Annotated in this window: 796 protein-coding genes, 7 tRNA genes, 3 rRNA genes, 35 pseudogenes and 4 riboswitches (2 of these 845 only partly in view); of the genes and pseudogenes, 504 read left to right on the top strand and 337 right to left on the bottom strand. The window is 70.0% G+C overall.

Annotation, left to right across the window (positions count from 1 at the left end; translation table 11 throughout):
- A protein-coding gene (locus OHA11_RS38760; RefSeq protein WP_266504443.1) for a hypothetical protein crosses the window boundary here: on the top strand, positions 1-225 show its 3' portion. Its footprint begins 1,044 nt before the window's first position; the window shows 225 of its 1,269 coding nt (coding positions 1,045-1,269); its start codon lies off the left edge, out of view; the stop codon is at positions 223-225.
- Positions 222-1,397: a type VII secretion-associated serine protease mycosin gene (mycP, locus tag OHA11_RS38765; RefSeq protein ID WP_266504445.1), complete on the top strand. Its 1,176-nt coding sequence runs from the start codon at positions 222-224 to the stop codon at positions 1,395-1,397. The genes OHA11_RS38760 and mycP overlap by 4 nt, the downstream gene beginning before the upstream one ends.
- A 42-nt stretch (positions 1,398-1,439) precedes the next feature.
- On the opposite strand, the gene OHA11_RS38770 is transcribed toward mycP, so the two are convergent.
- The gene (locus OHA11_RS38770; RefSeq protein WP_266504448.1) at positions 1,440-2,489 is read right to left on the bottom strand and encodes a serine hydrolase; all 1,050 of its coding nucleotides are present in this window, start codon (positions 2,487-2,489) and stop codon (positions 1,440-1,442) included.
- 172 nt (positions 2,490-2,661) lie between these two features.
- Here OHA11_RS38770 and OHA11_RS38775 point away from each other — a divergent pair, with 172 nt between their 5' ends.
- Complete coding sequence (locus OHA11_RS38775) at positions 2,662-3,393, top strand: SseB family protein (protein ID WP_266504451.1); 732 nt, start codon at positions 2,662-2,664, stop codon at positions 3,391-3,393.
- Positions 3,394-3,460: 67 nt separating this feature from the next.
- On the opposite strand, the gene OHA11_RS38780 is transcribed toward OHA11_RS38775, so the two are convergent.
- A complete protein-coding gene (locus OHA11_RS38780; protein ID WP_266504452.1) occupies positions 3,461-3,817 on the bottom strand; it encodes a DUF1844 domain-containing protein in 357 nt (118 codons plus the stop codon).
- A 421-nt stretch (positions 3,818-4,238) separates the two neighbouring features.
- On the opposite strand from OHA11_RS38780, the pseudogene infC reads away from it, so the two are divergent.
- From infC to OHA11_RS38830, 10 genes and pseudogenes are all read left to right on the top strand, one after another.
- Positions 4,239-4,941: pseudogene (gene infC, locus OHA11_RS38785) on the top strand (translation initiation factor IF-3).
- Between the two features lie 131 nt (positions 4,942-5,072).
- Positions 5,073-5,267, top strand: a complete 195-nt coding sequence (gene rpmI / locus OHA11_RS38790) for a 50S ribosomal protein L35 (RefSeq protein ID WP_003947156.1) — start codon at positions 5,073-5,075, stop codon at positions 5,265-5,267.
- A gap of 110 nt (positions 5,268-5,377) precedes the next feature.
- Positions 5,378-5,761, top strand: a complete 384-nt coding sequence (rplT, locus tag OHA11_RS38795; RefSeq protein WP_266504458.1) for a 50S ribosomal protein L20 — start codon at positions 5,378-5,380, stop codon at positions 5,759-5,761.
- A gap of 257 nt (positions 5,762-6,018) precedes the next feature.
- Positions 6,019-6,861 carry an RNA methyltransferase gene (locus OHA11_RS38800; protein WP_266504461.1) on the top strand — a complete coding sequence of 281 codons (843 nt, stop codon included), beginning with the start codon at positions 6,019-6,021 and terminating at the stop codon, positions 6,859-6,861.
- Between the two features lie 79 nt (positions 6,862-6,940).
- Positions 6,941-8,086, top strand: coding sequence for an ATP-binding protein (locus tag OHA11_RS38805; protein ID WP_266504463.1), 1,146 nt, complete (start codon positions 6,941-6,943; stop codon positions 8,084-8,086).
- Positions 8,087-8,254: 168 nt separating this feature from the next.
- Entirely contained in the window at positions 8,255-9,403 is a 1,149-nt protein-coding gene (pheS, locus tag OHA11_RS38810) for a phenylalanine--tRNA ligase subunit alpha (RefSeq protein WP_266504465.1), read from the top strand.
- The gene (pheT, locus tag OHA11_RS38815) at positions 9,403-11,904 is read left to right on the top strand and encodes a phenylalanine--tRNA ligase subunit beta (protein WP_266504470.1); all 2,502 of its coding nucleotides are present in this window, start codon (positions 9,403-9,405) and stop codon (positions 11,902-11,904) included. The genes pheS and pheT overlap by 1 nt, the downstream gene beginning before the upstream one ends.
- Positions 11,905-12,330: 426 nt before the next feature.
- Positions 12,331-13,350, top strand: a complete 1,020-nt coding sequence (locus OHA11_RS38820; protein ID WP_266507755.1) for a PP2C family protein-serine/threonine phosphatase — start codon at positions 12,331-12,333, stop codon at positions 13,348-13,350.
- Positions 13,351-13,711: 361 nt separating this feature from the next.
- A complete protein-coding gene (locus OHA11_RS38825) occupies positions 13,712-15,052 on the top strand; it encodes a transcriptional regulator (RefSeq protein WP_266504473.1) in 1,341 nt (446 codons plus the stop codon).
- A gap of 244 nt (positions 15,053-15,296) precedes the next feature.
- Positions 15,297-15,842, top strand: coding sequence for an NUDIX hydrolase (locus OHA11_RS38830; protein WP_266504476.1), 546 nt, complete (start codon positions 15,297-15,299; stop codon positions 15,840-15,842).
- 39 nt (positions 15,843-15,881) lie between these two features.
- Here OHA11_RS38830 and OHA11_RS38835 read toward each other — a convergent pair whose 3' ends face one another.
- Both OHA11_RS38835 and OHA11_RS38840 read right to left on the bottom strand, forming a co-directional pair.
- A complete protein-coding gene (locus tag OHA11_RS38835) occupies positions 15,882-16,139 on the bottom strand; it encodes a hypothetical protein (RefSeq protein ID WP_266504477.1) in 258 nt (85 codons plus the stop codon).
- Positions 16,140-16,408: 269 nt separating this feature from the next.
- Entirely contained in the window at positions 16,409-17,269 is an 861-nt protein-coding gene (locus tag OHA11_RS38840) for a 3-hydroxybutyryl-CoA dehydrogenase (protein ID WP_266504478.1), read from the bottom strand.
- A 213-nt stretch (positions 17,270-17,482) separates the two neighbouring features.
- Between OHA11_RS38840 and OHA11_RS38845 the strand changes: the two genes are divergently transcribed.
- Positions 17,483-18,733: a glycoside hydrolase family 10 protein gene (locus OHA11_RS38845; RefSeq protein WP_266504480.1), complete on the top strand. Its 1,251-nt coding sequence runs from the start codon at positions 17,483-17,485 to the stop codon at positions 18,731-18,733.
- 293 nt (positions 18,734-19,026) lie between these two features.
- On the opposite strand, the gene OHA11_RS38850 is transcribed toward OHA11_RS38845, so the two are convergent.
- A complete protein-coding gene (locus OHA11_RS38850) occupies positions 19,027-19,239 on the bottom strand; it encodes a DUF397 domain-containing protein (RefSeq protein ID WP_266504481.1) in 213 nt (70 codons plus the stop codon).
- A complete protein-coding gene (locus tag OHA11_RS38855) occupies positions 19,236-20,030 on the bottom strand; it encodes a helix-turn-helix transcriptional regulator (protein ID WP_266507756.1) in 795 nt (264 codons plus the stop codon). Before OHA11_RS38855 ends, OHA11_RS38850 begins: the two co-directional genes overlap by 4 nt.
- 564 nt (positions 20,031-20,594) lie before the next feature.
- Between OHA11_RS38855 and OHA11_RS38865 the strand changes: the two genes are divergently transcribed.
- The 4 genes from OHA11_RS38865 to OHA11_RS38880 all read left to right on the top strand — a co-directional run bounded on the left by OHA11_RS38865 (position 20,595) and on the right by OHA11_RS38880 (position 25,076).
- Complete coding sequence (locus OHA11_RS38865) at positions 20,595-20,876, top strand: hypothetical protein (RefSeq protein ID WP_266504486.1); 282 nt, start codon at positions 20,595-20,597, stop codon at positions 20,874-20,876.
- An 88-nt stretch (positions 20,877-20,964) separates the two neighbouring features.
- The gene (locus tag OHA11_RS38870; RefSeq protein ID WP_266507758.1) at positions 20,965-21,843 is read left to right on the top strand and encodes a radical SAM/SPASM domain-containing protein; all 879 of its coding nucleotides are present in this window, start codon (positions 20,965-20,967) and stop codon (positions 21,841-21,843) included.
- 7 nt (positions 21,844-21,850) lie between these two features.
- Complete coding sequence (locus OHA11_RS38875; protein ID WP_266504489.1) at positions 21,851-22,651, top strand: hypothetical protein; 801 nt, start codon at positions 21,851-21,853, stop codon at positions 22,649-22,651.
- Positions 22,652-23,726: 1,075 nt separating this feature from the next.
- The gene (locus OHA11_RS38880; RefSeq protein ID WP_266504492.1) at positions 23,727-25,076 is read left to right on the top strand and encodes a replication initiator; all 1,350 of its coding nucleotides are present in this window, start codon (positions 23,727-23,729) and stop codon (positions 25,074-25,076) included.
- Between the two features lie 113 nt (positions 25,077-25,189).
- On the opposite strand, the gene OHA11_RS38885 is transcribed toward OHA11_RS38880, so the two are convergent.
- Complete coding sequence (locus tag OHA11_RS38885; protein WP_266504494.1) at positions 25,190-26,758, bottom strand: recombinase family protein; 1,569 nt, start codon at positions 26,756-26,758, stop codon at positions 25,190-25,192.
- Between the two features lie 39 nt (positions 26,759-26,797).
- Between OHA11_RS38885 and OHA11_RS38890 the strand changes: the two are divergent.
- A pseudogene (locus OHA11_RS38890) lies at positions 26,798-27,118 on the top strand (hypothetical protein); the annotation flags it as partial.
- Here the strand turns inward: OHA11_RS38890 and OHA11_RS38895 are convergent.
- Positions 27,115-27,309 carry a DUF1918 domain-containing protein gene (locus OHA11_RS38895; RefSeq protein ID WP_266504496.1) on the bottom strand — a complete coding sequence of 65 codons (195 nt, stop codon included), beginning with the start codon at positions 27,307-27,309 and terminating at the stop codon, positions 27,115-27,117. The pseudogene OHA11_RS38890 and the gene OHA11_RS38895 sit on opposite strands and share 4 nt — an antisense overlap.
- Positions 27,310-27,402: 93 nt before the next feature.
- Positions 27,403-28,395 carry a DMT family transporter gene (locus OHA11_RS38900; protein WP_266504498.1) on the bottom strand — a complete coding sequence of 331 codons (993 nt, stop codon included), beginning with the start codon at positions 28,393-28,395 and terminating at the stop codon, positions 27,403-27,405.
- Between OHA11_RS38900 and OHA11_RS38905 the strand changes: the two genes are divergently transcribed.
- Both OHA11_RS38905 and OHA11_RS38910 read left to right on the top strand, forming a co-directional pair.
- A complete protein-coding gene (locus OHA11_RS38905) occupies positions 28,394-29,833 on the top strand; it encodes a PLP-dependent aminotransferase family protein (RefSeq protein ID WP_266504499.1) in 1,440 nt (479 codons plus the stop codon). The genes OHA11_RS38900 and OHA11_RS38905 overlap by 2 nt on opposite strands.
- A 116-nt stretch (positions 29,834-29,949) precedes the next feature.
- The gene (locus OHA11_RS38910) at positions 29,950-30,534 is read left to right on the top strand and encodes a histidine phosphatase family protein (RefSeq protein ID WP_266504502.1); all 585 of its coding nucleotides are present in this window, start codon (positions 29,950-29,952) and stop codon (positions 30,532-30,534) included.
- Here OHA11_RS38910 and OHA11_RS38915 read toward each other — a convergent pair.
- The gene (locus OHA11_RS38915) at positions 30,531-31,064 is read right to left on the bottom strand and encodes a DUF6314 family protein (protein ID WP_266504504.1); all 534 of its coding nucleotides are present in this window, start codon (positions 31,062-31,064) and stop codon (positions 30,531-30,533) included. The genes OHA11_RS38910 and OHA11_RS38915 overlap by 4 nt on opposite strands.
- Positions 31,065-31,203: 139 nt before the next feature.
- On the opposite strand from OHA11_RS38915, the gene OHA11_RS38920 reads away from it, so the two are divergent.
- From OHA11_RS38920 to OHA11_RS38930, 3 genes are all read left to right on the top strand, one after another.
- Complete coding sequence (locus OHA11_RS38920; RefSeq protein WP_266504507.1) at positions 31,204-33,690, top strand: alpha-L-arabinofuranosidase C-terminal domain-containing protein; 2,487 nt, start codon at positions 31,204-31,206, stop codon at positions 33,688-33,690.
- Between the two features lie 280 nt (positions 33,691-33,970).
- Positions 33,971-36,568 (top strand): YfhO family protein, encoded by a 2,598-nt coding sequence (locus OHA11_RS38925; protein WP_266507759.1) that lies wholly within the window; start codon positions 33,971-33,973, stop codon positions 36,566-36,568.
- Positions 36,569-36,646: 78 nt separating this feature from the next.
- Entirely contained in the window at positions 36,647-37,792 is a 1,146-nt protein-coding gene (locus OHA11_RS38930; protein WP_266504510.1) for a Rieske 2Fe-2S domain-containing protein, read from the top strand.
- A gap of 22 nt (positions 37,793-37,814) precedes the next feature.
- Here the strand turns inward: OHA11_RS38930 and OHA11_RS38935 are convergent, their stop codons facing one another.
- Together OHA11_RS38935 and OHA11_RS38940 are read right to left on the bottom strand one after the other, a co-directional pair.
- Positions 37,815-38,570 (bottom strand): GntR family transcriptional regulator, encoded by a 756-nt coding sequence (locus tag OHA11_RS38935; protein WP_266504513.1) that lies wholly within the window; start codon positions 38,568-38,570, stop codon positions 37,815-37,817.
- Positions 38,571-38,607: 37 nt separating this feature from the next.
- Positions 38,608-39,564, bottom strand: a complete 957-nt coding sequence (locus OHA11_RS38940) for a glycoside hydrolase family 16 protein (RefSeq protein WP_266504519.1) — start codon at positions 39,562-39,564, stop codon at positions 38,608-38,610.
- 189 nt (positions 39,565-39,753) lie between these two features.
- Between OHA11_RS38940 and OHA11_RS38945 the strand changes: the two genes are divergently transcribed.
- The 10 genes from OHA11_RS38945 to OHA11_RS38990 all read left to right on the top strand — a co-directional run bounded on the left by OHA11_RS38945 (position 39,754) and on the right by OHA11_RS38990 (position 50,137).
- Positions 39,754-41,073, top strand: coding sequence for an ABC transporter substrate-binding protein (locus OHA11_RS38945; RefSeq protein ID WP_266504521.1), 1,320 nt, complete (start codon positions 39,754-39,756; stop codon positions 41,071-41,073).
- Positions 41,074-42,039: a carbohydrate ABC transporter permease gene (locus OHA11_RS38950; protein WP_266504522.1), complete on the top strand. Its 966-nt coding sequence runs from the start codon at positions 41,074-41,076 to the stop codon at positions 42,037-42,039.
- Complete coding sequence (locus OHA11_RS38955; protein WP_266504525.1) at positions 42,036-42,857, top strand: carbohydrate ABC transporter permease; 822 nt, start codon at positions 42,036-42,038, stop codon at positions 42,855-42,857. The genes OHA11_RS38950 and OHA11_RS38955 overlap by 4 nt, the downstream gene beginning before the upstream one ends.
- Entirely contained in the window at positions 42,854-44,107 is a 1,254-nt protein-coding gene (locus tag OHA11_RS38960; RefSeq protein ID WP_266504528.1) for a 6-phospho-beta-glucosidase, read from the top strand. Before OHA11_RS38955 ends, OHA11_RS38960 begins: the two co-directional genes overlap by 4 nt.
- Positions 44,104-45,048 carry an N-acetylglucosamine kinase gene (locus OHA11_RS38965; RefSeq protein ID WP_266504531.1) on the top strand — a complete coding sequence of 315 codons (945 nt, stop codon included), beginning with the start codon at positions 44,104-44,106 and terminating at the stop codon, positions 45,046-45,048. Before OHA11_RS38960 ends, OHA11_RS38965 begins: the two co-directional genes overlap by 4 nt.
- Positions 45,049-45,120: 72 nt before the next feature.
- Positions 45,121-46,149, top strand: a complete 1,029-nt coding sequence (gene argC, locus OHA11_RS38970) for an N-acetyl-gamma-glutamyl-phosphate reductase (protein WP_266504534.1) — start codon at positions 45,121-45,123, stop codon at positions 46,147-46,149.
- Positions 46,150-46,237: 88 nt separating this feature from the next.
- A complete protein-coding gene (argJ, locus tag OHA11_RS38975) occupies positions 46,238-47,389 on the top strand; it encodes a bifunctional glutamate N-acetyltransferase/amino-acid acetyltransferase ArgJ (RefSeq protein ID WP_266504537.1) in 1,152 nt (383 codons plus the stop codon).
- Positions 47,386-48,384, top strand: coding sequence for an acetylglutamate kinase (gene argB / locus OHA11_RS38980; protein WP_266504539.1), 999 nt, complete (start codon positions 47,386-47,388; stop codon positions 48,382-48,384). Before argJ ends, argB begins: the two co-directional genes overlap by 4 nt.
- Positions 48,381-49,583: an acetylornithine transaminase gene (locus OHA11_RS38985; protein WP_266504541.1), complete on the top strand. Its 1,203-nt coding sequence runs from the start codon at positions 48,381-48,383 to the stop codon at positions 49,581-49,583. Before argB ends, OHA11_RS38985 begins: the two co-directional genes overlap by 4 nt.
- Positions 49,584-49,600: 17 nt before the next feature.
- Positions 49,601-50,137: an arginine repressor gene (locus tag OHA11_RS38990; RefSeq protein ID WP_200399437.1), complete on the top strand. Its 537-nt coding sequence runs from the start codon at positions 49,601-49,603 to the stop codon at positions 50,135-50,137.
- A gap of 217 nt (positions 50,138-50,354) precedes the next feature.
- Here OHA11_RS38990 and OHA11_RS38995 read toward each other — a convergent pair whose 3' ends face one another.
- From OHA11_RS38995 to OHA11_RS39015, 5 genes are all read right to left on the bottom strand, one after another.
- Complete coding sequence (locus OHA11_RS38995) at positions 50,355-51,092, bottom strand: FAD:protein FMN transferase (RefSeq protein ID WP_266507760.1); 738 nt, start codon at positions 51,090-51,092, stop codon at positions 50,355-50,357.
- Positions 51,093-51,171: 79 nt separating this feature from the next.
- Positions 51,172-52,014 (bottom strand): FMN-binding protein, encoded by an 843-nt coding sequence (locus OHA11_RS39000; protein WP_266504545.1) that lies wholly within the window; start codon positions 52,012-52,014, stop codon positions 51,172-51,174.
- Between the two features lie 19 nt (positions 52,015-52,033).
- Positions 52,034-53,362 carry a ferredoxin reductase family protein gene (locus OHA11_RS39005; protein WP_266507761.1) on the bottom strand — a complete coding sequence of 443 codons (1,329 nt, stop codon included), beginning with the start codon at positions 53,360-53,362 and terminating at the stop codon, positions 52,034-52,036.
- Between the two features lie 177 nt (positions 53,363-53,539).
- Complete coding sequence (locus tag OHA11_RS39010; protein WP_266504547.1) at positions 53,540-54,127, bottom strand: pyridoxamine 5'-phosphate oxidase family protein; 588 nt, start codon at positions 54,125-54,127, stop codon at positions 53,540-53,542.
- A 175-nt stretch (positions 54,128-54,302) separates the two neighbouring features.
- Positions 54,303-55,166 carry a hypothetical protein gene (locus OHA11_RS39015; RefSeq protein WP_266504549.1) on the bottom strand — a complete coding sequence of 288 codons (864 nt, stop codon included), beginning with the start codon at positions 55,164-55,166 and terminating at the stop codon, positions 54,303-54,305.
- Positions 55,167-55,368: 202 nt separating this feature from the next.
- Between OHA11_RS39015 and OHA11_RS39020 the strand changes: the two genes are divergently transcribed.
- The 10 genes and pseudogenes from OHA11_RS39020 (at position 55,369) to OHA11_RS39065 (ending at position 64,389) form a co-directional block, all read left to right on the top strand.
- On the top strand, positions 55,369-56,562 hold the full coding sequence (locus OHA11_RS39020) for an argininosuccinate synthase (protein ID WP_266504552.1): 1,194 nt from the start codon (positions 55,369-55,371) through the stop codon (positions 56,560-56,562).
- A gap of 159 nt (positions 56,563-56,721) precedes the next feature.
- Positions 56,722-58,155 (top strand): argininosuccinate lyase, encoded by a 1,434-nt coding sequence (gene argH, locus OHA11_RS39025; RefSeq protein WP_266504555.1) that lies wholly within the window; start codon positions 56,722-56,724, stop codon positions 58,153-58,155.
- 193 nt (positions 58,156-58,348) lie between these two features.
- Positions 58,349-59,320 (top strand): aldo/keto reductase, encoded by a 972-nt coding sequence (locus OHA11_RS39030; RefSeq protein ID WP_266504558.1) that lies wholly within the window; start codon positions 58,349-58,351, stop codon positions 59,318-59,320.
- 94 nt (positions 59,321-59,414) lie between these two features.
- Positions 59,415-59,935 (top strand): annotated as a pseudogene (locus OHA11_RS39035) (TetR/AcrR family transcriptional regulator).
- Positions 59,932-61,467 carry an MFS transporter gene (locus tag OHA11_RS39040; protein ID WP_266504561.1) on the top strand — a complete coding sequence of 512 codons (1,536 nt, stop codon included), beginning with the start codon at positions 59,932-59,934 and terminating at the stop codon, positions 61,465-61,467. The pseudogene OHA11_RS39035 and the gene OHA11_RS39040 overlap by 4 nt, the downstream one beginning before the upstream one ends.
- 195 nt (positions 61,468-61,662) lie before the next feature.
- Positions 61,663-61,947, top strand: coding sequence for a hypothetical protein (locus tag OHA11_RS39045; protein ID WP_266504562.1), 285 nt, complete (start codon positions 61,663-61,665; stop codon positions 61,945-61,947).
- Positions 61,944-62,393 (top strand): annotated as a pseudogene (locus tag OHA11_RS39050) (AAA family ATPase); the annotation flags it as partial. The gene OHA11_RS39045 and the pseudogene OHA11_RS39050, both read left to right, overlap by 4 nt.
- A 31-nt stretch (positions 62,394-62,424) precedes the next feature.
- Positions 62,425-63,045 carry a hypothetical protein gene (locus OHA11_RS39055; RefSeq protein ID WP_266507899.1) on the top strand — a complete coding sequence of 207 codons (621 nt, stop codon included), beginning with the start codon at positions 62,425-62,427 and terminating at the stop codon, positions 63,043-63,045.
- A 43-nt stretch (positions 63,046-63,088) separates the two neighbouring features.
- Complete coding sequence (locus OHA11_RS39060; RefSeq protein ID WP_266504563.1) at positions 63,089-63,997, top strand: VWA domain-containing protein; 909 nt, start codon at positions 63,089-63,091, stop codon at positions 63,995-63,997.
- A complete protein-coding gene (locus OHA11_RS39065) occupies positions 63,994-64,389 on the top strand; it encodes a cell wall metabolism sensor histidine kinase WalK (protein ID WP_266504565.1) in 396 nt (131 codons plus the stop codon). The genes OHA11_RS39060 and OHA11_RS39065 overlap by 4 nt, the downstream gene beginning before the upstream one ends.
- Before the next feature lie 122 nt (positions 64,390-64,511).
- Here the strand turns inward: OHA11_RS39065 and OHA11_RS39070 are convergent, their stop codons facing one another.
- The gene (locus tag OHA11_RS39070) at positions 64,512-65,186 is read right to left on the bottom strand and encodes a 1-acyl-sn-glycerol-3-phosphate acyltransferase (protein WP_266504567.1); all 675 of its coding nucleotides are present in this window, start codon (positions 65,184-65,186) and stop codon (positions 64,512-64,514) included.
- A gap of 416 nt (positions 65,187-65,602) precedes the next feature.
- On the opposite strand from OHA11_RS39070, the gene OHA11_RS39075 reads away from it, so the two are divergent.
- The 3 genes from OHA11_RS39075 to OHA11_RS39085 all read left to right on the top strand — a co-directional run bounded on the left by OHA11_RS39075 (position 65,603) and on the right by OHA11_RS39085 (position 67,969).
- Positions 65,603-66,790 (top strand): glycerophosphodiester phosphodiesterase, encoded by a 1,188-nt coding sequence (locus OHA11_RS39075; protein ID WP_266504570.1) that lies wholly within the window; start codon positions 65,603-65,605, stop codon positions 66,788-66,790.
- 122 nt (positions 66,791-66,912) lie between these two features.
- The gene (locus OHA11_RS39080; RefSeq protein WP_266504572.1) at positions 66,913-67,419 is read left to right on the top strand and encodes an RNA polymerase sigma factor; all 507 of its coding nucleotides are present in this window, start codon (positions 66,913-66,915) and stop codon (positions 67,417-67,419) included.
- 46 nt (positions 67,420-67,465) lie between these two features.
- Entirely contained in the window at positions 67,466-67,969 is a 504-nt protein-coding gene (locus OHA11_RS39085; RefSeq protein ID WP_266504575.1) for a GNAT family N-acetyltransferase, read from the top strand.
- Positions 67,970-68,079: 110 nt separating this feature from the next.
- On the opposite strand, the gene OHA11_RS39090 is transcribed toward OHA11_RS39085, so the two are convergent.
- Both OHA11_RS39090 and OHA11_RS39095 read right to left on the bottom strand, forming a co-directional pair.
- Positions 68,080-68,502 carry a hypothetical protein gene (locus OHA11_RS39090; RefSeq protein ID WP_266504578.1) on the bottom strand — a complete coding sequence of 141 codons (423 nt, stop codon included), beginning with the start codon at positions 68,500-68,502 and terminating at the stop codon, positions 68,080-68,082.
- Between the two features lies 1 nt (position 68,503).
- Complete coding sequence (locus tag OHA11_RS39095; protein ID WP_266504580.1) at positions 68,504-68,863, bottom strand: hypothetical protein; 360 nt, start codon at positions 68,861-68,863, stop codon at positions 68,504-68,506.
- Between the two features lie 95 nt (positions 68,864-68,958).
- Here OHA11_RS39095 and OHA11_RS39100 point away from each other — a divergent pair.
- From OHA11_RS39100 to OHA11_RS39145, 10 genes and pseudogenes are all read left to right on the top strand, one after another.
- Positions 68,959-69,240, top strand: a pseudogene (locus OHA11_RS39100) (HAD-IA family hydrolase); the annotation flags it as partial.
- Positions 69,241-69,619: 379 nt separating this feature from the next.
- Complete coding sequence (locus tag OHA11_RS39105) at positions 69,620-70,654, top strand: methionine ABC transporter ATP-binding protein (RefSeq protein WP_266504583.1); 1,035 nt, start codon at positions 69,620-69,622, stop codon at positions 70,652-70,654.
- Positions 70,651-71,376 (top strand): methionine ABC transporter permease, encoded by a 726-nt coding sequence (locus OHA11_RS39110; protein ID WP_266504586.1) that lies wholly within the window; start codon positions 70,651-70,653, stop codon positions 71,374-71,376. Before OHA11_RS39105 ends, OHA11_RS39110 begins: the two co-directional genes overlap by 4 nt.
- A 97-nt stretch (positions 71,377-71,473) precedes the next feature.
- Positions 71,474-72,304 (top strand): MetQ/NlpA family ABC transporter substrate-binding protein, encoded by an 831-nt coding sequence (locus OHA11_RS39115; protein ID WP_266504589.1) that lies wholly within the window; start codon positions 71,474-71,476, stop codon positions 72,302-72,304.
- Between the two features lie 60 nt (positions 72,305-72,364).
- A complete protein-coding gene (locus OHA11_RS39120) occupies positions 72,365-73,195 on the top strand; it encodes a MetQ/NlpA family ABC transporter substrate-binding protein (RefSeq protein WP_266504591.1) in 831 nt (276 codons plus the stop codon).
- Positions 73,196-73,327: 132 nt separating this feature from the next.
- On the top strand, positions 73,328-73,966 hold the full coding sequence (locus OHA11_RS39125) for a GNAT family N-acetyltransferase (RefSeq protein WP_266504594.1): 639 nt from the start codon (positions 73,328-73,330) through the stop codon (positions 73,964-73,966).
- 308 nt (positions 73,967-74,274) lie between these two features.
- The gene (gene cbiE, locus OHA11_RS39130; protein ID WP_266504596.1) at positions 74,275-75,492 is read left to right on the top strand and encodes a precorrin-6y C5,15-methyltransferase (decarboxylating) subunit CbiE; all 1,218 of its coding nucleotides are present in this window, start codon (positions 74,275-74,277) and stop codon (positions 75,490-75,492) included.
- 385 nt (positions 75,493-75,877) lie between these two features.
- The gene (gene cobT, locus OHA11_RS39135) at positions 75,878-79,987 is read left to right on the top strand and encodes a nicotinate-nucleotide--dimethylbenzimidazole phosphoribosyltransferase (protein WP_266504599.1); all 4,110 of its coding nucleotides are present in this window, start codon (positions 75,878-75,880) and stop codon (positions 79,985-79,987) included.
- 182 nt (positions 79,988-80,169) lie between these two features.
- A complete protein-coding gene (gene cobA, locus OHA11_RS39140; RefSeq protein ID WP_266504601.1) occupies positions 80,170-81,414 on the top strand; it encodes a uroporphyrinogen-III C-methyltransferase in 1,245 nt (414 codons plus the stop codon).
- 64 nt (positions 81,415-81,478) lie between these two features.
- The gene (locus tag OHA11_RS39145) at positions 81,479-82,297 is read left to right on the top strand and encodes an RNA methyltransferase (RefSeq protein WP_266504603.1); all 819 of its coding nucleotides are present in this window, start codon (positions 81,479-81,481) and stop codon (positions 82,295-82,297) included.
- A gap of 131 nt (positions 82,298-82,428) precedes the next feature.
- Here the strand turns inward: OHA11_RS39145 and OHA11_RS39150 are convergent, their stop codons facing one another.
- On the bottom strand, positions 82,429-83,715 hold the full coding sequence (locus OHA11_RS39150) for a serine/threonine-protein kinase (RefSeq protein WP_266507762.1): 1,287 nt from the start codon (positions 83,713-83,715) through the stop codon (positions 82,429-82,431).
- Positions 83,716-83,911: 196 nt separating this feature from the next.
- On the opposite strand from OHA11_RS39150, the pseudogene OHA11_RS39155 reads away from it, so the two are divergent.
- The 4 genes and pseudogenes from OHA11_RS39155 (at position 83,912) to OHA11_RS39170 (ending at position 86,247) form a co-directional block, all read left to right on the top strand.
- Positions 83,912-84,210 (top strand): annotated as a pseudogene (locus OHA11_RS39155) (hypothetical protein).
- A gap of 244 nt (positions 84,211-84,454) precedes the next feature.
- Positions 84,455-84,664: a hypothetical protein gene (locus OHA11_RS39160; RefSeq protein WP_266504606.1), complete on the top strand. Its 210-nt coding sequence runs from the start codon at positions 84,455-84,457 to the stop codon at positions 84,662-84,664.
- Between the two features lie 273 nt (positions 84,665-84,937).
- Positions 84,938-85,885 (top strand): aminoglycoside phosphotransferase family protein, encoded by a 948-nt coding sequence (locus OHA11_RS39165; protein WP_266504609.1) that lies wholly within the window; start codon positions 84,938-84,940, stop codon positions 85,883-85,885.
- A 74-nt stretch (positions 85,886-85,959) separates the two neighbouring features.
- A complete protein-coding gene (locus OHA11_RS39170) occupies positions 85,960-86,247 on the top strand; it encodes a zf-TFIIB domain-containing protein (RefSeq protein WP_266504611.1) in 288 nt (95 codons plus the stop codon).
- A 60-nt stretch (positions 86,248-86,307) separates the two neighbouring features.
- On the opposite strand, the gene OHA11_RS39175 is transcribed toward OHA11_RS39170, so the two are convergent.
- From OHA11_RS39175 to OHA11_RS39195, 5 genes are all read right to left on the bottom strand, one after another.
- Positions 86,308-86,379 (bottom strand) — tRNA-Val (locus tag OHA11_RS39175).
- Positions 86,380-86,429: 50 nt separating this feature from the next.
- Positions 86,430-86,501: transfer RNA gene (locus tag OHA11_RS39180), tRNA-Val, on the bottom strand.
- A gap of 36 nt (positions 86,502-86,537) precedes the next feature.
- A tRNA-Val gene (locus OHA11_RS39185) sits at positions 86,538-86,609 on the bottom strand.
- Position 86,610: 1 nt separating this feature from the next.
- Positions 86,611-86,684 (bottom strand) — tRNA-Cys (locus OHA11_RS39190).
- A 39-nt stretch (positions 86,685-86,723) separates the two neighbouring features.
- Positions 86,724-86,796 (bottom strand) — tRNA-Gly (locus tag OHA11_RS39195).
- 156 nt (positions 86,797-86,952) lie between these two features.
- Here OHA11_RS39195 and OHA11_RS39200 point away from each other — a divergent pair.
- Genes OHA11_RS39200 through OHA11_RS39210 form a run of 3 tightly spaced genes read left to right on the top strand, consistent with a single transcriptional unit; the run spans position 86,953 to position 89,817 of the window.
- Positions 86,953-88,116, top strand: coding sequence for a chorismate-binding protein (locus tag OHA11_RS39200; RefSeq protein ID WP_266504613.1), 1,164 nt, complete (start codon positions 86,953-86,955; stop codon positions 88,114-88,116).
- The gene (locus OHA11_RS39205; protein ID WP_266504620.1) at positions 88,113-88,934 is read left to right on the top strand and encodes an aminotransferase class IV; all 822 of its coding nucleotides are present in this window, start codon (positions 88,113-88,115) and stop codon (positions 88,932-88,934) included. Before OHA11_RS39200 ends, OHA11_RS39205 begins: the two co-directional genes overlap by 4 nt.
- A gap of 58 nt (positions 88,935-88,992) precedes the next feature.
- Positions 88,993-89,817 (top strand): GNAT family N-acetyltransferase, encoded by an 825-nt coding sequence (locus OHA11_RS39210; protein WP_266504622.1) that lies wholly within the window; start codon positions 88,993-88,995, stop codon positions 89,815-89,817.
- Between the two features lie 203 nt (positions 89,818-90,020).
- Here OHA11_RS39210 and OHA11_RS39215 read toward each other — a convergent pair whose 3' ends face one another.
- On the bottom strand, positions 90,021-90,548 hold the full coding sequence (locus tag OHA11_RS39215) for a DsbA family protein (protein ID WP_266504625.1): 528 nt from the start codon (positions 90,546-90,548) through the stop codon (positions 90,021-90,023).
- A 227-nt stretch (positions 90,549-90,775) separates the two neighbouring features.
- On the opposite strand from OHA11_RS39215, the gene OHA11_RS39220 reads away from it, so the two are divergent.
- Positions 90,776-91,225: a hypothetical protein gene (locus OHA11_RS39220; protein ID WP_266504628.1), complete on the top strand. Its 450-nt coding sequence runs from the start codon at positions 90,776-90,778 to the stop codon at positions 91,223-91,225.
- A gap of 190 nt (positions 91,226-91,415) precedes the next feature.
- Complete coding sequence (locus OHA11_RS39225) at positions 91,416-91,568, top strand: hypothetical protein (RefSeq protein ID WP_167459210.1); 153 nt, start codon at positions 91,416-91,418, stop codon at positions 91,566-91,568.
- 41 nt (positions 91,569-91,609) lie between these two features.
- On the opposite strand, the gene OHA11_RS39230 is transcribed toward OHA11_RS39225, so the two are convergent.
- Positions 91,610-92,167, bottom strand: a complete 558-nt coding sequence (locus OHA11_RS39230) for a CGNR zinc finger domain-containing protein (RefSeq protein ID WP_266504633.1) — start codon at positions 92,165-92,167, stop codon at positions 91,610-91,612.
- A 295-nt stretch (positions 92,168-92,462) separates the two neighbouring features.
- Complete coding sequence (locus OHA11_RS39235) at positions 92,463-92,876, bottom strand: SsgA family sporulation/cell division regulator (RefSeq protein ID WP_003959770.1); 414 nt, start codon at positions 92,874-92,876, stop codon at positions 92,463-92,465.
- A gap of 191 nt (positions 92,877-93,067) precedes the next feature.
- On the opposite strand from OHA11_RS39235, the gene OHA11_RS39240 reads away from it, so the two are divergent.
- From OHA11_RS39240 to OHA11_RS39270, 7 genes are all read left to right on the top strand, one after another.
- The gene (locus OHA11_RS39240; protein WP_266504636.1) at positions 93,068-93,502 is read left to right on the top strand and encodes a TIGR02611 family protein; all 435 of its coding nucleotides are present in this window, start codon (positions 93,068-93,070) and stop codon (positions 93,500-93,502) included.
- Positions 93,503-93,572: 70 nt separating this feature from the next.
- Positions 93,573-93,644: transfer RNA gene (locus OHA11_RS39245), tRNA-Val, on the top strand.
- 1,166 nt (positions 93,645-94,810) lie between these two features.
- A complete protein-coding gene (locus tag OHA11_RS39250; protein ID WP_266504639.1) occupies positions 94,811-96,100 on the top strand; it encodes an ABC transporter substrate-binding protein in 1,290 nt (429 codons plus the stop codon).
- A complete protein-coding gene (locus tag OHA11_RS39255) occupies positions 96,100-97,071 on the top strand; it encodes a carbohydrate ABC transporter permease (protein WP_266504642.1) in 972 nt (323 codons plus the stop codon). Before OHA11_RS39250 ends, OHA11_RS39255 begins: the two co-directional genes overlap by 1 nt.
- Positions 97,068-97,964, top strand: a complete 897-nt coding sequence (locus OHA11_RS39260; protein WP_266504644.1) for a carbohydrate ABC transporter permease — start codon at positions 97,068-97,070, stop codon at positions 97,962-97,964. The genes OHA11_RS39255 and OHA11_RS39260 overlap by 4 nt, the downstream gene beginning before the upstream one ends.
- Positions 97,965-97,971: 7 nt before the next feature.
- Positions 97,972-98,577, top strand: coding sequence for a hypothetical protein (locus OHA11_RS39265; RefSeq protein WP_266504647.1), 606 nt, complete (start codon positions 97,972-97,974; stop codon positions 98,575-98,577).
- A 127-nt stretch (positions 98,578-98,704) separates the two neighbouring features.
- Positions 98,705-101,452: a Tat pathway signal sequence domain protein gene (locus tag OHA11_RS39270; RefSeq protein ID WP_266504649.1), complete on the top strand. Its 2,748-nt coding sequence runs from the start codon at positions 98,705-98,707 to the stop codon at positions 101,450-101,452.
- 89 nt (positions 101,453-101,541) lie between these two features.
- Here OHA11_RS39270 and OHA11_RS39275 read toward each other — a convergent pair whose 3' ends face one another.
- Positions 101,542-104,112 carry an SCO7613 C-terminal domain-containing membrane protein gene (locus OHA11_RS39275; RefSeq protein WP_266504652.1) on the bottom strand — a complete coding sequence of 857 codons (2,571 nt, stop codon included), beginning with the start codon at positions 104,110-104,112 and terminating at the stop codon, positions 101,542-101,544.
- A gap of 159 nt (positions 104,113-104,271) precedes the next feature.
- On the opposite strand from OHA11_RS39275, the gene OHA11_RS39280 reads away from it, so the two are divergent.
- Entirely contained in the window at positions 104,272-104,733 is a 462-nt protein-coding gene (locus OHA11_RS39280; protein WP_266507763.1) for an SRPBCC family protein, read from the top strand.
- A 49-nt stretch (positions 104,734-104,782) separates the two neighbouring features.
- Positions 104,783-104,854 (top strand) — tRNA-Val (locus OHA11_RS39285).
- Between the two features lie 61 nt (positions 104,855-104,915).
- Here the strand turns inward: OHA11_RS39285 and OHA11_RS39290 are convergent.
- Positions 104,916-105,641, bottom strand: coding sequence for a 3'-5' exonuclease (locus tag OHA11_RS39290; RefSeq protein ID WP_266504654.1), 726 nt, complete (start codon positions 105,639-105,641; stop codon positions 104,916-104,918).
- 168 nt (positions 105,642-105,809) lie between these two features.
- On the opposite strand from OHA11_RS39290, the gene OHA11_RS39295 reads away from it, so the two are divergent.
- The 4 genes from OHA11_RS39295 (at position 105,810) to OHA11_RS39310 (ending at position 110,475) form a co-directional block, all read left to right on the top strand.
- A complete protein-coding gene (locus tag OHA11_RS39295; RefSeq protein ID WP_266504657.1) occupies positions 105,810-106,376 on the top strand; it encodes a DUF4365 domain-containing protein in 567 nt (188 codons plus the stop codon).
- Complete coding sequence (locus OHA11_RS39300; RefSeq protein ID WP_266504658.1) at positions 106,373-107,596, top strand: hypothetical protein; 1,224 nt, start codon at positions 106,373-106,375, stop codon at positions 107,594-107,596. The genes OHA11_RS39295 and OHA11_RS39300 overlap by 4 nt, the downstream gene beginning before the upstream one ends.
- Before the next feature lie 155 nt (positions 107,597-107,751).
- Complete coding sequence (gene thrS / locus OHA11_RS39305; RefSeq protein ID WP_266504661.1) at positions 107,752-109,728, top strand: threonine--tRNA ligase; 1,977 nt, start codon at positions 107,752-107,754, stop codon at positions 109,726-109,728.
- Positions 109,729-109,914: 186 nt separating this feature from the next.
- Positions 109,915-110,475, top strand: coding sequence for an HIT domain-containing protein (locus OHA11_RS39310; protein ID WP_266504664.1), 561 nt, complete (start codon positions 109,915-109,917; stop codon positions 110,473-110,475).
- 151 nt (positions 110,476-110,626) lie between these two features.
- Here the strand turns inward: OHA11_RS39310 and OHA11_RS39315 are convergent, their stop codons facing one another.
- Both OHA11_RS39315 and OHA11_RS39320 read right to left on the bottom strand, forming a co-directional pair.
- A complete protein-coding gene (locus tag OHA11_RS39315; RefSeq protein ID WP_266504667.1) occupies positions 110,627-112,294 on the bottom strand; it encodes a hypothetical protein in 1,668 nt (555 codons plus the stop codon).
- Positions 112,295-112,463: 169 nt separating this feature from the next.
- Entirely contained in the window at positions 112,464-114,662 is a 2,199-nt protein-coding gene (locus tag OHA11_RS39320) for an elongation factor G-like protein EF-G2 (RefSeq protein ID WP_266504669.1), read from the bottom strand.
- A gap of 216 nt (positions 114,663-114,878) precedes the next feature.
- On the opposite strand from OHA11_RS39320, the gene pgsA reads away from it, so the two are divergent.
- The 16 genes from pgsA to OHA11_RS39400 all read left to right on the top strand — a co-directional run bounded on the left by pgsA (position 114,879) and on the right by OHA11_RS39400 (position 131,540).
- Positions 114,879-115,697 carry a phosphatidylinositol phosphate synthase gene (pgsA, locus tag OHA11_RS39325; protein WP_266507765.1) on the top strand — a complete coding sequence of 273 codons (819 nt, stop codon included), beginning with the start codon at positions 114,879-114,881 and terminating at the stop codon, positions 115,695-115,697.
- Entirely contained in the window at positions 115,694-116,620 is a 927-nt protein-coding gene (locus OHA11_RS39330) for a phosphatidylinositol mannoside acyltransferase (protein ID WP_266504670.1), read from the top strand. The genes pgsA and OHA11_RS39330 overlap by 4 nt, the downstream gene beginning before the upstream one ends.
- Entirely contained in the window at positions 116,617-117,834 is a 1,218-nt protein-coding gene (locus tag OHA11_RS39335) for a glycosyltransferase family 4 protein (RefSeq protein ID WP_266504672.1), read from the top strand. Before OHA11_RS39330 ends, OHA11_RS39335 begins: the two co-directional genes overlap by 4 nt.
- A 169-nt stretch (positions 117,835-118,003) precedes the next feature.
- The gene (locus OHA11_RS39340) at positions 118,004-118,297 is read left to right on the top strand and encodes a hypothetical protein (protein ID WP_266504675.1); all 294 of its coding nucleotides are present in this window, start codon (positions 118,004-118,006) and stop codon (positions 118,295-118,297) included.
- A gap of 342 nt (positions 118,298-118,639) precedes the next feature.
- Positions 118,640-119,185 carry a hypothetical protein gene (locus OHA11_RS39345; RefSeq protein WP_266504678.1) on the top strand — a complete coding sequence of 182 codons (546 nt, stop codon included), beginning with the start codon at positions 118,640-118,642 and terminating at the stop codon, positions 119,183-119,185.
- A 332-nt stretch (positions 119,186-119,517) separates the two neighbouring features.
- Complete coding sequence (gene pdxS / locus OHA11_RS39350) at positions 119,518-120,441, top strand: pyridoxal 5'-phosphate synthase lyase subunit PdxS (protein ID WP_266504680.1); 924 nt, start codon at positions 119,518-119,520, stop codon at positions 120,439-120,441.
- A gap of 6 nt (positions 120,442-120,447) precedes the next feature.
- Complete coding sequence (pdxT, locus tag OHA11_RS39355; protein ID WP_266504682.1) at positions 120,448-121,056, top strand: pyridoxal 5'-phosphate synthase glutaminase subunit PdxT; 609 nt, start codon at positions 120,448-120,450, stop codon at positions 121,054-121,056.
- 48 nt (positions 121,057-121,104) lie between these two features.
- Positions 121,105-121,857, top strand: a complete 753-nt coding sequence (locus OHA11_RS39360; RefSeq protein ID WP_266504685.1) for a YebC/PmpR family DNA-binding transcriptional regulator — start codon at positions 121,105-121,107, stop codon at positions 121,855-121,857.
- Positions 121,858-122,008: 151 nt separating this feature from the next.
- Entirely contained in the window at positions 122,009-122,674 is a 666-nt protein-coding gene (gene ruvC, locus OHA11_RS39365) for a crossover junction endodeoxyribonuclease RuvC (RefSeq protein WP_266504687.1), read from the top strand.
- The gene (gene ruvA / locus OHA11_RS39370) at positions 122,671-123,279 is read left to right on the top strand and encodes a Holliday junction branch migration protein RuvA (RefSeq protein ID WP_266504690.1); all 609 of its coding nucleotides are present in this window, start codon (positions 122,671-122,673) and stop codon (positions 123,277-123,279) included. The genes ruvC and ruvA overlap by 4 nt, the downstream gene beginning before the upstream one ends.
- A 213-nt stretch (positions 123,280-123,492) precedes the next feature.
- Positions 123,493-124,563: a Holliday junction branch migration DNA helicase RuvB gene (ruvB, locus tag OHA11_RS39375; RefSeq protein WP_266504692.1), complete on the top strand. Its 1,071-nt coding sequence runs from the start codon at positions 123,493-123,495 to the stop codon at positions 124,561-124,563.
- Positions 124,564-124,727: 164 nt separating this feature from the next.
- Entirely contained in the window at positions 124,728-125,234 is a 507-nt protein-coding gene (gene yajC / locus OHA11_RS39380; RefSeq protein WP_266504695.1) for a preprotein translocase subunit YajC, read from the top strand.
- Positions 125,235-125,375: 141 nt separating this feature from the next.
- The gene (secD, locus tag OHA11_RS39385; RefSeq protein ID WP_266504698.1) at positions 125,376-127,136 is read left to right on the top strand and encodes a protein translocase subunit SecD; all 1,761 of its coding nucleotides are present in this window, start codon (positions 125,376-125,378) and stop codon (positions 127,134-127,136) included.
- A 1-nt stretch (position 127,137) separates the two neighbouring features.
- Positions 127,138-128,271: a protein translocase subunit SecF gene (secF, locus tag OHA11_RS39390; RefSeq protein WP_266504701.1), complete on the top strand. Its 1,134-nt coding sequence runs from the start codon at positions 127,138-127,140 to the stop codon at positions 128,269-128,271.
- Positions 128,268-128,807, top strand: a complete 540-nt coding sequence (locus OHA11_RS39395; protein ID WP_266504703.1) for an adenine phosphoribosyltransferase — start codon at positions 128,268-128,270, stop codon at positions 128,805-128,807. The genes secF and OHA11_RS39395 overlap by 4 nt, the downstream gene beginning before the upstream one ends.
- Before the next feature lie 204 nt (positions 128,808-129,011).
- On the top strand, positions 129,012-131,540 hold the full coding sequence (locus OHA11_RS39400) for a bifunctional (p)ppGpp synthetase/guanosine-3',5'-bis(diphosphate) 3'-pyrophosphohydrolase (protein ID WP_266504705.1): 2,529 nt from the start codon (positions 129,012-129,014) through the stop codon (positions 131,538-131,540).
- A 137-nt stretch (positions 131,541-131,677) separates the two neighbouring features.
- On the opposite strand, the gene OHA11_RS39405 is transcribed toward OHA11_RS39400, so the two are convergent.
- Positions 131,678-132,907: a DUF349 domain-containing protein gene (locus OHA11_RS39405; RefSeq protein ID WP_266504706.1), complete on the bottom strand. Its 1,230-nt coding sequence runs from the start codon at positions 132,905-132,907 to the stop codon at positions 131,678-131,680.
- A gap of 135 nt (positions 132,908-133,042) precedes the next feature.
- The gene (locus OHA11_RS39410; RefSeq protein ID WP_266504709.1) at positions 133,043-133,882 is read right to left on the bottom strand and encodes a peptidylprolyl isomerase; all 840 of its coding nucleotides are present in this window, start codon (positions 133,880-133,882) and stop codon (positions 133,043-133,045) included.
- Between the two features lie 169 nt (positions 133,883-134,051).
- Here OHA11_RS39410 and OHA11_RS39415 point away from each other — a divergent pair, with 169 nt between their 5' ends.
- The 5 genes from OHA11_RS39415 (at position 134,052) to rpsD (ending at position 139,352) form a co-directional block, all read left to right on the top strand.
- Complete coding sequence (locus OHA11_RS39415; RefSeq protein WP_266504713.1) at positions 134,052-134,768, top strand: MBL fold metallo-hydrolase; 717 nt, start codon at positions 134,052-134,054, stop codon at positions 134,766-134,768.
- Positions 134,769-134,781: 13 nt separating this feature from the next.
- On the top strand, positions 134,782-136,044 hold the full coding sequence (gene hisS, locus OHA11_RS39420) for a histidine--tRNA ligase (protein WP_266504716.1): 1,263 nt from the start codon (positions 134,782-134,784) through the stop codon (positions 136,042-136,044).
- 234 nt (positions 136,045-136,278) lie between these two features.
- Entirely contained in the window at positions 136,279-136,926 is a 648-nt protein-coding gene (locus OHA11_RS39425; protein ID WP_266504719.1) for a vitamin K epoxide reductase family protein, read from the top strand.
- A 102-nt stretch (positions 136,927-137,028) separates the two neighbouring features.
- Complete coding sequence (locus tag OHA11_RS39430; protein WP_266504722.1) at positions 137,029-138,381, top strand: replication-associated recombination protein A; 1,353 nt, start codon at positions 137,029-137,031, stop codon at positions 138,379-138,381.
- A 356-nt stretch (positions 138,382-138,737) separates the two neighbouring features.
- Entirely contained in the window at positions 138,738-139,352 is a 615-nt protein-coding gene (gene rpsD, locus OHA11_RS39435) for a 30S ribosomal protein S4 (RefSeq protein ID WP_266504724.1), read from the top strand.
- Between the two features lie 33 nt (positions 139,353-139,385).
- On the opposite strand, the pseudogene OHA11_RS39440 reads toward rpsD, so the two are convergent.
- Positions 139,386-140,610: pseudogene (locus OHA11_RS39440) on the bottom strand (regulator); the annotation flags it as partial.
- Between the two features lie 450 nt (positions 140,611-141,060).
- Positions 141,061-141,877: pseudogene (locus OHA11_RS39445) on the bottom strand (AAA family ATPase); the annotation flags it as partial.
- Positions 141,878-142,046: 169 nt separating this feature from the next.
- Between OHA11_RS39445 and OHA11_RS39450 the strand changes: the two are divergent.
- From OHA11_RS39450 to nusB, 14 genes are all read left to right on the top strand, one after another.
- Positions 142,047-142,481: a DUF948 domain-containing protein gene (locus tag OHA11_RS39450; RefSeq protein ID WP_266504727.1), complete on the top strand. Its 435-nt coding sequence runs from the start codon at positions 142,047-142,049 to the stop codon at positions 142,479-142,481.
- Between the two features lie 7 nt (positions 142,482-142,488).
- Positions 142,489-142,839, top strand: a complete 351-nt coding sequence (locus OHA11_RS39455) for a DUF6167 family protein (protein ID WP_266504730.1) — start codon at positions 142,489-142,491, stop codon at positions 142,837-142,839.
- The gene (alaS, locus tag OHA11_RS39460; RefSeq protein ID WP_266504732.1) at positions 142,839-145,511 is read left to right on the top strand and encodes an alanine--tRNA ligase; all 2,673 of its coding nucleotides are present in this window, start codon (positions 142,839-142,841) and stop codon (positions 145,509-145,511) included. Before OHA11_RS39455 ends, alaS begins: the two co-directional genes overlap by 1 nt.
- Before the next feature lie 17 nt (positions 145,512-145,528).
- Positions 145,529-145,993: a Holliday junction resolvase RuvX gene (gene ruvX / locus OHA11_RS39465; protein WP_266507766.1), complete on the top strand. Its 465-nt coding sequence runs from the start codon at positions 145,529-145,531 to the stop codon at positions 145,991-145,993.
- A 123-nt stretch (positions 145,994-146,116) separates the two neighbouring features.
- A complete protein-coding gene (mltG, locus tag OHA11_RS39470) occupies positions 146,117-147,982 on the top strand; it encodes an endolytic transglycosylase MltG (RefSeq protein ID WP_266504734.1) in 1,866 nt (621 codons plus the stop codon).
- Complete coding sequence (locus OHA11_RS39475; protein ID WP_266504737.1) at positions 147,960-148,811, top strand: shikimate dehydrogenase; 852 nt, start codon at positions 147,960-147,962, stop codon at positions 148,809-148,811. The genes mltG (OHA11_RS39470) and OHA11_RS39475 overlap by 23 nt, the downstream gene beginning before the upstream one ends.
- A 68-nt stretch (positions 148,812-148,879) precedes the next feature.
- Positions 148,880-149,149: a hypothetical protein gene (locus OHA11_RS39480; protein ID WP_266504739.1), complete on the top strand. Its 270-nt coding sequence runs from the start codon at positions 148,880-148,882 to the stop codon at positions 149,147-149,149.
- Positions 149,150-149,318: 169 nt separating this feature from the next.
- On the top strand, positions 149,319-150,503 hold the full coding sequence (aroC, locus tag OHA11_RS39485) for a chorismate synthase (protein ID WP_266504741.1): 1,185 nt from the start codon (positions 149,319-149,321) through the stop codon (positions 150,501-150,503).
- Between the two features lie 29 nt (positions 150,504-150,532).
- Positions 150,533-151,015 (top strand): shikimate kinase, encoded by a 483-nt coding sequence (locus tag OHA11_RS39490; RefSeq protein WP_266507768.1) that lies wholly within the window; start codon positions 150,533-150,535, stop codon positions 151,013-151,015.
- The gene (gene aroB, locus OHA11_RS39495) at positions 151,012-152,103 is read left to right on the top strand and encodes a 3-dehydroquinate synthase (RefSeq protein WP_266504744.1); all 1,092 of its coding nucleotides are present in this window, start codon (positions 151,012-151,014) and stop codon (positions 152,101-152,103) included. The genes OHA11_RS39490 and aroB overlap by 4 nt, the downstream gene beginning before the upstream one ends.
- Before the next feature lie 288 nt (positions 152,104-152,391).
- Positions 152,392-153,318, top strand: coding sequence for a Pro-rich N-terminal domain-containing protein (locus OHA11_RS39500; RefSeq protein WP_266504745.1), 927 nt, complete (start codon positions 152,392-152,394; stop codon positions 153,316-153,318).
- Positions 153,319-153,500: 182 nt separating this feature from the next.
- Positions 153,501-154,607, top strand: a complete 1,107-nt coding sequence (locus tag OHA11_RS39505; RefSeq protein ID WP_266504748.1) for an aminopeptidase P family protein — start codon at positions 153,501-153,503, stop codon at positions 154,605-154,607.
- A gap of 58 nt (positions 154,608-154,665) precedes the next feature.
- Positions 154,666-155,232: an elongation factor P gene (efp, locus tag OHA11_RS39510; RefSeq protein WP_266504749.1), complete on the top strand. Its 567-nt coding sequence runs from the start codon at positions 154,666-154,668 to the stop codon at positions 155,230-155,232.
- A 2-nt stretch (positions 155,233-155,234) separates the two neighbouring features.
- On the top strand, positions 155,235-155,669 hold the full coding sequence (gene nusB, locus OHA11_RS39515; RefSeq protein ID WP_143635383.1) for a transcription antitermination factor NusB: 435 nt from the start codon (positions 155,235-155,237) through the stop codon (positions 155,667-155,669).
- A 292-nt stretch (positions 155,670-155,961) separates the two neighbouring features.
- Here nusB and bldD read toward each other — a convergent pair whose 3' ends face one another.
- On the bottom strand, positions 155,962-156,462 hold the full coding sequence (gene bldD / locus OHA11_RS39520) for a transcriptional regulator BldD (RefSeq protein WP_266504756.1): 501 nt from the start codon (positions 156,460-156,462) through the stop codon (positions 155,962-155,964).
- Positions 156,463-156,704: 242 nt separating this feature from the next.
- Between bldD and pyrR the strand changes: the two genes are divergently transcribed.
- The 14 genes from pyrR to OHA11_RS39590 all read left to right on the top strand — a co-directional run bounded on the left by pyrR (position 156,705) and on the right by OHA11_RS39590 (position 173,547).
- Complete coding sequence (gene pyrR, locus OHA11_RS39525) at positions 156,705-157,295, top strand: bifunctional pyr operon transcriptional regulator/uracil phosphoribosyltransferase PyrR (RefSeq protein WP_266504759.1); 591 nt, start codon at positions 156,705-156,707, stop codon at positions 157,293-157,295.
- Between the two features lie 139 nt (positions 157,296-157,434).
- Positions 157,435-158,463, top strand: a complete 1,029-nt coding sequence (locus OHA11_RS39530; RefSeq protein ID WP_266504762.1) for an aspartate carbamoyltransferase catalytic subunit — start codon at positions 157,435-157,437, stop codon at positions 158,461-158,463.
- Between the two features lie 5 nt (positions 158,464-158,468).
- A complete protein-coding gene (locus tag OHA11_RS39535; protein WP_266504764.1) occupies positions 158,469-159,755 on the top strand; it encodes a dihydroorotase in 1,287 nt (428 codons plus the stop codon).
- Positions 159,752-160,372: a hypothetical protein gene (locus OHA11_RS39540; protein WP_266504766.1), complete on the top strand. Its 621-nt coding sequence runs from the start codon at positions 159,752-159,754 to the stop codon at positions 160,370-160,372. The genes OHA11_RS39535 and OHA11_RS39540 overlap by 4 nt, the downstream gene beginning before the upstream one ends.
- A complete protein-coding gene (gene carA / locus OHA11_RS39545; protein ID WP_266504769.1) occupies positions 160,369-161,553 on the top strand; it encodes a glutamine-hydrolyzing carbamoyl-phosphate synthase small subunit in 1,185 nt (394 codons plus the stop codon). The genes OHA11_RS39540 and carA overlap by 4 nt, the downstream gene beginning before the upstream one ends.
- Positions 161,546-164,854, top strand: coding sequence for a carbamoyl-phosphate synthase large subunit (gene carB / locus OHA11_RS39550; protein WP_266504772.1), 3,309 nt, complete (start codon positions 161,546-161,548; stop codon positions 164,852-164,854). The genes carA and carB overlap by 8 nt, the downstream gene beginning before the upstream one ends.
- A gap of 80 nt (positions 164,855-164,934) precedes the next feature.
- Positions 164,935-166,044, top strand: a complete 1,110-nt coding sequence (locus OHA11_RS39555) for a quinone-dependent dihydroorotate dehydrogenase (RefSeq protein ID WP_266507769.1) — start codon at positions 164,935-164,937, stop codon at positions 166,042-166,044.
- Entirely contained in the window at positions 166,041-166,889 is an 849-nt protein-coding gene (gene pyrF / locus OHA11_RS39560; RefSeq protein WP_266504774.1) for an orotidine-5'-phosphate decarboxylase, read from the top strand. Before OHA11_RS39555 ends, pyrF begins: the two co-directional genes overlap by 4 nt.
- Positions 166,890-167,145: 256 nt before the next feature.
- Positions 167,146-167,469: an integration host factor gene (locus tag OHA11_RS39565; RefSeq protein WP_005319887.1), complete on the top strand. Its 324-nt coding sequence runs from the start codon at positions 167,146-167,148 to the stop codon at positions 167,467-167,469.
- 38 nt (positions 167,470-167,507) lie between these two features.
- Complete coding sequence (gene gmk / locus OHA11_RS39570; RefSeq protein WP_266504776.1) at positions 167,508-168,101, top strand: guanylate kinase; 594 nt, start codon at positions 167,508-167,510, stop codon at positions 168,099-168,101.
- 48 nt (positions 168,102-168,149) lie between these two features.
- Positions 168,150-168,422, top strand: a complete 273-nt coding sequence (gene rpoZ / locus OHA11_RS39575; protein ID WP_003982715.1) for a DNA-directed RNA polymerase subunit omega — start codon at positions 168,150-168,152, stop codon at positions 168,420-168,422.
- Positions 168,423-168,524: 102 nt separating this feature from the next.
- Positions 168,525-169,727: a bifunctional phosphopantothenoylcysteine decarboxylase/phosphopantothenate--cysteine ligase CoaBC gene (gene coaBC, locus OHA11_RS39580; protein WP_266504779.1), complete on the top strand. Its 1,203-nt coding sequence runs from the start codon at positions 168,525-168,527 to the stop codon at positions 169,725-169,727.
- Between the two features lie 237 nt (positions 169,728-169,964).
- Positions 169,965-171,173, top strand: a complete 1,209-nt coding sequence (metK, locus tag OHA11_RS39585; protein ID WP_266504782.1) for a methionine adenosyltransferase — start codon at positions 169,965-169,967, stop codon at positions 171,171-171,173.
- A 205-nt stretch (positions 171,174-171,378) separates the two neighbouring features.
- Entirely contained in the window at positions 171,379-173,547 is a 2,169-nt protein-coding gene (locus OHA11_RS39590; RefSeq protein ID WP_266504785.1) for a primosomal protein N', read from the top strand.
- Between the two features lie 179 nt (positions 173,548-173,726).
- Here OHA11_RS39590 and OHA11_RS39595 read toward each other — a convergent pair whose 3' ends face one another.
- Positions 173,727-174,278, bottom strand: coding sequence for a hypothetical protein (locus OHA11_RS39595; protein WP_266504788.1), 552 nt, complete (start codon positions 174,276-174,278; stop codon positions 173,727-173,729).
- A 325-nt stretch (positions 174,279-174,603) separates the two neighbouring features.
- Between OHA11_RS39595 and fmt the strand changes: the two genes are divergently transcribed.
- Together fmt and OHA11_RS39605 are read left to right on the top strand one after the other, a co-directional pair.
- Positions 174,604-175,536 (top strand): methionyl-tRNA formyltransferase, encoded by a 933-nt coding sequence (fmt, locus tag OHA11_RS39600; RefSeq protein WP_266504790.1) that lies wholly within the window; start codon positions 174,604-174,606, stop codon positions 175,534-175,536.
- A 385-nt stretch (positions 175,537-175,921) separates the two neighbouring features.
- Positions 175,922-177,352 (top strand): RsmB/NOP family class I SAM-dependent RNA methyltransferase, encoded by a 1,431-nt coding sequence (locus OHA11_RS39605; RefSeq protein ID WP_266504793.1) that lies wholly within the window; start codon positions 175,922-175,924, stop codon positions 177,350-177,352.
- Positions 177,353-177,553: 201 nt separating this feature from the next.
- On the opposite strand, the gene OHA11_RS39610 is transcribed toward OHA11_RS39605, so the two are convergent.
- Positions 177,554-179,746 (bottom strand): MMPL family transporter, encoded by a 2,193-nt coding sequence (locus OHA11_RS39610; RefSeq protein WP_266504796.1) that lies wholly within the window; start codon positions 179,744-179,746, stop codon positions 177,554-177,556.
- Positions 179,747-179,919: 173 nt separating this feature from the next.
- Here OHA11_RS39610 and rpe point away from each other — a divergent pair, with 173 nt between their 5' ends.
- The 7 genes and pseudogenes from rpe to OHA11_RS39645 all read left to right on the top strand — a co-directional run bounded on the left by rpe (position 179,920) and on the right by OHA11_RS39645 (position 185,055).
- Positions 179,920-180,606 (top strand): ribulose-phosphate 3-epimerase, encoded by a 687-nt coding sequence (gene rpe / locus OHA11_RS39615; RefSeq protein ID WP_266504798.1) that lies wholly within the window; start codon positions 179,920-179,922, stop codon positions 180,604-180,606.
- A 78-nt stretch (positions 180,607-180,684) separates the two neighbouring features.
- Positions 180,685-181,728: a sugar-binding transcriptional regulator gene (locus OHA11_RS39620; RefSeq protein WP_266504800.1), complete on the top strand. Its 1,044-nt coding sequence runs from the start codon at positions 180,685-180,687 to the stop codon at positions 181,726-181,728.
- Between the two features lie 139 nt (positions 181,729-181,867).
- Positions 181,868-182,065, top strand: a pseudogene (locus OHA11_RS39625) (ribonuclease domain-containing protein); the annotation flags it as partial.
- Complete coding sequence (locus OHA11_RS39630) at positions 182,062-182,394, top strand: barstar family protein (RefSeq protein ID WP_266504803.1); 333 nt, start codon at positions 182,062-182,064, stop codon at positions 182,392-182,394. The pseudogene OHA11_RS39625 and the gene OHA11_RS39630, both read left to right, overlap by 4 nt.
- Positions 182,395-182,521: 127 nt before the next feature.
- Positions 182,522-183,964, top strand: a complete 1,443-nt coding sequence (locus tag OHA11_RS39635) for a GuaB1 family IMP dehydrogenase-related protein (RefSeq protein WP_266504805.1) — start codon at positions 182,522-182,524, stop codon at positions 183,962-183,964.
- 113 nt (positions 183,965-184,077) lie between these two features.
- A complete protein-coding gene (locus OHA11_RS39640) occupies positions 184,078-184,473 on the top strand; it encodes a hypothetical protein (protein WP_266504808.1) in 396 nt (131 codons plus the stop codon).
- A 129-nt stretch (positions 184,474-184,602) separates the two neighbouring features.
- Positions 184,603-185,055 carry an Lrp/AsnC family transcriptional regulator gene (locus OHA11_RS39645; RefSeq protein ID WP_055618648.1) on the top strand — a complete coding sequence of 151 codons (453 nt, stop codon included), beginning with the start codon at positions 184,603-184,605 and terminating at the stop codon, positions 185,053-185,055.
- A gap of 115 nt (positions 185,056-185,170) precedes the next feature.
- Here OHA11_RS39645 and OHA11_RS39650 read toward each other — a convergent pair whose 3' ends face one another.
- Positions 185,171-185,920, bottom strand: coding sequence for a GntR family transcriptional regulator (locus tag OHA11_RS39650; RefSeq protein WP_266504814.1), 750 nt, complete (start codon positions 185,918-185,920; stop codon positions 185,171-185,173).
- Positions 185,921-186,141: 221 nt separating this feature from the next.
- Here OHA11_RS39650 and OHA11_RS39655 point away from each other — a divergent pair, with 221 nt between their 5' ends.
- The 6 genes from OHA11_RS39655 (at position 186,142) to OHA11_RS39680 (ending at position 193,287) form a co-directional block, all read left to right on the top strand.
- Positions 186,142-187,287 (top strand): ABC transporter substrate-binding protein, encoded by a 1,146-nt coding sequence (locus OHA11_RS39655; protein WP_266507771.1) that lies wholly within the window; start codon positions 186,142-186,144, stop codon positions 187,285-187,287.
- The gene (locus tag OHA11_RS39660; protein ID WP_266504816.1) at positions 187,284-188,183 is read left to right on the top strand and encodes an ABC transporter permease subunit; all 900 of its coding nucleotides are present in this window, start codon (positions 187,284-187,286) and stop codon (positions 188,181-188,183) included. Before OHA11_RS39655 ends, OHA11_RS39660 begins: the two co-directional genes overlap by 4 nt.
- Positions 188,180-189,043 (top strand): ABC transporter permease, encoded by an 864-nt coding sequence (locus OHA11_RS39665; protein ID WP_266507773.1) that lies wholly within the window; start codon positions 188,180-188,182, stop codon positions 189,041-189,043. The genes OHA11_RS39660 and OHA11_RS39665 overlap by 4 nt, the downstream gene beginning before the upstream one ends.
- A gap of 3 nt (positions 189,044-189,046) precedes the next feature.
- Positions 189,047-190,117: an ABC transporter ATP-binding protein gene (locus OHA11_RS39670; RefSeq protein ID WP_266504818.1), complete on the top strand. Its 1,071-nt coding sequence runs from the start codon at positions 189,047-189,049 to the stop codon at positions 190,115-190,117.
- Between the two features lie 35 nt (positions 190,118-190,152).
- On the top strand, positions 190,153-191,793 hold the full coding sequence (locus OHA11_RS39675; RefSeq protein WP_266507774.1) for an HAD-IA family hydrolase: 1,641 nt from the start codon (positions 190,153-190,155) through the stop codon (positions 191,791-191,793).
- A 123-nt stretch (positions 191,794-191,916) separates the two neighbouring features.
- Entirely contained in the window at positions 191,917-193,287 is a 1,371-nt protein-coding gene (locus OHA11_RS39680; RefSeq protein ID WP_266504821.1) for an MFS transporter, read from the top strand.
- Between the two features lie 198 nt (positions 193,288-193,485).
- Here OHA11_RS39680 and OHA11_RS39685 read toward each other — a convergent pair whose 3' ends face one another.
- Positions 193,486-193,980, bottom strand: a complete 495-nt coding sequence (locus OHA11_RS39685) for a Repetin (protein WP_266507776.1) — start codon at positions 193,978-193,980, stop codon at positions 193,486-193,488.
- A gap of 606 nt (positions 193,981-194,586) precedes the next feature.
- Between OHA11_RS39685 and OHA11_RS39690 the strand changes: the two genes are divergently transcribed.
- Together OHA11_RS39690 and OHA11_RS39695 are read left to right on the top strand one after the other, a co-directional pair.
- Positions 194,587-195,375 (top strand): carbon-nitrogen hydrolase family protein, encoded by a 789-nt coding sequence (locus OHA11_RS39690; RefSeq protein WP_266504823.1) that lies wholly within the window; start codon positions 194,587-194,589, stop codon positions 195,373-195,375.
- A gap of 112 nt (positions 195,376-195,487) precedes the next feature.
- Positions 195,488-197,194: an NAD(P)/FAD-dependent oxidoreductase gene (locus OHA11_RS39695; RefSeq protein ID WP_266504825.1), complete on the top strand. Its 1,707-nt coding sequence runs from the start codon at positions 195,488-195,490 to the stop codon at positions 197,192-197,194.
- Between the two features lie 44 nt (positions 197,195-197,238).
- On the opposite strand, the gene OHA11_RS39700 is transcribed toward OHA11_RS39695, so the two are convergent.
- Complete coding sequence (locus OHA11_RS39700) at positions 197,239-197,937, bottom strand: DUF5995 family protein (protein WP_266504828.1); 699 nt, start codon at positions 197,935-197,937, stop codon at positions 197,239-197,241.
- A gap of 172 nt (positions 197,938-198,109) precedes the next feature.
- Between OHA11_RS39700 and OHA11_RS39705 the strand changes: the two genes are divergently transcribed.
- Positions 198,110-199,231, top strand: a complete 1,122-nt coding sequence (locus OHA11_RS39705) for a glycoside hydrolase family 6 protein (protein ID WP_266507777.1) — start codon at positions 198,110-198,112, stop codon at positions 199,229-199,231.
- Positions 199,232-199,281: 50 nt separating this feature from the next.
- On the opposite strand, the gene OHA11_RS39710 is transcribed toward OHA11_RS39705, so the two are convergent.
- Entirely contained in the window at positions 199,282-200,496 is a 1,215-nt protein-coding gene (locus OHA11_RS39710; RefSeq protein WP_266504831.1) for an MFS transporter, read from the bottom strand.
- 133 nt (positions 200,497-200,629) lie between these two features.
- Between OHA11_RS39710 and OHA11_RS39715 the strand changes: the two genes are divergently transcribed.
- The 10 genes from OHA11_RS39715 (at position 200,630) to OHA11_RS39760 (ending at position 210,242) form a co-directional block, all read left to right on the top strand.
- The gene (locus OHA11_RS39715; protein ID WP_266504832.1) at positions 200,630-201,859 is read left to right on the top strand and encodes an ROK family transcriptional regulator; all 1,230 of its coding nucleotides are present in this window, start codon (positions 200,630-200,632) and stop codon (positions 201,857-201,859) included.
- Positions 201,860-202,228: 369 nt separating this feature from the next.
- Positions 202,229-202,359: riboswitch (FMN riboswitch) on the top strand.
- 154 nt (positions 202,360-202,513) lie between these two features.
- Positions 202,514-203,149: a riboflavin synthase gene (locus OHA11_RS39720; RefSeq protein WP_266504834.1), complete on the top strand. Its 636-nt coding sequence runs from the start codon at positions 202,514-202,516 to the stop codon at positions 203,147-203,149.
- Positions 203,146-203,790, top strand: coding sequence for a nicotinamide mononucleotide transporter family protein (locus OHA11_RS39725; RefSeq protein ID WP_266504837.1), 645 nt, complete (start codon positions 203,146-203,148; stop codon positions 203,788-203,790). The genes OHA11_RS39720 and OHA11_RS39725 overlap by 4 nt, the downstream gene beginning before the upstream one ends.
- Positions 203,787-205,139: a bifunctional 3,4-dihydroxy-2-butanone-4-phosphate synthase/GTP cyclohydrolase II gene (locus OHA11_RS39730; RefSeq protein ID WP_266504840.1), complete on the top strand. Its 1,353-nt coding sequence runs from the start codon at positions 203,787-203,789 to the stop codon at positions 205,137-205,139. Before OHA11_RS39725 ends, OHA11_RS39730 begins: the two co-directional genes overlap by 4 nt.
- 29 nt (positions 205,140-205,168) lie before the next feature.
- Entirely contained in the window at positions 205,169-205,654 is a 486-nt protein-coding gene (gene ribH, locus OHA11_RS39735; RefSeq protein WP_266504842.1) for a 6,7-dimethyl-8-ribityllumazine synthase, read from the top strand.
- A gap of 34 nt (positions 205,655-205,688) precedes the next feature.
- A complete protein-coding gene (locus tag OHA11_RS39740) occupies positions 205,689-205,961 on the top strand; it encodes a phosphoribosyl-ATP diphosphatase (RefSeq protein ID WP_055533705.1) in 273 nt (90 codons plus the stop codon).
- 48 nt (positions 205,962-206,009) lie between these two features.
- Entirely contained in the window at positions 206,010-206,876 is an 867-nt protein-coding gene (gene hisG / locus OHA11_RS39745; RefSeq protein ID WP_266504848.1) for an ATP phosphoribosyltransferase, read from the top strand.
- Positions 206,877-207,053: 177 nt separating this feature from the next.
- Positions 207,054-207,542: a PH domain-containing protein gene (locus tag OHA11_RS39750; protein WP_266504851.1), complete on the top strand. Its 489-nt coding sequence runs from the start codon at positions 207,054-207,056 to the stop codon at positions 207,540-207,542.
- A 199-nt stretch (positions 207,543-207,741) separates the two neighbouring features.
- Positions 207,742-209,136, top strand: coding sequence for a hemolysin family protein (locus OHA11_RS39755; protein ID WP_266504853.1), 1,395 nt, complete (start codon positions 207,742-207,744; stop codon positions 209,134-209,136).
- Positions 209,133-210,242 carry a hemolysin family protein gene (locus OHA11_RS39760; RefSeq protein WP_266504855.1) on the top strand — a complete coding sequence of 370 codons (1,110 nt, stop codon included), beginning with the start codon at positions 209,133-209,135 and terminating at the stop codon, positions 210,240-210,242. Before OHA11_RS39755 ends, OHA11_RS39760 begins: the two co-directional genes overlap by 4 nt.
- 70 nt (positions 210,243-210,312) lie before the next feature.
- Here the strand turns inward: OHA11_RS39760 and OHA11_RS39765 are convergent, their stop codons facing one another.
- Together OHA11_RS39765 and OHA11_RS39770 are read right to left on the bottom strand one after the other, a co-directional pair.
- Entirely contained in the window at positions 210,313-212,181 is a 1,869-nt protein-coding gene (locus OHA11_RS39765; protein WP_266504857.1) for an AAA family ATPase, read from the bottom strand.
- Positions 212,182-212,615: 434 nt separating this feature from the next.
- Positions 212,616-213,242 (bottom strand): uridine kinase, encoded by a 627-nt coding sequence (locus OHA11_RS39770; protein ID WP_266507778.1) that lies wholly within the window; start codon positions 213,240-213,242, stop codon positions 212,616-212,618.
- Between the two features lie 213 nt (positions 213,243-213,455).
- Here OHA11_RS39770 and OHA11_RS39775 point away from each other — a divergent pair, with 213 nt between their 5' ends.
- The 3 genes from OHA11_RS39775 (at position 213,456) to OHA11_RS39785 (ending at position 215,842) form a co-directional block, all read left to right on the top strand.
- Positions 213,456-214,835, top strand: coding sequence for a peptidase C39 family protein (locus OHA11_RS39775; protein ID WP_266504860.1), 1,380 nt, complete (start codon positions 213,456-213,458; stop codon positions 214,833-214,835).
- A 95-nt stretch (positions 214,836-214,930) separates the two neighbouring features.
- A complete protein-coding gene (locus tag OHA11_RS39780; RefSeq protein ID WP_266504862.1) occupies positions 214,931-215,089 on the top strand; it encodes an SCO1431 family membrane protein in 159 nt (52 codons plus the stop codon).
- 87 nt (positions 215,090-215,176) lie between these two features.
- On the top strand, positions 215,177-215,842 hold the full coding sequence (locus tag OHA11_RS39785) for a TetR/AcrR family transcriptional regulator (RefSeq protein WP_266504865.1): 666 nt from the start codon (positions 215,177-215,179) through the stop codon (positions 215,840-215,842).
- Positions 215,843-215,906: 64 nt separating this feature from the next.
- Here the strand turns inward: OHA11_RS39785 and OHA11_RS39790 are convergent, their stop codons facing one another.
- Complete coding sequence (locus tag OHA11_RS39790; protein ID WP_266504868.1) at positions 215,907-217,184, bottom strand: glycoside hydrolase family 18 protein; 1,278 nt, start codon at positions 217,182-217,184, stop codon at positions 215,907-215,909.
- Between the two features lie 333 nt (positions 217,185-217,517).
- On the opposite strand from OHA11_RS39790, the gene OHA11_RS39795 reads away from it, so the two are divergent.
- The 3 genes from OHA11_RS39795 (at position 217,518) to OHA11_RS39805 (ending at position 221,592) form a co-directional block, all read left to right on the top strand.
- Positions 217,518-218,726: an acyl-CoA dehydrogenase family protein gene (locus OHA11_RS39795; RefSeq protein ID WP_266507779.1), complete on the top strand. Its 1,209-nt coding sequence runs from the start codon at positions 217,518-217,520 to the stop codon at positions 218,724-218,726.
- Positions 218,727-219,301: 575 nt separating this feature from the next.
- Complete coding sequence (locus OHA11_RS39800) at positions 219,302-220,426, top strand: hypothetical protein (RefSeq protein ID WP_266504871.1); 1,125 nt, start codon at positions 219,302-219,304, stop codon at positions 220,424-220,426.
- A 71-nt stretch (positions 220,427-220,497) separates the two neighbouring features.
- Positions 220,498-221,592, top strand: a complete 1,095-nt coding sequence (locus OHA11_RS39805; RefSeq protein WP_266504874.1) for a phosphotransferase family protein — start codon at positions 220,498-220,500, stop codon at positions 221,590-221,592.
- Between the two features lie 33 nt (positions 221,593-221,625).
- Here the strand turns inward: OHA11_RS39805 and OHA11_RS39810 are convergent, their stop codons facing one another.
- Positions 221,626-222,063, bottom strand: a complete 438-nt coding sequence (locus OHA11_RS39810) for a hypothetical protein (RefSeq protein ID WP_266504876.1) — start codon at positions 222,061-222,063, stop codon at positions 221,626-221,628.
- Between the two features lie 265 nt (positions 222,064-222,328).
- On the opposite strand from OHA11_RS39810, the gene OHA11_RS39815 reads away from it, so the two are divergent.
- From OHA11_RS39815 to fxsA, 4 genes are all read left to right on the top strand, one after another.
- The gene (locus tag OHA11_RS39815) at positions 222,329-222,769 is read left to right on the top strand and encodes an Lrp/AsnC family transcriptional regulator (protein WP_266504877.1); all 441 of its coding nucleotides are present in this window, start codon (positions 222,329-222,331) and stop codon (positions 222,767-222,769) included.
- Positions 222,770-222,845: 76 nt separating this feature from the next.
- On the top strand, positions 222,846-224,471 hold the full coding sequence (locus OHA11_RS39820; RefSeq protein ID WP_266504879.1) for an amidohydrolase: 1,626 nt from the start codon (positions 222,846-222,848) through the stop codon (positions 224,469-224,471).
- 502 nt (positions 224,472-224,973) lie between these two features.
- Positions 224,974-225,741, top strand: a complete 768-nt coding sequence (locus OHA11_RS39825; protein WP_266504881.1) for a polyprenol monophosphomannose synthase — start codon at positions 224,974-224,976, stop codon at positions 225,739-225,741.
- Positions 225,742-225,985: 244 nt separating this feature from the next.
- Complete coding sequence (gene fxsA / locus OHA11_RS39830) at positions 225,986-226,570, top strand: FxsA family membrane protein (RefSeq protein ID WP_266504884.1); 585 nt, start codon at positions 225,986-225,988, stop codon at positions 226,568-226,570.
- Between the two features lie 312 nt (positions 226,571-226,882).
- On the opposite strand, the gene OHA11_RS39835 is transcribed toward fxsA, so the two are convergent.
- The 4 genes from OHA11_RS39835 to OHA11_RS39850 form a co-directional block, all read right to left on the bottom strand.
- On the bottom strand, positions 226,883-227,257 hold the full coding sequence (locus tag OHA11_RS39835) for an RNA polymerase-binding protein RbpA (RefSeq protein WP_003977404.1): 375 nt from the start codon (positions 227,255-227,257) through the stop codon (positions 226,883-226,885).
- Between the two features lie 255 nt (positions 227,258-227,512).
- Positions 227,513-228,862 (bottom strand): MFS transporter, encoded by a 1,350-nt coding sequence (locus tag OHA11_RS39840; RefSeq protein ID WP_266504887.1) that lies wholly within the window; start codon positions 228,860-228,862, stop codon positions 227,513-227,515.
- A gap of 61 nt (positions 228,863-228,923) precedes the next feature.
- Positions 228,924-229,691 carry a glycerophosphodiester phosphodiesterase gene (locus OHA11_RS39845; RefSeq protein WP_266504890.1) on the bottom strand — a complete coding sequence of 256 codons (768 nt, stop codon included), beginning with the start codon at positions 229,689-229,691 and terminating at the stop codon, positions 228,924-228,926.
- Positions 229,688-230,398 (bottom strand): YitT family protein, encoded by a 711-nt coding sequence (locus OHA11_RS39850; protein ID WP_266504892.1) that lies wholly within the window; start codon positions 230,396-230,398, stop codon positions 229,688-229,690. Before OHA11_RS39850 ends, OHA11_RS39845 begins: the two co-directional genes overlap by 4 nt.
- Before the next feature lie 64 nt (positions 230,399-230,462).
- Here OHA11_RS39850 and OHA11_RS39855 point away from each other — a divergent pair, with 64 nt between their 5' ends.
- Entirely contained in the window at positions 230,463-231,962 is a 1,500-nt protein-coding gene (locus OHA11_RS39855) for a PLP-dependent aminotransferase family protein (protein WP_266504895.1), read from the top strand.
- A gap of 305 nt (positions 231,963-232,267) precedes the next feature.
- On the opposite strand, the gene OHA11_RS39860 is transcribed toward OHA11_RS39855, so the two are convergent.
- Together OHA11_RS39860 and OHA11_RS39865 are read right to left on the bottom strand one after the other, a co-directional pair.
- Entirely contained in the window at positions 232,268-233,890 is a 1,623-nt protein-coding gene (locus OHA11_RS39860; RefSeq protein WP_266504897.1) for a hypothetical protein, read from the bottom strand.
- Between the two features lie 37 nt (positions 233,891-233,927).
- Complete coding sequence (locus OHA11_RS39865; protein WP_266504900.1) at positions 233,928-234,122, bottom strand: hypothetical protein; 195 nt, start codon at positions 234,120-234,122, stop codon at positions 233,928-233,930.
- Positions 234,123-234,452: 330 nt separating this feature from the next.
- Between OHA11_RS39865 and OHA11_RS39870 the strand changes: the two genes are divergently transcribed.
- From OHA11_RS39870 to OHA11_RS39890, 5 genes are all read left to right on the top strand, one after another.
- Positions 234,453-234,845, top strand: a complete 393-nt coding sequence (locus tag OHA11_RS39870; protein ID WP_266504902.1) for an ankyrin repeat domain-containing protein — start codon at positions 234,453-234,455, stop codon at positions 234,843-234,845.
- A gap of 300 nt (positions 234,846-235,145) precedes the next feature.
- Positions 235,146-236,564, top strand: a complete 1,419-nt coding sequence (locus OHA11_RS39875; RefSeq protein WP_266504903.1) for a HEAT repeat domain-containing protein — start codon at positions 235,146-235,148, stop codon at positions 236,562-236,564.
- Positions 236,565-236,810: 246 nt separating this feature from the next.
- Positions 236,811-237,974 carry a glycosyltransferase family 1 protein gene (locus OHA11_RS39880; protein WP_266504904.1) on the top strand — a complete coding sequence of 388 codons (1,164 nt, stop codon included), beginning with the start codon at positions 236,811-236,813 and terminating at the stop codon, positions 237,972-237,974.
- Positions 237,971-239,164 (top strand): glycosyltransferase, encoded by a 1,194-nt coding sequence (locus OHA11_RS39885; protein ID WP_266504905.1) that lies wholly within the window; start codon positions 237,971-237,973, stop codon positions 239,162-239,164. The genes OHA11_RS39880 and OHA11_RS39885 overlap by 4 nt, the downstream gene beginning before the upstream one ends.
- Positions 239,161-240,018 carry an SGNH/GDSL hydrolase family protein gene (locus OHA11_RS39890; protein ID WP_266504907.1) on the top strand — a complete coding sequence of 286 codons (858 nt, stop codon included), beginning with the start codon at positions 239,161-239,163 and terminating at the stop codon, positions 240,016-240,018. Before OHA11_RS39885 ends, OHA11_RS39890 begins: the two co-directional genes overlap by 4 nt.
- Positions 240,019-240,053: 35 nt before the next feature.
- On the opposite strand, the gene OHA11_RS39895 is transcribed toward OHA11_RS39890, so the two are convergent.
- Genes OHA11_RS39895 through OHA11_RS39915 form a run of 5 tightly spaced genes read right to left on the bottom strand, consistent with a single transcriptional unit; the run spans position 240,054 to position 244,459 of the window.
- Positions 240,054-240,923, bottom strand: a complete 870-nt coding sequence (locus OHA11_RS39895) for a biotin-dependent carboxyltransferase family protein (RefSeq protein WP_266504910.1) — start codon at positions 240,921-240,923, stop codon at positions 240,054-240,056.
- Complete coding sequence (gene pxpB, locus OHA11_RS39900; protein WP_266504913.1) at positions 240,923-241,537, bottom strand: 5-oxoprolinase subunit PxpB; 615 nt, start codon at positions 241,535-241,537, stop codon at positions 240,923-240,925. The genes OHA11_RS39895 and pxpB overlap by 1 nt, the downstream gene beginning before the upstream one ends.
- Entirely contained in the window at positions 241,534-242,292 is a 759-nt protein-coding gene (locus OHA11_RS39905) for a LamB/YcsF family protein (RefSeq protein ID WP_266504916.1), read from the bottom strand. Before OHA11_RS39905 ends, pxpB begins: the two co-directional genes overlap by 4 nt.
- Before the next feature lie 20 nt (positions 242,293-242,312).
- Positions 242,313-243,143, bottom strand: coding sequence for a putative hydro-lyase (locus OHA11_RS39910; protein WP_266504919.1), 831 nt, complete (start codon positions 243,141-243,143; stop codon positions 242,313-242,315).
- Positions 243,140-244,459 carry an MFS transporter gene (locus OHA11_RS39915; RefSeq protein WP_266504921.1) on the bottom strand — a complete coding sequence of 440 codons (1,320 nt, stop codon included), beginning with the start codon at positions 244,457-244,459 and terminating at the stop codon, positions 243,140-243,142. Before OHA11_RS39915 ends, OHA11_RS39910 begins: the two co-directional genes overlap by 4 nt.
- A gap of 230 nt (positions 244,460-244,689) precedes the next feature.
- Between OHA11_RS39915 and OHA11_RS39920 the strand changes: the two genes are divergently transcribed.
- The 4 genes from OHA11_RS39920 to OHA11_RS39935 all read left to right on the top strand — a co-directional run bounded on the left by OHA11_RS39920 (position 244,690) and on the right by OHA11_RS39935 (position 253,015).
- A complete protein-coding gene (locus OHA11_RS39920) occupies positions 244,690-245,385 on the top strand; it encodes a GntR family transcriptional regulator (RefSeq protein WP_266504924.1) in 696 nt (231 codons plus the stop codon).
- A gap of 98 nt (positions 245,386-245,483) precedes the next feature.
- Positions 245,484-247,010: a hypothetical protein gene (locus OHA11_RS39925; protein ID WP_266504926.1), complete on the top strand. Its 1,527-nt coding sequence runs from the start codon at positions 245,484-245,486 to the stop codon at positions 247,008-247,010.
- A gap of 181 nt (positions 247,011-247,191) precedes the next feature.
- Positions 247,192-248,073, top strand: a complete 882-nt coding sequence (locus OHA11_RS39930) for a hypothetical protein (protein ID WP_266504929.1) — start codon at positions 247,192-247,194, stop codon at positions 248,071-248,073.
- A gap of 139 nt (positions 248,074-248,212) precedes the next feature.
- Positions 248,213-253,015, top strand: a complete 4,803-nt coding sequence (locus OHA11_RS39935) for a hypothetical protein (RefSeq protein ID WP_266504932.1) — start codon at positions 248,213-248,215, stop codon at positions 253,013-253,015.
- A 131-nt stretch (positions 253,016-253,146) separates the two neighbouring features.
- Here OHA11_RS39935 and OHA11_RS39940 read toward each other — a convergent pair whose 3' ends face one another.
- On the bottom strand, positions 253,147-254,337 hold the full coding sequence (locus OHA11_RS39940; protein ID WP_266507780.1) for an IS4 family transposase: 1,191 nt from the start codon (positions 254,335-254,337) through the stop codon (positions 253,147-253,149).
- A 222-nt stretch (positions 254,338-254,559) separates the two neighbouring features.
- On the opposite strand from OHA11_RS39940, the gene OHA11_RS39945 reads away from it, so the two are divergent.
- The 4 genes from OHA11_RS39945 to OHA11_RS39960 all read left to right on the top strand — a co-directional run bounded on the left by OHA11_RS39945 (position 254,560) and on the right by OHA11_RS39960 (position 261,735).
- A complete protein-coding gene (locus tag OHA11_RS39945; protein ID WP_266504935.1) occupies positions 254,560-258,804 on the top strand; it encodes an amino acid adenylation domain-containing protein in 4,245 nt (1,414 codons plus the stop codon).
- A gap of 38 nt (positions 258,805-258,842) precedes the next feature.
- On the top strand, positions 258,843-259,838 hold the full coding sequence (locus OHA11_RS39950; protein ID WP_266504936.1) for an aldo/keto reductase family protein: 996 nt from the start codon (positions 258,843-258,845) through the stop codon (positions 259,836-259,838).
- Positions 259,839-260,022: 184 nt separating this feature from the next.
- Positions 260,023-261,180 (top strand): aromatic ring-hydroxylating dioxygenase subunit alpha, encoded by a 1,158-nt coding sequence (locus OHA11_RS39955; protein WP_266504938.1) that lies wholly within the window; start codon positions 260,023-260,025, stop codon positions 261,178-261,180.
- A 234-nt stretch (positions 261,181-261,414) separates the two neighbouring features.
- Positions 261,415-261,735 (top strand): multidrug efflux SMR transporter, encoded by a 321-nt coding sequence (locus tag OHA11_RS39960; RefSeq protein WP_266504941.1) that lies wholly within the window; start codon positions 261,415-261,417, stop codon positions 261,733-261,735.
- A gap of 159 nt (positions 261,736-261,894) precedes the next feature.
- Here the strand turns inward: OHA11_RS39960 and OHA11_RS39965 are convergent, their stop codons facing one another.
- From OHA11_RS39965 to OHA11_RS40000, 8 genes and pseudogenes are all read right to left on the bottom strand, one after another.
- The gene (locus OHA11_RS39965) at positions 261,895-263,475 is read right to left on the bottom strand and encodes an APC family permease (protein WP_266504944.1); all 1,581 of its coding nucleotides are present in this window, start codon (positions 263,473-263,475) and stop codon (positions 261,895-261,897) included.
- 205 nt (positions 263,476-263,680) lie between these two features.
- Positions 263,681-265,147 (bottom strand): aldehyde dehydrogenase family protein, encoded by a 1,467-nt coding sequence (locus OHA11_RS39970; RefSeq protein ID WP_266504947.1) that lies wholly within the window; start codon positions 265,145-265,147, stop codon positions 263,681-263,683.
- A complete protein-coding gene (locus OHA11_RS39975) occupies positions 265,140-266,312 on the bottom strand; it encodes an aromatic ring-hydroxylating dioxygenase subunit alpha (protein WP_266504949.1) in 1,173 nt (390 codons plus the stop codon). The genes OHA11_RS39970 and OHA11_RS39975 overlap by 8 nt, the downstream gene beginning before the upstream one ends.
- 11 nt (positions 266,313-266,323) lie before the next feature.
- Positions 266,324-267,478 (bottom strand): N-methyl-L-tryptophan oxidase, encoded by a 1,155-nt coding sequence (solA, locus tag OHA11_RS39980; protein ID WP_266504951.1) that lies wholly within the window; start codon positions 267,476-267,478, stop codon positions 266,324-266,326.
- Positions 267,479-267,500: 22 nt separating this feature from the next.
- Positions 267,501-269,963: an FAD-dependent oxidoreductase gene (locus OHA11_RS39985; protein ID WP_266504954.1), complete on the bottom strand. Its 2,463-nt coding sequence runs from the start codon at positions 269,961-269,963 to the stop codon at positions 267,501-267,503.
- 88 nt (positions 269,964-270,051) lie between these two features.
- Positions 270,052-270,159 (bottom strand): annotated as a pseudogene (locus OHA11_RS39990) (MBL fold metallo-hydrolase); the annotation flags it as partial.
- Positions 270,156-271,241 (bottom strand): S-(hydroxymethyl)mycothiol dehydrogenase, encoded by a 1,086-nt coding sequence (locus OHA11_RS39995; RefSeq protein WP_266504957.1) that lies wholly within the window; start codon positions 271,239-271,241, stop codon positions 270,156-270,158. The pseudogene OHA11_RS39990 and the gene OHA11_RS39995, both read right to left, overlap by 4 nt.
- A gap of 278 nt (positions 271,242-271,519) precedes the next feature.
- Positions 271,520-272,338, bottom strand: coding sequence for an IclR family transcriptional regulator (locus tag OHA11_RS40000; protein WP_266504959.1), 819 nt, complete (start codon positions 272,336-272,338; stop codon positions 271,520-271,522).
- 215 nt (positions 272,339-272,553) lie between these two features.
- Here OHA11_RS40000 and OHA11_RS40005 point away from each other — a divergent pair, with 215 nt between their 5' ends.
- Entirely contained in the window at positions 272,554-272,895 is a 342-nt protein-coding gene (locus OHA11_RS40005; protein WP_266504962.1) for a bifunctional 3-phenylpropionate/cinnamic acid dioxygenase ferredoxin subunit, read from the top strand.
- Entirely contained in the window at positions 272,892-274,076 is a 1,185-nt protein-coding gene (locus OHA11_RS40010; RefSeq protein ID WP_266504965.1) for an NAD(P)/FAD-dependent oxidoreductase, read from the top strand. The genes OHA11_RS40005 and OHA11_RS40010 overlap by 4 nt, the downstream gene beginning before the upstream one ends.
- 196 nt (positions 274,077-274,272) lie before the next feature.
- Here OHA11_RS40010 and OHA11_RS40015 read toward each other — a convergent pair whose 3' ends face one another.
- The gene (locus OHA11_RS40015; RefSeq protein WP_266507781.1) at positions 274,273-274,863 is read right to left on the bottom strand and encodes a hypothetical protein; all 591 of its coding nucleotides are present in this window, start codon (positions 274,861-274,863) and stop codon (positions 274,273-274,275) included.
- Positions 274,864-275,468: 605 nt separating this feature from the next.
- On the opposite strand from OHA11_RS40015, the gene OHA11_RS40020 reads away from it, so the two are divergent.
- From OHA11_RS40020 to OHA11_RS40040, 5 genes are all read left to right on the top strand, one after another.
- Positions 275,469-278,465 carry a nitrate- and nitrite sensing domain-containing protein gene (locus OHA11_RS40020; protein WP_266504969.1) on the top strand — a complete coding sequence of 999 codons (2,997 nt, stop codon included), beginning with the start codon at positions 275,469-275,471 and terminating at the stop codon, positions 278,463-278,465.
- Positions 278,462-278,902 (top strand): roadblock/LC7 domain-containing protein, encoded by a 441-nt coding sequence (locus OHA11_RS40025; protein ID WP_266504971.1) that lies wholly within the window; start codon positions 278,462-278,464, stop codon positions 278,900-278,902. Before OHA11_RS40020 ends, OHA11_RS40025 begins: the two co-directional genes overlap by 4 nt.
- A gap of 9 nt (positions 278,903-278,911) precedes the next feature.
- Positions 278,912-279,307 carry a DUF742 domain-containing protein gene (locus tag OHA11_RS40030; protein WP_266504973.1) on the top strand — a complete coding sequence of 132 codons (396 nt, stop codon included), beginning with the start codon at positions 278,912-278,914 and terminating at the stop codon, positions 279,305-279,307.
- Positions 279,308-279,882: 575 nt separating this feature from the next.
- Positions 279,883-283,773, top strand: coding sequence for a hydantoinase B/oxoprolinase family protein (locus tag OHA11_RS40035; protein WP_266507783.1), 3,891 nt, complete (start codon positions 279,883-279,885; stop codon positions 283,771-283,773).
- The gene (locus OHA11_RS40040; protein WP_266504975.1) at positions 283,754-284,359 is read left to right on the top strand and encodes an ATP/GTP-binding protein; all 606 of its coding nucleotides are present in this window, start codon (positions 283,754-283,756) and stop codon (positions 284,357-284,359) included. The genes OHA11_RS40035 and OHA11_RS40040 overlap by 20 nt, the downstream gene beginning before the upstream one ends.
- A 195-nt stretch (positions 284,360-284,554) precedes the next feature.
- Here OHA11_RS40040 and glpK read toward each other — a convergent pair whose 3' ends face one another.
- The 5 genes from glpK to OHA11_RS40065 form a co-directional block, all read right to left on the bottom strand.
- Positions 284,555-286,066, bottom strand: coding sequence for a glycerol kinase GlpK (gene glpK / locus OHA11_RS40045; protein ID WP_266504978.1), 1,512 nt, complete (start codon positions 286,064-286,066; stop codon positions 284,555-284,557).
- 35 nt (positions 286,067-286,101) lie between these two features.
- Positions 286,102-286,827, bottom strand: coding sequence for an MIP/aquaporin family protein (locus OHA11_RS40050; protein WP_266504980.1), 726 nt, complete (start codon positions 286,825-286,827; stop codon positions 286,102-286,104).
- An 846-nt stretch (positions 286,828-287,673) separates the two neighbouring features.
- A complete protein-coding gene (locus OHA11_RS40055) occupies positions 287,674-289,326 on the bottom strand; it encodes an EAL domain-containing protein (protein ID WP_266504982.1) in 1,653 nt (550 codons plus the stop codon).
- 115 nt (positions 289,327-289,441) lie between these two features.
- Positions 289,442-290,632, bottom strand: a complete 1,191-nt coding sequence (locus OHA11_RS40060; protein WP_266504985.1) for a lipid-transfer protein — start codon at positions 290,630-290,632, stop codon at positions 289,442-289,444.
- A complete protein-coding gene (locus OHA11_RS40065) occupies positions 290,629-291,054 on the bottom strand; it encodes a Zn-ribbon domain-containing OB-fold protein (protein WP_266507785.1) in 426 nt (141 codons plus the stop codon). The genes OHA11_RS40060 and OHA11_RS40065 overlap by 4 nt, the downstream gene beginning before the upstream one ends.
- Positions 291,055-291,378: 324 nt before the next feature.
- Between OHA11_RS40065 and OHA11_RS40070 the strand changes: the two genes are divergently transcribed.
- Both OHA11_RS40070 and OHA11_RS40075 read left to right on the top strand, forming a co-directional pair.
- On the top strand, positions 291,379-292,188 hold the full coding sequence (locus tag OHA11_RS40070) for a M15 family metallopeptidase (RefSeq protein WP_266504988.1): 810 nt from the start codon (positions 291,379-291,381) through the stop codon (positions 292,186-292,188).
- 47 nt (positions 292,189-292,235) lie between these two features.
- Positions 292,236-292,772, top strand: coding sequence for an NUDIX domain-containing protein (locus tag OHA11_RS40075; RefSeq protein WP_266504989.1), 537 nt, complete (start codon positions 292,236-292,238; stop codon positions 292,770-292,772).
- 85 nt (positions 292,773-292,857) lie between these two features.
- Here the strand turns inward: OHA11_RS40075 and OHA11_RS40080 are convergent, their stop codons facing one another.
- On the bottom strand, positions 292,858-295,224 hold the full coding sequence (locus OHA11_RS40080) for a TIM-barrel domain-containing protein (RefSeq protein ID WP_266504992.1): 2,367 nt from the start codon (positions 295,222-295,224) through the stop codon (positions 292,858-292,860).
- A 213-nt stretch (positions 295,225-295,437) separates the two neighbouring features.
- On the opposite strand from OHA11_RS40080, the gene OHA11_RS40085 reads away from it, so the two are divergent.
- Entirely contained in the window at positions 295,438-297,405 is a 1,968-nt protein-coding gene (locus OHA11_RS40085) for an acetoacetate--CoA ligase (RefSeq protein WP_266504995.1), read from the top strand.
- A gap of 208 nt (positions 297,406-297,613) precedes the next feature.
- Complete coding sequence (locus OHA11_RS40090) at positions 297,614-298,510, top strand: hypothetical protein (RefSeq protein WP_266504997.1); 897 nt, start codon at positions 297,614-297,616, stop codon at positions 298,508-298,510.
- Positions 298,511-298,591: 81 nt separating this feature from the next.
- Here the strand turns inward: OHA11_RS40090 and ptsP are convergent, their stop codons facing one another.
- Together ptsP and OHA11_RS40100 are read right to left on the bottom strand one after the other, a co-directional pair.
- On the bottom strand, positions 298,592-300,262 hold the full coding sequence (gene ptsP / locus OHA11_RS40095) for a phosphoenolpyruvate--protein phosphotransferase (protein ID WP_266504999.1): 1,671 nt from the start codon (positions 300,260-300,262) through the stop codon (positions 298,592-298,594).
- A 77-nt stretch (positions 300,263-300,339) separates the two neighbouring features.
- Positions 300,340-300,789: a PTS glucose transporter subunit IIA gene (locus OHA11_RS40100; protein ID WP_266505001.1), complete on the bottom strand. Its 450-nt coding sequence runs from the start codon at positions 300,787-300,789 to the stop codon at positions 300,340-300,342.
- 593 nt (positions 300,790-301,382) lie between these two features.
- Here OHA11_RS40100 and OHA11_RS40105 point away from each other — a divergent pair.
- The 13 genes from OHA11_RS40105 to OHA11_RS40165 all read left to right on the top strand — a co-directional run bounded on the left by OHA11_RS40105 (position 301,383) and on the right by OHA11_RS40165 (position 316,960).
- Positions 301,383-302,910, top strand: a 16S ribosomal RNA gene (locus OHA11_RS40105).
- Between the two features lie 322 nt (positions 302,911-303,232).
- A 23S ribosomal RNA gene (locus OHA11_RS40110) occupies positions 303,233-306,355 on the top strand.
- An 88-nt stretch (positions 306,356-306,443) separates the two neighbouring features.
- Positions 306,444-306,560 (top strand): 5S ribosomal RNA (rrf, locus tag OHA11_RS40115).
- Together the 16S, 23S and 5S rRNA genes form the textbook arrangement of a ribosomal RNA operon.
- Positions 306,561-306,704: 144 nt before the next feature.
- Positions 306,705-307,313, top strand: a complete 609-nt coding sequence (locus tag OHA11_RS40120) for a CDP-alcohol phosphatidyltransferase family protein (RefSeq protein ID WP_266505003.1) — start codon at positions 306,705-306,707, stop codon at positions 307,311-307,313.
- 116 nt (positions 307,314-307,429) lie between these two features.
- A complete protein-coding gene (locus OHA11_RS40125; protein ID WP_266505004.1) occupies positions 307,430-309,925 on the top strand; it encodes a mannose-1-phosphate guanyltransferase in 2,496 nt (831 codons plus the stop codon).
- A gap of 92 nt (positions 309,926-310,017) precedes the next feature.
- Positions 310,018-310,920, top strand: coding sequence for a DUF881 domain-containing protein (locus tag OHA11_RS40130; protein WP_266505005.1), 903 nt, complete (start codon positions 310,018-310,020; stop codon positions 310,918-310,920).
- Complete coding sequence (locus OHA11_RS40135) at positions 310,917-311,249, top strand: small basic family protein (protein WP_046587749.1); 333 nt, start codon at positions 310,917-310,919, stop codon at positions 311,247-311,249. The genes OHA11_RS40130 and OHA11_RS40135 overlap by 4 nt, the downstream gene beginning before the upstream one ends.
- A 5-nt stretch (positions 311,250-311,254) precedes the next feature.
- Positions 311,255-312,184 carry a DUF881 domain-containing protein gene (locus tag OHA11_RS40140; RefSeq protein ID WP_266505013.1) on the top strand — a complete coding sequence of 310 codons (930 nt, stop codon included), beginning with the start codon at positions 311,255-311,257 and terminating at the stop codon, positions 312,182-312,184.
- Between the two features lie 61 nt (positions 312,185-312,245).
- Complete coding sequence (locus tag OHA11_RS40145; RefSeq protein WP_266505015.1) at positions 312,246-313,214, top strand: FHA domain-containing protein; 969 nt, start codon at positions 312,246-312,248, stop codon at positions 313,212-313,214.
- Positions 313,215-313,256: 42 nt separating this feature from the next.
- Positions 313,257-313,991 carry a MerR family transcriptional regulator gene (locus tag OHA11_RS40150; RefSeq protein ID WP_266505018.1) on the top strand — a complete coding sequence of 245 codons (735 nt, stop codon included), beginning with the start codon at positions 313,257-313,259 and terminating at the stop codon, positions 313,989-313,991.
- A gap of 87 nt (positions 313,992-314,078) precedes the next feature.
- Positions 314,079-314,552, top strand: a complete 474-nt coding sequence (locus OHA11_RS40155) for a bifunctional nuclease family protein (protein ID WP_006123076.1) — start codon at positions 314,079-314,081, stop codon at positions 314,550-314,552.
- A gap of 214 nt (positions 314,553-314,766) precedes the next feature.
- Positions 314,767-315,399, top strand: coding sequence for a MerR family transcriptional regulator (locus OHA11_RS40160; RefSeq protein WP_323186730.1), 633 nt, complete (start codon positions 314,767-314,769; stop codon positions 315,397-315,399).
- 157 nt (positions 315,400-315,556) lie between these two features.
- Positions 315,557-316,960 carry a DNA polymerase IV gene (locus OHA11_RS40165; RefSeq protein WP_266505020.1) on the top strand — a complete coding sequence of 468 codons (1,404 nt, stop codon included), beginning with the start codon at positions 315,557-315,559 and terminating at the stop codon, positions 316,958-316,960.
- Between the two features lie 148 nt (positions 316,961-317,108).
- Here OHA11_RS40165 and OHA11_RS40170 read toward each other — a convergent pair whose 3' ends face one another.
- The gene (locus OHA11_RS40170; RefSeq protein ID WP_266507788.1) at positions 317,109-317,483 is read right to left on the bottom strand and encodes a PRC-barrel domain-containing protein; all 375 of its coding nucleotides are present in this window, start codon (positions 317,481-317,483) and stop codon (positions 317,109-317,111) included.
- A gap of 105 nt (positions 317,484-317,588) precedes the next feature.
- Positions 317,589-317,684, top strand: a riboswitch (glycine riboswitch).
- A gap of 185 nt (positions 317,685-317,869) precedes the next feature.
- Here OHA11_RS40170 and gcvP point away from each other — a divergent pair.
- Entirely contained in the window at positions 317,870-320,755 is a 2,886-nt protein-coding gene (gene gcvP / locus OHA11_RS40175) for an aminomethyl-transferring glycine dehydrogenase (protein ID WP_266505022.1), read from the top strand.
- 106 nt (positions 320,756-320,861) lie between these two features.
- Here gcvP and OHA11_RS40180 read toward each other — a convergent pair whose 3' ends face one another.
- A complete protein-coding gene (locus OHA11_RS40180; RefSeq protein ID WP_143644361.1) occupies positions 320,862-321,065 on the bottom strand; it encodes a DUF5999 family protein in 204 nt (67 codons plus the stop codon).
- Positions 321,066-321,448: 383 nt separating this feature from the next.
- Entirely contained in the window at positions 321,449-322,045 is a 597-nt protein-coding gene (locus tag OHA11_RS40185) for a hypothetical protein (RefSeq protein ID WP_266505027.1), read from the bottom strand.
- A 569-nt stretch (positions 322,046-322,614) separates the two neighbouring features.
- On the opposite strand from OHA11_RS40185, the gene OHA11_RS40190 reads away from it, so the two are divergent.
- On the top strand, positions 322,615-324,159 hold the full coding sequence (locus OHA11_RS40190; protein ID WP_266505030.1) for a glutamate--cysteine ligase: 1,545 nt from the start codon (positions 322,615-322,617) through the stop codon (positions 324,157-324,159).
- A 39-nt stretch (positions 324,160-324,198) separates the two neighbouring features.
- Here OHA11_RS40190 and OHA11_RS40195 read toward each other — a convergent pair whose 3' ends face one another.
- Positions 324,199-325,968, bottom strand: a complete 1,770-nt coding sequence (locus tag OHA11_RS40195) for a substrate-binding and VWA domain-containing protein (RefSeq protein WP_266505032.1) — start codon at positions 325,966-325,968, stop codon at positions 324,199-324,201.
- Between the two features lie 214 nt (positions 325,969-326,182).
- Here OHA11_RS40195 and OHA11_RS40200 point away from each other — a divergent pair, with 214 nt between their 5' ends.
- Entirely contained in the window at positions 326,183-326,983 is an 801-nt protein-coding gene (locus OHA11_RS40200) for a CPBP family intramembrane glutamic endopeptidase (protein ID WP_266505034.1), read from the top strand.
- Positions 326,984-327,192: 209 nt separating this feature from the next.
- Here the strand turns inward: OHA11_RS40200 and OHA11_RS40205 are convergent, their stop codons facing one another.
- Positions 327,193-328,416, bottom strand: coding sequence for an IS110 family transposase (locus OHA11_RS40205; protein WP_266491678.1), 1,224 nt, complete (start codon positions 328,414-328,416; stop codon positions 327,193-327,195).
- Positions 328,417-328,960: 544 nt separating this feature from the next.
- Between OHA11_RS40205 and OHA11_RS40210 the strand changes: the two genes are divergently transcribed.
- Positions 328,961-330,040, top strand: coding sequence for an IS110 family transposase (locus OHA11_RS40210; protein WP_266506901.1), 1,080 nt, complete (start codon positions 328,961-328,963; stop codon positions 330,038-330,040).
- Between the two features lie 63 nt (positions 330,041-330,103).
- On the opposite strand, the gene OHA11_RS40215 is transcribed toward OHA11_RS40210, so the two are convergent.
- Positions 330,104-330,922, bottom strand: coding sequence for a PhzF family phenazine biosynthesis protein (locus tag OHA11_RS40215; protein WP_266505036.1), 819 nt, complete (start codon positions 330,920-330,922; stop codon positions 330,104-330,106).
- Positions 330,923-331,307: 385 nt separating this feature from the next.
- Here OHA11_RS40215 and OHA11_RS40220 point away from each other — a divergent pair, with 385 nt between their 5' ends.
- The gene (locus OHA11_RS40220) at positions 331,308-332,030 is read left to right on the top strand and encodes a GNAT family N-acetyltransferase (RefSeq protein WP_266505038.1); all 723 of its coding nucleotides are present in this window, start codon (positions 331,308-331,310) and stop codon (positions 332,028-332,030) included.
- A gap of 36 nt (positions 332,031-332,066) precedes the next feature.
- On the opposite strand, the pseudogene OHA11_RS40225 reads toward OHA11_RS40220, so the two are convergent.
- Both OHA11_RS40225 and OHA11_RS40230 read right to left on the bottom strand, forming a co-directional pair.
- Positions 332,067-332,276, bottom strand: a pseudogene (locus tag OHA11_RS40225) (VOC family protein); the annotation flags it as partial.
- 205 nt (positions 332,277-332,481) lie between these two features.
- Positions 332,482-333,330 carry a helix-turn-helix transcriptional regulator gene (locus OHA11_RS40230; protein WP_266505039.1) on the bottom strand — a complete coding sequence of 283 codons (849 nt, stop codon included), beginning with the start codon at positions 333,328-333,330 and terminating at the stop codon, positions 332,482-332,484.
- A gap of 138 nt (positions 333,331-333,468) precedes the next feature.
- Here OHA11_RS40230 and OHA11_RS40235 point away from each other — a divergent pair, with 138 nt between their 5' ends.
- The 3 genes from OHA11_RS40235 to OHA11_RS40245 all read left to right on the top strand — a co-directional run bounded on the left by OHA11_RS40235 (position 333,469) and on the right by OHA11_RS40245 (position 335,480).
- A complete protein-coding gene (locus tag OHA11_RS40235; RefSeq protein WP_266505041.1) occupies positions 333,469-334,248 on the top strand; it encodes an NAD(P)H-dependent oxidoreductase in 780 nt (259 codons plus the stop codon).
- A gap of 239 nt (positions 334,249-334,487) precedes the next feature.
- Complete coding sequence (locus OHA11_RS40240) at positions 334,488-334,772, top strand: hypothetical protein (protein ID WP_266505044.1); 285 nt, start codon at positions 334,488-334,490, stop codon at positions 334,770-334,772.
- A gap of 33 nt (positions 334,773-334,805) precedes the next feature.
- Positions 334,806-335,480 carry a Type 1 glutamine amidotransferase-like domain-containing protein gene (locus OHA11_RS40245; RefSeq protein WP_266507790.1) on the top strand — a complete coding sequence of 225 codons (675 nt, stop codon included), beginning with the start codon at positions 334,806-334,808 and terminating at the stop codon, positions 335,478-335,480.
- A gap of 462 nt (positions 335,481-335,942) precedes the next feature.
- Here OHA11_RS40245 and OHA11_RS40250 read toward each other — a convergent pair whose 3' ends face one another.
- Entirely contained in the window at positions 335,943-336,530 is a 588-nt protein-coding gene (locus OHA11_RS40250) for a GNAT family N-acetyltransferase (protein WP_266505046.1), read from the bottom strand.
- A gap of 380 nt (positions 336,531-336,910) precedes the next feature.
- Here OHA11_RS40250 and OHA11_RS40255 point away from each other — a divergent pair, with 380 nt between their 5' ends.
- Both OHA11_RS40255 and OHA11_RS40260 read left to right on the top strand, forming a co-directional pair.
- A complete protein-coding gene (locus tag OHA11_RS40255) occupies positions 336,911-337,555 on the top strand; it encodes a PadR family transcriptional regulator (RefSeq protein ID WP_266505048.1) in 645 nt (214 codons plus the stop codon).
- A gap of 249 nt (positions 337,556-337,804) precedes the next feature.
- A complete protein-coding gene (locus OHA11_RS40260; protein ID WP_266507791.1) occupies positions 337,805-339,103 on the top strand; it encodes an IS4 family transposase in 1,299 nt (432 codons plus the stop codon).
- A 62-nt stretch (positions 339,104-339,165) separates the two neighbouring features.
- Here the strand turns inward: OHA11_RS40260 and OHA11_RS40265 are convergent, their stop codons facing one another.
- Positions 339,166-339,594 (bottom strand): SRPBCC family protein, encoded by a 429-nt coding sequence (locus OHA11_RS40265; protein WP_266505051.1) that lies wholly within the window; start codon positions 339,592-339,594, stop codon positions 339,166-339,168.
- 126 nt (positions 339,595-339,720) lie between these two features.
- Positions 339,721-339,909: pseudogene (locus OHA11_RS40270) on the bottom strand (hypothetical protein).
- A gap of 196 nt (positions 339,910-340,105) precedes the next feature.
- Here OHA11_RS40270 and OHA11_RS40275 point away from each other — a divergent pair.
- From OHA11_RS40275 to OHA11_RS40285, 3 genes are all read left to right on the top strand, one after another.
- Positions 340,106-340,639: a Clp protease N-terminal domain-containing protein gene (locus OHA11_RS40275; protein ID WP_266505054.1), complete on the top strand. Its 534-nt coding sequence runs from the start codon at positions 340,106-340,108 to the stop codon at positions 340,637-340,639.
- Positions 340,640-340,727: 88 nt separating this feature from the next.
- The gene (locus tag OHA11_RS40280; protein ID WP_266505055.1) at positions 340,728-341,738 is read left to right on the top strand and encodes a DMT family transporter; all 1,011 of its coding nucleotides are present in this window, start codon (positions 340,728-340,730) and stop codon (positions 341,736-341,738) included.
- Between the two features lie 375 nt (positions 341,739-342,113).
- Positions 342,114-343,076 carry a DMT family transporter gene (locus tag OHA11_RS40285; RefSeq protein WP_266505057.1) on the top strand — a complete coding sequence of 321 codons (963 nt, stop codon included), beginning with the start codon at positions 342,114-342,116 and terminating at the stop codon, positions 343,074-343,076.
- Positions 343,077-343,306: 230 nt separating this feature from the next.
- Here OHA11_RS40285 and OHA11_RS40290 read toward each other — a convergent pair whose 3' ends face one another.
- Positions 343,307-343,984 (bottom strand): pyridoxamine 5'-phosphate oxidase family protein, encoded by a 678-nt coding sequence (locus OHA11_RS40290; RefSeq protein WP_266505059.1) that lies wholly within the window; start codon positions 343,982-343,984, stop codon positions 343,307-343,309.
- Positions 343,985-344,040: 56 nt separating this feature from the next.
- Between OHA11_RS40290 and OHA11_RS40295 the strand changes: the two genes are divergently transcribed.
- Positions 344,041-345,372 carry an aminotransferase class I/II-fold pyridoxal phosphate-dependent enzyme gene (locus tag OHA11_RS40295; protein ID WP_266505061.1) on the top strand — a complete coding sequence of 444 codons (1,332 nt, stop codon included), beginning with the start codon at positions 344,041-344,043 and terminating at the stop codon, positions 345,370-345,372.
- A gap of 141 nt (positions 345,373-345,513) precedes the next feature.
- Here the strand turns inward: OHA11_RS40295 and OHA11_RS40300 are convergent, their stop codons facing one another.
- Positions 345,514-346,539, bottom strand: a complete 1,026-nt coding sequence (locus OHA11_RS40300; protein ID WP_266505064.1) for a DMT family transporter — start codon at positions 346,537-346,539, stop codon at positions 345,514-345,516.
- A 38-nt stretch (positions 346,540-346,577) separates the two neighbouring features.
- Between OHA11_RS40300 and OHA11_RS40305 the strand changes: the two genes are divergently transcribed.
- Complete coding sequence (locus OHA11_RS40305) at positions 346,578-347,480, top strand: LysR family transcriptional regulator (RefSeq protein ID WP_266505067.1); 903 nt, start codon at positions 346,578-346,580, stop codon at positions 347,478-347,480.
- A 213-nt stretch (positions 347,481-347,693) separates the two neighbouring features.
- Here OHA11_RS40305 and OHA11_RS40310 read toward each other — a convergent pair whose 3' ends face one another.
- Complete coding sequence (locus tag OHA11_RS40310; protein WP_266505070.1) at positions 347,694-348,161, bottom strand: pyridoxamine 5'-phosphate oxidase family protein; 468 nt, start codon at positions 348,159-348,161, stop codon at positions 347,694-347,696.
- 152 nt (positions 348,162-348,313) lie between these two features.
- On the opposite strand from OHA11_RS40310, the gene OHA11_RS40315 reads away from it, so the two are divergent.
- Complete coding sequence (locus OHA11_RS40315; RefSeq protein WP_266505073.1) at positions 348,314-348,964, top strand: cysteine hydrolase; 651 nt, start codon at positions 348,314-348,316, stop codon at positions 348,962-348,964.
- On the opposite strand, the gene OHA11_RS40320 is transcribed toward OHA11_RS40315, so the two are convergent.
- From OHA11_RS40320 to OHA11_RS40335, 4 genes are all read right to left on the bottom strand, one after another.
- Positions 348,951-349,406 (bottom strand): Rieske (2Fe-2S) protein, encoded by a 456-nt coding sequence (locus OHA11_RS40320; RefSeq protein WP_266505075.1) that lies wholly within the window; start codon positions 349,404-349,406, stop codon positions 348,951-348,953. The two genes, OHA11_RS40315 and OHA11_RS40320, sit on opposite strands and share 14 nt — an antisense overlap.
- 123 nt (positions 349,407-349,529) lie before the next feature.
- Positions 349,530-351,710 carry a prolyl oligopeptidase family serine peptidase gene (locus OHA11_RS40325; RefSeq protein ID WP_266505078.1) on the bottom strand — a complete coding sequence of 727 codons (2,181 nt, stop codon included), beginning with the start codon at positions 351,708-351,710 and terminating at the stop codon, positions 349,530-349,532.
- Positions 351,711-352,384: 674 nt separating this feature from the next.
- Entirely contained in the window at positions 352,385-353,143 is a 759-nt protein-coding gene (locus tag OHA11_RS40330) for a dienelactone hydrolase family protein (RefSeq protein WP_266505081.1), read from the bottom strand.
- 95 nt (positions 353,144-353,238) lie between these two features.
- Complete coding sequence (locus OHA11_RS40335; protein ID WP_266505084.1) at positions 353,239-353,904, bottom strand: hypothetical protein; 666 nt, start codon at positions 353,902-353,904, stop codon at positions 353,239-353,241.
- A 269-nt stretch (positions 353,905-354,173) separates the two neighbouring features.
- Here OHA11_RS40335 and OHA11_RS40340 point away from each other — a divergent pair, with 269 nt between their 5' ends.
- Positions 354,174-357,230: a LuxR family transcriptional regulator gene (locus tag OHA11_RS40340; protein WP_266505087.1), complete on the top strand. Its 3,057-nt coding sequence runs from the start codon at positions 354,174-354,176 to the stop codon at positions 357,228-357,230.
- 306 nt (positions 357,231-357,536) lie between these two features.
- Here OHA11_RS40340 and OHA11_RS40345 read toward each other — a convergent pair whose 3' ends face one another.
- The 4 genes from OHA11_RS40345 to OHA11_RS40360 form a co-directional block, all read right to left on the bottom strand.
- Entirely contained in the window at positions 357,537-358,031 is a 495-nt protein-coding gene (locus OHA11_RS40345; protein ID WP_266505090.1) for an RbsD/FucU family protein, read from the bottom strand.
- The gene (locus OHA11_RS40350; protein WP_266505092.1) at positions 358,024-360,786 is read right to left on the bottom strand and encodes a hypothetical protein; all 2,763 of its coding nucleotides are present in this window, start codon (positions 360,784-360,786) and stop codon (positions 358,024-358,026) included. The genes OHA11_RS40345 and OHA11_RS40350 overlap by 8 nt, the downstream gene beginning before the upstream one ends.
- The gene (locus OHA11_RS40355; RefSeq protein ID WP_266505094.1) at positions 360,783-362,297 is read right to left on the bottom strand and encodes a cytosine permease; all 1,515 of its coding nucleotides are present in this window, start codon (positions 362,295-362,297) and stop codon (positions 360,783-360,785) included. Before OHA11_RS40355 ends, OHA11_RS40350 begins: the two co-directional genes overlap by 4 nt.
- A 252-nt stretch (positions 362,298-362,549) precedes the next feature.
- Positions 362,550-363,707: a LacI family DNA-binding transcriptional regulator gene (locus tag OHA11_RS40360; RefSeq protein ID WP_323186731.1), complete on the bottom strand. Its 1,158-nt coding sequence runs from the start codon at positions 363,705-363,707 to the stop codon at positions 362,550-362,552.
- 227 nt (positions 363,708-363,934) lie between these two features.
- Here OHA11_RS40360 and OHA11_RS40365 point away from each other — a divergent pair.
- The 8 genes and pseudogenes from OHA11_RS40365 to OHA11_RS40400 all read left to right on the top strand — a co-directional run.
- A pseudogene (locus tag OHA11_RS40365) lies at positions 363,935-364,096 on the top strand (site-specific integrase); the annotation flags it as partial.
- Between the two features lie 79 nt (positions 364,097-364,175).
- Positions 364,176-364,943 (top strand): HipA family kinase, encoded by a 768-nt coding sequence (locus OHA11_RS40370; RefSeq protein WP_266505097.1) that lies wholly within the window; start codon positions 364,176-364,178, stop codon positions 364,941-364,943.
- Positions 364,940-365,332 carry a DUF3037 domain-containing protein gene (locus tag OHA11_RS40375; protein WP_266505100.1) on the top strand — a complete coding sequence of 131 codons (393 nt, stop codon included), beginning with the start codon at positions 364,940-364,942 and terminating at the stop codon, positions 365,330-365,332. Before OHA11_RS40370 ends, OHA11_RS40375 begins: the two co-directional genes overlap by 4 nt.
- Before the next feature lie 159 nt (positions 365,333-365,491).
- On the top strand, positions 365,492-366,253 hold the full coding sequence (gene fabG, locus OHA11_RS40380) for a 3-oxoacyl-ACP reductase FabG (RefSeq protein ID WP_266505103.1): 762 nt from the start codon (positions 365,492-365,494) through the stop codon (positions 366,251-366,253).
- Positions 366,254-366,270: 17 nt separating this feature from the next.
- Complete coding sequence (locus OHA11_RS40385; protein ID WP_266505106.1) at positions 366,271-367,107, top strand: SDR family oxidoreductase; 837 nt, start codon at positions 366,271-366,273, stop codon at positions 367,105-367,107.
- A 204-nt stretch (positions 367,108-367,311) separates the two neighbouring features.
- Positions 367,312-368,892 carry an ABC transporter substrate-binding protein gene (locus OHA11_RS40390; protein WP_266505117.1) on the top strand — a complete coding sequence of 527 codons (1,581 nt, stop codon included), beginning with the start codon at positions 367,312-367,314 and terminating at the stop codon, positions 368,890-368,892.
- A 140-nt stretch (positions 368,893-369,032) separates the two neighbouring features.
- Entirely contained in the window at positions 369,033-369,716 is a 684-nt protein-coding gene (locus OHA11_RS40395; RefSeq protein ID WP_266505120.1) for a uracil-DNA glycosylase, read from the top strand.
- Positions 369,717-370,047: 331 nt separating this feature from the next.
- On the top strand, positions 370,048-370,611 hold the full coding sequence (locus tag OHA11_RS40400) for a hypothetical protein (RefSeq protein WP_266505122.1): 564 nt from the start codon (positions 370,048-370,050) through the stop codon (positions 370,609-370,611).
- Between the two features lie 139 nt (positions 370,612-370,750).
- Here OHA11_RS40400 and OHA11_RS40405 read toward each other — a convergent pair whose 3' ends face one another.
- Together OHA11_RS40405 and OHA11_RS40410 are read right to left on the bottom strand one after the other, a co-directional pair.
- Positions 370,751-371,218: a hypothetical protein gene (locus OHA11_RS40405; protein WP_266505124.1), complete on the bottom strand. Its 468-nt coding sequence runs from the start codon at positions 371,216-371,218 to the stop codon at positions 370,751-370,753.
- A gap of 206 nt (positions 371,219-371,424) precedes the next feature.
- Positions 371,425-371,937: a DinB family protein gene (locus OHA11_RS40410; protein WP_266505127.1), complete on the bottom strand. Its 513-nt coding sequence runs from the start codon at positions 371,935-371,937 to the stop codon at positions 371,425-371,427.
- Between the two features lie 411 nt (positions 371,938-372,348).
- Between OHA11_RS40410 and OHA11_RS40415 the strand changes: the two genes are divergently transcribed.
- Entirely contained in the window at positions 372,349-373,254 is a 906-nt protein-coding gene (locus tag OHA11_RS40415) for a Gfo/Idh/MocA family protein (RefSeq protein ID WP_266505130.1), read from the top strand.
- Here OHA11_RS40415 and lnt read toward each other — a convergent pair.
- Together lnt and OHA11_RS40425 are read right to left on the bottom strand one after the other, a co-directional pair.
- Positions 373,178-374,764, bottom strand: a complete 1,587-nt coding sequence (gene lnt / locus OHA11_RS40420) for an apolipoprotein N-acyltransferase (RefSeq protein WP_266505133.1) — start codon at positions 374,762-374,764, stop codon at positions 373,178-373,180. The two genes, OHA11_RS40415 and lnt, sit on opposite strands and share 77 nt — an antisense overlap.
- Positions 374,765-374,950: 186 nt before the next feature.
- Positions 374,951-375,436: a nuclear transport factor 2 family protein gene (locus OHA11_RS40425; protein ID WP_266505135.1), complete on the bottom strand. Its 486-nt coding sequence runs from the start codon at positions 375,434-375,436 to the stop codon at positions 374,951-374,953.
- A gap of 262 nt (positions 375,437-375,698) precedes the next feature.
- On the opposite strand from OHA11_RS40425, the gene OHA11_RS40430 reads away from it, so the two are divergent.
- Positions 375,699-376,439: an SDR family NAD(P)-dependent oxidoreductase gene (locus OHA11_RS40430; RefSeq protein WP_266505138.1), complete on the top strand. Its 741-nt coding sequence runs from the start codon at positions 375,699-375,701 to the stop codon at positions 376,437-376,439.
- 140 nt (positions 376,440-376,579) lie between these two features.
- On the opposite strand, the gene OHA11_RS40435 is transcribed toward OHA11_RS40430, so the two are convergent.
- Positions 376,580-376,759, bottom strand: a complete 180-nt coding sequence (locus tag OHA11_RS40435; protein ID WP_266505140.1) for a hypothetical protein — start codon at positions 376,757-376,759, stop codon at positions 376,580-376,582.
- Between the two features lie 128 nt (positions 376,760-376,887).
- Positions 376,888-377,163: a helix-turn-helix domain-containing protein gene (locus OHA11_RS40440; protein ID WP_266505143.1), complete on the bottom strand. Its 276-nt coding sequence runs from the start codon at positions 377,161-377,163 to the stop codon at positions 376,888-376,890.
- 207 nt (positions 377,164-377,370) lie between these two features.
- Here OHA11_RS40440 and OHA11_RS40445 point away from each other — a divergent pair, with 207 nt between their 5' ends.
- Positions 377,371-377,931, top strand: coding sequence for a carboxymuconolactone decarboxylase family protein (locus OHA11_RS40445; protein WP_266505144.1), 561 nt, complete (start codon positions 377,371-377,373; stop codon positions 377,929-377,931).
- Positions 377,932-377,991: 60 nt separating this feature from the next.
- Here OHA11_RS40445 and OHA11_RS40450 read toward each other — a convergent pair.
- Positions 377,992-378,120: pseudogene (locus OHA11_RS40450) on the bottom strand (undecaprenyl-diphosphatase); the annotation flags it as partial.
- Positions 378,121-378,833: 713 nt separating this feature from the next.
- Here OHA11_RS40450 and OHA11_RS40455 point away from each other — a divergent pair.
- A complete protein-coding gene (locus tag OHA11_RS40455; protein ID WP_266505146.1) occupies positions 378,834-380,417 on the top strand; it encodes an ATP-binding protein in 1,584 nt (527 codons plus the stop codon).
- 455 nt (positions 380,418-380,872) lie between these two features.
- Here OHA11_RS40455 and OHA11_RS40460 read toward each other — a convergent pair.
- Positions 380,873-380,938: pseudogene (locus tag OHA11_RS40460) on the bottom strand (transposase); the annotation flags it as partial.
- 235 nt (positions 380,939-381,173) lie between these two features.
- Between OHA11_RS40460 and OHA11_RS40465 the strand changes: the two are divergent.
- On the top strand, positions 381,174-382,625 hold the full coding sequence (locus tag OHA11_RS40465; protein WP_266505148.1) for an IS701 family transposase: 1,452 nt from the start codon (positions 381,174-381,176) through the stop codon (positions 382,623-382,625).
- Positions 382,626-382,718: 93 nt separating this feature from the next.
- A complete protein-coding gene (locus OHA11_RS40470) occupies positions 382,719-383,036 on the top strand; it encodes an Imm51 family immunity protein (protein WP_266505151.1) in 318 nt (105 codons plus the stop codon).
- Positions 383,037-383,066: 30 nt separating this feature from the next.
- Here the strand turns inward: OHA11_RS40470 and OHA11_RS40475 are convergent, their stop codons facing one another.
- The 4 genes from OHA11_RS40475 to OHA11_RS40490 all read right to left on the bottom strand — a co-directional run bounded on the left by OHA11_RS40475 (position 383,067) and on the right by OHA11_RS40490 (position 386,304).
- Positions 383,067-384,188 carry an IS630 family transposase gene (locus OHA11_RS40475; RefSeq protein ID WP_323186732.1) on the bottom strand — a complete coding sequence of 374 codons (1,122 nt, stop codon included), beginning with the start codon at positions 384,186-384,188 and terminating at the stop codon, positions 383,067-383,069.
- A gap of 648 nt (positions 384,189-384,836) precedes the next feature.
- Positions 384,837-385,796 carry a WD40 repeat domain-containing protein gene (locus OHA11_RS40480; protein WP_266505156.1) on the bottom strand — a complete coding sequence of 320 codons (960 nt, stop codon included), beginning with the start codon at positions 385,794-385,796 and terminating at the stop codon, positions 384,837-384,839.
- Entirely contained in the window at positions 385,747-386,133 is a 387-nt protein-coding gene (locus OHA11_RS40485; protein ID WP_266505159.1) for a hypothetical protein, read from the bottom strand. Before OHA11_RS40485 ends, OHA11_RS40480 begins: the two co-directional genes overlap by 50 nt.
- Positions 386,134-386,160: 27 nt before the next feature.
- On the bottom strand, positions 386,161-386,304 hold the full coding sequence (locus tag OHA11_RS40490; RefSeq protein WP_266505162.1) for a hypothetical protein: 144 nt from the start codon (positions 386,302-386,304) through the stop codon (positions 386,161-386,163).
- Positions 386,305-386,619: 315 nt separating this feature from the next.
- On the opposite strand from OHA11_RS40490, the gene OHA11_RS40495 reads away from it, so the two are divergent.
- Together OHA11_RS40495 and OHA11_RS40500 are read left to right on the top strand one after the other, a co-directional pair.
- The gene (locus tag OHA11_RS40495) at positions 386,620-388,407 is read left to right on the top strand and encodes an SIR2 family protein (RefSeq protein ID WP_266505165.1); all 1,788 of its coding nucleotides are present in this window, start codon (positions 386,620-386,622) and stop codon (positions 388,405-388,407) included.
- 96 nt (positions 388,408-388,503) lie between these two features.
- Positions 388,504-388,803 carry a hypothetical protein gene (locus OHA11_RS40500; RefSeq protein WP_266507901.1) on the top strand — a complete coding sequence of 100 codons (300 nt, stop codon included), beginning with the start codon at positions 388,504-388,506 and terminating at the stop codon, positions 388,801-388,803.
- A gap of 64 nt (positions 388,804-388,867) precedes the next feature.
- Here the strand turns inward: OHA11_RS40500 and OHA11_RS40505 are convergent.
- Positions 388,868-389,020 (bottom strand): annotated as a pseudogene (locus tag OHA11_RS40505) (IS481 family transposase); the annotation flags it as partial.
- 476 nt (positions 389,021-389,496) lie between these two features.
- Here OHA11_RS40505 and OHA11_RS40510 point away from each other — a divergent pair.
- On the top strand, positions 389,497-390,414 hold the full coding sequence (locus OHA11_RS40510) for an IS5 family transposase (RefSeq protein WP_266505168.1): 918 nt from the start codon (positions 389,497-389,499) through the stop codon (positions 390,412-390,414).
- Here the strand turns inward: OHA11_RS40510 and OHA11_RS40515 are convergent.
- Positions 390,371-390,907: a hypothetical protein gene (locus OHA11_RS40515; RefSeq protein WP_266505176.1), complete on the bottom strand. Its 537-nt coding sequence runs from the start codon at positions 390,905-390,907 to the stop codon at positions 390,371-390,373. The genes OHA11_RS40510 and OHA11_RS40515 overlap by 44 nt on opposite strands.
- 182 nt (positions 390,908-391,089) lie before the next feature.
- Here OHA11_RS40515 and OHA11_RS40520 point away from each other — a divergent pair, with 182 nt between their 5' ends.
- On the top strand, positions 391,090-391,440 hold the full coding sequence (locus OHA11_RS40520) for a hypothetical protein (protein WP_266505178.1): 351 nt from the start codon (positions 391,090-391,092) through the stop codon (positions 391,438-391,440).
- On the opposite strand, the gene OHA11_RS40525 is transcribed toward OHA11_RS40520, so the two are convergent.
- Positions 391,427-392,416, bottom strand: coding sequence for an NAD(P)-dependent alcohol dehydrogenase (locus OHA11_RS40525; protein WP_266505181.1), 990 nt, complete (start codon positions 392,414-392,416; stop codon positions 391,427-391,429). The two genes, OHA11_RS40520 and OHA11_RS40525, sit on opposite strands and share 14 nt — an antisense overlap.
- 255 nt (positions 392,417-392,671) lie before the next feature.
- On the bottom strand, positions 392,672-393,373 hold the full coding sequence (locus OHA11_RS40530; RefSeq protein ID WP_266505184.1) for a TetR/AcrR family transcriptional regulator C-terminal domain-containing protein: 702 nt from the start codon (positions 393,371-393,373) through the stop codon (positions 392,672-392,674).
- A gap of 182 nt (positions 393,374-393,555) precedes the next feature.
- Here OHA11_RS40530 and OHA11_RS40535 point away from each other — a divergent pair, with 182 nt between their 5' ends.
- Positions 393,556-393,918 carry a hypothetical protein gene (locus OHA11_RS40535; protein WP_266505187.1) on the top strand — a complete coding sequence of 121 codons (363 nt, stop codon included), beginning with the start codon at positions 393,556-393,558 and terminating at the stop codon, positions 393,916-393,918.
- A 1,334-nt stretch (positions 393,919-395,252) separates the two neighbouring features.
- Here the strand turns inward: OHA11_RS40535 and nhaA are convergent.
- From nhaA to OHA11_RS40560, 5 genes are all read right to left on the bottom strand, one after another.
- Positions 395,253-396,575, bottom strand: a complete 1,323-nt coding sequence (gene nhaA, locus OHA11_RS40540; RefSeq protein WP_266505189.1) for a Na+/H+ antiporter NhaA — start codon at positions 396,573-396,575, stop codon at positions 395,253-395,255.
- Between the two features lie 519 nt (positions 396,576-397,094).
- A complete protein-coding gene (locus OHA11_RS40545) occupies positions 397,095-397,295 on the bottom strand; it encodes a hypothetical protein (protein WP_266505191.1) in 201 nt (66 codons plus the stop codon).
- A 10-nt stretch (positions 397,296-397,305) separates the two neighbouring features.
- On the bottom strand, positions 397,306-397,815 hold the full coding sequence (locus OHA11_RS40550; protein WP_266505192.1) for a hypothetical protein: 510 nt from the start codon (positions 397,813-397,815) through the stop codon (positions 397,306-397,308).
- Between the two features lie 112 nt (positions 397,816-397,927).
- Positions 397,928-398,674 (bottom strand): DUF4142 domain-containing protein, encoded by a 747-nt coding sequence (locus OHA11_RS40555; RefSeq protein ID WP_266505194.1) that lies wholly within the window; start codon positions 398,672-398,674, stop codon positions 397,928-397,930.
- A 153-nt stretch (positions 398,675-398,827) separates the two neighbouring features.
- Positions 398,828-400,765 carry a galactose oxidase early set domain-containing protein gene (locus OHA11_RS40560; RefSeq protein ID WP_266505196.1) on the bottom strand — a complete coding sequence of 646 codons (1,938 nt, stop codon included), beginning with the start codon at positions 400,763-400,765 and terminating at the stop codon, positions 398,828-398,830.
- A 514-nt stretch (positions 400,766-401,279) separates the two neighbouring features.
- Between OHA11_RS40560 and OHA11_RS40565 the strand changes: the two genes are divergently transcribed.
- Entirely contained in the window at positions 401,280-401,756 is a 477-nt protein-coding gene (locus OHA11_RS40565) for a flagellar motor protein MotB (RefSeq protein ID WP_266505198.1), read from the top strand.
- A 514-nt stretch (positions 401,757-402,270) separates the two neighbouring features.
- Here the strand turns inward: OHA11_RS40565 and OHA11_RS40570 are convergent.
- Positions 402,271-403,326 (bottom strand): cytochrome c biogenesis CcdA family protein, encoded by a 1,056-nt coding sequence (locus OHA11_RS40570; protein WP_266505200.1) that lies wholly within the window; start codon positions 403,324-403,326, stop codon positions 402,271-402,273.
- Between the two features lie 7 nt (positions 403,327-403,333).
- Positions 403,334-403,906: a redoxin family protein gene (locus OHA11_RS40575; RefSeq protein ID WP_266505202.1), complete on the bottom strand. Its 573-nt coding sequence runs from the start codon at positions 403,904-403,906 to the stop codon at positions 403,334-403,336.
- 529 nt (positions 403,907-404,435) lie between these two features.
- On the opposite strand from OHA11_RS40575, the gene OHA11_RS40580 reads away from it, so the two are divergent.
- Positions 404,436-405,659, top strand: coding sequence for an alpha/beta fold hydrolase (locus tag OHA11_RS40580; protein ID WP_266505204.1), 1,224 nt, complete (start codon positions 404,436-404,438; stop codon positions 405,657-405,659).
- A 35-nt stretch (positions 405,660-405,694) separates the two neighbouring features.
- On the opposite strand, the gene OHA11_RS40585 is transcribed toward OHA11_RS40580, so the two are convergent.
- Positions 405,695-407,062, bottom strand: coding sequence for an NAD(P)/FAD-dependent oxidoreductase (locus tag OHA11_RS40585; protein ID WP_266505207.1), 1,368 nt, complete (start codon positions 407,060-407,062; stop codon positions 405,695-405,697).
- Positions 407,063-408,397: 1,335 nt separating this feature from the next.
- Here OHA11_RS40585 and OHA11_RS40590 point away from each other — a divergent pair.
- Both OHA11_RS40590 and OHA11_RS40595 read left to right on the top strand, forming a co-directional pair.
- On the top strand, positions 408,398-411,616 hold the full coding sequence (locus tag OHA11_RS40590; RefSeq protein ID WP_266505210.1) for an AAA family ATPase: 3,219 nt from the start codon (positions 408,398-408,400) through the stop codon (positions 411,614-411,616).
- A complete protein-coding gene (locus OHA11_RS40595; protein WP_266505213.1) occupies positions 411,597-413,348 on the top strand; it encodes a DUF4157 domain-containing protein in 1,752 nt (583 codons plus the stop codon). Before OHA11_RS40590 ends, OHA11_RS40595 begins: the two co-directional genes overlap by 20 nt.
- 298 nt (positions 413,349-413,646) lie before the next feature.
- On the opposite strand, the gene OHA11_RS40600 is transcribed toward OHA11_RS40595, so the two are convergent.
- Together OHA11_RS40600 and OHA11_RS40605 are read right to left on the bottom strand one after the other, a co-directional pair.
- A complete protein-coding gene (locus OHA11_RS40600) occupies positions 413,647-413,877 on the bottom strand; it encodes a hypothetical protein (RefSeq protein ID WP_266505216.1) in 231 nt (76 codons plus the stop codon).
- Position 413,878: 1 nt separating this feature from the next.
- Positions 413,879-416,176 carry a DUF4157 domain-containing protein gene (locus OHA11_RS40605; RefSeq protein WP_266505218.1) on the bottom strand — a complete coding sequence of 766 codons (2,298 nt, stop codon included), beginning with the start codon at positions 416,174-416,176 and terminating at the stop codon, positions 413,879-413,881.
- A 245-nt stretch (positions 416,177-416,421) separates the two neighbouring features.
- Here OHA11_RS40605 and OHA11_RS40610 point away from each other — a divergent pair, with 245 nt between their 5' ends.
- The 19 genes from OHA11_RS40610 to OHA11_RS40700 all read left to right on the top strand — a co-directional run bounded on the left by OHA11_RS40610 (position 416,422) and on the right by OHA11_RS40700 (position 434,241).
- Positions 416,422-417,015: a DUF4255 domain-containing protein gene (locus tag OHA11_RS40610; RefSeq protein WP_266505221.1), complete on the top strand. Its 594-nt coding sequence runs from the start codon at positions 416,422-416,424 to the stop codon at positions 417,013-417,015.
- A gap of 19 nt (positions 417,016-417,034) precedes the next feature.
- Positions 417,035-418,297, top strand: coding sequence for a phage tail sheath subtilisin-like domain-containing protein (locus OHA11_RS40615; RefSeq protein WP_266505223.1), 1,263 nt, complete (start codon positions 417,035-417,037; stop codon positions 418,295-418,297).
- A gap of 19 nt (positions 418,298-418,316) precedes the next feature.
- Positions 418,317-419,465, top strand: a complete 1,149-nt coding sequence (locus OHA11_RS40620) for a phage tail sheath subtilisin-like domain-containing protein (RefSeq protein ID WP_266505224.1) — start codon at positions 418,317-418,319, stop codon at positions 419,463-419,465.
- 111 nt (positions 419,466-419,576) lie between these two features.
- A complete protein-coding gene (locus tag OHA11_RS40625; protein WP_266505227.1) occupies positions 419,577-420,014 on the top strand; it encodes a phage tail protein in 438 nt (145 codons plus the stop codon).
- A complete protein-coding gene (locus OHA11_RS40630; RefSeq protein ID WP_266505229.1) occupies positions 420,005-420,406 on the top strand; it encodes a hypothetical protein in 402 nt (133 codons plus the stop codon). Before OHA11_RS40625 ends, OHA11_RS40630 begins: the two co-directional genes overlap by 10 nt.
- A complete protein-coding gene (locus OHA11_RS40635) occupies positions 420,403-420,576 on the top strand; it encodes a DUF6760 family protein (protein WP_266505232.1) in 174 nt (57 codons plus the stop codon). The genes OHA11_RS40630 and OHA11_RS40635 overlap by 4 nt, the downstream gene beginning before the upstream one ends.
- On the top strand, positions 420,573-421,115 hold the full coding sequence (locus tag OHA11_RS40640; RefSeq protein ID WP_266505233.1) for a phage tail protein: 543 nt from the start codon (positions 420,573-420,575) through the stop codon (positions 421,113-421,115). Before OHA11_RS40635 ends, OHA11_RS40640 begins: the two co-directional genes overlap by 4 nt.
- Before the next feature lie 27 nt (positions 421,116-421,142).
- Positions 421,143-422,447: a hypothetical protein gene (locus OHA11_RS40645; protein ID WP_266505236.1), complete on the top strand. Its 1,305-nt coding sequence runs from the start codon at positions 421,143-421,145 to the stop codon at positions 422,445-422,447.
- A complete protein-coding gene (locus OHA11_RS40650) occupies positions 422,444-423,226 on the top strand; it encodes a LysM peptidoglycan-binding domain-containing protein (RefSeq protein ID WP_266505239.1) in 783 nt (260 codons plus the stop codon). The genes OHA11_RS40645 and OHA11_RS40650 overlap by 4 nt, the downstream gene beginning before the upstream one ends.
- 15 nt (positions 423,227-423,241) lie before the next feature.
- Entirely contained in the window at positions 423,242-424,300 is a 1,059-nt protein-coding gene (locus tag OHA11_RS40655; RefSeq protein WP_266505242.1) for a phage late control D family protein, read from the top strand.
- Positions 424,297-424,941 carry a phage baseplate assembly protein V gene (locus OHA11_RS40660; RefSeq protein ID WP_266505245.1) on the top strand — a complete coding sequence of 215 codons (645 nt, stop codon included), beginning with the start codon at positions 424,297-424,299 and terminating at the stop codon, positions 424,939-424,941. The genes OHA11_RS40655 and OHA11_RS40660 overlap by 4 nt, the downstream gene beginning before the upstream one ends.
- Positions 424,941-425,357 carry a PAAR domain-containing protein gene (locus tag OHA11_RS40665; protein WP_266505248.1) on the top strand — a complete coding sequence of 139 codons (417 nt, stop codon included), beginning with the start codon at positions 424,941-424,943 and terminating at the stop codon, positions 425,355-425,357. Before OHA11_RS40660 ends, OHA11_RS40665 begins: the two co-directional genes overlap by 1 nt.
- Positions 425,354-425,761 carry a GPW/gp25 family protein gene (locus OHA11_RS40670; protein WP_266505250.1) on the top strand — a complete coding sequence of 136 codons (408 nt, stop codon included), beginning with the start codon at positions 425,354-425,356 and terminating at the stop codon, positions 425,759-425,761. The genes OHA11_RS40665 and OHA11_RS40670 overlap by 4 nt, the downstream gene beginning before the upstream one ends.
- Positions 425,758-429,312 carry a putative baseplate assembly protein gene (locus tag OHA11_RS40675; RefSeq protein ID WP_266505253.1) on the top strand — a complete coding sequence of 1,185 codons (3,555 nt, stop codon included), beginning with the start codon at positions 425,758-425,760 and terminating at the stop codon, positions 429,310-429,312. The genes OHA11_RS40670 and OHA11_RS40675 overlap by 4 nt, the downstream gene beginning before the upstream one ends.
- Before the next feature lie 8 nt (positions 429,313-429,320).
- Entirely contained in the window at positions 429,321-430,268 is a 948-nt protein-coding gene (locus OHA11_RS40680) for a hypothetical protein (RefSeq protein ID WP_266505255.1), read from the top strand.
- Positions 430,265-430,900, top strand: a complete 636-nt coding sequence (locus OHA11_RS40685; protein ID WP_266505258.1) for a phage tail protein — start codon at positions 430,265-430,267, stop codon at positions 430,898-430,900. The genes OHA11_RS40680 and OHA11_RS40685 overlap by 4 nt, the downstream gene beginning before the upstream one ends.
- Before the next feature lie 17 nt (positions 430,901-430,917).
- Complete coding sequence (locus OHA11_RS40690; protein WP_266505260.1) at positions 430,918-432,735, top strand: hypothetical protein; 1,818 nt, start codon at positions 430,918-430,920, stop codon at positions 432,733-432,735.
- A gap of 34 nt (positions 432,736-432,769) precedes the next feature.
- On the top strand, positions 432,770-432,943 hold the full coding sequence (locus tag OHA11_RS40695) for a hypothetical protein (protein WP_266505263.1): 174 nt from the start codon (positions 432,770-432,772) through the stop codon (positions 432,941-432,943).
- Positions 432,944-433,776: 833 nt separating this feature from the next.
- Positions 433,777-434,241, top strand: coding sequence for a hypothetical protein (locus OHA11_RS40700; protein WP_266505266.1), 465 nt, complete (start codon positions 433,777-433,779; stop codon positions 434,239-434,241).
- A gap of 522 nt (positions 434,242-434,763) precedes the next feature.
- Here OHA11_RS40700 and OHA11_RS40705 read toward each other — a convergent pair.
- The gene (locus OHA11_RS40705; protein ID WP_266505269.1) at positions 434,764-435,975 is read right to left on the bottom strand and encodes an alpha/beta fold hydrolase; all 1,212 of its coding nucleotides are present in this window, start codon (positions 435,973-435,975) and stop codon (positions 434,764-434,766) included.
- 271 nt (positions 435,976-436,246) lie between these two features.
- On the bottom strand, positions 436,247-437,827 hold the full coding sequence (locus OHA11_RS40710; RefSeq protein WP_266505272.1) for an AMP-binding protein: 1,581 nt from the start codon (positions 437,825-437,827) through the stop codon (positions 436,247-436,249).
- Positions 437,828-438,372: 545 nt separating this feature from the next.
- Here OHA11_RS40710 and OHA11_RS40715 point away from each other — a divergent pair.
- Positions 438,373-439,386 (top strand): DNA-directed RNA polymerase subunit alpha, encoded by a 1,014-nt coding sequence (locus tag OHA11_RS40715; RefSeq protein ID WP_266505274.1) that lies wholly within the window; start codon positions 438,373-438,375, stop codon positions 439,384-439,386.
- A gap of 108 nt (positions 439,387-439,494) precedes the next feature.
- On the opposite strand, the gene OHA11_RS40720 is transcribed toward OHA11_RS40715, so the two are convergent.
- Both OHA11_RS40720 and OHA11_RS40725 read right to left on the bottom strand, forming a co-directional pair.
- Positions 439,495-439,860: an STAS domain-containing protein gene (locus OHA11_RS40720; protein ID WP_266505277.1), complete on the bottom strand. Its 366-nt coding sequence runs from the start codon at positions 439,858-439,860 to the stop codon at positions 439,495-439,497.
- 568 nt (positions 439,861-440,428) lie between these two features.
- A pseudogene (locus OHA11_RS40725) lies at positions 440,429-440,605 on the bottom strand (DNA-binding protein); the annotation flags it as partial.
- 975 nt (positions 440,606-441,580) lie between these two features.
- Here OHA11_RS40725 and OHA11_RS40730 point away from each other — a divergent pair.
- The 6 genes from OHA11_RS40730 (at position 441,581) to OHA11_RS40755 (ending at position 447,906) form a co-directional block, all read left to right on the top strand.
- Positions 441,581-442,327, top strand: coding sequence for a DUF1775 domain-containing protein (locus OHA11_RS40730; RefSeq protein ID WP_266505280.1), 747 nt, complete (start codon positions 441,581-441,583; stop codon positions 442,325-442,327).
- A gap of 1 nt (position 442,328) precedes the next feature.
- Positions 442,329-444,140 (top strand): copper resistance CopC/CopD family protein, encoded by a 1,812-nt coding sequence (locus tag OHA11_RS40735; protein WP_266505282.1) that lies wholly within the window; start codon positions 442,329-442,331, stop codon positions 444,138-444,140.
- A 119-nt stretch (positions 444,141-444,259) separates the two neighbouring features.
- Positions 444,260-445,066: a hypothetical protein gene (locus OHA11_RS40740; RefSeq protein WP_266505285.1), complete on the top strand. Its 807-nt coding sequence runs from the start codon at positions 444,260-444,262 to the stop codon at positions 445,064-445,066.
- Positions 445,067-445,317: 251 nt separating this feature from the next.
- Positions 445,318-445,947 carry a superoxide dismutase family protein gene (locus OHA11_RS40745; protein WP_266505288.1) on the top strand — a complete coding sequence of 210 codons (630 nt, stop codon included), beginning with the start codon at positions 445,318-445,320 and terminating at the stop codon, positions 445,945-445,947.
- The gene (locus OHA11_RS40750; RefSeq protein WP_266505290.1) at positions 445,926-446,519 is read left to right on the top strand and encodes a copper resistance CopC family protein; all 594 of its coding nucleotides are present in this window, start codon (positions 445,926-445,928) and stop codon (positions 446,517-446,519) included. Before OHA11_RS40745 ends, OHA11_RS40750 begins: the two co-directional genes overlap by 22 nt.
- Positions 446,520-446,640: 121 nt before the next feature.
- Complete coding sequence (locus tag OHA11_RS40755; RefSeq protein WP_266493618.1) at positions 446,641-447,906, top strand: IS701 family transposase; 1,266 nt, start codon at positions 446,641-446,643, stop codon at positions 447,904-447,906.
- A 372-nt stretch (positions 447,907-448,278) separates the two neighbouring features.
- On the opposite strand, the gene OHA11_RS40760 is transcribed toward OHA11_RS40755, so the two are convergent.
- A complete protein-coding gene (locus OHA11_RS40760) occupies positions 448,279-448,533 on the bottom strand; it encodes a hypothetical protein (protein WP_266507793.1) in 255 nt (84 codons plus the stop codon).
- A gap of 369 nt (positions 448,534-448,902) precedes the next feature.
- On the opposite strand from OHA11_RS40760, the gene OHA11_RS40765 reads away from it, so the two are divergent.
- Positions 448,903-449,334 carry an NfeD family protein gene (locus tag OHA11_RS40765; protein ID WP_266505292.1) on the top strand — a complete coding sequence of 144 codons (432 nt, stop codon included), beginning with the start codon at positions 448,903-448,905 and terminating at the stop codon, positions 449,332-449,334.
- A 4-nt stretch (positions 449,335-449,338) separates the two neighbouring features.
- Positions 449,339-450,376 carry an SPFH domain-containing protein gene (locus OHA11_RS40770; protein WP_266505295.1) on the top strand — a complete coding sequence of 346 codons (1,038 nt, stop codon included), beginning with the start codon at positions 449,339-449,341 and terminating at the stop codon, positions 450,374-450,376.
- A gap of 206 nt (positions 450,377-450,582) precedes the next feature.
- Here the strand turns inward: OHA11_RS40770 and OHA11_RS40775 are convergent, their stop codons facing one another.
- The gene (locus OHA11_RS40775; RefSeq protein ID WP_266505298.1) at positions 450,583-450,810 is read right to left on the bottom strand and encodes a hypothetical protein; all 228 of its coding nucleotides are present in this window, start codon (positions 450,808-450,810) and stop codon (positions 450,583-450,585) included.
- Between the two features lie 240 nt (positions 450,811-451,050).
- Here OHA11_RS40775 and OHA11_RS40780 point away from each other — a divergent pair, with 240 nt between their 5' ends.
- Positions 451,051-451,881, top strand: coding sequence for a hypothetical protein (locus OHA11_RS40780; RefSeq protein ID WP_266505301.1), 831 nt, complete (start codon positions 451,051-451,053; stop codon positions 451,879-451,881).
- Between the two features lie 821 nt (positions 451,882-452,702).
- Here OHA11_RS40780 and OHA11_RS40785 read toward each other — a convergent pair.
- Positions 452,703-454,025 carry a hypothetical protein gene (locus tag OHA11_RS40785; RefSeq protein WP_266505304.1) on the bottom strand — a complete coding sequence of 441 codons (1,323 nt, stop codon included), beginning with the start codon at positions 454,023-454,025 and terminating at the stop codon, positions 452,703-452,705.
- Positions 454,026-454,140: 115 nt separating this feature from the next.
- On the opposite strand from OHA11_RS40785, the gene OHA11_RS40790 reads away from it, so the two are divergent.
- Complete coding sequence (locus tag OHA11_RS40790; RefSeq protein ID WP_266505306.1) at positions 454,141-455,409, top strand: molybdopterin-dependent oxidoreductase; 1,269 nt, start codon at positions 454,141-454,143, stop codon at positions 455,407-455,409.
- A 316-nt stretch (positions 455,410-455,725) separates the two neighbouring features.
- Here OHA11_RS40790 and OHA11_RS40795 read toward each other — a convergent pair whose 3' ends face one another.
- From OHA11_RS40795 to OHA11_RS40805, 3 genes are read right to left on the bottom strand one after another with little or no spacing between them, the layout of a single operon-like run.
- The gene (locus OHA11_RS40795) at positions 455,726-456,505 is read right to left on the bottom strand and encodes a bifunctional 2-polyprenyl-6-hydroxyphenol methylase/3-demethylubiquinol 3-O-methyltransferase UbiG (RefSeq protein WP_266505309.1); all 780 of its coding nucleotides are present in this window, start codon (positions 456,503-456,505) and stop codon (positions 455,726-455,728) included.
- Positions 456,502-457,119, bottom strand: a complete 618-nt coding sequence (locus OHA11_RS40800; RefSeq protein WP_266505312.1) for a DUF2064 domain-containing protein — start codon at positions 457,117-457,119, stop codon at positions 456,502-456,504. The genes OHA11_RS40795 and OHA11_RS40800 overlap by 4 nt, the downstream gene beginning before the upstream one ends.
- Positions 457,116-457,838, bottom strand: coding sequence for a glycosyltransferase family 2 protein (locus OHA11_RS40805; protein ID WP_266505315.1), 723 nt, complete (start codon positions 457,836-457,838; stop codon positions 457,116-457,118). The genes OHA11_RS40800 and OHA11_RS40805 overlap by 4 nt, the downstream gene beginning before the upstream one ends.
- Positions 457,839-457,965: 127 nt before the next feature.
- On the opposite strand from OHA11_RS40805, the gene OHA11_RS40810 reads away from it, so the two are divergent.
- Together OHA11_RS40810 and OHA11_RS40815 are read left to right on the top strand one after the other, a co-directional pair.
- Positions 457,966-458,694 (top strand): response regulator transcription factor, encoded by a 729-nt coding sequence (locus OHA11_RS40810; RefSeq protein ID WP_266505318.1) that lies wholly within the window; start codon positions 457,966-457,968, stop codon positions 458,692-458,694.
- 2 nt (positions 458,695-458,696) lie between these two features.
- Positions 458,697-459,809: a sensor histidine kinase KdpD gene (locus OHA11_RS40815; RefSeq protein ID WP_266505321.1), complete on the top strand. Its 1,113-nt coding sequence runs from the start codon at positions 458,697-458,699 to the stop codon at positions 459,807-459,809.
- 29 nt (positions 459,810-459,838) lie between these two features.
- On the opposite strand, the gene OHA11_RS40820 is transcribed toward OHA11_RS40815, so the two are convergent.
- Complete coding sequence (locus tag OHA11_RS40820; RefSeq protein WP_266505323.1) at positions 459,839-460,840, bottom strand: NAD(P)-dependent oxidoreductase; 1,002 nt, start codon at positions 460,838-460,840, stop codon at positions 459,839-459,841.
- A 234-nt stretch (positions 460,841-461,074) separates the two neighbouring features.
- Here OHA11_RS40820 and OHA11_RS40825 point away from each other — a divergent pair, with 234 nt between their 5' ends.
- Entirely contained in the window at positions 461,075-461,632 is a 558-nt protein-coding gene (locus OHA11_RS40825) for a DM13 domain-containing protein (RefSeq protein WP_266505326.1), read from the top strand.
- A gap of 341 nt (positions 461,633-461,973) precedes the next feature.
- On the opposite strand, the gene OHA11_RS40830 is transcribed toward OHA11_RS40825, so the two are convergent.
- On the bottom strand, positions 461,974-462,384 hold the full coding sequence (locus OHA11_RS40830; protein WP_266507794.1) for an ATP-binding protein: 411 nt from the start codon (positions 462,382-462,384) through the stop codon (positions 461,974-461,976).
- A gap of 583 nt (positions 462,385-462,967) precedes the next feature.
- Complete coding sequence (locus tag OHA11_RS40835) at positions 462,968-463,489, bottom strand: hypothetical protein (RefSeq protein ID WP_266505329.1); 522 nt, start codon at positions 463,487-463,489, stop codon at positions 462,968-462,970.
- A gap of 832 nt (positions 463,490-464,321) precedes the next feature.
- Here OHA11_RS40835 and OHA11_RS40840 point away from each other — a divergent pair.
- From OHA11_RS40840 to OHA11_RS40855, 4 genes are all read left to right on the top strand, one after another.
- The gene (locus OHA11_RS40840) at positions 464,322-465,410 is read left to right on the top strand and encodes a PP2C family protein-serine/threonine phosphatase (RefSeq protein WP_266505331.1); all 1,089 of its coding nucleotides are present in this window, start codon (positions 464,322-464,324) and stop codon (positions 465,408-465,410) included.
- A gap of 34 nt (positions 465,411-465,444) precedes the next feature.
- Positions 465,445-465,981 (top strand): MarR family winged helix-turn-helix transcriptional regulator, encoded by a 537-nt coding sequence (locus OHA11_RS40845; protein ID WP_266505333.1) that lies wholly within the window; start codon positions 465,445-465,447, stop codon positions 465,979-465,981.
- Between the two features lie 198 nt (positions 465,982-466,179).
- The gene (locus OHA11_RS40850; RefSeq protein WP_266505335.1) at positions 466,180-466,602 is read left to right on the top strand and encodes a hypothetical protein; all 423 of its coding nucleotides are present in this window, start codon (positions 466,180-466,182) and stop codon (positions 466,600-466,602) included.
- Positions 466,603-466,894: 292 nt separating this feature from the next.
- Positions 466,895-467,950, top strand: coding sequence for a TerC family protein (locus tag OHA11_RS40855; RefSeq protein WP_266505337.1), 1,056 nt, complete (start codon positions 466,895-466,897; stop codon positions 467,948-467,950).
- 536 nt (positions 467,951-468,486) lie between these two features.
- On the opposite strand, the pseudogene OHA11_RS40865 reads toward OHA11_RS40855, so the two are convergent.
- From OHA11_RS40865 to OHA11_RS40885, 5 genes and pseudogenes are all read right to left on the bottom strand, one after another.
- Positions 468,487-468,670, bottom strand: a pseudogene (locus OHA11_RS40865) (RNA polymerase subunit sigma-24); the annotation flags it as partial.
- 346 nt (positions 468,671-469,016) lie between these two features.
- Positions 469,017-469,598, bottom strand: coding sequence for a hypothetical protein (locus OHA11_RS40870; RefSeq protein WP_266505342.1), 582 nt, complete (start codon positions 469,596-469,598; stop codon positions 469,017-469,019).
- A 243-nt stretch (positions 469,599-469,841) separates the two neighbouring features.
- A complete protein-coding gene (locus OHA11_RS40875; protein ID WP_266505345.1) occupies positions 469,842-474,755 on the bottom strand; it encodes a DNA repair ATPase in 4,914 nt (1,637 codons plus the stop codon).
- A gap of 104 nt (positions 474,756-474,859) precedes the next feature.
- Positions 474,860-476,905, bottom strand: a complete 2,046-nt coding sequence (locus OHA11_RS40880) for a flotillin family protein (RefSeq protein ID WP_266505347.1) — start codon at positions 476,903-476,905, stop codon at positions 474,860-474,862.
- Positions 476,906-476,999: 94 nt separating this feature from the next.
- Positions 477,000-477,497: a hypothetical protein gene (locus OHA11_RS40885; protein WP_266505350.1), complete on the bottom strand. Its 498-nt coding sequence runs from the start codon at positions 477,495-477,497 to the stop codon at positions 477,000-477,002.
- 720 nt (positions 477,498-478,217) lie between these two features.
- Between OHA11_RS40885 and OHA11_RS40890 the strand changes: the two are divergent.
- Together OHA11_RS40890 and OHA11_RS40895 are read left to right on the top strand one after the other, a co-directional pair.
- A pseudogene (locus OHA11_RS40890) lies at positions 478,218-479,310 on the top strand (PucR family transcriptional regulator).
- A gap of 108 nt (positions 479,311-479,418) precedes the next feature.
- Positions 479,419-479,721: a hypothetical protein gene (locus tag OHA11_RS40895; RefSeq protein ID WP_266505352.1), complete on the top strand. Its 303-nt coding sequence runs from the start codon at positions 479,419-479,421 to the stop codon at positions 479,719-479,721.
- 26 nt (positions 479,722-479,747) lie between these two features.
- Here the strand turns inward: OHA11_RS40895 and OHA11_RS40900 are convergent, their stop codons facing one another.
- Positions 479,748-480,497 carry a hypothetical protein gene (locus OHA11_RS40900; protein WP_266505355.1) on the bottom strand — a complete coding sequence of 250 codons (750 nt, stop codon included), beginning with the start codon at positions 480,495-480,497 and terminating at the stop codon, positions 479,748-479,750.
- Positions 480,494-481,783 (bottom strand): putative T7SS-secreted protein, encoded by a 1,290-nt coding sequence (locus OHA11_RS40905; protein WP_266505357.1) that lies wholly within the window; start codon positions 481,781-481,783, stop codon positions 480,494-480,496. Before OHA11_RS40905 ends, OHA11_RS40900 begins: the two co-directional genes overlap by 4 nt.
- Before the next feature lie 227 nt (positions 481,784-482,010).
- Here OHA11_RS40905 and OHA11_RS40910 point away from each other — a divergent pair, with 227 nt between their 5' ends.
- Entirely contained in the window at positions 482,011-482,616 is a 606-nt protein-coding gene (locus OHA11_RS40910; RefSeq protein ID WP_266505360.1) for a hypothetical protein, read from the top strand.
- A gap of 424 nt (positions 482,617-483,040) precedes the next feature.
- On the opposite strand, the gene OHA11_RS48590 is transcribed toward OHA11_RS40910, so the two are convergent.
- The 4 genes from OHA11_RS48590 to OHA11_RS40925 all read right to left on the bottom strand — a co-directional run bounded on the left by OHA11_RS48590 (position 483,041) and on the right by OHA11_RS40925 (position 485,712).
- Entirely contained in the window at positions 483,041-483,415 is a 375-nt protein-coding gene (locus OHA11_RS48590; protein WP_353962963.1) for a GNAT family N-acetyltransferase, read from the bottom strand.
- Positions 483,416-483,550: 135 nt separating this feature from the next.
- Positions 483,551-483,838: a hypothetical protein gene (locus OHA11_RS40915; RefSeq protein WP_266505363.1), complete on the bottom strand. Its 288-nt coding sequence runs from the start codon at positions 483,836-483,838 to the stop codon at positions 483,551-483,553.
- A gap of 187 nt (positions 483,839-484,025) precedes the next feature.
- Positions 484,026-484,484: a CBS domain-containing protein gene (locus OHA11_RS40920; RefSeq protein ID WP_266505366.1), complete on the bottom strand. Its 459-nt coding sequence runs from the start codon at positions 484,482-484,484 to the stop codon at positions 484,026-484,028.
- On the bottom strand, positions 484,471-485,712 hold the full coding sequence (locus OHA11_RS40925; RefSeq protein ID WP_266505369.1) for a sodium:proton antiporter: 1,242 nt from the start codon (positions 485,710-485,712) through the stop codon (positions 484,471-484,473). The genes OHA11_RS40920 and OHA11_RS40925 overlap by 14 nt, the downstream gene beginning before the upstream one ends.
- Positions 485,713-486,018: 306 nt before the next feature.
- Between OHA11_RS40925 and OHA11_RS40930 the strand changes: the two genes are divergently transcribed.
- Entirely contained in the window at positions 486,019-486,447 is a 429-nt protein-coding gene (locus tag OHA11_RS40930; protein WP_266505372.1) for an STAS domain-containing protein, read from the top strand.
- A 32-nt stretch (positions 486,448-486,479) separates the two neighbouring features.
- Here OHA11_RS40930 and OHA11_RS40935 read toward each other — a convergent pair whose 3' ends face one another.
- On the bottom strand, positions 486,480-486,944 hold the full coding sequence (locus tag OHA11_RS40935) for a GbsR/MarR family transcriptional regulator (RefSeq protein ID WP_266505375.1): 465 nt from the start codon (positions 486,942-486,944) through the stop codon (positions 486,480-486,482).
- A 74-nt stretch (positions 486,945-487,018) separates the two neighbouring features.
- On the opposite strand from OHA11_RS40935, the gene OHA11_RS40940 reads away from it, so the two are divergent.
- Complete coding sequence (locus OHA11_RS40940; protein WP_266505377.1) at positions 487,019-487,396, top strand: ATP-binding cassette domain-containing protein; 378 nt, start codon at positions 487,019-487,021, stop codon at positions 487,394-487,396.
- 65 nt (positions 487,397-487,461) lie between these two features.
- On the opposite strand, the gene OHA11_RS40945 is transcribed toward OHA11_RS40940, so the two are convergent.
- From OHA11_RS40945 to OHA11_RS40960, 4 genes are all read right to left on the bottom strand, one after another.
- Complete coding sequence (locus OHA11_RS40945; RefSeq protein ID WP_266505380.1) at positions 487,462-488,340, bottom strand: SAM-dependent methyltransferase; 879 nt, start codon at positions 488,338-488,340, stop codon at positions 487,462-487,464.
- Positions 488,337-488,822, bottom strand: coding sequence for a GbsR/MarR family transcriptional regulator (locus OHA11_RS40950; protein ID WP_266505383.1), 486 nt, complete (start codon positions 488,820-488,822; stop codon positions 488,337-488,339). The genes OHA11_RS40945 and OHA11_RS40950 overlap by 4 nt, the downstream gene beginning before the upstream one ends.
- 190 nt (positions 488,823-489,012) lie before the next feature.
- Positions 489,013-489,171 carry a hypothetical protein gene (locus tag OHA11_RS40955; protein WP_266505385.1) on the bottom strand — a complete coding sequence of 53 codons (159 nt, stop codon included), beginning with the start codon at positions 489,169-489,171 and terminating at the stop codon, positions 489,013-489,015.
- Entirely contained in the window at positions 489,171-489,494 is a 324-nt protein-coding gene (locus tag OHA11_RS40960; protein WP_266505387.1) for a hypothetical protein, read from the bottom strand. Before OHA11_RS40960 ends, OHA11_RS40955 begins: the two co-directional genes overlap by 1 nt.
- A gap of 83 nt (positions 489,495-489,577) precedes the next feature.
- Here OHA11_RS40960 and OHA11_RS40965 point away from each other — a divergent pair, with 83 nt between their 5' ends.
- From OHA11_RS40965 to OHA11_RS41010, 10 genes are all read left to right on the top strand, one after another.
- Entirely contained in the window at positions 489,578-490,501 is a 924-nt protein-coding gene (locus OHA11_RS40965) for an ABC transporter ATP-binding protein (protein ID WP_266505389.1), read from the top strand.
- A gap of 55 nt (positions 490,502-490,556) precedes the next feature.
- Entirely contained in the window at positions 490,557-491,327 is a 771-nt protein-coding gene (locus OHA11_RS40970) for an ABC transporter permease (RefSeq protein ID WP_266505391.1), read from the top strand.
- Between the two features lie 156 nt (positions 491,328-491,483).
- On the top strand, positions 491,484-492,857 hold the full coding sequence (locus OHA11_RS40975) for a TrkH family potassium uptake protein (RefSeq protein WP_266505398.1): 1,374 nt from the start codon (positions 491,484-491,486) through the stop codon (positions 492,855-492,857).
- Positions 492,850-493,572 carry a TrkA family potassium uptake protein gene (locus OHA11_RS40980; RefSeq protein WP_266505400.1) on the top strand — a complete coding sequence of 241 codons (723 nt, stop codon included), beginning with the start codon at positions 492,850-492,852 and terminating at the stop codon, positions 493,570-493,572. Before OHA11_RS40975 ends, OHA11_RS40980 begins: the two co-directional genes overlap by 8 nt.
- Positions 493,573-493,778: 206 nt before the next feature.
- The gene (gene kdpF, locus OHA11_RS40985; RefSeq protein WP_037667570.1) at positions 493,779-493,868 is read left to right on the top strand and encodes a K(+)-transporting ATPase subunit F; all 90 of its coding nucleotides are present in this window, start codon (positions 493,779-493,781) and stop codon (positions 493,866-493,868) included.
- Between the two features lie 8 nt (positions 493,869-493,876).
- Positions 493,877-495,541, top strand: a complete 1,665-nt coding sequence (kdpA, locus tag OHA11_RS40990; RefSeq protein ID WP_266505405.1) for a potassium-transporting ATPase subunit KdpA — start codon at positions 493,877-493,879, stop codon at positions 495,539-495,541.
- A complete protein-coding gene (gene kdpB / locus OHA11_RS40995; RefSeq protein WP_266505411.1) occupies positions 495,538-497,676 on the top strand; it encodes a potassium-transporting ATPase subunit KdpB in 2,139 nt (712 codons plus the stop codon). The genes kdpA and kdpB overlap by 4 nt, the downstream gene beginning before the upstream one ends.
- A gap of 5 nt (positions 497,677-497,681) precedes the next feature.
- Entirely contained in the window at positions 497,682-498,293 is a 612-nt protein-coding gene (gene kdpC / locus OHA11_RS41000; RefSeq protein WP_266505413.1) for a potassium-transporting ATPase subunit KdpC, read from the top strand.
- A 121-nt stretch (positions 498,294-498,414) separates the two neighbouring features.
- Positions 498,415-499,098 carry a response regulator gene (locus tag OHA11_RS41005; RefSeq protein WP_266505414.1) on the top strand — a complete coding sequence of 228 codons (684 nt, stop codon included), beginning with the start codon at positions 498,415-498,417 and terminating at the stop codon, positions 499,096-499,098.
- A gap of 47 nt (positions 499,099-499,145) precedes the next feature.
- Positions 499,146-501,698 (top strand): sensor histidine kinase KdpD, encoded by a 2,553-nt coding sequence (locus OHA11_RS41010; protein ID WP_266505416.1) that lies wholly within the window; start codon positions 499,146-499,148, stop codon positions 501,696-501,698.
- Between the two features lie 757 nt (positions 501,699-502,455).
- On the opposite strand, the gene OHA11_RS41015 is transcribed toward OHA11_RS41010, so the two are convergent.
- From OHA11_RS41015 to OHA11_RS41025, 3 genes are all read right to left on the bottom strand, one after another.
- Positions 502,456-502,983, bottom strand: a complete 528-nt coding sequence (locus OHA11_RS41015) for a TerD family protein (RefSeq protein WP_266505417.1) — start codon at positions 502,981-502,983, stop codon at positions 502,456-502,458.
- A 456-nt stretch (positions 502,984-503,439) separates the two neighbouring features.
- Complete coding sequence (locus OHA11_RS41020; protein WP_266505419.1) at positions 503,440-503,688, bottom strand: hypothetical protein; 249 nt, start codon at positions 503,686-503,688, stop codon at positions 503,440-503,442.
- Complete coding sequence (locus OHA11_RS41025) at positions 503,661-504,689, bottom strand: beta-propeller fold lactonase family protein (protein ID WP_266505422.1); 1,029 nt, start codon at positions 504,687-504,689, stop codon at positions 503,661-503,663. Before OHA11_RS41025 ends, OHA11_RS41020 begins: the two co-directional genes overlap by 28 nt.
- Before the next feature lie 313 nt (positions 504,690-505,002).
- Here OHA11_RS41025 and OHA11_RS41030 point away from each other — a divergent pair, with 313 nt between their 5' ends.
- Positions 505,003-505,653, top strand: a complete 651-nt coding sequence (locus OHA11_RS41030) for a hypothetical protein (RefSeq protein ID WP_266505425.1) — start codon at positions 505,003-505,005, stop codon at positions 505,651-505,653.
- A gap of 309 nt (positions 505,654-505,962) precedes the next feature.
- Here the strand turns inward: OHA11_RS41030 and OHA11_RS41035 are convergent, their stop codons facing one another.
- Positions 505,963-506,145, bottom strand: coding sequence for a hypothetical protein (locus OHA11_RS41035; RefSeq protein WP_266505427.1), 183 nt, complete (start codon positions 506,143-506,145; stop codon positions 505,963-505,965).
- An 804-nt stretch (positions 506,146-506,949) separates the two neighbouring features.
- Here OHA11_RS41035 and OHA11_RS41040 point away from each other — a divergent pair.
- On the top strand, positions 506,950-508,470 hold the full coding sequence (locus tag OHA11_RS41040) for a DUF1996 domain-containing protein (protein ID WP_266505429.1): 1,521 nt from the start codon (positions 506,950-506,952) through the stop codon (positions 508,468-508,470).
- Positions 508,471-508,620: 150 nt separating this feature from the next.
- Here the strand turns inward: OHA11_RS41040 and OHA11_RS41045 are convergent, their stop codons facing one another.
- Entirely contained in the window at positions 508,621-508,932 is a 312-nt protein-coding gene (locus tag OHA11_RS41045; protein WP_266505431.1) for a twin-arginine translocase TatA/TatE family subunit, read from the bottom strand.
- Between the two features lie 64 nt (positions 508,933-508,996).
- Positions 508,997-509,352: pseudogene (locus tag OHA11_RS41050) on the bottom strand (TerD family protein); the annotation flags it as partial.
- Positions 509,353-509,366: 14 nt separating this feature from the next.
- Here OHA11_RS41050 and OHA11_RS41055 point away from each other — a divergent pair.
- A pseudogene (locus tag OHA11_RS41055) lies at positions 509,367-509,625 on the top strand (hypothetical protein); the annotation flags it as partial.
- Positions 509,626-509,651: 26 nt separating this feature from the next.
- On the opposite strand, the gene OHA11_RS41060 reads toward OHA11_RS41055, so the two are convergent.
- Positions 509,652-509,891, bottom strand: coding sequence for a hypothetical protein (locus OHA11_RS41060; protein ID WP_266507902.1), 240 nt, complete (start codon positions 509,889-509,891; stop codon positions 509,652-509,654).
- A 639-nt stretch (positions 509,892-510,530) separates the two neighbouring features.
- Between OHA11_RS41060 and OHA11_RS41065 the strand changes: the two genes are divergently transcribed.
- On the top strand, positions 510,531-511,577 hold the full coding sequence (locus OHA11_RS41065; RefSeq protein WP_266505433.1) for an IS110 family transposase: 1,047 nt from the start codon (positions 510,531-510,533) through the stop codon (positions 511,575-511,577).
- A gap of 72 nt (positions 511,578-511,649) precedes the next feature.
- Here OHA11_RS41065 and OHA11_RS41070 read toward each other — a convergent pair whose 3' ends face one another.
- Complete coding sequence (locus tag OHA11_RS41070) at positions 511,650-513,179, bottom strand: sodium:alanine symporter family protein (protein ID WP_266505435.1); 1,530 nt, start codon at positions 513,177-513,179, stop codon at positions 511,650-511,652.
- Positions 513,180-513,590: 411 nt separating this feature from the next.
- On the opposite strand from OHA11_RS41070, the gene OHA11_RS41075 reads away from it, so the two are divergent.
- Positions 513,591-513,731, top strand: a complete 141-nt coding sequence (locus tag OHA11_RS41075) for a hypothetical protein (protein WP_266507904.1) — start codon at positions 513,591-513,593, stop codon at positions 513,729-513,731.
- 401 nt (positions 513,732-514,132) lie between these two features.
- On the opposite strand, the pseudogene OHA11_RS41080 reads toward OHA11_RS41075, so the two are convergent.
- Positions 514,133-514,972, bottom strand: a pseudogene (locus OHA11_RS41080) (IS5 family transposase).
- A 430-nt stretch (positions 514,973-515,402) separates the two neighbouring features.
- Between OHA11_RS41080 and OHA11_RS41085 the strand changes: the two are divergent.
- The 4 genes from OHA11_RS41085 to OHA11_RS41100 all read left to right on the top strand — a co-directional run bounded on the left by OHA11_RS41085 (position 515,403) and on the right by OHA11_RS41100 (position 517,079).
- Positions 515,403-515,816 (top strand): hypothetical protein, encoded by a 414-nt coding sequence (locus tag OHA11_RS41085; protein WP_266505437.1) that lies wholly within the window; start codon positions 515,403-515,405, stop codon positions 515,814-515,816.
- Entirely contained in the window at positions 515,813-516,022 is a 210-nt protein-coding gene (locus OHA11_RS41090) for a hypothetical protein (protein ID WP_266505438.1), read from the top strand. Before OHA11_RS41085 ends, OHA11_RS41090 begins: the two co-directional genes overlap by 4 nt.
- A 332-nt stretch (positions 516,023-516,354) precedes the next feature.
- The gene (locus OHA11_RS41095; protein WP_266505439.1) at positions 516,355-516,732 is read left to right on the top strand and encodes a hypothetical protein; all 378 of its coding nucleotides are present in this window, start codon (positions 516,355-516,357) and stop codon (positions 516,730-516,732) included.
- Between the two features lie 182 nt (positions 516,733-516,914).
- Positions 516,915-517,079 (top strand): hypothetical protein, encoded by a 165-nt coding sequence (locus OHA11_RS41100; RefSeq protein ID WP_266505440.1) that lies wholly within the window; start codon positions 516,915-516,917, stop codon positions 517,077-517,079.
- Between the two features lie 571 nt (positions 517,080-517,650).
- Here the strand turns inward: OHA11_RS41100 and OHA11_RS41105 are convergent.
- Positions 517,651-518,526, bottom strand: a complete 876-nt coding sequence (locus OHA11_RS41105) for an undecaprenyl-diphosphate phosphatase (RefSeq protein WP_266505442.1) — start codon at positions 518,524-518,526, stop codon at positions 517,651-517,653.
- A 330-nt stretch (positions 518,527-518,856) separates the two neighbouring features.
- Here OHA11_RS41105 and OHA11_RS41110 point away from each other — a divergent pair, with 330 nt between their 5' ends.
- From OHA11_RS41110 to OHA11_RS41120, 3 genes are read left to right on the top strand one after another with little or no spacing between them, the layout of a single operon-like run.
- Positions 518,857-520,095 (top strand): Gfo/Idh/MocA family protein, encoded by a 1,239-nt coding sequence (locus tag OHA11_RS41110; RefSeq protein WP_266505444.1) that lies wholly within the window; start codon positions 518,857-518,859, stop codon positions 520,093-520,095.
- Complete coding sequence (locus OHA11_RS41115) at positions 520,092-521,027, top strand: PmoA family protein (RefSeq protein WP_266505446.1); 936 nt, start codon at positions 520,092-520,094, stop codon at positions 521,025-521,027. Before OHA11_RS41110 ends, OHA11_RS41115 begins: the two co-directional genes overlap by 4 nt.
- A complete protein-coding gene (locus tag OHA11_RS41120; protein ID WP_266505447.1) occupies positions 521,024-521,743 on the top strand; it encodes a cupin in 720 nt (239 codons plus the stop codon). The genes OHA11_RS41115 and OHA11_RS41120 overlap by 4 nt, the downstream gene beginning before the upstream one ends.
- 43 nt (positions 521,744-521,786) lie before the next feature.
- Here OHA11_RS41120 and OHA11_RS41125 read toward each other — a convergent pair whose 3' ends face one another.
- Both OHA11_RS41125 and OHA11_RS41130 read right to left on the bottom strand, forming a co-directional pair.
- Complete coding sequence (locus OHA11_RS41125) at positions 521,787-522,272, bottom strand: helix-turn-helix domain-containing protein (protein ID WP_266505449.1); 486 nt, start codon at positions 522,270-522,272, stop codon at positions 521,787-521,789.
- 105 nt (positions 522,273-522,377) lie between these two features.
- Positions 522,378-523,151: a TVP38/TMEM64 family protein gene (locus tag OHA11_RS41130; RefSeq protein WP_266505451.1), complete on the bottom strand. Its 774-nt coding sequence runs from the start codon at positions 523,149-523,151 to the stop codon at positions 522,378-522,380.
- 49 nt (positions 523,152-523,200) lie between these two features.
- On the opposite strand from OHA11_RS41130, the gene OHA11_RS41135 reads away from it, so the two are divergent.
- From OHA11_RS41135 to OHA11_RS41150, 4 genes are all read left to right on the top strand, one after another.
- Complete coding sequence (locus OHA11_RS41135) at positions 523,201-523,935, top strand: DNA alkylation repair protein (protein WP_266505454.1); 735 nt, start codon at positions 523,201-523,203, stop codon at positions 523,933-523,935.
- A 34-nt stretch (positions 523,936-523,969) separates the two neighbouring features.
- The gene (locus OHA11_RS41140) at positions 523,970-524,170 is read left to right on the top strand and encodes a hypothetical protein (protein ID WP_266507905.1); all 201 of its coding nucleotides are present in this window, start codon (positions 523,970-523,972) and stop codon (positions 524,168-524,170) included.
- A gap of 131 nt (positions 524,171-524,301) precedes the next feature.
- Positions 524,302-525,483: an elongation factor Tu gene (gene tuf, locus OHA11_RS41145; RefSeq protein ID WP_266505456.1), complete on the top strand. Its 1,182-nt coding sequence runs from the start codon at positions 524,302-524,304 to the stop codon at positions 525,481-525,483.
- 115 nt (positions 525,484-525,598) lie between these two features.
- Positions 525,599-526,444: a spermidine synthase gene (locus tag OHA11_RS41150; protein ID WP_266505459.1), complete on the top strand. Its 846-nt coding sequence runs from the start codon at positions 525,599-525,601 to the stop codon at positions 526,442-526,444.
- Between the two features lie 36 nt (positions 526,445-526,480).
- Here the strand turns inward: OHA11_RS41150 and OHA11_RS41155 are convergent, their stop codons facing one another.
- The 6 genes from OHA11_RS41155 to OHA11_RS41180 all read right to left on the bottom strand — a co-directional run bounded on the left by OHA11_RS41155 (position 526,481) and on the right by OHA11_RS41180 (position 532,706).
- Positions 526,481-527,518: a hypothetical protein gene (locus OHA11_RS41155; RefSeq protein WP_266505463.1), complete on the bottom strand. Its 1,038-nt coding sequence runs from the start codon at positions 527,516-527,518 to the stop codon at positions 526,481-526,483.
- Between the two features lie 241 nt (positions 527,519-527,759).
- On the bottom strand, positions 527,760-528,779 hold the full coding sequence (locus tag OHA11_RS41160; RefSeq protein WP_266505466.1) for a Gfo/Idh/MocA family protein: 1,020 nt from the start codon (positions 528,777-528,779) through the stop codon (positions 527,760-527,762).
- Positions 528,780-528,795: 16 nt separating this feature from the next.
- Complete coding sequence (locus OHA11_RS41165; RefSeq protein ID WP_266505469.1) at positions 528,796-529,698, bottom strand: sugar phosphate isomerase/epimerase; 903 nt, start codon at positions 529,696-529,698, stop codon at positions 528,796-528,798.
- Entirely contained in the window at positions 529,698-530,606 is a 909-nt protein-coding gene (locus tag OHA11_RS41170) for an ATP-binding cassette domain-containing protein (protein WP_266505471.1), read from the bottom strand. The genes OHA11_RS41165 and OHA11_RS41170 overlap by 1 nt, the downstream gene beginning before the upstream one ends.
- 4 nt (positions 530,607-530,610) lie before the next feature.
- Entirely contained in the window at positions 530,611-531,684 is a 1,074-nt protein-coding gene (locus OHA11_RS41175; protein WP_266505473.1) for an ABC transporter permease, read from the bottom strand.
- 5 nt (positions 531,685-531,689) lie between these two features.
- Positions 531,690-532,706 carry a sugar ABC transporter substrate-binding protein gene (locus OHA11_RS41180; protein ID WP_266505476.1) on the bottom strand — a complete coding sequence of 339 codons (1,017 nt, stop codon included), beginning with the start codon at positions 532,704-532,706 and terminating at the stop codon, positions 531,690-531,692.
- A gap of 315 nt (positions 532,707-533,021) precedes the next feature.
- Between OHA11_RS41180 and iolC the strand changes: the two genes are divergently transcribed.
- The 9 genes from iolC to OHA11_RS41225 all read left to right on the top strand — a co-directional run bounded on the left by iolC (position 533,022) and on the right by OHA11_RS41225 (position 546,172).
- On the top strand, positions 533,022-533,972 hold the full coding sequence (gene iolC / locus OHA11_RS41185) for a 5-dehydro-2-deoxygluconokinase (RefSeq protein WP_266505479.1): 951 nt from the start codon (positions 533,022-533,024) through the stop codon (positions 533,970-533,972).
- Between the two features lie 29 nt (positions 533,973-534,001).
- Entirely contained in the window at positions 534,002-534,880 is an 879-nt protein-coding gene (locus tag OHA11_RS41190; RefSeq protein WP_266505482.1) for a deoxyribose-phosphate aldolase, read from the top strand.
- A 19-nt stretch (positions 534,881-534,899) separates the two neighbouring features.
- Positions 534,900-535,784, top strand: a complete 885-nt coding sequence (gene iolB, locus OHA11_RS41195; RefSeq protein ID WP_266505484.1) for a 5-deoxy-glucuronate isomerase — start codon at positions 534,900-534,902, stop codon at positions 535,782-535,784.
- A 7-nt stretch (positions 535,785-535,791) separates the two neighbouring features.
- Positions 535,792-537,666 (top strand): 3D-(3,5/4)-trihydroxycyclohexane-1,2-dione acylhydrolase (decyclizing), encoded by a 1,875-nt coding sequence (gene iolD / locus OHA11_RS41200; protein WP_266505486.1) that lies wholly within the window; start codon positions 535,792-535,794, stop codon positions 537,664-537,666.
- Between the two features lie 46 nt (positions 537,667-537,712).
- Positions 537,713-539,209 (top strand): CoA-acylating methylmalonate-semialdehyde dehydrogenase, encoded by a 1,497-nt coding sequence (locus OHA11_RS41205; protein WP_266505489.1) that lies wholly within the window; start codon positions 537,713-537,715, stop codon positions 539,207-539,209.
- Positions 539,210-539,331: 122 nt separating this feature from the next.
- Positions 539,332-540,114 (top strand): GntR family transcriptional regulator, encoded by a 783-nt coding sequence (locus OHA11_RS41210; protein WP_266505492.1) that lies wholly within the window; start codon positions 539,332-539,334, stop codon positions 540,112-540,114.
- A 118-nt stretch (positions 540,115-540,232) separates the two neighbouring features.
- Entirely contained in the window at positions 540,233-542,701 is a 2,469-nt protein-coding gene (locus OHA11_RS41215) for a SpoIIE family protein phosphatase (protein WP_266505493.1), read from the top strand.
- Between the two features lie 228 nt (positions 542,702-542,929).
- Positions 542,930-545,395 (top strand): beta-glucosidase, encoded by a 2,466-nt coding sequence (locus OHA11_RS41220; protein ID WP_266505496.1) that lies wholly within the window; start codon positions 542,930-542,932, stop codon positions 545,393-545,395.
- A gap of 114 nt (positions 545,396-545,509) precedes the next feature.
- Entirely contained in the window at positions 545,510-546,172 is a 663-nt protein-coding gene (locus OHA11_RS41225; protein ID WP_266505498.1) for a DedA family protein, read from the top strand.
- A 117-nt stretch (positions 546,173-546,289) separates the two neighbouring features.
- On the opposite strand, the gene OHA11_RS41230 is transcribed toward OHA11_RS41225, so the two are convergent.
- Positions 546,290-546,820: a gamma carbonic anhydrase family protein gene (locus OHA11_RS41230; protein WP_266505506.1), complete on the bottom strand. Its 531-nt coding sequence runs from the start codon at positions 546,818-546,820 to the stop codon at positions 546,290-546,292.
- 119 nt (positions 546,821-546,939) lie between these two features.
- On the opposite strand from OHA11_RS41230, the gene OHA11_RS41235 reads away from it, so the two are divergent.
- Positions 546,940-547,737 carry an acyltransferase gene (locus OHA11_RS41235; protein ID WP_266505509.1) on the top strand — a complete coding sequence of 266 codons (798 nt, stop codon included), beginning with the start codon at positions 546,940-546,942 and terminating at the stop codon, positions 547,735-547,737.
- Between the two features lie 78 nt (positions 547,738-547,815).
- Here OHA11_RS41235 and OHA11_RS41240 read toward each other — a convergent pair whose 3' ends face one another.
- Positions 547,816-548,667: a DMT family transporter gene (locus tag OHA11_RS41240; RefSeq protein ID WP_266505510.1), complete on the bottom strand. Its 852-nt coding sequence runs from the start codon at positions 548,665-548,667 to the stop codon at positions 547,816-547,818.
- Between the two features lie 155 nt (positions 548,668-548,822).
- On the opposite strand from OHA11_RS41240, the gene OHA11_RS41245 reads away from it, so the two are divergent.
- Both OHA11_RS41245 and OHA11_RS41250 read left to right on the top strand, forming a co-directional pair.
- Positions 548,823-549,395, top strand: coding sequence for a helix-turn-helix domain-containing protein (locus OHA11_RS41245; protein ID WP_266505513.1), 573 nt, complete (start codon positions 548,823-548,825; stop codon positions 549,393-549,395).
- A 43-nt stretch (positions 549,396-549,438) separates the two neighbouring features.
- Positions 549,439-549,996, top strand: coding sequence for a YbaK/EbsC family protein (locus OHA11_RS41250; protein ID WP_266505516.1), 558 nt, complete (start codon positions 549,439-549,441; stop codon positions 549,994-549,996).
- A gap of 9 nt (positions 549,997-550,005) precedes the next feature.
- Here the strand turns inward: OHA11_RS41250 and OHA11_RS41255 are convergent.
- Positions 550,006-550,182: pseudogene (locus tag OHA11_RS41255) on the bottom strand (cation diffusion facilitator family transporter); the annotation flags it as partial.
- Between the two features lie 88 nt (positions 550,183-550,270).
- On the opposite strand from OHA11_RS41255, the gene OHA11_RS41260 reads away from it, so the two are divergent.
- From OHA11_RS41260 to OHA11_RS41270, 3 genes are all read left to right on the top strand, one after another.
- Complete coding sequence (locus tag OHA11_RS41260) at positions 550,271-550,672, top strand: helix-turn-helix transcriptional regulator (RefSeq protein ID WP_266505518.1); 402 nt, start codon at positions 550,271-550,273, stop codon at positions 550,670-550,672.
- A 177-nt stretch (positions 550,673-550,849) separates the two neighbouring features.
- Complete coding sequence (locus OHA11_RS41265) at positions 550,850-551,647, top strand: VOC family protein (RefSeq protein WP_266505521.1); 798 nt, start codon at positions 550,850-550,852, stop codon at positions 551,645-551,647.
- Positions 551,648-551,887: 240 nt separating this feature from the next.
- Positions 551,888-552,769: an MHYT domain-containing protein gene (locus OHA11_RS41270; RefSeq protein ID WP_266505523.1), complete on the top strand. Its 882-nt coding sequence runs from the start codon at positions 551,888-551,890 to the stop codon at positions 552,767-552,769.
- Between the two features lie 148 nt (positions 552,770-552,917).
- Here OHA11_RS41270 and OHA11_RS41275 read toward each other — a convergent pair whose 3' ends face one another.
- The 3 genes from OHA11_RS41275 to lanKC all read right to left on the bottom strand — a co-directional run bounded on the left by OHA11_RS41275 (position 552,918) and on the right by lanKC (position 559,244).
- On the bottom strand, positions 552,918-554,948 hold the full coding sequence (locus OHA11_RS41275; RefSeq protein ID WP_266505525.1) for a prolyl oligopeptidase family serine peptidase: 2,031 nt from the start codon (positions 554,946-554,948) through the stop codon (positions 552,918-552,920).
- Positions 554,941-556,221: an MFS transporter gene (locus tag OHA11_RS41280; protein WP_266505527.1), complete on the bottom strand. Its 1,281-nt coding sequence runs from the start codon at positions 556,219-556,221 to the stop codon at positions 554,941-554,943. The genes OHA11_RS41275 and OHA11_RS41280 overlap by 8 nt, the downstream gene beginning before the upstream one ends.
- 509 nt (positions 556,222-556,730) lie before the next feature.
- The gene (gene lanKC, locus OHA11_RS41285; protein ID WP_266505530.1) at positions 556,731-559,244 is read right to left on the bottom strand and encodes a class III lanthionine synthetase LanKC; all 2,514 of its coding nucleotides are present in this window, start codon (positions 559,242-559,244) and stop codon (positions 556,731-556,733) included.
- A gap of 217 nt (positions 559,245-559,461) precedes the next feature.
- Between lanKC and OHA11_RS41290 the strand changes: the two genes are divergently transcribed.
- The gene (locus tag OHA11_RS41290) at positions 559,462-560,103 is read left to right on the top strand and encodes a LuxR C-terminal-related transcriptional regulator (RefSeq protein WP_266505532.1); all 642 of its coding nucleotides are present in this window, start codon (positions 559,462-559,464) and stop codon (positions 560,101-560,103) included.
- On the opposite strand, the gene OHA11_RS41295 is transcribed toward OHA11_RS41290, so the two are convergent.
- The 3 genes and pseudogenes from OHA11_RS41295 to OHA11_RS41305 all read right to left on the bottom strand — a co-directional run.
- Entirely contained in the window at positions 560,068-560,847 is a 780-nt protein-coding gene (locus OHA11_RS41295; RefSeq protein WP_266505535.1) for a helix-turn-helix transcriptional regulator, read from the bottom strand. The two genes, OHA11_RS41290 and OHA11_RS41295, sit on opposite strands and share 36 nt — an antisense overlap.
- Before the next feature lie 470 nt (positions 560,848-561,317).
- On the bottom strand, positions 561,318-561,725 hold the full coding sequence (locus OHA11_RS41300) for a CoA-binding protein (RefSeq protein WP_266507796.1): 408 nt from the start codon (positions 561,723-561,725) through the stop codon (positions 561,318-561,320).
- A gap of 105 nt (positions 561,726-561,830) precedes the next feature.
- Positions 561,831-562,517 (bottom strand): annotated as a pseudogene (locus tag OHA11_RS41305) (TIGR03767 family metallophosphoesterase); the annotation flags it as partial.
- A 479-nt stretch (positions 562,518-562,996) separates the two neighbouring features.
- Positions 562,997-563,184, top strand: a riboswitch (cobalamin riboswitch).
- A 66-nt stretch (positions 563,185-563,250) separates the two neighbouring features.
- On the opposite strand from OHA11_RS41305, the gene OHA11_RS41310 reads away from it, so the two are divergent.
- The 9 genes from OHA11_RS41310 (at position 563,251) to OHA11_RS41350 (ending at position 574,359) form a co-directional block, all read left to right on the top strand.
- Positions 563,251-564,294, top strand: coding sequence for an ABC transporter substrate-binding protein (locus tag OHA11_RS41310; protein ID WP_266505537.1), 1,044 nt, complete (start codon positions 563,251-563,253; stop codon positions 564,292-564,294).
- The gene (locus tag OHA11_RS41315; protein ID WP_266505539.1) at positions 564,291-565,304 is read left to right on the top strand and encodes an iron ABC transporter permease; all 1,014 of its coding nucleotides are present in this window, start codon (positions 564,291-564,293) and stop codon (positions 565,302-565,304) included. Before OHA11_RS41310 ends, OHA11_RS41315 begins: the two co-directional genes overlap by 4 nt.
- A 7-nt stretch (positions 565,305-565,311) precedes the next feature.
- A complete protein-coding gene (locus OHA11_RS41320; RefSeq protein WP_266505542.1) occupies positions 565,312-566,193 on the top strand; it encodes an ABC transporter ATP-binding protein in 882 nt (293 codons plus the stop codon).
- Between the two features lie 151 nt (positions 566,194-566,344).
- Positions 566,345-567,208: a hypothetical protein gene (locus tag OHA11_RS41325; protein WP_266505544.1), complete on the top strand. Its 864-nt coding sequence runs from the start codon at positions 566,345-566,347 to the stop codon at positions 567,206-567,208.
- The gene (locus tag OHA11_RS41330; protein WP_266505546.1) at positions 567,205-567,762 is read left to right on the top strand and encodes a histidine phosphatase family protein; all 558 of its coding nucleotides are present in this window, start codon (positions 567,205-567,207) and stop codon (positions 567,760-567,762) included. Before OHA11_RS41325 ends, OHA11_RS41330 begins: the two co-directional genes overlap by 4 nt.
- 129 nt (positions 567,763-567,891) lie before the next feature.
- A complete protein-coding gene (locus tag OHA11_RS41335) occupies positions 567,892-568,521 on the top strand; it encodes a YigZ family protein (protein WP_266505549.1) in 630 nt (209 codons plus the stop codon).
- Positions 568,522-568,922: 401 nt separating this feature from the next.
- Positions 568,923-569,813, top strand: a complete 891-nt coding sequence (locus OHA11_RS41340; protein ID WP_266505552.1) for a calcium-binding protein — start codon at positions 568,923-568,925, stop codon at positions 569,811-569,813.
- Positions 569,814-570,107: 294 nt separating this feature from the next.
- Positions 570,108-571,271 (top strand): exonuclease SbcCD subunit D, encoded by a 1,164-nt coding sequence (locus tag OHA11_RS41345; protein WP_266505555.1) that lies wholly within the window; start codon positions 570,108-570,110, stop codon positions 571,269-571,271.
- A gap of 100 nt (positions 571,272-571,371) precedes the next feature.
- Positions 571,372-574,359 carry an SMC family ATPase gene (locus tag OHA11_RS41350; protein WP_266505558.1) on the top strand — a complete coding sequence of 996 codons (2,988 nt, stop codon included), beginning with the start codon at positions 571,372-571,374 and terminating at the stop codon, positions 574,357-574,359.
- A 132-nt stretch (positions 574,360-574,491) separates the two neighbouring features.
- On the opposite strand, the gene OHA11_RS41355 is transcribed toward OHA11_RS41350, so the two are convergent.
- The gene (locus tag OHA11_RS41355; RefSeq protein ID WP_266505560.1) at positions 574,492-574,938 is read right to left on the bottom strand and encodes an Lrp/AsnC family transcriptional regulator; all 447 of its coding nucleotides are present in this window, start codon (positions 574,936-574,938) and stop codon (positions 574,492-574,494) included.
- Positions 574,939-575,115: 177 nt separating this feature from the next.
- Here OHA11_RS41355 and OHA11_RS41360 point away from each other — a divergent pair, with 177 nt between their 5' ends.
- The 3 genes from OHA11_RS41360 to OHA11_RS41370 all read left to right on the top strand — a co-directional run bounded on the left by OHA11_RS41360 (position 575,116) and on the right by OHA11_RS41370 (position 577,389).
- Positions 575,116-575,667: a rhodanese-like domain-containing protein gene (locus OHA11_RS41360; RefSeq protein WP_266505562.1), complete on the top strand. Its 552-nt coding sequence runs from the start codon at positions 575,116-575,118 to the stop codon at positions 575,665-575,667.
- Positions 575,668-575,755: 88 nt separating this feature from the next.
- Positions 575,756-576,271, top strand: a complete 516-nt coding sequence (locus OHA11_RS41365; RefSeq protein WP_266505565.1) for an immunity 21 family protein — start codon at positions 575,756-575,758, stop codon at positions 576,269-576,271.
- Between the two features lie 269 nt (positions 576,272-576,540).
- The gene (locus tag OHA11_RS41370; protein ID WP_266505567.1) at positions 576,541-577,389 is read left to right on the top strand and encodes an SDR family oxidoreductase; all 849 of its coding nucleotides are present in this window, start codon (positions 576,541-576,543) and stop codon (positions 577,387-577,389) included.
- Between the two features lie 236 nt (positions 577,390-577,625).
- On the opposite strand, the gene OHA11_RS41375 is transcribed toward OHA11_RS41370, so the two are convergent.
- Positions 577,626-579,317: a DUF885 domain-containing protein gene (locus OHA11_RS41375; protein ID WP_266505570.1), complete on the bottom strand. Its 1,692-nt coding sequence runs from the start codon at positions 579,315-579,317 to the stop codon at positions 577,626-577,628.
- Between the two features lie 62 nt (positions 579,318-579,379).
- Positions 579,380-579,886, bottom strand: a complete 507-nt coding sequence (locus OHA11_RS41380; protein WP_266505573.1) for an Lrp/AsnC family transcriptional regulator — start codon at positions 579,884-579,886, stop codon at positions 579,380-579,382.
- Between the two features lie 168 nt (positions 579,887-580,054).
- Between OHA11_RS41380 and OHA11_RS41385 the strand changes: the two genes are divergently transcribed.
- The gene (locus OHA11_RS41385) at positions 580,055-581,224 is read left to right on the top strand and encodes a PLP-dependent aspartate aminotransferase family protein (protein WP_266507797.1); all 1,170 of its coding nucleotides are present in this window, start codon (positions 580,055-580,057) and stop codon (positions 581,222-581,224) included.
- 150 nt (positions 581,225-581,374) lie between these two features.
- Here OHA11_RS41385 and OHA11_RS41390 read toward each other — a convergent pair whose 3' ends face one another.
- From OHA11_RS41390 to OHA11_RS41410, 5 genes and pseudogenes are all read right to left on the bottom strand, one after another.
- Complete coding sequence (locus tag OHA11_RS41390) at positions 581,375-582,823, bottom strand: GNAT family N-acetyltransferase (RefSeq protein ID WP_266505576.1); 1,449 nt, start codon at positions 582,821-582,823, stop codon at positions 581,375-581,377.
- Between the two features lie 222 nt (positions 582,824-583,045).
- Positions 583,046-583,372 (bottom strand): annotated as a pseudogene (locus OHA11_RS41395) (SWIM zinc finger family protein); the annotation flags it as partial.
- Between the two features lie 200 nt (positions 583,373-583,572).
- Complete coding sequence (locus OHA11_RS41400; protein WP_266505579.1) at positions 583,573-585,153, bottom strand: alkaline phosphatase; 1,581 nt, start codon at positions 585,151-585,153, stop codon at positions 583,573-583,575.
- 180 nt (positions 585,154-585,333) lie between these two features.
- A pseudogene (locus tag OHA11_RS41405) lies at positions 585,334-585,641 on the bottom strand (PLP-dependent aminotransferase family protein); the annotation flags it as partial.
- Between the two features lie 181 nt (positions 585,642-585,822).
- Positions 585,823-586,653 carry an alpha/beta fold hydrolase gene (locus tag OHA11_RS41410; RefSeq protein ID WP_266505582.1) on the bottom strand — a complete coding sequence of 277 codons (831 nt, stop codon included), beginning with the start codon at positions 586,651-586,653 and terminating at the stop codon, positions 585,823-585,825.
- Positions 586,654-586,919: 266 nt separating this feature from the next.
- Here OHA11_RS41410 and OHA11_RS41415 point away from each other — a divergent pair, with 266 nt between their 5' ends.
- The gene (locus OHA11_RS41415; protein ID WP_266505584.1) at positions 586,920-587,804 is read left to right on the top strand and encodes an RNA polymerase sigma-70 factor; all 885 of its coding nucleotides are present in this window, start codon (positions 586,920-586,922) and stop codon (positions 587,802-587,804) included.
- Between the two features lie 244 nt (positions 587,805-588,048).
- Positions 588,049-588,813, top strand: coding sequence for a GntR family transcriptional regulator (locus OHA11_RS41420; RefSeq protein ID WP_266507798.1), 765 nt, complete (start codon positions 588,049-588,051; stop codon positions 588,811-588,813).
- A gap of 85 nt (positions 588,814-588,898) precedes the next feature.
- On the opposite strand, the gene OHA11_RS41425 is transcribed toward OHA11_RS41420, so the two are convergent.
- From OHA11_RS41425 to OHA11_RS41435, 3 genes are all read right to left on the bottom strand, one after another.
- On the bottom strand, positions 588,899-590,056 hold the full coding sequence (locus tag OHA11_RS41425; RefSeq protein ID WP_266505587.1) for an ROK family transcriptional regulator: 1,158 nt from the start codon (positions 590,054-590,056) through the stop codon (positions 588,899-588,901).
- A 105-nt stretch (positions 590,057-590,161) separates the two neighbouring features.
- Complete coding sequence (locus OHA11_RS41430) at positions 590,162-590,824, bottom strand: response regulator transcription factor (protein WP_266505589.1); 663 nt, start codon at positions 590,822-590,824, stop codon at positions 590,162-590,164.
- Positions 590,825-590,838: 14 nt separating this feature from the next.
- Positions 590,839-591,993, bottom strand: coding sequence for a sensor histidine kinase (locus tag OHA11_RS41435; protein WP_266505591.1), 1,155 nt, complete (start codon positions 591,991-591,993; stop codon positions 590,839-590,841).
- Positions 591,994-592,101: 108 nt separating this feature from the next.
- Between OHA11_RS41435 and OHA11_RS41440 the strand changes: the two genes are divergently transcribed.
- The 3 genes from OHA11_RS41440 to OHA11_RS41450 all read left to right on the top strand — a co-directional run bounded on the left by OHA11_RS41440 (position 592,102) and on the right by OHA11_RS41450 (position 594,372).
- The gene (locus tag OHA11_RS41440; RefSeq protein ID WP_266505593.1) at positions 592,102-593,133 is read left to right on the top strand and encodes an ABC transporter ATP-binding protein; all 1,032 of its coding nucleotides are present in this window, start codon (positions 592,102-592,104) and stop codon (positions 593,131-593,133) included.
- Positions 593,134-593,135: 2 nt separating this feature from the next.
- Entirely contained in the window at positions 593,136-593,861 is a 726-nt protein-coding gene (locus OHA11_RS41445) for an ABC transporter permease subunit (RefSeq protein ID WP_266505595.1), read from the top strand.
- Between the two features lie 64 nt (positions 593,862-593,925).
- Positions 593,926-594,372 carry a hypothetical protein gene (locus tag OHA11_RS41450; protein ID WP_266505597.1) on the top strand — a complete coding sequence of 149 codons (447 nt, stop codon included), beginning with the start codon at positions 593,926-593,928 and terminating at the stop codon, positions 594,370-594,372.
- 4 nt (positions 594,373-594,376) lie between these two features.
- Here OHA11_RS41450 and mug read toward each other — a convergent pair whose 3' ends face one another.
- From mug to OHA11_RS41510, 12 genes are all read right to left on the bottom strand, one after another.
- Positions 594,377-594,922 (bottom strand): G/U mismatch-specific DNA glycosylase, encoded by a 546-nt coding sequence (mug, locus tag OHA11_RS41455; RefSeq protein WP_266507799.1) that lies wholly within the window; start codon positions 594,920-594,922, stop codon positions 594,377-594,379.
- Positions 594,919-596,358, bottom strand: coding sequence for an adenylosuccinate lyase (gene purB / locus OHA11_RS41460; RefSeq protein WP_266505599.1), 1,440 nt, complete (start codon positions 596,356-596,358; stop codon positions 594,919-594,921). The genes mug and purB overlap by 4 nt, the downstream gene beginning before the upstream one ends.
- Before the next feature lie 151 nt (positions 596,359-596,509).
- Complete coding sequence (locus OHA11_RS41465; RefSeq protein WP_266505601.1) at positions 596,510-596,845, bottom strand: DUF4326 domain-containing protein; 336 nt, start codon at positions 596,843-596,845, stop codon at positions 596,510-596,512.
- A gap of 96 nt (positions 596,846-596,941) precedes the next feature.
- Positions 596,942-597,724, bottom strand: a complete 783-nt coding sequence (locus OHA11_RS41470; protein ID WP_266505604.1) for an SGNH/GDSL hydrolase family protein — start codon at positions 597,722-597,724, stop codon at positions 596,942-596,944.
- A 257-nt stretch (positions 597,725-597,981) separates the two neighbouring features.
- On the bottom strand, positions 597,982-599,004 hold the full coding sequence (locus OHA11_RS41475) for a hemolysin family protein (RefSeq protein ID WP_266505606.1): 1,023 nt from the start codon (positions 599,002-599,004) through the stop codon (positions 597,982-597,984).
- Positions 599,001-600,476 carry a hemolysin family protein gene (locus OHA11_RS41480; protein WP_266505609.1) on the bottom strand — a complete coding sequence of 492 codons (1,476 nt, stop codon included), beginning with the start codon at positions 600,474-600,476 and terminating at the stop codon, positions 599,001-599,003. The genes OHA11_RS41475 and OHA11_RS41480 overlap by 4 nt, the downstream gene beginning before the upstream one ends.
- A 140-nt stretch (positions 600,477-600,616) precedes the next feature.
- Positions 600,617-601,042 (bottom strand): GNAT family N-acetyltransferase, encoded by a 426-nt coding sequence (locus OHA11_RS41485; protein ID WP_266505611.1) that lies wholly within the window; start codon positions 601,040-601,042, stop codon positions 600,617-600,619.
- Between the two features lie 350 nt (positions 601,043-601,392).
- Positions 601,393-606,660: a DNA-binding protein gene (locus OHA11_RS41490; RefSeq protein WP_266505613.1), complete on the bottom strand. Its 5,268-nt coding sequence runs from the start codon at positions 606,658-606,660 to the stop codon at positions 601,393-601,395.
- Positions 606,661-606,701: 41 nt separating this feature from the next.
- Positions 606,702-607,568 (bottom strand): DUF4132 domain-containing protein, encoded by an 867-nt coding sequence (locus OHA11_RS41495; protein ID WP_266505616.1) that lies wholly within the window; start codon positions 607,566-607,568, stop codon positions 606,702-606,704.
- 152 nt (positions 607,569-607,720) lie between these two features.
- Positions 607,721-608,632 carry an LLM class F420-dependent oxidoreductase gene (locus tag OHA11_RS41500; RefSeq protein WP_266505618.1) on the bottom strand — a complete coding sequence of 304 codons (912 nt, stop codon included), beginning with the start codon at positions 608,630-608,632 and terminating at the stop codon, positions 607,721-607,723.
- A gap of 145 nt (positions 608,633-608,777) precedes the next feature.
- Entirely contained in the window at positions 608,778-611,345 is a 2,568-nt protein-coding gene (locus tag OHA11_RS41505) for an ABC transporter permease (RefSeq protein WP_266505621.1), read from the bottom strand.
- An 11-nt stretch (positions 611,346-611,356) separates the two neighbouring features.
- On the bottom strand, positions 611,357-612,259 hold the full coding sequence (locus OHA11_RS41510) for an ABC transporter ATP-binding protein (protein ID WP_266505622.1): 903 nt from the start codon (positions 612,257-612,259) through the stop codon (positions 611,357-611,359).
- A 198-nt stretch (positions 612,260-612,457) separates the two neighbouring features.
- On the opposite strand from OHA11_RS41510, the gene OHA11_RS41515 reads away from it, so the two are divergent.
- Complete coding sequence (locus OHA11_RS41515) at positions 612,458-612,685, top strand: antitoxin (RefSeq protein ID WP_266505623.1); 228 nt, start codon at positions 612,458-612,460, stop codon at positions 612,683-612,685.
- Positions 612,686-612,734: 49 nt separating this feature from the next.
- Positions 612,735-613,073 carry a fic family toxin-antitoxin system, toxin component gene (locus tag OHA11_RS41520; RefSeq protein WP_266507800.1) on the top strand — a complete coding sequence of 113 codons (339 nt, stop codon included), beginning with the start codon at positions 612,735-612,737 and terminating at the stop codon, positions 613,071-613,073.
- Positions 613,074-613,167: 94 nt separating this feature from the next.
- Here OHA11_RS41520 and OHA11_RS41525 read toward each other — a convergent pair whose 3' ends face one another.
- Together OHA11_RS41525 and OHA11_RS41530 are read right to left on the bottom strand one after the other, a co-directional pair.
- Positions 613,168-613,869, bottom strand: coding sequence for a class I SAM-dependent methyltransferase (locus OHA11_RS41525; RefSeq protein WP_266505624.1), 702 nt, complete (start codon positions 613,867-613,869; stop codon positions 613,168-613,170).
- A 191-nt stretch (positions 613,870-614,060) separates the two neighbouring features.
- Positions 614,061-614,741 (bottom strand): triacylglycerol lipase, encoded by a 681-nt coding sequence (locus tag OHA11_RS41530; RefSeq protein WP_266505627.1) that lies wholly within the window; start codon positions 614,739-614,741, stop codon positions 614,061-614,063.
- A gap of 223 nt (positions 614,742-614,964) precedes the next feature.
- Here OHA11_RS41530 and OHA11_RS41535 point away from each other — a divergent pair, with 223 nt between their 5' ends.
- Complete coding sequence (locus OHA11_RS41535) at positions 614,965-617,196, top strand: LuxR family transcriptional regulator (protein WP_266505629.1); 2,232 nt, start codon at positions 614,965-614,967, stop codon at positions 617,194-617,196.
- A gap of 128 nt (positions 617,197-617,324) precedes the next feature.
- On the opposite strand, the gene bioD is transcribed toward OHA11_RS41535, so the two are convergent.
- Genes bioD through bioB form a run of 3 tightly spaced genes read right to left on the bottom strand, consistent with a single transcriptional unit; the run spans position 617,325 to position 620,587 of the window.
- Entirely contained in the window at positions 617,325-618,044 is a 720-nt protein-coding gene (bioD, locus tag OHA11_RS41540) for a dethiobiotin synthase (RefSeq protein ID WP_266505630.1), read from the bottom strand.
- A gap of 1 nt (position 618,045) precedes the next feature.
- Positions 618,046-619,341: an adenosylmethionine--8-amino-7-oxononanoate transaminase gene (locus OHA11_RS41545; protein WP_266505633.1), complete on the bottom strand. Its 1,296-nt coding sequence runs from the start codon at positions 619,339-619,341 to the stop codon at positions 618,046-618,048.
- The gene (gene bioB, locus OHA11_RS41550; protein WP_266505636.1) at positions 619,334-620,587 is read right to left on the bottom strand and encodes a biotin synthase BioB; all 1,254 of its coding nucleotides are present in this window, start codon (positions 620,585-620,587) and stop codon (positions 619,334-619,336) included. Before bioB ends, OHA11_RS41545 begins: the two co-directional genes overlap by 8 nt.
- Positions 620,588-620,799: 212 nt before the next feature.
- On the opposite strand from bioB, the gene OHA11_RS41555 reads away from it, so the two are divergent.
- A complete protein-coding gene (locus OHA11_RS41555; protein WP_266505637.1) occupies positions 620,800-621,936 on the top strand; it encodes an 8-amino-7-oxononanoate synthase in 1,137 nt (378 codons plus the stop codon).
- Here OHA11_RS41555 and OHA11_RS41560 read toward each other — a convergent pair.
- Positions 621,917-622,144 (bottom strand): DUF397 domain-containing protein, encoded by a 228-nt coding sequence (locus tag OHA11_RS41560; RefSeq protein ID WP_266505640.1) that lies wholly within the window; start codon positions 622,142-622,144, stop codon positions 621,917-621,919. The two genes, OHA11_RS41555 and OHA11_RS41560, sit on opposite strands and share 20 nt — an antisense overlap.
- Before the next feature lie 9 nt (positions 622,145-622,153).
- Complete coding sequence (locus OHA11_RS41565) at positions 622,154-623,011, bottom strand: helix-turn-helix transcriptional regulator (protein ID WP_266505642.1); 858 nt, start codon at positions 623,009-623,011, stop codon at positions 622,154-622,156.
- A 264-nt stretch (positions 623,012-623,275) separates the two neighbouring features.
- Between OHA11_RS41565 and OHA11_RS41570 the strand changes: the two genes are divergently transcribed.
- A complete protein-coding gene (locus OHA11_RS41570) occupies positions 623,276-623,719 on the top strand; it encodes an ATP-binding protein (RefSeq protein WP_266505644.1) in 444 nt (147 codons plus the stop codon).
- A gap of 38 nt (positions 623,720-623,757) precedes the next feature.
- Here OHA11_RS41570 and OHA11_RS41575 read toward each other — a convergent pair whose 3' ends face one another.
- Complete coding sequence (locus tag OHA11_RS41575; RefSeq protein WP_266505647.1) at positions 623,758-624,675, bottom strand: LysR family transcriptional regulator; 918 nt, start codon at positions 624,673-624,675, stop codon at positions 623,758-623,760.
- An 89-nt stretch (positions 624,676-624,764) separates the two neighbouring features.
- Between OHA11_RS41575 and OHA11_RS41580 the strand changes: the two genes are divergently transcribed.
- Positions 624,765-625,388 carry a LysE family translocator gene (locus OHA11_RS41580; protein ID WP_266505649.1) on the top strand — a complete coding sequence of 208 codons (624 nt, stop codon included), beginning with the start codon at positions 624,765-624,767 and terminating at the stop codon, positions 625,386-625,388.
- A gap of 62 nt (positions 625,389-625,450) precedes the next feature.
- Here the strand turns inward: OHA11_RS41580 and OHA11_RS41585 are convergent, their stop codons facing one another.
- The 4 genes from OHA11_RS41585 to OHA11_RS41600 form a co-directional block, all read right to left on the bottom strand.
- Positions 625,451-625,933, bottom strand: a complete 483-nt coding sequence (locus tag OHA11_RS41585) for a DUF6328 family protein (RefSeq protein ID WP_266505651.1) — start codon at positions 625,931-625,933, stop codon at positions 625,451-625,453.
- A gap of 93 nt (positions 625,934-626,026) precedes the next feature.
- The gene (locus OHA11_RS41590; RefSeq protein WP_266505654.1) at positions 626,027-626,500 is read right to left on the bottom strand and encodes a C40 family peptidase; all 474 of its coding nucleotides are present in this window, start codon (positions 626,498-626,500) and stop codon (positions 626,027-626,029) included.
- 3 nt (positions 626,501-626,503) lie between these two features.
- A riboswitch (cyclic di-AMP (ydaO/yuaA leader) is annotated at positions 626,504-626,716 on the bottom strand.
- Positions 626,717-627,053: 337 nt separating this feature from the next.
- Entirely contained in the window at positions 627,054-627,362 is a 309-nt protein-coding gene (locus OHA11_RS41595; protein WP_266505657.1) for a hypothetical protein, read from the bottom strand.
- Positions 627,363-627,369: 7 nt separating this feature from the next.
- Positions 627,370-628,005, bottom strand: coding sequence for an ATP-dependent Clp protease proteolytic subunit (locus OHA11_RS41600; RefSeq protein ID WP_266505659.1), 636 nt, complete (start codon positions 628,003-628,005; stop codon positions 627,370-627,372).
- A 340-nt stretch (positions 628,006-628,345) separates the two neighbouring features.
- Here OHA11_RS41600 and OHA11_RS41605 point away from each other — a divergent pair, with 340 nt between their 5' ends.
- The 4 genes from OHA11_RS41605 to OHA11_RS41620 all read left to right on the top strand — a co-directional run bounded on the left by OHA11_RS41605 (position 628,346) and on the right by OHA11_RS41620 (position 631,815).
- On the top strand, positions 628,346-629,305 hold the full coding sequence (locus tag OHA11_RS41605) for a carbohydrate ABC transporter permease (RefSeq protein WP_266505662.1): 960 nt from the start codon (positions 628,346-628,348) through the stop codon (positions 629,303-629,305).
- Positions 629,305-630,129: a carbohydrate ABC transporter permease gene (locus OHA11_RS41610; protein ID WP_266507802.1), complete on the top strand. Its 825-nt coding sequence runs from the start codon at positions 629,305-629,307 to the stop codon at positions 630,127-630,129. The genes OHA11_RS41605 and OHA11_RS41610 overlap by 1 nt, the downstream gene beginning before the upstream one ends.
- Positions 630,130-630,172: 43 nt before the next feature.
- A complete protein-coding gene (locus tag OHA11_RS41615; protein ID WP_266505665.1) occupies positions 630,173-631,423 on the top strand; it encodes an ABC transporter substrate-binding protein in 1,251 nt (416 codons plus the stop codon).
- A gap of 101 nt (positions 631,424-631,524) precedes the next feature.
- Positions 631,525-631,815, top strand: a complete 291-nt coding sequence (locus OHA11_RS41620; RefSeq protein ID WP_266505667.1) for a type II toxin-antitoxin system Phd/YefM family antitoxin — start codon at positions 631,525-631,527, stop codon at positions 631,813-631,815.
- 409 nt (positions 631,816-632,224) lie between these two features.
- On the opposite strand, the gene OHA11_RS41625 is transcribed toward OHA11_RS41620, so the two are convergent.
- A complete protein-coding gene (locus OHA11_RS41625; protein ID WP_266505669.1) occupies positions 632,225-633,325 on the bottom strand; it encodes an ABC transporter permease in 1,101 nt (366 codons plus the stop codon).
- 114 nt (positions 633,326-633,439) lie between these two features.
- Between OHA11_RS41625 and OHA11_RS41630 the strand changes: the two genes are divergently transcribed.
- The 8 genes from OHA11_RS41630 (at position 633,440) to OHA11_RS41665 (ending at position 640,783) form a co-directional block, all read left to right on the top strand.
- Positions 633,440-634,072 (top strand): TetR/AcrR family transcriptional regulator, encoded by a 633-nt coding sequence (locus OHA11_RS41630; RefSeq protein ID WP_266505672.1) that lies wholly within the window; start codon positions 633,440-633,442, stop codon positions 634,070-634,072.
- Between the two features lie 283 nt (positions 634,073-634,355).
- Positions 634,356-634,658: an urease subunit gamma gene (locus tag OHA11_RS41635; RefSeq protein WP_055614092.1), complete on the top strand. Its 303-nt coding sequence runs from the start codon at positions 634,356-634,358 to the stop codon at positions 634,656-634,658.
- A gap of 16 nt (positions 634,659-634,674) precedes the next feature.
- Positions 634,675-634,986 carry an urease subunit beta gene (locus tag OHA11_RS41640; protein WP_143642976.1) on the top strand — a complete coding sequence of 104 codons (312 nt, stop codon included), beginning with the start codon at positions 634,675-634,677 and terminating at the stop codon, positions 634,984-634,986.
- Positions 634,979-636,700 carry an urease subunit alpha gene (locus OHA11_RS41645; RefSeq protein WP_266505678.1) on the top strand — a complete coding sequence of 574 codons (1,722 nt, stop codon included), beginning with the start codon at positions 634,979-634,981 and terminating at the stop codon, positions 636,698-636,700. Before OHA11_RS41640 ends, OHA11_RS41645 begins: the two co-directional genes overlap by 8 nt.
- 72 nt (positions 636,701-636,772) lie before the next feature.
- Positions 636,773-637,447 carry an urease accessory protein UreF gene (locus tag OHA11_RS41650; protein ID WP_266505680.1) on the top strand — a complete coding sequence of 225 codons (675 nt, stop codon included), beginning with the start codon at positions 636,773-636,775 and terminating at the stop codon, positions 637,445-637,447.
- 155 nt (positions 637,448-637,602) lie between these two features.
- Positions 637,603-638,280, top strand: a complete 678-nt coding sequence (gene ureG, locus OHA11_RS41655) for an urease accessory protein UreG (protein ID WP_266505683.1) — start codon at positions 637,603-637,605, stop codon at positions 638,278-638,280.
- Positions 638,277-639,035 carry an urease accessory protein UreD gene (locus tag OHA11_RS41660; RefSeq protein ID WP_266505685.1) on the top strand — a complete coding sequence of 253 codons (759 nt, stop codon included), beginning with the start codon at positions 638,277-638,279 and terminating at the stop codon, positions 639,033-639,035. The genes ureG and OHA11_RS41660 overlap by 4 nt, the downstream gene beginning before the upstream one ends.
- Positions 639,036-639,205: 170 nt before the next feature.
- The gene (locus OHA11_RS41665; protein WP_266505688.1) at positions 639,206-640,783 is read left to right on the top strand and encodes an alpha/beta hydrolase; all 1,578 of its coding nucleotides are present in this window, start codon (positions 639,206-639,208) and stop codon (positions 640,781-640,783) included.
- Between the two features lie 81 nt (positions 640,784-640,864).
- On the opposite strand, the gene OHA11_RS41670 is transcribed toward OHA11_RS41665, so the two are convergent.
- Together OHA11_RS41670 and OHA11_RS41675 are read right to left on the bottom strand one after the other, a co-directional pair.
- Positions 640,865-641,878, bottom strand: coding sequence for an NAD(P)-dependent oxidoreductase (locus tag OHA11_RS41670; RefSeq protein WP_266507806.1), 1,014 nt, complete (start codon positions 641,876-641,878; stop codon positions 640,865-640,867).
- 152 nt (positions 641,879-642,030) lie between these two features.
- Positions 642,031-642,774, bottom strand: coding sequence for a 1-acyl-sn-glycerol-3-phosphate acyltransferase (locus OHA11_RS41675; protein WP_266505690.1), 744 nt, complete (start codon positions 642,772-642,774; stop codon positions 642,031-642,033).
- A 280-nt stretch (positions 642,775-643,054) separates the two neighbouring features.
- Between OHA11_RS41675 and OHA11_RS41680 the strand changes: the two genes are divergently transcribed.
- Entirely contained in the window at positions 643,055-646,585 is a 3,531-nt protein-coding gene (locus OHA11_RS41680) for a patatin-like protein (protein ID WP_266505716.1), read from the top strand.
- Between the two features lie 95 nt (positions 646,586-646,680).
- Here OHA11_RS41680 and rocD read toward each other — a convergent pair whose 3' ends face one another.
- The 3 genes from rocD to OHA11_RS41695 all read right to left on the bottom strand — a co-directional run bounded on the left by rocD (position 646,681) and on the right by OHA11_RS41695 (position 649,426).
- The gene (rocD, locus tag OHA11_RS41685; protein ID WP_266505718.1) at positions 646,681-647,913 is read right to left on the bottom strand and encodes an ornithine--oxo-acid transaminase; all 1,233 of its coding nucleotides are present in this window, start codon (positions 647,911-647,913) and stop codon (positions 646,681-646,683) included.
- Positions 647,910-648,731 carry a dimethylargininase gene (ddaH, locus tag OHA11_RS41690; RefSeq protein WP_266505720.1) on the bottom strand — a complete coding sequence of 274 codons (822 nt, stop codon included), beginning with the start codon at positions 648,729-648,731 and terminating at the stop codon, positions 647,910-647,912. Before ddaH ends, rocD begins: the two co-directional genes overlap by 4 nt.
- A 191-nt stretch (positions 648,732-648,922) precedes the next feature.
- Positions 648,923-649,426 carry an Lrp/AsnC family transcriptional regulator gene (locus tag OHA11_RS41695; protein WP_266505722.1) on the bottom strand — a complete coding sequence of 168 codons (504 nt, stop codon included), beginning with the start codon at positions 649,424-649,426 and terminating at the stop codon, positions 648,923-648,925.
- Between the two features lie 77 nt (positions 649,427-649,503).
- Between OHA11_RS41695 and OHA11_RS41700 the strand changes: the two genes are divergently transcribed.
- The 4 genes from OHA11_RS41700 (at position 649,504) to OHA11_RS41715 (ending at position 653,682) form a co-directional block, all read left to right on the top strand.
- Entirely contained in the window at positions 649,504-650,259 is a 756-nt protein-coding gene (locus OHA11_RS41700) for a LytTR family DNA-binding domain-containing protein (RefSeq protein WP_266505725.1), read from the top strand.
- Positions 650,260-650,270: 11 nt separating this feature from the next.
- Positions 650,271-650,627 carry a hypothetical protein gene (locus OHA11_RS41705; protein WP_055617080.1) on the top strand — a complete coding sequence of 119 codons (357 nt, stop codon included), beginning with the start codon at positions 650,271-650,273 and terminating at the stop codon, positions 650,625-650,627.
- Between the two features lie 116 nt (positions 650,628-650,743).
- Positions 650,744-652,471 carry a cation acetate symporter gene (locus tag OHA11_RS41710; protein WP_266505729.1) on the top strand — a complete coding sequence of 576 codons (1,728 nt, stop codon included), beginning with the start codon at positions 650,744-650,746 and terminating at the stop codon, positions 652,469-652,471.
- Positions 652,468-653,682 (top strand): sensor histidine kinase, encoded by a 1,215-nt coding sequence (locus OHA11_RS41715; protein WP_266505732.1) that lies wholly within the window; start codon positions 652,468-652,470, stop codon positions 653,680-653,682. The genes OHA11_RS41710 and OHA11_RS41715 overlap by 4 nt, the downstream gene beginning before the upstream one ends.
- 52 nt (positions 653,683-653,734) lie before the next feature.
- On the opposite strand, the gene OHA11_RS41720 is transcribed toward OHA11_RS41715, so the two are convergent.
- The 7 genes from OHA11_RS41720 to OHA11_RS41750 all read right to left on the bottom strand — a co-directional run bounded on the left by OHA11_RS41720 (position 653,735) and on the right by OHA11_RS41750 (position 661,867).
- Positions 653,735-653,893, bottom strand: coding sequence for a hypothetical protein (locus OHA11_RS41720; RefSeq protein WP_266505733.1), 159 nt, complete (start codon positions 653,891-653,893; stop codon positions 653,735-653,737).
- A 13-nt stretch (positions 653,894-653,906) separates the two neighbouring features.
- Entirely contained in the window at positions 653,907-655,886 is a 1,980-nt protein-coding gene (locus tag OHA11_RS41725) for a serine/threonine-protein kinase (protein ID WP_266505736.1), read from the bottom strand.
- A 32-nt stretch (positions 655,887-655,918) separates the two neighbouring features.
- Positions 655,919-657,334, bottom strand: coding sequence for a DUF6777 domain-containing protein (locus OHA11_RS41730; RefSeq protein ID WP_266505738.1), 1,416 nt, complete (start codon positions 657,332-657,334; stop codon positions 655,919-655,921).
- Between the two features lie 177 nt (positions 657,335-657,511).
- Positions 657,512-658,462: a cytochrome c oxidase assembly protein gene (locus tag OHA11_RS41735; RefSeq protein WP_266505739.1), complete on the bottom strand. Its 951-nt coding sequence runs from the start codon at positions 658,460-658,462 to the stop codon at positions 657,512-657,514.
- Between the two features lie 205 nt (positions 658,463-658,667).
- Positions 658,668-659,693, bottom strand: coding sequence for a 6-phosphofructokinase (locus OHA11_RS41740; protein ID WP_266505740.1), 1,026 nt, complete (start codon positions 659,691-659,693; stop codon positions 658,668-658,670).
- 187 nt (positions 659,694-659,880) lie between these two features.
- Positions 659,881-660,609 (bottom strand): type 1 glutamine amidotransferase, encoded by a 729-nt coding sequence (locus OHA11_RS41745; RefSeq protein ID WP_266505742.1) that lies wholly within the window; start codon positions 660,607-660,609, stop codon positions 659,881-659,883.
- Between the two features lie 19 nt (positions 660,610-660,628).
- Entirely contained in the window at positions 660,629-661,867 is a 1,239-nt protein-coding gene (locus tag OHA11_RS41750) for a MurT ligase domain-containing protein (RefSeq protein ID WP_266505744.1), read from the bottom strand.
- A gap of 143 nt (positions 661,868-662,010) precedes the next feature.
- Between OHA11_RS41750 and def the strand changes: the two genes are divergently transcribed.
- Positions 662,011-662,550: a peptide deformylase gene (gene def, locus OHA11_RS41755; protein ID WP_266505746.1), complete on the top strand. Its 540-nt coding sequence runs from the start codon at positions 662,011-662,013 to the stop codon at positions 662,548-662,550.
- Positions 662,551-662,704: 154 nt separating this feature from the next.
- On the opposite strand, the gene OHA11_RS41760 is transcribed toward def, so the two are convergent.
- Complete coding sequence (locus OHA11_RS41760) at positions 662,705-663,346, bottom strand: TetR family transcriptional regulator (RefSeq protein WP_266505748.1); 642 nt, start codon at positions 663,344-663,346, stop codon at positions 662,705-662,707.
- 173 nt (positions 663,347-663,519) lie between these two features.
- Here OHA11_RS41760 and OHA11_RS41765 point away from each other — a divergent pair, with 173 nt between their 5' ends.
- Positions 663,520-664,749 carry an acyl-CoA dehydrogenase family protein gene (locus tag OHA11_RS41765; RefSeq protein ID WP_266505751.1) on the top strand — a complete coding sequence of 410 codons (1,230 nt, stop codon included), beginning with the start codon at positions 663,520-663,522 and terminating at the stop codon, positions 664,747-664,749.
- A gap of 84 nt (positions 664,750-664,833) precedes the next feature.
- On the opposite strand, the gene OHA11_RS41770 is transcribed toward OHA11_RS41765, so the two are convergent.
- Complete coding sequence (locus OHA11_RS41770) at positions 664,834-666,048, bottom strand: cytochrome P450 (RefSeq protein WP_266505754.1); 1,215 nt, start codon at positions 666,046-666,048, stop codon at positions 664,834-664,836.
- A gap of 208 nt (positions 666,049-666,256) precedes the next feature.
- On the opposite strand from OHA11_RS41770, the gene OHA11_RS41775 reads away from it, so the two are divergent.
- The gene (locus OHA11_RS41775; RefSeq protein WP_266505757.1) at positions 666,257-666,946 is read left to right on the top strand and encodes a transcriptional regulator; all 690 of its coding nucleotides are present in this window, start codon (positions 666,257-666,259) and stop codon (positions 666,944-666,946) included.
- Positions 666,947-667,143: 197 nt separating this feature from the next.
- Here the strand turns inward: OHA11_RS41775 and OHA11_RS41780 are convergent, their stop codons facing one another.
- The 5 genes from OHA11_RS41780 to OHA11_RS41800 form a co-directional block, all read right to left on the bottom strand.
- Positions 667,144-667,383 (bottom strand): DUF6213 family protein, encoded by a 240-nt coding sequence (locus OHA11_RS41780; protein WP_266505759.1) that lies wholly within the window; start codon positions 667,381-667,383, stop codon positions 667,144-667,146.
- Positions 667,384-667,408: 25 nt separating this feature from the next.
- The gene (locus tag OHA11_RS41785; RefSeq protein WP_266505761.1) at positions 667,409-668,794 is read right to left on the bottom strand and encodes an NADP-dependent succinic semialdehyde dehydrogenase; all 1,386 of its coding nucleotides are present in this window, start codon (positions 668,792-668,794) and stop codon (positions 667,409-667,411) included.
- A gap of 243 nt (positions 668,795-669,037) precedes the next feature.
- On the bottom strand, positions 669,038-669,508 hold the full coding sequence (locus tag OHA11_RS41790) for an NUDIX domain-containing protein (RefSeq protein ID WP_266505764.1): 471 nt from the start codon (positions 669,506-669,508) through the stop codon (positions 669,038-669,040).
- On the bottom strand, positions 669,505-671,052 hold the full coding sequence (locus OHA11_RS41795; RefSeq protein WP_266505767.1) for an ATP-dependent DNA ligase: 1,548 nt from the start codon (positions 671,050-671,052) through the stop codon (positions 669,505-669,507). The genes OHA11_RS41790 and OHA11_RS41795 overlap by 4 nt, the downstream gene beginning before the upstream one ends.
- A gap of 150 nt (positions 671,053-671,202) precedes the next feature.
- Positions 671,203-672,138, bottom strand: coding sequence for an NAD(P)/FAD-dependent oxidoreductase (locus tag OHA11_RS41800; protein WP_266505769.1), 936 nt, complete (start codon positions 672,136-672,138; stop codon positions 671,203-671,205).
- A gap of 77 nt (positions 672,139-672,215) precedes the next feature.
- On the opposite strand from OHA11_RS41800, the gene OHA11_RS41805 reads away from it, so the two are divergent.
- The 6 genes from OHA11_RS41805 (at position 672,216) to OHA11_RS41830 (ending at position 677,765) form a co-directional block, all read left to right on the top strand.
- A complete protein-coding gene (locus OHA11_RS41805) occupies positions 672,216-672,863 on the top strand; it encodes a helix-turn-helix domain-containing protein (protein WP_266505772.1) in 648 nt (215 codons plus the stop codon).
- A gap of 117 nt (positions 672,864-672,980) precedes the next feature.
- A complete protein-coding gene (locus OHA11_RS41810) occupies positions 672,981-673,958 on the top strand; it encodes an NADPH:quinone oxidoreductase family protein (RefSeq protein WP_266505775.1) in 978 nt (325 codons plus the stop codon).
- Positions 673,955-675,199, top strand: a complete 1,245-nt coding sequence (locus tag OHA11_RS41815) for an acyl-CoA dehydrogenase family protein (protein ID WP_266505777.1) — start codon at positions 673,955-673,957, stop codon at positions 675,197-675,199. Before OHA11_RS41810 ends, OHA11_RS41815 begins: the two co-directional genes overlap by 4 nt.
- On the top strand, positions 675,196-676,317 hold the full coding sequence (locus OHA11_RS41820; protein WP_266505779.1) for an acyl-CoA dehydrogenase family protein: 1,122 nt from the start codon (positions 675,196-675,198) through the stop codon (positions 676,315-676,317). Before OHA11_RS41815 ends, OHA11_RS41820 begins: the two co-directional genes overlap by 4 nt.
- 241 nt (positions 676,318-676,558) lie before the next feature.
- Entirely contained in the window at positions 676,559-677,419 is an 861-nt protein-coding gene (locus OHA11_RS41825; RefSeq protein WP_266505782.1) for a phosphatidylinositol-specific phospholipase C/glycerophosphodiester phosphodiesterase family protein, read from the top strand.
- A 151-nt stretch (positions 677,420-677,570) separates the two neighbouring features.
- On the top strand, positions 677,571-677,765 hold the full coding sequence (locus OHA11_RS41830; protein ID WP_266505785.1) for a hypothetical protein: 195 nt from the start codon (positions 677,571-677,573) through the stop codon (positions 677,763-677,765).
- A gap of 61 nt (positions 677,766-677,826) precedes the next feature.
- Here OHA11_RS41830 and OHA11_RS41835 read toward each other — a convergent pair whose 3' ends face one another.
- The 3 genes from OHA11_RS41835 to OHA11_RS41845 all read right to left on the bottom strand — a co-directional run bounded on the left by OHA11_RS41835 (position 677,827) and on the right by OHA11_RS41845 (position 679,939).
- Entirely contained in the window at positions 677,827-679,071 is a 1,245-nt protein-coding gene (locus OHA11_RS41835) for a phosphodiester glycosidase family protein (RefSeq protein ID WP_266505788.1), read from the bottom strand.
- Positions 679,072-679,153: 82 nt separating this feature from the next.
- On the bottom strand, positions 679,154-679,510 hold the full coding sequence (locus OHA11_RS41840; protein ID WP_266507808.1) for a DUF779 domain-containing protein: 357 nt from the start codon (positions 679,508-679,510) through the stop codon (positions 679,154-679,156).
- Positions 679,511-679,660: 150 nt separating this feature from the next.
- Positions 679,661-679,939 carry an acyl carrier protein gene (locus OHA11_RS41845; RefSeq protein WP_266505791.1) on the bottom strand — a complete coding sequence of 93 codons (279 nt, stop codon included), beginning with the start codon at positions 679,937-679,939 and terminating at the stop codon, positions 679,661-679,663.
- 235 nt (positions 679,940-680,174) lie between these two features.
- Between OHA11_RS41845 and OHA11_RS41850 the strand changes: the two genes are divergently transcribed.
- Together OHA11_RS41850 and OHA11_RS41855 are read left to right on the top strand one after the other, a co-directional pair.
- A complete protein-coding gene (locus OHA11_RS41850; protein WP_266505794.1) occupies positions 680,175-681,146 on the top strand; it encodes an ATP-binding cassette domain-containing protein in 972 nt (323 codons plus the stop codon).
- The gene (locus OHA11_RS41855; RefSeq protein ID WP_266505796.1) at positions 681,143-681,955 is read left to right on the top strand and encodes an ABC transporter permease; all 813 of its coding nucleotides are present in this window, start codon (positions 681,143-681,145) and stop codon (positions 681,953-681,955) included. Before OHA11_RS41850 ends, OHA11_RS41855 begins: the two co-directional genes overlap by 4 nt.
- Here OHA11_RS41855 and OHA11_RS41860 read toward each other — a convergent pair.
- Positions 681,936-685,073: a BTAD domain-containing putative transcriptional regulator gene (locus OHA11_RS41860; protein ID WP_266505799.1), complete on the bottom strand. Its 3,138-nt coding sequence runs from the start codon at positions 685,071-685,073 to the stop codon at positions 681,936-681,938. The two genes, OHA11_RS41855 and OHA11_RS41860, sit on opposite strands and share 20 nt — an antisense overlap.
- 342 nt (positions 685,074-685,415) lie before the next feature.
- Between OHA11_RS41860 and OHA11_RS41865 the strand changes: the two genes are divergently transcribed.
- Positions 685,416-686,054 (top strand): DUF4232 domain-containing protein, encoded by a 639-nt coding sequence (locus OHA11_RS41865; protein WP_266505802.1) that lies wholly within the window; start codon positions 685,416-685,418, stop codon positions 686,052-686,054.
- 243 nt (positions 686,055-686,297) lie between these two features.
- Here OHA11_RS41865 and OHA11_RS41870 read toward each other — a convergent pair whose 3' ends face one another.
- Positions 686,298-686,876 carry a dihydrofolate reductase family protein gene (locus OHA11_RS41870; protein WP_266505804.1) on the bottom strand — a complete coding sequence of 193 codons (579 nt, stop codon included), beginning with the start codon at positions 686,874-686,876 and terminating at the stop codon, positions 686,298-686,300.
- Positions 686,877-687,472: 596 nt separating this feature from the next.
- Here OHA11_RS41870 and OHA11_RS41875 point away from each other — a divergent pair.
- From OHA11_RS41875 to OHA11_RS41890, 4 genes are read left to right on the top strand one after another with little or no spacing between them, the layout of a single operon-like run.
- On the top strand, positions 687,473-688,900 hold the full coding sequence (locus tag OHA11_RS41875; RefSeq protein WP_266505806.1) for an aromatic ring-hydroxylating dioxygenase subunit alpha: 1,428 nt from the start codon (positions 687,473-687,475) through the stop codon (positions 688,898-688,900).
- A complete protein-coding gene (locus tag OHA11_RS41880) occupies positions 688,887-690,455 on the top strand; it encodes a glutamine synthetase family protein (protein WP_266505809.1) in 1,569 nt (522 codons plus the stop codon). Before OHA11_RS41875 ends, OHA11_RS41880 begins: the two co-directional genes overlap by 14 nt.
- A 46-nt stretch (positions 690,456-690,501) precedes the next feature.
- Positions 690,502-691,953, top strand: a complete 1,452-nt coding sequence (locus tag OHA11_RS41885) for an aldehyde dehydrogenase (RefSeq protein ID WP_266505812.1) — start codon at positions 690,502-690,504, stop codon at positions 691,951-691,953.
- A complete protein-coding gene (locus OHA11_RS41890; RefSeq protein ID WP_266505815.1) occupies positions 691,950-694,673 on the top strand; it encodes an FAD-dependent oxidoreductase in 2,724 nt (907 codons plus the stop codon). The genes OHA11_RS41885 and OHA11_RS41890 overlap by 4 nt, the downstream gene beginning before the upstream one ends.
- 44 nt (positions 694,674-694,717) lie before the next feature.
- Here OHA11_RS41890 and OHA11_RS41895 read toward each other — a convergent pair whose 3' ends face one another.
- On the bottom strand, positions 694,718-695,485 hold the full coding sequence (locus OHA11_RS41895; protein WP_266505818.1) for a GntR family transcriptional regulator: 768 nt from the start codon (positions 695,483-695,485) through the stop codon (positions 694,718-694,720).
- Positions 695,486-695,625: 140 nt separating this feature from the next.
- Between OHA11_RS41895 and OHA11_RS41900 the strand changes: the two genes are divergently transcribed.
- The 12 genes from OHA11_RS41900 to OHA11_RS41955 all read left to right on the top strand — a co-directional run bounded on the left by OHA11_RS41900 (position 695,626) and on the right by OHA11_RS41955 (position 708,723).
- Entirely contained in the window at positions 695,626-697,587 is a 1,962-nt protein-coding gene (locus OHA11_RS41900; RefSeq protein ID WP_266505820.1) for a primary-amine oxidase, read from the top strand.
- A gap of 182 nt (positions 697,588-697,769) precedes the next feature.
- A complete protein-coding gene (locus OHA11_RS41905; protein WP_266505822.1) occupies positions 697,770-699,437 on the top strand; it encodes an ABC transporter substrate-binding protein in 1,668 nt (555 codons plus the stop codon).
- Positions 699,430-700,422, top strand: coding sequence for an ABC transporter permease (locus OHA11_RS41910; RefSeq protein WP_266505824.1), 993 nt, complete (start codon positions 699,430-699,432; stop codon positions 700,420-700,422). Before OHA11_RS41905 ends, OHA11_RS41910 begins: the two co-directional genes overlap by 8 nt.
- Positions 700,419-701,504, top strand: coding sequence for an ABC transporter permease (locus OHA11_RS41915; RefSeq protein WP_266505827.1), 1,086 nt, complete (start codon positions 700,419-700,421; stop codon positions 701,502-701,504). The genes OHA11_RS41910 and OHA11_RS41915 overlap by 4 nt, the downstream gene beginning before the upstream one ends.
- A 5-nt stretch (positions 701,505-701,509) precedes the next feature.
- On the top strand, positions 701,510-702,211 hold the full coding sequence (locus tag OHA11_RS41920) for an alpha/beta hydrolase (protein WP_266505830.1): 702 nt from the start codon (positions 701,510-701,512) through the stop codon (positions 702,209-702,211).
- Complete coding sequence (locus OHA11_RS41925) at positions 702,208-703,374, top strand: ABC transporter ATP-binding protein (RefSeq protein ID WP_266505833.1); 1,167 nt, start codon at positions 702,208-702,210, stop codon at positions 703,372-703,374. The genes OHA11_RS41920 and OHA11_RS41925 overlap by 4 nt, the downstream gene beginning before the upstream one ends.
- Positions 703,371-704,414 carry an ABC transporter ATP-binding protein gene (locus tag OHA11_RS41930; protein WP_266505836.1) on the top strand — a complete coding sequence of 348 codons (1,044 nt, stop codon included), beginning with the start codon at positions 703,371-703,373 and terminating at the stop codon, positions 704,412-704,414. Before OHA11_RS41925 ends, OHA11_RS41930 begins: the two co-directional genes overlap by 4 nt.
- A gap of 6 nt (positions 704,415-704,420) precedes the next feature.
- A complete protein-coding gene (locus tag OHA11_RS41935; protein ID WP_266505839.1) occupies positions 704,421-705,185 on the top strand; it encodes an amidohydrolase family protein in 765 nt (254 codons plus the stop codon).
- Positions 705,182-705,664: a cytidine deaminase gene (locus tag OHA11_RS41940; RefSeq protein WP_266505842.1), complete on the top strand. Its 483-nt coding sequence runs from the start codon at positions 705,182-705,184 to the stop codon at positions 705,662-705,664. The genes OHA11_RS41935 and OHA11_RS41940 overlap by 4 nt, the downstream gene beginning before the upstream one ends.
- A 67-nt stretch (positions 705,665-705,731) precedes the next feature.
- Entirely contained in the window at positions 705,732-706,583 is an 852-nt protein-coding gene (locus tag OHA11_RS41945; RefSeq protein ID WP_266505845.1) for a creatininase family protein, read from the top strand.
- Entirely contained in the window at positions 706,580-707,212 is a 633-nt protein-coding gene (locus tag OHA11_RS41950) for a cyclase family protein (protein WP_266505846.1), read from the top strand. The genes OHA11_RS41945 and OHA11_RS41950 overlap by 4 nt, the downstream gene beginning before the upstream one ends.
- 2 nt (positions 707,213-707,214) lie before the next feature.
- The gene (locus tag OHA11_RS41955; protein ID WP_266505848.1) at positions 707,215-708,723 is read left to right on the top strand and encodes a gamma-glutamyltransferase; all 1,509 of its coding nucleotides are present in this window, start codon (positions 707,215-707,217) and stop codon (positions 708,721-708,723) included.
- A gap of 17 nt (positions 708,724-708,740) precedes the next feature.
- Here the strand turns inward: OHA11_RS41955 and OHA11_RS41960 are convergent, their stop codons facing one another.
- From OHA11_RS41960 to OHA11_RS41990, 7 genes and pseudogenes are all read right to left on the bottom strand, one after another.
- Positions 708,741-709,637 carry an ROK family protein gene (locus OHA11_RS41960; protein ID WP_266505851.1) on the bottom strand — a complete coding sequence of 299 codons (897 nt, stop codon included), beginning with the start codon at positions 709,635-709,637 and terminating at the stop codon, positions 708,741-708,743.
- Positions 709,634-711,331 (bottom strand): class I mannose-6-phosphate isomerase, encoded by a 1,698-nt coding sequence (locus OHA11_RS41965; RefSeq protein WP_266505854.1) that lies wholly within the window; start codon positions 711,329-711,331, stop codon positions 709,634-709,636. Before OHA11_RS41965 ends, OHA11_RS41960 begins: the two co-directional genes overlap by 4 nt.
- Before the next feature lie 55 nt (positions 711,332-711,386).
- Positions 711,387-712,301, bottom strand: a complete 915-nt coding sequence (locus tag OHA11_RS41970) for a carbohydrate ABC transporter permease (protein ID WP_266505856.1) — start codon at positions 712,299-712,301, stop codon at positions 711,387-711,389.
- Positions 712,298-713,230, bottom strand: coding sequence for a carbohydrate ABC transporter permease (locus tag OHA11_RS41975; RefSeq protein ID WP_266505857.1), 933 nt, complete (start codon positions 713,228-713,230; stop codon positions 712,298-712,300). The genes OHA11_RS41970 and OHA11_RS41975 overlap by 4 nt, the downstream gene beginning before the upstream one ends.
- Positions 713,227-714,612, bottom strand: coding sequence for an ABC transporter substrate-binding protein (locus tag OHA11_RS41980; RefSeq protein WP_266505859.1), 1,386 nt, complete (start codon positions 714,610-714,612; stop codon positions 713,227-713,229). Before OHA11_RS41980 ends, OHA11_RS41975 begins: the two co-directional genes overlap by 4 nt.
- A gap of 32 nt (positions 714,613-714,644) precedes the next feature.
- Positions 714,645-715,742, bottom strand: coding sequence for an enolase C-terminal domain-like protein (locus tag OHA11_RS41985; RefSeq protein ID WP_266505861.1), 1,098 nt, complete (start codon positions 715,740-715,742; stop codon positions 714,645-714,647).
- A gap of 73 nt (positions 715,743-715,815) precedes the next feature.
- Positions 715,816-718,296, bottom strand: a pseudogene (locus OHA11_RS41990) (discoidin domain-containing protein); the annotation flags it as partial.
- A gap of 174 nt (positions 718,297-718,470) precedes the next feature.
- Here OHA11_RS41990 and OHA11_RS41995 point away from each other — a divergent pair.
- Positions 718,471-719,750, top strand: a pseudogene (locus tag OHA11_RS41995) (sulfite oxidase).
- 14 nt (positions 719,751-719,764) lie between these two features.
- Here the strand turns inward: OHA11_RS41995 and OHA11_RS42000 are convergent.
- The 3 genes from OHA11_RS42000 to OHA11_RS42010 all read right to left on the bottom strand — a co-directional run bounded on the left by OHA11_RS42000 (position 719,765) and on the right by OHA11_RS42010 (position 722,234).
- Positions 719,765-720,223 carry an Rrf2 family transcriptional regulator gene (locus OHA11_RS42000; protein WP_266505863.1) on the bottom strand — a complete coding sequence of 153 codons (459 nt, stop codon included), beginning with the start codon at positions 720,221-720,223 and terminating at the stop codon, positions 719,765-719,767.
- A 153-nt stretch (positions 720,224-720,376) separates the two neighbouring features.
- The gene (locus OHA11_RS42005) at positions 720,377-721,651 is read right to left on the bottom strand and encodes an acyl-CoA dehydrogenase family protein (protein ID WP_266505864.1); all 1,275 of its coding nucleotides are present in this window, start codon (positions 721,649-721,651) and stop codon (positions 720,377-720,379) included.
- Positions 721,652-721,664: 13 nt separating this feature from the next.
- A complete protein-coding gene (locus OHA11_RS42010; protein ID WP_266505866.1) occupies positions 721,665-722,234 on the bottom strand; it encodes a winged helix-turn-helix domain-containing protein in 570 nt (189 codons plus the stop codon).
- 866 nt (positions 722,235-723,100) lie between these two features.
- Here OHA11_RS42010 and OHA11_RS42015 point away from each other — a divergent pair.
- Both OHA11_RS42015 and OHA11_RS42020 read left to right on the top strand, forming a co-directional pair.
- Entirely contained in the window at positions 723,101-724,261 is a 1,161-nt protein-coding gene (locus OHA11_RS42015) for an LLM class flavin-dependent oxidoreductase (RefSeq protein ID WP_266505869.1), read from the top strand.
- Positions 724,258-724,794: a GNAT family N-acetyltransferase gene (locus OHA11_RS42020; RefSeq protein WP_266505872.1), complete on the top strand. Its 537-nt coding sequence runs from the start codon at positions 724,258-724,260 to the stop codon at positions 724,792-724,794. The genes OHA11_RS42015 and OHA11_RS42020 overlap by 4 nt, the downstream gene beginning before the upstream one ends.
- A gap of 209 nt (positions 724,795-725,003) precedes the next feature.
- Here the strand turns inward: OHA11_RS42020 and ssuE are convergent, their stop codons facing one another.
- Both ssuE and OHA11_RS42030 read right to left on the bottom strand, forming a co-directional pair.
- A complete protein-coding gene (gene ssuE / locus OHA11_RS42025; protein ID WP_266505878.1) occupies positions 725,004-725,558 on the bottom strand; it encodes an NADPH-dependent FMN reductase in 555 nt (184 codons plus the stop codon).
- 265 nt (positions 725,559-725,823) lie between these two features.
- Complete coding sequence (locus OHA11_RS42030; RefSeq protein ID WP_266505881.1) at positions 725,824-725,985, bottom strand: hypothetical protein; 162 nt, start codon at positions 725,983-725,985, stop codon at positions 725,824-725,826.
- A 209-nt stretch (positions 725,986-726,194) separates the two neighbouring features.
- Between OHA11_RS42030 and OHA11_RS42035 the strand changes: the two genes are divergently transcribed.
- Positions 726,195-727,439, top strand: a complete 1,245-nt coding sequence (locus OHA11_RS42035; RefSeq protein WP_266505884.1) for a lanthionine synthetase LanC family protein — start codon at positions 726,195-726,197, stop codon at positions 727,437-727,439.
- A 7-nt stretch (positions 727,440-727,446) separates the two neighbouring features.
- On the opposite strand, the gene OHA11_RS42040 is transcribed toward OHA11_RS42035, so the two are convergent.
- Positions 727,447-727,602, bottom strand: coding sequence for a hypothetical protein (locus tag OHA11_RS42040; RefSeq protein WP_266505886.1), 156 nt, complete (start codon positions 727,600-727,602; stop codon positions 727,447-727,449).
- 509 nt (positions 727,603-728,111) lie between these two features.
- Here OHA11_RS42040 and OHA11_RS42045 point away from each other — a divergent pair.
- A complete protein-coding gene (locus OHA11_RS42045; RefSeq protein ID WP_266505888.1) occupies positions 728,112-729,026 on the top strand; it encodes a glutathione S-transferase C-terminal domain-containing protein in 915 nt (304 codons plus the stop codon).
- A gap of 1,097 nt (positions 729,027-730,123) precedes the next feature.
- On the opposite strand, the pseudogene OHA11_RS42050 reads toward OHA11_RS42045, so the two are convergent.
- Positions 730,124-730,890 (bottom strand): annotated as a pseudogene (locus OHA11_RS42050) (transposase).
- A 279-nt stretch (positions 730,891-731,169) separates the two neighbouring features.
- Between OHA11_RS42050 and OHA11_RS42055 the strand changes: the two are divergent.
- The 11 genes and pseudogenes from OHA11_RS42055 (at position 731,170) to OHA11_RS42105 (ending at position 744,806) form a co-directional block, all read left to right on the top strand.
- Positions 731,170-732,663 (top strand): APC family permease, encoded by a 1,494-nt coding sequence (locus tag OHA11_RS42055; protein ID WP_266505890.1) that lies wholly within the window; start codon positions 731,170-731,172, stop codon positions 732,661-732,663.
- Entirely contained in the window at positions 732,660-734,054 is a 1,395-nt protein-coding gene (locus OHA11_RS42060; protein WP_266505892.1) for an FAD-binding oxidoreductase, read from the top strand. The genes OHA11_RS42055 and OHA11_RS42060 overlap by 4 nt, the downstream gene beginning before the upstream one ends.
- A 69-nt stretch (positions 734,055-734,123) precedes the next feature.
- The gene (locus OHA11_RS42065; RefSeq protein WP_266505895.1) at positions 734,124-734,846 is read left to right on the top strand and encodes a FadR/GntR family transcriptional regulator; all 723 of its coding nucleotides are present in this window, start codon (positions 734,124-734,126) and stop codon (positions 734,844-734,846) included.
- Positions 734,847-734,888: 42 nt separating this feature from the next.
- Positions 734,889-736,340 carry an aldehyde dehydrogenase family protein gene (locus tag OHA11_RS42070; RefSeq protein WP_266505897.1) on the top strand — a complete coding sequence of 484 codons (1,452 nt, stop codon included), beginning with the start codon at positions 734,889-734,891 and terminating at the stop codon, positions 736,338-736,340.
- Positions 736,337-737,662 (top strand): glutamine synthetase, encoded by a 1,326-nt coding sequence (locus tag OHA11_RS42075; protein WP_266505899.1) that lies wholly within the window; start codon positions 736,337-736,339, stop codon positions 737,660-737,662. The genes OHA11_RS42070 and OHA11_RS42075 overlap by 4 nt, the downstream gene beginning before the upstream one ends.
- A 2-nt stretch (positions 737,663-737,664) precedes the next feature.
- Positions 737,665-738,831: an amidohydrolase family protein gene (locus OHA11_RS42080; RefSeq protein WP_266505901.1), complete on the top strand. Its 1,167-nt coding sequence runs from the start codon at positions 737,665-737,667 to the stop codon at positions 738,829-738,831.
- On the top strand, positions 738,828-740,000 hold the full coding sequence (locus OHA11_RS42085) for a M20/M25/M40 family metallo-hydrolase (RefSeq protein ID WP_266505904.1): 1,173 nt from the start codon (positions 738,828-738,830) through the stop codon (positions 739,998-740,000). Before OHA11_RS42080 ends, OHA11_RS42085 begins: the two co-directional genes overlap by 4 nt.
- 326 nt (positions 740,001-740,326) lie before the next feature.
- Entirely contained in the window at positions 740,327-741,247 is a 921-nt protein-coding gene (locus OHA11_RS42090; protein ID WP_266505907.1) for an ABC transporter substrate-binding protein, read from the top strand.
- A 35-nt stretch (positions 741,248-741,282) separates the two neighbouring features.
- On the top strand, positions 741,283-742,257 hold the full coding sequence (locus tag OHA11_RS42095) for an amino acid ABC transporter permease (RefSeq protein WP_266505910.1): 975 nt from the start codon (positions 741,283-741,285) through the stop codon (positions 742,255-742,257).
- Positions 742,254-743,054 (top strand): amino acid ABC transporter ATP-binding protein, encoded by an 801-nt coding sequence (locus OHA11_RS42100; protein WP_323186733.1) that lies wholly within the window; start codon positions 742,254-742,256, stop codon positions 743,052-743,054. Before OHA11_RS42095 ends, OHA11_RS42100 begins: the two co-directional genes overlap by 4 nt.
- A gap of 54 nt (positions 743,055-743,108) precedes the next feature.
- Positions 743,109-744,806: pseudogene (locus tag OHA11_RS42105) on the top strand (ISAzo13 family transposase).
- A gap of 62 nt (positions 744,807-744,868) precedes the next feature.
- On the opposite strand, the gene OHA11_RS42110 reads toward OHA11_RS42105, so the two are convergent.
- Positions 744,869-745,105 (bottom strand): hypothetical protein, encoded by a 237-nt coding sequence (locus OHA11_RS42110; RefSeq protein ID WP_266505913.1) that lies wholly within the window; start codon positions 745,103-745,105, stop codon positions 744,869-744,871.
- A 283-nt stretch (positions 745,106-745,388) separates the two neighbouring features.
- On the opposite strand from OHA11_RS42110, the gene OHA11_RS42115 reads away from it, so the two are divergent.
- The 16 genes from OHA11_RS42115 (at position 745,389) to hypE (ending at position 761,172) form a co-directional block, all read left to right on the top strand.
- A complete protein-coding gene (locus OHA11_RS42115) occupies positions 745,389-745,703 on the top strand; it encodes a DUF6400 family protein (protein WP_266505915.1) in 315 nt (104 codons plus the stop codon).
- On the top strand, positions 745,690-745,947 hold the full coding sequence (locus OHA11_RS42120) for a hypothetical protein (RefSeq protein WP_266505918.1): 258 nt from the start codon (positions 745,690-745,692) through the stop codon (positions 745,945-745,947). The genes OHA11_RS42115 and OHA11_RS42120 overlap by 14 nt, the downstream gene beginning before the upstream one ends.
- A 193-nt stretch (positions 745,948-746,140) precedes the next feature.
- A complete protein-coding gene (locus OHA11_RS42125) occupies positions 746,141-747,922 on the top strand; it encodes an enoyl-CoA hydratase-related protein (protein ID WP_266505921.1) in 1,782 nt (593 codons plus the stop codon).
- Between the two features lie 63 nt (positions 747,923-747,985).
- Positions 747,986-749,074 carry a hydrogenase expression protein HypE gene (locus tag OHA11_RS42130; protein ID WP_266505923.1) on the top strand — a complete coding sequence of 363 codons (1,089 nt, stop codon included), beginning with the start codon at positions 747,986-747,988 and terminating at the stop codon, positions 749,072-749,074.
- A gap of 89 nt (positions 749,075-749,163) precedes the next feature.
- Positions 749,164-750,948 carry a nickel-dependent hydrogenase large subunit gene (locus tag OHA11_RS42135; protein WP_266505925.1) on the top strand — a complete coding sequence of 595 codons (1,785 nt, stop codon included), beginning with the start codon at positions 749,164-749,166 and terminating at the stop codon, positions 750,946-750,948.
- Positions 750,945-751,484, top strand: a complete 540-nt coding sequence (locus tag OHA11_RS42140) for a hypothetical protein (RefSeq protein WP_266505928.1) — start codon at positions 750,945-750,947, stop codon at positions 751,482-751,484. Before OHA11_RS42135 ends, OHA11_RS42140 begins: the two co-directional genes overlap by 4 nt.
- Complete coding sequence (locus tag OHA11_RS42145) at positions 751,481-752,143, top strand: DUF5947 family protein (RefSeq protein WP_266505931.1); 663 nt, start codon at positions 751,481-751,483, stop codon at positions 752,141-752,143. The genes OHA11_RS42140 and OHA11_RS42145 overlap by 4 nt, the downstream gene beginning before the upstream one ends.
- Entirely contained in the window at positions 752,140-752,832 is a 693-nt protein-coding gene (locus OHA11_RS42150; RefSeq protein ID WP_266505933.1) for a DUF6084 family protein, read from the top strand. The genes OHA11_RS42145 and OHA11_RS42150 overlap by 4 nt, the downstream gene beginning before the upstream one ends.
- Complete coding sequence (locus tag OHA11_RS42155; RefSeq protein WP_266505936.1) at positions 752,829-754,259, top strand: hypothetical protein; 1,431 nt, start codon at positions 752,829-752,831, stop codon at positions 754,257-754,259. Before OHA11_RS42150 ends, OHA11_RS42155 begins: the two co-directional genes overlap by 4 nt.
- The gene (locus OHA11_RS42160) at positions 754,256-754,798 is read left to right on the top strand and encodes a hydrogenase maturation protease (RefSeq protein ID WP_266505938.1); all 543 of its coding nucleotides are present in this window, start codon (positions 754,256-754,258) and stop codon (positions 754,796-754,798) included. Before OHA11_RS42155 ends, OHA11_RS42160 begins: the two co-directional genes overlap by 4 nt.
- A gap of 260 nt (positions 754,799-755,058) precedes the next feature.
- A complete protein-coding gene (locus OHA11_RS42165) occupies positions 755,059-755,457 on the top strand; it encodes a hydrogenase maturation nickel metallochaperone HypA (protein ID WP_266505941.1) in 399 nt (132 codons plus the stop codon).
- Positions 755,458-755,460: 3 nt separating this feature from the next.
- Complete coding sequence (hypB, locus tag OHA11_RS42170; RefSeq protein ID WP_266505944.1) at positions 755,461-756,216, top strand: hydrogenase nickel incorporation protein HypB; 756 nt, start codon at positions 755,461-755,463, stop codon at positions 756,214-756,216.
- Positions 756,217-756,230: 14 nt separating this feature from the next.
- Complete coding sequence (gene hypF / locus OHA11_RS42175; RefSeq protein ID WP_266505947.1) at positions 756,231-758,636, top strand: carbamoyltransferase HypF; 2,406 nt, start codon at positions 756,231-756,233, stop codon at positions 758,634-758,636.
- Positions 758,637-758,667: 31 nt separating this feature from the next.
- Complete coding sequence (locus OHA11_RS42180; protein WP_266505950.1) at positions 758,668-758,970, top strand: HypC/HybG/HupF family hydrogenase formation chaperone; 303 nt, start codon at positions 758,668-758,670, stop codon at positions 758,968-758,970.
- Complete coding sequence (gene hypD, locus OHA11_RS42185) at positions 758,967-760,097, top strand: hydrogenase formation protein HypD (protein WP_266505952.1); 1,131 nt, start codon at positions 758,967-758,969, stop codon at positions 760,095-760,097. Before OHA11_RS42180 ends, hypD begins: the two co-directional genes overlap by 4 nt.
- Positions 760,090-761,172, top strand: a complete 1,083-nt coding sequence (gene hypE, locus OHA11_RS42190) for a hydrogenase expression/formation protein HypE (RefSeq protein WP_323186734.1) — start codon at positions 760,090-760,092, stop codon at positions 761,170-761,172. The genes hypD and hypE overlap by 8 nt, the downstream gene beginning before the upstream one ends.
- Positions 761,173-761,484: 312 nt before the next feature.
- Here the strand turns inward: hypE and OHA11_RS42195 are convergent, their stop codons facing one another.
- Positions 761,485-762,261, bottom strand: coding sequence for an acyl-CoA dehydrogenase family protein (locus OHA11_RS42195; RefSeq protein ID WP_266505954.1), 777 nt, complete (start codon positions 762,259-762,261; stop codon positions 761,485-761,487).
- Between the two features lie 183 nt (positions 762,262-762,444).
- Here OHA11_RS42195 and OHA11_RS42200 point away from each other — a divergent pair, with 183 nt between their 5' ends.
- Positions 762,445-763,455: a PDR/VanB family oxidoreductase gene (locus OHA11_RS42200; protein ID WP_266505957.1), complete on the top strand. Its 1,011-nt coding sequence runs from the start codon at positions 762,445-762,447 to the stop codon at positions 763,453-763,455.
- Between the two features lie 535 nt (positions 763,456-763,990).
- Here the strand turns inward: OHA11_RS42200 and OHA11_RS42205 are convergent.
- Positions 763,991-764,518, bottom strand: coding sequence for an exonuclease domain-containing protein (locus OHA11_RS42205; RefSeq protein ID WP_266505960.1), 528 nt, complete (start codon positions 764,516-764,518; stop codon positions 763,991-763,993).
- Positions 764,519-764,587: 69 nt separating this feature from the next.
- Positions 764,588-765,070 (bottom strand): annotated as a pseudogene (locus tag OHA11_RS42210) (PASTA domain-containing protein); the annotation flags it as partial.
- A gap of 730 nt (positions 765,071-765,800) precedes the next feature.
- On the opposite strand from OHA11_RS42210, the gene OHA11_RS42215 reads away from it, so the two are divergent.
- The gene (locus OHA11_RS42215; RefSeq protein WP_266505969.1) at positions 765,801-766,610 is read left to right on the top strand and encodes an integrase; all 810 of its coding nucleotides are present in this window, start codon (positions 765,801-765,803) and stop codon (positions 766,608-766,610) included.
- Positions 766,611-766,672: 62 nt separating this feature from the next.
- On the opposite strand, the gene OHA11_RS42220 is transcribed toward OHA11_RS42215, so the two are convergent.
- The 6 genes from OHA11_RS42220 to xylB form a co-directional block, all read right to left on the bottom strand.
- On the bottom strand, positions 766,673-768,196 hold the full coding sequence (locus OHA11_RS42220) for an aldehyde dehydrogenase family protein (RefSeq protein ID WP_266505972.1): 1,524 nt from the start codon (positions 768,194-768,196) through the stop codon (positions 766,673-766,675).
- 298 nt (positions 768,197-768,494) lie between these two features.
- On the bottom strand, positions 768,495-769,799 hold the full coding sequence (locus tag OHA11_RS42225) for a GAF domain-containing protein (protein WP_266505975.1): 1,305 nt from the start codon (positions 769,797-769,799) through the stop codon (positions 768,495-768,497).
- Positions 769,800-769,951: 152 nt separating this feature from the next.
- Entirely contained in the window at positions 769,952-770,563 is a 612-nt protein-coding gene (locus OHA11_RS42230) for an N-acetylmuramoyl-L-alanine amidase (RefSeq protein ID WP_266505978.1), read from the bottom strand.
- Positions 770,564-770,679: 116 nt separating this feature from the next.
- Positions 770,680-771,693 carry an acetamidase/formamidase family protein gene (locus OHA11_RS42235; RefSeq protein WP_266507813.1) on the bottom strand — a complete coding sequence of 338 codons (1,014 nt, stop codon included), beginning with the start codon at positions 771,691-771,693 and terminating at the stop codon, positions 770,680-770,682.
- Positions 771,694-772,161: 468 nt separating this feature from the next.
- Entirely contained in the window at positions 772,162-773,388 is a 1,227-nt protein-coding gene (locus OHA11_RS42240) for an ROK family transcriptional regulator (RefSeq protein ID WP_266505987.1), read from the bottom strand.
- Positions 773,389-773,540: 152 nt separating this feature from the next.
- Positions 773,541-774,986, bottom strand: a complete 1,446-nt coding sequence (gene xylB / locus OHA11_RS42245) for a xylulokinase (protein WP_266505990.1) — start codon at positions 774,984-774,986, stop codon at positions 773,541-773,543.
- 189 nt (positions 774,987-775,175) lie between these two features.
- On the opposite strand from xylB, the gene xylA reads away from it, so the two are divergent.
- Positions 775,176-776,342, top strand: a complete 1,167-nt coding sequence (gene xylA / locus OHA11_RS42250; protein ID WP_266505993.1) for a xylose isomerase — start codon at positions 775,176-775,178, stop codon at positions 776,340-776,342.
- A 432-nt stretch (positions 776,343-776,774) separates the two neighbouring features.
- Positions 776,775-777,386: a hypothetical protein gene (locus tag OHA11_RS42255; RefSeq protein WP_266505996.1), complete on the top strand. Its 612-nt coding sequence runs from the start codon at positions 776,775-776,777 to the stop codon at positions 777,384-777,386.
- Positions 777,387-777,432: 46 nt separating this feature from the next.
- Here OHA11_RS42255 and OHA11_RS42260 read toward each other — a convergent pair whose 3' ends face one another.
- From OHA11_RS42260 to OHA11_RS42270, 3 genes are all read right to left on the bottom strand, one after another.
- On the bottom strand, positions 777,433-778,773 hold the full coding sequence (locus OHA11_RS42260; RefSeq protein ID WP_266505999.1) for an esterase-like activity of phytase family protein: 1,341 nt from the start codon (positions 778,771-778,773) through the stop codon (positions 777,433-777,435).
- Between the two features lie 217 nt (positions 778,774-778,990).
- Positions 778,991-780,268 carry an SWF or SNF family helicase gene (locus tag OHA11_RS42265; RefSeq protein ID WP_266506002.1) on the bottom strand — a complete coding sequence of 426 codons (1,278 nt, stop codon included), beginning with the start codon at positions 780,266-780,268 and terminating at the stop codon, positions 778,991-778,993.
- Positions 780,265-783,117: a DEAD/DEAH box helicase gene (locus OHA11_RS42270; protein WP_266506005.1), complete on the bottom strand. Its 2,853-nt coding sequence runs from the start codon at positions 783,115-783,117 to the stop codon at positions 780,265-780,267. The genes OHA11_RS42265 and OHA11_RS42270 overlap by 4 nt, the downstream gene beginning before the upstream one ends.
- 475 nt (positions 783,118-783,592) lie before the next feature.
- Here OHA11_RS42270 and OHA11_RS42275 point away from each other — a divergent pair, with 475 nt between their 5' ends.
- Positions 783,593-783,775, top strand: a complete 183-nt coding sequence (locus tag OHA11_RS42275; protein ID WP_266506007.1) for a hypothetical protein — start codon at positions 783,593-783,595, stop codon at positions 783,773-783,775.
- Positions 783,776-784,022: 247 nt separating this feature from the next.
- Here the strand turns inward: OHA11_RS42275 and OHA11_RS42280 are convergent, their stop codons facing one another.
- From OHA11_RS42280 to OHA11_RS42290, 3 genes and pseudogenes are all read right to left on the bottom strand, one after another.
- Entirely contained in the window at positions 784,023-784,889 is an 867-nt protein-coding gene (locus OHA11_RS42280; protein ID WP_266506010.1) for a hypothetical protein, read from the bottom strand.
- 149 nt (positions 784,890-785,038) lie between these two features.
- Positions 785,039-785,392 (bottom strand): hypothetical protein, encoded by a 354-nt coding sequence (locus OHA11_RS42285; RefSeq protein ID WP_266506013.1) that lies wholly within the window; start codon positions 785,390-785,392, stop codon positions 785,039-785,041.
- A gap of 108 nt (positions 785,393-785,500) precedes the next feature.
- A pseudogene (locus OHA11_RS42290) lies at positions 785,501-785,910 on the bottom strand (PadR family transcriptional regulator); the annotation flags it as partial.
- Between the two features lie 32 nt (positions 785,911-785,942).
- On the opposite strand from OHA11_RS42290, the gene OHA11_RS42295 reads away from it, so the two are divergent.
- The gene (locus tag OHA11_RS42295; RefSeq protein WP_323186735.1) at positions 785,943-786,482 is read left to right on the top strand and encodes an alpha/beta fold hydrolase; all 540 of its coding nucleotides are present in this window, start codon (positions 785,943-785,945) and stop codon (positions 786,480-786,482) included.
- A gap of 69 nt (positions 786,483-786,551) precedes the next feature.
- On the opposite strand, the gene OHA11_RS42300 is transcribed toward OHA11_RS42295, so the two are convergent.
- Positions 786,552-787,160 carry a class I SAM-dependent methyltransferase gene (locus OHA11_RS42300; RefSeq protein ID WP_266506018.1) on the bottom strand — a complete coding sequence of 203 codons (609 nt, stop codon included), beginning with the start codon at positions 787,158-787,160 and terminating at the stop codon, positions 786,552-786,554.
- Between the two features lie 172 nt (positions 787,161-787,332).
- Here OHA11_RS42300 and OHA11_RS42305 point away from each other — a divergent pair, with 172 nt between their 5' ends.
- The 5 genes from OHA11_RS42305 (at position 787,333) to OHA11_RS42325 (ending at position 792,450) form a co-directional block, all read left to right on the top strand.
- The gene (locus OHA11_RS42305; protein WP_266506021.1) at positions 787,333-788,106 is read left to right on the top strand and encodes an MHYT domain-containing protein; all 774 of its coding nucleotides are present in this window, start codon (positions 787,333-787,335) and stop codon (positions 788,104-788,106) included.
- Between the two features lie 62 nt (positions 788,107-788,168).
- Positions 788,169-790,784, top strand: a complete 2,616-nt coding sequence (locus OHA11_RS42310) for a nitrate- and nitrite sensing domain-containing protein (RefSeq protein WP_266506024.1) — start codon at positions 788,169-788,171, stop codon at positions 790,782-790,784.
- Entirely contained in the window at positions 790,781-791,218 is a 438-nt protein-coding gene (locus OHA11_RS42315) for a roadblock/LC7 domain-containing protein (protein WP_266506027.1), read from the top strand. Before OHA11_RS42310 ends, OHA11_RS42315 begins: the two co-directional genes overlap by 4 nt.
- A gap of 18 nt (positions 791,219-791,236) precedes the next feature.
- Positions 791,237-791,650, top strand: coding sequence for a DUF742 domain-containing protein (locus OHA11_RS42320; RefSeq protein WP_266507814.1), 414 nt, complete (start codon positions 791,237-791,239; stop codon positions 791,648-791,650).
- A gap of 194 nt (positions 791,651-791,844) precedes the next feature.
- Positions 791,845-792,450 (top strand): ATP/GTP-binding protein, encoded by a 606-nt coding sequence (locus OHA11_RS42325; RefSeq protein WP_266506030.1) that lies wholly within the window; start codon positions 791,845-791,847, stop codon positions 792,448-792,450.
- A gap of 158 nt (positions 792,451-792,608) precedes the next feature.
- On the opposite strand, the gene OHA11_RS42330 is transcribed toward OHA11_RS42325, so the two are convergent.
- Positions 792,609-793,037, bottom strand: coding sequence for a PPOX class F420-dependent oxidoreductase (locus OHA11_RS42330; RefSeq protein ID WP_266506032.1), 429 nt, complete (start codon positions 793,035-793,037; stop codon positions 792,609-792,611).
- Positions 793,038-793,133: 96 nt separating this feature from the next.
- Here OHA11_RS42330 and OHA11_RS42335 point away from each other — a divergent pair, with 96 nt between their 5' ends.
- Both OHA11_RS42335 and OHA11_RS42340 read left to right on the top strand, forming a co-directional pair.
- A complete protein-coding gene (locus tag OHA11_RS42335) occupies positions 793,134-793,547 on the top strand; it encodes a roadblock/LC7 domain-containing protein (RefSeq protein WP_266506035.1) in 414 nt (137 codons plus the stop codon).
- 124 nt (positions 793,548-793,671) lie between these two features.
- The gene (locus OHA11_RS42340) at positions 793,672-794,802 is read left to right on the top strand and encodes a DUF6397 family protein (protein WP_266506038.1); all 1,131 of its coding nucleotides are present in this window, start codon (positions 793,672-793,674) and stop codon (positions 794,800-794,802) included.
- A 9-nt stretch (positions 794,803-794,811) separates the two neighbouring features.
- On the opposite strand, the gene OHA11_RS42345 is transcribed toward OHA11_RS42340, so the two are convergent.
- Complete coding sequence (locus OHA11_RS42345) at positions 794,812-795,684, bottom strand: acyl-CoA thioesterase II (RefSeq protein WP_266506040.1); 873 nt, start codon at positions 795,682-795,684, stop codon at positions 794,812-794,814.
- A gap of 19 nt (positions 795,685-795,703) precedes the next feature.
- The gene (locus OHA11_RS42350) at positions 795,704-798,217 is read right to left on the bottom strand and encodes an RNA helicase (RefSeq protein ID WP_266506043.1); all 2,514 of its coding nucleotides are present in this window, start codon (positions 798,215-798,217) and stop codon (positions 795,704-795,706) included.
- 145 nt (positions 798,218-798,362) lie between these two features.
- Here OHA11_RS42350 and OHA11_RS42355 point away from each other — a divergent pair, with 145 nt between their 5' ends.
- Positions 798,363-799,157 (top strand): metal-dependent hydrolase, encoded by a 795-nt coding sequence (locus OHA11_RS42355; RefSeq protein WP_266506046.1) that lies wholly within the window; start codon positions 798,363-798,365, stop codon positions 799,155-799,157.
- Positions 799,158-799,522: 365 nt separating this feature from the next.
- On the opposite strand, the gene OHA11_RS42360 is transcribed toward OHA11_RS42355, so the two are convergent.
- The 4 genes from OHA11_RS42360 to OHA11_RS42375 all read right to left on the bottom strand — a co-directional run bounded on the left by OHA11_RS42360 (position 799,523) and on the right by OHA11_RS42375 (position 804,264).
- Positions 799,523-799,804 (bottom strand): type B 50S ribosomal protein L31, encoded by a 282-nt coding sequence (locus OHA11_RS42360; RefSeq protein WP_266506049.1) that lies wholly within the window; start codon positions 799,802-799,804, stop codon positions 799,523-799,525.
- A gap of 73 nt (positions 799,805-799,877) precedes the next feature.
- A complete protein-coding gene (locus tag OHA11_RS42365; protein ID WP_266506052.1) occupies positions 799,878-800,348 on the bottom strand; it encodes a DUF5709 domain-containing protein in 471 nt (156 codons plus the stop codon).
- A gap of 329 nt (positions 800,349-800,677) precedes the next feature.
- Positions 800,678-802,468 carry an ABC transporter ATP-binding protein gene (locus OHA11_RS42370; RefSeq protein WP_266506055.1) on the bottom strand — a complete coding sequence of 597 codons (1,791 nt, stop codon included), beginning with the start codon at positions 802,466-802,468 and terminating at the stop codon, positions 800,678-800,680.
- Positions 802,465-804,264, bottom strand: coding sequence for an ABC transporter ATP-binding protein (locus OHA11_RS42375; RefSeq protein ID WP_266506058.1), 1,800 nt, complete (start codon positions 804,262-804,264; stop codon positions 802,465-802,467). The genes OHA11_RS42370 and OHA11_RS42375 overlap by 4 nt, the downstream gene beginning before the upstream one ends.
- 204 nt (positions 804,265-804,468) lie before the next feature.
- Between OHA11_RS42375 and OHA11_RS42380 the strand changes: the two genes are divergently transcribed.
- On the top strand, positions 804,469-805,197 hold the full coding sequence (locus tag OHA11_RS42380; RefSeq protein ID WP_266506061.1) for a L,D-transpeptidase family protein: 729 nt from the start codon (positions 804,469-804,471) through the stop codon (positions 805,195-805,197).
- Between the two features lie 27 nt (positions 805,198-805,224).
- On the opposite strand, the gene OHA11_RS42385 is transcribed toward OHA11_RS42380, so the two are convergent.
- Positions 805,225-806,721 (bottom strand): glycosyltransferase family 39 protein, encoded by a 1,497-nt coding sequence (locus OHA11_RS42385; protein ID WP_266506064.1) that lies wholly within the window; start codon positions 806,719-806,721, stop codon positions 805,225-805,227.
- 123 nt (positions 806,722-806,844) lie between these two features.
- Between OHA11_RS42385 and OHA11_RS42390 the strand changes: the two genes are divergently transcribed.
- Positions 806,845-808,467 (top strand): peptide-N4-asparagine amidase, encoded by a 1,623-nt coding sequence (locus OHA11_RS42390; RefSeq protein WP_266506067.1) that lies wholly within the window; start codon positions 806,845-806,847, stop codon positions 808,465-808,467.
- Positions 808,468-808,610: 143 nt separating this feature from the next.
- A complete protein-coding gene (locus tag OHA11_RS42395; protein WP_266506070.1) occupies positions 808,611-810,092 on the top strand; it encodes a cation:dicarboxylase symporter family transporter in 1,482 nt (493 codons plus the stop codon).
- Between the two features lie 385 nt (positions 810,093-810,477).
- Here the strand turns inward: OHA11_RS42395 and OHA11_RS42400 are convergent, their stop codons facing one another.
- A complete protein-coding gene (locus OHA11_RS42400; RefSeq protein WP_266506073.1) occupies positions 810,478-810,942 on the bottom strand; it encodes a MarR family winged helix-turn-helix transcriptional regulator in 465 nt (154 codons plus the stop codon).
- A 95-nt stretch (positions 810,943-811,037) separates the two neighbouring features.
- Here OHA11_RS42400 and OHA11_RS42405 point away from each other — a divergent pair, with 95 nt between their 5' ends.
- Together OHA11_RS42405 and mltG (OHA11_RS42410) are read left to right on the top strand one after the other, a co-directional pair.
- On the top strand, positions 811,038-812,837 hold the full coding sequence (locus tag OHA11_RS42405; protein ID WP_266506075.1) for an ABC transporter ATP-binding protein: 1,800 nt from the start codon (positions 811,038-811,040) through the stop codon (positions 812,835-812,837).
- Between the two features lie 43 nt (positions 812,838-812,880).
- Positions 812,881-813,732: an endolytic transglycosylase MltG gene (gene mltG / locus OHA11_RS42410; RefSeq protein ID WP_266506078.1), complete on the top strand. Its 852-nt coding sequence runs from the start codon at positions 812,881-812,883 to the stop codon at positions 813,730-813,732.
- Positions 813,733-813,776: 44 nt separating this feature from the next.
- On the opposite strand, the gene OHA11_RS42415 is transcribed toward mltG (OHA11_RS42410), so the two are convergent.
- The 6 genes from OHA11_RS42415 to OHA11_RS48595 form a co-directional block, all read right to left on the bottom strand.
- Entirely contained in the window at positions 813,777-814,901 is a 1,125-nt protein-coding gene (locus OHA11_RS42415; RefSeq protein WP_266506081.1) for an NAD(P)-binding domain-containing protein, read from the bottom strand.
- A 114-nt stretch (positions 814,902-815,015) separates the two neighbouring features.
- Entirely contained in the window at positions 815,016-816,167 is a 1,152-nt protein-coding gene (locus OHA11_RS42420; protein WP_266506083.1) for an LLM class flavin-dependent oxidoreductase, read from the bottom strand.
- Positions 816,168-816,171: 4 nt separating this feature from the next.
- Positions 816,172-817,203, bottom strand: a complete 1,032-nt coding sequence (locus OHA11_RS42425) for an ABC transporter substrate-binding protein (protein ID WP_266506086.1) — start codon at positions 817,201-817,203, stop codon at positions 816,172-816,174.
- 62 nt (positions 817,204-817,265) lie between these two features.
- Positions 817,266-818,030, bottom strand: coding sequence for an ABC transporter ATP-binding protein (locus tag OHA11_RS42430; RefSeq protein ID WP_266506088.1), 765 nt, complete (start codon positions 818,028-818,030; stop codon positions 817,266-817,268).
- The gene (locus OHA11_RS42435; protein ID WP_266506090.1) at positions 818,003-818,899 is read right to left on the bottom strand and encodes an ABC transporter permease; all 897 of its coding nucleotides are present in this window, start codon (positions 818,897-818,899) and stop codon (positions 818,003-818,005) included. The genes OHA11_RS42430 and OHA11_RS42435 overlap by 28 nt, the downstream gene beginning before the upstream one ends.
- A gap of 216 nt (positions 818,900-819,115) precedes the next feature.
- On the bottom strand, positions 819,116-819,199 hold the full coding sequence (locus OHA11_RS48595; RefSeq protein ID WP_353962977.1) for a putative leader peptide: 84 nt from the start codon (positions 819,197-819,199) through the stop codon (positions 819,116-819,118).
- Between the two features lie 154 nt (positions 819,200-819,353).
- Here OHA11_RS48595 and OHA11_RS42440 point away from each other — a divergent pair, with 154 nt between their 5' ends.
- The gene (locus OHA11_RS42440) at positions 819,354-819,776 is read left to right on the top strand and encodes a secondary thiamine-phosphate synthase enzyme YjbQ (RefSeq protein WP_266506093.1); all 423 of its coding nucleotides are present in this window, start codon (positions 819,354-819,356) and stop codon (positions 819,774-819,776) included.
- A 655-nt stretch (positions 819,777-820,431) separates the two neighbouring features.
- Here OHA11_RS42440 and OHA11_RS42445 read toward each other — a convergent pair.
- Both OHA11_RS42445 and OHA11_RS42450 read right to left on the bottom strand, forming a co-directional pair.
- Entirely contained in the window at positions 820,432-822,087 is a 1,656-nt protein-coding gene (locus OHA11_RS42445; protein WP_266506096.1) for an ABC transporter substrate-binding protein, read from the bottom strand.
- Between the two features lie 105 nt (positions 822,088-822,192).
- Positions 822,193-822,993 carry an N-acyl homoserine lactonase family protein gene (locus OHA11_RS42450; RefSeq protein ID WP_266506099.1) on the bottom strand — a complete coding sequence of 267 codons (801 nt, stop codon included), beginning with the start codon at positions 822,991-822,993 and terminating at the stop codon, positions 822,193-822,195.
- Between the two features lie 632 nt (positions 822,994-823,625).
- On the opposite strand from OHA11_RS42450, the gene OHA11_RS42455 reads away from it, so the two are divergent.
- A complete protein-coding gene (locus OHA11_RS42455) occupies positions 823,626-824,297 on the top strand; it encodes a response regulator transcription factor (RefSeq protein WP_266507816.1) in 672 nt (223 codons plus the stop codon).
- A 37-nt stretch (positions 824,298-824,334) separates the two neighbouring features.
- Here OHA11_RS42455 and OHA11_RS42460 read toward each other — a convergent pair whose 3' ends face one another.
- Positions 824,335-826,716 carry a histidine kinase gene (locus OHA11_RS42460; RefSeq protein WP_266506102.1) on the bottom strand — a complete coding sequence of 794 codons (2,382 nt, stop codon included), beginning with the start codon at positions 826,714-826,716 and terminating at the stop codon, positions 824,335-824,337.
- Positions 826,717-826,851: 135 nt separating this feature from the next.
- Between OHA11_RS42460 and OHA11_RS42465 the strand changes: the two genes are divergently transcribed.
- From OHA11_RS42465 to OHA11_RS42500, 8 genes are all read left to right on the top strand, one after another.
- Positions 826,852-827,877, top strand: a complete 1,026-nt coding sequence (locus OHA11_RS42465; protein WP_266506105.1) for a CPBP family intramembrane glutamic endopeptidase — start codon at positions 826,852-826,854, stop codon at positions 827,875-827,877.
- A 155-nt stretch (positions 827,878-828,032) separates the two neighbouring features.
- Positions 828,033-828,887: a BTAD domain-containing putative transcriptional regulator gene (locus tag OHA11_RS42470; RefSeq protein ID WP_266506108.1), complete on the top strand. Its 855-nt coding sequence runs from the start codon at positions 828,033-828,035 to the stop codon at positions 828,885-828,887.
- A gap of 39 nt (positions 828,888-828,926) precedes the next feature.
- Complete coding sequence (locus tag OHA11_RS42475; RefSeq protein ID WP_266506115.1) at positions 828,927-829,235, top strand: hypothetical protein; 309 nt, start codon at positions 828,927-828,929, stop codon at positions 829,233-829,235.
- A gap of 84 nt (positions 829,236-829,319) precedes the next feature.
- Positions 829,320-830,189, top strand: a complete 870-nt coding sequence (locus OHA11_RS42480) for an alpha/beta fold hydrolase (RefSeq protein WP_266506117.1) — start codon at positions 829,320-829,322, stop codon at positions 830,187-830,189.
- Positions 830,190-830,458: 269 nt separating this feature from the next.
- Positions 830,459-831,442 (top strand): alpha/beta hydrolase, encoded by a 984-nt coding sequence (locus OHA11_RS42485; protein ID WP_266506118.1) that lies wholly within the window; start codon positions 830,459-830,461, stop codon positions 831,440-831,442.
- A gap of 175 nt (positions 831,443-831,617) precedes the next feature.
- Positions 831,618-832,391, top strand: coding sequence for an SDR family NAD(P)-dependent oxidoreductase (locus OHA11_RS42490; protein ID WP_266506121.1), 774 nt, complete (start codon positions 831,618-831,620; stop codon positions 832,389-832,391).
- Positions 832,392-832,423: 32 nt separating this feature from the next.
- Positions 832,424-832,858 carry an ester cyclase gene (locus tag OHA11_RS42495; RefSeq protein WP_266506123.1) on the top strand — a complete coding sequence of 145 codons (435 nt, stop codon included), beginning with the start codon at positions 832,424-832,426 and terminating at the stop codon, positions 832,856-832,858.
- 112 nt (positions 832,859-832,970) lie between these two features.
- Positions 832,971-833,609: a hypothetical protein gene (locus OHA11_RS42500; protein ID WP_266506126.1), complete on the top strand. Its 639-nt coding sequence runs from the start codon at positions 832,971-832,973 to the stop codon at positions 833,607-833,609.
- Between the two features lie 341 nt (positions 833,610-833,950).
- Here the strand turns inward: OHA11_RS42500 and OHA11_RS42505 are convergent, their stop codons facing one another.
- The gene (locus OHA11_RS42505) at positions 833,951-834,712 is read right to left on the bottom strand and encodes an SDR family NAD(P)-dependent oxidoreductase (RefSeq protein WP_266506129.1); all 762 of its coding nucleotides are present in this window, start codon (positions 834,710-834,712) and stop codon (positions 833,951-833,953) included.
- Between the two features lie 54 nt (positions 834,713-834,766).
- Positions 834,767-835,699, bottom strand: a complete 933-nt coding sequence (locus tag OHA11_RS42510; RefSeq protein ID WP_266506132.1) for an NADP-dependent oxidoreductase — start codon at positions 835,697-835,699, stop codon at positions 834,767-834,769.
- A gap of 295 nt (positions 835,700-835,994) precedes the next feature.
- Here OHA11_RS42510 and pqqA point away from each other — a divergent pair, with 295 nt between their 5' ends.
- From pqqA to OHA11_RS42540, 6 genes are all read left to right on the top strand, one after another.
- Positions 835,995-836,162, top strand: a complete 168-nt coding sequence (gene pqqA / locus OHA11_RS42515) for a pyrroloquinoline quinone precursor peptide PqqA (protein WP_266506134.1) — start codon at positions 835,995-835,997, stop codon at positions 836,160-836,162.
- Between the two features lie 10 nt (positions 836,163-836,172).
- Positions 836,173-837,063, top strand: a complete 891-nt coding sequence (gene pqqB / locus OHA11_RS42520; protein WP_266506137.1) for a pyrroloquinoline quinone biosynthesis protein PqqB — start codon at positions 836,173-836,175, stop codon at positions 837,061-837,063.
- Positions 837,060-837,869, top strand: coding sequence for a pyrroloquinoline-quinone synthase PqqC (gene pqqC / locus OHA11_RS42525; protein ID WP_266506140.1), 810 nt, complete (start codon positions 837,060-837,062; stop codon positions 837,867-837,869). Before pqqB ends, pqqC begins: the two co-directional genes overlap by 4 nt.
- Before the next feature lie 143 nt (positions 837,870-838,012).
- A complete protein-coding gene (pqqD, locus tag OHA11_RS42530; protein WP_266507817.1) occupies positions 838,013-838,282 on the top strand; it encodes a pyrroloquinoline quinone biosynthesis peptide chaperone PqqD in 270 nt (89 codons plus the stop codon).
- Positions 838,279-839,409 carry a pyrroloquinoline quinone biosynthesis protein PqqE gene (gene pqqE, locus OHA11_RS42535; RefSeq protein WP_266506143.1) on the top strand — a complete coding sequence of 377 codons (1,131 nt, stop codon included), beginning with the start codon at positions 838,279-838,281 and terminating at the stop codon, positions 839,407-839,409. Before pqqD ends, pqqE begins: the two co-directional genes overlap by 4 nt.
- Positions 839,410-839,470: 61 nt before the next feature.
- On the top strand, positions 839,471-840,604 hold the full coding sequence (locus OHA11_RS42540; protein ID WP_266506146.1) for a sorbosone dehydrogenase family protein: 1,134 nt from the start codon (positions 839,471-839,473) through the stop codon (positions 840,602-840,604).
- Positions 840,605-840,738: 134 nt separating this feature from the next.
- Here OHA11_RS42540 and OHA11_RS42545 read toward each other — a convergent pair whose 3' ends face one another.
- Complete coding sequence (locus OHA11_RS42545; protein ID WP_266506149.1) at positions 840,739-841,662, bottom strand: XRE family transcriptional regulator; 924 nt, start codon at positions 841,660-841,662, stop codon at positions 840,739-840,741.
- Positions 841,659-842,567: a peptidoglycan-binding protein gene (locus tag OHA11_RS42550; protein WP_266506152.1), complete on the bottom strand. Its 909-nt coding sequence runs from the start codon at positions 842,565-842,567 to the stop codon at positions 841,659-841,661. Before OHA11_RS42550 ends, OHA11_RS42545 begins: the two co-directional genes overlap by 4 nt.
- Before the next feature lie 559 nt (positions 842,568-843,126).
- Here OHA11_RS42550 and OHA11_RS42555 point away from each other — a divergent pair.
- Entirely contained in the window at positions 843,127-844,074 is a 948-nt protein-coding gene (locus OHA11_RS42555; RefSeq protein ID WP_266506155.1) for a hypothetical protein, read from the top strand.
- Between the two features lie 112 nt (positions 844,075-844,186).
- Positions 844,187-845,362: a cytochrome P450 gene (locus OHA11_RS42560; RefSeq protein WP_266506158.1), complete on the top strand. Its 1,176-nt coding sequence runs from the start codon at positions 844,187-844,189 to the stop codon at positions 845,360-845,362.
- 135 nt (positions 845,363-845,497) lie between these two features.
- Here the strand turns inward: OHA11_RS42560 and OHA11_RS42565 are convergent, their stop codons facing one another.
- The 6 genes from OHA11_RS42565 to manD all read right to left on the bottom strand — a co-directional run bounded on the left by OHA11_RS42565 (position 845,498) and on the right by manD (position 852,576).
- The gene (locus tag OHA11_RS42565) at positions 845,498-846,121 is read right to left on the bottom strand and encodes a bifunctional 4-hydroxy-2-oxoglutarate aldolase/2-dehydro-3-deoxy-phosphogluconate aldolase (RefSeq protein ID WP_266506161.1); all 624 of its coding nucleotides are present in this window, start codon (positions 846,119-846,121) and stop codon (positions 845,498-845,500) included.
- Positions 846,122-846,179: 58 nt separating this feature from the next.
- Entirely contained in the window at positions 846,180-847,193 is a 1,014-nt protein-coding gene (locus tag OHA11_RS42570; protein WP_266506164.1) for a sugar kinase, read from the bottom strand.
- A gap of 141 nt (positions 847,194-847,334) precedes the next feature.
- Positions 847,335-848,414, bottom strand: coding sequence for an L-idonate 5-dehydrogenase (locus tag OHA11_RS42575; protein WP_266506167.1), 1,080 nt, complete (start codon positions 848,412-848,414; stop codon positions 847,335-847,337).
- Complete coding sequence (locus tag OHA11_RS42580; RefSeq protein ID WP_266506169.1) at positions 848,411-849,805, bottom strand: MFS transporter; 1,395 nt, start codon at positions 849,803-849,805, stop codon at positions 848,411-848,413. Before OHA11_RS42580 ends, OHA11_RS42575 begins: the two co-directional genes overlap by 4 nt.
- Positions 849,806-849,925: 120 nt before the next feature.
- Complete coding sequence (locus OHA11_RS42585; RefSeq protein WP_266506172.1) at positions 849,926-851,371, bottom strand: mannitol dehydrogenase family protein; 1,446 nt, start codon at positions 851,369-851,371, stop codon at positions 849,926-849,928.
- Positions 851,368-852,576 (bottom strand): D-mannonate dehydratase ManD, encoded by a 1,209-nt coding sequence (gene manD / locus OHA11_RS42590; protein ID WP_266506175.1) that lies wholly within the window; start codon positions 852,574-852,576, stop codon positions 851,368-851,370. Before manD ends, OHA11_RS42585 begins: the two co-directional genes overlap by 4 nt.
- Before the next feature lie 90 nt (positions 852,577-852,666).
- On the opposite strand from manD, the gene OHA11_RS42595 reads away from it, so the two are divergent.
- Both OHA11_RS42595 and OHA11_RS42600 read left to right on the top strand, forming a co-directional pair.
- The gene (locus OHA11_RS42595) at positions 852,667-853,377 is read left to right on the top strand and encodes a GntR family transcriptional regulator (RefSeq protein ID WP_266506178.1); all 711 of its coding nucleotides are present in this window, start codon (positions 852,667-852,669) and stop codon (positions 853,375-853,377) included.
- 102 nt (positions 853,378-853,479) lie between these two features.
- Positions 853,480-854,460, top strand: a complete 981-nt coding sequence (locus OHA11_RS42600; protein WP_266506181.1) for a hypothetical protein — start codon at positions 853,480-853,482, stop codon at positions 854,458-854,460.
- Here the strand turns inward: OHA11_RS42600 and OHA11_RS42605 are convergent.
- The 3 genes from OHA11_RS42605 to OHA11_RS42615 all read right to left on the bottom strand — a co-directional run bounded on the left by OHA11_RS42605 (position 854,457) and on the right by OHA11_RS42615 (position 858,189).
- Complete coding sequence (locus OHA11_RS42605) at positions 854,457-855,185, bottom strand: protein kinase (protein ID WP_266506184.1); 729 nt, start codon at positions 855,183-855,185, stop codon at positions 854,457-854,459. The two genes, OHA11_RS42600 and OHA11_RS42605, sit on opposite strands and share 4 nt — an antisense overlap.
- 310 nt (positions 855,186-855,495) lie before the next feature.
- Complete coding sequence (katG, locus tag OHA11_RS42610) at positions 855,496-857,718, bottom strand: catalase/peroxidase HPI (protein ID WP_266506187.1); 2,223 nt, start codon at positions 857,716-857,718, stop codon at positions 855,496-855,498.
- Positions 857,719-857,751: 33 nt separating this feature from the next.
- Positions 857,752-858,189: a Fur family transcriptional regulator gene (locus OHA11_RS42615; protein ID WP_266506189.1), complete on the bottom strand. Its 438-nt coding sequence runs from the start codon at positions 858,187-858,189 to the stop codon at positions 857,752-857,754.
- Between the two features lie 184 nt (positions 858,190-858,373).
- Between OHA11_RS42615 and OHA11_RS42620 the strand changes: the two genes are divergently transcribed.
- Together OHA11_RS42620 and OHA11_RS42625 are read left to right on the top strand one after the other, a co-directional pair.
- Positions 858,374-859,003 carry a GPP34 family phosphoprotein gene (locus tag OHA11_RS42620; protein WP_266506191.1) on the top strand — a complete coding sequence of 210 codons (630 nt, stop codon included), beginning with the start codon at positions 858,374-858,376 and terminating at the stop codon, positions 859,001-859,003.
- Positions 859,004-859,150: 147 nt separating this feature from the next.
- Positions 859,151-859,771: a TetR/AcrR family transcriptional regulator gene (locus OHA11_RS42625; protein ID WP_266506194.1), complete on the top strand. Its 621-nt coding sequence runs from the start codon at positions 859,151-859,153 to the stop codon at positions 859,769-859,771.
- A 43-nt stretch (positions 859,772-859,814) separates the two neighbouring features.
- On the opposite strand, the gene OHA11_RS42630 is transcribed toward OHA11_RS42625, so the two are convergent.
- From OHA11_RS42630 to OHA11_RS42640, 3 genes are all read right to left on the bottom strand, one after another.
- Positions 859,815-860,378 (bottom strand): CGNR zinc finger domain-containing protein, encoded by a 564-nt coding sequence (locus tag OHA11_RS42630; protein ID WP_266506195.1) that lies wholly within the window; start codon positions 860,376-860,378, stop codon positions 859,815-859,817.
- A gap of 71 nt (positions 860,379-860,449) precedes the next feature.
- The gene (locus tag OHA11_RS42635) at positions 860,450-862,132 is read right to left on the bottom strand and encodes an ATP-binding SpoIIE family protein phosphatase (RefSeq protein WP_266506196.1); all 1,683 of its coding nucleotides are present in this window, start codon (positions 862,130-862,132) and stop codon (positions 860,450-860,452) included.
- Positions 862,133-862,362: 230 nt separating this feature from the next.
- On the bottom strand, positions 862,363-863,034 hold the full coding sequence (locus OHA11_RS42640) for a class I SAM-dependent methyltransferase (RefSeq protein WP_266506199.1): 672 nt from the start codon (positions 863,032-863,034) through the stop codon (positions 862,363-862,365).
- A 206-nt stretch (positions 863,035-863,240) separates the two neighbouring features.
- Here OHA11_RS42640 and paaA point away from each other — a divergent pair, with 206 nt between their 5' ends.
- The 6 genes from paaA to OHA11_RS42670 all read left to right on the top strand — a co-directional run bounded on the left by paaA (position 863,241) and on the right by OHA11_RS42670 (position 868,715).
- On the top strand, positions 863,241-864,215 hold the full coding sequence (gene paaA, locus OHA11_RS42645) for a 1,2-phenylacetyl-CoA epoxidase subunit PaaA (RefSeq protein ID WP_266506202.1): 975 nt from the start codon (positions 863,241-863,243) through the stop codon (positions 864,213-864,215).
- Positions 864,212-864,544: a 1,2-phenylacetyl-CoA epoxidase subunit PaaB gene (gene paaB / locus OHA11_RS42650; protein ID WP_266506205.1), complete on the top strand. Its 333-nt coding sequence runs from the start codon at positions 864,212-864,214 to the stop codon at positions 864,542-864,544. The genes paaA and paaB overlap by 4 nt, the downstream gene beginning before the upstream one ends.
- Positions 864,545-864,554: 10 nt before the next feature.
- Positions 864,555-865,382 carry a 1,2-phenylacetyl-CoA epoxidase subunit PaaC gene (gene paaC, locus OHA11_RS42655; RefSeq protein ID WP_266506208.1) on the top strand — a complete coding sequence of 276 codons (828 nt, stop codon included), beginning with the start codon at positions 864,555-864,557 and terminating at the stop codon, positions 865,380-865,382.
- Positions 865,376-865,891 carry a 1,2-phenylacetyl-CoA epoxidase subunit PaaD gene (paaD, locus tag OHA11_RS42660; RefSeq protein ID WP_266506210.1) on the top strand — a complete coding sequence of 172 codons (516 nt, stop codon included), beginning with the start codon at positions 865,376-865,378 and terminating at the stop codon, positions 865,889-865,891. The genes paaC and paaD overlap by 7 nt, the downstream gene beginning before the upstream one ends.
- Positions 865,891-867,066: a 1,2-phenylacetyl-CoA epoxidase subunit PaaE gene (gene paaE, locus OHA11_RS42665; RefSeq protein ID WP_266506212.1), complete on the top strand. Its 1,176-nt coding sequence runs from the start codon at positions 865,891-865,893 to the stop codon at positions 867,064-867,066. Before paaD ends, paaE begins: the two co-directional genes overlap by 1 nt.
- Positions 867,067-867,350: 284 nt before the next feature.
- Positions 867,351-868,715 carry an FAD-dependent oxidoreductase gene (locus OHA11_RS42670; protein WP_266506213.1) on the top strand — a complete coding sequence of 455 codons (1,365 nt, stop codon included), beginning with the start codon at positions 867,351-867,353 and terminating at the stop codon, positions 868,713-868,715.
- A gap of 140 nt (positions 868,716-868,855) precedes the next feature.
- On the opposite strand, the gene OHA11_RS42675 is transcribed toward OHA11_RS42670, so the two are convergent.
- The 4 genes from OHA11_RS42675 to OHA11_RS42690 all read right to left on the bottom strand — a co-directional run bounded on the left by OHA11_RS42675 (position 868,856) and on the right by OHA11_RS42690 (position 870,948).
- Complete coding sequence (locus OHA11_RS42675; RefSeq protein ID WP_266506215.1) at positions 868,856-869,554, bottom strand: HAD family phosphatase; 699 nt, start codon at positions 869,552-869,554, stop codon at positions 868,856-868,858.
- Between the two features lie 33 nt (positions 869,555-869,587).
- On the bottom strand, positions 869,588-870,085 hold the full coding sequence (locus tag OHA11_RS42680; RefSeq protein ID WP_266506217.1) for an Lrp/AsnC family transcriptional regulator: 498 nt from the start codon (positions 870,083-870,085) through the stop codon (positions 869,588-869,590).
- Positions 870,086-870,311: 226 nt separating this feature from the next.
- Entirely contained in the window at positions 870,312-870,518 is a 207-nt protein-coding gene (locus OHA11_RS42685) for a three-helix bundle dimerization domain-containing protein (protein WP_266506219.1), read from the bottom strand.
- A gap of 34 nt (positions 870,519-870,552) precedes the next feature.
- Positions 870,553-870,948, bottom strand: a complete 396-nt coding sequence (locus tag OHA11_RS42690) for a luciferase family protein (protein WP_266506221.1) — start codon at positions 870,946-870,948, stop codon at positions 870,553-870,555.
- A 389-nt stretch (positions 870,949-871,337) separates the two neighbouring features.
- Between OHA11_RS42690 and OHA11_RS42695 the strand changes: the two genes are divergently transcribed.
- Positions 871,338-873,011 (top strand): FUSC family protein, encoded by a 1,674-nt coding sequence (locus OHA11_RS42695; protein ID WP_266507818.1) that lies wholly within the window; start codon positions 871,338-871,340, stop codon positions 873,009-873,011.
- Between the two features lie 53 nt (positions 873,012-873,064).
- The gene (locus tag OHA11_RS42700; protein ID WP_266506224.1) at positions 873,065-874,108 is read left to right on the top strand and encodes a lactonase family protein; all 1,044 of its coding nucleotides are present in this window, start codon (positions 873,065-873,067) and stop codon (positions 874,106-874,108) included.
- Between the two features lie 155 nt (positions 874,109-874,263).
- Here OHA11_RS42700 and OHA11_RS42705 read toward each other — a convergent pair whose 3' ends face one another.
- Positions 874,264-875,187: a sirohydrochlorin chelatase gene (locus OHA11_RS42705; protein WP_266506226.1), complete on the bottom strand. Its 924-nt coding sequence runs from the start codon at positions 875,185-875,187 to the stop codon at positions 874,264-874,266.
- A 101-nt stretch (positions 875,188-875,288) separates the two neighbouring features.
- Positions 875,289-876,380 carry an N-acetylglucosamine kinase gene (locus OHA11_RS42710; protein WP_266507820.1) on the bottom strand — a complete coding sequence of 364 codons (1,092 nt, stop codon included), beginning with the start codon at positions 876,378-876,380 and terminating at the stop codon, positions 875,289-875,291.
- 241 nt (positions 876,381-876,621) lie between these two features.
- Here OHA11_RS42710 and OHA11_RS42715 point away from each other — a divergent pair, with 241 nt between their 5' ends.
- The gene (locus OHA11_RS42715) at positions 876,622-877,299 is read left to right on the top strand and encodes a uracil-DNA glycosylase (protein WP_266506228.1); all 678 of its coding nucleotides are present in this window, start codon (positions 876,622-876,624) and stop codon (positions 877,297-877,299) included.
- A gap of 37 nt (positions 877,300-877,336) precedes the next feature.
- On the opposite strand, the pseudogene OHA11_RS42720 reads toward OHA11_RS42715, so the two are convergent.
- A pseudogene (locus OHA11_RS42720) lies at positions 877,337-877,960 on the bottom strand (type I glyceraldehyde-3-phosphate dehydrogenase); the annotation flags it as partial.
- 80 nt (positions 877,961-878,040) lie between these two features.
- Here OHA11_RS42720 and OHA11_RS42725 point away from each other — a divergent pair.
- Entirely contained in the window at positions 878,041-878,502 is a 462-nt protein-coding gene (locus tag OHA11_RS42725) for a MarR family winged helix-turn-helix transcriptional regulator (RefSeq protein WP_266506229.1), read from the top strand.
- A gap of 142 nt (positions 878,503-878,644) precedes the next feature.
- Here the strand turns inward: OHA11_RS42725 and OHA11_RS42730 are convergent, their stop codons facing one another.
- Positions 878,645-879,730 carry a sialidase family protein gene (locus OHA11_RS42730; protein WP_266506231.1) on the bottom strand — a complete coding sequence of 362 codons (1,086 nt, stop codon included), beginning with the start codon at positions 879,728-879,730 and terminating at the stop codon, positions 878,645-878,647.
- 219 nt (positions 879,731-879,949) lie between these two features.
- Here OHA11_RS42730 and OHA11_RS42735 point away from each other — a divergent pair, with 219 nt between their 5' ends.
- The 3 genes and pseudogenes from OHA11_RS42735 (at position 879,950) to OHA11_RS42745 (ending at position 881,383) form a co-directional block, all read left to right on the top strand.
- Positions 879,950-880,522, top strand: coding sequence for a hypothetical protein (locus tag OHA11_RS42735; protein WP_266506233.1), 573 nt, complete (start codon positions 879,950-879,952; stop codon positions 880,520-880,522).
- A 130-nt stretch (positions 880,523-880,652) separates the two neighbouring features.
- A pseudogene (locus OHA11_RS42740) lies at positions 880,653-881,137 on the top strand (sigma factor-like helix-turn-helix DNA-binding protein); the annotation flags it as partial.
- Between the two features lie 18 nt (positions 881,138-881,155).
- Positions 881,156-881,383, top strand: a complete 228-nt coding sequence (locus OHA11_RS42745; RefSeq protein ID WP_266507907.1) for a hypothetical protein — start codon at positions 881,156-881,158, stop codon at positions 881,381-881,383.
- 47 nt (positions 881,384-881,430) lie between these two features.
- On the opposite strand, the gene OHA11_RS42750 is transcribed toward OHA11_RS42745, so the two are convergent.
- Positions 881,431-882,519, bottom strand: coding sequence for an NADH:flavin oxidoreductase/NADH oxidase (locus OHA11_RS42750; RefSeq protein WP_266506235.1), 1,089 nt, complete (start codon positions 882,517-882,519; stop codon positions 881,431-881,433).
- A gap of 101 nt (positions 882,520-882,620) precedes the next feature.
- On the opposite strand from OHA11_RS42750, the gene OHA11_RS42755 reads away from it, so the two are divergent.
- Complete coding sequence (locus tag OHA11_RS42755) at positions 882,621-883,025, top strand: helix-turn-helix transcriptional regulator (RefSeq protein ID WP_266506236.1); 405 nt, start codon at positions 882,621-882,623, stop codon at positions 883,023-883,025.
- Here the strand turns inward: OHA11_RS42755 and OHA11_RS42760 are convergent.
- Positions 882,945-884,348: a nucleobase:cation symporter-2 family protein gene (locus OHA11_RS42760; protein ID WP_266506238.1), complete on the bottom strand. Its 1,404-nt coding sequence runs from the start codon at positions 884,346-884,348 to the stop codon at positions 882,945-882,947. The genes OHA11_RS42755 and OHA11_RS42760 overlap by 81 nt on opposite strands.
- 252 nt (positions 884,349-884,600) lie before the next feature.
- Positions 884,601-885,953 (bottom strand): FAD-dependent oxidoreductase, encoded by a 1,353-nt coding sequence (locus OHA11_RS42765; protein WP_266506240.1) that lies wholly within the window; start codon positions 885,951-885,953, stop codon positions 884,601-884,603.
- 252 nt (positions 885,954-886,205) lie between these two features.
- Between OHA11_RS42765 and OHA11_RS42770 the strand changes: the two genes are divergently transcribed.
- Complete coding sequence (locus OHA11_RS42770; protein WP_266506242.1) at positions 886,206-886,712, top strand: DUF6214 family protein; 507 nt, start codon at positions 886,206-886,208, stop codon at positions 886,710-886,712.
- A 68-nt stretch (positions 886,713-886,780) separates the two neighbouring features.
- On the opposite strand, the gene OHA11_RS42775 is transcribed toward OHA11_RS42770, so the two are convergent.
- Entirely contained in the window at positions 886,781-887,404 is a 624-nt protein-coding gene (locus OHA11_RS42775; RefSeq protein ID WP_266507822.1) for a DUF305 domain-containing protein, read from the bottom strand.
- Positions 887,405-887,630: 226 nt separating this feature from the next.
- Here OHA11_RS42775 and OHA11_RS42780 point away from each other — a divergent pair, with 226 nt between their 5' ends.
- On the top strand, positions 887,631-889,133 hold the full coding sequence (locus tag OHA11_RS42780) for an LVIVD repeat-containing protein (protein WP_266506244.1): 1,503 nt from the start codon (positions 887,631-887,633) through the stop codon (positions 889,131-889,133).
- 5 nt (positions 889,134-889,138) lie between these two features.
- On the opposite strand, the gene OHA11_RS42785 is transcribed toward OHA11_RS42780, so the two are convergent.
- Positions 889,139-889,927, bottom strand: a complete 789-nt coding sequence (locus OHA11_RS42785; RefSeq protein ID WP_266506245.1) for a TetR/AcrR family transcriptional regulator — start codon at positions 889,925-889,927, stop codon at positions 889,139-889,141.
- Between the two features lie 244 nt (positions 889,928-890,171).
- Here OHA11_RS42785 and OHA11_RS42790 point away from each other — a divergent pair, with 244 nt between their 5' ends.
- Positions 890,172-890,417, top strand: a complete 246-nt coding sequence (locus tag OHA11_RS42790) for a DUF2630 family protein (RefSeq protein ID WP_266506246.1) — start codon at positions 890,172-890,174, stop codon at positions 890,415-890,417.
- 39 nt (positions 890,418-890,456) lie between these two features.
- Here the strand turns inward: OHA11_RS42790 and OHA11_RS42795 are convergent, their stop codons facing one another.
- From OHA11_RS42795 to OHA11_RS42815, 5 genes are all read right to left on the bottom strand, one after another.
- Positions 890,457-891,149, bottom strand: coding sequence for an HAD family hydrolase (locus OHA11_RS42795; protein WP_266506247.1), 693 nt, complete (start codon positions 891,147-891,149; stop codon positions 890,457-890,459).
- A 62-nt stretch (positions 891,150-891,211) separates the two neighbouring features.
- Positions 891,212-891,559, bottom strand: coding sequence for a twin-arginine translocation signal domain-containing protein (locus OHA11_RS42800; RefSeq protein ID WP_266506249.1), 348 nt, complete (start codon positions 891,557-891,559; stop codon positions 891,212-891,214).
- Between the two features lie 134 nt (positions 891,560-891,693).
- Positions 891,694-892,380, bottom strand: coding sequence for a phosphatase PAP2 family protein (locus OHA11_RS42805; RefSeq protein WP_266506251.1), 687 nt, complete (start codon positions 892,378-892,380; stop codon positions 891,694-891,696).
- A gap of 67 nt (positions 892,381-892,447) precedes the next feature.
- Complete coding sequence (locus tag OHA11_RS42810) at positions 892,448-893,380, bottom strand: M56 family metallopeptidase (RefSeq protein WP_266506253.1); 933 nt, start codon at positions 893,378-893,380, stop codon at positions 892,448-892,450.
- A gap of 172 nt (positions 893,381-893,552) precedes the next feature.
- The gene (locus OHA11_RS42815) at positions 893,553-894,152 is read right to left on the bottom strand and encodes a DUF5134 domain-containing protein (RefSeq protein ID WP_266506255.1); all 600 of its coding nucleotides are present in this window, start codon (positions 894,150-894,152) and stop codon (positions 893,553-893,555) included.
- Positions 894,153-894,453: 301 nt separating this feature from the next.
- Between OHA11_RS42815 and OHA11_RS42820 the strand changes: the two genes are divergently transcribed.
- The gene (locus OHA11_RS42820; RefSeq protein ID WP_323186739.1) at positions 894,454-894,612 is read left to right on the top strand and encodes a hypothetical protein; all 159 of its coding nucleotides are present in this window, start codon (positions 894,454-894,456) and stop codon (positions 894,610-894,612) included.
- Between the two features lie 39 nt (positions 894,613-894,651).
- On the opposite strand, the gene OHA11_RS42825 is transcribed toward OHA11_RS42820, so the two are convergent.
- A complete protein-coding gene (locus OHA11_RS42825; protein ID WP_266506257.1) occupies positions 894,652-895,416 on the bottom strand; it encodes a VOC family protein in 765 nt (254 codons plus the stop codon).
- A 207-nt stretch (positions 895,417-895,623) separates the two neighbouring features.
- On the opposite strand from OHA11_RS42825, the pseudogene OHA11_RS42830 reads away from it, so the two are divergent.
- A pseudogene (locus OHA11_RS42830) lies at positions 895,624-896,571 on the top strand (N-acetyltransferase).
- 289 nt (positions 896,572-896,860) lie between these two features.
- On the top strand, positions 896,861-898,303 hold the full coding sequence (locus tag OHA11_RS42835) for an endo-1,4-beta-xylanase (protein WP_266506259.1): 1,443 nt from the start codon (positions 896,861-896,863) through the stop codon (positions 898,301-898,303).
- An 86-nt stretch (positions 898,304-898,389) separates the two neighbouring features.
- Here the strand turns inward: OHA11_RS42835 and OHA11_RS42840 are convergent, their stop codons facing one another.
- Positions 898,390-899,448, bottom strand: a complete 1,059-nt coding sequence (locus OHA11_RS42840) for a Ppx/GppA family phosphatase (RefSeq protein WP_266506264.1) — start codon at positions 899,446-899,448, stop codon at positions 898,390-898,392.
- Between the two features lie 93 nt (positions 899,449-899,541).
- Between OHA11_RS42840 and OHA11_RS42845 the strand changes: the two genes are divergently transcribed.
- Positions 899,542-899,904 carry a DUF6479 family protein gene (locus OHA11_RS42845; RefSeq protein ID WP_266506266.1) on the top strand — a complete coding sequence of 121 codons (363 nt, stop codon included), beginning with the start codon at positions 899,542-899,544 and terminating at the stop codon, positions 899,902-899,904.
- 88 nt (positions 899,905-899,992) lie between these two features.
- Here OHA11_RS42845 and OHA11_RS42850 read toward each other — a convergent pair whose 3' ends face one another.
- Positions 899,993-900,235: a Rho termination factor N-terminal domain-containing protein gene (locus OHA11_RS42850; protein WP_266506267.1), complete on the bottom strand. Its 243-nt coding sequence runs from the start codon at positions 900,233-900,235 to the stop codon at positions 899,993-899,995.
- A gap of 158 nt (positions 900,236-900,393) precedes the next feature.
- A complete protein-coding gene (locus OHA11_RS42855; RefSeq protein ID WP_266506269.1) occupies positions 900,394-900,780 on the bottom strand; it encodes a VOC family protein in 387 nt (128 codons plus the stop codon).
- Positions 900,781-900,852: 72 nt separating this feature from the next.
- Here OHA11_RS42855 and OHA11_RS42860 point away from each other — a divergent pair, with 72 nt between their 5' ends.
- On the top strand, positions 900,853-901,392 hold the full coding sequence (locus OHA11_RS42860; protein WP_266506270.1) for a GNAT family N-acetyltransferase: 540 nt from the start codon (positions 900,853-900,855) through the stop codon (positions 901,390-901,392).
- 24 nt (positions 901,393-901,416) lie between these two features.
- Here OHA11_RS42860 and OHA11_RS42865 read toward each other — a convergent pair whose 3' ends face one another.
- Positions 901,417-902,100, bottom strand: a complete 684-nt coding sequence (locus tag OHA11_RS42865; RefSeq protein WP_266506271.1) for a glycerophosphodiester phosphodiesterase family protein — start codon at positions 902,098-902,100, stop codon at positions 901,417-901,419.
- 378 nt (positions 902,101-902,478) lie between these two features.
- Here OHA11_RS42865 and OHA11_RS42870 point away from each other — a divergent pair, with 378 nt between their 5' ends.
- The 4 genes from OHA11_RS42870 to OHA11_RS42885 all read left to right on the top strand — a co-directional run bounded on the left by OHA11_RS42870 (position 902,479) and on the right by OHA11_RS42885 (position 906,637).
- Positions 902,479-903,876, top strand: a complete 1,398-nt coding sequence (locus OHA11_RS42870) for a DUF6421 family protein (RefSeq protein ID WP_266506272.1) — start codon at positions 902,479-902,481, stop codon at positions 903,874-903,876.
- A 38-nt stretch (positions 903,877-903,914) separates the two neighbouring features.
- Positions 903,915-904,670, top strand: a complete 756-nt coding sequence (locus OHA11_RS42875; RefSeq protein ID WP_266507824.1) for an SDR family oxidoreductase — start codon at positions 903,915-903,917, stop codon at positions 904,668-904,670.
- Positions 904,667-905,746, top strand: a complete 1,080-nt coding sequence (locus OHA11_RS42880; protein WP_323186782.1) for a low specificity L-threonine aldolase — start codon at positions 904,667-904,669, stop codon at positions 905,744-905,746. The genes OHA11_RS42875 and OHA11_RS42880 overlap by 4 nt, the downstream gene beginning before the upstream one ends.
- Positions 905,747-906,043: 297 nt before the next feature.
- Complete coding sequence (locus OHA11_RS42885) at positions 906,044-906,637, top strand: transglutaminase domain-containing protein (RefSeq protein WP_266506275.1); 594 nt, start codon at positions 906,044-906,046, stop codon at positions 906,635-906,637.
- Positions 906,638-906,973: 336 nt separating this feature from the next.
- On the opposite strand, the gene OHA11_RS42890 is transcribed toward OHA11_RS42885, so the two are convergent.
- Together OHA11_RS42890 and OHA11_RS42895 are read right to left on the bottom strand one after the other, a co-directional pair.
- The gene (locus OHA11_RS42890; RefSeq protein WP_266506277.1) at positions 906,974-907,702 is read right to left on the bottom strand and encodes a 1-acyl-sn-glycerol-3-phosphate acyltransferase; all 729 of its coding nucleotides are present in this window, start codon (positions 907,700-907,702) and stop codon (positions 906,974-906,976) included.
- A gap of 216 nt (positions 907,703-907,918) precedes the next feature.
- Positions 907,919-908,335, bottom strand: coding sequence for a DUF4395 domain-containing protein (locus tag OHA11_RS42895; RefSeq protein WP_266506279.1), 417 nt, complete (start codon positions 908,333-908,335; stop codon positions 907,919-907,921).
- Positions 908,336-908,410: 75 nt separating this feature from the next.
- Between OHA11_RS42895 and OHA11_RS42900 the strand changes: the two genes are divergently transcribed.
- The 4 genes from OHA11_RS42900 (at position 908,411) to OHA11_RS42915 (ending at position 911,858) form a co-directional block, all read left to right on the top strand.
- The gene (locus OHA11_RS42900) at positions 908,411-908,833 is read left to right on the top strand and encodes a thioredoxin family protein (protein WP_266507826.1); all 423 of its coding nucleotides are present in this window, start codon (positions 908,411-908,413) and stop codon (positions 908,831-908,833) included.
- 234 nt (positions 908,834-909,067) lie between these two features.
- Entirely contained in the window at positions 909,068-909,622 is a 555-nt protein-coding gene (locus tag OHA11_RS42905) for a flavin reductase family protein (protein ID WP_266506281.1), read from the top strand.
- A 246-nt stretch (positions 909,623-909,868) separates the two neighbouring features.
- Entirely contained in the window at positions 909,869-910,663 is a 795-nt protein-coding gene (locus tag OHA11_RS42910; RefSeq protein WP_266506283.1) for an electron transfer flavoprotein subunit beta/FixA family protein, read from the top strand.
- Between the two features lie 232 nt (positions 910,664-910,895).
- Entirely contained in the window at positions 910,896-911,858 is a 963-nt protein-coding gene (locus tag OHA11_RS42915; RefSeq protein WP_266506284.1) for an electron transfer flavoprotein subunit alpha/FixB family protein, read from the top strand.
- Positions 911,859-911,945: 87 nt separating this feature from the next.
- Here OHA11_RS42915 and OHA11_RS42920 read toward each other — a convergent pair whose 3' ends face one another.
- Positions 911,946-912,857 carry an endonuclease/exonuclease/phosphatase family protein gene (locus OHA11_RS42920; protein WP_266506285.1) on the bottom strand — a complete coding sequence of 304 codons (912 nt, stop codon included), beginning with the start codon at positions 912,855-912,857 and terminating at the stop codon, positions 911,946-911,948.
- A gap of 228 nt (positions 912,858-913,085) precedes the next feature.
- On the opposite strand from OHA11_RS42920, the gene OHA11_RS42925 reads away from it, so the two are divergent.
- Positions 913,086-914,390 (top strand): aldolase/citrate lyase family protein, encoded by a 1,305-nt coding sequence (locus OHA11_RS42925; RefSeq protein WP_266506287.1) that lies wholly within the window; start codon positions 913,086-913,088, stop codon positions 914,388-914,390.
- A gap of 16 nt (positions 914,391-914,406) precedes the next feature.
- Here the strand turns inward: OHA11_RS42925 and OHA11_RS42930 are convergent, their stop codons facing one another.
- A complete protein-coding gene (locus tag OHA11_RS42930; RefSeq protein ID WP_266506288.1) occupies positions 914,407-914,877 on the bottom strand; it encodes an Lrp/AsnC family transcriptional regulator in 471 nt (156 codons plus the stop codon).
- A 137-nt stretch (positions 914,878-915,014) separates the two neighbouring features.
- Here OHA11_RS42930 and OHA11_RS42935 point away from each other — a divergent pair, with 137 nt between their 5' ends.
- Together OHA11_RS42935 and OHA11_RS42940 are read left to right on the top strand one after the other, a co-directional pair.
- The gene (locus OHA11_RS42935) at positions 915,015-916,289 is read left to right on the top strand and encodes a CynX/NimT family MFS transporter (protein WP_266506289.1); all 1,275 of its coding nucleotides are present in this window, start codon (positions 915,015-915,017) and stop codon (positions 916,287-916,289) included.
- A gap of 202 nt (positions 916,290-916,491) precedes the next feature.
- Complete coding sequence (locus tag OHA11_RS42940; RefSeq protein ID WP_266507828.1) at positions 916,492-918,384, top strand: serine/threonine-protein kinase; 1,893 nt, start codon at positions 916,492-916,494, stop codon at positions 918,382-918,384.
- On the opposite strand, the gene OHA11_RS42945 is transcribed toward OHA11_RS42940, so the two are convergent.
- Together OHA11_RS42945 and OHA11_RS42950 are read right to left on the bottom strand one after the other, a co-directional pair.
- A complete protein-coding gene (locus tag OHA11_RS42945) occupies positions 918,330-919,142 on the bottom strand; it encodes a hypothetical protein (RefSeq protein ID WP_266506291.1) in 813 nt (270 codons plus the stop codon). The genes OHA11_RS42940 and OHA11_RS42945 overlap by 55 nt on opposite strands.
- 3 nt (positions 919,143-919,145) lie before the next feature.
- Positions 919,146-920,210, bottom strand: a complete 1,065-nt coding sequence (locus OHA11_RS42950) for a LacI family DNA-binding transcriptional regulator (protein WP_266506293.1) — start codon at positions 920,208-920,210, stop codon at positions 919,146-919,148.
- Positions 920,211-920,412: 202 nt separating this feature from the next.
- Here OHA11_RS42950 and OHA11_RS42955 point away from each other — a divergent pair, with 202 nt between their 5' ends.
- A complete protein-coding gene (locus OHA11_RS42955; protein ID WP_266506294.1) occupies positions 920,413-921,372 on the top strand; it encodes an ROK family protein in 960 nt (319 codons plus the stop codon).
- Positions 921,373-921,520: 148 nt separating this feature from the next.
- Here the strand turns inward: OHA11_RS42955 and OHA11_RS42960 are convergent, their stop codons facing one another.
- On the bottom strand, positions 921,521-922,746 hold the 3' portion of the coding sequence (locus OHA11_RS42960; RefSeq protein WP_266506296.1) for an NPCBM/NEW2 domain-containing protein. Its footprint extends 841 nt past the window's final position; only the last 1,226 of its 2,067 coding nucleotides appear in the window; its start codon lies off the right edge, out of view — the gene reads right to left on this strand; it ends in the stop codon at positions 921,521-921,523.

Consider the following 922,746-nt stretch of genomic DNA (forward strand, 5'->3'; position numbering starts at 1 on the left):
ACCGTGTCGGTCGTGGCCGACGCCCCGGTCGTCGTCTACGCGGTCTCCGGTTTCGCCGACGGCCGTACGGTCCCCGAACCGCAGCCCGCCGAGGACGCGATGAAGGCCGACGCCACCACGCCCCCCGCCCAGGCCGGCCTAGGCCACGACGCACGGGGCCTCGCCGACCGCGTCGAGCGAAGCCTCCGCAAGACCGTCAACTCGGCCACGGAGAAGCCGTCATGAGCCGCAGCGCACTGCCCCGGAGGGGGCTCGTGGTCGGTCTCCTGGCCGCCACGCTCACCCTCCTCCCCGCGACCGCCGCCCACGCCGACGGCATCCGCGCCAAGCAGTGGGCCCTCGAAGCGATGCACACGCGGGAGGCGTGGCAGGCGACGAAGGGCGAGGGCATCACCGTCGCCGTCCTCGACACGGGCGTCGACGACGAACACCCTGACCTGGCGGGCAACGTCCTCGCAGGCCGGGACATGGTCGGCTTCGGCGCCGGCCGCGGCGACCGCCCCTGGGCCCGCCACGGCACCGCGATGGCGGGCATCATCGCGGGGCACGGACACGGCGTGGGCAACGCCGACGGAGTCATGGGAATCGCCCCCGAGGCGAAGATCCTCCCCGTCCGCGTGATCCTCGAAGACGGCGACTCCGCCCGCGCCAAGGCCCGCAACACCCGCGGGAACGCCCTCGCCGAAGGCATCCGCTGGGCCGCCGACCAAGGCGCCGACGTCATCAACCTCTCCCTCGGCGACGACTCCAAGTCCGCCCACCCCGAAGCTTCCGAGGACGCCGCCGTCCAGTACGCCCTGAAGAAGGGCTCCGTCGTCGTCGCCTCGGCCGGCAACGGCGGCGAGAAGGGCGACCACATCTCGTACCCGGCGGCCTACCCGGGCGTCATCGCCGCGACCGCCGTGGACAAGTACGGCACCCGCGCCTCGTTCTCCACCCGCCGCTGGTACGCCACGGTCAGCGCGCCCGGCGTCGACGTCGTCATCGCCGACCCGGACCAGAAGTACTACGAGGGCTGGGGCACCAGCGCCGCGTCGGCCTTCGTCTCCGGCGCCGTCGCACTCGTCAAGGCGGCCCACCCCGGCCTGTCGCCGGCCCAGATCAAGCAACTCCTGGAGGACACGGCCCGCGACGCCCCCGCCGGCGGCCGCGACGACTCCAGGGGCTTCGGCTTCGTGGACCCCGCGGCAGCCATCAAGACCGGCGCCCGGCTGAAGCCCGAGGGCCTGACCGCGGCGGCCCACGACAACAAGTACTTCGGCAAGGGCCCCGACACCGCCGAGGAGGAGAAGTCCACTTCGGCCTGGGTGGGCCCGCTGGCCGGCAGCACCGGCGGCGTCCTCCTGGTGGTGGCCATCATCCTCTGGCGAGGCAGCAGAAGGCCAACCGCCCGGTAGGGTGCGCGGCCAGTCCAAACCAACCCGCGCATACCCACAAACTCAGGCTCCCTCAAAGCAGGCCACCGCGGCCTTCGCCGCCGCCTCCACCAGCGAAATCCCCTTCGCCTTCGTCGAGTTGCCGTCGGACAACACCGCCACCAGAAACCCGCGACCGCCCACGCTCACCCGCCCCACGCTGTTGATGTCCCACAGCCCGGTCGCGCTCCGCGGCAACCACCCGTTCTTCAGGGCGAGTTGATCGGCGCCCGCGGCCGACACCCCCCAGTCCTGTCCCGCGGCGATCTCCCCCATGAGCCCGGCCAGATATGCCCGGGAGTCCTCACTCAACTCCGACCTCTCTCCGAACACCTGCCGCAACAAGGTGAGTTGATCGGCGGCCGTGGTCTGCGTCAGCCCCCACAGCGCACCGTCCCCGCCCTCGGTGTCCACCAGCCCGAACCGCTTGTTCGCCGCCCGCAACCCCTCCGCCTGCCCGATCGCCGACCACAACGCGGTCGCCGACGCGTTGTCACTGATCCGGATCATCGCGGCGGCGTACGTCCGTTCCTGCGCGGTGAGCCCCCGGCCCGCGTCCTGCGCCCGCAACAGCAGCGCGGCCAGAATGTCGACCTTCACGATGCTCGCGGTGTCGAAGGCCCCGTCCCCGTACACCGCACTCTCACCGGACGAGACATCCAGCACCGCCACCGACACCGCCGCCCCGCCCTCGACGGCCACGGACTCCATCGCCTCGGCGAGCAGGGCGTCCCGGTCCACCACGGGATCGGGAGTGGGCGTGGGAGTGGAGGTGGGCGTGGGCGTGGGCGTGGAACTGGCCTTGGGCGTGGGCGCAGGTATGGACGCAGCCACGGGCGCCGCCGCAGGTTCCACCGTCGTCTCCCTCGTGGCCGTCGCCTCGGACGCGGTCACCCACGCACCGGGCGACACCGAGGACGATACGAGCACGTCGGCCTCGCGCGCCTGTGCCTTCACGTACACGGTCCCCGGGGAGGTGGCGCCCACAAGGACGACGGAGGCGACCGAGGCGTACACGAGAGGCCTGCGGCGGGACGTACGGTCACTGCGCAGACGTGCACTGTGAGGGAACATGCCGCGATCGTGGGCCCCGGCACTGTGCGCTCGATTAGCCGGATGTTAGAAGCGTGTCAGCGATCCCTGAGAAACTCGTGAATCCCGTGAACGACGGGTTTCCGAGCGGCACAAAGCGCGCGATCGGCCCACCGGACGGGGCACCCGCGCCCCACCGATAGGGTCGGTGCCCGTGGCGAACAAGAACATCCCCGACCCCGGCTTCTCCGACGACGACGGCTCCGCCGACCCCCGGCTGAGCGCGGCGCTCACGGCCTGGGCCGAGGACCGGTCCGCACACGGCCCCGTCCTCGCGGCGCTCAAGGAGGCCCGGCTCCTCGTCCCCGTCGTCGCCGTGCTCGGCGAGGTCGAGGAGGACGAGAAGGGGCTGCGCCGCGAGAAGACCAGCGACATGGCCGTCCCCACCCTCAAGGCAGGGAACAGGACCGCCCTGCCCGCCTTCACGTCCACCGAGTCGCTGGCCCGCTGGGACCCCGAGGCCCGCCCTGTCGCCGTACCCCTGCACCAGGCCCTCCAGGCCGCCGCCCACGAGAAGGCCGACACGGTCGTACTCGACCTCGCGGGCCCCGTCCCGTACGAGCTGACGGGCCCGGCCCTGCTGGCGCTCGCCGAGGGGCGTACGTCGACGGATCCACTGGCCGATCCCGCCGTGGTCGCCGCGGTACGCGCCGCGGTCGCCGACGAGCCCCTGGTGCTCAGTGCCCACCTCGGCCCCGGCCAGGCCGACGGCACCCTCGCCCTCGTACTGGACCCGTCCGCCGCCCCGGCCGAGACCGCCCGGGCCGTCGCCCAGCGCCTCGCCGCCGACGAAACACTGAGGGCCCGCCTGGTACGCGGCCTCGACCTGGCACTCCTGCCGGCCGGGGCGACGCCACCGGGCGAGCCCTTGTACGTACGCGGGTAAGGCCCACATACGGCGGTAATAGCAACGAACAGAAGCAACAGAAGAAGCAGAAGGAACGACGGACGGGTCAGCCGAAGATCGGGCCCGTGTACTTCTCGCCCGGGCCCTGGCCCGGCTCGTCCGGGACGATCGACGCCTCGCGGAACGCCAGCTGCAGCGACTTCAGGCCGTCGCGCAGCGGGGCCGCGTGGAAGGAGCTGATCTCGGTCGCGCTCGCGTCGAGCAGCCCGGCCAGCGCGTGCACCAGCTTGCGCGCCTCGTCGAGGTCTTTGTACTTGTCGCCCTCCTCGGTCAGACCGAGCTTCACGGCGGCGGCGCTCATCAGGTTGACGGCGACCGTCACGAGGACCTCGACCGCGGGGACCTCGGCGATGTCGCGGGTCATGGCGTCGAAGTCGGGGGACTCAGCAGGGGTCTCACTCATGCCCCACACGATAGGCCCCGGTTCGTCGAGGCCCGTCCGCGGGAGCCAGGGAGCAGCCTGGGGCAGCCGGGGGAGGCAGCTCGGGAGCAGCCCGGGAACAGTGCGTGCACGCCGATTCGCACCACCCCGGGGGAGCTGCTAACCTTGTGTTACGACCGGTCGGACACTCCTGTGCCCGGCCCGCAAGTGGAGGCTCCGAACTCCCACCCGACCATCCTCACGGACGGCGGGTCACCCGGTCAGGCGGCCACCATCGTTCCGTACGGACGATGGAGTCGCTGGATATGCGCCCCGCGGGCCACCGCGGCGGTGCTCCGGTCATTCTTGGAGCCACCGCCTGTGTCCCGTCCGGGGCATTTTTCATGCGCCGAGGTGGTTGGTCCAGTGAAACAGACGTACGCGAGCTGTCTGCCAGGCAGCCGTGTGGTGCTATCCGAGGAGGATCCATCAGCACCGAGCCCCGCATCAACGACCGGATTCGCGTTCCCGAGGTGCGACTTGTCGGTCCCAGTGGCGAGCAGGTAGGGATTGTTCCGCTTGCCAAGGCCCTGGAGCTTGCGCAGGAGTACGACCTCGACCTGGTCGAGGTGGCGGCGAGCGCTCGTCCGCCCGTCTGCAAGCTCATGGACTACGGGAAGTTCAAGTACGAGTCGGCCATGAAGGCCCGTGAGGCGCGCAAGAATCAGGCGCACACGGTCATCAAGGAAATGAAGCTCCGGCCGAAGATCGACCCGCACGACTACGACACCAAAAAGGGTCACGTAGTCCGGTTCCTCAAGCAGGGCGACAAGGTCAAGATCACGATTATGTTCCGTGGTCGCGAGCAGTCCCGGCCGGAGCTCGGCTACCGACTGCTGCAGCGTCTCGCTTCGGACGTCGAGGACCTCGGGTTCGTCGAGTCGAACCCGAAGCAGGACGGCCGAAACATGATCATGGTTCTCGGCCCGCACAAGAAGAAGACCGAGGCGATGGCCGAGGCCCGTGAGGCTCAGGCGGCACGCAAGGCGGAGGCGAAGGCCAACCCGGGCAAGTCGCAGAACCACACGGGCGACGACATCCCCGACGGGGAGGTCGCCGACGCCGAGATCGCCGAGGCCCCGGCCGAGGCATCCGCCGAGGCCTGATCCCGGGACGCGAGTCCCAAGGGGGTTTCCGGACGCGAGTCCGGGGACGTCAACCGATACACATGACGTTCCGTTGTGCCCGGTTTCACGACCGGGCACAGGAGCGCCACCGACGAGGAGAGAACGGCGCTATGCCGAAGAACAAGTCGCACAGCGGTGCCAGCAAGCGCTTCAAGATCACCGGCTCCGGCAAGGTGCTCCGTGAGCGCGCCGGCAAGCGCCACCTGCTCGAGCACAAGTCGTCGCGCCTGACGCGCCGCCTCACCGGCAACGCCGAGATGGCCCCGGGCGACGCCAAGAAGATCAAGAAGCTTCTCGGCAAGTGACGTACCGGCGCCTGATCGTTCGATCGCCGCGCGCCGTACGCCAGGACCGGGACCCCATCGATTTCGGGCCGTGTGAGTCCCACCACGGCCCCGCTACAAGGAGTTAACAAGTGGCACGCGTCAAGCGGGCAGTCAACGCCCACAAGAAGCGCCGGGCAATCCTCGAAGCCGCCAGCGGCTACCGCGGTCAGCGTTCGCGCCTGTACCGCAAGGCCAAGGAGCAGGTCACCCACTCCCTGGTCTACAACTACAACGACCGCAAGAAGCGCAAGGGCGACTTCCGTCGGCTGTGGATCCAGCGCATCAACGCCGCTGCCCGCGCCAACGGCATCACCTACAACCGCTTCATCCAGGGTCTGAACGCGGCCAACATCGAGGTCGACCGCAAGATCCTCGCGGAGCTGGCCGTCAACGACGCCAACGCGTTCGCCGCGCTCGTCGAGGTCGCGCAGAAGGCGCTGCCGTCGGACGTCAACGCGCCCAAGGCTGCGTGACGCTCGCGCTGGCCTTGGCCGGAACCGCTGTGGACCCGCTCGCCTTTCGGCTTGCGGGTCCACTTGTGTTTTCCTCCGCTGCGCGTGGGGCCGGCCGTTTCGGCACCGCCGGCCTCCGCCGCCGTGGCTGAACGCCGCCGCGGCGGAAACAGGGCCCGGCTCCGCGGATCCAGCGGAACCAGTTGCCCAGGACTGCGAAGCCCAGACCCGCGAAGCAGCGGAATGACGTGCCCCACCCGTGAACCAAAGGTGAACCCATGCCTGTCGGCCCCGAGCTGATCTCCCCCCGTTCCGCGCGTGTTTCCGCCGCCCGGCGGCTCGCGAGGCGGAACTTCCGGGGGAAGGAGCGGCTGTTCCTCGCGGAGGGGCCGCAGGCCGTGCGGGAGGCCGCCGGGCACCGGGGGGACGGCGGCGAGACGCTGGTCGAGCTGTTCGTGACGCCGGACGCCGCCGAGCGGTACGCCGACATCGTGGGGGAGGCCCGGGACGCCGGAGCCCGGGTGCACCTCGCCGACGAGGACGTGATCGCGGACATCTCGACGACCGTCACCCCGCAGGGACTCGTCGGGATCTGCCGGTTCCTGGACACGCCGTTCGAGGAGATCCTCAAGGCCGAGCCGAGGCTGGTCGCCGTACTCGCGAACGTCCGGGACCCCGGGAACGCCGGCACCGTCCTGCGCTGCGCCGACGCCGCGGGCGCCGACGCCGTCGTCCTCACCGACGCGTCCGTCGACCTCTACAACCCCAAGTCCGTGCGCGCGTCGGTCGGTTCACTGTTCCATCTGCCCGTCGCGGTCGGCGTACCCGTGGAGCACGCGGTGCGGGGGCTCAAGGACGTCGGGGTACGGATCCTCGCCGCCGACGGAGCGGGCGAGGACGACCTCGACGACGAGCTCGACAAGGGCACCATGAGCGGGCCCACGGCCTGGGTCTTCGGGAACGAGGCGTGGGGGCTCCCGGAGGAGACGCGCGCGCTGGCGGACGCCGTCGTGCGCGTACCCATTCACGGCAGGGCCGAGAGCTTGAACCTCGCGACGGCGGCCGCCGTATGTCTCTACGCGTCGGCTCGTGCGCAGCGTGCCCGCCGTGCTGGTTCCTGAGGGGGTCCGTTCCGTCACTCCCAGCTAGTAGGGTGACGGGCTCGGGGGCCCTGCGCCAGACGAGAGGTGGGGTACGGGGATGAGCGTCGGCACGGGCGGTGCGAAGAGCGCACTGCGGGCACATGACGTGCGGAGCGCGCCCGCGTCCCGGCACGCTGATCTCACCGAACTCGGCATCGACCCCGACGAACTGCCCGACGGACTCGTGATCGCCGACGAGCGCGGCCGGGTGATCTGCTTCAACGCCGCTGCCGCCCGCATCACCGCCACGTCCGCCGCCGACGCTCTCGGCCGGCATCTGGAGTGGGCACTGCCGTTAGAGGACCTCGAAGGCCGCCGCTGGTGGCAGCTGACCGATCCGTACGGCGGCCTGGCGATCCGGGTCGGGCAGCCCGAGCGCAATCTGCTGCTCCCCGGGGGCCGGGAGGTCCTGGTCTCGGCGCGGTACGTGCGAGTGCGGCCCACCGGCCCGATCCGCCGGGTCGTCGTCTCCCTCCGCGACACCGAGGCCCGCCGCCGCACCGAGCGCAGTCACGCCGAGCTGATCGCCACGGTCGCCCACGAGCTCCGCTCGCCGCTCACCTCCGTGAAGGGCTTCACCGCGACGCTGCTCGCCAAGTGGGAGCGGTTCACGGACGACCAGAAGAAGCTGATGCTGGAGACGGTGGACGCGGACGCCAACCGGGTCACCCGGCTCATCGCCGAGCTCCTCGACATCTCGCGCATCGACTCCGGGCGCCTCGAACTGCGCCGTCAGCCCGTCGACATAGGTGCCGCCGTCGGCCGGCACATCCAGGCGTACGTCGCCTCCGGCCAGTCCGCCGACCGCTTCCTGCTGCGCATCGGCCAGCCCCTGCCCGATCTGTGGGCCGACCCCGACAAGGTCGACCAGGTGCTGAGCAACCTGCTGGAAAATGCGGTGCGGCACGGCGAGGGAACCGTCACCATCGACGTAGAGCCCGCGCCGTCACTCCGCGAAGGAGAGGACGCCTGCACGTCGGTCACGGTGAGCGACGAAGGCCCCGGCATCCCGGAGGAGTCCATGAACCGCGTCTTCACCCGCTTCTGGCGGGGCAGCAAGCGCGGCGGCACCGGCCTAGGCCTCTACATCGTCAAGGGCATCGTCGAAGCCCACGGCGGCACCATCACGGTCGGCCGCGCCGCCGAGGGCGGCGCACAGTTCCGATTTACGTTGCCCGTGGGCACCCCGGCGTACCTGCAGTAACGCCGAAGAGGCCCCACGGGCGCATTCGCACACCTCACCCCCGTTAGACTCGGCCTTTGGCACCTTTGCGTCCCCTTTTCAGGGACAGGGCGTCTCGTTTTCAGAGACAGGGCGTCCCGCGAGTCGCGACGGGGACCGTTGGCCAACCAATCGGAAGCACGGGAAGAGATGTCGGCACCGAACAAGTCGTACGACCCTGTTGAGGTCGAGGCACTGAAACCGGAAGAGATCGAGCGCATGCGGGACGAGGCGCTCGCCGCCTTCGCCGCCGCCGGTGACCTCGACGCGCTCCAGGAGGCCAAGGTCGCCCACACCGGCGGCGCCTCGCCGCTGGCCCTCGCCAACCGCGAGATCGGCGCCCTGCCCCCGCACGCCAAGGCCGCGGCCGGCAAGCTGGTCGGCCAGGCCCGCGGCGCGGTGAACAAGGCGCTCGCCGCCCGCCAGGCCGAACTGGAGGCCGAGCGCGACGCACGCGTGCTCGTCGAGGAGGCCGTGGACGTCACGCTGCCCTACGACCGCGTACCGTCCGGCGCCCGGCACCCGCTGACCACCATGATGGAGCGGGTCGCGGACGTCTTCGTGTCCATGGGATACGAGATCGCCGAGGGCCCCGAGGTCGAGGCGGAGTGGTTCAACTTCGACGCCCTGAACTTCGGCCCGGACCACCCGGCCCGGCAGATGCAGGACACCTTCTTCGTACAGGGTCCCAAGGGCGCCAACGGTTCCAAGGGCGCCGACAGCGACGGCGAGTCCGGTGTCGTGCTCCGTACGCACACCTCGCCCGTGCAGGCCCGCGCGCTCCTCGACCGGGAGCCGCCCGTCTACGTCGTGTGCCCCGGCCGCGTCTACCGCACCGACGAGCTGGACGCCACGCACACGCCGGTCTTCCACCAGATCGAGCTGCTCGCCGTCGACGAGGGCCTGACCATGGCCGACCTCAAGGGCACCCTGGACCACATGGTCCAGTCGCTCTTCGGTGCGGACATGAAGACCCGGCTGCGCCCGAACTACTTCCCCTTCACCGAGCCGTCCGCCGAGATGGACATGCTCTGCTACGTCTGCAAGGGCGAGTCCGTCGGCAACCCCGACCGCTCCTGCCGCACCTGCTCCAGCGAGGGCTGGATCGAGCTGGGCGGCTGCGGCATGGTCAACCCGCGCGTGCTGACCGCGTGCGGTGTGGACCCCGAGAAGTACAGCGGATTCGCCTTCGGGTTCGGCATCGAGCGGATGCTGATGTTCCGCCACAACGTCGAAGACATGCGAGACATGGTCGAGGGTGACGTCCGGTTCACCCGGCCGTTCGGGATGGAGATCTGATGCGGGTCCCGCTTTCCTGGCTGCGGGAGTACGTCGACCTCCCCGCCACCGAGACCGGCCGCGATGTGCAGGCCAAGCTCGTTTCCGCCGGCCTGGAGGTCGAGAGGGTCGAGCAGCTCGGCGCTGACCTCAAGGGGCCGCTCGTCGTCGGCCGGGTGCTGACCATCGAGGAGCTGGAGGGCTTCAAGAAGCCCATCCGCTTCTGCACGGTCGACGTCGGTACGGCCAATGGCACCGGTGAGCCGCAGGAGATCGTCTGCGGCGCCCGCAACTTCGCCGCCGGCGACAAGGTCGTCGTGGTCCTGCCCGGCGCCGTGCTGCCCGGCAACTTCGCGATCGCCGCGCGCAAGACGTACGGCAAGACCTCGCACGGCATGATCTGCTCCGGCGACGAGCTGGGCATGGGCGACGACGGCAGCGGCGGCATCATCGTCCTGCCGCCCGAGCACGAGGTCGGCACCGACGCCGTCGAGCTGCTCGAACTCGTCGACGAGGTCCTCGACATCGCCGTCACGCCCGACCGGGGCTACGCGCTCTCGATGCGCGGCGTCGCCCGCGAGGCCGCCACCGCCTACGGGCTGCCGCTGCGCGACCCGGCGCTGCTCGACGTACCGGGTCCGAACGCGTTCGGCTACCCCGTGCAGGTCTCCGACCCGCAGGGCTGCGACCGCTTCACCGCGCGCACCATCACCGGTCTGTCGCCCGAGGCGCACTCCCCGATCTGGCTGCGGCGGCGCCTCCAGAAGGCGGGCATGCGCCCGATCTCGCTGGCCGTCGACATCACCAACTACGTGATGCTGGAGCTGGGGCAGCCCCTGCACGCGTACGACCGTTCCCGTGTCCAGGGCGCGATCGGTGTGCGCCGGGCCGAGCCGGGCGAGAAGCTCACCACCCTCGACGGCGCCAAGCGCACGCTGGACGCCGAGGACCTGGTGATCACCGACGAACGCGGGCCGATCGGCCTGGCCGGTGTCATGGGCGGTGCCCACACCGAGATCGACGACACCGAGGGCACCACCACCGAGGTCGTCGTCGAGGCCGCGCACTTCGACCCGATCTCCATCGCGCGCACGGCCCGCCGCCACAAGCTGGCCTCCGAGGCGTCCAAGCGCTTCGAGCGGGGCGTCGACCCGGAGGCCGCGTCCGCCGCGGCCCAGCGCACGGTCGACCTCCTCGTCCTGCTCGCGGGCGGCACCGCCGACGCCGGCGTCACCGAGGTCATCGCGCCCTCCGCGCCGCGCACCATCACCATCCCGGCGAACCACCCGGACAAGGTCGCGGGCGTCGACTACGGCCGCGAGACCGTCGTACGCCGTCTTCAGCAGGTCGGCTGCGACGTCTACGGGACGGACGAGCTGATCGTCACCGTCCCGTCCTGGCGGCCCGACCTGACGGACCCGAACGACCTGGCCGAAGAGGTCATCCGTCTTGAGGGCTACGAGAACCTGCCCTCGACCCTGCCGAAGCCCCCGGCGGGCCTCGGCCTCACCGACCGGCAGCGGCTGCACCGCCGGGTCGGCCGCGCGCTGGCCGGCGCGGGTTATGTCGAGGCGCTGAACTACCCGTTCATCGGCGAGCACGTCTTCGACCAGCTCGGCCTGGCCGCGGACGACCCGAAGCGCCGGGTCGTCAAGCTGGTCAACCCGCTCTCCGACGAGGAGCCCGCACTCCGTACGACGCTGCTGCCGGGCCTTCTTCAGGCCCTGCGCCGCAACGACGGGCGGGGCTCGCACGACCTGGCGCTCTTCGAGACGGGCCTGGTCTTCCACCCGCAGGACGAACTGCGCGTCGCGGTGCGCCTGCCCGTCGACCGCCGTCCCACGGACGAGGAGATCGCGTCCCTCACCGACGCGCTCCCCGTCCAGCCCCGGCACGCCGCCGTCGTCCTCGCGGGCGCCCGTGAGCAGGCCGGCTGGTGGGGCAAGGGCCGCCCGGCCGACTGGGCCGACGCCGTCGAGGCCGCGCGCGCCCTCGCCCACGAGGCGGGGACCGAACTCCTCGTACGCCAGGGCCAGTACGGGCCGTGGCACCCGGGCCGCTGCGCCGAGCTCGCCGTAGTCGTCGACGGTGCCGAGCGGGTCATCGGGTACGCGGGCGAGCTGCACCCCCGTGTCCTCAAGGCCCTGGGGCTGCCCGCGCGCACCTGTGCGATGGAGCTGAACCTGGACGTGCTGGAGGCGGCGAGTGCGGGCGTTCCGCAGGGTCCGCATGTCTCGACCTTCCCCGTCGCCACGCAGGACGTCGCGCTGGTCGTCTCCCAGGACGTGCCGGCGGCCGACGTCGAGGCCGCGCTCCGCGAGGGGGCGGGTGAACTGCTGGAGTCCATCCGGCTGTTCGACGTCTACGCGGGTGAGCAGCTCGGCGAGGGGCAGAAGTCGCTGGCGTACGCGCTGCGGTTCCGCGCGGACGATCGCACGTTGACCGTGGACGAGGCCTCCGCGGCGCGTGACGCTGCCGTTGCCCTCGCGGGTGAGCGTGCGGGGGCCGTTCTTCGGAGCTAGCTCTCTGTAAGTGGTGCCGGGGAACTGCGGGTTGATGGCTTGCTGCGGATGCGTCGTGGCTTGTCGCGCAGTTCCCCGCGCCCCTTTCGGGGCGCTGTTCGTGTCACCTCACTCATTTGGGTGACAAGTGTGGGCGATCCGGGCCGATCGGGGCAGGCGGTCGACAGAATCGACCCGGCCGAACAGGCCGGTGCCTGCGCTGAACAGGGCCTTAGGGGGGCCATCGGCATGATCCATACCAAGGGTGGGGCTCCTCGCCGGGCCGGGCCCCGGGTGAGCCACCGGACACGATGGCGGAAAACCGTTGACCGGACGCTCGGTCGCGCGTCGGCCGGCAGGCTGGGCCACGTCCAGGCCCGTCGGCTGGGCCGTACCGGGGCCCGACGGCTCGGCCGGGACCAGCAGCGGCTGCGGCGGGCGCTCGACATGGGGCTGCCCACCGTGTGGGGCGCGGCGGCGGTCACGTACAAGCTCGCCTGTCCACTCGCCCAACAGGACGGGCTCGGTGCCCGGATCGTCACCTGCGCTGTCTTCTTCGCCGTCGGTACGGGGCTGATGCTGCACGTCAGGCGAGGGCTGCTGCGGGAGCTCCGGCAGGTCCGCAGGGTCGCGGGCGCCGCACAGAGCGCCCTTCTGCGCCCCCTGCCACCGCGCATCGACGGGCTGAACGTCGCCGCGGCCCAGCTCTCCGCGGACCGCGAGGCCGCCGTCGGGGGCGACCTGTACGAGGTGATCGGCACCGAGCACGGTGTACGGATAGTGATGGGCGACGTCCGCGGACACGGGCTCGCCGCCATCGGTACCGTCGCCGCGTTGCTCGGCAGCTTCCGCGAGGCCGTCCACGACGAGGCCGAACTCCCGGGCGTACTGCGGAGGCTGGAGCGCGCCATGGCCCGGCATCTGCGGGAGCGGGCGAGGGCCGAGCACCCCTCGTCCGGGCGCGAACCCGACAGTCCGGTCGCCGAGGAGTTCGTCACCGTGCTGCTCCTGGAGATCGGCCGCGACGGTGAGATGCGTGCCGTCAACTGCGGTCACCCGCGGCCGTATCTGCTGCGCGGCCACACCGGACCGGCCGGTGTACGAGGACAGGTGGAGCACCTCGCCGTCGGAGACCCCCTGCCTCCCCTCGGGTCCTTCCCCCTCCCCGCCGAACTGCCCGTCGTCCGCTGCGGGCAACTCCTGCCCGGCGAGACGCTGTTCCTGCACACCGACGGTGTAGAGGACGTCCGCGACGACCGCGGCCGGTTCTTTCCCCTCACAACCGCGCTCACCGAGGCCGCCGGCACCCAGCCGGTCTCGCCCCAGGCCGTACTCCGCACGGTCTTCACCCAACTCCTGTGCCACGCGGGCGGGTTGCCGACGGACGACGTGGCCGTACTGGTCCTGCGCAACGATCGAGCAAGAGTGCGGCTCACAACAGCGCCCCATAGGGGCGCGGGGCTGTGACATTGTGCGGCTCCGCCGCGCGGGCGCGACCAGCCACGACTGACCGGCAGCCAACAAACAGCTCGCAGTTACCCCGCACAACCGGCGGAGCCAAGGCGCGGGGCGACCCGGCGGAGCCGTCCGCCCCGCCACGGAGTGTCGGGCAGGCAGCTGGGCGGACGGCGCGAATCGGGCCGCCGCACTGTACGAGGGGGAGCCGGCGGCCCGGCCGGCCTCTTGCGAGGCATTTCAGTCAACCGGGCGGCAACTCTCCGCAACAGCGCGCGCACTGCCCGGATTCGGGCACTCCGATCACACCCCGTGTGAAGAGGGAGGCGCTACGTTAAACAGCACCGTCCGCACCCAGCCACGGGATGGCATCATGCAGCCCAACACTCTGCTCGACGCGATCCTCGACGAGGCCGGGATCTCGCACGCGGGACTCGCCGCCCATGTGAACCAGGCGGGCCGGGCACGTGGTCTCGCTCTCCGTTACGAACACACGGCCGTGGCACGGTGGTTGAAGGGGCAGCGGCCGCGCGGGCAGGTGCCCGACCTGATCTGCGAGGTGCTCGCCGGCCGGCTCCAACGACACGTCACACTCGACGACATCGGCCTCGGTGTGCCCGGCGAACCGGCCGCCCCGCACGGCACGACGCTCTCCGGTTTCGTGGAGCGCGCCACCGCCCTGTGGCGCTCCGACGAACAGCAGCGCCCGCACATCCTCGGCGCCCCCGCCGTCACCGGCACACCCGCCGTGATGCCCGTGTGGGAGTGGGAGAACCCGCCCGAGGACGTGGATGTCTCGCGCGGCGGCCGGCACCAGGTGAGCATGTCCGACATCGAGATGCTGCGCGCCGCCCGTGCCCACTACGAGCAGATGTACCGCAAGGCCGGTGGCGTGGCGACCCGTACCCGCATCGTCGGCTTCCTCAACTCCGAGACCGCGCCGCTCCTCAGAGGCAGCTACACCGACGCCACCGGCCGCCAGCTCCACCGGGCCACCGGCGGCCTGGTCGCGGTCGCGGGCATCTGCGCGTACGACTCCGACGCGCACGGTCTGGCCCAGAGGTACTTCCACCAGGCGCTCAGGCTCGCGAAGGCCAGCGGGGACAGGGGACTTGGCGCCTACGTCATCGCGCTCCTCGTCAACCAGGCGCTGTTCATGCGCGAGCACCGGCAGGCCGTCGCCTTCGCGGAGGCCGCGCTGCGCGCCGCGGGCCGGCACATCACTCCGGCGCTCGCGTCGGACCTCTACGCGATGCAGGCCAAGGCGTACGCACACCTCGGCGACGGCAGCAGCGCGCTGTCCTGCATCCGGCGTGCCGAACAGGCCGCCGAGCGTATCCGGCGTGGACACGAACCCGACGAGACCGGCTATGTCCAGCCCGGACTCGTCAACGTACAGGTGGCGGAGGCACTCCTGAGCCTCGGCGACCTGTCCGCCGCGCGGGAGCACGCCGCGGCGGCCGTGGACAATCCGGCGCACGACCGGGGCAGGGTGCACCGGCTCGCCATGCTCAGCCAGATCGAACTGCGGCAGGGCAACGCCGACAAGGCGGTGGTCACCGCGGTCGAAATGGCGGAGCGGGCGCGGGGGATGGAGTCCCAGCGGCTGCGCGACAGACTGCGGGCGGTACGCGAACACCTGGTGGCCAACGGCTGCGCGGGCACCTCCGAAGCCGCTGAACTCATCGACGGAGCACTGCGCGTACCGCTCTAGAAAGAGCCTGTGGGGGAACCCGGGGAAGAGCCTCGGGAGAGTCCCGGGGACAACCCGGGAAAGAGTCCCGGGGACCGCACGGGAACCTCACTGGAAGCCGCCCCGACCACCGCCGGGAGCCCGAGCCTCCCCGCGGTGAGCACCTCCGCGCCTACCGCTGCGCTGCGAGCAGCCCGCTGTGAGCCTGCTGTGCGGACGCTCCTGCTGCCATATTGCCAGCTACTCGGCGGAAGGTGGCAGAACCGTGCAGTGGACGAAACTGAACGAACAAACTGTGTACGCAAACCGCTGGTTCAGCGTCAATCTCGCAGATGTCGAACTGCCGGACGGGCAACACCTCGATCACTTCTTAATACGGCTACGGCCTGTGGCCGTGGCCACTGTGGTGAATGAGGCGAACGAGGTGCTGCTGCTCTGGCGGCACCGCTTCATCACCGACAGCTGGGGATGGGAGCTTCCCGCGGGTGTCGTCGAGGACGGCGAGGACATCGCCGTCGCGGCGGCCCGCGAACTGGAGGAGGAGACCGGGTGGCGACCGGGACCCCTGCGCCATCTGATGAGCGTCGAGCCCTCCAACGGGCTCACCGACGCACGGCACCACATCTACTGGGCCGACGAAGGCGCCTACATCGGGCATCCCGTGGACGACTTCGAGTCGGACCGTCGGGAGTGGGTTCCCCTCAAGCTCGTCCCCGACATGGTCGCCCGCGGCGAGGTCCCGGCCGCCAACATGGCAGCCGCGCTGCTCCTCTTGCACCATCTGAGGCTCGGGCAGGACGCTCTGCCCTGATCTCTCCCCCCGGCGTCCTGGGGCCTAGGCCGACAGGACCTAGCGGCCCAGAGCCTGATAGACCGCCACGGCGAGCGCGCCCACGGCCGTCACGACCGCTACCGCACGCAGTGGCCAGCGGGTGTGTTCCAGTGTGACGACCCGTGCGCTCAGGTCGTCGACCTCCTTGGCGGTCTGTTCGGCTCGATGGCTGAGCAGAGCCAGGCCGCCCTCGACGCGGGCATGAGCCACATCGAGTTTGCGGCGTAACTCTGCGAGTTCCCCTTGGACCACGGGATGCTCCGGGTCGGCGGTCACGGGTCCGCTCCTTTCCGTAGTCGGCACATCCGCTACATGCGCACGGAAAGTCAACTCGCCTGGTGGACGCGTGGGGAGAGTGTGCGAGGGGCATATGCGAGCCCGGTGCGCACACGGTGTGTGAATGGTGCGGGCCCGGCCCTCCGAAGAGGGCCGGGCCCGCACTGCCCCAAGACTTACGGACGGTAGCCGCGCCCCCGGAAAGGGCGCGGGGAACTGCGCGACAAGCCACGACAAACCCGCAGCCAAGCGACAACCTGCGGGACCGTTCAGGCGTACGTGTAGAACCCGGAGCCGGACTTACGTCCGAGCCGCCCCGCATCCACCATGCGCTGAAGCAGCGGCGGAGCCGCATACAGCGGCTCCTTGTATTCGTCATACATCGAATCCGCGACCGACGCGACCGTGTCGAGACCGATCAGATCGGACAGCTTGAGCGGCCCCATCGGATGGGCACACCCCAGCTCCATGCCGTTGTCGATGTCCTCGCGGCTCGCCATGCCGGACTCGAACATCCGGATCGCGGAGAGCAGGTACGGGATCAGCAGCGCGTTGACCACGAAGCCCGAGCGGTCCTGCGCACGGATCGCGTGCTTGCCGAGGATCTTCTCGACCAGCGACTGCGCCCGGCTGAGGGTGCCCTCGGAGGTGGTGAGGGCCGGGATCAGCTCGACGAGCTTCTGCACCGGGGCCGGGTTGAAGAAGTGGATGCCGATGACCTGATCGGGACGCGACGTGGCGACGGCGAGCTTCACCAGCGGGATCGAGGAGGTGTTGGAGGCGAGGATCGCGTCCTGCCGGGTCACCACCTGGTCGAGCACCTGGAAGATCTCGGTCTTCACCTGCTCGTTCTCGACGACCGCCTCGATCACCAGATCGCGGTCGGAGAACTCGCCGAGGTCGGTGGTGAAGGAGAGCCGCGCCTGGGTGGCGTCCCGCTCCTCCTCGGAGATCTTGCCGCGCTCGGCCGCCTTGGCGAGCGAGTTGTGGAGCCGGGTCCGGCCAATCTCCAACGCCTCACCGGTGGTCTCGGCGACCTTCACATCCAGGCCGGCGCGGGCGCACACCTCGGCGATGCCCGCTCCCATCTGGCCGCAGCCCACCACTCCGACGCGTTCGATGTCGGTCACATCGTTCCCTTCGCTGATCATCGGCTCTGGCAGGTTTCCCGTTGTTCGGTTCCTGCTCCATTCGGGCACGTTACTCCCGAACTCCCGATGATCGATCGCCCGGGTCAGGCATGCTGTCGGTTCGAGGATCCGTCCGCGGACAATCCGGGGACAACCCGAAGACAATCAGTGACGGGCACGGTTCGGTGCGTGCGGGTGTTTGGGGGAAGGCTCATGGGACGGGTCACGCGGCGGGTGTTCGCGGCGGCGCTGCTGGCGGGGTTCGCGACGACCGGGGACGCGGCGGCCACGCCGGAGCGGCCCGCGCCGGACCGCCGGGCGCCCGGCCGTGCGCTGCGCGGCATGTGGCTGGCGACCGTCGCGAACCGTGACTGGCCCTCGAAGCCCGGGCTGACGGCGGCGCAGCAGCGCGCCGAACTGCTCGCGCATCTCGACCAGGCGGTGGAGCGCCGGCTGAACGCGGTGATCTTCCAGGTGCGGCCCACGGCCGACGCGCTGTGGCCCTCGCCGTACGAGCCCTGGGCGCAGTGCCTCACCGGTGTCCAGGGCAAGGCCCCCGGCTGGGACCCGCTCGGCACCGCGGTGAAGGAGGCCCACGCGCGCGGTCTGGAACTGCACGCCTGGTTCAACCCGTACCGGATCGCCAACCACACCGACCCGACGAAGCTGGTCGCCTCGCACCCGGCCCGTAAGCACCCCGACTGGGTCGTGCCGTACGGCGGGAAGCTGTACTACAACCCGGGGCTGCCCGAGGTCCGGACGTTCGTCCAGGACGCGATGCTCGACGCGGTGAAGAAGTACGCCCTGGACGCCGTGCACTGGGACGACTACTTCTACCCGTATCCGGTCGCGGGCCAGGTCTTCGACGACGACGCCGCGTTCGCCGAGTACGGCGGTGACTTCTCCGACCGGGCGGCCTGGCGGCGGAACAACATCGACCGTCTGGTGCTGGAGACGGCCGACCGGATCGGGAAGGTCCGGCCGGGCACGCAGTTCGGGATCAGCCCGTTCGGGGTGTGGCGCAACGCCGAGACCGACTCGCTGGGCTCGGACACCCGGGCCGGCGTGCAGACGTACGACGATCTCCACGCCGACACCAGGAAGTGGGTCCGGGAGGGCTGGATCGACTACATCGTCCCGCAGCTGTATTGGTTGGCACAACCTCTTGACCAGCAGGTTCCTGCAAATTATTCAGTCCTCGTGCCGTGGTGGGCAGAGGTCGCCAAGGGCACTGGTGTAAAGCTCTACATCGGCGAAGCTCTGTACAAGGCTGGCGACCCGGCGCAGCCTGCGGCCTGGCAGGACCCTGCCGAACTCTCCCGGCATCTCACGCTGGCCGCGAAGTATCCGGAGGTGAAGGGGCACATCTTCTTCGCCGCCAGGGAGGTTGGGGCGGACCGGATCGGCGCGATGGCTCGCGTGGTTGCCGATCACTACCAGCCGTCAGCGAGGGTGCCGCGATGACGGACAGTAGCAGTACGGGGCTCAATGGCTCCTACGCCCTGCTTGCCAAGCTCCTTGATCAGCACAGTGAGCGGGAGCAGGTCCAGATCCGTGGAGCGTTGTTCGGAGTTGGGTCAGTTCCCCGGCAGCAACGCGCAGAACCGGCGGGAGTTACTCCGCTGCCCCGGAGGAGGGCCGGAACTGTCTCCATCAAGGTTGCTGTCAGAAGGCGAGAGCTCAAGCCGTCCTGACGCCCTTTCAGGGATGCGACAGGCCCCCTCCAAAGGGAGGGGGCCTGTTCTGTGTTGAGGCTGTCAGGCCTGGGCCCTCGCGAAGTGCACGAAGGCACCCCAAGCATGGGCAGAGACGATCAGGGCGCGCCCATCCGGCACCTTGCTGTCGCGGACAGGGACGGTGCCTGAGGCCGTGGCAACCCCCGGCGCCCACTCGATGCACTGTCCACCTTCGCCGCCGCTGTAACTGGACTTGACCCACCGCGCGTGGGTGAGGTCCGGGGTGTTGCTCATGAGGTGTACGCCTCCATTGCTTCACGGATGAGGGCCACTGAGTCTTCCGGTGACAGCGCCGCAGCCCGAAGCCGGTCGTAAGTGGCCTGAGCTTCTGCCACGGCGGCAGCCGAGTCGGTCACGTGGCCCTGTCCCCGAGACTCTGAATACATGACGGATTGTCCGTCATTCTGACTGAGCACATTAAACGGCAACGATGCTGCTGGGGCACCTGCCTTGAACGGGAGTACTTGGACCGTGACGTGCGGTGACTCGGTATCCACCAAGAGGTGTTCAAGCTGCGCCTGCATGACCTCAGGGCCGCCCACGACTGCCCGCAAGACTGCTTCGTGAAGGATCACCCACAGCAGGGGAGGGGCATCCCTCTCCATCACGTCACGCCGACGTGTGCGCGCCTCGATCCGGCCCTTGATTACGTCTGAGCTCTCACGGGGGTGCGTTGCCCGGAAGACTGCTCCCGCGTAGGCAGGGGTCTGCAACATGCCCATCACAAACGCGTTCGAGTAATCGAGGATCTGAGAAGCCCGGCGTTCCAGTTGGAGGTATGGAACGAACCAACTGGGGTGGTCACCCTTCAGGAGGCGCATGAGCTGGCGGGTGAACAGGTTGCCTGTGTTGAAGGCCAGGTCACAGCCGCGTGCGAACTTCTCGCTCGGTACGACAGCGCCTTTCTCAACCTTGCTCACATAGCTCTCGGAGTAGCCCGTGGAGTGCCCTAACCCCTTCTGGCTCATGCCATGTGAGGTGCGCACTTCACGGACGTCAAGTCCGAAGCTCCTGAGCGGATTCAAGTTCTCGGGGTTTGATGCCTCACTCACACGTCTGACCTCCCGTTTCGGCCTCTGACCAAGTGCGCGGCAGGCAGGCGCACTTGAACAACGTCATTCAAGTACCCCAAGTCTAGGGTCCCCTGTGCTGGTCTGGTTACTGACAGGCACGGAAACGGTGTGAAGGGGTATGGCGACCGGCCATGATCAGCATCACTGAGACGAACACGATGCCGGACGACGTGGCGCGGTTGGTCGCGCAGGCAAGGGAGTTTGGTCCGTCGGCGTTAGCGGGGTGGCGACCGAACGGCGGCTTCGCTGATCCTCACACCGTGGACCTGCGAGCCGTTGAGGACGGGCTCAGGCGGTTGATCGCATGAAGCCTTCCATCGGCACCACGGTCAGGGACGAAGGCAGTCGCAGAGTCGGAAAGGTGATGGGGCATGAGGGGCCCTACGTCCAACTTCGCCCGCTCAACGGTGGGCGTGAGTGGGACGCAGTGCCGGAGAATTGCAAGTCCATCTCCCGATCCGAAGCCCTCAGCGGTGCTGTGGCCGAAGTAAACGCACTGAGTTCGCGGAGTGTGAAATGACCCGCCAGATCTTCCGCTACGAGAACTACACCACGCGGCAAGACCCCACCGTCGAACCCGAATACAGCGCTGAATGCGTGGGCGATCAACAAGCCTGTGGTGAGAAGTCCGGGAAACGCTCCGCCGCCAACGATGTTGACGATTGGATGAGGGAACACATGCGGGACGCCGGACACCGGCATTTCCGCCGTTCATTCGAAGACTTCGCAGAGTTGGAACTCACCGCTGGGATTCCGACAGCCCTGGAACCTGCACGGTTCCAGCGTCCAAGACCATGACGAGAGGAAGTCTGCAAGACACCACCCCGTGCACGTCACCTGACCGACCAGATCACTCAGTGAGAGAGGTACGCCAGTGACAACAATCGTGGAAGCACCGACCACAGAGGCATCACCTGCCAGCCCCCGGCTTCTGTGGCTGGATCTGACTCGAAAGTGCCAACTCAAGTGCGTGCACTGCTACAACGCGTCAGGACCGGATGGGACCCACGGCACTATGAGCCGTGAGAACTGGATCGGAGTCCTGGACCAGGCAGCTGAAGCCGGTGTTCGCGGTGTCCAGTTCACTGGCGGGGAAGTCACCATGCACCCCGATGCCCCGGAGCTGATCAGCCACGCGCTGAACCTCGGCCTGAAGGTCGAAGTCTTCAGCAATCTGGTACACGTCACGGCCGACTGGTGGGACCTGTTGCAACGTGACGGGGTCACGCTTGCCACGTCGTACTACTCCGACCAGGACACCGAACACAACGCGATGACTGGCCGTCCCAGTCATCGCCGGACACGGGCGAACATCGAAAAGGCCACTCGGCTCGGCATCCCGGTGCGCGTTGGTGTCATCGTCGGTGGCGAGACGCAGCGCGCCAGCGAGGGGCGGCAGGAACTTGAGGCGCTGGGCGTGCCTCACATCCGTGTCGATCACGTTCGGCCCTTCGGGCGTGGCGCGGAGGGTCAGGCGCCGAACGTGGGCAACCTGTGCGGCCGGTGCGGTACAGACCGGGCCGCCGTCGGCCCTACCGGCGAGGTCTCCCCGTGTGTCTTTTCGGGCTGGCTGGGCGTCGGCAACGTCAAGGACACTCCGCTCGCCACTATCCTCGGCAGTCGCGCTATGGCTGCGGCCAACGCGTCCATCCGAAGCAGGCGTGGCACCGGCACGCCGGAGAAGGGCGACCCTTGCGGACCCGACGACACCGACGACGAGTGCAGCCCGGGATTTCCAGGCAGTGAGTGCACCCCGAGGAACTGAAGGAAACATGAGCCCCATTCCCACATCAGAGATTCGGGCACTGATCCGCCCGCACACGGGGGAGCTGACCGACATTCAGCGCACCTCACGCGGGTTCAGCTCGGACGTCACGGCCCTGGTCAACTGTGAGGAGGGGCCGTTCTTCGTCAAGGCGGTCCGTAACCGGCCCGGAGGTCGCCGCGACTCCATTACCCGCGAGAGGCTGATCAATCCGTTCGTCTGCCCCCTCTCCCCGGCGTTGCGGTGGCATGCGGAAGGCGAAGACTGGATTGCGCTGGGCTTCGAATTGGTGGAAGGGCGGTCGTCCGACTTCGGGCCGGGCTCCTCGGATTTGCCCGAGATCGTCGAACTCCTCGACCGAATTGGGAAACTGGACCTCCCCGATGTAGCCCGGGACTGGCCCGAAACCCGCTGGAACCGGTTCGCGCTCGACGAGACGGAAGTTGAACTGTTCCAGGGTGGGGCGCTGCTCCACACGGACATCAACCCGAGCAACCTGATTGCCGGGGGACAGGACATGTGGGCGGTGGACTGGGCTTGGCCGACTCGAGGGGCGGCGTTCATCGATCCGGCCCTGTTCGTCGTCCAGCTCGTGTCAGCCGGACACAGCGCCGAGTCCGCTGAATCGTGGGCATCCGGCTGCGCGGCATGGGTGAACGCGGACCCGAAGGCAATCGATGCCTTCGCCGCTGCGACCCTGCGCATGTATCGCGTGTTCGCCGACCGAAAGCCCGATGCGTCATGGCTTAAGGTCATGGTTGCGGCAGCTCAATCTTGGGTTGAGCACCGTGGCGTGACGGGCGTCTGAAGGCTGCCCCGTCCGTCTGCCTCCCCCGTGGTGGATGGGCGGGGTTTCGTATGTGCGTTGTCCCTGGTAGAGGCGCGCTGTGGGCACGCCGCCGGCCGTAGAGGCTTGGGACGGGAGCTGCCATGGGGCGAGTGATCATGGCCCCGTAAGCTTCCGGCGCGTCGGGCAGTCTGTTGAGCTGCCCGGTAAAGCACGACGTTGGGGCCATGATCTTAGAGGCTCGCCCCATGGTGGCTGTCTCAAGCCTCGTAGGCCGTCGGCCCCCGCCCCCACGGGTTGAACCTGATCTGCCCGGACCGTCGTTGGGCTGCCTCCGCCCGTGATGGACCCGGCACGGCTCTGGAGGTACCCGGCGGCGAGATCGGGCCCGGGGAGCTGGCTTACGTCGCGTTGGACGTCCGTCCTGGCGTCAGCACCCCGGGACGGCTGGAGAGGTAAGCGGTCGGGGCCAGAAGCCGTCTGCTTCGATGGGCCGCCGTGTGGTGCCGGGCGGTGTCCGACCGGACGGGACCGGCCGGAGGCCGCATGCCCGGCCGAGGCGGACAGAGCCGCCCGGCGCGCCGCAGGCGCGCCCTGGAGGAAGTAAAGACGGTTTCCGCCACCCTCGCCCGGTTGCCCCGACCGAGCCGCCCCCGGGAGCGCACGGCAAAGGGGGGAACGGATCAACGCAGCGTATGAGCCTGCGGCTTCGGGGCCAGATTCCTCCTCCTGGGCTCATCTCCTGAGGGCGTGTGAGGGGTCTAATTCGAGGGCTTTCGGCGGCCCCAACTCGTATAATTCGAGGGCAAGTTGAGTGCGCCTGACGTGGGCGTATGCAATGTAGGCGCCCTGTTAGCGCACAGAGAGGAACTCGTCATGAATCCGCGCAATCTACTTCCTGATTTGAGGCTTTGGAGGCCGTGTCATGTCTGCCGAATTCGACGGCAAAATCACACGCAATATCCGCTCCTTCGCATCGGCGCCCGCTCTGCCGGAACGTCGCGCCGTCCTGGAGCGCGAACAACGCATACGTGCACTCTCAGAGGCGGACCTTGATGTCATACGGCTCGTCAACGATCCGCTCTTTCCTCGCTGGATGGAGCAGATTAAATCAATAGGCGGATGCGCCCATCCGGTGCACCTGTCTGGCGCTACGACTACGTGGGACGCCACGACGGGTGAGGTGATCTCGGCCTACTCGACGGCCCATGAGCCCGGGGAGCGGCTGCCCGTGCGGTGCCGTAACCGGCGCTCCTCGGTGTGTGAGCCGTGCTCGTACCTGCATGCCGGGGACACCTTCCAACTGGTGCGCTCCGGGCTGCTGGGCGGCAAGGGGGTCCCTGAGACAGTCACGGGGCAACCGCGCCTGTTCGTCACGCTCACGGCTCCGTCGTTCGGTCTGGTCCATCACGTCGTGCAGGGCGGGCGGTGCCGTCCCCGCCGGGAAGATCCCCGGTGTGAGCACGGGCGTTCGCTTGCCTGTATGCACGTCCACGATGAGGATGATCCGCTGCTCGGTCGGCCGCTCTGTGCGGACTGCTACGACTATGTGGGGCACGTGCTGTGGCACGCCCACGCCGGTCGGCTGTGGGACCGGTTCACCACGGGGGTGCGCCGGTGCCTGGCGACGGCTGGCGGGATAGCTCGGTCTCGGCTCGGTGATCACCTGGTGGTGTCGTTCGCGAAGGTCGCCGAGTACCAGAGGCGGGCGGCGGTGCACTTCCATGCCGTGGTCCGGCTCGACGGGGCGGGCGGTCCTGGTGATCCGTCTCCGGCGTGGGCAACGGGTGAGTTGCTGGACGACGCGGTCCGTGCGGCTGCCGGGTCGGCGAGTGCGAGGGTGCCCGAGTCGGACGCGTACAGCACCGAACTACTCACTCTGGGCGATCAGTTGGACGTCCGGCCGATTAGGGCGTTCGGCGATGAGGACGGTGTCAGTGATGACGCGGTGGCCGCCTACGTGGCCAAGTACGTGTCCAAGGGGGCCGCTGACAGCGGTGCAGGGCTCGACTACTCCGTATCGAGCCTGGAGGACATCCGGGCGGCTGCCGTCACGCCCCACATCCGGGCCCTGATGGGCACGTGTTGGCGCTTGGGTGGCCTGGCCGAACTGGAACACCTCAGGCTGCGGTTCTGGGCTCACGCGCTCGGCTACCGGGGCCACATCCTCACCAAATCCCGCCGCTACTCCACCACCTACGCCGCACTACGGGCCGTCCGCGCCGACTACTTGCGCTCCGCTACCGGAACGCCTGCGGACGCATCGCGCAGCGTGACGGAATCGGCCTGGCGCTACGTCGGCTCCGGCCACACTCCCGGGGCCGCCCAACTCGCCGCAGGAATCGCCGAAGACCTCGCACGGTCCCGGCAACTTCATAAGGAAGCAGAAGAAGACGAGGAGTGGCTTGGGGGCGTAAGTGGTGAGCGGGGAGAGGTGAACGAGTGACGGTTCGGGTGTACCGAGTAAGTGAGAATGGAGAGCGGACACTCGTCCGGGTAAAGAAGTCCTGATGCAAAGAAACCCCGGTTCCCTTGTGGGGGCCGGGGTTTCTTACGTTCTCAGAAACCAGTCTTGAAGGCGTCCTCTCGGATTACCAGTCGCTCTCTCACATCCTCGGGAATCAGTAGGTCCGCCTCAACTTCGTTGGACTCGTCGTATCCCACCTCAAACTTGATACCGGCACGCAACAGGTCCCGAGACATGGATTCCATGCCTCCATCCTCCCACTGCTGTTGGTACGTGCGACCACCATGAGTGAATACCCACCTGTCTTTGGTGCTCTCCGGGTCGATTTCGTCCATCTGGTTGAGCAGGGACTGAAGGGTTTCCTCTGCGGTCTCTTTGACGAATCCCCCTCGGTCGAAGCGGCCCCCTGGGGCGAGACCTTCCATGTAGTACTTGATGGATGCTTCTACCTGACGGAGTTGGTCCCGAATTTCCGCACCACGGGCGTACTCCCTGTACTCGACGGGGTGGTCCCCAAGTTCTTCAAGTACGGCCTCTACAAGAGCCGCGTAAAGCTCTTGAGGGTCTGCTCCCTTGCCCCCACATACGCGGCAGCGAAGGTACTTGTACCGAACTCCACGGCTGGTAGACGTTCGTACGGTGTAGTTTCCCTTGCACTCGCGGCAGACGATCACGCCAAGAAACTTGGTTGCCCCCGCAGTCCACGGATTCTCATTGGTTCGGCTGGCCCGGTCCAAGGCGCCCTGTAGCTTGTCGAACTCGTCCCGGGTCAGGATCGGGTCCGCTACCTTGATTGGATTGCCCTTGGTGTCGAGGACTTCCTTTGATCGCTTCCGCCCGGATCTCCCAGAGACTTCAACCCGCAGCCCCTTGATTGCCGGGTTGCGGAGCTGAATTAGGAGCGTCGTTGAGGTCCACTTTCCACCGTTGGCCCCCGGGATGCCCGCGCGGTTGAGGATCTTGGCCATTCTTGAGGCAGAGACGCCACGGAGTGCCGCCCCGTAGGCCCATCGCAAGACCTTGTAGCTATGAGGGTCAATTGCGAGGCGAACCTTTTCGCCCTTGTCCTTCTCCGTAACATATCCATATGGAGGCCGCCCGATAATCCAGACGTCTTGTGTCTTCGCATGCTGCCACAAGGACGCAACCCGGATGCCAGTGTTCGCGGCCTCGATCTCCGCCATGCCAGCAATGAGAGAGACGATCGTTTTGCCCATGGTGCTGGAGAGGTCGATGGGGTCGTGAAGGGATTTGAGGTTCTTCCCGTATTCCTGGCACCATTTGATAATCACTTGTAGGTCCAGGATGCGGCGGACGAAGCGGTCCAGCTTCCAGAACATCAGGACGTCGAACTCTGGGGACCGGTCGTTGAGCCAGCCTCCCAGTTCCTTGCGCTTCCATGGCGGGACCTTCGTAGCCGAGACGTTCAGGTCCCTGGCGACACCCACAACCCTGACCCGGTCGTCGTTCGCCTTGCGCCAGAGGTCTAACTCCTGGCGCACCGGAGACGTCGTGTCGTCGGTCAGGATCGACAGGCGGACTGAGAGCAGCGCGCGCGGAGAGTCGTCCGGAAGTTGCTCGTTCACGGCCTTGAGATGCGCAAGCTCGGTCAGCTCGCCCTCTGTCCATGGGTGCTCAAGGCTCACTGTCGCGGTCGTCATGCGGCAAGCTTAGCCAGTTGTCATGTTGGATACACCTGCCCGCAGCTCTACTGGAACATCGGGTTCGCCGCCGCCGACTACGCGAAGCTCGTCCCCTGGTGGGCCGAGGTCGCGCGCGACAGCGACACCAAGCTGTACGTCGGTGAGGCGCTCTACAAGGCCGGTGACCCCGCGCAGCCCGCGGCCTGGCAGGACGCGGCCGAACTGTCCCGGCACCTCACCTTCGCGCGGGACCACCCGGAGGTGGGCGGGCACATCTTCTTCTCCGCCAGGGAAGTGGCGGCCGACCGCATCGGAGCCATGGCACGCGTGGTCGCCGACCACTACCAGCAGCCGGCGAAACGCGCGCGCAAGGCCTAGCGGGTGTTCTCGTGGTGCTGGACCACACAGTCGGGGCCGGGGGACATCAGGGTCTCGTGGCCGTCCTCGAAGCGGACGCGGTAGGGGGGATTCCCCTGCTGCCCGAGCACCTCGATGACTTCCGCGACCCGATCGTGCTGCCCGACGATCCTGCCGTGCACCAGCAGATGGTCGCCTACGGTTGCTTGCATCTGTAGGGCCTCCTCGTTTCGCACGGGAGTAGCGGTTGGTAGCCGCAAGTCTACGGCGGGTGGCACCGGTGGGGACCGGTCCGTAAGGGCCGCTCAGCCTCGTGCACGTTGGGTGACGGCGATGCAGACAAGCACGGCCGCCGCCGTCAGAGGTGCGGCCGGTGTCAGGTGCTCGCCCAGGAGCAGTACCGACCACACCAGTGTGAGCAGCGGCTGCGCCAACTGCAACTGGCTGGCCTTGGGGATGCCGATCGCCGCCATACCGCGGTACCAGACGACCAGGCCCAGGAACTGCGAGCCTGCCGCGATCCACAGCACTCCGGCCACGCTGTGCGCGGTCAGCTGCACGGGCTCGTACGACAGCGCGATCGCGGACACGGGCACCGTCAGGGGCAGGCACAGGACCAGCGCCCAGCCGATGACCTGCCAGCCCGGCATGACGCGGGCCAGTCGGCCGCCCTCCGTGTACCCGGCGGCGCAGACCAGCAGGGATCCGAAGAGGTAGGCGTCCGCGCTGGTGAGCGCGCCGCCGCTCTGCTGCACGGTGAACGCGATCACCACCGCCGCGCCCGCGAGCGCCGCGACCCAGAAGGTGCGGGAGGGGCGCGTGCCGACGCGCAGCGCCGAGAACACGGCCGTCGTCAGGGGGAGCAGTCCGACCACGACCGCGGCGTGCGCGGTGGTCGACGTCTGAAGGGCGAGAGCCGTCAGCATCGGGAATCCGAGCACGACTCCGGCGGCGACGACTGCCAGGCCCGCCCAGTGACGGCGACCGGGGAACGGTATGCGCAGGCCAAGGAGGCAGCTGCCCGCGATGGCCGCCGCCAGGACGGTCCGTACGGCGACGAGCGACCAGGGGCCGAAACCCTCCAGGCCCCAGACGGTGGCCGGGAAGCTGAGGGAGAACGTGGTGACCCCGAGGGCGGCCTGGAGGGTGCCGGCCCGCGTGGCGGAGCCCCGACCGGAGGAGCCCCGACCGGCAGAGCCCCGGTCGGTGGCGAACAGAGCGGGACCGGATTCGACGGGACCGGGTTCGGCGGGCACCGCTATCGCGGTCTGCGCAGTAGCGCTATCCTGTGCTCTCATGCAAGAGCGTAGCAGTGTCGGTGATCTGGCGAGTCAGTTGAGAAGTGAGCTGAACCGCTACTCTCCAGGTGGAAAGCTGCCGTCGAGCCGGGCCCTCGTCGAGCGGTTCCGGGTGAGTCCGGTGACCGTGTCCAGGGCGCTGGCCCAGCTGGCCGCCGAGGGGCTGGTGGTCACCCGGCCCGGAGCGGGAGCGTTCCGGGCCGCGCCGCGTGACACCGGACCGGCCGTCGGGGACACCTCCTGGCAGGAGGTCGCGCTGAGCGCGGACGCCGCCGCCGAACTCGTACCGCGCACGGTGGACGCCTCCGCGGTGCTCGTCACGCTCGCCGCCCCGCCGCCGGGAGTCGTCGAGTTCAACGGCGGCTATCTGCACCCCTCGCTCCAGCCGGAGCGGGCGATGGCCGCCGCGCTGTCCCGGGCGGGCCGCCGCCCCGGCGCCTGGGGACGTCCGCCGGTGGACGGGCTGCCCGAGCTGCGCGAGTGGTTCGCGCGGGGCATCGGCGACGCCGTCACCGCCGCCGAGGTACTGATCACGGCGGGCGGCCAGTCCGCGCTGACCACCGCGCTGCGCGCACTCGCCCCGCCCGGCGCTCCCGTCCTCGTCGAGTCGCCCACCTATCCCGGCATGCTGGCGATCGCCCGAGCCGCCGGTCTCAGGCCCGTGCCGGTGCCCGTGGACCGGGACGGTGTGAAACCGGCGCTCCTCGCCGACGCCTTCAGGGCGACCGGTGCCCGCGTCTTCGTCTGCCAGCCGCTCTTCCAGAACCCGACCGGCGCGGTGCTCGCCCCCGAGCGGCGCGGCGAGGTGCTGCGGATCGCGCGCGACGCGGCCGCGTTCGTCGTCGAGGACGACTTCGTACGCCGTCTTGTGCACGAGGACGCGGGGCCGCTGCCGCGTCCGCTGGCCGCGGACGACCCCGACGGAGTCGTCGTGCACGTCGGTTCCCTCACCAAGGCGACCTCGCCGAGCTTCCGGGTGAGCGCGCTGGCCGCCCGCGGGCCCGTACTGGAACGGCTGCGGGCGATCCAGGTCGTCGACACCTTCTTCGTACCGCGCCCGCTCCAGGAAGCCGCCCTCGAACTCGTCGGCTCGCCCGCCTGGCCCCGCCACCTCCGCGCCGTCTCGGCCGAGTTGAAGAACCGCCGCGACACGATGACCGCCGCGCTCCGGCTGACACTGCCCGAACTCTCCCTGCCCCACATCCCGTCCGGTGGCTACCACCTCTGGCTCCGCCTCCCCGACGGCACGGACGAGCAGGCCCTCCATGCCGCGACTCTCCGCTCGGGCGTCGCCCTCACTCCGGGCCGCCCCTACTTCAGCGCCGAACCCCCCGCCGCGCACGTGCGGTTGAGCTTCGCCGCCGTCGCGGGCACGGCCGAGATCACCGAGGGCGTACGGAGACTGCGGACGGCCTGTGACGAGGTGCTCCGGGTCTGACCGGGCGTCGACGAACCGATGGCGCCGGGTCTCCGGCGAGCCACTGTCCGTATGCATTCCGTACGTGCCGTCGGTCACCTCTTGACCTGCGGAGTCCCGCACTCCACCATCGCCGCATGCATGTACGGGTCACGCTTGTCGCCGCCGCCCGCAGCTCCTCGCTGCTCGCCGAGCGCTTCGACGACGACCGGCCGCTGGACCAGGCGGGCTGGGGCGAGGTGCAACGCGTGGTGCATGCGCTGCTGCCGTTGGCGGCGGCCGAGCTGCGGTACTGCTCGCCGACACCGCGCAGCCGGGCCACCGGTGACGGGCTGGGCCTCAGGCCGCTGGCCCAACCGGCCCTGCGGGACTGCGACATGGGGCGATGGCGCGGTCTGACGCTGGGCGAGGCGATGGCCCGGGAACCCGGGGCCGTCGACGCCTGGCTCGCCGACCCGTACTCCGCGGTACACGGGGGAGAGTCGCTGGTGGAGTTCGTCCGGCGGGTGGGCGGCTGGCTCGACACCCGCCCGGCCGACGACGGGGGCCGCATCGTCGCCGTCGCCGAGCCGGCCGTCGTACGCGCCGCGCTCGTCTACGCCTTGAAGGCGCACCCGTCGGCGTACTGGAATCTCGACATCCGCCCCTTGTCGACGGCCACGCTCACCGGCCGGGCCGGGCGCTGGAACCTCCGCTTCGACGCGCAGTCGGAACGCCTCTAGTCCGGCTGGGAGTTTCGCCCGGACTCCCGCCCGGACTCCCGCCCGGACTCCCGCCCGGGGTCATGTTCGGCGTCAAGTTCGGACTCCCGTGTGTAGTCCGTCGTCAGGAGCAGGTCCTTGGTGGGGCCGCCCACCCGCCACACCGTCCGCCAGTGGTCCGCGTCGTGCACGGTGAACTCGCCGCGGTAGAGGTCCGCCGCGCACGGATGGTCGGTGACGTGCCGCCCGGAAGTCAGGTCCAGGTCGTGGAAGGGGCGGCCGTCCGCGAACCGTACGTCGGCCCGGCCGCCTCCGTCGTCGCCCGCCAGGAACCGCAGGGTCCGCTCGGCCGGGCGGGCCGCGTCCTGCCACACGAAGGTGCCGGACTCGTGGTGGAGCAGCCCGGTCTCCTCGCCGTCCAGCGGCTCGAACACCGTCGTCCCGGTGAAGGCGCCCGCCGCCCCGCTCGCGAGATCCCGCACCGAGCGCTCCACGCGCCAGCTGCCCGCCAGATACGCCAACACGTCGGTCACCGGCCAGAATTCGGACATCCCTTCCGCCTCCCCGGCCTCTCCTGTCCAACCCATTGACGCACTCCCGCCTCCTACCTATCTTGCCGTTCGAAGTATTGATCAATGTCCGATATTTCGAACCACTGTATTGCACGCCTCTCAGAGCCGCGGAGGATCCATGCCACATGCCCGCACCCGCACGCGCTGGAGACTGCCTCTCACGGCCGCCACGTTGCTGGCCGTCTCCCTTCTCGTTCCGGCCCCGGTGAACGCCGCCGCCGGGGACGTCACGGACTACGCGATCACCGTCGACCCCAAGACGCCGGGCGCGCGGATCGACGACACGATGTACGGCGTCTTCTTCGAGGACATCAACCGGGCCGCGGACGGCGGCCTGTACGCGGAGCTCGTACAGAACCGGTCCTTCGAGTACTCGACGGCCGACAACCGCTCGTACACCCCGCTCACCTCCTGGGCGACCACCGGCACCGCGAAGACCGCGGACGACGACGGCCGCCTGAACGCGCGCAACCGCACCTACCTCGCCCTGGACGGCGGCTCGTCCGTCACCAACTCCGGCTACAGCACCGGGATCGCGGTCGCGAAGGGCAAGGCCTACGACTTCTCGGTGTGGGCCCGCGCGGAGGGGCCGCCGCCCCTCACCGTGACCCTGCGGGACGCCGACGGCGAGCTGGCCCCGGCCCGTCGCGTCGGCGCCCGCGGCGGCTGGGCGAAGTACACGGCACGTCTCACCGCCACCCGTACCAGCACCACCGGCCGGCTCACCGTGGCCGCCGAGGGCCCGGTCGCGCTCGACATGATCTCGCTCATCCCGCGCGACACGTACAAGGGCCACGGTCTGCGCAAGGACCTCGCCCGGAAGATCGCCGCGCTGGACCCCGCCTTCGTCCGCTTCCCCGGCGGCTGCCTGGTCAACACGGGCTCCATGCAGGACTACAGCGAGGCGTCCAACTGGGAGCGCAAGCGCTCGTACCAGTGGAAGGACACCATCGGACCCGTCGAGCAGCGCGCGACGAACGCCAACTTCTGGGGCTACAACCAGAGTTACGGGCTCGGCTACTACGAGTACTTCCAGTTCTCCGAGGACATCGGCGCCATGCCGCTGCCCGTGGTGCCCGCCCTCGTCACCGGCTGCGGCCAGAACAGGGCCGTCGACGACGACGCGCTCCTCAAGCGCCACATCCAGGACACCCTGGACCTTATCGAGTTCGCCAACGGACCCGTGACCAGCGAGTGGGGCAAGAAGCGGGCGAGGATGGGCCACTCGAAGCCCTTCCGCCTCACCCACCTCGCGGTCGGCAACGAGGAGAACCTGCCGAACGAGTTCTTCGAGCGGTTCAAGCAGTTCCGTACGGCCATCGAGGCGAAGTACCCGGAGATCACCGTCATCTCCAACTCCGGGCCGGACGACACCGGTTCGACCTTCGACACGGCCTGGAAGCTCAACCGGGAAGCGAACGTCGACATGGTCGACGAGCACTACTACAACAGCCCGGCCTGGTTCCTCCAGAACAACGACCGCTACGACTCGTACGACAGGAACGGGCCCAAGGTCTTCCTCGGCGAGTACGCCTCGCAGGGCAACACCTTCAAGAACGCCCTCTCCGAAGCCGCGTTCATGACCGGCCTCGAACGCAACGCGGACATCGTGAAGCTCGCCTCGTACGCCCCGCTGCTCGCCAACGAGGACTGTGTGCAGTGGCGCCCCGACCTGATCTGGTTCAACAACCACGCCTCCTGGAACTCGGCCAACTACGAGGTCCAGAAGCTGTTCATGCGCAATGTCGGCGACCGGGTCGTACCGTCGAGCGCGACCGGCACGCCGTCGCTGAGCGGGCCCATCTCGGGCGCGGTCGGCCTGTCGACATGGGCGACGACAGCCGCGTACGACGATGTGTCGGTGACCGGCGCGGACGGCACCGTGCTGCTCGGTGACGACTTCTCCGGTGACGCCTCCCAGTGGACCCACACGGGCGGCGGCAGCTGGAGCGTTCAGGACGGGCAGTACGTGCAGAGCGACGTGGCGGCCCAGAACACCATGGTCTCCGCCGGCGACCCGGCCTGGCACGACTACGACCTGAGCGTGAAGGCCACCAAGAAGTCCGGCCGGGAGGGCTTCCTCATCGCCTTCGGCGTCAAGGACACCGGAAACTACTACTGGTGGAACCTGGGCGGCTGGAACAACACCCAGTCCGCCGTCGAACAGGCCGTGGACGGCGGAAAGTCGACGCTCGTCTCCAAGGCCGGGTCCATCGAGACGGGCCGCGCGTACGACATCGACATCAAGGTGCGCGGCCGGCAGGTGACCCTCTACCTCGACGGCCAGGAGTGGGGCCGCTTCACCGACGACAAGCCGGCCGAGCCGTTCCGGCAGGTCGCCACCTTGGACAGGAAGAGCGGTGACCTGATCGTCAAGGTGGTCAACGCCCAGGCGGCGGACGCCCGTACGGCGATCGACCTCGGCGGTGCGAAGGTCCGGCCGAAGGCCGAGGTGACCACGCTCGCCGCCGCGCCCGACGCGGTGAACACCGCGACGGACACGGCCGTCGCGCCCGTCACGTCCACGTTCTCCGGCGTGGCGGACACGTTCACGTACACCTTCCCGGCGAACTCGGTGACGTTCCTGAGGATCAAGAAGGGCTGACGCGGCGGGCGGCTCAGGCGTCGAAATGCTCCTGGGCCGCCCGTCACCGAGTCCGCTCGTCTGTGCGGAATTCATCCGTCAATTTCGGTGGGCGCACAACCGATCGCCCGAACAATCCGTCTGAATCGGCGCATTGACAGCGCGCGGGGGCTACACCCCGGGACGGGGGTAGTCGGGAATGGATCGTTCGACCCCGCAAGTGGCCGCATTGCACACCGCGCCGAACCCGCCCGCCGATCCGCCGATCGACCGACCGCGCGGCGGCCCCGGGCCGCTCCGCCTGCTGCCCCCGGTCGGGCCGGCGCAGGCCGCCGCCCTGCTCGCGGCGGCGATCGCCGTCACCGTGCTCTGCGCGGGCGACGTCGTGGCCCGCAGCTATCCCTTCGGCCCCCGCACCCGGAGCGTCAACGACCTGGGCAACCAGTACGTGCCGTTCCACGCACACCTGTGGGATCTGCTGCACGGAAGGGGTGACGGCGGCCTCCTCTTCAACTGGCAGTCCGGATTCGGCACCGGTTTCCTGCCCGACCTCGGTACGTATCTCACCAGCCCGTTCGCGCTGCTCGTGGTGGTGTTTCCGCGGGACGAGATCGACCTCGCCGTGTACGTGATCACCGCGCTGAAGGTCGCGTCCGCCGGCGCCGCCATGGCCTGGCTGCTGCTCAGGCTGCGCCCCGGCCACTGGTGGGCGGCGGGACTGCTGGGCGCGTCCTACGCCCTGTGCGGCTGGACCGTGTCGACCGCCGCGTACAACCTGATGTGGCTCGACGGCCTCATCGCTCTTCCGCTGCTGTGCCTGGTCGGCGAATGGGCTCTGAAAGGACGGCGCCCGGTCCTCGGGGTGGTGGTCGTGGCGGCCGCCTGGATCGCCAACTTCTACACGGCCTATATGGCCACCCTCGCCGCCGGTCTCGTACTGCTGCTGCGGCTGTGGCTCTCCGATCTCCCACGCCGACGGAAGCTCGCCGCGGCGGGCCGGGCCGGCCTGACCGCCGCACTCGGTATGGGCCTGGCCGCGCCCCTGGTGGCGGTGGTGTACTTCGGCAGCTCGCACGCCTCGCCCGGCAGGTTCACACGGTTCGCTCCGGTGGGGACCGAGGTGCTGCTGGGCCGCCTGCTGCCGACGACGTACAGCTTCGGTTCGCCGCCGGTCTACGTCGGCATCACCGCGCTCGTGCTCGCCCTCGCCCTGCCCTTCCACCGGGCGGTCCCGCATCGGGTGCGCACCGGGTGGACACTGCTGGCGCTCGGCGTGACGCTGTCGATGCAGTGGGAACCGACGTATCTGCTCTGGCATGCCTTCGCCGCCCCGCAGGGCAGTTCGTACCGCCAGGCCTTCGTCGTGTGCGCGCTGCTGGTGATCGCGGCCTGGCACTCGCTCTCGTACGGCCCGCCCGACCGGCGGGCGCTGTGCGCGGCGGGCGCGCTGCTCACGCTGATCGCGGCCCTCGCCGGCGGCAGCGATGTGGTGCGGTTCTTCGCCTGGCCGGTGCTGCTCGTGGCCGCCGTGTGCGCGCTGGGCGGGCTGGCCCTGCTGGGCCGCGCGGGCGGCGGGTTCACGGTCCTGGGCGGGCGCCGCATCGCGCCCGCCGGACTCGCCGTGCTGCTGCTGATCGGCGGGCAGTTCGGCGAGGCCACCGCGACCTCCGCCGTGGCCACCCGGCTGCGGTTCGGGCACATGGACGACTACGCGCCCTGGGGTGACCGGCAGCAGCGGCAGACGGAGGTGATCGCCGAGGCCGACGGCTGGCCCCGGTACCGCACCGACCCGGGCCGCGAGCAGACCGTCGGCAACGACCCGCTGCTGGTGGGCGGCCAGGGCGCCCAGTACTACAGCAGCCACACCTCCGGCATCCTCAGCAGCACGCTCACCGCCCTCGGCGGCGGCTGGACCTCGGGCGGCCGCAGCCTGCAGAGCCTGGACAACGCTGTCACCGACGTGATCTTCTCCGTCGGCGCGCGGGTGCACTCCCCGCCCGATCCGCATCAGAACTGGTTCCCGCAGGACGGCAGCGAGGTGACCGTGACCCGGCAGGACGTGCCGCCGCTGGTGACGGTACGGCCGTACGCCGCCTCCGCGCGGACCCGCGTCGCCGCCTTCGGCCCGTCGCCGTACCGCAACCAGGAACTGCTCCTGGGCGCCCGCGTCTACACCGTGCCCCGTCTCACGCTGCGTACCGGCGCCGGGACACGGCCGGACCGCGGTGACGACGCGCGGCCGGGGCTGCGCATCGGTGCTCCCGCTCACGGGGCCGCCGCCCGCAAGCCGTCGATCACGGCCCGGTGTCCGGCGGGCAGCGAGGTGTATCTCTGGGCGCCCCACTTCTCGGGCACCGCGTGGCTCGCCGGTCCCTCCACCCACCTCCTGACCGGGCGGTTCAGGTCCGACCACCCCGTCACCAAGATCGCCTCCATGCAGCGACTCGGCACGGTCCCCGCGTCCGGGCGGTTGCGGATCTCGCTGTCCCCCGACAAGACGGGCACCGTCCCGGAAGGCGCGGTCGGCTGCCTGGACACCGCCCGGCTGGATACCGTCGTCCGGCGGCTCAAGGCCACCGGAGCCGCCGAGGTGACCGTCTCCGACGGCACGATCCGGGCGGAACTCCCCGCCGGCAGCCGCGGAACCGCTGTCGTCGCGGCGCCCCGGATCGCCGGTTGGCGCTGCGCCGCGGGCGGGGCTCCCGCGGTACCCGCCCGGGAGTACTACGGGCTGATCGCCGTACCCCTCGACGGCACCTCGACCAGCGTCACCTGCACGTTCCACCCGCCCGGTCTCCGGCTGGGACTGGCTGTCGGGGGTGTCGCGTTGGTGGGCCCGGTCCTGCTCGGCGTCCTGACCGCCGTGCGTCGGCGACGGGCCAGGGCGCCGGCACCGTGATGGTGGTTGGACGCCGGCCGCGTAGCCGCCTGATCACTTTCGGCGGTGCGCGGCCGGGGCACGCACTAGCATCGGGCCATGCGGATTCGGCGTAGTCATGACAACCTCTCCGGTCTGCCTCGTGATCCACGAGCCGACGAGTATCCGATGCCCTCCGTCCCTTCCGGGTGGTACGCCGTCCTTCGGAGCGCCGAACTGCGACCGGGCAAGGTCGTCAACCTGCACTACTTCGGACGTGCCCTCGTCGCCTTCCGCGGAGCGGACGGACGGCCGGCGGTGCGTGACGCGCACTGCCCGCACTACGGCGCGCATCTGGGGGTCGGCGGGAAGGTCGTCGACGGCACGGTGGTGTGTCCGTTCCACGGGTGGCGGTTCGACGCGGACGGCCGGTGTGTGAAGGCTCCCTTCGCGGAGCGGACCCCCAAGGTGTCCCTCGGCGGCTTCCCGGTGCGTGAGCACAGCGGGCTCGTCTTCGTCCACACCGGGCCGGGGGAGCCCTCGTGGGAGGTGCCGGAGATCCCGGAGGCCGGATCCGGGGACTTCGCCAAGCCGATCGACGACACCTGCCGGGCGCGCATCCACATCCAGGAGATGCGCGAGAACATCGTGGACGAGTCCCACTTCCACTTCATCCACGGCCAGAGCGAACCGCCCGTCCAGGACCTGCGGACGGACGGCCCCTTCGCCGAGGTCCGCGGCCGGATCCGCCGACGCGTGCTCGGCCGGGACATCGACAACACCTTCGACGCGTTCATGTACGGCCCGGGTGTCATGGTGGTCCGCGCCCACGGTCCCGTCCTGTCGGTGACCGCCGTCGCCCTCACCACTCCCGTCGACGACCGCACCAGCGAGATGCGGATGCTCTACTACGTCCGCAAGCCGTCCCTGGTCCCGTTCCTGACACCCGTGCTCAAGGCGGTCTTCCGCAGGGAGGCCCTGGGGGAGGTGCGCGAGGAGGTCCGGATCTGGGACCACAAGATCCACCGGGCGCGCCCGGTCCTCCTGCCCCACGAGAAGGGCATCAAGGCGCTGCGCCGCTGGTACGCGCAGTTCTATCCGGCCGAGGTTCCGCCTGCGGTTCCGCCCGAGGTTCCGCCTGCGGTCCTGCCCGAGGTGCCGGTCGAGGTCCGGGCCGAGGTTTTGCCCGCGGTTCCGGTCGAGCGACCGCGTGGCCTCGCCCCGAGTGCCGAGTTCGAGCCCCCGATGCGGATGAGGGGCAACTGAGGTCCGCCGGGCCGCCACTCCCTCAGGGCTGGGTCTGGACGAGACGCGGCGACCCCGAGGTGTCGGTGAGCGTGAGGCGGGACACCAGGCAGTAGCGGTCGCTGCGGTAGGCGGCGCGGGTGAACTCGAAGGCGCGGCCCTCCTGGTCGGTCGTGACGCGTTCCAGGGTGAGGACGGGAGCGCCCTCGCCGATTCCGAGGAGCGCGGCCTGCATGCTGTCGGCCGCGGCCGCCTCGTTGCGCTGCTCCGCCTCGGTCGGTACGACGCCGTAGCGGGAGCGGAGCAAGGCGTAGAGCGAACCGGATTCCAGGTCCGCCGGGTCGAGATCGGGGACCAGGGCGTGCAGGAGGTGGATGGTCTCCACGGCGATCGGAGTGGCATCGACCAGGCGCTGGCGTGCGATGCGCAGGATCGGCGTTGCCGCGTCCGTACGCAGTCGGCTGCCGATGGCCTGCCCGGCCGGCACGACCGAGTGGTTGAGGATGCGGCTGGTCCACGTGCCGGGGGCGGGGGGATAGGTGGCTCCGCCGTCGGCCGAGCCACCCAACACCCGTTGTGCGATCTTCGGTGCCGCCACGAAGACGCCCCGGCCGTGCTCACGGATCAGCCAGCCGTCGGCGATGAGTTCGTCGACGACGGAGCGCAGCGTCGGCCGGGACACCGAGAGTTCAGCGGCGATCTGTCGTTCGGCGGGGATGGCCTGGCCGACGGCCCGCGACTCGATCAGCGCGATCAGATGCTCCCGGATCCGGTCACGTTTTCTGAGGCTGGCCGTCATTCAGGTCGTCCCCCTGTGTCTTGGTCTATGCCTTGGTCTACGCCTTGGTGTAAACGCGCACGTAATCCACCAGCAGCGTAGCCGGGAACTGGGTGCTGCTATCCGGCGGACCCGGCCAGATCCCGCCGACGGCGAGGTTGAGCAGCAGGTAGAAGGGGTGGTCGAACGCCCAGCGTGAACCGGCGGGTATGTCGTCCTTGGTCACCTTGAAGTACTGCACGCCATCGAGCCGCCAGACGATCTCGTCGGGCGCCCAGTCCACCGAGAACAGGTGGAAGGCGTCGGCGAACTTGCCGCCACCGGGGCGCTGCACGGAGCCGCTGGGCCCGTTCTCGCCCGAGTAGCCTTCGCCGTGGATGGTGCCGTACAGGGTGCTCGGCTCGTTGCCGACGATCTCCATGACGTCGATCTCGCCGTTGCCGGGCCAGCCGGTGGAGTCGATGTCGTTGCCCATCATCCAGAACGCCGGCCACAGGCCCTGCCCGGCCGGGACCTTGATCTTCGCCTCGAACCGGCCGTACTCCTGCTCGAACTTGCCGAGTGTGGTGATCCGTCCGGAGGTCACGTCGCACGGGCCGTACGGGCAGTTCTCCATTCCGGGCAGCCTCTCGCGGCGCGCCGAGATGGCCAGGTTGCCGTTGCCGTCCTGGGAGACGTTCTCCTTCCGGTCGGTGTAGTACTGCCATTCCTCATTGCCCCACTGAGGCTCGCCGCCCCGGTCGTGGACCCACTTGGCGGGATCGGGCTTGGTGCCCCGGGCCTGGTTGAACTCGTCCCGCCAGGTCAGTTCCCAGTCGGCAGCAGCGGTGGCGCTGCCTGCGGTTGTCCGTTCCGCGTCACGGCTCTCGGTGCCGGCCCGGCGGGTGGCCGACGTGCCGTCGACGGCCGCGGAGGACTCGGTCCGCGGGGTCAGGGCCAGCGCGGAGGGGAGTGCGAACGTGCTCAAGGCCAGCGCGAGGGCGGCGGCTGCAGCGCGGCCGGTGGTGCGCCTCATGGTGCCTCCAGAGGTTCGGGGGGTTGACGCCGAGCACTCTGACAGGCCGGTCAGAAAGTGGTCAATAGATCTGACTCGGTAATAGGAAGCTTTCTTAACTGATCTCCCTCAAACCCTTGACTCCACCGGACAGCTCCTCTCAGACTGACTCAACTTCAGTGGTCAAAGAGTGGTAAGAAGGGTGTGGTCATGAAACTGACCCGAGTCGCGGTGGTCGCCTTGGCGGCCCTGCTCGGCACTGCCTGTACCCCCGGTGGGCCCGGCGACGAATCGGCCCAGGACGACAAGGGGCCGGTGACCATCACCTTCTGGCACCCCCTGAAGGACCCCAACGAGGTCAAGGCGGTCCGGGCCGCCCTGGACAAGTTCGAGGCGGCGCACCCCGGCACCACCGTCAAGGCCGTGCCCGCCCAGGACGCCGACAAGATCACCCAGTCGGTGCGCGGCGGCAATCCGCCGGACGTCGCGCTCTCGTTCAACGCCGAAAAGGTCGGCGCCTGGTGTTCCACCGGCGCCTTTCAGGACCTCGGACCGCGCATCGCCCGCGACAACGTCGACCTGAAGCAGATCCCGGCCGCCGTCCGCGCGTACACCGAGTTCCGCGGCAAGCGGTGCACCATGCCGCTCCTCGCCGACACCTTCGCCCTCTACTACAACAAGGACCTGCTGAAGAAGGCCGGTTACGACGCACCGCCCAAGACGATGACCGAACTGGCGCGGATGACGAAGAAGCTCAGCCAGGTCGGCCCGGACGGCAGGATCAAGGTGGCCGGGTTCATGCCGTTCCTGGGCACCTACCAGTCGGTGGCCGAGCACTTCACCCCGAGCTACGGCGCCAAGTGGCTCAAGCCCGACGGCACCGCCAACTTCGCCGACGACCCCGGATTCGCCGCCATGCTCAACTGGCAGAAGGACCTGGTCGATTGGTACGGCGCCGACAACCTCACCCGGTTCAAGGCCGGGCTCGGCGACGAATGGTCCGCTCAACACGCCTTCGAAACCGGCAAGCTCGCCATGATCGTGGACGGCGAGTGGCGCACCTCGTTCATCAAGAACAACGGCGACAAGGTGAACTACGGCACCGCGCCGATGCCCGTCGCCGACGACAAGCCGGATCTGTACGGCTCCGGCGCCATCGGCGGCAACGTCATCGGCATCCCCAAGGGCGCCAAGCACTCCGAAGCCGCCTGGAAGCTGGTGAAGTTCCTGTCCACGGACACCGACGCGCTCGTCACCTTCGCCGACGCCCTGCACAACGTGCCCACCACCCTGGCCGCCCTCAAGTCACCGAACCTGAAGCTGGCCAAGGACCCGCGGTTCAAGCCGTTCCTGGATGTGTTCGCCCACCCCAGCAGCTCTTCGCTCCCGGCCTCCGGCGACGCGGGGGCGTATCTGACCAACTTCGGGCTGTTCGCCGACAAATGGCAGAAGGGCAAGGTGCCCGACCTCGACAAGGCACTGCGCGAGCTCGCCCGGCAGAACGACGCCGCGCTGAAGCTGGGCTCGTAGATGACCGCCACCCTCACGCGCCGGGCTCCTGCCCGGTGGAAGGTCGTCCCGCGCAGGCGCGACCGCCGGGCACCGCTGTTCTTCCTCGCACCGTGGCTGATCGGCCTCATCGCCTTCTTCGGCTATCCGCTCGTGATGACGGTCTATCTGTCCTTCACCAGCTACACGATGCTCGACCAGCCCAAAGCCGTCGGATTCCGCAACTACGCCTACCTGCTGACCGAGGACCCCTTCCTGTGGCAGGCCGTCCGCAACACCGGCTGGTTCCTCGTGGTCATGGTCCCCACCCAGGTGCTCTTCGCACTCGGCGCGGCCATGGTGCTGACCCGCATCAGATCCGGCGCGGGCATCTTCCGCACCCTGTTCTTCCTGCCCTCCCTCGCCCCGCCGGTCGCCGCGACCGTGGCCTTCGTCTTCCTGTTCAACCCGGCCACCGGACCGGTCAACCAGGCCCTCGGACTGCTCGGCATCGAAGGCCCCCTGTGGTTCTCCGATCCGGGCTGGGCCAAGCCCGGCCTCGTCCTGCTCGCCCTGTGGGGCAGCGGCAACCTGGTCGTCATCCTGCTCGCCGCACTGCTCGACGTACCGGCCGAACTGAAAGAGGCCGCCGCCATCGACGGCGCCAACGGCCGGCAGGCGTTCCGGCACGTGACCGTCCCGACCATCTCGCCCGTCCTGCTGTTCGCCGTCGTCACCGGAATGATCGCCGCACTGCAGTACTTCACCCAGGCGGTGGTGGCGGGGTCGGTGGCCAGCGGCAGCGCCGACATCACCCCCTCCGCCCAGTCGCCCGGACCACCGGAGGGCTCCACGCTCACCCTGCCCTACTGGCTCTTCGTCCAGGGCTTCCAGCGGTTCAACATGGGCTACGCCTGCGCGCTCGCCGTCCTGCTGTTCGTGGTCTCGATGGCCTTCATCTCCCTGCTCCTGCACCGTCGTTCGGGATTCTCGGGGGGTACGGCATGAACCGCGGCCTGATCTGGATCGCCCGCCACTCGCTGGCACTCGCGCTAGCCGCGGGGTTCGTGCTGCCGATGGTGTTCATCGTGCTGACCGCGGTCATGCCCGAGCAGCAGACGATGACCGGCGACCTGTGGCCCACCTCCTGGCAGTGGTCCAACCTCGGCGAGGTCTTCGACCGGGCACCGCTGCTGACCTGGCTGCGCAACACGGTCGTCTACGCCTCGCTGATCACGGCCTTCACCCTGGTGTCCTCGGTACCGGCGGCCTACGCGCTGGCGCGCTACCGCTTCCGCGGCCGCAACGCCGCGTTCCTCCTGGTGATCGCGACCATGCTGCTGCCGCCGCAGGTGCTGATCGTCCCGATGTACGTCGTCTGGGCCGACCTCGGCCTGACGGGCAGCATCTGGCCCCTGGTCCTGCCCACGCTGTTCGGCGACGCGTTCGCGATCTTCCTGTTCCGCCAGTTCCTCCTGACCATCCCTCAGGAGTACGCGGACGCGGCACGCATCGACGGGTGCGGAGAGCTCAGAGTGCTGCTCAAAGTGGTCCTGCCGATGCTGAAGCCGGCCATCGCCGCGGTCGGCCTGTTCTCCTTCTTCTACGCCTGGAACGACTACTACGGGCCGCTGGTCTACCTGAGCGAGCGGCCCGAGCACTGGACGCTCTCGCTGGGACTCGCGTCGTTCAAGACCGTCCACGCCGTCCAGTGGAACCTCACCATGGCGGCCACGCTGATCGTCATGGCACCGCTGATCATCATCTTCTTCTTCGCCCAGAAAGCCTTCATCGAGGGCGTCACACTGACAGGAGTCAAGGGTTGAAAATCGCCGTGGTCGGAGGGGGCTCCACCTACACCCCCGAGCTCATCGACGGATTCGCGCGACTGCGCGACGAACTCCCCCTCACCGAAATCGTATTGATCGACCCCGATACCCCGCGCCTCGAACTGGTCGCCGCCATGGCCCGGCGCATGCTGGCCCGAGTCGGCCATCCGGCCCGGGTCGTGGCCACCGACAGCATCGAACAAGTCGCCGGTGCTTCAGCGGTGTTGCTGCAAATACGCGTCGGAGGACAGGCCGCACGCAACTCCGACGAGACACTGCCGCTGGAATGCGGCTGCGTCGGACAGGAGACCACCGGGGCCGGCGGGCTGGCCAAGGCCCTGCGTACCGTCCCCGTGGTCCTCGACATCGCCGAGCAGGTCCGGCGGTACGCCCCGGACGCGTGGATCGTCGACTTCACCAATCCGGTCGGCATCGTGACCCGGGCTCTGCTCGACGCGGGGCACAAGGCGGTCGGACTGTGCAACGTCGCGATCGGCTTCCAGCGCCGCTTCGCGGGCTTCCTCGGCGTCGACCCCTCCAGGATCTCCCTCGGCCATGTCGGCCTCAACCACCTGACCTGGATCCGCGAGGTCCACCTCGACGGCGCCGACGTGCTGCCTGCCGTGCTGGAGAAGCACGAGCCGGAACTCGCCGACCGAGTCGGCCTCCCCGCCGGACTGCTCCGCCGGCTCGGCATCGTCCCGTCGTACTACCTGCGCTTCTTCTACATCCACGACCGAGTGGTGGACGAGCAGCGCGGATCCCTCTCCCGCGCGGCAGCCGTCGCCGAGATGGAGACCAAGCTGCTGGAGCTGTACGCCGACCCGTCTGTGGACACCAAGCCGGCTCTCCTGGAGGAGCGCGGCGGGGCGTACTACTCCGAGGCCGCGGTGGCCCTCATCGTCTCGCTCCTCGACGACCGGGGAGACGTACAGGTGGTGAACCTCCGCAACAACGGCACCCTGCCCTTCCTTCCCGACGAGGCGGTCATCGAAGTCCCGGCGACCATCACCGCGCAAGGCCCCCGGCCCGTACCCGTGGCGCCGGTGTCCCCGCTGCTCGCCGGACTGATCTCCCACGTGTCGGCGTACGAGACGCTCGCCGTGGAGGCCGCACTGCACGGCGGCCGGGACCGGGTCTTCGACGCGCTGCTCGCCCATCCGCTGATCGGCCAGGTGCCACAGGCCGCCGAGCTCACCCGGATCCTCGTCGAGGCGGAACACGCCCACCTGGCGTGGACGACGTGAGGACGGTTCTCGCGGTCGACGGCGGGAACAGCAAGACCGCCGTCGCACTGCTGACCGAGGACGGCTCGGTGCTGGCGACCGGCCGGAGCGGCGGCTTTCGGCCGCACGGCGAGGGAATCGGCACGGCAGTCGACCGCATCGAGAACGCCCTCGGCCGCGTCCCGCATGTCGACCATGTCTCGGCATGCCTGGCCGGGGCGGACTTCCCCTTCGAGGAACAGGCCCTGACAGCGGAGATCGTCCGGCGCGGTTACAGCAACGACGTGACCGTCGTCAACGACACCTTCGCGCTGCTCAGAGCAGGGGCAACCACGGGTGTCGGGGTCGCCGTGGTATGCGGCGCCGGGCTGAACGCGGTCGGAGTGGCGCCGGACGGCAGGGTCGCCCGGTTCCCGGCCCTCGGCCGGATCAGCGGCGACTGGGGCGGTGGAGTCGACCTCTCCCACGAAGCCCTGTGGCACGCGGTCCGCGCCGAGGACGGGCGCGGCCCGGCCACGACCCTGCTGGACGCCGTGTGTACGTGCTTCGCCACTCATACGGCCGAGGAGGTCGTCCTGGCCCTGCACACCGGCGCGTTGCCGGCCGACCGCCTGCACGACCTGGTCCCCCCGCTGCTGCGCGCGGCAGCGGGGGGCGACCCGGTCGCGTACTCCGTCGTCGACCGGCAGGCCGCCGAGATAGCCGCGATGGGCATCGTGGCACTGCGCCGCCTCGACCTGATCGGGACACCGGCCGAGGTCGTCCTCGGCGGCGGCGTGATCGCCGCGCGGGAGCCGTTGCTCAGCGCCCTTCTGGAGGAGCGGTTCGCCGAGCGGGCACCGCTGGCCAAGCTGCTCATCACCGAAGCCCCGCCGATCGTGGGCGCGGCCCTGCTCGGCCTCGACCGGTTGGCCGCTCCGGACTCCGCGGCACGGCGGCTGCGCTCGGCCCTGGCCCACTGAGGCGCACCGGGGACAGCGATTGCATAAAACTGCGGCGAAACGTATAGTCATGCCATCCAAGAGGAGGGTTCCATGGCGGTACGTGCGGCAGTGGCCGGAGCGAGTGGGTACGCGGGCGGGGAGCTGCTGCGTCTGCTCCTGGCGCACCCCGAGATCGAGATCGGCGCTCTGACCGGAAACTCCAACGCGGGGCAGCGGCTTGGTGCGCTGCAACCGCATCTGCTGCCGCTGGCCGACCACGTACTTCAGGAGACCACATCCGAGGTCCTCGCGGGGCACGATGTCGTCTTTCTGGCGTTGCCGCACGGACAGTCCGCCGCCGTCGCCGAGCAACTCGGGCCTGACGTACTGGTCGTCGACATGGGGGCCGACTTCCGGCTGAAGGACGCGGCCGACTGGGAGCGGTTCTACGGTTCGGCGCACGCCGGGACCTGGCCGTACGGCCTCCCCGAACTGCCGGGCGCCCGCGCTGCGCTGGAGGGGTCCAAGCGCATCGCGGTGCCCGGTTGCTATCCGACGGCCGTCTCGCTCGCGCTCTTCCCTGCGTACGCCGCCTCTCTCGCCGAGCCCGAGGCCGTGATCGTCGCCGCCTCCGGGACCTCCGGAGCGGGCAAGTCGCCCAAGGCGCATCTGCTGGGCAGCGAGGTCATGGGCTCCATGTCCCCGTACGGCGTCGGCGGCGTCCACCGGCACACCCCCGAGATGATCCAGAACCTCGGCGCCGCCGCGGGCGAGCCCGTCACCGTCTCCTTCACTCCGACCCTCGCCCCGATGCCCCGCGGGATCCTCGCCACCTGTACGGCGAAGGCCCGCGCGGGCGTCACCGCCGAGTCCGTACGGGCCGCGTACGAGAAGGCCTACGCCGACGAGCCGTTCACGCACCTGCTGCCCGAGGGGCAGTGGCCCGCGACCGCGTCCGTCTACGGTTCCAACGCCGTTCAGGTGCAGGTCGCGTTCGACGCGGCAGCGCACCGGATCATCGCGATCAGCGCCATCGACAACCTCACCAAGGGCACCGCGGGCGGTGCCGTCCAGAGCATGAACATCGCCCTCGGGCTCGACGAGGCCACCGGCCTTTCCACGATCGGAGTCGCACCGTGAGCGACGCACGTGCAGCCGCCGGGCCGCAGACAACGACGAAAGCCGCACCTCTGCGCTGCACGGGCGGAGAAGCGAACAAGGAGTCACAGTGAGTGTCACCGCCGCCAAGGGGTTCACCGCTTCCGGCATCGCCGCCGGAATCAAGGAGAACGGCAACCCGGACCTCGCCCTCGTGGTCAACAACGGGCCCCGCCTCGCCGCCGCGGGCGTCTTCACCTCCAACCGCGTGAAGGCCGCGCCCGTCCTGTGGTCCGAGCAGGTCCTGAAGGGCGGTCAGGTCTCCGCCGTGATCCTCAACTCCGGTGGCGCCAACGCCTGTACGGGACCCAAGGGCTTCCAGGACACGCACGCGACCGCCGAGAAGGTCGCCGAGGTCCTCGGGCAGAACGCCGGCGAGGTCGCCGTCGCGTCGACCGGGCTCATCGGCCTGCTGCTCCCGATGGACAAGCTCCTGCCGGGAGTTGAGCAGGCCGCCGCCCAACTCTCCGAGCACGGCGGCGAGAAGGCCGCCATCGCCATCAAGACCACCGACTCCGTCCACAAGACCTCGGTCGCCGAGGGGGACGGCTGGACCGTCGGTGGCATGGCCAAGGGTGCGGGCATGCTCGCCCCCGGCCTCGCCACGATGCTGGTCGTCCTCACCACGGACGCCGACGTCGAGAGCGATGCGCTGGACAAGGCCCTGCGCGCCGCCACCCGTACGACCTTCGACCGGGTCGACTCCGACGGCTGCATGTCGACCAACGACACCGTGCTGCTGCTCGCCTCCGGAGCCTCCCAAGTCGCCCCGGACTACGCGGAGTTCGCCGAGGCCGTACGCAAGGTCTGTGACGATCTCGGCCAGCAGCTCATCCGGGACGCCGAGGGCGCGAGCAAGGACATCAAGGTCGAGGTGGTCAACGCCGCGAGCGAGGACGACGCCGTCGAGGTGGGCCGCTCCATCGCCCGCAACAACCTCCTCAAGTGCGCGATCCACGGCGAGGATCCCAACTGGGGCCGCGTGCTCTCCGCCATCGGCACGACCCGAGCCGCCTTCGAGCCCGACCAGTTGAACGTCGCCATCAACGGCGTCTGGGTCTGCAAGAACGGCGGCGTCGGCGAGGACCGCGACAAGGTCGACATGCGCTACCGCGAGGTCCACATCGTCGCCGACCTCGCCGCGGGCGCCGAGACCGCCACCATCTGGACCAACGACCTCACTGCCGACTACGTCCACGAGAACAGCGCGTACTCATCATGAGCAGTACCCGCAGGCACACCGCACTCCCCAAGGCCCAGATCCTCATCGAGGCGCTGCCCTGGCTGACACGGCACAACGGCAAGACGGTCGTCATCAAGTTCGGCGGCAACGCCATGATCGACGAGGACCTGAAGGCCGCGTTCGCGCAGGACGTCGTGTTCCTGCGCCAGGCCGGACTCAAGCCCGTCGTCGTGCACGGCGGCGGCCCGCAGATCAGCGCCGCCCTCGACAGGCACGGCATCGTCAGCGAGTTCAAGGCGGGCCTCAGGGTCACGACCGAGGACGCCATGGACGTCGTACGCATGGTGCTCGCCGGACAGGTCCAACGTGAGCTCGTCGGACTCCTCAACCAGCACGGACCGCTCGCCGTCGGACTCACCGGCGAGGACGCGCACACCATGACCGCCACCAAGCACCAGCCCGAGATCAACGGGGAGTTGGTCGACATCGGGCGGGTGGGCGAGATCACCGCGATCGACACGGGCGCGATCGAGGCACTGCTCGCCGACGGCCGGATCCCGGTCGTCTCGTCGATCGCCCGTAGCCAGGACGACGGACATGTCTACAACGTCAATGCTGATACGGCGGCTGCGGCACTCGCTGCGGCGCTGGGTGCCGAAACACTGATGGTCCTCACGGACGTCGAGGGACTCTACGAGGACTGGCCGAACTCCGACGAGGTCATCAGCCGGCTCACCGCGCGACAGCTGGAGAAGCTGCTGCCCGACCTGGCCACCGGCATGGTGCCGAAGATGGAGGGCTGCCTGCACGCCGTGCGCAACGGCGTGAACACCGCCCGCGTGATCGACGGCCGGGTCCAGCACTCGATCCTGCTGGAGATCTTCACCGACGAGGGCATCGGCACGATGGTCGTGCCGGACGCGGAAGAGACGGACGCGGAAGAGACGGACGCGGAAGAGACGAACACGGAAGAGCCGGACGGGCAAGGGCCGGACGGGCAAGAGCCGAACAGGCATGAGGGGGAAGCCGTATGACCGCCAACGAACAGCTCACCCAGCGATGGCAGGGCGCGCTGATGGACAACTACGGCACGCCGCGGCTGCCCCTCGTCCGCGGTGCGGGCACCAAGTTGTGGGACGCCGACGGCAAGGAGTACCTGGACCTCGTCGGCGGGATCGCGGTGAACGCGCTCGGCCACGCCCACCCGGCGATCGTCGAGGCCGTGAGCCGGCAGATCGCCTCCCTCGGCCATGTCTCCAACCTCTTCGTCGCCGAGCCGCCCGTCGCGCTCGCCGAACGGCTGCTCCAGCTCTTCGGACGGGACGGCCGGGTCTACTTCTGCAACTCGGGTGCCGAGGCCAACGAGGGCGCCTTCAAGATCGGGCGGCTCACGGGCCGCGGGCACATGGTCGCCACCCAGGGCGGTTTCCACGGCCGGACCATGGGCGCGCTCGCGCTCACCGGCCAGCCGGGCAAGCAGGAGCCGTTCCTGCCGCTGCCGGGCGACGTCACGCATGTGCCGTACGGGGATCCGCAGGCGCTGGCCGCCGCCGTCACCGAGGACACCGCGCTGGTCGTCATCGAGCCGGTCCAGGGCGAGAACGGCGTGATCGTACCGCCGCCCGGCTACCTCAAGGCGGCCCGCGCCATCACCGCCGCCACCGGCACGTTCCTCGTCCTCGACGAGGTACAGACGGGTGTCGGCCGTACGGGGCACTGGTTCGAGTACCAGGCCCACGAGGGTGTCCTGCCGGACATCGTCACGCTCGCGAAGGGGCTCGGCGGCGGGCTTCCGCTCGGTGCGACCGTCGCCTTCGGGCGGGCGGCGCAGCTGCTGAAGCCCGGACACCACGGCACGACCTTCGGCGGCAACCCGGTCGCCTGCGCCGCCGGACTCGCCGTCCTCGACACGATCGAGGCGGAGGGGCTGCTGGAGAACGTGAAGCGGACCAGCGAGAAGCTGCGGGAGGGAATCGAGTCCTTCGGCCACCCGTTGATCGATTATGTCCGGGGAGCGGGCCTCCTCCTGGGTATCGTGCTCACCGAGCCACTCGCGCCCCAGGTGCAGCAGGCGGCTCAGGACGCCGGTCTCCTGGTGAACGCGCCCGCCCCCGATGTCGTACGGCTGATGCCGCCGCTGAACGTGAGCGACGACGAGGTGGACGTGTTCCTGCGGGCCCTGCCCGGTGTCCTCGACCAGGCCCGAGACGCCGACGGGGACGGAGCATCCTGAGGAATGGGACGACGACGATGAGTCAGGCGCAGGACCACGAGCACGCGGGGCCCGCGGTGCCGCAGACCCGCACGGCACGCCACCGGCGGATCGTGGACATCCTCAACCGGCAGCCGGTGCGTTCCCAGAGCCAGTTGGCGAAGCTGCTCGCCGACGACGGGCTGAATGTCACTCAGGCGACGCTCTCCCGGGACCTGGACGAGCTGAACGCGGTGAAGATCCGCAACAACGACGGTGACCTGATCTATGCGGTGCCGAGTGAGGGGGGTTTCCGGACCCCCCGCGCGCCGCTGGGGGAGTCGGCGAAGGAGGAGCGGATGCGGAGGCTGTCCTCGGAGCTGTTGATCTCCGCGGAGGCTTCGGCGAACCTCGTGGTTCTGCGGACCCCTCCGGGGGCTGCGCAGTTTCTTGCCTCGGCGATTGATCAGGCGGAGTTGCAGGACATTCTCGGGACGATCGCCGGGGATGACACGTTGCTGTTGATCAGTCGGAATCCCACGGGTGGGCAGGCGTTGGCCGATCACTTGCTGCGGTTGGCTCAGAATCACCATTGAGGGTGGTGATTCGGGTGCGGGTGCGTGGGGGCTGGTCGCGCCCACGGTGGGGGTCCCCCGCTCGAGCGAAGCCGAGAGTGGGGGAGGAGCCGCAAAATGTCACAGCCCCACGCCCCTAAAAGCCCGGCCTCGGCTCAGGCGAAGTGCCAGGTCATCCGCGCCTTTGAAAACCCGCCTCCGCCCAGGCCGCCCGCGCGCCTGAAGGGATGACTCCGCCTCAGCCCAGGCGGTTCGCCAAGCCCCCCGTGCATCTGACCTCGTCGCCCGCCGTGATCAGTAGGGCCTCGACGTCCGGGAGGGATTCCAGCCAGGTCAGGGCCTGGCGGGAGCCCATCGCGAAGGCCGCCGTCGCCCAGGCGTCCGCCCAGGTGATGCGGGGGCCGACGACGGTCACGGCCACCAGGTCGGTGACCGCGGAGCGGCCGGTGCGCGGGTCCACGATGTGCGTGCCGCGCTCGGCGGAGCCCGAGGTGGCCACGGCCAGTTCGTCGACGCCGGCCGCGGTGACCACCGCGGCCAGACCGCCGGGCCGCAGCGGGTCGGAGACGCCGACCCGCCAGGGCCGGTGCGGCCCCGGCACGCCGTACATCTGCACGTCTCCGCCGCCGTTCACGCTCACGCCGGTCGCGCCGGCCGCGACGAGATGCCGGGCCACGCGCTCGACGCTCCAGCCCTTCACCATGCCGGTCGGGTCGACGACACCCGCGTACTTCGTGCTGAACCAGCCGTCGCTCAACCGCTCGGCCTCGGCGCACAGTTCGAGTACCTCGGCGACCTCCGGGTCGCACTGGGCGACGGTCAGTTCGCCGCGCGCGAGCCGGGAGATCTGGCTGTTCTCGCGGTAGGTGCTGAACACCTCGTCCACCGCGTGGAGTTGGGCCACGGCCTCCGCCAGCGCGGCCTGTACGGCCTCGGGTTCACCACCCCGTACGTCGAAGGAGAAGACCGTGCCCATCACCTCCTCCGCGTGCCGTACCGCCACGGGCGCCTCGGCGGATTCGGCGGATTCGGCCAGTTCGGCCGGCTCGGTGGGATCAGCCACCGGCCTGGTCCAGGGCCGACTGGAGGGACTTCTTGTAGCCGCCGCTGGTGTAGGTGGCGCCGGAGACCGCGTCGATGTCGGCACTGCCCGCCGCGACCGCGGCCTGGTTGAGCTTCGGCACCGCGTCACCGCTGATCTGGCTGCTGCGTCCGCCGCTGGGCTGCTGCACCGCCTCGGCCTTGGTGATCTTCCCGCCGTTGACGGTGATCCGGACCTGCACGGGGCCGTAGTCGGTCTGGACGGCCGTGCCCGTGACGGTCTTCGCCTGAGCGGCACCCCCACCGGTGGACCCACCCGTGGACCCGCCCGTTGAACCGCTCGCGTCGGCCGAGCCGCCGCCAGAGGTCCCGCCAGAGGTGCCGCCGGTCGCCGAGGACGAGCCGGCCTTGTCGAGGGCCGACTGGAGGGACTTCTTGTAGCCGCCGCTGGTGTAGGTGGCACCCGAGACCGCGTCGATGTCGGCGCTGCCCGTCCGGATCGCCGCCTGGTTGAGCTTGGGCACCGAGTTGGTGCTGACCTCGGTGCTGCGACCGCCGCTGGGCGCCTCGATGGCGGCGGCCGAGGTGATCTTGCCGCCGCTCATCGTGATACGGACCTGGACGTTGCCGTACTCGGTCTTGACGACGTCACCGGTGAGGGTCTCGTCCCCTCCACTGCCCGCGGCCTGTGCGCCTCCGGTTCCCTGGGGTGCGACCGACTGCTGCCCTTGCGGTGTGCCCTCGGCCGACGCGGACGCCGGGTCCGAGGAGGGCTTCAGCGTCAGCAGCAGCACGATCCCGGACACCGTGGCGGCACCGGCCAGCACGATACGTCGCAGGGGGTGGCTCTTCTTCATCGGTGCGGACTCCCGTTCGTCACAGCTCGAAGGACTCGTGATGGATGCGGCGGGCCGGCACGCCCGCGCCGCGCAGTGCGGTGTACGCGCCCTCGGCGAAGCCGGGAGGCCCGCACAGGAACACGTCGTGCTCGTCGATGTCGGGCAGCTTCCGGCGCAGCGTCTCCGGGTTGATGTCCGGGCGTTCCCCGTCGGGGCTGTTCACCGCGTACATCAGGCGGGCGCCGCGCTCGTCGGCGATCGCCGACAACTCGTCCCACAGCGCCAGGTCCTGCGTGCTGTTGGCCCGGTACAGCAGGGTGAGGTCGCCACGCTCGGCCGGCAGCGTCTCGAACAGCGCCCGCATCGGGGTGATCCCCACTCCGCCGGCCATCAGCAGCACCTTTCCGCGGCTGCGCCGGGACGCGGTCATCGCTCCGTACGGGCCCTCGGCCCACACCCGCGTGCCCCGCTTCAGCCCCTTCAGCGCGGTGCTGTGGTCGCCGAGCGCCTTGACCGTGATCCTGAGCAGACCGGGCCGGGGCGCGGCCGACAGCGAGTACGGGTGCGAGCTGAGCCGCATGCCAGGTGCCAGGAACCGCCAGCGGAAGAACTGCCCCGGCTCGGCACCGATGCGGTGCAGCCGCTTTCCGCTGATCAGCACGGAGACGATGCCGGGCGCCTCCTCGACGACCTCCTCGACCCGCATCCGGTGCCGCAGGTTCAGCCGGACCGGCGTGATCACCCGGTACCAGAGCACCAGCGCGGTCACGGTCCCGTACAGCGCGTACCAGGCCGTCGTGGCGGCGGGCTCGACCGCGAAGTCGTTGCCGGTGGACAGCTGGTGCCAGAACGACAGATACACGGTCACGTACGTGAGCAGGTGGATGTGGTACCAGGTGTCGTACGGGATCCGCTTGCGCAGTCCGCCGACGGAGATCAGGCCGATGAACAGCAGCACACCCGTACCGATGGCCGCCTTGCCCATGTCGGGCAGGGTGTTGACCGAGTCGATGGTCTGCTCGACGACCCCCGTGTTCGCCTGCAGGGCATACCCGTACATCGTGAGCCCGATGTGGGCGAGGGTGAGGCACAGCATGTACCGGCCGCTCATGGCGTGCCAGCGGGCGACGCGGTCGGAGCCGACCCGGCGTTCCAGCGCGGGCACCCGGGCCATCTGCAGGACCACGAGAGCCATCAGATACCCGGCGAGCAGACCGGTGATCCGGCCCGCGTTCAGGATCCGGCCCTTGTCGTCCGCGATGGACGGGGTGTTGCTCCACCACAGCCAGATCACACCCGCCGCGCCCGCCCACACGGCGATCAGCAACGGGATGGCGGGGGAGCGGCGAGGTCGGATACGGCGCATCGTCTGGCGCCGCGCTGCGCGACCGCCGGCGATCGTGCTCACGGTTCCTCCGTGGGGGACGGGAAAGGGAGTGGCCCCTTGGTCCAGTGGTACGTCGCGGGACGGCGGAGTGTTCAACGGCCCGCCGAGCAAGCCGTGAACTGGTGCGACTCGCGGTAACCCGAGGTGGTGCGGATCTCAGGAGGTACGGGGAGGCAGGGGCAACGGCAGCCCGGGCAGGCCGTCCAGACTGGTCGCCACGTGCTCCTTCTTCGTGAAGTACGCGTCCAGGGAGGCGTCGTCCTCACGCGCGAAGCGCTTGGCGTGCAGATCGCGGTCCTGCTCGTACGACATGGTGGGTACCGCGTAACCACAGGTGTCCCGGACGAGTTCGGCCGTCACGACGATGATCGCGCGCAGGCCGTGCGGCGTCGGGTCGATGTCGGGGAAACGCGTGAGGAGTTCCTCGAACCGCGGGTCGCCGCGGAAGACCGGCTCTCCCCGGCCGTGTACGCGGACGATGTTGGGCGGGCCCTGGAAGGCGCACCACATCAGGGTGATCCGGCCGTTCTCGCGCAGGTGGGCGATCGTCTCGGCGTTGCTGCCGGCGAAGTCCAGGTAGGCGACGGTGAGTTCGTCGAGGACCGCGAACGAACCGGTCAGGCCCTTGGGTGAGAGGTTGACCGTGCCGTCGCCCGACAGGGGCGCGGTCGCGGTGAAGAAGATGGGCTGCGCCTCGATGAACGTACGCAGGCGGCCGTCAATGCGCTCGTAAGTCTTTCCCATGTCTAACGATTATGGGCGCAATTCCTTCGTCTGTCTAAGGAATTGCGCCCATGGTGGGGGAATGTGGTTTCCCGGTGATCCCCGGGGCCCGCGGGCCTTGCGGTCCGCGGGCCCCGGAGTCGCCCCGGTCGGCGTGCGGGGCGCCCGTGGGGGGACGTCGGTTACTTGTCGAGGGCTACTTGTTGAGCGTGCAGGGGGCGAGCGCGTCGAGTCCTTGGGGCTTGGCGGCGGTGCGGCCGATGGCGGTGGCGATGCGGTTGATGGTCGCGACGCGCTTGTCCTTGAGGGGGCCGACGATGGCGTTCTGGGCGAAGTTCGCGCCGCCCTGGCCGACGGTGTCGACGAGGCGCTTGTTGGCCTCGGCGATCTGCGTGTCGAGGAGGGCGAGGTTGCGGTCGACCTCGGCCTTCGCGGAGGCGGGGATCGCGGGCAGGCTCGGGGCGACGGCCGGGCAGCTCACCGTGCCGGCCGCGTTCGTGTTGCCGGTGTTGCCGGTGTTCCCGGTATTGCCCGTGTTTCCGGTGTTGCCGCCCGCCTGCTGAGTGGGGGACGCGCTCGGTGACGCCGCGGCACCGCTTCCGGCCGCCCCGCCCGCGTTGAGCGTGCAGGGGGCGAGGGCGTCGAGTCCTTGGGGCTTGGCGGCGGTGCGGCCGATGGCGGTGGCGATGCGGTTGATGGTCGCGACGCGCTTGTCCTTGAGGGGGCCGACGATGGCGTTCTGGGCGAAGTTCGCGCCGCCCTGGCCGACGGTGTCGACGAGGCGCTTGTTGGCCTCGGCGATCTGCGTGTCGAGGAGGGCGAGGTTGCGGTCGACCTCGGCCTTCGCGGAGGCGGGGATCGCGGGCAGGCTCGGGGCGACGGCCGGGCAGCTCACCGTGCCGGGGGACGCCTTGGTATTGGCGGCCTGGCTGTTGCCGCTCTTGGACGTCTCTCCGGCCAAGGCCGATCCGGCGATCACGGCTCCTGACAACGCCACCGCGGCCACGCCGCCGATGATCGCCACGCGGCGCTTGTTGTACTTCGGAAGAGCCCTGGACATGCGAGTGCCTCACTTGGGTCAGAGGTGGGTTGACAAACGCGGCGCCGGCGTTCGGGGTGGAGTACGGGAAAGCGGTTTCTTGCGTTCAAGCGACTCCGAAAAAACTTCCCGGTAAAGACTTCCCGGCACTCCCCGGATTGACGAATCATGCAGAGTTCTGCATACTCATGCATGTCAGCGAATGCAGTGTGAGGAGAAACCCGTGACCGAGCGCGTCGTACTCGCCTACTCGGGCGGTCTGGACACCTCCGTCGCCATCGGCTGGATCGCCGAGGAGACCGGCGCCGAGGTCATCGCGGTCGCGGTCGACGTCGGCCAGGGCGGCGAGGACCTGGACGTCATCCGCAAGCGCGCCCTCGCGTGCGGCGCCGTCGAGGCCGAGGTCGCGGACGCCAAGGACGAGTTCGCCGAGGAGTACTGCCTCCCGGCGATCAAGGCCAACGCCCTCTACATGGACCGCTACCCGCTGGTCTCCGCCCTCTCCCGGCCGACGATCGTCAAGCACCTCGTCGCCGCCGCCCACAAGCACGGCGCGGGCATCGTCGCCCACGGCTGCACCGGCAAGGGCAACGACCAGGTGCGGTTCGAGGCAGGCATCCAGGCCCTCGGCCCGGACCTCAAGTGCATCGCCCCGGTCCGTGACTACGCGATGACCAGGGACAAGGCGATCGCCTTCTGCGAGGAGAAGGGCCTGCCGATCGCCACCACCAAGAAGTCCCCGTACTCCATCGACCAGAACGTTTTCGGACGCGCCGTCGAGACGGGCTTCCTGGAGGACATCTGGAACGCGCCGATCGAGGACGTCTACGAGTACACGCAGAACCCGGCGCTCCCGCGTGAGCCCGACGAGGTGGTCGTCACCTTCAAGGCGGGCGTCCCGGTCGCCGTCGACGGCAGGCCCGTCACCGTCCTCCAGGCCATCCAGGAGCTCAACGCCCGCGCGGGCGCCCAGGGCATCGGCCGGATCGACATGGTCGAGGACCGGCTCGTGGGCATCAAGTCCCGCGAGGTGTACGAGGCTCCCGGCGCGATCGCACTGATCACGGCCCACCAGGAGCTGGAGAACGTCACCGTCGAGCGTGAACTCGCCCGCTACAAGCGGCAGGTCGAGCAGCGCTGGGGCGAGCTGGTCTACGACGGCCTGTGGTTCTCCCCGCTCAAGCGCGCCCTGGACGGCTTCATCAACGAGGCCAACCAGCATGTCTCCGGCGACATCCGGATGACCCTGCATGGCGGCCGTGCCGTCGTCACCGGCCGGAAGTCCGAGGAGTCGCTGTACGACTTCAACCTCGCGACCTATGACTCGGGCGATACGTTCGACCAGTCGAAGGCGCAGGGGTTCATCGACATCTTCGCGTTGTCTTCGAAGATCGCGGCGAAGAGGGATCTCGCGTAGCGTTTTGCGGAGTCCGGTCCGTAGCCACGTGCGGGTTGTGGTGGGCTGGTCGCGCAGTTCCCCCGCCCCTGGAGGGGCTCGGCCCGCAGCAGCCTGACGCCGCCCCGCTGGAAGAGTGGGGCGGCGGTCGTACATCAACAGTCTTGAGGAGCACAGCAAGTGAGCAGCAACAGCGGTGATGTACGGCTCTGGGGTGGGCGGTTCGCCGACGGGCCCGCCGAGGCTCTGGCCAAGCTGTCCGCGTCCGTCCACTTCGACTGGCGGCTGGCGCCGTACGACATCGCCGGATCGCGTGCCCACGCGCGCGTGCTGCACAAGGCGAGCCTGCTCAGCGACGACGAGCTGGAGCGCATGCTCGCGGGGCTCGACCGGCTGGAGGCCGCCGTCGCGGACGGCTCGTTCGTCGGCACCATCGCCGACGAGGACGTCCACACCGCCCTGGAGCGCGGTCTCCTGGAGCAGCTCGGCCCGGACCTCGGCGGCAAGCTGCGCGCGGGCCGCTCGCGCAACGACCAGGTCGCCACGCTCTTCCGGATGTACCTGCGCGACCACGCCCGGATCATCGGCGGCCTGGTCGCCGACCTCCAGGACGCGCTGATCGGGCTCGCCGAGGCGCACCCGGACGTCGCGATGCCTGGCCGTACGCATCTGCAGCACGCCCAGCCCGTACTGTTCGCCCACCACGTACTGGCCCACGCCCAGTCCCTGTCCCGGGACGCCGAGCGCCTGCGGCAGTGGGACGAGCGGACGGCCGTGTCGCCGTACGGCTCGGGCGCCCTGGCCGGTTCCTCCCTCGGCCTCGACCCGGAGTCGGTCGCCAAGGACCTCGGCTTCGAGCACGGCAGTGTCGGCAACTCCATCGACGGCACGGCCTCGCGCGACTTCGTCGCCGAGTTCGCCTTCATCACCGCGATGATCGGGGTGAACCTCTCCCGGATCGCCGAGGAGGTCATCATCTGGAACACGAAGGAGTTCTCCTTCGTCACCCTCCACGACGCCTTCTCCACCGGCTCGTCGATCATGCCGCAGAAGAAGAACCCGGACATCGCGGAGCTGGCGCGCGGCAAGAGCGGCCGTCTGATCGGCAACCTCACCGGTCTGATGGCGACGCTCAAGGCCCTGCCCCTCGCGTACAACCGCGACCTCCAGGAGGACAAGGAGCCGGTCTTCGACTCCTGCGACCAGCTGGAGGTCCTGCTGCCCGCCTTCACCGGCATGATGGCGACCCTCACCGTCCACCGCGAGCGCATGGAGGAGCTGGCCCCGGCCGGGTTCTCGCTCGCCACCGACATCGCCGAGTGGCTGGTCAAGCAGGGCGTGCCGTTCCGTGTCGCGCACGAGGTCGCGGGGGAGTGCGTGAAGGCCGCGGAGGCCGACGGCATCGAACTCGACGGCCTCACCGACGAGCAGTTCGCGAAGATCTCCGCCCACCTCACGCCCGAGGTCCGGTCCGTCCTGAACGTCCCGGGCGCCCTGGCCTCCCGCAACGGCCGTGGAGGCACGGCCCCGAGCGCGGTCGCGATCCAGCTGACAGAGGTGAAGCAGAACGTGGCGGCTCAGCACGAGTGGGCCACAGCGAAGGACAAGCGGTAGGGGAACGCGCCCTCATTTAGGGGCGCGGGGCTGTGACATTTGCGGCTCCGCCGCGGGGCGCGACCAGCCCCATTGGCGCTGCACTCGCCGAAGAGCCGAACACTCCGAGCTCTTGGGCGCCCTGCCCTCACCGAAGGTCATCGCGGGTTACGTTGGTCGAAGCCGTACTGGAGCCGACCCAACGGAGCCCGCGATGCCCTTCGCCCGACTGGCAACAGCGACGACCCCCACCTGCCACATCGGCCTCGGCCTCGCCGCAGTGGGCCGCCCCGGCTATATCAACCTGGGCCGAGACCACGATCTCGGCGAAGACCGCAGCGTAGAGACGCTCCGCACCCGCACCCACGAACTCCTCGACGCCGCCTACGCCCAGGGCGTGCGCTACTTCGACGCCGCCCGCTCGTACGGCAGGTCGGAGGAGTTCCTCGCCGGCTGGCTGAACACGCGGTCCGACATCGGCGACGTCGTCGTCGGCAGCAAGTGGGGATACACCTATACGGCCGACTGGCGCACCGACGCCGAGGCGCACGAGATCAAGGACCACAGCCTCGCCACGTACGAGAGGCAGCGTGCGGAGAGCGCGGAACTGCTCGGTGACCGGCTCGACCTCTACCAGATCCACTCGGTGACCCCGGACAGCCCGGCCCTCACCGACAAGGAACTGCACGCCAAGCTGGCCGAGGCGGCGGCGCAGGGTCTGACCGTCGGTTTCTCCACCAGTGGCCCCGCCCAGGCCGACGCGATCCGCACCGCGCTCACCGTGACGGTCGACGGCGAGCCCCTCTTCCGTACCGTCCAGGCCACCTACAACGTCCTGGAGACCTCCGCCGCGCCCGCGCTCGCCGAGGCGCACGACGCCGGGCTCACCGTGATCGTCAAGGAGGGCATGGCCAACGGCCGGCTCGCCGATCCGCACGCGCCGGACGCCGTGCGTGCCACGGCCGAGGCGGCCGGTCTCGGCTCCGACGCGATCGCCCTCGCGCTCGTCCTGCGACAGCCCTGGGCCGGTGTCGTCCTCTCCGGCGCGGCCACGGCCGTTCAGCTCGCCTCGAACCTGCACGCCGCCGTGGTCGACCTCGACGACGAGCAGCTGGCCCGGCTCGACGCGCTGGCCGAGGAGCCGGTGGCGTACTGGGAGCGACGCGGGCAGCTGCCCTGGCACTGAGCCGGCGCAGGTAGACCCACGGCGGACCCACTGGTGGTGAGCATCGCACGTTTCGGGTGAGACGTTCATGTCTCATGTGGTTTATGGTTGTCTCATGGCTGTCGACCGTGACCACGTGCTGCGCAGCGCAGCCGCCCTGCTCTCCCGGAAATCCACCGCCACCATGGACGAGGTCGCCAAGGCGGCCGGGATCAGCCGGGCCACGCTGCACCGCCAGTTCGGGATCTCGGCATCCAGGAGTGCGAGGCGGCGGTGGACGCGGCGCGGCTCGACGACGGCACCGCCCAGGAAGCCGTGCGCCGCCTGGTGAGGGAGATCGAGGGCGCCGCCGGGCTGCTCTCCTTCCTCTACTCCGAGAACCAGCTGTTCGAGGGCGAGGAGCGGCACGAGGGCTGGGCCCGGCTCGACGCGCGGATCGGCGCGGTGTTCCGACGCGGCCAGAAGAGCGGCGAGTTCCGAATCGACTTCACCCCGGCCTGGCTCACCGAAGCGCTCTTCGGGCTCGTCGCCTCGGGCGCGTGGGCCGTGACCGAGGGCCGGGTGGCGGCCAAGGACTTCCCCTACATGATCGTCGAGCTGTTGCTCGGCGGCGCACTACGGAGAGAGGGATCATGACCAGCACGGTGCGGCCGACGTTCACGGCGGAGGCCGAGGCGGAGCAGCGTCCGGGCCGCTGGCTCGCGCTCGCCGTCCTCGTCCTCGCCGTGCTGCTGGTGGCCGTCGACGCGACGGTCCTCGGGCTCGCGACCCCCTACATCAGCGAGGACCTGAAGCCGTCCGGTACACAGCTGTTGTGGATCGGCGACGTCTACTCGTTCGTGATCGCGGGCCTGCTCGTCTCGATGGGCAGCCTCGGCGACCGCGTCGGGCGCAAGAAGCTGCTGCTCATCGGCTCGGTCGCGTTCGGTCTCATATCCGTGCTCAACGCCTATGCGAGCACTCCCGAGTTGATGATCGTGGCGCGGGCGCTGCTCGGCGTCGCGGGTGCGACCCTGATGCCCGCCACCCTCGCGCTCATCCGCAACCTCTTCCACGACCCGCGCGAGCGCAGCCTCGCCATCGGCATCTGGGGCGCCACCGCCTCGGCCGGTACGGCGGTCGGTCCGGTCGTCGGCGGATTCCTGCTCGAACACTTCTGGTGGGGCTCCGTCTTCCTGATCAACCTCCCCGTCATGGCGGTCCTCGTACTCGTCGGCGTCAAGCTGCTGCCCGAGTCCCGCAACCCCGAGCCCGGCCCCTGGGACCTGATGAGCGTCGTACTGTCGCTCGTCGGCATGATCGGCATCGTGTACGGGATCAAGGAGGCCGCCTCGCACGGCCCGACCGCGACGGCGGGCGCCGCGGCACTGCTCGGCGCGGTCGCGCTCTTCGGGTTCGTACGCCGCCAACTCGCGCTGCCCGTCCCGCTGTTGGACATGCGACTGTTCCGCCACCGCGGCTTCTCCGGGGCGGTCCTCGCCGATCTGCTGACCATCCTCGGTCTGTCCGGGCTGGTCTTCTTCCTCTCTCAGTTCCTGCAACTGGTGCAGGGCAGGGGGCCGTTGGAGGCGGGTCTCGCCGAACTGCCCGCCGCGCTGGGCGCGGTGGCGGCCGGCCTGGCCGCGGGCACGCTCGCGCGCCGGTACTCGGTGCGTGCCGTCGCCGCCGGCGGGCTGGCCGCGATCGGGCTCGCGCTGGGCGTGCTGACCCTGCTCAGCGAGTCGACCGGGTATCCGCTCCTCGGCGGGGCGCTGCTGGTTGTCGGCGTGGGTGCGGGCTTCTCCTTCACCGTGACCGCCGACGTGATCCTCTCCAGCGTGCCCAAGGAACAGGCGGGCGCCGCGTCCGCGGTCTCCGAGACGGCGTACGAACTCGGCGCGGCCCTCGGCATCGCCCTGCTCGGTTCGATCGTCACCGGCGTCTACGCCGGGTTCACGGCCCCGCCGGGCACACCGCCCGAGGTGGCGTCCGCGGCCCACGAGTCCCTCGGCGGCGCCGTGGAGGCATCCGCGGGCCTGCCCGACGCCGAGCCGCTCCTCGACGCCGCCCGCACGGCCTTCGTCGACGGCATCGCCTTGGCGGCGGGCCTGGGCGCGGCGGTACTGCTGGCGGCGTCGGTGGCGGCGTGGGTACTGCTGCGGGGCCAGAAACTGGGGGACGGAATATAAGGGCGCCCTGCAAGGGGCGCCCTCCAGGGGCGCGGGGAACTGCGCGGCAAGCCACAACGCACCCGCAGTCAACAACCAACCCGTGCCCCCCCCAAACCCGCAGGCAGCGTCCCCTTTAAGCTCGTTTTCGCCCTCAACTGATGGTCTTGGCCCCGTACCGGACGTCGTCCCACACGGCTGAAGGAGCCACTGACCATGACCCGTCGTATCCGCATACGTATCCGTAATCGAAAGACCCTCGTCGCCGCCCTGGCCACCGCGGCCCTAACGGTCGGCGGCGTCGCCCTCGCCGCCGACGGCGACGAGGCCCCGCGCGAAACGGTCCGCTTCGTCGTCGAGGAGGGCGCGGCGAAGGAGGGCGCGGCGGACGACAGCGGAACCCGCACCCACACCCGGACCCGCGAGGACTGCCCCGACAAGGACGGCACCCGCGGCACCACCCCGTCCGCGGATCCGAGCAATCCCGCGGCAGCGCTGTGACCACCGCCGACCCACGCGGTGACACCACGGACGGGAAACTCCTCGAAGAGGCGCTCTTCGAGGTCAAGCAGGTGATCGTCGGCCAGGACCGCATGGTGGAGCGGATGTTCACCGCGGTCCTGGCCCGTGGCCACTGCCTTCTCCAGGGCGTCCCGGGCGTCGCCAAGACCCTCGCCGCGAAGACCCTCGCGCAGGTGGCCGGCGGACGGTTCGCCCGGCTGCAGTTCACCCCCGACCTCGTCCCGTCCGACATCACCGGCACCCGGATCTACCGCCCGTCCCAGGAGACGTTCAGCGTCGAACCCGGCCCGGTCGTCGCCAACTTCGTCCTCGCCGACGAGATCAACCGCGCCCCCGTCAAGGTGCAGTCCGCACTCCTCGAAGTGATGGGCGAGCACCAGGTCTCCATCGGCGGCACCACCATCCCCGTCCCCCAGCCGTTCCTCGTCCTCGCCACCCAGAACCCCATCGGCACGGATGGAAAAGCGCGACCTGGCCGTCGGCGCGGCAGCGGCCGTCGCCTTCCTCACCGAACGGGCCGGGAACCGGCTCGGCGCGCAGCTCACGGGACCGGGCGGTATCCAGCGGATCCCGCCCCGCACCGGGCGCCGCCACCTCCTGACGATCCTGCGGGCCGCCCTGGACCGGCCCCGCGTGGCGGCGGGCACGGCCGAAGAGGCCCCGTACACCCTGGCCGACGCCCTGCGCTCACTACGCACACTCCCCGGGAACGGCCTGGTCGCCGTCGTCTCCGACTTCCTGGAGACCGGCTGGGAGCAGCCTCTCCGTACGGTCGCCCACCGCCACCAGATCCTGGCGGTCGAGACCGTCGACCCTCGTGAACTGGAGCTGCCCGCCGTGGGGTTGCTCACCGTCGTCGATCCGGAGACCGGCAGGAGACGCGAAATACCCACCCACTCACGCCGATTGCGCGAACGGTACGCCGAAGCGGCCCTGGAACAACGGGCGTTGATCAAGGCATCCATCCGCCGGGCCGGCGCGGCCCACCTCCGGCTCCGTACGGACCGCGACTGGGTTCGGGACGTCGTACGCCATGTCGCGGAGCAGCGGCGCCGGTCGGGAGGCGGTGCCGCGTGAACACCCCCGACGACCCTGGCCCCGGCATCCCGCGGGAGGCACCATGAGTCTGCGTTCGCCCGGCTGGCTGCTGCTCCTGGTGCCGCTCGCCCTGCTCATCGGCGCGTATCTGCTGGTGCAGCGCAGGCGCGGCCGGTACGCGGTCCGGTTCACCAACCTGGACCTGCTGGACAAGGTGGCGCCCCGGCGGCCCGGCTGGCGCCGCCACGTCCCCGCGGCCGTGTTCTGCGGCACGCTCGCGCTGCTGGTCGTGGGCTTCGCCCGGCCGACCACGGAGGTGCGGGTGCCGCGTGAGCGAGCCACGATCGTGGTGGCGTTCGACGTCTCGGCGTCCATGGAGGCCACCGATGTCGAGCCGACCCGCTTCGAGGCCGCCCAGCGTGCCGCGCTCGCCTTCGTCGACCGGCTGCCCGAGCGCTTCAACGCGGGACTCGTACCGTTCAGCGGCTCCGCCACGGTCGCGGTCCCGCCGACCACCGACCGCGGCGCGCTGCGCACGGCCATCGAACGGCTCACCACCGGCGAGGGCACGGCGATCGGCGAGGCTGTCGTGGCCGCCCGCGACGCCGTCCGCACGCTCGACCGGGAGGCCGAGACCAGCCCGCCGCCCGCGCACATGGTGCTGCTGTCCGACGGCTCCAACACCACGGGCCGGTCCGTCGAGTCGGCGGCCCAGGAGGCGACCGACGACAAAATCCCGGTCTCGACCATCGCGTACGGCACGGAAAGCGGGACCATTGACCTGCCGTCCGGCGACACGGTGAGCGTCCCGGTCGACTGGCCCGCCCTGCGGGACCTCGCCTCCCGCACCGGCGGCGACTTCCACGAGGCCGCGACGGGGGAAGAACTCCAGGAGGTGTACGAGGACATCGGCAGTTCCGTCGGGCATCGCACCGAGGAACGCGAGATCTGGCAGTGGTTCGTCGCGGCCGGCCTCCTCACCACGGGATGACGGTCATCGGTGACCACGACGCGCTGCGCAGAGCGGTCGGCAACCTGCTCTCCAACGCCGTACGACTGGCCCCGCCCGGCACCGGCATCACGGTCGCCGCGGGCCGGGCGGACGGCTGGCTCTGGGCGTCGGTCCAGGACGAGGGCCCCGGCATCCTCGACGACGACCAGCCCCGGGTCTTCGACCGCTTCTGGCGCGCGAAGGGCAACGGCGGCCGCCACGACCGCCACGCGGGCCGGGGCCTCGCGATAGTCCGTCAGATCGTGGAGTCGCACGGCGGCCAGATCCGCCTGTTCTCCAGAGTGGGCGAAGGCTCGACGTTCGTCCTGTGGTTCCCGTCCCCAGGTACCAACCAACCGAACGGCGGCCCCCCGAACGAGCAACCCCACTGACACCCCGCCAGCTTCAGGGGGGCAGGCCTACGCTATTCAGGGGCGCGGGGAACTGCGCGACAAGCCACAACGAACCCGCACCCACCAACGGACCCGCATCCCTGCCCAACCCAGTGGAACGCCTACGCCGCCTTCGCCTTCGTGGCGTACATGTCCACATACTCCTGCCCGGACAACCGCATCACCTCAGCCATCACCGAATCGGTCACGGCCCGAAGCACATACCGGTCACGATCCATCCCCTCGTACCGAGAGAACTCCATCGCCTCACCGAAGCGCACAGTGACCCTCCCGGGCCGGGGAAACCCGGCCCCACCCGGCTGCACCTTGTCCGTGCCGATCATCGCGAACGGCACCACCGGCGCACCGGTCATCAGCGTCAGCCGCGCGATCCCCGTACGGCCGCGGTAGAGCCGGCCGTCGGGGGAGCGGGTGCCCTCGGGGTAGATGCCGAACACCTTGCCCTCCTCCAGCACCCGGCGGCCGGTCATCAGTGCCGCGACCCCGCCGCTCGCGCCGTCCCGGTCCACCGGGATCATGCCGACGCCGACGAAGAACCAGGCCATGAGGCGGCCCTTGAACCCTTTGCCGGTGACGTACTCGTCCTTGCCGATGAAGAAGACCCGCCGGTGGTTGCAGACCAGCGGAAGGAACATCGAGTCCATGAACGTGAGGTGGTTGCCGGCCAGGATGACGGGTCCGTCGCCCGGGATGTGCTCCAAGCCCTCCACCCGTGGGCGGAACATCAGGCGCATGGTCGGTGCGAGCACTGCCTTGATGAGCGCGAAGCGGGACAACGTGCCCTCCGGTGTCGGGATTCGGTATGAGTCTGTGCAGGTGAGGACGATACTCGCGGGCCCCGGGGTCTTGCACATCGGGTTCACCGACTGGATACGCAGTGTCGACCCTTGTTTACCTGCGGTGGCGCCCTGTCGCACGGCTGTCACCCGAACGCCGCGGTGTGACGAAGCCCGCACCTGTCGAAAGGCGGGGCCGCGCCCCACGTCCGGCCCGGCGGCGACCCCATCCTGCCAGCCCGTTCGGCCTGGGACGACGGCGAACGCCGGTGAACTCCAGCGGCTCCGCCAACTCGCCCACCGCACACGACATCCAGCATCACCCGCGTGTTCCGTCCAAGGTCTCCCACCCGTCACCCGTGCACATCTACGATCGTCCCGCTTTGACAGGTGCAGGGCAGTATGAGGAGGAGCGCATGGGGACGCAGGGGACGCAGGAGACGCAGGGGCCGAACGAGGGACTGAACGGGGTCAGCCCGGGACGGCGTGCGCTGCTCGGGGCCGCGGTGCTCGGCGCCGGCGGAGCGGTCCTCGGACTGCCGGGTACGGCGAGCGCCGACGAGCGGCACGGCGGCTCGGGCTACAAGAGCCTGCCGAAGCCGACGATCATCGGGCACCGCGGAGCCAGCGGCTACCGGCCCGAGCACACGCTCGGCTCTTACCAGTTGGCCCTCGACATGGGCGCGCACGTGATCGAGGCCGGCGACCTGGTGCCGACCAAGGACGGCCACCTCGTCTGCCGTCACGAGCCGGAGATCGGCGGGACGACGGACGTCTCCGCGCACCCCGAGTTCGCGAGCCGCAAGACCACCAAGCTCCTCGACGGGGTCTCCACCACCGGCTGGTTCACCGAGGACTTCACGCTCGCGGAGCTGAAGACGCTGCGCGCCAAGGAGCGCATCCCGGCCAACCGCCCCCACAACACGCTCTACGACGGCCGCTGGGAGATCCCCACCTTCGAGGAGGTGCTGCGCTGGCGCGAGGAGCAGAGCCGCAAGCGGGGCAAGCAGGTCTGGATCTACCCCGAGCTCAAGCACCCCACCTACTTCCGCAAGCTGGGCCTCGGTCTGGAGGAGCGGGTCGCCAAGGTGCTGCGCAGGCACGGCCTGGACAAGAAGAACTCGCCCGTCATCATCCAGTCCTTCGAGCCGACCAGCATCCAGCGTCTGAACAAGCTGGTGGGCAACCCCCTGGTCGTGCTCCTGTCCGCTGCCAACACCCGTCCCTGGGACTTCGTCGAGACGGGCGACCCGCGTACGGTCGCCGACCTGGTCAAGCCCGCGGGCCTGAAGGAGATCGCCTCCTACGCGCAGGGCATCGGCCCGACCCTCGACCTGATCATCCTCAAGGACGCGAGCGGCAACCTCACCACGCCGACCACCCTGGTCCGGGACGCGCACGCCGAGGGCCTGATCCTGCACCCGTACACGATGCGCAACGAGAACCCCTTCCTGCCCGCGAACTTCCGCAAGGGCACCGACGCGGACGGCTACGGCGACCCCTTCGGCGCCTTCAGGACGTACCTCGCGACCGGCATCGACGGGGTCTTCACCGACAACCCGGACACCGGCATCCTCGCCCGCGAGGACTTCCTGAAGCGCTGAACCCGCCCCACCACCGAGCCCGCCATCGCCGAGCTCGTCAACAGCTGAGCCCCCGGCCCCGGTTGGGGTGACAGACGGCCGCCCCGGCAACCTCGCGCCGGGGCGGCCGCGTCGTGCCGCATATGACCCACGACATGCTCGCCACGTTGCGTCCGCTGCTCGCCGCCGAGGCCTCCGCCGAGGCATATGCCTCCGGGGCCGAGCCCGGTGACCTGGAACAGGCCGTCTGGGTACGCCTCCTGGAACACCTCGGCGCGGACGGTCCGCCCGCCGATCCGGCCGCGTGGCTGCGCGGCGCCGTACGTTCCGAGGCCCGCCGCACCCGGCGCACCGCGAGCATCGAGCTGCCGTACGCGTCCGAGCCCGTCGACGAGAGCGGACCCGGTCCGGAACAGCTCGCGCTGACCGCCGCACGCCGCCGTGCGCTGCACTCCGCTGTACGGAAGTTGCCGGGCCGCTGCCCGCGTCTCATGGCCGCGCTGTTGTCCCCGCAGGACCTCACATACCGGGAGATCGCGGGGGAGTTGGGTATGTCACAGGGCAGCCTCGGTCCGGAACGTTCCAGATGTCTGGGATGTCTGCGCCGAATGCTTACGTCGGAGGTTGCGGCGCGTGAACCACGGGGATAGGAGTGAGGGACAACCGGCGGAGCAGGTGAGCGGGAGGCATGCACACATGGGCATGAGCGTGACCATCTCTGCGGCGACCGAGACGGACGCCGAACAGATCCTCAAACTGCAGTTCCTGTGCTACCAGAGCGAGGCCGAGCTGTACGGCGACTACAGCATCGAGCCCCTCACCCAGCCACTCGACTCCCTCAAGGCGGAGCTCGCGGGCGGTACGGTCCTGGTGGCCCGGCTGGGCGACGAGGTGGTGGCCTCGGTACGTGCGGCGGTGGATGCGGATGGCACGGCCCGCATCAACAAGTTGATCGTCCATCCCCGGATGCGGCGGCACGGTCTGGGCGGGCGGCTGCTCGACGCGATCGAGTCGCGGGTCGCCGCGGATGCGGGTGCGAAGAGCTTCCAGCTCTTCACCGGTCACCGCAGTGAGCACAACCTGCGGTTGTACCGGAAGCACGGGTACCAGCCCGTTTCCACGGAGCGGGTGGATGAGCGGTTGAGTCTGGTGACCCTTGCGAAGGGGTCGTCTGCCAGTGCGTTTGTCGCCAGCGCGTAGGGCTGTTGGTCGTCCGCGGGTTCGTTGTGGCTGGTCGCGCCCCGCGGCGGAGCCGCAAATGTCACAGCCCCGCGCCCCTAAAGAAGGGGCGCGCCGGACCTGTCGCGTGCCTACGAAGTGGCGGCTCTGCTGCGGCGGAGCCAGAACATCGCCGTCACCGGTAGCAGGACCGGGATGAACAAGTAGCCCATGCCGTAGTCCGACCAGACCGTGGCGTCGGGGAAGGCCGCGGGGTCCGTCAGGGTCCAGGTGCCCACGGTCAGGACGCCCGCCAGTTCGGCGGCGCAGCACACCAGCGCCGCCTTGCGGGCCCTCTCGCCGCCGCGGACGAGCGAGTACGTGATGAAGCCGTAGACCAGCCCGGCCACCGCGGACAACGAGTAGGCGAGCGGCGCCTTGTCGAACTCCGTCGCGATCTGCACGGCGGAGCGCGACACGGCGCCGACGACCATCACGCCGTACAGCCAGACCAGCAGCATGCCCGGACCGCCGATGAGCCGTGTCCGCCCAGGCTGCTTGTCGGTCGCCGCCATCTCAGCCTCCCCAGATGTCATAGAGCCGCACCTGCAGCACGGCGAGGACCACGCCGCCGGCCGCGACCGTGATCGAACCCCAGCGGGTGCGCTCCGCCAGCGACATGAAGCCCGCCGCAGGGATACACGCGAAGGAACCGATCAGATACGACACGAAGATCGTTGTGCCCTGCTCCGGCTTCTCGCCGCGGGCCAGTTGGACGATGCCGACCACGAGCTGGACGAGGGCGAGCAGTGTCACCACGGCCATACCGATGAAGTGCCAGTCCTTGGTCGGCTGGTCGCGGTAGGCGGCCCAGCCGCACCAGGCGGCGAGCGCGAGCGCGGCGACGGCGGTCGCGACCGTCAGGGCAACAAGCATGCCGCGACCCTATTACGGGCCAAAAGGCCTGATGCGATCGCCCCCGGGGTGCCCCGTGGGGGCGAAGGCATGAAGATCCAAGCCGATGCCCTCGCCCCAAGACGCTGATCACCGCCGACGACATCGTGCGCGGCAAGCCCGACCCCGAGCCGTTCCTGCTCGCCGCCCGCCGGCTCGGCGCGGACCCGGCCCGCTGCGTCGTCTTCGAGGACGCGCCCGCCGGCCTTCAGGCCGGCCGTGCCGCCGGGATGACCACCGTGGCATTGACCACAACCCACCAGGCCGACGAGCTGCGCGCGGACGTCGTCGTCGGTGACCTCTCGGCCGTGTCGGCGCTGGTCACGGACGGGGGAGTGGAGATCTCCGTCGGCGACTGAGGAGTGTCCACCGCTGTCCGTCATACGGACAGCGGTTCCCTGTCCCGTACATCCGTCTGCTTTACTTTTCTCATGACCACGACGAGCAGCCGCATCCTTGCGACCGAGGCGACCATGACGCCCGGTGCTCGCTGTATGTGTCGAATGTGCGTCTGCTAGAGGGCCCCCGCACCACCCAGAGCCTCGCGCCCCGAAGCGAGATCGCTCACGTCTGCCCGTACGACCCTTTCGTACGCGACTGAGCCTGCCCCGCGCACGCAGTTCTGCCGAAGCCCGGCTTTCATCGCCACCGCGAGAACGACCGTGCCGCGTTCCGACCGAATGCACCCGTGCCCGGCGCACACCCACGCCCCGCACTCGACAGTGACGGAAAACCCCAGTGATCACGACAACAGGCCTGAAGAAGGTCTACCGCTCGCGCGGCCGTGAGGTCACCGCCCTGGACGGCGTCGACCTGCACGTCCGCGAAGGCGAGGTGTACGGCGTCATCGGACAGTCCGGCGCCGGCAAGTCCTCCCTCATCCGCTGCGTCAACCTCCTGGAGCGCCCCACCGCCGGCACCGTGACCGTCGCCGGACAGGACCTCACGGCCCTCGCCGGGCGCGGTCCGCGCGCGGGCCGGGAACTGCGCAAGGCGCGCAGCCATATCGGCATGGTCTTCCAGCACTTCAACCTGCTGTCCTCGCGGACGGTCCAGGACAATGTCGAACTGCCGCTGGAAATCCTTGGCAAGTCCGGGAAGGAACGTTCCCGGAAGGCGCTGGAACTGCTGGAGCTCGTCGGGCTCTCCGACAAGGCCAAGGCCTATCCGGCCCAGCTCTCCGGCGGCCAGAAGCAGCGCGTCGGCATCGCCCGCGCCCTGGCCGGCGACCCGTTGGTGCTCCTCTCCGACGAGGCGACCAGCGCCCTCGACCCCGAGACCACCCGCTCCATCCTCCAGCTGCTGCGCGACCTGAACCGGCAGCTGGGCCTGACCGTCCTGCTCATCACGCACGAGATGGACGTCGTCAAGACCGTCTGCGACTCGGCCGCCCTCATGGAGCAGGGGCGGATCGTCGAGTCCGGCACCGTCGCCGAACTGCTCGGCACGCCAGGATCCGAACTGGCCGCCGCGCTCTTCCCGGTGAGCGGCGAGGCCTCCGCCGACGACCGCACGGTCATCGACGTCACCTTCCACGGCGACGCCGCGACCCAGCCGGTCATCTCGCAGCTCTCGCGCACGTACAACATCGACATCTCGATCCTCGGCGCCGCGATGGACACCGTCGGCGGCAAGCAGGTCGGCCGGATGCGCATCGAACTGCCCGGCCGCTACGAGGAGAACGTCGTGCCGATCGGCTTCCTGCGCGAGCGGGGACTGCAGATCGACGTCCAGGGCCAGGAGCCCGCGCTGGTGAAGGAAGGTGCCAAGTGACCTGGTCCGAGATGCGGCCGCTGCTGGAGCAGGCGTGTTGGGACACCCTCTACATGGTCGGCTGGTCGACGCTCATCGCCGTCGTCGGCGGTCTGCCGCTGGGCATCCTGCTGGTCCTCACGGACCGGGGCGGCCTGCTGCAGAACACCGTGCTGAACAAGGTCATCGGGCAGGTCGTGAACGTCGCCCGCTCGATGCCGTTCATCATCCTGATGGTCGCGCTGATGGGCTTCACGCGCTCGATCACCGGCACGACCATCGGCCGTGAGGCCGCCATCGTGCCGCTCGCGATCGGCGCGATCCCCTTCTTCGCGCGCCTCGTCGAGACGGCTGTCCGCGAAGTGGACGGCGGGCTCGTCGAGGCCGTGCAGTCGATGGGCGGCAACACCTGGACCGTCGTCCGCAAGGTGCTCGTCCCCGAGTCGCTGCCGTCGCTGATCTCCAGCACCACCACGACGATCGTCGCGCTCCTCGGCTACTCGGCGATGGCGGGCACGGTCGGCGCGGGCGGTCTCGGTGACATCGCCATCCGCTACGGCTACCAGCGCTTCGAGACCGAACTGATGTGGATCACCGTCGGCATCCTCGCCGTGGTCATCTCCCTCATCCAGTTCGCCGGCGACTTCGCCGCCCGTGGGCTGCACCGGCGCGCGGGCCAGTCCGGCGCCGCTCCGCGCCTCAGGCTGCTGAAGGCCGCCACCGCGACCAGTAAGACCGTCTGACCCTACGGTCCCGCTCCTCACCCCCCACCCCCACCCCCTTCAGTTTTCCCCGCACACCGTCCGCGGGGTCGCAACACCCTCAGGAAAGGCACTTTTCGTGCGTAACACTGCCAAGTTCACCACCGCTGTCCTCGCCGCCGGAGCCCTCACCCTGGGTCTCACCGCGTGCGGTTCGGAGCAGGCTTCGGGCTCCGCCGACACCAGCGCCCCGCTGATCGTCGCCGCCAGCCCGGTCCCGCACGCCGAGATCCTCACCTACGTCAAGGACAACCTGGCGGAGGACGCGGGCCTCGATCTGGAGGTCAAGGAGTTCACGGACTACGTCCTGCCGAACACGGCGACCGAGGACGGCTCCGTGGGTGCCAACTACTTCCAGAACCAGCCGTACCTCGACGACTTCAACAAGAAGAACGGCACCCACGTCGTGCCCGTCGTCACGGTCCACCTGGAGCCGCTCGGCCTCTACTCCAACAAGATCGAGAAGGCCGACGAGCTGAAGAGCGGTGCGACGGTCGCCGTCCCGAACGACACGGTCAACGAGGCGCGGGCGCTCAAGCTTCTCGACGCCAACGGGATCATCACGCTCAAGGACGGCGCGGGCAACGACGCGACCCCCAAGGACATCGCGAAGAACCCGAAGAACCTCAAGTTCAAGGAGTTGGAGGCGGCCCAGACCCCGCGCTCCCTGGACGACGTCGACGCCGCGGTGATCAACGGCAACTACGCCATCGAGTCCGACCTCAAGCCCTCCGAGGACGCCCTCGTCCTGGAGTCCGCAAAGAACAACCCGTACGGCAACTTCCTCGCGGTCAAGGAGGGCAACGAGGACGACCCGCGGGTGAAGAAGCTCGCGAAGCTTCTCACCACCCCCGAGGTGAAGAAGTTCATCGAGGACAAGTACGCCGGCTCCGTCGTCGCGTCGTTCTGAGCCCGCGTTTCAAGGACCGAGGGCCGAGTACCAAGTACCCAGGATCAAGGAAGACCACAGATGCGCAAGCACGTAATTCCCGCCGTGGCGGCCGCACTCGCCCTGGGGCTCGGGCTCACCGCCTGCGGCTCCGAGTCCGACTCGGGGGGCGGTGGTACCGACGGCGCGCTCGTCGTGGGCGCCACCGCCGTCCCGGCCGGCGAGGTCCTCGCGTACATCAAGCAGGACCTCGCCGCGAAGAACGGACTCGACGTGGAGATCAAGGAGTTCACGGACTACGTCCTGCCGAACACCGCGCTCCAGGAGGGCTCGCTCGACGCGAACCTTTACCAGAACGAGCCCTACCTGGACGACTTCAACAAGTCCAAGGGCACCGACCTGGTCCCGGTCGTGAAGGCGTACCTGCCGCCCATGGGCGTGTACTCGAAGAAGGTCCAGGACGTCACGAAGCTGCCCGACGGAGCCACCGTCGCGGTGCCGAACGACACGACCAACGAGGGCCGCGCCCTCAAGCTCCTGGCCTCCAAGGGCGTCATCACGCTCAAGGACGGCTCCGGCACGACCGCGTCCCCGGCGGACATCGCCGAGAACCCGAAGAACCTCAAGTTCAAGGAGCTGGAACCGGCCCAACTGCCGCGCTCCCTGGACGACGTGGCCGCCGCGGTCATCAACAACAACTACGCCCAGGACGCGGGCCTCAGCCCGGCCGAGGACGCCATCCTCCTGGAGTCCGCGGAGAACAACCCGTACGCGAACCTCCTCGCCGTCAAGAAGGGCAACGAGGACGATCCCCGGGTCGAAAAGCTCGCGAAGCTCCTCACCTCCGCAGAGGTGACGAAGTTCATCAAGGACAAGTACAAGGGGTCGGTCCTGCCGGTCACCTCCGGCTGACGCCGTTTCACCCGCACTCACGGGGTCGATTCGTCGACAACGACTCGGCCCCGTGGTGCAGTTCGGTGCTTTCATGCTGCATGCTGGGCAGTTCAGCTGGCCCGACGGTCCCTGATGGTTACGGAGCGGCGCATGACGAACACCTTCCCCGACACCTCCCTGAGCACGGAGCGGTTGGTGCTGCGCCCTCTCGAGGACGAGGACATTCCCGCCCTCACGGAGATGATGAACGACGAGCAGGTCGTGGCCTGGACCCCCGTTCCGCAGCCCTTCACCGAGGACACCGCCCGCGCCTGGGTCAGGCGGTACGCGCCCGCCGAGCGCACCTCGGGCCGCGGGCTCGACCTCGCCGTCACCGAGTTCCTCACCCAACGCCTGGTCGGCATAGTCCAGTTGGGCAAAACGAATTGGCATGTCCGCTCCACGGAGCTCTCGTACATCGTCGCCCCCTGGGCACGCGGCGAGGGATACGCCTCCGAGGCGGCGCTCGCCACGGTCCAATGGCTCTTCGGCGACCGGAAGTTCGAGCGCGTGGAGCTGCGCACCGCCGCGGACAACACGGCCTCGCAGCAGGTCGCGCAGAAGATCGGCTGCATCAGTGAAGGCGTCCTGCGCAACGCCTGTATAGCGCGGACCCGTACCGAGGACGGGAGCTGGGTCGCGCTGCGCACCGACTTCATCGTGTGGGGCCTGCTTCCCGAGGACATCGAGGGCATCGCCGAGCAACTCGCCGACACCGGCGGTTTCACCTCGTACTCAGACTGGAACTGACGTCCTCCGACTGGAACCGACGTCGTAGTCATGCTGGACCGACGTGGTAGTCGCGCTGGACTGACGTCGTGGTCGCGCCGGACTGACGTCGTGGTCGTGCTGGAACCGACGTCGTGGGCACGCTGAAACCGACGTCGTGGTCGCGGCGGCACGGGCGTCGTAGCCGGACGGGAACCGCGTGGAAAGCGGCCGCGGACCCGCACCCGCATTCCCGGACGTCACGAGGTACGCTCACGGGGCTCCGCATGCCTGCTTGGCGGCCGCATGCCCACCTGACGACCTGCGAAGACTCCAGGAGACTGACGACGATGGCCGACCGGGTCACGGTGATCGGCTGGGACGGCTCGCCGCTGACCGACGCGGCGCGCTCGGCTCTGGGCGCCGCCACGCTGGTGGCGGGCGCGGGTCATCACCTGATCCTCCCCGAGGTGCCCGTGGCCGCCGAGCGCATCCGGCTCGGCAGCGTCGCCCTCGCCGCCCGTCGCATCGCCGCCCACCGAGGCACGGCCGTCGTCCTCGCCGACGGCGACCCCGGCTTCTTCGGAGTCGTACGCACCCTGCGCGCCCCCGAGTTCGGCCTGGAGGTCGAGGTCGTACCGGCGGTGTCGTCCGTGGCCGCCGCCTTCGCCCGCGCCGGGATGCCCTGGGACGACGCGCAGGTGGTCGTCGCACACCGGCGCACCCTGCGCCGCGCGGTGAATGTGTGCCGCGCCCACACCAAGGTCGCCGTCCTCACCTCGCCCGGAGCCGGCCCCGCCGAACTGGGCCTCCTCCTCGACGGGGTCCACCGCACCTTCGTCATCTGCGAGGAGCTCGGCACCGAGCGCGAGCGGGTCACGGTCCTCACCTCCGACAAGGTCGCCGACCACACCTGGCGCGACCCCAACATCGTCATCGTCATGGGCGGCCCCGTCGCCTTCTCCGAGGGCGGCGGCTGGATCGCCGGACGCGACCCGGGCACCGGGCCGCGCGGCCTGGCGCTGCCCGACGAGGTGTACGGCCGTGAGCTCGGCGAGGGCGAGACCGAGATACTGCGCGCCGCCCAACTCGCCCGCCTGGGACCGCGCGTCGGCGACCTCGTGTGGGACATCGGCTCGGGCACCGGCGCCTTCGCCACGGAGGCCGCGCGCTGCGGTGCCGCCGTCATCGCCGTCGACCGCGACCCGAACGCCTGCGCCCGCACCATGGCCACCGCCCGTCGCTTCGGAGTCCAGCTCCAGATCACGCACGGCACCGCGCCCCACATCCTGGAGAACCTGCCCGAACCGGACGTCGTACGCGTCGGGGGCGGCGGCGCGCCGGTGGTCTCGGCCGTCGCCGACCGGCGCCCGCAGCGCATCGTCGCGCACGCCGCGACCCGCGACGCCGCCGAACTCATCGGCAGGGACCTGTCGGAGCACGGCTACCAGGTCGAGTGCGCCCTGCTGCAGTCCGTCGAGCTCGACACCCGCGCCTGGACGGAGAAGGAGCGGAGCGTCGCGTTCCTGCTCTCGGGAGAACTCGGGCGGCGCGAAACGTCTCGCTGAGGGCAGTGGTCGGGTGGTGGCGGGAAGCTGCCCGATCGCGCCCTGTGATCCTGTTGTCCTACCGCGCGCGGTAGGCTGGCCGACCGTTGTACTGCGCTCGGCTTGTCCGGTATTTCGCCGGTCAATGTCCGGAAAACGCACCAGTTTTGGGGTGTCTGTGGTACGGCGGAAACCGGAGGACGCGCAAAGTGGCGCAGTCCACAGCGGGCCGTGGCGGGTCACCCTGTCGCGGTGGCGGACCGACCGCGACAATGCCTGTTAATGGCTTTGTCGACCGGTCGTTCGTGCCGCCCGGCGCGCATGCTCGTTCTTCATGGCGAGCGGTCGGTACGCCGCTCCGGACGAGCAGGTCGTAGGAGCACTAACCGATGGGCGAGGGGTACGCATGACCGACACCGGCCAGGTCCCGGGCGAGGGACTGCCGGAGAACGCAGGCATGGTGGAACAGCCGGGCGTCCCCGCCCCCGGCGCGTACACCTACCTCTCCGAGTCCACCGCCGAAGACGAAGACCTGTTGCTGCTGCCGGGCGCCCAGGGAGCGTGGGGCAACGAAGTGGCCCCGCCTGCCCCGGCCCCCGTCGTCGAGACGGTCCACGAGCCGGGCCCGCACGAGACGTCGGGCCGCGACAGCGGCTCGGTCGACCTCAGCGCCGTCCGGATGTCCTCGCCCGCTCCGCAGCCGCCCGTCGCCCGTCGCCCCCTGCACCTCGGCCCGCCGACTCCGGACGGCGCCGGCAGCCCGGTGCGCTCCCTCGCGGACCGCGGCCCGGCGGGAGCGCCGGTCCACGCCGGTCGCGTACGGCAGGCCGGTCCGTCCACCGCCGGTCCTGAGTACCTCGACGTGCCACGGGACGACAACGCGCCGCAGGGCGCGACTCCCTGGGGCGCACAGCCGCAGGTCCAGCTGCGGGTCGCGCGCCCGGTGGTACAGGTCGGCTCCGAGGTGATGACTGCAGAAACGGTCTTCCCGGAGGCCCAGGACCAGGCCCAGGTACAGGCCCAGGCCCAGGCTCAGGTACTGGCCCAGGCTCAAGTCCAGGCCCAGGAGGGCCCGGAGAGCGGGGGAGCGCACGCCGGTGGCACGCCGGACGACGGGACCGCAACGGTCGCGGAGGCGGCGCACGCCCCCGAGGCCGCGCACGCCCCCGACGCCGGGGATGTCCCGCCTGCGGGGGGTGCCCCACTCCCTGGCGGCGAGTCCGCTCCCGTCGACCAGGATCCCGCCGAGGCACCGGTCCCCGCCGAGGCGTCGGCCGTCGATCCCGTCCAGGTGGAGCAGGCGCAGCCCGTACATCTGGACCCGGGCGCCGCCGAGGTCCCCGAGGCCGAGGCCGCTCCCCTCCACGTCGTCGCCGACGCGCCCGAGGCCGCACCTGCTGCGGAGCCCGCGTACGTTCCTCAGCGGCCGCAAACGGTCCAGGCTCCGGAAGCCGTAGTCCAGGCCCCGGAAGTGGTTCAGGTCCAGGACTACGCGCAAGCCCCTCAGCTCGCGGACGGTTCGCTCTTCCCGCAGGCTCCGGAGACGCCCGAAGTCGCCCAGGCCGCCCCGGAGTTCACGCACGCCCCTGACCTGCACCAGTTCCAGCAGCCCACGCCCTTCACGGTCGTGCCCGCGCCCGCGCATGCGCACTTCCCGCAGCCGTCGGACGACGCCGGCCTGTACGCACCCGAGCCGCACGCGCCCGAGCCGCAGCCGGCCGAGGCGCGCATGGCCGAGCCGCACCTGCACGAGGCGAGCCTGTCCGAGGCACACCAGCCTCCGTCGGCGGCTGACGAGGTGCAGCCCGCGCCCGCGCACATGGAGCAGGACCCGCAGGCCGCGTACGCGGCGGAGCAGCACTTCCAGGACCCGGCCGCCCAGTTCACCGAAACCGGCCCGCAGGCCGGGTTCCCGCAGCCGGAACAGCAGCCGCAGCCGCTGGAAACCGCGCCCGGCGTGGAGGAGGCGGAGGGGGCGGAAGGAGCAGCCCCGGCTCAGGACGCCGCCCAGCCCCCGCAGTTCGCGGAGCCCGCCGAGCCCGCCGAGCCCGCCGAAGCACCCGCCCAGACCACCGCCGACCTCGACCCCTCGCAGGCGGCGCCGTTCGGCACCGCCGCGGTGGCGGAGGCACCGGACCCGGTCGCGGTACCGGACCCGGTCGAGGCACCCGAACCGGCAGCGGCCCACGGCGACTCGACGCACAGCCACGACCCCCACAGCCACGACCCCCACAGCCATGACCCTCACAGCCACGAGCCCCACGACGAAGCCGCCGTTCCCACGGCCGTACCCACGGAGTCGGCCCACGCGGAACAGCCGGTGGGCCAGTTCGTACCGGTCGACGGCACCGTCCCGACCAGCCCGCACCTGGCTCCGACCCCGCCGCACGCCATGACAGTGCCACCGTTCCCGGAGGAGCCCGCCGAGCAGCCCGTCGAGGAGACGGCGGACCCGGTCGCGGCGACCGCCGAGCAGCCCGCGCCAGGGCGCGAACCCGCGCCCGCGGAGGAGCCCGTACTCGTCCTGCCCGCCCCCCGGGAGCCCGAGCAGACCCCCGAGGCCGAGGCAACTCCCGGACCGGAGGCTCCGGTCGAGGACCAGCACCAAGACCAGGACCGGCAGCAGGACCAGGACCAGCACCAAGACCACGACCGGCAGCAGGACCAGGACCAGGACCACGACGCGGAGCCCGTAGCCGCACAGCACGCGGAGGATCTGGACACCAGGGCAGCCGACCAGGAGGGGAGCACGGCCGCCGTGGCGGAGACGAGGGAGCCCACCGGTCCGGCCGCGCCCGGCTATGGCGACGCCGAGCGCGAGGCGGTGCTGCGCGTGATGCATGAGCGCCGGGACATCCGCAACGGCTTCCGCAGCGACCCCATCCCGCACGACGTGCTGCTCCGCGTTCTGGAGGCGGCCCACACGGCGCCGTCCGTCGGCCACTCCCAGCCGTGGGACTTCGTCGTCATCCGCTCGGCGGAGACCCGGCGCACGATGCACGAACTGGCCCAGCGCCAGCGCGAGGCGTACGCCAAGTCGCTGCCCAAGGGCCGCGCGAAGCAGTTCAAGGAACTGAAGATCGAGGCGATCCTCGACACCCCGGTGAACATCGTCGTCACCGCGGACCCGACCCGGGGCGGCCGTCACACGCTCGGCCGCCACACCCAGCCGCAGATGGCGCCGTACTCCTCCGCGCTCGCGGTCGAGAACCTCTGGCTCGCCGCACGGGCCGAGGGCCTGGGCGTGGGCTGGGTCAGCTTCTTCGACGAGCGGGAGATGGTCCGCGAACTGGGCCTGCCCGAGCACCTGGAGGTCGTCGCCTACCTCTGCGTCGGATACGTCGACGAGTTCCCGGAGGAGCCCGAGCTGATGCAGGCGGGCTGGTCCAAGCGCCGCCCGCTGTCGTGGGTCGTCCACGAGGAGACGTACGGCCGTCGCGCGCTGCCCGGCGAGGAGCCGCACGACCTGCTCGCCGAGACCGTCTCCAACATCCGCCCGCTGGACGCGAAGGCGCTCGGCGAGGCGTGGGAGCGCCAGAAGCGCATGACCAAGCCGGCCGGGGCGCTCGGCATGCTGGAGATCATCTCCGCCCAGCTCTCGGGCCTGTCCCGGATGTGCCCGCCGCCGATCCCGGAGCCCGCGGCCGTCGCGATCTTCGCGGGCGACCACGGTGTGCACGCCCAGGGCGTCACTCCGTGGCCGCAGGAGGTCACCGGTCAGATGGTGGCCAACATCCTCGGCGGCGGAGCGGTCTGCAACGCCTTCGCCAACCAGGTCGGCGCCGAGGTCTGCGTCGTGGACGTGGGTGTGGCCTCCGACCTGCCTGCGACCCCGGGCCTCCTGCCGCGCAAGGTCCGTGCGGGCACGGCGGACATGACGACGGGCCCCGCGCTGACCCGCGAGGAGGTCAGGGCGGCCATCGAGGTGGGCGTCGAGACGGCTCGCGACCTCGTGGCAGCCGGCAACAAGGCCCTGATCACGGGCGAGATGGGCATCGCCAACACCACCGCGTCGGCCGCCCTGATCGCCGTCTTCACGGACAGCGACCCGGCCGACGTCACCGGCCGTGGCACCGGCATCAACGACGAGACCCTGGCCCGCAAGACCGAGGTCGTGCGCCGCGCCCTGGAACTGCACCAGCCGGACCCGGCCGACCCGATCGGCGTCCTCGCGGCCATCGGCGGCCTGGAACACGCCGCGATGGTGGGCCTCCTGCTGGGCGGCGCTTCCCTCCGCACCCCGGTGATCCTGGACGGCGTCAGCGCGGGAGCGGCGGCCCTGGTGGCGCGCGCCATCGCCCCCGAGGTACTGGCGGCCTGCATCGCGGGCCACCGCAGCGCCGAGCCCGGCCACGTAGCGGCCCTCAACAAGCTGGGCCTGCGCCCCCTGGTCGACCTCGACCTCCGCCTCGGCGAGGGCACGGGCGCACTCCTGGCTCTCCCGGTGGTCCAGAGCGCGGCGCGTGCGATGCACGAGGTGGCGACGTTCGACTCGGCCGGGGTAACCGAGAAGTAGGCGGACCCGCACGTGCGGGGACTGGGGGCAGAGCCCCCAGTTTCGGGAAGGGGTGGGCCTGGGGAAAGAAACTCCACCCACCCCAGCCCCCCGCCACCCCGCACCATAAAATCCGCACGTCAGGCCCGCTCCAAGGCAGCAGCGCGCCCACCCGCACCACCCGCATGAGGAGCCGCACCTCCATGGCCGAAAACCCCGCCTACCCCGTAGGCCTCCGCCTCACCGGCCGCCGCGTAGTAGTCCTCGGCGGCGGCCAGGTGGCCCAACGCCGCCTCCCGGCCCTCATCGCGGCGGGCGCGGACATCCACCTCGTGTCCCCGGCCGCCACCCCCTCCGTCGAGGCGATGGCGGACGCGGGCGAGCTGACCTGGACACGGCGTCCGTACGAGCCGGGCGACCTCGCGGGAGCCTGGTACGCCCTGATCGCCACCAGGGACCCCGAGGCGAACTCCGCCGCCTCCGCCGAAGCGGAGGCGCACCGCGTGTGGTGTGTCCGCTCGGACGACGCGGACGCGGCGACGGCCTGGACCCCGGCGACGGGCCACAGCGAGGGCGTCACGATCGCCGTCCTCACGACGAACGCGAAGGGCCGCGACCCTCGCCACACGGCGGCCATCCGGGACGCGGTCGTGGAAGGCCTCCGCGACGGCACCCTGGTCGCGCCCCACCACCGCACCCGCACCCCCGGCGTCGCCCTGGTCGGCGGCGGCCCCGGCGACCCGGACCTGATCACGGTCCGCGGCCGCCGCCTCCTCGCGGAGGCGGACGTGGTCATCGCCGACCGCCTCGGCCCCCGCGACCTCCTCGCGGAACTCCCGCCGCACGTCGAGGTGATCGACGCGGCGAAGATCCCGTACGGCCGCTTCATGGCCCAGGAGGCCATCAACAACGCGCTGATCGAGCATGCCAAGCAGGGCAAGGCGGTCGTCCGGCTGAAGGGCGGGGATCCGTACGTCTACGGCCGTGGCATGGAGGAGGTCCAGGCGCTGGCCGAGGCGGGCATCGCCTGCACGGTCGTCCCCGGCATCTCCAGCTCGATCTCCGTTCCCGGAGCGGCGGGCATCCCGGTCACGCACCGCGGAGTCGCCCACGACTTCACAGTCGTCAGCGGTCACATCGCCCCCGACGACGAACGCTCCCTGGTCGACTGGGCGGCCCTCGCCAAGCTCCGCGGCACCCTGGTGATCCTGATGGGCGTGGACAAGATCGGCGCCATCGCCCGTACGTTGATGGACAACGGCAAGTCGGCGGACACCCCGGTGGCCGTCGTCCAGGAGGGCACGACCGCCGCGCAGCGCAGGGTCGACGCGACGCTTGCCACGGTTGCCGAGACCGTACTCGCCGAGAACGTGAAGCCCCCGGCGGTCATCGTCATCGGCGAGGTCGTGACAGTGCGCCCGGACAGCTTGTCGCCGACGTCCGAGTAACCCCGGGTAACACAACCCGTTCCAAGCCGTTGGCACCACACCCAGGACAAGGCAGTATCACCCTGTGGCCGATCTCATCACCGTTGAGGACCCAGCCGACCCCCGTCTGCGTGACTACACGGGCCTGACCGACGTGGAGCTGCGCCGCAAGCGAGAACCCGCCGAGGGCCTGTTCATCGCCGAGGGCGAGAAGGTCATCAGACGGGCCAAGGACGCCGGATACGAGATGCGCTCGATGCTGCTCTCCGCCAAGTGGGTCGACGTCATGCGCGACGTCATCGACGAACTGCCGGCCCCGGTGTACGCGGTCAGCCCGGACCTCGCCGAACAGGTCACCGGCTACCACGTGCACCGAGGCGCCCTCGCCTCCATGCAGCGCAAGCCGCTGCCGACCCCGGACGACCTGCTCCAGACGGCCCGCCGGGTCGTCGTCATGGAGTCGGTCAACGACCACACCAACATCGGCGCGATCTTCCGCAGTGCCGCCGCCCTCGGCATGGACGCGGTCCTGCTGTCCCCCGACTGCGCGGACCCGCTCTACCGGCGCTCGGTGAAGGTCTCCATGGGCGCGGTCTTCTCCGTCCCGTACGCCCGTCTGGACACCTGGCCCAAGGGCCTGGAGTCGGTCCGGGAGGCGGGCTTCGGCCTCCTCGCGCTCACCCCGGACGAGAAGGCCAAGACCCTCGACGAGGTGGCCCCGCACCGGATGGAACGGGTCGCCCTGATGCTCGGCGCGGAGGGCGACGGCCTGTCCACCCAGGCCCTGGTGGCGGCGGACGAATGGGTCCGCATCCCCATGGCCCACGGCGTCGACTCCCTGAACGTGGGAGCGGCGGCAGCGGTGGCGTTCTACGCGGTGGCGACTGGCAGACCGCGGAGCTAGGGAGGCGCCCCTTCGGGGGCGCGGGGCTGTGGCATTGTGCGGCTCCTCCCCCACTCTCGGCTTCGCTCGAGCGGGGGGACCCCCACCGTGGGCGCGACCAGCCACAACGCACCCGCAGCCGGAAAACACACTCACCCGCCGAGCTGAACCCCGCTGCTGTGCTGGTACGACTGCTCCAGCCGTATGTCCGTACCCGCATCTCCATCACCAAGCCCCCGGTCGGGCCCCTGACACCCCTGCGCGGCCGCAATCCCCAACGCCACCAACAACGTCACCACCACAAAGACAAACAACCGCTGCCGCAACAACCGCGGATTGGCGGGCCGCCGCCCGGTCCCGGTGGTCCGCGGCCCCGGACGCCCCGTCCCACTTCGGGGCGGCCCGGGCCGACTCCCCGTACCGGAGGACCGCGAGGGCACCGGACGCGCCCCCGACCGCGACGGGGGACTACCGTTCCCGTTGCCGCGAGGCGACGACGACCCCTGCGTCCGCCGCTGCGTCCGCTGCTCCGGGTAGCTCTCGGTCAGCCGCCCGGTCGGCCGCTCGGCCTCGGCGGTACGGGGCGCGGGCGGCCGGGTGTCGCTCATGCCGTGCGCCTCCCGGGCCGCGATCTCCTTGAGCCGCAGCGACAGCTGGAGCGTGCTGGGCCGCTCCTCGGGGTCCTTCGCCAGACAGGCCCGGACAAGCGGAGCCAGCGCGTCCGGGACGCCGTGCAGGTGCGGTTCCTCGTGCACCACTCTGTAGAGCATCACTTCGGAACTGCCGTGTCCGAAGGGCGAGTCCTGGGTCGCCGCGTAGGCCAGCGTGGCCCCCAGGGCGAACACGTCCGTGGCCGGCGTGACGGCCGCGCCCCGCACCTGCTCCGGCGCCAGGAACCCGGGCGACCCCACCGCCGTACCGACATGCGTGAGCGTGCTCGCGCCGGTCGCCCAGGCGATGCCGAAGTCGATGATGCGTGGCCCCTTCGGGGACAGCAGGATGTTCGACGGCTTCAGGTCACGGTGGACGACACCGGCCTCGTGCACGGCGACGAGTCCCTCGGAGAGGGCGGCGCCGACGGCCGCGACCTCGGCCGCGCGGAGCGGGCCTTCCTCGTTGACCTTGTCGTGCAGCGAGGGGCCGGGTACGTACTGCGTCGCGAACCACGGCCGGTCGGCTTCCAGATCCGCGGCGACCAGCCGTGCGGTGCAGCCGCCCCGGATCCGCCGTGCCGCCGACACCTCGCGCGCGAACCGCGACCGGAACTCCTGATCCTCCGCCAGGTCCGGCCGGATCACCTTCAGCGCGACCCGCTGGCCACGCCGGTCGGAGCCCAGATAGACAACGCCCATCCCGCCCGCGCCGAGCCGTCGGTGAAGCCTGAACGAGCCGACGACACGCGGGTCCTCGCGCCTCAGGCGCATCATCGCCATGTCCATCCCCGCTGCCCGGTCCGTTTGACGAGCCACAGCTTACGTATACGCGGCCGGGTGCGCGCAGAGGCCGCGCCCTCACGTCCCGATCGATTGTCAGTGCCGGGTGGGAAACTTGAAAAGTGGTCAGGGGACGGGGGAGTCGGGCGGCGTTGAGCTGCGCGAATCCCCAACCATCCGTCGCAGAAGGGGGATTGGGCCCATGAAGGGCGATCGCGTGGAGATAGTGGTCGACGCGGGGGACACGACGCGTACGTACGAGGTGGTGGCGAGCCGTGCGGGCCGCCGGGTGGAGACGGCGGTCCGCAGGGGGGTGGTCGAAGTGAGCGAAGTCACCCGCTGGGGGTCCCCCCACGTCTTTAAGGCAGTGGGGGAGGGTCGGTCGTCCGCACGGCTCGCTTCATGGCCACCAGGGTGCTCGCCCTCGTCGAGCAGCCGGTCCCGAGGGAGGACAGCTCGGAACAGACTGGACGTCCCCTCCGGGAAACCCCTGAGACCTAGGACCTCTTCTCCACCCAGGGGAGTACTCCGCAGGTCACCGGTCATCCTCGGGGAGGCCCGGCAATAGGTACGAGGGCATGACGACCCGCGCTCGTCCCACGCATAGATTTGTTGTCAAGCGGCGGGTGCAGCACTCGTCCCCCGAGGTCAGACACCCGCCGCTGCCAGACAGCAGAGGCTTTTCACCAGGCAACAGACTTTCACCGGACAGCAGACTTTCAACAGAACGGTCAGGAGAGGGACCATGGCGGACACAGCATCGCGGACCATGATCCGCACGCAGGGACGCAAGGCGTACAGCGCCGCGTTCGATTCCAGCCGGTCCGGCCGACGCCACCCCCTGGTGGCGACGGCGATGGTCCTCCCTCTGGCCACCCTGCTCGTAGTCGTCTTCGGCGGCTGGGAAGCAGTGGTCACACAGGCGTCGTCCGTGGGCGTGATGCTGGGGCGCTGAGCGGCGCCCCAGGCCCGGAAGAGCGGTCCGGGCGGGGACATCCGGCCATGAAACCCCGTGGGGACGGGGGTGCGGCGGACGGCAAAAATGCGGGCGCAGCTGGGGAGCTGCGCCCGCATTGCTTTGCCCCTCTTTGCGCCTGAACCGGCGCCGCTCTCGCGGACCAAATTGCTCGCCGTTGTGGTTCCTCAATTGATGGTTGCGGTCCCGGGCACTTTTGACGCCTGAGTACGCTCACGGGGAGCCGATGCCGTACGACCTGAGAGGGCCCGAGTGACCGCAGACGTGCTGCCCGCGCTCAGGGCGAAGGTGCGGGCCGCCGCTCATCCGGCGGCGGAGACCTGCGTCTGCGGTACGGAGACTTCGGTGCTGGCGGACCGCCCCGACGGCACGGTCGTCCGGCATGCGGGAACGGTGGCGAAGGCGCATGCCGCCGACACCGATCCCGGTGACCTCGCGGCACGGATGGCCGTCGCCGCGCACCCCGGGCTCGACGGCATCCTCCTGCCACCGCTGAGGCCGAGCGCGGTCGAGTCGCACGGGCGGCAGGTCACGTTCTGGCCGTACGGCACCCCCGTGGACCGGGACGACCCCGACGCCGCCCCCTGGGAGGCGGCCGCCACGCTCCTCGCGCGGCTCCACCGGACCCCGGAAGCCATGCTTCCGCCCGATGTCCCGCCCATGCGCGGCCCGGCCAAGGCGGCCCGCGCCGTCGCCCGCCTCCACGCGGCGGGCCCTCACCCGGCGGCCGCTCCGGTCCTACGGGCCTGGGCCGTCCTGCCCGCCTGGGCGAGGGACGAGGCCCCGATGCCGTACGCGCGCACGCTGTGCCACGGTGACCTCCACCTGGGCCAGCTGGTGCGGGCGCGGGATGGCGACTGGCTGCTCATCGACATCGACGACCTGGGCCGGGGCGAGCCCGCCTGGGATCTGGCCCGCCCCGCGGCCTGGTTCGCCTGCGGTCTGCTGCCGCCCGACGAGTGGGCCCGCTTCCTCGCCGCGTACCAGAAGGCCGGGGGCCCGGCCGTCCCCGCGGACAGCGACCCTTGGCCGGCCCTGGACATTCCGGCCCGCGCCCTGACCGTACAGACCGCGGCCCTGGCGATCGCCAAGTCGGTCGCGGCGGAGCGTCCGTTGGACGAGGTGGAAACGTCCGTGATCGACGCTTGTGGGCGAATGGCCGCGCACCCGCCGGAGTTGGCGGGAGGATGTGCGACGTAGGGTGCAACCGACCGAAGCCGGGCGGAGTCTGTCCTGGCGGAAGCAGTACCGACCGGCGAGGAGTTGAGCCGAGCATGCAGTGTCCGAAGTGTCACGCGCCGATGCACACGTACAACCGCAACGGCGTCCAGATCGAGCAGTGCAGCGGCTGCCGCGGGATATTTCTCGACTACGGCGAGCTGGAAGCGCTGGCCCGCCTGGAGGGCCAGTACTCGCAGCCCGCACCGCCGCCCCCGGGTGTCCCGCAGGCGTACCCGGCCGCTCCCGCCCCCGCCTGGGGCGCTCCGCACGGCGGCCATGGCGGGCACTACGGCCACAACAAGCGTCACAAGAGCTTCGGCCACATGCTCTTCTCCTCCTGAGTAGGCCCGGAGGAACGACGAAGCCCCCGACCGTACGAGACGATCGGGGGCTTCGGCCGGTGCGCGATACTGGGATTGAACCAGTGACCTCTTCCGTGTCAGGGAAGCGCTCTCCCGCTGAGCTAATCGCGCGGGTGGGACCTGCTGGTAGTGCGTGAGACCTGCTGATGGTGCCTACTGCGTGCGCGATACTGGGATTGAACCAGTGACCTCTTCCGTGTCAGGGAAGCGCTCTCCCGCTGAGCTAATCGCGCGGGCTCGAATCTCACCGAACGTACCGGAAGATCCAGTGGACGATACTGGGATTGAACCAGTGACCTCTTCCGTGTCAGGGAAGCGCTCTCCCGCTGAGCTAATCGTCCTTGGAGGTGGAGACGGGATTTGAACCCGTGTAGACGGCTTTGCAGGCCGTTGCCTCGCCTCTCGGCCACTCCACCAGAAGTGCGGGGGTTCGGGAAGATCCCCCACTTCCTGCGAGCGGACGACCAGGTTCGAACTGGCGACCTCAACCTTGGCAAGGTTGCGCTCTACCAACTGAGCTACGTCCGCTTGTCGGTTCCGGTCCCGCGTGCGAGTCCCGGCGACGAGTTGAACTCTAGCGGATTCCGGGTCCAGTACAAAAACGCGTTTGTGCAGCGTGCTGCGCTACGCCCGCTCCAGGACACGGCCAGGCACCCGCGGGTCACCCGCCATAGACTCGCAACCGTGCACGACCTCCCAGCTCTCGCCCGTTTCGGCGAGATCGTCGCGACCGGTCTCCTCGATGTCACCAACGACCCGGCGGCCCTTGACTCACGTGGCTTCTGGGCCGTCAGTGCCGACTTCGAGGGGCGTCTGGTCTGCGCCCGTTTCGCGGACGTACGCCGGGAACCCGTTCCCGCGCCGGTACCGGGGCAGTGGCGCGGCCCGGCGGTCGGTGACTGGACGTCGTCGCTCGACCGCGCCGCGTACACGGCCGGGGTGCGGCGCATACGTGAGCGCATCGCGGACGGCTACGTGTATCAGGCCAACCTCTGCCGGGTCCTGTCCGCGCCGGTCGCGCCGGACGCCGATGTGGACGCGCTGACCGCTCTGCTGGCGCGCGGCAACCCGGCCCCGTATGCCGGAACGATTCGCCTGCCCGGTCACGACGTGGAGATAGCGACCGCGTCTCCCGAACTCTTCCTCAGGGTCAGCGGCGCGGTGGTCGAGTCGGGCCCGATCAAGGGCACCGGGCGGACCGAGGCGGACCTGCTGGAGAAGGACCGCGCCGAGAACGTGATGATCGTGGATCTGGTGCGCAACGACCTGGGCAGGGTGTGCGCCACGGGCAGCGTGACCGTGCCCGACCTGTGCGTCGTCGAGAAGCACCCGGGGCTGGTCCACCTCGTCTCCACCGTCCGCGGCGAACTGCGCGAGGGCGCGGGCTGGCCGGAACTGCTGGCCGCCGCCTTCCCGCCCGGCTCGGTCACCGGCGCGCCGAAGTCCAGCGCCCTGCGGATCATCGAGGCCCTGGAGACGGCGCCACGGGGCCCGTACTGCGGCGGCATCGGCTGGGTCGACGCCGACCGCGGCACCGGAGAGCTGGCCGTCGGCATCCGCACCTTCTGGATCGACCGCGCGGAGGGAGCGCTGCGCTTCGGCTCCGGAGCGGGCATCACCTGGGGATCGGACCCCGAGCGGGAATGGGAGGAGACCGAACTGAAAGCCGCGCGACTGCTCGCTGTAGCGTCGGGGGCGTACACATCGGGGGTGTACTCAGGGGCGTACGACGCAAGCGGAGGGATCTCCCGGCGCGGTTCCTCCCCGGGGGACAACCCCCGGACCCCCGACCGGAAAAGCGGGTCGGACCACGGACCCGGCGCGTTCTCACGAGGAGATTTTCAGTGAAGCTCTGGCTCGACGGTGGGCTGCAGGACACCGAGTCGGCCCGTGTCTCCGTCTTCGACCACGGGCTGACGGTGGGCGACGGCGTCTTCGAGACGGTGAAGGCGGTCGACGGCCGTCCGTTCGCGCTCACCCGCCACCTCGACCGGCTGGCGCGCTCGGCGAACGGCCTCGGACTGCCCGAGCCCGACCGCGACGAGGTGCGCCGGGCCTGCGCGGCCGTCCTGGACGCCAACCCGATGCCACTCGGCCGGCTGCGGATCACGTACACCGGGGGCCACGGCCCGCTCGGCTCCGACCGCGGGGAGCACGGGCCGACCCTGGTCGTCGCCCTCGGCGCGTCCGCCCGGCGCCCGGACTCGACCGCCGTGATCACTGTGCCGTGGACCCGCAACGAACGCGGCGCGCTCACGGGCCTCAAGACGACTTCGTACGCCGAGAACGTCATCTCCCTCGCCCGCGCACGCGAACAGGGCGCGTCCGAGGCGCTGTTCGCGAACACGGTCGGACAGCTGTGCGAGGGCACGGGCTCCAACGTCTTCGTCGTCCTCGACGGCGAGATCCACACTCCGCCGGTGGCTTCCGGCTGCCTCGCGGGCATCACGCGCGCCCTCACCGTCGAGTGGACGGGCGCCAGGGAGACCGACCTGCCGCTGGACGTCCTGGAACGGGCCGACGAGATCTTCCTGACCTCGACGCTGCGCGATGTGCAGGCCGTGCACCGGGTCGACGGCCGCGAACTCCCGGGCGCACCGGGCCCGGTGACCGCCAAGGCGATGCGGATCTTCGGCGAGCGGGCGGGCGACGACCTCGATCCGTGACATACCGGTACCGGTTATCCGGATGACGTGGGCCCTTCGGGCGGGTACAACACCCCTGATGACCACGACACTGCGGCCGACCGAGCCGCTTCAGCGCGACGCGGACGGGGCGCTGTCACGGCACTACACAGTGTGTGTGAACAGCCGTCCCGTCGGCGGGATCCACCTCGCCACCCACCCCGTCTCCGGGCCGTCCGTCGCCCGGATCAGTGACCTGGCGATCGACGAACCGGACCGCGGACGTGGCCGCGGCACCGTGGCCGCGCTCGCCGCGGAGGAGGTGGCGCGCGGCTGGGGCTGTCGGCGGATCGAGGCGTCGGTACCGGCCACGGCCGAGGCCGCCCTGCGGCTGACCACGGCCCTCGGTTACGTGCTGCGCAACCGCCACATGGAGAAGCGGCTCGGCGACACCCCGCCCGAACTGCCCGTCGGCAGCCTGGGGCGCCCCATGACGGAGGCCGAGTTCGGGCCCTGGGAGGAGCGGGTGAAGGAGGAGTACGCCCAGGACTGGATCGTCCGAGGCGTGCCCGAGGCCGAGGCCCGCGCCAAGTCCGAGCGGGACCACGCCACTTCGCTGCCGGACGGGCTCAACACCGAGGGCATGGACCTGACCGTCCTGGAACACGAGGGGACGCCGGTCGGCCTGCTGTTGCTGGGCGCACGCGACGGCTGGGCATTCGTCTACGAGGTCGAGGCCTACGAGCGGTATCGGGGCCGAGGGTACGGCCGTTCGTTGATGACGCTGGCGGAGGCACAGGCGATCGCCGCCGGACGCCTCGGCATCCGCCTGAACGTCTTCGACGGGAACGCCCCGGCCGAGCGGCTCTACGAGTCACTCGGCTACGAGACGACGACCTACCACTTCTACAAGAACCTGCTGTAGCTGGTGCCTGCGCTTGTACCTGCGGGGGAGGCGCGGAGGCCGGGCGCCAGGTCGAGAACCGATCGGCGGTGGCCGGGGCGGTGCCCCTGACGGGGGCAGGGCAGGCCTGGAGCCCTGCCGCCGGGTGGTGTTGGTGGTTGTCGGGTGCCGGCCCGGTCGCGCGCAGCACGGGCGCGGGCACGGGCCCGGGTGGATCGCGGCGGTCAGGCTTTCTGCCCCTCGGTCAGCAGTCGGTCCACGATCTCCTCGACGCGCTCGCGCAGCCCGTCCTGGCTTTTGCCGCCGTCGAGCCGCTCGCCGTCGATGACGTACGTCGGGGTGCCGGTCACGCCGATGGCCTTGCCCTCGGCCTGGTCGGCGTCGACGATCAGGATGTGCCGGCCGTCGATGAGCGCCGTGTCGAACTCCTCGGCGTCGAGACCGAGTTCCCCGGCCACCTCGACCAGGAAGGGTTCTCCCTTACGGTCCAGCTCCTGTACGCGCTCCAGCACCGCCTCGACGTACGGCCAGGCCTGCCCCTGTTCAGCGGCCTCCTCGGCGGCCTGCGCGGCGGCGAAGGCGTGCTTGTGCTTCTCCAGCGGGAAGTGCCGCAGCCGCAGCTCCAGCCGGTCGCCGTAGCGGGCGCGCAGCGCGCGCAGGTCGCCGAGGGCGCTACGGCAGTCCGGACACTGCAGTTCGCACCAGACGTCCAGGACGGGGACGGCGGGGCGTACGGGGGAGGAGTCGCTCATGGGCCCAGTCTCCCAGCCGAGGTTTTCCCGGCCCAACCGGGACCATCCGCCGCCCCTGAGCGAGCCCCGAACCGCCCCTGATCGCGTACCGGGACCGGGCCCTGAGGAGGACCCGACCCGGAGATGTCCCTGAGGTCTGCCCGGAGCATGGCACACCGGGCATGGGGCGGTGCAGGATGGAAGGGACGAACCGACCCTGCTCGACGCAGCCATGTCTGGAGGACCGGATGATTGCCGAGACCGTCTGTTCCGCTGTCGCCGCGGCCGGCCTGGGCATCGCCGCGGTCACGGCGTACCGCAAGCGTTTCCTCATGGCGGCCCGCCTCACCGCGTACTCGCTGGTCCCCATCGGTCTGGTGATGACCGGGGCCGTCGAATGGGCGGCGGAGACCGCGTTCAGCCCGATGGCCTGGGCGGGCTTCGGTGTGCTCGGCGCCGCCTGGCTGCTGTTCCTGACCACGCGCGCCGTGGAGCGCCGGACCGTCGGGACCCGCAAGGAGCGCAAGGCGGCCAGGGCCGCGCAGCGCGAGGCGGTGTCCCCTGCGGCCTCGGCGCCCTCGCTCGGCGCGGCGGCGGCGAGTCGCCCGGCGGCCCGCCCCGCGGCCAAGCCCCGCAAGGCCGAGTCGGGGGACGACTTCAGCGACATCGAGGCCATCCTGAAGAAGCACGGCATATGAAGCAGAGCGATAGGTGACGTCGCTCTGAAACGACACAGTGGTGCAGTCGGAGCCGCGGAGGGTTCCTGCGTGTCGGGCAGGTGCCTATCCCAGATCGTGGACCACAGTGTCACGGATTTCGGCTAACTCCCCCATAATTCGGGCGTGTTGATCGCGTAGGGGTAGTTGGCTGCGTCATCATCGCGGCGAGATGCTGGACACAACACAGAGCGACACCGCGGCTCCTTCCGAGGAGCGGCGGGGTTGTCTCTTCGCGCTTTCCCAGCCACCGCTGATGATCTTCCTTGCGGTGATCGGCTGTCTGCTGCTCATGGCTTCGCTGCACGATCTGCTGCTGCTCTGAGCCGTACGCGGAGTCCCTGGCGTCACCCGTCGAGGACTCCGTCAGCCCGCCGCCTCCTTGCGACGCGCCCGGTAGGCGGCCACATGCAGACGGTTTCCGCAGGTGCGGCTGTCGCAGTAGCGGCGGGAGCGGTTGCGGGAGAGGTCGACGAAGGCGCGTCGGCAGTCCGGTGCCTCACAGCGGCGCAGCCGCTCCTGTTCGCCGGCCACCACGAAGATCGCCAGGGCCATGCCGCCGTCGGCGGCGAGATGGTCGGCGACGGACGCGCCGGGCGCGAAGTAGTGCACGTGCCAGTCGTAGCCGTCGTGGTCCGTGAGACGCGGAGTGGTGCCCGCGGCGGCGACCAGCTCGTTGATGAGCGCGGCGGCGGCCCGGGGATCCGAAGCGGCGAAGATCCCGGCGAAGCGCCCGCGGATCTTGCGCACCGCCGAGAGATCGAGCTCGGACAGGGTTCCGACATCGCTGATCTTGTGGTTTCGTACGAAATCGTGCAGGGCCGCGATGGTCGCGAGCCCGTCCGCCGTGTCGTCCTCCGGTGCGGTGTTCACCAGATCTACCACGGCGTCGAGCGCGCACCGGGTGTCGTGGGTGATCAGCACATTTCGCTCCCTGGCCTGGAAATCGGGCAGCCGCCCGCCGATGCTGGCCGATGCTAGTCGCTTACCGCCCCGGGGGACCGGCCCCGTCCCGGCGGACGGCCCCAGGGTGCCCGCCCGCGGCGTCCCGACGCCACCGGCCACCGCGGGCCGCCGAGCTCTCTGAGGCGCACGCGCAGGCGCCGCCTCCGTGGACATCCATGGAAGCGGCGCCTGTGTATGCACCATATGCGGTTGTCTGAGCCCGAGCCGTCTCCCCGAGTGGACGGCGCCGGGCGGCTTGGTGCGGAGTCTCCTCCTAGCTTTCGGCCAGGATGTGCGAGAGCTCCGTGTCGAGATCGAAGTGCCGGTGTTCCGTGCCAGGGGGCACGGCGGCGTCTGTTCGCTTCAGGAACGACTCCAGGGCCCGCGCCGGGGCCTCGAGCAGTGCCTCCCCCTCCGGGGAGCTCAGGGCGATGCACACGACGCCCTGACCGTGGCTGCGCGACGGCCAGACGCGGACGTCGCCGGTGCCGGTGGGCCGGTGCAGGCCCTCGGCCAGGAGGTCGCGGGCGAACACCCACTCGACGGTCTCTTCGGCTCCGGTGTGGAAGGTGGCGTGCACGGCGTAGGGATCGGCCGTGTCATACCTCAGTCCTGCGGGAACGGGCAGTGAGGACTCGCTCGACACAACGAGGCGCAGGTGCAGCTCGCAGCTGACCGTGGTGTTCATAAGCGCCAGGGCCTTTCGCTCAGTGTGCGCTCGGGGATTCGCACGTCGGCGAAATCGACATGCCACCTACGGTGCCGTTGTAAACCCCTCTGAGTGTTTTGCGTGTCTTTAGGTAGCTCATCCGGCCGAGTGCTCGTTCGCGGAGTACGACCATTCCGGTGACCGGTTTCCGTCGGGTAGGGTTTGGCTGTATGAATACGGGGAGTGACGAAACGGGGGAGGCCGTCGTGGCGGCCGATCGAACGAAGGGCGAGCGGGAGCTCGGATCCCGTGCGCCGGAATTCATCAAGGCACGACGCATGCTGCATCTGAGCTGGCAGGTGGGCGTCTTCATCGTGGGTCTCGCGGTCGTCGTGGCCGGTGTGATCATGCTGCCGTTGCCTGGACCGGGCTGGCTGGTGATCTTCGGCGGCATGGCGATCTGGGCGACCGAGTTCGTCTGGGCGCAGCTGGTGCTCCGCTGGACGAAGCGCAAGGTCACCGAGGCGACGCAGAAGGCGCTCGATCCCCAGGTGCGGCGCCGCAACATCATCCTGACGACCGTCGGGCTGGTGATCATCGTGGTGATGGTCGGGATCTACGTCTGGAAGTTCGGCTTCGAGATGCCGTGGAAGATCAAGGAGTAGCAGCGCCCCCGAGTCCGCCATGGGCGGTCGGAGGTACCCGCTGACATGGGGTAATCTTCTTCGTGCGCCCGGGCGATTAGCTCAGCGGGAGAGCGCTTCGTTCACACCGAAGAGGTCACTGGTTCGATCCCAGTATCGCCCACCGTACCGAATGGCGGCCGGGTCCACAGAGCATGTGGACCCGGCCGCCATCGCCGTTTCCGCCCGGGTCCGCCGCAGGCCGCGGGAGCCTCGGCACGGTGTCTTTCGCGGTCCGCGACCGCCTGACGCGGGCGCCGGCGCCCGCGCCCAGGGAAGCGCACCTGCCCGGGCGCCCGGGAGCGGATGCCGGGCCCTGACTTCCCCAGGACGGATGCTGCGCCCTGGCCTTCGTGGAGCGGTTTGCCTGGACCTGGCTTGCCCGGAGCGGGTGCCTGGCCTGGTCTTTCCGGGCTGGACGCCTGGCTGCGGTTCTCTGGAGTGGCGGCGGGGCTGGTCTCCCTCGGGCTGGCCGCTCGGCTGTGGTTCTCCAGAGCAGGCGCCAGGCCGCGTCCCCCGGAGCGGTGCCAGGTCACGTTCGCTGGAGTTGGTGCCAGGCGGAGGTTCCCTGAGGTTGGTGCGTGACCGCGATTCCCTGGAGTGGGCACCCGGCTGCCGTCCTCTTGCCCCGGCCGGCGTCCTCGCGCCCCGACTGCCGCCCTCACGCCCCGGCCGGCGTGAGATCCCGGGCTCGGCAGCGCTCCAGCCCAAGCCGCCCCGGCGCCCCACCCCACGCAGGCCCTCCCTGGCAATCCGCCCCATGGCAAGCCCAGTCGGGGGCGCGGGGAACTGCGCGACCAGCCACAACGAACCGGTACTTCGACAGATCACCCAAGCCACCCCCCCTCAAACGAACCGGCACCCGACAGACCACCCAAGCCACCCCCCCCCAGCGGAACAACGTGCCTGGTCAAGCCCTCCGCCCCACAACAACCACCCGCAGTCGCCTCCCGCACATCACTGCAATCATCAGCCCCCGCACGGCACCCGCCACCTCCGTCACCGCCCTCGCCCCCGCCCGCCCCCTGGGCACTCCCAACGTTCACCGCCCCTCCCAACTCCAGCCCCCCCAACCCCCGGTCGGCCCCCCGACCCACCACACCCCACCTGCTCAGTCACTCAACACCCCAGCAAAATCACCCCAGTTCACGCCGCCGCGCGAGCGACCTCGTTCACATCAATTCCTGCCCGAGTCATTGACGCCCGCGGAGCGCCTCCGTACCTTGTGCCAGCAAGCGCTTACTTGAAACGATTCATGGCAGCGGACGACCAGCACGGGGAGGCCCAACTGTGGGAAACAACGGGAGTGTTGAGCGGCGGACGGTCCTCAAGGCGGCCGGCGCGTCGCTGGCCACGGCAGGGCTGGCCGCGACGACGGGTTGTGGGGGAGACGGGGGCGGATCGGGCGACGGAACCGTCGAGATCCGCTTCGCCTGGTGGGGCGCGGAGGAGCGCGCGAAGCGCATCAACGAGACCATCGCCCTCTTCGAGAAGAAGTATCCGAAGATCAAGGTGAAGACGGACTTCCAGGATTACGTGGCCTTTTGGGAGAAGTTCCAGACCCAGGCCGCGGGCGGAAATCCCCCGGACGTATTCCAGAACGCTGTCGCTTTCCTGCGGAAGTACGACAAGAGAAGTGTTCTCCTCGATCTCAAGTCCCAAGTGGACGCGGGAAATCTGAGCCTCGAGAACTTCCGCGCCGGAGTCGAGAAGGTCGGCGAGGTGGACGGAAAGCTGCTCGGTGTCCCCGTCGGTTCCAACACCATGTCGCTCGTCATCGACGAGAAGGTTTTCACAAAGGCCGGAATCAAGCCCGAGCAGGGCTGGACCTGGGACGAGTACTTCGCCGCGCTCAAGAAGATCCGGGACACCCAGAAGGTGTCCGGCGACACCGGCTACTTCGGGATCATGTACCTCTACGACCTCTACCTCCGGCAGAACGGCAAGGCGTTCTTCAAGGAGGACGGACTCGGCTTCGACGAGGCCGACCTGACGGAGTGGTGGACGGACGCCTACAACCGCGTCAAGGCCGGGATCATCACCGACCCGAAGAAGATCGAGCAGCTCAAGCCCAAGTCGGCGCTGGCCTCGGGCGACGGAGCGTCCGAGTTCACCTGGGACAACTTCACGGTGCGCTACGCCACGGAGGGCGACAGCACGTACGGCCTCGCGCCGATCCCCACGACCGACGGCAAGGAGACCGGCCAGTACCTCTCCTCGCTCATGCTGAGCGGCTCCGCGCGGACCAAGCACCCCAAGGAGGTCGCGCAGTTCATCGACTTCATGGTCCACGACCCCGAGGTCGGCAAGATCATGGGCTACGACCGCGGCATCCTCGCCAGCACCGAGCAGTTCGACGCGTACAAGCCGACCGACGCCCCCAACAAGGGGATCGCCCAGTACGAGGAGGACGTCGCCGCGGCCGGGGTTCTCGGGGCCATCACCCCGCACCCGGCGGGCGCCGACACCGTCGAAGCGGCCTTCCTGCGCATCGCCGGTGACATGTCCCAGGGCAAGACCAAGGTCTCCGACGCGGTGAAGCAGTTCTTCTCCGAGGCCGAGTCCGCCCTCGCCGCCTGATGGGAACCGCAGTGACGACGCTCATCAAGGACTCTCCGCCGGATGCCCCTCGGACGCGTCCCGGTCCCCCCGCCGCCGTCAAGCGGCGGGGCCGCCGGGAGAATCTGGCCGGCTACCTCTTCATGTCCCCGTGGATCGCCGGCTTTCTGCTCCTGACGGCTGGGCCGATGGTCGCCTCGCTCTACTTCGCCTTCACCGACTACAACCTCTTCGACTCCCCGAAGTGGATCGGCTTCGACAACTTCACCAGGATGTTCGACGATCCCCGGTGGCAGAAGTCGGTCGAGGTGACGGCGAAGTACGTCGTCATCGGTACGCCCCTGAAGCTGCTGCTCGCCCTCGGGGTCGCCCTGCTGCTCGCGCAGAGCCGGCGCGGACAGGCCTTCTACCGGGCCGCGTTCTACGCCCCGTCGCTGATCGGCGCGAGCGTGTCCGTCGGCTTCGTATGGCGCGCGCTGTTCTCCGACGACGCCGTCGTGGACCGTACGCAGTCGTTCTTCGGCTGGGACGTGGGCGGCTGGGTCGGGGACCCGGACTGGGTGCTCTACAGCCTGGTGGCGCTCACCGTCTGGCAGTTCGGCGCACCCATGGTGATCTTCCTCGCCGGACTCAAGCAGGTACCGAAGGAGTTGTACGAGGCGGCCGAGGTGGACGGCGCCGGGCCGTTCAGGCGGTTCTGGAGCATCACCCTGCCGATGATCTCTCCGGTGCTGTTCTTCAACGTGCTGCTGGAGACCATCCACTCGTTCCAGATCTTCGGTTCGGCGTACGTCGTCTCCAACACCAGCTGCGGACCGGCCGACTCCACGCTCGTCTACACCTGCTACCTGTACCAGAAGGGCTTCAAGGAGGCCCAGATGGGCTTCGCCTCCGCGATGGCCTGGATGCTGCTGCTCGCCGTGGCACTGGTGACAGCGGTCCTCTTCTGGTCCCAGAAGCGGTGGGTGCACTACGAGGAGGCCTCCCGATGAGCACCACCACGACTCCGACCACGACCCCGACCACTCCGCGCACGTCACTGGACCTCGGGCGAAAGCGGACGGGGTCGCTCGCCTGGCACCTCAGTGCCCTGCTGGTCCTCGCGGTCGTCCTCTATCCCGTCATCTGGGTCCTCGGCGCCTCGTTCAAGCCCAGCCGGGAGATCGTCGGCAGCCTGGAGCTGTTCCCGACCAGCCCCATCCTGGAGAACTTCAAGGGGCTCGCCGACGGCATCGCGGACATCTCGATCGCGACGTTCTTCGAGAACTCCCTCTTCTACGCGCTCGGTTCCGTCGTCGGCATCGTGATCTCCTGCTCGCTGACGGCGTACGCCTTCGCCCGCATTCGCTTCGCCGGGCGCAACCTGATGTTCACGCTGATGATCGGCACACTGCTGCTGCCGTATCACGTACTGCTCATCCCGCAGTACGTGATGTTCCAGAAAATGGAGCTCATCAACACCTACGTACCGCTGCTGATCGGCAAGTACCTGGCCACCGAGGCGTTCTTCGTCTTCCTCATGGTGCAGTTCATGCGGAACCTGCCGAAGGAACTCGACGAGGCCGCGCGGCTCGACGGGTGCGGGCATCTGCGGATCTACTGGTCGATCGTGCTGCCGCTGTGCCGTCCGGCGCTCATCACCAGCGCGATCTTCACCTTCATCAACGCCTGGAACGACTTCATGGGCCCGCTGATCTACCTCAACGAGCCCGGCAAGTACACCGTTTCGCTGGGCATGATGATGTTCCGCGACCAGGAGGGCGTCGCCAACTACGGCGGCATGATCGCCATGTCGCTGGTGGCCCTGCTGCCCGTGCTGCTCTTCTTCCTCGCCTTCCAGCGCTATCTGATCGACGGTATGGCGACCTCCGGACTGAAGGGCTGAGGCGGCGATGAAGACTCGTACGGCTTCTTCCGGAGGTGCGCCCGCCCAGCGCGAATCCGTCTTCGCCGAGCGGTTCGGGCTCTTCGCCGAGTGTCTGCTCACCGGGGTGTGGATCGCGGTGGCCTCGCTGCCCGTGGTCACGTATCCCGCCGCGTTCGCCGCCGGGTCGCGGCATCTTCGGCGGCGTACGGCCCATGTGGGCGGCGGGTGGCGGGAGTTCGTCGCGGACTACCGGGCGGCCCTGCGCGGCGGATGGCTCGCCGGGCTCGCCGGATGGGCCGCGGCCGCCGCGGTGTGGGTGGACGTCCAGGCCGTGCGTGCCGGGATCCCGGGCGGTCCGGTCGTCGGGGTCGTCGGTCTCTTCGCGCTGATCGGGCTGGCCGTCGCAGGGCTGCGCGCGGCGGCGGTCTGGGAGCCCGGCGCGTCCTGGCGGGAACTGCTCGGGGCCGCCGGACGCCGTACCGTCCTCGACCCCGCGGGGTCCTTCCTGATCGTCGGCGGACTGGCCGTGGTGGTCTGCTCCGCCTGGTTCGTCCTGCCGCTGGCGGTCCCCGTGCTCGGGGCCGTCGCGGCGGCGGCCCTCGCCGTGGAGGAGCGTGGCCGGCACCGCTGACCCAACAGTTCAACAGCACCCATCACGCGTAGACGTACACAAGGTCGGCGTCCGGCGCCGCGCCTCCCTCTGTCATGCCCCTGACTGTCCCCGACTTCCCCGCACGGAAAGGAAAGGCTGAATTCTGATGGCTTCCATCCCCCGTAGGTCCCTCCTCAAGGCGGCCGCCGTCGCCGGAGCCGCCGCCCAGTTCAGCTGGGCCCTGGGCGCCCAGGACGCGCAGGCCGCTCCGAGAGCCGAGGCCGCCGACGCGGACCCGGTGACCCTGGACTGGCTGGAGGACGGCGGCCTCGGCGCCGCCCCCGGATCGACCGTGGGCGTGCCCTGGCCGAAGGGCGCGTACGAGAAGGAGCAGACGTTCGCGCTGACCGACGCCGACGGCAAGGAGGTGGCCGTCCAGTCCTGGTCGATCGGCTACTGGCCGGACGGCTCGCTGAAGTGGACCGCGCACGCGGTCGGGCCGGGCGCGGGGAGCGGGAAGCTCACGCTCGCCGCGGGGTCGCCTGCCGCGCCCGCGAAGAGGGTGACCGTCGACAAGAGCGGCGGCTCGATCGATGTGTCGACCGGTGTCATCACCGCGAAGATCGGCAAGAGCGGCTCCACGCTGGTGAAGTCCGTGCTGCGCGGCTCGACGGAGATCGCCAAGGACGGCCGTCTGGTGCTGCTGCGGCAGCCCGAGATCGAGGACGGCGACCAGGGCGCGGAGAAGTACGAGCGGTTCGAGAGCGTCATCACGGAGGTGGAGGTCGAGCAGGACGGGCCCGTCCGTGCCGTTGTCCGTATCGACGGCAAGCACCGCAAGGGCAGCCGGAGTTGGCTGCCCTTCTCGGTCCGGCTCTACTTCTACGCGGGCGCCGAGTCGTTCCGCATGGTGCACACGATCACCTTCGACGGCACCCAGGAGCCGGGCAAGGCCAGTGGCGACTTCATCCGCGGCATCGGTGTCCGGTTCAAGGTGCCGATGCGCGACGCCGCGTACGACCGGCACATCCGTATCGGGGGTGAGGGCAAGGGTCTGCTGCGCGAGGCTGTCAAAGGCATCACCGGTCTGCGCCGGGACCCGGGGGCGGCCGTGCGGACGGCCCAGTTCGAGGGCCAGAAGCTGCCCGACCCGTCGACCTGGGACCAGCGGGTGACCACCCGCCTTCAGTACATCCCCGAATGGGGCGACTACACCCTCTCCCAGCTCTCCGCGGACGGCTTCACGGTCCGCAAGCGGACCAAGAAGGGCCACGGCTGGATCGGCGCGGGCGGCGGCCGACGGGCGAGCGGCTTCGGGTACGTCGGTGGCGCGAGCGGCGGACTCGCCTTCGGGCTGCGCGACTTCTGGGAGAAGTTCCCCGCTCAACTCGACATCCGCGACGCCCAGACCGACGAGGCCGAGGTCACCATGTGGCTCTGGTCGCCCGAGGCGCAACCCATGGACCTGCGCTTCTACCACGACGGCATGGGTCAGGACACGTACCCCGAACAGCTCGAAGGCCTCAACATCACCTACGAGGACTACGAGCCCGAGTTCGGCACGCCCTACGGCATCGCCCGCACCAGTGAACTCCTCTTCTGGGCCCACGAGTCCACGCCCAGCGCCGAGGCGATGGCCGAGCAGGTGGCCGCCGTTCGCACTCCGGCACAGCTCGCCGCCCCGCCCCAACACCTCATCAAAGCGGGCGTGTTCGGGAAGCTGTTCTCCGAGCCGGACCGCTCCACCGCCGCCAAGGCGAAGATCGAGGACCATCTCGACTTCCTCTTCACGTACTACAAGGACCAGGTGGAGATGCGGCGTTGGTACGGCTTCTGGGACTACGGCGACATCATGCACTCGTACGACCCGAGCCGACACCAGTGGTGCTACGACGTCGGCGGCTACGCCTGGGACAACTCCGAGCTCTCGCCCGACCTGTGGCTCTGGTTCGCGTACATGCGCTCCGGCCGCGCCGACATCTTCCGCTTCGCCGAGGCCATGACCCGGCACACCGGCGAGGTCGACGTCTACCACCTCGGCAAGTGGGCGGGCCTCGGTACCCGGCACGGCGTCCAGCACTACGCCGACAGCGCCAAGCAGCAGCGCATCGCCAACACCACCTACCGGCGCTACTACTACTTCCTCACCGCGGACGAACGCGTCGGCGACCTGATGCACGCCAACGTCGACTCCGACGAGACGTTCCTCGTCCTCGACCCGATCCGCAAGATACGTACCGAGCCGTACGAGCCGGACCGCAACGCGCTCTCGATCGGCTTCGGTACCGACTGGAGCGGGCTGGTCTCCGCCTGGCTCACCGAGTGGGAGCGGCGCGGGCCCAAGTGGGAGAAGGCGAAGGCGCGCGTCCTGTCCACGATGGAGACCATCGCCGCCCAGCCCAATGGCTTCGTCCAGGGCAGCGCCCTGTATGACCTGGACACCGGGAAGTTCGCCGTCGCGGACAAGGCGGTGGTCGGCGTCTCGCATCTCTCGTCGATGTTCGGCCTGGTCGAGCTGAACGCCGAACTCCTCGACCAGATCGACATGCCGAAGTTCAAGGAGGCGTGGCTCGACTACTGCCGCTACTTCAACGCCACCAAGGCCGAGCAGAAGGCCCGTTACGGCTCCGACTTCGGCTCGCTGCTGCTCTTCCAGGGGCACTCGCGCCAAGACGCGTACGCCGCCGTCCAGTTGGGCGACGACGCGCTGGCCGCGCGGGCGTGGCGGCAGTTCTACAACAGCGCCGACACCTGGGACTACAAGGAGTCCACGGACTGGTCCACGAAGGAGGTCGACGGGCCGACCGGCTTGGTCCCGGGCAGTGAGGCGTCGTGGGTTTCGACGAACACGACGGCGTTGTACGGGCTGGCGGCGATCCAGAATCTGGCGTTGGTGGGCGACAAGATGGGGTGACGTTCCCACTGGGGGGCGCGGAATTTGTCTGCGGGTCCGGTTGTGGCTGGGCGCGCAGTTCCCCGCGCCCCTTAGGGGGCGCGCTGGTGCTAGCGCATCTTGCCCAGGACATCTCGGACTCGGCGGGCGTCTCGCAAGCGCTGTTCGTACGTGGCACCCAGGGCCAACAGCAAGAGGCCGGCCAGCGCCGGAGGTACCCAGCGCGGTACCGCGTCCATGGCCTGGGCGATGTACGGGGCCAGTTCGTGGAGGGCGACCAGGGTGAGTGTGCCGCCGCCGAGGACGAGCAGGGCCTGGAGGCGTTGCCGGGCGCCGACGAGGGTGATCAGCAGCGCCGCCGTGCCGAGCAGCAGCGGGCGCGGCCAGTCGGAGTCGCCCCATGCCGCGAGAAGGCTCGGCACCAACGTCACGGACAGACCGGGCCCGTACGCCGTCCAGGACGAGGCCTGTGGGTCCCGCCTCCTGCGGACGAACCCCACGACCAGCGCGGGCACGGTCACCGGCAGGGTGTACGCCTCGGGGGAGCCGACCTCCCAGACCGCGAGCCGGACCCAGGCGGCCAGTACGAACAGGGCGGCTGCCACGTAGCCGACCCGCCTACGGTCAGGCCGGATCGCCGTACCCGCCGCGATCACGCCGCACAGGGCCAGGACGAGGGCGAGCGTGGGCGGTTCCATGGCCGCCAGGTCGATCGCCACCACTCCGGCGACGGCTCCCGTGATCTCGACGGACATGGTCGGCCTCGCGTCCCCGAGCCGGGGCGTCAGCAGCGCGGCCGTCGCCGGTACCACCAGGACGAGCAGCGCGATGTGGTGCGGCTGCCAGGCCGCGGACGCACCGGTGGCACAGGCCAGCGCGGTGGCGTACGCGAGCGACGCGGCGGCCGAGACGGCCCGGATCTCATGCTTGTGCCAGACGGCGACCGCCGCGAACAGGACGGTCAGGCTTGCGAGGACGGTGAGCGTGGCGGCCTCGGCGGCGAGGGAGAGCGCGACGAGGTGGAGGGAAGTGAGGAGCGCCAGACAGAGGGAGGTCAGGAGGATGGGGGAGGGCCGAGTGTTGACCGATGCCGATGCCGATGCCGATGCCGATGCCGATGCCGATGCCGATGCCGGGGCCGGGGCCGGGGCCGGGTTTGAGGCCGAGGTCGAGGTTGGGTCCGGAGTCGGGGGCACGGGTGGGGGTGTGGGCGATGGCCCGTCGCCCGTCAGGTGTCCATGACCGCTGTACGCCGCAGCCGTCAGCGCGGCCGCCGTCGTCACCCCCGGCACCAATAGCGCTGCCAGATACGGGAGTTCGAGAGTCGCGGGCAGGACGAGGACGGCGGCCCAGGTCAGACCGAGCGCGCCGGCCAGGGCCGGGGAGCCGTGCGGTCCGCCCCGGAACGTCAGGGCCAACACCGCCGCGACCACGGCCAGTACCAGCGGAGCCGTCGCCATGTGCGGCGGCCAGGGCAGGTCGACCGTCACCGCGTCCCGGGCATCCGCGGGAGCGCCGGACCACACGCGTTCCGCCCAGCCGGCCGGGCCCACGAGGACCGCGGTGACGAGCGGCAGGGCCCAGGCCACCGCGAGGGCCTGCACGCTCGCGGAGGACCACCGCAGGCCACGGCGTACGGACTCCGGCAGCCGGGTGCCGCGTACCGCCAACAGCGCGATGCCGCACACCAGATAGCCCGGAACCGTCCAGCCGTCGGGCAGCACTGTGCGGAGCACGCCACCCGCCGCGGCGACGGTGATCAGGCCGCCGGCCAAGGAGAGACCGGGGGCGGCCTGCGCGGCGGGGGCACGCCACGCGGCCCCCAGCGCGATCGCCGCGGCGAGGGCGAGGAGCACCGCCGCACGGGCGGCGGCGCTCGGACCGGTGGCCTCCGATGAGAGCCAGCCGGCCGCCAGGGCGCCCCAGGTGCCCGTCCCGTACGCGCCGACGGTGGCGACGACACGCACCGACCGTACGGACACCGAGAGGGCCACGACCGTGTCGAACACGGCCGTCGTCAGCAGCGCCGCCGTGAGCGTGTGGACGCCCGCGTCGGCCGCCACCGCCCAGAGCAGCAACGGGAGTTGGGCCGTCGCCATGGCCGCCGGGAGCGGCAGACGCAGGGCGCTGAGCGTGCGTCCGTACGCCGCCCACAGCACGGCCAGGAGCGCGGTCGCGGCAGCCGTGTACCCGGTGCCGTCCGCCTCCGGGAGCGCGACCTCGTGCAGGGCGTAGGCATCGAGGACCGTCAGTACGAGGCCGAGGCCCGCCACCGACTCGGCCGTCGAGCGGAGCCCGCGCTTCAGGAGCGGCACCGGCGCGGCGAGCGCGGCGACAGTGACCGCGCCGAGGACCGCCGCCCGTCCGGCGATACCCAGGTGCCCCCAGCTGACCAGCGTGAACGCGATCGCCGCGACGGTCAGCAGGACGCCACCGAGCACGAGCAGCGCGTTCTGTACACCGGGAGCTGTGGTCTCCGGCCGCCGGGGGTGAGGTGCGGGTGCCGGCCTACTGGCTTGGGCCTGGGCCGGGAACCGGGCTGGGTCCCGCGCCTCGGCCGACCGGAGCACATCGAGGAGCCAGGCCCGGCGGGCCAGCAACTGGGCCCTGCGCGCGTCCAGTTGCCGCATCTCGTGGTCGAGGATCCGCAACTCCTCGGCCGGTGGCGGAAGGTTCGTCATGACTCGGAGTGTGGTCCGCGTCACGCCGTACGGCATGAGCGCACATACTCAGGACGTACTCAAATCTGGACGTACTCGGATCAGGACACCTTGAGCCGAGGGTGGGCCGGGTTCCTCCCCGGCCGGGTCGCGGACCGGCAGACTCGGACCATGAAGCGCATGGACTGGACGCATTACCGCTTCCGCAGCCTGTGGAGTCTCGCCGCCCCGCTCGGCGACGTCTACGACGCGCTGGCCGACGCCGAACGCTACCCGCGCTGGTGGCCGCAGGTGCGCGAGGTGACGCCCCTCGACGCGAGCAGCGGCGTCGTCCGCATCCGCTCGGTGCTGCCGTACGACCTGGTGTTCACCGCGCGCGAGGTGCGCCGGGACCGGGCGGCCGGGGTGCTGGAGATCGCGATGGACGGGGATGTGGACGGCTGGGCTCGGTGGACCCTCGCCGCCGACGGGGCGGTGACGCGCGCCCGCTACGACCAGGAGGTCCAGGTGACCAAGCCGCTGCTGCGCCGGTTCGCCGTGCCGGGACGGCCCGCGTTCCGCGCCAACCACGCCCTCATGATGCGGGCCGGGCGGCGGGGCCTGGTCGCGTACCTCCGTGGCACCCCCGCGCGCGAGCCGTGAAGCGGTTTGAAGGAAACGCGAGGAGACCTGTATTGTTCGGTGCGTTCCCGGGCGATTAGCTCAGTGGGAGAGCGCTTCGTTCACACCGAAGAGGTCACTGGTTCGAACCCAGTATCGCCCACCGGGAAAGGCCGGTCCGTCACAGACGGACCGGCTTTTTGCATTGTTGCCGAGGGATTGGGTCAGGCCGCCGCTGGGAGTTCGGGGCGCAGTGGCCAGGCCGGATCGACCGCCTCGTCCGTGCCACTGCGTGCGAACCAGGCCTGGAGGCCGCGTGCCTGTGCCGCATGCCAGACGGCTTGCAGCGTGTGCAGCTCGGCCGCCGACAGCCGTTCCAGACGCGTCGCGAAACGGCGCCCGACCGCCCGTACGACTTCCAGTGAGGCCAGTGCGTCGGCCGCCGCGTCATGCGCGCCCTGCAGCTCCACGCCGTAGAGGGCGCAGAGGTCCGTGAGCGTGCGGCGGCCCTTTCGGTAGCGGTCCAGGTGTTTGTCGAGGACCCGTGGATCGAGCACGCGCAGCGGCACGGTCTCGAACCAGTGGTCCAGGGAGGATGCCCGGTGCCTGCGCAACTCCCGGTCCAGGAGCGTCAGATCGAAGGGCGCGTTCATCACCACGAGCGGGCGTCCCGCCGCGCTCTGCTCGGTCAGTTCCCTGACTATCTCGTCCATCACCGGCGACGGCCAGCGGCCGTTCAGCAGGAGATGCTCATCCGTCAGCCCATGCACCGCCGTGGCGCCTTCGGGCACCGGCACTCCCGGATTCACCAGCCAGCTCCGCACACGCGGCCGGCTTCCGGGAGCGTCCTGGACGACGACGGCGGCCGACACAATCCGGTCGGTCTCCACGTCCACACCCGTCGTCTCGGTGTCGAACGCGGCCAAGGGCCCCTCGTACCAGCACGTCATACGCACACAACTCCTCGTTCACCTTCGGCAGTTGACGCGCCGTCCCCTGCCCTTTTTGTGATACCCGGGCTGTTTGCGCCGTACGCAGGAAGGAGACAACAGAGGTACGGGTCTTTGCAGTTCAGCGGCCCGCAACGGGGATACACCTGATTCGGAAGGCTGTTGGACATGGCGCTCGCGCAGCCCGAGCAGGGCGGGCTGCTGCCCCAGAGGACGGCACCGCATCGAGGCTCACTGGCCACCACGGCCTGCATGGAGACACTGCAGGTCGGTTATCTGCACGCGGTCGCGGCGGCCGCGGGCTGTTCCCTGTCCCAGCCCTTTCCGGACAACGGCATCGACTGGCACGTCAGCCACAGCGCCCCCGGGCACACGGTCGACGACGAAGTCACCATCAAGGTGCAGCTCAAGTGCACGTACCAGATCCCGCCGAACCCCGCGGGTCCCGCCTTCTCCTTCACGCTCGACAACGCCCACCTGGAGAAGCTGGCCCGCACCCCGGTCTCGGTGCACAAAATACTGGTCGTGATGCTCGTGCCCAGATCCCAGGACGACTGGCTGCGCGCCGGCCACGACCGCCTCGATCTGCGGCACTGCTGCTACTGGATCAACCTCGCGGGCCAGCGCATCACCGGCCGGCGCAGGACCACCGTGCGGATACCGACCGCTCGCGTCTTCGACGACCGGGCACTCTGCGAGATCATGACGAGGGTCGGTACGGGAGGAAAACCGTGACGCACCGCCCGATCGACGAGCCCGTACGCCCAGTCAGGCCCCACCCGGTGGAGGCACCGGGCCTGTGGGACCAGCAGCCCCGGCCCGACCAGGTCGACCCCGCCGTCCTCGGCGCCCTTCTGCACCGGCACGGCTGGCAGCGCCGCGGCGGAGCCCCCGGACGGTACGGCCGCTGGACCCCACCAGGGCCCGGCGGCTCCGGCACCAGCCTGCTGGTGCCGGAGAGCCGGGCCTTCCCCGACAGCGAGGACCTCCTCGGCGAGGCCCTCGTCGCGCTGTCCCGCAGCGGCCTGCCCTCCGCCCGTGACGTCCTGGTCGGCCTCGCCGTGCCCAGCGACGAGATCCGCTGGTGGCGCGATGTGCCGACGGGTCCTGTCGGCGTCTCGCCGTGGACCGTCGAGGAGCAACTGCGCACGGCGGCACGGCAGATGCTCCTCGCCGGCGCCCTCGCCTCCCGCGCGCGTGCCGGCTACTACGGCGCCCGCCACCGCAGGCCCGCCGCCGCGTCCCTGGAGAACGTGCTCGTCGGAGCCGCCCCCGGCGGCCGGGAGCTCACCGCCTTCGTGCCGGTCGCCACCGGCCGCCCGCTCGCCGTCCGCCTCCACCAGGCGTTGTACGCGGCCCGCGAGGCCATCGACTACAAGCGCGCGACCGGTGGCATGGACGCCTTCGACGGAGCCGTCGAGGCAGGCGTGAGCCATGAGCTGATGGAGGCGCTGGCGGCCCTGGTGCGCGGCACCGAAGGGGCCCGGGTCGCCGTCGAGTGGGCGCCCGCCGCCGGGGTGCCCGAGGGGTGCGCGACGCCCGCCGACCCCGTCGAGTTCTCGCCCGGAGACCTGCCCGTACTCCGCGAGGCCGGAGCCCGCTATCTGCGCGACGAGCCGTCCGTGCCCGTGCGGATCACCGGAGCCGTGGTGCGGATGCGCAGGCCGGGGCCGCGCGGCGACGGGAGCGTACGGCTGCGGGTCATCGCGGGGGCCGAGGTCCCGTACGTACGGATGACCCTCGACGAGGAGGCGTACCGCATAGCGGGCCACGCCCACCTGGTCGGACTTCCGGTGCGGGTGCACGGGCGGCTGGAGAGCCGTGGGGGTTTCCGGCGGCTGACCGGGGCGTCCGGGGTGGCGCCCGTGCAGGTCGACGATGCGGAGCGGGACCGGCTGATGAAGTCCCTGCAGGAGAACCTCGACTTCTTCGAGGAGGCGTGCAGCGGGGACTGATCCGCTTCACGAGGCGTGGCAGGGCAGCAAGGCAGCAAGGGCGGGCGAGTAAGGGCGACCGTTTCGCGAGGGGTGCTGTCGGCTCGGTACGATCGCCCTTGTCCATTACGCGCGCACGACGAAGATGCGCGCGCCCTTGCAGGCAGGAGAGTCCGGTGTCAGACGTCCGTGTGGTCATCCAACGCGATTCCGAGCGGGAAGAGCGCGTGGTGACGACGGGCACTACGGCGGCCGAGCTCTTCGCCGGTGAGCGCACCATCGTCGCGGCCCGGGTGGCGGGCGAGCTCAAGGACCTCGCGTACGAGGTGAAGGACGGCGAGACCGTCGAGAGCGTCGAGATCTCCTCCGAGGACGGTCTCAACATCCTGCGCCACTCCACCGCGCACGTCATGGCCCAGGCCGTCCAGGAGCTGTTCCCCGAGGCCAAGCTGGGCATCGGCCCGCCGGTCAAGGACGGCTTCTACTACGACTTCGACGTGGAGAGGCCGTTCACGCCCGAGGATCTCAAGGCCGTCGAGAAGAAGATGCAGGAGATCCAGAAGCGGGGGCAGCGGTTCTCGCGGCGTGTGGTGACCGACGAGGCGGCTCGTGAGGAGCTGGCGAGCGAGCCGTACAAGCTGGAACTGATCGGCATCAAGGGCTCCGCCTCGACCGACGACGGCGCGGACGTCGAGGTCGGCGGCGGCGAGCTGACGATCTACGACAACCTCGACGCCAAGACCGGTGACCTGTGCTGGAAGGACCTCTGCCGCGGTCCCCACCTGCCGACCACCCGGAACATCCCGGCGTTCAAGCTGATGCGCAACGCCGCCGCGTACTGGCGCGGCAGCGAGAAGAACCCGATGCTCCAGCGCATCTACGGCACCGCCTGGCCGTCGAAGGACGAGCTGAAGGCGCACCTCGACTTCCTCGCCGAGGCCGAGAAGCGCGACCACCGCAAGCTCGGCAACGAGCTGGACCTGTTCTCCATCCCGGACCAGATCGGCTCCGGCCTCGCCGTCTTCCACCCCAAGGGCGGCATCGTCCGCCGGGTCATGGAGGACTACTCGCGGCGCCGCCACGAGGAGGAGGGCTACGAGTTCGTCTACACCCCGCACGCCACCAAGGGGAAGCTCTTCGAGACCTCGGGCCACCTGGACTGGTACGCCGACGGCATGTACCCGCCCATGCAACTCGACGAGGGCGTGGACTACTACCTCAAGCCCATGAACTGCCCTATGCACAACCTGATCTTCGACGCGCGCGGCCGTTCGTACCGTGAACTGCCGCTGCGCCTCTTCGAGTTCGGGACCGTGTACCGGTACGAGAAGTCGGGCGTCGTGCACGGTCTGACCCGTGCCCGGGGCTTCACGCAGGACGACGCGCACATCTACTGCACCAAGGAGCAGATGGCGGAGGAGCTCGACAAGACGCTCACCTTCGTCCTCGGCCTGCTGCGGGACTACGGTCTGACCGACTTCTACCTGGAGCTGTCCACCAAGGACCCGGAGAAGTTCGTCGGCTCCGACGAGATCTGGGAGGAGGCCACCGAGACGCTGCGGCAGGTGGCCGAGAAGCAGGGCCTCCCGCTGGTCCCGGACCCGGGCGGCGCCGCCTTCTACGGCCCGAAGATCTCCGTCCAGGCCAAGGACGCCATCGGCCGCACCTGGCAGATGTCGACCGTGCAGCTCGACTTCAACCTGCCCGAGCGCTTCGACCTGGAGTACACGGGCCCCGACGGCGCCAAGCAGCGGCCGGTGATGATCCACCGCGCGCTGTTCGGCTCGATCGAGCGCTTCTTCGCGGTCCTGCTGGAGCACTACGCGGGCGCGTTCCCGGCCTGGCTGGCGCCCGTGCAGGCGGTCGGCATCCCGATCGGCGACGCGCACGTGGACTACCTGCGGAAGTTCGCCGCCGACGCGAAGAAGAAGGGCCTGCGCGTCGAGGTCGACTCCTCCTCCGACCGCATGCAGAAGAAGATCCGCAACGCCCAGAAGCAGAAGGTCCCCTTCATGGTCATCGCGGGCGACGAGGACATGGCTGGCGGCTCCGTCTCCTTCCGCTACCGCGACGGCTCCCAGGAGAACGGCATCCCGCTCGACGAGGCCCTCGCGAAGATCGCGAAGGTGGTCGAGGAGCGGGTCCAGGTCTGATCCGGCCACCGTCTGATCCGGGCACCGTCTGATCCGTACGGGAGTATCTGATCCGTACGGCGTCATCTGATCCGTACGGGACCAAAGGTGTACGTGGGTCCCCGGGGAGCTCAGCTCTCCGGGGACCTTTCGGCTTGGGCCGCCGCACGTGGTACCCGGCGACACGCCGCGAACGGGCGACGCAATATGCTGCATCACATGACGAGTGAGCCGGAGCAGCAGATCGGAGTCGGCACACAGGACGCGTTCCAGCGCCTGTGGACGCCCCACCGGATGGCGTACATCCAGGGTGAGAACAAGCCCACCGGTCCCGGGGCCGACGATGGCTGCCCCTTCTGCTCGATCCCGGCGAAATCCGACGAGGACGGGCTCGTCCTCAAGCGCGGCGAGCAGGTCTACGCGGTGCTCAACCTGTACCCGTACAACGGCGGACACCTCATGGTCGTGCCCTACCGGCACGTCGCGGACTACACCGACCTGACCGTCCCGGAGACCGCCGAACTCGGTGAGCTGACGAAGCAGGCGATGACCGCGCTGCGGACCGCCTCCGGGGCGCACGGATTCAATATCGGCATGAACCAGGGCACGGTCGCCGGCGCCGGTATCGCCGCGCACCTGCATCAGCACGTCGTGCCCCGCTGGGGCGGCGACACCAACTTCATGCCGGTGGTCGGGCACACGCGGGTGCTGCCCCAACTGCTGGCGGACACAAGGAAGATGCTCGCGGAGGCGTGGCCGACGGCTTGAGCATCCAAGGGGCGCCGGGAGTATCTAGGGGGCGCCGGGAGCATTTAAGGGGCGCGGGGCTGTGCCGATGTGCGGCTCCGCCGCGGGGGCGCGACCAGCCCCCACGACCCGCACCATCTGAGCGCCCCTGACCCGCCGAACCGCCGCAGGCTCACGCGTCGTACACGTCCGCCTTCCTGGGTGACACGTCCTGGATCGCCGTGCTCAGGGACGACGAGCGGCTGCCGAACTTCTCGGTGTTGACGCCGTTCTCCTTGAGGACCTTGATGGATGCCGCGTGCACCACGCGCAGCACGGGTGTCGCGGCCCGCAGCGCGTCGTCCGCCATGAAGCGGTGCCGCCAGGGCTGGTCGGCCCACGCGTGCCGCAGGCCGAACGGCTCCGGGAGCGCCAGGCTGCCGCCCAGCCAGTTGAGAAGCGGCGGGTACCAGGTGATCGGGGCGCGCACCGCGAGGCGCACCACCTCGTCCGTTTCGACGAGCGGCAGCTTCTTCGACCGGGTCTCCCAGGGCTTGAAGGGCTTGGCGATCGACTTCGTCTTCGCCGAGGGCTTGGTGGTGAACAGCGGGTGCACGGGTCCGAGCGCGTGGCCGGTGACCTCGATGCGCAGCGTCTCGTGCAGCACGGTCACCGTGATCAGCATGGTGATGACCAACTGGCCGTCCCACAGGGTCCATTGGATGCCGAGGTAGTGCCGGTCGCCGCTGCCGAACTGCTGCTTGTTGCAGATGTCCTGGATGGCGTGGTTCTTCACCTGGTACGCGTCGACGTCCGTACCGCTCGGCCGGGACACCGAACCGGCGTTCTCCCCGATCGGGGTGACCACCCAGTGCTTTATCGAAGGGCGCGGGAATCCACCGGTGTTGAGGGGACCGCGCTCCAGCATGCGCAGCTGGTCGTGGATCGACCGGATGACGTCCCAGCTGCGGAAGGGATGGATCTCCTTGGTCTCGTCGAGCGGCACCAGATCCTCGGCGAGCTGCCAGCTGCCCCAGCGCGTGCCCATGCCGAGTATGCCCTTGGGCCCCGCGTAGAAGACGGAGTTGGACTGCTGCTCGGCGCTCAGCCTGGCCAGGTTCTGGCGCAGCGACTCCGCCGCCGTCTCACCGGGGCTGCCGGGCACCGCCTCGGGGATCTTGGCCCCCACACCGCCGCCCGACAGGAGGCCCTCCCAGCGCGTGCGAAGGTCCTTGGCCGTGCGCTCGCAGATCTGCTGTGCCCAGAACCAGCCGACGACCGGCATGACGATCGCCGCGCGCGCGTACCAGGCCCAGAAGCCGTCGAAGGGCAGCCGGATCAGGAAGATCACGGCGAGCCCGCCGAAGGCGATCAGGAGCGTGGTGGCGAGGGCGGAGGCGCGCTTGTCCTCACGCTTGGCGATCATCGTGCGGATCTGGAAGACCAGCAGCCAGGCGATGAGCCCGGGCAGGAAGATCAGACCGCACAGCACCGTCACCGCCGACAGCCAGTTGTCCCGCTCCCTGCGGATGCGGTTCGCCGCCAGACAGTGCTCGACGACGACCTGTGGCTCCGTGCCGAACGACTGGATGAGCGCACCGCGGCCGCTGCCCAGCATCCGGTCGTGCACGGCCCGCGCGAACGCCTCGCCCAGGTTGGGCACGAAGAGCTTGAGCTTGCCCTCCTTGACCGTCGACTTGTGCCATTCGTTGTTGGCTTTGAGGATCTCCCCGACCTCGTTGTCCCGGTACGCCGCCGAGGCCAGGGCGAACGTCGCCGCCGTCTGGCCCTCGGCACCAGAGAGCGGTACCTGCGCTCCGGGCCTGAAATCGAATCCGTCGTCCGCCACTGCCGCCCCCATCGCCGCGTTGCTCCGCTGCTGCGGCTTTTCCCGACTTCCGTGCTCCGCACACCTGTTGATCAGGTCATCGTCTTGATCAGGTTCTCAGAGTATCCGCCGGAACGGACATCCGTCGGCGGACAGCCCAAGCTGCCCGCCGCACAGGAGGGGCGATCGACCGGTGGTTCAACTAGGGATTGCCGTTGGTCTGTTCGCGGATTTTCTCGGCCAACTGCGCCGGCATCGGCTCGTGCCGGGCGTACGTGCGATGGAAGCGCGCGGTGCCGTGCGAGAGGGAGCGCAGGTCGACCCCGTACCGCCCGATCTCGATCTCGGGGACCTCGGCCCGTACGAGGGTCCGGCCGCCGCCCGCCTGCTCGGTGCCGATCACCCGGCCGCGCCGGCCCGACAGGTCGCTCATCACGGCGCCCACGTACTCGTCGCCGACCAGGACCGTGACCTCGGCGACCGGCTCCAGGAGATGGATCCGCGCGTCGGCCGCGGCCTCCCGCAGGGCGAGCGCACCGGCGGTCTGGAACGCGGCGTCCGACGAGTCCACCGAGTGCGACTTGCCGTCGAGCAGCGTGATCCGTACGTCGATCAGCGCGTAGCCCGCGGCCACGCCCCTGGCGGCCTGTGCCCGCACGCCCTTCTCGACGGACGGGATGAACTGCCGGGGTACGGCCCCGCCGACGACCTTGTCGACGAACTCGATGCCGGAGCCGCCGGGCAGCGGCTCCACCTCGATCTCGCAGATCGCGTACTGCCCGTGCCCGCCGGACTGCTTCACATGACGGCCGCGGCCGCCCGACCTGTCGGCGAACGTCTCCCGTAGGGAGACCTTGTGCGGTACGACGTCGACCTGGACGCCGTAGCGGTTGCGCAGCCGCTCCAGGGCGACGTCCGCGTGCGCCTCGCCCAGGCACCACAGGACGACCTGGTGAGTGTCCTGGTTCTGTTCGAGCCGCATCGTCGGATCCTCGGCGACCAGCCGGCTCAGGCCCTGCGACAGCTTGTCCTCGTCCGCCTTGCTGTGCGCCTGGATGGCGAGCGGCAGCAGCGGGTCGGGCATCTCCCACGGCTCCATGAGCAGCGGGTCGTCCTTGGAGGAGAGCGTGTCGCCGGTCTCGGCGCGGCTCAGCTTGGCCACGCAGGCGAGGTCGCCCGCGATGGCGTGCGTGAGGGCGCGCTGCTGTTTGCCGAACGGCGCGGACAGGGCGCCGATGCGTTCGTCGACGTCGTGGTCCTCGTGGCCGCGGTCGGCGAGCCCGTGCCCGGAGACGTGCACCGTCTCATCGGGGCGCAGGGTCCCGGAGAACACGCGGACCATCGACACCCGGCCGACGTACGGGTCGGAGGCGGTCTTCACGACCTCGGCGACCAGCGGCCCGTTCGGGTCGCAGGCCTTTACCTGGCGTGCCTTGCCGTCCGGTGTGGTGACCGTCGGCGCCTCGCGCTCCAGCGGGGTCGGGAAACCGCCGGTGAACAGCTCCAGGAGCTCCACCGTGCCGAGGCCCTGTTTGGCGCCCTCGGCGGCGGGCGCGGCGGCCAGCACCGGGAAGAAGATCCCGCGCGCGACGGCCCGTTCCAGGTCCTGTACGAGCGTCTTGAAGTCGAGTTCCTCGCCGCCGAGGTAGCGCTCCATGAGGGTCTCGTCCTCGCTCTCGGCGATGATCCCCTCGATCAGCCGGTTGCGGGCCTCCTCGATGAGCGGCAGCTGCTCGGGGCCCGGCTCGGACTCCTTGCGCTCCCCGGACGAGTAGTCGAACAGCCGTTGCGACAGGAGCCCGATCAGACCCGTCACGGGCGCGTGCCCGTCAGGACCCTGCGGGCCGTGCAGCGGCAGGTACAGCGGCAGTACGGCGTCGGGGTCGTCGGCCCCGAAGGCCGCCGCGCAGATCCGCGTCATCTCGTCGAAGTCCGCTCTGGCCGCCTCCAGGTGCGTGATCACGATGGCCCGCGGCATACCGACCGCCGCGCACTCCTCCCACACCATGCGCGTCGAGCCGTCCACCCCGTCCGAGGCCGAGACAACGAAAAGGGCCGCGTCCGCCGCTCGCAGACCGGCCCTCAACTCGCCGACGAAATCGGCGTATCCAGGGGTGTCGAGAATGTTGATCTTGTATCCGTCCCAGCCGACGGGTACCAGGGAGAGCTGCACCGAGCGCTGCTGCCGGTGCTCGATCTCGTCGTAGTCGGAGACGGTGCCGCCGTCCTCCACACGGCCCGCCCTGTTCACCGCTCCCGCCGTCAGCGCGAGAGCCTCCACCAAAGTCGTCTTGCCCGATCCGGAGTGGCCGACCAGCACCACATTCCGTACGGACGCGGGGTGGTCGGCCGCCGTAGCCCTGCCGGCGGCTCCGGGATGTGCGTTCGCCTTGTCGCCCATGATCCTGCCTCCCGTGCACGGTGAGGTCACTGTGGGCGCGGACGCGCGGCGCCGCGTGCGGTGGCGGCTCCGATGACGCCCGCGGTGTCTTCGAGCTTTGCACTCGTGTCACGGTGCGTCCATACAACGGACGTGATCGCGCCGTCCCCCGTTGTCATCAGGACGTGACCCGGGGCGCGGGTGCCCGACCGTCGCACACGCGCACGCGTGGCTACGATGGGCCAGCCGGTGGCCAGCAGGGGCCGCCCGGCCACACCGACCCTCGGGAAGGCCATGCTGAACAAGTACGCGCGTGCATTCTTTACGCGTGTCCTCACACCGTTCGCCGCGTTTCTCATCCGCCGGGGGGTGAGTCCCGACACGGTCACCATCCTGGGCACGGCCGGAGTGATCGCGGGAGCGCTGGTCTTCTTCCCCCGGGGAGAGCTCTTCTGGGGCACGATCGTGATCACGCTCTTCGTGTTCTCGGACATGGTCGACGGCAACATGGCACGCCAGCTGGGCCGCTCCAGCCGCTGGGGCGCCTTTCTCGACTCCACGCTCGACCGGGTCGCCGACAGCGCGATCTTCGGCGGCTTCGCGCTCTGGTACGCGGGCGGGGGCGACGACAACGTCCTGTGCGCCGTCTCGATCTTCTGCCTGGCCAGCGGCCAGGTGGTGTCGTACACGAAGGCCCGCGGTGAGTCGATCGGGCTGCCCGTCGCCGTCAACGGCCTCGTCGAGCGCGCCGAGCGCCTGGTGATCTCGCTGGTCGCGGCGGGGCTCGCGGGCATGCACAAGTTCGGCGTGCCCGGCATCGAGATCCTGCTGCCCATCGCGCTGTGGATCGTCGCCGTCGGCAGTGTCGTCACGCTGATCCAGCGCGTCGTCACGGTCCGCCGGGAGGCCGCCGAGGCAGACGCCGAGGCCGCCGATTCGCCCTCTGGCTCCGCTTCCCCGTCCGGTTCCGGTTCCGCTTCCTCCTCCGGCTCCAACTCCAACGCCAACTCCGCCTCGTCGGACAACGCCGCGCAGAGCAGTGAGGCCACCCAGTGAGCGGTCTGAAGGGCCATCTGACGTACGCGGCGTACGCCGCGGGCTGGGGGCTCGTCAAGAAACTCCCGGAGCCCGTCGCCGTACGCCTGGGCCGGACCATCGCCGACGTTGCCTGGAAGCGGCGCGGCAAGGGCGTACGACGCCTCGAATCCAACTACGCGCGCGTGCTGCCCGACGCGACCCCCGAGCGGCTCGCAGAGCTCTCCAGGGCCGGCATGCGCTCGTATCTGCGCTACTGGATGGAGTCCTTCCGGCTGCCCGCCTGGAGCAGGGAGCGCATCAAGAGCGGCTTCGACCCGAAGGACGCCCACCACCTGACCGAAGCGCTCGCCTCCGACAAGGGTGTCATCCTCGCGCTGCCGCACCTGGCCAACTGGGACCTCGCCGGGGCCTGGGTCACCACCAAGCTGGAGACACCGTTCACGACGGTCGCCGAGCGGCTCGAACCGGAGAAGCTGTACGACCGGTTCGTCGCCTACCGCGAGAGCCTCGGCATGGAGGTCCTGCCGCACAGCGGCGGCACCGCGTTCGGCACGCTGGCCCGGCGGCTGCGCGACGGCGGCCTTGTCTGCCTGGTCGCCGAGCGCGATCTGTCCGCCTCCGGGGTCGAGGTCACCTTCTTCGGGGACGTGACCCGGATGCCCGCGGGCCCGGCGCTGCTCGCCCAGCAGACCGGTGCGCTGCTGCTGCCGGTGACGCTCTGGTACGACGACTCGCCCGTGATGCGGGGCCGGATCCATCCGCCTCTCGACATCCCCGAGTCAGGTACCCGGGCCGAGAAGACGTCTGTCATGACGCAGGCGCTGGCAGACGCCTACGCCACGGGGATCGCCGACCATCCGGAGGACTGGCACATGCTCCAGCGCTTGTGGCTCGCCGACCTGGAGCCCCGCTCCGGGCCGGCCGAGGGGGAACAGCCGTGAGAATCGGCATCGTCTGCCCGTACTCCTGGGACGTGCCCGGGGGAGTCCAGTTCCACATCCGCGATCTGGCGGACCACCTCATCGGCCTCGGGCACCACGTGTCCGTCCTCGCGCCCGCCGACGACGACACCCCCCTTCCGCCGTACGTCGTCTCGGCGGGCCGCGCCGTCCCGGTGCCGTACAACGGGTCGGTCGCGCGCCTCAACTTCGGGTTCCTGTCGGCCGCGCGAGTGCGGCGCTGGCTGCACGACGGCACGTTCGACGTGATCCACATCCACGAACCGGCCTCGCCGTCCCTCGGCCTGCTGGCCTGCTGGGCCGCGCAGGGCCCGATCGTGGCCACCTTCCACACGTCGAACCCGCGGTCCCGGGCGATGATCGCCGCGTACCCGATCCTGCAGCCCGCCCTGGAGAAGATCAACGCGCGCATCGCGGTGAGCGAGTACGCGCGGCGCACCCTCGTCGAGCACCTGGGCGGTGACGCCGTCGTCATCCCGAACGGCGTCGACGTGGACTTCTTCGCGAAGGCGGAGCCCAAGCCCGAGTGGCAGTCAGCAGGGGAGCCAAGCTCGGTCGCGGGCGGTGGTGGGAGCCGGGAGGGCGAGACGATCGGCTTCATGGGGCGCATCGACGAGCCCCGCAAGGGCTTGCCCGTGCTCATGAAGGCGCTGCCGAAGATCCTCGCCGAGCGGCCGGGGACCCGGCTCCTGGTCGCCGGGCGAGGTGACGAGAAGGAGGCCGTCGAGAAGCTCCCCGCGGAGCTGCGGTCGCGCGTCGAGTTCCTCGGCATGGTGAGCGACGAGGACAAGGCGCGGTTCCTTCGCAGCGTCGACCTGTACGTCGCGCCCAACACGGGTGGCGAGAGCTTCGGCATCATCCTGGTCGAGGCCTTGTCGGCGGGCGCGCCCGTGCTCGCCTCCGACCTCGACGCGTTCGCGCAGGTCCTCGACCAGGGCGCGGCCGGCGAACTGTTCGCCAACGAGGACGCGGACGCGCTGGCCGCCTCGGCGGTACGGCTGCTCGGCGACCCGCAGCGCCGCGCGGAACTGCGCGAACGGGGGAGCGCGCATGTGCGGCGCTTCGACTGGTCGACGGTCGGCGCGGACATCCTGTCCGTCTACGAGACGGTCACCGACGGCGCGGCGGCGGTCGCCGCCGAGGAGCCCGACGAGCCGGGCGGACTACTGGCCCGACTCGGCCTGGCGCGGGACTGAGGCTGGGCAGGGCTGAGGCTGTGCCGCGCCGAGATGGTGCGGGGCTGAGGCTGGGCGGGGCTGAGGCCTCGCGGGACTGAAACTGGTGTGGGACTGAGAGCCGGGAGGGCGCCGCATCGTGCGGGAGTTGCGACACGTTCAGGAAGTACTTCAGGAAGTACTTCAGGAAGTGCCACAGGAGGCCGTCAGAAGCCCTCTGACGGCCGAGGAAGAGGCGCGCAGCCGCTCGGTGTTCGCCACCGAGATCGGCGCGACGCTGGCCCGCCAGGGGTGGGCCACTTTCCCCGCGCACACGCCGGAGGAGCGCATCCGGCTCTTCGCGGTCGCCCGGATCATCGAGCAGCGGCTGGGGTGCCGCGTCGAGGCCGTACCGGAAGACATCTGTTCCATGCGGTTCACGCCGGCGGGAGCGGGACGGGATGACGGCCCCGCGGCGGAGGTATCCGGCCGGCCGAGCGGCTGACCGGGGGTGGAGCCGGGGCCGCGACCGGCACCGCGGCGGTGGCGTCCGGGTGCGAAGGCGGGGCGCTGTCGGGTGTCCGAGGGCAATGGCGGGGCGCTGTCGTGGTGTCCGAGGGCGATGGAGTGGCGGTTTTCGGTGCGTCTGGGCAGCTCAGCCGCTCATGGCCGGGCGGGCCGACGTTTAGCCGCTGATGGCCGGGCGGGCTGCCAGCGGGGCGCTGTCGTGGTGTCTGAGTGCGACGGGGTGGCGGTTTTCGGTGTGGCCAGGCAGCTCAGCCGCTGACGGCCGGGCGGGCCGATGCCGAAGCGGGCGGTTTCGGCCGCACGGGTAGCCTGTGCGCCCGTGACCTCCACACTGATCTGGATCGTGGTCGCCCTCGTGGCGATCGGCCTCTACCTGAGCTGGACCGCGGGCCGCCTCGACCGGCTGCACTCGCGGATCGACGCGGCCCGGGCCGCGCTCGACGCGCAGCTGCTCCGAAGGGCCTCGGTGGCACAGGAACTGGCCACCTCCGGAGTGCTCGACCCGGCCGCTTCGATCGTGCTCTATGAAGCGGCGCACGCGGCCCGCCAGGCCGAGGAGGACAACAGGGAGGTCGCCGAGAGCGACCTCAGCCAGGCGCTGAGGGCCGTCTTCGGAGAGGCCCAACAGGTCGAGGCGGTCCAGGCCGCCCCCGGAGGCGAGGACGCGGCGCGTGAACTCGCCCAGGCTGTCCGCCGGGTGCCGATGGCCCGGCGCTTCCACAACGACGCCGTACGGGCGGCCCGCGCCCTGCGTCGCCACCGCACGGTGAGCTGGTTCCGGCTGGCCGGGCACGCGCCGTTCCCCCTGGCCTTCGAGATGGACGACGAGGCCCCGGTCGCCCTCGCGGACCGCCCGGGGACGTAGTCCACGTCCACGCGCGCGTGGACCCCGACGAAGCGCCCGACGGGCCACCGGCAAACCTCCCGGCCACGGAATCCGACGCCTCTGGTCGCAGACCCAACCCTTGGCCACAGACCGACCCCTGGTCACAGAACCAACCCTCTGGCCACAGACCCGACTTCGCGGCCCGACCATGGGAGGCGCGCTGTTCACGGGAAACTCGCTGACCACGGGAAACGCGCCTGGAGGCCCGGAAAATGAGCCACCGCCTGCCCATTGGCCCTTGCAGTGGCCTGGTCCTCAAGCGTTTCCTCAGTGCTTGCAGAAACCCCTCTTTCACCGAGTGAGGTCAACCCGTGTCGAGCACGCTTTCCCACCCCGCCCAGCCCACCGAGACCCCTGCCACCGGCACCGCGCGCGTGAAGCGCGGCATGGCCGAGCAGCTCAAGGGCGGCGTGATCATGGACGTCGTCACGCCGGAGCAGGCGAAGATCGCCGAGGACGCGGGCGCCGTGGCCGTCATGGCCCTGGAGCGGGTGCCGGCCGACATCCGCAAGGACGGCGGCGTCGCACGCATGTCCGACCCGGACATGATCGAGGGCATCATCGAGGCGGTGTCCATCCCCGTGATGGCCAAGTCCCGCATCGGCCACTTCGTGGAGGCCCAGGTCCTGCAGTCCCTCGGCGTCGACTACATCGACGAGTCCGAGGTCCTCACCCCCGCCGACGAGGTCAACCACTCCGACAAGTGGGCCTTCACGACCCCGTTCGTCTGTGGTGCCACCAACCTGGGCGAGGCCCTGCGCCGCATAGCCGAGGGCGCCGCCATGATCCGCTCCAAGGGCGAGGCCGGCACCGGCAACGTCGTTGAGGCCGTCCGTCACCTGCGTCAGATCAAGAACGAGATCGCCCGCCTGCGCGGCTACGACAACAACGAGCTGTACGCCGCCGCCAAGGAACTGCGTGCCCCGTACGAGATCGTCAAGGAGGTCGCCGAGCTCGGCAAGCTCCCGGTCGTCCTGTTCTCCGCCGGTGGTGTGGCCACCCCCGCCGACGCCGCGTTGATGCGCCAGCTCGGTGCCGAGGGCGTCTTCGTCGGCTCCGGCATCTTCAAGTCCGGCGACCCGGCCAAGCGCGCCGCCGCCATCGTGAAGGCCACCACCTTCTACGACGACCCCAAGATCATCGCGGAGGCCTCCCGCAACCTCGGTGAGGCCATGGTCGGCATCAACTGCGACACCCTCCCCGAGGCCGAGCGCTACGCGAACCGTGGCTGGTAAGCACCCATGACCGACGCACCTGTCATAGGCGTCCTGGCCCTCCAGGGCGACGTACGGGAGCACCTCATCGCCCTGGCCGCGGCGGACGCCGTGGCCAGGCAGGTGCGACGCCCCGAGGAACTCGCCGAGGTCGACGGGCTCGTCATCCCGGGCGGCGAGTCCACCACCATCTCCAAACTGGCCGTCCTCTTCGGGCTGATGGAACCCCTCCGCGCGCGCGTGCGGGCCGGTATGCCCGTCTACGGCACCTGCGCGGGCATGATCATGCTCGCCGACAAGATCCTCGACCCGCGCTCGGGCCAGGAGACCGTCGGCGGCATCGACATGATCGTGCGCCGCAACGCCTTCGGACGCCAGAACGAATCCTTCGAGGCGACGGTCGACGTGAAGGGCGTCGAGGGCGATCCTGTAGAGGGCGTCTTCATCCGCGCTCCCTGGGTCGAGTCCGTGGGCGCGGAGGCAGAGGTGCTGGCCGAGCACGACGGTCACATCGTCGCCGTACGCCAGGGCAACGCGCTCGCCACGTCGTTCCACCCGGAACTGACCGGCGACCACCGCGTGCACGGCCTGTTTGTCGACATGGTGCGCGCGGACCGGACGGCGGAGTCCTTGTAGGATCTCTGGCGTTCGTATCTGGATGGGTTACGCGAAGGAGACAGGCAGATGTCCGGCCACTCTAAATGGGCCACGACGAAGCACAAGAAGGCCGTGATCGACGCCAAGCGCGGCAAGCTCTTCGCGAAGCTGATCAAGAACATCGAGGTCGCGGCGCGCATGGGCGGCGTGGACCTGGACGGCAATCCGACGCTGTACGACGCCGTGCAGAAGGCGAAGAAGTCGTCGGTCCCGAACAAGAACATCGACTCCGCGATCAAGCGCGGCGGTGGACTTGAGGCCGGTGGCGCCGACTACGAGACGATCATGTATGAGGGCTACGGTCCGAACGGTGTCGCGGTGCTCATCGAGTGCCTCACCGACAACCGCAACCGCGCCGCCTCCGACGTTCGCGTGGCCATGACCCGCAACGGCGGCTCGATGGCCGACCCCGGCTCCGTCTCGTACCTGTTCAACCGCAAGGGCGTCGTCATCGTCGCCAAGGGCGAGCTGTCCGAGGACGACGTCCTGGGTGCCGTGCTCGACGCGGGTGCCGAGGAGGTCAACGACCTGGGCGAGTCCTTCGAGGTCATTTCCGAGGCCACCGACCTGGTCGCGGTGCGCACCGCCCTCCAGGACGCCGGGATCGACTACGACTCGGCCGACGCCAACTTCGTCCCGACGATGCAGGTCGAGCTGGACGAAGAAGGCGCCAGGAAGATCTTCAAGCTCATCGACGCCCTCGAGGACAGCGACGACGTGCAGAACGTCTTCGCCAACTTCGACGTGAGCGACGAGGTCATGGAGAAGGTCGACGCGTAACGCTGCCGCGAGCCGCATGGACTCGGATGGGCTCAACGGGCCGACGGGACACACCCCGTCGGCCCGTCGCTTTGCCGGGCGTTGCTGGCGGTCGTTGTCGGTGGCACCCGATAGCCTGCACAAACAGGCGATCGAGGGAGGGGGAGCCGGCGTGCGGGTACTGGGCGTTGACCCCGGGTTGACCCGGTGCGGAGTCGGTGTCGTCGAGGGCGTCGCGGGCCGGCCGCTCACCATGCTCGGCGTCGGGGTCGTACGCACGCCCGCGGACGCGGAGTTGGGACAGCGACTCGTCGTCATCGAGCAGGGCATCGAGCGGTGGCTCGACGAGCACCGGCCCGAATTCGTCGCGGTGGAGCGGGTGTTCAGCCAGCACAACGTCCGTACGGTGATGGGCACGGCCCAGGCCAGCGCGGTCGCCATGCTGTGCGCGGCCCGGCGTGGGATCCCCGTGGCCCTGCACACGCCGAGCGAGGTGAAGGCCGCCGTCACCGGGCACGGCCGCGCCGACAAGGCCCAGGTCGGTGCCATGGTCACCCGGCTGCTCCGGCTGGACGCGCCCCCGAAGCCCGCCGACGCGGCGGACGCCCTCGCCCTCGCGATCTGCCACATCTGGCGCGCGCCCGCCCAGAACCGCCTGCAACAGGCAGTGGCGCAGAACCGGCTCCAACAGGCCGCCGCCCTGCACGCCTCGAAAAACGCACCGAACCGCGTACCAAAGGGCGCACCGAACCACGCACAGAACGACGCTCCGCACCACGCACAGAACAACGCACCGAAAACCGCAGAGAACCGTGCTCCGAAAGGCCGAACCGCATGATCGCCTTCGTCAGCGGCCCCGTCGCCGCCCTCGCCCCCGACTCCGCGGTGGTCGAGGTGGGCGGCATCGGCATCGCGGTCCAGTGCACGCCGAACACGCTCTCCGGACTCCGCATGGGCAAGCAGACCAAGCTCGCCACCTCCCTCGTCGTACGGGAGGACTCGCTGACCCTGTACGGCTTCGTGGACGACGACGAGCGGCAGACCTTCGAGCTGTTGCAGACCGCGAGCGGCGTCGGACCGCGCCTGGCCCAGGCCATGCTCGCGGTGCACAGCCCCGACGCCCTGCGCCGCGCGGTGTCCACCGGAGACGAGAAGGCCCTCGTCGCGGTGCCCGGCATCGGCAAGAAGGGTGCCCAGAAGCTCCTCCTCGAGTACAAGGATCGCCTCGGTGAACCCCTCGGCACCGGCGGCCCGGCCATCGGCACACCCGTCACGGCAGGCTGGCGCGAGCAGTTGCACGCCGCGCTGATCGGCCTCGGGTACGCGACCCGCGAGGCCGAGGAGGCCGTCTCCGCCGTGGCCCCGCAGGCCGAGGCGGCCGGGACGCCCCAGGTGGGCCAGTTGCTGAGGGCGGCCCTCCAAACCCTCAACAAAGCGCGCTGAGCGTTCCGCTGGAGGTGGGGTCATGAACCTGCGGGTCCGTTGTGGCTGGTCGCGCCCGCGCGGCAGAGCCGCAATCGGTGCTGTACCGCGCCCCTTACGGGGAGCGGTACAGCACCACACTCCGCCCCGTCAGGGCACCGGCCCGTCCCCGTCAGAGCACCGCCCGCCCCACGCCCGTACGACCCGGACCCACCACATCGCGAGGCACAGCACATGAACTGGGACGACACGACCGACGACGCCACCGCCGAGCGGCTCGTCGGCGCGTCCGCCGACCACGAGGACCAGGCCGTCGAGGCCGCGCTGCGTCCCAAGGACCTCGGCGAGTTCATCGGCCAGGAGAAGGTCCGCGAGCAGCTCGACCTCGTCCTGCGGGCCGCACGCGCGCGTGGTGCGACGGCCGACCACGTCCTGCTCTCCGGCGCCCCCGGTCTCGGCAAGACCACCCTCTCGATGATCATCGCCGCCGAGATGGAGGCCCCCATCCGCATCACCAGCGGGCCCGCCATCCAGCACGCCGGCGACCTCGCCGCGATCCTCTCCTCCCTCCAGGAGGGCGAGGTCCTCTTCCTCGACGAGATCCACCGCATGTCGCGGCCCGCCGAGGAGATGCTCTACATGGCGATGGAGGACTTCCGCGTCGACGTCATCGTCGGCAAGGGCCCGGGTGCCACCGCCATCCCGCTCGAACTGCCGCCCTTCACACTCGTCGGCGCCACCACGCGCGCGGGCCTGCTGCCGCCCCCGCTGCGGGACCGCTTCGGCTTCACGGCCCACATGGAGTTCTACGAGCCCGCCGAGCTGGAGCGGGTCATCCACCGCTCGGCGAACCTGCTGGACGTCGAGATCGACCCCGCGGGTGCCGCCGAGATCGCGGGCCGCTCACGCGGCACACCCCGTATCGCCAACCGCCTCCTGCGCCGCGTCCGCGACTACGCCCAGGTCAAGGCCGACGGCTTCGTCACCCGCGAGATCGCCGGCGCCGCCCTCGCCGTGTACGAAGTGGACAGCCGGGGCCTCGACCGCCTGGACCGCGGCGTCCTCGAAGCCCTGCTCAAGCTCTTCGGCGGCGGCCCGGTCGGTCTGTCCACGCTCGCCGTCGCCGTGGGGGAGGAGCGCGAGACCGTGGAGGAGGTCGCCGAGCCCTTCCTCGTCCGCGAGGGGCTACTGGCGCGTACGCCCCGCGGCCGGGTGGCGACACCGGCGGCATGGACCCATCTCGGCCTCACCCCGCCCCGGCCGTCAACCGGTGGAAACGGACAAGGGGACCTGTTCGGGGCGTGACGGCGAGGGCGCTCGCGAGGTCAGGAACCACGGTGCCATGCTGAGCGTTGTTCCTTGACGGCGGACTCGCTTAGACTCCGCCGATGCCGCCTTTGTCGGCGGCGTACATACCCCCATCCATCAGGCCGCTCACCATCGCGGTCGAATGAAGGAAGTTCCGTCCCGTGAGTCTCGTGACCCTCCTCCCGTTCATCGTGCTCATCGGGGCCATGTTCCTGATGACCCGGTCGGCCAAGAAGAAGCAGCAGGCGGCTGCGCAGATGCGCAACGACATGCAGCCCGGCTCCGGCGTCCGCACGATCGGTGGCATGTACGCGACGGTGAAGGAGGTCAACGAGGACACGGTCCTCCTTGACGCAGGCCCGGGCGTCGACCTGCTCTTCGCGAAGAACGCGATCGGCGCGATCCTGACCGACGACGAGTACAACCGCATCGTCCACGGCATCGAGCACGACCTGAAGTCCGACGAGTCGGTCGTGCCCGACGACGCCTCCTCCCTCACCGAGACCGACGAGCCCGCCGACGCTTCCGACGACAAGCCCATCGACCTCGGCAAGAAGGACGCGGCCGACGAGCCCGCTGACGAGCCCGCCGAGTCCGCCGACGCGGAGCCGAAGAAGTCCGATGAGGCAGACCTGAAGAAGTCCGACGGCGAGTCCGACGCGAAGTAGTCATGACCGGGGACCGCGGAGTGCGCCGCTCGCGCGCCGCGGTCCCCGGGACGTGTGGCTTCGCTCGGAATCTCGACACCAATCATGCCCGTCCGCGCAGGTACTCCAGAGACCGAGCGGACGAAGAGGGAGAACGAGAAGGTGGCAGCACCTAAGAAGGGCCGAAATCAGGGCGCCCAGGGCAGGCCGGGTCGCACTTTGGCCCTGATCCTGATCGCCATCGTGGCGCTCACCGGCGGCATGTTCGCCTCCGGGCACACGACGCCGCGCCTCGGCATCGACCTCGCCGGCGGTACGAGCATCACGCTTGAGGCGAAGGAAGAGCCCGGTCAGAAGGGCGCGATCAACAAGACCAACATGGACACCGCGGTCGACATCATGAACCGCCGTGTCAACGGTCTGGGTGTCTCCGAGGCGGAGGTCCAGACCCAGGGCGATCGCAACATCATCGTCAACATCCCCAAGGGCACGAACTCCAAGCAGGCCCGGGAACAGGTCGGCACCACCGCCAAGCTCTACTTCCGTCCCGTCCTGACCACCGAGGTCTCCGGTGGGGACCCGACGGCCAGCCCCTCGCCGAGCGCCTCCAGCAGCGCCTCGACGGGCTCGGACAAGGAGAGCGACAAGGACAAGGCCACCTCGTCCTCGTCCCCCTCCGCGACGCCCTCGTCCACCGCCACCTCGCAGGGCCGCGCGGTCACCGACGCGCTGAAGGCCGACCCCACCCCGTCCGGGAGCGGCTCCGCCTCGTCCAGCCCGTCCGCCTCGCCCTCCGCGAGCGTCGACCCGGCGACCGCCAAGCTCCAGGCGGAGTACGCCGCACTCGACTGCAGCAAGGCGACGGTCCGCGCGAAGGCCGGCGACGGCGTCAAGGCCGAGGACCCGACCGTGGCCTGCGGCCAGAACTCCCAGGGCCAGTGGCAGAAGTACATCCTCGGCCCGGCCGAGGTCGAGGGCACCGACGTCGACAAGGCCTCGGCCGTGTTCGACACGCAGGGTGCCGCGGGCTGGAAGGTCACCATGGACTTCACGTCCAAGGGAGCCAAGAAGTTCGCGAGCATCACCGGCAAGCTGGCGCAGAACCAGTCCCCGCAGAACCAGTTCGCCATCGTCCTCGACGGTGAGGTCGTCTCCGACCCGTACGTCAGCCAGGCGCTGACCGGCGGCAACGCGGAGATCTCCGGCAGCTTCGACCAGCAGGAGTCCCAGGACCTGGCCAACATGCTGTCGTACGGCGCGCTGCCGCTCACCTTCCAGGAGGCGAGCGTCACCACGGTGGACGCCGCGCTCGGCGGTGAGCAGCTGCAGGCCGGTCTGATCGCCGGTGCCATCGGTCTGGCCCTGGTCATCATCTACCTGGTGGTCTACTACCGGGGCCTGTCGCTCGTCGCCATCGCCTCGCTGCTGGTCTCCGCGGTCATGACCTACGTGATCATGTCGTTGCTCGGCCCGACCATCGGCTTCGCACTGAACCTGCCGGCGGTCTGCGGCGCCATCGTGGCCATCGGCATCACGGCGGACTCGTTCATCGTGTTCTTCGAACGCATCCGTGACGAGATCCGCGAAGGCCGTTCACTGCGGCCCGCGGTCGAGCGGGGCTGGCCGCGCGCCCGGCGCACCATCCTGGTCTCCGACTTCGTGTCGTTCCTCGCCGCCGCGGTGCTCTTCATCGTCACGGTCGGCAAGGTGCAGGGCTTCGCGTTCACGCTGGGTCTGACCACCCTGCTCGACGTGGTCGTCGTCTTCTTCTTCACGAAGCCGCTGATGACGATCCTCTCCCGCAAGAAGTTCTTCGCGGAGGGCCACAGGTGGTCCGGCCTCGACCCGAAGCGACTGGGCGCCCAGCCGCCGCTGCGCCGCACCCGTCGCGTGTCCGCTCCCGTCGACACGAAGGAGGCGTGAGATGTCGAAACTCGGCACCCTCGGCGCCCGGCTCCACCGCGGCGAGATCGGCTACGACTTCGTCGGCAAGCGCAGGATCTGGTACGGCGTCTCGATCCTGATCACCATCACGGCCATCGTCGGCCTGGCGGTGCGCGGCCTGAACATGGGCATCGAGTTCCAGGGTGGTGCTGTCTTCACCACCGAGCGGATCAGTGTCTCGACGACCCAGGCCGAGGAGTACGCGGAGGAGGCCTCCGGCCACGACGCGATCGTCCAGAAACTCGGCACAGGCGGCCTGCGTATCCAGATCGCCGGTATCGACACCGCCAAGTCCGACCAGATCAAGGAAGAACTCGCCAAGGACCTGAAGGTCGACGCGGAGAAGATCAGCGCCGACCTGGTCGGCCCCAGCTGGGGTGACCAGGTCGCGGCGAAGGCCTGGCAGGGCCTGGCGATCTTCATGGTCCTCGTCGTGATCTATCTGGCGATCGCCTTCGAGTGGCGCATGGCGCTGGCCGCGCTCGTGGCGCTCATCCACGACATCACCATCACGGTAGGCATCTACGCCCTGGTCGGCTTCGAGGTCACGCCGGGAACGGTGATCGGTCTGCTCACGATCCTCGGCTATTCGCTCTACGACACGGTCGTCGTCTTCGACAGCCTCAAGGAGCAGACGAAGGACATCACCAAACAGACCCGCTGGACGTACAGCGAGATCGCGGACCGCTCGATCAACGGCACCCTGGTGCGTTCCATCAACACCACGGTCGTCGCGCTGCTCCCGGTCGCGGGCCTGCTGTTCATCGGCGGCGGTGTGCTCGGCGCGGGCATGCTCAACGACATCTCGCTGTCGCTGTTCGTCGGCCTCGCGGCCGGCGCGTACTCCTCGATCTTCATCGCCACGCCGCTCGTCGCCGACCTCAAGGAGCGCGAGCCGCAGATGAAGGCCCTCAGGAAGCGCGTGCTCGCCAAGCGGGCCGCGGCCTCCGCGAAGGGCGAGTCCCTGGGGGCGCCGGTCGTCGACGAGCCGTACGACGACGATGACCGGGAAGACACCGACGCGACGCCCGCGGTCGTCGGACCGCGCGGCCAGCGGGCCCAGCCGTCCTCCCGCGGCAGGGGCCGCGGCCGACCCTCGGGGAAGCGCCGATGACCGGGATCGAACAGTTACTGCTGAGCCGCATCCGTGACGTCGCGGACTACCCGGAACCGGGTGTGATGTTCAAGGACATCACCCCGCTCCTGGCCGACCCGGAGGCGTTCACGGCGCTCACCGACGCGCTGGCCGACATCAGCGTCCGCACCGGCGCCACGAAGATCGTCGGCCTGGAGGCCCGCGGCTTCATCCTGGGCGCACCCGTCGCGGTCCGAGCAGGGATCGGCTTCATCCCCGTACGCAAGGCGGGCAAGCTCCCCGGAGCGACCCTCGGCCAGACGTACGACCTGGAGTACGGCTCCGCCGAGATCGAGGTGCACGCCGAGGACCTCAAGCCGGACGACCGCGTCATGGTCGTCGACGACGTCCTCGCCACCGGCGGCACCGCCGAGGCCTCGCTCCAGCTGATCCGCCGGGCCGGTGCCCAGGTCGCCGGCGTCGCCGTCCTCATGGAGATCGGATTCCTGGGCGGCCGCGCCCGTCTGAAGCCGGCCCTGGACGGAGCCCCGCTGGAGGCGTTGCTCACGGTCTGAGCAACCCGTCAGGCACCTGTACGACACGCCTGAGGCACGCGTAGGACACCGCGGAGGCGGGCCCGGAGGAATCCGGTGCCCGCCTCTCGCGTTTCTGCGGTAGAAGGCCGTCCCACCGGCCGAAGGCGAGTCCGGAGCCCAGGATCGCTACCATGGGGTCTCCGGAACCTGACCGGGGACCCGGATCGCGCACGAGGAGTCCTCTTGCCAGACGAGGCCCAGCCACTCATCGCCGCCAAGCCCGACCAGTCCGCGGCGTCCGCTGCCATGCCCGCGCCGCCCTCGGGCACGCCCGCGAAGAACGGGTCGCCCGAGCCCGCGGCAGGCGCCAAGGCGGCTGAGCAGCCACGCCCCGAGCCGGCCGCCGCTCCCGAGCGCCAGGCACCCTCGCCCGCGGCCCGCCCCACGGCCGGTCAGCCCGCACGCTCCGGCGGCGGCTCCTCCAACCGCGTACGCGCCCGCCTCGCCCGTCTCGGCGTCCAGCGGTCCAACCCGTACAACCCGGTCCTGGAGCCTCTGCTGCGGATAGTGCGCAGCAACGACCCGAAGATCGAGACGGCGACGCTCCGCCAGGTCGAGAAGGCCTACCAGGTGGCCGAGCGCTGGCACCGCGGCCAGAAGCGCAAGAGCGGCGACCCGTACATCACGCACCCGCTCGCGGTGACGACGATCCTCGCAGAGCTGGGCATGGACCCGGCCACGCTCATGGCGGGCCTGCTGCACGACACCGTCGAGGACACCGAGTACGGCCTGGACACCCTCAAGCGCGACTTCGGCGACCAGGTCGCACTGCTCGTCGACGGCGTCACCAAGCTCGACAAGGTCAAGTTCGGCGAGGCCGCCCAGGCCGAGACCGTCCGCAAGATGGTCGTCGCCATGGCCAAGGACCCGCGCGTCCTGGTCATCAAGCTCGCCGACCGCCTGCACAACATGCGCACCATGCGCTACCTCAAGCGCGAGAAGCAGGAGAAGAAGGCGCGCGAGACCCTGGAGATCTACGCGCCGCTCGCTCACCGCCTGGGCATGAACACCATCAAGTGGGAGCTGGAGGACCTCGCCTTCGCGATCCTCTACCCCAAGATGTACGACGAGATCGTGCGCCTGGTCGCCGAGCGCGCCCCCAAGCGCGACGAGTACCTCGCCATAGTGACCGACGAGGTCCAGTCCGACCTGCGCGCGGCCCGCATCAAGGCGACCGTCACCGGCCGCCCGAAGCACTACTACAGCGTCTACCAGAAGATGATCGTCCGCGGCCGTGACTTCGCGGAGATCTACGACCTGGTGGGCATCCGCGTCCTCGTCGACACGGTCCGCGACTGCTACGCGGCACTGGGCACCGTCCACGCCCGCTGGAACCCGGTTCCGGGGCGGTTCAAGGACTACATCGCGATGCCCAAGTTCAACATGTACCAGTCGCTGCACACGACGGTGATCGGTCCGAACGGCAAGCCGGTCGAACTCCAGATCCGTACGTTCGACATGCACCGCCGCGCCGAGTACGGCATCGCCGCCCACTGGAAGTACAAGCAGGAGCCCTCCGCCGGTGCCTCCAAGGTGCGCACGGACGCGCCCAGGGGCCTCGGCAAGGACAAGGACGCCGTCAACGACATGGCGTGGCTGCGCCAGTTGCTCGACTGGCAGAAGGAGACCGAGGACCCCAGCGAGTTCCTGGAGTCCCTGCGCTTCGACCTGTCCCGCAACGAGGTCTTCGTCTTCACTCCGAAGGGCGACGTCATAGCGCTCCCGGCCGGGGCGACCCCGGTGGACTTCGCGTACGCGGTCCACACGGAGGTCGGCCACCGGACCATAGGAGCGAGGGTCAACGGACGCCTCGTACCGCTCGAATCGACCCTGGACAACGGCGACCTGGTCGAGGTCTTCACATCGAAGGCGGCCGGCGCGGGCCCGTCCCGCGACTGGCTCGGCTTCGTGAAGTCCCCGCGCGCCCGCAACAAGATCCGGGCCTGGTTCTCCAAGGAGCGCCGCGACGAGGCCATCGAGCAGGGCAAGGACGCCATCGCGCGCGCCATGCGCAAGCAGAACCTGCCGATCCAGCGCATCCTCACCGGCGACTCGCTCGTCACGCTCGCGCACGAGATGCGCTACCCCGACATCTCGTCCCTGTACGCGGCGATCGGCGAGGGCCATGTGGCCGCGCAGAACGTCGTACAGAAGCTCGTCCAGGCGCTCGGCGGCGAGGAGGCGGCCACCGAGGAGATCGACGAGAGCGTCCCGCCCGCGCGCGGCCGCGGACGCAAACGCAGGTCGAACGCCGACCCGGGCGTCGTCGTCAAGGGCGTCGATGACGTGTGGGTCAAGCTCGCCCGCTGCTGTACGCCCGTCCCCGGCGACCCGATCATGGGCTTCGTCACGCGCGGCAGCGGTGTGTCGGTGCACCGCACCGACTGCGTCAACGTCGACTCGCTGTCCCGCGAGCCCGAGCGCATCCTCGAGGTCGAGTGGGCGCCCACCCAGTCCTCGGTCTTCCTGGTCGCCATCCAGGTGGAGGCACTGGACCGCTCGCGGCTCCTGTCGGACGTCACCAGGGTCCTGTCCGACCAGCACGTCAACATCCTGTCGGCGGCCGTCCAGACGTCCCGCGACCGGGTGGCCACCTCCCGCTTCACCTTCGAGATGGGCGACCCGAAGCACCTGGGCCACGTCCTGAAGGCGGTCAGGGGAGTGGAGGGCGTCTACGACGTGTACCGGGTGACATCGGCACGCAGGCCGTAGCCGCCGGTCCCGCCGAAAGCAGCCACTACATGGGTCGGTCACCACGTAGTCAGCCACTACGTAGAGGGGCCTTCCGTACGACATGTACGGAAGGCCCCTCTACGTAGTGGCGGAAAAACTCCGCGGCCCGGCTGGTCTCAGCCGCCGAACTCCTGCAGACCCTTCAGCGCCTGGTCGAGGAGCGCCTGGCGGCCGTCCAGCTCCTTCTGGAGCTTGTCGGCCCGCGCGTTGTTGCCCGAGGTACGCGCCGACTCGATCTGGCCCCGCAGCTTGTCCACGGCCGCCTGGAGCTGCCCGGTCAGACCCTCGGCACGCGCGCGTGCCTCCGGGTTCGTCCGGCGCCACTCGGACTCCTCGGACTCCTGGAGAGCCCGCTCCACCGCGTGCATCCGGCCCTCGACCTTCGGGCGGGCGTCGCGCGGCACGTGGCCGATGGCCTCCCACCGCTCGTTGATCGAGCGGAAGGCGGCCCGCGCCGTCTTGAGGTCCTGCACCGGGACGAGCTTCTCGGCCTCCTCGGCCAGCTCCTCCTTGAGCTTCAGGTTCTCCGTCTGCTCCGCGTCCCGCTCGGCGAAGACCGAGCTGCGCGCCGCGAAGAACACGTCCTGGGCGCCGCGGAAGCGGTTCCACAGGTCGTCCTCGTGCTCGCGCTGGGCGCGGCCCGCGGCCTTCCAGTCCGCCATCAGCTCGCGGTAGCGGGCGGCCGTAGGACCCCAGTCCGTCGAGGCTGACAGCGACTCGGCCTCCGCGACCAGCTTCTCCTTGGTCTTGCGGGCCTCCTCGCGCTGCGCGTCCAGCGACGCGAAGTGCGCCTTGCGGCGCTTGGAGAACGCCGAGCGCGCGTGCGAGAAGCGGTGCCACAGCTCGTCGTCGGACTTGCGGTCGAGCCGCGGCAGACCCTTCCACGTGTCCACGAGGGCACGCAGCCGCTCACCCGCGGACCGCCACTGGTCGGACTGCGCCAGCTCCTCCGCCTCGGCGACCAGCGCCTCCTTGGAGTGCCGCGCCTCGTCGGACTGCTTCGCCCGCTGTGCCTTGCGCTCCTCGCGGCGTGCGTCGACCGTCTCGACGAGTTTGTCCAGCCGCACCTTCAGCGCGTCCAGATCACCGACCGCGTGGTGGGCGTCCACCTGTTCGCGAATGTGGTCGATGGCGATCTGGGCGTCCTTCGCCGACAGGTCGGTGGTCTTCACTCGTCGTTCGAGGAGGCCGATCTCCACGACCAGGCCCTCGTACTTGCGCTCGAAGTAGGCCAGTGCCTCGTCGGGAGAACCGGCCTGCCAGGAACCGACGACCTGCTCGCCGTCGGCCGTACGCACGTACACGGTCCCCGTCTCGTCGACGCGGCCCCACGGGTCGCTGCTCACAGCGCCTCCTCCACATGATGCCTGCGTGGGGCAGCTTTACCCCCGGGCATCGTCCACAGTTTCGTCACGGCCAACATAGGCGACCGGCGGGGCGGCTGTCCGCATCCCGCGCGACCGAAATTTCCCTGCTGGAGGTCAGGATTTCGTCACGGTCGCCTTGTCGATCACGACCGTCGCGTTGGGCGTCCCGTCGCCCTGGCCGGTGCTCTCGCCGGCCTTCGCGATTTTCGTCAGGACCTTCATGCCCGATTCGGAAATAGTGCCGAACGGTGTGTAGTTGGCCGGCAACGGACTGTCCTGGAACACGAGGAAGAACTGGCTGCCGCCGGAGTTGCGGCCTTCCTTCGTCTGGGCGTTGAACTGGTTGGCCATCGCCACCGTGCCCGCCGGATACACGTCGCCCTTGAGGCTCTTGTCCTTGAGGTTCTCGTCCGGAATCGTGTAGCCGGGGCCGCCCATGCCGGTGCCCTGCGGGTCGCCGCACTGGAGCACGAAGATGCCGTTCGTCGTCAGGCGGTGGCACTTGGTGTGGTCCAGGAAGCCCTTGCCCACCAGGAAGTTGAACGAGTTCACGGTGTGCGGGGCCTTCGAGGCCGGCATGTCGATGTCTATCGTGCCGCAGGTCGTCTGCAGCTTCATCGTGTAGTCCGCCGACTTGTCGATGGTCATCGCCGGCTCCTTCTTGTAGCTCAGCGACTTCACCTTGCCCGCGGCGGCCTTCTCGCAGGGGTCCGGCGCCTTGCTGGGCGCGGACGGGCTCGGGGTGGCCTCCGCGGCCGCGTCCGACTTGTTGTCGTCCTTCTTGAAGACTCCGGTCGCGTACGACACCACGCTGCCCACGACGATCACGCCTATGGCCGACGCGATCACCGCGTTGCGAGCGTGGGCCTTGCGCCGAGCGGACGTGCGCCGCTGCTGTTGCCGCAAGAACTTCTCCCGGGCGAGCTGGCGCCGCCGCTGTTCCTGGGTGACCACCGGGTTATCTCCTCATGCGTCTCGTACGTCAGTGGGACGCGTGCGTCTTGTGAGCCGACCGCCTGCGTGTGCCCCGTACCGTATATGGGTTCGCTGTGGTTCCGGCAGCGCCGGTAGGCTCTGATCCACAGCCGGGCCATTCCCCCGTACGACATACCGAAGGACGAACGTGCTCATTGCCGGGTTCCCCGCCGGAGCTTGGGGCACCAACTGTTATCTGGTCGCCCCCGCCGCAGGCGAGGAGTGCGTGATCATCGACCCGGGCCATCAGGCCGTCCAGGGCGTCGAGGACACGCTGAAGAAGCATCGGCTCAAGCCCGTCGCGGTCGTCCTCACCCACGGCCACATCGACCATGTCGCCTCGGTCGTCCCGGTGTGCGGAGCGCACGACGTACCGGCCTGGATCCACCCCGAGGACCGGTACATGATGAGCGACCCGGAGCGGGCGCTCGGCCGCTCGATCGGGATGCCGCTGATGGGCGAGCTGACCGTCGGGGAGCCGGACGACGTGTTGGAGCTGACGGACGGCGCCGCGCTGAAGCTGGCAGGCCTCGACTTCTCCGTCGCGCACGCGCCCGGCCATACGAAGGGGTCGGTGACCTTCCGGATGCCCGAGAACACGGAGATCCCGCCCGTGTTCTTCTCCGGGGATCTGCTGTTCGCCGGCTCCATCGGACGCACCGACCTGCCCGGCGGTGACATGGACGAGATGCTCGGCTCGCTGGCCCGTGTGTGCCTGCCGCTCGACGACTCGACCGTGGTGCTGTCCGGCCACGGCCCCCAGACGACCATCGGCCAGGAGCGCGCCACCAACCCGTACTTGCGGCAGGTGGCGGCGGCCGGCCCGGGAGCGGACCCGACCTCCGCTCCTCGACGAGGAATGTGACGAGAGACTTCCCGTGAGCACCTTCAAGGCCCCCAAGGGCACGTACGACCTGATTCCGCCGGACAGCGCCACGTTCCTCGCGGTGCGCGAGGCGATCGCCGCGCCGCTGCGGAACTCCGGTTACGGGTACATCGAGACGCCCGGATTCGAGAACGTCGAACTGTTCGCACGCGGGGTCGGTGAGTCCACCGACATCGTGACCAAGGAGATGTACGCCTTCGAGACCAAGGGCGGCGACCAGCTGGCACTGCGCCCCGAGGGCACGGCCTCTGTGCTGCGCGCCGCCCTCGAAGCCAACCTGCACAAGGTGGGCAACCTCCCCGTCAAGCTCTGGTACTCGGGCTCGTACTACCGCTACGAGCGGCCCCAGAAGGGCCGCTACCGTCACTTCTCGCAGGTCGGCGCCGAGGCCATCGGGGCCGAGGACCCGGCGCTTGACGCCGAGTTGATCATCCTGGCCGACCAGGCGTACCGCTCGCTCGGGCTGCGGAACTTCCGGATCCTCCTCAACTCGCTGGGCGACCAGGAGTGCCGTCCCGTATACCGGGCCGCGCTCCAGGACTTCCTGCGGGGGCTGAACCTGGACGAGGAGACGCTCCGCCGCGCCGAGATCAACCCGTTGCGGGTTCTCGACGACAAGCGTGATGACGTTCAGAAGCAGCTGGTCGGTGCACCCTTGCTGCGGGACTTTCTCTGCGACGCGTGCAAGGCGTACCACGAAGAGGTGCGCGAGCTGATCACGGCCGCCGGGGTCTCCTTCGAGGACGACGCGAAGCTGGTGCGGGGGCTGGACTACTACACCCGGACGACGTTCGAGTTCGTGCACGACGGTCTCGGTTCGCAGTCCGCGGTGGGTGGCGGCGGTCGCTATGACGGCCTGTCGGAGATGATCGGTGGTCCCGCGCTGCCGTCCGTCGGGTGGGCGCTCGGGGTCGACCGTACGGTCCTCGCGCTGGAGGCCGAGGGGGTGTCCCTCGAACTTCCCGCGTCCACCAGTGTGTTCGCGGTGCCGCTCGGGGACGAGGCTCGGCGGGTGCTCTTCCGGGTGGTCACGGAGTTGCGCAGGAACGGGGTCGCGGCCGACTTCTCCTACGGTGGCAAGGGGCTCAAGGGGGCGATGAAGAACGCGAACCGGAGTGGGGCGCGGTACACCGTCGTGGCCGGTGAGCGTGATCTCGCCGAAGGCGTCGTTCAGCTCAAGGACATGGAGTCCGGTGATCAGGTGGCGGTCGGTGTGAACGAGATCGTGGCGGAGCTGGAATCCCGGCTGAGCTGAGCCGGGTGGTTTTTCTCGCCCCCGCCGCCCCTACCCTGTCCCGTCCTTTCTGGGGGGCTCCGCCCCCAGACCCCCGTATCGGCCTGGACGGCCTCGTCCTCAAACGCCGGACGGGCTGGGTCGGGGCGGCGTCAACTTGGTGACTTGCTTATGTCCAGTGAACGGTGGACACACGCGCGTGTGCGGCACAATGACCGTGCCCGGAAAGCTCCCTCAAGCTACGGAAACGGCGTGATGAGCAAGACGACAGTCAGGGAAGGCATCAGCATCGACTCCCACGACCAGGAACGTGCCGGGGCCCCACGGTCCGTGGGCGGCGGTCGATTCCTCGCTCTTCTGCTGGTGATCACGGGCGCGGCCGGACTGCTGGCCTCCTGGGTCATCACCATCGACAAGTTCAAGCTGCTGGAGGACCCGAACTTCACCCCGGGCTGCAGCCTGAACCCGGTCGTCTCCTGCGGCAACATCATGAAGAGCGACCAGGCCTCCGCCTTCGGGTTCCCCAACCCGATGATGGGCCTCGTCGCCTACGGCATCGTGATCTGCGTCGGTATGAGCCTGCTCGGCCGCGCCACCTTCCCGCGCTGGTACTGGCTGACCTTCAACGCGGGCACGCTGTTCGGCGTCGGCTTCTGCACCTGGCTGCAGTACCAGTCGCTGTACAACATCAACTCGCTGTGCCTGTGGTGCTCCCTCGCCTGGGCCGCGACCATCATCATGTTCTGGGCCGTGACCTCGCACAACGTGCGCAACGGCTTCCTGCCGGCGCCGGGCTGGGTGAAGGGCTTCCTCGCCGAGTTCACGTGGGTGCTGCCGGTCATGCACATCGGGATCATCGGCATGCTGATCCTCACACGCTGGTGGGACTTCTGGACCAGCTGACATCGGTTGACCGACCGGCCGTCGCTGAACGACCTTCCGGCGGAACCGGTGAATTCCACCGGGCCGACGGCGTTGTCAGTGGCGTGACATAGGGTTTTGGACGTGGAGCCCGACCTGTTCACCGCCGCAGCCGAAGAACGCCAGGAGAAGGATCCGTCCAGCAGTCCCCTGGCGGTACGGATGCGCCCGCGCGTCCTCGACGAAGTCGTGGGCCAGCAGCATCTGCTGAAGCCGGGCTCACCCCTGCGCAGACTGGTCGGCGACGGCGGCGGTCCGGCGGGTCAGTCCTCGGTCATCCTCTGGGGGCCGCCCGGAACCGGCAAGACGACCCTGGCGTACGTGGTCTCCAAGGCCACCGACAAGCGTTTCGTGGAGCTCTCCGCGATCACCGCAGGCGTCAAGGAGGTCCGTGCGGTCATCGAGGGCGCCCGCCGTGCCACCGGAGGCTTCGGCAAGGAGACCGTCCTCTTCCTCGACGAGATCCATCGCTTCAGCAAGGCCCAGCAGGACTCCCTCCTCCCGGCCGTCGAGAACCGCTGGGTGACACTGATCGCCGCGACCACCGAGAACCCGTACTTCTCGGTGATCTCCCCGCTGCTGTCCCGCTCGCTGCTGCTGACGCTCGAACCGCTCACGGACGACGACCTGCGCGGGCTGCTCCGGCGGGCCCTCGCGGACGAGCGCGGCCTCAAGGAGGCGGTCACCCTCCCCGAGGACACCGAAGAGCACCTGCTGCGGATCGCCGGCGGCGACGCCCGCCGCGCGCTGACCGCGCTGGAGGCCGCCGCCGGGTCCGCGCTCGACAAGGGCGAGCCCCAGATCACCCTCCAGACCCTGGAGGAGACGGTCGACCGGGCGGCCGTGAAGTACGACCGCGACGGCGACCAGCACTACGACGTGGCGAGCGCCCTGATCAAGTCCATCCGCGGCTCGGACGTGGACGCCGCGCTGCACTACCTCGCCCGGATGATCGAGGCCGGCGAGGACCCCCGTTTCATCGCCCGCCGCCTGATGATCTCCGCCAGCGAGGACATCGGCCTGGCCGATCCGCACGCGCTGCCGACAGCGGTCGCCGCCGCCCAGGCCGTCGCCATGATCGGCTTCCCCGAGGCCGCGCTCACCCTCAGCCACGCCACCATCGCCCTCGCCCTGGCCCCGAAGTCGAACGCGGCGACGACGGCGATCGGCGCCGCCATGGAAGACGTACGCAAGGGTCACGCGGGCCCCGTGCCGATGCACCTGCGCGACGGCCACTACAAGGGCGCGGCCAAGCTCGGCCACGCGCAGGGGTACGTGTATCCGCACGACCTGCCCGAGGGAATCGCCGCCCAGCAGTACGCGCCGGAGGAGCTCAAGGACCGCGAGTACTACACCCCCACCCGCCACGGAGCCGAGGCGCGCTACGCGGACGCGGTGGAGTGGACCAGGAAGCACCTCGGTCGAGGGCGGTCCTGACCGGTCCTGGCCACCCTGTAGACTCCCTGAAGCGCTGCGTCCCGTGTCCGGTCTCTCTCTAACGAGGCGGCCGACATCACCAGAACGGGACATCCAGCCGGAGCCCTCACCGCAAGGCGGGGATTCCAGGAGCGTCGCGCACCGTCGAAGGTGTCGCGGGCAGCCCACCACCCTCCCGGATCTCCGGGAAACGGTCGGTGGGCAACTCGCGTGCTGCACGTATGTGCCCAGCACAGGGAGCGGCTGCCCCGCAGGTCCGACCGACCGGACCCGCAGGGTTTCCCTGGCTGCGGATTGCGACCTCCCCTAACCCTGGTGAAGCCGTATTCGCATCAGAAACATGAGGTGTTTGGTTCATGGCGAACCAGTCCCGCCCCAAGGTCAAGAAGTCGCGTGCCCTCGGCATCGCGCTGACCCCGAAGGCCGTCAAGTACTTCGAGGCCCGCCCCTACCCGCCGGGCGAGCACGGCCGCGGCCGTAAGCAGAACTCGGACTACAAGGTCCGTCTGCTCGAGAAGCAGCGTCTGCGCGCGCAGTACGACGTGTCCGAGCGCCAGCTCGTCCGCGCCTACGAGCGTGCCGCCAAGACGCAGGGCAAGACCGGTGAGGCCCTGGTCATCGAGCTGGAGCGTCGTCTCGACGCCCTGGTTCTGCGTTCGGGCATCGCCCGCACGATCTACCAGGCCCGCCAGATGGTCGTCCACGGCCACATCGAGGTCAACGGCCAGAAGGTCGACAAGCCGTCCTTCCGCGTCAAGCCCGACGACGTCGTGATGGTCCGCGAGCGCAGCCGCAGCAAGACGCTGTTCGAGGTCGCCCGCGCCGGTGGCTTCGCCCCCGACGGCGAGACCCCGCGCTACCTCCAGGTGAACCTCGGCGCCCTGGCCTTCCGCCTGGACCGCGAGCCGAACCGCAAGGAGATCCCGGTGATCTGCGACGAGCAGCTCGTCGTCGAGTACTACGCCCGCTGATCACCCTCAGCCGGATGTAGCACCACCTGTGCGTCAGCCCGCCGTCTCCCCGCCCTTCCGGGTGGGCGAGGCGGCGGGCTTTCGCGTGGTGTCCGGGAGCTCCGGCAGCCCGCGCGGCGGCGGCAGCGTACCGAGCAACTGCGGCCTGTCGGCCGAGCGCCCGGCCCACCGCGGCCTGTCGGCCGAGCAGCGCCCCGGCCCGTACGCACTCCTCGTACCGCTCGTCGCCCAGCCGCTCCCGGGCCGTCGCCTCGCACTGCTCGTGCGGGGCGTTGTAGTAGGCGGAGCCGAACAGCGGCAGGCCCACCGACGGCCACATCCGGGATGCCGCCCCCTGGAGGACCGCGGCCTCGGCGGCATCCCCCTCCGCCGCCGTGAGCAGCGCGAGCAGCTCCACCGCCAGGACGGTGCCGAGCAGATCGTGGAAGACGTGGTTGATGTCCAGGCACTCGACCAGCAACCGCCGGGCCTGAGGCAGATCGCCCTCGGTCCAGGCCGCGTACGCGAGGACGTACAGCGCGTACGCGAGGGGCCAGCGCTCCCCGTGGTCCGTACAGACCCGGCGCACGTCCTCGCACAGCCGTACCGCGCCCGGCAGATCACCCTGGAAGGCCAGCGTCATCGCCAGCTCGACCTGGCCCATCAGGACGTTGCTGTTGAGCTCGCCGATCTCCTGATAGCGGTCGAGCGCCGAACGCAGCAGCGTCTCCGCACGGGGCATGTCGTCGGTGACCAGCGCCAGACAGCCGGTGCGGTGCTCGGCGTAGGCCGGCGCGAGAGGATTGCCGCCGCTCTCCGCCTCCTCCCGGCACTCGGCGAGCGCGGCCAGAGCCGTCACCGTGTCGCCCTGGAGGATCGCCACATAGCCGAGCACCCACAGGGCCTTCAACCGCGACCGCTCGTGCTCGGTGTCGAGGAGCACGCTCCGCTCCAGCCAGTGCCGCCCCTCCGACAGCCGGCCGCAGCCGACCCAGTAGAACCAGAGCGTGCCCGCCAGATACTGGCCGAGATTCCCGCCGCCCGGCTCGGACAGACACTGCTCCAGGGCGCGGCGCAGATTCGGCAGCTCCGCCTCCACGCGCGCGGCCACCTCGCGCTGCCGGGGCGAGAACCAGTCCAGCTCGCACCGGGTCGCCGGGCCCCAAGGTACGAGGCGGGGTCGGCGCAGCTGAACTGTGCCGACCCCCGCCTGTGAGCTGGCCCGCCCCGTATACCGGTCCGTGTCCAGCATCCGTTGACGCCCTCTCCCACCCGATGGCAGGAGATTCTGGTCCGCACTGCTAGGCCCTGTCGTCAAACTCCCGCCTGCCACGCGACGCCACGCACGCTCCCCCACAGCCTTAAGGGCGTGGGAGGTGCCCCCACTCGCCGCACCGGGCACAGCCCCAAGTACGTCCAGTACGAGGGCCTGTGCCCGGCACTCCCCCAGCCTCCGGCCGGGGGGACCCCCAGAGCACGCACCTGACGCCGCATGGCCCGCCCTCCGGGCGGACGGCGGGAGTTTGACGACAGGACCTAGGCAGCGCCACCACGGGTTCCTGCTTCAACAGGCCTTCGCCGATCCGGCTGGACCGGTCTTACAGGGCCTCCACAGGCGTCACTTTCCGCCCGTCCGGCGGTAGACCCGACGACCTTGCCGTCGGATGAGGCGACCTAGCGGCGATCTGACACCCTCCGTGGCGTTACAGGTGGAATGCCCCCTCTGGCGCCGGAAACGGTCGTCGAGCCGGATCAGCAGATGCGCGGGGGAGAGGGTCCGCAGCCGTCCCGCCGCCAGCTCGACCGCGAGCGGGATGCCGTCGAGCCGTCGGCACAGTTCGAGCACGTCCGCACGGTTGCCGTCATGGAGGGTGAATCCCGGTGTGGTCAAGGCCGCGCGGTCCGCGAACAGCTCGGCCGCCTCCCGCTCGGTCAGCGGCGTCAACGGGAACAGCCGCTCGCCCTCCACCGTCAGCGGCCTGCGCCCCACGGCGAGCACCCGCAGCCCCGGCGCCCGGCGCAGCAACTCACCGACCAGCGAGGCACACACGTCCACCAGGTGCTCGAACCTGTCCAGTACGAGCAGGAGTTGACGCTTCGACAGATGGTCGAGCAGCACCTGGCGCGGCGGCCGGGACGTGTGATCCGTCAGACCCAGGGCCTCGACGACCGCGTACTCGACGAGCTCCGCCTCGCGCACCGCGGCCAGCTCCACGCTCCCCCACTCTCGGCTTCTCCCCCACTCTCGGCTTCGCTCGAGCGGGGGGACCCCATGAGCGGGGGGACCCCATGAGCGGGGGGACCCCCATGAGCGGGGGGACCCCCATCACCCCGTCGCGCGGCCGGGTCCTGGCCGCCGCACGCGCCGCCAGCCGCGACTTGCCGACCCCGCCAAGACCCGTCACGGTGACCAGGCGCGCCGCGCCCAGAGCCGCGCTCAACTGCGTGAGTTCGGCCGCGCGGCCCACGAACGCCTTGAGCTCCAGGGGCAGATTCCCGGCCCGATGACCGCCGGACCCCGCACCGGAACGCTGAGAACGTCGCATGGGGAACGGAGCGTACTCAAGCGTAAGCACTCCGTACAATCGCTTCGCGCAACTGCGCCTCCGGCGGGCGGTAATCCGGTACGGAGCGGCTGCCCCGGCGCGATAGGCTCGGGGGACGACTTTTCGATGTCTCCGATGTCGAGGCACGAATCCAGGGAGCGGGTGCGCAGTGTCCGGTGGAGAGGTGGCCGGGATCCTGGTGGCCGTCTTCTGGGCGATCCTGGTCTCCTTCCTCGCGGTGGCACTCGTGAGGCTGGCCCAGACGCTCAGGGCGACCACCAAGCTCGTCGCGGACGTGACCGACCAGGCCGTCCCGCTTCTGGCAGACGCCTCCACGGCCGTGCGCTCCGCACAGACCCAGATCGACCGGGTCGACGCCATCGCCTCGGACGTCCAGGAGGTCACGTCGAACGCGTCGGCGCTCTCCACGACCGTCGCGTCCACCTTCGGCGGCCCCCTCGTGAAGGTCGCGGCATTCGGCTACGGCGTGCGCCGGGCCATGGGCGGCCGCCGCGAGGACGCGCCCGCCAAGCCCGCGCGACGTACCGTGATCGTGGGCCGCACCGTCCCGTCGGCGCGACGGGGAAAGCGGAAGAAGGACTGACGCAGCGATGTTCCGCCGTACGTTCTGGTTCACCGCTGGCGCAGCCGCCGGTGTGTGGGCCACCACCAAGGTCAACCGCAAGCTCCGGCAGCTGACGCCCGAGAGCCTCGCGGCCCAGGCAGCCAACAAGGCACTCGAAGCGGGCCACCGCATCAAGGACTTCGCGCTCGACGTCCGCGACGGAATGGTCCAGCGGGAGGCCGAACTCGGCGAGGTGCTCGGACTGAACACCGATCCCGAACTGCCCTCCCCGCGGCGCGTCGCGGCCATCGAGAACAGCGACACCACGAAGTACCGCAAGAACCCGACGTACGTCGAGAGGTCGACGTACTCGTACAACCGGAATGAGGACCACTGATGGAGTCGGCCGAGATTCGTCGCCGCTGGTTGAGCTTCTTCGAGGAGCGCGGTCACACCGTCGTCCCTTCGGCGTCGCTCATCGCGGACGACCCGACTCTGCTCCTGGTCCCGGCCGGCATGGTGCCCTTCAAGCCCTACTTCCTGGGTGAGGTCAAGCCGCCGTTCGACCGCGCCACCAGCGTCCAGAAGTGCGTCCGCACGCCGGACATCGAAGAGGTCGGCAAGACCACCCGGCACGGCACGTTCTTCCAGATGTGCGGCAACTTCTCCTTCGGCGACTACTTCAAGGAAGGCGCCATCAAGTACGCCTGGGAGCTGCTCACCAGCCCCCAGGACAAGGGCGGTTACGGCCTGGAGCCGGAGAAGCTCTGGATCACCGTGTACCTGGAGGACGACGAGGCCGAGCGCATCTGGCACGACGTCGTCGGTGTGCCCAAGGAGCGCATCCAGCGCCTCGGCAAGAAGGACAACTACTGGTCCATGGGCGTCCCGGGCCCCTGCGGCCCGTGTTCCGAGATCAACTACGACCGCGGCCCCGAGTTCGGCGTCGAGGGCGGCCCGGCCGTCAACGACGAGCGGTACGTGGAGATCTGGAACCTCGTCTTCATGCAGTACGAGCGCGGCGAGGGCACCTCGAAGGAGGACTTCGAGATCCTCGGCGACCTGCCGAGCCAGAACATCGACACCGGCCTCGGCCTGGAACGCCTCGCCATGATTCTGCAGGGCGTGCAGAACATGTACGAGATCGACACCTCCATGGCCGTCATCAAGAAGGCCACCGAGCTGACGGGTGTCGAGTACGGCGCCGCCCACGGCTCCGACGTCTCGCTGCGCGTGGTCACCGACCACATGCGCACGTCCGTGATGCTCATCGGTGACGGCGTCACCCCGGGCAACGAGGGCCGCGGCTATGTCCTGCGCCGCATCATGCGCCGCGCCATCCGCAACATGCGCCTGCTGGGCGCCACGGGTCCGGTGGTCAAGGACCTCGTCGACACCGTCATCTCGATGATGGGCCAGCAGTACCCCGAGCTCGTCACCGACCGCGAGCGCATCGAGAAGGTCTCCGTCGCCGAGGAGAACGCCTTCCTCAAGACGCTGAAGGCCGGCACGAACATTCTCGACACCGCTGTCACGGAGACCAAGGCCGCCGGCGGCGCGCAGCTGCCCGGCGACAAGGCCTTCCTGCTCCACGACACCTGGGGCTTCCCCATCGACCTCACCCTGGAGATGGCCGCCGAACAGGGCCTCTCCGTGGACGAGGACGGTTTCCGGCGCCTGATGAAGGAGCAGCGGGAGCGGGCCAAGGCCGACGCCAAGTCCAAGAAGACCGGGCACGCCGACATGGGCGCCTACCGCGAGATCGCCGACGCCGCCGGCGAGACCGACTTCATCGGCTACTCGGACACCGAGGGCGAGTCCACGGTCGTCGGCATCCTCGTCGACGGTGTCTCCTCGCCGGCCGCCACCGAGGGCGACGAGGTCGAGATCGTCCTCGACCGCACCCCGTTCTACGCCGAGGGTGGCGGCCAGATCGGCGACACCGGCCGCATCAAGGTGGACACCGGTGCCGTCATCGAGATCCGCGACTGCCAGAAGCCGGTCCCGGGCGTGTACGTCCACAAGGGCGTCGTCCAGGTCGGCGAGGTGACCGTCGGTGCCAAGGCCCAGGCCGTCATCGACGTACGCCGCCGCACGGCCATCGCCCGTGCCCACTCGGCCACGCACCTCACGCACCAGGCCCTGCGCGACGCCCTCGGCCCGACGGCCGCCCAGGCCGGTTCCGAGAACCAGCCCGGCCGTTTCCGCTTCGACTTCGGCTCCCCGGCCGCCGTACCCACGGCCGTGATGACGGACGTCGAGCAGAAGATCAACGAGGTGCTCGCCCGCGACCTGGACGTGCACGCCGAGATCCTGAGCATCGACGAGGCCAAGAAGCAGGGCGCCATCGCCGAGTTCGGCGAGAAGTACGGCGAGCGCGTCCGCGTCGTCACCATCGGCGACTTCTCCAAGGAACTGTGCGGCGGCACGCACGTCCACAACACCGCCCAGCTGGGCCTGGTGAAGCTGCTCGGCGAGTCGTCGATCGGTTCCGGCGTACGCCGTATCGAGGCCCTGGTGGGCGTCGACGCCTACAACTTCCTCGCCCGTGAGCACACGGTCGTCGCCCAGCTCCAGGAGCTGATCAAGGGCCGTCCGGAAGAGCTCCCGGAGAAGGTCTCCGCGATGCTCGGCAAGCTGAAGGACGCCGAGAAGGAGATCGAGAAGTTCCGCGCCGAGAAGGTGCTCCAGGCCGCCGCCGGTCTTGCCGGGTCCGCCAAGGACGTTCAGGGCGTCGCCCTGGTCACCGGCCAGGTCCCGGACGGCACGACCGCCGACGACCTGCGCAGGCTGGTCCTCGACGTCCGCGGCCGCATCCAGGGCGGACGGGCCGTCGTGGTCGCCCTCTTCACCACCGTGGGCGGCAAGCCGCTGACGGTCATCGCCACCAACGAGGCCGCCCGCGAGCGCGGCCTCAAGGCCGGTGACCTGGTGCGTGCCGCCGCCAAGACCCTCGGCGGCGGCGGTGGCGGCAAGCCGGACGTCGCCCAGGGCGGCGGTCAGAACCCGGCCGCCATCGGTGACGCCGTCGACGCCGTCGAGCGCCTCGTGGCCGAGACAGCCAAATGAGCGAGGGCGAGCGGGTCATGCGCCGCGGCCGCCGTCTCGCCATTGACGTAGGGGATGCCCGGATCGGGGTCGCCTCGTGCGACCCCGACGGGATCCTCGCCACTCCGGTGGAGACCGTGCCGGGACGCGATGTCCCCGCCGCCCACCGGCGGTTGAAGCAGCTCGTCGAGGAGTACGAGCCGATCGAGGTCGTCGTCGGACTTCCTCGCTCCCTCAAGGGGGGCGAGGGCCCGGCCGCCGTCAAGGTCCGTGCCTTCGCGCAGGACCTCGCCCGGGGTATCGCACCTGTTCCGGTGCGGCTCGTGGACGAGCGGATGACCACGGTGACGGCCAGTCAGGGACTGCGCGCCTCGGGCGTGAAGTCCAAGAAGGGCAGATCGGTCATCGACCAGGCAGCGGCCGTGATCATCCTCCAGCAGGCACTGGAGTCCGAACGGGCGTCGGGTAGATCTCCGGGCGAGGGCGTCGAAGTGGTCAGCTGATCGCGGTACGGTAACGTTCCGCGCGATGCGGTGGTGTTCGATTAACCTCCGCACAGAAGAGAGGCGGACGGGAGCCGAGCCACAGCCACTACGCGACCGCCGCCTCGCGGCTCTAGGGGATCGATGACTGAGTATGGCCGGGGCCCAGGCTCCGAACCGTGGCATCCGGAGGACCCGGCTTACGGGGACGGCGGATGGGGAGGACAGGAGGCCCACGCGGCCCAGTCCCCCTACGGCGGCCAGCCGCAGCACCACCCGCAGGAGCCGCAGCAGCCGCAGCAGCAGTACGGCGACTGGGGCTCGGGCCAGCAGGCCGGCTACGACCAGGGGCAGCAGCAGTACTACGCCCAGGGTCACCAGCAGCAGTACACCCAGAACCAGCAGTACGGCGGCCAGCCCCAGCAGCAGTACAACGGCCAGGGCGGGCAGGCGTATCAGGACCAGAGCGGTCAGCAGTACGGCGGCGGCCAGCAATACAACAACGGTGGTCAGCGGTACAACAACGGTGGCCAGCAGTACAACAACGGCGGGCAGCAGTACAGCGATGGCCAGCAGCACAACGGGGGCTGGGACAACACGGGGCAGCAACACCAGCAACAGCCCCAGCAGCAGCCCCGGGTCCCGTACGGCGTCGATCCGAACGATCCCTACGGCGGCCAGTCCGCCGCGTACGGCGGTCAGCGGCCCGACCAGTACGGGACCCCCGACGCGTATCCGCCGCCGCAGCCGCCGAGCCGCCGTCGAGCCGAGCCGGAACCGCCGCCGACCGACTGGGATCCGGGCCCGGACCAGGGTGAGCACGCGTTCTTCGCGGGCGGCAACGACGAAGATGATGACGACGCCGATGACGAGGCCAACGGCCGTCGGCGGGGCAAAGGCGACAAGGGCAGCAAGGACACCGGCAAGAAGAAGGGCCGGAGTGGCATCGGCTGCATGGTCCTGGCGCTTGTCTTCACCGGAGTGATCGGCGGGGTCGGCTACTACGGCTACCAGTTCTACCAGGAGCGTTTCGGCGCGGCGCCCGACTACGCGGGCGACGGCACGAGCGAACAAGTGACCGTGGTGATTCCCAAGGATGCCTTCGGGTCGGTGATCGGCCAGAAACTGAAGGCGGCGGGTGTCGTCAAGAGTGTGGACGCCTTCGTCTCCGCGCAGGCGTCCAACCCGAACGGGGACAAGATCCAGCCGGGCTCCTATCTGCTCAAGAAGGAGATGTCCGCCAAAAGCGCTGTCGCGCTGATGCTCGACCCCAAGAGTCAGAGCAGCCTGGTGGTCAAGGAGGGGCAGCGGAACGGCGCGGTGTACGCGGCGATAGACAAACAGCTGGGTGTCGCCGCGGGCACCACCAAGGACGTCGCGAAAAAGAAGTTCAAGAGCCTCGGACTTCCGGACTGGGCGAACAGCGACAGTGACATCAAGGATCCGCTGGAAGGATTCCTCTACCCGGCGACCTATCCCGCCGCCAAGGGTATGAAGCCCGAAACGGTCCTGAAGGAAATGGTGGCACAGGCCAATAAGGAGTACGCCAAGTACGACCTGGAGACGAAGGCCAAGGAACTCAACCTGAAAGACCCGTTGCAGGTCATCACGGTTGCGAGCCTGGTTCAGGCCGAAGGCATCACGAGCCAGGACTTCAAGAAGATGGCCGCCGTCGTCTACAACCGCCTGAAGTCGACGAATACCATCACCAACCAGAAACTCGAATTCGATTCGGCGTACAACTACCTTAAGGGTCAGAGCAAGATCGATATCGTCACGAGCGAGATCCGCAACTACGACGACCCGTACAACACGTACTTCTACAAGGGTCTTCCGCCCGGGCCGATCGGAAACCCGGGTCAGGAGGCGCTGAAGGCGTCGGTGAGTCCGGACAGCGGTGCGTGGATGTTCTTCATCTCCGTCGACGGGAAGAAGACGGACTTCACCAAGACCTTGAGCGAGCACGAGAAACTGGTTCAGGAATTCAATGCACGGCGCAACAAGGACTGACGGGGACCGGCGCTGTCGGGCCGCTGTTCTCGGTTCCCCGATCGCCCATTCCCTCTCCCCGGTGCTGCACCGCGCCGCATACGCGGAACTGGGCCTCGATGGCTGGTCGTACGACCGTTTCGAGGTCGACGAGGCGGCCCTGCCCGGATTCGTCGGGAAACTCGGTTCCGAATGGGCCGGTCTGTCGCTGACCATGCCGCTGAAGCGGGCGGTGATCCCCCTGCTCGACGAGATCAGCGAGACCGCGGCCGCCGTCGAGGCCGTGAACACGGTCGTGTTCACGGAGGACGGGCAGCGCCTCGGCGACAACACCGACGTGCCCGGGATGGTCGCAGCCCTGCGGGAGCGGGGCATCGAGCAGGTGGACTCCGCGGCGATCCTCGGCGCGGGCGCCACCGCCTCCTCCGCGCTCGCCGCACTCGCGCGGATCTGCACGGGCGAGGTCGTCGCGTACGTACGCGGCGAGGCGCGCGCCGCCGAGATGCGGCAGTGGGGCGCGCGGCTCGACGTAGAGGTGCGTACGGAGGATTGGGCGGACGCGGCGCATGCCCTGCGCGCGCCGCTCGTCATCGCCACCACCCCGGCGGGTACCACCGACGACCTGTCGGCCGCCGTCCCGGAGCGGCCCGCCACGCTCTTCGACGTGCTGTACGACCCGTGGCCCACCGCACTGGCGGCCCGCTGGTCAGGGTACGGAGGCGCCGTCGTCAGCGGCCTCGACCTGCTCGTGCACCAGGCCGTGCTCCAGGTCGAGCAGATGACCGGGCGAGGACCGGCGCCGCTGGACGCCATGCGCGCAGCGGGCGAGAAGGCGCTCGCGAGCAGGTAGGACGGGCCGATACGATGCGGCCTTTGGTTCCGCAGGGGCGGAACTCGGGGGAGCCGGGGGGCTGATCCATGCATGTGACGCTGGCGTCGTGGAAGTCGGAGATATTCGAGGCCGTGCTCGGCTTCCTGCCGGACTGGGTGCAGATGACCGCACTCGGGCTCGTGGTGGTCGCCGTGCTCGCGACCTGGGCCTACAAGCTGAAGCACAAGCTCGCCTACCGACGGGCGGTGCGCGCGGGCCAGCCCGTCCACGCTGCGGCGCAGTACGGGCAGGGCCGCGGCGCCGACTACCTCGGTGTCTACGCACCCCCGTCCCGCCAGGACGACGCCACGACCTGACCGCGTCGCCGTCCGCCTGATGGACCTGCGGCGGGGCAGGGGGCGCGGACGTGGGAGGATCGTGGGTGGCGGGCCAGGGCCGCGCACCCGGTCGCGCCGTCGCCGTACGCGAGGACACGCGTACGCAAAGGCAGTACGCAGTACCAGGGCGCGAGCATGAGGAGCACCGTTGAGCAGGTTGCGCTGGCTGACCGCGGGGGAGTCCCACGGTCCCGCACTTGTCGCGACGCTGGAGGGACTTCCCGCCGGCGTGCCGATCACCACGGAGATGGTGGCGGACCACCTGGCCAGGCGGCGCCTCGGGTATGGACGCGGCGCGCGCATGAAGTTCGAGCGCGACGAGATCACCTTCCTGGGCGGCGTGCGGCACGGTCTCACGCTGGGCTCCCCGGTCGCGATCATGGTGGGCAACACCGAGTGGCCCAAGTGGGAACAGGTCATGTCGGCCGACCCCGTCGACCCGAAGATCCTCGACGAGCTGGCGCGCAACGCCCCGCTGACCCGGCCCCGGCCCGGCCACGCCGACCTCGCCGGAATGCAGAAGTACGGCTTCGACGAGGCCCGGCCGATCCTGGAGCGGGCTTCCGCGCGCGAGACCGCAGCCCGAGTCGCTCTCGGCGCCGTGGCGCGTTCGTACCTCAAGGAGACGGCAGGCATCGAGGTCGTCTCGCACGTCGTCGAGCTGGCCGCCGCGAAGGCGCCGTACGGCGTCTACCCGACCCCCGCCGACGTGGCGCGGCTCGACGCCGACCCGGTGCGCTGCCTCGACGCCGACGCGTCGAAGGCGATGGTCGCGGAGATCGACCAGGCCCACAAGGACGGCGACACGCTCGGCGGCGTGGTCGAGGTCCTCGCGTACGACGTGCCGGTGGGTCTCGGCTCGCATGTGCACTGGGACCGGCGGCTCGACGCCCGGCTCGCGGCCGCGCTCATGGGCATCCAGGCCATCAAGGGGGTCGAGGTCGGCGACGGCTTCGACCTGGCGCGGGTGCCGGGCTCCAAGGCGCACGACGAGATCGTCCGGACCGACGAAGGCATCAGGCGGACCTCCGGGCGCTCCGGCGGCACCGAGGGCGGCCTGACGACCGGCGAACTCCTGCGCGTACGGGCCGCCATGAAGCCCATCGCGACGGTGCCGCGCGCACTGGCCACCATCGACGTGGCGACCGGTGAGGCGACCAAGGCGCACCACCAGCGCTCGGACGTGTGCGCGGTGCCGGCCGCGGGCATCGTCGCCGAGGCCATGGTGGCGCTGGTCCTCGCGGACGCGGTGGCGGAGAAGTTCGGCGGCGACTCCGTGCCCGAGACGCGGCGCAACGTCGAGTCGTACCTCCAGAACCTGGTCGTGCGGTGAGCGCTCCGCGCGTGATCCTGGTCGGCCCCATGGGGGTCGGCAAGTCCACGGTCGGCGCCATGGTCGCGGAGCGGCTCGGCTGCGTCTACCGGGACACCGACGACGACATCGTGGCCGAGCAGGGCCGCACCATCGCGGACATCTTCGTGGACGAGGGCGAGCCCGCCTTCCGCGCGATCGAGAAGCAGGCGGTCCGGCAGGCCCTGGCCGGGCACGACGGCGTACTGGCACTCGGCGGCGGCGCGATCCTCGACGCGGACACCCGGGCGCTGCTGGCCGGACAGCCCGTCGTGTACCTCTCCATGGACGTCGAGGAAGCGGTCAAGCGCACCGGCCTGAACGCCGCCCGGCCCCTGCTCGCCGTCAATCCGCGCAGGCAGTGGCGCGAGCTGATGGACGCCCGCCGCCACCTGTACACCGAGGTCGCGAGCGCCGTGGTGGCCACTGACGGACGCACCCCCGAAGAGGTCGCCCAAGCGGTCCTCGACGCACTGGAGTTGAAGAAGGCATGAGCGAGGCAGTGACGCGGATCCACGTCGGCGGCACGGCGGGCAGCGAGCCGTACGAGGTCCTGGTCGGCCGCCAACTGCTCGGCGAACTGGGCGCGTTGGTGGGAGAGAGGGTCAAGCGGGTCGCGGTGATCCACCCCGAGGCACTCGCCGAGACCGGTGAGGCGCTGCGGGCCGACCTGGCCGGGCAGGGCTACGACGCCGTCGCCATCCAGGTGCCCAACGCGGAGGAGGCCAAGACCGCCGAGGTCGCCGCGTACTGCTGGAAGGCGCTCGGACAGTCCGGCTTCACCCGCACCGACGTGATCGTCGGCGTGGGTGGCGGGGCGACCACCGACCTCGCCGGGTTCGTGGCGGCGACCTGGTTGCGCGGAGTGCGCTGGATCGCCATCCCGACCACCGTGCTCGGCATGGTGGACGCGGCGGTCGGCGGCAAGACCGGCATCAACACCGCCGAGGGCAAGAACCTCGTCGGTGCCTTCCACCCGCCCGCCGGTGTGCTGTGCGACCTGGCCGCCCTCGACTCGCTGCCGGTCAACGACTTCGTGTCCGGACTCGCCGAGATCATCAAGGCCGGCTTCATCGCCGACCCGGCGATCCTCGAACTCATCGAGGCCGACCCGCAGGGCGCCCGCACCCCCGCCGGACCGCACACCGCCGAGCTCATCGAGCGCTCCATCAAGGTCAAGGCCGAGGTCGTCTCGTCCGACCTGAAGGAGTCCGGGCTGCGCGAGATCCTCAACTACGGGCACACCCTCGCCCACGCGATCGAGAAGAACGAGCGCTACGAGTGGCGGCACGGCGCGGCGGTCGCGGTGGGCATGCACTTCGCGGCCGAACTGGGCCGGCTGGCGGGGCGCCTCGATGACGCGACCGCGGACCGGCACCGCACGATCCTGGAGTCCGTCGGGCTGCCGCTGAGCTACCGCTACGACCAGTGGCCGAGGCTCCTGGAGACCATGAAGGTCGACAAGAAGTCCCGCGGCGACCTCCTGCGCTTCATCGTCCTCGACGGCCTGGGCAAGCCCACCGTCCTGGAGGGCCCCGACCCGGCGGTGCTCCTCGCCGCCTACGGCGAAGTGGGCGATTAGCCCCCTTCGGTGGCACTTGGGGCGATGTGCCTTGTGCGGATGGGCACTTCGGGCCACTCCCCGCCGTTCACCAAACGGCGGCCTGGGAAGGTACCGTTCGGTAGGGAGCGGGGGTGGGTGACCCGCTGCCAGCGCCGATTTGCCTGCCGCGAGCGAGCTGAAGGGGCGCTTCGGTGTCGAGGACGAGCGCGCGGACGCCCGAAGGGCTGAGCACGGTCGGCTTCTCGACACCGGCCGAGGCGCCCCGGAGGCGAGTGAGCCAAAGAACACGAGACGGAGTGGCACCGGATGCAGCACGCAGTGGGGTCTCCGCTGCCGCCGCCCCACCAGCCGGGGCACGGACCGGCCGCCGGCTGGTTGCAGGCCGCACACCACCCGGGACCGCACCAACCGGGCGCACACCCGGGCCACGCGCCGGCGAGTCCGCCCGCGGGCCCCGCGCCCGTCGGCCCGCCGCCGGGCTTCGCCGGAGCACCGACCGGGCCCCCCGCCCCCCACCCGCCGGGCCACGCGCCCGCGCCGCAGCACGCGGTCCCGCACCCGCACCACGCCCCTCCGCCGCCGATGCCGGACACCACGGGTCACGTACAGCTGCCGCCGGGCGGCCCCGTTCCGATGCCGAGCGCGCCGCCCGCCGCGGGCACGGCCGATCCGACGTCCACGACCCTCGCCGTCCTGCTCATCGGGCCCGCCGGCGCCGGCAAGACGAGCGTCGCGAAGTACTGGGCGGACCACCGCAGGGTGCCCACCGCGCACATCAGCCTCGACGACGTACGCGAATGGGTGCGCTCGGGCTTCGCCGACCCGCAGTCGGGGTGGAACGACCACTCGGAGGCGCAGTATCGTCTCGCCCGCCGTACGTGCGGCTTCGCGGCCCGCAACTTCCTGGCCAACAACATCTCGTGCATCCTCGACGACGCCGTCTTCCCCGACCGCCCCGTCGTCGGCCTCGGCGGCTGGAAGCGGCACGTCGGTCCCGGCCTGCTGCCGGTCGTCCTCCTGCCGGGCCTGGAGATAGTCCTGGAGCGCAACGCCGAGCGCTCCGGAAACCGCCGCCTCACCGACGAGGAAGTCGCCCGCATCCACGGCCGGATGGCGGGCTGGTACGGCTCGGGCCTGCCGATCATCGACAACTCCCAACTCGACGTCCCGCAAACGGCCCAAGTCCTGGACGACGTACTGGCCCGCTCAATCGCAAGCCCCCCGCAGTGGTAGGGGCCCAGAGGTAGGGGCCTGTTGAGGAGGGGCTGAGCACAGGCTCGCCTTTCAGGGGCGCGGGGAACTGCGCGACCAGCCCCCACCGGACCCGCACCCGATACACAACCTCCGGCCGCCCCCCGTCCCCCGCTCGGCGCCCCCAACCGGCGCCAACCCCGCGGAGCTCATACGCTCGGGTCATGTCACAGGTGTACGCGGCCCGCCGCGACCGGCTCCGCGAGCGCTGCACAGCGGGCGGCAGCGCCACCGCGCTGGTCTCCCGCCCCGCCAACGTCCGCTACCTCGCGGGCGTGGCCCCCCACGGCGCCGTTCTCCTGCTGGGCAAGAGCGAGGACCTGCTCGTGTACGGCGGTCCAACGGAAGCCTCGCTCGACGAGGGCCGACCGGACGAGGCCCTCCAGGTACACACGCTGCCGAGCCCCGGAGGCGACCCCGCCGTCGCCGCGGCGGACCTCGCCGCGGCCCAGGGCGCCGAGTCCCTCGCCGTCGAGGAGCACCACCTGACCGTGACCCGGCACCGGGCGATCGGCTCGGTGGCGCCCCGGCTGCGCCTCGGCGACCTCGGCGGGGCCGTCGAGCAGCTGCGTGTGGTCAAGGACGAGGAGGAGATCTCCTGTCTGCGTATCGGCGCGGAGATCGCCGACCAGGCGCTGAGTGAGCTCCTCGAATCCATCCTCGTCGGCCGCACCGAACGTCATCTCGCCCTGGAACTCGAACGCCGCCTCGTCGACCACGGCGCCGACGGCCCGGCCTTCACGACCTCGGTCGGCACGGGCCCGAACTCGGGGCGCCACGGCCACCGCCCCACCGACCGCCGGGTCGAGGAGGGAGATTTTCTCTCCGTCTGCCTCGGCGCGGTCTACCGGGGCTACCGCTGCGAGATCGGCCGCACCTTCGTCATCGGGACCTCGCCCGCCGACTGGCAGATCGAGCTGTACGACCTGGTCTTCGCATCCCAGCGGGCCGGCCGCGAGGCCCTCGTACCCGGCGCCGCCTACCGTGACGTGGACCGTGCCGCCCGCCAGGTTCTGGACTCCGCGGGCTATGCGGACGGCCTTCCTCCGCTGACCGGACACGGTGTGGGGCTCGAAATCGACGAGGACCCGCAGCTGGCCCCCGCGGCCATGGGTAAACTGGACGCTTGCGTGCCGGTCACCGTCGAACCGGGGGTCCACATCCCGGGCCGGGGCGGTGTCCGGATCGATGACACGCTCGTCGTGCGCCCCGAGGCGGACGGCGGACCCGAGCTACTCACCATTACGACCAAGGAGCTGCTCGCGCTCTAGCTTCCCGCTGTGCGCGTGTTCCGGGGTCGTCCACGTCAGTCCAGGAGATTCCGCAACCGTGGCTTCCACGAACGACCTCAAGAACGGCCTGGTGCTCAAGCTCGACGGGGGCCAGCTCTGGTCCGTCGTCGAGTTCCAGCACGTCAAGCCCGGCAAGGGCCCGGCCTTCGTGCGCACCAAGCTGAAGAACGTGCTTTCCGGCAAGGTCGTCGACAAGACGTTCAACGCCGGCGTCAAGGTCGAGACGGCCACTGTCGACAAGCGTGACATGCAGTTCTCGTACATGGACGGCGAGTACTTCGTCTTCATGGACATGGAGACCTACGACCAGCTCATGGTCGACCGCAAGGCCGTCGCCGACGCCGCCAACTTCCTTATCGAGGGCTTCACCGCCACGGTCGCGCAGCACGAGGGCGAGGTGCTCTTCGTCGAGCTGCCGGCCGCCGTCGAGCTGGTCGTCCAGGAGACCGAGCCGGGCGTGCAGGGTGACCGCTCCACCGGCGGCACCAAGCCCGCCACGCTGGAGACCGGCCACCAGATCCAGGTCCCGCTCTTCATCACCACCGGCGAGAAGATCAAGGTCGACACCCGCTCGAGCGACTACCTCGGCCGGGTGAACAGCTAACCGTGGCTGCCCGCAATACGGCCCGCAAGCGCGCCTTCCAGATCCTCTTCGAGGGTGACCAGCGCGGCGTGGACGTTCAGACGGTCCTGGGTGACTGGATCCGGCACTCCCGGACCGACACCCGGCAGCCGCCGGTGAGCGAGTACACGATGCAGCTCGTCGAGGGCTACGCGAAGTACGCGAAGCGCATCGACGAGCTCATCTCGCAGTACGCGGTCAGCTGGACCCTCGACAGGATGCCCGTCGTCGACCGCAACATCCTGCGCCTCGGTGCGTACGAGCTGATCTGGGTCGACGAGACCCCGGACGCCGTGGTGCTCGACGAGGCGGTGCAGCTTGCCAAGGAGTTCTCGACGGACGAGTCGCCCGCCTTTGTGAACGGCCTGCTCGGCCGGTTCAAGGAGCTCAAGTCGTCACTTCGGCGCGACGAAGTGTGAACGTGAGGGGGCCGCGCGTTTCGTTGTAGCGCGCGGGCCGTCCTGGGCTTGTCGCGCCCACGCGGCAGAGCCGCACAATGTCACAGCCCCGTGCCCCTTTGGCTTGGGGCGCTCCTGTACGGAACGAGGCTTGACGAAAGAACGCCGGAGGGCCCCAGCATCGCGCTGGGGCCCTCCGGCGTTCCGCAACCTCCAAGACGTCCTCTGCGGCCCGCAGAAAGCCGCCGGGGTGGCCGGAACCAGACGGTTCCGGCCACCCCGGCGGCACGTTTCTTCTCAGTCCCGGTACGGGTCAGACGTCCTCGTGGGAGACCGCCCGGCGCGCGTCGGAGTCCAGGACGCCCCAACTGATCAGCTGCTCGGTGAGGACCGAGGGGGACTGGTCGTAGATGACGGCGAGCGTGCGCAGGTCGTCCTGGCGGATCGACAGCACCTTGCCGTTGTAGTCGCCGCGCTGGGACTGGATCGTCGCCGCGTAGCGCTGCAGGGGGCCTGCCTTCTCGGCCGGCACGTGGGCCAGCCGTTCCAGGTCCAGGACCAGCTTCGGCGGCGGCTCGGCGGCGCCGCCCGGAGTGGTGCCCGGCAGCAGCTCCTGCACCGGCACGCCGTAGAAGTCCGCCAGCTCGGCGAGGCGCTGCACGGTCACGGCGCGGTCGCCGCGCTCATAGGAACCGACCACGACCGCCTTCCAGCGGCCCTGGGACTTTTCCTCGACGCCGTGGAGGGAAAGGCCTTGCTGGGTGCGGATGGCGCGGAGCTTGGCCCCGAGCTGTTTGGCGTATTCGCTGGACATATAGCTCCCCGGCACTGTGTCGACGTGCGGCTCGGCCGCGCGGCTGGTGACTCACTGTGAGGTTACGCAGCGTGACTCTGCCTCGTCAAGCCGAATGGTCCGGACCGACCCTTCCGTGGGAGGTGGTTACGGCTGGGGCCAAGGGGGTGATCAGGGACGTTGCCGGGCTGATACCGTGGGTGGCGCAATTCCGACGTCCTTTAATGATCCGTCCCGTGAGGCGGAGAAGGAGGTCCGTTTTTATGGACACAGAACAGCAGAAACAGCAGTACGAGTCCGATGCGCGGCCCGTTCTCGAAGGCCCCGACATCGCGCGGGTCCTGACCCGCATCGCCCACGAGATCGTCGAGCGCGCCAAGGGTGCCGACGACGTGGTGCTCCTCGGCATTCCGACCCGGGGCGTCTTCCTGGCCCAGCGGCTCGCCGCCAAACTCCAGGAGATCACCGACCGGAAGATCCCGGTCGGCTCCCTCGACATCACGATGTACCGCGACGACCTGCGCATGCACCCGCCGCGCGCGCTGGCCCGTACGGACATTCCCGGTGACGGCATCGACGGCCGCCTGGTCGTTCTCGTCGACGACGTGCTCTTCTCCGGCCGCACCATCCGCGCCGCCCTCGACGCGCTGAACGACATCGGGCGGCCGCGCGCGGTACAGCTCGCGGTCCTCGTCGACCGGGGCCACCGCGAACTCCCGATCCGCGCCGACTACGTCGGCAAGAACCTCCCCACGTCGTTGCGGGAGACGGTCAAGGTCCAGCTCGCCGAGGAGGACGGTCGCGACACCGTGCTGCTCGGTGTGAAGCGGACCGCCCGGCCCGGCGAGCAGTAGCGGCACTCAGCCGTACGTCCGCTCGTACGACCGACCCTGAGTGCGCCTCCGCGCGCCCGCGCCTGCCCGGCCGTGCCCTTCCCGGGGACAGCCGCAGGGCCCCGACTCCCGACCTGAACTGCCTTACGGAGCCTGACAGATGCAGCGTCATCTCATCTCGGCCGCCGACCTCACCCGCGACGACGCCGTCCTGATCCTCGACACCGCCGAGGAGATGGCCCGGGTCGCCGACCGGCCGATCAAAAAACTGCCGACCCTGCGCGGCCGCACCGTCGTCAACCTCTTCTTCGAGGACTCCACCCGGACGAGGATCTCGTTCGAGGCCGCCGAGAAGCGCCTCTCCGCGGACGTCATCAACTTCACCGCCAAGGGATCCAGCGTCTCCAAGGGCGAGTCCCTGAAGGACACCGCCCAGACCCTCGAAGCCATGGGCGTCGACGCCGTCGTCATCCGGCACGGCGCCTCCGGAGCCCCGTACCGGCTCGCCACCTCAGGCTGGATCGACGCCGCCGTCATCAACGCCGGTGACGGCACCCACCAGCACCCCACCCAGGCCCTGCTCGACGCCTTCACCATGCGGCGCCGGCTGGTCGGCCGGGACGCGGGCATCGGCCAGGATCTGGCGGGCAAGCGCATCACGCTCGTCGGCGACATCCTGCACAGCCGGGTGGCCCGCTCGAACGTCGACCTGCTGCACACCCTCGGCGCCGAGGTCACCCTCGTGGCCCCGCCGACGCTGGTGCCCGTCGGCGTCGAGTCCTGGCCCTGCGAGGTCTCGTACGACCTCGACAGCACGCTCTCCAAGTCCGATGCCGTGATGCTGCTGCGGGTCCAGCGCGAGCGGATGAACGCGGCGTTCTTCCCGACCGAGCGCGAGTACTCGCGGCGCTACGGACTCGACGGCGACCGGATGGCGAAGATGCCCGAGCACGCCATCGTGATGCACCCCGGGCCGATGGTCCGCGGGATGGAGATCACGGCCGAGGTCGCCGACTCCGACCGCTGCACCGCCATCGAGCAGGTCGCCAACGGAGTCTCGATCCGGATGGCCGTGCTCTACCTGCTGCTCGGCGGCAACGAACCCGCCGTCGCCCACCCGTCGCCCACCACCACCCTTGCATCGAGGCGCTCCGCGCCCGCCTCCGAATTCCGTACCGAGGAGAAGTAAGTCACATGGCCAAGATCCTTATCCGTGGTGCGAAGGTGCTCGGCGGCGAGCCGCAGGACGTGCTGATCGACGGTGCCGAGATCGCGGCCGTGGGCAGCGGTCTGTCGGCAGAGGGTGCCGAGGTCGTCGAGGCCGACGGCAAGGTGCTCCTGCCGGGGCTCGTGGACCTGCACACCCATCTGCGCGAGCCCGGCCGTGAGGACTCCGAGACCGTCCTGACCGGTACGCGCGCGGCGGCCAGCGGCGGCTACACCGCCGTGTTCGCCATGGCCAACACCTTCCCGGTCGCCGACACCGCCGGTGTCGTCGAGCAGGTCTACCGGCTCGGCCAGGAGCACGGCTACTGCGATGTGCAGCCCATCGGCGCCGTCACTGTCGGCCTGGAGGGCAAGAAGCTCGCCGAGCTGGGCGCCATGCACGAGTCCGCCGCCGGGGTCACGGTCTTCTCCGACGACGGCAAGTGCGTCGACGACGCCGTGATCATGCGGCGGGCGCTCGAATACGTGAAGGCCTTCGGCGGCGTCGTCGCCCAGCACGCGCAGGAGCCCCGGCTCACCGAGGGCGCCCAGATGAACGAGGGCGTCGTCTCCGCCGAGCTGGGCCTGGGCGGCTGGCCCGCGGTGGCCGAGGAATCGATCATTGCCCGGGACGTCCTGCTCGCCGAGCACGTCGGATCGCGCGTGCACATCTGCCACCTGTCGACCGCGGGATCGGTGGAGATCGTGCGCTGGGCCAAGTCCCGCGGCATCGACGTCACCGCCGAGGTCACCCCGCACCACCTTCTCCTCACCGACGAGCTGGTGCGGTCGTACAACCCCGTCTACAAGGTCAACCCGCCGCTGCGCACCGAGCGCGACGTCATGGCCCTGCGCGAGGCGCTCGCCGACGGCACGATCGACATCGTCGCCACCGACCACGCCCCGCACCCGCACGAGGACAAGGACTGCGAGTGGGCCGCGGCCGCCATGGGCATGGTGGGCCTGGAGACCGCGCTGTCCGTCGTCCAGCAGACGATGGTCGAGACCGGGCTCCTCGACTGGGCCGGGGTCGCCGACCGCATGTCGGTCAAGCCCGCCGACATCGGCCGGGCACAGGGCCACGGCCGTCCCGTCTCGGCAGGCGAGCCCGCCAACCTCACCCTCGTCGACACGGCATACCGTGGAGCCGTGGACCCCGCGGGCTTCGCGTCGCGCAGCCGCAACACTCCGTACGAGGGTCGTGAGCTGCCGGGCCGTGTCACGCACACGTGGCTCCGGGGCAGGGCCACGCTCGTCGACGGGAAGCTCGCGTGACATCACTCACCCCCATTGCGGCCGGGATCGCGGCGGACATCGCCGCCGAACAGAAGTCCGCCGAAGTGACCGACTGGGCCGCCCGTGTCGGCTGGCTCGTCGGCCTCGTCCTGTTCATCGCGCTCGTCTACTGGCTGATGCGCGAGGGCTGGAAGTGGCGTGGCGCGCTCCAGGGCGACCTGCCCGAGCTGCCCACCGCGCCGGAAGAGCCCGGCGAGGCCAGACTGACCGTGCTTTCGATGAGTGGCCGCTACCACGGCTCCACCACCGCCGGGCAGTGGCTCGACCGCATCGTGGCGCACGGCCTGGGCACCCGCAGCCGGGCCGAGGTCACGCTGACGGACGCGGGCCTGGACGTCGTACGCCCCGGAGCGGCCGACTTCTTCGTCCCCGTCGCGCAGTTGCGCGAGGCCCGGCTCGACAAGGGCATCGCGGGCAAGGTCCTCACCGAGGGCGGGCTCCTCGTCATCACCTGGGCGCACGGCGACCGGCTGATCGACTCCGGCTTCCGCTCCGACCACGCGGCCGAGCACAACGAGTGGGTCGACACCCTGAACCACATGATCGACATGATCGACACGAGCGACAAGAGCGACAAGACGGAAGGCGCACGATGACGACCTCCACCCAGGGAACCGCCTCGCAGGGGCGAAAGGCGGCTCCCGCCGTACTCGTCCTGGAGGACGGCCGGACCTTCCGCGGCCGTGCCTACGGGGCTGTGGGGGTGACCTTCGGCGAAGCGGTGTTCTCCACCGGCATGACCGGCTACCAGGAGACCCTCACCGATCCGTCGTACCACCGCCAGGTCGTCGTGATGACCGCCCCGCACGTCGGCAATACCGGCGTCAACGACGACGACCCCGAGTCGAAGCGCATCTGGGTCGCCGGTTACGTCGTACGGGACCCCGCGCGCGTGCCCTCCAACTGGCGCTCCCGGCGCTCCCTGGACGAGGAGCTCGTCCAGCAGGGCGTCGTGGGCATCAGCGGGATCGACACCCGCGCGCTCACCCGCCATCTGCGCGAGCGCGGCGCCATGCGCGTCGGCATCTTCTCCGGCAACGCGCTGCCCGACGAGGGCACCATGCTCGCCGAGGTGCGCCAGGCCCCCGAGATGAAGGGCGCCAGCCTCTACGAGGAAGTGGCCACCCAGGAGACGTACGTCGTCCCCGCGATCGGCCCCGACGGCGAAGCCGTCCCGATCGGTGCCGCGAAGTACACCGTCGCCGCCGTGGACCTCGGCATCAAGGGCATGACCCCGCACCGCATGGCCGAGCGCGGCATCGAGGTGCATGTGCTGCCCGCGACGGCGGGTGTCGAGGACATCTACGCGGTCGAGCCGGACGGTGTGTTCTTCTCCAACGGTCCCGGCGACCCGGAGCAGGCCGAGCACCCGGTTTCCGTGATGCGTGCCGTGCTGGAGCGGAAGACGCCGCTCTTCGGCATCTGCTTCGGCAACCAGATCCTCGGCCGCGCCCTCGGCTTCGGCACGTACAAGCTGAAGTACGGCCACCGGGGCATCAACCAGCCGGTGCAGGACCGTACGACCGGCAAGGTCGAGGTCACCGCGCACAACCACGGCTTCGCCGTCGACGCGCCGCTCGACAGGGTCTCCGAGACCCCCTACGGGCGTGCCGAGGTCTCGCACGTCTGCCTGAACGACCAGGTGGTCGAGGGGCTTCAGCTGCTCGACCAGCCGGCCTTCAGCGTCCAGTACCACCCCGAGGCGGCGGCGGGCCCGCACGACGCGGCCTACCTGTTCGACCGCTTCGTAGAGCTCATGGAGGGCCAGCGTGCCTAAGCGCACCGATATCCAGTCCGTCCTGGTCATCGGCTCAGGCCCGATCGTCATCGGCCAGGCCGCCGAGTTCGACTACTCCGGCACCCAGGCCTGCCGTGTCCTCAAGGCCGAGGGCCTGCGGGTCATCCTCGTCAACTCCAACCCGGCGACGATCATGACCGACCCGGAGATCGCCGACGCGACGTACGTCGAGCCGATCACCCCGGAGTTCGTCGAGAAGATCATCGCCAAGGAGCGGCCGGACACCCTGCTGCCGACGCTCGGCGGGCAGACCGCTCTCAACACCGCGATCTCCATGCACGAGCAGGGTGTGCTGGAGAAGTACGGTGTCGAGCTGATCGGCGCCAACGTCGAGGCGATCAACAAGGGCGAGGACCGCGACCTCTTCAAGGATGTCGTCGAGGCCGTCCGCGAGAAGATCGGGCACGGCGAGTCCGCCCGCTCGGTCATCTGCCACTCCATGGACGACGTGATCCAGGGCGTCGACACGCTCGGCGGCTACCCCGTCGTGGTCCGGCCGTCCTTCACCATGGGCGGCGCCGGCTCCGGCTTCGCGCACGACGAGGAGGAGCTGCGCCGGATCGCGGGGCAGGGCCTCACGCTCTCGCCGACCACCGAGGTGCTCCTGGAGGAGTCCATCCTCGGCTGGAAGGAGTACGAGCTGGAGCTGATGCGCGACAAGCACGACAACGTCGTGGTCGTCTGCTCCATCGAGAACTTCGACCCCATGGGCGTCCACACCGGCGACTCGATCACCGTGGCGCCCGCGATGACGCTGACCGACCGCGAGTACCAGCGCCTGCGGGACATCGGCATCGCGATCATCCGTGAGGTCGGCGTCGACACCGGCGGCTGCAACATCCAGTTCGCCGTGAACCCGGACGACGGCCGCATCATCGTCATCGAGATGAACCCGCGGGTGTCGCGCTCCTCGGCCCTCGCGTCGAAGGCCACCGGCTTCCCGATCGCCAAGATCGCCGCCAAGCTGGCCGTCGGCTACACCCTCGACGAGATCCCGAACGACATCACGGAGAAGACCCCGGCGTCCTTCGAGCCCACGCTCGACTATGTCGTCGTCAAGGCGCCGCGGTTCGCGTTCGAGAAGTTCCCGTCCGCCGACTCCACGCTGACCACGACCATGAAATCGGTCGGCGAGGCCATGGCGATCGGCCGCAACTTCACCGAGGCGCTGCAGAAGGCGCTGCGGTCGCTGGAGAAGAAGGGCAGCCAGTTCACGTTCGTCGGCGAGCCCGGCGACAAGGCTCTTCTTCTGGAAGAGGCCGTGCGGCCGACCGACGGGCGCATCAACTCCGTCATGCAGGCCATCCGCGCGGGTGCCGCGCCCGAGGAGGTCTTCGAGGCCACGAAGATCGACCCGTGGTTCGTGGACCAGCTGTTCCTGATCAAGGAGATCGCGGACGAGCTGGCCGCCGCCGACAAGCTGGACCCGGAGCTGCTCGCCGAGGCCAAGCGCCACGGCTTCTCCGACGTCCAGATCGGCGAGATCCGAGGCCTGCGTGAGGACGTCGTACGCGAGGTGCGACACGCGCTGGGCGTACGCCCGGTCTACAAGACGGTCGACACCTGCGCCGCCGAGTTCGCGGCCAAGACGCCGTACTTCTACTCCTCGTACGACGAGGAGACGGAGGTGGCTCCGCGCGAGAAGGCCGCGGTGATCATCCTCGGCTCCGGTCCGAACCGCATCGGCCAGGGCATCGAGTTCGACTACTCCTGTGTCCACGCCTCCTTCGCGCTGAGCGACGCGGGCTACGAGACCGTGATGGTCAACTGCAACCCGGAGACCGTCTCCACGGACTACGACACCTCCGACCGCCTGTACTTCGAGCCGCTCACGCTCGAAGACGTGCTGGAGATCGTCCACGCGGAGACGCTGGCCGGACCGATCGCGGGCGTGATCGTCCAGCTCGGCGGACAGACCCCGCTGGGCCTCTCGCAGGCGCTCAAGGACAACGGCGTGCCGGTCGTGGGCACCCCGCCCGAGGCCATCCACGCCGCCGAGGACCGCGGCGCCTTCGGCCAGGTCCTCGCCGAGGCCGGCCTCCCCGCGCCGAAGCACGGCACCGCCACGACGTTCGCCGGGGCCAAGGCCATCGCCGACGAGATCGGCTACCCCGTCCTCGTCCGGCCGTCGTACGTCCTCGGCGGGCGCGGTATGGAGATCGTGTACGACGAGACGCGGCTGGCCTCGTACATCGAGGAGTCGACCGAGATCAGCCCGTCCCGGCCGGTCCTGGTCGACCGCTTCCTGGACGACGCGATCGAGATCGACGTGGACGCGCTGTACGACGGCCACGAGTTGTACCTCGGCGGCGTCATGGAGCACATCGAGGAGGCCGGCATCCACTCCGGCGACTCGGCGTGCGCACTGCCCCCGATCACGCTCGGCGGCTTCGACATCAAGCGCCTGAGGGCCTCGACGGAGGCCATTGCCAAGGGTGTCGGGGTCCGCGGACTGATCAACATCCAGTTCGCGATGGCGGGCGACATCCTGTACGTCCTCGAAGCCAACCCGCGTGCCTCGCGCACCGTCCCCTTCACCTCGAAGGCGACCGCGGTGCCGCTGGCCAAGGCCGCCGCGCGGATCTCGCTGGGCGCGACGGTCGCCGAACTACGCGCCGAGGGGCTGCTGCCTGCCGTCGGCGACGGCGGTGAACTGCCGCTGGACGCCCCGATCTCCGTCAAGGAGGCCGTCATGCCGTGGTCGCGGTTCCGCGACATCCACGGCCGTGGCGTCGACACGATCCTCGGCCCGGAGATGCGCTCCACCGGCGAGGTCATGGGAATCGACTCGGTGTTCGGCACGGCGTACGCCAAGTCCCAGGCGGGGGCGTACGGTCCGCTGCCGACCAAGGGCCGTGCCTTTATCTCGGTCGCGAATCGCGACAAGCGCTCGATGATCTTCCCGGCGCGCGAACTGGTCGCCCACGGCTTCGAGTTGCTTGCCACCTCCGGCACCGCCGAGGTGCTCAAGCGCAACGGCATAAACGCCACCGTCGTGCGCAAGCAGTCCGAGGGCGAGGGCCCGAACGGCGAGAAGACCATCGTCCAGCTCATCCACGAGGGTGAGGTCGACCTCATCGTCAACACGCCGTACGGCACCGGTGGCCGCCTCGACGGCTACGACATCCGAACCGCTGCCGTGGCCCGCTCCGTGCCCTGCCTGACGACGGTCCAGGCACTCGCCGCCGCCGTCCAGGGCATCGACGCGCTCAAGCACGGTGACGTGGGAGTGCGTTCGCTCCAGGAACACGCCGAGCACCTGACCGCGGCCCGCGACTAGCAGCCATGAGGGGGACACCGGAAACGGTGTCCCCCTCTTCATGAGCCTTCTTCATGAGGCTCTTCGTGAGGACACTGATCATGTACAAGCTCTTCTTCCGGCTCGTGTTCAAGCGCATGGACCCCGAGCAGGCCCACCACCTCGCCTTCCGCTGGATCCGGCTCGCGGCCCGTGTCCCCGTCCTGCGGACCTTCGTCGCCGCCGTGTTCGCGCCCCGCCACGAGGAGCTGCGGACCGAGGCGTTCGGGCTGCGGATGCACGGGCCCTTCGGGCTCGCGGCGGGCTTCGACAAGAACGCGGTCGCCATCGACGGGATGTCGATGCTCGGCTTCGACCACGTGGAGATCGGCACGGTGACGGGGGAGGCGCAGCCGGGCAACCCCAGGAAGCGCCTGTTCCGCCTTGTGCCGGACCGCGCGCTGATCAACCGCATGGGGTTCAACAACGAGGGCTCCGAGGCCGTAGCAAGGCGTCTGGCGGCCCGTACGGCCGTCTTCAGGACCGTCGTGGGCGTCAACATCGGCAAGACCAAGGTCGTCCCGGAGGCCGAGGCCGCCGCCGACTACGTGAAGTCCGCCGAACGGCTGGCCGCCTACGCCGACTACCTCGTCGTCAACGTCAGCTCGCCGAACACGCCCGGGCTGCGCAACCTCCAGGCCACGGAGTCGCTGCGGCCGCTGCTGACCGCCGTCCGCGAGGCCGCCGACCGGACCGTGACCACGCGCCGCGTGCCGCTCCTGGTGAAGATCGCGCCCGACCTCGCCGACGAGGATGTCGACGCCGTCGCCGACCTCGCCCTGGAGCTCGGCCTGGACGGGATCATCGCCACGAACACCACCATCGCGCGCGAGGGGCTCGGTTTGACATCCGAACCCGCTATGGTCGCGGAGACCGGCGGACTCTCGGGCGCCCCGCTGAAAGCACGCTCCCTGGAAGTGATGCGCCGCCTCTACGCGCGCGTGGGCGACCGGATCACCCTGGTGGGCGTCGGCGGGATCGAGAACGCCGAGGACGCCTGGCAGCGGATCCTGGCGGGCGCCACTCTCGTCCAGGGCTACAGCGCCTTCGTCTACGAGGGCCCCTTCTGGGGCCGCGCCATCCACAAGGGCCTCGCCGCCCGCCTGCGCACCAGCCCGTACGCCACCCTCGCCGACGCGGTCGGCGCCGACGTAAGGAAGACGACGGTATGACCGAGCCCTTCGGATCGCGGCTGCGCCGCGCCATGGACGAGCGGGGGCCGCTGTGCGTCGGCATCGACCCGCACGCCTCCCTGCTGGCCGACTGGGGCCTGAACGACGACATCGCGGGGCTCGAGCGCTTCAGCCGCACCGTCGTCGAGGCGCTGGCCGACCGGGTGGCCGTACTGAAGCCCCAGAGCGCGTTCTTCGAGCGCTTCGGGTCACGCGGCATCGCCGTACTGGAGAAGTCGGTCGAGGAAGCGCGGGCGGCTGGGGCGCTGGTCGTCATGGACGCCAAGCGCGGCGACATCGGCTCGACCATGGCGGCGTACGCCTCCGCCTTCCTGGAGAAGGGGTCGCCGCTCTTCTCGGACGCGCTCACCGTCTCGCCGTACCTCGGCTACGGATCGCTGAAGCCGGCGGTCGACCTCGCGCGGGAGAGCGGCTCGGGTCTGTTCGTGCTCGCCCTCACCTCCAACCCGGAGGGCGGCGAGGTGCAGCACGCGGTGCGCCCCGAGGACACCGCCCTGCGGAACGTGGGCGCGACCATGCTGGCGCATCTCGCCGAGGAGAACGCGGGGGAGACCCCGATGGGCTCCTTCGGAGCGGTCGTCGGCGCCACGCTCGGCGATCTGTCCTCGTACGACCTCGATATCAACGGCCCGCTCCTCGCGCCCGGCATCGGTGCCCAGGGGGCCACACCGGCCGATCTCCCGGGCGTGTTCGGCGCGGCGGTGCACCGGGTGGTCCCGAATGTCAGCCGGGGTGTTCTGCGTCACGGACCCGATATCGGCTCGCTACGCGCGTCATCGGACCTCTTCGCGGAGCAGATCAGGGCGGCTGTGGCGGCCGCGTAGCGCTTTTCGTGGGCGTCCTTCAGGCGTCCCGAGTCTGAATACATCCTCAAATCCGGGGCATTTTGTCCGGAATGTCGGACTCGATGGAGGCTGACCAGGACTTTTCCGCTGTTCTCGCTGACTCCGGCGGACTTGCCCGCTAGTCTCCGACGCAGGGTGAACGGGCAAGAGCGTTGCTCGTTGCTCCCCAGGTGTGGGGCGACTAGGTTCCTCACCGGTCCGTATCCGACAGTTCGACATCCGAGGTGACGTAGGCGTGGCTCTTCCGCCCCTTACCCCTGAACAGCGCGCAGCCGCGCTCGAAAAGGCCGCCGCGGCTCGCCGGGAGCGGGCCGAGGTCAAGAATCGACTCAAGCACTCCGGCGCCTCCCTTCACGAGGTCATCAAGCAGGGCCAGGAGAATGACGTCATCGGCAAGATGAAGGTCTCCGCCCTCCTGGAGTCCCTGCCGGGCGTGGGCAAGGTCCGCGCCAAGCAGATCATGGAGCGACTTGGCATCTCCGAGAGCCGCCGCGTGCGCGGTCTCGGCTCCAATCAGATCGCGTCTCTCGAGCGCGAGTTCGGCGGCGGTGCTGCCTGACGTTCTCGGGCACCCCTGAGAACCTGGATAATCGCCGCATGGCTGCAACACCCCGGGGGACGACCCCCGTACCCCCGGACGTACGTCCGCGGCTGACCGTGCTCTCCGGCCCCTCCGGGGTCGGCAAGAGCACGGTCGTCGCCCATATGCGCAAGGAACACCCCGAGGTCTGGCTCTCCGTGTCGGCCACGACCCGCAAGCCACGCCCCGGGGAGAAGCACGGTGTCCACTATTTCTTCGTCAGCGACGAGGAGATGGACAAGCTGATCGCCAACGGCGAACTGCTCGAATGGGCGGAGTTCGCGGGCAACCGCTACGGGACACCGCGCAAGGCCGTGCTCGAACGGCTGGAGGCGGGTGAGCCGGTCCTCCTGGAGATCGATCTCCAGGGAGCCCGGCAGGTCCGCGAGTCCATGGCGGATGCTCTGCTGGTGTTCCTGGCTCCTCCCTCCTGGGAGGAGCTCGTGCGCAGACTCACCGGGCGGGGCACCGAGCCGCCCGAGGTGATCGAGCGCCGGCTGGAGGCCGCGAAGATCGAACTGGCCGCCGAGCCGGAGTTCGACGTGACCCTGGTCAACACCTCCGTCGAGGACGTGGCGCGTGAGCTGCTAGCCTTGATGGAAGTTGTTTGATCTTTCAGGTCACTGTCAGGTCAATTTCCACCTTTCGGAAGGCAGAGCGTGTCCTCTTCCATCACCGCGCCCGAGGGCATCATCAACCCTCCGATCGACGAGCTCCTCGAGGCAACCGACTCGAAGTACAGCCTGGTGATCTACGCCGCCAAGCGCGCGCGTCAGATCAACGCGTACTACTCGCAGCTCGGTGAGGGCCTCCTTGAGTACGTCGGTCCCCTCGTCGACACGCATGTCCACGAGAAGCCGCTCTCGATCGCCCTGCGCGAGATCAACGCGGGTCTGCTGACGTCGGAGGCCGTAGAGGGCCCTGCGCAGTAGTATTTTCTGCTTGAAGATGCTTTATCCACAGGCCTGGCAGCGCGACTGCCAGGCCTGTGGTGTGTGATGGGGGCATACGTATTCCGAGGTACGGGGAGAGCCGTGGACAAGCCGAAGGTCGTGCTGGGGGTCAGTGGCGGCATCGCCGCGTACAAGGCCTGTGAGCTGCTGCGCCGGCTGACCGAGTCGGGACACGACGTGCGCGTCGTACCGACGGAGTCCGCGCTGCACTTCGTCGGCGCCGCGACCTGGTCCGCGCTCTCCGGCCACCCGGTGTCCACGGAGGTCTGGTCGGACGTCCACGAGGTCCCGCACGTGCGCATCGGGCAGGGGGCCGATCTGGTCGTCGTCGCCCCCGCCACCGCGGACATGCTCGCGAAGGCCGCCCACGGCCTGGCCGACGACCTGCTGACGAACACGCTGCTCACCGCCCGCTGTCCGGTGGTCTTCGCCCCCGCCATGCACACCGAGATGTGGGAGCACGCGGCCACACAGGAGAACGTGGCGACACTGCGCCGCCGCGGCGCCGTCGTCCTCGACCCGGCGGTGGGGCGCCTGACCGGTGTGGACACGGGCAAGGGGCGGCTGCCCGAGCCGTCGGAGATCTTCGAGGTCTGCCGCAGGGTGCTCGCCCGTGGCGCGACCGAGCCCGACCTCGCCGGCCGTCATGTCGTCGTGAGCGCCGGGGGCACGCGCGAGCCCCTCGACCCGGTCCGCTTCCTCGGCAACCGTTCCTCCGGGAAGCAGGGGTACGCCCTCGCGCGCACCGCCGCCGCCCGGGGCGCCCGGGTCACGCTGATCGCCGCGAACACCGGCCTGCCGGACCCGGCAGGCGTCGACGTCGTACAGGTCGGGACCGCCGTGCAGCTGCGTGAGGCCGTGCTCAAGGCGGCGCCGGACGCCGACGCCGTGGTGATGGCGGCGGCGGTCGCGGACTTCCGGCCGGCGGCATACGCGGCCGGAAAGATCAAGAAGAAGGACGATCAGGAACCGGAGCCGATCGTTCTGATCCGTAATCCGGACATCCTCGCGGAGATATCGGCTGACCGCGCCCGCCCGGGTCAGGTCGTCGTCGGCTTCGCCGCCGAGACGGACGACGTGCTTGCCAACGGCCGGACGAAGCTACGGCGCAAGGGCTGTGATCTCCTCGTCGTGAACGAGGTCGGGGAGCGCAAGACCTTCGGCTCCGAGGAGAACGAGGCGGTGGTGCTGGGGGCGGACGGAAGCGAGACCCCGGTGCCGTACGGACCGAAGGAAGCCCTGGCCGAGACCGTGTGGGATCTCGTGGCGCATCGCTTCGAGTGAATGTCTCATTCGCTTCAACAGACCCTCTAAAAACACGACATCAGGGTGTGGGAACCTGGCGTAGACGGTTCGTCGTGACGCAGAATGCCCGTGCCGCAGGTCACAGCACTCCCGAGAGGCGAGACAGTAGCCCGGCGGCAGAGCGCGACCGATAAACTGTTCTCGGACGACGCCGGGCGCAGCCCCCGGCCGTCCGCCAATGATCAGCCAGCAGCCGCTGCAACCACAGGGAGCGTTGTGTCCCGTCGCCTGTTCACCTCGGAGTCCGTGACCGAGGGTCACCCCGACAAGATCGCTGACCAGATCAGCGACACCATTCTCGACGCGCTTCTGCGCGTGGACCCGCATTCCCGGGTCGCCGTCGAGACTCTGATCACGACCGGTCTGGTGCATGTGGCCGGTGAGGTCACGACCAAGGCGTACGCGCCGATCGCGCAGCTCGTGCGCGACAAGATCCTCGAAATCGGTTACGACTCCTCGAAGAAGGGCTTCGACGGCGCGTCCTGCGGCGTGTCGGTGTCGATCGGCTCGCAGTCTCCCGACATCGCGCAGGGCGTCGACACGGCGTACGAGAAGCGGGTCGAGGGCGATGAGGACGAGCTCGACAAGCAGGGCGCGGGTGACCAGGGCCTGATGTTCGGCTACGCGACGGACGAGACGCCGGCGCTGATGCCGCTGCCGATCCACCTCGCGCACCGTCTGTCGCGCCGGCTGTCCGAGGTCCGCAAGAACGGGACGATCCCGTACCTGCGCCCGGACGGCAAGACGCAGGTCACCATCGAGTACGACGGTGACAAGGCGGTCCGTCTGGACACGGTCGTGGTCTCCTCGCAGCACGCGTCGGACATCGACCTGGACTCGCTGCTGGCGCCGGACATCCGCGAGTTCGTGGTGGAGCCGGAGCTGAAGGCGCTGCTGGACGACGGCATCAAGCTGGACACCGAGGGCTACCGTCTGCTGGTGAACCCGACCGGGCGTTTCGAGATCGGCGGCCCGATGGGTGACGCGGGTCTGACCGGCCGCAAGATCATCATCGACACGTACGGCGGTATGGCCCGGCACGGCGGCGGCGCGTTCTCGGGCAAGGACCCGTCCAAGGTCGACCGTTCCGCGGCGTACGCGATGCGCTGGGTCGCGAAGAACGTGGTGGCCGCTGGTCTGGCGACCCGCTGCGAGGTCCAGGTGGCCTACGCGATCGGCAAGGCCGAGCCGGTGGGTCTGTTCGTGGAGACGTTCGGCACGGCCAAGATCGACGCCGAGAAGATCGAGACGGCCATCACCGAGGTCTTCGACCTCCGCCCGGCCGCGATCATCCGCGACCTGGACCTGCTGCGGCCGATCTACGCCCAGACCGCGGCGTACGGCCACTTCGGCCGTGAACTGCCCGAGTTCACCTGGGAGAAGACGGACCGCGTGGACGCCCTGCGCAAGGCCGCGGGTCTGTAGAACCTGCTGACCCGCTGTTGGTCGACGAAACTGTTTTCGGCGAGGCCCGGCGCCCCTGAGGGGGTGGCGGGCCTCGCCGCTGCCGGTTCTGGACCGGGATGGCCGAGTGGCCCACGGCAGACGCAACCCAGGGATGTCCGCGGTCCGTGGTCGGTCTGATCTCGGGCGTGCCGGGGTGTCAGTGCGGTCTGGTAGGAATGTTGCTGTGAGCAGCGCGGATGGGCGTGGTGAAGGTGGGGCCGAAGGGGCGCCGCCTGAGCAGCTTGCGTTGATTCGGGATGCCGTGCGGAAGGCGCCGCGGGCCAAGCCGCGGACCTGGCGGGGGGCCGCGGTCGCCAAGGAGTTGCCCGTGGCGCGGGTGCTGGTCGACAAGGGCATGCTGCATCTTGATCGGTACTTCGACTACGCCGTGCCCGAAGAGCTTGACGCCGATGCGCAGCCGGGGGTGCGGGTGCGGGTGCGGTTCGGGGCCGGGCGGCATCGGGTGCGGGAGGGGCGGCGTGAGGGTGGCGGGCTGATCGACGGGTTTCTCGTTGAGCGGCTGGCCGAGTCCGACTACTCGGGGCCGCTCGCCGCGCTCGCTCAAGTCGTCTCGCCCGAGCCGGTGTTGAGCGAGGAGCTGCTGGCGCTCGCGCGGGCCGTCGCCGATCGGTATGCGGGGAGTCTTGCCGATGTGCTGCAGCTGGCCGTGCCGCCGCGCAACGCGAGGGCCGAGCAGAAGCCGTCACCCGAGCCGCTGCCGGTTCCCGAGGCGCCAGGTGCGGGGTCCTGGGCCCGGTATTCGCGGGGGCCCGCGTTCGTCGAGTCGCTCGCGGGGGGTGGGGTGCCCCGGGCCGTGTGGAACGCGCTGCCCGGGCCCGGCTGGGCCGAGGAGCTGGCGCGGGCCGTGGGCGCGACACTCGCCTCGGGCCGTGGCGCGCTGGTCGTCGTGCCGGACGGGCGGGCCGTCAACCGGGTCGATGCCGCGCTGACCTCGGTACTGGGAGAGGGGCGGCATGCCGTACTCACCGCCGAGGCCGGACCCGAGAAGCGGTACCGGCAGTGGCTCGCGGTGCGGCGTGGTTCCGTACGGGCTGTCGTGGGGACCCGGGCCGCCATGTTCGCGCCCGTGCGGGACCTGGGGCTCGTGGCCATGTGGGACGACGGGGACGGCAGCCACAGCGAGCTGCACGCGCCTCAGCCGCATGCGCGGGAGGTGCTGTTGCTGCGGACCGCGCACGAGAAGTGCGCGTTCCTGCTGGGAAGTTGGAGCTGCACCGTCGAGGCCGCGCAGCTCGTGGAGAGTGGCTGGGCGGCGCCGATCGTCGCCGAGCGGGAGCAGGTGCGGGGGGCGGCTCCGCTCGTACGGACAGTGGGCGACGGGGATCTCGCGCGCGACGAGGCGGCGCGGGCCGCACGGCTGCCCACCCTCGCCTGGCAGGTCGTACGGGAGGGGCTGAAGCACGGGCCTGTACTGGTGCAGGTGCCGCGGCGTGGCTATGTGCCGCGGATGGCCTGTGCGCAGTGCCGGGCGGCTGCTCGGTGCCGGCACTGTGCCGGGCCGTTGGAGGGGCAGGACGCCGGCGGGCTGCGGTGCGGGTGGTGCGGGAGGGACGAGGCGGCGTGGAGCTGTCCCGAGTGCGGGGGGTTCCGGCTGCGGGCGCAGGTCGTGGGGGCGCGGCGGACCGCCGAAGAACTCGGGCGGGCCTTTCCGGCCGTCCCTGTGCGGACGTCGGGGCGCGAGCAGGTTCTGGACACGGTGCCGGGGGCGCCCGCGCTGGTCGTGAGCACGCCGGGCGCGGAGCCCGTCGCCGAGGGCGGGTACGCGGCGGCGCTGCTGCTCGACGGCTGGGCGATGCTGGGGCGGCCCGATCTGCGGGCCGGCGAGGACGCGCTGCGGCGGTGGATCGGGGCGGCGGCGCTGGTGCGGGGGCAGCGGGACGGCGGGACCGTGGTGGTCGTCGCCGAGCCGACGTTGCGGCCGGTGCAGGCGCTGGTGCGGTGGGACCCGGTGGGGCACGCCGTCCGTGAGTTGGCCGAGCGCGCCGAGTTGGGCTTTCCGCCCGTGTCGCGGATGGCTGCCGTGTCCGGTACGGCGGAGGCACTCGCCGGTTTCCTGGCCGCGGTCGAACTGCCGCGTGAGGCTGAGGTGTTGGGGCCTGTGCCGGTGCCTCCGGCGGATCCCGGGCGGCCGCGGCGGACCGGGGCGCCACCGGCCGGCGAGCCGTGGGAGCGGGTGCTGATCAGGGTGCCGCCGGGGAAGGGGGCCGCGTTGGCCTCCGCGTTGAAGAGCGCGCAGGCGGCTCGGATGGCGCGTGGAGGGAGTGGGGGGAGTGGCGGCAGCGGGGGGAGCGATGTGGTGCGGATTCGGGTTGATCCGCCTGATATTGGGTGACTGTTTGGTGTGGGTGGCCGTGGCCTCTTCTCCTGGGGGCCGGGGCCGAGGTTGAGGTCGGTGAGGCCGCCGGATGTTGTCGGTTGTCCGTTTGCGGGTGCGGGTGCGGGTGCGGGTGCGGGTGCGCGGATACGGGTCTGCCCCCGAGGCTTGTCGGGGGCAGACAGGTGAGTGAGGGATCAGCCGTTGCGCGGGCCCGGGAAGGCGCTCGGCCTGATGATGTCCTCGCGGAGCGTGGGGCTGCCCGCGGTCGGCTGGGTGGGCATCGGCATCGGCATGGAGCGGGCCGCGGGGACCGTGGGAAGGCCGGTGTTGACGGCGACCGTGCGGGAGGAGCCCGACGGTTCCGTGGCGCGCTCGGCCTCGGCTGCCGCCTGGGCAGCGGCCCGGCGGGCGCCGTAACGTCGGTGCACCGCCTGTTTGGTGACCCCCAGCGCCGAGCCCACCGCGTCCCACGAGAAGCCCAGTGAACGGTCGAAGTCCACGGCGGCCGTGACCAGGGTCTCGACACTGTCCCGCAGCTCCTGGGCGAGGCGGACGGTCGGGGCGGGAGCGCGTCCGTAGACGACGAAGCCCGTGGACGGGCCGGAGCGGCGCGGGCGGTAGACGTTGCCCAGCTGGGCTGTCAGCGTGCGCAGTGCGTCCACCTGCCGGCGGACCCGCTCGATGTCCCGCACCAGCAAGTGCAGGCTGGCCCGAGCCTGGGCGTCGTGGGTTGCGTGGTCGGCCATGAACAAGCCTCTCGAACCGGCGTTGAAAAGGACCGGGCCGCGAGTGCGGCCCGTTTTGGTCAACTCTTACTTGACCAACGCGTTTCAGGGTGAGTGGTCACGCTTCAGGGGCGTGGGGGCATATGCGTACGCCCCCGGCGGCTGGGCGTGCGCTCGCATCGGCCTTTGCCCCGCGCGCCTTCGGTCCCGGGGCGAGTGTTCTCGTCCGTGCCGTCCGTGCCGTCCGTACCCGTCCATGCGGTGGCCGTCGGGTCCGTATCGCCCGGCGCCCCATAGACTGGTGCGCTGCCCGACACGAATCCGCCCGAGAGGCCGACTGCCACCCATGAAGCTCGTCTTCGCCGGTACCCCCGAGGTCGCCGTTCCCGCTCTGGACGCCCTGATCGCCTCCGGGCGGCATGAGGTGGCCGCCGTCGTCACCCGGCCCGACGCGCCGGCGGGGCGGGGGCGGAGGCTCGTCGCGAGCCCCGTCGCCGAGCGTGCGGCGGAAGCCGGGATCGAGGTGCTGAGGCCGGTGAAGCCGCGGGACGAGGCGTTTCTCGCCCGGCTGCGGGAGATCGCGCCGGACTGCTGCCCCGTGGTCGCCTACGGTGCGTTGTTGCCCCGGGTCGCGCTCGACATCCCCGCCCAGGGCTGGGTCAATCTGCACTTCTCGCTGCTGCCCGCCTGGCGTGGGGCGGCCCCTGTGCAGCACGCGATCATGGCCGGGGACGAGATCACCGGGGCCTCCACCTTCCTCATCGAGGAGGGGCTCGACTCCGGGCCCGTATACGGGACGGTCACCGAGGTGGTGCGGCCCACCGACACCAGCGGGGATCTGCTGACGCGGCTGGCCTTCGCGGGAGCCGGGCTGCTCTCCGCGACCATGGACGGGATCGAGGACGGCACGCTGAAGGCTGTGCCGCAGCCGGGGGACGGCGTCACGATGGCGCCGAAGATCAGCGTCGAGGACGCGCACGTGGACTGGGCCGCGCCCGCGCTTCGCGTCGACCGGGTCGTACGCGGGTGCACGCCCGCGCCGGGGGCGTGGACCGTGTTCCGGGGGGAGCGGCTCAAGTTGATTCAGGTTGCGCTTGCTCCTGAGCGGACGGATCTTGCTCCGGGGGCTTTGGGCGTCGGCAAGAACAATGTGTACGTGGGTACTGGGTCGTGTGCCGTTGAGTTGCTGTGGGTGCAGGCTCAGGGGAAGAAGCCGATGCGGGCGGCGGATTGGGCGCGGGGGGTCCGGATCGGGTCTGGCGAGGTGGTGGGGGGCTGAGTTCTCAGAACCTGCGCCCCCGCACCCCCGCCCCCTGAACCCGCCGTCCCCGCGACGTACGCTGGACCCGTACCTCTTGCACGATCCGGAGCACCTTTTACTTGAACCCTCCCCCAGCTGAAGCAGGGGGATTCCTGGCTCAGGAAGCCCCACCGGTCAGCGACCAGCGAGGTCTTACTCCTTCAGCACCAGCCGGGACGGAACCTGCCCGGTTGCCCGAAGGCGTTGGTGTGCGCCAGCTTGGTTCTCGCTACGCACGGTAGGCAGCTTACCCGATCGTGTAAGCGGTCTTTCGCCCTTGAGGCGAAACCCTGTCCTCTGCCCTGCCTTGCAAGGGTTCGATTCTTCCCCGGCCTGAAAGCCGGGCATCCGCGAAGGAGATCCGGTGAACGAGCAGTCCCGTCGGCCCCGGCAGCAGGGCAAGCCGTACCGTCGTCCCAAGAAGGACCCCGTGCGGATGCTTGCCTTCGAGGCGTTGCGGGCGGTGGACGAGAGGGACGCGTACGCGAATCTCGTGCTGCCGCCGCTGCTGCGGAAGGCGCGGGAGAAGGAGGGCTTCGACGGGCGGGACGCGGCGCTGGCCACGGAGCTGGTGTACGGGACGCTGCGTCGGCAGGGGACGTACGACGCCGTCATCTCCGCGTGTGTCGACCGGCCGTTGCGCGAGGTCGACCCGCCGGTCTTGGACGTGCTGAGCCTTGGCGCGCATCAGTTGCTCGGGACGCGGATTCCGACGCACGCCGCCGTGTCCGCGTCGGTCGACCTGGCGCGGGTCGTGCTCGGGGACGGGCGGGCGAAGTTCGTCAACGCCGTGCTGCGGAAGATCGCGCAGCATGACCTGGACGGCTGGCTGGAGCTGGTCGCGCCGCCCTACGACGACGATCCCGAGGATCATCTTGCCGTCGTGCATTCGCATCCGCGATGGGTCGTCTCGGCGTTGTGGGACTCGTTGGGAGGCGGGCGAGCCGGGATCGAGGACCTGCTCGAAGCCGACAACGAACGGCCCGAGGTGACCCTCGTTGCCCGGCCGGGGCGCTCCACCGCCGGTGAACTCCTCGGCGTTCTCGGGGAGGAGAGCGCGCTGCCGGGGCGCTGGTCGCCGTACGCCGTGCGGCTGTCCGAGGGGGGCGAGCCGGGCGCCATCGACGCCGTACGCGAAGGGCGGGCCGGGGTGCAGGACGAGGGCAGCCAGCTCGTGGCGCTCGCCCTCGCCAACGCGCCCGTTGACGGACCGGACAAGGCATGGCTCGACGGCTGCGCCGGACCCGGTGGCAAGGCGGCCATGCTCGCGGGACTAGCCGCCGAGCGCGGGGCCGTGTTGCTCGCCTCCGAGAAGCAGCCGCACCGGGCCGGGCTGGTCGCGAAGGCCCTCGCCGGGAACCCCGGGCCGTACCAGGTCATCGCCGCCGACGGGACGCGGCCGCCGTGGCGTTCGGGGACCTTCGACCGCGTACTGATGGACGTGCCCTGCACGGGGCTGGGCGCACTGCGTCGTCGCCCCGAGGCCCGCTGGCGGCGGCGCCCCGACGACCTGGACGGGTTCGCGCCGTTGCAGCGCGGGCTGCTGCGCACGGCGCTCGACTCGGTGCGGGTCGGCGGGGTTGTCGGGTACGCCACCTGCTCGCCGCACCTCGCCGAGACGCGGGCCGTGGTCGACGACGTGCTCAAGCAGCACGGCGGCTCGGCCGAACTCCTCGACGCCCGCCCGCTCTTCCCGGGCGTACCGGCGCTGGGCGACGGCCCCGACGTACAGCTGTGGCCGCATCTGCACGGGACGGACGCCATGTATCTGGCGCTGATCCGCAGGACGGGCTGAGGCTCGGCCGTCAGGCCAGACTCAGCTTGTGGGCCATCGCTTGTGGGCCATCGCTTGTGGGCCATCGCTTGTGGGCCATCGCTTGTGGGCCATCGCTTGTGGGCCATCGCTTGTGGGCCATCGCTTGTGGGCCATCGCTTGTGGGCCATCGCTTGTGGGCCATCGCCTGTGGGCGATGGCCGGCTTGCGTCGGCGGTTGGGCTAGTCCGGCGGGGCTCCCGGACTCGATGCCGGTTCCGGAGAGCCGGGGCCGGTGCCGGTGGTCGTTGGCGGGCCCGCCGTGCCCCCGTCCTCGTGGGCCAGCCGGTTTGGCCACCACACCTTCGGGCCCACGTCCAGGAACAGGGACGGGACGAGCACCGAGCGGACGATGAACGTGTCCAGCAGCACGCCCAGGGCGACCGCGAAGCCGATTTCGGCGAAGGCGACCATGGGGAGCGTGCCGAGGGCGGCGAAGGTTCCGGCGAGGACCAGGCCTGCCGAGGTGATGACCGCGCCGGTGGTGGCCAGGCCCGTCACCACGCCCTTGCGCGTGCCCTGACGGGCCGCCTCCTCGCGGATGCGGGTGGTCAGGAAGATGTTGTAGTCGATGCCCAGCGCGACCAGGAACACGAAGACGAACAGCGGGAAGTCCGTCGACTCGCCCGCGTAGTCGAAGATGTGGCGGAACGCGAGCGCGCTGATCCCCAGCGCGGCGGCGAAGGACAGCACCACCGTGCCGATCAGCAGCAGTGGGGCGACCAGGGCGCGGAGCACGGCGCACAGGATCAGCAGGACCACGACGAGCACCAACGGGATGATCAGGATGTTGTCGTGGGTCGTCGCCTTGTCCATGTCGAGCAGCGCGGCCGTGCCGCCGCCCACCTGCGCGTCGGCGTCGGGTACGTCGTGCACGGCGTCCCGTACCCGCTCCACCGTCTGTTTCGCGGCCTCGCTGTCCGCGGGCGCGGTCATGGTGGCCTCGAAGAGGACCTTGCCCTCGAACTCGGGTTTCGTGCCCGGTGGCAGGCCGAGTGATTCCGGTTCGACACCGCGGGTGGCCGCGACCGTCCGGCCGACCTCCTCGGCCTGGGCGCGGTTGCTGACGATGACGAGCGGATCGCCGCTGCCCGCAGGGAAGTAACGTGCGGATACTTCCTGGCCGACGATCGAGTCGGGTTTGCCGGTGAAGGCGTCGGCGTTGCTGATGCCTTCGGCACGCAGCTGGATCAGGCCCAGCGAGACCAGCGCGAGCGCCGCCGCCGTGACGGCCCAGATCATGCGCGGGCGGATGGAGATACGGCGGCCCATGCGTGCCCAGACACCGCTCTCGGTCGGGTCGGGGGAGCCGAAGTGCGGGATCACCGGCCAGAAGATCCAGCGGCCGAAGATCACCAGCAGGGCCGGGAAGAGGGTCATCATCGCGACCAGGGCGACCGCGACGCCGATGGCGGCGACCGGGCCGAGGCCGCGCGTCGAGTTCATCTCGGCGGCGAGCAGTACCAGCATGCTCAGGACGACGGTCGCGCCGGACGCGAGCACCGCCGGGCCCGCCCGGTGCAGGGCAAGCGCCATCGCCTCGTGGCGGTCCTCGTGGCGGCGCAGTTCCTCCCGGTAGCGGGCCACAAGGAGCAGGGCATAGTCCGTCCCGGCGCCGAAGACCAGGACCGTGAGAATGCCCGCGCTCTGCCCGTTGACGGTCAGGCCCGCGTGCTCCGCGAGGAAGTAGATCAGCGCCTGCGCGGTGAACAGCGCGGCGACCACACCGAGCAGCGGAACCAGCAGCAGCGTCGGACTGCGGTAGGTCAGCAGCAGCATCACGATGACGACGGCCATCGCCGAGAACAGCAGCGTGGAGTCGATACCCTCGAAGGCCTCGGAGAAGTCCGCGGACGTACCGCCCGGGCCGGTCACGTGCACGGCGAGCCCGTTCCCGCCCTTGCCGGTCACGTCACGGATCGAGTCGACGGCGGGCGAGATCTCCTCCCAGCCCTTCTCGTCCATCCTGATGGGGACGAGGATCTGCGCCGCACGCGGATCGGTCTCCCGGTCGAACACCGGGCCCCGGGTCTCGGCGCCGAGGATGCCGTGCGCACGCAGTTCCTTGATCTGGCGTGCGTCCTCGGCGATCTGCGCCCGTTCCTCGGCCGTCAGGCCGCTCTCACGGGCGTACACGACCACCGCGGGGATCTGTTCCGGCCTGAAGTCCTCGGAGATCTCCAGGACTTGGGTGGACTCGGCGGATCCGGGCAGCCAGGACGCCGCGTCGTTGTCCTGCGCGTCGGTGAGTTTCGAGGCGAAGGGCGCAATCAGGAACAGCAGCACCAGCCACAGTCCCACCACGATCCATTTGCTGCGTCGGCCGCACACCAGCCAGCCGACCCCGCGTCCCTGCTTCCCCTGTGTGTCCGTCATGGCGACCCCCGTAGCCGCGTGTGGAGCTGGTGGGCGGCCAAGGATGGCACGGGCCGCGAGGCCGGTGCAGTCCCTCGGCGGGGTTGGTATATACCGATCGGTCCGGGTCGAGGACCTAGGGGACCTCGGGGACTGGGGAGAACAACCCGCGCCGGGCATGGCACGCTTACCGTATGGCCGCGCAGATCAACCCCAGCATCCTGTCCGCCGACTTCGCCCGCCTTGCCGAGGAGGCCAAGGCGGTGGAAGGGGCTGACTGGCTCCATGTCGACGTGATGGACAACCATTTCGTCCCGAACCTCACGCTAGGTGTGCCGGTCGTAGAGTCTCTGGCCCGTGCTACGGACACGCCGCTGGACTGCCATCTGATGATCGAGGACGCCGATCGGTGGGCGCCGCAGTACGTAGAAGCGGGTGCCGGTTCCGTCACCTTCCATGTCGAGGCGGCCGCCGCACCCGTGCGGCTCGCCCGCGAGATCCGGGCCAAGGGCGCCCGCGCCTCCATGGCCCTGCGGCCCGCGACTCCCATCGAGCCGTACGAGGATCTGCTCCCCGAGCTCGACATGGTGCTGATCATGACCGTCGAGCCGGGCTTCGGAGGCCAGGCCTTTCTCGACATCATGCTGCCCAAGATCCGCCGCACCCGCGAGTTGATCAACAAGCACGGCCTGGAGCTGTGGCTGCAGGTCGACGGCGGGGTCTCGGCCGCCACCATCGAGCGCTGCGCCGAGGCGGGCGCCGACGTCTTCGTGGCCGGTTCGGCGGTGTACGGGGCGGCCGACCCCGCCCAGGCGGTACGTGCACTGCGCACGCAGGCGGAGGAGGCGACGGCCCAGGCAGCATGGGCATGCGACCACTGAGCCAAGGGAACGTGAACGCCGCCCCTCAGGGCTGATCAAGTACGCCGGATCTGCAAGGATGAACGGCGAGTCCAGAGTGTGAACAGCAGTGAGGAGAACGCCGTGTCGGGTATGTCGGCGGGCCGGTCGGCCATGCGGATGGGACCCGCTGAGCTGGTACAGGCGGCGGCCATGGCCCGCCGCTTCTACCTGGAGGGCAAGTCAAAGATCCAGATCGCCGAGGAGTTCGGCGTCAGCCGCTTCAAGGTGGCCCGGGTCCTGGAGACCGCTCTCGAACGGGATCTCGTCAGAATCGAGATCCGCGTCCCCGCCGAGCTGGACGCGGAGCGCTCCGACGCGCTGCGCGCCCGGTACGGCCTGCGGCATGCCGTCGTCGTCGAGTCCCCGGCCGATGCCGAGGAGTCACCCGACCCGGAGAACCTCGGCGAGGTCGCCGCCGACCTGCTCGGCGAACTCGTCGCCGAGGGCGATGTGCTCGGCCTCGCCTGGGGCCGCTCCACCATCCACATGGCGGCCGCGCTCGACCGGCTGCCGCCGTGCACGGTGGTGCAGCTGACGGGTGTCTACGACGCCGGGACGGCCGAGCGCGGCTCGGTCGAGGCCGTCCGCCGGGCCGCCCAGGTCTCCGGCGGCGACGCCCACCCCATCTACGCGCCGATGCTGCTGCCGGACGTGGCCACCGCGGCGGCGCTGCGCAGCCAGACGGGGATCGCCCGCGCCTTCGAGTACTTCGACAAGGTCACCGTCGCCTGTGTCTCGATCGGCTCCTGGGAGGCGGGCATCTCGACGGTGCACGACATGCTCACCGAGGAGGAGCGCGCCCACTACGCCACCCTCGGTGTCGCCGCGGAGATGTCCGCGCACCTCTTCGACGCCGAGGGCCGCCGGGTCGGGCGTGACCTGGGTGAGCGCTGCATCACCGTCGAGGCGGACCGGCTGCGCCGTATCCCCGAGGTCGTCGCGATCGCGGGCGGTCAGCGCAAGGGTGCCGCCATCGACGCGGTGCTGCGGTCCGGGCTCGTCACCAGCCTGGTGACGGACACCTCCGCCGCGGACTATCTGATGACGGCGGGCACGACACCGCGTCCGGCGCTGAACCGGGCGGACCCCGACGGGCCGTGAGCCTTCGAGGCTCTGACGGCGGCTCGGCAGAGGCTTCGGCAGCGGTTCGGCAACGTGTCGCGTGGGGACGGCTGTGGCAGCATCGGCGACATGCTGCTCCGGTCCGTCCCCCGCCTGTTTTCGGGGCAGAGGATCGGCCCCGTACGCCAAGGACGGCGCCGTGTTCGGGAACTTCGAGCGGGAGTTGCCGCGGCACGAGCGGGGCTGTTTTCGCGAGTACGTCGTACGGACGCCCGGCGAGCGGGACCGTGGGGCCCGGCGCATTGTCACGGGGCGGGGTGGCGAGGTCTACTACACCGATGATCACTACAACTCGTTCAGGACGGTGCTGAGATGACGCACGACGTGGCGGGCCGCCATGTGGTCGCGCTGGACCTCGACGGAGTCGCGGACAAGGCGGGCCTCATGGAGCGCTGCGTACGCGCGCTGGAGCTGCCGGACTGGTTCGGCCGCAACTGGGACGCGCTCGCCGACAGCCTCGGCGACTCCTCCGTATGGCCCGCGGCCGCATCGGGGAAGGGGTTGCTGGTCGTCGTCACCGGCTGGCGGCCGTACGCGAGGACGCGGCCCGACGAGTGGGAGATCGCCGAGGACGTGTTCGCCCAGGCGGCGGACCGCACCCCGGCGCTCGCCGTGGCGCTGGCCCTTGGAGGATCCCACCAGTAGCCCGCTGACCAGCCTGGACGATCGGCCCGGGGCGCGCGCACCCGCCGACATGGGACAATGAGGTACGTGCTCTTCCCTCGGCTGTCCTGTTCGGGGGCCGCCTCTGAACGACTGGGATGTGCAGCACGTGCGTTTCCTCAATGGCATCCAGCCCCCGTACGACCTGACGTACGACGACGTGTTCATGGTGCCCAGCCGCTCCGCGGTCGGCTCGCGGCAGGGTGTGGACCTCACGTCCCCCGACGGCACGGGCACCACGATCCCGCTGGTCGTCGCCAACATGACGGCGATCGCGGGCCGCCGGATGGCCGAGACCGTGGCCCGCCGGGGCGGCCTCGTCGTCATCCCGCAGGACATCCCGATCGAGGTCGTCACCGAGGTCGTCTCCTGGGTCAAGAGCCGGCACCTCGTCCTCGACACCCCGATCGTGCTGGCCCCGCATCAGACGGTCGCCGACGCGCTGTCCCTGCTGCCGAAGCGCGCGCACAACGCCGGTGTCGTGGTCGACGAGGACGGCAGGCCCGTCGGTGTGGTCACCGACACCGACCTGAGCGGGGTCGACCGCTTCACGCAGCTGTCCGAGGTCATGTCCCGGGACCTGCTGCTGCTCGACGCGGACATCGAGCCGGGCGAGGCCTTCGACAAGCTGGACGGCGCCAACCGCCGTTACGCACCCGCCGTCGACGGGGACGGCAGGCTCGCGGGCATCCTCACCCGCAAGGGCGCCCTGCGCGCCACGCTCTACACGCCGGCCACCGACGCGGACGGCCATCTGCGCATCGCCGCCGCCGTCGGGATCAACGGCGACGTCGCGGGCAAGGCCAAGCAGCTCCTCGCCGCGGGCGTCGACACCCTCGTCGTGGACACCGCGCACGGCCACCAGGAGTCGATGCTCGCCGCGGTCAAGGCGGTCCGCGGGCTCGACCCCCAGGTGCCGATCGCCGCGGGCAACATCGTCGCCGCCGAGGGCGTACGCGACCTCATCGAGGCCGGTGCGGACATCATCAAGGTCGGTGTCGGACCGGGCGCCATGTGCACCACGCGCATGATGACCGGTGTGGGCCGCCCGCAGTTCTCGGCCGTACTGGAGTGCGCCGCCGAGGCGAAGAAGTACGGCAAGCACGTGTGGGCCGACGGCGGTGTCCGTCACCCGCGCGATGTCGCCATGGCGCTGGCCGCGGGCGCGTCGAACGTCATGGTCGGCTCCTGGTTCGCCGGTACGTACGAGTCGCCGGGCGACCTCCAGCACGACGCCAACGGGCGCCCCTACAAGGAGTCGTTCGGTATGGCGTCCGCGCGCGCGGTGCGCAACCGCACCTCGGAGGAGTCCGCGTACGACCGTGCCCGCAAGGCACTGTTCGAGGAGGGCATCTCGACCTCCCGGATGTTCCTCGACCCGACCCGGCCGGGCGTCGAGGACCTGATCGACTCGATCATCGCGGGCGTCCGCTCCTCCTGCACCTACGCCGGTGCCAACTCCCTGGAGGAGTTCGCCGAGCGGGCCGTCGTCGGCATCCAGAGCGCGGCGGGGTACGCGGAGGGCAAGCCGCTGCATGCCAGCTGGAGCTGACGCGACCCTCTTCTGGTTCGTTCTTCTGGTTCGTTGTCTCCCGCTTCCTTCGTTGTCTTCTGGTTCCGTCAGGCCCTCTTGACGTCAAGAGGGCCTGACGGAACGCTGAGGGCATGACGACACCACAGAGCATCGAGCCCCAGCACACGCTGCTGACCGCCGTGGCCCGTCTCGACGGGCTGCGCCTGAGGGAGTCGCTGGCCGGGGCGGGGAGCGACGAGGAGGCCCTCGACCGGGGCGAGCTGCTCGAACTGCTCGCGCTGAGCGAGGTGGTGGCCCGCAAGGCCGCGTACGGGCGGCAGTTGAGCGTGCGCGCGGCCCGCCGGGCCGGGGCGTCCTGGTCGCAGATCGGGGCCGCCCTGGGGACCAGTAAGCAGGCCGCCTGGGAGGCCCACAACCGGTGGATCGACGAGCAGGCGGCGGTCCACGGGCAGCCCGGGCGGATGGGCTTCGACGAGGACGACCTGGCCGAGGCGCGGGCCCTCGCGGGGGAGCCGGACGGGGCCTGAGCGGGCGGCCCGCGGGGCCTGCCACCCGGCGGTCGGTCGGGGTCCGGATGGCCGCCGGGGTCGTGTTCTACTTCAGTTGCGGCTGTCGCCGCTCCCGTTCCGCCACTCCAGAGAAGTGATCGACCCGCAGTGCTGAACGATCTCGACGAACGCATCGTGCACGCCCTCGCGGAGGACGCCCGCCGCTCCTACGCCGACATCGGGCAGGAGGTGGGGCTGTCCGCGCCCGCGGTGAAGCGGCGGGTGGACCGGTTGCGGGCCACCGGGGCGATCACCGGGTTCACCGTGCGGGTGGATCCGGCCGCGCTCGGGTGGGAGACCGAGGGGTTCGTCGAGATCTACTGCCGGCGGAACACCTCGCCCGAGACCATTCAGCGTGGGCTCGAGCGGTATCAGGAGGTGGTGGCCGCGTCCACCGTCACGGGGGAGGCGGATGCGATGGTGCAGGTCTTCGCCTCCGACATGCGGCACTTCGAGCGGGTGCTGGAGCGGATCGCGGGGGAGCCGTTTGTGGAGCGGACCAAGTCTGTGCTGGTGCTTTCGCCTTTGTTGCGGAGGTTTTCTTCGGGGTCGCCTACGTAGGTGTTTGTGCGGGTTGGATGGCGGCTGCGGGTTCGTTGTGGCTGGTCGCGCCCACGCGGCGGAGCCGCACAACGTCACAGCCCCGCGCCCCTTTGGGGCGCCCCCGTGCCGTTGGTCAGAAGTCCGACTGGCCTGGCTGTCTTGCCAGTGCGTTGTTCGCTATGGAGTTGTGGACGCTGAAGGTGATCGCGTCCGAGCGGTAGCGGTCGTCCGACCATTCCACCGGGCGGCCTTCGCGGGTCGTGGTGATGCGGCGGACCCGCAGGAGGGGGCTGGTGCGGCGGATGTCGAGGAGTTCGGCGTCCTGGGCGCCGGCCGCCACCGCGTCGATGACGTGCTCGCCGTAGGCGAAGACAAGGCCCGTGTCCTCGTACAGCCGCTGGGTGACCGAGGGGCAGTCCGGTTCGACCGCCTCGACGGCGGGGGAGATCCAGGCCGCGTAGACCGTGCGCTCCAGGAGGACCGGTTCGCCGTCCAGGCCGCGTACCCGCAGGACGTGCAACACCGGGGTGCCCGTGGGCAGTTGGAGGCGTACGGAGTCCTCGGGGGCGGCCGGGCGGTACTGCGACGACACCACGTGGCCCGTCGCCTCGCGGCCCATCGCGCGGGCCCACTGGGCGAAGCTGCGCAGTTCCTCGAAGGTCTGGCTGCGGCGGCTGGCGAGAACCACGCGGCGCGCGCCCTGCCGGGAACCGATGAGGCCCTCCGACGTCAGGGTGGCCACGGCCTGGCGGACGGTGCCGCGGGAGACGCCGTAGCGGGCCGCGAGGTCGGTCTCGGCGGGCAGTCGACTGCCCACCGTGTACTCCTCGCGGTCGATCGCCCGTCTGAGCTCCTCGGCGATCTCCTCGTGTCGTGCCGCCATGCTCCCCCTCTGTGCGCAGGTGTGCCCCCTTGATCAGCCTAGACGAGGATCGCTGGTGACACGTGCGCCCGGCGAGTGGCAGGGAAATCAAGGGTCACGGTTTCGACAATGTTTACCAACTGGTCATCAATGCCGGGCCTACTGAGGCCAACTTGTTCAGACAAGTTCTGCCGACAAGCCCTGAGTCTCGTGTGACCCCTGCGCGCCCCCTGGAGAAGAACGTGACCGTGTCCCTGCCCAGAACAGCCGTCTTTGTCGGCGCCGCCGCACTCGCCCTGAGTGCCTGCGGCGCGGCCCCCGACGACACGACCACCACCACCGACGGCAAGAGCGCCGCCACCGCGACCTCCGCGGAGGCCTTCGGCGGCATGGACGCCCTGGTCAAGGCAGCCAAGAAGGAGGGCACGCTGCAGGCGATCGCGCTGCCCCGCGACTGGGCCAACTACGGCGCGCTGATCGACGGCTTCCAGAAGAAGTACGGCATCAAGATCGAGGTCGAGAACCCCGACGGCAGCAGCCAGGACGAGATCAACGCCGTGACGTCGCGGAAGGGCCAGGACCGGGCGCCCGACGTCCTCGACCTGGGCAGCTCCTTCGCGCTCAGCGCCGCCCAGCAGGGACTCCTCGCGCCCTACAAGGTCGCGGGCTTCGCCGACATACCCGAGGGGCAGAAGGACGCGAAGGGCCGCTGGTTCAACGACTACGGCGGCTACATCTCGATCGGCTGTGACGCCAAGCGTGTGAAGACCTGCCCGACCACCTTCGCGGAGCTGCTGAAACCGCAGTACAAGGGTCAGGTCGCCCTCAACGGCAACCCCACCAAGTCCGGTTCGGCCTTCGGCGGTGTCTGGGCGGCCTCCCTCGCGAGCGGCGGCTCCTTCGACGACATCCAGCCCGGCCTCGACTTCTTCGCCAAGCTGAAGAAGAACGGCAACTACACGCCCGTCGAGTCGACTCCCGCCACGGTCGAGAAGGGCGAGACGCCGATCAGTATCGACTGGGACTACCTCAACGCCGGTTACGCCGAGGAGTTCAAGAAGAAGGGTCTTGACTGGAAGGTCTCGGTCCCGTCCGACGGCAAGTTCTCCCAGTACTACTCGCAGGCCATCAACAAGGACGCCCCGCATCCGGCCGCCGCCCGCCTCTGGCAGGAGTACCTCTACAGCGCCGAGGGCCAGAACCTCTGGCTCAAGGGATACGCCCGCCCGGCCCTGATGACCGCCATGGAGAAGGCCGGCACGCTCGACAAGACCGCCGCCGGCAAGCTCCCCGAGGTCTCCGGTACGCCCTCCTTCCCGACCGAGGCCCAGCAGAGCAAGGCCAAGACCGTGCTCGGCCAGGGCTGGGGCAAGGCCGTCTCCGGATGACCGCGACCCTCACACGTGTGGACGTGGCGCCCGCCGCTTCTCAGAAGCGGCGGCGCCACGCGCCCGGCTGGCTCGCCGTCGTCCCGCTGCTCGCCTTCGTGGTGCTCGCCTTCGGGATCCCCGCCGTCGCCATGCTGAACGGCGCCTTCACCGTCAAAGACCCTGCCACCGGGGCGACTTCGTACACCACGGCGAACCTGACCGCCTCGCTGAAGGGCGCGTACCTCACCGCCCTGCTCGGCAGCGTCAAGCTGTCCGCCGTCTCGGCGGTCGTCGCCACCGTGCTCGGACTCCTGCTCGCCCAGGCCGTGGTGACCTCCCGCTTCCGCGCCCTGCGCGAGGCCGTGCTCACCGCGTCCGGCGTCCTCGCCAACTTCGGCGGCGTCCCGCTGGCCTTCGCCTTCGTCGCCACCCTCGGCAACTCCGGTGTCCTGACCCGTTACTTGGGCCTCACGGACAAGGGCTGGAACCTCTACAGCTTCTGGGGACTGGTGATCGTCTACCTCTACTTCCTCATTCCGCTGATGGTCCTCACCATCACGCCCGCCCTCGACGGACTGCGTGTCCAGTGGCGCGAGGCCGCGCGGAACAACGGCGCCACCGCGGTCCAGTACTGGCGGCACATCGCCCTGCCCGTCCTCGCACCCTCGCTGCTCGGCGGGTTCGTGCTGCTCTTCGGCAGCTCCTTCGCCGCGTACGCCACCGCCGCGGCCATGGTGGGCAGTTCGGTCCCGCTGGTCACCCTGCAGATCGCCGACGCCATCTCCGGCAACGTCCTGGTCGGCCAGGAGAACGTGGCGCTCGCCCTCAGCCTCGACATGGTCCTCGTCGCGGGCCTGGTGATGGCCGTGTACCTGCCCCTGCAACGACGGAGCGCGCGATGGCTCGAAGCATGACCTCACCCGCGCCGGGCCCGAAGGCGCCGGCTCGGAGCCTCAACAAGCCCGCACGTGTACGTACGTGGCGCGGGGTCGTCCTCGCCGGCGCCGCGCTCTACTTCCTGGTGCCGCTGGCCGCGTCCGTGATCTTCACGGTCGACGTGCCGGGACAGGGCGTCACCTTCGACGCCTACACCCAGATCTTCAGTACCGAAGGGTTCGTCTCCAGCCTGCTGCTCTCGCTGGAGCTGGCCGCCGCCACCATCGCGATCGTGCTGCTGCTGATGGTGCCCGCCATGGTCGCGCTGCGGCTCAGCGCGCCGAAGCTGCGGCCCGTCGTCGAGATCGTGTGCTCGCTGCCGCTCGTCGTCCCGCCGATCGCGTTCGTCGCCGGGCTCGGCACAGTCCTGAAATGGGGGCCCGAACACCTTTCCCGCACCCCGCTGTTCCAGACGTTCGTGGCGATCCAGAACCCCGACTTCCCGTTCGTGCTCGTCCTCGCGTACGTCGTGATGGCGCTGCCGTTCGTGTACCGGGCCTTGGACGCCGGGTTGCGCGCGATGGACGTACGCACCCTGGTCGAGGCGGCTCGCAGCTGTGGCGCGGGCTGGCCGCAGGCCCTCGTACAGGCTGTGCTGCCGAATCTGCGCGGGGCGCTGCTCAACGCGTCGTTCCTCACGCTGGCCCTGGTGCTCGGCGAGTTCACCGTCGCCCAGCTGCTCGGCTTCCAGCCGTTCGCCGTGTGGATCGTCAACGTCAGTGGCTCGCAGGCCCAGTTGTCCGTCGCCGTGTCCGTGCTCAGCCTGCTCGTCACCTGGGCACTCCTTCTCGCGCTCGCCGGATTCGGTGGGCGCTCCCGTACCGCTTCCCGGGGATGAACCATGACCGCAACCACGCTTGAGAAGGCGGCCACGGTGGCCGCGACCGTCGAATTCAAGGGCCTGCGCCGGGAGTTCGGCTCGTCCGTCGCGCTCGACGGGCTCGACCTGACCGCGCGGCCCGGCGAACTCCTCGCCCTGCTCGGCCCGTCCGGCTGCGGCAAGACCACGGCCCTGCGGATGCTCGCCGGGTTCGAACACCCCGACTCCGGTGAGGTGTTGGTCGACGGCGAGGACGTCACACGCGTCCCGGCACACCGGCGCGACGCCGGGATGGTCTTCCAGTCGTACAGCCTCTTCCCGCATCTCAGCGCGGTCGACAACGTGGCCTTCGGGCTGCGGATGCGCAAGGTGCGTACGGCCGAACGGCGGGCCCGCGCGGCCGAGTTGCTGGATCTCGTCGGGCTCGGCGACAAGGGCGCGAACTTCCCCCACCAGCTCTCCGGCGGCCAGCAGCAGCGCGTGGCACTGGCCCGCGCGCTCGCGCTGCGGCCCCGCGTCCTGCTGCTCGACGAGCCTCTGTCGGCGCTCGACGCCAAGGTGCGGCTCACGCTGCGCGACGAGATCCGCCGGCTTCAGCAGGAACTCGGCATCACCACCCTGTTCGTGACGCACGATCAGGAGGAGGCCCTGTCGATGGCGGACCGGGTCGCCGTGATGCGGGCCGGACGGCTCGAACAGTGCGCGGCTCCGGCGGAGTTGTACGGCCGGCCCGCGACCGCGTTCGTCGCCGAGTTCGTCGGCACCATGAGTCGCCTTCCGGGGCGGGTGGCCGACGGGATCGTCGAGGTGCTCGGGCAGCGGCTGCCGGTCGACGGCGAGGCGCCCGCCTCGCCGGAGGTGGACGTGCTCGTGCGGCCCGAGGTGGTGCGGGTGACGGCCGAGGACGCCGGCGACGCCCGGGTCGTCTCCTCCGCCTTCCTCGGCGCGGCCACCCGCGTCACCGTCCGGCTCCCCGACGGCACCGAGGTGAAGGCCGACCTGCCGACCCACGAGGCCGCCGCACTGGGCGCGGGCACCGCCGTGACCGTGAGCCTGCCGGAGCGCCCTGTCCTGGTCGCCGACCGCCTGTGAGAGAGAGCTGCGTGACCCCCCACACTCCCCGTCCCCTGCCTTCCCCTCACTCCGCCCGCACTTCCCAACAGCCGCTCCAGGCCGTCCTGTTCGACATGGACGGGACCCTCGTGGACACCGAGCGGCTGTGGTGGGAGGCGGTCGAGCACGTCGCGGTGGGGCTCGGCCGGCCGCTCGCGAAGGCCGACGAGGAGGATGTGCTCGGGCGGCCCGTCGAGCACACCGCCGAGGTGCTGAGCCGGGCCACGGGCGCCCCGTTCGCCGAGGTCGCCGCGGACCTGCACCGGGAGTTCGCCGTCCGGGTGCGCTCCGGTGTCGTGGCCAGGCCCGGCGCGCTCCGGCTCCTCGACGCCCTGGCCGCGGACGGCGTGCCCACCGCCCTGGTGACCGCCTCGCCGCGCGCCATCGCGGACCTCGTCGTCGAGTCGCTGGGCACCGGACGCTTCGCGGTCACCATCACTGCCGACGACACCCCGCGCACCAAGCCCGCCCCCGACCCGTATCTCGCCGCCTGCCGCGCCTTGGGCGTCGAACCCACCGCCTGTGTGGCCGTCGAGGACACCCGGACCGGGGTCTCCTCGGCGGAGGCGGCGGGCTGCGCGGTGCTCGCGGTGCCGTCGCTCGCGCCGATCGCCGCAGCTCCCGGGCGCACGGTGCTGGCTAGCCTGGAGGACGTGACCACGGCACGACTCCGCGACATGATCACGGCCCGTGAGCCGCTTGAGCAGGGCGGGCCACGTGAGCAGGGCGGGCCACGTGAGCAGGCTGAGCCGCACGAGCAGGGTGAGCCGCATGCGGCGCATGAGCTGTATGCGGCGCGCGAGCTGCGTGAGCCCCGTGAACTTCGCGTGATGAGCTGGAACCTCTGGTACGGCGGCACAAAGGTCAGCGATCACCGCGAGAAGCAGCTCAAGATCATCCTGGAGAACGGCGTCGACGTGGTCGGCCTCCAGGAGACGTTCGGCACTGCCGCCCGGGAACTCGCCGACGCACTGGGCTGGGAGTACCACCAGGCGGGCGAGAACCTCGGCGTCATCAGCCGGTATCCGATCACCGGCCGGCTGGGCGCCGCGGACCCCGGTTTCTACGGGGCGACCGGCGTACGGATCCGGGTGGGCGGACGCCAGGACGTCGTGCTGTGGAGCGCCCACCTCGACTGCGCGCCGTACGGACCGTACGAGGCCTCCTTCGACGGGCTCGCCGCGCCCGGCCTGACGGCCCACGAGTCGGGGCGGCTGGGGCAGGTACGGGAGATCCTGACCGCGATGGCCCCGGACCTCGCCGCCCGCGACACCACTCCGGTCCTCCTGGTCGGCGACTTCAACGCCCCCTCCCACCTGGACCGCGCGGACGCCGAGTGGCCCGTGACCAGGGCCGCGGAGGAGGCGGGCCTGCGCGACTCCTACCGCGAGGCACACCCCGACCCGGTCCGGAGCCCCGGCCACACCTGGTCACCGGTCCACCCGGAGCACGAGGACGGCAGCGGGCGCCCGGAGCCGCAGGACCGGATCGACTACGTGCTGTACGCGGGCGCCGGGCTCCGGGTGCTCAACTCCCGGACCCTCGTCACCGGCACTCCGCGCCCCTGGCCCGACGTCGAGGACAACGCCTGGCCCTCGGACCACGCGGCGGTGATCACGACATTCTCACTGGGCGGGGCGGCTGGTCCCGCCTAGGCTGGGCGTCATGACCTGGCGACATTGATCTACCAGCCGTGCCTCCCGAGGGGCCCGAGGACCGCCTCGGACGCCGTATCTCCGGCGTCCGAACTGTCCCTGCGGTCCCTGCGGGAAGGCCTCATGACTCTCTCACCTGCGCGTGCGCCCGGCTCCGGTCCCGGCTCAGACCCTGCCGTCCGTCGGTTGACGGCCACGCTGTACGGCTACGCGTTCCTCGACGACTTCGTCCTGCTCTACCCGGTGTACGCCCTGCTGTTCAGCGACACCGGGCTCACGATCTGGCAGATCTCCTCGCTGTTCGGCCTGTGGTCGCTGACCGGTGTCCTGCTGGAGATCCCGTCCGGCGTCTGGGCCGACGCCGTTTCGCGGCGTGTGCTGCTGTGGTTCGGCCCGCTGCTCACGGCCGCCGGATTCGCCCTGTGGGTGCTTGCCCCGTCGTACTGGGCCTTCGCCCTCGGCTTCGTCCTCTGGGGCGCCCATGGAGCGCTCGGCTCCGGCGCGCTGGAGGCCCTGGTGTACGAGGAGCTCGACCGGCTCGGCGCGGCCGACCGGTACGGGGCCGTCATGGGCCGGGCCCGCGCGGCCGGGCTCGTGGCCGTGATGGCGGCGATGGCGCTGGCCGGGCCGGTGTTCGCGTTCGGCGGCTATCCGGCCGTCGGGTTCGCCAGTGTGCTGGCCTGCCTGCTGACGGCGGCGGCCGCGACCCGGTTTCCGGAGCACCGGGAATCGGCGGGCGTGGCGAAAGGTGGCGGGTTCAACCGCCACTCCGGCCACGATCCCGGAGACGGACCCCGCGACGGCCTCGGCGGTGGATCCGGCGACGGCTTCGGCGACGGAGTCCGCCACGAGCGCGGCCGCGTGACCGGTGGCGGCCTCGGCGGTGGATCCGGCCGTGGCTGGACCCGGATGCTTCGGGTCGGGTTCGCCGAGGTCCGTGATGACCGGTCCGTTCGCGGGGCCCTGCTGCTCGTTCCGGCCGTAAGCGCCGTGTGGGGCGCCCTCGACGAGTACACACCGCTGCTCGTCCGCGACGCGGGTGTCGCGGAAACTGCCGTACCGCACTGGCTGTTGCTGATCTGGGCGGGGGCGACGGTCGGCGGGTTGCTTGCCGGTGCGGGACAGCGGCTGGGCTCGGGCGGGTTCGCCGGGCTGCTCGCGGTCTCCGCACTGGCACTGGCCGCTGGTGCGTGGGCGAAGACTCCGGCCGGCATCTGGCTGGTGGCGGTCGCCTTCTGCGGATTCCAGCTGGCGACCGTGCTGGCCGACGCCCGGCTTCAGGACCGTATCGCCGGAACCGGCCGGGCCACCCTGACCTCGGTGGCCGGCGTGGGCACCGAACTGACCACCGTCGCCGTGTTCGTCGCCTACTCGGTGGCCGCGACATCGACCACGCACGGTGCCGCGTTCGCGCTGTTCTCGGTGCCCTACCTCGTGACGGCGGTGTTGCTGGCGGCCGCCGGGAAGGGGGCCGCCCGCCGGACGGGCCCCTAGGTCGTGTCCGCAAAGTCCCTCCTGCCCGGCGACGCCTGGCACGTACTCTCGCCGCACCGGGCGAAGCCCCACGTACAACCAGTACGAGGGACTCCGCCCGGCACTCCCCCAGCCTCCGGCCGGGGGGACCCCCAGAGCACGCACCAGACGCCGCCGGGCCCGCCCTCCGGGCGGACGACGGGACTTTGCGGACACGACCTAGAACTTCGGGTTCCAGGGCACGACCGTGAAGTCGCCCGTGCCCTTCTTGACCTTCTCGAAGGGCGCGGAGCCGACGCACTTGGGCAGGTCCTTCGTCTCGACGGGGTTTCCGGTGGAGGCCCAGCTGTAGCCGAGCCGGTCGCGTCCTCCGGTGTCGTGCACCGTGATGCCGACCCGTGTGCCCTTGGCGCCGGGCAGGTCGGAATCGGTGACGACACCGGAGACGACGGCCACCTTGCCGCCGGTGACGAGGCAGTCCACCTCGGCCTTCGCCCAGGCACCGTCGCCGTCGGCGTAGTGGCTCCACTCGAAGGTGCCGGTGGCCTTCAGCGGATCGTCGTTGTTCTTCGCCGCCAGATGCGCGTCGAAGGAGAACGTGATGTCGTCCCCGGCGGACCGGTACAGCTTCGCGCTGCCGGTGAGCGCGGCGGCCTCACGCCGCGGCTCACCGGACGCGGCGGCGGGGGCCGACCCGGAGGCGGTGGACGGCACTGCGATGGCGGGCGGTGCTGCGCTCGCTGAGGCGACTGAGGCGACTGAGGTGTCTGGGGTGTCTGAGGAAGCTTTGCTGCTGGAGGCGGCTGCGCTGCTGTTCGACGGCGTGGCGGAGGCAGTGGCAGTGGCTGACGCGGCGGCCCCGGCGGTGAGGAGCAGCGCGGCACCGAGCACGGCGGTCTTCGTACGGCGGTTCATGTCGGCCCTTTCAACGGATCGGCTTGGGTGGAACGGTTTCGACGGTTCGGCTTGGACGGTTCGGTTTCGACGGTTCGGCTTCGCCGGTTCGGTTTCGACGGCACGGCTTCGATGGATCGGCGGTCGGCGCGGACAGCACTCACTGTCCCGGCGCCGGCGCCGCGCCACATCCCGCCGAAGGCTGCACCGCGCCTCCGCCGCCCGGCGGGGGAGTACGCCCCTGACCTGCGCCTCTGGGAGGAGGAGCCCTCATACCAGGCGAGCGCAACGGATCGCCGCCGGACCGCCGACGGACGCAACGATTCGTTCACCGGCGCGCAACGGCTCCTCCTTGTCCGCCCCAGTCCGCCGCCCGTACCGTCTATCTGGCCCCCGAACCCCCTCCGATCCCGGCGAGGAACACGCATGCGCACCGCCCTGCTCCAGAGCTCCGGCCGTCCCGGCTCCGTCGTCGAGAACCTCAAGGTCCTCGACGAGGCCGCGGGCCGTGCCGCCGCCGCGGGCGCCGGGCTCCTCGCCGCCCCGGAGATGTTCCTGACCGGCTACGCGATCGGCGCCGACGTGCACCGCCTCGCCGAGCCCGCCGACGGCGACGCCGCGGACGCGGTAGCCGAGATCGCCTGCCGGCACGGCGTGGCCGTCGCCTACGGCTACCCGGAGCGCGCGGCGGAGCTGGTCTTCAACTCGGCCCAGCTGATCTCCGCCGACGGCACGCGCCTCGCCAACTACCGCAAGACACACCTCTTCGGCTGCTTCGAGCGGGACTGGTTCACCCCCGGCGACGAGCCGGTCGTCCAGGCCGAGCTGGACGGCCTCCGGGTCGGCCTGATGATCTGCTACGACGTGGAGTTCCCGGAGAACGTCCGCGCGCACGCCCTCGCCGGTACCGACTTCCTCGTGGTGCCCACGGCCCAGATGCACCCGTTCCAGTTCGTCGCCGAGTCCGTCGTACCGGTGCGGGCCTTCGAGAACCAGATGTACGTCGCGTACGTCAACAGGGTCGGTGCGGAAGGGGAGTTCGAGTTCGTCGGGCTCTCCACGCTGGCCGGCCCCGACGGGGGCGCCCGGGCCCGCGCCGGCCGCGGTGAGGAACTCGTCCTCGGTGACGTGGACCCCGCCCTCCTCGCCGCCTCACGCGAGGCGAACCCGTACCTGAAGGACCGCCGCCCCGGCCTCTACGGGTCCCTCGTCTGACATCCCCGAGGCCCTCGGGCCACCTCCGGGCAGGCCCCAGATCCACCGGGCCTGCCCCAGACCCACCAGGCAGCCTCACCACACAGCTTTCCCCGCAAGGAGTCCGTACCCCATGACGTCCACGGTGCCCCCCGCCGTCCCGCACACCGACGCGCAGCCGCCGATCACCATGTTCGGCCCGGACTTCCCGTACGCGTACGACGGCTTCCTCGCGCATCCCGCGGGCCTGGGCCAGATACCGGCCACCGAGTTCGGCGCCGAGGTCGCCGTGATCGGCGGCGGGCTGTCCGGCATCGTGGCCGCGTACGAGCTGATGAAGATGGGGCTCAAGCCCGTCGTGTACGAGGCCGACCAACTCGGCGGCCGGCTGCGGACGGTGGGCTTCGACGGGTGCGACCCCTCGCTCACCGCCGAGCTGGGCGCGATGCGCTTCCCGCCGTCCTCCACGGCGCTCCAGCACTACATCGACCTGGCGGGGCTGCGGACCGAACCGTTCCCCAACCCCCTCGCCGAGGCGACGCCCTCGACCGTCGTCGACCTCAAGGGCGAGTCACACTACGCGACCACCGTCGACGACCTGCCGCAGGTCTACCGCGACGTGATGAACGCGTGGAGCGCCTGCCTCGAAGAGGGCGCCGACTTCCGCGACATGAACCGTGCCATGCGCGAGCGCGACGTGCCGCGCATCCGCGAGATCTGGGCAAAGCTCGTCGAGAGGCTCGACGACCAGACCTTCTACGGCTTCCTCTGCGCGTCGGAGGCCTTCACATCCTTCCGGCACCGCGAGATCTTCGGCCAGGTCGGCTTCGGCACGGGCGGTTGGGACACGGACTATCCCAACTCGATCCTCGAAATCCTGCGTGTTGTCTACACCGAGGCCGACGACCACCACCGAGGCATCGTCGGCGGCAGCCAGCAACTCCCGCTGCGCCTGTGGGAGCGCGAGCCGGAGAAGATCGTGCACTGGGCGTACGGAACGTCGCTGGCCTCGCTGCACGACGGGACGCCGCGACCGGCCGTGACCCGCCTGCACCGCACGGCGGGCAACGGGATCACGGTCACCGACGCCTCCGGCGACATCCGTACGTACCGGGCGGCGATCTTCACCGCCCAGTCCTGGATGCTGCTGTCCAAGGTGGCCTGCGACGACGCGCTCTTCCCGATCGACCACTGGACGGCGATCGAGCGCACCCACTACATGGAGTCCTCGAAGCTCTTCGTGCCGGTCGACCGGCCGTTCTGGCTGGACAAGGCCGTCGACGACAGGGGAAATCCGACCGGCCGGGACGTGATGTCCATGACCCTCACCGACCGGATGACGCGCGGGACCTACCTCCTCGCTGACGGTCCCGACAAGCCCGCCGTCATCTGCCTCTCCTACACCTGGTGCGACGACAGCCTGAAGTGGCTGCCGCTGTCCGCGAACGAGCGGATGGAGGTCATGCTGAAATCGCTCGGCGAGATCTACCCGAACGTCGACATCAGGAAGCACATCATCGGCAACCCGGTGACCGTGTCCTGGGAGAACGAGCCCTACTTCATGGGCGCGTTCAAGGCCAACCTGCCCGGCCACTACCGCTACCAGCGGCGCCTTTTCACGCACTTCATGCAGGACCGGCTGCCCGAGGACAAGCGGGGCATCTTCCTCGCGGGCGACGACATCTCCTGGACGGCGGGCTGGGCCGAGGGCGCCGTCCAGACCGCACTCAACGCCGTGTGGGGCGTCATGCACCACTTCGGCGGCGCGACGGACCCGGCCAACCCCGGCCCCGGCGACGTGTACGACGAGATCGCGCCGGTGGAACTGCCCGAGGACTGAGCGCTCTCCCGGGTGACCACCTGGTCAGCCGCCCGGCCTCCGGGTCAGTGGTACGCGAGAGGAGTGAGCAGGCACCGGCCCACCAGCCCCACCCCCATATCGAGCCGCTCGACGAACTCCTCGGCCAGGTCGGGGAGTTCCCGCAGCGCCCACACCGCACGGGCGGCCGACCACGCCGCGTCCCGGGCCCGGTCCAGGCTCCACGCGCCGAGCAGATGGGTCAGCGGGTCGGCGATCTGGAGCAGATCGGGGCCCGGCATCAGATCTTCGCGGATGCGCTCCTCCAGCGAGACGAGGACATCCCCCACGCGGTCGAACGCGTCCTCCAGCTCCGCCGGTTCGCAGTCGAGCGTACGACAAGTGTCTACAACCGCGAGCGCCAGATCGTGCCCAATGTGCGCATTGATGCCCGCAAGGGCGAACTGCAACGGACGTACTCCTGGATGCCGCCGGAGCTGGAACAGCGGCCGCCAGCAGGCGGGGGGACGGCGCTCGTCCGCGACCGCCTCGACGGCCGCCAGGTAGCGCTCCGCGAACAGTACGTCCAGCGTGATCGCGGCCCGCGCATCGGTGAACTGCCCTGCGTCCAGGCGCCGATCGACCTCTTCGGTGACGGCGAGATAGACGCGGTTGAAGACCGCGACACCGTCGCGCTCGGGCCAGATCGCGTCGAGCGCCCGCATCCGGTGCACCACCGCGTCGACGCCGTGCACGCGAGCCGTGAACTGTTTCAACCGCACCATGGGGGCAGGGTCCCAGGCTTAGGGTGTCCGGAGGGCCGCCGGGCCGCACGCTTCCCCAGAACGGGGGAACACGTGGGCCCCGGAGGAGGGGGAGAACCACGTGTCAGGCCAACGTGCCCAGCGCCTGGCCGAACGCAGGGTGGAGCGCAGGCGCGCCGCCCGGCGCAGCGCCATGGTCGCCGTGGCGTCCGCGGTCGCCGTGGTCGGCACCGTGACGGGGATGATGTCCGCGCTCGACGAGGGCCGCGGCACCGACGAGGCACGCCCCGACGTGACCAGTTCACCGCTTCTGCAGCCGCTGCCCGCCGTGCCCACTCCCACGCCCTCGGAGACGTCCGCCTCCCCGTCGCCCTCCCCGTCCAGGACCAAGGCCAAGGCGAGCCCGAAGCCGTCGAAGACCGAGGCGACGAAGCCGCGGACGGAGCCCGTGTCCGGCCAGCTCTACCGCCACCCCGATTCCAACGTCCTCGACTGGATAAGCGACCACCGCGACGACCCGCGCCGCCCGGTGATCGAGTCCCGGATAGCGGCCCAGCCGGCCGCCATGTGGTTCGCGGACTACACGCCGTCGAACATCACCTCCCGGGTCAGGGCCGTCACGTCGGCGGGCTCGGCGAGGGGCCAGGTCCCGGTCGTCGTCCCGTACGCGATCTCGAACCGCGACTGCGGCGGTGCCTCGCAGGGCGGTGCGCCGGACCTCGGGGCGTACGACGGATGGATCGACAAGTTCGCGGCCGGCCTTGGCTCCGACGACGTCATCGTGATCCTGGAGCCCGACGCGATCGCCCAGTCCGACTGCCTCTCCGAAGGCGACCGGGCCGCCCGCTTCGCCTCGCTGGCCCGCGCGGGACGCGTCCTCAAGACGGCCAACCCGAATGCGCGGGTCTACTTCGACGCGGGCCACTCCGGCTGGAACACACCGGAGACGGCGGCCGACCTGCTGCGCCGGGCCGGTGCCGCGTCCGCCGCCTCCTCGGACGGCATCTTCAGCAACGTCTCCAACTTCCACCGGACGAGCGACGAGGTCGCCTACGTCCGCCGGACCCTCGACGCCCTCGGCGGTCCCGCGAGCCTGGGCGGCGTCATCGACACCAGCCGCAACGGCAACGGCGCCCCGCCCGCCGGCGTGTGGTGCGACCCCGAGGGCCGGAAGCTCGGACAGGCACCGACCCTGCGCACCGGAGAGGCCAGGATCGACGCCTATCTGTGGGTGAAGCTGCCCGGGGAGTCCGACGGCTGTCAGGGCGCGCCGGGCACGTTCGCACCCGACTACGCCTACGACTTGGCACGCTGACCGACCCGCCGACCCGCCGACCCGCCGACCCGCCGACCCGCGCGGCCGGTTCAGGGCCTGGGGTCCGGAACCTTCGCGTCCGCCGGGGCGACCTTCCCGCCGCTCTGGCGGCCGCTGGTGCGCAGCACGCCCGCGAACGCGGCGACGCCGCAGGTCAGCACCGTCACCAGGACGAAGGACGTCACCAGACTCGTCGCGTCCGCCACCGTGCCGATCGCGGACGGCGCGATCAGACCCGAGGTGTACGTGATGGTCGCGACGCCCGCGATGGCCTGGGACGGGTTGGGGCCGCTGCGACCGGCCGCGGCGAAGCAGAGCGGGACCACGACGGCGATACCGAGGCCCAGCAGCGCGAAGCCCGTCATGGCCACGGCGGCGCTCTGGGCGACCACGACGAGCAGCGCACCGAGGGCCGCCAGGACACCGCTGACGCGTACCGTACGGACCGGACCGAAGCGGTCCACCACCGCGTCGCCCGCGAACCGCCCGATCGCCATGGTGAGCGCGAAGCCCGTCGTGCACGCGGCCGCGACCCCCGCCGAGCTGTCGAGGACGTCCCGCAGATACACCGCCGACCAGTCCAGGCTCGCCCCCTCCGCGAACACCGCGCAGAAGCCGATCGCGCCGATGAGCAGCGCCGACTTCGGAGGCAGCGCGAAGCGCGGGGGCGGTTCCTCGTCCTCGGTGGGACGCAGGTCCAGCACCCACTGACAGGCGGCCACACCGAGCAGCGTGAGCGTCACCGCCGCGAGCGCGTGGTGCAGGCGCGCGTCCGAGCCCAGATGGGCGGCGAGCGTGCCTGCCGCCGAGCCGATCAGGGCGCCCGCGCTCCACATGCCGTGCAGCCCGGACATGATCGACTTGTCGAGCCGGTTCTCGATCTCGACGCCCAGCGCGTTCATCGCCACATCGGCCATGCCCGCCGTCGCGCCGTAGACGAACAGGGCCGCGCACAGGGTGACCAGGTTCGGCGCGAGCGCCGGGAGGACGAGGGCGAGCGTCCACAGCGAGATCAGGCCGCGCAGGGCCGCGCGGGCGCCGAAGCGGTGGCTGACGCTGCCCGCGAGCGGCATGGCCACGGAGGCGCCGATCGCGGGGAAGGCGAGCGCCAGGCCGAGTTGGCCCGGGCTCACGGAGGCGTGGTCCTGGATCCACGGGACGCGGGTCGCGAACGAACCGGTGACCGCGCCGTGCACGGCGAACACCGCCGCCACGGCGTACCGGGAGCGCCTCACCTCTCGCTGGTCGTAGACCACGTCACTCATTCTCCCGGCCCCTCCCCGTCCTCTTCCTGTCCTCTCCCCACTGTGCTGCCGTAAACTATCAGGAACCCTGCCTGATAGATAGGCGGTATCGGGCCGCGCCGCCCCGGCCCCACCGATCTGGAAGGATCCCGGCATGCCCGCATCACCGAGCACCGCCCGGGCCATCAACGACCGGCTCGCCCTGCGTCTCCTCCAGCAGGAGGGCCCTTTGACGGCAGGGCAGTTGAAGCAGCTCACCGGCCTGTCCCGGCCTTCGGTCGCCGACCTCGTAGAACGCCTGGCCGCGGCCGGACTCATCGGCGTCGTGGGGGAGTCGGGCACCCGGCGCCGCGGCCCGAACGCCAAGCTGTACGGGATCGTCGCCGACCGGGCGCACCTGGCCGCACTGGACGTACGGACCGAGGGCGTGGCCGTCCTCGTGTCGGATCTGCTGGGCTCGGTGCTGGCCGAGGCGTCGGTGCCGATCGGCGACGAGACGGACACCGGGCCCGCCGTCGAGCAGGCGGTCGCGCTGGTCGAACGTACGGCCAAGGAGGCCGGCGTCGAGCGGCTGCACACCATCGGTGTCGGAGCCCCGGGACTGATCGACCCCGCCACCGGCGAACTCCGCGGCTCCTCGGGGCTGCCCGAATGGCACCGCCGCCTCGTCGCGGCGTTGCAGGAGCGACTCCCGGCCCGCGTCCTCGTCGAGAACGAGACCAACCTCGCCGCGCTGGCCGAGCAGCGCGACGGAGCCGCACGGGACCGCGACACCTTCGTCCTGCTCTGGCTCGGCCACGGCATCGGCGCGGCCGTCGTCCTCGACGACGTCCTGCGGCGAGGTGCCTCCGGCGGTACGGGCGAGATCGGCTTCCTGCCGGTGCCGGGTACGAACGGCCTGCCGTCCGCGACGGACTGCGAGGGCGGTTTCAACTCCCTCGCGGGCGCCGCGGCGATCACCGAACTGGCGGCCCGGCACGGGATCGTGGCGCCCGCCGTGTCCCACGAACCGCATGCGGCGGCGCTGGTGCGGGAGGCGGTGCGGCGGGAGGCGGTGACGGGGGTCGCGGTGGGGCGGGTCGCGGCCGACGCCGGGGAGCCCTCGGCTTCGGGATTCCTCGACACGCTCGCCGATCGCGTCGTCCTCGGGGCCGCGTCCGTCGTCGCCGTGCTGGACCCGGGATGCGTGGTCCTCGCGGGCGAGATCGGCGGGGCGGGCGGCGAGGCGCTGGCCGCCCGTGTCCAGGACCGGGTCGGCCGAATGTCGCCGCTGCCCACCGAGGTGCGGGCCGGCACCCTCGGCGGCGGCGCCGTGCTCCGCGGGGCGCTGCTGATGGCGCGGGACGGGGCCCAGGACGAACTGTTCGCACCTCCGGAGAGGTGAGACCGCCTCCGGGGAGGCGACGGCCGCCCGGGGGTCCGGCGGTCGCCTCCGGCGAGGTGACCAGGGCGGTCGGTGTCCGGGATCGGAGACCCGGCGGCGGGGCAAGGGCCTCCGTCACCGCCGCCGGGTCGTTCTGGGGACGGGCCGGCGAACGCGGAGCCCGAAAAGGCATCAGTGAACGCAGACCCTAAAGTGGACTAGACCACAGCGTCAAATAGGTATGGACCAATGGTAAGGCGCCGTGTCCGAACGGTAGTTGGTCCTTCGTGAGTGTTCAGTGAAGTCCATCTGCACGCCCTGTGAGGCAGCCCACAGCATTCGCCCGCATGGGCGTCGATCAGGCGTGGCACACTGAGTCTGTACCAGAAGCAGCGCACTCCGGGGTCGGTGAAAGTCCGAACCGGCGGTTACAGTCCGCGACCCGGTCGCTTCCAGCGGCCGGTTGACCAGGTGAAATTCCTGGACCGACGGTTAAAGTCCGGATGGGAGGCAGTGCGCGGCGGGCGGGCATTCGTGCGCGCCGCCGTCTGTTTCGACGTGTCCCACGGGCACGTCCTACTACGCGGCGTCGCCCCCGGTGTCCTCGCTCGCTCATATCTGTCGTCATCGACAGGCCCCGGAGTCCGTGCCCGAAGAGGCAGGAGGACCCGGGAAGTGTTCACCGGAATCGTCGAAGAGCTGGGTGAGATCACCGCCGTCGAGAACCTCGGCGACGCCTCCCGTTTCCGGCTCCGTGGCCCCGTAGTAACCGAAGGCGCCCGCCACGGCGACTCCATCGCCGTCAACGGTGTCTGTCTGACGGTCGTCGAGCACGAGGGCGACGAGTTCACCGCCGACGTGATGGCGGAGACCCTGGACCGCTCCAGCCTCGGCGTCCTCGCCGTCGGCTCCCGCGTCAACCTCGAACGCCCCATGGCCGTGGGTGAGCGCCTCGGCGGACACATCGTGCAGGGCCATGTGGACGGCACGGGCGAGGTCATCGAGCGCAAGCCGTCCGAGAACTGGGAGATCGTGAAGATCTCCCTCCCCGCGGACCTCACGCGTTACGTGGTCGAGAAGGGCTCCATCACCGTCGACGGCATCAGCCTGACCGTCGTCGAGGCGGGCCCCGACTTCTTCACCGTCAGCCTCATCCCGACCACCCTCGACCTGACCACGCTCGGCCTCAAGCAGCCCGGCGACCCGGTCAATCTGGAGGTCGACGTGATCGCCAAGTACGTCGAGCGACTGCTCGGCGCACGGGGAGAGCAGCCGGCCGCGCTGCCCGGCACCCAGGGAGCGACGTCGTGAACTGGCTCAACTCCGAGGCGTTCACGCTCTTCGGCCAGCACATCAAGTGGGCCGACATGATCGGCAACGTGATCGGTCTCATCGGCCTCGCCCTCGGCTGGCGGCGGTCCATCTGGACCTGGCCCGTCCAGTTCCTGTCCGGTGCCATCCTCCTCGCGGCCTTCGCCACCGCCCACCTCTCCGGCAGCGCCGGCAAGCAACTGGTGGTCATGGCGGTCGCCCTGTGGGGCTGGTGGCAGTGGAACCGTGGCAAGGGCGGTGCGCAGGACGGCTCCATCGCCGTGCGCTTCGCCACCTGGCGCGAGCGCGGGTACCTCCTCGGCGCCGCGGCCGTCGGCACCCTCGCGGTCGGCAGCCTCTTCACCGCGTACCCGACGCTCTCCTGGGACCCCTGGCCGGACGCGTACATCTTCGTCGGCACGGTCGTCGCGATGTACGCCCAGGCGCGCGGCATGGTCGAGTTCTGGTTCGCCTGGCTGCTCGTCGACCTGGTGGGCGTGCCGCTCAACTTCGCCAACGGCTTCGCCTTCTCCGGCTTCGTCTACATCATCTACGGCGCGCTCGTCCTGTGGGGCATGCGCGACTGGTGGCTGCGCTCCCGCAAGGCCGGGCAGCCTCTCCCGGAAGGAGCCCCGGCATGACATCCCACCCGTCTCCCACCCCCGCCCTGAACGAGGCGCTTCGCGCCGCCCCCCTGTGCGCCGAAGTCTGGTACAGCACGGGCCACGATCAAGACGTCTCGGACTTCGCGCTCGACCCGGTCGAGCAGGCCATCGCGGACATCGCGGCGGGCCGCCCGATCGTGGTCGTCGACGACGAGGACCGGGAGAACGAGGGCGACCTCGTCATCGCCGCCGAGAAGGCGACCCCCGAGATCATCGCCTTCATGATGAGCGAGTGCCGCGGCCTGATCTGCGCGCCCATGGAGGGCGACGAGCTCGACCGCCTCCAACTCCCGCAGATGGTCGAGAACAACACCGAGTCGATGCGCACCGCCTTCACGGTCTCCGTCGACGCGGGGCCCGCGTACGGCGTGACCACCGGCATCTCCGCCGCCGACCGTGCCACCACGCTCCAACTGCTGGCCGGCGGCGCGGCAGCGGCGGACGACTTCGTGCGCCCCGGCCACATCTTCCCGCTGCGCGCCAAGCCCGGGGGCGTCCTGGTCCGCAACGGCCACACCGAGGCCGCCGTCGACCTCGCCCGGCTCGCGGGTCTGCGCCCGGCCGGCGCCATCGTCGAGATCGCGGGCGAGGACGGCCGGATGCTGCGCCTGCCCGAGCTGATCCCGTTCGCCCGCAAGCACGGCCTGACGATCATCTCCATCGAGGACCTGATCGCCTACCGCCGCACCGCCGAGCCCACCGTCCGCCGCGAGGCCGAGACCCAACTGCCCACCGCCTTCGGCGAGTTCACGGCCTTCGGCTACCGCTCCATCGTGGACGGCGTCGAGCACGTCGCCCTCGTACACGGCGAGATCGGTGACGGCGAGGACGTCCTCGTCCGCGTCCACTCCGAATGCCTCACCGGCGACATCTTCCACTCGCTGCGCTGCGACTGCGGCCCCCAGCTCGAAGCCTCCCTGGAGCGCATCCAGGCCGAGGGCCGCGGCATCGTCGTCTACCTCCGCGGCCACGAAGGGCGCGGCATCGGGCTCCTGTCCAAGCTGCGCGCGTACGAACTCCAGGAGCAGGGGCACGACACCCTCGACGCCAACCTGGAACTGGGCCTGCCCGCCGACGCCCGGGACTACGCGGCCGGCGCGCAGATCCTGGACGACCTCGGGGTGCGCAGCCTGCGCCTGATGACCAACAACCCCGACAAGACCGACGCGCTCCTCCGCCACGGCCTCACGGTCACCCGGCGCGAGCCGATGCCCGTACAGGCGGGCGAGCACAACCTCCGGTATCTGCGCACCAAGCGGGACCGGATGGGACACGACCTGCCCTGGCTGGACCCGACCACCGTGTCGGCCTGCGGCAACCAGTAACGAAGAAAAAAGCACGAGGAGACACAGACGTGAGCGGCAAGGGCGCACCCGAACTGTCCGTACGCAACTGCAGCGACCTGCGGGTCGCCGTCATCGCGGCACAGTGGCACGAGAAGGTGATGGACGGTCTCGTCGACGGCGCGCTGCGCGCCCTGCACGAGTTGGGAATCGACGAGCCGACCCTCCTGCGGGTCCCCGGCAGCTTCGAGCTGCCGGTCGTCGCGAAGGTCCTCGCGGGCCGCGGGTACGACGCGATCGTCGCGCTGGGCGTCGTCATCCGCGGCGGCACCCCCCACTTCGAGTACGTGTGCCAGGGCGTCACCCAGGGCCTCACCCAGGTCTCCATCGACACCGGCGTCCCCGTCGGCTTCGGTGTGCTGACCTGCGACACCGAGGAACAGGCCCTGGACCGCGCGGGCATCGAGGGCTCGAACGAGGACAAGGGGCACGAGGCGGTGACGGCGGCGGTGGCGACGGCGGCCACCCTCCGCTCAGTATCCGAACCCTGGCGCTGAGCGAACGGCGGTTGCGCGTAGGGTGGGCAGCACCATGTCCAATAAGACGTTCGAGGAGCTCTTCGCCGAGCTCCAGCACAAGGCCGCCACCGGCGACCCCGCCACTTCCCGCACCGCTGAGCTGGTCGGCAAGGGCGTCCATGCCATCGGCAAGAAGGTCGTCGAAGAGGCCGCCGAAGTCTGGATGGCCGCCGAGTACGAGGGCAAGGAAGCGGCCGCCGAGGAGATCTCGCAGCTGCTCTACCACGTCCAGGTGATGATGGTCGCCCGCGGAATCTCGCTGGACGACGTCTACGCCCACCTGTAAGTCTCCTGGTTCCACCCAAAACCCCGTCACGCAAAGGAAGCCGACCTCATGCTGCGCATCGCCGTCCCCAACAAGGGTTCCCTGTCAGGCCCCGCGGGGGAGATGCTGCATGAGGCCGGCTACCAGCAGCGCCGGGAAGCCAAGGAGCTGCGGATCGTCGACCCGGAGAACGAGGTCGAGTTCTTCTACCTCCGCCCCCGCGACATCGCGATCTACGTCTCCTCCGGCAAGCTCGACATCGGCATCACCGGCCGCGATCTGCTCATCGACTCCGGCGCCAACGCGGAGGCCATCCTCCCGCTCGGCTTCGCCCGCTCCACCTTCCGCTTCGCCACCAAGCCCGGCACGGCAGGCTCCGTCGAGGACCTCGCCGGTATGACCGTGGCCACCTCGTACGAGGGCATCGTCGCCAAGTACCTCGCCGACCACGGCATCGACGCCTCCGTCGTCCACCTCGACGGCGCCGTCGAGACGGCCATCGAGCTGGGCGTCGCCGAGGTCATCGCGGACGTCGTCGAGACCGGCACCTCGCTGCGCAACGCGGGCCTTGAGGTCTTCGGCGAGCCGATCATGAAGTCCGAGGCCGTCGTCATCCGCCGCGCCGGCGCGGCGGCCACCGGAGCCTCCGAGGAAACAGAGCCCAAGGTCCAGCAGTTCCTGCGCCGCCTCCAGGGAGTCCTCGTCGCGCGGACCTACGTGATGATGGACTACGACTGCCGCGTCGAGCAGCTGGAGAAGGCCGTCGCCCTCACCCCGGGCCTGGAGTCGCCGACCGTCTCGCCGCTGCACAACGAGGGCTGGGTCGCCGTGCGCGCGATGGTCCCGAGCAAGGAAGCCCAGCGGATCATGGACGACCTGTACGACATCGGCGCGCGGGCCATCCTGACCACGGCCATCCACGCCTGCCGCCTCTAACGACCTCGGGGGAGATAGGGAGTGGATCAAGGAGTGGCGTCTGGTGCGTGCGATCGCAAGGCGCCGGGATGTCCTCGTAGCGGAGCTACTAGGGCATTTCGGCAACGCGGCGAGCGTGCGTGCCAGACGCCGCGACGCCACTCCCTATCTCCCCCGAGGTCGTAAGGACCGCCCACCATGTCGGACGCACCAGAGCTGCCCGCTCTTCCCGTCACCTTCCGGCCGGGCCGTACCCGAGCCGTCCTGCTGACCGCCGGTGCCACGATCTTCGTGGTCATCACCACGGTCGCGATGCTGCTGGAAAAACTCGGCCCGGGGGAACGCAGCAGCTTCGTCTTCACCGGCGCCCTGCTCTTCGGCGTGCTCGTACTGCTCTCCAGGCCGAAAGTCGTCGCCGACGAGTCCGGGGTCACCGTCGTGAACATCGCCAGCAGCCGACGGCTGGCCTGGCCGGAGATCCTGCAGGTCAACCTGCGCCCCGGCGACCCGTGGGTGTTCCTGGACCTCAGCGACGGCACCAGCCTGCCCGCGCTCGGCATCCAGCCGGGCATCGCCAAGCAGCGTGCGATCCGCGACGCCCGTACGCTGCGCGCCCTCGCCGAGACCCGCTCCGTCCACGTGCCCGACGGACAGCAGGAAGACCAGCACGACGAACATCACGGCTGACTCTCGGCCTTCCACCCTGCCGCACGGGCCCATGTCTTGATTAATCTGTTGGCGGAGGCGTTTTCGTTGCGCCTCCGCCGCTGACATTCCACCCGGTATTCAGCGGCCCCCTGCTATTCGAGGAGTGACTCCCTCCAGCGATGGACGGATCGTCCTGTAGTACCTGCGCCGCCCCCTCCCGACATATCGAGGCGGCGGCATGACCATCCCCTTGCTGCTCCTCGGGGCGGCGTTCCTGTTGATTCTCGCCAACGGCTTCTTCGTGGCGGCCGAGTTCGGCCTCGTCACGGTGGAGCGCCCCGACGCCGAGAAGGCCGCCGCCGAGGGCGACCGACGGGCCCGTACGGTCGTCAACTCGCTCAAGGAGCTGTCCTTCCAGCTCTCCGGCACCCAGCTCGGCATCACCATCACCTCGCTCGTCGTCGGCATGCTCGCCGAACCGGCGCTCGCCGAGCTCCTGAACGGCCCCATCACCGCGGCCGGCATCCCCGAAGGCGCTGTGTCCGGTGTCGCCGTGGTCTTCGGCATGCTGCTGGCCTCGGCCGTGCAGATGGTGATCGGCGAGCTCGTGCCCAAGAACTGGGCGGTCTCCAGGCCCATGCAGGTCGCGCGGTTCGTCGCGGGCCCGCAGCACGCCTTCTCGACCGTCTTCCGGCCGGTGATCTCGGGGCTGAACTCCGTGGCCAACCGGCTCGTCCGCACACTGGGCGTCGAGCCCACCGCAGAGCTGGCGTCCGCCCGCACCCCCGGCGAGCTCGTCTCCCTGGCCAGGCACTCGGCCCGGGCCGGCGCCCTGGAGCAGGACACCGCCGACCTGTTCGTCCGTACGCTCTCGCTGGCCGACCTCACCGCGCAGCACGTCATGACCCCGCGCGTGAAGGTCAGCGCCCTCCAGTCCTCCGCGACCGCCGAGGACGTCGTCAACCTCACCCGCGCCACCGGCCTGTCCCGCTTCCCCGTCTACCGGGAGCGGATCGACGAGATCGTCGGCATGGCGCACCTCAAGGACGCCCTCGCGGTGCCCTCGCACGACCGGCTGCGCACGCCCGTCACCCGGATCGCCCAGGCCCCGCTGCTCGTCCCGGAGACGCTGCCCGTGCAGCCCCTCCTGGAGCGGCTGCGCAACGAACAGCCCATCGCCGTCGTCGTCGACGAATACGGCGGCACGGCCGGCGTGGTCACCCTGGAGGACATCGTCGAGGAACTCGTCGGCGAGGTCCGCGACGAGCACGACGACGTACTCAACGAACCCCCCGAACTCGCCGCCGCACCGGCCGAGGACGGCCGGCCCGCCTGGGACGCCGACGGCAGCTGCCGCGTCGACATCCTCCAGCGGATAGGCCTGGACGTCCCCGAGGGCCCGTACGAGACGGTCGCCGGCCTCGTCGCCGATCTGCTCGGCCGGATCCCCGCACCCGGCGACAAGGCCGACCTGCCGGGCTGGCGCCTCTCGGTGCGCCAGGTCGGGCACTACCGGGCCGAACGGGTCCGGCTGGTCAGGATCGCCGGTGCCGCTCCGGCTTCCGCGGCCTCGGCTGCGGCTTCGGCGTCGTCGGCTTCCGTTTCCGCTTCCGCGGTGGAGGCAGCCCGATGAGCGTGCTCCAACTCCTGTTCGCCGTCCTGCTCGTGCTCGCCAACGGCTTCTTCGTCGGCGCCGAGTTCGCGCTGGTCTCCGTCCGCCGCAGCCAGATCGAACCGCTCGGCACCGCACGGGCCCGGCAGGTCATGTACGGCCTGGAGAACCTGCCGCAGATGATGGCCGCCGCGCAGTTCGGCATCACCGTCTGCTCGCTGACGCTCGGCGCGGTCGCCGAACCCACCGTCGCGCACCTCCTGGAGCCGGTGTTCCACGCCGTGCACCTCCCCGAGGGCATGATCCACCCGCTCGGGTACGTCATAGCCCTCGCCGCGGTCGTCTTCCTGCACCTCGTCGTCGGCGAGATGCTGCCGAAGAACCTGGCGATGGCCGCCCCCGAGAAGACCGCGCTGTGGCTCAGCCCCGGCCTGGTCGCCTTCGCCCGGCTGTGCAAGCCGGTCACCCTGGGTCTCGGCGCCTGTGCCCGCGTCATCCTCAGGCTCTTCCACGTCGAGCCCAAGGACGAGGTCGAGGCGGTCTTCACCAGCGAGCAGCTCAACCGGCTCGTCGAGGACGCGGGACAGGCCGGCCTCCTCGACCCCGAGGAGCAGGAGCGCCTGGAGGACGCCCTGGAACTGGGCTCCCGCCCGGTCACGGACGTGCTCCTGGACAGAGAGTCCCTGGTGACCGTCGGCCCCTCGGTCACCCCGGGCCAGGTCGTCGCGCTCACCGCACGCACCGGGTACTCCCGCTTCCCGGTGGCCGCCGAGAACGGCGCCTTCATGGGCTACCTGCACGTGAAGGACGTACTCGACCTGGAGGAGTCCGAGCGGGCCGTGCCGCAGCAGGTCTGGCGCCCCATGACGACCCTCGGGGCCGAACTCCCGCTGGACGACGCCCTGACCGTGATGCGGCGCGCCGCGACACACCTCGCGCAGGTCGCCGACGCGTCGGGCAAGGTGCTCGGCCTGGTCGCCCTGGAGGACGTACTGGAACTGCTGGTCGGCGAGGTCCGCGACCCCGCCCACCGGCAGGCCCCGCCGGTACGGGTCGGCGAGCCGCGCAAGGAGACGCAGGATCCGGCGCCGGGCCAGGAGGCGGCGGAGCAGGCACTGGCGAGCTGAGGGCTCACGACCGGGGTGGGGCCGCGGAAACCGGAAGGTTTCCGCGGCCCCACCCCGTTTCGCGTGCCGCTCACATCGGCGAAGGATCCTGCGGCCCCCGCCCCGACAGCACCTCGCCGTACGCCTGCATCAGATCCGGCAGCCGCAGCGTGGACAGGTCGTCGCGGCTCAGGCTGCCCGCGTAGCCCGACAACCGCAGATCGCGGTAGGCGCAGCTCTTCTCGTACAGCGTGCGCAGGAAGCGGCCGTTGCCGAGCTCGTCGATCCAGCCCTGGTCGACGACGTGCCCGCTGATGGAGCGCAGCTCGTCGATGGCCTCCTCGTCCCACACGTCACCGTTCTCGGCGGCAAGTACCCCGCCGATCGAGGTGAGTTCGAGCGGACGGTACGAGGGGAAGTCGACGCGGGTCGTGAAGCGGGAGGAGAGCCCGGGGTTGGCGGCCAGCAGGCGGTCCATGCCCTCCGGGTAGCCCGCGAGGATCACCACCAGGTGGTCACGGTTGTCCTCGGCGCGCTTCAGCAGCACCTGCAAGGCCTCGTCGCCGTACGCGTCGCCCTTGCCGTAGCCGGAGTTGGAGAGCGAGTAGGCCTCGTCGACGAAGAGGACACCGCCGATCGCGGAGTCGATCAGTTCGTTGGCCTTCACGGCGGTCTGGCCGAGGTACTCGCCCACCAGGTCGGCTCGTTGGGCCTCGACGAGGTGGTCGCCGCCGAGCAGGCCGAGCGCGTAGAAGACCCGGCCGAGGATACGGGCCACGGTCGTCTTGCCGGTGCCGGAGGGACCCGAGAACACGAAGTGCCGCTTCGGCGGCTGGACCGGCAGACCCTGTCCGGCCCGCAGCCGCGCCATGTTCAACTGGGCTGACAGCGCCTTGACTTGGCGCTTGACCGGTTCGAGGCCGACCATGCGCTCCAGCTCGGCGAGCGCCTCTTCGAGCAGCGCGGGGTCGGTGGGCCCGGTCGGCAGATGCGGCGGACTCACCGGCACGATGGCCTTCTCGCGGACCCGGTCCGCCTCGGAGGGCAGCGCGCCCGACGGCGGCGGTTCCGGCTCCGAGAGCTTGAGATCACGGCCCTCGCCGCCGAACAGCGGGTCGACGCCGTCCGGGCCGTCCAGGATGTCCTGCCCGACCCCGGTGAGCGTGATCGCCGCGAGGTCGGCCGTGTCGTCGTACCCGTCGCCCTCGGAGATCGCGGCGAGCCGCGCGGAGGTGTCCATGAAGGCCGGGTCGACCCGGTGCACCGCCCGGTACAGGGGCAGGGCGGCGGCGGAGCGGCCGGTGCCCTCGTGCGCCCGCGCCAGCCAGTACCGCAGCTCCTTGCGCTGCGGCTGCTCGCTGCGACAGCGCATCAGCGCGGACGACAGCAGGGGCTCGGCCTGCCCGTACATCTCCAGGCGAACCCGTGCCATGCCGCCGAAGAGGCCGGCCTCGATGCCCAGCATCGGATCGTCGATCAGCGGATCCGTGTGCCGGACCAACTGCTCCCAGTCCTTGACCAGATACGCCCGGCAGGCGTGCAGGAATCTCACCTGCGGATCCGTGTCCACCGGCGGCAGGCCCGCCAACGCCCGGTCCAGCTCCGGGACATGACGTCCGTCGAGCCAGTGCGAGGCGTGCGCGAGCAGCAGATCGCGCGGCGACTCCAGGACCGGCTGCACCCACCAGCCGAGCCAGTACCAGGAGTTGAGCGTGCGCCGGTGACGCGAGCGCTGTTCTCCGAAGCGATCCCGATGCCGGAACATCCGCAGCAGCGCCGTCGTCGTGTCGACGCGGAGCGCGTGCAGCCCGAGCCAGCCGTCGGCCATGGCCGGATCCATCCGGACCGCGGCGCGGAACTCCTCCTCCGCCTGCGGATAGGCCCCCATCGTGTAGGCGTCCACACCTCGCAGCCAGGCGAGGTCGGCCGGGGCCTCGGGGCCCTGCGTGCCGAAGTCCATCACGTCCCCCACAAACCGTGCCCCCGTTGATCGCCGGGCGGGCCGGTGCCCGTCGGCAGTCTTCGTCGAACCGCTGTGCCGCGGACGGGAGTTGCGTTCGGTGCGGAGAGCTGCCGTCCGAATGTCGCACCGAGAGGCATCGTACCTGCGGGGGAGTACCGGGCCGAAGGGTGCCGCACGACAGGTTCTCCGAGGTGGGAGCAGATGGGGCGCACCCGGCATGGTGACCCAGGGTGAACAAATCGAGCCTCGGAGCGTCCGAAAAACGGCTGTGGGCAGAACGAAGCCCCCGATCACGGGGGAACAACCGGGGGCTTCGCGTCTGCGGGGCGGCCCCAAAAGGCCGCACATTCAGAACGTAAGTCCTGTACGGCCCCCGGGTCAAGCCGAGTTGGAGGACTCAGGCAACTTCTCGGAGGTGGGTCTTCACAAGTTCAGCACACCGATGCGGGACCGTCACGGTCAGTGACAGCGAAGCCCTCCTTCGATGTCGCAGCAGGTCCCGGGAGCACCTCAAATCCCTCTGGCCACTGCAGCACCAGAAGATCGGCGAACGGTTTTGAGGGGTCCTTGGTGAAGTGCCGACGCTCCGCCCGGACCCACCCCTCCCAGAACGCGCTCTGCGCCGAACCGTCCCTCTGCCGCCCGCGCTCCCACGCGTCCTCGTCGGTCAGCTCCATCCACAGCAGCCGCGCGAGCCACGGCCTCAGTGTGCGACGGCCGGCACCCACTCCCTCGACGATGACCACGGGTGCGGGCGGCAGGTCGCGCGGCGGTCCGAAGCCGTGCGTGACCCAGTCGTACGGCCGGTAGCGCGCCGTGCCGCCCCGGGACAGCGGCTCGACGACCTCCCGGAGCAGCCGCCCGGTCCAGGCGAAGAGCTCCTCGTGCGTGGCGATGTCGTCCAGGTGCAGCACGGGGGCGCCACCCAGCGCCTCGGCCAGACGGTCCGCGAACGTGGTCTTCCCCGAGCCCGCGTGCCCGTCCACGCCGACGAGCCGGACGGGGCCGCAGGACGGCGGCAGCCGGTGCAGCCGGGAGGCGAGGGCGTGGAGGTGGATGAGGGGTCCTTGGGTGAGGTGAGGTGTGGTGGGGTGCGGCGCGTACGTGTTCGGGAGGAAGCCGGCCCGGGTACTCCGGTGGGCTCAGGAGGATCATTCTACCGAGGCCGATACCGATGAAATCGTACGAAAAGGTATAAAGTTCCGCCGTTGTCGTGCCCGTTCCCGTGCATTGGACCTGACCGTTCCGGATACCCTGGGGGTCGCCCGCCCATGACCAGAGCTGAACAGCCGTCCCGCAGAAACCTCCTGGCCGTGGCGGTCGCCGCGGCCACCGCGGGCGCCGCGAGCCCGGCGTCGGCCGCCGGCCGGACGGCCGACACCGCGAGCCCCCGGACCGCCGCCCCATCGAAAGCCCTTGCGAACCTCGTGGACAACCGTGCCTGGACCTCGTACGCCGACTGGCGCGGTGGTACCGCGGCGGGCACCCGTGCCGTGGAGGGGACACGCCCGAGCCTGGTCATCGAGACCGCCGAGGGCCGGAAGGACTACGAGGACCCGCACGCCGGCAGGACCGCCGCCTGGGAGTACGCGCGCTGGACCTCGCCCGTCCACCGTCTCGCCGTTCCCTCGACCGAGGTCGTCGCCTCCTGGAACGCGCGGACCCCGGCGGGCACCTGGCTCCAGGTCGAGCTGACGGGCACGTACTCCGACGGCACGGACACGCCCTGGTACGTGATGGGCCGCTGGGCGGCCGGGGACCAGGACATCAAGCGGACCTCGGTGGACGGCCAGAGCGACGGCAGGAGCAGTATCCAGACGGACACCTTCGCCATCGACGACACGGCCTCGGGCCTGCGCCTGGTGTCGTACCGGCTGCGGCTGACCCTGTACCGCAAGCCCGGGACCACGGCCACGCCGACCGTGTGGCGGCTCGGCGCGATGGGCTCCGACGTCCCGGACCGCTTCACCGTCCCGGCCTCGACGCCCGGTCTCGCGCGGGAGCTGACGGTGCCGCGCTACTCGCAGGAGATCCACGCCGGCCAGTACCCCGAGTACGACAACGGCGGCGAAGCCTGGTGCAGCCCCACCTCCTCCCAGATGATCGTCGAGTACTGGGGGCGGAAGCCCGCGGCGGCGGACCTGGCCTGGGTCAGTCCCGGGTACGCGGACCCGCAGGTGTGCCACGCCGCCCGGTCCACCTTCGACCACCAGTACGCCGGCTGCGGAAACTGGCCCTTCAACGCCGCGTACGCCGCGACGTACCAGGACCTCCAGGGCGTGGTGACCCGGCTCCGCTCGCTCGCCGACCTGGAGACGCTGATCGCCGCCGGAATCCCGGCCATGACGTCCCAGTCCTTCCTCAAGTCCGAGTTGACGGGGGCGGGTTACGGCACCGCGGGCCATCTGATGACGGTCATCGGTTTCACCGCCGGCGGTGACGTGATCGCCAACGACCCGGCCTCGCCCGACAATGAGTCGGTGCGGCGCGTCTACCGGCGGCGCGAGTGGGAGAACGTGTGGCTCCGCACCAAGAGGTACAACGCCTCCGGGAAGGTCGTCTCCGGCACCGGCGGGGTCTGTTACGTCTACTTCCCGGCCGACCCCACGGCCGGCCAGCGGGAGGCGCTGACCGCGGTGGGTATTCGCTGAGTGACCAAGCTCTCTCCCGTAAAAGCCCGATTCGGTGGCAAGGTGGACAGAACGGTGGGGGGAGTCCACCGAAAGACCGACGTGAGCGAGCTGCCATGACCACGACCTCAGCCACCGCGGGAGCCACCGCCGGACGTGCCCGCGCTCGTACCGGCGGCCCCAAGGACGACGGGCCCAAGATCCTTGAGCACGTCATGGGCTGGACGTTCGTGGTCGTGCTGGCGATGCTCGTGACGCAGCTCGGTCTCGTCTGATCGCAGTCGAAGAGAGTCGAACAGGCTGCTGGCACTGCTCTGCCATACTGCGGATGTCCCGCTCGCAGTTGGAGACCAGGTCCGGAATTGAGTAACAGTCCACAGCGTGGTGCCGACCGCCCCGGAGCGCGCGGCACCGACCGTTCCTTAGCGCGCCGCGCCGAACTCATCGCCATCGGGCGGAAGTTGTTCGCCGACACGTCCTACGACGCGCTGTCGATGGACGACATCGCGAAACAGGCGCACGTCGCCAAGGGATTGATCTACTACTACTTCAAGTCCAAGCGCGGCTACTACCTGGCCATCGTCCAGGACTCGGTGGCCGACCTGATCTCCCGGGCGGCCGGCGGTCTCGAACTGCCCCCCGAGCAACGGGTGCACCGCACCATCGAAGGCTATCTGCGCTACGCCGAGCACAACCACGCCGCGTACCGCACCATCATCAGCGGAGGCGTCGGCTTCGACGCCGAGGTGCACGCCATCCGGGAGAGCGTGCGGGAGGCCATCGTCGAGACGATCGCCGAAGGAGCGTACGGGCGACGGAAGATCGCCCCGCTGCCCCGGATGGCGCTGCTCGGCTGGCTGTGCAGCGTCGAGGGGGCCACCCTCGACTGGATCGACCACTACGGCATCCCGCGCGACCTCATGCGCGAGCTGCTGGTCAAGATGCTCGGCGGCACGATGCGCGCCATCGAGGAACTCGACGCCTCCTACCCGGCCCCGCGGCCCGCGCGCCGGGATGGGAACCGTTGACGGGAACCGGTGAAGGGCGAGGGCCCGCCGACCGGCCCCCGCCCCAAGTGCCGTACCGGCAAAGCTAGTTGATTGCCTTGATCAGCTCGCCGTCCGGCGTGTCACCGCTCAGCTCCCAGAAGAACGTGCCGCCCAGGTTCTGCGCGTTCTTGTAGTTCATCTTTCCGGCGATGGTCGACGGGGTGTCGTAACTCCACCAGTCGTTCCCGCACTTGGCGTACGCGGTGCCGCCGACCGTGCCGGTCACCGGGCACTTCGCCTTGAGCACCTTGTAGTCGTCGATGCCCTGCTCGTACGTGCCCGTCGCAGGGCCCGTGGCGGTACCGCCGGGCGCCGCCTGGGTGACACCGGTCCAGCCGCGACCGTAGAAGCCGATGCCGAGCAGTAGCTTCGACGCCGGGACGCCCATGCCCTTGAGCTTGTCGATGGTCGCGGAGGTGTGGAACTCCGCCTTGGGGATCCCCGAGTAGGAGTTCAGCGCCGAGTGCGGAGCCGTGGGACCGGTCGCGTCCCAGGCGCCGAAGAAGTCGTACGTCATCGGGTTGTACCAGTCGACGTACTGGGCGGCGCCCGCGTAGTCCGCCGCGTCGATCTTGCCGCCGGCGCCGGCGTCCGCCGTGATGGCCGAGGTGACCAGCTGGGAGCTGCCGAACTTGGCGCGCAGCGCCGACATCAGGTTCCTGTACGCGTCCCGCCCGCTGGTGTCACAGGTGGCGCCGCACGCGTTCGGGTACTCCCAGTCGATGTCGATCCCGTCGAAGACGTCCGCCCACTTCGAGTTCTCGACCAGGTCGTAGCAGGACTGGGCGAAGGCCGCCGGGTTCCTGGCCGCCTCGGTGAAGCCCGCCGACCAGGTCCAGCCGCCGAAGGACCAGAGGACCTTGATATTCGGGTACTTCTTCTTGAGCTCGCGCAGCTGGTTGAAGTTGCCGCGCAGCGGCTGGTCCCAGGTGTCCGCGACCCCGTCGACCGACTCGGCCGCGGTGTACGCCCGCTCGGTCGCCGCGTTGGCGTCGCCCATCGTGCACTTGCCGCCGACAACGTTGCCGAAGGCGTAGTTGATGTGCGTCAGCTTCGCGGCGGAGCCGGACGTGTCGATGTTCTTGACCAGGTACTTGCGGTCGTAGATGCCCCATTCGGTGAAGTAGCCGACGACCTTGGAACCGGCTGCCTTGTAGTCGGCTGCCCTGGAGTCGGCCGCCTTGGCGGCGGCGGCCTGTTCGGTCGGAGCGGCAGCGGTGGCCGTGCCCGCACCGGCGAGCAGTCCCGCGCCGAGGACGGCGCAACACGCGGCGGAGATGAGCGCCCGGAATCGGACGCGGGGGCGGAACGAGCTGAGCATCGTGTCTCCTCGTGGGGGAGAGGGGAACGGGTGCCAATTGGCATGAACGCGATGAAGCGTTGGAGCGAAACAGTAGGAGGACTAGACCAGTGAGGTCAATGGTTCGGACCAGGCGGCACAGAATTCGGTACTCTTGAGTAAGCGGTCGTTAACTGGTGACTCGGTGCCCCGGATCGGGCATACTCACAGCGCACAGCCGCTGATCAGCCGCTTCCGCGACCCGGAGGCGCGAGCATCCGCAGTGCCGTCAGACCAGGCCCAGTGAGACCAGGCGGGGCAGCCCCACCCAGGCGTGCGCTCGCCGAAGTGCCCGACATGGAAGAGAGCGTCACCATGCCCGACCGCGCCCCGCAGCCGGTGGACCGTCACCTGCCCACCGACGAGGCCCGGGATCTGATCTCGCTCGTCCGCGACATCGCGCAGCGCGAGATCGCCCCGAAGGCGGCCGAGGAGGAGGATGCCGGGCACTTCCCGCGGGAGGTCTTCGCACTGCTCTCGGAGTCGGGACTGCTCGGCCTTCCGTACGGTTCCGAGTACGGGGGCGGAGACCAGCCGTACGAGGTCTACCTCCAGGTCCTCGAAGAGCTGGCCGCTGCCCGACTCACCGTCGGCCTCGGGGTCAGCGTGCACTCGCTCGCCTGTCACGCCCTCGCCAACTACGGCACCAAGGAGCAGCGGTCCGAGCATCTGTCGGCCATGCTCGGCGGCGGCCTCCTGGGGGCCTACTGCCTTTCGGAGCCGTCATCAGGCTCGGATGCCGCCAGCCTGCGTACGAAGGCCGTACGGGATGATGGGGGTACCTCCCGATCGAGCGAAGCCGAGAGTGGGGGAGAGTGGGTGATCACGGGCACCAAGGCCTGGATCACGCACGGCGGGGTCGCAGACTTCTACACCGTGCTCGCGCGCACCGGCGGTGAAGGGGCGCGGGGCATCACGGCGTTCCTGGTGCCCGGCGACGCCGAGGGGCTGAGCGCGGCGGCGCCCGAGAAGAAGATGGGCATGAAGGGATCGCCCACCGCCCAGGTTCACTTCGACGGGGTGCGGATCTCCGGCGACCGGCGCATCGGCGACGAGGGCCAGGGCTTCGCGATCGCCCTGTCCGCGCTCGACTCCGGGCGGCTCGGCATAGCGGCCTGCGCGATCGGGGTGGCCCAGGCCGCGCTCGACGAGGCGGTCGCGTATGCCGCCGGACGGCGGCAGTTCGGCCGGCCGATCGCGGACTTCCAGGGCCTGCGCTTCATGCTCGCGGACATGGCGACGCAGATCGAGGCGGGCCGGGCGCTCTACCTCGCCGCGGCCCGGCTGCGTGACGCGGGACGGCCGTTCGCCAAGCAGGCGGCCATGGCAAAGCTGCACTGCACCGACACCGCGATGAAGGTCACCACGGACGCCGTCCAGGTGCTCGGCGGATACGGCTACACGGCGGACTTCCCCGTGGAGCGCCTGATGCGCGAGGCCAAGGTGCTCCAGATCGTCGAGGGCACCAACCAGATCCAGCGGATGGTCATCGCCCGTCACCTCGCGGGTCCCGAGTCGCGCTGAACCGCACATAGCCGTACATCGCCGAGGGCGCCACGAGCCGGACCCACTCCGGGTCGTGGCGGCCGGGCAGGGTCCGGCCGCGGTCCGCCCAGGCCCGGATCAGGGCCCGGTAGATGGGGGGATCCAGGGGCTGCTGGTGCGTGTGGGATCCCTGGGACCCGTCTGACCCCTGAGATCCCTGCGGCCCTTGTGATCCCTGGGCCGCTTGCGTCCAGTGAGCTCCCTGCGTTCCCTGCGTCCACTGGGTCCCTTGCGCCCACGCTGTCTCCTGGGGCGCCAGGGTCCCCAGGGGAACCGATTCTGCCGGCACGGGGAAGAGGATCCGGCGACGGCGTTCCGCTTCTGCGTATGTGGAGGTCATACCGAGGCCAACGGGTCCGAAGTCGGACAGGTCACCGGCGCGGGGATTCGCCCGTGAGTTCGCGACGTGCCCTCGTGCGGGACGTCGCAGGTCCGCACGAGGGGCGTCCAGGACTCTGGCTCCCCGCAGCCTTCTGACGTACCGTCAACTCCGCCGCCAGGGGGCCGCACCCCTCCGGGTGACGTCACGCGCCGTACGCCCCGGGAGGCAGCCGATGCCCGACGACCGCCCCGTAGCCCTCGACGAGTACCCCGTGCACCAGGTCCCCCTCTCGATGAAGCACGTGGCGACAGGGGACCGGAACGCGTACGACCGCTGCATCTTCCAGGTCTTCGACCACCAGGGGCGGGCCCTGCTCGTCCTGGGCCTGGGGGTGTACCCGAACGTCGGGGTGATCGACGCGTACGCGACCCTGCGCGTCGGCGACACCCTGCACGCCGTGCGCGCCTCCGACGCGCTGGACGACGACACCCGGATGACGATGGCGGTGGGCCCGTTGCGGATCCTGGTCGAGCGGCCCCTGAAGGACTTCGTCCTGAGCTGCGCGGCCGATCCCGACGACCCGGACGGACTGTCGTACGAGATCACCTGGTCGGCGCAGTTCCCCGCGCTGTGGGAGCCGCATCACCTCCAACGCCGGGGCGCCCGCCTCACGTTGGAGGGCCGACGCTTCGTGCAGGCGGGCCGCTGCGAGGGCTGGATCCGGGTCGCGGGGGAGGAGATCCGGCTGTCCGCTGGCGGCTGGACCGGCACCCGCGACCGCAGTTGGGGCACGCGCCCGCTGCCCGGCGAGGAGGGCGGCCGGCTCGCCGAGGAACACCGGACCGAAGGCTTCCACTGGCTCTGGTGTCCCGTCCGCTTCGAGGACCGCTTCCTGATGGTCGTCACCCAGGAGGACGCCGACGGCTACCGGACCCTGAACGACGCGACGCTCGTGCGGAACGGCGAACGCGACCGTCAACTCGGCTGGCCCCAGGCCGAGATCACCTACCGGAGCGGAACCAGGCATCCGAAGCGTGCGCTCGTCCACCTCGGCGACTTCCGCAAACCGTCGGAACTCGGCGTCGAGATCCTCACCTCCTCCCCGCTCGCCGTCGGAGCCGGCTATCCGCCCGCCGAGGACTGGCAGCACGGCACCTGGCGGGGGCGCGGCTGGACCGACCGGCGTACGTACGACCTTTCGGACCCCGCCGCGCTCGGGCTCGCCGCGTACGGCGTGACCGACCACGCCGCCCGCTTCACGCTCGACGGGCAGGTGGGGCACGGGATCTTCGAGCACGGCTCGTTCGGACGGCACGACCCGAGCGGGTTCACCGGCTTCGACTCGGTTGCCCCGTAGGGAACTTGGTTACCCCGTAGGGAACTCGGTTGCTCCGTAAGGAAGTTGACGGCGAGGGAGGGAGCGAGGAGATGGCAACGGCACCCCGTCCGCGTACGACCACGCGCGACCCGGAGGAACTCACGCGACGGCTGACCGCCTGGCTCGGCGGACGGCTGCCCGGCGCCAAGGCGGTCGACGTCCGTGCCCCCGCCTCCAACGGCCTGTCCAGCGAGACCCTGCTCTTCGCCATCGAGCACCCCGAACCCCCGGTCCACGCCTGCGCGTTGAGACTCGCGGCGGACCCGGCGGCGTACACCGTCTTCCCGGTCTACGACCTGCCGCGCCAATACCGCACCATGCGACTGGTGGCGGACCGTACGGATCTGCCCATGCCGCGGATGCTGTGGCTGGAGGAGGATCCTGGGCCCCTCGGGGCGCCCTTCTTCGTCATGGGACGCGTCGAGGGCCGCGTACCGCCGGACGTCATGCCCTACACGTACGAGGGCAACTGGCTGCACGCGGCGAGCGACGCCGAGCGGGAGCGACTGGAGGCCGCCTCGGTCGGACTCCTCGCCCGGCTGCACGACCAAGTCCCGGTCAGGGAGGCGGACTTCCTCGCTTTGCCGGGCGACGACAGCCCGCTGCGACGCCATGTCGAGGCCCAACGGGCCTACTACGCATGGGTGACTGACGGGCTGTCACGGTCACCACTCATCGAGGACGCCTTCGACCGGCTCGACGCGCTCTGGCCCCGCGACGAGGGCGAGACGGTACTCAACTGGGGTGACGCACGCATCGGGAACGTCATCTACGACGGCTTCGAACCCGTCGCCGTCCTCGACTGGGAGATGGCTGCCCTGGCCCCGCGCGAGGTCGACCTCGGCTGGATGATCTACCTGCACCGCTTCTTCCAGGACCTCACCGTGAGCTTCGGCCAGCCCGGACTGCCCGGCTTCCTGCGCCGGGACCGCGTGGAGCGGCGCTACGCCGAACTCACCGGCCGCACACCGCGGGACATGGTCTTCCACATCCTGTACGCGGCCCTGCGGCACGCCGTCGTGATGCTGCGTATCGCCTACCGGCAGGTGCACTTCGGTGAGGCCGTCGTCCCGGCGGATCCGGACACGCTGATCCTGCACCACGACAGACTACGAGCCATGGTGCAGGGCAGTTACTGGAACTGACGACCGCTCAGACGGACACTCGCCGTGTGCCGCTCAGGCGGCCTGGTCGCGGATCACCGGCACCCGCATGGGGCGCGAGGCGGGGCCGCCGACGTGCGAGAAGGGCTGCGTGCGCCAGTCGAGGCCCTGAGGGAGCGTCAGCAGCAGGGCGGTGTCCTGCTCCTGAACCTCCTTCGTCTCGTCGGCGGGCCGGGCCCCGGCCGCCGTGCGGCCCGTACCGGCGCAGACCGTGAGCCCGAACGGGTTCCACGGCGACGCGCACAGCGCGTGCTCCGGCAGGATCTCCTCGTCCGCGAGGAGCGCGATGGGCTGCGCGCAGTCCGGGCAGAAGACCCGGTACATCTCGAAGGTGTCGTACGCGTCGAGCTCCTCGCCGTCCATGGCGTCCGGTTCAACGCCCTCCGGCTCGGGCTCGACGACGGGCTGCTGCCGCTTGGGCGCGGTGCGACCAGGGCGCTTCAGACTCTGCATGGGCTACTCCCCCTCGGGTGGGCCGACAAGGCGCTGCGACCTCGACCACAGCAAGCACTTCCCGCCCCGTCTCTGCGGTAATCACGAGAACATCACGGAACCGAGCGCCATCATGTGGCGTTCGTCACATGCCGAGCGCAGGTGCCCGACCCGGTGGTTTTGTCCCCCGGGTGTCTCGTCCGCTTCTCCAGGCCACATCACAAACCGGGTATGACCTGCGCCGCAGAGTACCCGAGAGGATCAAGGGCCCTGTAGGTTCTCCGCCATGGAGGAGCTGGACCGCCACATTGTGCAGTTGCTCGTCGAAGACGGGCGGATGAGCTACACCGACCTGGGCAAGGCTACGGGCCTGTCCACGTCGGCCGTGCACCAGCGGGTACGCCGGCTGGAGCAGCGCGGCGTCATCCGCGGCTATGCCGCGGTCGTCGACCCGGAAACCGTCGGGCTGTCGCTCACGGCCTTCATCTCGGTGAAACCGTTCGACCCCAGCGCCCCCGACGACATCGCCGAGCGACTGGCCGGTGTCCCCGAGATCGAGGCCTGCCACAGCGTCGCCGGCGACGAGAACTACATCCTCAAGGTCCGCGTCTCCACACCGCACGAGCTGGAGGAACTTCTCGCGCGGGTGCGCACGCTGGCGGGCGTGTCGACCCGGACCACCGTGGTCCTCTCCACGCCGTACGAGGCTCGGCCGCCGAAGATCTGACGCCCGCGCGCGTGGGGACCCCGAGTGTGGGACCCCGTGCGCGGGGCGGGTGCGCCGAGGGGCGAGACTGGTCCCCATGAGTGAGAGCACCGCCACCCCCCGAACCGTGTTGCTGCGCGGCGGAGAGGTGCACAGCCCCGCCGACCCGTTCGCCACCGCGATGGTCGTGGAACGCGGGCAGGTCGCCTGGGTCGGCTCCGAGGGCGCTGCCGACGCGTTCGCGGACGGCGTCGACGAGGTGGTGGACCTCGAAGGGGCGCTCGTCACCCCGGCGTTCACCGACGCGCACGTGCACACCACGGCCACCGGCCTCGCCCTCACCGGCCTCGACCTGTCCGCCGCCCGCACCCTCACCGAGGCGATCGCCCTCGTACGGGACTTCGCGGCTGCCCGCCCCGCCGACCGGGTACTCCTCGGCCACGGCTGGGACGCGTCCCGCTGGCCCGAGCGGCGGCATCCGAGGCGGGACGAGCTGGACGAGGCCACCGGCGGACGCCCGCTCTACCTCAGCCGGATCGACGTCCACTCGGCCGTCGTCACCACGGCTCTCCTTGACATGGCGCCGGGCGTACGCCGGGCGGTCGGCTTCGAGGACGGCGAACCGCTCACCCGCGACGCCCATCACGCCGTACGCGCCGCCGCGTTCGCAGCCGTTACGCCGGAGCAGCGCACCGAGGCCCAGCGTGCCGCGCTGAAGCAGGCAGCCTCGCTCGGTATCGGCTCCGTGCACGAGTGCGCGGGCCCGGAGATCTCCTCCGAGGACGACTTCACCGGGCTGCTGCGGCTCGCGGCGAGGGAAGCAGGACCCCGGGTCGTCGGCTACTGGGCCGAACACGGAGAGGAGGGCGTGGCGAAGGCGCAGGCACTGGGAGCGGTCGGCGCGGCGGGCGACCTCTTCGTGGACGGCGCCCTCGGCTCGCACACGGCCTGCCTCCACGAGCCGTACACCGACGCGGGCCACACCGGCACCGCCTACCTGGACGCCGTCGCCGTCGCCGCCCATGTGGTGGCATGTACCGAGGAGGGCCTTCAGGCGGGCTTCCACGCCATCGGGGACGCCGCGGTGACCTCCGTGGTCGACGGAGTCCGTGCCGCGGCGGAGAAGGTCGGCCTGGCCCGCGTCCGTGCCGCCCGGCACCGCGTCGAACACGCCGAGATGCTCACCCCGGAGACGATCGCCGCCTTCGCCGAACTCGGCCTCACCGTCTCCGTCCAGCCGGCGTTCGACACGCTGTGGGGCGGCGAGGACGGCATGTACGCCGAGCGCCTCGGCGCCGAGCGGGCCCGGGCGCTCAATCCGTTCGCGGCCCTGCTGCGGGCCGGGGTGCCGCTCGCCTTCGGCTCCGACAGTCCCGTCACACCGCTCGACCCGTGGGGCACCGTGCGCGCCGCGGCCTTCCACCGCACCCCGGAGCACCGGGTGTCCGTGCGCGCCGCGTTCACGGCGCATACGCGGGGCGGCTGGCGGGCGGTCGGCCGCGACGACGCGGGACTCCTGGTACCCGGCGCGCCCGCGGACTACGCCGTGTGGCGCACCGACGAGCTCGTCGTCCAGGCCCCGGACGACAGGGTCGCCCGCTGGTCGACCGACCCCCGCTCCGGTACCCCCGGACTGCCCGACCTCACGCCCGGCGCGCGACTGCCCGTCTGCCTGCGCACCGTGGTGGGCGGTCGGACGGTATTCGTACGGCCGGACGAGTGATGTCCCGGGGTGGCGCGGCGTCGATCATGGCCCGCCACCCCGTCGCGCGACCTGCGTATCCTCCGCGCTGACCAGGCATTTGAGGGAAAAGCCCCAGGTCAAACGACTGTTGACAGCGAGCGGCAGGTGGCCGGTAGGTTCGGCCGGGTCCACCACCGGACGTCCGGCCGGTGAACTTCCGCGCAGTCGCCGCAGCGCAGTTGGGTCAGGGATGGTGTGCCGCACCGGCGCACCACCACTGGGAGCCAGGCCCAGCGCCCGCGCCACGGGGCGAGGGAACGTTCCGGCCGGATGGTGTGACCCGGGTGGGGCCCGGACGCTCAGTAGACAACGGCTTTCGGTCGACCCGCAGCCAGCGGGTCCCAGGTCGGCCCGAAGGGCGCCGGGCCCCGATCCGCAGTGCTACCTCCTTCTGGAAACTTTCCGGTCGGTGCCTCACCGGCGTGAAGAGCGGCGCTCGCTATGGTGGAGCCCCTCGCACGGAAGTCTTTAAGGGGAAGCTGTGAACGACGGCGGTGGGCGACAGTTCGGTCCGCTCGGCACGACCTTGGTGATCATTCCGACCTTCAACGAGGCGGAGAACATCAAGGCGATCGTCGGCCGCGTGCGGGCTTCCGTGCCCGCGGCGCACGTTCTGATCGTCGACGACAACAGCCCCGACGGCACCGGCAAGCTCGCCGACGAGCTGACCGCCGAGGACGAGAACGTCCACGTGCTGCACCGCAAGGGCAAGGAGGGCCTCGGCGCCGCCTACCTCGCGGGCTTCCGCTGGGGCATGGAGCACGGGTACGGCGTCCTGGTCGAGATGGACGCGGACGGCTCGCACCAGCCGGAGGAACTGCCCCGGCTGCTCACCGCGCTCAAGGGTGCCGACCTGGTGCTCGGTTCTCGCTGGGTGCCGGGCGGGCGCGTGGTCAACTGGCCCAAGTCCCGCGAGTTCATCTCGCGCGGCGGCAGCCTGTACTCGCGCGTCCTGCTCGACGTGCCGATCCGCGACGTCACCGGCGGCTACCGCGCCTTCCGCCGCGAGACCCTGGAGGGCCTCGGCCTCGGCGAGGTCGCCTCGCAGGGCTACTGCTTCCAGGTCGACCTGGCGCGGCGGGCGGTCAAGGCCGGCTATCACGTGGTCGAGGTGCCCATCACCTTCGTCGAACGCGAACTGGGCGACTCCAAGATGAGCCGCGACATCCTGGTGGAGGCCCTGTGGAGGGTGACCACGTGGGGGGTCGGGGAGCGGGCGGATCGGATCCTGGGGCGGAAGAAGTCCTGAGCCTGGGGCGGTCCGGCTGTGGGGATGGCCTGTAGGGATTGGCCCTAGGGACTGGCCGTAGGGATTGGCTATGCGGTTCGGATGCGCGGTGGGCTGACTCGGTCGAACTCGGTCGAACTCGTTCGACCGCCGGGTCCGGCTTCACCCGGTCGCAGGGCCCGACTTCACCATCACTTTCACGTTCACAGGCGTCACTGACCACCCGTTTATCCCGTACTGAGCCGGGCCCAGGCACACTGGACGCATGACGCATGGCGCTTCGACTCCGCCCCACTCCGTACGGCCCCGGCGCTCCGGCGTGCTCCGGTTCCTGCCGCTCGGCATCGCCGCATGGCTGGTGCTGGAGATCTGGCTGCTGATCGTGGTGGCGGGCGCCACGAGCGGCTTCACGGTCTTCCTGCTGCTGGTCGCCGGATTCGTTCTCGGTTGTGTGGTCATCAAGCGCGCCGGACGCCGTGCCTTCCGCGCGCTGAGCGAGACATTGCAGCAACAGCAGAGCGGGGTGCTGCCGCAGGGCGGTACGAATTCCGAGGGCAACGGTCTGATGATGCTGGGCGGGCTGCTGCTGATGCTGCCCGGGCTGATCTCCGACGCGCTGGGTCTGTTGCTGCTGGTTCCGCCGGTCCAGAAGGGGCTCAGCCGGTATGCGGAGCGGACGTTCGAGCGCAAGATGCGGGAGGCAGGCGCTGGGACGCTCGGGGGTGCCTTCCAGCAGGCACGTATCCACCGGCCTGACGGGAAGGTCGTCCCGGGCGAGGTCATCCGTGACGACGAGTCGCGGGACCGCCGTCAGGAAGACGCGGGTCCGAGGCCCCCGCTGAACGGCTGACGCCGAGGGTTTTCCTCGCCCCCGCCGCCCCTACCCATTCCCGTCCCTACTCAGGGGCTCCGCCCCCGAACCCCCGCTCCTCAAACGCCGGAGGGGCTGAGTAGCCGCAGGAGGGGCTCAGCCTTGTGGGGCCGGAGGGTCTGGCTACCTAGGGGCGCGGGGAACTGCGCGACCAGCCACGACGGGCGCGCACCCAAACACGAAAAGACACCCAAAAGCCATCCGCACGCACAAAACCGCAGGCACCGTACCCAGAGGTACGGCACCCGCGGTTGGGTGCGTGCGTTGTATGCCGCCCAGCCCCCGGAGGGGCTACGCGGACTTGCGGCTGTCCCGAGGGTGGACCGCAATGTTCATGGCTCCGGAGCGAAGCACGGCCAAACGCTCTTCGAGGACCTCTTCGAGCTCCTCCCGTGTGCGCCGCTCCATCAGCATGTCCCAATGCGTACGCGCTGGCTTGGCCTTCTTTTCCTCAGGGCCGTCGCCGTCCACCAGGAGTGCCTGGGCCCCGCAGACCTTGCACTCCCACTCCGGCGGGATCTCCGCCTCCACCGAGAAGGGCATCTCGAAACGATGGCCCTTCTCGCATGCGTACTCCACGGCCTGGCGCGGAGCCAAGTCGATGCCGCGGTCCGTCTCGTAGCTGGTCACCACGAGGCGCGTGCCGCGAAGAGCTCGCTCACTCATGAATCGTGCCTCCCGGGCTTGTCGCCCACAGGACAGGTGTCGCTGTCGTCGTCATCCGGTCAACGTCCGGTCGGCGGTAAAGATTCCCGTTCCGGGTCATGCGTCGCCGTCGTAGCCGCCCCTTGTTGTACCCACCTGCGCCCGGTTTGTCACATCTGAGAGCAGATGTCACCCAGCGTTTCGGCATCTTTGACGCGCAGTAACGGTACGCCTGGCAGGCCAAACGCGTACACTACCGGCCTTTGGCCCTCGGCGCTAAATCCTGTCCGGAACGGGGTTGCCCGCGTCGTGCACCGCCCGGCGCACCGGAACCCTCGCGAGCAGCACGAATCCCAGCACGAAGAAGGCCACCAGCGAGATGATCGCGTCCCGATAACTTCCGGTCAGCTGGTACGTCAGACCGAACAGAAGCGGGCCGAGCCAGCTCATACCGCGGTCGCTCATCTCGTACGCGGAGAAGTACTCGGCCTCTTTGCCGGGCGGCACCAGATGCGAGAACAAGGACCGCGACAGCGCCTGGCTGCCGCCGAGGACGAGCCCGATGCCGGCCGCGAGGACGAAGAACCAGACAGGTGCGCCGGCGGGCAGGAAGTATCCGGCGCACAGCGTCACCGTCCAGGCGACCAGTGAGCCGAGGATGGTCCGTTTGGCGCCGTACGTCCGGGCGAGTCGGCCCATCCCGAGGGCCCCGGCCACCGCCAGCAGCTGGACCAGCAGCACGGCGACGATCAGCGTCGACTGGTCGAGCCCCAGCTCCTCGGATCCGTACACGGATGCCTGCGAGATGACCGTCTGGATGCCGTCGTTGTAGACGAGGTAGGCGAGGAGGAAGGCGAGCGTGTGCGGCTGGCGGCGCATGCTCCGCACGGTGGCCGCCAGCTGCCGCCGGCCGTGCGTGGACGTACCCGAAGAGGTCGTCGTGCGGCGGTCGCGCAGCCGTTTGAGCGGTACGAGCGTGAAGGCGCCCCACCAGATACCGGCCGAGGCCAGGCAGATGCGGACCGCCGTCGCCTCGGAGACGCCGAAGCTGTCGTGGGCCGAGTACAGGACCAGGTTCGCCACCAGGACCAGCGCGCCCGCCGCGTACCCGAAGGCCCAGCCCCTCGACGAGACGGCGTCGCGCTCCTCGGGCGGGGCGATCTGCGGCAGATAGGAGTTGTAGAGCACCATCGAGACGGCCAGTGAGGCGTTGGCCACGATGAGCAGGAGGCCGCCCAGCAGATAGCGGTCGCCGTCCAGGAAGAACATGCCCGCGGTGGCCGCCGCGCCCAGGTAGGCGGTGACCGCGAGGAGCGGCTTCTTGCGGCCCGTGCGGTCGGCCGCCGCGCCCGCCATCGGCATCAGGAAGACCGACAGGATGACGGACGCCGACACGCAGTACGCGAAGAAGGAGCCGGCGCGCACGGGGATCCCCAGCGGGTGCACGAACCCGTCCGCGTCCGCCGCCGCCTTGGCGACCGACGTCAGATAGGGGCCGAGGAAGACGGTGAGCACGCTGGTCGAGTAGACGGAGCAGGCCCAGTCGTAGAAGTACCAGCCGCGTTGTTCGCGCCGCCGTTCCACGGCGTCGTCGGCCGCCCGTTCCCGCACGGTGTCGGTGCCCACCCGTGCCCTCGCTTCCCCGTCGCAGTCCCCGTACGCGGACGTCACGTGGTGCGCCGGGCCGTCAGACCCAGGTGCCGCGGTCCTCCAGGACCCCGCGCAGCGTCTCGATGTGATCGGTCATGATGCCATCGACCCCCAGGTCCAGGAGCCGGTGCATCCGGGCGGAATCGTTGACCGTCCAGACGTGGACCTGCAGCCCGCGCGCGTGGGCGGCACGCACGAATCGGTGATCGACCACGGGGATGCCCGACTGGGACTCCGGCACCTGGGCGCAGACCGCCGAGGGGCGCAGCGGGGCCGGGATGCCCCACGACCGCAGCCGCAGTCCGAGGACGCCCCGGGTGCCGTACGAGGTCGCCAAGCGCGGACCGGCCAGGCGCTGTGCGTGGGCGACCCGCGCCTCGGAGAAGGAACCGACGCAGACGCGGTCCCAGGAGCCGGTGCGGCGGATCAGGTCGAGCAGGGGGTGCAGTGCGGGCTCCGCCTTGATGTCGACGTTCCAGCGGACGTCGGGGAACGTCTCCAGCAGCTCCTCGAAGAGGGGGACCGGTTCGGCACCCGCCACGCGCGCGTGCCGTACGTCGCCCCAGGGGAGGTCCGCTATCCGGCCCGCCCCGTCGGTCACGCGGTCCAGCGTCGCGTCGTGGAAGGCGACGAGTTTTCCGTCCACCGTGGCGTGTACATCGGTCTCGATGTATCGGTAGCCGGCCTCGACCGCGCGTCGGAACTGGGCCGTGGTGTTCTCCAGGCCGTCCGCGGCCCCGCCCCGGTGGGCGAAGGCGATCGGGCCGGGATGGTCGAGGTAGGGGTGGCGTATCCGGGTGCTCACCCGCGCAGTATCGCCTGCTCCGGTTGCCCGGTGGCAACAACCGTGCTGCTACCCGATGAGGACGAGGGGACGGCGAACACTCGCAGGAAGAGCTGGGCCAACGGGCCGATGGCCACCGCGTAGAGGGCCGTGCCCACGCCGACCGTGCCGCCGAGGACGAAGCCCGTCGCCACCACGGCCAGTTCGATGGCCGTACGCACCAGCCGGATCGAGCGGCCGGTGCGCCGGTGGAGCCCCGTCATCAGGCCGTCGCGCGGGCCCGGACCGAAACGGGCCGCTATGTAGAGGCCGGTCGCCACGCCGTTGAGCAGGACGCCCGCCAGGAGAAGGGGGATACGAACCCCGAGGGTGTGTGCCTCCGGGACCAGGGCGAGCGTGGCGTCCATCGCGATGCCGACCACGAAGACGTTGGAGACCGTGCCGAGGCCGGGGCGCTGACGCATCGGGATCCACAGGAGAAGAACCGCGGCTCCGACGATGATCGATACGACACCGATGGTCAGCTCGGTCCGCTCGGCGAGGCCCTGGTCCAGGACGCTCCAGGGCGCCAGACCCAGGTCCGACTCCACGAGGAGGGCCACGCTCGCGCCGTACAGCACCAGGCCCACGTACAGCTGGAACAGTCGGCGGATGAGGTGCCCCGAACGCGGACCCGACGGCGGAGTGGACAAGAGGTGCCCCCTGGTGGCGATAGTGGCCTGACCCATGACACTCTGTGGCTTGAGAAGAAACCTCTTCCATGGCCAATTCGGGAAAGGTGGACTGGAGATCATGGCGCAGTGGACCTCGGCGGTAGGTGCCGCTCAGCTCGCGCGGCTGCTCAGCTCCCAGCAGGAGCGCCCGGCGGGCCCCGGCACACGCCGTCCGCCCGCTTATCGTGCCCTCGCCGACGGCATCCGTCTGCTCGTCCTCGAAGGGCGCGTTCCCGTCGCCGCGCGGTTGCCCGCCGAGCGCGAACTCGCCCTCTCCCTCTCCGTGAGCCGCACCACCGTGGCCGCCGCCTACGAGGCGCTGCGCGCCGAAGGGTTTCTGGAGTCCCGCAGGGGAGCGGGCAGCTGGACGGCCGTACCGGCCGGGAACCCGCTGCCCGCGCGAGGCCTCGAACCCCTGCCGCCCGAGGCCCTCGGCTCCATGATCGACCTGGGCTGCGCGGCCCTGCCCGCCCCCGAGCCATGGCTGACGCGTGCCGTCCAGGGCGCGCTGGAGGAGCTCCCGCCGTACGCCCACACGCACGGCGACTATCCGGCGGGGCTGCCCGCGCTGCGCGAGATGCTCGCCGAGCGGTACACCGCGCGCGGCATCCCGACCATGCCCGAACAGATCATGGTGACGACCGGAGCCATGGGCGCCATAGACGCCATCTGTCACCTCTTCGCCGGGCGTGGCGAGCGCATCGCCGTCGAGTCGCCCTCGTACGCCAACATCCTTCAGCTGATGCGCGAGGCCGGGGCCCGGCTGGTGCCCGTCGCCATGGCCGAGGGGCTCGCGGGCTGGGACATGGACCGCTGGCGGCAGGTGCTGCGCGACGCGGCGCCCCGGCTCGCGTACGTCGTCGCGGACTTCCACAACCCGACCGGCGCGCTCGCCGACGAGGACCAGCGGCGTCGGCTCGTCGACGCGGCCCGCTCCGCCGGCACGGTGCTGATCGTGGACGAGACCATGAGCGAGCTCCATCTGGACGAGGGCTTCGAAGTGCCGCGCCCCGTCTGCGGGTTCGACCCGGCCGGGTCCACGGTCATCACGGTCGGCTCGGCCAGCAAGGCGTTCTGGGCGGGCATGCGGATCGGCTGGGTCCGGGCCGCCCCCGACGTGATCCGCAGCCTGGTCGCGGCCCGCGCGTACGCCGACCTCGGCACCCCCGTCCTGGAACAGCTCGGCGTGAACTGGCTGCTCAGTACCGGTGGCTGGGAGCAGGCGGTGGAGATCCGGCGCACCCAGGCCCGCGAGAACCGCGACGCGCTCGTGGCGGCCCTGCGTCGCGAACTGCCCGGCTGGGAGTACGACGTGCCGCGCGGCGGGCTCACGCTGTGGGTGCGTACGGGCGGTCTGTCCGGTTCGCGACTGGCCGAGGTCGGCGAGCGGGTGGGCGTGCGCGTCCCCTCCGGGCCCCGCTTCGGAGTCGACGGGGCCTTCGAGGGCTATGTACGGCTGCCGTTCACCGTCGGCGGCGCGGTCGCCGACGAAGCCGCGGCACGACTCGCCGCGGCCGCCCGACTGGTCGAAACGGGGGCGAACGGCGGAATGGAGGCACCACGCACGTTCGTGGCGTGACGCTTCCGGCCCTCCCGCCTTCTGCGGTGACGTCTCTGTCGCCTGGGCGCCAGAAAGGCGCGGCAGGCCTGGTCGCTGCCGACTGTCTGGTGGAGCGGGCGGCGAACGGCGGAACCTAGACGCCGCGCATGTTCGTGGTGTGACGCTCCCCCTCGGGCCTTCCGCGGTGATGCCTCCGGCGTCCTGGGCACCGGGAAGCGCGGCGCGCCTGGCAGCTGGCGACGGGCGGGTGGCGGGTGGCGAGGGGAACTGGTGGAGCGAGGGTGCCGCGCACCCTCGCGCGTGACTCCTCGTGCTCGGCTCCGTCAGCCTTCCGCCGGGACGCCCACCGCACCCGGTGCGGTGATGCTCACGGGGCTTTCCTGGGCCGTGGCCACGAGGTCCTTCGGGGCCGTGTCCGGCGGTTGTGCGTCCACCGGAGTCGTGTGCTGCGGCAGTAGACCGAGCACCGCCTGACGGTGGGCCTCGCTCGTCGCCTCGTCGTACGGGTCCGGGGTCGCCGGTACCTGGAGGCGGTGGACCGGGCCCGAGCCCAACCGTGCGTAGCCGCGGCCGGGCGGCACGTCGCGTGTCGGAGTCGTGGGCGGGGGAGAGCCGAGCACCTCTGCGAGCTGGCTCATCGACGCGGGGCCGAGCACGACACGCGCGCGCGTGTGCCCGCGTACCGCCTCGCTGAGTGACTCCAGGGCGTCGAACTGCTCGGCCACCACCACCGTCACACCGGCCGCGCGGCCGTGACGGAGCGGCACCTGGAGGAGGGTCTGCGGGTCCTCGCGGCCGTCGGCCGCCGCCAGGTGGCTGAGGGCGGTCGGGCGGTCGAGGAGAAGCCAGAGGGGACGCTTCGTGTCCTCCGGCGGGGTGTGACCCGCCTGCCGGGCACGGTTCGCGGCGATGAGGCGGCGCTCCGTCTCGTGCGCCGCCCACTCCAGGCCGGCCAGCGCGCCCGCCAGGCCGCATTCGACGGCCAGGACGCCGTCGCGGCCGGTCAGACACGCGAACTCGCCGGTGCCGCCGCCCTCGACGATCAGCACGTCGCCGTGCTGGAGGGCCTGCAGCGCCACCGAACGCAGCAGGGTGGTCGTGCCGCTGCAGGGCCCGCCGACCGCGAGCAGGTGCGGCTCGGTCGAGCGCCCGCCGGTGCGCCAGACGACCGGTGGAACGTCTCGCCGGTCCTCGCCGAAACCGAGTGGGAGCGTGCGCTGGACTCCCGCGGGGTCGGTGAAGCCGAGGACGGTCTCGCCCGGAGCCGTCACGAAGCGCTGGGCGGCGATATCGGTGGGAAGCGGCGGCAGCACCGTGACCGTGAGCTGGTTGCCCTCCTCGTCCCACGTGAAGCGGTACTCGCGCCCGCGTCCCGACTTGGTGTGCAGCAACTGCTCGATACGGGCACGCGCCGCCTCCTCCCCGTCGGTGAAGTAGGCGGGGTAGCGGAGCGAGAGGTGGGAGATACGGCCGGTGTCGTCGAACTCGTACGAGGCGAAGGCCTCGTCCCACTCCCCGCCGTGCGTATAGAGCGGCGCCGGGTCGTCGGGAACCGAGAAGTAGGGGACGAGCGCTTCGTAGAGCGCCTCCAGACGCTTGGTCTGCGCCTCGTCGGGCCCCTTCGGCCCGGTCGGGGTGCGGTCGCGGCCGTGCCACGCGGATGCCGCCATCAGGGTGATGACGGCGAGCAGTGGCCCGTACGGGACGAGGGCCACGATCAGAACGACCGAGGCCACCAGGAACAGCAGTGGACCGCGCCGGTCCTTGGGGGTGTCCGCCCACTTGCGCCGTCCGGCGGCCGCCAGCCGGCGCAGTCCACGAGTGATCGTGATCAGCGGGTGCAGGACATCGGTGGCGCTGTCGGCGGCCGTCCGGGCCAGGTCCCGGCTGCGGGCGATCTGCGCGCTGCCGGTACTGAGAATGCGGGGGAGAGGGCGCCGGGCCACTGCTGTCTCCTGAAGGTGCGTGCGAACGGGATGGGCGTCAGAACTTGATCCCGCCGAGCATTCCGGCCAGGCTCGCGCCGCCGGCCGTGATGCTCGGGGCGATGGCCGTACCCGCGAGGTAGAACCCGAAGAGGGCGCAGACCATCGCGTGCGAGGCCTTGAGTCCGTCCTTCCGGAAGAAGAGGAAGACGATGATGCCGAGCAGAACCACACCTGAGATGGACAGGATCATGAGAGTTCTCCTGGTCGAGGGGGACAGTCACCATGAGTACTTCCAGGATCACAGGATGTATCCATACGATAAAAGGTGCAACAGGGTGAATTTATCGATATTTCACCCGCGCGGCCCTGTCTTGCTGCACCTCCAGAGCGATCGCGCGACGGTTTTGCCGGTTTCATGGTGATCTTTGCCTCGGCCGGGCCCGGTCATGTGCCCGCGGAGCCAGTACGCTGGCGATTCACTCGTACGGCCGCACCGCTGACGGCCGCACGTTCCCGCAGTCCCGTTCGTTGTCGCGCAGTGTTGTCGCGCAGTCTTGTCCCAGTGAGAGGCGGTCCGCCGATGAGTGAAGCCCCCGACCCCGAGGTCGTGGAGCTGGCGACCAAGATCTTCGATCTGGCCCGGCAGGGGCAGGCCGAGGCGCTCGTGGCATATGTGGACGCGGGTGTTCCGGCCAACCTCACCAACGACCGGGGTGACTCGCTCGTGATGCTCGCCGCCTACCACGGCCACGCCGACGCCGTCAGCGCCCTCCTGGAGCGCGGTGCCGAGCCCGACCGCATCAACGACCGGGGGCAGACTCCGCTCGCCGGAGCCGTCTTCAAGGGCGAGGACGCCGTGATCCGGGTCCTCCTGGCCGCGGGCGCGGACCCCTCCGCGGGGACGCCCTCCGCCGTCGACACGGCTCGGATGTTCGCCAAGGCCGAACTGCTCGAACTGTTCGGCGTGCACTGAACAAACCGCCTTGACCAGGCGAAACCACGATTTTGGGGGAGGCGGTACGGGGCCGCCGGAAATGCGGTCGCGGCAGCGAGAACCGCTGGGTCATCATGACGTCGTGATTCATGGACGCGATGGCTGGGCAGGTGTTGCCGCACCGCGCGGACCGTGATGCGGCCCGCACGGGCCACCGACGAGAGGCAGAGGAAGATGGTCTACAGCAAGCAGGAAACGGCGGGCGCCCCGACGTGTTGTCTCGCGGCCAGGTAAAGCAGGATCCCGGTTGCGTCGACGCTTGATGTGAGGCTGTTTCCCATGTTCGATCCGGTCATAGCGCCCAGCGGTACGCTGCTCGGCCTGCTCCAGAGGGGCCGCGGCGACGGCACGCTGCACGCGCTCACCGCCCCGCGCGCCGAAGCGCTCGCGGCACTGAATCACTGTGTGCTGCGCGACCCCCGCCACGACTGGCAGGTGGAGAACCGCTCCCTTTACTACGCCCGTCTCTTTCTCGACCTGAGCGGTGAGCTCGACGAGATCGAGGCACACCTCTTCGACGCGGACGACGTCCTCGACACGGACGAGTCACGCACGGGCCTCGCGCTCGCCGTCCTCGGCCATCTCGCCTCGTACGGCAGGCGTGACGCGCTCGAACTGCTCCGGCGGTACGCCGCCTGCGGCGCCAACTGGGCCTGGGCCCTCGATGAACTGGCGCTGCGCGACGACGACGCGGGACTGCGCGCCCTCGCCGCTCCCGTCCTCGCCCGGTTCCCCGCCGATCCCGAGGGAGAGGCCGAACTGGCGGTCGTCGTACGGGACTCCTTCGAACCGCGGCCCTGGCGCCTGTGGGCCGAAGATCCCCGCGAATCCATCGGCACGCGCGTGCGTGCCGCTCAGGAATCCGGCTCCTTCGACCGATGGCAACGGCAGATGCGACCGTCCGGGCCCCGCCCGGAATGGAGCGTGCGGGCCGTCTTCGAGTGGGCCCAACAGGGCGTCGAACGCGGAGCGGCACTCCACGTCCCGGCCGCCCGATGCCTGACCGCCGTCGCCGGGCCCGAGGACCGCCCCGAGATCGTCGAGGCCGCCCGCACCGGAGACGACGGCGCGCGCTGCACCGCCCTGCGCTATCTCGCCGACAGCCAGGACCCCGACGTGCTCGACCTCATCGAGGCCGCCCAGGCCGCCGCCTCACGCCTCGTCGTGGACGCCGCCGTGGACGCCTTCGAACGGATGCGGTCCATCGCCGCAGTGGAGCGGGCGCGCGGCTGGGTCCACCGGCCCGACGCCCTAGGCGAGGCCGCCGGGCGCGTCCTCGCCTGCCGGGGCGGCGTCCCGGACCGTGACCTCGTCCTCGGCGCCCTCCGCGAGGCCGTACGGGGCGACGGGCCCGACGCCCCGACCCTGTGGACCCTCGTCGACGGCGCCGGACGGCTGGGCATCGCCAACGCGGCCCCCGTGCTGCGGCATGTCTACCGGGAGACCGCCTCGTCCCATCTGCGCGGGCGCGCGGCCCGCGCGCTGGCCGCCACCGACCCCTCCTTCCCCGCCGGATTCGCCGTCGAGTGCCTGTGGGACTGCGAGGAGTCCACCCGCGAGGTGGCCGCGCGACACGCCGAGACCGCGGACGCCCGGGTGGTCGACCAGCTCCGGCGGCTCGCCGCCGATCCGGCCGAGGAGGCCGAGGTACAGACCGCGGTACGCAGCCGCATCGGACCGGACGCGTCCGCCGTGTGAACAGCCGAGTGGACGGCGGTATGAGCAGCGGAGTGGACGGCGGAGCGGACGGCGGTGTGAACCGCCGCGTGAAACCGTCGTGTGAGCGTCCCGTCGTCGGCCCGTATCCCGTTGGTACGGGCCCGGACGCCGGAGCGTGACCGGTCCGTGATCCTGGGGCCTGCGGAGCGCAACGCTCACGGGACGTTCCTCAGCTGGAAAGATCCACGTTGACGCGGCCACGTCCAGCCCGACGACAACACGGGTATGCGTGTCGTCATCGTGACCGAATCCTTTCCCCCCGATGTGAACGGCGTGGCCCACTGCGCGCTCCAGACCGCCCGACACCTCGTCGAGCGCGGTCACGCCCCCGTCGTCGTCGCCCCGGCCACCTCCCCCAAGTTCTCGGCTTCGCTCGAACAGGGGGGGACCCCCGTCGGGAACGGGCCCGACGCCCTCGCGCCGTGCCCCGTCGTCCGTGTCCCCTCCCTACCGCTCCCCGGCTATCCCCAGGTCCGCGTCGCCCTCCCCAGCCGACGCGTCGCCGCCGCGATCACCGAACACCGCGCCGACATCGTCCACCTGGCCAGCCCCTTCGTCCTCGGCGTCCGCGGCATGGCCGCCGCGGGCCGGCTCGGCATCCCCGCCGTGGCCGTCTACCAGACCGATCTCGCCGGCTACGCCCGCACCTACGTGCATGCGGGCGAGGCGGCGGCCTGGCGCCGCATCCGCTCGGTCCACGCCGCCGCCGACATCACCCTCGCCCCGTCCAGCGCCGCTCAGCACGACCTGGAGGCACACGGCGTGCCCCGGGTACGGCTGTGGCAGCGCGGGGTGGACACCGTCCGTTTCCGGCCGGAACACCGGGACGACACTCTCCGCCGTGAGCTCGCCCCGAACGGCGAGCTGATCATCGGCTACGTAGGCCGTCTCGCCCCCGAGAAGCAGGTCGAACTCCTCGCCGGAGTCTGCGGCCTGAAGGGCGTACGGGTGGTCGTCGTGGGCGACGGACCCAGCCAGCAGAACCTGACGCAGACACTGCCCGGGGCCGTCTTCCTGGGGCGTCGTACCGGCGACGAACTCGCCCGGATCTTCGCCTCGCTGGACGTCTTCGTGCACACCGGCCCCTTCGAGACGTTCTGCCAGACCGTCCAGGAAGCGATGGCGAGCGGCGTCCCCGTCGTCGCACCCGCCGCCGGCGGACCGCTCGACCTGGTGGCACACGGGCGGACCGGGCTGCTGGTCCCGCCGCGCGACGAGACCGCCGTACGCGACGCCGTGCGGTCGCTCGCCGCCGACCCCGCGCTGCGGGCCGCCTTCGGCGCCGAAGCGAGGCGTACGGTCGAGGGCCGCACCTGGGCGGCCGTCGGGGACCAGCTCATCGGGCACTACACCGACGTGCTCTCCGGACGGGCGGTGGTCGCGGCATGAGCGGGCCCCTGCGGATCGTCCGGCTCGCCAACTTCGTCGCCCCCTCCTCAGGCGGTCTGCGGACCGCCCTGCGCGAACTGGGCGCCGGATACCTGGCGGCGGGGCACAAGCCCGTGTTGATCGTGCCCGGAGAGCGCGCCTCGGACCGCGAGACCGAACAGGGCCGGGTCATCACCCTGCCGGGCCCGCTGCTGCCCGGCACCGGCGGCTACCGCGTCCTCACCGACAAGGGGCGCGTGGCAGGACTCCTGGACGCGCTCGCGCCCGACCGTCTTGAGGTGTCCGACCGTACGACGCTGCGCTGGACCGGCGTCTGGGCGCGGCGCGCCCGGGTGCCCGCCGTGATGGTCTCCCACGAGACCGCCGACGGCGTCCTGCGCACCTGGGGCATGTCCGAGGGCATGGCCCGGCGGACCTCCGACGCCCTCAACATCCGTACCGCGCACCACTACTCACGCGTCGTGTGCACCACGGAGTTCGCGGAGCGCGAGTTCGTCCGCATCGGGGCACGCAACGTCGTACGCGCCCCGCTGGGCGTCGACCTGGAAGGCCGGCACCCCGCGCTGCGGGACCCGGGGCTGCGGGCCCGGCACGCGCGCGTGGACGAGATCCTGCTCGTGATGTGCTCCCGGCTGTCCGTCGAGAAGAGGCCGGTCACGGGGCTGGAAGCGCTGGAGGCGCTGCTGCGCCGCGGGCGGCGCGCGGCGCTCGTCGTGGCCGGTGACGGGCCGCTGCGGGCCCGTCTCGAACAGCGGGCGCGTGAGCGGCGGCTGCCGGTCACCTTTCTCGGACACGTCGGCGACCGCGCGCTCCTGAGCGGTCTCCAGGCCTCCGCGGACGTGTGCCTGGCTCCCGGGCCCGCCGAGACCTTCGGACTCGCGGCCCTCGAGGCCATGGCCTGCGGCACCCCCGTCGTCGCCAGCGCCTCGTCCGCGCTCCCCGAGGTCATCGGCTCCGCCGGAGCCACCGCCGCGGACAACGGAGAGGCCTTCGCGGACGCGATAGGGGCGGTCCTGGACCGTCCCGAGAGCGAGCGGCGGGAGGCCGCACGCGCGCGTGCGGCCTGTTTCGGGTGGGCGGCCGCCGTCGAGGCGTTCCTCGCCGCCCACGACGCCGGTGTCCGGGTGGGACGGCCCGAGTCGCCCGTGGCCGCCCGCACGGCGGACCGGGCTCGGGAGGGCGTCGCATGAGACCCCTCCGGTTCGTGGCGCTCGGTGACTCCCTCACCGAAGGGGTGGGTGATCCCGTGGGCGAGGGGTGGCGCGGCTGGGCCGCGCTGCTCGCCGACGGGCTCGCTCCGGCCGACGCGTCCGTGGAGTTCGTCAACCTCGCGGTCAGCGGCGCCCAGACGCGTGACGTCCTGGACCGCCAGACCCCGGCCGCGCTGGCCGAACAGCCGGACATCGCCTCGGTCGTCATCGGCGTCAACGACACGCTGCGGTGCACCTTCGACATCCGCGCCGTGGCCGAACGGCTCGACAAGGTGTACGCCGCGTTCACCGGGCAGGGCGCGGTCCTGCTCACCGCCTGTCTGCCCGACCCCGGCTCGATGCTGGGGCTGCCCGGGGCGCTGGCCCGCCCGCTGGCACGGCGTCAGCGGGCCGTGAACGCGGTCGTGCACGTGCTGTCCGAGCGGTACGGCGCGGTGCATCTGCATGCCGCGGAAGGCGACTGGGTCACCGACCGGGCCATGTGGAGCGCGGACCGGCTGCACCCGGGGGAGCGGGGGCACCGGCAGCTCGCGCTGCACTTCCACGCGTCGCTGGCGGAGGCGGGGCTCGCCACGGGGCCCGTACCGTCCCCCGAACCCGAGTTCCCCGAGCCCACCCGGTCGGCGAGTCTGTGGTGGCTGGCCACCGCCGGGACCGGGTGGGTGGCCCGTCGCTGCACCGATCTCCTGCCCCAACTCATCACCCTGGCCGCCTCCGAGGTCCGTCATCGGGCCCGGGGCACCAGCACCCGCCTCGACATCAGCGCGTCCCACGCGGTGTCGTCGGCGCTGGCCGCGCTGTCGGTGACGGAGCAGCAGCCGGACGTGGCATAGCGCTCCGAGGGCCGGGCCAGCGGCCAGCGCCCTCGTCAGCGGCGGCGTACCGCCACGAACCGTACCGGCGTGCCTGGTACGGCCTGGGCCGTGGCGGGGAGGTCGTCGGGGCGGACGACCGCTATCACCGGGTACCCCCCGGTGGTCGGGTGGTCGGCGAGGAACACCACGGGCCTGCCGTCCGGAGGAACCTGGACGGCGCCCAACACCATTCCCTCGCTGGGCAGTTCGCCCGGCAGCGCCCGCTCCAGAGCGGGACCCTCCGTGCGCAGGCCGATACGGTTGCTCGCCGAGGACACCCGGTAGGTGCGCGTGGTGAGGGTGCGGATCGCCGCCGTCGTGAACCAGTCGTCGCGTGGGCCGAGCGTCACCCGCAGGACGAGTTCGGCCGGAGGCCGCGGCTGCGGGACGACGTCCACGCGCGCGTGGGGGGCCATAGGCGTCCCCAGGGGGAGCACCATTCCGTCCGTGAGGGGCGGCGGACCCAGACCCGACAGCAGGTCGGTCGACCGGCTGCCGAGCACCGGTTCGACGGCCACTCCGCCCGACACGCCCACATAACCGCGTACTCCGGAGACCGCTGTTCCCACGGACAGCAGCGCCCCGGCCGGCACGCGCACCGGGGCTCCCCAGGCGACCGGGCACCCGTCCACGGTGACCGGGCACGGGGCACCTCCCACGGCGACGGTGACGGTCGAACGCGGCCGTACGTCACAGCCGTTGAGCGTGGTCTCCAGGAGGGCCGCCCCGGGCGGATTGCCGACCAGCCGGTTCACCAGGGCGGCGGCGGGCGCGTCGAGCGCGCCGGAGTGCGGCACGCCCAGGTGCGCGTGGCCCGGGCGTCCCTGGTCCTGCACGGTGGTCAGCGCACCGGCCCGTACGACGGCGAGGGCGCGGTCCGTCATCAGGACCCCACCGGGACGAAGCGGACCAGCGTGCCGGGCGACAACAGGGCGGCGGGCACGCGCGCGTGGTCCCACAGCACCGCGTCCGTCGTCCCGATCAGCTGCCAGCCACCCGGCGACGAGCGCGGGTACACGCCCGTGTACGGGCCCGCGAGGCCCACCGAACCCGCCGGGACGGTCGTACGGGGTGTCGCGTGCCGCGGCACGCCATAGCGGGCCGGGAGCCCGGTCAGATAGCCGAAGCCCGGGGCGAACCCGCAGAAGGCGACGCGGAATTCGGCCGCCGCGTGGATCCGTGCCACCTCCTGCGGGGACACGTCCCAGTGGTCGGCGACGTCCGCGAGATCCGGGCCGTCGTAGCGGACGGGTATCTCGACCGCCTCTTCCACGCGCGCAGGCGCGGCAGGCAGCTTCGACGTGGTCAGCCGAGCGGCCAGCCGGGCCGGGTCGTCGAGGCCGTCCAGGAGGACCGTACGGGCCGCCGGGACGATCTCGCGCACGGAGAGCGAGCCCTCCGCGCGGCGGCGGAGTAGATCGGCGTGCAGGGCCTGTGCCTCCTCGTCCGTGGACACCTCGACGAGCAGCGCACGGTCGCCGACCCGCAGTGCCCTCATGCGAACGCCTCCACGCGGATGCCCGACTCCTCCAGCCGTGCCCGGACCCGGCGGGCCAGACCGACCGCGCCGGGCGTGTCGCCGTGCAGGCACAAGGAGCGGGCCCGTACCGGGATGTCACGCCCGGAATGGGACGTCACGACACCAGAACGGGCGAGGCCCACCGAGCGTTCCACGACGGCCCTCGGGTCGGTGATCACCGCACCGTCCCGCCCGCGCGGCACGAGCGTGCCCTCCTCGGTGTAGGCGCGGTCCGCGAACGCCTCGGTGACGACCGGGAGTCCGGCCTTCCCGGCCACGTCGAGGAGCCGCGAGCCGGGCAGGCCGAGCACCGGGAGCGTGGCGTCCGCGAGCAGCACCCCGTCCACCACCGCACCGGCCTGCTCCTCGTCGTGCACGACGCGGTTGTAGAGCGCGCCGTGCGGTTTTACGTACGCCACGCGCGCGCCCGCCGCGCGCGTGAAGACCTCAAGGGCGCCGATCTGGTAGGCCACTTCGGCCGCCAGCTCGTCGGGCGGCACGTCCATCGCGCGTCGCCCGAAGCCCGCCAGGTCCCGGTAGGAGACCTGGGCGCCGATCCGTACGCCGCGCTCGGCCGCCAGGTCGCACACCCGCCGCATGGTGGCCGCGTCCCCGGCGTGGAAGCCACAGGCCACGTTGGCGCTGGTGACGACGGACAGCAGCTGTTCGTCGTCGGTCAACTGCCAGCGGCCGAAGCCCTCGCCGAGATCGGCGTTCAGATCGATCGAGGCCATGGAGTGTCGGTTCCTCCCGGTCAGGCGACGCGGTACTGCTCGTCGCGGGCGTCGGTGATGAACATCTGGCCGGGTGCGTGGGTGATCGCGAACGGCGGCCGTGAGGCCATCACCGCGGCCTGCGGCGTCACCCCGCAGGCCCAGAACACCGGGATGTCGTCCGCCTCGGCGTCCACCGGGTCGCCGAAGTCGGGGCGGGAGAGATCCTCGATGCCGAGGGCGCCCGGATCGCCGCAGTACACCGGGCTGCCGTGCACCGCGGGCAGCAGGCTCGTCTCCCGGATCGTCGCGGCCAGGTGCTCGGGCGGTACCGGGCGCATCGACACCACCATGGGCCCGCGCAGCCGTCCCGCCGGACGGCACTGGCGGCTGGTCACGTACATGGAGACGTTGCGCCCCTGCTCGATGTGGCGCATCGGCACACCCGCCTCCGACAGCGCCGACTCGAAGGTGAAGCTGCACCCGATGAGGAACGACACGAGGTCGTCGCGCCAGTGGGCCACCACATCGGTCGGTTCGTCGACCAACTCGCCGTGCTCCCACACCCGGTAGCCCGGCAGATCGGTGCGCAGATCGGCGCCGTCGGCCAGGACGGTCGTCCAGGAACCGGCGTCGGTGACGTCGAGCACCGGGCAGGCCTTCGGGTTGCGCTGGCAGAACAGGAGCATGTCGTACGCCCAGTCGGCCGGTACGGAGATCAGGTTCGCCTGGGCGTGGCCCGCCACGCAGCCCGCGGTGGGACCGGACACGCCCGACCGGAATCGGGAGCGGGCCTCTGCCGGGCTCCACGCGTGCGCGTGGTCGTCGAGAAGGTTCAGGGGGCGGGGCTGGGTAGTCGGTGTCCAGTTCACAGAAGCTCCTTCCCACGGGTCTCCGGCAGACCGATCAGAGCCAGTGCCGCGAGACCGTAGCCGATCGCGCCGAAGACCAGCGCGCCCCCGACGCCCCAGCTGTCGGCCAGGAAGCCGACCACCGTCGGGAAGACCGCGCCCACGGCACGGCCGGTGTTGTACGTGAAGCCCTGTCCCGTGCCGCGCACCGCGGTCGGGTACAGCTCGCTGAGGAACGAGCCGAAGCCGCTGAAGATCGCCGACATGCAGAAGCCGAGGGGGAAACCGAGCACCAGGACAAGGGTGTTGGCGCCGCTCGGGATGTTCGCGTAGGCCAGGATGCAGACCGCCGAGAGGATCGCGAAGAGCAGGATGTTGCGCTTGCGGCCCAGCTTGTCGGTGAGATATCCGCCGGTCAGATAGCCGATGAAGGCCCCGGAGATCAGGAACGTGAGATAGCCGCCGGTGCCGACGACGGACAGCCCGCGGTCCGTCTTCAGGTAGGTCGGGACCCAGGTGGCCAGCGTGTAGTAGCCGCCCTGGACGCCCGTGGAGAGCAGGACCGCGAAGATCGTCGTCTTCAGCAGTCCGGGCGTGGCGGCCGTGCCCGGCTTGAAGATCGTGGCGAACGAGCCCTTCTCGGGGCTCTCCTTGCGGCGCTCGGCCGCCTCCGGGGCGTCCTTCACATTGCGGCGTACCCAGATGACGAGCAGGGCCGGCAGTGCCCCGGTCCAGAACATCACGCGCCAGGCGAGGTCGTCGTCCAGGTACTGGAAGACCAGCGTGTAGACCAGCACGGCGAGTCCCCAGCCCACGGCCCAGGAACTCTGGATCGCGCCGAGCGTGCGCCCCCGGTGCTTGGGGCTCGCGTACTCGGCGACCAGGATCGCGCCAACCGCCCACTCACCGCCGAAACCGAGCCCCTGGAGAGCGCGGAAGACCAGCAGGGTCTCGTAGTTGGGCGCGAAGCCGCAGGCCACGGTGAAGACCGCGTACGTGATGACGGTGATCATCAGCGCCTTGACGCGCCCGATCCGGTCCGCGATCACACCGGCAGCCGCGCCGCCGATCGCGGACACGACCAGCGTGACGGTCGTGAACAGCCCGGTCTGGCCGCTGTTGAGGCCGAAGTACGCGGAAAGGGCCACCATGCTCAGCGGCAGCGTGAAGTAGTCGTACGAGTCCAGCGCATAGCCGCCGAACGCGCCGCCGAAGGCGCGGCGGCCGCGCGGACCCAGGGCCCGCAGCCAGGCGAACGCGCCCTCGTCGGCGGTGGGTTCACCCGCTCCGGGGCGCGTTTCGGTGGTCAGGGCCTGCGGTGGAGGGGTCGTGCTCATGGGCACCTCACAGATGAGGGACGGGAGGGTGCTTGAGGACTGAGTCGTACAGGAGCAGCGGTGGTGCGAGTTGTGGCGTGCGGAAAGCGGTTGCGGTGCCGATCTGCGGCGTGCGGAAGCCGTCGGCTCCGGAGTGAGCGGCCGGTGCCTGACTAGCAAGGTAGAGGATCGTTGAACGATCCCTCAATACCCCTGTTGTTTCGTTCTTGTATCTGCGATTGAATTCGGGCGTGGCCGAACTGAACGGACTGGCGGACGACCGCGCGCTGCTGGGTCGCACCAGCACCGCCGAGCGGGTCTCGGACATCCTCAGGAGCCGGATCGCCGAGGGTTTCTTCCCGCCCGGCGCACGGCTGTCCGAGGACAGCATCGGCGCCGCGCTCGGCGTCTCGCGCAACACGCTGCGCGAGGCGTTCCGCCTGCTCACGCACGAACGACTGCTGGTCCACCAGCTCAACCGGGGTGTCTTCGTGCGGGTCCTGACCGTCGAGGACGTCGAGGACATCTACGGCACCCGCAGCCTCGTCGAATGCGCGGTCGTCCGCGGACTCGGTGAACCGCCCTACGCGGTGGACGGTCTCGCCGAGGCCGTCGCGGACGGGCGGCGGGCGGCCCGCGAGGGTGACTGGAAAGAGCTGGGTACGGCCAACATCCACTTCCACCGGGAACTGGTGGCGCTCGCCGGGAGTGCCCGCACCGACGAGCTGATGCGCAGCGTGTTCGCCGAACTCCGGCTCGCCTTCCACCTCGTGGACGACCCGCGACGCCTCCACGAGCCGTACCTCGCACGCAACGGCCAGATACTGCAGGCCCTCCAGGACGGCGACCGCGAGGAGGCCGAGAGCCTGCTCGGTACATATCTGGACGATTCGCGCAAAAGGGTTGTGGAGGTCTACGGCCGCCGAGTGGCGGAGGACGCCCCTTAGCGGCGCTGGGGTTTCGCCGACATGTGGCTCGGCCGTGTGGGCGCACCCAGCCACAAGCGTTTCGGTCGTTGTCAGACCGAGGACCTAGTCTGTGCACCGTGACTTCGCCTGCATCGACGGACAGCGTTCCGCCCCAGCTCAGCGCGGGGCCGCGCCCCGCACCGGGCCCGGCCGCCGACGAGGGACTGGCGCGGCGGCTGCGCGCGCTCGCCTGCACCGCGCCGCTGCACGACCTCGACGTACGCAAGGCGAATCTCGCGGGTGAGTACTCGGTGTACGGGATGGCGGAGGTGGCCCTCGCCGCCATCGACCTCGTCACGCTGAACATGGACTTCGACACGGGAGCCGACCACGACCAGATAGTGGCCAGGCTCATCCCGCGCATCGCCGCCCAGGCCCCGCGCCGGCCCGTCGCCGAGCACGAGCGCGTCGCCCGCTGGGTCCTGGAGAACCTCATCAACGTCGGCAGCGTCGACCGCGGCTTCCGGGCCGTATACGGCACGTTCGCACCCGACGGTTCGTATGTGCGCCGGGACTACGACTTCAAGCTCATCGAGGAGTTGCCCGGCTACGGAGGGAGCGTGTATCTCCGCACGACGGACGAGGCGGTCAACGTCCTCGTGGGCGCCCTCGACACCGACGTCACCAGCGCGCAGATCGCCGCCGAGGTCAAGCTGGAGGTGCTGATCAGCCGCGGACGGCTCGCGGACGCGCAGCTCGCCGCCGAGCAGGCCCGGTACCGGACCGTGCAGTACTCGGAGACGCTCCGCAGGGCCCTGGACGCGACCCGGCGCAACGTACGGGCGGTGGACTGGCTGCAGGCCGTGCCCGACATGATCGCCGAGGCGCTCGACCACGTCGCCGACCGCTATCGGCACGAGAACGCGATCCTCACGAACATCCGTAAGGCACGCGACGAGTCGGAGGACGCCGAGCAGAAGCGGCGGGCCGCCGAGCTCGTCGACATCGTCAAGGACTGCATCCGGCGGCACACGCAGTTGCAGTCCCGCCTTCTGGAGGCCGGACCGCTGTTCCGGGCCGAGCAGGACCGGCAGGCGTTCGCGACGCCCATGACGACAGCGGGGATCGACCTGTACGGGCATCTCGTCGCGCCCGTGCTGCCGCTGCCCATGGAGAGGGCGCTGCGGGTGACCGACGCGTTCTTCGCCCGCGGGACGGGGCTTCGGACACCCGCGTCCGTTCGCGTCGGGGATCTGGTCGACCTCCTGCTGACACCGCCCGTAGAGCGGGAGCATCTCGGGGCCGAGATGCCCGAGCCGGATCTGATCGCCACGCCGGACGACAGCCGGTTCAGCGAGGAGCAGTTGGCCGGGGCCATGGAGTTGCTCGACCTTCCCGCCGACGCGCCGCGGCGATTGTCCGGGCTGCTCGCGGACGCCCGGCGGCGTGATCCCGAACTGCCTTATCTAGTGGCCCTGTTGGCGGTGCACGCGGCCAGTCCGCCGGTCGGTACGGCGTATCGGCAGGGCGAGGCGAAGTTGTTGTTCGCCGTGGACGACGGGACCGAGTTGGACGATCCGGAGTTCGGTGGGGCCGATTTGATCGTGGGAATGGCTCTGCTGGATGCGGTGGGGATGGCGGCGGATCGGAAGGATGCGGCGTGAGCGGGTCGCTGAGTTTGCTTTGTCACTTCGGGTTGTTTGTGACCTGCGGGCCCGTTGTGGCTTGTCGCGCCCACGATGAGGGAGGAGCCGTGAATGTCACAGCCCCGCGCCCCTATTGGGGCGCCGGATGGCGGCCCCGTTTTGCAGAGCAGCCCAGTTTTGAGAGCAAGGAGTGCCAGCCGTGACCGAGCCCGTTGAGTGGGGTGAGCCGGACGTGCCGGCGGCGCCGGCGTCCACCGGTGCCGTCACGCCCGCCGACGCAGCCGATGCCGCGCGGCTCGTGGCCTTTGGACTGCAGCCCAAGTTGCAGCCCGCGCGGGACCAGGAGTACGCCGAGTTGTTGCGGAGGTACCGGGAGGATCCGGCCTTCGCGCGGCTGGCCGATGCCGTGGCGACCGGGCTCGGGCTTGTGGTGCTCGAGGTGTCCCCACGGGCGGGGATGGCGGTGACCGCGGCCGAGGACTCGGTGTTCGCCGTGCGGATGGGGGACTACGCGCGCCGGACGTCGGCCGACTCGGGGGACCGGTTCCTGCACGGGCTCGCGCACCTCGCCGTCGCCGCCATGGCGTTCCCGCGCCCGGAGGATCTCGCCGACGACGGGTACATCGGGCGCGTGTCGGTCAACGGCGTTGACGCCTTTGTGCGGCAGGCCTGTCGGCGGCTGGAGGAGCGGGCCGACGAGCAGGGGGAGAACACCGACCCGGCGACGGACGCACCGGGCCTGGAAGCCGCTTGGCGGATCTGGGCACGGCGCAGCTCCACCGGAGCGACCAAGGACGCGCGAAGACTCGCCGGTTCGACCACCGGCATCATCGGCAAGGCCGTCGCGTTCCTCACCGACTCGGGGTTCCTGCAGCGCACCGGGGATGACGGCGGGGGGACGTACCGGACGACCGCCCGCTATCAGCTCCAGGTACGGGACATGGCCGGCAGCGCCGCGATGGCCGAGCTGCTGGAGCTCGGCATCGTGCCGGTCACCGACGGCACCGCGAGCCTGCTGCCCGCCGAGGAGTCCGACGATCTGGAGCTGGTCGCCGACGCCGGGCTGCCGTTCCATTCGTGACCGACCGACCGAGCCAATGACCCCGATCACCGTCCCCCATCATCGCGATCACCGTCCCTGGCCACTGTCCCCGATCCCGATCCCCATCCCGATTCTCTGACCGCCTCAACTCCCCTTACGACTACGAGAGTCCGCCGCCATGTACGAGCTGTCCCGGGTCCGCCTCTACTCCATCGGGCCTGCCGGTGCGCGCTACGCCGACACCGTGCTGGACCTGCGCGGTGTGGGTCAGCCCGTGCCCGACCCCGCGCCCACGCAGGCGGAGTTCTTCGAGGAGGAGCCCGTCGGGCCGCCGCGCCGCCCCGCGCCCGCCGGCGTGCTCTTCCTGGAGAACGGCGGTGGCAAGTCCGTACTGCTCAAGCTGATCTTCTCCGTCATGCTGCCCGGCCATCGGAACACGCTGGGCGGCGCCAGCTCCGGTGTGCTGCGGAAGTTCCTGCTCGCGGACGACTGCGGGCACGTGGCGCTGGAGTGGCAGCACACGCTGACCGGCGAGTGCGTCGTGGTCGGAAAGGCCAGTGAGTGGCGGGGGCGCCAGGTCTCCAACGATCCGCGGAAGTTCGCGGAGGCCTGGTACTCGTTCCGGCCCGGGCCCGGCCTGAGCCTGGACAACCTGCCGGTCGCCGAGGCCACCTCCGTGCGGCCGCCCGTCGAGGGTGCCTCGGGCGCCCAGGGGCGGCGGCGCACCATGAAGGGCTTCCGGGACGCGCTCACCGAGGCGGGCAAGGCGTACCCGCACCTCGAAGTGCACTGGGAGGAGATCCACGACCGCTGGAACGAACACCTCGGCGATCTGGGACTCGACCCCGAACTCTTCCGCTACCAGCGCGAGATGAACGCCGACGAGGGCGAGGCCGCCGGTCTCTTCGCGGTCAAGAAGGACTCCGACTTCACCGATCTGCTGCTGCGCGCGGTCACCGACACCCGGGACACCGACGGGCTCGCCGACCTGGTGGGCGGGTTCGGGAACAAGCTGGGGCGGCGGGCCGAGCTGATCGCCGAGCGGGAGTTCACCGCCGGGTCCGTGGACCTGCTCGGGCGGATCGTCGAGGCAGCCGGGACGCGTTCGCGCGCGCGGGACATCCACACGGGCGCCGAGCGGCGTACCCGCACCCTGGCCAGGCGCCTCTCCGCCCGCGCCGGGCAGGAGCGGGGCCGCACCGGCGACCTCGCCCAGCAGGTCACCGCCGCCGCCCACCGGGTCACCGAGGCCGAGAGCTCCCGGCAGCGCAGCGCGCTGATCGCGGCCGAACTCGCCTACCGGCACGCCTCGTTGGCCCTCGCCGGGGCCGAGAAGGGCGCGGCCGCGCAGAAGCGGGAGCTCGCCGACGCGCGCACGCTGCACTCCGCCTGGCAGGCCGCCGAGCTCGTCCTGCGGCACCGCGCCTCCGCCGACCGCTCCGCGCGCGTGGCCGCCGCGATCCTCGAAGCCGAGCGGGACGCCGCCCCCGCCCTCGCCGCGCGAGCCAGGGCCGCCGCCGATCTCGTACGGGCCCTGCACGCCGCCGCCGAGGGGGCCGAGACGGTCGCCAACGAGGAGGAGGAGCGGTCCGCCGCGATCCAGGACGTCGGCGAGGCCGCCCACCGGGACTCCACGACCGCCGCCACCGAGGCACAGCGCGCCCGCAGCGAGATCGGCCATCTGCGTCTGCGACTCAGCGAGGTCGAGCAGGAGACCGCCGAGGCCGTGCGCGCCGGGTGGCTCGACGACACCGCCCCGGACGCCGACCCGGCCCGTGCCGCGCTCGCCGCCAGTGACGCGGAGAAGACCGCCGTCGCCACGTGGGACACCGCGCGCGAGGCGTCCCGCCGCACCATGGAGCACGCCCGCGAGGCGGCGTCGGCCGAGTCCCGCGCCGAGCTCACGGCGGCCCGCGCCGCCGACGCCGCGACGGCCGCCGAGCGCGCCTACGACGCCGAGCGGCGCACCGCTCAGGCGCTGGCGGGGGAGGAGCGGCTGGCCGAGCTGCTGAGTTTGCCGGGGGTCTCCGGCGGTTCGGGGGCCTCCGGGCGAGGCGGGCTGCCGCAGCAGCGACACGGCGCGGGCGCGGTTTCCACCGAGGGCGCCGCGCGCGCGAGCGGCGGCGCACGAGCGGACGGAGCAGGCCATGGGCAGGGGCCGGGCCGGGTGTCCGGGACAGGCCCCGGTACCGACGCGGCGGGCACCCGCCGAGGGCGGGGCACCCCGGACGCCGAACACCCCGATGAAGCGCCCCTCTCCGCCGAAGAGCTGGACCACTACGCCGACGAGCTCCGGCAGCTCCTCGACGACGGCGTCGCCTCCGCCGAGCGGCAGCTCTTCGAGCTGCGGACCGCCGCTGCCGACGACGCGCGGATCCTCGGCGCGCTCGGTGACGGCGGGCTGCTGCCGCCCGGACCCGACGTACTGGCCACCGTGGAGTACCTGGGCGAGCACGGCATCCCCGCGCTCCCCGGCTGGCGCTATCTCGCGCAGGCCGTCGACCCCGTCGACCACGCGCGCGTACTGGCCGCACGGCCCGAACTCGTCGACGGCGTGATCATCACCGACCCGCACACCCACGCGCGGGCCCGCGACGCCCTCGCCGACGCCGCACTGCTCCCGCGCTCCGCCGTGGCCGTGGGCACGGCCGCCGCGCTGCTCGCCCCGACCCCGGCCCCCGACACGGGCGACGGGGGCCGCGTCGATGTGTTCCTCGTCCCGCCGAACCCGGCCATGCACGACGAGCACGCCGCCGACGAGGAGCGGCAGACGCTGCGGACGCGCGCGGCCGAACGGGACGAGGAGATCCGGGAGCTGGCGGCCCGGCTCGCCAAGGACCGGGAGCTGGCCGCCCGGCTCGCCTCCTGGCGCACGGGCTGCCCCGCGGGGCGGCTCGCCGAGCTCGCCACGGCGGCCCACGACGCGCGCGCGTTCGCCGAGGAGTCCGAGGCCGAGCTGTCCGAGGCGCGTACGGTCCGGGCCGAGGCCGACGAGGCGGCGGCCGAGGCGTCCCTGGTACGGGACGAGCGGCAGGAGGCCGCGCAGCGGGCCCGCCGCGCCGCCGACGCGCTCGCCGGACTCGCCTTCCGCCTGCGTGAACGCGCCGGCTGGCAGGTCAAACTGCGCGAACTCGCCGACGACGCCGCCGAGTCGGAGGCCCGCGCCCAGACCTGCCTGGAGCGCGCCCGAGCCGCCGACGAGGACCGGCGCGGTGCCCAGCGCGCCGCCGACGACGCCCGCCGCACCGCCCGCGCCCTGCGTGCCGAGCGCGCGGAGATCGCGGGCGCCCCCGACGACGTACCGGAGGCCGACCCGGCCGCCGCCAAGTCGTCGCTGCCCGCCCTCCGTGAGGCCTACCGCGCCGCCTCCCAGCTCTACGAGAAGGTCGGCGTCGGCGCCGACCTGCGGGCCGAGCAGTCGCGGGCCGAGAGCGACGAGAGCGCGGCACTCGCGGAGCTGGAGCGGCTGAGCAACAAGGTGCGTACGCGCGCGGCCCAGCTCCTGGAGTCCACCGACGGCTCCGACGGACCCTCCCGGCAGGCCGCCGCGGCCCGCGCCGAGGAGCTGGTCCAGCTTCTGGAAACGCGCATGTCGACCGCGAGCGAGCAGCTCGGACGGCTGCGGGGCGAGGCCGAGCGGCACGCGCCCGAGGACGGCGAGGCGCACACCGAGCTGCCCGAGGACCTGGCCCCGCGCGACGCCGAGCACGCACAGAGCCTGCTGCGCACCGCCACCGGTGAACTCGCCTCCCGCACCGAGGCGTTGAGCCAGGCCCGCGAAGCCCACGCCGAACTCCTCGGCGCCCACCGCGCCGCCGAGGACGCGGCGGGCGGTTTCGACGAGTCGGCCGCCCTGCTCCGGGACCTCCTCAGGGAGCACGCGGACGAGGAGCACGAGGAGCCCGAGCCCTACCCCGGCACCCTCGAAGAGGCCCGGCAGTCCGCCGCCGAGTCCCGCCGCTCCCTGCGCGGCTGCGCGGCCGACCTCTCCGCCGCGGAGGCCTCGGTGCGCGAGGCGAGCGACATCCTCGTCCGGCATGCCAACTCGACGCGCTACGAGCAGGTGCGTACGCCCGCACGCCAGCAGATCCGTGAACTGCCGGCGTCCTCCCTGCCCGAGCACGCGCAGAAGTGGGCGGACGCCTTCGCGCCCCGACTCCGGGTCCTCACCGACGAGTTGGAGCAGCTGGAGCGCAACCGCGACTCGATCGTCGACCGGTTGCGCGGGCTCGTGGAGTCCGCGCTGGCCACCCTCAGGTCGGCCCAGCGGCTGTCCCGCCTCCCCGAGGGGCTCGGCGAATGGTCCGGGCAGGAGTTCCTCCGCATCCGCTTCGAGGAGCCCGACCAGGCCACGCTGGCCGAGCGGCTCGGCGAGGTCGTCGACGAGGCGACCCGCGCGGCCGTCAAGAAGAACTCCGACATGCGCCGCGACGGAATGTCCCTGCTGCTCACAGGCGTCGGCGCGGCCCTCCGGCCGAAGGGCGTCGCCGTCGAGATCCTCAAGCCCGATGCCGTACTGCGCGCCGAGCGCGTGCCCGTCGGACAGATGGGGGACGTGTTCTCCGGCGGCCAGCTGCTCACCGCCGCGATCGCGCTCTACTGCACGATGGCGGCCCTGCGTTCGAACGACCGGGGCCGCAGCGACAAGCACCGCCACGCCGGCACGCTGTTCCTCGACAACCCCATCGGCCGCGCCAACGCCACGTATCTGCTGGAGCTCCAGCGGGCCGTCTCGGACGCCCTCGGTGTCCAACTCCTCTACACCACGGGCCTGTTCGACACGACCGCACTCGCCGAGTTCCCCCTGGTCATCCGCCTCCGCAACGACGCGGACCTGCGCGCAGGGCTGAAGTACATCAGCGTGGAGGAACACCTCCGGCCCGGACTGCCTCAGCAGACCCCGGCCGGTGAGGGGGAGGCGGTACACAGTGAGATCACGGCGACGCGGATGTTCAAACGGCCGTCGCCTCAGGGGGTTTAGGGCAGGACCGGGACTCTGTTCGAACCGCGGCAAGCACATGGGGCGCGTCGGCGCGCTGCCGTCAGAGTCACGTCGCTCGTTTAAGGCGTGAATTAAGTGGTGATCAACGGCTCGCAGGAGACTGCCGAGCCTCAGCGATCTTCGCGGCCGGGCGGCGAGGAGGGAGAGCCGCTCCCGGCGGTGCGTCGGAGGGCGTCGACGGCGTGCTTGAGGATGACCCGCTCCGGGGCGGCGCCCGTCTCGGTGGCGGTGTGGGGGATCAGGTGGCGGACGGCCTGGTAGACGCAGAGCATCGACCACAGTTCCTGGGCGACTGTCTCGGGGCTGTTGGAGCGCAGGGTGGCGGTGCGCCCTCCCCGCTGCTCGATCTTGATGGCCCGGTAGATCGTTTTGCTGGTCCAGCGACGCGAGTACAGCTCCGCGAGTTCGTGCGCCGGTGCTGTCTGCGGGTCGAGCAGGGTCGTGACCAGGCGGAACAGTTCGGAGTTCGCCGACTGGCCGTCCTCGGCGCCGGAGGTGGTGATGGTGTACTCGATCACCCGCACCGTGACGCGTTCCGTCTTGCGTGAGCCCCTGAGTTCCGAGTGGTAGGTGCCGTCGGGCAGGACTCGCGCCATCGGCAGGGCGAAGGATGTGTCCACCCTGAACAGCAGGTCCGCGCCGGTGCCGACGGTCCGGCGCCACAGGGCGTAGGAGGGGAAGTCCCGGTCGGCGAGGACCAGCATCCCCGCTTCCAAGTGGTGCAGCAGACGGCAGGTCAGGGTCCCCTCGCCCACGGCGGGGGAGTCGAAGGCCGCTCCGATCAGCGCTCGGGTGCCGCACTCGACCAGCGCCAGAAGGCGTACCTGCGGATACGGCCGGGGCCCGGAACCGGAGTTCGGCCGTGAGTAGGCGGCGGCGTTGGCCGCGCTGTTCGGGACGTCGAGGGTGGTGCCGTCCATCGATGCCAGCCGCCGGCCGCGCCAGAAGACACCTGGGGTGGCCGCGGTGCCCACCGGGCCTGCGACGTAGGAGAACAGCAGTCGCAGCGGGGCGGCCCCGATCCTGGCCCGGGCCCTGGTGATCGACCCGCTGTTCGCCGTCAGCCACCCATCGGCGCAGCGTGGCAGGTTCTCCACCAGCTCCCGCAACACCGAGTCGTACCCGGAGCCGGTGAACAGCCACATCGCCAGGGTGAAGTACACGACCAACCATGACGGCAGTGAACGGATGCGCTCCTCACGCACTCCAGTTTCATCGACCACGAAGTCGACCAAATCGGCCGGGAACACCCGACTCAGCACATCCAGACGAAACCGTTCGGAGAAGCCGCCGTCGGCCATGTGATCACGTGTCACAAGACGGGAAGCCTACTCGGTCCACTCGGCCACGGACTAAAGAAGCGACGTTTCCCCATGGCGAATCGAGGCCCTCTGGCGAATCGAGGCCGAACAGGTACCGTTATCGCCGGGCAAGACGCGGGGAATTGTTTCGTCCCGTTTACGGATCGAGGCTGCCCTGTCGCTGAAATCGCTGCTGGTCTACGATGAAAGCGGGTTACTGCTGTGACCGTTTTACGGCCGACGCTACCGGTTCTGTTCGAGGCATGTGTCGATGCCTCTCCTGACGCGGTGGCGCTGCTTGCCGGGAGTCAAACATTCACGTATGCCGAGCTGAACTCCCACGCCAATCGACTGGCCCGTTCGCTGGTTTCGCGCGGCGTCGGACCTGAGGACTTCGTGGCTGTCGCGTTACCTCGAACCGAGCAGATGATCGTGGCGCTTCTCGCGATACTCAAAGCGGGGGGCGCTTACTTTTCGATCGATCCCCAACAGCCTGCCGAGCGGGTCGCGTTCATGGTCGAGGAGGTACGGCCGAAACTGGTCTTGACCACGACCGAATCGAGCCCGATCGGGCTGGAAGACGCCAATGTTCCGACTATGACGCTCGACGACCTGTCGCTGTTCGCGGAGAATAGCGAATGGGCCGATGGTGACCTGACGGATGACGACCGAATCGTGCCGCTCCGGTCCACCCACCCGATCTACGTGATCTACACCTCTGGTTCGACCGGCCGGCCCAAGGGCGTCGTGGTCACCCATGGCAATCTGGTCAACCTGCTGACCGACCTGGGAGAGCGGTTCGGCCTGGCTTCCGACGACCGGATGCTGGCCACGTCGGTTCTCGGGTTCGACATGTCCGGCGTAGAGCTCTTCCTGCCGCTGGTGCGGGGGGCCGGCGTCGTGCTCGCGCCCTCGGGTGCCAACCGCGAGCCGGCGACCGTGGCCGAACTGCTGAGGCACGGCGTGACCATCGCGCAGGGCACGCCGACATGGTGGCGCATGCTGGTCGAACAGATCCCGGACAGCCTGCGTGGACTGCGCATGCTGGTCGGCGGCGAGGCGTTACCCCCGGCGGTCGCCACCGCGATGCTCAAACTCGGTCGTGAGGTGGTGAATCTGTACGGACCGACCGAGACCACCGTCTGGTCGACCATCGCCCCGCTGCACGAGATCACCGGCCCGCCGCCGATCGGGCGGCCGCTCGCCAACACCGAGGTCTATGTGCTCGGTCCCGACCAACAGCCGATGCCCCCGGGCGAGGTCGGTGAGTTGTACATCGCCGGAGCCGGGGTCGCGCGCGGCTATCTGCACCAGCCGGCCCTGACGGCGGAACGTTTCGTGGACAACCCGTTCGACCGGAGCGGGTCGCGGATGTACCGCACAGGTGACCTGGTGCGCCGGTCTGCCGACGGTGACCTCGAATTCGTCGGCCGGGCCGACCGACAGGTCAAGATCCGTGGCCACCGGGTCGAACTCGGTGAGGTCGAAACGGCCGTGGTCACGCATCCGCTGGTCAGCCAGGCGGCGGTCGAGGTACGCGAGGACACCCCGGGTGACCAGCGGCTGGTGGCCTACGTGGTGCCGGCCACCCAGGTGGAGTCCGAAGAGGCGGCCCGGGAGAAGGTCGAGGAGTGGCAGCAGGTGTACGACTCGGTCTACACCGGCACCGACTCGGCGCAGCCCCCGCTCGGCGAGGACTTCGGCGTCTGGAAGAGCAGCTACGACGGGCATCTGCTCCCGATGGAACAGCTCAGGGAGATCCAGGACGACACCGCGGCGCGGCTGCGGTCGCTGCGGGCGCGCAGAGTACTGGACATCGGGGTGGGCGCCGGCCTGACGCTGGCCCGGCTGGCGCCGACCTGTGACGCCTACTGGGGTACGGATCTCTCCGCTCCGGTCATCGACAACATCAGGGCCCAGGTCGACAGGGATCCCGCGCTGGCCGGGAAGGTCGAGCTGCGGTGCCAGCCGGCGGACGACCTCGACGGCCTGCCCAGGGACTTCTTCGACCTGGTCGTCATCAACTCGGTCATCCAGCACTTTCCTACGGTCGACTACCTCGTGCGGGTCCTGACGAACGCGATGGACCTGATCCGCCCCGGCGGTTCCGTCGTCATCGGGGACGTACGCCATCTCGGTCTGCTGCGCAGCCTGAAGACCGCGATCCACCTCCACCGCGCCGACGACCGGACGGACGCCGCCGAGATACGGCGCGACGTCGAGCACGCGCTGGCCCTGGAAAAAGACCTGATGATGCACCCGGAGTTCTTCGTCGCTCTCGCCGACCGGATGGACACGGTCGCCGCTGTGGACATGCGCCTCAAGCCCGGGCGGTATCACAACGAGTTCACCCGGTACCGCTACGACGTCGTTCTGCGCAAGCGGTCGGGCGCGGCCGAGCCCGTGGCCGAGTCGTTGGGCGATCTGCCCGTCCTGCGGTGGGGGCAGGACATCGTCGAACTGGACCAGCTGGCCGCCCGCCTGGACGGTCGGGCGTCGGCGCCGGTCCGTATCTCGGGAATTCCGAACGGACGCATCGCCAACGAGATCGCCGCCTCCGACCGTCTCGCCGAGGGCGCCGCCATCGGCACGGTGCTGTCCGAGCTTCGTGCCGGGACGCGCGGTGTCGACCCCGAGGAACTCCGCGTCCTGGCCGAGCGGTTGGGATATCAGGCCATCCTCACCTGGTCCGGATCCCCGGACGGCGGCTTCGACTGCGTCCTGGCCCCCGCCGACGGGCCCGGCTTCCCGGTACTGTCCGATCTCTACCGGCCCGGAGCCCAGGAGAAGGCACCGCTGGCCTCCTACGCCAATCAACCGCTGACGGCCAGTGCGGCCGACCTGCCGACCGCCTCGTTGCGGGCACACCTGGCCAAGACGTTGCCGGACTACATGATTCCCGCGGCCTTCGTGCGGCTGGACGCTCTGCCGTTCAACTCGAACGGGAAGCTCGACCGCGCGGCGCTGCCGGCACCGCGACTGACGACCACCTCCGCGGGCCGCGCACCGGGCAACTCGATGGAGGAGACGCTGTGTGAGCTGTTCGGCCAGGTGCTCGGGATGCCACAGGTCGGGGTCGACGACAACTTCTTCGAGTTCGGCAACAGCGTCCTCGCGGTCCGCCTGACCAGCCAGATCAAGCAGCGGACCGGCGTCGACCTGCCGGTCCACGAGATATTCGCCAGGCCGACCGCGGCCGCGCTCGCGGATCTGCTCATCCGCCCGGACTCCGGCGAGGAGTACGCCGCCGATGTGGACCTCGTCGAGGAAGCCTTCCTCGACCCGGCCATATCGACGGTGGGAAGTGAGCCGATGGACCGGGACCTGGTCCGTGCTCCGCGCAAGGTCCTGCTGACCGGTGCGACCGGCTTTGTCGGGTCGTTCGTGCTCAGGGAACTGCTCGACAACACGGACGCCCGGATCTACTGCCTGGTGCGTGCCAGGCAGGACACCGAGGCCGCGGTTCGCGTTCTGGACAGCCTGCGTGGCTACGGTCTGGCAGACGGTGTGGATTCCGACCGGATCACCGCGATCGCCGCCGACCTGGAAAAGCCCCTGTGCGGGTTGTCGGAACCGCAGTTCGACATGCTGGCCGAGCAGGTCGACCTGATCTTCCACAATGGCGCGAGGGTCAATCTGGTCGATGCCTACAGCCGGCTCAGGGCGGCCAACGTATGGGGAACCCGGGAAGTGCTGCGGCTGGCCGCGAGGAAGCGTGTCAAGCCGATGCACTATGTCTCCGCGACCAGCGCGCTGATCGGGACCGCGAACAACCCGGAGCCCCTGGCCGAGGACCGGCGGGTCGATCCGGATCTCATGCCCGCCGAGGGATATGCGCGCAGCAAATGGGTGGCTGAGGAAATGCTCCGCATCGGACGTGTACGCGGCATTCCCTCAGCGGTGTACCGGCCCGCGCAGATCGGTGGCCACACGGCTACCGGTGCCGTGGGAGGCAACGACGGACTGTGGCACTACATCCGAGCGTGTGTCGAGGTCGGGGCCGTGCCGGCCACCGGTGCCGGATGGACCGAGGTGAACCTGGTACCGGTCGACTACGTCGCCAAGGCGTATGTGCGCCTCGCGCTGCATCCGGAGTCGATCGGCGGCGAGTTCAACCTGACCAATCCACGGACCGTCAGGATCGACGCGATCATCGACCGGATCCGCGCCGCCGGCCACCGCATCGAGGCCGTGGCGTACGAGGACTGGACGCGCCGACTCCAGCGTCACGCCGACGTCGGCGCCGATGACCGGAACAGCTCGGTACGGGCGACCCTCGTCCTGGTCAGCGCGGCGGTGGATTCACTTCAGCTCGACGATTACGGCTACGACCGGACCAACACCTCGCGCGGTCTGGCCGAATCGGGCATTGACTGCCCCGAAATCGATCGCACCCTTCTCGACCGGTACATCCGGTACCTCGGTGAATCCGGTTTCCTGCCCGCACCGAACGGGCGCCAGGACTGAACTGTCCTGGTGGGCGACGACGACTTCGAGGGGGAGTGATGGAGCACCGTCATGTCGGTAAAAGCGGACTGATGGTCAGTGAGATCTCGTACGGCAACTGGCTCACCCATGGCCAGCAGATCGACGAGGAGGCCGCGTTCGCTTGTGTGGGCGCGGCAATCGACGCGGGTATTACCACCTTTGACACCGCCGACATGTACGCGGACACCCGCGCAGAGGAGGTGTTGGGGCGGGCACTGGCCAGTCAGCGGCGGGCGGGGGTGGAAATCAGCACCAAGGTTTACTGGCCGACCGGACCCGGACGCAACGATCGTGGCCTGTCCCGCAAGCACATTCTGGACTCGATCGACGGATCGCTGCGCCGTCTGCGGACCGATTACGTGGACATTTACTGGGCCCACCAATACGACGTCGAGACGCCGCTCGAGGAAACGATGGAGGCGTTCTACGACATTGTCCGGGCGGGTAAGGTCCGCTATATCGGGGTGTCCGAGTGGCGTGCCGAGGATATTCGCGCCGCGCACCGGCTCGCCCGGGAACTGCGCATTCCGCTGATCGCCAACCAGCCGCAGTACTCCATGTTGTGGCGGGTGATCGAATCCGAGGTGATTCCCGTCTGTGCGGAGCTCGGCATCGGACAGATCGTCTGGTCGCCGATCGCCCAGGGCGTGCTGACCGGCAAGTATCTGCCGGGCCGGCAGCCGCCCTCCGGGTCGCGCGGCGCGGATGAGGAGGGGCGCCAGTGGCTGGTTCCGTTCATGCGCGACGAGGTGCTCAGCCGGGTGCAGCGGCTCCGGCCGTTGGCGGAGTCGGCCGGGCTGACACTGGCGCAGCTCGCGGTGGCGTGGACGTTGCAGAACCCCAATGTGGCCTCCGCGATCGTCGGCGCGTCCAACCCGAAGCAACTGATCGAGAACGCCGCGGTGGCAGGCGTCGTCCTGGATCAGGAGTTGTGCGTGGGGATCGACGAGATTCTGGGCCCGGTCGTCGAACGGGATCCGGCCCGGACAGCCAGAGAGGACCCACGCCCGTGACGACCGTGGGAAATCGAGCGTCCGGGACTCATCGGGCCGCGCGGGAAAGAAGCTCAGCCTTCGCCGCCAACGGATGTTCTGTCGGCCCGGGCGGCGAGCGCTGGTCTCGCCCATCGGAGAACACCGTGGACAGCACGGTAAAAACCGAGATATTCGCATGTCTGACTGCCGGAGGTGACGTCTGATGACAACGACCACACCAGCCGATTGGCCGCACGCACCGCTGCCTCTCGACGAACTGAAGCGTGTGACAGGTCCGTTCGGAAAATCCAGCATGCTGCCGGCGGCGGCCTACACCGCGCCAGAGGTGTTCGCCTGGGAACAGCGTCATCTCTTCGCCGGCACGTGGAGCTGCCTCGGCCGGCTGGAAGAGATCTTCCCCGAGGGGGCGACGCAGTACGCCCGGCAGGTGGGGACCGTGCCGGTTCTGCTGACCAGGGACGGCGACCGGATTGCCGCGTTCGCCAACACCTGCCGGCACCGCGGACACGAACTGCTGGCCGACGGCTGCTCATCGTCCAAGCGGGTGGTGCATTGCCCGTACCACTCCTGGACGTTCAAGATGGACGGGTCGCTGCGCACGGCGCCTCGGTTCCCGGAATTACCGGCCGATCATGGCCTGATCGAGCTCCCGGCCGAGGTCTGGCACGGCTGGGTCTTCGTCAACGCCAGTGACGACGCCGCGACTTTCTCCGACTACCTGGGAGCGCTCGCCGGCCATGTCGCGCCGTACGCGCCCGAGCGGCTGAAGCTGGCCGCCACCCGCAACTACGAGGTGGCGGCGAACTGGAAGGTCATCGTCGAGAACTACCAGGAGTGCTACCACTGCCCGCACATCCACCCCGAGTTGACCGCTGTGGCCCCGCCCAACAGCGCCAGCTACATCGCCGACGAGCCGGGAGCCTGGGTCGGCGGCACGATGGACCTGGCAGAGGGCGCCCAGACCATGTCGATGGACGGGCGGGCCGGGGGCGCGATCCTGCCCGGCGTCGACCTGCACCGGGTGTTCTACGCCGCGCTGGTCCCCAACCTGTTCATCTCACTGCACCCCGACTACGTGCTGATCCATCATCTGGTGGCGGAATCCGCGGGCCACAGCCGCGTCGAGTGCTCCTGGTACGCCCAGGACGGGGTCCTCGACTCAAGCCCCGTCGACTTCTGGCATCGCATCAACCTCCAGGACTGGGACGCCTGCGAATCCGTCCAGCGCGGACTCACCTCACCGCACTACCGTCCCGGACCGTTCGCGCCGATCGAGGACTCCGTGCACCGATGGGTGGCCCTCATCGGACGCGCGTACACCGGCATGCCGCCGTGGGACCGGCCGTCCGGTGATTCGTGACGTCCTCACAGCCACCCGGGCCGAGCTCCGGCCGAGCAGGAGAGCAGGTTCGTCCTGCCCTCCTGCTCGCACCACCTGGAGTACGGGCCCACTGACCAATATCGCCCCCGTGGCCGATGGAGATCGTCTGTATCGTGCTGCTGCGGGCCGACCCAAGAAGGTGGTTGGCTCGCCGAAGCGACGGCTGTGAAGCGACGGACGATCTCTCTGACCGAACGACAGATGGGGGCGACTATGGTCTGGTTGCTGCTGATCAGCGCCATCACCGCTGAGGTCATCGCCACCTCGTTCCTGAAGCTGACCGAAGGAATGACCAAACTGGTGCCGAGCGTGGTCATGGCGATCAGTTACATCGCCGCGTTCACGCTGCTCGCTCAGGCGCTCAAGAAGATGGAGCTGGGCATTGCCTACGCGATCTGGTCCGGCCTCGGCACCGCCGCGATCGCGCTCATCGGGATCATGTTCATGGAGGAATCGGTCACCACGCCCAAACTCCTCGGGCTTGCCTTGATCATCGGCGGCGTCGTCATGCTCAATCTGAGTACCGAGCATTGAGCGCTGGATGAGCGGTTGAGCCGACCTGGGGCGCGGGTACCGGGTTTTCTCCCGGCCCGTCTCCCCAGGCCGCTCACCGAGTGAAGCAGTCCGCCGACGAGGCAGGCCCCGCATGACGCGGCGGTCGGTCGGCGCATGTCACGACGGTCGGTCGGGAGGTCAGTCGGCCGTCGGCGCCGCCGCGGACGGACCGGGCGGGACGGATGAGTCGGCCGCGGCCTTGAGCTGGTGCTCGGCGAGCACTCCGGTGCGGTGCCGTTGCACGAACCAGTAGTAGGCGAAGCCGCCGCCCATCACGATGCCGACGAACAGGACGGCACCCCAGCGCAGATACCAGTGGTACGGGGCGGCCGCGTTGTAGACCGCGGCGCGCGGCCAGATCAGGTTGATCATCATGGCCGCGCCCCACACCACGGCGACGATGTTGACGGGCAGCCCCCAGCGGCCGAGCGAGAACTTGCCGTCGCCCGCGGGCTGCCAGGTGCCGCGCAGCCTGGCCACCAGCATGGGCCCGGTGACCAGCAGATACGCCAGGTAGATCAGGATGATGCCGATACTGGTGACCACCGTAAAGATCTGCGGCTGGCGGATGTTGACCACCAGGATCGCCAGCGCCAGGACGCCGATGATCACCGCGGGCAGGATCGGGGTCTGGAATCGCGGATGGACCTTGGCCAGCTTCGAGGAGGCGGGCAGGTTGTTGTCGCGGGACATCGCGAAGGCCAGCCGGATCGCCGCCGTGTGCACAGCCAGGGCGCACACGGTGACCGCGATGAGCACGCACCACAGCATGGCCTTGCCCGCGTCCTCACCGAGCACGTTGAGGACGATGTACTGCAGGCCGTCCGTGGACAGTTGCTCGCCCTTCAGGCTGGACACGCTCATCAGCGCGAGCAGCAGGATGAGCCCGCCGAGGACGAACGAGGCGACGACGGCACGGATGATGGCGCGCGGCGCGTTGCGCGAGGGGTCGAGGGACTCCTCGCCGAGCGAGGCGGCCGTGTCGAAGCCGTACATGACGTACGCGGATGCCAGCGACGCGATCAGGAACGCGCCGAAGTAGCCGCCGGGCTGGCCCGCTCCCGTGCCGTTCGTCTCCAGCACGACCTGCGGTCCGCGGGTGATGTGCACGGCGAACAGCACGATCAGTACGACGGTCGCGATCAGCTCGATGAAGACGCCCGCCGTGTTGATCCTCGCCATCAGCTTCACACCGAGGGCGTTCACCAGGGTGGTGAAGATGATGAGTACGGAGGCCAGCAGTACGGCGTTGGTGGCGACGTCGTACTTGCCCGTGCCGTCGCCCACGAACTGGAACACGGAAGAGATCTGGGGAAGCGTCAACTGATACGCAAGGGCCACGGCCGCGATCGACACGATCGAGGCGATCAGCATCGTCCAGCCCGCCAGCCAGCCTATGTGCGGGTTGCCCACCTTCTTGGCCCAGTTGTAGACGGAGCCGGCCACCGGATAGCGGGCGGCGAGTTCGGCGAAGCACAGCGCGACCATGAACTGGCCGACGAAGACCATGGGCCAGGACCACCAGTAGGCGGGCCCGCCGCTGCCGTAACCGAAGTAGAAGAGCTGGAAGGTGCCGGTGAGGATGGAGATGTAGCTGATACCGGCGGCAAAGGTGTGGAAGTTGCCGAGTGTGCGTTTCAGCTCGGGCTTGTAGCCGAACTCGGCGAGTTCCGAGTCGTCCTGGCCGTGCTGCCGCGGTGGTTCGGCGGTGGTGGTCATGAGCGGCCTCCTGGGAAGGGGGAGTTCTCCCGGGCGGGAGGGGAGTGCGGCTCGTGCGGGGTCGTTGGTGCGCGGATGCTGGTCATGGCGCTGATCGGCGGGTTCTGGATCGTACGCCGGTCGGCGGGTCCTGGATCTTATGGTGCTGAGCGCCGGATCCTACGGTGAAGTGCGGTGGATCTTGAAGGGGTTCACAAGAACTTGTTCAGGAAAACCATCCCTGTGGACTGGGATTCGTGGTGCGCCAGATGTGCTTGGTCTCGCGGTACTCGGCGAGACCGGCAGGCCCGAGTTCCCGCCCGAACCCGGACTGCTTGTAGCCGCCCCACTCGGCCTGCGGGACGTACGGGTGGTAGTCGTTGATCCAGATGGTGCCGATCCGCAGCGCGGACGCGACCCGCTGGGCCTTCGCCTCGTCGGAGGTGAAGATCCCGCCCGCGAGACCGTAGATCGTGTCGTTGGCCAGCCGCACCGCCTCCGCCTCGTCCGCGAACCGCTCCACCGTCAGCACGGGACCGAAGGACTCCTCCTGTACGACGGACATCCCGGCGGAGCACTCGTCGAGCACGGTCGGCGGGTAGTAGAAGCCGTCCGGGTGCGGAGGGTCGGCGGGCCGCTCGCCGCCGCAGCGCAGGACCGCGCCCTCCGCGAGGCCCCCGGTGACGTACGCCTCGATCTTCGCCCGGTGCCCCGCCGAGATCAGCGGCCCGGTCTGTGCCCGCTCGTCGAACGGGCCGCCCAGTCTGATCAGTTGGGCCCTGCGGACGACCTCGTCCACGAACCGGTCGTGCAGCGAGTCCTCGACGAGCAGCCGGGCCCCTGCCGAACAGACCTGCCCCGAATGCAGGAAGACGGCCGTCAGAGTCATGTCGACGGCCGTTTCGAAGTCGGCGTCCGCGAAGACGATGTTCGGGTTCTTGCCGCCCAGTTCGAGGGCGACCTTCTTCACCGTCCCGGCCGCCGCGGCCATGAGTCCGCGGCCGGTCCGCAGACCACCGGTGAAGGAGACGAGGTCCACGTCCGGATGCTCGCCGAGGGGAGCGCCCGCCTCGGGACCCGCGCCGAGGACCAGATTGCCCACGCCCGCGGGCAGCCCGGCCTCCTCCAGGAGGCGCATCAGATGGATCGCGGTGTGCGGGGTCAGCTCGCTCGGCTTGAGGACGAAGGTGTTGCCCGCGGCGAGCGCCGGGGCGACCTTCCACGCCGTCTGGAGCAGCGGATAGTTCCAGGGCGTGATCAGCGCGCAGACACCGACCGGTTCGTATACGACCCGGCTGTCGACGCCCTCCGTGCCGGTCTCCACGACCCGGCCGGACTCGCTCGCGACGAGTCGGCCGAAGTAGCGGAAGCAGTTCTCGATGTCGTCGATGTCGTACTCGCTCTCCACCAGGCGTTTGCCGGTGTCGAGGGACTCCGAGCGGGCGAGTACGTCCTTGTCGCGCACGAGCAGGTCGGCGACCCGGAGCAGCAGGTCACCGCGCTCGTTCGGGGGCGTCCGGGGCCAGGGGCCGTCGTCGAAAGCGCGGCGTGCGGCCGCGATCGCGTCGGCCGTGTCCTGGGGACCCGCCTCGTCCACCACGGCGACGAGCGAACCGTCGGCCGGACAACGGATCTCGCGGGTGCCCTTCTCCCGCGCGCTCGTCCATGTGCCGCCGATATAGAGATCAGCCATCCATGCCTCCCAGCATCCCTATGAGCCACTCGTGGAAAATCCCGATGTGGTGCTCGGTGGGCACCAGCACCCCGCCCCTTCGGTAGGCACGGGACGCCATCGCGGGCTGCGTACGCTCGCAGGCCTCGAAGTCCTGGGCGTTGACCCGGTGGAACAGTTCCACGGACTTCGACACATCGGCGCCCGACTCGACGACCTCGGGTGCGTAGAGCCAGTCGCACTCCACGATCGTCCGGTCCTCGGCGAGGGGGAACATGCGGTGCAGGATGACATGGTCGGGGACGAGATTGATGAACACAGTGGGTTTGACCGTTATTGCATAGTAACGACGGTCTTGATCCTCCGAGACCTCGGGAAGTTTCCCGAAACCCTCGCTGCCGTCGACCGTGAAGCCCTTGACCTCCTCGCCGAACTCGGCGCCGTGGCCCACGTAGTACTGGGCCGCGTAACCCTCCGCGAACTCCGGGAGGACGTCGGTGAGCTCGGGGTGGATCGTCGCGCAGTGGTAGCACTCCATGAAGTTCTCGACGATCAGTTTCCAGTTCGCCTTCACGTCATAGGTGATGCGCTTGCCGAGCGCGAGGTTCTTGGTGCCGTAGTGCTCGATGGCCGCCGCGTTCCCCAGCCGCTCCACGGCCGCGCCCATCACCGTCTCCTCGAAGGACGCCGGCTCGTCGGCCAGGCACACCCAGGCGTAGCCGAGCCACTCCCGCAGGGCGACCTTGACCAGGCCGTACTCGATGCGGTCGACGTCCGGCATCTTCACCAGGTTGGGCGCCGCGATCAGCTTGCCGTCGAGGTCGTACGTCCAGGCGTGGTACGGGCACTGGAGACTGCGCCGGACCTCACCGGCCTCCTCCAGACAGAGACGGGCCCCGCGGTGGCGGCAGACGTTGAGAAAGGCGCGCAGCTCACCGGTGCGGGACCGGGTGATCAGGACGCTCTCGCGGCCCACCTGGACCGTACGGAAGGCGCCCGGCCTGGCCAGGTCCGCGCCGCGGATCGCGCAGAACCACATCGACTCGAAGAGACGTTCCTGCTCCTGCCGGAAGATCTCCGGATCGGTGTAGTAGCGCCCCGGCAGGGTGGCGATCAGGCTCGGCGGCAACTGAGCGGGGCCAGGGGAGCCGGAGACGGGGGCGGGGGAGACGGGGGTCGTCGTCACGTGCGTGCTCCTCAGGCGGGCGCGGCGGCGAGGCGGAGGGGGTCGAACAGGCCGATCGGGTGAGCGGTCGTGCCCGTCAGGGCCAGGTCGGCGATGATCTCGCCGACGACCGGCACGAACTTGAAGCCGTGCCCGGAGAAACCGCAGGCCACGGTCACGGACTCCGGGTGCGCGGGATGCCGGGCGATGACGAAGTGCTCGTCCGGGGTGTTGGAGTACATGCAGGTGGCGGCCTTGAGAAACGTGCCGGGGAGGTCCGGGATACAGCGGGACATGTGGTCCGCCATGTCCTGGATCTCGTCCTCGTGGACCGTCCGGTCGATGGTCTCCGGGGTGCAGATCCGGCCCCTGCGGAAGAAGGCGACCTTGGCGCCCAGCTCCGGGCCGTCGATGGACGGGAAGCCGTAGACCTGGACGTCGTTCGCGTCCTCCCAGATGTAGACGGGATGGTTCTCCGGCAGGAACGGCCGGACCCCGCCCTTCGGCTGGAACCAGTACATGACCTGCCGCTCGATGGTGAACGGCACCCCGAGATCCGTGAGCAGCCGAGGCGCCCACGCGCCCGGGCAGATCACCAACTGGCCCGCGGTGTACGTGTTCTCGGCCGTGTGGACGCGTACCCCGTCCCGGTACGGCTCCCAGCGGGTCATCGGTTCCTCGAAGTGCAGGTCGGCGCCCTGCCGGGTGGCGAGCTGGAGATGGGCCGCGACCATGTTCTCGGGGCGGACCAGACCGGCCTTCCGCTCGTAGAGCGCGACCTCGTCGTCCTTCGGGCTGAGCGTCGGGAAGCGGCGGCGGATCTCGGCGGCGTCCAGCATCTCGTGGGGCAGGTCCCACTGCGTGGCCGAGCGCAGCGAGCCGGAGACGGTCAGCGAGTCGGGAGGCCCGACCATCACACCACCGCACAGCGTCGCGATGTCCCGGCCGGTGGCCCGCTCCACGTCCTCGTACAACTCGTACGCCCGCAGCAGCAGGGGTACGTACGCCGGGTCCTCGAAGTAGGACTGCCGGGTGACCCTCGAACCACCGTGACTGGAACCGCGGTTGTGCACGGGCCCGAACTTCTCCAGCCCGAGCACACGCACCCCGCGCGAGGACAGATGGTGAGCGGCGGCACTGCCCATACCGCCGAGACCGATGACGATCACGTCGTAGGTAGGGGACACGGGGGACCTCCAGAGCTTGTGATCAACGCCGGATGCGGGTCATCTTCGGATCGAAAAGCGGCTCATCGGCAACGGTCGCGGGCACCTTCTCGCCGAAGTACTCGATATGAACGCCCGCCCCGGAGGGCAGCACCGGCAGCCAGGCGTACGCCACGCACCGCCCCAGCGTGTACCCGTACGAGGCGCTCGTGACGTAACCCGCGGGGGAGCCGTCCACGTACACAGGCTCCTTGCCGAGGACCACGGACGCCGGGTCGTCGAGGAGCAGCGGCGTGAGCCTGCGCCGCGGCTCGCCCCGGGCCGCCAGCGCGGCCATCCCCGTGAAGTCCCCCTTGTCCAGGCGGACGGCGAAGCCGACCCCCGCCTCGTACGGGTCGTGTTCGTCGGTCATGTCGACGCCCCAGGCGCGGTAGCCCTTCTCCAGCCGCAGGCTGTTGAAGGCGGAGCGTCCGGCCGCGATCACGCCGTGCTCCCGGCCCGCCTCCCAGAGCGTGTCCCAGAGGCGGAGCCCCAGGTCGGCGCTGGTGTAGAGCTCCCAGCCCAGCTCGCCGACGTAGCTCAGGCGCATGGCGGTCACCGGGACATGGCCGAGGTACGTCTCCTTCGCGCGGAAGTAGCCGAAGCCCTCGTGCGAGAAGTCGTCGCGGGTCAGCGGCTGCACGAGAGCGCGGGCGAGCGGGCCCCAGACGCCGATGCAGCAGGTGCCGGAGGTGATGTCCCTGATCTGTACGTCACGCGGCGCGTGCCGTGCGAGCCAGTCCAGGTCGGCGGGGGAGTTGGCGCCCACCTGGAAACGGTCGGGGCCGAGCCGCGCGACGGTGAGGTCGGAACGGATGCCGCCCGCCTCGTCCAGGAGCAGCGTGTACGTGACCGCGCCGGGCTTCTTGCGGAGGTTGTTGGTGGTCATGCCGTGCAGGAAGTCGAGGGCGCCCGGGCCGGTGACTTCGAGACGGCGCAGGGGAGTCATGTCGTAGAGGGCGACCTTTTCGCGGGTCGCCCTCGCCTCGGCCGCCGCGATGGGCGACCAGTGGCGGGCCGACCAGGCGTCGCGCTCGGGGAGCGGGCCGAGGGCCTCGACGAGCGGGGCGACGAGAGGGGCGTTCGCCTCGTACCAGTGCGGGCGCTCCCAGCCGCCGCCCTCAAGGAAGGAGGCGCCGAGCTCCTGCTGGCGGGCGTAGAAGGGGCTGACCCGCAGCGGACGCGGCCGCTCCATCGGCTGGAGCGGGTGCAGCACGTCGTACACCTCGACGAACTGCTGCGAGCCGCGGTCCTTGATGTACGCGGGGGAGCGCTGGGCGTCCTCGAAGCGGGTGAGGTCGCACTCGTGGGTGTCGGTCTCCGGGCGGCCGTGGACCATCCACTCGGCCACCGCCTTGGCGACTCCGGCCGAGTGGGTCACCCACACGGCCTCCGCCAGCCAGAAGCCGCGCAGCGCACGGGACTCGCCGAGTACCGGCATGCCGTCGGGCGTGAAGGAGAAGACGCCGTTGAAGCCTTCCTCGATCTCCGCCTCGCGCAGGGCGGGCATCAGTTGGCGGCAGTCGTCCCAGCTGGGCGCCCAGTCCTCCTCGGTGAAGGGGAACGAGGACGGCATCTCCATGTCGTTCGCGCGCGCCTCGTCGTAGGCGAGGATCGCGAACGGGTCGACGGGGAGCGGCTCGTGCGCGTAACTGCCGATGCCGATGCGGTCGGTGTGCTCACGGAAGTAGAGGTCGCGGTCCTGGAAGCGGAGGATGGGCTTCGAGGCCTCTTCGGTGGCCCCGGCCAGTTCGGGGAGGGGCCTGGTCCGCGCGTACTGGTGGGCGAGCGGTTGCAGGGGTACGTCGACGCCCGCCATGCGGCCGATGACCGGGCCCCAGAAACCGGCCGCCGAGACCACGTGGTCGGCGGGGAAGATGCCCCGGTCGGTGACGACCGCGGTGACCCTGCCGCCCTCCTGCTCGATCCCGGTGACCGTGTGCCGGTCCAGGAAACGGGCGCCTCGGCTTTCGGCCCGCTCCAGCTGCGCTCGGGACGCGAGCAGCGCACGGGCCAGTCCGTCGTCGGGGGTGTGGAAGCCGCCGAGGACCATCGACTCGTCGATGAGGGGCCAGAGTTCCTTGCACCGGGCCGCGCTCACGATCTCGCCTCGGACACCCCAGGAAGCGGCGTATCCGGCCCTGCGGTGCAGCTCGGCGAGTCGTTCGGGAGTCGTCGCGAGCTCCAGGCCGCCGACCGGGTTGAAGCAGGGGACCCCGTCCACCTCCAGGGAGTTGAACTTCTCGACCGTGTACCGGGCGAACTCGGTGAGGGTCTTCGACGGGTTCGTCTGGAAGACCAGGCCGGGCGCGTGCGAGGTGGAGCCGCCGGGAGCGGGCAGCGGTCCCTGTTCGAGGACGGTGACGTCGGTCCAGCCGCGGGCGGTGAGCTCGTCGGCGAGGGAACAGCCGACGATGCCGGCGCCCACGATGACCACGCGGCGATTCGTTTCGGGCGTGCTGGACATGCCCCTCCTTGTCGTGGTGGGGGTTGTCGGGCGGAGGTGAACGCGCTTATGGAGCGGGGACGTCGGGGCGTTCGGCGGCGATCGTGGTGTCCTCGCCGTCCGGCCAGACGTTGTCGACGTCGATGGTCTCGCCGTCGAGGCTGAAGGTGCCGGAGATGACCACGCGCTCGATCCGTACGGTCCCGCCGGTGCTCACAGGACCACCACGGAGCGCAGCACCTCGCCGCGGTGCATCTTCGCGAACGCCTCCTCGACCTGGTCGAGCGCGATGGTCTCGCTGACGAAGGCGTTGAGGTCCAGCAGGCCGTACAGGTACTGGTCGATGAGGAACGGGAAATCGCGGCTGGGCAGGCAGTCGCCGTACCAGGAGGACTTGATCGCGCCGCCCCGGGAGAACACGTCGATCAGCGGGAGTTCGACCAACATGTCCGGGGACGGGACGCCGACCTGGACCAGCAGACCGGCGTGATCGCGCATGTAGAAGGCCTGTTTGAAGGTCTCCGGACGGCCCACCGCGTCGATCGCGATGTCCACGCCGAAGCCGTCGGTGAGCGCGCGCACGGCCTCGACCGGATCGGTGCCACGGGAGTTGACGGTGTGGGTCGCGCCGAACCTCTCCGCCTGGTCGAGCTTCTTGTCGTCGATGTCGACGGCGATGACTTTCATGGCGCCATTGAGGCAGGCGCCCGCGATGGCCGCGTTGCCGACGCCACCGCAGCCGATGACGGCGACCGTGTCACCGCGGCCGACGTTGCCGGTGTTGACGGCCGCTCCGTAGCCGGCCATCACGCCGCAGCCGATCAGGCCGGCGGCCTCGGGCCGGGCCGTCGGGTCGATCTTGACCGCCTGTCCGGCCGCGACCAGGGTCTTCTCGGCGAAGGCGCCGATACCGAGGGCGTTGCTCAGCGGGGTGCCGTCCAGGAGGGTCATCGGCTGGGTGGCGTTGCGCGAGTCGAAGCAGTACCAGGGGCGGCCCCGGCGACAGGAGCGACAGGAACCGCAGGGAGCGCGCCAGGCCAGGACCACGTAGTCGCCGCTCTTGAGGCCGGTCACGCCCTCGCCGACCGCCTCGATCGTGCCGGCCGCCTCATGGCCCAGCAGGAACGGGAAATCGTCGTTGATCGCGCCCTCCCGATAGTGCAGATCCGTGTGGCAGACCCCGCAGGCCTGTACGGAGACGAGCACCTCGCCCGGACCCGGATCGGGAACGACGATCGTCTGCACCTCGACGGGTGCGCCCTTTTTCACAGCGACTACGGCACGGACCTCGTGTGGCACGACCTAGCTCCTCTGCTGTTGCGCAGTGCACTATGGGTTGCGCGATGAGGAACATAGTGGGAACGCCTCCCGGGGGCCGTCAAGAGGTGCGGGTTAACCCTTGGCAAAAGGAACGGGCCGGGCGAAATCTGTCCGACACACAGAAGCGCGGAGCCAGGTGTTCCTGGCTCCGCGCTTCTGCGTGTCGTGCCCGTCGTGCCCTTGTGTCGTGTCGTGTCGTGCCGTGTCCGTCCGGCGTCCGGTCTCCGGTCTCCGGTCCGCGTCCGGTCCCGCTTCCGTCAGAAGCCGTATCCCATCCGGCGCGACAGGTCGGCCGCGGCCGCCACCGTGCGCTTGGCGAGGTCCGGAAGATGGTCCGAGTCCAGCCGGTAGACCGGGCCCGAGACGCTGATCGCGCCGATCACCTTCCCGTCGTGGGCGCGCACCGGGGCGGCCGTCGCGGCCAGCCCCAGCTCCAGCTCCTCCAGGGCGAACGCGTACCCCTGCTCGACCACGGCCTCCAACTCGCCGCGCAGCGCGGCCGTGCCGGTGATCGTGCGCTCGGTGAAGCGCGGCAGCGGCCTGGCCAGCAGTCCTTCCCTCAGGGTCGGCGGCAGATGGGCCAGCAGCACCTTGCCGCTGGACGTGGAGTGCAGCGGGGTGCGTCTGCCCAGCCAGTTCTGCGCGGTGACGGACGCGGCGCCGCGGGCCTGCATGATGTTGACCGCCGCGTTGTCGTCCAGGACCGCGATGTTGACGGTCTCGCCCACCTCGTCCGCGAGTTCACGGCACACGGGCACGCCCTCCTGGGAGATGTCCAGGCGCACTGCCGCCGCCCCCGCGAGGCGTAGTACGCCCGCGCCCAGGTAATACTTCCCGCGGTCCTTGGCCTGGGCGACCAGGCCCCTGTTCTCCAGCACTCCGAGGAGCCGGAAGGCGGTGGACTTGTGCACCTCCAGCTCGTCGGCGATCTCGGTGACGCCCGCCTCGCCGAGCCGGGCGAGGATCTCCAGCACGCTCACGGCGCGGTCCACCGACTGGACGGCGCTCCCCGCGCCCCTGCTCTGCTTCCCGGACGTCTCCTCCGTGCGGTCAGTCTGCTTCTGCGTGCGGGTCATAACTCAACTCTCACCACCTGGCGGCCCGGTTTGGGCCGCATCTGCCGGAAGCCCTTGACGTGACGGGCATCCCGCGCGGATTCTGTTGCGCATAGCGCTCCCTCATGCGCCATACGAAACATCATGTTACCGAAGCGTCCGTGACCGGGAAGGTTACGGACCAGACCGGACCTGAGAGGTCCCGGACCGTGGGTCCTGGACCGAGAGGGGGGCCCGTGATTTCCGTCTGCCGCCTTGATGACCTCCCCGCGGGCGAATCCGTCCGTGTCGACACCACGCCGCCCATCGCCGTGTTCAACGCCGACGGCGAGCTGTACGCCATCGATGACACCTGCACCCACCAGGATGCGTCGCTCTCCGACGGTTGGCTGGAGGGCTGTCTGGTCGAATGCCCGCTCCACGCCGCCTCATTCGATCTCCGCACGGGTCTGCCGACGTGCCTTCCCGCACGTCGAGCCGTCCGCACCCACCGCGTCACCGTCGACGACGGCATCATCCACGTCCACGTGGCGGCCGAGGGGGCTGAAGAGGCCGCAGAGGAGGGCACGGCCGCATGAGGACCGTGACTGTCGTCGGGGCCTCGCTCTCCGGGCTGTACGCGGCCCGGGAACTGCGTGCCCAGGGGTTCGACGGGCGGCTGGTGATCGTCGGGGACGAACCCCACCGCCCGTACGACCGCCCGCCGTTGTCCAAGGACTTCCTCACCGGCCGGGCCGGTGAGGACCAACTCGCACTCTCCGACGCCGAGGAGACCACCGAGCTCGACGCCGAGTGGCTGCTCGGCGTCCGTGCCCGCGGCCTGGACGCGCGCGGCCGGACCGTCCTCCTGGACGACGGCCGCACCGTATCCGCCGACGGCGTGGTCATCGCCACCGGAGCCTCGGCCCGCAGGCTCCCCGGCTGCGAACTCGCCGGAGTCCACACCCTGCGCACCCTCGACGACGCCCGCGCGCTGCGCGCCGAACTCACCTCGGGCACCCGCCGCGTCGTCGTCATCGGCGGCGGCTTCATCGGCGCCGAGACGGCGTCCTCATGCGCCGGACTCGGCCACGAGGTCACCGTCGTCGAAGCCGCGCCGCTGCCGCTGGTGCCCCAACTCGGCCCGGAGATGGCCGCGGTGTGCGCCGCGCTGCACCGGCGCGGCGGCGTCGGCCTCGTCACGGGCACCGGCGTCGCCGGGCTGCGCGGCACCGTCGCGGTGACCGGAGTGGAGCTCGCCGACGGCCGGCTGCTCCCCGCCGACCTCGTGATCGTGGGCATCGGCGCGACCCCCAACACCGACTGGCTGGCGGGCTCGATCCTCGCGCTGCACGACGGAGTGCTGTGCGACGACGGCTGCGTGACCGCTCTGCCCCAGGTGGTCGCGGTCGGCGACGTCGCCCGCGTCGGCGGAACCCGCGCCGAACACTGGACCAGCGCCACCGAGCAGCCCCGGGTCGCCGTGCGCAACCTCCTCGCGGGGCACACGGCGGAGGCCGTGCGCCCGCTGCCCTACTTCTGGTCCGACCAGTACGGAGCACGGATCCAGTTCGCCGGACGGCGGCTCGACACCGACACCGTCCGGATCGCGGAGGGCGGCATCACCGACGGCACGCCGGACGAGGGCGGCTTCCTCGCACGGTACGAGCGTGACGGCCGGACGACCGCGGTGCTCTCCGTCGACCGCCCACGCCCGTTCATGCGGGCGAGGCGCGAACTCGGGCGCGGGGCAAGCGTGGTGGAGGCGGCGGCCTCGTAGGCGGCTGCCTGGAGGGGTGGCTGGCCGCCTGGAGGGACGGGCGGTCTCTTGGAGGGGAGGATGGTTGCCCCTGTTGCCGTTGCCCTCGTCGCAGTCGCAGTCGCAGCCGGGGCAGTCGAGGTTGGTTGCGGCTGCGCCCCGAGCAGCGCCCTGGAGCGCCTGCTGACTTGCTGAAGGAACTACCCGCTACCGCCTGCTACGAGTGCGACAACTGGCCCGCGCCGCCGCCCTGTCGGCGTATCCGCTCCTTGGCCCGCTCCGACGTCCGCTCCTGGCGACGGGCCCTTCGCCGCTCGCGCCGCAGGGCCCGGGCCGTGCTGCTGGGCACCGACACCACGCCGTTGCGCTGGTTCCAGACCTGGCGCGTCACCCATATGTCCAGCGCGCCCCAGGTGGCCACGACCGTGCTCGCCACGCTGCTCAGCACCATGGGGAACGCGAGCCAGGAACCGGCCAGCGTGCACAGGAAGGCGACCATCGCCTGGATCAACGTGATCGCGATGATGATGACGGCCCGCACCGCGGACGTACGCACGGGGTCGGGCAGGCGGCGCCTGATCGCGGGCTCCTCGACCCACAACGGCCGGTAGTACCCCCGCTCTTCGGCTTCCGCCTCGGCCGCCATGGCGGCTTTTGCCGCTCCCGCCGCTCCCGCCGCTATCTCAGGACCTGGGCCGACTCCCGTGCCGACTTTTGCACCGGCTCCCCTGCCGACTTCCGTACCGGCCTCCGTGCTGACGTCCGGACCGGCTTCCGTTTCGGTCTCCGCCTCCGTGACGGCCTCCATGACGGACCCCGCCACCGATTCCCCCTCGGCTCCCTTCCCAGCCTCCCCCGAGGCCTCTCTGGTGGCCTCCCGCGCCGGGATGTCGGCCGGAATGTCGTGATCCGGTGCCTGCGGATCCCGCTGCGCCCCCGCGGCTTCCGCGACGCCCGTACCCGGTGTCCCCTGCCGCTCCGCCGTGCCCATCAACTCGTCACTCCCCAACCGCCCGACAACCGCCTGCTCCGGTGTCACGAGACCCCGGCTCCCCATTGGGTGCCCGGCTTGCGATGCTTTACGCCGCCTGGGCGCGGCATGCAGCACATGCTGCCGATTCCACCGCCAACTTCCGTACAGACAGACGATCGACGTAAGCCGAAGATTCCCGCCGACCGTAAAATTCCGGCCAACTGGGCCACTATGCGGACCGGTTGGAGTCTGCTGTCCCGTGTCGGATTCGAGGAGGCAATCTCCCGTAATGACCGGACAACTGCGGATGTCTTGTTCCCGTCCCGGAGGGGGACACTCCGGTTGGGTCTTCGAGATACCTGTGTGTCGGTAGTAGGCTCACGCCGTTTATTGACGTACATGTGTGCTCCCGACTGCCGGGAGTCGAGCTGGGGGAGGCCATGCGCTTTCGCGGGAAGTCCATCCGCCGGAAGATCGTGGCGCTGTTGCTCGTGCCGCTGGTTTCGCTGGCCGGTATCTGGGGCTTCGCCACGGTGCTCACGGGGCGTGAGGTCAACCAGCTGTTCGACACGACGTTCGTCGTGTCGGAGATCGGCTACCCGACCGAGGACGTGGTCAGCGTCCTGCAGGACGAGCGCCGCCAGACCCTCGTCTACCTCGCCGACCCCCGTGCCTCCGAGGCACTCACCGATCTGCGGCGTACCCGGGCCGCCACCGACTACATCGTGGCGAAGATCCGCAGGAACGCCAAGGACAGCGATGTACGGGACGAGATGGGCCCGGACACCACCGAACGGCTCACCGCGATCCTGGACGCCTTCGACGGCGTCGGTCCGCTGCGCCAGAGCGTCCAGGACGGCACCGTCACCCGCTCCCAGGCCCTCTACCACTACAACCGCCTGGTGGACCCCTGTTACACCCTCCTGGCCAATCTCCAGGTCCTCGACAACGTGGACGTGGACAAGCAGGGCCGTGCCATCGTCAACATGTCGCGGGCTCGTGAGCTGCTGGCCCGCGAGGACGCCCTCCTCGGCTCCGCCCTCGTCGTCGGCCGGGTGACCCGCGAGGAGGCCCGTGAAGTCTCCGACCTCGTCGCCCAGCGCACGCTCATGTACGAGGTCGGCCTGCCGCTGCTGCCCACCGCCGAGCGCGTGCGCTTCGAGAGCTACTGGAAGAACGCCGCCACCGCGCCGCTGCGCGTGGCCGAGCAGTCCGTCATCGCCTCCGCGCCCGGCGAGCCCCGCGGAGTCACCGCGAAGAGCTGGGACGGCGTCGCGGGCGACGTCCTCGACGGGCTCGACAAGCTCAACACCCAGGCGGGCGACCGCTTCCAGGACCGTGTGCGCCCCGTGGCGATCGGCGTCATCGTCAAGGCCGGCATCGCCGGCGTGCTGGGCCTGGCCGCGCTGCTGGTCTCGCTCTTCATGTCCGTACGCATCGGCCGCAGCCTCGTCCGCGACCTGCGCCGGCTCCGCCAGGAGGCCCACGAGACCGCCGGCGTACGGCTGCCCAGCGTGATGCGCCGACTCTCCGCGGGCGAACAGGTCGACGTGGAGACCGAGGTCCCGCGCCTGGAGTACGAGAAGAACGAGATCGGCGAGGTCAGCCAGGCCCTCAACATCCTTCAGCGGGCCGCCGTCGAGGCCGCCGTCAAACAGTCCGAGCTGCGCAGCGGCGTCTCCGAGGTCTTCGTGAACCTCGCCCGCCGCAGCCAGGTCCTGCTGCACAAGCAGCTCACCCTGCTCGACACCATGGAGCGCAGGACCGACGACACCGACGAACTCGCCGACCTGTTCCGCCTCGACCACCTGACGACCCGTATGCGCCGGCACGCCGAGGGTCTGGTGATCCTCTCCGGCGCCGCCCCGTCCCGGCAGTGGCGCAAACCGGTCCAGCTGATGGACGTCGTACGTGCCGCCGTCGCCGAGGTCGAGGACTACGAGCGCATCGAGGTGCGGCGGCTGCCGCGGATGGCCGTCACCGGGTCCGCGGTCGCCGACGTCACCCACCTCGTGGCCGAACTCCTGGAGAACGCCACGGTCTTCTCACCGCCGCACACGGCGGTCCAGGTACTCGGCGAGAGAGTCGCCAACGGCTTCACCCTGGAGATCCACGACCGCGGTCTCGGCATGGCCGCGGAGGCACTCCTCGACGCCAACCTGCGGCTCGCCGAGACACCCGAGTTCGAACTGTCGGACACCGACCGGCTCGGCCTCTTCGTGGTCAGCCGGCTCGCCCAGCGGCAGAACGTACGCGTCTCCCTGCAGCCGTCCCCGTACGGCGGAACCACCGCCGTGGTCTTCGTCCCGGACGCGCTCCTGTCGGACGACGTGCCCGACACCAACGGCATGGGTTTCCGGCTCGACCGGGCGCTCCCCCCGAAGCAGGACGGCGTCGAGGACCGTACGGGACCCCTGTCCCAGGTGCCGGTCGCGCTGCCCGGTCTGTCGGCCTCGATCCTGGACGGGCCCGTCGAACTGGAGGCGCCCGTCGATCTGGACGCCCTCGACGACTTCCCGGGCGCCCTGGACGACGAGGACGGCGAACGCGGCGGCATCTTCCGCCCGCGCCGCTCCATCGCCGGGGTGCCGGGGGACCAGCAGCAGGTACGCGACGACGCGCGCGAGCTGTCACGCGCCGACGGCGACAACGCGTCCGGCGTACCCGCTCCGCTCCCGCAGCGCCGGACCCCCAAGCTCGTCAGTTCCCACGGGCGCCCCGTGACCCAGACCAAGACGCGACGGGACGAGGCGACGGACCGCGTGGACGCCGACGGCGTGACGGAACTGCCCCGGGCGGCCCAGGAACTGTCCGAGCGGTCCGGCGTGCTGGAGGAGCTGCCGAAGCGTTCGAGGGGCGTCAGGCGAGGACCGCCGAGCCGCGAGGCCGGGGACTCCCGCGACGCCCGCCGAGGCCCCGACGACGACTGGCCCGGTCGCACCGACCCGGCGGACGGCGCTGTGGAGCGTCGACAAGCCCTCGGGCGGGGCGGTGAGCGTCCAGGTCCGACGGGCCCCGGTGAGGCGCTCACGCGCGGAACGGGGGCCCTGGAGGGCCGACGGGACGCCCAGGCCGCCCCGGCCCTTCCCCAGCGCGCGTCGCGTCGCGGCGCCGAAGCGGGCGCCACCCACCCCGGTACTCCGACCGGAGGCGGCGGCAACCGCCCCGCCCCGGAGGCCGGGGACGGCGGCACCGGCTCGCTGCCCCGCCGCGTACGGCAGGCCAGTCTTGCCCCTCAACTGAAGGACGGCCCCAAACGGCTCACCGAGCGCGACGCGGCCCGAGGGACGGACCCCGCAGAGCGCGACGCCGACCAAGTACGTAGCCGCATGGCTTCGCTCCAGCGTGGCTGGCAGCGAGGCCGTGACGAGAACGCCGCGGGCGACGAGGCCCAGGGCGGCTCAGCACCAGGAACGACAAAGGGGGACGGTCGATGACCGCACCGAAGGCCGCCGGCGACACCACGACCACCTCGTCGACGGGGGAACTCAACTGGCTCCTCGACGACCTGGTGGCGCGTGTCGCCAGCATCCGCAAAGCACTCGTGCTCTCCGGGGACGGCCTCCCCACGGGGGTCTCCACCGATCTGACGAGGGAGGACAGCGAGCATCTGGCTGCCGTCGCCTCCGGGTTCCACAGCCTCGCCAAGGGCGTCGGCCGTCACTTCGAGGCGGGCAGCGTCCGTCAGACGGTCGTCGAGCTGGACGAGGCCTTCCTGTTCGTCACGGCCGCCGGCGACGGCAGTTGCCTCGCGGTCCTCTCGGACGCCGACTCCGACGTCGGGCAGGTCGCGTACGAGATGACGCTGCTGGTGAAGAGGGTCGGCGTACATCTGGCCGCCGTTCCGCGCACCGAACTGCCTTCGGGCGGGTAGTGAGATGGCATGAGCGGAGACGGTCAGGGGATGTCCCACTGGTTCGACGACGACGCCGGACCGGTGGTCCGTCCGTATGCCATGACACGAGGCCGCACCACCAGTGCGGCGCAGCACCGCCTCGACCTGATCGCGGTGGTCGTGACGGAGCAGCACGCCGACGACCCGGAGGCGGACAACACGCTGTCCCCGGAGCACGTGGACATCGTGGGACTCTGCCGTGGCGCCCCCCAGTCGGTCGCCGAACTCGCCGCCGAACTCGACCTGCCCATCGGGGTCGTACGCGTCCTCATCGGCGACCTCGTGGACGAGGAACTGGTCCATGTGACGCGTCCGGTACCGCCGGCCGAGCTGCCCGACGAAAGCATTCTCCGCGACGTGATCAGCGGCCTCCGGGCCTTGTGAGGCGGCTCGGGGGCCAGCGGGTCCGGGTGATCCGGGGGCTTGGGCGATTCGGGTGCTCGGACGGCTGGGGCCTCCGCGTGGCGAATCGGGCCTCCACGTCGAAAGGCGCGGGCGCCATCGCGTCGGACGCCCAGGAGTCTCCGCCTCGGACGCCCAGGGTCTCCGCATCGGGTGCCCGGGGGTTCCGCGTCTGGTGACCCGGGGTCTCCGTGACAGATGGCCCCGGGTCTCCGCGTCAGGCGACTTGAGGCGCCCGTGTCGGACGGCCTGGGCGCCGGGCGCGACCCGCCCACGCTTTGGCGCCGCCTCCACCAGTGCGCCGAGCCGGTCGCGGACGCCCGCGCCCCGAGGATCCGGAGTACGGACGGCCGGGTAGTCAGTGTCTCCGTGCCATCGACACCCGCGACCGACCCATCCCGCTCGTCCTCGCCCACCACTGGCCGGCCAGAGAAGCGACGCCCGTTCCGGACCGGACGCCGAGGTGCCGGACCCCGATATGATCTGACCGATCGTCGAACGGCACCTCCGGCTCAGGGCCGGAGCAGCGCGACATCGGGGAGACAGACGTGAAGGGCGTGAAGGGCTGGCAGTTCTGGGTCGACCGCGGCGGTACTTTCACCGATGTCGTCGCCCAGCGCCCCGACGGCCGTCTCCTCACCCGCAAGCTCCTCTCGGACAACCCGTCCCGGTACGCCGACGCCGCCGTCGCGGGCATCCGGGAACTCCTCACCGAAGCCGGTGAGGCCCTACCGGGACGAGAGCCCGCTCCGGGATCGGGCCGGGAACCCCAGCCGGAAACCGGGCAAGGATCCGGATCCGGTCACCGGAACGGCCTATCGGTGGAATCCGTTCGCATGGGCACCACCGTCGCCACCAACGCCCTCCTGGAACGCAAGGGCGAACGCACCCTCCTAGTCGTCACCCGTGGCTTCCGCGACGCGCTGCGCATCGCCTACCAGAACCGCCCGCGGATCTTCGCCCGCGAGATCGAACTCTCCGAACTGCTCCACGAGCGCGTCATCGAGGTCGACGAACGCATCGCCGCCGACGGCACCGTCCTGCGCGCCCCCGACCTGGACGCCCTCGCCGGGCCCCTCCAGGAGGCGTACGACGCGGGGATCCGAGCCGTCGCCGTCGTCTGCATGCACAGCCACCTCCACCCCGCCCACGAACAGGCCGTCGGCGAGCTGGCAGCCCGCACCGGCTTCCCGCAGATCTCGCTATCCAGCGAGGTCAGCCCCCTGATGAAACTCGTCCCGCGCGGTGACACGGCCGTCGTCGACGCCTATCTGTCGCCCGTCCTGCGCCGCTACGTCGAGCAGGTCGCCGACGAACTCCGCGGCGTGCGGCTGATGTTCATGCAGTCCAACGGTGGCCTCGCCGAAGCCGGACAGTTCCGCGGCAAGGACGCCATCCTGTCCGGGCCGGCCGGCGGCATCGTCGGCATGGCGCGGATGTCCCAGCTCGCCGGCTTCGACCGCGTCATCGGCTTCGACATGGGCGGTACGTCCACGGACGTCTCGCACTTCGCGGGCGAGTACGAACGTGTCTTCACCACCCAGATCGCCGGAGTCCGGCTGCGCGCGCCCATGCTGGACATCCACACCGTCGCGGCGGGCGGCGGATCCGTCCTCCACTTCGACGGCTCCCGCTATCGCGTGGGCCCGGACTCGGCGGGCGCGGACCCCGGCCCCGCCTGCTATCGCGGCGGCGGCCCGCTCACCGTCACCGACGCCAATGTGGCCCTGGGCCGGATCCAACCCGCCCATTTTCCCAGGGTGTTCGGCCCCGACGGCGACCAGTCGCTCGACGACGCCCTCGTCCGGGACCGCTTCGCCGCCCTCGCCGACGAGATCCGTGAGCGGGCCGGCGACGACCGCACGCCCGAGCAGGTCGCCGAGGGCTATCTGCAGATCGCCGTGGCCAACATCGCCAACGCCGTGAAGCGCATCTCGGTCCAGAAGGGTCACGACGTGACCCGCTACGCGCTGACCACCTTCGGCGGCGCGGGCGGGCAGCACGCGTGCATGGTCGCCGACTCGCTGGGCATCCGCACGGTTCTCGTGCCGCCCATGGCCGGGGTGCTCTCCGCACTCGGCATCGGGCTCGCCGACACCACGGCCATGCGCGAACAGTCCGTCGAGGCACCCCTGGAAGTCTCGGCGATGCCCGGAGTCCTCAAGACCGCCGACGACCTGGAGGGCGCCGCCCGCGCCGAACTCCTCGCCGAGGACGTCCCCGAGGACCGCATCCGGGTCACCCGCCGGGCCCAGCTGCGCTATGACGGCACGGACACGGCACTCACCGTCGAGCTGTCCGAGCCCGACACCATGACCCGTATCTTCGAAGACCGCCATCGCGCCACCTACTCCTTCACCCTCGACCGTCCGGTCGTCGTCGAAGCCCTCTCCGTGGAAGCCACCGGTCTCACCGAACCCCCCGATCTCTCCGTCCTCGTCACCCCGCACTCCGCGCCCGGCGCCCCGGAAACGGTCCGCCTCCACACCGGCGGCACCTGGCGCGACGTACCCCTGCACCGCCGCGAGGAACTGCCCCCCGGCGACACCGTCACCGGCCCCGCGATCATCACCGAAGCCAGCTCGACGACCGTCGTCGACGACGGCTGGCAGGCGGCCATGACCGACGACGGGCATCTGGTCATGGAACGCGTGGCGGTCACGGAGAGTTCCGATCTCGGCACGGAAGTCGACCCGGTCCTCCTTGAGGTCTTCAACAACCTCTTCATGGCCATCGCCGAACAGATGGGCGCCCGGCTGGAGTCCACCGCCCAGTCCGTCAACATCAAGGAGCGCCTGGACTTCTCCTGCGCACTCTTCGACCCCGACGGCAACCTGGTCGCCAACGCCCCTCATATCCCAGTGCACTTGGGCTCGATGGGCACCAGCGTCAAGGAGGTCATCCGCCGCCGCGGCGACAGCATGCGCCCCGGGGACACGTACGCGGTCAACGACCCGTACCACGGCGGCACCCACCTCCCCGACGTCACCGTGATCACCCCGGTCTTCGACACGGAGCGTGACGATGCCGAGGACGGCCCGACGCAGGACGACGTGCCGCAGGACGACGCGACGGAGGTTCGCGCGCCGCAGGACGGCGAGAGCGGCGGCGGGCGCATCCTCTTCTACGTCGCCTCGCGCGGCCACCACGCGGAGATCGGCGGCATCGCGCCGGGGTCCATGCCCGCGGACAGCCGCACCATCGAGGAAGAGGGCATCCTCTTCGACAACTGGCTGCTCGTGGAAGGCGGCCGCTTCCGGGAGACGGAAACCCGCCGTCTCCTCACCGAGGCCCCCTACCCTTCGCGCAACCCGAAGACCAACCTCGCCGACCTGCGCGCCCAGATCGCCGCCAACCAGAAGGGCGTCGACGAAGTCGCCCGTATGATCGAGCACTTCGGGCTCGACGTCGTCCAGGCGTACATGAAACACGTCCAGGACAACGCCGAAGAGGCCGTCCGCCGCGTTATCGACGCCCTTGAAGACGGTGAGTTCGCCTACGAGACCGACTCCGGCGCCGTCATCCGCGTGCACGTCTCCGTAGACCGCGAAAAACGCTCCGCGAAAGTCGACTTCACGGGCACGTCCCCGCAGCTCGCCACCAACTTCAACGCTCCGTTCGCGGTGGTCAACGCGGCTGTCCTGTACGTCTTCCGCACCCTGGTCGCCGACGACATCCCGCTCAACGACGGCTGCCTGCGTCCCCTCGACATCGTGGTACCGCCCGGTTCGATGCTCGCCCCGCGGCCGCCGGCCGCCGTTGTGGCGGGAAATGTGGAGACGTCACAGGCGATCACCGGCGCCCTGTACGGTGCTCTCCGGGTGCAGGCCGAGGGCTCCGGCACCATGAACAACGTCACCTTCGGCAACGAGCGGTACCAGTACTACGAGACCGTGGCCTCCGGGTCCGGTGCGGGCGACGGCTTTCCCGGCGCGCCCGTCGTACAGACCCATATGACCAACTCGCGACTCACGGACCCCGAGGTCCTGGAGTGGCGACTGCCGGTCCGGCTCGACGAGTTCGCCGTACGACGCGGCAGCGGCGGGGCCGGACGGTGGCGGGGCGGCGACGGTGCCGTACGCCGCATCCGGTTCCAGGAGCCGATGACCGTCTCCACGCTCTCCCAGCACCGCAGGGTCCCGCCCTACGGTATGGCGGGCGGCGAGCCCGGAACGCTGGGCGCCAACCGCGTGGAGCGCGCGGACGGCACGGTCACCGAACTCGGCGGAAGCGATGCGGTCGATGTCGGCCCCGGCGACGTGCTGGTCATCGAAACACCCGGCGGCGGCGGATACGGTCCGCCACCGAGCGGCACCACCCAAGCAAGTCCCACCAGCGAGGCAAGCTCCACCACTCATGCAAGCGCCACCACCGACACAAGCTCCACCAGCGAAGTACGCGACACCACTGAAGCAGGAGAAGAGAACGATGATCTTCGGGCGCACTGAGCGCGGCAAGGCCCCAGTCGAGCCCGTCACGCTCAAGATCCTCGTGGCGGGCGGCTTCGGCGTGGGCAAGACCACCATGGTCGGCGCCGTCAGCGAGATCAAGCCGCTGCGCACCGAGGAACTGCTGACCGAGGCGGGCCGTCCCATCGACGACACCAGCGGTGTGGAGGCCAAGCACACCACCACGGTCGCCATGGACTTCGGTCGCATCACGCTCCGCGAGGACCTCGTCCTGTACCTCTTCGGGACGCCCGGTCAGAACCGCTTCTGGTTCCTGTGGGACGAGCTCGCCACCGGCGCCCTGGGTGCCGTCGTCCTCGCCGACACCCGCCGCCTGGAGGACTGCTTCGCCGCCGTCGACTACTTCGAACGGCGCTCCATACCCTTCGTAGTGGGCGTCAACTGCTTCGAGGGCGCGGCGCGTTACCCCACCGACACCGTCCGCCAGGCCCTCGACCTCGACTCCGGAGTCCCCGTCGTCCTGTGCGACGCGCGCGGCCGGGAGTCGGTCAAGGAGGTCCTCATCGAGGTCGTCCAGCACGCGATGGCGTACGCCACTGAGCGCCGCCAGACCGTCACTACCTGAGGTACCGGACCGGCGGAGCCCGGCTACCGGTACCGGCTACCGGTACCGGCCGCCGACACTGGCACCAGCTACCGGCCACCGGCACGAGTACGACCCGTACCCCCGCCGACCGGGGTACGGGCCGCAGTCCTCAGGTACTGCTCATGGGCCGCACGCGCGCGTGGACCCCGGAAATGGGGCCCGAAAAGGGGTGGGTCAGCCCTCGCCGTCCTCGTGCCAGCCGAAGCTCTTCTCCACCGCCTTGTGCCAGTTGTGGTACTCGCGGTCGCGAACGGACGCGTCCATGGAGGGCGTCCACTCGATGTCCTTCCGCCAATGGGACTTGAGCTCGTCGAGGTCGTTCCACACCCCGGTCGCCAGACCGGCCGCGTACGCCGCTCCCAGGCAGGTCGTCTCGGAAACCTTCGGGCGGATCACCGGCACCCCGAGCACATCCGCCTGGTGCTGCATCAGCAGATTGTTCTTGGTCATACCGCCGTCCACCTTCAGGGTCGTGATGTGCACCCCGGAGTCCTGGAACATCGCGTCCACGACCTCACGCGTCTGCCAGCTCGTCGCCTCCAGGACCGCCCGCGCGAGGTGCCCCTTCGTGACGTACCGGGTCAGACCGGTGACCACACCGCGCGCGTCGGAGCGCCAGTAGGGCGCGAACAGACCAGAGAACGCGGGCACGATGTACGCGCCGCCGTTGTCGTCGACGCCCGCCGCGAGGGTCTCGATCTCGTCGGCGTTGCGGATGATGCCGAGCTGGTCGCGGAACCACTGCACCAGCGCACCGGTGATCGCGATCGACCCTTCGAGACAGTAGACCGGCGCCTCGCTGCCGATCTTGTACCCCATCGTCGTCAGCAGCCCGTTCTTCGAGGGCACGGGCCGGTTCCCGGTGTTGAGCAGGAGGAAACTGCCCGTTCCGTACGTGTTCTTGGCCGTGCCGACGTCGTAGCAGGCCTGTCCGAACACCGCCGCCTGCTGGTCGCCCAGCGCCGACGCCACCGGAACACCGGCGAGTTGGCCGACGGCGGTCCCGTACACCTCGGCGGATGACTTGATCTCGGGGAGGACCGCTTCGGGGACGTTCATCGCGGAGAGGATGGACTGGTCCCACTGGAGCGTTTCGAGGTTCATCAGCATGGTGCGGCCGGCGTTGGTGACGTCGGTGACGTGCTGCCCACCGTCGGTGCCGCCGGTGAGGTTCCAGATCAGCCAGGAGTCGATCGTGCCGAAGGCGATCTCGCCGCGTTCGGCACGTGCCCGCAGCCCCGGCACGTTGTCGAGGAGCCAGGCCGCCTTGGGCCCGGAGAAGTAGCTGGCCAGTGGCAGGCCGGTCTGCTCGCGGAAGCGGTCCTGCCCGTCCGTACCGCCGAGTTCGTTGCAGAGCGCGGAGGTACGGGTGTCCTGCCAGACGATCGCGTTGTGTACGGGCTTGCCCGTGGCGCGGTCCCACAGGACCGTCGTCTCGCGCTGGTTGGTGATCCCCAGCGCGCTGAGTTGGTCGGCGCGGAGTCCGGCCTTCGCGAGCGCGCCCGCGACCACGGCCTGCACCTTCGACCAGATCTCGGTGGCGTCGTGCTCCACCCAGCCCGGCTTGGGGAAGATCTGGCGGTGCTCGCGCTGGTCGACGGCGACGATCGCGCCGTCCTGGTTGAAGACGATGCAGCGGCTGGACGTGGTGCCCTGGTCGATTGCGGCGACGAACTTGTCCGTCATGACGTCCCCTTCGTCGGATTCTTCGGAAGGCGGCCTCAGAAGGCTGCGTTGAAGATGAGCCCGGCCAGCACTCCGCCGATCAGCGGCCCCACCACCGGGATCCACGAGTAGCTCCAGTCCGACGTCCCCTTGTTGGGGATCGGCAGGATGGCGTGGGCGATGCGCGGGCCCAGGTCACGGGCCGGGTTGATGGCGTACCCCGTCGGACCACCGAGCGACAGACCGATGCCGACCACCAGGAACGAGACGATCAGAATCGCGGTGCCGGACTCGCCGAGCCCCTTGGTGAGGCCGAACGCCAGGATCGGCAGCACCAGACCGATGGTCGCGATGATCTCGGTGACGAGGTTCGCCACGGGATTGCGGATCGCGGGGGCGGTGGAGAAGATCCCGAGCGTGGGTTGCGCTATCTCCTCGTCGGAGTTGGCCTGGAACTGGGCGAAGTAGACCAGCCAGCACAGCACCGCGCCCAGGAAGGCGCCGACCATCTGGCCGGCGACGTAGATGTGGACCTTGTCCCAGTCCCCGGTGTCGATGGCGATGCCGACGGTCACCGCGGGGTTGAGGTGCCCTCCCGACAGCGGCGCGGCGGTGTAGGCCCCGGCCAGTACGCCGAAGCCCCAGCCGAACGCGATGACGACCCAGCCCGCGTCCTTCGCCTTGGAGTAGTTGAGTACGACGGCGGCGACCACTCCGGCGCCGAAGAGGATCAGAATCGCTGTGCCGATGACCTCACCGACGAAGATGTCTCCGTTGCTCATGGCGGCTCCTAGGCCCAAACCCGGAGCGGTCCGCCCCGGTCCACCGTGCAGGGTGCGTTCCCATGGCTACGTCAGCCGAGGCAGGGAGATCCCGCGCCCCGCCCGGCGTCCGTGACGAGCGTGCCGTCGCAGCCGAATCGCCCATGGAGGAATGACTCGTTGGCCCAGGCAGGGGCCCGCGCGACGCAGTGCCTGAATACGCCGGAATGCGGCGATGTCGACTGACACCGGAAGTGTTCACCGGCACTGTGAGAGCGTCAAGGTCGCGGGCGACACCGGTTCAGGCCCGCACGGATGGCACACCGGGGATCGTTGCGCTGCGGGCAGCTTGCACGGCGGGCGAGCGCGTGTGGGCCAACGGGTCCGGCGGCGCGAGCGACGTGGAGAGGCGAGGGATCGATTCGCCGGGGGCGTGCGCGGCCTTCGGGGTGCGTGTACGGCAGTGGAGGGCGTGTGTGCCCGCGGCCTGCGCCGGAGAAGGCGGCGAGCGACCCAGGGAGGCCTCCCTGGGTCGGCTGGGCCGGTGGCGGGGCCTTCAGCGGCCTTGCCGGGCGGTGTGGTGCAGTACGACTGGTGCCCCGGCAGCTCTTGCTGGTCGGAGAGCGGCCCGGTTGCTTTGGTGCGACCGTGATTTGGGGCCTGGTCGGCGTGGTACCGCGGCAGCCCTCGACGTGCGGTGCGGCCGTGCCCAGAGAGCCCTCGGGCGTCAGGGAGCGGCCCGGTCGCCTCGGCGTAGCCGTGCCCTGAGCCCTGGCCTCTGCCGCACTGCCGCAGTCCTCGACGAGCCCTGGCCGGTGCCGGATCGCGGTAGCCCTCGACGCCGGCCGAACCGCCGCCGAGAGCCACTCACCCCCGCCCGGGACCCGCCGCCCAGCTCTCGGCCTGCGCCGGTGCCGCGCCCGACCCGCGTCGGATCTCGTGGCCCGGCAGACCCGCGCGGCCCAGCACCCAACTGGCCCCCCGGAGGGACTTCGCGGCCTGCTTGAGCGGGGCCAGACATGCGGCGGCCTCGCGGTGGTCGACGACGCTGCCAGGGGCGCACAGCACGGTGGCGAGGGACAGCGTGACGGCGAGCCCACCAGCCGACCAGGGCGTGTCGAGCACCGACGTGGCCAGCGGAGCGAGCCCCTCCGGATCCGCCAGGACCAGGAAGTCGTCCCCGCCGATGTGCCCCACGCGCGTGGTCCCGGCCGCGGCCGCCTGCAACGCCTGTCCCACCGCCCGGATCAGCTCGTCACCGGCCGCGAACCCCGCACTGTCGTTGACCTGTTTGAATCCGTCGACGTCCAGCCAGCTCAGCGCGAACACCCGCCCGGCGGCGATCCGCCGGTCCACCTCACCGGTGATCGCGTCCGAACCGGGCAGCCGGGTCAGCGGATTGAGCCCGGCTGCCTCCTCGACACGGCTCTCCGCCAGCGCCCGTACGAGATCCGCCAGCCGTACGACGCCCACGCACCGCCCGAGCCGGTCGACGACCGCGACATCGTCCGACGTACGGTCACGTGCCCCGTCCGCCACCACGTCGAGAACCTCCCACGCGGTCGCGTCGATCCCGACCGTGCGCGGCGGATCACCCAGTCTGGCCGCCGGCCGGTCGGCGTACAGCGCATGGCCGTAGCGCCCCGACAGCGACAGCAGGAACCGCGAGCGGTGCACCGACCGCACCGGAACCCCGGTGGCGTCCACAAGCACCACTCCGGACACCTCGGGCGACCCGGTCAGCAGCGCCCGCACCTGCCCCGCGGACGCCCCGGCGGGCAACAGCGCGGCAGGCCGTACGAACTGCCGTACGGGCGGCCCGTACGGCGGCGTCGACGCGGCTGCGGGGGAGAGCGCCGGAACGTACACATCCGCCGCGGGCCGCCGTGCCGGAGGCGCGAACAGCTCGCCCTGCGCCAGTTGCGCGCCCGCGGCCAGCGCCGCCGCGCACTGCGACTCGGTCTCCACGCCCCCGACGGACAACAGCGCGCCGAGTTGTTCGCACAGCGTCCGCATGGCGCGCACCGCCGCCGGCCTCGACAGCAGAGACGCGTCCAGCTTCACCAGGTCGGGCGCGAGATCCGCAAGCACCCGCAGGGGTACGTCACCGTCGCCGATACCGTCCGCGCAGATCCGGAAGCCGTCGTCCCGCAGCACCGCCACCGCTTCGAGCAGCGCCTGACGCGGAACGTGGGTGAAGGGCGGGCAGACGTCGACCGTCACCTCCCACGGCATGCGCCCGGCCTCCCGCACCGCGTCCCGCAGCGAAGCGAGTCCGCCGAGATCCGCGAGGGTCCCGGCGAACACGTTGACGTGCAGCGGCAGCAGCGTCTCCTGACGGGCCGCCGCGCGGATCGCCAACGCGGCCAGCCGACCGTCGAGTTCGGGATCCCGGCGCGCCTGCGCGATGACGTCACCGCTCTCCGGCCGGGCGAGGATCTCCAGCGCCGTGACCCCTCCGGTCGTCAGATTGACGACCGGCTGGAAGGCGAAGCGGAGAGTATCCGACCAGGAGGGCACGAAAGCATAATGACGCCACCGGCGTACGCCCAGGCGCAGTTCACGAGCTGTTCACGCACGATTTCGAGCTGATCACACAGCGTGCGTACGACTTGCGCACGACACCCCGGACGCCTCACTTGACGGCTATCACGGACGAGCCGTGCCCGAACAGCCCCTGGTTCGCGGTGATCCCCACCCGCGCACCCGCGACCTGCCGGTCACCCGCCGCACCTCGCAACTGCCAGGTGAGCTCGCAGACCTGGGCGATGGCCTGCGCCGGAACGGCCTCTCCGAAGGAGGCGAGTCCGCCGCTGGCGTTCACCGGTATTCGCCCTCCCGGTGCCGTCGCGCCCTCCCACAGCAGCTTGGCCGCCTCGCCCTCGGCGCACAGCCCCAGATCTTCGTACCACTGCAACTCCAGGGCCGTGGACAGGTCGTAGACCTCGGCGAGCGAGAGATCCTCCGGGCCGATGCCGGCCTCTTCGTACGCGGCCCGCGCGATCGACGCGCGGAACGTGTCGGCCGCGGGCTCCGCCGCCACCGCGGAGTCCGTCGCGATGTCGGGAAGGTCGAGCACGGTGTTGGGATAGCGCGGCGTCACCGTGGACACCGCGCGGATCCGCACCGGGTCCGCCGCCCCGTGGCGGCGGGCGAACTCCATGCTGGACAGCACGAGCGCCGCCGCCCCGTCCGAGGTCGCGCAGATGTCGAGCAGCCGCAGCGGATCCGCGACGACGGCGGAGGCGGCGACCTCCTCGGCCGTGACCCGCTTGCGGTAGCGGGCATGGGGATTCAGTGCCCCCAGTGCCGCGTTCTTCACCTTGACCTGCGCGAAGTCCTCCAGCGTGTCCCCGTGGACGGCCATCCGCCGTCGCGCGTACAGCCCGAAGTACGTCGGATTCGTCGCCCCCAGGACCCGGAACCGCAGCCAGTCCGGATCGTCGGGCCGGTCCCCGCCCGCAGGCCGGAAGAACCCCTTCGGCGCCGCGTCCGCGCCGACCACCAGGACCACGTCCGCGAGCCCCGAAAGGATCTGCGCCCGCGCGGTGTTGACGGCCTGCGCCCCCGACGCGCACGCCGCGTACACACTCGCGACCCGGGCGCCCTGCCAGCCCAGCGCCTTGGCGAACGTCGCTCCCGCCACATACCCCGGATATCCGCCACGGACCGTGTCCGCTCCGACGATCGAGCCGACGTCCCGCCAGTCGACGTCCGCGTCGGACAGCGCCGCGCGCGCGGCCACCGTCCCGTACTCCACGAAGCCGCGCCCCCACTTGCCCCAGGGGTGCATGCCCGCGCCGAGCACCGCCACCTCACCCGTCATGCCGTCACCCCCGTCGGCCGCCAGTGCCAGGTCGTCCAGGTCGTCTCCGCGTCCTCGTTGAGCACGCCCGGGACGACCTCCACCTCCATGCCCACCGTCAGATCGGCGACGGTGACCCCGGGAACGGTCTGCCCGAGCACCACGAGTCGTTCGGATTTCAGTTCCACAGCGATCAACGCGTACGGCCGCCATTCGAGTTCCCGGTCGGACACATACGGTGACGGTGGCCGGTATCGGCTGTCCGTGTACGACCACACACGGCCGCGCCGGGACAGCGGGATTTCCTCCAGATCACCGCCGGGGCAACCCGGATTGCGGCAGAAGGCGTCCTCCCTGGGGAAGAACACCGACGCGCAGGCCGAGCAGCGTGTGCCGAGAAGCCGGAACGCGTCTCCCTCGCCGGTGAACCAGCCGGGGACCACGGGTGTACGGGTGCGCGACAAGATCCCTCCACGGCACTGGATCTGACGGAACGTCAGAAGTGTGCCACGAGCGGAGCCGATTGGGCAGGGCGGCGAAGCGCCTCACGGAGAACCTTGTCCGGTCCTCCACGGAGAACCGACCGGGCCTCCTGAGCGTCGGAGTATCGGTAGGGACGGCCGGGGCCCACGGGGGTGGTTCCGGCCGTCCCTCGCCCCTGCGTCACGCGGGTCGCTCTGCCCCGGCCGTATACGGCCGCCCGATCGGGCGCGGACTATATCCGATCGCTTCCCCTGGGTAACCCGCAACTGGTAGACGCAGGTGGCATGACACGACTCCCCACCGTGGTACGCGGCCTCGCCGGCACGCTCGCCGCCCTGCTGGCCGTCACCGCCGCCCCCGCGACCGCCCGGGCCACGCCCGAACAGAAGGCCCCCGACGACTTCGTGGCCCTGAGGTCCGTGGACCGCACGATCATCGAGGAGATCCGCTACTTCACCCCGCACACCTTCATGGGCGAGCCCGTCGACGGCTACCGGCAGCCGCTCTGCGTCCTCACCAGACCCACCGCCGAGGCCCTCCACAAGGCTCAGCAGCGACTGCTGCGGCAGGGCTACTCCCTGAAGGTGTACGACTGCTATCGGCCCCAACGCGCGGTGGACCACTTCGTCCGCTGGGCCAAGGACCTCGAAGACCAGGCCATGAAGGGCGAGTTCTACCCGAACGTCGACAAGACGCGCCTCTTCGAGGACGGGTACATCGCCGAGAAGTCCGGCCACAGCCGCGGCTCGACCATGGACCTCACCCTGGTGAAACTCCCGGCGAAGCCGACCCGGCCGTACGTCCCCGGGGAGCCCCTCATGCCCTGCTTCGCGCCCCAGGGCGAGCGTTTCCCGGACAACTCCGTGGACATGGGCACCGGTTACGACTGCTTCGACACCCTGTCGCACACCCTCGACCCGCGCATCCAGGGACAGCAGCGCGCCAACAGGCTGCTCCTGAAGGACACCCTCGAAGGTCTCGGTTTCGTGAACCTGGCCGAGGAGTGGTGGCACTTCACGTACAAGCCCGAGCGGTACCCCGACACCTTTTTCGACTTCCCGGTGTCGACGAAATCCCTCATCCGTTCCCCCTGAGGTGGCCCGCGGAGACGACCTTGTGATCATCGGATACAGTCCCGGGCGTGTCCCCAACCAAGATCCCGTCCGCCAACTCCGCGCCGGACTCCCACTGTTCGAGCTGCGGAGCATCCTACGGAGAGGGCGTCTCCGGCTGGCCCCGCACCTGCTCCTCCTGCGGCACCACGGCCTACCGCAACCCGACTCCGGTGGCGGTGGCCCTGCAGCCCGTGTACGACACACAGGGCGCGGCCCTGGTCGTCATCACCCGAACCATCGCTCCCGCGCGCGGGGGCATCGCCCTGCCCGGAGGGTTCATCGACCACCGGGAGGACTGGCGGCAGGCCGTCGTCCGTGAACTCAAGGAGGAGACGGGCATAGCCGCGGCCGGCCGCGACGTACGGCTCGTCGACGCGCTGAGCTCCCCCGACGGCCACCTGCTCCTCTTCGGAGCCCTCCCGGAGCGTCCCGTGGCCGACCTGCCGCCGTCCGTCGCGACCGACGAGACCGACGGCTGGCAACTGCTGCGCAGGGCGACCGAACTCGCCTTTCCGCTGCACACCCTGGCGGCGAAGGCGTGGTTCGAGGGCCGGTACGTCTGAGGGCCGATCACGCGCCCCGGGCGGGGGGCCACGCCCCACGGCAGCGCGGGCTCCGACCGGGGCCGCCGGCCTCTTCAGAAGCGGCTCACAACGCTCCCAGCCCCCGCACCCGAACGGGCCGCGACGGCTCCTCGGGGCCCTCCTCCCCGTCCCGCTGCACGACCACCCGCTTCCCCGTCCGAAGCGTCATATAGCGCTCGATCTCCGGCTCCTCCCAGCCATCACCCGAGTCAGCCACCACCAGCCCGCCCCCGGTCCGTCCGCGGGCGGGCGCCCACACCTCCAGCTCCAGGCCGCCGTCCTCGCCGCGCACCGGCAGGACGGCTCCCGCACGCGCCAGGACCGGAATCCGTGACAAGGGGGCGTCGATCAGCACCCGCGCGGGCCCCTCGTACACCTCCTCGGTCACCGTGTCGTACCAGCGCCCCCGTGGCAGCTGCACCGCACGCCGGTCGGTGCCCGGGTCCAGCACCGGCGCCACCAGAAGACAGTCACCGAGCAGGAACGCGTCCTCGCAGTCGCGCAGCGCCCTGTCCTCCGGCGCGCCCCACCACACCGGTCGCACGTAGGGCGCACCCGTACGGCGTGACAGATGCGCCAGCGTCATGAAGTACGGCAGCAGCCGCCGCCGTTCGACCAGCGCCACGCGCGCGTGCCGGAGGACGTCGTCCCCGAACTCCCAGGGCTCCCTGCGCCCCGCCCGCAGACTCGCGTGCGTACGGAACAGCGGCAGATACGCGCCCAGCTGGAACCAGCGCAGATACAGCTCGGGGGAGGGGCTCCCGTCGAAGCCACCCACATCGGGACCCGAATACGGCACCCCGCACAGCCCGAGGCCCATCACCAGCGACAACGACGCCCGCAAACCGGGCCACCCCGTGGTCACGTCCCCGGACCAGGTCCCCCCGTAGCGCTGCATTCCGGCCCACCCGGAGCGCGAGAACAAGAACGGCCGCTCCTGGGGCGTCAGTTCACGCAGACCTTCGTAGCCCGCCCGCGCCATGCAGAGCGCGTACACGTTGTGCGCCTCACGATGGTCACCGCCACGACCCTCCAGGTCGTGCCGCGCCGAACGGGGCAGCGTCGCCTCCCCGAAGGCGGTGAAGGACACCGGCTCGTTCATGTCGTGCCAGAAACCCGCGAATCCCTGAGAGAGCCGCTCTTCGTAGAGGCCGCCCCACCACCGGCGCGTACGCGCGCGCGTGAAGTCCGGATAGACCGACTCACCCGGCCAGAGGACTCCACACACCGGCCGCCCGGCGGAGTCCCGCACGAAGGCGTCCTCGGCTGTCCCGCTGTCGTACACGGCGTTTCCCGGTTCGGCCTTCACCGCCGGATCCACGATCGACACCAGCCGGATCCCGTCCCGGCGCAGTTCCTCGGCGAGCACCGGCAGCTTCGGGAAGCGGTCCCGGTCGACCGTGAACACCTGATGCGCGTCGAAGTGGTCGATGTCGAGGTGCACGGCTTCCAGCGGCAGCCCGCGCTCGTGGTAGCCGCCGACGATCCGCCGTACCTCCTCCTCGCTGCCGAAGCCCCACCGCGCGTGATGGTGCCCCAGAGCCCAGGCCGGCGGCAGCGCGGCGGCTCCCGTCAGGGACGCCCAGGTGTGCAGCACGCGCGCGGGAGCACCCACCATCACCCAGCAGCGCAGTGGCCCGCCGTCCATCCGGAGGTCGCTCGTCCCGGCCCGGTCGTGCCCGGACCCGGCGCCCTCCTCGCCCTCGCGGAGGGTCACCCGGCCGTCCCACGTGCTGTCGTGGAACACGAGGTGAGTGGCCGCGTCGGCCACCACCATCTGCACCGGCATGGTGATGTACAGCGGGTCGTCGCCGGGCCCGACGGAGTGGCCCGGATCGGTGTTCCACAGCCGATACGTTCCGTCGCGCAGCCGGGGCCCCGACGCGCGTCCGCCCAGACCGAAGAACCGCGCGTCCGCGGCCACTTCGGACCGCTGCATCCAGCGCGCCTCCCCGCCGCCGACCGGCTCCCACCACCGCGGCGGCAGATCCTTGCGCAGGGTCACCCCGCCCGGCGTACGCACCTCCACCGCGCCGTGCCGCGAGACGACGACCGTCATGCGCTCCGCCACGACCCGCCACGCGCCGTTCTTGTCCGGCTCCAGCACGGCCCTGGGGTCCGGTTCGGGAGAGGGACCCGCGAGCGCGTACGACGGCTCGGGCCGTGCCCCGTCCCAGCCCCAGAAGACGGCTCCGCCAGCCGTGACAGTGATCCGCAGGTCCGACCGGGTGAACCGGACGACCCCACCACCGGGACCCGGCTCCACACTCAGTACGGGGCCGGGAACCCGCGCCCGCTCGGCACCCCGCGGCGGCAGCCCCGAGGCGTCGGTACGCCTCCTGCGCCACGCGGCCCGCACAGTACGCAGCCTCTGGGCCGCCCCCGTCGAACCGATCGCCTTCACCGAACGCACCAGGTCACGACCGTCCATGCTGCTCAGCCTGCCACTCGAAACGGCCGAACAACGAGTCGTTCAACTTCCGTTCACCCGTGGTGGGACCACATCTTCACGAGCCGGACTATGTGGGGCTCGCCCTGGTGCGGCAGTCGATCACATGGCATCGTCCGTGTGAGCCGCGTGACGCGCACACCCCAGCCCGTGCGCGGTACACGCACACGACGCGCACAGTCCGGGAGCCGCCCCATGACCTCAGCGAACCCCTCGCCGCTCTGGCAGCCCGACCGGGACCGCATCGACCGGGCACAGATCACCCGATTCCAGACCTGGGCGGCCGAGCGCCACGGAGCCCCCGCCGAAGGCGGCTACGCCGCTCTGCACCGCTGGTCCGTGGACGAACTGGACACGTTCTGGAAAGCCGTCACCGAGTGGTTCGACGTACGGTTTTCGACCCCCTACGCGCGCGTGCTGGGCGACCGATCGATGCCAGGCGCCCAGTGGTTCCCCGGAGCCACCCTCAACTACGCCGAGCACGCCCTGCGAGCGGCCGACACCCGAGCGGACGAACCCGCCCTCCTCCATGTCGACGAGACCCACGAACCGACCCCGGTCAGCTGGTCCGAACTACGCCGCCAGGTCGGCTCCCTGGCCGCCGAACTCCGCGCCCTCGGCGTACGCCCGGGAGACCGCGTCAGCGGCTACCTCCCGAACGTGCCCCAGGCTGTGGTCGCCCTCCTCGCCACCGCGGCCGTCGGCGGCGTGTGGACGTCCTGCGCCCCCGACTTCGGCGCCCGCAGCGTCCTCGACCGCTTCCAGCAGGTCGAACCCGTCGTGCTCTTCACGGTCGACGGCTACCGCTACGGCGGCAAGGAGCACGACCGCCGCGACACCGTTGCCGAACTGCGCCGCGAACTGCCCACTCTGCGCGCCGTCGTCCACATCCCACTGCTCGGCACCGAGCCTCCCGAGGGCGCTCTGGAATGGTCGGCCCTCACGTCGGCGGACGTAACACCCGTCTACGAAGAGGTCCCTTTCGACCACCCCCTGTGGGTGCTCTACTCCTCCGGCACGACCGGCCTCCCCAAAGCCATCGTCCAGTCCCAGGGCGGCATCCTCGTCGAGCACCTCAAACAGCTCGGCCTCCACTGCGACCTGGGCCCCGAGGACCGCTTCTTCTGGTACACGTCCACCGGCTGGATGATGTGGAACTTCCTCGTCTCCGGCCTCCTGACAGGCACCACGATCGTCCTGTACGACGGCAGCCCGGGTTACCCGGACACAGCCGCCCAGTGGCGCATCGCCGAACGCACCGGCGCCACCCTCTTCGGCACCTCGGCGGCATACGTCATGGCCTGCCGCAAAGAGGGCGTCCACCCCTCCCGCGACTTCGACCTGTCCCGCGTCCACTGCGTCGCCACCACCGGCTCGCCCCTGCCGCCCGACGGATTCCGCTGGCTGCACGACGAGGTGCGCGACGACCTGTGGATCGCCTCCGTCAGCGGTGGCACCGATGTGTGCTCCTGCTTCGCGGGAGCGGTACCCACCCTTCCCGTGTACATCGGCGAACTCCAGGCACCGGGCCTCGGCACCGATCTTCAGGCCTGGGACCCGAGCGGCAAGCCCGTCACCGACGAGGTCGGCGAACTCGTCGTCACCAACCCCATGCCGTCGATGCCCATCCGCTTCTGGAACGACCCCGACGGCAGCCGCTACCACGACAGCTACTTCGACACGTACCCCGGAGTGTGGCGACACGGCGACTGGATCACCGTCACCTCGCGCGGCTCCGTCGTCATCCACGGCCGCTCGGACTCCACCCTGAACCGCCAGGGCGTACGCATGGGGTCGGCCGACATCTACGAAGCCGTCGAACGCCTCCCCGAGATCCGCGAGTCCCTCGTCATCGGTGTCGAACAGCCCGACGGCGGGTACTGGATGCCGCTTTTCGTCCACCTCGCTCCAGGCGCCGTACTCGACGACGCACTCCTCGGACGCATCAAACAGACCATCCGCGAACAACTCTCCCCGCGCCACGTCCCCGACGAGGTCATCGAAGTACCCGGAGTCCCGCACACCCTCACCGGCAAGCGCATCGAGGTCCCGGTCAAACGCCTCCTCCAGGGCACCCCCTTGGCAAAGGCGGTCAACCCCGGCTCCATCGACAACCTCGACCTGCTCCACTTCTACGAAGAGTTGGCCCGCAAGCGCGCCTGACCAACCCGGACGGGAGCCGGCCTCGGACCCGCCCAGCCCGACGGCGAAGCCCGGAGCCGCCCGCGCAACCATGACCCCCTGTATGCGACCTGAGCGACACTCGGCAGTGTTATTGCCCTGAACTGCACGTTCCTGCGCTCGCACGGCATTGTCAGTGCCGCCGGTTACGGTGAGTGAGCATTGATCGACTGCGCACAGGGGGAAAACAATGGCGCACACCCAGCACCAGACCATGCGACGCGTCCTGCGTCGTGAAATCGCCGGCACCATCGGCCTGCTGACCGACGAGCAGGACTTCACCGCCATGCGGCGGCGCTACCGCACCTTCGCCTTCGACGACCACACGAGCTATCTCCAGCAGGTGGAAGCCCTGCTCCGGACCCTCGCGTCCCAGGGCGGCCACACCACGGTGGCACTCTTCGACCCCGAGGAGTACGCGGAGTTCTGCGCCGAGCACGGCCTGGAACCCGACACCCCATCGAGCCGCACCCGCTTCACCGCGGAACTCGCCTCGACAGGCGCGACCGTCCCGTACGAGGGACAGCCCCTCGACCACCTCGTCCCGCACCTCATCGACGAAGCCGTCCGACAGGCCACTTGGGAGTACGCGACGACGCTGCTGTCCCGCATCGGCACCTGCGCGTCCTGCGGCGAGGACATCGGCCGAGCCTCCTTCGTCCGCGCCTCCGGCCTGCTCGTCCGCATCCTCGATGCCTCGGGCCCTGGTGAGCGCCACCTGGTGTGCAGCGTCTCCACGGAACCCGAAACACTCGTCGCGGTCCTCCGGGCCGACGACGACCAGCATGGAAAACCCTGCCTGGACGAAGCCGAAGCCCTCGAATTCACCACGGTCCTCGCGCTGGGCATCGCCACCCAGAGCGCCGGAGGCCTCGTCATGCGCACCAGCACCTCCGACACCACCGACCGGGTCTACGGCTGGCGCCTGCGCGGCGAAGGCCTGGAACCGCTCACCGCCGGAGAAGTCTTCGACGCCTACTGCACCGACGTCGAATCCGGCGACCTCGTCTCGCCGGAGTCCGGCGTCGACTACTGCGCACCACCGGACCTCGGAGAGGACGGACCCACGACACAGCACACGCACTGAACACACGAGGGGCGCCCCACCCTCAGGCGGAGCGCCCCTCGACCACGGCCGATCCGTGCCGACGGCACACGACACGGACGACTACTCGCCGGACAGCACCGCCTGAGCCGCCGTGCGTGCTTCCTCGGCACTGTCGCAGGCACGCGCGGCCGCAGCGGCGCGCTCGCACTGCGCCAGCGTGTACTTGGCCAGCGTCGCGCGCACATAAGGAAGCGACGCGGCACCCATGGAGAGAGAGGTGACACCCAGACCGGTCAGTACACACGCGAGCAGCGGGTCCGAAGCTGCCTCGCCACAGACGCCACAGCTCTTGCCCTCGGCCTTGGCCGCGTCGGCGGACAGTGCGACCAGGTCCAGCAGTGCGGGCTGCCACGGATCCTGCAGCCGGGACACGGCACCCACCTGGCGGTCGGCGGCGAAGGTGTACTGCGCGAGGTCATTGGTTCCCAGCGACAGGAACTCGACCTCCTGCAGAACCGACCGCGCCCGCAGCGCGGCCGACGGAATCTCGACCATGGCACCGAACTTCGCCTGGAGGCCCGCATCACGGCACGCGTCGGCGAACGCCTTGGCGTCGGCACGGTCCGCGACCATCGGCGCCATCACGTCGAGGTAGACCGGCAGCCCCTCGGAAGCCTTCGCGAGCGCCGTCAGCTGCGTCCGCAGCACATCCGGGTGGTCGAGCAGAGTGCGCAGCCCGCGCACGCCCAGCGCCGGGTTCGGCTCATCGGCCGGCGTCAGGAAGTCGAGCGGCTTGTCGGCGCCCGCATCGAGCACCCGCACCACGACCCGCCCCTCAGGGAAGGCCTCAAGTACCTTGCGATATGCCTCGACCTGCTTCTCCTCCGACGGCGCGTTCTTGCTGTCGTCGAGGAAGAGGAACTCGGTACGGAACAGACCCACGCCCTCGGCACCGGCCGCGACCGCAGCGGGCACGTCCGCGGGACCACCGATATTCGCCAGCAGCGGCACCTTGTGCCCGTCCGACGTGGCACCGGGCCCGGTCGAGGCGCCCAGCGCCGCCTTGCGCGCCGCGGCCGCGGCCTCCATCTCGGCCTTCTTCTCCGCACTCGGATTCACGAAGATCTCGCCGGTACTGCCGTCCACGGCGATCAGCGTGCCCTCGGCAAGCTCACCCGCCCCCGGCAGCGCCACCACGGCGGGAACACCGAGCGCCCGAGCCAGGATCGCGCTGTGGCTGGTCGGCCCACCCTCCTCGGTGACAAAACCGAGGACCAGCGTCGGGTCCAGCAGAGCGGTGTCGGCGGGCGCGAGATCACGAGCGATGAGGACGTACGGCTCGTCGCTGTCGGGCACACCCGGCATCGGCACACCGAGGAGCCGGGCGACGATACGGTTCCGCACATCGTCGAGGTCCGCCACACGTCCGGCGAGGTACTCCCCCGCATTCGCCAGCAGGGCGCGGTACGAGGCGAACGCGTCGTACACCCCGCGCTCGGCCGTGCTGCCGACCGCGATACGCCGCTCGACATCGGCCATGAGCTCCGGGTCCTGGGCCATCATGGCCTGGGCTTCGAGAACAGCCTGTGCTTCGCCGCCCGCCAGATTGCCGCGCGCCATCAGGTCGGCCGCGACGGCTTCCACGGCCTTGCGGGCGCGGCCCTGTTCGCGCTCCGCGTCCTCCGTCGGTATCTGCTTGGCAGGCGGCTCGAGCACCGCCGTTCCCATGTGCCGAACCTCGCCGATCGCCACACCGTGGCTCACGCCGACGCCTCGCAGCGTTGTCTCCATGTCACCCGTCTCCGATAGAGCGGCGGGTCCCGCCGCCGCGATGGTTGTCGTGCCTGCTGTTCAGGACGGCAGGGAAGTCAGTGCCAGCCGAAGAGAGCGTCGCCAGCCTTCACGTCTGCGTCAACGCTGACATCGGAGAGGGACTCGGCTGTGGCTTCGAGTGCCACGATGGGGCAGATGGGAGACTTGCCGGCGGCCTCGACGGCAGCCGGGTCCCAGCGCACCACGGACTGGCCGCGCTGCACCGTGTCGCCCTTGTTGACGAGCAGCTCGAAGCCCTCGCCGTTGAGCTGAACGGTGTCGATACCGAGGTGCGTCAGTACGCCATGACCCTGATCGTCGACCACGACGAAGGCGTGCGGGTGAAGCGAGACAACAACGCCGTCGATGGGCGCGACGGCAGCCGAGGCCTCCCGGACGGGGTCGATCGCGGTGCCGGGGCCAACCATCGCTCCGGAGAAGACCGGATCAGGTACGGCTGCGAGTCCGATGGTGCGTCCTGCTAGAGGGGACGTCACGGTGGTCATGGGAAGCCTCCCAGGGGTGGAGATTCAAATGGGCCGTCGCTGCCTGTCCTGCACGGCACACTGCCCAGCAGCGTAAGTCATAAGAAGTGGCGGTTCCGCACGAGAGAACCCGGTTGGCGACCGCAGAGCACGGCACAAACGATTTGCGTCCGCTCCGCAGCCGCATGTAGGGTCGTACCCCTGCTTGAGGCCAAGTGGCGCGACCAAGCGCCCTTGCCTGGCAGCATCCAACTTGTCGGATCCTATCTCGGGGTCTGGTTCTGCATGTCCGCAGAACCGTGGTCAGAGAGACGGAAAATCCCTGATAGAGTTTGGAAACACCGAAGGGAAGCGCCCGGAGGAAAGCCGCGAGAGATTATCTCGGGTGAGTACGAAGGAAGCGTCCGTTCCTTGAGAACTCAACAGCGTGCCAAAAATCAACGCCAGATATGTTGATACCCCGTCCACCGCATTATGTGGTGGGTGGAGGTTCCTTTGAAAAAGTCCTGCCGGGCATGGTCCCGGCAGGCGCACAGCGAGGACGTTGTGAACAGCCGGGCTTATTCCGTCCGACTGTTCCGCTCTCGTGGTGTTGTCCCGATTACGGGAATACATTCACGGAGAGTTTGATCCTGGCTCAGGACGAACGCTGGCGGCGTGCTTAACACATGCAAGTCGAACGATGAAGCCCTTCGGGGTGGATTAGTGGCGAACGGGTGAGTAACACGTGGGCAATCTGCCCTTCACTCTGGGACAAGCCCTGGAAACGGGGTCTAATACCGGATAACACTCCTGCCCGCATGGGTGGGGGTTGAAAGCTCCGGCGGTGAGGGATGAGCCCGCGGCCTATCAGCTTGTTGGTGAGGTAGAAGCTCACCAAGGCGACGACGGGTAGCCGGCCTGAGAGGGCGACCGGCCACACTGGGACTGAGACACGGCCCAGACTCCTACGGGAGGCAGCAGTGGGGAATATTGCACAATGGGCGGAAGCCTGATGCAGCGACGCCGCGTGAGGGATGACGGCCTTCGGGTTGTAAACCTCTTTCAGCAGGGAAGAAGCGCAAGTGACGGTACCTGCAGAAGAAGCGCCGGCTAACTACGTGCCAGCAGCCGCGGTAATACGTAGGGCGCAAGCGTTGTCCGGAATTATTGGGCGTAAAGAGCTCGTAGGCGGTCTGTCGCGTCGGATGTGAAAGCCCGGGGCTTAACCCCGGGTCTGCATTCGATACGGGCAGACTAGAGTGTGGTAGGGGAGATCGGAATTCCTGGTGTAGCGGTGAAATGCGCAGATATCAGGAGGAACACCGGTGGCGAAGGCGGATCTCTGGGCCATTACTGACGCTGAGGAGCGAAAGCGTGGGGAGCGAACAGGATTAGATACCCTGGTAGTCCACGCCGTAAACGGTGGGAACTAGGTGTTGGCGACATTCCACGTCGTCGGTGCCGCAGCTAACGCATTAAGTTCCCCGCCTGGGGAGTACGGCCGCAAGGCTAAAACTCAAAGGAATTGACGGGGGCCCGCACAAGCAGCGGAGCATGTGGCTTAATTCGACGCAACGCGAAGAACCTTACCAAGGCTTGACATCGCCCGGAAAGCATCAGAGATGGTGCCCCCCTTGTGGTCGGGTGACAGGTGGTGCATGGCTGTCGTCAGCTCGTGTCGTGAGATGTTGGGTTAAGTCCCGCAACGAGCGCAACCCTTGTTCTGTGTTGCCAGCAACTCCTTCGGGAGGTTGGGGACTCACAGGAGACTGCCGGGGTCAACTCGGAGGAAGGTGGGGACGACGTCAAGTCATCATGCCCCTTATGTCTTGGGCTGCACACGTGCTACAATGGCAGGTACAATGAGCTGCGATGTCGCAAGGCGGAGCGAATCTCAAAAAGCCTGTCTCAGTTCGGATTGGGGTCTGCAACTCGACCCCATGAAGTCGGAGTTGCTAGTAATCGCAGATCAGCATTGCTGCGGTGAATACGTTCCCGGGCCTTGTACACACCGCCCGTCACGTCACGAAAGTCGGTAACACCCGAAGCCGGTGGCCCAACCCCCTTGTGGGGAGGGAGCTGTCGAAGGTGGGACTGGCGATTGGGACGAAGTCGTAACAAGGTAGCCGTACCGGAAGGTGCGGCTGGATCACCTCCTTTCTAAGGAGCGTCTAGGCCGCCGGGTTCACTTGGTGGTCCAGGGCCATTACGTCGGCACACGTCCGACGGTGGTTGCTCATGGGTGGAACGTTGATTATTCGGCCGGGTTCACGGGTCGGAGGCTGCAAGTACTGCTCTCGCAAGAGAGTGTGGAACGCATGATCTCCGGACGGGACCGGGCCGGGCACGCTGTTGGGTGTCTGAGGGTACGGCCGGTTGATCGGCTGCCTTCAGTGCCGGCCCCAGTGAACTCGCCCGTGAGGGTGGGGTGGTGGGTGGTTGGTCGTTGTTTGAGAACTGCACAGTGGACGCGAGCATCTGTGGCCAAGTTTTTAAGGGCGCACGGTGGATGCCTTGGTACCAGGAACCGATGAAGGACGTGGGAGGCCACGATAGTCCCCGGGGAGTCGTCAACCAGGCTTTGATCCGGGGGTTTCCGAATGGGGAAACCCGGCAGTCGTCATGGGCTGTCACCCACATCTGAACACATAGGGTGTGTGGAGGGAACGCGGGGAAGTGAAACATCTCAGTACCCGCAGGAAGAGAAAACAACCGTGATTCCGGGAGTAGTGGCGAGCGAAACCGGATGAGGCCAAACCGTATACGTGTGAGACCCGGCAGGGGTTGCGTATGCGGGGTTGTGGGATCTCTCTTCTGTCGTCTGCCGGCGACAGGACGAGTCAGAAACCGTTGATGTAGGCGAAGGACATGCGAAAGGTCCGGCGTAGAGGGTAAGACCCCCGTAGTCGAAACATCAACGGCTCGTTTGAGAGACACCCAAGTAGCACGGGGCCCGAGAAATCCCGTGTGAATCTGGCGGGACCACCCGCTAAGCCTAAATATTCCCTGGTGACCGATAGCGGATAGTACCGTGAGGGAATGGTGAAAAGTACCGCGGGAGCGGAGTGAAATAGTACCTGAAACCGTGTGCCTACAAGCCGTGGGAGCGTCGCGCAAGGAACTTGTTCCTTGCGTCGTGACTGCGTGCCTTTTGAAGAATGAGCCTGCGAGTTTGCGGTGTGTTGCGAGGTTAACCCGTGTGGGGAAGCCGTAGCGAAAGCGAGTCCGAACAGGGCGGTTTAGTAGCGCGCTCAAGACCCGAAGCGGAGTGATCTAGCCATGGGCAGGTTGAAGCGGCTGTAAGAGGTCGTGGAGGACCGAACCCACCAGGGTTGAAAACCTGGGGGATGACCTGTGGTTAGGGGTGAAAGGCCAATCAAACTCCGTGATAGCTGGTTCTCCCCGAAATGCATTTAGGTGCAGCGTCGTGTGTTTCTTGCCGGAGGTAGAGCACTGGATAGGCGATGGGCCCTACCGGGTTACTGACCTTAGCCAAACTCCGAATGCCGGTAAGTGAGAGCGCGGCAGTGAGACTGTGGGGGATAAGCTCCATGGTCGAGAGGGAAACAGCCCAGAGCATCGACTAAGGCCCCTAAGCGTACGCTAAGTGGGAAAGGATGTGGAGTCGCAGAGACAACCAGGAGGTTGGCTTAGAAGCAGCCACCCTTGAAAGAGTGCGTAATAGCTCACTGGTCTAGTGATTCCGCGCCGACAATGTAGCGGGGCTCAAGCGTACCGCCGAAGTCGTGTCAATCCAGCATGAGGGCCAACGCCCGCTGGGTTGGGTAGGGGAGCGTCGTGTGCCGGGTGAAGCCGCAGCGGAAGCTAGTGGTGGACGGTTCACGAGTGAGAATGCAGGCATGAGTAGCGATACACACGTGAGAAACGTGTGCGCCGATTGACTAAGGGTTCCTGGGTCAAGCTGATCTGCCCAGGGTAAGTCGGGACCTAAGGCGAGGCCGACAGGCGTAGTCGATGGATAACCGGTTGATATTCCGGTACCCGCTGTGAAGCGTCAAACATCGAACCTTCTGATGCTAAGACCGTGAAGCCGTTCCGGACCCTTCGGGGAAAGGAAAGTGGTGGAGCCGTCGGCCCAAGGTGGTAGTAGGTGAGTGATGGGGTGACGCAGGAAGGTAGTCCAGCCCGGGCGGTGGTTGTCCCGGGGTAAGGGTGTAGGCCGTGTGGCAGGTAAATCCGTCACACATTGAGGCTGAGACCTGATGCCGAGCCGATTGTGGTGAAGTGGATGATCCTATGCTGTCGAGAAAAGCCTCTAGCGAGTTTCATGGCGGCCCGTACCCTAAACCGACTCAGGTGGTCAGGTAGAGAATACCGAGGCGTTCGGGTGAACTATGGTTAAGGAACTCGGCAAAATGCCCCCGTAACTTCGGGAGAAGGGGGGCCATCACTGGTGATAGCACTTGCTGCTTGAGCTGGGGGTGGCCGCAGAGACCAGCGAGAAGCGACTGTTTACTAAAAACACAGGTCCGTGCGAAGCCGTAAGGCGATGTATACGGACTGACGCCTGCCCGGTGCTGGAACGTTAAGGGGACCGGTTAGTCACATTTCGGTGTGGCGAAGCTGAGAACTTAAGCGCCAGTAAACGGCGGTGGTAACTATAACCATCCTAAGGTAGCGAAATTCCTTGTCGGGTAAGTTCCGACCTGCACGAATGGCGTAACGACTTCTCGACTGTCTCAACCATAGGCCCGGTGAAATTGCACTACGAGTAAAGATGCTCGTTTCGCGCAGCAGGACGGAAAGACCCCGGGACCTTTACTACAGTTTGATATTGGTGTTCGGTTCGGCTTGTGTAGGATAGCTGGGAGACTGTGAAGCGGGCACGCCAGTGTCTGTGGAGTCGTCGTTGAAATACCAGTCTGGTCGTGCTGGATGTCTAACCTGGGTCCGTGATCCGGATCAGGGACAGTGTCTGATGGGTAGTTTAACTGGGGCGGTTGCCTCCCAAAGGGTAACGGAGGCGCCCAAAGGTTCCCTCAGCCTGGTTGGTAATCAGGTGTTGAGTGTAAGTGCACAAGGGAGCTTGACTGTGAGACCGACGGGTCGAGCAGGGACGAAAGTCGGGACTAGTGATCCGGCGGTGGCTTGTGGAAGCGCCGTCGCTCAACGGATAAAAGGTACCCCGGGGATAACAGGCTGATCTTCCCCAAGAGTCCATATCGACGGGATGGTTTGGCACCTCGATGTCGGCTCGTCGCATCCTGGGGCTGGAGTCGGTCCCAAGGGTTGGGCTGTTCGCCCATTAAAGCGGTACGCGAGCTGGGTTTAGAACGTCGTGAGACAGTTCGGTCCCTATCCGCTGTGCGCGTAGGAGTCTTGAGAAGGGCTGTCCCTAGTACGAGAGGACCGGGACGGACGAACCTCTGGTGTGCCAGTTGTCCTGCCAAGGGCATGGCTGGTTGGCTACGTTCGGGAGGGATAACCGCTGAAAGCATCTAAGCGGGAAGCCTGCTTCGAGATGAGGGCTCCCACCCACTTGATGGGTTAAGGCTCCCAGTAGACGACTGGGTTGATAGGCCGGATGTGGAAGCCTCGTAAGGGGTGAAGCTGACCGGTACTAATAGGCCGAGGGCTTGTCCTCAGTTGCTCGCGTCCACTGTGTTGGTTCTGAAACCACGAACAACCGTTGTAGCCATGGTCACGGCTCCGGTTTGTCAGTTTCATAGTGTTTCGGTGGTCATAGCGTGAGGGAAACGCCCGGTTACATTCCGAACCCGGAAGCTAAGCCTTACAGCGCCGATGGTACTGCAGGGGGGACCCTGTGGGAGAGTAGGACGCCGCCGAACGAATATTGCAGAAAGCCCCCGCACTTCGGTGCGGGGGCTTTCTTGCGTTTACGGACGCCGACCGAACCCCCTCCGCACTGCGGGCAGATGCCGGAGGGTAAGGTCAGGGGGCATCGTTGGCACGTTCCCACAGGAGGCCCCCGGGTGGAGGTCCAGGAGACCCGCGTCCAGACAGACCGGGTCCTCACCATCCCGAACATCCTCAGCATGGCGCGTCTCGCAGGCGTGCCCCTCTTCCTGTGGCTGATTCTCAGGCCGGAGTTCGGCGGTCCCCACAGTGACGGTTGGGCACTCCTGGTGCTCATGCTGAGCGGCATCAGCGACTATTTGGACGGCAAGCTCGCACGTCGCTGGAACCAGATCAGCAGCCTCGGCCGGCTGCTGGACCCCGCGGCTGACCGGCTCTACATTCTGTCTACTTTGCTTGGGCTCACCTGGCGCGAGATTCTGCCGCTGTGGCTGACGAGTGTCCTGCTGGCCCGTGAGCTGGTTCTGCTGGTCATGGTGGGCGTCCTCAGGCGGCACGGCTATCCGCCTCCGCAGGTGAACTTCCTTGGGAAGGCTGCTACGTTCAACCTGATGTACGCCTTCCCGTTGCTGCTTCTCAGTGACGGAAGTGGTTGGCTTGCATCACTCGCTGCTATTTTCGGATGGGCGTTCGCGGGATGGGGTACAACGCTCTACTGGTGGGCAGGGATCCTCTACGTGGTTCAGGTCCGCCGCCTTGTCCGCGCGGACACCATGGCCGATTGAGCTCGCCGAATGGGCGGCCGTTAGTGGCCTCTGATGGCCCGCAAGCAGAATGTGCGGGACAATCTGACGGGTGAAGTCGGCTAGACCGTCGTCTCTTCAAGGAGGACGCTTCCGACATGAAGGCCGTCGTGATGGCCGGAGGCGAAGGCACACGCCTGCGCCCCATGACCTCAAGCATGCCCAAGCCGCTCCTGCCCGTGGCCAATCGCCCGATCATGGAGCACGTGCTACGGCTGCTCAAGCGGCATGGGCTCAATGAGACCGTCGTTACTGTCCAGTTCCTGGCCTCTCTCGTCAAGAACTATTTCGGTGACGGTGAAGAGCTCGGTATGGAGCTCACCTATGCCAATGAGGAGAAGCCACTCGGTACTGCCGGCAGTGTCAAGAACGCCGAGGAAGCGCTGAAGGACGACACCTTCCTCGTGATCTCCGGTGACGCTCTGACCGACTTTGATCTCACAGATCTGATCAATTTCCACAAGGAAAAGGGCGCGCTGGTCACTGTTTGCCTGACCCGTGTCCCGAATCCGCTGGAATTCGGTATCACCATTGTGGACGAGGAAGGCAAGGTCGAGCGTTTCCTCGAGAAGCCGACCTGGGGCCAGGTTTTCTCGGACACGGTGAACACGGGTATCTACGTCATGGAGCCAGAGGTATTCGACTATGTCGAGGCCGATGTCTCCGTCGACTGGTCCGGCGATGTCTTCCCCCAGCTGATGAAGGAGGGCAAGCCGATCTACGGCTATGTCGCCGAGGGGTACTGGGAGGACGTAGGCACCCATGAGAGCTATGTGAAGGCGCAGGCCGATGTCCTGGACGGCAAGGTCGACGTCGAGCTAGACGGCTTCGAGATCTCGCCGGGTGTGTGGGTCGCCGAGGGCGCCGAAGTGCATCCGGACGCGGTGCTTCGCGGGCCGCTCTACATCGGCGACTACGCCAAGGTCGAGGCCGACGTCGAAATCCGCGAGCACACCGTGGTGGGCTCCAATGTCGTCGTGAAAACCGGGGCTTTCCTGCACAAGGCAGTGCTGCACGACAACGTGTACATCGGCCAGCACAGCAATCTGCGCGGCTGTGTCATCGGAAAGAACACCGACATCATGCGGGCCGCGCGCATCGAGGACGGCGCCGTCATCGGGGACGAATGCCTGGTCGGTGAAGAATCGATTGTTCAGGGCAATGTACGGGTCTATCCGTTCAAAACCATCGAAGCCGGCGCCTTCGTCAATACGTCGGTCATCTGGGAGTCCCGAGGCCAGGCTCATCTCTTCGGAGCCCGTGGGGTCTCCGGGATCCTGAACGTGGAGATCACGCCCGAGCTCGTGGTACGCCTCGCGGGCGCGTATGCGACGACACTCAAGAAGGGCTCGACCGTCACGACCGCCCGTGACCACTCCCGTGGTGCCCGTGCGCTCAAGCGGGCGGTCATCTCGGCGCTGCAGACCAGCGCCATCGACGTACGGGATCTGGAGAACGTACCGCTGCCGGTCGCGCGGCAGCAGACCGCGCGGGGCAGTGCCGGCGGGATCATGATCCGGACGACGCCCGGGGTTCCCGACTCCGTCGACATCATGTTCTTCGACGGGCGTGGGGCGGATCTGTCGCAGGGGAGCCAGCGGAAGCTGGACCGGGTGTTCGCGCGGCAGGAGTACCGACGCGCGTTCCCCGGCGAGATCGGGGACCTGCACTTCCCGGCCAGTGTCTTCGACTCGTACACCGGTACCCTGCTGCGGAATGTGGACAACACCGGGGTCGCCGAGTCCGGGCTCAAGGTGGTCGTGGACGCGTCGAACGGCAGTGCCGGACTGGTGCTGCCCAGCCTCCTGGGCAAGCTCGGGGTCGACTCGTTGACCATCAATCCCGGTCTTGACGAGTCTCGGCCCACGGAGACCGCAGATGCCCGCAGGTCGGGGATGGTGCGGCTCGGGGAGATCGTGGCGTCCGCGCGGGCCGCGTTCGGGGTGCGATTCGACCCCGTCGGCGAGCGGTTGTCGCTCGTCGACGAGAAGGGGCGGATCATCGAGGACGACCGGGCGCTGCTCGTGATGCTCGACCTCGTGGCCGCCGAGCGGCGGAGCGGGCGGGTGGCGTTGCCGGTAACCACCACGAGGATCGCCGAGCAGGTGGCGGCGTACCACGGGACCCAGGTCGACTGGACCACGACGTCACCGGACGACCTGACGCGCGTCGGGCGCGAGGAGTCGACGATCTTCGGAGGCGACGGGCGCGGTGGCTTCATCGTGCCCGAGTTCAGCAGCGTCTTCGACGGTACCGCCGCCTTCGTACGGCTCATCGGTCTGGTGGCGCGGACCCAGCTGACGCTCAGCCAGATCGACGCGCGGATTCCGCGGGCGCACGTCCTCAAGCGTGACCTCGCTACTCCCTGGGCGGTCAAGGGACTTGTGATGCGGCGCGTCGTCGAAGCGGCGGGTGACCGGTTCGTGGACACGACCGACGGCGTACGGGTGGTGGAGACCGACGGCCGCTGGGTGATGGTTCTTCCGGACCGGGCAGAGGCGGTCACGCATCTGTGGGCCGAAGGGCCCGATGACGCGTCCGCGCAGGCGCTGCTCGACGAGTGGTCGTCGGTGGTGGACAGCGCCGGTCGCTGAGGGGCACGCGCGCGTGCCGGACGGCGCCCTCAAAGGGGCCCGTCCGGCACGACGGTGGGGCCGTTCGGAGGCACTGGTCGCGACGTGGGACGATGTGCGGCATGCCGCAGCAGCCCCCCGTTCGGAGCACTCCTACGCGCCCCCCGCGCCCGGACGCGTCCATGTCGCTGCTCACCAACGTCATGGACCACAGCCTCGACGAGGGGTACGCGGAAGCCGCTGCCCGCAAGGAGGCCGACGGGACCGGCGCCATGCCCAAGACGCTGCGGGCGAAGCTCGGACTCGCGGCAGGTCTGGTGCTCGCGGCCCTCGTCGTGACCGTAGGGGCCGCGGAGGCGCGGATCGCGGCCCCGGCCGTCGCCAAGGAGCGCGAGGAACTCATCGACCGCATCGACCGCGAGACGTCGGCGGCCGACAAGCTCGAGGGCAATATCGACAGACTCCGTGACGACGTGAGCGCACGGCAGCGCGAGGCGCTGAAGAAGCACGGCGGCGACCAGGGCGAGCTGGTGGCCATCCTGGCCGGGGCGGTCGAAGTGCATGGTCCCGGCGTGAAGCTCGTCGTGAACGACGCCAAGGAAGCCGACCAGGGCGGCGACGGAGACGCACGCGAGACGTCGGGCTTCTCCGACACCGGACGTGTGCGTGACCGCGACATGCAGCGCGTGGTCAACGGCCTGTGGGAGTCGGGCGCCGAGGCCATCTCGATCAACGGGCAGCGCCTGACGGCCCTTTCCGCGATCAGGGCCGCGGGCGACGCGATACTGGTCGACAACAAGCCCCTGGTGCCGCCCTACACGGTGCTGGCGGTGGGGGATGGCAAGCGGCTGAGCACCGACTTCCAGAACAGCGGTGACGGGCTGTATCTGAACGCGCTGCAGAAGAACTTCGGCATCCGGACCAGCATTTCCGTCGAGGACGAGGTCCGGTTGTCCGCCGCACCGAGTGTGATCGTACGAACAGCACAACCGAGCACAGAGAAAGGCACATCGTGATCGCCGTACTGGGCCTCGTCGTGGGAGTCGTGGCTGGATTGTTGGTCCGGCCCGAGGTTCCGGCGATGGTCGAGCCCTATCTTCCGATCGCCGTCGTCGCGGCACTGGACGCCGTGTTCGGAGGTCTGCGGGCGATGCTCGACGGCATCTTCGACGACAAGGTCTTCGTGGTGTCGTTCCTGTCCAATGTCGTCGTGGCCGCGCTGATCGTCTTCCTCGGCGACAAGTTGGGTGTGGGCGCCCAGCTGTCCACGGGTGTCGTGGTCGTCCTCGGTATCCGGATCTTCTCCAACGCCGCGGCGATCCGCCGTCACGTCTTCCGGGCGTGAGGCGGATGAGCAACCAGGACGAGAACCCAGAGACCCCAGAGACATCCGAAACCGCTGAGTCCCCTGAAGCCGCTGAGACTCAAGTGTCCCCGAAGACTCCAGCGTCCCCAGAGGTCCCTGAGAACCCACTGCGTAAGGCGCTTCCCGAAGAGGCGCGGGCGGAGGACGCTCAGGAGGCGCCCGAGGCCGTGCCGGAGCGGGGAAAGCCGGCCTTGACCGGCCGCCAGCGGTTGGTGAAGGGCCTGTGGCCGCCTCGCGTGTCGCGGGCGCAGTCCATTGTCGCCCTCCTGCTGTTCGGCCTCGGATTCGGTCTCGCCGTCCAGGTGGCGTCCAACAGCGACAGCGACGGCGCTCTCCGCGGCGCGCGTCAGGAAGATCTTGTACGCATCCTCGATGAACTGGATGACCGTACCCAGCGTCTGGAGGAGGAGAAGCAGGGGCTCGAGGATCAGCGCACCGAATTGGAGAACAGTTCGGACCAGGCCGAGGAGGCCCGCAAGCAGACGGTCGAGAAGGAGAAACAACTCGGCATCCTTGCGGGCACCGTGGCGGCGCAGGGCCCCGGCATCACGTTGACCATCGAGGACGAGAAGGGGACGGTCGAGGCCGACATGCTGCTTGACGCGATCCAGGAGCTGCGGGCTGCCGGAGCGGAGGCGATCCAGGTCAACGGTGTACGGATCGTCGCCGGCAGTTATCTGACGGACGTGAGCGGTGGAGTCGCCGTTGACGGGAACAAGATCAGCGCCCCCTATCGTTTCAAGGTCATCGGCAAGCCTCAGGATCTTGAACCGGCGCTGAACATCCCTGGCGGAGTGGTGCAGACTTTGGAGAAGGAGCAGGCCACTGTCACGGTGGAACGCTCGGACAAGATCGTGGTGGACGCCTTGCGACCGGCGAAGCGGCCTGACTACGCTCGGTCGTCCTCCCGGTGAACGGGGGGCGCTTGGGGGCCGCTCCGCGAGGGCATGAGGTTGCGGGGGGTCGACGCACCGAATGGGTGGTGCGTGGTGGAAACTGTCTGGTGGATACGGACGTTGTGAGGGTGTCCGGCTCGACCGGTGTGTGCAATCAGGGTTCGTCCTGCCCCACGGGCGGGTCTGTTTCGGTCAAGGGGAATCGCCCGTGAAGTTGTTTTCGAAGTTGTTCGGCAAGAGCGCACGAGAGGGCAGCGACAATGCCACTGCCCGCCATCGTGCACGCCCCTCGGAGGGCGAGGAGCAGGGGGACCGCCCCTTGTTCCGCGATCAGGTCGGTGGTCCGGGCGGAGACATTTCCGGTGGTCAGGGCGCGCCATCTGTTGACCCTGACCAGTCGGGACGCATAGGTTTCGGGGATCCGTCAGCCTCAGGTGCGGGTGGAGGGTTCGGCTCCGACCCGTATGCGTCCAATGCTCCCGCGGGGCAGCCGCGGCAGGAGGATCCGTCCATGTCGGCCCTGGTGTGTACGAGGTGCGGTAACCGCAACGCCGAGGCGAGCCGCTTCTGCTCCAACTGCGGTGCTCCGCTGCGGGCCGGGGCGACCCCTGAGCGTCCGTCGGAGACCACCTCGACGATCTCCATCTCGGGTCTTGAGGCCTACGACGCCGAGGTCACCGGCCAGACGCAGATGCCGATGCTCTCGCCCGAGGCGCAGGCCGCGGTCGACGCGCTGCCGCTCGGCTCGGCGCTGCTGGTGGTGCGCCGCGGGCCCAACTCGGGCAGCCGCTTCCTGCTGGACGGCGAGCTGACCACCGCCGGCCGTCATCCGCAGAGCGACATCTTCCTGGACGACGTGACCGTGTCGCGCCGACATGTGGAGTTCCGCCGCGTCGCCGACGGCTCGTTCACGGTGGCGGACGTCGGCAGTCTCAACGGTACGTACGTCAACCGGGAGCGGATCGACTCGGTCGCGCTGTCGAACGGCGACGAGGTGCAGATCGGCAAGTACCGGCTGGTCTTCTACGCGAGCCAGCGGGGTATCTGACCCGTCCCCGGACTCCGTCCGGGGGGACCACCAGGAAGGTCCATGCTGCGAACACCGAGCGGCGGTGTCGGCCACGGCACCGCCGCCACGGACAACGGGCTGATGAGCATCGGCACGGTGCTCAACATGCTGCGCGACGAGTTTCCCGAAGTCACCATCTCCAAGATCCGTTTCCTGGAGTCGGAGGGGCTCATCGAGCCGCAGCGGACCCCGTCGGGGTACCGGAAGTTCAGCCCGGACGACGTCGAGCGCCTGGGGCATGTCCTGAGGATGCAGCGGGACCACTATCTGCCCCTGAAGGTGATCCGCGAGCACCTGGACGCCATGGTGCGCGGTGAGGCGCCGCAGTTGCCTTCCGTGGGGCGGCAGCGCGACGGCGATGCGCTCGGCGACCCCGAGGGGCCGACAGTGGCCCGGATCGGGCGGGCCGAGCTGCTGGCCGCCGCGGAGATCGGTGAGCGGGAGCTCGAGGAGTGGGAGTCGTACGGGCTCATCACACCGCTGCCGGAGGGGGTCTACGACTCCGAGGCGGTGACCGTGGCCGGTCTCGTCGTGGAACTCGGGCGGTTCGGGATCGAGCCGCGCCATCTGCGTGCCGTGAAGGCCGCCGCCGACCGCGAGGCGGGCCTCGTCGACCAGGTCGTGGCCCCCCTGCGGCGCCACCGCAATCCGCAGACAAGGGCACACGCGGAGGCACAGACCAAGGAGCTGGCGGGGCTAGCGGTGAAGCTGCACGCCGCCCTGGTGCAGTCCGCGCTCGGGGTGCGGCTGCCCTGACCCGGCGGCTCGCGTGAAGCGTCGGGATCGGGCCCCCATTCCGTGCCCGACTACCCAAAGGTGCCGGGCACGGCCTAGGGTTGCTGTGTGAACGAGCTCGACGTCGTAGGTGTCCGGGTCGAAATGCCCTCCAACCAACCGATCGTGCTCCTGCGTGAAGTGGGAGGCGACCGTTACCTCCCCATCTGGATCGGGCCGGGGGAGGCGACGGCGATCGCCTTCGCACAGCAGGGCATGGCCCCCGCGCGACCGCTGACCCACGACCTGTTCAAGGACGTGCTGGAGGCCGTCGGCCAGGAGCTCACCGAGGTGCGCATCACGGACCTGCGGGAGGGCGTCTTCTATGCGGAGCTGGTGTTCGCCAGCGGAGTCGAGGTCAGTGCCCGGCCGTCCGACGCCATAGCGCTTGCGCTGCGCACCGGGACACCGATCTACGGTAGCGACGGGGTGCTGGACGACGCCGGTATCGCGATCCCGGACGAGCAGGAGGACGAGGTGGAGAAGTTCCGCGAGTTCCTCGACCAGATCTCGCCCGAGGACTTCGGCACCAACAGCCAGTGACCTTTCGGTACCCGCTCCAGTGACCCTCCGGGACCCCTGGACAACAGGCCGTGTGGCGGTTGTCCCGAGAGCATTCGGCTAGCCTTTCCCCGCGGTGGGACACGGGAAACCACTCTTAGGGTGATTATCACTCGGCGTGCCGAGTGTGGCGGTCGTTGACGCACCCCTGGTGGCTGCCTACCTTCGAGAAGGCAGGTCAAGGACGGAGGTCGGCGTGAGAAGCAGCGGCGACGGTATGGCTGGGGGTGCCCCCGGACCCGGTCTGGGGGAGAGCAGCCCGTACCCGCTTCACAGCAGCGCGGCCGATCACGTGCAGCGGCCGACAGCGGTTACCGGAGACGACGGGGCGGCGTCCGAGGAGGTCGGTTATCGCGGTCCCACGGCCTGTGCGGCCGCGGGCATCACCTATCGGCAGCTGGACTACTGGGCCAGAACCGGGCTGGTCGAGCCGAGCGTGCGAGCCGCTTACGGGTCGGGGACACAGCGGCTCTACAGCTTCCGGGACGTCGTAGTCCTGAAGATCGTCAAGCGGTTCCTCGACACCGGTGTCTCGCTGCAGAACATCCGCACCACGGTCCAGCACCTGCGTGAGCGCGGGTTCCAGGATCTGGAGCGGATGACGCTGATGAGCGACGGCGCGACGGTCTACGAGTGTTCCTCGCCCGACGAGGTGCACGCGCTCCTCCAGGGCGGACAGGGCATCTTCGGGATCGCGGTGGGCGTGGTGTGGCGGGACGTGGAGAGCGCCCTCTCACAGCTGCACGGGGAGCGCGTCGACACCGGCGAGACGCTTGTCCGGCCCAATCCGGCGGACGAGCTGGCGCGGCGGCGTAATCGCGCGGTCTGAGCCGGCGGGGTCTGTCGGGGCCCGCCGGTCCTGGCGCCCGCCGCCTGCTTCCTGTCGTCCGGTGCCCGCCGCTCGGCCGCTTGGACGGTCCGGTTCCGCACCGGTCCGTGGGGCGCGTGCCGGGGCATTGTCAGTGGCGTAGGGCAGCATCGGACATGTGAGAACCGCGCCCACGATCCTGCATCTCGACATGGATGCCTTCTACGCCTCGGCGGAGCAGGCGGCCAAGCCGAGCCTGCGCGGGAAAGCGGTCATCGTGGGCGGGCTCGGACCGCGAGGTGTCGTCGCGACCTGCTCGTACGAGGCGCGGGTTTTCGGGGTGCATTCGGCGATGCCCATGGCGCAGGCCCGCCGGCTGGCGCCGAACGCCGCGTATCTCGTACCGCGCTTCGGGCTCTACCGGGAGGTCAGCGAGCAGGTGATGGGCCTGCTGCGGGAGCTGTCGCCACTGGTGGAGCCGTTGAGCCTGGACGAGGCGTTCGTGGACCTGGAGGCCGGGCAGGCGGCCTGGGATGCGGAGTCGGCGCGGCTGACCGGGGTGAAGCTGCGCGGGGACATCAGAGCCGTCACCGGGCTGACCGGGTCCGTGGGGCTCGCCGCCTCCAAGATGCTCGCGAAGATCGCCTCCGAGCAGGCCAAGCCCGACGGGCTCGTGCTGATCGAGCCCGGCACCGAGCGGGCGCTGCTCGCCCCCATGTCCGTGCGCACGCTGCCGGGCGTGGGGCCCGCCACGGGGGACCATCTGCGGCGGGCCGGGATCACCACGGTCGGGGAGATCGCCGAGGCGGGCGAGGACGAGCTCGTACGGCTGCTGGGGAAGGCCCACGGGGTCGCGCTGTACGCCATGGCGCTGGCGCACGATGTGCGGCCCGTGGTGGCCGAGCGGGACACGAAGTCGGTGTCCGTCGAGGACACGTACGACGTGGACATCCATGACCGGGTGCGGGTGCGGATGGAAGTGCAGCGGCTGGCCGACCGGTGTGTGGGGCGGTTGCGGGACGCGCATCTGTCGGGGCGGACCATCGTGCTGAAGGTCCGGCGGTACGACTTCTCCACGCTGACCCGCTCCGAGACGCTGAGAGGGCCCACGGACGACCCCGCGGTGGTGCGGGAGGCTGCCGCGCGGTTGCTGGAGTCCGTGGACACCACGGGTGGCGTACGGCTGCTGGGGGTGGGGGTTTCGGGGCTTGCCGATTACACGCAGGAGGATCTTTTCGCTCAGGCGCGGGCCGCTGCCGCCGCGTCCGCCTCCGTCTCCGGCGAGGAGCTCGGGAATGCGGAGAAGGAAGAGGCCGGGGAAGCGGTTGAGGAGGCGGTGGCTCCTGCGGAGCGGCGGTGGTATGCGGGGCACGATGTGCGGCATGCCGAGTTCGGGCACGGGTGGGTGCAGGGGAGTGGGGTGGGGCGGGTGACTGTGCGGTTCGAGACGCCCGTCTCTGAGCCTGGGCGTGTGCGGACGTTTCGCAGCGATGATCCTTTGTTGGAGGCTGCGGAGCCGTTGCCGTTGGTGGAGCGAAGATCTGGCGATGCGGGGGCGCCTGCGGCGGGCGGGGAGGGGTGAGTGGGGGTGCGATTGTGCGTGCGGGCCGACTGCGGCTGGTCGCGCAGTTCCCCGCGCCCCTGAAGGACGGGGGTGGCTGACGCGCGTTTGTGCGTGCGGGTGCGTTGTGGCTGATCGCGCAGTTCCCCGCGCCCCTAAAAGATGGCCCCTATGGGGTGTCGTCCTTGCCTGCCAGGTGGCCGAAATCGTGGTCCGGGAACGGGGGTGGGGGTGCCACGTCCAGGCCGTAGTGGTGGTAGAGCTGGAGTTCCTGTTCGGGGGAGAGGTGGCGGCCCACTCCGAAGTCGGGGGCGTCCTTGATCAGGGCGCGTTCGAAGGGGACGCGCAGGGCCCCGTCGACCAGCTCGCTGGGCTCCAGGGGGACGAACGCGTCCCTGCTGAACAGGCCGGTGCGTATCGCCGCCCACTCCGGTATGCCGGTCGCGTCGTCGAGGTAGACCTCGTCGACCGTGCCTATTCTGGTGCCGTTGCGGTCGAACGCCTTGCGGCCTATCAGGTTGCGCGGATCGATGTCGGTCTGCACGGGGCCCTCCAGCTGCTCGCAACTCATCCGTAAGCACTACGAAAGAGCACTTTGAGGAGGGCGGCCACTCGAGGGAACCCCGCTGGTACCCTGGGCAACGGCTGCTGACCCCGTGCGGGAGAGTCCTCCAGGCTTCATCGGAGGCGCCGAAGGAGCAAATCCTCCCCGGAATCTCTCAGGCTCACGTACCGCATGGACGAGGTCACTCTGGAAAGCAGAGCGGTGTTCGAGTTTTTGACGGGTTCCGCTCTCACCGACGGTGAAAGCCGGAGCGCCTTCGGGGCGGTCCGGTGAAGCTCTCAGGTTGAGATGACAGAGGGGGAGGCCGTTCGGGCACCAGTGCCGTGGTGCCCCTCGTAGGTCGTCAGACCAGGAGGCCTCCGCACATGACCGCCCAACGTATTCCGCTCTCCGAGCTCGAACAGGGAATCCCCTTCGAGCAGCGCCACATCGGGCCCGACACCGAGGCCCGCGCCAAGATGCTCGCGCACGTGGGGTACGGCTCGCTCGACGAGCTGACGGCCACCGCGGTCCCGGATGTGATCAAGAACGCCGACACGCTCGGACTGCCGGGCGCCCGCACCGAGGCCGAGGTACTGGCCGAGCTGCGCTCCCTCGCGGACCGCAACCAGGTGCTGGATTCCATGATCGGGCTCGGGTACTACGGGACGTTCACGCCGCCCGTCATCCTGCGCAATGTCATGGAGAATCCGGCCTGGTACACCGCTTACACGCCCTACCAGCCCGAGATCTCGCAGGGCCGGCTGGAGGCGCTGCTGAACTTCCAGACCGTGGTCGCCGAGCTGACCGGGCTGCCGACCTCCGGGGCCTCGCTGCTCGACGAGGGCACGGCCGCCGCCGAGGCCATGGCGCTGTCGCGGCGCATGGGCAAGAACAAGAAGGGCCTGTTCCTCGTCGACGCGGACGCCCTGCCGCAGACCGTCGCCGTGATCGAGACCCGCGCCGAGCCGACCGGCGTCGAGGTCGTCGTCGCCGACCTGAGCGACGGCATTCCGGCCGAGCTCGCCGAGCGCGAGATCAACGGCGTGCTCCTCCAGTACCCGGGCGCCTCCGGTGCCGTACGGGACCTCGGGCCCGTCGTCGAGCGGGCGCACGAGCTGGGCGCGGTCGTCACCGTCGCCGCCGATCTGCTCGCGCTGACGCTGCTCACCTCGCCCGGTGAGCTCGGCGCCGACATCGCGGTCGGTACGACCCAGCGCTTCGGTGTGCCGATGGGCTTCGGCGGGCCGCACGCCGGTTACATGGCCGTGCGGGAGACGTTCGCGCGGAGCCTGCCCGGCCGGCTCGTCGGTGTCTCGGTCGACGCCGACGGCAACAAGGCGTACCGGCTGGCCCTGCAGACGCGGGAGCAGCACATCCGCCGTGAGAAGGCGACGAGCAACATCTGTACGGCTCAGGTGCTGCTCGCCGTGATGGCCGGGATGTACGCCGTTTATCACGGACCCAAGGGGCTCAAGTCCATCGCGTGGCGTACCCACCGGTACGCCACGATCCTCGCCGCGGGTCTGAAGGCGGGCGGGGTCGAGGTCGTCCACGAGGCGTACTTCGACACGCTCACCGTGCGAGTGCCGGGCAAGGCGGCCGAGACGCTCGCGGCCGCGCGCCAGGGCGGGGTCAACCTCCGCCTCGTCGACGCCGACCACCTCTCGCTCGCCTGCGACGAGACCACCACGCGGGCCCAACTGGGCGCCGTCTGGGCCGCGTTCGGCGTCGAGGGTGATGTGGCGGCCTTGGACGAGGCGACCGAGGACACGTTGCCGGCCGCGCTGCTGCGCACCGACGACTACCTCACGCACCCGGTCTTCCACCAGTACCGTTCCGAGACGGCGATGCTGCGCTACCTGCGCCGGCTCGCCGACCGTGACTACGCGCTCGACCGCGGCATGATCCCGCTGGGCTCCTGCACGATGAAGCTCAACGCGACGACCGAGATGGAGCCGGTCACCTGGCCCGAGTTCGGCCAGTTGCACCCCTTCGCGCCCTCCGAGCAGGCGCAGGGTTACCTCACGCTGATCCGTGAGCTGGAGGAGCGGCTCGCCGAGGTCACGGGCTACGACAAGGTGTCGCTGCAGCCCAACGCCGGTTCGCAGGGCGAGCTGGCCGGTCTGCTGGCCGTGCGTGGCTTCCACCGGGCCAATGGCGACGAGCAGCGCACCGTCTGCCTCATCCCGTCGTCCGCGCACGGGACGAACGCCGCGAGTGCGGTGATGGCCGGGATGAAGGTCGTCGTCGTGAAGACCGCGGACGACGGTGAGATCGACGTCGAGGACCTGCGGGCCAAGATCGAGCAGCACCGTGACGAGCTGTCGGTGCTGATGATCACGTACCCCTCGACGCACGGGGTGTTCGAGGAGCACGTCGCCGACATCTGTGCCCAGGTGCACGAGGCGGGCGGCCAGGTGTACGTCGACGGTGCCAACCTCAACGCGCTGGTGGGGCTTGCCAAGCCGGGGCACTTCGGCGGCGATGTCTCGCACCTCAACCTGCACAAGACGTTCTGCATCCCGCACGGCGGCGGCGGTCCGGGTGTCGGTCCGGTCGGGGTGCGCGCCCACCTCGCGCCGTATCTGCCGAACCATCCGCTGCAGCCCGCCGCGGGCCCGGAGACGGGCGTGGGTCCGATCTCGGCGGCTCCGTGGGGTTCGGCGGGCATCCTGCCCATCTCCTGGGCGTACGTCCGTCTCATGGGCGGTGAAGGGCTCAAGCGGGCCACGCAGGTCGCCGTGCTCAGCGCCAACTACATCGCCAAGCGGCTCGAACCGCACTACCCGGTGCTCTACACCGGTCCCGGCGGGCTCGTGGCGCACGAGTGCATCATCGACCTGCGGCCGCTGACCAAGGCGACCGGTGTGAGCGTCGACGATGTCGCCAAGCGGCTGATCGACTACGGGTTCCACGCGCCGACGATGTCGTTCCCGGTGGCCGGCACGCTGATGATCGAGCCCACGGAGAGCGAGGACCTGACCGAACTCGACCGGTTCTGCGAGGCGATGATCGCCATCCGTGGGGAGATCGAGAAGGTCGGCTCGGGCGAGTGGGCGGCGGACGACAACCCGCTGCGGAACGCCCCGCACACGGCGGCCGCGCTCGGCGACGCCTGGGAGCACGCGTACAGCCGCGAGGAGGCCGTCTTCCCGGCCGGCGTCTCGGCCGCCGACAAGTACTGGCCGCCGGTGCGCCGGATCGACCAGGCCTACGGCGACCGGAACCTGGTCTGCTCCTGCCCGCCGCTGGACGCTTACGAAGAGTAATCACCGGCAGACATGCGTCGGGGCCGGTTCCGGGATTGCTTCCCGGGCCGGCCCCTCATGTGTCAGGACGGCCTGCCCCCCCGCCGCCCGTGGTGCGCCGTGCCGCTCAGGCGGCGGTCATCACGTCCATGGCCACAGGCCGGTGCGGAGCGATGATCCGGCCGTCCGGCAGGAGCTCACCGGTGTCCTCGAAGAGCAGGACGCCGTTGCACAGCAGGCTCCATCCCTGTTCCGGGTGGTGCGCCACGAGATGCGCTGCCTCCCGGTCGGCGGAGTCGGCTGTCGGGCACGGTGGCTGGTGCTGGCACATTGATGGGATCTTTCGCTTTGGTGTGAGGTCGGTGATCGGTGTCGTATCTGTCCCGCGGCTCGAACTGGTGCTCATGGCCGCCCCCCGTTTGTCAGATGGTCCGGAACCCAGTGTTGCCCTACGGGAGTCAATCCGCAGGGATTTAGCGGCAGCGCTCCTCACAGGTTCAGGACGCATCACCCGTGCGGACGGTTCATTCCAACTGGGCTGTCTCTTCGGGTGGTTCGGAGTGGTCGGATGGGGCTAGTCCGGTCGGGCGGCGGGTGCGCTGCGTCTCCCGGGCGTCACTCCGCGCAACACCGTTCCCAGAGCAACACTGTCCCCGCACGGCGGCGTGCCCCGCGGCCGGGGTGGGGCCGCGGGGCACGGAAGCCTGGGTGCGCTCAGGCGGGTGAGCCGAGCAGCGGGGCGGGCGTCGGCTTCGGGGTGAGCCGATGGGTCAGAACGGGCAGCAGCTCGGCCACGCGGTGCGGGCGGTGCGCGGCGATACCGGGCGGGGCGGGCGCCAGCGGCACCAGGAGGTCGGTGGCCGCCGGATGGCCTTCGGTGCCGTCGGCCGCGCAGTCGCCGTGCAGCCAGAGCGTGAGCATGTAGAGCTCGGGTACGGACAGCAGGCGTGCCTGGTACGAGCCGGTCATCGTCTCGGCCTGGCGCAGGGCACGCTCGGTGGCGGTGACGTACGGACCCTCGAAGAAGTGCGAGAAGGCCCAGCCGTCGGGGGTCAGCCTGGTTTCGGCGGCCGCCACGGCACGTTCGCCGCAGCGGATGAGGAAGCGCCACCCGGCGAGGCGGGTGGCCGAGATACCCGCCGGGGTGATCCGGTCGAGCACGTGCACGGGCAGCGGGAGATCGGGTGTGACGGGCCCCTGGGCACTGCGCAGGGACGGGGTACGTGCCTCACGGACGGCGGTCGGGGAACCGAGGGCCGTGAGGACGGTGCGCAACGCGGGCGCGGGGGCCGGGGGCACATGCAGCGGCATGGTGGGTCGCCTCTCATTCGACAGGCAAGGTGGCGCGAGGGCGGGGGCGGACGGCGCTGTCAGCTCTCGGGGTCGGAGGGGGGCGGGGGCCAAGGTCCGGTCGTCAAAGTGACGTCGTCCGCCCGAAGGGTGGGCCGCGCGGCGGGCGGCACTTTGACGGCGGGACCTACCATGGCGAGCGCCAACTCTCTGCCTCGTTCGCGGAGTTTATACGACACGTGTTCAGACGGTGTTTCGTCTAGCCGTTCCACGTATTAAGGGCAAGGGACAATTCGGTCGCTGTTGCCTGCGTTTGCTTCCGGTTCTCCAGGGGTACCCGTCGATGACCTCGGAATATGCCATCGAGGTGGACGGCCGGTTCTCGTCGGCGCTTTTTACGACAAGGTCGATCGTCGAAAAACACGCACTGTCGCATGCCTAGTGAATGTGCCTGCGGGAAACTGCGTTCAGAGTAGCGGCCGGGGGATCTGTCCGGGGCGTTATCGATCACACTGCCTGGGCATCATCCCACGTGACCCGGACACCAGCGGCCGGTTTGTCGGGCTGCCCAGTCGAGGAGGGACCCTTCGATGGGGGAGAAGGTCGTGGCAGGGGCGATCGGCCTGTCCGATCGGCAGCGCTACCGCGAAAAGCTCCAGCAGTGTCTGGCGGGGCTGGCGCGGTTGCTGGCGGAGAAGCGGTTCGACCGCCCCAAGAATCTCATGGGTCTGGAGATCGAGCTGAATCTCGCGGGCCCTGACGGCATGCCCAGAATGATGAATGCGCAAGTACTTGAGCGCATCGCAAGCCGTGATTTCCAAACAGAACTCGCCATGTTCAATCTGGAAGTCAACATCGCTCCCCATCGGCTCGGCGGTCGCGTATTCGACCGGCTTGCCGAGGAGTTGCGCACGTCGCTCGCATATGCCCATAGGAAGGCGAACGAGGTCGATGCCGGAATCGTGATGATCGGCATTCTGCCGACCCTCGCCCGTGACGACCTGGTCTCCGCGAACCTTTCCGACGTGGACCGCTACACGCTGCTGAACGACCAGATCGTGGCCGCGCGCGGCGAGGAGTTCAGGCTCGACATCGAAGGTGTGGAGCGGCTCAGCTGCACCTCGGCGTCCATCGCGCCCGAAGCCGCCTGCACCTCCGTGCAGTTGCACCTCCAGGTCACGCCGGGACGCTTCGCCGACGTGTGGAACGCGGCGCAGGCGGTGGCCGCCGCGCAGGTCGCCATCGGCGCCAACTCGCCCTTCCTGTTCGGCCGTGAGCTGTGGCCTGAGTCGCGGCCCCCGCTGTTCCTCCAGTCCACGGACACCCGTCCGCCCGAACTCCAGGCGCAGGGGGTCCGGCCGCGGACCTGGTTCGGGGAGCGGTGGATCTCGTCGGCGTACGACCTGTTCGAGGAGAACCTGCGGTTCTTCCCTCCCTTGCTGCCCCTGTGCGACGAGGAGGATCCGCTGGCCGTCCTCGACAAGGGTGGCACGCCCCGGCTCGCCGAACTCGTGCTCCACAACGGCACCATCTACCGCTGGAACCGCCCGGTGTACGGCATCGACGACGGCGTCCCGCATCTGCGCGTGGAGAACCGCGTGCTGCCCGCGGGCCCCACGGTCACCGACGTCATCGCCAACGCGGCCTTCTACTACGGGCTCGTACGGGCCCTCGCCGGCGAGGCGCGGCCGGTGTGGACGCGGCTGCCCTTCGAGGCCGCGGCGGCCAACTTCGACCGGGCCTGCCGGCACGGCATCGACGCGCGGCTGGAGTGGCCGCGGCGCAGCCGGTACGGCGGGATCGCGCGGCTGCCCGCGACACAGCTGGTACGGGACGAGCTGCTGCCGCTCGCGGCGGCGGGCCTGGACGCGTGGGGCGTCGAGCCGGCCGACCGGGACCTCTACCTCGGCGTCATCGAGGCGCGCTGCGAGCGCGAGGTGAACGGAGCCTCCTGGCAGTCCCGTACGTTCCACGAGGCGCTGGAGAGCGGCATGGGGCGGGATGCCGCGCTGGCCGCCACGACGAAACGGTACGCCGAGCTGATGCACCTCGGTGAGCCCGTGCACACCTGGCCGATCGGGTTACCGGAGCCCGCCGTTCCGCTCGGGCGGGGAGACGCCGGGGTGACGTGGTGATGCGGGGACGCGGTGACTTGGGACGCGGTGAGCGGGGGATCAGCTCTGGTCGCCCGCGCGTACGACGGCCTTGAGGATCACCGAGTGGACCTCGGACGGGTCGGTGACCAGGTGGCCCGACCCGCCGGTCGCCGCGGCGATCTCGTCGAGCTCGGCCTTGTCGGCCTCCGGGCCCACGGCGATCGCGATCAGCGGTACCGGGCGCTTCGGGTCGGTCAGCTCGCGGAGCTGGGCGACGAGGTCGGCGCGCGAGATGCTGCCCGGATCATCGTTCACGCCGTCGGTCAGCAGCACCAGCCCGTTGAACTTCCCCTTCGTGTAGGAGGCCGTGGCCTCCTTGTATGCCGCCAGTGTCGTGTCGTACAGGCCCGTGGCGCCGTTCTTGACCGGCTCCAGGCTGTCGAAGGCCGCCGACAGCAGGTCCCGCTGGGTGCTGCCGGCCGCGCGGCCGCCCAGCCGCTCGGTCGGGACGAGTACGCGGTAGTCGCGCTTGCCGTCGACGCTCCTGGAGAACGTCCAGAGGCCGACCTCGTCCTCTGGGGTGAAGGTGGCCAGCGCCTGCGACAGCGCCGCCTTCGTCACGTCCAACCGGGACTCGCTGGTGCCCGGCACCGGCTTCGCCATGGACGCGGAGATGTCGACGACCGTGGTGAGCCGGGTGCTCTGCACAGTGATCGTCCACATGCCGAGGGCTTCGTCGATCTCCTTGTCCGTGGCCGGTGGACCGGGCAGTTCCTTGTAGGGCTGCGGGGCGCGGCCGCCGGCCCGGGTCACCAGTTCGTCCGGGATGTCGTCGTCGTCCGTACGGAAGCCGTGCTTCTCCATGATCCGGCGCCCGTCGCTCTCGCCGAGCAGGGTCATGAACCGCAGCGCGGCCCGGCTCTCGTCCGTGGTCAGCGCCGGTTCGTCGACCAGCGCGAACGGGTAGTCGAGCAGGGGCGAGCCGTCCTTGGGGTAGAAGAGGTCGAGGTCGTCGCCGCTGTCCGCCGTCGTGTTGTACGCGAACGCCGCCTGCTCGGAGAGGATGAGCGCCTGGTTGCGGCTGGGGTTGGCCTGCTCGGTGCCGGAGAGGTCGCGCGGCAGGGTGTCCAGGACCTGGCTGTCGCTGTCGGAGGCGCGCAGCGAGAGGGCCTTCGCGGTGGCCGCAGCCAGGATGTCGCCGTCCTTGGACGTGCCCGCCGCCTGCTTCAGCCGGGTCAGGGCGAGCAGACCGGTGGCGCTGCGCGACGGGTTGCCCGCCCCGAGCTTCAGCCGGTCGCCCGTCGTCGTCGTGGCTGCCAGCTCGGTCCAGCTGTACGTCTTGGCGGGCCACCCGAGGGACTTCGCGGCCGTCGGGATCATGGCGACGCCGACGGGTGACGACGCGACGTTGCCCGCCGGTGTCACCGGAGTCGATCTGCCGTCCGCCATGACCCGGCTCACCCAGACACCCGAGTCCGGCACCCATGCCTCGAAGTCGTCGGCGCTCTTCTCCTTCGACCGCAGGGCGTCCGTGACCTGGTACGAGTCCCGGGCGGTCACCCGGACGTCGAGGCAACTGCCGTCGGACGTCACGTCGTTGTCCCGGGCGTAGTCGGCCGCCTCCTTGAGCGCGGGCGCGATACCGGGAGCCGCGGCGATCCTGAGGCGGACGGCGCTGTCCCAGCAGGTCGAGCCGAAGGAGACCAGGCCGCCGTCGACCGCGGCCGCCGTACCCCCGGCGGCCGCGAGCACGAGGGCCGTCATGAGCGCCACATTGCGGCGCCGCGCGCGCCGCCGGGGGCCGGTTGCGCCCGTCCGGAACCCGTCGGGCAAGCTGTGACGTCCCATGGCGGTCGTGCCCTTCCCTGGTCGAGCCTGGAGCTGTTGGAGCCGCGAAACGGCGTGGAGCCGTGAAATGGCCGAATGCTACGGCATCGGGGGAGACACGCCCGCAGGAGTCCGTCCCCCCGACGGCTTGTCGCGCACGATCTTCGCAACTTCTTTCGAGACCCTAGCGGGGCGAAGATGGGGATGAGGCGGGATTGGCCAACTGGAGTCAGGAGTGCAGGTGGAGGCAGAGGCGGTGGCTGATTCCGTTCCCGAGGAGCGGCCCGCGCGGCGGATTCTCCGAGACGAGACGCTGCTCGTACTGGGAGTCTCGCTCGGAGCCAGCGGGGTCTCCGCGCTGATCAGCTTTGTCGGGTCGGTCACCAAACCGGGAGGGCTCAGGGACCAGGCGGCCACGCTCAACGCCTCGGCCGCGCCCGGCCGTCCGTGGCTCGACCTGGCGTGGCAACTGTTCGGAATCGCTTCCGCGCTGGTGCCGGTCGCGCTCGTCGCGCACTTCCTGATGCGGGAGGGGAAGGGGCTGCGCACACTCGGCTTCGACCGTACCCGTCCGTGGCCGGACCTCGCCCGGGGCGCCGCGATCGCTGCGGTGATCGGCAGCACGGGCATCGCCTTCTATCTGGCGGCCCGCGGCCTGGGCTTCAACCTCACCGTGGTGCCCGAGGCGCTGCCCGACGTGTGGTGGAAGTACCCGGTGCTGATCCTCTCCGCGATCCAGAACTCGGTCCTGGAGGAGGTCATCGTCGTCGGGTACCTGCTGCGCCGCCTCGGCCAGTTGGGCTGGACACCGGTCACCGCCCTGGTGGCCAGCTCGGTGCTCCGTGGTTCGTACCACCTCTACCAGGGCATCGGCGGGTTCATCGGCAACATGGTGATGGGCGTGGTCTTCGTCTACCTGTACCGCCGCTGGGGCCGCGTCGGGCCGCTGGTGGTCGCCCACTCGCTGCTCGACATCGGGGCGTTCGTGGGGTACGCGCTGCTGGCCGGGAAGGTGGGGTGGCTGCCCACCGCCTGAACGGCATGAGCAGCGCGAAAGGGGGTGCCCCTATCTGTTTCGTCAACCCTGGTGGGGCTGACTTGTAGGGGTTGATCCGGGTTTTCGGGGACGTCTGGCGAAGCGGGATGTCCCCGGTGGATCAGGTGCTTGTTGGGCAGCCTGGTGGGCGGCTCGGCTCGTGGCCGTGCCGGTGTGCGGGCGGGACGGGGTCGCCAAGGGCAGGGTCGTCAGGCTACGAGGTCGACGTCGCTGGGGGTGTGTGGTTCGTAGAGGGCGCCGGTGCGGATCATCGCGTGGATGACGTTCACGCGTTGCCGGGCGAGGCGGAGGATTGCCTGGGTGTGGGTCTTGCCGCGTGCGCGTTGCCGGTCGTAGTAGGTCCGGGAGGACGGGTCGGTTTTGCAGCCGATCGCGGCGAACGCGGCCTGGAACAGGGCTCGTTTGAGGAGCCGGTTGCCGCGGTGGGGTGCGTGCTCGCCGCGAATCGAGGTGCCCGAGGACTTCGTGGCCGGGGCGAGTCCGGCGTAGGAGGCGAGGTGTCCGGCGGTGGGGAAGCCGGTGCCGTCACCGATCGCGACGATCACGGCCGCTGTGGTCCTGACGCCGAGGCCGGGCAGAGACGTCAGGAGGTGGAAAAGAGGGAGGGCCTCCAGCAGGGCGGCGATCTCCTGCTCGGTGGCCCGGCGCTGGGTGTGGGCGGCGGCGAGCTGGGCGGCCAGGCCGGGCACGATCAGCGCGGATGCCTCGGTGCCGGGAACGACCAGGGTCTGCTCGGCGAGCGCGTCGAAGATCTCGGTGGTGAGGTGGTGGGCCTTGCGCGAGCCGTGTGCCTTGAGCAGGGCCTCGCAGCGGGCCCGGCCGAGTTTCTTCAGTCTCGCCGGGGAGCCGTGCCGTTGGAGGAGGGCCTGGATATAGGGGTAGGCCAGGCGCGGGCCGAGCACGCGCTCGAGAGAGGGGTGGATCTGGGAGAGCAAGCCGCGCAGCCGGTTGGTGGCGCGGTTGACCTCGCCGGCCAGGTCGTTGTCGTAGCCGGTGAGCATGGTCAGCTCGGCCAGCACCTCGTCGTCGCGGTCCACCGCGCGCAGGGTGTGCGGCATGGTGCGGGCGGTCTCGGCGATCACGAACGCGTCGCGGACGTCGGTCTTGGCCTCGCCCGGGTGCAGGTCGGCGGCCCGCCGCATCGACAGACCGGGCAGGTAGGCCACCCGGCAGCCCGCCGCGCGGGCCACCGTCAGCGGCAGCGCGCCGATGTTGGCGACCTGGTCCACGATCACCAGGACAGTGCCGAACTTCGCCACCAGCCTGGTGAACAGTTCCAGCAGTTCCGGCTCGGTGTTGGGCAGCCGCTTGTCGTGCACGGTTGTGCCGTCCTCGGTCCGGCCGTGGGCGTGGTGGAACTCCTTGCCCAGGTCCAGGCCGAGGAAGAGATCTATCGCGGTCGTGTCGACCATGTGCGCGTGCCCCTCGCCACTCGTCTCCTCAACTCCTGGCCGTCCCTGTGGCACCACACGCCGGCAACCACGTTACGCAGACATGCCGCCCGTAAAGCGGCCCGGCATTTGCGCCGGACCAGGCGGTCGTCAGGCCCCTCATCAGCGGTCAAGCGGTGCCCCGAAGCCCGGCGGCAACACCCCCCAGGTCATCCACTTCGACAGGGGGCACACAGCCATACCGGACCCGGGGGCCAGGCGCCCCATTGCGGGGCCACGAAAAAGGTAACTGTGAGAGTAGAGCTGCGGCCCGGGTTGGGCTGCTGTCAGGATCGACGCCGACGTTCCGGCATGACTCACAAGGTAACTGACGGCTCGTCAGAGCTTGTCGTGCCCCCGAGATGTCTGCTGGACGTCGGCGTCGGCCTGGCCCACCCCGTTGGCTTGATCAGCAGCTTGTCCGCCATTTCGACGTGACTCATCACAGTTCTGCCACGCGGTGACTCCACCCAGGCCGACGCCGACCACGGCCGTCCCGCCCACGAAGGAGAACAACCACGTGACCATGCTCGCAGAACAGGTCGACGGCGTCATCGGCGTCGACACCCACCGTGACACCCTCGCCGCTGCGGCCGTCAGCCCCATTGGCGCCGTCCTGGCCAGCACTGATGCCCCCACCAACGCCCGTGGCTACCGGCGGCTGCTGGACTTCGCCCGCCAGCACATCCCCGGCCGTCGTTGCTGGGCCCTGGAAGGCATTGGCAGCTACGGCGCCGGTCTGGCCATCTTCCTCAATCAAGCCGGTGAACAGGTCGTGGAAGTCTGCCGGCCCAAGCGCCCCGCTGTCCGTGGCGGGCGCAAGACCGACATGATCGATGCGATCCGCGCGGCCAAGGAAGCCCTGGCCACCGAACATCTGATCCAGCCCCGGCTCCGCGGCTGGCGCGAGGCCCTGCGCGTCCTGCTCGCCACCCGCCACAGTGCCGTCCTCGCCTCCACCGCCGCGATCAATCAGCTCAAGTCGCTGATCGTGTCCGCGCCGGACGAGCTCCGCGCCGAGCTGCGGAAACTCAAGCGGCCGGTCCAGATTGCCCGCTGTGCTCAGCTGCGAGACCGCCCGGCACAGGACGTCGAGCATCGCATGACCGCGCGGGCCCTGCGATCCACCGCACAACGCATCCAAGCCCTGCAGGCCGAGGCCAAAGAGCTCGAGAACGAAATGCTCATCCTGGTCCGCGGGGTTGCGCCGGAGCTCCTGGACCTGCTCGGCGTCGGGCCGATCACAGCGACCCAGATCCTGGTCAGCTGGTCCCATCCCGGCCGGTTCAGGTCCGAGGCCGCCTTCGCGTCCTTCGCCGGAGTATCGCCGATACCCGCCTCCTCCGGGCTGACCAACCGGCACCGGCTCAACCGCAGCGGCGACCGGCAGCTCAACCGGGCTCTGCACACCATCTCGCTGATCCGTATGCGGCTCGACCCGACCACGAAGGCGTACGTCGCCCGCAGAGTCGCCGAGGGGAAGACCTCTCGCGACGCGCAACGCTGCCTCAAGCGAGCAATCTGCCGTCAGCTCTTCAAGATCCTCGAGCATTCCGGCCGAGAGAACGCCGTCACGAACTCCGAGAATCTCGACCAAGCGGCTTGACGCGATATAGCAGCCTCGGGGCGTACGAGAATCTCGTACGCCCCCCCTTTTTTTCGCGCTTGCTCAGGCGAGCAGTTCCCCCTCGATGACGGTGACCGCGTGGCCGGTGAGGAGCGTGCGGTCGCCGCGGAGTGAGGTGCGTACGAGGCCGGAGCGGGGCGAGGCCTGGCGGCCGGTGAGGTCGGTGCGGCCGAGGCGCTCGGACCAGAAGGGGGCGAGGGCCGTGTGGGCGCTGCCCGTGACCGGGTCCTCGTCGATGCCGAGGTTCGGGAAGAAGCAGCGGGAGACGAAGTCGTAGCCCTGGGAGGGATCCGCGGCGCGGGCGGTGGCGATGACGCCTCGCTCGGAGAGGCGGGCGAGGGACGGGAGGTCGGGGGAGAGGCCCAGGACCGTCTTCTCGTCGGCGAGTTCGATGAGCAGGTCGCCGATGTTCCGGCCCGTGTCATGGGTGGTGAGCGGCTCGGCGCCCAGGGCCTCGGCGACGCCCTGCGGGACCTCGACCGCGGTGAGCGGGGCGGTGGGGAAGTCCAGCGTGATGGAGCCGTCGTCGTGCGCGGTGGCGATGAGTACACCGCTCATGGTCGCGAACCGCACGGGGCCCCGGGCGGCGCCCGTCGTGGCCAGTACGTGCGCGGTGGCGAGGGTCGCGTGGCCGCACATCGCGACCTCGGCGGCCGGGGTGAACCAGCGCAGCGCCCAGTCGGCCTCGCCGCCCTCCGGGAGGGGATGGGCGAACGCGGTCTCCGCGTGGTTGACCTCCAGGGCCACGTTCTGGAGCCAGGCGTCGTCCGGGAAGGACTGTGAGGCATCGAGGAGGAGGACCCCGGCCGGGTTGCCGGTGAAGGGGTGGTCGGTGAAGGCGTCGACGATTCGAATCCGCATGAGGCAGACGCTAGGCGCCGATCAGAGTCTCGGGCCAAGGCCAATCCGGGGCGGGTGGACCGGTGTTGGGCCGGTGGTGGGCCCGTGTGGAGCTGTGGTGGGGGGTGGGGGACGTGTGGGGCGTGCGGGCGCAGGGCGGCGCGGTTCTCGCTGTCCTGTCTCAACGAAGTCCGTCGTCCGCATGCCGCTGACCTGTGTGGACTGGATTGGGTGAGACGCGTGGACTCGGTTCGTTGAGACAGGCTGCAACTGTCCGTCTCATGTGATCTCAGTCGATTCGGTTCGCCCGAGAACGACGTCGATGGAGTGTCGCCGTGCCGTAGCTGCCGATGCCTCTCGTGAATTCCCAGGTCAGCGGCTTGCTCCGGCTGGCAGGATCGGGGCCATGCCGATTGATCCGTTGGTGGTCCGAGCCCATGGGCTCTGGGAGCACCTGGCCCAGGTGCCGGTGTCGTTCGCTCACCCGGGCGGTGTGAACGTGGTGGTCTCCTCGCGGTCCGGGCTGTGCCCGGTTGGCTGGGTCGGAGTGGTTGCTCTGGGCGGATCGGCGATTGTGACCGCGCCGAGTGACAGTGCTGCCCGGATCGTCCGTGACGCACTGGGGAGACTGCCGGTGGAGGCCGTTGTGGACAGCGCTTTGGTCCGGGAGGCCCTTCCGGTCGCTCGGGTGCTCGGGCCGGCGGCGCCGTCATATGTGTCCGCAGCGGGATTCCGGCCGGCGGAGACTGGCGCGTTGGCGGTGGAGCAACTGTCAGCCGCTCATCCGGATTTGCGGAGCTTGGAGCGGGTGACTGGTCATGAAGACGCTGGTGAGGCTGCTCTGGACGAGATTACGTCTCCCGCGTTCATTGTCCGCGAGCATGGCCAGGTGGTTGCTGCTGCGGGATATCGGGCCTGGCCGAGGCGGACGGCCCATATCGGCGTACTGACGGCGCCACAAGCACGCGGGCGAGGACTGGCACGGGTGACGGGCTCAGCGGCGGTCGCCCATGCTCTCGCTGTCGGGCTGCTCCCGCAGTGGCGCGCGCGGCCTCCCGCCTCCCGGCGTGTCGCGGCCGCATTGGGCTTCGACGAGCTGGGCTCCCAACTCAGCATCGAGATCGCTTAGGAGGGGCGGCGCGGGGGCTCGGTGGGGATCAACAACGGTAGTCGCCCGTGCACCGCGTCCACGTACGACAACTCGACGCCCGCCGAGTGCCTCGACACGCTGCTGCTCGGCGGGCGGGTTCGGTGAGGCGATGCCGAAGTGCATACGGTTCTTGACCGACTTGGGCTCGCCGGTTCGCTGGAAGCCCAGGCCCAGGCCGTTCTCGCCTGGAGCGGGCTGGCGCCGAGGTCGCGTCTCATTGATCATGGCGAGGTCGGTGGTTCCTGAACTGGGCCTTGTCAGGATGGTGAGACGCTCTGCGCCAGGATTCGCAGTGAAGATGGCAGTTTCCGGCCAGTCCCGACGGGAGTTGGGGTGCCGGTCGGAAGCGTGTCACCAGCCGCAAAGCAGGCCGGGGACCGGAAAGCCGTCGTTGTTGAGGCGTTCCCGGTGTTGGGTGGGCGTCGTTGAGCTACTCGCGGACCTGAGCGTTCACTGTGGGAAGCGCGTCACCGCTGTCCGCGCCCAGGCCCGCGAGCAGGCGCAGCCCGTCCTCGGCGGGGCTGCCGGGGGCCGCGGACAGCACCAGCAGCTCCATGCCTGATTCGTCCGGCAGGGCGAAGTTCTCCTGGTGCAGCTCCAGCAGTCCGACCAGCGGGTGCCGGTACGCCTTGCGTCCATGTGCGCGGGCGCGCACGTCCGCGCGGGCCCAGAGGCGGCGGAAGCGCTCGCTGCCCATAGCCAACTCGCCGATGAGCGAGGCCAGGCGGGGGTCCTCGGGGTATTTGCCGGCGGCCAGGCGCAGGTGCCCGACCACGTCGAGGGTGCATTTCTCCCAGTCCGCGTAAAGGCCGCGCTCGGCCTCCTCAAGGAAGATGTGCCGGGCGGTGTTCAGGCCCGGCATCGGCCGGCCGTAGAGGAGCCCGGCGAGGCGGTTCCCGGCGAGCACGTCCAGGCGGTGGTCCATGATCAGCGCGGGTGCGTCGGCGACCAGGCCGAGGACGCGCAGCAGCTCCGGCCGGACCCGCCCGCCCGGCGCCTTCGCGCGGCGGCGGCGCTGCCGGGCGAGCCGGTAGAGGTGCCCGCGTTCGGTCTCGTCGAGGCCGAGGACCCGGGCGAGCGCGTCGAGGACCTGCTCGGAGGGCTGGGTCGCGCGCCCCTGCTCCAGGCGTACGTAGTAGTCGACGCTGACTCCGGACAGGTGCGCGACCTCTTCGCGGCGCAGCCCTTCGACGCGGCGGCGGCTGTCGGTGGGGATGCCGACGGCCGCCGGGTCGACCCGGGAACGCCGGGTGCGCAGGAAGCCCGCAAGATCGTCCATGCCCCCAGTATGGCCTCGGTGGTGTCGGTGAAGGTGGTCCTGCCGTTACCAGGAAGTCCCGTCCGATGGAAGAGGCGCCCCTGAACGCCGGGCGCCGCGGCGCCCAGGATCGAAGGCACCCGATCCGAAGGAGTCCCCATGAAGACGCTGATCGTCTACGCCCACCCGGAGCCGAAGTCGCTCAACAGCTCGCTGAAGGACCTCGCGGTGTCCACGTTGGAGAGCGCCGGGCACGAGGTACGGGTGAGCGATCTGTACGCGATGAACTGGAAGGCGGTCGTGGACGCCGCGGACTACGGCCCCGACGCCTCAAGTCCGCTGAAGGTCGCCCTGGACTCGGGCCGGGCCTTCGACGCCGGGACACTCACCCCGGACGTCCTCGCCGAGCAGGAGAAGCTGCTGTGGGCCGACACGATCATCTTCCAGTTCCCGCTGTGGTGGTACACGATGCCCGCGATCCTCAAAGGCTGGGTGGACCGGGTGTTCACCTACCACTTCGCGTACGGCGTCGGCGAGCACAGCGACACCAAGTACGGTGAGCGCTTCGGCGAAGGCACCCTCGCGGGCAGGAAGGCTCTGCTGTCGGTGACCGCCGGCGGCCCGGAGTCGCATTACGCCGCTCGCGGGATCAACGGCCCCATCGACGATCTGCTGTTCCCGATCCACCACGGCATCCTCTACTACCCGGGCATCGAGGTGCTGCCGCCCTTCGTGCAGTACAGCACCGACCGGATGACCGGCGAGGACTACCCGGACATCGCCAAGGCCTGGGAACAGCGCCTGCTCACCCTGGAGTCGACCGAGCCGATCGCGTTCCGGCGGCAGAACTTCGGCGACTACGAGATCCCCTCGCTGCACCTGAAGGAGGGACTGGAGCCCGCGGGCCGCACGGGTTTCGGCCTACATGTGCGCGGCTAACCGCCGGCCCAACCCCCCGAGTGGCTTCGACGTCCGTAGTCGGCCCCACCCCGTGGCCGTACCTGCAGGCGAGCAGCAGTGGGGCCGCTTCGAGGCGTCACGCGCCGCTCGCCGTCCAGGTGGGGCCGGGTGGCCAATATCGAGGGGTCCGCTGAACGACGTCCGAGCCACCCCGAGCTGGGCGCGGTCAAATGTCCGAACGGCGCACGTTCAGTCGGCGGCTGGGGATGGTCTCGCCAGTGGGGCAGGGCGAACAGGCCGGTGAGAACGATGACTTCGGGATAGGCGGCAACTTCGATGTTCTCTGGTTCGTTGAGGGGTGCGAGGACGAGAAGATGGATCCAGATGGCACGGTCAAGGACTTGGAGGGTGTTGCCCATCTGGTGACTCAGCTGACGAGCGATCAGCGATGCGACTTCATCGATCTACTCGATTCGATGGCTGCAGAGGAGTCCGATCCATCGCGCCGCGAGTTCTTGGAGGGCTTCCCTGAAGGTTTTGGACTCATTGAGGATGACTCCTGACCTGGGATCTATTCATCACTCGGGAAGGACATGATGAAGCTTCTCCTCACCGACTCCGGTATCAAGAACGCGAGCATCCAGGACGCGTTGGTCGACCTCCTGGGTAAGCCGATCACCGAGTCCAACGCCCTCTGCATCCCCACCGCAGGGTACGGGGCCCCCGACGCCGATCCGGACGGGCCCTGGCGATTCATCAGCGGACGATCCCCCAGCCCCATGACCGAGCTGGGGTGGAAGTCGGTGGGCGTGCTGGAACTCACCGCGCTGCCCAGCATCGACACAGCACGCTGGGTCTCCTGGGTCCGGGAGGCCGACGTCCTGCTGGTCAATGGCGGCGACGCGCTGTACCTGTGCCACTGGATGCGGGAATCCGGGCTGGCTGGGCTCCTGCCGTCGCTGCCCGACACGGTCTACGTGGGACTCAGCGCCGGGAGCATGGTGATGACCCCCCGCATCGGGCAGGACTTCGTGGGCTGGAAGCCGCCCACCGGAGGCGACAGCACGCTGGGCCTGGTTGATTTTTCGATCTTCCCGCACCTGGATCATCCGGCTTGTCCGGAAAACACCATGGCCGCGGCAGAACGATGGGCGGCCCAGATCGCGGGTCCGGCGTACGCGACTGACGAGCAGACCGCCATCAAGGTGGCCGACGGCGCCATCGAAGTGGTCTCCGAGGGCCACTGGAAGTTGTTCAACCCGACCTCATGAAGCGTTCTTCCGGAGCGAGTTCGTGGTGCAGTGCTGGGGCGGCGATTCATGGAGTGAGGAGAACTCGCTTGCGGAGGAGTTCTCATCCCGCGCGGCCGAACATCTCCACCAACACACCCTCGACTGAGGAGAACAGCAGCTCATCCAGCTGCGGCAGCACTTCCTTCACGGCGAAGGACTGTCGACCACACCACCGCCCAGCCGGGCGATTTTCGGGCGAACTCAACCGACCTCACGCGAAGATCAATAGTCACCCTGCGTGCGTGACCACAAGAAGTGGCTCTGTCGCCGACCGCACCACTCCGCGCCCGCTGATCCCAGGCTGAACACGTAGACCCGCACACCACAGACCGCGGCGTGCCGATGTGTGAGAACTCCACCCTGACGATGACGAACCACCCGCCCGGTGCTACGTGATCGCGAACCGCCGAGTCTCAACAAGACACCAGCGCTCCCATGCGATCAGGAAGCCTTTTCCAACCTCGCACGGAGCAGGTTTGGAGAATGCTCATGGGGTTCCGGGACGGTCTCTGAGCGGAGTAGGCCGTAGACAAGCACATCGACGTACTCGCCGTGCTGGAAGGATCTACCGCGCATGACCCCTTCCCGACGGAACCCTAGGCGTTCGAGGGCCTTCTGCTCGCTGACGTTGCCGCCATTGGTGAGGGCTTCGATTCGGTTCGCAGTCGTGCGGTCCAACAGGTAGTCCACAAGCAGCTTCTGCGCCACCGTACCCACCCCTTGTCCACGATGCTCGGGTAGGACCCCCACGCCGATCTCGTAGGTGACACCCGACGGGAAACCGCGGGGCTTCCAAGTGGCGATGCCGATGACCGTATCGTCGGCCCGAACGACCGCAACCGCCGCGGATTCGGCGGAGATGTACCCGTCGGTCTCCCACCGCTTGCGGCGTGCCCTCGGATCACTGAATCCGGGCCACTCGAACTCGCCGAGCGCATCGGGATCCGTGCAGAGGCGATCGAGGAAGGCGAGGTCGCCCTCGGTGAACGCCCGTAAGTGGACTGTGTCCGCTTCATTCGCTGGAGTCATGAAAGCCAGTATCGCCCCAGAGCACCACCCGTCAGGCAATGAGCTTTCCCGAACTCCCGCGCCGGAGCGACCGCCTCGAAGGCCACTGCTGCCACGTCAGCCAGCGGCCTGCATCCCTCGGCACCCTCCTGCACTCGGGCCACCTCGAAACCGACCGCCCCGCCCCTGCCGCTCAGCGGCTCCCCCCATCGTCCACACCAGGATGATGTCTGCCGGGTTGAGACAAGCCGTCGTTGGCTGCGACGGGACACAACTCACCGAAGTGATCAACCTTCACTGAGACAGGTCATCTCGCTCGTCGACAAGGGGTTGTCAGGCGAACTGTTCCGATATATCGTTGACGCATCGCGACAGGTCAACGATGGAATGGAGTGATTGCGATGCGTTCCCATGGAGAGGAATACGGACCGGGGTTCGGCCCCGGTGAAGGACGTGGACGTGGACACGGCGGACCCGGACACCCCGGTCGGGGTGGCTTCGAGGGGCGGCGTTCCGCCTTCGGTCCCTTCGGGCCCGGTTTCGGTGGTCCCGGCTTCGGCCCGGGCCCCTGGGGCGGGCGCGGAGGCCGGGGCGGACCGCGTGGCAGGGCGCGGCGCGGCGATGTACGCGCGTCGATCCTGGCCCTGCTCAAGGACCGGCCGATGCACGGCTACGAGATGATCCAGGAGATCGCCGAGCGCAGTGGCGGGGCATGGAAGCCCAGCCCCGGCTCGGTGTACCCCACGCTTCAGCTTCTGGAGGACGAGGGCCTGATCAGCAGTGCGACCGAGGGTGGCAAGAAACTGTTCTCGCTCACCGACGCCGGTCGTGTCGCGGCCGACGAGGGCCCCGACGCGCCCTGGGAGGACGCCGGGCGTGGGGTCGACTGGGAGGCGCTGAGCGACATCCGGCAGGCCGGCTTCGGTCTGATGGAGGCGTTCGGGCAGGTCTGGAAGACCGGCAGCAAGGAGCAGCGCGAGAAGGCGCTGTCCGTCATCAACGACGCGCGCAAGAAGCTGTATCTGATCCTCGCCGACGAGGACTGATGGTCCGCCAATGGGGGGTACTTCGACTTCGAGGTACCCCCCTTTAGGGCAAGGCCGTGAAGTTACGGGTCCGGGGGCGTTGGCAAGTGCGCTCTGATCTGCGGCGACTCGGGACGCAGGAAGCGGAGCCCCGGTAGAACTGGCAGTCGACCAAGACAGCCGTTCACAGCACCGGAGGCTCCGCTGTCCGATCAGTGTGTCATCACGCGTGAAATCAAGGTAGCCAAGGGTCTGTTCGCCCCCGGGCACCTGGGGGAACTCACCCAGATCGTCCCGTTCGAGATGGTCGATGCGGCCCTCACCGAGACCGGTGCCGTCCAGCAACGACTGCGAAAGATCCCTGCCCGGGTGGTGGTCTACCTGTTGCTGGCCGCAGCCCTGTTCGAGGACTGTGGCTATCTGGCCGTCTGGCGCAAGTTCACCGCAGCCCTGGAGGCAATACCGGTCGCGAAGGTCACCGGCACGGCGCTCTGGGACGCCCGGACCCGTCTGGGTGTCCGCCCCATGCGGACCCTGTTCGACCTGCTGCGTGGGCCGGCCACGGCGATCCGCACAGCCGGTGCCCGCTTCAAGGGCCTGCTGACCGTCGCGATCGACGGCACCTGCCTCGATGTCCCCGACAGCCCGCTGCACCAGGCCCGCCTGGGCAAGAGCACCAACCAGTACGCGACCTCCGGCTACCCGCAGATCTGCCTGACCGCGCTGGTGGCCTGCGGCACCCGCGCCGTCCTGGACGCCGCCTTCGGCCCCCGGTCCAGCGGCGAGACCGTCTACGGCAAGCGACTCACGCGCTCCCTCCACGCCGGAATGATCGTCCTGCTGGACCGGGGCTTCTCCAGCAATACGTTCCTGGCCGCCGTCGCCGCCACCGAGGCCGCCTTCCTGGCCCGCGTCTCGGCCACCCGCAAGCCCCCGGTCCTGGCCTACTACGACGACGGCTCCTACCTCTCCCGCTTCGGCGCCCTGGAGATCCGCATCATCGAGTGCGAGATCACCATCACCACCAGCCAGGGCCGTCAGAGAGGGCTCTACCGACTGGCCACCAACCTCCTTGACTACCACCGATACCCGGCATCCGACCTGGTCAGCCTGTATCACGAGCGGTGGGAAGTGGAGTCCGCCCACTTCGCGATCAAGAAGTCGATGCTGGGCCGACGGGTCCTGCGCTCGAAGACCTGGGCCGGCATTGCCCAGGAGGTTTACGCCTTGCTGAGTGCCTACCAGGTCCTGCGGATCGCGATGGCCGACGCCACTGAGACCACACCCGGAGCGGACCCGGACCGGGCCAGTTTCAGCGTCGCACTCCGATCTGCCCGCGATCAGATCGTCCAGGCCGCAGGAATTATCGCCGACACCGTGATCGACCTCGTCGGAACGATCGGCCGTGCCGTCCTGGACCAGCTCATGCCCACCCGCCGCCTCCGCATCAGCCCCCGCGCAGTGAAACGACCCCTGTCCCGATACGCGTACAAGAGCCTCAAGGTCGACCGGCGCACCTACACAGCCACCCTCAGCATCAACATCTTGACGCCGACGACCAGTCCGTAACTTCACGGCCTTGCCCTTTAGCGTGTGACGTTGAGTGTGTGACGGTCCGTTCTCGGTCGGCTCTAGGCGACCAGTCCGCCCAGTTTGCGCAGGGACTCGTGCAGGGCCGCCGTCGCCGAGTCCTTCAGCTTGCCCGCCATCAGTGAGACGGCGGCACCCGTGAACTCGCCGTCGATACGGACGGTCGTGCCCTCGCCGTCGGGGGTCAGCGTGTAGCGCGTGGCGACGGTCACGGCCATCGGGCCCTTGCCCCGGATCGCGAGCGTGCGGGCGGCCTTCAGCTCCTCGATGGTCCAGTTGACCTCGGCGGGGAAACCCATCAGCTTCATGTTCTCCTCGAAGGTGCCGCCGACTTCGAGCGTCTCGGGCCCGCCCTTCGGGAAGCTGGTGTGGGTGGAGTTCCACTCGCCGTACGAGGAGAAGTCCGTGAGCTGCGCCCAGACCTTCTCGGCGGGCGCCTCTATCCGTGCTTCCGCGCTGACTTCGGCCATGCGACCACCCCTTCGTCTCGGGTGCTGCGCCGGGCGCAGCTGGCTACGGTGTCGCGGAACGTAGCCCCGGGGCCCTGAACATTCAATACTGATGAACTGTCAGGAATTGGAACCCGGTGGCGGGGATCAGTTGACCTGCCGTATCACCGCCGCGTCGAACAGGTCCCACGCGCGCGGGTACGGCCCTTCGTCGTGGCAGTGCCAGGCATCTCAGAACAGGTCGGCGAGCAGCGCGTCGTCGGGGGCGTAGACCCGGTATACGTACTGCCTGCCGTCGATAGCAGGCAGCGCCACCAGCCAGCACCTGCTCTCCATGTTCCGTTGGACGAGCGCCGGTGCGATGCGGTTGCGCGAGGGGCGCAGGGCAAGGCGGCGCGCGCCGATCGAGGGAAGCGGCTTGATGTCATCCGTAAGGAGGAGGGGTTGTGCGGCGGTGCCCACCCTGTGTCGGACGCGAAAATGCTCCCCCGCGAGGATGACTCGATCCGAAGGGGCTGATGGGGTAAGAGATGTGCAATCCCGTACTCCCCACCAGCGCGCAGCCGGGCATGACCCGCTCCGCGTGGACATCGAGGCCCGGCTCAGTGAGGAGCTGGCAGCGGTGGTCATCGGTGCGCGCAGACGGGCGCTGCGGGACGGGGACCGGCAGATCGACACGGCCCATCTGCTGCACACCCTCCTGGAGTCCGCCCCCGAGGTGCGCGCGCCCTTCGACAGTGACTCGCAGGTCGCCCGGCTGCTCGGCTACCTCGTCCAGCGCAGCATCGGCTACGGGCTCCGCTGGCAGAGCTCCGTCGAGGACTCCGGCGCCATACCGACCGTGACCGAGGACGGGTGGTCGCCGGTGGCGGTGGGCGCCCTGGAGGTCGCGTACGAGCGCGCCCTGCGACGGGGCGACGAACGCGCGGGCGCCGTCGACCTGCTCGCGGCGATCGTCGCCGAACCCGAGTCGCGGGCGGTGGAGGTGCTGGGCCGCGCCGGAGTCGACGTAGCGGCGCTGCTGGCGCGGATCGACGCCGCGGCGGGGCAGGGCATCGAGGCCTGAGTCGAGCCGGGTGCCGGGCGTCGTCGCCGGTCCACTCGTTGAGACAGGTGTCATTGGGGGTGACGCTCATGTCGTCGCCTGTCATCATGTGCCGGTGCATACGTCTGAGAGCAGTCAGGGCAACCGCGGGAGGGGCTTCGGGCTGGGCCTCGCGCTCGCGTCGGCGGTCGCCTTCGGCGGATCCGGCGTCGCGGCCAAGCCGTTGATCGAGGCGGGGCTCGATCCGCTGCACGTGGTGTGGCTGCGGGTCGCCGGCGCCGCACTGGTGATGCTGCCGCTGGCCGTGCGTCACCGGGGGCTGGTGCGCAGGCGGCCCGCGCTGCTCGCCGGGTTCGGGCTGCTCGCCGTGACTGGCATCCAGGCCTTCTACTTCGCCTCGATCTCACGCATCCCCGTCGGTGTCGCGCTGCTCGTCGAATACCTCGCGCCTGCGCTGGTCCTCGGCTGGGTGCGGTTCGTGCAGGGGCGGCCGGTGACCCGTGCCGCGGCCCTCGGCGTCGTCCTCGCCGTCGGCGGGCTCGCCTGTGTCGTCGAGGTGTGGTCGGGGCTCAGCTTCGACGTCCTCGGGCTGCTGCTCGCGCTCGGCGCCGCCTGCTGTCAGGTCGGCTACTTCGTCCTGTCCGACCAGGGCAGCGACGCGGGCGCGGGGGCCCCGGATCCGCTCGGCGTCATCGCGTACGGACTGCTGGTCGGCGCGCTCGTCCTGACGGTCGTGGCGCGGCCGTGGGGCATGGACTGGTCGGTGCTCGGTGGCACTGCGGAGATGGACGGCACCGCGGTCGCGGCCTATCTGCTGCTGAGCTGGATCGTGCTGATCGCGACCGTCATCGCCTACGTGACCGGCGTACAGGCTGTGCGCAGGCTCTCGCCGCAGGTGGCAGGCGTCGTGGCCTGTCTGGAAGCGGTCATCGCGACCGTGCTGGCCTGGGTCCTGCTCGGTGAGCACCTGTCGGCGCCGCAGATCATCGGCGGCGCGGTGGTCCTGTGCGGCGCCTTCATCGCGCAGTCGTCCGCGCCTGCCAAGGCCTCTCAGACGCCGGTGGTGGGCGGCACCGGCGACGCCGAAAGGGAGTTGTTGGCGCGGGGCAGCGGCGTCTAGGTCCTGTCGTCGCATTCCCGTCGTCCGCCCGAAAGTGTGGGCCGGGCGGCGTCCGGTGCGTGCCAAGCGTCGGCCGGCAGACGGGAATGTGACGACAGGACCTAGACTGCCGATCATGCATTCGGACGCACTCGTTCTTCCGCCTCCGGCCGCCTGAGGCGGGCCCTCCGGAATCCCCGCCCGGCCACCGGTCGGGCGGAACGGTGCTGCCCGCGGATGAAGTCCGAGGACCCTCCGCGCCGAGACGACCGACCTGGTCGCTGCGATTCACCACCCGCCTGACGAGGCTCGTACGCCCGATCTGGCCGGCGTGCTGCCCGCATGGCGCGGGGCGTGGTCCTTTCCCGAGCTTCTGCGGATCTGCGGAGAGAACACGTGTCGCATGCTGTTTCCGGCCTGCCCATTGGGCGAGGCCTCCTCTATCTGACCGTCGCCGGCGCCGCCTGGGGCACTGCGGGCGCGGTCGCCTCACTCGTCTACCGCGCCAGCGACATGGGCCCCGTCGCCCTGTCCTTCTGGCGCTGCGCGGGCGGCCTCGCCCTGCTGCTCGCCGTCCGGTCGCTGCGGCGCCGGCCACGCCCCACCGCACGACCGCTCCTTCGTACGCGGCTGCTGCGGACCGGAGCCACAGGCGTGGGGCTCGCGGTCTTCCAGACCGCGTACTTCGCCGCGGTCGAAGCCACCGGACTCGCCGTGGCCACCGTCGTCACCCTCGGCGCCGGTCCCGTGCTCATCGCGCTCGGCGCGCGGCTGACCATGAGGGAACGACTCGGGCGCGCCGGATACGCCGCCGTCGCCGGGGCGCTTGCCGGGCTCGCGGTGCTCGTGCTGGGCAGCGGTGGTGCGGCGGTCCGGCCGTGGGGTGTCGCGCTCGCGGTCGTGGCCGCTGCCGGGTACTCGGTGATGACGCTCCTGACCCGTTGGTGGGGGCGCGACGGTGGCACCGACGGGTCCTCCACCACCGTGGGGGCGTTCGCCGTCACGGCCCTGTGTCTGCTGCCGTTCGGGATCGCCGAGGGGCTGGTGCCGCACACCGACGAACCCGCCCGGGTCGTCGCGCTGGTGGTGTTCATCGCCGCGGTTCCGACAGCTCTCGCCTACGCCCTGTACTTCGCGGGCGCGGCCGTCGTCCGCTCCGCCACCGTCTCCGTGATCATGCTTCTCGAACCGGTGAGCGCGGCGGTCCTGGCCGTCGCTCTGCTCGGCGAGCGACTGACGGCGGCCACGGTCGCGGGCACGCTGTTGATGCTCGGGTCGGTCGCGGGGCTCGCGCTCGCGGAGGCACGGGGTGCGGGGACCCCGAGGAAGGCTCGCGTGGAGGATCAGGCTCTGCTCTGAGGGCCGCCGCCCGGCACCGGGGGGCTTGTTCGTCGGTACCGGCCGTGTGGGCCCCACCCCGTAGGGTCCACACGGCCGGTCACCTGTGAGGGAGCCGGCGGCGCCGGTCAACCGGACTGCCTCTTGTGGTCAGTTCGGGTGGCCATGCGGTTCTGGATTTCCTCCGGACGATAATTCGCGTGTCAGTTCACGCATCAGTTCGCGTATTGGTTCGTGTATCGGTTCGTGTGTCAGAGGGTCGCCAGGTAGTCGGGGATCTCTATTCCGGGGGCGAGGTCGGCCGCGGGGACCGGGATGTCGTATCCCTTGCGGAGCGGGAGGACTCCGGTCCAGTGGGGCAGGCCGAGGTCCTCGGGCTCGTCGTTCGGGCCGCCCGTGCGCAGCTTGGCGGAGACCTCGGCGAGGTCCAGGCGGAGCACGGCGGTGGCGGCCAGCTCCTTGGCGTTGGCGGGCCGGGAGTCGTACGAGCGGCCCGGCACCACGTGGTCGACCACGGCGTCCAGGGCCTCCCGCTTCTCGTCGAGGTCGGTCACCTTGTGCGCGATGCCGTGCACCACCACGGAGCGGTAGTTGATCGAGTGGTGGAAGGCCGAGCGGGCCAGCACCAGTCCGTCGACGTGCGTGACGGTGAGGCAGACCGGCAGGCCGGGGTCGGCCTGTCCAGCCATCCGCAGGGGGCGCGAACCCGTCGAGCCGTGCAGGTAGAGACGCTCGCCGACCCGCCCGTACAGCGTGGGCAGCACGACCGGCGCCCCGTCGCGCACGAAGCCCAGATGGCAGACGTACCCCTCGTCGAGGATCGAGTGCACCATCTCGTGGTCGTACGCGGCACGCTCCCTGGAGCGGGTGGGGACGGTGCGGTCGGTCGGGGTGTAGGTGGCGGGGTGCGGGGTGGCCGTCTCCGTCATGGTGTTCTCCAGGTCTCGCCTTGCGTGGAATATTGCACTAGTGCATACTCTGTTTTGTGCTAGGAGAGTATCGGATCGAAGGCAAGCGCGCAGCCGAGATTGCGGCCAGCGTCGAGCGGGCGGTGGGTTCGGGGGAGTTGCAGCCGGGCCAACTGCTGCCGCCGATGCGGGAGTTGGCGGGCGAGCTCGGGGTGAATCCCAATACCGTCGCGGCCGCCTATCGCACCCTGCGTGAACGCGGGGTCATCGAGACCGCGGGCCGGCGCGGCAGTCGCGTACGGTCCAAGCCGGTGACGACCGTTCGGGAGATCTCCCGCCTGGATGTGCCGCCAGGGGTGCGGAACCTGTCCGACGGCAATCCGGATACCGCCCTGCTGCCCTCGCTCGTCGAGGTGTTCGCGGTGGCCGCGGCGCACGCGGACCGGAAACCGGTGCTCTACGGAGAGGCCGCCGTGGAGCCGGAGTTGGCGCGGCTCGCGCGTGCGGAACTGGACGCGGACGGCGTGCCGGACGGGCCGCTCGTGGTCACCTCGGGGTCGCTCGACGCCATCGAACGGGTGCTGGCCGTCCACCTCAGGGCCGGTGACAGGGTCGCCGTCGAGGATCCGGGCTGGCGCAGTGTGCTCGATCTGATCCCGGCGCTCGGGTTGCGCGCCGTTCCGGTCGGCGTCGACGACGAGGGGCCGCTGCCCGACGACGTACGAGCCGCGCTGGAGGGCGGAGCGCGGGCCCTGATCGTCACGGACCGCGCGCAGAACCCGACCGGCGCCGCGGTGAGCGCCACGCGCGCGCGTGCCCTGCGTTCCGTGCTGGCCGAGTACCCGCAGACCCTGCTCGTCGAGGACGACCATGGGCATCGCATCGTCGACCTGCCCCTGCATCCGCTGGCCGGCGTGACCAGGCACTGGGCGTTCATGCGCTCGGTCGCCAAGGCGTACGGGCCCGATCTGCGACTTGCCGTGCTCACCGGCGACTCGGTCACCGTCGACCGTGTGCAGGGGCGGCAGCGGTTGGGGCCCGGGTGGGTGAGCCGGCTGTTGCAACGGGCCGTGGCGGGGCTGTGGGCCGGTGGGGCGGTGGACACGCGGGCCGTGGCGGCGGTGTACAGGCGGCGGCGGGACGCGTTGATCGACGCGCTCGCGGAGCGCGGCATCGAGGCGTACGGACGCAGCGGGATGAATGTGTGGGTGCCCGTGCCGGACGAGACCGGGGCCGTCGCGCGGCTCCTGCACGCGGGCTGGGCCGTCGCGCCGGGTGCCCGCTTCCGGATGAGCGCGCCACCAGGGCTGCGGATCACTGTCTCGACGCTCGCTCCGGACGAGGTCGAGGCGGTGGCGGACGCGGTCGCCGCGGCGGTCGGGGCGGCGCCCGCGCGGCGTTATGTCTGAGGCCGTCGTTCCGTCCGACCGGTGTGGACGTCGTCGTCCGGGACGCGGTGATGCGGTGAGGCGGTGGCCTGGTGGCCTGGCGAGGCGGTGGCGCGGTGACGCGGTGGCCTGGTGGCGCGGTCACGCCGTCCTGCGGTGGGCTCAGGTCTTGCGCCTGGACTGTGTGAGTGCCGCGCCCGCCAGCACGATGGCCGCGCCCACCGGTGTCGACCAGGTCAGCGACTCGCCGAGGATCGCGACGCCCGCGGCGGTGGCGATGACCGGGATGAAGTACGTGACCATCTGGGCCGTCGTCGGGCCGACCTCGGCGACCAGGCCGTACTGGACGAGGACGGCCAGGCCCGTGCCGAGGGCGCCCAGGGCGATGATCGCGAGCAGCGGTATGAGCGGGAACCGGTGCGGCAGTGAGGTGAACAGCGGGGTGACGACGGCCAGTTGGGCCGTCGCGAGCAGCAACTGGGCCCCGGTCAGCGAGAGGTTGGAGTGGCTGGAGCCGGCCAGTGTGCGGCGGATGTAGATCCAGCCGATCGGGTAACTGAGCGACGCCAGCAGGGCCATCGTGGTTCCCGCGGCGTCGAGGCCGTGGAAACCCTGCCAGGCGCCGAGCACGGTCAGTACGCCGAGGAAGCCGATCCCGAGGCCTGCGACCCGGCGGCGGGTGGGCCGGTCCTCGGAGAGGGCGACCAGGGACAGGGCCATGCCCCACAGGGGCGAGGTCGCGTTGCAGATCCCCGCCAGCGTGGACGGAATCGTCAGCTCCGAGTACGCGAACAGGGAGAACGGCAAGGCGTTGAGCAGCAGGGCCGCGACCGTCAGATGCCCCCAGGTGCGCGCTCCGCGCGGCAGCCGCTCCCGCTTCCACGCCATCGCGACGGCGAGCACCAGCGTCCCGAACAGCAGCCGCCCGAACGTCACTTGGAAGGGGGCGTAGCCCTCGGTGCCGACCTTGATGAGAAGGAAGCTGAACCCCCAGATCAGCGACAGGCCGCCGAAGCGCAGACGCCAGTCGAGGGCTCGGCTGCTGCGACGGGTACGACGGGTGCGACGGGGCCCGGTGGTGTGGGGCGAGGTCTGAGGGCTGACGGAAGGGGAAGGGGAGGAAGGGGTTCGGGGGTCCGTCGCGGCGTTCATGCCGTCCACGATGACGGACGTGATCTCGTAGCACAAGCGAGATTTTTTGCGTGGTACCTCGTAGTATTCCTTATATGTTGAACCTGGAGCGCCTGCGTACCCTCGACGCCCTGGCCCGGCACGGCTCGGTCAGCGGCGCGGCCGAGGGGCTGCATGTGACGACCTCGGCGGTGTCCCAGCAGATGTCCAAGCTGGAGCGGGAAGTGGGGCAGCGGCTGCTCGCCAAGAACGGGCGGGGGGTGCGGCTCACCGACGCGGGGCGGCTGCTCGCCGACCACGCCGCCCGCATCCTGTCCCAGGTCGAGCTCGCCCAGTCCGATCTGGAGGCGCAGCGCGGGCAGGTGGTCGGGGAGTTGAGGCTCTCCGCGTTCCCTACGGCGGCGCGCGGGCTGTTCCCCACGGCGCTTGCCGCGCTGCGGGCCGAGCATCCCGGGCTGCGGGTTCGCTCGCGTGAGCTGGAGCCGGAGATCGGGGTCGCCGGGGTTGCGCGCGGCGACCTCGATCTGGCGGTGGTCCTCGATTGGTACAACAAGCCGTTGCCCTTGCCGGAGGGCTTGGTCAAGGCCTCGCTTCTCGACGACCCGACGGATCTGGCGATGCCCGCGGGGCATCGTCTGGCCGATCGTTCCGAGGTGGACCTGGAGGACTTCGCCGACGACGAGTGGATCGCCTGGGACGAGGGGGAGTTCTGCCATGAGTGGCTGCTCTTCACGCTGCGCGGCAAGGGGATCGAGCCGGTCATCGCCCATCGGGCCGAGGAGCACCACACGCAACTCGCGCTCGTCGCGGCCGGGCTCGGCGTGTGCGTGGCGCCCCGGCTCGGGCGTGATCCTGTTCCGGCCGGTGTGCGTACGGTTCCGGTGCGGCCCGGTGTGACGAGGCACGTGTACGCGGTGTGGCGGGTGGACGCGGATCGCCGGCCGGCGATCCGGGCGGTGGTGGATGCGTTGCGCTCCGCTGCGGTGGGGGTGTCCTAGGCGCGGTTATTTGGGCGCGGTTATTCGGGTGCGGGTTGTGTGTGGCTGGTCGCTCCCACGCGGCAGAGCCGCAATCGATACAGCCCCGCGCTCCTTGTGGGGCGCCTGGCCATGGGGTGCGCCGACACAGGAACCCCGCGTCGTGCCACGCCATGCACCACGCCGCGACATCGCGACGCCGCACCCCCCACTACCCCGAAGCGGCACCCCACGTCACAGTGCCGCGAGCTTGCGGAAGTCCCATGAAGCTGTTGCTTCCGGTGTCAGGCGTATCCATGCGTGGCGGCCGTCGTGCGGCATTTCGGTGAGGCCGAAGTTCTTGCGGGCGAACAACCGCTCCACAGCGTCGAGTTCGGGGAACGGCTCGCCCGTGCGCGGAGCCTCGCCGACGAACTCGACGGCGCCTGACAGCTCGACGCCCCGCAACTCGCCGTACTCCTCACCCGTGTCGACGACCACGGCGACACGGGGGTCGCGTCGCAGGTCGGCCCAGCGCTTGCTGCGTGTGATCGAGTACAGCCAGAGGGACTTGCCGTCCCAGGCGAACCAGAGCGTGCTGACGTGCGGGGCGCCGTCGGCAGACACGGTCGCGACCCGGCACGTGCGCTGGGTGGTCAGGAACTCGTCCAGCTCGTCGGGAGTCATCATGATCCTTCGGCCCCGGCGCTGAGTGACCGCCATACGGTTCCCTCATCCCTGAATCTCTGACGTAGCGTCAGATAAGCATGGGCCGTCTTCCGTCCGGGCGCAATGGTGGTTACGCTCGCCCGCCATCGCAGACCAAGTCCGCCGGGTCACGCCGGGTCCGGGGACCGCCCGCCACAGGGGGAGCCATGCCGTCGTACGAAGCGCTCAGCGAACTCCTCGACCCCGCGACCACGGTCCTGCTCACCGTCGAGTGCCAGCAGGGCGTCGTCGGCCCGGACAGTGCGCTGCCGGAATTGGCCAAGGAGGCCCGCGCCTCGGGCGTGCTCGCCCACGTCGCCCGTCTCGTCGCGGCGGCCCACGAGAGCGGCGTACAGGTCATGCACGCGATCGCCGAACGCCGCCCCGACGGCCGGGGTGCCAACCACAACGCCCGGCTGTTCCGCGCGGCCGAACGTCTGCCGGTGCGGCAGTTGTCGGGGTCCACCGCGGTACGAGTCGCACCGCCCATCGAGGTCGCCGAGGAGGACTTCGTCGTGCGCCGACTGCACGGTCTGTCGCCCCTCGCCGGTACCGACGTCGACGCGCTGTTGCGCAACCTCGGCTGCCGCACGCTGATCGTGACCGGCGTCTCCGCCAATGTGGCCGTACCCAACACCGTGTTCGACGCCGTGAACCGCGGATACACCGTCGTCGTCCCCAGGGACGCCATCGCGGGGGTGCCTTCCGACTACACCCCCGCGATGATCCGCAACACGCTCGCCCTGGTGGCCACCATCGCCACCACGGACGAGGTGCTGGCCTGTCTCAAGCGACCCCGGCGGGTCAGCCGAGCGTGATCGAGTCCCCGCTCACGGTGATCTTGGCGGCGGTCAGCGCGCTGGTCGCGGGCCCCTTCTTGACACTTCCGTCCGCGACGCTGAACTGGCTGCCGTGGGCGGGGCACGTGATGACGCCGCCGTCGACGCTGTTCACTTGCTGCTTCTGGTGCGGGCACACCGTCGAGTAGGCCTTGAACTCACCGGCCGTCGGCTGCGTCACGACCACGCCCTGGTCGGTGAACACCTTGCCGCCGCCCTCCGGGATGTCGGTGGTCTTGGCCAGCGCCGCTCCGGCGCCGGCGCCGGAGCCCGACGACTGGGAAGCGTCGGAGGAGCCGGACGAGCTGTCGTCCGAGCCCCCGCAGGCGGTCAGCGTGGCGGCGATACCCGCCCCGCCTAGCGCCGCCAGGAGGGTGCGACGACAGAGTGTCGGCGCAGGCTGAAGCGATTCGCTGGACATAGTGGCGGTCCCTTCCACAGATGTGCAGTGTGCAGATATGCGTTTGTAAAGTTGTGTGTTGAGCCAACATGCGTGGTGACCCAGCAGGAGGTACGGGTTGCTCACCCGTGCAGTTCAGGCGATTCAGGAATCGAGCGACTTCTTGATGAAATCGAGATCCAGCCTGAGCAAGGTGTCTATCACGCCCTCCTGCGTCACCAGGTGGGTCGCGCCCGGCAGCGGGAGCACGGTGTGCGGTCGGCCCGCCGCGAGCAGCGCCGCCGAGAACCTCAGCATGTGTGCGGGTGCCACATTGTCGTCGGCCATCCCATGGATGAGCATCACCGGTCGTGTGAGCTTGTGCGCGTGCGCCACCAGGGAACAGCGTTCGTAGTTCTCCGGCTGGATGTCCGGGTGCCCCATGAACCGCTCTTTCCAGTGCGTGTCGTACAGCCGCAGATCGGTCGGGGCCGCGCCCGCGACGGCCGCGTGGAACACATCGGGCCGGTGCAGTACGGCCCCCGCCGCGAGATAGCCGCCGAACGACCAGCCCCGGATGGCCACGCGTCCCGTGTCCAGCTCGGGGAAGAGCTCCGCGGCGGCGCGTACGGCGTCCGCCTGGTCCTCGATCACGGGCGTCAGCTGGTCGCCGTGAATGGCCGTCTCCCATGCCCGGTCGCGCCCCGGCGTGCCCCGTCCGTCGACGCACAGCACCGCGAAGCCCTGGTCGGCGAACCACTGGTTCACGGCGTGGTGCCAGGCGGCGGCCTTCACGACCTTCTGCGCGCCGGGGCCCGAGTACGAGTGCACGATCACGGGGAGGCGGCCCGCCCCCGGCTCGTACGACGTCGACCCGTTCGACGTCGACCCGTTCGACGTCGACCCGTTCGACGTCGATCCGTTCGACGTCGGTGCGTACGACGTCGGCAGGTACAGCGCCGCGCGCAGCTCCCGCTCGCCGAGCGTCAGGAAGCGGGGGCGCGGTTCGGTCACGGGCCGCTCGGCCAGTACCCGGATCCGCCCGGCCGGTTCGCCGTCCCGCAGTACCGTCACCGTCTGTCCGTCGAGGGTGGTGCTGTCCAGGACGACGGTGTCGCCCCCGATGGCGCCGCTGTGCACCCCCGGCTCGTCGGTCAGCCGCGCGAACCCGCTCGCCGGGTCGTACGACCAGACGTGCACCTCCGTCGGCTCCTCGCACGCCATGAAGAAGAGCCGGTCGCCCACCACACCGAGCAGTTCGTGGACGTACAGACTCTCCGGAGTGCGCACCCCCGTCCCGGTCAACAGCAGTCCGCGCGTTCCCTCCTGCGTGGTGAGGACGAGGCCGGCGGTGGCGGTGGAGGCCGGCGTTCCGGGTACGAACTCCAGCCAGGAGGCGTCCCGGAGATGGTGGAGCGTCGTGGTCGCACCCGTCGAGGGGCCGATCCGGAGCAGATACGCCGAGCGCTGGTCCCTGGTCTGCACGATGGCGGAGGGCCCGGAGCCGTCCCAGGCCGCGTGCACGACGTACTCGAAGGCGGGATCGGTCCACTCGCCTGCCGGATGCGACTCGGAAGCCTCCTTGGGGAGCCGTGCCTCCACGCGCTCGCCGTCGAGACCCACCACGTGCAGCGACAACTCGGCGTTGGCCGTGCCCGCCGCCGGATACCGGATCGCACGCGGTGGACGCGAGGGCTCGGCGGGATCGCCGATGTACCACTGCTGGACCGGTGAGTTGTCGACGCGTACCACCAGCAGCGCGTCCCCCTCCGGCGACCACCAGAACGACCGCGTACGGTTCAGGGACTCGGCCGAGACGTGGTCGGAGAGCCCGTACGTCACGTCCGGGCCCTCCGGCCTGGCCAGCGCGCGGTCGGCCGTGCCGTCGATGCGTATGACGTGGAGGGCGCCGTCACTGACGTACGCGATGCGGGAGCCGTCGGGGCTCGGGTGCGGGGCGACCACCGGGCCCGGAGTGGGGATCCGGCGCGGGACGCCCTCGTCCGTGCGTACGGTCCACAGGGCGCCCGAGAGGGCGAACACGATCAGGCGGACGGCCGCGTCGGTGGCGTACGAGACGATGCCCGCGCTCGTTTCGCGGGCCCGCTCGCGGCGGATCCGCTCGGCCTCCGGGACCTCTCCGTCGTCGCCGAGCGTGAACGGGTCGGCGAGCAGCCGCTCCTCGCCGTTCTCGTACAGCCACAGCAGGCTGGTTGTGGAGCGGCCGCTCGTGGTGCGCAGGAAGAGGACGCGGTCGCCGTCCGGCGAAACGGTGAAGGCGCGCGGCACGCCGAGGGAGAAGCGTTTCGTCCGGGCGTACTGGAGGGGCAAATCTTCGGCGGTCACAGGTGATTCCTTTGTGTGAGTGGACGGGGAACGCCTCAGTGACCTGGGGCGATACTCAAGAAGTCAGCACGACCCGCTACATCACGCCGCTGCGTGAGGGCGGCTCGCTGCCGGGGCTTGCCGGGGCTTGCCGAGGCCGGCGAACTCGGCATGTACGTCGTGAATTTGTCCACGTAGTGGCGTGAACCCGCGCACATGATCCTTCGGGTGTTTCGCGGCCATGCATCGCTGCATCGCTGATGCAACCGGACGTCGCAGAAAGGTCCCAGAGCACGCCCAATGCTCGCAGCCACCCAATTCGGCCCATTACAGAGCGCGGGGGCGCGGCGGCGACGGTGTTGTGCAGGTGGAGGTCACCGAGGTCTGTGGATTCTACCTTCGACACGGTCGTCATCCGGACGATCCGGTGTTTTCGGAGGGCGGTGCACGGGCGGGATCCGTCGAGTCGTCGGCTCAGGGGAAGGGCACCGGGGCCGAGGGCGCAGCGTGGATCCGCAGGCCGAAGGCGCGGTCCGACGTCTCGCAGCGGCCGGCCCGTCGCTCGCGCGCGGCGAGCGAAGGCGGCCGAAGTGTTCCACTCAGCGTCGACGGTGTCGTCGGCCGACCGTCTGAAGGCGCTCTACGGCGGCCGTTCAACACCGCACTGGTGCCCCGCTGGTCGAGGAGGACGCCAGTCAGCCCTTCCGGGATTCCGTCTTGAGGTGCGTGGCGAAGAAGTCGTCGATGCGGCGCCAGGCGTCGGTGGCGGACTCCGGGTGCGGCTTGATTCCGGCGACGCGCATCAGTGGACGCAGCGCCCGTGGTCCGGCCTCGGCGTCGTTGAGGAAGGAATGCCCGGCCTCCGGGTACTCCTTGACGTCGTGGACGATGCCGAGTCGGTCGAGGGACGCCTCCAGCTTGCGGGCCGCGCCCCGCAGCGTACGGTCGCGGGCCCCGTAACTCGCGACGACGGGGCAGGAACCGTCGAGGGCCCCGTCGATCTCCTTCGGCAGACGGCCGTAGTTGACGGAGGCGGCGTCGAACTCGCCGTCATTCACGGCGACGAGGGCGAAGGCACCGCCCATGCAGAAGCCGATGATGCCGATCCGCCCGGTGCAGTCGGGATCCTGGGCGAGGCGGGTGCGGGCCGCCTCGATGTCGCGGAAGGCGCGGCCGTGTCCGGACAGGGCGGCCCGGAAGGTCGGCACCAGGCAGCGGACGGTCCCTCCGTCGGTGAACAGGTCCGGCATGATGACCAGGTACCCGGCTCTCGCCAGCCGTTCCGTCTGACGGTGCATCACATCGTTGACGCCCAGCGCCTCATGGACCACGACGACACCGGGCCAGGGGCCCGGCCCCGTGGGCCGGGTGAGATGGCCGGTGAGCCGACGGGAGCCACCGCGGGCGACGCTGAGCTCGGTGAGATCGACGGCGGTGCTGGTCGTGGCGGGCATGCTGTCCTCCGGGGGAGAGGCGACGGGGACGGCCGAGACGGAGGCTACGGCGGGACGGCCGAGGTGATGCTACGGCGGGACGGCCGAGGTGAAGGCTACGGCGCGATGAAGGGCTGTACGCGCTTGCGGTAGTCCTTCGGCCGCACCTCGTTGTAGTGCTTGTCCTTGTCCTCGCCCTCCGAGGTGAAGATGTACATCGGGCACTCGTCGGACTTGGCCTCGCCCGTGTGCCTGGACAACTCCTTGCCCGTGCGCGCCTCGACGATCTTCAGGCGGTACGAGGTGTTGTACGTACGCACGGTGAACGGTTTGCCGTCGTCGGTCTCCATGTCGCACTTCTTGCCGGTCGGGCTCGCCTTGGTGCGTTCGACGCAGACGACCAGCTCGGCGTCGGCCGGCTTGTCCGAGTAGCCGAGGATCCAGCCCTTGGGGAAGTCGCCGGCGGGCGGCTCGAACTGCGACCAGTTGTCACCGGAGTTGTTCATGAGCATCGCCGGGTGCACGGTCTTCTTCGTACGGTCGTAGGCGGGCATCCCCGAGTAGCCGAGCCCGTCCGTGCACACCCGCTCCAGGTCCAGCGCGGTCGCCGGTACCTCCGGTGCGTCCGGTCCGTCCGCCGCCGAACTCGTCGACAGCGAACCGCCGGTGTCCCCTCCCGCGCCTCCTCCCGTGCCTCCGGCCGTGCTTCCGGTGAGCGACGAGCACCCGCACAGGGCCATGCTCAGAAGCCCGGCGGTGATCCATCCGCGAACACGGGGCACCGACGGCATTGACGGTGTTGAAGACATGTGACGACCCCCATCGAAGAACGAACAGCAGGCAGGGCATGTCCCCCCCCAGGCCATGCCCTGTCCCCCCTGCCCTGCTGGAGGAGAGCGTGCCGCCCGCCCGCCGTCGCGGACATCGGGGAAGTCCCCCCATGTAGTTGTGCGGCTCCTGTGACTCCTGGGTACTACGCTGTGCGGACTCGAAGGAGCTTTCGACGGGTGCCGGTGGGGGGCATCCCGGAAGAGAGTGCAGGGGGGCCTGAGTGTCGTCGTTGTCGTCATCGGTACTGGTCGGCAGAGAACCGGAGCGGGATCTTCTGACCGCGGCCGTCCGATCGGCGGGCGAGGGGCGGGGCTCCTCGGTGTTCGTGCTGGGCGAGCCGGGCATTGGCAAGTCACGCCTCGTCGAGGAGGCCGCGGACGTCGCCGTACGCACCGGGTTACGGGTGCTGCGCGGGCGGGCCGCGTCCGCCGGGCGCGCGGTGCCGCTGCGCCCGCTGGCGGAGGCCGTGTTCTCCGGACTGCGCGGTGAAGGGGCGCCCGCCGACGGGGACTTGGGCCCGTACGAGCCGCTGCTGTCGCGACTGTGCGGGCTGGCGCCGCAGGACGGCGCGCCGCTGGTGGGCTACGCCGAGGCGGTGCTGCGGCTCGTGGGGACCCTCGGGCGCACCGGCGGCTGTGTCCTGGTGCTGGAGGACCTGCACGACGCGGACGCCGACACGCTCACCATCGTCGACTACCTCACGGACAACCTTCCCGGCCAGCGGGCGGTCCTGCTGGCCACCCTGCGCGGTGGGCCCGGACCGGCCCTCGACCTCGCCGAGGCCGCCGCGTCCCGCCGTACGGCCCGCACCCTGCGCCTCGCCCGCCTCGGTCCCGCACACACCGCGGAGCTGGCGGCCCGCTGTCTGGGCCACGACGACGCGGGCAACGTACCGGCAGCCGTACTTGACCGCCTGCACGCCGTTTCCGAAGGTGTCCCCTTCGTCGTGGAGGAACTGCTGACCGCCATGGTCGACGGCGGCAATCTCGTTCAGCGGCAGGGCGACCGCTGGACGGTGACCGGCTCGCTGAACGCCGACGTGCCCGCGACGGTCGCCGCCGCCGTCCTCCAGCGCGTGGACCACCTGGAACCGCCCGGCGTCGCGCTCCTGGAAGCGGCGGCCGTCCTGGGCAGGCGCTTCCCCGTGGACATCGCCGCCCGCGTCGCAGGGCTCGACAGGGCGACGGCACTGCGCCAACTGCGCCATGCGGCACGCGTCCATCTGGTCACCGACGGCGCCACCGCGGAGGAGCCCGGCTGGCACACGTTCCGCCACGCCCTGACCGCCGACGCCATCATCCACCGGCTGCTGCCCGTGGAGCGGGCGGCGCTCTGTCTCGCCGCGGCCGACGCGATCGAGTCCGCCGACGCCATTGAGTGCGTTGACGCCGCCGAGTCCGTCGACGCGGCAGGTCCCGAGCCGCGAGACGCGGGCCGCCCCGTCCGGCGGGCCGGGGAGCCGCACGCGCTGATCGGCAGTGACTCGGGTGACGACCTGTACCGACTGGCCGCGGAGCTGTGTGTCGCCGGCGGGCAGCGGGCCCGGGCGGCCGTGCTGCTCACCCGAGCAGGCCGGCAGGCGGTCCTGCGGGGCGCGCTGCTGACCGCGGTGGAACTCCTCGACCGGGGCCTGGAGTTGACCGCCGGCGCCGCGGACGCCCCGCCCGAGGCGGTGGCCGGGCTGCTGGAGGAGTTAATGGGGACACTCGTCCTCACGGGCGACGTCCAGCGCGTGCCGGAGCTCGGTGACCGGCTGGACGGCGTCCTGACCGTGTGGGGCGCGCCGCCCGTCCGCCGCGCCGCGGGTTTCCTGGCCCGGGCCAGAGCCGCCGCCACCGCGCAGCAGTGGGAGGAGGGCCTGACCGCGGTGCGGCGGGCACGGGAACTGCTAGGAGCCGAGCCCGACCCCGCGTCCCGCGCCGCCCTCGACTCGGTCGCCGCGCACCTGGTGCTCAACTCGCAGCGCCCGGACCGGCTGGAGAGCGCCAGGGCCCTGGCCGAAGGGGCCGTGGCGACCGCCGAGACGGTCGGGCTGCCGGAGGTCAGCTGCAAGGCGCTGAACATGCTCGGGTACTGCCTGCGGCCTCAGGACCTGGCCGAGGCGGAAAAGGTGTTCGAACGCCTGGTGGCCACGGCCGAGACTCATGCGCTGCCGGTCTGGCGGATACGCGGCCTGCTGGAACTCGGCGTCCTTGACCGGATCCGGACCACCGGAACCGATCGGCTGCGGGCCGTACGGAAGGCGGCCGAGGAGACCGGTGCGGTGCTCATGACGGCCTGGGCCGACATGCATCTGGCGCAGGCCCATGTGCTGCGCGACGAGCACGACAGCGCCCTGGAGTCGGCCCACCGGCTCCGGACGACGGCCCACCGGCTGCGGCTGCGCGAGGTGCAGCTGATCGGCGTCGGAGTGGACGCCATCATCGCTGCCTCACGTGGGGATCGGCAGAAACTCCAGGCGGCGCTGCACGTCATGGAGAGCGCACTGGCCGGACGGAGCGCCGGAGCGCTCTGGGGCTACGCCGACACCTCGGTGTGGGGCTGGGCCCAGGGCATCTGCTCGCTGCTGCGGGAGGAACCCGACCGCGCGCTGGCCGAGTTCACCGAGGCGGACCGGGCCATGCGGGCACTGCCCAGCACGCGCGGGGTCACCGGTTTCCTGGGCCCCTATCTGCTCCTGCGGACCGTACGGGGCGCGGCCGGCTGGGCGGAGCTGGACGGGGCCGTCGCGGACCGGCTCACCCAGGTCCACTGGGACCGGCCGTTCGCGGGGTGGTCCCGGGCGGTGCTGCTGGGCCGCGAGGGCCGGGCCGCAGAGGCCGCCAAGGCAGCCGAGGAAGCGCTGGCCGGGACCGAGGCCATCCCCCTGGCCCGCCACCTGTGTCTGCGCCTGGGCGCTTCGGCGGCGCTCGCCGACGGCTGGGGACGTCCTGTCGAGTGGCTGCGTGCGGCCGAGCCGTTCTTCCACGACAGGGGCACGACACGGGTGTCGGCCGCCTGCCGCGCCATGCTGCGGGAAGCGGGCTCTCCCGTGGCCCGCCGACGCGAGGGCCACGACACGATTCCACAGGAGCTGCGGCGGGCGGGGGTGACCGCGCGGGAGTACGAGGTGCTGCGCCTGCTCGGCCGGGGGCTCGGCAACCAGGAGATCGCCGAGCAGCTCTTCCTCTCGCCACGCACCGTCGAGAAACACCTCGCGAGCCTAAGAAACCGCACCGACCAGACCGGCCGGGCCGCCCTGATCGCCCTGTCCCGCCGGTATGCGGACGGACAGTGACTTCACTGCGCGCGGTACCGCGCAATTGGGGTTGTTCCTTCTTCATGTCCCGTCGCCGGAAAGGAGACCCACCTGGCCGGCCATGCAGGACACCGTTGGATCAAGAAGAAGGACCGGTCATTGGAAAAGGGAAACACGGGCGTGGTGGCTTGAGCGCTCCCCGCCCGCGATCACCCTTGGTTGGCGCTGGCATAGCTACGCTGAGTGGCTGTTGTAAGGGCTTGCAGAGAATCAACTTGTGGGTTCTATGACTTGACTTCGCAGGTCAACGCACCGATCGCCCGCATCTTGTTCTTCTGTGAGCCCTTAGGGCCTGTACGGAGTCGTGGTCGATGGGCTGGTAGCACTCTCGGGTGGGCGGACCGGCTCCGGCTCCGGCAGTACGCCCTTGACGGCCAGGAAGCAGCCGTACGGCCGTGTCTCGCCGGTCTTGACGACCGCGAACGCGCCCTTCGTCCGGGCGTAGAAGGCATGGCGTTCGATCGGCTCCACACCGAGAGTGCGATCGGCGGACCGTGAGGCGGCACGTATGAACTCGGCCTGCACATCGGGAATGGTGTCCGGGTCTCCGACGATCTCCATCCGTGCGAGCGGTGACGGCACGAAGGTGTCGAGGGGCAGCAGGCTGAAGATGGCCTCGCCGGTCTCGACGACGCCCGCTGTGGCCAGGTGGATGACGCGATCGCTCAGCGAGTACGCCGGGAAGTTGCGGTCGACGATCGCGATCGTGTCGCCGTGTCCCATCTCGGCGAGGGCGTGGAGCAGGTCTGGGGTGAGGAGCGGGTTGAGTCCTTTAAGCATGGTGGCTCTCTGAGTCGTCGTTCGTCATGGCGTGTTCGGTAGCGGCGTCGGCGAGGACCGGCGGTGCGAGCAGGCCGCACGGCTCTGGGCCTGCTCGCAGGCCGGTGCCGGCGTAGTAGCGGTTTGCCGCCGGGGGCGCCACGCGTACGCGCAGTTCGCAGCGCTCGGCGCCGGGCGATGGCAGGCCGGGCAGGATGAACCGGTACGGTGGCCAGCCGACGGCTGCGATGCTCATGCCGTCGACGAGAACCTCCACCGCGCCGGCGACGGCCGGCAGTTCGAGGTGGCGCGGCGTCCCGCTGGCGGGAATCTCGCGTACGTAGTCCGCGATACCGGCGAAGGTGTCCAGGCCTTGCTGTTCCCATCCTGCGGTCACGGTGATGGGGCGGCTGGTGCCCGGGCTTGTGTGAGCCTCCTGAGGGAGTTCGAGGTGCCAGCCCGAATCGAGCACGGTGGCGGCCGTCAGCGAGGGCCCTTCGAAACGCGACGGGACGTGCACCGGTCCGCTCTCCCCGGTGCTGGGCACGTCCGCAGCCGCGTGCAGGCGGAGCAGACGTACCTCCTGGTCGGCGAGGGCGATCGTCAGCGTGGACGAGGCGGTGCCGATCGTCTGCCGCTGTCCGGTAGCCGGCTCCCAGTCCTCGACGATCCAGTCTCCCGGCGGGAGGTCGACCGTCGCCTCCGTACCCGTACCGGCGGTCGCGAACAGCGCGACGCGCAGCGCCCCGAGGCCGTCCGTTCCCGCGCGGACACGCAGTGCAGAATCCGACGGAACCGAATCCGAAGGCGCCCGCACCGACAACTTCTGTGCCGGTGCCGGGAAGAGGCCGGACAGCTCGGCGGCAACGGGGACCGTGTCGAAGCTCGTGGTCGACGCGCCCAGGCGCGCCCAGTCCGTGCTCGCCGTCTGCGGCCCGTACTCGTAGACCTCCGGCTTCGGCCCGCTTGCCACCACTTGTACGCCCGCGGCGAGCAGGTCGCGCAGTGTGTCCATCGTCCTGCTCGACCGCAGTGTGGTCGTCGCGGGCAGGACGAGGGCGCGGAAACTCCGGTCGCCGATGCGCAGGGCGCCGTCCCTGGCTTCCGCTGCGGCGAGGTCACGCTCGTCGATGAGCAGGAAAGGCACGCCCGCCGAGGACAACCCGGCCGCCCACTGGCCCAGTTCACGCGCCTGCCGTGCGCACTGCCCTTCCGACCACACCGTACGGAGCGGGTAGAGGACCGCGACATCGGTACGCGGACGTACGGGTTCGAGGAACTCGCTCACCCTCGCGCTCTCCTGCGCGAAACGGGCGTGATGGCCGGTGAACCACGGCTCGAAGTTGATGCCCGGCGGGAAGTCGAACCGGGGGTTGGCGAGGGACTCGTGGTCGTGGCCGTGCCCATGGGTCTGGTAGAAGCCGTGAAAGATCATCTGCCGCATGCCGCGCAGATGATGCGTCATGGCGGTGGCCCGCAGCTCCCGCAGGCTCAGGCCCCAGTGCCCCGACCACGGGGTGCCGCCCGGTGGCGGGGTGAGGAAGTACTGCTCGACCAGCGTGCCGTTGCGCCCGTGGTGGCGGGCCACCGAGTCGCCGAAGACCGGGCTGAGTTGGTCTACGGCGTCCTGCGCGTCCACCGCGGTCAGGTCGCGGTAGCCGTCGACGCCGAAGTGGTCGAGGCCGAAGTTGACCCGCAGGTCCCAGTGCGAGAAGGCGGTGTCGAGGTTCCAGCCGCCGACGTGTCCGAGCACTTCGTGCCCGGACACGAGCAGCCCGTGGCCGTGGCACCAGTCCCGGACGCGTCCGAGGAACGTCTCCTGCGCGTGCCGGCTGAAGTGGTCGTAGAAGCGGGTGCGCAGGCTGCGCGCCTCGGTGTCGGCGCCGCCGAGCAGGGCGGTCAGGGCGCGCGGCAGGTCATCGGCGAGTTCCTTGCGCAGCGCGTCGCCGAGGCTGCGGTGGTACGGGATCGCCGATCGCTGCTGGCCGGTTCGCTCCGCCCAGTCGTAGAAGACGGCGTGCGGCTGGTCGAAGAACAGGTAGGCGACGGTCGAGCCGAAGTGGTCGCCGAGGGCCCGGGCGAACGGTTCGTAGCCGGCCGTGATGAAACGGTCGACGGCGACGGGATCCATCGGGTTGACCAGACGCGACGTCGCACAGCGGGCCGACACGAACACCACGACCTCGGCATCGGCCGGCGCCGTGTCCTCCAGCGTGACCCGGCAGCCCTGTGCCCGCCCGTCCACCTGGACGCTCGCGGCGTCGCGCTCGACGCCGCCGGCCACCACGTACTCGCAACGCCAGTCCGTCCAGGCGACGTTGCCGCCCTCGTAGTGCCACTCCATCGCCGCCCGGCCGAGGGACTGCGTCGCCGAGCTGATGCCGCTCACCTCGCCCGCGCGGGAGCCCGGCGCGAGCCGGATCCAGAACAGATGGCGTTCACGCAGCTCGTCATGGCCGCTGACCGCTCGGCCGGCCGCGTGGCCGCTCTGCCAGTTGTAGTCGTCGTAGAGCCCGACAACCATGCCGAGCTCACTCGCCGTGTCGACCGCGAGCCGGCACGCCGTGAGAAAGTCCTCGTCCAGATAGCCCTCGCGCGGGTACGACAGGCGGGCCTGGATCTGGAAGCTGCGGATCCCCGCCTGGTACATCTCGTGTACCTGACGCCGGATCAGTGCCGGGTCGGGCGGCTCGTGCCAGAACCAGTACGCGGCCGGCCGGTGCCAGGCGTCCGGTTCGGCGAACGTGCCCTGCCCGCGTGCCGTCGCGCCGGTCAACGCTCCACCGCCGCGGGCTTCTTGGCACGGGCATCGGCCGACACACGTGAATAGTCGGGCCGCGGGTCGAGCCCCAGCGCGTACGTGAGCACGGCGTAGAGCGCCGCCGCGATCACCATCGCGATGACGACGCCGAGACTGCTGGCGCCGAACACTCCGTCGCGGCCCGCCTTCGTGAGCAGGAAGCCGGTCAGCTTCGCGAAGTTGGGGTCGGCACTGGTGACGAGGCCGAGCCCGACGACGGTCCCGACGCCGAGGCTGACCAGGGCCGTCCAGCGGCCGCCCCGCCCACCGTATCCGGCCGGCAGAGCCATGTCCGTGTTCCACCCCATCCGGCGCTGGCGTACGAAGTCGACCAGCTGGATGCCGCCCATGGTCCCCATCATCACGGCGATCAGCGACAGGAACGACTGGAACGTGTCCAGGAACGAGTCCGAGATGAACAGCAGGTAGAACGCACCCAGAGCGATGACCACCGCGTTGAACGCGGTCGTCGCCGAGCGGCGCAGGGGGACACCTACGGCCATCAGAGCGAGCCCGGAGCTGTAGATGCCGGTAATGGCCGCGGAGACGAGGGAGACGACGATGACTACGGAGAAGGGGACGAAGAACCACATGGGCAGCAGATCGGTGAGCGCCCCGATCGGATCGGCCGCGGCGGCAGCTCCGAGCTCGGGGTCGCTGCCTACCAGCAGGGCGCCGACGATCAGCAGCAGCACGACGGGCAGGCTGAGTCCGATGGCGGTCCAGGCGACGACACCGCGCGCCGGAGTGTCCGGCCGCAGGTAACGGGCGAAATCCCCGCCGTAGTTGAGGAACCCGAGGCCGACCATCGTCATCGCCATGACGACGCCGCCGATGAAGACGAACGGTCCGCCCGCGGGCGCGTCACCGAGATGGGACCAGTGCACCTCAGGGAGTACGAACCCGAGGAACGCGACGGTCATGACGCCCGTCACCCACGAGACCCACACCTCGATCCGCATGATGAACTCGTGCCCCAGCACGGACACGGTCATCGTGACGGCCAGAACGAGGACGAACCAGATCACGATGGTGAAGGTAGAGCTCGACCCGTCGGAGTCCGCGAAGACGCCCGGCCACAACTTCCCGAAGAGGTTCGCGCCCGTGGTCGAGGCGAGCGTGATGATGGTGATCTTCCAGCCCATGTTGGAGAGATAGGCGAAGAACGCCGGTATGCGGTTGCCCTGGATACCGAAGGCGAACCTCGTCTGCACAAGGGTCGGAAGGCCGGTGCGCGGACCGCCGACGGCAAGCACGCCGACCATCGTGCAGGAGATCGCGTACCCGAGGGTTCCGGCCACGATGGTCTGCCAGACGTTCAGGCCCAGGCCGAAGACGTAGATCCCGTAGCTGATCCCCAGGATCGACACGTTCCAGGCGAACCAGACGGCGAAGAGCCCGCTCGGCTTGCCCCGGCGCTCGTCGAGCGGAACGGGATTGACCCCGTTCGTCTCGATGGCGCTGCCCTTCTTCTCATCAACGCTCATACCGCGGTCTCCTTCGTCTGCATATCGTTCTCCTGTGAACGCCAGGCGTGATCGAGCTGGTCAGTCGGCATGGGGGCGTCGATCCCGGTCGCGGTGAGATCGACGCCGGTCGGGTCACGGTGACCTCCGAATCCGTGCGCGGGTCACAGTCCTCGGCGAGACAGGCGGCGAGGTTGCCGAGGCAGGTACCGCACGTGCGGGACAACCACGGGCCGGAGGTCTCGTTGACACTCCCCACGGCCCGCACGGAGTTCATGACGCCGCCTTCGTCGTGCCGCGCTCGACGAGACGGGTGCCGAGCAGGACCGTCCGTGCCGTGGGATTGCCGGACATCTGCCGGTCGAGCTCCGCCACGGCGCGCGAACCCAGCTCTCCGATCTCCTGGGCGACGGTCGTCAGGGCGGGACGGACGAGCGCCGCCAGCGCGATGTTGTCGTAGCCGACGACGCCGAGATCCTCCGGCACCCGCATGCCCCGGGCGAACACGGCGTTCATGGCACCGATGGCGGCGATGTCGTTCGCCGTTGTGACGGCCGTCGGGGGCTCGGGCCCGTCGAGCAGCCGGCCCACGGCGTCTGCTCCGCAGTCCGCTGTGAAACCGCCCTCGACGACGGTCGGTTCGAGGCCCGCCTTGCGCATCTCGCTCTCGTATCCGCAGACACGCAGCGCGGTGACATCGAGGCCGGACGGGCCGCTGATGTGGGCGATCCGGGTGTGCCCCAGCGCCAGCAGGTGGCGCACCGCGAGTGCGGCGCCCTCGACATGGTCCGTGACGACCGTCGATATGCCGGTGATCGACTCCGCCCGGTCGACGACAACGAGCGGTCGCGTCCCGGCCGCCTCCCGCAGCCGCGCGGCGGAGTCGAACGGATTTCCCACGACGATGAAGCCGTCGACCCCGCGCGCACCCAGCAATCGCAGATCCTCCCGCGCCGACTCCGCCCCAGGCGATGCGGCGAGCAGGATGGTCTGCCCGCGTTCCTTCGCCGCGCTCTCCGCACCGGCCATGAGCTCCGGGAAGAACGGGTTCGTGATGTCAGGAACGATCAGACCGAGGGAGTGTGAACGGCCCGAGGAGAGGCTCCGAGCTATTTCGTTCGGCTGGAACTGCAGCCGATCCGCGACGGCGCGCACCCGCTCCACCGTCGCCGCTGAGACCCGGCCCTTGCCGGTGAGCGCACGCGACGCCGTTGCCACAGACACACCGGCCTCAGTCGCGATGTCACGGATGTTCACCACGTGGGATTCGATTCCTCCAGAGGTTGCGTAACCGGTTGCGCAGGTCAAAGTAGGCGCGTCTGGGGTATGTGCGCAACCGGTTACGCAGCACCAATTTCCGCAGTGGCCGTTCCGGGTCCGATCGAGACTGCGGAGTGCCCCGAATTGGCCGGAGAGGCGGTTTTGGTGCACTCGCCGGGCTGCCGAGGACGGGCACCCTGGCCCACCTGACCGTGGCCAGCGGATCGGCGTGACCGCGGGGAAGTGGCGTGGCCTGGCAGGTAGCCCAGTCGGTGCTGGGCCGTACGCGCTGCTTTCCTCAACGTGAAGGACGCCGCCGTGTACCTCGGTCTTTCACCGCACTCGCGCTACGTCTGGCGCCATCGGCGGCAGGGACCACCGAGCTTCCGCATGGGTCCTCGCGGTGGCGCGGGCACTCTTCGCCGGCGATCACGCTCAATTACTATGCTCACTTCATGCCAGAGGCCGGGAGCAAGGGGCGCACAGCCCTTGACGGACTGCTCGGGGGACAAGGAGATCAGGGTGCCAATCGAAACTCCCCAGATTCTCCCCAGGGCTGATCCTGGTCGGCCTGCCTGCATAGGTACGCCCGAAGCTGATCGTGGATTGCACGGCTAGATAGCCAGGGAGCCTCGGAAAGTGCTCAAGGAAGTCAGCGCGACCCGCTACATCACGCCGTTGCGTGAGGGCGGCTCGCTGCCGGGGCTCGTCGAGGGCGACGATCTCGGGACGTACGTCATGAAGTTCACCGGCGCCGGGCAGGGGCGGAAGACCCTCGTCGCGGAGGTCGTCTGCGGTGAACTCGCCCGTCGCCTGGGCCTGCGCGTACCCGGCCTGGTCACGATCGGGCTCGATCCGGTCATCGGACTCGGTGAACCGGACCAGGAAGTGCAGGAGTTGCTCAAGTCGAGCGGGGGGCTGAACCTCGGGATGGACTTTCTGTCCCGGGCGATCGGCTTCGACGCCCTCGCGCATCAGGTGAGCCCGGAAGAAGCCGGGAGGATTGTGTGGTTCGACGCGCTGGTCAACAACGTCGACCGGTCGTGGCGGAATCCCAACATGCTGGTGTGGCACGGTGATCTGTGGCTCATCGACCACGGCGCCACCATGATCTGGCACCACAACTGGCCCGGCGCGGCGGCCTCCGCGGCCAAGCCGTACGACGCCTCCGACCACGCCCTCGCGCCGTTCGGCCCCGACATCGCCTCCGCCGCCGCGGAGTTGGCGCCACGGGTCACCGAGGATCTGCTCGCCGAGGTGACCTCCGCGGTCCCCGACGAGTGGCTGCGGGACGAGCCGGGGTTCGACTCGCCCGACGCGCTCCGACGCGCGTACGCGGAGCCGCTGCTCGCCCGCGCTGCCACCATCCACGAGCGCGTCCGGACCGGACAGGAGGGCACGAAGTGAGCGAGCGCGACGGCCGGGACGTCTACGAGTACGCGCTGTTGCGCGTCGTGCCGCGCGTCGAGCGGGGCGAGTACTTCAACGCGGGCGTGCTCGTGTACTGCCGCGCGAAGTCCTTCGTGGCCGCCCACACCCATCTCGACGCGACCAAGCTGCGCGCCCTCGACCCGGCGGCGGACGAGGCCGGCGTCCGGGCCGCTCTGCGGGCCGTCGAGGGCGTCTGCGCCGGGGGAGCGGCGGCGGGACAGGCCGCCCGCGACGACGCCGGACGGCGCTTCCGCTGGCTGATCGCGCCCCGCTCCACGGTCGTCCAGCCGGGGCCCGTGCACACCGGTCTCACGGCGGATCCCGCCGCCGAGGCGCTGCGGCTGCTCGATCTGCTGGTCAGGTAATGGATCACACCTGCGGAGCAGGACGTTGACACTGGGTGCCAAGGCTTCTAGCGTCACGTCTGCTGAAGGTACTAAGCGGTTGCTCACCGGAGGGGCGTACCGTGAGGGCCGCAGGCTTCGGTCTGTCAGAGGGCTTCCCAAGGGCGAGGAGAACCAGCAATGTCCACCACTGAGCAGCGCGTCGCCGTAGTCACCGGTGCCGCGCGCGGCATCGGCGCCGCGACCGCCGTACGACTGGCCGCCGAGGGCCGCGCCGTCGCGGTGATCGACCTCGACGAGGCCGCGTGCAAGGACACCGTGGAGAAGATCACCGCCGCCGGCGGCAAGGCGATCGCGGTGGGCGCCGACGTCTCCGACGAGGCGCAGGTCGAGGCCGCCGTGGCACGGGTCGCCGAGGAGCTCGGGGCGCCGACCATCCTGGTGAACAACGCGGGCGTCCTCCGCGACAACCTGCTGTTCAAGATGAGCGCGTCCGACTGGGACACGGTCATGAACGTGCACTTGCGCGGCTCCTTCCTGATGACGCGGGCCGTTCAGAAGTGCATGGTGGACGCCAAGTTCGGCCGCGTCGTCAACCTCTCCTCCTCCTCGGCGCTCGGCAACCGCGGCCAGGTCAACTACTCCGCCGCCAAGGCCGGTCTGCAGGGCTTCACCAAGACGCTCGCCTTCGAACTCGGCAAGTTCGGCGTCACCGCGAACGCCGTAGCGCCCGGCTTCATCGTCACCGACATGACCGCCGCCACCGCCGAGCGGGTCGGCATGGGCTTCGAGGACTTCCAGGCCGCGGCCGCGACCCAGATCCCGGTCCAGCGCGTCGGCAACCCGGACGACATCGCCAACGCGATCGCCTTCTTCACGGGCGACGCGGCCGGATTCGTCTCCGGCCAGGTGCTGTACGTGGCCGGCGGACCGCTCAACTAGGCCCGGGGGACAGGGACATGACCACTGTGGAACTCTCGGGCAAGGTCGCCCTCATCACCGGCGCGAGCCGCGGCATCGGCTACGGCGTCGCCGAGGCGCTGATCGCCCGCGGCGACCGGGTGTGCATCACCGGCCGCAACGAGGACACGCTCAAGGAGGCCGTCGAGACGCTCGGCGCCGACCGCGTGATCGGCGTCGCGGGCAAGGCGCACGACGAGGCCCACCAGGCCATCGCCGTCGAGCGCACCATGGAGGCGTTCGGCCGCGTGATCGGCGTCGCGGGCAAGGCGCACGACGAGGCCCACCAGGCCATCGCCGTCGAGCGCACCATGGAGGCGTTCGGCCGCGTCGACTTCCTGGTCAACAACGCCGGTACGAACCCGGTGTTCGGACCGATCGCCGAGCTCGACCTCAACGTGGCGCGCAAGGTGTTCGAGACCAACGTCATCTCCGCGCTCGGCTTCGCCCAGCTGACGTGGAAGGCGTGGCAGAGCGAGAACGGCGGCGCGATCGTCAATATCGCCTCCCTCGCGGGTGTCTCGGCCTCGCCGTTCATCGGCGCGTACGGCATCAGCAAGGCCGCCATGATCAACCTGACCCTTCAGCTGGCGCACGAGTTCGCGCCCAAGGTGCGGGTCAACTCCATCGCGCCCGCCGTCGTCAAGACCCAGTTCGCCAAGGCCCTGTACGAGGGCCGTGAGGAGGAGGCGGCCGCGTCCTACCCCCTCGGCCGGCTCGGCGTGCCGTCGGACATCGGGGGCACGGCCGCGTTCCTGACTTCGGAGCAGTCGGACTGGATCACCGGGCAGACGCTGGTGGTCGACGGCGGGAAGTTCCTCAACGCCGGAGTCTGACGGCCGGTTCGCGGACGCCCGGGCGGCCTGGCCGGAATCCGCTCGGGCGCCCCCTGACAAGGGCGTACGCAGGAAGGACACCGTTCCGACACCGTTTGGGTATACCCGCTGATCAAGGGCTATGTGGATGTGAAGACGCATCCGGCCGGGCGCTGCGGTATCGTGCGCCCACCCTTGCGGGATGGCCGATCGAGGAGTGTGCGCGTGTTCAAGCGGGACAGATACCTGCGTCGACTGGGGGCTATCACGTCGATATCCCTGGTCGCCGGATGCGGAGTCTTCTCGTCGGAGTCTTCCGACGACGGGAAGACGATCCGGGTGGGAACCACCAGTGAGCCCAGCACCCTGGATCCGGCGGCCTCCTGGGACAACTCGTGGGAGCTGTTCCGTAACGTTCACCAGACCCTCCTGAACTTCCCCGCCGGCGCGTCCGAGCCCGAGCCCGACGCCGCCGAGAGCTGCGAGTTCACCGACGGTTCGAGCAGCGTGTACAGCTGCAAGCTGCGCGAGGGGCTGCAGTTCTCCAACGGCCACACGCTGGACGCGAAGGCCGTCAAGTACTCCATCGACCGGATCAAGAAGATCAACGTCAACGGCGGCCCCGCCGGTCTGCTGACCAGCCTCTCCAGGATCGAGGCGACGAACGACCGAGAGATCGTCTTCCACCTGAACCAGCCCGACGCGACGTTCCCCTTCGTGCTCTCCACGCCCGCCATGTCGATCGTGGACCCCGAGGAGTACCCCGCGAACGAGCTCCGCAAGGACGGCAAGGTCTCCGGCTCGGGGCCGTACAACCTGCAGTCCTACGAAGAGGGCAATCGGGCCGAACTGGCCAAGAACGGCAGCTACAAGGGCATCGCGGACCGCAAGAACAGCTCCGTCACGATCCGCTACTTCCAGGATTCGGCCAAGATGGCCGACGCCCTCAGGGACAAGCAGATCGACGTCGTCTACCGCGGCCTGCGCGCCTCGGACATCGTCGACATCCAGGACAACAGCGGTGACGAGGGCCTCCAGCTCGTCGAGAACCCCACCACCGAGATCAGCTACCTGGTGTTCAACCCCAAGGACCCGTGGGCCAAGAGGGTCTCGGTCCGCAAGGCGATCGCCCAGCTCGTCGACCGGCCCGCCCTCGCCCACAACATCTACAAGGACACCGTCGAGCCGCTGTACTCGATGATCCCCAAGGGCCTGGTCGGCCACACCACGGGCTTCTTCGACGACTTCGGGAACCCCAGCTCCGCCAAGGCCAAGCAGCTCCTGGAGGACGACGGCATCACCGAGCCCGTACCGCTCACCCTCTGGTACACGACCGACCGCTACGGGTCCCAGACCAAGCCGGCCTTCGAGGAGCTGAAGCGGCAGCTCGAAGCCCCCGGCCTGTTCAAGGTCACGCTCAAGAGCCGCCCCTGGAAGACGTACGTCGCGGGCTACCAGAAGGGCGAGTACCCGGTGTTCGGGCGCGGCTGGTTCCCCGACTTCCCCGACGCCGACAACTTCATCGCCCCCTTCGTGGGTGAGCAGAACGCGCTCGGTACGCCGTACGAGACACCCGAGATCACCGGCAAGCTGATCCCCGATTCGCGTCGGGAGAGCGACCGCGGGGCCGTGGCCGCGGACTTCGAGAAGGCTCAGCAGATCCTCCTGGACGACGCCCGGCTGCTGCCGCTGTGGCAGGGCAAGCAGCACGTGGCCGCGAACGAGGAGATCGGCGGCGCGGAGAACGCCATCGACCCGGCCACGATGATGGCGATGTGGGAGCTGTACTGGAAGACCAGCTGGTAGGTCCACCGCTTCGGCACTCGGGCCCGATTGTCAGTGGGCGCCTGTAGGTTCTGTGCTCTGACGGTGGCCGCGCCTCGCGCGGTCACCCATGGCCACGTGCTCCGTGGCTGTGAAGTGAGCGCACACCGGAGGAAGTTGACGTGACCGACACCGCCATGCTGCCCGAGTCCTGGCGCGGCGTCCTGGGCGAAGAGCTCCAGAAGACCTACTTCAAGGAGCTCACCGAGTTCGTCGAGGAGGAGCGCGAGCAGGGTCCCGTCTACCCGCCGCGCGAGGAGGTCTTCGCCGCGCTCGACGCGACGCCGTACGACCGCGTGAAGGTGCTCGTCCTCGGCCAGGACCCGTACCACGGCGAGGGCCAGGGCCACGGCCTGTGCTTCTCGGTCCGTCCGGGCGTGAAGACCCCGCCCTCGCTGCGCAACATCTACAAGGAGATGCAGGCGGAGCTGGGCACGCCGATCCCGGACAACGGCTATTTGATGCCGTGGGCCGAGCAGGGCGTCCTGCTGCTCAACGCGGTGCTGACGGTCCGCTCCGGAGAGGCCAACTCGCACAAGGGGAAGGGCTGGGAGAAGTTCACGGACGCGGTGATCCGGGCCGTGGGCGACCGGCCCGACCCGGCGGTCTTCGTCCTGTGGGGCAACTACGCGCAGAAGAAGCTCCCCCTCATCGACGAGGAGCGGCACATCGTGGTGAAGGGCGCGCACCCCTCGCCGCTGTCCGCGAAGAAGTTCTTCGGCTCGCATCCGTTCACGCAGATCAACGAGGCGGTCGCCAAGCAGGGTCACGACCCGATCGACTGGCGGATCCCCGACCTGGGCTGAGACCAGGTCACCACGTCACGACGTCACCACGACGCGTGTTGCGACCAGCCGCCACAAGGCCCGTTCCGGCCGTCCGCCGGGCTGGGTCCGGCTGGTGAGCGGGACCGGTCCGGCTGGCCGGAGTGCTCGGCTCGGCCGGTGAGTGGGACCGGTCGGTAGGCCCGATTCGGGCCGGTCGGTGACGTGTCCGTCACCGGCCTGGCCCAGTGGCGTGCGGAGCCGCCGGGGCCGCCTGAGCTCGATTGTCAGTGTCTGCCGTTAGCGTCGGGAAAGGTGACGGAACGACCGGCGCGGGCGCGGCGGCCGGCGGGCGAGCGTGGAGGACGATCCGGTGGCGGAGCAACAGGAACAGGCGGCGGCCGACGCGATGACGACCAGGATCGGACAGGTCGCCATGCTTCTCCACGGCGGTGACCGCGAGGAGGCCCGGGGCCGCTTCCTGGACCTGTGGGCCGAGATCGGCGAGGACGGCGACGCGCTGCACCGCTGTACGCTCGCGCACTACATGGCCGACGCCCAGGACGACCCCTCGGACGAACTCGCCTGGGATCTACGGGCGTTGTCGGCCGCGGACGAACTCACGGATGCCCGGACCGCGGAGCCCCACCGGTCGCTCGCGGTGCGGGCCTTCTATCCCTCCCTGCATCTCAGCCTCGCCGCCGACTACGTGAAACTCGGCCGCTCCGAGGCCGCCCGCAGCCATCTGCGCCGGGCCCGCGACACCGTCGGCGTCCTCGGCGACGACGCGTACGGGGACGGGATCCGGGCGGGCATCGGCCGCCTGGAGCTGAGACTTGACGAGGAGGGGCCGTCGGGCGGGGCGCCCGAAGCGGCTCCGGGTGAGGGGAGAGGTCCGGGCGGCGAGACGCTGGGGCCACCGCGGCAGCGGCCCTAGAAGTCGCCCCGCGGTGGTGCCGTACGGGGCGCGGACCCGGGAGCGGAGAGACGGGCGACGCACAGGGCGTCGCATTGGGCGGCGCCCTGGTTGTCGCCCCGGTGGGTACGTCGCCCTCGTGGATCGGCGCCCCGGTCCGTCAACGTCCGTACACGTCCTTGCACATGGCCGCCTGCGTGCTGTCCGGGTCCCAACCGCCGTACTGCCGGCCCAAGGCGCACACATCCGTGCCCACCGGAGCAGCGGCCCTGGGCTGACGCGGGACCGTGGGGTGCTCGGGCCGCCGGGGTTCCGGGCGCCGCGGCGGATCGGCGGGGGCATGGCGCGGAGGGTCCGCAGGGGCCGCGGCGGGGGCCGAAGGCGCCGTACGGCGGGGCGTGGACGCGGGTGCCGACGGGCGCCGGGGCGGGCCGATCATCTCCAGGGCCTCGCGGGCCGGAGCCTGCACGATCTGGGGCTCGGCTCTGCCGCCCGGACGCGGTTCCGAGGCCGGAGACGGCGTGGACGGCGGGCCGGGAGCGAGCGGTCGCTGGACGGTCACGCAGCCGGAGACGGCCGAGACGGCCACGGTGACCAGGAGCGTTGCGGTGGTCGCGGTTCGATGCACCCGCGCAACTCTGCTGTGTCCGCCCCTATTTGGGGAGCTGACAAGCGGAGGATGCCCCGCATGGGTGAACGACCGGTGCGCTGGCCTCCGGCGGTTCGGGGAGGGGTGTGCGTCGGCTGCGGGTCGGTGGGGGCTGGTCGCGCAGTTCCCCGCGCCCCTAAGAGGGGCGCCCTGGTTGCCGACGGCCTTGCCCATACCTACGCGCCTCAGTCGCCGGTGGCGCCGTCGATCCGTTCGCGGATCAGGTCGGCGTGGCCGTTGTGGCGCGCGTACTCCTCGATCATGTGGGTGTAGATCCAGCGCAGGTTGAAGGGCTTGTCGGTGAACCTGCTCCTGCCCTCGGACAGGTCGTCCAGGGCGAAACGTGCCGCGTTGCGGCGGGCGGTCGCGATCTCGGTCTGCCAGGTGCCGTACGCCTCCTCCCAGGTGTCCTTCTCGGTGAGGTGGAACTCGCCGTCCCGGTCCTCGTCGCTGTAGTAGATCGGCCCCGGATCGTCGGCTGTCAGGACCTTGCGGAACCAGCTCCGCTCCACCTCCGCCATGTGCCGGACGAGACCCAGCAGGGAGAGCTCCGACGGGGGCACGGACGCCGTCCTGAGCTGGGCGTCGTCCAGACCCTGGCACTTCCACGCGAGGGTTTCGCGGTGGTAGTCGAGCCAGCCCTCCAGCATGGCTCGTTCGCCGGCGTCGGTCGCGGGTTCGCTGCGCTCAATGGTCATGGCCGCATCATCGCGGAGATCCGACCGGACGGCCCAGTCCTTTTTGCGGCGGTGCCGCGAGCAGCGGGCGGCCGGCCCCGCGGCATGCCCCGCAACAGCTCCCGAGCTCCCGTGGTCCGGCCCGCACCGCGCAGAGTGACGGCACGTCCGCGTCGTACGAACCCGCCGTGTACGACCGCCATCGCTCGCGAGGCGGCCTCGGTCGTCCAACTCATCACGATGCGGAGCCGTCCTGGCACCGCCCCGCCCAACGCCGCCCTTGGTCGCCCGAGGTGCCGAACACCGGACCGGCCCTCTTCCCGCGGAGTTTCGCCGGGATCGCCGACTGGCGGCCGACTCGGGCGCCGTATGCTTCCGGCGAGACGCGCGCGGGCACGGCTCGGACACTTCGGATCCTCGGAGGAGACCCCTGTGAAGGTCGGCTGCATCGGACTCGGCGACATCGCGCAGAAAGCCTATCTGCCGGTGCTCGCCACCCGGCCGGGGCTCGAACTGCATCTGCACACGCGGACGCCCGGCACCCTCACCAGGGTCGCCGACAACCTCCACCTTCCGGCCGGACAGCGGCACACCGACCTCTCCGAGCTGCTCGCGCAGGACCTCGACGCGGCGTTCGTGCACGCGCCCACCCACGCGCACCCCGAGATCGTGACCCGTCTCCTCGACGCGGGCGTGGCCACGTATGTCGACAAGCCGATCGCGTACGAACTCGCCGACTCCGAACGCCTGGTGAGGCTCGCGGAGGAGCGGAACATCAGCCTGGCCGTCGGCTTCAACCGGCGGTACGCACCCGGGTACGCGCAGTGCGCCGACCACCCGCGCGAGCTGATCCTGATGCAGAAGAACCGCATCGGCCTGCCGGAACAACCCCGCACGATGATCCTCGACGACTTCATCCACGTCGTGGACACCCTGCGGTTCCTGGCGCCGGGGCCGGTCGACGACGTGACCGTGCGGGCCCGGGGCGAGAACGGACTGCTGCACCACGTCGTGCTCCAGCTCGCCGGGGAGGGGTTCACGGCTCTCGGCGTGATGAACCGGCTGAGCGGCTCGAACGAGGAGATCCTCGAAGTGTCCGGGCAGGACACCAAGCGTCAGGTCGTCAACCTCGCCGAGGTCATCGACCACAAGGGCCAGCCGACGATACGCCGGCGCGGTGACTGGGTCCCGGTGGCCCGGCAGCGCGGCATCGAGCAGGTCGTGCTCGCGTTCCTCGACGCGGTGCGCGCCGGCAAGGTGCTCAGCGCCCGGGACGCGCTGGCGACCCATGAGCTGTGCGAGCGGGTGGTACGAGCGGTGACGGACCGGCCCGCCTGAGCCGCGACGACCGGGCGACCTCCGTCACGCCCAGGGCGGCCAGGATCAGCAGCGCCGCGTACACCGGCCACTGGCCGAACCGTGCGTACGGGGTGACACCGTGGGCCAGCGGTACGTCGTACACCGCAGCGGCACTGGCGTCGGTGCCGAGCCAGGAGCCGACGCGCTCGCCGCTCGGGCCGTAGACCGCGGAGACGCCGGTGAGCGTCGCGTGCACCATCGGCCGGCCCGTCTCGGCGGCCCGCAGTGCCGCCAGCGACGCGTGCTGTTCGGGCGCCCAGCTCTGCTGGAACGTCGAGGTCGCCGACTGGGCGAGCAGCAACTCGGCGCCGCCTCGCGCGAGATGACGGCTCATGTCCGGGAACGCCGACTCGAAGCAGACCATCGGGCCGATGCGCAGCCCGCCCCCGACGTTCATCACCACCTGCTCCGAGCCGCGCATACGGTCCTCGCCCGCCGCCTTGCCCACGGACGTGGCCCAGCCGAGGAGGGCACGGGCCGGAACGTACTCGCCGAAGGGCACGAGCCGCATCTTGTCGTAGCGGTCGCCGGTCGGGCCCTCGGGACCCACCAGCACCGAACTCTTGTATATGCCGGGCCGGTCGGAGCGGCGCGCGTCCACGTTGACCAGGATGTCCGCGTCCACCTCGCGCGAGAGCGCGGCGATCCGGTCCGCGAGGTCGGGCCGGTCGGCGAGGTCGAAGCCGACGCTGCTCTCGCCCCACACGACGAGGTCCACGTCCTGCCCGGCCAGCTGCCGGGTCAGCGTCTCCTCACGCGCGAACCGTTTCTCCGGGCTGAGGGCGCCGTCGATCACGCCGGGCTGCACGACGGCGATCCGGACCCGGCCGTCGACATCCGGTCGCGGGGACCAACCCCAGGCCGCCGAGGTGGCCGCGGCCGTCGCGACCAGCCCGGCGACCGCGGGCACCCGGGACTGCCGTACGGCGACGAGGACGGCGACCGCGACGTTCACGGCGACGAGCAGGAAGCTCAACAGCCACACCCCGCCCACCGAGGCGAGCCGCAGCGCGGGCTCCACGTCCCACTGGCTCGACCCGAGCAGACCCCAGGGTCCGCCCAACCCCTCCCAGGAGCGCACGAGTTCGACCATCAGCCAGGCGGAGGGCAGCACGAACAGGGCGGCGGCGATCTGGCCCGCCGAGGGCACCCCGGCCAGGAACCTGCGGGTCAGCCAGCCCCACGGTGCCCATAGCGCGCCCAGCAGAGCCGCTATCACGAGCGTGAAGACGTGCAGGCTCGGCAGCAGCCAGTGGTGCACGGCCAGGATGAAGCCGAACCCGCCGAGCCAGCCGTCGTACGCCGCACGCCGCGCGGTCGGAGCCGAGCGCGCGAGCAGGATCCACGGCACCAGCGCGACATACGCGAACCACCACAGCGACGGCGCCGGGAAGCTCAGCATCGGCAGCGCACCGGCGAGAAAGGCCGCGCCGCCGCGCCACCAGGGGGAGCCGAGGCGTCGGCGCCAGTCAGCGGCGGACAGCTTCATGCAGCGCCTCCCTCGACCCCCGAAGCACGGTGCGTGACTCCAGTGTGCGCGCACCGGGACGATCTCCGTAAGGGGGCCTCGGCTGGGGTGGGCACGGGCTGAGGCGAAGCGTCCGTTCGGGGGCCGTGGGCTGGGGGCGGAGCGTCCGCCGGGCGGGGCACGCTCGCGAAAGGGCCGTGCGTGGACTCAGTGGGCGGCGGGTTCCTGGAGCGCCTGCGTGGCCCGGCGCCACTTCTCGTGGATGACCACCTCGCGCAGCCGCCAGCCGTTGTACGTACGCAGCAGCCCGAAGTCGTACCGCCCGCCGGACATGTAGTTGGGCTCGGTGGATCCGTCGTCCTGTCCCGCGAACCGCATCGGGTTGACGTAGTCCGCCTGGACCCGGGCGGTGTCGCCCGTGTCCCCCTGGAGCGATTCGAACCGGATCCGCCGGTTGACGATCAGATGCTGCCGCATGGGGAACAGCTCCATGCTCTGAGCGAGCCACTCGGCGACCTGCTCGGCCTCCCCCTCGATGCCGCCCGACGACCGGTAGTCCGCCCGTCCGTCCGGCGTGAACAGCCCTCGGTACGCCTCCCAGTTCCCGTCGTCGACCGCCACCGCGTATTCGGTGACCAATCCGTCGACCGCGAGCCGATCCATCACCGTCGCCAGTTCCACGCGCTGCGTCATCGGCTCAGTGTTGGCCACAGGGAGGTCCGAGCCAAGGGGTGTGCAGGGATATTCACCGTCCGTGCGCCGTATGGACGAACGAACCCGGCCCCGAGGAACGATCAATGGCCCCGTCCTCGCGACTGAGATCGTGGGCCGCGGGTGGCCCGTACATGGATCACGGGCAGGGCCACGGGATCATGCCCGCGCCAGGCACGGGATCATGTACGAGCCGGGCCACGGGATCACGCACGGCAACGCCATGGTTCACGAAGGAGCGCTCATGTCTCGTCCCGTCACGGTCGTCACGGGTGGCAGTCGCGGGATCGGCGCCGCGACCTGCCTGCGGCTGGCGGCGGACGGCCACGACCTGGTGGTCGGCTACACCCGCGACGACGAGGCAGCGGAGCGGACCGCGATCGCCGTACGCGAGGCCGGGGCGCGGTGTGTGACGGTACGCGCGGACGTCTCCGACGAGGCGGACGTCGAGCGGCTCTTCGACACGGCGGCGGAGCGGCTCGGGGCGGTGACGGGCCTGGTGAACAACGCAGGCGTGACCGGTCCGCTCGGCCGGCTCGCCGACACGGACACCGCCGAACTGCGCAGGGTGGTGGAGGTCAACCTCCTGGGCACGCTGCTGTGTTCGCGCCGGGCCGCGCGTGACATGGCACCCCGGCGGGCCGGTGTCATCGTCAACGTGTCGTCGGCGGCGGCCACGCTCGGCAGTCCCGGGGAGTACGTCCACTACGCGGCCACCAAAGCGGCGGTCGACGCGCTGACCGTTGGCCTCTCGAAGGAACTCGGCCCCGACGGCATCCGCGTCAACGCCGTCGCCCCGGGCCTCATCGACACGGAGATGCACGCGGCGATGGGGGATCCGGACCGCCCGGCCCGGCTGGCGCCGTCGATTCCGCTCGGGCGGCCGGGGGATCCCGCGGAGGTCGCGGCGGCCGTGGCGTGGCTGCTGTCACCGGAGTCGTCCTACGCGACGGGCGCGGTGCTGCGGGTGGCGGGCGGCCGCTGACGGCCGAGCGTCCCTATGCGCCTATGCGCCTATGCGCCTATGCGCCTATGGGTCGCGGACGGCCACGTAGCCCGGCATCACGCCACGGTCAACGCATCACGCCACGGTCATCTCACGTCACGAACATGACGTCACGGGCATCACGCCGCCTCGATGACCTCGTCACGCACCGCCGCGGCCCACTCCACGACCAGCAGTTCGTACTCGGCCCTCTCCTGGGTCGACAGGGAACCGCCGGCGCGTATCCATAGCGCACGGATCTGCTCATTCAGCACGGCAGCAGACCGCGCGGAACCAGGGCTCACGGAATTGGGGGACATGCGGAACAGCGTAGGGCCAAGGACTGACAGTGCGCTACCAAACGACTACCCATGTCGTATGTGGTTGGTCACGCCAAAAGCGTTTGGGGGTCGGCGCCTTGGGAATTAGGGCCTGTCCGGCGGCCCCTTCAGGGCCGTTCGGCCCAGGTGCGGGACCAGTCGAGCAGGGGGCCCATCGCCGTCACGAGGTCCTCGCCGAGAGGCGTGAGGCGCCAGGCCGTGTCGTCCGTGGGTGTCGCGATGCCCGCTTCGCGGAGGTCGGTGAGGCGGGCCGACAGGACGCTGGAGGACATGGCGTCGCAGCGGCGCTGGAGATCGCGGAAGCCGATCGGCGCACCGCTCCGGTGCAGTTCCCAGATCACGCGGAGCGTCCAGCGGCGGCCGAGGAGGTCCAGTGCGGCCATGACGGGACGGCCGCCGGCCGAACCGCGTACGGGACGGCCGGGTCGAGGTGCCGTACCCAAGATGCCGTCCCTCTCTGTGTCTCGGCGAACCGGCGGCCGTGACTCACCGAACCGACAACCGCGACTCACCGAACCGACAACTGCCCGTGCGTTCCTTTGCGTCCCCACCCTTGCGCTTCGATTTCAGAAGCGCAAGGGTCGGTGGACATGAAGCAGCGCATCGACGGCGTCACGCCGCCCTATGACCCCGAATCCGAAAGCGAGTTACACCGCTGGATGCCGCCCGGCGTCACCCAGGAACCCCTGATGCTCTTCAAGGTCCTGCAACGCCACCCCGACCTCGCCTCCCGCATGCGAACCCTCGGCGCGGGCCTGCTCGTCCACGGCAGGCTCTCCGACGCCGACCGCGAGTTGGTCATCGCCCGGGTCGCGGCCCGCTGCGGCTGCGCGTACGAGTGGGGCGTCCATATGGCCGCGTACGCCGATGCCTCCGGTCTCGGTCCGGAGCGGATTCCCCTCACGGTGACCGGAGCTCCGGCCGATCCGGGCTGGACGCCCCGCCAGGGGGCGTTCCTTCAGGCCGTCGACGAACTCCACGACACAGCCAGCCTGTCCGACGACGCCTGGACCGGCCTCCGCGCCCACCTCGACGAACTCGAAGCCCTGGAGTTCCTGGTCCTGGCCGGCTGGTACCGCACCATCGCGTACGTGGCCAACGGGCTGCGGATCGAACAGGAGCCGTGGGCACGGCCGTTCCCGGAAGGGTGAGCCGGTCGAAAGGCCCCGTGAAGAGTGGGGGCCTTCTCGTACGTCGGCCGAGACTCCGGATCAGCCCGCCGACTCGGCCGCGTGCGGACTCAGTGCACCCATGCTGACCAGCACGATGATGACGATGCCGAGCAGGATGCGGTAGTAGACGAACGGCATGAAACTCTTGGTCGTGATGAACTTCATGAACGCAACTATGTCGACGTGTCCTGAGCGGCTTTGACCTGCTGTTTTCCACCATTTTTCAAGATCGAATGGGAGAGCAGTGGGAAATGGCGCCTTCCACTGCTCTCCCCCGCCGACCACGAACGGCGCAGCCACCTGCTTTGCAGCGAATCGGCAATCTCCTGCTCCCTGGCCAGGGCAACGTGCGAGTGGAGACCTTCATGCCGGCGGCCTCGTGGCCCATGCGGGTCTCCACGGCGATGCGACTGTGTCGATCTTCGTCCAGCCACTCCTTGCCGCCGTGACGAAGCAGGTACAGCCGCTTTCCGGCGTTCGTGGTCGCGGGGAACCGGCCCCTGACCCGCGGCCAAACTGTCCAACAAGGCACTGGCCGCAGTGCGCGCCTCGGTCGCTCACCAGCCCGGATGAGATTTTCGGCAAGGGCAGGATGTATGCGGCCGACTGGGACGATGAGGACGACAACGGTGCTCCGGATGGGCTGATCGGCACGTGAAGAGCTGTGCCGCGGTGACCTGCATGCCCTGGCGGTCGCCGGAGGCGCTCCAGCGGTCACCGCACCCGAGCGGGCGCTGGCCGCGTTTCTGCGTCTGCCCGCCGGGTGATCTCCGCACCGGGGCACCGCTGCTCTGGCACTCGTGCCCGTACGGGGCGGTGTAGCCGGTGGTCGGGTGCACGGTCGCCTCAGGTTGTCGGTGCCGTCGGCTAGCGTGCGAGGTATGCGCTACTTCAATACGGCCGGGCCGTGCGTCCCCACGCGTCACTACATGGTGCCGGCCCAGGAGCGGCTGCCCAGGGCCCGCGGGTACATCGAGCAGGGCCAGTACTTTGTGGTGCACGCGCCACGGCAGACCGGGAAGACGACGGTGCTGGCGGCGATGGCCCGGGAACTGACGGCCTCGGGCCGGTACGCGGCGCTGCACTTCTCGTGCGAGAGCGGGGAGGTGGCCGGGGAGGACTACGGCCAGGCCGAGTTGCTGGTGCTGGAGGCGATTCGGCGGTCCGCGGAGTCCGCTGGGCTTGCTGATGGGCTCGCGCCCCCCGCCTCCTGGCCCGACGCGGTGCCCGGGTCCCGGCTCACGCGGGGGCTGAGTGAGTGGGTGCGGAGCTGTCCGCGTCCGCTGGTGCTGTTCTTCGACGAGATCGACGCGCTGCGGGGAGGGAGCCTGCGCAGTGTGCTGCGCCAGTTGCGCGATGGCTTCACTGTCAGCCGTGGCGGCTTCCCGCATGCGGTGGTGCTGTGCGGGCTGCGGGATGTGCGTGACTACAAGGCGGCCTCGGGCGGGGATCCGGGGCGGCTTGGTACGTCGAGTCCGTTCAACATCAAGGTGGCGTCGCTGCGGTTGGGCGACTTCACCGAGGCCGAGGTCGCCGAGCTGTACGGGCAGCACACCACGCAGACGGGCCAGGATTTCACGGTGGATGCGCTGGAGCGTGCCTTCGGCTTTACCCAGGGACAGCCGTGGCTGGTCAACGCGCTGGCCCGGGAGGTCGTCGAGGAGATGGGGGTGGCGTCGGACACGCCGATCACGGCCGGGCACATGGAGGAGGCGAAGGAGCGGCTGATCCTGGCGCGTGCGACGCATCTGGACTCGCTGGCCGCCAGGTTGGGCGAGGACCGGGTGCGGCGGGTGATCCAGCCGGTGATCGCGGGCGAGCTGCTCCTGCCGACGGACACGTACGACGACGATCTGGCGTACGTGCGTGACCTGGGGCTGGTCGCTCCGGACGCGCCGGTGCGGGTGGCCAATCCGATCTACCAGGAGGTCATTGTCCGGGTCCTGGGGAACAACACGGAGGGCCAGGTCGTCGCCGCCCCGAGCAGCTTCCGGCTGCCGGACGGCCGGATCGACATGGACAAGCTGCTGTGCTCCTTTGCCGAGTTCTGGCGGGAGAACGGCGAGATCCTGGCCACCGCCTCGACCTATCCGGAGGCCGCAGCGCAGCTGGTGATGATGGCCTACCTGCACCGGATCGTGAACGGGGCGGGTTTCATCGACCGGGAGTACGGGATCGGCCGGCGGCGCGTGGACCTGCTGATTCGCCAGCCGTACACCGCTGCCGACGGTTCGCGGGCGGTGCAGCGCGAGGCGCTGGAGCTGAAGGTGTGGCGCCAGGGCCGCACCGACCCCCTCGCCGAGGGGCTGGCACAGTTGGACGACTACCTGGACCGCATGGAGCTGTCCACGGGCACCCTCGTCGTCTTCGACACCCGCCCGCAAGCAGCCCCGGTCCACGAGCGCACCGCCTTCTCGCAGCGGACCACGCCCTCCGGGCGCACCGTCACCCTGCTGCGCGCCTGACGGCCGGGAGACCTCAGCCAGGAGCGCCCCCGGATCTTCCTCCCGTGGGTCGTGTTCCCGGAGCAGCACGGGTTCGGTGCGGGAGCTGGAGGGGCTCCGGTGTCACCGTCCGACCTGCCCCAGGCCGATGCACGCTCGACGGTGGAGGCGAAACTCGCCCTGTTCGAGAGACTGTTCGCGGGCCGCGCCGACGTGCACGCCCTGTTGGGTGCCAGGAGTCCCGCACATACGTTGAGCTGGGCGTTCGTCAGACTTTCGTGATCTTCGTCAGGCTGTGTCGCGGTCCTCGTGGATGAGTTCACTGAGGACGTCGTGGCGCTGGATGTGCTGGGCGGGGAAGGGGATGACGTCCGGATCGTCGGCTGGTGCGCGAAGGTGCAGGGCCCGGTGCGGCCTTCCGAGTTGTAGTGCTCGGCGTATTCGGCGAGGACACGCCGTGCGTGTTGCTTGTTGTAGATCAGCATCCGGTCGGTGCACTCGGCCCGCACGCTGCGGATGAACCTCTCCACGTGGGCGTTCATCCGCGGTGTCTGTGGCGCGCTCTTCAGGATCTCGATGCCGTCGGCGGTGAAGACGGCATCGAACGCCTGGGTGTAGCGGCTGTCGCGGTCGCGTAGCAGGTAGCGGAAGCTGGCGGCGCGGTCTGCGAGGTTGGCGAGGAGGTTCCTCGAGAGCTAGCGGTGGTTTGTTGACGGCGGGTTCGTGCGGGAGTAGGCCGTGAGGTGAAGGCGTCAACTACGGTCTGGGGAGCCTGAGATGACAAAGCGGCTGCCGTGTCCGCCTGCTCCGGGTCCGTTGGAGGCGTATGCCGCCCGGTTCGATGATCTCTTCGGGACGTTGGCGCAGCGGCGGGGGTTTCGTGAGTATCTGGCCGGTCTGTTGCTGCCGCGGGACCGCAACAAGACGCTGACCTGCCTGGCGGGCACGGAGCCGGTGGTGGGTGCCCAGCATGCGGCGGTGCAGCGCCTGCAGTTCTTCCTGTCCGAGTCGACCTGGGACGGCGAGCAGGTCAATGCCCGCCGGCTGGAGCTGTTGCTGGCCGACCCGGCCACTGAACCGCATGACGGCGGGGTGCTGGTCATCGACGATTCCGGGGACCGCAAGGACGGCGGCGCGACCGCGCACGTGGGCAAGCAGTACCTGGGCTCGGTCGGGAAGATCGACCGCGGCGTGGTCACGGTGACCACCTGCTGGGCCGACGAACGCCTCTACTACCCGCTGCATGCCGTGCCCTACACCCCCGCCCACCACTTCCCCGGCGGGAAGAATGACCCGGCCTTCCGCACCAAGCTGCAGATCGGGGCCACCCTGGCCCGCGCGGCGAAGTTGGCGGGCGTGGTGTTCCGGGCGGTCGTCGCCGACTGCGCCTACGGCGACCACAACACCTTCCGCGCCGAACTGTCCGACGCCCGCATGCCGTTCGTGATGGCCCTCAAACGCGGCCACGGCACCTGGCAGTACAGGGACGCCTTCCGGCCCGTCGATGCCGCCCGCGAACTGGCCTGGCACGGCCCCGAACAGAGCGGCGACTGGCAGCCGGTGACCCGCAACTTCCGCAATGGACGCACCGCGACCTGGTGGGCCGCCGACGCCCAGCTGGGCTGGTGGGGACCCAATGGCGTGATCCGGCTCGTGGTGGCCACCACCGACCCGACCAGCCTGCCCGAGACGTCCACCTGGTACCTGGCCACCAACTTGCCCCGGCCCGGATCACCCCGCGAGGCGCACAGCCGCCACCCGGCCGCCGATCTCACCGAAGTGGTACGGCTCTACGGGCTGCGGCACTGGGTCGAGCAGAGCTACAAGCAGGTCAAGGACGAACTCGGCTGGGCCGACTTCCAGGTCCGCTCCGACACCGCGATCCGCCGCCACCAGACCCTCGTGAACTGTGCGTTCAGCTTCTGCTGGAACACGTGGTTCACCCCCGACCCGCCCCCGCCCGCTCCGGCCGGCCCACCACCCGATCCCGACGCACCGTCAGGCCCGGTAGAGAGGGGGAGAACCCGGGTCCCAGCAGCCCCGACCGGCCTGCTGGCCCCAGGCCATCCGCACCGTCCGTGGCTGGCTGATGCCCTGGGCCACCCTGCAACGCTACTGGCGGGCCTGGACGACAGAGCCCCCGCCCACAGCCCTACAGGAACTGATCAACACGGTCGGCACCGGCAGACCCCTGCATCTCTACATCCCGGTCTAACAAACCACCGCTAGTGCTGTGACCGGAAAGGTTCACCGGGGTCGGGAGCGGATGAGTCTCTGGAGGGAGCGGACGGCCCGTGGGTCAAGCGTGAGAGGATCGCGGCCGTGACCATCAAGCTTCATGACTTCGACGGCGAACACTCGCTGACGTTGGATGTTGGTGGCCTGGCTGCTGATGCCGCAGTGGTCGATGCAGAACACGAGCCGAACGGATACTTCTGGGAAGGTCTCGTACGGTTTGCCTGGCCGGACATCGCCGAGCGCCTTGACTTCGACAGCGAGGCCGGCATGTTCTGCGCAGTCGGGAGTCCGAGCGACCTCGCGCTTCTCAAGACGGCCGTTGAATCAGTCATCACGAACCCCGAGGCAGTCCGCGACATCATCACCCGGGCGGAAACTTCGGGCTTCGAGTTCGACGATTAGAGATCCAACCCGATAGCAACACCAGGTGGGTCAGGGTGCTGTGCTGAGTGGGCGTCCGCCCCAGCGGATGCCCTTCTCGCTGCGGATCTGGGCACGCTCCTTGCGCTGGGCGGCCAGCACGTCGGGGTGTCGGGCGTTCTTGTTGCGCCAGCGCAGGTAGGCGTGCAACGCCCGGGTCTGGGTGGGGTGGCTGCGGTGGTTGGAGTTGGCGACGGTGAACTGCCGCAGTGGTCCGAAGTGGGCCTCGATCGGGTTGGCCCAGGATGCGTAGGTGGGCGTGAAACACAGCTCGACCCGGTTCCTCCTGGCCCAGCGCCGGATCGTCTCGCCCTTGTGGGCGGACAGGTTGTCCAAGATGACGTAGATCGGCGCGCCGTCCGGGCGGGCCGCGCGGATCGACCTCAGCGCGGCCAGGGAGTTCGCAGCGCCCTTCTTGCGGCGGTTGACGCCCCACAGGGTGTCGTCGCCTATCGAGTAGCAGCCGTGGAAGTAGCGGACGCCGTGGGTGCGGTGGTAGGTCGCGGGGTGCCGCTCGGGGTGGCCGGCAGGGGCCCAGCCGGAACCGCCGGTGGGGCGGATGCCGAGCGGGCCGAACTCGTCGAACGCGAACACCCGGTCCGGGAACCGCTCCAGGACGTGCTCGATCCGGTCGAGCTTGGTGTCACGCTCGGGGTCGGGTGATTCCTTCCAGGTCTTGGTGCGCTGGAAGGTGATGCCGCGGCGGCCGAGCAGGCACCGTAACGCCTCGCGGCCGATCCTGATCACGCGACCGTGCACGCGTCGCAGGTGGGCGGCAAGTTTGCGGACGGACCAGCGGGTGAAGGGCTGGCCGAGTTTGGTCGGGCGGGTGGTGGCCGTCGCGACGACGAAGTCCTCGTCGTCAGGACTGAGCAGGCGGGGACGGCCTCCCGCCCACTGAGGGTCCAGGCAGGCCAGGCCGATCTGGTTGAACCGGTGGATCACGTCCCGGACGGTGTCCTCGTCTGCCTGCACCAGCTGGGCAATCACCGGGACCCGGTTCCCGCCGACCGAGGCCAGCAGCATCATCGCCCGCCGGTAACGCACCGAACTGGTGCTGCCCCGGCGCACGATCTGCTGCAGCTTCTGCCCCTCCTGGTCGGTCAGTCTGCGCACACGGACAGGCTCGGCCACCGCACCTCCAGCGATCGGATCGGACGTCACCCCACATCCAACCGCCACGACCACCAACCCGGCGAACCAGCAGGGTGCCGGGTGTGAACAGGCGGTGCCGGCGCAGCCGGGAGGGTAGGTGCCGGGCGAGGGCAGCGAGCACTGCGCGGTCCGGCCAGGGCTCTCAGTCCTGCGCGGTGTGTGGCTGTCGAAGCGGCAACGGCGCCCCCGGTTTGGATGGCCGGTGCGGGGATCGGACGGACGGCGACAGCGGCCGCGGCTGCAGTCTGTGAGTTGCTGGGGCGCTCGGCAGGCGTCGCAGGGTCGGGACGGGAAACGGTCCTTGACGAACGCTGTGTGTCGTCCCTGGGCAGAGGGCCGGAGCGTGTCTGCGGGGCCAGCCGTGGGGGGGCGGTGGTGCCGAGAGTGTTGCCATGCTTCCACGATTCCATCGCGGGGAGTCCCCGATATGTATTTATTCCGGAATGCCTCCGACGCAGTGTTCCGTACACTTTATGTGCATCTGTGTAATGCTCACCTGGAGCAGGGGACCTGTCCCCGAGTGGTGGCCAGGAGCACGGTCGGCCGGTAGCCAGAGTGCCTGTAGCACTTGTGCCCGGGCGGCGCGAGTTGGCGCGAAGACTCCTGGCGAATCCTGTGAGGCTGTAGCTATGAGTGGGCGATGTCCCACAGCCGCACTTTCGCGTCCTTCTCGTCGCCGGTGGCAAGGGTACGGCCGTCGGGCGACCAAGCGACGGAATGCAGGCCAGTGTGGTTTGCGGTGCGGGTGGAGATTGTTTTGTGCGTGGTCAGGTTCCACAGCAGTACCTTGCCGTGATCGTTGACGGAGGCGAGGACGTTGTCGTCCTTCGAGTTGAAGGCCACCCCCGTCACGGATACTGACGCGCCTGCTGTCGGATCGTGCAAGGTGAACATCGCCTTGCCCGCGACCAGGTCCCAGAGCCGGACTGTGCCGTCGGGGCTGCCGCTGGCGAGCTTGTGTCCGTCCGGACTGAACGCCACGGTGGACACCTTTTCGGTGTGCCCTTCCCAGCTGTACTGGAACTTGCGTTTGACAACGTCCCACATCTGTATGGCCTTGTCGGAACCTCCTGCGGCGAGCGTCTTGCCATCGGGGCTGAATGCCACGTCGCAAAAGCACCGACTCCACCAGTTCCCCTGGAGGGTGGTCAGCGTAGGGAGGGCCTTGCCTGTGGTCGTGTTCCACAACCGGAGTGTGCCGTCCGAGCCGCCGGTCGCGAGTATCTTGCCGTCAAGGCTGAGCGCGACGCTGAACCGCCCCTGTTTGGTGCCGGGCTTCGTCGTGGCGATGCTCTTCCCGGCGGGCAGGCGCCAGACCTGCGCGGTGGGGGCTGAGCCGAAGCCATTGGTGGCTCCGACAGCAAGGGTCGTTCCGTCGCGGCTGAATGCCACACTGCTGACGCCGTTGCTGGTGGTGGTGAGCGGCGTGAGCGGCGTGCGGGTCTTGAAATCCCATCGCCGGACGGCGGGGTCACCGTAGCCGACGGCGGCGAGGGATGTGCCTTCCGGGCTGAAGGCCAGGTCGTCGACGGAACCTTCAACGGTTTTGTCGGGGCGCAGAGGGAGGACGGCGGCAGGCTGTTCCAACAGGGTGCTGGCGGAGCCGGAAGCGGCGCTTCTGCCGGGAGCGCCGTGCAGGAGCCCCGACGGCCCGGGAGATGCCCTCGGATGCGTGGCTATAGTCCCAGGGCAGTTCCAGCGAACCGTCCTTGGGGAGCTCCGGTTCCGCGGTCTGCGCCCACTCCTGCATCGCACGGACCAGAACGCCGGAAACCGCCGCAGTGAGGTCCTGGCGCTCCGGGGGCGGAGCGTTGTCGGAGTTGGCTTCCACGATCCCGGCGCTCGTCACCACCAGCTCCAGGAACTCCACCAGGAGGAACCGCGTGGGCAGTTCGCCGGGCCCGAAGCCGTCGAGCCGCTCCATGGCCTCGCTGTCGCCGGGAGAGAGGGTCTAGTCGACGTCGGTCCGGGTGGCGGTGAGGGCGGCGAGCGCGCCACGCAGCAACTGGCGGCGCTTCATTGGATCATCTTCTCCATGGCGGGACTCCGTGCTGAGAGCGGCGGTGTCCTCCCAGGGTTGCGCAGCAAGTCGCAAGAAGGCTCCGGGAATGCGCAGACCGTCGGAGATTCTCTCGACAGTTGCGACGCGGTGTGACAGGAGATTGAGCTGCTGCTGTGGAAGCCGCCGACGGCGCGGGTCAGCGTTAATGCCTTCTACACGAGCGGCGGGCTGAGGAACTGGTACGTGAACTTCGAAAGCCATGGGAAAGCGGACGCCACGCTGCCGGGGCGGGCCGCCCGGACTGCGGAGGCGTGAGTGGAAGCCCAGCCTTCTCGTCCATCTGACGTAAACTCGTCCTGGGCGGTCAACTCCGACCGCTCTACTCCCGCGTGCCCAAGGAGGCGTGCCGTGGTCGAACAGTCGACGGAACCCCATGTGAATCTTGCCCTCGGCCTGCGGGCCGTACCCGGGGGGTACGCGGTGCTGCTCGGTGCCGGGGCTTCCGTATCGGCCGGCATGCTTTCCGCCTGGGGCGTCCAGTGCGATCTGATCCGCCAGATTGCCAGCATCGAGGGCGTCGAGATCCCCGACGGAGACGACGGTCCGTACGACTGGTACGTGAAGCGCTTCGAGCGCGAGCCGGCCTACGACACCCTCCTGGCTGACCTCGCCAGGACCATCGGCGGGCGCCAGGTGCTGCTCCGCTCCTACTTCGAGCCCGACGAGACGGAGCGCGAGCAGGGCATCAAGCAGCCCGCGGACGCGCACCGCGCTCTCGCCCGCCTGGTCGCCGACGGATACATCAGGGTGATCATCACCTTGAACTTCGACCACCTCGTCGAGGACGCCCTGCGCGAGGCCGGGCTGCGTCCGACCATCATCAGGCGCCCGTCCGACCTGGCCGGGATGATCCCCTTGCACGCGCAGCGCCAGGGCGTGGTCATCCACCTCCACGGTGACTACCTCGACCCGGACAGCATGCGCAACACCCCCGAGGAGCTCAAGGAGTACGAACAGGAGGTTGACAAGCTCCTGGACCAGGTCCTCGACGAGTACGGCCTGATCATCGCCGGATGGTCAGCCAAGTACGACCCGGCCCTCGCGAACGCCCTCAGACGCTGCCCCACCCGCCGCTTCGACACCTACTGGGCCGACCCCTACCCCCTCTCCACCACCGCCACTGAACTTTTGGAACAGCGCCAGGGCACTTACGTGCCAGCCGACGCCGACCGCTTCCTCACCCGCACCGCTGACGCCGTCACCGCCCTCGCCGAGCGCAACCGCGCCAACCCCCAGAACATCGCCACCGCCATCGCCACCGCCAAGCGCGAACTGCGCAGCGACGGCCCGGCAATCAACCTCCATGACACCCTGCGCCGCGAAGCCGCCCGCCTTGCCGACCACCCGCTGCGTACGACCACCGCTGACATCCCCCAGCCTGAGCTGGAGGCCGACCACGAGCGGCGGCTGACCGCGTGGGAGGCCGAGACCGAGACACTGGCCGCTCTTGCCGCGGTCACCGCTTACTGGGGCACCGATACCACCGACCGGTACTGGTTCGCCGACGTCGAGCGCCTCGCAACCGTCACTTGGGGCACCGGGCAGAGGGCACTCAACGACCTGCGCCGTGCGCCGGCCACCCTGCTCCTCCACAGCGCCGGTACCGCCGCCGTCGCGGCCGAGCGCTGGCCGCTGGCGGCCCGCTTGCTCACCGGCCCCCGCGCCCAGGACATCATGAGCAGGGTCGACATGCCTGCGGCGGCCCTGCTCGGGCCTGAGACGATTCTCGGCTTGCGCACCTCCGCGGCACGGGTTCACAGGTATCTCAAGCCCATCTTCACCGGGCATGTGGTGGCCAACGAGAGTGCCTTCACCGAGGCGTGGGAGCACTTCGAGTACCTGCGCCTGCTCATCCAGGAGGACGCCGGAAAGTACATCTCCTCGCCGCACCTGCTGGTCTCCGGGACGCGCGGCGACTACCGTCCGCTGGCATCCCACTGGCTCGATCGTGAACTCGCATCGGGTGACCAGCATCCGCTGCTGCTCGCCGGCTTCCTAGGCGGAGATCTCGACCGGGTCACCAGGACCCAGAAGACGGTGGACTCCCGCATCTCTGAGTGGGTCGACCAGATTGACTGGAGCACTAGCAGGGTGATCAACAGGTACGGACCGTTCTATCCCGACGAGCTGAACTGATCAGAGCGAACGAACACTGGGGGGCCGCCACCGACAAGGTGACGGTCCCCGGCACCTCTAGCCGCCCGCCCAGCGGTTCTGCCAGCCGCTTGAGAGGTGAGAGAGGTCGTCGCGGCCCTCGAGACCGCTTCCGACGCCCCCGTCCCGGCGACCGGCAAGCCGGCCCGCTTCATGCGGTCGGCTTCGCCGCGAGCTGTCCTGGGCCGTGAGCTCGCGGCGGCGCTGGCTGGCCGTCTGCCGGTCAACCTCCGGGATCAGTTCACGTCGACCGTAGCGTTCGCCGAGGGCGACGATCCAGCTCGGTGGGCGCGTCGGACCAGCGACCTGCTCGACCTGATCGGGAATCCAACGCGCATGCTGGCTGCGCTCGACCGGCAAGATCCCCGGGAGGTCTGAGAACGGCTTGTCCGCTCGTGAAGACTGATCGTCGGAGTGCCCGCAGCACGACTGCGAAGACGGTGTCGAACAGGGCGGGGTACTTCCCGTCACGGTCGCGGATCATGAACTGGGCCCGGCAGCTGGTGTCCTCGAGATCCATGACGAGGTTCCTGGCGGCCTGCCCCACCCAGGAGGCGGTCGGGTGCGCCGTCGCACCCAGGACGCGGATACGCCGGCCGCCGACCTCATCACCGACGCCTGGAGCAGCCCGCCGCCCGTCATGCCCGCTGCCGCTCCTGAGCAGCCCCGGGCCGAAGCACCCGAGCTGCTGACCGACGCATTGCCGGCGGAAGTCCCGGATGACGCCGTGGTCGGACTGTGTAAAGCCCAGCAGGACCCCCTGCCGGGGGGTCACGCTCGCCGCCCCGCGCTGGGCTCGCGCCAACGATCCGTACTTCCCGGCCTCGGCCGACAGGTGCGGAGCCGAACTCGTCTACCACGTCGGCGACCTCAAGAAGTGGGCCCGCAACCGGCCCCGCGCCGCCTCGGCACCACTGACCTGCACTGAGAAGCTGTTGTCTTTTCGATCTTGAGTGGTGTCCGTCGAACGGGAGTCTCGATCGGGTGATTGCGGCCGGTGCCGGGCATGGGAACAGGGCCTCTTGGTAGCTCGGAGGGTGTCTACGCCAACTCGCCTGCCAGGAGGCCCTGTTGTTGCAGTTGTATGCCACCGCGGAGACGGAGTCCACTTCGGTCACTCTCGCGTGTGACTGTCTGGCTCACCGGTTCGGGAACGCCGCCGACACCCCGATGCGTGAGCGGCGGTATCCGACGGACATGACGGACGCGGAGTGGGCCCGGGTCCTGCCGCTGCTGCCGGTGCCGGGCTGGATGCGTGGCCGGGGCGGCCGGCCGGAAGCGTATTGCCACCGGGCCATGCTCGATGCGATCCGGTATCTCGTGGACAACGGGATCAAGTGGCGGGCGATGCCCGTCGACTTTCCGCCGTGGGACCGCATCTATGCATTCTTCCGCCGCTGGCGCGACAACGCCCTGGTCAAGGAGTTCCACGACCGGTTGCGCGCGAGGGTCCGCGAGGAGTTGGGGCGGGACGCGCAGCCGACGGCCGGGGTGATCGACTCGCAGTCTGTCAAGGCGGATGCTGTCGTCGGCGCGGACAGCCGCGGCTTCGACGGCGGCAAGCTCGTCAACGGCCGCAAGCGGCACGTCGTGGTCGACACCCTCGGCCTGCTGCTGGGCGTGATGGTCACCGCCGCGGATGTCGGCGACCGCACCGCTGCCCAGGTCCTGCTTGAGCAGGTGGCCGAGGCACACCATCGCCTGGGCCTCGTCTGGGCCGACGGCGGCTACACCGGGAGCCTCGTCGAGTACTGCCTGGCCACGTTCGCCCTGGTCCTGGCGATCGTCAAACGCAGCGACGACCAGAAGGGGTTCGTGGTGCTGCCCAAGTGGTGGATCGTCGAGCGCCTCTTCGCCCACCTGATGCGAAGTCGCCGCCTGGTGCGCGACTTCGAGCGGCGCACCACCAGCGCGGAGGCGATGGTCTACTGGTCGATGACCCTGCTCATGACCCGTCGCCTGGCCCGGTCACGCCTGCCGCGAGGGTGAACCGGCCCGGCTGCTGCTCGGCCAGCCAGCCGCGGGCCACCAGGCGTTTCGCTTTCGACCGCAGTGCCTCCACCCGCGCCGGCACCACGTCCATGCCGAACATGGCGGCCATCTCCTGGCAGGTCAGCGGCCCTTGATGGAGCCGGGCCCGGTCCGCGAGTGTCTTGAGGATGCGCTGGTAGTCGGCCGACAGCGCCGACCAGGCCAGCCCCTGGCGCCACACCGGCACCTGCGACTTCGGCTTCGCCGCATCCCCAGGCGCCGACTGCACCTGCGCATCCCGCGGATCCGGGGTGACCTCCGCCTCGGCGGTGGCGCCGTCGTCCGGAGCCAGTACCGTATCGACCCGCCTGCGAGCGATCGCCCACTCCTGCCATTCCAACTCGGCCGCAGCCAGCTCGGCCTGGATGCGGTCGGCCTCCTCTCGCAGCCCGTCGACTCGACGCCGAGCGGCGAGTTCGTGCTGTTCCAGCAGTCCAACAACCGACGGCATCCGCGACCTCCCGGGGAACGACGACCCGACAGGCCACCACTCCCACGGAACCACCACTCCTATCCCCGACCAGCGGAAACGCGTCGATCACGTCCGGAAAGACAACAGCTTCTTAGTTTCCGTGTCGTGATGGGCTTCAACTGGGTTGATGGCCTGGAGGTTTGGGCTTTGCACTGGGCCGTGTGGCGTTTCTACTGTCCACGCTCAGGATCCTGAGCTTCTTCTCGTCCCAGGGCTGGCAGTCCTGGGACGTCGAGCATCGGCCGTTGATCCCCGAAGGGATGCCCGAACTCGTCGACGACGACTTGCGCTTCGAGGATGGTCCGGCCGCGCCGCGTGCGACGGCGGTGGTGAATCGGTGGCTGCGCGAGCTCCCGGCTGGCGGGGCGCCGGCGCCGAGCTCGTGGGAGAACTACGTGTGGGCGGTCAAGGAGTGGATGGGGCTCCTGGCCGAGCACGGGGTGGGGCTGTTCGACTCGCGTGAGCGGTTGAAGGCGGGGCTGAGCCGGTACAGCGCGCTCAGGGTACGGTGACCACGGCCTTGCCGCGGGCGTGGCCCTGCTCCACATGGCGCACGCCCGCGGCCGCGTCGGTCAGGGGGTAGGTCCGGTCGACCACCGGGGTGAGCTTGCCGGCCTCGATGAGCGCGGTGACGGTGAGCAGGTCCTCGTGGGTCGGCCCGGCCGGGGCCGACGGGAGGATCATGCGGAGCTGCTGCCGGACGAACGCGTTGGCCGCGATCAGTCGCAGCATGGAGCCCATCGCTCCGAACACGTGGCCGGGCGAGCCGCCGCCGTTGGCCACCAGGGTCCCTGTCGGGGTGAGTGCCTGGCGCAGTCGGCTCAGCGGGCGGTTGCCCACGTTGTCCAGGATCACGTCGTAGTGGGCGCGCCTGTCGGTGAAGTCCTCCCGGGTGTAGTCGATGACGTGCGCGGCGCCCAGTGAGCGCACCAGCTCGATGTTGCGGGTGCTGCACACGCCGGTGACCTCGGCGTCCAGGTCCGCGGCGATCTGTACGGCGAACGTGCCCACGCCACCGCCGGCCCCGTTGACCAGCACCCGCTGCCCGGCCTGCACCTGGCCCACGGTCCGGATGCCGCGCAGGGCGGTCACCGCCCCCATCGGCACGGCTGCGGCCTGCTCGAAGTTCAGGGTCGCGGGCTTGGGCACCAGCAGGTCCGCGGTGGTGCGCGCGTACTCGGCGAAGGAGCCCGGGCAGAAGCCCAGGACCTCGTCGCCGGGCTGGAGCCCGCGCACGTCGGCGCCGACCGCCTCCACCCGTCCGGCCGCGTCGATCCCCGCCACCCGGAGCTTCGGCCGGGTCAGCCCCACGTCCCCCGTCAGCCGCGCCACGTACGGATCGCCGCGCATCAGGTGCCAGTCGGCGGGGTTGAGCGCGGCGGCGTGCACCCGTACCAGCACCTGGTCGGCCCCGACCTCGGGCCGGTCGATGTCTGCCAGTTGCAGGATGTCCGGCGGGCCGAACCGCTCCTGAACGATCGCTTTCATCGGGTCCCCCCATTGCCTCGTGATCGATTGCCGCTCGCTGTCTTCTCCGGGTACGGCACCGACCGATCAGCAGATCTCTTAAAGGTGTACGGCGTACACCTCTAATGCGCAACGTAGGTGTACGCCGTACACCTGTCAAGAGTGAAGAGGCGCGAGTTCGAGACGCACGGCTCGCGGCCCGCGAGGAGGGGTGGGCTCTGGGCGGTGACGACTGAAGACCTCGGACCAGTGCCGCCTGGCCCTTCACCGGTGGGGTCAGGTCGCGCCCCGGAGCCGCTCAAGGCCGTCCAGCGTCAGGTCCAGAGCGAACTCGAACTCGAACTGGTCATCGCAGCCCGAGCCGACGACGGACTCGTTGTCGTGGGCGACCGCCAGGGCCAGTTCGGTGATGTGGGGGAAGCGCGCGGCCATCTCCTCGGGCGGCATCGCGTCCGGATCCGGCTCGCGGTCGGAGCTGTCCTCGAACAGCTCCTGGGAGAAACCCAGCAGGCGGCTGCCCATCACGTGCATCGCGTGATGGACCAGGTCGATCGAGAACCCCCCGGCCCGGAAGATCCCGATCATCGAGTCCAGGTACTCCATCATCACGGGGGTGGGGGCGGTCCGCGCCTTGCTCCGCGACTCGATGACCCCGGACGCCCACGGGTGGCGCAGCAGCATGCGGCGGGCCGACAGCACCCGTCGACGGATGGCGGTCTTCCAGTCGACGTCGGCGGTCGGCGGATCGATCTCGCCGACGAGGACGTCGATCATGCCGTCCAGCAGCTCGTTCTTGTTGGCCACGTGCTTGTACAGCGCCATGGGTACGACGCCGAGCGCCTGCGCGATCTTGCGCATGCTGAGCGCGTCGACCCCGCCTTCGTCGGCCAGGGCGACGGCGGCGTCCAGAACCCGCCTCTTGCTCAGGGGTGCGCGGGGCTGCGCGGCGACGTCGGCCTGTTTGGCCATCTCCACCATCCCCTCTCGTACTGGGCAAGGCCCGAAGCCGGCCACTCTTCCCCTTGACGGGTGTACAGCGTCCACCTACCGCATTCCCAGCATGAGGTGTACGCCGTACACCCTTGCTTCGTCCGTGTTCGAAACCACCGGAACGATCGGATTGCCTGATGCCGGAAACCGGAAAGGCTGGAGCGCGAGCCATGGTAGCTCCCGATCTCCACGACGAAGCCACCGCGGCGTACGAGGCCCGCAAGGAACTGGGGCCGGAGTACGAGCGCGCCGTGCTGGAGTCCTTCGTCGCCGGCGCCACGGAATCGATCGACCAGCGGGTGGACGCCCGGCTGGCGCAGCAAGGGATCGGCGGGGCCCCGCACAAGCAGCAGGGGCAGCAGCCCGACAACTCGCATCTGGCGGTGCCGGTCTTCTCCCTGCTCTTCGGGGTCGGCGGCTCGATCTGGCTGACAGCCGGTGCGGGCGCGGAGCCGGATGCCGTGTTCGCCATGTGGCTGGGGATCGTCCTGGTCAACCTCGTCTCCGCGCTGCTGTTCAGGAAGGCGCGGTGAAGCGGAGCCCCATCCGGGGCCGGCGCACACCTTGGACATGGCTGCACGCCCGCGGCGCTGGACGCCGACAACCAGTTGTCCCGGGTTGCGGGCCTGGGCGCTGCACACGTCCTTGACGTGGCATCTGTTTTGACGAAGGAAGCCACGACCGCCTGGGTCAACGGCGGTTGGGGCATCGGCTCTCCTCGGAGAGGTCACGCGAGAGCATTCAGACCCTGATCTCGTCGTCATCCTCCCCGACCTGCCAGGAATACGGCGCCTGCCTCGTCGAGGCGGGCGCCGCACCATCCTGAGGAACTGACTCCCCACCGCACTCGCGTTCGCCGATGGCCCCGGTCGCGAAATCGACCTCCACCCCGTCGTGCCGACACCGGACGGCGGCGGAGGCCGAGCGCTACCGGACGGCTAGAACTTCCACTGTCCGCCGCCTGCAGTCGGCGCCGTCGAGGGCCCGGCGCTCGGTTGCGTCGACGGCGGTAACCCAAATGCGCTGCCACCTCGACTACGAGCCATCCATGAAAGACCAGCAGGACATGCTGCGGCTGAGTAAGCGGTTCAGCGTCGAGCTCCCCCGCTCCATCACGACGGCACCCACGGACGGACAACGACGACAAGATCCAGTCGATCACGTCCCCGGGCGCGGCCAAGCCCTGCAGCTACGTCTGGAACAACGACGACACCATCAAGGGGCCTTGGGGCAAGGCCCGGCTGTTGTTGCTGGTGGACGAGGTGCCCGGGCCGCGGTCCTCTGGTGTGCGGTGTTGCAGGGTCTCGAGCCGGGAGGCTCCTGCGTTCATCGGTGCGCTCGTAGGCCGTCAGGTGCTCGGTGCCGTCCCCGTCGAACGCAGGGTGCTCCTCTTTCGCTGCCGCAGTGGTCGCGGGACACCCGCATCTGAAGGAGCGTACGGTCGCGAAGCCTTCCGGCCTGCATCCTGGCCCTGGACGCCGCAGACTCTGCCGACCGGCGACTCGACCTCGCAGCGGCCCGCACAACCGATGGCGATGACGGCCGCGGGGCCTGGTCTGGGGCCCGTTCTCCGGATACGTCCTGCGCCCGGTGAGCAGGATCGTGTCGGCCGCGACCCGTCAGGGCTTCGCCGAGCTTTCTCGGTCGCCATCCCCGCCGGCACCGCGCTGAACCGTAGATGGAGCAAGCGACACCGCGCTGCTGAGGGTGGGGCCGGGACGAGAGTTCGTGCCCTGCCCGGACGGCGCCCGAGCAGGAGATCACTGCTTGCTCGAACGCCACACGGCGCTTTCACCGTCTAGCGCTCGGCCAGTCCGTGCTCACAAGGGGTAGGACTCGATTGGATCCCTCGCGCATGGCTGCTTCCTCACCTGTCGGTCCCGTCGCTGTCAGGTCTGGGGCCGGTTGGCTGGTAGATGTCGGGGATGCCGTCGGCGTCCTCGTCGCGCGTCTCTTCCTCCCACAGGCGTCGGTAGACGCCGTTGCGGCGTTTGATCAGCAGCGTGGCCAGGCCGGCGGCGATGAGCGAGCCGATGAGGACTGCGGCCTTGATGTGTTCGGCCGCCGCCGGGTCGGGGAAGGCGAGTTCGCCAATCAGTAGGGCCACGGTGAATCCGATCCCGGCCAGCACCGCGAGCGCGAGCACGTCGGCCCAGGCCAGGTCGGGATTGAGGCGGGCCCGAGTGAAGCGGGCGGCCAGGTACGTGCCGACGAAGATGCCCACCGTTTTGCCGACAACGAGCCCGAGGACCACCCCGAGCGGCTCCGGGCGGGTGAACACCTCGCCGAGCACGGGAGCCGAGACACCGACCCCGGCGGCGAACAGGGCGAACAGCGGCACCGCGACCCCAGCGGAGACCGGGTGCATGACATGCGCGGCGCGCTCGCCCGGCGAGGCCTTCTCACCGGTGTCGCGGGTGGCGCGCAGGATCAGGCCCATCGCGACTCCCGCGACAGTGGCGTGGACGCCACCGTTGTACATCAGCGCCCAGATGGCGAAGCCGAGGGGGACGTACCACCACCAGCCCGTCACGCGGTGGCGCTGCAGCAGGTAGAAGACCACCAGTCCGACGAACGCCCCGGCCAGCGCCGCCAGGTTCAGGTCGTCGGTGAAGAAGATCGCGATGATGAGGATCGCGCCCAGATCGTCGACGACGGCGAGAGTGAGAAGGAAAGCCCGCAGCGCTGAGGGCAGGTGGGTACTGAGGACGGCGAGGACTGCCAGGGCGAAGGCGATGTCGGTAGCCATCGGCACCGCCCAGCCGTCCATGCTGCCCCCGCCAGTCGCAACGACGGCGGCATACAGGGCGGCCGGGACGAGCATCCCGCAGAAAGCGGCGACGACCGGCAGGGCCGCGGTGGCCGGAGTGCGCAGCTCGCCGATGACCAGTTCGCGCTTGAGCTCGATTCCGGCGACGAGGAAGAAGATCGCGAGCAGGCCGTCGGCTGTCCAGTGCCCCACTGACAGGTCCAGGCCGAGAGCGGGAATGCCGAAGTGGAAGTCGCGTATCTGCTCGTACGCGCCGCTCCACGGAGTGTTCGCCCATATCAGGGCCACCACGGCCGCGGCGAGCAGCACCAGACCGCCCACGGTCTCGGTGCGCAGGGCACGGGCGACCGCCTGTCGTTCCGGCCAGGGCAGGAGTCCGAGGAAGGGGGAGTGGTTACGGTCACGGCGGGCAGCGGCCATCGGGTGGACCTCCGGGGCATCGGCATTTTGGGCACACAAGCCCCTGGACGCCGACCAGACTTCCCGGCACACCGCGCGCCTGCTTGACGCGTTCTTTACAGCCTATCGGCCTGGTCCGCATCGGCACAGGCCGCCCTTGTCGTACCCCGTCCGTCGGTGGACCCGGTTGCCCGTGCGGCGCGCATACGGCCGGGCCCACCCGTAGGGAGTCGGTCTACGAGTCGGACGGTCCTACGTGGAACGACGGACACACCCTTGTCGTCGCGAGGCGGACGGCCCACGGCATTCATCCCAACGTGGACACGTCGCCCCGGAGTTGCCGCCCCTTCCCACGGCGAAGCCCTCGGCCACTCGTGCAGTGGCGGAGGGCTCCAAACCGAGCCGGTTACGGCCCGGGGGTCGGCGGGACCGGAGAGGGCGCCGTGCCCGGAGTGGGCGTGACACGCGGTTCCTCCACCATGGTGCGGTTCGTCCACCACAGCACGGCCACCAGACCAACGGCGCACGCACCACCGATGACTACAGCTGGGGGCGTCGCGGGGAGCGCACCAGGCGCAGGCCCACCCAGCCGATGCACGCCCCTGCGAAGACCAGACTCGTGGGGGTGAGGTCGCCGTTCTCGTAGGTGATCAGCAGGGCATCGTAGTTGGTGAACAGCACCAAGAGCGTCGCGTAGAGCACCGCGATGACCGCGCACAGCCCTTCCATCAGACGGAACACACGTGGAACTCTACTCATGCCCCTCTTCCATCCCCTGGCCGACCGTATGGGCCGTGTCAGCTAGCAGGCGGTACGGACGGCCCGACCTGGATGTTCTCGGGCACCCGTCCGCGTCCGTCTCAGTAGAGCGATTCTCTCCCGCCTTCGGCTTGGGTGTGACGGGAGCTCCGGACGGGTTGAGCAGGCCGCGTGTCTTGACCCTGAGCGCCCTGCCGTTGGCGTCTTTGGCGACCTTGCCTTCAGAGCCGATGAGCGGCATGGTCTCCGGCATCCTGCCCTCGTCGATGGTTCCGTCGGCGTTGACCCATTCCGGAGTGGGCGGCGCCGGGGGCGGAGCGGTCTCTGACTCCGACCCGGATGCGGTCACCGGGGCGGCGCCGATCAGGAGCGCGGCTATTGCCGTACCCGACGTGCTCGCCGTGGTGTGTGACGCGAAGGGGCGGGTGCCGCCACGTGGCGTGGAGGCCGGGGTGGCCCGGTTGGGCCCCTGCTCGACCTGGGCGGCTGGGCTCCGGCGCATCTCGGCGTTCGCGATTGCGGTCCTACGCTCCTACAGGCTCTCCCGTACCGCATCCGGCTTTCCTGCCTGCCCGCCCTCCGCAGCGGGATCATGACAGGCCGCCCCTCGCTGATCACTGGACGCTGGGGCTGGGCGCGGGTGTCGGGGAGCTGGTGTTGACGTCCAGGTCGGGGCGGGGAGTGAGGACGACGACCGGGGAGCCGGGCTGGGGTGCGGGCGGGGTGAGCTCGGCCTTGGGGAGTTTGGGCGGGGTGGTCTGCTGGAAGTTGACCTGGTCGTAGTTGACCAGGTCGGTGTTCTCCAGGACCGTGATGTGGTCCAGGACCGTGTCGTTGGCCAGGTCGGCGAGCTGGCGGACCAGGGTGTTCTCGGTGCTGGCCCGGATTTTGGCGATGGTCGGGAAGATCTGGCCGTGGGTGACGCGCATGATGCTGACCGCGGTGGAGTCGAACTCCTTGCCGCTCTTGGAGTCCACTGTCGCCACGAACTGCTGCTGCTGGGGACTGGCCTGGTTGGGCAGGGTGATGTTCAGCTCGGGGGCGATCTTGCGGCACATCTGGTCCAGCCCGGCGTGGCCGACGATCAGGTGCTCGCCGGCCTCCTTCATCTCCTTCGTGGTGCCGCGCTGCATGGCCAGCTCTCCCAGGGGGTATTCCCACAGGCCGGCCGCGCGGACCTTGACGACGAAGTCGCGGTCGGCCTCGGTCAGCGGACCGTACTGGGTGTTGGCGATGATGCGGGACGTGTTCGTCGCCGTGTTCTGGATGCCGAGCATGGCGGGGTAGGCGAGGGCGGCGAGGGTCAATCCCAGCGCGCCGACCACGAATACTGTCCCGGCCGTGTTGCGGGAGACGGGCATGGAGCCTCCTGACGTGAGCGAGCTGTGTGTCAGGGGGTACGGCCGCACAAGGCCGAATCATCATTGCACTAGGCAAATTTTGTAGTGTGCTTCGTGATGTGTGTCACATGTCGATGCCTCTTTGAGGTCGGCAACCGCGATGACCACGGCGTCTCATCCGGCGACGTGGATCCAGACGGCGCGGGACGGAACGCCTCGTGTGTCAACGGCGACGGTCATGTAACGGCCAGGTGGGACGAGGGCCGCGTCGTTGGGCACGCGGGCCGTGAGTGTGCCGTTGCCCCGCCGGGTGATATCCAGGGCGACGGAGCGCTGGTCGAAGTCCGTGACGTGGGTGGCGGATCCGGGGCGGATGAGCCGCACGCGGCTGATGCGAGCCGGATCGGCGGTATGCAGGACGACTTCGCCGCCGTGCTCAACGTCGGTTCTGCCGCCGGGGGCCAGGTCCGGTCGGTCGCCTCGGTGGAGGTAGGGCGGAGAGAAGACCTCGACGCGCTGCTCGAAACGGCCCGCGCGGGAGTTGGCCTTGTCGGCGAAGAGGGGGTCGGAACCGAAGACGGCGACACGGCCGTCGGAGAGCAGCAGTGCCTCGCTGTGGTAGTTGCGCCCAACCGTGGGATCGGCGGCGGGCGCGAAGGCGTTCTTGTGCGGGTCGTAGATCTGGCTCTTGAGGATGTCGCTGGCGCCCTTGCCGCGGTAGCCACGGCTGCCGCCGGTGGTGAACACGGTGTCGTCCGGGAGGATCACGCTGTTCAGATAGCGGATGCTCTTCGGCAGGCGCGGGCCGGCTGTGAAGGCCGGATGCTCGGCATCGAGGTCGACGGTCGCGGTGCGGGAGGTGGCCGCGGGGGACTCGCCGACACCTCCGCCGCCGAGCACCATCACCTTCTTGTCCTGCGCGGGCGGTAGTAGCACGGAGGACGAAGTCTCCAGGATGTCCGGGTCCTTCAGGCCGCCGATCGGCGTGAAGGTGTTGCTCCTGAGGTCCCACAGGCCGGGCTTGCGGCCCTTACCGGCGGGGCCGTATCCGGCGTTGGAGCCGGAGTAGAAGATCTTCCGCTGGCCAGTGAGGAAGAAGGACGGGTAAGTGGGGAAGTAGCGGGTCGGTGCCGGAGGCCAAGTCTGTGTCCGCGGGTCGTAGACCTCGTTCTTGCCGGGCACGACCTGCCCGATGTCGTCGAGGCCGGAGACGGCGAGGACGCGCCCGTCGGACAGGGGGGTCAGGGTCGGGTACCAGCGAGCCTCGCGCATGGAGCCGACCCTGGTGTACTTCTCGGTGACAGGGTCGAACTCGTAGGCGTCCTTGATGCCCTGGAAGTTCTTCTTGTCGAGGCCGAGTTTGTTGGCGATGCCGTAGAGGTTGTCGGCGTCCTCGCCCTTCAGGTCCTGGATGGCGTACTGCTCGGTGGTGTTGGTCATGCCGAGCGGGCCCTTGTCCGCTGCCTCGACGAAGACACGGGCCTCGCTCGCGGTGACCTTGACGTTGCCGCCCTGGCCCGTGGGCACCTTCTTCGCGGCCGGCACGTGCACGCTGAACTGGGAGCGGTACTCCACGCCGGATGGGGCGCGGAAGACGGTGCCCTTGGGGAAAGTGTGTGCGCGGTCCGGGTTCTCGTTCTTGACCAGCATGGCGCCTCCGGCCCGCTTCACGTCGCCCTTGAGAACTTCGTAGCGGGCAGTGCCGCCGGCGATCAGTACCTTCCCGTCGGGGAGTTGAGCGTGTCCGGCGCAGAACATGTCATTCGGGGTGTCGATCTTCTTGAAGGTGTCCGTGGACGGGTCCCACAGGGTGCTCTTGAAGGCCCCGCCCTCGAACAGCTTCACGTTGTTCCCGGAACCGGCGATCAGTAGCACCTTGCCGGTATGCAGCAGGATCGCGTGGATCGAGTTGAGCTGGTACTTCTCCGGGAGCGAGGCGAGCGCCCAGTGGCCGTACTTCGCCTTGTACTCGGGCTGGTTGATCTCGTAGCGGTGGTAGGCGTCCTGGGCGAAGCCCGCCACGGCCGGGGCGTTGAGGGCGGCCAGGGTGACCGCTGCTGCGACGCCGAGCAGGGTTTTGCGTGTGGTCGGACGGGAGGGACGCTGGGCCATCGGGTGCCTCCGCGGCGGGCGGGTCGGTCCTGGACGTACCGAGGACTACCCTCTGCGGCCGGGGGCACGTGACGATCCACTCGCTTGCACTATGCAAAATGCCCCGTTCCGCGCAATGCGCGGATTGCTCCCCGCCTGCGGGAGGGGGCAGGGCGGGCTCACGCTGCTCCCGCCATTCGGGGCAGCCCGGCGAGATGATGACGGCCAGGCGGTGAAGAAGTCGACGATCACAGTGGGCTGCAGCGGTGGCCGGTAGGAGGCCGCCTTCGCCGGTCCCGGAGGAGGCGGCCTCCTGGTCGCGAGCCCGACCCGCCATGGCGTGCGCGAGGAGAACGATGTGGCGGCACGCGGTCGAGCAGGGGAAGGCCGTACGCCCTTCCGGTCCGGAGTCTGCCGAGTGGCCGGACGAGCCCGACATGCCGTCACAGGAAGGCCGCTTCTCTCTCGGGCAGTGGGCGCACCCTCTGCCCGGCAGTACTGTCATCCCCTCCAGAATCGCCCGCAGGGGGACGAGATGAACAACCCGTACATACGGCCGCCCAAACCGCAGTTGCCGCGCTCGACTCCGAGGTGGGCGCGCAAGAGATACGTTCTGCCCGCGCTCGGCTTCGCATTCTTCCTCGGCATCGGCGCCGGATCCAGCGGCGCCAGCACAACGACCGACGATGCGAAACCCGCAACTGCCCGCCCTGGCCCGACCGTCACCGTGGCGACAACCGCGACGGCGAAGGCGAAACCCGCACCCACGGTCACCGAGACGAAGACGGTCAGGGTGAAGGTGACCGTCACGGCCCGGCCCGCCCAAGACGGCGGCTCCGGCAGCAGCGGGACAAGTGTCGGGAACAACTCCGACGACCAGACGGGTATCCAGTTCGGGTACGCCTGTTCCCCCGTCGGAGCTCTCGGCACCGCCGAGGACGGACGGCCCGCCAAGTGCTTCATGGGCAAGGACGGCCGGACTCGCTGGGGCTATGACTCCAACCGTGGCTAGTCGGCCCCACGGCAGTATGGCCGCGCCCCGAGAACATCGGCGAGTGCCGTGGGCGGGAACTGGGCGGCTGCGAGTTCGACCGTACAGAGCCCACGTCGGCTGCGAGGTGGTCTCGTCGAGGAGGAGCAGGCGAGGGGCCCAGCAGGGCGCCGGCGATGGCGACACGTCGGTGTCCACCGCGGAGAACGTGGCGACACGGTGCCCGACGAGAGTGTCCTTCCCGGGAGTCCGCCCCCCCACAGGATTCGAACCTGCGACGCCCGCCAACGGGTCCAAAGCACTGCCGCACAACAAGTACGGAGAGGCCGACTCCGCCGCCAACCACCTGCTGCGCCGGGCGCTGGCCACCGGCAGCTTCGAGGACGCCGAGCGGATCCCGCTCGGCCGAGACCCGGGAGGGCTGGAGCCGACACCGGTCCGGACGGCGGCCGGCTCACGGGCGGCGGTGAACTCAACCAGGTCGCCGCGACTATCGCCACCGGCCGCGACATGGTCGGCTGCACTGGCGTACCGATTACGGCGAGGCGGTCCGGCTGGGCGCGGAGGCCGTCATCGGCATCCTGCGCGAGGCCAAGAAGGCGCTCCTGGAGGACGCGGTCTTCACCCTCGATCGTTTAGACGGCACCACCATGACTGTCTGACCTCGGTCGCCCTGGCCGCCCAGCGTTTGGGGGGTGTGGCTGGGCGTCGAGCGAGCGTCGGTGTCCGTGCAGGGTGACCGGCGGGCCCCTCGGGCCCGCCGGAAACGAAGGAGCGCCACAGCCGTGATGAGCAGCGCGGTGAAGACCAGAGCGATCACCGCAGCGCCGGCGGCATCCAGCGTCTCGGCAATGCCGCGCTGAACGGAGCCCGCCGCGTCGATGACCGGGTCCTGGAGGGCGGGGTCACGCTGGACACGGATCTCGTACCAGCCGTAGTACGCCACGTACACACCGACGCACAGGAGGAGCGCGCCGCCGAGCCGGGGCGCGATCGCGCCGAGGCGGCGCAGACGGGTGGCGGCGGCGGTGCGGGTGAGGGCGACGGTCAGGGAGGCGGTGCCGACGATCAGGCCCATCCCGCCGGCGTAGGCGGCGAACAGGGCGATGCCCTCACTGGCCGAGCCGCTGCGGAAGGCGGAGACGACGATGGCCAGGAACGGGGCGATCGTGCAGCCCAGGGAGGCCGTAGCGTAGGCCATGCCGAAGAGTGCCATCGAGGGCAGCGAGCGAGTCACGGCCGGGGCGCGGCGCAGTTTCGGTGCCGGGGAGGGCAGTTGGCGCCCGGCAATCAGCCATCCGCCGGCTACCGCCATGAGGAGCCCGAAGGTGATGGTGAACCAGGGCAGATGCTCCTGCATCTGTCCCGCGACGGGCTGGACGGCCAGGCCGAACACGCCGAAGAGCGCGGCGAATCCTGCGGTCATCGCGGCGGTGGCGGACAGTGCCCGGCCGACGGCGACCGTACGGCTGGGGGAGTCGTCTCTGAGGACGAGCAGGGAGAGGTAGGCGGGGAGCAGCGCGAAGCCGCACGGGTTGACGGCGGCGAGCATGCCCGCGCTGAGAGCGAGGGCGAGAGGCAGGTCGGCCATGGCGGGTTCAGCCGGTGAGTCCGGCGACCTTCTCAGCCAGGCCCTTGCCGCCGGGCAGCACACCCTCGTATACGGTCTTGCCGTCCTTGTCGAGGATGACGTAGCGGCTCTGTTCGGTGACCTCGAAGCGTTTCCATACGTCGCCGGCCTCGTCGGACAGGTGGAGGAACGAGTCGGTGCCGGTCTGGGAGACGAAGTCCTTCATGGCGGCGTTCTTGTCGAGGCCGGCGACGCCGAGGACGTTGGCCTCGCCCTGGTAGTCGGTGGCGACCTTGGCGGTCTCGGCAGCCTGGGCGCGGCACTTGGGGCACCACGGGGCCCAGAACCACAGCACGGTGGGCTTGCCCGCCAGCGTGGCCGCGTCGAACGGCCTGCCGTCCACGGTCGTGCCGGTGAACCGCAGCGCCTTGGGGGCCACCGCGGCGCCAGCCCCCTCCTGCGCCGGCGCGGAGGAGCCGGGAGCTGTGGTGCGGGACTTCTCCTCAGCGCTGCCGGAGGAGGCGGTGTTCTGTGTACCGCAGCCGACGAGGGTGAGCGCGGCGGCGGCGAGCAGGCCGGGGAGGATCAGGCGGGCACGCATGACGGGACGACTCCTGTGGTCGGGTCGGCTGAACTGTAGGCCGGGCGGCGCGCGGTGAGGGCCAGGGCGGGTGCTTACGGTTCGGTGACGTCAGCCCGCATGGTCGGCGAGCCGCCCTGGGGGCGAGGACAGTGATGCGGCCCAGGGCGAGGCGGATCAGGTGCCGGTCGGCGAAGTCGCGCAGCACCTTGGTGCACGTTTCGCGGAGGTGCCGACCAGGGCGGCGATCTCCTGGCGGATGAGCGTGATCTGCAGGCGGCGGGCCTGAGCACCCGTGGCCGGGTCTTGGCCGTGAGGGCCAACGGGATAGTGGCGATCCGCTGCGGTACCGACTGAAGACGCTGTCGGACAGGCGCTGTTCGAGATCGGTCAGGCACCGGCCGAGGATCTCGGTGATGCGGGGCGGAGATGCGGGCGTCGGTCAGCAAGAAGCGGTGGACGTCGGTGCGAAGAGCCTGCCGATCGGGCGTCGACACGCCTGTGGATCGCCCATGTATACGCCAGTAGAAGGGAGTTGTACGCTGCAAAGGTGGTGGGGGACAATTATCGTTTTGGGGAGTACGAGCTGGACACGGCTCGTCATCAGCTCCGCCGGGCCGGTGAGCCGGTCCACGTCGAGCCTCGGGCTCTGGATCTGCTGTGCCACTTGGTCGAGCGACGGGACCGGGTGGTGGCGAAGAACGAGCTGCTGGATGAGGTGTGGGGTGACCGCTTTGTCAGCGAGGCGGCCCTTACCACGGCGCTGCGGACCGTGCGGTTGGCTGTGGGCGACACCGGCAGTCAGCAGCGACTGATCCGCACGGTGCACCGGCGGGGCTATCAGTTCGTGGCCCCGGTGACAGTGGTCGGGGCCGGTCCGCCCGTCGGGTCCGTCGTGGAGCCGACGTCGGCGGGCGGGCCGAACGACGTGGGGAGACGTCAGACCATCCGGTTCTGCCGGGCCGACGACGGCACCCGCATCGCCTACGCCACCGTCGGCTCGGGCCCGCCGTTACTCAAGGCGGCCAACTGGCTGACCCATCTCGACCTTGAGTGGATGAGCCCGGTGTGGTCGCACTGGCTGGGAGGTCTCGCCCGCAACCGCCAACTGATCCGCTACGACGAGCGGGGTTGCGGCCTCTCGGACTGGGCCGTGCCCAGCTTCAGGTTCGACGACTGGGTCGACGACCTCGAGAGCGTGGTCGAGGCCGCCGGGCTTGATTGTTTCCCTCTGCTGGGGGTGTCTCAGGGTGGTGCGGTGGCTGTGGCCTATGCCGCGCGCCGTCCCGAACGGGTCAGCCGGCTGATCCTCGCCGGGGCGTACGCCCGAGGACGGCAGGTGCGGGCACAGGGCGAGGCCGAGCGCGAAGAGGCGAACCTCGACCTGGATCTGGCCCGAGTGGGGTGGATGCACCAGGATCCCAGCTTCCTGCGGGTCTTCGCCTCCCAGTTCCTGCCCGAGGGCACACCGGGGGACTGGGAGGACTTCAGCGCCTTCCAGCGGCGGACGACCTCTCCGGCCAACGGGGTTCGCTTCCTGGAGGAGTTCGCCCGGATCGACGTCTCCGACATCGCCCATCGGGTGGAGTGCCCGACGCTGATCATTCATTCGCGCGATGATGGGCGGGTGCCGGCCTCGCAGGCCAGTGAGCTGGCCGCTCTCATTCCCGACAGCCGGCTGGTGCTGCTCAAGAGCAGCAATCACCTGCTCACCGCGTTCGAGCCGGCCTGGGACGAGTTCCTGTCCCACATCGACGCCTTCCTGTCCGAGTGACCTCAGCGGTCGACCGGCGGGCTGCGGGGTCCGGGTCAGGCAACCGGTCGTCTGCGTACCGCGGGGCCGGCAGGCGTTTCAACTCTTGCGGGAGAGCGGCGGGCGGCCAGCAGTACTCGGATGACCATGGCCGGGGTCATGAGTGACTGCGGCCGGGCCAGCAGGTTCTGCACCCGCAGCGTCTGGCGGGCCACCGGGACGGAGGTGTGGCAGGCCCGGAACACCTTGTCGATGTAGCGGTTGACGAGGCCGGTGCCAGGCGGCTTGGACCCGCTGGTGCGAGGGTCGGCGAAGTCGGCCCCTGCCGCGATCCTCCACGGTATGTCGACCACTTTTGCGGCCCGCTGGTAGAAGTCACGCGCCAGTGCGGGGGAGGCAGGGCCGTGGCGTTCGACGGCCTGGCCCAGGGCTTGGGCCTGCAGGGTCGCCGCAGACATTCCCTGCCAGTGAAGGGGGTTGAGGCTGCAGATGGCATCCCCCAGCACCAGGAATCCCGGTGGGGTCCGCTCCAACCGCTCCACGTGGCGGCGCCGGCTGGTGGGCATCCGATGGCTGAGGACCGGTGTGAGGGCCTCGGCCCGGGCGAGGACATCGGCGATCGCGGGCGATGGCAGGGAGCGGGCGAAGTCCTCGTACTCGGCCGGCTCGGTCGGGGGGACATCACCGTGGAGCGAACCCACGGTGATGATCCAACGGCCGCCCTCCACGGGCACCATCATGCCCACGCGGTGACCGCGGGCCGGGTTGTCGACCACGAGGGCGAGAGTGCCGTCGAGATCGTCCGGCCGCCGCCGCACGGTCCGGGTTCCGTAGGCCGTGTCGATACGGATGGCGGAGACCTCGGGTGCCGGAAATCCCGCTGTGGCCAACTGGTCGAGGAAACGGGTGTTGCGGCCGGTGCAGTCGACCACGAGGTCGGCCCGGTGCTCGGTTCCGTCGATCCGGATACCGGCCACCCGGCCGCCTTCCAGGACCAAGCGGTCCACGGCCGTCTCGTCGGTGATGGACACGTTGGACCGTTGCCGCAGGAGCCGCTCGCGCACCGTGCACTCCAGCAGGGGCCGGCTCATCGACATCGTGAGGAATCCGAGATCGGACCGTATCCGGTGGGCGCCCGCCTGGTGCCACACCAGGTCCTTGGCGTCGAGGGGGACCGCGCCTGCCCGCACTAGTTCGTCGATGAGACCGGGGAACCAGCCGGCCAGGAGTTGCTGGCCGGTGGCCAGCAGTACGTGGGCGTGACGTCCCTGGGGGACGCTTCTGCGCGTGACCGCGTCCTGCGGCAGGCGGTCCCGTTCCAGTACCGTCACCCGATCGACGTGCTCACTCAGGACCCGTGCGGTCAGCAGGCCCGCTATGCCCGCGCCGATGACCACGGCGGTGGTGCCGTTGCGCTGCCTCACCTCTCACCCTCCAGCTCGAACCCGGGCCGAAGGCGGCCCTGGGCCTGCTCGAGCATCGCGCTGTCACCGGGCCAGGACTTGAGGGAAATCTGAGGCTTTTCTGAGGAGGAGCCGAAGTCGGCCGGAAAGCCGGCACCTGGCGGGCCCGAAAGCCACCGTGAAGCGATCACGTGCCCACTCCCGGGCGCGGGCGGCACTTCCGGCATGCGACCACCAGCGTGAACGGGAGGCGATGTCGGGGACGTTCGCGTGCACGCCGACAGAAGACGGCGCGTGGGTGTGGACCGGAGTTAACGTGCGCAGCCGAACAGCCGCCGGCGTGCCCCGGCTCATTCGCCACGGCGGCCACACGCCACCAGGCCGGCCTGAAGCACCCCACCGGCTTCGCCGGACACGACGGCCACGGTGACCAGCCCGAGCCGACCTGGGGCTACCACCTCAACTTCTTGGACGGGAGCCGCCACCCCGGTCTGCCGGATGCGGTCGGCTCCCTCAGCTCCTCCTCAGGGAAGCCTCAGAGGTCCACCAAGTCTGGCCTGGTGGCGGGCCCGATGCTTGAGCGGTGTCGGGCAGAGGAGCAGCCAAACGGACATCGGCCCCGGCCCGGGTCCATTTCGGACGCAAGACACCAATGAGAGATGGACACGCGATGGGACTCGACAACACCAGGACGTCTTGCCTGGTCCGGACACGACGGGGGCTGGTGCTGCTGATCGCCACGGTCTGGGCTGGGCTTCCTGCTGCGGGGAACGGTTCCCGCACACGCCAACGCCACCACCAAGCACGTCGCGTCGGACGGCCAGTCGGTCGCGTTCAAGACGAGCGACAGCAGCAAGCGCGTCCGCGGCGACATCACGGTCACCGTGAAGGCGGACGGCAACTGGAGTCAGATCTACGCAGGTGGCAGCTCAGTTGAAGATCATCAGTTTCATTGTGTGAACTACACCATGTCGTTCACCTGGGGAAATGAGATGTCGTCCGGGGCGCAACCGCCGGACACGCTCAAGGCATATCTGAATGGGTGGAGTCCCTGCGGGGCGATACGACGGGGTGGACGGTGGCATCCGGGGCGGGTGACACGCGGCAGGCGGCGACCGCTGCCCTCCAGCGAGCGGCTTCGGCTGTGTGGAAAGCGTGAAGGAAGCGCGTGATTCATGGAATAATTCCAATTCCCTTGACTGTAAAGGGAGTTGGCGACGGTCAGCTCGTTTCGATGTCGCTGCGTGGGTGTCGTCCAAGTGTCGGCCAGGGCGCGTGGTTCGAGGGGGATGCGTAGTGCATGGCATACAGGTGAGGCTGTTCGGTGAGGTTGCGCTCCAGCGAAGTGGCCAACCCGTGACCGCCCCGCCGGGCAAGGCCCTCGAACTGCTCTGCTACTTACTGATTCACCGTGACCGCATCCACACCCGTGAAGTGATCTCCGAGCTGCTGTGGCCGGACACCGAGCCCGGTGCCGCCCGAAAGTACCTGCGCCAGACCTTGTGGCGCCTCAACACGGCCCTGCAGGATCGGTCGGACGATCACGGTGAGGCACGTGAAGTCGTCGTCGTCGATCCCCATTGCGTCCGCATCAACCCGGCCGCGGCCTGCTGGCTGGATGTGGACGCGTTTCAGGAGTGTTACGCGACTGTCCGTGACACACCCGGGCACGCGCTCTCCGGCGATCAGGCGAGGGCGGTGGAGTTCGCGCTCGACCTCTACCGAGGGGACCTGCTCGCCACGTGGTACCACGACTGGTGCGGCCACGAGCGGGACCGGCTGAGACATGCCCATCTGGCCATGCTGGACCAGCTGATGGGCCACTGCGAGGCACACGGGCTCTACGCCAAGGGAGTTGGCTTCGGGCAGGCCGTCCTGCGCCATGACGCGGCCCGGGAGCACACCCACCGACAGCTGATGCGGCTGCACTACGCCGCCGGAGACCGTACCGCGGCGCTCCGCCAGTACGAGCGGTGCACATCGGTGGTCGACCAGGAGTTCGGGGTGCTGCCCTCGGCGGACACCACGGTCCTGTACGAGCACATCCGGGCCGACCGGGTCGAGGACATCCTGCCGGGTGGTGCTCGGCCGGTGGTACTCGGCCGGCCGACGCTCAAGTTGTGGAACGGGGGGCCGCCCGGTCTCGCCGAACCGCACGGGCACCTGGATCCGGTACCCGTGGACGTGATTCCGGTGCCACGACCCCGGTCTCCGCGTGAGCCTGCATCGGTCGATTCCGTTCCAGTACAGTCGATCGACTCATCCGGCCCGGACATCCGGACTCCGGGTGGCCTGCGGGACCCAGGGCGAAGACCGGCCGAGTACATCCTGGTCGAGGGGCGGGAGGACATCCCGGACGGGGGGCAGGGCAGCATGAGTGGTTCGCGCTACACCGACTCGACGCAGCACCTGCTGGCCGAACTCGCCCGCCTCGACGTACTGCTGGGCAGACAGGTCAGGCGAGCCCGGCGATCCCACCGGGAGCCCGCCGACGAACTCTCCGCGTTGTACATCACGGAAGCCGAGGTGGACAGGCTGCTGGATGGCACGCTCGACACTCCGCCCGACGACGGCGAACCGGAGACCGAAGCGGAGCTGGACAGGTTGTCGGCCGGGATCGCTGTACGCGTGGCCGAGAGCGTGCGTGACGGAGTGAGCCTGCGGCTGGTCGCCCTGGCCGGGTTGTTCGATCTGCATCCGGTGGATGTCGATGTCGTCGTGATGTGCCTCGCCCCGGAGATGGACCGCCGGTACGAGCGGCTGTACGGCTATCTGCACGACGACATGACCCGGCGGCTGCCCACCGTCGGCCTCGCCCTCGACATGGTGAGCGCCGACCGCACGGAGCGGGCCGCCGCACGGACCCGGTTCGCGCCGTCGGCGCCCCTGGTCGGACACCGTCTCATCACCCTCACGGAGGACTCCGCCGCGCCGCCGCACTCCCTGCTGGGCAACACAGTCCGGCTGGACCCGAGGGTCGCCGGATTCTTGCTGGGGGACGACGAGTTGGCCGGCCGACTGCGGCCGTACGCACGGATCGTCCCCCCGACCGGCACCTTCGACGACCTGCACTTCCCCGCAGAGTTCGGCGCGTCACTGACCCGGCTGAGCGAGCACGCCGACGACGGACTGGTGGTCTACTGCCAGGGGCCGTACGGCGTCGGCAAGCAGAGCGCCGCGTCCGCCTGGTCCCTGCGCTGGAAGGCGCCGCTGCTGGTGGTGTCCGCCGATCTGCTGGCGGAGCGCCCGATGGAGGAGTTCGCGGCGCTGGTCGCTCTCGTCGACCGGGAGGCACGGCTGCAGGGTGCGGTCACGTACTGGGAGAACGTCGACGTCCTCCTCGGCGAACAGGCCCGCCCCCGGCTGTCGTTGCTGCTGTCCACTCTGGCGGCTCACCCCGCCCCGGTGTTCCTGGCCGGGGACACCGCGTGGGAACCGTCCGACCCGCCGCGGGGCATGACCTTCGTACGGCTGGAGTTTCCCGCTCCCGGCTACGACGAGCGGCTGAGCCTCTGGGAGTCCGCGCTAGACGGGCTCGGCGGGACGGACCGGTCGGCGCTGGATCTGGCCGCCGTCTCCGGGAAGTTCAGGCTGAGCGGCGGTCAGATCCAGGACGCCGCGGCGACCGCCCGCAACCTGGCGCACGCCCGCGCACCCGGCGCGCCCCGGCTGACGCAGGACGACCTGTACGCGGCGTGCCGTCTGCAGTCCAACCGCAAGCTGGCCGAACTGGCCCAGCGGATCACGCCGCACTACGCCTGGGACGACATCGTGCTGCCCGCCGACCGGATGGAGCAGTTACGGGAAGTCGCCGACCAGGTGCGCTACCGGGCCCTGGTGTACGAGTCGTGGGGTTTCGAGCGGAAACTGGCCAACGGGCGGGGGCTGGCCGTGCTGTTCGCCGGCCCGTCCGGCACCGGCAAGACCATGGCGGCCGATGTCCTGGCCCACGAACTCGGCCTGGACCTCTACAAGATCGACCTGTCGACCGTGGTGAGCAAGTACATCGGCGAGACCGAGAAGAACCTGTCCCGCATCTTCGCCGAGGCCGCCACCAGCAACGCCGTGCTCTTCTTCGACGAGGCCGACGCCATGTTCGGCAAGCGTACTCAGGTCCGCGACGCGCACGACAGGCACGCCAACCTGGAGACCAGCTATCTGCTGCAGCGGCTGGAGCAGCACGAGGGGGTGGTCGTACTGGCCACCAACCTGCGCAAGAACCTCGACGACGCGTTCATCCGCCGCCTGCACGTCACCATCGACTTCCCCGTCCCCGGCGTCGAGGACCGCCGCCGTATCTGGGAGCAGGTCTGGCCCAAGGAGGCTCCCCTGGACGGGAGTGTCGACCCGGATCTGTTGGCCCGGCAGATCGACCTGCCCGGGGGCAACATCCGCAACATCGCCCTGGCCGGGGCCTTCCTGGCCGCCGCGGACGGTGGGGTAGTGACGATGGGGCATCTACTCCGGGCCACGCGGCGCGAATATCAGAAGATGGGCAAGATCCTGACCGCCGGAGATTTCGGCACCGGCACGACGACCGGAAAGGATGCTTCGCATGCGTTCCCCTCAGAGTGAGGCCACGTCGGCGCCGAAGGCACCGGCCACCACTGCAGGCGAAGGTCCCGCGTCGCGGGCGCGTCGGCCCGCGCATCCCCGCGACGGGCTGCCGCACCTGCAACGCCGGTACGGCAACCGCGGGGCGCGGGGCATCATCCAGGCCAAGCTGAACGTCGGCCCGGTCGATGATCCGCTGGAACGTGAGGCCGACCGGATATCGCGCGTCGCGATAGGAACGTCGGTGCAGCGGGCTCCGGAGACGGTCCAGCACGCTCATGGTGCCGAGGAAGGCGTGGCGAATCCGTCGGTGGAGCAGGCGGTGACGAGAGCGCGCGGTGGAGGACAAGCGGTACCGCGGAGGGTACGCGACCGGATGGAGCAGGCGACCGGTGCGGATTTCAGCCCGGTGCGGTTGCACGTCGACGCCGAGGCCGATCGGCTCAACGACGCGCTGGGCTCGAGGGCGTTCACGGTGGGCGCGGATGTGTTCGTGCGGCGGAGCGAATACCGGCCGGGCACGGCTCGCGGGGACGCGTTGCTGGGGCACGAGTTGACACACACCGCGCAGCAGGGTGCCACGGGACGCGGACACGTGAATGTTCCGGCAGCTACTGTGCAACGCTACGTTGAAGTGGCACCCACAGATGGCAACTACCCGAAAAAGGGGCTCGACGATTTCGAGAGCATCGACGACGGGTTCTTTCCGTTTCAGGTCGAGGACCATGGGAGTTGGTTCGCGAACGGGCAGGACTTCGACCCTGCCAAGTCGAACATCGACGTTCTGGAAATAAATCTGAAGTTGTTGGATGCTCCTGTCGTGCGTTTCTCTGACGACTATGAACTCGCCGTTCCCGTCGAGGGCAAGGCCGAGTCGAAGACGTTCTTCGCCACCGACACCCGGATAAGGGAATCGAACGGGATCCTTGAAAAGCTTAACGGACAGGTGAGGCTCACCAAGACGGCGCGGCATCTCTCGGTTTCCCTCCAGGGCGGACGGACAAAGAGGCTGTACCAGGTCGAGCCGCGAGCTGTGCAGATTCCCGGCCATACCTCCGTTCCGAACGTTCAGCCTCCCAGCGGACTCTCCCTGCGAACCCCGCAGGACTGTGAGCAAATGTCGAGATACGTTCTCGGGTTCCAGGATCACAGTTTTCATAATCGCTGGTGTAAAACCCTGGCCGAAGTTCTGGATGAGGTCACGTACAAGTTGAGGGGCAATGCTGGCCAGCGCCGGAGTGCCTTCGTCAAGAGATGGGCCGGTATTCGCGCCCCAGGCGCCCGTGCGACGAAGGATCAGCGGGAATCCTATGCCAAGGCCGGCGAGCGTTTTATTGCTGACGTGATCGGCACGCTCAAGGGACTGCAAGCGCAGCATAGAAATCAGTTTGATCAACGCCTGGAGGACGCTTTCCGGAAACGAAAGGTAAATCAATTTCTGCGTCCGAAGATTGGATCACAGCTGGTGGTGATGTCGCGCGGGGACTGGCAGAGCGGGACCGATCTGTTCCGGTATCACTATGGAGCCGTGGTGGCGGTCAGCGGCCGCGACTACGTCACGATGGAGAACTATGCCCGGCGGGACAAAGAAGTAGGCGTCTCTACGAGCGGTGCGGGGGACCCCCTGTTCTACTTCTGCATGTACGGAACGGATCCCACGAAAGAGACCTGGCACAGCCGGTGGGCCGATTCGAACAGCTTCTCCGGTTATCCGCTGTCGCTTGCTGAACGCGAGCCGTTTCGCCGAAAGTGAGAGGCCCCGCGCACCTGCCGGTCGAGCTCGCCCGTCTCGACGTACTGCTGGGCAGACAGGTCGGGCGGTGTCGGCGCTCCCACCGTGGGCCTGCTGACGAGCTCTCTGCGTTGTACGTCACGGGAGCCGAGGCGGACGCACACTGCTGGACGGCGCGCTCGATGCCTCTCCCGCGGACGGTGAACCGGAGGCCGGGGCGGGGCTGGACAGGCTGTCGGCCGGGATCGCCGAACGTGTGGGGCGGAGTGTACGGGACGGCGTGCGTCTGCGGCGGGGTCCTGGCCTGGTTGTTCGGCCTTCACTCGGGGCGGGAACGGGCGTCGCCCAAGGCGCGCAGTACCAACTGGTGCACCCAGTCGGTTTCCGTCATCCACAGCATCGGGTTGGGGTAGTAGAGCTGTCGCACCTCCTGCGTCATCCGCTGGAAGCTCTCCTCCTCGGACAGTTCGACGAAGCGGTCGGCGTTGGCGGCGCACCACTCCCGGATCGCCACTGTGCGGGCATCGCGGCGGTCCCCGTCCCTTGTCATGTCAGGCCCCGTTCTTCTTGAGCTGCTGGCCCAGCACGACCAACATCCGTATCAGAGTCAGGTCCCTGTCCCAGATCTTCCGCTGCAGCTGGTCGGCGAGGGACCGCTCCGTCTCGTGGAGCATGTCCTCAAGGGTCCCCGTCTCGATCAGTCGCAGCCACGCGGTCAGTGTCGCGGTCGCCGTGTTGATGAGCAGGTCGGCGGCACCGTCCCAGGGTGGTGACCACGGCGCGACCATGAGCACCGTGGTCATGCGCTCCTGCATGCTGTGCTCGCCGCTGACCACCATGTCGGCGATCACGAAGGCCATGAGGTCGAGGCACTCGTCCCTGGTGAGACGGCCGTTCTGGAACAGCCACGAGGACGTCTGCATGTAGTTGAGGGTGCTGTTGGAACGGCCGCCGACGAACCGGTCGGGATTGTCGTTCTGAGCCTCTGTGTACCACCGATAGTTCGCGAGGTCGACTGCGGCGGGCGGCTGGATGTCGGGGGAGTATTTGGCGCGGTCGCGGTCTGGGTGGGGTGCCTCGGTGAAGATGCTGTCGCCGCCCAGACGCCGGTACGCCTCCACCGCGATGTCCCAGCCCAGGTCCCCGATGTTCAGCCGGTTCCGCCACGGGCCCAGCGTGTGCTCATAACTCTGCTCGGCCTGGGGATCCTGGTATCGCCCGCGGACCGTGTTCGTCATCGTCACGTCGAGCGCGGGGGGCGTGCCGCGGTTGCGATCCGCGGTTCCCCCCACTGCCAACACGGGACGAACTGCGGCCAGATAATACGACTCCGTGTCGCATTCCACGTGGGTCGTCAAAGCGACGCCCAGGTATGCACCGCCCAATGCGAAGAACGCCAGTCCGCCGGTGCTCTCTGTGAGTTGGACCTGACTGCCCTGCGGCACCCCTGGGGGGCCGGGAACGTCGAACGCGGTGGCCAGCACGACGAACCGGCCGTCGGCCAGGGTCCACGTATTGTCGATGCGGAAGATCCAATAGAATCCTGTGCCGTTGACCTGTAGAAAACTACCTGTCACGACGCTCGGGTCCTGCAGGGTGTACAACGTGACGTGCTCGTTCTGGGTGGCCGCGGAGTACTGGGTGAACATGGTGTCGCGAGCGTAGGTGGAGCCGAGTTTCTGCTGCGGATCTCCCTGGTCCGGGTGCTTCACTGCGTTGCCGGCCTGCGTCATGAACAGCACGTTGTCCGGGTGCCAGGCGGGCGTGACCGACGAGTAGCCGAGGGCCGGATCCAGGAACCAGGGTGGCCTGTTCTCACCTGCGGCTTCCCGCGCGTCCATCTCCTTCTGGAAGTGTTCCCAGGCTGGCTGCACGTCGTCGCGGGTCTCGCCGGGGACGCTCGGCACGAATGACGCGCGGTCATCCAGTTCCTGCTCCCACTCGACCTTGCGGTGGTGAAGGTACTTCGCGCCGCCGCCCACCTCGGCCTGCTCGTCGGTCCTGGGACTCTTCCCGTACTGCCACACCAGCGCTTTGCTTGCCAGGAGGTGACCGGCCTGACTCTCCGCCGAGGCCGCCGCGAAGGAAGCCTTGGAGAGCTCCTTTTCGAGACCTTCGACCTCCTTGGGTGCCGGGGCCGGGTTGGGGGCACGCTGCGCGATCGGTGTGGCTGTGGCCGACGTCGCCCCGGCGCCTGCCGCGTGGCCGACGTCGGACCTACCGGTGTGCAGATGCTCCGCGTCCTGATGTGACAGGCGCGGCCCGGCCGCACCCTGCTGAACGGTGTGCACCAGCTCATGAGCCAGCAACGCGTCACCTGTCGCGGTCCCCGGCGTGTACTCACTGCGACGGACGAACACGTCCGCCCCGACCGTGAACGCTCGCGCCCCCAAGGTGTCGTTGAGCCGGTCCGGCTCGTGGCCCACATGCACCCGCACCCCGCCGAGGTCGGCGCCGGTGGCGCTCTCCATGCGCCGCCGGATCCCCTCCGGCACCGGTCGCCCTCGCCCGCGCATCCGGCCGACCGCCTGAGCCACACCCGGACCCGCGTCACCCCCACCCGGGACCGACACGCTTCCGGTCGCCGCCGGAGCCCGCCGCAACGACGCACCCGTGACCTGCAGGGCCATCCGGTCGGCGGCACGCTCCAGCGGATCATCGACCGCGCCGACGTCGAGCTTGGCCTGGATCATGCCCTGGACCCGACGGTTGCCGTACCGGCGGTGCAGGTCCGGCACGCCCTCCCGGGGATGAGCGGGACGCCGTCCAGGCTCGACGGGCTCGGCAGCCGTCACCGGCCGGACCGTTTCGCGGGCGGTGTCATGCCCAAGAGCCGGTGAAGTCGCCATCCGCTGCCCCTCAAGTCGTCCAGAATCCCGAATCCCGAATTCCGAATCTCGCCTCCAGGCCGAAACAGAACACCTATCAAGGGGGCGTCTCGTCGGCGTCTGCCGCGGCGTCTGACAGGTCGTCCGGCACATCGAGTCGCGGGAACAGACGCCGCGGCAGACGCCCGGGGGACGCTCGTCGCGTACAACTCTGCTCAGCGTCGACCGTGCCGAGGAGTCGACTGGTGCCGAGGAGAGGAGAAACGATGTTCCAGGACCTGGACGACACCCTCGCCGCGCTCGTCGAGGCCGAGTTGCCGCTGCCCGGTATCACCGTCAGCTTCGCCACCCCGGACGACCAGTTCCCGCCCTCCGGGGTCACCCTGCCCGCGCTCGCCTTCTTCCTCTACGACGTGCGGGAGAACCACGAGCTGCGCACCAACCAGTGGGACAACACGCGGCAGGAGTCCGGGATGGTCACGCGCAAGCGCGCACCGGCGCGGGTCCTGTGCTCCTATCTGATCACTGCCTGGCCGAACGAGAGCGCGCCGAACCCGGCGCAGGACGAACACCGCCTGCTCGGCGCGGTGATGAAGGTGCTGCTGCGCCACCGGGAGATCCCCGCGGGCTACCTGCGGGGCGAGTTGGCCGAGCAGCCGGCTCCGCTGCCGGCCAGGGTCACCGCCGAGAGTCAGCTGCAGGGCATCGGCGAGTTCTGGCAGGCCATGGGCGGACGGCCCAAGGCCATTCTGCACTACAGCGTCACGCTCAGCGTCGACGTCTTCGAATCCACCGACGTCGGACCCGTGGTGACCGAGACGGTCATCAGGGTCGGCCACGGCGTTGACCACGAGTCATGACGAGGGGGAGATCCCACACATGCCGCAGTATCTGGCGCCTGGTGTGTACGTCGAAGAAGTCCCCTCGGCGATCAAGCCGATCGCCGGGGCGGGGACCAGCACCGCGGGTTTCGTGGGCGTCGTGGACGACACGGTCACGATGCCGCTGCTCCCCGGCCGGTCCGGGCTGAAAGCCGACGGCACCACCCGCGAACCCACGGACTTCGCCACGGTGGCCCCTGCCGGAGTGGCTCAGCTCGTGGACGGCTGGGAGAGCTTCAAGACCCTGTTCGGCGACATCCAGCCCGGCAACAGGACGCTCGCCCACGCGGTCTACGGCTTCTTCAACAACGGCGGTGGCCGTTGCTGGATCACCCGGGTCGCGCCCGATGCCGGTACGGATGCCGACACTGGCACTGACGCCGGTGCCAGTGCGGTGGCGGACGCCGAGGCGGACCAGTTGGAGGCGAGACTGATCGCCGCGCTGGCCACCTTCACCGCCATCGACGAGATCGCCCTGGTCGCGATCCCCGGCGCGGTGAGCGACGCGGTGCAGGGCGCGATCCTCGACCACTGCGAGAACCAGTACCTCCAGGACCGCTTCGCCATCCTCGACGGCCGGCAGACCGCCACGCTGACCAAGGAGGGGATCCAGGGCGACACCCGCGACAGCAGCTACGGGGCGATCTACTACCCGTGGATCGACGTCGGCGTCAAGGGTGCGGACGGCAACCCGGTGTACCAGCCGCCGAGCGGTCACCTCGCCGGGGTCTACGCCCGCGTCGACACCGAACGGGGCGTGCACAAGGCGCCGGCCAACGAGGTGATCCGCGGTGCCCTGGGCCTTGAGACGCTGGTCAGCAAGCAGGGCCAGGCCGGGCTCAACCCCGACGGCATCAACGTGATCCGTAAGTTCGACGGCAACATCACCATCTGGGGAGCCCGCACGATGGCGGGCGCGGCGCAGGCCGAGTGGCGGTACATCAGCTCCCGGCGGGTGTTCAACTTCCTGCGGGAATCCATCGACGAGGGCACCCAGTGGGCGGTCTTCGAACCGAACGCGCCGGAGCTCTGGTCGAAGATCCGCCGCAACGTCGGCGCCTTCCTGAACACGGTGTGGGCGTCCGGCGCGCTCCTCGGCAACACGCCTGAAGAGGCGTTCTACGTGCGCTGCGACGAGAGTGTCAACCCCGCGGCGGTCCGGGAGGCGGGCCAGCTGGTGGTCGAGATCGGGGTCGCGCTGGTGCGCCCGGCCGAGTTCGTGGTGTTCCGGATCAGCCAGTGGGCCGGCGGGGTCCAGTAGTGATCCGCCGGACGGGACGATGACCCAGCAACCGATACCGGGCGTGCTCCGGCAGGACGTGTTCCCGCCCCAGGCCCCGGGTTTCCTCACCGGGGTGCCCGCCTTTCTCGGCCGGACGGCCGGCGGACCGAGCAATCCCCAACGACTGACGCTGTGGCCGCAGTTCGAGGCCGCCTACGGCGCGGCACCGGGCGGCTTCCTGGCCGACACGGTCCGGGGCTTCTTCGACAACGGCGGGCTCCTGTGCCACGTCGTACGGCTCGACGAGTCGAAGCAGCCCGACGCGGCGCTGCGGGCCGCGCTGGACGGCCTGGCGGACGAGGTCGACCTCGTGTGCGCCCCCGACATCGTCGCGGCGGCGCCGTGGCCGACTGGCGGCTCCCTCAATGAGGTCGTCTGTCAGCAGCGGGTGCTGCTGCGGCACTGCCGGGAACGGGGCGACCGGTTCGCCCTGCTCGACGGCATACCCACGACGGACACGGCGAAGGTCACGGAGCAGCGCGCGGAGCTGACCCGGACCGACGGCTCCTTCGGCTCCTTCGGGGCGCTGTACTACCCGTGGCTGTGGGCGCCCGGCGGGGACGGGGTGCTGCGCCATCTGCCGCCGTCCGGGCACGTGGCCGGCGTGTACTCGGCCGGCGACCAGCGGGTCGGCGTGCAGCGGGCGCCCGCCAACACGGAGGTCGAGGGCGTCGTCGATCTGCAGGTGCGCCTCGCCCCCGCCGAGGTGGGGGAGTTGTACGGGCAGGGGGTGAACTGTCTGCGGGCGCTGCCCGGCCGCGGCGTCCGGGTGTGGGGCGCGCGGACCCTCGCCACGGACCCGGCCTGGCGGGACGTGAGCGCCCGGCGCCTGGTCGGCACCATCGGCCGGTGGATCGAGCGGTTCATGACGGGCCTGGTCCACGAGCCCAACGATGTACGGCTGTGGGTGCGGATCATGCGCGAACTCACCGCGTACCTCGATGAGTTGTTCCAGCGTGGCGCGTTGAAGGGCCGGACGGCGGCGGAGGCGTTCTTCGTCAAGTGCGACCACGAGACCAATCCCCCGGAGGCCGTCGAGGCCGGGGTGGTGGTGACCCAGATCGGTGTGGCCCCGACCGCGCCCGCCGAGTTCATCACCGTTCGCGTCATCCACGGCGCGAGCGGTGTGACGGTCGACGTGGCGTGAACGGTCTCAACAACTTCGACAGCTTAAGCAACTTCGACGAGTAGCGACAAGTAGTGACAAGCAGGTCGGCCAGAAGATCGACCAGAGGTTCGACAAGAAGGAGGCGCGGTTGTGGACAGGGTCGATCCCTATTTCGGCTACAACTTCACGGTGGAGCTCGATGGTATGACCCGGGCCGGTTTCCGGGAGTGCTCCGGGCTGGAGAGCAGCCAGAACCAGGCCGAATACCGCGAGGGCACGGACGCGAACCTGGCCCCGCGGAAGATCCCCGGTCTGAACAGCTACGGCGACATCACGCTCAGCCGCGGTGTGACGAACGACAGCAAGCTGTGGGAGTGGCGCCAGCGGGTGATGAAGGGCACCGTCGAGCGGCACAACGTGTCGGTCACGCTGCTCGACCAGCAGGGCAGCCCCCGGGTGACCTGGAACCTCTTCGAATGCTGGCCGAAGTCGTGGACCGGCCCCAGTCTGAACGCGACCAGTGACGAGATCGCCGTGGAGCAGGTCGTACTCGCCTGCGAACGGATCGAGGTCGACCAGTGGAGCTAGCGGGCGGCGGTGTCACCGAGGCTCCCCGGGCGCGCCCGGCCGAGTTCCCGTTCACCCTGCCGCACGGTCTCGTCGCTCCGGACGGCACGGTGCACCGCGAGGGCACCATGCGGATGTCCACCGCGCTGGACGAGATCGAGCCGATCAAGGACCCCCGGGTGCGGTCGAACCCGGGATATCTGGTCGTCATCCTGCTGACCCGGGTGATCACGAAGCTGGGCGACCTGGAGTACATCAACACCCACACCGTGGAGAACCTGTACTCGGGCGACCTCGCCTATCTCCAGGACTTCTACCAGCGCATCAACGTCAACGGGCACTCCCGGCTCCAGGTGGACTGCCCGCACTGCGACGGATCGTTCGAAGTGGAGCCCCCCGGCCTGGGGGGATGACGCGCTACTCCCTTGACCGGCTGCACGAGGAAGTAGCGTACGTGGCCTTTCATTTCCACTGGCCCTATCACGACATCATGCAGCTCGATCATCGGGAACGGCAGCGCTGGGTCGCCGAGATCGCCCGCATCAACGAGCGCGTCAACGAACAAGGAGGGGGACGGCGATGACGTCGACCGGCATTCCGCTCGGCCTGAGCTGGGCGCCCGCCGCCGTGGGCAACTGGACCGGCCTGCGCCTGCCGGACCCGTTCCCGACCTTCAACTTCGCGGTGGAGATCGAGGGCCTGCTGGTCGGCGGTTTCACCGAGGTCAGCGGCCTGGAGAGCCAGATCGAGATGGAGTCCTACCGGGAGGGCGGGGTCAACGGCTTCGCGCACCAGCTGCCCGGCGCGGCCAGTCCCTCGAATCTGGTGCTGCGGCACGGCCTGACCGCCATCAGCACGCTGTGGAACTGGTACGACAACACCGCCCGCGGTGTCATCCAGCGCAAGAGCGGCACCATCGCCCTGCTCGACCGGCGTCAGATCCCGGTGATGTGGTGGAACTTCCGCAACGCGCTGCCCGTGCGCTGGACCGGCCCCACCTTCACCGCCGGCAGCGACGAGGTCGGCGTCGAGTCCCTGGAGCTGGTGCACGAGGGACTGACAAAACCGCTGCTGGGCCAGGCTCTCGCGCTGGGCCACGGCATAGCCGACATGGCCCGCTGACCGGGCACCGCCGACAGGAAGTCCGAGATGCACGACGACACGACGTTCGCCCCGACGCTGGTCCGCCGGCTGTCGCGGCGCGCCCTGCGCCCCGGGGTGACCGACCCCGGCCAGGCGCGGGCCGCCCTGACCCGGCACGGCGACATGACGGCCGGGCTCCCGCTGGCCGGGCTGGCCGCACGGTATGTCGACCCGGTACCGCAGCACGCCGGTTCGACGGAGCCCATCGTGTACGCGCGGCCCGCCTGGTCGGAGCCGTCCGGGCCGTCGGCCACGGGGGCGGACGCTGTCGGCCCCGGCGCGTCGGTGTCGGCCGGGTCCACGCCGGTCGTCTCGGCACGCCCCGCGACGGCGCCCGGGGAGGGCCCGATGGCGTCGGCCCGCCCGGCCGTCCGGACGGGGGCGGACGTGGGGAACGCGGGCGACGCCGTACGGAATCCGGCCCGGCCCGGCACCGGCGGCTCACCCATGCGCTCGTCGTCGCCGTCCGTGTCGTCGCCGTCCGTGAGGGGGACGCCGACGATCCAGCGCAAGGTCGCCGCACCACCGGCTTCCCCGGCGCGTCCGCCCGCCCGTGCGGGATCCGGGCCGTCGCCGACACTTCGGGTGCCGGGCCCGCTCGCGAAGCGGGGCGGTCCCGGGGCGCCCGGCCCGACGCCCGCGGACCCCTCTGGTCCCACCGCCCGGGCGAAGCCGCCCGTTCAGGGGCACGGCCCGGTGATGGCGTACCTTCCGTCGGCCAAGGGGCGCGGCCCCGGTGCCCCGGTGGCGTCCCGCCTCGCCACGCCTTCGGCACACCCGGGGAAGGACTCCGAGGCATCTGTATCGGCATCGACAACGGCTCCGGCCGTCCGGCCCCGCCCCGCCGACGACCCGCACCGGGTCCCGCACGCCCCGACGGCCGTTCCCACCGTCGTCGCCCACCGGGCACCGGTGTCCTACTCCGGGCCACCCGGTGCCGAGCCCCTGGTGGCGCCGGCGGAGGTGGTCTCCGCGCGCCAGCCGCAGGCACAACCCGTGCGGACTCTGTCCCTGGCGACGGCCGGTACCACCCCGCACGACCGGCTGTCACCCGGCACGGCGGCCGGCGCGCCGCCGCGGCCCGTCGTCCAGGGCCCGGCACACGCAGTGCCGCCCGGCCACAACGGTTCCGGAGGCTTCCAGGACTTCCAAGGCTCCGAGGGCCACACACCTCGCGCCGACCACGGCACGTCACAGCCGCCCCGGCCGGAGGCCCCGCAGGTGGACGTCGCCCACATCACGGACCAGGTGCACCAGCGCATCGTGCGCAGGCTGGCCGTCGAGGCCGAACGCCGAGGAGTACGACGATGACCTTCAACAAGGCGGCCCTGGCGAGCACCCTGCTCGGTGTCGGGCCCGGCGGTGGCGGTCTGCAGAAGCTGACCATCTCCCACGATGGACTGGACTTCAAGGTCAACGGCGCGATCAAGGCCTTGTTCAACCCGCACGAGATCAGCCGGTCGCGGTCGGTCTCCTGGACAGCCCCCAAGACGGCGGGCAAGGGCAGCGAGTGGACCCGGACGGGTCTGCGGCAGGAGTTCTCCTCCATGGAACCCGCGACGCTCTCCGTCGAGCTGTTCTTCGACACCTACGAGTCGAGGGTCGGCGCGTCGGCCTGGGCCACGGCCGCCTCGTTCGTGGTTCCGCCCAACCCGTTCCAGACGGGCGACGCGACCGACGTCACCGCGTTGACCAGCCGCGTGGCCAAGCTCGCCGAGGTCGACACCGAGCTGCACCGCCCGCCGCTGTGCACACTCTCCTGGGGGGCGTTCTCCGAGATCTTCACCGGTGTGCTCACCCGGCTCGACGAGCGGTTCACGATGTTCCTCCCCGACGGCACTCCGGTGCGGGCCACCGTCTCGTGCAGCTTCGTCGAGTCCCTCACCGACGCGCAGCTGAAGCAAGGGGAACTGCACTCGTCCGATGTGGACAAGACGTGGACGGTCCGGCGCAACGACACGCTGCACAGCATCGCCGCCGCGGAGTACGGGGACCCGCGCCGGTGGCGGCACATCGCCACCGCCAACGGCATCGTCAACCCGCGTGACCTGCGGCCGGGCATGGTGCTGACCATTCCCCGGGTGAGCTGAGCGGAGGACCGTGCGATGAACACAGATGATCCGGAACCGGCCCTTGAGATCCGCTGCGACGGCGTGTTCCTGCCACTGGAGGCCCGCCTCGACGTGGAGTCGGTGACCGTCCTGGAGGATCTCCACGCGCTGAGCATGTTCACCGTGACCCTGCACAACTGGGACTCCGAGCGGCTGGCCTTCCCCTGGTCGGACTCCCGGCTGTTCGCGGTCGGCACCGAGGTGCGGATCTCGCTCGGGTACGGCGGCGACCTGCACCCGGTGATGACCGGAGAGGTCACCGGCCTGGAACCCACCTTCGCCGCGGGCCGGCTGCCGATGCTGACCGTCCGCGGGTACGACTACCGGCACCGGCTCGCCCGAGCCCAGCAGACCCGGACCTTCACCCGCACCAAGGACAGCGCCATCGCAAGTCAACTCGCCCGGAAAGCGGGGCTGCGGGCCGAGGTGACCGACACCGGTACCGCCCCCGACTACGTGGTGCAGAACAACCAGACCGACCTGGAGTTCCTCCAGAAGCGGGCGCGACTGATCGGGTACGAGGTCCACGTACGCGACAAGGTGCTGTACTTCCGGCCACCGCAGCACGGCCGACGGCCGTCGGCGACCCTGCACGTCGGCGACGACATCTCCGAGTTCACGCCCCGGCTGAGCGCACTGCCCCAGGTCGGCAGGCACACCGTGCGGGGCTGGGACGTGGCGCTCAAGAAGGCCGTGGTCTCCACCGTCACCGCCGGTCGGGAGTCCACCACCATGCGCGGCGCAACTACCGGCCCCAGCCAGGCCGACCAGGCCTTCGGCAGGGCGGGGACCGTCAGCACGGGCCTGCCGGTGCCGAACCGGGACCGGGCCGACCAGATGGCCCGCGGCCAGTTCGACGACCTGGCGCTGACCTACATCACCGGCGAGGCCGAGTGCGAGGGGCAGCCCCGGCTGCGCGCGGGCGAGGTGGTCGACATCCAGGGCGCGGGCACTGTCTTCAGCGGCGCCTACTACCTCACCTCCGTCAGCCATTCGCTGACCGCGGGGGACGACTACCGGACCTCCCTCCGGATACGGAGGAACGCCGCATGACGGAGATCTTCGACCATCTGACGGGCCCGGAGCCCGCCCGCGCGGACGCACCGTTCCAGGGGGTGGCGATCGGCATCGTCACCAACAACCAGGACCCGGAGGGGCTGGGCCGGGTCAAGGTGACCCTGCCCTGGCTGGCGGACGACGCCGAGACCGACTGGGCACGGGTGGCGGTGCCGATGGCCGGGGCCGGCCGCGGCTTCTGGTTCCTGCCCGAGGTCGACGACGAGGTCCTGGTCGCCTTCGAGCACGGCAACCCGGAGGTCGCCTACGTCGTCGGCGCGCTGTGGAACGGCAAGGACGAACCGCCAGTCACCAACAGCAACGGCCGCAACGACGTACGGGTGATCAGATCCCGCAGCGGGCACGTGATCCGGCTGACCGACACCGCCGGGGACGAGCGCATCGAGATCGTCGACAAGAGTGCCGGGAACAGCATCGTGATCAGCACGAAGGACAACCGGATCACGATCACCTCGAAAGCGGACGTCGTCATCTCCGCCGGCGGGAAGCTGCGGCTCGCCGGCAACGGGGTCGAGATCGTCTCCAAGGCAGATATGAACGTGCAGGCCAAGTCCGCGCTCGCGGTCAAGTCCGGCGGACGGCTGGACATCAAGGGCAGCCAGGTCAACATCAACTAATGGGGGTGCAGGATTCCATGGGGCAGTTCGCCGCCAAGCAGGGTGACCTGGTCACGGCCACCGACATCCACATCGTCATGGTGCCCGGACCGACCGGTCCGGTGCCGACACCACTGCCGCACCCGTTCACCGGGATCATCAAGGGTGCGCTGAGCGCGGACGTCACCATCATGGGCAAGCCGGCGGCGGTGGTCGGCTCCACCGCCGAGAACACCCCGCCGCACCTGCCCGCGCCGCCGGGCACCTCGTTCCAGAAGCAGCCGTCGAACACGGCCACCCTCGAAGGCGGCAGCACCACGGTGAAGATCAACGGAAAACCCGCCATCAGGACTGGCGATCGAGCCTCCACCTGCAACGATCCGCAGGATCTTCCGAACGGGACGGTCGTGGCGACGGGCACGGTGACGATCGGATGACCGGCGTGACGGACAGCGGCTTTCTCGGCACCGGCTGGGCGTTCCCGGTCGGCCCAGACCCCGACCGCCCCGAGGAGGGCATACGGCTCGCCGGCGGCGCGGAGGCGATCCGCCAGTCGATCTGGTTGATCCTCGGCACCTCGCCCGGCGAACGCGTGATGCGACCGGACTTCGGCTCCGCCATCCACGACGCCGTCTTCGACACCAACGACGCGAGCACCGCCGGCCGGGTCGGCCGGTCGGTGCGTGAGGCACTGGCCCGCTGGGAACCGCGGATCGACGTACTGGACGTCTACGCGGTCCCCGACCCCGAGGACCGGCACCGGCTGCTCATCGAGATCAACTACCGGGTGCGGTCGAACAACAGCCGCTTCAACCTCGTCTACCCCTTCTACGTCGTATGAGCGGCCGGCCCCCGTCCATCGACCCCCGCGACCGCGCCGCACTGGTCGCGCAGACCACCGAGCTGGCGACCCGTTACAGCGGCTGGCAACCGCCCGCCGACGGGCGGGCCGACGCCGGCCAGGCCCTGATCGGCGTCTTCGCCCGCTTCGCCGAACTGGTCGTGCGGCGCCTCAACCAGGTACCGGAACGCGACTACCTCGCCTTCCTCAACCTGATCGGCACCCGGCCCTCGCCGCCACTGCCTGCGCGCGTGCCGCTCACCTTCCGGCTGGCCGAGCGCAGCCGTTCCGACGCACTGGTCCCAGCCGGTACCCAGGTCGCCGCCGAACCGCTGGACGGCGAGGACGACGAGGTCGTCTTCGAGACCGGGACCGACCTGGTCGTGACCCGGGCCCAGCTGGTGACCGTCCTCGTCGACGACGCCCCGCACGACACCTACGCCGACCGCAGCGCCGAGGCCACCGGCGGCCGCGACGAACCGTTCGCCGCGTTCACCGGCGACCAGGCCATGCCGCACCAGTTCTTCGTCGCCTGCGACCCGGTCCTGACCGCCGATGGCGTAAAGGACGTCACGCTGACGCTGGCCACGCCGGACGACACGCTGCTCGCCGGGTGGCCGGTCTCCTGGTCGTACTGGGACGGCACCCGGTGGCAACCGGCGCAGGCCGACAGCACCCCGGGGGACGGCTCGTGGACGGTGCCCCTCACCGGCCTGCCGCAACTGCCCCCGTACGACGTGAACGGCACCTCGGCCGGCTGGCTGCGCGCGCAGCTCGACCTGCCGATGCCGCACGGCACCTCGGGGCTGCCGCCCGACGCGGTCGCGCTCGGCAACAAGCCCCCCCAGGACAGCGCCGACGGGGAGTTCCCGTTCGGGGAGACCGACCAGGGCCAGTTCTTCTACCTGAGCGTCGACGCGTCGGTGGCCCTCCACGGCGCGACCGTCCGGCTCGCTGTCACCCTGGCACGCCCCGGTGAGGCCGGTGACCCGGCCACCCCGGTGCGACTGGAGTGGTCGTACAAGGACGGCGACGCCTGGCGGCGGCTGGGGGAGTCCGGCACCGCGGCGGAGGAGGTCGGCGACAGCGACACCGGCCTGAAGGACGGCACGCTGGCGATGACCCGCGACGGCGAGATCAGTTTCCGGGTCCCCGCCGACTGGCCCGCCGAGTTGTTCCGGGCCCGGTCCGGGCACTGGCTCCGGGCGCAGATCGTCCAGGACGGCGGCGCGTACGCCACTCTCCCGCGACTGGAATCGCTGACCGTGGGACACGACTGGGATCCGCCCACCATCACGGGCATCGACGTGCGGACCGAGACGGACCCGGAACCGGTGACACCGCCCGGAGCGTTCACCAACGGCACCCCGCTGGACGTGACCCGGGACTTCCACCCCTTCGGCGAGCAACCGCGCTTCAACGACACCTTCTACCTGGCCTGCCCCGCGAGCCTGGTCCGGCCGGGCGCGGACCTCACCCTCGACGTGATCCTGACCAACGGCCCGGACGTCACGGACGGGCCGGTCCCGCCGGTGCGCACCGACGGCGACCCGCGGATCGTCTGGGAGGCATGGGGCGGCACTGGCTGGAACACCGTGACCGTCGGCGCCCCGGACGCGGACTATGCCTTCACCGCCGACGCCACCCTGCTGCTCACCCCGCCCGAGGGCTTCGCGCGCACCGAGGTGAACGGCATCGAGGAGTTCTGGCTGCGCATCCGACTGATCCACGGCGACTACGGGACCGCGGCCCACTACACCCGCAACGACGACGGCACCTACGAACCCGTCGACGCCACCTTCGCACCGCCCGTGATCAGAACCCTGTCGTGGAGTTCCCGGCAGGGGCTGACCGTACCCGTCCCGGCACCGGTGTGCGTCACCCACAACGACTTCCGCCTCGTCACCCACCACCGCGACCCCGACACACCGTGGTCCGTCACCCCCTTCACCCCGAACCCGGAGCAGGACCCCGCCCTCTACCTCGGCTTCGACCAGCCGTTCGATACCCGGCCCGTCACGCTCTATCTCCAGGTCGAACCACCGAAGCCGGAGGAGGTGACGGCCGACCGGCTCGCCGGGACCGATCTCACCGACCGCGCCGAACTGGTCTGGGAGTACAGCGGCACCGACGGCTGGCAGCCACTGGCCGCGGCCGACGAGACCGCGAACCTGTCCGGCCGAGGCACGGTGACTTTCGTCGGACCGGCGGACCTGACAGCGCGGGAGCACTTCGGGCAGAGCCGTTGCTGGCTGCGGCTCATCCTGCGGCACGGGACTTTCCCGGTCACGCCGAGGCTGCGCCGGATCCTGCCGAACACGACCTGGGCGGTCCAGGCCGTCACCGTCACCGACGAGATTCTCGGATCGGGCATCGCCGGGGCCGGCCAGCGGCTCACCACCGCGCAGAGCCCGGTCCTGCCCGGCCAGCGACTGGTCGTACGGGAGCCGGAGCGCCCGTCGGCGGCGGAGGAGGCCGCACTGACCGCGGCCGAGGGCGCCGACGCCGTGACGGTCACCGAGGACGCCGCGGAGGTCTGGGTGCGGTGGCACGCGGTGACCGACTTCCACAGCTCCGGCCCCGACGACCGCCACTACACCATCGACCCCCGGACCGGAGAGATCACCTTCGGTGACGGCCTGGCCGGGCGGGTGCCACCGCGCGGCCAGAGCAACATCCGTGTCACCTACCGCACGGGCGGCGGCGAGGAGGGCAACCGCGCCGCGGGGACCGTCGTGACGCTGAAGTCGGCCATCCCGTCCGTCGACTCGGTCACCCATCACGAACCGGCCTCCGGCGGCAGCGCGTGGGAGCCGCTGGAGCGGGTGCGCACCAGGGGACCGAGGTCGCTGCGCCACCGCGACCGTGCCGTCACGGCCGAGGACTTCGAGGACCTCGCCTTCGAGTCCTCGGCCGAGGTGGCCCGGGTCCGGGCGGTGCTGCCCAGCCGGTTCGACCCGTTCGACCTCTGGTTCGACCCGGCGACCGAGCAACCGAAGGCCGCGCACGCGGAGGCGGACGCCGGCGGGGTCGGGATCATCGTGGTCCCACACTCCGGCGCCACCCGGCCGGTACCCGGCCTGGGGCTGCTGCGCCGGGTCGAGGAGTACCTGCGGGCCCGGTGCGGCCCGACCACCGAGGTCCGGGTCGCCGGCCCGGAGTGGATCGAGGTGACCGTCGCCGCGACGGTGGTGGCGTCCTCCCCGGACGTCGCCGGACTGGTCGGCGGACGGGTCGAGCAGAGCCTGCAGCGATTCCTGCACCCGCTGACCGGAGGGCCCGACGGTACCGGCTGGGCCTTCGGCCGCAAACCGCACCGCTCGGACCTGTACGCCGTGATCGAGGCCGTCGACGGTGTCGATCACGGCACCGCGCTCACCGTGGCGCAGGCGGCTCACTCCGACGAACTCGGCGACGGACTGGAGGCGTTGCTCGGCCGTTCCCTGGCGCAGCTCGCGGCCGAGCCCCCGGACGCGGATGAGACCCGATGGCTGGAGCGCGCGCTGGTGTACTCCGGCCGGCACCAGATCACCGTGACCCTGGGAGCGTGAGGAGTTCCGTGCCGATCCCCCTGCCGAACCTCGACGACCACAACTTCGACGACCTGGTCGGGGAGGCACGGGCCCTCATCCCCGTACTGCTGCCGGAATGGACCGACCACAACCCCGGCGACCCCGGGATCGTCCTCGTCGAACTGCTGGCCTGGCTGACCGAGATGCAGCTGTACCAGGTCGACCAGCTGTCGCAGAGCCACACCCTCAACTTCCTGCGACTGCTCGGCGGCCCCCAGTGGTCGCCGCCGGACACCGGCGACCTCGACGCGGCCGTACGCCAGAGCGTGGCTGCGCTGCGCGAGCGCCACCGGGCCGCGACCGTGGACGACTACGAGTACCTGGTCCGCACGACCTGGCCCGGGCAGCCGCAGGCGGCCGGGCTTCCCCGGGTACGGCGTGTACGGTGCGTGCCGGGCCGGAACCTGGCCGGCGCCGACCCGACCGCGCCCGCCCCGGCGCACATCAGCGTCGTCGTCCTCCCCGAGCCCGGCGAGGCCGCGGACGCCGGGGCACTGACCGCCGCCCTGCACGAGTTCCTCGACCCGCGCCGGATCCTGACCGTCCGCCATCACGTCGTCCTCCCGGAGTACGTCGACTTCCACGTCGCCGCCGATCTGGCGCTGCACGAGGACGCCGTGCCACAGGACGCCCTCGCGGACGCGCGGAACCGGCTCCGGGAGTTCTGCGACCCGTTCACCGGCGGTGACGCCCGCGACGGCTGGCCCTTCGGGCAGAGCCTGCACCCGTCGGAGGTGTACGCCGTGCTCGAACAGTCGCCCCTGGTCGACTACATCGAGAACGTCCGCCTCACCCGTGCCGGCACGGACGCCGACGCCGGGGCGGACGGTATCGCCCTGGACGCCCACCAACTGGTGCGGCTGACCCGGGTGGACCTCGTGGGCTACGACAGTTACGGCAGAACGCACCCGTCGACCCCGGAGCTCCCGCGATGAGCCGCTATCTCGACCACCTCCCGGCGCCGTTCCGGGAGGACCCGTTCGCCGGCGCGTTCCTGCTGGCGTTCGAGGCCGTGCTGACCGGCCGCGACGACGCCGAGGGCGTCACGGGCCTCGAACAGCTCATCGAGCGCTCCGCCGACTCCATCGACCCGCTGACCACCGGTGAGGAGTTCCTGCCCTGGCTGGCCGGCTGGGTCGCGTTGAGCCTGCGCGCGGACTGGGACACGGACACCAAACGCGGGTTCATCCGGGAGGTCGTGCCGCTGTACCGGCAGCGGGGCACCCTGGCCGGGCTGCGCCGGATGCTGGAGATCTACCTGCGGCCGCTGGACGACGGTGTCACCCGCGACGACGTGGTCGTCTTCGACGAGTTCGAGACACCCGCCCACTACTTCCAGGTCCAGCTGACCCTCGGCGACACCGACCCCGGACGGCTGCGCCGCGTCCAGGAGATCGCCAGGGCGATCATCGACCGGGAGAAGCCGGCCCACACCTTCTACGCGCTCAAGGTCGTGGTGCCCACGATGCGGCTGGTCTCCGAGGAACTGCGCGAACGCGAGGGCGGCGTACCGGAGTTGCTCATCCTCGGCGAGAACTCCCAGCTCGGCACCCGCGACTCATCCTGACATTCGGAGGAAGCCCGATGGCGGACTACACCCAACCCGACGTCGTACCGAAGCGCGTCCGCTTCTTCGACGGGCAGTTCCTGAAGGAACAGGACTTCATCGACGAACAGAGGTTCCACCTCGACCGCGAGCGTCGGCAGAGCCGGCTGCTGCGGCTCACCGGCATCAGCGTCGGCCTGACGGTGACCTCGGACGCCGAGCGCCAGATCACCGTGACCGCCGGCATGGCGGTGGACGCGCTCGGCCGGCACCTCGTCCTGGCGGCCGACACGGCCGTGCAACTCGACGAGGACTTCGCCGACCAACAAGGCATCGAGGTGCACCTGGCCTACCGGGAGTCCGCGTCGGACATGACGCCCGAAGGGGCGCCCGGCGGGGCGGGAGCGCGCCGCTGGGACGAGAGCCCCAGGATCGTGGTGGTGGCCCCGGACGGCACCACCATGGTCGCCCCCGACGACGCCTCGCCAGACCTGGACGGCCAATCGGTGCTGCTCGCGCGGCTCGCGGTGGCCAACGGCCAGGTCGTGGTGGACCTCATCGCGGCACAACGCTCCACCCTCTCCGTCGCGGGTGCGCTCGGCATCGGCACCACCGCCCCCGGCAGCGACCTGGAGATCGGCGACTACGGTCCGCAGGACCGGCACCTGACGTTCAAGGTGGCCGGCGGCGACGGCCACCGCAGCGGGCTCCGGCTGCGGGCCGGGTCGGAGAACGACAACGAGGGCTACTCCCTGGAGTACGACCGGCGGCCGGTCGCGGGGCAGGGCCTGCACGTCAGGACCCACGGTCCCGACGATCCCGAGGGCGGCACGACGAGGCTCTTCGTCGACCCCGGAGGCGATGTCGGCATCGGCACCACCACACCGGACAACCAAGGCGAATGGGACCGGGTCCTCGACCTGGCGGGCGCCGCGAGAAGCAAACTGTCCGTGCGGACCGCCACCGTCGCGGGGCACGTGGCGGCGCACGACACGGGGGTGTACGGAGCGTCTCCCGGCATGGTCGTGGGCACCGCGTCCGTCAGCCCGCTGACCCTGGTCACGGGCAGAGCGGCCCGGCTCAGCGTCACCGCCACCGGTCACGTGGGCATCGGCACCACCGCTCCGCAGGTCACCGGGGGGTGGGGCCGGGTCGTCGACGTAGTGGGTGCCGGCCGCACCAAGCTGTCCGTGCGGACCGCGAGCGTGGACGGGCGCGTGTCGGTGAACGACCTGGGGGCCTCCGGCGTGGCCAGCATGGTCGTGGGCACCGAGACCGCCACCCCGCTGAGCTTCGTCACCACGGGCAGCAGTCGGTTCACCATCGGCGCCGACGGCAACATCTCCATGGGCAGTGATCCGTTCACAGCCCGATGGACGACCAAGCACGTCGACACCCACGAACCCGCGGAGCCTCACCTGAGGCTGCATCGGGACGACACGACCTCCGGCGGCAACCGGTTGTTCCTGGAGCTCTTCCAAGGCCACGGGAATCCTCTTCAGACAGACGTCTACCCCAGCATCCGGTTCCACCACAGCACCAGATACTGGCACCGCATCGAGGGGCGGCGCGACGGGCTGCACATCAAAACCGGGAGCATGGCCAGTGACGCCCACACCGACCTCTGGGCCTGGGGAGTCCATGCCGAGTCACTGACCATCGGCGCGGTCACCATCGGCGCGGCCGAGCTGGCCGTGCTGAAGAAACTCGCCGCAGGACAGCTGAGCGTCACGCTCTTCAACGTCCCCAAAGCGACGTACGCCTTTGTCTCCAGTGATCCGATAAGTGGGACCACGCACGAGGTTTGGGCGAATCCCGGCGGCTCCCACCCCTGGGTTCTCAAGCCCCTGGTTTAGGACTGACCACGAACCCCTGTGAAGGAAGACCGACATGAGAGCCGAGATAGAAAAGCGCGTCTCCGAACTGGAGACGGAGTACCGGGATGGGCAGCGGATGCTCGCCGACCTGGAGGCCAAACAGGCCGACCTCCAGCAGACCGTGCTCCGCATCAGCGGCGCTCTCCAGGTACTGAACGAACTGCTGGCCGCCGAGAACGCCTCGTAGGCTGGCGACGCGGATCCGACGCCGCCGGGAGCCGCGAGCCAACCCGCGGACGCGTGAAGGCCGACGCTCACCACGCGCTGTACCGCCTGACGCCCGCTCATCCCCCCGTACGTCCCGTGCCGGTCCGGCCGGGCCTCCGTCCCACGTCTGGAGGTCCCATGGCGACCGCCTGTCCGCAAGTCTCACCCTCCAGCTCGAACCCGAGACAAAGGGGCCCTGGGCCTGTTCGATCATCGCGCCGTCACCGGGCGACGACTCGAGGGAAATCTGAGGCTCTTCTGAGGAGGAGCTGAAGACGGCCGGAAGCTGGCACTGGCGTGTCCGGAAGCCGCCGTGAATCGATCACGTGCCCGCTCCCGGGCGCGGGTGGCACTTCCGACGTGCGACCACCGGCGTGAGCGGGAGGCGATGTCGGGGGTGTTCGCGTGTACGCCGACAGGCGTCGGCGTGTGGGCGTGCACCGGAAGCGGCGTGTGCAGCCGAACAGCCGCCGGGGTGGTCCGGTTCATTGGCCAACGGCAGCCACATACCACCGGGCCGGGCCTGAGCATCCGACCGGCCTCGCCGGACGCGACGACCACGGTGATGAGCCCGGGCCGACCTGGGGTTACCACCTCAACTCCTTGAACGGGAACCGCTTCGCCGCCCCCCCCGCCCGCCGGATGCGGTGGGCGCCCTCAGCTCCTCCTCAGGGAAGCCTCAGAGCTCCACCAAGTCTGGCCTGGTGGCGGGCGCGATGCTGGAACAACGCCGGGTCGAGGAGCAGTCGTACGGACACCGTCCCCAGCCCGGCAGTCATTTCAGACGCGAGACACGAGAGAGAAGGACAGACGATGCGAGTCGACAACACCAGGATGTCCGGCCCGATCCGGACTCGGCGGGGGCTGGCGCTGCTGATCGCCTCGGGGGCCGGGCTGGGCTCCCTGCTGCTGGGAGCGGTACCCGCACAGGCCAACGACACCACCAAGCAGGTCGCGGCCAACGGCCAGTCAGTCAGCTTCGCCACCGGTGACAGCAGCCGGGGCGTCAGTGGCAACGTCACGTTTGTGGTGAACGCGGACGGCAACTGGTCGATCACGGGAAGCGGGAAGAACTCGAACCTCCTCGTGCGTACCTTCCACTGGACCTGTGACCTGTCGTGGGACGCGGCGAGCGTCTCGCACTCGACCGGGAAGAAGGCCGTGCCCGGCAAGAAGACCCGCACCATCAGTTCGGCGGCGTACGACCCCAACATCCAGGCGGACTTCGCCGACATCGTCGACCGCGGCAGGGCCGACTGCGACATCGTCATCGGCTGACCGAGGCGAGTTTCGCCGGTCTTCGGTGGAACCGCGGGAACGTCGATCGCGGCATACGCGTTCCGATGGCCTTGCGGAACGGTTCGCGGAGGCCGGCGCTGCGGGTCAGGAAAGACCGTCAGCAACCATGGCAGCAACGGCCTTCCGATGAGGGAGTCCTGACAGAAAGCTGCTGACGATTCTCTTGAAGGGCCGCCCGGAGTGCTGGGCGGCCCTTCGTGCACTCCGTGGGGGTGCGATCTCAACCACGTGCCAGTCCTTCACACGGGCGAGGACGTCATCGCGGGCGACACGAATGTGCCCCCGTCAGCCGCAGACGGTTGGCGCACCCGCCGTTGATACCCCTGAGCCTCTTCTCCCCCGAACCTTCGGCCCGGCCTCGTCCCCGGCCGCGCCGCCGCCCATGCCCGGGTACGCGAACTCCACGTCCCGAAGCGGGCATTGGGTGTTGGCGCACCTGCGCCAGGAGCCGGTCCGGGGCCCGGTGTGAAGCCTCTCCTCGCTGGCGTTCTGCCTGCCGGACTACTCGGCGAGGAAGGTGTCGAGGTGGGAGAGGAAGGTGGGCCAGGCCGGGTCGTCGGCGGTGAACAGGTGGTTGCGGCTTTCGAGGAGGATCAACCGGCTGTCGGAGATGAGCGTGGCCAGTTCCAGGGCCTGTGCGACGGGGACCCGCGCGTCGTCGCGGGAGTGGATGATCAGCGTGGGGCAGGTTACCTGGTGGGCGATTCCGGAGACGTCGATGCGGGTGAACTCTTCCAGGAAGCGCAGGCCGTTGGCGGGCGAGGTCGTCTGGCGCTGGTAGGCGGCGAACGCGTCCCATTCCGCTGGTGTGGCGTCAGCGAGGAACTGCGAGGCGAAGAAGCGCAGGAAGCTGCTGTCCTGGGAACGCCATCCGGCGCGGGCGATGTTCAGGTCGACCTGAGCGGCATCGCGCTCGGCGTCGTCGGCGGCTCGGATCTGGCGTCCACGGGCGTAGGACGCGGTGAGGATCAGCCGACTGACCCGCTCGGGATGGCGCGCCGCGTAGGCAACCGCCACCGCGCCGCCCTGTGACACCCCGAGCAGAGGGAAGCGGTCGAGGCCGGCGGCATTGACCACGGAGTCGAGGTCGTCGACCAGGTCGTCGAGGGCGAAGCTGGGCACACTCCATTCGGAGAGGCCGCAGCCCCGCTCGTCGTAGCGGATGAGCTGCCGGCCGCGGGTGAGACCGTCGAACCAGTGCGCCCACATCGGGGTGGTCCGATCGAGGTCGAGGTGGGTCAGCCAGTTGGCCGTCTTCACCAACGGCGGGCCTTCGCCTGTGGTGGCGTAGGCGATGCGAGTGCCGTCCGCGGACCGGCAGAACCGTATGACCTCGTGGTCCGCCTCGGCCGCCGCCGCAACGGCGGCGGTGGGTGCGGCGGACGGTGTGGCGGAAGCCACCGTCACCTGCGCGACGAACTGATGGCCGCGCTCGCGCACCGTGCGAATGCACCGCTGTCGCGTGGCGCTGTCACCGATCGCGAGGCGGGCGCTGCGTAACCAGGTGGCGAGCGCGGCCTCGCTGGCCGTGCGGCCGCGCCCCACCGTGTCGAGCAGCTCCTCCTCGGGCACGACGCGGTCGCGGTGCTCGACGAGGTGGCAGAGCAGATCCGCAGTTTGAGGTTCGATGGGGACCGGCTGCCCGTCGTGGCTGAGCCGACGGCGATCCGTGTCCAACTCGTACTGCCCGAAAGAGTAAACAGCGCCGCTCACAGCCATGACTGTATAGCGTTTGTTCGATTCTGTGGGCGTCGATTGTCCCATCACGATGCTTGCTCGGCCGAGTTGGTCAGGCACTGTCGGCAGATCAATGTGCCGGTGCGGTCGACTCGGCCGGACCGCCGGGGTCCGCGACGACTCGTCAACGCGCCCGCTGGCGCAGCCATCCGGGCCCAGGAGCCGCCTGCTGGCCAAGAGCCCGGATGTCCGCTGGACTTGTTGCGGAGCGGCTTGTCCGGGTGGCGCAGGCAGGGGCGGCCACCGGTCAGGGGCGTGCCGGCCCGCCCTCCCGTAGCCGGCGCCGCAGGATCTTGCCGGAGGCCGCCTTTGGCACCGCTTCGATGAACTCGACCCGGCGGATCTTCTTGTACGGGGCGACCTGGCCCTCGACGTGGGTCATCACCTCGTCGGCGGTGACCGACGCCCCGGGCACCGGCACCACGAACGCTTTGGGCACCTCGTTGCCTTCCTCGTCATCGACGCCGATCACCGCCGCGTCGGCGATGCCGGGATGGTTGAGGAGGATCGCTTCGAGTTCGGCGGGCGCCACCTGGTAGCCCTTGTACTTGATGAGTTCCTTCACCCGGTCGACGATGAACCAGTTCCCGTCCTCGTCGACCCGACCGATGTCGCCGGTGTGCAGCCATCCGTCGACGTCGACCGTCGCGTCGGTGTCCTCGGGGCGGCCGAAGTAGCCCTTCATCACCTGCGGTCCCTGGATCCACACCTCGCCGGGTTGGCCTGCCGCCACGTCCAGCCCGGTGACCGGGTCGACCAGGCGCGCCCGAGTCGACGGGAGCAGGTGCCCCACGCACGCGATGGGCTCGTCGAGGTTGCCGTCGGCATGGAGATGCGAGGCGGGAGACAGCTCGGTCATTCCGTACGCCTGCCCGATCTCCACACCCAGCCGGTCGGCCACCGCCGCCTGCACCCCCGCGTCGAGCGGCGCCGCGGCACAGATGATGCGTCGAAGATTCGACAGGTCCAGGTTTCCGACCGCGGGGTGCTTGGCCAGGGCCAGCATCACCGGCGGGGCGACGTACGCATGGGTGATGCGGTCGCGCTCCAGGCTGGTCAGGAACGCGTCGAGATTGAACCGGGAGTGCACGTAGACGGTCGCACCACGGTGCAGCGCGTTGTTGACCAGGGCAGTCAGCCCGAAGATGTGGAAGAAGGGCAGGATCGCGATGACACGGTCGTTCTCGCCGACCCGATGCAGACCGTTCATCTGCTCGAGGTTGGTGCACAGGTTGCGGTGGGTCAGCATCACGCCCTTGGGCACGCCCGTCGTGCCGCTCGAATAGGGCAGCACGGCGACGTCCACAGCCGGATCGAGCTCGAACGCCGGCACGTCGCCGTCGCAGAGCAGCCCCAGCACCGGACGGTGGCCGTCGGCCGTGTCGCACACCAGGATCTCGATGTCCCGGCCGGTCTGCCGCCGGACCAGCTCGACCGCGGCCCGCGCCGTCTCGATCAGCGCGGACACACTCACCATCAGACGCGCCTCGGCGTCGATCAGCTGCTTGGCGATCTCAGCCGGTGTGGCCAGCGGCGACAGCGTGGTCACCGTCCCGCCCGTGATGGTGGTGGCGTAGAGGACCACGGGGAACAGGATCGTGTTCGGTGAGTGCAGAGCGACCACGTCACCCTTGCCGATGCCTTCGGCGGCAAGGCCTGCCGCCAGTTGGCGGACCAGCGTGGCCAACTCACCGTAGGTGAACGTCTGTCCACTGGACACGTCCACCATGGCCGGCCGGGTTCCGCGCCGCGCGGCATCGCCGAGCACCCATTCATGGACGGGACGATCGATGACTGTGACATCCGGGTACTTGCTGTTGTAGATCATCAAAGACTCCGTTTTCTCGCTTTGCTCTGTCAGTCAGAACCCAGGGGTTTCCGGCTGGGCGGCACCGGACCTGGGACCGTGCGGTCTGCCGGGGTCTGGTTGTGCGGTGACCATCTGGTTGTCCCCTGTGGGTCTTCCGCCAGGACGCCGTCACGTCTGTCGGGCCCTTGCCGGAGCGGTTATCGGTGTTTTGTGGGGCCGGCAGCGCCGACTCTGAGCGAAACGGTCTGACAGGATCGTCGGAACGTGTGTTCCGATCGTCGGGCCTGCCGCCGGGCCACCGCTTGGTGGAACTCTGAGGCTTCTCTGAGGAGGGGTTGAGGGCGGCCGCAGCCAACAGGTCGTGGTCGGCGAAGAACGTCAGCGGCTCCTGTCGGCGAGGGTGGTCCGGTCGCTCGTGCAGGGCGACTTGCCTGTGCGGGCACACCGACGCGGTCACATCGTCATCACCGGCTTGATGGCGGCAGGGATGGGGTGCTGGGGGAGGGCGTTGTAGTGTCTACGGCGTCAAATGGCGGGCGCCGAACCACTGGAGGCAACACCTCGTGCTCATTGCTCAGCGTCCGTCCCTGACCGAAGAGGTCGTCGACGAGTTCCGCTCCCGGTTCGTGATCGAGCCGCTGGAGCCGGGCTTCGGCTACACCCTCGGCAACTCCCTGCGTCGTACGCTCCTTTCCTCGATCCCGGGCGCCGCGGTCACGTCCATCCGTATTGACGGTGTCCTGCACGAGTTCACCACCGTGCCGGGCGTCAGGGAGGACGTCACCGACCTGATCCTCAACATCAAGCAGCTGGTCGTGAGTAGTGAGCAGGACGAGCCGGTCGTGATGTACCTGCGCAAGCGGGGTCCAGGTCGGGTCACCGCTGCCGATATCGACCTGCGGGCCGGTGTCGAGGCGCACAACCCCGACCTGGTCCTCGCCACGCTCAATGGCAAGGGCAAGCTGGAGATGGAGCTGACCGTCGAGCGCGGTCGCGGCTACGTCTCCGCCGTCCAGAACAAGCAGGTCGGTCAGGAGATCGGGCGCATCCCGGTCGACTCGATCTACTCGCCCGTTCTGAAGGTCACGTACAAGGTCGAGGCGACGCGTGTCGAGCAGCGCACCGACTTCGACAAGCTGATCGTCGACGTCGAGACCAAGCAGGCCATGCTTCCGCGTGACGCCATGGCGTCGGCCGGCAAGACCCTGGTGGAGCTGTTCGGTCTGGCCCGCGAGCTCAACGTCGAGGCGGAGGGCATCGACATGGGTCCGTCCCCGACGGACGCCGCTCACACTGCCGACTTGGCTCTGCCGATCGAGGAGCTCGACCTCACCGTCCGCTCCTACAACTGCCTCAAGCGCGAAGGCATCCACTCCGTGGGTGAACTCGTCGACCGCTCCGAGGCCGACATGCTCGACATCCGCAACTTCGGTGCGAAGTCCATCGACGAGGTCAAGGCGAAGCTCGCCGGCATGGGCCTGGCTCTCAAGGACAGCCCGCCCGGATTCGCCCCGACCGCCGCCTACAGCGCGGACGACGATGCGGACGCGGGCCTCGTCGAGACCGAGCAGTACTAGAAGCTGGAAAGCCGTCAACGAGGGGCAGAAGTCCTGAGGCGGTGGAGAAAGACGTCGTGCACCTCGGTGTTGTACTGCCCCGACATTCGCAAGGCGCGGAGAACGTCGTCAGTCCTGGTGTGAGGTTTCGCAGGCCCGGGCCGCCTCGACAACGGTGGTGTACAGAAAAGTCGGTCGGCCGAGGTCCGCGGTCTCGAAGGCGCTTCGCGCATCCGACCCCGCGACCAGGGCCAGCGTGCCGCCCTCGGCTCGGATCTTTTGGCGTGTCGCGGCCAGCAGTTGGATACCGACGGTGTTGAAGTGTGTCACCCGTTCGGCATCGACCACGAAGCGGCGGTGTCCCACGCGCAGGAGCCTGACAAGCGGCCCGCACAACAAGGGCGCCGTAGTCGCATTGAAGACTCCTTCCGCTTCGACGACCAGCAGGCCGACATCGGCCCAGCGAGGGGTGAGCCGTAGCGGCTGTACCTCCATGTCCGCCCTCCGCCTGCCGGGTGGTAGGTGTGCGAAGCCCGGGTCGTCCCACAGAACAGAGAGCCTCGCTGCTTCGCCTGCCCCGTCTCCGTCGCGTCATGCGGGTCTGATGTGGTCGAAGCCATGGCGAGTGCCCGGCATGGTGGGATCGGCAGATGAGAATCGCGGCACGGTCTGGACCTTCCCCGCAGCGTGACTGCGCGGAGTCCCGACACCGCTACGTTGTCGGGGTCGCAGAGGACACGTCGGTGTGCCGGAGGAGATCCCTCGATCTCGCCCTGCCGACCACCCACACCAACATCCCGCTCGCGAAACGCCGTACGACCTGCCGCACTCGGCCCGGTCCACCTGCCTGTGTGCGGGCGCGGACCAGGCCGAAGCCGCCCAGCGGTCCGGCAACAGCGTCGAGGCTTTCCTGCCCCAGTACGCGAAATGCCAGTATGACCGGCAACCCATCAACTACCAGCGCATCGAAGGGCCGTTGAGCGCTACGACCGATGGCCCTAGACGGACCACTGACGGCCCGGACTGAAAGGGTCGACCCCATCGATGAGGAGCTCGCCCAAACCTAGATCACGGTGGCCCGTCCGCCACCCAGCATGGTCATGGCCTCCGGACCTGAAGTGATGACCGCGATCCGTCCGGGAGCGGCGAGAGCGGTGACGCCGAGCGTGGCGTCGACGGCGTGCTTGTGGCCGTGCCGGCCGGCTTCGGCGAGGACCGCTGCGGCGTGGCGCGCGATCGGCGGGGCGGGGAGTGGGCCACGCGCGTTCGCCCCGCCCAGTGCCTGCTTCCGCCGACCCCGCTGGAGCCGGTCCCGCAGCGCCCGTGTTTCCCGTCCGTGACGGGACCGCGCTCAGCCGATCCTTGAGCCACTGCGCGGGCAGGTGAACGCAGCCGGTGACGTTTCCGTATCTCCTTGAGCGGCGCAGACGCGTGACAGGCTGCCGACGGTGGTCTGCCGCTGCGGAAAGAGGGGCGAACATTCAGAGCCAGCCCGCGACAATCCTCGACGGCCACCCCGGTCGGCCGGAGGCGAGTCGTGCCCTGGCCTGTGTCAGGGCTGGGGCGTTCGCCCTGGCCGGCAGTGTCCTTGCAGCCCTGGGGCATGTCGCTGTCGCCGGCGGGGCGGTGCCGTGGCGGTTCGTGTTGCTCTTGGCGGGGGCGCAGTTCATCGCGGTCTGGCCTGTTGCCCGTCGGCGCTTCTCGTTCCCCGCAGCTCTGGGATGCGCTCTTGCCGTGCAAGGCGTGCTGCATCTGGTGTTGACGATCATGGGCGAGCGGGATCCCGAGAGGAACTTCCGGGTCGGCCACGCCGCTCACGGCATGCCCGGTCATGCGGCCATGGCGGACGGTCCTGCCTGGCAGCACGCTTGTACGACCCTGACCGCCGTCCACGTGCTGGCCGCACCGGCGGTGGCCTGGCTGCTGCACAGTGCCGACGCCGCTGTGGCAGCCGCCATGGCCATCACGCGTGCCGTGCGCGGCATCGCGGCCACCGTCGCCGCCTGGGTCCGCTCGCTACGGACGGGCGTTCAGGTCCGCTCCTTGCCCGCCGTACCTCTCACCGAATACGCCGCGCCTCACGCGCGGGCATGGACACATTCCCTGGAGCACGCGCTGGTGCGCAGGGGACCACCGGGACACGCCCACGTCCCGAGTCGTCCCTCACCCGGGCGGCCCCCACGGGCCGCCCGGCTGTCCCGCAAGGAGCATCTCTGTGTCCGTGCACCACGCTGCCCGCGCGGCGGGCCGTGTCGCCGCGGCCGGCGCCGCCGCGCTGACGGCCGCCCTGGCCCTGGCCGATCCCGCCTCCGCTCACGCGGAGGTCGAAGCCGACGCCCCGCGGGCCCTGGCCGAGAACGTCACACTCACTTTCGTCTCCGAGGCGGAGTCGGACACCGCCGGTTTCACCGAACTGCGCGTCGTCCTGCCCGACGGCATCGCACCGGGTGACGTCACGCTCGCCGATGCACCCAAGGGGTGGAAGCTGAAGCCTGGCGACGACGGTTACGCCGTCGCAGGCCCTGCCCTCAGAACCGGAGTCGACGCCGAATACAAGGTCAGGGTCCGGCAGTTGCCGGACGCCGGGCAGCTCGTGTTCAAGACCCTCGAGACCTACGGCGACGGCGAGACCGCCCGCTGGATCGAGCTGCCGGGCGGCGGCGTGGAGCCCGAGCAGCCTGCTCCCGTGTTGAAGCTGCGGGCTGCGGCATCAGGCACGGCCTCTTCCGACCCGAGTCCGTCCGCCAGCGGCCCGTCCGCCAGCGGCCCGTCCGCCGAAGCGACGGACGCCCGGCTTGCCGGGAAGACAGCGACTGCTCAGGAATCCGGGTCGTCCGCCGGCCTGATAGTCGGCTCCGCGATCGCCGTGCTGCTCGTGCTGGGCGGCGGCGCGTGGTGGCTGGGCAGGCGCCGAGTCTCCTCGGGAGCATCCGATGTCCCCGCAGCCGACCCGGAGTCCTGACGTGGAACGACGACACGTGAACGAGAGCGGTCACATCGGCAGGGCGTTGCTGGTGGTGGTCGCCGTACTCGCGGGTGTCCTGCTCGGCGGCGCGGCACCGGCTTCGGCGCACGCGGTGCTGACCGGCAGCGACCCGCGCGAGAGCAGCGTGCTCAAGACGGCGCCGAAGCAGGTCACGGCCACATTCAATGAGTCCGTCAGCCTCGCCGAGGACTCCCTGCGTGTACTCGACCCCGACGGCCGTCCGGTGACCGCGGGCGACCCCGCGCATGCGGACGGCAAGAGGGACACCGCCCGCGTGGCGTTGACCGGCGGTTTGAAGGAGGGCACGTACACCGTCTCCTGGCGGGTGCTGTCGGCGGACAGTCACGCCGTCTCCGGTGCCTTCGTCTTCTCCGTCGGCGCGCCCTCGCAGACCCGTGCCGAGGCCGCCGCCGAGTCTGCCGTGGACTCCGTGGTCGACGTGCTCTACGGCATCGGCCGCTACGTCGCCTATGCCGGCCTGGCCCTGTTGATCGGCCTGGCGGTGTTCGTCCTGGTCTGCTGGCCCGAGGCCACCTCGCTACGGGGAGTGCGCAGGCTGTTCCTGGCCGGGTGGTGGGCGCTGGCGCTGTCGACGGTCACGCTGCTGCTGGCACGCGGACCGTACGCGAGCGGGGATGGGCCGGCCGGGGTGTTCGACCCGCGGCTGCTGCGGAGCACGGCGGAGAGTCGGCCGGGCGTCGCGCTGCTGGTCCGCCTGGCCCTGCTCCTGCTGATCGCTCTGCTCCTGAGGAGGCGTGACCGGTCCGAGTGGCAGGCCGACCGGCGTAGGGCTGCGGGGGGCTGTGCTCTCGCCTTTGGCCTGGCCGGGACCTGGGCGGTGGCCGAGCACGCCTCCACCGGCATTCAGGTACCGGCGGCGATGGTCTCGTCCGTACTGCACCTGCTGGCCATGGCGGTGTGGCTCGGTGGTCTGACGGCGCTGCTGGTGGCTCTGGTGCGGGCCCCGGCCGACAACCCGCTCCCGCCCGCCGCCGTGGCACGCTTCTCCCGGCTCGCCCTCGTCTCCGTAGCAGTGCTGGCGGCCACCGGTGTGTACCAGTCCTGGCGCGGGCTCGGCTCCTGGGAGGCGTTCACCACCCCGTACGGCAGGACGCTCGCCCTGAAGGTCGGGGCCGTGACGCTGATGCTGGCGGCTGCGTCGTACTCCCGGAACTGGACCGAGCGGCTGCTGCACGTGCCCCGGGAGGAACCGGTGCTGGTCACGGTGGGCGGCGACGAAAGTCCTCCGCCCGACCGGACGGATGAAACCGGTACGGCCGGGCCTGGCTCTCAGGAGCAGCGGCGCGGCCTGCGCAGGTCCGTATTGGCCGAGGTGGTGATCGGTGTCGTGGTGCTCGCGGTGACGACTGTACTGACGGGGAGTCAGCCAGGCCGGGCCGACGCCGAGACCGTGGCGGCTTCCCGGGTGCCCGGGCGGCCCGATGTGAACCTGACGATGGTGCCGTTCGACACGGGCGCCTCGGGCCGCACAGGGAGCGGCAGGGTGCAGATCACCCTGCAGCCGGGCCGGGTCGGCCGGAACGTGGTGGAAGCCACCGCCTACGGCGCTGACGGAAGCCTCATCGCCATCCCCGAACTGCGCCTGACCCTCACCCACTCCGAGCAGGGAGTCGGACCGCTCGATGCCGGACTCGCCGACCAGAGCGGCTACTGGGGCAGCGACAACCTCAGCCTCCCGATCGCTGGGACGTGGATGATGCGGGCGACCGTCCGCGTCTCCGATATCGACCAGGTCACCGTGGAGGAGACCGTGAACATCATCCCCTGAGGTCTTGGGCCGGGGCCGGCATCCCGGGGGAGGTCGCCCGCCGGTCCGCACGTGTATGAACGCTTTCGCGCAGCCATCCGTAAGCAACAACAAGCCTGCCAGCCCTGAGGAGTTGTCCCATGCCCCGAATGCACCGCCGTGCCGGCGGAGCGGAGCGGGTGTGCCGTACGTCGGGCATCCCCCAGGGGGCCGCCGATGCTCTGCGTCTGGTGCGGGCCGCGGTGTTCGCGGCCCTATGCGTTGTGATGACGGCGCTGGGCCATACGCTGATGACCAACGATGTCCTGCCCTGGTGGGCGGTTGGTGTCGCGTTCGCCGGAACGGCCTCGGGCGCGTGGTGGCTGACCGGCCGGGAACGTCGTGCCGCGACGATCATCGGGGCCACGGTCGTCGCACAGGGACTGTTGCATCTGCTGTTCAGCCTCGCCCACCAGCTGATCCGACCACCGACCGCCGCGGGCATCCCGACGACGGAGCGCCTCTCGGGCACGCAGGGGATGGCGTTCTCCCACTCCGGCATGGGCATGCACCACTCCGGTATGCATTCCCGGGCGATGCAAGTGCCCTCCGACGCGCCGCTCCTGTCCGCCGTCACGCACGAGGTCTCGGCCGGGATGCTCCTGGCGCACCTGCTCGCCGCCGTCGCGTGCGGTGTGTGGCTCTGGCGGGGCGAGGCGGCGGTGCATCGGATCGGCCGGGCCCTGGCAGCCGCCCTGTTCGCGCCGTTTCGCAGGGTCTGCCGCGTGCTCTTCCGTACGGCCGACCGGCGCGAGGTCCCGACGTGCCGAGCAGCCGACGGCGCCACGGAGGACTCGCGGTCGACTCCCTCCTCCCTGAGGCACTCTGTCGTTCGCAGAGGGCCACCGACGGGCCGCTCATCAGCACATCGCCCGTCTCCCGACCCTCTGCTCGCCGTACGGATCTGACAACGGCCCGACTATCGAGCGGCCGAGGCCGGGGGACAGGCGGATGGCCGGCGTGCCCGTAAGCACGTCGGCATGTTCTCTTCGGCCCGGGCTGTGTCCGCTGCGCCACCGGCCCCGACATGCGGTTGCCTACCAGGCGCTGCGGTGTCGCGGCGGGCCAGCCTGCTTCATCGATCGGGAGTTCCATGTCCCAGCACCACCGCACATCCAAGTGCTCACACCTGCGTGACACCGCGCCATCGGAGCGACCGGTGACGTCCGGACGGGACGGGGCCGCGGGAACGCGACGCCCGCGCACCCGTCTCGTCGCCTGCTGCGCCGGTTTCACGGCCGCGGTCCTGCTGCTGTCCGGCTGCGGCGGTGATTCCTCCGACGGCGCGTCCGCGAACGAGACGGCCGCCGACTCCTCCCCTCCCTCGGCCGGCATGGACGACATGCAGGGGATGGCGATGGGAGACCCGTCAGCCACCCCCGCCGACAAGATCCCCGACGCCGAGGTCGAGAAGGGCTCCTTCGAGCTGCTGGACACCCGCCCGCCCGGCATGGACGACGTCAAGGGCACGGCCTGGCTGGCCCAGGGCCCGAAGGGCACCACGGTGACGGTGTCCCTGACCGGCCTGAAGCCGGGCGACAAGTACATGTCGCACCTGCACGCCCAGCCATGCTCCACCAAGGGCGGTGGGGAGCACTTCCAGTTCGAGAAGGGCGGAGCGACCACACCGCCGAACGAAGTCCACCTGATGTTCACCGCCGACAAGTCCGGCATGGGCATGACCACAGTGAACAACGACCGCAAGACCGGCGAGGACGCGGTCGCCCTCGTCGTCCACCCTGCCGCTGCCATGGACAACCGGATAGCATGCGCGGACTTCGACTTCTGAGGGCGCCGACCGCCCTGCTGGGGTTCCTGTGTGCGCTGCTGTTCCTCGGCGGCACACCCGCGTACGCCCACACCGCGCTGAAGGACGCGACACCGGGACCCGGCGCCAAGGTCGCCCCCGGTATCGATGTCGTCGCGCTGACCTTCGGCCGACTGAAGTCCGGCACCACACCGAAGATCAGCCTGACCGGCCCCGACGGCAACACCGTGCCCGTCGGGGAGCCCGTCGTCGCCGACGACTCCGTTGTCTGCGCCGCCGTCACCCCGCTGCGCGCGGGCATCAACACCCTCTCCTACACCGTCATCTCCGCCGACGGGGACACCCAGAGCAGCGCCTTCCAGTTCGAGGTCGCCGACGGTACCGAGAACGCTGCCACCCCGTCCGCCTGCCGAGGACGGAGCCTGCCGGCTCCGAGCTCCGGCGCCGAGAACGGCACGATCCTGGGACTCGGCCGCACCACGGCGCCGGTCGTCTTCTCAGTGGTCGGCGTCGTACTAGCGGGCGGCGGTGTCCTTGCTGCGCGCACGATGCGTAGGGCGAGGCTGACGGGGAGAAGGGGGACCGCCGCATGACGCACGTGTGACCTGGGCGCACCCTGCCTCGGTAGCGTTCACCGATCACGTCCTAGTAGGGCTTGGTCAGGTCGGTTGTTGTGGTGCGTGTCCTGCGGGCCCGGTGTGGCGTTGAGAGTGTGTGACTCCGGACGAGATTGCTGTGGTGCGTGGTGAGTTGGAGACGTTCGCGGCGGAGGTGTTCGAGCCGTTCGCGCGCAAGGATCAGCGCCGGTGGGGGCAGGTTTATGTGCGGGGGCTGCTGACCGACGGGCAGCGTAAGTCGGTCGAGCCGATGGCCGCCCGGCTCGGGGAGGACGGCAATCGTCAGGCACTGGCCAACTTCATCACCACCAGCCCCTGGGACCCGGCGCACATCCGGGCCCAGCTCGCCTGGCGGATGGAGGAGACGATCGGGCCCAAGGCCCTCATCTTCGACGACACCGGGTTCCTCAAGGACGGGATGGCCTCGGCATGCGTGTCGCGGCAGTACACCGGCACCGCGGGCAAGGTCACCAACTGCCAGGTCGGCGTCTCACTCCACCTCGCGTCCGACCACGCCTCGGCGGCGGTCAACTGGCGGCTGTTCCTGCCCCGGACATGGGATCCCGCCTCACCGGAGGCCGATGCGGACAAGGTCGCCCGCCGCACCGCCTGCGGCATCCCGGACGATGTCGGGCATGTGGAGAAGTGGCAGCTGGCCCTGGACATGCTCGACGAGACCCGCTCGTGGGGGATCGAGGTGCCGCTGGCCGTCGCGGACGCCGGATACGGCGACGCTGCCGCGTTCCGGCACGGACTGCAGGCCCGCGGCCTGAACTACGTGGTGGGGATCTCCACCACACTGTCGGCCCAGCCCGCCGACGCGGTGCCGGTGGCCGGGCCGTACTGCGGGACGGGACGCCCGCCGCTGGCCAAGTATCCCGACAAGCCGCGGTCGGTGAAGGAGCTGGTCATCGCGGCGGGCCGGAAGGCTGCCCGGCCGGTGCAGTGGCGAGAGGGCTCCCGGCCCGGCACCGGCCGCTTTGGCCGTAAGCGGATGTACTCCCGCTTCGTGGCCTTGCGCATCCGGCCTGCCGGACGCGAGGTCCGCCAGGCCACCGACGGCCCGGAACTGCCCGTGTGCTGGCTGCTGGCCGAATGGCCCGCCGGTGAGAACGAGCCGGTGCAGTTCTGGCTGTCCGACCTGCCCTCCGGCATGCCTCTGACCACGCTGGTCCGCCTCGCCAAACTCCGCTGGCGCATCGAGCACGACTACCGGGAGATGAAGCAGGCCCTGGGACTTGCCCACTTCGAGGGCCGGACCTGGGGCGGCTGGCACCACCACGTCACCCTCGTCTCCGTCGCGCACGCCTTCTGCACCCTGCAACGACTGGCCCGGGCCCCAAAAGACCCAGCACCGGCCTGAGCCTCTACCAAGTCGTCCGCGAGCTACAGACACTCCTCGCCCTCTGGACCGGTGCCTGCCCCACCTGCCACCGCAACATGCCCACACCGATACGAATCTGACCAAGCCCTACTAGGGGCAGTCTCCAGGTCCGCTATGACGCCGTCGGCCTGCAAGACCATCACCGGTCTTGGAGGCCGACGTCACGCAGGGCCAGAGTCGACCAGCGCTGCTCAGACTGCGGCGACCACCGGTGGGGCGCTCGGAGTCCTGCAGCCAGGCGATCAGGGAGGTGCGGGCGCGTGACTCGCGAACGCACGGTCCCCACTGGGCAGTTGCTGACCTGCGTCGCTTCCGCGTAGGGCAGCCCCAGTAACTGGGAGGGCGAACGTCTCACGGTTCCCGTCGGGCGGTTCCCGTCGGGCCGGTGGGCCAGCAGCTCGACGAGCGCAATGCTGTCGTCGAAGCTGGGCTAGTCGTGTGGCCGGGCCCGCTCGGCGGCAGTCTGTCAGCCGTCGGTGTCCGAGCGGCGTAGCTCGTGGCGGCGGTCCGGAGGTGGTCGACCACCGTGCGCCGGGCGACGCGCAGCTGCCAGGTGCGGACCACGGAGGGACCTCCGAAGCGGTGCAGGCTGTCCAGGGCCCGCATGAAGGCGTCCTGGCTCAAGTCGTCGGCAGACTCGGGATCGGCACCCGAGGCTTGTCACGAACCGGCGGACGTCTCGGTGCAGCGCCCGCACGAGGTTCTCGACGCCTTCATTGCCACAGCCCTGGAACGTCCAGGCTGACGACTTTGCCATGCAAGTGCGGGCCCAGTTCAGCACCTCTACACGATCTTCTCCGAACGGGTAAAGTGACTGTAAAGGCTGTAGGGGTCCATTTGATCTGCTCGGCTCCTCTTACATGTTGGTTCGTCCGGCAGAGTTTCCTTTCACAGGGGTATCGCGGCTGTCCTGTATCGGGGTCCAATGATGAGAATCAGGCCCTTCGCGCTCGCACCGGTCAGACGAGGCACGCAATGGATCCATGGCTGATCTGGTTGATCATCGCAGCTGTGTTGGCTGTGGCGGAGATCGTCACCCTCACTGCTGCGCTCGGAATGCTGAGTGCGGCCGCGTTGGTCACGGCGGGGTCCGCTGCGGTCGGGCTGCCGGTGCCCTTCCAGTTCTTGGTGTTCGCTGTCGTCGCTACGGTCACCGTGGTGTTCGTGCGTCCCGTTGCGCTGCGCCATGTCCTCGGGCCCCAAGTGGAGCGGTTCGGCATAGACGCACTGGTCGGCAGGGCTGCCTATGTCGTGTCGGAGGTGACGGGCCGGGACGGAAGGGTCCGTATCGACGGCGAGGAATGGACGGCCCGCGCCTATGACGAGACGCTGGTGATTCCTGCTGGAAGCACCGTCGACGTCATGGAGATCAGCGGCGCCACCGCGATCGTCTACCCCCGGGACTGAAACCATGGAAACCTCGGCGTTCCTCATTGCCGGCCTGATCGTCGCGCTTATCGCGGTTTTCACCGTGGTGCGGGCGGTACGTATCGTGCCGCAAGCACGCGCTCGCAATGTCGAGCGACTCGGCCGCTACCAGCGGACCCTGAATCCCGGCCTCAACCTCGTGATCCCATACATCGACCGCGTTCACCCGGTGATCGACCTGCGGGAACAGGTTGTCTCCTTCAAACCGCAGCCGGTCATCACCGAGGACAATCTCGTCGTCGAGATCGACACCGTCCTGTACTTCCAGGTCACCGACCCACGAGCGGCTTTCTACGAGATCGCGAATTTCCTTCAGGCGGTCGAACAGCTCACCGTCACCACGCTGCGCAACGTCGTAGGATCCATGGACCTTGAAGTGACCCTCACCTCACGGGACACCATCAACAGCCAGCTGCGTGGCGTGCTGGACGAGGCCACCGGCAAATGGGGGCTGAGGGTCAACCGGGTGGAGATCAAGGCCATCGACCCTCCGCAGTCCATCAAGGACGCGATGCAGAAACAGATGCGGGCCGAGAGGGACAAGCGGGCCGCGATTCTCGGGGCCGAGGGGCAGCGCCAGTCGCAGATCCTCACGGCCGAAGGCGACAAACAGGCCGCTGTCCTGCGCGCGGAAGGCAACCGGACCGCTGCCATCCTCCAGGCCGAAGGCCAGTCCCGGGCCATCGACGAGGTGTTCCAGGCCGTCCATCGCAACGACCCGGACCCCAAGCTGCTCGCCTACCAGTACCTCCAGACGCTGCCCCAACTCGCGCAAGGCCCGGGCAACAACTTCTGGGTGATCCCCAGCGAGATCACCTCCGCACTCCAGGACGTGTCCCGCGCCTTCACCGAGGTGCTGCCCCAGTCGCCCGCCACCCGCGACAAACCCTCGGACGACATGGCTGCTCAGGCCGCCAACGACAAGGCTCAGGCCGAGGAAGCCGCTGCCGCGGCCCTCGCCGACGCAGCCAAGGCCGAGGGCGTCATCCCTGATTCCCTCCCGTCACACCCACCTCGCTGACGGCGGGCAGGGGTCTCTGCCAACGCGACTCGCGGACCGGGAGCCTCCGAGCGGATGATCATCTGGCAATTGCCTTCGGGGTGCCTGCTGCTCCGGTTGAAGGAGCTCGTGAAGGCGCAACCCTGCGGGGCGCCGTCAGGTCAGCCGGTCTTCCGCCCCCACCGGGTGTCGATCCGTTCCCACTCGACGTTCCATTGCTCCGTCCGTCACCGGTCCAGGTATAGGCGCGCCATCCAGACGGTGCTCAGCACGGCCTCGCCTGCGCCGGTCGCGGCCAGCACGCCTCCCAGAGACGCGTGGATGCGCACCTTCCCGCCCGTCAGAACCTCGGCTGTGAGTCCGCCACGCTTGTCCATCCACACCGTGACCCGGCTGTCGGCCGGGGTCTTGGGCGGCACCCTGGCCTCGTCGGTGCGTGCCGAACCGTCCGGCACGGTCCGGCGAACAGTGGCCCACAGCCGATGGTCCGTAATCGCCTTGGCAGGGGTGTTTTCCTCCGCGTCTTCGGTGAGTACGGCCGACTCCGCGCGGCTCTCTCCCTGCCGGCTCTTCCCAGGAGGCCGGGCGGTTCCGTGACCGGCTGCTCTGAGCGGTGCGAGAATGCGGCCCTTGGGTCACGGGCCCATCGGTTCACGATGGGGCACGAGCACCATGGGAACGGGGTTGGGGGAGCCATGAGCTTGGCCATGTGTCCACTGTGCAGCGAGGACGAGGACATCGAGGTGGTCCGCTCTCTCGACGGCGGACGTCGAGTCGTGAAGCACCGGTGCGGTTACCAATGGGAACACGGAGAACCCGCTCCTCCGCAGAAGCAGCCGCCCTACGCCTTCAGTGACCTGAAGGCCCGATTCCCGAAACCCGAGGACGTCGAGCCCGAGCGGCTGGAACGCGTCACCGGGTTCAAGGCGCAGTACCTCGTCACCAAGCCCGACTTCGAGCCCGAGGTCGCGGCATACTGGGCGAAGTACCAGAAGATCTTCTCTTCGGACGGGCTGCGGACATGTGACCCCAGGGTCCTCAAGGACTTCGCCAACTCCGATGTCGGAGCCCACCCCGGCAACCAGGCCACCTTCAACTCCGCCTGGAACGCCATGGGTGACGCTGCGGCCGGCGAGTCGACCCGCCAGACCATCGAGTACCTCCTGTACGGACCCGACGACATACCGCTCGCGGACCGCCTCCAGCAGCTGCTGACGGGTACGAAGTCGTTCGCCATGACCGGATTCAAGGAGGCCCTCCTGACGAGGGCCCTCTGTGTGACGCAGCCGGATCGCTTCCTGTCGATCCTCAAGTACACGACGCAGGCAGGCGGCAAGCGCGAGATCGCACGGTTGGTCTATGGACTGGAGCTGCCGGCGCCCGAGTCGGTGAACTGGACCCTCGGGCGGCTCATCCTGTGGAGCAATGACCTCCTGCACCACCTGGTCGGTGACGGCTTCGCCAACCAACAGCACGCCGCCGCGTTCCTGTGGTGGGCCAAGGACCAGCCCGAGGGGCCTCGGTAAGCAACGCGCAAGGCGATTCCGGGCAGACCCGCCTCTGTAACCCTGGTGGCGAACCGTGGATGCCCAACAGCCCGTTCAGCAAGCACTTGAGGCCCTGACTGCCCGCGGTCTCGACCTGCCGGATCCCGCCGTACAAAGCCTTTGTACGCGCAACGGGCTCCTTGGATCGGTCCTCCGCCGGGCAAAACTCCACCAGAGATCGGCGGCACTTGGAACCGACAGCCTCGCAGGGCCGGACAGGGCGTTTCTGATCATCCCGACCGACATGAAAACAGGTCGACAACCAGCGTCCAACAGAGGCTCACGTTCAACGGGTCAACTTGCACACCCTGTCTTCGACCGTCACCTCGTACACATCGATGCGCAGCAACTCCCGGACGTGGGCCGGGACGCGTTCGGTAGCTGCAGTCGATGACGATGGCGCGACGAGTGCGTAGCGTATGTGAGGGTCCTGGCTCGTCATGCGGCGCAGCAGCTGACCGTAGGCAATGTCGGCGTCGATGCCCTTCTCTGGCCGTGACGTTGTTCAGCGGGCTCTGGCACAGTTGAGCCAGAACCCGATCTCGCGAACAAGGCCACCACGCACCGCCCAGGGCTGTCAGTACCTGATTCCGGCCGCCCTTGCGCTCCTTCGATGCCTGATCCATGAGTCCGTCAACCGAATCGCCAGAAGGGGCGCCGACTGAGGAGTCCAGTCAGTCCGCCGCGGCAACGGCACCCTACAGCTTTCGGCCGACTCGCCCTCGCCCGCGCCGATGACCTGGGAGTGATCGAAGGGATGCGTCCTGCCCGGTCATCGCTGAGCGGGGTGGTACGGCCCTCTACCAGCCGGTCAGCAGGAGGTGGTTGAGGAGCAGGCCCAGGGCTGCCTGGGCCGTCAGCCAGACGCGGGGGCGGTCGAGGAAAGCGCCCGCCGCGAGCAGCCACAGCGCGAAGGGCAGCCAGATCCGTTCTGTCTCCGCCTTGCTCATCCCGGACAGGTCGGCAACGAGCAGCATGAGCAGGGCCGCACACAGCAGCAGCCCCATGCGGCGCTCGGCGTCGGGCGACGCGCGCCACCGGATGAGGAGGGCGCCGGTGCGGCGTAGGCCTGCCACTGTCGCCGGACCCACCACGAGGACTGTGCAGGCGAGGTTGGCCCACACCCAGTAGCCATATGGACGGAAGCCGCCGGCGCCCTGGTAGTAGCGCTCGACCAGCAGGTGGTAGGCCTCCCACCAGTTGAAGCCGACCACCGTGAACGCCACTGGGACGACGGCGAGTCCGGCGATCACGTACGGGAGGATCCGGAGCCGTCGGGAGCCGAGCAGCAGGACGGCGCCCGCGATCACGGCGAGGAGCGTGAGCCCGTACGACAGATATGCGGTGAGCCCGAAGAGGAGTCCGGAGGCCAGGGCGGTCGCTCGGGGCCGGTGACCCGTCACCGCCAGGGCGAGGAAGGCGACGGCCCAGGCGGCGAGCGCCGCGAAGTATCCGTCCGCCGACGTGCCCGCCCAGACCGCGGCCGGGGCCAGGACGAGGAAGGGCGCGGCCCGCCGGGCGAGGGCCTCGCTCGCGAGTGCCCGGAGGGTGACGAGGACCGCGGCTGCGGCGGTCGCTCCGGCCGTGATGACGAAGACGCCCGCCCACGCTCCGCCACCCAGGCCGATCCGGTCGAGCAGGACGAACGTGAGGGTGGCCCCCGGGGGATGGCCGGCGACATGCGCGGGCCAGTTGTCGGGGGAGCCGATCAGGATGTGCTGGGTGAAGTCCCGCAGGGTGTCGGGGATGTCCTGGAAACGGTCGATGACCTGGAGGTACTCGTACCCGGTCGTCAGCCGCCGGGCGATCCCGCGGTGCCAGCCGTCGATGAGGGCGAGGGAGAAGGTCCAGGCCATGGCGGTGGCCCAGGACGTCCACAACAGTGGCCGCCAGGGCAGACGCGCGGCCAGGGACGGGCCGTACGCCACGACGGCGATGGCGACGGTGACCGCGGCGGGGGTGCCGGGGCCAACGTGGGGGCCCCAGTTGGCGTACAGGGGAGGCCATCCGACGTGCAGGACGTCCTTGGCACGCTTGATGGCGATGCCGGTCAGCGCGGCCGTCACCACGAGCAGGGCGGCGGCTGCGACGGCGTAGAGGTCGCGGCGAAGATCGCGGTTCACGCTGGGAGACGTTAGGCCGGACGGCGGCCGCCGGAGCCTCGACAGGCGCGGACGTCAGCCGTTCGTCATGAGTTGCACGCACTCTCACCGGGTGTCGCGGACCTACGGTCGGGGTATGGCACGGTCTCCTTCCTCACCCTCCTTCTGGCGCAGCCCGGTGCGCGGCCCCTGGTTCACCTCCGTCCTCGGCGTGGTGCTGCTCGCCGGGATCACGGTGCTGTTCGTGACCGGGCTGCTGTCCTACGCCGCCTACAACCCCGGCCTGTCGCCGGTGAACGACAAGACCCCTGACAAGGGACTGCTCGGCTTCTACCTGTTTGCCTGGCCGACCGACCCGCACTGGCTGTACCGCCTCAACCAGGGCGTTCACGTCACACTCGGGATCACCCTGGTCCCGGTCCTGCTGGCGAAACTGTGGTCGGTCGTGCCCCGGCTGTTCCAACTGCCGCCGGCCCGGTCGCTCGCGCACGCTCTGGAGAGGATCTCGCTGCTCCTGCTGGTCGGGGGCGTGCTGTTCGAGTTCGTGACGGGCGTGCTCAATGTCCAGCTGGACTACCTCTTCCCGGGCTCCTTCTATCCGCTGCACTTCTACGGCGCCTGGGTGTTCTTCGCCGCGTTCGTCGTGCATGCCGTCCTGAAGACGCCGGCCGCGGTACGCAATCTGCGGCGGCTGCGGGAGGAAAGAGCGGGGGAGGCCGGTTCGGGGGAGGAACCGGCGGAGGCGGTGCCCTCGCTGGTCTCCCCGAACCCGGCCGCGCCCACCACCTCGCGGCGCGGGGCGCTGGGGCTGGTCGGCGGCGGTTCGCTGCTGTTGTTCGGCACGACGGTCGGGCAGAACTTCGACGGTCCGCTGCGGCGCACCGCCCTCCTGGCGCCGCACGGTGGCGCCGATCCGGGCAGCGGTCCCGGCGGCTTCCAGATCAACAAGACGGCCACGTACCGGGGGATCAGCGCTGCCGAGACGCGCGAGGAGGCGTGGCGGCTGGTCCTCACCGGCCCTTCCGGGACCGTCCGGTTGAGTCGTGCCGAACTGCTCGAACTGCCGCTGCGCAGTTCGGCGTTGCCCATCGCTTGTGTGGAGGGCTGGTCGACCGGCGACCAGTGGTGGCGGGGTGTACGGCTGCGGGAACTCGCCGCCCTCGTCGGGTACGACGCGGAAGCGGCCCCCGACGTCATGGTGGAGTCCCTCCAGCGGCATGGTGCCTTCCGCAAGGCCGCCCTGCGGTCCAACCAGGTGCGTGACCCGCGTTCCCTGCTCGCCCTGGACGTCAACGGCGAGCCGCTGACCCCCGACCACGGCTACCCGGCCCGGATCATCGTGCCCGCGGCGCCCGGTGTGCTCAACACCAAGTGGGTGGCCCGGATGACGTTCGGAGACCTGTGATGAGGAAGCTGCGCCTGAGCGTGGGCAGTCCGTTCCAACTGCTGCTTCTCGCCTGCTCGTTCGCCCTCGCCGGATACGCGGGAGTGCGGCTGCTCGCGGACGACTGGTTCCAGGTCGCGCTGTGGTTCGTGGGCGCGGCAGTGGTGCACGATCTCGTCCTGCTGCCGCTGTACGCGACGCTGGACCGTGCGGTCGTACGGGCATCCGGCGCGGCCGGTTACCGGGAGTGGGCTGTGTACGTACGCGTGCCCGCCGCCTTGTCCGGGCTTCTGCTGCTGGTGTGGTTCCCGCTGATCAGCGGCCGGGTCGCGGACGGCTACGAGTTCGCCACCGGCCTGTCGGCGAGCGGCTTCCTCCTCCGGTGGCTGCTGATCACGGCCCTGCTGTTCGGCGCTTCGGCGCTGCTGCTGGTGCTGCGGCTGCGCAGGGCGACGAAGGACCGGCCGCCTGCCGTCCACTGATCGGCGGTGCGCCAGCCGAGCGGGTGGGCGTGCCGCAGCAACGCCGGGGTGCCGAGCCGGGCCCAGGGGAACGTGGCGTCGGCCGAGTCCCCGGTTGCGGAGGCACCCACGATTCGGACGTCGACGTGCTCGTCCACGTCCGCCGGGACTGTTTCGGCGATCAACAGGCCGCCTGGGCGCAGCAGTTCACCCAGTCGCCGGAGCAGAGCATGCGGGTCGCCGCCGATGCCGAGGTTGCCGTCGAGGAGCAGGGCGGTGTCCCAGCGGCCCTCGCCGGGCAGTGGTTCAAACACCGAACGCCTCAGGGCCCGGCCTCCGAGCCGTGCGGTGTGGACGACGGCGGCTTGACTGACGTCGATGCCAAGGACGGGCCGCCCCAGAGAGGCGAGTTCGACGACCAGCCTTCCTGGCCCGCACCCGACGTCGAGGACGGCGCCCTCGCACCGGTCCAGGACCTGACGGTCCACGGCGTCGGCCCGCGCACACCAGCGCTCGACGTCCAGCGGCAGCAGCCAGCCGTCGCCACGGCGCAGGAAGAGCGGTCCCCGGCCGGCCCGGAGGGCGTCGGCGTAGGGGTCGGCCGACCAGCTGTGCCCGGAGGTGTCCCGCGCCATCACCTCATGCGCAGTGCTCATCGGCGGCCGGCCGTCTGCAGCCGGGCCAGTTCCGCGGCGAAGCAGCCGTGCGGCGCCAGGGCGGCGACCGCTTCGGTGTCGGCGGACGTGTCCACGTCCCGCAGGCGCGGCAGGTCCCGCACCCGCAGGCCGGCGGTGACGAGCCGGGCGCGCTGTGCGGCGCCGGTGACGGGCGTCGACATCGGGACCCCGCGCAGCAGTTGCGGGTCCGGTTCCGCCAGCCCGAGCGCCCAGAAGCCGCCGTCCTCGGCCGGGCCGAAGCAGGAGTCGTACCCGTCGAAGTCCACAGTGAGCAGGTCAGGGGTGACCTGCGGTGTGTCCATCCCGATCAGCACGGTCGGTCCGTCGCAGTCGGCGAAGGCCGCGGCCAGTCGCTCGTCGAGGCCGCCCGCACACTGCGGTACGACGTCGAAGCCGGGCGGCAGCCAGGGCCCGGGCCTTCCGTCGAGGACCAGGATCCGGCGTCGGGCGGGTGCCGCGGCAACCGCCCTCAGGGTGTCGGTGAGGGCCACCTCGGCGAGCGCCGCCGCCTCCTCGGGTGAGAACTGCGGCGTGAGCCGGGTCTTCACCCGTCCCGGCCGCGGTTCCTTGGCGATGACGAGCAGGGTGGTCACCGGCGGGATCCTCCTTGTGCCTGTGCTGTGGCCGCCGTGGTTACGGCGGGCCGCTCGGCCAGGACGCGGCTCATGTCCCGTACCGCCTGCCAGGTGCCACGCCAGGTCCCGGTCACCTTCGAGGTACCGGACCGTGGCAGGTACGGGACGTCGTGCTCGGTGACGTGCCAGCCCGCGTCGGAGGCCCGCACGACCATCTCCAGCGGGTAGCCGCTGCGCCGGTCGGCCAGGTCCAGGGCGAGGAGCGCCTCGCGGCGGGCGGCGCGCAGCGGACCGAGGTCGTGCAGGCGCAGACCGGTGCGGCGGCGCAGCATCAGCGCGAGCGCGAGATTGCCCGCCCGGGCGTGCACGGGCCAGGCGCCCCGGCCCTGCGGACGGCGCCGCCCGAGCACCAGGTCGGCCTCGCCGCTTCGGACTTCGGCCACGAACGGCAAGAGCAGGGCAGGGTCCAGCGAGGCGTCGCAGTCGCAGAAACACACGATGCCGGCCGTGGCCGCGGTGAGCCCCGCATGGCAGGCGGCGCCGAAGCCGCGGCGCGGTTCGTGGACGACGGTGGCGCCCAGTTCGCGGGCGATGCCCGCCGAGCCGTCGGTGGAGCCGTTGTCCACGACAAGGGCACGCCAGCCGGACGGAATGCGGGCGAGAACCCAGGGCAGTGCCTCGGCTTCGTTCAGGCAGGGGAGGACGACATCAACGTCCTCGGGTGTGGAAGAGGTCATCACGGCTCTCACCCTACGAACGCGAACCGGGCAAATCGGACTTCGGCTCCTTACGAAACACGGACGTCAGGGACTGTTCGTGCCGGGTGGGCGCCGCCGAAGCAGGGCGTGGTGCGAGGCTGGCCGCATGGAACAGCAACCGAGTGGGCCGGCACCGACTCGCATCCTGGTGGTCGACGACGACCCCACGGTCGCCGAGGTCGTCGCCGGATACCTCGACCGGGCCGGGTACGCCGTGGACCGCGCCGGAGACGGACCGGCCGCGCTGGCCAGTGCCGCCGCGCACTGGCCCGAGCTGGTGGTGCTCGATCTGATGCTGCCCGGCATGGACGGCTTGGAGGTGTGCCGCCGGTTGCGGGCACGCGGCCCCGTGCCGGTCGTCATGCTTAGCGCCCGCGGCGACGAGGACGACCGCATCCTCGGTCTTGAGGTGGGGGCGGACGACTACGTGACCAAGCCGTTCAGCCCCCGGGAGCTGGTGCTTCGAGTGGAGTCGGTCCTGCGCCGCACGCGGCCCCGCACGGGCACGCGTTCCCACAGCGCGGCCGGACTCACCGTCGACCCGGCCGCGCGCCGCGCCACCAAGCACGGCGGCGAACTCGCCCTCACCCTGCGCGAGTTCGACCTGCTCGCGTTCTTCCTCCGGCATCCGGGCCGGGCGTACAGCCGCGAGGACCTGATGCGGGAAGTGTGGGGCTGGGATTTCGGCGACCTCTCGACGGTCACGGTCCACGTCCGACGCCTGCGCAACAAGGTCGAGGACGATCCGGCCAGGCCCCACCTGATCCAGACGGTGTGGGGCGTCGGCTACCGATTCGACCCGGCCCGGACCGATCCCGACTGCAAGGGGGTCTGACCATGCGCGACACTCTGCTCATAGCTCTGTTCGCCTTCTGTGGCGCCGGCGCGGCCGGGCTGCTCGGCGCGGGTGCGCTGTGGATGCTGCGCCGCCGTTCGCTCACCGCATCGCTTACCGTGGTGGCCGCCGTCGCCGTGACCGCGATGCTCGCGGGCACCCTGGCGGTGGCGCAGGCGATGTTCCTGTCCCCGCATGACCTGACCGTCGTGACCATGGTCGTCGCGATGGCCGCCGTCGTCTCCCTGGCCACGGCGCTGCTGCTCGGCCGCTGGGTCGTCGCCCGCAGCCGCGCCCTCCAGCTCGCCGCCCGCGACTTCGGCGACGGCGGCGACTTTGCGGCACCCCACGGTGCGGCCACCGCCGAACTCGCCGCGCTCAGCGGCGAGTTGGCCGCCACGAGCGCGAAGCTCGCCGCATCCCGGGAGCGGGAGCGTGCATTGGAGGCCTCCCGGCGTGAACTCGTGGCCTGGATCTCGCACGATCTGCGCACCCCGCTCGCGGGCCTGCGTGCGATGGCCGAGGCGCTGGAGGACGGGGTGGCCGCCGATCCCGACCGCTATCTGCGCCAGATCCGCACCGAGGTGGAACGCCTCAACGGTATGGTGGGCGATCTCTTCGAGCTCTCTCGCATCCACGCGGGCGCCCTCGCTCTCACGCTCTCCCGCATGTCCCTGTACGACCTGGTCGGCGACGCCCTGGCAGGTGCCGACCCGCTCGCCCGCGAACACGGGGTACGGCTGGTGGGCGGCCGTGTCGAACCCGTGCCGGTGGAGGTGGACGGCAAGGAGATGAGCCGGGTCCTCGGCAACCTGCTGGTCAACGCGATCCGCCGGACACCGGCCGACGGCACGGTCGCCGTGGCGGCTGAGTGGTCTCCGGACGGCGTGGTCCTGTCCGTGACGGACGGCTGCGGCGGCATCCCGGAGGAAGACCTGTCGCGCGTCTTCGACACCGGCTGGCGCGGCACCCACGCCCGCACGCCCCCGGCGGGCGCCGGGCTGGGCCTGGCCATCGTCCGCGGCATCGTGGAGGCCCACCAGGGCCGGGCCACCGTACGCAACATTCCCGGTGGCTGCCGTTTCGAGGTGGTGCTGCCCGCGGCCGCTTCCTGAAGCGGGCAGCACCACCGGTCCAAGGGAGGCTACGCGCCACGCATCCCGGCCCGCGCGAACTTCCGCATGCCGTCCGCGAAGCCGACCTCCGGCTTCCATCCCATCTCCGCCCGCAGCCGGGACGAGTCCGCCGTGATGTGCCGCACGTCGCCCAGCCGGTACTCGCCGGTCACGACCGGCTCGGGCCCGCCGTACGCCGCGGCCAGCGCCCTCGCCATCTCTCCGACGGTGTGCGGCTCACCGCTGCCGGTGTTGTACGCGGTGAGCGCTCCTACGGCCGAATCCGCCTCCAGCGCCGTCGCGTTGGCCGTCGCCACGTCCCGTACGTGCACGAAGTCCCGCCGTTGTCGACCGTCCTCGTACACCCGCGGGGCCTCACCGCGGGCGAGCGCCGAACGGAAGAAGGAGGCGACTCCGGCGTACGGCGTGTCCTGGGGCATCCGGGGCCCGTACACGTTGTGGTAGCGCAACGACACCGCCGAGCCGTCCGTCGAGCGCGCCCATGCGGCGGCCAGATGTTCCTGGGCGAGCTTGGTGGTGGCGTACACGTTGCGGGGGTCCATCGGCGCGTCCTCGCCGACCAGTCCCGGTGACAACTCCTTCCCGCACACCGGGCACCGCGGCTCGAAACGCCCGGCCGCCAGGTCGGTGACGGCCCGGGGCCCGGGCCGTACCACCGCGTGCCGCGGGCAGGTGTACCTGCCCTCGCCGTAGACGACCATCGAGCCGGCCAGCACCAGGCGCCGGACGCCCTGTCCGGCCATGGCCGTGAGCAGTACGGCGGTGCCGAGGTCGTTGCGGGAGACGTACTCCGCCGCGTCGGCGAATCCGGTACCCAGGCCGACCATCGCCGCCTGATGGCACACGGCGTCCACACCGGCCAGGGCACGGGCAACCGCCTTCGGGTCCCGGACGTCCGCGTCAGGATCATCACGCACGTCAAACACGACTGGCTCGTGCCCGCGCGCCTCAAGCGCCTCGACGACATGGGACCCGATGAACCCGGCACCGCCGGTGACCAGTACTCGCATGCGCCCACGTTAGGGCGGCACAACCGTCGCACCCCCGGGCCGCGCGCACCACGTCACGAGTCCGTAAGGGAAACAAGACAACAGACGCGACCTGCCGAGCCGTCCCCATGCCCGCACGCGTACCCCCGTGCCGTGGCGTAAGGATTTCGTCACCGGCCACCCCAGCCCGGACGGCCCTCTTTTCCGTTGAATAGGAAGTGACGAGGTAACTCCCGGAACGGAAAGGGGAACGGCATGGGGCGCGTGCGGGTGGGGCCGTTGGCCATCGGGGTGCTGGTGGCGGTGGTTGTAGGGGTAGGTGCCGGGCTGTACTGGTTCCAGCCGTGGAAGCTCTGGCAGGACGAGACGGTGACGGAGGCCCTGCCCGGCGTCGAAGAGCCCTCCCGGGCCCCGGAAGCGAAGCCCGGGACATCTTCCTCCCCTTCGGCGCCGCCCGGGCCCGTGACGCTGGCGAGTGGTGAGCTGATCAGCCACGAGCACACGACATCGGGCACGGTGAAGCTCGTACGTCTGGCCGATGGCTCCCACGTCGTGCGACTGGAGAGCCTTGACACCAGCAACGGGCCGGACTTGCGTGTATGGCTGACCGACGCGCCGGTCAAGCAGGGGCGGGCCGGCTGGCACCTCTTCGACGACGGCAAGTACGCCAGCCTCGGCAAGCTCAAAGGCAACAAAGGCAGTCAGAACTACGCCCTGCCGGAAGACGTCGATCCGTCCCGCTACAGCAGCGTCAGCATCTGGTGCGACCGCTTCGACGTCTCCTTCGGCGCCGCCGAACTCATCCGCGGCTGAAGGAAGTCCACGATGATGCCGCGAGCCGGCACCAATCCGGTGCCGGAACCGCTCTGCTGAGGCGGGGTGGGCCTGCCGCCCCAAAGGGAAGAAAGGGGTGCTCCCTCATCCGTTCCCGGGGCGGCGAAGGCTGGCCTGTGGTGCGATAGTGACGAGAGGTTTGCCGAGTACCTGTGTTGTGGACCAGGTCGGCATAGGCCTGGAGTGTCTGCGGTTAGGGCCCCGGCCTCGGACCGTGGAAGGCGCTGGTCTGATGACACGCCGCCTCACCCGCCAGAAGAAGAGTCCGGCCCCTGCCCATCACCCCACCAGCACGGACTCAAGCGGCCTGACCAGCCCGGTCACATCAGATGGCCCGCCGGACCCCCGCCGGGGTCGTCGGCCAGCACAATCGCGGCCTTCACGCGCTTGCCCACCGGCTCGCGCCGCACCTCGAAACTGCGGCACACCGCCATCGCGATCTCCAGGCCATGCTGCCCGACCCGGCCCGGAGCAGCAGGACAGGCCGCCGGCAGTGTCGGATCGGTGTCCCACACGCTGATCTCCACGGCACCGTCGCTGAGCTCCAGGTCCAGCAGGCACGGTCCGGGCGCGTACTTATAGGCGTTGGTCACCAACTCGCTGACCACCAGTTCCACCATGCCCATCGCACGCTCCGACACTGGGAGCCCGTGAACGGCCTGCACCTCGGCCATGAAACGGCGGGCCGAATGCCGGGCCTCCGCGATCGGCTCGCTGCCGTCCAAGGCCATGACGGACAGGATCGGGTAGCTGGCTAGCGCCTCATATTCGTCCTCATGCACCACTGAGCCACACCGCCACCCTCGTCCTGAGCAACACGGGTACCGGCGCCCGCATACCCCTGAAACGGCGCCGCACACCAGACCTGAAATCGGAAGATCCGACCCTGACATGCACGGTCGCCTCGCCGACCGGCTGACCGGCAGCCACTGACCGGGTCGGCCGTCCTCGCCGACCACGGACGCCGTGGGGAGGGCGGTCTCTCTTTCCCGCAACCCCGGCCCGGAACCGTGCTCTGACGGCCCAGGCCTGGCCCGCGCTGATCACTGGCACCGCCCTGGCGCGGCGCTCGGGTCTGGAAGCAGTCGCCGGGGTGACGGGCACGGCACGGCCCTACTCCCTCAGATGTTCTCGTGTTCAGAGCGCGGACCGACGCTGCCACCGTGATGAACAGCGACCTCACCATCTCGGCGAGGGCACGGACTCCAGCCCGCCGGCCCGTTACCCGGCCCTGCGGACTGCCCATCGTCAGGACGTACCGGGGCCGTTGTGGTGCCGTCCTCCGAGCGGGGTGCCTCAGCCGGCAATGGCCGCCTACGAAGATGGCCTCGCGGAGGCGGATTCGCGCGGGAAATGAGATGCGGTGGACAGCTCACGGGGCGCTTCCTCCAGCCGCTGCACGGTGGTGTCGTCCGAGGTGTCACGCGGGAGGTCCCCGCCGGTGGACAGCAGTGACCAGGCCCCGAGAGCCAGAGCGATCGCGGCCGCTGTGGAAGCCACGCGGCCGACGCGCCGGAGCCTGGCTCGGCCGTCCAGGTCCCGCCAGGCCGGTTCGGGCCACGGGCCCTCCGGCTGCCACAGGTCGCCAACCGCGTGAGTACCGCATTCCGCCGGCTCGATGTGCGGACGACACGCCCGCCGATCAGTTCTTCCGACGTCAAAAGGCCGGAGGCGCAGTCCTTGGGCCCGTTCCAGCGCGGAGGGCTCCCTGAGAGCCGACTGGCGGATGGCATGCTCACTGTCGGTGAGGAACTTCAGCCAGACCTCCTCGGGCCGGGACGGCACGCCGTCCGGCTCTTCGGGCGGCCCATCGCCGCCCCGCCCTTGGATGTTCACGGTCCCCTCTCCCCCTGCGTTCACGCTTTACAGGCGGCACAGGCTTCGCCCCGTGAAGTGCCGCGCGGCTCCGTGACCTGTGGAGCGTCATCGATCCTGATGTCGCGGAACCGTGGGAGGCGAGCCCGCCGACGGCCGGAATGCCGGCTCGTGCCGCATAATTCTGCCGCTGTACCTCCTGGGCGCCGAACAGCAATCGGCCGTCGGCTCGCCCCCGACTCAATAATTGCACAGTGCAAAATGAGATAGCTAGCCATTCCGGTCCGCTTCTCGTGACGTGCGCCCGACTGCTTCCGGCGACGGAGCGCGTTCCCGGGTGGTGGCCGGTGGATGTCGCGGCCCCGGGGGCGCGGACCTTGCGAGAGCTGACGCGGCCGTGAAATCCGCCCTGCCTCGCTCGCCCCAGAGGTGACTCTGATTCCGCCTGCTCACCCCGAGGGGCTGAAGCTATTGCAGGGTTCGCGCCTCTCCCCGGACCGGGGCAATGGCCGGTATCACTGATCAACAGTTGGTGCGGCCGGTGTAGCGCAACAGGAGCAGCGGTCTCCCGAAGGGTGGGCCGGCCCTGTGTGAAAGAACAGGATCGGCGGCCGCGCGGTCAGGTGCCGTCATCCGTGGGGGAGTTGGGGAGGGCTGCAGGGTGCGGTTTCTCTGGGTGTCATCGCTGCCTGCCGCAGGCCGGGAATGTCGGCTACCGATCTCGATTAGTCAAAGGTCCAGGGTTGAAAGCCGTCGCAGGCGAGCAACCTTTGCATAGCCTAAAGGTGGGAGAGGGTCGCCTGCGGAGGTGAGGGGGCGGCTCTCGAAGCGCTGCGACCCGCTGGAGTACGTCATGACCGACCGGAAGCCGTCATCGAACTGGACGGTGCTGTCCTGGACGCCGACCGTGGTGATGGCGGTGGTGGCGAGCGTGGACGTGGTCGCCGGACCCGGAGTGGGTCTGTTGCCGCTGGTGTCGCTCGGACCGGCCTTCTCGGGGCTGATCGGAGGATGGCGCCGCACGGCCGGGACCGGTGTGGCAGCGCTGCTGCTGTGTGTGGGGCTCGGCTTCTACAACGGGCAGTTCGACGAGAGCCGGGGCTTCGCGGCCCTCGGGTCGGTGGCGGGCGTGACTGGTGTGGGGATCGCGGCGGCTGTGATGCGTTCGCGCCGGGAGGCGGAGCTGGCCAGCGTCCGGTCGATCGCTGAGGTGGCCCAGCGGGTGCTGTTGCGGCCGGTGCCGTTGACCGCGGGTCCGCTGCAGGCGGCTGTGTCGTACACCTCGGCGGTCGCGGAGGCGCGTATCGGCGGGGATCTGTACGAGGTGGTGGCCTCGCCGCACGGTATCCGGGTGATCGTGGGTGATGTGCAGGGCAAAGGCCTGGCCGCGGTGGAGACGGCTGCCGTGGTGCTCGGCGCCTTCCGGGAGGCGGCGCACGACGAGCCGGACCTGGTCGGGCTCGGCGAGCGCCTGGAGCGGAGCGTGGCCCGGGAGCTGGAGGGTGAGAAGTTCGTCACCGCGATCCTTGCTGAGATCGGCGCACGCCATGAGGTCGTCTTCCTCAATTACGGTCATCCGGCGCCGATGGTGGTACGTCGGGACGGCGCCGTCGACTTCCCGCAGCCGCCCGCCCATGCCCTTCCGCTGGGGCTGGGCGCACACGGCGGCGAGGACCCGAAGTCCTATCGGGTGGACTTCGCGCCGGGTGAGCAGCTCCTGCTGTACACCGACGGCGTCACCGAGGCCCGGAACGAGGACGGCCACTTCTATCCCGTCGGGGAACGCGCGCACCTGCTGAAGGACCCTGACGCACACCGCGCCCTGGAGGCTCTGCGCGCGGACCTGGCCCAGCATGCCGGCGGCCCGCCACACGACGACGCCGCGATGCTCCTGCTCCGGTACCACGGTCATGAGGAAGGAAAATCTGCCCCCATCACGTGAGCGAGCAGCGACTTCGGCACGGTAGAAAGGACACATGTCAGAGCGCGAGACCCCCGCGGGGGCGATGGACGATGTTCACACGGTGAGCCGTGCGGTGCTGACCGCAACCCGGCTGTTGGTGGCGGTCTCCGCGCGCTCTCTCGCCGCCGTTGAGGAGGGGGTGACGCTGCCGCAGTTCCGGATGCTGGTAGTGCTGGCCACACGTGGGGCCACCAAGCTGGTCACGCTGGCCGAACTGCTCCAGGTGGCGCCGTCCACCGCGATGCGGATGGTGGACCGGCTGATCGCGGCCGGGCTCGCCGACCGGCAGACCAACCCCGCCAACCGTCGTGAGACCCTGCTGCAGCTGACGGACGAGGGGCGACGCACGGTCGAGGACGTCACCGCCCGGCGCCACGCCGAGATCGCCGCGATCGTCGAACGGCTGACCCCGACACAGCGACTGGCACTCATCGAGGCCCTTGCCGCCTTCAACGAGGCCGGGGGAGAGCCACCAGCGATGACGCTGGAAGACGTGGAGCCGTATCCGCTGGGCTGGGCGGTGCATCTCCCAGTGGCCCGCGACGCCTGACCTGCCCGCCACGCCCTCAAAATTCTGGCCGGTCTTCTCCGTCTCTGGCGCATTTTGCATAATGCAAGGCAGTGATGCGCGGCCGACCTGGCCGCCGTCTTCCGGCGATGCGGGCCGCCCGCGCATGCCCGGCCGGGGCCGGTGCGGATCGTCTGCCTGCCACGCCAGGACGGCGGGATGCGGAGAGGGGAGAGGCGCATGCGCCGACGACGTCGCCCCCTGCCCGTACCGGAGCCGCACTTGATGACGCACTTGCGGACCACGGTGTGGGGGCCGGCCGAGTTCGTCGGTCTGCCGCCGAGGCGGCTGGCCGTGGAAGGGCTCCTGGCCGGGTGCGCGGGAGCGGGGGCGATCGTCGGCACTTCGGTCGCCGGTGCCTGGTACGGGGTGCCTGGGTTGGTGGACGGTGAGGGCGGACTGGTGTGTGCCGCCGCGCTCGCCGTCGTGTACGACTCGAAGGGGCGGGTGCCTCCACGTGGCGTGGAGCCCGGAGGATCCGACCCGGGCCCTCTTCACGGTCTGGGCGGCTGGACCGCCGCGCTCGTCGCCGGTTGCGCGGTCGCCGTCGTACGCTCCTACCGGCTCGGGGCGTCCGGCCAGGACGGAGTCGGCGGCCCGTGATCATCAGGCCGTCGGGGTGGGCGCTGGGGAGGTCACGCCGCCGTGGAAGTTCGGCAGGTCCAGGCCCCGGCTTGAGGGCGAAGAACGGGCCGAACTGCCGTGCCACTGTCACCCGGGCTACCGCTACGGCTCCGAGACCCAGCAGACGATTCTCCTGCCTGAGGCGGTCCGTCTGGGCGGCCCTACTCCGCCAGGTCTGTCCAGCCTTTGGTGTCGCCGAGAGCGGTGAGATGCCGCAGACTCCCATATAGGGCCCATATCGACGTGGTGGTCTGCGGAGAAGGTGACCAGTGTGCTTGAGGTCCCGCTCTGGTTGTGGGGAGCGTTCGCCGCGACGGTGGTGGTGTCGTTGACGGTGGACCTGCTGGCCCACCGCACCGCGCACGTCATCGGTTTCAAGGAGGCCGCCGCCTGGAGCGCCCTGTGGGTGAGCCTCGCCCTGATCTTCGCCGGCGTCGTCTTCCTCGTCCTCGGCACGACGGCCGGTACCGAGTACACCACCGCGTGGCTGCTGGAGAAGAGCCTGTCGGTGGACAACCTCTTCGTCTTCGCGGTGATCTTCGCCTACTTCAAGGTGCCCCGCGCCTATCAGCACCGGGTCCTGTTCTTCGGCGTGATGGGCGCCCTGGTCTTCCGCGGGATCTTCCTCTCCCTAGGCGTCGCCGTCGTCAGCCGCTTCACCGCCGTGCTGTTCGCCTTCGCCGCCATCCTCTTCTACAGCACCTACAAGCTCCTCAAAGACGAGGAGGACAGCTTCGACCCCGGCAAGAGCTTCGCCCTGCGGCTCCTCCGCAAGATCATCCCGGTCCGGGACGAATACGCGGGCATGAAGTTCTTCGTCAAGGAGGCCGGAAAGCGCGTGGCCACCCCGCTCCTCGCGGTGGTCGCCGCGATCGAGGCGGCCGACCTGGTCTTCGCCGTCGACAGCGTCCCGGCCGTCCTCGCCGTCAGCGACGACGCCTTCATCGTCTACACCAGCAACGCGTTCGCCATCCTGGGCCTGCGCGCCCTGTACTTCCTGCTCGCCGGCCTGCTTGACCGCTTCCACTACCTGAACAAGGGCCTCGCGATCATTCTCGCCTTCATCGGCGTCAAGCTCATTCTTCAGGCATCCCACAAGACGATCAGTACCGGCATCCCGGAAATCCCCTCGCCGATCAGCCTGGCTGTCATCGTCGTCGTTCTGGCCGCATCAGTCGCTCTCAGCCTGCGCCGACCCGCGCTGTCCCACCCGGTCCCCGCCGTTCAGGAGGAGCGGACATCCTCCTCGGCGGATGCCGCGACCAAGGACCCAGGACTCGGTGGCGCGCACGCCGAGAAGGACCAGCCGCCGGATGATCCACCCTGACCCGCGCATTGATCGACGCCGTACGGCGAGGGGCACGCGGCCTGCCCATTTTCGGCCATACGGCCTATTGTTAAAGAATGAGCAAAGCCGCGCATGAGGCCGATCCTCGAGGGACGCATGTGTGCCCGGTCTGCAAGCGTCCACTGGAGGCAACGATCAAGAGACGCCACAAGACTCTCGGAGTCTTCGTGCCCGTGTGGGGCCCAGGCCCCTGCCACAACCCGGACTGTCCCGAATACCTGGAGACGCCAGAGCACAGCAGCCCTCAGAACCACTGACATCACGACGGGACACCAGCCGGCGGAGTCCGCTCGCGGCCGGGACATGACTCGCCGTGGGCTTCCAACTGTCTGACGCGTACTGCTGGACGATCGACCGGGCAGCCTCGGCAGCGCACGAGGCCGTGGGAGACGCAGTGGTAGCCCATCCGGTGATCGGCGCTGAGTTCACGGCGGGCAAGAAGGTGCGGAGGCGTTCTCCGGTACCGACGATGCCGAGGCTTGATGCGGCGCCAGCGCGGTGGTCGTCGGCCGCCTAGCCGCGGCGACAATGCCGCCACCGCGACCACGTCCGGTGCGGCACGTCCAGCAGCTCCTGCAGGCCGCCTCCGTGGCCCGCGGCCAGGAACCGCTCCACGACGGACTCCTGTTCGGCCGGGCTCACCTGCATGCGCGCCCGCCGCGTGGCTATGTGTTCCCGGGCTCGGCGGGCGATCTGCCGCCGGTGTCTTACCGACAGCCGCCCCGACCTCGCGGCAACCCACACGGCCGACGGCGATGACCGGCCGCCGGGCCTGTTCTGGGAACTGCACTCCGGATACGTCCTGCACCCCGAGGACCGGGGCGCGTCGGCCTCGACCCGTCAAGGTCTCGCCGCGCTTCTTGGCCGCCGTCCCCGCCCGCGCCCGGCCGCACCGTAGGCGGCGACACGACTTCGCCGGGTCCCGGCAGGAGGCGGGAACGGTAGGGACCCCGCACTGGCCGCCGAGCGGAACGGTTTCCAGTACGACGCCACCGCGGTACCTGCAGCCCGGTTTTCCTCCGTACCCACTCCCGTTCCGTTCGGATCAGCCCGTTCTCCGCCCCCACCGTGTGTCGATCCGCTCCCACTCTGCGGCCCACTGCGCCATGCGCCACCGGTCCAGCCCCAGGCGTGCGCCCCAGGTGAAACCCAGCACCGCACCGCCCGTGCCGGCCGCCGCCAGCAGGCCTCCGAAGGCCGCTTGGAGCTGCGCTTCGCCGCTGGTCGGGGGCTTGGCTGAGTGGTTGCCGTCCCGGTCGATCCACACGGTGACGCGGCTTCCGGCCGGTGTGGTGGGTGGCACCCTGGCCTCGTCCGTACGCATGGATCCGTCCGGTGCGGTCCAGTGGACGGTGGCCCACACCCGGTGGTCGCTCATCGCTCGGGCCGGCGCTTTGTCCTCCGCTCCTTCGGCGAGGACGGCCGAGACTGTGCGGCGCTCTGCCCGCTGCTGGTCGGCGGCCCTCTCGACCGCGTTCGCCGTCCCCAGACCCGCCCAGAGACCGCTCACCAGGGCGAGGATCCACCCGGCGAGCACGACCCAGGCTTCGATGACGTCGCTGTGCCGCCTCAGCGGATTGCGCCGCCACCGCCACGAGCGCATGGTGGCCTGCCGTGACGTTGCCATCGGCCGACACCCCCTCGTGAGCACCGACAGCCTCCTTCCAGTGTCCTACGAGGAAGGACGATCGACCCCATCTGTTCATCGCTTCCGGCCACGTCCACGGCCGGTGCTTCCCGCTCCTTGGCTCCGTCCGGGCCGTGCGTCCGACAAACGGGCCCGGCCGGCTGTGGCACCACGTGTCCGATGGGCGATGCCAGGAACTGGCCGATTGCCGGGGAAGCAGTGTCGGGGTGGGTGCGGATCACCTCAGCGGTCCCCGGGGCCAGGGGCCGGGCGTACGGCGTGGCGGGCTGTGGGGTTGGCGATGAGGTGGCGGGGGTCGGTCGCGCGCGTGATGGCCGACTCGACGGCGGCGACGCGGTCGGCGAGGAGACCGAGGGCGGCGACAGCCTTGCTCAGCGGGTTGCCTTCTGGGCCTCCGAGGGCCTGCGTGCGGACGTATACAGTCTTCAACTCGGTCCAGCGTGCAGCCTGTTCGGTGCTCAGGGCGCCGCGGAGCTCGGCCAGTTTGAGTAGATTCGCCTCGGCTCCGGTGGTGAGGGTCTGGGCCTCGGCCGTGTAGTGGTCGTCGATGACGGCGGCGAGTTCGGCGTCGTTCATGACGGGCTGGATGCGCTGGGAGAGCTTGTTCATGTTGCGGTAGGAGCCCTGGAGTTGGAAGGGCGGTTCCGTGCGGGTGGCATCGCTCTGGGCGGCGGAGGCGATGTAGGCCGTGTTCACGGCGAGGACTGTCTCTCGGGCGGTGAGCAGGTGGCGCAGGACTGCGAGGATCTGCTCCAGTTCGGCCGGGGCGTACGGGTGGGTGAGCTGGTCGGCGCGGGCCATGGGGTCACCCTCGGCCAGCCGGGTCAGCAGGTCGAGGTCGGTGCGGTCGCGGCCCGCGAGGGGGGCCAGGACCGGGTTCGCGGTCAGGGCGTTCTCGATGAAGCTCGCCGCGAAGGCGTCCTGTTTGCCGGTCAGTACGTCGCCGAGGTTCCAGACGTCGGCGCGGTTGGCGAGCATGTCCGGGACGTGGAAGCGGCTGCCGGACTCGGTGTAGGGGTTGCCGGCCATGCAGACCGCGAAGCGCTTGCCGCGCAGGTCATAGGTGCGGGGCTCGCCGTCCCGTACGCCCTCGATGCGGCGGGTGGCGTCACACAGCGGGATGAACTTCTGCAACAGCTCGGGGGAGGTGTGCTGGATGTCGTCGAGGTAGAGGAGGGTGTTGCTGCCCGCCTCAAGGGCAAAGTTGATCTTCTTGATCTCCTGGCGTGCTGTGGCGTTCGGGGCTTCGGCAGGGTCGAGCGAGGTGACGGAATGGCCGAGAGCCGGACCGTTGACCTTGACCAGGACGAGCCCGAGACGGTCGGCGACGTACTCCATGAGGGTCGTCTTGCCGTAGCCGGGCGGGGAGATGAGCAGCAGCAGGCCACCGGTGTCGGTGCGCTTGGCGTCCCCGGTGGTGCCGAGCTGTTTGGCGAGGTTGTCGCCGATGAGCGGGAGGTAGACCTCGTCGATGAGAAGGTTGCGGACGAACGCGGACATCACGTGCGGGCGATATTCGTCCAGCCGCAATCGAGACCGCTCCGCGGCTACGAGGGCGGTGCGCTGCCGCTGGTAGGCGCGGTGGCCGGGGACGTCGCGGGTGCGGAAGTTTGTGGTGCGGGTGAGGAGTTCGTCGATGCGTAGGGTGAGCGTGCCGCCGGTGACGCGGGGGTGGGAGCCGAGCAGCCCCTCGACCGTCTCGGTCAGCGGCGCGTCGGATTCGTAGCGCGTCAGGTCCGGGCACAGTTCGGCGGCCACGGCCTCGGCGAGGTCGCCCGGGCTCAGGTCCGCACCCGTGGCCGAGGTGTACGAGGACAGCCACGCCTCGATCAGCTGGCGGCGTGCGGGCAGGTCATCGAGCGCGGGGAGGTCCTCGTCGTAGGCCGAGGTGCCCACCGTGCGGCGGAACTTGTCCAGCAGGGTGCGCGTGCTCGTGCTGATGACGAAGCCGTCGGGGCCGGCCGTGAGTTCCTCGAAGAGGTATGCGGCGGCGTGCGCCCCGGTCTCCGCATGGCCTATCGCGGCTGCCAGCTCCGCTTGGAGTTCCGCGATCGCCGGGGTGAGCCCGAACGTGTCGCGGGCACGCGCGAGGGATACCGCGCGGCGCGCCCAGGCCGCGCGCTCGTCGAAGGTCGTGCCATGAGTCCAGAAGAGCTGGGCGGTGGCCCGGGCCGCGGGCGCGTGGCGCAATGGACCCGCTGCCTCGTGCAGGCGCAGCAGCGCGGTGAGGATCGCGGTCGTGTCGTGGTCGTGCACGCCGCGTTCGTAGCCCTCGTCGTAGGCGGCTTCCGCGGCCTCTCGTACGAGGTCGGCGAGGTCGTCGGCCTCGGCCAGCGCGGCCGCTCCGTGTTGGTCCAGAAGGCGGGCCGCGAGGTGCTCGGCCCGGTAGACCTCCGGGGACTCGGAGGGCAACGGCCGGTCCCAGTAGAGGCGGGTGTCCGCGAACTCCGGGTCGGTCACCGGCGAGCGGCAATCCGTGCCGGTGAGCGCGAAGGCGAGGCCGTCACCGTGCGGGACCAGCGTGAGGTCGAGCGGCTCGGTGTTGACGGCGAAGCGGTGGCGGCCCAGGCGGAGGGTGCGGCCGTCGTCGGCGAACAGGTCGGTGCGGTCCCGCAGGGCGCGGGCCGCCTCCTGGCGGGCGGCTTTCAGGCGGCCGTCCAGTTCCTCAGCCCTTACCTGGTCGCCGAGGTCGCGCAGCTCGTCCGCTGTCCGCCGGACCTTGGCGACCATCAGGTCCGAGGCGAAGTACGCGGCGACCGCGTCCGCGTTGGAGAGCGCGGCGGCACGGCGGGTGACCGTCTCCAGGACCCGGTTCGCCGAGTGCGCGAGGCGCTCGGTGCGGCGGGCACGGGCGTCTGCGAGGGTCTGCTTGCGGGTGGAGAACGCCTCATGGATCTTGTCGCGCTTGTCCGCCAGCTCGCCCAGGAAGTCGTCGAACTCGGCGAACCGGGATTCGAGGGTCTCGACCTGCACCAGCATGCGGGAGAGCTGCTCGTCGCAGGTCTGAGGACTGTCGGCGGCCGTGAGCGCGCCGGTGACCGTCTGCCCGAGGAGCGCGAACTCGGCGGCGAACTCGGCCCGCCCCTCGTGGTCGAGGAGCGTGCGGCGGCGACCGTCGAGGACGGCGCGGGCACGGTTGACATTGCCGAGGACCTCGGCGACGCGCTGCAGGATGGAGGTGCGGACGGTGGCGTCACCGATGTCGAGCCCTGCGACGACCTCGGTCACCGTGCGCAGCTGGCCGGCGAGTTCGTCGAGGCGAACCGTGACGGGTGCGGCCTCGGCGACGGTGACGATCGACTCGGAGTCCGCGACGAGTTGTTCGACGTCGGCATGGTGGTCGGCGAAGGCGTCCTCTCGAGCGAGGTGGGCGACGGCTCGCTGTCCGAACGCGGTGAGGTCGGCCTCGGCGTCCGCCGCCAGTTCGTCGATGCGAACGGTGTCCGCGTAGCGCATCTCCTTCAAGGTGAGCAGGTGCCCCTGCGCTTGCCGGAGGTCGGTCAGGCCCGACACCCAGGCGGCAGCACCGCGCGGGACCTCACCACGCAGCCGGCGCACCGCCGCCGCGACGCGGGCCGCCGCCTCGTCGAGCGCGTCGGTGGCCTGCCGGGTGAGTGCCTGGACGGTCTCGAACTCGGCCAGCACCTGCTCGGCCGTCGCCCGTACCTGCTCCAACGGGCTCAGTAGATCACCGAGTTCGGCGTCGCCCAGCCAGTGGTAGGAGTCCGTTGTCCGGACGCACGCGGCGGTCAGCGCCTCGTACACCTCGCTCGTCGGGGAGGTCTCGGCCACGGCGCGGGTGATGGACAGGCAGTCGGAGAGGCCGCGTACGAGATCGGCGTTGCCTATACGGGCGAGCGGGCCGGTGCCGGTCGGCCGGGTGGCGGCGTGGGTGTCGGAGACGTACGGGGAGCGCCACAGCTGGACCGGGTGCACGCGCTGCGGCTCATCACTGTCGGCGCGCAGCACCACGAGCGCGCCGTCGTCGAACAGGGCCCAGCCGTGGCAGGACAGCGGCGTCGCGACCTCCTTGCGGATCACGTTGTAGGGCAGCAGCAGGCTGCGGCCCTCCGTGCGCGCGTGGAACGCGAACAGCACGTCCTCGCCGTTGGGCGAGCGGACCGTGCGCTCGAACTCCAGGTCGGTGGTGTCCGTGCCGTCGAAGGTCTTGTACGCGCCCGTGGCCAGGCAGTAGCCGCCGGGGAAGACGATGCCCTGGTCCTCGGGCAGGCGGCGGCAGGCCTGCCCGATGCCGTCGAGGCGTACGACGGTCTTGGTGAGGGTGTTGAACACCAGGTGGCGGTGGGTGCCCTCCTTGTAGGGGCGGATCCGCAGCAGGATGAGGGCGCCCACGCGTGCGTGGGCGATGTCCGCGTCGGCCAGGGACTGCAGTGGTTCGTCGACCGGCTCGGCGTAAACGCCCTCTGCGGTCTCGGTGTTGTCCTCGACCTTGACGGTGAGGGTGCCGCCGACCGTCTCGACGAACACCTCGCCCTGGATGGAGACGTGCGGGTGGCGGCCCAGGACGTGGTCCTCGCGCGTCGCCGCGGTCCACTCGAAGTCGTGGGAGGGCGGGAAGACGTGGTCGCGCTCTCCGCGCGCGTCGAGGAAGGCCGCCTGTCCGTCGGCGGACAGTGCCCAGCGCAGGACGCGGATGTCGGCGGCCTTCTCGCCGGTCTGGAAGACAGCCAGCACCTTGCCGTCGGTGCGGCGCAGCTGGAGGAGGTGGGTCTGGCGGTAGTAGCGGTAGAGGGCGGCGAATTCCCGGAGGAAGGCAGGGTCGTCGAGCAGGCCGGGCACGGCGTCGTCAGGTAGCCGGTTCAGGTCGCGGTCGTGGAGTGCGAAGACGTCGCCCACAGCGGTGTCCGGCTTCAGACCGAGGAAGACGTTGTGGCCGAAGAGCAGCGTGTCGCCGACGGAGACGATGTCGCGGGGCACGCAGGTGTGCTCCGTCCGGAGCCGCTCGGTGCCGATCAGTTCAAGCCGGGTCGAGCCGAACTCCTCGGTGCGGCGGGTGTTGAGCGCCTCGGCGCGCCGGGCGAGTTCGGCGGCCTGTGCGGCGAGGCGATCACGCAGCACCTCGTCCGCCCCGGTGTCGAGCGCGTCGTACGTACCGGTGTCCAGGCCGGTTGCCATGGGTCAGTTTCCCTTCACGTTCGCGTGGTTGCGCGCAGGTCACGAGAGAGGGGTCCGGAGCTGCCGTCCCCTGTGCGGCAGCTCCGGACCCGGCCGACGGGTGATCAGGCCTTGACGCCGCCGTTGAGTTCGGCGAGCGGCAGGTCGGCCAGGCCCAGTTCGCCTGCCCGGTCCATGAGCTGCTCCAGCCGGCCGGCGTTGACACCGTCCGCATTCATCAGCTTCATCAGCAGCGCCGACACGGTCAGGTTCTGCACGTCGGCCGTGGAGACCGAACCGAGGACCCGGCTCACGTCGTCGGTGAAACTCGACGTGCCGTCCAGCCAGGGTTTGGCAAGCGCCTGCGCGGTCTCGGAGTGCTGCATGAACCCGTCGACGCTCTTGCCGAGCCCGATCGAGGAGACGAGGCGGTCGAGGAAGACGGACTCGCCGCCGACGATGTTGATGTCGGCGTTCTCCAGGCCGGTCGCCAGTACCGTGGCCTGCGCCTCGGCGACCTGCCTCTGGACTTCCAGACCGGCCAGCCGGATGTCCTTCTCGGCCTCCAGGCGCAGCCGGTACTCCTCGTGGCCACGGGAGGCGTCGTCGAGGGCGGCCATCGCGGCGGCCTTCTCGGTCAGCCCGGCCGCCTCGGCCTTCAGCCTGCCGCCAATCGCCTCGGCCTCGGCGTGCGCCTTGGCCCGCGCGCCCTCGGCCTCCGCCTTGAGGCGTGCCTGCGTGGCCTCGGCCTCGGCGAGACCGGCCTTCTCTATGACCTCGGCCTCCTTGTCCCGCACCTGGACGGCCGCGAGCCCTGCGGCCGCCGCCTCGGCCTGGATGCCCTCGGCGAGCCGCAGCTTGGCCCGCGCGTCCAGGTCGGCTGCCTTCAACCCCGCTTCCGCCAACGTGAGTTGCTCAGCCGCCCGGTGGGTGGCGGCCTGCTCGGCCGCCTCGGCCGCCTTGATGTCCTTGACCAGCTTCTCCTGCGCCTGGGCCTCGGCGGCGATGATCACCGTCTGCCGGCCGCGCTCGGCCTCCTCCACGGCACGCAGCTTCTTGATGGACTCTTCCTGCTCGGCGACCGTGCGGTCCACCGCGACGCGCTCCCGGACGACCTCGGCGATCTCCCGCTTCTCCGCCTCCACCTCCTTCTCGGCGGAGATCCGGGTCAGCTCCGTCTCCCGTTCCCGGGCGATGACCTCAAGGACGCGGTCCTTCTCGATGCGCTCGTTCTCGATGGCGATGACCCGCTCGCGGTTCTTCTGCGCGACCGCGACCTCACGGGCCTGGTTCTCGCGCTGGATGCCGAGCTGTTCCTCGGTCTTGAGGAACGCGCCCTGTGCCCGCAGCCGCTCCTCCTCCACCACCCGCGCGGTTTCGGCCTCCTCACGGGCCCGTACGGTGTCGATCTCCCGCTTCTGCTTGATCTCGGCGTCGGCCTGACGGCGCTCCAGTTCGAGGATGGCCTCCCGGGCATCCACGTTCTGCCGAGTGATCTCCTTCTCCTCGGTGCGCTGGAACTCATTGGTGCGCACGTGCTCGATTGCCGTCAGCTCGGTGATCTTCCGGATGCCCTGGGCGTCCAGGACGTTGGCCGGGTCGAGCTGGGTCAGCGGCGTCTGCTCCAGGTAGTCGATCGCCGCGTCCTCCAGGTGGTAACCGTTGAGGTCGACACCGATGACCTCGATGATCCGATACCGCAGCTCCTCGCGCTTGGTGTAGAGGTCGGTGAAGTCCAGTTGCTTGCCGACGGTCTTGAGCGCCTCGGAGAACTTCGCGTGGAACAGTTCCTGCAACGTGTCCCGGTCACTGGCCCGAGCGGTGCCGACGGCCTGCGCGACCTTGATGACGTCCTCGACGGTCTTGTTGACCTTCACGAAGAACGAGATCCGGATGTCCGCGCGGATGTTGTCCTGGCAGATCAGCCCTTCCCGGCCGGCCCGCATGATCTCGATGGTCTTCACCGAGATGTCCATCACCTCGGCCTTGTGCAGGACGGGCAGGACGACCTGCCCGGTGAAGGTCACGTCGACCTTGCGCATCTTGGAGACGATCAGGGCCTTGCCCTGCTCCACCTTGCGGAACAGCCGGGAGAAGACGAACAGCATGACGAGGGCGACGAGCAGGCAGACGGCGACGAGCGCGCCGATGCCCACGGTGATGGCATCCATGGGTGACGTCCTTGAGGCGTAAGGGAGTTGGAAGTGTGAGCGAGGGGGGCGGAGCGCGACGGTGAGGCGGTCCTGCCCCGGGCGGAGGTGAGGCTCAGGCGGCGCGGTCGCGCGCGTTGGACGTCACCTTGTACGGCGTGTCCCGGACTTGGTCGTCGGCTCCGCTGCGAGGTCGCGGCATACCGATGCCGCCACTGACGAGGGCCTCGACGGGCCGGGGCGCCCCGGGTTCATCGGGGAAGAGGCGGTGCAACGGTCGTACGAACAGACGCGTCAGTCGCCAGGCGACGAGCAGCGCTCCGACCGGCACCACGATCTTCACCAGGCCAATGACGACTCCCGCGGGAGCGGCAGCGTGCAGCAGGACGACCATGCCGAGACTGAGGAGCCAGGCGAACGCCGCCAGCATGGAGAACGCGACCGCGACCGGTACTCCGCCCATACCCCAGGCGTCGAGATCCGCGTCCGTGTCGAAGCTGTAAGCGCCGGCCGCGCCGAAGGCGACGAGAAGCCAGAAGGCGAAGATCACGATCATGGCGGCCGTGAACAACAGGGAGGGGAAACCGGTGGCCGCTTCGAAAAACGCGCGCATACTCATCCCCCCGATACCCGTTGCCCGACGCTGCGGGCTGCTGGGGAGTCTTCGTGGCCCCGGCGCAACACACCTGCCGGTGTCCGGCACCGGGGCCATCCCCCAGTGCTCCCCGCCACCCATCGTGCCTGCTCAACGGCGACGGGCGCATTGCCGGGTCCCGGCAGTATTCGCCGTGGTTGGTATGCCGGTTGCTGTTAAGGGTTCATCAGCGCTGCGTCAGGATCCGGGGGAGCGAGAGACACGTTCTTGAGGTCCCGCGGACCACCAGGCAGCGCACGGTGCAGGAACTCGTCCCGTGGCCCGGCTGGGTTTATACGTGGGATTCGGTTCTGGCTCACTTTCCGCGAAGATCCAGTGCCTGGTCGTGGACGTCGCGCGAGTGCCAGGATGCGTGGCCCGAGCGCAGACGGACGCGGAGGGAACGTATGCGAGCGTTGTTGGCAATGCGTGAGTGGAGTACACGGCGAAAAGTGACTGCTGCTGTGATGTTGCAAATGCTATGGCTTGGCATGCTGATCACCGCCGTGATCATCTGGGACCTCTCACTTTCTGTCCCCGTCGCCATCGCGATATGGGCCGGGCCGGCCCTGGGAGGAGTGGCAGGCACCTGGGCCGCCTCGAAGACACCTGCTGGATGAGGCTGTGGCCGTGGCTGAGACCGTTCTGGGCCGGCTGACAAGCCTCGGGTCTGCCACTCTTGACCATCGTGCGTTAGGAATGGGGCAGCAGAGCGTCAAGGACAGAGGAGAACGGGTGACAGGGCGGGAGATACCCGACGAGTATCTGGAGGGGTATGCCCGGACGCTGGCCGAGGTGGGTGCGACCGGTCGCCGCCTCACTCGGGAGGAGTTGCAGTCCCTGCGTGCCCGTGGCGAGCGCGCGGCCGAGGCCGGCCTTGGGCTACGAGCTCTGGTCCGCCGGCACCTGTCCGCGACCCGGGAGAGCTGGCCCACCCTCCCTGCCACAGAAGCCGCACCAGTGCTCGCCGCGGTCGAGCAAGCCATCGACGCCTTCGCCGAAGGGCACGAGCGGTCGCAGAAGCTCGCGGTACGGCAGGAGGAGGCTGTACGGCGGGAGTTCATCGACGACCTGCTCTACGGCCGCAGCGACCTGGGGCGCCTGGCCGAACGCGCCGAACGCTTCGGGCTGCTCCTTGCCCGGGCCCACGCGGTCGCCGTCGCCCAGGGCCGCAAGTCACTCGAAGACATGGACCCGGCCACCCGGCAGGTGGAGAGCGCCCTGGTCGGCCGGTTCGGCCAGCGGCGCATCCTGCTCACCACGAAGGACGGGCGGCTGATCTGTATCGCGCCCGGAGACCAGGAGGACGTGCTGACGTTCTTCGCCAAGCAGGCACACGCGGCCACGGACGGCGGCCGGGTCGCTCTTGGACGGCCGCCCCCCGGGCCCGGGGGAGTCGTCCACTCCTACGAAGCAGCCCTCAACGCCCTCGACCTGGCCGACCGGCTCCGACTCGACGAGCCAGTGCTGCGCGCCGCCGACCTCCTCGTCTATCCCGTGCTCACCCGGGACCGGCAGGCCATGGCCGACCTCGTCCTCACCACACTCGGTCCGCTTGACACCGCACGTGGAGGGGCGCAACTGCTCATCGACACGCTGACCGCGTACTTCGACACGGGCTGTGTCTCGGCCGAGGCGGCTCGCCGCCTGAACCTGAGCGTGCGGGCCTTCACCTATCGCCTGGAACGCGTTCAGAAGCTGCGCCAATCCGGCGGATCCCGTGCACCGCTACACCTTGCAGACCGCGGTCATCGGAGCCCGGCTCCTGGGCTGGCCGGACAAGGAAGTGTGACGGGCGGGGCGTCGCGAAGCGGCTGGCGAAACCGCACTCACTGCGTCTAACGTCAGTGTTCTTGAGTCACCGGATGGTGCGTGCGGCACAGAAGCTGGGGGAGCCGGAGTGTCCTTCCTGAAGTTCGCGGGCGATGAAGTGCTGGAGATGGCGGGCACGCTGGAGACCAGCGGGGGGCAGATGAAGTCGGCCTCCAAGGAGATGAAACACGCCGACTCGAAGCAGATCGGCCACGGCGGCCTCGAATCCGCGTGTGACGACTTCGCGGATTCCTGGGACTACGGCTTCGGAGAGCTCTCCAAACTCACCAAGGGCGTCTCGAAGTTCGCCAAGAAGGCCGCGGATGAATTCCGAAAGCTGGACGACAAGCTGTACGACGAGTTGAAGAAGGCGGGCGAGGGCAAGAAGTAGCCCTCGCTCAGCCGACTTCGGCCGGTTCAGGGTTTGGCCGGCTCCGGAACGTCGAAGGTGAAGGTCCGGCCGATCTGCGCCAGACGGCCGCAGTAGGAGTCCAGCAGGAACACTGACGGCGTGGAGATCGTCACGTACGCGCAGTAGTCGCGCGGCGCAGGAACGATCAGCTGGAGCAGGGCCATGGGAAGAGTCGGACGGACAGCTTCCCCCGTACCGGCGACGTCCGCGATGCCGGTCTCGGCCGCGAAGCTCGCGGGCAGGGTGAGCATGCGCAGGGAGGCGGACATGACGCCCGGCCCAGACGGCAGTTTGGCCGCCAGCAGCATGTCCTGCCTGCCCTGCACACCCTTGCCGAGAGCGAAGTCCAGCTCCTGGAGGTGGCTCTCGCGGGCGAAGAACTTCTGTTCCTTCGCGCGGTAGATGCCTTCGGCGGCCAGCGGCCGGTCCCGGTGCCCGCTCGGCTTGACGGTGACGGCGAGCAGGCCCATGGACAGCCGCTCGTCACCGGCCACGTCCTCGGTGCCCAGACACATGGCGGTGAGGGCGACGGTCTCCTCACCGCCCGCGGACAGGCCGGGCAGGGTCGCACGCAACTGCTCGGTGGCAGAGGCGAGTTGCTGCTCGTCGGCATCCGGCATGAGCTTGGCCAGTGCCTCCTGCCAGCCGTCGGAGGCGGCGGGGTCGGGCAGGCGGACGAACTCGTCGGGGACGGTGTACCGGAAGGCGTACGGAATTTCCCGTGCGATGGCGGCTTCGACCGGGTTGTGGGTCATGCGACGGTTCCGAAGTTCGAGGGCTGCAGGCCTTTGGTGAAGCTGTCTCCGGCGGAGGTGAGCGTCGTGGCGGCGTCGAACTGCGGTCCCAGCGGGCCGGGGGCCATGGTCGTGGGCTCGTTGTCCGGTGCCTCGTAGTCGAAGAACCCGGCCGCCGGGCCGACGACGGGGATGTCGGAGATGTTCCAGTCGCCGTCCAGCCACCGGCCCTCGTTGGTGTTGGAGCCGAACGCGAAACCTGCCCCGGTCACCGTGCCGACCACGTCGAGGGTCCGACCGGCGGCGACATGGACCCAGCCCTGTCCCGCCATGGCGAAGCCGCGCATCGAGTTGGCCATGCCGCTGGGGATCTTGGCGATGTTGCCCCAGGCGCCGGGGCCGATCCTGCCGAGTGTCGCCATGAAGCCCTCGGAGGCCCGCAGTGTGCGCCCGGACTGCACCATCAGCCGGCCCGCCTGGGCGAGCTTGGCGCCCGCGAGACCCACACCGCCCGCGACCACGCCGAGCGCGTCCCAGGCGAGCGTCTGCCAGGTCACGCCCTCGGCACCGCCGATCATCGCGGCACTGTGCGCGGCCAGCGCACCCACGCCGACGATGAAGCCGATCAGACCGAGTGCGCCCACCCCGGTACCGAGCGCCAGGGCGACGAGGCAGATCACACCGATGACCATGGCGATGTCGGCGTCGCCGACCAGCTTCCAGAAGTTCGGGTCCGACAGGACGTTCCAGGCATCGGCCAGGAAGTCCGTGAACCCGGCCACCAGGTCGTCGAACCAGCCGGGTTCGGGCGGAGCGTCATCCGCCGCATCCTTGATCGTACGAGCCGTCGCGTCCGCCGCGGTCGTGTACTCCGTGTGCAGAGTGCGGGCCCGATCTCGGATGGCCTCCAGCTCGTCGTTGGCTGTGTCGTACGCCTTCTGCTTGTCCTTCTTGTCCTCGTCGTGCTCGTCCTTCTCCTTCTCGGAGAGTGTGGATGTCTCCTTCGGCAAGCCGTCGAGAGTGCCCTTCGTGGTGCTCACCTTCTGCGCGGCTGCGGCGGCTTCCTCCTCCAGTTTGCGGGCCCGCGTCTGGAAGCCGTCCAGGCTGGTCTCCCAGCCGGACAGTGTCCGGTGGGCCGAACTGATCGAGCCGAGCGCCTTCTTGAGATACGGGGGAATCTTCTCTACGGACTTCGTGAACGTGTCGGCCGACTTGCCCACCCAGATCCCGTCGGACGTACCGATCTTGCTGAGCTGCGTCTGCGCGGTACCGCTGTCCCGGTCGACCCGGCCGATCGCGGAGACCATCAGCAGCACGGTCTCCAGGTCGCCCGGCGCCGAATCGAACCCGAGATGGGGATACTTCGACGAACCTACTGCTTGTCCCCCTACATTGCTGTTCGCCTCCCGCCGGTGGGGGGACGGATCATCCAGGTGATAGGAAGCTATCCGTGAGGTGAGTGGTTCCGCCATCGTCGTGACCACACCGCTACGGCATGCTGACTGTGCCCACAAATCCGGACCCAGGAGGCGCGATGTTCCTGCAGCCCCAGCTGAAGGCTCTGTTGAGGGACGGCTCGCAGGGCGCGCAGCGGCACGATGCCCGCAATCTTCAGCGGTCCTGGCGGAAGTTCGCGGCCTTCGCCTACATCGCCGAGCAGTACGGCTACGAGTACGACGGCCTCTCCCCGATCTCGCCGAAGGGCAGCCCGAACCCGTACTTCGCCTTCCGGCGCACCCCGGACGCCGTGGAGCGCGCCACCCACACCACCGAGCGGTACCCCACCGCGCTCCAGGGCGGCCCGCTGCCGGGCATGCGCCCCGGCGGGAACCGCCTGCGCCCGGTGGCCGAAGCCCGGCGGGACGTCGACCTGCTACACGCCCGCATCATGGTCGACTACAGCCGCACCCACCGGCGGCGCGGCCTGATCGCGCTGGTGATCCTCCCGCTCGCCATGCTCATCCCGCTCTCCCAGACCGGCTTCACCCCGTCAGCCCTGGGGGTCTGCGCCGCTATCTGGCTGTTCTTCGCCGCCCTGTGGGCCCTGGGCCTGCTTCTAGCCCGGCGCCGCCTCACCAAGTACGGACGCATCCCGACCGCGGCCGGAATCGACTGGCGGGCGGCGCAGGCGCGCACGTGATTGCCGGACTCTGAAAGACGCCCAGGGCAGGTATGTACCGGTGACGGTCAGTGATCCAGGCAGGCCGCGTCCGCAGGACTGACTGTGTGTCCGAACTCCACCCTGTGAGGCGGATGAGGGGTTGGGACGGAGGACCCCCGGGTTGGCACCGGCACGAGCCCCTGACGAACGGCGATACGGATGGTGCTTGTGGTGATCACCGGCGTCGACATGGTCACGCTCGTGACCCGGGCAACGGGGGTTCTGCTCCGGCGAGAGTGCCAACGGCTCGGCACCAGCGCCGATGCGCACCGGATCGAGTCGGCAGCCACCCCGAGGTGTCCGAGACGCCCGCCGCCATGCCCGGTCCCTTCACCACATCGGCGGTGCCGCAGGCGTCAACCGACTGCCCGACCATGATTCGCGCTACTGACGGCGTGCTGTTTCAGCGGAACGACCGGACATCCAGCCAACGCTGCCGTGCCCGTCGGAACCAGCTCGTGAGGTGGGAGCACAACGGGCCACCGCGCGGCAGCGCTACCGTCGTCTCCCGCGCCATCGCGGTGAAGAATCCCCGCCCGGCTCGGCTCTGCAACGTGGTACTCCACCGGTAGCCGGGGCGGCGGGCGAGCAGCGAATGGATCAGCTCGCGTCCCAGCCCTTGACCTTGCCAGGTGTCGCAGATCCAGATGTCCAGAATTCGCCCTGCACGGCACGTCTTGCAGGCGCGGAAACGCAGCTGTCCAATGACGCGATTTCCCCGGTTCAGCGAGACGATCTCGATGGATGCGGCCGGGGCGGACGAGGCAGTCCTGTTCACCCGTGGCGGTTGATGATTCTGAGCTCTGCCATTCCATACCCAGACCAATGAATTCCGCCTTCTGAAATCGCCGATGCACGGTGAGGAGCGGACTGAAGGGGGAGATGCGGCGCTGGTCCTGGCGTCGCCGCCGGTTCAACGATGCGCATCGTTCGAGTCCTCCCTCCTCACTGCCGCAGGGCCGGTACGCAGGTCGACGATGTGGGCGACGAGCGCCCCGGCAAGCACTGCCCAGGCCGTCGCGGCGAAACCGGCCGCCTGCCAGCCGCTGACGGAGACAAGCGAGACTGTGGCGCATCCCGCAGCCATCGCACAGCGGTTGGAAAGGAAAGACCACTCGCGGCGGCCGCTTCCCGGTTGACGGATTTCCACCAGAGCGGTCCGGATGACCAGCATGGCCAAGACGGTCACGGGCGCGATCACTGACGAATCCACGTGTGCTCTCGTTTCGATCCAAGTCGTCGGGTCCGGCGGCGGGCGGTGCCTGAGCGAGGCACATCGAGCAAGTGTCAGGCGGAATGCCTTGCAGGCCCAGGCTGCGGTCGAGGAGGCGGGCGGGCGCGAAGCAGCCCTGCCAGACACAGTTCGCAACCATGGCCGCACCAGTCGCTCATGAACCTCCGGTGAAGTGCTCCAACAGCCTGGCCGCGGTGATCGCGCCGATCAGGGCGGCTTTGTCGCCACTGTGTTCGACGACCGCGACGACCGAGGTGTCCTTGCGCGCCATCAGCGCCGCGATCTGCATGGCCGAGGCGTCCGGGCCGACCACGGCAGCGGTGATGGTGCGGCGCGGCAGCCACTCGATCACCGATCGCCCCACCATCGACGCTCTGACATCGTCGTCGAACCGGTCGTCGATCACCGAGGCGAGGAGCGGGTCATCCTGGACGCTGTCGGGCACAAGCGCCGTGACGAGACGGGTAGCGGACACGATCGCATACGGGTACTGGTCCGGGTCGAGGACCAGCAGGGCCGGTAGCTGCCCGCGCGCCACCAGCCGGACTGCATCCAGCGCGTCGTCGTCCGCGGACACGGTGGGATAGCTCCTGGCCAGATCACGTGCATACATCAGCGGAGGTCTCCTTGGTCGGTGCGTCGGCGTCCTCGCGGCCCGACGGGATCCCGGCCAGGTCGTCGACATCGAAGGCACGGGCGATCGGCACGTCCGTGGAGCTGTGGGCGATGATCGAGAAGGCGATGCAGACCGCGATCAGCGTGAACGCCGCTTCGGCCTGCGGGATGCCCGACTGCAGCACCAGCAGGCCGTAGACCACCGACGCGAAGCCCTTCGGACCGAACCAGGCGGCCACCAGCCTCTCCCGGCGCGAGATGCTCGTGCCGAGCAGGGAGAGCAGCAGTGACGCCGGGCGGATCAGGACGATCGCCAGGACTGCTGCCACGTAGCCGCCGACCGACAGGTCGCCGAAGAGCTGGGGCGTCAGCAGCGCGCCGAAGACCAGCAGCGCCGCGAATTTCGCGAGCTCTGCCAGAGCCTCGCCGAGCGGCTCGAAGGACTGCTTCGCCTCCGGAGAGACGTGGACCAGCGTCGCGCCGGCCGAGAACGCGGCCAGGTAAGGGTTGGCGTGGGTCAGGTGGCAGGCCGCGTACAGGATGATCCCGGTCGCCAGCGGCAGCAGCGGCTGCAGCTTCGGCTCCGCGCCCAGCAGCCGGAAGCGCACCAGCCCACTGGCGAGCAGCGGGAGCGCGACGCCGAACACGAGGCCGAGCAGCAGTTCCAGAGCGATCTTGGAACCGGAGGCCTCAGCACTGTCGGAAGTCGGGCCCGCGGCGGCGATGAGGATGAGCACGATCGGCAGGGCCAGGCCGTCGTTGATGCCGCTCTCCACGTTCAGCAACTGCCGCAGCTTGGCGGGGACTTCACGGCGCCCCACAATCGCCGAGGCGAACACCGGGTCGGTGGGCGCCAGGACCGCACCCACCAGGAACGATGTCGTCCAGTCCAGGCCCACCAAGAAGTGCGTGATCAGCGCCATGAAGACAAACGCAAGAGGCATGCCCAGCCCCAGAGCACGCGCCGGATTCTTCCAGTTGGCCCGCAGCTTGGGCAGGGAGACGTGCATGCCGTCGGTGAACAGCACCGCAAACAGCGCCAGGTCGGCCGTTATGGCCACGATCTCACTGTCCGGCGTGATGTGAATCAGGCCGAGGAAACCGTCGCTGACGAGCGCTCCGCCGACGAGGAAGAGGAATGACGTGGAAAGCACCGTCCGGGCCGCCAGACCCGACAACAGAACCGCCACCAACAGTGCAACACCGAACACCGCCACAAGCACCATGACGGACCCCCGATCGGAAGAGAGAGTGATCCCCTACTCGCCGACCAGGCTTCCCGGCACACCGAGAGAAACCCTACAGGTCCTTGACGCATCCTTGACAGAGTCCGCCTGCGCACGATGCGCTCCCCGCGATTGCTGGATCTCGGCAATCCTGAATGCCAGAAGTAGCCTCGACGTGCGTAGACGCCGTTCAGCGCAATGCCCGGTCCTCCGAACGGCGGCCGCGGCGCGAGGCCCGTACGCTGATACTCAGGTGCGCCGGGAAGTCTGGTCGGCAGGTGACCGCCCACTGCCCTGGAGCCCCGCATGCCGGACTTTTCCCCCGCATGGCAGCCGGCCGGGCCGCCTCCGCCTCTGGGCGTGGGCAGTCGCCTGCGTCATCCGTTCCGGGGGCGCAGGCTCAGAACCGAGATCACGGGTGACCGGGCCGTCGTCCATCTGTCAGGGGAGATCACCTCGGGGTACGCGAGACGGCTCGGAACGGATCTCGCGGAACTCCTGCGCTCGGAAATCGCCTTGCTTGTGATCGACCTCGGCAAGGTGACTTACCTCAGCAGTGACGGCGCGGGGATGATCTTCATAGCGCTGCGGGCCGCGCGATCGCACGGCACACGAGTGATCGCCACCCACGTGGGTCCTCAGTCCCGCGCCACCCTCGAACAGCTGGGACTGCTCCGGATTGTCGACGTGTACGCAGGCGACGGCCCGAACCTGTCACAAGGCACTGGCGAGTAGCCACTGCCGGCAGCCGGTAGCGGCGGCTGGGATCACTGGCCGAACTGCTTGCGCCAACTATCGATCAGCGCGGGCATCTCACGCGTCACGTAGGCGTAGAAGTCCTGCATCTCGTGCAGGCGGTGAGCCGTGGCGGTGTTCTCGCCCGCAGCGTCGATGCCTTCCTGGGCCGCGTCGTGCATCACGCTGAGCACGGCGTTCTGCTGGGACATGAGAGTGGCCCAGGCGCCTTCACGAAAGCGGTAGTGGTCGCGGCGGCTGCCGGGAGCTGGGACGCGCTCGACCAGTCCGACGGGAATGAGCTGCTTGATCGCGGTGGAGACCGCACCCGAACTGATGGACAGCTCCTGGCACAGATCGGCTGCGGTCATCGTGTCCTGCTCGGTGTAGAGCAGTGCGGTCATCACCCGGGCCGTGGTCTTCTGCATCCCGCCCTGGGCCAGGGTCAGAGCCAGCCTCTCGGCCACATCACGCAGCCGCTCCCTCGCGTCGTCCATGCCTCTCAGAGTACCGAACCCTGCGAAAGCTCAATGTGTTCAAAATTCTCTGAAAGTTCGATACGTTCCGAGTCATGGAGAGTGCGATCGAGCTCCGCGAGCTCACCAAGACCTACGGGTCCCGCCGTGGCCTGACAAGCCTGTCCCTCGGCGTCCGTGTCGGCGAGATCTTCGGCTACCTCGGCCCGAATGGAGCCGGGAAGACCACCACCATCCGCCTCTTGCTCGACCTGATCCGCCCGACGGCCGGCCGGGCCACCATCCTCGGCCTGGACGCCCGCACCGACGGGGTCGCTCTGCGCCGCCGCGTCGGCTATCTCCCCGGCGACTTCGTCGTCGACGGACGCCAGAGGGCCCGCGACTGTCTGCACTTCCTCGCCGACCTGCGCGGCGGCGTACCGCCGCCTGCATCGCCTGTACCGAACGCCGGGAGTCCCCAGAGCAGGCCGTGAGCGTCCCTTGCCGACTGCCGTGGCACTCCGATCGCGGACCGTGTCGGCCACGGGCAAGAGCCGTCTCACGTCTTCTCCCCGTAGACGAACCGCTCGATCTCGGAGACGGCCAGGTCACGTCCGGTCGGCCGGATATAGCGCGCGAGGTATTCCTGTGTGCCGACCTGTTCCCGTTGGGCCCAGCCGTACTCCTGAAGCAGGCTCCGAGCGTCGTCGGGGTCGAGACCGAAGTGCCACATCGGTTGCTTCACGACGAAGTCGTGGTGGGCCTGCTCGGCTCCGTAGAAGTCGATTCCGTCGAGGAAGTCCCTGCGGAGGTAGGTGAAGATCAATCGGCTGCCGAGGGCGGCCTTGGCGAGGAATGCGAGGGTCCTGCGCACGCCGTCCTCCGTCAGGTACTGCGTCACCGCCTCCCAGACGAACATCGTCGGAGTCTCCGGATCGAGGCCATGGGCGGGCAGCACGTCGGCGAGGTCATCGGTCTGGAAGTCAACCGGGACCAGAACCACGTGATCGGGTACCCGACCGTAGACCGCCTCCAGCCGTTGCCGCTTGTAGGCGATGTTGGCCGACAGGTCGATCTCGAACGCCCGCGCGCCTGTCGGCGGCACCAGTCGGTACGCTCGGGTGTCCAGGCCCGCGCCGAGGAACACGAACTGCTCGATCCCTGCCCGTAGCGCTTCGGAGACCTTGTCGTCGGCATACCGTTTACGGGACAGGACGCTCGCCCAAAGACCCAGGGCCTTCTTGTCCGTCGCGCCGGTCAGGAGATCGCGAACAGCGCGCCACCTGCAGGCCCCGACGACGAGCCGCAGGCCGGGCGGAAGGAAGCGGACGGCCAGCTCGTCGCTGAGCACCCGCTGGGATTCGGGAAGGTGCTGCTCGCAGGCCGCGATCACCATCGGGCCTAACGCGGTCTGTGCCGCGGGGGGGCGCTTGGTCACAGTCGTCTCTCCTTCGTGGAACGGGCTGCGGAAGGCGGTGGCGGCGCGTCGGCGAAGACCTGCTCCATCCAGAGGAAAACCTCGTGCGCGGCGCCGATCCTGGCGCCGCGGGTGGCGGAAGGGCCGGCCAATGTCATGCCGTCGCGCATGATCTGGCCGAGCGAGGCGAGCGAGGCGATCTGCCGTTGTACGACCTTCTCCCAGGCGTCGTCGTCGACCCGGTAGTACACCGTGCGGCTTCCCGGCTTGGTGAGCTGGTGCAGAAAACCGACCGAGCTCAGCAACCGCAGGTTGGTCGACAGCGAAGCCCGGCTCGCCCCGATCGCGGCGGCGATCTCCTCCGTGGACTGCTCAGGCGGGTCGCAGATCATCAACCAGCCCAACACCCGGCCGGCGATCAGCGGCACACCGTCCTGGTCCGCGCAGTACTTCGCGATCCGCTCGACCCACTCCAGCACGTCCTCGTTGCTCGACTCCGTCATACGACGCACCGCCCTTCAGTTGGTTCATTAACACCTAGGTGTTTCACTCTCAACTGAAACTAGGTCCCACGCTGCCCTGCGGCAAGACCGGGGCTGGGAACCTTGCCCGATTTCCGCAGCGCCGATCCTGGACGGCGACCGGCCTGCCCCGGAAAGGAACTGGTCAGCGCTCCGTGTCGTACGGTTCCCGCTACCAGTCGACGAGGGTGGCCATTTCGCGCTGGAAGAAGGCGTTGAAGTCCCGCATCTCGTGCAGGAGCCGCCCGGTGACGCTGTCCTCGCCCGTGGCCTGGACGCCCTCGGTGGCGGCGCCGCCCATGACGGCGAGCATGGCGTTCTGGTCGCTCATCAGCCTCGCCCAGGCATACTCGCGGAAGCGGTAGTGGTCCCGCCGGGTGCCGAGATCCGCTCGATCATGCCGATGGGAAGGAGTTGCTTGACCGCGCCCGAGACCGCACCGGAGCTGATCTGCAACTCGTCGCACAGGTCGTTGGCCGTCATGGTCTCCTGACGGCTGAAGAGCAGCGCGGTCATCACGCGCGCGGTGGTCTTCTGCATCCCACCCTGGGCCAGGGTGAGCGCGAGCCGCTCCGCTGCCTCGTCTAACTGCCTGCCCTGTCCGGTGCCCACGGCTCGGGTCCGTGACGTCTCGCGGGTCTGCTCGCTGTCCATGGTCTGCATCTTGCCGAGAACTCTCAACGGTCAGATATTTCAATATGTTTACAGATCTCTGAAACTTCGATACGTTCCGAGTCATGGAGAACGCGATCGAGCTCCGGGAGCTCACCAAGACGTATGGCACCCGACGGGGCCTGAGTGGACTCACCCTGGACGTCCGCGTCGGTGAGGTCTTCGGCTTCCTGGGCCCCAACGGTGCAGGCAAGTCCACCACCATCCGGCTCCTGCTCGACCTGATCCGCCCCACCTCGGGGAGCGCGGTCGTGCTCGGCTTGGACCCGCGTGCCGACGGCTTGCAGCTGCGTGCCCGGATCGGGTACCTGGCCGGCGACTTCGTCTGTGACGGGCGGCAGAACGTGCACGGCTACCTGCGCTTCCTCGCCGCACTGCGCGGTGGCGTACCGCAGGAGCGCATCGACAGCCTGGCCGACCGGTTTGGCCTCGACCAGGGCGCGCAGATCAAGAAACTGTCCAAGGGCAACCGGCAGAAGGTCGGCCTGGTGCAGGCGTTCATGCACACCCCCGAGCTGCTGGTCCTGGACGAACCCACCTCCGGGCTCGACCCGCTGGTCCAGCAGACCTTCCTCGACCTGGTCACGGAGGCCGCCGCAGGCGGTCAGACCGTGTTCATGTCCAGCCACGTCATGAGCGAGGTGGAGGCCGTCGCCGACCGGGTCGGCATCATCCGCGACGGGCTCCTCGTCGCCCTGGATACCGTCGCCGCCCTGCGCGCAGGGGCCGTCCGCGACATCGAGGTCACCTTCGCGCACCCCGTAACGGCGGGCTCCTTCACGGGAGTTGACGGACGGCTGCACCTCGACGCGGCCGGTACCACCCTCACCGGCCAGGTCACCGGCAGCCCCGACGCCCTCATCAAGGCCCTCGCCGCACATACCGTCACCGGCCTGCGCGCCACCGAACCCGCACTTGAAAAGCTCTTCCACTCCTACTACGAGGGTGCGGAATCCGCCCCGCGCAGCACGACAGGCCAGCCCGCCTGACCGGAGTCGGCTGCCTGCTGCCCCGACCCTTGCGCTCCCACCGAAAGGCCCTGCCATGAATCTGGCCGTCTACACCAAGTCCCTCTCCGACAGCCGCCGCGGCCTCATCGGCTGGATGCTCGGCACCGCCGCCGTCGGCATGATGTACGCCTCCACCTACCCCTCGCAGAAGGACAACACCGCGAGCCTGCCCGAGGCCCTGCGCGAGTCCCTGCACATCGACGCCACCGCCGCCGGCTACCTCCAGGCCAGCGTGTTCGGCCTGATCCTGCCCCTGCTGGCCATGATCTACGGTGCCGCCACCGGGTCCCGGGCCGTCGCGGGCGAGGAGGAGTCAGGGCAGCTAGACCTTGTCCTCGCCCATCCCCTCACCCGCACCCGGCTCGTCCTTCAGCGCTTCGCCGCGCTGGCCACCGGAGCAGGCGCGATCTCCCTTCTGGTCTGGCTCGCCCTGCTCGCCATCCGCGACAGCGCCGAACTCACCAGCGTCACTCCGGCCGAACTGCTCGCCCAGTGCGTGAACCTGGCCCTGCTCGGCATCGTCTTCGGAGCCCTCTCGCTCGGGCTCGGGGCCGCCTTCGGCCGCCGTACCGTCGTCCTCGCGGGCACCGCCGCCATCGGGGTCCTGGCCTACACCGCACACACCTTCGCCGCGCAGATCGGCGCGGACCAGCTCGCGTACCTCTCGCCCTTCCATCACTACATCGGCGGCCAGCCGCTGCGGAACGGCTTCCAGTGGGCCGACATCGGCATCCTCGCCGCGACGGCCAGTGCCCTCGTGGCTCTGGGCACGTGGCGCTTCGCGCGCCGGGACATCAACACCTGACGCCCTGCCCCGGGCGACGAGAGCAGGCCGCGTCTCAGCCGGACGATCCCTGCGAGCCACCGCCGGGTAGGGTGACGGCCGCGCGGGGTTTGACGGGCTCCGTACGAAGCCCATACCAATCCTTGACGGACTGGACGTACACAAGGAAGGCAGCCGGTGGCAGGACGTTCCGCGCAGGCGCGCCGGTCGCTGTTCACCGCGCACCCGGCCCGCACGGTCGTGCTGGCCTTCGCCGCCGTGATCGCCCTGGGGGCAGGGCTGCTCGCGCTGCCGGTCGCAGCCGAGGACGGTACGGCCACCGGGCTGGTCACCGCACTGTTCACGTCCACCTCGGCCGTGTGCGTGACGGGCCTGGCGGTGGTGGACACGGGCACGTACTGGAGCGGCTTCGGCGAGGGCGTGATCCTCGCTCTGATCCAGGTCGGCGGCTTCGGCATCATGACGATGGCCTCCCTGCTCGCCCTGCTCGTCTCAGGGAAACTGCGGCTGAGGATGCAGCTCACCGCTCAGGCGGAGACCAAGAGCCTGGACATCGGCGACGTACGCCGGGTGCTGCTCGGCGTGGCCGGCACGACGCTGATCGTGGAACTCGCGGTCGGCGCGGTCCTCTCCCTGCGGTTCCGTTTCGGCTACGGCAACTCCATCGGCGACGCCGTATACCTGGGCTACTTCCACGCCGTGTCGGCCTTCAACAACGCCGGTTTCGGCCTGCACGCCGACAGCCTCACCCGCTACGCCCAGGACCCGTGGGTCACCCTGCCGATCGCCGTGGCCGTGATCCTCGGCGGACTCGGCTTCCCGGTGCTCCTGGAGCTGCTGCGTCACCGGCACCGCCGACGCACCACCGGCCGCCGAAACTGGACCCTGCACACGAAGCTGACGCTGGTCACCACTGTGGTCCTGCTGGCTGTCGGCACAGGGCTGACCTGTCTGCTGGAATGGACCAACTCGGGCACCCTGGGCCCGCACGACTGGCCCGAGAAGCTTCTGAACGGGTTCTTCCATTCCACGATGACCCGGACCGCGGGCTTCAACTCCCTTGATATCGGGGCGATGCACGCCTCCACGCTCCTGATGACCTGCATGCTCATGTTCGTCGGCGGCGGCAGCGCGGGCACCGCCGGCGGCATCAAGGTCACCACCTTCGCGGTGCTGGCCGTCGCGATCATCGCCGAGGTCCGCGGCGAACCCAATTCCGCGGTCCTCGGACGCAAGCTGGGCCCGCACGTGTTGCGTCAGGCCCTGACCGTGGCGCTGCTCGGCATCGGCCTGGTCATGACCGCCACGCTCGCCCTGCTGAGCACCACCTCCCTGCCCTTCGAGCAGGTCCTTTTCGAGGTCGTCTCGGCCTTCGCCACCGTCGGCCTGTCCACCGGCATCACCGCCGACTTTCCGGCCACCGGTCAGCTGATTTTGACCCTGCTGATGTTCATCGGCCGCCTGGGACCGGTCACCCTGGTCTCGGCGCTGGCCCTGCGCGAGCGCAAACGCCGCTACGAACTGCCCGAGGAGCGACCCGTCATTGGCTGACTACCTGCACAAACTGCGACTTCGGCGCCGCAAGCGTCTCACCCAGCAGCACGCCCAGACCGTCGGCGACCAGCGGGTCGCGGTCATCGGCCTGGGCCGCTTCGGCTCCTCCCTCGCCAACGAGCTGATGCGGCGCGGCTGGGACGTCCTCGGCATCGACACCGACGCCCGCCTCGTCCAGCGGATGAGCGACGGACTGACCCACTCGGCGGTCGCCGACTGCACCGACCCCGAGGTGCTCCACCAGCTCGGCGTCCACGAGTTCACCAGCGCCGTAGTCGGCATCGGCACCGACATCGAGGCCAGCATCCTCATCGCCTCCAACCTGCTGGAGGCCAAGGTGCCCAACATCTGGGCCAAGGCCATCAGCCGCCAGCACGGCCAGATCCTCGAACGCCTCGGCGTCCACCACGTCGTCCTGCCCGAGCACGAGATGGGCGAGCGCGTCGCCCACCTCGTCACCGGCCGGATGCTGGACTTCATCGAATTCGACGACGACTACGCCCTGGTCAAGACCGTCGCCCCGGACATCGCCACCGGTGTCCCGCTCGGCCAGAGCCAGGTGCGCACCAAGTACGGCGTCACGGTCGTCGGCATCAAGCGCCCCGGCGAGGACTTCACCTACGCCAGCGCGGAGACGGTCGTCCAGAAGGGCGACGTCATCGTGGTCACCGGCAAGATCCACGCGGTGGAAGCCTTCGCCGAGCTCAGCTGAGGCGTATGGAGTGCGTCAAAGGTGTACGGGGCGCCGTCAGGGAGGCGTTAAGGACGGCCGCAGCCGCCTGGAAAGCGGATTTCCTCTAGAGGTCCGTTCTTCCCGAACCTCATCCAGGAGCTTGCGATGGCCGACGTGGCCTTCGTCCTCACCACGATCGCGGTGTTCGTGCTTGTGGCTCTCGTCGCCAAGGGGGTGACGAAGCTGTGACCGCCGAGAACGTCATCGGACTGGTCGTGGCCGTCGCCCTGCTGGGTTATCTCGTCCTCGCCCTGATCTTCCCGGAGAGGTTCTGAGCACGCCCATGAGCTCCGTTCTTGCTGACGTGCTCCTGGTGGCCGCGCTCATCGGCGCGCTCGCCCTGGTGCACCGCCCCCTCGGCGACTACATGGCCGCCGTCTACAGCTCCAAGAAGCACCTGCGCGTCGAGAAGTGGATCTACCGCTCGGTCGGTGCGAACCCGGACGCGGAGATGCGCTGGCCCGCCTACCTGCGCGGTGTCCTGGCGTTCTCCGCGGTCGGCGTGATCTTCCTGTATGTGCTCCAGCGGGTGCAGGACAAGCTGCCGCTGTCGCTCGGCTTCAAGCCGATCACCCCGGACCAGGCGTTCAACACGGCCGTGTCGTTCGTGTCCAACACCAACTGGCAGTCGTACTCGGGTGAGACGGCGATGAGCCACGTCACCCAGACCGCCGGGCTGGCCGTGCAGAACTTCGTGTCCGCGGCCGTCGGTATCGCCGTCGCCGTGGCGCTGGTGCGCGGCTTCGCCAGGTCCCGCACCGGGGATCTGGGCAACTTCTGGACGGACCTGGTGCGCGGCGTCGTCCGTATCCTGCTGCCGCTCTCCGTAATCGCGGCCGTGCTCCTCATCGCGGCTGGAGCCATCCAGAACTTCGGCGACCTCCACACCATCACCACGCTGACCGGCGACAAGCAGGCCATCAGCCCCGGCGCCGTGGCCTCGCAGGAGGCCATCAAGGACGTGGGCACGAACGGCGGCGGCTTCTTCAATGCCAACTCCGCCCACCCCTTCGAGAACCCCAACGGCTTCACCAATCTGCTGGAGATCTTCCTGCTGCTGCTGATCCCGTTCTCCCTGCCGCGCACCTTCGGCAAGATGGTCGGCAACGTGCGTCAGGGCTACGCGATCGTCGCGGCGATGGGAATCATCTGGTTCCTCGCCGTCGTCGCGGTGACCTGGATCGAGTACGCCCACCCCGGCGCCGCCTCGCAGATCGCGGGCGGTTCCATGGAGGGCAAGGAACAGCGCTTCGGCGAGGGCCCATCCTCACTGTTCGCGGTCTCCACGACGATGACCTCGACCGGCTCGGTCAACTCTTTCCACGACTCCTACCAAGGGTTGTCCGGCGGCGTTCTGCTGCTCGGCATGATGCTCGGTGAGATCGCACCCGGCGGCGTCGGTTCCGGTCTCTACGGCATGCTGATCATGGCGATCATCGCGGTGTTCCTCGCAGGGCTGATGGTCGGCCGGACGCCCGAGTACCTGGGCAAGAAGATCGGCACCCGCGAGATCAAGCTGGCCGCCTGCTACATCCTGATCACCCCGGCCCTGGTGCTGATCGGCACCGCGGTGGCCATGGCCCTGCCGGACGGCAAGGAAGCCATGACCAACATCGGCGCGCACGGCTTCTCCGAAGTCCTGTACGCCTACACGTCGGCTTCCAACAACAACGGCTCCGCCTTCGCGGGCTTCGGCGCCAACACGGAGTTCTTCAACACCACGCTGGGCCTGTGCATGACGCTAGGCCGGTTCCTGCCCATGGTGTTCGTGCTGGCCCTGGCGGGCTCGCTCGCCGAGCAGAAGCCCATCCCCGCCACCGCGGGCACATTGCGCACCGAGAAGCCGCTGTTCACCGGCCTGCTGGTGGGCGCAATCATGATCATCACCGGTCTGACGTTCTTCCCGGCCCTCGCGCTGGGCCCGCTCGCCGAGGGGCTGGGGACATGACCACCAACATAGAGAAGCAAGAGGACCCGATGTCCACGGTTACCCCGACCCGGGCACCGCACCAGGACGTACCGACCGGACACAAGCACCCCGAGGGCCGCGTCGGCGCCGGTCTCTTCGACCCCAAGCAACTGGTGAAGTCGCTGCCGGACGCCTGCCGCAAGCTCGACCCGCGGGTAATGGTCAAAGCACCCGTCATGTTCGTGGTGCTGGTCGGCTCGGTGGTCACCACCGTGCTCGCGATCAAGGATCCTGGCGACGGGTTCGGCTGGGTCATCACCGCCTGGCTCTGGCTGACTGTCGTCTTCGCCAACCTGGCGGAGGCGGTCGCCGAGGGCCGCGGCAAGGCGCAGGCCGACACCCTGCGCAAGGCCAAGACCGACACCGTCGCCCGCCGCCTCGCCGGAGACGTCGAGGAGCGGGTGCCGGGCACCGAGCTGAAGGTCGGCGACCTGGTCGTCTGCGAGGCCGGCGACATCATTCCTGGCGACGGTGACGTCGTCGAAGGTGTCGCCAGCGTCGATGAGTCGGCCATCACCGGCGAGTCGGCGCCCGTGATCCGCGAGTCCGGCGGTGACCGATCGGCTGTCACGGGCGGTACGAAGGTCCTCTCCGACCGGATCGTCATCAAGATCACGACGAAGCCCGGTGAGACCTTCATCGACCGGATGATCAACCTGGTCGAGGGCGCGACGAGGCAGAAGACGCCGAACGAGATCGCCCTGAACATCCTGCTCGCCTCGCTGACCATCGTCTTCCTGCTCGCAGTCGTGACGCTGAAGCCGTTCGCCATCTACGCGGGCGCCGACAGGCAGACCTCGATGATCGTGCTCACGGCCCTGCTGGTCTGCCTGATCCCGACCACGATCGGCGCGCTGCTCTCCGCAATCGGTATCGCAGGCATGGACCGGCTGGTGCAGCGCAATGTGCTGGCCATGTCGGGGCGGGCCGTCGAGGCCGCCGGTGACGTGTCGACGCTACTGCTGGACAAGACGGGCACGATCACGCTCGGCAACCGGCAGGCCGCCGAATTCGTACCCGTTCGCGGCACCACCGAGGCCGAAGTCGCCGACGCCGCCCAGCTCTCCTCGCTGGCCGACGAGACCCCTGAAGGCCGCTCCATCGTCGTACTCGCCAAGGAGAAGTACGGGCTGCGCGAGCGCCACCAAGGGGAGCTGGCCGGCGCCGAGTGGATCGCCTTCACCGCGCAGACCCGGATGTCGGGTGTGGATGTCGACGGGCGCAAGGTCCGCAAGGGCGCGGCCGGGTCGGTCATCGTCTGGGTGCGGGAACAGGGTGGCGAGGTCGCCGAGGACGCGGACACCATCACCAACCGAATCTCCGAGGCAGGCGGCACTCCCTTGCTGGTCGCCGTCCAGGACGACCAGGGCGCCCGCGTCCTGGGTGTCATCCACCTCAAGGACGTCGTCAAGGACGGCATGCGGGAGCGGTTCAAGGAACTGCGCCGCATGGGCATCAAGACGATCATGATCACGGGCGACAACCCCCTGACCGCCAAGGCGATCGCGGACGAGGCAGGCGTCGACGACTTCCTCGCCGAGGCCACACCCGAAGACAAGATGGCCCTCATCAAGCGCGAGCAGGCCGGCGGCAAGCTCGTCGCGATGACCGGCGACGGCACCAACGACGCCCCCGCACTCGCGCAGGCGGACGTGGGCGTCGCCATGAACACGGGCACGTCGGCCGCCAAAGAGGCCGGCAACATGGTCGACCTCGACTCCAACCCGACCAAACTCATCGAGATCGTCGAGATCGGCAAGCAACTCCTCATCACCCGGGGCGCGTTGACGACATTCTCCATCGCCAACGACGTCGCGAAATACTTCGCGATCATCCCGGCAATGTTCGCCGTCGCCTACCCGTCGCTGGACAAGCTCAACATCATGGGCCTGGCCTCGCCGGAGTCTGCGATCCTCTCCGCCGTCATCTTCAACGCCCTGATCATCATCGCGCTTGTACCGCTCGCCCTGCGCGGCGTGCAGTACCGGCCTATGAGCGCGGACAAGATGCTCCGCCGCAACCTCGGCATCTACGGCCTGGGCGGGTTGATCGCCCCGTTCATCGGCATCAAGATCATCGACGTACTCATCTCGCTGATCCCCGGGATCGGATGAAGGACATGAACACTTCTGTGGTGAACACCGCGCGGATGCTGTGGGCCGCGCTGCGCATGCTGCTCGTCCTCACTCTGGTGACCGGCATCATCTACCCGCTGGTGGTGACGGGCATCGGACAGGTCGCCTTCCACGACCAGGCCAACGGCTCGATGGTAAAGGCCGACGGCAAGGAGGTCGGATCGACGCTGATCGGGCAGAGCTGGAACATCAAGGGCACCGACAAGCCGGACCCGAAGTGGTTCCAGGGCCGCCCCTCCAACAGCGGCTACGACCCGCTGGCCACCGGCTCCAGCCAGCTGGGCGCCAGTGACCCGACCCTGGTCAAGCACGTGAAAGCGGCGAAGAAGCAGGTCGCCGAGTTCAACGGCGTCCCCGAGTCCGAGGTGCCCGTCGACGCGGTCACCGGCTCGGCCTCCGCCATCGACCCGGACATCTCCCCGCAGTACGCGGACATCCAGGTCAAGCGGGTCGCCGAGGCGAACGGGCTGACGGTCGCCCAGGTCGAGAAGCTGGTCAAGGACCATCCCCAGGGCCGTACGTTCGGCTTCCTAGACCAGCCGCGCGTCAACGTCCTCGAGCTCAACATCGCGCTCAAGGAACTGGCCAAGAACTGATGGCTTTAGCAGGCAGGACCGCGACCGAGGGCCGGTGGGCCCAGAGCTTCCGTTCCCCCGGCCCCCGGCGCGGCTCCGGACGCCTGACCCCGTCCACCGAAGACAGGAAGGCCGCACACCGATGACCCAGGTGCTGGTGGTGGAGGACGATCCACAGCTCGTACGAGCCCTCGTGATCAACATGCAGGCCCGGCAGTACGGGGTGGACGCGGCACCGGACGGCACCACTGCCCTGCGGCTCGCCGCCGCCCGCCAGCCCGACGTGGTCGTCCTCGACCTCGGGCTGCCCGACATGGACGGAGTCGAGGTGATCAAGGCGCTGCGGGGCTGGACCAGGACACCCATCCTCGTCCTGTCCGCACGCCGCGCCTCCGAGGAGAAGGTGGCCGCGCTGGACGCGGGGGCCGACGACTACATCACCAAGCCGTTCAGCATGGACGAACTGCTCGCCCGGCTGCGCGCCGCCGTCCGCCGCACCGAGGCCGTGCCCCTGGCCCCTGAGACCACCGTGGTGACGACCGACGACTTCACCGTCGACCTGCTGGCCAAGAAGGCCGGCCGTGACGGCCGCGACATCCGGCTGACCCCCACGGAGTGGCACCTGCTGGAGATCCTGGTCTGCAATCCCGGCCGCCTGGTGGCACAGAAGCAGCTGCTCCAGGAGGTTTGGGGCCCCACGTACGCCACCAAGACGAACTACCTTCGGGTGTACATGGCCCAGCTCAGGCGCAAACTCGAACCGGACCCTGCCCACCCCCGCTACCTGATTACAAAGCCGGGTATGGGCTACCGCTTCGAAACCTGACCTGCCAGGCGATTCTCCCCCATCCGCACGACAGCAGAGACGAGACCATGGCACGCGGCAAGCTCCGGATCTATCTCGGCGCGGCGCCGGGCGTCGGCAAGACCTACGCCATGCTCTCCGAGGCGCACCGCCGTATCGAGCGCGGCACCGACTGCGTGGTCGCCTTCGTCGAGCACCACCACCGGCCGCGCACCGAGGTGATGCTGCACGGACTGGAGGAGATCTCGCGCAAGGAACTGGAATACCGGGACACCACGTTCACCGAGATGGACGTGGACGCCGTCCTGGCCCGGCGTCCACAGGTGGCCCTGGTGGACGAACTCGCCCACACCAACATCCCCGGATCCCGCAACGCCAAGCGCTGGCAGGACGTCGAGGAGCTGCTGGACGCCGGGATCGACGTCGTGTCGACGGTGAACATCCAGCACCTGGAGTCCCTGGGCGACGTCGTGGAGTCGATAACCGGTATACGGCAGCAGGAGACGGTCCCGGACGAGGTCGTGCGCCGGGCGGACCAGATCGAGCTGGTCGACATGTCTCCGCAGGCGCTGCGCCGCCGGATGGCGCACGGCAACATCTACAAGCCCGACAAGGTCGACGCGGCCCTGTCCAACTACTTCCGGCCCGGCAACCTCACCGCCCTGCGCGAGCTGGCCCTGCTGTGGGTGGCCGACCGGGTCGACGAGTACCTCCAGCAGTATCGCAGCGAGCACCAGGTGACCAAGATCTGGGGCTCACGCGAGCGCATCGTGGTGGGCCTGACCGGCGGGCCGGAGGGCCGCACGCTGATCCGTCGCGCCGCCCGGCTCGCCGAGAAGGGCGCCGGCGGCGAGGTCCTGGCCGTCTACATCGCCCGCAGCGACGGCCTGACCTCCGCGTCCCCGAAGGAGCTGGCCGTTCAGCGCACCCTGGTGGAGGACCTGGGCGGCACCTTCCACCACGTCATCGGCGACGACATCCCGGCGGCCCTGCTGGAGTTCGCCCGCGGGGTCAACGCCACCCAGATCGTCCTCGGAGTCTCCCGGCGCAAGGGCTGGCAGTACGTCTTCGGACCGGGTGTCGGCGCGACCGTCGCCAGGGAATCCGGCCCCGACCTCGACGTCCACCTCATCACCCACGACGAGGCCGGCAAGGGCCGCGGACTGCCCATCGCCCGGGGTGCACGGCTCGGCCGGGCGCGGATCATCTGGGGCTGGCTGGTCGGCGTGGCCGGCCCAGTGCTGCTCGCGCTGCTGCTGACCCACATCGCCGCAGAGCTCGGCCTCGCCAACAACGTCCTGCTGTTCCTGTCACTGACGGTGGCCGCAGCCCTGCTCGGCGGCCTGCTCCCGGCACTGGCCTCGGCGACCGTCGGGTCGGCGCTCCTCAACTGGTTCTTCACCCCTCCCGTCCGTACCTGGACCATCGCCGACCCGAAGAACATCGTCGCGATCGCCGTCTTCTTCGCGGTGGCCGCCTCCGTCGCCTCCGTGGTCGACCTGGCCGCCCGGCGCACCGATCAGGCGGCCCGGCTGCGCGCCGAATCCGAGATCCTCTCTTTTCTCGCCGGCAGTGTCCTGCGTGGCGAGACCAGCCTGGAAGCCCTGCTGGAGCGGGTGAGGGAGACGTTCGGTATGGAGTCGGTAGCGCTGCTGGAACGGGAGAACGACGTCGCCCCGTGGGCCTGCGCGGGCCGGGTGGGCAACGCGCAGCCGGTCAAGCGCCCGGAGGACGCGGACGTGGACATGCCGGTCGGCGACCACATGGCCCTCGCCCTGTCCGGACGCGTCCTGCCGGCCTCCGACCGCCGGGTGCTCGCCGCGTTCGCCGCCCAGGCGGCCGTCGTCCTGGACCGCCAGCGGCTCCAGCACGAGGCCGACCAGGCCAAGGAGCTGGCTGAGGGCAACCGTATCCGCACCGCCCTGCTCGCTGCCGTCAGCCACGACCTGCGCACCCCCCTGGCCGGCATCAAGGCATCCGTCTCCTCTCTGCGCTCCGACGACGTGGAGTGGTCTGAGGAAGACCAGGCCGAGCTGCTGGCCGCGATCGAGGACGGCGCCGACCGCCTCGACCATCTCGTCGGCAACCTCCTTGACATGTCCCGCCTCCAGACCGGAACCCTCACCCCTCTCATCCGCGAGGTCGACCTCGACGAGGTGGTCCCCATGGCGCTCGTCGGCATACCGGACCCCGAGACGGCCGTCGTCCTGGACATCCCCGAGACCCTGCCGATGGTCGCCGTCGACAAGGGGCTGCTGGAGCGCTCCGTCGCCAACGTCGTCGAGAACGCGGTCAAGTACAGCCCCGACGGCGAGCCGGTGACCGTCTCGGCCAGCATCCTCGCCGACCGCGTGGAGGTCCGGGTCGTGGACCGCGGCCTTGGCGTCCCCGACGAGGCAAAGGACCGCATCTTCGAGCCCTTCCAGCGCTACGGCGACGCCCCGCGCGGAGCGGGTGTGGGCCTGGGGCTCGCCGTGGCGCGCGGCTTCGTCGAGGCCATGGGTGGCACCCTCACCGCCGAGGACACACCCGGCGGCGGCCTCACCATGGTCCTCACCCTCCCCGCCGCCCCCAGCCACACGTCGGCCCCCGCAGATCTTCCGGCCACGGCGACGCCGTAGCCCGCCGCGTGGCACACTTCCGCATTCGCGGCGTCAGGGATGCGTCAAGGCAGAGGTGTCGCTCTGGCCGGGGGGACGCGCCTTCATCTGGTTCTGCCAGGACCGGCCCGCGATCGCCGACCGTGTTCGCGACTTCCTTCTGGCCTGACTGTGTCTGGCGCCAAAGGGGGGAGACGTGGCCGACGAGGCGCGGTACGTGGCATTGCGGTGAGCAAGCACGCCGGTCTTGCTGGCCTGCCTCCTCTGCTGGCGCCCCAGTCGCTGGCCGCCGTGGTCGGCGCGGGTTGTCAGCGACACGCGCCAATCTCGTCGGCGATGGGCTGTTCGACGGCGGCACGTACAAGGTGAAGCACGACGGGAAGCTCAAGATTCTTCAGGAACCCCTCACCAACGGCCACATTGCCGAAACTCACCCGATCGGACCCGACCACACAGACTGTCGGCAGTTCCGACCCCCGGAAGGGCGCTGTCCGGGAGGGATGGATGATTCGGGCACCGGGCTCAAGTCCCCCTCGTCCATACTGCCGTCGTTGTGGGTGAAGATGTGCCGTGCCACCCACGTCTTGGTGAGGCGCCGTTATGGGCCCGGGACCGAGTACGGTTCGCAGGCCGGCGTAGCCGGTATCCATGACAGATCGGCCATGGAGCGGCGCTGGAAGACGGAGTCTTGCTGCGCAGACGATCCTCGGCGTTCGGTACAGCGGCGGGGCGGGGCCACCGCGATCGGTCGCGCCTCGGGCTTTGCCGGCCGGTCGGGTTACGGGGTGCTGCCCATCTCCGCGGTGAAGACCTCGGGGTCGCTGTCGAACCCCCGGAGCATCTTGTGAAACTCCCATGATGTGGAGGCGTCCCGGGTGAACTCCGCGACCGTTGTGGCGGTGGATCCGGAGACCTGCGCGAAGTTGTCCTTGAGGAGTTCCTTGTAGCCCTCGGCGACGAGCACTCCGGCGTTCGACAGGTCACCGAAGGTTTTGGGGCCGCTGTTCTGGTGGATTGCCACGCCCACGACCACCCGTGCGAAGGAGGGGGCGAGGCGATCGAGCTCCAGGGTCATCACTTCGACGTAGCCGAAGCCCTGGCCGGTCTGGCTGTGCCGGCTCATGTTGATGGTGCCGTCCGGTGAGCGGCTGTCGAAGTGGACGATGTACACCGGTCTCCCGTACGGGGCGTCCGCCGAGTAGGTCGCGGCGATGATGTCGAGATGGTGGGGTGGCTGGTTCCAGGGACTTGGATCCCACTTGAGCCGTACCTCGGCCTTCCGCACGCCCTGGTTGCCGCTGCTCACCGGATTGCTGCCTCTCGCGTATCGAGTCGTCAAAGGATGGTCCCCGCATGGTCAAGTATGGCTCTCGGGCATCCTGTTGAAGCCTCGGGCGGCAGCTCGCGTATGGGCTCGAGGTGTGCACACGCTTTGGCCGGCGCAGGGGGTTGAGGCGTATGGCGACCTGCGGGGCGGCGCACGACGTGGATCGTCTGCAGTGCCTCGCCTCGTCGGCGGCCTGTGACCGGGGCTGCAACTGGTGCCGCGTTCGCGCAGCACCGCCGGGCGTGAGCATCTGGCTTCTTGGCCGCGCATGCAGGGGTGCAGTTCGTTCAACGTCACCCGGTCCATGAGAAGCCCCAGTTCAGGGCCTGGGGCTTCCATTGTGGAAGGCGGCTCTCCGATTTGGAGGAACCCTCCGGGCGGCCGCGGAAGTCTGTGCGTCTGGATGGGGCTCTTTGTGACGGTCGTGTCCCGATGTCAAACGGCGGCGATGCCTTCCATGCCGGACTCGTCGAAGGCGGGAAGGTCCTCGGCCGTCGTGACTTTGGTGAGGGAGCCGTTGGCTTCGACGCGGAAGCCGTCGACGGTGCCGGAGACGGCGTTCTGGACGTAGACGAATTTCTCGTCCTCGGTCACGGCGAGGTCGATGACGCCCTGCGAGTTGGCGGAGGGCGGGGCGGCGATGCCCACCTCGTTGGTCAGGGCCAGCTTGCCTCGCTTGTCCATGCGGTATCCGGTGACGGTGGAGTTTCCGGTGTTGCCGCCGTAGAAGAAGTCGCCCGCGCGCTCCAGCCAGCACAGGACCTCCTGGCCGCTGGACAGGGGCTGTTGAAGAACCTGAGTTTCCCGTCGTGCTTCACCTTGTACGTGGTGACGGTGGACTTCTCGGCCTCGGCGACCAGCATCCGTTTCCCGGTCTTGTCGAAGCTGATCGCGAACGGGACGCCGCCGGCCGACTTGTTGACGACCGGTTCGGCTACGGCCAGCAGGCCGTCGCGCTTCATCGGGAAGACTTCGACGGTGTTGTTGCCCTTGGTGGTGACGATCAGATTGCGCCCGTCCGGGGCGAACTCGACCTCGCCCGGCGAGCTGTCGAAGCGCGGTGTGTCCTCGTTGTCCAGGCCCAGGGAACGGTGGGACCCCTTGAGGGGTTTGAGCCCCTTGCTGGTGATCCTGAAGCCCTGGACGCTGCCCTCGCCGCCGGCATTCATGACGTACGCGACCGTGCCGTGCACCGCGATACTGGCCGGGAACTTGCCGCGGGAGTCCACGACGCGCGGGTTCTTGAGCTGTTGTCCTTCGACGCGGAAGGAGGTCACCGTGCCGCTGCCCGCGTTGACGGCCAGCAGCATGCCTGAAGCATCGTCATAGACGAGTGAGCCCTGGGAGGCGAGCGAGTCGGTGGGTGCGTCGACCTGGTCACCGCCCTGGCCGCCGGTCGCGAAGGTCCCTGAGGGACTCAGTTTGCCGTCGTCGCCTCGCGCGAACACATGGATGGTGTTGCCGTCCAGCTCGTTGCCCTGGACGAAGACCGCATGGTCGGCTCCGGCGGCGCTCCCGGAGTACTGGCTCGCCGAGGCCAGTGACACAGCCACCGTGGCCGCCCCGGCGATGGCCAGGACCCCGCCGCCGATCACGATGCGCCGTGTCCTGGACTTCACCCGGTGACCGCCATGTATGTCGGCGGGCCGGCTCGTGCGACGGTGGGTCTTGCGGCTGCTGTGCATGTCTATGTCCCGTTCCTCTGTGTCGGCGCAGTGCGGTGCACGGGTGTGGACGACACCAGAGTGGCCAGTGGGAGCGGTGTGCCGATGCGGAACGGTGGCCGCGTCAGACTCTCGTAAGACGGTCCTGGTGGCAGGGCGACAGGGCTTCCTGGCGGTGGGCAGGCGACGAAACTTCCTCGCCGGGCGCGGGTTCTCGTGCCCGGCAAGCCTTGTGTTCGTGAATCACCGAGTCACTCGGTCTGAGGACGGCAAGCGCCTTACGGAACTCTTACGCGGCCGTTTCGGATGCCCTCGCGCACCTACGCTCGCAGGCATGTCGACCATCCGACGCATTGCTCTCGTCACCGCCGCCCCACTGGTCCTGGCTGCAGCGGGCATCGCGCATCCGCACGGGCTGTCCAGATCGACGGCCGCGGACTGGGCGCACCTTCACATCGCACTGTTGCCGGTCTTTCCGCTGCTCACAGTCGGTCTCCTGGTTCCTTTGTGGCATCGGCCCCGGCTCGGGCTCGCGGGCTTTGCCACTGTGGTGGCCTGGGCGGGTGCCTTCGTCTACGCGGCCTTCTACACCGGCCTCGACGCGGTCGCCGGCATCGCGGCCGGAACCGCGGTCGAGCACGCCAACGCGACAGCGAGCCTCGGACCGGTCAAGCGCCCGCTCTACGACACGGGCGAGGCGCTGGGGCAGGCCGGCGCCTACGCCCTCATCGGCGCCATCGCGGCCACCGCGGTCGCGCTGCTCGCGAAACACGGCATCCGAGTACTTCCCGGCACGGTGGTGCTCCTCGCGGCGGGCTGGTCCTTCGTCGACAGCCACATCTTCTGGCCACGCGGCGTATGGACGATGCTCGGCTTCGCCCTGGGCTTCGCGCTGCTCACCTGGGGGACCGCGGTTGAGCGACCCACCGGCGAGACCGGCGTGCTGCCCCGCCGCCCAGCGGGCGATCACGGGACTGGAGGGTGACCGTGCCACCGCCCATGCCGAACAGGTGCTGGACGTCTACCGATCCGGCATCGTGGAGGGCAACGCGACCGCCGGGACCGAGCCCCGGCTGTGGCCGCCTACGACATGACCCTGTTGTACAGCCGTCGCCTCGGCGCCAAGGCGCGGGCGCACAGTCCTTGGCTGGATCGCCGCTCCACGCGTCTTCGACCGCTGCAGGAACTCGATACGACCAGAAGGGACATGCGGCAGGTCACTACGGTGTGGCAGCCGCAGACACTACGCCCCGGACTACCGGCGTTGGCTGCCGGTAACTACCGACGGTCTGTGTCAGCTGTCGTCCTGGACGGCGAGGGCGTAGTCCGCTTCGGTGGCGGAACGGACTGGATGGTCGGCTGGGGCAACGGTCGCCGTGGCTCGGACGGCTGCGGTCGCCAGGTATCCGCCGCCGATGACACTCAGTGGACTCGGTGCTGCGGGCTTGTGGTTGTCGCGCTCGTTGGGCCTGCTCATGCTCGACTCCTCGCGGTTCTGCCACCGCCACTCCGGTCCGGTGGCCAGGGGCCAGGCTTGCCGGTTCAGCAGCCTGAGTGGAGCTGGTTGGCCATCGTGTCAACCTCTCGTAAGAACTGGTCCGTACGCCTCCCGCTTCAACTACGTTGACCCGAACCTGCATGGTTCACCATGCATCGGGGCCCCGTAAGCGAGCTCCGGTCTCTGGGGGTATGGATGGCGCCCCACCACCGATCAAGAAGAATGTGACGTCCTGGCGCCCTCGGGCTGCACCGCGCCGCGATACCGGCCCGACAGCCTCCTGGGACTGGCAGCCATCACGTCAGCGGCAACGGAGGCCGACCCCAGGTACGCACCTGCCCGGCGCCCTGACGTGTCACCACTGTGATCCTCCGGTGGAGCGGCGTAGTGCCACCGCACCCCTCCGAACCGCAGTCGGAGTGAGGTTGATTCCAGCGTCGCGGGCGTTGTCAACCAACCCAACCCTCCTGAAGTCGCGGCTCAGCGCGGCGAGTTCTTACGAGAACCTGACGCGACGACCCAATGCCTCCGTCACAGCAGTCCCATGGGCAACTCTGGTCCCTGAACGAGACCTCGACAGAAGCGTCGAGAGCCGGAGAAACCCGCGAGTGAACAGACCAAGCAGGCCCGAGGGGCGAGAGGCGAATGCTTCCCACGACGGCCCAACCGACCCTTCGTCGGCAACGCGCCCCTCAATGGGACCACCTGGCAGGACATCGCTTTCTTCTGGTCCGACCCGCCTCCTGAAGTGGCGTTTGACCCAGAAGAGTTCGGAGGAAGAACATGCGGCGCAACACACGCAAACGATCGAAGACCACGGGCGGCAAGGCCATAGCCGCCGCTGCGGCTCTCACGCTCGGAGCAGGCGGGCTGGTGGCCGTGAACGTGTACGCCTCCGCCCACGAGACATCGGGCGACAACACCGTCAAACAGTCGCCTCAAGGCGGGACCGGGCAAGCTGCGGCCTCGGAGGCCTCGACCATCGACTGCCCCGACGTCGGTAGCCGACTGCAGCAGGTGCCGGACCGGGCCCGGGCCGAGGTCGACAGGGAACTTGCCGCACTGGACAGCCAGGTTTCCGAGGCTTACCAGAGGCTGCAGAGTTCAACCCGGGCCATACAGCAGGACAACAGCTTCGCAAACAACGCGATCATTGTCCCCCTCAAGGACAAGCGGGCCGCGACGATCGACCGGATCTCCACTGCCATCGGCAGGGCGGGGAACAAGCCGCAGGGACTCAAGGCACTGGCCGCCTGTACGCTCCGCGCTTCCGGCAACCAGAGCGACACCGGCGGCAACCAGAACGGCCAGGAGCAGGGCCAGGAGAACGGCCAGGGACAAGAGCAGGACAACGGGCAAGGCCAGCCCGCCAACGGCGGACAGGCAGGCAACGGGCCTGTCGCCGCCGACTTCGTCGACATCACCTCGGTGAAACCCAACGTGACACCACCCCGAGGGTCGCAGCAGGCCTCCCGGGGGACCTTCGCCACCCAGTGCGGTGTGAACGAGAACAAGCTGTACAACACCGACAACGTCATCGTGGCGCCCGGTGTGGACAACGGCGCTCATCACACGCATGACTATGTCGGCAACCAGGCGAACGACGCGTTCGCCGACAACGACGACTTCGCGGGCGGCGAGACAACCTGCCAGAACCAGGGGGACAAGTCCTCCTACTACTGGCCGGTCCTCCGGCTGCAGGACGGCACCAAGGAATTCGACGCCGAGCAGCAGGGCGGCGGCGCCGAGGGCAACGCCGGCAAGATCCTCACCGCATCGCAGGTGACCCTGGACTACGTGGGCAACGCGAGCAGCCAGGTCGTGGCCATGCCCAAATTCCTGCGGATCATCACCGGCGACGCCAAAGCATTCACCAACGGCACGACGAACGCCAACGCGGCGTGGAGCTGCACCGGTTTCGAGAACCGCCAGCTGACGGACAAGTACCCGATCTGTCCCGAGGGCAGCAGCCTGGTTCGGACGTCGAAGTTCCAGAGCTGCTGGGACGGCCAGAACGTCGACAGCGCCAACCACCGCGACCACGTCGCGTTCGCCGATCCGAAGACAGGCACCTGCCCGAGTGGCTTCAAGGCCGTTCCCCAGCTCGTACAGCGGCTGGTCTACGACGTGGACGCACCCAGCCTCAACGACAGCGGCCAGTCCAGCCCGTTCTACGCGGTGGACGGCTTCCCGGAGCAGATGCACAAGCCCATCACGGACCACGGTGACTTCGTCAACGTCTTCGACGAGCAGCTGATGAGCAAGATGGTCCAGTGCATCAACACCGGCCGCCAGTGCCAGTGATGACCTGCCTTGAGCACCACGGTGCACGCCGCGGTCGATGGCGAGATCCGACTGCACGGTGATGCTGTCCGCACCCTGGACGAAGTCCGTAACGTCCACCGGCCTACCATCCGGTCTACGGGGATCAGGAGTTGCCGATGCTGCTTCGCGCTATGGGTGTGTGAACACCGCGTGCGTCAGCGCTGGGCGCGCGGAGGCGCTTCGCCGCCCGGTCGCGTGGTGGGCTGGGGTGTATCGGTGGGCGGTCTGCCGGGTGTGCTGGTCTCGCCCAGGATCACGCGCGGGGGCTGTCTGCTCCCCGGCCGTACCCTGCTCCTCCTTCACCTCATTCATTGCTCTGGCCTCCGCTTTGAGGGTGCGTGCCAGCTTGCCCGCAGAGCGGGCGAGTTCGGGCAGCTTCTTGGCGGCGAGGACGGCTATGACGACGATGAGGATGATCGCGAGCCCGCTGAGTCCGAACATGTGGGTCCTGTCTGATGGGGCCCGGTCCGGGTACGGCCGAGGGCATCGGGCGGGGCGTCCTGGTCTACAGGTGGGGCGCGATGGACGGCAGCAGGTCCTGGAAGGTGCGGCCGGTGGCGGGTTCGCCGATGGCCTTCATCTGCCAGCCGCTGCCGGCGCGCTGGATCTTGGCCATGATCTGGGCGGTGTGCTCAACGCCGCAGGTGAGTGTGTAGCGGGCCGGTTCGGCTCCTGTGGTCTCGTCGACCAGGCGGCAGAAGGCGTTTTGTACTTCGGTGAAGGTCTGGCCGGCGAAGGAGTTGAGCGTAGAGACGAGCTGGTCGACCTGCGCGGGGACGCGGGGGCCAGGTCGACGAGGACGGCTTCGTCATCTCCGGCGCTGGCCCCGCCGCTGAGGCGGACGGAGCCGTCGTCGCTGACCCGTCCGGGCTCAGCAGATGCACACCGTCGACCACGCGATAACCCCGGCCGAGCTGGAGCGGACGGCCGCCCGCGTTGGGTACTCCTGCTTCCCCGCCGCCGGACCGGACAAGGCCCTGCTCGGCTACCTCCACATCAAGGACACCCTCGGCATCGCCGACCGGACCAGCCCTCCCGCACAGCGCCCTGCATCCCGTCACCAAGGTCCGCATCGACACCCCGCTGGACGACACCCTCACCGCGTTGCGCGCCGACGGCAGCCACCTGGCCGCGGGCACCGTGGTGCTTCGACGTGCTGGTCACTCGCGGTCTGACCGCCCTGTCAGGTGCAGATGCGCCCAACCAGATGCCGAGACCGTGAACACTATGGCGTACCCCAGCACCATGCCACGTTTGAACGCGAATATGAGGGTGTCGTGGTTGATCACGACTGCCAACAAGCCGACGAAGACCAAAACCCCCAACGCCACCAGCCCGCAGATCCACTTCGCAAGGTGCCTGGCCACAGCCATCGGCTCCACGTGGTTCCGCTGACTCACGCCCGCTCCCGTCCGATAAACGGCCTGGCTCCCAGGCGCGATACAAGAAAGCCCGGGAGCCAGACGTCTCATGCGTACTGGTCAGCCTGCGAAGCGTTCCAGTTCGGGGTGACCCCCTCGACTACTTCGCCGTCGTCCGAGGTCTCGATATGCCTCTTGCCCCCAGTGGTGGTGCCGTTGCTGGTGTTACTACCAGATGACGGTGATCGTGTAGCAGTACAGGCCTCATGGCACACACTGCACGGCCACCACCCCCAGGACGCGGGCGAGAGCGGAGCGTGCAGCGTCTCAGGCAGGGTGGCAGTGGGAGACGGACGCGCAGCCCGTACCGAAGAGCGGTACGGGCTGCCTGCATGCTGGTCCGGAACTCGGGGCGAGGCCACTGAGGTTCCGACTTGTATGGCGGTAGCGGAACGTGGTTCGGGTTGGCCGCTCGTAGCGTTTCCGTAGGGCGCCGGCTCGGATGGCTCGTGAGGTTCCTGCCGCCTTTTTGGCTGGCTCACCGGGGGTGTGCCGCCGGTCCGGCGTCCGTCTGCGGCCTGACTCAACAGAGGCGTGTCCCGGCCCGTTTGGTTCCGGAAGTCGGAGTGTCGGCCGTGGAAGTCCCTGTCGTCCCCCGACCGTTGGGAGCGCAGTGCCGTGATACTGCTCGGTGTCGATCCGCACAAGTCCACCCACACCGCTACCGCCGTGGCCCCCGAGACTCAGCAGCGGCTGGCCTCGGTGACGGTTGGAGCGAGCCTGCCGGAGTACCGGCGTCTGATGCGCTGGGCCAGGCGGTGGCCGGAGCACAAATGGGCGGTGGAGAACGCCAACGGGCTGGGGCGACACCTGACCCAGTGGCTCATCGCCCGGGGCGAGCGGGTCATCGACGTCCCCGCCTCGGCGACCAGCCGGGTGCGTGAACTCTCGCGCGGCGGCGGGCGGAAGAACGACCAAATTGACGCGGCCGCCGCCGCGACCGTGGCCTGCCTGCACGGTGACGGACGGGGAGTCGGGGCGGAGGACCACTCCACCGCGCTGGCCCTGCTCGACGAGCGGCGGGTGAACCTCACCCAGGCGCGGGTCCGCACTGTCAACCAACTGCACGCCCTGCTGCGAGACTTGCTCCCCGGTGGCGCCCCGGACCAGATGTCCGCCGACCAGGCCGCCGCCCTGCTGCGAACCGTTCGGCCCGTCGGCGCGGTGGAGAAGGTCCGCAAGGGCCTCGCCCGCGACCTGGTGGCCGAGGTCCGTACGCTGGACAAACAACTCGCGGCCAACGCCACGCGACTCCAGGCGCTCGTGGCCGCCGCGGACAGCACGCTCATGGACACCCCGGGCATCGGCCCGGTGCTGGCCGCACGACTGATCGCCCGAGTCGGGCGGGCGAGCCGCTTCCCCACCGCCGCGGCGTTCGCGAACTACACCGGCACCGCCCCCGTGGAGATGGCCAGCGGCGACAGGGCCCGCCACCGGCTCTCCCGATCCGGAGACCGGCAGCTCAACTCCGTTCTCCACACCATCGCCGTTGTCCAGATTCGCATGCCCAACTCGCCCGGGCACACCTACTACCAGCGGAAACTCTCCGAAGGAAAGACTCCCAGGGAAGCCAAACGCTGCCTGAAACGCCGCCTGGCCGATCATGTCTGGAAAGTCATGCTCGCCGACGAACGACGAGCCCAACCTCTTGCCGTCACGCCTTGACAGACACAGAGGCACCCCCGGGCCTGCATGGATCGGCACAGCCGATCACGTTGAGGGTGCAGGGCAGAGGAGTCAGGCGGTCGTGACGCTCTGCTTATCCCCGGGGTTGGTGGAGCTCTGGACGCTCCGGCCCCGGACGAAGTCTGTGAAGGAGGCGAGCTCCCGCTTGACGACGGGGGCCAGCAGGTAGAGGCCGATGATGTTGAACACCGACAGCAGGAAGAGAGCCGAGTCGGCCAGGCTAATCAGTGAGTCGAGGGAGAGCAGGGAGCCCAGAATGACGAACACGCTCCAGATGATCTTGAAGGTGATCTCGCTGGTCCTGCTCTTGCCGAAGAGGTACGTCCAGGCCTTGAGGCCGTAGTAGCCCCAGGTCAGGATTGTGGAGAAGGCGAAGAGCAGCACCGCGACAGTCAGCACGTCCGGGAACCATGGCAGCACCGTCCCGAACGCGTCGGAGGTGATGGTTACTCCGCCGATGCTTTCGCCTGCACGGGCCTCGGCCCAGCTGGCCGGGTTGGCGATGATGATGGTCAGCGCGGTCATGGTGCAGATGACGACTGTGTCGATAAACGGTTCCAGCAGGGCGACCAGACCCTCGCTCGCGGGGTGCTTGGTCTTGACCGCGGAGTGGGCGATCGGGGCAGAGCCCAGACCGGCCTCGTTGGAGAAGGCGGCACGCTGGAAGCCGACGATCAGGGCGCCGATCACACCCCCCGTGACACCGTCGGCCTCGAACGCGCCCTTGAAGATGGCCTGGATCGCGTCGGGCACCGCGGTGACGTTCGTCAGGATGACGACCAGGCAGGCCACGATGTACATACCGGCCATCGCCGGGACCAGTCGGCTGGTGACCGAAGCGATGGAGCGGATGCCGCCGAGCAGCACGAGGCCGACCAGTGCGGCAACCACCAGACCGAAGAGGACGGCACCGGCGGAGGAGGCCATGAAGCCGTCCTCGCCGCCGACGGTCGAGGCGATCTGCGCGTAACTCTGGTTGGCCTGGAGCAGGTTGCCGCCGAACAAGCCGAAGAAGAGGATCATGACGGAGGCGAGGACGGCAAGCACCTTGCCGAGCTTGGCGCCGCCGCTGCCGAAACGCTCGGCGAGACCCTTGGGCAGGTAGTGCATCGGGCCGCCGGACACGGTGCCGTCCGCGTGCTCTTCGCGGTACTTCACACCGAGGGTGACCTCGACGAACTTGGTGGCCATGCCGAGCAGGCCGCACAGGATCATCCAGAAGGTGGCGCCGGGGCCGCCGATGGAGACGGCGACGGCGACGCCGGCGATGTTGCCGAGGCCGACGGTGCCGGAGACGGCGGCAGTCAGCGCCTGGAAGTGGTTGACCTCGCCGGGCGAATCCTCTTCGTCGTATTTACCGCGCACCACCTTGGTGGCGAGCGCGAACTTGCGTATCTGGACGAGTCCGAACCAGGTGGTGAAGATCAGGCCGGCGACGACGAGCCAGGCGACGATGAGCGGGAGTTCGGTGTCACCGACAGGGACGGCGTAGAAGACGACCTCGCTGACTTTCTCAGCAACTGGTTCGAAGAAATCACTGACGGCGTCGTCGATGGATTGCGTGATGGAGTCGAGTGACATCTGACTACCTCAGGGCGCGGGGACGTGCTGGCGTACTACAGTGGAGCGGGTGTCGTGCGCACGGCGGTGGCCGGCGTCTCGACCACGGCAGGCGTGCAGCCGTGACGGAGTTGGGAAGTCTTACCACGTTCTTTACCGATTCTTTAGTGACTCAGATCACGCAGTCCCCCCTCTGGGGTGCAATTGCCTGCGGTGGTGACTGGATCGTTATCCGGATTTGAGCGTCCCATGAGTGAACGCTCTCGGAAATGCAGTGAACAAGTCAGGACAAAATTGCCTGGACGGTCATGACGTCGGGCCTCAATCAACGTCTCTTGCAGTTGTCGAGCTGCAGATAGGCCATGACCATCAGGATCCGCTCGAGCGGTGTAGGCGGTGGGGGGTTGCGAACGCGCGGGTATCCGCCCGGGCGTGCACGCCTCCTCCGTCGCCGCCCTGGACGCGATTGAGACCAAGTACGCCCAGCGCAGCAAGACCGTCGAGATCATCGGCCTCAACGACCCCAGCGCCGACCTCCACGGCAAGCTCACCGGCGAACTCGCCAGCCACTGAACTCACCACGATGATGGCCGCCTCGGAAGCGTCGGCTCGCCTCTGGCCGCCATCAATGTGTCCGGTGCCGGAACATGGGCACGCCCGAGGGGCGGGGGCCGGTCAGCGTCGAGGCAAGGCCGGATCACCGGGTGCGTGCTGGGCTGCCGCCACTGCTCATTCTCTGGCTCTAGGACCTGCACGACGCGGGCGAAGTGCTGGACCAGGGGTGTCCGTTGCGCAGGCGGGGAGCGTGAGCTGGGCCTGTTGGCCCGCACTCGGATGCCGCCGCCGGGTGCCGATCGACCGCCGGAGGGCGTGCACGTAGTAGAGGAAGCGCAAGGTCCAGCCCGGACGGGACAGGTAGACACTTCCGAGTCCTATTAGAGGGCGTTTGAAGTGGGCAGATTGCCGTTTACGTCCTAGTGCGTTCCTCGCCAGGTGGGTGCCGTCTCGTCCGTTATGCGCCTGGCGAGGTTGTCGATCGAGGCGATGTGGATCATGGCCTCGGAGCTGGCGGTGAGGGTTTCGTAGTCGCGGGCGAGACGGCGGTGCATCATGATCCAACCGATACTCCGCTCTACCACCCAGCGCCTTTTCACGACCTGAAAGCCGCGGGTCTCCGGATTCCGGTTGACGACTTCGACGTCGATTCCGAGGGTGGCGCCGTGCTCGACGACGGCATTCTTGAAGCCGGTGTCGACCCAGCTCTTGGAGATGGTCGGATACGTCTCCTTCGCCTGGTCGAGGAGGCGGATTCCCAGGGCGTTTTCCGACAGGCCAGCGGCGGCGACGGTCACGGCGAGGATGAGGCCGATCGTGTCCGTGAGGATGCCGCGCTTTCGGCCGACGATCTTCTTCGCGGCGTCCGTTCCCTGGCTGGTCAGGGGCACGTTGGTGGAAGTCTTCACGCTCTGGGTGTCGATCACGGATGCGGTCGGCTTGGGCTAGCGCCCCTCTTTCACGCGCGCCAGTCCGGTCAGGTCATAGTTGAGCTGGGCGAAGATTCCCTCGTCGCGCCAGGCGGCGTAGTAGGCGTAAACGGTGCCGTGGTTCGGGAAGTCGTGCGGGAGATATTTCCAGGGGATTCCGGTGCGGTTCACGTAGGGGATCGCGTTGAAGACGTCCCGTAAATCGACCTTGGCCGGCTGTCCGGTTGGTCTGCGGTCGAGTCGGGCCTTTCTCCAGGCCGCCAACGTCGGCTCGATCAGGGCCCATCGGGCGTCGGACAGGTCGCTGGGGTACGGCTTGCGCTCGCTCACGGCGTAGCGTGATCACGGGCGAGGCGGAGGGCTCGGTTCCGCTGTTCATTGGGCGATTCCGCGGCAACTTCAAACCAGACGGACTTCCAGGTATAGAAGTGAACGAGATGGATGGCCGAGCATCCGCCCTGGGTAGCGCCATTCATCGTCTATAGGATGAAGACCCTCAAAGCAGGGCAGTGGCGAGAGCCGCATATAGGGCTTGACCTGTATAAACGCCCTCTAAGAGGTACACCGGCATCAGTCTGCGTCTTATCGATGTCCCTGTCGAGTCTCGTACGTGTACCGATGAGTTACCTCGGCGTGCTTCCTTGGCCAGCCGGTTCCGCTGGTTCTCCTCACGCCGCTGGGCCTTCAGCGCCTTCCTCGCCGCGGCCTCCTCCATCTGCTTCGCCCGCACCCGCTGCACGTTCCGCACACGCCGCGGTGTGTGTACCTCTACCGGCACGACGAGGCGGACGACAGGTGGGTCAACACGAACCTGCCGGTCCCCGACCCGGCGGGGCAGGAGGCAGTCGCCCAGGTCACCTATCTGAAGTCGGTTGCGGACCAGGTCAGGCAGCTGGAAGCGCTGTCCGGGCGGCCCGGCCGCGTGCACGTGTACGACACCAACAGCCTGATGCACTACCAGCCGCCGGAGGCGATCGGCTGGCCCGCGGTCGTGAAGGGGCGGGTGGTGCGGCTTGTGGTTCCCCTGGTGGTCGTCGACGTGCGCGACCGCAAGCAGCACGAAGGCTCGAAGGAGATGGCGCAGCCGCCCGGCGGGCCCTGCGCGCGCTGGGCGGGGTGCTTGACGGTACACAGCCTGGTGCGGCCGCGTCGGTGCCCGGCCGCCCGGGCGTGAGTATCGAGATCCTGCTGGACGAGGCCGGACACCGCCGTGAGGCCGGCGCGGATGACGAGATCATCGAGCGAAGCGTGCTGCTGGCACAGATCACAGGCGGTCCGGCCACCGTGGTCACGGCGGGCACCGGCATGCGCCTGCGCGCGCAGGCCGCAGGGCTCCATGCTGTGAGGCTCCCCGAGAAGTGCCGCAAGGACCAGGGGTAGTTGGCCACTGCGTCCGGTGCTCCGGGCCGGCGTCAGGCATGCGGGCCGCCATCGCCAGTGCCGCCATGGCCCGGCAACGCTTACGCTCGGAATAACTCGCCTCGAAATAAAATTGCGAAACGAATGTCAAAGCTTAATTCGCGCCATGGGAATTCTTGAAATCGCCTCACCGAGTTAAATCGGACACTCCCTATGCTGCACAACGCCCTGACCTGCAAAAACTCTCTCCACCATCCTTCTTGTGGGAACGGGTTGACGCCACCCCGCGCCGCATCTTCTAATTTCCTAACGTTGCGCTGCATTTCCCGACGAATTCTTTTCAGAGGACAGTCATGCCTGTTGACCCTCGCGTACCGCTTGCCGTGGACGACATCCGCGGTCGCCTTGCGAACACCGATTCGACCGTCCTGGCCCGCCGCGAGCTGACGAAGATCTGGCGCAGTGCCGAGGGACGGTGTCTCATCGAGTCCTGGAAGAACGAGGGCTTCCTGACCGGCGAGGCTGAGCAGCCGAACCGAGCCGGGCACGATCTGGTGGCCGAGTACATGAAGTCTCAGCGGGTTCGCTTGAGCAAGGGGCAGGCCATGGAACTGCAACTCGCGCTGGAAGAGGCTGGTATCCACTGCGAGCCCGCCCTGGGGCGTCTGGCCTCCATGACGGCCGTGGTGCGCATCTACCGGAAGTGGCGCGCCCCCAACAGCGCTGCGTGAAGATCGCCAGCTTCGCGAGCCCGGGACCTTGGCCGCCCCGAGTCGAGTGGCGAAGGCCCCCGCGAGGTTTTTCCCGGTCCACGGCGGAAGGCGTGGATGAATTGCCGTGCAGGTCCCGCGGAATCCGTGGGTCTGTGCTGCCGGGACGGCCGACAGGAAGCCTTTCCGGAAAGGCCTCTCACATGATCGACCCGTACTCAGGCGACGGCCCCCGCCTGCCCGCCCTGCTCCTGGCCGTCGCCGTTGGTCTCGCGGCCGCACAGAGCCAGGTTTGGGCGAGTGCTCTGGGAACAGCAACCGCCGTCTACTCCGTCCTCGCAGGCGGCAGCCAGGACAGGAGGAAGTGAAACCATGGTCCGCACAAAACCCTCGGCCACCGTTCTCGCCTTGATCGCGGAGGTGGAGAAGCGCGGATGCACCGCCAACCCGTTCACGGTGGAGCGCTGGCGGAAGGAGGCGTGGCTGCCCAGGTCCCGGGACTGGCTTGTCCCCGGCTCGGCCGTGCTTCGGCCCGAGATCGTGCACCGCGCCGTGCAACTGGCGGCCCTCTCACGGCCAGGCCGAAGCATCGCATGGCGCGGCTGGGCGTTCGGCGACACCCCGGAGAGCACGCGGACTGCGGGCGGCGCTGGCCAAGACACTCCTGTGGCCCTTCGTGCGGGCAGACGTCGAGCAGGTCCCCACCGGGACTGCGCGGGGTGACCCGGGCCAAGAACCCCCGCACCAACCCGCCCCGCACCCGAGACCGACCGGCCCCTGCTACGTCAGCGCGAGGTGGTGGCTGGCTGCTGGCCTCCATCTGTCCAGCTGTGGGAGTGGAGTGGGAGACGAATGGGAGACGATCAAGCCGAGGGAGCTCGAATTGCCTCTAGAAATCTCTAGATCAGGGGCATGGGTCTGTCGCTCGGAAGACCTCGCTCAGCCCGCCGACTCGGCCGCGTGCGGGCTCAGCGCGCCCATGCTGACCAGCACGATGATGACGATGCCGAGCAGGATGCGGTAGTAGACGAACGGCATGAAACTCTTGGTCGTGATGAACTTCATGAACCAGGCGATAACGGCATAACCCACCACAAAGGCGATGATCGTCGCGAAGACCGTGGGGCCCCACGAGACATGGCCGCCCTCGCTCGCGTCCTTCAGCTCGAAGGCGCCGGACGCGAGGACCGCCGGGATGGCGAGCAGGAACGAATAGCGGGCCGCGGCCTCGCGCGTGTAGCCCATGAGGAGGCCGCCGCTGATGGTGGCGCCGGAGCGGGAGACGCCGGGGACGAGGGCCATCGCCTGGCAGACGCCGAAGATCAGGCCGTCCTTCACGCTCAGCTCCTGGAGCGACTTGCGCTCCTTGGCGGCCCGGTGCTTCCCGCCCGTCTCGTCGCGCGCCGCGAGCCGGTCCGCTACGCCGAGAATGATGCCCATCACGATCAACGTCGTCGCCGTGATGCGCAGATCACGGAACGGCCCCTCGATCTGATCCTTGAGAGTGACGCCCAGCACACCGATCGGAATCGAGCCGATGATCACGAGCCAGCCCATCTGCGCGTCGTGATCGCTCCGCATCGCCTTGTTCGTGAGCGAGCGGAACCACGCCGAGATGATGCGGGCGATGTCCTTGCGGAAATAGATCAGTACCGCCGTCTCCGTGCCGATCTGGGTGATCGCGGTGAAGGCCGCCCCCGGGTCCTCCCAGCCCGCGAACGCCGCGGTCAGCCGCAGATGCGCGCTGGAGGAGACGGGCAGGAACTCGGTGAGCCCCTGGACGAGTCCGAGGATGAGGGATTCAAACCAAGACATGAAGTACGTGATCCAAGTGCTGATGGCGGGTGCGGAGCGAATGGCCGGACGGACGTGCCGAGTTGCTGTCTGCGGTGATCAGGCGCGCCCGGGGCAGCGTAGCGCCCCCTGGGGACCGTGTGGCCACGGGGTGGCGAGGTCGGAGCCGCGGCCTCCTCGCCGAAGACCCCGCGACGGTGACCAGGGTGTTGACCCGCCGCGATCCCGCCGCTTACGTTTCCGCGAGGAGTGAAAGCGCTTGCTGTCCTCGATGGCCACCCTCGTGGTCACCGCGGAGGGCAGGCGTCCGCCAGAACCGCTGTCACGTCCGATGGAGTGCTGATCACGTCCATGCGTACCTCACGCGACGCCACCACCAGCAAGACGACCGAGCACGAGGACATCGAGCACGCGAGCAACCCGTACGAGAGCAGCCCGCGCGAAAGCCGGCCGGCGGGCCCATTCGACGGCCGCCGGATCAGGGCCGCCGTCATCGGCACCGGAGGCATCGCCTCCGGCAGTCATCTGCCCGCGCTCGCCGCCCTCGCCGCCGAGGGCGAGGTGGAGATCGTCGCCGCGGTCGACATCGACGCCGACGCGGTGAAGCGCTTCTGCGCGGACGGCGGGGTCCCGCACGGCTACACCGACCTCGACCGGATGCTGGCGGAACAGCGTCCCGACCTCGTCTCCATCTGCACCCCGCCGACCCTGCACCGCGACCAGACCGTGGCAGCGCTGCGCGCCGGCGCCTGGGTGTGGTGCGAGAAGCCGCCCGTGCCGACCCTCGCCGACTTCGACGCCGTGGAGGCCGAGGAAGGGGTCGAGGGCGGTCCGTACGCCTCCATCGTCTTCCAGCACCGGTTCGGCTCGGGCGCCCGGCACGTACGCCGTCTGATCGCCGACAGGGCCATGGGACGGCCCCTCGTGGCGCACTGCCAGACCACCTGGTACCGCGACGCGGCCTACTACGCCGTGCCCTGGCGCGGACAGTGGGAGACCGAGGGCGGCGGCCCCGCCATGGGGCACGGCATCCACCAGATGGACCTGCTGCTCGACCTGCTCGGGCCGTGGGCGGAGGTGCGAGCCATGGCCGGGCGTCTGGTGCACGACGTACAGACCGAGGACGTCTCGACCGCGCTCGTACGCTTCGAGAGCGGCGCGCTCGCGACCGTGGTCAACAGCGTGCTCAGCCCCGACGAGGTCAGCCGGATCCGCATCGACTGCGAGCACGCGACGGTCGAGCTCACCCATCTCTACGGACACAGCAACGACAACTGGCGCATCACCCCGGCACCGGACGCACCGGCCGAGTCCGTGGCGGCCTGGCAGGACTTCGGCGCCGACGTGCCGAGTTCGCACCTGGCCCAGCTGCGTGACCTGGTCGCTAGCATGCGCGCGGGCGAGCGGCCGCGCAGCAGCGGCGCCGACGGGCGCACCAGCCTGGAGCTGATCACCGCGCTCTACAAGTCGGCGTTCACGGACATCACGGTCCGCGCCGGCGGCATCGGACCCGGCGACCCGTACTACACCGCCCTGCACGGCGGCGCGCCCGGCTGGGCACCCACGACGCACGAGGAGGCATCGGCATGACCGCACAGGACGGCCTGCGCATCGTCCACGCCCACGGCGACCGCATCACGATCACCGAACCCACCACCGGTGTCGACCTGTTGAGCTACGTGTACGGCCCCGAGTCGGCCTGGGAGGCCCCGAAGCCGTATCTGCACCCGCTCAGGACCCTGGCGGGCAACGTTGTCACGGACTACCGGCCCAACGACCACCGCTGGCACAAGGGCCTGCAGATGACCGCCTCGCATCTGTCGGGGTCGAATCTGTGGGGCGGCAACACATACGTTCACGGAGAGGGGTATCTCGAACTCCCTGAGCGTGTCGGGTCGATGGCGCATGTCGCGTTCGACGAGGTGCACGCCGACAGCGACCGCGTGGTCATCGCCGAGCGGCTCACCTGGCATCCCTACGACGGCACGCTGTGGGCGGACGAGGAGCGCCGGGTAGAGGTGCACGACGTGGACCCGGCGTCCGGTTCCTGGGCGCTGACCTGGAGGAGCTCCGTCACCAACCGCCGTGACGAGCCGCTGCTGTTCGGCAGTCCCACGACGGCCGGGCGGGAGATGGCCGGCTACACGGGCCTGTTCTGGCGCGGCCCGCGCGGCTTCCGGGACGGGCGGATCATCGGCCCCGACAGCGAGGGGCCGGACCTGATGGGGCAGCAGGCGCCCTGGCTCGCCTACTCCGCCGAGCACGACGTCGTCGACGGGTACGCGACGCTCGTCTTCGCGCACGCTCCCGAGAACGACCACACGGGCGAGGGCGGGGCCCACCCGGCCCACTGGTTCGTCCGCAACGAGCCGTTCGCGGCCGTCGCCCCCTCCTACGCCTTCTTCGACGAGCTGGAGCTCGCCCCCGGCGAGACCCTCACCCGCCGCTACCGCGTCGTCGTCGCGGACGGCGCCTGGGAGCGCGACGAGATCGCCAAGTACCTGGCGGTGCACCCGTGGTGAGCGCGGCCGAGGGCTTCGCGGGCCTCCCCGGCGGCGTCGCCGTCTCGCATCTGTCGGTCTACGACTGGCCCGCCGACGACGGGGTGTGCGGCGGAACTCCCCATCTGCACCTGACCTGTTCGGAGGCGTACGTCGTCACCGGCGGCCGGGGCGCGGTGCAGACCCTGACGACCTCCGGGTACGAGGTCACGCCGCTCGCGCCCGGCACGGTCGCCTGGTTCACGCCCGGCACGATCCACCGGCTGGTCAACGAGGACGATCTGCGCATCACCGTCCTCATGCAGAACAGCGGGCTCCCGGAGGCCGGGGACGCGGTGCTCACCCTGCCGCCGAAGTACCTCACCGACCCGGAGACGTACGCCGCCGCGACCGTCATTCCGGTCGACGCGCCCGAGGAGGAGAAGGAGCGGTTCGCCCGCGCCCGGCGCGATCTCGCCCTGGAGGGCTACCGGGCCCTGCGCGAGGCGGACGGCCCGGAGCCGCTCGCCGCGTTCCACGAGGCCGCCGCCGCGCTGGTACGCCCCCGGCTCGCCGAGTGGCGTGAGCGGTGGCGGCGGGGTGCCGAGGCCGCGGCAGCGGCGACCGGGGAGCAGCTCGACCGGCTGGAGCGGGGGGACGCGTCCCACCTCGCCGATGCCTCCGTGCGGGCCGAGCAGCCTTCGGCGTACGGGAAGTTCGGGATGTGCGGGCGGCTCGACGTGTACCGGGGGACGTAGCACCGGCGTCGGCAGGGCTCGTGTAGCCGTGCCCGGACCACGCCTACGCCGCCGCGGGCCCTGTCGCCGTCCACCCCGGGGCCTGCGGGTGGGCCGTCAGGTCGTCGTGCCGGACCTTCTCGCCGCACTCGGCGCAGGTGACGACCGGGACCAGTTCGTGGCCGCCCGCGTGTCCGGGCCCGCCGACGTGTTCGAGCACCATGGGGCGATCGCCTTCGTTGAGATGGCGGTCGCCCCACGCCATGAGCGTGAGCAGCACGGGCTCCAGCTCCAGACCGGCCCGCGTGGGCCGGTACTCGAAGCGCCGCGGCTTCTCGCTGTAGGCGACCTTCTCCAGCACACCGGCGTCGACCAGCCGCTTCAGGCGGCTCGTCAGTACGTCGCGCGGGGCGCCGATGTTGCGGACCAGCTGGTCGAACCGCGTGGCGCCCAGGGACACCTCGCGCAGGACGAGCAGGGAGTACTTCTCGCCGACGAGTGCGAGGGTGTCGGCGATCGAGCAGGGGCGGGCGTCCTTCATGCGACCCATTCTAGGGGGTCGGTTGGTTCTTCCAACCCACTCGGCCGCCCTGGAGTACCTTGGTGGGTTTGGAAAGCGAACTCATTCATTCCGGGGAGAGCGGAGGAGCCCGTCTCAGCGGTCCCGGAAGTGATGGCGCTTGCGCCAGGCGACGATCGCTCCCGCGAGGGCGGGGAGCGCGATGAAGGCCATGGCGATCAGGAAGGCCGGGGACGTCGGGGCCGAGGCCTGCGCGCCGGCGACGACGTAGGCGGCGGTGTTCGGGATCGAGCCGAGGCCCGTGGCGAGGAGGAAGGGGAACCAGCCCATGCGGGACACGGACGCGCAGTAGTTCGCGGCCCAGAACGGCACCCCGGGGAAGAGCCGCGCGGCCATCATCGAGCGGAAGCCGTGGCGGCTGAGCTGACCGTCCGCCGCCTTCAGCCAGCGGCCCCGGAGCAGCGGCCGCAGCGCGTCCTGCCCGAGTATCCGGCCGAGCCCGAAGGCGATCCCGGCCCCGAGCACCGTACCCGCGAGCGAGACCCCGAGGCCCAGCTGCGAGCTGAACAGGGCGCCCGCCGCGATGTTGAGGAGCGGCCGGGGCACGAACGCGACCGTGCACAGCCCGTACGCCACCGCGAAGACCACGGACGCGGCCGCACCGTTCAGCTGCGGCGGCCAGCCGTCGGCCAGCAGCTTCTGGGGCTCGAAGAGCAGCACCGTCGCGGCCGCCGCCACCAGGATCGACACCAGCAGGGACAGCCGGGACCATGGCGAGAGCAGTGCTCTCGTGCAGCGGGCGGCCAGACCTGTCGGGGCGGTGGTGAACTCGGTGAGGACGAGTTCCGTCGCGGGGACCGGGGGAGCGGCCGTGGCGGTGCCCCCAGAGCGGGTGGTGGCATCGAGCATCCGGCGACACTAACTGACCAATGTGTGTGATCGCCGTATGGTTCGTCTCATGGGCGTCACAGCTTCCGGAACGTCAGATGGCCGTTCGGAGCTGCCGCGCAGCGCTCTCGCGGACACCGTGCTGGAGCGGCTGACCGCCACGTACGCCGCCGCGGCCGATCCGGAGCGGGCCGCGTCGATGCGCGCGTACATGAAGGACATCGCCCCTTTCCTGGGCCTGACCACGCCTGATCGCCGCCGCCTCTCCCACACCGTCCTGGACCGCACACCCCGCCCGGACGAAGCCGACTGCACGGCGGTGGCGCTGCGCTGCTGGCGCCTGCCGGAGCGCGAGTACCAGTACTTCGCCGTCGACTATCTGCGCCGGCATGTGAGGCGTCTCTCGTCCGGCTTCCTGCCCGTGGCACGTCAACTCGTCTCCACCGTGCCTTGGTGGGACACCGTCGACGCACTCGCCGCCCACGTGGTCGGGGGCCTCGTGGCGGCCGATCCGAAGCTGAGGACCGACATGGACAGGTGGATCGAGGACGACGACCTGTGGGTCGCCCGCACGGCCCTGCTCCACCAGCTCCGCCACAAGGACGCCACCGACACCGAACGCCTCTTCGCGTACTGCGTCCGCCAGTCCGGGCACCCCGACTTCTTCATCCGGAAGGCGATCGGCTGGTGTCTGCGCGAGTACGCCCATACCGATCCGCGGGCGGTACGGGACTTCGTCGCCGACGAGCGCGGTCGCCTCTCGCCGCTGTCCGTGCGTGAGGCGCTCAAGAACATCGGCCCGTGACACACCAGATCATCGGGACCTCACCCACCAGAACATGGGCACCTCCCGCACCAGCGGAAACACCCGGCTCCCCGTGGCTCCCGGCCGCGAAAAACCATTCGACGCGGCCGGACGCGTCGGCGATGATCTCCTCATGTTCCGGTACGCCTTCGCTCTCGCAGCATCCGCAGTCGCGGATGCCCCGAAGGCTGCCGTCCTGATCTTCTTGGCCGCCGCCGACGGCGCCCGAAGCTGACCCTTCCCGGATCGTCCGGCGGACCCCGCAGGGGGAGGGTCGGGAAGTCCTCGGGGTCCCCGTCCCGGCCGCTCTGACGCCGGGGCCATCACTCAGCTCCGCTGACACCGAAGGCTTCGAGGTATACAGCCATGCCCAAGACGGCATACGTGCGCACCAAACCGCATCTCAACATCGGCACCATGGGTCATGTCGACCACGGCAAGACCACCCTGACCGCCGCCATCACCAAGGTCCTCGCCGAGCGCGGCTCCGGCACGTTCGTTCCGTTCGACCGGATCGACCGCGCGCCGGAGGAGGCCGCGCGCGGCATCACCATCAACATCGCGCACGTCGAGTACGAGACCGACACCCGGCACTACGCGCACGTGGACATGCCGGGCCACGCCGACTACGTCAAGAACATGGTCACCGGGGCCGCGCAGCTCGACGGGGCGATCCTCGTCGTCTCCGCGCTCGACGGGATCATGCCGCAGACCGCCGAACACGTGCTGCTCGCCCGGCAGGTGGGTGTGAACCACATCGTCGTCGCCCTCAACAAGGCCGACGCCGTCGACGACGGCGAGGACGCAGTGCTCACCGACCTCGTCGAGCTGGAGGTCCGCGAGCTGCTCTCCGCGCACGGCTACGGGGGCGACTCCGTACCGGTCGTACGGGTCTCCGGGCTCAAGGCGCTGGAGGGCGACCCCCGGTGGACCGAGGCGATCGGCGCGCTGCTCGACGCCGTGGACACGTATGTGCCCATGCCCGAGCGGTACTTGGACGCCCCGTTCCTGTTGCCGGTGGAGAACGTGCTCACCATCACCGGCCGGGGCACGGTCGTCACGGGAGCCGTCGAGCGCGGCACCATCCGCGTGGGCGACCGTGTCGAAGTGCTCGGCGCCGCCGTGGACACGGTGGTCACCGGACTGGAGACCTTCGGCAAGCCCATGGAGGAGGCGCAGGCCGGCGACAACGTGGCGTTGCTGCTGCGCGGGGTTCCCCGTGACGCGGTGCGCCGCGGGCACATCGTCGCGGCGCCCGGCAGCGTCGTACCGAGTCGTCGCTTCTCCGCGCGGGTGTACGTCCTGTCGGCGCGCGAGGGCGGTCGTACGACATCGGTGTCCACCGGATACCGGCCGCAGTTCTACATCCGTACCGCGGATGTGGTCGGCGACGTCGACCTCGGCGAGCGGGCGGTCGCGCGGCCCGGCGACACCGTCACCATGACGGTCGAGCTGGGACGTGACGTGCCGCTGGAGCCGGGGCTCGGGTTCGCGATCCGCGAGGGCGGCCGCACGGTGGGCGCCGGGACGGTGACCGCCGTCGGCTGAACCCGGCCCGGCCGCAGCGTGGGTGCCCGCCTCCCGTACGGGAGGCGGGCACCTGCGGTCCCCGTGGATCTGCCCGGGCCCGGGCTCGTCGTGCCCGTAAGGGCACAATGGACCCGTGGACGAGCCGATACCCGTGACGCGAGCCGTGGATCACGGGACCGCCAAGCTGATGCCGGACGTCGACCGCCAGCGGGCCTGGCTGCTGACGGTCGACGGGGCTCCGCAGTCGTATGTCGACCTCGACGAGCCCACGTACCTGGAGTTCGAGTACGCGCGACGGCTCGGGCACGTCCTCGACACCCTCGCGGAGCCGGGGCGGGCACTGGACGTGCTGCACCTCGGCGGCGGCGCGCTCACCCTGCCCCGGTATCTCGCGGCGACCCGGCCGGGGTCCCGGCAGGACGTCGTCGAGGCCGACCGCGCGCTGCTCGACCTCGTCGTCGAGCAGCTGCCCGTCCCGGACGACGCGGGTATCACGGTGCACGGCGCGGACGCCCGCGCCTGGCTCGAAGCAGCCCCCGCCGACTCCGCCGACGTCCTGATCGCCGACGTCTTCGGTGGTTCGCGGGTCCCCGCTCACCTGACCTCGGTGGCGTACGCCACCGAGGCCGAGCGGGTTCTGCGCGCCGACGGCGTGTACCTGGCCAACCTCGCCGACGCCTCGCCCTTCGCCTTCCTGCGCTCCCAACTCGCCACGTTCTCCATGGTGTTCGACGAGCTGGCGCTGATCGCCGAGCCGGGCGTGCTGCGCGGCCGGCGCTTCGGCAACGCGGTGCTCGTCGCCTCGCACCGCCCGCTCGACACCCCCGCCCTCACCCGCCGTACGGCCGCCGACGCCTTTCCGGCCCGGGTCGAGTACGGAGACACGCTGCGAGTCTTCGTGGGCGACGCCCGGCCCGTACGGGACGAGGACGCGGTGCCGTCGCCCGAGCCGCCTGACGGGGCGTTCAGCATCGGCTGAGGCCTGCGCCGTGCGCCGCCTATCGTGCGTCGGACGTCACGTGTCCGTGGGCGCGGCCTCGGTGAGGCGTACGGTGCTGAGGATCTTCTGGACGGTCGCCTCGGGGATCTCGCCGCTCACGCCCTTGGCGCCGTACAGGTTCCAGGTGACGAAGTCGCCCGCGCCGTTCTTGAACGCGAAAGTGATGGCCTTGCCCTCGCTGTCGCACTTGCCCTTCTGGGGCGTGTTCTGCGAGTGCGCCGTGGCGATGCTGCCCTTGAGGCCCGACGTCGTGGTGTACGCCTTCGCCTCGTCCCACTTCACGCTCTTCTTGTCCGGCTGCGTGTAGCCGCCGAAGATCCACCACGGGACGCGTGTCTCGGCCGCCTCGGCCGAGTCCTTGGCGCCGTTCTCGCCGCGCGTTCCGGCGGTGACCAGCGCGGTGTCCTCGGCGCGGCCGTCCTTGTCGCTGTCCGTGGTGCACCACTTGGACTTGAGGTAGGCGGGGGCGGTGACCGTGGTGCGGTCGGTCTTGCCCTTCTCCTCCCACTCGAAGCCGACGCTGGTGTCGGTGCTCTCGATCTCCCAGCCGGCGGGCACGTCGAACATCGTGCCGAAGCGGGGGTTGATGACGACCTTCCAGCCCGCGATGGTCGGCTTCTCGCCGTCGGTGCCGCGCGGGTTGTCCTCGCCGGTGGACGCGGAGGCGCTCGGGTCCTTGGACGCGCTCGACGACGGTGACTGTTTCACCTTGCCGCCCTTGTCGCTGTCGGCCTGGTCGTCCTTGTCGCCGCCCAGAACCAGGAAGCCGGTGACGCCGGCCGCGACGACGACGGCCGTGGCCGCCACGATCGCAACGAGTTTCGTCCTGCTCCCGTCACCGCCGCCGCCCTGCGGCGGCTGCGGAGGGTGCGGCACACCGGGCGCACTCCAACCGGGCTGCCCCGGCTGCGCGTACGGGTTCGGCGTCTGGGGTCCGGTCTGCTGGAATCCGGGCTGCTGATACGGATTCGGCTGCTGGTACCCCGGCTGCTGATACGGGTTCTGGTCCTGCGGATTCTGCTCGCCCCCGGGCGGCTGGTTTCCTGGCCACATGGGCAGTAACCCTAGTGCCGCCCGGGACACGGTTGGGTCACTGCCCTTCGTCAGGGACGTACCGGATCAGGACGCAGATGGGTCCTTATGGACACGTACCGTACGGACGAGGTCCCCGCCGGAATTCTCGATCGCGAACGGCTTCCCGCGCCTCGGCCGCGCACCCGGCTGCCTTACCCGAAACGACAGGGAGGGCGGCCCCGCCATGTGGGGCCACCCTCCCTGCCGCTTTTTGATCCGCTCAGCTGTAGAAGGCCGGGCGCTCGACGAGTTCGACCTCGATCCGGCCGCCCTCGGCCTGGGCGCGGACGCCCGCCTCGCAGACCGCGGCCGTGGCGTAGCCGTCCCAGGCGCTGGGCCCGGTGACCTCGCCGCGCCGGGTCGCGTCGACCCAGGCCTGCACCTGGCGGTCGTACGCGTCCTCGAAGCGCTCCACGAAGTCCTGGGCGATGGTGCCGCCCCAGCGGCCCGCCATGTTGGTGACCAGGGCGTGGCCGTCACCGATACGGGCCGTGCCGCGCTCGCAGACCACCTCGGCCTGCACCTGGTACCCGAAGCCGCAGTTGACGTTGATCTCGACGTCCACGATCGCGCCGCCGGCGGTCTCGAACAGGACGAACTGCGGATCCTGCAGGCCCTCCGGGGCATTACCGGACGGCGTCGGCTTCAGCACGGTGACCGCGGTGATCTCCTGGTCGAGCAGCCAGCGGGTGATGTCCATCTCGTGCACGACGGAGTCGTTGATGAGCATCTCGCTGGTGAAGCCGGGCGGGGTCGCGACGTTGCGGTGCCGGTTGTGCAGCATCAGCGGCCGGCCCAACTGCCCGCTGTTCAGCAGCGCCTTGAGCTTCGCGTACTCGGCGTCGTACCGGCGCATGAAGCCCACCTGCACCCGGCGGTGCCCGAGCCGCTGCTCCGCCGCCAGGACACGCAGCGCCGAGGCCGAGTCCGGCGTGAGCGGCTTCTCGCACAGGACGGGCAGGTCGTACTCGAAGGCGGTGAGCAGCGCCGCCTCGTGGGCGGGACCCGGGGAGGCGATCAGTACGGCGTCGACGCCGTCCGCGGCCATGGCGGCGGCCGGGTCGGTGTGGGCGGTGCAGCCCTCGATGCCGTCGGCGATCCGCTTCACCCGTTCCGCGTCGACGTCCACGACGGCGGCGACGCGTGCCCCGTTGGTCACTTGGTCGAGACGCCGCACATGATCGGCACCCATCTTTCCGGTGCCGATGACGGCCACGCCGAGCGTTCCGCGCTGAGCCATGGTCGTTGATCCCTTCTCAGGCGCCGCAGGAGCGCAGGAACTGGCGGGTGCGCACCGCGATGGGCAGGGGCTTGTCCGGCGGGCAGGGGTACATGTCCTGCTCGACGATGGCGAACAGGTCGACGCCGAGGCGCTGCGCGGCGGCCAGAACCGGCTCCAGCTCGGGGACGCCGGCCGGGGGCTCGCACATCACACCGCGCTGGACGGCGGGGCCGAACGCGATCCCGTTCTTGACGACGTCGGCGAGGATCTCCGGGTCGACCTGCTTGAGGTGCAGATAGCCGATGCGCTCGCCGTACGTCTCGATCAGCTTGACGTTGTCGCCGCCGCAGTACGCGTAGTGCCCGGTGTCCAGACAGAGACTGACCAGGCCCGAGTCCGTCGAGTCGAGGAAGCGCTCGACGTGCTCCTCGGTGTCGATGTGCGTGTCGGCGTGCGGGTGCACGACGATGTCGAGACCGAAGCGCTCCCTCACCTCGTGGCCGAGGCGCTCCATGCCCTTGGCGAGATACGACCATTGACGGACCGTCAGCTCCGACGGTTCGAGCAGCGCGGCGGTCTTGTCGTCCCGCCAGAAGGACGGGATGACCACCAGGTGCTTCGCGCCCATCGCCCGGGTCAGCTCGGCGACCTGGCTGACGTGCTCCCAGGTGCCGTTCCAGACCTCCGGGCCGCGGTGCAGCGCGGTGAAGACCGTGCCGGCCGACACCTTGAGGTCGCGCTTGTCCACCTCGTCGGTGAGCCTGGCCGGGTCGGTCGGCAGATAGCCGTACGGGCCGAGCTCGATCCAGGAGTACCCGGCCTCGGAGACCTCGTCCAGGAAGCGCTCCCAGGGCACCTGCTGGGGATCGTCGGGGAACCAGACGCCCCAGGAGTCCGGGGCGGAGCCGACGCGGATGCGGTCGAGCGCATCGGCCATCAGGACGTCTTCCCTTCCGAGGAGGCCACGGGTGCCTTGAGGTCTGCCTCTTCGGGGAGTTCTTCGACGTCGACGCCGCGGACCTGGGAGAGCTCGTGCTTGAGGGCGGCCAGTTCGGCGCCGCCGGCCATGTGGTTGGTGAGTTCTTCGAGGCTGACGTCGCTGCGGGCGGCGGAGAGTTCCATGGTGCCCAGCCGCAGGACGCTGAAGTGGTCGCCGACCATGTAGGCGTGGTGCGGGTTGTGGGTGATGAAGATGACGCCCAGGCCGCGGTCGCGGGCGGCGGCGATGTACTTGAGGACCACGCCGGACTGCTTGACGCCGAGGGCGGCGGTGGGCTCGTCCAGGATGAGGACGCGGGCGCCGAAGTAGACGGCGCGGGCGATGGCCACGGACTGGCGCTGGCCGCCGGAGAGGGTGCCGATGGGCTGGTCGAGGTCGTCCAGGATGATGCCCATGTGGCGCAGTTCCTGGTCCGCGGTCTGCTTCATCTTCTCGATGTCGAGGCGGCGGATGGGCCAGGGGCCCTTGGTCATCTCGGAGCCGAGGAAGAAGTTCCGCCAGACCGGCATCAGGGGAACGGTGGCCAGGTCCTGGTAGACGGTGGCGATGCCCTTGTCGAGGGCCTCGCGCGGGTTGCTGAGCTGGACCGGTGCGCCGTCGATGAGGAACTCGCCCTCGGTGTGCTGGTGCAGCCCCGAGATGATCTTGATCAGGGTGGACTTGCCGGCGCCGTTGTCGCCGAGCACACAGGTCACCTGGCTGGGATGGACGGCCAGATCGACGGTGTGCAGGGCCCGGACGTTGCCGTATGCCTTGCCCGCGCCCTTCAGTTCGACGATCGGCTTGGCGTCCTCGGGCCTGTCCTTGACCGCCGCGCCGTTGGGGGAGGTTTCGTTGCTGGTCATCAGTTCACCTCCGGGTCGCCTGGCGGCGGACCCACAGATTGACGAGGGCGGCGAGCAGGAGCATGACGCCGAGGAAGGCCTTGAACCAGTCGGGGTTCCAGTTGGCGTAGACGATGCCCTGGGAGACCATGCCGAAGATGAAGGCACCGATGACCGGGCCGATCGCGGAGCCGTAGCCGCCGGTGAGCAGGCAGCCGCCGATGACCGCGGCGATGATGTACAGGAACTCGTTGCCCACGCCCTCGCCGGACTGGACGGTGTTGAACGAGAACAGGATGTGCATGCCGACGAACCAGGCACCGGCGCCGACGCCCATGAACAGGGCGATCTTGGTGAAGGTGACCGGCACACCCACCGCACGCGCGGATTCCTTGTTGCCGCCGGTGGCGAAGATCCAGTTGCCGAACTTGGTGCGCAGCAGCAGCCAGGTCGCCGCCGCCGCGAACACGAACCAGTAGAACACCGTGATCTTGACGTCGACGCCGCCGACGCTGATCTCGGACGCGAAGACCTTCTTGGCCTGGTCGAAGCCGTCCATGTCGCTGATCGAGTCGGTCGCGACGTTCCCGGTGAAGATCTTGGTGATGGCGAGGTTGCCGCCCTGCAGGATCAGGAACGTACCCAGCGTGATCAAGAAGCTTGGCAGTCCGGTGCGGACCAGCAGATAGCCGTTGAACGCGCCGATCGCCAGCGACACCAGCAGCGCGACGATGACACCGGTCCACACGTTCATCGAGAGCTGGAAGCTCCACATGCTCGCGGTCAGCGCCGAGGTGGTGACCGCGACGCCCGCGGAGAGGTCGAACTCGCCGCCGATCATCAGCAGGGCCACCGGGAGGGCCATGATGCCCATCACGGAGGACTCGTAAAGCACGTTGGCCAGCGAACCGGCCTCACGGAACGGCGAGGCCACCGCGAAGAAGAACACGTACACGGCGATCGCCGCGATGAGTGCGCCGATCTCGGGTCGGGCCGCCAGTCGGCGGGTGAGCGAGCGTTCCGAGGTCCGGCCGTCCTTGGGGGCGGCCGGCGGAGCCGGCGACGAGGAACCCGTCGCCGGTACCGTTGCCTGGGACATAGAAATCACCGAGTGCCCTTCGCGGCGAACTTCGCGATGGTCTCGACGTTGGACTTGTCCACGAACGCCGGACCGGTCAGCACCGGCGCCTGGCCGCCACCGCTGAAGTTGCCGTTGGTCTTGTACAGCCACAGGGAGTCGACGGACAGGTAGCCCTGCAGGTAGGGCTGTTGGTCGACCGCGAACTGGATGTCGCCGTCCTCGATGGCGCCGATCAGGTCCTTATTGAGGTCGAAGGTCGCGACCTTGGCCTTGCTGCCCGCGTCGTCCACGGACTGCACGGCGGTCAGGGAGAACGGGGCGCCGAGCGTGACCACGTAGTCGATCGCCGAGTCCTGCTTGAGCTTGGCGGTGATCGTCGACTTCACCGACGGCATGTTCGTGCCGTTCACGTAAAGGATCTCCGTCTTGCCCTTGAAGCCCTCCTTGACACCCTTGCAGCGCGCCTCCAGGGCCACATGCCCCTGCTCCATGATCACGCAGATGTTGTGCTTGGCGCCGACACCGTTGAGCTTCTCGCCGAAGGCCTTGCCCGCCACGTACTCGTCCTGGCCGAAGTACTCCAGCAGGCCCTGCTCCTTCCAGTCGTCGACGCCGCCGTTGAAACCGACGACCGGGATACCGGCCGCCTTGGCCTTGGCCACCGTGGCCTTCATCGCGTCCGGCTTGGCGAGGGTGACCGCGATGCCGTCGACCTTCTGGTCGATCGCGTTCTGGACCAGGTTGGCCTGCTTGGCGCCGTCGGGGTTGCTGGAGTAGATCAGCTCGACGTTGTCCTTGGCGGCGGCGGCTTGGGCCCCCTTGCGGATCGTGTCCCAGAAAGTGTCACCGGGAGCCGCGTGGGTGATCATCGCGACCTTCATACGGGGGGTGTCGGCCTTGCCGGCCGACGCGGCGCCCGTGTCCTCCTCGGACTTCTTGCCGCCGGAGTCACTGGAACAACCGGTGACTATCAGGGCCGCCGTGGCGGCCGCGGCGACGAGGGCGATTCTGCGGGAACGGGCGCGAGACATGCGGTCCATCTTTCTGGCACCTCACTGTGCGACAGGGGAGAGGGAGCAGGGGCAGTGGTCCGGGTGGTGTGCCCGGGCCGTGGGTCCGTACGGAAGGAAACCGCAGGACCGCGTACAGACAAACTCGGCTGTGCTGTTGGGAGGGGATGTAAGTCCCTGACGGACCCTGCTGTCAATACTTTGTTAAGACATCATTTCAGGATCACGTGAGAATGTAAGTACAAAGTATTGACATGGCTCGGCCGCGGTCTTACACCTAGGACACACCGGTCCCCTGCATCCCGCACGCCCGGAAGCCCGTAGCCAGCACGAGGAGCGACGCGTATGACCGAGTCCTTCGACCTGATCACCATGGGTCGCATCGGGGTCGATCTCTACCCTCTGCAGACGGGCGTGCCGCTCGCGCGTGTCGAAACCTTCGGTAAATTCCTCGGCGGTTCGGCGGCCAACGTGGCGGTCGCCGCGGCCCGGCTGGGCCGTTCCACAGCGATCGTCACCCGGACCGGCGATGATCCCTTCGGAGCCTATCTGCACCAGGCTCTCAAGGAGTTCGGGGTCGACGATCGCTGGGTCACCCCCGTCGAGGAGTACCCGACGCCGGTCACGTTCTGTGAGATCTTCCCGCCCGACGACTTCCCGCTGTACTTCTACCGGCAGCCCAAGGCGCCCGATCTGGAGATCCGCACCGACGAGCTCGACTTCTTCGCCATCCGCGCGGCGCGGATCTTCTGGATCACCGGCACCGGTCTGAGCGAGGAGCCCAGCCGCTCCGCCACGCTCGCGGCTCTCAAGGCGCGCGCCAAGGCCGGCACCACCGTCTTCGACCTCGACTGGCGCCCCATGTTCTGGAAGGACCCGGACGAGGCCCGCGCGTACTACACCGAAGCCCTGCGGCACGTCACCGTCGCCGTCGGCAACCTCGACGAGTGCGAGGTCGCCACCGGGGTCCGCGAGCCGCGCGCCTGCGCCGACGCCCTCCTCGAAGCGGGCGTGGAGCTGGCCGTCGTCAAGCAGGGCCCGAAGGGCGTCCTCGCCGTCCACCGCGACGGCACCACCGCCGAAGTGCCGCCCGTACCCGTCGAGGTGGTCAACGGCCTCGGCGCCGGCGACGCGTTCGGCGGCTCGCTCTGCCACGGGCTGCTGGCCGGCTGGGAACTGGAGAAGACGATGCGGTATGCCAACGCGGCCGGCGCCCTGGTCGCCTCCCGCCTCGCCTGCTCCTCCGCGATGCCGACCGCCACCGAGGTCGAGGACCTCCTCGCCTCCCGCGCCTGACGCCGCCACCCCTGAACGGAGCCAGACCCTTGACCATCACCATCCCCGACCTCGTCAGGGTGCGCGCCCGGCACCCGGAGGCGGTGGCCGAAGCGGCCGCCCGCCGGACCCGGCGCCCCCTCGTCGGCGACAGCGGCCGCCTCATGATCGTGGCGGCCGACCACCCGGCACGCGGCGCCCTCGGAGTCGGCGACCGCAGGCTGGCGATGGCCAACCGCGCCGACCTGCTGGAGCGCCTGTGCGTCGCGCTGTCGCGGCCCGGCGTGGACGGGGTGCTCGGCACCGCCGACATCCTGGACGACCTGCTCCTGCTCGGCGCGCTGGAGAACAAGGTCGTCATGGGTTCCATGAACCGCGGCGGTCTGGCCGGCGCCGTCTTCGAGATGGACGACCGGTTCACCGGACACCGCGCCGAGGACATCGCCCGGCTGAACTTCGACGCGGGCAAGCTGCTGGTGCGCGTCGACTACGACGACCCCGGCTCGCTGACCACCCTGGAGTCGACAGCCCGCGCGATCGACGGCATGGCCGCGCACCGGCTCCCCGTGTTCGTCGAGCCGTTCATCTCCCGCCGCGTCGAGGGCACGGTCCGCAACGACCTCACCGCCGAGGCCGTCACCCGCTCCATCGCCATCGCCTCCGGCCTCGGCGGCACCTCCGCCTACACCTGGCTGAAACTCCCCGTCACCAGCGACCCGGACGACATGGCCGCCGTGCTGGAGACGTCGACCCTGCCCGCCGTCCTGCTCGGTGGCGAGGTCGGCAAGGACCAGGAGGGCGCGTACGAGAGATGGCGCAAGGCCCTGCGACTGCCCACCGTCCAGGGTCTGGTCGTCGGCCGGTCCCTGCTCTATCCCGCCGAGGGCAGTGTGGAGACCGCGGTGGACACCGCGGTCGGCCTGCTCTGACCGGAAGGACCCACCACACATGACCAGCGCATACCACCTGCCCGCGGGTAAGGCCACGAGCGGCCCGTACGCCGTGGACATCACGCCGGAGAGCGCCGGCTGGGACTACTCCAGCTTCCGCGTCCTCGAACTTCCGCCCGGCGGCACGCACTTGTTCACCGCCGGGGACAGCGAGTGGATCGTGACCTCGCTCAGTGGCGGCTGCGCCGTCACCGTCAGCGACGACTTCGGCCGCGACGCCTTTGAACTGCGGGGCCGCACCGACGTGTTCAGCGCCGCCAGCGATTTCGTATACGTTCCGCGCGACGCGACCGCCGCCCTCTCCTCGGCCGACGGAGGGCGCTTCGCGCTCTCCGGGGCCCGCTGCTCCCGCCGCCTGCCGGCCCGCTACGGGCCCGCCGAGTCCGTCCCGGTCGAGCTGCGCGGCGCCGGCAACTGCTCCCGCATGGTCCGCAACTTCGGCGCGGCCGGGGCCTTCGAGTGCGACAAGCTCATCGCGGTCGAGGTGATCACTCCGGGCGGCAACTGGTCCTCGTACCCGCCGCACAAGCACGACGAGCACCGGCCGGGCGAGGAGTCCGAGCTGGAGGAGGTCTACTACTTCGAGATCGCCGACCACGAGGGCACGCCCGGCGTCGGCTACCAGCGGGTCTCCCCGTCCGGCCACGGCAGCGGCACGGACGTGCTCGCCGAGGTGCGCGACGGTGACATCGTCCTGGTCCCCGACGGCTGGCACGGCCCTTCCATCGCCGTGCCCGGCCACGACATGTACTACCTCAACGTCATGGCGGGCCCCGACGCCGATCGGAGCTGGCTGATCTGCGACCACCCCGACCACACCTGGATCCGCGACACCTGGCCGAGCCAGCCCGTCGACCCCCGGCTGACCCGAACCACCCAGTGAGGAACCGATGAGCCGCTCCACCCTCCGCCTGACCGTCGCCCAGGCACTGGTGCGTTTCCTGGCCGCGCAGTACACGGAACGCGACGGCGTACGGCACCGGCTGATCGCCGGTACCTGGGGGATCTTCGGCCACGGCAATGTCGCCGGGATCGGCCAGGCGCTCCTTGAGGCCGGCGAGGAGACCATGCCGTTCCACCAGGGCCGCAACGAACAGGCCATGGTGCACGCCGCGGTCGGGCACGCCCGCCAGCTCAACCGGCTCTCCGCCCAGGCGGTCACCACCTCCATCGGCCCCGGCGCGACCAACCTGGTCACCGGCGCCGCCCTGGCCACGGTCAACCGCCTCCCGGTGCTGCTCCTGCCCGGCGACTACTTCGCGACCCGCGCCGCCGACCCGCTGCTCCAGCAGTTGGAGCACCCCGTAGAGGCGGACCTGTCGGTCAACGACACGCTGCGTCCGGTCTCCCGCTACTTCGACCGGATCACCCGCCCCGAGGCGCTGATCCCGTCCGCCCTGAACGCGATGCGCGTGCTCGCCGACCCGGTCGAGACCGGCGCCGTCACCCTCGCCCTGCCGCAGGACGTCCAGGCCGAGGCGTACGACTGGCCCGAGGAGTTCTTCGCCGACCGGATCTGGCACGTACGCCGCCCGGCGCCCGAACCGGCCGAGCTCGCGGCCGCCGCCGAAGCCGTACGGAACGCGCGGCGCCCCCTGATCGTCGCGGGCGGCGGAATCCACCACAGCGAGGCCGAGCCGGCCCTCAAGGCGTTCGTGGAGGCCACCGGCATCCCGGTCGCCTCCACCCAGGCCGGCAAGGGCTCCCTGCGCCACGACCACCCGGCGGACCTCGGTGGCGTCGGCCACACCGGTACCGCTGTCGCCGACGAACTGGCCCGCACCGCCGACCTGGTCATCGGTGTCGGCACCCGCTACACGGACTTCACCACCGCCTCCGCCACGCTCTTCCAGGAGCCGGACGTGCGGTTCCTGAACCTCAACGTCACCGCCTTCGACGCGCACAAGCTGAGCGCACGGACCCTGGTCGCCGACGCCCGCGCCGGTCTCGAAGCCCTCACCGAGGCGCTGTCCGGCCACCGAGTGGACGTGGCGTACGAGGCCGAGTACCGCGCGGGCAAGGAGCGCTGGGACGCGGTCGTGGACGCCGTCTACCGGGCGGACGACGAGTACGCGGTACCCACCCAGACCCAGGTCCTGGGCGCCCTGGACGCCGTGGTCGGCGACGACGACGTCGTCATCAACGCGGCCGGCTCGCTCCCCGGCGACCTGCACAAGCTCTGGCGTGCGCGCGGCCCGCGCCAGTACCACCTGGAGTACGGCTTCTCCTGCATGGGCTACGAGATCCCGGCGGGCATCGGTGTCCAGCAGGCGGCCCCCGGCACCCCCGTGTGGTCGCTGGTCGGCGACGGCACGTACCTGATGATGCCCACCGAGATCGTCACCGCCGTCCAGGAGGGCCTGCCCGTCAACCTGGTGCTGATCCAGAACCACGGGTACGCGTCCATCGGCGGCCTCTCCGAGTCGGTCGGCGGTGAGCGGTTCGGTACCGCCTACCGCTACCGGGCCGCCGACGGGACCTTCACCGGCGCCCCGCTGCCCGTGGACCTGGCCGCCAATGTCGCCAGCCTCGGCATGGACGTCCTGCGCGCCAAGACCGTCCGCGAACTGCGCGACGCCCTGGCCACGGCCCGCGCCTCGGACCGGCCGACGTGCGTGTATGTCGAGACCGACCCGACGCCCACCGCGCCCGCCGCAGAGGCCTGGTGGGACGTACCGGTCGCCGAGGTCGCCTCCCGCGAGGCGGCCGCCCGCGCCCGCGAAACGTACGACCAGCGCGTCGTCGACCGCCGCCGCCACCTCTGATTCCCCCCTCCCTGAATCACCTGCTCACGAAAAGGATCCGCACCTCATGAGGAACATCAACCACTGGATCGGGGGGAAGCCCGTCGAGGGCGCCTCCGGCCGCTTCGGTCCCGTCTACAACCCCGCAACGGGCGCCCAGGAGAAGCAGGTGCCGTTCGCCACGGTGGACGAGGTGGACGCCGCTGTCGCCTCCGCGCAGGCGGCCTTCGAGAGCTGGGGCACCGCCTCGCTCGCCAAGCGCACGACGGTCCTCTTCAAGTACCGCGAGCTGCTCGACGCGCACCGCGACGAGATCGCCGAGCTGATCACCGCCGAGCACGGCAAGGTGCACTCCGACGCGCTCGGCGAGGTCGCCCGGGGCATGGAGATCGTCGAACTCGCCTGTTCCGTACCGCAGTTGGTGAAGGGCGAGCTGTCCACGCAGGTCTCCACCCGCGTCGACGTGGCCGCGATCCGCCAGCCGCTCGGTGTCGTCGCGGGCATCACGCCGTTCAACTTCCCGGCCATGGTGCCGATGTGGATGTTCCCGCTGGCCATCGCCTGCGGCAACACCTTCGTGCTCAAGCCGAGCGAGAAGGTTCCCTCCGCCTCCTTCCGCCTGGCCGAGCTGGCCTCCGAGGCCGGTCTGCCGGACGGCGTCCTCAACGTCGTGCAGGGCGACAAGGCCGCCGTGGACCGCCTGCTGGAGCACCCCGACATCACGGCCGTCTCCTTCGTCGGCTCCACGCCCATCGCCAAGTACATCCAGCTCAAGGGCATCGAGCACGGCAAGCGTGTGCAGGCCCTCGGCGGTGCCAAGAACCACATGCTGGTCCTGCCCGACGCCGACCTGGACTTCGCCGCCGACCAGGCCATCAACGCCGCGTACGGCTCGGCCGGCGAGCGCTGCATGGCCGTCTCCGTCGTCGTCGCCGTCGGCGACACCGGCGACGAGCTGGTCGACAAGATCGCCGAGCGCGCCAAGGGCCTGAAGATCGGCCCCGGCAACGACGCGGCCAGCGAGATGGGCCCGCTCATCACCCGCGAGCACCGCGACAAGGTCGCCTCGTACGTGGAGAGCGCCCGCGCCCAGGGCGCCGAGGTCGTCGTGGACGGCACCGGATTCACCGTCCCCGGGCACGAGGACGGCTTCTTCCTCGGTGTCTCGCTCCTCGACAACGTGCCGGTCACCGCGGACGCGTACAAGGACGAGATCTTCGGCCCGGTGCTGTGCGTGGTCCGCGCGGAGACCTACGACGAGGCCATCGCGCTGATCAACAGCTCCCGCTGGGGCAACGGCACCGCGATCTTCACCCGGGACGGCGGCGCCGCCCGCCGCTTCCAGCTGGAGGTCCAGGCGGGCATGGTCGGCGTGAACGTGCCGATCCCCGTGCCCGTCGGCTACCACTCGTTCGGTGGCTGGAAGGACTCCCTCTTCGGGGACCACCACATCTACGGCAACGACGGCATCGCCTTCTATACCCAGGGCAAGGTCATCACCACCCGCTGGCCCGACCCGGCCGACAGCGGCGGCATCAACCTCGGTTTCCCCAGCAACTCCTGACGGAACCCACACCCCAAGGAGGCCGTGCCCGTCGGCGGCACGGCCTCACCGCAGCGGTCCGTGGCACCGGCACGATCTGCCGGACGCCACGCACCGACGGACACGCGAAGGGAGGGGCTCCCGTGGCAGAGACCGAAACCGCACGCCCGGCCACCGCCGCGGCCTTCGACAGCCTGGAGGTCGCCCTGGACCGGGGCAGCCCGATCCCGCTCTACTACCAGCTCGCGCAGCAACTGGAGTCGGCGATCGAGCACGGGGCGCTCGCCCCGGGCAACCTGCTGGGCAACGAGGTGGACATCGCCGCCCGGCTCGGTCTGTCCCGGCCGACCGTCCGCCAGGCCATCCAGTCCCTGGTGGACAAGGGCCTGCTGGTGCGCCGACGCGGCATCGGCACCCAGGTGGTGCACAGCCAGGTCCGGCGTTCACTGGAACTGAGCAGCCTGTACGACGACCTGGCGGCCGCCGGGCAGAGCCCCGCCACCCGGGTACTGCGCAACGACATCGAGTCGGCCTCCCCGGAGGTCGCCGCGGCTCTCGGCATCCCCGAGGGCCGGGACGTCATCGTGCTCGAAAGGCTGCGCTCCACCTACGGCGAACCCGTGGCCCACCTGTCCAACTACCTGCCCGCCACACTCCTCGACCTGGACACCGAACGGCTGGAGGAGACCGGCCTCTACCGGATGATGCGGGCCGCCGGAATCACCCTGCACAGCGCCCACCAGACCGTGGGCGCCCGCTGCGCCACCGCCGACGAGGGAAGCCTGCTCCACGAGGTGGAGGGCGCCGCGCTGCTCACCATGTGCCGCACGGCCTACGACGACACCGGTCGGGCCGTGGAGTACGGCACCCACGTCTACCGCGCCGCGCGCTACACGTTCGACTTCCAACTGCTCGTCCGACCCTGATCGGCTGCGGCCACCGGGGTGGGAAGGCGCCCGCGGCGGTACGTTGGGCCCGTATCGCACGGGCGCACGGAGCGTGGCGCACGGGAACGGACCACTCCCCGGGACGGAGGAGGTCAGTGTGGCGACGAGCGAGGAGAGCGGCGTGACGCGGCGGCGGGCCGACATGGCGGACGCCGCGGTCGTGCTGCTGGACGCCCGCATGGCGGTGGCCGGCTGGACCGGTGACGCCGAGCGGCTCTTCGGCTATCGCCGGGCCGAGGTCGCGGGCCGGGCCGCGACCGACCTGCTGATGCCCGAGGACGCCGCGCGCCTGCCCGACCTGAGTCGCCGCTGCGGACGGCACGGCGGCTGGACCGGACTCCTCGCGGTGCGCCACCGCGACGGGCACCCGGTCGTCACGACCGTACGGGTCGTACCGGCCGTGGAGGCCGCGGAGGGCCCGCCGCGCTGGGTGGTCCTGGCCGCCGACTCGACCGGCGCCGCGGGCTGGGACATGAGCCGCACCGTGCTGGAGAGGCTGGCCTCGCACTCGCCCATCGGCCTGGCCATCGTCGACGAGGACCTGCGGTACGTGTGGTCGAACGCGGCCCTGGAGCAGTTCGGCGGCGGACCCGCGCACGAACGGATCGGGAAACGGCTCGCCGACATCCAGCCCGGCCTGGACGCCCAGGCGCTGGAAGCGGTGATGCGTCAGGTCCTGGAGACCGGCGAGTCGGTCGTCGGCTACGAACACTTCGGTGCGGTCCGCTCGGCGCCGCACCGGTACACGGCCCACGCGATGTCGTTCACCCGGCTCGACGACGACCACGGCAACCCGCTCGGCGTGTACTACACCGTGGTGGACGTCACCGAGCGCCACCGGGCCCGTGCCCGCCTCACCCTTCTGGACCAGGCGGGCAAGTGCATCGGCCGCACCCTGGACGTCATGCGCACCGCGCAGGAGCTGGCCGACGTGGCGGTGCCGGGCCTCGCCGACTTCGTCACGGTCGATCTGCTGGAGACCGTCCTCGAAGGAGGCGAGCCCGCCCCCGGACCGCTGAGCGCCGCGGACCCCGTGCCGCTGCGGCGGGCCGGCCACCAGTCGGTGAACGAGGGCGTCCCGGAGGCCGTCGTCCAGATCGGGCAGGTGGCCTCCTACCTGGCCGGGGCGCCCCCGATCCGCGCGCTGGTCGGCGGCGAGTCCTGGATCGAGGAGCGGCTCGACCCGCTGGCCCCGGAATGGGCCACGGACATCACCCGGGCCGCCACGTTCCTCGACCTCGGACTGCACACCGCGATGATCGTGCCGGTGCGGGCGCGCGGCACCACGCTCGGGATCACCGCGTTCTTCCGGCGCCACCGACAGGACCCCTTCGACCAGGACGACCTGGGCCTGGCCGAGGAGTTCGTCGGCCGCGCGGCCCTGTGCCTCGACAACGCCCGCCGCTACACCCGGGAGCGCGACGCGGCCCTCGTACTGCAGCGCCATCTGCTGCCCCACCGGCTCCCCGAGCAGGACGCGATGGAGGTCGCCGCCCGCTACCGGCCGGCCGACGAGCTGACCGGACTCGGCGGCGACTGGTTCGACGTCATCCCGCTGTCGGGAGCGCGCGTCGCCCTGGTGGTGGGCGACGTCGTCGGCCACGGCATCGAGGCCGCCGCGGCCATGGGCCGGCTCCGGGCCGCCGTACAGACCCTCGCCGACCTGGACCTGCCGCCCGAGGAGGTCCTCGCACACCTCGACGACCTGGTCGACCGGGCCGGATACGAGGACGACTCCGTGGCGGCCGCCGGCGCCGGCGCCGACGGCGTCCGGGCGAAGGGCGCCAGCTGCCTGTACGCGGTCTACGACCCGGTCGGCGGCCGGTGCTCCATGGCCGCCGCGGGACACGGCCTGCCCGTGATCGTCGCGCCGGACGGCACGGTCGACTTCCCCGAACTGCCGCCGGGCCCCGCGCTCGGCGTGAGCGGCCCGCCCTTCGAGTCGGTCGAACTGCCGCTCGCGGAAGGCAGCGTGCTCGCCCTGTGCACCGACGGACTGCTCGCCGCCGAGGGGCCTGCGCCGGAGCGGGACGCCGCCGCCGACCGGGAGCGGCTGCGCCGCGTGCTGGAGCGACCGGCGCCCAGCCTCGACGACCGCTGCCAGGCCGTGGTGGACGCGCTGGTCCCGGCGCGCCCGCCGGACGACGTGGTGCTGCTGATGGCCCGCGCCCGCCGCCTGGGCGCGGAACGGACGGTGTCCTGGGAGCTGCCCGTTGACCCGGCGGCCGTCGCCGACGTGCGCAAGCGGACGTCACGGCAGCTGTGCGAATGGGGCCTGGACGAGCTGACCTTCACCACCGAACTCGTCGTCAGCGAACTCGTCACCAACGCGATCCGGCACGCCTCCGGGCCGATGAGACTGCGGCTGATCGTGTCACGGGCCCTGGTCTGCGAGGTCTGGGACGCCAGTGCCACCGCCCCGCACCTGCGCCATCCGAAGACGACCGACGAGGGCGGCCGCGGCCTGTTCCTGGTCTCCCAGTTCACCCAGCGCTGGGGGACGCGCTACACCCCGGACGGCAAGATCATCTGGACCGAGCAGTCACTGACGGGCCCGGAGATCTGAGCGGGGCGCACGACCAGGCGGCCCGGCGAGGCGGCCCGGCAGGGCCGCACGGGGCTGCGGTACGGGGCTGCGGCACGTTTCGCTCCGCTTTCTGCCGCGCCCGTTGTGCCTGACGGGGCATTAAGTCACTTTTGTCGCATAGTGCGTCCGGAGGTCGACCCGGACCGGCCGTCCGCGCGCCCCGTGGTTCACCTCCTCGTGCCCGCACCCAACGAGGAGTGACGCCTCATGTCCGACACCGCGTCCCGGCGGTCCGTACTGCGCCTGCTGAGCGGCGCGACCGCCGTCGCCCTGGCCGCGACCTCGGGGCTCCCGCCCCTCGCGTATGCCGCGGCTCGGCGACCACCGGCCGCGGGCCCCCGCGTCGAGGGGCTGCTCACCCGGCTCACCCTGGACGAGAAGCTCTCCCTGCTGCACGGCGCCACCGACCCGAAGCACCTCGGCCAGGCCGGCTACGTCCCTGGCGTCGAGCGGCTCGGCATCCCGTCGCTCCGCCTCGCCGACGGCCCCGCCGGAGTCCGCGTCAAGCAGCCCGCCACCGCCCTGCCCGCGCCCGTGCTGCTCGCCGCCGCCTTCGACCCCGGCCTCGCCCGCCGCTACGGCCAGGTCATCGGGCGAGAGGGCCGCGCCCTCGGCCAGGACGTGCTGCTCTCCCCGATGGTCAACCTCATCCGCACCCCGTACGCGGGCCGCAACTTCGAGACGTTCAGCGAGGACCCGCTGCTCTCCGCCGACCTCGTGGCCGAGGAGATCATGGGGATCCAGAACGAGGGCCTCATCGCGACCGTCAAGCACTACGCGATGAACAACCATGAGATGGACTGCGACTCCGTCGACGTGCGCATCGACGAGCAGACCCTCAACGAGGTCGAACTGCGCCCCTTCGAGGCCGCCGTCGGCGCCGGCGCCCGCGCGGTCGTGGGCGCCTACAGCAAGGTCAACGGCACCTGCGCCCGCGAGAACGGGGAACTCCTCACCGGCACCCTCCGCGACCGCTGGGGCTTCGACGGCTGGGTGATGACCGACTGGCACGCGGCCCACAGCACCGTCGCCGCGCTCATCGCGGGTCTGGACATGGAGATGCCGAACGGCACGTACTTCGGGGCCGCCCTGAAGACAGCCGTCCAGAACGGGAGCGTCGCCGAGGAGTACGTCGACCGGGCCGTACGCCGGATCCTCACCGCGATGGACGACTTCGGGCTGCTCGACGGCAGCGCCAGGCCGCGCCCGGACCGGAACGCGGCGGCGGGCGCGGCGGTCGCCCTGGAGGTCGCCAAGGCGGGCGCCACCCTCCTGCACAACAGGAACGGCACACTGCCCCTGACCGGCGAGGCCGCCCGCACCATCGCCGTCGTCGGCCCCACCGGCTCCCTCCCCTTCGTCAGCGGCGGCGGCAGCGCCCACGTCGTCCCCGACCACGCCGACAGCCCATTGGACGCCATCACCTCCCGTGCGGGACAAGGCGCCCGGGTGTCGTACGCGCTCGGCGAGGACCTCTTCGGCAAGCCCCTGCCCGAGGGCGCGCTCTCGGCGGGCATCGACCCGGACGGCCAGCCGGTCGCCGCCGGGAAGACCTGGACGTACGACGGGGCGCTCACCGTCGAGGACGACGACGAGTGGACCCTCGTCATCCACTACTCCGGAACGCGGCCCAAGGTGCTCCTCGGCGGAGTCGACCTCTTCCCGGTGGCGGCCGGGCTCGCGGAGCACTTCACGGGCGGTCTGGTGTCGACCGCGCCCGACGGACTCGCGGTGCGCCGCAGGACGCTCGATCTCACCGCCGGTGAACACAGGGTCGAGATCACCGCGAAGGGCGGCGCCCAGGGACAGACGTTCCGGCTGCGGCACGCCACCGGTGCGACCCGCGCCCAGGACCTCGCCGAGGCGGTGAAGGCGGCGCGGACCGCGCACAGCGTCGTGCTCTTCGGGTACGAGGACGCCACCGAGAACCAGGACCGCACGACCCTCGCCCTCCCCGGCCACCAGAACCGGCTGATCGAGGCGGTGACGGCGGCGAACCCGCATACCACCGTCGTCCTCAACACCTCCTCCTCGACCTCGATGCCCTGGCTGGAACGCACCGCCGCCGTGCTGCAGATGTACTACCCGGGTCAGGAGGGCGCGGCCGCCACCGCCGCCGTCCTGTTCGGCGACTGCGACCCCGGCGGACGGCTCACCCAGTCCTTCCCGGCCGACGACGACCACCACCCGGTAGCGGGCGACCCGCGCCGCTACCCGGGCGTCAACGGCGTCGAGGAGTACGCGGAGGGCGTCCACGTCGGCCACCGCTGGTACGACGCCGAGGGGGTGCGCCCGCTGTTCCCGTTCGGGCACGGGCTCTCGTACACCTCCTTCGCGTACGAGGGACTGCGGGTGGCACGGACCGCGGACGGGCTGGACGTGGAGTTCACCGTGCGGAACACCGGGCGACGGGACGGTGTCGACGTCCCGCAGGTCTATGTGGGCCCGTCGCCGGATCTCCGACTCGACCAGCCCGTAAGGGTGTTGAGCGGCTATCAGCGGCTCGCGCTGCGGGCGGGGGAGTCGCGCCGGGTCACCGTGCGCGTCGACGCGCACACCCTCTCCTCGTGGGACACGAAACGGCACGACTGGGTCCTCGGCACCGGGCGGCGGACCGTGTGGGTGGGGGCCTCGTCGGGCGAACTGCGGCTCAGCGGGAGGGTGCAGGTGTGAGGGACCCGCGGGACGCCGTGCTGTCACAGCGACCGGGTAGGCTGCCCGGCGTGCGCTCGGGGCCGAGCGCACGCCGGGTACGGCCCGGCTCGCGGTGAAGGGAAGGAACCGGCGTTGCACGTCCAGGAGTGGCTAGAGACCGTGCCTGCGGTCAGCATCTACGCGCTGGTGGGCCTGGTCATCGGCCTGGAGAGCCTGGGCATTCCGCTGCCGGGCGAGATCATCCTCGTCTCCTCGGCACTGCTCGCCTCCCAGCACGGTGACATCAACCCCGTCATCCTCGGCGCCTGCGCGACCGCCGGCGCGATCATCGGGGACTCCATCGGCTACGCCATCGGCCGCAAGGGCGGCCGCCCGCTGCTCGCCTGGCTCGGCGCGAAGTTCCCCAAGCACTTCAGCGAAGGCCATATCGCCACCGCCGAGCGGTCCTTCGAGAAGTGGGGCATGTGGGCGGTGTTCTTCGGCCGCTTCGTCGCCCTGCTGCGGATCTTCGCGGGCCCGCTCGCGGGTGTGCTGCGCATGCCCTACTGGAAGTTCCTGATCGCCAACGTCCTCGGCGGCGTCCTCTGGGCCGGCGGCACCACGGCGGTCATCTACTACGTGGGCGTGGTCGCCGAATCCTGGCTCAAGCGCTTCTCCTGGCTCGGCCTGGTCCTGGCCCTCCTCATCGGCCTCACCTCCATGCTGATCATCAAGCGCAAGGCGAAGAAGGTTTCGGCGGAGAGGGCGGCCGAGCGGGCGGCAGCCGAGCCGGAACCGGTCCCGGCGACCGACTAGCCGACCAGGGGCTCGCGCCCGGTCGGGGTGCCGGTGTTCCCCTGACGGGCGCGGCCCGTTCAGGGGCGCGGGGAACTGCGCGACCAGCCACGGCCGGCCCGCGGACCGCGACGAACCTCAGCCCCCGTGGGCAGCCCGGTGCTCCCGAGCCAGTGCCACGTACACCGTGCCGTTCAGCGAAATGCCCTCGCGCTCCTCGTCCGTGAGCTCCCGCTTGACCTTGGCGGGTACACCCGCGACGAGCGACCCTGGCGGCACCCGCATCCCCTGCGGCACCAACGCCTGCGCGGCGACCAGCGAACCCGCCCCGATCACCGCCCCGTTGAGAATCGTCGCCCCCATCCCGACCAGACAGTCGTCCTCGACAGTGGCACCGTGCACCACGGCGTTGTGCCCGATGGACACCCGCTCGCCGACGGTGACGGGGAAACCGGGGTCGACATGGAGCGTGCAGTTGTCCTGCACGTTGCTGTCCGCGCCGATGACGATGGGCCCGCACTCGGCCCGCAGCACCGCCCCGTACCAGACGCTCGCGCCCGGGTACAGCGTCACCTCGCCGAGCACCACGGACATCGGGGCGACGAACGCCTCCTGAGCCACCTTCGGATCCTTGCCGCCCACGCCCGCGATCAGCGCCTCGTGCGTCATCGCCGTCTCCTCGTTCTCGTTGGTACCGGCACCGTAAGCGATGGGACCCCGGCAGGGTGGGGCGAAGATCACAGGCGCCCGAGCTCATGGGCGGACGTCACGCTGAGTACGGTGAGCGGGTGCCGAAGCGCAAGAACACGTTCTCATCCCGGCGGCGCCGCCTCGTGCAGCGTGCCGTCCACGCGGGCTGGGCCTGGGCGCAGCGGACGGGCGCGGTGACCGCGGAGCGGCCCGGACGGCTGCGCTTCGGCGCGATGGGAACAGGTACCAGGCTGGCGTTCCCGCAGGGTACGGTCTTCGGCGAGCCGTGGATCCACCTCGGCGATCACTGCATCATCGCCGAACAGGTCACGCTCACCGCCGGGTTGATGCCCGACCTCGACCTCGGCCCGGACCCCATCCTCCGCATCGGCGACGGCGTCGTCCTCGGCCGCGGCAGCCACGTCATCGCCGACACGACGGTAACGATCGGCAGCGACTGCTACTTCGGGCCGTACGTGTACGTGACGTCCACCAACCACTCGTACGACGACCCGCACGAGCCCATCGGCAAGCAGTGGCCGCGGATGGAGCCGGTGCAGATCGGCCCGGGTTGCTGGATCGGCACGGGTGCGGTGATCCTGCCGGGGGCGCGGATCGGCCGGAACGTCGTGGTGGCGGCCGGCGCGGTCGTACGCGGAGTCGTCCCCGACCACGCGGTGGTGGCCGGGGCACCGGCCCGGGTCGTGCGGCGCTGGACCCCCGGCGACGGCTGGCAGCCGCCGCTGCGTACGCCCGCACCGGTGCCGATCCCCGACGGGGTCACGCCGGAGCAACTGCTCGCGCTGGCGGAGCTGGACGCGGAGAGCGTCGCGGGATTGAGGGCCGTCGAGGACGCAGACGAAGACGCGCACGTAGACGTACGCGCCGAGTCCTGATCCGGCCGGCCGGCCGACGGGCTTCGGCCGGAGGCGCGTGGGGCTCGTGGAGCTGTGGTGGCTCGGCCCGTGAGGGGCTCACCCCGTCGCCAGCAGCACAGTCCCCACCAGCGCCAGGCCCGCGCCCGCCGCCTGGACACCGCGCAGCCGCTCGCTGAGGAAGCCGCGCGCGGCGAGGGCCGTCACCACCGGGCAGAGCGAGGCGAGAACGGCGGCCACGGTGACCGGGCCGTGCTGGGCGGCCAGCGAGTACGTGCCGTTGGCGGCCACGTCCGCGAGACCGACGAAGGCCAGGGCCGGCAGGGACTCCCACGCGATCTTCGGGGGAGCGACGGTGCCGCGCCGGACGGCGACGTACAGAGCCGTGCCACCCGTGAGGACGTTGGTGACGCGCTGGACGAACAGGGCGAGGAAGAGGCCGGTGAGCGTGGTCGACGCCTCGGCGATCAGGGCCATCACCGCTCCGAAGCCGAACGCCGCGACCAGGGTGAGCAGCACGGCCTGCCGCTGCACGGGAGCACCCCTGAACTGCGGGCCGCCCGCGAGGACGACCCCCGCGACGGCGACCGCGATGCCCGCGCACTGCACCAGCCCCGGGCGCTCGCCGAGCACGAGACCCACCGCCACGGGGACGGCGATGCTGAGCGACGCGAGCGGCGAGACGACGCCCATCGGGCCGAGGGCGAGCGCCTTGTAGAAGGCCAGCATCGCGACGGGTCCGACGAGGCCCGCCGCCACCGCGAACCACAGCTGCGGGCCCGTCTCGCTCCAGGCGCCCGTCACGAGGACGATCACGCCGAGCACGACCGTCGCGATCGACTGCGAGACCACCACCACCGTCAGCGCGGGCGTACGCCGTGCCAGCAGCCCTCCGCCGAAGTCGGCCAGGCCCCACAGAAGGCTTGTGGCCAGGGCGAAGAGTGCTGTCATCACATACCTCGCAGTACAGTTCGATGAACGATCCGGTGCACCACACCGTAGTTCAGTTCATTGAACTGTGTCATCCAAAATATTGAACGAGTCTCGCGAGAGCAGTGCGAGAGCACGCGAGAACACACGACAACCACGAGATCATTGGACGGAACGTGTCGGACCTCGACCTGCTGACCCAGTCCCTGGCGCGCAACGTCAAGCGCTGGCGCACCGAGCGCGGCTTCACCCTGGAGGTGCTCGCCGCCCGCGCCGGGGTCAGCCGCGGCATGCTGATCCAGATCGAGCAGGCCCGGACCAACCCCAGCCTGGGCACCGTCGTCAAGATCGGCGACGCGCTCGGCATCAGCATCACCACGCTGCTCGACTACGAGCAGGGCCCGAAGGTCCGGATCGTCCCGGCCGACCAGGCCGTACGGCTCTGGCACACCGACGCGGGCAGCTACAACCGGCTCCTCGCGGGCGCCGAAGCCCCCGGCCCGCTGGAGATGTGGGACTGGCTGCTGATGCCGGGTGAGGGCAGCCCCTCCGACCCGCACCCCGCGGGCACGGTCGAGCTCCTGCACGTCACGAAGGGCGAACTGACGCTCACCGTCGACGGCGCGGAGCACCGCGTCCCCGCTGGCGCGAGCGCCTCCTTCGAGGCCAACACCCCTCACACATACGCCAATTCAGGAGACGTACCGCTGGAGATGGTCATGGCCGTGTCGGTCCCGGGCGTGCACTGAGCCACGTGTCCGGGGCCGTGCGTGCGGCTGTTAGCGTGCCGTCATGCGCGCACCCATCGGACACTTCGACGACGCCGCCCCGGCTCCCGACCGCCTCGACACACTGACCCGCCCCGTCGCCGACGCCGTACGCCAGTGGCGTGGCAGCGTCCCCGCGGACCAGATCGTGTACGTCGACACCGAGCCGGAGTGGGCCGACACCGCCACCTTCGTCGAGCACTACGGCGGGGAACTTCTGGAGCGGTCCGCCAACTGTGTGGTCGTCGCGGGCAAGCGCGGCGGGGAGAGCACGCTCGCCGCGTGCGTCGTGCTCTCGACCACCCGGGTCGATGTGAACGGCGCGGTGCGCCGCCAACTCGGCGCGCGCAAGGCGTCGTTCGCCTCGATGGACACGGCGACCGGCGAGACCGGCATGGAGTACGGCGGGATCACGCCGATCGGACTCCCCGCGGACTGGCCGGTGTTGGTGGACTCGGCGGTGGTCGACCTTCCGTACGTGCTGGTCGGCAGCGGCCGTCGGCGGGGGAAGCTGCTCGTGCCGGGGAAGGCGTTCGCGGAGCTGCCGAATGCCGTGGTGATGGAGGGGCTTGGGGTCGCCTGACCCGCTGCGTCACGTGGTCGCGTGGTGGGCCAGGGCCAGGTGGGGGTCCGTCTCGCCCGGCGCGGGTGACGGGTCCGCGTGGACCTGGGCCGCGGTGAGTCCCGGTGCGGCATGCAGCAGGGCGTGTTCGGCCTCGACCGCGATGGCGTGGGCGTGGGCGTGCCGTACGCTCGCCTCGCCGTCGACGCCGCGATCCTGCCGGTGCCTGTGCTCGTCCTGGTGGCTGTGCCCGTGGTGCCCGGCGCTCACAAGGGTCCCCTTTCCGGTTTCCGGTGTGCTCGGTGGACTCGACGACTCCACAGAGCCGCTACGTGCGTATGAGCGCACGCATGCACTTGTCGCTGCGCACGATGAGCGTCCGCGCACGCCCGGTGAGGAACAGTTCACTCTCGCCGCGGAGCTGTTCGCCCTTCTGGGGGACCGGACCCGTCTCGTTCTGCTGCACGCCCTGGCCGAGGACGAGGCCGACGTCACGATGCTCACGGAGCGCTGCGGCGCGGCCCGGCCGGCGGTCGGCCAGTATCTGGCGCGGCTGCGGCTCGCGGGTCTCGTCAACATGCGTAAGGAGGGCCGCCGGGTGATCTGCTCCCCGCGCGACGGCCCTCTGTGCCGGGTCGTGGACGAGGCGCTGAACCTCGCCGATCACCGGCTCGGCGACCGGCCGGCGCACGACTGAGGCGGCTTGTTTTGGGCCCTGCCCTCGGGTACTCGGGGCGTGAGCCGCAGATTGCCTCCGGGCGCGGGACGCCGACGCGGGTGATGCTGGTGGGGACGGAACCACGACCCCGAGGGTGCTTCCGACGCTGTCGGACATCCGCGTACGCCGGTCAGCACAATCCAGGACGGTATTGCCATGAACCGCGACGCAACACTCCGAAGCGACGTCATCTCCAGCCATGCGGTGGTCGGTGCCCCGTGCTGGGTCAGCCTGACGGCACGCGACCAGCAGGCCGCGGAGGACTTCTACCGCGCGGTGCTGGGCTGGCGGTTCCGGTCGGCCAGGCTGATGGACCGGATCCGGATCGCGTACGCGGAAGGGGTGCCCGTCGCGGGCATCGCCGCCGTGGCCTCCATGTGGCAGATGGCCGTGGCCTGGACCCCGTACTTCGCGGTGGCCAGTGCGGACGAGGCCGTCGCCCGGGGCCAGGAGCGCGGCGGTACGACGGCGGTCGGGCCCATCGGCTTCCCGCCGGGCCGGGCCGCCCTGCTGGCCGACCGTGACGGCGCCGTCTTCGGCATCTGGGAGGGCCAGCTCGTCGCCGGCTGGGAGACCTGGCGGCGGGCGGCCCCGGCCTTCCTGCGGCTGCATACGCGCAACGCCTTCGATGCCGCCATGTTCTACGGCGAGGTCCTGGAGTGGGCCACCTCGGAGCACGGCTGCGTCGAGGTCCACTACGACGGGGACGAGGTCGTGCTGCGCAGCGACGGCGACGTGGTGGCCCGTATCCACTCCGGCGCGGTGGAGGCGGCCCCCGATCCCACGATCCGGCCGCACTGGCAGGTCCACTTCGCGGTCGACGACGTCGACGCGTGCGTGCGCGCGGCGCTGGCCCACGGGGGCACGGTCCAGGACGGGGTGTCCTCGCAGGAGGCGGTACTGCGGGATCCCGACGGTGCGCAGTTCACGGTGACGTCGCGGAAGGAGCGGTGAGACCGCGAGGCCGTGCCGCCGGAACGGCCGCCCTGCCGGGATGGTGGGACGGCACCGCCGGAACGATGGGATCGCGCCACCAGAATGAATGCCTCCGGCCGAAATAGGGCCATCAGTGACTTGAATTGATGAATGTGGCACGGAGTTCCCCGCGAATCAATTGAAAACGCTTGCTCTCGCCCCGGCACGGCGCGTACACCTGTCCCTCGCAACACTTGTATTCCGGGGGGATGTTGGCATATGCAAGGAACGGTCGACGGATTCAGTTATGGATTGGTCACGCCGCTGACGGCCTACGCCATGGCCTGCCTGGGAGCGGCTCTGGGGCTGCGCTGCATCACCCGGTCACTGCGCAACGATCAGTCGTGGAGGCCCGGTTGGCTGGCGCTCGGAGCGGCCTCGATCGGATCCGGAATATGGACGATGCATTTCATCGCCATGATCGGATTCCAGGTTGAGGAAAGTCGTATTCGCTATGACGTCGGCCTGACGATTCTCAGCCTCGCCGTGGCGATCATCGTCGTCGGCCTGGGCGTCTTCGCCGTCGGTTATCGCGGCGCGAGCACGGCGACCCTGCTCATGGCGGGCACCTTCACCGGCATCGGCGTCGCGGCCATGCACTACATAGGCATGGCGGCCATTCGCGTGCACGGCAGCCTCCAGTACGACGTCCCGACGGTAGCCCTCTCGGTCGTGATCGCCATCGTCGCCGCGACCGCCGCGCTCTGGGCAGCGGTCGCGATCCGCGGCTTCCTGACGAGCCTGGGGGCCAGCCTCGTCATGGGCGTCGCCGTCTCCGGCATGCACTACACGGGCATGGCGGCCGTCAGCGTGCACCTGCACGGTGCGACCGGCGCGCCGGGGGCCGGCGGCTCCGCCTACTCGCTCCTGCTCCCGATGCTGATCGGCCCGGTCCTCTTCCTGCTCCTTGCGGGAGTGGTGGTGATGTTCGACCCGATGCTGGTCCTCGGGGACGGCGACTGGCGGCGCCCCGTCGCCGGCCGACGTGCGCCCGCGCCGCAGGCGAGCCCTACCGGAGAGCCCGGCTCCCTGTTCGAGGCGCCCTCCGACGCGGATCGGCGTGTGTATGGACCGGGGGCGCCGGCACCACGTAGCTGGTGATCGTGCGCCGGTATCGGTCAGCCCAGGCACGGGATCTCGATCGCCGGGGCTGCGATGCCCGGTGCGTTCACTGCCGGATTCACGAGATCCGGCCTGACGGCGGCATGCTCATGGCGCGGTTGGGGCCGTCGCGGTCCGGCCGGTCGTCTCAGACAGCCACAGTGGCCTGAGCGTGCTCCAGACCGGTGGCCGTCGAGAGGAACGCGAGGGTTCGTACCCCCGAGGTGTGCGCCGCGGTGTCGGAGCGGCCCGAGTGCCCACTGTTCTCGTCGTGGTCGAGATGGATCGGTGCGCTCCCCGCGCGGTGCCGCTGCAGGGCGGCACAGAGTTTCCAGCCGTGCCAGGCGGGCACCCGCGCGTCATTGCCGCCGGTGACGAACAGAACCGGCGGACCGGCCACTGGGGAATCCGCGTCGACCACCCGCTGGTACGGCGAGAGGTCCCGCAGCGCCCGCCGCATACCGGGGTCGTCGGGGTCGCCGTACTCGTCCTGCCAGAGGCGGCCGAGGCCGCCCTCCTGATAGCGGAGCAGGTCGGTGAGCGGCGCCGCACAGACCCCCGCGGAGAACAGGCCGGGGGCCTGGACCAGCGCCGCCGCCGCGATGAGGCCCCCGTTGCTGGCGGCCAGGACGGCCGGGCGTGCGGGGCCGGTCTCGGCGCGTTCCACGAGCGCGTCGGCCGCCGCGCACAGGTCTTCCACCACACGGGCCTTTCCGGCCGCGCGGCCCGCTTCCGCCCAGGCCGGCCCGTACTCCCCGCCGCCCCGCGCATGCACCCAGGCGACCCGGCCGCCTGCCTGGAGCCAGGCCGCGATCATCGGGTCCCAGCCCGGTTCGAGAGGGATACCGAAGCCGCCGTACACCGTGACGAGCGTCGGTCTGGGCCCACGCGGCGCCGCCGTCCCGGGGTCGCAGAGCGTCACGGGTACCGGGGTTCCGTCCCGGCTCACCACGGTGATGGTGCGCAGCGGTGAGCGGCGCAGCCGGGCGGGCAGGGGTTCGCCGAGGGCGAGGCGGCTGGCGTGGGTGCCGTACCGGGGGTCGTCCGCGAGCAGCCAGAGGCCGTCACCGGCACGCCCTGCCCGGTCCCGTGCCACCGGGCCGAGCCGAAGCCTGGCCGGCCAGGTCACGACGGCGCCGCGGTCGTCCGACGGGAACGGCGATCCGGCCTTGAGACGGTGGACGGTCAGCGTGCGCACAGTGCCTCGCTGCCGGAGCGCCACGATCCCGGTCCCCGAGGCCGTACGCAGCACGCGCAGGGCGCGCACGGGTGCCGGGCCGCCGTCCGCCGGCGCGGGAACGACCGTACGAGGCACGGCGCGAGGTCCGTCGTCCAGGGCGGTCAGGTCGATCGCGCGGATGTCACCGTCCGCCAGGTAGCAGGTGTCATCGGCGAGTTCGAGTGCGGTGACCCGGCTGCCCGCCAGGTCCAGCGGCTTCCAGTCGGGCACCGCCGGTCCCCGCCAGCGCGCGAACCACCAGCGGGTGACACTTTCGCCGGGGGTACGAGTCCGCACCAGCAGCCAGTCCCCGGTTCCGGCGTGCAGCGAAAGCCGGACGGGTCCTCGCACGGGCAGCCGCACCGTGTGCTGGGTCCCCGTGGCCAGGTTCCGGGCAAGGAGGGTGTGCTCGGTCCGGCTGCCCGCGCCGTAGAGCAGCCATCGGCCGACGAACGCGAGGGGCGTGTGGGGTGCGGCGTGCGGGAGGTGCTCGGGCCGGGTGCCGGGCCGGGTGGACAACAACTGGAGTCCACCGTCCTCACGTCCGTCGTAGTGCACCTGTACGGCGGCGAACCCGCCTTCGGGAGAGACCCCCCAGTGGGCGATCCGGCCGAACTCGGCCTCCCGGCAGTCGAGCAGGACGCGCCGCCCGTCGGGGGTGTCGTCCTGTCCGACCAACAGGTCGCCGCCCGGCTGGTGTTCGCGCCGGAACACCAGCCCGCCCGCCTCCACCGGGGGGTCGACCGGACGCCCGTAGGCCGAGCGCTCCGCGCCGGAGAGCAATTCATGCCAGCGGTGGTCACCGGGCCCCTGCGCGACCCCGGCCAGCAGACCGCGCTGGGTCTCGAGCCAGGCCCGGGTCCGTGCGGAGCCCATCTCCTCCAGCCATCGGTACGGGTCGGGTGCCTCGGCGCTGTCGTCGGCCGACGGCTCCCGCTCGGTCTCCGACGCGCTATCCATGGCGGGTCGCCGCGGGCTCTTCGGCTTCTTCGGGCGCATCGGGCTCTGCTCCGAGGGACGTCTGCCCGCTCCTTGCGTGGCGTACGGTCACGACGCCGCCCAGGACGGCGAGCGCCAGGACGACGGCGGCGGCGATGTTCAGGGTCGCGGGCAGGCCGAGGGCGTGCACGGACAGCCCGGCGAGCGCCGGTCCCGCGGGGGCGATCGCCTGGGCGAGGAAGCCGACTCCGCTGTGCACCCGGCCTTGCAGCTCCGGCGGTGTGATGCGCATCTCGGCGGCGGACACCACCACGGTGATGACCGGTCCCGCCGCCGCGGCCAGCGCGATCAGGGGCAGGGCGGCCCATGGTTCACGGAAGACCGCGAAGCCCACCAGGCAGAGCGCGACCACGCCGGTCCCGGCGCCGATCCCGGTCCCGGGCGTCAGCCGCTGAGCCACGGGGGCCGCGAGCAGCGATCCCACCAGGGCACCGCCGCCCAGCGCCGCGACCTGTGCGCCCACGTCCAGGGCCGAGCCCCCGGCTCCCGCGGTCGACACGATGACGATCAGCAGACCGTTGAAGACGAGGTTGAGCACGGTGGCGTTGAGGGCGGCGTACCGCAGGAACGGCTGCCGCCAGATGAAGCGGATTCCCTCTGTGGCGGCCCGCACCGGGCTGCTCCGTTCCTCCTCCTCCGCGGGTTCCTGGTGCGGCCCGACCGCGGGCAGCAGCGTCATGCACAAGACGGCCGCGGCATAGGTGGCGGCGTCGGCGGCGAAGACCCAGTGCGCGTCGACAGCCAGCAGAGCTCCGCCTGCCAACGGCCCCGCGATCATGGCGACCGCGGCCCGGATCTGGATCAACCCCAGTGCTTTGGGCCGCAGTTCGGGATGGACGTATGACCGTACGGCGACGTTCTCGGCCGGGGCCAAGGTGCTGCCGGTCGCGCCGAGCAGCACGGCGGTCGCCAGGAGGACGGGCAGGGTGACGGCGTCCTTGAGGAGGAGCAGCGCGAAGGCGGCCAGGACCACTGCCCCGGTGAGGTTCCCCGCGCGCAGCAGACTCCGCCGGGAGTACCGGTCGGCCAGCACCCCCGCGGGCAGCCTGGCCGCGATGACGCCGATCGCCAGTACGGTGCTGACCAGCCCCGCCTGCCGCAGGTCACCGGTGGTCCGCAGCGCCACCACCGGAAGGGCGATCAACGAGGCGGCGGTACCCAGGGCCGATGCGGACTCCCCGGTGAACAAGAGCCAGAACGGCCGCCCGAGACCGCGGCTCGTACCGCTGGTCATGACACCACCTCCGTGAACCGTCTTGGGGATCTGTTCTCAGGAATTCGTTCTCAGGCATTCGTTCTCGACCGAGCTGTACCGTGGTGACTTCGGGTAGGCCGCATCCGTCGCGGCCTACCCGAAGTTGTTCGCGCACGTGCTTCCGGCCGGCTCCGGTCAGTCACAGGCGAAGGGGCTGACCATGCTGGGAGCCGGGTCACAGGGCGGACGCGGGCCTCAGCAGAGGAAGAGGCTGACGAAGCTCCAAGGGGCGTCGATGACGGTCTCCTCGTCGAGCTCCTGCAGCGAGAGAATGTTGGACATTCGGATTCACCTCCTTCACGGCGTCATGAAGCCTGGTCACACGTCGGACATGGGCCTCAGCAGGCGAAGAGGCTGACGAAGCTCCAGGGGGCGTCGATGACGGTCTCCTCGTCGAGCTCCTGCAGCGCCAGGATGTTGGACATCCGAATTCACCTCCTTTCCGTCCCGGTAGGGACGTTGGTTCCGGGATGCTGTCCGGCCGATGCTCACCCGTACGACGAGTGGGCACCGGGGAGCATGCATGACCCGGGGTTCTTGACGGCCTCCTGCGCGAGCAGCGCTCCGGCCGAGCCTGTCGCCAAGTCGGTCGACAGGCGTACGAGCTGGTCTCCGAGCAGAACCCGCGCCCCGTTGTGCGGCGCGACGTGCAGGGCCAGCGAGCTCATGTGTTCGTGCGCCGCGGTCAGCCATGGGGCATGCCGCGTGGCCGCGTGGGACAGGAAGTACGCAAGCCCGGCCCGGCCGTTGAACAGCCCGCCATGGATCACGACGCGTGCGTCCGTCGCCTTCGCGGCCGCGGTGACGATGCGGTCGGCTTCCAGCCTGCTTGCCTGCGCATCGGGCAAGGCCATTGCGGCGAGCGCCACCCCGGCCGAGCCCTCCGCGACGTAGGCGAGCAGCCGGTTCGAACTGTGCATCTGCAGCGTTCCGTCGACCATGCGGCCGTGCCGCAGATCGCTGCGGACCGCGCGCTCGGCCGCCTCGGCCCATGCGGAGTCACCGGTCAGCCGGGCGCAGCGGGCGAAGAGCACCGCGGGCCCGGACCAGCCCCACATCAGGCCGGGCCGGTCGAGCAGGCCGTGCTCACCGATCCGTTCGGCGGTCTTGCCGGCCAGTGCGAGCCCTTCGTCCCTGATGCCGATGTCGAGGAGCAGATGGGCCAGACCCGTGAGCCCGCCGAACAGCCCCGGAGAGCGCGGGAGCGGTCCGTCCAGCAGGCGGTCGATCGCGTTCTGCGCCGCTTGATGCCGGAGCCGGTGCAGCATCAGGACCGCGCCACCGAGTCCGCTGTACAGGCCCTTGGGAACGTCAGCGGCGGCTTGGCGCGCCTTCTCGGCGAGCCAGTCCACGTGCTCCGGGGCGGTCGGTATGCCCAAGGCGTCCTGGGCCAGGAGAACGCCGGAAGCACCGTGTGCAAGGCCGAGAGCGCCGCCCGGCCGATGGCCGTCCACGTCTCCGGGGAACAGCCGGTCGGTACGTCGGATCCGCGCCGCCGCAGCGATGCCTCGCACCAGCGTGGACCGCTCGACGGGGGCCAGGGGCGCTGCCGCCCGCTGGAGATGGGGCCGCAGATCCGGCGAGAGGGCGAGCCGCTGTGTCATCCGGTCGAAGAACTCCGGCGGGACCGTGGGGAATTCGTCCTTGGCCATACGGACCAACCGGCCCGCATGGGACGGGTTGCGCACGAGTACGGCGGTGAGCGGCATCAGTACGCCGAGTTGACAGCAACCCAGCGCGAACAGGTCCGCCTCCCTCGGGTTCGAGAGCGCCGGGTCGGTGAAGCCGACGGCGCCCAACGCGGCACGTCGCTCACTGTCGACCGGCACGGCCAGCTCGTAGTCCACGAGAGCGACCGTGCCGTCCGGCCGGATCATGATGTTGCGTGGATGAAGATCGCCGAACGCCACGCCCGCATCGTGCAGTTGGCCGACACAGTCCTCGACCTGGCGCATGCGTTCCACGGCGAGCGCGGCGAACCGTGCCCTGGTCTCCGGCCCCGGCCGATGCCGGACGAGCGGGAACTCCGCTCCGAGCCAGGCGCTCAGGGGCTCGCCGGGCACGTACTCCATGGCGAGGTAGTGGTGCTCCCATACGGTGAAGCAGCCGTGGACCTCGGGTACGAACGGCAGCTGCCGCACTGACCTGAGCACCTCGTACTCGGCTGCGAGCCGGGTGACCGCGTCCGCTCCCGTCCCGTCGAGTCCTGCATGGGGCCTGGCCTCCTTGAGGACGATCTCGCGTCCCTGCTCGTCCTGGGCGAGGTACACACCGCCGCCGTTGGAGAAGTGCAGTGCCTTGGTGATCCGGTAGCCGCCGATCAGGGCGGCACCGGTTCCGTTCGCCGCTTCCTGCCCGGCCATACGCTTACGTACGATTTCGGGAAGCTCGGCCCACTCCGGCACCGTGAACACGGGGCGCCGCACATCGGGCACCAGCTGCCCGTCGGGGTCGCGGACGGCGGGGACGAGGGTGCCGTCCGGCAGCTCACACCACATCGGGACGAAGGCTCCGTACCGCACGGATGCCGGGCCCTGGTTCCACCGCAGGTCCGAGAGGACGTACGGTCCCTCGGCTCCGCCCAGTGCGTCGTCGAGTTCGGTGAGCAGCACCGTCAGTTCGTCCTCGGTCCGCGGGTAGACGGTGACCGCCTTGCCGCTCGAGGCCCGGTTCGCGTACTTGGTGTTCAGTACGGTGACCATCAGTGGGCTGCGCAGGAACTTCCAGGGAAGTCCGAGGCGGCGGCACACCTGCCATACCGTGTCGATCGTGTCCGCCGCGTTGGCGGGTGTCGCACTGACGTGTACCTTCCAGCCCTGCTCCGGGATGGCGACACCGTCCTCGGGGGCGAGCAGTACCCAGACACCTTGGTCAGCGCGCCGCCAGCTCCGCGGCACCTCACCAACGGCAGCCGGAAACCGGGAATCCGCGTCCGCGGCGCAGTCCAAAGGTTCGTACCATGCCGGATCGGCGATGGTGAACGACTCATATCGCGGGTCCATCCGGCGTCCTTCCTAAGCTGAGTCGCGGTGCTGACGTCACCAATATTCGTCGGCGACCGCTCTTCCCGACAACGAACTTAAGGTGCTCCTGAAGTCGCCTGGTCAGTCAGTCAGCCGGTCGGAAGGGGAGCGTCGAATTACGGAAGGCTTGCCCGGCGTTTTCTATGCGGTGCCATGCCGGCCCCCATGGCATCGTTAATCCATGACAATCCGAATCATGATTGCCGATGACCAAGCCGCCATACGCCGGGGATTCCGCCTGATTTTCGAAGTCCAGGCCGGGGCGACGCTGGTGGCGGAGGCGGCCGACGAGGAGTCCGCCCTCGGGGCCGCGTCGGAGACTCTCCCCGACGTCCTGCTCAGCGGTATGAGGATGCCGGGTCCGGGCTTCCCCGAGTTACCTCGCGGGCCGGCTCCGGACGCCCCCTCCGTACGGGTCGTCGTGGTGACGACCTTCGACGTGGACGAGTACGCGCACGTCGCGCTGCACGACGCCCACGGGTTTCTGCTCAAGTACTCCGACGCCGCGTTGCTCACGCAGGCGGTCCGGTCGGCCGTGAACGGCGACTCCCTCGACAGCCCGGAGATCACCACTCGGCTGCCGAAGCGGCTCACTCCGGACGGACCCGTGGTGTCCACGCCCGGCGCCGAACTGACGCCCCGCGAGCGGGAGGTCGCCGGGCTGGTCGCGGAAGGGCTGACCAACACCGACATCGGGGCGGCGCTGTTCATCTCCCAGGGGACGGTAAAGACACACCTTGCGAACCTTCAGCGCAAGCTGAAGGTCCGCAATCGCGTGGGTGTCGCCGCCTGGGTCTGGCAATCAGGTCTGCGGGAGCCGTCCCGAGCGGTGAAGTGACGGCACCCGGGCACCTGAGTCCGCCTCGCCGTCCATGAGGCTGCGGCCCAGCGGCGTCAGTGTGTGCAGGACGAGGTTCCGGTTCCGGTGGGTGTCGATCAGTCCTGCCGCCCGCAGTACGGAAGTGTGCTGACTCACCGCCGCGGCCGACACCCCCACCTCGCCCGCGAGTTCCCCGTTCGTGCAGCCGCTGAGCAGTGCCTTCAGCATGGCTGCCCGCGTTCTGCCCACCAGCATGGCCAGTGCGTCCTGGGAGGACCCGGCCATCGGGGTCTCAGGCGGACCGGCGCCGAGCGGGGCGGTGTTGCGCGGGTCGGGCCGTACGGGGAACACCAGCATGGACGCGGCGTCGTCCGAGTGAGGCCGGTCGGCGGTCAGCGGCGTGCCGGGAGCGGTCAGGAAGAGTGAGGGCGACACCAGCAGCCCGCGGCCGCCCAGTTCGATCTCCGCGGGGCCGCCGCCCTCGATCTCCAGCACGGGCGCATGCCAGTGGATACGCGGATGCAGGCTGCGGAGCAGGGCTTCCACGCCGGATGCGCTCATGATCTGGCGGTAGACGTCCGTGACACGGTCGAGGAGGGCGCGGACGGCATTCCAGTACGGCACCACCGCCAGCCTCGCGAATCCGTCGAGCAGAGTCCCCAACTCCCGGGCGGACAGCGTCCCGGCCGGAGCCGACAAGGTGTCCAGGCGCGTGCGGGTGACCTCCGGGGCCGACAAGCGGAGTGCGTCTTGGGCCGTCATCCCCGAGTCCACGAAATGCTGCAAAAGGCGCTGTAATTCGGTGTGGCTGAGCATTCCGCTTAGTGCCGCCCGATGCCATATCCGGAAGTAGCCACCGGTGTTTTTCCGCCAGCCTTCCAAGGCGAAAGCGGATTCGATCTCCGGGCCAACTGGCCCGATCATTCGAACGCGTGCGAGATCTTCTACGGAAAAGAAGATGCGGATCATGGTTCATGTCCCCCTGGTCGTAGGGGGGAATGAATGTCCGGCCCTTCGGCCGCCCCCCTATCGGCATGCCGACATCATGTCCGGCGGACTCGGCGCGCGATATCGACCTTTCGGTGGATACTCGGGGTAGGGAACGGCAGGTACGCGGCAACACGGCTTCCCGCCGACGCGCGGCCCCCGTTTCACCCGTGTGGGAGGACGGCCGGACTCCTGACTGACTGGCCGGCCGGCTGACCGCCGGAAACGACGTCCACCTCGCCGAATCAACGCAGGGACTTGAGTTCGATCGCCGGGCAGCGGTCCATGACCATGTCGAGGCCGGCCGCGCGGGCGCGGTCGTAGGCGGCTTCGTCGATGACGCCCAGCTGGTACCAGACGGCCTTCGCGCCGATGGCGACCGCCTCGTCGGCCACCGGGCCGGCGAGGTCGCTGTTGACGAACACGTCGACGACATCGACCTCGAAGGGGATGTCCTCCAGCGAGGCGTACCCCTTTTCGCCGTGGACCGTCTCGGCCTTCGGGTGGACCGGGACGATGCGCTTGCCGTGGCGCTGGAGGACGTCCGCCACGCCGTACGCGGCGCGCCGCTCGTTCGACGACAGGCCGACGATCGCCCAGGTGTCTCCGAGCTCGGTGAGGATCTTGCGGATCGTTGCCGGGTCGCCGTACACGGTCGGCCTCCTTGGGATGCGTACGTACGAATGCTGCTGCGCCCGACAACAGCGCGCGCGGCGCGGTGATTCCCCGGCCCGGCGACGGGCGAGCACTGGAGAGCACAGCAGCTTGCGGGCGTCGACGGCGAAGTCACCCAGCGCGGGCGACAGACAGCCGCCGGGCAGGTCGTCGTGGTTGCCGACCGTGGAGTACCACGGGATATCGAGTCCCGGGCTGGTCACGGGCCGTATCGCGGCGTCGAGGAAGCCGGGGATACGGGGCAGCCCGCGCCGCTTGTCCAGGTCGCGCAGGGCCGCGTCGTCCGGATGCCAGTAGAGGGGGAGGCCGGAGTTCTGGACACCTTCGTACGCCGTCGGGTCCCCGGTGTTGGGAGTGATCCTGCCTCCGCTCATCAGCGTGAGGAACCACTCAAGTTCGATCGCGGAGTTGTTGTCGATGTTGTCGCCCGTCGTCATCACGAACGAGGGCGCGAGGCCGGTGTACGGGCCCCCGCCGAGCGCGTTCACCTGCTCCACGAGCGCGACCGCCCCCGCCACCGTCAGCGCCTCCTGGGCCCGCCACGCGGCAGGCTTGCGCGACCGCAGGAACTCGGTGCGCAGCGGGTTCTGTACGTCCGTGACGTGCAGGTCGGTGAACTGCACGAAGCACGCGAGCGGTGTGCGCCGGTCCTGGCGACCGGCGGCGGGAGACGCGAGGTCTCCTCGTACGACGACGGGCCAGCCGGGGCCTGGTACGAGCCGTCGGTAGGTGCCGTGCGCGCGACCGCCGAGGCGGGCCGTGGTCTCCAGGGTGGTCGCCGCGAACGGTGCCGCGCGTCGTGTCGGCCGTCGGGTGGCTCGGCCGGCGAGGGGCGGCTGCGGGGCGGCACTCCCTGCGGCGGGCTGCGCGGCGGGCTGCACAGAGGGGTCGGGCGCTGCCGTGGGAAGAGGGCCGCCGTTCCTCCGGCGGCTCCCGCCGCGACGGCGCCGGAGGCGAGCAGAAAGCGACGACGCTTGATCGAGGATGCGGGCGGGGAAGGGGGCGTGGATGTGGTCCCCGCCATTTCGGTCCCGGTCATGGGGCGGCCCTCCGGTGCCTCCGAGAGACTCACTGAGCGGAACTACTCATTCAGGCCGCAGGGGCAGGGGCGTGGCGTCGCCGTGAACACCGCCGGAACAGGAGGAACGGCCGGTAGCGCCTCGTGCCCCGGCCCGCACCACCGGCCCGCGCCACCGCCCGTACGGCAGGTCGTACGACCGGCCGCACCACCGGCCCGCCACACCCGGCGTGATAGCTTGCCGAGGCCAGTCGAACCCATGTACGTGGGTCAGGGAATCCGGTGGAAATCCGGAGCTGACGCGCAGCGGTGAGGGTGACGGGCGGGGCATCGGCCACTGGACCGGCATGACGGTCCGGGAAGGCGCCTCGTCCGGGTGACCCCGAGTCCGAAGACCTGCTGGCGGCCTCCTCGGTCACGCGCCGACGGGGGAACACCGTACGACCGGGCTCCGCGTTCGAGCCCTCGACGCCCGAGGAACTCCCGTGCCCATCGCACGTCTTGCCCGCCCTGCTGCCCTCGCCCTGTCCGGGGCCCTCCTGTTGACCGGCTGCGGTTCGGGAGGCTCGCCGTCGGACACGGATTCCGGGAACTCCGGGGACTCCGGGGACTCCGTCAGCCTCGACAACTGCGGCCACACCGTACGCGTCGAGTCCCCGCCCCGGCGGGCCGTCTCCCTCAACCAGGGCACCACCGAGATCATGCTCTCGCTCGGCCTCGCCGACCGTATGGCCGGCACCGCCACCTGGACCGACCCCGTGATGAAGGGCCTGGAGAAGGCGAACGCGAAGGTGGGGCGGATCGCCGACAACAACCCCTCCTTCGAACGCGTTCTGGACGCCGACCCCGACTTCGTCGCCGCCTCCTTCGTGTCCACGCTCGGCAAGGGAGGCGTGGCCACCCGCGAGCAGTTCGAGAAGCTCGGCGTGCCCGCCTACGTCTCGCCCTCGGACTGCGTCGGCAAGGACAACTCCTCGGGCGGCGACGGCGCACGGAAGACGGCCCTCGGCATCGACGCCGTCTACGGCGAAGTGCGCGACCTGGCCAAGGCGTTCGGCGTCGAGAAGCGGGGCGAGGAGCTCGTCGCCGACCTCAAGCAGCGGATGAAGAAGGCCACTTCGGGGATCGACGCCTCCGACGTCACCCTCCTGTACTGGTTCGCCAACTCCGACTCGCCCTACATGGCGGGCTGTTGTGGCGCGCCGGGCGTCATCACCCGGACCCTCGGCGCGAAGAACGTCTTCGACGACACGCACGAGGAGTGGCCCCAGATCAACTGGGAGACGGTCGCCGACCGCGACCCCGACGTACTCGTCATCGGCGACCTCACCCGCAAGTCGCAGACCGCCGAGTCCGCGAAGAAGAAGATCGAGTTCCTGGAGTCCGACCCGGTCACCAAGAACATGACCGCCGTGAAGAAGAAGCGGTACGTCCTGCTCAGCGGGCAGGCGATGAACCCGACCATCCGCACGGTCGAAGGCGTCGAGCAAGTTGCCTCCGCCCTGCGGGAGTTCGGGCTCACCGGGTGACGCGGCCGCGCCTGGGACTGCTCATCACGGCAGGCGTCGCCCTGCTCCTCGTGTCCGTCGCCGTCGCGATCACCATCGGCCCCGCGGACATCCGGGTCGGCGACGTCTGGTCCGTGGTCGCGTCCCATCTCGGCTGGGGCAGCACGGAGTTGACCCCGATCCGGGAGGGCATCGTCTGGGAGCTGCGCCTGCCGCGTACGCTCCTGGCGGCCGTCTGCGGGGCCGGACTCGCCGTGTGCGGTGCGGTGATGCAGTCCCTGCTGCGCAACCCGCTCGCCGACCCGTTCGTCCTCGGGGTGTCCTCGGGCGCTTCGACCGGCGCCGTGCTCGTGGTCGTCCTCGGCGTCGGCGGGGGCCTGGAACCGGTTTCCGCGGGCGCGTTCCTCGGCGCGGTGCTGTCGTTCGGGCTCGTCCTGCTGCTCAGCCACCTGCTGGGCGGGGCGACGGACCGTGTCGTGCTGAGCGGGGTCGCCGCGATGCAGCTCTTCTCCGCCCTCACCTCCTTCGTCGTGCTGACCGCCGCCGACGCCGAGACCACCCGCGGGGTGCTGTTCTGGCTGCTCGGATCGCTGAGCGGGGTCGGCTGGACCGACGTCTGGGTCTGCCTGACGGTGCTCGCGGTCACGCTGCTGGTCTGCCTCGGATACGCGCGGACGCTCGACGCGTTCGCCTTCGGCCAGGACGCCGCCGCGACACTCGGGGTCTCCGTGGCCCGTACGCGGCTCGTGCTGCTGTGTGCCACCGCGCTGCTGACGGCCGCGCTGGTCAGCTCGGCGGGCGCGATCGGCTTCGTCGGCCTCGTACTGCCGCACGCGGCAAGGGCGTTGGTGGGCTCCGGGCACGCCCGGCTGCTACCGGTCACGGCTCTCGCCGGAGCGGTGTTCCTGGTGTGGGTGGACACGCTGGCCCGTACCGTCCTCGACCCCCAGGAGGTTCCCGTGGGCGTGGTGACCTCGCTGATCGGCGTACCGGTGTTCGTGCTGGTGCTGTACCGGACGCGGAGGACGTGATGACGGGATGACGGCGGAGCACATGGAGACCGAGGACACCAAGAGCAAGTACATCAAGAGCAAGTACATCAAGAGCGAGGACACCAAAGGTACGGAGCACGCGGAAGCCGCACGGGGAGCCGGCCTCCGCGCCCACCGCGTCACGCGCACCGCCGACGGCCGTGTCATCCTCGACGGCGTCAGTATCGCCCCGGCCCCCGGCACGACCGTCGGTCTGCTCGGCCCGAACGGCTCCGGCAAGTCCACCCTCCTGCGCCTGCTCGCGGGCGTCCTCGCCCCGGCCTCGGGCGTGGTCACCCTCGACGGCCGCCCCCTCGCCGGTCTGGGCCGCCGCGACGTCGCCCGCCGTATCGCCGTGGTCGAGCAACAGGCCGACACCCAGGTCGAGTTGAACGTCCGGGACGTAGTACGGCTCGGCCGCACACCGCACCGCCGCGCCTGGACCCCGGCATCCTCGGCGGACGAGGAAGCCGTACGCGACGCGCTGGACCGCACCGGCCTCACCGGCCTCGCCCACCAGTCCTGGCACACGCTCTCCGGCGGCGAACGCCAGCGCGTGCAGATCGCCCGCGCACTCGCCCAGGAACCCCGCGAACTGCTCCTCGACGAACCGACCAACCACCTGGACATCCAGCACCAGCTCGACCTGCTGACCCTCGTCACCTCGCTCCCGGTCACCAGCGTCGTCGCCCTGCACGACCTCAACCTCGCGGCGATGTACTGCGATCAACTGGTCGTCCTGCGCGAGGGACGCGTCGTGGCCTGCGGCAGTCCGGGCGACATCCTCACGGAAGGGCTCATCGCCGAGGTGTACGGCGTCCGGGCCGCCGTCACGCGCGACGGCCCCGACGGCCGACCGCACGTGCGCTTCCTGGGGACGGTGGGCTGATCGGCGTACCGGTGACGCGTTGGGGTGGCAGCCGCGACGCGTGGTGCTCGCATCAGCGATGTGCGGTCGGCGCACCACTGATTCGCGAACACGTGTCCGGAATGACGTCCGCCTCCCTGCGCCGGACCCCGCACGCGCCTACGCTCACTCCGTGCTGCGTATCACCGACTCCCGAACCGGCGAGCCCACCGACGCCACCCCCGCCCGCCGCGGCCTGACCCGCGTCGAGGCCCACGTGCCACGCCCCGACACCACCGGCCTGCGCGTGCTCCTGGTCGCCGACGTCCTCGTACGCGCCCTGGAGATCAGCGGGACTCCCGTCTGGACCGTACTGACCGGCGCGGAGGGGCGCGCGGAGCTCCGGGCCCGCGCCGCGACGCTCGGCATCCGCCCGTTCGAGGACGAACGGGACAGCGGATCCGGCCTGGGCGAGGCCCAGGTGCTGCACGTGCTCGGTCCGGACACGGACACGGACACGGACACGGACACGGAGACGGGGAAATACACGGAGACGGCGGACACCGGGACGACGGGCGACAAGGCTGCGGGCGCCGAGGTGACGAACGCCGAGGTGGCGGGAGACGAGGCCACGGACGCCGAAGCGGCGAACGGTCTGCGTGTCGAGGTCGCCCCGGCCGACGCCGAGAGCGGGGTGGCTGACGACGTCGAGAACGCCTCGGCCCTCCGCTTGGCCCTGCTCGCGTGCCCCCGCCGCGAACCCCTCCGGCTCGACGCGGCCGGCCTCGCGGACGCCGAGGACACCCTGCGGCGCTGGCGGGGCGCCGTCGCCACCTGGGCCACCCGGCCGTCCGGCCCCATCCCCGATCCCGTACGCCAACAGCTGCGCGCCGCCTGGGAGGACGACTTGGACGTGCCCGCCGTACTCGGTGTGCTGCGCAAGGTGGAGACGTCGGGGACCGTCCCGGACGGCGCCCGCTTCGAGACGTACGCCTACGCGGACCGGCTCCTCGGGCTCGAACTCACCCGTGACATCGGCCGCGGGACCCGGTCGTGATCGCGCGCGCCGGAACGGGCCCACTGCGCCGCCTGATCGTCCTGCGGCACGCCAAGTCGGCCTGGCCGGACGGCGTCGCCGACCACGAGCGGCCGCTCGCCCCGCGCGGGCGCCGCGACGCCCCGGCCGCCGGGCGCGCGCTCGCCGACGCCGACTGCCTGCCGGACCTGGCGCTCTGCTCCACCGCCGTACGCACCCGGCAGACCTGGGAGCTGACCGCCGGACAGTGGGGCACGCCGCCTCCCGTACGCCATGATCCGCGGCTGTACGGGGCCGACGTACCGGAGTTGCTCGAAGCGGTGTGCGAAGTGTCCGCGCAGACCAAGACGTTGCTGCTGATCGGGCACAACCCCGGTCTGGAGGACCTGGTGCTCACGCTGGCCGGCGACAGCCTCGACGACACGCTGGAAGGCGTACGGACGAAGTTCCCCACGTCGGCGATCGCGATCCTCTCCTGGCACGGTGAGGAGTGGGGCTCCCTCGGCCCCGGCACGGCACTGCTCACCGACCTGATCGTGCCGCGCGGCAAGAAGCCGCGACTGAAGAAGAGTTGACCCTCGCCCGCCAGGGGAGCCGGCCACTGCGGTCGGGCCACTGCGGTCGGGCCGCGGCGGTCCGGCCGCGCGGTCCGGCCACGCGGACCGGACGGCGGCACGCGCGCGTGCAGCGCATACGCTGGCCCGATGCAGGACGAGTACCGCACGGTGGCCCGCGCAGGCGTGCACGAGACCGAGATCAACCGCTCCCGCTTCCTCTGCGCACTGGCGCCGGCGGCCACCGAACAGGAGGCCCAGGCGTTCGTCGCCGCCGTCCGCAAGGAGCGCGCGGACGCGACGCACAACTGCTTCGCGTACGTGATCGGCGCCGACGCCGCCGTCCAGAAGGCGAGCGACGACGGTGAACCGGGCGGCACGGCAGGCGTCCCGATGCTCCAGATGCTGCTGCGACGCGACATGCGGTACGTCGTCGCGGTCGTCACGCGCTACTACGGAGGCGTCAAACTCGGCGCGGGCGGACTCATCCGGGCCTACGGCGGCGCGGTGGGGGAGGCCCTGGACACCCTCGGGACCCTCACACGTAAACGTTTTCGTCTGGCGACCGTGACGGTCGACCACCAGCGGGCCGGCAAGGTTCAGAACGACCTGCGGTCGACCGGACGCGAGGTGCGTGACGTGCGCTACGGGGAGGCCGTCACCATCGAGATCGGCCTGCCGGACGCCGATGTCGAGGCCTTCCGGGGCTGGCTGGCCGACGTCACGGCCGGCACCGCCGGGTTCGAACTGGGCGGAGAGGCGTACGGCGACGCATCCTGAGTTTTGGGATTCCGGCGGCCTTCGGCCCGGTCAGCCGTCGACGGCGGCGTCCCCGCGGAACGCCCCGGCCACCACGGGGACCAACTGCCGCTCGATCTGCGGGGGCCCGGCACAGCCGGGCCCCCTTCCGCGGTCTGCCGCGCTCTCTTGCGGTGAGATCAGCGGCTCCGGCGTCGGGTTGCCGGACTCGCCTTGGCACGCCTTGGAATTGAGTCGGCCTCGCCGACGAGGAAGGTGTGTATCCCCTGTTGCCACCGCCGCGCGGGCCCGTAAATGGGGGGCGTTCCCCCATGTGGCTACAGGCTCCGGCGGGCACTGTAGGACCCGTCCCACGCACCGCCGTGTATAAGCGAGCACGGCGGTGCGTGGGCAGGTCGATACACACAACCGAGAGGGAGCCCATGGGCAGAAAAGCGTTACTGCGGGTCATAGTGGTCGCGGCGATGGCGGGTTCCGCGGTGACCTTGACCGGAGGCTCGGCGAGCGCGGCAACCGGTGTGTTCAAGAGCGGGACCAACATCGTCGTGAACGCGGCGCAGGGCCGCGCGAACAACATCACGGTCAGTCTGTCCGGGAGCTTCGTCATCATCCAGGACACCTCCGACACCCTGACCGCCGGTCTCAACTGCACCCTCCTGGTCAACGGCACGGTGGCCTGCCCGGTGACCGTCAGCACCGACACGGTGGTGGTCAACGCCGGGGACGGCAACGACATCATCACCAAGACCGGCAACGTCCGCAGTGAGCTGAAGGGTGAGTCGGGCAACGACGTCATCAACGGCGGCCCCAGCCCCGGCAGCAACAGCCTCAACGGCGGCACGGGCAACGACACCCTGAACGGCAGCGCCACCTTCGACCTCCTCATCGGCGGCCCCGGTGCCGACCGGATCAGCGGCGGGGGCGGCACCAACGACGTCGTCAGCTACCTGGACAGTGGCTCCGGCGTGGTCGTCGACATCGACAACGCCGCCGACGACGGCATCGGTGGCGAGGGCGACAACGTTCTCACCGACGTCGAGATCATCTACGGCAGCCAGTTCGGCGACACGCTCACCGGGGGCACGGCCAACGACATCCTGTCCGGCTTCGGGGGCAACGACCTCCTGGTGGGCGGCACGGGCAACGACATCCTGTCCGGCGGTGCCGGCAGCGACACCCACAGCGGCGGTGCCGGCAACGACACCCTCGACGCTGTCGACGGCGTGTTCGGCAACGACTCCCTGAACGGGGGCGCCAACACCGACACCTGCACCGCCGACACGAGCGACACGAAGAGCGCCTGCGAGGCCTGAACACCCCGCGGCCGCTGACTCCGCAGCGCTGATTCCACAGTCACCGAATCTGTGGTCGCCGCTGCCTCGTCACTCGGGAGCGCCTGGCGCGAGCACCGGTTCCACGCTCGCGCCAGGCGCTCCGGCCATTCCGCGATGCTCCAGCCGTTCCGCGACGTGGGGCCGAGGTGTGAGGTCCGTGCTGGAACAGGGGGACAGAGGCGCTAGCGTGGTGGGTGCCGACCGGTACGTCCGTGCTGGTTGGTGCTGGTTCGGGAGCGCCGTCGGGAGAAATGCGCAGGTCAGAGCGGTTTCATGAGATTGCTGCACACTTCCGACTGGCATCTGGGCCGGGCGTTCCACCGGGTCAACATGCTCGGTGCCCAGGCCGAGTTCATCGGTCACCTCGTCACGACCGTGCGCGCATGTGACGTGGACGCGCTGGTCGTGTCGGGAGACGTGTACGACCGGGCGGTGCCCCCGCTGGCCGCGGTCGAACTCTTCGACGACGCCCTGCACCGTCTGGCCGACCTCGGTGTGCCCACCGTGATGATCTCCGGGAACCACGACTCGGCGCGCCGCCTCGGCGTCGGTGCCGGGCTCATCGACCGCGCGGGCATCCACCTGCGGACCGACCCCTCGGCGTGCGGCACACCCGTGGTGCTGAAGGACACGTTCGGTGAGGTGGCCTTCTACGGACTGCCGTATCTGGAACCGGCGCTGGTGAAGGACGAGTTCGGAGTGGAGAAGGCGGGCCACGAGGCCGTGCTCGCCGCCGCCATGGACCGGGTCCGCGCCGACCTCGCCACGCGCGCGCGGGGCACCCGTTCCGTGGTCCTCGCCCACGCCTTCGTCACCGGCGGCGAGGCCAGCGACAGCGAGCGGGACATCACCGTGGGCGGGGTCGCCGCCGTACCGTCCGGAGTCTTCGAGGGCGTCGACTACGCCGCGCTCGGGCATCTGCACGGCAGCCAGACCATCACCGAGCGCGTGCGCTACTCGGGATCGCCGCTGCCGTACTCCTTCTCGGAGACGGACCACCGCAAGACCATGTGGCTGGTCGACCTGGGCGCCGACGGCTCGGTCGGGGCCGAGCGCGTCGACTGCCCGGTACCGCGTGCGCTCGCCCGTATCCGGGGACATCTGGAGGACCTGCTCGCCGACCCGGAGCTCGCACGCCACGAGGAGGCGTGGGTCGAGGCCACTCTCACCGACCCGGTGCGTCCCGCCGATCCCATGGCGCGGCTCGGCGAACGCTTCCCGCACACGCTCAGCCTCGTCTTCGAGCCCGAGCGGGCACCGGACGACCCCGACGTCTCGTACGCCCGGCGGCTCGCCGGCCGCAGCGATCAGGAGATCGCGGAGGACTTCGTGGCCCATGTGCGCGGCGCCGGACCCGATGCTCGCGAACAGGCCGTGCTCCAGGACGCGTTCGACGCCGTCCGAGCCGACGACACGGTCCGTGAGGTCGCCCGGTGACGCGCGGAACCGGGTGCACGGCGAGGCGGGATCCAGAGGCGGGATCCATGGAGAGCCCTGTGGCGATGTGTGACCTGGACGTCGAGGGGGCGGGGGCCCGATGAGGCTGCACCGGCTGCACATCACCGCCTTCGGGCCGTTCGGCGGCGCCCAGGAAGTCGACTTCGACGATCTGTCGGCCGCCGGGCTCTTTCTGCTGCACGGGCCGACGGGCGCGGGCAAGACGTCCGTCCTGGACGCCGTCTGCTTCGCGCTGTACGGATCCGTACCGGGCGCCCGCCAGGGCGGTTCGCTGCGCAGCGACCACGCACTGGCCGCCACCCGAACCGAGGTGACCCTCGAACTCACCGTAGCGGGCCGCCGGTTGGAGGTCACCCGGCAGCCGCCCTGGGAGCGCCCCAAGAAGCGCGGCGCGGGTACGACGACCGAGAAGGCGCAGAGCTGGCTGCGTGAGTACGACACGGCGGCGGGCTCCTGGAAGGACCTCAGCCGCTCCCACCAGGAGATCGGCGAGGAGATCACCCAGCTGCTCGGCATGAGCCGCGAGCAGTTCTGCCAGGTCGTGCTGCTGCCCCAGGGGGACTTCGCGCGCTTCCTGCGGGCCGACGCCGAGGCCCGCGGCAAGCTCCTCGGCCGGCTCTTCGACACCCACCGCTTCGCCGCCGTCGAACAACGACTGGCCGAGCGCCGCCGCGCCGCCGAGTCCCAAGTGCGCGCGGGGGACGGGGAGTTGCTGGCCGACGCGCACCGCATGCAGCAGGCGGCCGGAGACATCGTGGAGCTGCCGCTGCCCGACGTGTCGCCGGGCGACCCGGGGCTTGCCGAGTCCGTACTGGAGTGGGCGGCGATCGCCAGAAGCACGGCCCGCGAGAGGTACACGGTCGCCCACTGCGCGCAGACGGCCGCCGAGTCGGCGCAGGTCGCCGCAGCTCGCGTACTGGAGGACGTACGGGAAGTGGCGCGGCTCCAGCGCCGGTTCGGCGAGGCGCGGGAGCGGGCCGCTCGGCTGGAGGAGCGGTCCGGTGCCCATCGGGAGGCCCAGGCGCGCATGGAGCGTGCCCGCAAGGCCGAGGCGGTGGCGCCCGCGCTCGGGCTGCGCGACGCGACGGAGACCGAGCATCGGAGAGCGGCCGATACGGAGGCACGCGCGCGGGCCCTCCTGCCGGAGACCTTCGCCGACGCCGGGGCGACGGGCCTCGCTGCCGCCGCTCGCAAGGCCGCCGAGGAACTGGGCGGGCTGGAGTCGGCTCGGCGCGCCGAGCAGCGGCTCGCCGAACTCGCCGACGAGCGGGGCGGGTTGGACCGGCAGGAGCGCGCCGACGAGGACGTGCTGCACGATGCCGAGACCTGGCTCGCCGAGTGGGACGCGACCCGTGCGGACCTGCAGACGCGTATCGAGGCTGCCCAGGAGGCCGCCACCCTCGCCGAGCAGCTCGCCGTCCAGCGCGAGCCCGCACAGGCGCGGCTCGCGGCCGCCCGGCTGCGCGACCAGCTCGCCGGGGACACGGACGAGGCCCACACGCGCGTGCTCGCCGCACGCGAGCGGGCCACGGACGCGCGCGCCCACTGGCTGGACCTCAAGGAACAGCGCCTGATGGGCATCGCCGCGGAACTCGCCGCCGGCCTGGTGGACGGCGAGGCGTGCGCCGTCTGCGGTGCCACCGAACACCCGGCGCCCGCCCGGAAGATCGACGGACACGTCGACCAGCAGGCCGAGGAGTCCGCGCTCGCCGCGTACCAGCGTGCCGATGAGCAGCGCACCGAGGAGGAGCGGCGGCTCGGGGTCGTCCGCGAGGCGCTGGCCGCCGCGACGGCCGAGGCGGGGGACCTGCCCACCGGGCAACTCGCCCAACTGGCCGAGGAGTTGGAGCGGAGTCATGCGGAGGCGCACGGCACCGCTTCCGGACTGCACGCGGCCCGTGAGGCCCTGGGCCAGGCCGAGCGTGAGCACGAACGGCGACTCGCCAACCAGCATGAGGCCGCCCGCCGGGTCGCGTCCCGTGCCTCGCATCGAGACGCCCTCGATCGTGAACGGGACTCACTGGAAGGGGAGTTGACGTCGGCCCGGGGTTCGGCGGGCAGCGTTGCGGCGCGGGCCGCGCAGTTGGAGCGGCAGGTCGCGCTGCTCACCGAGGCAGCGGACGCCGCCCGTGTCGCGGCGGACACCGCCCAGCGGCTGAAGGACGCCGACGCGCGACTCGCCGACGCGGCCTTCCGCGCAGGGTTCGACACACCGCAGGCCGCGGCGGCCGCCGTCCTGGACGACGCGGCTCATCGCGACCTCCAGCGAAGGCTCGACGCCTGGCAACAGGAGGCGGCGGCGGTCCGCGCGGTGCTCGCCGAGGCCGAGACGACGGCCGCCGCCGGGCAGCCGCCCGCCGACCTCCAGGCGGCCGAGCAGGCCGCATCCGCCGCCGGCCAACGGGCGAGTGAGGCGGCCTCCGCGCGCGACGCGGCCGGGCGCCGCTGCACGGAACTCGACCGGCTGACCCACCGGGCGGGCGGTTCCGTACGCAGACTGGGGCCGCTGCGCGAGGAGTACGACCGGGTGGCCCGCCTCGCCACGCTCGCGGCGGGCACGTCCGCGGACAACGAACGCAGGATGCGCCTGGAGTCCTACGTCCTCGCCGCCCGTCTGGAGCAGGTCGCCGCAGCCGCGACCACGCGTCTGGCGCGCATGTCCTCGGGGCGCTACACCCTCGTCCACTCCGACGACCGGGCCGGGCGCGGCCGGAGCGGCCTCGGCCTGCACGTCGTCGACGCCTGGACCGGACGGGAGCGCGACACGGCGACGCTGTCCGGCGGCGAGACGTTCTTCGCCTCCCTCGCCCTCGCACTGGGCCTCGCCGACGTGGTCACCGACGAGGCCGGGGGCGTACGCCTCGACACGCTCTTCATCGACGAGGGCTTCGGCAGCCTCGACGACCAGACGCTCGACGAGGTCCTCGACGTCCTCGACTCGCTACGGGAGCGGGACCGCAGCGTCGGCATCGTCAGCCATGTCGCCGATCTTCGGCGGCGGATCCATGCGCAGCTGGAGGTCGTGAAGGGCCGGTCGGGGTCGGTCGTTCGGCAGCGGGGCGGCTGACCGCGGGTCGAGTGACCTGACCTGACCTGACCTGACCGGGGCTGGGCTGGGCTGGACCGGGGTTTCGGCAAGCCGTCGGGTTTCGGGAGGCCGCCGGGTTTCGGGAGGCAACAGGGCTTGGTGGCCGCGCTTTCAGCGGCCGAGGGGCCGTCGTGGCAAGGGGGACGAGTACACGACGCTCGTCGTCACCGAGCCGAGTGTGCCGATCCTGCCCGACACCTCCTCCAGGTGGCTCATCGAGCGCGTCGCGACCTTGATGACGAAGCAGTCGTCCCCCGTGACGTGGTGAGCCTCCAGGATCTCGGGGGTCGCGGCGACCAGATCGTGGAACGGCTTGTAGTTGCCGTGCGGATAGCGCAGCCGCACGAAAGCCATGATCGGCAGGCCCAGGCTCTCCGGGTCGACGACCGCCGCGTACCCCTGGATGACGCCTGCCTCCTCCAGGCGGCGCACCCGTTCGGTGACCGCACTCGCGGACATCGAGACGGCACGGGCCAGCTCGGCGAAACTGGCCCGGCCCTCGCGCTGGAGGACTTCGAGAATGCGCCAGTCGGTGGCGTCCGGGGAATACGCGGTCATGGTCGAGGGATAGCAGGGGAATCCCCGGGGGATCAAGTACGGGGCCGTGGATTGCTCCTTCAGGAAGCGGATCACCGGCCGTAGGTTTTCTGGCCATGGAGTTCCGCGCAGACGGCGCAGAGAAGGCGCCCGGCCGTCGTACGACGGTGTCGGCGGGACCAGGAGGGAAGGCCAACCATGACCGCGACCAGCACCACTACGGGCGGCACCCGCACCGGCGGCACCATCGACGTGAACCCCGTTCTGCGAGCCGCCCCGGCGACGCCCGCCGCTGCCGCCGCCTACTTCGGTGCGAGCCTCGCCTTCCACACCGACGTGTCCGACGTCGCCGCCGCGCTGGCCGCGGACGGCGAGCCCGGCTTCGTCGTCCTCGACTCCCGCTCCACGGAGTCCTGGGACCAGGGCCATGTGCCCGGCGCGATCCATCTGCCCACCGCGCTCATCCCCGCGCAGGCGGAGCAACTCCTTGCCAGGGCCGTGCCGGTGGTCACGTACTGCTGGGGTCCCGGCTGCAACGGCGCGACCCGTGCCGCCCTCGCCCTCGCCCAACTCGGCTTCCAGGTCAAGGAGATGCTCGGCGGCTTCGAGTACTGGGTGCGCGAGGGCTTCGAGTTCGAGACCTGGGAGGGACACGAGCGGCGCGCCGCCGACCCTCCCCCACGCTCGAACAAAGCTCGCGCGGGGGCACCCCCATCGGCGCCGGGCGGCGCGGCGGACTGCGGGTGCTGACCGGCATACGGACTCAGTCGTGTATCACCTCGCGCGGAGTGCAAAGGAACCGTCAATTCCGGGCCGTCGCGCCATGTAACTTCTTGGCATGGCGAGTTACGCGGGTCCCAGTTCGGTCGAGTGGGTGGAGTCGGGCGGCGGACCGCTCATTGCGGTACCGGAAGTGGTGCTGCCGTTCTGGACGGGGGCCGACGGCGTCGAACTCGCCTCCGACTACGACAGGGCATGCGAGGTGGATGGCTTCATCGGCCTGCTGCCCGTCGGCAACACCACCGCCCTCGTCCTCGGCGACGATCCCGCCGCGACGGCGTATCTGCCGGAGCACGGCACCTTCGTACGGTGGTGTGCCGGGGAGTCCGAGCGCGAGCTGTTGGCCGGGGTTCCGGCCGCTCTCGCGGGTGCGGTGTGGCAGCGGGAAGTGCACTGGGAGATCCCCGGGCCCGTCGTGCTGTTCGACGCGGCGTGGCCGGGGGAGGAGTCGACGAAGACGGGGCATCTGCGGATCGCGCTGGAGCCGGGGCGGTACGCGGTGCGGGCGGCGCATGCGGAACCGGGGCCCGAGACGTGGATCCGGCTCGTGCAACTGAGGCCGCTCGGGCAGTGATGACGGATGGCCTCGGGCAGCGATGGATGGCCGTGGGCAGTGACGGATGGCCTAAGGCAGTGATGGACGGTCTTGGGCAGTGAGCGAGGGCGGGGCAGCGAGGTGCCCGCGGACCTGCCTCGGTCGAGGGGCTGGCGTGATGTCCGGGCACCCGTGCCTGGCGGCCCGCCCCGTCCGCCCAGCCTGTCCCGCACGCGTGAGCCGAATCGCGTCGCCCACCGCGGAAAATGACATGCGACGTGCGTCGGCGCCGCCCATCATGGTCCGCCATGCCACCCCAACTCCCTTCCCCCACCCCCGAATCCCTTCGCCGTGACCCCCTTCCGCTGCGCGGGCGTACCGCCCTGGTCACCGGAGCCAGCCGACGTAGTGGGATCGGCTATGCCGTGGCCCGACGGCTGGCCGCGTACGGAGCGAGTGTGTACGTGCATCACCACGTACCGCACGACGCCGAGATGCCCTGGGGCGCCGACCGCCCCGAAGCCGTGGTCGCCGGGGTTCGCGAGGCGCTCGCCGACCCCGGGGCGCGGGTTGTCGACGGGCCGGGCGACCTCTCCGACCCGGCGGCTCCGGCCGAACTGATCGCCACGGCCGCCGACACGCTCGGCGGACGGATCGACATCCTCGTCGCCAACCACGCGCTCAGCGGCTCGGACGGCCCGCTCGACACGATCGATGCCGCGATGCTCGACGCGCACTGGGCCGTCGACACCCGTTCCGTGATCCTGCTTGTCCAGGCCTACGCCAGGCTGCGCGCTGCCCTGCCACCGCGTACGGCGGGTGGGCGTGTGGTGATGATGACGTCGGGTCAGGACATCGCGGGCGGCATGCCGGGCGAGATCGCGTACGCCCTTCAGAAGGGCGCCCTCGCCTCGGCGACCCGCTCCCTGGCGACCACGCTCGCCGAGCACGCGGTCACCGTGAACACGGTGAATCCCGGCCCCGTCGACACGGGCTACCTGACGGGAGACGCGTACGAGACCATCGCCGCGATGTTTCCTGCCGGGCGCTGGGGAATGCCGGACGATCCCGCGCGGCTCATCGCCTGGCTCTCGACGGGCGAGGCCGAGTGGGTCACCGGGCAGGTGATCGACTCGGAAGGTGGATTCAGGCGCTGAGGCGTTCGCTGACATGCGATTCCCCGACGTGTGGTTCGCCCCCATGTGGCCCTGCGACATGTGGCCGCCGACATGTGGTCCGGCAACGTGTGGCCCAGCAATATGTGGTCCGGCAACGTGTGGCCCTGAGACATGTAGTCCGGCAACGTGTGGTCCGGCGACCGGGCTCCTCGCACCGCCGCGCTCAACTGCGATGCGATGCGGTGCCGAGCCCGGCCGCCGTGCCCCGTGCCCCGTCAGAGTCGGGACAACTCGTCCACCAGGTCGTCCAGGCCCAGCGAACCCTGGGACAGCGCCGCCATGTGCCAGGCCTTCGCGTCGAACGCGTCGCCGTGGCGCTTCCGCGCGTTCTCACGGCCCAGCAGCCAGGCGCGCTCGCCGAGCTTGTAGCCGATGGCCTGGCCGGGGATGGAGAGGTAGCGGGTCAGCTCGCTCTCCACGAAGTCCGCCGGGCGGCTGCTGTGCGCGCCGAAGAACTCCTGCGCCAGCTCGGGAGTCCAGCGCTCGCCCGGGTGGAAGGGCGAGTCCGCCGGAATCTCCAGCTCCAGGTGCATACCGATGTCGACGATGACGCGGGCCGCCCGCATCATCTGGGCGTCCAGGTAGCCGAGCCGCTCCTCCGCGTCCTTGAGGTAGCCGAGTTCGTCCATCAGCCGCTCCGCGTACAGCGCCCAGCCCTCGCAGTTGGCGCTGACGCCGCCGATGGTCGCCTGGTAGCGAGAGAGGTTCTCGGCGACGTGCGCCCACTGCGCCAGCTGGAGGTGGTGGCCGGGGACGCCCTCGTGATACCAGGTCGACACCAGGTCGTACACCGGGAAGCGGGTCAGTCCCATCGTCGGCAGCCACGTACGGCCGGGGCGCGTGAAGTCCTCGGACGGTGCCGTGTAGTACGGGGCCGCGGCGCTGCCCGGCGGGGCGATGCGGGACTCCACCTTCCGTACCCGCTCGGCGAGTTCGAAGTGCGTGCCGTCCAGCTCCTCGATCGCCTGGTCCATCAGGCCCTGCAGCCACTCGCGGACCTCGTCGACGCCCTCGATGTGCCTGCCGTGCTCGTCCAGGTGCGCGAGCGCCACCCACGGGGTCCCGGCGCCGGGCAGGACCTTCTCGGCCTCCTTCTTCATCTCGGCGAGGAGGCGGTGGTACTCGGCCCAGCCGTACGCGTACGCCTCGTCCAGGTCGAGATCCGTGCCGTTGAAGTAGCGCGACCAGCGCGCGTACCGCTCGCGGCCCACGGTGTTCGGTGCGCCCTCGATCGCGGGCGCGTACACCTCGCGCATCCAGTCGCGCAGCGCGACGACGGCGGCGGTCGCCGCGCGGGCGGCCTCGTCGAGCTCCGCGCGCAGGGTCTCGGGGCCGGCCGAGGCGAAGTCCTCGAACCAGCCGCGGCCCGAACCGTCCGTGTCCGACCACTCCGTGAGCTGCTCGATGAACGTCGCGGTGGGGCGCGGGCCCGCGTACAGCTTGCGCTCCAGGCCGAGGGAGAGGGATTCGCGGTAGCCGTCGAGGGCCGTCGGCACGGCGCGCAGCCGCTGGGCGATCGCGGCCCAGTCCTCGTCCGTGTCCGTGGGCGTCACCGTGAACACCTCACGCACCGCGTGCACGGCCGTGTGCATGTTGCCGACGGCCCGCAGGCCCTCTTCCGCCTTGTGCACACCGAGTTCGGCGGTGAGCCGCTCGCGCAGCAGGCGTGCGCAGCGGCGCTCGATGTCACTGTCGGCGCCCGGCTGCCGCTCCGCCTCGTCGAGCCGCGCCAGCGTCGCCCGTGCGAGTGCGGCGAGCGCCTCCTGGCCGGCGGGCGAGGTGTCGGGCAGCGCGCCCGAACTCTCCTTCACGCCGAGATACGTACCGGTGACCGGGTCGAGGGCGATGAGGTCGTCGACGTAGGCGTCGGCGACCTCGCGGGGCAGCGGGTTCTTCGTCTGTGACATGCGGCCATCCTCATACGATGACGGGCGCCGCGTCAGCCCGGTTTACCGGGCCCGGTGCCCCGTCAGCCCGTTTTCGCCGAGGGCGTGATCGCTGGTGACTCGGGTGGCAGCAGAGGCCCGCAGTCCCACTGTTGGAAGATCAACCGGGTCTCGACGCGGGCCACCTCGCGGTGTGCCGTGAACCCGTCGAGGACCAGCCGCTGCAGATCGGTCATGTCCGCGACCGCGACATGGACGAGGTAGTCGTCCGGCCCGGTGAGGTGGAACACGGTCCGGGACTCGGGCAGCGCCCTGATCCGATCCACGAACGGCCCGACCAACTCCCGCCGGTGTGGCCTGACCTGCACGGACAGCAGCGCCTCCAGGCCGCGCCCCAGCTTGGCCGGATCGAGGCGCAGCTGATGGCCCAGGATGATGCCCGCCCGGCGCAGACGGGTCACCCGGTCCAGACAGGTCGAGGGCGCGACACCCACCTGCGCGGCGAGGTCGCGGTAGGTGGCCCGGGCGTCGTTCTGCAGCAACCGCAGAAGATGAAGATCCACCGGGTCCAGTACGACGGATTCGGCCATGGCCCGAACGTAACACGGGATGAGGGCCATGCCGCCCGTTCGGTGTTCAGTCTGCTGTCCATGGACTTCGGCAGCGTTGATGTGCGTGGCAGGTGTGACGACGTAGGGGGAGCGGGTCGGGCGACGGCCAGGGAGCCGGCGGACAGGGAGGCGACGGCCGGGCAGGTGATGGATCGGGGCGCGGCGGCCGGGGAAGGGGAGGTCGGGTTGAACGGGAGCGGCGTGCGGGCGCTGGCCACCGAGGCCGTGCACGCCGGGCGGGACGATCTCGCCCGGCAGGGGCTGCACGCCCCGCCGATCGACCTGTCCACGACCTACCCGTCGTACGACAGCCGGGGCGAGGCCGCCCGTATCGACGCCTTCGCCATGGACGGGGCCGAGCTGGACGGCCCGCCGGTCTACGGCCGCCTCGGCAACCCGACCGTCGCCCGCTTCGAGACCGCCCTCGCCCGTCTGGAGGGCACCGAGAGCGCTGTCGCGTTCGCGAGCGGCATGGCCGCGCTGAGTGCCGTACTGCTCGTACGGAACTCCATGGGCTTGCGCCATGTCGTGGCCGTACGGCCCCTGTACGGATGCAGCGACCACCTGCTGACGGCCGGGCTGCTCGGGTCCGAGGTGACGTGGGTCGACCCGGCGGGGATCGCCGATGCCCTGCGGCCGGACACCGGTCTCGTTCTGGTCGAGTCGCCCGCCAATCCGACGCTCGCCGAACTCGATCTGCGGGCGATCGCCCGCGCCTGCGGAAGCGTTCCGCTGCTCGCCGACAACACCTTCGCCACGCCGGTGCTGCAACGGCCCGCGGAACAGGGCGCGCGGCTCGTGCTGCACAGCGCCACCAAATACCTGGGCGGGCATGGTGATGTGATGGCGGGGGTGGTGGCCTGCGACGAGGAGTTCGCCGGGCGGCTGCGGCAGGTCCGGTTCGCCACGGGGGGTGTGCTGCATCCACTCGCCGGCTATCTGTTGCTGCGCGGGCTGTCGACCCTGCCCGTACGCGTGCGGGCTGCCTCCGCGAACGCGGCCGAACTGGTCCGGCGCCTTGCCACCGACCCACGTGTCGCCCGGGTCCACTATCCGCGGCTCGGGGGAGCGATGATCGCCTTTGAGATCCACGGCGATCCGCACGAGGTCATCGCCGCCGTCCGCCTCATCACCCCGGCGGTGAGCCTTGGCAGCGTCGACACGCTGATCCAGCATCCCGCTTCGATCAGCCACCGCATCGTGGCTGCGGAGGACCGGCGCCACAGCGGAGTGAGCGACCGGCTGCTGCGGCTGTCGGTGGGACTGGAGGACGTGGAGGATCTTTGGCGGGATCTGGAGGGGGCGTTGGGCGGGTGAGGGTCCTGGCGGGAGCGGCGGGAGCGGCGGGAGCGGCGGGAGCTGCGGGAACGGTGGGAACGGCGGGAACGGCGGCAGGTCCGGCGCACCTCGCCGGACCTGCCGCCGTCGCGGAACGATCTCCAAGAGATCGGATCGCTCGCCTCTTCGTCAGTCCCGCACGGAGTGCTCCGGCTCGTACCGCTCGATCTCGTCGTACGGCAGTCCCGAACTCACCGGCGCCGCGTCGAGGCGGGCCGTGATGACGAGTGTGCCCTCCTCGATCTGGTAGTCGAGGGGAAGGCCGAGGCCGCGCATCGTGGCGACCATGCCGGTGTTGGACGACTGCGTGACGGCGTACACGCTCTCGCAGCCCGTCTCGATGGCCATCGTCACCAGTCGGCCGAGCAGTTCGCCGCCGATACCGCGCCGCTGCCAGTCGTCCTCGACGAGCAGCGCGATCTCCGTCTCGTCGCCGTCCCAGAGGAGATGTCCGAGCCCGACGATGCGCCCCGACGCGGTCTGCACGGCGAGGGTGCGCCCGAAGTGGGGGCTGAGCAGGTGGTTGAGGTACGTGTCGGCGTCACCGACCGGCCCGTGGTAGCGCAGGCTCAGCGTGCGCTGCGAGCACCGCTCGTGCATGGCTTTCGCCGCGTCGAGGTCATCGGCGTCGGCGCGGCGCACCGTGATGTCGCTGCCCTGGGGCAGCGTCAGAACGTCCTGGCTGCGGGGGACACGCGGACCGAGCCGCGCGTCCAACTCGACCAGCGCCCGGACCCGCGCGAACTCGGTGGGTGTGAACGGCAGATACGGCCGCTCCACAGTGATCACTCCGCCTTCCGGGGCGCGCAGCCGCATCACGGTGTCCTCCAACGCCCCCTCGACGGGCGCCTCTTCGCCCGCGCGCTCACCGCGCACCGACCCGGCGGGCAGTGACCGGATCGTGCACCGCCCCAGCAACTGCCGGAGCGCCAACGGCAGTTCGGCCGCGTCCAGCGCCGTGCGCGTGGCCAGGCCCAGCACCCGGGTGGGCGCGTCCACCAGGTCGTGTGCGTCGGCTCGCTCGATCCAGGTGCCGGTGCCGCCCGCCCGCGACACCGCCCGGGTGACGTCGGAGGCCGCCACCGGCGCGGGAGCCCGCAGCAGGAACTCGTCCACGGTGCCCTCGGCCAGCGGGTGCGTCTGCAGGCTGAGAATGTCTACTCGCTGTTCCGCCAGGGCCACGCACAGGGCGGCCAGTGAGCCCGGCTCGTCCCGAACGGTGGTCCGCATCCGCCACAGCACGGTCTCCCCGGCGAGAGCCTCCGGTGCGGTGGCGTCCGCTTCGGACGCCCCGGCCTTCCGCGCGGCGGCGGTCGGCCGGGTGCCGGTATCACCTGTCGGAGGGGCATGGCCGTGGCGTCGTGACCACCACGTGTGGAATCCTGCCGTGGCGACCAGCACGATCGCCGAGATCACGAGGAGGGCGGGGCCGTCGGGGCCGTGCCCGATCAAGTTGGCCACGGCGTCGGCGACCGCCACCGCCGTGAACAGCGCGGCCAGTTCGACGAGATCCCGGCGCCAGTGGTGAACCGGCCGCCCGTTTTTCGTTCGCGTCACTTGAGACATGTCTTGAGTCATACAGTCACTGTGAAGGATGGGTGTTGCGTGATCACGAACGCTTTGTGACTGATCGGTTAAGTATGCTTCCGCCCTCTTTGTTGCATTTTTTACGGCTCTTTGATGTGAGTCGAGCGCTCAGGCGAACAGCCGGGTCGGACGGTCAGGTCAGGCGGCCACCCGCTGATCCAACGTGGCACGCAACCGCCGGGCCTGGGTGACGAGTCGGGACGAGCCTCGCCGGTCCAGCACGTCCAGACGCGCGTACACCCCACCGCACCCGGAGAAGGACTCGAAGCGGAGCCGGTCGCCGTTGCCCGTGACCATCGGGTCCAGCGAAGCCCGCAGCTGCCGCTGGTAGTACCGCGCGCCCGCCACGTCCGCCACCGCGAGCAGACCCGCCGAGGCCACCTGAGGTGACGTCAGGAAGCCCGCGAAGAAACGCGGATGGTCCTCGACACCGCGGGGCGTCGCACCCCGCGAGGTCTCAAGCCCCAGGCGCCGTCCGCCCGGTGCGGACTCCAGCGCGGAGGGTCGGGTGTAGGCCACGGCCTGCAGAGATCGCGTCATGGGAAAAACCGTAGAGGCGACCACTGACAATCGGCCCTGACCTGCGCAAACTTAAGAATTGGGCCAACGCAAACTCAAGAATTGGGCCAACGGTTGTGCCGCGCACCGGGGGATGACGCCGGTACGCGGCACAAGATCCGAGGGTACGGGACCCGCTGATCCGTGAGTGCGGGGATCAGCCAAATCCGTGCGTGCGCGAACTACTGCCCCACACGCCCCGGCTGCAGCACCTTCGTGAACAGCACCGAACCTCCCGTCGCCCGCAGCCGGACCGTCAGTTCGCCGCTGTCACCGTCGATGTCGACCTCGCCGAAGTACTGCGAGGACTCCATCGGCGAGACGTTCGCCGTCGTCGGCGCCTTGATGAAGACCCGGTCGGGACCGAAGGTGCCGTCCAGCGCGTTCGCCGGGAACCCGCCGGCCGCCAGCGGACCGGAGACGAACTCCCAGAACGGCGCGAAGTCCTTGAAAGCCGCGCGCGACGGGTCGTAGTGCTGCGCCGAGGTGTAGTGCACGTCCGCCGTCAGCCACACCGTGCCGGTGATCCGGCGGTGCTTGACGAACCGCAGCAGCTCCGCGATCTGGAGCTCGCGGCCGAGCGGGACGCCCGGGTCGCCCTGCGCGACGGCCTCGATGTCCGTCGCGCCGTCCGGCACGACCAGGCCGAGTGGCATGTCCGCGGCGATCACCTTCCACACGGCGCGCGACCGTGCCAGCTCCCGCTTCAGCCAGACCAGTTGCTCCGCGCCCAGGATGCCGTTGGTGTCGTCGGGCTGGCGGTCCGGCGAGTTGGCGTTGCGGTACGTACGCATGTCGAGCACGAACACGTCCAGCAGCGGACCGTGGTGCACGACCCGGTGCACCCGGCCGTCCTCGCCCGTGGAGGGCAGCGTGGAGATCGGGAAGTACTCGCTGAACGCCTTGCGGGCGCGGGTGGCCAGCGTGTTGACGTCCTTCACCGTGTAGCGGGCGTCGGTGAGGATCTCGCCCGGGTACCAGTTGTTGACAACCTCGTGGTCGTCCCACTGGATGATCGTCGGCACCTCGGCGTTGAACCGGCGTACGTTCTCGTCGAGCAGCGAATAGCGGAAGTTGCCCCGGTACTCGGCGAGGGTCTCCGCGACCTTGGACTTCTCCTCGGTGGTGACGTTCCGCCAGACACGGCCGTCCGGGAGTGTCACGGACGCCGACAGGGGACCGTCCGCGTAGATCGTGTCGCCGCTGCACAGGAAGAAGTCCGGGTTCAGGCGGCGCATCTCCTCGTACGCGTAGAGGCCGCCGATGTCCGGGTTGATGCCCCAGCCCTGGCCCACGATGTCGCCCGACCAGAGGAACCGGACGCCCTGGCGCCGCTTGTCGGGCGCGGTCCGGAAGGTGCCCAGTACGGGCTCACCGGTGCGGCGGTAGTCGTGCGGGTCGGCCAGCGTCACCCGGTAGTGGATCTGCTCGCCCGCCGGCAGGCCGCGCAGCGGGACCTTGCCCGTGAAGTCCGTGTCGGCGCCCAGCAGCGGACCGTGCCACCGTTTCGGCCTGCGGAACGACTCGGTCGCGGAGGTCTCCACGATCATGCGCGCGGGCCGGTCGGAGCGCACCCAGACGTGGCCGGAGTGCGTGGTCACGTCTCCGGCCTGCACGCCCCATTCCGCCTTCGGCCGCCCGGACAGGGCGAACGCCGGGGCCGCACCGACGGCGGAGGGCAGGGCAAGCGCCGCCGACGCGGCGAGCGAGCCGCGCAGGACGCCGCGGCGGCCGGGGAAGGGGCTCGGCGGACGGTGTGACATGGAACGCCTCCTGGGACGGGATCGACCACTGTGCAGGGCCAGACTTATCGGTGCACCGCAGCGGACAAACAAACCACACGTGAACAACGCGGGGGCGCTCCGCTGGGTTGGGCCAGGGTGGTGCGGGTTGGTTGATGACGTGCGGGTTGTGGGGGCTGGTCGCGCGGTTCCCCGCGCCCCTTACAGGGCGGCCCGCACCGCCGTGGCCATCAGGCGTACTCCCTCGCGGATGCGTGTCGGAGAGGCGTGGGCGTATCCGAGCACCAGACGCACCACGTCGTCCTCCGTCGGGGCGTGGGTGTAGTGCGTGAGGGGGTGGACTGCGACTCCGGCCGTGGGCCGTCCGCTCCAGGAAGCGGGCCGGTGGACCGTAGCGATAGGGCAGTGCGGCGATGACATGGAGACCGGCGGCGACGCCGGAGATCTCCGTTCCCCGCAAAGTGCTCCTCCAGGGCCGCGACAAGGGTGTCGCGGCGCTCCTTGTACGCGCTCGTCGGCGAGGTCGGCTTCGCGGTGCTCGCCGTGCCCGTCCTGCGGCCGCTCGGGCCGCGCCTGCTGTCCGCTCTCGGAACGGGCTCCTACGGGGCACCCCAAGCCGCGGGCAGTGCCCTCGTCGGCGCCGGAGTCGCCCTGGGGTCGGGCGCGTTGAGCCGACGAGCGCGCGGCGGCTCAGCGGCTGCCGTCCAGGATGACCCGGGCGACCAGCGCCGGGTCGTCGTTCATCGGGACGTGCCCGCAGCCGGGCAGTCGCACCAGCCGGGCCCGCGGAATGACGTGCTTGGCACGGATCCCCTGGCGGCGCACCAGAATCCGGTCCCGGGTACCCCACGCGACGGTGACGGGAAGCCCGGGGACGTCGTCCGTGAACTGCACCGAGCTGCCGGCCCTGAGGGTCTCGGTGAACCCCTCGGCGCCCGCCAGCGCGAGGGTCTCGGCGACGACCGCCTCGGGTGAACGGCGCCCCGGGCGCGCGTAGATGCTGCTCGTCAGCACCGCGCGCCCGGCCGCCGACCGGGACAGCCGCTCGACCACCGGCAGCGGCATACTCCGCGCCGCCGCCCGCATCGCCTGCAGCAGCCCGAACGCGTACCGCCGCTCGACCGGAGACCAGAACCCGGCGGGAGAAAGCGCCGTGACGGACCGTACGAGCTTCTCGCGGCCCAGTTCCAGGGCGATCAGCCCGCCCAGGGAGTTGCCCGCCACATGCGGCCGATCGAGCTCCAGCGTCTCGCACAGCGCGCCGAGCGCAGCGTTCATCGTCGGCAGACCGTGTGCCATCCCGTCGGGCAGCGCCGACGACTCGCCGAAGCCGGGCAGGTCCACCGCGATCACATCGCGCTCGGCCGCCAGGATGTCGACGACCGGGTCCCATGCCTGCCGGTGGTGGCCTATCCCGTGCAGCAGCAGAAGCGGTTCGCCGCTGCCCACGCGCGCGTACGCGAGGGTCACGGTCCGCGGGCCGTGCGGAGAGGGGAGGGTGAGGGAGACCGTGGCGGACATGGAACTGCTCCTCAGTCTGGTGGCCGGCTGGCTCCTAGACAGCTTGTCAGCAAACGCTACCCGCGGGTAGCCCTCGGTTCCTGCCAACCTCCAGGGTCAACCTCCGAGGCCAACCTCCTGGGCCCGCCTCCCGGTCCAGCCTCCTGGATGTACGTCCCCCAACGCCTTGCGTACCCCTCCTGTTTGACCCCGCGAACCGGGCCCCCGCGCGCGGGGACCCCGATTTCGCCTGGACACGAACCGATGTGTCGGGTTGGGATGGTGCCGTGGCTACCGATACCGCGACCGAGGTCTTCGAAGAGCACCGGCCCGTCCTGACGGGCGTCGCCTACCGCATGCTCGGCCGGGTGGCCGACGCCGAGGACGTGGTGCAGGACGCCTGGCTGCGCTGGTCCGGCGCCGACCGCTCCGACGTACGCGAACCACGCGGCTACCTGGTACGCATCACCACCCGGCTCGCCATCGACCGGCTGCGGCACGTCCAGTCCCGCAAGGAGGCCTACGTAGGACCCTGGCTGCCCGAGCCGTACGTCACCGACTTCGGGGACAGCGTCCCCGACACGGCGGAGCGTGCCGTGCTCGCCGACTCCGTCTCCCTGGCCGTCCTCGTCGTCCTGGAGTCCCTGTCGCCCCTGGAGCGCGCGGTGTTCGTACTCCGGGAGGCATTCGGCTATCCGTACGCGGACATCGCGGTCACCCTCGACCGCAGCGAGAGCGCGGTGCGCCAGCTCGCCGGGCGGGCCCGTCGGCACGTCGAGGAGAAACGGCCGCGCTACGAGGTCGACCCCGCCGAACAGCGCGACCTCACCGAACGGTTTCTCGCCGCGGCGACGGAGGGCGATCTTGAGGGGCTGATGTCCCTGCTGGCCCCCGACGTGCGCCTGGTGGGCGACAGTGGCGGACTGGCCCAGGCGCCGCTGCGGGTCCTGGAGTCGGCCGACAAGGTGGGCCGCTTCATCTCCGGCATCACGCGCAAGGGCGTTGCGGACGCGACGTTCCGCTTCCTGGAGGTCAACGGCGGACCGGCGCTCCTGGTGCTGTCCGGCGGCAAGCCCGACAGCGTCCTCCAGATGGACGTCGCCGACGGCCGTATCCAGTGCGTGTACATCATCCGCAACCCGGAGAAGCTGCTGTCTCTCGTTGTTGACTGAAAGACCCCGCCCGGCCCGAGCCCCCGTCCATGCGACGGGGGCTTTGCCGTTATGTCAATGCATATGGCGCATCGCGAACGCCATATGAATGCTCTGCGGAAACACGCCTGTACGAGCTGTAACGGATCGATGATTGGTCTTGACCAAGGATTGGGGCCGCCATATGGTCACAGGGATAGTGCAGGAACCTTTAATAAACAAGGGCGTTAAAAGCCGCCGGGACACGGCGATTGCGGAGGACACGGTGGGGACCACGCAGTTGGATACGGTGCCTGAGCCCAAGTACTGGCATCTCAAGACCGTGCTCAGCGAAGCACTGGACTCCGAGTTCACGGTGGGCGAGATCCTGCCCAACGAGCGCGACCTCGCGGCCCGGTTCGGCGTCGCCAGGGCCACGCTCCGCCAGGCCTTGGAGCAGTTGGAACTCGAAGGCCGGCTCCAGCGCCGCCGTGGCGTCGGCACGACCGTGGCGCCGCCACGCATGGGTGTGGCCGTCGGATCCGAGCAGCACACGTGGCCGGGCGCGGTCGGCGACGCCTGGCAGCCCGCGGACTGCGCGGCGGCGGTCCCGCCCCTGGCGGTGGCCCAGGCCCTGGAGACCGAACCCGACGAGCAGGTGCACATCGTGCGCCGCTCCCGGACGACGCACGGCCAGCCGGTCGCCGCCGAACTCCTTTACATCCCCGCCGCGTCGGTGCCCGACCTGTCCGGCATCGACGCGCCCTCGGGAGCCGCACGCGCGCGTGCCGTGCTGCGGGAGCTCCAGCGGCTGGGCCTGGAGAGCCAGGACCGCTCCGTGGAACTGGGCTCCGCCCGCGCGGACGACGCCAAGGAACTCGACCGCCTCCCCGGCGCGCCCGTCCTCGTCGTCACGACCCGCTTCTTCGCCGAAGGAGTCGCGGCGGCGGTTTCCGTCGCCACGTACCGCGCCGACACCTGCCGGCTGACGTTCGGCGACTCCGGCGGCCTGGAGATCCACCACGACACCGCGGAGCGCCGCGCCTCCTGACGAACCCCCACTCGTACGCGTCGCGCTCCGGTACTCAGGGGCGCGACGCGTTCCGTTCTCCGCATCCGGCCACACCGGGGGTCGTTCAGCGGCGCGCTGTCACGGTGCCCTCCACCGCGAAGAGCTGCTCCTCCACGTGGTCGAGCGCCAGCCGCAGCGCGCCCGTCGCGACGGCGGCCTCGCCCAGGAGCGACAACGCCACCCGGGGCGGCCGCAGACAGTAACGAGCCAACTCCTTGCGCAGCGGCTCCAGTACGCCGTCGATGCCCGCCGCCCAGCCGCCGACCACCACGAGTTCGGGATCGAGCGCCAGGACGAGCGCGGCCACGTCGTGGACCAGCCGCTGGATGAAGCGGTCGACAGCCGCCAGCGCCCGTTCGTCGCCCGCGCGAGCGTGGGTGAAGACCTCCGCGACCGCCTGCTCGTCGAGGGGATGCAGCGGCTTGTCGGTCGTGGACAGCAGCATCTCCGGCGTGACCTCGCGGCCCAGCAGGTGGAGCGCGCCGATCTCGCCCGCCGCGCCCCCGTAGCCGCGGTGCAGCCGCCCGCCGATGAGGGATCCGGCACCGGGGCTCAGACCGGCCAGCACGAACACCATGTCGTCCGACTCGGTGGCCGCGCCCTTCCAGTGCTCGGCGACCGCAGCCGCGTTGGCGTCGTTCTCGACGAGCACCGGACACTTGAAGGAGCGACGCAGCCGTTCGCCCAGCGGCAGTCCCGTCCACTCCGGCAGCGCCGTACCGAGGCGTACGGTGCCGTCGGCCTCGACGATGCCGGGCGTGGCCACTCCGACGGCACGCAGGGAACCGCGCGCGACCCCGGCGCGGCGCAGCAGTTCCGCGACGGCGGCACGCAACCGGTCGAGCCGTTCGTCCGCCGACGCGGTCTCGCCGACCTCCTTGGCGATCGAGCCGACGATCCGGCCGTCCAGATCCGCGAGGAGCACGGCCACCCGGTGCGGGCCGATCTCCAGGCCCAGCAGATGGCCCGCCTCCGCCCGGAAGCGGAACCGGCGCGCGGGACGGCCCTGACGCCGGGCAGCGCCCTCCTCGGCCGCCGTCTCGACGACGAGCCCGGCCTCGATGAGCCCCTCGACGACACCCTCGACCGTGGGCCGCGACAGCCCGGTCACCCGGGTGATCTCGGTGAGCGTCGCGAACTCCGTGGCGCGCAGCGCGTGCAGCACCACAGCGGAGTTGATCCGCCGAAGCAGAGAGGGATCCCCGCCGGTCAACCGCCCCAACGTCCGTCCTCCCAGCTAGTTACGCGTGTCGCTTGGGCGGATCGTACTCGGCGCGGCGTGCGGCGGCGAGTGCAGGGGACCACCTCTCCTCGCTCGGGACCCGGATCAGCCGGGCGCCACGAACCCCGACTCGTACGCCGCGATCACCGCCTGCGTACGGTCCCGCGCCCCCAGCTTCGCCAGCACGGCGCTGACGTGGGACTTCACCGTCTCGGTGCCGACGACCAGTCGCGCGGCAATCTCCGCGTTCGACAGACCCCGGGTCATCAGCCGGAGCACCTCCGCCTCACGCTCGGTCAGGGCCGCCCGGTCCAGCACGGCCCGGGCCGCGGGATTCCCGCCGCCGTCCCCGTACTCGGCGGCCAACTGCCGCACCGAGGCGGGGAACAGCAGCGACTCGCCCTCGGCGACCAGCCGCACCGCGTGCACGATCTCGGCCGGCCGGGCCCGCTTCAGCAGAAAACCGTCGGCACCCGCGCGCAGCGCCTCGTACACGTACTCGTCGTTCTCGAAGGTCGTCACCACGAGGATCTTCGGCGGGCTGTCGACGGTCCGCAGCACCGCGCGGGTGGCCTCGATGCCGTCCAGGAGCGGCATCCGGACGTCCATCGCGACGACATCGGGCCGCAACTGCCGGACCAGCGGAATCACCGCCGCACCGTCGGCCGCCTCCCCGACGACCTCGATGTCGGGCTGCGCCTCCAGAACGGCGCGCAGACCCGCGCGTACGAGGGGTTCGTCGTCGACGAGCAGCACGGTGATCGGCACCCTGCCAGCGTAGATCAGCGCAGCGGCAGCTCGGCATGCACCTGCCAGTCGCCCTCGTCCGGGCCGGTCCGCGCCTGGCCGCCCAGCAGCGCGGCCCGCTCCCGTATGCCCCGCAGGCCGCTGCCCCGGCCGGGCCCGGGTATCTCCGCTGTCAGCGGATTGCGCACTTCCAGGGAGAGCGCCCCGTCGTCGACGGCGATACGGACCCGTACGGGTACGGACCCCGCGTGCCGCAGCACATTGGTGAGCGACTCCTGGAGGATGCGGTAGCCCTCACGCGAGACCGGACCGGGCACTGTCTCCAGGGGACCCGTCACCTCGGCGTCGACCTTCGCCCCCGAGGCGCGGGCCGACTCCAGGAGCCGGTCGGCCTCCACCAACGTGGGGCGGCCGCTCGCCGGACGCTCCGACTCGCGCAGCACGCCGAGCACCCGCTCCAGGTCCTCCAGCGCGGCACGGCCCGTGTCCTCGATGGCGACCAGGGCCCGGTCGGTGAAGCCGGGATCGCCCGCGGCCCGCGCGGCACCCGCCTGCACCACGGCCACCGTCAGCGCGTGCCCGATCGAGTCGTGCAGCTCGCGGGCGATGCGCGTGCGCTCCAGGAGGCGTTCGGTGCGCTCTTCCAGGGCGGCGACCCGCTCGGCCGGCGACGGCCCGAGGAGGCGGCGCGCGACAGCCGTGATCAGCTCGCCGACACCGACCACCAAGGCGTACATCACGATGAGGGGGAGCGGTGCCAGGAGACCGTACGCCCAGTGCGGCTGCGAGATGGTCAGGAGCGGGTTGTCCGTCACCGCATGCCCGAGCGCGGCCGCGGTCAGGTCGTACGTCAACATCGGACCCCAGACGGTGGCGAACCCGGCCACCGTTCCCAGAACCATCCGTGCTTCCAGCCACAGCACCGTGCGCGAGCGGTCCCGCCAGGTCGCCGACGGCTGCACGGAGATCCCCGACTCCTTCTCGCCGGGCGTCAACAGCAGCTGTGCCTGAACCCCTTCCCCCAGACGCACGGCAGGGATCAGACCGAGCGGAATCAGCGGAAGCGCGACACCCCACGGCTGGGACGGGAAGACGTACATCCACACGCTGACGAGCAGCACGGGCGTCCACAGGTGCAACAGACGGGTGTACGTCGTCCCGCGGGTCAGCGGGCTCAGCAGGCGGGCCATTCCGTCATCGTGCCAGCCGCCACTGACAACGAGCCTCCCCCGAGCGAGGGAGACGCTCTCCCCGGGCGGGGGAAGCCCAAGTCCCCTCCCGGCAGCCAGCCTTGGGGCATGACCAGCATCGACGTCCAAGACCTCACCAAGGAGTACGGCACCACGCGGGCCGTGGACCGGCTGACCTTCAGCGTCGTGCCCGGCCGCGTCACCGGATTCCTCGGTCCCAACGGCGCCGGGAAGTCCACCACCATGCGGCTCGTGCTCGGCCTGGACCGGCCCACGTCCGGCACCGCGACCCTGGGTGGCCGCGCGTACGCGACGCTCGACGAGCCGCTGCGGCACGTCGGCGCCCTGCTTGACGCGCAGGCCCCGCACGGCTCGCGTACCGCACGGGACCATCTGCGCGTGCTCGCCGTGAGCAACCGCCTGCCCGAACGCCGCGTGGACGAGGCCCTGGAGGAGGCGGGGCTCGCCTCGGTCGCCCGCCGCCGCGTCAGGACGTACTCCCTGGGCATGCGGCAGCGCCTGGGCATCGCCGCCGCGCTGCTCGGCGACCCGCCGGTGGTGCTCCTCGACGAGCCGTCGAACGGGCTCGACCCCGAAGGCATCATCTGGATCCGGGAGTTGATGCGCCGACTCGCCGGTGAGGGCCGCACCGTGCTCGTCTCCAGCCACCTGATGAACGAGACCGCGTCGTTCGCCGACCACCTCGTCGTCCTGGGACGCGGCCGGCTGCTCGCCGACACGCCGATGCGGGAGTTCATCCACGCGCGCGTGGAGCCCCGCGTACGCGTACGCACCACGGACGGCGCCGCACTCCGGGACCTGCTCGCCCGGCACGGATACGACTCCGTAGAGGACGAGGACGAGGACGAGGGCGAGGGCAAGGACGAGGGCCAGGAGGGCGCGGGCGAACGGTGGATCGTGCACCACGCGCGCGTGGACGACATCGGCCGCCTCACGTCCGGAGCGGGCGTGCCCATCCTCGAACTTGCGGCGGAGGAGCGCACGCTGGAGCAGGCCTACCTCGACCTGACGGCTACGGAGGCCGAGTTCGCAGCCCAAGCCCAGCCCCCGGCCTCAACCTCATCCCCGTCCCAGGCCCCTTCTCCGTCCTCGTCCCCCACACAGCCGCAGGATGCCTGACCGTGCCGTTCGCACCCGTACTCCACTCGGAATGGCTCAAGATCCGCACGCTCCGGTCGCTCGTCGCGGGACTGGGCGCCGTGGTCCTCGTCACCGCGGCGTTCTCCGCGCTCGCAGGCCTCGACAACTCCACGGACGCGGACTTCGACCCCTTGTTCTCGGCGTTCTTCGGCGTCAGCTTCGGGCAGATCGCGGCGATCACGATCGGGGCGCAGGCCGTCTCGTCCGAGTTCCAGGGAGGTGCCCTGCGGGTCTCGCTGTCCGCCGTACCCCATCGCGGACGGTGGTTCGCGGCGAAGGCGACGGCCATCGGCGCGCCCGCCCTGGTCGTCGGCCTCCTCACCGGGTTCGTGAGCCTGGCCGTGGGCAAGGCCGTCCTCGGAGACCGGGCGAACGGGCTGAGCTGGGGCGAAGCGCTGCGCGCAGTCGTGGGCTGTGGGATCTACCTGGCCCTGATGGCCCTGTTCGCGGCCGGGCTGGCCGCGCTGCTGCGCAGCGGCGTCGCCACCCTGAGCATCCTCATCCCCTTCCTCCTGATCGTCTCCTTCGTGGTCGGCGACGTGTCGGGGAGCGCTGCCGACTTCCTGCCCGACAAAGCGGGGCAGGTGGCACTCCACGAGACGTGGGGCGGCGCGCTCGGGCCCTGGACCGGGCTCGCGGTGACGGCGGTGTGGGCGGCGGCCGCACTCCTCGCCGGAGGGTGGAGCGTTAGCCGCCGGGACGCGTGAACCCGAGCGCCGTAGTGGCCTGACGGACCGCCAAGTGTCAGCGGTGACAGGTTTACTGGACTTCATGACCACTGAGCGACACCTCGCCACGATCGACGAGCTGTGCGTCCGCGACTTCCCCGCGGCGCACGGCTGGTCGGACGTCGGCGCGGGGGGACCCGGCTACCACCTGGTGGTGCTGGAGACGACGCGCGGCTTCGGGACGGGTGACCAGGGGGAGCGGACGGAGATTGCGGACCAGTTCACCGCCTACCGAGAGGGCGTCTCACAGAGGTTGAACGAGCGCTGGGGAGAGGCGCACCCCACGAGCCTCGACGGTGTCTTCCTGCGCTCGGAAGACCCGGACGAGCACATACCGAAGCCATGGGCCTACCTCAGCGCCTACGTGAGATACGTGGACCTGTGGGAGGCCGACGGCACCGGACGCTGGGTCGCCGTGGGGGTCTCGGAGCCGGGGGAGGGGCGGGAGTTCCAACTCTTCGCCCTGGTCACGGAGATGGCCCCGCCGTGACCCGCTACGCCTGCGCGGCCTCCCGCAACCGGCCGAACTCCTCCGCCATCGTCGCCGCCGTCCAATGCGCGTTCAGGCCACTGGGATTGGGCAGCACCCACACGCGAGTCGAGCCGAACGTCCGCTCCTGCGGCCCGATCGCGGCCTTGCGGTCGTCGAAGGCCGCCCGGTAGGCGGTCACGCCCACCACGGCGAGCCACCGCGGCGCCAACCGCTCCACCTTGGCGGAGAGCAGCAGCCCGCCCTCCCGGTACTCGTCCGCGCTCAGCTCGTCCGCCCGGGCGGACGCCCGCGCCACCACATTCGTGATGCCGAGCCCGTACGAGAGCAACTCGCCCTGCTCCGACGGCTTCAGCAGCCGGGGCGTGAAGCCGGACAGGTGCAGGACCGGCCAGAAGCGATTGCCGGGACGCGCGAAGTGGTGGCCCGTCGCGGCCGTCATGAGGCCGGGGTTGATACCGCAGAACAGCACCTGGAGGCCGTCCGCGGCGACATCCGGCACGAGCCGGTCGCGGGCGGCCTCCAGTTCGGCGGGGGTGAACCGCCTCAGAGGATCGCCCCCGGTGCGTAGCCCGCGGCTTCCGGGTGCTGCTTCACGATCTCCTCGATGCGGGCGACGACGGCGGCGACCTGGTCGGCCGCGGCGCCCGTGAAGGACAGCTTGTCGGCCATCAGCGCGTCGAGCCCGGCCCGGTCCAGCGGGATGCGCTCGTCCGCGGCGAGCTTGTCGAGGAGCTCGTTGCGCTCGGCGCCCTGCTCGCGCATGGCGAGGGCGGAGGCGACGGCGTTCTCCTTGATGGCCTCGTGCGCGACCTCACGGCCGACGCCCGCGCGCACCGCGCCCATCAGCACCTTGGTCGTCGCGAGGAAGGGGAGGTAACGGTCCAGCTCACGCGCCACGACCGCCGGGAACGCGCCGAACTCGTCGAGCACGGTCAGGAACGTCTCCAGCAGACCGTCGAGCGCGAAGAACGCGTCCGGCAGCGCGACCCGGCGCACCACCGAGCAGGACACATCGCCCTCGTTCCACTGGTCGCCCGCCAGCTCGCCCGTCATCGAGGCGTAGCCGCGCAGGATCACCATCAGGCCGTTGACACGCTCGCAGGAGCGGGTGTTCATCTTGTGCGGCATCGCGGAGGAGCCGACCTGACCGGGCTTGAAGCCCTCGGTCACCAGCTCGTGCCCGGCCATCAGCCGGATCGTCTTGGCGGTGGACGAAGGCGCCGCGGCCACCTGCACCAGCGCCGTCACGACCTCGTAGTCGAGCGAGCGCGGGTATACCTGGCCGACGGACGTGAACGCCTGCGAGAAGCCCAGGTGCCGGGCGATCCGCTGCTCCAGTTCCGCGAGCTTGGCCGCGTCCCCGCCGAGCAGGTCGAGCATGTCCTGGGCCGTGCCCACCGGGCCCTTGATGCCGCGCAGCGGGTAGCGGGCGAGCAGCTCCTCGACCCGGCCGTACGCCACGAGCAGTTCGTCGGCGGCGGTCGCGAAACGCTTGCCGAGCGTCGTCGCCTGCGCCGCCACGTTGTGCGAGCGGCCCGCCATGACCAGCTCGCCGTACTCGCCCGCGAGCTTGCCCAGGCGGGCCAGGACGGCCACGGTGCGGTCGCGCATCAGCTCCAGGGAGAGCCGGATCTGCAACTGCTCGACGTTCTCGGTGAGGTCCCGGGACGTCATGCCCTTGTGTACCTGCTCGTGCCCGGCGAGGTCGTTGAACTCCTCGATCCGCGCCTTCACGTCGTGCCGCGTGACCTTCTCGCGCTCGGCGATCGAGCCCAGGTCGACCTGGTCCAGCACGCGCTCGTAGTCGGCGAGGGCGGCCTCCGGCACCTCGATCCCGAGGTCCTTCTGGGCGCGCAGCACAGCGAGCCAGAGCTGACGCTCCAGCTTCACCTTCTGCTCGGGGGACCACAGGGTGGCGAGCTCGGCCGAGGCATAGCGGCCGGCGAGGACGTTCGGGATACGGGGCTTTGCGGGCGCAGTCACGTGTCCAGATTCTACTGGCGGTTCCCGCAGGCCAGCGCCGCGGGCTCGTTTGTCGGAAGCTACGAGAGCGCGGGGTGGGGGTGGCAGGCGGCCCGGGGTGACGCACGGATTCCGCCCCGGTGGTCTGCGGTTCTGCCCTTGCGGTCTACGATCACGCGTCGGCCAGCTCCGCCAGGATGTCGCCGTGGCACAGTTCCGGCGCGCACCAGCAGGCCAGCGTCCTGCCGCGCAACTGCGGCACGAGTGCGAGCAGCTCGGGGCGTTCGAGGAGATAGGCCCGGTACTTGACCATCACCTCGGCGCGGGTGCCGTCGCGCTTCTTGGTGGCGGTGTCGAGGGCGAACGGGTTGTAGAGCGGGTGCTGGGGAAGGTCCCAGTGCCCCATGGTCCAGCGGCGGCCGACGTACACGAGGTCCGCCGGGGCGTGCTCCAGGCGGGGGCCGAAGTCGTGGATGTGGCCCTTGAGGTTGATGACGGTGGTGGTCACAGCGGGCTCCGTTCCCTTGACGCGGCTCGTGGGGCGGCGAGCCCGATCATGCGCCGTGCGGGCCACGGACGCCACCGCCACGCTCACCGGCAGGGCTTACGCCCCCGGCCCCTCGTACGGCAGTAGCTCTGGGCGCTTGGCCACGCGGCCGTCCCCGGACGACCGGCCGGTCAGGCGGCGGACGATCCACGGCAGCAGGTACTGCCGGGCGAAGCGTGCGTCGGCGGTGCGGCGGGCGCCCCAGCCGGGCGGCGTGGAAGGCGGCATGGGCGTGCGCCACTCGGCGTCCTCCGCGTCGTACCCGAGTGTCTGCCACACCGCCTCGGCGACCCGGCGGTGTCCCTCGACCGTGAGGTGCAGCCGGTCCACGTCCCACATCCGGGGGTCACCCAGAGACGGCGCTCCGTAGAGGTCGACCACGAGCGCGCCGTGCCGTGACGCGAGGTCGTCGACGCAGACGAAGAGCTCCTCCATGCGCGGGCGGAACCGTTCCAGGACCGGGCCGTGGCGGCCGGGGCTGCGCATCAGGACGAGCTGTTTGCAGGCGGGGGCCAGGCGCTCGACGGCCTCTTCCAGGAGTCCGCGGACCCGCCCCATGTCGCACTTGGGCCGCAGCGTGTCGTTGAGCCCGCCCACCAGTGTGATCACGTCGGGCTGCATCGCGGCGGCGACGTCCACCTGCTCGGCGACGATCTGTCCGATGAGCTTGCCGCGTACCGCGAGGTTGGCGTACTGGAAGCCTGGCGTCCGAGCGGCCATCCGTCCCGCGAGGAGGTCTGCCCAGCCTCGGTACGAGCCATCGGGGAGGAGGTCCGACATGCCCTCGGTGAAGGAGTCGCCGAGGGTGACAAGACTGGTGTAAGTGGCATTCGTCTGCATGGCGGAAGAGATGATATCCCGTGCACATACCCGCCGGTCTGGCGCCCGGTGCACGTCTGCGGCGTGCCGGTTCGGCGCACGTTCAGCCGTGGACGTGTGCCGGACCGGCGCACGTCCACGGCTCGCGCTCCTCCGCCGCGCGCACCCTGGGAAGCCGGGAAGCCGGGAAGCCGGGAAGCCGGAGGCCGGCAGTCAGGACCCGGCCCGCCCCGTAGCCCCCTCGCACCGGCGCCCCCGCTTCACCCCGACCGCCCGCGTCACACCGGCTGCCCGAACAGCTCCCTCAGCACGTCCTCCATCGTCACCAGTCCCGCCAACCGCCCGTCCCCGCCGAGCACCGCGGCCAAGTGCGTACGGCTGCGTCGCATCGCCGTCAGTACGTCGTCCAGCGGTGTGCTCTCCCGGACGCGCGCGATGGACCGCATGTCCTGGACCCGGAACGGCAGGTCGCGCGGCATCGCGTCCAGCGCGTCCTTGACGTGGAGGTAGGCGACGATGCGACGCCCCTCGTCCACGACGGGGAAGCGCGAGAAACCGGACTCGGCGGAGAGGGCCTCCAACTGCTCGGGCGTAACGCCCACGCGCGCGTAGACGACGCTTTCCAGCGGAAGCACCACGTCCCGTACCGGACGGCGCCCCAGTTCCAGGGCGTCGTGCAGCCTCTCCCGCGCGCGGTCGTCGATGAGCCCCGCGTCGCCGGAGTCCTTGACCAGCCGGGCCAGTTCCGTGTCCGAGAAGGTCGCGGACACCTCGTCCCGCACCTCGACCCGCATCAGCTTCAGCAGCCCGTTCGCGAACGCGTTGACCGTGAAGATCACCGGCCGCAGCGCCCGTGACAGCCCGACCAGCGGCGGACCGAGCAGCAGCGCCGACCGCACCGGCTCGGCGAGCGCGATGTTCTTCGGCACCATCTCACCGAGGAGCATGTGCAGATACGTGGCCACGGAGAGCGCGATCACGAACGAGATCGCGTGCCCGGTGCCCTTCGACAGCCCCATCGCGTGGAACACGGGCTCCAGCAGATGCGCGATCGCCGGCTCCGCGACCACACCCAGCACCAGCGTGCACAGTGTGATGCCGAGCTGCGCCGCCGCCATCAGTGCGGACAGGTGCTCAAGTCCCCACAGCACGCTGCGCGCTCGCCGGTCGCCCTCCGCGCCACCTTCCATGGACTGCTCGATCTGACTGCGGCGCACCGAGATCAGCGCGAACTCGGCCGCCACGAAGAAGGCGTTCACGACGAGGGTCGCCAGACCGATGAGCAGCTGTACGGCGGTCATCGCCCGCCCCCTTCACGAGACTCGTCGGGCCGAGACTCGTCGGGCCGGGACTCCCTTGGCCGAGACTCCTCGGGTCGTTCGGACGCGGCGTCGTTGGTGTCTGCGGCGTCCGTGGCGTCCGTGGCGTTCGTGGCGTTTGCGGAGTCCGTGGCGTTTGCGGCGTCCGTGGCGCGCGGTGCGTGCATCAGTACCCGCGCTGCCCGCCGCCCCGACGCGTCCACCACGTCCAGCCGCCACTCGGCGACCTCGACCGTGTCGCCCTCGGCGGGAATGCGCCCGAGCTCGGTCGCGATCAGGCCCGCGAGCGTCTCGTACGGCCCCTCCGGTGCGCGCAGACCGACCCCGGTCAGCCGGTCGGTGCGGACCGAGCCGTCGGCGGAGTACAGCGCGCGGCCGTCGTCGTCCGTGCCGGCCGGTGCCAGGTCGGGGGTCTCGTGGGGGTCGTGCTCGTCCCGCACCTCGCCGACGACCTCCTCGACGATGTCCTCCAGGGTGGCGACCCCGGCGGTGCCGCCGTACTCGTCGATGACGACGGCCATCGTCCGCTTGCCGGACAGCCGGTCCAGGAGCCGGTCCACGGTCAGCGACTCCGGTACGAGCAGGGGCTCGCGCATCAGCTGCGACACGGGCGTACGAGCCCTGCGGTCGGCGGGTACGGCGATGCAGTCCTTGATGTGCGTGACACCGACGACCGAGTCGAGGTTGCCGCGGTAGACCGGGAAGCGGGACAGCCCGGTCGCCCGGGTCGCGTTCGCCACGTCCTCGCAGGTCGCCTGGACGTCGAGGGCGATGACCTGGACGCGGGGCGTCATCACGTTCTCCGCGGTGAGGTCGGCGAGGTTCAGCGTGCGTACGAAGAGTTCGGCGGTGTCCGCCTCCAGCGCGCCCTGTTTCGCGGAGTGCCGGGCCAGCGCGACCAGTTCCTGCGGGCCGCGTGCGGAGGCCAGCTCCTCGGCGGGCTCGACACCGAACCGGCGTACGACACGGTTGGCCGTGTTGTTGAGGTGGCTGATGAACGGGCGGAACACCGAGCTGAACCAACGCTGCGGTGTCGCAACCCGCTTGGCCACGGCGAGCGGTGAGGAGATCGCCCAGTTCTTGGGCACCAGTTCGCCGACCACCATCAGGAAGACCGTCGACAGGGCCGTACCGAGGATCAGGGCCACGGACGAGGACGCGGACCGCGGGACGCCGGCCGCCTCCAGCGGGCCCGCGATGAGCTTGGCGACGGACGGCTCGGCGAGCATGCCGACGACCAGGTTGGTCACCGTGATGCCGAGTTGGGCGCCGGAGAGCTGGAAGGTGAGATTCCGTACGGCCTTGAGGGCGCCGGCCGCGCCGACCTCGCCGCGCTCGACGGCCCGCTCCAGCTCGCTGCGCTCGACCGTGGTCAGCGAGAACTCCGCCGCGACGAAGGCACCGCAGGCCAGCGAGAGCAGCACCGCCACGGCGAGGAGGAGCACTTCGGTCATCGGGTCACCTCCGTCCCATGATCGACCACGGGCCGGGGAATCGCGCGATGACGGCGCGGCGCGACGTCGCGCCGTGGGCTACCGGGAGTCTCGCCCATCGGCGGAGCCTCACACCCTTTCTGGCATGTCCTGTGTTTCGGTCACTCGGTCAGCGGCTTGACCCAGCGTCGCCAGTGGTCCTCGCGATGGTAGCCAGTGGCGGCCCAGGTGTGGTGTGCCTGTTCGTTGGCCTCCAGGACCATGGCGTCGACGCGTCGTCCGCCGAGGGCGGCGAAGCGTTGTTCGGCTGCCTCCAGCAGAGCGCTCGCGATGCCCTGACGGCGGTGGTCCGGGTGTACGGCCAGTCGGTAGGCGGAGCATCGCCATCCGTCGAAGCCGGCTATGACGGTTCCCGCGAGGGTGCCGTCGCGCTCCGCGAGGAGCAGGGCTTCGGGGTCTCGTGTGATGAGGGCGGCTACTCCGTCGTGGTCGTCACTGATGCTGGTTCCTTCCGCGGCTTCGCGCCAGAACCGCAGCACGGCGTCGATGTCGGAGAGTGCGGCGTAACGGATATGGAGATCACTCATGGGGCGAGCCAAGCAGAGGGCCGACCTGTCGGGCGAACGGTTTCCGTGCCGAGCGATCGATTCCACGGACCATGAATCTGTGGTGTTGCCGTTCCCGCCCCCCCCCGGCGCCGTTCCCGAGAGGGATGGCTGTCGGCGGGAGGGTGGGTACAACGCGGACCTCGTCCTGAGCTGCGTGAAGCAACAGCGCGGCGAGGCGTGCCAGCGAACGGCCCGCCACGTCCGACGGACGGTTCGACCGGAGCCGCTACCGTCCGCCGGAGCCGGTCGTTCGCCCTACCGCGACCCGCGACCCGCGACCCGCGACCCGTCTCCACGCGCGTGCCCACGACCGCCCGCCCCGCCCAGGATCAGCCGCGCCCCTTCCGCGGTCGCGGTACCTGAAGTTCCTCCAGGCGCGGTTCGTCGCCGTCCTGAATGCGGCGCCAGGCCGTGCGGTAGAGGTCGGCGACGGGACCGGTGGGCGCGATGACTCCCAGGAGGGGCTCCTCGTCGTGGAGCAGCTCGTACATCGGCACCTTCCACCGCTCCAGTGGTACGTACGGCTTCGCGAGGTGGGTCCAGCCGCCGGGCAGGAACAGTGAGCGTCCCGCTCTGGTGCGGCTGCCTTCGAGTACGAGGTCGGTGGCGGCGAGTTCGGCACGGGCCGCACGGAGCCGGGCCGTTCCACCCCGCTGTTTCGCCCAGCCGGTCCAGCGAGCCGTGTTGTGGTCGGTGGGATCCGGCATGGCGAGCAGCATCAGATAGAGGACGGCGGCGTCCTCGCCGATGCCGTACCGCTTGGTCACCTCGCCGACGAGGTCCGGTACGGAACGGGCGGGATCCTGCGGCCACCACAGACCGTCCGCGTCGCGCCCGCCCGCCATCGGTTGCCCGGGATCGGCGAGCAGCTCCGCGAACCGCTGGTCGTGGACCAGCCGGAGGGCGATCTCCTCGGCCGCCGGCCGTTCACCGGGGGCAACTGCCGCCAGGTGCGGGTCGTTCCCGGCAGAGTCCAGCAGCGCCGGCCGGACGGCGGCCACGGGGTCGGAGACCGCGGTGCTCAGTACGAGCGCGCCATAGCGTATGAAGTCGTCGCCGGTCTCCGTGGGGAGCCCAGCATCTCGGCGGAATGCCTCCAGGTCTACTCGCCTGCCCAGGCTGATCAGCAGGTCCGGGTGGGCGAGCCGGGCGCGTATCGAGGTCAGCACTCCGGGGAGAGCCGCGCGGATCGGGTCGCCGGACGGGAGTCGGTGGGCGAGCCATGCGGCCAGGGCCACCGAACCGTTCAGGGCGCGGGCGTCGAAGCCGGGCGTGTTCTCGACGGGGCGCAGGTAGTGGCCGTCACCGGTCGTCCAGGTCAGGTCATGGGTCAACTGTGGTTCGGCCGCCCGGTTGAGGAAGCCGTGCAGCGCTTCGGACGGTGTCCACCACGAGGCCGTTCGCACGGTGCGGACCGCGTCGTGGAGCACGTCCTCGGGGAGGGGCGTCCGCCGGCCCGCCCGCCGGTTCCAGACCTCCGCCGCCGCGACCACGTCGGGGCCGTCCGTCCACAGCCCTGACGGCTCGGCGGGCAGCAGCGCCGCCAAGACGGCCTGCCAGATGCCGGCGTCCCCGTACCCCAGGGCCTCTCTGGCCACAGCCACGTCGGCCGACTTCACGCCGATGGTCTTCAGCGTCTCGGCGGGCACGGGCTTGTGCTCGTCGTCGGTCAGGGGCACTCCGGCGACCACCAGCCTGGCCATGGTCGGGGTGATTCCGGTGAGCCGGGAGAACTCCTCGGCGGCCGCCGGGTACCAGGGTGCCGGACCGCGCGCGGCGAGCTCGGCCCGGAAGGCCGTGAACCAGCCGGGCGCACGTGTCGGCTCCGGGACGAAGGGCTCGGTGGACATCAGTGTGTACGGAGCGGGCGCGTCGAAACGGCCGGCCGGATCGTGGAAGACCGCCCTGAACACGCTGCCGTCGGCGTCGCTTCTGCTCCACTCGTTGGGAAAGACGAGGAACGCGCCGCCGTCCAACTGCAACACGGTCGCCATCGTGCTGCGCAGGGCGCCGGGCCCCTCGAACAGACTCTTGTCCAGACGCAGCCCGACAAGGCGCCAGTGGTCGGGGTTCAGCACCGCGAGTTCTTGGGCGTCCAGTTCGGCGAGGAAGGTGTCCTGCACCCGTCTGTGGTCCTCAGTCGTGGCCGTCGAGCCTGCCCGCAGAGCCAACAGGGCCGGCAGCGTGGGCAGAGCCAGCCAGTCCATGTCGCTCAAGGCTGCCTGCTCGGGCAGAGCGAGGTGCGTACTGCCCGCCGGGGCAGGTTCGTTGAGGCCCCGCGACGCATCCCCCAACAGGCCCAGCAGCCGGAAAAGCGTGTGGGACGGTTTGAGGTAGTAGTACGCCCTGCCCGCCACCAGGTACCGGCGGCCGTTGAGGCCGAGGCCCTGCAGTGCCGCGGTGAGCGCGCCGTCGCTGGGCTCGGGCCGCGACTCCTCCCGTACGCGGCCCGCGAGCGCCTTGTCGAGCCGGGCGCGCGCCGCGTCCAGAACGCGCTGCTGGTCGGCGGCGTACCGCACCACCCCCGCGATGCCTGTGCGCAGTGCCTCGTGGCCGACCTGCGGCAGCAGGGTGCGGATCAGCCCGGGCAGCCGGTCCCGGCCGTCCGCGCCCGCCAGCTCCCCGCCCGCCGACTTCCCGCCCTTCGACTGCTCGCCTGGCGACTCCCTGTCCGCCGACTCCTTGTCCATCGACTGTTCGCCCGCCGACTCCCTGTCCGCCGGCTCCCTCCCCGGATCGTCCTGGCCCGCGGTGTCCTCGGGCCGCTCCGTCTCCGTCTCCGCCGCCGCCAGCAGCGCTGCCGCCGTGTCCTCGTCGACCTGGCGGAGCGCCGCGGAGCCCTGCGGGTCGCGGGGCTGGAGCAGGTGCCAGTAGCGCAGGGGCGGCAGGAGTGGCGTTCCCGCGGTGAAGGTTCCGGCGGTGTGGTCCCGCGGGATCTCGGACATCACCGTGCCGTTCGCGTCGAGCAGCCTGATCCCGTCGTACTCCTGGATCACCGCCAGAGGCCGGTCGGCGCCGGGGAACTCCAGCGCCCATCGCGGGCTCCGGCCCCTCCCGTGCGGCACGACGACCGAGCGCCCGGCCAGGTCCTCGCCGCGCCGCGACCCGTCGGGCAGTGTCACCACCCGCCAGCCGAGCAGCCCGTCCACCGGGGAACACAGCGGACCCGCTACGTCGGAGGGGGCGGGCAGCAGCCAGCCCGCCGCGAAGGTGCTTCCCTCCGGGGCGGTACGCACGCCCTCGTCGAACCAGTCCGGCAGTCCCGGTTCGCCCTTCGTGTCGCTGACCGGGTCGTACGCGTACCAGGTCCGGTGCCTGTAGTCGGTCCCCACCCGGGCCCACACCCAGTACGACGTGCCGTCTCCGATCACCCGCCGTGCCCGTGGCACGACGGTGTCCCCGCGGCGCAGCACCCCGCCACCGGTGGTCCGGCCGCCCTCGGGAAGCGGGAGCGAGACGGGGGCCAGGTCCCCGTTCATCCCGTCGCGCCCGTCCACCTTGCTGATGCGGGAGGAGGCGGAGCCCTCGACCGCGATCCGCAGCGACGGGTCGTGGTGCCAGTAGCCCTCCATGCCTTGGGCGGTACGGGAACGCCACCAGACGAGCAACTCGCCGTCCACGTAGTGATAGCTGACATCCCTGGGGTAGCGCATGACCTCGTCGGGGACGCGCAACTCGTGCGTGAGCACCGTGCCTTCCGCACCGATCACCCGGACCCGCTTGTCGGCCAGGACGATGAGGTGCGGCCAGGCATCGGCGATGAGGACGTCCGCCGGCGCATCCCGCGATTCGGGTGCTCCAACCGCTTCTTCCCAGGCGGGCCAGCCCAGTTCGTCGAGGATCCCGGACCGCAGAGCGCGGGCGAGCGCGGGGGCGATGCCGCTGCTCAACGCCTCTCGAACCGCCTGCCCGGCAACCGCGAGTACCTCTCCCGGCAGCCAGCCCAGCGTGTGGAGGGCGCCGCGGTGTCCGGAGAGCGCGGGCAGTTCCGCGGTGACGTACGGTCGGCTGACCTCGCCCACCCATTCGGCGAGCATCAGGCTTCCACCGGGGGACTCGGCCAAGTTGTTGACGGTCTCCAGGTGGCCCGCCCGGTCGTCCGTGGGGCAGCCACGCCGGAACGCCTGGCGAAAACGGACGTCGGCTTCCAGGGCGACGAGATCGCGCCGCTGGTCACAGGCCGCCCACACCACGAGGTCGAGGCGCTGACGCTCTGTGGGGTCCGCCACCGGTATGCCCAGGGCCAGCAGTTGGTCGAGGAGGTTCACATCGCCGACGGGGGGCGGCAACACGCCGTCGGAGGCGTCGAGTTCGGAGCGCAGTGTGTCGGCCATGCGGTCGACGAGCGGATACAGCCCTGCCGGAGCGAGATGCCAGGTGGTGGCCCGGCACAGCTCCAGGAATCTGCGGGTCCATCCGGCTGTACCGTCGACGGGACGCACCTCGGCGGGCAGGGTGGCGTCGCAGAGCCCGGCGGTGGCGCCGGACTTCTCCAACAGGTCCAGCCACTGCGGCAGTTCCTCCCTCTCCCATTCCGACGGCATGAGCTCCAGCAGGGTGCCGCGGAAGGCGGGTTCCCGCCGGGTCAGCTCCAGCAGGGCCGGGCGGTGGGCCTTCCACCAGCCGGGCGGTGCCTTGACCGTGCCGGGCAGCACGAGCATCTCGCCCAGAAAGCGGACCTCCTCCGCGAGCGCGTTCTTGCCCGCGACCGCCTTCGCCAGTCTGCGCAGATCACCCGCGCCCGGACTCGACGGAGGCAGCCCGTTGGCGGCCAGGCGCACGAAGAGCCCACGAAGGTGCCGGAACGCCGTCGCGGCCGGAACCCGGGACGACAGCCCCTTCGCGTAGCTGGAGAGCATCCTCGACGGCACGGCCTCGGCCAGCGCGAACTCGAGGAAGACCGCGTCCATGCGCGCCTCGTCGAACGGCAGCGCGTGCGCTGTCTCGGCCTTGCGCGCGTTGACGAACATCTGCGTCGCGTACGCCTTCTCGTCGGCGGCCAGGAACACCCGGCCCGCCTGCTCGTAGAAGGTCGGCAGGAAATGCGGTACGGCTCCCGCGAGCCGTTCGCCGATCGACTCGTAGGTGGCCCGCGCCTTCTTCGGCCTGGACCTCACCGTCCGCGCCACCTTGTCCATCTCATCCACCAGGGACATGGCCAGATGGCCGTCCGAGGGGTGATGAACCAGCACCCATTCCGGGAAGCCCAGCGCCCGCGGCTGCCCGAGCCCGACCTCCGTCGGCTCGCCTTCGGGTTCGAGGCCGAGAAAGCCTGCGCCCAGGCCCTCTCCCTGTCCAGCCGCGACCAGTCGTACGACGATCCGGTCGTCCAGGCCCGGATGCCGATAGGCCTGCGTGAACACGGGCACGGCCCGATCGCCACCCCCGCTGGTCCCCGGAGGCAGCACGGCACCGGCTCGCAGCAGCTCCTCCGCCTGCGCAGCCAGTGCCGCCTGCGCAGCTAGCGTCGCCTGCGCAGCCAGTGCCGCGTCCGCTTCCAGCGCCGCCTGCGCAGCCAGTGCCGCGTCCGCTTCCAGCGCCGCTTCGGTCGCCGCCTCGTCCCGAGTCACCACTTCGTCGGCCACAGCGTCGTTCATGTTTCCGTGCCCTTCGTGGCCGTGCGGCCGGTCGCCGTCGTTCACGCGGCGGCGTCCGCGGCCACGGGGCGGCCGGCGTGGAGGGCCGCGGCCATCCGCATGCCCTCGGACCAGGCAACGGGGCCGACGTCGGACAGCCGGAGTGGGCGCTCCTGCTCACGGCCCCACCTCAGACTGCCGGTCCGGCCCGCGTCGTCGTAGTACGGGTTGCCGATGTCGACCGCCGCGGTGAAGACCTGCCCGGTGTCCCGGATCCGGCCGGTGACGTAGCCTCCGGCGACCTTGTAGCCGAGCGAGGTGGCGCGGGCGGAGAGGTGGAACCATGAGCCGTACTCGGCGCCGGAGAACTCGGTGACCTCGTCGGCGTCACCGTCGATGTCATGGGGTCTGCTCCACGTGGCGCGGTGGATCTGTTCGACGCCCTGGACCACGCCCAACTCGGCCGCGAACAAGCGGAGTTCCGCAAGGTCCGGAAGCAGGACCGGGTGAGGCATGGTCACCGTGCGGGGGGAGAGTCGGACCGTCTCGCCGTCCAGGTTCACCACCCGCAGTTCGCCCGAGGACTCGGCGTCCCGGAGGAAACCGACCTCGTCGGGGCCTTCGCCGACCACGACCAGGTCACGCAGTGCCGACCGCCATGCCTCGTCGGGCCAGAGCCGGGTCAGCAGTCCGGCCGGCACCGGCAGCGAGGACACCATCCAGTTGTCGACCTGCGCCGCGCACTCCGCCGCGTGTCGGCCCAGCCACTCGGCGAACCGCTGGAGCTCGATCACTTCGGGGCGGTCCCGTAACTCTTCGGGCAGGTTTCTCACCTGCCCTGTCGGCGACGCCTCCGACGCGGACCGGGCCACCACCCGGCCCTCCATCAGCGCGATCTCATAGGTGTCGCCCACTGCCAGCCAGCCCATTGGTCCCTCTGCCTCTTTCACCGTCGCGGAAACCCGCACAGCGCCGCTGACAGCCCGGATCGTCCGACGGCCCGGATCGGCCACCCCGCTGTGACTGTCCGCGAAAGATTAGAGGCACCCACTGACAGACCCCGGTGGCCGCCTGTCCCGGACTAGGCCCTGTCGGGCCTGTCCGACGATTCCCCGGCCCGGCGCAGTCGCGCGATCACCGGAGCGAACGCCTCCATGTTCGGCTCCAGAACCGTCAGATACGAGAACCCGTACCGTTCCTGCTGCGCCCGCACCCGCTCGACGATGTCCTCCAGGGTCCCCACGAGCACGATCGGCAGGTCCAGGATCTGCCGCTCGGTCAGGTGGGGGAGGTGGGACAGCCACGGCTGGATCGCGGCACCTCGGTCGTCGGTGACGGTGACGATCTGGATCAGCAGGTTCAGCTCGGCGGGCGCCGCCCGTCCGGCGGCCAACTTCCGGTACAGAGCGACCCGTTCGTCGAGTTCCTCCGCCGTGATCGGCTCCAGGACGCCGCCGTCCCGGGTGCGTGCCGCGGTGAACGCCGCGATGTCCGCGTGCTCGGCGGTCAGCCGCAGCATCCGGTCGCCGTTGCCGCCGATCAGCAACGGCACTCGCGGCTTCTGCACGAGTTGAGGCTGATGGGCATCCGAATCGAGAATCCGGCGCAACTCCTCGACCGTACGCCGGAGATGGTCCACCCGCTCACCCGGCGAACCCCAGGGGAGACCCGCCGTCTCGTGCTCCGCCTGTACGTAGCCGGTGCCGAGCCCGAGTTCCAGGCGGCCGCCCGTCAGCGCGTCCGTCGTCGCCACCTCGCGGGCCAGCAACGCCGGGTTCCAGAAACCGGCGTTGAGCACGAACGTGCCCACGCGTGGCCGTTCGGTCGCCTCGGCGGCGGCGACCAGCGCCGGGAAGGGGGCGGGCGCGCCGAGGTGGTCCGGGGCCAGGATCACGTCGTAGCCGAGTTCCTCGGCCCGACGGCACTTCGCGCGCCATTCGCCGGCGGGCGCGGGACTCATCAGGTTGACCCCGAAGCGGAACGGGCGGGCCATGAACTCTCCTCACCGGTAAGGGACTTGAGAACGCCGTGGGCGCCGGGCACGCCGGGCACTCCGCGTACGCCGAGCGCGCCGTGAACGTAGAGAACGAACGCCGTACACGTCGAGCGAGCGCTCCGCGCGTCACTCACTCACTCACTCACTCGTGCGCGATGGCCGCCAGCACATTCATGCGCGACGCGCGCAACGCCGGCAGCAGCGCCGCCACGATGCCCACGACGGCCGACCCCACGACGACCGCGACGATGGTCGTCCACGGGATCGCGAGCGCGTTCATCCCCTGTAGGGCCAGGACCTGCTGCACGCACACGCCCCACACGAGTCCGAGCGCGAGCCCGAGGACCGCGCCGAACACGGCGATCACCACCGACTCCAGCCGGATCATCCGCCGCAACTGCCGCCGGGCGAGCCCGATCGCGCGCAGCAGCCCGATCTCGCGGGTGCGCTCCACGACCGACAGGGCAAGGGTGTTGACCACGCCGAGCACCGCGATGACGATCGCGAGGCCGAGCAGGGCGTACACCAGGTAGAGCAGCACGGCGATCTGATCGTGGATCAGCTTCTTGTAGTCGGCCAGGTCACGCACCTGCACCTGCGGGTACGGGTCCAGCGTCTTGTCGAGGTTCGCGCGCAGGGTGTCGGCGGAGGTGCCCGGGGCCGCGTTCACGTACAGCGCGGAGTCCTGCCCGCCGGGCACGTACTTCTCGATCGTCCCGAAGCCGAAGAACAGCCCGCCCTGCGTGCCGAAGCCGTCGGCGGCGTCCTGGTCGGTCAGCGCGCCCACCTTCAGTTCGGCCTTCCGGTCGGCGGGGAACTCGACGGGGATCGTGCTCCCGACCCGTAGGCCGTGGTCCTTGGCGAAGCCCGCGTCCATGGCGATGTTCCCGTCCGCGAGCGCGGCGGCCGTGTCGCCCTGGGCGTACGTGATGCGGGCGACCTCGTCGAGCTGCGACTCGTAGCCCGCCGCGGTCGTCTCGACGCGCTCGCCGTCCGGCAGCCGGACGGCGACCGGCGTGAACCGCTGCCGTACGACGAGGCCCGCGCCCTCCGTGTCCCGCACCTTCTCGGTGACCTCCTGCGGGAACGGCAGGAAGTTGCTGTTCTGCACCACGAAGTCGGCGCCCAGCGTCTTGTCGATCTGCTCGTCGAAGGACTGGGACATGGACGCGCTCGCCACGGACATCCCGCCCACCAGGGCGAGGCCCACCATCAGGGCGGCAGCGGTGGCGCCGGTGCGGCGCGGGTTGCGCAGGGCGTTGCGCTGGCTCATCCGGCCGATCGAGCCGAACACGGCGGGGAAGAAGCCGCCGAGGACACGGATCACCGGCCGGACGAGCAACGGCCCGGCGATGACCGTGGCGATGAGGGTGAGGACGACGCCGAGGCCCAGCAGGGAGGCGGCGGACCCGGTCTCCGTGGCGGTCGCGCACCCGACGAGCGCGGCGGTGCCCAGCGCGCCGACGATCAGCCCCACCACGGCCCGTACCCGCAACGGCCGTCCCACACCGGCGATTTCGGCGTCCGACAGCGCGGCCATCGGCGACACACCGGCCGCCCGACGGGCCGGCAGATACGCCGCGACGAAGGTGACGCCCACCCCGACGACGTAGGCCGAGACGGGCGTCGCCCAGCCGATGACCATCTCGGCCGTGCTCAGGTTCATGCCGAACAGGCCCATGAGCTCGATGAGCCCGATCGCGAGCCCGATGCCCGCGGCCAGGCCGAGCGTCGAACCCACCAGGCCCAGCAGCGTCGCCTCCAGGAGCACGGAACGGCGCACCTGCCGCCGGTCGGCGCCGAGCGCCCGCAACAGGCCCAGCTCACGCGTGCGTTGGGCGATCAGCATGGAGAAGGTGTTGACGATCAGGAAGACCCCGACCAGCACCGCGATACCGGCGAAGCCGAGCATCACGTACTTGATCACGTCGAGGAATCCGCCGAGTTGGGAGGCGGCGGTCTCGGCCTGCTCGTCGGCCGTCTCCAACTCGTAGGTACCGGTGCCGATCTCGGCGCCGACGCGCTGCTTGAGCTGCTCGTCGCTCACGCCCTCCGCCGCGTCCACCTGGATGCTGGTGGCGACGCCCGTCCGGCCCAGCAGCTTGGTCGGTGCGACCGCCGGGTCGAGGAAGACCAGCGCGGCACCCGGGTTGGTGGTCGTGAAGGTCGCGATGCCGACGACCTCCACCTTGAACGACCCGGGCTGCGCGATCACGGTCAGCGTGTCACCGATGCCGACGTGCTTCTTGTCGGCCGTGTCCGCGTCGAGGAGCGCCTCGCCTGCCCCGCGCGGGGCGTGCCCCGAGGTGAGCTTCACAGGGCTGCGCTCGGTGACGTACCAGTCGGCGGCGATGGTCGGCGCACCGGTGGTCGGTCCGACCGACTCGTTGTCGCTGTCGACGACGGTGACGTTCTCGACGGACACGTCCGGACGCGTGAGCGCGACGCCGTCGACCTTGTCGATGCGGTCCACGAGGTCGGTGGGCACGGTCGCGACGGCCCCGGAGGGGATCTGCGACTCCAGGTCCTCCTTCGGGCTCACGGTCACGTCGGCCGACGTGGACGCGAACAGCCGGTCGAAGGTGCGGGTGACCGTGTCCGAGAAGATCAGGCTGCCCGCGACGAACGCCACGGACAGGACGACGGCCAGCGCCGAGAGCAGCAGCCGGCCCTTGTGCGCGAGGAAACTCCGGAGTGTCGCCTTCAGCACGACAGCCTGCCTCAGTCCTTGTCGAGGGCGATGCCCTGGTCGGGAGTGCCATCCTGGTCGGTTGCGATGGTCTGGTCGGGGGCGGTGGCCGGGTCGGCGGCGACGGCCGGTTCTGGGGCGCCGTCGCCCTCGAACGTCCCGCGGATCGTGTCGAACCTCTTCATGCGCTCCAGCACCGCCTCCGCCGTGGGCCGCGCCATCTCGTCCACGATCCGTCCGTCCCCGAGGAAGAGCACCAGGTCGGCGTGGGCGGCGGCGCCCGGATCGTGCGTGACCATGACGACGGTCTGGCCCAGATCGTCGACCGCGTCCCGCAGGAAGCCGAGCACTTCGAGCCCGGCCCGCGAGTCCAGGTTGCCCGTCGGCTCGTCGGCGAAGATCAGCTCGGGGCGCGAGGCGAGGGCACGGGCGCAGGCCACACGCTGCTGCTGACCGCCGGAGAGCTGTGCGGGCCGGTGCTTGAGCCGGTCGCGCAGGCCGAGCTGGTCGATGACCTGGTTCAGCCACTTCTCGTCGGGCTTCTTGCCCGCGATGTCCATGGGCAGCGTGATGTTCTCGGCCGCGTTCAGGGTCGGGATCAGGTTGAACGACTGGAACATGAAGCCGATCCGGTCGCGGCGCAACTGGGTCAGCTCGCGCTCCTTCAGCCCGGTGATTTCCGTGTCTCCCAGCCACACCTGTCCGGCCGAAACGGTGTCCAGTCCCGCCAGGAGGTGCATCAGCGTGGACTTCCCGGACCCCGAGGGGCCCATGACCGCGGTGAAGCGGCCGCGCGCGATGTCCACGTCGACCGAGTCGAGGGCGAGCACGGTCGTCTCGCCCGAGCCGTACGCCTTCGTGAGGCCACGGGCGCGGGCCGCGATCTCCTCGGCGTCCGTGCGCCCGAGGGCGTGCTCAGCAGCTGCTGTGGACAAGGCCGCCTCCTAGGTGGGACTCCGGTGTCCGCGGGCGAGCCTAGTGTGATCCGCGGCACACTCGGTATCCCCCCGAAGTGCCGGTCCGTCTCCACCGCAGGTCGGTGACCCGGATATTCATGTAAGGGGCACCCTTAGGGGGAGGGGGTGAGCCAGGCCCTCTTGCCTCCGCTAGCACTCCGGCGCTAGCTTCGAGGTATGGCTAAGACCCAGCTGAACGTGCGCGTGGACGAGGGCACCGCCCGGGCCGCGCGCGAACGTGCCCTGGCTCGCGGGATGAGCGTCAATCGCTACATAGAGGAACTGGTCAGACAGGACACCGGAGAAGCCGGCCACACCTTCGTCGAGGCCGCCGCCGACTTCATGAAGCAGTACGAGTCCGTCTTCGCCGAGGAGTTCGGCACGGAACGAGAAGGCCGTCGCTGAGCTCTTGAACGAACCCCTGAACATCAGAGTGGACCTCGCCTGGCTCCTCATGGTCGCGGAGCAGAAGACGCCGGGTGACCCCCAGGTCACCGACTGGGGCGCCCTCGTCGCGGCCGTCAGCCGGCACGAGGCCGAGATATTCGGCGTCCCCGTCTACGACACCCCGCAGGCCCGTGCCGCCGCCATGCTCCAGGTCCTGCTGCACGTCCCGGCACTCGAACGCTCCAACGCGATGTTCGCCATGGCCGTCGCGTACGCCTACCTCGTCGCCAGCGGCCTCAAGGTCGTCACCTCGCCCGAACAGGTCCGTGAACTGGCCCGCCTGGTCAAGACCGGCGAGGCCACGGTGCACGACATCGCACGCGAACTGCGCCAGTGGAGCCTCTGAGCCCCACGGACTCCTGAGACCGGGCACCTCTCGGGCTTGTGGGTGCAGATGCCTCCGAGCCCCTCGGGTTCCTGAGGCCGGGCGGTCCCCGGTCTCAGGAACCCGGCGAGTTCTCGGCCCCGGGGCGCCGCGCGGTCCCCAGTACGCAGTACGAACTCGGCATCCGCGGCCCCTTCTCGGGCACCAGCAGCTGCCGGTACGGACCCAGTTCGTACCCCGCGTCCCTGATCGAGCCGACGGGGTCACGGCTCACGTGACATCCGCCGAAGAGCAGCGGCCACACCGTGCGGTCCAGGGCGCGCTGGCCTGCGTTCATCGCGCGGCCGCCACCCTTCCCGTGCTCGAAGAACCGCAGCTCACCGCCGGGGCGCAGGACGCGGTGGATCTCGGCCAGGGCCCGCGGCAGGTCTCGTACGCTGCACAGGACCAAGGACACGACAGCCCCGTCGAAGGCCTCGCTCTTGACCGGCAGCGCCTCCGCCACTCCCGGGACGACGTCGACCGGCACGTCGGAGTGCACGGCCGCGGTCGCCGCCAACTCCCGCAGGCGGCGCTCCGGTTCGATGGCGACGACCTCCGAGACGGTGCTCGGGTAGTGGGCGAAGTTCAGTCCGTTGCCCGCGCCGATCTCGATGACCCGGCCGGAGAGCCCGGCGAGCAGCTCCTCGCGATGGGGGCCGATGGCCGGCTCGGCCGCCACGCTGCACTTGGCGTAGAAGCGTGCGAACAGCGGGTGGTGGACCGGGCCCGGGGCGGGCCGGCCGGTCCTGGTGGTGCGGGAGCCGCGGGGTCGCATGGGGGACCTCCCCTGGGGGTCGGGACCTACCGCGATTGTCCCCCGGGACGGGCTCGCTCACCCGTTCGCCTGTCGTCCCGTTCGGCCGGCCCGGCGCCGTCCTGTGATCCCGGCCGCGCAGGGACCACAGAACGGACACAGGATCCGGCACAGGACGGGCTCGTGAGGCGTCGGAACCCGCTTGTGGGCCGTCAGGCGATGAAGTCGCGCACCTGCTCGTAGACGCCGTGGTCGTTGTTCATCAGGTCGTGCGAGACGCACCCGACCCCGACATTGGTGGCACCGCTGAGGAGCGCGGTGGAGTCGGGGTCCAGGGCCTCGTCGCAGTTCGACCAGTAACTGGCGTAGGAGACGCTGCCCGGTGTCTCGTCCCCCGAGTTGAGCGCGGTCAGGAACGAGCTGCCGGGGTACATCTCCGCGCAGGACGTGTAGAGCCAGCTGCACCAGCCGGCGGTCGTGGTCCCGTGGTTCGTCCCGGCCGTGGAGACGAAGTCGTCGACGTACGACGTGCCGCCGAGGTTCTTGAGGTAGTAGCGGGAGTTCAGCGCACCCATCGAGTGCACGACCAGGTCGACCTTGGACGCACCGGTCTGGGAGAGCACGCTCTGGACCTTGGCGGACAACTGCTGGGCGGACGTGGCATTCGACTCGCCCCAGTCGTACGACCAGGTGAAGAGCTCGGAGCTGGTGTAGCCGTCGGCCCTGAAGTCGGCGACCCAGTCGTCCCAGCTGCTCGACGAACTGCTCAGGCCGTGCACGAAGACGACGGGGTTGCGGGCGGCGGCGTGAGCCGGGGACGCGGGCAGGGACAGGAGCAGCGACGCGAGGACGGCTGCGAAGACCGTGCCGGCAGTGCGTGTGCGGCGGGTCATGATGCCTCCTGGTGCGGGTGGGTTCGTCAGGAGTGTCAGGCGGGGTCTACGCGCGCCGCATCAGTGAAATCGCCGGTCTTTACGCACCACTTAACTCGCCAGTAACGTGAGAGGCGTGGTGACTTCGGTGAACCCCCCGCCTCTCCCGCAGCACTCGCCACCGCCCCTGATGAACGCCCCTGAACAACCGGGCGGCGCGCCACGGACACACCCGGAAACTCCGATGTCCGAAGGCGTCCGGGTCAGGGTGCTGCGTGCCGTGCACGGCGATCCGCTCGCCGCGGCGGAACTCGCCGCCGTCCTGACCGAGCACCAACTGGCCGGTCTCGAACCGCTCCCGGCCGAGCCCGTCGCCGTGGCCCCGGGTCTGCTGCGGTCCCATCGGCGCGCGATCAGGGCCCTCCCGGCGGACACCCGGCGGCTCCTGCTGATCGCCGCCGCCGACCAGTACCCGCTCGCCACGCACGCCTTCCTGCGGGCCGTGACCACGGCCCGGCTGGACACCGGGCCCCTCGACGACGCCGAGGCGGCCGGGCTCGCCCAGCCGACGTCCGCCGGAGTCGTGTTCCGGGACCCCTGGACCCGAATCGCCGCCTACGAGACCGCGTCGGCCCTGGACCGGCGCGAGACCCATCGGCTCCTCGCCCGCGTCCTGCGCGGCGAGGGCGAGGCGCCCCGCCGGTCCTGGCACCGCGCCGCCGCCATGCTCGGGCCCAGCCGACGGCTCGCGGCGGAACTGCGCGCCTCGGCGCACGAGGCCCGTGCCACGGGCGAACACACGCTGGCCTGCGCGCTCGTCGAACGGGCCGCCGTGCTGACCCCCGACCCGCGGGAACGCCCCCGCCTGCTCGCCCGGGCCGCCGCCGACGCCTGGCGCTCCGGCGACGCCGACCGGGCCCGCCGCCTCGCCGCCCACGGCGACATCGACGGGCTGAGCGGACTGCTCGCTCTACGCGCGGGGAACGCCACGGAGTCGTTCGACGCACTGCTCGCGGAGGCGGTACGCGGGGTGGAGTCGGGCGAGCGGAAGCCCGGCGGCGAACCGGGCCGAGGCACCGACACCGACCGCGCGGTCGGCGCCGCGGTCGGCGGCGCGCCGATCGAGGGCGTGGGCACCATCCGGTGCGTACGCCCTGTCGTGCCCTCGGCTCCCGAGGCCGCCGCGCATTTCCTGGCACGTGCCACCGAAGCCGCCGTCTACACCGGCGACCTGCGCCGGTGCCGGGAGGCCGCGGCCGTCGCCGACCGGTACGGGATCGCGGCACCGGGCACGCTCGGGGGACTGGCCGCCGCGTTCGAGGGACGGTACGAGGACGCCCGCGACCTCCTGGAAGCGGCCGCCGGGCGCTGCGGGCCCGGCGGCGACCCCACCTCGCTGATCCACTCCGCGATCGCCGCCCTGCTGCTCGGCGACCACACCCGCGCCGCCTCCGCGGCCGTACGCGCCGCCGCTTCCGCCCGCGCCAGGGGTGACTCCGTGACCGTTCCGCAGGCCATGGAGTTCCGGGTGTACGCCGAGTTCTGGACGGGCCGTCCACGGGCCGCGGGGGCCGCCACCCTGGACGCCCTGCGACAGGCGTACGCCACCGGGCAGGACAACGGGGCCTGTCATCTCCAGGCCGCCCTCGCCATGTTCGCCGCCGTCACCGGCGACGAGGACGTCTGCCGGGCACGCGCCGCGGCGGCCCGAACGTACGCGGTGGAACGCGGCCTCGGCCTCGCCGCCGCCCTCGCCCTGTGGGCGCTCGCCTTCCTCGACCTCAGCACCGGCCGCTACGCGGCGTCCGCGTCCCGGCTGCGCGCCCTCGCCGGCTTCGGCCCCGGCCACGGACACCGGGCCGTACTCCACCTCGCCACCCCGCACTACGTGGAAGCCGCCGTGCACTCCGGCGACACCCGGGTCGCGCGGGCCGCCCACGCCCGCTACGACCGTTGGGCCGGCGCCGTCCGCAGCCCCGACGACCTGGCCCTCAGCGCCCGTTGCCGGGCCCTGCTGGCCACCGGCCCCGATGCCGTCGGGCACTACCGGACCGCCCTCGACCTGCATGCCGGCGGTACCCGCGACTTCGAACGCGCCCGTACGGAGCTGCTGTTCGGCGGCGCGTTACGTCGGCTGCGGAACCGTACGGAGGCGCGGGACCGGTTGCACAGCGCCCTCGAAGCGTTCGAGCACTTCGGTGCGCCGCACTGTGCCGCGCAGGCGCGGGCGGAACTCCGCGCTCTGGGTGAACCGGTTCGACTGCCCGGCCGCGCCCGGGATTTGACCACACTGCTCACTGCCCAGCAGCTGACGGTGGCCCGCATGGCTGCCGAGGGTGCGACCAACCGGGAGATCGCGTCTCGGCTGCTGCTCAGCCCGCGCACCATCGATCATCATCTGCGCGGGGTGTTCAACCGGCTTGGCATTCGGTCGCGGATCGAACTGGTGAGGTTGTTGGCGTCGTCGGAGGAGTGAGCTCCGCTGGAATGTCGTTCTTTGTCTGCGGGTCGTTCGTGGCTGGTCGCGCCCACGATGGGGGTCCCCCCGCTCGAGCGAAGCCGAGAGTGGGGGAGGAGTCGCAAAATGTCACAGCCCCGCGCCCCTTACGGGGCGCGCCCATCTGTGAAGGCCTCGGTGTCCCACGTTCCACCCAGCCGTGGCGCGAGCCAACTGCCTGCCGCGGCGCGGAAGTCGGCGACCGGGAGCCCAGCGCAGCCCTCGGGAAGCGCGCCCAGCAGCGGAGCCTCGGCCACCACCGGCAGATCCGCGAGGTTGCAACGCGACGCGAGATCCGGCTCGGTCGGCCAGCTGCCCAGCACGACACCGAGCAGGTCGAGCCGGCGGGCCCGCAGTTCGCGGGCGGTCAGTTCCGTCGTGTTGAGCGTGCCGAGTCCGGCGGAGGCGACGACCAGTACGGGGGCGTCCAACAGCCGCGCCGCGTCCGCGAGTGTGCCGCCCTCGTCGTCGAACCGTACGAGGAGGCCGCCCGCCCCCTCGACCAGCACGAGGTCGTACTCCGCGGCCAACTTGCCCGCCGCCTCCGCCACTTCGTCCGGCCGCACCGGCGCGAGCCCGGCCCGCCGCGCCGCCGTGGCGGGAGCCAACGGCTCGGGATAGCGGGCCAGTTCGACGGACGTCACCGCGCCCGCCAGCCGTGCCACCTCGTCCGCGTCTCCGCGCTCGCCCGGCAGCACACCGGTCTGCGCGGGTTTGAGGACGGCCACGGACCGCCCGGCCGCGAGAGCCGCCGCGGCGACGGCCGCGGTCGTCACCGTCTTGCCGACCTCCGTGCCCGTCCCCGTGATCACCAGCACCGAAGACATGTCAGCCCTCCCGAGCCGCCGCGCACACCGCGGCCGTGATCCGTGCCAGATCCGCGTCCCCGGTGACGTACGGCGGCATCGTGTACACGAGGTCCCGGAACGGTCGCAGCCACACGCCTTCGCCTACCGCCGCCCGGGTCGCCGCCGCCATGTCGATCTCGTGGTCGAGCTGCACGACCCCGATGGCACCGAGCACGCGTACGTCCCGGACCCCCGGCAGCTCGGCCGCCGGAGCCAGCCCCTCCCGCAGCCCGGTCTCGACGCGCTTGACCTCGGTCTGCCAGTCCTGGCCGAGGAGTAGGTCGATCGAGGCGCAGGCCACGGCGGCGGCGAGCGGGTTGCCCATGAAGGTCGGGCCGTGCGCGAGGACCGGCACCTCGCCCCGCGAGATGCCTTCCGCGACCCGCGAGGTGCAGAGCGTGGCCGCCATCGTCAGATAGCCGCCGGTCAGCGCCTTGCCCACGCACATCACGTCCGGCGTCACCGCCGCGTGGTCGGCCGCGAACAGGGCGCCCGTACGGCCGAAGCCCGTCGCGATCTCGTCGAACACGAGCAGCACGTCGTGCGCGTCGCACGCCTCGCGCAGCACCCGCAGATACGCGGGGGAGTGGAACCGCATCCCACCCGCGCCCTGCACCACCGGCTCCACGATCACCGCGGCCAGCTCGCCCGCGTGCCGCTCGATCAGCTCACGCAGCTGGTCCGCGTACGACTCCTCGTACGCGACCGGCGGCGGGTCCGCGAACACCTGGCGGTGGAGCACGCCCTGCCACAGCTCGTGCATCCCGCCCTCGGGATCGCACACGGACATGGGCTGCCAGGTGTCGCCGTGGTAGCCGCCGCGCCAGGTCAGCAGGCGCTGCTTGCCCGGGCGGCCGAGGGAACGCCAGTGCTGGAGGCACATCTTGACCGCCACCTCGACGGACACCGAGCCGGAGTCGGCCAGGAAGACATGCTCAAGGCCCTGGGGCGACATGTCGACAAGACGCTTCGCCAGCCGTACGGCGGGCTCGTGCGTGAGCCCGCCGAACATCACATGGCTCATCCGCCCGAGCTGATCGCGGGCCGCCTCGTTGAGCGCGGGGTGGTTGTAGCCGTGGATCGCCGACCACCAGGACGACATGCCGTCGATCAGCTCGTCGTCCGTGCCGGCCAGCCGCAACCGCACCCCGCTCGCCGACTCCACGACGAGCGGTTCCTGCCGGCCCGGCATCGGCCCGTACGGATGCCAGACGTGCCGCCGGTCGAGCTCCAGCAGCTCGGGCACGGAGAGGCCGGACACGTGCGGGTCAGGCATTGGGCGCGAGGTCCGTTCCGGCACCACGGCGGCGTACCGTGACCAGGTCCGTACGGGCCTCGGAGGCGCGCGCCGTCTCGGGGACCCGTACTGGCTCGGGGGCACGCGTCGCCGCTGGGGCCTGTTCCTGGGCGGTCGAGCCGCAGGGGCCGCAGCCGCCGCCCTCGTGCGAGCCGCATCCGGCGTCCGCGTGCGAGCCGCACCCGGCCTCGGCGTGGGAACCGCAGCCGCCGCCCGCGGTGACCCGGTGCTCAGGAAGCGTCACCTGGCCCGTGCCCTCCACCTCGAACCCGGCGTCCGCGATCATGTCCAGGTCGGCCTTGCCGGCCTGGCCCTCGGTGGTCAGGTAGTCGCCGAGGAAGATCGAGTTGGCCAGGTGCAGGGCGAGCGGCTGCATCGTGCGCAGATGGACCTCGCGGCCACCCGCGATCCGCACCTCCACGTCGGGGCACACGAACCGGACCATCGCGAGGATCCGCAGACAGCGCTGCGGTGTGAGGTTCCACTCCTTGGCGAGCGGGGTGCCCTCGACCGGGATCAGGAAGTTGACCGGCACCGAGTCCGGGTCGAGGGCGCGCAGCGAGTAGACGACGTCGACGAGGTCATCGTCGCTCTCGCCCATGCCCGCGATCAGCCCCGAGCAGGCGGACAGGCCCGCGGCATGCGCCTTCTGGACCGTGTCGACGCGGTCGGCGTACGTGTGGGTGGTCGTGATGTCCCCGTATGTCGACTCGGACGTGTTGAGGTTGTGGTTGTAGGCGTCCGCGCCCGCCTCGCGCAGCCGCTCTGCCTGGCCGTCGGAGAGAAGTCCCAGGCAGGCGCACACCTCGACGCCCTCGTTCTGGTCCTTGATCGCCTTGATGGTGTCCGAGACCCGGTCCACGTCCCGGTCGGTGGGACCGCGTCCGCTCGCCACCAGGCAGACCCGCTTCGCGCCGCCCGCGAGCCCGGCCGCCGCGGCCTCGGAAGCCTGGTCGGGTTTCAGCCACGTGTACTTCAGGATCCCGGCCTTGGAGCCGAGCCGCTGCGAGCAGTACGAGCAGTCCTCCGGGCACAGGCCCGACTTCAGGTTGACCAGGTAGTTGAGTTTCACCCGTCGGCCGAACCACTGTCGGCGTACCTTGCCGGCCGCGGCCACCACATCGAGGATTTCGTCGTCGGAGGTGGCCAGTACGGCCAGCGCCTCGTCGCGGGTCGGCAGCTCGCGCCGAAGCCCCTTGTCCACCAGCGTGTTCAGCAGGTCCATGAGATCCGATCCTGGCCTATCCGACCGCGCCGGGCCAAGGAGGGACCGGACAACGGACGGGGCTGGACGTGTGGGTATTGCCACACCATGGGCGGCTGGTGGTCCGGCTAGGGTCTGTGCGCTGCCTACAAAAGGCAGGTGGGGACGGCCCAGGCGAAGTGTCATGTGTCGGCGCCCCATGGGACACCCTCACCTCATGGCCCGGAGGACATATGTCGGGATCGCCCTTCGAGTGGATGGACGAGCAGGCGCGGGCGCGCCGCCGGGCCGGACTCGTCCGCACCCTGCGTCCCCGCCCCGCCGACTCCCCGCTCCTCGATCTCGCCGGCAACGACTATCTGGGCCTGGCCAGGCACCCCGAGGTCACTCGGGCCGCCGCGAGTGCCGCGCTGGCCTGGGGCGCCGGTGCCACCGGCTCGCGGCTGGTCAGCGGCACCACGGAACTGCACGCGGAACTCGAACACGAACTGGCCGAATTCTGCGGTTTCGAGTCCGCGCTGGTCTTCTCCTCGGGGTATGCCGCCAACCTCGCCGCGGTCACCTCGCTGGCGCCGCACGGCTCCCTCGTCGTCTCCGACGCGGGCAACCACGCCTCGCTGATCGACGGCTGCCGTCTCGCGCGCGGCACCACCCAGGTCGTCGCGCACGCCGACCCCGACGCCGTGCGCAAGGCGCTGGGCACGCATGCCGGACCCGCCGTCGTCGTCTCCGACACGGTCTTCTCGGTGGACGGCGACGCGGCCCCGCTTGCCGGACTCGCCGCCGCCTGCCGGGAGGCCGGCGCCGCCCTGCTCGTGGACGACGCGCACGGTCTCGGCGTACTCGGCGACGGCGGCCGGGGCGCGCCGCACGCGGTGGGCCTCGCGGGCGCGCCGGACGTGGTCACGACCGTCACGCTGTCGAAGTCGCTGGGCAGCCAGGGCGGCGCGGTCCTCGGACCGGCCCACGTCATCGACCATCTGGTCAACGCGGCCCGTACCTTCATCTTCGACACGGGTCTGGCTCCCGCGGCGGCGGGTGCGGCCCTCGCGGCCCTGCGTCTGCTGCGCGGGGAACCGGGACGGGCCGCACGCGCGCGTGCGGTGGCGACCACCCTGCACGAACGGCTGACGGCCGAGGGTCTCGAAGCCGTCCGGCCGGACGCCGCCGTCGTGTCCGTGCGCGCACCCTCCCCGGAGCAGGCCGTGCGCTGGGCCGCGGACTGCCGCGAGGCGGGTCTCGCCGTCGGCTGCTTCCGTCCCCCGTCGGTGCCGGACGGCATCTCACGGCTGCGGCTCACCGCCCGCGCGGACCTCACCGACGGGCAGCTCGACCGTGCCGTACGCGTGATCATCGAAGCGCGGCGATAAAGCCCTCCCAGGCTGCGGGGGCGAAGAGCAGGGCGGGACCCGACGTGTTCTTCGAGTCGCGCACCGCGAGCAGTCCGGTCCATGGACCGGAGCCTGGACGGGCCGTCTCGACGCAGTTGTTCATTCCCGTGCTGCGGCTGCTGCGCTGCCACCGCACACCGTGCAGACGGGTGCTCGAAGGTAGGGACCGAGGCAGGGGGGTGGGCATGGTGCCTCCTTATGCGCCGTGAGCTACACCGGCGATGAAATCCAACGTTTCCTCGGGCGAAAGGGCGTGGACTTGAAGGGATTCGAAGGCCTCGCTGTAGGCCTGGAGGTCTTCTTTCCGTTCGAGGTAGAGGCTACTCGTCAAGTGGTCGAGAACAACCACATCCAGATCAGATGTGTTCGGAAATGAGAAGATAACGAAAGGTCCGGTCACGCCGACGTGGGCCCCAACTCCGAACGGCAGCACCTGAATCCGCACGTGGGGGAGGTGTGCGGCCTCCCGGAGCCGGTCCAACTGCCGTGTCATGACGCCCGGTCCACCGACCGTCCGACGTAACACCGCCTCGTCCAGAACCGCACTCAGCCGTAATGGCCGATTCGACCGCAGCACGTCCTGGCGGGCGAGGCGCACCTCCACCAGCGCGTCCACCTTGCCGTCCGGCGCCCCGTCCACGGCCGCCCGGGTCACCTCGCGGGCGTACTCCGGCGTCTGCAGGAGCCCCGGCACGACGGAGTTCTCCAGCGTGCGCATCACGCTGGCCTGCGACTCCAGGCTGATGAAGTCGCTGTACGTGGACGGCAGAAGACCCCGGTAGGCATGCCACCAGTGGTGCCGGCCGCGGTCGTCGGAACCCGCCAGCACCACGAGCAACTCGCGCAGCTCCGCGTCCTGTACGCCGTACGCGTCGAGGAGGCGCTCCACGTCCGCCGGTTTGACTCCGCTGCGGCCGGTCTCGATCCGGCTCACCTTCGACTGGTGCCAGCCGACGAGCCGGGCCGCCTCGCCGCTCTTGAGGCCCGCACGGGCCCGCAGGGCGCGCAGTTCGGCGCCGAGTTTCCGGCGACGCACAGCGGGACCGTACTGCATTGGCCGTCTCCTTCCGACCGTCGCGCCAGCGCTATATCGTCCGGCGTCAAGCCGACCGTAGAGGACGAACCGGCCGCCCGCCCAAATACGGTCGGTCGTCGCAGAGTTCACCGCTTCGAGCGACAGATATATGCATATCTCGGTGGATCGCCACCGCGAACGGCGAGGTAGTGGCACTCTGGCGCAAGCACCAGTCCGGGACCGTACTCGACGTCATCCGCTTCGTGTCGGACTCCGGTCCCGTGGGAAAGGGACGACCTCGCCATGGCAGACCACCAGGAAGCATCCGTCACTCTGCCGAGCGATCCCGCCTCGGTCTACGCCGCCCGCACATACGTCATGAACGTGCTGGCCGAATGGGGACTACCGTCCGACACGGAGGCCGCCGACACGGTCCGGCTCATCGTCTCGGAGCTCGCCACCAACGCCGTACAGCACACGTTCGGACAGTCGCCCACCTTCACGGTGGACATCGAACTCGACCGCGACGAACGCCTGCGCATCGGCGTGACCGACAGCCACCCCCGCTTCCCGAAACGTTTGCCCGCGGCCGTCCAACAGGACAACGGGCGCGGCATGGTGATCGTCCGCTGGCTGACTGCCGAGTGCGGCGGCAAGCTGACGGTCCGGCCCACCAGAGAGGGCGGCAAGACGGTTTCGATCATGCTGCCCTGGACGGCACCGGTACAGCCCGTGAGAGCCGACTGAAAGCCGTGCCCCGTCTGTCAGCCGTCCTTCAGCGCCCGTCAGTTGTACTGCGAGGCACGTCCGAAGGCGCCCCGCAGCAGAGCCCGGAAGGCGTCTACCGCCGGAGCCGCCTCGTCGGTGCGGTGGACGACCAGGATCGTGCGCCGCAGGTCTCCGGGTTCCAACAGTCGCATTCCCACCGGGGTGGCCGCCGTCCTGGCCACCATCTCCGGCACCACCGCGACTCCGAGGCCCGCACTCGCCAGCGCACACACCAGGGCATAGCCGGGTGTCGTGACGAGGAGCGACGGAACGGCCCCGGTCCGGGTGAGTACGGCCTCCAGGCCCTGCCGGGCCGGATGGTCCGGCGCCATGCTGATGAGCGGCTGCCCGGCCAGCTCCGTCAGCGGCAGCCGTGACGAACCGCTCGTGAGGACGTGCCCGGGCGCGGTCACGAGCACCAGCTCCTCGACCAGCACCGGCTCCGCGGACACACTCGCGGGCAGCGACACCGGTGCCGAAGGCTCGTAGGCATGCGTCAGCGCCAGATCGACCTCGCCCGCGGCCACCGCGGCGATACCGGCCGGGGGTTCGTAGTCCGCGACGGTCAGCTCCACGTCGGGATGCGCCCGGCGGAACGCGCTGAGCACCGGAGGCAGCAGATGGATCCCGGCCGTCTGGAAGGTGCCGACCCGCAGCGTCCCGCCGGACAGGCCCGCCAGACGCGCCAGTTCGAGCCGCGCCCGCTCCAGCTCGTCCAGCACCCGGCGCGCCCGCGCCACGAGCAACTCACCCGCACCCGTCAGCCGGGTCCCGCGGTGATGGCGTACGAGCAGTGCCGTGCCGGCCTCCCTCTCCAGCTTGGCGAGCTGTTGCGAGAGCGCGGGCGGCGTGTACCCGAGACGCTCGGCGGCCCGGGTGATCGAACCCGCCTCCGCGACCGCCACGAGCGCCGCGAGCCGTGTCGGGTCGTACAAGCGAAGCTCCCGGGGTAAAGAGATGCTTAAGGCAGACCCAGGATATTCGACATACCTTCTGAAGGCTCCGAGGGCGCACGCTGGTGCCCATGGACGCACAGCTCATCGCCTTCAGCGGAGTCGCCGCGGGCATGGTCGCCATGCCGGGTGCCGACTTCACCGTCGTCGTACGCAACGCCCTGGTCTCCCGCCGGGCCGGTGTCGCGTGCGCGCTCGGGATCACCGCGGCGCTGCTCCTCCACACCACCCTCGCCGTCGCAGGGGTCGCCGCGGTCCTGGCAGCCGTGCCCGCGCTCTTCCGCGCGCTCCAGCTGCTCGGCGGGGCGTACGTCCTCCATCTCGGCGTACGCACCCTGCGGTCGCTTCGCGAGCGGCGTACAACCGTGGACGACGACGGGCCGGTGATGTCGGGGAGCCGGGCGCTGCGCCAGGGCTTCGTCACCAACGTCCTCAACCCGAAGGTGCCGATCACCTTCATGAGCCTGCTGCCGCAGTTCGTGCCCGACGGGAGTCCGGCGATGCCCCGGACGCTGTGGCTCGCGCTGATCGTGGTCGCGCTCGCCCTGCTCTGGTTCCCGGTGGTCGCGCTGCTCGTGGACCGGCTCGGCCGGTGGCTGCGCAGACCGCGTACGGCCCGGGCCATCGTGGCCGGCACCGGCACCGTGCTCACCCTGCTCGGCGTCGGACTCGTCCTCGAACCGCTGCTGGCCTGAGCCGGTCAGCCCGGACCTGCCCTGGTGGACCTTCCCGGTCGGCCCGTCCTGGTAGACCCGTCCTAGTCGCCGACGGAGCGTTTGACCAGGTAGGGCAGGAGGGCCCACAGCCCGGCGCATACGACCAGGGTGGCGGCGCCGGCCGCGATGCCGCCCGCCCGGTTCGTCGCCACGTCCACGACGAGCAGGACCGAACCGGAGAGGCCGAGCGAGAGCGCGCCGAGCCCGGCCTGGGCCAGCAGCGAGGAGGCCTTCACGACCTGGGGCTTGGCGCCCTGCCGGAACAGCCGGCGATGCAGCGCGGCGGGGGCCGTGAAGAGCGCCGCGGTCACTACCGACAGCAGCAGCGTGACGACGTACGTGGCGCGCTGGAACGAATCCAGGGAGGGAAAGCGCGCGGTGAACGCGAGGGTCAGCAGGAAGGCGAAGAGGATCTGCACGCCGGTCTGCGTGACCCGCAGTTCCTGGAGCAGTTCGTTGAAGTTGCGGTCGGCGCGTTCGAGCCGTGTCTCGTCGCGCTCCTCTTGGTGATGAAGGTCGCCCATATGTGAAGGAGTAACCACTCCGCCGCGAATATCACATTCCGGGCGGCCCCGGTATGCGGCCGCGGCGATCACCGCGGCCGCATCCCGGGCAGGTCACCTGACCCGGCCGTACCAGACGCTCTTCGTCCAGATCTTCTGCAGCTTCACCACGTCCCCGGTCTTCGGGGAGTGCCAGATCCGTCCCTTCCCGGCGTAGATGCCGACGTGGTAGACGTTCCGGCCCGAGTGGAAGAAGACCAGGTCTCCCTGCTTACGGGTGGAAGCGGAGATGTGCTTCGTCCTGTTGTACTGGGCAGCTGCCGTACGCGGCAGGGACTTGCCCGCCTTCTTGAACGAGTAGAGCGTGAGGCCCGAGCAGTCGAAGCGCTTGGGCCCCGCGGCTCCGAACTTGTAAGCGGAGCCCTTCTTGGAGGCCGCCACCTGGAGTGCCTTCGTCGCGGGTGTGGCCGCTTCCGCGCCGGACGTGAAGCCGGGGGCCACGATGCCGCCGCCGACGGCGGCGATGGTGAGAGCCGATGCGGTACCGGCCCTGCTGAACAGCGACGGGACACGATTGAGCGCAGTCATGCGCAACCCTTCGTCAGCCGCCTGTGAAGGATGACCTGTCGGATTCGGGCTGGCGAAGTTGCCCGGCCGCTGACGCGGCTTCACCCCAAGGGCTGCTCGGCCCGGTCATGGCGTGACCGTTCCGGCGACCCGTCGTGCTTGGGTCCTCCACTCCTGCCGATCCACTTCTGTCGACCGGTTCATCCGAGCGGCGGCAGGACTCGGCGTCCGCCCGGACCGCCCCGCCGCTTGTGGCGGGGTCTTGTCGTCGGAAGGGATCTTGACGCACGGATGTCCCAAAAGCCGAGCGGAATCGGCGATTTGTGGGCTTACTCACCACTCACCCGTTCGGGTGGACAGCCCTTTCTGTACGAGGGCGCCGAGGGGGTCGAGGACCCTCGTACCAGCACCGGGACGGTTCATACCGCACTGGAGCTACGTGGGTTGCGCAGCTCCCACGGGTCCGCAAAAGCAGCCCTGACTACGCCGTTCGGTGGTACACCGTTCGGCTCGTTTGAACCCTGGCCCGGACGCCTCGTCAGATACCTGCGCGACGCCGGGCGGTGGGGGTACGTCAGGTGTCGGAGCGCGGCGGTAGTGCGATCCGGCCTGCTCGGCGCTCACCGTCGAGGACGCGCAGCGCCCGCGCCAGGGTCGGTGCGTGCACCTCGTGCTCGCCGCGTTGGTGCATCAGGGCCAGCGCGTCACGCAGTGCGGTGGCCCTGCCGACCAGGGCCTGGGCGGCCCGCAGCCCGCGGTAAGTGTCCCCGGAGTGGGCCGGGTTGATCCGGCCGAGCAGGTCGACCACCTCCAGGTAACGGTCGATCAGTTCGGCCTCGGCACGGGTCAGGGCCGGCAGCGGCGGCAACTCGGGTGGAAGCATCCGCCGCTCACCTCGCGCCGGGTGCGCGCTGGGTGGACTTCCGGCTCGGGACGATCCGGTCGATCAGTCCGTACTCCAACGCCGCCGGCGCGTCCAGGATCTTGTCCCGCTCGATGTCGGCACCGATCCGCTCCCGGCTTTGGCCGGTGTGCCGGGCGAGCATCTCCTCCAACTGCTCGCGGGTACGCATCAGTTCGTCGGCCTGAATGACCAGGTCGGAGGCCTGCCCCTGGACGGGCTCGGAGAACGAGGGCTGGTGGATGAGCACGCGGGCGCCCGGCAGCGAGTACCGCTTGCCCGGTGTGCCGGCCGCGAGCAGCACCGCCGCGGCGGACCCGGCCTGCCCCAGGCAGATGGTCTCCACCTCGCAGCTGACGAACCGCATCGTGTCGTAGACGGCCGTCATCGCGCTGAAGGAGCCGCCGGGAGAATTGATGTAGAGCGAAATGTCCCTGTCGGGCGCCTGGTACTCGAGGTGCATGAACTGCGCCATCACGTCGTTCGCCGAGACGTCGTCGATTGGCGTCCCGAGAAACACGATCCGCTCTTCCAGGAGCTTGGAGTACGGGTCCATGGTCCGGCTCCCCGAACTGTTGCGTTCGGTGAACTCGGGCAGGACATAGCGGGCGGACGGTCGGGCCATGACACACGCTCCTCCGGGAGAGGTCCTGTAGAAAATGTACAGGACGTACGTAACGTAGGGAGCGTGCTCCAGTGATCCACGGGAGTCAACAGACCCGGGGCGGCGGGTCCGAGGGCTGCGGCCCGGACCTGCGCACGAGCTGCACCCTCTGTTCCTGCGGGAACCCTTGACGCGGGATTGAAACGTTTCTACCGTGCGGTGCAGCCGTATCCATGAATGAAGTTTTCGTACGTGAACGAGGTGGCGATGTGTGGATCTCCTGTGGCGCCGGACGCCTTCGGGGGCCCGGATGGAAGCTGACATCGTTGTCCACCTGTGGGCGCCCGGGAGTTGAGCCGACGTGACCACAACCCCCAGGGCCACAGCCGTTCCACGCCCTCCCGCGCCCCGCGACGCCGATGCCGGGCAGCCGGTCACGCCAAGGCGACAGAAGCGCCGCTCGGGCATTCACACCCCGTTCTGGTTCCTGCTTCCCGCCGTAGCCGTCTACGCGTTCGTCATCGTGTGGCCCAGCCTGCGCGGCGGCGTATACGCCTTCACCGACTGGAACGGCATCACGCCCGACTGGCACTGGGTCGGCCTCGACAACTTCTCGGATGTGCTGGCCGATCGCGGAGCCAGGGCCGCACTGCTCAACACGGTGGTACTCGCCGCCTTGGTGACGGTCTTTCAGAACGTGTTGGGGCTTCTCCTCGCCCTGGGCGTGAACACCATGGTCAAAAGCCGCTACGTGCTTCGCGTGGTGTTCTTCGCCCCCGTTGTCCTCACGCCGCTGGTCGCCGGATACGTATGGAGCTATCTCCTGTCTCCGGAGGGCACCGTCAATGCCGTCCTGCGCGGTATCGGCCTTTCCTCGCTCGCCCACGACTGGCTCGGTGACCCGGGCACAGCGCTCTATGCCATCGCGGCCGAGATCATCTGGCAGTCGGCCGGATATTCCATGGTCATCTATCTCGCCGGTCTGCAAGCCATCCCCAGCGAGATCCTGGAGGCCGCCACCATCGACGGCGCCGGAGTCTGGCGCCGCTTTCGCAGTGTGGTTCTGCCGCTGCTCAACGGCGCCGTCGTCATCAACGTGATGCTGTGCCTCATCGGCAGCCTCAAACAGTTCGACCAGGTACTCGCCATGACCGACGGCGGCCCGGGCACAGCCACCGAGACCATTTCCACGACGATCTACAAGAACGCCTTCGCGCTCGGCGAATTCCCGCTCTCGATCGCGCTGTCCGTCGTCATGACCGTGCTCATCGCGTGTCTGGCCGCGATTCAGTACCGGCTGACCCTCAGAAAGGCCTCGTGATGCACGGCCGTTACTCATGGCGCACTTCGCTGCGCGAGGGCGCGCTGCTCCTGTTCGCCGTCGTATACGTCATGCCTCTGGTGAGCCTGCTGAGCGTGGCTCTGCGCAAGGAGGGCAGCGGTGCGAGCGCGCTCACACTCGACTGGCCGCCCACGTTCGACAACTTCGGTGAGGCCTGGACGGAGGCTCACCTCGGGGCGGCCCTCACCAACAGCGTCGTGGTCGCGGTGTGCAGCGTCGCGCTCATCGTCCCGATCGCGTCGCTGGCCGCCTATCCGCTCGCCCGGGTCACCCGCGCCTGGTCACGTGCCGCGTTCGTGTTCCTGGTCGGCGGACTGCTCATCCCAGGGCAACTCGCCCTTCTCCCGCTCTACACGACGATGCGCGACCTGGGCCTGCTGGGATCACTGTGGGCGGTCGTCCTCATCAACGTCGGCGGCCAGATCCCGTTCTCCGTGTTCCTCTACACCCTGTTCCTGCGTGAATTGCCCACCGACTACGAGGAGGCGGCTCTGCTCGACGGCTGTGGGCCGCTGCGGTCCTTCGTGCGCGTGATCTTCCCGCTCCTGCGGCCGATCACCGGCACCGTGATCATCCTCAACACCGTCGGCATCTGGAACGAGTTCTTCACCCCACTGCTCTATCTGTCCGGCAGCGGAACAGTCACCGCGCCCGTCGCCATCTACGGCTTCGTCAGTCAGTTCGTGTCCCAGTGGGAGCTCGTCTTCGCCGCGCTCCTGATGAGCGTGGTCCCCGTTCTGGTCGTCTATTTCGCGCTTCAGAAATACGTCATCAAGGGCTTCGCCGGCGGACTGAAGGGATAGCGCCGTGTACCTCAACTTCCTTTCGCCTCGGCGTCGTACACGCATGGTGACCTCGATCGCAGCCGTACTGGCGACGGTGATCGGCACCGCGTCCTGTTCCACCATGGATACCGTCGAGGGGGACAACGTCCTGACCCTCGTCGCCAGCGGTGAGGATCCGGCCCGGGCCGTGATCGCCGAGTTCGAGAAGGCCAATCCCGGCATTCGCGTCCGCGCCGTATTCACCGAGGACGACGGCGCCTACTCCCAGCAGATCCGCACCCAGCTCGCCGCGGGCACCGCCCCCGATGTGTTCCGCATCTGGCCGGGCAACGGCGGCTCGGTATCCGTCGGCGCCCTCTCCGAGCAAGGCCTGCTGAGCCCGCTGACCGGTGCACCGTGGGAGAAGAAGCTCACGGAGGGCCAGCGCACGGTGTCTGCCGACGCGGACGGGAACCTCGTGGCCCTGCCCGTCACCATCGGCGGCATCGGGGCCATCTGGAACGACCAGGCCCTCGCCGACACCGGACTCACCAAGCCGACGACCTGGAGCGAGCTCCTGAAACTCTGCGCCGACGCCCGCCGCCAGGGCAAAGTCGCCCTGGCACTCGGACAGAAGGACTCCTGGGTCGGCCAACTCGTTCCGTACGCCCTGTCCGCGAGCCTCGTCTACGGTCGTGACCCCGGTTTCGCGGAACGTCAACAACAGGGGCGCGCCGACTTCCAGGACTCCGCATGGCGGCAGACCTTGAACAAATACCTGTCCCTGCGCGACCACGATTGCTTCAACGACAGTCCCAACGGCACCGGTTACGACGAACAGATGGCCATGGTGGGCACCGGAAAGGCACTGGGCGCGGTCCATGTCACCCAGGCCGTCGGTGCCGCGAAGGAAAAGGCGACGAAGGGCACCACGTTCTCCCTCTCCCCGCTTCCGGCGACCGATGACCCGGGGCAGACGCGTGTCCCTGTCGCCGTCGGTATCTCGTACGCCGTCAACGCCAAGGCGCACCGGCCGGAACTGGCACGGAAGTTCATCGATTTTCTGGCCACGGAGCAGGCGCAGGCGACCTACGCCAAGGTGTCGGGCAACGCTCCGGCCCTGCCCTCGCCCGACTTCAAGGAGGATGCCGTGAGCGGCCCGGTCCTGGCCGCTCAGCGCGACGGCCGGTCGACTGGATACCCGGACCAGAGCTGGCCGAGCCCCAAGATCCAGCAGGAGATGCTGATCGGCCTGCAGGAACTCATGAGCGGAGCGGTCGACTCCGGGGATCTGCTTCGGCGGATGGACGACGTGTACAGACGTACACGGTGAGGCCTGCCGGCGGCGCGGGTCCTCCGCATTGTCTCTGACCTGCGCGTTCGCTGCCCAGTACGTATCGAACGGACATTTTGAACCCGGTCTAAGCTAGGGACATGGCCTACGAGATTCCGGTGACGCAAGCCAGGGCTGAGCTCGCCGACCTGATCAACCGGGTGGTGTACGGCGCTGAGCGCGTCGTCGTGACGCGGCACGGGAAGCCGCTCGTCGCCCTGGTGTCCGCGGCTGACCTGGAACGACTGGAGAAACTCGACGCGGCGATCGATGCGGCGGCGGAGGAGTCGGTGGTCAGTGCGGTGTCCAGTGTCCGTGAGGTTGCTTCCGCTTCGCGGGAACGGCAGCGGTTTGGGATTGCGGCGGAGCACCGGGGGCCGGGGGCGTCTTAGGCGTCTTGGGCGTCTTGGGCGTCTTCGGTGGCTTGGGCGTCTTGGGTGTGGGGTGGTTGCGGATCGTTGCCGGGTGCGGGTGAGTGGGGGCTTGTCGAGCAGTTCCCCGCGCCCCTGGGTGGGTGGGGGTTGGGCGGCATGTAGCAGGCCGAGCGGTAGGCGCATTCAGCCGGAGCCCCCTGATACAGGCAAGCCATTACCTCCTGATGCGTGCAAGCTGGCGCCCGGCTACAGGGAAGCCGTTGCCCTTGATGCACGCAAGCTGTTGCCCTTGATACAGGTCAACCGTTGCCCCCCATGCACGCAAGGCGTTGCCCCCTGATACGCGCAAGCCGTTGCCCCTGATGCACGCAAGATCGTGCACCTCCGTCCGCTACAGCGGAGGTGCACGGTCGGTTCTTTGCGGGGGTCAGGTCGTCAGGGCGGGTTTCCGGGCGGCCGTGATCGGACCCGTGGTTTCCTTGCGGCGCTTCAATGCGCTGCCGAGGGCGATTGCGCCAAGGCCGAGGGCGGCCCACCAGGTCAGGGTCAGAGCCGGGCCGGATGCCGCGGCTCCGTCGAAGAACGTGATCGAGCGCAGTAGTGAGACGCCGGCGCCCGGCGGCAGCCACTGGCCGATCGTTCCGACCGGTTCGGGCAGCATCTCGGGAGCCGTCGCGGCGCCGGAGAACGGGTTGCCGAGCAGCATCACGACGAACGAGCCCAGCCCGATGCCCGGCCTGCCCATCAGGGCCGCCAGGCCCGCGACGGCGGCGCTGACCGCCAGCGTGGCCAGGCCCAGGGCGGCCGCCTCGGCCCACCAGTTACCGGGCAATGCGCCGAGCCAGCTGCCGGCGAGCGCGGCCGCCACCACGCCGACGAGTGCGGCGGCGCCGATCAGCGCGGCGATCGCACGCCGGCCGCGCAGCCCGAGCAGGGTCACGACCACTCCCGCGGCGATGCCCGCCAGCGTCATCGGCAGCACGCTCGATGTCAGGGCCGAGCCGCGCGGGTCGGCCTCGGCGGCCGGCGCGACGTCGACCGTCCGTACCTGGGCGCCGCCTGCCTGTTGGGTCACCGACTGCTGGAGCAACTGGGCGACGAGCGGGCTCGCGGCCGAGGCGGTCAGCAGCTTCGGCCCCTGCTCGGTGACGACGACCGCGCCGTATACGGTCCGGTCCTCGATGGCGTCCCGGGCGGCGGCCTCGTCGGCGTAGCGGTGGATCTCGAAGGCGCCCTCGTGCCCTTCGAGCTGCTTCTGCACCTGGGCGGCCGCGGTCGCCGGGCCCGCCACACCGAGCGGCAGGTCGCGCGGCGCGGTGCGGGCCGCGGGCCAGGCGAAGGCCCACAGGGCGAGAGCCACCAGCACGGGGACCAGGAGGATGACGGCGGCGATGTGGCGGCCGTGCGACGGCGGCCCCTGCCGCTCCGACGGCTTCGGTCCCGATAGCGGTGGTTCCGGTGACGGCGCGGCGGTCCCGGCAGTGCCGGTCCCCGCGTGCGTTGCGGACGTAGCGGACTTGGCGGACATGGTCTCCCTCGATTCGGAGCGTTAAAAAGAAGGATCGTTCGTTTTGGGTTGGTCGACACTGTCCTGCGAGTGCCTGGCCTTGTCAAGAAGGAATGTTCGTTTTACTTTGGGCGCATGGCTCGCGTATCCCAGGAACACCTCGACGCCCGTCGCCGTCAGATCCTCGACGGCGCGGCCCGCTGCTTCGCCCGCAACGGGTTCCATGCCACGTCGATGCAGGACGTGCTGAAGGAAGTGGATCTGTCGGCAGGCGCCGTCTACCGCTACTTCAGCGGGAAGGACGAACTGATCGCGGCCATCGTCACCGAGGTCCTCGGAGGTATTCGCGATGCCTTCGAAGAGGCCGCCCGGCAGAGTCCGCCCCCACCGCCCGACGTGCTCGTGGGCCGGGTCATGACCCAGGTGCTCGGGCTGGGGGGAGCGGGAAAGCTCGGGCTGAGCTGGGAGGGAGAGGCCTCCTTCCCCCGGCTGATGGTCCAGGTCTGGACGGAGACGCTCAGGGACAGCGAGCTGTCGAAGGTGCTGCGCGAGGGCTTCGGCTTCGTGCGAACGGCCTGGGTGAAGGTCGTCGAGGGATATCAGGAGGCCGGGGTGATGCGGGCGGACATTCCCGCCGACCACGTCGCCAGGACCATGATCGCCACCGCGCAGGGGTTCGCCGCCCAGCAGGCGCTCTTCGGCCCGGCGCCCGCCGAGGTGATCCAGGACGGTCTACGGGGGTTGATGAGCATGGAGCCGCCGCGCTGACGTGACCCGGTCCGACCGGCGGGGCGCAGGTCGACGATCAGGTCGGCCCGTCGGCTCGTTCTCCGAGATCCTCGTGCGCATCCCCGCGTGGCGGTTAACGTCCCTGAAATCCCGCGCAACTAGCCTGCACCACCACGTCACCAGGGGTTTTCGCAGCCCGGGACGCGCAGAGTCGCGCACTTCCGGCCGCGTACCGCAGTCGCGTACTGCGTCCGAGCCCTGCGTGGTGGCTGCGGCAGCCGGACCCCGCACGGTCCGGAGCGAGGACTGTGAGGTGGACGCCGTGCAACTGACGCCGCACGAGCAGGAGAGGCTGCTCATTCATGTGGCCGCCGATGTGGCCGAGAAGCGCCGCGCCCGGGGACTGAAGCTGAACCACCCCGAGGCCGTCGCACTGATCACCTCGCACATTCTCGAAGGGGCCCGGGACGGCCGCACCGTGGCCGAACTCATGGCCTCCGGGCGCAAGATCCTCACCCGCGAGGACGTCATGGAGGGCATACCCGAGATGATCCACGACGTCCAGGTGGAGGCCACCTTCCCGGACGGCACCAAGCTCGTCACCGTCCACGACCCGATCGTCTGACGGGGGAGCGGCAGTCATGATTCCCGGAGAGATCCTGTTCGCCGACGGACCCGTCGCCTTCAACGAAGGCCTTGAGGTCACCCGGCTCACCGTCCTCAACGCCGCCGACCGGCCCGTCCAGGTCGGCTCCCACTACCACTTCGCCGAGGCCAACCCCGGACTGGACTTCGACCGCGCCGCCGCGCGCGGCAAGCGGCTCAACGTCGCCGCCGGCACCGCCGTGCGCTTCGAGCCCGGGATCCCCGTCGACGTCGAACTCGTTCCGCTCACCGGCGCCCGTGTCGTGCCCGGTCTGCGCGGCGAGACCGGAGGTGCCCTCGATGCCTGAGATCTCGCGTGCCGCGTACGCCGACCTGTTCGGCCCCACCACCGGCGACCGCATCCGGCTCGCCGACACGGATCTACTGGTCGAGATCGAGGAGGACCGCTCCGGCGGCCCCGGACGCGCCGGTGACGAGGCCGTGTTCGGCGGTGGCAAGGTCATCCGCGAGTCCATGGGCCAGTCGCGTGCTACGCGCGCAGACGGCACCCCGGACACGGTCATCACGGGTGCGGTGATCATCGACCACTGGGGGATCGTCAAGGCCGACGTCGGTATACGCGACGGCCGGATCACCGGCATCGGCAAGGCGGGCAACCCGGACACCATGGACGGGGTGCACCCGGACCTCGTCATCGGCCCGGAGACCGAGATCATCGCGGGGAACGGGCGGATCCTGACCGCGGGGGCCATCGACGCCCATGTGCATCTGATCTGTCCGCAGATCGCCGACGAGGCGCTGGCCTCCGGGATCACCACGCTCGTCGGCGGCGGCACCGGCCCGGCCGAGGGTTCCAAGGCGACCACCGTCACGCCCGGACCCTGGCACCTGGCCCGAATGCTGGAGGCGATGGAGGAGTACCCGCTCAACTTCGGGCTCCTCGGCAAGGGAAACACCGTCTCCCACGAGGCGATGCTCTCCCAGCTGCGCGGCGGGGCGCTCGGCCTCAAGCTGCACGAGGACTGGGGGTCCACGCCCGCCGTCATCGACGCCGCGCTCACCGTGGCGGACCAGACGGGTGCGCAGATCGCCATCCACACGGACACCCTCAACGAGGCCGGGTTCGTGGCCGACACGCTCGCCGCGATCGCGGGCCGTACGATCCACGCGTACCACACGGAAGGTGCGGGCGGCGGGCACGCGCCCGACATCATGAGCGTGGTCTCCGAGGGGCATGTGCTGCCCAGCTCGACCAACCCGACCCGGCCCTACACCGTCAACACCGCCGAGGAACACCTCGACATGCTGATGGTCTGCCACCACCTCAACGCCGCCGTGCCCGAGGACCTCGCCTTCGCCGAGTCCCGGATCCGGCCCACCACCATCGGGGCCGAGGACATCCTGCACGACCTCGGGGCGATCTCGATCATCTCCTCCGACGCGCAGGCCATGGGGCGCGTGGGCGAGGTCATCATGCGGACCTGGCAGACCGCCCACGTCATGAAGCGGCGACGGGGTGCGCTGCCCGGGGACGGTCGCGCGGACAACCGCCGCGTACGTCGCTATGTCGCCAAGTACACGATCAACCCGGCCCTCGCGCAGGGACTCGCCCGCGAGATCGGTTCCGTCGAGACCGGGAAGCTCGCCGACCTCGTGCTGTGGGAGCCCGCGTTCTTCGGGGTCAAGCCGCATCTCGTCGTCAAGGGCGGGCAGATCGCGTACGCGCAGATGGGCGACGCCAACGCGTCCATTCCCACGCCGCAGCCGATTCTGCCGCGGCCGATGTTCGGGGCGATCGGGCGGGCGCCCGCCTCCAACTCCTTCAACTTCGTGGCGCCGATCGCGATCGAGGACGGGCTGCCGGAGCGGCTCGGGCTCGGCAAACGGTTCGTGTCGATCGAGTCGACGCGTGGGGTGACGAAGGCGGACATGCGGGAGAACGACGCGCGGCCGCGGGTGCGGGTCGATCCCGACAGCTTCGCCGTCACGATCGACGGGGAGCTGGTGGAGGCTACGCCTGCCGCCGAACTGCCCATGGCTCAGCGGTATTTCCTCTTCTGACCCGCTGATACCTCTGGCCCGTCTCCCCTGCTGACTTCGCTGAAACTGCTGATCTACGTTCTGAGGCTCGTCATGTCGCGTGCTGCGTTGCTTGTGCTGGCCGACGGTCGGTTTCCCGCCGGGGGGCATGCCCACTCCGGCGGGGCCGAGGCGGCGGTCAAGGCCGGGCGGGTCACTGACGCGGGGAGTCTGGAGGAGTTCTGCCGGGGGCGGTTGCACACGGTTGGTCTGGTGTCGGCTTCGCTTGCCGCTGCCGCCGCCCTCGGGGTCGATCCGGTGGAACTGGACGGTGCCGCGGACGCGCGTACGCCGTCACTCGCCCTGCGGGTCGCCGCTCGGAAGCTCGGGCGGCAGTTGACGCGGGCCGCTCGGGCGACGTGGCCCTCCGCCGAACTCGACGCGCTGGCACGGGAGTTCCCCAAAGGGGCCCATCAGCCGGTTGTTCTCGGGCTGGCGGCTCGGGCCGCGGGGCTCGGGGCGGAGGATGCCGCGTACTGCGCTGTGTACGAGAGTGTCAGTGGGCCGGCGAGTGCGACGGTGCGGTTGCTGAGTCTTGATCCGTTCGATGCGACCGGGGTGTTGGCGCGGTTGGCTCCTGAGCTTGATCTGGTTGCGGGGCAGGCGGGTGTGGCGGCGCGGTGTGCGGCGGAGGGTGGGGTTGGTGTGTTGCCTGCCGCTTCCGCGCCGGTGTTGGAGATCGGTGGGGAGGTGCATGCTGCTTGGGCTGTGCGGTTGTTTGCCTCGTAGGTTTTTTCGCCCCCGCCTCCCTTACCCAGTCCCGTCCCTTTCTGGGGGCTGCCGCCCCCAGGCCCCCGCTTGTCGGCCTGAACGGCCTCGTCCTCAAACGCCGGACGGGCCGGGTGGGCTGGAAGTGACCCAGTTGAAGAAGTGGAGCCGTATCCATGCATCTTGACCACTCCCACGATGGTGCCTCCGCCGTCAGCGCCGACGCCCAGCGGCCCGACGGGCGGCGTCGGGCGTTGCGGATTGGGCTCGGGGGGCCCGTCGGGTCCGGGAAGACCGCTACCGTGGCGGCGCTCTGTCGGGTTCTGCGGGATGAGTTGTCGTTGGCCGTTGTCACCAATGACATCTATACGCGTGAGGACGCCGAGTTTCTGTTGCGGGAGGCCGTGTTGCCGCCCGAGCGGATCACCGCCGTGGAGACCGGGGCCTGTCCGCACACGGCGATTCGGGACGACATCTCCGCGAATCTCGAAGCCGTCGAGGATCTGGAGGATGAGGTCGGGCCGTTGGATCTCGTCCTTGTCGAGTCGGGCGGTGACAATCTCACCGCGACCTTCAGCAAAGGGCTTGTCGACGCTCAGATCTTCGTGATCGATGTCGCGGGCGGGGACGACATTCCGCGTAAGGGCGGGCCCGGGGTTACCACCGCCGACCTGCTCGTCGTCAACAAGACCGATCTCGCGCCGTACGTCGGTTCCGACCTCGGGCGGATGGCCGCCGACGCCAAGGCGCAGCGGGCCGAACTGCCGGTGGTGTTCCAGTCGTTGCGCGGCGAGGACGGTGTGAAGGACGTCGCCGCCTGGGTGCGGGCGCAGCTCGCCACGTGGACGGCATGACGACTGGAGGTGTGCGCGCCCTCGCGCGCATCGGGGCGCGGGACGACGGGCGTGGTGGAACCGCCCTGCCCACGCTGGAGAGTCAGGGGCCGCTCGCCCTGCGGCGTACGCGGGCCAGTGGTTCCGAGGCGCGGGTCATGCTCGTCGGTGCGATGAGCGGACCCCTGGGCGGCGATCACCTCACCGTCGAGGCCGAGGTCGGCGGCGGGGCGCGGTTGCACGTCGGGTCGGCCGCCGCCACCATCGCGCTGCCGGGGCAGGCCAAGGGCGAGGCGCGCTACGACGTACGGCTCACCGTGGCCGACGGTGGTGAACTCCGCTGGCTGCCCGAGCAGTTGATCTCCGCCAATGGCAGCGAGCTGTGCGTGAGTACGTGTGTGGACCTCGCGGCCGGCGCGCGGCTCGTGCTGCGTGAGGAGCAGGTGCTCGGGCGGGCCAACGAGGAGCCCGGGCGGCTCTCCAGTCGGCTCACCGTCCGGCTCGACGGGCGTCCGCTGCTCGACCAGGAGCTCTCCTGCGGACCCGGAGCGCCGGGCGGGTGGGACGGTCCCGCCGTGCTCGCCGGGCATCGGGCGCTCGGGCAACTCATCGTCGTACGACCGGAGTTCGTGCGGCGGCCGGTCGAGGCGCGGGTGCTGGGGGAGTACGCAGCGCTCACTCCGCTCGCCGGTCCAGGAGCTCTTGTGACCGCGCTCGCGCCCGACGCGTTGCGCCTGCGACGCATCCTCGACGAGGCGCTCGGCGCACTCGCATGAACGGACGGAACCGCTCAACGGGCAGCGGTGTTCCGGTTATCGGATTGGCAAAGAAGCCATGTCACCCCTGTTCTCAGGGACCTCACAGCCGAAAGGATCCCCCGTACCGACCCAGTACTGACCAAGTACTGACCAGAACGACAGCAGGGGGAGGAACTCACTTGAGGGGTATGAGAAGGGCGACGGCGTTCGGCTCGGCCGGTGCGCTCGTCACGGCGACGTTGATAGCCGGAGCCGTCGCGGCCCCGACGGCCAGCGCGGAGAGCCGCTACGGCCAGGACAGCCGGACGCGGGGTGCCGCGATCGCCGCCGAACGCGCCGCGAAGGCCGGCATCGACTGGCAGGACTGCCCCGCCGACTGGGGCTTCGCGAAGCCCATCCAGTGCGGCTGGGTCACGGTGCCGCTCGACTACGCGAAGCCCAACGGCAAGAAGATCAAGCTCGCCGTGGACCGCATCGGCAACACGGGGACCGCGGCGGAGCGCCAAGGCGCCCTCGTCTACAACCCGGGCGGCCCCGGCGGCTCCGGACTGCGCTTCCCGACCCGGGTCACCAACAAGAACCCGCTGTGGGTGAAGGCGTCGAAGGCGTACGACTTCGTCGGCTTCGACCCGCGTGGTGTCGGCCACTCGGCGCCCATCTCCTGCGTCGACCCGCAGGAGTTCGTGAAGGCGCCGAAGATGGACCCGGTGCCGGACTCCGAGGCCGACAAGCGCGCCCAGCGCAAGCTCGCCGCGGAGTACGCGGACGGCTGCGCCGAGCGCAGCGGCGAGATGCTGCCGCAGATGACGACCCCCAACACCGTCCGTGACCTGGATGTCATCCGGGCCGCGCTCGGCGAGAAGAAGCTCAACTTCCTGGGCGTCTCGTACGGTACGTACATCGCCGCCGTCTACGGCACGATGTACCCGACCCACGTCCGCCGCATGATCGCGGACAGTGTCGTCAACCCGTCGCGCGAGAAGATCTGGTACGAGGCCAACCTCGACCAGGACGTCGCCTTCGAGATGCGCTGGAAGGACTGGCAGGACTGGGTCGCCAAGAACGACGCGGCCTTCCACCTCGGCGACACCCGGGCCAAGGTCCAGGACCAGTTCCTGAAGCTGCGTGCCACCGCCAAGAAGAACCCCATCGGTGGTGTCGTCGGTCCGGCCGAGCTCATCGGTTTCTTCCAGAGCGCGCCGTACTACGACTCGTCGTGGGTGCCGGTCGCGACCGTGTTCAGCAAGTACGTCGCCGGTGACACCCAGGCACTCGTCGACGCCGCGGCCCCCGACCTGTCGGACACCGCCGGCAACATCGCCTCGGAGAACGGCAACGCCGTCTACACGGCCGTCGAGTGCACCGACGCCAAGTGGCCCACCAGCTGGAAGAAGTGGGACCGCGACAACACCAAGCTGCACAAGAACTACCCGTTCATGACGTGGGCCAACGCCTGGATGAACCTGCCGTGCGCGACCTGGCCCGCCAAGCAGCAGACCCCGGTCAACGTCAAGTCCGGCAAGGGTCTGCCGCCCGTCCTGATCGTGCAGGCCACGCGTGACGCCGCCACTCCGTACGAGGGTGGCGTCGAGCTGCACAAGCGGTTCAAGGGCTCCCGCCTGATCACCGAGAAGGACGCGGGTTCGCACGGGGTGACCGGCCTGGTCAACCCCTGCATCAACGAGCGGGTGGACACCTACCTGCTCACCGGCAAGGTCGACTCGGCCGACGTGACGTGCACCCCGCACGCCACGCCGAAGCCGTAGCGGCAGCTGTAGTAGTACAGCAGCTGTAGTAGTAGCAGTACGCGGGTGAGGGGGCGGCCGGGAGACCGGCCGCCCCCTCACTCATGACCGCAGCCAGGCGTCCTCGGCCGCGTAGTCGAAGAGGTCGCCGTACGCCGCGAACATCTTCGGGTACGCCTCCCGCCAGTCCCGGCCTGCCAGTTGGCGCTCGATCCAGGCGACCGTGTCCGGCAGCGTCTCCGCGTACCTGGCCACGGGCCGGTACCCCAACTCCCGTACGGCGGCGGACATGTCGCACACCACCGGATGCGGAACGGACCACGGAGTGTCGCCCACGGTCTCGGCGGGCGCGGGTCCGTCGACCAGGACGCTCTCGGTCTCGGCGCCCATCACCGCGTCGATGGCGACGGCGATCTCCGCCACCGTGGGCGCGTCGGGATCGACGGCGTTCAGCGCGCGGGCACCGGGCTTGCCCGCGGCCAGCCGGACGAGTTCCGCGATGTTGAGGACGCTCGCCGGATGGAAGCGGCTCTCGCCGCCGAAGGAGAGCACCCGCCGACGCCGGCCGTCCAGGTTGCGCTTGACGAAGTACAGCTCGCGCGGGGTACGGCAGTACGGCCCGTGGATCGCCCCGGCGCGCAACAGAGTGGTGGGCAACCGGTCGGCGGCGGCGAGCAGTTCGCGTTCGAGCCCCGCCTTGCGGGTGCTGTACGAGGCCTCGCCGGGCGCGATGGTCCGCTGGTCCTCCGACAGGGGTACCGGATACGCCGGGAACCCGTCCGGCTGCTCCTGCGTATCGAAGTTGCGGCCCTTGTCGTCCTCGTACACCGACAAGCTGGAGACCACCACGGCCGATCCGACGTGACCGGCCAGAGCCGTCAACTGCCGTGCGTGCTCCGGCCCGTAGGCCACCATGTCCACCAGTACGTCGCAGCCGTCGCCGATCACGGCGGCCAGGGCGGAGTCGTCCGCCCGGTCCGCGCGCGCCGTCCGTACCTCGTCGGGCCAGGACTCGTCCCGGCCGCCGCCCCGTGAGACGGCCGTCACCTCCCAGCCGTCCCCGGCCAGCGCCCCCACGGCCACCCGCCCGATCTGTCCCGTCGCTCCGATCACCACAGCTCGTCTCATGGGGCGACCGTAGGGCTCCCGTCACCGGGATCCCAGCGCCTTTGCTGTCGGCAGATCGATTCGGCCCGGAGCCGACCGGTTCAGGCCCAGTCAGCAGCTCGACGGCGGTCGGCTCCACCGCAGTTGTATGGCGGGCGCGGTCAACTCAGTGGCATACGGGGGAACTTGCGCGCCTTCGCGTTCGCAGCCTTCTCGGCCTTCTTCTCGGCCTCCTCCTCCGCCTTGACGACGGCCGCGTACTGGTCGACGTACTCCTGGTCGGAGAGGGTGAGGATCGCGTACATGATCTCGTCGGTGATGGCGCGCAGGATCGCCTTCTCGTGCTCCATGCCCTCGTAGCGGGAGAAGTCGAGGGGCTTGCCGAAGCGGATCACCACGGGGTGGATGTTCGGGATGACCTTGCCGGGCGGCTGGGCCTCGAAGGTGCCGATCATCGCGCAGGGGATGACCGGGACCCCGGACCTGAGCGCCATCACCGCGACACCGACCTTGCCCTTGTAGAGGCGGCCGTCGTGCGAGCGGGTGCCCTCCGGATAGATGCCGAGCAGCTCGTCCTTGCTCAGCACGCCGAGGCCCTCGCGGATGGCCGCCTGGCCCGCCTCCTTGCCGGAGCGGTCCACCGGGATCTGCCCGGCGCTGCGGAAGAAGGTCGCCGTCAGCCGGCCCTTGATGCCCGGGCCCGTGAAGTACTCGGCCTTGGCGAGGAACGTGATGCGCCGCTTGAGGACCGCGGGCATCAGGAAGTGGTCCGAGAACGACAGGTGATTGCCCGCGATGATGGCCGCACCCGTCGTCGGTACGTGCTCCAGACCCTCGATCCGCGGGCGGAAGACCAGCTTCAACAGCGGTCCCAGAATCACGTACTTGAGGACGTAGTAGAACAAGGGGTCGCTCCTCGCATCGACGGATCGGCTCAACCGCCGTGTTCCAGCAGGTCAACGGGCAATCGCGGTACGTCAGTGTAGGTGTACCCCCGGACGCATGTAAGCGTGCCCGGCCAGACAGGTGCTGACTGGATGCCGTCCCTGGACATCCGGTCCGCATTCTTGAGGATTCCGAGCTATTCCGAGCGATTCCAAGGTATTGAGCCGGATTCCTTGGGATTCCGCCTGGAATGGCGCAGTCCGTCGTGCTTGCCGCGCCTCGTTCTCCGACACTGGGCCCATGAGTCCTGCCAAGCCGGGCCACCGCAGTACGGAGCTACGACTCGCCCTGGCCATGCGTGGCGGAGTGAGCCTCGCGGTCTGGATGGGCGGCGCGTGCCGAGAGGCCGCCGCCCTGCGAAAGGCAGCGGGGCCAGGACCGGAGGCCGGACCGATGACGGGGACGGGGGCAGGGGCGGGGACGAGGGCCGGCGCCGCAGCCGAGCAGGACATCTACCGCGTGCTGTTGAAGAACTGCGGCTACGAGAAGGTCACCATCGACGTGCTCGCCGGAACCAGCGCCGGCGGTCTCAACGGCGTCCTGCTCGCCTGCCACCTGGTCTACGGCATGCGGTTCGACAAGGAGGTGCGGAACCTGTGGCTGGACCTGGCGGACCTGGAGAGCCTCATCCGCCCTTCCCGGCCGGGCTCCACTCCCGACTCGCTGCTCCGTGGGGACGAGGTCTTCTACACCCGGCTCCTGGAGCAGCTGAAGCGGCTCATCTGCGCGGCGCCGGCCGAACCGGTGGCCGCCTCGGTGCGGCTGATCCTGACGACCACCAGACTCAAGCCCCGCGCCGACTGGGTACGGCCCAGCCTGGGGCAGCCGCTCCAGGTGGGCCAGTCGCGAGCGTATTTCCGGTTCCGTCACCGCAATTCCGAAGGCGCTCCGTCGCCCGAGCTGACCGACTTCTTCCCTGCCGACGGCCCGCTGGAGGCCGCGAGCCGACTGGCCTACGCGGCCCGCACGTCGTCGTCCTTCCCCGGAGCGTTCGAACCGGCCCAGCCCGTGGTGGCGAGACCCCCGACGGCGGACGCCCCCGACTTCCCGCCGGTGAACATGTGGGGGATCAGCAGTGAGACCGGCTGCCCGGACTCCGCGTCCGAGGGCCGGGTGGAACTCGTCGACGGCGGGCTGCTGGACAACATTCCCGTGGCCTGGGCGATCCGCGCCATCGCGGGAGCCCCCGCACAGCGCCGTGTCGACCGACGGCTCCTCTTCCTCCAGCCCGTTCCTCCCTACCCACCGGAGCCCGTCAAGGAGGACGGACAACGCCGGGCCACCAGGCTGGCGCGCCTGGCACTGAAGTCGCTGACGATCAAGACCGGCGCGGAATCCCTGCTGGACGACGCCGCAGAGTTCCAGCAGGCGCGGGCCGCCGTGGAGCGGCAGAAGGGCCTGGCCGGGCTGCTGCCGTCCTCGCTGCGGGGATGCCGGGATGCCGCCGACGCGCAGCTGGCGTCGTACCGGGACCGGGTGGGCGGATCCGAGGCGGAGCGGCTGATCCGGCTGCTGGAGAGTCCGACCGACATCACCGGCCCCGACCCCCTGCCGCTGCCCTCGCCCCTGGGACCGCTCGCGCGGTTGGACGCCCGCACGCCGGCCGGATCGGTGCCGTACCTCGCGTGGCTGCGCTCGGTCGGTGGGGAACTGGTCCTGCCAGAGGGGGAACCGGGCCAACCGGCGACGGCCGCGTTCGAGACGATTCCCGGACGAGGACGCTCGCCCATGGCGCTGGCGCGTGCCGTGCGCCTGCTCCTCGACTGGGTGGCCGCGTTCGAGGCCGAGGGGCGGACCGGCAACGCCGAGGAGAGGACCGGCAGCGCTGAAGGGAAGACCGGCAGCGCTGAAGGGAAGACCGGCAACCAAGAGCAACTGGAGCTGTGCCGAAAGCGCCTGTACGCGTGTCGGTACGCCATCGCCACGCTCATCGCCGCCCGGGACCGCCTGATCCTCAGAGGCTTCACGGACGGACTCGCCGCCGAGGCGATCGCCCCGATGCATGTCATGGCGCACGTCGCCGGGCGGCTGCGAAGTGCGATGCCCGCCGTGCCGACGTCCGTGGAGCCGGTGGCGTGGGAAGCGTGGGCGGCCCTCCTCGCCGCAGGGACGGCAGGACCCGACACGCGGGACTCGGCCGCCTCCGTGGGAACGGCCTCCGCGGGAACGGCCTCCGTCCACGACGCCCTCTACACGGAGCTGTGGAACCGCCTCGGCGAGTTGGGCCGGGACATCGGCCGCACGATGTCCCCCGGCTGCCGCGGGATCCTCGGAAGGCGGCGGACCGACCCCGTCCGGGGCTTCGAGGCCTTCCACGAGGCTGCCTCCCGGCGGAGCTCGGACATGGTGAACGCCCTGGCGGCCGCCGAGGTCCTGCTCGGTCCGCTGCGCCCGGACCCCTTGGCGGAGCCGACCGAGATCGGATTCCACGTCGTCTCCGCCGCCAACACCAGTTGGGCGACGGAACGGCTGTTCGGCAAGCCCGGTTCCGCACGGGAACTGGTCGACGCCAAACTCAGCGGCAACCAGCTGAACAACTTCGCCGCGTTCCTGAGCACTCGCTGGCGGATGAGCGACTGGACCTGGGGACGGCTCGACGCGGCCGCCTCGATGGTGTCCGTCGTCGCCACCGACGAACGCCTCGACGACGTGTTCGGTCGGCTCAGCGACAAGGAGATGATCGAGAAGCTGGCGGCCCTGATTCCCGGGAACCGGCTGCTGTGCCAGACGGATTCCGTCGAGTTGTCGGCCCCGGGGACCCCGTCCGACTCGGGGACCCCGTCGATCCCGGGGACCGCTCCGTGCCGCGTCACGGACTTCTGCCACCTCTGGGACCTCTGGCAGAAGACAGCGGCGGATGGGCGCACGTCGACCACTCGATGGGACCGGGTCCGCCACCTGCTCGTCGAACTGCGGCAGCGCGAGATCCTCCACGAAGAACTGCCCATGGTCGCCGCTCTTCGGGATCAGGGGCGCGGGAACGACCGGCCTCCCATTCCGCAAGAGCCGACGTCGTTCGACTTCGACGACGCCATGAACGCGTTCCGTGACATCGGCGCCGAGACCGTCCCCCAGCTCCTCAGGAAGCGCGAACCCCGCCGTGCGGCCGTGCGGTTGGGGCTCCTCGCCTGGTCGGCGCTTCAGCCCTCCGGCAGGCGGTGGGCACGACTGGTACGCGCGGTCATGATCGTACTCAAGCCGTTCGTCTGGTTGCCGCCGGTCTTCTCGACCCTCGCACCCCTGCCGACCCTGGCCGCGGCGGCGCTGCTCTGGCTGGTCGTCGCCTACGGCGGCGGGGCGTGGTTCTCGCCACCGGGGCACGGTTTCCTGCTCGGGGTCTTCGCCGTTCCGTTGTGCGCACTCTGGTCGGTCACGGCCATCAGGTCGTGGCGCGACTGGCGTTGGTGGCTTCTCGGCGGCCTGAAACTGCTGGCCTGGCTGGCTCCGGCCGTCATCGGCGCGGTCCTGATGTGGGTGGTGTCCGCGAGGCGCTTCGCCGACTCCGGTATCCCCGACACGGATTGGCTGCGGCGGTGGCCCATGGGCGTGGGCGCGGTGCTGGCCACCGGCATCCTGATGTACGTGGCATCGCAGCGGGCGTGGCACATCGCGCTCACCGCCGTGGTGGCCGGCGCGGTGACCGCACTTCTGCAGAGCTTCGCCGCGGCGGACAGTTCGTGGTGGGCGGTGCTGGTCACGTGGAGCGTACTCGCGGTGGTGGCGCTGGCCCTCAGCTGGGCCTGTCCGAGAACGTCACAGGCGCCCGGCTAGGAGAGTTTCCAGGGGCGCTCGGACGAGTGGGCCGGTGGTCGGCCCGGACAAGAGGGCCGGTGGTCGGCCCTCTTGTCCGGACAAGCGGACGCGTGTCAGAGCCGGTCCGTCAGGACCTTCTCCAACGCCCCCAGAGCGGACCGCAGTTCGTCTCCGGTGATGGTGAGGGGCGGGGCGAGGCGGATCGTCGAGCCGTGGGTGTCCTTCACCAGGACCCCTTCGCGCATCAGGCGCTCGCTGATCTCGCGGCCGGTGCCGACGGCGGGGTCGACGTCGACGCCCGCCCACAGTCCGCGGGCGCGGAAGCCCTGTACGCCCTTGCCGACGAGGGCTGTCAGGCCGTCCCGCAGTACGACGCCCAACTCCTCGGCCCTGCGCTGGTATTCGCCGGTCTCCAGGAGCTCCACGACGGCCGAACCGACCGCCGCGGACAGCGGATTGCCGCCGAACGTCGACCCGTGCTCGCCCGGCCGCAGCACCTGGAGCACCTCGCGCCGCGCGACCACCGCGGAGACCGGCACGATGCCGCCGCCGAGCGCCTTGCCGAGCAGCAGCACGTCCGGGACGACACCCTCGTGCTCGACCGCCAGCGTCCGCCCCGTACGCCCGAGGCCCGACTGGATCTCGTCGGCGACGAACAGACACCCGGCCCGCCGGGTCAGCTCGCGGACACCGCGCAGATAGCCGTCGTCCGGGATGACGACGCCCGCCTCGCCCTGGATCGGCTCGATCAGCACGGCCGCGGTCGTCTCGTCGATCGCCGCTTCGAGCGCGGCGAGGTCGTTGTACGGGACCACGCGGAAGCCCGGCGTGAAGGGACCGAAGCCCGCACGGGCCGTCTCGTCGGTGGAGAAGCTGACGATGGTCGTCGTACGGCCGTGGAAGTTGTCGGCGGCCACGACGATGGTCGCCTGGTCCGGTGCGACGCCCTTCACCTCGTACGCCCACTTGCGGGCCACCTTGATGGCGCTCTCCACGGCCTCGGCGCCCGTGTTCATCGGCAGCACCATGTCCAGGCCGGTCAACTCGGCCAGGGATTCCGCGAATTGGGCCAGCCGGTCGTTGTGGAACGCGCGCGAGGTGAGCGTCAGCTGGTCGAGCTGCCGGTGCGCGGCCTCGATCAGGGCGGGGTGGCGGTGCCCGAAGTTGAGGGCCGAGTAGCCGGCCAGCATGTCGAGGTAGCGGCGGCCCTCGACGTCCTCGACCCAGGTGCCCTCGGCGCGCGCGACGACCACGGGCAGCGGGTGGTAGTTGTGCGCGAGGACGGGCTCCTCGGCGCGGATCAGCTCGGCCGACGAACGCAGGGAGCGGCTGGGAGCGATGGTCATGAGCGGATCTCCTGGGTGCAGCACTTGATGCCTCCGCCTGCCTTCTGGAACTCCGACAGGTCGACGGGGACGGGAACATAGCCGTGGCGGGAGAGTTCGCCCGCGAGGGCCTCGGCGCGCGGTGCGATGAAGACATGGCGGCCGTCCGAGACGGAGTTCAGCCCGAACGCCATCGCGTCCTCGTGCGTGGCGATCACCGCGTTCGGGAACAGCAGGCGGAGCACCTCACGGCTGCCCGCGGAGAAGGCCTCCGGGTAGTACGCGATGTTCGCCTCGGGGCCGTCGTCGAGCACGAACAGCGCGGTGTCGAGGTGGTAGAAGCGCGGGTCCACCAACGTGAGGCTGACCGTCGGGACGCCGAAGTACTCCTGCACCTCGTGATGGGCGGCCCGTTCCGTACGGAATCCGGTGCCGGCCAGGAGACAGCGGCCGACGAAGACCAGATCGCCCTCGCCCTCGCACACCGCCTCGGGGCGGTAGACGTCGAAGCCCGCGTTCTTGAACCACGTCTCGTACGCGGTCGACTCCGGGCGGCGCTGCGGCGCGTGGAAGAGCGAGCCGAAGACCCGGCCGGCCACGACCAGCGCCGAGTTCGCGGCGAAGACCATGTCCGGCAGACCGGCGACCGGTTCCACGCTGTCGACGGTGTGGCCGTGGGCACGATAGGCGCGGATCAGCTCCGCCCACTGTCCTCGGGCCAGATCGACGTCGACCTGTGTGTCCTCATGCATCCAGGGATTGATGGCGTACTGCACGGCGAAGTGTCTGGGTTCGCAGACAAGAAAGCGCCTCGATCGCGGCACACGGCTCATGGGCACAGAGGGGTTCCTCCGCTTTCCTGCGGTGTCGAGTGGGATACCTCAACGGTAGGAAGCGAAGGGGAGCCGCGACAAGAATCGGAAATTGCGCGCTACCGCAGGGATGCTGCGTCTTGGGGCGGATCGGCGCACGATTGATGCGTGGTTGCTCCGAAGGGGTGGACTTCCGTCTCCGAGCGGAGAGGGAGCGCTCACGCCCCCGGTTCCGGAGCGGGCGGAGCCGGCTGAGTGGCCCCCGCCTCCGGGCTCTCCGGCAGCAGATGCGACAGCACCATGTAGCTGATCGTCTTGCGGATGAACGGCTCCACCCGGATCCGCTCCAGCACCTCCTCGAAGTGCTCCACATCCCGGGCCCGCACATGCAGCAGCGCGTCCGCGCCGCCGGTCACCGTCATCGCGGCGGTGATCTCGGGATGGTTGCGCATCACCTCGGCGAGCCGCCGCGGCGGGGCGGCGCCCTCGCAGTACACCTCCACGTACGCCTCCGTACGCCAGCCCAGCGCGGCCGGCTCCACCGTCGCCGAGAACCCGGTGATCACGCCGGTCTCGCGCATCCGGTCGACCCGGCGCTTGACCGCGGTGGCGGACAGACCGACCGCCGCGCCGATCTCGGCGAAGCTCGTGCGGGCGTTCGCCATCAGAGCCGTGACGATCTTGCGGTCGAGATCGTCGAAGGGGGCGGACGTGGGTGTCATGCGGGCACTGTATCCAGCGGCGACGACCTGGCCCGCCGCATGTGCAGGCGTGCGAATTGCTCCTACACTCCGGATTCATGCTGCGCGCCCTCGCCGTCGACGACGAACCGCCGTCCCTCGAAGAGCTGCTCTTCCTCCTGGACACCGATCCACGGGTGAGCAGTGTCGAGGGCGCGAGCGATGCCACGGCGGCCCTGCGCCGGATCAACCGCGCCCTGGACAGCGGCCCCGACGGCGACGAGGGCATCGACGTCGTCTTCCTCGACATCCACATGCCGGGCCTCGACGGCCTCGACATGGCACGGCTGCTCGCCGGGTTCGCCAAACCGCCGCTCGTCGTCTTCGTCACCGCCCACGAGGGATTCGCCGTCCAGGCCTTCGACCTCAAGGCCGTCGACTACGTCCTGAAGCCCGTACGCAGGGAGCGGCTGGCCGAGGCCGTCCGCCGGGCCGTCGAGCAGATGGACGCGGCCCCGCTGATACCCGTGCACGAACCCGATCCGGACCACATATCCGTCGAGCTCGGGGGAGTCACCCGCTTCGTCGCCGTGGAGGACATCACCCACGTCGAGGCCCAGGGCGACTACGCGCGGCTGCACACCGCCCAGGGCAGCCACCTCGTCCGCATCCCGCTCTCCACCCTCGAGGAACGCTGGCGCTCGCGCGGCTTCGTCCGCATCCACCGCCGCCATCTCGTCGCCCTCGGCCACATCAGCGAACTCCGTCTGGACGCGGGTACCGTCAGCGTCCTGGTCGACTCGGTCGAACTGCAGGTCAGCCGCCGTCACGCCCGCGAACTGCGCGATCTGCTGATGCGCCGGACCGCGAGCTGAGGAGGCCCCAGGTGCCCCAGGACCCCACCGACCGCCGGGTCGTCGTCACCGGCCCGCCGCGCCGTACGCGCCCGCTCAGCCGCTCCCGGCCGCGCACCGAGATCGACGAGCAGACCACGCTCGGCCACACCTACGTGCGTTCGCTGATGCGCTCCCAGCTGCGCGCCGCGCTCACCGTGTTCGCCGTCCTCGTCCTCCTCGTGGGCCCGCTGCCGCTGGTGTTCGCGTCGATGGGCGACAGTTCGAGCCTGGAGTGGATCGTGCTCGGCTTCTGCGTCTACCCGCCGCTGGTGCTGCTCGCCCGCTGGTACGTGCGCCGCGCCGACCGCAACGAGAAGGACTTCGTCCGCCTCGTCGAGGACCGGTAGCCCGAGACGGAGACCGAGCCCGATACGGAGACTGACGGAGACCGAGCCCGAGATCCGCTGAGCCCATGGACGAGAGCACCGTGTGAGCGAGAACAGCCCGTGAACGAGAGCAGCCCGTGAACGAGAACTACGCCGTCCCCGCGGTCGCGCTCGTGGTCGTCGCGACCGTCTTCGTCGGCGCCTTCGGCCTGCGCATCTCCCGCACCACCTCTGACTTCTACGTGGCCTCGCGCACGGTCGGCCCCCGGCTGAACGCGGCCGCCATCAGCGGCGAGTACCTCTCCGCCGCCTCCTTCCTCGGCATCGCGGGCCTCGTCCTCGTCCAGGGCCCCGACATGCTCTGGTACCCGGTCGGCTACACCGCCGGCTATCTCGTCCTGCTGCTCTTCGTCGCGGCCCCGCTGCGCCGCTCCGGCGCCTACACCCTGCCCGACTTCGCCGAGGCCCGGCTCGCCTCGCAGGCCGTACGGCGGCTGGCCGGAGCCTTCGTCGTCGGCGTGGGCTGGCTCTACCTCCTGCCCCAACTCCAGGGCGCGGGGCTGACGTTGAACGTCCTGACCGGCGCCCCCAAGCCGCTCGGCGGCATCATCGTCGCCGTCGTCGTGGTCGCCATCGTCGCCGCGGGCGGCATGCGCAGCATCACCTTCGTACAGGCCTTCCAGTACTGGCTCAAGCTCACCGCCCTGCTGGTCCCCGCGCTCTTCCTGGTCCTCGCCTGGCAGGGCGACGGAGCCCCGGACCGCCCCTTCGACGAACCGGCCACGTTCCGCGAGCACCGCGTCGTCCGCATCGACGCCGGACTCGACCTCAAGCTCGGCCAACCGCTGAGCGTCACCGCGACGGGCACGGTCGACGGCGAGCGCTACGAGGACGAGCGGGTCCGGCTCCCGGCCGGCGTCCACCGCGTCGAGGAGGGCACCCGGCTGACCTTCACCAAGGGCGACCTCGTCCCCGTCGCCGACCGCGGCAGCAACGGCGGCATGTCCACCTCCCTCGCCGCGGGCCGCGAGGAACGCCCGCTGTACGCCACGTACGGACTGATCCTCGCCACCTTCCTCGGCACCATGGGGCTGCCGCACGTCGTCGTCCGCTTCTACACCAGCCCGCACGGCGTCGCCGCCCGCCGCACCACCGTCGCCGTGCTCGGCCTGATCGGCGCCTTCTACCTGCTGCCGCCGGTCTACGGAGCGCTGGGCCGCCTGTACGCCCCCGAGCTGACCCTCACCGGGGACGCGGACGCCGCCGTACTGCTGCTGCCCGACCGGGTGATCGGCGGGCTCGGAGGGGACCTGCTGGGCGCGCTGGTGGCGGGCGGCGCCTTCGCCGCGTTCCTGTCCACGGCGTCGGGCCTGACCATGGCGGTGGCGGGCGTGCTCACCCAGGACGTGCTGCCCTCGCGCGGCGTACGGCACTTCCGGCTCGGCACGGTCCTCTCGATGATCGTGCCGCTCGCGGCCAGCTCGATCGTCGGCGGACTGCCGGTCGCGGACGCCGTGGGACTCGCCTTCGCGGTGTCCGCGTCGTCCTTCTGCCCGCTGCTCGTCCTCGGCATCTGGTGGCACCGGCTCACCCCGCCAGGCGCCGCGGCCGGGATGATCGTCGGCGGCGGCTCGGCGCTGCTCGCGGTCGCGGCCACCATGGCGGGCTTCCCGGGCACGGGCTCGCTGCACGCGCTCCTCGCCTGGCCCGCGCTCTGGTCGGTGCCCCTGGGCTTCCTCACCATGGTGCTGGTGTCCCTCGCGACACCCGGGCGCGTCCCGGCCGGCACGGCGGCGATCCTCGCCCGCTTCCACCTGCCGGAGGAACTGGCCGGCGGACAGGTACGCCCGGAGGTGAAGGCATGAGCGGTTTCCTGGCCGGGCTCTGTGTGGCCGTACTCCCGCTGCTGGCCGCCGGGTTCTGGCTCGGCCGGCGCACCTCCCGCCCGTCGAGCCTCGGTGGCCTCGGCACCCCCGTCGAGCACGCCACCTTCGAGACCCTGCACACCGCTTCGCTCGCCGCGCCGCCGCTGCGGGCCGGCCTGACCGGGGAGACGGCCCGTAAATCGGCCCGGCGGCTGCGCACCCTGCTCGGTACCGACGCGCTCTGCCTCACCGACCAGGACACGGTCCTCGCCTGGGAGGGCGTCGGCGAACACCACCGGGACCAGATCATGGAGCGGCTCGGCGGCCCCCTGGAGACCGGCCGCGGCGAGGCCTTCCGCCTCGACTGCGACGAGCCGTACTGCCCGCTGCGCTGGGCCGTCGTCGCCCCGCTCACCGTCGACGACCGGGTGCACGGGGCGCTCGTCGCCTGCGCGCCCCGCGAGTCGGCCGTGCTCGTCCGGGCCACCGGTGAAGTCGCCCGCTGGGTCTCCGTCCAGCTGGAACTCGCCGACCTCGACCAGTCCCGCACCCGCCTGATCGAGGCCGAGATCAAGGCGCTGCGGGCCCAGATATCCCCGCACTTCATCTTCAACTCGCTGGCGGTGATCGCCTCGTTCGTCCGCACCGACCCCGAGCGGGCCCGCGAACTCCTCCTGGAATTCGCCGACTTCACCCGCTACTCGTTCCGCAGGCACGGCGACTTCACCACGCTCGCCGACGAACTGCACGCCATCGACCACTACTTGGCGCTGGTCAGGGCCCGCTTCGGCGACCGCCTCTCGGTCACCCTGCAGATCGCCCCCGAGGTACTCCCGGTGACCCTGCCCTTCCTCTGCCTCCAGCCGCTCGTCGAGAACGCGGTCAAGCACGGCCTGGAAGGCGGCACCGGGAAGGTCGACAGGAGCCGCATCAGCATCACCGCGCGGGACGCGGGCGCCGAGGCACTCGTCGTCATCGAGGACGACGGCCCCGGCATGGACCCCGACCGGCTGCGCCGCATGCTGTCCGGCGAGGTCAGCCCCTCGGGCGGCATAGGCCTGTCGAACGTCGACGACCGGCTGCGGCAGGTGTACGGCGACGACTACGGCCTCGTCATCGAGACCGCGCTCGGCGCGGGCATGAAAATCACCGCCCGGCTGCCGAAATACCAGCCGGGCGTGCACTCGGCGGGGCGGCTGCCCCGCGAATGAGTCCCCCGGGACCGACCGCCGCAGGTACCCGGGGGACAGACCGCGCCGTGCGTCAGGTGGGGCGGGACACCGCCATGGCCAGCGTGATCAGACCGAGCACCACCCAGCCGAACCACAGCCAGCCGCTGCTCCCGAGCGCCACCGTGTAGGCGGTGACCATCACCAGTCCGCCTACGGTGAGTACTCCCATGGTCTTCGTAGAACCGGGCATCGCAACACCCTCCTCATGGTTCGTCCCTCTCCATGGTGCCCCCGTCCTTGCGAATTGCAGTGCAGACCACCAAATGAGTGCCCGAACTCCAGGCACTCCGGCCCACCCAGGAGGAGGACTCGTACGTGCTCGGATCATGGCCGTAGTTGTTCGGCGGCATGTCCTTCTGGCAGGCCGCGGTCGCCTGATCCCGTGCCTCTTTGAGGCTCATGTCCGGGGGCATCTGCAGGAAATCGAGCACTTTCTCCTGGTGCGGGCCCTTGCAGGAGACCAGCTTGGCGCTGTCGTTGGTGACCACGTCGAGACAGTCCCGCTTCTGCATGGTGGCCGTGTCGGTGAACGGCGTTCCCATCGTGCGGTGGTCTCCGAGCGGCCCGAAGAGTTCACGTCCGTTCGCGTCCAGCAGGAGACAGGCGACGCGGCGCCCCGCGGCATCGAAGCCGTCGTCGGTCGGGAGCACGGCGTAGGAGGCCACGGACGCGAGGCTCCTGCGGGTCTCCTCCGTGCGTTGCTCGCACTGGGCGGCTCCACTGGAGCGGGCCTCGTCCGCCGACGCGACCTCGAAGACCGCCATCACCTGTCCCTCGGTGTAGTTGCCCCTGCAGTCCTCCACGACGGCGAGTCCCGGCCGGCCGGTGAACGGAGGCGAACCCCGCCAGTCGGCCGCGACACAGTCCCCGTCCTTGAGCGGCTGGGAAAGCCCGATGGTGTCTCCGTACGGCTTTCCGCCGCCGCTACCGTCGCCGCCGTCGCCCGGCGGCAGGTACGCCATCGCGTACCAGGCCCCGCCGCCCGCGAGAGCCAGTCCGAGCGTGGTCGCCAGGACGGCCTTCAGAACGCGGTGGCGTGGGCGCCGTCTGCTGCCCGACGCCGGGGCAGGCCCGTATCCCCGGCCGCTCGGCCACGGGGCGGGCCCCTGCCCGGGCGGCGGCCAGGCGGTGGGGCTCTCCTGGCCGGGCGCCGCGGAGGACTCCTGCGCGGCCGAGGGCGCGTACCACTGCGAGCCGTTCGCGTGGCTCTGAGAGGCCCTGGGCGGCGGGGGAGGGACACGGGGCGCCGCCGTATCGGTGGTCCCGTCCGACCAGTGCGGTTCCGAGCCCGGGTCGAGCTGGGTCCGGGGATGGGACCGGGGCGTCAGGATGGCGGACAGTGCTGCCTCGGTCTCCTCCGCGGTGATCCGTTGGACGGGGTTCTTGGTGAGCATGGCTGCCAGGACCGGCTCCAGCGCGCCCGCACGCAGCATCGGACGCGGTTCGTCCATGGCAACGGCGGTGAGCGCCGCGAGCGCCGACTCACGGTCGAAGGGGCCGTAGCCCTCGACGGCGTAGTAGAGCGTGCAGCCCAGCGAGAACAGGTCGGCCGAGGCGGTGGGCGGGCCGCCCTGGGCCCGCTCGGGCGCCAGATATCCGGCGGTGCCCACCAGCACGGAGGTCTGCGTGTACCTGGTCTCGCCGCCGTCGGGCTGCACGGAGATGCCGTAGTCGGTGAGCAGCACCCGGGCGTACGGCGACCCGGCGCGGTCCGGGGCGAGGAGGATGTTGGCGGGCTTCACGTCCCGGTGCATGACCCCCCGATCGTGCCCGGCGGTCAGCGCGTCCAGCACGGCCAGTCCGATACGGGCGCACTCGGCGGGGGCCAGCTGCCCGCGCTGGGTGACCAGGGCGTGCAGGTCGAGCGCGCCCGGCACGTACTCCATGACGATCCAGGGCAGGCCCTCGTGCTCCAGGACGTCGTGCACGGTCACCACGTGCGGGTGGCCGCGCAGCCCGGCGGCGTGCCGGGCCTCGGCACGGGCCCGGGCGACCCTGGCCGAGCGGTCGCCGTCCTCGCCCGGGCTGCGGAACACGATCTCCTTGAGTGCGACCTCGCAGGCCAGCCGCTGGTCGTGGGCGAGCCAGACATGTCCCATGCCCCCGCTGCCCAGCTGGTTCAGCAGAACGTACCGGTCGGCGATGACCCGGCCGACTCCCGACTGCGGTGATCCTGATGCCATCCGGTCACTCCCGGGGTTCTGCTCTGCGCGGCTCACGCCGGACCGACGGCGGGCCCGCCCGAAGCCTGCTCACTGGACGAGCCGGGTTCGCTCGACGCGGGTTCGCTCGTCGTGGTCTCACTGGTCGTGGGCTCGGTGGAGGTGGGACCGGCCGATGTGGGGTCGGCCGAGGTGGGGGCAGCGGATGTCGGCTGCGCGGTGGGCGACGTACTCGACACGGTCGGCGTGGGCGGATCGGGGGACGGCGGTTTCACCGTCGGCGTCGTCTCCTTTTCCGTGGGTTTCTCGGTGCCGGGTGTCGTCTCCGTCTCGGACGGGGTCCCCTTGCCGGGCTTCGATTCCGTCTCGGACGGCGTCCCCTTGCCGGGCGTGGACTCGGTCTCCGACGGGGTCCCGCCGCTCGGCGTGGACTCCGTTTCCGACGGGGTCCCCTTGCCGGGCGTGGACTCGGTCTCCGACGGCGTCCCGCCGCCAGGCGTCGATTCCGTCTCGGAGGGCGAAGGAGGCGTGCCGCCCCCGCCTGAGTCCGGATCCGACTCCACGCTCAGGGCCACGGCCTGCCCGAACCGCACCGGCGTACCCGGTCCCGGATCGGAACCCGTCACACGTGCGTCACCCGGCGGGAGCGAGTCGCCGTAGGCCACCGCGATACCCAGCTCGGCGAGCCGTTGGACGGCCTCGTCGACGGTCATCCCGGCCACCCGCGGCACCTCGTGCCGCTTCGTCGCGTCGAAGGTCCTGTCGTTCTCCCCCGTGCTGCCGACGGGGCGGTCGATGCCCTGGTCGGGGTTGTCCACGTTCACCAGCTTGATCTGCTCCAGCGGCTGCGGAGAGGGCTTGACGGTCACCACCGCGGACTTCTCGTAGCCGTTCCACTTCTTGTTGCCGTCCTCGAACTTCACCGAGATCTTCTCGGGATCCCCGTCGAAGGACCGCAACGGATTTCCGCACGAGCACTTCACGGCGGGAAGTCCCTGGTCGTTCACCAATACCGCGATCCCCGCCTCCAACAATGCGTTGTACGCGACGGCCTCGCCCTTCTTGTAGTCGTGGTTCTTCACGAGAGTGTCGTGACGCAGCAGAACCGGTGTGAGGTCGTCGATGTACCCCTCGATCCGATCAGGCGTAATGCCCACGACGCGGGCCCATTCCCGGGCCTTTCGTCGGTTCCTGGGATCGGTGAGGAAATCCTTGAGGCGGTCGACGTCACAGACCTTCGGCTTTCGCGTACCCCCGTACAGACCAGGGGTGTTGCCCTGCTGCAGGCCGCTGTGCGGCTGTGCCGACCTGACCTTCGTCTCGTCCCTGCCGAGTGAGCCGTCCTCTTCGAAAAAAGGTGCGAGTGACGGTACTCCGGCGGCGACGGCCTTGACCGCGAACAGGCGTTGCTCCGTGCAGCCGCTGAGGATCATCGCAGCGGCGAGTAGCACGGCAAGCCTTCGGACCACGGTTTTTCCGGTCCTCAGCAAGCATGCGTGAATTGTCATGACCGCTCCCCCCAGCGGATCCCCCGTAACCCTGCAGAGCGGAAGCAGGGCGTCACGCATCATGCTACTGAATGGAAAAGCCTTTCAGTCAAGGCGAATTCCCAAAGTGCACGGAGTGACCGAAAGGGGGAAAGGGACTCAGCGACCGCCTGCGTTGAGTGAGGCCAGATAGGCGTTGTATGCCTCGAGTTCCTTGTCGCCGTCACGGTCGGCGGCCCGGTCCGCGCGCCGCGCCTGGCGCTGCTCGGAGCGGTACCACTGGTAGAGCAGCGCGAGGAGCACGAGCACGGACGGGATCTCGCTGAACGCCCAGGCGATACCGCCCGCCGCGGTCTGGTCGGCGAGCGCGTCGATGCCGAGCGAGGCGGGCGGGTTCTTGTACGACTCGACCATCGGCTCGGACGCCATCATCAGCGCGATGCCGAAGAACGCGTGGAACGGCATGCCCGCGAACAGCTCCAGCATGCGCATCAGGTGGCCGGGCCGGTGCGGACCGGGGTCGACGCCGATGATCGGCCAGAAGAACACCAGGCCGACGGCGAGGAAGTGGCACATCATCGCGATGTGGCCCGTCGTGGAGTCCATCAGGAAGTCGAAGATCGGGGTGAAGTACAGCGCGTACAGGCTCGCGATGAACAGCGGGATCGTGAACGCGGGATGCGTGACGAGCCGCATGAACCGGCTGTGCAGGAACATCAACAGCAGCTCGCGCGGGCCCTTGCGGTCACGGCCCGCGGTCGGCAGCGCGCGCAGGGCGAGCGTGATGGGCGCGCCGAGCAGGATCAGGATCGGCGACAGCATGCTGATCACCATGTGCTGCACCATGTGCACGCTGAACATGACCATGCCGTAGTCGTTGAGCCCGGTGCACAGCACGAGCATGACGCTCAGGACACCGACGACGAACGCCACGGTCCGCCCGACCGGCCAGGCATCACCACGCCGCACCAGCCGCACCACGCCCCACCCGTACAGCGCGAGCCCCAGAAGGCAGGCGACGAGGAAGAACGGGTCCGGCGACCACTGAAGCCCCCGCCCCAGCGTGAACGGCGGCAGATCCATCATCGTGCCGTGCCCGCTGTGATCCATGCCGCCGGCTCCTGTTTCGTACTGGTTGAGCGCTGTCTGTCCGCACCCAGACTAGAACTGCCCCCGGTCAGGTTGACGACCGGGGGCACGATTTCAGGGGCGCGGGGCTGTATCGATATGCGGCTCCGCCGCGTGGGCGCGATCAGCCACAGGTGACCTGTGGCCTACGAACAACCCGCAGTCCTACGGCGCCCTCCGCGGAGTGTCAGAGAACGCACTCCGCTTCCGCGTACCGCTCATCCGGAACGGTCTTCAACGTCTCCACGGCCTCCGCCAGCGACACCATCACGATGTTCGTCCCCCGCAGAGCCGTCATCTTCCCGAACTCCCCCCGATGCACGGCCTCCACCGCATGCCACCCGAACCGCGTGGCGAGCACCCGGTCGTACGCGGTAGGCGTACCTCCACGCTGCACATGCCCGAGGATCACCGGACGGGCCTCCTTGCCGAGCCGCTCCTCCAGCTCCAGGGACAGCTGCCGGGCGATACCGGCGAACCGCTCGTGCCCGTAGATGTCCTTGCCGCCCTCGTCGTACTCCATGGAACCCGCGCGAGGCTTCGCGCCCTCCGCGGCCACGACGATCGCGAACTTCTTCCCGGCCGAGAACCTCTCGCCGACCTTCGCGGTCAACTCCTCGATGTCGAAGGGCCGTTCAGGCACGACGATCGCGTGCGCACCCGCGGCCATGCCGGAGTGCAGCGCGATCCAGCCGGTGTTCCGGCCCATGACCTCCACGACCAGGACGCGCTGGTGGGACTCGGCTGTGGTCTTGAGCCGGTCCAGGGCCTCCGTCGCCACCCCTACGGCCGTGTCGAAGCCGAAGGTGACGTCGGTGACCGCGATGTCGTTGTCGATGGTCTTCGGTACGCCCACGATGGGCAGACCGGCGTCCGACATGAGCCGGGCCGCCTTGAGCGTGCCCTCGCCGCCGATCGGGATGATCGCGTCGAGACCGAGCTCCTCCAGGTGGCCCCGGGCCTGCTCAACCCCGTCCCGCAGATGGGAGGGCTGGACCCGGGAAGAGCCGAGGATCGTGCCGCCGCGAGCCAGGATGCCGCTCACCGCGTCGAGGTCGAGCTTGAGGTAGTCGCACTCCAGTAGGCCTTTCCAGCCGTCCCGGAAGCCGATGACCTCGTCGCCGTGGTCGACGACGGCGCGGTGCACGACGGACCGGATGACGGCGTTCAGACCGGGACAGTCGCCGCCGGACGTGAGGACACCAATGCGCATAGCCCGAAATACCTTCTCAACGTGGGCCGGGAACCGGACCACGCTGTCCGGTTGGACGCCGCCACCCTACCGGCGGCAGGGGGCGGGTCCGCATCACGCGTCCGCCTGCTGGACGCCCCCGCACAGGTGAGCGGACGCCCTGCCAGACGGGCTGTGCCCCGCGGCCGGACGGGCTCTGCCCGCGAGCTCAGGCAGGCTGCTGAGCAGCCGAGATGCGCTCCGCGCGCAGCGCCTCGTACCAGCGGTCGTCGATCGGCGGCAGCGCGTTGACGTCGAGCGCGAGCTTCAGCAGCAGGTCGGCGATCAGCGGGTTGCGGGCGAGCACGGGCCCGTGCATGTACGTGCCGAAGACGGTGTCGTTGTACGCGCCCTCCGTGCCGTCACCCGTGCCGTTGCCGTTGCCGAGCCGCACGTTCGCGAACGGGCGGGCGGTGGGTCCGAGGTGGGTGACGCCCTGGTGGTTCTCGAAGCCTGTCAGCGGGGGCAGGCCCAGGCGCGGGTCGATGTCGCCCAGGACGTCGCCGACGCACCGCTCGCCCTCGCCGCGTACGGAGGTCACGTCGAGCAGGCCGAGGCCCGGCTCGCGCTGGCCGAGGTCGTTGATGAACTCGTGGCCGAGGATCTGGTAACCGGCGCAGACCGAGAAGACGATCGCGCCGTTGCCGACCGCGCGGTGCAGACCGCCGTCGCGGCGCAGTCGCTCGGCCGCGAGCCGCTGCGGCCGGTCCTCGCCGCCGCCGATGAGATAGATGTCACCGGAGGTGGGGATCGCCTGGTCGCTGCGTACGTCGAGACGGGCCACGTCCAGACCGCGCTGCCGGGCCCGGCGCTCGACGACGAGGGCGTTGCCCTGGTCGCCGTACGTGCTCAGCAGGTCCGGGTAGATCCACACGAGACGCAGGCTGTTGTCACTCATCTTCTTCGTCCTTCGTGGCTCAGTTGCCGACACGACGCCTCAAGTCCTGGAAAGCGGTGTAGTTCGCGACGACCTCGATGCGCCCGGGCGGTGCCATCCGCACGGCCTGGTCGAGGTTCTCGCAGACCTGGAATTGCTGGTTCGCGACCTCCAGGCGCACGGCCAGGTCCAGCTTGCGGTCGCCGAGCACGAAGAGCGGGTGGCCGGTCAGCTGCGTGTAGTCGACGTCCCACAGCCAGGAGGTGTCGGTGCCGTCGGCGCCGCGCGCGTTCACGGAAAGGATCACCGGGGTCGGCGGCGGGTCGATCAGGGAGAACGTCTCCAGCCAGCCGGCCGGGTTCTTGGCGAGCAGCAGACGCAGGTCGCGCTGCATGAACTGCACCACGTCATAGCGTCCGGCCACCGCCTGTACCTGGTACATGCGTTCCAGGGCGACCTGCGGGGGTACGCCGAAGACGGCGGCGACGGCGGCCGACGACGCGGCGTTCGCCTTGTTGGCGCGGCCCGGCAGCTGGAGATGGATCGGCCAGGCCGAGCCGTGCGGGTCGAGGACGTGGTCGCCGGAGAGCGCCCAACTCGGCGTGGGACGGCGGAAACCGCACTCGCCGCAGAACCAGTCGTCGCCGGGGCGCTGCATCACACCGCCGCAGGACGGGCAGGACCAGGCGTCGTCCTTCCACATCTGACCGGCGGCCACCCACACCACGTTCGGCGAGGAGGACGCGGCCCACACGACCAGCGGGTCGTCCGCGTTGGCCACGACGACGGCCTTCGAGCCCGCCAGGCCCTCACGCCAGTGCTCGGCCATCATGCGGGTCTCGGCCGCGCGGTCGAGCTGGTCGCGGGAGAGGTTGAGCAGGGCGATGCACTTAGGGTCGGTGTCCCTGGCCACGCCGGAGAGGTACTTCTCGTCCACCTCGATGACGGCGTACCGCGAGTCCGAGCCGCCGGCCAGCGCGGAGGTGATGCCGGCGGGCATGTTCGCGCCGAGCGCGTTCGAGACGACGGGGCCCGCGGCGCGCAGCGCCTCCGCGATCAGCCGCGTGGTGGTGGTCTTGCCGTTGGTGGCCGACACCAGGATGACGTCCAGGTGCTGGGCCAGAGTGGCCAGGAGGTCGGGGTCGAGTTTGAGTGCCACCCGGCCGCCGATCACCGATCCGCTGCCACGGCCCGCGGCGCGTGACGCCGCTGCGACCGCCTTGCCCGCCGTCACGGCCAGCTTGGCCCGCGGCGACAGCGGGTCCGAGTTGCCTGCCATCAGTTCCCGATCCTCCTTGCGTACGGCGCCGCGCCCTGCTCCCGGCAACGCGTGGCCCTCAGCCTATCGAGATCCACTCACCGGCCCGAATCGCGGCACCACCGCGGCACCCGCGCGACATTGAGGACCGTACCCTTGCGGCCATGCGACACGGCTCGATCCCGGGCGCCCAAGGGCGCGTTCTTCCTTTGTCTTTGCTCGGCGCCCCTGGGTTGCACACACGGTGTGAAGAAGTCACGGAGTTCGGACCCCAACTGGCGCGGCTGGTCGAGAACATGTTCTCGACGATGTACGCGGCGCAGGGCGTCGGTCTTGCCGCGAATCAGGTCGGGGAGTCGTTGCGGGTCTTCGTGTACGACTGCCCCGATGACGATGAGCGGCGGCATGTGGGGCATGTGGTGAATCCGCGGCTCGTCGAGGCGGACGGGCTGGTGCTGCGGGGGCCCGAGGGGTGTCTGTCGTTGCCGGGCCTTGAGGCGGGGACCGAGCGGTTCGACCACGCCGTGGTGGAGGGGGTCACCATGGATGGTGAGCCCGTGCGGATTCATGGCACCGGGTGGTTTGCCCGGTGCCTTCAGCACGAGTGCGATCACCTTGACGGTGGGTTGTACGTGGATCGGGTTCGTGGGTGGCGCCGCCGGAGGGTGATGTGGCAGGCGGGGCGGGCCTCTTGGGGACGGTGAGGGTCGGTGGTCGGCTGCGGGTGGCTGGTCGCGCCCGCGCGGCGGAGCCGCATGTCGATACAGCCCCGCACCCCTTCAGGGGCGCGGGGAACTGCGCGACCAGCCCCCACCGACCCGCAGCAAACGAACCGCACATCCAGCGGAAAGCTAGAAGCTAGAACGCCGGGCCACCCAACTTGTCGCCCGCCGCTGCCAGTCTGCCCCAGAGCAGGTCGGCCAGGCATCGGACCAACTCCGCGCGGGAGCAGGGGCGTTCGCCGAGCCACCAGTCGCCCGCGGCGTGCATCATGCCGACGATGCCGTGGCCCCAGACGCGGGCCAGCTGCTGGCTGTCCGGGCCGAGGTCGACGCGCTCCTCGATGACCTCGGCGAGCTCCTCGCCCATGCGGCGCAGCAGGGGAGCGGAGAGGCCGACGGCGAAGCCCTGGTCGCTCTGCGGGCCGCCCTCCGACGGATGCATCAGGAAGCGGTACACCTGCGGGCGTGCCTCGATCGCCGCGAGGTACGTGTCGAGCGTGGCCTCCACACGTTCCCGTCGCTCGGCGGGGGCGTCCAGGGCGGCGCGCAGTGCTCCGAGGAGGGCGTCCGTGTGCCGCTTCGCGAGAGCCGCGTACAGTCCACCCTTGTCGCCGAAGTGGCGGTACAGAATCGGCTTGGTGATGCCCGCCTCCGCCGCGATGGCGTTCATCGAGGCGCCGGGGCCGTCGCGGAGCACCACCCGGTCGGCGGCCTCCAGCAGTTCGCGCCGTCGGCGGTCGGCCGACCTCTGCTGATCGGTCCGCTGCGTGGTGTCCATGTAGCTCTCCCCACCCGTGCTGATTCTGTGACGCCTGCGCAACGTAACACCCGCAGACGATTCTGCCTCGAACGGGCTGCCGAGCGAGAACGGGGAGTTGACTTTTCCTACTCGCCAGTAACAGGCTAGGGTTACCGCAAGTAACACGTGAGTGCAGTGCTGGAGGGGACGACATGGCCGAGTTCACCATGGAGCTCAACGACGAACAGAAGGAGGTCCGGGACTGGCTGCACGGCTTCGCCGCCGATGTCATCCGCCCCGCGGCCGCCGAATGGGACGAGCGCGAAGAGACTCCCTGGCCGGTCATCCAGGAGGCCGCGAAGGTCGGCATCTACTCCTTGGACTTCTACGCCCAGCAGTACTTCGACCCCACCGGCCTCGGCATACCCACGGCCATGGAGGAGCTGTTCTGGGGCGACGCGGGCATAGCCCTCTCCATCGTCGGCACCGGCCTCGCCGCGGTGGGCGTCCTCGCCAACGGCACCGAGGAACAGATCGGCACCTGGATCCCCCAGATGTACGGCGATGCCAACGATGTGAAGGTCGCCGCCTTCTGCTCCTCGGAGCCCGACGCCGGGTCCGACGTCGCCTCGATGCGCACGCGTGCCGTGTACGACGAGGCCAAGGACGAGTGGGTCCTCAACGGCACCAAGACCTGGGCGACCAACGGCGGTATCGCCAACGTCCATGTCGTGCTGGCGGTCGTTGACTCCGAGCTTGGGTCCAAGGGCCACGCGTCCTTCATCGTTCCGCCGAACACGCCCGGTCTGTCGCAGGGGCAGAAGTTCAAGAAGCACGGCATCCGCGCCTCGCACACCGCCGAGGTCGTCCTGGAGAACGTGCGGGTGCCCGGCTCCTGCCTGCTCGGCGGCAAGGAGAAGCTCGACGAGCGCCTCGCCCGCGCTCGTGAGCGGGCCAGGGCCGGCAGCGGTGAGCGGCTGAAGAACGCGGCGATGGCCACGTTCGAGGCGTCCCGCCCGGCCGTCGGCGCCATGGCGGTGGGCACCGCCCGGGCCGCGTACGAGGTCGCTCTCGACTACGCCAAGACGCGGGAGCAGTTCGGCCGGCCGATCATCGACAACCAGGGCGTGGCCTTCCAGCTGGCCGACATGCGTACGTCCATCGACGCGGCGCGGCTGCTCGTGTGGCGAGCCTCCTGGATGGCCGTGAACGGGAAGCGGTTCACCTCGGCCGAGGGCTCCATGTCGAAGCTGTTCGCCAGCGAGACGGCCAAGAAGGTCACCGGGCAGGCGATTCAGATCCTGGGCGGCAACGGGTACACGCGGGAGTACCCGGTCGAGCGGATGCACCGCGACGCGGCCATCTACACGATCTTCGAGGGCACGAGCGAGATCCAGCGCCTGGTGATCGCGCGCACGTTGTCAGGAATGCCGATCCGCTAGCGCGACCAGCCACACACGACCCGCGATGCGCCGACTGCGGACGATCAGCGGTGTTTCAACGTCCCTTCAACGGCGTGAGCGCGGTCACCAGGTGACCGGCAGGGCCTCGGGCCCGCGGATCAACGCGCCGCGTCGCCACGGCACCTCGTCCGCCGAGACCGACAGACGCAGCGTCGGGATCCGGTCGAAGAGCGTGTTCACGATCAGCTCCTGCTCCATGCGGGCAAGCATGCCGCCCACGCAGGAGTGCGGTCCGTGCCCGAACGCCAGGTGTGGGTTGGGGTCGCGCTCGAAGTCGATCCGGTCGGGGTCCGGGAAGACGTCCGGGTCGCGGTTGGCGGCCAGGTACGAGACGTAGACCGGTTCGCCCTGCCTGATCCGTACGCCTTTGAGCACCACGTCCTCTATGGCGACGCGGGACAGGCCGACGGCGTTGCGGTGCGGGATGTAGCGCAGCAGCTCGTCGAGGGCCCGCGGGCGGAGCTCCGGATCGTCGCGCAGGCGGTCGAAGAGGGCGGGCCGGGTGAGAAGGATGTAGAGCATCTGGCCCGTGTTGTTCGTCACGGCCTCGCCGCCGAGCTGGATCGCGCGCGCGAGCGCCGTCGCCTCCTCTTCGGTGATGTCGCCCCGGCCCACCGCCGCGCCCAGCAGCGACGTCACGTCCTCGCCCGTGGCACCGCGGCGCTCGGCGATCAGCTTCGTGAAGTACGTCTCCATGTCCCGCTCGGCCCGCCCGCCGACCTCCGCTTCCCGCGAGGAGGAGAGAATCGCCTGCGTCCAGGTCCGGAGCGTGTCCCGGTCGCCGTCCGGGATGCCCATCAGCTCGCAGATGACCGTGATCGGGAAGGGGGCCAGGACCCGGTCGATGAGGTCGGCGGGCGGCCCGTCCCGCAGCATCGCGTCCACCATCCGGTCGAGCGTCCGCTCGGCGTTCGCGCGCAGCCGCTCGACGCCGCGCGTCGTGAACGCGGCGTTCACCGCCCCGCGCAGCCGGGCGTGGTCGGGCTCGTCGACGACGTTCATCGCCCCCGGCTGTGGGACGAAGTGCGGTGCAGGCCGGGTGATCCGACGGCCGATCACCTCCGCACGGCTGAACCGGGGGTCGTCCGTCACCAGCCGTACGTCCTCGTAGCGCGTGACCAGCCAGGCCCAGCCCTCGCCGTGGGGCAGCTGGACCCGGTTGATGGGCCCCTCGCGCATCAGCTCGGACAGGATGGGGTCGAAGTCGACCCCTGCCAGGTCCAGGGCCGGCCAGTGCCGTACCAGAGGTGCCGCCGTCGTCTCTTCATTCGTGGTCATGCCATGCCGTTTCTTCGCTCGTACGGTGCCGGCGGCCCAGCGCCGTCCCGGCCGCCGGGAACTCCCTCTCCCCGGCGGAAGGGTGGTTTGACCACGATCACCCGGTGGAGCGGGGATATCTCGTCGGAGTACTCCAGATCGGGGACCCCGGGCGGGCGTGACACCCTGGTCGCAGGGCCCCGAGGCAGCCGAACCGAAGGAGCACGCGATGACGCGGACGGCCAGGGAACTGCTGGACAGCACCACCGGAAAGCTCGCCCCGGACCCCCATGCCAACCGGCTTCTGCCGCTGGTCGCCCGGGGTGCGGCCCACCGCGACACTCTCGCGGCCCTCGCCCTCGAACAGCGCCAGGTGATCGCCGCGGACCGCCGGGCGTTCCTCCACCTGGCCGAACGGTCGGCCGTGGAGGGACCGACCGCCGAGCTCGAGTGCGCCGCGTTCTTCGGCATGCTCGCGGAGGGCGAGGCGTTGGCCCAGGACCGGCTCGGGGCGTACGCGGCCGCCTGCGGCGTGGACGCGGCACGGGAGGCGGCGTACGAGCCCCTCGCCGACTGCCAGGCCTACCCCGCGTACGTGGCCTGGCTCGCCCTGAACGGTTCACCGGCCGAGGTGGTCCTCGCCCTCAGCGCCAACTTCGCGGCCTGGGGCGGCTATTGCGCCAGGATCGCCGAGGCCCTGCGCGGCCACTACGGCTTCGACGACGAGTCCTGCGGCTTCTTCGACTTCTTCGCCGAGCCGTCCCCGGAACTGGACCAGAAGGCCCTGGCGGCCGTGCAGGCGGGCCTCGACGCGGGAGGGCTGGACGAGAGCGAGGTGCACCACTACGGGCGCCGGCTACAGACCTACGAGGCGAAGTTCTGGCACGCCCTGTGGGAACTGGACCAAAGGGTTCACTGAGGCGCGGCTCCTAGGGCCTGTCCGGCGGATCATGCCGCAGACGCGGGGTCTGGCACGCCCATCTGCCGCGTTGTCGTCACTCGCCGACGCTCCGCGTCGACTCCCTCCTCCGCCTTGCAGCTGCACGCACCAGACCCCGCTCACCGGTGCTTATCAGGCGCCGCCGATCTCCTGCGACTTGATCCGCCGGACAGGCCCTAGCCGGACGCACTCCCACTGCTGTGCGCGATGCACGCCACGTCAATACGGTCGGCGAGCTTCGCGAGCTCAATGGTGAGCGCGGCGACGGTGTCCTCGTCGAGACCCTCCTGCCCGGCCTCCACCAGATGCAGCCACCGACCACCCATCGTTCGCAGGAGCTTGCTCACGTCGGCCGCGGAAACCTGCAAGGTACCGCGGTCGTCGACGATCAGAGGCAGGGTCACTTCGCGGTTCACACAGGGGATCGTAGCTGCGGAACGTTCACGCTCCGTGCCATACCGTGGTGATGTTGCAGAACTCTCGGATTCCGTGCCCCGACAGCTCACGCCCGTAACCCGACCGCTTGACCCCGCCGAACGGGAACGCCGGGTGGGACGCCGTCATCCCGTTGACGTAGACACCGCCCGCCTCCAGATCACGTACGAAACGGTCGATCTCGGCCTCGTCCCTGGTCCACACGTTGGAACTGAGGCCGAACGGCGTGTCGTTGGCGATCGCCACGGCCTCGTCGAGGTCGGCCGCGCGGTAGAGCGTCGCCACCGGTCCGAAGGCCTCCTCGTGATGGATGCGCATCTCGGGGGTGAGGTCGGCGAGGACGGTGGGCGGGTAGTACCAGCCGGGTCCGTCCGGGCGTTCACCGCCGCACAGGACGGTCGCACCGCTCTCGACGGCGTCGTCGACCAGCTCCTCCAGGTCGTCGCGGCCCTGTTCGCTGGAGAGCGGGCCGACGTCCGTGGCCTCGTTCAGCGGGTCGCCCGTCTTCAGGGCCTTCATTCCCGCCGTGAAGGCTTCGGCGAAGGCGTCGAAGACATCCGCGTGCACGATGAACCGCTTGGCGGCGATGCACGACTGACCGTTGTTCTGCACCCGGGCCGTCACCGCGACCTGCGCCGCCCGTTCGACGTCCGCCGACGGCATCACCACGTACGGGTCGCTGCCGCCGAGTTCCAGGACCGTCTTCTTGACCTCGTCCCCGGCGACGGAGGCGACCGCGCGGCCCGCCGGTTCGCTGCCGGTCAGGGTGGCCGCCTTGATCCGCGGATCGCGCAGGATGTCCTCGACCGCGCCGGACCCGATGAGCAGTGTCTGGAAACAGCCCTCCGGATAGCCCGCGCGATGGAACAGGTCCTCCAGGTAGAGGGCGGTCTGCGGGACGTTCGAGGCGTGCTTGAGCAGGCCGACGTTGCCCGCCATCAGCGCGGGCGCGGCGAAGCGGATCACCTGCCAGAGCGGGAAGTTCCACGGCATGACCGCCAGAACCGGGCCGAGCGGGCGGTAGCGCACGAGGACGCGGGAGGCGCCGGAGTCCTGGGCGTCGGACGGGTCGCCCTCCTCGTCGGCGAGGAGTTCCTCGGCGTGGTCGGCGTACCAGCGCATCGCCTTCGCGCACTTGGCGGCCTCCGCGCGGGCCTGCTTGACCGGTTTGCCCATCTCCGTCGTCATCACACGGGCGACGTCCTGCGCGTCCTCGTCCAGCAGGTCGGCGGCGCGGTGCATCAGCGTGGAGCGCTCCGCGAACGAGGTTGTGCGGTGGGTGTGGAACGCGGCTTCTGCTGTCGCGAGCCGGTGTTCGATCTCCTCGGGGCCCAAGGCGTCGTAGGTCTTGAGTGTCTCGCCGGTTGCCGGGTTCACCGTTGCGATGGGCATGGAGGACCTCCTGATGCGGGGCTGTGCTTCGACCCTCCCGCGCGAGGGGGCGGATCGCAAACGTGGAGAGTGCGGGTCGGCCGTGGCTGATCGCGCCCACGATGGGGGTCCCCCCGCTCATGGGGGTCCCCCCGCTCATGGGGGTCCCCCCGCTCGAGCGAAGCCGAGAGTGGGGGAGAAGCCGAGAGTGGGGGAGGAGCCGCACATTTATACAGCCCCGCGCCCCTTGTGGGGCGCGTCCCCTCAGCCCGTCTGCTCTGCGAGGCGGTCCAGGAAGGTCGTCTGAGCCTTGACCAGCAGGGCCCGTGCCCGGTCCAGGTCCAGCCATTCCGCTCTGTCCAGTTCCGGGAACTCCTGGACCCGGCCCGAGCCCCGTGGCCATTCCATCGTGAAGGTGCCGGGGACCATCGTCGTCACATCCAGGTCCGCCTCGATCGCCCAGACCGTGACGACCTTGCGGTTCGTCTGGGTGACCTCGCCGAGGGGGATCGGGTCGCCGTCGGGCGGTGGCAGGCCGAGTTCCTCCTGGAACTCTCGGCGTGCCGCGTCCCAGGCCGGCTCGTCGGGCTCGTACTCGCCCTTCGGTACGGTCCACGCGCCGGCGTCGCGACGGGCGAAGAACGGGCCGCCCATGTGGCCAAGCAGCACCTCGATGCCTTGGCCGGTGCGGCGGAACAGGAGCAGGCCCGCGCTGCGTTTCGCGGTGGCGGTCACGGAGTGACCTCCGGGTGGGCGGCGAGCAGGGTTTCGACGGTGTCGGCCTGTGCCGGGGTCTTGTCCTCGCGATAGCGCACGACCCGGGCGAAGCGGAGGGTGACGCCCGCCGGGTAGCGCGTGGAGCGTTGCAGGCCGTCGTACGCGATCTCGACGACGAGTTCGGGACGGACGGTCACCACCCAGCCGTTGTCCTCGACGGCGAGTTCCTGGAGCCGCTCGGTCTGCCAGGCCAGCATCGCGTCCGTCATGCCCTTGAAGGTCTTGCCCAGCATGGCGAAGGAGCCGTCCGGCCGCCGCGCGCCCAGATGCAGGTTGGAGAGCTTGCCGGTGCGCCGCCCGTGTCCCCACTCGGCGGCCAGCACGACCAGGTCCAGGGCGTGTACGGGTTTGACCTTCAGCCAGGAGGCGCCGCGCCGGCCCGCGCTGTACGGGGCGTCGAGGGCCTTGAGCACGACGCCCTCGTGGCCGCGCTCCAGCGTGTCGGCGAGGAACCGCTCGGCGGCGGCCCGCGCCTGCGCGTCCGCCGGGTCGGCCACGAGGGCCCGCCGTACGCGCATCGGCTCGGGGACCAGCCGGGCCAGCTCGGCGTGGCGGTCGGCGAACGGCAGGTCGAGCAGGTCGCGGCCGTCCACGGAGAGCGCGTCGAAGAAGACGGGGGAGACGGGCACGGCCTCGGCGGCCGTGGCGACGTCCACACGGGAGCCCACCCGGCCTGCGGTGTCCTGGAACGACCGCGGCCGACCGCCTTCGTCGAAGGCGATGACCTCGCCGTCGAGGATGAAGTGCTCGCCCTTCAATTCCCGTGCTGCGGACGTGAGTTCGGGCAGCCGGTCCGTGATGTCGTCGAGCGTACGGGTGTAGAGACGTACGTCGTCGCCGTCGCGGTGGACCTGGACGCGGATGCCGTCCAGCTTCTCCTCGACCGCGCAGGGGCCGAGCTTGTCGATCGCCTCGGCGACGGACGAGGCGCTGTGCGCGAGCATCGGCTGGACGGGGCGACCGACGGTGAGCCGGAACGCGGCGAGAGCCTCCGGCCCGTCGGCGAGCAGCCGCTCGGCCGCCGTCTGGAGCGAACCCGCCAGCATCACCGCGCGCCGTACGTCGGCGGAGGGCGCGCCCGTCGCCTGTGCGAGGCCCTCGACGGCGACGGCGTCCAGGGCGCCCTGGCGCACCTCCCCGCCGATCAGCCCGAGCAGGAACCGCTGCTCGGGCTCGGTGGCCGCACCCATCAACTCGCCGACCAGCCGCGCCCGTTCCGCCTGGGAGCCCGCGCCGGAGACCTTGCCGAGTGTCGTGAGGCGGGCGTCCACCTCGCGCACGGTCAGCGTGGGTTCCGGGGCGGGCGGCACGGGCGTGCTGAGGATCTTCCAGCCGATGCCGAGCCGCCCCTGAGGGAGGCGGCCCGCCAGATACGGGATGACGACCGGCACGTCGTCCGCCTCGGCATCCCGGAACAGCTCCGCGAGCAGAGCGACCTTCCGGGACCGCGCCGAGGTGGCGGCGACCTCCTGGGACACACGGGCAAGCCGGTGCAACAGCATGCAGCCATGGTGCAACGGAGGCGCCCGGTCCACACCCGCACGGCAGGGTCTTCGCCCGCGCCCGGCACCGGCGGGTTCTTCGGCCCCGTGCGAACGGCTGCGCCTTCGGTGCGCGCGCCCGCACGCCCGCGTCCTCGGTCTGCTTCGGTTCTACGTCCGCACGGCCTCGTCGAGGTCCGCGAAGAGCAGTTCTCCGTTGATCGTGGCTCCCGCCCGGTAGCCGCCGCTCGCCGCGTTCACGACCTGCTCGGCGAAGCCGATCGCGTTGCCCGCCGCCCAGACGCCGGGCACGGTGGTCAGACCCGTCGCGTCGACCACGGCGTACGTGCCGTACGGAGTCTTCTGAAGCTCGGCGCCGAGCCGCTCCAGGAGGCCGGTGCGCGGGACGGCACGGGGCGCGACGAACAGCACAGAGCGCTCGTGCGCGGTGCCGTCCGCGAGCCGGACCCCGGAGAGCCGGTCGTCGTCGACGACCAGTCCGGCGACCTCGCCGGGAACCACGGAGACCCCGGCCGCGGCGAGCCTGCGCAGGTCGTCGTCCGTGAGCGCGTCCTCGGCGACCGTATGCAGGAACAGGGTGACGTCCTTCGACCACTGGGAGACCATCAGCGCCTGGTGGACGCTCATCGGAGTCGTGGCGAGCACGCCGAAGGCCTGATCCCGTACCTCCCAGCCGTGGCAGTACGGGCAGTGGAGCACGTCCCGCCCGAAGCGCTCGGCGAGGCCCGGCACCTTCGGGAGTTCGTCCGCCAGGCCGGTGGCGACGAAGAGCCGGCGCCCGTGCACCCCGCGCCCGCCTGCGAGCGTCACGTCGAACTCCCCGGCCGCGTCCCTCGCCACGTCCACCGCCCGGTCCCGGACGAGTTCGACGCCGTATCGCGCGATCTCCTCGCGTCCCACGGCGAGGAACTCGGCAGGCGGCATGCCGTCCCGCGTCAGATAGCCCTGCAGGTGCGCGGCGGGCGCGTTGCGCGGCTCGCCCGCGTCGATCACGAGCACACTCCGCCGTGCGCGTCCCAGGACGAGCGCCGCGGACAGTCCGGCCGCGCCGCCTCCGACGACGACCACTTCGTACCTCTCGGTCATGGTGACCACCTCCACCGAGAAGGTCGCTCATCCGCTGCCGTATTGACAAACGTCTTTGCCGAAACTGCAATGAAGGGATGAGTGAGCACGAGGAGCCCCAGAGGCACGAGGAGACCGGCAGAGACACGGGCACGGACACCGGCACCGACGACGTCCTCGCGGAGGTCGGGCCCCGGTTGCGCCGCATCCGCAAGGAGCGCGGCGCCACTCTCGCGGGTCTGTCCACCGCCACCGGCATCTCGGTGAGCACCCTGTCCCGTCTGGAGTCCGGTCTGCGCAAACCCAGCCTGGAACTCCTGCTGCCCATCGCCCGCGCCCACCAGGTCCCGCTCGACGAACTCGTCGGAGCCCCGCCCGTGGGCGACCCCCGCATCCGCGTGGCGAAGCCCATCGTCAGGTACGGCCGCACCCACTGGCCGCTCACCCGACAGCCTGGCGGCCTCCAGGCCTACAAGGTGCTCGAACCGCAGCGGAGGCTGGAGCCGGAGCCGCGGACGCACGAGGGCTATGAGTGGCTCTACGTGCTCTCCGGGCGGCTGCGCCTGGTGCTCGGCGAGCATGACGTCGTCCTCGGCGCGGGGGAGGCCGCCGAGTTCGACACGCGTGTACCGCACTGGTTCGGGTCGACGGGGGAGGGGCCGGTGGAGTTCCTGAGCCTCTTCGGGCGGCAGGGGGAGCGGATGCACGTACGGGCGCGCCCGAAGGGGAGTGGCCGAGGCGACTGACACCGGCGGGCGCCGACTGTTCCCTGATGGGCAAGCGACCGCTTAGTATGCAATCGACACCGGCTGAGGCGCCCCTGAGGTGCGAACACATCAGACACAGTCCCGTGGAGGCACGGCATGCAGGCATGGCAAGTGCACGAGAACGGCGAGCCGAGCGAGGTGATGCGGCTTGAGGACGTGGAGCGGCCCACGCCCGGTGACGGCCAGGTCCTGCTCAGGGTGCGCGCTGCGAACATCAACTTCCCGGACGTCCTGATGTGCCGCGGGCAGTACCAGGTCAGGCCGCCGATGCCGTTCACGCCGGGTGTGGAGATCTGCGGCGAGACCGAGGACGGGCGGCGAGTGATCGCCAACCCCGCACTGCCGTACGGCGGCTTCGCCGAGTACGCCGTCGCGGACGCCGCCGCGCTCCTGCCCGCGCCCGACGCGCTGGACGACGCCGAGGCGGCCGCGCTGCACATCGGCTACCAGACGGGCTGGTTCGGACTGCACCGGCGGGCTCGTCTGGAGGCCGGCGAGACGCTGCTCGTCCACGCCGCCGCGGGCGGGGTCGGCAGCGCGGCGGTGCAGCTCGGCAAGGCCGCGGGTGCCAGGGTCATCGGCGTCGTGGGCGGCGCCGACAAGGCGGTCGTCGCCCGTGAGCTGGGCTGTGACGTCGTCGTGGACCGGCGGGCCGAGGATGTCGTCGCCGCCGTGAAGGAGGCCACCGGAGGCCGGGGCGCCGACGTGATCTACGACCCCGTCGGCGGCGAGGCCTACACGCAGTCCACCAAGGTCGTGGCCTTCGAGGGCCGCATCGTGGTCGTGGGCTTCGCGAGCGGCAGCATCCCGAGCCCGGGCCTCAACCACGCGCTGGTGAAGAACTACTCGATCCTGGGCCTGCACTGGGGCCTCTACAACACCAAGGACCCGAAGCTGGTCCTGCGCTGCCACGAGCAGCTGACCGAACTGGCCACCCGGGGTGGGATCAAGCCCCTCGTCAGTGAGCGTGTGCCGCTGAGCGGGGCCGCCGCCGCTGTCCAGCGGGTCGCCGATGGCGTCACCACGGGCCGCGTCGCCGTGGTGCCCGCTCTTGAGAACGGAGCAGCCGCATGACCGACGCCGCGAACCCGCGTGCGACGCCCGACGCCACCGAACTGCGCCGCCGCACCCAGGAGTTGCTGGCCGCGCAGCCGCCCGCCACGACGGACCGCCTCGACTTCCTCAAGGCGCGCTTCGACGCGGGCCTCGCCTGGGTGCACTACCCCGAGGGTCTCGGCGGGCTCGGTGCGCCGCGCTCCCTCCAGGCCGTCGTGGACGCCGAGTTGGAGGCCGCGGGCGCCCCCGACAACGACCCGCGGCGCATCGGCATCGGTCTCGGCATGGCCGCGCCGACGATCCTCGGCTTCGGCACCGAGGAGCAGAAGAGCCGCTTCCTCAGGCCTCTTTGGGTCGGCGAGGAGGTCTGGTGCCAGCTGTTCAGCGAGCCGGGCGCGGGCTCTGACCTGGCCGCGCTGGGCACGCGAGCCGTCCGCGACGATGGGGGCACCTCCCGCTCGAGCGAAGCCGAGAGTGGGGGAGACTGGGTGGTCAACGGGCAGAAGGTGTGGACGTCCAGCGCCCACCTCGCCCGCTGGGCCATCCTCATCGCCCGTACCGACCCGGACGTGCCCAAGCACCGCGGCATCACGTACTTCATCTGCGACATGACCGACCCGGGTGTCGAGGTGCGGCCACTGCGCCAGATCACCGGCGAGGCCGAGTTCAACGAGGTGTTCCTCACCGACGTCCGCATCCCCGACGCGCACCGCCTCGGCGAGGTCGGCGACGGCTGGCGGGTCGCGCAGACCACGCTCATGAACGAGCGGGTCTCCATCGGCGGCATGCGCGTTCCGCGCGAGGGCGGCATGATCGGCCCGGTCTCCAGGACCTGGCGCGAGCGCCCCGACCTGCGCACCCACGATCTGCACCAGCGGCTGCTCACGCTGTGGGTCGAGGCCGAGGTCGCGCGGCTGACCGGCGAGCGCCTGCGTCAGCAGCTCGTCGCGGGCCAGCCGGGCCCCGAGGGCTCCGGCATGAAGCTCGCGTTCGCCGACCTCAACCAGGAGATCAGCGGCCTGGAGGTCGAACTCCTCGGCGAGGAGGGCCTGTTGTACGAGGACTGGACGATGCGCCGTCCCGAACTCGTCGACTTCACCGGCCGTGACGCCGGCTACCGCTACCTCCGCTCCAAGGGCAACAGCATCGAGGGCGGGACCAGCGAGGTCCTGCTGAACATCGTCGCCGAACGCGTGCTGGGCCTGCCCTCCGAGCCGCGCACCGACAAGGACGTCGCCTGGAAGGACCTCGCCCGATGAGCGCTCCCGACCTGCCGCACTCCGAGCCCCACCTGCTGTACTCGGAGGAGGAAGAGGCACTGCGGGCCGCCGTCCGCGACCTCCTCACGGACCACTGCGACGCGCCGGGCGTCATCGCCCGCACGGAGTCGGACCGGCCGCACGACCCCGAGTTGTGGAAGGCCCTCGCCGACGGCATGGGCCTCGCGGGCCTCCTCGTCCCCGAGTCGCAGGGCGGCCAGGGCGCCACGCACCGCGAAGTCGCCGTGGTCCTGGAGGAGTTGGGCCGCGCGGTCGCACCCGTCCCGTATCTGACGAGTGCCGTCGTCGCGACCGAGGCGCTGCTCGCATGCCGGTCCGACGAGGCCGCCGAACTGCTCTCGGCCCTCGCGTCCGGTCGTGCGATCGGCGCGCTCGCGGTCAAGCTGTCCGCCGGACCCGGAGCGCCCTACAAATTCGTACGGCATGAAGACGGCGCTCTGCACGGGGAGTTGACCGGCATCGCGGACGCGGTCGCCGCAGACGTGCTGCTCGTGGCGACGGAGGACGGCGGTCTGTACGCCGTGGACGCAGCTGCCGACGGCGTCACGATCACCCCGCAGGTCTCCCTCGACCTGACCCGGCCGGTCGCCAGGGTCACCTTCGACGGGGCCCCTGCGCGCCTCCTCGCCCCGGACGCAGCACCGGCCGTACGGCGTGCCCTGCGCGCCGGAGCCGGGCTGCTGGTCTCCGAGCAACTCGGCCTCGCCGACTGGTGCTTGACGGAGACGGTCCGCTATCTCAAGGAGCGCAAGCAGTTCAACCGTCCGGTCGGTGGTTTCCAGGCGCTCAAGCACCGGCTCGCCCACCTGTGGCAGGAGGTCGTGGGCACGCGCGCCGCGGCCCGCAACGCAGCCGACGCGCTGGCCGCCGGGAGCCCGGACACCGACGTGGCGGTCGCCGTCGCCCAGGCCTACGCCGCACCCGTCGCGGTCCATGCCGCCGAGGAGGCGGTCCAGTTGCACGGCGGTCTCGGCATGACCTGGGAGCACCCGGTCCACCTCTACCTGAAGCGCGCCAAGGCCGACTCGATCGCGTACGGCACGGCGGGCGCCCACCGCGAGGCACTGGCCGGTCTGGTGAACCTCCAGTCCCCCTGACCACCGCCACCCACGGCACGAAGGCCCGCTCCCGTCCCCTGCAAGCGCCGGACAGGAGCGGGCCTTCGCTCTGCCCACGGGGTGGACCGAGTTGACGCCGACGTGAACGTCGTCCGCGGCCGGGATCGCGAAATGAACGCGCAGTGGCAGTCCAGCCAACTCCCCGCACAGCTCTGCTCCTTGCCCCCATGAGGACCGCATACTCGCTGAGGCCCAATACGGCACTCTCAGGGAGGCAGACATGGCCCTCACCACCCGTCGCAGAGCCCTCACCACCCTCGCCGCCGCGCTGGCGGGCAGCGTCGTCGTGCCCGCGTACGCGCAGGCGAGCGAGGGCGGGTACCGGCGGCGCCCGCTGTGGCGCGCTCACGCACACAACGACTACCTCCACCCGCGTCCCCTCCTGGACGCGCTCGACCACCGCTTCGGGAGCGTCGAGTCGGACATCTTCCTCGTCGGAAACCAGCTCCTCGTCGCCCACGACCCGGTCGACCTCGATCCGTCCCGAACCCTGGAATCCCTCTACCTCGCCCCCCTCGCCGCCCGAGTGAAGGCCAACCACGGCTCGGTGTACCGGGGGCAGCGTCGGCCGATCCAGCTGCTTATCGACATCAAGACCGAGGGCGCGTCGACGTACCTCGAACTCGACCGCCAGCTGCGCCGCTACCGGCACCTGTTCACGACGTACGCCCACGGCAAGGTCTTCCCCGGCGCGGTGACGGCCGTGATCTCCGGCGACCGTGCGGCCCGTGTCCCGATGGAGGCCCAGACCGTACGGCGGGCCTTCTACGACGGCCGGCTCGCCGATCTCGGCACCGCTGCCCCCGCCTCCTTCATCCCGCTGATCAGCGACAACTGGTCGCTCAACTTCACCTGGCAGGGCGTCGGGACGTTCCCCGAGGCCGAGCGCCAGAAGCTGCGCGGCATCATGTCGGCGGCGCACTCCCGTGGGCAGAAGGTCCGCTTCTGGGCCACCCCGGACCTGGCGGGCCCGGCCCGTGACGCGCTCTGGGGCGAACTCGTCGCCGCCGACGTCGACTACCTCAACACGGACGACCTCGCGGGCCTTGAGGCATTCCTGGACGCCCACCGGCGCGCATAGCTCGGCGCGCACCGACCGATGGGCACAGCCCAGCGCTTTCACGCGCAGTCAACACTCTTTCGGCGGACGCGTCAGCCGCCCGGACGAACCCCTCGCTACGCCACACTTGCGGCCGAAAGCCGCGGTGTGGACGTGGCGGAGGAGGTTGACGATGGCCATTTCCATCTCTGTGGTCCTGCTGCTCCTGATCCTGGCGGTGGTCTTCGTGCGCAACGGCGCACTGAAGCTCTCGCACGCCGTGGTCTGTGTCCTGCTCGGCTTCTATCTTTCGAGTACGAGCATGGCGCCGACCATCCACAACGGGCTCACGGCGACCGCCGACATCGTCAGCAGCCTCAGGCCGTGAGCCCGCGTCGGCGGTGATCCCGCGTCTGCCGTGAGCCCGCGCAGGCGATGGGACGCGCGGGTCACGGCCGCGAGAACACGCCGATCCCGTTGGGCACCGGCCGCTCGGCCCCGCCGCTTGGATGGTTGCGCACGGTCGCGGTCGTCGAGCCCGGCGCCCGGGCGGCCAGCGTGCTGGAGCCGCCGCCGTCGAGACTGAAGGCGTCCACGGAACCCAACTGCCGCATGGCATCGGCGACTTCCGCGATCGTGAGGCCGGTGCGGAACTCGGGTGCCCCGTCCAGCGCGAGCAGCAGGAGCCGCCCGCCGTCGTCCGAGATACCCGCCGCGGTCCGTACCGCCGCCGTCGCGGTGTCGAGGCCCACGAGCGGCTGACCGCCCCTCAGGACCGGATAGCCGCCGACCACGAACCGGTACGGGATCCTCGACGAGGCCGCCACCAACTGGTGCCGCACCACGACCCGCTCGCCGATGGACAGCTTCCGCAACTGCTGGGCTCCCGCCTCCCGGCCGACCAGGACAGTGGTGCCGGAAGTGATAGGTCCGCTGCCAGGTGTGTTGGCCGATGACACGACTTGGCCGTCCCGGACGGTCACCTCATGGGTGTCCGTACTACAGGGCGCGGCCCGGTCGGTGTCCGTCCCGCACGTGGCCCGTACCCGGGAGACGCTGCCCCAGTCCGAGGTGAACGCGCCGACGGAACCGACCGGCAACGCGTACTGGTTGAGCCCGCCGAGCGGAAGCTGTGCCTCGGCGGTGGCGACCGACCCGTCGAGGGCGAGACTGTCGAGGCGGGCCCGGTGGTCCGTGCCCACGCCGATCACGTCCCTGGTGCTCGTGCCGGGCGGCAGGGCGGGGCCGAAGCGCTGGCCGTTCGGAACCGCCGCCTTGAGCGTGCGCCCGCTCGCGATCGCCGGACCGACGGACGCGCCGGTCGCCTCGACTCCCGGATGCTGGGTCTCGGTGATGTTGAAGAAGTCGCCGTTGACGCCCGCGACAGCACCCTGCGCGTCGGCCAGCCGCGACACGGTGGCCCGCGCCGCCACCGCTCCGGGGTGGAGGAGGTCCACACTCACCCGGGGGTTGCGGAGATCGACGCTGAGCACATGTGCGTGCGCCACACCTTTGGCGGCGGGAATGTCGTACTCGGTGTATTGCACGCCGGGTGCCAGCCGGTGGAAACCCGGTGTGCCGCCGTCGGGCGCGCCACTGGCCGGTGCCGCCCCCGCCAGGGCGGCGCCGGCCAGCGTGCTCCATGCCGCTACAACCGTCAGTGCGGTTCTGAGTCGTCCGGTGCGTCGTCTCACGCTGCCCCTGCTCTCTCCGCTGTCTCCTCAAATGGCGCAGGACACAAGGGAGTTCACCACAGGGAGGGTGGCGTGACGACGACTATGTGCCGACGAGACGCGAACGGGTCAGGAAACGTACCCCTTCGGGTGCCTCCAGCGAGAAGCCGCTGCCCCTCCCCGCCACCACGTCGACGATCAGCCGGGTGTGACTCCACACCTCGTACTGACTCCGCGACATCCAGAACGTCACCGGTTCGTCCACGCCCTCGACGGCCAGCGAGGCGAGCAGTACATCGGAGTCGCCCGTCCGGAACTCGCCCTCCGGATAGCACATGGGCGCGCTGCCGTCGCAGCAGCCGCCGGACTGATGGAACATCAGCGGACCGTGGGCGGCCCGCAGTCGGCGCAGCAGCTCGGCGGCGGCGGGCGTCAGCTCCACGCGCGGGGCGGAAGGGATCACCGTGCATCACTCCTCATCGCTTCGGGCGTACCGGACCAGGTCCTGACCGCTGTCGCGGACCCTACCGAGCCGACGGACACGCGTCAGTCCCGCGTAGCGAGATCGTTCCGGACCGCTGCCTGAGTGCCGGATGTCGCTGCCTGGGTGTCAGACGTCGGCCGCATCGCCGCGCAGGCGTATGACGAGGTTCGTCATACGCGCGACCGTACGGAAGTTGTCCATCCGCAGGTCCTCGCCGACGATCCGGATCCCGTACCGGCGCTCCAGGTGGACGATGAGCTGCATGGCGAACAGGGAGGGCACCGCCCCGGACTCGAACAGGTCCTGGTCCGGGTCCGGATCGGTGCCGGTCTGCTTCGCGAGGTAGCCACATAGTTCCGCCTCGACGGCAGACCCACCGGCCTCGGCTGTTCGGTCAGCGCTCACGACAGTGCCCTTCCGTATGTGTAGAAGTCGCCCGTATAGAGAGGTGAGCGGATGACAAGGTTGTCAACGCCGATCAGATCGGCCATACGCAGGGGGTCGATGGCCGAAACAGCCCTGTATCAGGCGTCGCCAACGGCAGGGAACAAAAGGCATGAGGCATGCCCGCCGCCCAGTTTCAGGGCGCTGAAAGCACAGTGAAACCGCGCTGAATGCGCCCTGCCGCAATCTCCTCGGCATGACAACAACGACCTCGCACTCACTCGCCATCGCGGCCAAGGGGCTGCGCAAGGCCTACGGGGACAAGACGGTCCTCGACGGCATCGACCTGACGGTGCCGGCCGGGTCCGTGTTCGCGCTGCTCGGGCCGAACGGCGCAGGCAAGACCACCGCCGTCAAGATCCTCTCCACTCTCATCTCCGCCGACGTCGGCGACCTGCACGTCGGCGGTCACGACCTGGCCACCGACCCCCAGACCGTGCGCGCCATGATCGGCGTCACCGGGCAGTTCTCCGCCGTCGACGGGCTGATCACCGGCGAGGAGAACATGCTCCTCATGGCGGACCTGCACCACCTGTCCAAGCAGGAAGGGCGCCGGGTCGCCGCCGAACTCCTTGAACGCTTCGACCTCACCGAGGCCGCGAAGAAGCCCGCCTCCACCTACTCCGGGGGCATGAAGCGCCGCCTCGACCTCGCCATGACCCTCGTCGGTAGCCCGCGGATCATCTTCCTCGACGAGCCGACCACCGGACTCGACCCGCGCTCGCGCCACAACATGTGGGGGATCATCCGCGAGCTGGTCTCCGACGGCGTCACCGTCTTCCTCACCACCCAGTACCTGGAGGAAGCCGACGAACTCGCCGACCGCATCGCCGTGCTCAACGACGGCAAGATCGCCGCCGAGGGCACCGCCGACGAGCTCAAGCGGCTCATTCCCGGCGGACACGTCCGGCTCCGTTTCACCGATCCGGCCGCCTACCAGTCCGCCGCCGTCGCCCTGCGCGAAACCTCCCGCGACGACGAGGCGCTGTCGCTGAACATCCCCAGCGACGGCACCCAGCGCGAGCTGCGCTCCATCCTCGACTGGCTGGACTCGGCCGGTGTCGAGGCGGACGAGCTGACCGTGCACACCCCCGACCTCGACGACGTGTTCTTCGCCCTGACCGGCGGCACCGACACCCCCAACCAGTCCAAGGAGAACGCCCGATGAGCGCCCCCCTCGCCCCCACCCGCCCGACCCGGATCTCCCTCGCCGTCCGCGACTCGAGCACCATGCTGCGCCGCAACCTCCTGCACGCGTGGCGCTACCCGTCCGGGACCCTGAACCTGCTGCTCACGCCGATCATGCTGTTGCTGCTCTTCGTGTACATCTTCGGCGACGTGATGAGCACCGGCATCGGAGGCGCCGACCGCTCCGACTACATCGCCTACATCGTCCCGGGCATCCTGATGATGACCATCGGCGGCACCGTGATCGGGGCCGCGGTGCACGTCTCCATGGACATGAACGAGGGCCTCATCGCCCGCTTCCGCACGATGGCCATCCACCGCAGCTCCGTGCTCGTCGGGCACGTCGTCGGCAGCGTGCTGCAGTGCTTGATGAGCGTGGTCCTCGTCGGTGCAGTCGGCGTGGCCATCGGCTTCAGGTCCGCGGACGCCACGGCCTTGGAGTGGATCGCTGCGTTCGGGCTGCTCGCGCTGTTCTCCCTGGCGCTCACCTGGATCGCGGTCGGGATGGGCATGGCCAGCCCGAACGCCGAGGCGGCTGCCAACAGCGCGCAGCCGCTGATCCTCCTCCCGCTCATCTCCAGCGCCTTCATCCCGGCCGACACCATGCCGGGCTGGTTCCAGCCGATCGCCGAGTACCAGCCGTTCACCCCGGCCATCGAGACCCTGCGCGGCCTGCTGCTCGGCGCCGAGATCGGCAACAACGGGTGGATCGCGATCGCCTGGTGCGTCGGCCTGACCGCGCTCGGCTACCGCTGGTCGACGGCGTCGTTCAACCGCGACCCGAAGTAACCGCCATGACAGTGCGGGCCGCCTCCCGCAACTCGTCCCGCCCCAGGGCGGCGTACTCCGACACCGCGTCGGCGTACGCCGCCCCGTCGGCGTTCTCGGCCGCCTGCCGGGCGCGCGTCGCCGACATCGTCGGCTGGAACTCCCGCAGCACGCCGAGCCGTTCGGCCAGCGCGATCATACGTACGGCACTGGTGTCGCCGGATGCGAGCCCTGTCATGCCGAGGGCATGCAGCACTGTGCCGAACAGGGGGAGTTCGGCGGGCGAGCCGACCGGATCGGAGAGCAACGTCCGCAGCCGCTGTCGCAGTCGGCCGACCGCCTCCGCGACCAGCCCGAGCCGGTCGGCATACGCGTGCGCCGTCACCGCCACCGACTGGATCACGAGCACCCACGGGTCGAGCCCGGCGTCGTCGCCGCCGCGCGGCGGACCGGCCGCGAGCATGCGCTCCATGGTGCCGCGCCACAGGCCGAGCCCGACCTCCGTCAGCCCGCGGGCGAGCGCGAGCTCGGCGCGCCCGCAGAGGTCGAGCCGGTAGAAGTCGTCCTGCTGCGGGGCGTTGTCGCTCTCCGCCTGTTGCAGCCAGTACTCGGCCTCGTCGGGATCGCCGCGTTGCAGACAGGCGATGACGAGGAGCGAGCGGATACCGATGTAGTCGTGCCCGTCGCCGAGCCGCGGCAACTCCCTGAGGGCCGCCTTGAGATGCTCGTACGCCTCCTCGCCCCGCTCCGTCCGCAAGCACAGCTCGCTCAGCCGGGAATGCACCATGAGCTGCACGGACGGATTGTCGACCGGCGCAAGTCCGGCGACCGACCGGCGGGCCGAGACGAGCGCGCGGTCGATGTCGTGCTCGAACTCCCAGACATAGCAGGCGACACACTCGGCGATGCCGGAGAGCAGCGGCTGCTCGCTGTCGCAGAGCCCCCGCATCACGTGGTAGTCGGGAGGCCGTATCTCGGGGGTCGCGCTCAGCACGACCGCGGTGGCGCGCATCAGCGTGTCCGGCGGGGCCGGAGGCAGCCGCCGGAGGGTGACGAGCTGGCGTATGGCACGCGGGCCGGGGCCCATGAACACGGTCGCCGTGCCCAACACCGCGGCGGTGCGGGCGACTTCGACGTACGCCGGTTCGGGGCGGTAGTGCGACAGCGGCGGGCCGGTGTCCTCGGTGAGGGCGGTAAGGCGGGGGAAGTTGGTGCCGGTGGACCACAGAGCGGCGAGGACGGCGGTGACGGCGGCGGTGGCGGGACCGTCCGCACGGGCCAGTGCGTACCGCAGGGCGAGTACGAGGTTGTCCTGCTCGGCCTTGATCCGTTCCCAGGAGGCCCGCGCATCCGAGCCGAAGAGCACGTCGTGGTACGCGACCCCGAAGTCCCGCGCCCAGGCGAGGAATCGGCCGACGGCTTCGTCCTCCTCGCCCGCCTCCGCACGCCGGGCCGCGCTGAACTCCCGTACGGTTTCCAGCATTCGGAACCGCACGCCTGCCGGGGTGTCGGCGACGGTGAGCAGCGACTGACCGGCCAACTGTTCCAGCAGGAACAGCGCGTCCTCGCCGAGCACCTGCTCCGCCGCTTCGCCGGAGAAGCCGCCGGGGAAGACGGACAGCGTGCGCAGCGCGGTCCTGGCGTCCTCGGCGAGCAGGTTCCAGCTCCACTCCACGACCGCGTGCAGCGTGCGGTGGCGCTCCGGCGCGTCCCGCGCCCCGCCGCGCAACAGCGCGAACCGGTCGCCGAGACGGCGGGCGATCTCCGGCACGGACAGCACCCGTACCCGCGCCGCGGCCAGCTCCACGGCGAGCGGTAGCCCGTCGAGGTGGCGGCACAGCCCGTCCACCGCGTCCGGCGGCAGCTCCACGCCGGGCCGCGCGGCCCGGGCCCGCTGCGTGAACAGCTCGACCGAGGTGTCGAGGCCAAGCTCCGGCAGCGCGTACACCGCCTCCGATGTGAGGCCCAGCGGGGCCCGGCTGGTGGCGAGCACCTGCAGGTCCTTCGAGGACGAGACCAGGGCCTGCACGAGGTCCGCGGCGCCCCGGATGACCTGCTCGCAGTTGTCCAGCGCCAGCAGCGCGGGCCCGGAGCCGAGCACACCGAGGATGCCGGTCACCGGGTCGGCCGGGGCGTTGCCGCTCACGGCGCCGGACCGTCCCTCGCCCGCGCCGAGCGCGGAGGCCACCTCCACTGCCACGTCCGCGTCCGCGGTGACGCCGGCGAGCGGCACGAAATACACCACCCGCTGCTCGGCCCGGCGGCTGACGGCGTACGCGAGCCGGGTCTTGCCGAGGCCGCCGGGCCCGACGACGGTGACGGCGCGGGAGGCGTGCAGCAGCCGTTCCACCTCGGCGATGTCCTCGTCCCGCCCGAGGAGCGGATTCGGCTCGTGCGGCACACCGTGCCGGACCACGGGCGCCTCTCCGCTCAGCAACTCCCGCTGTACGGCCTTGAGTCCGGCGCCGGGATCGGTGCCGAACTCGTCGCGCAGCTCACGGCGGTATGCCTCGTACCGGATCAGCGCGGCGGACGGGCCCGCCGTCGCCGACTCGCCGCGCAGCAGCTCGGTGAGCACTTCCTCGTCGCGCGGATGCTCCGCGGCGGCCACGGCCAGTGGCCCGGCCGCCTCGGAGTGCCGCCCCAGCCGGGCGAGCGCGAGCGCCTGCGCGCGTACGAGCGTGCCGCGGACGGGGGCGCGCTCGGTGCGCAACGCGGCTACGGGGTCGTCGTCCCCATCGGGATCGGGGGTGCCCTCCCACAGGGCGAGTCCGGCCTCGGCGGCGGCCAGCGATCCCGCGTGGTCCCCGGCCCTGGCCCGGTCAGCGCTCGCGGCGGCGTGCAGCAGCAGGGCGGAGCTGTCGACCTGGTCCTCGGCGAGGGCGAGCCGGTATCCGGTCGGCGTGCTGACGAGGACATCGGCGTCCAACTGCGCCCGCGCCCTGGACACGAGTACCTGCACAGCTTTTCCCGGCCGCTCCGGCAACTCGTCCGGCCACAGCCCTGCCACCAGCCGCTCGGTGCTGCAGCCCGCGCGCAAGTCGCCCGCGAGCAGCGCGAGGAGACCACGGAGCCGGGGTGCGGTGACTTCCCGTCCACGGTAGGCGACGCGCGGCAGCAGGGTCAGGTCGGTGGTCATCCGTGCAGATTAGCCAAGGGCTTGATCAGGTGTAGCCCCAGTGCAGCGCCTGGACGACGGCGTGCGCGATGGCGTCAATGAGGAGCCGGCCCCGCCGTGCTCGATGCTCCGCTGGACAGGCGGCTGAGCAATCCGTCCTGCTGTCCGGCGCGACGTGACACTCGGCGCCGATCATCGCGACCACGCGGTCGGATGCCCCTCGCACTGACCAGTGAATGGACAGCATTTGACCTGGTGGAACCGGTCCGCCGTACCTATTTTGATCTTGCGGGTGAGGGTGCCGATGGTCACCGGCGGGCCCGCGGCGTGAGCTACCCGCAAGAAGCCGGAAGGAACTGACTCATGACCAGCAACCGTCGCAGGACCTCTGCCGTCTCCGCCGCGCTCGTGGGTGGCGCCATGCTGATGACCGCGTGCCAGGGCACGGAAACGGACGCCGCGAAGAATGCGTCGTCCACTCCTGCCGGCGACTCTGCGACCGCTTCCGGCTCGGCCATCGTGGACGACGGTCGGAGCAGCGCCGAGGGCTCCGACGAAGAGGTTTCCGACGGAGAAGGCTCCGACGGAGGGCGCAAGGCCGTGCGGACCTGTGGCGCCAACGACATTTCCTGGAGTACCAAGTCCGAGACCCAGGCCGGGGGATACATCCTGATCACCGCGAAGGCCGAGTCAGGCATCACCTGCGCCCTGCCCGCGGCACTCCCGAGGGTGGACTTCGGGGCGGACGGCACCGAGGCGGGCCCGGCGGAGAAGTCCGTCGGTGGGCAGATCACGCTGAGCGGGGGAACCACCGCGTACGCCGGGGTGAACCCGAAGAGCGCCGACGGAGACGCGGGCAAGGAACTGGACAGGATCATCATCGCCATCGGCAACGACGATCCGAACCCGGTCTTCCTGCCGGTCGAAACCGTCACCGTCGATGACCCGATCGTCACCAACTGGCACACCTCCGCGGCGGATGTTCTTCGCGCCCTCCCCTGAACCGACTCATCGCCGTCTTCGGCTTCCGGCCTGCTTCGCAGCACACAGCGCCCGGTGGCGAAGCGCGCCGCCAGACGCAGCTTTCCGTACGGTGTCGAGCACCGGCTGGTCCGCCTCTGGCCGGACATCGGACATCGGACACCTGGCGGATCAGATCGCACGACGTGAGGCAGTAGGAGACAGGAAGTGGGAGACAGTGGGAGACCTGGCATTCGGGCCGGTGGCCGCGTCAGATTCGCGGGCTCAGACGTGCAGGGTGGGCCGGTAGGTGAGTTCTTGGGTGTGGCCGTCCAGCGTCCGGTGCTCGATCAGTTCGAGGTCGAAGTCGGCCGCACCCTGGAAGATCGGGTCCAGCCCGGTCCGGCCGGTGATCACAGGGAAGAGCGTCACCTGGACGCGGTCGACCAGACCGGCGGCCATCAGCGCCCGGTTCATCGACAGGCTGCCGTGCGAGCGCAACGGCACCTCGGACTCCTTTTTGAGCCGGGCGACGACGTCGACGGCGTCGCCGCTCACGACCTCCGCATCCGGCCAGTCGAGGGATCCTTCCAGTGTGGTCGACACCACCGTGGCCGGCAGGCTCCTCATCCGGGTGACCCATGGGTCGCGCACCTCGGACTCCTCGGTGCTTGAGGCCAGCATCCGCGCGAACGCCCGATACGTGTTGGCCCCGAAGACCATCCGCTGCTCCTCGTCGTACAGGGCGAGGCGGTGGTCGAGCAGCTCGGGGCCCTGCTTGCCCCAGTAGCCGGTCCAGTCGCCGCCGGCGGCCCCGAAGCCGTCGAGGCTGGAAAAGACGTCGAAGGTGTAGCTGGCGGTCATGATGCTCTCCTTGGGCGTGGTTGATTGAGTACGTGGATACAGACCTGAATCCACGGCGAAACTCATCGCCATCTTGGCCCGAGGACGGATTCCGCGGACTACCGCGTCGGCTCCCGACGATCCGTCCCGTTGTTCGCGAGACCCGTTACTGGTGAGAAACGGGAGCCGGTTGAGCGCGAAACATGTATCGCTCAGGTTTGTCCGTATCTGCGAGGGCGTCGTCCTGCGCGCGTGACATACAGGAGGGCCGTGAGCATGCCACCCCATTCATTGTCTCTCCGGTGAACCCGGCCTGATGGCGCTGCTGACGGCGACCGAGGCAGTCGTAGAACAAAGCCGCGGAGAGGTGGGCGGCGGGCTCATGGTCACCGCCATGGCCGTCATGCTCGCTCTGCTCTGGTGGTGACGTCGTGGGGGAGTGTGCCCGCTCTCAAGTCGCGGGCGCTGCAAGGGAGTTGGGACGTAGGGGTTGCGGCCGGGGGAGGCCGCATTGCAGCCCTGGGAAATTCGACCCTGTTGCTCTGGATCTCGATGTGCAAGGATTGGATCCACAGATTGGATCCAAGTAACACTCAATCGGATGCACGAGGTGAGCGATGCTGAGACGCGAGGACAACGAGCGCGTTACGCGCACCGGCCCGGGCACCCCCCTCGGACAGCTCATGCGCGCCTACTGGCAGCCCGTCGCCCTCGTCTCGGAGATGTCCGACGAACGACCGGTCAAGGCGATCCGGATCATGGGCGAGGACCTGGTCCTCTTCCGGCGGGACGACGGCCCCGCATCCAACGGTCCCGCATCGGACCTGCCCGCATCGGACGGCGACGAGACGGTACGCCCTCAGAGCTCAGCCGGGGCCGGGCCCGTGGCCGGCCCGTGGGGCCTGGTCGGCCGGTACTGCGCCCACCGGGGTGTCGACCTCTCCTACGGACGCCGGGAGAACGGCGGACTGCGATGCCTCTACCACGGGTGGCTGTACGGCCCGGACGGCCGCTGCCTGGAGCAGCCCGCGGAACCCGAGCACAGCAACTTCGCCGCCAAGGTGCGTATCCCGAGCTACCCCTGCGTGGAGCGCAACGGCATCGTCTTCGCCTACCTCGGCACCGGTGCCCCGCCGCCCTTCCCGGCGTACGACTGCTTCCGCGCTCCCGAGGAGTACACCTTCGCCTTCAAGGGCTGGTGGGAGTGCAACTGGCTGCAGGGCGTGGAAGGCGGGATCGACCCGAGCCACGTCTCCTTCCTGCACCGCTTCGTCGGCGAGGACCCGCGCGAGGTGTACGGGCAGCAGTTCAGCGAGGAGGTGGAGGGCACCGGGAAGAAGCTCTCCGAACTGGTCGGCGACAACTTCCGGCCGGACATCGAGGTGGAGAGCGCCGAGCACGGCCTGCGGGTCTTCGCGCTGCGCGAACTCACCGAGGACGTCAGGCATGTACGGATCACCAACCTGGTGTTCCCCAATGCCTTCGTGGTGCCCTTCGGCAACGGCAAGGTCTTCTGCCAGTGGCACGTCCCGATCGACGACGAGAACCACTACTGGTTCATGATCCTCTACGACTTCGAAGAGGTCACCGACAAGGACACGTTGCTGGCACAGCGCCTCGCTGAGGTCTCGCTCCCCGACTACCGGCCGCTGCGCAACCGCTCGAACGACTGGGGCTTCGATCCCAAGGAGCAGCGGGAACTCACGTACACCGGCATGGGGTTGGACATCAACGTCCATGACCAGTGGGCGGTGGAGAGCATGGGGCCCGTCCAGGACCGGACCGTCGAGCGGCTCGGCGTGTCCGACCGTGCCGTGACCGCCAACCGCAGACTGCTGCTCAAGGCGATCACCTCGTTCGAGAGCGGTCATCCGGTGCCCGGTCTGCCGATCGACGCGCGGGCGGCCGAGGAGCTGACCGGGCCCCTGGCCATCGACACCATCACGCCCACGGACGGCTGGGAAGAGGCCTGGCGGCGACGGGAGTCGGAGCGGCGCGCGCGGTCGCCGTGGGCCGGGCGGGAGGTGACCGGTGCGCAGCGCTGACGAGAGGCCGCGGGCGCACGGCGGCGACGGACCCGGCGCTCGCCCGCTGGCCTCCGCCGCAACCGGCGGCTTCGTCGAGCGGCACGGCCTGTGGGACGAGCGGCAGCACGTGGCCGCCGGACACTTCCGCCGGGTGATCGACGAACTCGGCCTGGACAAGGTGCGGTTCTCCTTCGCCGACCAGCACGGCGTGCTGCGAGGCAAGACCCTGACCAGGGAGGCGGTGCCCGGCGCCCTGCGCTCGGGAGTCACCGCGCCGTCCTCCTTGTTGTTGAAGGACACCTCCGGCCGGACCGTCTTCCCCGTCTTCTCGGGCGGCGACGGCTTGGCCGGCGGTCGCTTCGCCGGGGTCGGTGACATCGTTCTGGTGCCGGACATGACGACGTTCCGGGTACTGCCGTGGGCCGAGCGGACCGGCTGGATCCTGTGCGACCTCTACCACCCCGACGGCACCCCAGCGGCGTTCTGCTCACGCGGTCTGCTGCGCGGCAGGCTGGCCGCGCTGGCGGACGCGGGGTACGACCTCACGGTCGGTGTGGAGCTGGAGTTCCACGTATACCGTCCCGCCGCGGAAGGGGCCGCGTCGGTGGGCGTGGGACGGCCGGGCGCACCCGGCCCGGCACCGGAGGTGGCGCCGCTGAGCAGCGGCTCGCAGCTGCTGCACGAGGAGGGTCTGGACCGGCTCGACGACCTGGTGGACCTGCTGTACCGCGGGCTCACCGGACTCGATCTGCCGTTGCGTTCCCTGGAGTTGGAGTTCGGGCCCAGCCAACTGGAGCTGACCCTTGACGCGCGGGACGCGGCGCAGGCCGCGGACGACGCGCTGCTGGCTCGTGCGGCGGTGCGGCAGATCTGCCGCAGGAACGGCTACCACGCGACGTTCATGTCCCGTCCCGCCACGGCGGAGACCGCGTCGAGCGGATGGCACCTGCACCAGTCGTTGCGCCACCGGGCGACCGGTGAAGCCGCCTTCGACCCGGCGCCCGATCCGGTGCCCGGCTCGGTGTCCGGCTCGGTGTCCGACTCCGCGCCGGGGGAGCCGCTGTCCCCGGTGGCCCGGCACTACCTCGCCGGGCTGCTGGAACACGCGCCCGCCGCCACCGTCTTCACCACACCCACCGTCAACGGATACAAGCGGTACCTGCCGATGTCCCTGGCTCCCGACCGGGTCGTGTGGGGCATCGACAACAAGGGCGCCATGGTGCGGGTCGTCGGTGCCCGGGGTGAGGGCGGCGCCCGACTGGAGAACAGATCCGGCGAGCCGGCGGCGAACCCGTATCTCTACATCGCCTCGCAGGTGGTCAGCGGGATGGACGGGATGGCCCGGCGGCTCGACCCCGGCCCGCCGACCACCGACCCGTACGACACCGGAGCCCGCGGTCTGCCCGGCTCGCTCGGCCAGGCGCTGAACGCGCTCGACGCGGACCCGGTCTTCGCCAAGGCGCTCGGCCAGGACGTCGTCTCCTGGTTCACCACGATCAAACGCGCGGAGTTCGCGCGCTACCTGGCGCATGTCTCGGACTGGGAGCAACGCGAGTACTTCGACCTCGTCTGACCGCATCCCGGCCCCCACGGCCGGCCCACACCTCACGGAAGACGCCATGACCACGTTCAAGGCCCAACCCGCGCCGCTGGAACCCTTCCTCGTCGACGGCCGGTGGATCGCTCCCGGCGACCGCCGGACGTTCCCCGTCGTCGATCCCGCCTCGGAAACCGTCCTGAGCCGGGTCGCACAGGCCACGCCGCGGGATGTCGACGACGCCGTGGCCGCGGCCGCCCGGGCGCACGAGGACGGCCGTTGGCGCGGTCTGCCGGTCGCTGAGCGGAGCCGGGTGCTGCACCGGATCGCCGAACTGATCGAGGAGCACGCCGAGGAACTGGCGGTGCTGGAAACCCGCGACAACGGCAAACCCGTCGAACGCTCGCGCGCCGACACCGCGATGAGCGCCAGGACGTTCCGTCACTTCGCGGGCGCCCCCGCCCGGCTGACCGGCACGGTCGTGCCCCTGGACCCGGGACACCACGTCTACACGGTGCCCGAGCCCGTCGGGGTGGCCGCGCTGATCCTGCCGTGGAACTTCCCCATCATGACCGGCTGCTTCAAGCTGGCCCCCGCACTCGCCGCGGGCTGCACCGTCGTGGTCAAGCCCGCCGAACAGACCCCGCTGACCATGCTGCGCGTCGCCGCCCTGTGCGAAGAGGCGGGCCTGCCGGCAGGCGTGCTGAACGTACTCACCGGCGACGGCGAGGTGGGTGCCGCGCTCACCGCGCACCCGGGTGTGGCCAAGGTGTCCTTCACCGGCTCCACCGAGGTCGGCCGGCTGGTGATGGGCGCCGCCGCCCCCACCGTCAAGCGCCTCACCCTGGAACTCGGCGGCAAGAGCCCCAACATCGTCTTCGCCGACGCCGACCTGGACGCCGCCGTCATCACCGCCATGCGGGCCGCCTTCGGCCACTCCGGGCAGATGTGCACGGCCGGCAGCAGACTGCTGGTCCAGCGCTCCGTCCTGGCGGAGATGGAGGAGCGCCTGGCCGCCGCGGTGCGCAAGGTCCCCGTCGGCAACGGCCTGGACGGCGGGATCACCGTCGGTCCGCTGGTCTCGGAGGAACAGCGGGCCAAGGTCCTGTCGTACGTCGAGGCCGGTGTCGCCGAGGGTGCGAAACTGGTGACCGGTGGCCAAGTACCGGACCGGCCGGGCTACTTCGTCGAACCGGCGCTGTTCACGGACGTCACCAACAGCATGCGGATCGCCCGCGAGGAGATCTTCGGCCCCGTGGTGGGAGTGATCCCCTTCGAGGACGACGACGAAGCCGTCGCCATCGGCAACGACACCTCCTACGGGCTCGCCGCCGGAGTCTGGACCAGGGACCTCTCCCGCGCCCACCGCATGGCCGCGCGGCTGCGCGCCGGAACGGTGTGGATCAACACCTACAACATCTTCGACCCGGCACTGCCCTTCGGTGGACTCGGCGACTCGGGCCTGGGCCGGGACCTGGGCGACGACGCCCTGTACTCCTACTGCGAGCGCAAGGCGGTGGTCGTCGCCCTATGAGTACCGACACCGCGGTTCCCAGCCCCCCGCCGACACCTCGGAGTCCGGCACTCGACATCGAGGCACTGCGCGCCGCCACCCCCGGTATGCGCCACGCCCGCCACATGAACGCCGCCGGGGCGGCCCTGCCCAGCGCGGCGACGCTGGCCGCCGTCACCGACCACCTGCACCTGGAGTCGCTGCTCGGCGGCTACGAGGCGGCCGAGGCGCTGGCCGACCGCACGGAGCGGGTGTACCACTCGGCGGCCCGGCTGATCGGTGCCGCGCCGCAGGACATCGCCCTGGTGGACAGCGCCTCCACCGCCTGGCAGCGGGCGCTGGGAGCCTTGCGGCTCAAGGCGGGCGACCGGGTCCTGGCATCGCCGTCCACTTACGTCAGCTCCGCCCTGCACCTGCTGGAGATGCGGGACTCGCACGGCATCGTGCTGGAGGTACTGCCGGCCGACGCGAGCGGACAGGTCGACCTCGGCGCACTGGAGACGGCCCTGCGCGAGCCGGCCGCGCTCGTGACCATCGCCCATGTCCCCACGTCCTCCGGGCTGGTGGAACCGGTGGCCGCCGTGGGCGCGCTGGCCGCCCGCGCGGGGGTGCCGCTGCTGCTGGACGCGACGCAGTCGCTCGGCCAACTCCCGGTCGACGTCCAGGAGATGCACTGCGGCATCGTCGTCGCCACCGGCCGCAAGTTCCTGCGCGGGCCGCGGGGCACGGGTCTGCTGTACGTCGACCCCGAGCTGCGGGCGAGAACCAGGCCCGCCGCTCCGGACGTACGCGGAGCCCAGTGGTCGTCGGCCTACGGCTACGAGGTGGTACCGGGGGCCCGGCGCTACGAGACATGGGAGTCCTCCCACGCCCTGCGACTGGGCCTGGGCACGGCCCTGGACGAGGCGCTCGACCTCGGTGTCGCGCTGATCCGCGACCACGTGACGGAGCTGGCCGAACGGCTGCGGGCCGGACTGTCGGGCGTACCGGGGATCCGGCGGACCGATCCGACGGCGGCGGCCTCGGGCATCGTGACGTTCCTGCGCGAGGACGAGGACCCGCGCCAGACCGTACGGGACCTGCGCGCGACCGGATTCAGGCTGACGACCGTGCCCGCCTCGCACGGCCAGTGGGACCTGGGCCGACGCGGTCTGGAACGGGTCGCCCGGGCCTCGCTGCACGTCTACAACAGCGCGGACGACGTGGACGCGCTCGTCGCCGCGCTGACCGCACGAGAACGGCGCCGCCGGGGAACGCGGGAGGCGACCTCCGAGACCGTGTCGCGTACGGCATCAGGGTCGCCGTCAGGGGTGACTCAGGGATCCCCGACACCGACGTTCACTGTTCCCGGGTCCGCGACGCCGACGTCCGTCGGTCCCGAGTCGGGATCCGTGACGCCGACGTCCATCGGTCCCGAGCCCGGACCTCCGACGCCTACATCCACCGGTCCTGAGCCGGGACCCGCGACGCCGACGTCCACCGGTCCCGAGCCGGGACCCGCGACGCCGACGTCCACCGGTCCCGAGCCCGCATCCGCGACGGGTGCAGCCACTGTTCCCGAGCCCGCTTCCGTCGGCCCGCGGCCCGTCTCCTCCCGGCCGACCGGATCCGCCGGTGACCGGGCCGACGTGATCGTCGTCGGGGCCGGTGTCCACGGCTCGTCCGCCGCCTGGCAGTTGGCGGCCCGCGGAGCGAGCGTGATCCACCTCGACCGGTTCCCCGCGGGCCACACCGAGGGCTCCTCGCACGGCAGAACGCGGATGATCCGGCGGGCCTATCCCGCCGAGATCTGGGACGGACTCGTCGACACCGCCTACAGCGCCTGGCAGGAACTCGAACTCGCCTCCGGGCAGCGGCTGGTGACGACCACGGGAGGCTTGTACGCCAGGGCGGCGGGAGCCCCCGCCACCCTGCGCGGCCCCGGCTGCGAGAACGTGGACCACGCCCGTGCCGCGGAACTCTTCCCCGGGCTGCGCCTGTGCGAGGGCTTCTCCGCGGTCCATGATCCGGCCGCCGGCGTCATCGACGCCCAGGCCGCGCTCACCGCGCTGGCGGCGCTCGGTCGCGCGCACGGCGTGGACCGGCGGGACGGCTGTGCGGTGCTCGGCCGGCGCCGGGACGGCGGGGGCGTGCGGGTCGACACGGAGCAGGGCGTCCTGCACGCGGACCGGCTGGTCGTGTGCGCGGGCCCCTGGACCGGCGAACTGCTGCCCGCCTTCGCCCGGCCGCTGAGCGTGGTGCGGATCGTGAACCTGCACCTCGGTTCCTCGCGGCGGCACCTGCTGGAGCCGCCGCTGCTGGGCGCGTTCTCCGTCGACGTACCGGACGTCGGCCTGCTGTACGGCATCCCGGCCTTCGGCGGAGCAGGTGTCAAGATCGGCCTGGACCACGGGCCGCCGGAGGATCCGTCGGTGCCCGCCGGGCCGGTCACCGAGGCCGAGCGGGACCGGCTCCTCGGTCTGGCCTCGCGGTTCCTTCCGGCGGCCGACGGGCCGGTGGAGGAGGCGATCACCTGCCGCTACACGATGGCGCCGAACAACCGGTTCGCCGTCGGCCGGCTCCCGGGTGAGGACCGGGTGTTCGTGGCGGCGGCCTGTTCCGGCCACGGCTTCAAGTTCGGGCCCGCACTGGGCGCCGCGCTCGCGGATCTGGCGGAGGGCAAGGAACGACCGGACCTGGACTTCCTGTCTCCGGCCGCGATGGGCATCACCGACCGGCCCGGACCGGGAGCCGGAGCATGACCCCCGGCACCCGCACCCGCACCCGCGCCCGCACCGACAGCCGGTCAGCCGCGGAAGACGGTGGCCGACCGCTGTTCGTACCAGCGGGCCAACTGCTCGCCCGCACTGATCACATGGGCCTTCATCTCACTGCGTGCCCGCTCCGCGTCCTCCGCGGCGAGAGCCTCGACGATCCGCTCGTGTTCGCGGATGTTGTCCTCGCGATGGCGGGGGTTGTCCTGGAGGACGAGCGCGGAGACGTTACGCGGGAACGCCTCGTTGACGTCCTTGATGGCGCGGGCGAGACGCCTGTTGCCGGCGACGGTGTGGATCAGGGTGTGGAAGCAGTCGTTGGCGGAGGTGGAGGGCGAGGCGTTCGGGGAGGTGGCGGGCGGGGAACCCTCGCCGGGCGCCGGACCGCCGCTGACGTCGCGTACCCCCCGGCTGACCGCGCGTACCGTCTCGTTGGCCTCGCGCAGTTCCCGCAGTACGTCCGGGGTGACCGCGTGGACCGCCCGGACGCAGGCGAGCCCTTCGAGCTCGGCGCGGATCTCGTAGGCCTCGCGGACCTCCCAGGGGGCGGGGACGCGGACCACGGCGCCGCGGTTGGGCAGCACCTCGATGAGGCCGCCCGCCTGGAGCTGCCGCAGCGCCTCCCGTACGGGGGTGCGGCTCACGCCGAGCATCTCCGCGAGCTCGACCTGGCGCAGTTGCGCCCCGATGGGGATCTCACCGGAGAGGATCCGCGCGCGGATCGCGGCCGCGGTGTCGTCGACGAGCGCCTTGCCCTTTCCTGCGGGCGAGTCCGCGTCGGGGAGCGGGGCGGTGTCCATGAGGTCTCCGTCTGGTCGGGAAGGCGAAGGCCGGCGATGGCCGGGGCGGGGGAGTGCCGGGACGGTAGTCCTGACAACCCCCAACAGCTTAATGTATCCATTCTAACGGTCGCAGGATCCAAGGACTGCGGCACGTGCACATGAGCGGAGCGCACATCATGCACAACCCGCCCGGAAGCGTCAGTACCCGTGTCCATGCCCGGCGTGAGCGCACCCATCCTCTCGACCCGCTGTCTCCCGCGGAGATCGACGCGGCCGTCGCCGTGGCGCGGGCCGACGGCCGGCTGGGGGAGCGGACCAGGTTCTGGGGCGCGGTACTGGACGAACGCTTCGCCCGTGAGGTGGTGGCAGGCCGGCAGACCGCGGGGGAGGTGCGGGTGGGGCTGGTGGCGATGGACCACGACCTGCCCGGCGCCTGGGAGATCGACGTGCAGCTCGGTGCCGAGCCGCGCTGCCTGGAGTGGCGGCCGGTGGACATACGGCGGCCGGGCATCACCTCGACGGAGGCGCGCGCGGCGGCCCAGGCATGCCGGGCGAACCCGCTGTTCCGCGAGGCACTGGCCCGGCGAGGCATCCACGACGTGTCGCTGACGGTCATCGACGCCGAGTCCATCGGCGGCTTCGTACCGGAGAAGTACAAGGACCGCAGGATCACCTGGGGCTCGGTCTGGCACCGGGTCCAGGAGGACGACAACGCCTATGTGCGCCCCGTACAGGGCGTCATCCCCCTCATCGACATGGCGACGATGGAGGTGCTGGAGGTCGAGGACCACGGCGTCGTCCCGGTCTCCGAGGAGCCGGGGCCGCTGTCGGCCGGCGGGTTCGGCCCGGACCGTGCGGGGCTCAAGCCGCTGGAGGTGGTGCAGCCCGAGGGGCCCAGCTTCACCGTCGACGGACACCAAGTCAGCTGGCAGGGCTGGGAGTTCCGGGTCGGCTTCACCCACCGTGAGGGCCTGGTCCTGTACGACCTCGGCTTCCTGGGGCGCTCGGTGCTCAAGCGGGCCGCCTGCAACGAGATGTACGTCCCCTACCTCGACCCGAGCTCCACGCAGTTCCGCAAGAACTTCTTCGACTGGGGCGAGTACGGCGCCGGCCCGCTGACCAACTCGCTCGCGCTCGGCTGCGACTGCCTGGGTGTCATCCACTACTTCGACGCGGCCTACCTCGCGGGCGACGGCGCCGCCCAGGAGATCGACCAGGCGATCTGCATGCACGAGGAGGACGACGGCATCCTCTGGAAGCACAACGACCTGCGCCGCGGGGTGAGCGAGGTGCGCCGCTCCCGGCGGCTGATCATCTCCAGCTTTCAGACGGTCGCCAACTACGACTACGGCTTCTACTGGTCGCTCTACCAGGACGGCAGGATCGAGCTGGAGATCAAGCTCACCGGCATGCTGTCGGCCTCCGGGATCGAGGAGGGCGAGGAGGTGCGGCACGGCCGGGTGGTTTCGCGGGGCGTCCAGACGCCCACGCACCAGCACTACTTCGGCCTGCGTCTGGACGCCGCGGTCGACGGCCCGTTCAACCGCCTGGTGGAGGAGAACGCCCAGGCGGAGGACGACCCGCGCCACGACCCGTACGGCAACGCGGTCCGCATGGTGCGCACGCCCCTGCTGTCGGAGTCGCAGGCCGCCCGCCGGACCAACCCGGCGACGTCCCGGCACTGGCGGGTGGAGAGCGCGCAGAGGCAGAACCGTTACGGGGACCCGACCGCGTACCGGCTGCTGCTGCCCAACACCACCCGGCCGTTCGCGCGGCCCGATTCGGTGATGGCCCGCCGGGCGCCCTTCGTCCACCAGCATCTGTGGGCGACGGTCTCCGACCCGGCCGAGCAGTACGTAGGAGGGCAGTACCCGAACCAGGCGGAGCCCGGTGAGGACGGCGTGCAAGTCTGGCAGCGCAAGGACCGCTCGCTGGACGGGGCCGAGCTGGTGCTGTGGCCGGTCGTGGGCAGCCACCACTTCCCCCGGCCCGAGCAGTGGCCGGTCATGCCGGTCGACCGGGTGCGACTGGTCTTCGAGCCCGACGGCTTCTTCGACCGCAACCCGGCCATGGACATCCCGGATCCGTCGGCCGACGCGGACCGCTGCTGCGGAACCTGATGAACCATCGCAAAGCATGCCTATTGGGATATCTCGGCAGTTAGGGCACAAGACGTCGGTTCATGTGCTCGTAACACCCGGGACACGGCTCGGAATCGCGGGCCGGACACGATGATTTTGGATCCAATCAAGACGCAATTAGATCCATTCCTTCCTAGGAACGGTGCCCCAAGGAGGCCCTCATGCCGGATCAGTCGCAGGGAACACCCGCACTACGCCCGGCCGAACCGCAGGTTTCCCGCCGGACCATGCTGCGCGGCGCCGGCCTCCTCGGCGTCGGAGTGGGCTTCGGACTGACCCCGCTGCTCGCCGCCTGCGGTGTGGCCGACGACGGGTCCGAGAAGTCCGGTGGCGGATCCGGCAAGGGCGGCACCCTCACCCTCGCGATCGACTCCACCAGCGCGGTCAACGACCCCGCCTTCTACACGACGCTGGGCGACTGGATGGCGGTGGACTGTATCTGCCGCGGCCTGACCTTCATCTCCTTCGAGTCCAACGAACCCACGCCGGACCTGGCCAAGAGCTGGAAGATCTCCGACGACCAGCTGACGTACACCTTCACCCTCCGCGACGGCGTGAAATTCCACGACGGTACGACGCTGTCCTCCGCCGATGTCCTGGCCACCCTGAACCGGCAGTTCGACCCGGAGAACAAGACTCTGCCGAAGGGCGCCTCCAGACCGCTCGCCTCCCTCGGCAACAACGTCGCCTCGCTGACCGCCGAGGACGACCTCACGGTCAAACTGGTGCTCAAGGCGCCCGACCGGACCGTGCTGGCCCAGCTCTCCGACATCGGCGGCCGCGTCATCTCCAAGGCCGCCCTCGACAAGTACGGGTCCGACATAGGCAAGCACCTCGTCGGCACCGGCCCGTTCAAGCTCGCCTCGGCCACTTCCGGCCAGGCCATCACGCTTGAGGCGTTCGACGACTTCCGGCTCGGCCGGCCGCCGATCGACCGTCTGGTCCTGCGCCAGGTGCAGGACCCCTCGGCGATCGTCAGCTCGCTGCTCAGCGGGGACGTGTCCGCCACCCAGTTCACCCCCTACTCGGCCGTCGAACAGCTGAAGTCCGACCCCGCGGTCACCGTCCACGACACCAAGGAGGGCTTCGACGCGATCCTGATGATCGACGCCCGGCGCGTTCCCGAGCTGACGGTGCGCAAGGCCATCAACCTGGCCATCGACCGCAAGGCGATCGTCCAGCAGGCGTTCTTCGGCGTCGGCAGCGAGCCCGACGGCTATGCGATCCCGCCCGCCCAGAACGGCTACGACACCGGCCTCGCCGACCTGAGCACGAAGAACCTCGTACAGGCGAAGAAGCTCCTGAAGGAGGCTGGAGCGGTGGGCCGCGAGCTGGGGTTGATGGCGGCCAGCGACTCCTGGCACCCCAAGGCCGCGCAGATCGTCAAGCAGAACCTGGAGGACGTCGGCTTCAAGGTGAAGACCACCTCCGTCGACCCCGCCTCGTACTTCAGCCGGCTCAGCGACGGCAAGGACGACTACCACGACCTGATGATCTGGGAACGCAACTCCTACGTCCCCGACCCCAACAACATGGTCGGTTCCATGGCCAACCCCGCCGGTCTCTACGGCAGCACCATCACCGGCCTGGACACGCTGGACGGCGTCGACTCCATGGCCGAGGACCTGCTGGAGGCGAAGAACCTGCCGGTCGGCAAGAAGCGCACCGCCGCCTACTCCAAGATCCAGCGGCGCTGGGCGGAGGAGTACATGGTGATCGCCATGCTGGCCTGCTCCACCAACCTGGTGGTCAGCGGAGCCGGGGTGAAGGGCATCAACACCGCCGCACTCGGCAACCACCGCTGTTTCATGGAGAAAGCCAGTGTCTGACCAGACGGGTCCCGATCTCGGCGACAGGGGTTCCGGCGTGGGTCACCCGGGTCCCGGCCTCGGCACGACCGAGGCGCTCGCCGCGGCCCCCGCTTCCGGTGGCGCGATCCGAAGTGCCCACCGGGGGCGGGGCGGTGGTGGCCGGGGACGGGTGGCGAAGCTGCGGCAGCTCGGCATCGGCACGTCCTGGCCCGCGAGAGTGTCCTGGGTGTTCCTGGTCGCGATCGTCCTCGTCGCCCTGGTCGGGCCCCTGCTGATCTCGGCCGACCCGGTCCGGCAGACCTCCTCGGCGATGCTGCCCTTCGGCTCGCCCGGCCATCTCCTCGGCACCGACGACCTGGGCCGGGACGAACTGGCCCGGCTGGTGCACGGGGCACGGCCGCTCCTGTTCGTGGCGTTCGCGTCGACCGCTCTGGCCGCCGTGGTCGGCACCGGCGTCGGCCTGCTCGCCGGCTACGCGGGCGGCGTCGTGGAACAGGTGCTGATGCGCGCCGTCGACCTGGCCCTGGCCTTCCCGTCCATCCTCCTGGTCATTCTGCTGGTCGCCGCGGCCGGACCGGGCACCACCAGCCTCGTCGTCGGGGTCGGCGTGGCCCTCGCCCCCGGTCTGGCGCGGCTGGCCCGGGCGCTCGCGGCCAGGGAGACGGCCCGGGACTACATCGTCGCCGCACGCCTGGGAGGCACCCGCACACCGCGCGTCCTGGTGCAGGAGATCCTGCCCAACATCGCCGGGCCGATGGTGGCCCAGGTCGTCATGACCCTGTCGGTCGCGGCCGGTTTCGCCGCCGGTCTGTCCTACCTCGGCCTCGGCATCCAGCCGCCCACCCCCGACTGGGGCTACATGGTCCAGGCCGGACAGGAGTTCCTCTACTCGGCGCCCCGCCTGGTGGTGCTGCCGGCGGCCCTGACCCTGTTGTTCGTCGTGGCCTGCAACTTCGTGGGCGACGACCTGCGGGACGCGCTCGATCCGAAGGGCACCGCATGAGCGCCCTCCCGCTGCCGCGCCTGCGGCGCCCGCAAGGCCCCCGGTCGGAACGGGTCGACGCCCTGTGGGCCATGTTCCGCAGGCTCCTCGGCATCCCGGTCGTCCTGTTCGCCCTGGCGACCCTGGTGTTCCTCGCGATGCGCCTGCTGCCCGGCTCGCCCACCGCCTCCCTGGCGGGCGGCGGAACGAACCTCACGGCCGCGGAGATAGCGCAGAACGAGGCCCGGGCCAGCGAGGCCCTCGGACTCGACCAGCCGCTGCTCACCCAGTACGGCACCTACCTCGACAACCTGGTGCATCTGCGCTTCGGTGAATCGTTCTTCGGGTCCAACAGTGTCCTGAGTCTGCTGGGCGACGCGCTTCCGGGCACCATCGAACTGACCCTGGCGGCGATGACCGTGGCCGTGCTCCTGGGCGTGGTCACCGGGGTGGTCGCCGCGCTGCGCAAGGGCACCTGGATCGACACCACGACCCGGACCGTGGCGACCGTCAGCTTCTCCCTGCCCTGGTTCGCGCTCGGAGTGATCGCCATCGTCGTCTTCGGCGTCTGGCTGCGCTGGCTGCCCGTGCTGGGACGGCTGCCGAGCTCGCTGGACTACCGCCCCACGACCAACTTCGTCCTCCTCGACGCCATCCTGCAGGACCGCTTCGAACTGGTCGGCCCCTGGATCCAGCACCTGATCCTGCCCGCCACCACCCTGGCGCTGTCCATGGCCGGCTACATCACCCGTATCGTGCGCGCCTCGGTCCTGGACGTCCTCGGCGACGACTTCGTCAGGACCGCCCGGATGAAGGGGCTCACGGAGTCCGCGGTGATCCGCCGCCATGTCCTGCGCAACTCCTGGCTGCCGATCGTGACGGTCCTCGGCCTGCAGTTCGGGTCCCTGCTGGGCGGCTCCGTCATCACCGAGACCGTCTTCTCCTACGGCGGCGTCGGCCGGCTGCTGGTGCAGGGCGTGCTCCAGCGCGACTACCCCGTCGTGCAAGGGGCAGCGCTCGCCATCGCCCTGCTGTTCGTCCTCGTCAACTACGCGGTGGACATGCTCTACATGATCCTCGATCCACGCATACGGAAAGGCTGAGCCGCATGGACATCGTGCTGGTCCACGGAGCGGGCGGACGCCCCACCACCTGGTCGGAGGTCGAGCCCCTGCTCGCCGCCCGGGGTCACCGAACGGTCGCCGTCACCAACCCCCTGACCTCTCTCGAGGAGGACGTGGCCCACACCACCGCCGTCGTCGAGGAGTTCATCGAGGGGACGGCAGGACCGCTGCTCCTCGTCGGCCACTCCTACGGGGGCGCGGTCATCACGAACGTCGGCCGGCACCCCGCCGTCCGCGGCCTGGTCTACGTCGCGGCCTTCGGCCCCGACGAGGGCGAGACCGTCAACGGCATCGTCGAACGCTACGAGCCCGCGGAGATCTCCGCGTACATGCGGCGCGGCCCGAACGGGGAGTGGAAGTCGGAGGCGAGCGAGGAGTTCTGGGCCGAGATCGGTCCCGACCTGTCTCCCGCGCACCGGGCCGTCGTCGAGGCCGAGGGCCGCAAGGCGGAGAACCTCATCTTCACCCAGCCGACCGGAAAGCCGGCCTGGGGCACCCTGCCTTCCTGGTATCTGGTCGCCGACGACGACCGCACCCTGCGCCCGGACGCGCAGCGCGACATGGCCGCCCGTATGGGGGCCGTCACCGAGCACGTCCCCGGCAGCCACTACACCACGCTCGTGCACCCGCAACGGGTGGCCGACCTGATCCACACCGCGGCCACGGCCGTGAGCGGCACGTCGTGAGCGGGCCCGCGGCCGCCGTGCAGGGGCAGGCGAGCCGGCCCGTGGTCCTGGACGTCCGCGGGCTGCGGGTCGGGTTCGACGTCCCCTCGGGCCGGCTTCCGGCCGTCGCCGGCGTGGACCTGACCCTGCACCAGGGCGAGATCCTCGCGCTGGTCGGCGAGTCCGGCTCGGGCAAGTCCGCGCTGTCCATGAGTCTGGTCGGCCTCAACCGGGGCCCGCGCACGCACATCAGCGGCGAGGTGGCCTTCGGCGGCCGCAACCTCGCCGAGGCGTCCGAGCGCGAACTGCGTTCGGTACGGGGCAAGGACATCGCCGTCGTCTTCCAGGACGCCCTGGCCGCACTCAACCCGCTGCACCGGGTCGGCGCCCAGGTCACCGAGATGATGCGCGCTCACAACCGGATGCCGTACGCGACGGCCATGGACCGGGCCGTGGACCTGCTCGGCGAGGTCGGCATCGCCAACCCCCGTGCCAACGCCCGCGCCCTGCCCCACCAGTTGTCGGGCGGCATGCGCCAACGTGTGATGATCGCCATGGGCCTGGCCAACGACCCTGCCGTCCTGATCGCCGACGAACCCACCACGGCACTGGACGTGACCATTCAGGCACAGGTCCTCTCCGTGCTCCAGCAGGCCGCCGCCGACCACGGCACCGCCGTCCTCCTGATCACCCACGACCTGGGAGTCGTCGCCGAGGTCGCCGACCGCGTCGCCGTGATGTACACCGGCCGCATCGTCGAGCAGGGCGCGCGCGACGAGGTGCTGTTCAATCCCCAACACCCCTACACCATCGGCCTGTTGGGCTCCGTGCCGCCGATCGACGGACCGGTCGCCGACCGGCTGCCCGCCATCCCCGGCAGCCCGCTGACCGGTGTGGACCGCCCCAGCGGATGCGCGTTCGCCGCCCGCTGCGCCTTCGCGCACGACGCGTGCGCACAGCAGCCCGAACTGCTCCATCGCCACGGCGGACCCGGCCACCTCGACGCCTGCGTCCTGACCGGATCCGTACGCCAGGCGGCGCGCGATGCCAGTTCGGACCCGGACCGGGACCCGGACCCGGACCGGGACCCGGACTCGGACCCGGACTCGGACCCGCAGCCGGTGCGGACGGAACGGGATCCGGTGGAACGGCATCCGGTACGCAACGAGAAGGGGCGCCCATGACCTCGCCACCGGCCACATCCGCCACCGCGGCCTCCGGCCCGACGCCTCCGATATCCCCGGCGCCGCCCGGGACGCCGCTCATCCGGGCCGAGAAGCTGCGCGTCGAGTACCGCGGACGCTCGGGCGGCAGAGTAAGGGCCCTGCGCGACGTAGACCTGGAGATCCGCGAAGGCGAGACGCTGGGCCTGGTCGGTGAGTCGGGATGCGGGAAGTCCACTCTGGGCCGGGCCCTGCTGCGGGTGATCGAGCCGGCGTCCGGCACCATCGACTTCCTGGGCCTGAACATCACCCGGCTCAGGGGCACCCGGCTGCGCCGCACCCGCGCCGACCTCCAGATGGTGTTCCAGGACCCGTTCGGCTCGCTCAACCCCCGGCGCAGGATCGCCGACATCGTCGCCGAACCGCTGCTGCGGGCGCGCGGCGCGAGCCGGGCCGAAGCCGGGCCGGTCGTGGCCGAGTTGCTGGACCGGGTGGGCCTCGGCGCCGAGGCGGGCCCGCGCAAGCCGCACGAGTTCTCCGGCGGCCAGCGCCAGCGCATCGGCATCGCCCGGGCACTGGCCTCCTCGCCCAGGTTCGTCGTGGCGGACGAGCCGGTCTCCGCACTGGACGTCTCCATCCAGGCGCAGATACTGAACCTGCTCTCCGACATGGTCCGCGAGCGCGGCCTGACCATGCTGTTCATCTCCCACGACCTGGGCGTCGTACGGCACATCGCCGACCGCGTGGCCGTCATGTACCTGGGGCAGATCATCGAGGTCGCGTCCCGGGACGACTTCTTCTCCGGCCCCGCCCACCCCTACTCCGAAGCGCTGCTGTCCTCGGTTCCGTCCCTGCGCCCCGGCGGGCGGCGCGAACGACGGGTCCTGGAGGGCGAGTTGCCCGATCCCGCGAATCCGCCGGAGGGCTGTCTGTTCCAGACCCGCTGCCCCTTCGCCGAGGCCGAGTGCCGTACCCGCATGCCGGAACTGCGGACCATCGCACCCGGCCGTACCGTGCGCTGCCACCTGCCCCGGGTGCCCGGCTCCACCGAGAAAGGCTGATCCCGCGTGATCATCGACGCGTACAACACCACCCAGGACGTCCGGGGACGCTCGGACTACCTCACCGGCGTCCGCAAGGGTCAGGCGCCGCCGCCGTACACCCCGTTCGAACCCCGGCGCATCCTGGACCGGATGGACGCCGCCGACGTCGACATGGCCATGATCTGCTCGCTCGCCCAGCGCATCGAGAACGACTTCATCAGCTCCCTGGTCGCCGCCCACCCCGACCGCTTCTTCGGTTTCGGGCAGGTCCTCCCGCAGGCCGACGACGCCATCGAGGAGATCGACCACATGGCCGACGCCGGCCTGGTGGGCCTCAAGCTCCACCCGAGTCTGCACGGCTACCACGTCGCCGACCACGGCCTGCTGGACCCGCTGTTCGAAGCATGCGCGCGGCGCGGACTGATGGTCCTGGTCAACGCCCTGGACGACTCCTTCTGCGCCCCCCTGGCCATCGAGGAGATCGCCCGCGACCACCCTCAAGTCCCCACGGTCATCGCCCACATGGGAGCGGTGTGGAACGTTCCCGAAGCGATCATCGTCGCCGAGCGGCAGCCCCATGTGTACCTGGAGACCTCGGCGACGCTGATGAGCGACGTGAAGCGGGCCTACGCCCGACTGGGGCCGGAGAAGATCCTCATGGGCAGCGAGTGGCCCGGCTCCGACTTCGACCTGGAGCGCATGAAGATCGCGAAGGCGATACCGGACGAGAAGGACCGTGCGCTCGTCGAGGGCGGCAACATGGCCCGTCTGCTCGGGATCACCGCATGAGCGCCGCGCCTTCCGGCACGGCGCCCACCACCGCCATCGCGCGCGTCGCCGTCCCTGCGTCCATGAGCGACGACGACGCCGAACTGCTCACCCTGGCACAGGAGTTGCTGGCCCGCGTCTGGCGCGACGGCCGGCACGAGGTCGCGTCCGCGGTACGCACGGCCGACGGCGCCGTGCACACCGGGGTCCACCTCGAAGGCTCCTGCCGGCGCAGCTCCATCTGCGCCGAGGGCGTCGCCCTGGGAGCGGCCCGCGGGGCATACCCCGGCGAACGGCCGCTGGAGGTCACCTCGGTCGTCTCCGTCCAGATCAAGCCCGCCGGACGGTTCCGGGTGATCGCGCCGTGCGGCGTGTGCCGGGAACTGATCAGCGACTACAGCCCGGACGCGACGGTCTGGATCACCACGGTCGAGGAGAACGAGGTCGTCCCGGTCAGGGCCCTCGACCTGCTGCCGGACAAGAGCCGGCGCGCATGGTGAACCCCGGCCGCGAACCCGGCAGCCCGGACGAAGCAAGCACTGTGACCTCAGCGGAGAAGGAAGCACCATGACACCAGCCGTCCCCGAGCTCTCCGGACAGCCGCCCGTCCCCACCGGCCTGGACGTTCCCGCACTCGCCGCCGAACTGGGCGGCTCCGGGGTCCCGGTGCGGTGGGAGGAACTGACCTGGCAGCAGGCGGAGACCACCGCGGCCGCACAGAACGCCGTGATCATCCCCGTCGGCGCCACCGAACAGCACGGTCCCCACCTGCCGTTGGCCGTCGACACCCTCATCTGCCGTGCCGTCGCCCTCGGCGTCTCCGCCCTCACCGGCGTACCGGTGGTGCCACCGCTGAGCTTCGGCGTCTCCGCCTCCCACGGCGACTTCGGCGGCACGGTGGCGCTGCGCCCGGAAACGCTGATCGCCGTGGTGGAGGACGTCATCGACTCCCTGTACGCCTCCGGAGTACGGCAGTTCATCCTGCTCAACGGGCACATCTGGAACAACGGCGCGCTCGACGTGTCCGCGGAGAAGCTCCGGGTGCGCCACCGCGACGCCCGCGTACGGGCCCTGGGCTACGTGACGATGTACCCCGGCCCCGAGGTCGACGGGCATGTCCAGTACGGCCGGGCGCTGATGCACGCCAACTTCTTCGAGACCTCGGTCATGCTCCACCTCCACCCCGAACTCGTGACGATGGACAAGGCCACCTCGCACGTCGACGTGGACTCCTTCTGGGACTACCGGATGGACCAGGTCAGCGAGACCGGCGTCTGGGGCCGTGACGTTGCTGACGCCGACGCCAAGCACGGCGGAAAGGAGTTCGACCGCTGTCTGCTCACCACCGCCCGAGCCGTGTCGGCCGCCGTACGCGAACCCTGGCCCGACCCGACCCACCGTCCTGGAGCGACCGCGTGAAGATCTACGACATCACCCTGCCCATCCACCCCGAGATGCTGCACTGGGGACGCAAGCCCGAGGTCGAGGTCGTCGAGTCCCTCTCCAACGGCGACGCCTCCAACGTCACGCGCTGGCGGCTCGGCGCCCACACCGGCACGCACGTCGACGCTCCCGCCCACTTCCGCGACGGCGCCACCCCCATCGACGAGGTGTCCCTGTACTCGCTGGTCGGGCCCGCCCTCGTCATCGACCTCACCCATGTCGAGGGCGACGTGGAACCGCACCACCTGGAAGAAGGCGGGGCGGCCGGACACACCCGCGTCCTGCTCAAGACCTCCAACTCCGCGGGCCCCCTCAAGGAGACCGAGCGCGCCCCGCAGTGGGTGGGCCTCTCCCCGAAGGCGGCCGACTGGCTGATCGAGCACGAGGTCGAACTCATCGGCATCGACTACCTCACCATCGAGAGCCATCACCGCACCGACACCTGGGACGTCCACCATTCCCTGCTGGGCGCCGGCGTGCTCATCCTGGAGAACGCGGACCTCGACCAAGTACCGGCCGGAACCTACGAGTTGACCTGCCTGCCCACCAAACTGGTCGGCGCCGACGGCTCCTTCGCCCGCGCCATCCTCACCACCCGGGACTGACCGTGGCCACGATCGCCATCGCCGCACCCCATCCCGCGGCCATCGAGGCGGCGCGCCAGGTGACCGCCGCCGGCGGCGGCCTGATCGACGCCGCACTCGCCGCCGCGGCCGCGCTCACGGTGGCCTACCCGCACCAGTGCTCCATCGGCGGCGACCTCGTGGCACTGGTCCGCGACGGCGCGCACGGCACTGTCCGCGCGGTGCTCTCGGCAGGAGCCGCGGCGGCGGCCGCCGACCCGGCACCGCTGCGGGCGGCGGGGGACCGGATGCCGGCCGGCGGCCCGCACACGGTGACGGTCCCAGGAGTGGTCGCCGGGTGGGCGGAACTCGCCCGTCTCGGGGCGCGGTTGCCGCTCGCCCGCAGCCTCGCCCCGGCCATCGCCCTGGCCGATGGCGGCGTTCCGGTGAGCGAGGGCCTGGCCCGGGCGATCCACCACCGCCTCGACGTCGTACGGGCCGACCCGGGGCTGTCGGCGCTGATGCTGGACAAGGCAGGAGAACCTTTGTCCGTCGGAGCCACCCTGGTCCAGCCGGCACTCGCCGCGACCCTGGCGGAACTCGCCGACGACTGGCGCCACTTCTACACCGGCCCGACCGCCCGGCGCCTGGTCGCGGGCCTGCGTGAACGCGGCAGCCTGCTCGACGCGGCGGACTTCGCCGGCCACCGCGCGGAGAACACCGTCCCGCTGAGCACGACGACCGGAAACGGCGTCACCTGGTGGGCGGCCCCGCCGCCCAGTCAGGGAGCGTCCCTGCTGGCCGTACTCGGCCGTGGCAGCGACCGCCTCACCGCCGCCCGGCAGGCGGAGCTGAGCCGGGACGCGCTCCTCGGCGACCCCCGGTCGGGCGCTGTGGACCTCGACGGCCTGCTGCTGCGCGCGGCGCGAGACATCGCCGCGCTGCCCTCCGGCCCCAGACCCGCCGGGGACACGGTGGCCATCACCGCCGTCGACGAAGAGGGCAACGCGATAGCGCTGATCCAGAGCGTGTTCCAGAGCTTTGGATCAGGCATCGCGGACCCGGCCACTGGGGTAGTGCTCCACAACCGTGGCTCGGCGTTCAGCCTGGACCCGGCGCACCCCGGGGCGCTGCGGCCCGGGGCGCGGCCCCCGCACACCCTGTGTCCGGCACTTGCCACCGCCCCGGGGCGTGTTGTCGCGCTCGGCTGTCAGGGAGGCAGGGCCCAGGCGTGGATCCTGTCGCAGGTCGCCGAGGAACTTCTCGACGCCCCGGACCCGAAAGCCCTGCTCGCCCGCCCGCGCTGGGTCATCGGCTCCCGCGACCTGAACCGCCCGCGTCCCACCCTCCTCCTCGAACCCGGAACCCCCGACGCGGAGCACCTGACCACCGTCACGGACCGCCTGGGCCTGGACGTCGCCCATACGGCAGGACCGCACGACGAGGCCGGCCATGTGCAGACGGCACGCCTGCGCGCGGGCGAGCCCGACGCCGCGAGCGACCCGAGGGCGGACGGGACCGCGGCGATCCTTGTGGGCCCGGCATGCCGATGAGCCACCCTCAGCCGGTCTCACGCCACCGCCGCGCGGGCCGCGCCCACCAGTGCGGCGTCCCCGGCGGCGCCGGCAGGCTTCATCGCACGAGTACGCGGCAGTGAATCCGCGTCGGCACGCGGGTCGTCCGGCGTCCAGCCCCCGAGCACGAGACCGATGGACAGAGCGGGGGCGACAAGGTCCCAGGAGCGGGCCATGGAGCCTCCGACGACCAGGGCGGTCGCGCCGAAGTCCACCATGCGCGGGCCCAGCACGACGCCCAGCCCGGTGAAGACACCGTCCAGCACACACTTGGCCCGCGCTTCCCCCGCTCTGGCTCGTCCGGCGATGTCGCTCACATCGACGGCGGGGTCGCCGTAGCGGGCGAGGATCGCCCGGCGGGAGACGGTGTCCTCCAGCGGCCGGCCATCGATCTCGGTGAGGTCCATCCGCCCCTCGATCGGTACGCCGGGACCGCTGTCACAGATACGGCCGTCGGCGAGAAACGCCGAGCCGACACCGGTGCCGAGCGTGATGCCCACGGCGCGGCGGTGCCCGCGGACGGTACCCGCGGACCACTCGCCGGTCAGGAAGGCGTGGGCGTCGTTGAGGAACACGACGTCGCGGGGGCGCTGCCGCAGTCCGTCGAGGAGTGCCGCTCGCACGTCCATCCCGTACAGGGCGTCGAACTTGCCCACGCCCTTGAAGAGGGCGACCCCCCTTGCGTAGTCGAACGGCCCGGGCACCGCCACGCCCCACCGCGCACCGGGCTGCACCGACAGCCCGTCGGCGCAGTGTCGTACGGTGCCGAGGATGTCCTCGGCGTCGCCGTCCGCGTCGAGTGGCTCGCGCGTACGGCTGGTGACACGTCCGTCGCGCAGGTCGACGAGCGCCGCGGTGACATGCGTGCCGCCGATCTCCAGGACAGGAATCAAGGGACCAACGCCTTCACGACACGCACCGGGCCGCCACCGGCCGCCGCTCGCAGGGTGTAGCGGCCGACCGAGGCCGGCACGGTCAGTGTCTCCGCGTAGGCCAGTTCGTGCTGGTCTCCGGCCTCGGTGTGTACCGTGACGCCTTCCCCTTCCACCACGTTCAGGATGTGGAAGCGTCCCTGTGTGTCGTCGGCGGCCTCGGCCTCGGCGTCGAGCACGAACCTCCTGACCTCGTAGAACATCTCGGCCAGCCCGCCGATGACCTCCTCCCGCCAACCGGTGCCCTCGCGCAGGGTGCGCGGTTTTTGAACCAGGTCACGGGCGACGGCCTCACCGCGTCGTCCGGTCTCCAGGTTGGCGAACCCGTGCTCGTAGGGCAGGGGGCGCGGGTTGCCGTCGGCACCGGGCCGCAGCCAGTCGTAGAACCTCAGGCTGTACAGGTAGGGGGTGGCGCTGATCTCCAGTACGAGGTTGCCCGCGCCGCTGGCGTGCGGGGTGCCCGCCGGGATCATGAACAACTGGCCCTGTTCGGCGGGGAAGGCCAGGACGTGGTCCTCGGGGTCCATGGGCACTCCGTCGGTGACGGCCCTCTCCACCTCCTTGCGGAAGACGTCCACGTCGGCGTCCTCGCGCAGGCCGAGGTACACCTTGGTGTCGGTGCTGCCGAGAGTCAGGTAGTACGTCTCGTGCTGGGTGTAGGCCCAGCCGAAGTGCTCCCGCATGTACGACTCCTTGGGGTGGCAGTGCACGGAGAGGCTGCCGCCGCCGACGGTGTCCAGGTAGTCGAAGCGGATCGGGAAGGATGTGCCGAAGCGGGCGTGCGCCTGTGCCCCCAGCACGTTGTCCGGTTCCAGCACGCACATGAGTTGGAAGGGCACCTCGGCCTGAGCCTCCGGTCCCGTGCCGATGAGGATGCCTGCCTCGGGTGCGATCAGTTCGTAACCGATTGCGGTGTTGCGGGAGTCGGGGCTGAAGCCGAGCTCGCGTTGTGCCCAATGGCCGCCCCAGGGAGTGGAGTTGAAGTACGGGCGGGTGCGGACGGGCTTGCGGGCCAGAGCGGCGTACGTGGCGCGCAGGCCTGCTCCGTCGATCCACACCGGGTGGTCGGGGTGCTGCATGTCGAGCCAGGCGTCGAGGCGGTGTGCGAGCGCGTCGCGGTGCTGGTCGATCATCGGCCAGTCGACGTAGAACAGCCGCCTGAAGTCGGGCTTCGCGCCCGGCAGACCGAGGTTGACGCCGGGCTCACCCGCTCCGACGGCGGCCTCCGCGTATCGCTTGGGCACATCGGCGTACCAGAGCAGGGCGTGATCCACGAGGGCGGCGCCGGGCCCGTAGACGAGGAGCAGTCCTTCCTGCGGCGGTGCGGATACCGGGAGGATCTCGAAGAGGTCGTCGAGGTGATTGTCGGCGAGCCTGTGGAAGTAGGGGTCGTCGGCGTCTGCCGGCCGTTCGGTACGGCTCCTGACCTGCGTCGGCCGTGCGTAGTGGCTCCGTATGTCGAGCAGGGTGACTGGGGTGCCGCGCCCGGTCAGCTCGTGTTCGAGGCGATCACCGAGGAGGGACCAGTCGACGGACGGGGGTCCCTCGATGGCCACCACCACGGGGACGTCGGGGAGTTGGGATGCCACTGCCCGCCATCCGGTGTGGAGGACGGCCTGCGGGGCGGGGGCGTAGCGCGGATCGAGCCGGTACACGCGGTCTCCTTTGCGGACAGGGCGTCAGTGAGGCGGTAAGGCGGCGCGGAGGCGCTCATTCCTTGCTCGATCCGGCGAGCATCCCGGACACCAGGGTGCGCTGCGAGAAGACGAAGAGCACCAGCACAGGGAGGATGGCGATGATGATGGCCAGGGCGAGTTCGGGGATGGTGACGTTCAGTCCGGCCCCGGCGACGGGGTTGAAGGACGGCGTCGAGGTCAGCAGTTGGTTCAGGCCCACTTGGACGGGGAACTGCTCGCTGTTCGGCAGGACGAGATACGGCAGGAAGAAGTTGTTCCAGTTGCCCACGAAGCTGAAGAACGCGACCAGTCCGACCACCGGTTTGGCGAGCGGGAGCGCGATGCGGGAGAAGAGCTGCCACTCCGTGCAGCCGTCGATCCGCGCGGCGGACAGCAGGTCCCTGGGGAGGCTGCTCCCGAAGTAGATGTAGACCAGGTACACGCCGAACGGATAGAAGGAGAAGGGGAGTATCACCGACCAGATGGTGCCGATCAGATGGAAGCGGTTGAGTTCCAGGAAGATCGGCAGCACCAGGGTGGCCTGCGGCATGATCATGATGACCAGGGTGATCACGAGGAGCGTCTTGCGTCCCCGGAACTTCGTCAGCGCGAGCGCGTATCCGGCCGGAACGCTGACGGCCAGCGTGAGGACGAGCGAACCGCCCGAGTAGACGGCCGAGTTACGCAACCACCTCGTCATGGCGCCGTCCTGGAAGGCGAACAGGTGCTGCCAGGCCGTGCCGATCTGATGGAACGAGCCGAAGGAGAGCGGGTTGTCCCGCACCACTTCGCCGGCGGTCTTCGACGGTGCCAGCAGCAGCCAGATCACCGGCAGTACGAAGAACACCAGCAGCAAGGCCAGGAGGAGTCCCACGACCAGGAAGGGGAGGGTCCTGGAAGGACGGACACGCCGCCGCACGGCCGTCAGGGAGAGAGTCGTCTGTGTCATTTCTCGTCCAGCTTGAACAGGTTCGAGCGAGCGACCAGGAGCCCGGCGGCGAGGAGGCCAACGGCGAGGAGGACGACGGAGATGGCGGCGGCGCCGTTGAAGTCGCCCTGCTGGAAGGCGTAGACGTAGGCGAGCTGGTTCGGCGACCAGGTGGGACTCACCCTGCCGAGGCTGGCGGTCTGGAGAAGTTGGGGTTCGACGAACAGCTGGGTGCCTGTCGCGAAAGCCATGATCGTCATGTAGACGATCCACTGCCGGATCATCGGGATCTGGATGTGCCAGGCGGTGCGCCATGGGCCCGCACCGTCCATGCGGGCCGCTTCCAGCACCTCGTCGGGGATGTTGTTCAACGCCCCGTACATCACGACCATCCAGCCTCCGGCGCCGGTCCAGAAGGCGATCAGCATGAGGATCAGCGGCAGGTTGCCGGGTGCCAGGACGGCGGCGAACGTCTTCAGCCCCATGGCGGTGAGCAGCCAGGACACCGGGCTGACGGCGGGGTCCAGCATGAACAGCCAGACCAGAACGCTCGCCACTCCGGCGAGGGCGCCGGGGATGTAGTACAGGAAGCGGAAGAGCGCCGATGTGCCCGGTCGTACGCGGCTGCGCAGGATCACAGCGGTGAGCACGACCAGGACGACGAGGGTCACCAGCCACATGACCAGGTAGATCAGCATGTGGGTGAAGGCCGGGGCGAAGCGGTAGTCCTGGACGACCTTCACGAACTGGTTGAACCCGGTGAACTGGCCCCGGTCATTGGTGAACGCGAGGAAGAACGCGTACCCGGTGGGGAAGACGCCGAACGCGAGCAGCAGCAGCGCGTAGCCGGCGACGAAGAAGTAGCCCGCGCGACCGCGGCCCTTGCGCCGCGGCGTGGTACCGCGGCGCAAGGGGGAGACGGCGACGCGCTCGGTCTCCAGCAAGGTCACTGATCGACCACCTTGTAGCCCTGGGTCCTGGCCTCGTCGGCTATCTCCTGCTGCCAGGCCGGCAGCGTCTCGGTCAGGCTCTTTCCGGAGGTCAGTGCCGGGAGGACGACGCTGGACCAGGCGGTGGAGTCCGAGAACCTGGTGTTCGACCAGCCGGTCCACACCTCGTTCGCGGCCTGCTCGAACGGCTTGCTCACATCATTGGCGAAGTAGTTCCTGTTGGCCGGGTTGGCCAGCCAGGCCTTCGCGGCCTGGGTGTAGGCCGGATAGGTGGGCGCGGTGGCCTGGTTCTCGTCGGAGGTGGTCAGCCAGGTGACCAGGTCCGTGGACGCCTTGAGGTTGGCGCTGTGCGAGGACACCATCCACACGCCGCCGCCGACGTTGCCCGTGGCAGTCGTGCTCTCGCCCTGCCAGCTCAGAGGGGGCGCCGCGGCGATCTGCTTGGCCGGAGTCTTGAAGCCGGCCTTGAAGAGATACTGGCCGTACCAGGAAGGGCCGTAGGCCATCAGGACCTTGCCGCCGCTGTTCTTGGCGAATCCCTGGCTGAAGAAGCCCTGCGTGGCGATGGCCTTGGCGCTGATCAGGTTGTCCAGCAGCTTCGCCATCCGGGTGCACTTCGGGTCCCCCAGGTCGGTGCGCAGGGTGTCGGGCTTCACCAGGCTGAACGCGGGGCACTGACCCGACCAGAAGTACGACTCGTGGGAGTTGGTGTCGCCCACCGAGCCGACCAGATAGCCCGGATGCTCCTTGGCGACCTGCTTGCCGAGGGCTTCGTACTCCTGCCACGTGGTGGGAACCGTGTATCCCCACTTGTCCATGAGGGGCTTGTTGTACCAGAGGACGACCTGCGCGATGTCATTGCGCATGCAGTAGGTGTGGCCGTTGAACTGACAGGGCGTCAGCGAACCCTTGGCGAAGCCGTTCAGGGTGTTCTGCGGTACGAGCTTCTCGTCCAGGGGCGCGGCGAACGGCTGCGCGCCGGGCTTGGTGGCCTCCGAGGCCCAGGTCACGTCGGTCGGCGTGCCGAACACCACGTCCGGCCACCCGCTGCCGGTCCTGTCGAACAGCTGCACCTTCGACTTCAGATACGTCGATCCGTCGGCTCCGCCGTCGTACGTGACGATCTTCATCTTCACGTCGGGGTGCGACTTCTGGTACGCCTGCACCGACGGCAGTCTGGTCGAGTCGGCCCACACCGTGATCTGTGAACCGTCCTTCTGCGTGCCCGGCTTGAACGTCGGCCGGGCGGAGGAGGACTGGGTGGTGGTGTCGGCGCCGGCGCAGCCGGCCAGGGCGGCCGTGGTGGCCAGGGACAGCGTGACGGCCGCCGTGCGGAGCAGCGAGTGACGTCGGCTGGTTCTCGGAGGTCTGGAAGACGCCATTGTCTTGCCTTGCCTTTCTGTTCTTGCGCCGGTCAGCGCGGCTGCTCGACGAACGGCAGGAGCTCGTTGCCGTAGCCGAAATCGAGGGGAAGGGCTATGCCGGGCCCCGTGGGAGCGTGCACGAGGCCCTGGTCGTCCACGTGGCGCTCACGGACAACGTTCACCGAGGTCACCAGGGACTCGTAGTAGGTGGTGTTGGAGATGGCCATGCACAGGTGGTGGTTGGGAATGTCCGAACCGTGCACCTCGGCCCGCAGACGGTAGGCGTCGGCGAGATGCGCGGTGCGCATGGCGCCGGTGATACCGCCCCGGAGAGTGGTGCCGGCCCGGACACCGAAGGTGGCGGCACCGGCCCGGATGAAGTCCGCCGCGTTCATGTGCGCTCCGTCGGAGGTCTCGGCCACCAGAAGCGGTACGTCCACGGTCTCGGCAAGCCTCTGATAGGCCGAGATGCTGAATTCGCGGATCGGCTCCTCGTACCAGAGGTAGTCGGCCTCGGAGAGCGCCCGCCCCAGCCGGATCGCGTCGGGCAGGTCGAAGCCCGCTGACCCGTCGTACATGAGAGGGACGCTCGGACCGACGTGCTCGCGCAGGGCCAGGCACAGTTCCGCGTCACGGTGGGCGTCGCCCCAGGCGTGCAGTTTGATACCGCGGTACCCCAGGGCCAGGCACTGGTCCGCCACGTCGAGGAACTCCGCGATGCCGGCGAACGTCGAGGTGGAGGCGTAGGCGGGGATGGCGTCCCTGAAGCCGCCGAGCAGGCGCCAGACCGGCTCGCCGTGGTAGCGGCCGGCCAGGTCCCACAAGGCGATGTCGATGAGGCCCAGGGTGGGAAGCGGGAGTTCGTGGATACGGTCCAGCTCCCACACCCGGTGCCACAGCCATTCCCGCTGGAACGGGTCGGCTCCGACCAGTTCCGCACGGAAGACCCGGTCCACCAGGTCCTGCAGGACGAGGTAGGCGCCCGGGCGAGCGAACAGCGCCACTCCCTCGGCTCCCTCGTCCGTCCCGATGTGCAGGACCGCGCCGTCGCCCACCGGAGCGCTTCCGCTCAGTCCGTCGCGCCAGCGGAAGGGCGGACTGGCTGCCGGAACATCGATCCGGTGTACCTCGACATGGGTGATCTTCATCCTGGCTTTCGTTCTCCGTCTGAAACGTATGAAAGGTGTCGGCTCGGCAGCGGAGTGCTCGGATGCGGAGTGCTCAGAAGCCGCCGTACGCCTGGAGCTCGTAGACGCTGCCGCCGTTCCCGCTGGAACCGGTGACGGTCAGGCGCAGGAAGCGTGCGGTGACGGGTTTGTCGGCGAAGGAGTAGACGGCCGACGACGAGGTGGCGTCGGAGGTGTGGTCCTCGAACACGGACCAGGCCGTGCCGTCGGTGGAGTACTCCAGGCGGAACTTGTAGCCTCCGGCCTTCTCGAAGGTGGTCACCACGCTGGAGACGTCGGTGTCCTTGCCCAGGTCGACCTGGATCCAGGACGGGTCGGGCAGGCCCGAGCCCTGCGCCCAGCGGGTGGAGAGATCCCCGTCCACCGCCTTCTCCGGTGCGTAGTCGTTGGAGTACGACGACGAGGCGGTGACCGGCTTGTCCAGGGCCAGGTCGTGGTCGGCCGGCGTGGTGACGACGGCCGCCTTGCTGGGGTCGGAGACGTTGAGCGCCTCGTCGCGTGCCACGACGGTGAAGGAGTACTCGGTGGCGGCGGTCAGGCCGGAGACCCGCAGTGTCGTGGCGTCGGTGACACCGATCCGCTTGCCGTCCTGGTGGACGACGTAGCTGGTCACGCCGGTGTCATCGGTGGCCGCGGGCCAGCTGACATCCACCAGGCCGGGCAGCAGCGGCTTGACCGTGGGCTGTCCCGGTGCCGTAGGGGCCGTATGGTCCGTGACGGTCCCGGGAGTGCCGTAGACCTGGAAGTCGTAGATGCTGCCGCCGTTCCAGCTGGATCCGGTGACGGTCAGTCGTACGAAGCGGCCCGCGACCGGATCGTCCGTGTGGGCGTAGTCGGTCGCCGCCGTGGTGTTCGCGGCGGTGCGGTCCACGAGTGTCTTCCAGCGGACCTCGTCGGGTGACACCTCGATGCGGTACGTGTACCCGCTCGCCTTCTCGAAGGTCGTGATCGCGCCGTTCACGTCGTACGACGCACCGAGATCGACCTGGATCCAGGACGGGTCGGGCAGGCCCAGGCCCTGGGCCCAGCGTGTGGACAGGTCTCCGTCCACTGCCTTTGCCGGGGTGTTGTCCTGCGAGTACGACGAGGCGGTGATGGACTTCTTGAGGGCGAGGTCCGCGCCTGAGGGCATGGTGACGTGCAGTGCCGGGCTGGGACCGGACTCGTTGCCGGCGGCGTCACGGGCGGTGATCCGGAAGGCGTATGTCTTCCCGGCGGTCAGGCCCGGAAGGCGTACCGAGGTCTTGCCGGTGGCGCTGATGAGCGTGCCGTCGCGGTAGACGGAGTAGCCGGTGACCGCGGTGTTGTCGGTGGACGCGGCCCAGGTGAGGTCTGCCACCGTAGGGAAATCGGTGACCGCGACCGGAGTGCCGGGCGCGCTGGGCGCCTGGTGGTCCAAGACGTCGGGGCCCGGGTCGAGGTGGCGGTAACTCGGCTGCAGGCCCGCGTTGTTGACCACGGAGGCCGGCAGTTGGGCGCAGGAATCCACGGTGGTGTTGCCGCTGATCGTGCTGCCCGTGCTGTTGGCCTGGGCGGAGTAGGCGGGCTGGGTGGTGAAGTTGCCCGTGGCGTTGATGTCCATGCCGTGGTTGAGGAACAGCCACTGGTAGGCGACGTCGCACAGAGCGTTGCCGGTGTTCGTCCAGTACCGGCTGCCTTCGTCGTGGTAGATCGCGCCGTAGGCGGGCGACGGTATGCCGTGGATGTAGTTGCCGGACACCGCACCGCCGGGGTTGGAGCTCAGCGTGTAGATGGCACCGCCGTCGGCCTGCGACTTCATGATGTCGTAGATCTCGTTGTCCGTGACCTTGGTGTCGCGGCTGGTGGTGGGGGTGTCCCAGATCGGTACGCCCAGATTCCCCGGGGAGTAGTTGCTGTTGCCGCCCTTGTCCGTGAGGCCCCAGCCCCAGCCGACGGAGATGCCGGTGTAGGGCAGGTCGTAGACCTTGTTGTGGGTGATCACGGTGTGGTCGGTGTAGCCGGCCAGGATGCCGATGGAGCCGTTGTACTGGTCGGCGACCTTGGTGACCACGTTGTTGTCGACCTTGGTGTCCTTGGTGATGTCCCGGGAGTCGTCGGGGTGGGCGTCGATCACCGCGACCCCGCCGATCTGGATGCCGGTGGCGGCGATCTGGCGGAAGACGTTGCCCGTGATGTCGGTGCCCTGGGTACCGGTGTTCAGGTTGAGCCCGACAGCGCCGAGATGGGTGAAGGTGTTGCCCTCGAAGACGACGCCGTGGCCGTAGCCGACATTGACGGCGCCGGGCGTCTTCTGCCACTTCAGGCGGGTCGCGTCGAAGTCGGGGTCGTTGCCGACCATCCGGAAGCCGGCCTGGCCCTCGATGAGGCCCTCGGAGGAACTGGGCGCGAGCCAGGTGGAGTAGGAGAAGGTGATACCTCGGAAGGACACGTCGCTGACCGGGTCGGTCCTGGTGCCGTTGAGGTCCACCAGGTCCTGCACGAGCGGCACGGTGACTGTCGCGGTGGACAGGTCCTGGTCGGCCTTGGGCAGGTGAACTCCGTCCGTGGACGGTGAGCGAGGTCGGATCCGGTGGGTGCCGGGTGGGGTTCCAAACCGCCGTTCCGGGCAGCCGAGTTGTTTGGGCTGCGGCCGTACTGACGGATACCCGCGGCCTGGCCCGCACCGACCGTGTCGTGCTCTTCCGCCCCTCATGGACGAGGATCCGCCATGTCTTCTCCCACCCCCGCCGGTCACCACCACGAAGCCGACTACGACCGCCGAAGGCTGCGTCAGTGGCTCGCCGGTGAGGCAAGGGCCGACGGGGTCACCCGCCGCCGGCTGCTCACTCTGCTCGCCGCCACCGCCGCCGGGACCGCACTCGGTGGCACACGACCCGCCCGCGCCGCCGTCGCCGGAATCGTCAAACCCCTGCCGCCCGAGTGGTTCACCGAGCGCGGCACCAACGCCGAGACCCGCTGGGAGGCGCTGCGCGGCACCGGCCACCACACCCCCAACGAACTGTTCTTCGTGCGCAACCACACCGCCACCCCCGTCCTGGAAGCCGACGACTGGCGGCTGCGGCTGTGGGGGAGCGGGCTGCGCGGCACCCCCGGCGAGGACCGGCCGGTGGAGTTCGGATACGACGATCTGCGAGCCCTGCCGGCCGTCACCCGCACCGCCTTCGTCGAGTGCGCCGGAAACGGCCGCTCCTCCTACACGACTCAGCAGGGCGAGACGGTCACCGGCACCGCGTGGACCTTGGGAGCGATCGGCGTCGCACGCTGGCGCGGGGTGCGCCTGGCCGACGTGCTGCGCAGGGCGGGGCTGTCCCTGTACGCCGTGGACGTGCAGCCGCGCGGCCTCGACGCCGAGTACGTCAGCGGCGGCGAGAACCTCGGCCGAGTGCGCCGTCCGCTGCCGCTGGCCAAGGCGCTGGACGACGTACTGCTCGCGTACGAGATGAACGGTGAGCCGCTTCCGCACGACCATGGGTATCCGGTGCGGGTGCTGGTGCCTCCTGGGTCGGGATCGCGTCGATCAAGTGGGTCGGCGACATCGAGGTGTCCGCGCAGCCGCTCTACTCACCCTGGAACACCACCTTCTACCGGCTGTTCGGCCCCTCCCACCCGGAGGGCGGCAGCGCGCCGCTCACCCGGCAGGCGACGAAGAGCGCCTTCGAGCTGGCGAGCGGGGCCACGTTCACGGCGGGTCAAAGGTACGTACTCCGCGGACGGTCGTGGTCGGGTGCGGGCGCCGTCGCCCGGGTCGACGTCAGCACCGACAGCGGGGTGAACTGGCGGCAGGCCCACCTGCACGACCGGCCCCGCGCCGGTACCTGGACCCGCTGGTCACTCGGCTGGCATCCCGACGCGCCCGGCGCCACCCACCTGCTCGCCCGCGCCACGGACACGGCCGGCCGTACTCAGCCGGACATCGCCGTGCCCAACACACAGGGCTACCTGTTCGACGCGGTGGTGCGGCATCCGGTGAGCGTGGCGCGGAAGTGACTTTGCCCAGCGTGTCAGGGGTTTACCCAGGCGTCCGGGGTGGTGGTCAACGCGGAGACATCGGGGGGCAGTTGGGCCGATGCCACGTCGGCGAGCGACACGCCCTCCAGGATCTCGCGCACATTGGATCGCAGCGCGATCCACAACGGGAGCAGCGTCTCGGCGGGGCCGGTGTAGGACAGCTCCGGGGGACGGACCCCGCGCACCGAGACCAGCGGTCCGTCCACGGTGCGGATGACGTCGGCGATGCTGATGGACTGGGCGGGCCTGGCCAGCCGGTAGCCGCCGTTGCCGCCGCGCTGGCTGAGGACGAGACCGCCCCGGCGCATGTCGTTGAGGATGCTTTCGAGGAATTTGTGCGGGATGTCCTGGGCGTCGGCGATGGCCTCGGCTTTCACTGGCCCGTCGTCCCGCGAAGCGGCGAGTTGCAGTGCGGCACGTACCGCGTAGTCCGCCCTGGCTGAAATCCGCATGTGTGCATTATCCCGTACTGGTTGGGTCGGGTCTCCCTGACGGCGATGCTTGCCGACCGTGCCTGCCCGGGCGCCGGCCCACGTTCGCGCGGTGAATTCCCTCATGCCGAGTCCCGCTCCGGGCTCCGGGCTCGGGGCTCCGGGGTCTGTCGGTCAGACGGGCAGGACGAACGGAGGGTGCGCACCGTTGAGGCAGTAGTCCCCGACATCGCGGAGTCGGTGGACGACGGGCTCGTACAAGGTGTGGGTCCGAGCGTTGCGCCAGAAGCGGTCGAAGCCCAGCCGTGACGAAGCGGAGCCGGCGCCGACGATGTCGAGTGCGCGGGAAGTGGACTCCTGTGCCGCCCTGGAGGCTGCCGCTTCGGCCATGGCCACGAGGACGGAGATTTCCGCGTACTCGTCGTAGGTGAGGTCGTCGCCGCGCGCCAGCCCGCCGTGCACGGCTTCCTGAGCCTGATCGGTGAGTGCGGAGGCGGCGCGGGTGAGGACGGTGAGTTCTCCGTAGGCGGTCAGCACCTGCGGGTCCTGGGGGGACCCGACCGGCCAGTCCGGGTGCCAGGGTGAGTGGCACGCCCTGCTGTACTCACGGGCTTCGGCGAGCACACCCTCGGCCATGCCGAGTCGGAGCTGGACGGAGAAGAGGCGCCCGACCGGCGATGCCAGAGCGGCCAGGGGCGACAGAACATCCTCGTCCGTGGACAGGGAGCCGAGTACGTCGTCGGCGGCGACCGGTACACCGTCGAACTCCACGCTCCCGCCGGCCGCGAGCCGCTGGCCGAACGTGTCGACATCGCTGTCGACCACCACGCCGTGATGAGCGGGATCGACGACGACGCCGAGTGGTTCGCGGGTATCGGGCCGTACGGCCCGCACGGCGAGGCGATCGGCGACCAGGACCCCTGAGGCGTAGCTCTGCCGACCGTCGAGCACGTAGCCGGCGGCCGTCTTCGTCAGAGCCAGAGGCGGTTCCTGGCGGGCGAAACCACCGCCCCAGCACCACTGCTCCGCCGCGGACCGCTGCTCGACCCGCTCGGCGAGCGACGGCTCGGCGAGCGACGGCTCGGTGAGAGACGGCTCGGTGAGAGACGGCTCGGTGAGGAACCGGGCGCTCCTCGACAGGAAGTAGTGACAGCCCAGCAGTTGACCGATCGCGCCGTCGGCCGCGGCCATCTCCCGTACGACGGCGTAGGCGGTGGGCAAGTCCGCGCCGCCTCCGCCCAGTTCGGCCGGTATGAGGAGCGTCAGCAGTCCCGATTCGCGCAGCCGGGACACCTCGTCGAACGGGGCCTTGCCCGCCTGCTCCCTGGCCACCGCGTCGGTGGCCAGGTCGTCCGCCGTTTCCTTGGCCACGCGCAGCCAGTGTGCACGGCCGGGCCCGGTCTGGTCGGATCCAGCGGCGGGTCCGGACGGCGCAGTGGCAACGCTCATGGTGGCGGTCTCCTCAAGGACGGCGGCAGGGTGCGGTGGTGGGGTTCTCTTGCTGGTCGGGCACGTACTTGTAGCCCACACGCCGTACGGTGACGATCCGGTGCCGGTGGTCCGTGCCCAGCTTGCGGCGCAGCCGTGCGATGTGGACATCCACGGTGCGGCTGTCGCCGATGTGGTCGTAGCCCCAGACGCCTGCCATCAACTGCTCGCGCGAGTGCACTTGGTGGGGCCGCGGAACGAGATGGGCCAACAGCCCGAACTCCAGGTAGGTGAGGTCGAGTTCGCGTCCGCCGAGTTCCGCGACGTGTCGCGCGGGGTCGACGCGGAGGACACCGCCTCCCGTTTGCCGCACGGGAGGTGAGTCCGCGTAGGCGACCGGTCGGATCTCCGCCCGTGTCACGCCCTTGGCGAAGAATTCGGCGGGATCGGTGCCCTCGGGGGCGAGGACGAGGTAGCCGACGATCGGAGGGGAACCGTTTCCCTCGTCGTCTGCCCGAGCTGAGTCGCCCACGAGGCGGAGGTGGCGTATGTCGGGGAGCGGCGAGGCCGATGGAGTGGCCTGGGCCGGGATTGCCGTGGTCATGGCGGTCGCCCTTCAAGGGTGCGTCGGGTCATCAGGCGCCGTGGGTGGGCATGCCTGATCACCTGGGATGAGGAAGAAGGAGCGGAACGGCACGCGCATCGTGTGAGCCGCGTGCCTTACACACGACCGCAGGCGGCGCTGACGACGTGACCAAAGTCGACATGCCGACGACGAACGAGTCGCTGCTGCGTGTGGGGCATGTGTGTCATCCTGCGCGCCCACGGGGAGGGTCGTCAATGCTTCCCTAGTGAATCGATGGGAAATATAGGGAATGCTCGTTCGTGGGTGGGTTCACCGTTCCTCGCGGAGCGGACAGCCGGGCCGGTCTCGGGCGCGGTCGCCCTCGCGCGCACGGATGGCACCGGATGAACCCTGAGCCTCGGGTACGCGCAGGAACAGCTCAACGTCCGTCCGGTATCCGGGCCGTGGTTGACGCGGCGCAAGATGTGCTGCTCAATTGATCGCATGAATGCTGAGCAGCGCCTGGTCACCCGTGACCACATCGACTTCGGTCGGGCGGGGTCCGCCGCGTGTTGCGTCTGACACGGAAACGGGCCGTCTGACCGGCCCTTTCCCTACCTCGGTGACCCCGTGCGGGCCGAGTTCCTCTCTTCGCGGCCATGTCGTACGCATGGGCTGAACCCAGGCTGAATCCACTCGCGCGTGACATGTGGACGGTCCTGCGAGACCTCCACGCGATGCAGGCGCGCCCGAGGCAGGCCATGCCCGGTGTCATCCACCTGCTCATCGCCTGACTTCCAGCACCCTCAAGCGAATTCACACCAGTCCGCGCCGAGGGCTGCTCCGCCGTGCCCGCGTACTGCCCAGGACACGTCCCCAGAGGACCTGAAGAAAGGCCATCTTCCATGCCCGTGGAGTTCCTTGGCATCGCCGCCACCAACGACGGCTCCGAGACCACCCCTCGCTCCGGTGCCGCCTTCGACAAGGAGTACACGCTCCGGCTCGCTCGGGCGCACGAGGACCATGGCTGGGACCGGGTGCTGTTCGCCTACGGATCCGGCTCGCCGGACCCCGCGCCCGCCGCCGCGTACATCGCGAGCAAGCTGGAGCGCCTCCAGATCCTGCTCGCCCACCGCCCCAACGTCTCCTACCCGACCTTCGCCGCCAAGACGTTCGCCACCCTCGACCAGATCAGCGAGGGTCGGTTGACCGTCCACTTCATCACGGGCGGCAGCGACCAGGAGCAGGGCCGCGAGGGCGACACCCTCACCAAGGACGAGCGCTACGCCCGCACTCGCGAGTACATCCGGATCGTCAAGAACATCTGGACCATTCACGAGCCCTTCGACCACGAGGGCGAGCACTACCGCTTCCACGACTTCGTCAGCGACGTCTTCCCGGTCCAACAGCCCCGCCCAGGCGTGTCGTTCGGCGGTTCGTCACCCGCCGCGTACGCCGCCGGGGGCGCCGAGGCCGACATCTACTGCCTGTGGGGCGAGCCCCTGGCGAAGACGGCCGAGCAGATCGAGGCCGTGAAGACCGCCGCGAGGGCCGCGGGACGCACCGACGTTCCTCGCATCCAGGTGGCGTTCCGCCCGATCATCGCCCCGACCGAGGAGCTGGCCTGGGAGAAGGCACACCGCACGGTCGGCGCGATCAAGGCCCGCAAGGAGAGGGGCGAGTCGATCACCAAGCGCCACAACGGGCACGTACAACCACAGAACACCGGCTCGCAACGGCTGATCGCCATCGCCGAGGCCCAGGAGCGTTACGACCGCGCCCTGTGGACCCCGACGGCCGCCGCCACCGGTGGCGCGGGCAACTCCAACGCCCTGGTCGGCACCCCGGAGACAGTCGCCCAGGCACTCCTCGACTACTACGACCTCGGTGTCGACATCCTCTCCGCCCGCGGCTACGACCTGCTGGGCGATGCGATCGACTTCGGCCGGCACGTGATCCCCATCGTCCGAGAGGAGGTCGCCAAGCGTGACGCCGCGCGTGATGCCGCGCGTGATGCCGAGCGGGCGGTCCGCGGCACCCAGGCATTCCCGGCGGTGAAGGGATGACGTCCGCACCTGAACTGACGGTCACCCAGGTCACCGCCGCCGACCCGAGAGTCGAGCCCCTGCTGCGCGAACTCGGCGACGAGTACTCACGACGCTACGGCAAGGACGCTCATGGCGAACTGGCCCGCTATCCGGACGAGGAGTTCACCGCGCCGCACGGCGGGGTGCTCCTCCTGCTCCTCCAGCTCGGCGAGCCCGTCGCGGGCGGTGCCTACCGCCGGTACGACGCGACCACGGCCGAGCTGAAGCGGATCTGGACGCACTCCGCCCACCGCAGGCGGGGCTTCGCCCGCCGTGTCGTCGCCGAGCTGGAGCGCGAGGCGAGCGCCCGCGGCTACCGGCGGATCTACTTGACCACCGGGCCGCGCCAGCCCGAGGCCCGTGGTCTGTACCTGGCCACCGGCTACACCCCGCTGTTCGACACGGAGGCCGACCCGGAAACCATCGGCCCGCTGCCCTTCGAGAAGTATCTGCCGACCGAAGCACGCACAGCACGCGTGGGGAAAGCGGCCGACCTGTGGACCGACCTGTAGAGCGGCCTGTAAACCCTCGCCCGATCAGAACCCGCCCGCGCAATGCCGCGACCATCGCGTTGCCGCCCGTACTGCCGCCGACCGCCCTGGTCGGCTTCGGCGAGAATGCTTCGTCGGGGCTCACCGCCCAGGGACGGCGAGACCGGCCCGCGCGGTCGGACGCTCACGCCCGCCCTCCCGACCAGGTCACCTTCGTGAACGGCCGACGCTCACGCCACTGCCTCCAGCCCCACGCGTCCACCGAGCGCGGCGGAGAACTGATCGGCGACCCGTTCGAGCGCCTTCCGCGCGGCGGGCTCCACGACGACAGCACCGTTTTCCCGTACCTCGATGTGCTTGTCCAGGACGAACCAGCCGGGCGTGATGTGCGCGGGGCCCATGGAAGCGAGTACCGGGCGCAGCCCGTAGTCGATCGCCAGGGCGTGTGCCGTACTCCCGCCGGTCGCGAGTGGCAGCACGGTCTTGCCCTCCAAGGCGTACTGCGGCAGCAGATCGAGCAACGACTTCAGCAGTCCCGAGTACGCGGCCTTGTAGACCGGGGTGCCGATGACGATGCCGTCGGCACCCCGGAAGCGCTCGATGACGCGGACGATCTCCGGGTGGTCGAAGTCCGCGTGCAGCAGGGCTTCGGCCGGAAGGGTCCGGACATCGGCGGGGATCACGTCGTGTCCCTGGGCGGTGAGCCGGGCGTCCAGGTGGCGCAGCAGTCGTGCGGTGCGGGAAGTGGGGGAGGGGCTTCCGGAGACGGAGAGGACGGTGGCCATGGGCGATCTCCTGGGAAGAGGCGGGAAGGGGCAGGAAGGGGCGGGGAGGGAGGTCGGATGGCTTGGCCCGGCTTGAGGATGTCGCGTTGGGTCGAAGGCCGCCTTGACGCGTTGCCGCAGCGCGCGCAAGGACGCTTGCGGAGCTCGCGTGGCATCCGTGCCATCCGTGCCATCCGTGCCATCCGCGCCATCTGTGCCATCCGTGGCATCGGGCGGAACGGCAAGGTGGGGCGCGCTCGACCGGTGCCCAAGAAGGGCGAAGGGGTCAGCGACAGTGCATGGCGCCGCTGAGGCCGAGGTCGACCACGCGCCGTTGCGTCAGCCAGGTGCCCATGCCGCAGCGCGCCGCCGACCCGGCGGCCGACGGCCGGGGTCCGATGCGGTGGGCGCGAGGCCGGAGGGCCGTCACGGTGGCTGTACGCGGCATGGGTTCAGCATGCACGAGGCGAGAGACGGGCGTCCAACGACGATTCGCCATCGAAGCCGATCACGATTCGCAATCAATGGATGCCGTCCTGCGGCCATGCGGCCGGTCCGGGACATCGTGGCCCTGCGCAGCGTCAAGTGCTTGTTTCTGAACCGGAGACGGCTTGATGTGGGTCGTGGGGCGGCCCAACTCTGTGGAACGCTAGGCCGATGATCACTGGTGCACCGGATGACGCGGAGTCACTTGCTGTCGGGGCCCTTGAGTGGCTGATGAACGCTGCGCGGGACATCGACGACGGTGTGGTGGCCTGGCCAAACACTCTCGCCGACGACCAGGTCACACCACGGCTGTACAGCGGAACTTCGGGAGTGCTGCCGGCTCTCCTCGATGCATGGCGGTACTTCTCCGACGATCGGTACGCGGACATGGCTTTGCGCGGTGCCCGCAGCGTCGCTGACGCGGTCGAAGAATGGGAGGACAGCGGCCTCTACGCGGGAGTGGCCGGCATGGCTGTCGCCCTGCGGGGCGTGCACCGTGTGCTCGGTGACGCCGCGGCGGGGGCGTCCGCCGACCGTGCTCTGGACGTCCTGCGGTCCCGCTATGACGGCGCAGGGTGGAACGACTACTACGAACTCATCGCCGGCAACGCCGGCATCGCGCTCGCCGCGCTGGAGTGCGGCGATCTCGACCTCGCCCAACTGGCCGTCGACCGCTACGCGCGCACTGCCGAGCCCACCACGGCCGGCGTTCAGTGGGAGATACGGGCCGGCACGGTCCCCCGCCTGCACCACATATCTCACGGCACCCTCGGCATCGTCTACGCCCTCGCTGCCGTCGGCCGGGCCGCAGACCGCCCCGACCTCCTCGACCTCGCAGTGGCCGGGGCCGCCGACGTCGTCTCCCGCGACGAAGCCGGCCCGGACGGCTTCCTCGTCGCGCACTCCGACCCGCAACAGCAGCACGAGAAGATCGAACGCCATAGCTACGGCTGGTGCCACGGCCCGGCCGGCGACGCCCAGGTGTTCCGCCTGCTGACCCACGTCCTGCCCGACGATCCCGCCTGGCCCGCCCTCGCCGACCGCTGCTGGCACACAGTCGTCAACTCCGGCATCCCACGACGGATCCGCCCCGGCTTCTGGGACAACAACGGTCGCTGCTGTGGCACCGCCGGCGTCCTCGCCCTCGCCTGCGACCGCCAGGTCGAACGCGGCGACGGCCGTGACTTCGCCGACATCCTCGTCGCCGACCTCGCGGCCCGCGCGACGACCGACGCCGAGGGCGTCCGCTGGTCCAATGTCGAACACAGGGAGACTCCCAGTGACCTTGCCCCCGCCACCGGCTGGGGCATGGGCAACGCGGGCATCATCCGGGAGCTCCTGCGCCACGCCCGCATCACCGCGAACCGCGACCCGCAGTACGCCGTCCCCTTCCCGGACCACCTACCCACTGCCTGAGTGCCAGTCACGGCTCCATGCGCAGGCGCGCCGTGCGGTAGATCTGCATCGAGACGTCGACGCCGGACAGGTCCTCGCCAGGACCCGGATGAGCACCGCCCAACTGCTGCACCGTCTCGATCTCCTTGGCGTGATCCCCGATCGTGAACTGGACCCGCTGCATCTGCCCGACCAGTTCCCGGCCGTCGGCCGCTCAGCCCGGCTGGCCGAGACGGTCGTGCACGGTGGGCACGACCTCGCCGCCCGCGTCACCGGCTCTGTGCCGGCGACACGAATGCCAGGGACCCGAGCCCGCCCTCCCATGATGTGAGACGACGGGCGAGACCAGAGAAGGCCCTCTTGACGTGGTGCCAGGGCCGCCTGACACTCCAGAGCAGAGATCCCTAGTGAATCAGTAGGAAATCATGGAGTGTCTGGAGCCGCCGTCCGACCGCGCGAACCGCGCCATATGCGCGGGCCGGTCGTCGCTTCTCCTGATTTCCCGCCGCCACATCGATCTCATGCGTGTCTGCAGCGCGGCGAGATCTCCGCGCTGAACCGATGGTGCCCACCGGCACCGCATCCCCGCCGGGTACGGGTACGCGCCGACGACGCCGCGCGCCCATCAGCCCACGTGCGCCGCCCTCCGCACCTCTGCGAACCAGAAGCCGGATCCCGGACCCAGGGAGACACATGCCCGCCGCACCCCTGACCACCGTGCCGTCCCTCCCCTCCCCGCCGTCGTTCCGAGGCAGGATCGGCTGTGACGCGAACAGCGGCTACTACGCCGAGCCGCGCCGCTACCGCCTCCACCTGTCGCCGTCCTGTCCTCACTGTCTACGGATCGCCATCACCCACAGCCTGCTCGGTCTGGAAAAGACCCTCCCGATCGTTCCGCTGCCGGCGGTCCCCGACAGGGCCGACGGCGAACACTCCGCTCTGCGCCCGTTGTACGAGGCCAGTTCACACCGGCATCCCGGACCAGCCGTGGCACCGGTGTTGAGTGACAGTTGGACAGGACGGATCGTCAGTACGCACACCCCGGACATCCTCCGGGACCTGGCCCGGCGCTTCGGCGCTGACGACGCTGACCGGCCCACCCTCTACCCGCATGGCGCGGACGAGGAGATCGAGGCCGTCGAACGCCTCTGCGCGTACCGCATCGACGAAGCCGCACAGCAGGCTGGGCGGGCCGACGCCGACGCCACGGCGCGTGACACCGCGCTCAGTTCTCTGCTTCGCGTCCTGGGCTCACTGGATTGGCGGCTCGCCCACCAGGAGTTCATCCTGGGCGACGAAATGACCGCCGCCGACGTGCAGTTGTGGGTGACCCTGGTCCGGCTCGACACCGTGCACAGACTGCACCTGGACGCCGCCGCGGTCCACCGCATCGCCGACCACCAACGCCTGTGGGCCTACGCACGGCGACTGGCTGCCCACCCCGCCTTCGGCCAACACCTCGACCTGGACGGCATTGCCCGCAGGCACCATGGCCACTGCCAAGGACTGGAAGCCGCAGGGGCGGCGGTGCAGATCCTGGACTGGGCGGTGCACATCGCTGACGGATCCCAGGTCCGTACGGCGTCCATGTCACGGGCGGCGGACTGACCACCATCGCCCAACACGCCATTTCATTCGGGGCGAGCGCCACTGCCGAGCGGCAGGACCTCCTTTCCTCGGTGCGTGTGGCCAGGCCGCCGGTGGGAGATATCGGGAAAGCCCCGTTTCGACGCGCTGTCTCAGCGTTGGCCCGGAGGGGCGCCCGAGCAGGGTATCCGCCCTGGTCGGGCGCCCCTTTCCGGTGTTTACTGACCTTCAAAGCGTGGTGTCGGCGGGGGCTGACGGCCCGTGATCCCTGCGCTATGCCGATTGCATGAGATATGCGCAAGGGGGCGGACTGACCGATGAGCGGCGGGCTGGGGAGGGCATCGGAAAATGGCCTGGAGCGTGGGCTCGACCCTCACCACACCGGCCCCTGGCCGGCCCTATCCAGGCGGCGATGGGGGGATTGACCTCTATCTCTGCGTCGCGAGCCACGTGATGGCTGAGCCGACGCCCGCAATAAGCACGGAGGTTACGACCTTGGTCAGGAAACGTTCGGTCGCATGTGGATAAGGTCGGGGCCGGCCCGCCTTGACGTGCAGGGTGCCCACTCGCAGCTCAAAGTATGGCGTCCGGGCGGGAGTTGGCTCTGTCACTTCGGCATGGCCTTTCTGTGCGTCACGTAGGTGGAGCGCGCGCAAGGTGGATCGTGTCATGGAGGTTGTGCGTGGCGCTACCGGTTGCGATGAAATCCGACTGTCGCGAATCCGACTGTTGCGTTTTGAGGTCCCCTCATTTGAGAGCCCCTCATTTGAAGGCCCTTCACGGGCACTGGATGCAGCACTGTCTGAGATCCAGATGAACCAATGCAGATGAAATCCGTGTGCGTGAATGGATTGCACGGGTGGCCGGGTGCGTATGCAACTGACCGAAGTGACGTTTTCGGGCTCGGGCCGTTTCGAAACCCTGTCCCGAATGCCTGACGCGGAGCGGTCTCGACCACTCAATTCTGTGATTTGCAACCAGCTAACTCAATGAGCTGAGTTGTTGGTGGGTGATCAGGCTGCAGGTGGGTTTCGGGAATGCTTCGTGGATGTCGGTTCGCCGTTCCCAAAAGCTGTCCCGTAAATGATCTTCGGGTCGGTGCGGCTGTCAGCCGCCGTCTATCTGGCGAGGGTGAGGTTGTGCAAGCGGGCGATGCCGAGTATGGCGTGGTTGACGCCGTCGCCTTTGAGGCGGCAGTCGCGGAGGATCTTCCAGGTCTTCATTCGGGAGAAGACCTGCTCCACGCGGGCGTGGACCTGTTTGTGGGACTTGTTGTGCGCTGCTTTCCGGTCGGGCAGGTCTTCGCCTCTGCGGCGCCGGTGGGGCATGACGAGTCCGGTGCCCGGATAACCGCCGCCGGCAATCGTGGTGGTGTGCCCAACTGCAGCCCGGGCGCCGGATTCCTCCATGCCTTGCAGTCGGTGCGGTTGCCCGGCAGTGGTCGGCCCACCACGATCACCCGTCGGGTATCGGCGTCGATGACGACCTGATGGTTGGTGGAGTATCGGTAATTCTTCGACTGCTCGGCTACCTCGTGGTCGCGGGTGGGCACCAGAGTGCCGTCCACGATCAGCACGGCGTCCTTGGCGAACCGGCGCCGCGGCTGCAAGGGCATCAGCGGGCCGAACTGGACGATGATCCGGTCCGCCGCCGACTTCGAGACACCGAACAGCGGAGCCGGCTGGCGCATCGTCAAGTTCGTCCGCCAGTAGGCCGCGACCAGCAGCAGCAGGTCCTCCAGGGCCAGACTCCAAGGTCGTCCCCGGCGACCCGTGTCGGTGCCCTGACGCCGCAGCGCGGCCACCAACTTGCCGAACTGACGCGTACTCAATCCGAAGAAGGGGGCTATCCAAGACGGCTCCGACGCCGTAATCACACCAGCCACACCATGATCATCTCGCCCATGGTCGACGCAGCCCCTCGCGTCGGTTGCGTAGCAGCGATCACGCCTTGCAGTCCCGTCCGTCACGCCGTGCTAGGCGGCGCCGACCTGCACAACCTCACCCTCGCGGACTAGCAGGCACAACGGCAGGTCATCCCGCATGCCAAAGATCAATTACGGGCCACAGGCCTTAGAAAGTTTCACTTTTGGTCTTGCTGGGAGACCTTTAAGGCGCTACAAAAGGTCCTCACAGGATGCCATTCAGATGGCAAGGGAGTTGCGATGTCCAGTGCAGATCAAGTCGACGGCAAGCTTCCCGTAGGGGCCCCAGCGCCCAGCACCCTCCGCCGATCACTCACGACGCGCGAAGCCGTCGCGGTGTCGATCGGCCTGATGGCGCCGAGTGTGGCGATGAACATCAATCCCCAGGCAGCCGCCGGGATTGTCGGACGCGCGGTCCCGTTGGTCTTCGCGCTGGCCACGGTCGGGGTTCTCCTGGTCGCGTACTGCTTCATCCGGTTGAGCCAGCACTTCAACCACGCCGGTTCCGTCTATGGGTTCATCGGTGTGACGCTCGGCCCTCGGGCCGGGGTCGTCGCCGGTTGGGCGCTGCTGACCACCTATGTCGCGTATGGCGCCTGCACAGTCACAGAGGCCGGCCTGTTCCCCGCCGATTTCCTCAAGGCGTCCGGGATCTGGAGTGGAGCCTCCTGGGAGGTTGTCACCGTAGCTGCGGCGGTTCTGGTCGTGCTTCTTGCCTGGGCACCTGCGAGGAACACCACTCGGGCGCTGCTCGGCCTTGAAGGCGTGACCATCGCACTCATCACGATCGTCGCGGTTGTCATCGCTGTCCGACTGATCAGCGGAAACGCGCCCCAAGATCAGGACTTCACGTTGAGCGTGTTCAGCCTCCCGCACGGGGTCGGTACGTCAGCTCTCTTCTTCGCGATGACCTTCGGATTCCTGTCCTTCGCCGGCTTCGAGGCCGCGTCCACGCTCGGCGAGGAAACGAAGGGGGATCCGCGGCGAGCCATCCCGAAGGTACTTCTGGGGTCGGTGCTCTTTGCCGGAGTCTTCTACACGGTCATCTCCGCGATCACCACGATGGGCTTCGGAGCGTCGAAAGCGGGCACCGACCGATTCACCGCGTCCTCATCTCTTCTCGGCGACCTCGGTACGACGTACATCGGCAGCGTGGTCGGCCAACTCGTCAGCCTTGGAGCCGGGATCAGCGGCTTTGGCTGCGCCCTCGCGTGCGTCGTAGGGGCGTCCCGCCTTCTCTACGCCATGACACGCGACGCGTTTCCCAACTCGCGGATCGGTCGGTCGACAGGTCAGGACGGCCGGATCACAGGATCCATCGCAGTAGTCGCCGCGGCAGCGTTCGTCGCCGTTGCCGCTCTGCGGATGTTCTCCACCAGCGAGCCGCTCGACATCATCTTCTGGACGGCCACCATCGGGACGCTTTCCCTGCTTGTCGCGTACGTCCTGGTCACTGCCGGTGCGCTGAAGTTCCTGTTCTTCTCCGGTGTGCGACGCGTGGCTCGGTGGGAAATCGTCGTCCCGCTCGGGGCGTTCGCCACGCTCGGATACACCCTCTACAAGAGCGTTTACCCAGTACCGGCCGAGCCCTACAACCTCTTCCCCTACATCGTCGGTGGCTGGCTTCTGCTGGTGTTCGGTGTCGTGTTGATCAACCGCAAGCTGGCCAACAAAATTCACCGTCGCCTGCTGAGCGAAGCAGGCCTGACCAGTCGTGAGGAGCCCGTCAAGTGACTTCGTCATCCTCCCTCAGCCTGTGGCACCACGAAGCTGCCGGCTCAGAAGGTTCGGACTCCCGACCGCTCCACGGTGAGGACCGCACGAACGTCGCGATCGTCGGTGGCGGATACGTTGGCCTCTGGACCGCATATTGGATCAAGCGGGCCACGCCCGATGTCGACGTCGTCGTGATCGACCAGGGCCGCTGCGGCGATGGTGCCTCCGGACGCAACGGGGGATTCGCCCTCACCCTCTGGGCAAAGCTGCCGTCTCTCATCGGCGTGCTCGGGTCCGACCGAGCAGTTGAGGTGGGCAGGCAGAGCGAACAAGCCATCACCGACATCGAAAGCTTCTGTGAAGAGCACGACGTGGACGCTCACTTCGTGCGCGGTGGCTGGCTGTGGACTGCTCGCGTCAAGGCTCACCACGGCGCTTGGAACGGGTTGCTCGAAGCATGCGACCGGGCGGGCGTCAACCCGTTCAAGGCGCTGCCTGACGAAGAGGTCGCGCGGCGTGCCGGGTCGAAGACGCACTTGGGCGGCGTCATCGGAGCCAGCGGTGCCACGGTGCAGCCCTACCTGCTTGCGCGTGGCCTTCGCCGCGTGTGCCTGGAGCTCGGCGTGCGGATCTACGAACACTCGAAGATGGTGGGACTCGACCGGGGCACGCCCGCGAGGATCGACACACCCGGCGGTTCGATCACCGCGGACGCCGTTGTCATCGCCACCAACGCCTGGGCCGCGAACATGCGGGAGTTGAAGCGCCGTCTGGTCGTGGTTTCGAGCGATCTCGTCGCGACGCCGCCCATCCCCCGGCGCCTTGAGGAGATCGGTTGGACCGGAGGGGAGTCGATCAACGACAGCCAGCTCTGGATCGACTACTACCGCACCACCCGTGACGGTCGCATCGTCTTCGGCAAGGGTGTGGCCAGTCTTGCCTACGGTGGACGCATCGGCCCGTCCTTCGACAGGTCGGCGGCGCGGGCCGCTGTCACAGCGGCGGACTTCAGGGCCGCATACCCCCAACTGGCCGATGTTCCACTTGAGTTCGACTGGTCCGGCCCGATCGACCGGTCACCGACCGGGCTTCCCGAGTTGGGTCGGCTGGGCGGACGACCCAACATCTTCTACGGAGTCGGCTGGAGCGGAAACGGTGTAGCCCCGTCCGTCCTCGGTGGCCGGATCCTCGCAAGCCTTGCGACCAACCGAGACGACGAGTACTCCAACCACCCGCTGATCGGGCTTCAGCTCGGATCGCTTCCGGCTGAACCGATCCGGTTCATCGGTGGAAATCTCGTTCGCAGGGCGGCCTACCACAAGGAGAAGGCAGAGATGGCCGGCAGACGACCAAATCGCATTGCGGAAATTCTCTCGCGACTGGTTCCGGCAGGAGTAGAAGACCACTGACGCAGCAGCAAATCCGTCGTCATGATGCGATGCTCGACACGCACGATGCCGAGTGGAAGAGTGACTTCCGTGAATATCAAATCAGGCTCTATTCAAATCGGCGAGCTCGAACCGCGGCCTCGTCATGAGGTCTTGGCGGACGCAATCCAGCGGGCCATCGCGCTGGGTCAGTTCGCTCCAGGAGAACGTCTCCCGACCGAGCGTGAGGTGGCGGAGGCACTCGGCCTGGGGCGGACCACCGTGAGCCACGCGTTTCGGCTGCTCAATGAACAGGGTCTGGTCCTGACCAAGCGTGGTCGCGCCGGAGGAACCTTCGTCTCGGAGGTTCCGCGGAAGGTCAACCGCCAACGGATTCTTCGCGAGTACGGGTCAGAAGTGGAAGCGAACTTTGAGTTCAGGCTCACCGTCGAGCCGGTGGTGGCGCGGCTGGCAGCCGAACGAGCGAACTCGGTGCAGCGCGATGCCATCTCCGACCTCACCCATAACGAGCCGGCCACTCTGGCGTCGTATCGGGCCAACGACTCGCAGTTCCACCTGGCCATAGCCGATGCGTGCGGGAACCCGTTGTTCGCTCAGGCGGTGCGGGACGCTCGAGAGCAGTTCTTCAACTGGGCCGACGCGCTCTGGATGATTCGGGGCCAGCTCAGCGCGGACACCGCGATGTTCGGTCACCAGCACCACGACATCGGCGAAGCAATCGCCAGTGGCGATGGAGCAAAAGCGGAAGAGCACATGCGAAGCCACCTCGAACAATCGATGTCGAGCTACCAGGCAGTCCTTCGATCCAAGTAAATCGCTGCGCAAACAAGCTCGATGTCAGAAATGAGGAGTCCCGTGCGGAACCAATTCGGTCTATTGCCGCTACCTCTTCCTGTAGCGGGACAATCCATCTCGGGAAACGAGGTCCTGGGCGTCCGCTCTCCGTATTCGGGTGAGCAGATCGCCGAGGTGGCAACCGCGTCGGTGGGTGACGCCTTGAACGCGGTTCATGCGGCCCACGCCTCCCTGACGCACGAGATGCCTGCGTGGCGCCGGGCCGAAGTCCTTGACGCTGCCGCGCGCCTGGTCGAAGCGCGTGCCGATCACATCGCGGAACTCATGGTTGGTGAGGTTGCCAAGCCCATCCGCCTCGCACGAATCGAGGTCCAGCGCGCGGCCGACACGTTCCGCTTCTCGGCGGACGAGGCGCGGAGGCTCTCGGGCTCGGGGCTCCCGCTCGACGCCGCAAAGGCAGGCGTTGGCATGACGGGATTCACGGTTCCCGGCCCTGTGGGGGTTGTTGGCGGCATCATTCCGTTCAACTTCCCGGCTGTACTCACAGCTCACAAGCTGGGCCCCGCGATCGCTGCCGGCTGCCCGATCGTTCTGCTGCTGTCGAACAAGGCGCCGCTGGCCGCGCTCGCCCTCACCCAATGTGCCATTGACGCCGGCCTGCCGGCTGATCGTGTGTCGGTTCTCGTCGGAGACCCGGGGCCACTCGCCGAGGTACTCCTTACCGACGACCGGGTGCGGCTGATCTCATTCACTGGATCTGCCGGGGTTGGCTGGGGCCTCCAGCGTCGTGCGCAGCGCAAGCGGGTCCTGCTGGAGCTCGGCAACATGAGCCCGATCGTCGTGTGCGCCGACGGGGACGTTGTGGCAGCCGCGCGTGCCGCCGCGATCGGGGGGAACCTGTTCGCCGGTCAATCGTGCATCTCGGTACAGCGACTGGTGGTCGACTCGCGGATCGCCGAGGAGTTCGAGGACGCGTTGCTCGATGAGATCCGTCGGCTCCGGTTCGGGGATCCGTCCGATCCCGCGACCGACCTGGGTCCGATGATCACTCAGACCGCGACCCAGCGCATGGCAACGCTCATCGGAGAGGCCGAGAAGCAAGGCGGGGTGCAACTGACCGGCGGCCTCGGCGGTGACGGGCATCTCAGGCCGACGGTCCTGCGCGACGTTGACCCGGCCATGGAGGTCTGGTCGAAGGAAGCCTTTGCGCCGCTGCTGAGCATGCGTACGTTTGACGACCTCCAGGACGCCTTCGCTCTCGCCAACAAAACGGAAATGGCGATTCACGCTTCCATCTTCACCCGCGATATCGGTACCGCGATGGATGCGGTTCGTGCCTTTGACTTTGCGGGAGTCATCGTGAACGAGGGGCCGAGTTTCAGGGTCGACCAGATGCCGTACGGCGGTATTCGTGGCGGCGGCAACACGAAGGAAGGGCCGCACTACGCCGTCGAAGAGATGACGCTCCAAAAGCTGGTGGCGATCCGGTCGGTTGGAGCCAAGTCCTCATGATCCGTGACCAAAGCGTCTCGCATCCTGAATCTGCGGTGCTTCACTTCATCGACAACGCCGGGATCGCGCGAGTCAAGTACGTCCCGGCGAGCAGACTGGAATCGTTGAGTTCAGGCGGCGTTGGACTATCACCCATATTCGGTGTCCTCACCACGGACGACACGTTCTCGGCGGTTCCGGGTCTCGATCCATGCCAGGGCGATCTCCGGCTCCGGCCGGATCTGGCGCACGAGCGCGTTCTTCCGGGTTCGCCCACCTGGGCCTGGACACCCGTCGACCAGTACACCCAACAGGGCGATCCCTGGCCAGGCTGCCAGCGTCACTTCCTGCGAAGGATGGTCGCGCGCGCGGAGACCCAAGGTCTCACCTTCCTGTCGGCCTTCGAGCTTGAGTGGACGGCGGGCCGGAGTGAAGGCCAGGACTGGCAGCCGATTCACGACGGGCCGAGTCACGGTGGTGTCCTGACGCCTGTCCTGAAAGACCACTTCGCAGCCCTGTTCTCGGACTTCGCCACTGCCGGGATCAGCGTCGACCACGGGCACGCCGAGTACGGCGCGGGTCAGCTCGAAGTCGCCCTGGGGCCGACGGATCCCCTCGTTGCCGCTGACGTCTTCGGTCTTGCCCGCCAGATCATCCACCAGCGTTCCCACGCCGATGGATGGCAAGCGAGTTTCGCGCCGCTCGTCACCGGCGCGGTAGGCAACGGTGCACACGCTCACCTCAGTCTGTGGCGAGAAGGAACCAGCCTGTTCGCTCCGATGGGGAACGGCGCTGCCATGCACCATGACGGCGAGTCGTTCCTCGCGGGCATTCTTGCCGAGCTTCCCGCTCTGACGGCAATCGGCAGTCCGTTGCGCATCTCCTACGAACGGGTCAAGCCGGGGCTGTGGTCCGGCGCCTGGGCCTGCTGGGGCCTTGAGAACCGGGAGGCAGCCCTGCGTCTGGAGGGTGCTCAGGGACCCAACGCTCACAAGAGCAGCAACGTCGAATGGAAGGCCGTGGACGGTGCGGCCAACCCGTACCTGGCTCTGGGCGCGATGATCGCCGCTGGTCTGCACGGCATGGAACACGAGTTGCGGTTGCCGCCCCCACTGCAGGGAGACCCCTCACTCACCGGCCCGTCGGAGGGGGAGCCGGTTGCCAAGCTCATTCCCCAAAGCATCGAGGAATCGACCGATGCGCTCGGAGCGAGTGCTCCGCTCAGAGAGGCACTCGGCGACCTGCTGATCGACTCGGTCATCGCCACTCGTCGTCAAGAAGCGACCACGACCGCATCGCTCTCTCGCGAAGCCCAAATCGCTCGCTCTCGGAGGAGGTACTAGACGTGGCCATCGAAGAGCTGCCGGCTGTAGACGTTCATATGCACCCTTGGCGCAGTGCGCATTTGCTGGAACTCGATCCCGAAGGGTTCGAGGACCGCACAACGATGATGGGAATGTGTCAACTGACATCGGGGCGGGGATCTGACCTGCTCAGCCGCATCGAGGCGTTCACGGAGTCGACTCCGTTCGCGCTGAAACTGCGACGGGATCTCGCCCGGCTGTTCGGCGTCGAGCCGACTCGTCAGGCGGTCGCTCGTGCGCGCATGAGCGCGTTCAGTGCGGATCCGGCCGCATACGTGGGCTCGCTCCTCTCTGATGCGAACATCGCCGGCGTCTTCTACGACGAGGGCTACCCTCAGCCCACGATGTCCTTCGAAGAGTTTCAGGCCGAGTGCCCGACGACACGTTTCCGTGTGGCTCGTCTGGAGCCGTGGGTCGATCAGATTCGCGGGTCTGTCGCGGATTTCGACGAGCTGGCGCACCTGTTCTCCGACAAGGTGCGTGAGGCGCTCGCAGACGAGAACCTCGTCGCGTTCAAGTCGGTGATTGCTTATCGGACCGGCCTCGACATCGGCAACCCCGACCTGGACACCTGCCGGTCAGCGTTCACCGGCTGGAAGAACGACGGCTTCCGGGAAAGCCGTGAATTCTCCAAGCCGATTCGGGATCGGCTCCTGCGCAAGGCGTTCGACCTCGCGTCCGACCGTCGCGTCCCGATTCACATCCACTCCGGTGGCGGCGATCCGGACGTACTCCTCAAGTACGCCCGCCCGGCCAACATCTTCGACCTTCTGACCGACTACTCGTCGCACCCGGTCGTCCTCATTCACGCCGGCAACCCGTGGATCGAAGAAGCAGCCTACTTGGCGTCAATTCTCCCAGAGGTCTACATCGACACGTCGGTGATGGTGCCGTGGCATTCGCTCGCCATCGACCAGAAGCTGGAAGTGCTCCTCGGTGTGGCACCGCCCGCCAAGATCATGTACGGATCTGACGAAGCGAGTGAACCTGAGGTGCTTTGGCAGTCGGCACATATCATGCGCGCATCATTGCGCCGAGTTCTGGACAAGGCGGTCAAGGACGGCTGGTTCACGGACGACGACAGCGTGAACATCGCGCGCGGTGTCCTTGGTGAGAACGCTTTGACGCTGCACCGGGGGAAGATATGAGCTCGAAATCCGACGAGGCCGTACTCCTTGAGGCACAGCGGGTGCGAGACGCATCCGCTGACGCCATCGACGAGATCCTGGCCGATGTCGAGGACTGGGTGAACCACGACTCACCGACCTTCCACACAGACCTCGTCGACCAGCTGGCAGATCGGATTGCCGGCCGGGCCACGGACTACGGTCTGGAAGCAGAGCTGCTCGAAGGTACGGGCAACGGAAAGTACCTGCACGCGGCGCTCGATGGTCCCGGGTCGGCGAAGGTCGCACTGCTGTGTCACCACGACACCGTTTTCGCGCCTGGCACGGCCGCTGCTCGTCCGTACTCGCGGAAGGAGGGACGGATCTACGGGCCTGGCGTCTGCGACATGAAGGGTGGCATCGCGGTCGCTCTCCACGCGATGCGCTTCCTCGCATCCGGCCCGCGGCTCTTCGGGCGCGTGGAACTTGTCTCGGTGCCCGATGAGGAAGAGCGCGAGGGCAGGCCGGCCACGATCGACCGTCTGAAGGGGTTCGACGCGGTGCTCACCCTGGAGTGCGGGCGCGCCGACCACTCGATCGTCTCCTCTCGCAAGGGTGGTCGCTGGCTTGAGATCACCGCGCACGGACAGGCCTCGCACGCCGGCGTTGCACCAGTCGCCGGCCGCAACGCGGTGGGGGCTCTGGCCCGCGAGATTTCTCGACTTCATGCGCTGGACCAGGCTCGTGAGGGGCTGACCGTGAACCTGACCGCGTTGCACGGAGGCGCCTCGATCAACACGATCCCGGACGAGGCGACCATGACCTATGACATCCGAGGACTCACCGAGCGTGACCTTGAGTGGGTCGTCAACGAGATCACGAGGTATGCATCGCATGAGGGCATCACCTTCTCGGACCGGCTGATCGGCTGGACACCGCCGATGGAACGAACGGCGCCCGTCGAGCGACTTGCCGCGGCGACCATGGCCATTGGAAATCACCTGGGACTGAGCTTCGGCGAGGCGGCAACCGGAGGCGCGTCGGACGGCTCGTGGACCGCCCACGCCGGTCTGCCCACCCTTGACGGAATGGGCCCGACCGGCGATCTCGATCACACTGCCGACGAGTATGCCGAGGTCTCGACGTTCGCGCCGCGCGCGGGGATCCTCGCTGGACTCATCGCTGACATCAACAGGGGGCTGCTCAAGTAGGCCGCCGAGTCGCCCAGTTGGCGTCGCCGTCGGCGCGGAACGGCAGTCGGTCCGACAACGGCGCTCGGCCTTCGCTCCATCCGGCTCCGGGCTCTTCCCGCCCAGCCGCAGTTTCCCCGCCGCCGAGGCCATCAGGTAGGTGCCGGCGGACACGTAGGGCACCTGCCCGCCCAGCGTCCCCAACGCCCTGCCCGGCGAGGTCATCCCCGCCGACCTCGTGTCCTTCCCGCAGCGCACCGCCAACACCCAGGGCGGTCACGCCCGCGGAGCCTTCCCTCCCGGGCGCAGAACTCGCACAGCCAACCACACCAGATGAGGACCCTTCCATGAACATGCGTACCGGCCTTTTCACCAGTGCCACGGCCCTTGCCGTGGCGGGCACCCTGGTCCTCACAGGTTGCGGCAGTTCCACGAGCGACACGAACTCCGGTGCCGCGAGCCCGGGCACCTCGGGGAAGGCGGTCGGCGCCGACCCATCGCTGGCCGCGCTCGTCCCGGCCGACGTGAAGTCCAGCGGCAAGTTGATCATCGCCACCGACGCGGCCTACGCGCCGGTCGAGTTCAAGGACGACAAGGGCGTCATAGTCGGCTTTGACATCGACCTGGTTGTTGCGATCGCCGCGAAGCTGGGCCTGAAGGCCGACGTGCAGAACACCGACTTCACCTCCATCATCCCGGGCCTTGCTTCCAAGAAGTACCAACTCGGCATGAGCTCCTTCACGGACACCAAGGAGCGCGAGGCGACGGTCGACATGGTCACCTACTTCTCCGCCGGTACCTCGATCGCGGTGAAGAAGGGCAACCCGGACAAGATCGATCCGAACGACCTGTGCGGCAAAAAGGTCGCGGTCCAGACCGGCACCGTCCAGGCCGACGAGATCAAGGACAAGCGCAACCCTGACTGCGCCAGGGCGGGCAAGTCCACCATCCCGAACGACGGGGACAAGTTCACCCTGCAGACCGACGTCACCTCCGCCCTGGTGGCCGGCCGTGACCAGGCCATGCTGGCGGACTCCCCGGTCATCGACTACGCGGTCAAGCAGAGCGGTCAGCTGGAGAAGATCGGCAGCACCTACGACACCGCTCCGTACGGCGTGGTCGTCGCCAAGGGCTCCGACCTCACCAGGGCGGTGCAGGCCGCGGTCCAGGCGCTGATGGACGACGGCACCTACAAGCAGATCCTCGACAAGTGGGGCGTCGCGGCCGGCGCGCTCGACAAGTCCGAGGTCAACGCCGCCAAGAGCTGACCTCCGCCGAACCACACCCCGAAGGGCCCTGCCTAGTGAACCCCATAGCCCAGGGGGAGGTGAAGACGGGGCGGCCTGAAGCCACGAAGGCCGTCCCGGTCCGCCACCCCGGACGTTGGGCCGGAGTCACCGTCATCGCGGTCCTCGCGCTGATGCTGATCCACGCCCTCAAGTACAACCCCGCCTTCGAGTGGGACATCGTCGGCGCCACCATGCAGGACGAGACGATCATCCGCGGCATCTGGCGCACGCTCGAACTGACCGTGCTGTCCATGGTGATGGGCCTGGTCGGCGGCATCGTCCTGGCCGTGATGCGGCTGTCGCCCAACCCGGTGCTGTCCGGCACCGCCTGGGTCTACATCTGGATCTTCCGCGGCACCCCGGTCCTGGTACAGCTGGTCTTCTGGAACTTCCTCGCCGCGATCTGGCCGAAGCTGTCGATCGGCATTCCGTTCGGCCCGGCGTTCTGGTCGGCGAACACCAACGAGCTGATCCCGGTCTTCACCGCCGCGCTCCTCGCCCTGGGCCTGAACGAGGCCGCATACATGGCGGAGATCGTCCGCGGTGGCATCCAGTCGGTCGACGAGGGCCAGACCGAGGCCGCCCACGCCCTGGGTATGAGCCGCGCCGCCACCCTGCGCCGGATCGTGCTGCCGCAGGCGATGCGGGTGATCATCCCGCCGACCGGCAACGAGACCATCTCGATGCTGAAGACCACCTCGCTGGTCCAGGTCATCTCGCTGGCCGAACTGTTCACCGCCGGCCATGACATCTACTCCCGCACCTTCAAGACCATCCCGGTGCTGATCGCGGTCAGCATCTACTACCTGATCATGACGTCGATCCTCACCCTCGGTCAGTACTACATCGAGCGGCACTACGCCCGCGGCGCCAACCGCACGCTGCCGCCGACCCCCATCCAGCGGCTGCGCGGCCTGTTCGGCGGCCGGATCACCCCTCGGCCCACCTCCGGCGTGGTCCCCGGGACCGAGGAAGGCGGACACGTATGACCGAGCCGAGCAAGGCGCCGAGCGAGGTGACCAACGGCCACCCGATGGTCAAGGCCGTGGCCGTGCACAAGTCCTACGGCCTCATCGAGGTGCTCAAGGGCATCGACCTGGAGGTCAGGCAGGGCGAGGTGTTCGTCCTGGTCGGCCCGTCCGGGTCCGGCAAGTCCACCTTCCTGCGGTGCATCAACCACCTGGAGAAGGTCAACGGCGGCCGGCTGTGGGTCGACGGCGAACTGGTCGGCTACCGGCAGAGAGGCGACACCATCTACGAGCTCAAGGACCGCGAGGTCGCGCTCAAACGGCGCGACATCGGCATGGTCTTCCAGCGGTTCAACCTCTTCCCGCACATGACCGCGCTCGAGAACGTCATCGAGGCGCCTGTGCAGGTGAAAAAGGAAGGCCGTACGCAGGCCAGGGAGCGGGCGGCGGCCCTGCTGGAGCGGGTAGGGCTGGCCGACAAGGCCGGCACCTACCCTTCCCAGCTCTCCGGTGGCCAGCAGCAGCGGGTGGCGATCGCCCGGGCGCTGGCCATGAAGCCGAAGCTGATGCTCTTCGACGAGCCGACCTCCGCCCTCGACCCGGAGCTGGTCGGCGAGGTCCTCGACGTCATGCGGGGCCTCGCCGAGGAGGGCATGACGATGATCGTCGTCACGCACGAGATGGGCTTCGCCCGCGAGGTCGGTGACGCCCTGGTCTTCATGGACGGCGGTGTCGTCGTGGAGTCCGGCCACCCCCGAGACGTGATCACCGACCCCCAACACGAACGCACCAGGGCCTTCCTCTCCAAGGTCCTCTAAGGGCCCGTAAAGAATCAACACGTTGCTTCACGGTCTCACTGTCGTTGGTGTGGTATGCGCATACCGAGCGAGGTTCGTGACCAACTTGCCCTGAGATTCGGGGTGTTGTTCCCTCATCTGAATGAGCGGCAGCAGCGGCTGGCGCTGGCCGCCGAGGCCCGGCTGCTGGGGCACGGCGGGGTCCGGGCCGTCGCGCGTGCCGCGGGGGTGAGCGAGACGACGGTGCGGAAGGGGGTCTTCGAGCTGGAGGGCGGCGAGGGCCCGTTGCCCGATGGCCGGGTCCGCCGGGACGGCGGCGGTCGCAAGAACGCCGAGGAGCTTGACCCGCTGCTGGTTCCGGCATTGCTGGCGCTGGTCGAGCCGGACGAGCGGGGCGATCCGATGTCGCCGCTACGGTGGACGACGAAGTCGCTGCGGTCTCTGGCCGGGGAGCTCACCCGGCAGGGCCATGCCACGTCGGCGCCGACCGTGGGCAGGCTGCTGCGGGAGAACGGTTTCAGCCTGCAGGCCAATGCCAAGACTCTTGAGGGCGCTCAGCACCCCGACCGGGACACGCAGTTCCGGTACATCAACGACCAGGTCAAGGACCATCAGGCGGGTGGCGAGCCGGTGGTCAGCGTGGACACGAAAAAGAAGGAAGTCGTCGGGGAGTTCAAGAATGCCGGACGCGAGTGGCGGCCGGCCGGTGATCCGGTGCGGGTCGACGTCCATGACTTCCCCGGTGACGCACTGGGCAAGGCCCTGCCTTACGGCATCTACGATCTGGCGGCGAACACCGGCTGGGTCAGCGTCGGTACCGATCATGACACCGCGGCCTTCGCGGTCGAATCGATCCGCCGCTGGTGGAGCGGGCAAGGGCGCTTCGACTACCCGCGGGCCACCCGGCTCCTGATCACCGCCGATGCCGGCGGTTCTAACGGCTACCGCACCCGCGCCTGGAAGACCGAACTCGCATCATTCGCCGCCGAGACGGGCCTGGCCGTCACGGTCTGCCACATGCCTCCGGGCACATCGAAATGGAACCGGATCGAGCACCGGCTGTTCTCCGCGATCACGATGAACTGGCGCGGCCGCCCGCTGACCAGCTACGAAGTCATCGTGCAGACCATCACCGCGACCACCACACACACCGGCCTGAGCGTCCACGCCGAACTGGACCCCGGCAGCTACCCCACCGGGGTGAAGGTCAGCGACGTCGAGCTGAACGCGGTGCCGCTGACCGGCCATGCCTTCCACGGGGAATGGAACTACACCGTGCACCCCCGGACCGCCGAGTCGGCGCACTCCGACAGCCCTGCCGCCGGCCTCGACCGCGGGGCACTGTCGCACCCCGCCCTGACCGGCATGACCAGCACCGCACTGACCGCGCTGGCCGAGGCCCTGGCGACCGAATGGCAGGCGCTGCACGCACCGGACCGCACCACCCGGCGCGACGGCGGCGAACGGCGCCGGGCCCCGGGCGGCGGCCGCAGGGCCAAACTGGACCTGGCCGACCGAGTCCTGGCCACTGTGCTGCAACAGCACCTCGCCCTGCCGCCCACCGTGCTCGCCCGCCTGTTCACCGTCAGCAAGGACACCATCCGCGAGGCCACCGGCGAGATCAGACACCTCATGGACCAGCACGGACACACCCATGGCCCCGCAGCGGCACACCTGACCACCCTCACCGGCCTCTTCGTCTACGCCGCGACACACGGCGCCGCCCTCATACCACAGGCAAAACCCTCACCTTGATTCTTTACGGGCCCTTAGCTCTGTGTCGAGAATGGCGCCTGACGGGCATCTTCCCTGGTCAGGCGCCATTTTTCCTGTGCCTAGAAGAAGCCCAGCTTCTTCGCCGAGTACGACACCAGTAGATTCTTCGTCTCATGGTGGCCCATGCGCCGCACCGTCGTTGACCAGCAGGAATACTGCCTGTAGCCGCCGTCGGCGGGGCGGTCGGCCCGGGAATGGGCCGGATCTTGATCCTCAGACCCGATGCCTTTGGCTTTCGCCGCTGCCAGGCCCGTGATCCAGCCGGAACCGAAAACAGTGCGGCCCTCGCCCGACATGTCGTGAACCTCTCCACCGAGTCGGGCCACACCATTTTGAGGCACCATCGGGCGCGGGTGCCGTCCGACGAGGCGCCGACCGCTGCCGTGCGCCGGCTGGGGCATCGTGCCGAGGTCCGCGGCGGGCCTCCTCCCGGGGCGTACGCGTGCGGTGTGCGGAATTCGCCCAGCTCCACCTGGCCGATGTGGGGTCCGCCTCCGGGTGCCCCGGGGACGCGGGCCTGTTGTGACTTCTCCCACCTGCTCTTGCCGGGGAGAGGAACGCTTACCTACGTTCGGTCGCATGTCCCCCGATGGCCGCGCCCTTCCTGGCGAACCAGCCGAACCCGCTGCAGCGAGCAGGCCCGCGGCGGACCGACCTGGCGCCCTCCCCTTGGTCGGCCTGGACGTCGACCTGAGCTCACACGAACTGCTCCGGCGCGCTCATGTCCTGGACGCTCTCGGCCCCGACTGGGACCCCGTTGCCGCACTACGCGGCGAGGAAGCGGCGTATGAGCTGCTCTATTCCGGACTCAGCGCGGAGCAGCAGCGTGTGTACGACGAGCTGGTGTCGGCCGGTGTGCTTCCGCAGGGAGGGGGCGGCCATGCTGCCGCTTGACCCGCAGGCCGATGTCGGGCGTCGCGCCTGGGTGGCCTGCCCGAACTGCGACGACCGTCGCGGGTGCGCCACCTGCGAGCAGGGGCGCACCTGCTCCGAGCACTGGCGCTACCTGCTGTCCAGCGTCGGCAGTCTGCTCCACCTGCAGTGCCGGTCGTGCACCCACATCTGGACACACGAGACCCATTTTGGTGCCACCCGCTCCCCGTGGGAGCGCATCACCAGCGGCCTGCGACGACGGTGATCATTCACAACGGCTGACTCGCTGAGCCGGGTCGTCGGTGTCGCCGCGGTCCAGGGCCGGTAAGGCCGGACGGCGGATCGGCGCCCGCTTTCGGATGACCTGACCGTCTGCCGTCGGGGACGGCAGACAGCCCTGGCCGAGGATCGCGGTCGGCGGCCATCGCTGCCTGCCGTTCGTCCGCCCGGAGGCAGCCGTGCACATCCTGCTCCTAGCCAGCGCGTTCAACAGCCTCACCCAGCGTGCCCACGCCGAGCTGCGCGACCATGGCCACACCGTGGCGGTGGAACTAGCCCTGCCCGGCAGCCCCTTGTCGGAAGCCGTGCGACTGCATGCACCGCAGCTCATCGTGGCGCCGATGCTGAAGACGGCGATTCCCGAGGAGGTGTGGACGGCGCACACGTGTCTCGTCGTCCATCCGGGGCCCGTGGGCGACCGCGGACCGTCCTCCCTGGACTGGGCGATTCACGAGGGCGTCGACCAGTGGGGCGTCACCGTCCTGCAGGCCGATGGGGAGATGGACGCCGGTGACGTGTGGGCCTCCGTACCGTGCCGGGTCCCTCAGGTGCCCAAGAGCGAGCTGTACCGAGGCGAGATCGCCGACGCAGCGCTCGAGGCCGTCATGCTCGCGGTGGAGCGCTTCGCCGGGGGAACCCACGTACCGCGCAAGCAGGATGCGGCACGCACGGCGGGCGCCCCCCTACGTCTGCGTCCGTACCTCGACCAGAGCGTACGGCGGATCGATTGGGCCGAGGACTCCACACGCGATGTCCTGCGCAAGCTGAGAGCGGCGGACTCGCAGCCCGGTGTGCTGGATGTGCTGCTCGGCGGTGAGTGGTATCTGCACGGCGGTCATCCCGAGAGCGTGTTGCGCGGCCGCCCGGGCGAGCTGCTGGCCACCCGCGCCGGGGCGGTCTGCCGGGCCACCAAGGACGGCGCCGTGTGGATCCCCGAACTGCGGTCCCGGCGCGAGCCGGGGCAGCCGCCCACGTTCAAACTGCCTGCCGTGCGGGCCCTGGGCGACCGGCTGCCGCCGCTGCCCGAGCACGCCCTGCCCCTGTTGCCCGAAGTGCGGCACCGTACCTGGACGGACATCCGCTACCGGGAGGATGGGAACGTGGGCTTCCTCTCGTTCTCCTTCCCCGGCGGCGCCATGAGCACGGAGCAGTCCCGACGTCTGCTGGACGCCTACCGGGAAGCGTGCGCGCGGCCCACATCGGTGCTGGTGCTGGGCGGCGAACGGGACTTCTTCTCCAACGGGATCCACCTGGGCGTCATCGAGGCCGCAGCCGACCCCGCCGCCGAGTCCTGGGCGAACATCAACGCCATCGACGATCTGGTCGAGGCGGTCCTGACGACGACGGACCGGCTGGTGGTCTCGGCGGTCGCGGGCAACGCCGCGGCGGGCGGGGTGATGCTCGCCCTGGCGGCCGACGAGGTGTGGTGCCGCTCGGGCGCCGTGCTGAACCCTCACTACCGTCTGATGGGCCTGTACGGCTCGGAGTACTGGACGCACACCCTGCCGCGCAGGGTGGGTCCCGCGACGGCCGAACGGCTCATGCGTGAGGCTCTGCCGGTGAGCTCGGCGAGCGCACTGCGCCTCGGGCTCGTCGACCGGGTGGTCGACTGCGGTCCCGATGAGTTCGCGCGGGAGGTCGGCGGCCTGGCGGCACGTCTGGCGTCACTTCCGGCGACTGCGTCACGGATCACCGCGAAGAAGACGGAGCTCGACCGGCTGGAGAGTGCGACCCCGCTGGCCGGCTTCCGTGAGCAGGAGCTGGCCCGGATGCGCCGGACCTTCGACGACCCGGACGCCCCGTACCACGCTGTGCGGCGTTCTTTCGTCCACAAGGAGCGGCCGGCGTGCACCCCGCCGCACCTCGGTCCGGCCGCGGTTGCGCAAACCGGTCCGACCCCCTCCGCCGCCGATGTCACCGGAACGGCCCTCGACGGTGTCCCATCACGGCCGAAGGGCTGATACGAAGAAGGACGAAGGTCGAAATGCAGGCTTTCATTCCTTACCTCCCCAGGAGGCGGTCCCATGACTGAGGCGGCGCCCGGCACGGTCAGCGCTGTGGACGCAGGCGGCTCGCCCGCCGACGAGACACCCACGATCCACATTCTCTGGATCAACGCGGGGCTGAGCTGCGACGGAGACTCGGTCGCGCTGACGGCGGCCATGCAGCCCAGCATCGAGGAGATCGTGCTCGGTGTGCTGCCGGGTCTTCCGAAGATCGCCGTCCACTGGCCGCTCATCGACTTCGAGTGCGGTCCGGTCGGCGGTGCGGACACGTTCATCGAGTGGTTCTTCAAGGGGGAGCGGGGCGAGATCGACCCGTTCGTCCTGGTCGTCGAGGGCTCCGTCCCCAACGAGGCGATCAAGCCCGAGGGCTATTGGTGCGGCTTCGGCGACGACCCGGAGACCGGCCAGCCGATCACCACCAGCGAGTGGATCGACCGGCTCGCCCCGAAGGCACTGGCGGTCGTCGCCATCGGCACCTGCGCCACCTACGGCGGCATCCACGCCATGGCGGGCAACCCGACCGGCGCGATGGGCGTGCCGGACTACCTCGGCTGGGACTGGAAGTCCCACGCCGGGATCCCCATCGTGTGCGTCCCCGGCTGTCCGATCCAGCCTGACAACTTCTCCGAGACGCTCACCTATCTGCTCTACCAGGCGGCCGGCTCCGCCCCGATGATCCCGCTGGACGACAAGCTGCGCCCCACCTGGCTGTTCGGGGCCACCGTGCACGAGGGCTGCGACCGCGCGGGCTACTACGAGCAGGGCCAGTTCGCGATGTCGTACGACTCGCCGACGTGCCTGGTCAAGCTCGGCTGCTGGGGCCCGGTCGTCAAGTGCAACGTGCCCAAGCGCGGCTGGATGAACGGGATCGGCGGCTGCCCGAACGTCGGCGGCATCTGCATCGCCTGCACCATGCCCGGGTTTCCCGACAAGTTCATGCCGTTCATGGACGAGCCCCCCGGCGCCAAGCTGTCCAGCAACGCCAGCGGGGCGTACGGCGCCGTGGTCCGCAAGCTGCGGTCGATCACCGCCAGGACGGTGGACAAGGAGCCCAAGTGGCGCCGCACCGGAGAGAAGATCATCACCGGCTACCGGCCCCCGTGGTGAGCATCCGCCGCGGGTAGCGCGAGTAGTCCGCTCCCCGCTTCGTGCACCCCCCACACGACCTCCCGCGCAACGAAGGGCACGGCACACAGATGGCACCGAAGACGAAGGCGGCCGGCGACGGCAGCGGCCTGGTGGAGATGGCCTGGGATCCGATCACGCGGATCGTGGGCAGCCTGGGCATCCACACGAAGATCGACTTCAAGCAGAAGCGGGTCGCGGAGTGCTACAGCACGTCGTCGGTCTTCCGCGGCTACAGCGTCTTCATGCGCGGCAAGGACCCCCGCGACGCCCACTTCATCACCAGCCGCATCTGCGGGATCTGCGGGGACAACCACGCCACCTGCTCGGTGTACGCGCAGAACATGGCGTACGGCGTGAAACCCCCGCACCTCGCCGAGTGGATCATCAACCTCGGCGAGTCCGCGGAGTACATGTTCGACCACAACATCTTCCAGGAGAACCTGGTGGGGGTCGACTACTGCGAGAAGATGGTCAAGGAGACCAACCCCGGCGTCCTGGAACTCGCCGAGCGCACCGAGGCCCCGCACGCCGCGGAGCACGGCTACCGCACGATCGCCGACATCATGCGCTCGCTCAACCCCCTGGAGGGCGAGTTCTACCGCGAGGCCCTCCAGGTCAGCCGCTACACGCGCGAGATGTTCTGCCTGATGGAGGGCCGCCATGTGCATCCCTCCACGCTCTACCCGGGCGGCGTCGGCACCATCGCCTCCGTGCAGCTCTTCACCGACTACATGAGCCGCCTGATGCGCTACGTGGAGTTCATGAAGCGCGTCGTGCCCCTGCACGACGACCTGTTCGACTTCTTCTACGAGGCCCTGCCCGGGTACGAGGAAGTGGGCCGCCGCCGGGTCATGCTCGGCTGCTGGGGCGCGCTCAACGATCCCGAATACTGCGACTTCACCTACGCCAACATGACGGACTGGGGCCGGCGCATGTTCGTCACGCCCGGCATCGTCGTCGACGGCAAGCTCGTCACCAACGACCTCACCGAGATCAACCTCGGCATCCGCATCCTGCTGGGCAGCTCCTACTACGAGGACTGGCAGGGCCAGGAACAGTTCGTCACCCACGACCCGCTCGGCAACCCGGTGGACCCGCGCCACCCGTGGAACCAGCACACCATCCCCGCCCCGCAGAAGCGGAACTTCGACGACAAGTACAGCTGGGTCATGTCGCCCCGCTGGTTCGACGGCAAGGACCACCTCGCCCTGGACACCGGCGGCGGCCCCATCGCCCGCCTGTGGTCGACCGCCCTGTCCGGGCTCGTCGACATCGGGTACGTCAAGGCCACCGGCCACAGCGTGGTCATCAACCTGCCGCGCACCATGACCAAGCCGGAGACCAGCTTCGAGTGGAAGATCCCGAAGTGGTCCAACGCGCTGGAGCGCAACCGCGCCCGTACCTACTTCCAGGCGTACGCCGCCGCCGTCGCCCTGCACTGCGCGGAGAAGGGTCTCGCTGAGGTCCGGGCCGGACGCACCCAGACCTGGGAGAAGTTCGAGGTCCCGGACGAGAGCATCGGCGTCGGCTTCACCGAGGCGGTCCGCGGCGTCCTCTCCCACCACATGGTGATCCGCGACGGCAAGATTGCCAACTACCACCCGTACCCGCCCACGCCCTGGAACGCCAGCACCAGGGACACCTTCGGCACACCGGGCCCGTACGAGGACGCCGTGCAGAACACGCCCATCTTCGAGGAGAACACCCCGGAGAACTTCAAGGGCATCGACATCATGCGCGCCGTCCGCAGCTTCGACCCCTGTCTGCCCTGTGGCGTCCACATGTACGTCGGCGGCGGCAAGACCGTGAAGTCGATGCACGTGCCGACCGGCCTGAGCGGACTGGGCGGATGAGCGCGGTGACGGCCACGGCGCCGGTGAACGCGGAGCAGACCGGACGCCGCGTCGAGGAGGTGCTGGAGCGGCTGACCGCGAGCGGCGACCCGGCCGCCGCCGCGGCGGCGGAGGAACTCGTCCGGTCCCTCATGGACTTCTACGGTGCCGGCCTGGCCCGCATCCTCCACCTGCTGTCCGCCGCGCCCGGCGGACCGTCGGCGGGACTGCTCGGTGACGAACTGGTCGCGAGCCTGCTCGTCCTGCACGAACTGCACCCCGAGGACCGCGACACCCGTATCGCCCGCGCCCTCGACGTCGTACGGGAACACGCCCTGGAGGTCGTGGACTTCGACGAGGAGAGCGGCACCCTGACGCTGCGGGCCCGGGAGGCGGGTGGCTGCGGTTGTGGCTCCGGCTCCGGTGCGGGCGCTCGGGAGGCCGCGGAGGCTGCGCTCGCCTGCTTCGCGCCGGAGGTCAGGGCCGTCGACGTCCGGACCGCGCCCGCCGGGCCCACGCTCCTGCAGATCAGCACGGCACCGACGGGGGCCCGATGACGGCGTCCCCGGCGACGCGCACGCCCGGCCTGCGGAGGTTCCTCACCGAGCGACCTCCGCGGCCCGAGCGGTGCGAACTGTGCGCCGTGACGGTGGAGTCGGACCACCGTCACCTGGTCGACACCGAGAAGCGCGCCCTCGTCTGCGCCTGCGTCCCCTGCGCGCTGCTGATGGCACAGCCGGGCGCCGCCGCAGGCCGCTTCCGCACGGTCCCGGCCCGCTACCTCACCGACCCCGGACACCGCCTCGACGAGAGCACGTGGGAGGCGTTGCAGATCCCGGTCGGCGTCGCCTTCCTCTTCCGCAACGCGGCCCTCGACCGGCTGGTCGCCCTCTACCCGAGCCCGGCCGGAGCCACTGAGAGCGAACTCGAACCGGCCACGTGGACGGCGGTCCTCGGCGGCAGCCGCCTCGCCGAACTGCTCGAACCCGATGTGGAGGCGCTGCTGCTGCGCCGCACCGAAGGCCGCTTCGAGTGCCACCTCGTACCGATCGACATCTGCTACGAACTCGTCGGCCGTATGCGCCTGTTGTGGCAGGGCTTCGACGGCGGGGCCGAGGCCCGCGCCGCGCTGGACGCGTTCTTCGCGGAGGTCGCGCGCCGCGTCCGGCCCGTGGACGAGGCGGGACACCCGTTGAAGGAGGCGGTGCGGCCGTGACCGAGTTCTCCTTCGCCTGCACCGGTGTTCGCGCCGACCGGTACGCCGCCGGACCGACCCTCGTCTTCCGGCTGCGCGTCACCGCCGCCGGCAACGCGCACGTGCACGCTCTCGCACTGCGCTGCCAGATCCGTATCGAACCCGCCCGCCGTGGCTACGAGTCCGCCGAGGCCGACGGGCTGGCGGACCTCTTCGGCGAGCGCTCACGCTGGGGCAGCACGCTCAAGCCGGTGCAGTTCTCCCAGGTTTCGCTCATGGTCCCGAGCTTCACCGGAGAGATCGAAGCCGACCTCGTCGTGCCCTGCACCTACGACATGGACATCGCCGCGACCCGCTACCTCACCGCCCTCACCGACGGCGAGGTTCCGCTGCTGATGCTCTTCTCCGGTACGGCGTTCACCGGAGCCGGCGGTTTCCAGGTCGAGCCGGTCCCGTGGGACCGGGAGGCGGCCTTCCGGATGCCGGTCGCCACCTGGCGGGAGATGGTCGAGCAGCACTTCCCCGGGTGCGGCTGGATCCGGCTGCCGCAGGACACCATGGACGCCCTGCTCGCCTACCGCTCCCGGCGCGCGCTGCCCTCCTGGGAGGCGGCCCTCAAGGCACTGCTTGACGACAGCGGTGCCGCGGACCCGCCCCGGAGCGACCCGTTGCGCGCGCTCACCGGCACCACCGGAAGGACGGATCCGTGACCGTGACCGCCTTCGCACCCGAGACGGAGGAGCGGTTCGCCCTCGCCCGGCAGGTGGCCGACGCCGTCCTTTTCGAGGGCTATGTGCTCTACCCGTACCGCGCCTCGGCGGCCAAGAACCGGCTGCGCTGGCAGTTCGGGGTCCTCGTACCGCCCAGCTGGGGCGCCGAGAGCGAGGAGCACGCCTTCCAGCACACCGAGTGCCTGATGGAACCGAAGGCAGGCGCGACTCTCTCGGTCGAGGTGCGCTTCCTGCACGCCCGACGGCGCACGGTGCAGCGGGCCCGCACGGACGGCGGCTACGACACGGTCTCCGAACTCCGCCTCGAAGACCGGGTGCTGGTGCCCTGGGACGAGGGCGGCGAGGAGCGTGTCGAGGTGGTCGCGTCGGTGGACGAACTCCTCGGCGACGGCAGCACCCATCCCTTCCGGCTCCCCGCCCGGGAGGACACCGCACCGGTCCTGGACGCGGCCGGCCGGACCGTGGGCCGGCTGGTCCGGCGGTGTGCGGAGATCAGCGGGAGGGTCCGGCTGTCCGCCCGCGAACTCGACGGTCCCTATCGGGCCATGCGGCTGACCGCCGTCGTCGAGAACACCAGCGACTGGACACCGCCCGAGGGACACGCCGCCGACCGGGACGCCGCGCTGCCGCATTCCCTGGTCGCCACCCACCTCCTCATGGCCCTCAGCGCCGGATCGTTCCTGTCGATGACCGATCCCCCCGAGTGGGCGAAGGGCGCGGTCGCCGCCTGCCGCAACCTGCACATCTGGCCCGTACTCGTCGGCGAACCCGGCCGCGCCGACCTCGTGCTGTCCTCGCCGATCATCCTGGAGGACCATCCGGCCATCGCACCGGAGAGCCCCGGCGCGTTCTACGACGCCACCGAGATCGACGAGATTCTCGCGCTGCGCACCGCGGCCCTCACCGACGAGGAGAAACGCGAGGCCAGGGGCACCGACGAGCGGGCGGCCGCCGCGATCGAGCTGGCCGACTCGATGCCGGCCGAGGTTCTGGAACGCCTGCACGGGGCGGTACGGAGTCTGCGCGAGGTCACCGGCCCGGACCCCGCCGCCCCGGACCTCGGCTTCCCCGACGAGTACGGGGTGCGGCGGCCCGACACGCCCTGGTGGGACCCCGCGAGCGACGCGGGCTTCGACCCGACACAGGACCGTGTGGTCGTGGACGACCGGTCGGTGGGCAAGGGCAGCCGCGTCGAGCTGCGCCCGGGCCTGCGGCGCACCGACGCGCAGGACATCTTCCTGAGGGGCAGCACCGCCAAGGTCGAGGCGGTGCTGCACGACGTCGACGGAGGGGTGCACCTGGCGGTCACGGTCGAGGGTGACCCGGGCGTCGACATCCGCCGCGAGCAAGGACGGTTCCTGTACTTCCAGCCCGACGAGGTCACACCGCTGGAGGACGACGTATGAACCTTCCCCCACCGGCAGGTCCGAGGACTCTCGTGGCGGGCATCGGCAACATCTTCCTCGCAGACGACGGCTTCGGCGTGGAGACCGCGCGCCGGCTGGCCGAACGGCAACTGCCGGAACACGTCGAGGTGGTGGACATCGGCGTACGCGGCGTCCACCTCGCCTACCAGCTCCTGGACGGCTACGACACCCTCGTCCTCGTGGACGCCACGGCACGCGGCGAAGCCCCCGGCACGCTGTACGTGATCGAACACGACGGCCCCAGCCGCGACACCGGCGCGGTCCCCGCGATCGACGGCCACCGGATGACCCCCGACACCGTCCTGGCGCTGTTGGGCACCCTCTGCGCCGGGACCGGCGGTGAGCTACCACGCCGCGTCCTGGTCGTCGGATGCGAACCCGCCTCGGTGGACGAGGGCATCGGTCTCAGTGCGCCGGTGTCCGACGCCGTACCGGAGGCCGTCCGGCTGATCGAAGAGCTGCTGCGGGGCGGCACGCCGTTCGTGGCGCAGGCCTCAACCGCTGAGGCTCAGACATGAGGAGAGACGGGATGAAGAAGATCGTCATCGGTGGAGCGGCTCTCGCCGCCATGGCCGTCGTCGTCGCCGAGGTGCTTCCCGACATCAGGCGCTACCTGCGGATCCGACGGATGTGAACCGGGGGCGCCACCCGGCGGTGCCGTGCGGTTGCGTCGAACGGCGTACCTGCCCGGCCGGTGACGGCGTGCCGGGCCATGCCCCCGAGTGTGCGCGCCTCTAATGAGGCGGTCGGGAGCCAGGCTGTGGAAGGACGGAGACTCATGCACGAGATGTCCGTCGCGCTGGCCGTCGTCGACCAGGTGGCAGAGGCCGCCACCCGGGCCGGAGATGTCACGGCGGTGCGGTCGGTAAGGCTCCAGGTGGGCGAACTGGCCGGCGTCGTATCCGATGCGCTCGCCTTCTCCTTCGAACTTGCCTGCGCCGGAACCCTGCTGGAAGGCGCCGAACTGCTCACCGAAGCGGTGCCGGGGCGCGCCCGCTGCACGCCCTGTGCCCACGCATGGGCCGTCGGCATGCCGCCCCGGCTGACCTGCCCCGCGTGCGGCGGGACCCGTACCGAACTGCTCGCGGGCCGGGAACTGCAGATCGTCGACGTGCACTGGGACGACGGCGGTCCCCTGCACGCGCCCGCCCGCGAACCGATCTCCGAGGAGCGCTGAACCATGTGCCGTGTCGTCGACCTGCGCCAGGCCGTACTCGCGAAGAACGACGCGAGCGCCCATGAACTGCGCGCACACCTCGCGGCGCGAGGCACCGCGGTCGTCAACCTGCTGTCCAGTCCGGGCAGCGGCAAGACCGCGCTGTTGGAGCGCGAACTGCTGCGGGCACGAGAGCGGTCCGTTCCCGTCGCCGCGCTGACCGCCGATCTCGCCACCGAGAACGACGCGGCGCGCCTGGCGCGTTCCGGTGTCCCCGTCAAGCAGGTGCTCACCGATGGCCTGTGCCACCTGGAGGCGGAGATGCTCGCCGGGCACGTGGACGGGTGGCTGCCCGACGACACCCGGTTGCTGTTCGTGGAGAACGTCGGCAATCTGGTCTGCCCGGCCTCCTACGACCTGGGGGAGACCCTGAGGGTCACGCTCGCCTCCGTGACGGAGGGCGAGGACAAGCCGCTCAAGTACCCCACCGCCTTCGGCCTGGCCCACCTGGTCGTGGTCACCAAGACCGACATCGCGGAGGCCGTCGAGTTCGACGAGGCCGCGTTCCGCGCGAACGTGGAGCAGGTCAACCCGGGAGTCGAGGTGGTCCTGACCTCGGCACGCCGGGGGCAGGGGGTCGGCGCGCTGCTCGACAGGGCGATGGCGGCGGCGGATGGTGCACCCGTCCACTCGCCGGTCATGGCCCGGCAGCTCCCGCACCATGGGCACACCTACGCGCACCCGGAGGTCACCGGCGCGATGGCCCACACCCACCCGTGAGCGGTCCACCCCTCGTGAGCGGTCCGCAGGCCCCGGCCGCCGTCGCCGAGGACACCCCGCTACGCCGCCGGGTCACCGTCCGGGGAGTGGTGCAGGGCGTGGGATTCCGGCCCTACCTGTACGGCCTCGCCACCGAACTCGCCCTGGCCGGACATGTGATCAACACTGCGGAGGGCGTCGTCGTGGAGGTCGAGGGCACCGCCTCGGCCGTGGCCCGGTTCTGCGACCGGATCGCCGCCCAGGCGCCGCCGCTGGCTCGCGTCGAGTCCGTCCACCACCGGGAGATGTCTCCCGCCGGTACCGTCGGCGGCACCGCTTTCACCATCCTCGCCTCCCACTCCGGCGGACCGGCCCGCACCCTGGTCTCCCCGGACTGCGCCACCTGCGCCGACTGCCTCGCCGAGCTGGGCGATCCGGCGGACCGGCGGTACCGCCACCCGTTCGTCAACTGCACCCACTGCGGCCCGCGTTTCACGATCGTCACCGGGGTACCGTACGACCGGGCCCACACCACGATGGCCGGCTTCGCGATGTGCCACGACTGCGCCCGCGAGTACGCGGATCCGGCCGACCGTCGCTTCCACGCGCAGCCGGTCGCCTGCCCGGCCTGCGGGCCGCGTCTGCGGCTACTCGTCCGCCAGGAGCCAGGGCTCAGGAGTGTCGAGGGGGCGGACTCGGTCACCGAGGCGCGCGCACTGCTGACGCGGGGGGCGATCGTCGCCGTGAAGGGCCTGGGCGGCTACCACCTGGCCTGCGATGCCACGAACCAGGCGGCGGTCGCCCTCCTACGACGCCGGAAGGCGCGCGGGGACAAGCCGTTCGCCGTCATGGCCAGGACCGCGGACGACGTCCGGCACCTCGTCCGGCTGAACCCCGAGGAGCGGAGCCTGCTCGAAGGCCGGGCCAGGCCGGTCGTGCTGATGAGGCGGCATCCGCACCTGTCGTACGCGGCCGGTGACCCGCGGCCCGCCGAGGCCGTCGCGCCCGGCAGCCCCGACCTCGGCGTGATGCTGCCGTACACGCCCCTGCACCATCTGCTGCTCGGCCTGCCCGGCGACCCGGACGGCCCCCGGCTGCTCGTCATGACCAGCGGCAACGTGTCCGGTGAGCCGATCGTCACCGACGACACCGAGGCGCTGGAGCGGCTCGCGCACCTGGCCGACGCCTGGCTCACGCACGACCGGCCGATCCACGTCCCGTGCGACGACTCGGTGGTCCGCGTCTGCGACGGGGAGCCGCTGGTGATCCGCCGCTCCCGCGGCTACGCCCCCTTGCCGGTGTCCCTCCCGCTGCCCGTGCGACCGGCCCTCGCGGTCGGCGGAGACCTGAAGAACGCCTTCTGCCTGGGGGCGGGCCGCCGCGCCTGGCTGTCGGCGCACATCGGCGACATGGACGACGTCGCTACGCAGCGGGTCTTCGAGCGCGCGGTGGCGCAGTTGGAGTCCATCACCGGAGTACGGCCCGAGAGCCTGGTCTCCGACCGGCATCCCGGCTACCGCTCCGTCCGCTGGGCCGACCGGAATGCGGTGCACCGGCCCGTCGTACGCGTCCAGCACCATCACGCGCACATCGCCGCCGCGATGGCCGAGCACGGGCTGGACGGCACCCGGCCGGTGATCGGCGTCGCCTTCGACGGCACGGGCCACGGCGACGACGGCGCCGTGTGGGGCGGGGAGTTCCTGCTCGCGGACTACGACCGCTTCACCCGGTTCGGGCACCTCGCGTACGTTCCGCTGCCCGGCGGCGACGCCGCGGTGCGCCGGCCGTACCGCATGGCGCTGGCCCATCTGAGGGCGGCCGGGATCGGCTGGTCCGACGACCTTGCTTGTACGGCCGCCTGCCCGCCCGGCGAACTCCGGCTGCTGGAACGGCAGTTGGAGCGCGACCTGAACTGTGTCCCCACGTCCAGCATGGGTCGGCTCTTCGACGCCGTGTCCTCGCTCGCCGGGGTGTGCCACCACGCCGGATACGAGGCACAGGCCGCCGTCGAGCTGGAGGGTGCGGCTCTGCGCGCGCCCGCCGACGACACCACCGCGTACGCCTTCGCCCTGTGCGAGTCGGAGGAGACCGGCGGCGGCGTCGTACGGGCCGATCCGGCCCCCGTGCTCGCGGCGATCGTCCGCGACCTGCGGGTCGGCGTCGAGCCGGCCCTGGTCGCGGCTCGCTTCCACCGGGGCGTAACCGGCCTGGTGCACCGGGTCTGCGCGCGGGCGCGAGAGCGGCACGGGCTGGACACGGTCGCCCTGACGGGAGGCGTGTTCGCCAACACGCTGCTCTCCTCGGCCTGTGCCGTTGCCCTGCGCGAGGACGGCTTCACTGTCCTGCGGCACCACCTGGTGCCGCCCAACGACGGCGGCCTGGCGCTGGGCCAGCTGATGGTGGCCGCCCGGGCCACTCTCACCCCCACTCCCACCGACTGAGCGACGCGCGACCGACAGCGAGGAGAGGCCCATGTGCCTGGCGGTACCCGGCAGAGTGCTGGACATCGAGGAACGGGACGGCACCCGGATGGCCACCGTCGATTTCGGCGGCGTGGTCAAGGAGGTGTGCCTGGAGTACCTGCCCGACCTCCAGGTCGGCGAGTACGCCATCGTCCACGTCGGGTTCGCCCTGCAACGGCTGGACGAGGAGTCGGCGCGCCAGACGCTCGGACTCTTCGCCGAACTCGGCCTGCTGCAGGAGGAGTTCGGTGACCCCTGGGAGGCGGCGGCGGAGGCGGGCGTGGACCCGGTGGAAGAGGTGCGCAACCAGTGAAGTACATCGACGAGTTCCAGGACCCGGAGCTGGCGCGTCGGCTCCTCGACGACATCCACGCCACGGTGACCAGGCAGTGGGCCCTGATGGAGGTGTGCGGAGGGCAGACGCACAGCATCATCCGGCACGGCATCGACCAACTCCTGCCGGAGGAAGTCGAGTTGATCCACGGTCCCGGCTGTCCCGTGTGCGTGACCCCGCTGGAGGTCATCGACAAGGCGCTGGAGATCGCCTCCCGACCGGAGGTGATCTTCTGCTCCTTCGGTGACATGCTGCGCGTGCCGGGCACGGGACGGGACCTGTTCCAGATCCGCGCGGAAGGCGGTGACGTGCGTGTCGTCTACTCACCGCTCGACGCGTTGCGGATCGCGCAGCAGAACCCGGGCCGCGAGGTGGTGTTCTTTGGTATCGGCTTCGAGACGACGGCGCCCCCCAACGCCATGACGGTCCATCAGGCCCGGAGGCTGGGCATCGAGAACTTCAGCATGCTGGTGTCCCATGTCCGCGTACCCCCGGCCATCGAGGCGATCATGTCGTCGCCGAGCTGCCGTGTGCAGGGCTTCCTCGCGGCCGGGCACGTCTGCAGCGTGATGGGTGTGGGGGAGTACCCGGAACTGGCGGAGCGCTTCCGGGTGCCGATCGTCGTGACGGGCTTCGAGCCACTGGACATCCTCGAAGGCGTGCGCCGGGCCGTCCGCCAGCTGGAACGCGGCGAGCACACCGTCGACAACGCCTACGCCCGTGCCGTCCGCCCGGAGGGAAACCCGGCCGCCCGGGCCATGCTGGAGGACGTCTTCGAGGTCACCGACCGTGCCTGGCGCGGCATCGGGGTGATCCCCGACAGCGGCTGGCGACTGTCGCCGAAGTACCGGGACCACGACGCCGAGTACCGCTTCTCGGTCGGCGACATTCGGACGGCCGAACCCGCCGAGTGCCGCAGCGGAGAGGTCTTGCAGGGGCTGCTCAAGCCGCACGAGTGCGAGGCCTTCGGCACTCTGTGCACCCCGCGCACGCCCCTGGGGGCCACCATGGTCTCCAGCGAGGGCGCCTGCGCGGCGTACTACCTCTACCGGCGGCTCGACGTGCCCACCACCACGACGGTTCGGGAGGCGAGCCCCGTTGTCTGACACCACCGATCTCCCCGTTCCGGCCGCTCTGGACATCGAGGCGTGGACGTGTCCGGCACCCGTGCGTGACCGGCCGCGTGTCGTCATGGGCCACGGGGGCGGTGGAGTCCTTTCCGCCGAACTGGTCCAGCAGATCTTCGCACCCGCCTTCGGAGGTGAGGTGCTCGCCCAGATGGGCGATGCCGCCCTTCTCTCCCTCGGTGGTGCCCGGCTGGCGTTCTCCACCGACTCCTACGTGGTGCGGCCGCTGTTCTTCCCCGGCGGCAGCATCGGTGACCTGGCGGTCAACGGAACCGTCAACGACCTCGCCATGAGCGGCGCCCGTGCCGCCTACCTCTCCTGCGGATTCATCCTGGAGGAGGGCGTCGAGCTGGACGTGGTCACGCGGGTGTCCGAGGCGCTGGGTGCGGCCGCGCGCACCGCCGGTGTGGAGGTGGCGACCGGCGACACCAAGGTGGTGGAGGCCGGACACGGCGACGGGATCTACATCAACACCGCGGGCATCGGTCTCGTCCCCGCGGACGTCGACCTGCGCCCGCAGCGGGTCGTCCCCGGGGACGTCGTGATTGTCAGCGGCGCCATTGGCGTACACGGGGTGGCGGTCATGAGCGTTCGCGAGGGCCTGGAATTCGGCGTGGAGATCGAGAGCGACTGCGCGGCACTCGGCGGCCTGGTCGACGCCATGCTCGCCGTCACCCCGGACCTGCACGTCCTGCGCGATCCCACGCGAGGCGGCCTGGCCGCCTCGCTCAACGAGATCGCGCAGGCCTCCGGCACAGGAGTGGTCATCCGCGAACGCGACGTCCCGGTCCCGACGGCCGTGGCCAACGCCTGCGCCATTCTCGGACTGGACCCCATGTACATCGCCAACGAGGGCAAGCTGGTGGCCTTCGTCCCGCGCGAGCACGCCGACGCCGTCCTCGAGGCGATGCGAGCCCATCCTCTGGGCGCGGGCTCCGTGATCATCGGTGAGGCCGTCGAGGCGCATCCCGGCATGGTCGTGGCCCGGACCGGCCTGGGGGGAACGCGCGTCGTCGATCTGCCGATCGGGGAGCAACTGCCGCGGATCTGCTGACAGGGGCGTCGCCTGTCGAGGAGTCGGCCGTGCGGGCGCCGACCGGACCGTCAACCCGGTCGGCGCCCGGACGGCGGGTCCTGTGGGTCACGCCGGTTGTGGCAGAAGCGTCTCATCCACATCGGGTGACCGGCCGTGTTGCCCGGTGCCCTGGCTACGGCTGGGGCTGGGGCACTTTCCGTGCGGTGGCTCGGACGAACGTGACGCGCGCGCCGGACCCCGACTCGCAGCGAGCGGCGGATCATCAGGGTCCGCGTCCTGCGCCGCCGGGGACCGGGCGTTTCGGGCCAGGAGAGTCGAAACAGGCGGCCATCAAGAAGCTCGGGAACATCCCCGACAGCGGCCGCAAGGCAAGAGGGCCAGACGGGAGGGAGCCAGCCGCGCCTGGGCGTAGTCGTGCCCCAGGCCGACCTCTCCCAGCACCGCGCTGTTCGGCACGACGCAGTCGGCGAACTCGACCTCGCTGTGGCCGCCGGGGTTGCTGTGGTCCAGGGTCGGCATCCGCCGGCCCACCGTCATCCCCGGGTTGTCCTGGTCCACCAGGAACAGGGTGACGCCGTGGTCGGTGTTCGCCACGCAGATGGTGAACGCGGCGCCCTCGGCTCCCGTGGTGAAGTGCTTCCTTCCGTTGATCACCCAGCCGTCGTCCGTCTCCTCGGCGACGGTCATCAGCATGCCCGGGTCGGAACCGGCGCCGGGGGCGGGCTCGGTCATGGCGATGGCCGAGCGCACGTCGCCCGCCGCCAGCGGAGCGAGGTAGCGGCGGGCCTGCTCCTCGTCGCACGCGTGTGCCGGCAGGTGGATGTTGCCGTCGTCGGGAGCCGAGCAGTTGAGGGCGAGCGGGCCGATCAGGCCGGTGCCCGCCGCCTCCATCACCGGCGCCGCGCCGCGCATGTCCAGGCCGAGGCCGCCGTGCTCGACGGCGGACATCGGTCCGAAGACGCCCGCCTCCTTGGCAGCCTTCTGCAGCTCCAGGCGCAGGGCGTCGTCCATCGGGCGGCCGTCCACCACCAGTTCCCGCTCGACGGGGAGGACATGGTCGTCGATGAAGGAGCGGGTACGTATCGCGAGTTCCTGCGGGCTGGGCACCTCGGAATTCCTCCTTGATGGGCGGCCGTCACGTGGCATGACGCGACCATTGCGCCAGAACGCCGCGGCCAAGGCGGGCGTCATTGCCAGAACCAATCGGCCGAGTGGAGTCCGGTCCGTGATCGTCCTTCCGCTCTTGTGCGGAGAGACTGCCGATGCGCCGACACGAGGAGGAAGGAAACCGTGGTGACTCTGGCGGACTGGATGGCCCTGGACGTTGCGGCCGTCCGTGACGAAGCGGCTCAAGTGCGCTCGTTCGAACTGGTCGATCCGGACGGCGCGGCGCTGCCGGAGTGGGCACCGGGCGCGCATATCGGCGTACTCGCCCCGGATACCGATCCGGAAATGGTCCGCCAGTATTCACTCTGCGGGGAGCCAGCCGATACCGGGCGCTACCGTATCGCGGTATTGCGCGAGGAGAACGGTCGCGGTGTCTCGCGTTCTCTGCACGAAAGCGTCGAGGTTACCTCCCGGCTCATGGTGCGTGGCCCGCGCAACAACTTTTCGCTCGTCGCCGCGCCGCGTTACCTCTTCATCGCGGGCGGAATCGGCATTACGCCCATCCTGCCGATGCTCCGCGCGGCACAGGAGCGGGGCACGGACTGGGCGCTGTACTACGGGGGCCGGTGGCGCGAGCGGATGGCGTTCCTCGCGGAACTCGGCGGCTACGGCGAACGCGTACGAGTCCGGCCCGAGGACGAACACGGGCTGCTGCCGCTGGCGGAGATCCTGGACGCCGCGGGGCCCCGGACCGCGATCTACGCCTGCGGCCCCGAGCCCCTGCTTGCCGCCGTCGAGCGGCGGTGGGGCGAGCGGAGCGTGGGGACCTTGCACATCGAACGGTTTCAGCCGCGCCCGCAGGAACCAGCCGCGGTGCAGGACGACGGGTTCGACGTCCGCGTCGCCAGCACGGGTACGACGGTCCGCGTCGGTCCCGGGCAGTCCATCATGGACGCCCTCGGCGCCGCGGGCGTCGAGGTTCCGGCGTCATGTCGCGAGGGACCCTGCGCCAGTTGTGAGACCACGGTGCTCGACGGAGAGGCGGAGCACCGTGACTCGGTGCTGTCCGACGAGGAGCGCGCCACCGGCGCCACGATCCGCGAGGCGGCGCAGCTCGTTCATGTCACCGAGTTCGACGGCGAGCACGATCAGCTCGTCGACCGAGCCGGGGGTGCCGTGCTCTGCAAGCCCTAAGCGCTACGGCGCGATGTTCGACGCACTCGACCCCCGTGGCCGCCCACCCATCAACTCGTCGGCCGACAAGCAGGGATGGATGGCGTTCCTGACGAAACTGGGGGAGGCCCGCAAGACGGGCACGGTCGGCGACGTCCTCGACCTCTGTCTTGAGCAGCAGCTCTTCGACGGCCTGGGGAAGGTGCGCGAGCGTCACCGCAAGGCCGTGTCACCATCCGACACCGACCCGCAGGCTGTGAGTGACGACAAGGCCGAAGCCCGGGCGGCGGCGCGGTCGAAGGAGTACCAACAACTGCGCCAGGTGCCGTACGCGGAGTTGCTGGCGTTGAACGAGCACCTCGGCGGCGGCACGCCCTTCGCCACACAACACGGAGTCAAGGGACTGGAGTTCAACCGGGTCCTCGCCGTGGTCAGCAAGGGACACTCCCGCTTCCAGATCCCCGAGATGCTGGCTAACTTCTCCCGGCGCGACGAACTGATGGACAAGGAACTGGAGGCGTTCATCAGGGCACGCAACCTCTTCTACGTGGCATGCTCACGGGCCAGAGAGCACCTGGCCATCCTCTTCACCACGAAACTTGAGCCCGCTGCACTGGACACCCTCCGGGAGTGGGTCGACGAGTCGCGGATCACGTCGCTGCGGTTCGACGGGGATACGGTGGTGGGTGGCGAATGAGGGACGAGGCAGGCCGGACGGATCCCCGGGCCAACCCCGACAAGGGATGCCCTGGGTTGCTGGTCGCCCGGATGCGATCGCCTCATGACGACCTCGGGCAGCTCCCGGCCGCCAAAGATCACGGAGGAGGTGGGCGAAGGTCGGAGCGCCCCGCAGTCGCTCAGCCGTGAGCCCGTGTACCTCGACCGGCCCCGGGTCGCATCCAGGGTTGAGCAGGGTCGAGAACTCTCCGGACTGTTCGCCTTCCGGGCTGATCGTCACCACCGCGACGGACAGCATTCGGTCCCGTCGGGGTACGAGTACTGAGGTTTCTACATCGATCAGCGCCCAGTCGCAGGCGTAGTCACTTGCGGTGGGTATATCCAAGCCAGCAGAGACGAGACTCATCGCGTGGGTTACCCAATCAACTCGGTGACTTACGTGGCGTCGTGTGCCCTACTGCAGCCCGACTGACGGTCAGGGACAGGACTCCTCGAACTTGACCGCCTTGAGAGTGACCGGCTGCCCGTTGAGCGATGTGCCCGCGGCCGGCTCCTGCGTGCACACCTTCCAATTCGATTCGACCAGTACCCAGCGGTCGTCCGGCAGGGCATCCTTCACCGTGAGGGAGACACCGGAGTCCAGGGCGGAGCGCGCGGCCTTGACCGACTTGCCGGCGAAGTTCGGCACCTTGCCGCCTTCAGCGGTCGGCGGCTTCTCGTTCTTCGCCGGGCAGTCCTCCTTGAGCTTCAACGCCCCGAAGTCGAGGCCGGTGTCGGTCGGCTTGAAGGCGCCAGCCTCCATGGTCTGACTGTGTACCTTCCAGTTCCGGTCGAACGCCTGCATACGTTCCCGGCCAAGTGCGTCGTGGGATGTGAGCCCATGGAGACCGGCTCCCTGCGCTTTGTCCCGGGCTGACTGCAGGCCCATGCCGACGAAGTCGGGGACGGTCGCCTTCTTGGGCGCGTCGGCAGTCGGCTTGTCGTCGCTGGCCGTCTTGGCGGCTTCGCCGAGTTGGTCCGCACCTGGTCCGGATCTTGGTCCGTGATCTGTGGTGTTGGCGTGCGAGTCCTGCGGTACGACATGGCACATGTCGTAGAAGCCGCCTTCGGGCGTTCACGTGGTCTACATCGCTGCTGTTCATGCAGGTGGGGCCTTTGTGGTCCAGGCGCATCGATGGTGTTGGTGACAGCAACGTGACACGTGATGGGTCACTGAGGCCCCTGCCGGGCAGATGATGGCGGGGGCTTCAGCCTTCCTGAGCAGCGAGCGTCCGCTCCTCGATCCTGCTGCGGCGTCTGCGAACGCCTCCTTGAGGGCCCACAACGGGCGCCGCCGCGCGGCCACCCACTCGACCCGAACGCCAGCTCGTTGGTGCCCTGTCCTACTGCCCTCGAGAGGCGCCGCACTGGTGGTGAAACAACCTGAACCACACCGACTTCTACAACACACGCCGGCTGCACAGCGTCTGCGGCTGGCAGAGCCCGATCGACTACGAACTCGACTACTGGGTCGGCTTCACCGAGGAGCTGGCCGCATAGGAAGGTCTCCACGAAACCGGGGGATTGACACGGCGGCCAAGACGACCAAGCGCAAGAGAGCCGCTGTCAACGAGGTCTTCGCTGATGCTGTGGAGCGAGGCTACTTCACCCACAACCCGCTCATCGGCCTACGGCGGACGGCCCCTGCGGTGGATGACGAAGTCGACCCTGACTGCGTGCCAAATCCCGTGCAGGTGAGGCGGTTGCTGGGAGCGGTACGGCAGCTTCCGGGGCGTGGCCCCCATCTCTACGCCTTCTTCGGCTGCATGTACTACGCCGGGATGCGCCCGGCAGAAGTCATCAACCTCAGGAAGTCCCAGTGCCGACTTCCCCGAACCGGCTGGGGGCTGCTCAACCTCAAAGGAGGCATCGTCACCGCAGGAAAGGAATGGTCGGACGACGGCGCTGTCCATGAAACGCACTCGCTGAAGCGTCGCTCCGCGAAGACCACTCGTCCTGTTCCCATCCCGCCGGTGCTCGTGCGGATGCTCATTGAGCATATCGCCCGATTCGGGGTAACCGCTGACGGCCGGATCTTCCAGAACGCCGCCGGTAACTACATCGACGCCGCTGCCTACGGCATCACCTGGGGGCGTGCGAGGGAGGCCGCTCTCGCCATGGACGAACACGTGTTGAACCTGGCGAAGCGCCCATATGGCCTGCGTCATGCCGGCATTTCCTTTTGGCTGGCCTCGGGCGTGGACCCGGCCGAGTGCGCGCGCAGGGCCGGGCAGAGCATCCAGGTGCTCTTCCGGTACTACGCGAAGTTCCTGGCTGGAACACGCGACCGTGCCAACCAACTGATCGAGGACTCCATGAACCGTTGGGAGGAGTCTCCAGCGTCGGATGAGGCCGAGTTATCAGTGAGTTGGCCCGGAAATACCCCGGACCAACTGGTCAGCGGCGGGATGGCTGTGGGGCAAAGTCGGAGTAAGGAAGCATTTCGCCTTGTTGCCTGAATGATGGCTCGGAAGGGTGCCTGACGGGAGTTTCCCCAGGTCAGGCACCCTTTCGTTTGCCTTTAGAAGAAGCCCAGCTTCTTCGCCGAGTACGACACCAGTAGATTCTTCGTCTGCTGGTAGTGCTCCAGCATCATCTTGTGGTTCTCACGGCCTATGCCGGACTGCTTGTAGCCGCCGAACGCCGCGTGCGCCGGGTACGTGTGATAGCAGTTGGTCCACACCCGGCCCGCCTGGATCGAACGGCCCGCGCGGTACGCCGTGTTGATGTCCCGCGTCCACACACCGGCCCCCAGCCCGTACAGCGTGTCGTTGGCGATCTTGATGGCGTCGTCGAAGTCCGCGAACGACGTGACCGACACGACCGGGCCGAAGATCTCCTCCTGGAAGATCCGCATCCGGTTGTCGCCCTGGAAGATCGTCGGCTGGACGTAGTAGCCGCCCGCCAGCTCACCGTCGTACTCGATACGGTGACCGCCCGTCAGGACCTTGGCCCCCTCCTGCTGGCCGATGTCCAGGTAGGAAAGGATCTTCTCCAGCTGGTCGTTGGAGGCCTGGGCACCGATCATCGTCTCGGTGTCGAGCGGATGGCCGGGCTTGATCTGCTCGGTACGGGCGACCGCCGCGTCGAGGAACTCGCTGTAGTGGCCCTGCTGGACGAGCGCCCGGGACGGGCAGGTGCACACCTCGCCCTGGTTCAGCGCGAACATCGTGAAGCCTTCGAGCGCCTTGTCCCGGAAGTCGTCGTCCCGCGCCCATACGTCGTCGAAGAAGATGTTCGGCGACTTGCCGCCGAGTTCGAGCGTGACCGGCTTGATGTTCTCGGAGGCGTACTGCATGATCAGCCGGCCCGTCGTGGTCTCACCGGTGAAGGCGACCTTCGCCACGCGCGGGCTGGACGCCAGGGGCTTGCCCGCCTCGACCCCGAAGCCGTTGACGATGTTCACGACGCCCGGTGGCAGCAGATCCGCGACCAGGCTCATCAAGTAGTGGATCGATGCCGGGGTCTGCTCGGCGGGCTTGATGACGACCGCGTTGCCCGCGGCGAGCGCCGGGGCCAGCTTCCACACCGCCATCAGGATCGGGAAGTTCCACGGGATGATCTGCGCCACGACGCCCAGCGGCTCGTGGAAGTGGTACGCCACGGTGTCGTCGTCGACCTCGCCGAGCGAGCCCTCCTGGGCGCGGATCGCCCCCGCGAAGTAGCGGAAGTGGTCGATGGCCAGGGGGATGTCGGCGGCCAGCGTCTCGCGGACCGGTTTGCCGTTCTCCCAGCTCTCCGCGACCGCGAGCTTCTCCAGGTTCGCCTCCATCCGGTCGGCGACCTTGAGGAGGACGTCGGCGCGCGCGGTCACCGACGTACGGCCCCACGCGGGTGCGGCTGCGTGCGCCGCGTCCAGCGCGCGCTCCACGTCCTCCGCCGTGCCCCGCGCGATCTCGGTGAACGGCTGCCCGTTCACCGGACTCGGGTTCTCGAAGTACTGCCCGCGGGCCGGCGGCACGTACTCGCCGCCGATGAAGTGGTCGTACCGCGCCTGGTAGGAGACGATCGCGCCCTCGGTGCCGGGCGCCGCGTAACGGGTCATGTGCTCTGCCTCCCGTGGAAGGACCGCCCGCCGTTGGACGGCTCTCGGCGCGAGGGTAGGTGCGGGGAGGTTGCAGGTACGTTGCGCCGAGGGCGGGCAGGGACGCGGCCCCGTGGGCTGACGACTTGCCGGCTGAGGACTTGTGGGGCGTCGGAGTGGGGGTATCTGCGCGGGGCGTAGGAATGGGCATGGGCGTAGGGAAGCGAGCTTGGGTGCGGCGGACCCTGTTGTTGCTGGTCGGTGTTGTTGCCGTTGGCGTGAGCGGGCCTCGTGGCCATCAACGAGAGGTGGACGGCCCTCAGCGCAGAACCCGTCCGGGAGTCGCGGACTGTTCGGCCTCCAACTCCTCCAGACGTGCCCGTACCGGCGGCGTCGGCCGTATCGCGGCGAGTGCCCGCCATGCTTCGAGGTCGTCCTCGCCCCACGGCGCCTGCGCCCAGTCCGCCAGCAGATCGGGGTCGCGGCCCGTGACGAGCGCCGCACGCAGTCCATCCGCGAGGCGACGACGCAGCCGCGCCACCGCCGGGGCCCGCGAACCCGGCAGCAAGGGTCCGGCGTACGCCGACACCGCCGCCGTGACCGCGCCGACGCCGAGCTTGCGCTCCACCACCTCGACGTCGGACTCGACCGGAACCGTGAGCCGATACGGCCGCGAACCAAGCGTCCCCGCCCCGAGGAGCCGGCGCAGGCGGGCCAGCTCCGCGCGCAACGTCACCGGCGTCACCGACTCGTCCTCGTACAGCGCGCACAGCAACTCGTCGCCGGTCAGGCCCTCGGGGTGCCGGGACAGCAGCACCAGGATCTCGCTGTGCCTGCGGCTCAGGCGCACCTTCCTGCCGCCTACGACGAGCAGTGCCTCGTCCCGGCCCAGCGCGGTCAGTTCGAGCACGTCGGTCATGGTCGGGGCCGGGGTGAGCAGCGCCAGTTGGGACTCCGCGGCGCGGGCCACGGCCTGCACGAAACCCAGGCTGTGCGGATGCGCCAGCCCGTCCCCGCCGGTGATGTCCACCGCGCCGAGCAGCCGTCCGGTACGCGGATCGTGTACCGGAGCCGCCGCGCACGTCCACCCTTGAACGCGCCGGATGAAGTGCTCCGCGGCGAACACCTGCACGGGCCGGTCGAGCGCGACCGCCGTACCCGGAGCGTTCGTCCCCACCGCCGACTCCGCCCACCTCGCACCCGGCACGAAGTTCATCCCGTCCGCCTTCTGCCGTGTCCCGGGATGGCCCTCGACCCACAGGAGCCTGCCCTGCGCGTCGCACACCGCGAGGAGATGTTCGCCGTCCGCCGCGAACGTCCCCATGAGCTCACGGAACAGCGGCATCACCCGCGCCAACTCGTGCTCCGCCCGGTACGACCCGAGATCTCCGTCGGTGAGCTCCACACACGCGGACCCGTCCGGCCCGACCCCGGCCCGTGCCGAACGCCGCCACGAGTCGGCCACCACGGACCGCACCCGCCGCGGCACCGTGCCCGCCTCCGCGAACGTCTCGTGCGCGCGGCGCAGCACACGGAGTCGCTCGACGGGATCGGCACCCGGTTCGAGGGCAACCCATGGATCGGTCAATTCGGCCTCCCCGGAAGGCTGTGCGGCTGGGGACATCGTCACTCCGGTGGCGGATGCGGACAAGTGCCGCGGCTGCTCCCGATCCAGCCCACCACAACCCGAGGTGGGTTTCTGGAACTCTCCTCCCTCGATTCTCTTGCACCCCTCTCTTCTCTCTTCTTTCAACTCTTCTTCCAACGGAACGCTGGTCAGGCGAAGTTGACCAGTCTCATGTAACGCGTCCAATCCCAGTGCGGGCCCGGGTCGGTGTGGTCGCTGCCTGGTACCTCGTAGTGCGCGAGGACGTGCGAGCGGTCCTTGGGGATCCCGTACTTGGTGCAGATCGCCGCGGTGAGCTTCGCTGATTCCTCGTACATCGCGTTGGTGAAGTACGCGGGCTTGTCCACCCAGCCCTCGTGCTCGATGCCGATGCTGCGGGTGTTGTAGTCCCAGTTGCCCGCGTGCCATCCGATGTCGCGCTCGCGCACCATCTGCGCGATGTGACCGTCGCCCGACCGGACGACGTAGTGCGCGGACACCTGCTTGTTGGGGTTCTGGAAGATGGCCAGAGTGTCCGAGTAGGTCGCCTGCGTCACGTGGATGATCACGAAGTCGACCGGATGGCTCGTCGGGCGGTTGGCCACCGTGTAGTTGGACGTGCTCGCCGGTGACCACTCGGAAGGCGGGTAGTCGATCCCCTGGGGCTTCGCGCCTGCCCGGGTGATGGGGAGTAACGCCGTGGAGAGCGTTGCGAGGGCCGCACTCTGCAGCAGGCGCCGCCGGCTGGGAAGGGACATGGGCAGGAACTTGGCTCGGTCCATAAGAGAGCCTCTCGGTGGGAGCGGGGATGGGGACGGGAGTGGTGCGGGTGTCTGTCCTGGGAGCCCGTGCGGGATTGCGGGGGCGGTGGCAGGGTTGGCGGTGGCGGTAGGGCGATTCAACGTCCCAGCGCGGCGGCCGTTTCGCGTAGCTGGGCGTGGAGTCCCCGGTGGGTCTCCCGCTTGGGCAGCCATTCCTTTCGGAGCTTGGCCACGCACGTGTAGTTCGTGTCGCAGACATTGGCGAGCGGCGATTCGACGGTCTGGGTCGCGAACTGGTACGCGTCCAACTCACTGAACCCGTAGTCGCGCACCAGCCACTGCACCAGGTCGAGCTGCGATATGCGGAACGCGTCCTCCAAGGGGCGCGCCGAACCGGTCGAGATGATGTGGGTGTCGGACTCGATGCGGGGCCACGGAGTGGCGACCCCCTTGAGCAACTCGACGATCACCACGGTGTTCATCGCACACTCGACGGCGACCCCGCATGTCTCGCCTTCACCCTGCCGCGCGTGCCCGTCCCCGAGGCTCAGCAGCGCCCCTTCGACGTTCACTCCGAGGTAGCAGGTGACGCCCGCTCGCATCTCGGGTGTGTCCATGTTCCCGCCGTGGGCGTCCGGTACCAGGGCGGAGCGCACCTCCAGGTTGGCGGGCGCCACACCGACGGTGCCGTGCATCGGGTCCATGGGCAGCTCGATCTGGATGTCGCTGTCGCGTGCGCTGAACAGTGCGGTGCGGCGCGCTCGGTCGAGCTGCCAGATCCACACGGCCTCCGGCAGCGGAGGTTGCAGCGTGGCCGTGGTGTGTGTGGACGTGAGGGCCCCGAACAGCGGGACCGTTGTCGACGCTGCCCAGTCCCGCGCCGGTTCGATCGACACGAAGTGCACGGCGACCGTGTCGCCCGGCTCCGCGCCCTCCACATGGAACGGCCCCGTCTGCGGATTGAGGAACGGGAACTCGCACACCTCGGACACCAGGTCCTTCTCCGACCGGACCCGCCCGGCGAAGCAGTCCTCCGTATAGAGGTCGAGAACCGTGCCGGGCGCGATACGCGCCACGGGCGGCGCTCCGCCGAACGTCCACGCGTACTCGCCGGGTTCGGGACGTACGGTCAGGATCCGCAGGTCGCTCATGGTGCACAGCTCCGTTCTGCCGAAGAGCGGGGGACGAGGTCGCAGCAGCACCACGAGGACCACCACTGCGGCCATCATCCAGGCAGCGACTACCGAGTCCCCGTACGACACCGGCGCCGCCTGCCCAGACCCGCCTCCGTCCGTCCGACGGCGGCGTCTCGCGTGAATCACGGTACGGCTCTCGTCGGTTGGGGAGGAAGAACGCTCTCAGGACCGTGGACAACGCCGTGACTGTGGACAACTCCGTCACCCGCACGGGGTATTGAGGCACGGGGCGCCAGCGAGGAGAGCCTGCGACAGGCCCGCTCGTCAGCCAATGCCAATGCCAATGCCAATGCCGAGGGCTGAGAGCCGAGGTGAAGTCAAAGCCGAAACCAAAGCCGAAGCCGAGGGCCAAGGTGAATCCGAAGCCGAAGGGAAGATCAAGCCGAGCACCTCCCGACCCGGTCGCCCACAACGCCCGCAGCCCTACGCCCCGCCACCCACCGCGGTCACCGCACCCACCGCACCCGGATCGTCCATCACGGCCCGCACGACCGAGTGCGCGGCACCCAACAGCGGGCCCTCGGAACCGAGCCGGGAGACGGACACCGCGCAGGCGGGCCCCGTTGCTCTGCGGGCCAACTCCCGCTCCAGCGACGGCAACAGCCAGGGCGCGAGCCCGGACAGCGCCCCGCCCAGTACGACGGCCTCGGGGTCCAGCAGGTTGACGGCGCCGGTCAGCGCGATGCCCAGAGCGGTCCCGGCGTCACGCAGGGCGCGCCGTACGTCCTCGTCGCCCTGCCCCGCCCGCTCGGCCAGCAGGCCGACGCCGTCCTCGCCCGGTTCCAGGCCGACGGCGCGCAGTACGGCCTCCTCGCCCGCGTACTGCTCCAGACAGCCGCGCCCGCCGCACGCACACGCGGGCCCCTCGGGACGCACCGGAGCATGCCCCAACTCGCCCGCGAAGCCATGCGTCCCCCGCAACAGCCGCCCGTCCACGACCACCGCCCCGCCGATGCCGATCTCGGCGGAGACGTGCACGAAGTCGCGCGGCGCGGCCTCGTTGAGCCAGAGCTCGGCCAGTCCGCCGAAGTTCGCCTCGTTGTCGACGGTCAGTGGGAGCTCGTCCGGCAGCAGTGCGCCGAGGTCCGTGTCGTGCCAGCCGAGGTTGGGGGCGCGAACCACAGTCCGGGTGTCGCGCGCCACCAGGCCGGGCACGGCGACGGCGAGTCCCGCGGGCCGCAGGCCCTCCTGGGCCGCCTCGGCGACGACCTGCTGTATCAACTCGGTCAGTTCCCGCAGCACCGGTTCGGGCGACCGGCCACGATTGGTGCCGTGCCGAACTGCCCGCGCCCGTACCTCGCCGCGCAGATCGACCGCGCACACCGCGAGATGGTCGACGCCCACCTCCGCACCGATCCCCGCCGGACCGCGCCCGCTGAGGGCGAGCGCCGAGCCGGGCCGCCCCACCCGCCCCGGCCGCTCGGGACCCAGTTCTTCGAGGAGTCCCGAGCGGATCAACTCGTCCACGAGGGTGGAGACCGCCGCGCGCGTGAGCCCGATCTGCGAGGCGACGGCAGCACGGGACAGCGGCCCTTCGGCGTTCACGGCGTGCAGCACCCGCGAGAGGTTGCGGCGCCGCATGCCCTGTTGTGTGTCGGGCAGCCGACGGCCGGGACTACTGGGATGGGCCTCGTGCAGCGGTACGGTCATGCCTCCGTCAGTCCCATCCGGCCGGTCGCCCCGGGGCTGCTTCTGCCCGTGCGAGCCGACGCCTCCATGCGTGTGCTGTTGCCTCCAGAACCCGTCGCCTCCGGAAGGGCGCTGTCGGTGTTGATCGGCACCCGCCTCTTCAGGCGTGGCCGTCAGTCCTGATTCGCCTCCCGCTCCAGTAGCGGGGCCGCGTCGGAGAGTACCCCGGCGATCCGCGCCAGCGCCGCCTCGTCGCGCTCCACGGCGTCCAGTACCGGCCCGCGGGCCGTGTCCCAGCGCCGGGCCACCGCCGCCGCGTCCTCGCCGGTCAGCACGCCCGCGGCCTGTGCGGCGGCACCGAGCGCCACCAGTTCCTTGGCCTCGGGGACCTGAACGGGCCGCCCCGACAACCGTCGTACGGTCTGCTGCCAGGCCGTTCCCCGTGCTCCTCCGCCGATGAGCAGCAGTGGCGCCGAACGGTCCGCGTCCTCGTCGAGCACCAGGTCCAGAGCGCCGAGCAGCGAGTGGACCGCCCCGTCGTACGCGGCCTGGAGCAGCTGTCCGCGAGTCGTGTCGTGCCGCAGCCCGTGCAGCAGGCCCGAGGCGTGCGGGAGGTCAGGAGTGCGCTCGCCGTCCAGGTAGGGAAGCAGGGTCACGCTCGTGCCCGGCTCGACGGCCTCGCGGTCGATGCCCAGCAGGGCGGCGACGCGGTCCACCGCGAGCGTGCAGTTGAGGGTGCAGGCCAGCGGCAGCCAGTCGCCGCACGCGTCCGCGAAACCCGCCACGGTGCCGGTCGGGTCCGCGGGGCGGTGCGCGGAGACCGCGTACACGGTGCCGGACGTGCCGAGGCTGAGCACCGGGGTACCTGGGCGCAGCCCGAGTCCGAGTGCCGCGGCGGCGTTGTCTCCGGTGCCCGGGGCGACCAGTGTGCCCTTGGAGAAGGGCAGGTCACCGCTGTCGCGCACGGTTCCGACGACCTCGCCGGGACGGACCACCCGGGGCAGCATGGCGGGGTCGAGCCCCACATGGCCGAGGACCTCCTCGTCGTACGCCTCCGTGCCGGACGCCCACCAGCCCGTTCCGGAGACGTCGCCGCGGTCTGTCGTGCCCAGCCCCGTGAGGCGCTCGGTGAGGTAGTCGTGGGGGAGTCGCACGGCGGCGGTCGCGCGGACGGCGTCGGGCTCGTGCTCCGCGAGCCATGCCCACTTGGTGACCGTGAAGGACGGGCCCGGCACACTGCCGGTGCGCTCGGCCCAGGCTTTCGGGCCGCCGAGCTCCTCCACGAGCCGGCGGGCCTGTGGCGCCGAGCGTACGTCGTTCCACAGGAGGGCCGGGCGTACCGGGTCGCCGTGGGCGTCGAGCGTGACGAGCCCGTGCTGCTGGCCGCCCACGGACACCGCGGCGGCCTCGCGTGCCGCGTCCCCGCACTGGTGCAGTGCCTCGCACAGTGCGTCCCACCACTGCCGCGGATCGCTCTCGCGGCCAGCTCCGGAGGAGACGGTGTGCGGCGCCTGGCCGCTCGCCACGACTTCGCCGGTGGCCGCGTCCACGACCAGGGCCTTGGTGGACTGGGTGGACGTGTCCACGCCGACGACGAGCGGACCCTCGGCTGCTGACATCGAGCTCTCCCTCTTCCGCGGCTCCGCGGGATCTGACCTGGTGTTTTAGGGGTGTATCCGGGCCCACGCGGCACGGATTCCACTCCTCGCCCCTGTTCGAGGACATCATGTCTCTTCCCAGAGATGCCTACGCATACTAATTTGTTAAGCGCCATGACGAAATAGTCGGAGCAAGTAAGGAGCCGCGGCATGAACTACCAGCCCACCCCCGAGGACAGGTTCACCTTCGGCCTGTGGACCGTCGGCTGGCAGGGAAGGGACCCGTTCGGCGACGCCACCCGGGCCGCCCTGGACCCGGTCGAGTCCGTGCAGCGCCTGGCGGAACTCGGCGCCTACGGAGTGACCTTCCACGACGACGACCTGATCCCCTTCGGGTCCTCGGACACCGAGCGCGAGTCGCATATCAAGCGCTTCCGGCAGGCCCTCGACACCACCGGCATGACCGTGCCGATGGCCACCACGAACCTCTTCACGCACCCCGTCTTCAAGGACGGCGCGTTCACCGCCAACGACCGGGACGTACGCCGCTACGCCCTGCGCAAGACGATCCGCAACATCGACCTGGCGGTGGAACTGGGCGCGCAGATCTACGTCGCCTGGGGCGGCCGCGAGGGCGCCGAGTCCGGCGCCGCCAAGGACGTGCGGGTCGCGCTCGACCGCATGAAGGAGGCCTTCGACCTTCTTGGCGAGTACGTGACCTCCCAGGGCTACGACCTGCGCTTCGCGATCGAGCCGAAGCCGAACGAGCCCCGCGGCGACATCCTCCTGCCGACGGTCGGTCACGCCCTGGCGTTCATCGAGCGCCTGGAGCGGCCGGAGATGTACGGCGTCAACCCGGAGGTGGGCCACGAGCAGATGGCGGGGCTGAACTTCCCGCACGGCATCGCCCAGGCCCTGTGGGCGGGCAAGCTCTTCCACATCGACCTCAACGGTCAGTCCGGCATCAAGTACGACCAGGACCTGCGCTTCGGAGCGGGCGATCTGCGGTCCGCGTTCTGGCTCGTCGACCTCCTGGAGTCGGCCGGTTACGCGGGCCCGAAGCACTTCGACTTCAAGCCGCCGCGGACCGAGGACTTCGACGGCGTGTGGGCGTCTGCCGCCGGCTGTATGCGCAACTACCTGATCCTGCGCGAGCGGACGGCCGCCTTCCGGGCCGACCCCGAGGTCCAGGAGGCCCTGCGCGCCTCGCGTCTGGACGAACTCGCGCAGCCCACTGCCGCTGACGGCCTCCAGGCGCTGCTCGCCGACCGTGGGGCCTTCGAGGACTTCGACGCCGAGACGGCCGCCGCGCGCGGGATGGCGTTCGAGCACCTGGACCAGCTGGCCATGGATCATCTGCTGGGCGCCCGGGGCTGATTCCCCTCGGGTTTCCGTTCGATCGGAGTTCGATCGGAGTTCGGTCGGGACTTGGCCGGGACCTGGCCGGAACTCGGTCGGAGGCGGTCGGGGGCTCCTGCGCGGAATCCTCCGGAATCATGCGATCCACGCCATGAGTCCGTATCAAGTTCCGCGCAGGGGTCGCATCGTGACCGGTTTGAGGCGACTCTTGACCGTATGGCCACGCCGCCCTTACCGCCCCAGCCTCCTCGTCCGCCGGACAACACGCCGCCTTCGGGCAACGGTGGGTTCGGCCCGCTGCCCGAAGGCTTCGGACCCCCTCCAGAGGGTTACGGCCCCCCTCCTGGAGGCAGCGGTCCGCTGTGGCAGGGCGGCGGAAGCTGGCAGCCGCCACCGCCACCGCCGTCGCCGACTCCCGGACCACCGGGTGGACCTGGGCGGCGCCGCTTCGTGCTCTTCCTCGTGGTGGCCGTGATCGTGGTGGTCGGCGCCGTCTCCGCGGTCGCCCTGGTGACCACCAGCGGCGACGGTTCGTCCGACAAGAAGTCGCCCTCGGAGAGCAACTCCACCAGCGGGCTGCCGTCGCCTTCGCTGAGCATCCCGTCGGAACTGCCCAGCGAGCTGCCTTCTCTGCCCACCGACGTGCCGTCCGACCTGCCCAGCAGTCTCCCGACCGACCTGGAGTCGCTGCTCCCCTCCCTCGCGAGCGACGAAGTGCCCTACTACATGTTGCGGACCGGAGACTGCTTCAACATCGACGACACCAAGCCCGGCCAGGCCGCGAAGCGTTCGTGCAGCGCGGCCCATGACGCCGAGGTCGTCACGGTCGCCGAGTTGGAAGGCACGTACACGACCGACGCCGCCCTCAAGAAGGCGGCGTCGGCCCTCTGCGCGAAACCCTTGGACACCAAGGCGGCCAAGCAGCCCGCCGGCACGGTACGCGGCACCGTGGTGCAGTATCCCGACCCCACGGGATTCAAGCTCGGCATAGACAACGTCGCCTGCAGCCTGGCCGCCGACGTCGGTGTCGGGAACCGCAAACTCACCAAACCGCTGAAGTGAGCCACGCGCGCGTGGAGGTACGAAAACGCTGAGCGGAGACGGACGTTCAGATCCCGCGCGGCAGCCGTACGTACGTCACGGTGGTCTCGATCCCGCTGTCCACCAGTCGTCCCTGGGCGTCGAACGCCTCCGGCCCGTCCGTCATCCCGAAGTCGTTGTCGTTGATGAGCGCGAGCGTGTCGTGATCCACGCGCGCGACGCCTTCGATCTTCCCGGGCACCCCCTTCACCGCGCCGAGGTCGACGACAAGACGCTTGCGCAGCACCGGAACACCGGAGGCCGCCGGGTCGTCGAGCTGCTCCAGGGAGGGGGACGTCCTGTCGTCGTCCCACTTGTCCCCGAGGATGTCCGCACCACGGCTCAGCTTCACGATCTGCAACCGGGCGGCCTTGTCGGTGCGTTCCTCGACGAGCAGCCGGCCGCGGCCGACGGCGACCACGGAGGAGATCTTCAGCTCGGAAGGGTCGTCCTCGCTCGGGTCGACGACGTTCACCGGGTCGAACCGGTACGCGTATTCGGCGGTGACAGTCCGCTTCTTCGGCGAGAAGCGCAGCAGACGCGCCGTCAGCGACGCCTCGCCCGCGTCGGTGTCCGGCAGGGACAGCGGGCTCTGTACGGCTATCACCAGGTCCCCTCCCGGAAGTTGGGCGAGGCCTTCGAAGCCCCGGTTGATCTTCCGGTGCAGCAGGACGGCGGGCAGCGCCTCGACCACCGGGTAGCCCGCACCGGTCAGGGTCAGCCCCTTGGGCACGTACCGCGTGAGTACCTTCCCGCGCGCGGAGACATGGATCAGCGAGGGTCCGTACTCGTCGACGAGCCAGAAGCTGCCGTCCGCCGCCCGCACGATCCCCTCCGTGTCCAGACCGTTCGGGTTGTACGAGAGTGGTGCCTTCGCGTCGTACGAGTACGGCGCCTCGTCGCGCCTCTTCTGGTTGGACAGGCCCGTGACGGGCTTCCCGGAGGAGGTGGTGATCGGGATCGCGTCCAGCACCTGCACGGAGCCACCGGACACCCGGATCTTCACTATCGCCGGGTCGAAGCCGGGCACGGGGAAGGTGCGGCGCTTCTCGCCTGGCACCTTGATCTGGCCGTTCGGGCCGCGGTCGGTGACCGTCCAGAACTCGCCCTTGCGGCCCGCGGGGTAGATGTCGCTGCCGATGCCGCCGAGATCCACGCCCCGGTCGTCGCCCACCGTGCCCGGCAGCAGCCCGTTGCTGAACGTGCCGAGCGGAATGTCGCCGAGCGTCGCGGAGCCCGTGACACGCGCGTCCCCGGAGGGCGCGCCCACCGCCGTGCCCGCCACCGCGAGAGCGGCCAGCAGGGCGAGCGGCACGCCCGCGGCGACGGAACGGTGGACGCGGCGCCGGCCTGCGGCGTACGGGGACATGGGGCCTCCAGAGGCACGAGTTCGGTGACAGCGGCCAGAGTTAGCCCCCACCCCGAACGTCGTACGGCCGGTGAGTGAACACCGGGCGTCCACCACTCATCCGGTGGACGGTGCGGGTGCCGCTCCGGTGCCCTGGCGCTCCAAGAGCCGTGCCTGCTGTGCCTGCCTTGTGCGCCCTGCGCCCCCCTGAGCCCCCTGCGTGCCCGTCGGGCAGGCGTCACTCCTGCCCTTCCGCCAGAGCGAGCGCGGTCGCCGGATCCTGGGACGCGGGACCTGTGGGAGCCCAGCGCCCCCGTTCCTTGCGATAGGGCCACCAGCGGCCGTCGGCCCCCAGCCGCAACTGGGTCCGACCGCCGACGACAGTCCAGTGGTTGCCGGACGCGTGCAGGGAAGGCCGCAGGTCCTCCTCCCAGCCCGACTCCAGAGCGGCACGCGCGCGTGCGAGTGTCTCCGCCTCCACCGGCCGGTCAGCTTCCGGTTCCAGCATGTCGAGCGCGGGCACACCCCCGAGTTCCCAGGCGCGGACGGCCAGCGCCAGCCCTTCGTGGTCCCGGCCCGACCCCTCGGCGAGCCGGACGGCCACCGAAGCCTCGGGAGCACCCGAGGCCAGCCGCACGGCATCCTGCGCGAGCGTCAACTCGGCCCCTATGGAGCGCTGTTCGTGTCCCGGCCTGAGAGCCTTGGCGAGCAGGCGGTGCGCCTCGTGGGCGGCCTGCGTCGCCAGGAACTCCAGCGCGGCCGGATCGACCCCGGCCGCCGGATCGGTCTCCGTGTCCAGGGAAGGCGGCAGACCCGGCTCCGCGGGCACGGGAGGCGCGTCGGGCAGTGGAGGCAGGATCTCCCCGTCCGCGTACGCCTCGGTGGCGTCCACGCCCTCGTACGCCCGCTCCTGTCCGGGAGCCTCGGTCTCGGCCCGGGGGACGCTGCGCACCTGCAGCTCGTCCAGGAGCTCGCGCTCACCGCGACCGCGCATGAGGAGCAGCACGAACGGGTCCTGGTCCAGCAGCCGCGCCACCTGGTAGCACAGGGCCGCGGTGTGACCGCAGTGGTCCCACGCGCCGCAGTCGCACTCAGCCTCCAGATCGCCCAGACCCGGAAGGAGTTCGACACCGGTGGCCGCCGCGTCCTCGACGAGATGCGGCGGCATCTCGCGGTCCAGCAGCGCCGCGATGTGCCCGGCCCGTTCGACGGCCACGCCCAGGAAGTGGTCCCACTGTTCCTCGGACAGCTCCTGCAACAGGACGTCGGCGCGGTGCGCGGTACGGTCGCGGTCCTGGACCACCGCGGTGATGCGCCCCGGGCGGACCGACACGGCTCCCACGGCTCCCGCACGGGCGAGCCTGCGGCCCGTCTTCACCTGCCCCGAGTCCAGTGCCGTGTCCTCCAAGGCCTTGAGCCAGGCCTGTCCCCACCAGGTCTGCGCGAAGCCCCGCCCGCTCGCGGGCGGCAGGGCGGCGAAGGTGCGCTCCGGTGTGTTCTCGTACGGGTCACTCATCGGGTGCCTCCTCGCAGTTCCACCAGGTCGGCCAGTTCGGTGTCGGTCAGCTCGGTGAGGGCCGACTCCCCGGCGCCGAGCACCGAGTCCGCCAGTTCCCGCTTGCGCAGCAGCATGTCCGCGATGCGGTCCTCGATCGTCCCCTCGGCGATCAGCCGGTGCACCTGCACCGGCCTGGTCTGGCCGATGCGGTACGCCCGGTCGGTGGCCTGGGCTTCGACGGCAGGGTTCCACCAGCGGTCGTAGTGCACGACATGTTCCGCCTGTGTCAGGTTCAGGCCCGTGCCCGCGGCTTTCAACGACAGCAGGAAGACGGGCACTTCGCCGTCCTGGAAGCGCTGCACCATGGCCTCGCGCTCGGGCACGGACGTACCCCCGTGCAGGAACTGCGAGGTGACACCGCGCGCACTCAGGTGCCGTTCGATGAGGCGCGCCATCCGCACGTACTGCGTGAAGACCAGAACGCATGCTCCCTCGGAGAGGATGGTGTCGAGCAACTCGTCCAGCAGTTCCAGCTTTCCGGAGCGCCCCGGGATCTTCGGCCTGTCCTCCTTGAGGAATTGCGCCGGGTGGTTGCAGATCTGCTTCAGCCCGGTGAGCAGCTTCACGATCAGGCCGCGCCGCGCCATGTTGTCGGCGCCCGAGATCTCGGCGAGGGTCTCGCGGACCACCGCCTCGTACAGACCCGCCTGCTCCTTGGTGAGCGACACGGCTCGGTCGGTCTCGGTCTTGGGCGGCAGTTCTGGTGCGATGCCCGGGTCGGACTTGCGGCGGCGCAGGAGGAACGGCCGCACGAGCTGGGCGAGCCGGTCCGCCGCTCCTGGATCCTGCCCGCCCTCGACAGCCTTGGCGTACTGGTTGCGGAAGGTACCGAGACGGCCCAGCAGGCCCGGTGTCGTCCAGTCGAGAATCGCCCACAGCTCGGAGAGGTTGTTCTCCACCGGAGTTCCGGTGAGCGCCACACGCGCGCGTGCATCGATCGTCCGTAGCTGCCGGGCCGTGTCCGAGTACGGGTTCTTCACATGCTGTGCCTCATCGGCGACGACCATGCCCCAGGACGCCTCGGCCAGGCGTGGCGCGTCGAGCCGCATCGTGCCGTAGGTGGTGAGCACGAACTCGCCGGCGACCAGCCCCTCCAGGCTCCGTCGCGCTCCGTGGAAGCGGCGGACGGGAGTGCCCGGGGCGAACCGCTCGATCTCGCGCTGCCAGTTGCCCATCAGGGACGTCGGACAGACGACGAGCGTGGGTCCCGCGCCGAACTCGTCGGTCTGTCGGTGCAGATGGAGCGCGATCAGCGTGATCGTCTTGCCCAGGCCCATGTCGTCCGCGAGACAACCGCCAAGCCCCAACGAGGTCATACGAGCCAGCCAGTTGAGCCCGCGCAGCTGGTAGTCGCGCAGGGTCGCGGTCAGTGCGGCGGGCTGCCCGACGGGTTCCTGCCCCTCCGGGTCCGACAGGCGGTCCCGCAGCGTCGCCAGCCACCCCGTGGGCTGTACGTCGACTCTCCGGCCGTCGACCTCCGCGGAACCCGTCAGGACGGCGCTCAGCGCGTCGATGGGTCTCACCTTGCGGTCCTGCTGGGCGCGGGCGCGACGGACCTCCTGGGGGTCGACGAGCACCCACTGGTCACGCAGCCGCACCATGGGGCGGTTCGCCTCCGCGAGCTGGTCCAGCTCCTGGCGTGTCAGTCGCTGGTCACCCAGGGCGAACCACCAGTCGAAGGACAGCAGCGCGTCGGCCGAGAGGAACGACGGCGTGTCCGACGACAGCCCGTCGGCGCCCTGCATGTCGTCCGGCGGACCGATGACCGCGCGGGCCGTCAGTTTGTGTGCCAGCTCCTTGGGCCAGTGCACCTCCACACCGGCGGCCGCGAGCGCTCGGGCACCCTCTCCCAGGAGCTCCGTGACTTCCTCGTCGGCGAGTTCGATGGAGTCCGGCACGGTCGCCGACAGCAGGGGAGTGAGCGGCGCCCAGGCCCGTGCGGCGCGACGCAGCGCGAGCAGGGCGTCCATCCGCGCGCGCGGACCGAAGACCGTGCTCGATCCGCCCCAGACCTCGCTCGCGTCCGCCAGCAGAGCCGGATCGCTGACGCTGTGCAACTGCGTCACCGCACGGAACGGCAACCGGGTCTCGTCCGACGCAGCGGACGCGAGGCCCGGCACCTCGACGCGCAGCGAGATCCGTACGCCGGCGTCGTGTCCCGCGGCGACATCGGCGGCCCAAGGACGCTGCTCGGGCACGTGCTGCGGCTCGCGAGCGGCGAAGGCGGGGCCGCCCGCAGCGAGCGTCGCGGCGGGGGAGCGGGGCAGTGTGTCGGCAACCGCGTCGAGGAAGGCACGCAGCAGCCACTCGGGATCGGGGAGCCGTAGCGGCGCTTCGTCGACCGGCACCGCGTGCGCGTACGGCGGCATCGCGGCGGCCAGTTCGCGGATCCGGCCCAGGTCCACCGCTCCCAGGGGACCGGCACGCCACGCGTCGTGGTCACCGGAGCTCAGACCGGGCAGCAGCAGCCCCCGCGCGGCGAGTTGAAGCGCGAGCACGGCCGCGGCGCCCCAGAAGGCGGTCGCCCTGTGGGCGTGTGGCACGGCACGCGCGCGCGTGAGCACCGGCAGAGCTGCCCGCACCGGCAGCACGACGGTCGGCACGGTCACCAGCTCGACACCGGCCTCGCCAGGCAGGGCGACCGTCAGCTCCTCGACAGAGCCGGAGCCGACCGCGGGAGGCTCGTCTCCCTCGGGCGTCCAGAAGGCGACGGTGCCGGTACGGGCCGGATCGGCAGGCATGAACACGGCACAGCAGTGGGCCAGTTCGGAGATCTCGGAGGGAGTTGCCGCAGGAATCCTCTGCACAGCGATAACGCATTCCTCAAATTTGACTACCTGGGGTCGAGGTCGCCGAGGATACAGCACGCCGGGGTCCAGGCGAGTGTGGCGATCGCGTTGCGCGGATCACTTTCCTCCAGGGTGCTGTCTGTTCTACCCGGCGGCCGAGGTTCCTCTTGCCGGACACGGATGGTGGCGCCATGGTCGCTCAAAGTCCGCGGGGCGCGGGACGCCCGGATCGCGAGCGACCGCTCGGCGAGCCGTCTCATCGGTGGACCACAAAGGCGCGCCCGCTGTCCAGAATTGGGTATCCCTTACGTGGAGACGGGACTCGTGGAGTCCTACCGTCAGGCCCTGCGGCACATGTACAAGGCCGGGAGCACCTCAGGGTCGTGTAGGGGACGCGACTCAGGGTCGTATCAGGGTCGCGGCTGGAACCGCCGGGAGCGCGGGCCCGTTCTCAAGACAGAGAGCGGCAGTGGCCGCGAAGGAGGCTACGCACATGTCGAAGAACGCGAAGATCGCCGCAGGGGGTGTGGCGGTCGGACTTCTCCTGCTCATCTGGCTGCCCTGGTGGGCAGCCCTCCTGATCGTCCTGGGGGTTCCGGCGGCAGCGTATCTGACGCTGGACCCCGCGCAGCGGCGCAGGCTGCGCCGCGTCACACGCAAGGAGCTGGGCCGCTGAGGCGGCACCGATCCGGTCGGTTCCCTTCCTGAGCGTTCCTTCCCGAGCGCAGGAACTGACCACGTCGCCGCTCGCGGGCCTGCCGACGGCATGGCCCGCGTTCGGCTGTGAGCCCCACGCCATCCACACCGTGACCGCGTCGAACACCGCCCGGCAGTACGACAGGACCGGCAGTACGGCAGGAGTAGTTCGAGCAGGAGCAGTGCGGTCAGGATCGGCCACAGCCGCCTTGAACGCGCTGCCGGGCTCAGCTGGGGCGTACGGCCATCTTGTCCAGCGCGTCCAGCAGGCCTGGCAGTTCGGGCCCGCGGCCGACCGGAAGAACCTCTCCGGGCTTCTCGTCGAGGAGTACGAAGGCGATGTCGTCGGTCCTCGCCACCATCGACCAACCCGGCCCGTCGGCCCGAAGCGTCCGCGCGTCACCCGTGGCGAAGGACGACCGCACACGACCGAGGGGCGGCGCGGTATCCACATACGAACGAGCCTCCGCGAGGACACGCTGGACGCCACTGAGAGGCTTGCTTCCGCTGTCACCGGCCCCTCCACCCTTGGCGGACTCGTCGCCCGGAGCCTCCGCCGCCGCAGGCGCTTCGCCGTTCTGACCGGCGAACTCCTTGTCGTCGATCTGCTCCCGCCATGCCGCCCACTGGAGTGCGATCTCGTCGGCGCCGAGGCGGCGCTGAGCAGGGCCCCATGTGGATGTGTCCGGCGGGGACAGCGGCGCCTGTTCCGCGATGTCGGGCGCGGGATCGTGCGGGGCGGGCACACCAGGCGCCGCCACTACCAGGGACAGCGGCCACCCTGGCAGCGCCGCGATCATCGATCGCTCGTCCGGCGACAGGTCGTACTCCATGCCGCAGTCCCAGGACGCGATGGCGACAGCGACCAGCGAGACGTCGTCGACGACTGCTGTCCACCGCGCCCCGTCCCCGTCCTGGCCGAGCACCAGGCCGTACCCGTCGGCGAGGGGCGCGAGACCGAGCGCCGCGCATGCCTCCGGGTAGTCGTCACCCAGCACGCTGGGGAACTGCGCGGGCGTCAAGAGCACCGCCGTCAGCACATACAGTGCGTCGTCGTCCCCGGCGGCGACGGCCGCATCGTCCGTCTCGGCCATCCCAGCCTCCCCATCGCTACGTCCGTCGGCGCACCCTAATGCGCCTCCGCGGCGATTGTCACGGTCCTTGAATGCGTACGGACCTGCGGTTTTCCGCCTGGAACGGGGTGAAACGATCGCTTGCTGCCGTGCCTGCACCGCTTCGGCGCCTACGTGGCTCGGCCGTCGGTGTCGACCTGGTACTCGCCGGTGTCGGGCACGCCGAGGAGTGTCCGTGCCACGGTAGCGGGCGATTCGTCGCGTTCTCGTGCGAGCGCGATGACGGCCCGGCAGGCTAACTCGTTGACACCGAAGGACAGTGCCTCGGGCGACACCCAGGTCGAGGCCTCGTCCATCCCGTCCTGGTCGTCCTCGGCACACGCCGACACATAGGCCGCGGCGGCCTCGAACAGATTGTGCGTGCGTTTTTCCGGACGGCGCTTCGCCGGAGTGGGATGTTCCGGGGACTCGGTCGGGCGCGGGCGTGAAAGGAACTTCCAGAATCTGGCCAGGATGCCGGACATGCGGGCCACCTTCCCCCTGTGCGGTTGCCGTCGCTCATCGTTCATCTGCTGCTACTCAAAGTAGAGTTGAAGCCTCGGCATCAGAAGAGGGGCGGGGTCGTGGAGCGGTCACCGTCCACCCGGGTCGAGTGAGTCGATCATGGATCGGAGCCATGCCGGTTCGGCCCGGCTCGTGGCGCGCGCGATGGTGTGGATTCCGCGCCGGAACGGATCGTCCAACTCCTCGGCCCGCAGTGGCCGATCGCCTTCGTAGGAGAAGCTCGCCGGTTCCTCAAGAAAGGCGAGCCGTCGCCGCGGAACGGCTGCCTGGGCCGCCGCGTCGTCGAGATGCCGGAGGGGGGCGAGCACCGTGAGCCAGCGGTTCTCATCGGTGATATCGCGCTGCACGGGCTCCGTGAGCCTGCGGCGCAGTTCGCGTCTGCCGTCCTCGGTGAGTGTCAGGACGTGGCGAGGAGTGGCCACTGCACCCGGCTGGTCGCTCGCGCCAGCAGAGCGGCCCTCTCCAGTCTCTTGAAGGCCCGAGCGCTTCCGCTACTCCCTTGACGACCATGTGAACGCGCTGGCGGCGCTCGACGAGGCCGGAGCCACCGACGCGGAACTGATCGCGCACAGCATGGGCGGCCCCGTCGCCATCGTGCTCGCCCACCGGCGGCCCGACCTCGTCTCACGGCTGGTCCTCACCGAGGCCAACCTCGATCCGCACCCTCCCGTCCACGCGGGCAGCAGCGGAATCGCCTCCTACGAAGAGGACGCCTACGTAAACGGCGGCCACGCACGCGTGCTGGAGCGCATCGGCCCCCAGTGGGCGGCAACCATGCGGCTCGCCGATCCGCGTGCCCTCCACCGCAGCGCGACCGGACTCGTCCGAGGATCCAACCCCACGATGCGCCGCATGCGCGAAGGCTTGGCGATCAACCGGGTCTTTCTACAGGGTGCCCTCAGCGGTGAACCCGTGGGCAGGGACGCTCTGGAGGACGCCGGGGTGCGGGTGGTGAGGTCCCCGGCGCGGGGCACAACATCATGTCCGACAACCCGGACGCCTCCGCCGCGGAGGTCTCTGGAACGTCCTGAGGCGGCTGAAACGCTCTGAGGTTGATGGGGTAATCGGGCGATGGCTCGGTGAACGCCTCACGTCGCGGCAACGTCCTGATGCGCGGCCTCAGGGGAGGCGTACGGCCAGCGCCAGGAACCGGGAGTCCTCGTCCACGTACGACGTCAGACGCCAGCCGGAACCGGACAGGAGCGGGCGGAGGTTGGCCTCCGCACGCAGGTCCTCCGGTGTGAGTTGCCGACCCTGGCGCGCCGCGAGGGCCGCCCGGCCGATCGGGTGGAACAGCGCCAGCGTTCCGTCCCGCCTCACGACCCGTGCCAACTCCCGCAGATTCTCGGAGGGGTTCGGGAGGTGGGCCACGAGGCCGGCCGCGAAGACGGCGTCGAGCGACTCCGAGCGCAGCGGCAGGCCCGCCACATCGGCGAGCAGCAACTGTCCCGCCCGGTCACGACCCGCACGTACCGCGGCCTTCAGCATGGCCGGGGTGAGGTCCGCGCCGAGGACCACTCCGGAGGGCCCCACGGCGTCCCTGAGGGGCGGCAGCGCCCGCCCTGTGCCGCAGCCCGCGTCGAGCACCCGGTCGCCCTCGCGCAGCCCGAGTTCGGCTACGGCCGCCGCGTACACCGGACCGTCGTCGGGGAACCGGGTGTCCCAGTCGGCCGCGCGGGCCCCGAAGAAATCCTGGACACGCGTGTGGTCGTCGCTCATGCACCGCATGATGTCGCACCCACGGGCGAGCGACGCGATCGAACGCCGACACGCACACCACGATGCGGTGCACATGTTCGAGCATGACGCGATCGTTCCAGTGCACGACCGTGCCATATTCCACCACCTTTCGAAACGCGCCCCCTTCGTGCGCTCCGAGCGGGACTAGCGTCCCGGAGCCATGGGACACCTGGACCACGCCACCTTCGGCTGGCTGACCCCCGTGCTGTCGTACGTGATGGCCTGCATAGGCGCCGCCCTCGGGCTGCGCTGCACGGTCCGTGCGCTCGGTGCCTCGGGGCGGTCGCGCCGCAACTGGCTTCTCACCGCCGCCTCCGCCATCGGCACGGGCATCTGGACGATGCACTTCGTCGCGATGCTCGGCTTCAGCGCCAGCGGCACCGACATCCGCTACGACGTGCCACTCACCGTGCTCAGCCTGGTCGTCGCCATGGTCGTCGTCGGCGCGGGCGTGTTCGCCGTGGGGTACGGCCGCGACCGCGGTCGCGCGCTGGTTCTCGGCGGGCTCACCACCGGGCTCGGGGTGGCGAGCATGCACTACCTGGGCATGGCCGCGCTGCGGCTGCACGGCGCCGTCAGCTACGACCCGGTGCTCGTCGGGATCTCCGTCATGATCGCCGTGGTCGCGGCGACCGCGGCCCTGTGGGCGGCGCTGAACATCAAGTCGCCGATCGCCGTTGCCGTCGCTTCCCTCGTCATGGGCGGGGCGGTGAGCAGCATGCACTACACCGGGATGATCGCGGTCGGCGTGCGGGTCTCTCCTTCCGGCGAGGTTCTGCCCGGGGCCACGGCGATGCAGTTCATCTTCCCCCTCGCCGTGGGCCTCGGGTCCTATCTCTTCCTGACATCGGCGTTCGTCGCGCTCTCCCCGACGGCGGGAGAGCGCGAGGCCTCCGCCTCGGCCCAGCGGCCCGTCGAGAGCACCGCCCGCTAGTGGAGGACACGGACCGGCGACCCGGCGGGCGCGTTCCCCGAACCACTCCGAGCGAGGAGGCCATGCGTACACCCCGTAGGACCCCGACAAACGGCTCCCAGACCCCACCGAACCCGGTGCGGGGCCGCCGCGCGCATGCCGGACCGCCGGCCGATGAGGGCTCCGACCTGGAGGAATCCGTCGGCACCGCCGACAGTGACGCACCCACGCGCGCGGGAGGCTGGAGCCTGCGTCCCCGGACCGTGCGGGCGAAGATCATCTGCCTGCTGATGGTGCCCGTCGTCTCCCTGCTCGCCCTCTGGGCGTACGCCACCGTCACGACCGCCCAGGACGTCTCCCGGCTGCGGCAGTTGCAGCGCGTGGACTCCCAGGTGCGTGCCCCGGTCGCCGCGGCCGTCGCCGCGCTCCAGGAAGAACGCGCGGCGGCCGTCGGCTACGCGACCCAACCCGCCGCCGACCGGGAGAGCGACCTCAAGAAGCTGGCGGCACGCACCGACGTGGCCGTGGCGAAACTCCGGCTCGGGGACCACAGCACCGTCGCCGACAGCGAGGAACTGCCCTCCGGAGTGGCCGGGCGCCTCGAAACCTTCGTGACCGGAGCCGAACAGCTGCGCTCCCTGCGGACCGCCGTACTCGACCGAGGGGCCGACTGGCACGCGACGTACGAGCGGTACACCACGACCATCGCGACCGCCTTCTCGGTGGGCGGCGCCCTCACCGGCATCCAGGACGCGGAAATCGGCTCCGACGCGCGCGTGCTGCTCGAATTCTCACGGGCGGGTGAGGCCCTGGCGCAGGAGGACGCGGTACTCGCGGGCGCCCGGCTCGCCGGAACCCTCGACGGGCCGCGGCTCCGGATGTTCACCGGTGCTGTCGACACACGCAGGCTGCTCACCGAGTCGGCCGTCGCCGATCTACGTGGCCCCGAACGAGCCGCCTGGCGGGCCCTGGTGGAGGGGAGTGCGTACGCCGACGTCCATGGCGCCGAGAACAAGGTGCTCGTGACCGGGCCGGGCAGCAGGGCGCTGCACGCCGCGCCCGAGGAGGCCTGGAACGCGGCGCACACGCGCGTGCAGGACGACATGCGAACGATCGAAGCGGGCGCCGGCCGCGGTGTCGCGGACCGGGCCGACCCGCTCCGGCGCGGTCTGCTCTCGCCGGCCGGTGCCGCGGTCCTGCTGGGACTCGTCGCCGTGGCCGCGTCACTCGTCATCTCCGTACGCATCGGGCGTGGCCTCGTCATCGAGCTGGTGGGCCTGCGCAACAGCGCTCTGGAGATCGCCCGGCGCAAACTCCCGCACGCCATGCGGAGACTGCGTGCGGGGGAGGAGATCGACGTCCGTGCCGAGGCCCCGCCAGGACCCCCTGCGGAGGACGAAGCAGGACAGGTCGCGGAAGCCCTGACCACCGTGCACCGGGCCGCCCTGCACGCCGCGGTCGAGCGCGCCGAACTGGCCAGCGGCATCTCCGGAGTCTTCGTCAACCTCGCCCGCCGCAGCCAGGTTCTCGTCCACCGCCAACTGAGCCTGCTGGACACCATGGAGCGTCGCTCCGACGACCCGGACGAGCTGAGCGACCTCTTCCGCCTCGACCACCTCACCACCCGGATGCGACGCCACGCGGAGAGCTTGATCATCCTCTCCGGGGCCGCCCCCGGCCGGGCCTGGCGGATGCCGGTCTCCCTGACGAACGTGGTCCGTGCCGCCGTCTCCGAAGTCGAGGACTACGCGCGCGTGGAGGTACGACAACTCCCGGAGACCTCGGTCCTCGGAGCCGCGGTGGCGGACCTCACGCACCTCCTGGCCGAAATCGTCGAGAACGCCGCCCAGTTCTCACCACCCCACACCCGGGTGCGCATCACCGGGGAACCGGTCGGCAACGGCTACGCCGTGGAGGTCGAGGACCGGGGGCTCGGCATGGGCAAGGAGACACTCGCCGAGGCCAACCGCCGCATCGAGCAGTCCGAGGCACTCGACCTCTTCGACAGCGACCGACTCGGCCTCTTCGTGGTCAGCAGGCTCGCGGCCCGCCACGACATCAGGATTCACCTGCGGACCTCGCCCTACGGAGGCACCACCGCGGTTGTCCTGCTGCCCACGGCACTACTGCACACCGCCACGGAGGAACGTTCCGGTGGCCGCCGCACGGACACGGAACAGACCACGGAGCGTGCGTACGCGCGCGTGCCTGCCCCCGCCGCCCCTGCCCCTGCCCCGAAACGGGACTCCGTAACGGCAGTGAACGAGCGGCCCGCCCTGGTGCTCCCCATACCGATCGAGGCGGAAGCCTCGTCCGAAGTCACGCGCGAAGGCCATCCACCACCCGGTGTGACCGCGCTGCGCCTGCACCGTCCAGAGCAGCCACAGCCACCAGAGCAGCCACAGCCACCAGTGCAACCAGAGCGATCAGAACGATCAGGGGACGACACCGTGGAATCCGACGAACTCCCACGGCGCGTACGACAAGCCAGCATCGCCCCACAACTGCGCGAAGGACGTCCCGCAGAGCCCTCGCCAGCGGCGCCTCGCAAGGACGACGAGCGCACCCCCGAAGCGGTACGGGACCGCATGGCGGCCTACCGCGCGGGGTGGGCCCGCGGTGGCGGCCGTACACCCGGCCTCGGCATCACCCCCAACCTCGTAGCGGGCAGCGACAGCAGCGAAGGAGACCCCGCATGATCCAGGACCCGGGAATGGGGACCGCACAACGGTCCGGCGAACTCGACTGGCTGCTGGACGACTTGGTGCTGCGCGTGGCCGAGGTACGGCATGCCGTCGTGCTGTCCAACGACGGGCTCGCGGTAGGCGCGTCCAGTGACCTCAGGCGTGAGGACGCGGAGCATCTCGCCGCGGTCGCCTCCGGCTTCCACAGTCTGGCCAAGGGAGCAGGCCGTCACTTCGGCGCCGGCGGCGTACGCCAGACCATGGTGGAGATGGACGACGGCTTCCTGTTCGTGGCAGCTGCCGGAGACGGCTCCTGTCTCGCCGTTCTCAGCGCCGTGACCGCTGACATCGGCTTGGTCGCCTACGAGATGGCGCTCCTGGTCAAACGGGTGGGGGAGCACCTCTCCTCGGCGCCCCGTGCCGCCGCTCGCCCGCCCGCGGCCGGGTGACCGACGATGCCGGTGCACATGGCCGGGGACCGGACAGTCCCTCCCGAACAGCCGGGCAGCCAGTGGTACGACAAGGAGGCCGGGCCGCTCGTCCGCCCGTACGCGATGACGGGCGGACGCACCAGGTCCGGCCCGTACGGGGTGCGGTTCGACCTGATCGCGCTCGTCTCACTCGACACGGGGGCACCCGACGCCGACGACGACACCGGACTCGGCCCCGAACACAGAGCCCTCATCGAACTCTGCCGGATCGAGACCCAGTCGGTCGCCGAACTGGCCGCGGGCGCCGACCTGCTCGTGGGTGTGGTGCGCGTGCTCCTGGGCGACCTCCTGGCACGGGGCTGCGTCACGGTCAGTCGCCCGGTGCCGCCCGCGCAACTACCGGACGAGCACATCCTTCGCGAGGTCATCGACGGACTGAGGGCCCTGTAAATGATGGATCACGCCTCCTGCCGAACTGTCCCGCACCGTGTTCCGGGCTCTTCCGGGCATCGAACGCACGCGAGACCATCAGAACGGCCATTTGCTGTCAAATCACTCGAAGTGGAGCGGCAGTTGTCATGATGCTGACTCCGCACACATGTACTGATGTCGACCGTTGTCGGCACTCCCGAGAGAAGTGATCGATGGTCTCCGAACACTCCGACGCCGCGAGCGATGAGACAGCCGCCCTGGCGTTGAAGATTCTCGTCGCCGGTGGATTCGGCGTCGGCAAGACCACCTTGGTGGGCGCGGTCAGTGAGATCAGGCCGCTGCGCACCGAGGAACTGCTGAGCGAGGCGGGTCAGTCGGTGGACGACACCGACGGGGTGGACCACAAGGTCACGACGACGGTCGCCATGGACTTCGGCCGCATCACCATCAGGTCGGGCCTGTCGCTCTACCTGTTCGGCACGCCGGGCCAGGACCGATTCTGGTTCCTGTGGGACGAACTGGCCCAGGGAGCCCTCGGCGCCGTCGTCCTCGCCGACACCCGGCGGCTGGAGGACTGCTTCCCCGCGGTGGACTACTTCGAGCACCGGCACATCCCCTTCGTCGTGGCCGTCAACTGCTTCACGGGCGCGCGGACGTACGGCGCTCACGAAGTGTCAAACGCCCTCGACCTTGACCAAGGAACACCCGTGGTGCTCTGCGACGCCCGTGACCGCGACTCGGGGAAGGAGGTACTCATACGTCTCGTCGAGTACGCCGGGCGGATGCACACCGCCCGACTGCTCGACTCGGTCGGCTGACGCGAAGGAGTCTCGCTCAGCTGACGCGAGAAGCCTCGACCGGCCGATCGGCTGATACGAAGAACTCCGGCCGGCCCAGGGGAAGACTTCGGCCGCCTGACGCCAGGCTTCCGGATCGGCCGACGCCGGGCCCTCGCTCACCCGAGGTGCGTATCTGTTCAGTTCGCGACGTCGGCTTCCGCGAGAACCTTCTCGATCCTCACGCGTACGAGGAGTTCTCCGGGCACGCCGTTGCGGGCGCCGAACTCCTCGGCCCGCTCCTCGCCCATGTAGCGGCCGCCGATCCGCCCGGCCCACAGCCGGAGTTCGTCGAGGTCCTCCGAGATCCGGGCGCGCCCCTGCAGGACGACGTACGAGTACGGCGGACGGTCGTCGTCCACGCACAGGGCGACCCGACCGTCCCGGGCCAGATTTCGCCCCTTGACGGTGTTCTTCGACGTGTTGAAGACCAGGTCGTCCCCGTCGAGCAAGAACCAGATTGGTGCCACATGGGGGCTCCCATCGGCCCGAACGGTCGACAACTTGCCGGTGCGGGTCCCCTCCGAGACGAAAGCCCGCCATTGCTCATCGGTCATCTTGTGTGCCATGCCCCTATCCTCCTTGCCCGGACGGCGGTGGTGGGGAAGGCTGGTTGATCAGATCCTCCGGCCAGGGGGAGCCGCCCATCCACGGGGAGACGGATCATGGCTGAGAACCAGGGGCTTGGCTGGCTGCTGGATGAACTGACCCAGCGTGTCGAGCACGTACGGCACGCGCTGGTGTTGTCGAACGACGGGCTGGTGACCGGGGCGAGCGCGGGGCTCAGGCGGGAGGACGCCGAGCATCTCGCTGCCGTCTCCTCGGGCCTGCACAGCCTGGCCAAGGGGTCGGGCCGGCACTTCGGCGCGGGCCGGGTGCGCCAGACGATGATCGAGTTCGATGACGCCGTACTCTTCGTCACGGCGGCCGGCACCGGCAGCTGTCTGTGTGTGCTCAGCGCGGCGGAGGCCGACATCGGCCAGGTCGCGTACGAGATGACGCTGCTCGTCAACCGCGTCGGCGAACACCTCCACGTCGACGCCCGACAGCCGGAGCACTCATCCTCAATAGAGGTCTGACCTGCGAAGACGCCCCGCCGTCAGAGTTATCCACAGGCTCGGCGGGAGCTGCGGCAAACCGGCTACGGTTTTTCTCGAAGCAAGCGCACGCCAGTGCACACCGCTGCAACGGGGGAGAACCACCATGTCCGGCAACACCATCACGCAGTCCGTCACATCCAGCGCGAACGCCGCCGCGGTCGTAACGAACGCCACTGCCGTCAGCCTGAATCCGGCCGCCGCCACGGCGGCCCGGCCGTCACTCGCACAGAGCCGCGCGGCACGCGAGCTCGGGCTCAAACGGGGCGAGTTCGACCTCGCCGTACGACTCGGTCGCATCCGAACCGTCCCGGACGAAGGCGGCGGAGGCCGTCGTGTCGCCCGCGCGGAGATCGACCGGGTGATGTCCGAGGACGGTTTCCCGGAGGCGCTGAGGGAACGCGTCAAGGCGGTCGGTACCTCGGAGGGCGCGGCTCTCATGGGGGTGACCGCCGCCCGGTTCGCAAAGTTCGCACGCCTGGGCTTCGTCGTGCCCGTCAAATTCTACTTGAACCGCTACAGGGCCGTCGTCTGGCTGTATCTGGCCGAGGAACTACGGCAGTTCGCGGAGACCGAGGAGAACGCCCCGCTGTTGAACGGCCGTACGCCCGAAGGGCTGCGCGACCAACTGGACGCGGGCCTGGACCTGAGGGCCCGGAACTGGCGGGGGCGACACATGGGCTTCCTGCTGCGACAGAGCGAGGATCCTTGGGTCCGTGCCGCGGCAGTGGCTTCGCTGCTCGATTCCGCGCAGGTCGCGGAGATCGTCCCGGACCCCTACGAACGTGCCTACATGAACCGCTTCCGTCCGGAGCAGACCACGCACGGCGCGCCCGACTCACCCGCCGCCCACGTCGCCGCACGGATCATGACGGCGGAAGACCCGGACGAGATCAGCTGGCTCCGGTCGGACCTGGCCAATGCCCTGCGAGAGGCTCGCGAACAGCGGCGCGCGCCGCGACCGACACCCAAGCCCCAGACTCCGGTCGCGAATGGCGAACGAACGGGGCCGATCGGGGAGCGGCGACAATCTGCCGACGAGCGGCAGCCGAGCGAGGTGCGTCCACTGACCGAGGTGCGTCGGCCGAGCGAAGCGCGTCGGCCGACGGACGTACGGCAGCCGACAGGGGCGCGGCAACCGGCCGAGGTGCGACATGCGGCCGAGGTGCGACAGACGATCGACGAACCGGAACGGCCCCGACGCCTCCTAGGCTGGCTGCGCCGCAGAAACCCCTGACCGTCTGCGTCAGCCCCCGAGCTTGCGGAAGAGTCCCTCCTGGACGACGGAGACGAGCAGGCGTCCCTTCAGGTCGTAGATCCGGCCCCGCGCCAGCCCTCGGCCACCCGTCGCGATCGGCGACTCCTGGTCGTACAGGAACCACTCGTCGGCACGGAACGGCCGGTGGAACCACATCGCGTGGTCCAGGGACGCCATGTCGAAACCGCGCTGGCCCCAAAGGGGTTCCACCGGGATGCGGACGGCGTCCAGGAGGGTCATGTCGCTCGCATAGGTGAGCGCGCAGGTGTGGACCAACGGGTCGTCGCCCAGGGGACCGACGGCACGCATCCATACGGCGCTGCGCGGTTCGGCGTGCTCGATCTCCTCGTGGGTCCAGCGGAGCCGGTCCGCGTAGCGGATGTCGAAGGGCTGACGCCTGGCCATGCGCTCCAACGTCTCGGGGAGCGCGCCCAGATGCTCCTTGATCTCCTCAGCGACGGTCGGGAGCGACTCAGGATCGGGGACCTCACGGGCCGGCGGCAGCTGGTGCTCGAAGCTCCCTTGCTCAGGCTTGTGAAAGGAGGCGGTCAGATTGAAGATCGTGCGGCCCTGCTGCACGGCGGTGACACGACGCGTGGTGAACGACCGCCCGTCGCGGACCCGTTCGACCTGGTACACGATCGGCACCCCCGGCCTGCCCGGGCGCAGGAAGTACGCGTGCAGGGAGTGCACGGGGCGTTCGCCGTCCGTGGTGCGGCCGGCGGCGACCAGGGCCTGGCCGGCGACCTGCCCGCCGAAGACCCGCTGCAGGGATTCCTGCGGGCTGCGGCCACGGAAGATGTTGACCTCGATCTGCTCCAGGTCGAGCAGGTCGACGAGCCGTTCCGCTGGGTTTGTCATGTGTCGCGTTCTCCTGTGCTCACAGCTGGCCGACGTCGGTGACCTTGACGATCGCGCGGCCCTCCGCGTCCGAGGCCGCGAGGTCGACCTCCGCGCTGATACCCCAGTCATGATCGCCGTTCGGGTCGGCGAAGGCCTGCCGCACGCGCCACAGGCCGTTCTGCGGCTCCTCCTCGATGAGCAGCAGCTTGGGGCCGCGCGCGTCCGGGCCCGTACCGAGGTCGTCGTACTCGTCCCAGTACTTGTCCATCGCCTCGCCCCAGGCGTCGGCGTCCCAGCCGGACTCGCCGTCCATCTCGCCGAGTTCCCCGACCTGGTCGAGGGCCGCGAGTTCGACGCGACGGAACATGGCGTTGCGGACGAGGACCCGGAAGGCACGAGCGTTGGCGGTGACCGGTTTGACCTGGTCCGCCTTCTCCTGGGCCTCCTCGGCCGTCATCTCCTCGGGGTTGGCCAGCTGCTCCCACTCGTCGAGGAGGCTGGAGTCGACCTGACGCACCATCTCGCCGAGCCAGGCGATCAGGTCCTCCAGGTCCTCCGACTTCAGGTCGTCCGGGACGGTGTGGTCGAGAGCCTTGTAGGCACTTGCCAGGTACCGGAGCACAATGCCCTCGGTGCGGGCAAGCTCGTAGTAGGACACGAACTCCGTGAAGGACATGGCACGTTCGTACATGTCGCGGATGACGGACTTCGGGGAGAGAGGATGGTCGCCCACCCACGGATGGCTCTTGCGGTAGGTGTTGTACGCGTGGAAGAGCAGCTCTTCCAGCGGCTTGGGGTACACCACGTCCTGGAGCCGCTCCATGCGGTCCTCGTACTCGACGCCGTCCGCCTTCATCGCCGCGACGGCCTCGCCGCGGGCCTTGTTCTGCTGGGCGGCGAGGATCTGCCGCGGGTCGTCCAGCGTGGACTCCACGACGGACACCATGTCCAGGGCGTACGAAGGGGACTCGGGATCCAGGAGTTCGAACGCGGCGAGCGCGAAGGTCGACAGCGGCTGGTTGAGGGCGAAGTCCTGCTGCAGGTCGACGGTGAGGCGCACGATGCGTCCCTCGGCGTCCGGCTCGTCGAGCTTCTCCACGATTCCGCCGTCGAGGAGCGAGCGGTAGATGGCGATCGCCCGCCTGATGTGCCGCAGTTGCTGCTTACGCGGCTCGTGGTTGTCCTCCAGCAGATGCCGCATCGCGGCGAAGGCGTTGCCGGGCCGGGCGATCACCGACAGGAGCATCGTGTGCGTGACCCGGAAGCGCGAGGTCAGCGGCTCCGGGTCGGACGAGATCAGTTTCGCGAACGTGTTCTCCGTCCAGGCGACGAAGCCTTCCGGCGCCTTTTTGCGCACCACTTTGCGACGCTTCTTCGGATCGTCGCCCGCCTTGGCGAGGGCCTTCTCGTTCTCCACGACATGCTCCGGAGCCTGCGCCACGACGAAGCCCGCTGTGTCGAAGCCCGCGCGCCCGGCACGGCCCGCGATCTGGTGGAACTCCCGCGCGCGCAGCGTCCGCACCCGGGTGCCGTCGTACTTCGTCAGCGCCGTGAACAGCACGGTGCGGATGGGCACGTTGACGCCGACACCGAGGGTGTCGGTGCCGCAGATGACCTTCAGCAGACCGGCCTGCGCCAGCTTCTCCACCAGGCGCCGGTACTTGGGCAGCATGCCGGCGTGGTGCACACCGATGCCGTGACGTACATAACGGGAGAGATTGCGGCCGAACTTGGTGGTGAAGCGGAAGTTGCCGATCAGCTCGGCGATCTGGTCCTTCTCCTCGCGCGTGCACATGTTGATGCTCATCAGCGCCTGCGCCCGCTCCACGGCCTGGGCCTGTGTGAAGTGCACGATGTAGACGGGCGCCTGCTTGGTTTCGAGGAGCTCGGTGAGCGTCTCCGTGAGCGGTGTCAGCTTGTACTCGTAGGAGAGGGGCACGGGCCGGGTCGCCGAGCGGACGACCGAGGTGGGACGGCCGGTCCGCCGGGTCAGATCCGTCTCGAACATCGCGACGTCGCCGAGCGTCGCCGACATCAGGATGAACTGGGCCTGCGGCAGTTCGAGGATCGGGATCTGCCAGGCCCAGCCGCGGTCGGCCTCGGCGTAAAAGTGGAACTCGTCCATCACGACCTGGCCCACGTCGGCCCGCTTGCCGTCGCGCAGCGCGATGGACGCGAGGACCTCGGCGGTGCAGCAGATGACAGGGGCGTCGGCGTTCACGGACGCGTCGCCGGTCAGCATGCCGACGTTCTCGGTGCCGAACATCTTGCACAGCTCGAAGAACTTCTCCGAGACGAGCGCCTTGATCGGCGCCGTGTAGAAGGTGACCTCGTCCCGGGCGAGCGCCGCGAAGTGCGCACCCGCGGCGATCATGCTCTTGCCGGAACCGGTGGGCGTCGACACGATCACGTTCGCACCCGAAACCACCTCGATCAGCGCCTCCTCCTGGTGGGGGTAGAGCGTGAGACCGCGTTCCCCGGCCCACGACTCGAAGGCTTCGTAGAGGGCGTCGGGATCTGCGGTCTGCGGCAGCTGATCGATAAGGGTCACGCCCCCATCTTGCCTGTGAACGCCCTTGAGAGGGGAATCGGATGCGGGCCCGAAGATCGCGAACGTTACGCTGTGGCGCCGACGGAGCGTCAGCGCGCCTGGGCAACTGGTTGTCAGTACAAGTGGAATGGGGCGGGGCACGGCGATGATGGGACCAGCACACTCACTGTCGGGAGCGGCGGCCTGGCTGGGCGTCGGAGCCGCGGCCGCCGCCGCGGGATACACGATGCCCTGGCCGGTCCTCCTGGTCGGCGCACTGATCTGCGCGGGCGCGGCACTCGCCCCGGACCTGGATCACCAGGCGGCGACCATCTCGCGGGCCTTCGGACCCGTCTCGCGAGGGCTGTGCGAGATCGTCGACAAGCTTTCCTACGCCGTCTACAAGGGGACGAAGAAGGCGGGCGACCCGCGTCGCTCCGGCGGGCACCGCACTCTGACGCACACCTGGTTGTGGGCGGTGCTGATCGGCGCCGGGGCCTCGGTCGTCGCGATCACCGGGGGCCGCTGGGGGGTCCTGGCACTTCTCTTCGTGCACATAGTGCTCGCCATCGAGGGGCTGCTCTGGCGGGCGACGCGTGGCTCCAGTGCCGACATCCTCGTGTGGCTGCTGGCCGCGACGAGTGCCTGGATCCTCGCGGGAATACTGGACAAGCCGGGCAACGGCGCCGACTGGCTGTTCACGGCGCCGGGCCAGGAGTACCTGTGGCTCGGGCTGCCGGTCCTCCTCGGTGCGCTGGTGCACGACATCGGGGACGCGTTGACGGTATCGGGTTGTCCGATCCTGTGGCCGATCCCGATCGGCCGCAAGCGCTGGTACCCGATCGGACCGCCCAAGGCGTTGCGGTTCCGGGCGGGCAGCTGGGTCGAGCTGAAGGTCCTGATGCCGGCGTTCATGGTGCTCGGCGGAGTGGGGTGTGCGGCCGCGCTCAACTTCATCTGAGCGACCGCGACCGCTGGGCAGGCGCCGCCCTCCCGCGGCCTGGCGCCGCCCTCCCAGGGCCTGGTGCCGAGCTCCGACGGCTTGGCGCCGCGCTCCCGCGGCCTGGTGCCGAGCTCCCGCTGCTTGGCGACGGCCTCCCACGGCTTGATGCTGCTGTCAGCCGACCTGATGCCACAGCCAGTCGGTCGGACGCCGCCGTCGTTCGGCTGCGGCCGGGCGCCGTCACCAGTGGGCCAGATGCCGTTGCCGATCGGCCGGGCGCCCCCGCCAATCGGCCAGGTGCCCCCGCCGATCGGCCGGGCCTCACCACTCATCGGCCAGGCGTCGCCGCCTCCCGTCGCCAAGAGAATCGCGCCGTGGCAGGTTCAGGCCGTGTCGCCCCCGCCCGGCGTCCGGTCCTGGCTCCCCTTGCCGTACCGCTTCTCGAATTGGGCGACCCGGCCCTCGGTGTCCACGGTCCGGGCCTTGCCCGTGTAGAAGGGATGGCTCTCGGAGGAGATCTCCACGTCCACTACGGGGTACGTCTCGCCGTCGTCCCAGTCGATCGTCCGGTCGCTGGTAGCGGTGGACCGGGTGAGGAAGGCGTATCCGGCGGCGCGGTCACGGAAGACCACGGGGTGGTAATCGGGCTGCTTGTCCTGCTGCATGACTGCTCCTTGCCTGGGGAGTGCGGGGAGTGGGTGCGGGGACAGGGCGGGGCAGGCGGCGGGATCGGCCCCGTCAGCCGTACGGGCCGTCCTCGTCGACGATGTGCATGGCGGCCTCTTCCGCCGAGGCCGCGGCGCCGTCGATGCCCACGTCGGTGGCGATCAGACCGCTCTCCTCGTCCTCGTGCGCGCCTTCGTTCGGCGCCACGAGACGGCCGGAGCGGAGGTCGCCCACCTCGTTGTCCAAGGGTTCCCCGTCCGAGTCCGGGCAGTCTCCGATGCCGTCACCGTCGGGTGCCTCGATGTCCGGAAGCTCCTCCGCGAGGCGTTCGTCCAGGGTCTCGCCGTGACGCCGTTCGGCAGCGGTCACGTCGTTGCGCTCCACCGCCCACGGTCGCTCCGGCGGTGACCAGCCCCGGTCCAGAGGATCGCTCACGCCGTCGGATTCCAGGGTGTCCTCGGCGTCGAGCAGCCCCGCGTCGTCCTGAACCTCGGATCCGTCGGGCTGGTAGACGTCGTCTCCCCAACCGTCGGCGCTGTCCACAGGTACCTCCAGGTGGTGCGGGCCGGCCTGCTGTCACCGTGTTCGGCGGCGGGAGCGCGGGCCACTCGGCCCAGGACTCGCCCGTACGGAACATGCGGAACCAGGCGGTTCCCGGGCGTTCCCCGAACCGGTGCCGACATCCAGCCTTCCACCCCTCTTCGACACCGCGCAACGGCACGGAGCACGGCGGTGGGCTCCGGCCCTCCCACCAGCGACGGGTGCGGGCCGGAGCCGGGGGCACGCGACAGCACGCCCCCGACCGGCTCACGCGCGGACAGCGAACGGGTCCCGGCCGGCCCGAACCGAGGCCGACCGAGGGCAGCGCTCGCTCACCCGTGCCAGGACCGCCACAGCGCCGCGTACGCGCCGTCCGCGGCGACCAGCTGATCATGGCTACCGAGTTCGCTGATGCGGCCGTTCTCGACGACGGCGATGACGTCCGCGTCGTGGGCGGTGTGCAGCCGGTGGGCGATGGCGACCACGGTGCGGCCGTCGAGGACGCGGGACAGGGAGCGCTCCAGATGCCGGGCCGCGCGCGGGTCGAGGAGCGAGGTGGCCTCGTCCAGGACGAGCGTGTGCGGGTCGGCGAGCACCAGCCGGGCGAGCGCGATCTGCTGGGCCTGGGCCGGAGTGAGAGCGACCCCGCCAGAGCCGACCTCGGTGTCCAGACCCTCGTCCAGCGCCCGCGCCCAGCCGTCGGCGTCGACCGCGCCGAGGGCGGCCCACAGTTCGGCGTCGTCGGCGTCCGTGCGGGCGAGGAGCAGGTTGTCGCGCAGGGCGCCCACGAACACGTGGTGTTCCTGGTTGACCAGGGCCACGTGGGAGCGGACCCGTTCGGCGGACATCCGGGACAGTTCGGCGCCGCCGAGCGTGATCCGGCCGGCCCGGGGTGCGTAGATCCCGGCGAGCAGCCTGCCCAGCGTGGACTTGCCCGCGCCGGACGGGCCGACCAGGGCCAGCCGGGTGCCCGGCGCGACCTCCAGAGAGACCTTGCGCAGCACGTCGACGCCGGCGCGGTAGCCGAAGTGCACCTGGTCGGCGTGCACGTCACGCCCGTCGGGAGCCAGCGACCCGTCGCCCGCGTCCGGCTCGATGTCGCGGACGCCGACCAGCCGGGCCAGCGAGACCTGGGCCACCTGAAGCTCGTCGTACCAGCGCAGGATCAGACCCACCGGGTCGACGAGCATCTGCGCGATCAGGGCGCCAGTCGTCAGCTGGCCCACCCCGATCCAGCCCTGGATGACGAAGTACCCACCGATCATCAGGACCGAGCCGAGAACCGTGACGTGGGTGAGGTTGATGACCGGGAAGAGCACCGAGCGCAACCACAGGGTGTACCGCTCCCAGGCGGTCCACTCCTGGACCCGCCGGTCCGACAGCTTGATGCGGCGCTCGCTCAGGCGGTGCGCCTCGATGGTGCGGCCCGCGTCCACCGTCTCCGAGAGCACGGCGGCCACCGCGGCGTAACCGGCGGCCTCGGAGCGGTAGCCGGACGGCGCGCGCTTGAAGTACCAGCGGCAGCCCACCACCAGGATCGGGACGGCGACCAGCACGGCGGGCGCGAGCGGCGGCGCGGTCACGGCGAGACCGCCGAGCAGCAGCGCCACCCAGACCACACCGATGGCCAGCTGCGGCACCGCCTCGCGCATGGCGTTGGCCAGCCGGTCGATGTCCGTGGTGATCCGGGACAGCAGATCGCCCGTCCCGGCCCGCTCCAGGACGCCCGGCGGCAGCCCCACCGACCGTACGAGGAAGTCCTCGCGCAGGTCGGCCAGCATCCGCTCGCCGAGTATGGCGCCCCGCAGCCGCACCTGGCGTACGAACACGGCCTGGACCACCAGGGCGAGGACGAACAGCGCGGCGGTGCGCTCCATATGGAGTTCGCGTGCCGCCGCCGTGCCGTCGGAGACGCGCTGGACGAGCGACCCCAGCAGATAGGGGCCCACCATCGAGGTGACGACAGCGACCGTGTTGACGGTGATGAGCAGGAGGAAGGCACGGCGGTGCCGTTGGAACAGTTCGGCCACGTAGGCGCGTACGGTCGCGGGGGCGCCGACGGGCAGGGTCTCTGCGGTCGTCGGGGCCGCCGGATCGTAGGCCGGTGGCGCCACGCCGATCATGCGGTCTCCTCGATTTCTTCCAGTTCTGGCAGGTGGCCGAGTTCGTGGGCGGCGGCCTCGTCGTCGGTCTCACGGGTCACCACGGCCCGGTACCGGGGCTCGCTGTGCAGCAGCTCGCGGTGTATGCCGACCGCCGCGACCTCGTCCTCGTGGACGAGCACGACCCGGTCCGCGTGGTCGAGGAGCAGCGGTGACGAGGTGAACACCACCGTCGTGCGGCCGTGGCGCAGGGACCGGATGCCGTCGGCGACGCGTGCCTCGGTGTGCGAGTCGACCGCGGACGTCGGTTCGTCCAGGACGAGCACCTCCGGGTCCGTGATCAGCGACCGGGCCAGCGCGAGCCGCTGGCGCTGGCCGCCCGACAGGGAGCGGCCGCGTTCGGTGATCCGGGCGTCCATCGGGTCGTCGGCGTCCAGCGACCCCTGGGCGAGCGCGTCCAGGACGTCGCCGCACTGCGCGGCGGCCAGTGCCTTCTCGGGACTGACCTCCCCCGAGGCGGGCACGTCGAGCAGCTCGCGCAGGGTGCCGGAGAGCAGAACCGGGTCCTTGTCCTGGACGAGGACGGCACTGCGGGCCGAGTCGAGCGGCAGCTCGTCCAGCGGCACGCCGCCGACCAGCGCCGACGGCAGCTCCGAGGAGTCCGCCGCGTGACCGCCGAGCCGCTCCGCCAGCGCACCCGCCGCGTCCGGGTCACCGCACACCACGGCGGTGAGCCGCCCCGCGGGCGCGAGCAGCCCGGTCGCGGGGTCGTACAGGTCCCCGGCCGGTACGACGGCCTCGCGCGACCCCTCGCCGTCCGTCGCCCGCTCCAGCGACAGCACCCGGGCGGCGCGTTTCGCGGACGGCCGGGAGAAGGAGTAGGCCATGGCGATCTCCTCGAAGTGACGGAGCGGATAGGTGAGCAGCATGACGGCGCTGTACACGGTGACCAGTTCACCGACGGTGATCCGGCCGTCCCGGGCCAGGTTCACGCCGTGCCAGACGACGACGATCAGCAGCAGTCCGGGCAGCAGTACCTGGATCGCGGAGATCAGTGCCCACATACGGGCGCTGCGCACGGCCGCGTGCCGGACCTCCTGCGAGGCACGGCGGTACCGGTCGAGGAACAGCTCCTCGCCGCCGATGCCGCGCAGCACGCGCAGCCCCGCGACGGTGTCCGAGGCGAGTTCCGTGGCGCGGCCCGCCTTCTCGCGCTGGCAGTCGGCACGCCGGGTCGCCCGGGGAAGCAGCGGCAGCACCGCGAGCGCCAGCACGGGCATGCCCACGGCGACGACGATGCCGAGCGCCGGCTGGTAGACGACCAGGGCGACACAGACGAACACGATCGTCACCGCCGCCGCGGTGAACCGCGATACGGCCTCGACGAACCAGCCGATCTTCTCCACGTCGCCGGTCGAGACCGCGACGACCTCACCGGCCGCCACGCGCCGCGTCAGCGCGGAGCCCAGCAGGGCGGTCCTGCGCGCCAGGAGCTGCTGGACGCGCGCGGCCGCTGTGATCCAGTTGGTGACCGCGACCCGGTGGAGCATGGTGTCGCCCAGCGCGATACCGACCCCGCACAGCGCGAGCAGCCCGCCCGCCAGGCCGAGCCGCGCACCGGAGCGGTCCACGACGGCCTGGACGGCGAAGCCCACACAGAAGGGCAGCCCGGACACGGACATGAAGTGCAGCAGACCCCAGGCCAGGGCCTTCACCTGTCCGCCGAGCTGATTCCGGCCGAGCCACACCAGGAACCGGGGACCCGAGCGTGCGTCCGGCACACCCGGGTCGGGATACGGAAGGTCTTGAATCTGCATGACGTCCCAGGGGCTCGTAGAAGGGGGTGGGGGAGGCAACAAACCGTGAAAGGTTCGCGTCACAGCGTGTCCGCAGGCAAACGGTTTTCCGCCGCGAGGCAAAGATTCGGCCCGGACCATCCGCATATGGGCCGGAAGCCGAGGGGCCGGACACAATAGTCCGGATCGTGGTGCGACGATGGATCGATGCGAATAGGCGGTGCGATGCGCACGACGGCCACGGCCGCGGTGTCCGGTGCCCTTCTGATGTCCCTGGCGGCCTGCGGCGGTTCCGGCGGCGGGAGCGGGAAGAAGGGCGACGGGCGGACGGACGACCCCGACCGGCCCGAGCAGGCGCGCACCGTCGACCTCAAGCGCATCCCCGGCGTCGGGGACACCCTGCGCAAGCAGATTCCCGCCGACTCCCGCCAGGTCGTGGCCGTCTACGGAGAGGGCGAGGACTCGGCGGACTCCACGATCGTCCTGTACACCAAGTCCGGCTCCACCTGGGACAAGACCCGCAGCTGGAAGGGCCACAACGGCAAGAAGGGCTGGACGACCAACCACCGGGAGAACGACAAACGCAGCCCCGTCGGGGTGTTCACGCTCAGCGACGCGGGCGGAGTACTCGCCGACCCCGGCGCCAAACTCCCGTACACCGAGTCCGCGGGCTTCCAGGCCCCGCACTACTGGGCCAAGTCGCACTGGAATGACTTCGACTACGTCATCGCCATCGACTACAACCGCGTCAAGGGCACCTCGCCCAACGACCCGGCCCGCCCCCAGGGCCAGTCCAAGGGCGGCAGTATCTGGCTGCACATGGACCACGGCAGCGGTACGTCGGCCTGCGTGAGCCTGCCCAAGTCCGGCATGGAGTACCTGCTGCGCACCCTCGACCCGGGCCGGCACCCGGTCGTAGTGATGGGCGACAAGGCGAACCTCAAAGCCGCCTGACCGCCCGTCACCGGCCACCACGCGCCCTCAGTAGTAGTGGCGAAGGGACGGCCACAACCGCGACCAAGGCTCCGTCGTCCCCGAGCACAACACCACGGCCGCGCCCTGCTCCTCGTTCTCCACCCCGTGCCCGTTGTCCACGCGTGCGACCCGACGGCAGCCGGTGAAGTACCGCTCGATGCCGTCCGCGTCCTCCTGCCGGACGAGGAGCACCGGTCCGTCGGCCGAGTCCGGCGGCGGGCCCCAGTCGGCGTAGCTCATATGGCCGGAGTAGGGCCGAGGCAGCCCGCGCGCGGGGCCGTAGCGGTCGAGGGCGCCCGCCTCGCCGTAGTTCTGCGTGAAGACCACGGCACGCGCCCGCTCACCCACGGGAATCGCTGACCAGCCCCTCGCGGTCGCGTCGGCCAGCGCGGGCCAACCCACCTGCTCGCCCTGCTCCTTGTTGAGCGCCATCGGCACGGCGAGTGAGTTCTTCGGCAGCACCGGGAGGGTGACCATCGCGTTGATCGCGACGGTCACGAGCACGGCCACCACGGGCCACGTACGGCCGTGCTGCCGCGTCCAGGCCAGAGCAGGCTCACAGCCCGCCGCGAGCAGCACGATCAGCAGCGGCACGACGTAGTACCCCTTGCCGCCCAGCGCCACGACCAGCACGCACAGCAGGGGGTACGCGACCGCTGCCGGACGAGCCCACCGCAGGGCCGGATCGCGCCAGAGCCGCAGCCAGCCCGCGACCCACACCGGCACGAACAGCGGGGACAGATAGATGAGTTGCTCGGGCACGAACAGGATCCGGTTCTCGGTTCCGTCGTCCGTGCCGATCCCCTCCGCGACCGTCAGTTGCGGCCAGCCGTGATCGGCCTGCCACCACAGGTTGGGCGCCGCCACCACGAGGGCGACGGCCACGCCGGCGAGCAGCCACGGGCTGCGCAGCACCCGCCGCGGACCCACGGCGAGTACGGCCGCCAGCAGCGCGACGACCAGGAGTGCCACGAGGTATTTGTTCAGCAGCCCGACCCCGACGCACAGGCCGATCGCAAGCCACCACCGCCCGTCGCCGGTGCGCAGCAGTCGCAGCACCAACCAGCAGATCAACAGCCAGGCCAGCAGGTCGAAGGTCGCGGTCGACACCATGTGCCCGACGGCCAACGGCTGCCCGGACACGCCCGCGAGCCCCGCCGCGACCACCTGTGTCCGCCGGTCGCCACCCAACTCCCGTGCGACGAGGGCGACCACGAGGACGGCGGCGACGAAGACGAGCGTCGCCGGGACCCGCAGCCCGACGGGGGAGTCCCCGAACAGCGTGGTGGCCGCCCGCGCGAGGAGCGGCGTCAGCGGCGGCTGGTCGACGTACCCCCAGGCCGGGCGATCGCCCGCCGCGAGGAAGTACAACTCGTCCCGGTGGTACCCGTATCGGCCGGACAGGATGGTGAGTACGGCGGCGAGGACTGCCGCCAGGACCGACACGGGACCGAGGGCGAAACGGGGTAACTCGCGCGGTGCGTCGTCCCGTTCCCGATCCATCGCGCCCCCTCGCCAATCGGTGCCACCACCGTACTGACGGTGTCCGCGTACTGACAGTGCCCGTTCGCATCAGGACCCGAGGACTCATTGCGGGCCGGGCCAACTCCCCGTAGAACACCGCTCATGAGAAGACAGATCATCATGTCCATGCTCGCCGGGGCGACCCTCGTGGCGAGCACCCTCCTCGGAGCGGCCCCCGCGCAATCGGCCGACGCGCCTGCCGAGTTCGGCACCGACTGGCACGACCCGGTCACCGTCGCCCCGCCGGTCACCCGACCGGACACCACGTCCTGCGAAGTCACCGTCGCCGAGGCCCGGTTCAAGGACTTTACGCCGTACAAGGGCACGTACACGCCCCCGAGCGGCTGCGGCGACCGCTGGAGCAAGGTCGTCCTGCGCCTCGACGGCAAGGTCAAGGGGCGGCAGTTCGACCGGCTCGGCTATCTGCACATCGGCGGAGTCGAGGTCCTCCGTACGTCCACCCCGCAGCCCTCGCCCGACGGCATCGAGTGGTCGGTGGAGAAGGACGTCACGCGCTACAGCGACACGTTCCGGGCAGGCCAAGGCGTCGAGATGCTCATCGGCAACGTCGTCGACGACACCTACACGGGCATCATCGACGTCAAAGTCACGCTCACCTTCTACGCGGCCGAGCCCGCCGCCACTCTCCACGCGGGCGAGCCCACCGCCAAGACGACCCCCGACCGCGTCCTCACCCTCCAGGACGGCACCCTCACCACACCCCGCAACAGTGAACGCATCGTCGCCGAGGTATACGCCACAGGGTCGGGCGGCGGCTGCGAGGAGTACTGGTATCTGACGGTGCCCGACGCCGCGCCGTACTCCTGCAAGGCCGGCGACGGCCCCTACCGCGAGGTGCAGATCAAGGTCGACGGCCGACTCGCGGGCATCGCGGCCCCGTTCCCGACCGTGTGGACCGGCGGCTGGTCCAACCCCTTCCTCTGGTACGTGATCCCGGGCCCGCGCGCCTTCGACATCAAGCCCGTCGAGTACGACCTGACACCGTTCGCGGGGCTGCTCAACGACGGCCGTCCGCACCGGATCGACGTCTCCGTAGTGGGCGTTCCCGAGGGGCAGAGCGGCTGGAGCACCCCGGTGAACGTCCTCGTCTGGCAGGACGCGAAGAGCGAGCACGTCACCGGGAAGCTCACCGCGCACAGGGCGGGAGACCTCGACAACTCCTCGACGTACACACCGGGTTCGGAGCACCGTCTGGACACCGTGGCCGGGCACCGGCTGACTGTGGCCGGGTACGTCGACACCTCGCACGGCCGCGTGAAGACCACCGTCGACCGCAGGCTGGCCAACACCTCCGTGCACCGCTGGACCAACGGCGAGAACACGGACGCGCTGAAGGGCACCTGGACCGACGACGAGACCGTCACCGTGGCCGGGCGCGGGCCCGCCAAGTCGGCCCGGACGCACCGCACCTACACCATGGACGGCACCACTGCCCTCGGCGCGGGCGACCGGCTGCGGACCGTGCTGTCGCTGGGGGACCGGGCCGCCGTCGTGGAGACGCGGGGCGGTCGGCGCACGGCGTGGTCCCGGCTCGACGACAGCTACGCGGGCGATGCCACGTATACGGCGAACGTGCCGCGCGACCAGCGTCACGCGGTCGGCACGACCAGCGAGCGCTACCGGCTGTACGGACCGGGCGGCTGTTACGACCGGAACCTGGTGACCGTGCAGGGGACGCTCACCGAGGACCGTAAGGGCTGCTGAATGTTCCGGTGTGGGGCGTGACACATCTTTCGATGATTTACACACCTGTCACGTTGAGGCCAACGGCGGTAGCAAACTCCCCCGATAGTGATCACCGCGGAATCCGCTTTCCGTATCCCAGAAGTCCCCCTGGAGGAGTGCCCGTGCCGCCGTCTGTACCGTCCCCGCCGCGACGCGTCGCACGCATACTGCGTACCTCACTGTTCGCGCAGGTCGCCTGCGCGCTCGTACTCGGAATCGTCGTCGGAAGGTTGTGGCCGGACACGGCCACGACCTTCCAGCCGCTCGGCGACGGCTTCGTGCGCCTCATCAAGACGGTGATCTCACCGCTCGTCTTCTGCGTGGTCGTCGTCGGCATCGCCAAGGCCGGCAACCTGAAGGCCTTCGGGCGGATCGGGCTCAAGGCCCTGATCTGGTTCGAGATCGCCTCCACGGCCGCGCTGCTCATCGGCCTGATCGCCGCCAACGTCTTCGCCCCCGGGTCGGGCATGAACGTCGACCCGTCGAAGCTCGACGCCTCGGCGGTCGACGACAAGACCGCCGGCGGTGCGTTGCCGTCTACCACCGAGTTCATCCTCAACGCGTTGCCGCAGAGCGCGGTCGGTGCCTTCGCCGAGAACTCGCTGCTGCAGGTCCTGGTGCTGGCCTGTCTGACGGGCGCCGCGCTGCTCCACCTCGGCCGCACCAAGGTGCCCGCGATCCTGCCGGCCATCGAGCAGGTCCAGGAGATCATCTTCGCGATCGTCGGCTTCGTCATGAAGCTCGCGCCGCTCGCCGTCTTCGGCGCGATGGTCCACCTGGTGGGGGAGTACGGCCTCGGGGTCATGAAGACGTACGGCAAGCTCATCATCCTCTGCTACGCCGTGGCGGCAGTCTTCCTCGTGCTCCTCGGGGTCGCGTTGAAGCTGGTCACCGGGCTCAGCCTGTGGAAGTTCGTCCGCTATTCGCGTGCGGAGTTGCTGCTCGCGCTCGGCACCGCGTCCAGCGAGACGGTCATGCCCCGCATGATGCAGAAGCTCCGTCAGGCGGGTGCCCGTGACGACGCGGTGGGTCTGGTGCTGCCGACGGGGTACTCCTTCAACCTCGACGGCGCCTCGATCTACCTCTCCATCGGCACGCTGTTCATCGCGCAGGCCGTGGGTGTCGACCTCAGCCTGAGCCAGCAGATCACCGTGATCCTGGTGCTCATGCTGACCAGCAAGGGCATGGCAGGCATCCCGGGTTCGGCCTTCCTCGCACTGTCGGCGACCGCCTCCTCGCTCGGCGCCATCCCCGCCGGGGCCGTTGCCCTGCTGCTCGGCGTCGACCGCATCATGGACTCGATGCGCGTCGTCACCAACCTCCTCGGCAACTGCGTCGCCGTCTTCGCCGTCTCCCGCTGGGAGGGCGCCCTGGACATGGACCGGGCGAAGAAGATGCTCGACGGCGAGATCGCGTTCGTGGAGGAGGACGTGGAGGAGGACGTGGAGCAGGACGGGAGCAAGCCCAAGACGGACGTGCCCGCTCAGACAGCGCGTGCGGATGCGCCGGGCAAGGGCGAGGAGTCCGCAGGAACGGCGGAGGAACCCGCCGAGGCCAAGGCCACGGCCTCGTTGGCCAAGGGGTCCGCAGGCGGGGCGAGTTGAGAGCGGGGCCCGGCGCACCCGCTCGACGCCGGGCCCCACGCCCTCATCCCGTAGGACTGGCCGCCCGGAAGACTGGCCCTCGTAGCTCCTGCCCCTGAGACTTCTCTCAACGCAGCAGCTCCTGCCCCCCCGTCCGGACCGAGCGCGGGACCGAACGTCGGGAGTAGCCCTCGGGGTTCTCGCCAGGTCCGGTGTCGCGTTCTCGTTGTGCTCCGGACCTTGGTCTTTGGACTTTCGGTTACGTACGTGACCGGGCGGAGCCCAGCGTGCGCGGACCGGCGCCCGCGCGGTCGGCGCCGACCAGGTCCGCAAGGCGGAGCGGAGTGTGCTTCGGCCCGGTCCGCGGAAAGAGTGGGCCTTCCTCGCCCCTCGGCGCCGCCCTCGGTCAGCAGTCGCGCTTCGGATCGTCGGCCACGGCCGTTCCGTCCATCAGCGTGTTCAGGAGCCCCCCGAGCACCTTGCGCTGGTCGTCCGTCAGTGGTGCCAGGATGTCCTCCGCCGCGGTGCGCCGCGCGGAGCGCAGCTCGCGGAGGGCCACGCGGCCGTCGTCCGTCAGCTCTATGCGGATCACCCGGCGGTTGGTGGGGTCCGGTACGCGACGCACCTTTCCGCTCGCCTCCAGACCGTCGACCAGTGTCGTCACGGCCCGGGGCACCACCTCCAGCCGCTCGGCCAGGTCGGCCATGCGCGGCGGCGAACCATAGTGCGCGAGGGTGCGCAGCAGCCGGGACTGGGCCGGAGTGATGCCGAGCCCGCGCTTCTCCAGATGACGCTTCTGGATGCGGTGCACTCGGCGCGTCAGCCGCAGCAACTGCTCGGCGAGCAGGCCGTCGGCGTCGGGGGTGTCCATGACGGGAACAATATCAGGACCACGTTCATTGTGAGTATAGGTAACAATGAGCTATGCTCCGTCAGTCATCATTCTCTCGCCATCCGTAGGAGCCCATGCCCCGCGACGAAATCACCTGGACACCGCCACCCGCCAAGGACGGACAGCCCCGGCAGGTGCGCCGCATTCTCAAGCTCTTCCGTCCCTACCGCGGCCGACTGGCCGTCGTCGGCCTCCTCGTCGGCGCCGCGTCCCTGGTCTCGGTCGCCACGCCCTTCCTGCTCAAGGAGATCCTCGACACCGCCATCCCGCAGGGCCGCACCGGCCTGCTGAGCCTGCTCGCGCTCGGCATGATCCTGAGTGCCGTGCTCGGCGGTGTCTTCGGTGTCCTGCAGACCCTCATCTCCACCACGGTCGGCCAGCGCGTCATGCACGACCTGCGGACCGCCGTGTATGGCCGCCTGCAGCGCATGTCGCTCGCCTTCTTCACCAGGACGCGCACGGGCGAGGTCCAGTCCCGCATCGCGAACGACATCGGTGGAATGCAGGCGACGGTCACGTCCACCGCCACCTCGCTCGTCTCCAACCTGACCGGTGTCGTCGCCACGATCGTCGCGATGGTCGCCCTGGACTGGCGGCTGACCGTCGTCTCGCTGCTCCTGCTGCCGGTGTTCGTGTGGATCAGCCGCCGCGTCGGCAATGAACGCAAGAAGATCACCACCGAGCGCCAGAAGCAGATGGCCGCCATGGCCGCCACCGTCACCGAGTCGCTTTCCGTCAGCGGCATCCTGCTCGGCCGCACGATGGGCCGCTCCGACTCGCTCACCCGCTCCTTCGCCGACGAGTCCGAGAGCCTCGTCGACCTGGAGGTCCGGTCGAACATGGCGGGCCGCTGGCGGATGGCCGTCATCGGGATCGTCATGGCCGCCATGCCGGCCGTTATTTATTGGGCAGCGGGTGTAGCGCTCCAATTCGGCGGCCCCGCCGTCTCCCTCGGCACGCTCGTCGCCTTCGTCTCGCTCCAGCAGGGCCTGTTCCGGCCGACCGTCAGCCTGCTGTCCACCGGCGTTCAGATCCAGACGTCGCTCGCCCTGTTCCAGCGCATCTTCGAGTACCTCGACCTGCCCATCGACATCACCGAGCCCGAGGAGCCGGTCCATCTCGACCAGGTCAAGGGAGAGGTGCGCTTCGAGGACGTGGAATTCCGCTACGACGACAAGAGCGGCCCGATTCTCGACGCCATCGACATCACCGTGCCCGCCGGCGGCAGCCTCGCCGTCGTCGGCTCGACCGGTGCGGGCAAGTCCACGCTCAGCTATCTGGTGCCGCGTCTGTACGACGTCACGGGCGGGCGCGTCACGCTCGACGGGGTGGACGTGCGCGACCTGGACTTCGACACCCTCGCCCGCGGGATCGGCGTCGTCTCCCAGGAGACATACCTCTTCCACGCCACGGTCGCCGACAACCTGCGGTTCGCCAAGCCGGACGCCACCGACGAGGAGCTGTACGAGGCGGCGAGAGCCGCGCAGATCCACGACCACATCGCGTCGCTGCCCGACGGGTACGACACGATGGTGGGCGAGCGCGGACACCGCTTCTCCGGCGGCGAGAAGCAGCGCCTGGCCATCGCCCGCACGATCCTGCGGGATCCGCCGGTCCTGATCCTCGACGAGGCGACCAGCGCCCTGGACACCCGCACCGAGCTCGCCGTGCAGAAGGCGATCGACGCCCTGTCGGCCAACCGGACCACGCTCACCATCGCGCACCGCCTGTCCACCATTCGGGGCGCCGACCAGATCGTGGTCCTCGACGGTGGCCGCACGGCGGAACGAGGCACGCACGAGGAGCTGTTGGCGCGCGGGGGCCGTTACGCCGCGCTGGTCCACAGGGACGCCCAACTGGAGCCAACAAGATGACGATATGCCGAAATTATGACGTTATGCGGGTTACCGTGCCCGCATGCAGATCTATTCGCCGCCCAGTCGGCCACGGAGAACGATTCGACTGACGAGCCGGGGCCGGACCGCCCTCATCGCGACCGGCGCCGTCGTGGCGGCCGCCGCCGTGGTGGTGCCGCTGCTGAGCACGGACGAGAAGAAGCAGCCCGTGTCCCTGGTGATTCCGGAGGGCTGGCGCTCCGGCCAGGTGTACGAGGCCGTCGACAAGGTCCTCGCCCTGCCCGGGGGCACCACCAAGAAGTCCCTGGACAAGGCGAACCTCAAGCTGCCGAACGACGCGAGCGGTAACCCCGAGGGATATCTCTTCCCGGCCACGTATCCGATCGACAAGAAGTCGACCCCGGTGTCCCTGCTGACGTACATGGTCGACACGGCGAACAAGAAGTTCGGCGGCGGGACGGTCACGGCAGGCGCCGAGCGGAACGCGATGAACGTCTATCAGACCGTCACCGTCGCGAGCGTCGTCCAGGCCGAGTCGGCCACCAAGGCGGACATGGGCAAGGTGGCCCGGGTCATCTACAACCGCCTCGACCGGGGCATGCCCCTGCAGATGGACTCCACCATCAACTACGCGCTGAACCGCAACAAGCTCCGCACCAGCGAGAACGACACGCGGCTCAACAGCCCGTACAACACGTACGTGCGGATGGGGCTGCCGCCCACGCCCGTCGCCAACCCCGGCGCGGAGGCGATGCGGGCCGCGGTCGCTCCGCCGCGGGGCGACTGGTTGTACTTCGTCACCGTCAAGCCCGGCGACACACGTTTCACCGCCAACTACGAGGAGCACCGGAGGAACGTCGCGGAGTTCAACCGCACCCGCTCCAGCCAGAGAGCGTCGGCGAAGTCCGGCTGAGCACACCTTCAGAGGCGCGGGGCAGTGACATTACTCCGCCGGTGTCACCCCACCCGCACATCCCGCGGAGCGCGCGCCAACAGGCGCCTGATGTCGCGCACCGCCGCGCGCCCGGCGCGGTTGGCACCGATCGTGCTGGCCGACGGCCCGTACCCGACCAGATGGATCCGTGGATCGGCGACCGCACGGGTCCCCTCGACAAGGATGCCGCCGCCGGGCTCGCGCAGCCGCAGCGGCGCCAGGTGGTCGATCGCGGCACGGAAACCGGTCGCCCACAGAATGACGTCGGCGGCCACGGTACGCCCGTCGTCCCACGCCACGCCGTCCGGAGTGATCCGGTCGAACATCGGCAGCCGGTCCAGGACACCGTCCTCGATGCCCTGTCGGATCGCGTCGTTGAGCGGCAGCCCGGTCACCGACACGACACTCTTCGGCGGCAGCCCCTGACGGACCCGTTCCTCCACGAGCGCGACCGCCTCCCGGCCCACGTCCTCGGTGAACGGCCCCTCGCGGAACACCGGCGGCCGTCGCGTCACCCAGGTGGTTTCGGCCGCGTACGGCGCGATCTCCAGCAGATGCTGCGTACCGGACGCACCCCCGCCCACCACCACGACCCGCTGCCCGGCGAACTCCTCGGGACCCGGGTACTGGGCGGTGTGCAACTGCCGCCCCCGGAAGGTCTCCTGACCGGGATAGCGCGGCCAGAACGGCCGGTCCCAGGTGCCCGTCGCGTTGATCAGCGCCCGCGCCGACCACGTACCGTCGGAGGTCTCGACGAGCAGTCGACCCCCGTCACCCCCGTCACCGCGGTCGGCCTCGCGCACGGCGTTCACGTCGACCGGCCGCCGTACCCGCAGACCGAAGGTGCGCTCGTAGGTGTCGAAGTACTCCGCGATGACCTCGGAAGACGGCCGCGCCGGATCCGCGTCCGTCAGTTCCATGCCCGGCAGGGCGTGCATGCCGTGCACCTTGCCGTAGGTGAGCGACGGCCACCGGAACTGCCACGCCCCGCCCGGGCGCGGCGCGTGGTCCAGTACGACGAAGTCCCGCTCGGGCTCGAACCCGGTACGCCGCAGGTGAAAGGCGCTGGACAGTCCGGCCTGCCCGGCGCCGATCACGACGACATCGACTTCCCGCACTGCCCGCGCCTGCGCTCCGGTGTTGTTCACGCTTCTACTAACTCCACCGATGGCGCGGATCTTCCCGCGCCCGCGCCCGCGACCGTGCCTGCGTCTGGGCCTGCCCCTGGGCCCTGCGTTCGTGCCCGAGTCCCCCGAGAGTGACTAGCGCCCGCTCGCGACCAGGATCGGCGCGCCGGACGCGGGGACACGCGACAGCAACCCCCGCACGGCAAGTTCGGGAATGACGCCCTCCCCGAACCAGTACGCCTCCTCCAGATGCGGATACCCGGAGAGCACGAAGTGCTCGATGCCCAGCGCGTGGTACTCCTCGATCCGGTCGGCGACCTCGGCATGGCTGCCGACCAGCGCGGTGCCGGCGCCCCCGCGCACGAGACCCACGCCCGCCCACAGGTTCGGGGAGATCTCCAGCCGGTCGGAGGAACCGCCGTGCAGTGCGAGCATGCGCTGCTGCCCGACCGACTCGCTGCGGCCGAGCGCCGCCTGCGCGGCGGCGATGGACCCCGGATCGAGGTCGTCGAGGAGACGACCCGCCGTCCGCCACGCCTCGGCCGACGAGTCCCGCGAGATCGTGTGCAGCCGTACCCCGAAGCGGACCGTACGTCCCTCGCGCTCGGCGAGCGAGTGAATCCAGTCGATCTTCTCCTTGACCTGCGCCGGCGGCTCGCCCCAGGTCAGATACACATCCGCGTGCCGCGCCGCGACCGGCCCGGCGGCCGCCGACGAACCGCCGAAGAAGATCTCCGGCAGCGGATCCGGTGGCAGTGCGGTCAGCCCGCCCTCGACCTGGTAGTGCGCCCCGTCGAAGTCGTACGGCTGCCCACCCCACACCCCGCGTACGACGGACAGGAACTCGTCCGTACGCGCGTACCGTTGGTCGTGCCCCAGTTGGTCGCCGAAACGGCGCTGCTCGGTGGAGTCACCGCCGGTGACGACGTTCAGGAGCAGCCGGCCCCGGGTGATGCGCTGGTATGTAGCAGCCATCTGTGCGGCGAGCGTCGGCGAGATGACACCGGGCCGGAACGCGACCAGGAACTTCAGCCGTTCGGTGTGCTGAGCCAGCGCCACCGTGGTCAGCCAGGCGTCCTCGCACCACGTACCGGTCGGAGTGAGCACCGCCTCGAAGCCCAACTGCTCGGCCGCCTTGGCGATTTGGGCCAGATACTCGATGTCGGGCGCGCGCACCCCACTGACCGGCCGGGCCCGGTCGACGGGGTTGGCCGCGTACGCGTGCCGGTCCACGAGGGTGCGGCCGTCGCCGCCCGTCGGCAGGAACCAGTGCAGATGTACGGTCATGTCGTCACGACTCCTTGGAGGGGCGGGGAGTGGTGGTGGACGGCGGCAGGTCACTGTTGAAGCGGGTGTCCACGAAGTCGCCGAATTCGATCTTGCGCGGGATGAGCTTCAGGCTGGTGAACGCGTCCGCTATCTCCTGCTCGGAGGCGATGAGCGGCTTGTCGAGGGCCACCGGGATCCGGGTCGCGTTGGACCGCTTCACCGAGGCCAGCGCCACCTCGTAGGGCAGTCCGGTGTCCTTCGCCCAGACCTTGGCCCACTCCTCGGGGTGCTCGTAGACCCAGTCCTGCGCGCGCCGCAGCCGCTTCAGGTAGTCGCCGATGGCCGCGGCCTTCTTCTTGTCCTGGAGCGCTCCGGGCGCCGCCACCTGGAAGGTGAGACCGTTGACCACTTTGTCGCCGTCCGTCAGGACCCGGCCCTGGTCGGCCTGCAGCACCTGGGAGGTGTACGGGTCCCACACCGCCCACGCGTCGACCTGGCCGGAGGTGAACGCGGCCAGCGCGTCGGCCGGTTGGAGGTACTTCACCTTGATGTCGCTCAGCGTCAGCCCGGCCGCTTCGAGCGAGGCGACCAGCTGGTAGTGCGCGGACGACCCCTGGGCGACGGCGACCGACTTGCCCTTCAGCTCCTCGGGCTTCTTCAGCTGCGAGTTCTTGGGGACGAGGATGGCGTCGCCCTTGGCCCTGCCTCGATAGCCCGCCACGATGCTGATCTTGGAGTTGGCACCGGCCGCGAAGACCGGCGGGGTGTTGCCGACGCCGCCGATGTCGACGGCCTTGGCGTTGACTGCCTCCAGGAGGGGCGGTCCGGACGTGAACGTCGACCATTTGATCTTGTAGTCGACGTTCTTGAGCTCTCCGGCCGCCCGCAGGACGGCCTCCGAACCGCCCTTCTGGTCACCGACGTTGAGGGTGAGGGATCCCTTCCCCTCGGTTCCGTCGCCCGCTGAGGTGCTGGCCGACGAGTTTCCGCCGCAGGCGGCGGCCAGCAGAGCCAGCGGGAGGAGCAGGGTGGCGGGGACGAGGTGTCGTCGCATGAGGATTCCGTTCGGTTGGTTCAGGTGAGGGCGGTGGGTTGGGACAGTTCGGTGGGGGGAGTTCAGGCGGCTTCGGCGGCGGTGTCGACGCCCAGCCGTTCCAGCAGCCCGGCGCGCAGTCCGGCGAACCGCGGGTCGGTGATGTCACGCGGACGGTCCAGCTCGACCTGGGTCTCGTACGCGATGACGCCGTCGTCCATCACGAGGACGCGGTCGGCGAGCAGCACCGCCTCCTCCACGTCGTGCGTGACCAGGAGCACGGCGCAGCCCCGGCGCTGCCACAGCTCGCCGACGAGCCGCTGCGCCTTGATCCGGGTCAGCGCGTCCAGTGCGCCGAACGGCTCGTCGAGCAGCAGCAGATCGGGTTCGCGTACCAACGCGCGGGCCAGCGAGGCGCGTTGGGCCTCTCCTCCGGAGAGCGTCTTGGGCCAGGCGTTGGAGCGGTCGGTGAGGCCTACCTCGGTCAACGCCTGCTCGGCGACGGCGCGTTCGGGCTTGCCGGGCAGGCCGAGGAGGACGTTGCGCCACACCTTCTTCCACGGCATCAACCGGGGTGCCTGGAAGGCGACGGCCTTGCGGCGCGGCACGAGGACGGTGCCCTCGATGTCGCGGTCGAGCCCGGCGAGGATGCGCAGGAGGGTGGACTTGCCGCAGCCGCTGCGACCGAGCAGGGCCACGAACTCGCCCGGCTTGACGTCGAGTTGGAGGTTGTCGATGACGGCGCGGCCGTCGAAGGAGCGGGTCAGACCCTCGACGCGTACCGCCGAGGTGGCGGGGGCGGTCGTGGCCTTCTCTGTGGTCACCGGCCGGTGAACGTCGGTCGCCATTGCAGCAGCAGCCTTTCGAGGGAGCGGACGATGAAGTCGGCGAGCAGGCCGAGGAAGGCGTAGACGATCAGGCAGACCACGATCACGTCCGTACGCAGGAAGTCGCGCGCCTGGACCATCAGGAAGCCGATGCCGGCGTCCGCGTTGATCTGCTCGGCGAAGACCAGAGCCAGCCAGGCGATGCCCAGCGAGTAGCGCAGACCGGTCATGGCACCGGGCAGGGCACCCGGCAGGACGACATGCCGTACGAGCCCCCAGCGGGACAGGCCGAGGGACTCACCGGCCTCGATCAGCTGGGAGTCGACGCCGCGGATACCCGCGTACACGTTGAGGTAGAGCGGGAAGGACACGCCCAGCGTGATGATCGCGACCTTCGGGGCCTCGCCGATACCGAACCAGATGATGAACAGCGGGATCAGACCGACGAACGGCACGGTCCGCAGCATCTGGACGCTCGCGTCGACGAGGTCCTCGCCGATCCTGAACAGGCCCGAGACCAGGGCCAGTCCGGTGCCGACGACCGTGCCGAGCAGGAGCCCCACCGCGACGCGCTGGAGCGAGACACCCATCGCGTTCGGCAGCGACCCGTCGGAGACCAGATCGCCTGCCACCCGCGCGATGGTGCCGGGCGAGGCCAGGACGTCGGACGTCAGCACGCCCGTACTGCTGAGGACCTGCCACAGGGCGAGCAGCAGTACGGGGCCGGAGGTGCGGCGCAGCCAGCGGGGGACGCGGGCGCGGCGGGTCGAGGCGGGGACGATGGGTTCGAGTTCGGGCACGGCGTGCGCGGTGGACTTGGCGGACGCCTGATCTGATATTCCCGAAATATCGGGTTCACGAGAGTCCGGCGGGGCATGGCTGATGCTCATGAGGGCTCCACGGCAGGAGAGCGACGGAGGGCTGGGACGGGGCGGGCCGGCGGCGCGCGGGAAAGGCGCGAGGGGGTGTGCGGGAGGGGTGCGAGGAGCGCGCGGAGGAATGGGTGCGCGTCAGCGGCCCGGCGTCCGGCTCAGATCAGACGGGAGTGCGGGCGCAAGGGTGTGGGTGTGCCGAGGCGCAGGCAGGGTGAAGCAGGTGAAAGGGCGTCAGTGGCCGCGGCAACAGGCGGCGGAGGCCACCCGCAGCAGGTCGATGTGACCGCGCGTGGTGAGCATGACTGAACGCAACATGCGGCCGAAAGTAGCCAGCTGGGCCGCCTACGGTCAATGGTGTCTCGCAGAGTGGACCTTGGGTATCACAAGGCGAGCGAGTGGGCTGTGCCGGTCGGATGGCGGTAGAGGGGTGCGGGGGTGCGGAATCCGGTGGATCGGCGAGGATTGGTTCATGTCCGATGCCTTCACCAGCCGTGTACTGAACATCACCTCCGGATCCGGGGAGACGGTCGTCGACCTCACCCGTGAATGCGAGGCATTCCTCCGCGAGGCGGCGGGCGGTCGCGATGGCCTGCTCAACGTCTTCGTGCCCCACGCGACGGCCGGCGTGGCCCTCATCGAAACAGGTTCCGGCAGCGACGCCGACCTGCTCGCCGCCCTGCACGGCCTCCTTCCCGCGGACGACCGTTGGCAGCACCGTCACGGGAGCCCCGGCCATGGCCGCGACCACGTACTCCCGGCGATCGTGCCTCCGCACGCCACGCTGCCGGTGCTGGGAGGCCGTCTGGAGCTGGGGACCTGGCAGTCGGTGTGCCTGGTCGACACGAATCGCGACAATCCAGACAGGCGAGTCCGGTTGTCGTTCCTCGGTTGAGGGGCGACGCATGATGACTGCGGGTGTGGTGTGGCGTCCGGCTGTGTCGAACGGGCAGGCGTTTGGGTTGGACAGAAGGGTGGATTTGGCGTTTCTTGCGGGCTGCTGAGGCAAGGCCCAGATCTCAAGTCGGCCTGCCGGTCTGCATGCCGATCCCGTCCCTCTGGAGGCTCGGGCGTCGGAGCAACAGTGGCAGGCTCCAGCCTCCGGACTCACCGGCTGAAGCCCAGGTCCCGCATGCGGCTGCCGATCCTTCTCGCTCGGCGATGAGCCGGAACTCGTCCTGGCGGCAGTCAACGGGGCGATGTGCGGGTGCTCTGGCAGGGCGAGCGATTGGCCGATCAGTGTCCCGGGGGCAGGGAGCCCCAACCCGTGCAGGTCGCGCTCCAGGGGGCGCAGCGTCAGCCCGGCCCGGCCGCAGCCATCAGCATGATGGCAAGGATGAAGGACGGGAAGGCGAGCGCGAGGTCCACCAGGCGCATCAGTGCCTGTTCGACGGCACCGCCCGCGTACCCGGCCACCGGCGAAGAGGAGTACGGCGGCCAGGACGAGCCAGGACGGACGGCCGGCCAGGACCGGGTCAGCCGACGGCGGCGTAGGGCGACGGCGCAGGGCGACGACGGACGGCCCGCGCGTGACCGTGGCCAACGACGCGTCAGACGCTGGCTTTCTCCATGTAGCACCGGTGGTTGGCCAGGGCGCTGGTGTTCATGTCCTTCACCTGAGAGCCGCTGACGACGAGGTTGGTGAAGCAGGCCAGCATCGACAGCACCATGTACTCCTCCGCCCAGCGCCGCTGGATCTTCGTGTAGGCGGCGGTGCGCTTCTTGCCGTCGGGGAGGTTCTTGGCGGCGAACAGGTCGTCCGCGAGGGAGTCGGCGCCGTCGAGGGTGTCCATACCGGTGATCTTGGAGCCGTAGATGCCGGTGGGGCTGGCCATGGCGCCGACCATGTCGTTGGCGTCGGGGATGTAGGTGTTGCGTTCCCAGATCATCAGGTCGTGGTACTCGTCGTCCGGGTCGAGGAGGCGGCCGAAGTAGGTGGCCGGGTCGACGGAGGTGGTCGCCACCTTGAATCCCACGTCGGTGAGGTTCTGGGCGATGATCTGGGCGGCCTTTGGGTGCCATGAGTCGCTGGCCGCCATGATCCGGATGGTGCGGCCTTCGGCGCCGGCCTCTTTGACGAGCCGCTTCGCCTGGGCGACGTTCTGGGTGCTGAGGTCGGAGAGGGCGGTGTCGTAGCCCTTCTGGGCGGGCGGGAGGGCGTAGCCCTTCGGCTCGCTGCCCACGCCGAAGAACGCCTGGCTGAGGATGGCCTTGCGGTCGACGGCGAGGTTGATCGCCTTGCGCACCTTGATCTCGGGGATGCGGCGGGCGTCGATCATCATGATCGCGTCGGCGTTGTGCGGGGTGTCGTAGACGGTGACCGAGTCGTCCCCCCGTAGCTGGTCGGCCGCCGAGTACGGAGTGAACTGGGTCGCCGACACATCGCCGCTGAGCAGCGAGCTGACGATCGCCGAGGGGTCCTGGACCTGGCGCAGAACCAGGCGGTCGATGGGCGGTCTGCCCAGTCGGAAGCCGTCGAAGGCCTCCAGCGTGATCGACTGGCCGGAGGTGGCGGAGGCGAAGGCGAAGGGGCCGGTGCCGACGAGGTGCTTGCCGATGTCGGCGCCGTACTTCTCCAGTGCGGCCTTGGAGATGATGCGGCCGCCGATGTCGGACAGCCGGCCGAGCACCGTCCGGTCGGGCTGCTTGAGGACCATCTTCACGGTGAGGTCGTCCTCGGCGGTCAGCGAGGCGACGTTGGTGCCGAGGCTCGCCAGCGGCCGGGTGCCGCCCTTGGGGAGGGTCTTGTCCTCGGGGTCGAACTGCCGCCCCAGGCTGGCCAGTACGTCTGCGGAGGTCAGGGTGGTGCCGTCGTGGAACTTGACGCCTTCGCGGAGGGTGAAGGTGTACGTGAGCTGGTCGTCGGAGATCTTCCAGCTCTTGGCCAGGTCGGGTGTGGGTTCGTTGGTCTCGAAGGAGATGAAGGTCAGACCGCGGCAGATGCAGTCGACGGCCATCCAGTCGCCCAACGAGGTGTAGAAGGCAGGGTCGTTGACGGCGCTCGTGGCGTCGATGGCGAGGGTCAGCGTGCCACCCTTGCCGCTTCCCCCGGCGTCGTCGGCCGCCGCACCGCAGGCGCTCAGCAGGGCGGGCAGCCCGAAGCCGACACCCACTCCGAGGAGCCCGGCACCCCTGAGCATGGTGCGGCGCGAGACCTCCGGCGTGGTGGAGCCGGGCGAGAGCGATCCATGTGAACGGTCCGGCATGTGGGCCTCCTTGGGCGCCGATCCTCGGAAACTGGATCTAATGTGTGCTGGATTGGATCCAAAGTGAGCTTCACGGGTCACGAAATCCTTCTCGTGTCCCGGGAGTTAAAGGCGTGTGAACCAGCGTCGCATCAACTCCGGCCAGACCACGGGATCATGGCCGGGGATGAGCTCGTAGCCGCGCTCGGCGGCGATGCGTTTGAGCCGGCGGATCGGCTCCAGCGTCTGCTCCGGATCGACCCCGATGGAGGCGCCGATCGGCCGCTCGTGCTCGATGTTCTCGGTGAGGTCGGCGGCGTCGAAGGCGAACACGAGTCCTCCGCCGTCCGCGAGGTCCACCACGAAACTCTGGTGTCCCGGTGTGTGCCCGGCGGTCAGTACGGCCGTCACTCCGGGAGCGATCTCGATGTCGCCGTCGGCCTGTCGCCAGTCGATACGGGGATCGTCGAAGTCGACCCGGAAGATCGAGTGGCGCTCCACCTCGGGCCGTCCCGACAACCCGTAGGCCAGCTCCGCCCGTTGCACATGTACCGGCACCCGGCCCGCGAAGTGTTTCAGCCCGCCCGCGTGATCGGCGTGCAGATGACTGACGGCCACCGCGTGGATCGCGTCCATCGTGATGCCTGCGGCGTCCAGCGCCTCCTCCAGCGGTTCGCCGGGGCCCGGCAGGACGGGGCGGTAGTTGGGGGAGCCGTGGAAGCGGCGGCGCAGCGCGGGGTCACGGATCAGGGCCGTGTTGAAGCCGGTGTCGAGCAGCAGCCAGCCGCCGTCGCACTCCAGCAGTACTGCGGGTACGGGCTCGCGCAGCCGCTCCTCGTACGGGGCGCCGTACACCGAGACCGACTTGGGGAGTTCCTCCCAGCCGAGCAGTAGCGGCACGATCCGCCGCACGCCGTGGCGAGTCACATGAGGTCCGGGTGGCGGTGCATCGGCATGGTCAATTCGGTGACCCTTTCGTGGCGCCCGTGCGATCGTAAGGATCCACAGAATATATATATGGATCCAATGATGGGTTGCGGCGAAGTAAACAACCTGCAAGCCCGGACCGGCCGGAGTCGCCGGCACGCGCGGCAAGCAAGGCGTTCGCTATCTGCCCCAGCGGATACCGGGTCACCGGAGCCGCCGGCACCACCACGGTGCCCGGAACGCATTTGGTGTTCTTCAAGCCGACCACGATCTTCTCCCCGACGGTAGTCGAGGTGGCCGCCAACGCCCCCTCGCCCATCGCAGGTTCCTGGGGGGTGACCGCAATCGCCTACTGCGCCCGGTAGGCAGACCGCAGAGGTCGCCCGCCGGGCCGGAGAGACCGGAGAGGCAGTGGCCACGGTCGTACTTGCCGCATCGCGCGGCGAGTACGACCGTGGCCACTCACAGTGCCGGGCCGACGCCCGGCAGACCACCGGAGCAGCGAGCAGTGCGGTCCACCCGGACAACGAGCAGTGCAGACCGTCGGAACAACGAGCAGCAAGGGAACGCCACGTGCAAAGATGTCGCGGCGCCGGTCGGATCACCACCGGCCCCGGTCGAGGAGGTGCCCCATCACGATTCGAGTGCTGGTCGTGGACGACCAGGCCGTGGTGCGCGCAGGTTTCGCCGCGATCATCGATGCCGAGCTGGATCTGACGACCGTCGGCGAGGCGGGGGACGGTGCCTCGGCCGTGGCGATGGCCGCGGAGTTCAAGCCCGACGTGGTGCTGATGGACATCCGCATGCCCGACATGGACGGACTGACAGCGACCCGGCTGATCACCAGCAACAACAGCCAGACACGAGTCCTCGTGCTCACCACGTTCGACTTGGACGCCTACGTCTACGAGGCTCTGCGCGCCGGATCGTCCGGCTTTCTGCTCAAGGACGCCCAGGCCGACGACCTCCTGGCGGCGGTGCGCCTGGTCGCGGCCGGTGAGGGCATCCTGGCGCCGGCGGTCACCCGCCGCCTCATCGACACCTTCGCCCGGGGGGCTCCTGAGCACCCGCAGGCCAGTGCAGCCATCGAGATGCTCACGCCCCGGGAACGGGAGGTGCTGATCCTGATCGCTTCGGGCCTGACCAACGCGGAGATCGGTGACCGGCTGGGCGTGACCGTCGGCACGGTCAAGTCGCATGTCAACGCCTTGCTCACCAAGTTGCAGCTGCGGGACCGCGTACAGGCGACCATCCTCGCGTACGACAGCGGACTGATCCGTCCGCGGGGCGCACCGACGGTATGAGCCAGAGGCCGGTGGCGGCTGCGTCCCGGCAGCTTCGCTAGGCCCGTGCGGGAGCCAGTGGCAGCCGGACCCTGATCATGCCGAAGGCCAGCACTGTCATCTGTCCGTCGACTGCTCCCGTCTGTACGCGCAACCGCTCGGCTGCCTGCCCTGTGCCCGCCATCGGCACACCGCTGACGGTGATGGTGAACTCGCCCGGCCCACGCCACAGCACGACGTGCGCCGCCCCCGTGTCCCCCGCTCCGAGCATCGTTTCCACCGCGCGGAATGCCGACAGGCCGACCTGCGGCGGCAGACCGAGGGACACATCGGCCGACGCGTGCAGGGTCACCTCGCGCCCGCCCGCGCGCAAGGTGCGGCACAGGCTGTCGATACTGGCCGAGGTCGGCTGGGGGGAGAGCCGCGACGGCTCGCCGGCGCCGAGGCTGCCGAGCAGTCCGCGCATGGCGGCCAGCGCGGACTTCGTGGCGGTGGCGACCTCGTCCAGGTTCTCCGCCTCGGCCGAGGACACCACCTGCGCCGTCTGCCGCAGGACCTCCTCGTGCAGACCCGCCGCGATGCGTTGCCGCTCGCCGTCGGCCGCGTCCCGCGCCCGCCACAGCGAGACGGCGAGCGCCGTGTCCTCTCGGCGCAGCACCCGCACGCGGCGTCCGTGCATGGCCCACCCCGCGAGCCAGGACATGGTGCACAGTCCTCCGGCCCACGGCAGCACCCACACACCGAAGACCAGCACGGCGTCAACGGCGTCGACGCTCCTGCCCATGAGCCTCCCGTCGACGGCGCCGGTCACCGTCAAGGAGACGCCGATCCCGCAGGTGGCAACAGGTACTGACAGCCAGGTCAAGCGGAGAGATCGCGAGCGGCGGACAGGGGTGCCGCGGGGGCCGGGAGTCCAGTCGCGCGGTGTCGTCGGCGGGGGCTTCCTCAAGGGCCGGCCGTACGCCGCCACCGCGTACACGGCCGCGAGTTCCGCGAGCACGCCGAAGACGAGGATGCTCACGACATACGGCGGCAGGAGGCTCCAGGCTGCCAGCACCGGCCACGGGAGGGTGGTGAAGGCGACCGCCGCCAGCACCAGCCATGGCGCGCGCCTTCGCCACAGCAGGGGCAGCGCGTGAATCGTGAGCAGAAGGGCCAGCGTCAGGGTACCCAGGAGCCCGTCCCCGTCATGGCCGTATCCGGTCAGGCCGACGGAGAACGACCCCGCGGTCACGGCGCCGACCACCGCGGCGTCGGCGATCCGCTGTTCCCGCGCGTAGTTGCGCCGCCGGTCGGTGGACCATTGTCGTTTGCCTTCGGGTTCCGGCAGCACGGCGTGAACCCGCCAGCCTCCTTCGGGGCGCGGTCCGGCGGACAGTTCACCGCCGATGGCAGCCGCTCGCTCACGCATCCCCGCCATGCCCCGGCCGGATCCGAGGTCCCGTTTGGCTGCGCCGGCGCGTGAGGCGTCGTTGTCGACGGTGAGTTCCAGGGCCGTTCCGACACGTTCGATCCGAACGCTGGTCGCCGCGCCCGGCGCGTACCGCAGAGCGTTGGTCAGCGCCTCTCGGACGATGCCGTGGGCGGCCTCCGCCGCGGGACCGGCCAGGTCACCGGGCAGCGTCACGGCGATGGAACGGCCCAGCTTGCCGAAGCCGGCGACGAGCGCTTCGATCGGCCCCGTCATGGGCTGCGGAACCGGCTGCTCCGCGGTCCGCAGAACAGCCACCAGCCGGTAGAGCGCCGTCTGTGTCTCGCGTCCTGCGCGTGCCGCGAACTCCAATGCCTCCGCCGCCAGTTCGGGTCGGCGATCGAGGAGCCTTCGTGCCGCGTCGACCGATACGAAGACCGAGGTGAGGTGATGGGCGCTGATGTCGTGCAGTTCACGGGCCAGTCGCTCCCGCTCGGTTCCGGCGGCCTGTTGCCGGTCCTCTTCGGCCCGGGTCAGCTGCCGGTCCGCCGCCCGGCGCTCCGCGAGCCACTGCCGGCGGCCGACGCCCACGGCCGCGATCACCAGATAGCTGCCGACCGTGAGTGAGACGTCGGTGAGCCACTCGCTACTGAACCCGTACCGGACTGCAGCCGGCGGAATCTGCACGGCAGAGGCGGCGGCTACAGCACGTACCGTCGTGGCCACGCCGCATCGCCCCGCGACGGAATAGAGCGCGACCAGCACGGCTATGCCGGACACCAGGACAAGCGTGTCGGGCGGTGCCAGCAACTTCACCAGCACGGACGCGGTGAGCGTACCGGCGACGGCGGCGAGCGGGGCACGCCGCCGCCGTTCCAGTGCGAGGACGGCGAGTGCTGTTGCCAGCAGGGCAGTGAGCCATGCCGCGGTGCCGGGGGGCTGTTCGAGCGCCTCGGCCTCGAACGGCCACAGGGCCAGTTGGGCTGCGGCGATCACCCCCGGCAGAAGCCAGTTGCGTATCTTCTCCATGGTGCGACGAGCCTAGAGCGGCGCCCAGCGCATGAGTATCGATCGCCGGTACGAGAGGATCTCTACCCTGAGATAGAGCCGCGCTTCGTGCCGTCGGCTGACGATTGGGCGTGTGCCCGACGCGATGCTGATGGCATGACGCACCAACCGCTCAGCGAACCGCTCCCGTTCCACCGACTGGCCCGGGTCTCCGGCCGCCATCGTTGGTGGCGGCCGGTGCTCGGGACCGCCTTCGTCGTCGTGGCCTGGCTCGTCCTCTCGCTGCTGCTGGAGGCGGTCAGTTACGTGGTGGGCAAGGCCACGGGGCGCCCCGAGAACGCCGACGGCACCATTGAATTCGGCCCGGTCCGCGATACGGCCCTGGGGCTCATCTCCATCGCACTGATTCTGCCCATAGTGCTGCTGGCGGTGCGCTGGATCGGCCGCCGCCCGGCCGGTACGACATCGTCGGTGTCCGGGCGGCTGCGCCCGCGGTGGCTGCTGACCTGTGTGCTGATCGCGACACCGGTGATGGGTCTCCTGATGGGTCTCAGCTGGTTGCTGCCCGTTGAAGCCGGCGGCGAAGAGGCGGTCCTGGCAGGCTGGGACACCTTCCTCCCCGCTCTGGCGATGCTCGTGCTGCTCGTGCCCCTGCAGGCGTCGGCGGAGGAGTACATGTTCCGCGGCTGGCTCCTGCATGCCTTCGGGGCGTTCGCCCGGTCCCCGTGGATCGCCGTGGTGCCTCAGGCCTTCCTGTTCGCGGCCGCCCATGGCTGGGGCACTCCCTGGGGCTTCGCCGACCTGGCCTTCTTCGGACTGGTCACCGGATGGCTGACCGTACGCACCGGTGGGCTGGAGGCGGCGATCGGACTGCATGTGATGAGCAACCTCTGCTCCTTCGCGACCGCCGCCGCTTTCGTCGACGGGCTCGCGTCGGACGAGACAGCCGCGGACGCGCCCTGGCAACTGGTGGCCCTGGACACCGCCATGGTCTCGCTGTACGCCGCGATCGTGCTGTGGTGGTGCCGACGAAGGCCACTCGCCCGGAGCACGAGCCCCCTGTCCGCCCCGTCCCCCTCACTCGCGGCCGAGGTCCCCTACCCCGGCTCCGTGTCGTACGGCCCTGTCGCCACGGGCTCCGTCCCGCAGCGCGGACCTCACCCGGGCCACTGGTCCCGCTGACACCCCTACCGCGTGTAGATGGCGGCACCGCGCACCGCGTAGATCACGACACCGCGCACCGCGTGTAGACCACGACACAGCGCGTAGAGCACGACCACATGACCACGCGACCACACCGAAGTTCGGACTCGCAGGAACAACACGTAGGAGACCACATGACCCCGCAGCAGGCTCAGCCGGAAGCCGGTCAGGACCTCGACACCGACCTGTGGTTCGGTCTGCTCGGTCCGGTCGAGGCCCGGACGGGAGGACTCCCGGTCGACCTCGGGCCCCGGCAGCGGCGTGTCCTTCTCATCCGCCTGCTGGTGGAGAACGGCCGCCCGGTCAGCATGGACCAGCTCTGTGACGACCTGTGGGCGGGGAACCCTTCGACAGGAGCGGTATCGGCGGTACGTGCCCACATCAGCAGGCTCCGCTCAGCGCTCGAACCGGCACAAACAGCAAGAGGCCAGGGGCAGTTGCTGATGAGCGGACCCGGCGGGTACTCCCTGTGCGTCCCGGACACCGCCAGGGACACCGTACGTTTCGAGCGGGCGCTGGAGCAGACGCGACGCTTCCTGGAGGCCGGGCAGACGGCGGCTGCCCGCGATGAGGTGGACCGGGCCCTGAACAGCTGGCGCGGTCGTGCGCTGGCCGACGCCCAGGACCATGCGTACGCGTCCGAGGAGTGCTGGCGACTGGAAGAACTCAGACATGTCGCCCTCGAACTCCGGATCACCGTACTCATGACGCAGGGGGACTACGGGCAAGCGGTCACCGCCGCCCAGCATCTGACTGTCCAACAGCCCCTGCGGGAGACCGCTTGGGTACTCCTGCTGCGCTCCCTCCAAATGGCCGGTCGTGCTGCCGAGGCGGTCCAGCAGTACAACCGTGTCCGCCGACTGCTGTTCGCGGAACTCGGTCTGGAACCAGGGCCGGCGCTGCGCCAGGTCCGGACGGACATACAGCATCACCGAGTGCGTCCCGTACTCGGACAGGCGGTCCGGAGCATGAACACCACGGACAGGTGACCGGGCAGCCCAGCTCCCCTCCAGAGAGGTTCTACAGCGATGCATCTCAACTACACCGCGATGGTGATCGCGGTCGTCATCCTCGGGCTCGCCGCCGCGGGACTCGCCCGGGGCCGCATGGACCCTCCGTTCTGGTTGGCGGTCGCGACCGGAATGGTTGTCTTCCCGCTCACGAGTGCGCTGCTGGACCGCGCCGAGGAGCCGCCGGATCGGCTGCTGCTCTGGGCCTTCCAAGGGGCCGTCACCATGTTGGTCTCCGTGTTGCTCAGCCCGCTGCTCCACGCCGTCCGGCGGCGTACCCGGCGGGTCGCTCCCGACGGACCGGACGCCATGGACACGCCCGCCTGAAGATCCCTGGGTGGGGGAGGAGGGTCGGGAACTCGGGGGCGTGGGGGCCGATGAGTTATCGACGTGGCGGGGGTCTACAGAGTTATGACTACGCAGATGCTCGTGACCCCCGAGGTCGACCTCGCCTACGACGTCCACGGCCCGCTGCCGCCCGCCGACGGCCGCCCGCCGCTTGTCATGATCGGCCAGCCCATGGACGCCAGCGGTTTTGGCGCGTTGGCGTCGCACTTCCCGGAGCGCACCGTGGTCACCTACGACCCGCGCGGCCTCGGCCGCAGCATCCGCAAGGACGGCCGGGCCGACCACGCGCCCACGGTCCAGGCCGCCGATGTGCACGCCGTCATCGAGGCGCTCGGCGCGGGCCCCGTCGAGATGTTCGCGAGCAGCGGCGGTGCGGTGACCGCGCTCGCCCTGGTGGCGGCGTACCCGGCCGACGTGACCTGTCTGGTGGCGCACGAGCCCCCGCTCATCGCGGTGCTCCCCGACGCCAGGGCCGCCGAACGCGCCCGAGCGGGCATCCGGGACGCGTACGAGGCCAAGGGTTCGGGGGCCGGCATGGCGGCCTTCATCGTGATGACGTCGTGGCAGGGCGAGTTCACCGACGACTACTTCGCCCAGCCCGCGCCGGATCCCGCCGTGTTCGGGATGACGGCCGAGGACGACGGCCGCCGTGACGATCCACTGCTCTCCGACCGGTCGTGGGCGGTCAGCAGCTACCGGCCGGACGTCGACGCGCTGACCGCGGCGCCGACGCGGGTCGTGATCGCGGTGGGCGAGGAGTCCCTGGACACCTTCACCGCGCGCACCTCGGTGGCGACCGCCGAGCTGCTCGGTCAGCGGGCGACGGTGTTCCCGAGTCACCACGGCGGCTTCCTCGGCGGCGAGTTCGGCTACGCCGGGCAGCCTGAGGCCTTCGCGCACAAGCTGCGCGAGGTTCTCGACGATGCCGACTGACGGGCGTCGTTCTCGACGTCCTCGTCGTGCCCGGCAGGAACTCTGCCCGGCAGGAGGTCGGAGGAACGGTTTGGGCGGGCCTGGCCCGGCGTCCTAGGCGGTTGTTGCCGATGTGAGACCGGCTACGCGGATGAGAGTTTCGGACGGGCGGCCTGAGCCGAGAGCCGCCCGGCCGAGACGGCCTGTGGAGACAGCATGGCGCCGGACAATATCGTGTTCACGGGTTTCGGCGCTCTGCTCGCTCCTGTCCTCGAACACCAGGAGCTTTCATGGCTGACGCCGCCCCCATCGGTCCGCCGCCGCCCTTCGATCCGGAACTCGATGCCGCCCTGGCGTCACTGATCCAAGTCGTTCCGCCCTCGATTCGCCCGGACATGATCCCGGCGATGCGAGCGTTCATGCTCTCTTCGGGCGTCTCGGACGACGAGCTGCGCCGGGGCGGGGCCATCGAGTTCAAGGAGTACCGGATCCCGGGGCCCGCGGGAGCCCCCGACGTCTCGCTGCTGGTCTGCCGCCCAGCCGGGGAGTCGAGACCCCTCCCGGCCGTCTACTTCACCCACGGCGGCGGAATGATCCTGGGGAACAACCGCAATCTGATCGGCGAAATGCTGGACTGGGTTGAGGAGTTGGGCGTCGTCCTCGTTTCCGTGGAGTATCGCCTGGCTCCCGAGTTCCCTTACCCCGCAGCCCTGGAGGACGTCCATGCGGGACTGCGTTGGACGGCGGGCCACACGGGCGAGCTGGGTATCGACGCCGATCGTCTGGTCGTCGCCGGCGCCAGTGCGGGCGGCGGTCTGACGGCGGCGGTCGCCCTGCTCGTCCGGGATTCGGGCGGGCCGCCGCTTGCCGGACAGTTGCTGGCCTGCCCGATGCTCGATGACCGTAACGACACGCTGTCCGGCTACCAGATGGCCGGACGAGGCGCATGGGACCGCACGTCCAACGAAACGGGCTGGACCGCCCTGCTGGGCGAGCGACGTGGCGGACCCGACGTACCGGCCTATGCGGCCCCCGCGCGGGCGACGGACCTGTCGAGGCTGCCGCCTCTGTTCATCGACGTCGGTTCCGCCGAGACGTTCCGCGATGAAGTCGTCGGCTACGCCGACCGCGTCTGGCAGGCGGGAGGCGAGGCGGAACTCCATGTATGGCCGGGTGGTTTCCACGGCTTCGATGCCCTCGTCCCTGAGGCCGTGCTGTCCAGAGAGGCTCGGGCGGCCCGAGTGCGGTGGCTGCGCCGGATACTCCACCTCTGACTCCTGGAGGGTGAATCGTTGACGTGACAACATCCGAGGGCTAATATTGTTGATGCGTCAACAAATCGCTTGCGGTCGCGTCTCTGACGGATGAGGTCGGCGCCGTCCTCGACCAGGTGGTCGCCCGGAGGACGCACTTGTCCACTTGCGCACCGCTTCCTGACAGGGAATCGCCATGAAGAGCACCATCCTTGAGGGCAAGGTCGTGGTCGTCACCGGTGCCTCAAGCGGCATCGGCCGAGCGGTAGCCATCGGTGCGGCACAGCATGGCGCCCGGGCGGTCATCGCCGCGGATCTCGGCGAGACGCCACGCGAGGGCGGCAGCCCGGTCACGTCCGAGATCGAGGCGCTGGGCGTGCAGGCCCGGTTCGTGTCCACCGACGTCACCGACCGGGCGCAGGTGGACGCGCTGGTCGACGCCGCCGGCGAGTTCGGCGGCGTCGACGTCATGGTCTGCAATGCCGGAATCACTCTCCGGGCGGACGGCGCGGACGTCGCCGAGGACGACTTCCACCGCCTGATGGCCGTCAACCTCGACGGCGTGCTGTTCGGCGCCCAGGCCGCGTCACGACAGATGAAGCGGTACGGCAAGCCGGGCAGCATCGTGCTGATGGGGAGTATGGGCGGCATCGTCGGTGCGGGCATCACCGTGGCGTACTCCACCAGCAAGGGTGGCGTGACGCTGATGGCCAAGGCGCTGGCCGACGCACTGGGACCGGACGGCATCCGTGTCAACACCGTCGCCCCAGGCACGATCGACACCTTCCTGCTGCGCCACACCCCCGACATCGGTGCCGCGGCCGAGGGATTCAGCCGGCGCACCCCGCTGCGCCGACTGGGCAGGCCGTCCGAGATAGCCGACGCCGTCGCCTACCTCGGGTCAGACCTGTCTTCCTACGTCACCGGCACGGCACTCGTTGTCGACGGTGGACTGACCTCGGTCATCTGAGACACCCCATCCGGCAAACAAGGAAAGTCGTCATGACTGACATCGACGTGAGCGAAGCTGCCAAGGCAGTGATCCGGCGCAACACCGAGGAGGTACAGGGAGGCGGCGACTACGAGCTCTACGACGAGCTGTTCTCCGACGACTTCCTCGACCACACCCCGCAGCCCGGGCGCACCCCGGACAAGGCCGGCGCACTGGAGCTGTACAAGGTGTTGCGTGCGGCCTTTCCCGACTTCCACGCCGTCATCCACTGGCAGGCCGCCGAAGGCAACCTGGTGACGACCTACAAGACGTATCACGGCACCCACAAGGGCGAGTTCTTCGGGATTACCCCCACCGGCCGGCAGATCCAGTTCGAGACGGTCGATGCGATGCGGGTGGTCGACGGGAAGATCACCGAGCACTGGGGCGTGGCGAACCTCTTCTCCCTGATGGAGCAACTGGGCGCTCGACCGACCGGGCAGTGATCCACGCGGCCGGGGCAACAGCACCGCGTGCCGCCGCCCCGGCCGGCTTCCCCACGTGCTTCCCGCTCCTCTCCTCATAACTGAGGCCTCACCACAGGAAAGGAAACAAGTGATGACTCCTACCTCTTTCTCCACCCGTGACGCCATGACACTGCTGGACGCCCCGCCCGTCTTCGATGTCACGCACTGGCCGCTGGAGGTGGAGAGGTACCTGGAGAAAACCGAGAATTCGTTTCACCGGGCCATCCTGAAGAACTACTTCAGGCACCTTCTGCTGGAGGTCTCGGGCTACTGGGACCAGATCATCGTCCCTGAGCTGACGGTGGACGAGCCCGTGTACCGGGTCGGGGACCGAGGGTCGGTCGAGGTTCTCACGGGGAAGGCGGCAGTGGAGAACTTCTACCGTGAGACCTTCGAGGCCCGGGTGAACGTGATGGGGGCCCGCACCATGAACATGTGCGTCGAGGACTTCGGCGTAACGACCGAAGCACGTTGGGCACATGTCGTCCCGGGGCAGTACCTGCTCGACCACCAGCACGACGTGGCAGCTGACCCCGATGCGCACTACCTGATGAACTACAACATCTTCCAGATCTTCGCGTACACCTCAGAAGCCAAGCTGATCGGCGAGCGCATCTATGTCGACTCCGCCAGCTATACCTATGAAGAGCTCGCACCGCAGAACGTGGTGACCCCCGAACAGGCACGCCAGGCCCTCGCCCCCCTCCTCTCGCGGGCCACCCTGGACTAGGTCGTGTCCGCAAAGTCCCGCCTGCCAGGCGTCGCCGGGCAGGCGGGACTTTGCGGACACGACCTTGGGATTGGAGACGAGGCGCAGAGCTGCATACGTCATCCAGGCGCTGAACACCACGGATGCCGAGCGCAGCGGTAATCGTCATTTTCCAGCGGGGTGGCGGGAGTTGAGGGCTGTTGCCCGGCGGAGGGTCTGAACAGCCCGTAGGCGAGGTGTCCGGGGAAAGCGGCGGCCTCGTTCAGGATGCCGTGGGCCCACTGCTCGAACTGCTCCCCGTATCCCCGTATCCACCTGTCTGGCGAGGAGACAGATCGGCTCCTCGGCTCGTCGGCCCCTCGTCAGTGCGCCGTCTGGCCTCCGTCGACGACGAAGACACCGCCGGTGGTGAACGAGGCCGCCGGGGAGGCAAGATGAAGAACCATGCCGACGATTTCCTCGGGTTCGGCGGCGCGGCCCATTTGCGGGCCGGCCATGACGATGTCCCGCTTGGCCGGGTCGTCGAGCCAGGGCTGGGTCATCGCGGTCCGGGTCAGGCCCGGAGCCAGGGCGTTGACTCTGATGCCGGACTTTCCGTAGTCGACCGCCGCCGCCTTCGTCAGCCCGATCACTCCGTGCTTGGCGGCCACGTAGGGAGCCATGTCCGGGTCTGCGATGAGTCCGGCGATCGAGGCCGTGTTGATGATCGCCCCTCCGCCGGCCGTGACCATGTGGGCGATCTCGTACTTCAGCGACAGGAAGACGCCCTTGAGATCTACGGCTATCGCCTTGTCCCAGGCGTCTTCCGTCTGCTGTGCCAGAGGGGCCGGCGGCACGAAGACGCCCGCGTTGTTGAAGGCGACGTCCAGGCCGCCGAAGGTGTCCACGGTCGTGGTGACGAGGTGTTCCACGTCGTGTGCCCGTGTCACGTCGGTGGGGACGAAAAGCCCTTGCCCACCCTCCTTTTCCATGAGGCGGACGGTTTCGCCGCTGCGGTCGTCGACATCGCCGATGACCACCGCGGCGCCCTGTCGGGCGAAGCCCAGGGCCACCGCGCGGCCGATGCCTGTGGCGCCACCGGTGATGAGTACGGTCTTGCCGGTGAAGTCGAGAGGGTTGTCCATCACAGCGTTCAGCTCCTTGATCGAGCCCTTGTGGTGTGGCCGGGTGCGGGCGCGTCAGAAGGTGACGGTCACCTTGCCGCGGATGTGGTGGGAGGCGAAGTCGACCAGGGCCTGGCGGGCCTGTGCGAAGGGGTAGTCGGAGTCGATCTCGACACGCAGCTCTCCCTTGGCCGCCTTGGCGGCGAGTTCTTCCAGTCGGCCTTCGGGAGCGCGGGTTCCCTCGTAGACGGCGGTCACGTCTCGCTCGAAGGCGGGTGGTCCGCCGAGCGGGGAGATGAGCGTGCCTCCGTTCCTGGCCGCCGCGGCGGTCGTGGCCAATGCGGGACCGGCGTTCGCGACATCGATGACCGTGTCGACGCCTCCGGGGATCAAGCGGTGTGTCTCCCGCGCGACATCGACCTGGCGGTAGTCGAGGACGTGGTCGGCGCCCAGTCGGCCGAGGAAGTCCCGGTCGTCGGCGCGGCCCGTGGCTACGACGGTCAGTCCCGCCTGCTTGGCCAGCTGAACGGTGTAGGAGCCGACGCCGCCCGTGGCGCCCACGACGAGAACACTTCCGCCGTCGGACACGCGGACGTTGTCCAGAAGGGCTGCCGCGGTCAGCGCGCCCGTGGGCAGTGCCGCGCCCTGGGCGGCCGTCAGTTCCGCGGGGCGTCGCGCCGCGGAGGGGGCGTCCTTGATCAGGACGTACTCGGCCAGCGCTCCGGAGGCCACGCTGTTCCAGGCGATGACCGCGTCACCGATGCCGAAATGCGTGGCTCCTTCGCCGACGGCTTCCACCACTCCGCTGATGTCGACGCCTGGCACGAACGGATGCCGCACCGGCAGCGCATCGCGCATGGCGCCGGTCACCAGCACCTTGTCGACGGCGTTGAGGGCAGCCGCCTGCAGACGGACCAGCAGTTGGCCAGGCCCGGCAACGGGCGTGGGAAGGTCCGCGAACTCGAGATCCTCCAGCGGCCGGTATGACCGGGCAACCAGTGCCTTCATGACGGTCCTCCTCATCGATGGCGCCGGACAGCCCGACGGCGGGCCACCCAGGTCCAGCCTTGTTGACGTATCAATAATAGAGGTATTTGTTGACGCGTCAACAGTGCTGTCCCGCTCGCCTCGCGGATCAGGCCCGATTCGGGTCGAGCGATTGACCGTGTCTCGTCAGGTTTGCGATCCTGAAGCAGAGGACTGAACGCAAAGAACCCTTATGAGTCACCGTGTCCGGTCCGTCCAGGTGCACCAGCAGTGATCTGTTCGATCCTGAACCCCCACGCAGGAAGGCAGGACAGATATGCGAGACATCCAGGAGCTTCGGGAGCGTCAAGACGGCCGGAAGACCGAGGAGGCGCCGGACCGGCCGGGTCCCGCCGTCACCGATGGCGCGAGCTGGCAGTCACCCGAGTACGAGATCGTCGACACCGCGCTCGAAGTCACGGCGTACGCGCTGGCCACGCGGTAACCCCGCCGCTGTGCTGCTGCAGGTGCTCGGCACCGCGGCGGGCGGCGGACTGCCCCAGTGGAACTGTGCGTGTCCCGGCTGCGCCGGGGCACGCGCCCATCCGGAGCGGCGCCGCCGCCACGCGTCCCTCGCCGTGCGAGCGGACGCCGGTCGCTGGTACATCGTCAACGCCACCCCCGACATCGGGGACCAGATCGAGGACACCCCCGCGCTGCACCCCGGTCCCGGTGCCCGGCAGACCCCGGTCGCGGGCGTTGTCCTCACCGACGCCGAACTCGACCACACCCTCGGCGTGGCGAGGCTGCGCGAGGCGGACAGCCTGGAGCTGGTCGCCACCGCCCCGGTGCGCGAGGCGCTGCGCACCGGCCCGCGCCTCGACGCCGTGCTCGGACCGTACGCGGTGCTGAACTGGCGGGAGTTGGGCACGGCTCCGCTGCCGCTCGGCCCGGAACTGGAGGCCGTGGCCGTGCCCGTCGCCGCCAAACGCCCCCGGTACGCGGTGGGAACGGGCGCAGACGACCCGCATTGGGTGGTCGCCCTCGTGCTCCGCGAACCGGCCACGGGAAAGTCCCTCGTCTACGCTCCCGCCCTCGCCGCCTGGCCGGACGCCCTGCGGGAGGCCGTCGAGGCCGCCGACTGCGTCATCGTCGACGGCACCTTCTGGGACGAGGACGAGCCCGTGCGCACCGGGATCTCCACCAGGACCGCGAGCGGCATGGGACATCTGCCGATCGACGGGTCCGCGGGCACCGCGCACCGTCTGGCCGGGCTGCGCGCCCGCCGCCTGTACACGCATCTCAACAACACCAACCCCCTGACCGACCCGGCCGACGACCGGCACAAGCAACTGGCCGACCGGGGACTAGAGGCCGCCGCCGACGGAATGGTCATCGAGCTGTGACGACAACACCCTTACGGGACACGACTGCCCAGGACGCGACTGCGCAGGACGCGCTTGCCCAGGACACGACTGCCCAGGACGCGACTGCCCAGCGCACGAACCCCCAGGACCGGCAGGACCCCTGGAGCCGCCCGGAGTTCGAAGAGCGCCTGCGCGATGTCGCCGCCACCCGCTACCACGACCGCCACACCTTCAACGTACGGATGCACGAAGGTGCGCTCACCCCGGCCGAGTTGCGCCGCTGGATCACCAACCGCTTCCACTACCAGCGGCACATCCCCGTCAAGGACGCCCTGATCCTCGCCAAGTTCGAGGACCCGGCACTCCGCCGCATGTGGCTGCGCAGGATCGTCGACCACGACGGCGTACGGGAGGGGGAGGGCGGCATCGAGCGCTGGCTGCGGCTCGGTGAGGCGGCCGGACTCGGCCGGGAGCGGCTGTGGTCCGGCGAGGACGTACTGCCCGGGGTGCGGCTGGCGGTCGACGGTTACGTCAACTTCTGCCGGCTCAGGTCCCCGCTGGAGGCCGTCGCCGCCTCGCTCACCGAGTTGTCCGCTCCCGGGCTGATGCGCACCCGCATCGCCGCCTTCGAGCACCACTACCCGTGGATCGAGGCCGAGGGGCTCGCCTACTTCCGTACGCGTGTCGAGCAGGGCGGCCGGGACAGTGCCGAGGCGCTCGACCTCGTCGAACGGTGGGCGCTCACCCGCGAGAAGCAGGAACGGGCCGTCGCCGCGCTCGCCTTCAAGTGCGACGTGCTGTGGTCGCTGCTCGATGCTGTGGACGGAGCGGGGGAGCGGCCGTGAAACCCCTGAGCGAGGCGCCCCCAGCCGGCCCCGCCTCGACCGAGAACGAAGGAAAGAAGGAAGGCGAGAACGAAACAGAGGGAGACGGCAAGCACGAAGACGAGGGTGAGGGCGACGGCGGGAACGAAGCAGAAGGGGCAGGCATCGTTGCGGACGCCGAGGCCTGGACCCCGGTGCTGAGCCGGTCCGTCATGCTCCGGCACGACCGGGTGCGCGGCACCGACCTGTTGCTCATGCCGGAGCGCGTGGTCGTGCTGCGGGGCAGCGCGGGCGCGGTGCTGAGGCTCTGCGACGGCCGACGTGAAGTCCGGGCGATCGTCGCCGAGTTGGCCGAACGGTTTCCCGGCGCGTCCGTCGCCACGGAGGTCCCGGGGTTCCTGTTACGCCTGCGCGAGGAGGGCTGGCTGCGATGACCGAGAGCCCCGCCACGCCGGCCGCCCCTCCCTGGGCGCTGCTCGCGGAACTCACCCACGGCTGCCCGTTGCACTGCGCGTACTGCTCCAACCCCGTGGAACTGGTCCGCGGATCCGCCGAACTCCGTACCGGCGAGTGGGCCGACGTCATGCGCCAGGCCGGGGAGCTGGGCGTCGTCCACACGCACCTCTCCGGCGGTGAGCCGCTGCTGCGGCGCGATCTGCCCGAGATCGTCGGGGCGGCCGACGCGGCGGGCATCTACACCCAGTTGGTCACCAGTGGCGTCGGCCTGACCCGGGAGCGGCTGACCATCCTCATCGAGCGCGGGCTGCGCAGCGTCCAACTGTCCGTGCAGCATGCCGAGTCCGCCGCCTCCGACCGGATCGCCGGGAGCCGCTCCTTCGCCGCCAAGCGGAAGGCCGCGGCCCTGGTCCGGGAGGCGGGACTGCCGTTGGGCCTGAACGTCGTACTCCACCGGGGCAACCTGGACGCGGTCGATGCCCTCTTATCCCTCGCGTTGGACTGGGGAGCGGAGCGGATCGAGCTGGCGAACACCCAGTTCTACGGCTGGGCGATGGTCAACCGGGACCGACTGCTGCCCGGCCGCGAACAGCTCGACCGGGCACGGGCCGTCGTCGAGGCCCGGCGGGAGCACATGGCCGGACGTGTGGAGGTGGTGTGGGTGGTGCCGGACTACGTCGATGGAATCGCCAAACCCTGTATGGGTGGCTGGGGCGCCGTCTCGCTGACCGTGGCCCCCGACGGCACGGTGCTGCCCTGCCCGGCCGCCGCCACCCTGCCGGGGCTCGACGCCCCGAACGTCAAAGACCGCTCCCTGGAGTGGACCTGGCACCACTCGCCCGCCTTCCAACGCTATCGGGGCACCGACTGGATGGCCGCGCCCTGCCGCTCCTGTCCTCAGCGGGACACGGACCTCGGCGGCTGCCGCTGCCAGGCGTACGCGCTCACCGGCGACGCCTCCCGCACCGATCCCGTGTGCCGACTGTCGCCCGATCACGGCCTGGTACGGACACTCGTCGACGCGTCCCTGTCGGCGCCGACCCTCCCGATGGTCCCCCGTTCCCATCCCCCGCGAGGCGCCCCACAGGGCCCTCGCAGCGTGTGACCCCTACCGGATTCCTTCCAACCCCCCACTTGGAGCACCGATGCGACCGACCGGCACACCCATGACACGCAGAGCGCTGACCGCGGGCGCGGCCCTGTCCCTGACCGGGCTGCTGCTCACGGGAGTCACCGGACTCGGAACCGCCCAGGCCGACACTGCCAACACCACAGATACCGTCGACACCGTCGGCATTGTCGCTCCCGCGGGAGCCGAGGGCGTACCGACATCCGTCACCACCCTCACCACCGGGCTCACCGTCCCCTGGGGCGTCGGCTGGCTGCCCGACGGCTCCCACTCCCTGGTCACCGAGCGCGACGACTTCCGCGTCTGGAAGGTCACCCCCGAAGGCGTCAAGACCCAGGTCGGGACCGTCCCCAACAGCCAGACCACCGGCGGCGAGGGTGGCCTCATGGGCGTGGCCGTCGACCCCGACTGGGCCACCAACCACTACGTCTACTTCATGCACACCGCCGCCGAAGGCAACCGCATCGCCCGCATGACGTACAACGGCACCTCGCTCAGCGGCTACACGGTGCTCCTGCGCGGCATCAGCAAGGCCACCTTCCACAACGGCGGACGGCTCGCCTTCGGCCCCGACGGCTATCTGTACGCCACGACCGGCGACGCCCAGAACACCTCCCTCGCCCAGAACCCGAACTCCCTCAACGGCAAGATCCTGCGCCTGACCACCTCCGGGCAGCCGGCCCCCGGCAACCCCTTCGGCAACTACGTCTACAGCCTCGGCCACCGCAACCCGCAGGGCATCGCCTTCGACCGCAACGGACGGCTGTGGGAGGCCGAGTTCGGCAACACCCGGTTCGACGAACTCAACCTGATCAAGCCCGGCGCCAACTACGGCTGGCCCACCTGTGAGGGCACCTGCTCGACCGCCGGGATGACCAACCCGAAGAAGACCTGGACCACCGGCGAGGCCTCGCCCAGCGCCATCGCCATCGCCGACAACGTCGTCTACATGGCCGCGCTGCGCGGCGAGCGACTCTGGCGCATCCCCATCGACGGCGACACCGAGAACGTGGGTACGGCGACGGCGTACTACGTCGGTACGTACGGTCGGCTCCGTACGGTGCTCAAGGTGCCCGGCAGTGAACAGCTGTGGCTGACGACCACCAACGCCGACGGCCCCGGAGGCCAGCCGGACGGCGCGGACCGCGTCCTGCGGGTCACCCTCGGCTGACCTCCGAGGTCCGTTCGAAGCCGACCGTCGAGTTCCGTGCGGCGTGCGGCGTGCGGCGTGCGGCGTGCGGCGTGTGGCGTGTGGCGTGCGGCGAGAGTGAGAGCGCGCTCGAGGGAGGGCGCGCTCTCGTCCCGTCAGCGGACGCGGCCCTCGAAGCACTCCTCCCGGCCGTCCGGCGCCGGGCGGAAGCAGGCCCGAACGACCGTGCCGGAGCGGGTGGCGGTCATCGGCGTGTAGACGTACGCCGCCGTGTCGGCGCTGTCCTCGACCTCGACCCGGATCTCGGCGGGCCGCGGGCTGCCGTCCGCGGTCACGGTGAGCCGGTCGCCGATCCGGGTCTCCCACATCCGGGCCCAACTGGTCCCGCAGGCCTCGCTGTAGCGCAGTTCCAGCATGGCTCCCGACGCCGTGCGGTGCGAGGCGAGGGTCTGCGGACCGACCCCGCACTTCATGTCCATGGGGCTCTTGCCCTCGCACGCCGCTCCCCGGCAGCCGGGCCCGGCTACGGACGGGGACGCGGAGAGGGACGCGGACGGGGACGAGCGCGGTGCGTCCTGGCCCAGAAGGAAGAAGAGGGCCACCGCCACACCGCCGACAACCACGGCACACACCGACACGAGCACCGCCACGGCCGCGCCCCTGCGCTCGGCGCGCGTGACATCCCGCGAGGCCGGAGCGGACGCCTCGGCCGGGACGGGTTCCGAATCGGTCGCTGACTCCTGTGCCGTCGCATCCGTACGCCGTGCCGGTGCCGGTGCCGGTGCCGGTGCCGGTGCCTGGGGCTGTGGCTGTGGTTGAGCCCCGCGTCCGGACCACTCCGATTCCGCGATCTCCCACAGCGCCAGGCATCGGTCCTCCGGCTCGGAGGCGAGTCGGCACAGTGCCCGTACCGCGTCGCGCGGCGGCACGGACTTGCCGTTGAGATAGCGCTCCCAGGACGACTTGCTGAACGCGGTCCGTTCCGCCAGTCCCGTCAGGCTCAGGCCGGTACGTGTCCGCAGGTCCCGTAGCGCCGCCGCCAGTCGTGCACGTTCCGGCGACGTCGTCGTGCGCGTCATCGGCGGAGTGCCTCCCAGGTGTGCGGGCCGATGAGGCCGTCCACGACGAGGCCCGCCCGTTTCTGCAGTTGCTTGACCGCGCGTTTGGTGTGCGGGCCGAAGATTCCGTCTATGGCCCCCGGGGAGAGGCCCGCCCTGCGCAGCAGGCACTGTGCCTCGGCCACCTCCGGACCGGCGAGGCCCTCCGCCAGGGTGGCGTCCAGCGTGCGGCTGTTGCCCGCGTACCAGCGGTCGCCGGTCCGTTCCACCACGCAGGCGTACGAACGCGGCCCGGACGGCGGCGGCGACGGCGAAGGCGACGCGAGCGAGGTGGCCGAGCCGAGGGGGGAGGCCGACGCGCTGCTCTCGTCGTCCGAGAGCCGCACGAACAGCAGGACCGCTGACGAGACGGCGAGCACCAGTGCCACGGTCCCCGCCACGAGCGCGACGCGCAGCGAACGCCCGTGCCGTGTCTCCTCGTTCGGGACCGACGGGCTGTCCGGCCCGATGCTGTCCGGGCCGAAGCTGTCGGCCCCGGCCGGCTGACGTACTTCAGAGGCTTCAACCGTGCCAGTTGCGCTGGTTGGCACAGTTGCCCCGCTTGTGGCAGTCGCGTCGGCTGCTTCCCGTGCCTCCAATGCCGATCTGCCCGCGCGTCCGTCCGCCCAGGCCTCGGCGGCGACTTCGTGCAACACGAGCAGTCGGGTCGGCTCGTCACCGGAGATCCGGGCCAGTGCCTCGACGGCCTCCCGGGGCGGCAACGACCGCCCGCCCAGGTACCGTTCCCAGGACGACGCGCTGTATCCCGATTTCGTCGCCAGTTGCCGCAGGCTCAGCCCGCTGTGGTCCTTGAGCCGGCGCAGGCGGATCACCAACTGCCGGACACGCGGATCCAGTTCCTCGGGCAGAGCTTTCCAACGCGACATGTTTCCCCCACTCGCGTTCGTGGACGATGGTCAGCTGTCCACTTTTCCCGCGCATTGTGCATCAGCTTTCACGATGTGCCCCACATACCGGTTCCGCTTCCGTACCGAATCGGCCATCAGCCGCCGCGGCGACTTTGCCGGAAGCGTCCCGCCGTGTCGTCTCGGCGGGTGGTGTCATCGCAGGTCAGCGGCTGGGACGTCCCACGATGACGTCAATTTCCCGGCGGTTGTGGCGCAGCATGCCGCCCGCCATAGAGTCTTATTGCCGAGCCAACCGGTTCGGCGGACTTCGCCCACAGAGGGCACGTGGTCGTCGTCCGTTGAGCTGAATTACGCGGCCTGTCCTCTTCTCGGGGGAGAGGACAGGCCGCTTCGTGGGGGGGATGGGGGAGGGGGCGAACGGGCCGCGGCAATGGTCAGCCGCGGCCCGTTTTCGGCTACCTCTGTGCGGGATTCGGCTACCTCCGTGCGGAATCGGGGTCGTTGTCAGTGGTGGTTGTTACAACTGTGGTGCGGGTGCTCGCTGGGGGCGCCCATCACTACGGAGGGGGATGCATCCGTGCGCACACGCACTGGATGGCGACGCGTTCTGACCGGCGCGCTGGCGAGCATGGCCGCGACGATCGGCTTCACCACAGCCCTGGCCCAGCCCGCCGTGGCGGCTGCCGGGACGTCGGCGGCGGCCACCGAGTACAGCCACACCAGCCAGACCGGTGACTACATCGGCCAGGGCACCGGCGTCGCGTACACGCCGACGACCGCGACCATCACGGCCGAGGGCACCGCGGAGTACGTCCGGTTCCGGGTCTCCACGGACACCACCTGGTGGGACGTCGACCTCGCCGCCCCCATGGGGGAGAAGCTGCACCCGGGCGTCTACCGCGACGCCGAGCGGGCCCCCTTCCGCACCGGCCGCGCCCCGGGTCTCGATGTCTCCGGCGACGGCCGCGGCTGCAACGAGGTGTACGGCGAGTTCTCGGTCGACCAGGTGGAGACCGACGCCTCCGGCGCGATCACCGTCCTGGACGCCACCTACACCCAGCACTGCGAGTCCGCCGACGCCCCCGCGCTCAAGGGCGTCGTCAAGTACCGGGCCCGCCCGCTGTCCTACGCCTACACCAGCGACGCCGGTGACTACATAGGCCAGGGTGTGAGCCAGACCCACACCGGCGCCACCAGCACCTTCTCCCTCTCCGGCAGCGGTGACGGAATCCAGTACGGCGTCTCGGGCAAGCGCGCGTACTGGAGCGCGTCCCTCGCCGCGCCCACCGGTGAGCGGTTCGAGGCCGGGCGCACCTACCAAGCCCGGCGCAGCGCCGCCGAAGGCATCGCCGGGCTCGACGTGTACGGCAACGGACGCGGGTGCAACACGGTTACCGGAGAGCTGACGGTGACGGAACTCGCGCGCGACGACGACGGCACGATCAAGGCGTTCGCGGGGACCTTCGTCCAGCACTGCGAGGGCGCCGAGGCGGCTCTGCGGGGCACGATCCACTTCTACGCCTGACCTCGCGGCGGCGGACGGCGGGCGGATTGTTAGCCTTGGCTGTGATCCGTTTCCCTGTAGCTGGTGTAGCTGAGCTGGCTGGTGTAGCTGGTGTGGTCGGCCGGAGTCCGCGATGAGCGTCGTCGACTCCTTTCCGCTCGGTGCCGCGACCACGCTCGCCGAACTCGCCCAGGATCCGCATGAGCGACTGGCGTTGCTGCGCGCGCATGAGCCGGTGTCATGGGTGCCGGAGCTGGACGGCTGGCTGGTGACCCGGCGTGACCTCGCGCTCGGTGTGATGCGGGACGCCGCGACCTTCACCGTCGACGACCCCCGGTTCTCCACCGCGCAGGTCGTCGGGCCCAGCATGCTGTCCCTGGACGGTGACGAGCACGCCCGCCACCGCGAGCCCTTCAATCAGCCCTTCCGCCCGCGGGAGGTCCGTGACGGCTTCGCCTCGTTCATCGAGCGGGAGTCCGACCGGCTCATCACCGCGCTGGAACCGACGGGCGCCGTCGAAGTGCGACGTGCCTTCGCCGGCCCGCTCGCGGTCGCCGTCGTGACCGAGGCACTCGGGCTGGTCGGCACCGACGCGACCACGGTGCTTGCCTGGTACGACTCCATCGTCCGCTCGGTCTCGGACATCACCGCCGGACACGAGGCGGGGCCCGCCGGGACGGCGGCGTACGCGCGGCTACGGGCGGCGGTGGAAGCCACCGTCGCTGAGCGGGGCGGGTCGTCGCTCCTCGGCTCCGCCGCCGGGCGGCTGGCGCTGCCCGAAGTGGCCTCCAACGCCGCGGTTCTGATGTTCGGAGGCATCGAGACCACCGAGGGGATGATCACCAACGCGCTGCTGCATCTGCTCCGACACCCCGGCCAACTCGCTTTGGTCCGGGCCGACATCGACCTCCTGGACGGCGCGATCGAGGAATCGCTGCGCCTCGAACCCGGGGCGGCGGTCGTGGACCGCTATGCCACCCGCGACACCGTGCTCGGCCCGGCCACGATCCGCAAGGGCGACCTGGTCACCGTCTCCCTGACGGGCGCCAACCGCGACCCGGCCGTCTTCGCCGACCCCGACCGGTTCGACGTCCGCCGCGAGAACGCACGCCTCCAACTGGCCTTCGCCCACGGCCCGCACTACTGCCTCGCCGCGCACCTGGCCCGCCTGGAGACCCGTATCGCCCTTCAGCACCTGCTCGAACGCCTCCCTGCCCTGCGGCTCGACCCGGACCACCCCACCACACCGTACGGTCTGGTCTTCCGCAAGCCGCTCACCCTGCACGTGCTGTGGGACAGCGCAGCCTGAAGCTGATACCGACCCCGACCCCGGCCCCGGCCCCGACCCCGACCCCGACCCCGACCCCGACCCCGACCCCGGCCCCGGCCCCGACCCCGACCCCGGCCCCGGCCCCGATCTCGGCCCCGGATCCGAGCCCGCCCGTCAGCGGCAGGCGTCCGTGAACGCGCGGGCCCGTCGGGTGATCTCCGGCCAGTTGCCGGCGGCCACCACCGCGGGCGGTACGACGTTCGAACCGGCGCACACCGCACGTGCCCCGGCGGCGAGGAAGTCGGCCGCGTTGTCCTCGTTGACGCCCCCCGAGGCCACCAGGGGTACGTCCGGGAACGGGCCCGCCAGATCCCGGAGGTGTCCGGGGCCGAAGGCGCGGGCGGGGAAGATCTTCACCGCGTCGGCGCCGAGGTCGAGCGCCAGACCGACCTCCGTCGGGGAGAGGGCGCCGAGGACGACCGGCACTCCGGCCGCCGACGCTGCCCTCGCCACTCCCGGGCGGCAGCCGGGCGTGACGAGGTACCTGGCCCCGGCGTCGATCAGTTCCTCGGCCTGCTCGGCGGTCATGACCGTGCCCGCGCCGATGCCGTCCCCGTCGTCGGCCACCGCCCGTCGCAGGTGTGCGGCGAGTCCGGGGGTGGTGCGGGTGAACTCGATCCAGCGGATCCCGCCGGCACGCAGGGCCGCGCACAACGCGACCGGGTCGGGTATCTCCGGTGCGCGGACGACGGCGATCACGCGGTCCTCCGACAGCTGGGTGAGGAAGTCGGCGGTCATGGGCGGGAGTTCTCCTTCGGTGGGGCCCGAATCGGGCTGTGTCGCGGGGTCTTCTCGCTCAGCGGGGCGCCGTGGCCGCCCAGGCGTCGTCGTCCAGGGCGAGGCACCGGTCGGTCTCGGCGCGCGACGGCATGACGGGAACGTCGTCCCTGGTCCGCAGCGCGGCGGCGGCCGCCAGGTGGCCCAGGCGCAGCCGCGAGCGTTCGTCGCGGTCCTCCAGGACACCGGCCAGGTAACCGGCTGCGAACGCGTCGCCCGCGCCGACCGGTTCGACCACCTTGGTGGGCAGCGAGGGCACGAACGTCCGCACCCCGTCGGTGTACGAGGTCGCTCCGTGCTCGGCGTCCTTGACGACCACGACGGGCGCGGGATCGAGCAGGGCCGCGATGTCGTCCGGACGGGCGGTGCCCCACAACGCCTCGGCCTCGTCCCGACCGACGAACACGATGTCCGCGGCGCGGCCGAGCGCCAGCAGGCTCCCCGCGGCGTCCGCGTCGCCGCCGCGCCAGAGCGCGGGACGGTGGTTCACGTCGAAGGAGACGACCGGCCCCCGCGTGGCGTGGCCGTCCCGTCCGACGAGCAGTTCCCTCAGCAGGCGGGCGCAGCTGTCGGAGATGGCCGCGGCGACGCCCGACAGATGCACGACACGGGCCCGGCGGAGTGCGGGCTGCCGGGCCAGTTCCGGGCCCATCCGGGTCGCGGCCGATCCGCCGCGGTAGTAGTGCGTGCGGGTGCGGTCAGGTCCCGGATCCTTGAAGTAGACCCCGGTCGGCCGTTCCGGATCCGTCTCGACGGCGCTCACGTCCACGCCCCGCGCGGTGAGTTCGGCCAGGATGCGACGGGCGAACGGATCGTCGCCCAGGCGGCTCAGCCAGGCGGCGCGGTGTCCGAGTCCGGCCAGTCCGCAGGCGACGTTGGACTCGGCGCCGCCGATGGCCATGCTGAGCACGGGCTGCTCGGCGAACGGGCGGGCGTCCGGCGGGCTGAGGACGGCCATCGTCTCGCCGACGCACACGACGTCGGCCACCTGCTCCCGGCTGTCGGCGGCGTACGGAGGGGACGGCAAGGGCACGGGATTCTCCTGGCAGACGGTACGGGAGTACGGACTTGACGGGGTGGCGGTGTGGGGCGGCGTGGCGGCGAGTGCGCGCGGGGAGGGCGCGGAGGCGCCCAGCGCGGCGGACGGACCCGAACCAGGGCGCCCCGCCCCGCGTTACCCGTCGGTGGCTTCGGTGGCTTCGGTGGCTTCGGTGGCTTCGGTGGCTTCGGTGGTGAGGCGCAGCATGACCTTGCTGCTCCCGCTGCCCGGGTCGGCGGCGACGGCGAGCGCCTCCTCGGCCCGTTCCAGCGGGAAGCGGTGGGTGATCAGCGGCGTCACGTCCAGGCCGTCCCGAAGGGCGCGCAGCGCCTCGTCGATTTCCTCGACGAAGCGGTACGAGCCGACCCAGGTGATCTCCCGGGTCACGAGGTCACCGAGCGCGGCGGCCACGGCCGTACCGGGCAGGTTGCCCACCTGGACGAGGGTGCCTCCGCGGGCCGTGGCCCGCAGCACCGGACCGAGCGCGGCCGGGGCGCCGGACGCCTCGAAGACCACGTCCACGTCCTCGGGCAGTCCTTCGCCGGCGGAGAGGTCGCGCGTCTCGTCGGCGCCCATGGCGCGGGCGACGGCGAGGGAGGACGCCGCCAGGTCGGCGGCGACGACCCTGCCCGCTCCTCGGTAGCGCGCGGCGGCGACGACCAAGGAGCCGATCGGTCCACAGCCGTTGACCAGGACCGTACGGCCGCGCAACGCGGGAGCCCGGCCGACGGCGTGCAGGGCGACGGCCAACGGCTCGGCGAGGGCGCCCTGTTCGGTGCCGACGCCGTCCGGCAGCGGCCGGATCTGGGTCGCGGGGACCGCCCGGTACTCGCTGAACCCGCCGTCGGTGTGCGGGTCGAACGCCGCCGAGCCGAAGTAGCGGACGCGTGGGTAGAGGTTGGTCCGGCCGGCGATCCGCTCGGGAAGGACGCCGTCGCCGACCAGTTGGGCCGGGTGCACGGTGACCGGCTGCCCTTCCCGGAGGCCGGTGACTCCGTTGCCGAGCGCGGCGACCCGGCCCGCGAACTCGTGCCCGAGCACCAGCGGGTGCGTGAGCGCGGCGGTGCCGGACGCGCCTTTCTTCCAGTACGCGATGTCGGATCCGCAGATCCCGCCCCACTCCAGGGCCAGCAGCACCTCGCCCGCGCCCGGCACCGGCCGGGCCCGTTCGTCGACGCGTACGTCGCCGGGACCGTGCACCACAACCGCCCTCATACGGCGTCCTCCAGTCGGACCAGGTCGCGTCCGCGTGTCTCGGGCGCGAGGAACGCGCTGACGAAGGTGATGAGCGAGTAGACGACGAGCATCGCCGCGATGGGCCACCAGCTGTCGGTGACGGCCGTGAGCGTGGCCGCGAGGACCGGTCCGATCGCGGTGGCGAGGATGCCGCCGATCTCCTTGGCGAGCGCCAGCTGGGTGAACCGGGTGCGGGAGCCGAAGAGTTCGGCCATCGTGACGCTTTCGAGGGAGAACAGACCGAGGACGCCGACATTCAGGCCGAGGACCATGCCGAGCATGATGCCCGGGGTGGAGCCGGACGTGATGAGGAGCATCACCGGGAAGGCGAGGACGACGGTCAGAGCTGAGAGCGCGAGGTAGATCACGCGGCGTCCGAAGCGGTCGCCCAGCAGACCGATCACGGGCACGGTGGCGAAGCCCATCAGCGAGCCGTACACGATCGCGTCCGTCGGGACGGACCGGCCGACCGCCAGGTTGGTGGCGATGTAGCCGACCAGGAACGTCTGCATCAGCCCGGAGTTGCCCGCCTGGCCGAAGCGCAGTCCCAGCGCGAGGAAGAACGCCTTGCCCTTGCGCTGGCGGATACCCGCGGCCAGCACGCTCCCCTTGTGCTCGTCCGCCGTGGCGATCACGGACTCGACCTCGTCACGGGCCAGCGCCACCCCGTCCACCACGTCGGGGCGCTTCTCGAAGACCGGGCTCTCCTTGAGACTGCGGCGAATCCAGACCGCGAAGATCATCAGCACGAAGCTCAGCAGGAAGGGCAGTCGCCAGCCCCAGGAGAGCAGTTGGTCCTCGCTGAGGACGGCGAGCAGGATGGCCCACAGGCCGGAGGCGGCGAGTGTCCCGGAGTTGGTGCCGAGCGACACCAGCGAGGAGATCAGGCCCCGCTTCTGCACGGGCGCGTACTCGGCCAGCATCACGGTGGCCCCGGCGATCTCGGCGCCCGCGCCGAAGCCCTGTACCAGGCGCAGCACGACGAGCAGGATCGGCGCGAGGATGCCGATGGTGGCGTACGTGGGCAGGGCGCCGATCAGGGTGGTGGAAGCGCCCATCAGCAGGATGGTGAGGAACAGGACCTTCTTGCGGCCGATCCGGTCGCCCATCCGCCCGAAGTAGACGGCGCCTGCGAGCCTGGCGACGTATCCGACGCCGTAGGTGGCCATCGCGGCGATGAGCCCGATGGCGGGACTGACGTCCGGGAAGAAGATCTTGTTGAAGACGATCGCGGCGGCCAGCGAGTAGAGCTGGAAGTCCATGAACTCCATGGCCGTGCCGAGCCAGCCCGAGACGGCGGCCCGGGTCAGATCGCGGGTGCTGCGCTGGGCGGATGGCGTCTGCTGAGCGGCTATGACGCTGTCCTTCATCGTGAACTCCATTGTTCGGCGAACGATGTTCGGGGACGGGGGAAGCAGTGGGGAGGGACAGGGAATGCCAAAGCTGAGGGAAGGGACAGGGACTGGGAAAGCTGAGGGAAGGGACGGGGATCAGAGTTCGACGCGGCCGGCCCGCAGGGCGGGGAGCCGGTCCGCGACGGCGGTGGTGAGGGCGTCGTCGTCCGCCAGGTCCGTCGCGCCGAGGACGCGCAGCAGCGCGCGTACGGTCGCGGCGGGGCGGATCGCGGGCCCCCAGCAGGCGGTGAGTGCCTCGGCGGCGGGGTCGGTGGGCGCGTCGGCCCGGCGGGTGCTGTGCGCCCAGGCGGCGAGGGCCAGTTCGAGGACCGGCGTGCTCGTGCCGCGGGCCCGGAGTTCGCGCAGGCCCGGCAGCCAGCGCTCCGTGATCTTCAGTGATCCGTCGGAGCCGATCTGCCGCAGCAGGTGGTGCATGGCGGGATTGCGGAAACGTACGACGAGATCGTCGGCGTACGCGACCGGATCGGGGCCGTCGGCCGGGAGGGTGGGGGCGACCTCCGCGCACAGCGCCCGTACGAGGCGCTCGCCCCAGTCTGCCGCCATGGTCTCGGCGATGGTGCCGAGGCTCACGGCCGCACCGAGGTAGGCCAGGGCGGAGTGCGAGCCGTTGAGCATTCGCAGCTTGGTGAGCTGGTAGGGCGCGACGTCCGGGACGAACAGGGCGCCGTCGAGCTCCCAGGGCGGCCGGGGCGCACCGAAGGAGTCCTCCAGTACCCACTGCCGGTACGGCTCGCCCGTCACGGGGAGGGCGTCGCGCACCCCGAGCGCGGCGTCGGCCGCCGTCCGGTCGGCCTCGCTCGTCGCGGGCACGATCCGGTCCACGACCGTCGCGGGGAAAGCGACGGCCTCGGCCATCCGGTCCAGGATCTCCGTACGGTCCGGCCAGGCCGACGCACGGACGAAGTCGTGGATTACGCGGCCCAGCGCGACGCCGTTGCCCGCCATGTTGTCGCAGGACACGACGCTGACCGGGGGCGCGCCCGCGCGCATCCGCGCGGCCAGCCCGGCGGCCAGCCGTCCGACCACCGTGGTGAGAGGCGCATCGGGGCCCGCGGCGAGGTCGGCGGCGACGGGCCCGGCCGCGGTGTCCAGCCCGCCGGTCGACGGGGAACGGTGATAGCCCTTCTCCGTCACGGTCAGGGTCACCACCGTCACCTCCGGGTCGGCGATCAGGGCGTCGACGGCCTTGGCATCGGCTCCCATGGCCAGCGCGTCGACGACGGCACCCACGACACGCGTGCGGTGCCCGTCCGGCCGGCGTTCGGTGACCGAGTACAGGCAGTCCTGGTCCCGCAGGGCGCGTACGGTCCCGGCCGACCGGGGCGCGACCGCCGTGATGCCCCAGGGCTCGCCGGAACGCGCGGCGGCCTGCTCGGTGTACACGGCCTGGTGCGCCCGGTGGAAGGCGCCGAGGCCGAAGTGGACGACACGGGTGCGCAGGTCGGCCGGGTCGACGGCCGGCCGCAGCTCGGGCGGGAGACGGAGAAGGGCCGCGCGGCCCAACAGGTCGTCGGCGCTCACCAGTCGTGCACCGAGCCGTCGAGGCGGCGCGCGACCGGGAGGTAGCGCCGCTGATAGGGGAAGCGTTCGGCCGCCTTCTCGTCGTACTCGACGCCCAGGCCCGGCTCTTCGGAGGGATGCAGCATTCCGTCGGCGAAGGTCACCCCCGTACGGAACACCTCGGCGGTCTCCTCGGCGTGGCCCATGTACTCCTGGATGCCGAAGTTGGGCACGGCGATGTCGACGTGCACGGCGGCGGCCATGCTGACCGGGGAGAGGTCGGTCGCCCCGTGGGATCCGGTCCGCACCTGGTAGAGCGCGGCGAGGTCGAAGATCCGCCGCAGATGGGTGATCCCGCCCGCGTGGACGACGGTGGTGCGTACGTAGTCGATGAGCTGCTCGGTGATCAGGTGCTGGACGTCCCAGATCGAGTTCATCACCTCGCCGACCGCGATCGGTGTCGTGGTGTGCTGCCGGATGAGCCGGAACGACTCCTGGTTCTCGGCCGGGGTCGGGTCCTCCATCCAGAACAGCCGGCAGCCCTCGACGCTCTTGCCGAACCGGGCCGCCTCCATCGGGGTCAGCCGGTGGTGCACATCGTGCAGGAGGTGGAAGCCGAAGCCGAACCGCTCCCGCACCGCTTCCAGATAGGTGGGCGCGAAGCCGAGATAGGCCTCGGTGTCCCAGGGTTGTTCGTCGGGCAGCTCGGTCGCGGCGGGCTCGTAGATCCTGCCCTTGCGCACGCCGTACGTGCCGCCGACCTCGGGCACGGCGGCCTGGGCCCGTACAGCCTTGTACCCCAGTTCCAGATGACGCTCGACGTCGTCCAGCAGCGAGGGCGTGTCGGTGCCGCTGGCGTGCGAGTAGACCAGCACGCCGTCGCGGGAGGGGCCACCGAGGAGCTGGTGGACGGGCAGCCCGGCCGTCTTGCCCTTGATGTCCCACAGCGCGGTGTCGACGGCGGCGATGGCGGTCATGGTGACGGGCCCGCGCCGCCAGTAGGCACCCTTGTAGAGGTACTGCCACATGTCCTCGATACGGGCGGGGTCCCTGCCGATCAGCAGGGGAACCACGTGGTCGCGCAGGTAGCTCGCCACGGACAGCTCACGACCGTTGAGCGTGGCGTCACCGAGTCCGGTCACGCCGTCCGACGTGGTGATGCGCAGCGTGACGAAGGTACGGCCGGGGGAGGCGACGAAAACCTCGACACGTTCGATCTTGCTCACAGGCGCTCCTTGGTCGCGAAGTACTTGTATACAAGCACCTGTCGCGCAGTGTGGCAATACTTGTGTCGTCGTCCTACGTACGATGTGCCCATGGCTCAAAGGAACGGGCGGACGAGTCGGCGCGACATCTATCTGAAGCTGCGCCAGATGGTCCTGACCCTCGAACTCGCCCCGGGCGCCGCCCTGTCGGAGAACGAACTCGCCGCGTCGCTCGGCGTCAGCCGCACACCGGTGCGGGAGAGCCTGATCCTGCTGGCCCAGGAGGGACTGGTACAGGTCTTCCCGAAGATCGGGTCGTTCGTGTCACGGGTGGATTCCGCGCAGGTGGCCGACGCGCAGTTCCTCCGGGAAGCGGTGGAGCTCGCCTCACTGGACGATCTTCCCGGGCGGCTCGACCCCGCGGTCGTCGAGGAACTCCGGGGCAACCTGAACCGCCAGCACCACGCGGACCTCGGCCTGGAGGAGTTCTTCGAGCTGGACGAGGCGTTCCACCAGGGCCTGATGCGGCTGAGCGGCCATGGCGAGGTCTGGACCACCGTCGCCGCGGCCAAGGGCCACCTGGACCGGGCCCGGCGACTCGGCCTTCACGAGAACGTGTCCCCGGCCGTGTTCGCAGCCCAGCACCACGAGATCTTCGAGGCGATCGTCGGCGGGAACGTCCCGCTCGCCCGCACGGCCATGCGAACTCACCTCCGCGCGGTCTTCAGCGACATCGAACGCATCCGCGCGCACTCACCCGAACTGTTCGCCACCGACGCCTCGTCGACGCCCGTACGACGCAACGTCGTCGTCTGGGAGTGACCTGCCGGTAGCCCGGGCCTCCGATAATTGCTTCCCTTCTGCAACCAATACACTGCGGCGAAGCGTCCGTCACTTCAGCCGCGAATCGGGGGACCCGCAGAGATGAACGCCTGGAACCCGCAGGGGCCGCCGCCGTACGACCCTCGCGGTGGCAACGTGCCTCCGCCGCCCCAGGGTCCGTACCCGTACAACACCCCACCGCCGCCCGGCGGTTACCCGCCAGGCGCCCCGTATCCCAACGGGCCGAACCCCAACGCTCCGTATCCCAACGGCCCGCATCCCTACCCTCCGCAGCCCGGCCCGCCGTACCCGGGACCGCAGCCCGCGCGGCGCGTGGGACCGCTCGGACGGCTGTGGCGCACGGCGGGTCCCATCGCGATCGGGCGCAAGGTCTTCACGCCGTCGCGGCCGGACCGGGTCGACGACGAGGTGGTCGCCCGCGTCCAGAAGATCCGCACCATCGTCGGCCTGTGCGCCGTCCTGTGGGTGACGTTCTCCTACAAACTCGCCGATTCCGCGGCGGACGTCGCGAGCGACCGCGGCAGCCAGGCCTGGATCAACGTCCTTGTGCTCGCGGCGACCTTCCCGGTGGCTGTCGGTCTGCTGATCGCCGCGGCCCGGCCACCGGCCCGCCAGGAGTTGCTGCGCCGCACCGCGAAGCCCTTCGGCTCGATCCTGGCCATCATGGGCGGCATGGCCGTGTTCCCCGCGTCCGTGCTCACCGGCTTGGTCAGCGGGCGGTTCGCCACCAATCCCGTGATGACGGTGGTCACCGTGGTCGTCACGCTGCTCACGATCGTCTGGGTCCTCCCGTTCGTCGTCTACGGCGTCGGGATGTCCCTCGTCCACGTCTTCCGCACCGCGGACATCCACGAGACGGTGCCGCCGTTGCTGGCGATCACGCTCGTGTGGGAGATGGCACTGGTGGACCTGTTCACGGGTGCTTACAGCTCCCTGCCGGGGCCGATCGGGATCGCGCTCATGCTCGGCGCCCCGTTGTCGGTCACCGCGGTGGGCCTCTGGGAACTGCGCCGCCTGCGCACCAACTACAACCTCACGCTGCGCGGCGCACTCATGCGTTAGGAGCGTGCGACAGGAGCTTCTGCTCCCGGGAGGGGTCCCGGGGGCAGGGCGGCACCATGCGGGCATCGAGACTCGTTCTGTGACCGGGGGAGACCAGGATGAACGATCCGACGCATGCCCTGCCCGAGGTGCCGGAGCCCGCGCCTCCCGAGGAACGGACTCGCTGGCATCGGGGCGTTGTCGCGGATCGCGCCGCAGCATGGCGGAGAGCACGGGGTGCAGCGGTCCCACGGCGGCGGCGTCCATCTCGATGACGCCTTGCTCGGCCTTCCAGTACCTGAGGCGTTCGCTGTCCTCCCCGTTCCTCGTCTCCCGGCCTCCTCTTCCTTCCCCGCCGCCCGGTGGTCGTCGGCCTCCTCGGACTCGTCGCCGCCGCGCGGCGGCGAGCTGGTGACCAGCGCGTAGAGGGTGGTGGCCAGGCAGAACACGGCCGAGGCAGGTCGCGGGACGTTCCCCCGGACCAGTTCGGGGGCGGCGTAGTCCGGGGTGAAGCTGAACGGGCCGTTGGCCGTGATGGTCTCCGTGCCGCCGACCCGGTACGCGGCGCCGAAGTCCAGCAGCTTCGCGGTACCGCGCCGGGTGCGGCCGACGTTGGCGGGCTTGACGTCGCAGTGGACGATGCCCGCCTCATGCAAAGCGGTTGATGCGTCCGCGAGTTGGGCACCGATGCGGGCCGCCCGTACGGGAGACATCGGCGGCTGTCGGTCCAGGCTGCCGCCAGCCACACATCGCCGCTCCGCCCCGCGCCGATGACCTCCTTGAGGACATAGCGGTCGGCCAACCGCACTCCGGAACGCACAGTACCCCTCACCCCGAGTCCCCCGGCGCACGCGCCCGCGGGGCCGCATACGTGGCCGAACCTACTGTGTGTGGCGATCAGTTCGCGGTGTCTACGCGGAGCCTGCATCAGACGTCCTCGTGCGTAGAGGTTGTGGGGCGGGTGGGGAAGTCCCGGAACGAGGACGGCCAGGCAGGCCCGTGCGGGCCTGCCTGGCCGTCAAGTCGACCTGATGGGACGAGGTCGAATCGATCTGATCAGACGAGGTCGAACCGGTCCAGGTCCATGACCTTCGCCCATGCCGCGACGAAGTCGGTCACGAACTTCTCCTTCGCGTCATCGCTCGCGTAGACCTCCGCGAGCGCGCGCAGCTCGGAGTTCGAGCCGAAGACGAGGTCGGCACGGGTGCCGGTCCACTTGACCTCGCCCGTGGCGTCGTCGCGGGCCTCGAAGGTGGTCGCGTCCTCGGACGTCGCCGTCCACGTCGTGCCCAGGTCGAGCAGGTTGACGTAGAAGTCGTTCGTCAGCTTTCCGGGGGTCGCGGTGAGGACACCGAGCGACGACTGCTGGTGGTTGGCGCCCAGGACACGCAGGCCACCGACGAGGACCGTCAGCTCGGGGCCGCTGAGGGTCAGCAGGTTCGCACGGTCGAGCAGCAGGTACTCGGCCGGCAGGCGGTTGCCCTTGCCGAGGTAGTTGCGGAACCCGTCGGCGGTCGGCTCAAGCGCGGCGAAGGACTCCGCGTCGGTGTGCTCCTCCGTCGCGTCGACACGGCCCGCGGTGAAGGGCACCACGACGTCGTGACCGGCGTCCTTGGCGGCCTTCTCGACGGCCGCGCTGCCGCCGAGCACGATCAGGTCGGCCAGGGAGACCTTCTTGGCGCCGGAGTTGAACTCCGCCTGGATGCCCTCCAGGACACGCAGCGCCTGGGCGAGCTGGTCGGGGTCGTTGGCGTCCCAGCCGCGCTGCGGCTCCAGACGGATGCGCGCGCCGTTGGCACCGCCGCGCTTGTCGCTGCCGCGGAACGTCGAGGCCGACGCCCACGCGGCGGAGACCAGCTGCGAGACGGTCAGGTCCGAGCCGAGGATCTTCGCCTTGAGGGCGGTGACGTCGTCGGCGCCGATGGTCTCGCCCTCCGCCGCCGGCAGCGGGTCCTGCCACAGCAGGGTCTCCGCCGGGACCTCCGGGCCGAGGTAGAGCGACTTCGGGCCCAGGTCGCGGTGGGTGAGCTTGTACCAGGCGCGGGCGAAGGCGTCCGCGAACTCCGCCGGGTTCTCGTGGAAGCGGCGGGAGATCGGCTCGTAGATCGGGTCGAAGCGCAGCGACAGGTCGGTCGTGAGCATCGAGGGAGCGATCTTCTTCGAGGAGTCGTGGGCGGCCGGGACAGTGCCCTCGCCCGCGCCGTCCTTCGGCTTCCACTGGTTGGCGCCGGCGGGGCTCTGGGTGAGCTCCCACTCGTAGCCGAAGAGGTTGTCGAAGAAGCCGTTGCTCCACTGGGTGGGCGTGGTGGTCCAGGTGACCTCCAGGCCGGAGGTGATGGCGTCCGCGCCCTTGCCGGTGCCGAAGGAGTTCTTCCAGCCCAGGCCCTGCGCCTCGATCGGGGCGGCCTCGGGGTCGGCGCCGACGCTCTCCGCCGGGCCCGCGCCGTGGGTCTTGCCGAAGGTGTGACCGCCCGCGATCAGGGCGACCGTCTCCTCGTCGTTCATCGCCATCCGGCGGAACGTCTCACGGATGTCACGGGCCGCGGCGATCGGGTCCGGGTTGCCGTTCGGGCCCTCGGGGTTGACGTAGATGAGGCCCATCTGGACCGCGCCGAGCGGGCTCTCCAGCTCACGGTCGCCGGTGTAGCGCTGGTCGTCGAGCCACGTGGTCTCGGGACCCCAGTACACGTCCTCCTCGGACTCCCAGACGTCCGCACGGCCGCCGGCGAAGCCGAAGGTCTCGAAGCCCATCTGCTCCAGGGCGACGTTGCCGGTGAGGATCATGAGGTCGGCCCAGGAGAGGCTCTGGCCGTACTTCTTCTTGACCGGCCACAGCAGACGGCGGGCCTTGTCGAGGTTGCCGTTGTCCGGCCAGCTGTTGAGGGGAGCGAAACGCTGCTGGCCCGCACCGGCGCCGCCGCGGCCGTCGCTGATGCGGTAGGTGCCCGCACTGTGCCAAGCCATACGGATCATGAACGGGCCGTAGTTGCCGAAGTCCGCCGGCCACCAGTCCTGCGAGGTGGTCAGCACCTCGGCGATGTCCTGTTTAACGGCAGCGAGGTCGAGGTTCTTGAACGCCTCGGCGTAGTCGAAGTCCTCACCGAGGGGGTTCGCCACCGCGGGGTTCTTGGCAAGAATCTTCAGGTTGAGCCGCTCCGGCCACCACTGGCGGTTTCCGCCGCCCTGAGTCGGGTGCGGCGCGCGCCCGTGCGCGACCGGGCAGCCGCCTGCCTCCTCGGGCTTCGGGTCAGTGACGATCGCATCATGGTTCTCAGTCATGAGAGTCCTTCCGAACTGGGTGGATCACGGTGCTCAAAAACTGCGGCTGGTGGAACAGTCGGGGCACAGGCCCCAGTAGATGACCTCGGCCTCGTCGATCGCGAAGCCGCGATCGTCGGCTGCGGTCAGGCACGGAGCGTGGCCGACCGCGCAGTCGACGTCGACGACGACGCCGCACGACCGGCACACGAGGTGGTGGTGGTTGTCTCCGACGCGCCCCTCGAACCGGGCCGGGCTGCCGGGTGGTTCGAGGCGGCGTATGAGTCCCGCCGCCGTGAGTGCGTGGAGTGCCTCGTACACGGCTTGGAGAGAGATGTGGCCCACCCGGTCGCGCACCCCTGAGGCGATGGCCTCGACTCCGAGGTGGTCACCGTGCCGGACGGTCTCGAGCAGTGCGACGCGGGCAGCCGTCACCCGCAGGCCGACACCGCGCAGTTCCTCGGCGGTGGTCGGAGTACGGGGATCGCTCATGGCGCTAAACCTAGCGCCATAAACACGAACAGTTCAAGAAAGCGATGGTTCCAAGTTTGATGAGCCGTGTCAGGCGGGCCGTCACCGTTGCCGTCACCGCCTTGACTGGTGACGAAATCGCCTGCGATCATCATCACGACCTTGGCGACGTACCCTTGCTCATACCTCTGAGGGGAAGCGGATCATGACCACACCGCGGGACCTGTTGATCGTCGTCATGGATGCGGAACCCGGTCGCTCCGTGGACCGCGGCAGTCTGTCTCTGGCGCTCGCGGGGGCCGAGGTGGTCGACCTCCTCGGCGTCCGAGCCGTCGAGCTGGACGGCGATCGCATCGTGCCGGGCGACGAGCCCTCCCCGGACGACCCCCTTCTGCGTGAGGCCGCGTCGGCGCTCATTCGCCAGGAGCCGTACGAGTCTGTGGAGGACTGGCTGTGGCGCCGGGGGCGCGACCTGTCCTCGGCGTATCTGGCCGTCTTCGAGACCGAAGGCCAGCTCACCCGGCAGCGCCGCCGCCGTCTGATCTCCTTCCAGGCGGGTGACGTGGCGCTCGTGGACTCCCTCGCCCGCCGCGGGGCCGTCGACCGCTGGGCCGCTCGCGAGCCCGTTCTGGTCGCCCTCGCGACGGCCACCGGGGCGTACGGCGAGCCTCTCGACGAGGACAGCAAGGACGCGCCTGACGCCCCGGACATCGCCGACGACGCGGTGGCGACGGTGCTGGCCGCGGTCAACGACGCGGTGATGGAACTGGAAGCCGTGCGGCAGCGCCGAGCCATCGAAGACGCCGCCTTCGACAACATCTGGCGCGGTTTCTGACGCGGTTTCTGACGCGATCCCGTGCGAGAGGCGCGCCTTGCGGTCGGCGCGGGTACGCGGCACGGGCGCCCGGATGGTTGCGGCCCGCGCCCGGCACGTGACGTTCCCGTAAGGGCGTCATAGTCGATCGGTCGTATATTGGGCGTCATGGGACGCACCAGCAATGCCAGGGAGAAGATCCTCACTGCCGCGCAGTCGCTCATCGGACAGCGGGGCTACTCCGCCCTGGGCACCGCGGAGATCTGCAAGGTCGCGGGCGTGCCGAAGGGCAGCTTCTACTACTTCTTCGAGACCAAGGAAGCGCTCGCCCTGGCCGTTCTCGACGAGCACTGGGCGACCCAGCGCGACGACTGGACCCGCATCCTGCGCGGCGACGCCGAACCGCTCCAGCGGTTGCGGCAGCTGTTCGCGGAGACCGAGGACGGCCAGCGCGCCGGACAGCGGAGCTGCGGCACCGTCACGGGATGCCTGTTCGGGAACCTGACCCTGGAGCTGAGCAACCAGACCGAAGCGATTCGCGAGCGGCTGCAAGGAATCTTCGACGCGCAGATCGACATGGTCGAGGAGGTCGTCGTCGAGGCCGCGCGGCGGGGCGAGGTCGCCGTCGGCGACTCCCGCGAGGCCGCCCGGTCCGTCGTCGCCCAACTCGAAGGGCAGGTGCTTTTCGCCAAGCTCTACAACGACCCTCGGCGCCTCGACGTCCTGTGGCGGAACTGCCTCGCCATCCTCGGAGCCCGTGTGCCCGAGGAGGTTCCGGCGACCGCGTAGGCCCGCTGTCGCGGCCGCCCGTGCCCGTGCCCATGTCCGTGCGTCAGTGGGAGGCGGTTGCCTGCGCCTGCTTCTTGCGGGCGCGGTAGGACGCGGCCTTGACCCTGTTCCCGCACGACTCCATGCCGCACCACTGCCGGCGCATCCCTCGCGACCGGTCGATGTAGACGCGGGTGCATTCGGGATTGCCGCACTCCTTCAGCAGGGGAACGTCCGGTCCGCTGAGGACTTCGACGGCTTGGCGTGCCACGGTGGCCAGCGCCTCTTCGGGCGTCGCGCTCGTCCATCGCCCCGCTGCTGTGAGCTGAGGTGTCGCGGGGGGCTTGCGGGCCGCGCCGTTCACCGCGGCGAGCGCCTCTTCGCCGTAGGCCTCGCCGAGACGCCGGGCGGTGACCAGATCGTGGATGGCCTCCCGTACGACGATCGCCTGCTCGACGTCGGCCGCCCCGCTGGGCGAGACGGCGTCGACGGCTCCGGACTCGACGTACCAGGCGTCCAGCCGGGCCGGCGACACGAACATCTCGAACCGGAGCGAGCGGCGGGCGCGGAGCGTGGCCGCGAAGTCGAGAGCGGGGTTCCCGCAGAAGAAGGCGTGATCCAGATGCACGTCACCATCCTGACGAGTGACGCCGAAGCGGGCAAGGGCCGCCACGGGTCGGTCGGGCCGGTGACAGCGCGTCATCGGGAGGGCGGCTGATTCCCCGGGATCTGTTGCTCGAACCAGACGACCTTGCCCGTACTCAGCCTTGTGGCTCCCCAGCGTCGCGCGAATTGATTGACGAGGAAGAGACCGCGGCCGCCCTCGTCGCCCGGCTGGGCCTGCCGCATCCTGGGCACCTGGGGCGAGTCGTCGGTCACCTCGCAGCGCAGGACGTCGGTGCGCAGCAGCCGTAGCGAGATGGGCCGTGTGGCGAAACGTACGGCGTTGGTCACGACCTCGCTGACCATGAGTTCCGTCGAGTCGAGCAGGGGTTCCAGGTCCCAGCGGCGCAGTGTCCTGCGGGTCAGACGGCGGGCCCGTCCGGCGGTCAGCGGGTGGGGGTCCAGGTGCCAGTATCCGACGCTGTCCGGAGGGAAGCCTTCGAACCGGGCGGTGAGCAGCGCGATGTCGTCGTCGCGGGGGCCCGGGACCAAGGCCCCCAGGATGTGGTCGCAGAGTCGTTCCAGCGAAGAGGCGGTGAGTCCGTTCGCCGTGGCGCGGAGGCTGGTACGCAGGGCCTCGACGCCTGTCCCCACATCCGTGTCGCGGGACTCGACGAGGCCGTCGGTGTACAGCAGAAGGGTCGCTCCGGCGGGCGCGTGCATCTCCACGGATTCGAAGTCGACGCCGCCGACCCCGATGGGAGCGGCCGGCGGTACGCGAAGCACCTCGCCACGGCCGTCGGGGTGCAGGAGCACCGCGGGCGGGTGGCCGGCGTTCGCCATGAGCAGCCGGTGCGAGATCGGGTCGTAGATGGCGTAGAGGCAGGTCGCGATGTGGTCGCTGCCGAGGCGCTGGGCCTGCTCGTCGAGGTGGTGCAGGACCTCGTCCGGAGGCAGGTCGAGCCCGGCGAGGGTCTGCACGATGGTGCGCAGCTGGCCCATGATCGCGGCGGAGGTCATGGAATGGCCCATGACATCGCCGACGATCAGGGCGACGCGGTTGCCGGGCAGCGGGATCGCGTCGTACCAGTCGCCCCCGACCTGGGCGGTCTTCGAGGCGGGCAGATAGCGACTGGCCAGCCGGACCCCGGTGGGCTCGGGCAGCGACGACGGGAGCATGGTGTGCTGCAACGTGTCCGCCACGGAGGCCTCGTGGCCGTACATCACCGCCTTCTGTACGCCGATGGCGGTGTGCGTCGCGAGCTGTGAGGCGACGAGCAGGTCGTCACCGGTGAAGGCGGACCGGTCGGGGCGGCGCAGCAGAACGACTGTGCCCATGACGTGGTGGCGGCCGTGCAGTGGGGCGAGGATCAGCCTGCGGCCCGGCGGAATCGCCTCCGGCACGCTCGCCAGGGGTCCGAGCAACTCGGCCACCGCGGGTGCGATCCCCGGCGCGTCGCCGAAGACGGGCCGTCCGGCCAGCAGCAGGTTCGCGAGTCGGCCGGTGGCGGCCGGCCGCACGCGCTCGGCGACGTCCGCGTGCAGGGGGTGGGTCTTCAGGAGAGGCGACCGGGACCGTTCCGCGTTCGGAGTCGACGGCTTCCTGCTGACGCTGTGCAGCTGCAGGACGACGGGCGCGGTCGACGTCTCGTCCCCGACGGGGAGCGGATCGTGGAGATGGACGATGATCGCGTCCGCGAACGCGGGAACGGCGGCCCGGCGCAGTTCCCGGAGCGTCTCGTCCAGGTCCATTCCGCGAGCGATCCGGCGGGTCGCCACGTCGAGGTACTGAAGTCGGTCGGTCTGTGTGCCTTCTCCGCCCCCGTCCCCGTCCTCGCCCCCGTCTCTGCCCCTGTCCGGCGTCGGGTCCTGGGAGGCCCTGCCCTCGGCACGGCGGACGTGCGGGGGTGGCGGACGAGGGGTCCGGGGGACCCGCGGGCCCTGAGGGGTGGGGTGCTCCGTCACGCGTTCTGTCCCGTCGGTGGGGCCGCGGTGGGGGTCGTGCCTGTTCAGTCGAGCCGTCGGCAGCAGAGGAAGACCTGTTCCTCGGGCGGGACGTCGGCGACTGCCGGGGCGTAGGTGTAGGAGGCCTCCTTGACGATCTCGAAACCCGCGGTCTCGATGACCTTGTGCAGGTCCTCCCGTAGATAGCCGGAGACCCGGATCGTGTTTCCGAGGAACGGGATCGCGAAGTCGTCCACGTCGGCCTCCACCATCGAGAGGGCGAACAGGCCGCCGGGAACCAGCAGATTGCGGACCGTCAGCAGAGCGAGGGGAATCTCCGCGCGGGGCAGCATCAGCAAGGAGAAGAAGGCCGTGACGGCGTCGAAGCGGCCCAGGTCGTGCGGGCCGCCGGGACGCAGGTCGGCGAGGTCCAGTTGATGGAACGTCGCCGCGGGGACGTACTCCCGGGCGAGCCGCACCATTTCGCGCGACAGGTCGACGCCCACCACCTCGAAACCGGCGTCCGTCATCTGGCGCGTGGTCGGCACCCCGGTGCCGCAGCCGAGATCCAGCACACGGGAACCCGTAGGCAGCGATTCGATCAGCCACGCACCGGCGGAAAGCTGGCCCTCCTTGTGAGGGAAAGCCTCGTCGTAGCGGTCGCCGATGGCGTCAAAGGCTTCGGCCTGACCGCTGCGGTCAAACCGAATACTCTCGTAGTCCATCCCATTGCTCATCTTGATCACGAAAGTAACCTTTCGTAGCTCATGACGGATTATTCCACAATCGGGTGATAGGTGGCGGTGAGTGAACCCAGGGCCGTGCACGGCTCCCGGAGTCGCGTCGCTCCTGATCGTGTCCTGATCGTCCCCGGGTCTTGCCCGGTCGACGGAAACACGTCACACTGATACCGAACGAATGGTCGGTTGGGAAGCTGGTATCGATGACCACGACACAGTCCGCCGAGGCACCCCTCCAGGTGTTGCAGGAGCAGTTCGACGCGACGATCGCGCGGGACCAGCGGATCGAGCCGCGCGACTGGATGCCGGACGGCTACCGTAAGACGCTGGTGCGGCAGATCGCGCAGCACGCGCACTCGGAGATCATCGGTATGCAGCCGGAGGGCGAGTGGATCACGCGCGCGCCCTCGCTGCGCCGCAAGGCCATCCTGTTCGCCAAGGTCCAGGACGAGGCCGGCCACGGGCTGTACCTGTACTCGGCGGCGGAGACCCTCGGCGCCGACCGCGCGGACCTGACCGAGCGCCTCATCGAGGGGCGCCAGAAGTACTCGTCGATCTTCAACTACCCCACACCGACCTTCGCCGACGTCGGCGTCATCGGCTGGTTCGTGGACGGCGCGGCGATCTGCAACCAGGTTCCGCTGTGCAGGAGTTCGTACGGGCCCTACGCGCGCGCGATGGTGCGGATCTGCAAGGAGGAGTCGTTCCACCAGCGGCAGGGCTACGAGCTGTTGCTGACGATGATGCGCGGCACCGAGGCACAGCGGGCCATGGTCCAGGACTCGGTGGACCGCTGGTGGTGGCCGTCGCTCATGATGTTCGGCCCGCCCGACGGCGACTCGCCCAACTCGGCGGCGTCGATGGCCTGGAAGATCAAGCGGCACAGCAACGACGAGCTGCGCCGGCGGTTCGTCGACATGACCGTCCCGCAGGCCGAGAAGCTCGGCGTCACGCTGCCGGACCCGGAGCTGCGCTGGAACGAGGAGCGCGGCAGCAACGACTTCGGCACCCCCGACTGGGCGGAGCTGAAGCGGGTGATCTCCGGCGGCGGGCCGTGCAACGCCGAGCGGGTGGAGCGGCGCCGCAGCGCCCATGAGGACGGCGCCTGGGTGCGGGAGGCGGCCACGGCCCACGCGGCCAAGCAGGCGGCACGCGCGCGCGAAGGAGCGACGGCATGAGCGACATCACCCAGGGCTCCACCCCGGGCTCCGCTCAGGGCACCGGCAAGGGCGACTGGCCGCTGTACGAGGTGTTCGTACGCGGCAAGCGCGGGCTGAACCACGTCCATGTCGGCTCGCTGCACGCGGCCGACGACGCCATGGCGCTCACCCATGCCCGCGACCTGTACACCCGGCGCAACGAGGGTGTCTCCATCTGGGTGGTGCGCTCGGAGCACATCGCGGCGTCCACGCGCGACGAGAAGGACCCGTTCTTCGCCCCGAGCGCCGACAAGGTCTACCGCCACCCGACCTTCTACGACATCCCCGACGACGTCCCGCACATCTGAGGAGCAGGGCATGAGTGACGACCACGTCTACATGACCCTCGCCGAGGGACACGAGGACGACGCCCGCTGGGCGTACGGCACCGGCTTCGAGGACCCCCTGCACGGCGTGGACACCGCCGTGCCCGAGGGTGTCGACGCAGGCCGGCTGGCCGCCGACTGCGTGGCACTCGCCGACGACGCCCTGGTCTCCGCGCAGCGGCTCGCCGAGTGGACCACCCGCGCCCCGGAGCTGGAGGAGGAGGTCGCGCTGGCCAACATCGGCCTCGACCTCCTAGGCCAGGCCCGCCTGCTGTACGCACGCGCCGGGCAGGTCGACGGCACCGGGCGCGACGAGGACGCGTACGCCTACTTCCGGGACACGGAGGACTTCAGGAACGTGCGCCTGGCCGAACTACCGGGCGGCGACTTCGCGTTCTCGATCGTGCGGCTGCTGGTCCTGTCCAGCTGGCGCCTCGCCCACTTCGGGAAGCTCGTGTCGCACGCCGACCCCGTCCTCGCCGCCATCGCGGCCAAGGGCGTCAAGGAGCTGACGTACCACCGGCAGTACGCGGCCGAGTGGGTGGTGCGTCTCGGCGACGGTACGGAGGAGTCGCACCGCCGGACGCGTACGGCGATGGAGCAGGTCGCCCCGTATCTGGGCGAGTTGTTCACGGCGTACGACGTGCGGGACGAGGTGGTCGCCGTGCTGCGGCAGGTCACCGAGGCGGCCGGGCTGCCCATGCCGGTGTACCGGCCGCTGCCCGGCGTCGGCCGCTCCGGGGAGCACACCGAGCATCTCGCGCCGCTGCTGGCCGAGTTGCAGAGCGTGGCCCGCGCACATCCGGGGGCGACATGGTGACCGTAATGACGGATGCGCGGCACGCCCGGCACATCGCCGAGCAGGTGCCGGATCCCGAGCTGCCCATGCTGACCCTCGACGACCTCGGGGTCCTGCGTGCCGTCGAGGTGATCGGCGACGGGACCGTGGTGGCGAGCCTGACGCCGACCTATTCGGGGTGCCCGGCGATGGCCGAGATGCGCGCGGACGTGGCGGCACGGCTGCGCGGCGCGGGGTACACGCGTGTGGAGATCCGTACGGTCCTCGACCCGCCGTGGACGAGCGACTGGATCACCCCGGAGGGGCGTCGCAAGCTCGCCGAGCACGGGATCGCGCCGCCTGGAGCCGCACCCCGCCACGCCGCCGGTCCCGTTCCGCTCGTGCTGTCGCCCACCCGGCGCACGGTGGCGTGCCCGCGCTGCGGTTCGGCGGACACCGAGGAGACCTCCCGCTTCGCCGCCACGTCCTGCAAGGCGCTGTGGCGCTGCCTCGCCTGCCGCGAGCCGTTCGAGTACGTCAAGGAGATCTGATGGAAGGCCTGAGGGAAGAGCCGGTGGGAGGCCTGAAGGACGCGGCGGCGCCGACCGCCGCTCCCGCTTCGGGGGACGCGCCCGGCCCGGCGGTGCTCCCGCGTGTCCGCACCCGGCGTCCGGTCTTCCACGCCCTGCGCGTCGCCTCCGTACAGCCGCTGTGTGAGGACGCGGCGGCCGTCAGCTTCGAGATCCCGGAGGAACTGGCCGAGGAGTTCGCCTTCGCGCCCGGCCAGTCGCTCACGCTGCGGCGCGAGATCGACGGACGGGACGAGCGGCGCTCGTACTCGATCTGCTCTCCGGCCGGTTCCGTGCCGCGCATCGGGGTGCGGGTGGTGCCGGGCGGCCTGTTCTCGGCATGGCTCGTGGAGGACGTGCGTCCCGGCGACACCGTCGAGGTGATGGCCCCGACAGGCTTCTTCACACCCGACCTCACCACACCCGGCCATCACGTGCTGATCGCGGCGGGCTCCGGCATCACGCCCATGGTGTCCATCGCCGAGTCCGTCCTGGCCGCGGACATCCGCTCCACCGTCACGCTCTTCTACGGCAACCGGCGCACCGGCACCGTGATGTTCGCCGACGAGCTGGCGGACCTGAAGGACCTGTACCCCGCCCGTTTCCAGCTCGCCCATGTGCTGTCGCGCGAGCCCCGGGAAGCCGAGGTGCTCTCCGGCCGCCTCGACGCCGAGCGACTCTCGGCGCTCGTCGACGCCCTGGTCGACGTGAAAGGGGCCGACCACTGGTGGCTGTGCGGCCCGCACGGCATGGTCCGTGACGCCCAGGCGGTCCTGGCCGGCCTCGGCGTGCCCGGCGACCGCGTCCACCAGGAGCTGTTCTACGCCGACGACGAGCCCGTACGGGAAGTGCACCACGCGGAGGCCGCCACCGAGGGGGCCGTCAGCCAGGTCACCGTCACCCTCGACGGCCGCTCCACCACCGCCGCCCTCGCCCGGGACCGGAGCATCCTCGACGGCGCCCAGCAGACCCGCCCCGACCTGCCCTTCGCCTGCAAGGGCGGTGTCTGCGGCACCTGCCGGGCCCTGGTCACCGACGGCAAAGCGGACATGCGCCGCAACTTCGCTCTCGAAGCGGATGAGGTGGACGCGGGGTACGTCCTCACGTGCCAGTCGTATCCGGTCTCCGAGAAGCTGACGGTCGACTACGACAGCTGAACCGGCAGGGTGCCCGTTCAGCCGATCCCCGTGCCGGCTCAGTCAGCTCCCGTGCAGGTTCAGTCAGCTTCCGCGCCGGTTCAGTCCGGCAGGCAAGTCGCTTGACCAGGCACGGAAGCCGCCGGACCCGGCAGGGGAGTCGATCCCTGCCCCTTCATGCGCGCTGACCCCATAAAGCGGCCTTATGGGGTCATAGACCGGGCCCGACTACTGACTTAGGCATGCCTTAGTTTAGGCTCCGGGTGAGTACTTCTGATCGATCATCGCTCGAAGGGAACCTGATCATGCCTCGCCCCCTGCGGGTAGCCATTGTCGGAGCCGGCCCCGCCGGGATCTACGCCGCCGACGCGCTGTTGAAGTCCGCAGTGGCCGTCGAGCCCGGTGTGTCCATCGACCTCTTCGAGCGGATGCCGGCGCCGTTCGGCCTGATCCGTTACGGCGTCGCCCCCGACCACCCGCGTATCAAGGGCATCATCAACGCCCTGCACCAGGTGCTCGACAAGCCGCAGATCCGCCTCTTCGGCAACGTCGACTACCCGGGCGACATCAACCTGGACGACCTGCGCGCCTTCTACGACGCGGTGATCTTCTCCACGGGCGCGACGGCCGACCGGGCCCTCGACATACCCGGCATCGACCTCGACGGCTCGTACGGTGCGGCGGACTTCGTCTCCTGGTACGACGGGCACCCGGACGTCCCGCGGACCTGGCCGCTGGAGGCGGAGAAGCTCGCCGTCCTCGGTGTCGGCAACGTCGCCCTCGACGTGGCGCGCGTTCTCGCCAAGACCGCCGACGAACTGCTGCCGACCGAGATCCCGGCGAACGTGTACGAGGGTCTCAAGGCCAACAAGGCCCTTGAGGTGCACGTCTTCGGCCGCCGCGGCCCGGCGCAGGCGAAGTTCAGCCCGATGGAGCTGCGGGAGCTGGACCACTCCCCGAACATCGAGGTCATCGTCGACCCCGAGGACATCGACTACGACGACGGCTCGATCGCGACCCGGCGGGGCAACAAGCAGGCCGACATGGTCGCCAAGACCCTGGAGAACTGGGCCATCCGCGATGTCGGCGACCGGCCGCACAAGCTGTTCCTGCACTTCTTCGAGTCGCCGACCGAGATCCTCGGCGAGGACGGCAAGGTCGTCGGCCTGCGCACCGAGCGCACCGCCCTCGACGGCACCGGCAACGTCAAGGGCACCGGCGAGTTCAAGGACTGGGACCTCGGCGCGGTCTACCGCGCGGTGGGCTACCTGTCCGACAAGCTGCCCAAGCTGCCCTGGGACGTCGAGTCGGGCACGGTCCCGGACAAGGCCGGCCGGGTGATCGAGGAGACCGGCGAGCACCTGCAGTCGACGTACGTCACCGGCTGGATCCGGCGCGGGCCCGTCGGCCTGATCGGCCACACCAAGGGCGACGCCAACGAGACGGTCGCCAGCCTGCTCGACGACCATGCCAACGGCCGTTTGCACACGCCTGTTTCGCCGGGTCCGGAGGTCGTGGACGCGTTCCTCGCCGAGCGGAACGTCCGCTTCACCACGTGGGACGGCTGGTACCGCCTGGACGCCGCGGAGAAGGCACTGGGCGAGCCCGAGGGCCGCGAGCGCGTGAAGCTCGTCGAGCGCGAGGACATGCTCAGGGCGAGCGGCGCGTAACGCTGCCGAGGGCGCTGCGGGGAGCGCCCTACAGGGGCGGAGCGTCCTCCAGCGGCACGGGGAACTGCTCGCCCAGCCACGACGTACCCGCAGTCACCCGACCACACACGGTCGGCCCCCGCGAGGCGCGACCCGGCCCGTCAGGCGGACCGACCAGCCCCCAGGCGGAGCCACTCGTACGCGGCCCGAGCCGTGAACTCGGCCTGTCCGCCCCGCAGAAGCAGCCCCACCGTGGCGAACTCCGGATCGTCGGCCTGCGCCGCGACGTACGGGATCGCGATGCACCGCATCCCGGCCGCGCGCGCCGCGGCGGCCCCCGGCACGGCGTCCTCCAGCACCACACAGTCCGCCGGCGCCGCCCCGAGCCGACGCGCCGCCTCCGCGAAGATATCGGGAGCGGGTTTGCCGGAGGCGACCTCGTCCGCCGAGACGACGGTCCGCAGATACGCGGACAGCCCCGTGCCCGCCAGGATCGCCTCGATCGCTTCGCGCGACGACCCGGAGGCCACGGCCATCGGGACGCCGTCCTCGGCCAGCAGCTCCACGAACTTCCGCATCTCCGGGTAGACCCGCGTGGACGTGCGGGCCAGCTCCAGATAGCGCCGGTTCTTGTCCGCGAGGAGTACGTCGAGCGGGGCGTCCAGGGCGTACCGCTCCTTCCAGAGCGCGATCGTCTCCTGCGTGCTGATGCCGACGTACCGCTCGTGGTCGGTCCAGGTGAAGCCCGTGACGCCCTGTCCGGCGAGCGTCTGCCGTCCCGCCTCGTAGTAGTTCGGCTCGCTGTCCACGAGTGTTCCGTCGAGATCGAAGATGACCGAAATGTCGCCGAGGTTGCTCATGGGTCCAGGATGCCGGGTCCGGGTTGCGATTGATCACCCCTGAGGACGTGAGTGATCACCCCGGGCGGTACGCCCGATCGACTCCACCAACGGCAGCATCCGCCGCGGCACCCGCTCGCGCAGCACCACCTCGGTCCGGGTGCGGACGACGCCCGGCAGGCTGATCAGCGCCTGGATCACGTCCTCAAGATGTCCGTTGTCCCGCGCGACGACCCGCGTCAGCAGATCTCCGCCACCGGTGATCGAGAACGCCTCGATGATCTCCGGCACGGCCGCCAACGCGTCCCCCACGTCGTCGAGATGCCCCTGTGTGACCTCGATGTGCACGAACGCGAGCACCGGGTGGCCGAGCGCGGCGGGGGACAGCGAGGGACCGGTGCCGGTGATCACGCCGTCCCGCTCCAGCCGGTCGAGCCGCGCCTGCAGGGTGCCGCGGGCGACGCCGAGGATGCGCGCGTACTCGCGGACGCTGGTGCGCGGCTGCTCCAGCAGCAGCCGCAGGATGCGGGTGTCGAGTTCGTCCACGGCCATGCTCGGTGGGGCTCCCTGCGGTCTTGGCTGATCGTTCCCGACTGTACCAATGGCCCAGTCGATCACGAGCCCGGAGGGCGCATGGCCCATCGCATGGATCATGGCATGGTGCATGGTGCATGAAGGCGAGGACACTGCACAGCACACCTTCGCCCCGCCGAGCCCCTTCGCGAGGTCGCGCCGATGCCCACAGTGCCGTGGGTCGGTCCGCCCACAGTGCCGTGGGTCAGTCGTGGGGTGTCCGCAGAATGGCCCGCGCCTTGCGTTCGACCAGCACGGGTACGAAATCGCGTACGGGCCGGTCGCTGAAGGACGCGTGTGCCGCGGCTACGGCCGCCTCGATCTCGGCAGTGGTGCGTGTCTTGTCGTAGGCGCTGGTGAGGCGCTTCGTGACTCCCCGGATGGCGTCTTCTTCGTGTGCGTCGATAGCCACAACGTCACCTGCCTGGAACTGGAAGAAGTACTTCTCAGCCGCCGCTGAGATGCTCACGCGGAAGTGCCGTACCGCGATGGTCATTGCAGCCCGCCGAAGGCATGTCGTCGGCCACCGGCCATGTCTGGTGCGCTTGGAGGGCGAGGCTCGCCAGGGTCAGCATCAGCTCGATGTCCGTGTTGACTTCGAGGCGGATCGTCACCCAACGGGAGCCGGGCACCATCCGGATCGCGGTCGCGTCCTTGAGGTGGCCCTCGAACCGCTGCATGGCCCGGGCCGTCAGGTGCAGGTCGACGTCCTGGTCCGAATGGAAGTGGACGATCTCGCTCTGGGCCGAGCGCAGCGCCCGTCCCGTGCCACAGCTGGGCCGGACCTCCACCAGGTCCGGCCAACCCGCCAATTGCGTCATGGCTCGCACGGCCAACGTCATGAATCCATCATGACGCGCTCACTGCCCGGTAACCACAGATTGGGACATCCGTAACCAGGCTGCTCGGGTTGCCGGGCGGCAGCATGTCGGTGTGCCGACCCGTTGGTCCCGTCGTGGCCGGTCCTCCTCCTCCCTGACTGTGCCAATGGTTCAGTCATCCGGAGGCCTGTTGTGCCATTGCGCTTCAGGTGCTTTCCTGTGGCGTATCCATGTACTTACGGCGCCGCGCGGTGCCGGACGGCGACGAGGCCGGATCCGGAGCGCGGCGCCTTCGCCATGCCCGTCCGCCGTCCGTCGTCCGCCGTCCACGACTCCCGGACGGCCGCGGGCCGGCGCGCAGTACACCACACGCAGTACACCAAGGGGGGCGGCACATCGCCGTGAAGAGGATGTTCGTGGCTTCGGACCCGGGGCGGGTGCGCCTGAAGAACTCGACCCGCGCCGTCATCGGCGTGGGTCTCGCCGTCGCGGTGTCGGAACTGGCCGGACTTTCGCTGACCGCTTCGATCACCGGCGGACTGGCGGCCCTGCTGGCCCTCTTCACCGTCCTGGACGCCACCGTGCGCCCCCAAGCGGTGACCACCGCCCTGCTGCCCGTGGTGGGCTTCCCTGTCCTGGCCCTCGCCACCACCCTGCACGCCGTCCCGCTCGCCCGAGACGCGGCGTTCGTTCTCGTGGTCTTCTGCGGTGTCTACGCCCGCCGGTGGGGCCCGCGTGGCCACGCGCTCGGGATCTTCGCGTTCATGAACTTCTTCATCACGCAGTTCCTGCACGCCGTCCCCGCACAACTGCCGGAGCTGTACGCCGCCGTGGGCCTGGCCCTGATCGCCGCCGGCGGTGTGCGCTTCCTGCTCTGGCCGATCGAGCGTCGGACTCCGCCGGCCGTCGCGCCGGCACCGCTGCCCGGGCGGGGCCTGACCCGGCCCACCACACGCCAGGCCTTCCAGGCCACGGCCGCATGCGCCTTCGCCCTCGCCGTCGGACAGGCGCTCTCCGAGGACCGCTGGTACTGGGCCGTCGGCACCGCCTGGTGGATCTTCGCCAACACCGTCTCGCGCGGCGAAACCCTGGTACGGGGCTTCCGCCGCGTGCTCGGCACCGTCGTCGGTGTCGTCGTCGGCGTACTGATCGCCATCCCGTTGCACGGAGCGCCGGTTTCGACCGCCGCCCTGGTCGCCGTCTGCGTCTTCGCGATCTTCTACACGGCCGCGGTCTCGTACAGCTGGATGATGTTCGCGGTGACGCTGATGGCGGGGTTGCTCTACGGCCTGCTGGGCGTACTGGACGCGAGCCTGCTCGTGCTGCGGCTCGCGGAGACGGGCGTTGGGGCGGTGTGTGCGGCGCTGGCCGCGATGTTCGTGCTGCCTGTCACCACTCACGCCACGAACGATGCCTGGATCCGGCGTGCGCTGCGCTGTGTGCACGCGTGCACCGCCGAGGCCGGGGCACGCCTGGCCGGGGCCCCGTCCGCCGACCCGGCTCCGCACGCGGTCGAACTGGAGTCGTTGCTCGGGCGGGTACGGCTCTCCCTCGCGCCGCTGGTCCATCCGCTCAGCCCGTTCCATGCCCGCAGGGCCCGCGCTCATCATGTGCTCGCGTTGCTCGACGAATGCGCCCACGAAGTGCGCGGACTGGTGGCCGTGGCCGCGGACCCGGATGCCGGCCACGACGCCCGCCTCGCGGCAGCCTGCCGACGCGTCGAGGCGGCGGTCGAGGCGCTGATCTCGCCGGGGCGCGCACGCGCCACCGCCACTGCCACCGCCACTGCCACCGCCACCGCCACCGGCACCGGGACCGGGACCGGGACGACACCGGCTCCGAGCACCGTGCCGCATGTCGCCGAGCAGGCGCCGTCTCCGGCCCTGGCCCTGACGCATGTACACGGCCTGGAGAGACTGCTCGCTCAACTGGACGCGCCCCTGCGCAACGCCCCGCGCTCCCGTTCCCCACTTGTCGGCTCGACACGCGCGGCGACCGCCGGTGCCGGTGCCGGTGTGGACGCTGGTGTGGGCGCTGGTGTCGGGGCGGCACGGCTGCGGGCCGAGGGTTCCTCTATGGTCTAGGCCTTTGCCTGCTACCGTCGCCCCGAACGGCGTGGCACCGAGAGGGGACCGCAGTGGCAGACGGCGACGGACGGCGACGACGGGCCTACATCGGCTCCTTCACGGCGGCAGGGGGCCTCGGTGTCCTCACCGCGGCCGTGGACGACGAGAGCGGCGCCCTGACGCTGCTGAGTGCCGTGAACAGCGTCGCCGACCCCTCGTATCTCGCTCTGTCGCCCGCCGGGGACATGCTCTACGCGGTGAGCGAGACGGCCGACGGCGCGATCGCCGCGTACCGGCTGAAGGGCGACGAGCCGTCCCTGGTGGGCCCGTTGGTGCCGGTCGGCGGCAGCGGACCCACCCATCTGAGCCTCTTCGACGGGCACGTCCTGACGGCCAACTACGGCTCCGGCAGCGTCAGCGCCGTGCCGATCCGCCACGACGGGAGCCTCGCCACCGCCTCCGGTGTGCTGCGGCACCAGGGATCGGGTCCGCACGGGCAGCGCCAGCAGGGCCCGCATGCCCACCACGTGCAGCCCGACCCGAGCCGCCGGTGGGCCGTGAGCGTCGACCTCGGAACCGACTCGGTACGGGTGTGCGCGCTGCGGAACGGGACGCTCGCCTTGCACCGCGAGATCGCGCTGCGGCCCGGCTCGGGGCCCCGCCACCTGGCGTTCCACCCGGACGGCCGGCGCGCGTACGTCCTCAACGAGCTCACGCCGACCGTCACTGCGTGCCACTGGGACGCCGCCGAGGGGGCGCTCCGGCCCGTCGGGGAGACGTCCGTGCTGCCGGACCTCCCCGACGGTGACGCCTATCCGTCCGGCATCGTCGTGTCGCCCGACGGCCGCTTCGTATGGACCGCCACGCGCGGCCAGGACGTCCTCTCGGTGCTCACGCCCGGCGGGCCCGCGGAAGGGCTCCGGCTGGTCGCCACGGTGCCGTGCGGGGGCACCTGGCCACGCGCGCTCGCCCTCGACCCGACCGGGCGCTTCCTGTACGTGGCGAACGAGCGCTCGGGAAACGTCACATGGTTCGAGGTGGACCCGGACACGGGCGTGCCGCGGCGGGGCGGTTCGGTCAAGGCACCCGCGGCGTCCTGCGTGGTGCTCGACTAGGACGCCTGGGGCATGAGGCCTGGGGGAGAACGCCGAAACCCCGAAACCCCGAACGGGCCCGGCCAATCCCGAAAAGCCCGCCAACCCCGAAGGGCCCGGCTCCGGACAGCGGAGCGGGCCCTTCGGGGGTCGTGCGTGTGCGACTGCCGTCCGCGTCAGCGGACCGGCGCGCCCTGCTGCTGCGGCGGCGCGATGCCCAGCGCCGACGTGTACTTCGCGAGCGCCAGCTTGCCGATCGCCGGGTACGGGCCGAGCGCCTCGGCGGCGGAGCAGCCCGCCTCCTTCGCCGCGGCGTCGAGCAGACCCGCGTCGAGCTCGGGGCCGATCAGGTACGGAGCGAGTGCCAGCTGCTGAGAGCCCGAGGTGCGCAGCTGCTCGGCGGTGGCCGCGATCGCGCCGTCCTCGTCGAGCGCCGCCGCCATCACGGGCACGGCGAGTCTCGCGGCGAGCAGCATGCCGGTGATCCCGGCCGCCTGTACGGCCTCGTCGCCGCCCACGGACGCCAGGATGATGCCGTCCGCGGCCGTCGCCACGGTGAACAGCCGGGCGCGGTCGGCGCGCGCCAGACCCGCCTCGGACAGGCGCACGTGCAGCGCCTCGGCGAGCAGCGGGTGCGGGCCGAGCACATCGGTCAGCTCGGCCGCCACACGGCTGTCCATGACGGCCTGGCGGACCCGGCGCAGCAGCGCGCCGTCAGGTCCGGCGAGCAGCGGTACGACGACGGCGACCGGGCCGTCGGGCTCCACCGCGTCCACACCGGCCGCGCGGGCCTGCTCGAAGCGCGCGACACGCTCCTCGGCGGCGTGCGCGAGTACGGACTGGAGCGTGGGGAACTCCGAGTCGTCCCCGTCGAGGTACCCGATCCGGCCGTCGAGGCCGGGCAGCTCGGAGCGCGCGATGCTCACGACCTCCTCGGCGAGGCTGCGGGTGGCGGCGCTGGGCGTGCCCGGCACCGCGAGGACGAGCGCGGGCGCGCCCTCGGGAGCCGCCAACGGTTCCGGTCGGCGGTGCCGGCCGGGCTGGCGGGGTCGCGGCATTCGTACTGGCAGGCCGGACGCGGGCCCAGTGGGGGAGCTCATGGCGCCGAATGTTACTGGTTTCCTGGGCTCCCCTGTTCGGGGAGGGTGCAGGTGAGCGGTATCCGTCCGGTTTTGTCTGATGAGTTACGTACGGATTGATCTCACTGCTTATCTGCTTGATCTCGCTGGTTGTCTGCGGATCGGGTCGAGTGGTCCGTCGAGGGATCCGTCGAGCGGGTGTCCGCGGAAGTGGAACCCGGGGCGGAAGTGGAACCTGGGGCGTCTGTCACGACGTACAGCATGCTGTCGTCGCGCGGCAGGGTCAGCCGGTCGTCGGCCACGTCGACGGCGATGCGTACGGCACCGTCGAGAGGATCGCCCGCGGCCGGAACCTGCCGGGCGTACGGCAGCCGCTCCGTCAACGCGGCCCGCAACGGTACGAGGAGGGGGGCGCCGATCTTGAACAGCCCACCGGTGAGGGCGACCTGGACCTCTCCGGGCGCTTCCTCCGGGCACACCGCGGTGGCCGAGTCGGCGATGTGCCGGGCCGCGGCGGCCAGGATGTCCGCCGCCACCGGGTCGTCGTCGGCGCAGGCGGCCACCTCGGGCGCGAAGGACGCCAGCACGGCGGGCCGGTCCGGGCGCGGGTAGAGCTGTCCAGGCCACGTCGAGGTCGAGCCGAACACCGCCTCGGCGCGTGTCAGGAGCGCGGCCGAGCCGCCGGGCCGCCCATCGTCGGCGCGCAACGCGGCCTCAAGTCCGGCCCGCCCGATCCAGGCGCCGCTGCCGCAGTCGCCGAGCAGATGACCCCAGCCGTCCGCTCTGCGCCAGCACTTCAGGTCCGTACCGACCGCGATCATCCCGGTGCCGGCCGCGACGACCGCGCCCACCCGCTGCCCCAGCGCGCCCGTGTACGCCGTGACGGCGTCGGCGACCAGGGCGAGCCTGCGTACACCGAGCTCGCGGGCCAGTGCCGACGGCAGCTCGGCGCGCAGCGAGTCACCCAGAGTGGTGAGTCCGGCGGCGCCGATCGCGACCGCCCGGAGCCTGTCGACCGCGGTCTCTGCCGTCAACCTCCGGGCCATCGGCACCAGTTGTTCGAGGAGATGCCCGGCGTCGATGCCGCGCGGACCGGTGCGCACCGGCTCCCGCGAGGCCAGCGGAGCCGTGACCCGGCCGCCGTCGACGGCCAGCACGACACGCAGCCCCGACCCCCCGGAATCCACACCCAGGACGCCCGACGCCTCCGACACTGGATGCAACGGGCTCCCCTTCCTTCCCGGTGACCGGCTGTGCGACGACCGGCTGTGCGACGACCGGCTGTGCGACGACCCGCTGTGCGACGACCCGCCGTGCGCTGACCGGCTGTGCGATCTGCCGACCGGCTCGGTGACTCTCGATGAGGAGGAAGAGTAGCGCCGACGGAGGCGTCCGCGTGTGAGGTGATTCTGTGTTTGTACGGGGACCAGTTGTGTGCCAGTAGGGTGATCCGCTGTGGCACCACGACCCTTGCATGAACTTGTTGAAGCAGGCTGGGCGAAGGCTCTTGAACCTGCGGCCGAACGTATCGCCGCGATGGGGGACTTCCTCCGGGCCGAGATAGCGGCCGGCCGGACCTACCTTCCGTCCGGCGCGAATGTCCTGCGGGCCTTCCAGCAGCCCCTCGATGACGTTCGTGTCCTGATCGTCGGTCAGGATCCCTATCCCACACCGGGGATGGCCATCGGTTTGAGCTTCGCGGTGGCGCCCGAGGTGCGTTCGCTGCCGGGCAGTCTGGAGAACATCTACCGGGAACTGCATACGGACCTGGGACTGCCCAGGCCGTCGAACGGTGATCTGACGCCGTGGACGCAGCAGGGCGTCCTGCTGCTCAACAGGGCGTTGACGACGGCCCCGCGCAAGCCGGCCGCGCACCGCGGCAAGGGGTGGGAAGAGGTCACCGAGCAGGCGATCCGGGCGCTGGTGGCCCGCGGTACGCCGCTGGTGTCCATCCTGTGGGGCCGCGATGCTCGCAATCTGCGCCCGCTCCTCGGGGATTTTCCCGCGATCGAGTCGTCGCACCCGTCTCCGATGTCGGCGGACCGCGGCTTCTTCGGTTCGCGTCCGTTCAGCAGGGCCAACGAACTGCTCGTCAAGCAGGGCGCCCAGCCGGTCGACTGGCGCCTGCCGTAGGCCCGGTCTGGACGAGCCAGGCCAACGGGTCGGCGCGTCAGAGCGACGCGCCGATCATCAGGGCGAGGTCGATGAGACGGTTCGAGTAACCCCACTCGTTGTCGTACCAGCCGACGACCTTGACCTGGCCTTCGGTCACGCGGGTGAGTTCGGCGTCGAAGACGCAGGAGGCCGGGTCGTTGACGATGTCGCTGCTGACGAGCGGCGCCTCGGTGTACGACAGCAGACCCTTGTACGGTCCGGCCGCGGCCGCCGCGTATGCCTCCTTCACCTCCTGCACCGTGGTGCTCCGGCTCGGAGTGATCGTCAGGTCGGTGACGGAGCCGGTGGGTACGGGCACCCGCAGGGCGAACGCGTCCAGGCGGCCGGCCAGTTCTGGCAGCACCAGGCCGATGGCCTTGGCGGCTCCGCTGGAGGTCGGCACGATATTGAGGCCCGCGGCACGCGCGCGGCGCAGGTCCTTGTGGGGGGCGTCCTGGAGGTTCTGGTCCTGGGTGTAGGCGTGAACGGTGGTCATCATGCCCGCCTCGATGCCCACGGCTTCGTGCAGCACCTTGGCCAGCACAGCCAGGCAGTTGGTGGTGCAGGAGGCATTGGAGATGATCGTGTGGCGCTCCGGGGCGTACGCGTCCTCGTTGACACCCAGCACGATCGTGATGTCCATGCGAACCGCACGCCCACGCCGGGCGCGGGCCAAAAGATCGATAAGAAGCTTACATAAATCTGCGATATATTTCCAGGGTGACTTCTACTCGGCGCGGCAGCGAACAGGGCGACTTGGACGTTGGCGACTTCACCAGGGCAATCGAGAACTTCAACCGCTACTACATCCGGCTTCCCACGGTGCAGAAGCTGTCGTTCACGACACTGTCCGTGCTGGACACACTGGCCTTCAGCGGTCCGAAGCGGCTGACCGCACTCGCCGGTACCGAACAGATCAGCCAGCCGGGACTCACTCAGCTGGTCACCCGGCTCGAGCGCGACGGACTCGTGGAACGCCGCCCCGACCCGACGGACGGACGCGCCGTGCTCGTCCACATCACCGAGAGCGGTCGGAAGATCTGCCAGTCCCGACACGACGACCGGGGCCGTCACCTGCTTCCGCTGATCACCCAACTGACACCTGCGGAGCGACAGGCGATCGCCGCGGCCCTCCCCGCCCTGTCCCGCCTTGTGGAACTCGGGGCCGAAGCCGAACGGTAGGGCGTGTCCACGCCTCCCGAGCCCGCCGCTCGCCGCCGGGCGGAGGCAACGGCCGCGGTGGCCATCACCCCCAGGGGGCGTACGTGCGGTGACAGCGGCGGGTGTTGGGGCGGGGGAGGGCGGCCCGGCTCGGTGCGGGCGCTCAATCGATCACCGCGGCCCGTACGCAGAGGACGTCCGGCAGATGGGATGCCAGCTGCTGCCAGCTGTCCCCGTCGTCGGCCGACGCGAACACCTCGCCGTTCCGGTTGCCGAAGTACACGCCCGCCGGGTCCGCGCCGTCCGTGCACAGGGCGTCGCGCAGCACCGTGCCGTAGTGGTCCTCCCGCGGCAGCCCCGCCGAGAGCGGCTCCCAGCTCTTGCCCGCGTCCGCCGTACGGAAGACACGACATCGGTGGTCCGCGGGCACGCGGTCCGAGTCGGCGTTGATGGGAAAGACGTACGCCGTGTCACCGCGATGCGGATGGGCGGCCGCGGCGAAGCCGAACGTGGACGGCAGGCCCTCGCCGATGTCCGTCCAGTGCGCCCCGGCGTCGTCGCTGCGGTAGACGCCCCAGTGGTTCTGCAGATACAGGCGGTCCGGTGCCGTCGGGTCCTGCGCGATCTTGTGCACGCACTGGCCGAACTCCGGGTTCGGATCCGGCAGGAACACCGCCGAGACACCGGAGTTGGACGGCTCCCAGCTCTCCCCGCCGTCCTTTGTCCGGAAAACACCGGCCGTGGAGACTGCCACCGTCACCGCGCGTGGGTCGCGCGCGTCCGTGAGGACGGTGTGCAGGCCCTCTCCGCCGCCGCCGGGCACCCATTGCGAGCGGGTCGGGTGCTCCCAGAGGGGACGGACGAGCTCGAAGGACTCGCCGCGGTCCGTCGAGCGGTACAGCGCCGCCGGTTCCGTGCCCGCGTACACCACGTCCGGCTCGGCCGCCGCCGGGTGCAGCTGCCACACGCGCTCCAGCGAAGCCCCGGTGTCCTTGGGGAACTTGACGGCTGCCTTGGCCGGCTCCGTCCAGGTGCGGCCCAGGTCGTCGGAGTGGAACACGGACGGGCCCCAGTGCGCGCTGTCGCCGCCGACGAGGAGCCGCGGCACGTCACCACGGGTGTCGATCGCGATCGAATAGACCGCTTGAGCGTTGAAATACGGACTGTCGTCGAACGCCCAGGAGCTGCCGCGTCGCCGCCCGATGAACAGTCCCTTGCGTGTGCCTACCGTGAGCAGTACCTCGGCCATTCCGGCCACCTCCGGACGTCGTTGTCTCAGGTCCCGGCCAGTCTGCACCCTGGCACTGACAGTCTCCCCTGGCCGTTTCATCGGTGCAGGTCAGAGCGTTTTCTGGGAGGTGACGGAGATGTGGGACAGGTCTCCTGAGCAACAGCGCGGCGGTTCCCGTATGGAAAGGCAACGGGTGTGCTGGTGATTCGGGTGTGCTGGTGACGAGGAGGGCCCGCGATGGCGGCATTACGAGGTCCGAGGGCATTGCTGTGGCGTTGGTGGCCCAATCCGCTGCGGCGCCGCGGCGACAAAGTGGAGGCCTGGACCGTGCTCGCCACCTGGCTGCTCATCCTGCTCGCCGGGCTGGCCGCGGGTCTGGCGGTCGCGCGGTCGGTCGAGCACGGCCTTGCCAGGGAGCGCGCCGAGTGGCGCCCCGTACGCGCACTGCTCACCGAGCGCGCGCCCGGCACCAGAGCGGCCGGCGCGGAGCGGGTGTGGGCGAAGGTCCGCTGGACCGTGTCCGACGGTTCGGCCCACGAGGGGCAGGTCCGGGTCGAACCCGGCAGCCCGGCCGGCAGCCCGGTCACCGTGTGGACCGACCCCGACGGCCTGCTCGTCACCAGGCCTGCGACGGAGGCCCAGGCCGGTCTGCGGGCGGCGGTGATCGGCATTCTGGTCGGAGTGAGCGCCGCGGCCGTGCCCTTCGCGGGCGGGCGGGTGGTCCGCGGGCGCCTGGAGCGGCGGCGGATGGACGAGTGGGACACGGAGTGGGAGCGGGTCGACCCCCAGTGGGGGTGGAAGACCGGCTGAGGACGGACGGACCGTGGTGGGCGCCATGACCACCGCGGTCTTCCCTGTCCACCGTGGTCTCCCGGGTCTACCGCGGTCTCCCGCGACCGCCGCGCTCTCCCCGCGCCGCGTCCACCGCGGGGAAGCCTGGCTGCGCTGGCAGTCGACGGACCGCACGGTCGTCGTGGACCCGCCCGCCTACCTCTCCACCGTGACGACCCGCCTGGCGATCAACGTCGCCCAGTCCGCGCGCGTGCGCCGCGAGACGTACGTGGGTCCGTGGCTTCCCGAACCGGTGGACACGAGCGCCGACCCGCAGGTGGGGGCCGAACGGGGCGAGGCGGTCGAGCTCGCGGTGCTCCTCCTCCTGGAGAAGCTGACGCCGACGGAACGGGCGGCCTACGTCCTCCGCGAGGCGTTCGACTACCCGTATGAGCAGATCGCGGCCATCCTCGAAACGGGCCAGGCCAACGCCCGTCAGCTGGTCAGCCGGGCGCGCAGGCGCCTGGCCGCCGAGCGGCGGGAGCCGGTGGACGCGGATGAGCACCGGCGGCTGTTCGAGGTGTTCCTGACGGCGGCACGGTCCGGCTGCCCTCCTCGCTCCTCCAGCCGCTCGCGTCCGACGACGTGGTCGCGGCGGTCGCCCTGGCCGCCGTGGCGGCTCCGCTGAACGGCACCACGGAGGTGGCGGGCCCCGAGGAACTCCATCTCGACGAGTTCGTCCGCACGGGTCTGGCGGCCGACAAGGACCCGCGCGAGGTCGTCACCGACGAGTCCGTCGGCTACTTCGGCGCGCACGTCCAGGGACGCGAGCTCCTCCCCGGCCCCGACGCCCACATCGCCGGGACCCGCTTCACGGACTGGCTCGACCGCCAGAAGTAGGCCCGGAGCAGGCCCCGGACGTAGGTCGGGGTCAGAGGCAGGCCCGGTCAGACCGAACGGTGGTACTGGTCCGGCACGTGCACGTCGCCCCCGAGTTCGCGGGCCGCGTGCCGGGCCCACGAGGGGTTGCGCAGCAGCTCCCGGCCCAGCAGAACGGCGTCCGCCTCGCCGTTGGCGACGATCTTCTCCGCCTGCTCGGCATCGGTGATGAGACCGACGGCGGCGACGGCCATGGACGTCTCTTCCTTGACGCGCGTGGCGAAGGGAACCTGGTAGCCGGGCCCGACGGGGATGCGTACGCCGGACGCGTTGCCGCCCGTGGAGACGTCGAGCAGGTCCACGCCGTGGGCGGTCAGTTGGGCGGCGAAGCGGACCGTGTCGTCGGCCGTCCAGCCGTTGTCCCCCAGTTCCTCCAGCCAGTCGGTGGCCGAGATGCGGAAGAACAGCGGCTTGTCGTCGGGCCACACCTCGCGCACGGCGTCCACGACTTCGAGGGCGAAGCGCATGCGGTTCTCGTACGAGCCGCCGTACGCGTCCGTGCGCCGGTTGGAGTGCGGGGAGAGGAACTCACCGATCAGGTAGCCGTGCGCGCCATGGATCTCGACGATCTCGAAGCCGGCGTCCAGCGCCCGGCCTGCGGCGTCGGCGAACTGACCGACGATCTCCTTGATCCCGTCCACCGTCAGCTCGGTCGGCACGGGGTGGTTCTCGTCGAAGGCGACCGGGCTCGGCCCGAGCGGCTGCCAGCCGTACGCGTCCGGGCCGACCGGGGCACCGCCCTTCCAGGGCCGGTCGGTCGAGGCCTTGCGGCCGCTGTGCCCGAGCTGGACCGCGGGAACCGTTCCCTGGGACACCAGGAACCGCGTGATCCGCCGGAACGCCTCGACCTGGGTGTCGTTCCAGATGCCCAGGTCGTACGGCGAGATCCGCCCCTCGGGGCTGACCGCGGTGGCCTCGACGACGATCAGGCCCGTCCCGCCTGCGGCACGCGCCCCGTAGTGCGCGAAGTGCCAGTCGTTGGGGGCGCCCGTCCCGGGGCCCTCCGGCGCCGCCGAGTACTGGCACATCGGCGGCATCCAGACCCGGTTCGGGACGGTCAGTTCGCGCAAGGTGTAGGGCTCGAAGAGCGAGCTCACGGCGGACTCCAATACGTGACGGTTCGAGACGGGGCCGGGTGGCGACTCGTACGATAGGCATCGTAGTACGGGAGATGTCAAACTACGAGACCTCTCGTACAATGAGGTTCTCCGGATGCCTCCGGACCCGACGGACTGGAGCCGCCGTGACGACCGTCGCCCCCGCCAGCAGCAGCCGTGACCTCCCGCATCCCGACCGTGCGGAGATCCGTCTGGAGGCCGTGCTGCACGCGCTGTCCGATCCGATGCGGCTGCTGATCGTGCGAGAGCTCGCCGCCGACGGCGACGAGCTCTCCTGTTCGCACTTCGATCTGCCCGTCACCAAGTCCACGACCACGCACCACTTCCGGGTGCTGCGCGAGGCGGGCGTGATCCGGCAGATCTATCGGGGCACCGCCAAGATGAACGGGCTGCGGCGGGATGACCTAGACGACCTCTTCCCGGGACTTCTCGACAGTGTCCTCGCCGCCATCGCCCGGCAGGCCGTCCGCCTCGGCGGAAGCTGAACTTCCCTTCGAGGGAAGGTGGTTGAAGAGCAGGTTCAGCGCGATCGCGGTGAGACAGCCCGCGCTGATACCGCTGTTCATCACCGTCTGGAACCAGTCGGGGAACTTCTCGTACACCGTCGGCACGCCGACCGGCAGCATGCCCACGGCGACCGAAACGGCCACGACCGTCAGGTTGTTGTTGCCCTTGAAGTCCACCTGTGCGAGCGTCCGCAGCCCGCTCGCGGCGACCGTGCCGAACATGACCAGACCCGCGCCGCCGAGCACCGGAGCCGGTATGGCGGCGACCACCGCGCCGAGCTTGGGCAGCAGGCCGAGCAGGACGAGGATGCCGCCGGCGGTGGCGACGACCCAGCGGCTGCGGACCCGGGTCATGCCGACGAGGCCCACGTTCTGCGCGTACGCCGTGTACGGGAAGGTGTTGAAGACACCGCCGAGGACGGTGGACAGGCCGTCCGCGCGCAGGCCGTCGGCGAGTGGGCGGGGCTCGATCCGCCGGTCGGTCATCTCGCCGACCGCGATGAAGTCGCCGGTCGTCTCCGTCATCGTCACCAGCGCCACTACCAGCATCGACGCGATCGCCGACGCCTCGAACGTCGGAGCGCCGAAGTGGAACGGAGTACTGATGCCGAGCCAGTCCGCGTCCCCGACCCCGTCGAAGTCCGTGAAGCCGAACGGTACGGCGACCGCGAGTCCCACCACGATGCCGAGCAGCACCGCGATCCGGCTCAGGAAGACCGGCGCGAACCGCTGCACGGCGAGCACGACCGCGAGGACGAAGGCCGCGAGCGCCAGGTTCTTCGGTTCGCCGAAGTCCGGCGAACCCACCCCGCCCGCCGCCCAGTTGCCCGCCACCGGCAGCAGCGAGAGCCCGATGATCAGGATCACCGTGCCCGTGACGAGCGGCGGGAAGAACCGCAGCAGCTTCCCGAAGACCGGGGCCAGCAGGATGATCGCGAGCCCGGCGACGATGACCGAGCCGTAGATCGCGGGCAGTCCGCCGCCGCCCGTACCGATCAGCACCATCGGCGACACGGCCGCGAAGGTGCAGCCCTGCATGATCGGCAACCGCACGCCGAAGCGCCAGAAGCCGACGCACTGGATGAGCGTCGCGATGCCGCACAGCAGCAGGTCTGCGGTGATCAGGTACGCCATGTCCACCGGCGACAGCTTCATCGCGCTGCCGACGATCAGCGGGACCGCGACGGCGCCCGCGTACATCGCGAGCACGTGCTGCAGGCCGAAGGCCGCGAGGTGGCGGATGGGTGGGACTTCGTCCACGGGGTGCACTTGACGTGCGGGGGTGGGGGTCGGGGTTGCCATGGGCACTCCAGGAGCGGCGGGGAGCGGGATTGCACGTGACCGTACGTGGCTTGAACAGTTTGTTGATTTCTGGTCTGTTGCCGCCAGGTGTCATGCCCCTTGGGGCATGATCCACTCCCCTGGGAGGGCCCCGGAAGGGTCGTACGTCGACTGCGGGCCGTCATGGGCTGATCGCGCCCACGATGGGGGTCCCCCCGCTCGAGCGAAGCCGAGAGTGGGGGAGGAGCCGCACATGTCACAGCCCCGCGCCCCTCAAGGGGCGCCGATTGTCCGGGCCGCTTCCATCAGTGAGGGCCAGTCGGGGAGTTTGACCACGTGCCTGCCCAGTGAGGCGCCGAGTGTTGCCTCCGCCCGTTCTATTGCCTGCCAGCCATCCCACTCCACCGGGTGCAGGCCCTCCGCCCTCAGTGCGGTGAGTGGGTCGGGCGGCACCTCGCGCTGCGCGAGAGCGGACGCGTCCTCCAGGAGGGAGGCGACCGTTTCCTTCGCGCAGGGGCGGTTGGTGCCGATGACGCCCGTCGGGCCGCGCTTGATCCAGCCGGCCACGTACTCGCCGGGGGAGACCGAGCCGTCGCGGAGGACGCGGCCCGCGAGGTGCGGCACGGTGCCGTGACCCTCGTCGAAGGGCAGGCCGTCCAGCGGAACGCCGCGGTAGCCGACCGAGCGCAGGACCAACTGGGCCTCGATGTCCTCGTATTCACCCGTGCCCGTCACGCCGCCCTGGCCGTCCGGGAGCGTCCGTTCGAAGCGGACGGCGCCCACGCGCCCTGCGTCCGGGAGCAGTTCGACCGGACGGAGGAAGAAGCGGAGCCGGATCCGTCGGGAGCCGGCGGGCGGTGGCCGCTCGGCCCAGCCGCGCAGCACTTCGACGTTGCGGCGCTGGGCGGCGGGTAGCGCGGAGGGGTCGGCGTACGCCGGATCGAGCGCCAACTCCGCAGGATCCACGACCACTTGGGTGTCCGGCAGGGCGCCCAGTTCGCGCAGTTCCTTCGTGGTGAAGCGGGCCTGTGACGGGCCGCGTCGGCCCACCATCTGGATCTCCCGCACCCGGCTGTCGGCCAGTGCCGCGAGCGCCGCCTGGGGCATGTCGGTGGGGCTCAGCTCCGCGGCGCCGCGGGCCAGTATCCGGGTCACGTCCACCGCCACGTTGCCGACGCCGATGACGACCGCCGCCCGCACGCCGACCACGAAGCCGGCGGACACGGAGTCCGGATGCGCGCTGTACCAGGACACGAACTCGGTCGCCGACCAGCTGCCCGGCAGTTCCTCGCCGGGGACCCCGAGATGCCGGTCGGTGGCGGCGCCCACGCAGTACACGACCGCGTGGTACAGCTCCCGCAGCCGGGCGGCCGGCAGCCCGTCCGGGCCGACCCGGACACCGCCGAGGAACCGGACCCGCTCGTGCTCCAGGACCGTACGCAGATTGTTCTGCAGAGACTTGATCTTCTCGTGGTCGGGTGCCACGCCGTAGCGCACCAGGCCGTACGGGCACGGCAGCCGGTCCAGGACGTCGACCCTGATGTCCGGTACCCGGCTCTGCTGGACGAGACCCTGCGCGGTGTACACCCCACTCGGCCCCGAGCCGACGACGGCGACCTGCAGCACGGCTGAGCCCCTTCCCCGAGGAGAACGAGGAGATCGCTGGTGGTTCCAGCATCGCACCGCGCGGCGCCCTCGGGGAGAGGAGCGGCGCGCTCGGGGAGAGGGAGGGCATGGTGCTGCGCCGACGGGGTGCCCCGCCAGGTGCGTATGCGTGCCCATTCGCAGTGAATGTGATCATGCGGTTACGTTGCGTATGTGCTGGAAGTATCCTTTCTTGACCTTTTGGATCGACACTGGTCGGAACCTGTCGTTTCCGTGTGGCCCGCGTGGGAAGTGCGGGAGCGCGAGCAGGACTGTGAGCAGGGCAGCAGTGAGCCGGGCCGCGACACCGCCACCACGTGGTGCAACGTCCGGCTGTCCTTCGATGACGGCGCCCAGGTCGACGTCCTCGCGGTGGTGTGTGACGGATGTGTCTCCGTCGAGGAGGTACGTGCCCGGCCCGCGCTCTCGCTCGATGACCTGGCTGTTCTTCCGGACTGGATCGAGGGCCCGCTCCTGGAGGCGTGCGGGGGCGTGCCGGAACCCGTGGGCGCCGCGCCCGTCGACGGGGCGCCGGAGAAGCGGCACGCACGCCCCGCCCGGCCGCGCGGCATCGAGGGCCGGCGCTTCGTCGCCGGAGAGTATCTGGCGGCTCAGAGGGCGGGCCGGGACGCGGTGCTCGCGGTGATGTCCGCGACCGGACACAGCCGTCGGCGTGCGCTCAGGCTGATCGCCGGAGCGCGGGACGCGGGTCTGCTGACGCCGCGCCACGTCCGCCGCTGACCGGTGTCCATGGCTGACAGCTTCGGCTGCCGTCAGGGTGTCGGGTGCCGTCAGGACATCGGCTGTCGTCAGGACATGTCGCGCATCCGGTTGATCTCGGCGGTCTGCTGGGCGATCACGTCGTCGGCCATCTCCTCGATCAGCAGGTTGTTGCCCTGGGCCTTCACGTCCGTGGCCATGGTGACGGCCCCGTCGTGATGGGTGATCATCAGCTTCAGGAAGAGCTCGTCGAACGCCTCGCCCCGCGCCGCGCGCAACTTCTTCAGCTGCGCCTCCGTCGCCATGCCCGGCATTGCCTCGTGGTCGTGGGACTCGGTCTTCCCGGCACCGCCATGGGTCTTCAGCCAGCTCCGCATGACGTCGATCTCGGGCCGCTGTGCGGCCGCGATCCGGTCGGCCAGCCGCTTCACCTGGGTCGACCCGGCGTTCTTCGGGGCGAGATCCGTCATCTCCAGCGCCTGCGTGTGGTGCTCGACCATCATGCGCGCGTAGGCGCGGTCGGCCGAGTTGGGGGAGTCGTCCTCGGCCCGGTGTTTCGCGGCCTCTTCGGCGGAGAGCGTCTGGGCGGCCTCGCCCGGCTTGCCGGGGGCGATCACCGAAGGCCCCGTACCCGCCGCGGACTTGGACGGGCTCTCGTCGTCCGAACCGGTGCAGCCCCCTAGCGCGAGGACCGCGGCGGATGCCGCGATCATGACGCGGAACTGGGACGTACGGCCAAAGAGCACAGCGACCTCCTGAGTCACCCGGGACAGCAGACACCTCGTGAGTGTTGATGACCGTCCTAGCACGCTTCCGAACGTGGTTGATCAAAAACATTCATTACGAATGCGTTGACGCCTGTTGATCTGTGCATGATGAAGACGATACTTCGGAGGAACCTGAACCGTTCAACTGCGAACGGCTACAAGGGAGGATGCAGTGACCCTGTTGAACATCCACCGAACGCGGCGCAGACGCTTGGGAGTTGCCGCCACCGCGGCGGGCCTCCTGGCCGCCCTGCTCACGGCCGGTCCGGCGGTCGCGACCCCAGACCCCGGGGACTCACCGGCCACGCCGGAGAAGGTCTCGAAGAGTCAGGCGGCCGAGGCCAGAGCCGCGGTAGCGAACGGCGAGATACCCGGGAAGGACGAGATCGTCACCTCGGAGAACATCGAGCACCTCGCCAACATCCCCAAGGACACGCTGCCGGGCACCAATTCGGACCTGGCCTTCCAGGGCAAGTACGCGTTCGCCGGCAACTACGACGGCTTCCGCATCTTCGACATCAGCAACCCGAAGGCCCCGAAGACGGTCTCTCAGGTCCTCTGCCCGGGCTCGCAGAACGACATCTCCGTCTCCGGAGACCTGCTCTTCCTCTCCACCGACTCCTCGCGCAGTGACAACTCCTGCAACAGCACCACGCAGCCCACGACCGAGAAGTCCTCCTGGGAGGGCATGAAGGTCTTCGACATCAGCGACAAGAAGAACCCGAAGTACGTCGCCGCCGTCGAGACCGCCTGCGGCTCGCACACCCACACGCTGGTGCCGGAGCGCAAGAACGTCTACGTCTACGTCTCCTCGTACTCGCCCAACGCCGCCTTCCCCGACTGCCAGCCGCCGCACGACGGCATCTCGGTCATCAAGGTGCCGCGCAAGGCCCCGGAGAAGGCCAAGGTCGTCGGCTTCCCCGTGCTCTTCTCCGGTGAGGGACCGGACGGCGGCGGCAACCCGGGCGGGCCCACCAACCCGGGTGTCTCCAAGACCACCGGCTGCCACGACATCACCGTGCTGCCCTCCAAGGACCTCGCGGCGGGCGCCTGCATGGGTGACGGCATCCTGTTCTCCATCAAGGACCCGGAGAACCCGAAGGTCATCGACCAGGTCCAGGACAACGTGAACTTCGCGTTCTGGCACTCGGCGAGCTTCAACCAGAAGGCCAACAAGGTCGTCTTCACCGACGAGTTGGGCGGCGGCGGCGCGGCCACCTGCAACGCGGTCATCGGTCCGAACCGTGGCGCCGACGGCATCTACGACATCGTTGGCAAGGGCGACAAGCGCAAGCTCGTCTTCAAGAGCTACTACAAGATTCCGCGTCACCAGGCGGACACCGAGAACTGCGTGGCCCACAACGGCTCGCTGATCCCGGTCAAGGGCAAGGACATCATGGTCCAGGCCTGGTACCAGGGCGGCGTCTCCGTCTGGGACTTCACCGACTCCTCGAAGCCCAAGGAGATCGCCTACTTCGAGCGCGGTCCGCTGAGCACCGACACGCTCATCGGGGGCGGTTCGTGGTCGGCGTACTACTACAACGGCTACATCTACTCGAACGACCTGGTGAAGGGCTTCGACGTCCTGAAGATCAGCGACCGTCGTACGGACCCGGCGAAGAAGGTGCGTCTGCGTGAGCTGAACGTCCAGACGCAGCCGGACTACTTCGACTGACCGGACTACGTCGGCTGACCGGACGACTTGGGCCGACCGGACTGTTCCGCTCGGTCGGTTCGGTCGGTTCGGTCGGTTCGGTCGGCCGCGTCCGCCGTGCGGTTGTGTTCACGCTCGCGGTTGTGCTCACGGCCCTGCTCCCGGCTCTCGGGAGCGAAGAACCGTGAAAGGTCCTCGTGACAGGTCCCGCCGGATGCCTCGGCGCCCGGCGGGACCCCCCGCAGCCAGTCGAGCCCGTAACGCCGGAACAACTCCGCACGCAGGGTCCGCAGCGGCATCGGGACTCCGGGCACCAGCGCCGCGTACACCGAACCCATCAGGAGCGCGCGCAGCATCGGGTAGTCGGTGGCGGCGTCCGGCGAACCGTAGCGGGCCATGGTGTCGCTGAGCAGTTCCGCCAGGCGCTGCTGCTCCGCACACTGCATGAATCCCTCCGCCTGCAGGATGCTCGCCATGTGGTGGCGCATCAGCACGGGGTGGTCCCGGGTCAGGCCCAGGATGGCGTCAATGGCCCGCGCCATGCGCTCCTGACCGTCCTCCGTACGCGGCTCGCGCTCCAGCGCCTCCTCCAGCGTGCGGTGCATCAGCCGGTGCACCGCCGACTGGACGAGCTGGCGCTTGCCCGGGAAGTAGTACGAGACGAGGCCGCGGGCGGAGCCTGCGCGGTCGGCGATGTCGCCCAAGGTCGTGGCCTCGTACCCACGCTCGCTGACCAGTTCGAGCGCCGCCTGCAGAAGTCTCTCGCGGGAACGCCGCCGCAACTCTTCATTGACCGAGGCGCTGCGAGGGGACATCCTATGTACTCCTGCGTTGACTGGCTGCCAGCCAATTATACTCAACGCGTCCGGACCGACTCCCGTCGGGGATCTTCTCCGGGCTGCCGTCCGCTCGGGGCGCCGCGGGGGAGCGCCCCGGGCGGTCGGGAGGCACTGCCGCCTGCGTGCCGTCCCGCACGGTGCTTCGGGCCCGACCAGCACCTGTCGCCGAGCGGTCGCCCGCTCCTTACAGTGGGCAGGAGTGCCGAGGAGGCGTAGGGACATGGATCAAGATCAGATCCTGGCCAGGATCACGGCGGTGGTCGACGACGAACGCAAGCTTCGCGACGCCGTCGCGTCCGGGCAGATCGACAGCGCCACCGAACAGGAGCGGCTCGGGCAGCTGGAACGCGAGCTCGACCAGTGCTGGGATCTGCTGCGCCGGCGGCGCGCGAAGTCGGAGTTCGGCGACAACCCGGACGAGGTAAGCGTCCGTCCGTCGTCGCAGGTCGAGGGCTACCAAGGCTGACCGGGCCGCGGAGGCTGCTGACCGGGCCGCAGGCTTCGGTCAGCCCACCAGGTCCAGTAGGGGCCGCAGTCCGTCCGGCCGCCCGGTCACCGGCAGGTGGTCGACGAAGTGCACCGCGCAGCCCAGGGCGGCCGCCCCGCCGTCCGCGCGCCGGTCGTCGCCGACCATCAGGGTGTCCCGCGGATCGGCCCCGAGCGTGTCGCAGGCGGTCGCGAAGAGCCGGGCGTCCGGCTTCTGGATGCCGTGCTCGTACGACAGGACGTACGTGCCGATGTACGCGTCGAGGCCGTGGTCGCGGAAGACGGGCCGCAGGTCCCAGCCGATGTTGCTGACCACGCCGACGGCGATGCCGCGCTCGTGCAGCGCGCCCAGCACTTCGGCGGTGTCGGGGTACGGGCACCAGGCGGCCGGAGTCATATGGCGGTCGTAGAGCCTGTCGTGCAGCTCCGGATCGGGGAGCGCCACCTGGCGGGAGACACCGGTGTACGCCGCCCGGTGCAGCTCGGCGCTCTGGTCGCGGATGCCCCACAGCGGGGCCACGTCGTCCGGCACCGGCCTCGACGGGAAGGCCCCGCCCGGCAGTGCGCCCACGGTCTCCAGTTCCTTCGCCGCCCGGATCAACTCCCCCTCGGAGAGGGAGACTTCGGAGTCGGCCAGGACCGCGCGCAGCCAGGACTCGGTGGATTCGACGCGGAAGAGGGTTCCGGAGAAGTCGAACAGCACGGCAGCCATGCGCTGGACTTTAGCGGCGGTTCTGTCCAACGCGTGGCTGCCGTGGGGTGGTTCAGGCCACGTCAGGTCAGTGGCGCCGGGGCCGGGGTGCCGTAGAAGGTGGCGGGCGGCCAACCGCGGGATTCGGCAAGCTCGTTGAGCAGGTTCGCGATCTCGTTCGGGGTGATGACGCTCTCGGTGGGTGTGTCCATGACCGAGACGCTGAAGGTCAGCGTCATGGATGCGTCGATGGGGCCGATGGTGTAGTCGGCGCTGAAGCGGGTGCCGCTCGGGAAGACGGCCGATGCCGACGCCTCCGTCTCCGCCGCCGCGGTGTCCGCCGCCTCCGCGGACCCGGCGGCACCCAGGACCGCGCCCGCCGCGGTCGTCCCCGAGTACCCCAGCAGCGAACGTCTCGAAATGCTGGACAAGTTGCCCCCCCTCTGCGTGGCTCTGCCGGGTGTCTCCCGAAGCCGCGATCGATCGTATGCACGGCTGTGGGGCTGGTGAGGCTGAACAGTTTCGTCCGCAAGTGGAGGGGGCCGCGGCCGGGTCGACGGGGCCGTCAGCGCAGCTCGGCGGTACCCCGGAATCTCGTGTACGACGCCACCGCGAGCGCCACCACCAGCACGCCCAGCAGCCAGCCGCCGAGCACGTCCGACGGCCAGTGCACGCCCAGCCAGATACGAGTGAGGCCGACACCGAGGACGGACACGGCGGAGAGGGTGAGCGCGATCCGCCACACGACCTGTCCGACGCCGTACAGGTGGAGGAGCCACAGCAGCAGGCCGCACACGACCGTGGCCGACATGGCGTGGCCGGAAGGGAACGCCGCGTAGTGGGCGGAGTCCACGGGGTCGGTCCAGACGGGGCGCTCCCGGCCGATCGCCGCCTTGAGCCCCTGCTGGAGCAGTGTGCCGAACACACATGTGGCCGTCAGCCATAGCGCGAGCCACCATGCCGAGTGGTGCAGCACCAGCCAGAGCACGGCGGCGGCACACACTGCACGCATCGTCCAGGGATCCCACACCCAGTCCGTGAGGATGCGGAACGCCTGCGTCATGTCGGGGTCGTCGACCGCCCAGCGGTGGGTGGTGCGGGCGATGTCGCCGTCGAGGGCCATGAGCGGATCCCAGGACAGGGTGACCAGGACGAGCAGCAGTACGGACGGCAGGGCGACAGCCGCCGCGACGCGTACGGCGATCCCGGGACCAGGGGCGTGGGGCGGCGAGTCGACGGGTGCGGAGTGCATGTATCGATCCTCGCCGACCAGTGGGGCGGAAGGCGAACCCGGGGGTGGTGGGACGGCCGTGAGTCCCCTATCCGAGGGCCCGCAGAGCCGGTACGAAGGCCACCAGGACCGGGATCACCGGTACCAGCGCGGCGGCCGCCGTGAGCCGCAGTCGACGGGCGGGCGGGAGGCGGTCCGGGGGAGTGAGCAGCCGGTGGACGCGCTGCGGAACATGGGCCTGAGGTGTGGGGCAAGGGCCGAACGCGCCCCGGTCCTGGTTGAGTTCGACCAGGGCCAGGGCTGTCGTCAGCCGGCCGAAGCGGCGCGACGCCATGTCGTCCGCGGCGAGTTCGACCAGAAGGTGCATCTCGTCACGGAACGCCGCGAACACCGGGACCTGCGGAAAGCCGTTGGCCAGGGCGGCCGACGAGTGCAGCAGCCAGTCGTGCCGGGCCCGCGCGTGCCCCTGCTCGTGGGCGAGTACGGCGTCCAGCTGCCGTCCTTTGAGGCGGCGCAACGCGGCCGTGGTGACGACGAGTTGGGGTACGGCCCCGGGCAGCCACCAGGCATCGGGACGCTCGCCCTCAAGGACGACGAGACGATCGCTGCCGGGCTCCTCCCCGGGCAACAGTGGTGCGCGTACGAGGAGTTCGGCCCGCCGTCGACGGCGCCGGGTGCGGGCCCCGGTGATCTCGCGGGCCAGCATCGCGGCGCTCCAGACACCGCCGAGCGCGAGAGCCACCGCGGTCGTCGCGGCCCAGGGGCCTGCGGCCGACGCGTAGCTCTCCACGACGGCGGGCGGGGCGGGGGCGAAGACCTGGCCGCGGACCGCCTGCCAGGCTGCCGCCGCGCTGAGTGTCATCGACAGCGCGCAGCACAGCAGAACGGCCACCACCACGCACTGCCACACCCACAGGGCGACCACCGGTTCACGGTCCTGCCAGTCCGTCCGGGCGAGCAGCCGCGGAGCGAGGACGGCGGCCAGGGCGCCGAGCAGCAGCAGTGCCGCGGGGACCATCATGGCCGCAGCCTATGAGCGGGGCGCCGCCGGAGGATACGGGCTGTCGCGGCAAGTGACGCAGACCACGGTTTCGTAAAGTCGGCCCGGAGCCCGAGGGATGTCGGCTCGGCACGTGAGAAGCCCTGGTCCAGAACGTGGGTAGCGTCGGCCCAGAAAGTGAGAAACAACCGGCTCAGAGTGTGAGAAGCATGGCCAGCATCCCGATGCCCATCGAGAGGCGGCACGCCCGCGCCAGCTCCAGCCGATCGCCCCACCCGGCCGCACTACGGCTCCCGCCAGGTCCAGGTCCAGGTCCAGGTACACGTCCTGGTCCAGGTACACGTCCTGGTCCAGGTACACGTCCAGGTCCGGCGACGGCGACCGGCACCAGCCGTGTGCCGCTCCAGAGCACATACGCGGTGAAGTACGAGAGGAGTACCCCCGTCAGCGCGGGAACCCCGGCGTGCGCCCCGCTCGCCATCACCGCCGCCATATAGGCCATCGCGAACGCGCCCACCAGGTGGTGCAGATGGTGCGTGCCGCCCCGAGCCGCCCACAGGGCACGCAGCGCGGCCGCCCCGAACACCGTCGCGTAGGCGACCCAGGCCCAGCGCGGCGGCGCGAGTACCGCCGCGGGCACGGCCATCGCGGCCATCCCGAACCCCATCAGCGCCTCACCGCCCGCGGTACGCCGCTGTTCCTCGACCCTGCTGCGCATCCGCAGCAGACAGTAGGCCCCGGTCGCCGCGCACAGCGCGACGAGCAGCCAACTGGGCGACGCCGGTCCGTGCACCGCGCACCTCCCCGCTCGGCGGTGTCGAACAGTCCGGTCGAAGAGATGCCCGGGCCGGGCGGAGCGCAAGCGAGCGCAAGGGTGTACGCGGGGGAGCGCGTGGAGGTGCGCCGCAGACCGAACGCTCGCGACCGCGGTACGAGGCCCCGCGCGGCTGACGCCCCACTCCGGGTTCCCCTGCCGATTCCCCGACCGGTTTCTTCCGTACCGTCAGAAGCTTTGCGGTTACCGCCCGTTGGCATGAGACGGGCGTCACTTCTACGCGCGGCACGCCGGTTCGAGCAGTCGGCATACGTGCGAAATGACCGTCCTGCTCAACACCTTCGCCGGCCAGACCGGTACGGACTGGGGACCTCTCATGGCAGCAGCCACGCTGGTCAGCGTCCCCGTGGTGCGCGCCTTCGCGATGCTCCAGCGGTACATCGTCGGCGGACTGACCGCGGGCACGGTCAAGTCGTGACGGTCGGTAGGTCGGTGGGCAGGAGTCAGGACCTGGCACTTACCCCTCGTCGGCCGCCCGGTAGATGCCGAACACCGCGCCCTGCGGGTCCCGGAGCACCGCGATGCGCGGCCCCTCCGGGACCGACGTGGGTTCCATCAGTACGCCGCCGCCCGCCCGCGAACTCACCTCGGCGGTCGTGTCGACGTCCTCCACCGCGAAATACGGCAGCCAGTGCGAGGGCACCTCGTGCGGGAACTTGTCGCCCATCTCCACCATGCCGCCGAAGTCCTCGCCGCCGATGCCCCACTGCGTGTAGTGCTCCGAGGCATTGACGGTCCAGCCGAACACCGTCGTGTAGAAGGCGGTGACCAAGCCGGGGGTACGCGTCATCAGCTCGACCCAGCCGAGCGCCCCGGGGGCGTTGAACAGACCGGCACCCGGGAAGGATTGCGCCTGCCAGAGCTGGAGGACCGCGCCGCCCGGGTCGGCCGCCACCGCGAAACGGCCCAGGTCGAAGACGTCCATCGGCTCCTGGACGACCGTGCCGCCCGCGTCCCGTACCGCCGCCACGCTCGCGTCCGCGTCGGGCACCGCGAACGACACGTTCCAGGCCACCGGCTGCGACTCCTGGAACAGCGGGGTCAGGCCCGCGACCGGCGCGTCGCCGAGGTGCGCGAGCGTGTAGCCGCCCGCCTCCGCGCGCGGGTCCGTCTCCGGGCGCCAGCCGAAGACATCGGTGTAGAACCGTTTGGCCGCCTCCAGGTCACTGGTCCCGAGCTCGGTCCAGCAGGGCCCGCCGGGCACCGCCTTGTCCAGTTTCATGGCCGACCTTCTTTCCGATCTTGCCGACGTTCCGACAGGGGCCCGTCAGGAGCACAAAGAGCTCCTTCTCGCACGCTAAGCCCGGCCCCTCGCCCTCGGCCAGCCGACGGAAACCACATGGCGGGACCAGCCGGTGAGGCGTACTCTCGCCCGCGTACCGCACCTCATGGCGGCCTCCGCACCTACACCGACCCCGGAGGTCCCCGCATGCCCGCGCTCACGGTGCGCCCCTTCCACCGCGACGACCGCGACCAGCTCACCGAACTCGTCAACGCGCTCCCCCACTCTCGACTTCGCTCGAGCGGGGGGACCCCCACCGCCGCTGTCGTCCCCGGCGTCTCCGTCTCCGTGAACACCGTGCTCAGCGGCATGACACGGCAGCCCGACGAGTTCATCACCGACCCCTGGGTGGCCGAGCGGATCACGCTCGTCGCCGAGCAGCGCCGGTACGTGGTGGCCGGCGCCCATCTGCTGCGCTATCGCGCCGACGCCGAGGTCGGTGAGAGCTTCCGGGACGCCGACGCGATCGACTGATTCGTCTGCCGTCCGCCCGCGTCCTTCTGGCCTGACTCCGACCAGGCCTCCGACCTGCTGATGGCGGCCTGCCTGGCCCAGCTCTCCCGCTGGAACGTCCGCCTCCGCTACGCCGACGGATCCCTGCCCGCACCCGTCGTCTACGGACTGCCACGGCCCTGGCCGCACATCCGCGCCGCCTACGAACGCGCCGGCTTCCGGCACACGGGCGACACCGAGGTCATCCTCATCGCCGACGTGGTCGATCTGCCACCGCTCACAGCCCTGCCCGGAATCTCCGTCGACCGCACGCTCGGCGAGTGCGGCACCCGCTTCACGGCTCACGCCGACGGGCGCGTACTCGGCTTCATCGAGGTCGACACCGCGCTGGACCGCCCCGAACGCCACGCACGCAGCGGAGGCCTCGCCGACATCGGCAACCTCCACGTCGAGCACCCGGTGGACGGCCTGGAGAACTGGCTCCTCGCCCAGGCAGCCCACTGGCTGCGCCTCTCAGGAGTACGGCGGCTCTTCGCGTACGAGGCCGTCGGCGCCGCAGCCGCCATCGGCCGGCTGACGGGCGCCGGTTTCCACGAGCTGACCCGCACGGATCGCGGGTGGGAGCACCTCTCGCGTGGCTGAACACGGAGGCGGAGCAGGGAAGTTGAGCATCCGCCTTCACACACCGCCGCCACACCCGGCCGACACCGGCGCCGTGCTGGACCGTACGACCAGTTCGGTGGCCAACTCCACCCGGGGGGGGGAGTCGAGTTCCTCGCCCCGGGTGAGCTTCAGGACCGTATGGACCGCGAGTAACCTCCGTTGACGGTTACCCCGCACGCCTCTACCGTTCCGGACGCACTCTCGAAACTTTGCAGAGATCTTCCGGAAATTCCGGCAGCGACGTGAAGCCATGATGAGAGGGACGTCCATGAAGCTCCAGAGCTTACGCAGAGCCGCGTCGGTGACCCTGGCCGCGGCGTCGCTCGTGATCGGGGGAGCCGTCTCCGGTCACACGGCGGACGGGTCGGGGCAGGCCGACGATTCGGGACAGGTTGACGGCTCGGGCCAACAGGCCGCCGCCGCGCCCGTGTTGCGGGACCTCGCCGCCGCCAGGGGCATCTACTACGGAACGGCCGTCACGGCCTCCAAGCTGAATGGCACGTACGGAACGATCGTCGGCGAGCAGTTCGACTCCATCACGCCGGGCAACGAGATGAAGTGGGGCTCGGTCGAGCCGACGCGCGGCAGCTTCAACTGGTCGGGCGCCGACGCCGTCGTCGGCTACGCCGAGGCACACGGCCAGAAAGTCCGTGGCCACACCCTGGTCTGGCACAGCCAACTGCCGAACTGGGTCAGCAACGGCAGCTGGACCGCCGACAGCCTGCGCACGGTCATGACCGACCACATCGCCACCGAGGCCGGCCGCTACAAGGGCCGCATCGACCACTGGGACGTGGTCAACGAACCGTTCAACGAGGACGGCACCCGCCGCCAGTCGGTCTTCCAGACGGCGATCGGCGACTCGTACATCGCCGACGCGCTGCGGGCGGCCCGCGCCGCCGACCCGGCCGCCAAGCTGTACGTCAACGACTACAACGTCGAGGGCGTCAACGCGAAGAGCACCGCCCTCTACAACCTGGTCAAGTCCCTCAAGGAGCAGGGCGTCCCGATCGACGGCGTCGGTCTGCAGGCCCATCTGATCCTCGGCCAGGTGCCCTCGACGATGCAGGCCAACATCCAGCGCTTCGCCGACCTGGGAGTGGACGTCGCGATCACCGAGCTCGACATCCGGATGACGGTCCCGCCGACGAGCGCCCAACTCGCCCAGCAGAAGGCCGAGTACAAGGCCGTCACCGCTGCCTGCGTCGCCGTGGCACGCTGCGAGGGCGTCACCGTCTGGGGCTTCACGGACTCCGACTCATGGATCCCCGATGTGTTCCCCGGCTATGGCGCGGCGACCCCGTACGACGAGAACTTCCAGCCGAAGCCCGCCTATTACGGCATCGCCGAGGCGCTGGGCTGGACCGACGGCGGTACGAATCCGCCGGCGGGCGCCTGCGCGGTGACGTACGCCGTGCAGAGCCAGTGGAACACCGGCTTCACCGCGCAGGTGACCATCAGGAACACGAGCACCGCCGCCGTCAACGGCTGGGCACTGGCGTGGAGTTGGCCCGCCGGGCAGCGCGTTGCGCAGGCCTGGAACGCCACCGTCACCCAGTCCGGCGCCGCCGTCTCCGCGGCCAACGCCACCTACAACGCGGCGATCGCGCCCGGCGCGTCGGTCACCTTCGGCTTCAACGGTTCCTGGTCCGGCGGCAACACCGCACCCACGGCCTTCACTCTCAACGGAACGGCCTGCACGGTGGCTTAGAAAGCGACGTGCCGAGTCCTGGCGCACGCACCGGGTGTCGGCGGGACCTGCCCCGCCGACACCCGCGGCGGTCGGGTGAACTGCCCTTACCGGGTGGGGAGTTGAGCATGGGGCGTGGTGGCGGACACCGTGGCGGTCACGTCCACGCCGATCGGACGGAGCACCTGCGGCGGCACAGTCACCTGGTCACGGAGGTTGGGCGCCGTGCCGTCCCACCAGTCGGCGTTGCCGTCCTCGATGCAGCGCAGCAGGACCCCCTCGCGCAGCGCCCAGGGGCAGATGGTCACCTCGTCGATGCCCATCAGCTTCATCGCGGTGTGCGCGACGATCGCCCCGGCCAGCGACTGACCTGAGCGCGCGAGGGAGATGCCCGGCAGAAGGGCACGCTCGGCGGCCGGTAACACCGCCAGCTGCTGGACGGCCCTGCCGAGGTCGGCACGGGTCATGCCGCGCGGAGTGAAGGGCCCCGACCGGCCCGGGGCCGCGCCGCACAGCCGGCCCAGCTGCTGGAACGTACGCGAGGTGGCGACCGTCGTACGCGGCGCCTCCCAGCGGATACGGGCCGCGACGTCACGCAGTTGGTGGCGCACGTGCCGGCGCAGCAGCTTGGTCCTGCGCGGGGACGGCGGGTCCTGGCCGCGGAAGAACTCACGGGTCAGCCGGCCGGCCCCCAGCGGCAGCGAGATCGCGAAGTCGGGCAGCCTGCTCCGGCCGAAGGCCACCTCCAGGCAGCCGCCCCCGATGTCCAGCAGAGCCAGCGGCCCCGCGCGCCAGCCCATCCAGCGCCGCGCCGCCAGGAAGGTCAGCTCCGCCTCGACCTCGCCGGGCAGCACGTGCAGCGGCACTCCCGCCTCCGCGGTGACCCGCCCGAGCACCTCGGCGCGGTTCGGGGCGTCCCGCACGATCGCCGTGGCGAAGGCGAACGGCCGGGTCACCCCCCACCGCAGGCCCTCCACCCGGGCAGCCGTCACGGCTTCCACCAGCCGGTTCACCTGCTCCGGCGGCAGGTGACCACCCGGCTCGACATGGGCGGAGAGCCGCAACTGGCGCTTGGCCGTGTGCACGGGGAGAGGCACGGCTCCGTCCGTCTCGGCGATGACGAGCCGTACCGTGTTCGAGCCGACATCAAGCACACCCATTCGCATCCTCTCTCCGTACCCTGGGCGGTCGCCCGCACACCGCTGTCGGAGAGTAGATGCCGCCCGGTTTGCGGCGTTCTGTACGAGTATTCTGGCTTTATGGACACCTTCGGCTGGGACCTGGCTGTTCCGAACGAAATCGTGGCCGGTTCGGCCCCCTTCGTGGTGGGACTTCTGATCACGGCGATGCTGATCGTCGCGGTGTGGTGGGGGATGCGGGTGCGTGCCCGGGAGCCCGGGCCGCCGCGCCCCGAGGACCAGCCCCATCTGCCCGCGGGCGGCGCGGTACACGAGATCAGCGAGATGCGCGAGCCCGACGAGATGCCGCACAACGGCAGGGTTCTCACCCCGCACGAGCTGCACGGCAACGTCTCCTCGCGCCGCGCCAAGGACCAGAAACGGTCGACCTGGGGCCGCAACAGCAGCGGCGGCTTCGGCAGCGGCGGCCTCGGCCACCACTGAGGGCACGCGGGGCCGCTGGGACGGGGTCAAGAAGACCTCCGCCGAGCCTCCCGGTCGGTTCGCGAGTGTCCGACGACCCGTTGGGCTGTCAGCGGTTCCGCAGCGCCCTGATGAGTTCGTCCTTCGACATCGATGAGCGGCCCTCGACGCCGACCTTCCTCGCCTGCTCGTACAGGTCCTGCTTCGACCGGTCCTCGTACGAGCCGCTCTTCCCGCCCTTGCGGGAGGAGGACTTCGGGCTGTTGGCGATCCGAGCCGCCTTCTCCTTGCCCGCACCCTCGCGACGCAGCGCCTGGTAGGTCTTCTCGTCCTTGATCTGCGGCCTGGGCATGGGATCCCTTCTTCCACTCGTTCCGAGGACTGGATCGTCGCGGGGCGGGCACACGGGCGCCGCCCCGCGAGGGCACGTTCCGGGTACCCGGAACGGCCACTGGCGCACCTACCAACTGCGCATGCCTCTGTGACAGGCGCCGGCCGCCGGTCATTCCCTCACGGGCGATACCGCAAGGGATGGTCCGCCGGGACCTCCACCACCACGATCTCCGTCCCGTCCGGATCTGCGAGCCACATCTCGATCAGCCCCCACGGCTCCTTCACCGGGGGCCGGCGCACCTCGACGCCCGCGGCCAGGAGCTCCTCGTGGGCCGCCGTGACGTCCGGGACCTGGAGCCACAACTTGACGGCGGGGGAGGGGGGTTCCGCGGAGCGGCCCGCGACCTCCAGGTAGCCGCCGCCGAGGAAGTAGACGGTGCCGCGCTCGGGGCCCGTGCCGAACTCGCGGTAGACGGGCAGGCCCAGTTTCTCGCCGTAGAAGGCGCGGGAGCGCTCGGGGTCGGTGGGGCGGAGCAAGGTCCGGCTGCTCAGTACATGCACCATGCATCCGGAGCCTAATAGGAGAGTTACGCTCAGCGGTGCTCGAGCCGTGCCAGAGAATCGGAGAATCGCTCCATGGATACCGCCGCCACCGGACCGACCTTCCGTGACGCCACCGACGCCGACGTCGACGCCCTCGTCGTGCTGATCGAGTCGGCCTACCGGGGAGACTCCAGCCGCACCGGCTGGACCACCGAGGCGGACATCCTGGAGGGCCAGCGGACCGACCCGGAGGGTGTGCTCGCGGTCATCAAGTCGCCCGACAGCCGCCTGCTGACCGTTGAGCGCGAGGGTGCGGTGGTCGCCTGCTGCCAGCTCGAACACCGCGGTGACCATGCCTACTTCGGCATGTTCGCGGTTCGCCCCGCCCTCCAGGGCGCGGGCCTCGGCAAGGTGATCATCGCCGAGGCGGAGCGGTTCGCCCGCGAGACCTGGGACGTCAAGGAGATGCACATGACCGTGATCTCCGTACGCGACGACCTCATTGCCTGGTACGAGCGGCGCGGCTACCGCCGTACGGGAGAGATGACTCCCTTCCCGTACGGCGACGAGCGCTTCGGCATCCCGCAGCGCGACGACCTGCGCTTCGAGCTCCTGGTGAAGCCGCTCGCATAATCGTTCCGTCGCGCGGTCCGGCCGTTACGCCGTGAAGCGGCCGGTGCGTTTGATCTCCGGATAGTCGGTGGTCGCGCCGTCCAGTTCCAGGGCGCGTACGAGGCGCAGGTGGTCCTGGGTGTTCACGACCCAGCCGATGATCCGCAGGTCCGCCTTGCGTGCGCGCTCGACGACCTCCAGGGTCAGCCGCCGGATGTTCAGGACGAGACTCGTGGCGCCGACCGCGGTCGCCCGCTCGACGACATCGATGCCATAGCGGCTGGCGACCAGTGCCGTACGGACGCCGGGCACGAGCCGCGCGATCTCGGCGACGGCCTCGTCGTGGAACGACAGGACCTCGACCCTGCCGACGAGGTCGCGCCGGTTCATGACCTCCGCGAGCGCCCGGGCCGCGGCCACGTCCTTGATCTCGGCCTGTAGCGGGGCCGTGACGGCGTCCAGGACCTCCTCGAAGACCGGGATGCGCTCACCACGGCCCGCGTCCAGTACCCGCAGCTCGGCGAGGGTCTTCTCGGCGATCGGCCCCGAGCCGTCGGTCGTACGGTCCACATCGGCGTCGTGCATGACGACGAGTGCGCCGTCCTTGCTCAGATGCAGATCGAGTTCGATGAGGTCGAGGCCGGCCTGCTGGGCGGCGATGAAGGAACGGAGGGTGTTCTCCGGTTCGACACCCATGATTCCGCGGTGCCCGATGGTGAGAAAGTTCAAGGCTGACTCCGCTTCCGTCGACGGCGGCTCGGCTGCCGCGTGCTGCGGTCCCATGCCCACGCGGCAAGGCCGCAGCCTAATCGCCCGGCCCGGCGTTGGACCCGCTCCGACGGCGGGGAATGAGGCCCGCCAGCGGCGAGAACAAGCCGTCCGGGCCCCGTCTCGCCTCACCCCTGCGTGGGCGAGTCCTCAGTGGGTTGACCTAACCGACCCGGCTACCCGCCGGGCGACGGATGTATTCGTCTTCCCGGTTTCCAACAGGAAAAAGAGCGGTGAAGACAAGAGGAGGCAGGATAATCTCCCGAGTCCGCACTTGTGGCGGAGAACCCTCCATGCATACGGTGTCCATACGCGAGGTTCTCCCGTGGAAGGTGGGTCATGACGGAAATTCTTGTGCGAGTGGGTACGGAGGAGCGGGTTCCTCCCCGGGACAGGGTGGTGAAGCACCCTGCCTGGCCCGTGCTCAAGGATGCCGTGGAGCGGATCCGGCCATGGCAGTCCAAGGACGGGTCGATCGACTTCGACGCCGAGAGCGCCCCGGATCCGGCCGAAGCCGGACTGGCCGTACGCCGTGTCGTCGACGCGGTCGAGGAGCTCTCCCCGCTCCTTCCGCACGACGCCGCGTACCACGAGGCGCTCGTAAAGGACCTGCGCCGCTGGGCCGACGACGGCTTCCATGTGCCCGACTTCCTCGACTCGCTGCTGGCCTTCCAGCCCGCCGCGCACCGCGAGGACGGACTCCAGCACCTCGTCGTGTTCCCGATGTACACGCAGAACGGCAATCCGGACCGCAACTTCGAGGCGGTCGTCCTGCGCATGGTCTGGCCTCAGTGGCTGGCCGACCTCGAGCGCACCCGCTACGACAACCCGCTGTTCTGCGGCATCACGTTCGAGGACTTCACGGCCGGCTACGACACCAACTCGGCCGTCCTCTTCCCGGAGACCATCGCCGTGCGCGAGGCGCCGGAACGATTCTCCTGGGGCGGTATCTTCTGCGACCGCGAGGCCGCCCGCTTCCGCAAGGTCACCGAGGCCGCCGTCGGCACGCTCGGCCTCGAACTGCCCGACGACATCCGCGAGATGGTCGGCGACCAGGCGCGGTGCGAGCAGGCCTTCGTCCTGTGGGACATGGTCCACGACCGCACCCACAGCCACGGCGACCTGCCCTTCGACCCGTTCATGATCAAGCAGCGGCAGCCGTTCTGGATGTACGGCCTGGAGGAGCTGCGCTGCGACCTCACCGCCTTCAAGGAGGCCGTGAAGCTGGAGGCCGACGGCTTCCCGCAGGGCCGCGACGTGCAGTACGCGGTGCTGTTCGACCGCATGTTCCGCTTCCCCGTGACCGGCGACCGCGTCCGCAACTACGACGGGCTCGGCGGCCAGCTGCTCTTCGCCTACCTGCACAAGCACGACGTCGTCCGCTGGACCGACAACAAGCTGCACATCGACTGGCAGCGCGCCCCGCAGGTCACCAACCAGCTGTGCGCCGAGATCGAGACGCTCTACCGCGACGGCATCGACCGCCCGAAGCTGGTGCACTGGTTCGCCGCGTACGACCTGGTCTCCCAGTACCTCGCCCCGCACCCGGGCTCCCGCTGGGCCAAGGGCCCGGACGCCCTCGATCTGAACCAGCCGCCGCGAAAGCTCGTGGACGACGTGCTTCCGGACGAGTTTCCCCTGAGCATGTTCTATGAGGCCCTTTCCAAGAAGCTGAAGAACGTGATCGCCTCCACCAAGGGCATCACGGCGGAGAGCGCCGAGCGGGTGGCCGCGTGAGCGACCGCACCGAAATCACTGCTCAGGAGGCGAGGATCATGGGGAACGGGGCTCTCAGCGGTGCGGTGATCGCGGTGGCCGGCGCGGGCGGACCCGCGGGAAGGGCCGCGCTGCTGCGGCTCGCCGAGGCGGGAGCGACCGTCGTCGGCTCGGACAACGATCCCGAGCGGCTCGCGGAGGCCGTGGACGCGGCCCGCTACGCGCACGGCGGCGCCACGGTCGTCGGCGACACGGTCGACCTGCTCGACCTGCAGTCCAGCCATGACTGGGCCACGCACATCGAGAAGGACTTCGGCCGGGTCGACGGCCTGGTCCACCTCGTGGGCGGCTGGCGCGGCAGCGAGACCTTCACCAAGACCGTCCTCGACGACTGGGACCTCCTGGAAATGCTGCTCGTCCGTACCGTGCAGCACACCTCCCTCGCCTTCCACGAGGCGCTGCAGCGCAGCGACCGCGGCCGGTACGTCCTGATCAGCGCCGCGGGCGCGAGCAGGCCCACCGCGGGCAACGCCGCCTACTCCGCAGCCAAGGCCGCGGCCGAGGCCTGGACGCTGGCCATGGCCGACTTTTTCCGCAAGGCCGGAGCCTCCGAGGGAGCTGAGGGGCCGACGTCCGCGGCTGCGATCCTGGTGGTGAAGGCGTTGGTGCACGACGCGATGCGCGCCGAGCGCCCGAACGCGAAGTTCGCGGGCTTCACGGACGTCAAGGAGCTGGCCGAGGCCATCGTCGGCGTCTGGGACCGGCCCGCCTCCGAAGTGAACGGAAAGCGTCTGTGGCTGACCGAGAAGCCGTGAACCCTCCGCAGCCCCCCTATACAGCTGCGCGGCGCCGTCACGACCCGGAGATCCGCGGATTCGCCAGTGACAACTACGCGGGGGCCCACCCCGAGGTGCTCGCCGCCCTGGCCCTGGCCAACGGCGGGCACCAGGTCGCGTACGGCGAGGACGACTACACGGGCCACCTCCAGCAGGTGATCCGCGGCCACTTCGGCGCGAGCGCGGAGGTGTTCCCCGTCTTCAACGGCACGGGCGCCAACGTCGTGGCGCTCCAGGCGCTCACCGACCGCTGGGGCGCGGTGATCTGCGCGGAGAGCGCGCACATCAACGTCGACGAGGGCGGCGCCCCCGAGCGCATGGGCGGGCTCAAGCTGCTCACGGTGCCCACGCCCGACGGCAAGCTCACGCCCGAGCTGATCGACCGGCAGGCGTACGGCTGGGACGACGAGCACCGCGCGATGCCGCAGGTCGTGTCGATCACGCAGAACACCGAGCTGGGAACCGTCTACACGCCCGACGAGGTTCGCGCGATCTGCGACCACGCCCACGCGCACGGCATGAAGGTGCACCTCGACGGCGCCCGGATAGCCAACGCGGCCGCTTCCCTGGACGTCCCGATGCGGGCGTTCACGAACGCCGTCGGCGTGGACGTCCTCTCCTTCGGCGGCACGAAGAACGGCGCGCTGTTCGGCGAGGCCGTCGTCGTCATCGACCAGGACGCCGTCAGCCACATGAAGCACCTGCGCAAGCTGTCGATGCAGCTCGCCTCCAAGATGCGCTTCGTGTCGGTGCAGTTGGAGGCCCTGCTCGCCAAGGACCTGTGGCTGCGAAACGCCCGCCACGCGAACGAGATGGCCCAGCGTCTCGCCGAGGGCGTGCGGGCGGTGCATGGCGTCGAGATCCTCCACCCGGTGCAGGCCAACGCCGTTTTCGCCCGGCTGCCCCACGACGTCAGCGAGCGCCTCCAGAAGCGCTACCGCTTCTACTCCTGGGACGAGGCCGCGGGCGACGTCCGCTGGATGTGCGCCTTCGACACGACCGAGGACGACGTCGACGGCTTCGTGGCGGCACTCAAGGAGGCGATGGCGCGCTAGGCCCTGTCGTCAAATTCCCGTCTGCCTCGCGACGCCATGCACGCTCCCCCACTGCCTTAAGGGCGTGGGAGGTGCCCCCACTCGCCGCACCGGGCGCAGCCCCAAGTACGTCCAGTACGAGGGACTACGCCCGGCGCACCGAGAGCACGCACCTGACGCCGCGAGGCCGCCCTTCGGGCGACGACGCGAATTTGACGACAGGACCTAGCGGCTCACGACCCCGGCATCATGCATAAATATGCGTTGAAGTGAAAAGTCATTGACTCGTCGGTGGTCGCATTCCTATGCTCTGCGGGCATGGAGCTGATCCAGAACACCCCCGACCTGTCCGCGTACTTGGCCGCCGACGAGGCGGTCGACCATCATCATCCGCTTGTGCGGGAGACGGCCGCACGGCTCGCCGAGGGGGCGGCGGACTCGTATGACTATGCGCGAGCCGCGTACGAGTTCGTGCGCGACACCGTCCCGCACTCGCAGGACGCGGACGACCCGCGGGTCACCTGGCGCGCCTCCGACGTCCTGGACCGGCGCACCGGCATCTGCCACGCGAAGGCGCACGCGCTCGCCGCGCTGCTGCGGGCCGAGGACATCCCCACCGCGTTCTGCTACCAGTCGCTTCGACACGACGACGGAGGCGGGCATGTCGTGCACGGTCTGGTCGCCGTACGGTTCAACGGGGCCTGGCACCGACAGGACTGCCGTGGCAACAAGCCGGGAGTGGACGCCCAGTTCTCGCTCGACGGCGAACGGCTGGCCTTCCCCGTGGATCCGCGGTCCGACGAGGTGGACTATCCGGTGCTGTACGCCGCACCGCATCCGGCCGTCCTGAACGCCCTCAAATCGGCCCCGAACCGTGCCCACCTGTGGCAGAACCTGCCCACCACACTCTGAGGCAAGGCAGCCGAGAGCCTGCGCCTAGGTCCTGTCGTCAAATTCGCGTCGTCGCCCGGAGGGCGGCCTCGCGGCGTCAGGTGCGTGCTCTCGGCGTGCCGGGCACAGGCCCTCGTACTGGACGTACGTGGGTCTGTGCCCGGTGCGGCGAGTGGGGGCACCTCCCACGCCCTTAAGGCAGTGGGGGAGCGTGCATGGCGTCGCGAGGCAGACGGGAATTTGACGACAGGGCCTAGGTCGTGTCTGGCCCGGCCGTGCCCCAAAGGGGCGCGGGGAACTGCGCGACCAGCCGAAACGGACCCGCAGTCGGCACGCTGGACCCGTTGAGCGAACCGATCAACGGGTCTCCGCGGCCTTGACCTCTTCGGGGGTCGGAGCCGTGCCGCCGAGGTGGGCCGGCATCCACCAGGTGTCGTTCGGGCCCTTGGGGCGTACGGGATAGGCGCGCTGCGCGGCTTCCAGGAGCTCCTGTACGCGCTCGCGCAGCTGCCGGGTGATCGCGCCCGCGTACTTGTCGCGCGAGGCCTCTATGGCCTCGCCGACACGGATCGTGATCGGGGTGTGGCTGCGCTTGAAGTTGCGCGGGTGGCCCTTGGTCCACAGTCGCTGCGTACCCCACACGGCCATCGGGATCAGCGGGACGCCGGCCTCCTGGGCCATGCGCGCGGCGCCCGACTTGAAGCTCTTCAGCGTGAAGGACTGCGAGATCGTGGCCTCGGGGAAGACGCCGACGATCTCGCCGGAGCGCAGCGAGTCGAGCGCGTGCGCGTACGCCGCCTCGCCGTTCTTTCGGTCCACCGGGATGTGCTTCATGTTGCGCATCGGCGGGCCGGAGATCTTGTGCCGGAACACCGACTCCTTCGCCATGAAGCGGACCAGTCGCTTCTGCGGCAGCGCGGCGAGACCGTCGAAGACGAAGTCGAGATAGCTGATGTGATTGCTCACCAGCACCGCACCACCCGAGCGCGGGATGTTCTCCGAACCCTTGCAGTCGATCTTGAGGTCCCAGGCCTTGAACAGCGCCTGGGCGAGACCGATGGCAGGACGGTAGGCAAGCTCAGCCATGGACGCGGTGGACCCTTCTCTCTGATCTGCCTGGGAAGGGATCTCCCGGCCGGAAGTTACGCTGCCGTAGGTTTACGGCATTGGGCAGATCGTGCCCCAAGAACGGATGAGTGACCAGTCCTCGTGCCGCGGAACGGCGAGATACTCGTCACGTCACACCTTGATCCACCTCGGAGTTTTTCACCGCCTTTACTCTGCTCGAAGTCCTGGTCGCCTTTACTCCGCGCGAACCGTCAGCCGTCGCAGGAGCAGGTACATCTCGCACCCGAGGCAGTACCCGAACGCCGCGTTGAGAAACGCCGCCGCGAGCGCCGCCCCGGTCGCCGCGAGCCCCAGCCATTCCGGTCCCACCGCGTAGCCGAACAGCCCCACCGCGGCGAACGCGAACCCGACCGCCTGCGCGAACCGCGGCGGCCCCGGCGCCTCGAACTCCGTCGGCGGCCCGACCCGGGGTCGTACGGCCGTACGGAACAGCCAGCCGTACGGCGAACGCGCCACGCCGCCCGCCGCGCCCAGCGCGAACGCCAGTGTCTGCCAGGCCAGCAGCCAGGCGCTGCCGGTGATCAGTACGACCGCCAGTACGGCGGTCGTCACGGCCGCTCCGAACCGCGGCCCTCTCGCATCAATGTCCATGATTCAAGCATTCCGCATACGGAACGATCCGCGGCCGCGGGAATCTTTGCAGTCTCGTGAATGCTGAACGCGAAGATGACCGGAATCGTGGTGTGCGTGGTGGTGCTCGCGGCGGCGAGCGCGTTCGGAGTGCTGAACCGACGGCGGAGCGGGAGAGTCAGGGTGCGCGGGCGGGACGACGGAAAGCGGCTGGGCGCGGCCGAGTTGGGCGAGGACCTCGGTGAGCGGGCCACCCTCGTCCAGTTCTCCAGCGCCTTCTGCGCACCCTGCCGGGCGACCCGCAGGGTTCTCGGTGAGGTCGCCGAGATGATCCCGGGCGTGTCGCACGTCGAGATCGACGCCGAGGACCACCTCGACCTCGTACGGGAACTCGACATCCTCAAGACGCCGACCGTGCTCGTCCTCGACGTGGACGGACGCGTGGTCCGGCGCGCGACCGGGCAGCCGCGCAAGGCGGACGTGATCGCCGCGCTCGGCGAGGCCGTCGGAACACCCTGACCTGTGAGGCTGGAGGCCACCGGTGACGCATCTCCCATCTGCCGGGACGCACTTGACTGCACGCGCCACCTATCGTCAGCCTGACCGTATGCCCTGGGAACTCCTTCACTTCGAGCGTGAACGCCCTCGGACCGTGGCCCTCGTCCGCCGCGGGAGCGAGCACTGTCCCGGCTGTTGACCAGCCCAGGACCCGCTCGCCGCTTCCCGTAGCAGTTCCCGCAGAAGGACAACTCCATGACGGCCACGCCCGATCTCGGCACCCCTCGACCCGCCTCGACCCGATCCGTCTCGTCCCCATCCGCCTCGCCCCGACTCGCCTCTCCCGACCTGCTCCGTTCCGTCTTCCGGCGGCACGCGGCCGGAGTCGCCGTGATCACCGCTCAGGGCGGCGAGGGGCCCGTGGGCTTCACCGCCACTTCGCTCACCTCGGTGTCCGCCGAGCCCCCGCTGCTCTCCTTCGGCGTCGGCACGGGCTCGTCCAGTTGGCCGACGATCGCCGAGAAGGACCACATCGGCGTCCACATACTCGGCGAGCACCAGCGGGAACTGGCGGCCACCTTCGCCCGCAGCGGCGCCGACCGCTTCGGCGCGCCCACGGCCTGGCGGGAGGGTCCCGAGGGTGTCCCGGTGCTCGACGACGTCCTGGCCTGGCTCGTCTGCCGGATCGTCGCCCGCGTACCGGCCGGGGACCACCGCATCGTGCTGGCCGAGGTGGTCCTCGGGGACCCCGCCGGTACGGGTCGTCCGCTGCTGTACCACCAGGGGAGCTTCAAGAGCCTGCGGGAATGACGCGTCGGGCCGTACGGCCCACCTCGCCTGCGGGAGCGTCGAGTTCCGATTACGCTGCGTTGCGAAGGTCACAGTTCAAAGCGCTTGCTTAGAGGGAACCACCTGCGGGAGCGTAGATGTGCGTACTGGCGAGTAATATTTCGCCCGGAGCGCGGGTCGCCCCCACCAGGAACGGCCGCTTCAGGCGCCTATGCTGCCCCTAAGCAGGCAGCCCAGAAAAAAAGACGATGCAGTAGGAGAGCCGGCGTGAGCTTGAGGATCGTTGTCACTGTGAAGTACGTGCCCGACGCCACTGGCGACCGGCACTTCGCCGATGACCTGACCGTCGACCGTGACGACGTGGACGGCCTGCTGTCGGAGCTCGACGAGTACGCGGTCGAGCAAGCCCTGCAGATCGCCGACGAGGCGGACGACGCGGAGATCACCGTGCTGACCGTCGGCCCCGAGGACGCCAAGGACGCGCTGCGCAAGGCTCTGTCGATGGGGGCCGACAAGGCCATCCACGTCGAGGACGACGACCTGCATGGCACGGACATCATCGGCACGTCGCTCGTGCTGGCCAAGGCCATCGAGAAGGCCGGCTACGACCTCGTCATCTCCGGCATGGCGTCCACCGACGGCACCGCCGGTGTCGTCCCGGCCCTGCTCGCCGAGCGCCTGGGTGTCCCGCAGGTCACGCTGCTCTCCGAGGTCTCCGTCGAGGGTGGCCCCAACGGAACGGTCAAGGGGCGCCGTGACGGCGACTCCGCCTCGGAGCAGCTGGAGGCCTCGCTGCCCGCGGTCGTGTCGGTCACCGACCAGTCGGGTGAGGCGCGTTACCCGTCCTTCAAGGGCATCATGGCCGCCAAGAAGAAGCCGGTTCAGTCCTGGGACCTGGAGGACCTGGAGATCGAGACGGACGAGGTCGGTCTCGAAGGTTCCTGGACCAAGGTCGACTCCGCGACCGAGCGCCCGGCGCGCACCGCCGGCACGATCGTCAAGGACGAGGGCGAGGGCGGCAAGCAGCTCGCCGAGTTCCTCGCGGGCCAGAAGTTCGTCTAAGGGGAATGGCGGCGCGGGCCGGTTGCAACACGACCCGCGCCCCTCGGAGTGCTTCTGCCAACAAGCAGGAGAGCATTCCCGTGACTCCTCCCCCGAAGGGGCTTCTCACTCGACTGTCGAGACGGCCTCATGACGGACAAGCCCTGCCCGGTGCCGGAAGGCACGGGCTTGAACCTAGCAGTCAACAAGTCTTCCCCCGGTCGAAGTCCGGGATTCTCGCCCAGGAGTAGTAATGGCTGAAGTTCTCGTCTACGTCGACCACGTGGACGGTGCCGTCCGCAAGCCCACCCTGGAGCTGCTGACGCTGGCCCGCCGCATCGGCGAGCCCGTCGCCGTCGCGCTGGGCAACGGCGCCGCCGACACCGCCGCCGCACTCGCCGAGCACGGCGCGGTCAAGGTCCTCACGCACGATGCCGCCGAGTACGCCGACTACCTGGTCGTACCGAAGGTGGACGCGCTGCAGGCCGCGTACGAGGCCGTCTCCCCGGCCGCCGTGCTCGTGCCGTCCTCTGCTGAGGGCAAGGAGATCGCCGCCCGTCTCGCGGTCCGTATCGGCTCGGGCATCATCACCGACGCCACCGACCTGGAGGCCGGCGACGAGGGCCCGGTGGCCACGCAGTCCGCGTTCGCCGCCTCCTTCACCACCAAGTCCCGGATCTCCAAGGGCACCCCGGTCATCACGGTCAAGCCGAACTCGGCCGCCGTGGAGGCCGCCCCGGCCGCCGGCGCCGTCGAGGCGCTGTCCGTGTCCTTCTCGGACAAGGCGACCGGCACCAAGGTCACCGGCCGCACCCCGCGCGAGTCGACCGGCCGCCCCGAGCTGACCGAGGCCGCGATCGTGGTCTCCGGCGGCCGCGGCGTCAACGGCGCCGAGAACTTCGCGATCATCGAGGCGCTCGCCGACTCGCTCGGCGCGGCCGTCGGCGCCTCGCGTGCCGCGGTGGACGCCGGCTGGTACCCGCACACCAACCAGGTCGGCCAGACCGGCAAGTCCGTGTCGCCGCAGCTGTACATCGCCTCCGGCATCTCCGGCGCGATCCAGCACCGCGCCGGTATGCAGACCTCCAAGACGATCGTGGCCATCAACAAGGACGCCGAGGCCCCGATCTTCGACCTGGTCGACTACGGCGTGGTCGGCGACCTCTTCGAGGTCGTCCCGCAGCTCACCGACGAGATCAAGACCCGCAAGGGCTGAGCGAGTTCCGCGGGTACCGCACAGGTACTCCGCAGGCACTTCCCGGGTCGAGGCCCCGGCGACCGTCACGGTCACCGGGGCCTCGACTCATGCCAGGGTCAGCGACGCCTGGACGGGCAGATGGTCGCTCGGGAACTGGCCGTTCACGGAGAAGGTGTTGATCGACGCCCGGTGCGTGGTCACGCCGGGCGTGGCGAGGATCCAGTCGATGCGGTCGCCGTCCGGGGTCAGGGGTCGGTAGCCGTGGAACGTGGCGTACAGCTCGCTCCGCTCGGCCGCGGTGTCCCAGCTGTCGACGAGTCCGGCGCCCAGCATGGTGTCGTAGACCGGGTTCTTGTGGGCGGCGACGTTGAAGTCGCCGGTCACCAGGAGCGGCAGGGAACGGTCGAGCCCGGCGATCCGTTGGGCGATCAGTGCCGCGGCACGCGCGCGTGCGTTCTGGCTCGCGTTGTCGAGATGGGTGTTGAGGACGTAGAACTGCCGGTCCCCGTCGCCCAGATCGCGGAAGCGGACCCAGGTCACCATGCGTATGGACCCGCCGCCCCAGGTGTTCGAGCCGATCACGTTCGGGGTGTCGGAGAGCCAGAAGTGGTCGTACTCGACGGGGGCCAGTCTGCGGGTGTCGTAGTAGACCGCCATGAACTCGTCGCGGCTGCCGCCCGCGCGGCCCGTGCCGATCCAGTCGTAGTGCGGTGCGAGGTCGGCCTCGATGTCGCGGACCTGCTGGTACAGGCCCTCCTGGACGCCGATGACATGAGGCTGCTCCCGGCGCAGGAGCTCACGCGTCACGGGGCGGCGCACGGTCCAGCTGTTGGGTTCGACGGTGCTCGCGTAGCGCAGATTGAACGACATGACGTCCAGGCGGCTGCTCCTGGGCTCTCGGTTCGCCGCGGCGGCGGGTGTGGTGGACAGTGCTGTACTGGACAGAGGAAGGGTGACCGCCGCGGCGAGGGCGGTCTGGAGACCCAGGCGGCGCGAGACTCGACTGCGATGGGGCACGGATGGCTCCTTCTGTGGCCGATGCCGGTTCCTGTGGGGGACGCCGGTTCTGCTGCGGACAGCGGACGAGTCGTGCGCATCGCAGTGTCGAAGCCAGGCGTGAACATGTCGAGATCCTGGGATGGCCCCCGGGAGAAGTCCAAGGGATGTTGACCGGCGCGAAGGTCCGCGGATAACTTCGATCTACGGATAACTGATTCCGTGGAGCGGAAAACAGGAGGGCGTGGCATGGGCCAGGGCCAGCAGGAGAAGGTGGCGACGAGCCTCGCGGGCACGGTCGGCGAGGAGATCAGCGCCTCCCTCGCCCCGGTCGACGCCGAGCTGGAGCGCCGCTACCCCGGCGACCCGGGCACCCGCCAGCCCGTCCACACCGTGTACGTCCCCGGTGACGTCTTCGCCGCCGACACCATCCGCTCCTGGGGCGACCGGGCCCTCGCCGCCCTCGACGAACACGCACCCGACGCCGACTCCTTCGCCGCCGTCCTGGGCCTCCCGGACGACCTCGCCGGGCCGGTCCACGACCGCGTACGCGCCAAGCTGGAGCACGAGCCCGTCGAAGACCTCCGCGTCGACTTCGAGGACGGGTACGGCCCGCGCCCGGACGCCGAGGAGGACGAGGCGGCGGCCCGCGCGGCACGGCTGGTCTCGGAGGCGTACGAGAACGGCACGGCGGCCCCGTACATGGGCATCCGTATGAAGTGCATGGAGGCGCCCGTCCGCGACCGGGGCATCCGCACGCTCGACATCTTCCTCACCGGGCTGATGGGCGCCGGCGGCCTGCCCGACGGACTGGTCCTGACGCTGCCGAAGGTGACGTACGCCGAGCAGGTCACCGCGATGGTCCGGCTCCTGGAGGAGTTCGAGAAGACACGCGGCCTGGCGCCGGGGCGGATCGGCTTCGAGATCCAGATCGAGACCAGCCAGTCCATCCTCGCCACCGACGGCACCGCGACCGTCGCCCGTATGATCCAGGCCGCCGAGGGCCGTGCCACCGGACTGCACTACGGCACCTTCGACTACAGCGCCTGCCTGGGCGTCTCCGCCGCCTACCAGGCCAGCGACCACCCGGCCGCCGACCACGCCAAGGCGATCATGCAGGTCGCCGCCGCGGGTACCGGCGTCCGCGTCTCGGACGGCTCCACCAACGTCCTGCCCGTCGGCCCGACGGCAAAGGTCCACGACGCCTGGCGGCTGCACTACGGCCTCACCCGCCGAGCCCTCGCCCGCGCCTACTACCAGGGCTGGGACATGCACCCCGGACACATCCCGACGCGCTACGCGGCCGTCTTCGCGTTCTACCGCGAGGGCTTCGAGCAGGCCGCGGCCCGTCTCGCCCGGTACGCCAACCGCGCCGGCGGCGATGTCATGGATGAGCCCGCCACCGCCAAGGCCCTCAGCGGCTACCTCCTGCGCGGCCTGGACTGCGGAGCCCTCGACGTCGCGGAGGTGGCCCGCGCGACCGGCCTGACCCGCGCCGACCTGGAGAGCTTCGCGGCCCCCAGGCGCGGTGACCAGACCATCTCGGCGAAGTAGGGCGGCCCCGAGGGGCTCATCCGTCCGCCAGGCGGCGCAGGAGGGACCGGGGCCGGTAGGGGATGACCTCGGCCAGTGAGATGGCGGTACTGGTCCGGTCGACTCCGTCGATGGCGAGGATCGCCTTGGTGACGCGGTGCAGGTCCGTGGTGTCCTTGGCGACCACCTGTGCGAGGAGGTCGGCGTCGCCGGTGGTGTAGTGCACCTCGATGACTTCGGGGAGGGCGAGCAGCCCCTCGTGGACGCCGGCGGGCTCGGCCTGGCTCACGGTGAGCGACATGAACGCCACCAGGCCGTATCCCAGGGTGGCGGGATCGACGCGTCGGCTGAAGGGCTTGAGCGTGCCGTCGGCGGCCATCCTCCGCAGCCGGGCGTGCACGGTGTTCCGGGCCACACCCAGGGTCTGGGCCAGGGCGAGGATCGTGGCGTCCGGGTCGTCGTCCAGGGCCAGGACGATCCGGGCATCCAAGGGGTCCATCAGTGTCATGGTGCGCATTATGTCATCTAAGAGCCACTGGATTGAGCATCTGTCGCAGTGAATCAGGGCTGTATTGCGCGAATGTCCTGGTGTGTGGTCAAGGTGGTGGGCGTTCCGCGCCCCCGCCCTGATGAAGGACACCCGCCATGGCCTTGAAGACGCACCCCACCGGCACCGGCAGTGCCTGGATCGTCGTCGTGGCCGCCGGGGTCGCCGCCGGGCTGCAGGTGTGGAAGCTGCCGCCCGCGCTCCCGTTCCTGCGGCACGACCTGTCGCTCACCCTGGTCCAGGCCGGGACCCTGCTCGGGATCGTCCAGCTGGCCGGAATGCTCGGTGGACTCGCCGTCTCGCTCCTGGCCGAACTGATCGGCGAGCGGCGCTGTCTGATCGGGGGTCTTGTCCTGCTGTTCCTCGGATCGGCCGGCGGCGGCTTCGCCTGGTCGGCGGCTCCCCTGCTGGCCTCCCGGGCGGTCGAGGGCGCCGGTTTCATCCTGGCGGTGGTGACCGGCCCGGGGCTGATCCGCCGCAGCACCCCACCGGGCCGCTTCACCAAGGCCATGGGCTTCTGGGGCGCCTACCAGGGCATCGCCACCTTCGCCGGGCTCATCACCGGCGCACTGGTCCTCCAGGCGGTGCCGTGGCGGGTGTGGTGGTGGGCCATGGCCGTACTCGCGCTGGCGCCGCTGCCCTGGATCCTGGCCCGCGTGCCCCTCGACGACGCGGGCGGTACCGGTGGCGGGGCGGCCACCGTCACCCGTACCACCCTCGCGCGCACCGCCATCAGCCGCGTCGGCCGCACCGTCCGAGCCCCCGCCCCCTGGACGGCCGGCCTCGTCTTCGCCTGCTACACCCTCCAGTGGATGGCCGTGGTCGGGTTCCTGCCCACCATCTACCAGGACGGCGGGATGACGGGCAGCTGGCCGGGCGTCCTCAGTGCCGTGGTCGGCGCGGCGAACGCCATCGGCTCGATCGCCAACGCGGCCCTCATGAAACGCGGCCTGCCCGCCCGCGCCCTCCTCATCCCCGCCTTCACCCTCATGGCCACCACATCGCTGTCGGCCTTCGCCGTCCACTGGCACACCGTCCCCGGAGGCACCGCCTGGCAGTTCCTGTGCGTCGTGGCCTTCTCGCTGACCGGCGGCGCGATACCGGCCACCTTGCTGCGCATGATCGGCGACCTGACGCCGACCGGCGGCTCCGCTCCCGCCACCATGGGTCTGGTCCAGCAGCTCTTCAACGTCGGCAGCTTCGTCGGCCCCACCCTTGCTGCATGGCTGGCCACCCGCACGGGCGGCTGGCACTCCACCTGGTGGCTGACCTGTGCCTGCGCGGCCGCGGGCATTGTCCTCACTCTCCGCCTCAGGCCTGAACCCTCACGATCAGGCACTCAGGATCGAGACCTTCGAGGAACAGCCTCCTGAAGTAGCGACCGCGTCACAGCCACAGCGCCCCCACACGGCTGTCACTTCCGCCCCGTAGGCTGTCAGGCATTCAGTGATGTGACACAAGAACGGGGCAGCGGTGTCTTCGGGGGAGAACCAACAGCCAGGGCAGAAGGACCGGCCGGACGGGTCTGACCAGCCCGACGGGATCGGTCGGCTCCTCGCCGGGCGGTACCGCGTCGTGGCCCAGCTCGGCCGCGGCGGCATGGGCATCGTCTGGCGCGCCCTCGACGAGGTCCTGCACCGCGAGGTCGCGGTCAAGGAACTGCGGACGTTCTCGGACGCGGCCCCGCCCGAACTGGCCAACCTGGGGCTGCGCATGCAGCGCGAGGCGCGCGCGGCGGCCCGGGTCCGCCACACCGGAGTCGTCGCCGTGCACGACGTGGCCCAGGTCGACGGCCGGCCGCTGATCGTCATGGAGCTGGTGGACGGGCCGTCCCTGGACGACATCCAGCGCGAGCGCGGCACCCTCGACGCGCGCGAGGTGGCCGGTATCGGCGCGAAGGTCATGGACGCGCTCTCCGCGGCCCACCGCGTCGGAGAGCTCCACCGTGATGTGAAGCCCGGCAACATCCTGCTCGACCGCTCCGTCCGGGTCGTCCTCACCGACTTCGGCATCGCCACGATGGAGGACCCGGGCGACGGCTCCGCCACCCATCTCACCCGCAGCGGCGAACTGGTCGGCTCCCTGGACTACTTGGCACCCGAGCGGGCCCAGGGACACGACCCGGGTCCCGCCTCCGACATCTGGGCTCTGGGCGCGACCCTGTACGCGGCCGTGGAGGGCACCTCGCCGTTCCGCCGTACGTCGACCTGGTCCACGCTCACGGCGATCGTGGCCGAACCGCTGCCGGAGCCGCCGCGCGCCGGACCGCTCGGCCCTGTCCTGCGGCAACTGATGGACAAACAGCCGGAGTCACGCCCGACCGCCGACGAAGCGTGCCGCCTGCTGCAAGCGGTGGCGGACTCGACCGAGCGCGACTCGGCGACGAGAGGGTCTCGCGCGCCCGCGCCCCGGCCGCGCGAGACGACGGAGCGGAGCGTGCCGGCGGTGTGGCCGGGCTTCGGGCCACCGGAGCCGGGCGCCGCGGGCTTCGGGCCCGCTGGCACGGACGGGTCGGGGGCCGGGCAGTCGAACGGCTCCGGGATCGGCGTTCCGGTGGCGGGCCAGGCGGGCTTCGGCGCCCCGGATCAGAGCGAGGCGGGGACTGGGGTCGCGGGTACAGGTACAGGTACGGGTTCGGGGGAGCCCGCATTCGGCGCCGCGGGCGCCGGTGGGTTCGGGCCCGGAGCTCAGGCGGCGAGTTCACCGGGGTCCGCAACCCCGACGCCGGGCGGCGGAACGGGCGTCTCGGCGGCGACCTTGATATCGCCTTCGGAATCGGCGTCAGTATCGGCGCCGGCTTCGGTATCGGCCTCCGCCGGGAGCGGATCCGAACCCGGATTCCCGACCGTGGACGACGGGACGGCGCCCGGGGCTCAGCAGCCGGCCGGCCATGGCCCTGTGGCCGGAGGCTCCTCCGTGACAACCTCGGTGGCCCAGTCCTCCGCTCCCCGGCGCAAGGGGAGAACCCTGCTCGCCGCCGCCGCGGTCACCGTCGTTCTGGCGGCGACCGGCGTCACCGTCGCCTTCCTGAACGGCTTCGGCACGGAACAGGGCGACAAGGTGGAGTCCGCGACGCCGAGCGGGGAGCAGGAGCGCGCCGAGGACACCACGCCCAAGCCGACCAACGGTGCCACCGGAGACGACGGTTCGGACGACACACCCGATGGGGACGACCCCAGCCCCGCCCCGGTCTGTGAGGCCGTCGGCGGCGGCAAGTACAACTGCGAGGTCTGGAAGACCGCCACGTCCTACACCGCCGCGGGCGCCGAGGTGGGCACTCTCAACGCGGGCACCAACTACTTCTACTGCCAGCGGAACCTCGGCCGCCGTGAGACCTACGGCGAGTGGACGAACGTCTGGTGGGCGCAGACCGACGACGACAGCGGCAACACGGACGTCTTCGTCAGCGACGTCTACATCAAGGGTGGCGACAACGACGCGCCGCTGCCAGGACTGCCCGTCTGCTGATCGCGTACGTACTTCTCCAGTCCGGAAGCCGTCGTCCACCCCTCGTCGGCGAACAGCCGGGTGCCCGCGGCACAGAGCCGCAGATCGCCGCGGGCCCGCGCGCAGAACTCCTCGGGTGTGGTGCCGAACAGGTGCCGCAACCGCGGTGACCCGGCGAGGAGTTCGGTGAGCAGCGGCCGCTCGCCGGGATGCCTCAGCGGTGTCCCCGTACCGTCGTGGAGGACTCCGCGCCGGTTGACGTAGAGGTGGGCGCCGTCGAGTGTGGCGCCCGACTCCAGCTCGATCCGGACATCGGCGGCGGGCAGCGGCACGCGGTCGTACGCACCGGCCGGGGCCGTGACTCCCTCGCTCGCGTCGACCGCCGCGAGCTGCGCCGGGTCCAGCCAGGTGAGGAACAACTCGCGGGTGTGCCCGGGTGCGTGGAAGGGCGACGCGGACACGTACCCCATCGCGCTGACGTGCGCGGAGACGCCCACCTCCAACCCGGTGACCCGAGCCTTCACCAGCGGGATCGGGGACGACAGCCCGTACTCCCGCATTTTGTGCCGGAGTTGAGCGGGGCAGGCGTTGGAGCCGACCGCCAGGACCGGGACGCGGTCCGGGAACGTGTGGCGGGTGAGGGGCAACAGCCGGTCCCCGTCCAGGAGTCCCGATTCCCGCGGCCACGCGCCCGGATAGGCCAGCGGGTGGTCGCGCGGCGCTTCGGCGAGGCCGAGGGCTTCCAGGGTGCGGTCGGCATCCTTGTCCGGAGGCGTCATCGGTCAGTCCGCGGGCGGCAGTTCGCCCGAGCCGCGGGTGATCAGACGCGTCGGGAGCTCGATGCGTTCAGGCAGGACGAGGGAGCCGTCGAGCTGACGGAACAGGCGCTCGGCGGCGGTACGGCCGAGCTGCGCGGCGTCCTGGGCGACAACGGTGACCCCGGGCTGGAGAAGATCGGCGAGCTCGATGTCGTCGAAACCGACCAGGGCGACGGAGCGGGGCCGCTCGGCGAGGACCCGTACGACGGTGACCGTCACCCGGTTGTTGCCCGCGAAGATCGCGGTGACGGGGGAGGAACCGGACAGCATGTCCTCGGTCGCCGTGCGTACCCGCTGCGGGTCGGTGACGCCCAGGGACATCCAGGCGTCCTCGACCGGGATCCCGGCGTCCTCCATGGCGGCGCGGTAGCCGCGCAGACGCTCGGCGGAGGTGTGGATGCGCGGCATGTCACCGATGAACCCGATCCGGCGATGGCCGTGCGCGATGAGGTGGGCGACGCCGTCGCGCGCACCGCCGAAGCTGTCGGAGAGCACGACGTCCGCGTCGATCTGGCCGGCCGGGCGGTCCACGAAGACCGTGGCGACCCCCGCCTTTATCTCGGGCTCCAGATAGCGGTGGTCGTCACCGGCCGGGATGACGACGAGCCCGTCCACGCGGCGCGCGCACAGCGCGAGGACCAGCTCCTGCTCGCGGTCCGGGTCCTCGGCGCTGGAGCCGTTGATCAACAGGGCGCCGTGGGCGCGGGCAACTTCCTCCACCGCACGGCTCAGCGGGCCGTAGAACGGGTCCGCGAGATCTTCCAGTACGAGGCCGATGCTCGCCGTGCGCCCCTTGCGGAGCACCCGCGCGCTGTCGTTGCGCCGGAAGCCCAGCGCGTCGATCGCTTCCTGTACGCGGCGCTCGGTGTCCGGGGTGACTCCGGGCTCGCCGTTGACTACACGCGATACCGTCTTCAGGCCGACCCCGGCACGCGCCGCGACGTCCTTCATCGTCGGACGGTTGCCGTAGCGGCTCTCGGTTCGGCGTGCGGTCTCGGCCACGATGCGCTGTCCTGTCCTGTAGTCCATGGGGCTGCGTCGGTCCTGAGGATGCTCGGTTGGTCGCCAGATCGGGGTGTGGCGTCGAGCATAGAGCCTGGACAACGTTGTCAGATGCGAGAGAGACTGTCCATCGCAATCACCGGATTACTCTCCTACCCTGCCCCACCGCGCGACCGGCCTGCCCTTTCCTCATGGTCCACACAGGATCCCAACGGGAGAACTCACACTGATGCACACCGACCTCGTGGCCGCGCTCGACATCGGCGGCACCAAGATCGCCGGAGCGCTGGTGGACGGCCACGGCCGGATCCTGCTGCGCGCCCAGCGACCGACGCCCGCGCAGGAGGACGGCGACACCGTCATGGCGGCCGTCGACGCCGTGCTCGGCGAGCTGACCGTCTCGCCGCTGTGGAGCCGTGCCACGGCCGTCGGCATCGGCAGCGCGGGCCCGGTGGACGCCTCCGCGGGCACCGTGAGCCCCGTGAACGTACCCGGCTGGCGCGACTACCCCCTGGTCGAGCGGGTCAGGGCCGCCGCGAGCGGGCTTCCCGTCGAGCTGATCGGCGACGGCGTGGCGATCACCGCGGCCGAGCACTGGCAGGGCGCGGCCCGCGGACACGACAACGCGCTCTGCATGGTCGTCTCCACCGGCGTCGGAGGCGGCCTGGTGCTGGGCGGGCAGCTGCACCCCGGGCCCACGGGCAACGCCGGTCACATCGGCCACATCAGCGTGGAGCTCAACGGCGACCCCTGCCCGTGCGGGTCCCGCGGCTGTGTGGAGCGCATCGCGAGCGGTCCGAACATCGCGCGCCGCGCCGTCGAGGGCGGCTGGCGGCCCGGGGCCGAGGGTGACGCCTCCGCCGCCGCGGTGGCCGCCGCCGCCCGCGCCGGCGATCCCGTCGCGGTGGCGTCCTTCGAGCGGGCCGCGCAGGCGCTGGCCGCCGGTATCGCGGCGACCGCGACCCTGGTGGAGATCGACATCGCGGTGATCGGCGGGGGAGTGGGGAAGGCGGGTGACGTCCTGTTCACGCCCTTGCGTGCCGCGCTGCGTGACTACGCCACGTTGTCGTTCGTGCAGCGGCTCACCGTGACGCCCGCGCAGATGGGTACGGATGCGGGGCTTGTCGGCGCGGCCGCGGCGGCTCTCAGCCGTCGGCCGAGCGCTACAACCGCGGGGGTTGGTGGCTGAGTTGCCCTCGGACTTCGGGATTTCGGTTATCCGAGCGTGGTGATGTGCCGGCCGGTGGGGGCTGGTCGCGCAGTTCCCCGCGCCCCTGGGTGTCTCGGGGCGCGGGGAACTGATTGGTTGGCCCGCACCGGTCCGCAACGGGCCGGTGTCAGCAGGTGAGTTGTGCGTCTGCCCAGTCGCCGTGGTCCGAGGTGATTCCGTTGCCGCCGTCCGTGACGACGAGACGTACCACCTGTGCTCCGCTCACGTCGGCCGAAATGGCCTGCGCCGCGTCGGCGTTGGTGAGTACGCCGGTCGATGCGGCCTTCGTGCCGTCGGCCCAGATCTCGAAGGCTATGGACCCGTCGGTGCCCTCCTCGTCGTCGACGCCGACCTGTGCGGTGACGGTCTCGCAGGCCTTGCCGGTGTAGAACTCGACGGTGCTGTCCGCGTGGACGCCGAGCCCGGTGGCGTACACGACACCGTTGATGGTGAGGGGCGTGCCGTCGCCCGCCGCGTCCTCGCCGTTGCTGGTGTTGCGCTCAACGGGACCCCAGCCGTTGAGCGCCGACAGCCAGGGAAGGTCGCCGAGCTGCGAGGTGCCGGAGGGCGGGGCCACGGCGACGGACGCCGTCAGGGGCAGCACGCTCTCGGCCCGCGCCCCGCTCGGAGAGCGGTACTTCGCCTTCAACGTCAGGTCGTACGACCCCGGGGGCGTGCCGACGGGCGCGGTCACCGTCCACTTGGTGCGCAGCGCCCTGCCGGTCGGGAGGGAGCCTGCCGTGGTCGGCGACTTGGCGTTCACCTTCCAGCCCTCGGGTCCGGTCAGGGAGACGGAGACGCGCTTCGCGGGCGTGCGGCCCAGGTCGGTGACCGATGTCGTCAAGGCGGTCGGCTTGCCCGCTTCGGTCAACGTGCTGCCGTCCAGGCCGAGTTCGACGGCGGGCGGGTTCTTGGCCCAGCGGCCGTCGGCCGAGACGCGGACGAGGATCGTGCCGTGGGCGGGGACGGTCGCCGAGATCGCGCCGGCCGTGTTGTAGCTCTTGTGCTGCCACAGGTCGCGCAGCTTGTAGGCGTCCGCCTCGGGCAGTCCGACGGCCTTCGCGTTCGTGGCGATGCGCTGGGGGCTGCCGGTCTCGTTGAAGAGGGCGACCACGCGGCTGCCGTCCTTCATCTCCTTGGCGACGACCCACCGGCCGCCTTCGGAGGAGAGCACGGCGCCCTGCTTGCCGAGCGGGTCCTGGTCGACCGCGATGACTTCCTTGTTGCCGAGGATGTCGAAGGTCTCGTCGGAGGCGGACCGCAGGTCCGAGCCGATGAGCAGCGGCGCGGCCATGATCGACCACATCGAGAAGTGCGTGCGGTACTCCGTGTCCGTCATCCCGCCGTTGCCGA

This window comes from Streptomyces sp. NBC_00878 (assembly GCF_026341515.1).
Lineage (GTDB): Bacteria > Actinomycetota > Actinomycetes > Streptomycetales > Streptomycetaceae > Streptomyces.

Excerpts from the sequence above, each read along its gene's own strand:
- OHA11_RS42755 (WP_266506236.1), top strand. The coding sequence starts at position 882,621 with ATGAGGTTCTCCGGATGCCTCCGGACCCGACGGACTGGAGCCGCCGTG.
- OHA11_RS40970 (WP_266505391.1), top strand. The coding sequence starts at position 490,557 with ATGAATCTGGCCGTCTACACCAAGTCCCTCTCCGACAGCCGCCGCGGC.
- OHA11_RS40965 (WP_266505389.1), top strand. The coding sequence starts at position 489,578 with ATGGAGAACGCGATCGAGCTCCGGGAGCTCACCAAGACGTATGGCACC.
- OHA11_RS38905 (WP_266504499.1), top strand. The coding sequence starts at position 28,394 with ATGCAAGAGCGTAGCAGTGTCGGTGATCTGGCGAGTCAGTTGAGAAGT.
- bioB (WP_266505636.1), bottom strand. The coding sequence starts at position 620,587 with ATGGACCTGCTGAACACGCTGGTGGACAAGGGGCTTCGGCGCGAGCTG.
- OHA11_RS42335 (WP_266506035.1), top strand. The coding sequence starts at position 793,134 with ATGGCTGAGAACCAGGGGCTTGGCTGGCTGCTGGATGAACTGACCCAG.
- OHA11_RS40955 (WP_266505385.1), bottom strand. The coding sequence starts at position 489,171 with ATGAGCGACCAGAACGCCATGCTCGCCGTCATGGGCGGCGCCGCCACC.
- OHA11_RS39290 (WP_266504654.1), bottom strand. The coding sequence starts at position 105,641 with ATGACGTGCTGGTACGAGGGGCCCTTGGCCGCGTTCGACACCGAGACG.
- OHA11_RS41700 (WP_266505725.1), top strand. The coding sequence starts at position 649,504 with ATGCTGCGCGCCCTCGCCGTCGACGACGAACCGCCGTCCCTCGAAGAG.
- xylA (WP_266505993.1), top strand. The coding sequence starts at position 775,176 with ATGAACTACCAGCCCACCCCCGAGGACAGGTTCACCTTCGGCCTGTGG.
- OHA11_RS41155 (WP_266505463.1), bottom strand. The coding sequence starts at position 527,518 with ATGTGGCCAGGAAACCAGCCGCCCGGGGGCGAGCAGAATCCGCAGGAC.
- OHA11_RS39630 (WP_266504803.1), top strand. The coding sequence starts at position 182,062 with ATGACGCACGACGTGGCGGGCCGCCATGTGGTCGCGCTGGACCTCGAC.
- pyrF (WP_266504774.1), top strand. The coding sequence starts at position 166,041 with ATGACCGAGCCCTTCGGATCGCGGCTGCGCCGCGCCATGGACGAGCGG.
- OHA11_RS38850 (WP_266504481.1), bottom strand. The coding sequence starts at position 19,239 with ATGAGCAACACCCCGGACCTCACCCACGCGCGGTGGGTCAAGTCCAGT.
- cobA (WP_266504601.1), top strand. The coding sequence starts at position 80,170 with ATGGCCGAAAACCCCGCCTACCCCGTAGGCCTCCGCCTCACCGGCCGC.
- OHA11_RS42340 (WP_266506038.1), top strand. The coding sequence starts at position 793,672 with ATGTCCGGCAACACCATCACGCAGTCCGTCACATCCAGCGCGAACGCC.
- OHA11_RS42890 (WP_266506277.1), bottom strand. The coding sequence starts at position 907,702 with ATGGCTGAGCTTGCCTACCGTCCTGCCATCGGTCTCGCCCAGGCGCTG.
- OHA11_RS41570 (WP_266505644.1), top strand. The coding sequence starts at position 623,276 with ATGGCAGACCACCAGGAAGCATCCGTCACTCTGCCGAGCGATCCCGCC.
- OHA11_RS40265 (WP_266505051.1), bottom strand. The coding sequence starts at position 339,594 with ATGGCCGAAGTCAGCGCGGAAGCACGGATAGAGGCGCCCGCCGAGAAG.
- paaC (WP_266506208.1), top strand. The coding sequence starts at position 864,555 with ATGAGTGACGACCACGTCTACATGACCCTCGCCGAGGGACACGAGGAC.
- OHA11_RS40840 (WP_266505331.1), top strand. The coding sequence starts at position 464,322 with ATGACCGACCGGAAGCCGTCATCGAACTGGACGGTGCTGTCCTGGACG.
- gmk (WP_266504776.1), top strand. The coding sequence starts at position 167,508 with ATGGCTGCAACACCCCGGGGGACGACCCCCGTACCCCCGGACGTACGT.
- OHA11_RS39780 (WP_266504862.1), top strand. The coding sequence starts at position 214,931 with ATGACCACGACCTCAGCCACCGCGGGAGCCACCGCCGGACGTGCCCGC.
- OHA11_RS42885 (WP_266506275.1), top strand. The coding sequence starts at position 906,044 with ATGGAGCTGATCCAGAACACCCCCGACCTGTCCGCGTACTTGGCCGCC.
- OHA11_RS39065 (WP_266504565.1), top strand. The coding sequence starts at position 63,994 with ATGACGGTCATCGGTGACCACGACGCGCTGCGCAGAGCGGTCGGCAAC.
- OHA11_RS39040 (WP_266504561.1), top strand. The coding sequence starts at position 59,932 with ATGACCAGCACGGTGCGGCCGACGTTCACGGCGGAGGCCGAGGCGGAG.
- OHA11_RS42730 (WP_266506231.1), bottom strand. The coding sequence starts at position 879,730 with ATGGCCGAGGTACTGCTCACGGTAGGCACACGCAAGGGACTGTTCATC.
- OHA11_RS42485 (WP_266506118.1), top strand. The coding sequence starts at position 830,459 with ATGGCTGACGCCGCCCCCATCGGTCCGCCGCCGCCCTTCGATCCGGAA.
- OHA11_RS40780 (WP_266505301.1), top strand. The coding sequence starts at position 451,051 with ATGAGCTTGGCCATGTGTCCACTGTGCAGCGAGGACGAGGACATCGAG.
- OHA11_RS39150 (WP_266507762.1), bottom strand. The coding sequence starts at position 83,715 with ATGGACATGGCGATGATGCGCCTGAGGCGCGAGGACCCGCGTGTCGTC.
- OHA11_RS39555 (WP_266507769.1), top strand. The coding sequence starts at position 164,935 with ATGTACAAGCTCTTCTTCCGGCTCGTGTTCAAGCGCATGGACCCCGAG.
- OHA11_RS39005 (WP_266507761.1), bottom strand. The coding sequence starts at position 53,362 with ATGCGCCGTATCCGACCTCGCCGCTCCCCCGCCATCCCGTTGCTGATC.
- OHA11_RS39000 (WP_266504545.1), bottom strand. The coding sequence starts at position 52,014 with ATGAAGAAGAGCCACCCCCTGCGACGTATCGTGCTGGCCGGTGCCGCC.
- ruvA (WP_266504690.1), top strand. The coding sequence starts at position 122,671 with ATGATCGCCTTCGTCAGCGGCCCCGTCGCCGCCCTCGCCCCCGACTCC.
- OHA11_RS39480 (WP_266504739.1), top strand. The coding sequence starts at position 148,880 with ATGCATGTGACGCTGGCGTCGTGGAAGTCGGAGATATTCGAGGCCGTG.
- OHA11_RS39820 (WP_266504879.1), top strand. The coding sequence starts at position 222,846 with ATGAGTGAGAGCACCGCCACCCCCCGAACCGTGTTGCTGCGCGGCGGA.
- OHA11_RS38945 (WP_266504521.1), top strand. The coding sequence starts at position 39,754 with ATGAAACTGACCCGAGTCGCGGTGGTCGCCTTGGCGGCCCTGCTCGGC.
- OHA11_RS42440 (WP_266506093.1), top strand. The coding sequence starts at position 819,354 with ATGTCCGATGCCTTCACCAGCCGTGTACTGAACATCACCTCCGGATCC.
- OHA11_RS39210 (WP_266504622.1), top strand. The coding sequence starts at position 88,993 with ATGACCACGACACTGCGGCCGACCGAGCCGCTTCAGCGCGACGCGGAC.
- OHA11_RS41440 (WP_266505593.1), top strand. The coding sequence starts at position 592,102 with ATGACCAGCATCGACGTCCAAGACCTCACCAAGGAGTACGGCACCACG.
- OHA11_RS40030 (WP_266504973.1), top strand. The coding sequence starts at position 278,912 with ATGAGCGGAGACGGTCAGGGGATGTCCCACTGGTTCGACGACGACGCC.
- kdpA (WP_266505405.1), top strand. The coding sequence starts at position 493,877 with ATGAGCTCCGTTCTTGCTGACGTGCTCCTGGTGGCCGCGCTCATCGGC.
- OHA11_RS39320 (WP_266504669.1), bottom strand. The coding sequence starts at position 114,662 with ATGGGCGACAAGGCGAACGCACATCCCGGAGCCGCCGGCAGGGCTACG.
- OHA11_RS42445 (WP_266506096.1), bottom strand. The coding sequence starts at position 822,087 with ATGCCGGACCGTTCACATGGATCGCTCTCGCCCGGCTCCACCACGCCG.
- OHA11_RS39095 (WP_266504580.1), bottom strand. The coding sequence starts at position 68,863 with ATGCTTGTTGCCCTGACGGTCGCGACCGCCGTCGCCGCGCTCGCGCTC.
- OHA11_RS41105 (WP_266505442.1), bottom strand. The coding sequence starts at position 518,526 with ATGTCTTGGTTTGAATCCCTCATCCTCGGACTCGTCCAGGGGCTCACC.
- OHA11_RS39085 (WP_266504575.1), top strand. The coding sequence starts at position 67,466 with ATGGGCATGAGCGTGACCATCTCTGCGGCGACCGAGACGGACGCCGAA.
- alaS (WP_266504732.1), top strand. The coding sequence starts at position 142,839 with ATGGAGTCGGCCGAGATTCGTCGCCGCTGGTTGAGCTTCTTCGAGGAG.
- OHA11_RS42545 (WP_266506149.1), bottom strand. The coding sequence starts at position 841,662 with ATGACGCGCACGACGACGTCGCCGGAACGTGCACGACTGGCGGCGGCG.
- OHA11_RS41630 (WP_266505672.1), top strand. The coding sequence starts at position 633,440 with ATGGCTCGCGTATCCCAGGAACACCTCGACGCCCGTCGCCGTCAGATC.
- OHA11_RS42915 (WP_266506284.1), top strand. The coding sequence starts at position 910,896 with ATGGCTGAAGTTCTCGTCTACGTCGACCACGTGGACGGTGCCGTCCGC.
- OHA11_RS40820 (WP_266505323.1), bottom strand. The coding sequence starts at position 460,840 with ATGCGAGTACTGGTCACCGGCGGTGCCGGGTTCATCGGGTCCCATGTC.
- OHA11_RS42595 (WP_266506178.1), top strand. The coding sequence starts at position 852,667 with ATGGCTCAAAGGAACGGGCGGACGAGTCGGCGCGACATCTATCTGAAG.
- OHA11_RS42760 (WP_266506238.1), bottom strand. The coding sequence starts at position 884,348 with ATGGCAACCCCGACCCCCACCCCCGCACGTCAAGTGCACCCCGTGGAC.
- OHA11_RS38770 (WP_266504448.1), bottom strand. The coding sequence starts at position 2,489 with ATGTTCCCTCACAGTGCACGTCTGCGCAGTGACCGTACGTCCCGCCGC.
- OHA11_RS40760 (WP_266507793.1), bottom strand. The coding sequence starts at position 448,533 with ATGCGGGCCCTGGACAGCCTGCACCGCTTCGGAGGTCCCTCCGTGGTC.
- OHA11_RS39610 (WP_266504796.1), bottom strand. The coding sequence starts at position 179,746 with ATGACGGACACACAGGGGAAGCAGGGACGCGGGGTCGGCTGGCTGGTG.
- OHA11_RS42280 (WP_266506010.1), bottom strand. The coding sequence starts at position 784,889 with ATGGCCGAGACGGACGATGCGGCCGTCGCCGCCGGGGACGACGACGCA.
- paaA (WP_266506202.1), top strand. The coding sequence starts at position 863,241 with ATGACCACGACACAGTCCGCCGAGGCACCCCTCCAGGTGTTGCAGGAG.
- OHA11_RS39055 (WP_266507899.1), top strand. The coding sequence starts at position 62,425 with ATGGAAAAGCGCGACCTGGCCGTCGGCGCGGCAGCGGCCGTCGCCTTC.
- OHA11_RS42205 (WP_266505960.1), bottom strand. The coding sequence starts at position 764,518 with ATGAGTCTCGTCTCTGCTGGCTTGGATATACCCACCGCAAGTGACTAC.
- OHA11_RS40385 (WP_266505106.1), top strand. The coding sequence starts at position 366,271 with ATGACCACTGTGGAACTCTCGGGCAAGGTCGCCCTCATCACCGGCGCG.
- OHA11_RS40430 (WP_266505138.1), top strand. The coding sequence starts at position 375,699 with ATGTCTCGTCCCGTCACGGTCGTCACGGGTGGCAGTCGCGGGATCGGC.
- OHA11_RS41940 (WP_266505842.1), top strand. The coding sequence starts at position 705,182 with ATGAGCGCCGCGCCTTCCGGCACGGCGCCCACCACCGCCATCGCGCGC.
- OHA11_RS41600 (WP_266505659.1), bottom strand. The coding sequence starts at position 628,005 with ATGGCCCGACCGTCCGCCCGCTATGTCCTGCCCGAGTTCACCGAACGC.
- OHA11_RS42345 (WP_266506040.1), bottom strand. The coding sequence starts at position 795,684 with ATGACAAACCCAGCGGAACGGCTCGTCGACCTGCTCGACCTGGAGCAG.
- OHA11_RS39670 (WP_266504818.1), top strand. The coding sequence starts at position 189,047 with ATGACCGCAACCACGCTTGAGAAGGCGGCCACGGTGGCCGCGACCGTC.
- OHA11_RS42235 (WP_266507813.1), bottom strand. The coding sequence starts at position 771,693 with ATGAGCGACCTGCGGATCCTGACCGTACGTCCCGAACCCGGCGAGTAC.
- OHA11_RS41985 (WP_266505861.1), bottom strand. The coding sequence starts at position 715,742 with ATGAAGATCACCCATGTCGAGGTACACCGGATCGATGTTCCGGCAGCC.
- OHA11_RS40125 (WP_266505004.1), top strand. The coding sequence starts at position 307,430 with ATGAAGGCCGTCGTGATGGCCGGAGGCGAAGGCACACGCCTGCGCCCC.
- OHA11_RS40880 (WP_266505347.1), bottom strand. The coding sequence starts at position 476,905 with ATGGATGCCATCACCGTGGGCATCGGCGCGCTCGTCGCCGTCTGCCTG.
- OHA11_RS39260 (WP_266504644.1), top strand. The coding sequence starts at position 97,068 with ATGAGCACCACCACGACTCCGACCACGACCCCGACCACTCCGCGCACG.
- OHA11_RS41585 (WP_266505651.1), bottom strand. The coding sequence starts at position 625,933 with ATGGGCGACCTTCATCACCAAGAGGAGCGCGACGAGACACGGCTCGAA.
- OHA11_RS41295 (WP_266505535.1), bottom strand. The coding sequence starts at position 560,847 with ATGACGGCCCAAGACGCACTCCGCTTGTCGGCCCCGGAGGTCACCCGC.
- OHA11_RS39715 (WP_266504832.1), top strand. The coding sequence starts at position 200,630 with ATGCCCGCATCACCGAGCACCGCCCGGGCCATCAACGACCGGCTCGCC.
- OHA11_RS40960 (WP_266505387.1), bottom strand. The coding sequence starts at position 489,494 with ATGGACAGCGAGCAGACCCGCGAGACGTCACGGACCCGAGCCGTGGGC.
- paaB (WP_266506205.1), top strand. The coding sequence starts at position 864,212 with ATGAGCGACATCACCCAGGGCTCCACCCCGGGCTCCGCTCAGGGCACC.
- OHA11_RS40425 (WP_266505135.1), bottom strand. The coding sequence starts at position 375,436 with ATGACGCAGCGCGTGGAACTGGCGACGGTGATGGATCGGCTCGCGGTC.
- OHA11_RS39755 (WP_266504853.1), top strand. The coding sequence starts at position 207,742 with ATGACCATCCCCTTGCTGCTCCTCGGGGCGGCGTTCCTGTTGATTCTC.
- OHA11_RS42385 (WP_266506064.1), bottom strand. The coding sequence starts at position 806,721 with ATGGATCGGGAACGGGACGACGCACCGCGCGAGTTACCCCGTTTCGCC.
- OHA11_RS39955 (WP_266504938.1), top strand. The coding sequence starts at position 260,023 with ATGACAACGACCACACCAGCCGATTGGCCGCACGCACCGCTGCCTCTC.
- OHA11_RS40870 (WP_266505342.1), bottom strand. The coding sequence starts at position 469,598 with ATGGCAACGTCACGGCAGGCCACCATGCGCTCGTGGCGGTGGCGGCGC.
- OHA11_RS41240 (WP_266505510.1), bottom strand. The coding sequence starts at position 548,667 with ATGACAGCACTCTTCGCCCTGGCCACAAGCCTTCTGTGGGGCCTGGCC.
- OHA11_RS40845 (WP_266505333.1), top strand. The coding sequence starts at position 465,445 with ATGTCAGAGCGCGAGACCCCCGCGGGGGCGATGGACGATGTTCACACG.
- kdpC (WP_266505413.1), top strand. The coding sequence starts at position 497,682 with ATGAACACTTCTGTGGTGAACACCGCGCGGATGCTGTGGGCCGCGCTG.
- OHA11_RS39235 (WP_003959770.1), bottom strand. The coding sequence starts at position 92,876 with ATGAACACCACGGTCAGCTGCGAGCTGCACCTGCGCCTCGTTGTGTCG.
- OHA11_RS41645 (WP_266505678.1), top strand. The coding sequence starts at position 634,979 with ATGCCTGAGATCTCGCGTGCCGCGTACGCCGACCTGTTCGGCCCCACC.
- OHA11_RS42850 (WP_266506267.1), bottom strand. The coding sequence starts at position 900,235 with ATGCCCAGGCCGCAGATCAAGGACGAGAAGACCTACCAGGCGCTGCGT.
- OHA11_RS39315 (WP_266504667.1), bottom strand. The coding sequence starts at position 112,294 with ATGGGGGCGGCAGTGGCGGACGACGGATTCGATTTCAGGCCCGGAGCG.
- OHA11_RS40525 (WP_266505181.1), bottom strand. The coding sequence starts at position 392,416 with ATGAAAGCGATCGTTCAGGAGCGGTTCGGCCCGCCGGACATCCTGCAA.
- OHA11_RS38995 (WP_266507760.1), bottom strand. The coding sequence starts at position 51,092 with ATGGGCACGGTCTTCTCCTTCGACGTACGGGGTGGTGAACCCGAGGCC.
- OHA11_RS42260 (WP_266505999.1), bottom strand. The coding sequence starts at position 778,773 with ATGTCCCCGTACGCCGCAGGCCGGCGCCGCGTCCACCGTTCCGTCGCC.
- OHA11_RS41915 (WP_266505827.1), top strand. The coding sequence starts at position 700,419 with ATGAGCGCCCTCCCGCTGCCGCGCCTGCGGCGCCCGCAAGGCCCCCGG.
- OHA11_RS39535 (WP_266504764.1), top strand. The coding sequence starts at position 158,469 with ATGGCCAAGATCCTTATCCGTGGTGCGAAGGTGCTCGGCGGCGAGCCG.
- OHA11_RS38920 (WP_266504507.1), top strand. The coding sequence starts at position 31,204 with ATGCCACATGCCCGCACCCGCACGCGCTGGAGACTGCCTCTCACGGCC.
- OHA11_RS41035 (WP_266505427.1), bottom strand. The coding sequence starts at position 506,145 with ATGAGCAGGCCCAACGAGCGCGACAACCACAAGCCCGCAGCACCGAGT.
- OHA11_RS39810 (WP_266504876.1), bottom strand. The coding sequence starts at position 222,063 with ATGCAGAGTCTGAAGCGCCCTGGTCGCACCGCGCCCAAGCGGCAGCAG.
- OHA11_RS40555 (WP_266505194.1), bottom strand. The coding sequence starts at position 398,674 with ATGCCCGTCTCCCGCAACACGGCCGGGACAGTATTCGTGGTCGGCGCG.
- OHA11_RS42860 (WP_266506270.1), top strand. The coding sequence starts at position 900,853 with ATGGATACCGCCGCCACCGGACCGACCTTCCGTGACGCCACCGACGCC.
- OHA11_RS39805 (WP_266504874.1), top strand. The coding sequence starts at position 220,498 with ATGGCAACGGCACCCCGTCCGCGTACGACCACGCGCGACCCGGAGGAA.
- OHA11_RS41750 (WP_266505744.1), bottom strand. The coding sequence starts at position 661,867 with ATGGCAGGCAACTCGGACCCGCTGTCGCCGCGGGCCAAGCTGGCCGTG.
- OHA11_RS38885 (WP_266504494.1), bottom strand. The coding sequence starts at position 26,758 with ATGACGACCGCGACAGTGAGCCTTGAGCACCCATGGACAGAGGGCGAG.
- OHA11_RS39280 (WP_266507763.1), top strand. The coding sequence starts at position 104,272 with ATGGACTGGACGCATTACCGCTTCCGCAGCCTGTGGAGTCTCGCCGCC.
- OHA11_RS41025 (WP_266505422.1), bottom strand. The coding sequence starts at position 504,689 with ATGCACAGCAGCCGCAAGACCCACCGTCGCACGAGCCGGCCCGCCGAC.
- OHA11_RS39310 (WP_266504664.1), top strand. The coding sequence starts at position 109,915 with ATGCTGCATCACATGACGAGTGAGCCGGAGCAGCAGATCGGAGTCGGC.
- OHA11_RS41340 (WP_266505552.1), top strand. The coding sequence starts at position 568,923 with ATGGGCAGAAAAGCGTTACTGCGGGTCATAGTGGTCGCGGCGATGGCG.
- ruvB (WP_266504692.1), top strand. The coding sequence starts at position 123,493 with ATGAACTGGGACGACACGACCGACGACGCCACCGCCGAGCGGCTCGTC.
- OHA11_RS39740 (WP_055533705.1), top strand. The coding sequence starts at position 205,689 with ATGTCCAATAAGACGTTCGAGGAGCTCTTCGCCGAGCTCCAGCACAAG.
- OHA11_RS41535 (WP_266505629.1), top strand. The coding sequence starts at position 614,965 with ATGTCCGAAGGCGTCCGGGTCAGGGTGCTGCGTGCCGTGCACGGCGAT.
- OHA11_RS42040 (WP_266505886.1), bottom strand. The coding sequence starts at position 727,602 with ATGCAGCGGGTCCAGTTCACGATCGGGGATCACGCCAAGGAGATCGAG.
- OHA11_RS42275 (WP_266506007.1), top strand. The coding sequence starts at position 783,593 with ATGTCGAAGAACGCGAAGATCGCCGCAGGGGGTGTGGCGGTCGGACTT.
- OHA11_RS40635 (WP_266505232.1), top strand. The coding sequence starts at position 420,403 with ATGACGCGCTACTCCCTTGACCGGCTGCACGAGGAAGTAGCGTACGTG.
- katG (WP_266506187.1), bottom strand. The coding sequence starts at position 857,718 with ATGACTGAGAACCATGATGCGATCGTCACTGACCCGAAGCCCGAGGAG.
- OHA11_RS41495 (WP_266505616.1), bottom strand. The coding sequence starts at position 607,568 with ATGGGCTGGCTGGCAGTGGGCGACACCTATGAGATCGCGCTGATGGAG.
- OHA11_RS40020 (WP_266504969.1), top strand. The coding sequence starts at position 275,469 with ATGCGCTTTCGCGGGAAGTCCATCCGCCGGAAGATCGTGGCGCTGTTG.
- OHA11_RS39815 (WP_266504877.1), top strand. The coding sequence starts at position 222,329 with ATGGAGGAGCTGGACCGCCACATTGTGCAGTTGCTCGTCGAAGACGGG.
- OHA11_RS41410 (WP_266505582.1), bottom strand. The coding sequence starts at position 586,653 with ATGTCCGCCACGGTCTCCCTCACCCTCCCCTCTCCGCACGGCCCGCGG.
- OHA11_RS41165 (WP_266505469.1), bottom strand. The coding sequence starts at position 529,698 with ATGGCCGATGCGCTCGACCGCATCCGCGTCGGCTCCGCCCCGGACTCC.
- OHA11_RS38820 (WP_266507755.1), top strand. The coding sequence starts at position 12,331 with ATGGGGCTGCCCACCGTGTGGGGCGCGGCGGCGGTCACGTACAAGCTC.
- OHA11_RS40025 (WP_266504971.1), top strand. The coding sequence starts at position 278,462 with ATGACCGCACCGAAGGCCGCCGGCGACACCACGACCACCTCGTCGACG.
- OHA11_RS40920 (WP_266505366.1), bottom strand. The coding sequence starts at position 484,484 with ATGTATGCACGTGATCTGGCCAGGAGCTATCCCACCGTGTCCGCGGAC.
- OHA11_RS41375 (WP_266505570.1), bottom strand. The coding sequence starts at position 579,317 with ATGTCACAGACGAAGAACCCGCTGCCCCGCGAGGTCGCCGACGCCTAC.
- OHA11_RS39090 (WP_266504578.1), bottom strand. The coding sequence starts at position 68,502 with ATGGCGGCGACCGACAAGCAGCCTGGGCGGACACGGCTCATCGGCGGT.
- OHA11_RS42020 (WP_266505872.1), top strand. The coding sequence starts at position 724,258 with ATGACGTCCGCACCTGAACTGACGGTCACCCAGGTCACCGCCGCCGAC.
- OHA11_RS39795 (WP_266507779.1), top strand. The coding sequence starts at position 217,518 with ATGCCCGACCGCGCCCCGCAGCCGGTGGACCGTCACCTGCCCACCGAC.
- OHA11_RS42695 (WP_266507818.1), top strand. The coding sequence starts at position 871,338 with ATGTTCGTGGCTTCGGACCCGGGGCGGGTGCGCCTGAAGAACTCGACC.
- OHA11_RS40910 (WP_266505360.1), top strand. The coding sequence starts at position 482,011 with ATGTTCCTGCAGCCCCAGCTGAAGGCTCTGTTGAGGGACGGCTCGCAG.
- OHA11_RS41435 (WP_266505591.1), bottom strand. The coding sequence starts at position 591,993 with ATGGCCCGCCTGCTGAGCCCGCTGACCCGCGGGACGACGTACACCCGT.
- rocD (WP_266505718.1), bottom strand. The coding sequence starts at position 647,913 with ATGACCATCGCTCCCAGCCGCTCCCTGCGTTCGTCGGCCGAGCTGATC.
- OHA11_RS39075 (WP_266504570.1), top strand. The coding sequence starts at position 65,603 with ATGGGGACGCAGGGGACGCAGGAGACGCAGGGGCCGAACGAGGGACTG.
- OHA11_RS40805 (WP_266505315.1), bottom strand. The coding sequence starts at position 457,838 with ATGACCTCTTCCACACCCGAGGACGTTGATGTCGTCCTCCCCTGCCTG.
- OHA11_RS42925 (WP_266506287.1), top strand. The coding sequence starts at position 913,086 with ATGGGCCAGGGCCAGCAGGAGAAGGTGGCGACGAGCCTCGCGGGCACG.
- OHA11_RS41565 (WP_266505642.1), bottom strand. The coding sequence starts at position 623,011 with ATGCAGTACGGTCCCGCTGTGCGTCGCCGGAAACTCGGCGCCGAACTG.
- OHA11_RS42115 (WP_266505915.1), top strand. The coding sequence starts at position 745,389 with ATGTCCCCCGATGGCCGCGCCCTTCCTGGCGAACCAGCCGAACCCGCT.
- OHA11_RS41280 (WP_266505527.1), bottom strand. The coding sequence starts at position 556,221 with ATGACCAGCGGTACGAGCCGCGGTCTCGGGCGGCCGTTCTGGCTCTTG.
- OHA11_RS38990 (WP_200399437.1), top strand. The coding sequence starts at position 49,601 with ATGAGTCAGGCGCAGGACCACGAGCACGCGGGGCCCGCGGTGCCGCAG.
- OHA11_RS41760 (WP_266505748.1), bottom strand. The coding sequence starts at position 663,346 with ATGGACACCACGCAGCGGACCGATCAGCAGAGGTCGGCCGACCGCCGA.
- OHA11_RS40665 (WP_266505248.1), top strand. The coding sequence starts at position 424,941 with ATGGGGGTGCAGGATTCCATGGGGCAGTTCGCCGCCAAGCAGGGTGAC.
- OHA11_RS39125 (WP_266504594.1), top strand. The coding sequence starts at position 73,328 with ATGACGAACACCTTCCCCGACACCTCCCTGAGCACGGAGCGGTTGGTG.
- OHA11_RS41825 (WP_266505782.1), top strand. The coding sequence starts at position 676,559 with ATGGCCCTCACCACCCGTCGCAGAGCCCTCACCACCCTCGCCGCCGCG.
- OHA11_RS38875 (WP_266504489.1), top strand. The coding sequence starts at position 21,851 with ATGAGCCCCATTCCCACATCAGAGATTCGGGCACTGATCCGCCCGCAC.
- OHA11_RS40410 (WP_266505127.1), bottom strand. The coding sequence starts at position 371,937 with ATGACCATTGAGCGCAGCGAACCCGCGACCGACGCCGGCGAACGAGCC.
- OHA11_RS40210 (WP_266506901.1), top strand. The coding sequence starts at position 328,961 with ATGCTCGCAGAACAGGTCGACGGCGTCATCGGCGTCGACACCCACCGT.
- OHA11_RS41400 (WP_266505579.1), bottom strand. The coding sequence starts at position 585,153 with ATGTCACACCGTCCGCCGAGCCCCTTCCCCGGCCGCCGCGGCGTCCTG.
- OHA11_RS42220 (WP_266505972.1), bottom strand. The coding sequence starts at position 768,196 with ATGACCCGTTACGCGGCGCCCGGCACCGAGGGCGCGATCGTCTCCTAC.
- OHA11_RS41070 (WP_266505435.1), bottom strand. The coding sequence starts at position 513,179 with ATGTCACTCGACTCCATCACGCAATCCATCGACGACGCCGTCAGTGAT.
- OHA11_RS41360 (WP_266505562.1), top strand. The coding sequence starts at position 575,116 with ATGACCGCGACCAGCACCACTACGGGCGGCACCCGCACCGGCGGCACC.
- xylB (WP_266505990.1), bottom strand. The coding sequence starts at position 774,986 with ATGTCAGCAGCCGAGGGTCCGCTCGTCGTCGGCGTGGACACGTCCACC.
- OHA11_RS40235 (WP_266505041.1), top strand. The coding sequence starts at position 333,469 with ATGAAGACGCTGATCGTCTACGCCCACCCGGAGCCGAAGTCGCTCAAC.
- OHA11_RS42390 (WP_266506067.1), top strand. The coding sequence starts at position 806,845 with ATGAGAAGACAGATCATCATGTCCATGCTCGCCGGGGCGACCCTCGTG.
- OHA11_RS40700 (WP_266505266.1), top strand. The coding sequence starts at position 433,777 with ATGCGAGTCGACAACACCAGGATGTCCGGCCCGATCCGGACTCGGCGG.
- OHA11_RS40215 (WP_266505036.1), bottom strand. The coding sequence starts at position 330,922 with ATGCGGATTCGAATCGTCGACGCCTTCACCGACCACCCCTTCACCGGC.
- OHA11_RS39030 (WP_266504558.1), top strand. The coding sequence starts at position 58,349 with ATGCCCTTCGCCCGACTGGCAACAGCGACGACCCCCACCTGCCACATC.
- OHA11_RS42265 (WP_266506002.1), bottom strand. The coding sequence starts at position 780,268 with ATGAGTGACCCGTACGAGAACACACCGGAGCGCACCTTCGCCGCCCTG.
- OHA11_RS42085 (WP_266505904.1), top strand. The coding sequence starts at position 738,828 with ATGAGCTCGAAATCCGACGAGGCCGTACTCCTTGAGGCACAGCGGGTG.
- OHA11_RS42820 (WP_323186739.1), top strand. The coding sequence starts at position 894,454 with ATGACCGTCCTGCTCAACACCTTCGCCGGCCAGACCGGTACGGACTGG.
- fmt (WP_266504790.1), top strand. The coding sequence starts at position 174,604 with ATGAAGCTCGTCTTCGCCGGTACCCCCGAGGTCGCCGTTCCCGCTCTG.
- OHA11_RS38985 (WP_266504541.1), top strand. The coding sequence starts at position 48,381 with ATGACCGCCAACGAACAGCTCACCCAGCGATGGCAGGGCGCGCTGATG.
- OHA11_RS39120 (WP_266504591.1), top strand. The coding sequence starts at position 72,365 with ATGCGCAAGCACGTAATTCCCGCCGTGGCGGCCGCACTCGCCCTGGGG.
- OHA11_RS42670 (WP_266506213.1), top strand. The coding sequence starts at position 867,351 with ATGCCTCGCCCCCTGCGGGTAGCCATTGTCGGAGCCGGCCCCGCCGGG.
- mycP (WP_266504445.1), top strand. The coding sequence starts at position 222 with ATGAGCCGCAGCGCACTGCCCCGGAGGGGGCTCGTGGTCGGTCTCCTG.
- OHA11_RS42240 (WP_266505987.1), bottom strand. The coding sequence starts at position 773,388 with ATGACCGTACCGCTGCACGAGGCCCATCCCAGTAGTCCCGGCCGTCGG.
- mltG (WP_266504734.1), top strand. The coding sequence starts at position 146,117 with ATGACTGAGTATGGCCGGGGCCCAGGCTCCGAACCGTGGCATCCGGAG.
- OHA11_RS40485 (WP_266505159.1), bottom strand. The coding sequence starts at position 386,133 with ATGGAGCGGCTCGACGGCTTCGGGCCCGGCGAACTGCCCACGCGGTTC.
- OHA11_RS41895 (WP_266505818.1), bottom strand. The coding sequence starts at position 695,485 with ATGGACACCGCCCCGCTCCCCGACGCGGACTCGCCCGCAGGAAAGGGC.
- tuf (WP_266505456.1), top strand. The coding sequence starts at position 524,302 with ATGCCCAAGACGGCATACGTGCGCACCAAACCGCATCTCAACATCGGC.
- OHA11_RS40690 (WP_266505260.1), top strand. The coding sequence starts at position 430,918 with ATGGCGGACTACACCCAACCCGACGTCGTACCGAAGCGCGTCCGCTTC.
- OHA11_RS41625 (WP_266505669.1), bottom strand. The coding sequence starts at position 633,325 with ATGTCCGCCAAGTCCGCTACGTCCGCAACGCACGCGGGGACCGGCACT.
- OHA11_RS39710 (WP_266504831.1), bottom strand. The coding sequence starts at position 200,496 with ATGAGTGACGTGGTCTACGACCAGCGAGAGGTGAGGCGCTCCCGGTAC.
- OHA11_RS40515 (WP_266505176.1), bottom strand. The coding sequence starts at position 390,907 with ATGCCGTCGGTTGTTGGACTGCTGGAACAGCACGAACTCGCCGCTCGG.
- OHA11_RS42100 (WP_323186733.1), top strand. The coding sequence starts at position 742,254 with ATGACCGAGCCGAGCAAGGCGCCGAGCGAGGTGACCAACGGCCACCCG.
- OHA11_RS39220 (WP_266504628.1), top strand. The coding sequence starts at position 90,776 with ATGATTGCCGAGACCGTCTGTTCCGCTGTCGCCGCGGCCGGCCTGGGC.
- OHA11_RS41590 (WP_266505654.1), bottom strand. The coding sequence starts at position 626,500 with ATGACTGCGCTCAATCGTGTCCCGTCGCTGTTCAGCAGGGCCGGTACC.
- OHA11_RS41220 (WP_266505496.1), top strand. The coding sequence starts at position 542,930 with ATGTCCGACACCGCGTCCCGGCGGTCCGTACTGCGCCTGCTGAGCGGC.
- rpmI (WP_003947156.1), top strand. The coding sequence starts at position 5,073 with ATGCCGAAGAACAAGTCGCACAGCGGTGCCAGCAAGCGCTTCAAGATC.
- OHA11_RS38915 (WP_266504504.1), bottom strand. The coding sequence starts at position 31,064 with ATGTCCGAATTCTGGCCGGTGACCGACGTGTTGGCGTATCTGGCGGGC.
- OHA11_RS40600 (WP_266505216.1), bottom strand. The coding sequence starts at position 413,877 with ATGACAAGGGACGGGGACCGCCGCGATGCCCGCACAGTGGCGATCCGG.
- OHA11_RS41040 (WP_266505429.1), top strand. The coding sequence starts at position 506,950 with ATGCGGCGCAACACACGCAAACGATCGAAGACCACGGGCGGCAAGGCC.
- OHA11_RS39500 (WP_266504745.1), top strand. The coding sequence starts at position 152,392 with ATGCAGCACGCAGTGGGGTCTCCGCTGCCGCCGCCCCACCAGCCGGGG.
- OHA11_RS40875 (WP_266505345.1), bottom strand. The coding sequence starts at position 474,755 with ATGGCAACCGGCCTGGACACCGGTACGTACGACGCGCTCGACACCGGG.
- OHA11_RS41855 (WP_266505796.1), top strand. The coding sequence starts at position 681,143 with ATGAGCGCCCCCCTCGCCCCCACCCGCCCGACCCGGATCTCCCTCGCC.
- OHA11_RS41345 (WP_266505555.1), top strand. The coding sequence starts at position 570,108 with ATGAGATTGCTGCACACTTCCGACTGGCATCTGGGCCGGGCGTTCCAC.
- OHA11_RS40790 (WP_266505306.1), top strand. The coding sequence starts at position 454,141 with ATGGCACGGTCTCCTTCCTCACCCTCCTTCTGGCGCAGCCCGGTGCGC.
- OHA11_RS40445 (WP_266505144.1), top strand. The coding sequence starts at position 377,371 with ATGAAGCAGCGCATCGACGGCGTCACGCCGCCCTATGACCCCGAATCC.
- OHA11_RS40330 (WP_266505081.1), bottom strand. The coding sequence starts at position 353,143 with ATGCCCGCCACGACCAGCACCGCCGTCGATCTCACCGAGCTCAGCGTC.
- OHA11_RS39265 (WP_266504647.1), top strand. The coding sequence starts at position 97,972 with ATGAAGACTCGTACGGCTTCTTCCGGAGGTGCGCCCGCCCAGCGCGAA.
- ssuE (WP_266505878.1), bottom strand. The coding sequence starts at position 725,558 with ATGGCCACCGTCCTCTCCGTCTCCGGAAGCCCCTCCCCCACTTCCCGC.
- OHA11_RS41725 (WP_266505736.1), bottom strand. The coding sequence starts at position 655,886 with ATGGCATCAGGATCACCGCAGTCGGGAGTCGGCCGGGTCATCGCCGAC.
- OHA11_RS42320 (WP_266507814.1), top strand. The coding sequence starts at position 791,237 with ATGGCCGGGGACCGGACAGTCCCTCCCGAACAGCCGGGCAGCCAGTGG.
- OHA11_RS42075 (WP_266505899.1), top strand. The coding sequence starts at position 736,337 with ATGATCCGTGACCAAAGCGTCTCGCATCCTGAATCTGCGGTGCTTCAC.
- OHA11_RS42905 (WP_266506281.1), top strand. The coding sequence starts at position 909,068 with ATGACGGCCACGCCCGATCTCGGCACCCCTCGACCCGCCTCGACCCGA.
- ureG (WP_266505683.1), top strand. The coding sequence starts at position 637,603 with ATGCATCTTGACCACTCCCACGATGGTGCCTCCGCCGTCAGCGCCGAC.
- OHA11_RS40100 (WP_266505001.1), bottom strand. The coding sequence starts at position 300,789 with ATGACCACCGTGACGTCCCCTCTAGCAGGACGCACCATCGGACTCGCA.
- OHA11_RS40190 (WP_266505030.1), top strand. The coding sequence starts at position 322,615 with ATGGGGGAGAAGGTCGTGGCAGGGGCGATCGGCCTGTCCGATCGGCAG.
- OHA11_RS40720 (WP_266505277.1), bottom strand. The coding sequence starts at position 439,860 with ATGGAGGTACAGCCGCTACGGCTCACCCCTCGCTGGGCCGATGTCGGC.
- OHA11_RS42505 (WP_266506129.1), bottom strand. The coding sequence starts at position 834,712 with ATGGACAACCCTCTCGACTTCACCGGCAAGACCGTACTCATCACCGGT.
- OHA11_RS41970 (WP_266505856.1), bottom strand. The coding sequence starts at position 712,301 with ATGACACAGACGACTCTCTCCCTGACGGCCGTGCGGCGGCGTGTCCGT.
- OHA11_RS42810 (WP_266506253.1), bottom strand. The coding sequence starts at position 893,380 with ATGATGGTCCCCGCGGCACTGCTGCTGCTCGGCGCCCTGGCCGCCGTC.
- OHA11_RS40900 (WP_266505355.1), bottom strand. The coding sequence starts at position 480,497 with ATGACCCACAACCCGGTCGAAGCCGCCATCGCACGGGAAATTCCGTAC.
- OHA11_RS39915 (WP_266504921.1), bottom strand. The coding sequence starts at position 244,459 with ATGAGCACGACCCCTCCACCGCAGGCCCTGACCACCGAAACGCGCCCC.
- OHA11_RS39080 (WP_266504572.1), top strand. The coding sequence starts at position 66,913 with ATGACCCACGACATGCTCGCCACGTTGCGTCCGCTGCTCGCCGCCGAG.
- OHA11_RS41350 (WP_266505558.1), top strand. The coding sequence starts at position 571,372 with ATGAGGCTGCACCGGCTGCACATCACCGCCTTCGGGCCGTTCGGCGGC.
- OHA11_RS38950 (WP_266504522.1), top strand. The coding sequence starts at position 41,074 with ATGACCGCCACCCTCACGCGCCGGGCTCCTGCCCGGTGGAAGGTCGTC.
- OHA11_RS42310 (WP_266506024.1), top strand. The coding sequence starts at position 788,169 with ATGCGTACACCCCGTAGGACCCCGACAAACGGCTCCCAGACCCCACCG.
- OHA11_RS38880 (WP_266504492.1), top strand. The coding sequence starts at position 23,727 with ATGGAGCAGATTAAATCAATAGGCGGATGCGCCCATCCGGTGCACCTG.
- OHA11_RS40610 (WP_266505221.1), top strand. The coding sequence starts at position 416,422 with ATGTTCCAGGACCTGGACGACACCCTCGCCGCGCTCGTCGAGGCCGAG.
- OHA11_RS42375 (WP_266506058.1), bottom strand. The coding sequence starts at position 804,264 with ATGCAGATTCAAGACCTTCCGTATCCCGACCCGGGTGTGCCGGACGCA.
- OHA11_RS39870 (WP_266504902.1), top strand. The coding sequence starts at position 234,453 with ATGAGTGAAGCCCCCGACCCCGAGGTCGTGGAGCTGGCGACCAAGATC.
- OHA11_RS39890 (WP_266504907.1), top strand. The coding sequence starts at position 239,161 with ATGAGACCCCTCCGGTTCGTGGCGCTCGGTGACTCCCTCACCGAAGGG.
- OHA11_RS40685 (WP_266505258.1), top strand. The coding sequence starts at position 430,265 with ATGAGCCGCTATCTCGACCACCTCCCGGCGCCGTTCCGGGAGGACCCG.
- OHA11_RS40050 (WP_266504980.1), bottom strand. The coding sequence starts at position 286,827 with ATGAGCAACGGAGACATCTTCGTCGGTGAGGTCATCGGCACAGCGATT.
- OHA11_RS39700 (WP_266504828.1), bottom strand. The coding sequence starts at position 197,937 with ATGGTGCGGTTGAAACAGTTCACGGCTCGCGTGCACGGCGTCGACGCG.
- OHA11_RS41735 (WP_266505739.1), bottom strand. The coding sequence starts at position 658,462 with ATGGATCACAGCGGGCACGGCACGATGATGGATCTGCCGCCGTTCACG.
- OHA11_RS40750 (WP_266505290.1), top strand. The coding sequence starts at position 445,926 with ATGCGCGGACTTCGACTTCTGAGGGCGCCGACCGCCCTGCTGGGGTTC.
- OHA11_RS41785 (WP_266505761.1), bottom strand. The coding sequence starts at position 668,794 with ATGCCCATCGCAACGGTGAACCCGGCAACCGGCGAGACACTCAAGACC.
- OHA11_RS41450 (WP_266505597.1), top strand. The coding sequence starts at position 593,926 with ATGACCACTGAGCGACACCTCGCCACGATCGACGAGCTGTGCGTCCGC.
- OHA11_RS42680 (WP_266506217.1), bottom strand. The coding sequence starts at position 870,085 with ATGGCCGTGGACGAACTCGACACCCGCATCCTGCGGCTGCTGCTGGAG.
- OHA11_RS40220 (WP_266505038.1), top strand. The coding sequence starts at position 331,308 with ATGCCGATTGATCCGTTGGTGGTCCGAGCCCATGGGCTCTGGGAGCAC.
- OHA11_RS41335 (WP_266505549.1), top strand. The coding sequence starts at position 567,892 with ATGCAGGACGAGTACCGCACGGTGGCCCGCGCAGGCGTGCACGAGACC.
- pgsA (WP_266507765.1), top strand. The coding sequence starts at position 114,879 with ATGGGCCAGCCGGTGGCCAGCAGGGGCCGCCCGGCCACACCGACCCTC.
- OHA11_RS41680 (WP_266505716.1), top strand. The coding sequence starts at position 643,055 with ATGAGTCCTGCCAAGCCGGGCCACCGCAGTACGGAGCTACGACTCGCC.
- OHA11_RS40145 (WP_266505015.1), top strand. The coding sequence starts at position 312,246 with ATGGGTGGTGCGTGGTGGAAACTGTCTGGTGGATACGGACGTTGTGAG.
- ruvX (WP_266507766.1), top strand. The coding sequence starts at position 145,529 with ATGCGCCGCGGCCGCCGTCTCGCCATTGACGTAGGGGATGCCCGGATC.
- OHA11_RS42225 (WP_266505975.1), bottom strand. The coding sequence starts at position 769,799 with ATGTCCCCAGCCGCACAGCCTTCCGGGGAGGCCGAATTGACCGATCCA.
- OHA11_RS39965 (WP_266504944.1), bottom strand. The coding sequence starts at position 263,475 with ATGACCACCACCGCCGAACCACCGCGGCAGCACGGCCAGGACGACTCG.
- OHA11_RS40440 (WP_266505143.1), bottom strand. The coding sequence starts at position 377,163 with ATGGCCGCACTGGACCTCCTCGGCCGCCGCTGGACGCTCCGCGTGATC.
- OHA11_RS40560 (WP_266505196.1), bottom strand. The coding sequence starts at position 400,765 with ATGGCCCAGCGTCCCTCCCGTCCGACCACACGCAAAACCCTGCTCGGC.
- OHA11_RS40645 (WP_266505236.1), top strand. The coding sequence starts at position 421,143 with ATGCACGACGACACGACGTTCGCCCCGACGCTGGTCCGCCGGCTGTCG.
- OHA11_RS41660 (WP_266505685.1), top strand. The coding sequence starts at position 638,277 with ATGACGACTGGAGGTGTGCGCGCCCTCGCGCGCATCGGGGCGCGGGAC.
- OHA11_RS41130 (WP_266505451.1), bottom strand. The coding sequence starts at position 523,151 with ATGCTCGATGCCACCACCCGCTCTGGGGGCACCGCCACGGCCGCTCCC.
- OHA11_RS42875 (WP_266507824.1), top strand. The coding sequence starts at position 903,915 with ATGGGGAACGGGGCTCTCAGCGGTGCGGTGATCGCGGTGGCCGGCGCG.
- OHA11_RS39835 (WP_003977404.1), bottom strand. The coding sequence starts at position 227,257 with ATGAGTGAGCGAGCTCTTCGCGGCACGCGCCTCGTGGTGACCAGCTAC.
- OHA11_RS39060 (WP_266504563.1), top strand. The coding sequence starts at position 63,089 with ATGAGTCTGCGTTCGCCCGGCTGGCTGCTGCTCCTGGTGCCGCTCGCC.
- OHA11_RS42945 (WP_266506291.1), bottom strand. The coding sequence starts at position 919,142 with ATGACGCCTCCGGACAAGGATGCCGACCGCACCCTGGAAGCCCTCGGC.
- OHA11_RS38940 (WP_266504519.1), bottom strand. The coding sequence starts at position 39,564 with ATGAGGCGCACCACCGGCCGCGCTGCAGCCGCCGCCCTCGCGCTGGCC.
- OHA11_RS39950 (WP_266504936.1), top strand. The coding sequence starts at position 258,843 with ATGGAGCACCGTCATGTCGGTAAAAGCGGACTGATGGTCAGTGAGATC.
- OHA11_RS40040 (WP_266504975.1), top strand. The coding sequence starts at position 283,754 with ATGATCTTCGGGCGCACTGAGCGCGGCAAGGCCCCAGTCGAGCCCGTC.
- OHA11_RS39855 (WP_266504895.1), top strand. The coding sequence starts at position 230,463 with ATGGCGCAGTGGACCTCGGCGGTAGGTGCCGCTCAGCTCGCGCGGCTG.
- OHA11_RS40320 (WP_266505075.1), bottom strand. The coding sequence starts at position 349,406 with ATGTCCAGCGAATCGCTTCAGCCTGCGCCGACACTCTGTCGTCGCACC.
- OHA11_RS42140 (WP_266505928.1), top strand. The coding sequence starts at position 750,945 with ATGAGCGCGGTGACGGCCACGGCGCCGGTGAACGCGGAGCAGACCGGA.
- OHA11_RS42035 (WP_266505884.1), top strand. The coding sequence starts at position 726,195 with ATGATCACTGGTGCACCGGATGACGCGGAGTCACTTGCTGTCGGGGCC.
- OHA11_RS40435 (WP_266505140.1), bottom strand. The coding sequence starts at position 376,759 with ATGTCCCCCAATTCCGTGAGCCCTGGTTCCGCGCGGTCTGCTGCCGTG.
- OHA11_RS40205 (WP_266491678.1), bottom strand. The coding sequence starts at position 328,416 with ATGGTCGACACGACCGCGATAGATCTCTTCCTCGGCCTGGACCTGGGC.
- OHA11_RS42950 (WP_266506293.1), bottom strand. The coding sequence starts at position 920,210 with ATGGACTACAGGACAGGACAGCGCATCGTGGCCGAGACCGCACGCCGA.
- OHA11_RS39775 (WP_266504860.1), top strand. The coding sequence starts at position 213,456 with ATGACCAGAGCTGAACAGCCGTCCCGCAGAAACCTCCTGGCCGTGGCG.
- pheT (WP_266504470.1), top strand. The coding sequence starts at position 9,403 with ATGCGGGTCCCGCTTTCCTGGCTGCGGGAGTACGTCGACCTCCCCGCC.
- OHA11_RS39160 (WP_266504606.1), top strand. The coding sequence starts at position 84,455 with ATGGCGGACACAGCATCGCGGACCATGATCCGCACGCAGGGACGCAAG.
- OHA11_RS41890 (WP_266505815.1), top strand. The coding sequence starts at position 691,950 with ATGAGTACCGACACCGCGGTTCCCAGCCCCCCGCCGACACCTCGGAGT.
- OHA11_RS40355 (WP_266505094.1), bottom strand. The coding sequence starts at position 362,297 with ATGAGCGTTGATGAGAAGAAGGGCAGCGCCATCGAGACGAACGGGGTC.
- OHA11_RS42705 (WP_266506226.1), bottom strand. The coding sequence starts at position 875,187 with ATGAGCTCCCCCACTGGGCCCGCGTCCGGCCTGCCAGTACGAATGCCG.
- OHA11_RS42640 (WP_266506199.1), bottom strand. The coding sequence starts at position 863,034 with ATGAGCAATGGGATGGACTACGAGAGTATTCGGTTTGACCGCAGCGGT.
- OHA11_RS42425 (WP_266506086.1), bottom strand. The coding sequence starts at position 817,203 with ATGCGACGACACCTCGTCCCCGCCACCCTGCTCCTCCCGCTGGCTCTG.
- pqqE (WP_266506143.1), top strand. The coding sequence starts at position 838,279 with ATGACCGAGAGCCCCGCCACGCCGGCCGCCCCTCCCTGGGCGCTGCTC.
- OHA11_RS40455 (WP_266505146.1), top strand. The coding sequence starts at position 378,834 with ATGCGCTACTTCAATACGGCCGGGCCGTGCGTCCCCACGCGTCACTAC.
- OHA11_RS42900 (WP_266507826.1), top strand. The coding sequence starts at position 908,411 with ATGACCGGAATCGTGGTGTGCGTGGTGGTGCTCGCGGCGGCGAGCGCG.
- OHA11_RS40150 (WP_266505018.1), top strand. The coding sequence starts at position 313,257 with ATGCTGCGAACACCGAGCGGCGGTGTCGGCCACGGCACCGCCGCCACG.
- OHA11_RS41140 (WP_266507905.1), top strand. The coding sequence starts at position 523,970 with ATGGGCACCTCCCGCACCAGCGGAAACACCCGGCTCCCCGTGGCTCCC.
- OHA11_RS40905 (WP_266505357.1), bottom strand. The coding sequence starts at position 481,783 with ATGGTCTCCGCGATCGGCCGGGTCGACCGGGACAGCGGTACCGCGCAG.
- OHA11_RS39660 (WP_266504816.1), top strand. The coding sequence starts at position 187,284 with ATGACCGCGACCCTCACACGTGTGGACGTGGCGCCCGCCGCTTCTCAG.
- OHA11_RS42540 (WP_266506146.1), top strand. The coding sequence starts at position 839,471 with ATGACACGCAGAGCGCTGACCGCGGGCGCGGCCCTGTCCCTGACCGGG.
- OHA11_RS42935 (WP_266506289.1), top strand. The coding sequence starts at position 915,015 with ATGGCCTTGAAGACGCACCCCACCGGCACCGGCAGTGCCTGGATCGTC.
- OHA11_RS38780 (WP_266504452.1), bottom strand. The coding sequence starts at position 3,817 with ATGAGTGAGACCCCTGCTGAGTCCCCCGACTTCGACGCCATGACCCGC.
- def (WP_266505746.1), top strand. The coding sequence starts at position 662,011 with ATGCGACACGGCTCGATCCCGGGCGCCCAAGGGCGCGTTCTTCCTTTG.
- OHA11_RS38805 (WP_266504463.1), top strand. The coding sequence starts at position 6,941 with ATGAGCGTCGGCACGGGCGGTGCGAAGAGCGCACTGCGGGCACATGAC.
- OHA11_RS41695 (WP_266505722.1), bottom strand. The coding sequence starts at position 649,426 with ATGACACCCACGTCCGCCCCCTTCGACGATCTCGACCGCAAGATCGTC.
- OHA11_RS40530 (WP_266505184.1), bottom strand. The coding sequence starts at position 393,373 with ATGGTGGAGATGGCCAAACAGGCCGACGTCGCCGCGCAGCCCCGCGCA.
- OHA11_RS41595 (WP_266505657.1), bottom strand. The coding sequence starts at position 627,362 with ATGCTTCCACCCGAGTTGCCGCCGCTGCCGGCCCTGACCCGTGCCGAG.
- OHA11_RS42420 (WP_266506083.1), bottom strand. The coding sequence starts at position 816,167 with ATGACCGTACATCTGCACTGGTTCCTGCCGACGGGCGGCGACGGCCGC.
- rpe (WP_266504798.1), top strand. The coding sequence starts at position 179,920 with ATGGCCGCGCAGATCAACCCCAGCATCCTGTCCGCCGACTTCGCCCGC.
- OHA11_RS41860 (WP_266505799.1), bottom strand. The coding sequence starts at position 685,073 with ATGACCACCGACCTGACCCTGCTGCCGCGCGTCGCCTACCGTGGACGG.
- OHA11_RS41515 (WP_266505623.1), top strand. The coding sequence starts at position 612,458 with ATGGCTAAGACCCAGCTGAACGTGCGCGTGGACGAGGGCACCGCCCGG.
- OHA11_RS42580 (WP_266506169.1), bottom strand. The coding sequence starts at position 849,805 with ATGAAGGACAGCGTCATAGCCGCTCAGCAGACGCCATCCGCCCAGCGC.
- cbiE (WP_266504596.1), top strand. The coding sequence starts at position 74,275 with ATGGCCGACCGGGTCACGGTGATCGGCTGGGACGGCTCGCCGCTGACC.
- OHA11_RS39750 (WP_266504851.1), top strand. The coding sequence starts at position 207,054 with ATGTCGGACGCACCAGAGCTGCCCGCTCTTCCCGTCACCTTCCGGCCG.
- OHA11_RS42775 (WP_266507822.1), bottom strand. The coding sequence starts at position 887,404 with ATGATCGCGGCATCCGCCGCGGTCCTCGCGCTAGGGGGCTGCACCGGT.
- OHA11_RS41485 (WP_266505611.1), bottom strand. The coding sequence starts at position 601,042 with ATGAGTGATCTCCATATCCGTTACGCCGCACTCTCCGACATCGACGCC.
- OHA11_RS42840 (WP_266506264.1), bottom strand. The coding sequence starts at position 899,448 with ATGCGAATGGGTGTGCTTGATGTCGGCTCGAACACGGTACGGCTCGTC.
- OHA11_RS39640 (WP_266504808.1), top strand. The coding sequence starts at position 184,078 with ATGACGACACCACAGAGCATCGAGCCCCAGCACACGCTGCTGACCGCC.
- OHA11_RS40710 (WP_266505272.1), bottom strand. The coding sequence starts at position 437,827 with ATGATCTACAACAGCAAGTACCCGGATGTCACAGTCATCGATCGTCCC.
- OHA11_RS42405 (WP_266506075.1), top strand. The coding sequence starts at position 811,038 with ATGCCCCGCGACGAAATCACCTGGACACCGCCACCCGCCAAGGACGGA.
- OHA11_RS41640 (WP_143642976.1), top strand. The coding sequence starts at position 634,675 with ATGATTCCCGGAGAGATCCTGTTCGCCGACGGACCCGTCGCCTTCAAC.
- OHA11_RS39760 (WP_266504855.1), top strand. The coding sequence starts at position 209,133 with ATGAGCGTGCTCCAACTCCTGTTCGCCGTCCTGCTCGTGCTCGCCAAC.
- OHA11_RS39045 (WP_266504562.1), top strand. The coding sequence starts at position 61,663 with ATGACCCGTCGTATCCGCATACGTATCCGTAATCGAAAGACCCTCGTC.
- OHA11_RS41125 (WP_266505449.1), bottom strand. The coding sequence starts at position 522,272 with ATGGGTCGCATGAAGGACGCCCGCCCCTGCTCGATCGCCGACACCCTC.
- OHA11_RS39530 (WP_266504762.1), top strand. The coding sequence starts at position 157,435 with ATGCAGCGTCATCTCATCTCGGCCGCCGACCTCACCCGCGACGACGCC.
- OHA11_RS42030 (WP_266505881.1), bottom strand. The coding sequence starts at position 725,985 with ATGCCGCGTACAGCCACCGTGACGGCCCTCCGGCCTCGCGCCCACCGC.
- OHA11_RS41610 (WP_266507802.1), top strand. The coding sequence starts at position 629,305 with ATGCACGGCCGTTACTCATGGCGCACTTCGCTGCGCGAGGGCGCGCTG.
- OHA11_RS40250 (WP_266505046.1), bottom strand. The coding sequence starts at position 336,530 with ATGACTCCAGCGAATGAAGCGGACACAGTCCACTTACGGGCGTTCACC.
- OHA11_RS41275 (WP_266505525.1), bottom strand. The coding sequence starts at position 554,948 with ATGGATAGCGCGTCGGAGACCGAGCGGGAGCCGTCGGCCGACGACAGC.
- OHA11_RS42400 (WP_266506073.1), bottom strand. The coding sequence starts at position 810,942 with ATGGACACCCCCGACGCCGACGGCCTGCTCGCCGAGCAGTTGCTGCGG.
- OHA11_RS38935 (WP_266504513.1), bottom strand. The coding sequence starts at position 38,570 with ATGACGGCCAGCCTCAGAAAACGTGACCGGATCCGGGAGCATCTGATC.
- OHA11_RS42145 (WP_266505931.1), top strand. The coding sequence starts at position 751,481 with ATGACGGCGTCCCCGGCGACGCGCACGCCCGGCCTGCGGAGGTTCCTC.
- OHA11_RS40195 (WP_266505032.1), bottom strand. The coding sequence starts at position 325,968 with ATGGGACGTCACAGCTTGCCCGACGGGTTCCGGACGGGCGCAACCGGC.
- OHA11_RS42785 (WP_266506245.1), bottom strand. The coding sequence starts at position 889,927 with ATGTCCCCTCGCAGCGCCTCGGTCAATGAAGAGTTGCGGCGGCGTTCC.
- OHA11_RS40315 (WP_266505073.1), top strand. The coding sequence starts at position 348,314 with ATGCCGTCGTACGAAGCGCTCAGCGAACTCCTCGACCCCGCGACCACG.
- OHA11_RS39850 (WP_266504892.1), bottom strand. The coding sequence starts at position 230,398 with ATGGGTCAGGCCACTATCGCCACCAGGGGGCACCTCTTGTCCACTCCG.
- OHA11_RS42005 (WP_266505864.1), bottom strand. The coding sequence starts at position 721,651 with ATGAGCGTTGCCACTGCGCCGTCCGGACCCGCCGCTGGATCCGACCAG.
- OHA11_RS42565 (WP_266506161.1), bottom strand. The coding sequence starts at position 846,121 with ATGACCGCCGACTTCCTCACCCAGCTGTCGGAGGACCGCGTGATCGCC.
- OHA11_RS40575 (WP_266505202.1), bottom strand. The coding sequence starts at position 403,906 with ATGCGTGCCCGCCTGATCCTCCCCGGCCTGCTCGCCGCCGCCGCGCTC.
- OHA11_RS41830 (WP_266505785.1), top strand. The coding sequence starts at position 677,571 with ATGGCCATTTCCATCTCTGTGGTCCTGCTGCTCCTGATCCTGGCGGTG.
- OHA11_RS42735 (WP_266506233.1), top strand. The coding sequence starts at position 879,950 with ATGGCGGCATTACGAGGTCCGAGGGCATTGCTGTGGCGTTGGTGGCCC.
- OHA11_RS39895 (WP_266504910.1), bottom strand. The coding sequence starts at position 240,923 with ATGACGGACCGCGCCCTCGCCGTCGTACGGGCCGGTGCGCTGACCACC.
- OHA11_RS38800 (WP_266504461.1), top strand. The coding sequence starts at position 6,019 with ATGCCTGTCGGCCCCGAGCTGATCTCCCCCCGTTCCGCGCGTGTTTCC.
- OHA11_RS40810 (WP_266505318.1), top strand. The coding sequence starts at position 457,966 with ATGGAACAGCAACCGAGTGGGCCGGCACCGACTCGCATCCTGGTGGTC.
- OHA11_RS38910 (WP_266504502.1), top strand. The coding sequence starts at position 29,950 with ATGCATGTACGGGTCACGCTTGTCGCCGCCGCCCGCAGCTCCTCGCTG.
- paaE (WP_266506212.1), top strand. The coding sequence starts at position 865,891 with ATGGAAGGCCTGAGGGAAGAGCCGGTGGGAGGCCTGAAGGACGCGGCG.
- OHA11_RS42330 (WP_266506032.1), bottom strand. The coding sequence starts at position 793,037 with ATGGCACACAAGATGACCGATGAGCAATGGCGGGCTTTCGTCTCGGAG.
- OHA11_RS40595 (WP_266505213.1), top strand. The coding sequence starts at position 411,597 with ATGCGTTCCCCTCAGAGTGAGGCCACGTCGGCGCCGAAGGCACCGGCC.
- OHA11_RS40940 (WP_266505377.1), top strand. The coding sequence starts at position 487,019 with ATGGAGAGTGCGATCGAGCTCCGCGAGCTCACCAAGACCTACGGGTCC.
- OHA11_RS42160 (WP_266505938.1), top strand. The coding sequence starts at position 754,256 with ATGAACCTTCCCCCACCGGCAGGTCCGAGGACTCTCGTGGCGGGCATC.
- OHA11_RS40660 (WP_266505245.1), top strand. The coding sequence starts at position 424,297 with ATGACGGAGATCTTCGACCATCTGACGGGCCCGGAGCCCGCCCGCGCG.
- OHA11_RS40535 (WP_266505187.1), top strand. The coding sequence starts at position 393,556 with ATGGTAGCTCCCGATCTCCACGACGAAGCCACCGCGGCGTACGAGGCC.
- OHA11_RS40570 (WP_266505200.1), bottom strand. The coding sequence starts at position 403,326 with ATGGCCGACCTGCCTCTCGCCCTCGCTCTCAGCGCGGGCATGCTCGCC.
- OHA11_RS41490 (WP_266505613.1), bottom strand. The coding sequence starts at position 606,660 with ATGAACGACGCTGTGGCCGACGAAGTGGTGACTCGGGACGAGGCGGCG.
- OHA11_RS42305 (WP_266506021.1), top strand. The coding sequence starts at position 787,333 with ATGGGACACCTGGACCACGCCACCTTCGGCTGGCTGACCCCCGTGCTG.
- OHA11_RS40080 (WP_266504992.1), bottom strand. The coding sequence starts at position 295,224 with ATGGACGGTCGTGACCTGGTGCGTTCGGTGAAGGCGATCGGTTCGACG.
- aroB (WP_266504744.1), top strand. The coding sequence starts at position 151,012 with ATGAGCGAGGCAGTGACGCGGATCCACGTCGGCGGCACGGCGGGCAGC.
- OHA11_RS39875 (WP_266504903.1), top strand. The coding sequence starts at position 235,146 with ATGTTCGATCCGGTCATAGCGCCCAGCGGTACGCTGCTCGGCCTGCTC.
- OHA11_RS42055 (WP_266505890.1), top strand. The coding sequence starts at position 731,170 with ATGTCCAGTGCAGATCAAGTCGACGGCAAGCTTCCCGTAGGGGCCCCA.
- OHA11_RS39395 (WP_266504703.1), top strand. The coding sequence starts at position 128,268 with ATGACCGGGATCGAACAGTTACTGCTGAGCCGCATCCGTGACGTCGCG.
- OHA11_RS42620 (WP_266506191.1), top strand. The coding sequence starts at position 858,374 with ATGACCACACCGCGGGACCTGTTGATCGTCGTCATGGATGCGGAACCC.
- OHA11_RS42360 (WP_266506049.1), bottom strand. The coding sequence starts at position 799,804 with ATGCAGCAGGACAAGCAGCCCGATTACCACCCCGTGGTCTTCCGTGAC.
- OHA11_RS40825 (WP_266505326.1), top strand. The coding sequence starts at position 461,075 with ATGGGGCGCGTGCGGGTGGGGCCGTTGGCCATCGGGGTGCTGGTGGCG.
- OHA11_RS41030 (WP_266505425.1), top strand. The coding sequence starts at position 505,003 with ATGTCGACCATCCGACGCATTGCTCTCGTCACCGCCGCCCCACTGGTC.
- OHA11_RS42855 (WP_266506269.1), bottom strand. The coding sequence starts at position 900,780 with ATGGTGCATGTACTGAGCAGCCGGACCTTGCTCCGCCCCACCGACCCC.
- OHA11_RS39225 (WP_167459210.1), top strand. The coding sequence starts at position 91,416 with ATGCTGGACACAACACAGAGCGACACCGCGGCTCCTTCCGAGGAGCGG.
- OHA11_RS41010 (WP_266505416.1), top strand. The coding sequence starts at position 499,146 with ATGGCACGCGGCAAGCTCCGGATCTATCTCGGCGCGGCGCCGGGCGTC.
- glpK (WP_266504978.1), bottom strand. The coding sequence starts at position 286,066 with ATGACGGACAAGTTCGTCGCCGCAATCGACCAGGGCACCACGTCCAGC.
- OHA11_RS42550 (WP_266506152.1), bottom strand. The coding sequence starts at position 842,567 with ATGTCGCGTTGGAAAGCTCTGCCCGAGGAACTGGATCCGCGTGTCCGG.
- gcvP (WP_266505022.1), top strand. The coding sequence starts at position 317,870 with ATGACCGCCCAACGTATTCCGCTCTCCGAGCTCGAACAGGGAATCCCC.
- OHA11_RS41930 (WP_266505836.1), top strand. The coding sequence starts at position 703,371 with ATGACCTCGCCACCGGCCACATCCGCCACCGCGGCCTCCGGCCCGACG.
- OHA11_RS42470 (WP_266506108.1), top strand. The coding sequence starts at position 828,033 with ATGACCCCGCAGCAGGCTCAGCCGGAAGCCGGTCAGGACCTCGACACC.
- OHA11_RS41170 (WP_266505471.1), bottom strand. The coding sequence starts at position 530,606 with ATGACCAGCAACGAAACCTCCCCCAACGGCGCGGCGGTCAAGGACAGG.
- ptsP (WP_266504999.1), bottom strand. The coding sequence starts at position 300,262 with ATGGAGACAACGCTGCGAGGCGTCGGCGTGAGCCACGGTGTGGCGATC.
- OHA11_RS41530 (WP_266505627.1), bottom strand. The coding sequence starts at position 614,741 with ATGACCCGCCGCACACGCACTGCCGGCACGGTCTTCGCAGCCGTCCTC.
- OHA11_RS40925 (WP_266505369.1), bottom strand. The coding sequence starts at position 485,712 with ATGGTGCTTGTGGCGGTGTTCGGTGTTGCACTGTTGGTGGCGGTTCTG.
- OHA11_RS40885 (WP_266505350.1), bottom strand. The coding sequence starts at position 477,497 with ATGCGCGCGTTTTTCGAAGCGGCCACCGGTTTCCCCTCCCTGTTGTTC.
- mltG (WP_266506078.1), top strand. The coding sequence starts at position 812,881 with ATGCAGATCTATTCGCCGCCCAGTCGGCCACGGAGAACGATTCGACTG.
- OHA11_RS40815 (WP_266505321.1), top strand. The coding sequence starts at position 458,697 with ATGCGCGACACTCTGCTCATAGCTCTGTTCGCCTTCTGTGGCGCCGGC.
- OHA11_RS41850 (WP_266505794.1), top strand. The coding sequence starts at position 680,175 with ATGACAACAACGACCTCGCACTCACTCGCCATCGCGGCCAAGGGGCTG.
- OHA11_RS41205 (WP_266505489.1), top strand. The coding sequence starts at position 537,713 with ATGAGGAACATCAACCACTGGATCGGGGGGAAGCCCGTCGAGGGCGCC.
- OHA11_RS42790 (WP_266506246.1), top strand. The coding sequence starts at position 890,172 with ATGGATCAAGATCAGATCCTGGCCAGGATCACGGCGGTGGTCGACGAC.
- OHA11_RS42380 (WP_266506061.1), top strand. The coding sequence starts at position 804,469 with ATGCGCACGACGGCCACGGCCGCGGTGTCCGGTGCCCTTCTGATGTCC.
- OHA11_RS39650 (WP_266504814.1), bottom strand. The coding sequence starts at position 185,920 with ATGGCGGCACGACACGAGGAGATCGCCGAGGAGCTCAGACGGGCGATC.
- OHA11_RS42475 (WP_266506115.1), top strand. The coding sequence starts at position 828,927 with ATGCATCTCAACTACACCGCGATGGTGATCGCGGTCGTCATCCTCGGG.
- OHA11_RS42480 (WP_266506117.1), top strand. The coding sequence starts at position 829,320 with ATGACTACGCAGATGCTCGTGACCCCCGAGGTCGACCTCGCCTACGAC.
- OHA11_RS42600 (WP_266506181.1), top strand. The coding sequence starts at position 853,480 with ATGAACGCCTGGAACCCGCAGGGGCCGCCGCCGTACGACCCTCGCGGT.
- OHA11_RS42560 (WP_266506158.1), top strand. The coding sequence starts at position 844,187 with ATGAGCGTCGTCGACTCCTTTCCGCTCGGTGCCGCGACCACGCTCGCC.
- OHA11_RS39865 (WP_266504900.1), bottom strand. The coding sequence starts at position 234,122 with ATGATCCTGTCCATCTCAGGTGTGGTTCTGCTCGGCATCATCGTCTTC.
- OHA11_RS42930 (WP_266506288.1), bottom strand. The coding sequence starts at position 914,877 with ATGACACTGATGGACCCCTTGGATGCCCGGATCGTCCTGGCCCTGGAC.
- OHA11_RS41920 (WP_266505830.1), top strand. The coding sequence starts at position 701,510 with ATGGACATCGTGCTGGTCCACGGAGCGGGCGGACGCCCCACCACCTGG.
- OHA11_RS40930 (WP_266505372.1), top strand. The coding sequence starts at position 486,019 with ATGCCGGACTTTTCCCCCGCATGGCAGCCGGCCGGGCCGCCTCCGCCT.
- OHA11_RS41370 (WP_266505567.1), top strand. The coding sequence starts at position 576,541 with ATGCCACCCCAACTCCCTTCCCCCACCCCCGAATCCCTTCGCCGTGAC.
- OHA11_RS41230 (WP_266505506.1), bottom strand. The coding sequence starts at position 546,820 with ATGACGCACGAGGCGCTGATCGCGGGCGTGGGCGGCAAGGATCCGAAG.
- OHA11_RS41385 (WP_266507797.1), top strand. The coding sequence starts at position 580,055 with ATGGATCGGGGCGCGGCGGCCGGGGAAGGGGAGGTCGGGTTGAACGGG.
- OHA11_RS39695 (WP_266504825.1), top strand. The coding sequence starts at position 195,488 with ATGACGTCCACGGTGCCCCCCGCCGTCCCGCACACCGACGCGCAGCCG.
- OHA11_RS42430 (WP_266506088.1), bottom strand. The coding sequence starts at position 818,030 with ATGGCGACCGACGTTCACCGGCCGGTGACCACAGAGAAGGCCACGACC.
- OHA11_RS40830 (WP_266507794.1), bottom strand. The coding sequence starts at position 462,384 with ATGGCCTTGGACGGCAGCGAGCCGATCGCGGAGGCCCGGCATTCGGCC.
- bldD (WP_266504756.1), bottom strand. The coding sequence starts at position 156,462 with ATGTCCAGCGAATACGCCAAACAGCTCGGGGCCAAGCTCCGCGCCATC.
- OHA11_RS48595 (WP_353962977.1), bottom strand. The coding sequence starts at position 819,199 with ATGTTGCGTTCAGTCATGCTCACCACGCGCGGTCACATCGACCTGCTG.
- OHA11_RS41265 (WP_266505521.1), top strand. The coding sequence starts at position 550,850 with ATGAACCGCGACGCAACACTCCGAAGCGACGTCATCTCCAGCCATGCG.
- OHA11_RS42135 (WP_266505925.1), top strand. The coding sequence starts at position 749,164 with ATGGCACCGAAGACGAAGGCGGCCGGCGACGGCAGCGGCCTGGTGGAG.
- OHA11_RS42675 (WP_266506215.1), bottom strand. The coding sequence starts at position 869,554 with ATGAGCAACCTCGGCGACATTTCGGTCATCTTCGATCTCGACGGAACA.
- pyrR (WP_266504759.1), top strand. The coding sequence starts at position 156,705 with ATGGACACAGAACAGCAGAAACAGCAGTACGAGTCCGATGCGCGGCCC.
- OHA11_RS40060 (WP_266504985.1), bottom strand. The coding sequence starts at position 290,632 with ATGACGGGTGAGGTGGCGGTGCTCGGCGCGGGCATGCACCCCTGGGGC.
- OHA11_RS42575 (WP_266506167.1), bottom strand. The coding sequence starts at position 848,414 with ATGAGGGCGGTTGTGGTGCACGGTCCCGGCGACGTACGCGTCGACGAA.
- OHA11_RS41500 (WP_266505618.1), bottom strand. The coding sequence starts at position 608,632 with ATGGCCCGCCCGTTCCGCTTCGGGGTCAACCTGATGAGTCCCGCGCCC.
- OHA11_RS41380 (WP_266505573.1), bottom strand. The coding sequence starts at position 579,886 with ATGGCCGAATCCGTCGTACTGGACCCGGTGGATCTTCATCTTCTGCGG.
- OHA11_RS42120 (WP_266505918.1), top strand. The coding sequence starts at position 745,690 with ATGCTGCCGCTTGACCCGCAGGCCGATGTCGGGCGTCGCGCCTGGGTG.
- lnt (WP_266505133.1), bottom strand. The coding sequence starts at position 374,764 with ATGAAGCTGTCCGCCGCTGACTGGCGCCGACGCCTCGGCTCCCCCTGG.
- OHA11_RS38895 (WP_266504496.1), bottom strand. The coding sequence starts at position 27,309 with ATGCAAGCAACCGTAGGCGACCATCTGCTGGTGCACGGCAGGATCGTC.
- OHA11_RS39275 (WP_266504652.1), bottom strand. The coding sequence starts at position 104,112 with ATGACGAACCTTCCGCCACCGGCCGAGGAGTTGCGGATCCTCGACCAC.
- OHA11_RS40130 (WP_266505005.1), top strand. The coding sequence starts at position 310,018 with ATGTGCGGCATGCCGCAGCAGCCCCCCGTTCGGAGCACTCCTACGCGC.
- carA (WP_266504769.1), top strand. The coding sequence starts at position 160,369 with ATGACGACCTCCACCCAGGGAACCGCCTCGCAGGGGCGAAAGGCGGCT.
- OHA11_RS39010 (WP_266504547.1), bottom strand. The coding sequence starts at position 54,127 with ATGGGAAAGACTTACGAGCGCATTGACGGCCGCCTGCGTACGTTCATC.
- OHA11_RS39690 (WP_266504823.1), top strand. The coding sequence starts at position 194,587 with ATGCGCACCGCCCTGCTCCAGAGCTCCGGCCGTCCCGGCTCCGTCGTC.
- OHA11_RS41110 (WP_266505444.1), top strand. The coding sequence starts at position 518,857 with ATGCGTACCTCACGCGACGCCACCACCAGCAAGACGACCGAGCACGAG.
- OHA11_RS39705 (WP_266507777.1), top strand. The coding sequence starts at position 198,110 with ATGGTCGCCGTGGCGTCCGCGGTCGCCGTGGTCGGCACCGTGACGGGG.
- OHA11_RS39475 (WP_266504737.1), top strand. The coding sequence starts at position 147,960 with ATGCACGGCGCAACAAGGACTGACGGGGACCGGCGCTGTCGGGCCGCT.
- pdxT (WP_266504682.1), top strand. The coding sequence starts at position 120,448 with ATGACCGACGCACCTGTCATAGGCGTCCTGGCCCTCCAGGGCGACGTA.
- cobT (WP_266504599.1), top strand. The coding sequence starts at position 75,878 with ATGACCGACACCGGCCAGGTCCCGGGCGAGGGACTGCCGGAGAACGCA.
- OHA11_RS39270 (WP_266504649.1), top strand. The coding sequence starts at position 98,705 with ATGGCTTCCATCCCCCGTAGGTCCCTCCTCAAGGCGGCCGCCGTCGCC.
- OHA11_RS40795 (WP_266505309.1), bottom strand. The coding sequence starts at position 456,505 with ATGAGCACTGCGCATGAGGTGATGGCGCGGGACACCTCCGGGCACAGC.
- OHA11_RS42110 (WP_266505913.1), bottom strand. The coding sequence starts at position 745,105 with ATGTCGGGCGAGGGCCGCACTGTTTTCGGTTCCGGCTGGATCACGGGC.
- OHA11_RS40620 (WP_266505224.1), top strand. The coding sequence starts at position 418,317 with ATGACCCAGCAACCGATACCGGGCGTGCTCCGGCAGGACGTGTTCCCG.
- OHA11_RS42355 (WP_266506046.1), top strand. The coding sequence starts at position 798,363 with ATGATGGGACCAGCACACTCACTGTCGGGAGCGGCGGCCTGGCTGGGC.
- OHA11_RS38955 (WP_266504525.1), top strand. The coding sequence starts at position 42,036 with ATGAACCGCGGCCTGATCTGGATCGCCCGCCACTCGCTGGCACTCGCG.
- OHA11_RS40765 (WP_266505292.1), top strand. The coding sequence starts at position 448,903 with ATGGATCCATGGCTGATCTGGTTGATCATCGCAGCTGTGTTGGCTGTG.
- OHA11_RS42500 (WP_266506126.1), top strand. The coding sequence starts at position 832,971 with ATGACTCCTACCTCTTTCTCCACCCGTGACGCCATGACACTGCTGGAC.
- OHA11_RS40605 (WP_266505218.1), bottom strand. The coding sequence starts at position 416,176 with ATGGCGACTTCACCGGCTCTTGGGCATGACACCGCCCGCGAAACGGTC.
- OHA11_RS41135 (WP_266505454.1), top strand. The coding sequence starts at position 523,201 with ATGGGCGTCACAGCTTCCGGAACGTCAGATGGCCGTTCGGAGCTGCCG.
- OHA11_RS41720 (WP_266505733.1), bottom strand. The coding sequence starts at position 653,893 with ATGCCCGGTTCTACGAAGACCATGGGAGTACTCACCGTAGGCGGACTG.
- OHA11_RS42870 (WP_266506272.1), top strand. The coding sequence starts at position 902,479 with ATGACGGAAATTCTTGTGCGAGTGGGTACGGAGGAGCGGGTTCCTCCC.
- OHA11_RS41740 (WP_266505740.1), bottom strand. The coding sequence starts at position 659,693 with ATGCGCATTGGTGTCCTCACGTCCGGCGGCGACTGTCCCGGTCTGAAC.
- fabG (WP_266505103.1), top strand. The coding sequence starts at position 365,492 with ATGTCCACCACTGAGCAGCGCGTCGCCGTAGTCACCGGTGCCGCGCGC.
- OHA11_RS39905 (WP_266504916.1), bottom strand. The coding sequence starts at position 242,292 with ATGGCCTCGATCGATCTGAACGCCGATCTCGGCGAGGGCTTCGGCCGC.
- OHA11_RS39490 (WP_266507768.1), top strand. The coding sequence starts at position 150,533 with ATGGGGGTCGGCAAGTCCACGGTCGGCGCCATGGTCGCGGAGCGGCTC.
- rpsD (WP_266504724.1), top strand. The coding sequence starts at position 138,738 with ATGGCGAACCAGTCCCGCCCCAAGGTCAAGAAGTCGCGTGCCCTCGGC.
- OHA11_RS42835 (WP_266506259.1), top strand. The coding sequence starts at position 896,861 with ATGAAGCTCCAGAGCTTACGCAGAGCCGCGTCGGTGACCCTGGCCGCG.
- OHA11_RS41475 (WP_266505606.1), bottom strand. The coding sequence starts at position 599,004 with ATGACCGCCGTACAGCTGCTCATCGGTCTGGCGACCCTCGTCGTGAAC.
- OHA11_RS40140 (WP_266505013.1), top strand. The coding sequence starts at position 311,255 with ATGAGCAACCAGGACGAGAACCCAGAGACCCCAGAGACATCCGAAACC.
- OHA11_RS41555 (WP_266505637.1), top strand. The coding sequence starts at position 620,800 with ATGTCGGGATCGCCCTTCGAGTGGATGGACGAGCAGGCGCGGGCGCGC.
- hisG (WP_266504848.1), top strand. The coding sequence starts at position 206,010 with ATGCTGCGCATCGCCGTCCCCAACAAGGGTTCCCTGTCAGGCCCCGCG.
- OHA11_RS40675 (WP_266505253.1), top strand. The coding sequence starts at position 425,758 with ATGAGCGGCCGGCCCCCGTCCATCGACCCCCGCGACCGCGCCGCACTG.
- OHA11_RS41320 (WP_266505542.1), top strand. The coding sequence starts at position 565,312 with ATGACGGCGGAGCACATGGAGACCGAGGACACCAAGAGCAAGTACATC.
- OHA11_RS39505 (WP_266504748.1), top strand. The coding sequence starts at position 153,501 with ATGTCACAGGTGTACGCGGCCCGCCGCGACCGGCTCCGCGAGCGCTGC.
- OHA11_RS42795 (WP_266506247.1), bottom strand. The coding sequence starts at position 891,149 with ATGGCTGCCGTGCTGTTCGACTTCTCCGGAACCCTCTTCCGCGTCGAA.
- OHA11_RS39170 (WP_266504611.1), top strand. The coding sequence starts at position 85,960 with ATGCAGTGTCCGAAGTGTCACGCGCCGATGCACACGTACAACCGCAAC.
- OHA11_RS40255 (WP_266505048.1), top strand. The coding sequence starts at position 336,911 with ATGCGTTCCCATGGAGAGGAATACGGACCGGGGTTCGGCCCCGGTGAA.
- OHA11_RS41115 (WP_266505446.1), top strand. The coding sequence starts at position 520,092 with ATGACCGCACAGGACGGCCTGCGCATCGTCCACGCCCACGGCGACCGC.
- OHA11_RS40695 (WP_266505263.1), top strand. The coding sequence starts at position 432,770 with ATGAGAGCCGAGATAGAAAAGCGCGTCTCCGAACTGGAGACGGAGTAC.
- OHA11_RS41480 (WP_266505609.1), bottom strand. The coding sequence starts at position 600,476 with ATGACCGAAGTGCTCCTCCTCGCCGTGGCGGTGCTGCTCTCGCTGGCC.
- OHA11_RS41545 (WP_266505633.1), bottom strand. The coding sequence starts at position 619,341 with ATGCCTGACCCGCACGTGTCCGGCCTCTCCGTGCCCGAGCTGCTGGAG.
- OHA11_RS42465 (WP_266506105.1), top strand. The coding sequence starts at position 826,852 with ATGACGCACCAACCGCTCAGCGAACCGCTCCCGTTCCACCGACTGGCC.
- OHA11_RS40655 (WP_266505242.1), top strand. The coding sequence starts at position 423,242 with ATGAACACAGATGATCCGGAACCGGCCCTTGAGATCCGCTGCGACGGC.
- OHA11_RS39255 (WP_266504642.1), top strand. The coding sequence starts at position 96,100 with ATGGGAACCGCAGTGACGACGCTCATCAAGGACTCTCCGCCGGATGCC.
- OHA11_RS41355 (WP_266505560.1), bottom strand. The coding sequence starts at position 574,938 with ATGACCGCGTATTCCCCGGACGCCACCGACTGGCGCATTCTCGAAGTC.
- OHA11_RS39800 (WP_266504871.1), top strand. The coding sequence starts at position 219,302 with ATGCCCGACGACCGCCCCGTAGCCCTCGACGAGTACCCCGTGCACCAG.
- OHA11_RS40185 (WP_266505027.1), bottom strand. The coding sequence starts at position 322,045 with ATGCCGCTGCATGTGCCCCCGGCCCCCGCGCCCGCGTTGCGCACCGTC.
- OHA11_RS42495 (WP_266506123.1), top strand. The coding sequence starts at position 832,424 with ATGACTGACATCGACGTGAGCGAAGCTGCCAAGGCAGTGATCCGGCGC.
- OHA11_RS42285 (WP_266506013.1), bottom strand. The coding sequence starts at position 785,392 with ATGTCCGGCATCCTGGCCAGATTCTGGAAGTTCCTTTCACGCCCGCGC.
- bioD (WP_266505630.1), bottom strand. The coding sequence starts at position 618,044 with ATGTCTTCGGTGCTGGTGATCACGGGGACGGGCACGGAGGTCGGCAAG.
- OHA11_RS40345 (WP_266505090.1), bottom strand. The coding sequence starts at position 358,031 with ATGCTTAAAGGACTCAACCCGCTCCTCACCCCAGACCTGCTCCACGCC.
- OHA11_RS40245 (WP_266507790.1), top strand. The coding sequence starts at position 334,806 with ATGAAGCTTCTCCTCACCGACTCCGGTATCAAGAACGCGAGCATCCAG.
- OHA11_RS41885 (WP_266505812.1), top strand. The coding sequence starts at position 690,502 with ATGACCACGTTCAAGGCCCAACCCGCGCCGCTGGAACCCTTCCTCGTC.
- OHA11_RS39425 (WP_266504719.1), top strand. The coding sequence starts at position 136,279 with ATGAGCAAGACGACAGTCAGGGAAGGCATCAGCATCGACTCCCACGAC.
- OHA11_RS41290 (WP_266505532.1), top strand. The coding sequence starts at position 559,462 with ATGATTGCCGATGACCAAGCCGCCATACGCCGGGGATTCCGCCTGATT.
- OHA11_RS40090 (WP_266504997.1), top strand. The coding sequence starts at position 297,614 with ATGGCGCACACCCAGCACCAGACCATGCGACGCGTCCTGCGTCGTGAA.
- OHA11_RS40950 (WP_266505383.1), bottom strand. The coding sequence starts at position 488,822 with ATGACGGAGTCGAGCAACGAGGACGTGCTGGAGTGGGTCGAGCGGATC.
- OHA11_RS41250 (WP_266505516.1), top strand. The coding sequence starts at position 549,439 with ATGCGCGCACCCATCGGACACTTCGACGACGCCGCCCCGGCTCCCGAC.
- argC (WP_266504534.1), top strand. The coding sequence starts at position 45,121 with ATGGCGGTACGTGCGGCAGTGGCCGGAGCGAGTGGGTACGCGGGCGGG.
- OHA11_RS42300 (WP_266506018.1), bottom strand. The coding sequence starts at position 787,160 with ATGCGGTGCATGAGCGACGACCACACGCGTGTCCAGGATTTCTTCGGG.
- OHA11_RS39680 (WP_266504821.1), top strand. The coding sequence starts at position 191,917 with ATGACTCTCTCACCTGCGCGTGCGCCCGGCTCCGGTCCCGGCTCAGAC.
- OHA11_RS41560 (WP_266505640.1), bottom strand. The coding sequence starts at position 622,144 with ATGCCCACCCCCCTGCCTCGGTCCCTACCTTCGAGCACCCGTCTGCAC.
- OHA11_RS41905 (WP_266505822.1), top strand. The coding sequence starts at position 697,770 with ATGCCGGATCAGTCGCAGGGAACACCCGCACTACGCCCGGCCGAACCG.
- OHA11_RS39665 (WP_266507773.1), top strand. The coding sequence starts at position 188,180 with ATGACCTCACCCGCGCCGGGCCCGAAGGCGCCGGCTCGGAGCCTCAAC.
- OHA11_RS40000 (WP_266504959.1), bottom strand. The coding sequence starts at position 272,338 with ATGACCCGCACGCAGAAGCAGACTGACCGCACGGAGGAGACGTCCGGG.
- OHA11_RS41270 (WP_266505523.1), top strand. The coding sequence starts at position 551,888 with ATGCAAGGAACGGTCGACGGATTCAGTTATGGATTGGTCACGCCGCTG.
- OHA11_RS42370 (WP_266506055.1), bottom strand. The coding sequence starts at position 802,468 with ATGATCGGCGTGGCGCCACCGGCCTACGATCCGGCGGCCCCGACGACC.
- OHA11_RS41665 (WP_266505688.1), top strand. The coding sequence starts at position 639,206 with ATGAGAAGGGCGACGGCGTTCGGCTCGGCCGGTGCGCTCGTCACGGCG.
- OHA11_RS39885 (WP_266504905.1), top strand. The coding sequence starts at position 237,971 with ATGAGCGGGCCCCTGCGGATCGTCCGGCTCGCCAACTTCGTCGCCCCC.
- OHA11_RS41875 (WP_266505806.1), top strand. The coding sequence starts at position 687,473 with ATGCTGAGACGCGAGGACAACGAGCGCGTTACGCGCACCGGCCCGGGC.
- iolD (WP_266505486.1), top strand. The coding sequence starts at position 535,792 with ATGAGCCGCTCCACCCTCCGCCTGACCGTCGCCCAGGCACTGGTGCGT.
- OHA11_RS41900 (WP_266505820.1), top strand. The coding sequence starts at position 695,626 with ATGAGCGGAGCGCACATCATGCACAACCCGCCCGGAAGCGTCAGTACC.
- OHA11_RS41520 (WP_266507800.1), top strand. The coding sequence starts at position 612,735 with ATGGTCGCGGAGCAGAAGACGCCGGGTGACCCCCAGGTCACCGACTGG.
- OHA11_RS42625 (WP_266506194.1), top strand. The coding sequence starts at position 859,151 with ATGGGACGCACCAGCAATGCCAGGGAGAAGATCCTCACTGCCGCGCAG.
- OHA11_RS41715 (WP_266505732.1), top strand. The coding sequence starts at position 652,468 with ATGAGCGGTTTCCTGGCCGGGCTCTGTGTGGCCGTACTCCCGCTGCTG.
- OHA11_RS40565 (WP_266505198.1), top strand. The coding sequence starts at position 401,280 with ATGAACAACCCGTACATACGGCCGCCCAAACCGCAGTTGCCGCGCTCG.
- OHA11_RS41815 (WP_266505777.1), top strand. The coding sequence starts at position 673,955 with ATGACCGACGCCGCGAACCCGCGTGCGACGCCCGACGCCACCGAACTG.
- OHA11_RS40850 (WP_266505335.1), top strand. The coding sequence starts at position 466,180 with ATGCGCCGACGACGTCGCCCCCTGCCCGTACCGGAGCCGCACTTGATG.
- OHA11_RS40615 (WP_266505223.1), top strand. The coding sequence starts at position 417,035 with ATGCCGCAGTATCTGGCGCCTGGTGTGTACGTCGAAGAAGTCCCCTCG.
- OHA11_RS41620 (WP_266505667.1), top strand. The coding sequence starts at position 631,525 with ATGGCCTACGAGATTCCGGTGACGCAAGCCAGGGCTGAGCTCGCCGAC.
- iolB (WP_266505484.1), top strand. The coding sequence starts at position 534,900 with ATGACCAGCGCATACCACCTGCCCGCGGGTAAGGCCACGAGCGGCCCG.
- OHA11_RS41160 (WP_266505466.1), bottom strand. The coding sequence starts at position 528,779 with ATGGCTCAGCGCGGAACGCTCGGCGTGGCCGTCATCGGCACCGGAAAG.
- OHA11_RS39455 (WP_266504730.1), top strand. The coding sequence starts at position 142,489 with ATGTTCCGCCGTACGTTCTGGTTCACCGCTGGCGCAGCCGCCGGTGTG.
- pqqA (WP_266506134.1), top strand. The coding sequence starts at position 835,995 with ATGCGAGACATCCAGGAGCTTCGGGAGCGTCAAGACGGCCGGAAGACC.
- hypB (WP_266505944.1), top strand. The coding sequence starts at position 755,461 with ATGTGCCGTGTCGTCGACCTGCGCCAGGCCGTACTCGCGAAGAACGAC.
- OHA11_RS42315 (WP_266506027.1), top strand. The coding sequence starts at position 790,781 with ATGATCCAGGACCCGGGAATGGGGACCGCACAACGGTCCGGCGAACTC.
- OHA11_RS39595 (WP_266504788.1), bottom strand. The coding sequence starts at position 174,278 with ATGGCCGACCACGCAACCCACGACGCCCAGGCTCGGGCCAGCCTGCAC.
- OHA11_RS41045 (WP_266505431.1), bottom strand. The coding sequence starts at position 508,932 with ATGTTCGGACTCAGCGGGCTCGCGATCATCCTCATCGTCGTCATAGCC.
- OHA11_RS39730 (WP_266504840.1), top strand. The coding sequence starts at position 203,787 with ATGACATCCCACCCGTCTCCCACCCCCGCCCTGAACGAGGCGCTTCGC.
- OHA11_RS40290 (WP_266505059.1), bottom strand. The coding sequence starts at position 343,984 with ATGACGGAGACGGCCACCCCGCACCCCGCCACCTACACCCCGACCGAC.
- OHA11_RS42325 (WP_266506030.1), top strand. The coding sequence starts at position 791,845 with ATGGTCTCCGAACACTCCGACGCCGCGAGCGATGAGACAGCCGCCCTG.
- OHA11_RS42435 (WP_266506090.1), bottom strand. The coding sequence starts at position 818,899 with ATGAGCATCAGCCATGCCCCGCCGGACTCTCGTGAACCCGATATTTCG.
- OHA11_RS41945 (WP_266505845.1), top strand. The coding sequence starts at position 705,732 with ATGACACCAGCCGTCCCCGAGCTCTCCGGACAGCCGCCCGTCCCCACC.
- OHA11_RS41800 (WP_266505769.1), bottom strand. The coding sequence starts at position 672,138 with ATGACCGAGAGGTACGAAGTGGTCGTCGTCGGAGGCGGCGCGGCCGGA.
- pxpB (WP_266504913.1), bottom strand. The coding sequence starts at position 241,537 with ATGAGGGCACTGCGGGTCGGCGACCGTGCGCTGCTCGTCGAGGTGTCC.
- OHA11_RS42130 (WP_266505923.1), top strand. The coding sequence starts at position 747,986 with ATGACTGAGGCGGCGCCCGGCACGGTCAGCGCTGTGGACGCAGGCGGC.
- OHA11_RS40670 (WP_266505250.1), top strand. The coding sequence starts at position 425,354 with ATGACCGGCGTGACGGACAGCGGCTTTCTCGGCACCGGCTGGGCGTTC.
- OHA11_RS40740 (WP_266505285.1), top strand. The coding sequence starts at position 444,260 with ATGCCCCGAATGCACCGCCGTGCCGGCGGAGCGGAGCGGGTGTGCCGT.
- OHA11_RS42180 (WP_266505950.1), top strand. The coding sequence starts at position 758,668 with ATGTGCCTGGCGGTACCCGGCAGAGTGCTGGACATCGAGGAACGGGAC.
- OHA11_RS41390 (WP_266505576.1), bottom strand. The coding sequence starts at position 582,823 with ATGACTCAAGACATGTCTCAAGTGACGCGAACGAAAAACGGGCGGCCG.
- OHA11_RS39360 (WP_266504685.1), top strand. The coding sequence starts at position 121,105 with ATGTCCGGCCACTCTAAATGGGCCACGACGAAGCACAAGAAGGCCGTG.
- OHA11_RS41020 (WP_266505419.1), bottom strand. The coding sequence starts at position 503,688 with ATGGACAAGCGAGGCAAGCTGGCCCTGACCAACGAGGTGGGCATCGCC.
- OHA11_RS38825 (WP_266504473.1), top strand. The coding sequence starts at position 13,712 with ATGCAGCCCAACACTCTGCTCGACGCGATCCTCGACGAGGCCGGGATC.
- OHA11_RS42955 (WP_266506294.1), top strand. The coding sequence starts at position 920,413 with ATGCACACCGACCTCGTGGCCGCGCTCGACATCGGCGGCACCAAGATC.
- OHA11_RS40070 (WP_266504988.1), top strand. The coding sequence starts at position 291,379 with ATGACACGACTCCCCACCGTGGTACGCGGCCTCGCCGGCACGCTCGCC.
- OHA11_RS41100 (WP_266505440.1), top strand. The coding sequence starts at position 516,915 with ATGATCGACCCGTACTCAGGCGACGGCCCCCGCCTGCCCGCCCTGCTC.
- OHA11_RS39215 (WP_266504625.1), bottom strand. The coding sequence starts at position 90,548 with ATGAGCGACTCCTCCCCCGTACGCCCCGCCGTCCCCGTCCTGGACGTC.
- paaD (WP_266506210.1), top strand. The coding sequence starts at position 865,376 with ATGGTGACCGTAATGACGGATGCGCGGCACGCCCGGCACATCGCCGAG.
- OHA11_RS41650 (WP_266505680.1), top strand. The coding sequence starts at position 636,773 with ATGTCGCGTGCTGCGTTGCTTGTGCTGGCCGACGGTCGGTTTCCCGCC.
- OHA11_RS40305 (WP_266505067.1), top strand. The coding sequence starts at position 346,578 with ATGTTGAACCTGGAGCGCCTGCGTACCCTCGACGCCCTGGCCCGGCAC.
- OHA11_RS40935 (WP_266505375.1), bottom strand. The coding sequence starts at position 486,944 with ATGGACGACGCGAGGGAGCGGCTGCGTGATGTGGCCGAGAGGCTGGCT.
- OHA11_RS40640 (WP_266505233.1), top strand. The coding sequence starts at position 420,573 with ATGACGTCGACCGGCATTCCGCTCGGCCTGAGCTGGGCGCCCGCCGCC.
- OHA11_RS41525 (WP_266505624.1), bottom strand. The coding sequence starts at position 613,869 with ATGCGACCCCGCGGCTCCCGCACCACCAGGACCGGCCGGCCCGCCCCG.
- OHA11_RS41795 (WP_266505767.1), bottom strand. The coding sequence starts at position 671,052 with ATGCTGTTGCACCGGCTTGCCCGTGTGTCCCAGGAGGTCGCCGCCACC.
- OHA11_RS42090 (WP_266505907.1), top strand. The coding sequence starts at position 740,327 with ATGAACATGCGTACCGGCCTTTTCACCAGTGCCACGGCCCTTGCCGTG.
- secF (WP_266504701.1), top strand. The coding sequence starts at position 127,138 with ATGTCGAAACTCGGCACCCTCGGCGCCCGGCTCCACCGCGGCGAGATC.
- OHA11_RS42045 (WP_266505888.1), top strand. The coding sequence starts at position 728,112 with ATGCCCGCCGCACCCCTGACCACCGTGCCGTCCCTCCCCTCCCCGCCG.
- OHA11_RS38845 (WP_266504480.1), top strand. The coding sequence starts at position 17,483 with ATGGGACGGGTCACGCGGCGGGTGTTCGCGGCGGCGCTGCTGGCGGGG.
- OHA11_RS39880 (WP_266504904.1), top strand. The coding sequence starts at position 236,811 with ATGCGTGTCGTCATCGTGACCGAATCCTTTCCCCCCGATGTGAACGGC.
- OHA11_RS41775 (WP_266505757.1), top strand. The coding sequence starts at position 666,257 with ATGACGCGGACGGCCAGGGAACTGCTGGACAGCACCACCGGAAAGCTC.
- OHA11_RS42615 (WP_266506189.1), bottom strand. The coding sequence starts at position 858,189 with ATGAGCGATCCCCGTACTCCGACCACCGCCGAGGAACTGCGCGGTGTC.
- OHA11_RS40180 (WP_143644361.1), bottom strand. The coding sequence starts at position 321,065 with ATGTGCCAGCACCAGCCACCGTGCCCGACAGCCGACTCCGCCGACCGG.
- OHA11_RS41870 (WP_266505804.1), bottom strand. The coding sequence starts at position 686,876 with ATGACCGCCAGCTACACCTTCGACGTCTTTTCCAGCCTCGACGGCTTC.
- OHA11_RS39985 (WP_266504954.1), bottom strand. The coding sequence starts at position 269,963 with ATGTCCAGCACGCCCGAAACGAATCGCCGCGTGGTCATCGTGGGCGCC.
- OHA11_RS42490 (WP_266506121.1), top strand. The coding sequence starts at position 831,618 with ATGAAGAGCACCATCCTTGAGGGCAAGGTCGTGGTCGTCACCGGTGCC.
- nhaA (WP_266505189.1), bottom strand. The coding sequence starts at position 396,575 with ATGGCCGCTGCCCGCCGTGACCGTAACCACTCCCCCTTCCTCGGACTC.
- OHA11_RS42825 (WP_266506257.1), bottom strand. The coding sequence starts at position 895,416 with ATGAAACTGGACAAGGCGGTGCCCGGCGGGCCCTGCTGGACCGAGCTC.
- pheS (WP_266504465.1), top strand. The coding sequence starts at position 8,255 with ATGTCGGCACCGAACAAGTCGTACGACCCTGTTGAGGTCGAGGCACTG.
- OHA11_RS42845 (WP_266506266.1), top strand. The coding sequence starts at position 899,542 with ATGGACACCTTCGGCTGGGACCTGGCTGTTCCGAACGAAATCGTGGCC.
- OHA11_RS41470 (WP_266505604.1), bottom strand. The coding sequence starts at position 597,724 with ATGCAGACGAATGCCACTTACACCAGTCTTGTCACCCTCGGCGACTCC.
- OHA11_RS42230 (WP_266505978.1), bottom strand. The coding sequence starts at position 770,563 with ATGGACCGAGCCAAGTTCCTGCCCATGTCCCTTCCCAGCCGGCGGCGC.
- OHA11_RS40550 (WP_266505192.1), bottom strand. The coding sequence starts at position 397,815 with ATGCGCCGGAGCCCAGCCGCCCAGGTCGAGCAGGGGCCCAACCGGGCC.
- OHA11_RS42000 (WP_266505863.1), bottom strand. The coding sequence starts at position 720,223 with ATGCGGATTTCAGCCAGGGCGGACTACGCGGTACGTGCCGCACTGCAA.
- OHA11_RS41180 (WP_266505476.1), bottom strand. The coding sequence starts at position 532,706 with ATGGACCGCATGTCTCGCGCCCGTTCCCGCAGAATCGCCCTCGTCGCC.
- OHA11_RS41820 (WP_266505779.1), top strand. The coding sequence starts at position 675,196 with ATGAGCGCTCCCGACCTGCCGCACTCCGAGCCCCACCTGCTGTACTCG.
- OHA11_RS40650 (WP_266505239.1), top strand. The coding sequence starts at position 422,444 with ATGACCTTCAACAAGGCGGCCCTGGCGAGCACCCTGCTCGGTGTCGGG.
- kdpB (WP_266505411.1), top strand. The coding sequence starts at position 495,538 with ATGACCACCAACATAGAGAAGCAAGAGGACCCGATGTCCACGGTTACC.
- OHA11_RS39935 (WP_266504932.1), top strand. The coding sequence starts at position 248,213 with ATGTACGAGCTGTCCCGGGTCCGCCTCTACTCCATCGGGCCTGCCGGT.
- OHA11_RS41365 (WP_266505565.1), top strand. The coding sequence starts at position 575,756 with ATGGCGAGTTACGCGGGTCCCAGTTCGGTCGAGTGGGTGGAGTCGGGC.
- OHA11_RS42690 (WP_266506221.1), bottom strand. The coding sequence starts at position 870,948 with ATGACGTTGGCCGTGCGAGCCATGACGCAATTGGCGGGTTGGCCGGAC.
- OHA11_RS42010 (WP_266505866.1), bottom strand. The coding sequence starts at position 722,234 with ATGACCACGGCAATCCCGGCCCAGGCCACTCCATCGGCCTCGCCGCTC.
- OHA11_RS42015 (WP_266505869.1), top strand. The coding sequence starts at position 723,101 with ATGCCCGTGGAGTTCCTTGGCATCGCCGCCACCAACGACGGCTCCGAG.
- OHA11_RS42805 (WP_266506251.1), bottom strand. The coding sequence starts at position 892,380 with ATGCACTCCGCACCCGTCGACTCGCCGCCCCACGCCCCTGGTCCCGGG.
- OHA11_RS39940 (WP_266507780.1), bottom strand. The coding sequence starts at position 254,337 with ATGGCCGACGGCGGCTTCTCCGAACGGTTTCGTCTGGATGTGCTGAGT.
- OHA11_RS39765 (WP_266504857.1), bottom strand. The coding sequence starts at position 212,181 with ATGGACTTCGGCACGCAGGGCCCCGAGGCCCCGGCCGACCTCGCCTGG.
- OHA11_RS41745 (WP_266505742.1), bottom strand. The coding sequence starts at position 660,609 with ATGAGTGACAACAGCCTGCGTCTCGTGTGGATCTACCCGGACCTGCTG.
- OHA11_RS40230 (WP_266505039.1), bottom strand. The coding sequence starts at position 333,330 with ATGGACGATCTTGCGGGCTTCCTGCGCACCCGGCGTTCCCGGGTCGAC.
- OHA11_RS39790 (WP_266504868.1), bottom strand. The coding sequence starts at position 217,184 with ATGCTCAGCTCGTTCCGCCCCCGCGTCCGATTCCGGGCGCTCATCTCC.
- OHA11_RS41765 (WP_266505751.1), top strand. The coding sequence starts at position 663,520 with ATGGCCGAGTTCACCATGGAGCTCAACGACGAACAGAAGGAGGTCCGG.
- OHA11_RS38900 (WP_266504498.1), bottom strand. The coding sequence starts at position 28,395 with ATGAGAGCACAGGATAGCGCTACTGCGCAGACCGCGATAGCGGTGCCC.
- OHA11_RS41805 (WP_266505772.1), top strand. The coding sequence starts at position 672,216 with ATGAGTGAGCACGAGGAGCCCCAGAGGCACGAGGAGACCGGCAGAGAC.
- OHA11_RS39240 (WP_266504636.1), top strand. The coding sequence starts at position 93,068 with ATGAATACGGGGAGTGACGAAACGGGGGAGGCCGTCGTGGCGGCCGAT.
- iolC (WP_266505479.1), top strand. The coding sequence starts at position 533,022 with ATGACCGAGTCCTTCGACCTGATCACCATGGGTCGCATCGGGGTCGAT.
- OHA11_RS41175 (WP_266505473.1), bottom strand. The coding sequence starts at position 531,684 with ATGTCCCAGGCAACGGTACCGGCGACGGGTTCCTCGTCGCCGGCTCCG.
- OHA11_RS40465 (WP_266505148.1), top strand. The coding sequence starts at position 381,174 with ATGACAAAGCGGCTGCCGTGTCCGCCTGCTCCGGGTCCGTTGGAGGCG.
- OHA11_RS41980 (WP_266505859.1), bottom strand. The coding sequence starts at position 714,612 with ATGGCGTCTTCCAGACCTCCGAGAACCAGCCGACGTCACTCGCTGCTC.
- lanKC (WP_266505530.1), bottom strand. The coding sequence starts at position 559,244 with ATGGACCCGCGATATGAGTCGTTCACCATCGCCGATCCGGCATGGTAC.
- OHA11_RS41615 (WP_266505665.1), top strand. The coding sequence starts at position 630,173 with ATGGTGACCTCGATCGCAGCCGTACTGGCGACGGTGATCGGCACCGCG.
- OHA11_RS39015 (WP_266504549.1), bottom strand. The coding sequence starts at position 55,166 with ATGTCCAGGGCTCTTCCGAAGTACAACAAGCGCCGCGTGGCGATCATC.
- OHA11_RS41580 (WP_266505649.1), top strand. The coding sequence starts at position 624,765 with ATGGACGCACAGCTCATCGCCTTCAGCGGAGTCGCCGCGGGCATGGTC.
- OHA11_RS42510 (WP_266506132.1), bottom strand. The coding sequence starts at position 835,699 with ATGAAGGCACTGGTTGCCCGGTCATACCGGCCGCTGGAGGATCTCGAG.
- argB (WP_266504539.1), top strand. The coding sequence starts at position 47,386 with ATGAGCAGTACCCGCAGGCACACCGCACTCCCCAAGGCCCAGATCCTC.
- OHA11_RS38930 (WP_266504510.1), top strand. The coding sequence starts at position 36,647 with ATGCGGATTCGGCGTAGTCATGACAACCTCTCCGGTCTGCCTCGTGAT.
- fxsA (WP_266504884.1), top strand. The coding sequence starts at position 225,986 with ATGACGCATGGCGCTTCGACTCCGCCCCACTCCGTACGGCCCCGGCGC.
- OHA11_RS42895 (WP_266506279.1), bottom strand. The coding sequence starts at position 908,335 with ATGGACATTGATGCGAGAGGGCCGCGGTTCGGAGCGGCCGTGACGACC.
- OHA11_RS40770 (WP_266505295.1), top strand. The coding sequence starts at position 449,339 with ATGGAAACCTCGGCGTTCCTCATTGCCGGCCTGATCGTCGCGCTTATC.
- OHA11_RS42460 (WP_266506102.1), bottom strand. The coding sequence starts at position 826,716 with ATGGAGAAGATACGCAACTGGCTTCTGCCGGGGGTGATCGCCGCAGCC.
- OHA11_RS39960 (WP_266504941.1), top strand. The coding sequence starts at position 261,415 with ATGGTCTGGTTGCTGCTGATCAGCGCCATCACCGCTGAGGTCATCGCC.
- OHA11_RS39295 (WP_266504657.1), top strand. The coding sequence starts at position 105,810 with ATGGCGCTCGCGCAGCCCGAGCAGGGCGGGCTGCTGCCCCAGAGGACG.
- OHA11_RS38865 (WP_266504486.1), top strand. The coding sequence starts at position 20,595 with ATGACCCGCCAGATCTTCCGCTACGAGAACTACACCACGCGGCAAGAC.
- OHA11_RS40310 (WP_266505070.1), bottom strand. The coding sequence starts at position 348,161 with ATGGCGGTCACTCAGCGCCGGGGCCGAAGGATCATGATGACTCCCGAC.
- OHA11_RS40085 (WP_266504995.1), top strand. The coding sequence starts at position 295,438 with ATGACCTCAGCGAACCCCTCGCCGCTCTGGCAGCCCGACCGGGACCGC.
- OHA11_RS41810 (WP_266505775.1), top strand. The coding sequence starts at position 672,981 with ATGCAGGCATGGCAAGTGCACGAGAACGGCGAGCCGAGCGAGGTGATG.
- OHA11_RS41005 (WP_266505414.1), top strand. The coding sequence starts at position 498,415 with ATGACCCAGGTGCTGGTGGTGGAGGACGATCCACAGCTCGTACGAGCC.
- OHA11_RS40015 (WP_266507781.1), bottom strand. The coding sequence starts at position 274,863 with ATGGAGGCCGTCACGGAGGCGGAGACCGAAACGGAAGCCGGTCCGGAC.
- OHA11_RS40010 (WP_266504965.1), top strand. The coding sequence starts at position 272,892 with ATGAGGACCGTGACTGTCGTCGGGGCCTCGCTCTCCGGGCTGTACGCG.
- OHA11_RS41770 (WP_266505754.1), bottom strand. The coding sequence starts at position 666,048 with ATGACCACGAATGAAGAGACGACGGCGGCACCTCTGGTACGGCACTGG.
- OHA11_RS42165 (WP_266505941.1), top strand. The coding sequence starts at position 755,059 with ATGCACGAGATGTCCGTCGCGCTGGCCGTCGTCGACCAGGTGGCAGAG.
- OHA11_RS41095 (WP_266505439.1), top strand. The coding sequence starts at position 516,355 with ATGCCTGTTGACCCTCGCGTACCGCTTGCCGTGGACGACATCCGCGGT.
- OHA11_RS39970 (WP_266504947.1), bottom strand. The coding sequence starts at position 265,147 with ATGGCTGATCTCTATATCGGCGGCACATGGACGAGCGCGCGGGAGAAG.
- OHA11_RS41865 (WP_266505802.1), top strand. The coding sequence starts at position 685,416 with ATGACCAGCAACCGTCGCAGGACCTCTGCCGTCTCCGCCGCGCTCGTG.